General features: G+C 61.4%; 803 protein-coding genes, 5 tRNA genes, 7 rRNA genes, 1 other RNA gene and 35 pseudogenes (2 of these 851 cut by a window edge). 452 read left to right on the forward strand and 399 right to left on the reverse strand.

Annotation, left to right across the window (positions count from 1 at the left end; translation table 11 throughout):
- The 13 genes from PspTeo4_RS18945 to PspTeo4_RS19005 form a co-directional block, all read left to right on the forward strand.
- Positions 1-343: the 3' end of an energy transducer TonB gene (locus tag PspTeo4_RS18945; RefSeq protein ID WP_322365447.1), read on the forward strand. The gene continues 563 nt to the left of window position 1, outside the view; 343 of the gene's 906 nt are visible here — the last part of the coding sequence; its start codon lies beyond the left edge, outside the window; the stop codon is at positions 341-343.
- An 87-nt stretch (positions 344-430) separates the two neighbouring features.
- Positions 431-1000 (forward strand): YqgE/AlgH family protein, encoded by a 570-nt coding sequence (locus tag PspTeo4_RS18950; protein ID WP_322365448.1) that lies wholly within the window; start codon positions 431-433, stop codon positions 998-1000.
- Positions 1000-1425: a Holliday junction resolvase RuvX gene (gene ruvX / locus PspTeo4_RS18955; protein WP_023378332.1), complete on the forward strand. Its 426-nt coding sequence runs from the start codon at positions 1000-1002 to the stop codon at positions 1423-1425. Before PspTeo4_RS18950 ends, ruvX begins: the two co-directional genes overlap by 1 nt.
- 48 nt (positions 1426-1473) lie before the next feature.
- Positions 1474-1992 carry a bifunctional pyr operon transcriptional regulator/uracil phosphoribosyltransferase PyrR gene (pyrR, locus tag PspTeo4_RS18960; protein WP_322365449.1) on the forward strand — a complete coding sequence of 173 codons (519 nt, stop codon included), beginning with the start codon at positions 1474-1476 and terminating at the stop codon, positions 1990-1992.
- 12 nt (positions 1993-2004) lie between these two features.
- Entirely contained in the window at positions 2005-3009 is a 1005-nt protein-coding gene (locus tag PspTeo4_RS18965; protein WP_008099987.1) for an aspartate carbamoyltransferase catalytic subunit, read from the forward strand.
- Positions 3006-4277, forward strand: coding sequence for a dihydroorotase (locus tag PspTeo4_RS18970; RefSeq protein WP_322365450.1), 1272 nt, complete (start codon positions 3006-3008; stop codon positions 4275-4277). Before PspTeo4_RS18965 ends, PspTeo4_RS18970 begins: the two co-directional genes overlap by 4 nt.
- A 212-nt stretch (positions 4278-4489) precedes the next feature.
- Positions 4490-5020 carry an ATP-dependent protease subunit HslV gene (hslV, locus tag PspTeo4_RS18975; RefSeq protein WP_322365451.1) on the forward strand — a complete coding sequence of 177 codons (531 nt, stop codon included), beginning with the start codon at positions 4490-4492 and terminating at the stop codon, positions 5018-5020.
- A gap of 74 nt (positions 5021-5094) precedes the next feature.
- Positions 5095-6438 (forward strand): ATP-dependent protease ATPase subunit HslU, encoded by a 1344-nt coding sequence (gene hslU, locus PspTeo4_RS18980; protein ID WP_322365452.1) that lies wholly within the window; start codon positions 5095-5097, stop codon positions 6436-6438.
- A gap of 163 nt (positions 6439-6601) precedes the next feature.
- The gene (locus PspTeo4_RS18985; RefSeq protein WP_322365453.1) at positions 6602-6979 is read left to right on the forward strand and encodes a DUF971 domain-containing protein; all 378 of its coding nucleotides are present in this window, start codon (positions 6602-6604) and stop codon (positions 6977-6979) included.
- A gap of 352 nt (positions 6980-7331) precedes the next feature.
- The gene (gene phaC / locus PspTeo4_RS18990) at positions 7332-9011 is read left to right on the forward strand and encodes a class II poly(R)-hydroxyalkanoic acid synthase (protein WP_322365454.1); all 1680 of its coding nucleotides are present in this window, start codon (positions 7332-7334) and stop codon (positions 9009-9011) included.
- Positions 9012-9074: 63 nt separating this feature from the next.
- Complete coding sequence (phaZ, locus tag PspTeo4_RS18995; protein ID WP_322365455.1) at positions 9075-9926, forward strand: poly(3-hydroxyalkanoate) depolymerase; 852 nt, start codon at positions 9075-9077, stop codon at positions 9924-9926.
- Between the two features lie 64 nt (positions 9927-9990).
- Positions 9991-11673 carry a class II poly(R)-hydroxyalkanoic acid synthase gene (phaC, locus tag PspTeo4_RS19000; protein ID WP_322365456.1) on the forward strand — a complete coding sequence of 561 codons (1683 nt, stop codon included), beginning with the start codon at positions 9991-9993 and terminating at the stop codon, positions 11671-11673.
- A gap of 13 nt (positions 11674-11686) precedes the next feature.
- Positions 11687-12301 carry a TetR/AcrR family transcriptional regulator gene (locus PspTeo4_RS19005; RefSeq protein ID WP_322365457.1) on the forward strand — a complete coding sequence of 205 codons (615 nt, stop codon included), beginning with the start codon at positions 11687-11689 and terminating at the stop codon, positions 12299-12301.
- 108 nt (positions 12302-12409) lie between these two features.
- Here PspTeo4_RS19005 and PspTeo4_RS19010 read toward each other — a convergent pair whose 3' ends face one another.
- From PspTeo4_RS19010 to PspTeo4_RS19020, 3 genes are all read right to left on the reverse strand, one after another.
- Complete coding sequence (locus PspTeo4_RS19010) at positions 12410-13183, reverse strand: phasin family protein (protein ID WP_322365458.1); 774 nt, start codon at positions 13181-13183, stop codon at positions 12410-12412.
- A gap of 10 nt (positions 13184-13193) precedes the next feature.
- Complete coding sequence (locus PspTeo4_RS19015) at positions 13194-13613, reverse strand: phasin family protein (protein ID WP_322365459.1); 420 nt, start codon at positions 13611-13613, stop codon at positions 13194-13196.
- 208 nt (positions 13614-13821) lie between these two features.
- Positions 13822-14097 carry a polyhydroxyalkanoic acid system family protein gene (locus PspTeo4_RS19020; RefSeq protein WP_322365460.1) on the reverse strand — a complete coding sequence of 92 codons (276 nt, stop codon included), beginning with the start codon at positions 14095-14097 and terminating at the stop codon, positions 13822-13824.
- 123 nt (positions 14098-14220) lie between these two features.
- On the opposite strand from PspTeo4_RS19020, the gene ubiE reads away from it, so the two are divergent.
- From ubiE to PspTeo4_RS30030, 13 genes and pseudogenes are all read left to right on the forward strand, one after another.
- Positions 14221-14991 carry a bifunctional demethylmenaquinone methyltransferase/2-methoxy-6-polyprenyl-1,4-benzoquinol methylase UbiE gene (gene ubiE / locus PspTeo4_RS19025; protein ID WP_023378318.1) on the forward strand — a complete coding sequence of 257 codons (771 nt, stop codon included), beginning with the start codon at positions 14221-14223 and terminating at the stop codon, positions 14989-14991.
- Positions 14991-15614, forward strand: coding sequence for a ubiquinone biosynthesis accessory factor UbiJ (locus tag PspTeo4_RS19030; RefSeq protein ID WP_322365461.1), 624 nt, complete (start codon positions 14991-14993; stop codon positions 15612-15614). Before ubiE ends, PspTeo4_RS19030 begins: the two co-directional genes overlap by 1 nt.
- Positions 15611-17230, forward strand: a complete 1620-nt coding sequence (ubiB, locus tag PspTeo4_RS19035; protein ID WP_322365462.1) for a ubiquinone biosynthesis regulatory protein kinase UbiB — start codon at positions 15611-15613, stop codon at positions 17228-17230. The genes PspTeo4_RS19030 and ubiB overlap by 4 nt, the downstream gene beginning before the upstream one ends.
- A 73-nt stretch (positions 17231-17303) precedes the next feature.
- On the forward strand, positions 17304-17696 hold the full coding sequence (gene hisI, locus PspTeo4_RS19040; protein WP_023378315.1) for a phosphoribosyl-AMP cyclohydrolase: 393 nt from the start codon (positions 17304-17306) through the stop codon (positions 17694-17696).
- 1 nt (position 17697) lies between these two features.
- The gene (locus PspTeo4_RS19045) at positions 17698-18033 is read left to right on the forward strand and encodes a phosphoribosyl-ATP diphosphatase (RefSeq protein ID WP_213658635.1); all 336 of its coding nucleotides are present in this window, start codon (positions 17698-17700) and stop codon (positions 18031-18033) included.
- A 24-nt stretch (positions 18034-18057) separates the two neighbouring features.
- On the forward strand, positions 18058-18330 hold the full coding sequence (locus PspTeo4_RS19050) for a twin-arginine translocase TatA/TatE family subunit (RefSeq protein WP_322365463.1): 273 nt from the start codon (positions 18058-18060) through the stop codon (positions 18328-18330).
- A gap of 3 nt (positions 18331-18333) precedes the next feature.
- Positions 18334-18708, forward strand: a complete 375-nt coding sequence (tatB, locus tag PspTeo4_RS19055; protein ID WP_322365464.1) for a Sec-independent protein translocase protein TatB — start codon at positions 18334-18336, stop codon at positions 18706-18708.
- On the forward strand, positions 18705-19496 hold the full coding sequence (gene tatC, locus PspTeo4_RS19060; RefSeq protein WP_322365465.1) for a twin-arginine translocase subunit TatC: 792 nt from the start codon (positions 18705-18707) through the stop codon (positions 19494-19496). Before tatB ends, tatC begins: the two co-directional genes overlap by 4 nt.
- Positions 19493-20200: a 16S rRNA (uracil(1498)-N(3))-methyltransferase gene (locus PspTeo4_RS19065; RefSeq protein WP_322365466.1), complete on the forward strand. Its 708-nt coding sequence runs from the start codon at positions 19493-19495 to the stop codon at positions 20198-20200. The genes tatC and PspTeo4_RS19065 overlap by 4 nt, the downstream gene beginning before the upstream one ends.
- A 180-nt stretch (positions 20201-20380) precedes the next feature.
- Positions 20381-21364: pseudogene (locus PspTeo4_RS30015) on the forward strand (methyl-accepting chemotaxis protein); the annotation flags it as partial.
- Between the two features lie 141 nt (positions 21365-21505).
- Positions 21506-22219 (forward strand): methyl-accepting chemotaxis protein, encoded by a 714-nt coding sequence (locus tag PspTeo4_RS30020; RefSeq protein WP_416196987.1) that lies wholly within the window; start codon positions 21506-21508, stop codon positions 22217-22219.
- A gap of 255 nt (positions 22220-22474) precedes the next feature.
- A pseudogene (locus tag PspTeo4_RS30025) lies at positions 22475-23515 on the forward strand (methyl-accepting chemotaxis protein); the annotation flags it as partial.
- A gap of 198 nt (positions 23516-23713) precedes the next feature.
- On the forward strand, positions 23714-24418 hold the full coding sequence (locus PspTeo4_RS30030; RefSeq protein ID WP_416196988.1) for a methyl-accepting chemotaxis protein: 705 nt from the start codon (positions 23714-23716) through the stop codon (positions 24416-24418).
- 111 nt (positions 24419-24529) lie between these two features.
- On the opposite strand, the gene PspTeo4_RS19080 is transcribed toward PspTeo4_RS30030, so the two are convergent.
- The 7 genes from PspTeo4_RS19080 to pip all read right to left on the reverse strand — a co-directional run bounded on the left by PspTeo4_RS19080 (position 24530) and on the right by pip (position 33292).
- Positions 24530-25264, reverse strand: coding sequence for an amino acid ABC transporter ATP-binding protein (locus PspTeo4_RS19080; RefSeq protein ID WP_322366893.1), 735 nt, complete (start codon positions 25262-25264; stop codon positions 24530-24532).
- Complete coding sequence (locus tag PspTeo4_RS19085; RefSeq protein ID WP_322365470.1) at positions 25257-26219, reverse strand: amino acid ABC transporter permease; 963 nt, start codon at positions 26217-26219, stop codon at positions 25257-25259. Before PspTeo4_RS19085 ends, PspTeo4_RS19080 begins: the two co-directional genes overlap by 8 nt.
- A gap of 78 nt (positions 26220-26297) precedes the next feature.
- Positions 26298-27095 carry a transporter substrate-binding domain-containing protein gene (locus PspTeo4_RS19090; RefSeq protein ID WP_322366894.1) on the reverse strand — a complete coding sequence of 266 codons (798 nt, stop codon included), beginning with the start codon at positions 27093-27095 and terminating at the stop codon, positions 26298-26300.
- A gap of 231 nt (positions 27096-27326) precedes the next feature.
- Positions 27327-29900, reverse strand: a complete 2574-nt coding sequence (gene mdoH, locus PspTeo4_RS19095) for a glucans biosynthesis glucosyltransferase MdoH (protein ID WP_322365471.1) — start codon at positions 29898-29900, stop codon at positions 27327-27329.
- Positions 29893-31623, reverse strand: a complete 1731-nt coding sequence (locus PspTeo4_RS19100) for a glucan biosynthesis protein G (protein WP_322365472.1) — start codon at positions 31621-31623, stop codon at positions 29893-29895. Before PspTeo4_RS19100 ends, mdoH begins: the two co-directional genes overlap by 8 nt.
- A 263-nt stretch (positions 31624-31886) precedes the next feature.
- Complete coding sequence (gene dtd, locus PspTeo4_RS19105) at positions 31887-32324, reverse strand: D-aminoacyl-tRNA deacylase (protein WP_322365473.1); 438 nt, start codon at positions 32322-32324, stop codon at positions 31887-31889.
- Positions 32321-33292, reverse strand: a complete 972-nt coding sequence (gene pip / locus PspTeo4_RS19110) for a prolyl aminopeptidase (RefSeq protein ID WP_322365474.1) — start codon at positions 33290-33292, stop codon at positions 32321-32323. The genes dtd and pip overlap by 4 nt, the downstream gene beginning before the upstream one ends.
- Before the next feature lie 170 nt (positions 33293-33462).
- Between pip and PspTeo4_RS19115 the strand changes: the two genes are divergently transcribed.
- Complete coding sequence (locus PspTeo4_RS19115; protein WP_322365475.1) at positions 33463-38973, forward strand: dermonecrotic toxin domain-containing protein; 5511 nt, start codon at positions 33463-33465, stop codon at positions 38971-38973.
- 33 nt (positions 38974-39006) lie between these two features.
- Here PspTeo4_RS19115 and hutG read toward each other — a convergent pair whose 3' ends face one another.
- From hutG to hutC, 10 genes are all read right to left on the reverse strand, one after another.
- Positions 39007-39807, reverse strand: coding sequence for an N-formylglutamate deformylase (hutG, locus tag PspTeo4_RS19120; RefSeq protein ID WP_322366895.1), 801 nt, complete (start codon positions 39805-39807; stop codon positions 39007-39009).
- 10 nt (positions 39808-39817) lie between these two features.
- A complete protein-coding gene (gene hutI / locus PspTeo4_RS19125; protein WP_322365476.1) occupies positions 39818-41023 on the reverse strand; it encodes an imidazolonepropionase in 1206 nt (401 codons plus the stop codon).
- A 146-nt stretch (positions 41024-41169) separates the two neighbouring features.
- Complete coding sequence (hutH, locus tag PspTeo4_RS19130) at positions 41170-42702, reverse strand: histidine ammonia-lyase (protein ID WP_322365477.1); 1533 nt, start codon at positions 42700-42702, stop codon at positions 41170-41172.
- Between the two features lie 20 nt (positions 42703-42722).
- On the reverse strand, positions 42723-44246 hold the full coding sequence (locus PspTeo4_RS19135; RefSeq protein ID WP_322365478.1) for a histidine ammonia-lyase: 1524 nt from the start codon (positions 44244-44246) through the stop codon (positions 42723-42725).
- Positions 44247-44254: 8 nt separating this feature from the next.
- Positions 44255-45085: a glycine betaine/L-proline ABC transporter ATP-binding protein gene (locus PspTeo4_RS19140; protein ID WP_322365479.1), complete on the reverse strand. Its 831-nt coding sequence runs from the start codon at positions 45083-45085 to the stop codon at positions 44255-44257.
- Complete coding sequence (locus PspTeo4_RS19145; protein ID WP_322365480.1) at positions 45082-45933, reverse strand: proline/glycine betaine ABC transporter permease; 852 nt, start codon at positions 45931-45933, stop codon at positions 45082-45084. Before PspTeo4_RS19145 ends, PspTeo4_RS19140 begins: the two co-directional genes overlap by 4 nt.
- 26 nt (positions 45934-45959) lie before the next feature.
- Entirely contained in the window at positions 45960-46928 is a 969-nt protein-coding gene (locus PspTeo4_RS19150) for an ABC transporter substrate-binding protein (protein WP_322365481.1), read from the reverse strand.
- A gap of 168 nt (positions 46929-47096) precedes the next feature.
- Positions 47097-48776, reverse strand: coding sequence for a urocanate hydratase (gene hutU, locus PspTeo4_RS19155; RefSeq protein WP_322365482.1), 1680 nt, complete (start codon positions 48774-48776; stop codon positions 47097-47099).
- A gap of 317 nt (positions 48777-49093) precedes the next feature.
- Entirely contained in the window at positions 49094-49672 is a 579-nt protein-coding gene (locus PspTeo4_RS19160; protein ID WP_322365483.1) for a HutD family protein, read from the reverse strand.
- Positions 49669-50379 (reverse strand): histidine utilization repressor, encoded by a 711-nt coding sequence (gene hutC, locus PspTeo4_RS19165; protein WP_322366896.1) that lies wholly within the window; start codon positions 50377-50379, stop codon positions 49669-49671. The genes PspTeo4_RS19160 and hutC overlap by 4 nt, the downstream gene beginning before the upstream one ends.
- A gap of 144 nt (positions 50380-50523) precedes the next feature.
- On the opposite strand from hutC, the gene PspTeo4_RS19170 reads away from it, so the two are divergent.
- Positions 50524-51888 (forward strand): formimidoylglutamate deiminase, encoded by a 1365-nt coding sequence (locus tag PspTeo4_RS19170; RefSeq protein WP_322365484.1) that lies wholly within the window; start codon positions 50524-50526, stop codon positions 51886-51888.
- Positions 51889-51973: 85 nt separating this feature from the next.
- Here PspTeo4_RS19170 and PspTeo4_RS19175 read toward each other — a convergent pair whose 3' ends face one another.
- Together PspTeo4_RS19175 and bamE are read right to left on the reverse strand one after the other, a co-directional pair.
- Positions 51974-52546 carry a lipocalin family protein gene (locus PspTeo4_RS19175; protein ID WP_322365485.1) on the reverse strand — a complete coding sequence of 191 codons (573 nt, stop codon included), beginning with the start codon at positions 52544-52546 and terminating at the stop codon, positions 51974-51976.
- Entirely contained in the window at positions 52543-52797 is a 255-nt protein-coding gene (gene bamE / locus PspTeo4_RS19180) for an outer membrane protein assembly factor BamE domain-containing protein (RefSeq protein WP_322365486.1), read from the reverse strand. Before bamE ends, PspTeo4_RS19175 begins: the two co-directional genes overlap by 4 nt.
- Before the next feature lie 226 nt (positions 52798-53023).
- Here bamE and PspTeo4_RS30035 point away from each other — a divergent pair.
- Both PspTeo4_RS30035 and PspTeo4_RS30040 read left to right on the forward strand, forming a co-directional pair.
- Positions 53024-54061: pseudogene (locus tag PspTeo4_RS30035) on the forward strand (cache domain-containing protein); the annotation flags it as partial.
- Positions 54062-54190: 129 nt separating this feature from the next.
- The gene (locus PspTeo4_RS30040) at positions 54191-54916 is read left to right on the forward strand and encodes a methyl-accepting chemotaxis protein (RefSeq protein ID WP_371856900.1); all 726 of its coding nucleotides are present in this window, start codon (positions 54191-54193) and stop codon (positions 54914-54916) included.
- 141 nt (positions 54917-55057) lie between these two features.
- Here PspTeo4_RS30040 and PspTeo4_RS19190 read toward each other — a convergent pair whose 3' ends face one another.
- From PspTeo4_RS19190 to PspTeo4_RS19200, 3 genes are all read right to left on the reverse strand, one after another.
- The gene (locus PspTeo4_RS19190; RefSeq protein ID WP_322365488.1) at positions 55058-55654 is read right to left on the reverse strand and encodes a DUF924 family protein; all 597 of its coding nucleotides are present in this window, start codon (positions 55652-55654) and stop codon (positions 55058-55060) included.
- 3 nt (positions 55655-55657) lie between these two features.
- Positions 55658-56668, reverse strand: coding sequence for a class 1 fructose-bisphosphatase (locus PspTeo4_RS19195; protein ID WP_322365489.1), 1011 nt, complete (start codon positions 56666-56668; stop codon positions 55658-55660).
- A 241-nt stretch (positions 56669-56909) separates the two neighbouring features.
- Positions 56910-59360, reverse strand: coding sequence for a glycogen/starch/alpha-glucan phosphorylase (locus PspTeo4_RS19200; protein ID WP_322365490.1), 2451 nt, complete (start codon positions 59358-59360; stop codon positions 56910-56912).
- Positions 59361-59548: 188 nt separating this feature from the next.
- On the opposite strand from PspTeo4_RS19200, the gene PspTeo4_RS19205 reads away from it, so the two are divergent.
- Positions 59549-59953 carry a YkgJ family cysteine cluster protein gene (locus PspTeo4_RS19205; protein WP_043274122.1) on the forward strand — a complete coding sequence of 135 codons (405 nt, stop codon included), beginning with the start codon at positions 59549-59551 and terminating at the stop codon, positions 59951-59953.
- A 391-nt stretch (positions 59954-60344) separates the two neighbouring features.
- On the opposite strand, the gene typA is transcribed toward PspTeo4_RS19205, so the two are convergent.
- Complete coding sequence (gene typA / locus PspTeo4_RS19210; RefSeq protein ID WP_322365491.1) at positions 60345-62165, reverse strand: translational GTPase TypA; 1821 nt, start codon at positions 62163-62165, stop codon at positions 60345-60347.
- 127 nt (positions 62166-62292) lie between these two features.
- Positions 62293-63747: a tRNA uracil 4-sulfurtransferase ThiI gene (gene thiI, locus PspTeo4_RS19215; RefSeq protein WP_322365492.1), complete on the reverse strand. Its 1455-nt coding sequence runs from the start codon at positions 63745-63747 to the stop codon at positions 62293-62295.
- Positions 63748-64204: 457 nt separating this feature from the next.
- Here thiI and glnA point away from each other — a divergent pair, with 457 nt between their 5' ends.
- The 4 genes from glnA (at position 64205) to ntrC (ending at position 69077) form a co-directional block, all read left to right on the forward strand.
- Positions 64205-65611, forward strand: a complete 1407-nt coding sequence (gene glnA, locus PspTeo4_RS19220) for a glutamate--ammonia ligase (RefSeq protein ID WP_023378279.1) — start codon at positions 64205-64207, stop codon at positions 65609-65611.
- A gap of 149 nt (positions 65612-65760) precedes the next feature.
- On the forward strand, positions 65761-66303 hold the full coding sequence (locus PspTeo4_RS19225; protein WP_322365494.1) for a chorismate mutase: 543 nt from the start codon (positions 65761-65763) through the stop codon (positions 66301-66303).
- A gap of 255 nt (positions 66304-66558) precedes the next feature.
- On the forward strand, positions 66559-67644 hold the full coding sequence (glnL, locus tag PspTeo4_RS19230; protein ID WP_322365495.1) for a nitrogen regulation protein NR(II): 1086 nt from the start codon (positions 66559-66561) through the stop codon (positions 67642-67644).
- Positions 67641-69077 carry a nitrogen regulation protein NR(I) gene (ntrC, locus tag PspTeo4_RS19235; protein ID WP_322365496.1) on the forward strand — a complete coding sequence of 479 codons (1437 nt, stop codon included), beginning with the start codon at positions 67641-67643 and terminating at the stop codon, positions 69075-69077. Before glnL ends, ntrC begins: the two co-directional genes overlap by 4 nt.
- 546 nt (positions 69078-69623) lie before the next feature.
- Here the strand turns inward: ntrC and PspTeo4_RS19240 are convergent.
- The gene (locus tag PspTeo4_RS19240; protein ID WP_322365497.1) at positions 69624-70061 is read right to left on the reverse strand and encodes a hypothetical protein; all 438 of its coding nucleotides are present in this window, start codon (positions 70059-70061) and stop codon (positions 69624-69626) included.
- Between PspTeo4_RS19240 and trmL the strand changes: the two genes are divergently transcribed.
- Positions 70060-70521 carry a tRNA (uridine(34)/cytosine(34)/5-carboxymethylaminomethyluridine(34)-2'-O)-methyltransferase TrmL gene (gene trmL, locus PspTeo4_RS19245; RefSeq protein ID WP_008093177.1) on the forward strand — a complete coding sequence of 154 codons (462 nt, stop codon included), beginning with the start codon at positions 70060-70062 and terminating at the stop codon, positions 70519-70521. The genes PspTeo4_RS19240 and trmL overlap by 2 nt on opposite strands.
- Positions 70522-70680: 159 nt before the next feature.
- Here trmL and secB read toward each other — a convergent pair whose 3' ends face one another.
- From secB to PspTeo4_RS19260, 3 genes are read right to left on the reverse strand one after another with little or no spacing between them, the layout of a single operon-like run.
- The gene (gene secB, locus PspTeo4_RS19250; protein ID WP_322365498.1) at positions 70681-71160 is read right to left on the reverse strand and encodes a protein-export chaperone SecB; all 480 of its coding nucleotides are present in this window, start codon (positions 71158-71160) and stop codon (positions 70681-70683) included.
- A 39-nt stretch (positions 71161-71199) separates the two neighbouring features.
- Positions 71200-71454, reverse strand: a complete 255-nt coding sequence (gene grxC / locus PspTeo4_RS19255) for a glutaredoxin 3 (RefSeq protein WP_322365499.1) — start codon at positions 71452-71454, stop codon at positions 71200-71202.
- A gap of 1 nt (position 71455) precedes the next feature.
- Positions 71456-71869, reverse strand: a complete 414-nt coding sequence (locus PspTeo4_RS19260; protein ID WP_322365501.1) for a rhodanese-like domain-containing protein — start codon at positions 71867-71869, stop codon at positions 71456-71458.
- A 206-nt stretch (positions 71870-72075) separates the two neighbouring features.
- Between PspTeo4_RS19260 and gpmI the strand changes: the two genes are divergently transcribed.
- From gpmI to PspTeo4_RS19280, 4 genes are all read left to right on the forward strand, one after another.
- Positions 72076-73611 (forward strand): 2,3-bisphosphoglycerate-independent phosphoglycerate mutase, encoded by a 1536-nt coding sequence (gene gpmI / locus PspTeo4_RS19265; RefSeq protein ID WP_322365502.1) that lies wholly within the window; start codon positions 72076-72078, stop codon positions 73609-73611.
- Positions 73612-73841: 230 nt separating this feature from the next.
- Entirely contained in the window at positions 73842-75140 is a 1299-nt protein-coding gene (locus tag PspTeo4_RS19270; protein ID WP_322365503.1) for a murein hydrolase activator EnvC, read from the forward strand.
- An 82-nt stretch (positions 75141-75222) separates the two neighbouring features.
- On the forward strand, positions 75223-76539 hold the full coding sequence (locus PspTeo4_RS19275; protein ID WP_322365504.1) for a S41 family peptidase: 1317 nt from the start codon (positions 75223-75225) through the stop codon (positions 76537-76539).
- A gap of 8 nt (positions 76540-76547) precedes the next feature.
- Positions 76548-77312 carry a divergent polysaccharide deacetylase family protein gene (locus PspTeo4_RS19280; RefSeq protein ID WP_322365506.1) on the forward strand — a complete coding sequence of 255 codons (765 nt, stop codon included), beginning with the start codon at positions 76548-76550 and terminating at the stop codon, positions 77310-77312.
- Here the strand turns inward: PspTeo4_RS19280 and PspTeo4_RS19285 are convergent.
- Together PspTeo4_RS19285 and PspTeo4_RS19290 are read right to left on the reverse strand one after the other, a co-directional pair.
- Positions 77309-81919, reverse strand: a complete 4611-nt coding sequence (locus PspTeo4_RS19285) for a dermonecrotic toxin domain-containing protein (RefSeq protein WP_322365507.1) — start codon at positions 81917-81919, stop codon at positions 77309-77311. The genes PspTeo4_RS19280 and PspTeo4_RS19285 overlap by 4 nt on opposite strands.
- Positions 81920-82134: 215 nt before the next feature.
- Positions 82135-84138 carry a BCCT family transporter gene (locus PspTeo4_RS19290; RefSeq protein WP_416196965.1) on the reverse strand — a complete coding sequence of 668 codons (2004 nt, stop codon included), beginning with the start codon at positions 84136-84138 and terminating at the stop codon, positions 82135-82137.
- Positions 84139-84615: 477 nt separating this feature from the next.
- Here PspTeo4_RS19290 and betI point away from each other — a divergent pair, with 477 nt between their 5' ends.
- The 7 genes from betI (at position 84616) to trxC (ending at position 96048) form a co-directional block, all read left to right on the forward strand.
- Complete coding sequence (gene betI, locus PspTeo4_RS19295) at positions 84616-85272, forward strand: transcriptional regulator BetI (RefSeq protein WP_322365508.1); 657 nt, start codon at positions 84616-84618, stop codon at positions 85270-85272.
- Positions 85273-85310: 38 nt separating this feature from the next.
- The gene (gene betB, locus PspTeo4_RS19300; protein ID WP_322365509.1) at positions 85311-86783 is read left to right on the forward strand and encodes a betaine-aldehyde dehydrogenase; all 1473 of its coding nucleotides are present in this window, start codon (positions 85311-85313) and stop codon (positions 86781-86783) included.
- A gap of 77 nt (positions 86784-86860) precedes the next feature.
- Positions 86861-88558 carry a choline dehydrogenase gene (gene betA / locus PspTeo4_RS19305; RefSeq protein ID WP_322365510.1) on the forward strand — a complete coding sequence of 566 codons (1698 nt, stop codon included), beginning with the start codon at positions 86861-86863 and terminating at the stop codon, positions 88556-88558.
- 237 nt (positions 88559-88795) lie between these two features.
- Complete coding sequence (locus tag PspTeo4_RS19310; protein ID WP_322366898.1) at positions 88796-90538, forward strand: potassium/proton antiporter; 1743 nt, start codon at positions 88796-88798, stop codon at positions 90536-90538.
- Positions 90539-90575: 37 nt separating this feature from the next.
- Positions 90576-93884, forward strand: a complete 3309-nt coding sequence (mscK, locus tag PspTeo4_RS19315) for a mechanosensitive channel MscK (RefSeq protein ID WP_322365511.1) — start codon at positions 90576-90578, stop codon at positions 93882-93884.
- 163 nt (positions 93885-94047) lie between these two features.
- The gene (selO, locus tag PspTeo4_RS19320) at positions 94048-95508 is read left to right on the forward strand and encodes a protein adenylyltransferase SelO (RefSeq protein ID WP_322365512.1); all 1461 of its coding nucleotides are present in this window, start codon (positions 94048-94050) and stop codon (positions 95506-95508) included.
- 105 nt (positions 95509-95613) lie between these two features.
- Positions 95614-96048, forward strand: coding sequence for a thioredoxin TrxC (gene trxC / locus PspTeo4_RS19325; protein ID WP_322365513.1), 435 nt, complete (start codon positions 95614-95616; stop codon positions 96046-96048).
- Positions 96049-96053: 5 nt separating this feature from the next.
- Here the strand turns inward: trxC and PspTeo4_RS19330 are convergent, their stop codons facing one another.
- From PspTeo4_RS19330 to PspTeo4_RS19340, 3 genes are all read right to left on the reverse strand, one after another.
- Positions 96054-96410 carry a helix-turn-helix domain-containing protein gene (locus PspTeo4_RS19330; protein WP_322365514.1) on the reverse strand — a complete coding sequence of 119 codons (357 nt, stop codon included), beginning with the start codon at positions 96408-96410 and terminating at the stop codon, positions 96054-96056.
- Entirely contained in the window at positions 96400-96708 is a 309-nt protein-coding gene (locus PspTeo4_RS19335; protein ID WP_322365515.1) for a type II toxin-antitoxin system HigB family toxin, read from the reverse strand. Before PspTeo4_RS19335 ends, PspTeo4_RS19330 begins: the two co-directional genes overlap by 11 nt.
- A 71-nt stretch (positions 96709-96779) precedes the next feature.
- Positions 96780-97553: a ParA family protein gene (locus tag PspTeo4_RS19340; protein ID WP_322365516.1), complete on the reverse strand. Its 774-nt coding sequence runs from the start codon at positions 97551-97553 to the stop codon at positions 96780-96782.
- Between the two features lie 320 nt (positions 97554-97873).
- Between PspTeo4_RS19340 and PspTeo4_RS19345 the strand changes: the two genes are divergently transcribed.
- The 17 genes from PspTeo4_RS19345 to PspTeo4_RS19425 are packed head-to-tail and all read left to right on the forward strand — an operon-like array spanning position 97874 to position 112684.
- Positions 97874-98590 (forward strand): beta-ketoacyl synthase chain length factor, encoded by a 717-nt coding sequence (locus PspTeo4_RS19345; protein WP_322365517.1) that lies wholly within the window; start codon positions 97874-97876, stop codon positions 98588-98590.
- Complete coding sequence (locus PspTeo4_RS19350; RefSeq protein ID WP_322365518.1) at positions 98566-99384, forward strand: lysophospholipid acyltransferase family protein; 819 nt, start codon at positions 98566-98568, stop codon at positions 99382-99384. Before PspTeo4_RS19345 ends, PspTeo4_RS19350 begins: the two co-directional genes overlap by 25 nt.
- Positions 99353-99625, forward strand: a complete 273-nt coding sequence (locus PspTeo4_RS19355) for a phosphopantetheine-binding protein (protein WP_322365519.1) — start codon at positions 99353-99355, stop codon at positions 99623-99625. Before PspTeo4_RS19350 ends, PspTeo4_RS19355 begins: the two co-directional genes overlap by 32 nt.
- A gap of 9 nt (positions 99626-99634) precedes the next feature.
- The gene (locus PspTeo4_RS19360) at positions 99635-99889 is read left to right on the forward strand and encodes an acyl carrier protein (protein WP_322365520.1); all 255 of its coding nucleotides are present in this window, start codon (positions 99635-99637) and stop codon (positions 99887-99889) included.
- The gene (locus PspTeo4_RS19365; protein ID WP_322365521.1) at positions 99886-100431 is read left to right on the forward strand and encodes a hypothetical protein; all 546 of its coding nucleotides are present in this window, start codon (positions 99886-99888) and stop codon (positions 100429-100431) included. The genes PspTeo4_RS19360 and PspTeo4_RS19365 overlap by 4 nt, the downstream gene beginning before the upstream one ends.
- The gene (locus PspTeo4_RS19370; protein WP_322365522.1) at positions 100428-102107 is read left to right on the forward strand and encodes an AMP-binding protein; all 1680 of its coding nucleotides are present in this window, start codon (positions 100428-100430) and stop codon (positions 102105-102107) included. Before PspTeo4_RS19365 ends, PspTeo4_RS19370 begins: the two co-directional genes overlap by 4 nt.
- A complete protein-coding gene (locus PspTeo4_RS19375; RefSeq protein WP_322365523.1) occupies positions 102100-102834 on the forward strand; it encodes a glycosyltransferase family 2 protein in 735 nt (244 codons plus the stop codon). Before PspTeo4_RS19370 ends, PspTeo4_RS19375 begins: the two co-directional genes overlap by 8 nt.
- Positions 102831-103769 (forward strand): glycosyl transferase, encoded by a 939-nt coding sequence (locus PspTeo4_RS19380; RefSeq protein ID WP_322365524.1) that lies wholly within the window; start codon positions 102831-102833, stop codon positions 103767-103769. Before PspTeo4_RS19375 ends, PspTeo4_RS19380 begins: the two co-directional genes overlap by 4 nt.
- Positions 103750-105294: an aromatic amino acid ammonia-lyase gene (locus tag PspTeo4_RS19385; protein ID WP_322365525.1), complete on the forward strand. Its 1545-nt coding sequence runs from the start codon at positions 103750-103752 to the stop codon at positions 105292-105294. Before PspTeo4_RS19380 ends, PspTeo4_RS19385 begins: the two co-directional genes overlap by 20 nt.
- Positions 105287-105712, forward strand: a complete 426-nt coding sequence (locus PspTeo4_RS19390) for an acyl-CoA thioesterase (protein WP_322365526.1) — start codon at positions 105287-105289, stop codon at positions 105710-105712. The genes PspTeo4_RS19385 and PspTeo4_RS19390 overlap by 8 nt, the downstream gene beginning before the upstream one ends.
- Positions 105709-106299: an outer membrane lipoprotein carrier protein LolA gene (locus PspTeo4_RS19395; RefSeq protein WP_322365527.1), complete on the forward strand. Its 591-nt coding sequence runs from the start codon at positions 105709-105711 to the stop codon at positions 106297-106299. Before PspTeo4_RS19390 ends, PspTeo4_RS19395 begins: the two co-directional genes overlap by 4 nt.
- Positions 106289-108598, forward strand: coding sequence for an MMPL family transporter (locus PspTeo4_RS19400; RefSeq protein WP_322365528.1), 2310 nt, complete (start codon positions 106289-106291; stop codon positions 108596-108598). Before PspTeo4_RS19395 ends, PspTeo4_RS19400 begins: the two co-directional genes overlap by 11 nt.
- Entirely contained in the window at positions 108595-109080 is a 486-nt protein-coding gene (locus PspTeo4_RS19405; RefSeq protein WP_322365529.1) for a DUF3261 domain-containing protein, read from the forward strand. The genes PspTeo4_RS19400 and PspTeo4_RS19405 overlap by 4 nt, the downstream gene beginning before the upstream one ends.
- Positions 109077-110270 (forward strand): beta-ketoacyl-[acyl-carrier-protein] synthase family protein, encoded by a 1194-nt coding sequence (locus tag PspTeo4_RS19410; RefSeq protein ID WP_322365530.1) that lies wholly within the window; start codon positions 109077-109079, stop codon positions 110268-110270. Before PspTeo4_RS19405 ends, PspTeo4_RS19410 begins: the two co-directional genes overlap by 4 nt.
- A complete protein-coding gene (locus PspTeo4_RS19415; protein ID WP_322365531.1) occupies positions 110267-110737 on the forward strand; it encodes a hotdog family protein in 471 nt (156 codons plus the stop codon). Before PspTeo4_RS19410 ends, PspTeo4_RS19415 begins: the two co-directional genes overlap by 4 nt.
- On the forward strand, positions 110730-111458 hold the full coding sequence (gene fabG / locus PspTeo4_RS19420) for a 3-oxoacyl-ACP reductase FabG (protein ID WP_322365532.1): 729 nt from the start codon (positions 110730-110732) through the stop codon (positions 111456-111458). Before PspTeo4_RS19415 ends, fabG begins: the two co-directional genes overlap by 8 nt.
- Positions 111458-112684 (forward strand): beta-ketoacyl-ACP synthase, encoded by a 1227-nt coding sequence (locus PspTeo4_RS19425; RefSeq protein WP_322365533.1) that lies wholly within the window; start codon positions 111458-111460, stop codon positions 112682-112684. The genes fabG and PspTeo4_RS19425 overlap by 1 nt, the downstream gene beginning before the upstream one ends.
- Positions 112685-112890: 206 nt before the next feature.
- Here the strand turns inward: PspTeo4_RS19425 and PspTeo4_RS19430 are convergent, their stop codons facing one another.
- Positions 112891-113784: a LysR family transcriptional regulator gene (locus PspTeo4_RS19430; RefSeq protein WP_322365534.1), complete on the reverse strand. Its 894-nt coding sequence runs from the start codon at positions 113782-113784 to the stop codon at positions 112891-112893.
- Between the two features lie 108 nt (positions 113785-113892).
- On the opposite strand from PspTeo4_RS19430, the gene PspTeo4_RS19435 reads away from it, so the two are divergent.
- Complete coding sequence (locus tag PspTeo4_RS19435; RefSeq protein WP_416196966.1) at positions 113893-115137, forward strand: MFS transporter; 1245 nt, start codon at positions 113893-113895, stop codon at positions 115135-115137.
- Positions 115138-115187: 50 nt separating this feature from the next.
- Here the strand turns inward: PspTeo4_RS19435 and PspTeo4_RS19440 are convergent, their stop codons facing one another.
- The 24 genes and pseudogenes from PspTeo4_RS19440 to pilM form a co-directional block, all read right to left on the reverse strand.
- On the reverse strand, positions 115188-115535 hold the full coding sequence (locus PspTeo4_RS19440) for a NirD/YgiW/YdeI family stress tolerance protein (protein ID WP_322365535.1): 348 nt from the start codon (positions 115533-115535) through the stop codon (positions 115188-115190).
- 65 nt (positions 115536-115600) lie between these two features.
- On the reverse strand, positions 115601-116062 hold the full coding sequence (gene gspM / locus PspTeo4_RS19445; RefSeq protein WP_322365536.1) for a type II secretion system protein GspM: 462 nt from the start codon (positions 116060-116062) through the stop codon (positions 115601-115603).
- Positions 116062-117174: a type II secretion system protein GspL gene (gspL, locus tag PspTeo4_RS19450; protein WP_322365537.1), complete on the reverse strand. Its 1113-nt coding sequence runs from the start codon at positions 117172-117174 to the stop codon at positions 116062-116064. The genes gspM and gspL overlap by 1 nt, the downstream gene beginning before the upstream one ends.
- The gene (locus tag PspTeo4_RS19455; RefSeq protein WP_322365538.1) at positions 117167-118024 is read right to left on the reverse strand and encodes a general secretion pathway protein GspK; all 858 of its coding nucleotides are present in this window, start codon (positions 118022-118024) and stop codon (positions 117167-117169) included. Before PspTeo4_RS19455 ends, gspL begins: the two co-directional genes overlap by 8 nt.
- Positions 118021-118614 (reverse strand): type II secretion system protein GspJ, encoded by a 594-nt coding sequence (locus tag PspTeo4_RS19460; protein ID WP_322365540.1) that lies wholly within the window; start codon positions 118612-118614, stop codon positions 118021-118023. Before PspTeo4_RS19460 ends, PspTeo4_RS19455 begins: the two co-directional genes overlap by 4 nt.
- Positions 118601-118984 carry a type II secretion system minor pseudopilin GspI gene (gspI, locus tag PspTeo4_RS19465; RefSeq protein WP_322365541.1) on the reverse strand — a complete coding sequence of 128 codons (384 nt, stop codon included), beginning with the start codon at positions 118982-118984 and terminating at the stop codon, positions 118601-118603. Before gspI ends, PspTeo4_RS19460 begins: the two co-directional genes overlap by 14 nt.
- Positions 118962-119420, reverse strand: coding sequence for a GspH/FimT family pseudopilin (locus tag PspTeo4_RS19470; RefSeq protein WP_322365542.1), 459 nt, complete (start codon positions 119418-119420; stop codon positions 118962-118964). The genes gspI and PspTeo4_RS19470 overlap by 23 nt, the downstream gene beginning before the upstream one ends.
- Positions 119417-119869, reverse strand: a complete 453-nt coding sequence (gene gspG / locus PspTeo4_RS19475; protein WP_322365544.1) for a type II secretion system major pseudopilin GspG — start codon at positions 119867-119869, stop codon at positions 119417-119419. Before gspG ends, PspTeo4_RS19470 begins: the two co-directional genes overlap by 4 nt.
- Position 119870: 1 nt before the next feature.
- Entirely contained in the window at positions 119871-121076 is a 1206-nt protein-coding gene (gene gspF, locus PspTeo4_RS19480) for a type II secretion system inner membrane protein GspF (RefSeq protein ID WP_322365545.1), read from the reverse strand.
- A gap of 2 nt (positions 121077-121078) precedes the next feature.
- A complete protein-coding gene (gspE, locus tag PspTeo4_RS19485) occupies positions 121079-122539 on the reverse strand; it encodes a type II secretion system ATPase GspE (protein WP_322365547.1) in 1461 nt (486 codons plus the stop codon).
- Positions 122539-124344, reverse strand: coding sequence for a type II secretion system secretin GspD (gene gspD, locus PspTeo4_RS19490; RefSeq protein WP_322365548.1), 1806 nt, complete (start codon positions 124342-124344; stop codon positions 122539-122541). The genes gspE and gspD overlap by 1 nt, the downstream gene beginning before the upstream one ends.
- Positions 124341-124706, reverse strand: coding sequence for a type II secretion system protein N (locus PspTeo4_RS19495; protein ID WP_322365550.1), 366 nt, complete (start codon positions 124704-124706; stop codon positions 124341-124343). The genes gspD and PspTeo4_RS19495 overlap by 4 nt, the downstream gene beginning before the upstream one ends.
- A 137-nt stretch (positions 124707-124843) precedes the next feature.
- Positions 124844-125356 (reverse strand): cytochrome b, encoded by a 513-nt coding sequence (locus PspTeo4_RS19500; RefSeq protein WP_322365552.1) that lies wholly within the window; start codon positions 125354-125356, stop codon positions 124844-124846.
- A gap of 55 nt (positions 125357-125411) precedes the next feature.
- Complete coding sequence (gene gbpA, locus PspTeo4_RS19505; protein WP_322365553.1) at positions 125412-126878, reverse strand: N-acetylglucosamine-binding protein GbpA; 1467 nt, start codon at positions 126876-126878, stop codon at positions 125412-125414.
- Positions 126879-127076: 198 nt separating this feature from the next.
- Positions 127077-128141, reverse strand: a complete 1065-nt coding sequence (hemE, locus tag PspTeo4_RS19510) for a uroporphyrinogen decarboxylase (protein ID WP_322365555.1) — start codon at positions 128139-128141, stop codon at positions 127077-127079.
- A 325-nt stretch (positions 128142-128466) separates the two neighbouring features.
- Positions 128467-129885, reverse strand: coding sequence for an FAD-dependent oxidoreductase (locus PspTeo4_RS19515; RefSeq protein WP_322365556.1), 1419 nt, complete (start codon positions 129883-129885; stop codon positions 128467-128469).
- Between the two features lie 106 nt (positions 129886-129991).
- The gene (gltB, locus tag PspTeo4_RS19520) at positions 129992-134437 is read right to left on the reverse strand and encodes a glutamate synthase large subunit (RefSeq protein ID WP_322365558.1); all 4446 of its coding nucleotides are present in this window, start codon (positions 134435-134437) and stop codon (positions 129992-129994) included.
- A gap of 374 nt (positions 134438-134811) precedes the next feature.
- The gene (locus tag PspTeo4_RS19525) at positions 134812-136437 is read right to left on the reverse strand and encodes an AAA family ATPase (protein WP_322365560.1); all 1626 of its coding nucleotides are present in this window, start codon (positions 136435-136437) and stop codon (positions 134812-134814) included.
- 15 nt (positions 136438-136452) lie between these two features.
- On the reverse strand, positions 136453-137550 hold the full coding sequence (gene aroB, locus PspTeo4_RS19530) for a 3-dehydroquinate synthase (protein ID WP_322365562.1): 1098 nt from the start codon (positions 137548-137550) through the stop codon (positions 136453-136455).
- Positions 137551-137647: 97 nt separating this feature from the next.
- On the reverse strand, positions 137648-138166 hold the full coding sequence (gene aroK / locus PspTeo4_RS19535) for a shikimate kinase AroK (RefSeq protein ID WP_322365564.1): 519 nt from the start codon (positions 138164-138166) through the stop codon (positions 137648-137650).
- A 4-nt stretch (positions 138167-138170) separates the two neighbouring features.
- Positions 138171-139439: a type IV pilus secretin PilQ gene (locus PspTeo4_RS19540; protein ID WP_322365565.1), complete on the reverse strand. Its 1269-nt coding sequence runs from the start codon at positions 139437-139439 to the stop codon at positions 138171-138173.
- Positions 139363-140379, reverse strand: a complete 1017-nt coding sequence (locus PspTeo4_RS19545; RefSeq protein ID WP_322365566.1) for a pilus assembly protein PilP — start codon at positions 140377-140379, stop codon at positions 139363-139365. The genes PspTeo4_RS19540 and PspTeo4_RS19545 overlap by 77 nt, the downstream gene beginning before the upstream one ends.
- Positions 140376-140912 carry a PilN domain-containing protein gene (locus PspTeo4_RS19550; RefSeq protein WP_322365567.1) on the reverse strand — a complete coding sequence of 179 codons (537 nt, stop codon included), beginning with the start codon at positions 140910-140912 and terminating at the stop codon, positions 140376-140378. The genes PspTeo4_RS19545 and PspTeo4_RS19550 overlap by 4 nt, the downstream gene beginning before the upstream one ends.
- A 56-nt stretch (positions 140913-140968) precedes the next feature.
- A pseudogene (gene pilM, locus PspTeo4_RS19555) lies at positions 140969-141520 on the reverse strand (type IV pilus biogenesis protein PilM); the annotation flags it as partial.
- A gap of 175 nt (positions 141521-141695) precedes the next feature.
- On the opposite strand from pilM, the gene PspTeo4_RS19560 reads away from it, so the two are divergent.
- On the forward strand, positions 141696-144146 hold the full coding sequence (locus PspTeo4_RS19560; protein WP_416196989.1) for a penicillin-binding protein 1A: 2451 nt from the start codon (positions 141696-141698) through the stop codon (positions 144144-144146).
- 368 nt (positions 144147-144514) lie between these two features.
- Here PspTeo4_RS19560 and PspTeo4_RS19565 read toward each other — a convergent pair whose 3' ends face one another.
- From PspTeo4_RS19565 to rpmE, 3 genes are all read right to left on the reverse strand, one after another.
- On the reverse strand, positions 144515-145783 hold the full coding sequence (locus PspTeo4_RS19565; protein ID WP_322365570.1) for a malic enzyme-like NAD(P)-binding protein: 1269 nt from the start codon (positions 145781-145783) through the stop codon (positions 144515-144517).
- A 179-nt stretch (positions 145784-145962) separates the two neighbouring features.
- A complete protein-coding gene (locus PspTeo4_RS19570; RefSeq protein WP_322365572.1) occupies positions 145963-146784 on the reverse strand; it encodes a thermonuclease family protein in 822 nt (273 codons plus the stop codon).
- A gap of 2 nt (positions 146785-146786) precedes the next feature.
- Positions 146787-147002: a 50S ribosomal protein L31 gene (gene rpmE, locus PspTeo4_RS19575; RefSeq protein ID WP_029614303.1), complete on the reverse strand. Its 216-nt coding sequence runs from the start codon at positions 147000-147002 to the stop codon at positions 146787-146789.
- Positions 147003-147170: 168 nt separating this feature from the next.
- On the opposite strand from rpmE, the gene PspTeo4_RS19580 reads away from it, so the two are divergent.
- The 3 genes from PspTeo4_RS19580 (at position 147171) to PspTeo4_RS19590 (ending at position 151935) form a co-directional block, all read left to right on the forward strand.
- The gene (locus PspTeo4_RS19580; RefSeq protein WP_322365573.1) at positions 147171-149390 is read left to right on the forward strand and encodes a primosomal protein N'; all 2220 of its coding nucleotides are present in this window, start codon (positions 147171-147173) and stop codon (positions 149388-149390) included.
- Positions 149391-149498: 108 nt separating this feature from the next.
- A complete protein-coding gene (gene argS, locus PspTeo4_RS19585; protein WP_322365574.1) occupies positions 149499-151235 on the forward strand; it encodes an arginine--tRNA ligase in 1737 nt (578 codons plus the stop codon).
- A 1-nt stretch (position 151236) separates the two neighbouring features.
- Complete coding sequence (locus PspTeo4_RS19590) at positions 151237-151935, forward strand: SPOR domain-containing protein (protein ID WP_322365576.1); 699 nt, start codon at positions 151237-151239, stop codon at positions 151933-151935.
- Positions 151936-151977: 42 nt separating this feature from the next.
- Here the strand turns inward: PspTeo4_RS19590 and PspTeo4_RS19595 are convergent, their stop codons facing one another.
- Positions 151978-152397, reverse strand: coding sequence for a TM2 domain-containing protein (locus PspTeo4_RS19595; protein WP_322365577.1), 420 nt, complete (start codon positions 152395-152397; stop codon positions 151978-151980).
- A 168-nt stretch (positions 152398-152565) separates the two neighbouring features.
- On the opposite strand from PspTeo4_RS19595, the gene PspTeo4_RS19600 reads away from it, so the two are divergent.
- Positions 152566-153192: a C40 family peptidase gene (locus tag PspTeo4_RS19600; protein WP_322365579.1), complete on the forward strand. Its 627-nt coding sequence runs from the start codon at positions 152566-152568 to the stop codon at positions 153190-153192.
- Positions 153193-153325: 133 nt separating this feature from the next.
- Here the strand turns inward: PspTeo4_RS19600 and PspTeo4_RS19605 are convergent, their stop codons facing one another.
- A complete protein-coding gene (locus PspTeo4_RS19605; RefSeq protein ID WP_322365581.1) occupies positions 153326-154324 on the reverse strand; it encodes a PilT/PilU family type 4a pilus ATPase in 999 nt (332 codons plus the stop codon).
- A 65-nt stretch (positions 154325-154389) separates the two neighbouring features.
- On the opposite strand from PspTeo4_RS19605, the gene PspTeo4_RS19610 reads away from it, so the two are divergent.
- The 9 genes from PspTeo4_RS19610 (at position 154390) to PspTeo4_RS19650 (ending at position 160960) form a co-directional block, all read left to right on the forward strand.
- The gene (locus PspTeo4_RS19610) at positions 154390-155076 is read left to right on the forward strand and encodes a YggS family pyridoxal phosphate-dependent enzyme (RefSeq protein WP_322365583.1); all 687 of its coding nucleotides are present in this window, start codon (positions 154390-154392) and stop codon (positions 155074-155076) included.
- Between the two features lie 38 nt (positions 155077-155114).
- Complete coding sequence (gene proC / locus PspTeo4_RS19615) at positions 155115-155933, forward strand: pyrroline-5-carboxylate reductase (RefSeq protein ID WP_322365585.1); 819 nt, start codon at positions 155115-155117, stop codon at positions 155931-155933.
- Positions 155934-155943: 10 nt separating this feature from the next.
- Positions 155944-156534 (forward strand): YggT family protein, encoded by a 591-nt coding sequence (locus tag PspTeo4_RS19620; protein ID WP_322365586.1) that lies wholly within the window; start codon positions 155944-155946, stop codon positions 156532-156534.
- 89 nt (positions 156535-156623) lie between these two features.
- A complete protein-coding gene (metX, locus tag PspTeo4_RS19625) occupies positions 156624-157763 on the forward strand; it encodes a homoserine O-succinyltransferase MetX (protein WP_322365587.1) in 1140 nt (379 codons plus the stop codon).
- 7 nt (positions 157764-157770) lie between these two features.
- Positions 157771-158391 (forward strand): methionine biosynthesis protein MetW, encoded by a 621-nt coding sequence (gene metW / locus PspTeo4_RS19630; RefSeq protein ID WP_322365588.1) that lies wholly within the window; start codon positions 157771-157773, stop codon positions 158389-158391.
- A gap of 21 nt (positions 158392-158412) precedes the next feature.
- Positions 158413-158847 carry a DUF4426 domain-containing protein gene (locus PspTeo4_RS19635; RefSeq protein WP_322365589.1) on the forward strand — a complete coding sequence of 145 codons (435 nt, stop codon included), beginning with the start codon at positions 158413-158415 and terminating at the stop codon, positions 158845-158847.
- Positions 158844-159440 (forward strand): RdgB/HAM1 family non-canonical purine NTP pyrophosphatase, encoded by a 597-nt coding sequence (rdgB, locus tag PspTeo4_RS19640; RefSeq protein WP_322365590.1) that lies wholly within the window; start codon positions 158844-158846, stop codon positions 159438-159440. Before PspTeo4_RS19635 ends, rdgB begins: the two co-directional genes overlap by 4 nt.
- A complete protein-coding gene (gene hemW, locus PspTeo4_RS19645; protein ID WP_322365591.1) occupies positions 159437-160624 on the forward strand; it encodes a radical SAM family heme chaperone HemW in 1188 nt (395 codons plus the stop codon). Before rdgB ends, hemW begins: the two co-directional genes overlap by 4 nt.
- Positions 160625-160633: 9 nt before the next feature.
- Entirely contained in the window at positions 160634-160960 is a 327-nt protein-coding gene (locus PspTeo4_RS19650; protein ID WP_023378203.1) for a DUF3392 family protein, read from the forward strand.
- A 632-nt stretch (positions 160961-161592) separates the two neighbouring features.
- Here the strand turns inward: PspTeo4_RS19650 and trmB are convergent.
- From trmB to PspTeo4_RS19670, 4 genes are all read right to left on the reverse strand, one after another.
- On the reverse strand, positions 161593-162315 hold the full coding sequence (gene trmB, locus PspTeo4_RS19655) for a tRNA (guanosine(46)-N7)-methyltransferase TrmB (protein WP_322365592.1): 723 nt from the start codon (positions 162313-162315) through the stop codon (positions 161593-161595).
- A gap of 9 nt (positions 162316-162324) precedes the next feature.
- Complete coding sequence (locus tag PspTeo4_RS19660) at positions 162325-163119, reverse strand: thiazole synthase (protein WP_322365593.1); 795 nt, start codon at positions 163117-163119, stop codon at positions 162325-162327.
- 54 nt (positions 163120-163173) lie between these two features.
- Positions 163174-163374, reverse strand: a complete 201-nt coding sequence (gene thiS / locus PspTeo4_RS19665; protein WP_322365594.1) for a sulfur carrier protein ThiS — start codon at positions 163372-163374, stop codon at positions 163174-163176.
- 103 nt (positions 163375-163477) lie between these two features.
- Positions 163478-163849: a DUF423 domain-containing protein gene (locus PspTeo4_RS19670; RefSeq protein WP_322365595.1), complete on the reverse strand. Its 372-nt coding sequence runs from the start codon at positions 163847-163849 to the stop codon at positions 163478-163480.
- Positions 163850-163913: 64 nt separating this feature from the next.
- Between PspTeo4_RS19670 and mtgA the strand changes: the two genes are divergently transcribed.
- Positions 163914-164624, forward strand: coding sequence for a monofunctional biosynthetic peptidoglycan transglycosylase (gene mtgA / locus PspTeo4_RS19675; RefSeq protein WP_322365596.1), 711 nt, complete (start codon positions 163914-163916; stop codon positions 164622-164624).
- A 153-nt stretch (positions 164625-164777) separates the two neighbouring features.
- Here the strand turns inward: mtgA and rpoH are convergent, their stop codons facing one another.
- The 4 genes from rpoH to ftsY all read right to left on the reverse strand — a co-directional run bounded on the left by rpoH (position 164778) and on the right by ftsY (position 168987).
- A complete protein-coding gene (gene rpoH / locus PspTeo4_RS19680) occupies positions 164778-165632 on the reverse strand; it encodes an RNA polymerase sigma factor RpoH (RefSeq protein WP_322365598.1) in 855 nt (284 codons plus the stop codon).
- A gap of 111 nt (positions 165633-165743) precedes the next feature.
- On the reverse strand, positions 165744-166772 hold the full coding sequence (gene ftsX, locus PspTeo4_RS19685) for a permease-like cell division protein FtsX (RefSeq protein ID WP_322365600.1): 1029 nt from the start codon (positions 166770-166772) through the stop codon (positions 165744-165746).
- Complete coding sequence (gene ftsE, locus PspTeo4_RS19690) at positions 166769-167440, reverse strand: cell division ATP-binding protein FtsE (RefSeq protein ID WP_023378195.1); 672 nt, start codon at positions 167438-167440, stop codon at positions 166769-166771. Before ftsE ends, ftsX begins: the two co-directional genes overlap by 4 nt.
- Positions 167437-168987, reverse strand: a complete 1551-nt coding sequence (gene ftsY / locus PspTeo4_RS19695) for a signal recognition particle-docking protein FtsY (protein WP_322365601.1) — start codon at positions 168985-168987, stop codon at positions 167437-167439. The genes ftsE and ftsY overlap by 4 nt, the downstream gene beginning before the upstream one ends.
- A gap of 231 nt (positions 168988-169218) precedes the next feature.
- Between ftsY and PspTeo4_RS19700 the strand changes: the two genes are divergently transcribed.
- The 6 genes from PspTeo4_RS19700 (at position 169219) to PspTeo4_RS19725 (ending at position 176445) form a co-directional block, all read left to right on the forward strand.
- Positions 169219-170574 (forward strand): pitrilysin family protein, encoded by a 1356-nt coding sequence (locus PspTeo4_RS19700; protein ID WP_322365603.1) that lies wholly within the window; start codon positions 169219-169221, stop codon positions 170572-170574.
- Positions 170567-172051 (forward strand): pitrilysin family protein, encoded by a 1485-nt coding sequence (locus PspTeo4_RS19705; protein ID WP_322365604.1) that lies wholly within the window; start codon positions 170567-170569, stop codon positions 172049-172051. Before PspTeo4_RS19700 ends, PspTeo4_RS19705 begins: the two co-directional genes overlap by 8 nt.
- Complete coding sequence (rsmD, locus tag PspTeo4_RS19710) at positions 172051-172653, forward strand: 16S rRNA (guanine(966)-N(2))-methyltransferase RsmD (protein ID WP_322365605.1); 603 nt, start codon at positions 172051-172053, stop codon at positions 172651-172653. Before PspTeo4_RS19705 ends, rsmD begins: the two co-directional genes overlap by 1 nt.
- Positions 172654-172747: 94 nt before the next feature.
- Entirely contained in the window at positions 172748-174049 is a 1302-nt protein-coding gene (locus PspTeo4_RS19715; RefSeq protein WP_322365606.1) for a pitrilysin family protein, read from the forward strand.
- 137 nt (positions 174050-174186) lie between these two features.
- Complete coding sequence (locus PspTeo4_RS19720; RefSeq protein ID WP_322365607.1) at positions 174187-175392, forward strand: pitrilysin family protein; 1206 nt, start codon at positions 174187-174189, stop codon at positions 175390-175392.
- A gap of 60 nt (positions 175393-175452) precedes the next feature.
- Complete coding sequence (locus PspTeo4_RS19725; RefSeq protein WP_322365608.1) at positions 175453-176445, forward strand: hydrolase; 993 nt, start codon at positions 175453-175455, stop codon at positions 176443-176445.
- 50 nt (positions 176446-176495) lie between these two features.
- Here the strand turns inward: PspTeo4_RS19725 and PspTeo4_RS19730 are convergent, their stop codons facing one another.
- Positions 176496-177350, reverse strand: coding sequence for a sulfurtransferase (locus tag PspTeo4_RS19730; protein WP_322365610.1), 855 nt, complete (start codon positions 177348-177350; stop codon positions 176496-176498).
- A 34-nt stretch (positions 177351-177384) separates the two neighbouring features.
- On the reverse strand, positions 177385-178050 hold the full coding sequence (locus tag PspTeo4_RS19735) for a TetR/AcrR family transcriptional regulator (RefSeq protein ID WP_322365611.1): 666 nt from the start codon (positions 178048-178050) through the stop codon (positions 177385-177387).
- Between the two features lie 138 nt (positions 178051-178188).
- Here PspTeo4_RS19735 and PspTeo4_RS19740 point away from each other — a divergent pair, with 138 nt between their 5' ends.
- From PspTeo4_RS19740 to PspTeo4_RS19760, 5 genes are all read left to right on the forward strand, one after another.
- Complete coding sequence (locus tag PspTeo4_RS19740; RefSeq protein WP_322365612.1) at positions 178189-179619, forward strand: coniferyl aldehyde dehydrogenase; 1431 nt, start codon at positions 178189-178191, stop codon at positions 179617-179619.
- 10 nt (positions 179620-179629) lie between these two features.
- Positions 179630-180115, forward strand: a complete 486-nt coding sequence (locus PspTeo4_RS19745; RefSeq protein WP_322365613.1) for a twin-arginine translocation pathway signal protein — start codon at positions 179630-179632, stop codon at positions 180113-180115.
- A 24-nt stretch (positions 180116-180139) separates the two neighbouring features.
- A complete protein-coding gene (locus tag PspTeo4_RS19750) occupies positions 180140-181738 on the forward strand; it encodes a GMC family oxidoreductase (protein WP_322365614.1) in 1599 nt (532 codons plus the stop codon).
- Positions 181739-181849: 111 nt separating this feature from the next.
- Positions 181850-182329 carry a pantetheine-phosphate adenylyltransferase gene (gene coaD / locus PspTeo4_RS19755; protein WP_322365615.1) on the forward strand — a complete coding sequence of 160 codons (480 nt, stop codon included), beginning with the start codon at positions 181850-181852 and terminating at the stop codon, positions 182327-182329.
- Between the two features lie 107 nt (positions 182330-182436).
- A complete protein-coding gene (locus tag PspTeo4_RS19760) occupies positions 182437-182688 on the forward strand; it encodes a YfhL family 4Fe-4S dicluster ferredoxin (protein WP_016489663.1) in 252 nt (83 codons plus the stop codon).
- Positions 182689-182781: 93 nt separating this feature from the next.
- Here the strand turns inward: PspTeo4_RS19760 and mutM are convergent, their stop codons facing one another.
- Positions 182782-183594: a bifunctional DNA-formamidopyrimidine glycosylase/DNA-(apurinic or apyrimidinic site) lyase gene (gene mutM / locus PspTeo4_RS19765; protein WP_322365617.1), complete on the reverse strand. Its 813-nt coding sequence runs from the start codon at positions 183592-183594 to the stop codon at positions 182782-182784.
- Between the two features lie 3 nt (positions 183595-183597).
- Positions 183598-184413, reverse strand: coding sequence for an HDOD domain-containing protein (locus tag PspTeo4_RS19770; protein ID WP_322366900.1), 816 nt, complete (start codon positions 184411-184413; stop codon positions 183598-183600).
- A gap of 274 nt (positions 184414-184687) precedes the next feature.
- Here PspTeo4_RS19770 and PspTeo4_RS19775 point away from each other — a divergent pair, with 274 nt between their 5' ends.
- The gene (locus PspTeo4_RS19775) at positions 184688-185884 is read left to right on the forward strand and encodes a class I SAM-dependent rRNA methyltransferase (protein WP_322365618.1); all 1197 of its coding nucleotides are present in this window, start codon (positions 184688-184690) and stop codon (positions 185882-185884) included.
- A gap of 138 nt (positions 185885-186022) precedes the next feature.
- Here PspTeo4_RS19775 and mgtE read toward each other — a convergent pair whose 3' ends face one another.
- A complete protein-coding gene (mgtE, locus tag PspTeo4_RS19780; RefSeq protein WP_322365620.1) occupies positions 186023-187078 on the reverse strand; it encodes a magnesium transporter in 1056 nt (351 codons plus the stop codon).
- A 479-nt stretch (positions 187079-187557) separates the two neighbouring features.
- Between mgtE and ilvD the strand changes: the two genes are divergently transcribed.
- The gene (ilvD, locus tag PspTeo4_RS19785) at positions 187558-189399 is read left to right on the forward strand and encodes a dihydroxy-acid dehydratase (RefSeq protein WP_322365621.1); all 1842 of its coding nucleotides are present in this window, start codon (positions 187558-187560) and stop codon (positions 189397-189399) included.
- Positions 189400-189566: 167 nt separating this feature from the next.
- On the opposite strand, the gene PspTeo4_RS19790 is transcribed toward ilvD, so the two are convergent.
- On the reverse strand, positions 189567-190625 hold the full coding sequence (locus PspTeo4_RS19790) for a haloacid dehalogenase-like hydrolase (protein WP_322365622.1): 1059 nt from the start codon (positions 190623-190625) through the stop codon (positions 189567-189569).
- 241 nt (positions 190626-190866) lie between these two features.
- Here PspTeo4_RS19790 and PspTeo4_RS19795 point away from each other — a divergent pair, with 241 nt between their 5' ends.
- Positions 190867-192258 carry an L-cystine transporter gene (locus PspTeo4_RS19795; RefSeq protein ID WP_322365623.1) on the forward strand — a complete coding sequence of 464 codons (1392 nt, stop codon included), beginning with the start codon at positions 190867-190869 and terminating at the stop codon, positions 192256-192258.
- Between the two features lie 105 nt (positions 192259-192363).
- Here the strand turns inward: PspTeo4_RS19795 and PspTeo4_RS19800 are convergent, their stop codons facing one another.
- The 4 genes from PspTeo4_RS19800 to PspTeo4_RS19815 form a co-directional block, all read right to left on the reverse strand.
- Positions 192364-194748 carry a TonB-dependent siderophore receptor gene (locus PspTeo4_RS19800; RefSeq protein ID WP_416196967.1) on the reverse strand — a complete coding sequence of 795 codons (2385 nt, stop codon included), beginning with the start codon at positions 194746-194748 and terminating at the stop codon, positions 192364-192366.
- 129 nt (positions 194749-194877) lie between these two features.
- Entirely contained in the window at positions 194878-195846 is a 969-nt protein-coding gene (locus PspTeo4_RS19805; RefSeq protein WP_322365624.1) for a FecR family protein, read from the reverse strand.
- Positions 195843-196376, reverse strand: a complete 534-nt coding sequence (locus PspTeo4_RS19810) for an RNA polymerase sigma factor (RefSeq protein WP_322365625.1) — start codon at positions 196374-196376, stop codon at positions 195843-195845. Before PspTeo4_RS19810 ends, PspTeo4_RS19805 begins: the two co-directional genes overlap by 4 nt.
- 90 nt (positions 196377-196466) lie before the next feature.
- On the reverse strand, positions 196467-196985 hold the full coding sequence (locus PspTeo4_RS19815; protein WP_322365626.1) for a dihydrofolate reductase: 519 nt from the start codon (positions 196983-196985) through the stop codon (positions 196467-196469).
- 54 nt (positions 196986-197039) lie between these two features.
- Between PspTeo4_RS19815 and PspTeo4_RS19820 the strand changes: the two genes are divergently transcribed.
- The gene (locus PspTeo4_RS19820; protein ID WP_322365627.1) at positions 197040-198431 is read left to right on the forward strand and encodes a DUF2868 domain-containing protein; all 1392 of its coding nucleotides are present in this window, start codon (positions 197040-197042) and stop codon (positions 198429-198431) included.
- Complete coding sequence (locus PspTeo4_RS19825; protein WP_322365628.1) at positions 198424-199788, forward strand: GTPase/DUF3482 domain-containing protein; 1365 nt, start codon at positions 198424-198426, stop codon at positions 199786-199788. Before PspTeo4_RS19820 ends, PspTeo4_RS19825 begins: the two co-directional genes overlap by 8 nt.
- 105 nt (positions 199789-199893) lie before the next feature.
- On the opposite strand, the gene PspTeo4_RS19830 is transcribed toward PspTeo4_RS19825, so the two are convergent.
- The 6 genes from PspTeo4_RS19830 to PspTeo4_RS19855 form a co-directional block, all read right to left on the reverse strand.
- A complete protein-coding gene (locus PspTeo4_RS19830) occupies positions 199894-200442 on the reverse strand; it encodes a phosphonate degradation HD-domain oxygenase (protein ID WP_322365629.1) in 549 nt (182 codons plus the stop codon).
- Between the two features lie 132 nt (positions 200443-200574).
- A complete protein-coding gene (locus tag PspTeo4_RS19835; protein WP_322365630.1) occupies positions 200575-201600 on the reverse strand; it encodes a putative 2-aminoethylphosphonate ABC transporter substrate-binding protein in 1026 nt (341 codons plus the stop codon).
- Positions 201601-201617: 17 nt separating this feature from the next.
- Entirely contained in the window at positions 201618-203342 is a 1725-nt protein-coding gene (locus PspTeo4_RS19840; protein WP_322365631.1) for a putative 2-aminoethylphosphonate ABC transporter permease subunit, read from the reverse strand.
- Position 203343: 1 nt separating this feature from the next.
- Positions 203344-204402 carry a putative 2-aminoethylphosphonate ABC transporter ATP-binding protein gene (locus PspTeo4_RS19845; protein WP_322365632.1) on the reverse strand — a complete coding sequence of 353 codons (1059 nt, stop codon included), beginning with the start codon at positions 204400-204402 and terminating at the stop codon, positions 203344-203346.
- A 288-nt stretch (positions 204403-204690) separates the two neighbouring features.
- Complete coding sequence (locus tag PspTeo4_RS19850) at positions 204691-205560, reverse strand: LysR family transcriptional regulator (protein WP_322365634.1); 870 nt, start codon at positions 205558-205560, stop codon at positions 204691-204693.
- A gap of 10 nt (positions 205561-205570) precedes the next feature.
- Positions 205571-207814: a heavy metal translocating P-type ATPase gene (locus tag PspTeo4_RS19855; RefSeq protein WP_322365635.1), complete on the reverse strand. Its 2244-nt coding sequence runs from the start codon at positions 207812-207814 to the stop codon at positions 205571-205573.
- A gap of 83 nt (positions 207815-207897) precedes the next feature.
- Between PspTeo4_RS19855 and cadR the strand changes: the two genes are divergently transcribed.
- Positions 207898-208341 carry a cadmium resistance transcriptional regulator CadR gene (gene cadR, locus PspTeo4_RS19860; protein ID WP_322365637.1) on the forward strand — a complete coding sequence of 148 codons (444 nt, stop codon included), beginning with the start codon at positions 207898-207900 and terminating at the stop codon, positions 208339-208341.
- Positions 208342-208448: 107 nt separating this feature from the next.
- On the opposite strand, the gene PspTeo4_RS19865 is transcribed toward cadR, so the two are convergent.
- From PspTeo4_RS19865 to PspTeo4_RS19875, 3 genes are read right to left on the reverse strand one after another with little or no spacing between them, the layout of a single operon-like run.
- Entirely contained in the window at positions 208449-209420 is a 972-nt protein-coding gene (locus PspTeo4_RS19865) for a thymidylate synthase (RefSeq protein ID WP_322365638.1), read from the reverse strand.
- Positions 209421-209468: 48 nt separating this feature from the next.
- Complete coding sequence (gene lgt, locus PspTeo4_RS19870; RefSeq protein WP_322365639.1) at positions 209469-210278, reverse strand: prolipoprotein diacylglyceryl transferase; 810 nt, start codon at positions 210276-210278, stop codon at positions 209469-209471.
- Between the two features lie 16 nt (positions 210279-210294).
- Positions 210295-211077 (reverse strand): sulfite exporter TauE/SafE family protein, encoded by a 783-nt coding sequence (locus PspTeo4_RS19875; RefSeq protein WP_322365641.1) that lies wholly within the window; start codon positions 211075-211077, stop codon positions 210295-210297.
- Between the two features lie 130 nt (positions 211078-211207).
- Here PspTeo4_RS19875 and PspTeo4_RS19880 point away from each other — a divergent pair, with 130 nt between their 5' ends.
- Positions 211208-211954: an NRDE family protein gene (locus PspTeo4_RS19880; RefSeq protein WP_322365642.1), complete on the forward strand. Its 747-nt coding sequence runs from the start codon at positions 211208-211210 to the stop codon at positions 211952-211954.
- Positions 211955-212053: 99 nt separating this feature from the next.
- Here PspTeo4_RS19880 and ptsP read toward each other — a convergent pair whose 3' ends face one another.
- Positions 212054-214327, reverse strand: a complete 2274-nt coding sequence (gene ptsP / locus PspTeo4_RS19885; RefSeq protein WP_322365643.1) for a phosphoenolpyruvate--protein phosphotransferase — start codon at positions 214325-214327, stop codon at positions 212054-212056.
- 22 nt (positions 214328-214349) lie between these two features.
- Positions 214350-214829: an RNA pyrophosphohydrolase gene (locus PspTeo4_RS19890; protein WP_003249017.1), complete on the reverse strand. Its 480-nt coding sequence runs from the start codon at positions 214827-214829 to the stop codon at positions 214350-214352.
- Positions 214830-214969: 140 nt separating this feature from the next.
- Here PspTeo4_RS19890 and PspTeo4_RS19895 point away from each other — a divergent pair, with 140 nt between their 5' ends.
- The gene (locus PspTeo4_RS19895; RefSeq protein ID WP_322365645.1) at positions 214970-215626 is read left to right on the forward strand and encodes an HAD family hydrolase; all 657 of its coding nucleotides are present in this window, start codon (positions 214970-214972) and stop codon (positions 215624-215626) included.
- A 31-nt stretch (positions 215627-215657) separates the two neighbouring features.
- Here PspTeo4_RS19895 and PspTeo4_RS19900 read toward each other — a convergent pair whose 3' ends face one another.
- Positions 215658-216083, reverse strand: a complete 426-nt coding sequence (locus tag PspTeo4_RS19900; protein WP_322365646.1) for a DUF2269 family protein — start codon at positions 216081-216083, stop codon at positions 215658-215660.
- Positions 216084-216169: 86 nt separating this feature from the next.
- Complete coding sequence (ilvA, locus tag PspTeo4_RS19905) at positions 216170-217684, reverse strand: threonine ammonia-lyase, biosynthetic (RefSeq protein WP_322365647.1); 1515 nt, start codon at positions 217682-217684, stop codon at positions 216170-216172.
- Between the two features lie 132 nt (positions 217685-217816).
- Between ilvA and rpiA the strand changes: the two genes are divergently transcribed.
- From rpiA to PspTeo4_RS19940, 7 genes are all read left to right on the forward strand, one after another.
- Complete coding sequence (gene rpiA / locus PspTeo4_RS19910; protein WP_322365648.1) at positions 217817-218491, forward strand: ribose-5-phosphate isomerase RpiA; 675 nt, start codon at positions 217817-217819, stop codon at positions 218489-218491.
- 259 nt (positions 218492-218750) lie between these two features.
- Positions 218751-219992 carry an SfnB family sulfur acquisition oxidoreductase gene (locus tag PspTeo4_RS19915; RefSeq protein WP_322365649.1) on the forward strand — a complete coding sequence of 414 codons (1242 nt, stop codon included), beginning with the start codon at positions 218751-218753 and terminating at the stop codon, positions 219990-219992.
- 116 nt (positions 219993-220108) lie between these two features.
- Positions 220109-221290, forward strand: coding sequence for an SfnB family sulfur acquisition oxidoreductase (locus PspTeo4_RS19920; protein ID WP_322365650.1), 1182 nt, complete (start codon positions 220109-220111; stop codon positions 221288-221290).
- On the forward strand, positions 221290-222678 hold the full coding sequence (locus tag PspTeo4_RS19925) for an LLM class flavin-dependent oxidoreductase (RefSeq protein ID WP_322365651.1): 1389 nt from the start codon (positions 221290-221292) through the stop codon (positions 222676-222678). The genes PspTeo4_RS19920 and PspTeo4_RS19925 overlap by 1 nt, the downstream gene beginning before the upstream one ends.
- A complete protein-coding gene (locus PspTeo4_RS19930) occupies positions 222671-223471 on the forward strand; it encodes a MetQ/NlpA family ABC transporter substrate-binding protein (protein ID WP_322365652.1) in 801 nt (266 codons plus the stop codon). The genes PspTeo4_RS19925 and PspTeo4_RS19930 overlap by 8 nt, the downstream gene beginning before the upstream one ends.
- 1 nt (position 223472) lies before the next feature.
- Positions 223473-224582, forward strand: a complete 1110-nt coding sequence (locus tag PspTeo4_RS19935) for a methionine ABC transporter ATP-binding protein (protein WP_322365653.1) — start codon at positions 223473-223475, stop codon at positions 224580-224582.
- A complete protein-coding gene (locus PspTeo4_RS19940; RefSeq protein WP_322365654.1) occupies positions 224572-225216 on the forward strand; it encodes a methionine ABC transporter permease in 645 nt (214 codons plus the stop codon). Before PspTeo4_RS19935 ends, PspTeo4_RS19940 begins: the two co-directional genes overlap by 11 nt.
- Positions 225217-225523: 307 nt before the next feature.
- On the opposite strand, the gene dibA is transcribed toward PspTeo4_RS19940, so the two are convergent.
- Entirely contained in the window at positions 225524-227419 is a 1896-nt protein-coding gene (gene dibA, locus PspTeo4_RS19945) for a phosphodiesterase DibA (RefSeq protein ID WP_322365655.1), read from the reverse strand.
- A 142-nt stretch (positions 227420-227561) separates the two neighbouring features.
- Here dibA and desA point away from each other — a divergent pair, with 142 nt between their 5' ends.
- Together desA and PspTeo4_RS19955 are read left to right on the forward strand one after the other, a co-directional pair.
- The gene (gene desA, locus PspTeo4_RS19950; RefSeq protein ID WP_322365656.1) at positions 227562-228746 is read left to right on the forward strand and encodes a delta-9 fatty acid desaturase DesA; all 1185 of its coding nucleotides are present in this window, start codon (positions 227562-227564) and stop codon (positions 228744-228746) included.
- 141 nt (positions 228747-228887) lie between these two features.
- Positions 228888-229865, forward strand: a complete 978-nt coding sequence (locus PspTeo4_RS19955) for a sensor domain-containing diguanylate cyclase (protein WP_322366902.1) — start codon at positions 228888-228890, stop codon at positions 229863-229865.
- Positions 229866-230513: 648 nt separating this feature from the next.
- On the opposite strand, the gene PspTeo4_RS19960 is transcribed toward PspTeo4_RS19955, so the two are convergent.
- The 5 genes from PspTeo4_RS19960 to PspTeo4_RS19980 form a co-directional block, all read right to left on the reverse strand.
- Positions 230514-231833 (reverse strand): response regulator, encoded by a 1320-nt coding sequence (locus tag PspTeo4_RS19960; protein WP_322365657.1) that lies wholly within the window; start codon positions 231831-231833, stop codon positions 230514-230516.
- Positions 231834-231970: 137 nt separating this feature from the next.
- The gene (gene gabT, locus PspTeo4_RS19965) at positions 231971-233248 is read right to left on the reverse strand and encodes a 4-aminobutyrate--2-oxoglutarate transaminase (protein ID WP_322365658.1); all 1278 of its coding nucleotides are present in this window, start codon (positions 233246-233248) and stop codon (positions 231971-231973) included.
- Between the two features lie 177 nt (positions 233249-233425).
- On the reverse strand, positions 233426-234868 hold the full coding sequence (gene gabD, locus PspTeo4_RS19970; RefSeq protein ID WP_176509150.1) for an NADP-dependent succinate-semialdehyde dehydrogenase: 1443 nt from the start codon (positions 234866-234868) through the stop codon (positions 233426-233428).
- Positions 234869-235180: 312 nt separating this feature from the next.
- The gene (locus tag PspTeo4_RS19975) at positions 235181-236857 is read right to left on the reverse strand and encodes an aryl-sulfate sulfotransferase (RefSeq protein WP_322365661.1); all 1677 of its coding nucleotides are present in this window, start codon (positions 236855-236857) and stop codon (positions 235181-235183) included.
- Positions 236858-236874: 17 nt separating this feature from the next.
- On the reverse strand, positions 236875-239211 hold the full coding sequence (locus PspTeo4_RS19980) for a TonB-dependent receptor (protein ID WP_322365662.1): 2337 nt from the start codon (positions 239209-239211) through the stop codon (positions 236875-236877).
- Between the two features lie 192 nt (positions 239212-239403).
- On the opposite strand from PspTeo4_RS19980, the gene PspTeo4_RS19985 reads away from it, so the two are divergent.
- Positions 239404-240318, forward strand: a complete 915-nt coding sequence (locus PspTeo4_RS19985) for a LysR family transcriptional regulator (RefSeq protein WP_322365663.1) — start codon at positions 239404-239406, stop codon at positions 240316-240318.
- Positions 240319-240416: 98 nt separating this feature from the next.
- Here PspTeo4_RS19985 and PspTeo4_RS19990 read toward each other — a convergent pair whose 3' ends face one another.
- Entirely contained in the window at positions 240417-241322 is a 906-nt protein-coding gene (locus PspTeo4_RS19990) for a TauD/TfdA family dioxygenase (RefSeq protein WP_322365665.1), read from the reverse strand.
- Positions 241323-241366: 44 nt separating this feature from the next.
- Positions 241367-242428 carry an ABC transporter substrate-binding protein gene (locus PspTeo4_RS19995; protein ID WP_322365666.1) on the reverse strand — a complete coding sequence of 354 codons (1062 nt, stop codon included), beginning with the start codon at positions 242426-242428 and terminating at the stop codon, positions 241367-241369.
- A gap of 297 nt (positions 242429-242725) precedes the next feature.
- Between PspTeo4_RS19995 and PspTeo4_RS20000 the strand changes: the two genes are divergently transcribed.
- On the forward strand, positions 242726-244312 hold the full coding sequence (locus PspTeo4_RS20000) for an ABC transporter permease (RefSeq protein ID WP_322365667.1): 1587 nt from the start codon (positions 242726-242728) through the stop codon (positions 244310-244312).
- Entirely contained in the window at positions 244309-245172 is an 864-nt protein-coding gene (locus PspTeo4_RS20005) for an ABC transporter ATP-binding protein (protein ID WP_322365668.1), read from the forward strand. The genes PspTeo4_RS20000 and PspTeo4_RS20005 overlap by 4 nt, the downstream gene beginning before the upstream one ends.
- A 128-nt stretch (positions 245173-245300) precedes the next feature.
- On the opposite strand, the gene PspTeo4_RS20010 is transcribed toward PspTeo4_RS20005, so the two are convergent.
- The 8 genes from PspTeo4_RS20010 to PspTeo4_RS20045 form a co-directional block, all read right to left on the reverse strand.
- Positions 245301-245573 (reverse strand): DUF971 domain-containing protein, encoded by a 273-nt coding sequence (locus PspTeo4_RS20010; protein WP_322365670.1) that lies wholly within the window; start codon positions 245571-245573, stop codon positions 245301-245303.
- Entirely contained in the window at positions 245573-246538 is a 966-nt protein-coding gene (locus PspTeo4_RS20015) for a HEAT repeat domain-containing protein (protein ID WP_322365672.1), read from the reverse strand. The genes PspTeo4_RS20010 and PspTeo4_RS20015 overlap by 1 nt, the downstream gene beginning before the upstream one ends.
- Positions 246535-247392 carry an ABC transporter ATP-binding protein gene (locus PspTeo4_RS20020; RefSeq protein ID WP_322366903.1) on the reverse strand — a complete coding sequence of 286 codons (858 nt, stop codon included), beginning with the start codon at positions 247390-247392 and terminating at the stop codon, positions 246535-246537. Before PspTeo4_RS20020 ends, PspTeo4_RS20015 begins: the two co-directional genes overlap by 4 nt.
- Positions 247392-248174: an ABC transporter permease gene (locus PspTeo4_RS20025; RefSeq protein ID WP_322365674.1), complete on the reverse strand. Its 783-nt coding sequence runs from the start codon at positions 248172-248174 to the stop codon at positions 247392-247394. Before PspTeo4_RS20025 ends, PspTeo4_RS20020 begins: the two co-directional genes overlap by 1 nt.
- A 15-nt stretch (positions 248175-248189) precedes the next feature.
- Positions 248190-249596, reverse strand: a complete 1407-nt coding sequence (locus tag PspTeo4_RS20030) for an ABC transporter substrate-binding protein (protein ID WP_322365675.1) — start codon at positions 249594-249596, stop codon at positions 248190-248192.
- A 118-nt stretch (positions 249597-249714) separates the two neighbouring features.
- The gene (locus PspTeo4_RS20035) at positions 249715-249960 is read right to left on the reverse strand and encodes a 4Fe-4S dicluster domain-containing protein (protein ID WP_008096634.1); all 246 of its coding nucleotides are present in this window, start codon (positions 249958-249960) and stop codon (positions 249715-249717) included.
- 131 nt (positions 249961-250091) lie between these two features.
- Positions 250092-251816 (reverse strand): fumarate reductase/succinate dehydrogenase flavoprotein subunit, encoded by a 1725-nt coding sequence (locus PspTeo4_RS20040; RefSeq protein ID WP_322365677.1) that lies wholly within the window; start codon positions 251814-251816, stop codon positions 250092-250094.
- Complete coding sequence (locus PspTeo4_RS20045; protein WP_322365678.1) at positions 251813-252562, reverse strand: GntR family transcriptional regulator; 750 nt, start codon at positions 252560-252562, stop codon at positions 251813-251815. Before PspTeo4_RS20045 ends, PspTeo4_RS20040 begins: the two co-directional genes overlap by 4 nt.
- A 253-nt stretch (positions 252563-252815) precedes the next feature.
- Here PspTeo4_RS20045 and PspTeo4_RS20050 point away from each other — a divergent pair.
- Positions 252816-252892: transfer RNA gene (locus PspTeo4_RS20050), tRNA-Arg, on the forward strand.
- A gap of 193 nt (positions 252893-253085) precedes the next feature.
- Entirely contained in the window at positions 253086-253523 is a 438-nt protein-coding gene (locus PspTeo4_RS20055; protein ID WP_322365680.1) for a CBS domain-containing protein, read from the forward strand.
- A gap of 11 nt (positions 253524-253534) precedes the next feature.
- Here the strand turns inward: PspTeo4_RS20055 and PspTeo4_RS20060 are convergent, their stop codons facing one another.
- The 3 genes from PspTeo4_RS20060 to PspTeo4_RS20070 form a co-directional block, all read right to left on the reverse strand.
- A complete protein-coding gene (locus PspTeo4_RS20060) occupies positions 253535-254173 on the reverse strand; it encodes an NADH:ubiquinone oxidoreductase subunit N (RefSeq protein WP_322365681.1) in 639 nt (212 codons plus the stop codon).
- Positions 254174-254244: 71 nt separating this feature from the next.
- A complete protein-coding gene (locus PspTeo4_RS20065) occupies positions 254245-254487 on the reverse strand; it encodes a DUF2789 domain-containing protein (RefSeq protein ID WP_322365683.1) in 243 nt (80 codons plus the stop codon).
- A gap of 62 nt (positions 254488-254549) precedes the next feature.
- Positions 254550-255008, reverse strand: a complete 459-nt coding sequence (locus PspTeo4_RS20070) for a YbaK/EbsC family protein (RefSeq protein WP_322365686.1) — start codon at positions 255006-255008, stop codon at positions 254550-254552.
- Positions 255009-255181: 173 nt separating this feature from the next.
- Here PspTeo4_RS20070 and PspTeo4_RS20075 point away from each other — a divergent pair, with 173 nt between their 5' ends.
- Both PspTeo4_RS20075 and PspTeo4_RS20080 read left to right on the forward strand, forming a co-directional pair.
- Positions 255182-256531, forward strand: coding sequence for a nodulation protein NfeD (locus tag PspTeo4_RS20075; protein ID WP_322365687.1), 1350 nt, complete (start codon positions 255182-255184; stop codon positions 256529-256531).
- Positions 256532-256533: 2 nt separating this feature from the next.
- Positions 256534-257286 carry a slipin family protein gene (locus tag PspTeo4_RS20080; RefSeq protein ID WP_322365689.1) on the forward strand — a complete coding sequence of 251 codons (753 nt, stop codon included), beginning with the start codon at positions 256534-256536 and terminating at the stop codon, positions 257284-257286.
- Between the two features lie 30 nt (positions 257287-257316).
- Here the strand turns inward: PspTeo4_RS20080 and PspTeo4_RS20085 are convergent, their stop codons facing one another.
- The 3 genes from PspTeo4_RS20085 to PspTeo4_RS20095 form a co-directional block, all read right to left on the reverse strand.
- The gene (locus PspTeo4_RS20085; RefSeq protein WP_322365690.1) at positions 257317-257949 is read right to left on the reverse strand and encodes a LysE family transporter; all 633 of its coding nucleotides are present in this window, start codon (positions 257947-257949) and stop codon (positions 257317-257319) included.
- A gap of 298 nt (positions 257950-258247) precedes the next feature.
- Positions 258248-258835, reverse strand: a complete 588-nt coding sequence (locus tag PspTeo4_RS20090) for a mechanosensitive ion channel family protein (protein WP_322365692.1) — start codon at positions 258833-258835, stop codon at positions 258248-258250.
- Complete coding sequence (locus PspTeo4_RS20095) at positions 258835-260745, reverse strand: ATP-binding cassette domain-containing protein (RefSeq protein ID WP_322365694.1); 1911 nt, start codon at positions 260743-260745, stop codon at positions 258835-258837. The genes PspTeo4_RS20090 and PspTeo4_RS20095 overlap by 1 nt, the downstream gene beginning before the upstream one ends.
- A gap of 50 nt (positions 260746-260795) precedes the next feature.
- On the opposite strand from PspTeo4_RS20095, the gene PspTeo4_RS20100 reads away from it, so the two are divergent.
- The gene (locus PspTeo4_RS20100; protein WP_322365696.1) at positions 260796-261278 is read left to right on the forward strand and encodes a TIGR02444 family protein; all 483 of its coding nucleotides are present in this window, start codon (positions 260796-260798) and stop codon (positions 261276-261278) included.
- Here the strand turns inward: PspTeo4_RS20100 and PspTeo4_RS20105 are convergent.
- Positions 261254-262480, reverse strand: coding sequence for an AlgP family protein (locus PspTeo4_RS20105; RefSeq protein ID WP_322365698.1), 1227 nt, complete (start codon positions 262478-262480; stop codon positions 261254-261256). The two genes, PspTeo4_RS20100 and PspTeo4_RS20105, sit on opposite strands and share 25 nt — an antisense overlap.
- Positions 262481-262705: 225 nt before the next feature.
- On the opposite strand from PspTeo4_RS20105, the gene PspTeo4_RS20110 reads away from it, so the two are divergent.
- Positions 262706-263371, forward strand: coding sequence for an FKBP-type peptidyl-prolyl cis-trans isomerase (locus tag PspTeo4_RS20110; protein WP_322365700.1), 666 nt, complete (start codon positions 262706-262708; stop codon positions 263369-263371).
- A 9-nt stretch (positions 263372-263380) separates the two neighbouring features.
- Here PspTeo4_RS20110 and rsd read toward each other — a convergent pair whose 3' ends face one another.
- The 7 genes from rsd to PspTeo4_RS20145 form a co-directional block, all read right to left on the reverse strand.
- On the reverse strand, positions 263381-263851 hold the full coding sequence (gene rsd, locus PspTeo4_RS20115; RefSeq protein ID WP_322365702.1) for a sigma D regulator: 471 nt from the start codon (positions 263849-263851) through the stop codon (positions 263381-263383).
- Between the two features lie 231 nt (positions 263852-264082).
- Entirely contained in the window at positions 264083-264586 is a 504-nt protein-coding gene (locus PspTeo4_RS20120) for a disulfide bond formation protein B (RefSeq protein WP_322366904.1), read from the reverse strand.
- Positions 264587-264807: 221 nt separating this feature from the next.
- Positions 264808-266046 carry a heme biosynthesis protein HemY gene (locus PspTeo4_RS20125; protein WP_322365704.1) on the reverse strand — a complete coding sequence of 413 codons (1239 nt, stop codon included), beginning with the start codon at positions 266044-266046 and terminating at the stop codon, positions 264808-264810.
- Positions 266043-267143: a uroporphyrinogen-III C-methyltransferase gene (locus PspTeo4_RS20130; RefSeq protein WP_322365706.1), complete on the reverse strand. Its 1101-nt coding sequence runs from the start codon at positions 267141-267143 to the stop codon at positions 266043-266045. Before PspTeo4_RS20130 ends, PspTeo4_RS20125 begins: the two co-directional genes overlap by 4 nt.
- A gap of 45 nt (positions 267144-267188) precedes the next feature.
- Positions 267189-267956 (reverse strand): uroporphyrinogen-III synthase, encoded by a 768-nt coding sequence (locus tag PspTeo4_RS20135; protein WP_322365708.1) that lies wholly within the window; start codon positions 267954-267956, stop codon positions 267189-267191.
- Complete coding sequence (gene hemC, locus PspTeo4_RS20140) at positions 267953-268894, reverse strand: hydroxymethylbilane synthase (RefSeq protein ID WP_322365710.1); 942 nt, start codon at positions 268892-268894, stop codon at positions 267953-267955. The genes PspTeo4_RS20135 and hemC overlap by 4 nt, the downstream gene beginning before the upstream one ends.
- A 160-nt stretch (positions 268895-269054) precedes the next feature.
- Positions 269055-269798 carry a LytTR family DNA-binding domain-containing protein gene (locus tag PspTeo4_RS20145; RefSeq protein WP_322365712.1) on the reverse strand — a complete coding sequence of 248 codons (744 nt, stop codon included), beginning with the start codon at positions 269796-269798 and terminating at the stop codon, positions 269055-269057.
- Between the two features lie 309 nt (positions 269799-270107).
- Between PspTeo4_RS20145 and argH the strand changes: the two genes are divergently transcribed.
- Positions 270108-271502, forward strand: coding sequence for an argininosuccinate lyase (gene argH / locus PspTeo4_RS20150; RefSeq protein ID WP_322365713.1), 1395 nt, complete (start codon positions 270108-270110; stop codon positions 271500-271502).
- A 175-nt stretch (positions 271503-271677) separates the two neighbouring features.
- Here the strand turns inward: argH and PspTeo4_RS20155 are convergent, their stop codons facing one another.
- Positions 271678-272340: a glutathione S-transferase gene (locus PspTeo4_RS20155; RefSeq protein ID WP_322365715.1), complete on the reverse strand. Its 663-nt coding sequence runs from the start codon at positions 272338-272340 to the stop codon at positions 271678-271680.
- Between the two features lie 112 nt (positions 272341-272452).
- On the opposite strand from PspTeo4_RS20155, the gene PspTeo4_RS20160 reads away from it, so the two are divergent.
- The 3 genes from PspTeo4_RS20160 to PspTeo4_RS20170 all read left to right on the forward strand — a co-directional run bounded on the left by PspTeo4_RS20160 (position 272453) and on the right by PspTeo4_RS20170 (position 276080).
- The gene (locus tag PspTeo4_RS20160) at positions 272453-272755 is read left to right on the forward strand and encodes a hypothetical protein (protein ID WP_322365716.1); all 303 of its coding nucleotides are present in this window, start codon (positions 272453-272455) and stop codon (positions 272753-272755) included.
- Between the two features lie 69 nt (positions 272756-272824).
- Entirely contained in the window at positions 272825-273070 is a 246-nt protein-coding gene (locus PspTeo4_RS20165; RefSeq protein ID WP_322365717.1) for a TIGR02647 family protein, read from the forward strand.
- 145 nt (positions 273071-273215) lie between these two features.
- Positions 273216-276080, forward strand: a complete 2865-nt coding sequence (locus PspTeo4_RS20170; RefSeq protein ID WP_322365718.1) for a class I adenylate cyclase — start codon at positions 273216-273218, stop codon at positions 276078-276080.
- Positions 276081-276096: 16 nt separating this feature from the next.
- On the opposite strand, the gene rnk is transcribed toward PspTeo4_RS20170, so the two are convergent.
- The 3 genes from rnk to cyaY form a co-directional block, all read right to left on the reverse strand.
- A complete protein-coding gene (rnk, locus tag PspTeo4_RS20175; protein ID WP_322365719.1) occupies positions 276097-276507 on the reverse strand; it encodes a nucleoside diphosphate kinase regulator in 411 nt (136 codons plus the stop codon).
- A 156-nt stretch (positions 276508-276663) separates the two neighbouring features.
- Complete coding sequence (locus PspTeo4_RS20180; RefSeq protein WP_322365720.1) at positions 276664-276876, reverse strand: DUF1289 domain-containing protein; 213 nt, start codon at positions 276874-276876, stop codon at positions 276664-276666.
- A 1-nt stretch (position 276877) separates the two neighbouring features.
- Positions 276878-277210 carry an iron donor protein CyaY gene (gene cyaY, locus PspTeo4_RS20185; RefSeq protein ID WP_012312194.1) on the reverse strand — a complete coding sequence of 111 codons (333 nt, stop codon included), beginning with the start codon at positions 277208-277210 and terminating at the stop codon, positions 276878-276880.
- 270 nt (positions 277211-277480) lie between these two features.
- On the opposite strand from cyaY, the gene lptM reads away from it, so the two are divergent.
- The 6 genes from lptM to PspTeo4_RS20215 are packed head-to-tail and all read left to right on the forward strand — an operon-like array spanning position 277481 to position 282100.
- Positions 277481-277693, forward strand: a complete 213-nt coding sequence (lptM, locus tag PspTeo4_RS20190; RefSeq protein ID WP_322365721.1) for an LPS translocon maturation chaperone LptM — start codon at positions 277481-277483, stop codon at positions 277691-277693.
- Between the two features lie 9 nt (positions 277694-277702).
- Positions 277703-278950: a diaminopimelate decarboxylase gene (gene lysA, locus PspTeo4_RS20195; protein WP_322365722.1), complete on the forward strand. Its 1248-nt coding sequence runs from the start codon at positions 277703-277705 to the stop codon at positions 278948-278950.
- A 4-nt stretch (positions 278951-278954) separates the two neighbouring features.
- On the forward strand, positions 278955-279785 hold the full coding sequence (dapF, locus tag PspTeo4_RS20200; protein WP_322365723.1) for a diaminopimelate epimerase: 831 nt from the start codon (positions 278955-278957) through the stop codon (positions 279783-279785).
- A 13-nt stretch (positions 279786-279798) separates the two neighbouring features.
- Positions 279799-280509, forward strand: a complete 711-nt coding sequence (locus tag PspTeo4_RS20205) for a DUF484 family protein (RefSeq protein WP_322365724.1) — start codon at positions 279799-279801, stop codon at positions 280507-280509.
- Positions 280509-281408 carry a tyrosine recombinase XerC gene (gene xerC / locus PspTeo4_RS20210; protein WP_322365725.1) on the forward strand — a complete coding sequence of 300 codons (900 nt, stop codon included), beginning with the start codon at positions 280509-280511 and terminating at the stop codon, positions 281406-281408. Before PspTeo4_RS20205 ends, xerC begins: the two co-directional genes overlap by 1 nt.
- On the forward strand, positions 281405-282100 hold the full coding sequence (locus PspTeo4_RS20215; RefSeq protein WP_322365726.1) for an HAD family hydrolase: 696 nt from the start codon (positions 281405-281407) through the stop codon (positions 282098-282100). The genes xerC and PspTeo4_RS20215 overlap by 4 nt, the downstream gene beginning before the upstream one ends.
- 355 nt (positions 282101-282455) lie before the next feature.
- Here the strand turns inward: PspTeo4_RS20215 and sutA are convergent, their stop codons facing one another.
- From sutA to glnK, 3 genes are all read right to left on the reverse strand, one after another.
- Positions 282456-282788, reverse strand: coding sequence for a transcriptional regulator SutA (sutA, locus tag PspTeo4_RS20220; protein WP_322365727.1), 333 nt, complete (start codon positions 282786-282788; stop codon positions 282456-282458).
- A gap of 431 nt (positions 282789-283219) precedes the next feature.
- A complete protein-coding gene (locus PspTeo4_RS20225; RefSeq protein WP_322365728.1) occupies positions 283220-284551 on the reverse strand; it encodes an ammonium transporter in 1332 nt (443 codons plus the stop codon).
- Positions 284552-284598: 47 nt separating this feature from the next.
- A complete protein-coding gene (gene glnK, locus PspTeo4_RS20230) occupies positions 284599-284937 on the reverse strand; it encodes a P-II family nitrogen regulator (protein ID WP_002555808.1) in 339 nt (112 codons plus the stop codon).
- Between the two features lie 437 nt (positions 284938-285374).
- Between glnK and PspTeo4_RS20235 the strand changes: the two genes are divergently transcribed.
- Positions 285375-285638, forward strand: coding sequence for an accessory factor UbiK family protein (locus tag PspTeo4_RS20235; protein WP_322365729.1), 264 nt, complete (start codon positions 285375-285377; stop codon positions 285636-285638).
- Between the two features lie 25 nt (positions 285639-285663).
- The gene (locus PspTeo4_RS20240) at positions 285664-286092 is read left to right on the forward strand and encodes a TOBE domain-containing protein (RefSeq protein WP_322365730.1); all 429 of its coding nucleotides are present in this window, start codon (positions 285664-285666) and stop codon (positions 286090-286092) included.
- 24 nt (positions 286093-286116) lie between these two features.
- Here the strand turns inward: PspTeo4_RS20240 and PspTeo4_RS20245 are convergent, their stop codons facing one another.
- Positions 286117-288132, reverse strand: a complete 2016-nt coding sequence (locus PspTeo4_RS20245; protein ID WP_322365731.1) for a DUF4034 domain-containing protein — start codon at positions 288130-288132, stop codon at positions 286117-286119.
- Between the two features lie 255 nt (positions 288133-288387).
- Here PspTeo4_RS20245 and PspTeo4_RS20250 point away from each other — a divergent pair, with 255 nt between their 5' ends.
- Complete coding sequence (locus PspTeo4_RS20250) at positions 288388-289875, forward strand: YifB family Mg chelatase-like AAA ATPase (protein WP_322365732.1); 1488 nt, start codon at positions 288388-288390, stop codon at positions 289873-289875.
- Positions 289876-290027: 152 nt separating this feature from the next.
- Positions 290028-290282, forward strand: a complete 255-nt coding sequence (locus PspTeo4_RS20255) for a DUF2790 domain-containing protein (protein ID WP_322365733.1) — start codon at positions 290028-290030, stop codon at positions 290280-290282.
- Positions 290283-290330: 48 nt separating this feature from the next.
- On the opposite strand, the gene PspTeo4_RS20260 is transcribed toward PspTeo4_RS20255, so the two are convergent.
- Both PspTeo4_RS20260 and PspTeo4_RS20265 read right to left on the reverse strand, forming a co-directional pair.
- On the reverse strand, positions 290331-290702 hold the full coding sequence (locus PspTeo4_RS20260) for a response regulator transcription factor (protein WP_322365735.1): 372 nt from the start codon (positions 290700-290702) through the stop codon (positions 290331-290333).
- Positions 290699-291691, reverse strand: a complete 993-nt coding sequence (locus tag PspTeo4_RS20265; protein ID WP_322365736.1) for a response regulator — start codon at positions 291689-291691, stop codon at positions 290699-290701. The genes PspTeo4_RS20260 and PspTeo4_RS20265 overlap by 4 nt, the downstream gene beginning before the upstream one ends.
- Positions 291692-291936: 245 nt before the next feature.
- Here PspTeo4_RS20265 and PspTeo4_RS20270 point away from each other — a divergent pair, with 245 nt between their 5' ends.
- Positions 291937-297018, forward strand: coding sequence for an AAA family ATPase (locus PspTeo4_RS20270; protein WP_322365737.1), 5082 nt, complete (start codon positions 291937-291939; stop codon positions 297016-297018).
- Between the two features lie 28 nt (positions 297019-297046).
- Here the strand turns inward: PspTeo4_RS20270 and ycaC (PspTeo4_RS20275) are convergent, their stop codons facing one another.
- Entirely contained in the window at positions 297047-297673 is a 627-nt protein-coding gene (gene ycaC / locus PspTeo4_RS20275) for an isochorismate family cysteine hydrolase YcaC (RefSeq protein WP_004375560.1), read from the reverse strand.
- 74 nt (positions 297674-297747) lie between these two features.
- On the reverse strand, positions 297748-298140 hold the full coding sequence (locus PspTeo4_RS20280; RefSeq protein ID WP_322365738.1) for an AraC family transcriptional regulator: 393 nt from the start codon (positions 298138-298140) through the stop codon (positions 297748-297750).
- A 180-nt stretch (positions 298141-298320) separates the two neighbouring features.
- On the opposite strand from PspTeo4_RS20280, the gene PspTeo4_RS20285 reads away from it, so the two are divergent.
- Both PspTeo4_RS20285 and PspTeo4_RS20290 read left to right on the forward strand, forming a co-directional pair.
- Complete coding sequence (locus tag PspTeo4_RS20285) at positions 298321-299295, forward strand: GlxA family transcriptional regulator (RefSeq protein ID WP_322365739.1); 975 nt, start codon at positions 298321-298323, stop codon at positions 299293-299295.
- Between the two features lie 121 nt (positions 299296-299416).
- Positions 299417-301204 (forward strand): monovalent cation:proton antiporter-2 (CPA2) family protein, encoded by a 1788-nt coding sequence (locus PspTeo4_RS20290; RefSeq protein ID WP_322365740.1) that lies wholly within the window; start codon positions 299417-299419, stop codon positions 301202-301204.
- Positions 301205-301210: 6 nt separating this feature from the next.
- On the opposite strand, the gene PspTeo4_RS20295 is transcribed toward PspTeo4_RS20290, so the two are convergent.
- The 17 genes and pseudogenes from PspTeo4_RS20295 to PspTeo4_RS20370 all read right to left on the reverse strand — a co-directional run bounded on the left by PspTeo4_RS20295 (position 301211) and on the right by PspTeo4_RS20370 (position 324146).
- Positions 301211-301495 carry a HigA family addiction module antitoxin gene (locus PspTeo4_RS20295; protein WP_322365741.1) on the reverse strand — a complete coding sequence of 95 codons (285 nt, stop codon included), beginning with the start codon at positions 301493-301495 and terminating at the stop codon, positions 301211-301213.
- Positions 301496-301898: 403 nt separating this feature from the next.
- Positions 301899-302762, reverse strand: coding sequence for an ABC transporter permease (locus PspTeo4_RS20300; protein ID WP_322365742.1), 864 nt, complete (start codon positions 302760-302762; stop codon positions 301899-301901).
- Between the two features lie 14 nt (positions 302763-302776).
- Complete coding sequence (locus PspTeo4_RS20305; RefSeq protein ID WP_322365743.1) at positions 302777-303640, reverse strand: ABC transporter ATP-binding protein; 864 nt, start codon at positions 303638-303640, stop codon at positions 302777-302779.
- 6 nt (positions 303641-303646) lie between these two features.
- Positions 303647-304666 carry an ABC transporter substrate-binding protein gene (locus PspTeo4_RS20310; RefSeq protein ID WP_322365744.1) on the reverse strand — a complete coding sequence of 340 codons (1020 nt, stop codon included), beginning with the start codon at positions 304664-304666 and terminating at the stop codon, positions 303647-303649.
- Between the two features lie 18 nt (positions 304667-304684).
- Positions 304685-305584, reverse strand: coding sequence for a TauD/TfdA family dioxygenase (locus PspTeo4_RS20315; RefSeq protein WP_322365745.1), 900 nt, complete (start codon positions 305582-305584; stop codon positions 304685-304687).
- Positions 305585-305773: 189 nt separating this feature from the next.
- Entirely contained in the window at positions 305774-306910 is a 1137-nt protein-coding gene (locus PspTeo4_RS20320) for an alginate O-acetyltransferase AlgX-related protein (protein ID WP_322365746.1), read from the reverse strand.
- A gap of 9 nt (positions 306911-306919) precedes the next feature.
- Complete coding sequence (locus PspTeo4_RS20325) at positions 306920-308335, reverse strand: MBOAT family O-acyltransferase (RefSeq protein WP_322365747.1); 1416 nt, start codon at positions 308333-308335, stop codon at positions 306920-306922.
- Between the two features lie 37 nt (positions 308336-308372).
- On the reverse strand, positions 308373-309029 hold the full coding sequence (locus PspTeo4_RS20330) for an alginate O-acetyltransferase AlgF (protein WP_322365748.1): 657 nt from the start codon (positions 309027-309029) through the stop codon (positions 308373-308375).
- A complete protein-coding gene (locus PspTeo4_RS20335; protein ID WP_322365749.1) occupies positions 309029-309688 on the reverse strand; it encodes an SGNH/GDSL hydrolase family protein in 660 nt (219 codons plus the stop codon). The genes PspTeo4_RS20330 and PspTeo4_RS20335 overlap by 1 nt, the downstream gene beginning before the upstream one ends.
- 21 nt (positions 309689-309709) lie before the next feature.
- Positions 309710-313552 (reverse strand): cellulose biosynthesis protein BcsC, encoded by a 3843-nt coding sequence (locus tag PspTeo4_RS20340; RefSeq protein WP_322365750.1) that lies wholly within the window; start codon positions 313550-313552, stop codon positions 309710-309712.
- Positions 313531-314718: a cellulose synthase complex periplasmic endoglucanase BcsZ gene (bcsZ, locus tag PspTeo4_RS20345; RefSeq protein WP_322365751.1), complete on the reverse strand. Its 1188-nt coding sequence runs from the start codon at positions 314716-314718 to the stop codon at positions 313531-313533. Before bcsZ ends, PspTeo4_RS20340 begins: the two co-directional genes overlap by 22 nt.
- A 2-nt stretch (positions 314719-314720) precedes the next feature.
- Positions 314721-316982 carry a cellulose biosynthesis cyclic di-GMP-binding regulatory protein BcsB gene (bcsB, locus tag PspTeo4_RS20350; protein WP_322365752.1) on the reverse strand — a complete coding sequence of 754 codons (2262 nt, stop codon included), beginning with the start codon at positions 316980-316982 and terminating at the stop codon, positions 314721-314723.
- Positions 316979-319147, reverse strand: a complete 2169-nt coding sequence (bcsA, locus tag PspTeo4_RS20355) for a UDP-forming cellulose synthase catalytic subunit (protein WP_416196968.1) — start codon at positions 319145-319147, stop codon at positions 316979-316981. The genes bcsB and bcsA overlap by 4 nt, the downstream gene beginning before the upstream one ends.
- The gene (gene bcsQ, locus PspTeo4_RS20360) at positions 319144-320118 is read right to left on the reverse strand and encodes a cellulose biosynthesis protein BcsQ (RefSeq protein WP_322365753.1); all 975 of its coding nucleotides are present in this window, start codon (positions 320116-320118) and stop codon (positions 319144-319146) included. Before bcsQ ends, bcsA begins: the two co-directional genes overlap by 4 nt.
- A 57-nt stretch (positions 320119-320175) precedes the next feature.
- Positions 320176-320286: pseudogene (gene bcsR / locus PspTeo4_RS30045) on the reverse strand (BcsR/BcsP family cellulose biosynthesis protein); the annotation flags it as partial.
- A 337-nt stretch (positions 320287-320623) separates the two neighbouring features.
- Positions 320624-322000, reverse strand: coding sequence for an HlyD family type I secretion periplasmic adaptor subunit (locus tag PspTeo4_RS20365; protein WP_322365754.1), 1377 nt, complete (start codon positions 321998-322000; stop codon positions 320624-320626).
- On the reverse strand, positions 321990-324146 hold the full coding sequence (locus PspTeo4_RS20370) for a type I secretion system permease/ATPase (RefSeq protein ID WP_322365755.1): 2157 nt from the start codon (positions 324144-324146) through the stop codon (positions 321990-321992). The genes PspTeo4_RS20365 and PspTeo4_RS20370 overlap by 11 nt, the downstream gene beginning before the upstream one ends.
- A 549-nt stretch (positions 324147-324695) precedes the next feature.
- On the opposite strand from PspTeo4_RS20370, the gene PspTeo4_RS20375 reads away from it, so the two are divergent.
- Both PspTeo4_RS20375 and PspTeo4_RS20380 read left to right on the forward strand, forming a co-directional pair.
- The gene (locus PspTeo4_RS20375; protein WP_322365756.1) at positions 324696-345794 is read left to right on the forward strand and encodes an immunoglobulin-like domain-containing protein; all 21099 of its coding nucleotides are present in this window, start codon (positions 324696-324698) and stop codon (positions 345792-345794) included.
- Between the two features lie 81 nt (positions 345795-345875).
- A complete protein-coding gene (locus tag PspTeo4_RS20380) occupies positions 345876-346217 on the forward strand; it encodes a tryptophan synthase subunit beta (RefSeq protein WP_322365757.1) in 342 nt (113 codons plus the stop codon).
- 153 nt (positions 346218-346370) lie between these two features.
- Here PspTeo4_RS20380 and lapD read toward each other — a convergent pair whose 3' ends face one another.
- Both lapD and lapG read right to left on the reverse strand, forming a co-directional pair.
- Complete coding sequence (gene lapD / locus PspTeo4_RS20385; protein WP_322365758.1) at positions 346371-348317, reverse strand: cyclic di-GMP receptor LapD; 1947 nt, start codon at positions 348315-348317, stop codon at positions 346371-346373.
- Between the two features lie 10 nt (positions 348318-348327).
- Positions 348328-349071 (reverse strand): cysteine protease LapG, encoded by a 744-nt coding sequence (gene lapG / locus PspTeo4_RS20390; RefSeq protein ID WP_322366906.1) that lies wholly within the window; start codon positions 349069-349071, stop codon positions 348328-348330.
- Between the two features lie 218 nt (positions 349072-349289).
- Here lapG and PspTeo4_RS20395 point away from each other — a divergent pair, with 218 nt between their 5' ends.
- The 4 genes from PspTeo4_RS20395 to PspTeo4_RS20410 all read left to right on the forward strand — a co-directional run bounded on the left by PspTeo4_RS20395 (position 349290) and on the right by PspTeo4_RS20410 (position 354136).
- Positions 349290-349979 carry a GntR family transcriptional regulator gene (locus PspTeo4_RS20395; RefSeq protein WP_322365759.1) on the forward strand — a complete coding sequence of 230 codons (690 nt, stop codon included), beginning with the start codon at positions 349290-349292 and terminating at the stop codon, positions 349977-349979.
- Positions 349980-350078: 99 nt separating this feature from the next.
- On the forward strand, positions 350079-350582 hold the full coding sequence (locus PspTeo4_RS20400) for a sigma-70 family RNA polymerase sigma factor (protein ID WP_322365760.1): 504 nt from the start codon (positions 350079-350081) through the stop codon (positions 350580-350582).
- Between the two features lie 4 nt (positions 350583-350586).
- Complete coding sequence (locus PspTeo4_RS20405; protein ID WP_322365761.1) at positions 350587-351555, forward strand: FecR family protein; 969 nt, start codon at positions 350587-350589, stop codon at positions 351553-351555.
- Positions 351556-351721: 166 nt separating this feature from the next.
- A complete protein-coding gene (locus PspTeo4_RS20410; protein ID WP_416196969.1) occupies positions 351722-354136 on the forward strand; it encodes a TonB-dependent siderophore receptor in 2415 nt (804 codons plus the stop codon).
- A 90-nt stretch (positions 354137-354226) separates the two neighbouring features.
- On the opposite strand, the gene rrf (PspTeo4_RS20415) is transcribed toward PspTeo4_RS20410, so the two are convergent.
- The 11 genes from rrf (PspTeo4_RS20415) to PspTeo4_RS20465 form a co-directional block, all read right to left on the reverse strand.
- Positions 354227-354342: ribosomal RNA gene (gene rrf, locus PspTeo4_RS20415) — 5S ribosomal RNA — on the reverse strand.
- A gap of 109 nt (positions 354343-354451) precedes the next feature.
- Positions 354452-354567: ribosomal RNA gene (rrf, locus tag PspTeo4_RS20420) — 5S ribosomal RNA — on the reverse strand.
- A 130-nt stretch (positions 354568-354697) separates the two neighbouring features.
- Positions 354698-357589: ribosomal RNA gene (locus PspTeo4_RS20425) — 23S ribosomal RNA — on the reverse strand.
- Positions 357590-357824: 235 nt separating this feature from the next.
- A tRNA-Ala gene (locus PspTeo4_RS20430) sits at positions 357825-357900 on the reverse strand.
- Positions 357901-357924: 24 nt separating this feature from the next.
- Positions 357925-358001, reverse strand: a tRNA-Ile gene (locus tag PspTeo4_RS20435).
- A gap of 86 nt (positions 358002-358087) precedes the next feature.
- Positions 358088-359624, reverse strand: a 16S ribosomal RNA gene (locus tag PspTeo4_RS20440).
- Positions 359625-360071: 447 nt separating this feature from the next.
- Positions 360072-360187, reverse strand: a 5S ribosomal RNA gene (gene rrf, locus PspTeo4_RS20445).
- Between the two features lie 130 nt (positions 360188-360317).
- Positions 360318-363209, reverse strand: a 23S ribosomal RNA gene (locus PspTeo4_RS20450).
- Between the two features lie 318 nt (positions 363210-363527).
- A 16S ribosomal RNA gene (locus tag PspTeo4_RS20455) occupies positions 363528-365064 on the reverse strand.
- The 16S, 23S and 5S rRNA genes sit together here with 2 tRNA genes alongside, the layout of an rRNA operon.
- Before the next feature lie 545 nt (positions 365065-365609).
- Positions 365610-366830 (reverse strand): CaiB/BaiF CoA-transferase family protein, encoded by a 1221-nt coding sequence (locus tag PspTeo4_RS20460; protein ID WP_322365763.1) that lies wholly within the window; start codon positions 366828-366830, stop codon positions 365610-365612.
- A gap of 14 nt (positions 366831-366844) precedes the next feature.
- Positions 366845-368026: an acyl-CoA dehydrogenase gene (locus PspTeo4_RS20465; RefSeq protein ID WP_322365764.1), complete on the reverse strand. Its 1182-nt coding sequence runs from the start codon at positions 368024-368026 to the stop codon at positions 366845-366847.
- Positions 368027-368188: 162 nt separating this feature from the next.
- On the opposite strand from PspTeo4_RS20465, the gene PspTeo4_RS20470 reads away from it, so the two are divergent.
- The 10 genes from PspTeo4_RS20470 (at position 368189) to PspTeo4_RS20515 (ending at position 378003) form a co-directional block, all read left to right on the forward strand.
- Positions 368189-369115 (forward strand): LysR family transcriptional regulator, encoded by a 927-nt coding sequence (locus PspTeo4_RS20470; protein ID WP_322365765.1) that lies wholly within the window; start codon positions 368189-368191, stop codon positions 369113-369115.
- A gap of 408 nt (positions 369116-369523) precedes the next feature.
- Complete coding sequence (locus PspTeo4_RS20475) at positions 369524-370645, forward strand: Re/Si-specific NAD(P)(+) transhydrogenase subunit alpha (RefSeq protein ID WP_322365766.1); 1122 nt, start codon at positions 369524-369526, stop codon at positions 370643-370645.
- Between the two features lie 11 nt (positions 370646-370656).
- Entirely contained in the window at positions 370657-370971 is a 315-nt protein-coding gene (locus tag PspTeo4_RS20480) for an NAD(P) transhydrogenase subunit alpha (protein WP_322365767.1), read from the forward strand.
- Between the two features lie 2 nt (positions 370972-370973).
- Positions 370974-372410: an NAD(P)(+) transhydrogenase (Re/Si-specific) subunit beta gene (locus tag PspTeo4_RS20485; RefSeq protein ID WP_322365768.1), complete on the forward strand. Its 1437-nt coding sequence runs from the start codon at positions 370974-370976 to the stop codon at positions 372408-372410.
- A 186-nt stretch (positions 372411-372596) separates the two neighbouring features.
- Positions 372597-374090: an acetyl-CoA hydrolase/transferase family protein gene (locus PspTeo4_RS20490; RefSeq protein ID WP_322365769.1), complete on the forward strand. Its 1494-nt coding sequence runs from the start codon at positions 372597-372599 to the stop codon at positions 374088-374090.
- Positions 374091-374474: 384 nt separating this feature from the next.
- Positions 374475-374690 carry a DUF1127 domain-containing protein gene (locus PspTeo4_RS20495; RefSeq protein WP_023378057.1) on the forward strand — a complete coding sequence of 72 codons (216 nt, stop codon included), beginning with the start codon at positions 374475-374477 and terminating at the stop codon, positions 374688-374690.
- Between the two features lie 302 nt (positions 374691-374992).
- Positions 374993-375310 (forward strand): DUF2388 domain-containing protein, encoded by a 318-nt coding sequence (locus tag PspTeo4_RS20500; protein WP_023378056.1) that lies wholly within the window; start codon positions 374993-374995, stop codon positions 375308-375310.
- A gap of 87 nt (positions 375311-375397) precedes the next feature.
- Positions 375398-375691 (forward strand): DUF2388 domain-containing protein, encoded by a 294-nt coding sequence (locus tag PspTeo4_RS20505; protein ID WP_322365770.1) that lies wholly within the window; start codon positions 375398-375400, stop codon positions 375689-375691.
- Between the two features lie 36 nt (positions 375692-375727).
- Entirely contained in the window at positions 375728-376048 is a 321-nt protein-coding gene (locus tag PspTeo4_RS20510) for a DUF2388 domain-containing protein (protein ID WP_322365771.1), read from the forward strand.
- The gene (locus PspTeo4_RS20515; protein ID WP_322365772.1) at positions 376045-378003 is read left to right on the forward strand and encodes a DUF4105 domain-containing protein; all 1959 of its coding nucleotides are present in this window, start codon (positions 376045-376047) and stop codon (positions 378001-378003) included. The genes PspTeo4_RS20510 and PspTeo4_RS20515 overlap by 4 nt, the downstream gene beginning before the upstream one ends.
- 96 nt (positions 378004-378099) lie before the next feature.
- Here the strand turns inward: PspTeo4_RS20515 and PspTeo4_RS20520 are convergent, their stop codons facing one another.
- Complete coding sequence (locus PspTeo4_RS20520) at positions 378100-378501, reverse strand: GFA family protein (RefSeq protein WP_322365773.1); 402 nt, start codon at positions 378499-378501, stop codon at positions 378100-378102.
- Positions 378502-378767: 266 nt separating this feature from the next.
- Here PspTeo4_RS20520 and PspTeo4_RS20525 point away from each other — a divergent pair, with 266 nt between their 5' ends.
- From PspTeo4_RS20525 to PspTeo4_RS20565, 9 genes are all read left to right on the forward strand, one after another.
- Entirely contained in the window at positions 378768-380075 is a 1308-nt protein-coding gene (locus tag PspTeo4_RS20525; RefSeq protein WP_322365774.1) for a CitMHS family transporter, read from the forward strand.
- 66 nt (positions 380076-380141) lie between these two features.
- Complete coding sequence (locus PspTeo4_RS20530; protein WP_322365775.1) at positions 380142-380912, forward strand: TerC family protein; 771 nt, start codon at positions 380142-380144, stop codon at positions 380910-380912.
- A gap of 239 nt (positions 380913-381151) precedes the next feature.
- On the forward strand, positions 381152-382810 hold the full coding sequence (locus PspTeo4_RS20535) for a Na/Pi cotransporter family protein (protein WP_322365776.1): 1659 nt from the start codon (positions 381152-381154) through the stop codon (positions 382808-382810).
- A 29-nt stretch (positions 382811-382839) separates the two neighbouring features.
- Positions 382840-384246, forward strand: coding sequence for a pitrilysin family protein (locus PspTeo4_RS20540; protein WP_322365777.1), 1407 nt, complete (start codon positions 382840-382842; stop codon positions 384244-384246).
- 153 nt (positions 384247-384399) lie between these two features.
- Positions 384400-385419 (forward strand): DUF5924 family protein, encoded by a 1020-nt coding sequence (locus PspTeo4_RS20545; RefSeq protein ID WP_322365778.1) that lies wholly within the window; start codon positions 384400-384402, stop codon positions 385417-385419.
- A gap of 193 nt (positions 385420-385612) precedes the next feature.
- A complete protein-coding gene (locus tag PspTeo4_RS20550; protein WP_322365779.1) occupies positions 385613-386746 on the forward strand; it encodes an MlaE family lipid ABC transporter permease subunit in 1134 nt (377 codons plus the stop codon).
- On the forward strand, positions 386743-387534 hold the full coding sequence (locus PspTeo4_RS20555; protein ID WP_322365780.1) for an ABC transporter ATP-binding protein: 792 nt from the start codon (positions 386743-386745) through the stop codon (positions 387532-387534). Before PspTeo4_RS20550 ends, PspTeo4_RS20555 begins: the two co-directional genes overlap by 4 nt.
- Positions 387535-387537: 3 nt before the next feature.
- Positions 387538-388476, forward strand: a complete 939-nt coding sequence (locus tag PspTeo4_RS20560) for an MlaD family protein (protein ID WP_322365781.1) — start codon at positions 387538-387540, stop codon at positions 388474-388476.
- On the forward strand, positions 388473-389081 hold the full coding sequence (locus tag PspTeo4_RS20565) for an ABC-type transport auxiliary lipoprotein family protein (RefSeq protein WP_322365782.1): 609 nt from the start codon (positions 388473-388475) through the stop codon (positions 389079-389081). The genes PspTeo4_RS20560 and PspTeo4_RS20565 overlap by 4 nt, the downstream gene beginning before the upstream one ends.
- Here PspTeo4_RS20565 and PspTeo4_RS20570 read toward each other — a convergent pair.
- The 4 genes from PspTeo4_RS20570 to PspTeo4_RS20585 all read right to left on the reverse strand — a co-directional run bounded on the left by PspTeo4_RS20570 (position 389063) and on the right by PspTeo4_RS20585 (position 393092).
- Positions 389063-390292 (reverse strand): nucleoside recognition domain-containing protein, encoded by a 1230-nt coding sequence (locus PspTeo4_RS20570; RefSeq protein ID WP_322365783.1) that lies wholly within the window; start codon positions 390290-390292, stop codon positions 389063-389065. The genes PspTeo4_RS20565 and PspTeo4_RS20570 overlap by 19 nt on opposite strands.
- Positions 390293-390493: 201 nt before the next feature.
- On the reverse strand, positions 390494-391828 hold the full coding sequence (gene gltP, locus PspTeo4_RS20575; protein ID WP_322365784.1) for a glutamate/aspartate:proton symporter GltP: 1335 nt from the start codon (positions 391826-391828) through the stop codon (positions 390494-390496).
- 774 nt (positions 391829-392602) lie between these two features.
- Positions 392603-392764 carry a DUF1328 domain-containing protein gene (locus tag PspTeo4_RS20580; protein WP_003252966.1) on the reverse strand — a complete coding sequence of 54 codons (162 nt, stop codon included), beginning with the start codon at positions 392762-392764 and terminating at the stop codon, positions 392603-392605.
- A 43-nt stretch (positions 392765-392807) separates the two neighbouring features.
- Positions 392808-393092, reverse strand: a complete 285-nt coding sequence (locus tag PspTeo4_RS20585; protein WP_322365785.1) for a hypothetical protein — start codon at positions 393090-393092, stop codon at positions 392808-392810.
- A 416-nt stretch (positions 393093-393508) separates the two neighbouring features.
- Here PspTeo4_RS20585 and algB point away from each other — a divergent pair, with 416 nt between their 5' ends.
- Together algB and PspTeo4_RS20595 are read left to right on the forward strand one after the other, a co-directional pair.
- Complete coding sequence (algB, locus tag PspTeo4_RS20590) at positions 393509-394855, forward strand: sigma-54-dependent response regulator transcription factor AlgB (protein ID WP_322365786.1); 1347 nt, start codon at positions 393509-393511, stop codon at positions 394853-394855.
- Positions 394852-396630: a KinB sensor domain-containing domain gene (locus tag PspTeo4_RS20595; RefSeq protein ID WP_322365787.1), complete on the forward strand. Its 1779-nt coding sequence runs from the start codon at positions 394852-394854 to the stop codon at positions 396628-396630. Before algB ends, PspTeo4_RS20595 begins: the two co-directional genes overlap by 4 nt.
- A gap of 25 nt (positions 396631-396655) precedes the next feature.
- Here PspTeo4_RS20595 and PspTeo4_RS20600 read toward each other — a convergent pair whose 3' ends face one another.
- The 8 genes from PspTeo4_RS20600 to PspTeo4_RS20635 form a co-directional block, all read right to left on the reverse strand.
- The gene (locus PspTeo4_RS20600; protein ID WP_322365788.1) at positions 396656-398272 is read right to left on the reverse strand and encodes an EAL domain-containing protein; all 1617 of its coding nucleotides are present in this window, start codon (positions 398270-398272) and stop codon (positions 396656-396658) included.
- Positions 398273-398364: 92 nt separating this feature from the next.
- Positions 398365-399141 carry an N-acetylmuramoyl-L-alanine amidase gene (locus tag PspTeo4_RS20605; protein ID WP_322365789.1) on the reverse strand — a complete coding sequence of 259 codons (777 nt, stop codon included), beginning with the start codon at positions 399139-399141 and terminating at the stop codon, positions 398365-398367.
- An 80-nt stretch (positions 399142-399221) separates the two neighbouring features.
- A complete protein-coding gene (locus PspTeo4_RS20610) occupies positions 399222-399617 on the reverse strand; it encodes a hypothetical protein (protein WP_322365790.1) in 396 nt (131 codons plus the stop codon).
- Positions 399618-399718: 101 nt separating this feature from the next.
- Positions 399719-401713 carry a diguanylate cyclase gene (locus PspTeo4_RS20615; protein WP_322365791.1) on the reverse strand — a complete coding sequence of 665 codons (1995 nt, stop codon included), beginning with the start codon at positions 401711-401713 and terminating at the stop codon, positions 399719-399721.
- Between the two features lie 96 nt (positions 401714-401809).
- Positions 401810-402664 carry an endonuclease/exonuclease/phosphatase family protein gene (locus PspTeo4_RS20620; RefSeq protein ID WP_322365792.1) on the reverse strand — a complete coding sequence of 285 codons (855 nt, stop codon included), beginning with the start codon at positions 402662-402664 and terminating at the stop codon, positions 401810-401812.
- A 12-nt stretch (positions 402665-402676) separates the two neighbouring features.
- Positions 402677-403309 (reverse strand): thiol:disulfide interchange protein DsbA, encoded by a 633-nt coding sequence (dsbA, locus tag PspTeo4_RS20625; RefSeq protein WP_322365793.1) that lies wholly within the window; start codon positions 403307-403309, stop codon positions 402677-402679.
- A gap of 151 nt (positions 403310-403460) precedes the next feature.
- On the reverse strand, positions 403461-404078 hold the full coding sequence (locus PspTeo4_RS20630) for a c-type cytochrome (RefSeq protein ID WP_322365794.1): 618 nt from the start codon (positions 404076-404078) through the stop codon (positions 403461-403463).
- A 31-nt stretch (positions 404079-404109) separates the two neighbouring features.
- Positions 404110-404412 carry a c-type cytochrome gene (locus tag PspTeo4_RS20635; protein ID WP_322365795.1) on the reverse strand — a complete coding sequence of 101 codons (303 nt, stop codon included), beginning with the start codon at positions 404410-404412 and terminating at the stop codon, positions 404110-404112.
- A gap of 193 nt (positions 404413-404605) precedes the next feature.
- On the opposite strand from PspTeo4_RS20635, the gene yihA reads away from it, so the two are divergent.
- Complete coding sequence (gene yihA / locus PspTeo4_RS20640; RefSeq protein WP_322365796.1) at positions 404606-405238, forward strand: ribosome biogenesis GTP-binding protein YihA/YsxC; 633 nt, start codon at positions 404606-404608, stop codon at positions 405236-405238.
- Positions 405239-405639: 401 nt separating this feature from the next.
- Here the strand turns inward: yihA and polA are convergent, their stop codons facing one another.
- Positions 405640-408387 (reverse strand): DNA polymerase I, encoded by a 2748-nt coding sequence (gene polA, locus PspTeo4_RS20645; RefSeq protein WP_322365797.1) that lies wholly within the window; start codon positions 408385-408387, stop codon positions 405640-405642.
- 74 nt (positions 408388-408461) lie between these two features.
- Here polA and PspTeo4_RS20650 point away from each other — a divergent pair, with 74 nt between their 5' ends.
- Entirely contained in the window at positions 408462-408749 is a 288-nt protein-coding gene (locus tag PspTeo4_RS20650) for a DUF2782 domain-containing protein (protein ID WP_023378024.1), read from the forward strand.
- A gap of 68 nt (positions 408750-408817) precedes the next feature.
- Positions 408818-409768 (forward strand): homoserine kinase, encoded by a 951-nt coding sequence (locus PspTeo4_RS20655; protein WP_322365798.1) that lies wholly within the window; start codon positions 408818-408820, stop codon positions 409766-409768.
- A gap of 114 nt (positions 409769-409882) precedes the next feature.
- Here the strand turns inward: PspTeo4_RS20655 and PspTeo4_RS20660 are convergent, their stop codons facing one another.
- Positions 409883-410839, reverse strand: a complete 957-nt coding sequence (locus tag PspTeo4_RS20660; protein WP_322365799.1) for a zinc ABC transporter substrate-binding protein — start codon at positions 410837-410839, stop codon at positions 409883-409885.
- Between the two features lie 18 nt (positions 410840-410857).
- Between PspTeo4_RS20660 and zur the strand changes: the two genes are divergently transcribed.
- The 7 genes from zur (at position 410858) to PspTeo4_RS20695 (ending at position 416531) form a co-directional block, all read left to right on the forward strand.
- Positions 410858-411343, forward strand: coding sequence for a zinc uptake transcriptional repressor Zur (zur, locus tag PspTeo4_RS20665; protein WP_322365800.1), 486 nt, complete (start codon positions 410858-410860; stop codon positions 411341-411343).
- Positions 411340-412113, forward strand: a complete 774-nt coding sequence (znuC, locus tag PspTeo4_RS20670) for a zinc ABC transporter ATP-binding protein ZnuC (RefSeq protein WP_322365801.1) — start codon at positions 411340-411342, stop codon at positions 412111-412113. Before zur ends, znuC begins: the two co-directional genes overlap by 4 nt.
- Positions 412106-412888 (forward strand): zinc ABC transporter permease subunit ZnuB, encoded by a 783-nt coding sequence (gene znuB / locus PspTeo4_RS20675; RefSeq protein ID WP_322365802.1) that lies wholly within the window; start codon positions 412106-412108, stop codon positions 412886-412888. Before znuC ends, znuB begins: the two co-directional genes overlap by 8 nt.
- Before the next feature lie 128 nt (positions 412889-413016).
- Positions 413017-413724, forward strand: a complete 708-nt coding sequence (locus PspTeo4_RS20680) for a PA5502 family lipoprotein (protein WP_322365803.1) — start codon at positions 413017-413019, stop codon at positions 413722-413724.
- Between the two features lie 293 nt (positions 413725-414017).
- On the forward strand, positions 414018-415025 hold the full coding sequence (locus tag PspTeo4_RS20685; protein ID WP_322365804.1) for a methionine ABC transporter ATP-binding protein: 1008 nt from the start codon (positions 414018-414020) through the stop codon (positions 415023-415025).
- Positions 415025-415696: a methionine ABC transporter permease gene (locus tag PspTeo4_RS20690; RefSeq protein WP_023378014.1), complete on the forward strand. Its 672-nt coding sequence runs from the start codon at positions 415025-415027 to the stop codon at positions 415694-415696. Before PspTeo4_RS20685 ends, PspTeo4_RS20690 begins: the two co-directional genes overlap by 1 nt.
- Positions 415697-415760: 64 nt before the next feature.
- On the forward strand, positions 415761-416531 hold the full coding sequence (locus PspTeo4_RS20695; protein WP_322365805.1) for a MetQ/NlpA family ABC transporter substrate-binding protein: 771 nt from the start codon (positions 415761-415763) through the stop codon (positions 416529-416531).
- A 93-nt stretch (positions 416532-416624) separates the two neighbouring features.
- Here PspTeo4_RS20695 and PspTeo4_RS20700 read toward each other — a convergent pair whose 3' ends face one another.
- Genes PspTeo4_RS20700 through PspTeo4_RS20720 form a run of 5 tightly spaced genes read right to left on the reverse strand, consistent with a single transcriptional unit; the run spans position 416625 to position 420511 of the window.
- On the reverse strand, positions 416625-417257 hold the full coding sequence (locus PspTeo4_RS20700; protein ID WP_322365806.1) for an SCO family protein: 633 nt from the start codon (positions 417255-417257) through the stop codon (positions 416625-416627).
- Entirely contained in the window at positions 417254-418153 is a 900-nt protein-coding gene (cyoE, locus tag PspTeo4_RS20705) for a heme o synthase (protein WP_322365807.1), read from the reverse strand. The genes PspTeo4_RS20700 and cyoE overlap by 4 nt, the downstream gene beginning before the upstream one ends.
- Positions 418138-419211 carry a COX15/CtaA family protein gene (locus PspTeo4_RS20710; RefSeq protein WP_322365808.1) on the reverse strand — a complete coding sequence of 358 codons (1074 nt, stop codon included), beginning with the start codon at positions 419209-419211 and terminating at the stop codon, positions 418138-418140. The genes cyoE and PspTeo4_RS20710 overlap by 16 nt, the downstream gene beginning before the upstream one ends.
- Positions 419212-419220: 9 nt before the next feature.
- On the reverse strand, positions 419221-419805 hold the full coding sequence (locus PspTeo4_RS20715; RefSeq protein WP_322365809.1) for a hypothetical protein: 585 nt from the start codon (positions 419803-419805) through the stop codon (positions 419221-419223).
- Positions 419771-420511 carry an SURF1 family protein gene (locus PspTeo4_RS20720; protein WP_322365810.1) on the reverse strand — a complete coding sequence of 247 codons (741 nt, stop codon included), beginning with the start codon at positions 420509-420511 and terminating at the stop codon, positions 419771-419773. Before PspTeo4_RS20720 ends, PspTeo4_RS20715 begins: the two co-directional genes overlap by 35 nt.
- Positions 420512-420574: 63 nt before the next feature.
- Between PspTeo4_RS20720 and PspTeo4_RS20725 the strand changes: the two genes are divergently transcribed.
- Positions 420575-420778 carry a twin transmembrane helix small protein gene (locus PspTeo4_RS20725; RefSeq protein ID WP_322365811.1) on the forward strand — a complete coding sequence of 68 codons (204 nt, stop codon included), beginning with the start codon at positions 420575-420577 and terminating at the stop codon, positions 420776-420778.
- Positions 420779-420834: 56 nt separating this feature from the next.
- On the opposite strand, the gene PspTeo4_RS20730 is transcribed toward PspTeo4_RS20725, so the two are convergent.
- Genes PspTeo4_RS20730 through coxB form a run of 4 tightly spaced genes read right to left on the reverse strand, consistent with a single transcriptional unit; the run spans position 420835 to position 425076 of the window.
- Positions 420835-421722: a cytochrome c oxidase subunit 3 gene (locus PspTeo4_RS20730; RefSeq protein WP_322365812.1), complete on the reverse strand. Its 888-nt coding sequence runs from the start codon at positions 421720-421722 to the stop codon at positions 420835-420837.
- A gap of 16 nt (positions 421723-421738) precedes the next feature.
- Complete coding sequence (locus PspTeo4_RS20735; RefSeq protein ID WP_322365813.1) at positions 421739-422305, reverse strand: cytochrome c oxidase assembly protein; 567 nt, start codon at positions 422303-422305, stop codon at positions 421739-421741.
- A 10-nt stretch (positions 422306-422315) separates the two neighbouring features.
- Positions 422316-423905 carry a cytochrome c oxidase subunit I gene (gene ctaD / locus PspTeo4_RS20740; protein ID WP_322365814.1) on the reverse strand — a complete coding sequence of 530 codons (1590 nt, stop codon included), beginning with the start codon at positions 423903-423905 and terminating at the stop codon, positions 422316-422318.
- 43 nt (positions 423906-423948) lie between these two features.
- On the reverse strand, positions 423949-425076 hold the full coding sequence (gene coxB / locus PspTeo4_RS20745; protein WP_322365815.1) for a cytochrome c oxidase subunit II: 1128 nt from the start codon (positions 425074-425076) through the stop codon (positions 423949-423951).
- A 368-nt stretch (positions 425077-425444) separates the two neighbouring features.
- Between coxB and PspTeo4_RS20750 the strand changes: the two genes are divergently transcribed.
- Entirely contained in the window at positions 425445-426086 is a 642-nt protein-coding gene (locus tag PspTeo4_RS20750; RefSeq protein ID WP_322365816.1) for a hypothetical protein, read from the forward strand.
- A gap of 77 nt (positions 426087-426163) precedes the next feature.
- Here the strand turns inward: PspTeo4_RS20750 and PspTeo4_RS20755 are convergent, their stop codons facing one another.
- The 6 genes from PspTeo4_RS20755 to prlC all read right to left on the reverse strand — a co-directional run bounded on the left by PspTeo4_RS20755 (position 426164) and on the right by prlC (position 434512).
- On the reverse strand, positions 426164-427699 hold the full coding sequence (locus PspTeo4_RS20755; RefSeq protein WP_322365817.1) for a SulP family inorganic anion transporter: 1536 nt from the start codon (positions 427697-427699) through the stop codon (positions 426164-426166).
- 188 nt (positions 427700-427887) lie between these two features.
- A complete protein-coding gene (locus tag PspTeo4_RS20760) occupies positions 427888-428607 on the reverse strand; it encodes a carbonic anhydrase (protein WP_322365818.1) in 720 nt (239 codons plus the stop codon).
- Positions 428608-428899: 292 nt separating this feature from the next.
- A complete protein-coding gene (locus PspTeo4_RS20765) occupies positions 428900-429958 on the reverse strand; it encodes a PA0069 family radical SAM protein (protein WP_322365819.1) in 1059 nt (352 codons plus the stop codon).
- Positions 429959-430034: 76 nt separating this feature from the next.
- Positions 430035-432044, reverse strand: coding sequence for a M3 family metallopeptidase (locus PspTeo4_RS20770; protein ID WP_322365820.1), 2010 nt, complete (start codon positions 432042-432044; stop codon positions 430035-430037).
- Between the two features lie 138 nt (positions 432045-432182).
- Positions 432183-432464, reverse strand: coding sequence for a YheV family putative zinc ribbon protein (locus tag PspTeo4_RS20775; RefSeq protein WP_176508427.1), 282 nt, complete (start codon positions 432462-432464; stop codon positions 432183-432185).
- Positions 432461-434512 (reverse strand): oligopeptidase A, encoded by a 2052-nt coding sequence (prlC, locus tag PspTeo4_RS20780; protein ID WP_322365821.1) that lies wholly within the window; start codon positions 434510-434512, stop codon positions 432461-432463. The genes PspTeo4_RS20775 and prlC overlap by 4 nt, the downstream gene beginning before the upstream one ends.
- Positions 434513-434614: 102 nt before the next feature.
- Here prlC and PspTeo4_RS20785 point away from each other — a divergent pair, with 102 nt between their 5' ends.
- On the forward strand, positions 434615-435163 hold the full coding sequence (locus PspTeo4_RS20785) for a gamma carbonic anhydrase family protein (RefSeq protein WP_322365822.1): 549 nt from the start codon (positions 434615-434617) through the stop codon (positions 435161-435163).
- 20 nt (positions 435164-435183) lie between these two features.
- Positions 435184-435834 carry an HAD family hydrolase gene (locus PspTeo4_RS20790; protein ID WP_322366907.1) on the forward strand — a complete coding sequence of 217 codons (651 nt, stop codon included), beginning with the start codon at positions 435184-435186 and terminating at the stop codon, positions 435832-435834.
- A 115-nt stretch (positions 435835-435949) separates the two neighbouring features.
- Here the strand turns inward: PspTeo4_RS20790 and PspTeo4_RS20795 are convergent, their stop codons facing one another.
- Positions 435950-437038, reverse strand: coding sequence for an aminopeptidase (locus PspTeo4_RS20795; RefSeq protein ID WP_322365823.1), 1089 nt, complete (start codon positions 437036-437038; stop codon positions 435950-435952).
- A gap of 66 nt (positions 437039-437104) precedes the next feature.
- Here PspTeo4_RS20795 and PspTeo4_RS20800 point away from each other — a divergent pair, with 66 nt between their 5' ends.
- Together PspTeo4_RS20800 and PspTeo4_RS20805 are read left to right on the forward strand one after the other, a co-directional pair.
- The gene (locus tag PspTeo4_RS20800) at positions 437105-437518 is read left to right on the forward strand and encodes a hypothetical protein (protein WP_322365824.1); all 414 of its coding nucleotides are present in this window, start codon (positions 437105-437107) and stop codon (positions 437516-437518) included.
- A 55-nt stretch (positions 437519-437573) separates the two neighbouring features.
- Positions 437574-437987 carry a hypothetical protein gene (locus PspTeo4_RS20805; protein WP_322365825.1) on the forward strand — a complete coding sequence of 138 codons (414 nt, stop codon included), beginning with the start codon at positions 437574-437576 and terminating at the stop codon, positions 437985-437987.
- Between the two features lie 38 nt (positions 437988-438025).
- On the opposite strand, the gene PspTeo4_RS20810 is transcribed toward PspTeo4_RS20805, so the two are convergent.
- Entirely contained in the window at positions 438026-438259 is a 234-nt protein-coding gene (locus PspTeo4_RS20810) for a DUF1161 domain-containing protein (protein ID WP_322365826.1), read from the reverse strand.
- A 73-nt stretch (positions 438260-438332) separates the two neighbouring features.
- Positions 438333-438758, reverse strand: coding sequence for an OsmC family protein (locus tag PspTeo4_RS20815; RefSeq protein WP_322365827.1), 426 nt, complete (start codon positions 438756-438758; stop codon positions 438333-438335).
- Between the two features lie 154 nt (positions 438759-438912).
- Between PspTeo4_RS20815 and PspTeo4_RS20820 the strand changes: the two genes are divergently transcribed.
- Positions 438913-439917 (forward strand): LLM class flavin-dependent oxidoreductase, encoded by a 1005-nt coding sequence (locus PspTeo4_RS20820; RefSeq protein WP_322365828.1) that lies wholly within the window; start codon positions 438913-438915, stop codon positions 439915-439917.
- Positions 439918-440004: 87 nt separating this feature from the next.
- On the opposite strand, the gene PspTeo4_RS20825 is transcribed toward PspTeo4_RS20820, so the two are convergent.
- Together PspTeo4_RS20825 and PspTeo4_RS20830 are read right to left on the reverse strand one after the other, a co-directional pair.
- Positions 440005-440226 (reverse strand): DUF1161 domain-containing protein, encoded by a 222-nt coding sequence (locus tag PspTeo4_RS20825; protein WP_322365829.1) that lies wholly within the window; start codon positions 440224-440226, stop codon positions 440005-440007.
- Between the two features lie 106 nt (positions 440227-440332).
- Positions 440333-440548: a dodecin gene (locus PspTeo4_RS20830; protein ID WP_322365830.1), complete on the reverse strand. Its 216-nt coding sequence runs from the start codon at positions 440546-440548 to the stop codon at positions 440333-440335.
- Between the two features lie 150 nt (positions 440549-440698).
- Between PspTeo4_RS20830 and PspTeo4_RS20835 the strand changes: the two genes are divergently transcribed.
- Positions 440699-441022: a DUF883 family protein gene (locus PspTeo4_RS20835; RefSeq protein WP_322365831.1), complete on the forward strand. Its 324-nt coding sequence runs from the start codon at positions 440699-440701 to the stop codon at positions 441020-441022.
- Here the strand turns inward: PspTeo4_RS20835 and PspTeo4_RS20840 are convergent.
- The gene (locus tag PspTeo4_RS20840) at positions 441019-441915 is read right to left on the reverse strand and encodes a LysR family transcriptional regulator (RefSeq protein WP_322365832.1); all 897 of its coding nucleotides are present in this window, start codon (positions 441913-441915) and stop codon (positions 441019-441021) included. The two genes, PspTeo4_RS20835 and PspTeo4_RS20840, sit on opposite strands and share 4 nt — an antisense overlap.
- 109 nt (positions 441916-442024) lie before the next feature.
- Here PspTeo4_RS20840 and trpB point away from each other — a divergent pair, with 109 nt between their 5' ends.
- Both trpB and trpA read left to right on the forward strand, forming a co-directional pair.
- Positions 442025-443242 carry a tryptophan synthase subunit beta gene (gene trpB / locus PspTeo4_RS20845; RefSeq protein WP_322365833.1) on the forward strand — a complete coding sequence of 406 codons (1218 nt, stop codon included), beginning with the start codon at positions 442025-442027 and terminating at the stop codon, positions 443240-443242.
- Entirely contained in the window at positions 443239-444048 is an 810-nt protein-coding gene (gene trpA, locus PspTeo4_RS20850; RefSeq protein WP_322365834.1) for a tryptophan synthase subunit alpha, read from the forward strand. Before trpB ends, trpA begins: the two co-directional genes overlap by 4 nt.
- Before the next feature lie 91 nt (positions 444049-444139).
- Here the strand turns inward: trpA and PspTeo4_RS20855 are convergent, their stop codons facing one another.
- Together PspTeo4_RS20855 and PspTeo4_RS20860 are read right to left on the reverse strand one after the other, a co-directional pair.
- Complete coding sequence (locus tag PspTeo4_RS20855; protein ID WP_322365835.1) at positions 444140-444472, reverse strand: DOPA 4,5-dioxygenase family protein; 333 nt, start codon at positions 444470-444472, stop codon at positions 444140-444142.
- A 17-nt stretch (positions 444473-444489) separates the two neighbouring features.
- Positions 444490-445395, reverse strand: coding sequence for a choline sulfate utilization transcriptional regulator (locus PspTeo4_RS20860; protein WP_322365836.1), 906 nt, complete (start codon positions 445393-445395; stop codon positions 444490-444492).
- 109 nt (positions 445396-445504) lie between these two features.
- On the opposite strand from PspTeo4_RS20860, the gene betC reads away from it, so the two are divergent.
- The 3 genes from betC to PspTeo4_RS20875 all read left to right on the forward strand — a co-directional run bounded on the left by betC (position 445505) and on the right by PspTeo4_RS20875 (position 449626).
- The gene (betC, locus tag PspTeo4_RS20865; RefSeq protein WP_322365837.1) at positions 445505-447022 is read left to right on the forward strand and encodes a choline-sulfatase; all 1518 of its coding nucleotides are present in this window, start codon (positions 445505-445507) and stop codon (positions 447020-447022) included.
- Positions 447023-447036: 14 nt separating this feature from the next.
- Entirely contained in the window at positions 447037-447960 is a 924-nt protein-coding gene (gene choX, locus PspTeo4_RS20870; RefSeq protein ID WP_322365838.1) for a choline ABC transporter substrate-binding protein, read from the forward strand.
- Positions 447961-448060: 100 nt separating this feature from the next.
- A complete protein-coding gene (locus tag PspTeo4_RS20875; protein WP_322365839.1) occupies positions 448061-449626 on the forward strand; it encodes a SulP family inorganic anion transporter in 1566 nt (521 codons plus the stop codon).
- Between the two features lie 105 nt (positions 449627-449731).
- On the opposite strand, the gene aroE is transcribed toward PspTeo4_RS20875, so the two are convergent.
- Positions 449732-450556, reverse strand: a complete 825-nt coding sequence (gene aroE / locus PspTeo4_RS20880) for a shikimate dehydrogenase (protein ID WP_322365840.1) — start codon at positions 450554-450556, stop codon at positions 449732-449734.
- A 25-nt stretch (positions 450557-450581) separates the two neighbouring features.
- Complete coding sequence (hemF, locus tag PspTeo4_RS20885) at positions 450582-451493, reverse strand: oxygen-dependent coproporphyrinogen oxidase (RefSeq protein ID WP_322365841.1); 912 nt, start codon at positions 451491-451493, stop codon at positions 450582-450584.
- Between the two features lie 134 nt (positions 451494-451627).
- On the opposite strand from hemF, the gene PspTeo4_RS20890 reads away from it, so the two are divergent.
- Positions 451628-452605 carry an NADPH:quinone reductase gene (locus PspTeo4_RS20890; RefSeq protein WP_322365842.1) on the forward strand — a complete coding sequence of 326 codons (978 nt, stop codon included), beginning with the start codon at positions 451628-451630 and terminating at the stop codon, positions 452603-452605.
- Positions 452606-452974: 369 nt separating this feature from the next.
- On the opposite strand, the gene PspTeo4_RS20895 is transcribed toward PspTeo4_RS20890, so the two are convergent.
- The 3 genes from PspTeo4_RS20895 to dprA form a co-directional block, all read right to left on the reverse strand.
- Complete coding sequence (locus PspTeo4_RS20895; protein WP_322365843.1) at positions 452975-453268, reverse strand: hypothetical protein; 294 nt, start codon at positions 453266-453268, stop codon at positions 452975-452977.
- 432 nt (positions 453269-453700) lie between these two features.
- Positions 453701-454258, reverse strand: coding sequence for an L-threonylcarbamoyladenylate synthase (locus tag PspTeo4_RS20900; RefSeq protein ID WP_322365844.1), 558 nt, complete (start codon positions 454256-454258; stop codon positions 453701-453703).
- A 38-nt stretch (positions 454259-454296) separates the two neighbouring features.
- The gene (gene dprA / locus PspTeo4_RS20905; protein ID WP_322366908.1) at positions 454297-455394 is read right to left on the reverse strand and encodes a DNA-processing protein DprA; all 1098 of its coding nucleotides are present in this window, start codon (positions 455392-455394) and stop codon (positions 454297-454299) included.
- Positions 455395-455601: 207 nt separating this feature from the next.
- Here dprA and def point away from each other — a divergent pair, with 207 nt between their 5' ends.
- Genes def through PspTeo4_RS20930 form a run of 5 tightly spaced genes read left to right on the forward strand, consistent with a single transcriptional unit; the run spans position 455602 to position 460135 of the window.
- The gene (gene def / locus PspTeo4_RS20910; protein WP_051097836.1) at positions 455602-456108 is read left to right on the forward strand and encodes a peptide deformylase; all 507 of its coding nucleotides are present in this window, start codon (positions 455602-455604) and stop codon (positions 456106-456108) included.
- Between the two features lie 60 nt (positions 456109-456168).
- Complete coding sequence (gene fmt / locus PspTeo4_RS20915; protein WP_322365845.1) at positions 456169-457101, forward strand: methionyl-tRNA formyltransferase; 933 nt, start codon at positions 456169-456171, stop codon at positions 457099-457101.
- Positions 457098-458408: a 16S rRNA (cytosine(967)-C(5))-methyltransferase RsmB gene (gene rsmB / locus PspTeo4_RS20920; protein ID WP_322365846.1), complete on the forward strand. Its 1311-nt coding sequence runs from the start codon at positions 457098-457100 to the stop codon at positions 458406-458408. Before fmt ends, rsmB begins: the two co-directional genes overlap by 4 nt.
- A 24-nt stretch (positions 458409-458432) precedes the next feature.
- Entirely contained in the window at positions 458433-459806 is a 1374-nt protein-coding gene (trkA, locus tag PspTeo4_RS20925; RefSeq protein WP_322365847.1) for a Trk system potassium transporter TrkA, read from the forward strand.
- 11 nt (positions 459807-459817) lie between these two features.
- Entirely contained in the window at positions 459818-460135 is a 318-nt protein-coding gene (locus tag PspTeo4_RS20930) for a tetratricopeptide repeat protein (RefSeq protein WP_322365848.1), read from the forward strand.
- A 103-nt stretch (positions 460136-460238) separates the two neighbouring features.
- Here the strand turns inward: PspTeo4_RS20930 and PspTeo4_RS20935 are convergent, their stop codons facing one another.
- Both PspTeo4_RS20935 and PspTeo4_RS20940 read right to left on the reverse strand, forming a co-directional pair.
- A complete protein-coding gene (locus PspTeo4_RS20935; protein ID WP_322365849.1) occupies positions 460239-461126 on the reverse strand; it encodes a lysophospholipid acyltransferase in 888 nt (295 codons plus the stop codon).
- Between the two features lie 41 nt (positions 461127-461167).
- Entirely contained in the window at positions 461168-461719 is a 552-nt protein-coding gene (locus PspTeo4_RS20940) for a DNA-3-methyladenine glycosylase I (RefSeq protein ID WP_322365850.1), read from the reverse strand.
- Between the two features lie 84 nt (positions 461720-461803).
- On the opposite strand from PspTeo4_RS20940, the gene glyQ reads away from it, so the two are divergent.
- The 4 genes from glyQ (at position 461804) to PspTeo4_RS20960 (ending at position 466165) form a co-directional block, all read left to right on the forward strand.
- The gene (gene glyQ / locus PspTeo4_RS20945; RefSeq protein ID WP_025337182.1) at positions 461804-462751 is read left to right on the forward strand and encodes a glycine--tRNA ligase subunit alpha; all 948 of its coding nucleotides are present in this window, start codon (positions 461804-461806) and stop codon (positions 462749-462751) included.
- Positions 462748-464802, forward strand: a complete 2055-nt coding sequence (glyS, locus tag PspTeo4_RS20950; RefSeq protein WP_322365851.1) for a glycine--tRNA ligase subunit beta — start codon at positions 462748-462750, stop codon at positions 464800-464802. Before glyQ ends, glyS begins: the two co-directional genes overlap by 4 nt.
- Positions 464803-464805: 3 nt before the next feature.
- The gene (gmhB, locus tag PspTeo4_RS20955) at positions 464806-465333 is read left to right on the forward strand and encodes a D-glycero-beta-D-manno-heptose 1,7-bisphosphate 7-phosphatase (RefSeq protein WP_322365852.1); all 528 of its coding nucleotides are present in this window, start codon (positions 464806-464808) and stop codon (positions 465331-465333) included.
- A gap of 61 nt (positions 465334-465394) precedes the next feature.
- Positions 465395-466165 carry a lysophospholipid acyltransferase family protein gene (locus PspTeo4_RS20960; protein WP_322365853.1) on the forward strand — a complete coding sequence of 257 codons (771 nt, stop codon included), beginning with the start codon at positions 465395-465397 and terminating at the stop codon, positions 466163-466165.
- 167 nt (positions 466166-466332) lie between these two features.
- On the opposite strand, the gene PspTeo4_RS20965 is transcribed toward PspTeo4_RS20960, so the two are convergent.
- Positions 466333-467952, reverse strand: a complete 1620-nt coding sequence (locus PspTeo4_RS20965) for an MFS transporter (RefSeq protein WP_322365854.1) — start codon at positions 467950-467952, stop codon at positions 466333-466335.
- A gap of 97 nt (positions 467953-468049) precedes the next feature.
- The gene (locus tag PspTeo4_RS20970; RefSeq protein ID WP_322365855.1) at positions 468050-469696 is read right to left on the reverse strand and encodes a GMC family oxidoreductase; all 1647 of its coding nucleotides are present in this window, start codon (positions 469694-469696) and stop codon (positions 468050-468052) included.
- 238 nt (positions 469697-469934) lie between these two features.
- Here PspTeo4_RS20970 and PspTeo4_RS20975 point away from each other — a divergent pair, with 238 nt between their 5' ends.
- The gene (locus PspTeo4_RS20975; protein ID WP_322365856.1) at positions 469935-470822 is read left to right on the forward strand and encodes a LysR family transcriptional regulator; all 888 of its coding nucleotides are present in this window, start codon (positions 469935-469937) and stop codon (positions 470820-470822) included.
- On the opposite strand, the gene PspTeo4_RS20980 is transcribed toward PspTeo4_RS20975, so the two are convergent.
- The 3 genes from PspTeo4_RS20980 to PspTeo4_RS20990 are packed head-to-tail and all read right to left on the reverse strand — an operon-like array spanning position 470811 to position 473830.
- Positions 470811-471629: a sulfite exporter TauE/SafE family protein gene (locus PspTeo4_RS20980; protein WP_322365857.1), complete on the reverse strand. Its 819-nt coding sequence runs from the start codon at positions 471627-471629 to the stop codon at positions 470811-470813. The two genes, PspTeo4_RS20975 and PspTeo4_RS20980, sit on opposite strands and share 12 nt — an antisense overlap.
- Positions 471626-472906, reverse strand: coding sequence for an FAD/NAD(P)-binding oxidoreductase (locus PspTeo4_RS20985; RefSeq protein ID WP_322365858.1), 1281 nt, complete (start codon positions 472904-472906; stop codon positions 471626-471628). The genes PspTeo4_RS20980 and PspTeo4_RS20985 overlap by 4 nt, the downstream gene beginning before the upstream one ends.
- 39 nt (positions 472907-472945) lie before the next feature.
- Positions 472946-473830: an MBL fold metallo-hydrolase gene (locus PspTeo4_RS20990; protein WP_322365859.1), complete on the reverse strand. Its 885-nt coding sequence runs from the start codon at positions 473828-473830 to the stop codon at positions 472946-472948.
- A gap of 235 nt (positions 473831-474065) precedes the next feature.
- Between PspTeo4_RS20990 and PspTeo4_RS20995 the strand changes: the two genes are divergently transcribed.
- Both PspTeo4_RS20995 and PspTeo4_RS21000 read left to right on the forward strand, forming a co-directional pair.
- Positions 474066-475385: a sigma-54 interaction domain-containing protein gene (locus PspTeo4_RS20995; RefSeq protein ID WP_322365860.1), complete on the forward strand. Its 1320-nt coding sequence runs from the start codon at positions 474066-474068 to the stop codon at positions 475383-475385.
- A gap of 134 nt (positions 475386-475519) precedes the next feature.
- Positions 475520-475939, forward strand: a complete 420-nt coding sequence (locus PspTeo4_RS21000) for an RcnB family protein (RefSeq protein ID WP_322365861.1) — start codon at positions 475520-475522, stop codon at positions 475937-475939.
- A gap of 149 nt (positions 475940-476088) precedes the next feature.
- Here PspTeo4_RS21000 and PspTeo4_RS21005 read toward each other — a convergent pair whose 3' ends face one another.
- Complete coding sequence (locus PspTeo4_RS21005; protein ID WP_322366909.1) at positions 476089-476625, reverse strand: XRE family transcriptional regulator; 537 nt, start codon at positions 476623-476625, stop codon at positions 476089-476091.
- Between the two features lie 136 nt (positions 476626-476761).
- Between PspTeo4_RS21005 and PspTeo4_RS21010 the strand changes: the two genes are divergently transcribed.
- The 3 genes from PspTeo4_RS21010 (at position 476762) to PspTeo4_RS21020 (ending at position 479303) form a co-directional block, all read left to right on the forward strand.
- Positions 476762-477544 (forward strand): aldolase, encoded by a 783-nt coding sequence (locus PspTeo4_RS21010; RefSeq protein ID WP_322365862.1) that lies wholly within the window; start codon positions 476762-476764, stop codon positions 477542-477544.
- Positions 477545-477588: 44 nt separating this feature from the next.
- Positions 477589-478482 (forward strand): dihydrodipicolinate synthase family protein, encoded by an 894-nt coding sequence (locus PspTeo4_RS21015; RefSeq protein ID WP_322365863.1) that lies wholly within the window; start codon positions 477589-477591, stop codon positions 478480-478482.
- A 92-nt stretch (positions 478483-478574) separates the two neighbouring features.
- Positions 478575-479303, forward strand: a complete 729-nt coding sequence (locus PspTeo4_RS21020) for a type 1 glutamine amidotransferase (RefSeq protein ID WP_322365864.1) — start codon at positions 478575-478577, stop codon at positions 479301-479303.
- A 255-nt stretch (positions 479304-479558) separates the two neighbouring features.
- Here PspTeo4_RS21020 and gyrB read toward each other — a convergent pair whose 3' ends face one another.
- Genes gyrB through dnaA form a run of 4 tightly spaced genes read right to left on the reverse strand, consistent with a single transcriptional unit; the run spans position 479559 to position 485782 of the window.
- Positions 479559-481979, reverse strand: a complete 2421-nt coding sequence (gene gyrB / locus PspTeo4_RS21025) for a DNA topoisomerase (ATP-hydrolyzing) subunit B (protein WP_322365865.1) — start codon at positions 481977-481979, stop codon at positions 479559-479561.
- Positions 481980-481983: 4 nt separating this feature from the next.
- Positions 481984-483087: a DNA replication/repair protein RecF gene (recF, locus tag PspTeo4_RS21030; RefSeq protein ID WP_322365866.1), complete on the reverse strand. Its 1104-nt coding sequence runs from the start codon at positions 483085-483087 to the stop codon at positions 481984-481986.
- 15 nt (positions 483088-483102) lie between these two features.
- Positions 483103-484206, reverse strand: coding sequence for a DNA polymerase III subunit beta (dnaN, locus tag PspTeo4_RS21035; RefSeq protein ID WP_322365867.1), 1104 nt, complete (start codon positions 484204-484206; stop codon positions 483103-483105).
- 40 nt (positions 484207-484246) lie between these two features.
- A complete protein-coding gene (dnaA, locus tag PspTeo4_RS21040; protein ID WP_322366910.1) occupies positions 484247-485782 on the reverse strand; it encodes a chromosomal replication initiator protein DnaA in 1536 nt (511 codons plus the stop codon).
- Between the two features lie 598 nt (positions 485783-486380).
- Here dnaA and rpmH point away from each other — a divergent pair.
- The 25 genes from rpmH to PspTeo4_RS21165 all read left to right on the forward strand — a co-directional run bounded on the left by rpmH (position 486381) and on the right by PspTeo4_RS21165 (position 513036).
- Positions 486381-486515, forward strand: coding sequence for a 50S ribosomal protein L34 (rpmH, locus tag PspTeo4_RS21045; protein ID WP_003253163.1), 135 nt, complete (start codon positions 486381-486383; stop codon positions 486513-486515).
- 13 nt (positions 486516-486528) lie between these two features.
- Positions 486529-486933 (forward strand): ribonuclease P protein component, encoded by a 405-nt coding sequence (gene rnpA / locus PspTeo4_RS21050; RefSeq protein WP_322366911.1) that lies wholly within the window; start codon positions 486529-486531, stop codon positions 486931-486933.
- Positions 486926-487171: a membrane protein insertion efficiency factor YidD gene (gene yidD / locus PspTeo4_RS21055; RefSeq protein ID WP_322365868.1), complete on the forward strand. Its 246-nt coding sequence runs from the start codon at positions 486926-486928 to the stop codon at positions 487169-487171. The genes rnpA and yidD overlap by 8 nt, the downstream gene beginning before the upstream one ends.
- Before the next feature lie 2 nt (positions 487172-487173).
- Positions 487174-488856, forward strand: a complete 1683-nt coding sequence (gene yidC, locus PspTeo4_RS21060) for a membrane protein insertase YidC (protein WP_322365869.1) — start codon at positions 487174-487176, stop codon at positions 488854-488856.
- Between the two features lie 86 nt (positions 488857-488942).
- A complete protein-coding gene (gene mnmE, locus PspTeo4_RS21065) occupies positions 488943-490313 on the forward strand; it encodes a tRNA uridine-5-carboxymethylaminomethyl(34) synthesis GTPase MnmE (protein ID WP_322365870.1) in 1371 nt (456 codons plus the stop codon).
- A gap of 563 nt (positions 490314-490876) precedes the next feature.
- The gene (mnmG, locus tag PspTeo4_RS21070) at positions 490877-492769 is read left to right on the forward strand and encodes a tRNA uridine-5-carboxymethylaminomethyl(34) synthesis enzyme MnmG (protein WP_322365871.1); all 1893 of its coding nucleotides are present in this window, start codon (positions 490877-490879) and stop codon (positions 492767-492769) included.
- Positions 492766-493416: a 16S rRNA (guanine(527)-N(7))-methyltransferase RsmG gene (gene rsmG / locus PspTeo4_RS21075; RefSeq protein ID WP_322365872.1), complete on the forward strand. Its 651-nt coding sequence runs from the start codon at positions 492766-492768 to the stop codon at positions 493414-493416. Before mnmG ends, rsmG begins: the two co-directional genes overlap by 4 nt.
- An 18-nt stretch (positions 493417-493434) precedes the next feature.
- The gene (locus PspTeo4_RS21080; protein ID WP_186553119.1) at positions 493435-494226 is read left to right on the forward strand and encodes a ParA family protein; all 792 of its coding nucleotides are present in this window, start codon (positions 493435-493437) and stop codon (positions 494224-494226) included.
- 9 nt (positions 494227-494235) lie between these two features.
- Positions 494236-495108 (forward strand): ParB/RepB/Spo0J family partition protein, encoded by an 873-nt coding sequence (locus tag PspTeo4_RS21085; RefSeq protein ID WP_322365873.1) that lies wholly within the window; start codon positions 494236-494238, stop codon positions 495106-495108.
- A gap of 149 nt (positions 495109-495257) precedes the next feature.
- Positions 495258-495665 carry a F0F1 ATP synthase subunit I gene (locus PspTeo4_RS21090; RefSeq protein ID WP_322365874.1) on the forward strand — a complete coding sequence of 136 codons (408 nt, stop codon included), beginning with the start codon at positions 495258-495260 and terminating at the stop codon, positions 495663-495665.
- 16 nt (positions 495666-495681) lie between these two features.
- The gene (gene atpB, locus PspTeo4_RS21095; RefSeq protein WP_322365875.1) at positions 495682-496551 is read left to right on the forward strand and encodes a F0F1 ATP synthase subunit A; all 870 of its coding nucleotides are present in this window, start codon (positions 495682-495684) and stop codon (positions 496549-496551) included.
- A 142-nt stretch (positions 496552-496693) separates the two neighbouring features.
- Positions 496694-496951 carry a F0F1 ATP synthase subunit C gene (gene atpE / locus PspTeo4_RS21100; protein WP_003097235.1) on the forward strand — a complete coding sequence of 86 codons (258 nt, stop codon included), beginning with the start codon at positions 496694-496696 and terminating at the stop codon, positions 496949-496951.
- A 57-nt stretch (positions 496952-497008) separates the two neighbouring features.
- Positions 497009-497479: a F0F1 ATP synthase subunit B gene (locus tag PspTeo4_RS21105; RefSeq protein ID WP_027917106.1), complete on the forward strand. Its 471-nt coding sequence runs from the start codon at positions 497009-497011 to the stop codon at positions 497477-497479.
- Between the two features lie 12 nt (positions 497480-497491).
- The gene (locus PspTeo4_RS21110; protein ID WP_322365876.1) at positions 497492-498028 is read left to right on the forward strand and encodes a F0F1 ATP synthase subunit delta; all 537 of its coding nucleotides are present in this window, start codon (positions 497492-497494) and stop codon (positions 498026-498028) included.
- A 21-nt stretch (positions 498029-498049) separates the two neighbouring features.
- The gene (gene atpA / locus PspTeo4_RS21115; RefSeq protein ID WP_322365877.1) at positions 498050-499594 is read left to right on the forward strand and encodes a F0F1 ATP synthase subunit alpha; all 1545 of its coding nucleotides are present in this window, start codon (positions 498050-498052) and stop codon (positions 499592-499594) included.
- A gap of 48 nt (positions 499595-499642) precedes the next feature.
- A complete protein-coding gene (atpG, locus tag PspTeo4_RS21120; protein ID WP_013974905.1) occupies positions 499643-500503 on the forward strand; it encodes a F0F1 ATP synthase subunit gamma in 861 nt (286 codons plus the stop codon).
- A gap of 27 nt (positions 500504-500530) precedes the next feature.
- Positions 500531-501907, forward strand: coding sequence for a F0F1 ATP synthase subunit beta (gene atpD, locus PspTeo4_RS21125; RefSeq protein WP_016394322.1), 1377 nt, complete (start codon positions 500531-500533; stop codon positions 501905-501907).
- A gap of 44 nt (positions 501908-501951) precedes the next feature.
- A complete protein-coding gene (locus tag PspTeo4_RS21130; protein WP_322365878.1) occupies positions 501952-502371 on the forward strand; it encodes a F0F1 ATP synthase subunit epsilon in 420 nt (139 codons plus the stop codon).
- 118 nt (positions 502372-502489) lie between these two features.
- Positions 502490-503857, forward strand: a complete 1368-nt coding sequence (glmU, locus tag PspTeo4_RS21135; RefSeq protein ID WP_322365879.1) for a bifunctional UDP-N-acetylglucosamine diphosphorylase/glucosamine-1-phosphate N-acetyltransferase GlmU — start codon at positions 502490-502492, stop codon at positions 503855-503857.
- 288 nt (positions 503858-504145) lie between these two features.
- Entirely contained in the window at positions 504146-504922 is a 777-nt protein-coding gene (locus PspTeo4_RS21140; protein WP_322365880.1) for a DeoR/GlpR family DNA-binding transcription regulator, read from the forward strand.
- Between the two features lie 2 nt (positions 504923-504924).
- Positions 504925-506760, forward strand: coding sequence for a glutamine--fructose-6-phosphate transaminase (isomerizing) (glmS, locus tag PspTeo4_RS21145; RefSeq protein ID WP_322365881.1), 1836 nt, complete (start codon positions 504925-504927; stop codon positions 506758-506760).
- Between the two features lie 267 nt (positions 506761-507027).
- A complete protein-coding gene (locus PspTeo4_RS21150) occupies positions 507028-507927 on the forward strand; it encodes a TnsA endonuclease N-terminal domain-containing protein (RefSeq protein ID WP_049798467.1) in 900 nt (299 codons plus the stop codon).
- A complete protein-coding gene (locus tag PspTeo4_RS21155) occupies positions 507920-510088 on the forward strand; it encodes a Mu transposase C-terminal domain-containing protein (protein WP_289805285.1) in 2169 nt (722 codons plus the stop codon). Before PspTeo4_RS21150 ends, PspTeo4_RS21155 begins: the two co-directional genes overlap by 8 nt.
- A complete protein-coding gene (locus PspTeo4_RS21160) occupies positions 510085-511533 on the forward strand; it encodes an ATP-binding protein (protein WP_322365882.1) in 1449 nt (482 codons plus the stop codon). Before PspTeo4_RS21155 ends, PspTeo4_RS21160 begins: the two co-directional genes overlap by 4 nt.
- Before the next feature lie 24 nt (positions 511534-511557).
- Positions 511558-513036, forward strand: a complete 1479-nt coding sequence (locus tag PspTeo4_RS21165) for a TnsD family Tn7-like transposition protein (RefSeq protein WP_013974897.1) — start codon at positions 511558-511560, stop codon at positions 513034-513036.
- Here PspTeo4_RS21165 and PspTeo4_RS21170 read toward each other — a convergent pair.
- Positions 513008-513931, reverse strand: a complete 924-nt coding sequence (locus PspTeo4_RS21170) for a TniQ family protein (RefSeq protein ID WP_322365883.1) — start codon at positions 513929-513931, stop codon at positions 513008-513010. The genes PspTeo4_RS21165 and PspTeo4_RS21170 overlap by 29 nt on opposite strands.
- A gap of 173 nt (positions 513932-514104) precedes the next feature.
- On the opposite strand from PspTeo4_RS21170, the gene PspTeo4_RS21175 reads away from it, so the two are divergent.
- From PspTeo4_RS21175 to PspTeo4_RS21185, 3 genes are all read left to right on the forward strand, one after another.
- Positions 514105-514575 (forward strand): antitoxin Xre/MbcA/ParS toxin-binding domain-containing protein, encoded by a 471-nt coding sequence (locus PspTeo4_RS21175; protein ID WP_044047197.1) that lies wholly within the window; start codon positions 514105-514107, stop codon positions 514573-514575.
- Between the two features lie 143 nt (positions 514576-514718).
- A complete protein-coding gene (locus PspTeo4_RS21180) occupies positions 514719-515051 on the forward strand; it encodes a DUF2790 domain-containing protein (protein WP_044047196.1) in 333 nt (110 codons plus the stop codon).
- A gap of 137 nt (positions 515052-515188) precedes the next feature.
- Complete coding sequence (locus tag PspTeo4_RS21185) at positions 515189-515377, forward strand: AbrB/MazE/SpoVT family DNA-binding domain-containing protein (RefSeq protein WP_016489899.1); 189 nt, start codon at positions 515189-515191, stop codon at positions 515375-515377.
- A 104-nt stretch (positions 515378-515481) separates the two neighbouring features.
- Here the strand turns inward: PspTeo4_RS21185 and PspTeo4_RS21190 are convergent, their stop codons facing one another.
- The 6 genes from PspTeo4_RS21190 to PspTeo4_RS21215 all read right to left on the reverse strand — a co-directional run bounded on the left by PspTeo4_RS21190 (position 515482) and on the right by PspTeo4_RS21215 (position 520512).
- Entirely contained in the window at positions 515482-515937 is a 456-nt protein-coding gene (locus tag PspTeo4_RS21190) for a DUF411 domain-containing protein (protein WP_289805282.1), read from the reverse strand.
- Positions 515927-516709, reverse strand: coding sequence for a c-type cytochrome (locus tag PspTeo4_RS21195; RefSeq protein ID WP_289805281.1), 783 nt, complete (start codon positions 516707-516709; stop codon positions 515927-515929). Before PspTeo4_RS21195 ends, PspTeo4_RS21190 begins: the two co-directional genes overlap by 11 nt.
- A 10-nt stretch (positions 516710-516719) precedes the next feature.
- Positions 516720-517835 (reverse strand): copper resistance protein B, encoded by a 1116-nt coding sequence (locus tag PspTeo4_RS21200; RefSeq protein ID WP_289805280.1) that lies wholly within the window; start codon positions 517833-517835, stop codon positions 516720-516722.
- Entirely contained in the window at positions 517825-518148 is a 324-nt protein-coding gene (locus PspTeo4_RS21205; protein ID WP_143494397.1) for a hypothetical protein, read from the reverse strand. The genes PspTeo4_RS21200 and PspTeo4_RS21205 overlap by 11 nt, the downstream gene beginning before the upstream one ends.
- 14 nt (positions 518149-518162) lie before the next feature.
- Positions 518163-520124: a copper resistance system multicopper oxidase gene (locus tag PspTeo4_RS21210; RefSeq protein WP_289805279.1), complete on the reverse strand. Its 1962-nt coding sequence runs from the start codon at positions 520122-520124 to the stop codon at positions 518163-518165.
- A 181-nt stretch (positions 520125-520305) separates the two neighbouring features.
- On the reverse strand, positions 520306-520512 hold the full coding sequence (locus PspTeo4_RS21215) for a co-regulatory protein PtrA N-terminal domain-containing protein (RefSeq protein WP_289805278.1): 207 nt from the start codon (positions 520510-520512) through the stop codon (positions 520306-520308).
- A gap of 165 nt (positions 520513-520677) precedes the next feature.
- Here PspTeo4_RS21215 and PspTeo4_RS21220 point away from each other — a divergent pair, with 165 nt between their 5' ends.
- The 7 genes from PspTeo4_RS21220 to PspTeo4_RS21250 all read left to right on the forward strand — a co-directional run bounded on the left by PspTeo4_RS21220 (position 520678) and on the right by PspTeo4_RS21250 (position 529935).
- The gene (locus PspTeo4_RS21220) at positions 520678-521355 is read left to right on the forward strand and encodes a heavy metal response regulator transcription factor (protein WP_289805277.1); all 678 of its coding nucleotides are present in this window, start codon (positions 520678-520680) and stop codon (positions 521353-521355) included.
- The gene (locus PspTeo4_RS21225) at positions 521355-522761 is read left to right on the forward strand and encodes a heavy metal sensor histidine kinase (RefSeq protein WP_289805427.1); all 1407 of its coding nucleotides are present in this window, start codon (positions 521355-521357) and stop codon (positions 522759-522761) included. The genes PspTeo4_RS21220 and PspTeo4_RS21225 overlap by 1 nt, the downstream gene beginning before the upstream one ends.
- A 471-nt stretch (positions 522762-523232) precedes the next feature.
- On the forward strand, positions 523233-524483 hold the full coding sequence (locus PspTeo4_RS21230) for a TolC family protein (protein WP_289805275.1): 1251 nt from the start codon (positions 523233-523235) through the stop codon (positions 524481-524483).
- A complete protein-coding gene (locus PspTeo4_RS21235) occupies positions 524480-525943 on the forward strand; it encodes an efflux RND transporter periplasmic adaptor subunit (protein ID WP_289805274.1) in 1464 nt (487 codons plus the stop codon). Before PspTeo4_RS21230 ends, PspTeo4_RS21235 begins: the two co-directional genes overlap by 4 nt.
- On the forward strand, positions 525940-529098 hold the full coding sequence (locus PspTeo4_RS21240; RefSeq protein ID WP_289805273.1) for an efflux RND transporter permease subunit: 3159 nt from the start codon (positions 525940-525942) through the stop codon (positions 529096-529098). Before PspTeo4_RS21235 ends, PspTeo4_RS21240 begins: the two co-directional genes overlap by 4 nt.
- Positions 529095-529448 carry a copper-binding protein gene (locus PspTeo4_RS21245; RefSeq protein ID WP_047595905.1) on the forward strand — a complete coding sequence of 118 codons (354 nt, stop codon included), beginning with the start codon at positions 529095-529097 and terminating at the stop codon, positions 529446-529448. Before PspTeo4_RS21240 ends, PspTeo4_RS21245 begins: the two co-directional genes overlap by 4 nt.
- A gap of 160 nt (positions 529449-529608) precedes the next feature.
- A complete protein-coding gene (locus PspTeo4_RS21250; RefSeq protein ID WP_085982928.1) occupies positions 529609-529935 on the forward strand; it encodes a four-helix bundle copper-binding protein in 327 nt (108 codons plus the stop codon).
- 1318 nt (positions 529936-531253) lie between these two features.
- On the opposite strand, the gene PspTeo4_RS21255 is transcribed toward PspTeo4_RS21250, so the two are convergent.
- Together PspTeo4_RS21255 and PspTeo4_RS21260 are read right to left on the reverse strand one after the other, a co-directional pair.
- Positions 531254-531928, reverse strand: a complete 675-nt coding sequence (locus PspTeo4_RS21255) for a heavy metal response regulator transcription factor (RefSeq protein WP_013974882.1) — start codon at positions 531926-531928, stop codon at positions 531254-531256.
- A 491-nt stretch (positions 531929-532419) separates the two neighbouring features.
- A complete protein-coding gene (locus PspTeo4_RS21260; RefSeq protein ID WP_013974881.1) occupies positions 532420-533763 on the reverse strand; it encodes an OprD family porin in 1344 nt (447 codons plus the stop codon).
- A gap of 402 nt (positions 533764-534165) precedes the next feature.
- Here PspTeo4_RS21260 and PspTeo4_RS21265 point away from each other — a divergent pair, with 402 nt between their 5' ends.
- The 6 genes and pseudogenes from PspTeo4_RS21265 to PspTeo4_RS21290 form a co-directional block, all read left to right on the forward strand.
- Positions 534166-535437, forward strand: a complete 1272-nt coding sequence (locus tag PspTeo4_RS21265; protein ID WP_289805272.1) for a TolC family protein — start codon at positions 534166-534168, stop codon at positions 535435-535437.
- Between the two features lie 69 nt (positions 535438-535506).
- The gene (locus PspTeo4_RS21270; RefSeq protein ID WP_013974879.1) at positions 535507-536787 is read left to right on the forward strand and encodes an efflux RND transporter periplasmic adaptor subunit; all 1281 of its coding nucleotides are present in this window, start codon (positions 535507-535509) and stop codon (positions 536785-536787) included.
- Positions 536788-536811: 24 nt separating this feature from the next.
- Entirely contained in the window at positions 536812-539973 is a 3162-nt protein-coding gene (locus PspTeo4_RS21275; RefSeq protein ID WP_225789569.1) for a CusA/CzcA family heavy metal efflux RND transporter, read from the forward strand.
- Between the two features lie 159 nt (positions 539974-540132).
- Complete coding sequence (locus tag PspTeo4_RS21280; protein WP_013974877.1) at positions 540133-540456, forward strand: DUF2790 domain-containing protein; 324 nt, start codon at positions 540133-540135, stop codon at positions 540454-540456.
- Positions 540457-540663: 207 nt separating this feature from the next.
- Positions 540664-540852: pseudogene (locus PspTeo4_RS21285) on the forward strand (hypothetical protein); the annotation flags it as partial.
- Positions 540840-541312 (forward strand): annotated as a pseudogene (locus PspTeo4_RS21290) (phospholipid carrier-dependent glycosyltransferase); the annotation flags it as partial. The pseudogenes PspTeo4_RS21285 and PspTeo4_RS21290, both read left to right, overlap by 13 nt.
- Before the next feature lie 85 nt (positions 541313-541397).
- Here the strand turns inward: PspTeo4_RS21290 and PspTeo4_RS21295 are convergent.
- A complete protein-coding gene (locus tag PspTeo4_RS21295; RefSeq protein ID WP_104886864.1) occupies positions 541398-541619 on the reverse strand; it encodes a hypothetical protein in 222 nt (73 codons plus the stop codon).
- A 258-nt stretch (positions 541620-541877) separates the two neighbouring features.
- Between PspTeo4_RS21295 and PspTeo4_RS21300 the strand changes: the two genes are divergently transcribed.
- The gene (locus PspTeo4_RS21300) at positions 541878-542201 is read left to right on the forward strand and encodes a hypothetical protein (protein WP_289805270.1); all 324 of its coding nucleotides are present in this window, start codon (positions 541878-541880) and stop codon (positions 542199-542201) included.
- Between the two features lie 2 nt (positions 542202-542203).
- A complete protein-coding gene (locus PspTeo4_RS21305; protein WP_322365884.1) occupies positions 542204-542353 on the forward strand; it encodes a hypothetical protein in 150 nt (49 codons plus the stop codon).
- 167 nt (positions 542354-542520) lie between these two features.
- On the opposite strand, the gene PspTeo4_RS21310 is transcribed toward PspTeo4_RS21305, so the two are convergent.
- Together PspTeo4_RS21310 and PspTeo4_RS21315 are read right to left on the reverse strand one after the other, a co-directional pair.
- On the reverse strand, positions 542521-543912 hold the full coding sequence (locus tag PspTeo4_RS21310; RefSeq protein ID WP_129931837.1) for a heavy metal sensor histidine kinase: 1392 nt from the start codon (positions 543910-543912) through the stop codon (positions 542521-542523).
- Positions 543909-544583, reverse strand: coding sequence for a heavy metal response regulator transcription factor (locus PspTeo4_RS21315; RefSeq protein ID WP_104886866.1), 675 nt, complete (start codon positions 544581-544583; stop codon positions 543909-543911). Before PspTeo4_RS21315 ends, PspTeo4_RS21310 begins: the two co-directional genes overlap by 4 nt.
- A 704-nt stretch (positions 544584-545287) precedes the next feature.
- Here PspTeo4_RS21315 and PspTeo4_RS21320 point away from each other — a divergent pair.
- Positions 545288-545620, forward strand: a pseudogene (locus tag PspTeo4_RS21320) (DUF2790 domain-containing protein).
- A 29-nt stretch (positions 545621-545649) separates the two neighbouring features.
- Here the strand turns inward: PspTeo4_RS21320 and PspTeo4_RS21325 are convergent.
- The 3 genes from PspTeo4_RS21325 to PspTeo4_RS21335 all read right to left on the reverse strand — a co-directional run bounded on the left by PspTeo4_RS21325 (position 545650) and on the right by PspTeo4_RS21335 (position 547319).
- Positions 545650-546000 carry a DUF3147 family protein gene (locus PspTeo4_RS21325; RefSeq protein ID WP_104886867.1) on the reverse strand — a complete coding sequence of 117 codons (351 nt, stop codon included), beginning with the start codon at positions 545998-546000 and terminating at the stop codon, positions 545650-545652.
- A gap of 157 nt (positions 546001-546157) precedes the next feature.
- Positions 546158-547063: a cation diffusion facilitator family transporter gene (locus PspTeo4_RS21330; RefSeq protein ID WP_289805268.1), complete on the reverse strand. Its 906-nt coding sequence runs from the start codon at positions 547061-547063 to the stop codon at positions 546158-546160.
- Positions 547064-547118: 55 nt separating this feature from the next.
- On the reverse strand, positions 547119-547319 hold the full coding sequence (locus PspTeo4_RS21335; protein ID WP_289805426.1) for a zinc ribbon domain-containing protein: 201 nt from the start codon (positions 547317-547319) through the stop codon (positions 547119-547121).
- Here PspTeo4_RS21335 and PspTeo4_RS21340 point away from each other — a divergent pair.
- Together PspTeo4_RS21340 and PspTeo4_RS21345 are read left to right on the forward strand one after the other, a co-directional pair.
- Positions 547257-547448 (forward strand): hypothetical protein, encoded by a 192-nt coding sequence (locus PspTeo4_RS21340; RefSeq protein WP_289805430.1) that lies wholly within the window; start codon positions 547257-547259, stop codon positions 547446-547448. The two genes, PspTeo4_RS21335 and PspTeo4_RS21340, sit on opposite strands and share 63 nt — an antisense overlap.
- 502 nt (positions 547449-547950) lie before the next feature.
- Entirely contained in the window at positions 547951-549645 is a 1695-nt protein-coding gene (locus tag PspTeo4_RS21345; protein ID WP_104886870.1) for a phosphoethanolamine transferase, read from the forward strand.
- 209 nt (positions 549646-549854) lie between these two features.
- Here the strand turns inward: PspTeo4_RS21345 and PspTeo4_RS21350 are convergent, their stop codons facing one another.
- Together PspTeo4_RS21350 and PspTeo4_RS21355 are read right to left on the reverse strand one after the other, a co-directional pair.
- Positions 549855-550397, reverse strand: coding sequence for a flavin-containing monooxygenase (locus tag PspTeo4_RS21350; RefSeq protein ID WP_231386153.1), 543 nt, complete (start codon positions 550395-550397; stop codon positions 549855-549857).
- A gap of 42 nt (positions 550398-550439) precedes the next feature.
- Positions 550440-550778: an ArsR/SmtB family transcription factor gene (locus tag PspTeo4_RS21355; RefSeq protein ID WP_013974863.1), complete on the reverse strand. Its 339-nt coding sequence runs from the start codon at positions 550776-550778 to the stop codon at positions 550440-550442.
- Between the two features lie 115 nt (positions 550779-550893).
- On the opposite strand from PspTeo4_RS21355, the gene PspTeo4_RS21360 reads away from it, so the two are divergent.
- From PspTeo4_RS21360 to arsJ, 8 genes are read left to right on the forward strand one after another with little or no spacing between them, the layout of a single operon-like run.
- Positions 550894-551307, forward strand: coding sequence for an arsenate reductase ArsC (locus PspTeo4_RS21360; protein WP_289805267.1), 414 nt, complete (start codon positions 550894-550896; stop codon positions 551305-551307).
- 8 nt (positions 551308-551315) lie between these two features.
- Positions 551316-551672, forward strand: a complete 357-nt coding sequence (locus PspTeo4_RS21365; protein ID WP_129931833.1) for a metalloregulator ArsR/SmtB family transcription factor — start codon at positions 551316-551318, stop codon at positions 551670-551672.
- Between the two features lie 19 nt (positions 551673-551691).
- Positions 551692-552162, forward strand: a complete 471-nt coding sequence (locus tag PspTeo4_RS21370; RefSeq protein WP_044047179.1) for an arsenate reductase ArsC — start codon at positions 551692-551694, stop codon at positions 552160-552162.
- Between the two features lie 18 nt (positions 552163-552180).
- Positions 552181-553242, forward strand: a complete 1062-nt coding sequence (arsB, locus tag PspTeo4_RS21375) for an ACR3 family arsenite efflux transporter (RefSeq protein ID WP_054912979.1) — start codon at positions 552181-552183, stop codon at positions 553240-553242.
- Between the two features lie 3 nt (positions 553243-553245).
- A complete protein-coding gene (arsH, locus tag PspTeo4_RS21380) occupies positions 553246-553962 on the forward strand; it encodes an arsenical resistance protein ArsH (RefSeq protein WP_289805266.1) in 717 nt (238 codons plus the stop codon).
- Between the two features lie 12 nt (positions 553963-553974).
- Complete coding sequence (locus tag PspTeo4_RS21385) at positions 553975-554478, forward strand: cyclin-dependent kinase inhibitor 3 family protein (protein ID WP_013974857.1); 504 nt, start codon at positions 553975-553977, stop codon at positions 554476-554478.
- Positions 554479-554510: 32 nt separating this feature from the next.
- Positions 554511-555515 (forward strand): ArsJ-associated glyceraldehyde-3-phosphate dehydrogenase, encoded by a 1005-nt coding sequence (locus PspTeo4_RS21390; RefSeq protein ID WP_289805265.1) that lies wholly within the window; start codon positions 554511-554513, stop codon positions 555513-555515.
- A gap of 9 nt (positions 555516-555524) precedes the next feature.
- The gene (gene arsJ, locus PspTeo4_RS21395; RefSeq protein WP_104887857.1) at positions 555525-556757 is read left to right on the forward strand and encodes an organoarsenical effux MFS transporter ArsJ; all 1233 of its coding nucleotides are present in this window, start codon (positions 555525-555527) and stop codon (positions 556755-556757) included.
- A 23-nt stretch (positions 556758-556780) separates the two neighbouring features.
- On the opposite strand, the gene PspTeo4_RS21400 is transcribed toward arsJ, so the two are convergent.
- On the reverse strand, positions 556781-557857 hold the full coding sequence (locus tag PspTeo4_RS21400; RefSeq protein ID WP_289805264.1) for an ArsO family NAD(P)H-dependent flavin-containing monooxygenase: 1077 nt from the start codon (positions 557855-557857) through the stop codon (positions 556781-556783).
- A 432-nt stretch (positions 557858-558289) separates the two neighbouring features.
- Between PspTeo4_RS21400 and PspTeo4_RS21405 the strand changes: the two genes are divergently transcribed.
- A complete protein-coding gene (locus PspTeo4_RS21405; RefSeq protein ID WP_289805263.1) occupies positions 558290-558703 on the forward strand; it encodes a response regulator in 414 nt (137 codons plus the stop codon).
- A gap of 297 nt (positions 558704-559000) precedes the next feature.
- Positions 559001-559252, forward strand: coding sequence for a hypothetical protein (locus PspTeo4_RS21410; protein ID WP_289805262.1), 252 nt, complete (start codon positions 559001-559003; stop codon positions 559250-559252).
- A gap of 287 nt (positions 559253-559539) precedes the next feature.
- Here the strand turns inward: PspTeo4_RS21410 and PspTeo4_RS21415 are convergent, their stop codons facing one another.
- The 9 genes from PspTeo4_RS21415 to merT form a co-directional block, all read right to left on the reverse strand.
- Positions 559540-559731 (reverse strand): hypothetical protein, encoded by a 192-nt coding sequence (locus PspTeo4_RS21415; protein ID WP_322365885.1) that lies wholly within the window; start codon positions 559729-559731, stop codon positions 559540-559542.
- Between the two features lie 76 nt (positions 559732-559807).
- Positions 559808-562774: a Tn3-like element TnAs1 family transposase gene (locus PspTeo4_RS21420; protein WP_010921731.1), complete on the reverse strand. Its 2967-nt coding sequence runs from the start codon at positions 562772-562774 to the stop codon at positions 559808-559810.
- A 3-nt stretch (positions 562775-562777) separates the two neighbouring features.
- Positions 562778-563338, reverse strand: a complete 561-nt coding sequence (locus PspTeo4_RS21425) for a recombinase family protein (RefSeq protein ID WP_010921730.1) — start codon at positions 563336-563338, stop codon at positions 562778-562780.
- A gap of 174 nt (positions 563339-563512) precedes the next feature.
- Positions 563513-564502, reverse strand: coding sequence for a DUF3330 domain-containing protein (locus PspTeo4_RS21430; RefSeq protein WP_012314201.1), 990 nt, complete (start codon positions 564500-564502; stop codon positions 563513-563515).
- The gene (merE, locus tag PspTeo4_RS21435; RefSeq protein ID WP_003132004.1) at positions 564499-564735 is read right to left on the reverse strand and encodes a broad-spectrum mercury transporter MerE; all 237 of its coding nucleotides are present in this window, start codon (positions 564733-564735) and stop codon (positions 564499-564501) included. Before merE ends, PspTeo4_RS21430 begins: the two co-directional genes overlap by 4 nt.
- Positions 564732-565097, reverse strand: coding sequence for a mercury resistance co-regulator MerD (merD, locus tag PspTeo4_RS21440; RefSeq protein ID WP_000995360.1), 366 nt, complete (start codon positions 565095-565097; stop codon positions 564732-564734). Before merD ends, merE begins: the two co-directional genes overlap by 4 nt.
- A gap of 17 nt (positions 565098-565114) precedes the next feature.
- Positions 565115-566800, reverse strand: a complete 1686-nt coding sequence (gene merA, locus PspTeo4_RS21445; protein WP_003156770.1) for a mercury(II) reductase — start codon at positions 566798-566800, stop codon at positions 565115-565117.
- A gap of 71 nt (positions 566801-566871) precedes the next feature.
- A complete protein-coding gene (gene merP, locus PspTeo4_RS21450) occupies positions 566872-567147 on the reverse strand; it encodes a mercury resistance system periplasmic binding protein MerP (protein WP_003131987.1) in 276 nt (91 codons plus the stop codon).
- 12 nt (positions 567148-567159) lie between these two features.
- Positions 567160-567510, reverse strand: coding sequence for a mercuric ion transporter MerT (merT, locus tag PspTeo4_RS21455; protein WP_003131974.1), 351 nt, complete (start codon positions 567508-567510; stop codon positions 567160-567162).
- Between the two features lie 71 nt (positions 567511-567581).
- On the opposite strand from merT, the gene PspTeo4_RS21460 reads away from it, so the two are divergent.
- Positions 567582-568016, forward strand: a complete 435-nt coding sequence (locus tag PspTeo4_RS21460) for a mercury resistance transcriptional regulator MerR (RefSeq protein ID WP_003131969.1) — start codon at positions 567582-567584, stop codon at positions 568014-568016.
- Between the two features lie 203 nt (positions 568017-568219).
- Here PspTeo4_RS21460 and PspTeo4_RS21465 read toward each other — a convergent pair whose 3' ends face one another.
- Together PspTeo4_RS21465 and PspTeo4_RS21470 are read right to left on the reverse strand one after the other, a co-directional pair.
- Complete coding sequence (locus PspTeo4_RS21465; protein ID WP_177410003.1) at positions 568220-568441, reverse strand: hypothetical protein; 222 nt, start codon at positions 568439-568441, stop codon at positions 568220-568222.
- Between the two features lie 451 nt (positions 568442-568892).
- Complete coding sequence (locus PspTeo4_RS21470; RefSeq protein WP_322365886.1) at positions 568893-569327, reverse strand: DoxX family protein; 435 nt, start codon at positions 569325-569327, stop codon at positions 568893-568895.
- A 220-nt stretch (positions 569328-569547) separates the two neighbouring features.
- Here PspTeo4_RS21470 and PspTeo4_RS21475 point away from each other — a divergent pair, with 220 nt between their 5' ends.
- Positions 569548-570453, forward strand: coding sequence for a LysR family transcriptional regulator (locus PspTeo4_RS21475; protein WP_322365887.1), 906 nt, complete (start codon positions 569548-569550; stop codon positions 570451-570453).
- 39 nt (positions 570454-570492) lie between these two features.
- Here the strand turns inward: PspTeo4_RS21475 and PspTeo4_RS21480 are convergent, their stop codons facing one another.
- Both PspTeo4_RS21480 and PspTeo4_RS21485 read right to left on the reverse strand, forming a co-directional pair.
- Positions 570493-570933, reverse strand: coding sequence for a DoxX family protein (locus tag PspTeo4_RS21480; protein ID WP_322366912.1), 441 nt, complete (start codon positions 570931-570933; stop codon positions 570493-570495).
- A 124-nt stretch (positions 570934-571057) separates the two neighbouring features.
- Positions 571058-571702 carry a hydrolase gene (locus PspTeo4_RS21485; protein WP_322365888.1) on the reverse strand — a complete coding sequence of 215 codons (645 nt, stop codon included), beginning with the start codon at positions 571700-571702 and terminating at the stop codon, positions 571058-571060.
- 354 nt (positions 571703-572056) lie between these two features.
- On the opposite strand from PspTeo4_RS21485, the gene PspTeo4_RS21490 reads away from it, so the two are divergent.
- Entirely contained in the window at positions 572057-572809 is a 753-nt protein-coding gene (locus tag PspTeo4_RS21490; protein ID WP_322365889.1) for a DUF2182 domain-containing protein, read from the forward strand.
- Here PspTeo4_RS21490 and PspTeo4_RS21495 read toward each other — a convergent pair.
- Complete coding sequence (locus PspTeo4_RS21495; RefSeq protein ID WP_322365890.1) at positions 572803-574410, reverse strand: tyrosinase family protein; 1608 nt, start codon at positions 574408-574410, stop codon at positions 572803-572805. The two genes, PspTeo4_RS21490 and PspTeo4_RS21495, sit on opposite strands and share 7 nt — an antisense overlap.
- Positions 574411-574886: 476 nt before the next feature.
- Between PspTeo4_RS21495 and proC (PspTeo4_RS21500) the strand changes: the two genes are divergently transcribed.
- Genes proC (PspTeo4_RS21500) through solA form a run of 4 tightly spaced genes read left to right on the forward strand, consistent with a single transcriptional unit; the run spans position 574887 to position 578613 of the window.
- Positions 574887-575681 carry a pyrroline-5-carboxylate reductase gene (gene proC / locus PspTeo4_RS21500; RefSeq protein WP_322365891.1) on the forward strand — a complete coding sequence of 265 codons (795 nt, stop codon included), beginning with the start codon at positions 574887-574889 and terminating at the stop codon, positions 575679-575681.
- 15 nt (positions 575682-575696) lie between these two features.
- Positions 575697-576551, forward strand: coding sequence for a class I SAM-dependent methyltransferase (locus PspTeo4_RS21505; RefSeq protein WP_322365892.1), 855 nt, complete (start codon positions 575697-575699; stop codon positions 576549-576551).
- A 5-nt stretch (positions 576552-576556) separates the two neighbouring features.
- On the forward strand, positions 576557-577435 hold the full coding sequence (locus PspTeo4_RS21510) for an EamA family transporter (protein ID WP_322365893.1): 879 nt from the start codon (positions 576557-576559) through the stop codon (positions 577433-577435).
- 29 nt (positions 577436-577464) lie between these two features.
- Positions 577465-578613 (forward strand): N-methyl-L-tryptophan oxidase, encoded by a 1149-nt coding sequence (solA, locus tag PspTeo4_RS21515; RefSeq protein ID WP_322365894.1) that lies wholly within the window; start codon positions 577465-577467, stop codon positions 578611-578613.
- A 97-nt stretch (positions 578614-578710) separates the two neighbouring features.
- On the opposite strand, the gene lpdA is transcribed toward solA, so the two are convergent.
- Positions 578711-580111: a dihydrolipoyl dehydrogenase gene (lpdA, locus tag PspTeo4_RS21520; RefSeq protein ID WP_322365895.1), complete on the reverse strand. Its 1401-nt coding sequence runs from the start codon at positions 580109-580111 to the stop codon at positions 578711-578713.
- Positions 580112-580318: 207 nt separating this feature from the next.
- Between lpdA and cfaB the strand changes: the two genes are divergently transcribed.
- Positions 580319-581503, forward strand: coding sequence for a C17 cyclopropane fatty acid synthase CfaB (gene cfaB, locus PspTeo4_RS21525; RefSeq protein ID WP_322365896.1), 1185 nt, complete (start codon positions 580319-580321; stop codon positions 581501-581503).
- Between the two features lie 4 nt (positions 581504-581507).
- On the opposite strand, the gene cls is transcribed toward cfaB, so the two are convergent.
- Positions 581508-582947: a cardiolipin synthase gene (gene cls, locus PspTeo4_RS21530; RefSeq protein ID WP_322365897.1), complete on the reverse strand. Its 1440-nt coding sequence runs from the start codon at positions 582945-582947 to the stop codon at positions 581508-581510.
- Positions 582948-583078: 131 nt separating this feature from the next.
- Here cls and PspTeo4_RS21535 point away from each other — a divergent pair, with 131 nt between their 5' ends.
- The gene (locus PspTeo4_RS21535) at positions 583079-583606 is read left to right on the forward strand and encodes a DUF3617 domain-containing protein (protein WP_322365898.1); all 528 of its coding nucleotides are present in this window, start codon (positions 583079-583081) and stop codon (positions 583604-583606) included.
- A gap of 4 nt (positions 583607-583610) precedes the next feature.
- Here PspTeo4_RS21535 and folE2 read toward each other — a convergent pair whose 3' ends face one another.
- Complete coding sequence (gene folE2, locus PspTeo4_RS21540; protein ID WP_322365899.1) at positions 583611-584498, reverse strand: GTP cyclohydrolase FolE2; 888 nt, start codon at positions 584496-584498, stop codon at positions 583611-583613.
- Between the two features lie 23 nt (positions 584499-584521).
- Positions 584522-584902, reverse strand: a complete 381-nt coding sequence (locus tag PspTeo4_RS21545) for a glutamine synthetase (RefSeq protein ID WP_322365900.1) — start codon at positions 584900-584902, stop codon at positions 584522-584524.
- 113 nt (positions 584903-585015) lie between these two features.
- Between PspTeo4_RS21545 and zigA the strand changes: the two genes are divergently transcribed.
- From zigA to PspTeo4_RS21560, 3 genes are read left to right on the forward strand one after another with little or no spacing between them, the layout of a single operon-like run.
- Positions 585016-586224, forward strand: a complete 1209-nt coding sequence (gene zigA, locus PspTeo4_RS21550; protein ID WP_322365901.1) for a zinc metallochaperone GTPase ZigA — start codon at positions 585016-585018, stop codon at positions 586222-586224.
- Positions 586221-586847, forward strand: a complete 627-nt coding sequence (locus tag PspTeo4_RS21555; protein WP_322365902.1) for a DUF1826 domain-containing protein — start codon at positions 586221-586223, stop codon at positions 586845-586847. The genes zigA and PspTeo4_RS21555 overlap by 4 nt, the downstream gene beginning before the upstream one ends.
- A 40-nt stretch (positions 586848-586887) precedes the next feature.
- Positions 586888-587859 carry a CobW family GTP-binding protein gene (locus tag PspTeo4_RS21560; RefSeq protein WP_322365903.1) on the forward strand — a complete coding sequence of 324 codons (972 nt, stop codon included), beginning with the start codon at positions 586888-586890 and terminating at the stop codon, positions 587857-587859.
- Here the strand turns inward: PspTeo4_RS21560 and PspTeo4_RS21565 are convergent, their stop codons facing one another.
- A complete protein-coding gene (locus tag PspTeo4_RS21565) occupies positions 587860-588252 on the reverse strand; it encodes a DUF3301 domain-containing protein (protein WP_322365904.1) in 393 nt (130 codons plus the stop codon). It lies immediately after the preceding gene.
- 120 nt (positions 588253-588372) lie between these two features.
- Between PspTeo4_RS21565 and pdxY the strand changes: the two genes are divergently transcribed.
- Positions 588373-589245, forward strand: a complete 873-nt coding sequence (gene pdxY, locus PspTeo4_RS21570; protein ID WP_322365905.1) for a pyridoxal kinase PdxY — start codon at positions 588373-588375, stop codon at positions 589243-589245.
- Here pdxY and PspTeo4_RS21575 read toward each other — a convergent pair.
- Complete coding sequence (locus tag PspTeo4_RS21575) at positions 589242-589727, reverse strand: acyl-CoA thioesterase (RefSeq protein WP_023383088.1); 486 nt, start codon at positions 589725-589727, stop codon at positions 589242-589244. The two genes, pdxY and PspTeo4_RS21575, sit on opposite strands and share 4 nt — an antisense overlap.
- A 322-nt stretch (positions 589728-590049) precedes the next feature.
- Between PspTeo4_RS21575 and PspTeo4_RS21580 the strand changes: the two genes are divergently transcribed.
- Positions 590050-591810 carry a cation:proton antiporter gene (locus PspTeo4_RS21580; protein ID WP_322365906.1) on the forward strand — a complete coding sequence of 587 codons (1761 nt, stop codon included), beginning with the start codon at positions 590050-590052 and terminating at the stop codon, positions 591808-591810.
- A gap of 138 nt (positions 591811-591948) precedes the next feature.
- Here PspTeo4_RS21580 and PspTeo4_RS21585 read toward each other — a convergent pair whose 3' ends face one another.
- The 3 genes from PspTeo4_RS21585 to uvrD form a co-directional block, all read right to left on the reverse strand.
- A complete protein-coding gene (locus PspTeo4_RS21585; RefSeq protein WP_322365907.1) occupies positions 591949-592356 on the reverse strand; it encodes an SMI1/KNR4 family protein in 408 nt (135 codons plus the stop codon).
- Between the two features lie 112 nt (positions 592357-592468).
- Positions 592469-593323: a Tim44 domain-containing protein gene (locus tag PspTeo4_RS21590; protein ID WP_322365908.1), complete on the reverse strand. Its 855-nt coding sequence runs from the start codon at positions 593321-593323 to the stop codon at positions 592469-592471.
- A 194-nt stretch (positions 593324-593517) separates the two neighbouring features.
- Positions 593518-595707 (reverse strand): DNA helicase II, encoded by a 2190-nt coding sequence (gene uvrD, locus PspTeo4_RS21595; RefSeq protein ID WP_322365909.1) that lies wholly within the window; start codon positions 595705-595707, stop codon positions 593518-593520.
- Between the two features lie 240 nt (positions 595708-595947).
- On the opposite strand from uvrD, the gene PspTeo4_RS21600 reads away from it, so the two are divergent.
- A complete protein-coding gene (locus PspTeo4_RS21600; RefSeq protein ID WP_322365910.1) occupies positions 595948-598305 on the forward strand; it encodes a putative bifunctional diguanylate cyclase/phosphodiesterase in 2358 nt (785 codons plus the stop codon).
- 33 nt (positions 598306-598338) lie between these two features.
- On the opposite strand, the gene zwf is transcribed toward PspTeo4_RS21600, so the two are convergent.
- Positions 598339-599781 carry a glucose-6-phosphate dehydrogenase gene (zwf, locus tag PspTeo4_RS21605; protein WP_322365911.1) on the reverse strand — a complete coding sequence of 481 codons (1443 nt, stop codon included), beginning with the start codon at positions 599779-599781 and terminating at the stop codon, positions 598339-598341.
- A 103-nt stretch (positions 599782-599884) separates the two neighbouring features.
- On the opposite strand from zwf, the gene hexR reads away from it, so the two are divergent.
- Positions 599885-600751 carry a transcriptional regulator HexR gene (gene hexR / locus PspTeo4_RS21610; protein ID WP_012316879.1) on the forward strand — a complete coding sequence of 289 codons (867 nt, stop codon included), beginning with the start codon at positions 599885-599887 and terminating at the stop codon, positions 600749-600751.
- A gap of 133 nt (positions 600752-600884) precedes the next feature.
- Positions 600885-601103 carry a PA3496 family putative envelope integrity protein gene (locus tag PspTeo4_RS21615; RefSeq protein ID WP_322365912.1) on the forward strand — a complete coding sequence of 73 codons (219 nt, stop codon included), beginning with the start codon at positions 600885-600887 and terminating at the stop codon, positions 601101-601103.
- Here the strand turns inward: PspTeo4_RS21615 and PspTeo4_RS21620 are convergent.
- Positions 601045-602007, reverse strand: coding sequence for a LysR family transcriptional regulator (locus PspTeo4_RS21620; protein ID WP_322365913.1), 963 nt, complete (start codon positions 602005-602007; stop codon positions 601045-601047). The genes PspTeo4_RS21615 and PspTeo4_RS21620 overlap by 59 nt on opposite strands.
- A gap of 189 nt (positions 602008-602196) precedes the next feature.
- Between PspTeo4_RS21620 and PspTeo4_RS21625 the strand changes: the two genes are divergently transcribed.
- The 4 genes from PspTeo4_RS21625 to PspTeo4_RS21640 all read left to right on the forward strand — a co-directional run bounded on the left by PspTeo4_RS21625 (position 602197) and on the right by PspTeo4_RS21640 (position 607249).
- A complete protein-coding gene (locus PspTeo4_RS21625; RefSeq protein WP_023383079.1) occupies positions 602197-603612 on the forward strand; it encodes an acetyl-CoA carboxylase biotin carboxylase subunit in 1416 nt (471 codons plus the stop codon).
- Positions 603613-603623: 11 nt separating this feature from the next.
- Entirely contained in the window at positions 603624-605432 is a 1809-nt protein-coding gene (oadA, locus tag PspTeo4_RS21630) for a sodium-extruding oxaloacetate decarboxylase subunit alpha (protein WP_322365914.1), read from the forward strand.
- Positions 605433-605648: 216 nt separating this feature from the next.
- Positions 605649-606974: a type II toxin-antitoxin system HipA family toxin gene (locus tag PspTeo4_RS21635; protein WP_322365915.1), complete on the forward strand. Its 1326-nt coding sequence runs from the start codon at positions 605649-605651 to the stop codon at positions 606972-606974.
- Positions 606971-607249 carry a helix-turn-helix transcriptional regulator gene (locus PspTeo4_RS21640; protein WP_322365916.1) on the forward strand — a complete coding sequence of 93 codons (279 nt, stop codon included), beginning with the start codon at positions 606971-606973 and terminating at the stop codon, positions 607247-607249. The genes PspTeo4_RS21635 and PspTeo4_RS21640 overlap by 4 nt, the downstream gene beginning before the upstream one ends.
- A gap of 50 nt (positions 607250-607299) precedes the next feature.
- On the opposite strand, the gene PspTeo4_RS21645 is transcribed toward PspTeo4_RS21640, so the two are convergent.
- The 3 genes from PspTeo4_RS21645 to PspTeo4_RS21655 are packed head-to-tail and all read right to left on the reverse strand — an operon-like array spanning position 607300 to position 609066.
- Complete coding sequence (locus PspTeo4_RS21645) at positions 607300-607971, reverse strand: GNAT family protein (RefSeq protein ID WP_322365917.1); 672 nt, start codon at positions 607969-607971, stop codon at positions 607300-607302.
- A gap of 7 nt (positions 607972-607978) precedes the next feature.
- The gene (locus PspTeo4_RS21650; RefSeq protein ID WP_322365918.1) at positions 607979-608425 is read right to left on the reverse strand and encodes a GNAT family N-acetyltransferase; all 447 of its coding nucleotides are present in this window, start codon (positions 608423-608425) and stop codon (positions 607979-607981) included.
- Between the two features lie 11 nt (positions 608426-608436).
- Positions 608437-609066, reverse strand: a complete 630-nt coding sequence (locus tag PspTeo4_RS21655; RefSeq protein ID WP_322365919.1) for an FMN-binding negative transcriptional regulator — start codon at positions 609064-609066, stop codon at positions 608437-608439.
- 89 nt (positions 609067-609155) lie between these two features.
- Between PspTeo4_RS21655 and PspTeo4_RS21660 the strand changes: the two genes are divergently transcribed.
- The gene (locus PspTeo4_RS21660) at positions 609156-610694 is read left to right on the forward strand and encodes a PLP-dependent aminotransferase family protein (RefSeq protein ID WP_322365920.1); all 1539 of its coding nucleotides are present in this window, start codon (positions 609156-609158) and stop codon (positions 610692-610694) included.
- 61 nt (positions 610695-610755) lie between these two features.
- Here PspTeo4_RS21660 and PspTeo4_RS21665 read toward each other — a convergent pair whose 3' ends face one another.
- The 4 genes from PspTeo4_RS21665 to aspA all read right to left on the reverse strand — a co-directional run bounded on the left by PspTeo4_RS21665 (position 610756) and on the right by aspA (position 615695).
- Entirely contained in the window at positions 610756-611859 is a 1104-nt protein-coding gene (locus PspTeo4_RS21665; RefSeq protein ID WP_322365921.1) for a polyamine ABC transporter substrate-binding protein, read from the reverse strand.
- Positions 611859-612902 carry a histone deacetylase family protein gene (locus tag PspTeo4_RS21670; RefSeq protein WP_322365922.1) on the reverse strand — a complete coding sequence of 348 codons (1044 nt, stop codon included), beginning with the start codon at positions 612900-612902 and terminating at the stop codon, positions 611859-611861. Before PspTeo4_RS21670 ends, PspTeo4_RS21665 begins: the two co-directional genes overlap by 1 nt.
- A 204-nt stretch (positions 612903-613106) precedes the next feature.
- On the reverse strand, positions 613107-614099 hold the full coding sequence (locus PspTeo4_RS21675) for an AraC family transcriptional regulator (RefSeq protein WP_322365923.1): 993 nt from the start codon (positions 614097-614099) through the stop codon (positions 613107-613109).
- Positions 614100-614270: 171 nt separating this feature from the next.
- Positions 614271-615695 (reverse strand): aspartate ammonia-lyase, encoded by a 1425-nt coding sequence (aspA, locus tag PspTeo4_RS21680; protein ID WP_025754235.1) that lies wholly within the window; start codon positions 615693-615695, stop codon positions 614271-614273.
- Positions 615696-615877: 182 nt separating this feature from the next.
- Here aspA and PspTeo4_RS21685 point away from each other — a divergent pair, with 182 nt between their 5' ends.
- Positions 615878-616795: a LysR substrate-binding domain-containing protein gene (locus tag PspTeo4_RS21685; RefSeq protein ID WP_322365924.1), complete on the forward strand. Its 918-nt coding sequence runs from the start codon at positions 615878-615880 to the stop codon at positions 616793-616795.
- Here the strand turns inward: PspTeo4_RS21685 and PspTeo4_RS21690 are convergent.
- Entirely contained in the window at positions 616787-617419 is a 633-nt protein-coding gene (locus tag PspTeo4_RS21690) for a hypothetical protein (protein ID WP_322365925.1), read from the reverse strand. The two genes, PspTeo4_RS21685 and PspTeo4_RS21690, sit on opposite strands and share 9 nt — an antisense overlap.
- A gap of 272 nt (positions 617420-617691) precedes the next feature.
- Between PspTeo4_RS21690 and purE the strand changes: the two genes are divergently transcribed.
- The 4 genes from purE (at position 617692) to PspTeo4_RS21710 (ending at position 620200) form a co-directional block, all read left to right on the forward strand.
- A complete protein-coding gene (gene purE, locus PspTeo4_RS21695) occupies positions 617692-618183 on the forward strand; it encodes a 5-(carboxyamino)imidazole ribonucleotide mutase (protein WP_003253304.1) in 492 nt (163 codons plus the stop codon).
- Between the two features lie 10 nt (positions 618184-618193).
- Positions 618194-619276 carry a 5-(carboxyamino)imidazole ribonucleotide synthase gene (locus tag PspTeo4_RS21700; protein WP_322365926.1) on the forward strand — a complete coding sequence of 361 codons (1083 nt, stop codon included), beginning with the start codon at positions 618194-618196 and terminating at the stop codon, positions 619274-619276.
- A 96-nt stretch (positions 619277-619372) separates the two neighbouring features.
- Entirely contained in the window at positions 619373-619618 is a 246-nt protein-coding gene (locus PspTeo4_RS21705; protein WP_003253308.1) for a GlsB/YeaQ/YmgE family stress response membrane protein, read from the forward strand.
- Between the two features lie 48 nt (positions 619619-619666).
- Positions 619667-620200: a DUF3299 domain-containing protein gene (locus tag PspTeo4_RS21710; RefSeq protein WP_416196970.1), complete on the forward strand. Its 534-nt coding sequence runs from the start codon at positions 619667-619669 to the stop codon at positions 620198-620200.
- Positions 620201-620328: 128 nt separating this feature from the next.
- Here PspTeo4_RS21710 and PspTeo4_RS21715 read toward each other — a convergent pair whose 3' ends face one another.
- The gene (locus tag PspTeo4_RS21715) at positions 620329-621225 is read right to left on the reverse strand and encodes a D-hexose-6-phosphate mutarotase (RefSeq protein ID WP_322365928.1); all 897 of its coding nucleotides are present in this window, start codon (positions 621223-621225) and stop codon (positions 620329-620331) included.
- A 71-nt stretch (positions 621226-621296) separates the two neighbouring features.
- Complete coding sequence (locus PspTeo4_RS21720) at positions 621297-621695, reverse strand: acyl-CoA thioesterase (protein WP_003253317.1); 399 nt, start codon at positions 621693-621695, stop codon at positions 621297-621299.
- A gap of 358 nt (positions 621696-622053) precedes the next feature.
- Between PspTeo4_RS21720 and PspTeo4_RS21725 the strand changes: the two genes are divergently transcribed.
- From PspTeo4_RS21725 to PspTeo4_RS21760, 8 genes are all read left to right on the forward strand, one after another.
- Positions 622054-623343 carry an MFS transporter gene (locus tag PspTeo4_RS21725; protein WP_322365929.1) on the forward strand — a complete coding sequence of 430 codons (1290 nt, stop codon included), beginning with the start codon at positions 622054-622056 and terminating at the stop codon, positions 623341-623343.
- Between the two features lie 271 nt (positions 623344-623614).
- Positions 623615-624613: a phosphate ABC transporter substrate-binding protein PstS gene (locus tag PspTeo4_RS21730; RefSeq protein WP_322365930.1), complete on the forward strand. Its 999-nt coding sequence runs from the start codon at positions 623615-623617 to the stop codon at positions 624611-624613.
- Positions 624614-624751: 138 nt separating this feature from the next.
- On the forward strand, positions 624752-627040 hold the full coding sequence (locus PspTeo4_RS21735) for an ABC transporter permease subunit (RefSeq protein WP_322365931.1): 2289 nt from the start codon (positions 624752-624754) through the stop codon (positions 627038-627040).
- 17 nt (positions 627041-627057) lie between these two features.
- Positions 627058-628728, forward strand: a complete 1671-nt coding sequence (pstA, locus tag PspTeo4_RS21740) for a phosphate ABC transporter permease PstA (RefSeq protein ID WP_322365932.1) — start codon at positions 627058-627060, stop codon at positions 628726-628728.
- A gap of 72 nt (positions 628729-628800) precedes the next feature.
- Positions 628801-629634 (forward strand): phosphate ABC transporter ATP-binding protein PstB, encoded by an 834-nt coding sequence (gene pstB / locus PspTeo4_RS21745; RefSeq protein ID WP_322365933.1) that lies wholly within the window; start codon positions 628801-628803, stop codon positions 629632-629634.
- Between the two features lie 63 nt (positions 629635-629697).
- Entirely contained in the window at positions 629698-630456 is a 759-nt protein-coding gene (gene phoU / locus PspTeo4_RS21750; RefSeq protein WP_322365934.1) for a phosphate signaling complex protein PhoU, read from the forward strand.
- Between the two features lie 165 nt (positions 630457-630621).
- Positions 630622-631524 (forward strand): response regulator, encoded by a 903-nt coding sequence (locus PspTeo4_RS21755; RefSeq protein WP_322365935.1) that lies wholly within the window; start codon positions 630622-630624, stop codon positions 631522-631524.
- Positions 631525-631678: 154 nt separating this feature from the next.
- Entirely contained in the window at positions 631679-632578 is a 900-nt protein-coding gene (locus PspTeo4_RS21760; RefSeq protein ID WP_322365936.1) for a M23 family metallopeptidase, read from the forward strand.
- Positions 632579-632620: 42 nt separating this feature from the next.
- Here PspTeo4_RS21760 and PspTeo4_RS21765 read toward each other — a convergent pair whose 3' ends face one another.
- From PspTeo4_RS21765 to phoB, 3 genes are all read right to left on the reverse strand, one after another.
- On the reverse strand, positions 632621-633961 hold the full coding sequence (locus tag PspTeo4_RS21765; RefSeq protein ID WP_322365937.1) for a hemolysin family protein: 1341 nt from the start codon (positions 633959-633961) through the stop codon (positions 632621-632623).
- A 220-nt stretch (positions 633962-634181) separates the two neighbouring features.
- The gene (phoR, locus tag PspTeo4_RS21770; protein ID WP_322365938.1) at positions 634182-635489 is read right to left on the reverse strand and encodes a phosphate regulon sensor histidine kinase PhoR; all 1308 of its coding nucleotides are present in this window, start codon (positions 635487-635489) and stop codon (positions 634182-634184) included.
- Positions 635490-635534: 45 nt separating this feature from the next.
- Positions 635535-636224: a phosphate regulon transcriptional regulator PhoB gene (phoB, locus tag PspTeo4_RS21775; RefSeq protein ID WP_003253341.1), complete on the reverse strand. Its 690-nt coding sequence runs from the start codon at positions 636222-636224 to the stop codon at positions 635535-635537.
- Between the two features lie 173 nt (positions 636225-636397).
- Between phoB and PspTeo4_RS21780 the strand changes: the two genes are divergently transcribed.
- Complete coding sequence (locus PspTeo4_RS21780) at positions 636398-636769, forward strand: hypothetical protein (RefSeq protein ID WP_322365939.1); 372 nt, start codon at positions 636398-636400, stop codon at positions 636767-636769.
- A gap of 109 nt (positions 636770-636878) precedes the next feature.
- Here PspTeo4_RS21780 and ubiA read toward each other — a convergent pair whose 3' ends face one another.
- Both ubiA and PspTeo4_RS21790 read right to left on the reverse strand, forming a co-directional pair.
- Positions 636879-637769: a 4-hydroxybenzoate octaprenyltransferase gene (gene ubiA / locus PspTeo4_RS21785; protein WP_322365940.1), complete on the reverse strand. Its 891-nt coding sequence runs from the start codon at positions 637767-637769 to the stop codon at positions 636879-636881.
- The gene (locus tag PspTeo4_RS21790; RefSeq protein WP_322365941.1) at positions 637769-638326 is read right to left on the reverse strand and encodes a chorismate--pyruvate lyase family protein; all 558 of its coding nucleotides are present in this window, start codon (positions 638324-638326) and stop codon (positions 637769-637771) included. The genes ubiA and PspTeo4_RS21790 overlap by 1 nt, the downstream gene beginning before the upstream one ends.
- Positions 638327-638440: 114 nt before the next feature.
- Here PspTeo4_RS21790 and PspTeo4_RS21795 point away from each other — a divergent pair, with 114 nt between their 5' ends.
- From PspTeo4_RS21795 to PspTeo4_RS21810, 4 genes are all read left to right on the forward strand, one after another.
- Positions 638441-638608 (forward strand): rubredoxin, encoded by a 168-nt coding sequence (locus PspTeo4_RS21795; protein WP_011536423.1) that lies wholly within the window; start codon positions 638441-638443, stop codon positions 638606-638608.
- 33 nt (positions 638609-638641) lie between these two features.
- Complete coding sequence (locus tag PspTeo4_RS21800) at positions 638642-639790, forward strand: NAD(P)/FAD-dependent oxidoreductase (protein WP_322365942.1); 1149 nt, start codon at positions 638642-638644, stop codon at positions 639788-639790.
- 187 nt (positions 639791-639977) lie between these two features.
- Positions 639978-640277 carry an HU family DNA-binding protein gene (locus PspTeo4_RS21805; protein WP_016394014.1) on the forward strand — a complete coding sequence of 100 codons (300 nt, stop codon included), beginning with the start codon at positions 639978-639980 and terminating at the stop codon, positions 640275-640277.
- A gap of 150 nt (positions 640278-640427) precedes the next feature.
- Positions 640428-640802 carry a helicase gene (locus tag PspTeo4_RS21810; RefSeq protein WP_322365943.1) on the forward strand — a complete coding sequence of 125 codons (375 nt, stop codon included), beginning with the start codon at positions 640428-640430 and terminating at the stop codon, positions 640800-640802.
- A gap of 94 nt (positions 640803-640896) precedes the next feature.
- On the opposite strand, the gene PspTeo4_RS21815 is transcribed toward PspTeo4_RS21810, so the two are convergent.
- From PspTeo4_RS21815 to exbB, 6 genes are all read right to left on the reverse strand, one after another.
- Positions 640897-642300: an HDOD domain-containing protein gene (locus tag PspTeo4_RS21815; RefSeq protein WP_322365944.1), complete on the reverse strand. Its 1404-nt coding sequence runs from the start codon at positions 642298-642300 to the stop codon at positions 640897-640899.
- 78 nt (positions 642301-642378) lie between these two features.
- Positions 642379-644457: an ATP-dependent DNA helicase RecG gene (gene recG, locus PspTeo4_RS21820; RefSeq protein WP_322365945.1), complete on the reverse strand. Its 2079-nt coding sequence runs from the start codon at positions 644455-644457 to the stop codon at positions 642379-642381.
- A 3-nt stretch (positions 644458-644460) separates the two neighbouring features.
- Positions 644461-645387 carry a hydrogen peroxide-inducible genes activator gene (locus PspTeo4_RS21825; protein WP_176517654.1) on the reverse strand — a complete coding sequence of 309 codons (927 nt, stop codon included), beginning with the start codon at positions 645385-645387 and terminating at the stop codon, positions 644461-644463.
- 94 nt (positions 645388-645481) lie between these two features.
- Entirely contained in the window at positions 645482-646216 is a 735-nt protein-coding gene (locus tag PspTeo4_RS21830) for an energy transducer TonB (RefSeq protein ID WP_322365946.1), read from the reverse strand.
- A complete protein-coding gene (gene exbD / locus PspTeo4_RS21835; RefSeq protein ID WP_013974803.1) occupies positions 646213-646641 on the reverse strand; it encodes a TonB system transport protein ExbD in 429 nt (142 codons plus the stop codon). The genes PspTeo4_RS21830 and exbD overlap by 4 nt, the downstream gene beginning before the upstream one ends.
- Positions 646642-646644: 3 nt before the next feature.
- The gene (gene exbB / locus PspTeo4_RS21840) at positions 646645-647622 is read right to left on the reverse strand and encodes a tonB-system energizer ExbB (RefSeq protein ID WP_322365947.1); all 978 of its coding nucleotides are present in this window, start codon (positions 647620-647622) and stop codon (positions 646645-646647) included.
- A 192-nt stretch (positions 647623-647814) separates the two neighbouring features.
- On the opposite strand from exbB, the gene PspTeo4_RS21845 reads away from it, so the two are divergent.
- A complete protein-coding gene (locus PspTeo4_RS21845; RefSeq protein ID WP_322365948.1) occupies positions 647815-648672 on the forward strand; it encodes an NAD-dependent epimerase/dehydratase family protein in 858 nt (285 codons plus the stop codon).
- Positions 648673-648977: 305 nt separating this feature from the next.
- On the opposite strand, the gene PspTeo4_RS21850 is transcribed toward PspTeo4_RS21845, so the two are convergent.
- The 5 genes from PspTeo4_RS21850 to PspTeo4_RS21870 all read right to left on the reverse strand — a co-directional run bounded on the left by PspTeo4_RS21850 (position 648978) and on the right by PspTeo4_RS21870 (position 653676).
- Entirely contained in the window at positions 648978-649709 is a 732-nt protein-coding gene (locus PspTeo4_RS21850) for a hypothetical protein (protein ID WP_322365949.1), read from the reverse strand.
- Between the two features lie 55 nt (positions 649710-649764).
- On the reverse strand, positions 649765-650145 hold the full coding sequence (locus PspTeo4_RS21855) for a RidA family protein (RefSeq protein WP_009684531.1): 381 nt from the start codon (positions 650143-650145) through the stop codon (positions 649765-649767).
- A gap of 23 nt (positions 650146-650168) precedes the next feature.
- Positions 650169-652277, reverse strand: a complete 2109-nt coding sequence (gene spoT, locus PspTeo4_RS21860) for a bifunctional GTP diphosphokinase/guanosine-3',5'-bis pyrophosphate 3'-pyrophosphohydrolase (RefSeq protein ID WP_322365950.1) — start codon at positions 652275-652277, stop codon at positions 650169-650171.
- A gap of 59 nt (positions 652278-652336) precedes the next feature.
- Entirely contained in the window at positions 652337-652600 is a 264-nt protein-coding gene (gene rpoZ, locus PspTeo4_RS21865; protein WP_016394025.1) for a DNA-directed RNA polymerase subunit omega, read from the reverse strand.
- 203 nt (positions 652601-652803) lie between these two features.
- Positions 652804-653676 (reverse strand): LysR family transcriptional regulator, encoded by an 873-nt coding sequence (locus PspTeo4_RS21870; protein ID WP_322365951.1) that lies wholly within the window; start codon positions 653674-653676, stop codon positions 652804-652806.
- 208 nt (positions 653677-653884) lie between these two features.
- Here PspTeo4_RS21870 and PspTeo4_RS21875 point away from each other — a divergent pair, with 208 nt between their 5' ends.
- The 3 genes from PspTeo4_RS21875 to PspTeo4_RS21885 all read left to right on the forward strand — a co-directional run bounded on the left by PspTeo4_RS21875 (position 653885) and on the right by PspTeo4_RS21885 (position 657677).
- Positions 653885-655267: a glutamine synthetase family protein gene (locus PspTeo4_RS21875; protein ID WP_322365952.1), complete on the forward strand. Its 1383-nt coding sequence runs from the start codon at positions 653885-653887 to the stop codon at positions 655265-655267.
- Positions 655268-655271: 4 nt separating this feature from the next.
- Positions 655272-656021 (forward strand): gamma-glutamyl-gamma-aminobutyrate hydrolase family protein, encoded by a 750-nt coding sequence (locus PspTeo4_RS21880; protein WP_322365953.1) that lies wholly within the window; start codon positions 655272-655274, stop codon positions 656019-656021.
- 114 nt (positions 656022-656135) lie between these two features.
- Positions 656136-657677 (forward strand): APC family permease, encoded by a 1542-nt coding sequence (locus tag PspTeo4_RS21885; protein ID WP_322365954.1) that lies wholly within the window; start codon positions 656136-656138, stop codon positions 657675-657677.
- A gap of 132 nt (positions 657678-657809) precedes the next feature.
- Here PspTeo4_RS21885 and gmk read toward each other — a convergent pair whose 3' ends face one another.
- Positions 657810-658430 (reverse strand): guanylate kinase, encoded by a 621-nt coding sequence (gmk, locus tag PspTeo4_RS21890; RefSeq protein WP_322365955.1) that lies wholly within the window; start codon positions 658428-658430, stop codon positions 657810-657812.
- Positions 658431-658443: 13 nt separating this feature from the next.
- Positions 658444-659307 carry a YicC/YloC family endoribonuclease gene (locus PspTeo4_RS21895; RefSeq protein ID WP_322365956.1) on the reverse strand — a complete coding sequence of 288 codons (864 nt, stop codon included), beginning with the start codon at positions 659305-659307 and terminating at the stop codon, positions 658444-658446.
- A 226-nt stretch (positions 659308-659533) separates the two neighbouring features.
- On the opposite strand from PspTeo4_RS21895, the gene rph reads away from it, so the two are divergent.
- On the forward strand, positions 659534-660256 hold the full coding sequence (rph, locus tag PspTeo4_RS21900; protein ID WP_322365957.1) for a ribonuclease PH: 723 nt from the start codon (positions 659534-659536) through the stop codon (positions 660254-660256).
- Between the two features lie 142 nt (positions 660257-660398).
- Here rph and PspTeo4_RS21905 read toward each other — a convergent pair whose 3' ends face one another.
- Positions 660399-661178 (reverse strand): exodeoxyribonuclease III, encoded by a 780-nt coding sequence (locus PspTeo4_RS21905; protein ID WP_023383033.1) that lies wholly within the window; start codon positions 661176-661178, stop codon positions 660399-660401.
- Positions 661179-661257: 79 nt separating this feature from the next.
- Between PspTeo4_RS21905 and pyrE the strand changes: the two genes are divergently transcribed.
- Entirely contained in the window at positions 661258-661899 is a 642-nt protein-coding gene (gene pyrE / locus PspTeo4_RS21910) for an orotate phosphoribosyltransferase (protein WP_008091580.1), read from the forward strand.
- Between the two features lie 152 nt (positions 661900-662051).
- Here the strand turns inward: pyrE and argB are convergent, their stop codons facing one another.
- The 4 genes and pseudogenes from argB to coaBC form a co-directional block, all read right to left on the reverse strand.
- Positions 662052-662957 carry an acetylglutamate kinase gene (gene argB / locus PspTeo4_RS21915; RefSeq protein ID WP_275639354.1) on the reverse strand — a complete coding sequence of 302 codons (906 nt, stop codon included), beginning with the start codon at positions 662955-662957 and terminating at the stop codon, positions 662052-662054.
- Positions 662958-662987: 30 nt separating this feature from the next.
- Positions 662988-664361, reverse strand: a pseudogene (locus PspTeo4_RS21920) (phosphomannomutase/phosphoglucomutase); the annotation flags it as partial.
- 134 nt (positions 664362-664495) lie between these two features.
- On the reverse strand, positions 664496-664951 hold the full coding sequence (dut, locus tag PspTeo4_RS21925; RefSeq protein WP_322365958.1) for a dUTP diphosphatase: 456 nt from the start codon (positions 664949-664951) through the stop codon (positions 664496-664498).
- 5 nt (positions 664952-664956) lie between these two features.
- Complete coding sequence (gene coaBC / locus PspTeo4_RS21930; RefSeq protein ID WP_322366913.1) at positions 664957-666168, reverse strand: bifunctional phosphopantothenoylcysteine decarboxylase/phosphopantothenate--cysteine ligase CoaBC; 1212 nt, start codon at positions 666166-666168, stop codon at positions 664957-664959.
- 126 nt (positions 666169-666294) lie between these two features.
- Between coaBC and radC the strand changes: the two genes are divergently transcribed.
- Positions 666295-666975, forward strand: coding sequence for a RadC family protein (gene radC / locus PspTeo4_RS21935; protein ID WP_322365959.1), 681 nt, complete (start codon positions 666295-666297; stop codon positions 666973-666975).
- A gap of 116 nt (positions 666976-667091) precedes the next feature.
- Here the strand turns inward: radC and PspTeo4_RS21940 are convergent, their stop codons facing one another.
- On the reverse strand, positions 667092-668681 hold the full coding sequence (locus tag PspTeo4_RS21940; protein ID WP_322365960.1) for an ABC transporter substrate-binding protein: 1590 nt from the start codon (positions 668679-668681) through the stop codon (positions 667092-667094).
- A 361-nt stretch (positions 668682-669042) separates the two neighbouring features.
- On the opposite strand from PspTeo4_RS21940, the gene rpmB reads away from it, so the two are divergent.
- Together rpmB and rpmG are read left to right on the forward strand one after the other, a co-directional pair.
- Positions 669043-669279, forward strand: a complete 237-nt coding sequence (gene rpmB, locus PspTeo4_RS21945) for a 50S ribosomal protein L28 (RefSeq protein ID WP_054894119.1) — start codon at positions 669043-669045, stop codon at positions 669277-669279.
- Positions 669280-669290: 11 nt separating this feature from the next.
- The gene (gene rpmG / locus PspTeo4_RS21950) at positions 669291-669446 is read left to right on the forward strand and encodes a 50S ribosomal protein L33 (RefSeq protein ID WP_003253507.1); all 156 of its coding nucleotides are present in this window, start codon (positions 669291-669293) and stop codon (positions 669444-669446) included.
- A 66-nt stretch (positions 669447-669512) separates the two neighbouring features.
- On the opposite strand, the gene PspTeo4_RS21955 is transcribed toward rpmG, so the two are convergent.
- Positions 669513-669716, reverse strand: a complete 204-nt coding sequence (locus PspTeo4_RS21955; RefSeq protein WP_322365961.1) for an I78 family peptidase inhibitor — start codon at positions 669714-669716, stop codon at positions 669513-669515.
- 82 nt (positions 669717-669798) lie between these two features.
- Positions 669799-670158, reverse strand: coding sequence for a cupin domain-containing protein (locus PspTeo4_RS21960; RefSeq protein WP_322365962.1), 360 nt, complete (start codon positions 670156-670158; stop codon positions 669799-669801).
- A 196-nt stretch (positions 670159-670354) separates the two neighbouring features.
- Here PspTeo4_RS21960 and PspTeo4_RS21965 point away from each other — a divergent pair, with 196 nt between their 5' ends.
- Positions 670355-671848 (forward strand): aldehyde dehydrogenase, encoded by a 1494-nt coding sequence (locus PspTeo4_RS21965; RefSeq protein WP_322365963.1) that lies wholly within the window; start codon positions 670355-670357, stop codon positions 671846-671848.
- 131 nt (positions 671849-671979) lie between these two features.
- Complete coding sequence (locus tag PspTeo4_RS21970) at positions 671980-673119, forward strand: MFS transporter (RefSeq protein ID WP_322365964.1); 1140 nt, start codon at positions 671980-671982, stop codon at positions 673117-673119.
- Between the two features lie 9 nt (positions 673120-673128).
- Here PspTeo4_RS21970 and PspTeo4_RS21975 read toward each other — a convergent pair whose 3' ends face one another.
- Both PspTeo4_RS21975 and PspTeo4_RS21980 read right to left on the reverse strand, forming a co-directional pair.
- Positions 673129-674685 carry a phospholipase D family protein gene (locus PspTeo4_RS21975; protein WP_322365965.1) on the reverse strand — a complete coding sequence of 519 codons (1557 nt, stop codon included), beginning with the start codon at positions 674683-674685 and terminating at the stop codon, positions 673129-673131.
- 59 nt (positions 674686-674744) lie between these two features.
- Positions 674745-676175, reverse strand: coding sequence for a PLP-dependent aminotransferase family protein (locus PspTeo4_RS21980; RefSeq protein WP_322365966.1), 1431 nt, complete (start codon positions 676173-676175; stop codon positions 674745-674747).
- Positions 676176-676353: 178 nt separating this feature from the next.
- On the opposite strand from PspTeo4_RS21980, the gene PspTeo4_RS21985 reads away from it, so the two are divergent.
- Positions 676354-676584: a DUF1127 domain-containing protein gene (locus PspTeo4_RS21985; RefSeq protein WP_322365967.1), complete on the forward strand. Its 231-nt coding sequence runs from the start codon at positions 676354-676356 to the stop codon at positions 676582-676584.
- 293 nt (positions 676585-676877) lie between these two features.
- On the opposite strand, the gene PspTeo4_RS21990 is transcribed toward PspTeo4_RS21985, so the two are convergent.
- Positions 676878-678170 carry an FAD-binding oxidoreductase gene (locus tag PspTeo4_RS21990; protein WP_322365968.1) on the reverse strand — a complete coding sequence of 431 codons (1293 nt, stop codon included), beginning with the start codon at positions 678168-678170 and terminating at the stop codon, positions 676878-676880.
- A 196-nt stretch (positions 678171-678366) separates the two neighbouring features.
- Here PspTeo4_RS21990 and PspTeo4_RS21995 point away from each other — a divergent pair, with 196 nt between their 5' ends.
- Positions 678367-678720, forward strand: a complete 354-nt coding sequence (locus PspTeo4_RS21995) for a YkgJ family cysteine cluster protein (protein WP_322365969.1) — start codon at positions 678367-678369, stop codon at positions 678718-678720.
- Positions 678721-678722: 2 nt separating this feature from the next.
- Here the strand turns inward: PspTeo4_RS21995 and dadR are convergent, their stop codons facing one another.
- The gene (dadR, locus tag PspTeo4_RS22000) at positions 678723-679211 is read right to left on the reverse strand and encodes a transcriptional regulator DadR (RefSeq protein WP_003258963.1); all 489 of its coding nucleotides are present in this window, start codon (positions 679209-679211) and stop codon (positions 678723-678725) included.
- Between the two features lie 155 nt (positions 679212-679366).
- Between dadR and dadA the strand changes: the two genes are divergently transcribed.
- The 5 genes from dadA (at position 679367) to PspTeo4_RS22025 (ending at position 685192) form a co-directional block, all read left to right on the forward strand.
- Complete coding sequence (gene dadA / locus PspTeo4_RS22005; RefSeq protein WP_322365970.1) at positions 679367-680671, forward strand: D-amino acid dehydrogenase; 1305 nt, start codon at positions 679367-679369, stop codon at positions 680669-680671.
- A gap of 147 nt (positions 680672-680818) precedes the next feature.
- Positions 680819-681892, forward strand: coding sequence for an alanine racemase (gene alr / locus PspTeo4_RS22010; RefSeq protein ID WP_322365971.1), 1074 nt, complete (start codon positions 680819-680821; stop codon positions 681890-681892).
- 110 nt (positions 681893-682002) lie between these two features.
- On the forward strand, positions 682003-682551 hold the full coding sequence (locus tag PspTeo4_RS22015) for a cupin domain-containing protein (RefSeq protein WP_322365972.1): 549 nt from the start codon (positions 682003-682005) through the stop codon (positions 682549-682551).
- Between the two features lie 153 nt (positions 682552-682704).
- On the forward strand, positions 682705-683109 hold the full coding sequence (locus PspTeo4_RS22020) for a c-type cytochrome (RefSeq protein WP_322366914.1): 405 nt from the start codon (positions 682705-682707) through the stop codon (positions 683107-683109).
- Between the two features lie 223 nt (positions 683110-683332).
- Entirely contained in the window at positions 683333-685192 is a 1860-nt protein-coding gene (locus PspTeo4_RS22025) for an acetyl-CoA hydrolase/transferase C-terminal domain-containing protein (protein WP_322365973.1), read from the forward strand.
- Between the two features lie 112 nt (positions 685193-685304).
- Here PspTeo4_RS22025 and PspTeo4_RS22030 read toward each other — a convergent pair whose 3' ends face one another.
- Positions 685305-685877 carry a xanthine phosphoribosyltransferase gene (locus tag PspTeo4_RS22030; protein WP_322365974.1) on the reverse strand — a complete coding sequence of 191 codons (573 nt, stop codon included), beginning with the start codon at positions 685875-685877 and terminating at the stop codon, positions 685305-685307.
- A gap of 64 nt (positions 685878-685941) precedes the next feature.
- The gene (rep, locus tag PspTeo4_RS22035) at positions 685942-687951 is read right to left on the reverse strand and encodes a DNA helicase Rep (protein ID WP_322365975.1); all 2010 of its coding nucleotides are present in this window, start codon (positions 687949-687951) and stop codon (positions 685942-685944) included.
- Positions 687952-688248: 297 nt separating this feature from the next.
- On the opposite strand from rep, the gene PspTeo4_RS22040 reads away from it, so the two are divergent.
- The gene (locus PspTeo4_RS22040) at positions 688249-689916 is read left to right on the forward strand and encodes a bifunctional diguanylate cyclase/phosphodiesterase (protein WP_322365976.1); all 1668 of its coding nucleotides are present in this window, start codon (positions 688249-688251) and stop codon (positions 689914-689916) included.
- A gap of 102 nt (positions 689917-690018) precedes the next feature.
- Here PspTeo4_RS22040 and PspTeo4_RS22045 read toward each other — a convergent pair whose 3' ends face one another.
- A complete protein-coding gene (locus PspTeo4_RS22045; RefSeq protein WP_322365977.1) occupies positions 690019-691407 on the reverse strand; it encodes a NorM family multidrug efflux MATE transporter in 1389 nt (462 codons plus the stop codon).
- Between the two features lie 156 nt (positions 691408-691563).
- On the opposite strand from PspTeo4_RS22045, the pseudogene PspTeo4_RS22050 reads away from it, so the two are divergent.
- The 3 genes and pseudogenes from PspTeo4_RS22050 to PspTeo4_RS30055 form a co-directional block, all read left to right on the forward strand.
- Positions 691564-692487, forward strand: a pseudogene (locus PspTeo4_RS22050) (LysR substrate-binding domain-containing protein); the annotation flags it as partial.
- A 180-nt stretch (positions 692488-692667) separates the two neighbouring features.
- Positions 692668-693711 (forward strand): annotated as a pseudogene (locus tag PspTeo4_RS30050) (Cache 3/Cache 2 fusion domain-containing protein); the annotation flags it as partial.
- 132 nt (positions 693712-693843) lie between these two features.
- The gene (locus PspTeo4_RS30055; protein WP_416196990.1) at positions 693844-694566 is read left to right on the forward strand and encodes a methyl-accepting chemotaxis protein; all 723 of its coding nucleotides are present in this window, start codon (positions 693844-693846) and stop codon (positions 694564-694566) included.
- A 113-nt stretch (positions 694567-694679) separates the two neighbouring features.
- Here the strand turns inward: PspTeo4_RS30055 and PspTeo4_RS22060 are convergent, their stop codons facing one another.
- On the reverse strand, positions 694680-696074 hold the full coding sequence (locus PspTeo4_RS22060; RefSeq protein WP_322365979.1) for a VOC family protein: 1395 nt from the start codon (positions 696072-696074) through the stop codon (positions 694680-694682).
- Between the two features lie 176 nt (positions 696075-696250).
- Complete coding sequence (locus PspTeo4_RS22065; protein ID WP_322365980.1) at positions 696251-697141, reverse strand: LysR family transcriptional regulator; 891 nt, start codon at positions 697139-697141, stop codon at positions 696251-696253.
- A 136-nt stretch (positions 697142-697277) separates the two neighbouring features.
- Here PspTeo4_RS22065 and PspTeo4_RS22070 point away from each other — a divergent pair, with 136 nt between their 5' ends.
- The gene (locus PspTeo4_RS22070) at positions 697278-698768 is read left to right on the forward strand and encodes an aldehyde dehydrogenase family protein (RefSeq protein ID WP_322365981.1); all 1491 of its coding nucleotides are present in this window, start codon (positions 697278-697280) and stop codon (positions 698766-698768) included.
- A gap of 149 nt (positions 698769-698917) precedes the next feature.
- Positions 698918-700204, forward strand: a complete 1287-nt coding sequence (locus PspTeo4_RS22075; RefSeq protein ID WP_322365982.1) for an FAD-binding oxidoreductase — start codon at positions 698918-698920, stop codon at positions 700202-700204.
- A gap of 81 nt (positions 700205-700285) precedes the next feature.
- On the opposite strand, the gene PspTeo4_RS22080 is transcribed toward PspTeo4_RS22075, so the two are convergent.
- Positions 700286-701713 carry a mechanosensitive ion channel family protein gene (locus PspTeo4_RS22080; protein WP_322365983.1) on the reverse strand — a complete coding sequence of 476 codons (1428 nt, stop codon included), beginning with the start codon at positions 701711-701713 and terminating at the stop codon, positions 700286-700288.
- A 303-nt stretch (positions 701714-702016) separates the two neighbouring features.
- Between PspTeo4_RS22080 and ycaC (PspTeo4_RS22085) the strand changes: the two genes are divergently transcribed.
- From ycaC (PspTeo4_RS22085) to PspTeo4_RS22100, 4 genes are all read left to right on the forward strand, one after another.
- Complete coding sequence (gene ycaC / locus PspTeo4_RS22085) at positions 702017-702646, forward strand: isochorismate family cysteine hydrolase YcaC (protein ID WP_322365984.1); 630 nt, start codon at positions 702017-702019, stop codon at positions 702644-702646.
- Positions 702647-702763: 117 nt separating this feature from the next.
- Positions 702764-703330, forward strand: a complete 567-nt coding sequence (locus PspTeo4_RS22090; protein WP_322365985.1) for an antibiotic biosynthesis monooxygenase — start codon at positions 702764-702766, stop codon at positions 703328-703330.
- A 38-nt stretch (positions 703331-703368) separates the two neighbouring features.
- Positions 703369-704187, forward strand: coding sequence for an alpha/beta hydrolase (locus tag PspTeo4_RS22095; RefSeq protein WP_322365986.1), 819 nt, complete (start codon positions 703369-703371; stop codon positions 704185-704187).
- 356 nt (positions 704188-704543) lie between these two features.
- Positions 704544-706385 (forward strand): amidohydrolase, encoded by a 1842-nt coding sequence (locus PspTeo4_RS22100; protein ID WP_322366915.1) that lies wholly within the window; start codon positions 704544-704546, stop codon positions 706383-706385.
- A gap of 137 nt (positions 706386-706522) precedes the next feature.
- Here the strand turns inward: PspTeo4_RS22100 and PspTeo4_RS22105 are convergent, their stop codons facing one another.
- A complete protein-coding gene (locus PspTeo4_RS22105) occupies positions 706523-707785 on the reverse strand; it encodes an OprD family porin (protein WP_322365987.1) in 1263 nt (420 codons plus the stop codon).
- A gap of 84 nt (positions 707786-707869) precedes the next feature.
- Positions 707870-708781, reverse strand: coding sequence for a LysR substrate-binding domain-containing protein (locus tag PspTeo4_RS22110; protein WP_322365988.1), 912 nt, complete (start codon positions 708779-708781; stop codon positions 707870-707872).
- 133 nt (positions 708782-708914) lie between these two features.
- Between PspTeo4_RS22110 and ycaC (PspTeo4_RS22115) the strand changes: the two genes are divergently transcribed.
- Positions 708915-709544 carry an isochorismate family cysteine hydrolase YcaC gene (gene ycaC, locus PspTeo4_RS22115; protein ID WP_322365989.1) on the forward strand — a complete coding sequence of 210 codons (630 nt, stop codon included), beginning with the start codon at positions 708915-708917 and terminating at the stop codon, positions 709542-709544.
- 56 nt (positions 709545-709600) lie between these two features.
- Here ycaC (PspTeo4_RS22115) and PspTeo4_RS22120 read toward each other — a convergent pair whose 3' ends face one another.
- On the reverse strand, positions 709601-710158 hold the full coding sequence (locus PspTeo4_RS22120) for a WYL domain-containing protein (protein ID WP_322365990.1): 558 nt from the start codon (positions 710156-710158) through the stop codon (positions 709601-709603).
- Between the two features lie 206 nt (positions 710159-710364).
- Here PspTeo4_RS22120 and PspTeo4_RS22125 point away from each other — a divergent pair, with 206 nt between their 5' ends.
- From PspTeo4_RS22125 to PspTeo4_RS22165, 9 genes are all read left to right on the forward strand, one after another.
- Positions 710365-711159 (forward strand): tetratricopeptide repeat protein, encoded by a 795-nt coding sequence (locus tag PspTeo4_RS22125; RefSeq protein ID WP_322365991.1) that lies wholly within the window; start codon positions 710365-710367, stop codon positions 711157-711159.
- 243 nt (positions 711160-711402) lie between these two features.
- Positions 711403-711855 (forward strand): MarR family winged helix-turn-helix transcriptional regulator, encoded by a 453-nt coding sequence (locus tag PspTeo4_RS22130; RefSeq protein ID WP_322365992.1) that lies wholly within the window; start codon positions 711403-711405, stop codon positions 711853-711855.
- Positions 711852-713939 carry an FUSC family protein gene (locus PspTeo4_RS22135; protein WP_322365993.1) on the forward strand — a complete coding sequence of 696 codons (2088 nt, stop codon included), beginning with the start codon at positions 711852-711854 and terminating at the stop codon, positions 713937-713939. Before PspTeo4_RS22130 ends, PspTeo4_RS22135 begins: the two co-directional genes overlap by 4 nt.
- Positions 713936-714148 carry a DUF1656 domain-containing protein gene (locus PspTeo4_RS22140; protein WP_023382988.1) on the forward strand — a complete coding sequence of 71 codons (213 nt, stop codon included), beginning with the start codon at positions 713936-713938 and terminating at the stop codon, positions 714146-714148. Before PspTeo4_RS22135 ends, PspTeo4_RS22140 begins: the two co-directional genes overlap by 4 nt.
- Positions 714145-715020, forward strand: a complete 876-nt coding sequence (locus PspTeo4_RS22145) for an HlyD family secretion protein (RefSeq protein WP_322365994.1) — start codon at positions 714145-714147, stop codon at positions 715018-715020. The genes PspTeo4_RS22140 and PspTeo4_RS22145 overlap by 4 nt, the downstream gene beginning before the upstream one ends.
- Positions 715017-716435, forward strand: coding sequence for a TolC family protein (locus PspTeo4_RS22150; protein WP_322365995.1), 1419 nt, complete (start codon positions 715017-715019; stop codon positions 716433-716435). Before PspTeo4_RS22145 ends, PspTeo4_RS22150 begins: the two co-directional genes overlap by 4 nt.
- 176 nt (positions 716436-716611) lie before the next feature.
- Positions 716612-716896 carry a helix-turn-helix domain-containing protein gene (locus tag PspTeo4_RS22155; protein ID WP_322365996.1) on the forward strand — a complete coding sequence of 95 codons (285 nt, stop codon included), beginning with the start codon at positions 716612-716614 and terminating at the stop codon, positions 716894-716896.
- Between the two features lie 388 nt (positions 716897-717284).
- Positions 717285-717560, forward strand: coding sequence for a hypothetical protein (locus tag PspTeo4_RS22160; protein WP_322365997.1), 276 nt, complete (start codon positions 717285-717287; stop codon positions 717558-717560).
- The gene (locus PspTeo4_RS22165; RefSeq protein WP_322365998.1) at positions 717557-717805 is read left to right on the forward strand and encodes a DUF3077 domain-containing protein; all 249 of its coding nucleotides are present in this window, start codon (positions 717557-717559) and stop codon (positions 717803-717805) included. Before PspTeo4_RS22160 ends, PspTeo4_RS22165 begins: the two co-directional genes overlap by 4 nt.
- A 29-nt stretch (positions 717806-717834) precedes the next feature.
- On the opposite strand, the gene PspTeo4_RS22170 is transcribed toward PspTeo4_RS22165, so the two are convergent.
- On the reverse strand, positions 717835-719331 hold the full coding sequence (locus PspTeo4_RS22170) for a Fic family protein (RefSeq protein ID WP_322365999.1): 1497 nt from the start codon (positions 719329-719331) through the stop codon (positions 717835-717837).
- Positions 719332-719528: 197 nt separating this feature from the next.
- On the opposite strand from PspTeo4_RS22170, the gene PspTeo4_RS22175 reads away from it, so the two are divergent.
- Positions 719529-721472 (forward strand): cytochrome c/FTR1 family iron permease, encoded by a 1944-nt coding sequence (locus tag PspTeo4_RS22175; RefSeq protein ID WP_322366000.1) that lies wholly within the window; start codon positions 719529-719531, stop codon positions 721470-721472.
- 148 nt (positions 721473-721620) lie between these two features.
- Positions 721621-722073 carry a YaiI/YqxD family protein gene (locus tag PspTeo4_RS22180; RefSeq protein WP_322366001.1) on the forward strand — a complete coding sequence of 151 codons (453 nt, stop codon included), beginning with the start codon at positions 721621-721623 and terminating at the stop codon, positions 722071-722073.
- 140 nt (positions 722074-722213) lie between these two features.
- Here the strand turns inward: PspTeo4_RS22180 and elbB are convergent, their stop codons facing one another.
- Positions 722214-722882: an isoprenoid biosynthesis glyoxalase ElbB gene (gene elbB, locus PspTeo4_RS22185; protein ID WP_322366002.1), complete on the reverse strand. Its 669-nt coding sequence runs from the start codon at positions 722880-722882 to the stop codon at positions 722214-722216.
- A 112-nt stretch (positions 722883-722994) separates the two neighbouring features.
- Between elbB and PspTeo4_RS22190 the strand changes: the two are divergent.
- Positions 722995-723621: pseudogene (locus PspTeo4_RS22190) on the forward strand (sterol desaturase family protein); the annotation flags it as partial.
- A gap of 501 nt (positions 723622-724122) precedes the next feature.
- On the opposite strand, the gene PspTeo4_RS22195 reads toward PspTeo4_RS22190, so the two are convergent.
- A complete protein-coding gene (locus tag PspTeo4_RS22195; protein WP_322366916.1) occupies positions 724123-724767 on the reverse strand; it encodes a DedA family protein in 645 nt (214 codons plus the stop codon).
- Between the two features lie 214 nt (positions 724768-724981).
- On the opposite strand from PspTeo4_RS22195, the gene ppk1 reads away from it, so the two are divergent.
- The gene (gene ppk1, locus PspTeo4_RS22200; RefSeq protein ID WP_322366003.1) at positions 724982-727216 is read left to right on the forward strand and encodes a polyphosphate kinase 1; all 2235 of its coding nucleotides are present in this window, start codon (positions 724982-724984) and stop codon (positions 727214-727216) included.
- Here ppk1 and ppx read toward each other — a convergent pair.
- The gene (ppx, locus tag PspTeo4_RS22205; RefSeq protein ID WP_322366004.1) at positions 727203-728705 is read right to left on the reverse strand and encodes an exopolyphosphatase; all 1503 of its coding nucleotides are present in this window, start codon (positions 728703-728705) and stop codon (positions 727203-727205) included. The genes ppk1 and ppx overlap by 14 nt on opposite strands.
- Positions 728706-728948: 243 nt before the next feature.
- Between ppx and trxA the strand changes: the two genes are divergently transcribed.
- The 5 genes from trxA (at position 728949) to PspTeo4_RS22230 (ending at position 734420) form a co-directional block, all read left to right on the forward strand.
- Complete coding sequence (gene trxA / locus PspTeo4_RS22210) at positions 728949-729278, forward strand: thioredoxin TrxA (protein ID WP_016392405.1); 330 nt, start codon at positions 728949-728951, stop codon at positions 729276-729278.
- 328 nt (positions 729279-729606) lie between these two features.
- Positions 729607-730866 carry a transcription termination factor Rho gene (rho, locus tag PspTeo4_RS22215; protein ID WP_003253661.1) on the forward strand — a complete coding sequence of 420 codons (1260 nt, stop codon included), beginning with the start codon at positions 729607-729609 and terminating at the stop codon, positions 730864-730866.
- Between the two features lie 221 nt (positions 730867-731087).
- A complete protein-coding gene (gene ubiD / locus PspTeo4_RS22220) occupies positions 731088-732554 on the forward strand; it encodes a 4-hydroxy-3-polyprenylbenzoate decarboxylase (RefSeq protein ID WP_322366005.1) in 1467 nt (488 codons plus the stop codon).
- A complete protein-coding gene (locus PspTeo4_RS22225; RefSeq protein WP_322366006.1) occupies positions 732554-733522 on the forward strand; it encodes a CDP-6-deoxy-delta-3,4-glucoseen reductase in 969 nt (322 codons plus the stop codon). Before ubiD ends, PspTeo4_RS22225 begins: the two co-directional genes overlap by 1 nt.
- 247 nt (positions 733523-733769) lie before the next feature.
- Positions 733770-734420 (forward strand): gamma-glutamylcyclotransferase, encoded by a 651-nt coding sequence (locus PspTeo4_RS22230; RefSeq protein ID WP_322366007.1) that lies wholly within the window; start codon positions 733770-733772, stop codon positions 734418-734420.
- A gap of 111 nt (positions 734421-734531) precedes the next feature.
- On the opposite strand, the gene PspTeo4_RS22235 is transcribed toward PspTeo4_RS22230, so the two are convergent.
- Entirely contained in the window at positions 734532-735509 is a 978-nt protein-coding gene (locus PspTeo4_RS22235; RefSeq protein ID WP_322366008.1) for an NADPH:quinone oxidoreductase family protein, read from the reverse strand.
- A gap of 157 nt (positions 735510-735666) precedes the next feature.
- Between PspTeo4_RS22235 and PspTeo4_RS22240 the strand changes: the two genes are divergently transcribed.
- On the forward strand, positions 735667-736071 hold the full coding sequence (locus PspTeo4_RS22240; RefSeq protein WP_322366009.1) for a flagellar basal body-associated protein FliL: 405 nt from the start codon (positions 735667-735669) through the stop codon (positions 736069-736071).
- Between the two features lie 303 nt (positions 736072-736374).
- On the opposite strand, the gene PspTeo4_RS22245 is transcribed toward PspTeo4_RS22240, so the two are convergent.
- Positions 736375-736827: an EVE domain-containing protein gene (locus PspTeo4_RS22245; protein ID WP_322366010.1), complete on the reverse strand. Its 453-nt coding sequence runs from the start codon at positions 736825-736827 to the stop codon at positions 736375-736377.
- Between the two features lie 177 nt (positions 736828-737004).
- On the opposite strand from PspTeo4_RS22245, the gene PspTeo4_RS22250 reads away from it, so the two are divergent.
- The gene (locus PspTeo4_RS22250) at positions 737005-737154 is read left to right on the forward strand and encodes a hypothetical protein (RefSeq protein WP_322366011.1); all 150 of its coding nucleotides are present in this window, start codon (positions 737005-737007) and stop codon (positions 737152-737154) included.
- Between the two features lie 18 nt (positions 737155-737172).
- Here the strand turns inward: PspTeo4_RS22250 and PspTeo4_RS22255 are convergent, their stop codons facing one another.
- The 4 genes from PspTeo4_RS22255 to PspTeo4_RS22270 form a co-directional block, all read right to left on the reverse strand.
- On the reverse strand, positions 737173-737781 hold the full coding sequence (locus PspTeo4_RS22255) for a 5-formyltetrahydrofolate cyclo-ligase (protein WP_322366012.1): 609 nt from the start codon (positions 737779-737781) through the stop codon (positions 737173-737175).
- 81 nt (positions 737782-737862) lie between these two features.
- Positions 737863-738042: non-coding RNA, 6S RNA (gene ssrS, locus PspTeo4_RS22260), on the reverse strand.
- Between the two features lie 17 nt (positions 738043-738059).
- Positions 738060-738380 carry a cell division protein ZapA gene (locus PspTeo4_RS22265; RefSeq protein ID WP_322366013.1) on the reverse strand — a complete coding sequence of 107 codons (321 nt, stop codon included), beginning with the start codon at positions 738378-738380 and terminating at the stop codon, positions 738060-738062.
- The gene (locus PspTeo4_RS22270) at positions 738377-738559 is read right to left on the reverse strand and encodes a TIGR02449 family protein (RefSeq protein ID WP_043274084.1); all 183 of its coding nucleotides are present in this window, start codon (positions 738557-738559) and stop codon (positions 738377-738379) included. The genes PspTeo4_RS22265 and PspTeo4_RS22270 overlap by 4 nt, the downstream gene beginning before the upstream one ends.
- A gap of 181 nt (positions 738560-738740) precedes the next feature.
- Here PspTeo4_RS22270 and PspTeo4_RS22275 point away from each other — a divergent pair, with 181 nt between their 5' ends.
- From PspTeo4_RS22275 to gcvP, 10 genes are all read left to right on the forward strand, one after another.
- Positions 738741-739295 carry a YecA family protein gene (locus tag PspTeo4_RS22275; protein WP_322366014.1) on the forward strand — a complete coding sequence of 185 codons (555 nt, stop codon included), beginning with the start codon at positions 738741-738743 and terminating at the stop codon, positions 739293-739295.
- Positions 739296-739324: 29 nt separating this feature from the next.
- Positions 739325-740659 (forward strand): Xaa-Pro aminopeptidase, encoded by a 1335-nt coding sequence (gene pepP, locus PspTeo4_RS22280; RefSeq protein WP_322366015.1) that lies wholly within the window; start codon positions 739325-739327, stop codon positions 740657-740659.
- Entirely contained in the window at positions 740656-741855 is a 1200-nt protein-coding gene (gene ubiH, locus PspTeo4_RS22285) for a 2-octaprenyl-6-methoxyphenyl hydroxylase (RefSeq protein ID WP_322366016.1), read from the forward strand. Before pepP ends, ubiH begins: the two co-directional genes overlap by 4 nt.
- Positions 741852-742334: a DUF4442 domain-containing protein gene (locus PspTeo4_RS22290; RefSeq protein WP_322366017.1), complete on the forward strand. Its 483-nt coding sequence runs from the start codon at positions 741852-741854 to the stop codon at positions 742332-742334. The genes ubiH and PspTeo4_RS22290 overlap by 4 nt, the downstream gene beginning before the upstream one ends.
- Positions 742335-742343: 9 nt before the next feature.
- A complete protein-coding gene (locus PspTeo4_RS22295; RefSeq protein WP_322366917.1) occupies positions 742344-743561 on the forward strand; it encodes a 2-octaprenyl-3-methyl-6-methoxy-1,4-benzoquinol hydroxylase in 1218 nt (405 codons plus the stop codon).
- 202 nt (positions 743562-743763) lie between these two features.
- Positions 743764-744765, forward strand: a complete 1002-nt coding sequence (locus PspTeo4_RS22300) for an extracellular solute-binding protein (protein WP_322366018.1) — start codon at positions 743764-743766, stop codon at positions 744763-744765.
- A gap of 144 nt (positions 744766-744909) precedes the next feature.
- The gene (locus PspTeo4_RS22305) at positions 744910-746532 is read left to right on the forward strand and encodes an iron ABC transporter permease (protein ID WP_322366019.1); all 1623 of its coding nucleotides are present in this window, start codon (positions 744910-744912) and stop codon (positions 746530-746532) included.
- 124 nt (positions 746533-746656) lie between these two features.
- Positions 746657-747739, forward strand: a complete 1083-nt coding sequence (gene gcvT, locus PspTeo4_RS22310; protein WP_322366020.1) for a glycine cleavage system aminomethyltransferase GcvT — start codon at positions 746657-746659, stop codon at positions 747737-747739.
- A 47-nt stretch (positions 747740-747786) separates the two neighbouring features.
- On the forward strand, positions 747787-748170 hold the full coding sequence (gene gcvH / locus PspTeo4_RS22315; RefSeq protein ID WP_322366021.1) for a glycine cleavage system protein GcvH: 384 nt from the start codon (positions 747787-747789) through the stop codon (positions 748168-748170).
- A 193-nt stretch (positions 748171-748363) separates the two neighbouring features.
- Positions 748364-751237 carry an aminomethyl-transferring glycine dehydrogenase gene (gene gcvP, locus PspTeo4_RS22320; protein WP_322366022.1) on the forward strand — a complete coding sequence of 958 codons (2874 nt, stop codon included), beginning with the start codon at positions 748364-748366 and terminating at the stop codon, positions 751235-751237.
- Between the two features lie 30 nt (positions 751238-751267).
- On the opposite strand, the gene PspTeo4_RS22325 is transcribed toward gcvP, so the two are convergent.
- The 3 genes from PspTeo4_RS22325 to PspTeo4_RS22335 all read right to left on the reverse strand — a co-directional run bounded on the left by PspTeo4_RS22325 (position 751268) and on the right by PspTeo4_RS22335 (position 753756).
- Positions 751268-751582: a DUF2388 domain-containing protein gene (locus PspTeo4_RS22325; RefSeq protein ID WP_322366023.1), complete on the reverse strand. Its 315-nt coding sequence runs from the start codon at positions 751580-751582 to the stop codon at positions 751268-751270.
- Positions 751583-751670: 88 nt separating this feature from the next.
- On the reverse strand, positions 751671-753356 hold the full coding sequence (locus PspTeo4_RS22330) for a GspE/PulE family protein (RefSeq protein ID WP_322366024.1): 1686 nt from the start codon (positions 753354-753356) through the stop codon (positions 751671-751673).
- 94 nt (positions 753357-753450) lie between these two features.
- Positions 753451-753756 carry a hypothetical protein gene (locus tag PspTeo4_RS22335; RefSeq protein WP_322366025.1) on the reverse strand — a complete coding sequence of 102 codons (306 nt, stop codon included), beginning with the start codon at positions 753754-753756 and terminating at the stop codon, positions 753451-753453.
- 125 nt (positions 753757-753881) lie between these two features.
- On the opposite strand from PspTeo4_RS22335, the gene PspTeo4_RS22340 reads away from it, so the two are divergent.
- Positions 753882-754352 (forward strand): Lrp/AsnC family transcriptional regulator, encoded by a 471-nt coding sequence (locus PspTeo4_RS22340; protein WP_322366026.1) that lies wholly within the window; start codon positions 753882-753884, stop codon positions 754350-754352.
- Between the two features lie 103 nt (positions 754353-754455).
- Here the strand turns inward: PspTeo4_RS22340 and PspTeo4_RS22345 are convergent, their stop codons facing one another.
- Entirely contained in the window at positions 754456-755823 is a 1368-nt protein-coding gene (locus PspTeo4_RS22345) for an inorganic triphosphatase (RefSeq protein ID WP_322366027.1), read from the reverse strand.
- Between the two features lie 117 nt (positions 755824-755940).
- On the opposite strand from PspTeo4_RS22345, the gene argE reads away from it, so the two are divergent.
- On the forward strand, positions 755941-757083 hold the full coding sequence (gene argE / locus PspTeo4_RS22350) for an acetylornithine deacetylase (protein WP_322366028.1): 1143 nt from the start codon (positions 755941-755943) through the stop codon (positions 757081-757083).
- Between the two features lie 125 nt (positions 757084-757208).
- Positions 757209-758507: an amino-acid N-acetyltransferase gene (argA, locus tag PspTeo4_RS22355; protein WP_322366029.1), complete on the forward strand. Its 1299-nt coding sequence runs from the start codon at positions 757209-757211 to the stop codon at positions 758505-758507.
- 160 nt (positions 758508-758667) lie between these two features.
- On the opposite strand, the gene PspTeo4_RS22360 is transcribed toward argA, so the two are convergent.
- Positions 758668-760044: a glutamine synthetase family protein gene (locus PspTeo4_RS22360; RefSeq protein WP_322366030.1), complete on the reverse strand. Its 1377-nt coding sequence runs from the start codon at positions 760042-760044 to the stop codon at positions 758668-758670.
- A 574-nt stretch (positions 760045-760618) separates the two neighbouring features.
- On the opposite strand from PspTeo4_RS22360, the gene PspTeo4_RS22365 reads away from it, so the two are divergent.
- From PspTeo4_RS22365 to PspTeo4_RS22395, 7 genes are all read left to right on the forward strand, one after another.
- On the forward strand, positions 760619-761977 hold the full coding sequence (locus PspTeo4_RS22365; protein WP_322366031.1) for a glutamine synthetase family protein: 1359 nt from the start codon (positions 760619-760621) through the stop codon (positions 761975-761977).
- A gap of 48 nt (positions 761978-762025) precedes the next feature.
- The gene (locus PspTeo4_RS22370) at positions 762026-763387 is read left to right on the forward strand and encodes an aspartate aminotransferase family protein (RefSeq protein ID WP_322366032.1); all 1362 of its coding nucleotides are present in this window, start codon (positions 762026-762028) and stop codon (positions 763385-763387) included.
- Positions 763388-763556: 169 nt separating this feature from the next.
- Positions 763557-764654, forward strand: coding sequence for a polyamine ABC transporter substrate-binding protein (locus tag PspTeo4_RS22375; RefSeq protein ID WP_322366033.1), 1098 nt, complete (start codon positions 763557-763559; stop codon positions 764652-764654).
- A 175-nt stretch (positions 764655-764829) separates the two neighbouring features.
- Complete coding sequence (locus PspTeo4_RS22380) at positions 764830-765924, forward strand: polyamine ABC transporter substrate-binding protein (protein WP_322366034.1); 1095 nt, start codon at positions 764830-764832, stop codon at positions 765922-765924.
- Between the two features lie 60 nt (positions 765925-765984).
- Positions 765985-767127 carry an ABC transporter ATP-binding protein gene (locus tag PspTeo4_RS22385; RefSeq protein WP_322366035.1) on the forward strand — a complete coding sequence of 381 codons (1143 nt, stop codon included), beginning with the start codon at positions 765985-765987 and terminating at the stop codon, positions 767125-767127.
- Entirely contained in the window at positions 767124-768044 is a 921-nt protein-coding gene (locus tag PspTeo4_RS22390) for an ABC transporter permease subunit (protein ID WP_322366036.1), read from the forward strand. The genes PspTeo4_RS22385 and PspTeo4_RS22390 overlap by 4 nt, the downstream gene beginning before the upstream one ends.
- Positions 768041-768934: an ABC transporter permease subunit gene (locus tag PspTeo4_RS22395; RefSeq protein ID WP_322366037.1), complete on the forward strand. Its 894-nt coding sequence runs from the start codon at positions 768041-768043 to the stop codon at positions 768932-768934. Before PspTeo4_RS22390 ends, PspTeo4_RS22395 begins: the two co-directional genes overlap by 4 nt.
- Before the next feature lie 135 nt (positions 768935-769069).
- Here the strand turns inward: PspTeo4_RS22395 and PspTeo4_RS22400 are convergent, their stop codons facing one another.
- Positions 769070-769966 (reverse strand): RHS repeat-associated core domain-containing protein, encoded by an 897-nt coding sequence (locus PspTeo4_RS22400; RefSeq protein WP_322366038.1) that lies wholly within the window; start codon positions 769964-769966, stop codon positions 769070-769072.
- Positions 769967-770296: 330 nt separating this feature from the next.
- On the opposite strand from PspTeo4_RS22400, the gene PspTeo4_RS22405 reads away from it, so the two are divergent.
- The 14 genes from PspTeo4_RS22405 to PspTeo4_RS22470 all read left to right on the forward strand — a co-directional run bounded on the left by PspTeo4_RS22405 (position 770297) and on the right by PspTeo4_RS22470 (position 784805).
- A complete protein-coding gene (locus PspTeo4_RS22405) occupies positions 770297-771385 on the forward strand; it encodes an efflux RND transporter periplasmic adaptor subunit (RefSeq protein ID WP_322366039.1) in 1089 nt (362 codons plus the stop codon).
- The gene (locus PspTeo4_RS22410; protein ID WP_322366040.1) at positions 771382-772449 is read left to right on the forward strand and encodes an efflux RND transporter periplasmic adaptor subunit; all 1068 of its coding nucleotides are present in this window, start codon (positions 771382-771384) and stop codon (positions 772447-772449) included. Before PspTeo4_RS22405 ends, PspTeo4_RS22410 begins: the two co-directional genes overlap by 4 nt.
- Entirely contained in the window at positions 772446-775508 is a 3063-nt protein-coding gene (locus tag PspTeo4_RS22415; protein ID WP_322366041.1) for an efflux RND transporter permease subunit, read from the forward strand. The genes PspTeo4_RS22410 and PspTeo4_RS22415 overlap by 4 nt, the downstream gene beginning before the upstream one ends.
- 226 nt (positions 775509-775734) lie before the next feature.
- On the forward strand, positions 775735-775917 hold the full coding sequence (gene oscA / locus PspTeo4_RS22420; RefSeq protein ID WP_016489716.1) for a sulfur starvation response protein OscA: 183 nt from the start codon (positions 775735-775737) through the stop codon (positions 775915-775917).
- A gap of 48 nt (positions 775918-775965) precedes the next feature.
- A complete protein-coding gene (locus PspTeo4_RS22425) occupies positions 775966-776973 on the forward strand; it encodes a sulfate ABC transporter substrate-binding protein (protein WP_322366042.1) in 1008 nt (335 codons plus the stop codon).
- 180 nt (positions 776974-777153) lie between these two features.
- The gene (gene cysT, locus PspTeo4_RS22430; RefSeq protein ID WP_023382937.1) at positions 777154-777972 is read left to right on the forward strand and encodes a sulfate ABC transporter permease subunit CysT; all 819 of its coding nucleotides are present in this window, start codon (positions 777154-777156) and stop codon (positions 777970-777972) included.
- 10 nt (positions 777973-777982) lie between these two features.
- Positions 777983-778855, forward strand: a complete 873-nt coding sequence (gene cysW, locus PspTeo4_RS22435; RefSeq protein WP_322366043.1) for a sulfate ABC transporter permease subunit CysW — start codon at positions 777983-777985, stop codon at positions 778853-778855.
- Positions 778856-778858: 3 nt separating this feature from the next.
- On the forward strand, positions 778859-779848 hold the full coding sequence (locus tag PspTeo4_RS22440) for a sulfate ABC transporter ATP-binding protein (protein WP_322366044.1): 990 nt from the start codon (positions 778859-778861) through the stop codon (positions 779846-779848).
- Positions 779849-780228: 380 nt separating this feature from the next.
- Entirely contained in the window at positions 780229-781023 is a 795-nt protein-coding gene (locus tag PspTeo4_RS22445; RefSeq protein WP_322366045.1) for an energy transducer TonB, read from the forward strand.
- A 28-nt stretch (positions 781024-781051) separates the two neighbouring features.
- The gene (locus tag PspTeo4_RS22450; RefSeq protein WP_322366046.1) at positions 781052-781771 is read left to right on the forward strand and encodes a MotA/TolQ/ExbB proton channel family protein; all 720 of its coding nucleotides are present in this window, start codon (positions 781052-781054) and stop codon (positions 781769-781771) included.
- Between the two features lies 1 nt (position 781772).
- Positions 781773-782174, forward strand: a complete 402-nt coding sequence (locus tag PspTeo4_RS22455; protein WP_274908191.1) for an ExbD/TolR family protein — start codon at positions 781773-781775, stop codon at positions 782172-782174.
- A 181-nt stretch (positions 782175-782355) separates the two neighbouring features.
- Positions 782356-782937 carry an alpha/beta hydrolase gene (locus PspTeo4_RS22460; RefSeq protein ID WP_322366047.1) on the forward strand — a complete coding sequence of 194 codons (582 nt, stop codon included), beginning with the start codon at positions 782356-782358 and terminating at the stop codon, positions 782935-782937.
- 65 nt (positions 782938-783002) lie between these two features.
- Entirely contained in the window at positions 783003-783833 is an 831-nt protein-coding gene (locus PspTeo4_RS22465; RefSeq protein WP_322366048.1) for a sigma 54-interacting transcriptional regulator, read from the forward strand.
- A 186-nt stretch (positions 783834-784019) separates the two neighbouring features.
- Positions 784020-784805, forward strand: a complete 786-nt coding sequence (locus PspTeo4_RS22470; RefSeq protein ID WP_322366049.1) for a MetQ/NlpA family ABC transporter substrate-binding protein — start codon at positions 784020-784022, stop codon at positions 784803-784805.
- 264 nt (positions 784806-785069) lie between these two features.
- On the opposite strand, the gene PspTeo4_RS22475 is transcribed toward PspTeo4_RS22470, so the two are convergent.
- The 3 genes from PspTeo4_RS22475 to PspTeo4_RS22485 all read right to left on the reverse strand — a co-directional run bounded on the left by PspTeo4_RS22475 (position 785070) and on the right by PspTeo4_RS22485 (position 788909).
- Positions 785070-785888, reverse strand: coding sequence for an alpha/beta hydrolase (locus PspTeo4_RS22475; protein WP_322366050.1), 819 nt, complete (start codon positions 785886-785888; stop codon positions 785070-785072).
- Positions 785889-785904: 16 nt separating this feature from the next.
- Positions 785905-788268 (reverse strand): penicillin acylase family protein, encoded by a 2364-nt coding sequence (locus PspTeo4_RS22480; protein WP_322366051.1) that lies wholly within the window; start codon positions 788266-788268, stop codon positions 785905-785907.
- Between the two features lie 83 nt (positions 788269-788351).
- A complete protein-coding gene (locus tag PspTeo4_RS22485) occupies positions 788352-788909 on the reverse strand; it encodes a DUF6436 domain-containing protein (protein WP_322366052.1) in 558 nt (185 codons plus the stop codon).
- 246 nt (positions 788910-789155) lie between these two features.
- Here PspTeo4_RS22485 and PspTeo4_RS22490 point away from each other — a divergent pair, with 246 nt between their 5' ends.
- Positions 789156-790082, forward strand: a complete 927-nt coding sequence (locus tag PspTeo4_RS22490; protein WP_322366053.1) for an alpha/beta hydrolase — start codon at positions 789156-789158, stop codon at positions 790080-790082.
- Here PspTeo4_RS22490 and PspTeo4_RS22495 read toward each other — a convergent pair whose 3' ends face one another.
- Positions 790083-790835, reverse strand: coding sequence for a DUF2059 domain-containing protein (locus PspTeo4_RS22495; RefSeq protein ID WP_322366054.1), 753 nt, complete (start codon positions 790833-790835; stop codon positions 790083-790085). It abuts the gene before it with no gap.
- 113 nt (positions 790836-790948) lie between these two features.
- Here PspTeo4_RS22495 and PspTeo4_RS22500 point away from each other — a divergent pair, with 113 nt between their 5' ends.
- Together PspTeo4_RS22500 and PspTeo4_RS22505 are read left to right on the forward strand one after the other, a co-directional pair.
- Positions 790949-791581 carry a 2OG-Fe(II) oxygenase gene (locus PspTeo4_RS22500; protein ID WP_322366918.1) on the forward strand — a complete coding sequence of 211 codons (633 nt, stop codon included), beginning with the start codon at positions 790949-790951 and terminating at the stop codon, positions 791579-791581.
- A complete protein-coding gene (locus tag PspTeo4_RS22505; protein ID WP_322366055.1) occupies positions 791562-792077 on the forward strand; it encodes a DUF523 domain-containing protein in 516 nt (171 codons plus the stop codon). The genes PspTeo4_RS22500 and PspTeo4_RS22505 overlap by 20 nt, the downstream gene beginning before the upstream one ends.
- On the opposite strand, the gene PspTeo4_RS22510 is transcribed toward PspTeo4_RS22505, so the two are convergent.
- Complete coding sequence (locus tag PspTeo4_RS22510) at positions 792016-792531, reverse strand: transporter substrate-binding domain-containing protein (RefSeq protein WP_322366056.1); 516 nt, start codon at positions 792529-792531, stop codon at positions 792016-792018. The genes PspTeo4_RS22505 and PspTeo4_RS22510 overlap by 62 nt on opposite strands.
- Before the next feature lie 197 nt (positions 792532-792728).
- On the opposite strand from PspTeo4_RS22510, the gene PspTeo4_RS22515 reads away from it, so the two are divergent.
- On the forward strand, positions 792729-793205 hold the full coding sequence (locus PspTeo4_RS22515; protein WP_322366057.1) for a DUF4399 domain-containing protein: 477 nt from the start codon (positions 792729-792731) through the stop codon (positions 793203-793205).
- Positions 793206-793368: 163 nt separating this feature from the next.
- Here PspTeo4_RS22515 and serA read toward each other — a convergent pair whose 3' ends face one another.
- The gene (gene serA, locus PspTeo4_RS22520) at positions 793369-794598 is read right to left on the reverse strand and encodes a phosphoglycerate dehydrogenase (RefSeq protein ID WP_322366058.1); all 1230 of its coding nucleotides are present in this window, start codon (positions 794596-794598) and stop codon (positions 793369-793371) included.
- 170 nt (positions 794599-794768) lie between these two features.
- Here serA and PspTeo4_RS22525 point away from each other — a divergent pair, with 170 nt between their 5' ends.
- The 4 genes from PspTeo4_RS22525 (at position 794769) to PspTeo4_RS22540 (ending at position 798945) form a co-directional block, all read left to right on the forward strand.
- Complete coding sequence (locus PspTeo4_RS22525; RefSeq protein WP_322366919.1) at positions 794769-796166, forward strand: FAD-binding oxidoreductase; 1398 nt, start codon at positions 794769-794771, stop codon at positions 796164-796166.
- A 25-nt stretch (positions 796167-796191) separates the two neighbouring features.
- On the forward strand, positions 796192-796857 hold the full coding sequence (locus PspTeo4_RS22530; RefSeq protein WP_322366059.1) for a fumarylacetoacetate hydrolase family protein: 666 nt from the start codon (positions 796192-796194) through the stop codon (positions 796855-796857).
- A gap of 159 nt (positions 796858-797016) precedes the next feature.
- Positions 797017-797943 (forward strand): SdiA-regulated domain-containing protein, encoded by a 927-nt coding sequence (locus tag PspTeo4_RS22535; RefSeq protein ID WP_322366060.1) that lies wholly within the window; start codon positions 797017-797019, stop codon positions 797941-797943.
- Positions 797944-798033: 90 nt separating this feature from the next.
- On the forward strand, positions 798034-798945 hold the full coding sequence (locus PspTeo4_RS22540) for an SdiA-regulated domain-containing protein (protein WP_322366061.1): 912 nt from the start codon (positions 798034-798036) through the stop codon (positions 798943-798945).
- Positions 798946-798971: 26 nt separating this feature from the next.
- On the opposite strand, the gene tcyN is transcribed toward PspTeo4_RS22540, so the two are convergent.
- The 3 genes from tcyN to tcyJ are packed head-to-tail and all read right to left on the reverse strand — an operon-like array spanning position 798972 to position 801192.
- Positions 798972-799730, reverse strand: a complete 759-nt coding sequence (tcyN, locus tag PspTeo4_RS22545; protein WP_322366062.1) for an L-cystine ABC transporter ATP-binding protein TcyN — start codon at positions 799728-799730, stop codon at positions 798972-798974.
- A 2-nt stretch (positions 799731-799732) separates the two neighbouring features.
- Entirely contained in the window at positions 799733-800401 is a 669-nt protein-coding gene (tcyL, locus tag PspTeo4_RS22550; protein ID WP_322366063.1) for a cystine ABC transporter permease, read from the reverse strand.
- Positions 800398-801192: a cystine ABC transporter substrate-binding protein gene (tcyJ, locus tag PspTeo4_RS22555; protein ID WP_322366064.1), complete on the reverse strand. Its 795-nt coding sequence runs from the start codon at positions 801190-801192 to the stop codon at positions 800398-800400. Before tcyJ ends, tcyL begins: the two co-directional genes overlap by 4 nt.
- 275 nt (positions 801193-801467) lie before the next feature.
- On the opposite strand from tcyJ, the gene epsC reads away from it, so the two are divergent.
- Both epsC and betT read left to right on the forward strand, forming a co-directional pair.
- Positions 801468-802400 carry a serine O-acetyltransferase EpsC gene (gene epsC / locus PspTeo4_RS22560; protein ID WP_322366065.1) on the forward strand — a complete coding sequence of 311 codons (933 nt, stop codon included), beginning with the start codon at positions 801468-801470 and terminating at the stop codon, positions 802398-802400.
- Between the two features lie 331 nt (positions 802401-802731).
- Positions 802732-804693 carry a choline transporter BetT gene (gene betT / locus PspTeo4_RS22565; protein ID WP_322366920.1) on the forward strand — a complete coding sequence of 654 codons (1962 nt, stop codon included), beginning with the start codon at positions 802732-802734 and terminating at the stop codon, positions 804691-804693.
- Positions 804694-804835: 142 nt separating this feature from the next.
- On the opposite strand, the gene tauD is transcribed toward betT, so the two are convergent.
- Genes tauD through tauA form a run of 4 tightly spaced genes read right to left on the reverse strand, consistent with a single transcriptional unit; the run spans position 804836 to position 808335 of the window.
- The gene (gene tauD / locus PspTeo4_RS22570) at positions 804836-805669 is read right to left on the reverse strand and encodes a taurine dioxygenase (protein ID WP_322366066.1); all 834 of its coding nucleotides are present in this window, start codon (positions 805667-805669) and stop codon (positions 804836-804838) included.
- 48 nt (positions 805670-805717) lie between these two features.
- Positions 805718-806548: a taurine ABC transporter permease TauC gene (tauC, locus tag PspTeo4_RS22575; protein ID WP_322366067.1), complete on the reverse strand. Its 831-nt coding sequence runs from the start codon at positions 806546-806548 to the stop codon at positions 805718-805720.
- On the reverse strand, positions 806545-807339 hold the full coding sequence (tauB, locus tag PspTeo4_RS22580) for a taurine ABC transporter ATP-binding subunit (RefSeq protein WP_322366068.1): 795 nt from the start codon (positions 807337-807339) through the stop codon (positions 806545-806547). The genes tauC and tauB overlap by 4 nt, the downstream gene beginning before the upstream one ends.
- A 24-nt stretch (positions 807340-807363) precedes the next feature.
- A complete protein-coding gene (gene tauA, locus PspTeo4_RS22585; RefSeq protein ID WP_322366069.1) occupies positions 807364-808335 on the reverse strand; it encodes a taurine ABC transporter substrate-binding protein in 972 nt (323 codons plus the stop codon).
- A gap of 501 nt (positions 808336-808836) precedes the next feature.
- Between tauA and PspTeo4_RS22590 the strand changes: the two genes are divergently transcribed.
- The 8 genes from PspTeo4_RS22590 (at position 808837) to PspTeo4_RS22625 (ending at position 815946) form a co-directional block, all read left to right on the forward strand.
- Positions 808837-810180 (forward strand): OprD family porin, encoded by a 1344-nt coding sequence (locus PspTeo4_RS22590; RefSeq protein ID WP_322366070.1) that lies wholly within the window; start codon positions 808837-808839, stop codon positions 810178-810180.
- A 163-nt stretch (positions 810181-810343) separates the two neighbouring features.
- Positions 810344-810982 carry a peroxiredoxin gene (locus PspTeo4_RS22595; RefSeq protein ID WP_322366071.1) on the forward strand — a complete coding sequence of 213 codons (639 nt, stop codon included), beginning with the start codon at positions 810344-810346 and terminating at the stop codon, positions 810980-810982.
- Positions 810983-811222: 240 nt separating this feature from the next.
- Positions 811223-811816 carry an NADPH-dependent FMN reductase gene (ssuE, locus tag PspTeo4_RS22600; protein WP_322366072.1) on the forward strand — a complete coding sequence of 198 codons (594 nt, stop codon included), beginning with the start codon at positions 811223-811225 and terminating at the stop codon, positions 811814-811816.
- A gap of 93 nt (positions 811817-811909) precedes the next feature.
- The gene (locus PspTeo4_RS22605) at positions 811910-812875 is read left to right on the forward strand and encodes a sulfonate ABC transporter substrate-binding protein (protein ID WP_322366073.1); all 966 of its coding nucleotides are present in this window, start codon (positions 811910-811912) and stop codon (positions 812873-812875) included.
- A gap of 59 nt (positions 812876-812934) precedes the next feature.
- Positions 812935-814083: an FMNH2-dependent alkanesulfonate monooxygenase gene (gene ssuD / locus PspTeo4_RS22610; protein WP_322366074.1), complete on the forward strand. Its 1149-nt coding sequence runs from the start codon at positions 812935-812937 to the stop codon at positions 814081-814083.
- A gap of 10 nt (positions 814084-814093) precedes the next feature.
- A complete protein-coding gene (gene ssuC, locus PspTeo4_RS22615; RefSeq protein ID WP_322366075.1) occupies positions 814094-814891 on the forward strand; it encodes an aliphatic sulfonate ABC transporter permease SsuC in 798 nt (265 codons plus the stop codon).
- Positions 814888-815700: an aliphatic sulfonates ABC transporter ATP-binding protein gene (ssuB, locus tag PspTeo4_RS22620; RefSeq protein WP_322366076.1), complete on the forward strand. Its 813-nt coding sequence runs from the start codon at positions 814888-814890 to the stop codon at positions 815698-815700. Before ssuC ends, ssuB begins: the two co-directional genes overlap by 4 nt.
- 30 nt (positions 815701-815730) lie before the next feature.
- Positions 815731-815946: a TOBE domain-containing protein gene (locus PspTeo4_RS22625; protein ID WP_008095172.1), complete on the forward strand. Its 216-nt coding sequence runs from the start codon at positions 815731-815733 to the stop codon at positions 815944-815946.
- Between the two features lie 112 nt (positions 815947-816058).
- Here the strand turns inward: PspTeo4_RS22625 and PspTeo4_RS22630 are convergent, their stop codons facing one another.
- From PspTeo4_RS22630 to PspTeo4_RS22645, 4 genes are all read right to left on the reverse strand, one after another.
- Positions 816059-816685, reverse strand: a complete 627-nt coding sequence (locus PspTeo4_RS22630) for a TetR/AcrR family transcriptional regulator (protein ID WP_322366077.1) — start codon at positions 816683-816685, stop codon at positions 816059-816061.
- Entirely contained in the window at positions 816685-818262 is a 1578-nt protein-coding gene (gshA, locus tag PspTeo4_RS22635; protein ID WP_322366078.1) for a glutamate--cysteine ligase, read from the reverse strand. The genes PspTeo4_RS22630 and gshA overlap by 1 nt, the downstream gene beginning before the upstream one ends.
- A gap of 270 nt (positions 818263-818532) precedes the next feature.
- A complete protein-coding gene (locus tag PspTeo4_RS22640) occupies positions 818533-818916 on the reverse strand; it encodes a PaaI family thioesterase (protein ID WP_322366079.1) in 384 nt (127 codons plus the stop codon).
- A complete protein-coding gene (locus PspTeo4_RS22645; RefSeq protein WP_322366080.1) occupies positions 818916-821243 on the reverse strand; it encodes a Tex family protein in 2328 nt (775 codons plus the stop codon). Before PspTeo4_RS22645 ends, PspTeo4_RS22640 begins: the two co-directional genes overlap by 1 nt.
- 229 nt (positions 821244-821472) lie before the next feature.
- Here PspTeo4_RS22645 and ompR point away from each other — a divergent pair, with 229 nt between their 5' ends.
- Both ompR and PspTeo4_RS22655 read left to right on the forward strand, forming a co-directional pair.
- A complete protein-coding gene (gene ompR / locus PspTeo4_RS22650) occupies positions 821473-822213 on the forward strand; it encodes a two-component system response regulator OmpR (protein WP_322366081.1) in 741 nt (246 codons plus the stop codon).
- A gap of 125 nt (positions 822214-822338) precedes the next feature.
- Positions 822339-823652, forward strand: a complete 1314-nt coding sequence (locus PspTeo4_RS22655; protein ID WP_023382894.1) for an ATP-binding protein — start codon at positions 822339-822341, stop codon at positions 823650-823652.
- 125 nt (positions 823653-823777) lie between these two features.
- On the opposite strand, the gene rimK is transcribed toward PspTeo4_RS22655, so the two are convergent.
- Positions 823778-824683 carry a 30S ribosomal protein S6--L-glutamate ligase gene (rimK, locus tag PspTeo4_RS22660; RefSeq protein WP_015268602.1) on the reverse strand — a complete coding sequence of 302 codons (906 nt, stop codon included), beginning with the start codon at positions 824681-824683 and terminating at the stop codon, positions 823778-823780.
- Positions 824680-825162 carry an ATP-dependent zinc protease gene (locus tag PspTeo4_RS22665; RefSeq protein ID WP_322366082.1) on the reverse strand — a complete coding sequence of 161 codons (483 nt, stop codon included), beginning with the start codon at positions 825160-825162 and terminating at the stop codon, positions 824680-824682. Before PspTeo4_RS22665 ends, rimK begins: the two co-directional genes overlap by 4 nt.
- Before the next feature lie 109 nt (positions 825163-825271).
- Between PspTeo4_RS22665 and PspTeo4_RS22670 the strand changes: the two genes are divergently transcribed.
- Positions 825272-825673, forward strand: a complete 402-nt coding sequence (locus PspTeo4_RS22670; protein ID WP_322366083.1) for an RNA-binding S4 domain-containing protein — start codon at positions 825272-825274, stop codon at positions 825671-825673.
- A gap of 177 nt (positions 825674-825850) precedes the next feature.
- On the opposite strand, the gene PspTeo4_RS22675 is transcribed toward PspTeo4_RS22670, so the two are convergent.
- The gene (locus tag PspTeo4_RS22675) at positions 825851-826645 is read right to left on the reverse strand and encodes a phosphatase PAP2 family protein (protein ID WP_322366084.1); all 795 of its coding nucleotides are present in this window, start codon (positions 826643-826645) and stop codon (positions 825851-825853) included.
- A 111-nt stretch (positions 826646-826756) separates the two neighbouring features.
- Between PspTeo4_RS22675 and hslO the strand changes: the two genes are divergently transcribed.
- The 3 genes from hslO (at position 826757) to PspTeo4_RS22690 (ending at position 829965) form a co-directional block, all read left to right on the forward strand.
- The gene (gene hslO, locus PspTeo4_RS22680; RefSeq protein ID WP_322366085.1) at positions 826757-827659 is read left to right on the forward strand and encodes an Hsp33 family molecular chaperone HslO; all 903 of its coding nucleotides are present in this window, start codon (positions 826757-826759) and stop codon (positions 827657-827659) included.
- Positions 827660-827838: 179 nt separating this feature from the next.
- Complete coding sequence (locus PspTeo4_RS22685; protein ID WP_322366086.1) at positions 827839-829380, forward strand: phosphoenolpyruvate carboxykinase; 1542 nt, start codon at positions 827839-827841, stop codon at positions 829378-829380.
- A gap of 144 nt (positions 829381-829524) precedes the next feature.
- A complete protein-coding gene (locus PspTeo4_RS22690) occupies positions 829525-829965 on the forward strand; it encodes a thioesterase family protein (RefSeq protein WP_322366087.1) in 441 nt (146 codons plus the stop codon).
- 55 nt (positions 829966-830020) lie between these two features.
- On the opposite strand, the gene PspTeo4_RS22695 is transcribed toward PspTeo4_RS22690, so the two are convergent.
- From PspTeo4_RS22695 to fdhD, 3 genes are all read right to left on the reverse strand, one after another.
- Positions 830021-830503, reverse strand: a complete 483-nt coding sequence (locus PspTeo4_RS22695) for a glycine zipper domain-containing protein (protein WP_322366088.1) — start codon at positions 830501-830503, stop codon at positions 830021-830023.
- Positions 830504-830728: 225 nt separating this feature from the next.
- Positions 830729-833074, reverse strand: coding sequence for an FdhF/YdeP family oxidoreductase (locus PspTeo4_RS22700; protein WP_322366089.1), 2346 nt, complete (start codon positions 833072-833074; stop codon positions 830729-830731).
- A gap of 5 nt (positions 833075-833079) precedes the next feature.
- Positions 833080-833910, reverse strand: a complete 831-nt coding sequence (gene fdhD, locus PspTeo4_RS22705) for a formate dehydrogenase accessory sulfurtransferase FdhD (protein ID WP_322366090.1) — start codon at positions 833908-833910, stop codon at positions 833080-833082.
- 174 nt (positions 833911-834084) lie between these two features.
- On the opposite strand from fdhD, the gene lysM reads away from it, so the two are divergent.
- Positions 834085-834525 carry a peptidoglycan-binding protein LysM gene (lysM, locus tag PspTeo4_RS22710; protein WP_322366091.1) on the forward strand — a complete coding sequence of 147 codons (441 nt, stop codon included), beginning with the start codon at positions 834085-834087 and terminating at the stop codon, positions 834523-834525.
- Between the two features lie 99 nt (positions 834526-834624).
- Here lysM and yrfG read toward each other — a convergent pair whose 3' ends face one another.
- Complete coding sequence (gene yrfG / locus PspTeo4_RS22715) at positions 834625-835287, reverse strand: GMP/IMP nucleotidase (RefSeq protein ID WP_322366092.1); 663 nt, start codon at positions 835285-835287, stop codon at positions 834625-834627.
- 64 nt (positions 835288-835351) lie between these two features.
- On the opposite strand from yrfG, the gene nudE reads away from it, so the two are divergent.
- Positions 835352-835918, forward strand: coding sequence for an ADP compounds hydrolase NudE (gene nudE / locus PspTeo4_RS22720; protein WP_322366093.1), 567 nt, complete (start codon positions 835352-835354; stop codon positions 835916-835918).
- Entirely contained in the window at positions 835915-836733 is an 819-nt protein-coding gene (cysQ, locus tag PspTeo4_RS22725; protein WP_322366094.1) for a 3'(2'),5'-bisphosphate nucleotidase CysQ, read from the forward strand. The genes nudE and cysQ overlap by 4 nt, the downstream gene beginning before the upstream one ends.
- A 133-nt stretch (positions 836734-836866) precedes the next feature.
- Here the strand turns inward: cysQ and PspTeo4_RS22730 are convergent, their stop codons facing one another.
- The 4 genes from PspTeo4_RS22730 to rfbC form a co-directional block, all read right to left on the reverse strand.
- A complete protein-coding gene (locus tag PspTeo4_RS22730) occupies positions 836867-837322 on the reverse strand; it encodes a YiiD C-terminal domain-containing protein (protein WP_322366095.1) in 456 nt (151 codons plus the stop codon).
- Positions 837319-838728, reverse strand: a complete 1410-nt coding sequence (locus tag PspTeo4_RS22735) for a sigma-54 dependent transcriptional regulator (protein ID WP_322366096.1) — start codon at positions 838726-838728, stop codon at positions 837319-837321. Before PspTeo4_RS22735 ends, PspTeo4_RS22730 begins: the two co-directional genes overlap by 4 nt.
- A complete protein-coding gene (locus tag PspTeo4_RS22740; protein WP_322366097.1) occupies positions 838725-840539 on the reverse strand; it encodes a sensor histidine kinase in 1815 nt (604 codons plus the stop codon). The genes PspTeo4_RS22735 and PspTeo4_RS22740 overlap by 4 nt, the downstream gene beginning before the upstream one ends.
- 83 nt (positions 840540-840622) lie before the next feature.
- Positions 840623-841168: a dTDP-4-dehydrorhamnose 3,5-epimerase gene (gene rfbC, locus PspTeo4_RS22745; protein ID WP_322366098.1), complete on the reverse strand. Its 546-nt coding sequence runs from the start codon at positions 841166-841168 to the stop codon at positions 840623-840625.
- A gap of 409 nt (positions 841169-841577) precedes the next feature.
- Here rfbC and aguA point away from each other — a divergent pair, with 409 nt between their 5' ends.
- The 3 genes from aguA to PspTeo4_RS22760 all read left to right on the forward strand — a co-directional run bounded on the left by aguA (position 841578) and on the right by PspTeo4_RS22760 (position 844810).
- The gene (aguA, locus tag PspTeo4_RS22750; RefSeq protein ID WP_322366099.1) at positions 841578-842684 is read left to right on the forward strand and encodes an agmatine deiminase; all 1107 of its coding nucleotides are present in this window, start codon (positions 841578-841580) and stop codon (positions 842682-842684) included.
- A 185-nt stretch (positions 842685-842869) separates the two neighbouring features.
- Positions 842870-843067 carry a hypothetical protein gene (locus PspTeo4_RS22755; RefSeq protein ID WP_322366100.1) on the forward strand — a complete coding sequence of 66 codons (198 nt, stop codon included), beginning with the start codon at positions 842870-842872 and terminating at the stop codon, positions 843065-843067.
- A gap of 420 nt (positions 843068-843487) precedes the next feature.
- A complete protein-coding gene (locus tag PspTeo4_RS22760; RefSeq protein WP_322366101.1) occupies positions 843488-844810 on the forward strand; it encodes an OprD family porin in 1323 nt (440 codons plus the stop codon).
- Positions 844811-844910: 100 nt separating this feature from the next.
- On the opposite strand, the gene PspTeo4_RS22765 is transcribed toward PspTeo4_RS22760, so the two are convergent.
- The 3 genes from PspTeo4_RS22765 to PspTeo4_RS22775 form a co-directional block, all read right to left on the reverse strand.
- Entirely contained in the window at positions 844911-846572 is a 1662-nt protein-coding gene (locus tag PspTeo4_RS22765) for an FMN-binding glutamate synthase family protein (RefSeq protein ID WP_322366102.1), read from the reverse strand.
- Between the two features lie 219 nt (positions 846573-846791).
- Positions 846792-848168: an ATP-binding protein gene (locus PspTeo4_RS22770; RefSeq protein ID WP_322366103.1), complete on the reverse strand. Its 1377-nt coding sequence runs from the start codon at positions 848166-848168 to the stop codon at positions 846792-846794.
- The gene (locus PspTeo4_RS22775; RefSeq protein WP_322366104.1) at positions 848161-848880 is read right to left on the reverse strand and encodes a response regulator transcription factor; all 720 of its coding nucleotides are present in this window, start codon (positions 848878-848880) and stop codon (positions 848161-848163) included. The genes PspTeo4_RS22770 and PspTeo4_RS22775 overlap by 8 nt, the downstream gene beginning before the upstream one ends.
- Before the next feature lie 138 nt (positions 848881-849018).
- Between PspTeo4_RS22775 and PspTeo4_RS22780 the strand changes: the two genes are divergently transcribed.
- The 4 genes from PspTeo4_RS22780 to PspTeo4_RS22795 all read left to right on the forward strand — a co-directional run bounded on the left by PspTeo4_RS22780 (position 849019) and on the right by PspTeo4_RS22795 (position 852962).
- On the forward strand, positions 849019-851316 hold the full coding sequence (locus PspTeo4_RS22780; protein WP_322366105.1) for a TonB-dependent siderophore receptor: 2298 nt from the start codon (positions 849019-849021) through the stop codon (positions 851314-851316).
- A gap of 339 nt (positions 851317-851655) precedes the next feature.
- Positions 851656-851967: a hypothetical protein gene (locus tag PspTeo4_RS22785; protein WP_322366106.1), complete on the forward strand. Its 312-nt coding sequence runs from the start codon at positions 851656-851658 to the stop codon at positions 851965-851967.
- Between the two features lie 138 nt (positions 851968-852105).
- Positions 852106-852381: a DUF6966 domain-containing protein gene (locus tag PspTeo4_RS22790; RefSeq protein ID WP_322366107.1), complete on the forward strand. Its 276-nt coding sequence runs from the start codon at positions 852106-852108 to the stop codon at positions 852379-852381.
- Between the two features lie 365 nt (positions 852382-852746).
- Positions 852747-852962 (forward strand): type II toxin-antitoxin system RelE/ParE family toxin, encoded by a 216-nt coding sequence (locus PspTeo4_RS22795; RefSeq protein ID WP_322366108.1) that lies wholly within the window; start codon positions 852747-852749, stop codon positions 852960-852962.
- Here the strand turns inward: PspTeo4_RS22795 and PspTeo4_RS22800 are convergent.
- Together PspTeo4_RS22800 and PspTeo4_RS22805 are read right to left on the reverse strand one after the other, a co-directional pair.
- On the reverse strand, positions 852959-853282 hold the full coding sequence (locus PspTeo4_RS22800) for a helix-turn-helix transcriptional regulator (protein ID WP_322366109.1): 324 nt from the start codon (positions 853280-853282) through the stop codon (positions 852959-852961). The genes PspTeo4_RS22795 and PspTeo4_RS22800 overlap by 4 nt on opposite strands.
- Positions 853283-853647: 365 nt before the next feature.
- Positions 853648-854148 (reverse strand): annotated as a pseudogene (locus PspTeo4_RS22805) (hypothetical protein); the annotation flags it as partial.
- Positions 854149-854186: 38 nt separating this feature from the next.
- Here PspTeo4_RS22805 and PspTeo4_RS22810 point away from each other — a divergent pair.
- Both PspTeo4_RS22810 and PspTeo4_RS22815 read left to right on the forward strand, forming a co-directional pair.
- Positions 854187-854423 (forward strand): annotated as a pseudogene (locus tag PspTeo4_RS22810) (phage tail protein I); the annotation flags it as partial.
- Positions 854402-854925, forward strand: a pseudogene (locus tag PspTeo4_RS22815) (phage portal protein); the annotation flags it as partial. The pseudogenes PspTeo4_RS22810 and PspTeo4_RS22815, both read left to right, overlap by 22 nt.
- Positions 854926-854966: 41 nt before the next feature.
- On the opposite strand, the gene PspTeo4_RS22820 reads toward PspTeo4_RS22815, so the two are convergent.
- The 5 genes from PspTeo4_RS22820 to PspTeo4_RS22840 all read right to left on the reverse strand — a co-directional run bounded on the left by PspTeo4_RS22820 (position 854967) and on the right by PspTeo4_RS22840 (position 857925).
- Positions 854967-855566, reverse strand: coding sequence for a hypothetical protein (locus PspTeo4_RS22820; protein ID WP_322366110.1), 600 nt, complete (start codon positions 855564-855566; stop codon positions 854967-854969).
- A complete protein-coding gene (locus PspTeo4_RS22825; RefSeq protein ID WP_322366111.1) occupies positions 855563-856102 on the reverse strand; it encodes an ImmA/IrrE family metallo-endopeptidase in 540 nt (179 codons plus the stop codon). Before PspTeo4_RS22825 ends, PspTeo4_RS22820 begins: the two co-directional genes overlap by 4 nt.
- An 806-nt stretch (positions 856103-856908) precedes the next feature.
- Complete coding sequence (locus tag PspTeo4_RS22830) at positions 856909-857418, reverse strand: hypothetical protein (RefSeq protein ID WP_322366112.1); 510 nt, start codon at positions 857416-857418, stop codon at positions 856909-856911.
- Positions 857419-857502: 84 nt separating this feature from the next.
- Positions 857503-857578: transfer RNA gene (locus PspTeo4_RS22835), tRNA-Thr, on the reverse strand.
- Between the two features lie 98 nt (positions 857579-857676).
- Entirely contained in the window at positions 857677-857925 is a 249-nt protein-coding gene (locus tag PspTeo4_RS22840) for a hypothetical protein (RefSeq protein WP_322366113.1), read from the reverse strand.
- Between the two features lie 466 nt (positions 857926-858391).
- Here PspTeo4_RS22840 and PspTeo4_RS22845 point away from each other — a divergent pair, with 466 nt between their 5' ends.
- On the forward strand, positions 858392-858658 hold the full coding sequence (locus PspTeo4_RS22845) for a hypothetical protein (RefSeq protein WP_322366114.1): 267 nt from the start codon (positions 858392-858394) through the stop codon (positions 858656-858658).
- Between the two features lie 4 nt (positions 858659-858662).
- Positions 858663-858935 carry a DUF3077 domain-containing protein gene (locus PspTeo4_RS22850; protein WP_322366115.1) on the forward strand — a complete coding sequence of 91 codons (273 nt, stop codon included), beginning with the start codon at positions 858663-858665 and terminating at the stop codon, positions 858933-858935.
- A 343-nt stretch (positions 858936-859278) separates the two neighbouring features.
- On the opposite strand, the gene PspTeo4_RS22855 is transcribed toward PspTeo4_RS22850, so the two are convergent.
- The 5 genes from PspTeo4_RS22855 to PspTeo4_RS22875 all read right to left on the reverse strand — a co-directional run bounded on the left by PspTeo4_RS22855 (position 859279) and on the right by PspTeo4_RS22875 (position 863593).
- Positions 859279-860484 (reverse strand): methyltransferase, encoded by a 1206-nt coding sequence (locus tag PspTeo4_RS22855; protein WP_322366116.1) that lies wholly within the window; start codon positions 860482-860484, stop codon positions 859279-859281.
- 134 nt (positions 860485-860618) lie between these two features.
- Positions 860619-861308 carry an ABC transporter permease gene (locus tag PspTeo4_RS22860; RefSeq protein ID WP_322366117.1) on the reverse strand — a complete coding sequence of 230 codons (690 nt, stop codon included), beginning with the start codon at positions 861306-861308 and terminating at the stop codon, positions 860619-860621.
- Positions 861308-862000, reverse strand: coding sequence for an ABC transporter permease (locus tag PspTeo4_RS22865; RefSeq protein ID WP_322366118.1), 693 nt, complete (start codon positions 861998-862000; stop codon positions 861308-861310). Before PspTeo4_RS22865 ends, PspTeo4_RS22860 begins: the two co-directional genes overlap by 1 nt.
- Before the next feature lie 55 nt (positions 862001-862055).
- Complete coding sequence (locus tag PspTeo4_RS22870) at positions 862056-862808, reverse strand: ABC transporter substrate-binding protein (protein ID WP_322366119.1); 753 nt, start codon at positions 862806-862808, stop codon at positions 862056-862058.
- Between the two features lie 11 nt (positions 862809-862819).
- A complete protein-coding gene (locus PspTeo4_RS22875) occupies positions 862820-863593 on the reverse strand; it encodes an ABC transporter ATP-binding protein (RefSeq protein ID WP_322366120.1) in 774 nt (257 codons plus the stop codon).
- Between the two features lie 606 nt (positions 863594-864199).
- On the opposite strand from PspTeo4_RS22875, the gene gabP reads away from it, so the two are divergent.
- Positions 864200-865588 (forward strand): GABA permease, encoded by a 1389-nt coding sequence (gene gabP, locus PspTeo4_RS22880; protein ID WP_322366121.1) that lies wholly within the window; start codon positions 864200-864202, stop codon positions 865586-865588.
- 343 nt (positions 865589-865931) lie between these two features.
- Here gabP and PspTeo4_RS22885 read toward each other — a convergent pair whose 3' ends face one another.
- Positions 865932-866375: a hypothetical protein gene (locus PspTeo4_RS22885; RefSeq protein ID WP_322366122.1), complete on the reverse strand. Its 444-nt coding sequence runs from the start codon at positions 866373-866375 to the stop codon at positions 865932-865934.
- Positions 866376-866428: 53 nt separating this feature from the next.
- Positions 866429-867310, reverse strand: a complete 882-nt coding sequence (gene ppk2, locus PspTeo4_RS22890; RefSeq protein ID WP_322366921.1) for a polyphosphate kinase 2 — start codon at positions 867308-867310, stop codon at positions 866429-866431.
- Positions 867311-867643: 333 nt separating this feature from the next.
- Between ppk2 and PspTeo4_RS22895 the strand changes: the two genes are divergently transcribed.
- A complete protein-coding gene (locus PspTeo4_RS22895; RefSeq protein WP_322366123.1) occupies positions 867644-867949 on the forward strand; it encodes an addiction module antidote protein in 306 nt (101 codons plus the stop codon).
- A gap of 133 nt (positions 867950-868082) precedes the next feature.
- Here the strand turns inward: PspTeo4_RS22895 and PspTeo4_RS22900 are convergent.
- The 4 genes from PspTeo4_RS22900 to PspTeo4_RS22915 form a co-directional block, all read right to left on the reverse strand.
- Positions 868083-868158 (reverse strand) — tRNA-Phe (locus PspTeo4_RS22900).
- A 90-nt stretch (positions 868159-868248) separates the two neighbouring features.
- A complete protein-coding gene (locus PspTeo4_RS22905) occupies positions 868249-868521 on the reverse strand; it encodes an oxidative damage protection protein (RefSeq protein WP_322366124.1) in 273 nt (90 codons plus the stop codon).
- Complete coding sequence (gene mutY, locus PspTeo4_RS22910; RefSeq protein WP_322366125.1) at positions 868518-869585, reverse strand: A/G-specific adenine glycosylase; 1068 nt, start codon at positions 869583-869585, stop codon at positions 868518-868520. Before mutY ends, PspTeo4_RS22905 begins: the two co-directional genes overlap by 4 nt.
- Positions 869582-871819: an AsmA family protein gene (locus PspTeo4_RS22915; protein ID WP_322366126.1), complete on the reverse strand. Its 2238-nt coding sequence runs from the start codon at positions 871817-871819 to the stop codon at positions 869582-869584. The genes mutY and PspTeo4_RS22915 overlap by 4 nt, the downstream gene beginning before the upstream one ends.
- Before the next feature lie 401 nt (positions 871820-872220).
- On the opposite strand from PspTeo4_RS22915, the pseudogene PspTeo4_RS22920 reads away from it, so the two are divergent.
- The 6 genes and pseudogenes from PspTeo4_RS22920 (at position 872221) to hisF (ending at position 877144) form a co-directional block, all read left to right on the forward strand.
- Positions 872221-873878: pseudogene (locus tag PspTeo4_RS22920) on the forward strand (OFA family MFS transporter).
- A gap of 232 nt (positions 873879-874110) precedes the next feature.
- A pseudogene (gene hisB, locus PspTeo4_RS22925) lies at positions 874111-874702 on the forward strand (imidazoleglycerol-phosphate dehydratase HisB).
- Entirely contained in the window at positions 874703-875341 is a 639-nt protein-coding gene (hisH, locus tag PspTeo4_RS22930) for an imidazole glycerol phosphate synthase subunit HisH (protein ID WP_322366127.1), read from the forward strand. It begins immediately after the preceding pseudogene.
- Positions 875342-875599 carry a DUF2164 domain-containing protein gene (locus PspTeo4_RS22935; protein ID WP_322366128.1) on the forward strand — a complete coding sequence of 86 codons (258 nt, stop codon included), beginning with the start codon at positions 875342-875344 and terminating at the stop codon, positions 875597-875599.
- Positions 875600-875626: 27 nt separating this feature from the next.
- Positions 875627-876363, forward strand: a pseudogene (gene hisA / locus PspTeo4_RS22940) (1-(5-phosphoribosyl)-5-[(5-phosphoribosylamino)methylideneamino]imidazole-4-carboxamide isomerase).
- Positions 876364-876373: 10 nt separating this feature from the next.
- Positions 876374-877144 (forward strand): imidazole glycerol phosphate synthase subunit HisF, encoded by a 771-nt coding sequence (hisF, locus tag PspTeo4_RS22945; RefSeq protein ID WP_011536177.1) that lies wholly within the window; start codon positions 876374-876376, stop codon positions 877142-877144.
- Between the two features lie 137 nt (positions 877145-877281).
- On the opposite strand, the gene choV is transcribed toward hisF, so the two are convergent.
- From choV to PspTeo4_RS22960, 3 genes and pseudogenes are all read right to left on the reverse strand, one after another.
- Positions 877282-878460, reverse strand: a complete 1179-nt coding sequence (gene choV / locus PspTeo4_RS22950) for a choline ABC transporter ATP-binding protein (RefSeq protein ID WP_322366129.1) — start codon at positions 878458-878460, stop codon at positions 877282-877284.
- Positions 878457-879304, reverse strand: a pseudogene (gene choW / locus PspTeo4_RS22955) (choline ABC transporter permease subunit). The gene choV and the pseudogene choW overlap by 4 nt, the downstream one beginning before the upstream one ends.
- Before the next feature lie 80 nt (positions 879305-879384).
- Positions 879385-880331: pseudogene (locus PspTeo4_RS22960) on the reverse strand (choline ABC transporter substrate-binding protein).
- Between the two features lie 439 nt (positions 880332-880770).
- On the opposite strand from PspTeo4_RS22960, the pseudogene PspTeo4_RS22965 reads away from it, so the two are divergent.
- Both PspTeo4_RS22965 and PspTeo4_RS22970 read left to right on the forward strand, forming a co-directional pair.
- Positions 880771-882146 (forward strand): annotated as a pseudogene (locus PspTeo4_RS22965) (L-serine ammonia-lyase).
- A 392-nt stretch (positions 882147-882538) separates the two neighbouring features.
- Positions 882539-883645 (forward strand): GlxA family transcriptional regulator, encoded by a 1107-nt coding sequence (locus PspTeo4_RS22970; RefSeq protein ID WP_322366131.1) that lies wholly within the window; start codon positions 882539-882541, stop codon positions 883643-883645.
- Between the two features lie 114 nt (positions 883646-883759).
- Here PspTeo4_RS22970 and PspTeo4_RS22975 read toward each other — a convergent pair whose 3' ends face one another.
- Entirely contained in the window at positions 883760-884017 is a 258-nt protein-coding gene (locus PspTeo4_RS22975) for a hypothetical protein (protein ID WP_322366132.1), read from the reverse strand.
- 344 nt (positions 884018-884361) lie between these two features.
- On the opposite strand from PspTeo4_RS22975, the gene PspTeo4_RS22980 reads away from it, so the two are divergent.
- The 5 genes from PspTeo4_RS22980 to PspTeo4_RS22995 are packed head-to-tail and all read left to right on the forward strand — an operon-like array spanning position 884362 to position 886259.
- Positions 884362-884565 (forward strand): hypothetical protein, encoded by a 204-nt coding sequence (locus PspTeo4_RS22980; RefSeq protein WP_322366133.1) that lies wholly within the window; start codon positions 884362-884364, stop codon positions 884563-884565.
- Complete coding sequence (locus PspTeo4_RS22985; protein WP_322366134.1) at positions 884553-884834, forward strand: hypothetical protein; 282 nt, start codon at positions 884553-884555, stop codon at positions 884832-884834. The genes PspTeo4_RS22980 and PspTeo4_RS22985 overlap by 13 nt, the downstream gene beginning before the upstream one ends.
- 2 nt (positions 884835-884836) lie before the next feature.
- A complete protein-coding gene (locus PspTeo4_RS22990; RefSeq protein ID WP_322366135.1) occupies positions 884837-885259 on the forward strand; it encodes a hypothetical protein in 423 nt (140 codons plus the stop codon).
- Positions 885220-885480, forward strand: a complete 261-nt coding sequence (locus tag PspTeo4_RS30060; protein WP_416196971.1) for a M12 family metallo-peptidase — start codon at positions 885220-885222, stop codon at positions 885478-885480. Before PspTeo4_RS22990 ends, PspTeo4_RS30060 begins: the two co-directional genes overlap by 40 nt.
- A 41-nt stretch (positions 885481-885521) precedes the next feature.
- A complete protein-coding gene (locus PspTeo4_RS22995; RefSeq protein ID WP_322366136.1) occupies positions 885522-886259 on the forward strand; it encodes a hypothetical protein in 738 nt (245 codons plus the stop codon).
- Positions 886260-886366: 107 nt separating this feature from the next.
- Here the strand turns inward: PspTeo4_RS22995 and PspTeo4_RS23000 are convergent, their stop codons facing one another.
- The 4 genes and pseudogenes from PspTeo4_RS23000 to choX (PspTeo4_RS23015) all read right to left on the reverse strand — a co-directional run bounded on the left by PspTeo4_RS23000 (position 886367) and on the right by choX (PspTeo4_RS23015) (position 889787).
- Entirely contained in the window at positions 886367-886837 is a 471-nt protein-coding gene (locus PspTeo4_RS23000; RefSeq protein ID WP_322366137.1) for a thioesterase family protein, read from the reverse strand.
- A 10-nt stretch (positions 886838-886847) separates the two neighbouring features.
- Positions 886848-887810 (reverse strand): annotated as a pseudogene (locus PspTeo4_RS23005) (L-carnitine dehydrogenase).
- 22 nt (positions 887811-887832) lie between these two features.
- Positions 887833-888717 carry a 3-keto-5-aminohexanoate cleavage protein gene (locus tag PspTeo4_RS23010; RefSeq protein WP_322366138.1) on the reverse strand — a complete coding sequence of 295 codons (885 nt, stop codon included), beginning with the start codon at positions 888715-888717 and terminating at the stop codon, positions 887833-887835.
- A gap of 125 nt (positions 888718-888842) precedes the next feature.
- A complete protein-coding gene (gene choX / locus PspTeo4_RS23015) occupies positions 888843-889787 on the reverse strand; it encodes a choline ABC transporter substrate-binding protein (RefSeq protein WP_322366139.1) in 945 nt (314 codons plus the stop codon).
- 147 nt (positions 889788-889934) lie between these two features.
- Here choX (PspTeo4_RS23015) and PspTeo4_RS23020 point away from each other — a divergent pair, with 147 nt between their 5' ends.
- Positions 889935-890879 (forward strand): GlxA family transcriptional regulator, encoded by a 945-nt coding sequence (locus tag PspTeo4_RS23020; RefSeq protein ID WP_322366140.1) that lies wholly within the window; start codon positions 889935-889937, stop codon positions 890877-890879.
- Positions 890880-890915: 36 nt separating this feature from the next.
- Here PspTeo4_RS23020 and PspTeo4_RS23025 read toward each other — a convergent pair.
- Positions 890916-891316, reverse strand: a pseudogene (locus PspTeo4_RS23025) (lysozyme inhibitor LprI family protein).
- Positions 891317-891599: 283 nt separating this feature from the next.
- Between PspTeo4_RS23025 and PspTeo4_RS23030 the strand changes: the two are divergent.
- From PspTeo4_RS23030 to PspTeo4_RS23055, 6 genes and pseudogenes are all read left to right on the forward strand, one after another.
- Positions 891600-892577: a dipeptidase gene (locus tag PspTeo4_RS23030; RefSeq protein ID WP_322366141.1), complete on the forward strand. Its 978-nt coding sequence runs from the start codon at positions 891600-891602 to the stop codon at positions 892575-892577.
- A gap of 77 nt (positions 892578-892654) precedes the next feature.
- The gene (locus tag PspTeo4_RS23035) at positions 892655-893185 is read left to right on the forward strand and encodes a DUF5943 domain-containing protein (RefSeq protein ID WP_054891724.1); all 531 of its coding nucleotides are present in this window, start codon (positions 892655-892657) and stop codon (positions 893183-893185) included.
- A gap of 13 nt (positions 893186-893198) precedes the next feature.
- Positions 893199-895259: a dimethylglycine demethylation protein DgcA gene (gene dgcA / locus PspTeo4_RS23040; protein WP_322366142.1), complete on the forward strand. Its 2061-nt coding sequence runs from the start codon at positions 893199-893201 to the stop codon at positions 895257-895259.
- 176 nt (positions 895260-895435) lie between these two features.
- A pseudogene (gene dgcB / locus PspTeo4_RS23045) lies at positions 895436-897387 on the forward strand (dimethylglycine demethylation protein DgcB).
- Entirely contained in the window at positions 897387-898619 is a 1233-nt protein-coding gene (locus tag PspTeo4_RS23050) for an electron transfer flavoprotein subunit alpha/FixB family protein (protein ID WP_322366143.1), read from the forward strand. The pseudogene dgcB and the gene PspTeo4_RS23050 overlap by 1 nt, the downstream one beginning before the upstream one ends.
- Before the next feature lie 10 nt (positions 898620-898629).
- Positions 898630-899451, forward strand: a complete 822-nt coding sequence (locus tag PspTeo4_RS23055; RefSeq protein WP_322366144.1) for an electron transfer flavoprotein subunit beta — start codon at positions 898630-898632, stop codon at positions 899449-899451.
- A gap of 256 nt (positions 899452-899707) precedes the next feature.
- Here the strand turns inward: PspTeo4_RS23055 and PspTeo4_RS23060 are convergent, their stop codons facing one another.
- On the reverse strand, positions 899708-899926 hold the full coding sequence (locus PspTeo4_RS23060) for a cold-shock protein (protein ID WP_322366145.1): 219 nt from the start codon (positions 899924-899926) through the stop codon (positions 899708-899710).
- A gap of 676 nt (positions 899927-900602) precedes the next feature.
- On the opposite strand from PspTeo4_RS23060, the gene PspTeo4_RS23065 reads away from it, so the two are divergent.
- Positions 900603-901157 carry an RHS repeat-associated core domain-containing protein gene (locus PspTeo4_RS23065; RefSeq protein ID WP_322366146.1) on the forward strand — a complete coding sequence of 185 codons (555 nt, stop codon included), beginning with the start codon at positions 900603-900605 and terminating at the stop codon, positions 901155-901157.
- Positions 901158-901459: 302 nt separating this feature from the next.
- Here the strand turns inward: PspTeo4_RS23065 and gbcA are convergent.
- Positions 901460-902732, reverse strand: a pseudogene (gene gbcA / locus PspTeo4_RS23070) (glycine-betaine demethylase subunit GbcA).
- A 297-nt stretch (positions 902733-903029) separates the two neighbouring features.
- Here gbcA and PspTeo4_RS23075 point away from each other — a divergent pair.
- Positions 903030-904109 (forward strand): annotated as a pseudogene (locus PspTeo4_RS23075) (FAD-binding oxidoreductase); the annotation flags it as partial.
- A 172-nt stretch (positions 904110-904281) separates the two neighbouring features.
- Here PspTeo4_RS23075 and PspTeo4_RS30065 read toward each other — a convergent pair.
- Together PspTeo4_RS30065 and PspTeo4_RS30070 are read right to left on the reverse strand one after the other, a co-directional pair.
- The gene (locus tag PspTeo4_RS30065; RefSeq protein ID WP_416196972.1) at positions 904282-904986 is read right to left on the reverse strand and encodes a methyl-accepting chemotaxis protein; all 705 of its coding nucleotides are present in this window, start codon (positions 904984-904986) and stop codon (positions 904282-904284) included.
- A gap of 124 nt (positions 904987-905110) precedes the next feature.
- Positions 905111-905839, reverse strand: coding sequence for an MCP four helix bundle domain-containing protein (locus PspTeo4_RS30070; protein WP_416196973.1), 729 nt, complete (start codon positions 905837-905839; stop codon positions 905111-905113).
- 343 nt (positions 905840-906182) lie between these two features.
- On the opposite strand from PspTeo4_RS30070, the pseudogene PspTeo4_RS23085 reads away from it, so the two are divergent.
- The 3 genes and pseudogenes from PspTeo4_RS23085 (at position 906183) to PspTeo4_RS23095 (ending at position 908790) form a co-directional block, all read left to right on the forward strand.
- Positions 906183-906417, forward strand: a pseudogene (locus PspTeo4_RS23085) (hypothetical protein).
- The gene (locus PspTeo4_RS23090) at positions 906414-906716 is read left to right on the forward strand and encodes a cell division protein ZapA (protein WP_023382769.1); all 303 of its coding nucleotides are present in this window, start codon (positions 906414-906416) and stop codon (positions 906714-906716) included. The pseudogene PspTeo4_RS23085 and the gene PspTeo4_RS23090 overlap by 4 nt, the downstream one beginning before the upstream one ends.
- A gap of 136 nt (positions 906717-906852) precedes the next feature.
- Positions 906853-908790 (forward strand): annotated as a pseudogene (locus PspTeo4_RS23095) (methyl-accepting chemotaxis protein).
- A 116-nt stretch (positions 908791-908906) separates the two neighbouring features.
- Here PspTeo4_RS23095 and PspTeo4_RS23100 read toward each other — a convergent pair.
- A pseudogene (locus PspTeo4_RS23100) lies at positions 908907-909946 on the reverse strand (low specificity L-threonine aldolase).
- A gap of 339 nt (positions 909947-910285) precedes the next feature.
- Between PspTeo4_RS23100 and PspTeo4_RS23105 the strand changes: the two are divergent.
- From PspTeo4_RS23105 to fdhA, 7 genes and pseudogenes are all read left to right on the forward strand, one after another.
- Positions 910286-911539, forward strand: a complete 1254-nt coding sequence (locus tag PspTeo4_RS23105) for a serine hydroxymethyltransferase (protein ID WP_322366147.1) — start codon at positions 910286-910288, stop codon at positions 911537-911539.
- A 15-nt stretch (positions 911540-911554) separates the two neighbouring features.
- Positions 911555-912804, forward strand: a pseudogene (locus PspTeo4_RS23110) (sarcosine oxidase subunit beta family protein).
- A gap of 15 nt (positions 912805-912819) precedes the next feature.
- Entirely contained in the window at positions 912820-913155 is a 336-nt protein-coding gene (locus tag PspTeo4_RS23115; RefSeq protein ID WP_322366148.1) for a sarcosine oxidase subunit delta, read from the forward strand.
- Positions 913152-916166 (forward strand): annotated as a pseudogene (locus tag PspTeo4_RS23120) (sarcosine oxidase subunit alpha). The gene PspTeo4_RS23115 and the pseudogene PspTeo4_RS23120 overlap by 4 nt, the downstream one beginning before the upstream one ends.
- A 194-nt stretch (positions 916167-916360) precedes the next feature.
- Positions 916361-916992, forward strand: a pseudogene (locus tag PspTeo4_RS23125) (sarcosine oxidase subunit gamma).
- 12 nt (positions 916993-917004) lie between these two features.
- Complete coding sequence (gene purU / locus PspTeo4_RS23130; protein WP_322366149.1) at positions 917005-917862, forward strand: formyltetrahydrofolate deformylase; 858 nt, start codon at positions 917005-917007, stop codon at positions 917860-917862.
- A gap of 269 nt (positions 917863-918131) precedes the next feature.
- Positions 918132-919330: pseudogene (fdhA, locus tag PspTeo4_RS23135) on the forward strand (formaldehyde dehydrogenase, glutathione-independent).
- An 89-nt stretch (positions 919331-919419) separates the two neighbouring features.
- Here the strand turns inward: fdhA and PspTeo4_RS23140 are convergent.
- From PspTeo4_RS23140 to PspTeo4_RS23155, 4 genes and pseudogenes are all read right to left on the reverse strand, one after another.
- A complete protein-coding gene (locus PspTeo4_RS23140; RefSeq protein ID WP_322366150.1) occupies positions 919420-920121 on the reverse strand; it encodes an RHS repeat-associated core domain-containing protein in 702 nt (233 codons plus the stop codon).
- Positions 920122-920222: 101 nt separating this feature from the next.
- A pseudogene (locus PspTeo4_RS23145) lies at positions 920223-920485 on the reverse strand (DUF3077 domain-containing protein).
- A gap of 155 nt (positions 920486-920640) precedes the next feature.
- The gene (locus tag PspTeo4_RS23150; RefSeq protein ID WP_322366151.1) at positions 920641-920883 is read right to left on the reverse strand and encodes a hypothetical protein; all 243 of its coding nucleotides are present in this window, start codon (positions 920881-920883) and stop codon (positions 920641-920643) included.
- 560 nt (positions 920884-921443) lie between these two features.
- Positions 921444-922343, reverse strand: coding sequence for an RHS repeat-associated core domain-containing protein (locus PspTeo4_RS23155; protein WP_322366152.1), 900 nt, complete (start codon positions 922341-922343; stop codon positions 921444-921446).
- 203 nt (positions 922344-922546) lie between these two features.
- Between PspTeo4_RS23155 and PspTeo4_RS23160 the strand changes: the two are divergent.
- Positions 922547-922746, forward strand: a pseudogene (locus PspTeo4_RS23160) (DUF2780 domain-containing protein) (it continues 393 nt past the right edge of the window).

Raw genomic sequence — 922746 nt, forward strand, 5'->3', positions numbered from 1 at the left:
CCTCAATGCCGCCTCGACCATGCGCGACAAGGGTGCCTGGTACAAAGAGGAATGGCGCAAGAAGGTCGAGCGGGTGGGCAACCTGAACTACCCAGATGAAGCGCGTCGCCAGCAGATCTACGGCAACTTGCGGATGATGGTGTCGATCAACCGCGACGGCTCGCTGTACGAGGTGCTGGTGCTGGAGTCGTCCGGGCAGCCGGTGCTGGACCAGGCCGCGCAGCGCATCGTGCGGCTGGCGGCGCCGTTCGCGCCGTTTACCGGCGATTTGGCGGAGTTTGACCGGCTGGAGATCATCCGGACCTGGCGGTTTGCCCGTGGGGACCGTTTGTCCAGTAACTGATTGGTTATTTGGGGCCGCTTCGCGCCCCATGAACCTGACACACACAGCACCTTGTCAGCCTCGCCACCTGGCGCCACACTATCCCCCATGAAAACCCTCACCCCGAGCTACCTCAAGCATCAGTTCCTGATCGCCATGCCGCACATGACCGATCCGAACTTCGCCCAGACCCTCACGTACATCGTCGAGCACAACGCCAATGGCGCCATGGGCCTGGTGGTCAACCGACCACAGGAGCTGAACCTGGCCGACATTCTCGAGCAGTTGCGCCCGGACGAGGAGCCACCGACCAGCACCCTGCAGGTGCCGATCTACCAGGGTGGCCCGGTACAAACCGATCGCGGGTTCGTCCTGCACACCAGCGAATGCAGCTTCCAGGCCACCGTCGCCCTCGACGGCCTGTCGCTGACCACCTCGCAGGACGTGCTGCTGGCCATCGCCGCCGGGGTGGGCCCGAAACAAAGCCTGATCACCCTCGGTTACGCAGGCTGGGAGGCCGGGCAACTGGAGGCGGAACTCGCGGACAACGCCTGGCTCAACTGCCCGTTCGACCCCGAGATCATCTTCGGCCTGGCCAGCGACCTGCGCCTGGACGCCGCCGCCGCCAGCCTGGGTATCAACCTCAATCTGCTGACCAGCCAGGCGGGCCACGCCTGATGGCCGAACTGCGCCTGCTGCTGGGCTTCGACTACGGCAGCAAACAAATTGGTGTGGCCGTGGGCCAGGTGATTACCGGACAGGCCCGCGAGCTGTGCGTGCTCAAGGCACAGAACGGCGTACCGGACTGGAACCAGGTCGAGAAGCTGATCAAGGAATGGAAACCCGACGCCATCGTCGTCGGCCTGCCGCTGAACATGGACGGCACGCCCAGCGACATGAGCGAGCGTGCCGAAAAGTTTGCCCGCCGCCTCAATGGCCGCTTCAACCTGCCCGTGCACACCCACGATGAGCGCCTGACCACCTTTGAAGCCAAAGGCGAGCAGATGGCCCGTGGCGGTCGACATGGCAGCTACCGCGACAACCCAGTCGATGCCATCGCCGCTGCCCTGCTGCTGCAAGGCTGGCTGGAGGCCAACACTTAAATCCGCTTTGCCGCCGGGCTAACCCGGCGCCCTCCCAAGGAGCACGCAATGAGCCTACCCAATCCCGCCGAGCTGATCCGGCAGATGGCTGTCGACCTTCGCGCCCACCTGGCCCGCCGCGCCATTACCGAACCCCGTTTCATCGGCATCCGCACCGGTGGCGTCTGGGTGGCCCAGGCCCTGCAGCAGGAGATGGCCGATACCAGCCCATTGGGCACACTTGACGTGTCCTTCTACCGCGACGACTTCAGCCAGAACGGCCTGCACCCGCAGGTGCGCCCGTCCGAGCTGCCATTCGAAGTCGAAGGCCAGCATCTGGTGCTGATCGATGACGTGCTGATGAGCGGTCGCACCGTGCGCGCCGCCCTCAATGAACTGTTCGATTATGGCCGTCCGGCCAGCGTGACACTGGTCTGCCTGCTCGACCTCGACGCCGGCGAATTGCCAATCCGCCCGAACGTGCTCGGTGCCACCCTGTCGCTGGCCCCCAATGAGCGGGTAAAATTGACCGGACCCGCACCGCTCGCCCTCGAGCGCCAGGACCTCGCCACCGCTTCCGCCCTTTAAGAGTCCCCCGCGATGACGCCAATCGACGCCAAGCGCCCGCTGCAGCTCAATGATCAGGGCCAGCTGCGCCACTTCCTCTCGCTCGACGGTTTGCCCCGCGAACTGCTCACCGAGATCCTCGACACCGCCGACTCCTTCCTGGAAGTCGGCGCCCGGGCCGTCAAGAAAGTCCCGTTGCTGCGCGGCAAGACCGTGTGCAACGTGTTCTTCGAGAACTCCACCCGTACCCGCACCACCTTCGAACTGGCTGCCCAGCGCCTGTCGGCGGATGTGATCAGCCTCAACGTGTCGACATCCTCGACCAGCAAGGGCGAAACCCTGTTCGACACCCTGCGCAACCTTGAGGCCATGGCCGCCGACATGTTCGTCGTGCGCCACTCCGACTCCGGTGCCGCGCACTTCATCGCCGAGCACGTGTGCCCGGATGTCGCGGTGATCAACGGCGGTGATGGCCGCCATGCGCACCCGACCCAGGGCATGCTCGACATGCTGACCATCCGTCGCCACAAAGGCAGCTTCGAGAACCTGTCGGTCGCCATCGTCGGCGATATCCTGCACTCGCGCGTGGCCCGCTCGGACATGCTGGCGCTCAAGGCCCTGGGCTGCCCGGACATCCGCGTCATCGGCCCGAAAACCCTGATTCCGATCGGCATCGAGCAATACGGCGTGAAGGTCTACACCGACCTGGCCGAAGGCCTGAAAGATGTCGACGTGGTGATCATGCTGCGCCTGCAACGTGAGCGCATGGCCGGCGGCCTGTTGCCCAGCGAAGGCGAGTTCTACCGCCTGTTCGGCCTGACCACCGCCCGCCTGGCCGGCGCCAAGCCCGACGCCATCGTCATGCACCCGGGGCCGATCAACCGTGGTGTGGAGATCGAGTCGGCGGTGGCCGACGGCAAGCACTCGGTGATTCTCAACCAGGTCACCTACGGTATCGCCGTGCGCATGGCCGTGCTGTCCATGGCCATGAGCGGGCAGAACGCGCAACGTCAATTCGACCAGGAGAACGCCCAGTGACCATCAGTATTCTTGGCGCCCGGGTCATCGATCCCAAGACCGGCCTGGACCAGATCACCGACCTGCACCTGGACGGTGGTCGCATCGCCGCTATCGGCGCAGCCCCCGCGGGCTTCAGCGCCAGCCGCACGATTCAGGCGGACGGCCTGGTCGCCGCGCCCGGCCTGGTCGACCTGGGCGTTTCGCTGCGCGAACCGGGTTACAGCCGCAAAGGCAACATTGCCAGTGAAACCCGTGCGGCCGTGGCCGGTGGCGTGACCAGCCTGTGCTGCCCGCCGCAGACCAAGCCGGTACTGGACACTTCGGCAGTGGCCGAGCTGATTCTCGACCGCGCCCGCGAGGCCGGCAACAGCAAGGTCTACCCGATCGGCGCCCTGACCAAGGGGCTGGAAGGCGAACAGCTGGCCGAATTGGTGGCCCTGCGCGACACCGGCTGTGTCGCGTTCGGCAATGGCCTCAAGGAAATCCCCAACAACCGCACCCTGGCCCGCGCCCTGGAGTATGCCGCCACCTTCGACCTGACGGTGGTGTTCCACTCCCAGGACCGCGACCTGGCCCAGGGTGGGCTGGCTCACGAAGGCGCCATGGCCAGCTTCCTTGGTTTGCCTGGCATTCCGGAAACCGCTGAAACCGTGGCCCTGGCGCGCAACCTGCTGTTGGTCGAGCAGACCGGCGTGCGTGCGCACTTCACCCAGATCACCAGCGCCCGTGGCGCACGGCTGATCGCCCAGGCGCAGCAGCTGGGGCTTCCGGTAACCGCTGATGTGGCGTTGTACCAGCTGATTCTCACCGACGAGTCGCTGCGTGATTTCTCCAGCCTGTACCACGTGCAGCCACCGCTGCGCACCGCCGCCGACCGCGACGGCCTGCGCGAAGCGGTGAAGTCGGGCGTGATCCAGGCGATCTCCAGCCATCACCAGCCCCACGAGCGTGACGCCAAGCTGGCCCCGTTCGGTGCCACTGAACCGGGCATCAGCAGCGTCGAGCTGTTGTTGCCGCTGGCCATGACACTGGTGGAGGATGGCTTGCTCGACCTGCCGACCCTGATGGCTCGACTGACCAGCGGCCCGGCTGCGGCCCTGCGCTTGCCGGCTGGCGAGCTGAAAGTGGGTGGCGCGGCCGACCTGGTGCTGTTCGACCCGGAAGCGTCGACGGTTGCCGGTGAGCAATGGTTCTCCCGTGGCGAGAACTGCCCGTTCATCGGCCACTGCCTGCCAGGCGCGGTACGTTATACCTTGGTCGATGGGCATGTCTGCCACGAGGCCTGATTAAGCCCCTGGGCCCCATCGCCGGCAAGCCGGCTCCCACAGGGAAACCACTGCTCTAACGGCCTGTGGTATTCCTGTGGGAGCCGGCTTGCCGGCGATGGGGCCAGCACAGCCACCGACAACCACTCATCCCCCAAGGTTGAAATCCTTCCCCCCACCCCCATATGAGTCTGCATCAGGCACTTTCGCCCCGCTGCGTGGAGACTCTCCCCTTGACCACCATCGTTTCTGTCCGCCGTAACGGCAAAGTCGTCATGGGCGGCGACGGCCAGGTATCCCTCGGCAACACCGTGATGAAAGGCAACGCCAAGAAGGTCCGTCGCCTGTACCACGGCCAGGTCATCGCAGGCTTCGCCGGTGCCACCGCCGATGCCTTCACCCTGTTCGAACGCTTTGAGGGGCAACTGGAAAAACACCAGGGCCACCTGATCCGTGCTGCCGTAGAACTGGCCAAGGAATGGCGTACCGACCGCTCGCTGAGCCGCCTGGAAGCCATGCTGGCAGTGGCCAACAAGGATGCCTCCCTGATCATCACCGGCAACGGCGATGTGGTCGAACCCGAAGACGGCCTGATCGCCATGGGTTCCGGCGGCGCCTACGCCCAGGCCGCAGCCCGCGCCCTGCTGAACAAGACCGACCTCTCGGCGCGCGAAATCGCCGAATCTGCCCTGAACATCGCCGCCGATATCTGCGTGTTCACCAACCACAACCTGACCATCGAGGAGCAGGACCTGGCCGAGTAATCAGTTGTTTTGGCGTCCCGCCCATGGCGGGACTTTTCCACACTGATCACACCGTCCAAGGACCATTTTTGATCATGTCCATGACCCCCCGCGAGATCGTCCACGAACTCAACCGCCACATCATCGGCCAGGACGACGCCAAGCGCGCCGTGGCCATCGCCCTGCGCAACCGCTGGCGGCGCATGCAGCTGCCTGCCGAGCTGCGTGCCGAGGTGACCCCGAAGAACATCCTGATGATCGGCCCCACCGGCGTCGGCAAGACCGAAATCGCCCGTCGCCTGGCCAAGCTGGCCAACGCACCGTTCCTCAAGGTCGAAGCCACCAAGTTCACCGAGGTGGGTTATGTTGGCCGTGATGTCGAGTCGATCATCCGCGACCTGGCCGATGCCGCGCTGAAGATGCTGCGCGAGCAAGAAATCATCCGCGTGCGCCACCGCGCCGAAGATGCCGCCGAAGACCGCATCCTCGATGCCCTGCTGCCACAGGCCCGAGTCAGCAGCTTCGCCGAAGAAGCCGCGCAGACCAGCACCGATTCCAACACCCGCCAACTGTTCCGCAAGCGCCTGCGCGAAGGCCAGCTGGACGACAAGGAAATCGAGATCGAAGTGGCCGAGTCCATGGGCGTCGAGATTGCCGCGCCGCCCGGCATGGAAGAAATGACCAACCAGCTGCAAAGCCTGTTCGCCAACATGGGCAAGGGCAAGCGCAAGGCGCGCAAGCTCAAGGTCAAGGAAGCGCTGAAGATGGTTCGCGACGAAGAAGCGAGCCGTCTGGTCAACGAGGAAGAACTCAAGGCCAAGGCCCTGGAAGCGGTCGAACAACACGGCATCGTGTTCATCGACGAAATCGACAAGGTTGCCAAGCGTGGCAACGTTGGTGGTGCCGATGTATCCCGCGAGGGTGTGCAGCGCGACCTGTTGCCACTGATCGAAGGCTGCACCGTCAATACCAAGCTGGGGATGGTCAAGACCGACCACATCCTGTTCATCGCTTCGGGTGCGTTCCACCTGAGCAAGCCAAGCGACCTGGTGCCCGAGCTGCAAGGCCGTCTGCCAATTCGCGTGGAACTCAAAGCGCTCACGCCTGAAGACTTCGAACGCATCCTGCAAGAGCCGCACGCCTCGCTGACCGAGCAGTACGCCGCACTGCTGAAAACCGAAGGCCTGAACATCGAGTTCGCCGCCGACGGCATCAAGCGCCTGGCCGAAATTGCCTATCAGGTCAACGAAAAGACCGAAAACATCGGTGCCCGCCGCCTGCATACCCTGCTTGAGCGCCTGCTCGAAGAGGTGTCGTTCAGCGCTGGCGACCTGGCCAGCACTCACGATGAGACGCCGATCAAGATCGATGCGGCTTATGTGAACGGCCACCTGGGTGAGCTGGCACAGAACGAAGACCTGTCGCGCTACATCCTGTAAGACTGGCTGCGGCTGCTTCGCGGGTAAACCCGCTCCCACAGGATCACCACAGTGGCAAAAACTGTGGCGAGCCTGTGGGAGCGGGTTTACCCGCGAATGGGCCCTTGAATCCCTGCACCGGAAGCTGGAAGCTAGCGCCATCAGCTCCCAAGAGATTCATCCCATGGCCCGCCTGCCCACCGCCATCAACCTGCACAAAGCCTCCAAGACCCTCAGCCTTACCTACGGCCCCGAAGAGGTCTACCACCTGCCCGCCGAGTTCCTGCGGGTGCACTCCCCCTCCGCCGAGGTCCAGGGCCACGGCAATCCCATCCTGCAATTTGGCAAGATCAACGTCGGTTTGGTCGGCTTGGAGCCGGCTGGACAATATGCACTGAAATTGACCTTCGACGATGGCCATGACAGCGGATTGTTCACTTGGGAGTATCTGGAGCAGCTGTGCCTGCGCCAGGAGCAACTCTGGGCCGAGTACCTCGACGACCTGCACAAAGCCGGAAAATCTCGCGACCCCGCAGAATCCGTCGTCAAGCTGATGCTCTAGCTCAATAGTCCTACGCATTAGAGCGCATTTTCTAATCTCATCTGCTTGAATGCCTAATTGACAGCCCGCTACGGGTTGTCTTGCGCATTACATGAAAGTCGGGTAACCAATGGAGCTGGCAAGTTCCCTGCATCGCAATGTGTGCGTTCGGGGGAGAGGCTGGTTGTTGTAGAGGTCGCGAGCGAAAGCAGGCTGTCTTCACACGCAGAATCCCCGCAGCTCATCACCGACACGCATCCGGTCGCGGTACCGCTGTTCCTTATCACTGGTCACCCGAGTAGTAGTACCGGGCTTTCTTCCGTGCACCTGTCATGGAAACCGGTACGCGTCTCAGGACAACGGAGCGTCGTAGATGAGTAACAAGAACAACGATGAGTTGCAGCGGCAAGCCTCGGAAAACACCCTGGGGCTGAACCCGGTCATCGGCATCCGCCGCAAGGACCTGCTGAGCTCTGCCCGTACTGTGCTGCGTCAGGCCATGCGCCAACCGCTGCACAGCGCCAAGCACGTAGCGCACTTTGGCCTGGAACTGAAAAACGTGTTGCTGGGCAAATCCGCCCTGAAACCGGAAAGCGACGACCGTCGCTTCACCGACCCGGCCTGGAGCAACAACCCCCTGTATCGTCGTTATCTGCAGACCTACCTTGCCTGGCGCAAGGAACTGCACGACTGGATCGGCGAGAGCGACCTCTCCCCGCAGGACATCAGCCGCGGGCAGTTCGTCATCAACCTGATGACCGAGGCCATGGCGCCCACCAATACCCTGTCCAACCCGGCAGCGGTCAAACGCTTCTTCGAAACCGGCGGCAAAAGCCTGCTGGACGGCTTGTCCAACCTCGCCAAAGACCTTGTGCACAATGGCGGCATGCCCAGCCAGGTGAACATGGAAGCGTTCGAGGTGGGCAAGAACCTGGGTACCAGCGAAGGCGCGGTGGTCTACCGCAACGACGTGCTGGAGCTGATCCAGTACAGCCCGATCACCGAGCAGGTGCACAGTCGCCCGCTGCTGGTGGTGCCACCACAGATCAACAAGTTCTATGTCTTCGACCTGAGCCCGGAAAAGAGCCTGGCGCGTTTCTGCCTGCGCTCGCAGCAGCAGACCTTCATCATCAGCTGGCGCAACCCGACCAAGGCCCAGCGCGAATGGGGCCTGTCGACCTACATCGACGCCCTCAAGGAAGCGGTGGACGCAGTGCTGTCGATTACCGGCAGCAAGGACCTGAATATACTCGGCGCCTGCTCCGGCGGCATCACCTGCACCGCGCTGGTGGGCCATTACGCCGCGCTCGGCGAGCAGAAGGTCAACGCCCTGACGTTGTTGGTCAGTGTGCTGGACACCACCGTCGACACCCAAGTCGCACTGTTCGTCGACGAGCAGACCCTGGAGTCCGCCAAGCGCCACTCCTACCAGGCCGGGGTACTCGAAGGCAGCGACATGGCCAAAGTGTTCGCCTGGATGCGCCCCAACGACCTGATCTGGAATTACTGGGTCAACAACTACCTGCTGGGCAACGAGCCTCCGGTGTTCGACATCCTGTTCTGGAACAACGACACCACGCGCCTGCCAGCCGCCTTCCACGGCGACTTGATCGAAATGTTCAAGAACAACCCGCTGACCCGGCCCGAGGCGCTGGAAGTGTGCGGCACGGCCATCGACCTGAAGAAGGTCCAGTGCGACATCTACAGCGTTGCCGGCACCGCCGACCACATCACCCCCTGGCAGTCGTGCTACCGCTCGGCGCACCTGTTCGGCGGCAAGATCGAGTTCGTGCTGTCCAACAGCGGCCACATCCAGAGCATTCTGAACCCGCCGGGCAACCCCAAGGCGCGTTTCATGACCGGTGCCGACCGCCCGGGCGACCCGCTGGCCTGGCAGGAAAACGCCGACAAGCATGCCGACTCCTGGTGGTTGCACTGGCAAAACTGGCTGGGCGAGCGCGCTGGCGAACTGAAGAAAGCACCGACACGCTTGGGCAACCGGGCCTATGCGGCCGGTGAGGCATCTCCAGGCAGCTACGTTCACGAGCGTTGAGTTGCATCGCCGTGGCCACCGCAAGGTGAGCCACGGCGCTACTTTCACCACAGAGTCATGCGCATGCCGCCACCCTACATATTCAGGACCGTCGAACTGGACGACCAGTCCATCCGCACCGCCGTCCGGCCAGGCAAGCCGCACCTGACGCCGTTGCTGATCTTCAATGGCATCGGCGCCAACCTGGAGCTGGTGTTCCCGTTCATCGAGGCCCTGGACCCGGACCTGGAAGTCATCGCCTTCGACGTGCCCGGTGTCGGCGGCTCGTCGACCCCGCGGCGCCCCTACCGCTTTCCTGGCCTGGCCAAGCTCACCGCTCGCATGCTCGATTACCTCGACTATGGCCAGGTCAACGCCATCGGTGTGTCCTGGGGCGGAGCGCTGGCCCAGCAGTTCGCGCATGACTACCCCGAACGCTGCAAGAAGCTGGTGCTGGCGGCGACTGCCGCGGGCGCAGTGATGGTGCCCGGCAAGCCCAAGGTGCTGTGGATGATGGCCAGCCCCAGGCGCTACATCCAGCCGTCCCATGTGATCCGCATCGCACCGATGATCTACGGTGGTGGCTTTCGCCGTGACCCGGATCTGGCCATGCATCATGCGTCCAAGGTCCGTTCCGGCGGCAAGATGGGCTACTACTGGCAACTGTTCGCCGGGCTTGGCTGGACTAGCATCCACTGGCTGCACAAGATCAGCCAGCCGACCCTGGTGCTGGCAGGCGACGATGACCCGTTGATCCCACTGATCAACATGCGCCTGCTGGCCTGGCGAATTCCCAACGCCGAGCTACACATAATCGACGATGGCCACCTGTTCCTGATTACACGGGCGGGCGCCGTGGCCCCGATCATCATGAAATTCCTCCAGCAAGAACGCCAACGCGCAGTCATGCATCCTCGGCCCGCCTCTGGTGGCTGAGCAGCGCTCTGCGCTTTCGCTTGTGCGGGCGTGAAGGTAAACGGTTCAACGAGGGAGTGTTGGCATGAAAGACAAACCGGAAAGAGGGACGATCCACGTCCCCGCCACCAGCATGAATGTGCAGAACGCCATTCTCGGCCTGCGCGGTCGCGACCTGATTTCGACCTTGCGTCATGTCGGGCGTCATGGCCTGCGCAACCCGCTGCACACCGCACGCCATCTACTGGCCTTGGGTGGACAGCTGGGCCGGGTGATGCTCGGTGACACGCCTTTACAGCCCAGCCCTCGCGATTCCCGCTTCAGCGACCCGACCTGGAGCCAGAACCCGCTTTACAGCCGTGGCCTGCAGGCCTACCTGGCTTGGCAGAAGCAAACCCGCCTGTGGATCGAAGACAGTTCGTTGTCCGACGATGACCGGGCCCGGGTACATTTTCTGTTCACCCTGATCAACGACGCATTGGCGCCCAGCAACTCCCTGCTCAACCCCTTGGCAGTCAAGGAAGTGCTCAACACCGGCGGGCAAAGCCTGATACGTGGCGTGGCCCACCTGCTCGACGACCTGCGCCATAACGACGGCCTGCCACGCCAGGTGGACGAACGCGCCTTCGAAGTCGGCGGCAACCTGGCCGCCACCCCAGGCGCCGTGGTTTTCCGCAATGAACTGCTGGAGTTGATCCAGTACAAACCGATGAGCGAGAAGCAGCATGCCCGGCCACTGCTGGTGGTGCCGCCGCAGATCAACAAGTTCTACATTTTCGACCTGGGGCCGACCAACAGCTTCGTGCAGTACATGCTCAAGAGCGGGCTGCAGGTGTTCATGATCAGCTGGCGCAACCCAGACCCGCGCCACCGCGAATGGGGGCTGTCCAGCTACGTCCAGGCCCTGGAAGAAGCGCTCAATGCCTGCCGCAGCATCAGCGGCAACCGTGACCCCAACCTGATGGGCGCCTGCGCCGGCGGCTTGACCATGGCCGCGCTGCAGGGCCACCTGCAGGCCAAGCACCAGTTGCGTCGGGTCCGCAGCGCGACCTACCTGGTCAGCCTGCTCGACAGCAAGTTCGACAGCCCCGCCAGCCTGTTCGCCGACGAGCAGACCATCGAGGCGGCCAAGCGCCGCTCCTACCAGCGCGGCGTTCTGGACGGCGCCGAGGTGGCGCGTATTTTCGCCTGGATGCGGCCCAACGACCTGATCTGGAACTACTGGGTCAACAACTACCTGCTCGGCAAGACCCCGCCCGCCTTCGACATCCTCTACTGGAACGCCGACAGCACGCGCCTGCCCGCTGCGCTGCATGGCGACCTGCTGGATTTCTTCAAGCACAACCCACTGACCCACCCCGCCGGGCTGGAGGTGTGCGGCACCCCCATCGACCTCAAGCAGGTCGACCTCGACAGTTTCACCGTGGCCGGCAGCAACGACCACATCACCCCGTGGGACGCTGTGTATCGCTCCGCGCTGCTGCTCGGTGGCGACCGGCGCTTCGTGCTCGCCAACAGCGGGCACATCCAGAGCATCATCAACCCACCCGACAACCCCAAGGCCTATTACCTGGACAACCCGAAGCTGTCCAGCGACCCCCGCGCCTGGTTCTACGAAGCCAAGCGCAGCGACGGCAGCTGGTGGCCGCTGTGGCTGGAATGGATCACGCCGCGCTCCGGCCCGCTCAAGGCCCCGCGCCTGGAGCTGGGCAACAGCACTTATCCACCGCTGGGCCCCGCGCCAGGCAGTTACGTATTGGCACGTTGAGCACCAAGACCGGATGAAGACCCGCGACCGTATCCTCGAATGCGCCCTGCAGTTGTTCAACCAGCAGGGCGAACCCAACGTCTCGACCCTTGAGATCGCCAACGAACTGGGTATCAGCCCAGGCAACCTGTACTACCACTTCCATGGCAAGGAGCCGCTGGTGATTGGCCTTTTCGAGCGCTTCGAAGAGGAACTGATCCCACTGCTGGACCCACCGCTGGATGTGCGCCTGGACGCCGAGGACTATTGGCTGTTTCTGCACCTGATCGTCGAGCGCATGGCCCAGTACCGTTTTCTGTTTCAAGACCTTTCAAACCTGATCGGGCGCCTGCCGAAACTGGCCCGTGGCATCCGCAGCCTGATCAATGCACTCAAGCGCACGCTCGCGGCCTTGCTGGCCAGCCTCAAGGCGCAGGGACAGATCGTCAGCGAGACCCAGGCGCTGGGGCAACTGGTGGAACAGATCACCCTGACCCTGATGTGTTCGCTGGATTACCAGCGGGTACTGGGCCGGGAAGGCGATGTGGGGATCGTGGTGTATCAGGTGATGATGCTGGTGGCGCCACATCTGGAGACACCTTCCAGGGTGGCGGCGGAACAGCTGGCGGTGCGGTATCTGGAGGGGTGAAGCCTAACCCTCGGCGGGGCGCCCTTCGCGGGTGAACCCGCTCCCACAGGGCTATGTGCAGTCCATCCCTGTGGGAGCGGGTTTACCCGCGAACGGGGCGACGCGGTATCAGGCCAGGGTAGCCGTGGTCACCGGTGCCGACGGCGTGCTGCTGGCCGGGGCGGCGGTAGGCGCCAGTGCCGGGGTGGCGGCTGGTGCGGCGCTGGCCACCGGTGCCGCGGCCTTGGCGACTGCGGGCTTGGCCGGAGCCTTCTTCACTGCAGGCTTTTTCGCCGTAGCTGGTTTGGCAGCCGCAGGCTTGGCGGCCGGTTTCGCCGCAGGCTTGGCTGCTGCAGGCTTGGCTGCTGCAGGCTTGGCGGCAGGCTTGGCAGCAGCGGTTTTCGCCGCAGGCTTGGCCGTGGCCTTGGCCAGCGGCTTGGCCGCGGTCTTGGTGGCGGTGGCCTTGCTGGCCGCGCTACGGGACGAGATCGGGGTGACCGAAGCGCCGGTCAGTTTCTCGATCTGCTTGGTCAGGCTGTCCACTTGCTGGTGCAGGGCCTTGATCTCGTTGCGGCTCGGCACGCCCAGGCGCGAGATGGCGCTGTTCAGGCGTTTGTCGAAGGCCTCTTCGAGTTCACTCCATTTGCCCAACGCACGGTCCTTCACGCCAGACACGCGCGAAGTGGTCGACGACTTGGCGGTTTCGGCCACGTCTTCAGCGGTTTTCTTCGCCTGCTTCTCGGCCTTCTCGCCATCCTTCACCAGCGAGTCGAACAGTTTCGGGCCGTCCTGATCGATCTTGGAATAGATACCCAGCCCCGCCAGCCAGATCTTGCGGGAGTACTTCTCGATCCCGCCGACCCAGGAGCTGCCTTCTTTGTCGGAATTCTTCTTGCCAGCCATCCTGCTCTCCTTATGGTTTGTGCGCGACGCGCTCGAGCAGCTCATGCAGCTGTTCAAGCTTGATGGACAACGCCTCAACGTCATGTTTAGACGGAATGCCGAGACGATTCAAGGCGCGACCGACACGTGCGTCGAAGGCTTTTTCGATCTTGTCGAGTTGAACTTCGACCTTGCCACGTACCCGGCTGACTTCCTGGGCGGCTTCATCGATCTGGTTGTTGGCGGCGTCGAGCTCTTTGTCGATGGCTTTCTTGCCCCGTTTCTCGACGACTTCACCCGCCTTCACCAGCTCCTTGAAGTAGTCGGAGCCTTCCTGACCGACCCGGGCGTAGGCGCCGATGCCCGCCAGCCAGATCTTGCGCGCATAACCGCGCACTTCGCCCAGGGTGCCCAAGGCTTCGTCCTTTTTCTTCACATTCACTTTGGCCATGCTCTGTACCTCTTGCTCATGAGTGGAGAGGAACCGCCCATGGAGGTTGGGCTTGAGCATAAGGTAGGGAGGGAAATTAGAATCTTCACCCTAAGGTGAGCGGTGGTGCCGCCAACTCGGTGCATGGCACCGGTTGCGCCGGTGATCGCCGGCAAGCCGGCTCCCACACGGATACACCACCTTCGAGGGCTACGCGCTCACATGGCGATCACGCCAGGGCTTTGTCCAGCGCCCGCTCGATCTCGCTCTTGATGCTGGCGCCCATGATCGACAGCATCATGCCCAGCTTCAGCTCGACGCGAATGGTGTCCTCGCCGATATGCACGCTGCCATTGGCACCACTGCGCGTCACGTCGACGCGGTCACCGTTCCAGCTGGCCTTGAGGTCGTATTCGCGGGACAGCTTTTCCACCAGCGCTTCGGCCTTGGCGCGGGCGGCTTCGCGGCCGAGGGAGTGCTTGCGTTCAACGCTGATCTGGGTCATGCGGGCGATCCTGGATATGAGACATGCTGGCCATTATGCCCGTCCCCTACCCAAGGCACACCCCGCCAAGACAAATCCGCCCATTCACCCTAGAATGGCGGTAATTTTTTCCGGTGAAGCGATATGAACGACCAGCGCAAAGGCGAACACGCCGAACCCACCACCCATTTCGGCTACCAGGACGTGCCCGAAAGCCAGAAGGCGAAGAAAGTCGCCGAGGTGTTCCACTCGGTGGCCGCCAAGTACGACTTGATGAACGATGTGCTTTCCGGCGGCATGCACCGCTTGTGGAAGCGCTTCACCATCGAGCTGTCGGGCGTGCGCAGCGGTAACCGTGTGCTGGACATCGCTGGCGGCACGGGCGACCTGGCTGCCAAGTTCTCCCGTCTCGTGGGCCCGACCGGCCAGGTCGTGCTCGCCGACATCAACGAATCGATGCTCAAGGTCGGCCGTGACCGCCTGCTCGACCGTGGTGTGGCCGGCAACATCGAGTTCGTCCAGGCCGATGCCGAGAAGCTGCCGTTCCCCGACAACCACTTCGACTGCGTGACCATCGCCTTCGGCCTGCGCAACGTCACCCACAAGGACGAAGCCCTGCGCTCGATGCTGCGCGTGCTCAAGCCTGGTGGCCGCCTGTTGGTGCTGGAGTTCTCCAAGCCGACCAACAAGCTGATGTCCAAGGCCTACGACGCTTACTCGTTTGCCTTCATGCCACTGGCCGGCAAGCTGATCACCAACGACTCGGAGAGCTACCGTTACCTGGCCGAGTCGATCCGCATGCACCCTGACCAGGAAACCCTCAAGGCCATGATGGTCGATGCCGGTTTCGACCGCGTTACCTACCACAACATGACCAGCGGCATCGTTGCCGTGCATCGGGGAATCAAGCCCTGATGCTGCTGGCCGGGCTGCTCGCCAGCGTCGAACATGGCCTGAACCGCATCCTGCGCATGGACAGCACCGCCCTCCCGCGGCTGGCCGCGCTGGAAGGCAAGGTCATCGAAATCGACTGCCGCCAACCGGCCATGCAGGTATTCATCCTGCCGGACGAGGACGGCCTGATGCTTGCGGCCCATTGGCAAGGCGAGGTCGATTGCAGCTTGCGTGCCCCCGCGGGCAGCCTGGCCCAGCTGGCCCTGGCCAAGGACAAGAACGCCGTTCTGCACAGCCCGCAGGTCGAACTGCACGGTGACAGCGCCGTGCTGCTCGACCTGGTCGGTGTGCTGCAGGACCTGGAGCTGGACTGGGAGTTCGAGCTGTCGCGTTGGCTGGGCCCAGTGGCCACCTCGCTGCTCGCTGGCCACATTCGCCTGCGCGCACGCTGGACTCGCCAAGGCCTGACGCGCTTCAGCCAGAACCTGTCCGAGTACCTCGCCGAAGAGTCGCGCACCCTGGTGGGCAAGCGCGAAGCCGAAGCGGCTTTCAGCGAGCTCGACGCCCTGAAAGTCGACATAGAACGCCTCGAGGCGCGCCTGCAGCGCCTTTCCCGATCCCTTGATACCAGCGATAACGCATGAAGCTGCTTGCCGTCCGCCGTCTGTTGCGCATCCAGCGCGTCGTGATCCGCTACCGCCTCGATGATCTGCTGTTCGATCTGCCCCTGCCTTGGTGGCTGATGAGCCTGCGCCTGCTGATGCCCTGGCGCTGGCTGCCGCGCAAGCCCTCCGAGCTTAGCCGTGGCGCACGCCTGCGCCTGGCCTTGCAAGACCTGGGGCCGATCTTCATCAAGTTCGGCCAGTTGCTTTCCACCCGCCGCGACCTTCTGCCCACCGACATCGCCGATGAGCTGATGCTGCTGCAAGACCGCGTGCCGCCCTTCGACCCGAAGCGGGCGGTGGCGCTGATCGAAGAGCAACTGGGGGCCAAGGTCAACGATGTCTTCAGCCGCTTCGACGTCGAGCCGCTGGCCTCGGCATCGGTGGCCCAGGTACACGCCGCCCGCCTGAAAACCGGCGAGGAAGTGGTGGTCAAGGTGGTGCGCCCTGGCCTCAAGCCCGTGATCGCCCAGGACCTGGCGTGGCTGTTCCTGATCGCCAAGGGCGCCGAGCGGGTATCGGCCGATGCCCGCCGCCTGCACCCGGTGGAAGTGGTCAACGATTACGAAAAAACCATCTACGACGAACTCGACCTGCTCCGCGAGGCGGCCAATGCCAGCCAGTTGCGACGCAACTTCGAGGGTTCCGAGCTGATGTACGTGCCCCAGGTCTACTGGGACCTGTGCCGCCCCAAGGTGCTGGTGATGGAGCGCATCTATGGCGTACCGGTGACCGACATGGCCACCCTGGCCGACCAGCGCACCGACATGAAGTTGCTGGCAGAACGGGGCGTCGAGGTGTTTTTCACCCAGGTGTTCCGCGACAGTTTCTTCCACGCCGACATGCACCCCGGCAACATTTTCGTCAGCACAATCAAGCCGTGGAGCCCGCAGTACATCGCCATCGACTGCGGCATCGTCGGCAGCCTCACCGCCGAGGACCAGGACTATCTGGCGCGCAACCTGATCGCCTTTTTCAAGCGCGACTACCGCCGCGTCGCCCAGCTGCACATCGATTCCGGCTGGGTGCCGGCGCACACCAAGGTCAACGAGTTCGAGGCGGCTATCCGCACCGTGTGCGAGCCGATCTTCGAAAAACCACTCAAGGACATTTCCTTCGGCCAGGTGCTGATGCGCCTGTTCCAGACAGCCCGACGCTTCAACATGGAAGTGCAGCCGCAGCTGGTACTGCTGCAGAAGACCCTGCTCAACATTGAAGGCCTGGGCCGCCAGCTGTACCCCGACCTGGACCTGTGGAGCACCGCCAAGCCGTTCCTCGAACGCTGGATGCGTGACCGTTACAGCCCCAAGGCCGTGCTCGGCAACCTGCACGGCCAGGTCGAACAATTGCCGCACCTGGCCGACATGGCCCGTGACTTGCTCGAACGCCTGTCACAACCGCATTTGCATGATCCGCAGCTGCCAGAGCGCCGTCGCCAGGGCGACCGTTGGGCGCTGCGCCTTCTGGGCGCGGGCCTGCTCGGTGGTGGCGCGGTGCTGGCTATGGGCGCCGCTGAGAGCGCCAGCCTGGCCGCCCCTGCCGCCTGGCCGGCCTGGCTGATGCTGGCCGCCGGGCTTTACCTGATCGTGCGCCAATAGCCAGCCGCGTGGCTGGCTGGCACACTAGCGCAATGGGCCCGGCACAGGAACGGGCCCGGTTTTGGAGTCGACGATGAAAGACTGGCTGGACGAGATCAAGTGGAACAGCGATGGCCTGGTACCGGCAATCGCTCAGGACCACAAGACCGGACGCGTGCTGATGATGGCCTGGATGAACCGCGAGTCGCTGGCCCTCACCGCCGCCGAGCAACGCGCCATCTACTGGTCGCGCTCACGTGGCAAGCTGTGGCGTAAGGGCGAGGAGTCGGGCCATGTGCAGAAACTGCACGAAATGCGCCTGGACTGCGATGCCGACGTGATCATCCTGATGGTCGAGCAACTGGGCCATATCGCCTGCCACACTGGCCGCGAAAGCTGCTTCTACCGCGTCTATGAAGACGGCCAGTGGAAAACCGTCGACCCGGTCCTGAAGGACCCGCACGCCATCTACAGCGCAGGACACTGACATGAGCGACACCCTGAACCGCCTGGCCGAAGTGCTTGAAGAACGCAAGCAAGCCGCCCCCGACAGCTCCTACGTGGCCAGCCTGTACCACAAGGGCCTGAACAAGATCCTTGAAAAGCTCGGTGAAGAGTCCATCGAGACCATCATCGCGGCCAAGGATGCGGCTGTCAGCAAGGATTACAGCGATGTCATCTATGAAACCGCAGATTTGTGGTTCCATAGCCTGGTCATGCTCAGCGCGCTGGGCCAGCATCCGCAAGCAGTACTCGATGAACTGGAACGCCGCTTCGGGCTGTCCGGGCATGATGAAAAGGCCGCGCGTCAGCCTTCGGCCTGACCTATCGAATTCTAGGAGAGCATCATGGGTATTTTTGACTGGAAACACTGGATCGTCCTACTGGTCGTCGTGGTCCTGGTGTTCGGCACCAAGAAGCTGAAAAATTTCGGCAGCGACCTGGGCGAGTCGATCAAGGGCTTCCGTAAAGCCATGAACGAAGAAGAGAACAAGCCGGCCGAGCAGACGCCTCCGCCTGCCCAGCCCGTGCCGCCGGTACAGAATGCCCCGCAACAGGCCCAAGGCCACACCATCGAGGGCCAGGCCCAGCCGGTCCAAGAGCCACAGCGGAAAGACTGACCCATGTTCGGCATCAGCTTCAGCGAGCTGCTGCTCGTCGGCCTGGTCGCCCTGTTGGTGCTCGGCCCCGAGCGCCTGCCCGGTGCCGCCCGCACCGCAGGGTTGTGGATCGGCCGCCTCAAGCGCAGCTTCAACAGCATCAAGATGGAAGTCGAGCGCGAAATCGGCGCCGACGACATTCGCCGCCAGCTGCACAACGAGCACATCCTGCAGATGGAGCAGGAAGCCAGGCGCATCCTCAACCCACAGGTGCCGCCCGCCCAGCCGCCGGCCGCCACGCCTGGCGAGCAGCCTGCCGTGGCCACCACGCCAGCGCCTGCAACCACCGGCAGCACGCCTGAAACGCCTGAACAGCCCCAACCGCCGCGAGCCCCATGAGCGAAAATCCGGAACACGACCAGCCCATGCCGCTGGTTTCGCACCTGACTGAACTGCGCACCCGCCTGCTGCGCTGCGTTGCCGTCATTTTCCTGATCTTTGCCGGGCTGTTCTCCTTCGCCCAGCAGATCTACACCCTGGTGTCCGCGCCGCTGCGCGCTCACCTGCCGGCCAACGCGACGATGATCGCCACCGATGTGGCCTCGCCGTTCCTGACTCCGTTCAAGCTGACCATGATCGTTTCGCTGTTCCTGGCGATCCCGTTCATTCTCCAGCAGATCTGGGGCTTCATCGCACCCGGGCTGTACCGCCACGAAAAGCGCATCGCCATTCCCTTGCTGATTTCCAGCATCTTCCTGTTCTACGCAGGCATGGCCTTCGCCTACTTCCTGGTATTCCCGCTGATCTTCGGTTTCTTCGCCAGCGCCACACCGGAAGGCGTGTCGATGATGACGGACATTGCCAGTTACCTGGACTTCGTCATGACCCTGTTCTTCGCCTTCGGCGTTGCCTTCGAGATTCCGGTGGCAGTGGTGCTGCTGGTGTGGATCGGCGTGGTCGACGTGAAGTACCTGAAGAAGATCCGGCCCTACGTGATCATCGGCTGCTTCGTCGTCGGCATGGTCCTGACTCCGCCGGATATCTTCTCCCAAACCTTGCTGGCAGTGCCCATGTGGCTGCTGTTCGAGGTCGGCGTGCTGTGCGGCAGCCTGATCCGCAAACGCAGTCATGGCGAAGATGAAGCCGCCAACGACCACAACGACCAACCGCCAGCGACGCAATCGTGAACCTGCTGCTGCTTGAGGAGGCCGACTTCGTTTCGGCCGACCGCGTCGTCCTGGCTGATCGCCGATTTACTCACATGCAGGAGATCCACCGTGTTGCGGTGGGCGATAGCCTGCGCGTCGGGCGCATCAATGGCCTGATGGGAAAAGCTACCGTCGTGCGCCTGGAAAAGCACGAAGCGGAGCTGGATGTGAGCTTTGACCAGCCACCTCCGGCCAAGCTGCCACTGACCCTGGTGCTGGCCGTACCGCGGCCGAAGATGCTGCGCCGGTTGTTCCAGACCGTTGCCACCCTTGGCGTGCCCCGGCTGATCCTGGTCAACAGCTACAAGGTGGAGAAGAGCTTCTGGCAGACGCCCTTCCTCAACCCCGACAGCATCCGCGAAAACCTCATTCTCGGCCTTGAGCAAGCCCGTGACACGGTGCTGCCCGAGGTAATCATCGAGAAACGCTTCAAACCGTTCGTCGAAGATCGCCTGCCCGCCATCGCCGAAGGCACCCTCGGCCTGGTCGGCCACCCCGGCCCCTACCCTGCGTGCCCGCGTGCTGTCGAAGGCCCGGTTACTCTGGCGATTGGCCCCGAAGGGGGCTGGATCCCTTATGAAGTCGAGCTTCTTGGCAAAGCCGGGCTGGCCCCTGTGCAACTAGGTGATCGCATCCTGCGAGTTGAGACAGCCGTCACAGCCCTGCTATCGCGAATTTTCTGACACTTAAGCCAGAACCTTCCCTCCATCAAGTTTCCCCGGCGCAAGCCGATGTTCTAGCAACACAACAATAATCCGTGTTGCCAGTTAACCGGGGAGTCGATCATGTACCGTTGGTTTGCCCAATCGCTGGGAAATGTGAGCGTCAATCGCAAGTTGGGGCTGGGGTTCGGGCTGGTGCTGATGCTGACCTTGGCCATCACGCTGACCGGTTGGAAAGGCCTGGACAGCGTCATCGACCGAGGTGACAAACTCGGCAACATTTCGGTGATCTACCAGCACACCCAGGACCTGCGCATCGCCCGCCAGCACTATGAGCGCAAGCGTGACGAAGCCTCTGTGGGGGAGCTTGAAAAGGCCCTGACAAGCCTCGATCGCCAGGTTCAGCTGATGCTCGGCCAGATCGAACACCCGGCTGATCGCCAACGCCTGGAACAGCAGCGCGATGCCGTGCGTCTGTACCAGCAGGCTTTCAACGAGCTCAAGCAGGCCGGCCAACGCCGGGAAGCCAGCCGCAGCGTACTGGGTGATAGCGCCGACAAGGCTGCCGAGCTGATCGGCAAGGTCCAGCAACGCCTGCTGCAAGGCGGTGATATCAACCAGTACCAGTACGCCGTGGAAGTCAGCGCCCTGCTGCAGCAAGCTCGCTTCCAGGTGCGTGGCTACACCTACAGCGGCAATGCCGACTTCCAGCAAACCGCACTGAAGGCCATCGACCAGGCCATGGCCGAACTCAAGGCCCTGCCTGCCAAAGTAGGCGCCGAGCATGCCTCCAGCCTCGACGACGCGGCCACCGCACTGGCCGGCTACCGCGATGCAGTCAGCCAGTTCGGCACTGCCCAGGCGGCCAGCGAGCAGGCCCTTCAGCGCATGGCCGAGCAGGGCACGGTGCTGCTGCAGGCCAGCCAGGCAATGACCGCCTCGCAGACCGAAGTCCGCAATGCGGGCACCCAACAAGCCAAGGTCATGCTGGCCGCTGCCACCGGCTTGGCGCTACTGCTGGGCTTGTTGGCCGCCTGGGCCATCACCCGGCAGATCATCATTCCACTGCGCCAGACCCTGACAGCCGCTGAGCGTGTGGCCAACGGCGACCTGCGCCAGGACCTGCCGGTCGAGCGCCGCGACGAACTGGGCCAGCTGCAGGCGAGCATGCAGCGCATGACCCAGAGCCTGCGCGAGCTGATCGGTGGTATCGGCGACGGTGTCACCCAGATCGCCAGCGCCGCCGAAGAGCTGTCGGCGGTGACGGAGCAGACCAGCGCCGGGGTCAACAACCAGAAGGTGGAGACCGACCAGGTGGCGACGGCCATGAACGAAATGTCGGCCACCGTTCACGAAGTGGCACGCAATGCCGAACAGGCCTCGGAAGCGGCCCTGATGGCCGACCAGCAGGCCCGCGAAGGTGATCGGGTGGTCGGCGAAGCCATTGCCCAGATCGAGCGTCTGGCCAGTGAAGTGGTCAATTCCAGCGAGGCCATGAACCAGCTCAAGGCCGAGAGCGACAAGATTGGCAGCGTACTGGATGTGATCAAGTCGGTGGCCCAGCAGACCAACCTGCTGGCCCTCAACGCTGCCATCGAAGCGGCCCGTGCAGGTGAGGCCGGGCGCGGCTTTGCCGTGGTTGCCGACGAGGTACGCAGCCTGGCCCAGCGCACTCAGCAATCGACCGAGGAAATCGAAGAACTGATTGCCGGCCTGCAGAGTGGTACTGAGCGCGTGGCCAACGTGATGGACAGCAGCCGCGAACTCACCGACAGCAGCGTCGAGCTGACCCGACGGGCCGGCAGCTCGCTTGAGACCATTACCCGCACCGTGTCGTCGATCCAGGCCATGAACCAGCAGATTGCCACAGCGGCTGAGCAGCAAAGCGCGGTGGCCGAGGAGATCAACCGCAGCGTGATGAATGTGCGGGACATTTCCGATCAGACCTCGGCAGCCAGCGAGGAAACCGCCAGCTCCAGCGTGGAATTGGCAAGGCTTGGCACTCATCTGCAAGGGTTGGTGGGACGCTTCAGGCTGTGACATCCGTATAGGCCCAATCGCCGGCAAGCCGGCTCCCACAGGTATTGCGGCGACCTCAAGATCGTCGCGGACCCTGTGGGAGCCGGCTTGCCGGCGATCAGGCCACGACAGACATCATCGCCTTTCATACATCTCAAGCTGAACTTTCCTACGCAATTCTCAGGTCCAGTCCTACGCATGCTCTGCCGATGAGCAGGGATGTCATGCCAGCACTACGCCAGCACGACATCCCCCTCAACTGGACGGAGACATGCCATGTTCGGCTACCTCAACCGCAAGCTCGGCAACATCAGCGTCGCCGCGAAGCTAGCTCTGGGCTTTGCCGTGGTACTGCTGCTTACCTTGATCACCACGGTCAGCGGCTGGCGCGCCCTGGACGGTGCCATCAACCGCTCGGAACAGCTCAGTGAAATCAGCCTGATCAATGACCTGATCAAAGACTTGCGCGCCGAGCGCATCACCTTTCGCGTGCTCAGTGACGACACCAGCAAGACACGCATCGCCCAGATCCTCGAGCAACTCGAAAGCCTGCTGACCACCCTGCATCAGCGCAGTGGCGTGGATGCCTCACGCCAGATGCTTGCGCAGAAGCTGCAACTGCTGCAGCGATTGCGCGAGGACTTCGCCACCCTGCAACGCACTGTCGACAGCCGCCATACGCTGCGCGAGGCCATGGCCGTACAGGAGCAGAAGCTCAGCGAGGTGATCGACGAGCTACAGACCCAGGCCTTGCTGAAAATGCCTGCCGACAGCCAGCAAGGGGGCGTGCTGGGCCTCATGGACACGCTTAGCCGTCATATCGACGGCGCCAACCAACAGAGCCAGATGCCGGCCTACACCTTCTCGCCGCTGACAGACTTCGCCAAGGTCGGCGATACCGCACTGGATGCAGCCGACAAAGTCCTCGCACAGCTGCTCGACGGCCTTGCTCCGCTGGGGCTGTCACGTGCGCTGAAGGAGCAGCCCGGCATCGAACTGGCCAGGTACCGGGCCAGCCTGGACCAGTACCGCCGTGCCGCCCTGACAGCCGAGCAAATACAGCAGCGCATGGAAACAATGGGCGACGAGCTTGGTGCCACCAGCCTGGAATTGAGCCAACGAAAGATCGAGCAACGCGACAATGAGGCCCTGGCGGCGCGTTCGCTGCTCACCAGCGTGGCCGTGCTGGCCTTGGTGGTGGGCATCGTGGCGGGCTGGCTTATTACCCTGCAAATCACCCAGCCTCTGCGCCAGACGCTGGCCGTGGCCGCACGTATCGCCCGTGGCGACCTCAGCCAACTGGAACCGGTGCAGCGACGTGACGAGATGGGCCAGCTGCAGACGAGCATGCGTGAAATGACCGTCAGCCTGCGCGAGTTGATAGGCGGTATCGACCAGGGCGTCGGGCGCCTGTCCCAGGCCGCGACGCAACTGTCCGTCAGCAGCGAAGACACCAAGCAACGGATCAACCAGCTGCGCGAAGAAACCGACCAGGTCGCCACGGCCATGAACCAGATGAGCGCGACCGTGCAGGAAGTGGCACAAAATGCCGAACAGGCGTCACTGGCAGCGACCGATGCCGACCAGCAGGCACAACAGGGTGATCAGGTCGTGGCCGAGGCCATCAGCCGAATTGAGCAACTGGCCGGGCAGATGGACCATTGCCTGACGGCGATGCAGCACCTTGCAGGAGAAAGCGAGCGGATTGGCAGCATTCTCGATGTGATCAAGTCGGTGTCCGAGCAGACCAATCTGCTGGCGCTGAACGCCGCCATCGAGGCCGCCCGCGCCGGTGAAGCCGGGCGCGGCTTTGCCGTGGTTGCCGACGAAGTGCGGGGGTTGGCACAGCGCACCCAGCAGTCGACCGAAGAAATCGAGCAGTTGATCGAAAACCTGCACAGCGGAACCGACGAAGTCACCAACCTGCTCGACAGCAGCAAGCGCCTGACCGAGCAGAGTGTCGAACTAAGCCGCAAGGCCGGATATGCCTTGAGCCAGATCACCGATACCGTTTCCACGATCCAGGGCATGAACCAGCAGATCGCCACGGCCAGCGAGGAGCAGAGCGTGGTGGCCGAACAGATCAACCGGAGCGTGATCAATGTGCGTGATGCGTCGGACCAGACCAGTACGGCCAGTGAGCAGACGGCGCAGTCCAGTGGTGAGCTGGAGCAGTTGGGGCAGCAGCTGAGGGGGATGGTGGGACGGTTCAGTCTCTAGCATCGCGTCGCCCTTTTCGCGGGTAAACCCGCTCCCACAGGTACGCCACTGCTCTCAAGCACGGTGGGCTCCCTGTGGGAGCGGGTTTACCCGCGAAAAGGGCTAACGCGGTTACAGCACCTGGCGCAGGAACGCCTGGGCACGCGGGTCCTTCGGCGATGCGAAGAACTCAGCGGGCGACGAATCTTCCAGCAGCTTGCCGTGATCGAAGAACAACACACGGTCCGCCACTTCCCGGGCAAAGCCCATTTCGTGGGTCACGCAGACCATGGTCATGCCTTCCTGGGCCAGGGTCTTCATGACATCGAGCACTTCACCGACCATTTCCGGGTCGAGCGCCGAAGTGGGCTCATCGAACAGCATCACCTTCGGTTCCATGGCCAATGCCCGGGCAATCGCCACGCGCTGCTGCTGGCCGCCGGATAGACGCGACGGGTACTCGTTGGCCTTCTGCGAAATGCCAACCTTTTCCAACAATGCCCGGGCCTTGGCCTCGCGCTCGGCCTTGCCACGCTTGCGCACGACTTTCTGTGCCAGGCACAGGTTCTCCAGCACGGTCATGTGCGGGAACAGGTTGAAATGCTGGAACACCATGCCAACTTCGCGGCGGTAGGCGTTGATATCGGTCTTCGGGTCGTCCAGCTGCAGACCATCGATGGCCACATGGCCTTCATCGAAGTGCTCCAGGCCATTGAGGCAGCGCAGGAACGTCGACTTACCCGAACCCGACGGGCCAAGCACCACCACCACTTCGCCCTTGGCTACGCGCGTGGTCACCTTGTCCACCGCGCGCACCACTTGGCCACGGGTGTCGAAGACTTTCAACAGGTCACGGACTTCAATCACTTTGCGCAAGCCTCCGCTCAAGCCGGCTGGCCATGTGCGACAGCGGCAGGTTGATCAGCAGGTACAGGCCTGCCACGCAGAACCAGATCTCGAAAGTCGAGAACGAGGTGGTAATGGCCTCGCGGCCGCTCTTGGTCAGTTCGGTGATCGCGATCACCGATACCAGCGAGGTGTCCTTGACCAGGCTGATGAACTGCCCGGCCAACGGTGGCAGCACACGCTTGAACGCCTGCGGCAGAATCACATGGCGCATCGACTGGCCAGCATTAAGGCCCAGCGAGCGGGCTGCTTCGTTCTGACCCTTGGCGATCGACTGTACGCCGGCACGGACGATTTCGGCGACGTAGGCCCCCGTGAACAGCGCCAGCGCAGCAACCCCGGCAAATTCACGGGACAGGTTGAGTACGGTGCCGATGAAGAAGTAGAAGATGAAGATCTGCACCAGCAACGGCGTACCGCGCACCAGTTCGACGTAGACGGTCGACAGGTCGCGCAGGGTCGGGTTATTGGAAAGCCGGCACAGCCCGGCAAACAGGCCAATGACCAGGCCCATAGCCCCGGAAACCACCGAAATCCACAGTGTGGTCCACAAGCCCCAAGCCAGCGGACCGGCTGCCCAGTGACGGGTTACACCAATCTGGTCGCCTTCGGAGACATCGTCACCGCGGCTCAGTTGCAGGCTGTCCTTGGCCACGTCGAGCACTTGCTCGTCGCCGTTTTCGTCCTTGAGCGTGACACGCGCGGTGTCACCGGAAACGACGATGTCCTGAACCGTGCCGTAACCGGCTGCGCGCTGGGCTTCCTCGGCCTGGTAGGCGAAGTATTGCGGCACGCGGTTCCAGCGCCACTCGTAGGAAATCATCGAGGTGGCCAGGTACAGGCTGAACGCCAGGCCCACCAGGACCAGCGCGGTCAGCGCATGCCAGGGCCACTGGGGTTTCTTGTGTTTGATCACGTGGGTACTTCCGTAAATGCGAACGCGCAGGGTTTACCTGCGCGTCGGGGGTCAAAGCCTGGGCTTGTGGCCTGGGCCTTATTCCATTTCCTTCAGCCAGTCCTTGTTCTTGAACCACTTGTCGTGAATACGATCGTAGGTCCCGTCATGCTTGATCTGGTGCAGGAAGTTGTTGATGAAGTTGATGCTGTCGTAGTCGCCTTTCTTCAGGCCGAAGGCCAGCGGCTCGTAGGTGAAGGGTTCTTCGAGGAACAGCAGCTTGCCAGCGCCAGCCTTCTCTACCGCCACGACGTTGTACGGCGCGTCATAGACGAAGGCATCGGCTTTGCCGTTGACCACATCCATCACCGCTTCCTGCTCGTTGTCGTAGCCGTGGTACTTGGCCTTGGCGATCAGCTTCTTGGAAACCATTTCGCCAGTGGTGCCGAGCTTGGAGGTGATGCGGTACTTCTCGTTGTTCAGGTCCTTGTACGACTTGATTTCGCCCGCCAGCTCCTTGCGGATCAGCAGGGTCTGGCCAACGACGATGAAGGGTTCGCTGAAGTTCAGGCGCAGGTTGCGCTCCTGGGTCAGGGTCATGCCGCTGCCGATCATGTCGAACTTGTCGGTCAGCAGGGCCGGGATGATCCCGTCATAGGCGGTGGAGACGGTCTCCAGCTTGACGCCCATGGACTTGGCCATGGCTTTGAGGATATCGACTTCAAAACCAATGATTTCGCCGCGCTTGTTGGTCATCTGGAACGGCATGTAGGTCGGGTCCATGCCCACACGCAGGGTGCCGCGCTTGACCGCGTCGTCGATGGCGCCAGCCTGGGCCGCCGTCACGGCGACCAGGGCGGTTACACCGACCAGCAGTCGCGAGAGGTATTTCTTGATCATCACCAGGTCCCCTAGCAAGAAAATAAGCAAATCTTATTGTTGGCACGGCCGTACTGGCCAATGAGGAATATCGGAGAAGGATGCTAACGCATGGCGGCCCTGGGACCTAGAGCCGGGGGGGACTTTGTTGGCCAAAATCGAGGGGACTGCAAAAAGCTTCGCGGGTAAACCCGCTCCCACAGGGTTCTTGTTTCCCTGTGGGAGCGGGTTTACCCGCGAATGGGCCTATCAGGCGCCGACGAGGGTCGGCTGACCTTCATGCTCCGGATGCAGCGGCAACAGCGGCGAATGCGGGTCGTTCTTGATCGAAGCACGCCACACATCGATCCACGCCGCATGGTGCCCGGCCCACACCTGCTCATGCAGGCGCGACAAGGCAACCGGGTCGCTCAGCAGTGCCAGGCGGGTGTTGAGGTCCAGCCCGCTCGGGCCCACTTCCAGCGCTTTAGCTACACGTTCGACGCGCAGAGCCTCGATCGGCGCGGCCTGACCATGACGAGCAGTGGCCATGGCGCAGGCCAATGCGTTCTGCCGCGGGTCGACCACGGCACGCACGAAGCCGTCGTGCAGGGCGTGCCAGCGGTTCTCGTGGGTGTACTGGTCGGTCGCCAGCAGCTCCTGCGGCGTCGCGTACTCCTCGGGGATGAGGAACAGCTTCTCGTCCTTGGCCGCCAGGCCCAGGCGCGTACGGCTGGAAATCACCGACACCGGAATCGACAGCACCAGAGAGCCGACGATCGGCGCCAGCCACCACAGGAAGCTCGGGTTCAGCCACGCCACCAGAGCGGCCCAGGCGATGCCCAGCAGGGTCTGCGGGCCGTGACGGCGCGCAGCTTCGCTCCATGGCGTGGAGTCGTCGTCACGCTGCGGCGAGTTCCAGGTCGCAGCCCAGCCGAGGAACGCAGCCAGCACGAAGCGGGTGTGGAAGATCATTCGCACCGGTGCCAGCAACATGGAGAACAGCATCTCCATCAGCATCGACAAGGTGACCTTGATGCGACCGCCGTACTCGGTGGCGCCCTTGGCCCAGATCAGGATGACGCTGAGCAGCTTCGGCAGGAACAGCAGCACGATGGTAGTGGAGAACAGCGCGACGGCCTTCTCCGGGTGCCACTGCGGCCACAGCGGGTAGAGCTGGTACGGCTCGATGAAGTACTGCGGCTCCATCAGCGTGTTGGTGGCCAGCAGCGCGGTCGACAGCACCAGGAACAGGAACCACAGCGGTGCCGACAGGTAAGACATCACGCCGGTGAGGAACACCGCACGGTGCACCGGGTGCATGCCCTTGACCAGGAACAGGCGGAAGTTCATCAGGTTGCCGTGGCACCAGCGACGGTCACGCTTGAGCTCGTCGAGCAGGTTCGGCGGCAGTTCTTCGTAGCTGCCCGGCAGGTCATAGGCGATCCACACGCCCCAACCGGCACGGCGCATCAGCGCGGCTTCGACGAAGTCGTGGGACAGGATTGCACCGGCAAAGGCGCCCTTGCCCGGCAACGGCGCCAAGGCGCAGTGCTCGATGAACGGCTTCATGCGGATGATCGCGTTGTGGCCCCAGTAGTGCGACTCGCCCAGCTGCCAGAAGTGCAGGCCGGCGGTGAACAGCGGCCCGTACACACGGGTGGCGAACTGCTGCAGGCGCGCATACAGGGTGTCCATGCCCGAGGCTTTCGGCCCGGTCTGGATGATGCCGGCGTCCGGGTTGGCCTCCATCAGGCGCACCAGGCTGCTCAGGCACTCGCCGCTCATGACGCTGTCGGCGTCGAGCACGACCATGTACTTGTAATCGCCACCCCAGCGACGGCAGAAGTCGTCGAGGTTGCCGCTCTTGCGTTTCACCCGACGGCGGCGACGGCGGTAGAAGATGCGGCCGAAACCTTTGGTTTCGCGGCATACATCCAACCAGGCCTGCTGCTCGGCGACGGCAATGTCGGTGTCGTTGGTGTCGCTGAGCACGAAGAAGTCGAAACGGTCGAGGTTGCCGCTGGCGGCCACCGACTCGAAGGTGGCGCGCAAGCCGGCGAACACCCGTGGCACGTCTTCGTTGCAGATCGGCATCACCAGCGCGGTGCGCGCTTCGGGGGCAATCGGCTCATTGCCAGCGCTGCTGCCCGAAATCTTGTACTTGTCACGCCCGGTGAGCAGTTCGAGGAAGCCCATCAGGGCGGTCCAGAAACCTGCCGAAACCCAGCAGAACAGGATGCCGAACAGGATCAGGATCGACGTCTGCAGTGCATAGGGCCAGACCTGCACCACGGTGTCCCAGAGCGGTTGGTTGACCACTTCGTCGAAATCGACGAACGACCAGCCCTGATAAGGCAGGATGCCCTTCATGTACCAGCCGGCGACGATGGTCTGGCCGATCATCAAGGCAAGCAGGATGTAGCGGCGAATCGAACCGACCGTGCGCCAGCGCGCTGGCGGCAGCTCACGCTTGGGCGGCTGCGGCGCGTTGGTGCGGCCGGTCATGCGCCGCCACATGCGAATCAGTACGTTGGTGCGCCAGGGTTCGGGCACGACCTTGGTGCGCTTGATCGGCGGAGCGATCTTCAGGCACAGCCGACCACTGCCGTCGACGCCGAGCATTTCGGCGTCCTCCAGCTCGGCGGCGCTGCCCACGGTCAGGCGCGGGCCTACCGAGGCCTGGACGGCCTCGGCAGAGTCGGCGGCCGGATTGGCCGCCAGACGTTGGTGCAGCTCACTGAACGATGAGCAGCTGGCGAGTTCCGCACGCTGCTCGTCGCTCAGTGGTAGGTGGGCCAGGTATTCGCCAAGCGATTCCGGCCTTGCGCTTGAGTTACTCATCGGCAGGCAACTGATAGCTCCAGGTCTCGGTCAGCACTTTTTCGGTGGTGGCCGGGGTCCCGTTGGTGGACGCCGCATCGGCGGCAGGTTGTTCGGCCTTGGCAGATTGTTCGGCCTTGGCGGCCTTCTCAGCTTTGGCATGCTTGGCGGCAGCCTTGTCCTGCTTGGCATCCTTGGCCGGCTCGACCGGAACGTCGCGTACCAATGCCGCGCGCATTTCGGTGGATTTGTTGGCTTCCTTGATCTTCAAGCGCAGGGTCAGGCGCCAGCCCTTGGTTTCTGGGTTGTAACGCAGGTTGTTCTCGACCACCTCGGCGTTGTCGCCGACGCTGATCTGGCTGCGCACCGCGGTGTCTTCCGGCAAGCTGGCCAGCGCCGGGCCGGCGAAATCGACCAGGAAGGCCACGCTGCCGTCAGGCTGACGGATCAGGTTGGACTGTTTGACATCGCCAGTGGAGCGCAGGGTCTGCTTGACCCAGCCCAGATCCGGGGCCTGGAACTTGGCCTCGTCGATGGTCCAGTGCAGGCGGTAGTCGTACTCGAACGGCTTACCTGGTTCAGGCAGCTTCTCCGGGCTCCAGAAGGCCACGATATTGTCGTTGGTCTCGTCGGCAGTCGGGATCTCGACCAGATCGACGGTACCCTTGCCCCAATCACCCTTAGGCTCGATCCAGGCGCTCGGGCGCTTCTGGTAGTTGTCGTCGAGGTCTTCATAGTCGCTGAACGCGCGCTGACGCTGCATCAGGCCGAAACCACGCGGGTTCTCGATGCTGAAGTTGCTTACGGCCAGGTGTTTCGGGTTATTCAGCGGACGCCACAGCCACTCGCCGTTGCCGGCTTGAATTGCCAGGCCTTCGGAGTCATGCAGGGCCGGACGGTAGTTCAGGACCTTCGATGGCTGGTTCGGGCCGAACAGGAACATGCTGGTCAGCGGGGCGATGCCCAGGCGGCTGACCTGGTCACGCAGGAATACGCGCGACTTGACGTCGACGATGGTGTCGCTGCCCGGACGCAGGGTCAGTTTGTAAGCGCCGGTGGAGCGCGGCGAGTCAAGCAGGGCGTAGATCACCAGGTGCTTGTCGGCAGGCTTGGGCTTCTCGACCCAGAACTCGGTGAAGCGCGGGAACTCTTCGCCCGACGGCAGCGCGGTGTCGATGGCCAGGCCACGGGCCGACAGGCCATACACGTGGCCCTTGCCGACGACGCGGAAGTAGCTGGCGCCAAGCAGGGTCATGATCTCGTCCTGCTTGTCGGCCTTGTTGATCGGGTAAAGCACGCGGAAACCGGCGTAACCCAGGTTCTTGGTGGTTTCCGGGTCGTGCGGGACGTCACCGAACTCGAAGCGGTTCGGGTCGTACTTGATTTCCTCGACCTTGCTGGCGGTGACTTCGTTGATTTTCACCGGCGTGTCGAAGTGCATGCCCTGGTGGTAGAAGGACAGCTTGAAGGGGGTCTTGTCCTTGGCCCACTCCGCTTTCTCCTGCAGGAAGCGAATCTTCTGGTAGTCGGCGAACTTCATGTCGCGGAATACGGCAGGCAGATTGCTTTTCGGTGCTTCGTACTTCTGGCCGGCCAGATCCTTTGCCTTGGCTGCAACGTCGTCAAGATTGAACGCCCACAGCTGGCCCGCGCTCATCAGGCCAACCAGTGCCACACTGGCCATCAGGGCCTTGCGCAGCCGATTGCCGGGGATTCTTGATGCATTATGGGGACTAACAATCACGAGCAACCCTCGCCGAAAACAGATCATGAAACCAACGGCCAGCGACCAATGCCGGGTTGGCGAGCACTGTTCGGACCCCGTAAGGGCGTAATGATTCCCCAAACGGATCCAGACAATGCTCGAGTCAGAGTAAAACGAACCTGCGAACGCAGGCCCACGCAGCGCGCGATTATCCAGCAGGTCGCGTTACAACGCATCAGGCTGGACCAACTATTTATCGTACAAAACCCCTTGTTTTCCTACAAACAAGGGGTTTTTCGACCTCATATTTGTAACATAAATGTTACGGGGCCATCATTGACCAAGTGCACCTGCATGTCCGCGCCGAAGCGACCGCTGGCCACATCACCGTGCTGCCCCTTGGCTTTCTGCAGAAGATAGTCGAACAGTTCTGCGCCCAAGGCAGGTGAAGCGGCTGTCGAGAAGCTCGGACGCATCCCACTGCGCGTATCGGCGGCCAGAGTGAACTGTGACACCAGCAGCAGACCGCCACCGACATCCTTGAGTGACAGGTTCATCTTGCCCTGCTCGTCGCTGAACACCCGATAGTTAAGCAGCTTATGCAGCAATTTATCGGCATGTTCGCGCGTATCGCCAGGTTCAACGGCCACCAGCACCAGCAAACCCTGGTCGATGGCGCCGACGATCTCCCCTGCAACCTCTACCCTGGCGGCGCGTACGCGTTGCAACAACCCTTTCATGCTTCTTCCAGTGGAAGGTCAAGCAAACGGCGGGCCATCTGGTCGGCGGCACGTACCAAGGCATCGGTAATACCCGGCTCGGAGGCGGCATGGCCGGCATCGCGAATGACCTTCAGCTCGCTGTTCGGCCAGGCTTGGTGCAACGCCCAGGCGTTCTCCAGAGGGCAGATCACATCATAGCGGCCATGCACGATCACCGCCGGCAAGTGGGCGATCTTCGGCAAGTCGCGGATCAGCTGATCCGGCTCCAGGAAAGCGTTATTCATGAAGTAGTGGCATTCGATGCGGGCGATCGACAAGGCCCGCTGCGGTTCGGAGAAGCGATCGACCACCAGCGGATTCGGACGCAAGGTGGCGGTGCGGCCTTCCCAGGTGGACCACGCCTTGGCGGCATGCATCTGGGCGATCTGGTCGTTGCCGGTCAGGCGCTTGTGGAAGGCCTTGACCAGGTCGCCGCGCTCCTCCGGCGGGATTGGCGCGATGTAGTCCTGCCAGTAATCGGGGAACAGACGGCTGGCACCCTCCTGATAGAACCACTGGATCTCCTGAGGGCGGCAAAGGAAGATGCCGCGCAAAATCAAGCCATGGACGCGCTCGGGGTGGGTCTGGGCGTAGGCCAGGGCCAGGGTCGAGCCCCATGAGCCACCGAACAGCACCCACTTGTCGATACCAAGGTGCTGGCGGATTCGCTCCAAGTCCTCGACCAGGTGCCAGGTGGTGTTGTTCTCCAGGCTCGCGTGTGGCGTGGAACGACCGCAGCCACGCTGATCGAAGGTGATGATGCGGTACAGGTTCGGGTCGAAGTAGCAGCGGCTCTGGGCATCGCAGCCCGCACCTGGCCCTCCGTGGATGAACACCACCGGCAGACCTTCTGGCGAACCGCTCTCGTCGACATACAGCACATGCGGTGCTTCCACGGCCAGATCGTGCCGGGCGTAGGGTTTGATCTGCGGGTACAGGGTCTGCATTACGCACTCCGTGTGAGGATTTAATCTGCCGTTGGGCATCATAAACCTGAATTGGGCTTTGAGCATGCTCTCGTTCAGCGCAACGGCCACAGCTACGACACATAGTTACCACGCCCGGTCCCGACAGTTGTCGATAGTACGCGAGTTCTCTCCCAACCAAGGATTCGCGCATGACGCCTACCCCGCAGAGCCAGCCGGTGCACTACACCACCATCGCCAGCAAGACCCCGCCCTGGATGAAGGCGGCGCCCCAGCAAACGCTGCAGGCGCTACGCGAGGCACTCAACCAAGCCCCCGCCACCCTTGAGCAGGCCTGTCGGCGGCAGCCCGAAGTGGCCAAGGCATTGGCCCAGGAGCATCAGGCGTTCAGGGACAGCAAAGCCGATGTGACACAACTGTTCGCGCAACTGCCCAGCATCGACGCCTTCGCTACCAAGAAACTGAGCGAAGCGATCAAGACCACCTTCGGGCTGGACCTCGACGTCAACAACACCTACCTGTACGACGCCCTGGCCCACAACCACTGGCGCCAGACCGGCAAGACCACGCCCGAGCGCTTCGTCAGGTCACTGAAGCAGCATGCCTTGCAGAACTTCGAGGTGTCAGCTACCCAGGCCGGCGGCCTGGATGTGGCCATGCCGCCCATGCGTTCGGCGATCCTCGACGCGCACGGCTACCAGAACGGCCCACCCTTCAATAATGTCGTGAACATCGAACCCACGGCGTTCGCTACGCTGTGTCGGAAACTGGACATCGGCGGCCAATACTTCAAGCTGCTGGACACGCTCTACTACCCCGAACCTACACGGGGCGAGTCCAAGTTCGAGGCCCAGGCCCAGGTGCTCGACAGGCTCGGGCGTCTCGAGCTGTCAGCGTTCAGGCAGAGCCTGCACCTGGCCGCTCTGCTGGGAGCGATCGAAAAACCCCACTACCAAGCCGTGCTGAACACGCCGTTTGAAACCAAGGCCGAGGCTGCCTCGCCCCAGGCGACGTTCAGCTTCCTGACGCTGTGGGGCGTCGAGCTGACAGGGATGATGCTGATCAGCTTCGCGGCAAGCACGTCCCTGGTGCTGTACAACCCACACGACAGGACATCTGCCATTCGCGAGTTCCGCTCGCTTGATGCGCTGAGAACCCACCTGCGTGATCGCTTCCAGCAAGACACGAACGCGATCTCCATGCACATCCCGGATGCGCGCAAGGCCGAACTGCAAGAGAAGCTGCTGGACCTGCTCATGCCGCGCACCTTCACGCTCAAGAACATCTACGAGCGGGTAGCCGACAAGCAGGCCGTGCTGCCTATCGCCCCCCGTGAACTGACCAGGCCGTTGCGCGCCGAGCTGATCTACCAGGCGTATACCCGACGCCGGGACGATGCCATCTACCATGCCGTGCCCACCCGGGCCATGGATGCGAAGACCACCCAAGCACGCCTGGCCTACTTCGAATCGCTGGCCTTCAATGCGCTGACGCTGGTTGGCCTGGCAGTGCCCGAGGTCGGCTACCTGATGCTGGCCGCCACTGCTCTGCAACTGAGTTACGAGGTTTATGAAGGCCTCGAAAGCTGGGCGAACGACGACCGGCAACAGGCATTCGACTACCTGATGGACGTGGTCGAGAACGTGGCCTTGCTGACCTTGGCCGAAGGTCTCGGCGGCGCCATCAAGGCGGAGCTGGCCGCCCGGCTGCAAGTGCCCGTGCAAATGCCCACGTTCATCGAGCAACTGCAGGAGGTCGAGGTTGCAGAGGGTGACAGCCGCCTGTGGCAACCCGACCTGACGCCTTATGCCCAGCAGGTCAGCCTGCCGCTGGACGCGTCAGCAGATGCGCAGGGATTGCGCCACCACCAGGGAAAAACCTGGCTGGTTCTGGACGGCAAGACCTACGCGGTCAAGTCATCGGCCAGCAACGGCGAATACCGCATCGAACACCCCGACAGGGCGCACGCCTACCAGCCGCCATTGCGCCACAACGGTGCCGGGGCCTGGCTGCACGCCCTGGATAAACCCACACAATGGCAAGGCCTGCAGCTGTTTCGCCGGCTCGGGCACCTGACGGACGGTTTCGACGATGCGACCGCCGTGAACATTCTGCGCGTCAGTGGCATCGACGAAGGCGTGCTGCGTCGGGTGCTGAGCGAAAACCAGGCGCTCCCCGCCCCGCTGCTCGATACCCTGCAACGCTTCAAGTTGGACCAGCAGGTCATGCAGGATCTGGCCGACGCCACACCGCATGCGCGCCAGGTAGCGTTCGACCAGCGCTACGGCCTGTTGCCGGTCAGCCAGGCACCCGGCGCGGCCATGCTGCACCACCTCTACCAGCGGTTGCCCACGGCGTGCATCGACGAGCTGCTGAACAGCGCCACGGCGGCCGAGCGCCAGCTGTTGACCACCGGCAAAGTGCCCAGGCGCCTCGGCGATGAAATACGCCTCTACCTGCAGCAGGTACGCCTGAACCGTGCCTATGAGGGGCTGTACCTGCACGCGGTAAGCAACATTGACACCGAGCGCCTGGTACTGCATGCCCTGCCACGGTTGCCAGGCTGGTCCGAGGCCACCACGATCGAATTACGCAAAGGCGTGCTGCCTGCCGAGCGAATCGACGCCATCGGCGCACACGATCACCCCGACGCAGTCATCACCCACACCGCCAACGGCTACCAGGTGTCGTCCGCTCAAGCCAGCCAGCCGCTTCTGTACCCAACCTTCTACGAGGCTGCGTTCGCGGCACTTCCAGACGCTCAACGAGCACGCCTTGCCGAGGCCGGCATAATCGACGCCACTACCCTCGGCAACGCGATCAGGCAAGCCCCACCGCTGCCGCGCTGGGCGCTGCGCAAGGCCCTGAAAATGCAGCGCCCGGGCCCAAGGTCGCCAATGCGCCTCGCCGATGGCCGCCTCGGCTATCGCTTGAGTGGCGAGGGCAAGCTTGGCGAAGACCAGGCCCGGGCAACCCTGCTCCAGCAACTTGATGACCTGACCCTGGCACCAGAATTCAGCGTCACCTCCGAACAGATTCTGAGCGCACTGGAAGCCGCCGGTCGGCCTGTAGAGCAGGTGCGCCAGCGCATCACTCAGCTGTTCGCCGAGCGCCGGGAACTGCAGCGAAGCCTGGACAGCGCCTTCGAAGGCCCTGGCGCCATCACCGGGTTGGGCGCGCGGCGCGCCAGCCGCGAGGCGATCAGCGCGGCGTTGTGGCGCCACTGGCTGTACAACGCAGTGCCCGAGCTCGATGAGGAATCGGGCACGCTGCGTCTGCACGACATGCACATTGCCGAATTCCCCCAACACCTGCCGGACTTCGTCACATCCCGGGTCAGCCGCCTGCAACTGCACAGCGTCAACCTCGACCATGCCGGCGACGGCAGCCTCGGGCCAGCGCAGTTCGACGCGCAGTTGAGCAGGCTGTTCCGGCACTTCCCGAGCCTGGAACAACTGGAAGTCGAACGCGACTACCGGGCCAACGCCCCCGCCTCCGAGTTCGCCAACAGCCTGGCGTTGATGCTCAGAAGCTTTCCGCAGCTGGGCGAATTGCGCCTGATCAACCAGAACCTCGAGCTGTTTCCCCTGGACTTGGAACGGTTCGCCTCGCGGGAGCAGTTGCGTCGGCTGGACCTGAGCGGCAACACCTTGGCGCCGTTGGCCAACTTCAGTTTCCCCGACTTGCAACTCGGTTACCTGGGCCTGGAGCGCATGCAGTTGCAGAACTGGCCCGACTGGCTCAACAGCGCAGCCCTGGAGCGAGTGGCGGCCTTGTCGCTACGTGACAACGACCTGGTGCGCGTCCCGGCGTTCCTCAGCCAAGGCGCCGCCCACGCCACCCACACCAGCGACATCGCGTTGCAAGGCAATCCGCTGTCCCCGGCCCAGGTAAACAACCTGTTCTTCAGCCAGGAGGGCAACCAGCACCGATTCAGCTTCGGCCTGGATGCGAACCCCGACATCGAACACTACACCTCGCTACGCCGGCAGCTGCAGCAATGGGCAGATGCCGCCGAGCAGGAACCGCATAGCCGGCAGCAAGTGGCACAAGCCATCCTCGAACTGCGCCAGCAACGCATTCGCGGCAACAGCTTCGCCCCCTTGGTGCTGAGCGACATCCGCCTGGAGGACTTCCCGAGCGAGATTTTTCAACCTTTCTACCTGAATGTCGAAAGTGTGACGCTGATGCGCGTGCAAACCTCGCTCCAGCAACTGGAGGCGTTCGTGCAACGTTTTCCCGCGCTGAACGAGCTGACGTTGAACGGCCATGTCCAACCGTTGCAAGGCCTGCCCCCAATATTCGGCCAATTGTCGTCGCTCAGACGCTTGAGCCTGATCGACCAGGGCCTTGAAATCGACCAGCAGACGCTGGATACGCTCGCTAGCCTGCCCAGCCTGAACAGCCTGGATATTTCCGGCAACCACCTGCGGCCGGGGCTACAAGAACCCGCCGGCGCGGCGACACGGGTGCGCGAACTGCACCTGCGAAACCTCCAGCTGGACGCATGGCCCGACTGGCTGGAAGAGTGGATGCCCAGAAACGTCCTGGACCTGCGCTTCAACCAGCTGACGACCCTGCCGCAATGGCTGCTGGAAAACCCCGTCAGGCGCACGCGCTCAACCAACATCCTGCTCGAAGGCAACCCGCTGAGCCATGACACCATGCGCACGGCCCACCTGTCGCAACGCGCCGACCGTACCTATTTCTTCGACATGGATCTGCCGTTTGAAATCCTCAACCTCACGCCCCCGGAATCGGAGCTGGGCTCAAACTATTCCGGCAGTTTCGGCCCGCCAAGCATCGGTACCCCGCACCGCCACGGCTCCGCGCCCTGGTGGCAGAACATCGGCATCGACAGCCGGCCATGGCTGGAGAGCCTGCCGGTAGCGGACCGCCTCAGGCTTGCGCAGACCTGGCAAAGCCTCGAGCAGAGCAGCGATGCGCCCTACCTGCTGCAACTGGTCGCCAGGCTGACCGCCTCCCGCGCCTACCGCGAGCCCGCGACCCAGAGTGACCTGGTTGCACGGGTCTGGCGTGTTCTGCAGCGGGCGGCCGAAGACGCTGAGGAACGTATTACCTACGATGCGATGGCGACCGATGCCATTCAGTCAGGCACTTGTGCCGATGGGGTGCTGGTGCAGTTCCAGCAAATAGAAATGCAATGCATCACCAGCGAGGCCCTGCGCCATGCCGCGCCGGGCATGCGTGAGCGCAGCCTGTTCGCCACGCTGCGCGGGCTGTACCGGCAACAGGCACTCGACCGCATCGCCATCGAGAACAGTGAGGGCCGCGACGCGGCGGAAGTGCGCCTGGCCTACCATCGTGATGCGGCGAACCGCCTGGAGCTGCCATCGCCTGCGGACCCGATGGTGTATCCGTTCGGTTTTGCCGGTGACGAACTGGAACGGGCCATCGGCCGTGTCCTGGCCGCTGAGCAGGGAGACGAGTTCCTGGCCTACGCCCGCGACTGCAGCTTCTGGAACGAGTACCTGCACGAGGCCTACGCCGATGATTTCCAGCGTATCGAAAGCACGTTCCGCGAAGCGGTCAACCGATTGGATGACAGCGGCGATCTCTCGCCAGCCCACCTGAGCCGAATTCGCGAACTCGAAACACAGAAGGCAGAAGACATCCGGCAATTGCTCGACCGCTTGACCGAGCGGGCGCGCGAACGTGGTGTACCGCCGCGGGATGCATGACGGGCCGGTGGTGACCCGCCGGCCCGTTGCGCATCACCGATAACGTTCGCGTGCCCAGCCCAGCGCCGTCTCCAGCAGGTGCTTCAAGACCTGCTGGGTAGGCTGGGCCAGGTCCTCGCGGTAGGCGAACGGCTCGCTTTCCTCCATGTACGTGGACTGGGCCAACTCCAGCTGCACCGCATGAATGTCCCTGGCCGGGTCGCCATAGTGGCGGGTGATGTGGCCGCCTTTGAAGCGGCCATTTAGCACATGGCTGTAGTCCTGTGCCTGGCCACACACACCTTTCAGGCGCTCGGCCAGTTGCGGGTCGCAACTGGCACCGTTGAACGTCCCCAAGTTGAAGTCCGGCAGCTTGCCCTCAAACAGGTGTGGGATGAGCGAGCGGATCGAGTGGGCATCCCACAACAACGCGTAGCCGAAGGTTTCGCGCAGGCGCGCCAACTCACTCTTGATGGTGTCGTGGTAGGGGCGCCAGATGAGCTCGAGGTAGGTCTTGCGCGCCTCGGCAGAGGGTTCCATCCCCTCTTTGAACAGTGGCTCACCTTCGAACAGGGTCGAGGGATACAAGCCAGTGGTCGCTCCGGCATACAGCGGTTTGTCGTCTTCCGGCCGATTCAGGTCGATGACGAAGCGCGAATACTCCGCCGCCACCACGCTCGCACCCAGTTCGCGGGCGAAGTCATACAGCTGCGGGATATGCCAGTCGGTATCGGGCAGGCAGCGTGCCGGCTCCACCAGGCCATCGCGCACCTCGGGGGTGAGCTTGAGGCCGGCGTGGGGCATGCTGATCAGCAAGGGCAAACTGCCCTGGTGGAAACTCAGTACCTTGTCCATCTCGCCTCGCTCAATTGGATATCTCATGGCCCTTGCGCACCACGCGCTTGGGCAGGTCGCCACCAAGCCAGTAGGCCAGGTCGGCGGGGCGCTCGATCTGCCAGGCAACGAAGTCCGCCACCTTGCCGGCCTCCAGCGAACCGTGGCTGTCGCCCAGGCCCAGCGCTGTGGCGGCATGCACGGTGACCCCTGCCAACGCTTCTTCCGGGGTCATGCGGAACAGCGTACAGCCCATGTTCAACATCAGCCGCAGCGATAACCCTGGCGAAGTACCGGGGTTGAGGTCGCTGGCCAAGGCGATTTTCACACCATGGCGGCGCAGCGCATCCATCGGCGGCAACTGGGTCTCGCGCAGGAAGTAGAAGGCGCCCGGCAGCAGCACGGCAACGGTGCCGGCCTTGGCCATGGCGATGGCATCGTCCTCGGTCATGAACTCCAGATGATCCGCCGACAACGCCTGATAACGTGCCGCCAGGCTGGAGCCGTGCAGCGACGACAGTTGTTCGGCATGGAGTTTGACCGGCAAGCCCAGCTCATGCGCCTTGATGAACACCCGCTCGACTTGTTCAGGTGAAAACGCCAGGTGCTCGCAGAAGGCATCCACCGCATCCACCAGCCCTTCCTGAGCCAAAGCCGGCAGCATCTCGCCACAGATGTGCGCGATGTAGTCGTCCGCCCTGCCGACATATTCCGGTGGCAATGCATGGGCAGCCAGGCAGGTGGTGCGCACGGCCAACGGCAGTTCTTCGGCCAGGCGCCGCGCCACGCGCAGCATCTTGCGCTCGTTGGCAAGGTCCAGGCCGTAGCCGGATTTGATCTCGAGGGTCGTCACGCCATCGCGCATCAGCGCCTGCACCCGCTGACGGGCACTGGTGAACAGCTCATCCTCACTGGCTGCGCGGGTAGCCCGCACGGTGCTGGCAATGCCCCCACCCTGTGCGGCGATTTCGGCATAGCTCACGCCCTGCAGGCGCTGCTCGAACTCGCCGCTGCGGTTGCCACCGAACACCGCGTGGGTGTGGCAGTCGATCAACCCCGGGGTGACCCAGGCGCCGTTCAGGTCTACCGTGCGGGTAATCTCGAACACCGGCAGGTCGGCACGCGGGCCGATCCATTCGATCAGGCCGGCATTGCTGACAATGGCCGCGTCCTCGATGATCGAGTAGCTGCCCTGGGCCATGGTTGCCGCGTGGCAGTGCTGCCAGAGGGTTCTCATATACAGACTCCGTAATTAGCGATACTGCAATTGCAGCCATCGCCGGCCAGCCGCCCCCCACAGGTTCCCCTCTGCACTCAAGGGTGATGCTGTGCCTGTGGGAGCTGGCTTGCCAGCGATTGGGCCGCAAAGCGGCCCCAACAACCTCAAAGGCTTGGCAGAACACCGGTTGGCAGCAGGCCGGTCAGCTTGCCTTCTGCCAGCAACGCACTGGCCATCTCAATGTCCGGCGAGAAGAACCGGTCGCGGTCATAGTGCGGCACCTCACGGCGCAGCACCTGGCGTGCCTGCTCCAGCTTCACCGAGGTCTTCAACCCTTCGCGCAGGTCCAAGCCCTGACAGGCCCCCAGCCATTCGATGGCCAGCACGCCACGGGTGTTTTCCGCCATTTCCCACAAACGCTTGCCGGCAGCCGGGGCCATGGACACATGGTCTTCCTGGTTGGCCGAGGTCGGCAGGCTGTCGACACTGTGCGGGTGCGACAGGGCCTTGTTTTCGCTGGCCAACGCAGCGGCGGTGACCTGGGCGATCATGAAGCCGGAGTTGACCCCGCCGTTTTCCACCAGGAACGGCGGCAGCTGGGACATGTGCTTGTCCATCATCAGCGAGATGCGACGCTCGCTCAGTGCACCGATCTCGGCAATCGCCAAGGCGATGTTGTCCGCGGCCATGGCCACTGGCTCGGCATGGAAGTTACCGCCAGAAATCACATCGCCTTCGGCAGCGAACACCAGTGGGTTGTCGGACACGGCATTGGACTCGACCGCCAGGACTTCGGCAGCCTGACGCAACTGGGTCAGGCAGGCGCCCATGACCTGAGGTTGGCACCGCAGGGAGTATGGATCTTGAACCTTGCCGCAGTTCTGGTGCGAGCGCGACACCTCGGTGGATTCGCTCAGCAGGTCCCGGAAGCAAGCGGCAGTGTCGATTTGCCCGCGCTGGCCGCGCGCGGCATGGATGCGGGCATCGAACGGCGCCCGCGAGCCAAGTGCAGCTTCCACGGTCAGACCACCACAGGCGATGGCCGCAGCGAACAGGTCCTCGGCCTGGAACAGCCCACGCAGCGCGTAGGCGGTGGAGGCCTGGGTGCCGTTGAGCAGCGCCAAGCCTTCCTTGGCAGCCAGGGTCAGCGGCTCCAGGCCGGCAACGGCCAGGGCCTCGCTAGCCGGCAGCCATTCACCTTTGTAGCGCGCCTTGCCTTCACCGAGCAGCACCAGCGACATGTGCGCCAGTGGCGCCAGGTCACCGGAAGCGCCGACCGACCCCTTGAGCGGAATGTGCGGGTAGACCTCGGCGTTGACCAAGGCAATCAACGCATCGATGACCTTGCGGCGAATGCCGGAGAAGCCACGGCTCAGGCTGTTGATCTTCAGCACCATGATCAGCCGCACCATGGCGTCGTCCAGCGGTGCGCCGATACCGGCAGCGTGGGACAGCACCAGCGAGCGCTGCAGGTTTTCCAGGTCATGGCTGGCGATACGGGTCGAGGCCAGCAGGCCAAAGCCGGTGTTGATGCCGTAGGCGGTGCGGTCCTCGGCAATGATGCGCTCGACACAGGCGACGCTGGCATCGATACCGGCGTCGGCGCTGGGGTCCAGGCTCAATTGCACGGGTGCGTGGTGAATCCGGCGCAGTTGGGCCAGGGTCAGGCTGCCGGGAACGAGTTTCAAAGCTTCCATGTGCAAGCTCCTTGATGTGTTCAGTTCAGCGCCGTCAGCACAGGCTGCGGCAACCGGGAATTTTTGAGCAGGGCGGCGGCGCTGGCGATGTCCGGTGCCAGCCAGCGGTCCTGCACGTAAGCTGGAACCTGCTCGCGCAGCAGACGCCAGGCGGCGTCGGTACCGACGCCGAAGCGCTGTTCCTTGAGGAATTCGAAGGCCTGAGCGGCCAGCAAGTACTCGATGGCGAGAATCTGCGTGCAGTTCTCCAGCACCTGATGCAGCTTCAATGCGGCATTGGTGCCCAGGCTCAGGTGGTCTTCCTGAAGGCCCGAGGTGACGTAGTTGTCGAGCACCGCTGGTTGCGCCAACTGGCGGTTTTGCGCGCAAAGCGAGGCTGCCACGTACTGAGCGATCATCATCCCCGAGTTGACCCCAGGGTTGCTGACCAGGAATGCCGGCAGGCCACTGACGTGCGGGTTGACCAGGCGGTCCAGGCGGCGCTCGGCGATAGAGCCGATCTCGGCCATGGCAATGGCCAGCAAGTCGGCAGCCATGGCAACGGACTGGCCGTGTGGGTTGGCCTGGGAGACCACGCGGAAATTATCTGGCGTACCCAACAGCAGCGGGTTGTCGTTGGCGCCATTGAGCTCTGCCTCGATCTGCCGCACGGCGTGGGCCCACTGGTCACGGGCAGCGCCATGCACCTGCGGAATGGAGCGAATGCTCAAGGCATCCTGAGTGCGGATGCCTTTGCTGGCGGCAATCACTTCGCTGCCCTCGAGCAACGCGCGCAGATGCGTGCCGACCACTTGCATGCCCGGATGCGGCTTGAGCGCGATGATCTCGGGGTCAAAGGCGTCGATCTGCCCGCGCAATGCCTCGAAGCTCATGGCACCGATCACATCGGCCCATTGCAGCAGGCGGCTGGCATCGTCCAAGGCCAAGCTGGCCAGGCCGGTCATGCACGGCGTGCCGTTGACCAGGCACAGGCCGTCCTTGGCACCCAGCTGAACAGGTTCCAGGCCTTCAGCGCCCAGAGCCTGGGCGGCTTCCACGATCTGCCCGCGGTAGCTGACCTTGCCGATACCCAGCAGGCTCACCCCGACATGGGCCATGTGGGTCAGGTAACCCACCGAACCCTGGGACGGCACCTGAGGGGTGATGCCGTGGTTGAGCAGCGCCAGCAGCGCCTCGACCACGCCACGCTGAATGCCGGACTTGCCGTGACTGAAGTTGACGATGGCGGCGCAGATGATCGCCCGGGTCTGCTCATCAGGCAGCGCCGGCCCCACGCCACAGGCATGGCTGAGCAGGGTATTGCGCGATAGCGCGCTCAACTGCTCGCCTTGCAGCGATACGTTGCACAGCGCGCCCAGGCCGGTGTTGACGCCATAAGCACGCTCACCGCTCTCGACGATATGCCGCACGATGGCCTGGGCATTGTCGATGCGCGCCCACACCTGCGGCGCCAGTTTCAGGCGTGCGCCATGGCGAGCCACGGCGGCGATGTCCTGCCAACGCACCGGGGCGCCGGTGATAACCACGGTTTCAGCTTGCGACATGGCGATCCTCATACCGCGACCGCGCGGCGCTGGACGAAGCGGTCGACGTATTCGTCGGCCGGGTTGTGGAGAATCTGGTGTGGCGTACCGACCTGAATCAGGCGGCCATCCTTGAGAATGGCGATGCGATTACCGATACGCACTGCTTCATCCAGGTCATGGGTGATGAACACGATGGTCTTGTGCAAGGTCTTCTGCAGCTCCAGCAACTGGTCCTGCATTTCGGCACGAATCAGCGGGTCCAGGGCACTGAAAGCCTCGTCCATGAGAATGATGTCGGTGTCCGCCGCCAGGGCCCGGGCCAGGCCGACGCGCTGACGCATGCCGCCCGACAGCTGGTGCGGATACTTCTTCTCGTAGCCCTTCAGGCCCACGGTCTCGATCCACTGCTGGGCGCGCTCGGCGCACAATTGCTTGTTCTCGCCACGCACCTTCAGGCCATAGGCGACGTTGTCCAGCACATTGCCGTGCGGCAACAGGCCGAAGCTCTGGAACACCATGCTGATCTTGCGTCGGCGGAATTCGCGCAAGGCCTCCGTGTCGTACTTCAGGATGTCCTCGCCATCGACCAGAATCTGCCCGCTGGTGGGGTCGATCAGGCGGTTGAAGTGGCGCACCAGGGTCGATTTGCCGGACCCGGACAAGCCCATGATGACGAAGATCTCGCCACTGCCGATGGACAGCGACAGGTCGTTGACCCCCACCACGCAGCCGGTCTGCGCCAGCACCTGCTCCTTGCCCTGCTTGTTGCGGATCAGTTGCAGGGCTTCCTCGGCGCGGTCGCCGAAGATCTTGAAGACATTCTTCACTTCGATCTTGCTGATCGCCTGCGTGCTCATTTGCTCACCTCATGGCGTGGCCGGCCATAGGCCTGGGTAATGCGGTCGAACACCACCGCGAGAATGACGATCGCCAGGCCAGCTTCCAGGCCACGGCCGACGTTGAGGGTCTGGATCCCGACCAGCACGTCTTCGCCCAGGCCACGGGCACCGATCATCGAAGCGATCACGACCATCGACAACGCCATCATGGTGGTCTGGTTGATGCCGGCCATGATGCTGGGCAATGCCAACGGCAATTGCACGCCGAACAGTTGTTGCCAGCGGTTGGCGCCGAAGGCGTTGATGGCCTCCATCACCTCGCCGTCGACCTGGCGAATGCCCAGGTCAGTCAGCCTGATCAGGGGTGGCGCAGCGTAGATCACCGTGGCGAAGATCGCCGGCACCTTGCCCAGGCCAAACAGCATCAGCACCGGAATCAGGTACACGAAGCTGGGCATGGTCTGCATGATGTCCAGCAGTGGCATCAGTACTGCGCGCAGGCGGTTGCTGCGTGCCGACAGAATGCCCAGCGGAATGCCCACCAGCACCGAGATGAACGTCGCCACCAGCATCAGCGCCAGGGTCTGCATCAGTTTGTCCCACAGGCCCACGGCACCGACCAGGAACAACAGGCCGGTGATCACCAGGGTCGGCAGAACGCGGCGGGTGGCGTGCCAGGCGATGACCGCCACCACACCCAGCATCAGCCACCAGGGTGTGGCGCGCAGCAGGCCTTCGAGGCTGACGATGGCCCACAGCAAGGTGTCGGAAATGTGCCGGAACACATCGCCGTAGTTGGTCACCAGGGCGTCGACCCAGCCGTTGACCCAGTCGGCGATGGAGAATGTCAGGTTGTCAGGAAACATAGGTTCCACTCATCAGCTGAGGACGCTCAGAGCGCCGCGTTGATCTTCTTGGCAGCCTCTTCGCTGACCCAGGCCTGCCAGACTTCAGGATGTTCCTTGAGGAACGCCTTGGCCAGTTCCGGCGACTCGATCCGATCCTTGGTCATGCGCGCCAGGTTCTGGTTCAGCAGGTCGATCGGCAAATTGACCTTCTCCAACACCGCCACCAGTTCGGGGGCTTGCTCGTGGAACGCCTTGGACAGCCCGACCTTGATCGTCACGGACTTGTCCACGCCCTCTTTCTCCTGCAGCTTGACCAGGTCGACCTGGCCCATCAGCGGGGTTGGGGTCCAGTAGTAGAAAAGAATCGGCTCGCCGCGCTTGTAGCTCGACAGCACAGCGGCATCCAGCGCCGGGCCGGTGCCGGGGCGGAAGTTGGTGTAGCTGCTCTCCAGACCGTAGTCCTTGAGCATCTTGGTGTTGTCCAGTTCACAGGTCCAACCGGCCGGGCAGTTGTAGAAGCGGCCTTTGCTTGGCTCCTCCTGGTCCTTGAACACACTGGAATACTTGGCCAGGTCGGCGACGTTCTTCAGGTCTGGCGCCTTGGCTTCGAGCTTGCGCTTGGCATCGCCCTCGATCACGTAACGCGGTACGTACCAGCCTTCCTGTGCGCCAACCACCGGTGCGCCGACACCCACCACCTTGCCGGCGGCCTCAGCCTTGTTCCACACTTCGCTGCGGCCAACCCACTCCTCGGCGAACACCTGGATGTCGTTGGTGCCCAGGGCGTTTTCCATGGTGATGGAGTTACCGGGCAGGCTGTCGGTGTCGCAGCCGTAACCGTTCTTCAATACGAACTGCATCACGTCGGTCAGCAGCATGCCGCTTTCCCAGTTCAGCCCGGCGAACTTCACCGGCTTGCCGGATTCGCACCAGCCCGCGGCCTGGCTGCTGCCGGCAGCGCCGAGCAGACCAAGGGCGAACAGCGAGGCGAGCAGGGTCTTGTTGGTTTTCATTACGTGACGCTCCCAAACTTGAAAGTGGAATTCGGCAGGGCTTGAAAAAGTTGGGACCGGGGCTGCTTTGCGTCCCATCGCCGGCAAGCCGGCTCCCACAGGGTTCAACTCAGTCCTTGTGGGAGCGGGTTTACCCGCGAAGAGCTGTGCAGCAGCCCCAAGTGCCCGTCAGCCGGTAATCATCGGCAGGTTCAGCCCCTGCTCTTTGGCGCACTCGATCGCAATTTCATACCCTGCATCGGCATGGCGCATCACGCCGGTGGCCGGGTCGTTGGTCAGCACGCGGGCGATACGCTCGGCGGCTTCGTCGGTGCCGTCACATACAATCACCATGCCCGAGTGCTGCGAGAAGCCCATGCCCACGCCGCCGCCGTGGTGCAGCGAGACCCAGGTGGCGCCGCTGGCGGTGTTGAGCAGGGCGTTGAGCAGTGGCCAGTCGGAGACCGCATCCGAACCGTCGCGCATGGCTTCGGTTTCGCGGTTGGGGCTGGATACCGAGCCCGAGTCCAGGTGGTCGCGACCGATCACGATCGGCGCCGACAGCTCGCCGCTGCGCACCATTTCGTTGAAGGCCAGGCCCAGCTTGGCACGCAGGCCCAGGCCAACCCAGCAGATACGCGCCGGCAGGCCTTGGAAGCTGATGCGCTCGCGGGCCATGTCCAACCAGCGATGCAGGTGGGCGTCGTCGGGGATCAGTTCCTTGACCTTGGCGTCGGTCTTGTAGATGTCCTCGGCGTCACCGGACAGCGCCGCCCAACGGAACGGGCCGATGCCACGGCAGAACAGCGGGCGGATGTACGCCGGCACGAAGCCTGGGAAGTCGAAGGCATTGCTCACGCCCTCTTCCTTGGCCATCTGGCGAATGTTGTTGCCATAGTCGAAGGTCGGAACGCCCTGCTTCTGGAAGTCGAGCATGGCCTGCACGTGCACGGCCATCGACTGCTTGGCGGCCTTGACCACGGCAGCTGGCTCGGTCTGGGCGCGGTCGCGGTACTGTTCCCAGGTCCAACCGGCCGGCAGGTAGCCGTTGAGCGGGTCGTGGGCGCTGGTCTGGTCGGTGACCATGTCCGGGCGCACACCACGGCGCACCAGCTCGGGCAGGATTTCAGCGGCGTTGCCGTGCAGGGCGATGGAGATGGCCTTGCCTTCGGCGGTGTACTTGGCGATGCGCGCCAGGGCGTCATCCAGGTCGGTGGCCTGCTCGTCGACGTAGCGAGTCTGCAGGCGGAAGTCGATGCGGCTCTGCTGGCATTCGATGTTCAACGAGCAGGCACCGGCCAGGGTTGCTGCCAGCGGTTGGGCGCCGCCCATGCCGCCCAGACCGGCGGTCAGTACCCACTTGCCCTTGAGGCTGCCGTTGTAGTGCTGGCGGCCAGCCTCGACGAAGGTTTCATAGGTGCCCTGGACGATGCCTTGGCTGCCGATGTAGATCCAGCTGCCGGCGGTCATCTGGCCGTACATGGCCAGGCCCTTGGCATCCAGTTCGTTGAAGTGTTCCCAATTGGCCCAGTGCGGCACCAGGTTGGAGTTGGCGATCAGCACACGCGGGGCGTTTGCATGGGTCTTGAACACGCCGACCGGCTTGCCCGACTGCACCAGCAGGGTTTCATCGTCGTTAAGGTTGGTCAGGCTCTCGACGATCTTGTCGTAGCACGCCCAGTTGCGGGCGGCGCGGCCAATGCCGCCGTACACCACCAGCTCTTTCGGGTTTTCAGCAACCTGCGGGTCGAGGTTGTTCATCAGCATGCGCAGCGGCGCTTCGGTCAGCCAGCTTTTGGCGGTCAACTTGTTGCCACGCGGGGCGCGGATCTCGACGTCACGGAATTTGTTCAAGTTGTTGTCAGTCACGAAAAGTGCTCCTTGAGCGATCTATCCAAACCCGACGCGATCGGCGGGCCAGTGGTGCGTTGTGTCAAACGCGAAAGGGACGGCCTATCCACTTTCGCGCACTTGGCTTTACTTGTACATACAAGCATATGCAATTGAATTGCCAAGTCGTCTTTTCGACCACGCACCAGCCGCCTGCGGAGCGGTTGAAGGCCACGTTATTCAAGGGATACGGGGTTTATGAAAATTCTGAGAAGGCGTTGCGAGGGAGAATTCAGGCCAAGGCGGCATTGCGCCACCTTGGGGCATTCGGTAACAAATTGTGCGATAGCGGTGCGTTACCGGGAAACGTCGCTCAGTTCGATGACACAGCACAGCCCGGTGACTTCCAGCTCCACCAGGCGATCGTTACCGCTCAAGTGCACGCAGTCGTAGCGGTCCAGGTTATCCACAGGCTGCCCGCCGACACGAAGCTGCAATTGTGCCTGCCCACTGAAGACCAGCACGGTGCCTGCGGCGCTGAACAGCCGGGTACTGCCGTTGAACCACTGCAGGCGCGCACGGTAACGCTCGGGGGCATAGATGAGGTTGAAGTCGCGGATCGGGCCACCCAGCAGGTGACAATTCACCTGGCTCTGGCCATCGAAGGCGAATGCATCGAACGGCAACAACGGCCGCGACGCCACACCATCGACACTCAGGCGCATGCCGTCCCCTTGCAAGACGGTGATGATCCGCTGATAGCCGACGAAGCTGGAGAAGCCGCCGGAAGCCTCGATATCGGCAATGGAAAGACGCCAGCCGAAACCGTCCAGTCCATCACCCGCGTCGCGCGTGATTTCTTCGGTGTAACCGCCACCGTTCTTCCAGGGCATGCGTGGGTAATCCCGCGCACGTAACACATGCAGGTGGCTCATTTGCTGAAGCGTCCTTCCAGGCGATGACGGGAACCCGGGTGAATCAACCGAGCGGCAGTAACTGGCAGGCGACCAGACCAGGTACGGCGACGGATCAGCAGGCAAGGCTCGCCACGCTCGATCTGCAGCAGTTCGCATTCATCGGGCTCGGCGAGGATGGCCTCGACCACGTGCTCACCCTCTGTCAGCGGTGCAACCTGAGACAGATAGGCATACGGCGTCTGGCGGGTGAAGTCCTGCTTGAGGTAGTCCGGCGCGATGGCGGCGTTGACGTAGCGGTCCTCGATCTGCACCGGTACGCCATTCTCGTAATGCACGATCAGCGAGTGGAACACCCGCTGGCCTTCGCGCATGTCCAGGGCCAAAGCGCGCTCGGAGCCGGCCGCTTCCTCGGTAAGGGTGATGACCTGGCAGCTATGCTGGTGGCCACGGGCGGCAATCTCGTCTGCGATGTTGTGGACCTCGAACAGCGCCGAGCGGGTCTTGGGCTCGGCGACGAAGGTCCCCACGCCTTGCATGCGTACCAGCAGGCCCTCTGCCGTGAGTTCGCGCAGGGCGCGGTTGATGGTCATGCGGCTGAAGCCCAGCTCGCTGACCAGTTCGCTTTCCGAGGGCACCCGGTGATGCGGTGGCCAGCTGCCGTTTTCGATCTGCTGGACGATCATCTGCTTGACCCGGGCATACAGCGGCGCCGGCCCTTCGCCCATCTGGGCGACCAGCGTGGAGACAGGAGGTGTCGGCACGGCGTTTGGTCCTTGTGCGAATTGATTGAGCGGTAGCTTGCCGGAGTTTACCCGGCAGGCAAACGGCTGTATATGTATATACAAGCTGAACAATAACAGGATAGACCCATGCCCGCCTACTTCGCCGAACGTGCCCTCCTACCCAGCGGTTGGGCTAGAAATGTCCGTCTGGAGATCGCCGCCGACGGCTATCTGACGGGCGTGCAAGCCGATGCCAGTGCAGAAGACGCCGAGCGGTTGAGCGGGCCTGTGCTGCCAGGCATGCCCAACCTGCATTCCCATGCGTTCCAGCGTGCCATGGCTGGCCTGGCGGAGGTCGCAGGCAACCCCAACGACAGCTTCTGGACCTGGCGTGAGCTGATGTACCGCATGGTCGGCAAGATCTCCCCGGAGCAACTGCAGGTCATCGCCCGTCAGCTCTACATCGAGATGCTCAAGGCCGGTTACACCTCGGTGGCCGAGTTCCACTACGTACACCACGATCAGGCTGGCAACGCTTACGCCGACCCCGCCGAGCTATCCCGACGCATCAGCGCAGCCGCCACCAGCAGCGGCATCGGCCTGACCTTGCTGCCCGTGCTGTACAGCCATGCCGGTTTCGGCGGCCAAGCGCCCAATGATGGCCAGCGACGCTTCATCAACACCACGGAGCAGTACCTGAACCTGCAGGCGCAGCTTGCACCGATCCTGGCCGCGGAACCTGCGCAAGCGCTGGGCCTGTGCTTCCACTCCTTGCGTGCGGTCACCCCAGGGCAGATCGACCAGGTGCTGACAGCGTCGAACCCTCACTGCCCGATTCATATCCACATCGCCGAACAGCAGAAGGAAGTGGATGACTGCCTGGCCTGGAGCGGCCTGCGCCCGCTGCAGTGGCTGTACGAGCATGTTCAGGTGGACCCGCGCTGGTGCCTGGTCCATGCCACCCATGCCAATGCCGATGAGGTGACCGCGATGGCTCGCAGCGGCGCCGTCGCGGGCCTGTGCCTGACCACGGAAGCCAACCTGGGTGATGGCATCTTCCCGGCGGTGGACTACCTGGCTCAAGGCGGGCGTATGGGGATTGGCTCGGACAGCCATGTTTCGCTGAGCGTGGTGGAAGAGTTGCGCTGGCTGGAATATGGACAGCGCCTGCGAGATCAGCGGCGCAATCGGCTGTATGGCAAGGACCAGCCGATGGTCGGACGCACCTTGTACGACGCAGCGCTAAGAGGTGGAGCCCAGGCGTTGGGCCAAGCCATCGGCACTCTGGAAGTGGGCAAGCGGGCTGACTGGCTTGTGCTCGACGGGCAGGATCCGTACATCGCAACCGCCGATGGCGATGCCATTCTCAACCGCTGGCTGTTCGCTGGCACAGACCGTCAGGTACGGGATGTGATGGTGAATGGGCAGTGGGTGGTGCGCCAGGGGCGGCATGCGCAGGAGGAAGAAAGTGCGCGGGCGTTTGCTGGGGTGTTGAGGCAGTTGCTGGGGTGATGGGTTGCCTGCACTGGCCCTATCGCCGGCAAGCCGGCTCCTACAAAGAGCGGGCTGTCGGCGAAGGGGCCGGAGCAGACTGGCATCAATGCATCTGCACGATCTGCTTGTCGGCCGTACGCCAGATCAAACGGCTGGTGTCATAACCCTGCTGCCGAGCCTTGGACATCAGGCTCTCGCGTTCCCAGGCCGGCAAGGTCGGCGTGCGCGAAAGAATCCACAGGTATTTGCGGTCCGGGCTGCCGACGATGGCTGTGCGGTAACGGTCATCCACGTACAAGATCCAGTATTCGCCCTTGGTCAAACCCGGTACCAGGCGGGTGAACCAGTTGTCGAACTCCACCCACAGCCTGTCGGTATGCCCCGGCTCCTGAATGTTGGCATGCCCTTCAGCGCGCAACCATTCGTCGCCCATCGTCCGGCACCGGTTGAGCACGCCGTACGAGCCATCCGGTTTGAGGTTGTAATGCGCCTCCGACTGGGCACACTCGCTCTGGTAAGGCATCGGCAGCCGGGCCAGTTCGTACCACTTGCCCTGGTAACGCTTGAGGTCGACGTTGCCAGCTGTCTTGGGCGCCAGCGGGTCATTGGCCGACGTGGCGCAACCACCGAGCAGAATCACCAGGCACAGGCCCAGCAGCAGGTGCAGACGTTTCATTTGAGACCCTGCCCTGAGTACATCAGTACCCTGTCAGCCGCGTATTGCACGCTGATAAAGCTCTTCTCGTCCCCCCAGGTGCAACTGCTCATGCCCAGTGCGCCAGAGCACTCGGTGGGCATGCCGAGCAATTGCTCGACCTCGGCCTTGTTCATGCCGGCCTTGAGCTTGGAATAGTTTTCCTGATTGATCTTGCTGCACGCAGTCAGGACGACGCACAAGGACAACAGGGCGAGGGAACGCAACGACATGAAGGGACACTCCTGGACAGTTAGATGCAGGCGAGTGGCCTGCAGTGACCTTCGACGGGAAAAAGCCTTGCTGGTTCCCTGAATGCCACCATTTACGCCCCCACCATTGGTCGGTTGCCCCTGCGCAAACGATTAAGGTTTCCGCGCGCCGTGACGACATAGCAAGCGGCGCTGTGGCGTATTGCCACACCCTCTCCCTCCGACTTGCCTTGCGCAGACCGCATTCATGACCAAGAACCTGAAGTTCAGCCACAAGATTCTGCTGGCCGCCGCCCTCGTGGTAGCGGTCGCTTTCACCTGTTTTGTCCTGTTCAACGACTACCGACAACGTCAGTCGCTGCGCAGCGATACGCAAGCTACCCTGAGGGACCTGGGTAATCTCACTGCAGGCAACATCCGCAACTGGCTCGACAGCCGTATCCAATTGCTCGACTCGCTGGCCCAGCAGGTCGCGGTGGACGGCCCAAACAAGGCCAGCCTCGACCGCAGCCTGTCGCTGCCGGTGTATGGCAGCAATTTCCAGCTCACCTACTTCGGCGGCCAGGACGGCAGCATGCAATCGGTGCCGGTCGGCAACCGTGCCGCTGACTATGACCCTCGTGCAAGAGGCTGGTACAAGGCCGCCAGCGCCGCCAACCGGACGATCGTTACCGAACCCTATATCTCGGCATCCGCCGGCAAGCTGGTGATCACCCTGGCCACCCCGGTGCAGCAGGCTGGCAGGCTGATCGGCGTCAGCGGCGTCGACACCGACCTGCAAACCATCAGCAACCTGATCAACACCCTGGACTTCAACGGCCGGGGCCACGCGTTCATCGTCAATGGCGAAGGCAAGATCCTCATCCACCCCAAGGCCGAACTTGCGCTGAAGACCTTGGCCGATCTCTACCCTGGCACCCCACCGCGCACCGCCAGCGGCCTGCAGGAAGTCGAACTGGACGGACGCAAGCAGTTCATCAGTTTCACCCACGTCGACGGCGTGCCGTCGGCGGACTGGTACGTGGCGCTGGTGCTCGACCAGGACGCGGCCTTCGCCATGCTGGGCGAGCTGCGTACCTCGGCCATTGTCGCGACCCTGATCGCCGTGGTGGTGATCATTGCCCTGCTGAGCCTGCTGATTCGTGTGCTGATGGAACCGCTGCACCTGATGGGCCGAGCCATGCATGACATCGCCGAAGGTGAAGGCGACCTGACCCGTCGCCTGACCATTCATGCCCAGGATGAATTCGGCAGCCTTGGCCAGTCGTTCAACCGCTTCGTCGAGCGAATTCACGAGTCGATTCGCGAAGTGGCCTCGGCCACCGGCCAGGTGAACGCGGTGGCCGCGCAGGTGGTGACGGCCTCCAATGCGTCGATCAACAACGCCGACCAGCAGTCCAGCCGTACCAGCAGCGTGGCCGCAGCCATCAACCAGCTCGGCGCCGCAGCCCAGGAAATCGCCCAGAACGCAGCGCTGGCTTCGCAACACTCCAGCGAAGCACGGGGGCTTGCCGAAGATGGCCAGCAGGTGGTCGGGCGTACGATCGATGTGATGAACCAGTTGTCGGCGCGCATCAGCGACTCGTGCGGCAACATCGAAACGCTCAATGCGCACACGGCAAACATCGGCCAGATCCTCGATGTGATCAGCGGTATTTCCCAGCAGACCAACCTGCTGGCGCTCAATGCCGCAATCGAAGCCGCCCGTGCAGGCGAGGCCGGACGAGGCTTTGCCGTAGTTGCCGATGAAGTGCGCAACCTGGCCCACCGCACCCAGGAATCGGCGCAACAGGTGCAGCGCCTGATCGAAGAGCTGCAGGCCGGCGCACAGGTGGCGGTCAGCACCATGAACCAGAGCCGGCAGCACAGTGACCACAGCGTAGGCATTGCCAACCAGGCCGGTGAGCGTCTGGGCAGCGTCACCCAGCGTATCGGTGAAATCGATGGCATGAACCAGTCAGTGGCCACCGCCACCGAAGAACAGACCGCCGTGGTGGAGTCGATCAATGTCGACATCACCGAAATCAATACGCTGAATCAGGAAGGGGTGCAAAACCTGCAGAGCACCTTGCGTGCCTGCACCGACCTGGAGCACCAGGTCGAGCGGTTGAAGCATCTGGTGGGGAGTTTCAGGATCTGAAACAGCCGGGGCCGCTCTGCGGCCCATAGCAGCGGTTCGGCAGCCCCGACTTAGCCAGAGCCAGCTCCCACGGCGCCAACCCAACCCTTTCCGTGGGAGCTGGCGAAGCCTGCGATGGGCTGCATAGCAGCCCCACTGCATTCAGAACCTGGACCCAGGCTCCAGCAAAAAGTCCATCTCTTCACTGGTGCTCGGCCGGCCAAGCATCAGGTTGCGATGCGGGAAGCGCCCGAATCGGGCAATTACCCGTTGATGCTGCTCGGCATAGTCGAGGAAGCCCTCGAACAACCGGCGGTTCGCCTCCGGTTGTTCATCGAGCAGAATCTGGTAACGCTCGACACTCAGGTTCTGCCAGTCCAGCACCTCGGCATGCTCCAGCACCAGCAGCACGAACACCCGCTGGATCGGCAGCAACTGGTAATCCCAGCCTTTCTGCAGCCCTTGCATGGCGACCACCTGGGCACGCCGGTCACCTTCAAAGGCGCGCGGCGTGTCGCGGTGGATCATGCGCGGCAACTGGTCCAGCAGAATCAACAGCCCCAGCCAGCCTTGCGGGCTCTGCTGCCATTCCTCGAGGCCACCGGCCAAGGCGTGCTCGACCAGCTCGCCAAACAGCGCCTGGGCCTCGGCATCATGGTGCTTGCCGAACCACAGCGTGCTCTTCTCGTCAGCCACGGCCTGGGGACTGGTGCCCCAACCGAACCACCATTCCAGCAACGGCTGCCAAGGTGCGAGCATGACTTACTCCTTGTGGTAGGCGGTTACGCGCTCGACCTCTTCCTTCGAGCCAAGGATGACCGACACGCGCTGGTGCAGGCTTTCTGGCTGGATATCGAGGATGCGGTCGTAACCGTTGGTGGAGGCGCCACCGGCCTGTTCGATGATGAACGACATCGGGTTGGCTTCGTACATCAGACGCAGCTTGCCCGGCTTGCTCGGCTCGCGCGCGTCGCGCGGGTACATGAACAGGCCGCCACGGGTCAGGATGCGGTGTACGTCGGCCACCATCGAGGCGATCCAGCGCATGTTGTAGTTCTTTTTCAGCGGGCCGGTCTCACCTTCCAGCAGCTCGCCCACGTAGCGTTGCACCGGGGCTTCCCAGTGACGCTGGTTGGACATGTTGATGGCGAACTCGGCGGTGCTTTCCGGTACGCGGATGTTTTCGTGGGTCAGGACGAAGCTGCCCAGCTCGCGATCCAGGGTGAAGCCCTTGACGCCGTTACCCAGGGTCAGGATCAGCATGGTCTGCGGGCCGTAGATGGCATAACCGGCGGCGACCTGCTGGGTGCCTGGCTGCAGGAAGGCTTTTTCGTTGAGGGTTTCGTTCTGGCTCAGGTATTCGTTAGGGCAACGCAGTACCGAGAAGATGGTGCCGACCGAAACGTTTACGTCGATGTTCGACGAACCGTCCAGTGGGTCGAAGACCAGCAGGTAGGCACCTTTGGGGTACTTGCCCGGGATCTGGTAGGCGTTGTCCATTTCCTCGGAGGCCATGCCGGCCAGGTGGCCGCCCCACTCGTTGGCTTCGAGCAGGATCTCGTTGGAGATCACGTCGAGCTTCTTCTGCACTTCGCCCTGCACGTTTTCAGTGCCCATGCTGCCCAGCACACCGCCCAGGGCGCCCTTGGACACGTTGTGGCTGATTTCCTTGCACGCACGCGCCACCACTTCGATCAGGAAGCGCAGATCGGCAGGGGTATTGTTGCTGCGGGTCTGCTCAATCAGATAGCGACTCAGGGTAACGCGGGACATGTATGGCTCCGAAAGGATAGGGGGAGAAAAACCCCCGCAGTTTACAGGGAGAGTTCGATGCTAGCGAGTGATGAGACTCGCCTGGGCTGTCAGACGGCACAATAGGTCGGTAGTTCACCGGGCGCCAGGCCGACTGTCGGCAGTGCCTTGTTCGCGGGTAAACCCGCTCCCACAGGTATTCCACAGCCGTTGCAGGCGGTGGAGTACCTGTGGGAGCGGGTTTACCCGCGAATGCCTCACCTCAGTCCAACGCCTTCCAGATCTCCGTCGCATACTCGCGAATCGTCCGGTCCGACGAGAACCAGCCCATCCGCGCCGTATTCAGCACCGCCATGCGCCACCACTCCTCCGGCTTGTGCCACAACTCCTCGACCCGTCGCTGGGCATCCCAGTAGGCATCGAAGTCGGCGCACACCAGGAAGCGGTCATGGGCCACCAGGCCATCGACCAGCCCGGCGTAGCGGGATGGGTCGTCCGGCGAGAACACCCCGCTGCGAATCGCCTGGAGTACATCGCTAAGGCGCGTCGAGGCCGCAATGGCGGCACCGGCACCAAAGTCGCCAGCACGCCGCCGTGTTTCCACTTGCTGGGCCGTGAGGCCGAAGATGAACATGTTGTCGGCACCGACCTGCTCGCACATCTCCACGTTGGCACCGTCAAGGGTACCGATGGTCAGCGCGCCATTGAGGCCGAACTTCATGTTGCTGGTGCCCGAGGCCTCGTAGCCAGCAGTGGATATCTGCTCGGAAAGGTCGGCCGCCGGAATGATGCTTTCAGCCAGGCTGACGTTGTAGTTGGGCAGAAACACCACCTTGAGCAGGCCGCGCACGGTCGGGTCGTTGTTGACCACCCGGGCGATGTCGTTGGCCAATTTTATGATCAGCTTGGCCTGGTGATAACTGGCCGCGGCCTTGCCGGCGAAAATCTTCACCCGTGGCACCCAGTCGGTACCGGGTTCGGCACGAATGGCCTGATACAACGCCACGGTGTGCAGCAGGTTGAGCAACTGCCGCTTGTACTCGTGAATGCGTTTTACCTGCACATCGAACAGCGCCTCTGGGTTGACCGTCACCCCCAGGCGGTCCTGGATGATGCTGGCCAGCGCCCGCTTGCTGTGCAGGCGCTGGGCAGCGAACTGCTTGCGGAAGCTGCCCTTTTCGGCGAATGGCACCAGATTGGCCAGGCGGCCTTCCGGGTCATCCAGCAGCTCTGGGCCCAACGCCTCGACCAGCATCGCAGTCAGCTGTGGGTTGGACTGGTACAACCAACGGCGGAAGGTGATGCCGTTGGTCTTGTTGTTGATCCGCTGCGGGTAGAGCTTGTGCAGCTCGGCGAACACCGTACTTTTCATCAGCTTGCTGTGCAGCGCCGACACACCGTTGACGCTGTGCGAGCCGAGGAATGCGAGGTTGCCCATGCGCACTCGGCGGCCATTGTCCTCCTCGATCAGCGATACCGCCCGCAGCACATCGAAGTCATGCAGGCCTTTGGCGCGCAAGGCGTCGATATGGTAGGCGTTGATCAGGTAGATGATCTGCATGTGCCTTGGCAGCATGCGCTCCATCAAGGCCACCGGCCAGGTTTCCAGCGCCTCGGGCAACAGGGTGTGGTTGGTGTAGGCGAGCGTGCCGACGGTCAGCTCCCAGGCCTTGTCCCAAGGTACTTCGTGCTGGTCGACCAACAACCGCATCAGTTCGGCCACGGCGATCGAGGGGTGGGTGTCGTTGAGCTGGATCGCCGCCGCATCGGGCAGGTTGAGGAAGTCCTTGTGCATGTTCAGGTGGCGCCGCAGCAAATCCTGCAGCGAGGCGGAAACGAAGAAATATTCCTGCCTAAGGCGCAGCTCCTGACCCGCCTCGGTGCTGTCCGCCGGGTACAGCACCCGCGAAATGCTCTCGGCCCGCGCCACTTCGGCAACCGCGCCAAGGTGGTCGCCTGCGTTGAAGCGCTCCAGATGCAGGTCTTCCAGCGCCCGTGCACGCCACAGGCGCAAGGTGTTGACACTGGCACCGCGCCAGCCCACCACCGGTGTATCGTAGGCCACCGCCCGCACCGTTTCCGCCGGCGACCATACCTGGCGCTGCGCGCCGCTGGCATCGTGCACCGTCTCGACGCTGCCACCGAAGCTGATCGGGTAGATCACCTCGGCCCGCTCGAACTCCCAGGGGTTGCCGAAATCCAGCCAGTTCTCGGTCTGCTCCTGCTGCCAGCCATCGACCACCGCTTGGCGGAACAGGCCGTGCTCGTAGCGAATGCCGTAGCCATGGGCGGCAATGCCCAGGGTCGACATGCTCTCCATGAAGCACGCTGCCAGCCGGCCCAGGCCACCATTGCCCAGCGCCGCATCGGGCTCCAGCAGGCGAATACGCTCCAGGTCCACGTCCAACCCTTCCAGGGCATCACGGGCAATATCCAGCAGGCCCAGGTTGCTCAGGCTGTCATACAGCAGCCGACCAATGAGGAACTCCAGAGAGAGGTAATAAACCCGCTTCTGACTGCGCCGATAAGCCCGGCGGGTGTGATCCATCCAGTGGTCGACCATATGATCGCGGGCAGCCAGGGCAATGGCTTCGAACCAGTCATGGTCGAAGGCGTGCTCTGGGTCCTTGCCGACCGCATAGGTCAGTTTGGCCAGTACAGCGGCGCGAAACTCGGCCACCTCGGCGTCACGTGCTTTGGGTTCCTGAGACATGCGGCATCCTCGGGCAAGTTGACGAAAGCGGAGGGAGAGTGTTGAGACTAGACCCTTCGACAAGGAGTGACAGTAGCCGTTCGCAGTTTTCATGCCCGCTTTACGATTCCGGCAAAAGGTTGTTCACAATTTGAACAACTCCGGTATGATCGCGCGCCCCAAGACCGTGATTCACCTCTTATATAACGATGAAAACGACCCTGATTGCCGCGGCCGAAGTAGACCGCCTGGAAACCTGGCAGCGCTATGCCAGCCACATGTGCGGGGGCTGCCATTCGACCTGCTGCACCCTGCCGGTTGAAGTGAAGATCAAAGACCTGATCCGCATCGGCGTGGTAGACGAGTTCGAGAAGGACGAACCGCCGAAGAACATCGCCAAACGCCTGCAGAAAGACGGCATCATCGAGCGCTTCAACCAGAAGTCGGGGATCTTCACCCTGACCCGGATGAGCAACGACGATTGCCTCTATCTGGATCGTAAGAGCCGGCTGTGCACCATTTATGACAAGCGCCCGGATACCTGCCGCAACCATCCGAAGGTGGGGCCGCGTCCGGGGTATTGTGCTTATAAGCCGAAGGTGGTTGGGCGTTGAGTCTAATGTGGCTGTCGCCAGATTGGGTTGGGGCCGCTAGGCGCTAGCCTTGATTGTGATGGTGTGGCGCAGATCGAGCGCCGCCCCCGCGGCGCATCGCGAGCAAGGCTCGCTCCTACGTCTGTTTCGGGCCAGTCACGCCTACGACAGAGGTGCGCGACCGCCTTGTTTGCTCGACTCGAGACCAAGCCATGCGCCAAAAGCGGTCGCGCGCGGATCTCACAGGAATAATTGGCCAGAAACAGACGTAGGAGCGAGCCTTGCTCGCGATGCGCCGCGCGGGCGGCGCTCGATTTCATAGGCGCCGAAAATCTCGCGGCAAGCCTTGTAAAACAAAAACGCCCCCGGCCTTTCGACCGGGGGCGTTTTCGTTTCAGCTCAAGCTAGACGATCAAGCCTTGGCTTTCTTGGCAGCGCGGGTACGCTCGCCTTCGTCCAGGATCTTCTTGCGCAGACGGATCGACTTCGGAGTGACTTCGCACAGCTCGTCGTCCTGGATGAACTCCAGGGCCTGCTCGAGGGTGTGACGAACTGGCGGAACCAGAGCGATGACTTCGTCTTTGCCCGAAGCACGCATGTTGTCGAGCTTCTTGCCTTTGGTCGGGTTAACGCCCAGGTCGTTGTCACGGCTGTTCAGACCGATGATCTGACCGTTGTAGATGTCCTGGCCGTGCTCGATGAACAGCTTGCCGCGAGCCTGCAGGGTTTCCAGCGAGTAGGTCAGCGCCTTGCCGGTCTCGATCGAAACCAGAACACCGTTCAGACGGCCGGACATGCTGCCAGCTTTCATGGTGTCGTAGCGATCGAAGATCGAGGTCAGGATGCCTGCACCGTTGGTCAGGGTCAGGAACTGGTTACGGAAACCGATCAGACCGCGAGCAGGTACGTTGTACTCCAGACGTACACGGCCTTTGCCATCCGGCGCCATGTTGGTCAGGTCGCCCTTACGCAGGCCCATTTCTTCCATGACCTTGCCCTGGGATTCTTCAGGGATGTCGATGGTGACGTTTTCGAACGGTTCCTGCTTCACGCCGTTGACTTCACGGATGATCACTTCAGGACGGCCTACAGCCATCTCGAAGCCTTCGCGACGCATGGTTTCGATCAGAACCGACAGGTGCAGCTCACCACGGCCGGAAACCTTGAACTTGTCAGCCGAGTCGCCTTCTTCAACGCGCAGTGCAACGTTGTACAGCAGCTCTTTGTCCAGACGCTCTTTGATGTTACGGCTGGTGACGAACTTGCCTTCCTTACCGCAGAACGGCGAGTCGTTGACCTGGAAGGTCATCGAAACGGTCGGCTCGTCAACGGTCAGCGGCTTCATCGCTTCGACGTTGTTCATGTCGCACAGGGTGTCGGAGATGAACAGCTCATCGAAACCGCTGATGCAGACGATGTCGCCAGCCTGAGCTTCTTCGACGTCAACACGGTGCAGGCCGTGGTGACCCATCAGCTTCAGGATACGGCCGTTACGCTTCTTGCCGTCGACATCGATGGCAACAACCGGAGTGTTCGGCTTGACGCGACCACGTGCGATACGGCCAACGCCGATAACGCCCAGGAAGCTGTTGTAGTCCAGAGCGGAGATTTGCATCTGGAACGGGCCATCGACGTCAACGTTCGGCGCTGGAACGTTGTCGACGATCGACTGGTACAGCGGGGTCATGTCTTCAGCCATATCGGTGTGGTCCAGACCGGCGATGCCGTTCAGGGCCGAGGCGTAGACAACCTGGAAGTCCAGCTGGTCGTCGGTAGCACCGAGGTTGTCGAACAGGTCGAAGATCTGGTCCAGAACCCAGTCAGGACGTGCGCCCGGACGGTCGACCTTGTTGATCACGACGATCGGCTTCAGGCCAGCTTCGAAGGCCTTCTTGGTCACGAAGCGGGTTTGTGGCATCGGGCCGTCTTGGGCGTCGACCAGCAGCAGCACGGAGTCGACCATCGACATTACGCGCTCAACCTCGCCACCGAAGTCGGCGTGGCCGGGGGTGTCGACGATGTTGATGTGGTAGCCGTTCCAGTTGATGGCGGTGTTTTTCGCCAGAATGGTAATACCGCGCTCTTTTTCCTGGTCGTTGGAGTCCATGACGCGCTCGTCGTTGAGCTCGTTACGCTCCAGGGTGCCGGACTGGCGCAGGAGTTTGTCGACCAGGGTGGTTTTACCATGGTCAACGTGGGCGATGATGGCGATGTTACGCAGATTTTCGATCACAACTGTATCTCGATCAGAGGATTCGGTTGCCGCCCAGTCTAGGCGGCCAATATGAAGTTAAAAGGCTCAGCGGGCCCGGCGGTCGGGAGGGCGATGGCGGATGCTGCCGCCATACAGCCCTGGCGTCTTATGTCGGACGATAAACACGCACATTGGCATGTCCCTCACTGAGCAGGTGGTGTGCGTGCAGACGGCTCATCACACCCTTGTCGCAATACAGCAGGTACTGGCGGTTGGCATCCAGGTTCTTGAACTTGCTGTTGATCGCGTAGAACGGCAGCGTCTGGACTTCGACGCCTTCGATGACCAGGGGTTGGTCTTCCTGGGCATCGGGGTGACGAATGTCGATGACAATCTGGCCCGGCAACGCCTCGGCCACTTCCTCGATTTCGACGTCTTTGCCCAGCTCGTCGATCACATGGTCGATGGAGATGAACTTGGCGCGCTCCAGAGCGCGCTCAAGCACGGCCATGTCGAACTGCTTCTCTTCATGCTCCATGCGGTGACGCTTGGCATGAGTGGTCGGGTTCACCGAAATCACACCACAGTACTCTGGCATGTGTTTGGCGAACTCGGCAGTGCCGATCTGATAGGCGGTGTCGATGATGTCCTGCTTGTGGCTGGCCAGCAGCGGGCGCAGCACCAGCTTGTCGGTGGCCGAGTCGATGATCGACAGGTTTGGCAGGGTCTGGCTGGACACCTGGGAAATCGCCTCGCCGGTGACCAGCGCATCGATTTCCAGACGTTCGGCCATGCGCGCCGCGCCGCGCAGCATCATGCGCTTGAGGGTCACGCCCATGTAGCTGTTGTCGACCTTGTTGAGGATCTCGCCGACCACTTCCTCGAACGGTACGCTGATGAACAGCACGCGCTGGCTGCTGCCGAACTTCTTCCACAGGTAGTGGGCAACTTCCATCACGCCCAGTTCGTGGGCACGGCCACCGAGGTTGAAGAAGCAGAAGTGGGTCATCAGGCCGCGGCGCATCATCTGATAGGCCGCCACGGTGGAGTCGAAGCCACCGGACATCAGCACCAGGGTCTGTTCCAAAGCGCCGAGCGGGTAGCCGCCAATGCCGTTGTGCTGGTTGTGGATGACATACAGGCGCTGATCGCGGATTTCGATGCGCACCAGCACTTCCGGGGTCTTCAGGTCGATACCGGTGGCGCCACACTGCTGACGCAGCTGGCTGCCGACGTAGCGGTCGACGTCCATGGAAGTGAAGTCGTGGTGGCCACCACGCTTGCAGCGCACGGCGAAGCGCTTGCCGGCCAGCAGATGGCCGAAGTGGTGCTTGCACTTGGCGACGATATCGTCGAAGTCACCCAGCGGGTACTCCTCGACCTGCAGGAAGTGGGTGATACCCGGCGTGCAGGTGAGGCGCTCGATCATCTCGCGCTGGACCTTCTCGTCCTCGACGCGGGTGACCACTTCGAGATTGTCCCAGACACCATCGACCGCGAGCTCAGGATCGAGGTCCTTGAGCACGACACGGATGTTCTTGCCGAGCTGGCGGATGAAGCGCTTGCGCACCGGCCGGCTCTTGATGGTGATCTCTGGGAAGACTTTGACGATAAGTTTCATTGGGTTAACAGCGCGCGCAGGGCCTGCCGAAAATGAGGGGCGCGAATTATAGCGGAAATTGCTCAGGATTTGACCAACTTTTGTACAGAAGGTTGGAATTAGCTTGGCTGCACCGGCCTCATCGCCGGCAAGCCGGCTCCTACAGGGATATCGAGGGCACCACAGCTGTGGGAGCCAGCTTGCCGGCGATGAGGCCCCCAAAGGATGCACGCCCGTCCAAACATGCACACTATTGGTGCGCACAAGACGAAACTCGCATCTTAAGGGTGCATTTTTCTTCCGCGAACCGCCGCCAGATGCCCCTAAACGCCCCCTTTTATCCCGCTCTCGCCATTTTTGGGCACTGGCATGCAATTTGCTCTCTTGTGAGGCAGGTAAGCTTGGCCGACTATGCGCGCCCGGCGACACCCTTTTTCCAGGGCAGCGGCTAAGCGCCCTAGACCATCCGGAGGACAACATGTCGAAGTCGGTTCAACTCATCAAAGATCATGACGTCAAGTGGATTGATCTGCGTTTCACGGACACCAAAGGCAAACAGCACCACGTCACCATGCCCGCTCGCGACGCGCTGGATGACGACTTCTTCGAAGCTGGCAAAATGTTCGACGGCTCGTCGATCGAAGGCTGGAAAGGCATCGAAGCTTCCGACATGATCCTGCTGCCGGACGACTCCTCCGCCGTCCTGGACCCGTTCACCGAAGAGCCGACCCTGATCCTGGTCTGCGACGTGATCGAACCGTCCACCATGCAAGGCTACGACCGCGACCCACGCGCAATCGCCAAGCGTGCTGAAGAGTTCCTGAAATCCACCGGTATCGGTGACACCGTTCTGGTAGGCCCGGAGCCTGAGTTCTTCATCTTCGACCAAGTGAAGTTCAAGTCCGACATCTCGGGCTCGATGTTCAAGATCTACTCCGAGCAAGGCTCCTGGATGACCGATCAGGACGTCGAAGGCGGCAACAAGGGCCACCGTCCTGCTGTCAAAGGCGGCTACTTCCCGGTTCCACCATGCGACCACGACCACGAAATCCGTACTGCCATGTGCAACGCCATGGAAGAAATGGGCCTGGTCGTCGAAGTTCACCACCACGAAGTGGCCACCGCTGGCCAGAACGAAATCGGTGTGCGCTTCAACACCCTGGTAACCAAGGCTGACGAAGTTCAGACCCTGAAGTACTGCGTGCACAACGTTGCCGATGCTTACGGCAAGACCGCTACCTTCATGCCGAAGCCACTGTACGGCGACAACGGCTCGGGCATGCACGTTCACATGTCGATCTCCAAAGACGGCAAGAACACCTTCTCCGGTGAAGGCTATGCCGGCCTGTCCGACACCGCCCTGTACTTCATCGGCGGTATCATCAAGCACGGTAAGGCCCTGAACGGCTTCACCAACCCGGCTACCAACTCCTACAAGCGTCTGGTTCCAGGCTTCGAAGCTCCGGTCATGCTGGCCTACTCGGCCCGTAACCGTTCGGCCTCGATCCGTATTCCTTACGTTTCCAGCCCGAAAGCCCGCCGTATCGAAGCGCGCTTCCCGGACCCGGCTGCCAACCCGTACCTGTGCTTCGCCGCACTGCTGATGGCCGGCCTGGACGGTATCCAGAACAAGATCCACCCAGGCGATGCCGCCGACAAGAACCTGTACGACCTGCCGCCTGAAGAGGCCAAGGAAATCCCGCAGGTTTGCGGCAGCCTGAAAGAGGCCCTGGAAGAGCTGGACAAAGGCCGTGCGTTCCTGACCAAGGGCGGCGTGTTCTCCGACGACTTCATCGATGCCTACATCGAGCTGAAGTCGGAAGAAGAGATCAAGGTCCGTACCTTCGTTCACCCGCTGGAATACGACCTGTACTACAGCGTCTGATTTAGTCGGCGCGTTGCGCTGATAAAATCACCAGAAACGGCCTTCATACGAAGGCCGTTTCTGTTTGCGGACAGAATTATCAGGCGCTTCCTACAAGCGAAGACCCGCAGGCTGGCCACACTCAGGTCTCCATTTACCAGGAGATCGCCATGCGCCTTGCACCTACCATCACATGCCTCACCTTCGTCATTGTCGGCTGCAGCGCAACTTCGCCCCCACAACCCGATTTCCACCCGCTACTCGCGACCATCGAACAACGCCTGGACCTGGCGGTTTCGGTCGCCGTGCACAAATGGGATCACAAGCTGCCGGTCGAAGCCCCCGAGCGTGAACGGCAAGTGTTGTCTGAAGTCCGCAAGCACGCACCCGACTACGCCCTCACCCCGGACCGAGCCGCCGCGTTCTTCAGCGACCAGATAGAGGCCAACAAGCTCGTTCAATACACGCTCATGGATCGCTGGAACACCTTGGGCAGCAGGCCCCCCACTGAATCCCGCGACCTTGCTCACGAAATTCGCCCACGCCTGGACAAGCTTCAAGCGAACCTGCTGTTCGAGCTACGCCGTGTTGACCGTCTTGCCAAGGATGATTGCCCGAAGCAGCTGGCCAGAGCACTGGAACAACGCACCAATGATCCGCTACGCCACATGGCGCTGGTTCGAGCCACCGCACAGCTGTGCAAGGAACACTGAACAGCGCAATGCTCTATATTGGTGCATAAGAGTTATCAGCGCCCCACGCTGCAGCCCAAAAAAGGTCATTTGAAACGTTAAACCAGCATATTCTGATCCGAATAGGCGCAATTTCAGGTCTTTGTCACGAAATACCGCTTCTTTTCGGAGCCTTGGTTTGTTTCTTGCATTTTCCTGGCATCAGCGGATCCATAGCGCACCCGCCCCTGGCACGGCTGGGGGTATGCAAGCGCCAAAAGAGGTCAACGACGCCTTATGACCATCAGCGATGCACAGCACCGTCTGCTTCTGGACAACCTGACCACGGCCACGCTCCTACTCAACTCGGAGCTACGCCTGGAATACATGAACCCGGCCGCCGAGATGCTCTTGGCCGTGAGTGGTCAGCGCAGCCACGGGCAGTTCATCAGCGAGTTGTTCACCGAATCGACCGAAGCGCTCAACTCGCTGCGCCAGGCCGTGGAACAGGCACACCCGTTTACCAAGCGCGAAGCGCAACTGACGTCGCTGACCGGCCAGACCATCACGGTCGACTATGCCGTCACGCCGATCCTGCATCAGGGCAATACCTTGCTGCTGCTGGAGGTTCACCCGCGTGATCGACTGCTGCGCATAACCAAAGAAGAAGCCCAGCTGAGCAAGCAGGAAACCACCAAGATGCTGGTGCGCGGCCTGGCCCATGAAATAAAGAACCCGCTGGGTGGCATCCGTGGCGCGGCGCAGCTGCTGTCCCGCGAACTGCCCGACGATGGCCTGCGCGACTACACCAATGTGATCATTGAAGAGGCCGACCGATTGCGCAATCTGGTCGACCGCATGCTCGGCTCGAACAAGCTGCCGTCACTGGCCATGACCAACATCCATGAAGTATTGGAGCGGGTCTGTAGCCTGGTGGATGCCGAAAGCCAGGGTTGCATCACTTTGGTGCGCGATTACGACCCTAGCCTGCCGGACGTGCTGATCGACCGCGAACAGATGATCCAGGCCGTACTCAACATCGTGCGCAATGCCATGCAGGCGATCAGCTCGCAAAACGAACTGCGCCTCGGCCGTATCACCCTGCGCAGCCGCGCAGTACGCCAGTTCACCATCGGCCATGTGCGTCATCGCCTGGTGGCCCGCGTCGAAATCATCGACAACGGCCCGGGAATTCCGTCGGAACTGCAGGACACCCTCTTCTATCCCATGGTCAGTGGACGTCCGGACGGTACCGGGCTGGGCCTGGCCATCACCCAGAACATCATCAGTCAGCACCAGGGCTTGATCGAATGCGAGAGCCATGCCGGCCACACCGCGTTTTCGATCTTCCTGCCCCTGGAACAAGGAGCCAACGCCTCATGAGCCGAAGTGAAACCGTATGGATCGTCGATGATGACCGTTCCATCCGCTGGGTACTGGAAAAAGCCCTACAGCAAGAAGGCATGGCCACCCAGAGCTTCGACAGCGCTGACGGCGTGATGGGCAGGCTGGCCCGCCAGCAACCGGATGTGATCATCTCCGACATCCGCATGCCGGGCACCAGCGGCCTGGACCTGCTGGCTCAGATCCGCGAGCAGCACCCACGCTTGCCGGTCATCATCATGACCGCCCACTCCGACCTGGACAGCGCCGTGGCTTCGTACCAAGGCGGCGCCTTCGAGTACCTGCCCAAGCCGTTCGACGTGGACGAGGCCGTGTCGCTGGTCAAGCGGGCCAATCAACATGCGCAAGAGCAGCAAGGCCTGGATGTTCCACAAAGCCTGGCACGCACACCGGAAATCATCGGCGAAGCGCCGGCCATGCAGGAGGTGTTCCGCGCCATCGGCCGCCTGAGCCATTCCAACATCACCGTGCTGATCAATGGTGAGTCCGGTACCGGCAAGGAACTGGTGGCTCACGCCCTGCACCGCCACAGCCCACGTGCGGCGTCGCCATTCATCGCGCTGAACATGGCGGCCATCCCCAAAGACCTGATGGAATCAGAGCTGTTCGGCCACGAAAAAGGTGCGTTCACCGGAGCAGCCAACCTGCGCCGCGGTCGCTTCGAGCAGGCTGATGGCGGCACGCTGTTCCTCGACGAAATCGGCGACATGCCGGCCGACACACAGACCCGCCTGCTGCGAGTACTGGCCGATGGCGAGTTCTATCGGGTCGGCGGGCATATTCCAGTGAAAGTCGATGTGCGCATCATCGCCGCTACGCACCAGAACCTCGAATCCCTGGTACAGGCCGGCAAGTTTCGCGAAGACTTGTTCCACCGCTTGAACGTGATCCGCATTCATATCCCGCGCCTGGCAGACCGGCGCGAAGATATTCCGGCCCTGGCCCGCCACTTCCTTGGCCGCGCCGCACAGGAACTGGCGGTCGAACCCAAGCTGCTGAAGCCGGAAACCGAAGAGTTCATCCGTAACCTGCCGTGGCCGGGCAACGTGCGTCAGCTGGAGAACACCTGCCGCTGGATCACGGTGATGGCGTCCAGCCGCGAGGTGCTGATTGGCGACCTGCCTCCAGAGCTGCTGAACCTGCCTCAGGACGCCGCACCGGTAACCAACTGGGAGCAGGCCCTGCGCCAGTGGGCCGACCAGGCCCTGGCACGCGGGCAGTCCAACCTGCTCGACAGCGCAGTGCCCAGCTTTGAACGCATCATGATCGAGACCGCACTGAAGCACACTGCTGGTCGTCGTCGCGACGCAGCCGTGTTGCTGGGCTGGGGCCGTAACACCCTGACTCGCAAGATCAAGGAGCTGGGGATGAATGTGGCTGGCGGGGATGATGAAGACGCCGACGAGCATTGATGCCTGACAGCCTGCGCTGACTTTTTCGCGGGTAAACCCGCTCCCACAGGGATCACACCGAACCCTGTGGAAGCGGGTTTACCCGCGAATGCTTTTGCAATACGCCCCAACTCTCGCCGCCATGCACCGATCCTGTGCCCGACGCACCGCCCGAAGGCATAAATCCCCTCAAAACCCGGCCAAATCGCCCTGAAAGCCAATGTTTCCGGGTTTTTCAAAACTGGCACGCCCCCTGCAATAGCTAATACATCTCCAGTTTCGGGGGCCTCGGTACAGGCAGGCCGGGTGAACCCCTCTTTTATTCGCAGTCGCTCCAGTTTTGGGGACCTTGGTACAGGCAGGCCGGGACATCCCCTCTTTTACATGCAGTAGCTCCACCCTTCGGGGACCTCGGTACAGGCAGGCCGGGACATCCCCTCTTTTACACGCAGTAGCTCCACCCTTCGGGGACCTTGGTACAGGCAGGCCGAGACATCCCCTCTTTTACATGCCGTAGCTCCACCCCTTCGGGGACCTCGGTACAGGCAGGCCGGGACATCCCCTCTTTTATTCGTGCAGCCTTACCTGCACACGCCAACGTCCAGCGTCCTCTGCACCGGCCCACTCGCCGTGCAGGGGACGCGCGGCCACCACGGTCAACAGCAAGCCTTCCTCACTCTTCTGCAAACGCCAGCCCACCGGCTTGCCCTGCAGGCTCAATTGTCCGCGCTGTGCCTTGCCTTGCGCCTCGAACAGCACCGCGACCGTTCCTTCCACATTCTCGCCGTGGAGCTTGGGTTCTTCGTTGAACCAAAGGTCCAGGCCATCCTGCACGACCTCCACCTGTTCCAGTACACGCTCGTCAGGCGAGGTCAGCTTGCCGATCATGAGGCCGACCATCAGGCCGACAATCGCCAAAGAGAGCAGCACCCGTGGGAAGCCTTTCGAACGCAGGTCCGGTTCGGGGGTAGAATGCTCGCCATCTTCACGCTTGGAGCCGTGCATGTTTCACGTCATCCTTTTTCAACCAGAAATTCCGCCAAATACCGGCAATATCATTCGCCTCTGCGCCAACAGCGGCTGCGACCTGCACCTGATCGAACCCATCAGCTTCGAACTCGATGACAAGCGCCTGCGCCGGGCCGGGCTGGATTACCACGAGTATGCCACGCTCAAGCGTCACGAGAGCCTAGCCGGATGCCTGGAAAGCCTTGGCAACCCGCGCTTGTTCGCCTTCACCACCAAGGGTTCGCACCCCTTCCACGAAGTGGCCTACCAGCCGGGCGATGCGTTCCTGTTCGGGCCTGAAAGCCGTGGTCTTCCGGCAGAGGTGCTGGATAGCCTGCCGGCCGAACAACGCCTGCGCTTGCCGATGCGACCGGGGTGCCGCAGCCTGAACCTGTCCAATACCGTGGCGGTGACGGTGTATGAGGCGTGGCGCCAGCAAGGGTTTGCTGGCAGCTGATGCAGCGCATGCAATGGCCCTATCGCCGGCAAGCCGGCTCCCACAAAGACCGCACACCACAGTTCCTGTGGGAGCCGGCTTGCCGGCGATAGGGCCGGTGCAGACAACCAGGCAATAAAAAGGCGACCTCGAAGGTCGCCTTTTTGCTACCAGGCAGAATTACTGCACAGTCGCTTCACCAGCTTCCTGCATGCGCTGCATCTCTTGCGCGTACAGAGCGTCGAAGTTGACCGGCGACAGCATCAGGGCCGGGAACGAACCACGGGTCACCAGGCTGTCCAGGGTTTCACGCGCGTACGGGAACAGGATGTTCGGGCAGAACGCACCGAGGGTGTGGCTCATCGACGCCGCATCCAGGTTCTTGATCAGGAAGATACCCGCCTGCTGTACTTCAGCGATGAAAGCCACTTCCTCACCGTTCTTGACGGTGACGGACAGGGTCAGCACCACTTCGTGGAAGTCGCCTTCCAGGGCTTTCTGCTTGGTGTTCAGGTCCAGCGCTACGCTCGGCTCCCACTGCTGGCGGAAGATCTGCGGGCTTTTCGGGGCCTCGAACGACAGGTCACGCACATAGATGCGCTGCATGGAGAACTGAGGGCTGTTGTCTTCTGCTGCGCCGTTGGTCTGTTGGTCAGTCATGGCAGATCCTTATCCTAATGTTTTTGAATGCAGTGCAAATCAGGCCGCCAGCAGCGCGTCGAGCTTACCCGCGCGCTCCAGGGCATAGAGGTCATCGCATCCACCGACGTGGGTGCTGCCAATCCAGATCTGCGGCACCGAAGTACGGCCGGCCTTCTGGCTCATCTCGGCGCGAACCTGCGGTTTGCCGTCGACCTTGATTTCCTCGAAGTCCACGCCTTTGCTCTCGAGCAGGTATTTGGCGCGCATGCAGTAGGGGCAGTAGTCGCTGGAATAGACGATGACGGGCTTCATATCACTTCACCAGGGGCAGGTTATCGGCTTTCCAGCTGGAAACGCCACCGCTAAGTTTGGCGGCTGTGTAACCAGCTTTGAGCAGCTCGCTGCAGATAGCACCGGACTGCTGGCCCATCGCGTCGACGACGATCAGGGTCTTGGCTTTGTGCTTTTCCAACTCGGTCATGCGGTTGGCCACTTTGTCCTGCGGGATGTTGATCGCGCCGACGATGTGCCCGGCGGAGTAGTCCTTGGCCGGACGGATGTCGAGGACCAGGCCCTTCTCGGCATTGACCAGGGCGGTCAACTGGCCATTGCTCAGGCTCTGGCCGCCGCGGCGGATTTCATTGAGCAGCAGCAGGACCAGCAGGACAACGAAGATCGCAACCAGGATGTAGTGATCTGTCGCGAATTGAATCAGGTGAGCAACCATCAGCGGTGTTCCAGGCGATTGAAAATGTCGGCCAGTATACACAGCCCCCCAGTGCCACCAAAGCCCGACGGGCCGGCGGCAAAGGTACCTTCATGTTGCCTGCAGACGTGCGCCGGTCGGGGGGCTGGACGAATATTCGCCGTTGATGGCGCATTTGCCCTAAAATGCGTGTCTTTATCATCTTTGAACAACCGTGAGTTTGATTGATGACGAGTACGCCCAAACCCCTGGTCCTGATCATCCTGGATGGCTTCGGTCATAGCGAAAGCCCCGAATACAATGCCATCTATGCCGCCAACACCCCGGTCTACGACCGCCTGCGCGCGAATCAGCCGCATGGTCTGATTTCCGGTTCCGGGATGGATGTCGGCCTGCCGGACGGGCAGATGGGCAACTCGGAAGTGGGTCACATGAACCTCGGCGCCGGCCGTGTCGTGTACCAGGACTTCACCCGTGTCACCAAAGCCATCCGCGATGGCGAGTTCTTCGAAAACCCGGTGCTCACCGGCGCAGTGGACAAGGCTGTCGGTGCCGGAAAGGCTGTGCATATCCTTGGCCTGCTCTCTGACGGCGGCGTGCATAGCCACCAGGACCACCTGATCGCCATGGCCGAACTGGCCGCGCAGCGTGGTGCCGACAAGATCTACCTGCACGCCTTCCTCGATGGCCGTGACACCCCGCCCCGCAGCGCACAGTCCTCGATCGAGCTGCTTGACGCCACCTTCGCCAAGCTCGGCAAGGGCCGTATCGCCAGCATCATTGGCCGTTACTACGCCATGGACCGCGACAACCGCTGGGACCGCGTCAGCGCCGCCTACAACCTGATCGTCGACAGCACTGCCGACTACACCGCCGACAGCGCGCTCGCTGGCCTTGAAGCCGCCTACGCCCGCGAAGAAAACGACGAGTTCGTCAAGGCCACGCGCATTGGCGAGGCCGTCAAGGTCGAAGACGGCGACGCGGTCATCTTCATGAACTTCCGCGCCGACCGCGCCCGTGAGCTGTCGCGCGCGTTCGTCGAGCCAGATTTCAACGAATTCCCTCGTGCACGTCTGCCAAAACTGGCGGCGTACATTGGCCTGACCCAGTATTCGGCGAAAATCCCGGCACCCGCCGCCTTTGCCCCGTCCAGCCTGGACAATGTCCTGGGCGAATACCTGGCGAAGAACGGTAAAACCCAGCTGCGCATCGCAGAAACCGAGAAGTACGCCCATGTGACGTTCTTCTTCTCCGGTGGCCGCGAAGAGCCGTTCGAAGGCGAAGAACGCATTCTTATTCCATCGCCGAAGGTCGCCACTTACGACCTGCAACCGGAAATGAACGCCCCCGAAGTTACCGACCGCATCGTCGAAGCCATCGAGCAACAGCGTTTTGATGTGATCGTGGTCAACTACGCCAACGGCGACATGGTCGGCCACACGGGCGTGTTCGAGGCAGCGGTCAAGGCCGTCGAAGCCCTGGACACCTGCGTCGGTCGTATCGTCGAAGCGTTGGACAAGGTGGGTGGCGAAGCGCTGATCACCGCCGACCACGGCAACGTCGAGCAAATGGAAGACGCCTGCACCGGCCAGGCCCACACCGCTCATACCAGCGAACCGGTGCCATTCATCTATGTCGGCAAGCGCAAGGTCAAGGTTCGCGAAGGTGGCGTGCTGGCCGACGTGGCGCCGACCATGCTCAAGCTGCTGGGTCTGGAAAAACCTGCGGAAATGACCGGCACCTCGATTCTGGTCGATGCCTGATTGATGCCGAGGGGCCGCTTCGCGAGCCAATCGTCGGCAAGACGGCTCCTACAGGAACGGTGGCATACACCAAGTCTGTGGGAGCCGACTTGCCGGCGATTGGGCTGCAAAGCAGCCCCCCGACACATGAATTCCAGACAAACGCCTCGCCGCATCTGCCGCGAGGCGTTTTTTTTGCGGGCTTGCGCGGGCATACTAGGCCAGTCTCCATCCTTGGTACGCCCAATTCCATGCTCCGCGCCCTGATCCCAATCGCCCTGTCATGCCTGCTCAGCCCGGCATTCGCCGACGAGCGCGCACAGACCCAGCAGCAACTGGACGCCACCCGCCAGGATATTGCCGAGCTCAAGAAGATGCTGGGCAAGCTCCAGGACGAAAAATCTGGCGTGCAGAAAGACCTCAAGAGCACCGAGACCGATATCGGCAACCTCGAGAAGCAGGTGGAGGCGCTGCAGCAAGAACTAAAAAAGACCGAGGGCGAGCTGGAGCGCCTTGATACCGAGAAAAAAAAACTCCAGAGCGCCCGCGTTGAACAACAGCGACTGATCGCCATCCAGGCCCGTTCGGCCTACCAGAACGGCCGCGAGGAATACCTCAAGCTGCTGCTCAACCAGCAGAATCCCGAGAAGTTCGCCCGCACCCTCACCTACTACGACTACCTGAGCAAGGCACGTCTGGAGCAGCTGCGTGCGTTCAATGAAACCTTGCGCCAGCTAGCCAATGTCGAACAGGACATTGCCCGCCAGCAGGAACAGCTGCTGACCCAGCGCGCCGACCTCGACACCCAGCGCCAGGCCCTGGAAGCCGAACGCGGCAAGCGTCAGCAGGTGCTGGCCAAGCTCAACAGCGACATGAAAGACCGCGACCAGAAGCTCCAGGCCCGTGAACAGGACCAGGCCGATCTGGCCAAGGTGCTCAAGACCATCGAGGAAACCTTGGCCCGCCAGGCCCGCGAGGCCGAGGAAGCGCGCAAGAAAGCCCTTCTGGCCCAGCAGGAAGCGGAAAAACGTCGCCAGCAGGAAGCCCTGGCCGCCGCTCGCGACCGCGACCGCGACGATGCCGAGCCACCGAAGAAGGCCCGCACCACGCTTGGGCCGCTGGTTTCCAGCGATGGCGCAAGCTACGGCGGCGCATTTTCTGCTGCACGGGGAAAACTTCCATGGCCGGTCAATGGTCGATTGCTGGCACGCTTCGGTGATGCCCGCGGCAGCGATGCCCGCGCCAAGTGGGACGGGGTGATGATCAGTGCCAACCCCGGTACCCAGGTGCGCGCCGTGCATGGCGGTCGCGTGGTATTCGCCGACTGGTTGCGTGGCGCCGGTCTTCTGGTCATTCTCGACCATGGCAATGGCTACCTGAGCTTGTACGGCCATAATCAGAGCCTGCTCAAGAGCGCCGGCGACATCGTCAAGGCCGGTGAGGCCATCTCCACCGTTGGCGACAGCGGTGGCCAGGACAGTTCAGGCTTGTACTTCGCCATTCGCCAGCAGGGCCGGCCGACCGACCCCGCCCAGTGGTGCAAAGGCTAGTTACCTATTTACGGCCAGGCGCGCAGCGCCAGGCCGATGCTTCCGCTGAGGAAGCGCTTACAGGATCAGGAGTTCGTTCGACATGCTGCACTCCCCACGTCTCACCCAGTTGGCTCTGAGCATCGCCCTGGTGGTCGGCGCGCCCCTGGCCGTCGCTGCCGAGCCGGCCAAACCGGCGGCAGTGCCAGCCACCGAAGTGACGGCCAAGGCGCCGTTGCCACTGGAGGAGCTGCGTACCTTCGCCGAGGTCATGGACCGCATCAAGGCCGCCTACGTCGAGCCTGTGGACGACAAGACCCTGCTGGAGAACGCCATCAAGGGCATGCTCAGCAACCTAGACCCGCACTCGGCCTACCTCGGCCCCGAGGACTTCCAGGAGCTGCAGGAAAGCACCAGCGGCGAATTTGGCGGCCTCGGCATCGAGGTTGGCCAGGAAGATGGCTTCATCAAGGTGGTCTCGCCTATCGATGACACGCCTGCCTCGCGCGCGGGCGTCCAGGCTGGCGACCTGATCGTCAAGATCAACGGCGCCCCAACCCGTGGCCAGACCATGACCGAAGCCGTCGACAAGATGCGTGGCAAGGTCGGCGAGAAGATCACCCTCACCTTGGTTCGCGACGGCGGCAACCCGTTCGATGTCACCCTCACCCGGGCGGTCATCCAGGTCAAGAGCGTGAAAAGCCAGCTGCTGGAGAACGACTACGGCTACATCCGTATCACCCAGTTCCAGGTCAAGACCGGCGACGAAGTGGGCAAGGCCCTGGCCAAGCTGCGCAAGGACAACGGCAAGAAGCTGCGCGGCGTGGTCCTGGACCTGCGTAACAACCCCGGTGGCGTGCTGCAGTCGGCCGTGGAAGTGGCCGACCACTTCCTGACCAAAGGCCTGATCGTCTACACCAAGGGCCGCATCGCCAACTCCGAGCTGCGCTTCTCCGCCGACCCGGCCGACGCCAGCGAAGGCGTGCCACTGGTGGTGCTGATCAACGGCGGCAGTGCCTCGGCATCTGAAATCGTCGCAGGCGCCTTGCAAGACCAGAAACGTGCCGTGCTGATGGGCACCGACAGCTTCGGCAAAGGTTCGGTGCAGACCGTGCTGCCACTGGCCAACGACCGCGCGCTGAAGCTCACTACCGCGCTGTACTTCACCCCCAATGGCCGCTCGATCCAGGCCCAGGGCATCGTGCCGGACATCGAAGTGCGCCCGGCCAAGCTCACGGCGGAAGTCGACAACGACAACTTCAAGGAAGCCGACCTGCAAGGCCACCTGGGCAACGGCAACGGCGGCGCCGACCGACCGACTGGCAGCGACAAGCGCAAGGAGCGGCCACAGGATAACGACTTCCAGCTGAGCCAGGCGCTGAGCCTGCTCAAGGGCCTGAACATCACCAAGGGCAGCTGATCCACTCCATGCGTTATCTGCTGTGTCTGTTGTTCAGTCTGTTGGCCGGCGCCGCCCAAGCGGCCCCGGCCAAGGCCTACATGAGCATCATCATCGACGACCTGGGCCAGAGCAGCGAGCGTGACAGCCGCACCCTCGCCCTGCCCGGCCCGGTCACCATGGCGATCATGCCCGACACCCCGCACGCCACCGACTTCGCCCGCCAGGCTCACAAGGCCGGCAAGACGGTGATCCTGCACATGCCCATGGACCCGGCCACCGGCCCTTATGCCTGGCACCCCGGCACGCCGCTTGCCGAGCTTGCGCAACGGCTGGACGCCGCCTTGGCCAAGGTGCCGTATGCCGCCGGCATCAACAACCACATGGGCAGCCGCATGACCGCGCAACGCGAGCCCATGGCCTGGCTGATGGCGGAGCTGCAACGGCGCCACCTGTTCTTCGTCGACAGTCGTACCAGCGCGGCCACGGTAGCTGCCGCAGAGGCCCAGGCGCAGGATGTCGCCCATGTGTCGCGGGATGTATTCCTGGATGACATGCGAACGCCCGAGGCCATCGCCGGGCAGCTTCAACAGGGTATCGCGCTGGCCCACAAGCAGGGCACGGCGGTGCTGATCGGCCACCCTTACCCGCAAACGCTGCAGGTGCTGGAGCGGGCGATCCCCCAACTCAAGGCTGAGGGAATCGTCCTGATCGGCCTGAGACAGATGATTGCCGAGCGCGGTAACCAGGCCATGCCTGCCCACGGCAAGCATGGCCGCTACAGCAACCGCTAAGGCACTCCATCGAAGGGGATGATGCCGGCGGCCTGTTCGAGGGTCAGTCGCCCTCGATGGACACGATATCCCCGCTCAGCGCCTTCCTTGCTACTCATGCGCCGCTGCTCCCGCGTTTTAAGGTGCCCCTGGGTAAAGTCCCGTGGCAGCGCGTCGGCTGACCGCATATGAAAGTGAGCCACCCACAATAGCCAGCCAGACGCAGAGCCAACTTGTGTAAGGCGTATTATCTTGTACTCGTCGAATGCACTGCCATTGGCCATGACTTGCCGCTTGCCGCTGTACTCCACTTTCAGCAGCTTTTGCTCATGCATGAAGCGAAGCGCCTCGGCAGTTGGATAGCGCGTTTTGGTGTAGAGCTTGATCAGCTTCAGGTTTCTCTCCGCACGCAGTTCGTCCAAGGCTGAAGCCAGTGCTCTGATCAAACTGGTGCTGGCTTCCTGCCTGCTCAACCTGTCCGCCTCACGACCGAGGCGCTCGATCTGATCATCGAACAGCTGCGCCAGCAGCGTCCCCTTGATATCGTTCTCAAGATATTCATCGGCCTTGCGCGAGAGCTGCGCATTTTCATCCAGCAAGCTCTGCACCCGCATGGCCGAGTCATTCTCTTGCACCGCAGGCTCAGCAGGTGTCGGCTCTGAGTCGCGCTTTTCCCATTGGTCGTTCACCCAGTCGAAATGGGCCAACAACGTGTTGCTGAATGGCTCGCGAACCTCAAGCACCTTGCGCCCATCCTCGTCGACCTCTGTGCCAATGAGTATCTGGTCCTTCCCACTAGGCACCACTTCCTGAGGTTTGGTCGTGGGTAGATAGGCTGTGCGTCCGGCTGCACCGGTCTCTGACTCCTTGTCGGCCTCAGCCAGCCGTAGCCCGGCATTATCCTTGAGTTTCTGCAGTTCGAGGCGGTAGCGGTCGATCATGTCGACCCTGACCAAAGCTCCACCTTCCCTGCGAATACGCGCGCTATTGACCAGCGCCTCGGAGTACTTGTCCCAGGCTTGCTGGAGGATGGCGATACGGTCTTCCACCGAAAGGTTGGCAAAATCAAGCTCACCATGGGCACCTGCCGCGTTACGCAGTTCATGCCCTGCCATCTCTAGTCTGTAACCACGCAAAATGTGTTGGTCATTGGGAGACCCCAAGTTCAGCGCCAGGTCGGCCAGATTGAGCACATGATGGAAGCGGAACTGAACCGTGCTGAACTTTCTTTGGGGAATGAGTGAGCCAACGGTCCGAGTGACCTCCTCCATCTCTCTACTGATGACCAGGTCAGCAGGTGCCTCGACCAATAGCACATCGAGGTCTTCATAAGCCTTCAGAATACGGTCCTGGAATCCCGCTACGCGTGTGAGCTTCTCAAGATACGCTGCGTACTGCTCCTGTATCTGCTGCAACGGCTGCCCTTCGATGGCAGCTTTGAGCGTCAACAGCTCGGAGTAGTCCGCAAGGTTCCACAGCTCGTTCAGGATAAAGTCGCTGTAATAAATCAGGCTGCTCAGAACATTGCGCCTATGTTGCTTGATCGCATCCCCCAGGCCCGACTCGCGGCTTCTGGAGTACTTGGGCTCCAGCATGGCGTCGAGTTTCACCATGATCTGCTTGTCTTTTTCCACCGCTTCCTCAAGGTGGGGAATCGACTCATGGCGCTTCTCGATTAGTTGCGCTTGCCATTGGGCAATACGCGAGTCGTACTGCCCAATGACGGTCTCGGTCAGTTGCTGTTCATCGGCTGTACTCCCTGCGTCAAGTTTGCCCTGCGCAGCCTGCCGAAGCTTCTCCACCTTTTCGATGTTCTCCAGCAGCTTGGTGATGTCCAAACTGATCTGGCCGAATTTATGTATCGCCACCTTGCCTTGGTTATCCAGTTGATCGGCTGCGTTCTTGAGCGCTTTGAACTGGCTGGCAAGATTCGTCCGCGGGCGCCTGTTCATGCCACCGGCAAGGCGCAGCGTGGCGTCCACTCGCCAGACACCATTCGCCTGCGCCAGCCAGGGTCCGAATCCCCCCTTGCCGTCGATCACCCGCACGCCTTGTGGAGTCACTTCAACAGGATATGCATCCGCGCTCATGACGGCATAATACTGCCCGTCGATCAGGTGCAGGCCTGCCGCATCTCCGCTGACTTGCAAGCTGGTGGCATCGAACGCCACACCTGAGCGCATGGCGCGTAACGCTTGGCGCTGAGCCGGTGGCAGCCAGTTGAAGCCGTGCTTACCACGCCAGGAAAGGTCCAGCTGACGGTCGGGCAGCTCAGCCAGCGCACCTACCCTCGCTACAGCTCCGCCGGAAGGCTCCACCGAAACTTCGCCGAACGCCCCGTTTTGCGCAGCCGCCCCTTCAAAACCGGACGCGTCAGGGGTTTGCCCAAAGGCCTCTGGTACAGGGCCTGGTTGGCGCACATGCAACAACACCATACTCAGGTTCAGCAACAGATCCACAACGGCTGCAGACCGGTCGAACTCCCCGTCCTGCTCTAGGGCCAGTAAATCCTGCTCGAGGGACGACAGCAGTTGCACCATCCAAGCCACGCTGGCCACTGGCCCACGCAGTGCCAGGGTGATCACATCGAACAGCAGCCAAGCACCTTGCGAAAGCGTTTCCCAGCGACGTTCGGCATTCGAGGTGGTTTGCAGGTCGGCCATCTCTACAAGCAAGTCTCTGTTCGCGCTGTAGAGTTTTTCATCCAGGTCACCACTCCAGAACATCGGCTCAATGACAGGCGGAACGGGGCGTTCAGGCAAGCTTGACGGGTCCAGGCCGATGCTGGCGACATGCGGTTCGAGAAAACCTCCATTGTCGTAGATATGGCGAACCTGCGGCTGCAACCAGTCAAGTATGCTCGCTTGCAGGCGATCGGACTCTTGCACGTGTTCGAGCAAACTCTCGAAGTTTGCATATTCGTGAAGTGTGTCCTGCTTGTACAAAGGACGATACAGCAGCACCAGCGTGGGCTCGGCACAGAACAACACATACATGCCACGCACCGTGTCGCCCTGACGAGACTGAGGCTGGCGCCTGAACGTTAGCGGCATCAGGCTGACTCGTGGTGTGTCCGGGTCGTCATGCCTGCGGCAGAAGTTGATCACGCACTGCAAGCCATTCTCGGTGATCTTCCCGTCCAGCTTGCTTTGCAGCGCACTGAACTGCAGGGCGTTGCGCCATTCTCGGCCAAACCGCTGCACACGCCTGCCACGCTGTTGCGGGTCATCGAGCAGGCTCGCGACATAGAGAGGATAGTTGCCCCCGATGTCCACGTGCTCAACCAGTCGCCTGGCCGCTTCGGCGTTCAACCATGCGGGTAATGCAACCCCCTCTGAATGCCGGATACGTATTACCGAGGCGTCCTTGAGCGTGCCCAGCTTACCGATTGCAAATTGGGTCAAGGTTTTTTCGCCCGACCAGGCAAGTGGTTCGCCGCCACCTGCCCCTGTAGCCGACCCTCCAGGAACGCCCAACGCTTTGTAGAATTCGAGGAGCACGTCATCCGGCGAAATGGCTTCGCCACGCTCTTTGAGCATTTGTTGGCTTAGCCGTTCGCGGGCGTAGTCATGCAAGCTCATGACGCCATCCAAGGCAGAAACACCCTCAGCGTCCATGTGGTCTACTGCAAGCTGCAGCAAAGCGCCGCGGTACTGGAAAATCTCATTGGCCGCGCTTGTCACCAGACCCGGCGGCGGTTTTACCGCAGGTGTGTCATCGAGGTAGCTGACGAACCACTGTGCCGGGTCGCTCAACTGGGCGAACAGCTGTTCCAGCGCTGGCACATCGGCCACGCGTCCGTAGCGCACCTTTTCGACGCTGTCGAACATATGCTCGAGCAACTGCACGACTTGTTGTGCGGCGACATTACCCTCCACACGGTAGCGCTGCCAGCTCATGGCGTCGAAGGCGTAGCGCTGCGCCAGCTCATCGCGCAAGGCCAAGGCAAACGCTGCCATTGACGCAAAGCTGCGCACTTGGCCTGAAGGTGCACACCACAAGATGACCTGCCGCTGATCCCACTCGCCCGTCACCAGTAAATGGCTCAGCATTTCCTTTGCGTTGAATGGGCCGGTGGCTAACTCGACTTGCACAAAGCTCACGTCAGGTTGATCGGAACCGCCGCGTATCAACCCACGTATGCATGCCTGCTCCTGAGCGTCCAGGCCTTGGAGTGGCAATCCGCGCATCAGGGCGGTCTTCAACAGCAGTTGCATCCAGCTGTCCCGGCTGCTACCGCCACTGCCGACGCTGTTCCAATAGTCGAGCTGAGCCTGGCAGAAGTGTTGCGGCAATTGCTCGATCAACTCGTTGAATGCTGCGCTCAGGTCCGGTAACTGGCGGGTATCGAACACGCTGCTGGAGGCGGCGAAGCGATAAGGGTCGATCAGGCCGAGATTATGGTGACGCTTACCGAGCGACTCAAAGTCTTTGGAGTAGGGATCTAGCGGACTCAGGTCGATGGGGCGGGTGTCGAGCATGCCCTGCAGCACGCGGTCGACAAGCGGTTGGGTGCTCCAGTAGGGCGTCAACGGGTCGGGGCTGTCCAACATCAATGGGTCGGCAGACGACAAGGCAGGCTGCACGAATGCCAGCCAAGGTAGCTCGGCAAGCAGCAGTTTGAGCAATTGTTCGCTCGCGACCTGGCGCAGTGTCGGGCGATCGTTGAACTGCCGGGCAGCGGCACGTTGAAAGTCGAATGTCGGTGTATCGGGAGCGGGCATACCTATGGCCTCCTGGTGAGTAAACCGGAAGCCTTGCGCGAACGGTCGCGCCTTCGGTGCTACTTATTGCAGGCACCTGTAAAAAGCCCTGCTATTGCAGCAGGGCTTTTTCGCACTCATCAGCTGTAGACGCGCCCCAGCAACTGGCGATGGCTCTCGAACTGGTCGAGTACATCACGCACGATCTGCTCCGGCGCAAAGCCCATCAGGTCGTACTCCTGGCTGCCGTCGTGCAGGTACACCTCGGCACGGTAGAAGCGCTGGCGCACCTCAGGCTCGCCTTCGACCGGCGCTTCGCTCGGCGCGGCCAGGTAGCCATCCAGGCTCACTTCATAGACGAAGGGGTTGCCCTCCTCCATCATCACCCGCAGGCCCATCATGTTGCGCGACTGGCCAACCCGGGTCTCCACCTCGAAGCCCAGGGTGCGCAACTGCTCGGCGGCGTCTTTCAGCGCCGGGCTGACGTGCCTGTCCATGAAGCGCTGTACCACTGCCTGGGTCGGCTGCAGGTCCAGCTGGCTCAGACGCTCGCTGAAACCACGACGGCCACGGGCGGCCAGCTCGGCGCGCTCGCCCTCGACGGCAACGTCCTGCTTCATGGCCTTGTACAGGCCGAACATGAACAGCACCAGCACCACCGAGAACGGCAGGCCCGCCAGCACCACCATGGTCTGCATGGCTTCAAAGTTGCCGGCGAACAGCAGGCCGATGGTCACCAGGGTGATCACCACCGACCAGAACACCACCATCCAGTGCGGGGCGTCTTCGTCGACCTTGCCGCCTTTGCACGACAAGTTGGCCATCATCACCGCGCCGGAGTCGGCCGGGGTAAGGAACAGCACGAAGCCGACGAACACCGCCACACCGATCACGATCTTGGCGGCCGGGAAGTACTCCAGCAGCTGGTAGATCGACATCGAGGGCTGTTCAAGCGCTGTCTTGCCCAGCTCCACGGCGCCCTGGTTGATCACCAGGTCCAGCGCGGTGTTGCCGAAAATCGACAGCCAGGCCAGGGTGAAGCCCAGCGGGATCAGCAGCACGCCGCTGACCAGCTGGCGTACGGTACGACCCTTGGAAATACGGGCGATGAACATGCCGACGAACGGGCCCCAAGAGATCCACCAGGCCCAATAGAACACGGTCCACAGACCCAGCCAGCGCTCGGACTTGCCGGCCTCGCCTTCATAGACATAGAGGTCGAAAGTCTTCAGCACGATACCGTTGAGGTAGTCGCCGATGTTCTGCACGAAGCCGTTGAACAGGTGCAGCGTATTACCCGCCAGCAGAACGAAGACCAGCAGGCCGCTGAACAACAGGATGTTCAGGTTGGACAGGCGGCGGATGCCGTTCTCCACACCCGACACCGCAGCCACGGTGGCAACGCCAGCCATGACCAGGATCACCATCAGCAGGTTGGTCTGGCTGTGTTCCATGCCGAACAGGTACTCAAGACCCGAAGATACCTGCATCGAGCCGATACCCAGGTTGGTCACCAGGCCCAGCAAGGTGACGAACATGCCGAAGATGTCCACGGCATTGCCTGCAGCACCCTTGACCCAACGCTCACCGACCAGCGGATACAGCGCCGAGCGCAATGCCAGCGGCTGGTTGTGGCGGTAGGCGAAGTAACCCACGGCCAGGCCAACCAGCGCATAGATTGCCCAGCCGTGCAGGCCCCAGTGCAGGAAGGTCAGCTGCAGCCCCTGACGTGCGGCTTCGAGGCTGGCCGGCGTGCCTTCCGGTGGGTTGAAGTAGTGGTCCAGCGGCTCGGAAGCGCCGAAGTACAGCAGCGAAATGCCGATACCGGACGAGAACAGCATGCCGGCCCAGGCGCCGTAGCTGAAGTCAGGCTGGTCGTCCTTGCCGCCAAGCTTGAGCTTGCCGTAGTCGGAGAACGCCAGGTAGACGACGAACAGCAGGTAACCGCAGATCACCAGCATGTAGTACCAACCGAAGGTGCGGGTCAGCCATTTCTGGGCGACGCCAAGCACCTGGCCGGCAGTTTCGGGTACAGCGATCAGCAAGGCAGTCAGAACAAGGACCAACAGCGCGGAGGTGTAAAACACCACGCGATTGACCCGCACCCTCTCGGCGGGGGGTTTGGTTAGGGAGGCAGAACTCATTGCACGAATGCTCCGGGCAGTACGGCTGTGGAGGCTAATCAGTCTTTTCCCGCGCAATTGGTGCAATAGCCCCACTGCGTCAGGTGTTATAAAAGCACCCTGGAAACCGTGATCCCGAATCGAAACGTTGCAAAAAACCAGACAGGTGGTCTGTGTTCAGCTGCGCACTCAACATGAAAGTGCGCGCATTGGTCACAGAGCACCCCGCCCGCTCCAAGGGCCTGCCGCAGGTCGCTGACCGTTCGGCAGAATCTGTCTTTCGCTTCGCTCTAGCCCGTCAACGCCTTGTATTCCGGGGGTTACACGATTTCCTGGGGTGTCGATTCGTGCCTTCTCGACCGTGTGAAATACTGTCAATGGCACAAATTGTCGCAGAGCTTATTCTTTATTGATTGAACGTTCAATCAAAACAAAATAGACTGGCCTTCGCCGAGTCAGCCGCCCGTCGTCTGCTCGCAGGCCTGAGGAGATAGCAAGATGCCCAAGGTCGGTATGCAACCCATCCGCCGCCAGCAGTTGATCGAAGCCACGTTGCAGGCGGTCGATCAGGTCGGACTGGGGGACGCCAGCATTGCGCTTATTGCCCGTTTGGCCGGGGTGTCGAACGGCATCATCAGTCACTACTTTCGGGACAAGAACGGCCTGATCGCAGCGACGATGGGTTACATCATGAGCATGCTCAACGAAGGCGTGAGGGCGCGTCGCCAGGCATTGACCGACGACAGCCCGCGAGCCCACCTGAAAGTGATCATCGAGGGCAACTTCGATGCCAGCCAGGTGAACGGCCCGGCAATGAAAACCTGGTTGGCCTTCTGGGCCTCCAGCATGCACCAGCCCGATTTGCATAGGTTGCAGCGGATCAACGACCACCGCCTGTATTCCAACCTGTGTTGCCAGTTCCGCCGCAGCCTGCCGCTTTACCATGCGCGCAAGGCAGCCCGCGGCCTGGCGGCCCTGATCGATGGCTTGTGGCTGCGTGGAGCGCTGTCGGGTGATGCATTCGACACCGAGCAGGCGATACGGATTGCTTACGAATACATGGATCTACAACTGGCTAAACAGCACACCCTGGGCACTGACGACCAGGCCGCTGAACAAACGCGCACGGCACTTGCCAACCCGGCAGGAGCGTGACGCGACAGCCAACCACACACTGCACTTGCGAGGACACTATGGCCCGTTTCGGAACGCAAAAACTCTACATTGATGGTGGTTATGTCGACGCTGGCAGCGATGCCACTTTCGAAGCCATCAACCCGGCCACCGGCGAAGTCCTCGCCCACGTGCAGCGCGCTACCCAGGCTGACGTCGAAAAAGCCGTGGAAAGCGCCGAGCGCGGCCAGAAAGTCTGGGCTGCCATGACCGCCATGCAGCGTTCGCGCATCCTGCGCCGCGCCGTCGACATCCTGCGCGAGCGCAACGACGAACTGGCCATGCTGGAAACCCTGGACACCGGCAAGTCGTACTCGGAAACCCGCTACGTCGACATCGTCACCGGCGCCGACGTGCTGGAGTACTACGCTGGCCTGGTACCGGCCATCGAAGGCGAACAGATTCCGCTGCGTGAATCGTCCTTCGTCTACACCCGTCGCGAGCCGCTGGGCGTAACCGTCGGTATCGGCGCGTGGAACTACCCGATCCAGATCGCCCTGTGGAAATCCGCCCCGGCCCTGGCCGCTGGCAACGCCATGATCTTCAAGCCTTCGGAAGTCACTTCGCTGACCACCCTGAAACTGGCCGAGATCTACACCGAAGCAGGCCTGCCGGACGGCGTGTTCAACGTCCTGACCGGCAGCGGCCGCGAAGTCGGCACCTGGCTGACCGAACACCCGCGCATCGAGAAAGTCTCCTTCACCGGCGGCACCACCACCGGCAAGAAGGTCATGGCCAGCGCCTCCAGCTCCTCGCTGAAGGAAGTGACCATGGAACTGGGCGGCAAGTCGCCACTGATCATCTGCGCCGACGCCGACCTGGACAAGGCCGCCGACATCGCCATGATGGCCAACTTCTACAGCTCGGGTCAGGTGTGCACCAACGGCACCCGCGTGTTCATCCCAAGCGCGATGAAAGCCGCCTTCGAAGCCAAGATCGCCGAGCGCGTGGCCCGCATCCGTGCCGGCAACCCGGAAGACGAGAACACCAACTTCGGCCCGCTGGTCAGCTTCGCGCACATGGAAAGCGTGCTGGGCTACATCGCCAAAGGTAAAGAAGAAGGCGCCCGCGTCCTGTGCGGCGGTGAGCGTCTGACCGAAGGTGCATTCGCCAAGGGCGCCTTCGTGGCCCCGACCGTGTTCACCGACTGCAACGACGACATGACCATCGTCAAGGAAGAGATCTTCGGCCCGGTGATGAGCATCCTCACCTACGAGACCGAAGAAGAAGTCATCCGTCGCGCCAACGATACCGAGTACGGCCTGGCCGCCGGTGTCTGCACCAACGACATCACCCGCGCCCACCGCATCATCCACAAGCTGGAAGCCGGTATCTGCTGGATCAACGCCTGGGGCGAATCGCCAGCCGAAATGCCGGTTGGTGGCTACAAGCAGTCGGGCGTCGGCCGTGAGAACGGCGTCAGCTCGCTGGCTCAATACACTCGCATCAAGTCGGTTCAGGTCGAGCTGGGCGGCTACAACTCGGTTTTCTAAACCCCGTTTAGCCACGCCCGTGCCGCTGCGCACGGGCGTTTCCGCTCCCTGATCACCGCCAAACGAGGGTACTTAACATGTCCCAAGCTTACGATTACATCATTGTCGGCGCAGGTTCTGCCGGCAACACCCTGGCCACCCGCCTCACCGAAGACGCCAGCGTCTCCGTGCTGCTGCTGGAAGCCGGTGGCCCTGACTACCGCTTCGACTTCCGCACCCAGATGCCAGCCGCCCTGGCCTTCCCGCTGCAGGGCCGCCGCTACAACTGGGCCTACGAGACCGACCCGGAGCCGTTCATGGACGGCCGCCGCATGGAATGTGGCCGCGGCAAGGGCCTGGGTGGCTCGTCGCTGATCAACGGCATGTGCTACATCCGTGGTAACGCCATGGACTTCGACGGCTGGGCGGAACTGCCAGGCCTGGAAGACTGGACCTACCTGGACTGCCTGCCGTACTTCCGCAAGGCGGAAACCCGCGACATCGGCCCTAACGACTACCACGGCGGCGAAGGCCCGGTCAGCGTGGCCACGCCGAAAGCCGGCAACAACCCGCTGTTCCACGCCATGGTCGAAGCCGGCGTGCAGGCCGGCTACCCGCGCACTGAAGACCTGAACGGCTACCAGCAGGAAGGCTTCGGCCCGATGGACCGCTCGGTGACCAAGAAAGGCCGCCGCTCCAGCACCGCCCGTGGCTACCTGGACCAGGCCAAGAAGCGCCCGAACCTGACCATCGTCACCCACGCCCTGAGCGACCGCATCCTGTTCGAAGGCAAGCGCGCCGTTGGCGTGACCTACCTGGTCGGCGACAGCGAAGAGCGCGTTGAAGCCCGCGCCCGCAAGGAAGTCATCGTCAGCTCCGGCGCCATCGCCTCGCCGCAACTGCTGCAGCGCTCCGGCGTTGGCCCGCGCGCCCTGCTCGAAGGCCTCGACATTCCGGTGGTCCACGACCTGCCGGGCGTCGGCGAGAACCTGCAGGACCACCTGGAGCTGTACCTGCAGTACGCCTGCACCCAGCCAGTGTCGCTGTACCCATCGCTGCTGTGGTGGAACCAGCCGGCCATCGGCGCCGAATGGATGTTCAACGGCACCGGCATCGGCGCCAGCAACCAGTTCGAGGCCGGTGGTTTCATTCGTACCCGTCCTGAGTTCAAGTGGCCGAACATCCAGTACCACTTCCTGCCGGTGGCCATTAACTACAACGGCTCCAACGGCGTGAAGGAACACGGCTTCCAGGCACACATGGGTTCCATGCGCTCGCCAGCCCGTGGCCGCATCCAGGCTAAGTCGAAAGACCCGCGCCAGCACCCAAGCATTCTGTTCAACTACATGTCCACCGAGCAGGACTGGCAGGAATTCCGCGACGGCATCCGCCTGACCCGCGAAATCATGGCCCAGCCGGCGCTGGACCCGTACCGTGGCCGCGAGATCAGCCCGGGCGCGCATGTGCAGACGGATGAAGAGCTGGACAAGTTCATCCGCGAGCACGCCGAAACCGCGTTCCACCCGTCCTGCTCGTGCAAGATGGGCACCGACGACATGGCGGTGGTCGATGGCGAAGGCCGCGTGCATGGCATGCAGGGCCTGCGTGTGGTCGATGCGTCGATCATGCCGTTGATCATTACCGGCAACCTCAACGCCACCACGATCATGATCGCCGAGAAAATCTCGGACAAGATCCGTGGCCGCAAGCCACTGCCGCGCAGCACCGCCAAGTACTATGTGGCGGGTGATGCACCGGTCAAGGGCAAGCCGATGCGTGAAGTGAAGCAGGCTTGACCCTGCTCCGGCCTCTTCGCGGCTAAAGCCGCTCCCACAGGGGCAGTGCAATACCTGTAGGAGCGGCTTTAGCCGCGAAAGGGCCCTCCCAGGCAATACAAGAAAAGGCACCCTCTGCGGTGCCTTTTTTTCATCTGCAGAAACGCTTTACAGCCTGCCAATTCATCAGGTTAGAATCGATTGGCACGCGACTTGCCAGTCAAGCCCTTTTCCCGCGATATCCCGGAGTACCTGCCTTTGGATGCCAGCACCATCAACAGCCTGTTTCTGATCGGCGCATTGCTGGTGGGTGCAAGTATCCTGGTCAGCTCGCTGTCGTCGCGCCTGGGCATCCCGATACTGGTCATCATCCTCGCCGTCGGTATGGCCGCGGGCGTGGACGGTGGTGGCATCATCTTCAACAACTACCCGACCGCCTACCTGGTGGGCAACCTGGCGCTGGCCGTGATCCTGCTCGACGGTGGCCTGCGCACGCGGGTGGCGAGTTTCCGCGTGGCCCTGTGGCCGGCCTTGTCGCTGGCCACCGTCGGCGTGCTGATTACCACTGGCCTGACAGGCATGGTCGCCGCCTGGCTGTTCGACCTGAGCCTTATCCAGGGCCTGCTGATCGGCGCCATCGTCGGTTCCACCGACGCCGCGGCGGTATTCTCGCTGCTCGGCGGCAAAGGCCTGAACGAGCGGGTAACGGCCACGCTGGAGATCGAGTCGGGTAGCAACGACCCCATGGCGGTGTTCCTCACCGTCACCCTGATCGACATGATCGCCAGCGGCCAGACCGGCCTGCACTGGAGCCTGCTGACCCACCTGCTTCGCGAATTCGGCATCGGTGGACTGCTGGGCCTGGGCGGTGGCTGGCTGATGCTGCAACTGGTCAACCGTATCAACCTGGCCGGGGGCCTGTACCCGATCCTGGTGGTGGCCGGCGGCCTGGTGGTGTTCTCGCTGACCAACGCCCTGCATGGCAGCGGCTTCCTCGCCGTGTACCTGTGCGGCCTGGTGCTGGGCAACAAGCCCATTCGCAGCCGCCACGGCATTCTGCACATGCTCGACGGCATGGCCTGGCTGGCGCAGATCGGCATGTTCCTGGTACTGGGCCTGCTGGTCACGCCCCATGACCTGCTGCCGATCGCCCTGCCCGCACTGGGCCTGGCGTTGTGGATGATCCTGGTTGCCCGCCCCCTGTCGGTGGTTGCCAGCCTGCTGCCGTTCAAGGCCTTCCATGGCCGCGAGAAAGGCTTCATTTCGTGGGTTGGCCTGCGCGGCGCGGTACCGATCATCCTGGCGGTGTTCCCGCTCATGGCAGGCCTGCCGCAAGCCCAGCTGTTCTTCAACCTGGCCTTCTTCATCGTTCTGGTGTCGCTGCTGGTACAGGGCACCAGCCTGCCGTGGATGGCCAAGCTGCTCAAGGTCACCGTACCACCAGACCCGGCACCGATTTCCCGTTCCGCGCTGGAGGTGCACATCACCAGCGAGTGGGAGCTGTTCGTCTATCGCCTGGGTGCCGAAAAGTGGTGCATCGGTGCAGCCCTGCGCGAACTGAAGATGCCCGAGGGCACCCGCATCGCCGCGCTGTTCCGGGCTGAGCAATTGCTGCACCCGTCCGGTAGTACCGTGCTGGAAGTCGGCGACATGCTCTGTGTGATCGGCCACGAACATAACCTGCCGGCGCTTGGCAAACTGTTCAGCCAGGCACCGCAACGCGGCCTCGACCTGCGCTTCTTCGGCGATTTCGTCCTCGAAGGCGATGCCGAGTTGGGCGCGGTGGCGGCACTTTATGGCCTGAAACTCGATGGCCTGGACGCGAAAATGCCACTGGCGCAGTTCATCCGACAGAAGGTCGGAGGCGCTCCAGTAGTAGGCGACCAGGTCGAATGGCATGGCACCATCTGGACCGTCGCGACCATGGAGGGGAACAATGTCCAGAAAGTCGGCGTCAGATTCCCCGAAGGAACTCGACCCGGCCCGGGCTTGTTCCTCTAAACTCCGATTCTGCCCCGATCCACAATGTAGTCTGCCTATGTCCCTGCGCGTGTACCTTCGCACAGCCCTGCTCGGGCTGTGCCTGTCCCTCTCGTTCGCCGCCACCGCGGCCGAGGCCCCGACCACCGCCAGCATCCAGAACAGCCTCGACAAGATCGCCGAGCGCAAACTGCCCGAAGCCGAGCAGAAAGCCCTGCAGCAGGTGCTCGAACAGACCTTGAGCCTGCTGGCCAGCAAGGAAGACAGCGAGAAGAAACTCGCCGCCCTCAAGCAGCAACTGGCCAGCGCCCCCAAGGAAACCACCGACAGCCAGCGTGAACTGGCCAAGCTCAAGGACAGCAAGCCCCTGCCCGTGGCCCAGCGCTACGCCAGCCTCACGGTGCCGCAGCTGGAGCAATTGCTGAGCGAACGCAGCACGCAGCAAGGCGAACTGCAAAAGGCCCTGTCTGAAGCCAACAGCCTGATCATCAGCTCGCAAACCCGTCCGGAACGCGCCCAGGCCGAGATCAGCAACAACCAGACCCGCACCCAGCAGATCAACACCAGCCTCAAGAACGGCAAGGACAACGGCAAGCCGCTCAACGCCGACCAACGCAACCAGCTCACCGCCGAGCTGGCCTCGCTCAATGCCCTGACCATGCTGCGCCGCCAGGAACTGGCCGGTAACGGCCTGCTGCAGGACCTGGGCAACGCCCAGCATGACCTGCTGATCGAGCGTGCAGCGCGCCTTGAGCAGGAAATCCAGGAGCTGCAGACGCTGATCAACGACAAGCGTCTTGCCCAGTCCCAGCAAACCGTCACCCAGCAGTCGATCGAGGCGCAAAAGGCTGGCGGCAGCACCCTGCTGGCCAACGAAAGCGCCGCCAACCTCAAACTCTCCGACTACCTGCTCAAAAGCACCGACCGCCTCAACGAACTGACCCAGCAGAACCTGCGCACCAAGCAGCAACTCGACAGCCTGACCCAGGCCGACCAGGCCCTGGATGAACAGATCAACGTGCTCAAGGGCAGCCTGCTGCTGTCGAAGATCCTCTACAAGCAGAAACAGGCCTTGCCGCACCTGAAGCTCGACCGAGACCTGGCCGACCAGATCGCCGACATTCGCCTGTACCAGTTCGAAATCAACCAGCAGCGCGAACAGATGAGCAGCCCGGTGACCTACGTCGACAAGCTGCTGGTCAACCAGCCGCCAGACGACGTCACCCCACAACTGCGCAAGGCGCTGCTGGAGGTGGCGATCACCCGCAGCGACTTGCTCGAACGCCTGAACCGCGAACTGTCGGCGCTGCTCAACGAGTCGATCACCCTGCAACTGAACCAGAAGCAACTGCTCAGCACGGCCCAGGGCCTGCGCACCACCCTTGAAGAGCAGATGTTCTGGATTCCCAGCAACAAGCCGCTGGACTGGGACTGGCTGCGTTTCGTGCCCGAGCGTCTTGCTGCTCAGGTTGCCAGCCTGCCCTGGGGCTCGGGCCTCAAGGAGCTGGCCGACGGCCTGAGCCAGCGTCCGCTGCTGTTCCTGCCATTGCTGCTGGCGATTGGCGGCCTGCTGTGGCGACGCAAGTACCTGTACCAGCGGTTGGGCAAAGTGCACCAGGACATCGGCCACTTCCGCCGTGACAGTCAGTGGCACACGCCCCAGGCCATTCTCATCAACATCCTCCTGGCGATGCCGGTCAGCCTGGGCCTGGCCCTGTGCAGCTATGCCCTGCAGATCGACGCCCGTGGCCAGAACGCCAACCTCGGCGCGGCGCTGTGGCAGCTGGCCCAGGCCTGGCTGGTGTTCTACACCGCCTACCGCATCCTCGCCCCGGGCGGCGTGGCCGAAATCCACTTCCGCTGGTACAAGCCGCAGGTCGAGTTCCTGCGGGGTTGGGTGCGCCGCCTGGGTTCGGTGGTGCTGGCCCTGGTCGGTGTAGTGGCCGTGGCCGAGCACCAGCCTTCGGCGCTGGCCGACGATGTGCTGGGCATTGGCGTGGTGCTGGCGTGCTACGCGCTGATGGCCTGGTTGCTCAGCCGCCTGTTGCTGAGCAGCCCCGCCCACCGTGACACTTCGCTGTTCCGCAAGGCCGTCGGGGTGGCCTTCACCGCCCTGCCCATCGCCTTGTTCGTGGCTGTGTGCTTCGGCTACTACTACACCGCCCTCAAGCTTACCGACCGCTTGATCTACACCCTGTACCTGCTGCTGTTCTGGCTGGTGATCGAAGCCGCATTCGTGCGCGGGCTGTCGGTTGCCGCGCGGCGTCTGGCCTACCAGCGCGCCCTGAGCAAACGCGCAGCGGCCAAGGAAGGGCTGGATGGCGAGGTCATCGCCGAAGAGCCGACCCTGGATATCGAACAGGTCAACCAGCAGTCCCTGCGCTTGATCCGCCTGGCCCTGCTCGGTGGATTCATCGCCGGGCTGTACTGGGTCTGGGCAGACCTGATTTCGGTGTTCGCGTACCTGAACAACTTCACCTTGTACGAGTACACCAGCGGCACTGGCGCCACCGCCAGCATGGTGCCGATCAGCCTCGGCGACTTGCTCGGCGCGCTGGTGATCGTGGGCATTACCTTCGCCCTCGCCCGCAACTTGCCCGGTTTGCTGGAAGTACTGGTGCTGTCGCGCCTGAACCTCGCTCAGGGCAGTGCCTACGCCACCACCACGCTGCTGTCGTACACCATCGTCGGCATCGGTATCGTCACCACACTGTCGACCCTCGGCGTGAGCTGGGACAAGCTGCAATGGCTGGTGGCGGCCCTGTCGGTAGGTCTTGGCTTCGGCATGCAGGAAATCTTCGCCAACTTCATTTCCGGCATCATGATCCTGTTCGAGCGCCCGGTGCGGATCGGCGACACCATCACCATCGGCAACCTGTCCGGCACGGTGAGCAAGATTCGCATCCGCGCCACCACCATCACCGACTTCGACCGCAAGGACATCATCGTTCCCAACAAGACCTTCATCACCGGGCAGCTGATCAACTGGTCGCTGACCGACACGGTTACCCGGGTGACCTTGAAGCTGGGTATCGACTACGGCTCCGACCTGGACCTGGTGCGCGAGATTCTGCTCAAGGGCGCCCATGACAACCCACGGGTGCTCAAGGACCCTGAGCCGATCGTGTACTTCCTCAACTTCGGCGAAAGCTCGCTCGACCATGAACTGCGCATGCATGTGCGCGACCTGGGCGACCGCAACCCGACCCTGGATGAGATCAACCGCTACATCAACCGTGAGTTCAAGGCGCACAACATCAAGATCTCGGTACGCCAGGTCGAGGTGTTCCTGATAGACCCCAAGGGTGGCAAACAGCAGTTGATTCCGGTGGAGCAACCGAAAGCGGATGGTGCTCAATCGGCCTGAGTTGGCTCGAATACTTTATTCTGTCTGCAAACCTTGCGAGGGCTTCGCCCTCGATCGCCGGCAAGCAGGCTCCCACAGGCACCGCGCGCCCCCTCTGCAGGAGCCGGCTTGCCGGCGATTGGGCCGCCAAGCGGCCCCCAGGCACCACTCTCAGGAGCAGCCCGTGAAAACCCTCGACCAACTCACCTTCGACAACCGCTTCGCCCGCCTGGGCGATGCGTTCTCCACCCAGGTCCTGCCCGAGCCTATCGCCGAGCCGCGCCTGGTGGTGGCAAGCGAGTCGGCCATGGCGCTGCTCGACCTCGACCCTGCAGAAGCCGACACCCCGCTATTCGCCGAACTGTTCAGCGGACACAAACTGTGGGAAGAAGCCGGCCCGCGTGCAATGGTCTATTCCGGCCACCAGTTCGGCTCGTACAACCCGCGCCTGGGCGATGGTCGCGGCCTGCTGCTGGCCGAAGTACTGAACGACGCCGGCGAGCATTGGGACCTGCACCTCAAGGGTGCCGGCCAGACCCCCTACTCGCGCATGGGTGACGGCCGCGCCGTGCTGCGCTCGTCGATTCGTGAGTTCCTCGCCTCCGAGGCCTTGCACGCCCTGGGCATTCCCAGCAGCCGGGCACTGTGTGTGGTCGGTTCGAGCACCCCGGTATGGCGTGAAACTCGCGAAAGCGCTGCCATGCTGCTGCGCCTGGCCCAAAGCCACGTTCGCTTTGGCCATTTCGAGTACTTCTACTACACCCGCCAGCCCGAGCAGCAGCGCGTGCTCCTCGACCATGTGCTGGAACAGCATTACCCCGAGTGCCGCGAGGCCGAACAGCCGTTCCTGGCGATGTTCCGCACCATCGTCGAGCGCAATGCCGAGCTGATCGCCCGCTGGCAGGCCTATGGCTTCTGCCACGGGGTGATGAACACCGACAACATGTCGATCCTTGGCATCACCTTCGATTTCGGCCCTTATGCCTTCCTCGACGACTTCGACGCCAACTTCATCTGCAACCACTCCGATGACCGTGGCCGCTACAGCTACGCCAACCAGGTGCCCATCGCCCATTGGAACCTCAGCGCCCTGGCCCAGGCCCTGACCACGGTGATCGAGGTGGAGCCGCTCAAGGAGGCGCTGGGGCTGTTCCTGCCGCTGTACCAGGCGCACTACCTGGACCTGATGCGCCGACGCCTGGGCCTGACTACCGCCGAAGATGACGACATGGCGCTGGTCGAGCGTTTGCTGCAACGCATGCAAAGCGGCGGCGTGGACTACAACCTGTTCTTCCGCAGGCTTGGCGAGCAACCAGTGGCCGACGCCCTGAAGGTGGTGCGCGACGACTTCATCGACCTGGCGGGCTTCGATGCCTGGGGCGCGGACTACCTGGCCCGCTGCCAGCGCGAGGCTGGCAACGCCGACGGACGGCGCGAGCGGATGCACGCGGTGAACCCGTTGTATGTGCTGCGTAACTATCTGGCGCAGAAAGCGATCGAAGCGGCCGAGGCGGGGGATTACAGTGAGGTGCGACGACTGCACCAGGTGCTGAGCCGGCCGTTCGAGGAACAAGCTGGAATGCAGGCCTATGCCGAGCGGCCACCGGAGTGGGGCAAGCATCTGGAAATCAGCTGCTCGTCCTGAGTCACCGCTGCTGCGGATGGCCTCATCGCCGGCAAGCCGGCTCCCACAGAAGATGTAGCCGGCTTGCCGGCGATGAAGCCGGTACAAACACCACAAGGATCCCTCATGTCCGACCCACTGCTGATCCCCTGCCCCCACTGCAACGGTCTCAACCGCCTGCCCGCCGCTCGCCTGGGTGACGCCCCCAAGTGCGGCCGCTGCAAGCAGGATGTGCTGCTGAGCACGCCGTTCGACCTCACCGAAGGCAACTACGCCAGCCAGATCAAAGGCGACTTGCCGCTTTTGCTGGACGTCTGGGCCGACTGGTGCGGCCCTTGCAAATCCTTCGCCCCGACCTTCGAACAGGCCGCCCGCCAACTCCAGGGCCGCTGCCGCCTGGCCAAACTCGACAGCGAGGCCAACCGCAACCTGGCAGGCCAGTTGGGCATCCGCTCCATCCCTAGCCTGATACTGTTCAAGAACGGCCGTGAGGTCGCTCGCCAGGCCGGGGCGTTTCCACTGCAGACGCTGCTGGAGTGGCTGCGAAGCCAAGGGGTTTAGTGTTCTCAGGCACCCGCCAGAAGCGACTCATAAGGAATACGTAGGCCATCGTGTAGGCGCCTGATCATGGACAGACTCAAGCTGCGCTTGCCATTCAGGACCTCGGACACCCGCCCGCTTGGCCCGATATAGCGTTCCAAGTCCCGAGGCGTCAGTCCTTGTTGATCCATACAGAATTTAATTGCTTCAATCGGATCAGCTGGATGAATGGGATAGTGCTTGTTCTCATACGCTTCAATGAGCGTCACAAGCACTTCCATTTCATCTGCCTCAGCAGTCCCTGCCTCAGCTTGGAAGATAGCTTCAAGCCGCTGGAATGCAGCACGAAGATCGTCATCATTTCGGATCGGCTTAATATTCACTGATCGTCTCCACGTCTATCTCGTCGTATCGCATGTGCGTACCGACGAACTTCACCCAGGCAATACCGGCCCGATACTGCATCTCCACCACAAGCCGGTACTTATTGCCTCCGATGTTGAAGACCACGCGGTTACCGCCACATATGCTGGCGCTTCCTATTTGCCTCTTTACGTCCTGAGGCGTTTTCCAGACGGCCTTGAGCACCATGTCGTGCCAGCTTTGCAGCGGTGCCTTGGCATCCTCATGCCCAGGTAACTCCCAGAATTTCACCAGGGTACTTTTGGCGATGATGCGCATCCAAGCAAATCTCCCGTTTTGGGAGATAGTAGAGACTGTCTGCCTGAAGTGCAAGCGAGGCGCGTGCCCGCCTATTCGGCCTGCTCAAGCAAATCATGCAACTCGACAAACTGCTGCGTCAGCTTGTGCCGTGGCTCAAGGTGGATCAGCGGCAGGCTGGCGTGGTGCGATTCGCGCATCTTCACCGAGCTGCCCAGGTACACCGGCAACACGGGCAAGCCCTCGGCCAGCAGCTCGTCGAGCATCTGCTGGGGCAAGCTGGCGCGGGACTGGAACTGGTTGACCACAATGCCCTCGACCACCAGGTCCTCGTTGTGGTCGTCCTTGAGTTCTTCGATCTCGGCCAGCAGGCCATACAGCGCCTGACGCGAGAAGCTGTCGCAATCGAAGGGGATCAGCACGCGATCAGCGGCAATCAGCGCAGAAACCGCATAGAAATTGAGCGCTGGCGGCGTATCGATGTAGATGCGCTCGTAATCCTCGTCCAGATCATCGAGCAACTTACGCAGTTTGTTGATCTTGTGCTTGGCCTCGAGCTTGGGCTGCAAGTCGGCCAGTTCGGCGGTCGCCGTCACCACGTGCAGGTTGTCGAACGGCGTTTCGTAGATATCGACCTTGTTCTTCTTGCTGAACGGCCCACTGGACAGGCTCTGCTTGAAGAAGTCGGCAATGCCCATGGGAATGTCCTCGCCGGTCAGGCCGGTGAGGTACTGGGTCGAGTTGGCCTGGGCATCCAGGTCGATCAACAGGGTCCGGTAACCTTCGCTGGCGCTGACCGCCGCCAGGTTGCAGGCGATGCTCGACTTGCCAACGCCACCTTTCTGATTGAACACCACGCGCCGCATGAGAGACCTCCGTGTATCAACGAATGCCCGAGTATGTGGCGGCGTCGCGGCAATGGCCAGCACCTATTCACTCAACTTGAACGAACGGCGACCGACAACCTTTGCGAGCCGTCCATCGGAAATATCGCGCGCCAGATGTCGAATTTGACGCAATCACCTGAGCCCGCTGTCTGATGGCAATCAGCTAACCAACATTTGCTACGCACCCCCAGCACCGGGATAATGCGCGCCACTCGGCGAATGCGCCAACCCTGTCAGGTCGTTGTTTCGAGTCATTCCCTCGGCAAGGAAGTTCCTCAGGGCGGAAAGTTAACACTATCGTGATCAGCTTCGATATCAGCCAATGGCGCGCCTGGTCTCCAGGGCTTCAAACACCTGCCGATTGGCACGCCTGGGCACAGGGGGCGCAGCAGTCGCAGTGCGACGGGCCGCCTCCCGATGTGTCGTTCCTGCCGGCCATGCAGCGCCGTCGCCTGAGCCACTTGGCCCGCATGGCATTTGCCGTGGGCTGGCCATTGGCCGAGGGGCAAGGTGCGCTGCCACTGGTGTTCGTCTCGCGTCATGGCGAAACCCCGCGCACCTTCGCGATGCTCAGCGAACTGGCCGAGCGCCAGCCGCTCTCGCCCACCCAGTTCAGCCTGTCGGTACACAATGCAGTGATTGGCCTGTGGTCGATCATGCGCGGCGAAACCAGCGAAATGACAGCGCTGGCAGCAGAGCAGGATGGCTTCGAGCAGGGCATGATCGAAGCTGCGGCCCTGCTTGCCGAGGGCGCCCCAGCGGTACTGCTGATCGTCACCGAGGAGCTGCCCCCCGAGGCCTATCGCCCCTGGATCGACGACGTGCCTTTTTCATACGCACTGGGCCTGCTGCTGACCCCCGGCCAGCAATGGCGACTCACCCCAGGCCAGACGTCAGAGCAGCATGGCACTGAGTTGCCCCATGCCCTGAGCTGGCTGCGCGCCTCGCTTACCGGCCAGGACACCATCACCCACACCGTGAAGCGTCGTGTATGGACCTGGCAACGACAACCGTGAACAGACCGCGCGATGCCTACTACTGGCGCCTGCTGGCCACCGCCTTGAGTTTTGCCGTGTTTGGGCTCGGCGGCCTATGCCTGCGGGTGCTGGTGTTCCCTCTGTTGGCCTGCCTGCCCGGCGGCCCAGAACGCCACCGCCAGCGTGCTCGCCGAACCATCGGCTGGCTGTTCTGGCATTTCATTCGTTTCATGCAGGGCGCAGGCGTGCTGACCTACCAGGTGATTGGCGCCGAACGCCTGGGCCGCCCTGGCCAGATGATCGTCGCCAACCACCCGTCGCTGATCGACGTGGTATTTCTCATCGGCCTGGTGCGCCAAGCCAATTGCGTGGTCAAGCACAGCCTGTTCGACAACCCGTTCACCCGTGGCCCGATCGGCGAAGCCCAGTACATCGGCAATGACGGCAGCATGGACATGCTCGACCAGGCCGTGGACGCATTGCGCGAAGGCCAACCGTTGATCATCTTCCCGGAAGGCACACGCACACCGCCCGGCCAGATGCCGGCCTTTCATCGCGGCGCGGCCGCGATAGCCCTGCGTGGTGCGAAGATCATCACCCCGGTCACCATCAAGGTCAGCCCGACCACGCTGACCAAGAACGAACCCTGGTACCGCATCCCCGGCCGTCGTGTGCACTTCACCCTCAATGTCGGCGCCGATATCGACCCCCAGGCCTTTGCCGCCCAGGGTCCGGCGCCGCAAGCATCACGCAAGCTGAACGACTACCTGCATCAGTACTACCTCAAGGAGCTCGCCACCGATGAGCGATCCACAACACGACCTGCACCGTGACCTCAAGCAGCTGATCATCGACGCCCTGGGCCTGGAAGACATCAGCGTGCAGGACATCGACGACCAGCAACCCCTGTTTGGCGAAGGCCTGGGCCTGGACTCGGTGGACGCACTTGAGCTCGGCCTGGCGATCCAGAAGCGCTACAGCATCAAGATCGACGCCGATGCCAAGGACACTCGCAACCATTTCCGCAACGTCGCCACCCTGGCCGCGTTCGTCACTGCCCGTAAGGCCGCCTGAGACCGCACCATGCAAACCCGCGAAGACATCTTCAACACCCTGCGCGACGCCCTGGTCGAGCTGTTCGAACTGGACCCCGCCAGCATCAGCCTGACGTCTCACCTGTACGATGACCTGGAAATCGACAGCATCGATGCCATCGACCTGCTCGACCACATCAAGCGTCAGACCGGAAAGAAAATCGCCGCCGAAGACTTCAAGACCGTGCGCACCGTGAATGACGTGGTCGAAGCGGTGTACCGCCTGGTCAACACCGCGGCATGAAGCGCCTGATCGGCCTCGGCCTGCTGTTGGCCGGTGTGCTGTATCCGTTTGCGGTGCATTTCGGCATGGCCCACTTCGCCCCATGGCAGTTCGGCCTGCTGCTTGGTGCCCTGTGGCTGGCCCGTGCACTGAGCACGCCGCGTCGCCCAGGCGGCCTGTGGATGGCCTTGGCCGCACTGGCGTTCTGCGCAGCCCTTGGCCTGTCCGACAGCCCGCAACTGCTGCGCTGGTACCCGGTGCTGGTCAACGCCTTCATGCTTGCCCTGTTCGGCGTCAGCCTGTTGCAGGGCATGCCGTTGGTCGAGCGTCTGGCACGCCTGCAGGAGCCGCAGCTGCCACCGGCGGCCGTGCGCTACACACGCCAGGTAACGCAAGTGTGGTGCCTGTTTTTCGTGATCAACGGCCTGATCGCCGCCAGCCTGACCCTGTGGGCACCGCTGAGCTGGTGGACGCTGTACAACGGCGTGATCGCCTATGCCGCGATGGGGCTGTTGTTCGCGGTCGAATGGCTGGTAAGACAACGTGTGCGAGGACGCTCATGAACTGGATCAACCTCGAACACCTGCTGCAGCCGCTGGATGCGCCGCGCCAGGTGACCCAGAACCCAAGCCTGGACCACGCCGAACTGAGCCAGCAGGCCCTGCGCCTGGCCGGCGGCCTGCGCCAGCGTGGCGTGAAGCGCCTGGTCGTGCATCTGGAAGACGCTGCAGAACTGGCAGCTGCCTTGCTGGGTGCCTGGCGTGCAGGTGTCGAGGTATGGCTCCCAGCCGACCTGCAACCAGCCACCCGCGAGCGCTGGCACAGCCAGGTAGACCTGTGGCTTACCGACCAAGCCGGTGATGCAGACGTCACCTCCCTTTTGGACACCCCTCTGGCACCTGCCGAGCTGGACCTGGAGCATTGCCGCATCAGCCTATGCACGTCCGGCTCCAGCGGTGAACCCAAACGCATCGACAAGCAGCTTCGTCAGCTGGGCAATGAAGTCTTGGCCCTGGAGCAGCTGTGGGGCCATGCACTGGGCGACGCGTGGATCGTCGGCAGTGTCGCCACCCAGCACATCTACGGTTTGTTGTTCCGGGTGCTCTGGCCACTGTGTGCCGGGCGCGGCTTCGAACGACGCCAGTTGCCATTCCCCGAAGACCTGCAACGCGCCAGCCTCGCACATACGGCCTTTGCCTGGGTGGCCAGCCCGGCGCTGCTCAAGCGCATGGGCGACAACCTCGACTGGCCGGCCCTGAGCCAGGTCCGCCAGGTGTTCTCCTCCGGTGGCGAGTTGCCTGCGAACGCCGCCCAGCGCCTGCACCAGCATCTGGGTAAATGGCCGACGGAGATCCTCGGTAGCTCGGAAACGGGCGGTATCGCCTGGCGACAAGGTGCAGCACTGTGGCAGCCATTTGCTGGCGTACGCCTGAGTCAGGACAACCAAGGCGCGCTGTGCATCGCTTCGCCGTACCTGCCTGCAGGCCATGTCGAGCACAGTGCGGATGCCGTCGAGTTCGCCGAAGACGGGCGCTTCCACCTGCTCGGTCGCCTTGACCGCATCGTCAAACTGGAAGAAAAGCGTATTTCCCTGCCCATGCTCGAACAGGCGCTGTGTACTCACGCCTGGGTTGCCGAAGCCCGCCTGGGCATGGTCGAGCAAGGCCGCGCCTACCTCGCCGCGCTGGTCGTATTGACCCCCGCCGGCCTGCACGCATTGCGCAACAAGGGTCGCAAAGCCTTGGCCGAAGGCCTGCGCACGCACCTATCTGAACATTGCGAACCCATGGCCGTGCCACGCCGCTGGCGGCTGCTTCGGCAACTGCCACTAAATGCACAGGGCAAACTGCCTCAGGCCGACGTCCAGGCCCTGTTGCAGGCTCCGCGTAGCATGGCCCCGGAGGTACTGGACCAACGCCAGGAAGGTGACGAACTGCACCTGACCCTTTGCGTACCCCTGGACCTGGCCTGCTTTGCCGGCCACTTCCCGGAGGCCCCGGTGCTGCCGGGCGTTGTGCAGATCGACTGGGCCATCGCCTTGGCCAGCGAGCAACTGGTGCCCAACCACCGCTTCGCCGGCATGGAGGTGCTCAAGTTCCAGCATGTGGTGCGCCCTGGCGACGAACTGGCACTGAACCTGCGCTGGGACAAAGATCGCAGCAAGCTCTACTTCGCCTACAGTTGCGCCGGGCAGGCCTGTTCCAGTGGCCGTATCCTGATGGAGGCCACCTGTGCATAAGCCTTGCGCGGTGATCCCGGTGTACAACCACGAACTGGCCGTGCCCGCAGTGGTGGCCGACCTGCTGCGTGCGGGCCTGCCCTGCGTGCTGGTCGACGACGCCAGCCATGAGCCATGCGCCCAGGTGCTGCGCCAGCTGGCCCAGCAGCCTCAGGTGCACCTGGTCACGCTCACGACCAACCAGGGCAAGGGCGGCGCGGTCATGGCCGGGCTGCGTGAAGCCTCGCGGCTGGGGTTCAGCCATGCCTTGCAGGTGGACGCCGATGGCCAGCATGACCTGGCCGATGTCAGCCGCTTTCTCGAACAGTCGCAGGCTTATCCACAGGCGCTGGTGTGCGGTTATCCACAGTACGATGCCAGCGTGCCCAAGGGCCGCCTGTATGCCCGCTACCTGACCCATGTGTGGGTATGGATCAACAGCCTGTCGCTGCAGATACCGGACTCGATGTGCGGTTTTCGCGTCTACCCGCTGCCTGCCACCCTGGCGATGATCGACAGCGTCAGCCTCGGCCGACGCATGGACTTCGACCCCGAGATCCTCGTGCGCCTGTCGTGGCGCGACCAGCCGATGCGTTGGCTGCCGACCCGAGTCCACTACCCGCAGGACGGCCTCTCGCACTTTCGCCTGTTCCACGACAACGCCTTGATCTCGAAGATGCACGCCAAGCTGTTCTTCGGCATGCTGCTGCGCGCACCGCTGATTCTCTGGCGCAGGTGGCGCCGATGAGCATCCCGTCGCAACACTGGGCCGAGCAACAGGAGCGCGGCAGTTTCTGGCTGATGAAACTGACCGCCACCCTGGTGCGTCTGTGTGGCCGACGCGTGCTCAGCCCGCTGATACACATCATCGTGGCCTATTTCTTCGTGTTTGGCCGCCGCGCCCGGCGCAGTGCCTGGCAGTATCAGCAACGGCTGCATCGCTGGAGTGGCGGGCAAATCCCCGCACCCAGCCACTGGCAGGTGTTTCGCCAGTTCATGGCCTTCGCCGACGCCCTGCTGGACAAGCTCGACGTATGGAATGGCCGGCTGCGCATGGAAGACATCGATATCATCGACCCGGCTCACCTGCGCCAGCAATTGCGCGGCCAGCGTGGCCAGATGCTGGTAGGTGCGCACCTGGGCAACCTGGAAGTGTGCCGTGCCCTGGCTGAAATCGGCGAGCAGGTAACCATGAACGTGCTGGTCCACACGCGCCATGCCGAGCGCTTCAACCGCCTGCTGGGTGAAGCCGGTGCCACCAACCTGCGGCTGATTCAGGTCAGCGAACTGGACCCGGCGGTGATGCTGCAACTGTCCGAGCGCCTGGAGCGCGGCGAGTGGCTCGCCATCGCCGGGGACCGGGTACCGCTGCATGGCACACGCACGGTCGAGGTGGATTTTCTCGGCCACCCGGCGCCGTTTCCGCAAGGCCCCTGGTTGTTGGCCGGTTTGCTCGATTGCCCAGTCAACCTGCTGTTCTGCCTGAAGCACCAGGGCCGCTACCGCATCACCCTGGAGCCCTTCGCCGAGCGTCTGCAGTGGCGGCGCAACCAGCGTGACCAGGTGATTGCCCAATGGGCCTCGCGCTACGCCGAACGCCTGGGCCAGTACTGCACCCAGGCGCCCTTGCAGTGGTTCAACTTCTACCCCTTCTGGAAGACCGATGACGATGCATCCGCATGAACCTGTCACGTTCGGCGAATCGCCGCTGGCAATCGAGGACATCCTCGCCCTGGCCGAGCGCCGTGCCCCGGCACAGCTGCAGGACGACCCCGAGTACCGCGAGCGAATCGCCCGTGGCGCGCGTTTTCTGGACACGTTGCTGGACAAGGAAGGCGTGATCTACGGCGTCACCACCGGCTACGGCGACTCCTGCGTGGTGGCCGTGCCGCTGGAGCATGTGGAGGCTCTGCCGCAGCACCTGTACACCTTCCACGGTTGCGGCCTGGGCCGACTGCTGGACGCCCCCGCCACTCGCGCCGTGCTGGCCGCGCGCCTGCGTTCGCTGAGCCATGGTGTGTCGGGGGTGCGCCTGGAACTGCTCGAGCGCCTGCGCGACTTCCTCACCCACGACATCCTGCCGCTGATCCCCGAAGAAGGCTCGGTGGGCGCCAGCGGCGATCTGACCCCGCTGTCCTATGTCGCCGCCACCCTGTCTGGCGAGCGCGACGTGATGTACCAGGGCCAACGCCGCAGCAGTGCCGACGTGCACCGTGAACTGGGCTGGCAGCCCCTGGTGCTGCGGCCCAAGGAAGCCCTGGCGCTGATGAACGGCACCGCCGTGATGACCGGCCTGGCCTGCCTGGCGTTCGCCCGTGCCGACTACCTGCTGAAACTGGCCACGCGCATCACCGCGCTCAACGTCATTGGCCTGCAAGGCAACCCGGAACATTTCGACGAGCGCCTGTTCGCCGCCAAGCCACACCCAGGCCAGATGCAGGTAGCCGCCTGGCTGCGCCAGGACCTTGCCATCGACGCCCCGCTACCGCCCCTGCACCGCCTGCAGGACCGCTACTCGCTGCGCTGCGCGCCCCATGTACTGGGCGTATTGGCCGACAGCCTGGGCTGGCTGCGTGGTTTCATCGAAACCGAACTGAACAGCGCCAACGACAACCCGATCATCGACGGCGACGCCGAGCGGGTGCTGCATGGCGGGCACTTCTATGGCGGCCACATCGCCTTCGCCATGGACAGCCTCAAGACCCTGGTAGCCAACGTCGCCGACCTGCTCGACCGCCAGCTCGCATTGCTGGTGGACGTACGCTACAACCATGGCCTGCCGAGCAACCTCTCCGGTGCCGAGGCCGACCGGGCGATGCTCAATCACGGCTTCAAGGCCGTGCAGATCGGCGCCAGCGCCTGGACCGCCGAGGCCCTCAAGCTGACCATGCCGGCCAGCGTTTTCTCGCGTTCCACCGAGTGCCACAACCAGGACAAGGTGAGCATGGGCACCATTGCCGCCCGTGACGCCCTGCGGGTACTGGAACTGACCGAACAGGTTGCCGCCGCGGCTTTGCTGGCCGCCAACCAGGGCGTCTGGCTGCGCGCTCGTCAGGCCGATGCGCGGCCCTTGCCACCCGCCCTGGCACAGATGCATGAGGCCCTGTCGGCGGAGTTCGCCCCGGTCATCGAAGACCGTGCCCTGGAAAACGACCTGCGCCTGTGTCTGCAACGCATTGGCCAGCGCCACTGGAGGCTGCATGCGTAACCCCGGCGTCTTCCATGTCGACAGTGAAATCGTCGTGCCCTTCTTCGACGTCGACAGCATGCACATCGTCTGGCACGGCCACTACGTGAAGTACCTGGAAGTGGCCCGCTGCGCGCTGCTCGACCGGCTCGAGCACAACTACCTGCAAATGCATGCCAGCGGCTACATCTGGCCGGTGATCGACCTGCAATTGCGCTACATCCGCGGCGCCACCTTCGGCCAGCGCCTGAAGGTGCGGGCCAGCCTGGTGGAGTGGGAAAACCGCCTGAAGATCCACTACCTGATCAGCGATGCCGAGACCGGCGAGCGCATGACTCGCGCCAGCACCGTGCAGGTTGCCGTGCAGGTGGAAAGCGGCGAGATGCAACTGGCATCGCCGCAGGTGATGCTCGATGCGGTTGCCAAGGTGCTTTCATGAGCCGACTCGCCGCCCTCATCCTGCTGTTCATCAGCCCCCTGACATTCGCATTCAGCCTGGACGACCTGCAAAAGCAGCTTAGCGAGCCAGCAGTGGTCAAAGGCCCGTTCATCCAGGAAAAACACCTGCGTGCCCTGCCCCAGCCCCTGCTGAGCAAAGGCAACTTCATCCTGGCCCGCGACCATGGCCTGCTGTGGCTGCTGCAAACTCCGCTGCGCCAGGACTACCGCATCCGCGCCGACGGTATCGCCCGCCGCGACCCGAGCGGCTGGCAAACGCTGCCTGGCCGCAGTGCTGGCGCCGAACAAAACCGGCTGTTCTTCGCCGTGCTGCAAGGCGACAGCAGTGGCCTGCAACGCGATTTCGAGCTGAGCCTTTCGGGCGATGCCGCGCACTGGAAATTGCACCTCACACCTCGCTCGCTGCTGCTCAAGCAGGTGTTCACCGCCATCGACATCAGCGGCGGCCAGTTCGTCGAACGCATCGAACTGCGCGAGACCCAAGGCGACAGCACCGTGCTGCGCATGCCCGAAAGCAGCGCCGAGGCAGCCCTGAGCGACACGGAGCGCAGCGATTTTGCCGACTGAACGCCTGCTGCCACGCCTGTTCCTGGGGTTGTTGCTGGTCATGCTCGCGGTGGCCGGCTGGCAATGGCATCGTGGCGCGCCGTTGTCAGCCGACCTGATGACACTGGTGCCTGGCGCCACCCAGGACCCTCTGGTCAAACGCGCGGAACTGCGCATCCAGGAACCGCTCAACCGCGAACTGCTGGTGCTGGTAGGCCACGTCGACCGCCAGCAAGCGCTGACCCTCACCGAGCACCTGGCCGCACAGTGGCAAGCCAGCGGGCTGTTCAGCAAGGTGCAGTGGAACCTGCAGACCGACCTCGCCGCCGTGCGTGAACAACTGCTGCAAGGGCGGCTGGCCATGCTGTCAGCCCACGACCGCCAGCAACTGCGCGAGCAACCCGAGGCCTTCATCGAACAACGCGTGCAAAGCCTGTTCGACCCCTTCACCGGCTTCAGCCTGGTACCCAGCCAGAATGACTGGCTCGGCCTGACCGGGCGAATCCAGGCCAGCCAGCCCAAACCCGCGAACGTAGAACTGGACACCGCCAGCGGCGCGCTTATCGCCAGCGCCGAGGGCCAGCACTGGGTGCTGCTGCGCGCGCGCACCGACGGCAACGCCTTCGACCTGAACCTGCCCCTGCAAGTGGCCGACCTGCTTGCCAGGAGTCGCCAACAAGCCGAGCAAGCCGGCGCCCAACTGGTTGCCGCCAGTGGCCTGCTCTATGCCGCCGCTGGCCAACAACAGGCAAGCCGTGAAATTACCTGGGTAGGTGGCGGTGCGACCCTCGCCATTCTGCTGTTGCTGCTGCTGGCGTTTCGGCGCTGGCGGGTGCTGCTGGCCTTCGCGCCCGTGTTGGTGGGTGTGCTGTTCGGGTCTGTGGTTTGCGTGGCGTTGTTCGGCCAGATTCATGTCATGACCTTGGTGCTGGGTTCGAGCCTGATTGGCGTGGCCGTGGACTATCCCCTGCACTACCTGTCCAAGAGCTGGAGCCTGAAACCCTGGCGCAGCTGGCCTGCCCTGCGCCTGACGCTTCCGGGCTTGAGCCTGAGCCTGGTGACCAGTTGCATCGGCTACCTGGCCCTGGCGTTCACCCCCTTTCCGGCGCTGACCCAGATCGCCGCCTTTTCCGCCGCTGGCCTGGTCGGTGCCTACCTGTGCGCAGTCTGCCTGCTGCCGGCCCTGCTCAGGGGCGTGGAGCTGCGCCCGGCGCACTGGCCGCTGGGTGTTGCCGAAACCCTCACACGCTGGCGTGAACGCCTCTTGCGCAAAGTGCCCAGCGCCGCGCTGCTGGCCTTGCTGATGCTGTTTTGCGCCGCAGGCCTATGGCAACTGGACAGCCGCAACGACATACGCCAGTGGGTCAGCAGCCCACCGCAATTGTTGGAGCAAGCTCAGGCGGTGGCGCGAATCACCGGTTACCAACCCACCAGCCAGTTCTACCTGGTACGCGGCACCGATCAGCAACAACTGCTCGACCGCCTGGGTGCGCTGTCCGGCAAGCTCGATGAACTGGTCGAGCTGGGCAAACTCAAAGGCTACATGAGCCTGAACCAGATCGTCGCCAGCCCGGCTGAACAATTGCAGACTCAACAGGCACTGAGTGCCCTGCGCGAGCATTGGCAGCCGTTGGTGGCCCTGGGTGTACCGCAAGCGGCGCTGGACAGCGAACTTGAGCAGTTGCGCCTGCTACCCGCTGTGACCGTCGAACAGGTGCTGGCAGGGCCATTGGGCGAAGCCTGGCGCCCACTGTGGTTGGGACAGACCGACTCGGGCGTAGCCGCTATCGTCAGCCTGCAAGGCTTAAACGATACCGCGCTGCTGCGCCTGCAGACCGATGATCTGGACGGTGTGCAACTGGTGGACCGGCTAGGCGAGCTGAACCAGCTGTTCGCCGCCACCCAGCTCAGCGCTGCCGAACTCAAGCTGTTCTCCTGCGCGCTGATTCTACTGTTGCTGGTGCTGCCCTTCGGCCTGCGCGGTGCCCTGCGCATCGTTGCCCTGCCACTGCTGGCAGCCTTGTGCAGCCTTGCCTGCCTGGGCTGGCTGGGCCAACCGCTGACCTTGTTCAGCCTGTTCGGCCTGTTACTGGTCACCGCCATCAGCGTCGATTACGCGATCCTCATGCATGAGCAGATCGGCGGTGCTGCTGTGAGCCTGCTGGGCACGCTGCTGGCGGCCCTCACTACCTGGCTTTCGTTCGGCCTGCTGGCCCTTTCCAGCACACCCGCCGTGAGCAATTTCGGCTTGGCGGTAAGCTTGGGCCTGGTCTTCAGTTTCATTCTGGCCCCTTGGGCCAGGCCCTTGGAGAGCCCATGAAGCACCTGCTGCTGATCACCCTTTGCGTGCTGCTGGGCGCTTGCGCCGCACACCCGCCGCTGCCCACACAGCTCCCGACACTCGACCTGCCGCAACAGCTGCACGTCCAGCGCGAACAGGCCGGACAGCAGCAGGACTGGCTACTGGTGATTCAGCGTGAAAACGGCCATTTGCGCTGGTCACTGCTCGACCTGCTCGGCATTCCCCAGGCCCGCCAGTTGCTCGATGGCCAGCACTGGCAAGCGGACGGCTTGCTCCCGCCCAACCCGGCTGCGCGTGAACTGTTCGCCGCCGTACTCTTCGCCCTGACACCCGCCGACCAGTTGCAGGCGCTCTACCCCAACGCCCGCCAGCAGCACGGGCAACGCTGGCTGCAAGACCGCTGGCATGTCCGCTATCGAGACACCGACGGATTCGACTTGAACCTCGGTGAAGGCCTGCGCTATGTAGTTGCCCCTATGCCCAGCGAGAACACGCCATGACTGCCTACCTCAACGCCTTGGGCGTAGTCTGCGCTCTGGGCCAGGACCAGACCGAAGTCGCCGCCCGCCTGTTCGCCGGCGACTGCTCAGGGATGCAGCCCCAGGAAGGCTGGATCCCCGAGCGCAGCCCTGCCGTCGGTGCGGCGCCAGGCGCATTGCCTGCGTTGCCCTTGCCGGAACAGCACAGCCGCAACAACCAGTTGCTGTACAGCGCGGCCCTGCAGATCGAGCCGGCTATTCGCCAAGCCATCGCCCGCCATGGTGCACACCGCGTCGCGGTCATTCTGGGCACCAGCACATCCGGCATCGCCGAGGCCAGCGAAGGCATCGCCCAGTACCTTCAGCAACAGCAATTTCCGGACAGCTACCGCTACGCGCAGCAGGAGCTGAGCGCACCGGCCAACTTCCTGGCCGACTGGCTGCAACTGAGCGGCCCGGCCTACGTGATTTCCACCGCTTGCACTTCCAGCGGTCGGGCCTTGGCAAGCGCACGCCGACTACTGGAGCTGGGTGTTTGCGATGCGGTACTGTGCGGCGGCGTCGACAGCCTGTGCGGGTTTACCCTCAACGGTTTCAGCGCCCTGGAAGCGGTCAGTGAGCAGCGCTGCAACCCGTTCTCGATCAACCGCAACGGCATCAACATCGGTGAAGCCGCAGCGCTGTTTCTGATGACCCGTGAGGCCAACGGCGAGGGCCCCTCCATCGCGCTGCTCGGTGCCGGCGCCAGCTCCGATGCCCACCACATCTCGGCGCCAGACCCGACCGGCGGCGGTGCCTTGCAGTGCATGGCCAAAGCCTTGGACAATGCAGGCCTTACGCCTGCGCAAATCGACTACCTCAACCTGCATGGCACCGCCACGGTGCATAATGACGCCATGGAGAGCCTGGCCGTCAGCGCACTGTTCGGCGCCAGCCTGCCGTGCTCGTCGAGCAAGCCCATGACCGGCCACACCTTGGGTGCCGCTGGCGCGCTCGAGGCGGCGTTCTGCTGGCTGACGTTGAGCGGGCACAACCCTGGCGGGCTGTTGCCGCCACACGTGTGGGATGGGCAGCACGACCCTGAGCTGGCGGAGCTGAACCTGGTCGACGGTGAGCAGCGCTTGCCACTGCAGCGCCCACGCCGTTTGATGAGCAACTCGTTCGCCTTCGGCGGCAACAATGTCAGCCTGATTCTCGGAGACACCCCATGATCCCCTGGCCACTGGCCGAACTGCTGCCCCACGCTGGCGACATGATTCTGATCGACCAGATCGACAGCTGCGACGAGGAACAGATCCACGCCCGTGCCACCGTGCGCCAGGGCGGCCTGTTCAATCGCGCCGACGGCAGTCTGCCGGCCTGGTTCGGGGTCGAACTGATGGCCCAGACGGTGGCCGCCTTCGCCGGGTGCCGAGCACGTCGCCAAGGTCAACCGGTGGAGCTGGGCTTCCTGCTCGGCACCCGCAAATACAGCTGTGATGTCGAACACTTTCCCGCAGGCACCGAGCTGCAGCTTCACGCCTCGCGTTCGCTGGAAGACGAAAATGGCATGGGCGTGTTCGAATGCCACCTGCGCGGCCCGGGTATCCACGCCACCGCCCGCCTGAATGTCTATCGCCCGCCGCAACCCGCCAGTTACCTGGCCGAGGCAGGCCCTGAGGAGTCACCCCATGACTGACACCATCCTGGTCACAGGCTCCAGCCGCGGCATCGGCCGGGCCATCGCCCTGCGTCTGGCTCGCTCAGGCTACGACCTGGTACTGCATTGCCGCAGTGGCCGTGCCGAAGTCGACGCGGTCGCCGCCGAAGTCCGGGCACTGGGCCAGCAGGCACGGGTACTGCAGTTCGACGTGGCGGACCGCACTGCCTGCAAAACCATCCTGGAAGACGATGTCGAAACCCACGGCGCCTACTACGGCGTGGTGTGCAACGCCGGGCTGACCCGCGACGGTGCGTTCCCGGCACTTACCGATGAAGATTGGGACCAGGTCATGCGTACCAACCTGGATGGTTTCTACAACGTTCTGCACCCATTGATGATGCCGATGATCCGCCGCCGCGCGCCGGGACGTATCGTCTGCATCACCTCGGTATCGGGGTTGATCGGCAACCGGGGCCAGGTCAACTACAGCGCCTCGAAGGCCGGCGTTATCGGCGCCGCCAAAGCCCTGGCCATCGAGCTGGGCAAGCGTCGCATCACCGTCAACTGCGTAGCCCCCGGCCTGATCGACACGGCCATGCTCGACGAGCATGTGCCCGTCGAAGAGCTGCTCAAGATGATTCCCGCCGGACGCATGGGCACCCCCGAGGAAGTGGCCGGCGCGGTGAATTTCCTGATGTCGCCAGAAGCCGCCTACATCACCCGCCAGGTGCTGGCGGTCAACGGAGGGCTGTGCTGATGCGCCGTGTCGTGGTCACCGGCATGGCCGGCATCACCGCCCTGGGCAACGACTGGGCAACCATCGCCGGGCATTTCGCCAACCAGCGCAGCGGCATTCGCCGCATGCACGAATGGGACAGATACGAGGAACTCAACACCCGTCTGGCTGGCCCCATCGATGATTTCACCGTGCCCCGCCACTGGACCCGCAAGCAGCTGCGCAGCATGGGCCGCGTCTCTCGTCTGGCGGTTGCCGCTGCCGAGCGCGCGCTGGCCGACGCCGGGCTGCTCGACGACCCGAGCATCCGCGACGGTCGCATGGGCGTGGCCTGTGGCTCGTCAACCGGCAGCACCGACGAGATCAAGACCTTCGGCAACATGCTGATGAACGCGGTGGCCGATGGCCTGAACGCCAACTCCTACGTGCGCATGATGCCGCACACCACCGCCGCCAATATCAGCATCTTCTTCGGCCTCACCGGGCGCCTGATCCCCACCTCCAGCGCCTGCACCAGCGGCAGCCAGGGCGTCGGCTACGCCTATGAGGCGATCAAGTACGGTCGCCTGCCGATGATGCTCGCCGGCGGCGCCGAAGAGCTGTGCCCCACCGAAGCCATGGTGTTCGATGCGCTGTACGCCACCAGCCTGAAGAACGACACCCCGCACCTGACCCCACGGCCCTATGACATCGACCGCGATGGCCTGGTCATCGGCGAAGGCGGTGGCATGCTGGTGCTCGAAGAGCTGGAGCATGCCCTGGCTCGCGGGGCCAGGATCCATGCCGAGGTGGTTGGCTTCGGCAGCAATGCAGACGGCCAGCACATCACCCGACCCGAGCAGGTCACCATGCGCCGGGCCATGGAACTGGCGCTGGAAGATGCCGGCCTGGCCCCCGAAGCCATCGGTTACGTCAACGGCCACGGCACTGCCACCGAACAAGGCGACATCGCCGAGACCCTGGCCACCAGCAGCCTGTTCGGGCCACGCATGCCCATCAGTTCGCAGAAGAGTTTCCTCGGCCACACCCTTGGCGCCTGCGGCGCGTTGGAATCGTGGTTCAGCATCGAAATGATGAACAGCGACCGCTACGTGCACACCCTCAACCTCGACCAGGTCGACCCGCGCTGTGGCGAGCTGGATTACCTGACCGGCAGTTTGCGCGCCATGAGCCACGAGTACGTGATGAACAACAACTTTGCCTTTGGTGGGGTCAACACGTCGCTCATTTTCCGGCGCTGGGCCTGACCATCGCCGGCAAGCCGGCTCCCACAGGTAGTGCAGTGATCTCAAGATCAGCGCGGCCCATGTGGGAGATACTGTCTTGTGCTGCCTGTACCGGCCTCATCGCCGGCAAGCCGGCTCCCACGGGTATTGCAGTGATCTCAAGATCAGCGCGGTCCATGTGGGAGCCGGCTTGCCGGCGATCGAGGGCAACGCCCTCGCCCCACCGCTCACCCCATCACCAACCCCGTCAGCAGCTCGGCAAACGCCTTGGCCATCGCCGAACCACCACGCTCACGCTGTACCAACCAGACCGCGCTCATCGCGCCCTCGTCCAGCAGGGTGCGATACACCACGCCCTCGATCTGCATGCGCTGGAATGACGCCGGCAACACCGACACCCCCAACCCCGCCGACACCAGCCCGATGATGGTCATCGCCTCCCCCGCCTCCTGGGCAAAGTGCGGGCTGAACCCAGCTTCACGCGCCAGGTTCAACAACTGCGCATGCAGGCCACTGCCATAACTGCGCGGGAAGAACACGAACGGCTCATGGGCCAGGGCCGCCATGTACACCCCCTGCTCGGTACCAACGGCCAGCGGGTGCGACGCGTTGATCACCGCCACCAATGGTTCTCGAAACAGCTCGGTGGCCACCAGCCCCTCTGGCAAAGGCATCGGACGCATCAGACCAACTTCGATGGACTCGTCGAACACCCCTTCGGCGACATCGCGGCTGCTCATTTCCTTCAGGTTCAGGTGCACCGCCGGAAAACGCTGGCGAAAGGCGTGGATGGCCTTTGGAATCTTCGACGTGAATGGCGCCGACGAAGTGAAACCGATCTTCATCTCGCCCAACTCACCCAGTTGTGCCCGACGCGCCACATCGGCTGCCTTCTCCACCTGGGCCAATACCTGGCGGGCCTCTTCAAGGAACAGGCGCCCGGCTTCGCTCAGCTCGACACGGCGGTTGGTACGCTCGAACAGACGCGCGCCCAGCTCAAGCTCCAATGCCTGTATCTGCTGGCTCAGCGGAGGCTGGGAAATACCCAGTTGCTGGGCCGCCCGGCCAAAGTGCAATTCCTCGGCCACGGCTATGAAGTAACGCAGATGGCGCAGTTCCATGACAGGCTCCAATCAAGTCGCAAAACATCTCAAATAGGTCGAACAATATATTGGATCTAATCATTAGCCAGCTATATGCTTTTTTCATCGCGCTTGAGGTACCTGCCCGTGAAGACCGCTGTAGCCCCCCTCCCTACCGAGCCTGACCCTGTCACCTTCAACGACACCTGGATCGAGAAAGGCACCCCCGCCTTCATGAAGACCGTGCTGGCCCTGTTCAGCGGCGGCTTCGCCACCTTCGCCCTGTTGTACTGCGTGCAGCCAATGATGCCGCTGCTGTCGAAGGAGTTCGCAATCAACGCTGCGCAGAGCAGCCTGGTGCTGTCGGTTTCCACCGCCATGCTGGCGTTCGGCCTGTTGATCACCGGGCCGATCTCCGACCGCATCGGGCGCAAGCCGGTGATGGTCTTCGCACTGCTGTGCGCGGCATTGTCGACCCTGGCCAGTGCGGTGATGCCGACCTGGGAAGGGGTGCTGGCAACCCGTGCGCTGGTCGGCTTGTCGCTCAGTGGCCTGGCGGCGGTGGCGATGACTTACCTGAGCGAAGAGATCCACCCCCAGCACATCGGCCTGGCGATGGGCCTGTATATCGGTGGCAACGCCATTGGCGGCATGTGTGGGCGCCTGATCACTGGGGTGCTGATCGACTTCGTCAGCTGGCACACGGCGATGCTGACCATCGGCGGCCTGGCCCTGGTGGCCGCGCTGGTGTTCTGGAAAGTGCTGCCCGAATCGCGCAACTTCCGCCCCCAGGCCATGAGCCCGCGCACCCTGCTGGACGGTTTCGTCATGCACTTCAAGGACGCCGGCCTGCCTTGGCTGTTCCTTGAAGCCTTCCTGCTGATGGGCGCCTTCGTCACCCTGTTCAACTACATTGGCTACCGCTTGCTGGCCGAGCCTTATCACATGAACCAGGCGCTGGTCGGCTTGCTGTCGGTGGTGTACCTGTCGGGCATCTACAGCTCTGCACAGGTGGGCGCCCTGGCCGACAAGCTGGGCCGACGCAAAGTGTTCTGGGCCAGCATTCTGGTGATGGCGGCCGGTTTGCTGATGACCCTGGCCAGCCCGCTGGTGATGGTGATCCTCGGCATGCTGGTGTTCACTTTCGGCTTCTTTGGCGCGCACTCGGTGGCCAGCAGCTGGATCGGCCGCCGGGCCTTCAAGGCCAAGGGGCAAGCGTCATCGCTGTACCTGTTCTGCTATTACGCGGGGTCGAGTGTTGCCGGGACGGCAGGCGGGGTGTTCTGGCATCACGCAGGCTGGAATGGTATCGGGCTGTTCATTGGCAGCCTGCTGGCAGTGGCGCTGCTGGTGGCGTTGCACCTGAGCAAGTTGCCGCCCAAGGCTGCCTGAGCCCTGTGACCGACAAGCCGGCGCCAGCTTGTCGGTCACAGGGTTTCGGATCAGTTGATGATCTCAACGATATCCACATCCACCTCTCGGCTCATCAGGTGCTTTTCCACCTCGCCGGTCAGCTTGACCTTGGTCTTCTCGTTGAATGGCGTCGCGGGCAGATCCTCGTCGTCAATCTCGACGGTAATGGTGCCGCTGTTGTCCTTGAACTCGTACTTGTCGTCGTTGTTGATCTTCTTGGTCACGAAGCCTTGCAGCACGACCGGGGTGTCGTCGGCTGCATCATTGGCCGCTGCCACGGTGGTCACAGGTTGGGCACCTGGGCCGGTGTAGCCGGCAGCCAGGGCCGCGGTGCTGAAAAGAGGAGCAAGCAAGAAGGCCAGGTAACGGAGTTTCATGGGGTAAGTCCTTGTAGGGGTTTCGATGGCCCCAGATTAGCCAGCCTGGCTGAATCAAAGCTTAATCACTCCAGCGCCAGGGCAAGCTGAGCCTGCAGTCGCTCGCCCTGCGCTTGCAGCTGCAAGTCAAGGAACCGAGCTTCGTCACGCTCAAGTTCATGCAGCCAGGCGAAGACAATCTCTGAGGGCCCCTCAATACTGACTTCAATCCGACCCGCCCGAGCCTCCAGCGCCTGTACCTGCAACCCCGCGCGCTGGGCCCGCTCGCTCAGACTGGCGGCCGTCAGCGTCTGCGCGCTGGCGGGTTGTCGATTCGGTGCCGAGGGCAGCCGTTGCAACTGCTGCTTGATCACTTCTTGATGAGCCAGTGCCTGCTGTAGCTCCTGCACACGCATTTGCCCTGGCGCCCAGGTAAAGTGCCACACAGTCGATGCAACAAGCAGCCAGCCCATGGCCTGGAGCAACCGTTGTCGATAAGCCGGAACTCGCCGCCATTGGGCGACCATGTGTTGATCGATTCGCAGCATCATTCTGACCCCGCCCAATGCAAACTCGCCCGGACATGGCCCTCAACTTGCCGCGCATGCCCCATGTCCACCTCAGGTACGCGTTCCTGCAAGCGTTCAAGGTCTGCAAAACCCTGTGCTACGACCTCGACACGCCAGCCTTTGGAAGGTTCGAGCACAGCCCGCTCGATGCGCAGGTTGCCCGCGTCGACCAGATGCTCAGCCAGCTCGGCCAGCCGTTGCATGGCGGTGACGGGTAATGGGCGCGGCTCAAGCGCTTGGATTTGCGCAAGCAGGTCGGTCCCTGGGGACTGCTCAGGTGCCCACGCCTGAAAGGCGTGAAGGTTGTCGGCCTGTAGCTGCGACGCCTGCCTCTGCAGACCACCAGCACGCATGTACTCGCCAGCACAGATAATCAGCGAGGCTAACAGCGCGCCTGCCATCAAAGCCTGCCACGGCAAGCTTCGCCGACGCTTGCGGAAACAGCCCTGAAGCAAGTCGACAGCATTGGCCTGCCCTTGCATCAACAGTCCAACGGCACTGTCCACGCGTTGGTTGCACGGTGCGTTTTGCGCGTCACAGCGTTCTGCCATCCAGGCCATGGGCGGCAGCTGTTGAGCGAGCACTTGGGCTGCCTGCGACCGAACGGCAAGTCGTGGCCCCCCCGCACCTCCCAATAGCCAACGCCCCTCCAGGTACAACGCTCCGGCCTGTGTGCCAAACAGGCGGTCGGCGTCGACATGAACGTGCAGCGGGTTGAGTCCCGCGGTTTGCACCACGGCCAGAACCCTCTGGAACAAAGCGCGATCGATCACCAGGGCACGCCTCGACCCTTGCTCGTCCACAGCGCCAAAGGCCAGATGCAATGTGTCCAGCGAAGCCGCCAACTGCTCCTCGACAGCATAAGCCAGGGCCTCACGCGAAGGCCGACGCCCCGGCACGGGGGCAACCGTGCAATCGCTGAGCAACTCCATCGGCAGCACCAACACCACCGACCGTGCACCCAATTGATCAGCCACTTCGTCCAGGCACGCCCTGCGCAATTCACCTTGCGATGACCACGCCAACACCGGCCACCGGGCATCGACCTGTTGTATCCCTTCCGGCAGAAGGTAAATCCCGCATTCATTCATCCAAACGTGGCTCCCTCAAGGCAGTAACGACTCGACGCACCACGCGCGGCCGCTGTGTCTTGGCATCGATTTCCACATCGCTGTACACATAAAGCTGCTGCCCGCCCTGTTGTGCCGTGAGTTCCAGACGAAACCAGCGACTGCCCACCGCCAGGCCATGCGTGCCTGGCCCTTGTCCTGAAAGCGCGGGTGCCGCGAGAAACTGCTGCACATTGGCGTAGCCAGCTGCCGGTCGCTCACGTAGCAAACGCGATGCGGTCGGTTCATCCACTTTTTCCAAGGTGCCGAGCAGGCGTGCCGAGGTGGTGTTGACGTTGAGCCCTGCTTCTTTCGGCAGTGCCACTATCCAGGGCTTCAGGCGCGCAAGAACTTCGCTGGTGACACCTGGCAGGGTGCGCAGCTGGCTGATATCGATGAGTGGGCGACCGACCAGAGGGTCCAGAGCAGGCGCTTTGATTTGCAAGGAATGGCAAAGACGCTGCCATCGCTCGAGCAGCACCTTGTCGAGCGACTGCAAGCCCACCAGCGAGCCAACATTGAAGCGCCCGGCCAGGTCCTCCATACGAACCGTCAGTTGTCCGTCACCCAGCTTGAAGGTGCGAGCGTTTGCCCAAGTCTGCCCGTTGTGGCTCAGTTGCACGAGTTCCGAAGCCTGCTGACCGATCTGCACCAGCGCCAGGCGCTCACCTGACAATGCCAGCTGCATCAGCCGCGACGCCTGAATCTGTTGGCTGGCACCTGCCAGCAACAGCTGGTGACTGCGTAGCATGCCTGCAGCCAGCATCGTGGCCAGTGCCAGAATCAGCAACACCGTAACCAGCGCAAGACCCCGTTGGCGTTCAGGCCTCACCGACCAACTCCAGCCAGCGGCAGAAGCCGTCGAAGGCGCTGAAAACGGCCAGACGAGATCGTCACTTCAATCGCGTTCGGTACAAGCGCGTGACGTTCAGGGCCCGGCCACTGAGCCGTCCAGCCTTGACCCGGCACATGCAGACGCCAACGCAACTCACTGACGTTGTCCAGCAAACGCTGTGGGCGCCCTTCACCTTGCTCCAGGGATCTGCGGCGCCGCCAGAGCGCCCCCTCTTCAAACCAGTACTCGACGACACGCAAATGACTGCCAGCAGCCACCGAGTCGCTCGCCTCATCGCTTAACATCCAACGGAGTCGCTGCCGGTCCAGAGAAACCGCATATCCAGTAGCCTCCAAGCTCGTCGGAAACACGCCCTGCCAGGCATCACGCTGGATCAGGCTCATGGCCCGCCCCAGTGCTCGCAGTTCATCAGCCTGCCGTTGTAACGCTGCCTCAGTGCGGACCAGGGTCGAGAAAAGCGTTGCGCTACCCAGCGCCAGCAAGGCGAAGATGGCCAGAGCAAGCAACAGCTCCAGCAGCGTAAAGCCCCGCTGCCGACGACATGCACCACGCTCATTCGGCGACATGCTCAACCTCCAGCCAATGAGTCGTCTCGCCCAGCACCGACCCCTCCGGCATCAACGCCACTCGCAGTCTGATTTCCAGCATGCCCGCGTCTTTACGTGTCTTGCGCACTTCATCCAGGATCCATCGACGCTGGGCAAAATCCACTTCCAGCCTGCGTTGCCCGGCAGACATGGGCGGTTGCAATAGCAGTTGCGTCAGGTGATTGTCCGCCACCCAACTGGCCAGCAACCGATCGCGTACCTGTTGCGTCTGCAGCAACACATGACGTGAGGCCGTGCCAACAGCAACGGCCAGCACGGCAAAGATGGCCAACGCCACCAGCACCTCAACGAGGGTGAAGCCGCGCTCAGCGGTCGAGCCAGGGGTCATTGAGGCCATCGCTCATCACAGTGGCAAGGCGCACACCCGCCTGTTCGAAATGCAGGGTAAAGGCCGTGTACTCGTCGTTGCTGTTCGCGATCACCTGCGGCCTGGCGGAATGGGCCTGAAGCGAAACTGGCACATCATCGAGTTCCAGGCGCAGGGACAACCCCGTGGCATGTGCTGTCCCTACCGCGGTCCAGCCCGATGCTGTCTGCTGCATCAGTTGATAGCCGCCACGGTCCACCCTTACGCCTGCAGGCCGGCCCTGTAGCACTGCTTGCTGCCGAACATGCTGAACCAGCTGAACGAACAAACCGGCCTCCTGTGCGGCCAGACGCTTACCGTCGCGCCCAAGGCTGAGGCCAGCCATACCGACGATTACCGACAGCAGCGCCAGTACGATCAGCAGCTCAAGCAAGGTGAAGCCTCGTTCCTGCTTCAAGCTGGTTCAGGCCAATTGCCTATTTCCGCATCCAGCCCTTCTCCACCGGCCTCACCATCGGCGCCGAAGGAGAACAGGTCATAATCCTGGCTGGAGCGCATACCGGGTACTTCGTATTGGTAGGCACTGCCCCATGGGTCTATCGGCATGCTCTTGAGGTAACCCTGGGCATTCCAGAACCGTGGTATCGGCGACCGGGTCGGCTGTTTGACCAACGCATCAAGGCCCTGCGCGGTGGTCGGATAGCGGCCATTGTCCAACCGGTAGATTTCCAACGCCGTGGCAATCGACTGCAGATCGCTCCGGGCCGCTGTCAACTTCGCGTGGTCGGGACGGCTCAGCACGTTGGGCAATACCAAGGCACCGAGGACGCCGAGAATGACCACCACCACCATGATTTCGATCAGCGTGAAGCCTCGCTGGGCACGGCGACTAGAACGTTTGGACATGTCAATTAACCAGTTGGTTGAGGTTGAGAATGGGCAGAAGGATGGCCAGCACGATGAACAGCACGATGCCGCCCATGACCAACAGCAGTAGCGGTTCGCAAAGGCTCACCAGCAAAGAGATGCGCGCGGCGAGGTGCTTCTCCTGAAGCTCGGCGGCGCGTGTGAGCATGGTGTCCAGTTCACCAGCACGCTCGCCGCTGGCAATCATGTGCAGCATCAAGGGTGGCAACGTCGCGCTGCGCGTAAGGCTGCCGGCCAGCGTCGCGCCTTCGCTCATTTCGCGAGCAGCTTTCTGCAAGCGCTCACGCAGTACCAGGTTGCCAACCACCGAAGCACTGATGTACATCGCTTCCACAAGGGCGACACCACTGCGTCCGAGTATTGCCAGGGTGCTGGCGAAACGGGCGGCGTCGGTGGCGCAGATGAAATCGCGATACCACGGCACGTGCAGCTTCAGGCCATGCCAACGGCGACGACGCGCTGGCTCACGCAACGCCCAGACGCCCAGTCCCGCCAGGGCCACAGTCACAATGGCAGCCAGCAGGCCATGGCTTGCGGCGACATCACTCAGCGTGATCAGCACCCGCGTCGCCGTCGGTAAGTGAGCCTGGTCGCGGGTAAATGCCTGCACCACATCAGGCACCACGTACCCCAGCAGGAAGCCCACCACCAGCACGGAGACGATCGCCAGAATCAATGGGTAGACCATCGCCAACAGTACTTTCTGGCGCATGGCTTGTTGCTGTTCAGCATGTTCAGCCAAGCGTTCGAATACGTCGGCCAGATGACCGGAGCGCTCTGCCGCAGCCACAGTGGCTCTGTAGACCAAGGGAAATGCACGATGATGATGGGCCAAGGCATCTGCCAGCGTGTTGCCTTCAGCGATCCGGTCGGCCACACCACGCATGACCAGGCGAACCTGGCGATGTTCACTTTGCTCTGTCAGTGCCTGGAGCGCCTCCGCCAGAGGCATACCCGCATTCAGAAGCGTGGCCAATTGTCTGCTCAACAGCGAACGCTGGCTTGCGGTAAGACGCTCGCCCGGCAACAAGCGACTGAACAAGGAGAGCGGAACCTGCCTGATCGACAGCACCTGCCAACCACGATCACGCAACATCTGCCGCGCCTGACGGTCCGTACCGGCCTCCAACCTGCCGCGTCGGCGCTTGCCGCTGGCATCGTGAGCATGAAAGCTGAACATCGCCATGATCAGTCCTGCCCCGCCACACGCAGCAGTTCTTCAACGCTGGTCTGGCCCTGAAGTACACGTTGCACGCCATGCTCAAACAGGCTGGGGGTGTCCTTGCGGATCAACTCGAGCATCTGGGCCTCAGCAGCCCGGGCATGGATGGCCTGGGCAAGTGCCGGCGTTACCACGACCATCTCGTGCAAGGCCAGCCGACCGCTGTAGCCTTGCTGGCACTCACTGCAACCCTGGGCCTTGTAAACTGTTGCCGGCTTCTGCGCCACGCCGATCACGCGGGCAGTGGTCTCGTCCAACGAGTGGGCCCGCTTGCAGTGGGGGCAGAGCGTACGCACCAATCGCTGGGCCATGACACCGGCCAGCGACGACGCCAACAGACACGTATCGATGCCCATGTCCGCTAATCGAGTGATCGCACCCAACGCGCTGTTGGTGTGCAAAGTCGAAAGCACCAAATGTCCCGTGAGCGATGCCTGTACTGCGATTTCGGCAGTCTCCCGATCACGGATTTCACCCACCATCACGACGTCAGGGTCCTGACGCAGAATCGCACGCAGGCCGCGTGCGAAAGTCATCTCCACCTTGGTGTTGACCTGCGTCTGGCCGATGCCAGCCAGGTGATACTCGATGGGGTCCTCCACAGTGAGGATGTTGCGCGACACCTGGTTGAGGTGCGAAAGCGCAGTGTAAAGCGTGGTGGTTTTGCCAGAGCCTGTGGGTCCGGTGACCAGAAAAATGCCATGGGGCTTTTCCAGCATGCGTTCGAAGCCCGCCCGCGCCACGGCTTGCATCTGCATGTGCTCGATATCCAGGCGTACCGCTTGTTTGTCCAGCAGCCTTAGTACTACTCGCTCTCCATGGGCGGCAGGCAAGGTCGATACGCGAACGTCAACTTCATGCCCCGCCAGACGTAATCCAATTCGCCCATCTTGCGGTACACGTCTTTCAGCGATGTCCAGGCGTGCCATGACCTTGACCCGTGACACCAGCAGGGCGGACAGCGCACGCGGTGGCGCCAGCACCTCGCGCAGCACGCCGTCGATCCGCATGCGCACACGTAGCTGATCCTCGAACGTTTCAAGGTGAATGTCAGATGCGCGTGATCGCACCGCCTCGCTGAGCAAGGCATTGAGCAAGCGGATGATTGGCGCGTCGTCCTGCTGCTCGAGCAAATCACTGGTCTGCGGCAGCGCCTCGGCCAACTGCGTCAAGTCGATGGACTGATCCAGGCCCTCGACCACTGTCTGCGCCGCATCCTGCGATGCGCCATAGCAACTGGCCAAACGTTCGGCAAAGGTGTTGGCATCCACCTGCCGCAGCTGCCATTCCTGCCCAAGCAGACGACTCGCCTCGGACAATGCCGATGGCGTGGCATCCTCACGCATCAGTAATACAAGGTTCTCAGCCTCGCGATCGAGCAGAATGCCGTGACGCCTGGCGAACACGAATGGCAGGCCGGCCTTCATCACGGGCGCGCCTCGAACAGTTGCCTGGCGTCTTCCGGCAAACTGGAGGACACCCCCTGCACATTGCGGTAGGCACGCTCGCCTACTTCGGAGCGTTGGGCCTGATTACGCAAGATGGTGGGCCGCAGAAATACCATCAGGTTGGTCTTTTCCTGCGTATCGCGGCTCCAGCGGAACAGCCCGCCAATCCAGGGCAATCGGCTCAACCCTGGCACACCACGCTGCTCGGTCTTGACGCTGTCCTTGATCAAGCCACCAATCACGATGATCTCGCCATCCGACGCCAGGATGGTGCTCTTGAGCGAGCGCTTGTTGGTTATCAGGTCGCCCTCGACCGTGCTGGGTGCCAGCTCTGAACTTTCCTGCTCGACTTCCAGGCGCAGGCTGCTGCCTTCATTTATATGAGGACGAACCTTGAGACTGATGCCGATGTCCTTGCGCTCGACCGTGGTGAAGGGGTTGTCGGAACTACTGCCTGAAGTGGTGTAAGAGCCCGTCTTGAACGGTACGTTCTGGCCAACCAGTATCTGTGCCTCCTGGTTGTCGAGGGTCAACAGGCTAGGCGTGGAAAGCAGGTTGCTGTGGTTGTTGCTGGCCAGAGCCGATACCAACACAGCGAAACGATCCGAACCGGCCGCCAAGGCAACGCCGCTTGGCAGAACAGCCTCTCCACCGAGCACGTCAGGCAGGGTAATGCCACTGTCGGCAAAGCTGACACCGCCCTTCAGCCCTCCACTGCTTACCCCCCATTGCAAGCCAAGTGCTTCGTTGATATCACCGCTCACTTCCACGATGGCTGCATGAATCAGTACTTGCGCGCGCGGCTGATCCAATTGTTCAACGATTCTTGTCACCCCTTCCAGCGTCTCTGGGGCCCCCAAAAGCACCAGCGCATTCTGGCTGGTATCAGCTTTTACCACTGTCTGCTCGGCAACAATTCCTTGGACGTCGGCGCTCGACTTGCCGTCCAGTTGCTTGCCAGCTTCGGCCAGCACCTCCGCCAGTAGCTCGGCGTTGCTGTGCTGCAGGCGGACCACCCGCCAATTCTGCGAAGCAGCCGGCGTTGTCACATCCAGAGACCTTGCAAGTCGGGCCAGGCGCTCTCTGGATTTGGCCGGCCCCAGAATCAGCAGACGGTTGCTTCGCGGCTCGGCCAGAACACGCACATCACCCTGCCCACCCTCGGTTGCTGCCTGGACGACCGTCAGCACGTCGCTCGCCTGGGCATGCCGCAGGGTCACCAGTTCGTGATCGTGCCGTTGACCGCTGTCGAGTTGGCTCACCAGGGCCTGCAACCGGTCGAGGTTGGCAGCCGAATCAGTCACTACCAGGGCATTGGCCGAACTGGACGGGCCAATGTAACCATTACTCGAAACCAGCGGCCGCAGCAGGCCGGCCAAGTCAGCTGCGATGCTGCCGGCAAGGGGAAATACGCGCGTGGTAAAGGCGGCGGGAATGGCTTCGACTTGCTGATTGGCCCAGACCTTTGCCTCACTGGCAGGTAGCACCAGCAGACGGTCACCATCGTTCACCGCCGCGAAGCCCTGTGCATTGAGCACCGAGTAGAACAAGCGGCGAATGCCTTCGCGGTTCAGTTGCTCGTTGGAGAGCACGGTTATCCTGCCCTGCACGCGAGGGTCGAGAATAATCGGCTGGTCAAGGATAGCGCCCACTTCACGCACCACATCACGGACATCGGCGTCGCTCATCGCCAACTGCCAAGTCGCCTCGTCAGCCAGTGTCGACTGCAAAGCCAAAGCAAGGCAGACCCCAACGCTGGAACGCAGGTATTGCTTGAACTTCATTGCACCTCCCGCAGCAGACGAGATGTAGTCGTGCCCCGGCTTGAAGCCGGCACACGTGAATCAGAGGGTTGGAAGATGGTGGATTTACTACCGCTTAGCGCCACGACTTGCTCACGCCCGTTGAACCAGAGGGTAATGGCACGATTCTCGATACGCCTCAGCACCCCACCCTCCGGAAGACGATCACCCACACGGTAAACAGCTTCACCACCCGCCCCCGCCACCAACGCACGCGCCTCTCCATGGCTGGAAACGAAACAGGCCTTGAGGGTGATATCCAACTGGCTTGGCATCGGTGCACCAGCGGGTTGGAATCCAAACGCGACGGCCAGCGCCGGTGTCGCCAGCGGCTTCTCGGGCATCGACTCTTGTCTGGCCGGCGGCGCGGGCGGCGAGGGTTTCGCCCTCTTGGGCAAACTGCTTTCACGCCAGACGACCAGCGCCGTAGCCATGAGCGGCATCGACAACCAAGCCAAAAAGCGAGGCGTAAACAATCGTTTCAGAGCAGCATCCTTCGCAGAACGTTACGCCCCTGCGACGCATGCATGATCACCGCCCCTACATGCATGACGAGCAACAGCGCCAACAGAACGCAGCTAGCGCGGTGCAGCACGAACCAGATATCCAGCCAAAGCGGATCGTCCACCAGCACTGGCAAGGTGAACCACCCAAATACCTCGACGTCTCGTTTGATCATCAGTACTCCGGACAACAGCACGGCCGCTGTAACCCAGTAGAGTCCTTCATGCACCGTGCTTGCCATCAGCCTCAAGCGCGCATTGGCGTGCAGGCCTTGGGGCCTTACGCAGTTCAGACGCAGCGCCCAACGCACCAGAAATACAGGAATGTAGAGGGTGCCAAGCGAGACATTGATAGTGCTGATGAAGTGATGCGTGGAACGTTCGACATTCAGTGTCGCGATCCAGAAGCCGCTCACCAGCACCCACAGAATCAAGGCAGCCGAAACCCAATGGAGCAGGATCTGCTGCCAGCAATATCTTTCATCGTTCATAAAACGGCCTTCAAGCAGGCCTGACGCCACGACCCTGTGGCGCCAGGACGATCACTCAGCGCTTGATCCAGGCATCCTGCCAGTTGCTGCCCGTGCCAGGTTCGTAATGGTTGGCACTTTGCGAGTAGATGCCGCACCAACCCTCGGCTGGGAACGGCTTGCACTCGAAGACTTCACCCGTCTTGGGTTGAAGCACACGGGTGCCTGCCTTGTAGTTGTTGATGGACTGCGGATAGACATAGTCGTGCCCGGAGTCGCCAGCGGCCTTCAACTGCACCTCACGCTCTTCCTGCAGCAACACACGCCCGGCTTTGTCCACGCCAACCACCTTCAGCAGGTGCTGGCCAGTTGCACTGGCGACCGGCAAGGTGACGGCCGCGGTGCCCGCATCAACCTGCTGGCGAACGAAGCCGACCTGCTGGTTGGCGCTGTTGAACAGTGTGCTGCTGACCTGCAACTTGCGGTTGGTCATGACCGAGAAGTCGACACTGCCTTTGCCCTCTTGCAGCGTGTACTCAGGCTTGAGGCCATGCAGATGCAAGAACGGGTCATCGATTGGCGCAGCGTCGAAGTGAAGCTGGTAGTTGGTTACGCCACTTTCTGCCTTGGCGAAAATGATATTGGCGCCCTGCACTGGCTCGATATTGCCTTCAGCATCACGCTGGCCGGCCTTGATCAGGCTTTGGCTCTGGTTGATCTGCCTGGCGAGCTTGTGCGACCAGTTCGGGCCAATGCCTTCTTCGGCATTGTCGATGTCGATGCTGACGCTGTACTGCTCGCTTTCCACGTTATCGACGAACGCCCTGGCCTTGACCTTGTCACCAACCTGCAAGTCACGATGCGGGTTGATGCTGCTGATCTGGCGCCACTCTGGTGCAGGGCCACCCTCAGCCTGAATATCCACATCGATTACGTTGTAGAAACTGTTAACGGTATCGGCAATTGTCCAGACAGCGAGAATCGCATGATGCCCGGAGCGATCCTGAGGCAGCGTGCAACGGTGTTTTTCAGGCGCGGGACCTGCCTGATAGTCGCCTCTAGGTGGCTCGCCTTTGCCATCGAACTTACAGAAAGGCGTGCTTTCGAACGCTGCGCGGCTCAGAGGCGCATTAGGGTTCCAGTCGCTGCGGGTGATGAAATATTCCCAGCCCGTCGTCTTGTGGCCGATCATGTAGTACCAGTCGAATTCGATATCGCGCTTATCGATTACCGACTTGTGCCAGCGAGTGGACGATTGCTCGTCCAGGGCAGCGAAGCCTGCGACCACCCCACCACTGGCCAGCTTGCCATCTGCTGGTCCAAGGGCCGGAAACCCTTTGGGCGCTTCCCCGACACTTTGGGGTTCGTACTCTGCGGCCCCACAGCTATCGTTCAGCCCTATGCGGCAGGCATAGGCTCGCGATGGTGGTTCACTGACGTAGCCATGTGCATTGGCCAACTGCGGCATCAAACCGGCACTGGCAATAACGGCTAGGGCACTGCTGGCGAGAATTGGGCCTCGCCTGAAGGTTCTGATTTGCATGGGAGACTCCTGTCACACCTGAAGGGGTTCAGGCAGGCAAATGCCGATTGCACCAACAATCGACATACGCCCACACCGAGGTCCCAAAGGCTAGAGAAGTGCCCTTGGCCGCCCTATAGGAAAAATCTGGCGACCCTGTGCAAAACGCGCTTGATGACTTTCAGACCCATGCAGACTGAAAGTCAGCGGCTACATCACTCAGTTGTGATACTGAGCCGACAATTCATGCACGGCATTGATGAATACGCCGGCATGCTCCGGATCGACTTCCGGGGTAATGCCATGGCCGAGGTTGAATACATGGCCACTGCCTTTGCCGTAGCTGGCGAGGATACGCGCCACTTCCTTGCGGATAGCCTCAGGCTTGGCGTACAGCACAGTCGGGTCCATGTTGCCCTGCAGGGCCACCTTGTCACCGACCCGGCGACGGGCCTCGCCGATCTCGCACGTCCAGTCCAGGCCCAATGCGTCGGCACCCGCCTCGGCAATGCTTTCCAGCCACAGGCCACCGTTCTTGGTGAACAGGATCACCGGAACCTTGCGGCCTTCGTGCTCGCGGATCAGGCCACTGACGATCTTGCGCATGTAGGCCAGGGAGAACTCCTGGTAGGCCGCCGCCGACAGGTTGCCACCCCAGGTATCGAAAATCTGCACGGCCTGGGCACCGGCCAGGATCTGGCCGTTGAGGTAGCTGGTGACCGACTGGGCCAGCTTGTCCAGCAGCAGATGCAGCGCCTCTGGGTTGTCATAGGCCATGGCCTTGGTCTTGCGGAAGTCCTTGGACGAACCGCCTTCGACCATGTAGGTGGCAAGCGTCCATGGGCTACCAGAGAAACCGATCAGAGGCACTCGGCCGTTCAGTTCACGGCGAATGGTGCTGACCGCGTCCATCACATAGCCGAGGTCTTTCTGCGGGTCGGGAATCGGCAGCGCCTCGATGTCGGCCAAGGTGCTGATGACTTTCTTGAAGCGCGGACCTTCGCCGGTTTCAAAGTACAGGCCCTGCCCCATGGCATCGGGGATGGTGAGGATATCCGAGAAGAGGATCGCCGCGTCCAGCGGGTAGCGGTCCAGCGGCTGCAGGGTGACTTCGCAGGCGAACTGCGGGTTCATGCACAGGCTCATGAAGTCGCCGGCCTTGGCGCGGCTGGCGCGGTATTCCGGCAAGTAGCGGCCGGCCTGGCGCATCATCCACACCGGGGTGACGTCTACGGGTTGCTTGAGCAGTGCACGCAGGAAACGATCGTTCTTCAGGGCAGTCATGTCGGCATCCAGCAAAAAAGTGCGGGCATTTTCTCAGACGCCGGGGCAAAAGGCACGGCCAAGACCATGCGTTTTGTCTATTGAGTGCCATAGATCAAGCGAAATTGTATACAAATTCGACCAGCACGGCTGTTGCTGATGGCCCTATCGCCGGCAAGCCGGCTCCCACAGGTACTGCACATTACCTGTGGGAGCAACTGTCTTGTGTTGCCTGTACCGGCCTCATCGCCGGCAAGCCGGCTCCTACAGGTACTGCAGTGACCTCAAGGCCTGCGCGGTCCATGTGGGAGCCGGCTTGCCGGCGATAGGGCCAGCTGAGTCGCAATCAGACTTCGAGGTAATCCAGGATACCTTCGGCAGCGGTACGCCCTTCGAAGATGGCCGTCACCACCAGGTCCGAACCGCGCACCATGTCACCACCGGCGAACACTTTCGGGTTGCTGGTCTGGTGCTTGAACTTGCCTTTCTCCGGTGCGACCACACGGCCCTGGCTGTCGGTCTGGATGTCGAACTGCTCGAACCACGGCGCCGGGCTCGGGCGGAAACCAAACGCGATCACCACGGCGTCGGCTGGCAGGATCTCTTCGGAGCCCGGAATCGGCTCGGGGCTGCGACGGCCACGGGCGTCTGGTTCGCCGAGACGAGTCTCGACCACCTTCACACCTTCTACCTTGTCTTCGCCAACGATGGCGATAGGCTGGCGGTTGTAGAGGAACTTCACGCCCTCTTCCTTGGCGTTCTTCACCTCTTTGCGCGAACCCGGCATGTTGGCCTCGTCACGACGATAGGCGCAGGTCACCGCTTTGGCGCCCTGACGGATCGAGGTGCGGTTGCAGTCCATCGCGGTGTCGCCACCACCCAGCACCACCACCTTCTTGCCTTGCATGTCGACGAAATCTTCCGGCGACTTTTCAAAGCCCAGGTTGCGGTTGACGTTGGCGATCAGGAAATCCAGCGCGTCATGTACACCTGGCAGGTCTTCACCCGGGAAGCCGCCCTTCATGTAGGTGTAGGTACCCATGCCCATGAACACAGCGTCGTACTCGGCGAGCAACTGTTCCATGGTGATGTCCTTGCCCACCTCGGTATTCAGGCGGAACTCGATGCCCATGCCGGTAAAGACTTCGCGGCGATTGCTCAGCACGGTCTTTTCCAGCTTGAACTCGGGGATGCCGAAGGTCAGCAAGCCACCGATTTCCGGGTTCTTGTCGAATACCACCGGAGTCACGCCAGCACGCACCAGCACATCAGCACAACCCAGGCCCGCAGGACCTGCGCCGATGATTGCGACACGCTTGCCGGTCGGTTTGACCTTGGACATGTCCGGGCGCCAGCCCATGGCGAAGGCGGTGTCGGTGATGTACTTCTCAACCGAACCGATGGTCACCGCGCCGAAGCCGTCGTTCAGGGTGCAGGCACCCTCGCACAGACGGTCCTGCGGGCAGACGCGGCCGCACACTTCCGGCAGGGTGTTGGTCTGGTGCGACAGCTCCGCCGCGGCCAGGATGTTGCCTTCGGAAACCAGCTTCAGCCAGTTGGGGATGAAGTTGTGAACCGGGCACTTCCATTCGCAGTACGGGTTGCCGCAGCCCAGGCAACGGTGTGCCTGCTCGACGGATTGCTGCGGCTTGAAAGGCTCGTAGATTTCCACGAACTCCTTCTTGCGCTGGCGCAGCAGCTTTTTCTTTGGGTCCTTGCGGCCCACTTCGATGAACTGGAAGTCGTTGTTCAGACGTTCAGCCATTTTTCAAAACCTCTTTACCGCAGTTGCAGGCCTCAGGCCGCAAGCTGCAAGACAATCACTTGTGCACGACGGGCCCCGCGCACGGGGCCGTCACTTGCAGCTGTTCTTACTGCGGGTTGGCACGGGTGCTGGACAGCAGTTGCTTCAGGTTGGCCGCCTTCGGCTTGACCAGCCAGAAGCGCCGCACGTAGTCGTCCAGGTTCTCGGAGAGCTCACGCCCCCATTCGCTGCCGGTCTCTTCCACATACTCAGCCAGGACACGCGCCAGATGGCTGCGGTAGGCCTCCATCGCCTCACCACTGATACGCTGGATTTCCACCAGCTCGTGGTTGAGTTTGTCGACGAAGGTATTGTCCATGTCGAGCACGTAGGCGAAGCCGCCAGTCATGCCAGAACCGAAGTTGTAACCGGTCTTGCCCAGAACGCAGACAAAGCCACCGGTCATGTATTCACAGCAGTGATCGCCAGTACCCTCGACAACAGCGTGGGCGCCGGAGTTACGTACAGCGAAGCGCTCGCCCGCAGTACCCGCGGCGAACAGCTTGCCGCCAGTGGCACCGTACAGGCAGGTGTTGCCGACGATGGCGCTGTGCTGGGTTTCGAACGGGCTACCAGCAGGCGGCACGATGGTGACCTTGCCACCGGTCATACCCTTGCCGACGTAGTCGTTGGCGTCGCCTTCCAGGTGCAGGTTCAGGCCACCGGCGTTCCACACGCCGAAGCTCTGGCCAGCAGTACCCTTGAAGCGGAAGGTGATCGGCTTGTCGGCCATGCCTTGGTTGCCGTACAGCTTGGCGATTTCGCCAGAGATACGGGCACCGATGGAACGGTCGCAGTTGCAGATGTCGAGCGCGAACTCGCCACCGGCCTGGTCGCGGATCGCCGGCAGGGCCATTTCGACCATCTTCTCGGCCAACTCGCCCTTGTCGAACGGCGGGTTCTTGTCCACTTCGCAGAACTGCGGCTTGTCGGCCGGAATGTGCGAGCTGCCCAGCAGAGGCGTCAGGTCCAGGTACTGCTGGCGTTCGGTGTCGCCAGGCAGCACGTCGAGCAGGTCGGTGCGACCGATCAGCTCGCCCAGGCTGCGCACGCCCAGCTTGGCCAGCCACTCACGGGTTTCTTCGGCGACGAAGGTGAAGAAGTTGATCACCATGTCGACGGTGCCGATGTAGTGGTCCTTGCGCAGCTTGTCGTTCTGGGTGGCCACGCCAGTGGCGCAGTTGTTCAGGTGGCAGATGCGCAGGTACTTGCAGCCCAGGGCGATCATTGGCGCGGTGCCGAAGCCGAAGCTTTCAGCGCCGAGGATGGCTGCCTTGATCACGTCCAGGCCGGTTTTCAGGCCGCCGTCGGTCTGTACCCGCACCTTGCCGCGCAGGTCGTTGCCGCGCAGGGTCTGGTGGGTTTCGGCTAGGCCGAGTTCCCACGGGGCGCCAGCGTACTTGATGGAGGTCAGCGGCGAAGCGCCGGTACCACCGTCGTAACCGGAGATGGTGATCAGGTCGGCATAGGCCTTGGCCACGCCGGCGGCGATGGTACCCACGCCGGCCTCAGCCACCAGCTTGACCGACACCAGCGCCTGCGGGTTGACCTGCTTGAGGTCAAAGATCAGCTGCGACAGGTCTTCGATCGAGTAGATATCGTGGTGCGGTGGTGGCGAGATCAGGGTCACACCTGGCACTGCATAGCGCAGCTTGGCGATCAGACCATTGACCTTGCCGCCTGGCAGCTGGCCGCCTTCACCGGGCTTGGCGCCCTGGGCAACCTTGATCTGCAGGACTTCGGCGTTTACCAGGTACTCCGGGGTCACGCCAAAGCGGCCAGTAGCTACCTGCTTGATCTTGGAGCTGCGAACGGTGCCGTAGCGCGAAGGGTCTTCTCCGCCCTCACCGGAGTTGGAGCGAGCCCCCAGGCGGTTCATGGCTTCAGCCAAGGCCTCGTGCGCCTCTGGCGACAGGGCGCCCAACGAGATACCAGCGGAGTCGAAGCGCTTGAGGATTGCCTCCAGCGGTTCGATCTGGTCCAGAGGCAAGGCCTCATCGGCCACTTTCACTTTCAGCAGGTCACGGATCATCGACACCGGGCGCTGATCGACCAGCGTGGTGTACTCCTTGAACTTGGCGTAGTCGCCTTGCTGCACGGCAGCCTGCAGGGTGTTGACCACATCCGGGTTATAGGCGTGGTACTCGCCACCATGCACGAACTTCAGCAGGCCACCTTGCTGGATCGGCTTGCGCGCGCTCCAGGCTTCAGCGGCGAGAAGCTTCTGGTCGCCTTCCAGGTCAGCGAAGCGCGCACCCTTGATACGGCTTGGCACGCCACGGAAGCTCAGTGCGACCACTTCCTCGGAAAGGCCGATGGCTTCGAACAGCTGGGCACCACGGTACGAGGCGATGGTCGAGATACCCATCTTCGACAGGATCTTCAGCAGGCCTTTGGAGATGCCTTTGCGGTAGTACTTGAACACTTCGTCCAGGTCACCGAGCACTTCGCCGGTGCGGATCAGGTCGGCCAGCACTTCGTAGGCCAGGTACGGGTAGACGGCCGAGGCGCCGAAGCCCAGCAGCACGGCGAAGTGGTGCGGGTCACGGGCGGTGGCGGTTTCCACCAGGATGTTGCTGTCGCAGCGCAGGCCCTGCTCGGTCAGGCGGTGGTGCACCGCGCCAACGGCCAGCGAAGCGTGCACAGGCAGTTTGCCCGGGGCGATGTAGCGGTCGCTCAGCACCAGCTGGGTCTTGCCGCTGCGCACCGCTTCCTCGGCCTGGTCGGCGATGTTGCGGATGGCCGCTTCCAGGCCGACGCTCTCTTCATAGTTGAGGTCGATCAGTTGGCGGTCAAAGCCTTCGCGCTCGAGGTTCATCAGCGAACGCCACTTGGCGGGCGAGATCACTGGCGAGCTGAGGATCACCCGCGAGGCGTGCTCGGGAGACTCCTGGAAGATGTTGCGCTCGGCGCCCAGGCAGATTTCCAACGACATGACGATCGCTTCGCGCAGCGGGTCGATCGGCGGGTTGGTCACCTGGGCGAACTGCTGGCGGAAGAAGTCGTAAGGCGAACGCACGCGCTGCGACAGCACGGCCATCGGCGTGTCGTCACCCATCGAGCCGACCGCTTCCTGGCCCTGCTCGCCGAGCGGACGCAGCACCTGGTCACGTTCTTCGAAGGTGACCTGGAACATCTTCATGTATTGCTTGAGCTGGTCAGCATCGTAGCTGGCCGCGCCCTGGTCGTCGGTGAGGGTCGCCTGAATACGCGTGGCGTGCTGACGCAGCCAGCGCTTGTACGGGTGACGCGACTTCAGACGGTTGTCGATGGCGTCGGTGTCGAGGATCTGGCCGGTCTCGGTGTCGACGGCGAAGATCTGCCCCGGCCCGACACGGCCCTTGGCCAATACGTCTTCAGGCTTGTAGTCCCACACGCCGATTTCCGACGCCAGGGTGATGTAACCGTTCTTGGTCGTCACCCAGCGCGCTGGGCGCAGGCCGTTACGGTCGAGCAGGCAGACCGCGTGGCGGCCTTCGGTCATGACGATACCGGCCGGGCCGTCCCACGGCTCCATGTGCATGGAGTTGTATTCGTAGAAGGCGCGCAGGTCGGCGTCCATGGTTTCGACGTTCTGCCAGGCTGGTGGTACCAGCATGCGCACGCCACGGAACAGGTCGATGCCGCCGGTGACCATCAGCTCCAGCATGTTGTCCATGCTCGAGGAGTCGGAACCGACGCGGTTGACCAACGGGCCGAGCTCTTCGAGATCGGGGATCAGGTCGTTGGCGAACTTGGTGCGACGGGCCATGGCCCAGTTGCGGTTGCCGGTGATGGTGTTGATCTCGCCGTTGTGGGCGAGGAAGCGGAACGGCTGCGCCAGCGGCCATTTCGGCAGGGTGTTGGTGGAGAAGCGCTGGTGGAACACGCAGATCGCGGTTTGCAGGCGCTCGTCACCGAGGTCTGGGTAAAACGCCGCGAGATCGCGCGGCATCATCAGGCCTTTGTAGATGATGGTCTTGTGCGAGAAGCTGCAGATGTAGTGGTCGGCGTCGTGGGCGTTGGCCACGGACGAACGGCGACGGGCACTGAACAGCTTGATGGCGAATTCCTGATCGCTCAGGCCTTCACCACCGATGAACACCTGTTCGATCTGCGGCAGGCGCTCAAGCGCCAGGCGGCCAAGCACACTGGTGTCGATCGGAACTTTGCGCCAGCCGACCAGCTTCAGGCCAGCCGCGAGGATTTCGCGGTCCATGTTGGCGCGGGCGGCTTCGGCTTTCACTGGGTCCTGGTTGAAGAACACCATGCCGACGGCGTACTGCTTGGGCAGTTCGACGGCGAAGTGTTCCTGGGCCACGGCACGCAGGAATTGATCGGGCTTCTGCATGAGCAGACCGCAACCGTCACCGGTCTTGCCGTCGGCGTTGATTCCGCCGCGGTGGGTCATGCAGGTCAGCGCCTGCATGGCGGTTTGCAGAAGGTGGTGACTCGGCTCGCCCGTCATATGGGCGATCAGGCCGAAACCACAGTTGTCCTTGAATTCTTCGGGATGGTACAGACCTGTTTTCATAGACACTTTCTCACCAGGTTCACCTCTCAACCGGAGGCAAATCTCTTTTTAGTACAACCACTTACCATCCACGCCGATCAAACGCCAGCTTTTTTGCGGTGGCCATGGAAAACCATTGTTGCACAGCGACAGTGATACTCACAAATTTTCATGTCTCACCATTGAAAATTTATGTCGCAATTTTGAATGTTTTTGCGCCATGCGCCGTGATAGCGACTTGGCTCGAGTCTGAAGCGTTTCAGCCATGACTGCAAGATTGGCTTGTGGCCGGCAGTCTGGGACAGAAAAGCCTGCCGCGCTCAGGCGCAGCAGGCTAGTCGAATGTCAGTAATCGCTCAGCAACTGGGCGGCGGGGTGGTGCCGCCCGGAAGGTGTCAGCGGGCCGAGGCCAGCTCTTGTTGGACGCTGGCGACGGTACGTGGCCAAGGTTTACCAGCCTGGACCTTGGCTGGCAAGTTCTTGATTGCCGCAACCGCTGCATCGCGGTTGGCGAAGCTGCCATAAGTGACAACGTACAGCGGCTTACCCTGCAGGTTTTTCTTGAAGTAGCGATAGTCGCCACCCTGCGCCTTGACGAAGGCCTGAGCCGACGCTTCAGAGCTGGTGCCGAGGATCTGCACCACATAGTTGCCGGGCTTCTGGCCAGCATACCAACCGCCACTGCCACTGCCGCCAGCTGCAGATTTCTCGGCCGGCTTGGTGGCCGGCTTGGCTGCAGCGACCTGGGTCGGGGCCTGAACCGGTTTAGCAGGTGCAACCGGCTTGACAGGCTGGGTTGCAACCGGCTTCTGCGCAGGCGCAACTGGCTGTACTGGCGCGGTGGTGACAGGTTGTGCGGGGATTGGCGCCGGGCCAGCGGCCACGCCCTGTGGCGGCGCGATGGTGGTCACTGTGGGAGGAGTGCCAGACTGTAGCGCGGTGTCGCCGGCAGGACTGCCCTCCTCACCTTCGCCCATGCCAGCGGCCTGAGCCAGCGGCTCACGCATCACCGGCTGCGACTGCCCTACCAGCGGCAGCGGCATTGGCTGGGACGTACCAGAGAACTCAATGGCCGGGCCACCGTTGTTCGACTGGGCAGCCCCCGGCTGACCTTCACCCAACGGCAACTGCGCCTGGGCGGCCGGCGCCTCGGCGGGTGCCTTGTCGCCTTTCTTCGGCATGAGAACCGCGGCCGCAACGGCGACCACAACCACAGCGGACAGCGCGAGCACGTGTTTCTTAGGCATTTTGAACCCCATGGATGGTCGCTTGGCCGTCGTCCGGCTGGCGATCATGGCTTCGATCAAGGTATCGCGGGCGACCTGATTGATGTTGCCAGGCCAGCCGTCGGAGTTTTCATGGATATCGACGATCTGTTCACGGGTGAACACCTCGATGCCCCGGCCAGCGCCGTCCAGACGCTGCTCCAGGTACTCGCGGGTTTCTTCCTCGCTGTACGGTGCAAGCTCGATTATGTGGAAACGCTCTTCCTCGACTTCGATTGCCTCCAACCCGGCAATCAGGGATGGCTCACCGAACAGGAACACATGCGGACGCCCTTCCGGAACACCCGCCGCCAACTCCAGCAACGCTTGGAGTGCCGACTCGTCGAGTTGTTCCGCATCGTCCACCAGCAAATAGACTTCCTGCCCAGTCAGGGCAAGCTGCACCACCTGGGACAGAATAGACTGCACCTCAGGCTGGGCCACTCCCAGCGACTGGGCCACCTGCCCAAGTACGCTGGCGGCATCGCTGGCGCCGCGAGCGGAAACCACCACGCTTTGCACGGACTGTTTGTTGGTGCTTGCCACCAGGGCCTGGCGCAGCAGGGTCTTGCCGCTGCCTACAGGGCCTGTGACCACGAGCATCAGATGGCTGTAGCGAGCCAGGTGATGCAATTGCCCGAGCACCGGCTTGCGTTGCGCCGGGAAGAATTTGAAACCGGGCACACGCGGCGCGAACGGATCGTGGCTCAACTGGTAATGGTCGAGAAACGCCTCATCGGCATGCAAACTGGTCATTGCGCTGTCACAACCTCAAAGCTGGGCCACGATCGCGCGGTAATCCGCCGACAGCGTGGCCTGAAGAATCTCTTTCGGATAGTCGTCGGTTACCACGGCTTCGCCCAGCTGGCGCAACAGCACCAGACGCAAGCGACCGTCGAGCACCTTCTTGTCGACCGCCATATGCTCCATGAAATGCGCCGGGGTCATTTCCTGTGGTGGCACCACCGGCAAACCTGCTTCCTGCAACAGGCGGATTCCGCGATCACGCGCTGGCTGGTCGATCCAGCCAAGGCGCATGGACATCTCCAGGGCCATAACCGTGCCCGCTGCCACGGCCTCGCCGTGCAGCCAGACACCGTAACCCATGTGGGTCTCGATGGCGTGGCCAAAGGTATGCCCCAGGTTCAGGGTGGCCCGCACACCAGTCTCGCGCTCGTCGGCGCCGACCACGGCGGCCTTGGCCGCACAGGAGCGATGAATGGCTTCGGTCAGTACCTCGGGCTCGAGGGCACGCAGGGCACTCATATTGTCTTCGAGCCAGCCAAGGAATGGTTTGTCGCAGATCAGGCCGTACTTGATCACCTCGGCCAGGCCCGCAGACAACTCACGCTCAGGCAATGTCTTGAGGCTGGTGGTATCGATCAGCACCGCGTTGGGCTGGTAGAAGGCACCCACCATATTTTTGCCCAGCGGGTGATTGATGCCCGTCTTGCCGCCTACAGAGGAGTCGACTTGTGACAGCAAGGTGGTGGGCACCTGGATGAAGTCGACGCCACGCTGGTAGCAGGCTGCCGCAAATCCGGCCATATCACCGATCACGCCGCCGCCCAGGGCAACCACAGTGGTGCGACGATCATGGCGCGCGGTCAGAAGGGCGTCGAAGATCAGCTGCAGGGTTTCCCAGTTCTTGTGGGCCTCGCCGTCAGGCAGCACCACAGGCAGCACTGAGTAGGCACCGAGGGTCTTGGCAAGGCGTTCGAGGTACAGTGGCGCGACGGTTTCGTTGGAGACAATGGCGACCTGTCGCCCGGCTATGTGCGGCGCCAGCAACTCAGGCTGGTCCAACAGGCCCTCGCCAATGTAGATCGGGTAGCTACGCTCGCCCAGGTCGACCTTTAGTGTCTGCATGTATCCCCACAATGTACTTGGGCGCGGCGTCGGCAGAGCGCGCCACGCGGTAACGTTGAACCTCGCCTCGGCGCTGGACGCCGAGAATAGACCCCGCTTACCGGGGCGGCAACTGCTGCAAGCGTTCCAGAATATCGAGCACGACCATGCGTGGCGGCCGTTCGTCGGTTTCCACCACCAGGTCGGCGATTTCGCGATAGAGCGGGTCGCGAGCTTCGAGCAAGGCTCGCAGGGTCGCTTCCGGGTTGGCGGTGCGCAACAACGGGCGATTTCGGTCGCGCGCGGTACGCCCGACCTGCTGCTCCACTGACGCATGCAGGTAGATCACGCGACCGCCCTGATGCAAGGCCTGACGGTTGGCTTCGCGCATCACCGCGCCACCGCCGGTCGCCAGGACCACGCCATCGAGGCCGCAGAGCTCGGCGATCATTGCCTGCTCACGGTCACGGAAGCCCGGTTCGCCCTCTTTGTCGAAGATCCACGGGATGTTGGCGCCGGTTCGCAGTTCAATTTCCTTGTCGGAATCCTTGAACAGCAGGCGCAACTCTTTGGCCAACAGGCGACCGATGGTGCTCTTTCCAGCGCCCATGGGCCCCACAAGTATCAAATTTCGCACAGAATCAACGACTCACAGCAATCGCCTGGTCACTCATGATACGCGGAGTCAGGAAGACCAGCAGCTCGGATTTTTTCTCTTGTAATGCATCGCGTCGAAACAGCCGCCCAACATACGGCAGATCGCCGAAAAATGGCACCTTGTCGATCACTTTGTTTTGCATGGTCGAATAGACACCACCAATCACGATCGTTTCACCATCCGCTACACGAACCCTGGCGTTGACCTCGTTTTTGCGAATAGGTGGCACGTCATTCAGGGCGTTGACGTAATCAGGCTCATCCTTGGTCACTCTGACCGCCATGATCACACTGCCATCCGGGGTGATCTGCGGCGTTACCTCAAGGGACAACGAAGCTTCTCGGAAAGCAACAGAAGTGGCGCCACTCTTGCTGGTTTCCTGATACGGCACTTCGGTACCTTTGAGGATTTTGGCAGTTTCCTTGTCGCCCGTAACCACTTTCGGCTGAGAGATGATTTCGCCATTGCCGCTTTTTTCCATGGCACTGAGTTCAAGATCCAGCAGCACATCGCCACGTAGCAGACCCAGCCCCACCCCCGAGGTCGCCTTTTCCACCCCCAGGTCAACGAACAAGTCCCGGCCGAGTTGCGCCTTTTCGCCATACAGCGGCCCACCCCAACGCACCCCCAGGCTCTTCTCGTAGTCGACATTGGCTTCGACGATACGCGCCTCTATTGCTACTTGCCTCAGCGGTACATCCAGCTCCGCCACTAATCGACGTAGTTCGGCAAGGCGGTCGACCGGTTGGTGAGCAATCAGGGTGTTAGTACGCTCATCGACACTCAAGCTGCCTCGACCTGTCAGAATGCCATCGTCCGCAAGTGTCGCCTGGAGCAACTCCGCAAGCTCGGAAGCCTTGGCGTGATGGATTGGCAACAATGCCCGACGCAGAGGCTGCACTTGAGCATCAAGCTCTTGCCCGATCCGCTCGCCCCGAGATTGCTCGGCCAGCTCAGCGGCCGGCGCCACCAGCAATACATTGCCCTCTTCGCGACGCCCCAGGCCTTTGCTGCGCAACACCAGGTCCAGCGCCTGATCCCACGGCACATCCTGCAATCGCAAGGTGACGTTGCCTTGTACAGCATCACTGGCAACCAGGTTGATGCCCGCGTAATCGGCCATCACCTGCAGCACCGAGCGCACCGGCACATCCTGAAAGTTCAGCGACAGCGGCTCACCCCTGTAGGGTGCTGCCATGACCGGCTGAACGATCAACAGCGCCGCCGACATCCATTTCAACAGGCACTTCATCGTTTTCCCTGCCCCCCTCTTCCAGGCGTTTGCGCATCGCAAGAACGACCGTACGTTCCTGCCAACTACCGCCCACGTGCAGGCGCTCGCGCACTTCAGTCCCTTGCTCGTCGATTCGTACCACTACACCCTCGTCGCGCCCCACCCGATCTCCTGCACGCACGCGATACAACCGCCCGGCGGCCAGCAACAAGGCCTCGTACTCCTGGCCGCGCGCGAGGCTGCCAATCATTTCCAGTTGCGCCAGCGGAATGCTGCCAAGCTCACCCCGAGGCGAACGACTGATCCATGTGGCGAACGGATCGATTGCCGGCGCAACGACCCCAGCCTGAGCAGGCAACTGAGCCAACCATTCAGTGGATGGGACGGGCGCTTTGGCGTGGTAGGTCTGCACCTGCAAGCGCAATCGCAACAGCCCTGGACGCCCCTCGACCACGGCCAATGCCATGTCAGCAGCACGCAGCAAGCGTACTTGACCGAACCAGTCGCCCAGCCACTCCCGTAATGCTGGGTAGCGCCCTACCACCTGCACATTCAAGGGCGTCTGGCGGTAACCGGTCTGCATGACCGGCTCCAGCACATCGAGCTGTTCAAAATGCAGCCCCTGCGCATGCCCGGAAGCCGCCATTCGGTCGAGCAAGTCACTCATGCTCTCGCCAGCCGCAAGCCCCCAGCGGGCTTGGTTCAACTGCCGCTCTGCATCGGCGAACGCCGCCTGTGTGTCACTCAGCATCTTCAATTGCTCGGCCCTGGACTTGTGCTCCCGCTCCAGCTGGTCATGCCTGAGAAGCTGTGAGTTCCGCTGTTCACGCAGCTCCGGCACCCTGAGCAAGCCACCTGCCACGAGCACCAACAATGCCAAACCCGCCGGCATGATCACCCTGAAGGCCGCAGAGCGCGCCACAAGCCCTTGCCAGTCCAGCGCCTGCAGCACGCTCATGCCCAAGACGCTCGCACCTGGGCCACGAGCAAAAACTCGTCGCCACCAGGCATGCTCCTGATCTGTTTGAGCTGCAGGTCGATCAGGACCGAGGAACGCTCAAGATCGCGTAACAGCTGAGCCACCAACGCGCCGGACCCGGCCCGCCCGACAATCTGAAGCCGCCCATCTTCCAGCTTGAGCTCTGTCAGTTGAACGCCATCCGGCATAGCTCGCTCCAGATCGACGAACAGCGCCTGCAATACACCTTGATCAACCCTTAAAGCACCCAGAGCCGCAACCTGATCGCGCACGGTCACAACGGCTGCCTGTGTTTCTCCAAACGATTCCAGTTGAGACTCCAACTCGGCAAGGGCGGCGTCTTTATGCTGGTTGAGTGCAATTTGTTGCTGTACACGCTGGCGCGAGAGTTGATCGAGGGCAATCACCACGCACAAGGCAAGGAGCGCACTGGCGACTAAAGAAACCTTGAACTGCCTGATTGCAGCTTGTCGTTTCCGCTCGCGCCAGGGCAGAAGGTTCAGACGTATCATCGGCGCATACCTCCCAGTGCCAGGGCGAAGGCCAGAGGCATCGAATCGCTGCACTCTTCCAAACCAGCCAGCGACGACACACGCTGCAAGGCTATGCTGTCGACTTCCACCGCCTCAAGCTGCAATCCGGCATCGAGAAACAGCGCTTCAAGCGGGTCAAGCGTACTTTGCCTGCAAGCCGCCACCATGACGTCGAAGGAGCCGGGCTCAACCTGCGACGCCCCCAGCACCTGAAAATCCAGCGCCAGGTCATCCAGTGGAAAGGGAAACAACTGGTCGGCGTCGACCAGCAAGTGCGCCTCCAACTCGGCTTCCGTCAGGCCTGCGGGTAACTGACACACCTTGCAGATCACCTGGCTCGCCGGCACCGCCACGGCAACGCGACGCTGACGACTGAACGATCGCTGATGAGCCCTTCGCAATGCCGACACGATCCGCTCAGGATCTGCCAACCAATCACCTGCAGATGGCGGCTCGATCGGCTCAACCGCCAATCCCGCCACCTGGTAACGTCCACGACGGCGCTGAAGCTGCAGCATCCGAACGGAATCGGAGGTGATTTCCACCCCAAGCAATGAGCCGGCATCCTTGCCGAAGCGTCCAAACATCCCTGATTCCTTGCTCAATTTGGCCAACCAAATCCGCGACGTGCTGGCCGGACGGTTGCGCGGGCCGCCTGGCCGGTCACCCGGCAAGACGAAAAATGCTTATAATGCCCAGCGTTTTTTCGTCCGCCGGACCCATGCGCAATTCACTCCTCAACCTGGACACCCAAAAGCCTTGATACGCCTGCTGAAGTTCTTCTGGTGGTCACTCGTCGCAGTCACCTGCGCGCTCGTACTCGGTGTGAGCGGTGCGTTTCTGTATCTTAGCCCCAGCCTGCCCTCGGTCGAATCGCTCAGAAGTATCCAGTTGCAGATCCCGCTCAGGGTGTACAGCAGCGACGGCAAGCTGATTGCCGAATTCGGCGAAATGCGCCGCTCGCCGATCCGTTTCGCGGATATTCCCCCACAATTCATTCAGGCGCTTCTGTCTGCCGAGGATGACAATTTCCTCAACCACTATGGCGTCGACCCAAGCAGCCTGATGCGTGCCGCCAGCCAGCTGGTCAAGTCTGGCCATATCCAGACCGGCGGCAGCACCATCACCATGCAGGTGGCGAAGAACTACTTCCTCACCAGCGAACGCAGCTTCTCGCGTAAAACCAACGAGATTCTCCTGGCTCTGCAGATCGAGCGTGAGCTGACCAAGGACGAGATCCTCGAGCTGTACGTCAACAAGATCTACCTGGGTAACCGCGCCTACGGCATCGAGGCCGCCGCGCAGGTGTACTACGGCAAGTCGATCCGTGACGTGAGCCTGGCGCAAATGGCGATGATCGCCGGCCTGCCCAAGGCGCCGTCGCGCTTCAACCCGTTGGCCAACCCGGTACGTGCCAAAGAGCGCCGGGACTGGATTCTCGGCCGCATGTACAAACTCGGCAAAATCGACGAAGCCAGCTACCAGGCCGCCTTGGCCGAACCGCTGAACGCCAGTTACCACGTGCCGACCCCGGAAGTGAACGCACCGTACATCGCTGAGATGGCCCGTGCCGAAATGGTTGGCCGCTACGGCAGCGAGGCCTACACCGAAGGCTTCCGCGTGACCACCACGGTCCCGAGCGACATGCAGGAAATGGCCAACAAGGCCGTTCTCAATGGCCTCTCCGACTACGACGAACGCCATGGCTACCGCGGCCCCGAGGCGCGCTTCCCAGGCAAGACCCAGGCAGCCTGGCTGCAGGAGCTGAACAAGCAACGCACCATGGGCGGGCTGGAGCCAGCCATCGTCACCCGAGTCGAGAAGAACGGCCTGAAAGTACTCACCCGTGGCGGCCAGGAAGAAGAAGTCGCCTGGGACACCATGAAATGGGCTCGCCCGTTCATCAACACCAACTCCCAAGGTCGTGCGCCGCAATCGCCGGCGGATGTAGCTCAGGTTGGTGACCTGGTGCGCCTGCAGCGCCTGGACGACGGCAAACTCAAGTTCAGCCAGATTCCCGGCGCGCAGAGCGCACTGGTGACCCTCGACCCTTACAACGGTGCCATCCGCGCCCTGGTCGGTGGCTTCTCGTTCGAGCAGAGCAACTACAACCGCGCCATGCAGGCCAAGCGCCAGCCAGGCTCAAGCTTCAAGCCCTTCATCTACAGCGCAGCACTGGACAGTGGCTACACCGCCTCCAGCCTGGTCAACGACGCACCGATCGTGTTCGTCGACGAGTACCTGGACAAGGTCTGGCGGCCGAAGAACGACACCAACACCTTCCTGGGGCCGATCCGCATGCGCGAGGCGTTGTACAAGTCGCGCAACCTGGTGTCGATCCGCCTGCTACAGGCGATGGGTGTAGACCGCACCATCGACTACATCGCCAAGTTCGGCTTCAACAAGCAGGACTTGCCTCGCAACCTGTCCCTGGCACTGGGCACCGCGACCCTGACCCCGATGGAGATCGCCACCGGCTGGAGCACCTTCGCCAACGGCGGTTACAAGATCACCCCCTACCTGATCGACCGCATCGAAAGCCGCAACGGCGAGACCCTGTTCACCGCCAACCCGGCGCGCGTCCCACAAGGCGCCGAAGATCATGCAGGCCTGGCCGCACCGGAGCAGCCGATCAGCACCGCCGCCATGCCCGGTGAAGCACCGTCCAGCTACGGCCAGGTTGCGCCGGCCCCGCAAGCACCGGCGACCGCAGAGCAGATCATCGATGGCCGCACCACCTACATCCTTACCAGCATGCTTCAGGATGTGATCAAGCGCGGCACCGGCCGTCGCGCCCTGGCGCTGGGCCGCACCGATCTGGCAGGCAAGACCGGCACGACCAACGAGTCCAAGGATGCCTGGTTCTCCGGTTACAACGCTGACTACATCACCACGGTGTGGGTCGGTTTCGACCAGCCGGAAACCCTCGGTCGTCGCGAATACGGCGGCACTGTAGCGCTGCCGATCTGGATGAACTTCATGGGTGCAGCGCTGAAGGACAAGCCGAACCACGCACCGGCGGAGCCGGAGGGTATTCTCAGCCTGCGCGTAGACCCTGTGAGTGGTCGCGCCGCCTCGCCGAGTACGCCGAATGCCTACTTCGAGCTGTTCAAGGCCGAAGACTCGCCGCCGTCGGTGGATGAGCTGGGTAATGGTGCCGCGCCAGGCAGCCCGCTGCCGGCAGATGAAGCGGCGCCGATGGATCTGTTCTGATCTAATCCAAGTGCTCGCCTTGGGTCTTGCGGCGGCACGTGAAACGCGCGCCGCCCGCGCGGCGCATCGCGAGCAAGGCTCGCTCCTACGTCTGTTTCGGGCCAGTCATGCCTGCGGGAATGCACGCGACCGCTTTGGCGCACGCCGCGATATTGAGTCGAACAAACAAGGCGGTCGCGCGCGCGTGTAACAGGCATTATTGGCCTTAAACAGACGTAGGAGCGAGCCTTGCTCGCGATGCGCCGCGCGGGCGGCGCTCGATCTTGCAAACGGCGAAAATGCCATGATGAATATCTGGCAAGCCACACCCAAAAACAAAAAGCCCCGACTCCTACGAGCCGGGGCTTTTTCGTGTCGCTACGACTGAATCAGCCGTTGAACACTTCATCCACGCTGTTCAGCGGGTAGTGCTTCGGATACGGCAGGGTCGCAACGCCGGATTCGATTGCGGCCTTGGCCACGGCATCGGAAACGACGGTGATCAGACGTGCATCCAGTGGCTTCGGAATGATGTACTCACGGCCGAATTCCAGACCGTCAACGCCGTAAGCTTCGCAAACTTCCTTCGGCACCGGCAGCTTGGCCAGGTCTTTCAGGGCGATGGCGGCAGCGATCTTCATCTCTTCGTTGATGCGCTTGGCACGGACGTCCAGAGCACCACGGAAGATGAACGGGAAGCCCAGAACGTTGTTGACCTGGTTCGGGTAGTCGGAACGACCGGTCGCCATGATCACATCGCTGCGGGTGGCGTGAGCCAGTTCTGGCGAGATTTCCGGATCAGGGTTCGAGCACGCGAACACGATCGGGTTGGCCGCCATCGACTTCAGGCCTTCAGCGCTCAGCAGGTTCGGGCCGGACAGACCAACGAACACGTCGGCGCCATCCAGGGCATCAGCCAGGGTGCGCTTGTCGGTGGCGTGGGCGAACTGGGCCTTGTACTGGTTCAGGTCGTCACGGCCAGCGTGAATCACGCCGCTGCGGTCGATCATGAAGATGTTTTCGACCTTGGCACCCATGCTCACCAGCAGCTTCATGCAGGAGATGGCTGCAGCACCGGCGCCCAGGCAGACGATCTTGGCCTCTTCGAGTTTCTTACCGGCAATTTCCAGCGCGTTGATCATGCCTGCGGCAGTCACGATCGCGGTGCCGTGCTGGTCATCGTGGAAGACCGGAATGTCGCACTGCTCGATCAGGGTGCGCTCGATCTCGAAGCACTCAGGTGCCTTGATGTCTTCGAGGTTGATGCCGCCGAAGGTGATGGAGATGCGCTTGACGGTGTCGATGAAGGCCTGCGGGCTTTCCGAATCGACTTCGATGTCGAATACATCGATGCCAGCGAAACGCTTGAACAGAACACCCTTGCCTTCCATGACCGGCTTGGAAGCCAGTGGGCCGAGGTCACCCAGACCGAGGATGGCGGTGCCATCGGAGATCACCGCAACCAAGTTGCCCTTGCCGGTGTATTTGTAGGCCAGCTCTGGATCACGGCCGATCTCGCGCACGGGTTCGGCAACACCTGGGCTGTAGGCCAGGGCGAGGTCGCGGGCGGTGGCAGTTGGCTTGGAGAGCTCGACGCTCAGTTTCCCCGGACGAGGTTGAGCGTGATATTCGAGAGCGGCGGTTTTCAGGTCTGACATGGTGGGCATTCCGCAATTTACTGTTCTGACGGACCGCCGAGGATACGCAAAGAGCCGGGGAGCCACAAGACTGGTCAGTCACTTGTGTCAAGGCCTTTAGCCTACGACTTTACGCTACAACCCACGGAGGATACGGCTTTCAGTGTGTACAATCCCGTAGCGAAATGTCTACAATTATTTCACCGCGAAACGCGTTCCAGCATGCTCGGATCGGTCAATGGCAACACCCAGCGTCGCTGCCCTGGCTTCAGACCTCCCTTGCGGGAACGATCCAGCACCCAGCCACGCGCTTCGACCTGGCGTCCTTTGAGGTTATCGAAGAAGCCAGAAGGGAAGTTGCGTTGCAGACGAGCGGGAACCTGCAACACCACAGCATCGTCGAGCTCGAGCCACACACCACCCCGGTTGCGCTCGATGCCCTGAACTCTGCCACCGATCACGGCAAACCCGGACCGTTTGACTTCACTTGCACGCAACACCGGTGAACGCCGCCACAACCCCACGCCAGAAGTGCGAGCAGCCTGCTCGGCGGCCTGCTGGCAACCAGAAAGGCGCACATTGGGTGCGACCGCAACGCGGTAACCAAGCCCTTCGCTGAGCAACCGGGCTTCGAAATTGTCGCCATTGCGCCCGTAGACATGGGCCAAGGTGCGACCGTACTTGTCCTTCGCCTCGACACCTGGCACCAGCCCCACACGGCCATCGCTGGCTTTGACCAAGGCCTGCAGGCGCTGCTTGGCCATTTCGGCGTAAGGCTCGCTGCTGCGCCCCTTGCGGCCGATCTCCGGGGCATTGATACCAATCAGGCGCACACTGCGGCCATCGGCAAGGCGCAAGGTGTCGCCATCGACGATCTGTCGCACGGCCACCCGTTGCGGGTTTTCCGGCAGCGGGCAGAACGCCAAGGCCGGAAAATGCCAAATCGCGCCCACAAAAAAAGCGCCCACAAGGGGCGCTTTCTTTTGCAGCAACGCGAAACCCGAAGGATTCGCCATGCGCATGATTACTTCTTGGTACCGAACATACCGAAGCGATCGGCGAACTTCTGTACGCGACCACCGGTGTCCAGGACTTTCTGCTTACCAGTGTAGAACGGGTGGCACTGGGAGCACACGTCGATCGCCAGCGGCTTGGCCAGGGTCGAACGGGTTTCGAATTTGCTGCCGCAGCTGCAGGTGACTGCAACTACTTCGTAGTTCGGATGAATATCTGCTTTCATGGTCACTTCCTCGAGCTGCGTGCCGCCACCCAACACCAATTGTTGAATACCGCACGTAATTAGGCGGCGAATAATACCAGAGTGCGGCGTCAGCGCAAGTTGTCGCTTGTACCGACGGTCGTCTGCTAGTCTCGCCACTCGTTGAAATACCCTTCCGAGACCTTCCGCGTGTCCGACGTCATCCTGCGCCTTGCCCTCCCTTCTCCCTTGCGTCGCCTGTTCGACTACCGGGCAACGGCGAGCATGGCGCGCCAGGCGCTTGAGCCTGGCATGCGCATCCGCGTGCCGTTCGGCCGACGCGAAATCATCGGCGTGCTGGTAGAGGTCTGTGACAAGAGCGAAGTGCCCGCCGAGAAGCTCAAGCCGGCAATTGCCCTGCTCGACCCGGTCTCACCCGTGCCAGCCGCATTGTTCAAGCTGTGCCTGTGGACCGCCCAGTACTACCAGCACAGCCTGGGCGACACCCTGAGCTGGGCCTTGCCCACTCTGCTGCGCCAGGGCGAGCCTGCCGAGATGCGCCAGGAACGGTTCTGGCACGTCACCCCTGGCGCCCGCCTTGAAGACCCACGCATCGCCCGCGCGCCTCGCCAGCGCGACGCGCTCAAGACTTTGGCCCAGCACCCGCATGGCGTGGCCCACAGCCTGCTGGGCAAACTCAACCTGAACAAGGACAGCCTCGACCTGTTGCTGGCCAAGGACCTGGTTCAGGTCGAGGTGCGCCGCCATCTGCCCGGGGCACGTCATGAGCACTGGCTGGCCCAGCCTGAATTGCCTCTCAACGAAGAACAACGCGAAGCCTTCGACACCATACGCGAAGGCTTCGGTGGCTTCGCCGCCTTCCTGCTGGCCGGCGTGACTGGCAGCGGCAAGACTGAGGTCTACCTGCAACTCATCCGCGAGACCCTTGAAGCCGGCAAACAGGCGCTGGTGCTGATCCCGGAGATCAACCTGGGCCCGCAGACCCTGGCGCGCTTCGAGCAGCGCTTCAATGCCCGCATCGCCCTGCTGCATTCGGCCGTCAACGACCGTGAGCGCCTCGACGCCTGGCTGGCGGCCCGTGATGGCGAAGCCGACATCATCATCGGCACCCGCTCGGCCCTGTTCACGCCCATGAAGAACCCGGGCCTGATCATCATCGACGAAGAGCACGACGGCTCCTATAAACAGCAGGAAGGCTTGCGCTACCACGCCCGCGACCTGGCGCTGGTGCGCGCCCACCAGGAGAACATCCCGATTCTGCTCGGCTCCGCGACCCCGTCGCTGGAAACCCTGCACAACGCCCTGAGCGGACGTTACCGTCTGCTGCGCATGAACCAGCGCGCTGGTGGCGCGCGCCCTCCACGCATGTTGCGCCTGGATGTGAAAAGCCTGCCGCTGGACAGCGGAATCAGCGGCCCGCTTCAGCAGGCCATCCGCCAGACCCTGGAAGCCGGCCAGCAAGTATTGGTGTTCCTGAACCGCCGCGGTTTCGCCCCCACCTTGCTGTGCCACGACTGTGGCTGGTTGTCCGAATGCCCGCGCTGCGATGCCCGCATGACCGTGCACCAGCGCTCCGGCGTGCTGCGCTGCCACCACTGCGGCTATGACGAACGCCTGCCGCAGCAGTGCCCGCAGTGCAATCACGTCGACTTGCGCCCGGTAGGGGCTGGCACCGAACGCGCCGAAGAACGCCTCAAGGTACTGTTCCCGGACTACCCGATTCTGCGCGTCGACCGAGACAGCACTGCCCGCAAGGACGCCATGCACAACCTGTTCACCACCATCCAGCGTGGTCAGCCGAGCATTCTGGTGGGCACCCAGATGCTGGCCAAGGGTCACCATTTCCCGCGGGTGACCCTGGTGGCCATTCTCGATGCCGATGGCGGGTTGTTCTCCGGCGATTTTCGCGCCAGCGAGCGTATGGCCCAACTGATCGTCCAAGTGGCTGGCCGCGCTGGCCGTGCCGAAGAGCCTGGCAAAGTCATCATCCAGACCCACCTGGCCGACCACCCCCTGCTGGTGCAATTGACCGAACAAGGCTACTTCGCCTTCGCCGAACAGGCCCTGATCGAGCGCCGCACGGCCGGCCTGCCCCCTTACTCCCACCTTGCCCTTCTGCGCGCCGAAGCCCACAAGCCGGGCCAGGCAGAAAGCTTCCTTGACGAAGCGTGCGCCGCCGCCGAACGGCTGGTGGCCGAGCAGGCCCTGCCCGGCATCGAGCTGTTGGGCCCGGTACCCGCGCCCATGGAGCGCCGCGCCGGACGCTTCCGCGCGCAACTATTGATTCAGGCCAATACCCGCGCCCCCTTGCATCGACTGATCAGCGCCTGGTTGCTAGTGTTGGAGCAGATGCCGAGCGGGCGCCAGGTACGCTGGTCGCTGGATGTCGATCCAGTGGACCTTTATTAAGCTTGCCGCGCAAAGGTTGGCAACCCGGCCCCAGCAACGGATAATGCCCAGTTTTTCCACCTGCGCATCCAGGCGCTCCACCGCGCTTGCGGTCGAAAAGAGAACCCCATGAAAGACACCATTCGCCAGCTGATCCAGCAAGCCCTCACCCAACTCGTCACCGACGGTGTGCTGCCTGAAGGGCTGTCGCCGGCGATCCAGGTGGAAAACGCCCGGGACAAGACTCACGGCGACTTCGCCAGCAACATCGCCATGATGCTGGCCAAACCAGCCGGCATGAAGCCGCGCGACCTGGCCGAAAAACTGATCGATGCACTGCCGGCCAGCGCCGACATCAGCAAGGTCGAAATCGCCGGCCCAGGCTTCCTGAACTTCTTCCAGAACACCGACGCCCTGGCCAACCGCCTGGACGCCGCGCTGGCCGATACCCACCTGGGCGTGCGCAAGGCCGGTGCCGCGGAAAAAGTCGTGATCGACATGTCGGCCCCTAACCTGGCCAAGGAAATGCACGTCGGCCACCTGCGCTCGACCATCATTGGTGACAGCGTCGCGCGGGTGCTGGAGTTCCTCGGCGACCAGGTGATCCGCCAGAACCACGTGGGCGACTGGGGCACCCAGTTCGGCATGCTGCTGGCCTACCTGGAAGAGAACCCGATTACCAGCGACGAACTGTCGGACCTGGAGAACTTCTACCGCGCCGCCAAGAAGCGTTTCGACGAATCCGAAGAATTCGCCACCTGCGCGCGTGGATTGGTTGTGAAGCTGCAAGCCGGCGACCCGGATTGCATGGCCCTGTGGACACGCTTCAAGGACATTTCCCTGTCCCACTGCCAGAAGACCTACGAGCTGCTCAACGTCAAACTGACCATGGCCGACGTGATGGGCGAAAGCGCCTACAACGCCGACCTGGCCAACGTGGTCGCCGACCTCAAGGCCAAGGGCTTGCTGGTCGAGGACCAGGGCGCGCAGTGCGTATTCCTCGAGGAATTCAAGAACTCCGAAGGCGAGCCGCTGCCGGTAATCGTGCAGAAGGCCGACGGCGGTTACCTGTACGCCACCACCGACCTGGCCGCAGTGCGCTACCGCAGCAACGTGCTTAAAGCCGACCGCGCCCTGTACTTCGTCGACCAGCGCCAGGCCCTGCACTTCAACCAGGTGTTCGAAGTTGCCCGCCGCGCAGGCTTCGTCGGCCATCCGATGCAGATGGAGCACATGGGCTTCGGTACCATGAACGGCGCCGATGGCCGCCCGTTCAAGACCCGTGACGGCGGTACCGTGAAGCTGATCGACCTGCTTACCGAAGCCAAGGAGCGTGCCTACGCCCTGGTCAAGGAAAAGAACCCGAGCCTGGCCGAAGACGACCTGCGCCACATCGGCGAAGTGGTGGGCATCGGCGCGGTCAAATACGCCGACCTGTCCAAGCACCGCACCAGCGACTACAGCTTCAACTTCGAACTGATGCTCAACTTCGAAGGCAACACCGCGCCCTACCTGCTGTATGCCTACACCCGCGTCGCCGGTGTGTTCCGCAAGCTGGGCAAGGGCTTCGACGAAGTCGAGGGCAAGATCGTGTTGCAGGCAGCCCACGAGCAAGACCTGGCCGCACGCCTGGCGCAGTTCGGCGAAATCCTCAACAACGTCGCCGACAAAGGCACCCCGCACGTGCTGTGCAGCTACCTGTACGACCTCGCCGGCCTGTTCTCCAGCTTCTACGAGAACTGCCCGATCCTGGCGGCCGAAAACCCAGAGCAGCAGCAAAGCCGCCTGCGCCTGGCTGCACTGACCGGTCGTACCCTGAAACAAGGTCTGGAACTGCTCGGCCTGGAAACCCTGGAGCGCATGTAAGTTGGCTGCCAAGAAAAAACCTGCTCCCAAGCGCGGCGCCAGCCGCCAACAGGCGCCGTCCAAACAGCCGATCCCTGGCTGGGTGTGGCTGGCGGTCGGCTTGACCGTAGGCGCCTTCATCGTCTTCCTGATGAAGCTTGAACCAGGTGGCGGCGACATCAAGCGCACCAAACCGGAGCAGCAGAAATCTGAAAAGGTGGCTGAAGCGAGCAAGACCGCGCCGGCCACCCCGCAGCAGCCAGTGAAACCGAAGTACGACTTCTACACGCTGCTGCCAGAGTCCGAGGTCATCGTGCCGCCGGAAGCTGTACCGGAAAAAACACCACCAGTACCGGCCCAGCCAGTGACGCCGGTAACGCCAGCTGAGGCGGCCAAGATCGACACTGCCCGCGCCCAGGCCGCGCTGATGGGTCAAACACCGCCTCCGGCACCGCCAGTGATCAAGCCGGCAGCCACCACCCAGTTCTTCCTGCAGGCTGGCTCGTTCCGCAAGCAAGCCGATGCAGACAAGGTACGGGCGCAGATCATCCTGCTTGGCCAAGCGGTGAAGGTGGAGTCGGGCACGGTCAAGGAAGAGACCTGGTACCGCGTGCTGGTCGGGCCGTTCAGTAACCGTGAACAACTGACGTCGGCGCAAAAGCAGCTGGCAGGCGCTGGCTTCAGCAACCTGCTGCTGCAGCAACGTCAGACCCGCCAGTAACGACAAGGCCTTGCCGCTCAGCGCGACAAGGCCTTTTTTCTGTCAGCGACGCTCGGCGTTGACCTGGGAGATCTGGCTGTTCAGCGTCCAGAAGTCATACAGCACGCCCAGCAGGAACAGCCCGCCGGTGAAAAAGTAGATGATCGCGCTGATCCACTTGCCTTGGTACAGGCGGTGGGCACCGAAGATGCCGAGGAAAGTCAGCAGGATCCAGGCAAGGTTGTAATCTACCCGCCCCGGCTGAAAACGCAGGTCGGCCTCGCGATCCATCGACGGGATCAGGAACAGGTCGATCAGCCAGCCGATCCCCAGCAGTCCCAGGGTGAAGAACCAGATCGTCCCAGTGATCGGCTTACCGTAATAGAAACGGTGCGAGCCGGTGAAGCCGAAAATCCACAGCAGATAGCCAAGCACCTTGCTGTGGGTGTCGTGGGCTGGCGCCCCCTGTTGATAACTGTTCATTCATAGCCCCCGTGGGTTATCCGAAAATTTTCTAAAAGAAAATGTGACTTTTCCGTCGCAGGCCGACGTACGGCAGCATGACAATCGACCAACGGATCAGAAAGTGATCAAAAAGCTGTTATAAAGTTGCGCGCCAACACACATAAAACACTTAAAAGAGCTTCATCTATGCCGCCTTTGTTCAAGACATGGCTGACCCTCTGTCTATTATTACCCCTGGCCGCCCACGCCACCAATCGTGAGCAACGTCTACCCAACGGTTTCACCGGCTATACCACCAATGCCGCCGTGAAACATGCGCCGACAAAGCAGGCGAACCTGCGCGCGCGCCCAACTAACGTCGCCAACGCTCAATACCAGCCGGTTGCAGCGATGTCCCCCAAGCAGAGCAGCAATGTGCTCAGCCGGGCCGTCAATGTGCTGGGCACCCCCTATCGCTGGGGTGGTAGCAGCCCGACCAAGGGCTTCGATTGCAGCGGGCTGGTGAAGTACGCCTTCAACGATGTGGCCGATGTCGACCTGCCGCGCACCTCCAATGCCATGGCTCAAGGCCAGGGCGTCAAGGTGGCAAAAAGTGACCTCAAGCCGGGCGACCTGATCTTCTTCAACATCAAGAGCCGTCGGGTCAACCACGTTGCCATCTACCTGGGCAACGACCGCTTCATCCATGCACCGCGCCGCGGCAAGCGGGTGAGCATCGACACCCTGAGCAAGCCTTACTGGCAGAAACACTACGTTGTTGCCAAGCGGGTGTTGCCGAAGGAACAGCAGCAGCTGGCGCTGGCCAAGCGCTAAGCTCACTGGCGCCATCGCCGGCAAGCCGGCTCCCACATGGACCGCGCTGATCTTGAGATCACTGAAACCTGTGGGAGCCGGCTTGCCGGCGATGAGGCCGGTACAGGCAGATACCAGTAGGTGACAGGGGGCGCTACGACGCGTCGATCACCCCTGCTGCCCGTAAAGTTTCCATCGCCCCCTCCATCGTTCTCATCCCCGCCGCCGCCCCCGACTGCATCACCGACTGCAACTGCGCCATCCGCCCTTCGCGAATCAAGTTGCGCACAGCGGACGTCGCCACCAGCACTTCCCTTGCTGCCACACGGCCACCACCTCTGCGCCTTACCAAAACCTGCGCCATTACCAGGCGCAAGGACTCCGCCAGCATGGCTCTGACCAAGGTTTTCTCCTCGGCAGCGAACACCTCCACCAGTCGGTCGATGCTGCTGATGGCCGAGCGGGTGTGGACGGTCGCCAGCACCAGGTGGCCGGTTTCGGCGGCGCGCAACGCCAGACGAATCGTTTCAAGGTCCCGCAACTCGCCAATCACGATGACATCCGGGTCCTGGCGCAATGCACTGCGCAACCCCTGGGCAAAGTCACGGCAATGGCGCCCGACCTCGCGCTGGTTGACCAGGCTGCGCTGCCGATTGTGGATAACTTCGATAGGGTCTTCGAGGGTGATGATGTGCAACGACCGCTCACGATTGAGCTGATCGACCAGTGCCGCCAGCGTACTGGACTTTCCACTTCCGGTCGGCCCTCCCACCAGGATCAGGCCGTCGACGCATTGCGAAACAGCTCGAAACACTTCTGTGAGGGCAAGTTCTTCGAGTGTCGCAATTCGTTTCGGAATGATCCGAATAGCGGCCCCTGGCCCATTCAACTGGCGAAACAGATTCAAGCGAAAGCGTCCAAGCGACGGCAGGTCCAGCGCCATGTCCAGCTCATCGCCTTGTGTCCACTGACGACATTGCGCTTCGTCGAGCAGATGCGCCAGCCCGTCATGAACCGCCGTCGCCGACAAGGGCGGCAGATCCAGGCGTTGCAGTTCACCATCCAGGCGTATCAGCGGTACGTCACCCGCAGCCAGGTGCAGGTCACAAGCCCCTGCATCCATAGCCCGGGCCAAGAGGTCGGTCACGTCCATGAGACTCCCCAAAGACCATCAAGCAGGTAGAATGCCGCAGACCCATGAGCCGACGGCAGCGATCCATGTCCACCATAGCAGACAACCTTTCCGCCCTCGCCAGCCGCATCGAAAGCGCGGCACGGGCTGCAGGGCGCGACCCGGCCAGCGTCCATCTGCTGGCCGTGAGCAAGACCAAGCCCGCCAGCGCCATCCGCGAGATCCATGCCGCAGGCGTTCGCGATGTCGGCGAAAACTACCTGCAGGAAGCCCTGGCCAAACAGGACGAGCTGCGCGACCTGCCCTTGATCTGGCACTTCATCGGCCCCATTCAGTCGAACAAGACCAAAGCCATCGCCGAGCACTTCGACTGGGTACATTCCGTGGACCGCCTGAAGATCGCCCAACGCCTGTCCGAACAACGGCCTGCCGGGTTGCCGCCGCTGAATATCTGCCTGCAAGTGAACGTCAGCGGCGAAGACAGCAAGTCTGGCTGCGCGCCAGGCGACTTGCCTGCGCTGGCCAAGGCTGTCGCCGCCCTGCCCAACCTGCGTCTACGCGGCTTGATGGCAATTCCCGAGCCGACCGAAGACCGGGCTGCACAGGAGGCCGCTTTTGCCAGCCTGCGCCAGTTGCAGGAAGGTTTGGGCCTTGATTGCGACACTTTGTCCATGGGCATGAGCCACGACCTCGAAGCGGCCATCGCGCAGGGAGCGACCTGGGTGCGTATCGGCACCGCCCTGTTCGGCGCGCGCAACTACGGCCCCGCTTGATTCCATGCTTTACTCACTCTTTCCCTCAAGGACCTGACATGAGCAAGACACGTATTGCCTTCATCGGCGCCGGCAACATGGCCGCCAGCCTGATCGGCGGCCTGCGCGCCCAGGGCCTGGACGCCTCGCAGATCCGCGCCAGCGACCCAGGTGCCGAAACCCGCACCCGCGTCAAAGCCGAGCACGGCATCGAAACCTTCGAAGACAACGCCCAAGCCATCGACGGCGTTGATGTGATCGTCCTGGCGGTAAAGCCACAGGTCATGAAGACCGTTTGCCAAGCCCTGGCCTCCAACCTGAAGGATGGCCAGCTGATCGTCTCGATCGCCGCCGGTATCACCTGCGCCAGCTTGCAAGCCTGGCTTGGTCCGCGCCCAGTTGTGCGCTGCATGCCCAACACACCAGCCCTGCTGCGCCAAGGCGTGAGCGGCCTGTACGCCACCACCGAGGTTTCTGCCGAGCAGCGTCAGCAAGCCGAGCAACTGCTGTCTGCAGTGGGTACCGCCCTGTGGCTCGATGAAGAACAGCAACTGGATGCCGTGACCGCGGTCTCCGGCAGTGGCCCGGCGTACTTCTTCCTGCTGATCGAGGCCATGACCGCAGCGGGCGAAAAACTCGGCCTGCCCCGTGAAACCGCCTCGCAATTGACCCTGCAGACCGCACTGGGCGCTGCGCACATGGCTGTTGCCAGCGATGTCGACGCCGCCGAGCTGCGCCGCCGTGTCACCTCGCCAGCCGGCACCACCGAAGCGGCCATCAAGTCGTTCCAGGCCAACGGCTTCGAAGCCATTGTGGAACAGGCGCTGGAAGCTGCGGCAAAACGCTCCGCCGAGCTGGCCGAACAATTGGGCAAATAAGGAGTTCTTGATGAATGCACTGTCCGGTGCCTTGATTTTCGTAGTGCAAACCCTGGTCAGCCTGTACCTGGTGATCGTCCTGCTGCGCTTCGTACTGCAACTGGTCAAGGCCAACTTCTACAACCCGCTGTGCCAGTTCGCTGTGCGCGCCACGCAGCCACTGCTCAAGCCGATTCGCCGCATCATCCCGAGCGTCGGCGGGCTGGACACCTCGTCACTGTTGCTGTCGGTGGTCATTCAGGCGTTGCTGATGGGCTTCGTGCTGATGGTCACCTACGGCACCTTCGGCGACATCCTGCACCTGCTGATGTGGGCGATCATTGGCATCACTTCGCTGTTCCTGAAGATTTTCTGGGTCGCGATGATCGTCATGGTGATCGTCTCGTGGGTTGCGCCGAACAGCCACAACCCTGCCGCCGAGCTGGCCTACCAGATCAGCGAGCCGGTACTGGCGCCGTTCCGCCGCATCGTGCCTAACCTGGGCGGCATGGACATTTCGCCGATCTTCGCTTTCATTGCGATCCAGGTGCTGCAGTCGTTCGTCATGCCTCCGCTGGCGGCCTACGCCGGCATGCCACAGGAACTGTGGCGGATGATCTGACCCTGCGTAATACCCAGCGGCAAGCCTTTGCTTGCCGCTGGGGGTAGCGCTCTTTAGACTTACGCCTCCGTCAAGCGTGAGCAGGGTCGATGTCCACTGTCCTTCCCGAAGATTCCGTCGGTCTGGTAACACCGCAAATTGCCCGGTTCGATGAACCGCTGGCCCTGGCCTGTGGCCGCTCGCTGGCCAGCTACGAGCTGGTTTACGAGACCTATGGCACCCTGAATGCCAGCGCGAGCAATGCCGTGCTGATCTGCCATGCGTTGTCCGGCCATCACCATGCCGCTGGCTACCATGCCCCCACCGACCGCAAGCCGGGCTGGTGGGACAGCTGCATCGGCCCCGGCAAGCCGATCGACACCAATCGCTTCTTCGTGGTCAGCCTGAACAACCTGGGTGGCTGCAACGGCAGTACCGGCCCCAGCAGCATCAACCCAGCCAGTGGCAAGCCCTATGGCGCCGACTTCCCGGTATTGACCGTGGTGGACTGGGTGCACAGCCAGGCGCGCCTGGCCGATCGCCTGGGCATCCAGCAATGGGCCGCAGTAGTGGGCGGCAGCCTGGGCGGCATGCAGGCCTTGCAGTGGACCATGACCTACCCCGACCGCGTGCGCCACTGTGTAGACATCGCGTCTGCACCCAAACTGTCGGCGCAGAACATCGCCTTCAACGAAGTGGCACGCCAGGCCATCCTCACCGACCCCGAATTCCACGGCGGCTCGTTCCAGGATCAAGGCGTTATCCCCAAGCGCGGCCTGATGCTGGCCCGCATGGTCGGCCATATCACTTACCTGTCGGATGACTCGATGGGTGAGAAATTCGGCCGTGAGCTCAAGAGCGACAAGCTCAACTACGACTTCCACAGCGTCGAGTTCCAGGTCGAAAGCTACCTGCGCTACCAGGGCGAAGAGTTCTCCGGCCGCTTCGACGCCAACACCTATCTGCTGATGACCAAGGCACTGGACTACTTCGACCCGGCTGCAGCCCACGGCGGCGACCTGGCGGCGACCCTGGCTCACGTCAAGGCAGACTATTGCATCATGTCGTTCACCACCGACTGGCGCTTCTCGCCGGCCCGCTCGCGAGAGATCGTCGACGCCCTGATGGCCGCACGCAAGAACGTCTGTTACCTGGATATCGACTCACCTTACGGGCACGATGCCTTCCTGATCCCGACACCTCGGTACATTCAGGGCTTCTCGAACTACATGAACCGCATCGCCATCTGAGGACAGCATGAGAGCCGATCTGGAAATCATCCACGACTGGATCCCCGCCGGCAGCCGGGTACTCGACCTGGGCTGCGGCAATGGCGAGTTGCTGGCCTCGCTGCGTGATCGCAAGCAGGTCACCGGCTACGGCCTGGAGATCGACGCCGACAACATCGCCGCCTGCGTGGCCAAAGGTGTCAACGTCATCGAGCAGGACCTGGACAAAGGCCTGGGCAACTTCGCCAGCAACAGCTTCGACGTGGTCATCATGACCCAGGCCCTGCAGGCGGTGGAGTACCCCGACCGCATCCTGGACGAGATGCTGCGCGTCGGCCGCCATTGCATCATCACCTTCCCCAACTTCGGCCACTGGCGCTGCCGTTGGTACCTGGCGACCAAAGGCCGCATGCCGGTATCGGACTTCATGCCGTATACCTGGTACAACACACCGAACATCCACTTCTGCACCTTCGCCGACTTCGAACAGCTGTGCCACGAGCGCCACGCCAAGGTGCTCGACCGCCTGGCGGTCGACCATTTGCACCGTAACGGGTGGGGCGGGCGGCTTTGGCCTAATCTTCTAGGTGAAATCGGCATTTATCGCGTCAGCAGCCCTGGCCTGCAGGAGCACCAGCTCGCGGTCTGACGCCCAGCGGAGGAATGCACCATGCGTCGCCTAGCCCTGTTCCTGATCAGCCTGTGCCTGGCCCTGCCGGTACTGGCTGCCGATGCCGCCAAGCCCGAGCGCAAGGAAGTCTTCGGCGATGTGACGGTCCACTACAGCGCCTTCACCTCGAGCATGCTGCAACCGGACATCGCCGCCGCCACGGGGCTTACTCGCAGCAAGAACCAGGGCGTGCTGAACATTGCCGTGCTCAAGGCCAGCAAGCCTGCCATGGCGGTGGTCAGCGGCACGGTGAAAGACCTGACCGGGCGCAGTAACCCGTTGTCGTTCAAACAGATCACTGACCAGGGTGCGGTGTACTACATCGCCCAGTTCAAGATCGAACAGGCAGAAACCCTGACGTTCGACGTGAATGTCGAAACTGGCGGCGTCAGCCATAAACTCAGCTTCAATCAGGAAGTATTCCCAGGCGAATGATGAATTTCCAGCAACTCGTATTGGCCAGCCACAACGCCGGCAAGCTCAAGGAACTCCAGGCCATGCTCGGAGCATCCGTCCAACTGCGCTCGATTGGCGAGTTCAGCCAGGTAGAACCCGAAGAAACCGGCCTGTCGTTCGTCGAAAACGCCATCCTCAAGGCACGTAACGCAGCGCGTATCTCCGGCCTGCCGGCCCTGGCCGACGACTCCGGCCTGGCCGTGGACTTCCTCGGCGGTGCGCCGGGCATCTACTCGGCGCGCTATGCCGACGGCAAGGGTGACGCGGCAAACAATGCCAAGCTGCTCGAAGCCCTGAAAGATGTCCCCCAGGACCAGCGCGGCGCCCAGTTCGTCTGCGTGCTGGCCTTGGTGCGCCATGCCGACGACCCACTGCCGATCCTGTGTGAAGGCCTGTGGCACGGGCAGATCCTGTTCGAGGCCAGTGGCGAACACGGCTTCGGCTACGACCCGCTGTTCTGGGTGCCGGAGCGCAGCTGTTCGAGCGCCGACCTTCCACCTGTCGAGAAGAACCAGCTTAGCCACCGCGCCCGCGCCATGGCCCTGCTGCGTCAACGTCTGGGCCTGGCATGACCGATAAGCTGTCCACCCGACCGCACCTGCCAGGTGCGGCGGGTTTCGCCGTGCTGCCGCCCCTGGCGTTGTACATCCATATCCCGTGGTGCGTGCGCAAGTGCCCCTACTGCGACTTCAACTCCCACGCCGCCGGGCCTGAATTGCCGGAAGATGCCTACGTCGACGCGCTGCTGACCGATCTCGACCAGGAGTTGGTGGCGGTACAAGGCCGCCCGATCAGCTCGATCTTCTTCGGCGGCGGCACCCCGAGCCTGTTCAGCGCCAACGCCCTCGGCCGCCTGCTGCGAGGTGTCGAGCAGCGTATTCCGTTCGCGGCGGATATCGAAATCACCCTGGAGGCCAACCCGGGTACTTTCGAGCAGGAGAAGTTCAAAGCCTACCGACAGACCGGAATCAACCGCCTGTCCATTGGCGTGCAAAGCTTCCAGCCGGCCAAGCTCGAAGCGTTGGGCCGCATCCACAATGGCGATGAAGCGATCCGTGCTGCCGGCATGGCACGCGCTGCCGGCTTCGACAACTTCAACATGGACCTGATGCACGGCCTGCCCGACCAGTCGCTGGAAGACGCGCTGGGCGACCTGCGCCAGGCCATCGACCTGGGGCCGACGCATCTGTCCTGGTACCAGTTGACCGTCGAGCCGAACACCGTGTTCTGGAACCAGCCGCCCGAGCTGCCGGAGGACGATATCCTCTGGGACATCCAGGAAGCGGGCCAGGCTCTGATGGCCGAGCACGGCTTCGCCCAGTACGAAGTGTCCGCCTACGCCCAGCCGGGTCGACCGGCCAGGCACAACCTCAATTACTGGCGCTTCGGCGACTTCATCGGCATTGGCGCCGGCGCCCATGGCAAGCTGACCTTCGCCGACGGGCGCATCCTGCGCACCTGGAAAACCCGGCTACCCAAGGACTACCTGAACCTGGCCAAGCCGTTCAAGGCTGGCGAGAAGCTGCTGCCTGCCGATGAGCTACCGTTCGAGTTCCTGATGAACGCTCTGCGCCTGACCCAGGGTGTTGAAGCTGAGCTGTTCACCCAGCGAACCGGCCTGCCGCTGGAACAGCTGGCCGAGGCGCGCCGCGCCGCCGAACAAAAGGGCCTTTTGCAGGTCGAACCGGATCGACTGGTGGCCACGCCACGGGGCCAGCTGTTCCTCAATGACCTGCTGCAGTATTTCTTGACCTAAGGATGACCCATGGATCTGGTACTTGATCTGCTGGCGACGGTTTCCCGTTGGAGCCGTAGCAACCTGTCGGAGATTTCCCTGGCCCTGGTGGGCTGCCTGCTGGTGCTGTTCGGCACCGATATCAAAGGCTGGGTGGAGCAACGCCTGGGCGGTCTGGCTGGCGCACTGCGCGTGCCGTTCATGGCCTTGCTGGTGATGATTGGCAGCGGTGCGGCGCTGATCTATGCGACGCCGTGGGTGGTGAAGGGGCTTGGGCAGTTCAACAACTATGCGCTGGCACCCGTGCTGCTGGTGGTGCTGGTGTTGATTGGCGTGGTGGCTGATCGCCGCGGGTAAGGACTGCTAAAAGCTGCCCCGGGAAACCAGGGCAGCCCTACCACCTGACTAGCCCTTACTGGGCATCGTCGAAGTGATCACGCATGAAGTCCCGTACGGTCTTGAGCACAGTCAAGATCCGGATGAGCTTCCAGACGCGGCTCAGCGCATCAAGCAAATGCTTCATATGCCTTGGCCTCCGTGTTGGCGGGCCAATCTTCCAGCATCTAACCGGTACTTCGATGCCTTCGAAAACCATGTGGAGGGTTCTCAGTGAAGTGGCCAGGTCAATGGCCCTTCGAAAATCACTCACCGGCACGGTTCTCAGGCCATGTCGAAGGGGCCGGAAAGCAGAATTCATCTACAACCCGGCCCATCACTGAATTGATCCACACAGGAGCAGCGCGATAATACTTGGAATATCCACTCAGGGCTGTTAACCGCTCTGACACACTTAATGCTGGATATTTCCAACATTGACGCCCCCATTCGGGCTGCCTATGATCGATTTCGTGTGGAGGGTTTTCAGTGAAGTTCCGAAGCGAAGGATACTCAGTCCTATCACTTCAATAAAAAAACCGCCCTTCTCAGGGCGGTTTTTTTGCGCCTGCATTTCTGCAGGCATCAGTGCATCGAATGGCTAAAACAGCCGATCAATCCACCTTCTCGAACTTCAGATCCCACACCCCATGCCCCAAGCGCTCACCACGGCGCTCGAACTTGGTGATCGGACGTTCTTCCGGACGCGGGACATAAGCACCATCGGCCGCCTGGTTGCGATAACCCGGTGCCGCGCTCATCACTTCCAGCATGTACTCGGCATACGGCTCCCAGTCGGTGGCCATGTGGAACACGCCGCCCGGCTTCAGTTTGCGTCGAACCAGCTCGGCAAACTCCAGCTGCACGATACGGCGCTTGTGGTGGCGCGCCTTGTGCCATGGGTCAGGGAAGAACAGCATCAGGCGGTCGAGGCTGTTGTCGGCCACGCAGCGGTTGAGCACTTCGATGGCGTCGCAGTCATACACCCGCAGGTTCTTCAGGCCCTGGGTCAGCACGCCGTTGAGCAGCGCGCCAACGCCCGGACGGTGCACTTCGACACCGATGAAGTCCAGCTCCGGCGCGGCAGCAGCCATTTCCAGCAGGGAATGGCCCATGCCGAAGCCGATTTCCAGAGTACGCGGCGCCGAACGGCCAAACACCTGGTCGTAGTCCACCGGGCTGTCAGCCAGCGGCAGGATGAACTGCGGGCCACCCTGGTCGAGGCCTCGTTGCTGGCCTTCGGTCATGCGCCCGGCACGCATCACGAAACTCTTGATGCGGCGGTGGGGGCGCGCTTCGCCGTCAGCGGTGCTCGGCGTATCTTGCGATTCAGTCATCAGGGGCTCTTACTTGATCAGACCATCCAGCGGCGAGGATGCGCTGGCATAGAGTTTCTTCGGCATGCGCCCGGCGAGGTAAGCCATGCGGCCCGCGACAATGGCATGCTTCATGGCTTCAGCCATCAGCACCGGTTGCTGGGCGTGGGCGATGGCCGAGTTCATCAGCACCGCTTCGCAACCCATTTCCATGGCGATGGTGGCGTCGGAGGCGGTACCCACGCCGGCATCGACCAGCACTGGCACCTTGGACTCTTCCAGGATGATCTGCAGGTTGTAAGGGTTGCAGATACCCAGGCCAGTGCCGATCAGACCAGCCAGCGGCATCACCGCGATGCAACCGGCTTCAGCCAGTTGACGGGCGATGATCGGGTCGTCGCTGGTGTAGACCATCACGTCAAAACCGTCCTTGACCAACACTTCGGCGGCCTTGAGGGTTTCGATCACGTTCGGGAACAGGGTCTTCTGGTCTGCCAGCACTTCCAGCTTGACCAGGTTGTGGCCATCCAGCAGCTCTCGGGCCAGGCGGCAGGTGCGCACAGCTTCGACCGCGTCGTAGCAGCCAGCGGTGTTCGGCAGGATGGTGTAGCGGTCCGGTGGCAGCACGTCGAGCAGGTTCGGTTCGCCCGGGTTCTGGCCGATGTTGGTGCGGCGCACGGCGACAGTGACGATCTCGGCACCCGAAGCCTCGATGGCCAGACGGGTTTCTTCCATGTCACGGTACTTGCCGGTACCGACCAGCAGGCGCGACTCAAACGTGCGCCCGGCCAGGGTGAAAGGCTTGTCGCTACGAACGTTGCTCATCGTTGTTCCTCGGGAAAAGGTTGCGGGACTTGCAGGTGAATTGCCAAACCGGGCTTAGCCACCACCGATGGCGTGGACCACTTCAACCTGGTCGCCGTCATTGAGCAGCGTGGTGTCGTGCAGGCTACGCGGCACGATATCCAGGTTCAGTTCCACCGCGACCCGGCGCCCGGCCAGTTCCAGGCGGGTCAGCAGGGCCGCGACGCTCTCGCCAGCGGGCAATTCGTAAGGTTCACCGTTCAGTTGAATGCGCATGCGCACGGCCACCATTGTGCTTTGGGGGCACGCATTCTAGCGCTGATCGGCGCTTCAACCCAAGGCCGGCGGACACCATTAGTCGTGAGAGTGGACCGTTTGGTCAGCCCAACCGCCAGGCTGCCAGGCCCAGGCACAGCCAACCGGCGAGGAAGCACAGGCCGCCGATTGGGGTGATCATGCCCAATTTGCCCAATCCGCTCAGAGTCAGCACATACAGGCTGCCGGAGAACAACAGGATACCCACCGCGAACAGACCGCCCGCCCAACCCACCAGGCGCCCAGGCAGATGCGCCGAGAGCACGGCAACACCGAAGATCGCCAGTGCATGCACCAACTGGTAAGTGACGCCAGTCTGGAAGATGGCCAGGTAGTCGGCCGTCAGGCGGCTTTTAAGACCGTGCGCGGCGAATGCGCCCAGGGCGACACCGGTAAAACCGAAAAAGGCAGCGAGCATCAGGAAGCTGCGAAGCATGGGACGACTCCTTGTATCGGGTCTGTATAATGGCCCGTTCCACCGGTCCGGCCAAGCTATCACCATGCTGTCATCCTACCTTCGCCGCTTCGCCCGCGCCCTGCTCTGGTTCGCTGCCGGCAGTGTCGTGCTGGTGCTGGTGTTCCGCTGGGTGCCGCCGCCGGGCACCGCGCTGATGGTCGAGCGCAAGGTCGAGTCCTGGTTCAACGGCGACCCCATCGACCTGCAGCGCGACTGGGAGCCTTGGGAGAACATCTCCGATGAGCTGAAAGTCGCGGTCATTGCCGGCGAAGACCAGAAGTTCGCCAGCCACTGGGGCTTCGACATTCCCGCCATCCAGGCAGCTTTGGCCTACAACGAGCGGGGCGGCAGCATTCGCGGAGCGAGCACCCTGACACAGCAAGTGGCGAAGAACCTGTTCCTGTGGTCCGGCCGCAGTTGGCTACGCAAAGGGCTGGAGGCCTGGTTCACGGCACTGATCGAGCTGTTCTGGTCGAAGGAGCGGATTCTGGAGGTTTACCTGAACAGCGCCGAATGGGGCAAAGGCGTGTTCGGTGCCCAGGCGGCGGCGCGCTACCACTTTGGCGTGGACGCCAAGCGCCTGAGTCGCCAGCAGGCCGCGCAGCTGGCGGCTGTGCTGCCAAGCCCGATCAAATGGAGTGCCAGCCGGCCGAGCGCCTATGTGGCCAGCCGGGCGGGGTGGATCAGACGGCAGATGAGCCAGTTGGGTGGGCCTAGCTACCTGATGCAGCTGGATGCTTCGCGCAAACTCTAATCGCCCTATCGCCGGCAAGCCGGCTCCCACACTGGGAGCTGCGCGGTACCTGTGGGAGCCGGCTTGCCGGCGATAGGGCCATCAGAGCCTGCACAAATAAAAAAGCCGCTCAGCCCATTCGGGCCAGCGGCTTTTCAATACAACCAAGCTTGATCAGATGGTGATCAACGCCTTGACCTTGTTCATCGCGTTCTTCTCCAACTGGCGAATACGCTCGGCCGACACACTGTACTTGTCCGCCAGCTCATGCAAGGTCGCTTTCTCCTCGGCCAGCCAACGCTGGTAGAGAATGTCGCGGCTACGTTCGTCCAGGCCTTGCAGTGCTTCGTGCAGGTTGCTGGTGGAGTTGTCGCTCCAGTCGGCATCCTCCAGCTGCACAGCCGGGTCGTAACGGTGGTCTTCCAGATAATGCGCAGGCGACTGGAAGGCACTGTCATCGTCGGCCTCGGCGGCCGGGTCAAAGGCCATGTCCTGGCCACTCAGGCGGCTTTCCATCTCACGCACTTCGCGCGGCTCGACACCCAGGCTTTCAGCTACACGATGGACTTCATCGTTGTTCAGCCACGCCAGACGCTTCTTCTGGCTGCGCAGGTTGAAGAACAGCTTGCGCTGGGCCTTGGTGGTCGCCACCTTGACGATGCGCCAGTTGCGCAGAATGAATTCGTGGATCTCTGCCTTGATCCAGTGCACTGCGAACGACACCAGGCGCACGCCCATTTCCGGGTTGAAGCGCTTGACCGCCTTCATCAGGCCGACATTGCCTTCCTGGATAAGGTCGGCCTGGGCCAGACCGTAGCCGGCGTAGCTACGGGCGATGTGTACGACGAAACGCAGGTGGGCCATCACCATTTGCCGAGCGGCCTCGAGATCCTGCTCATAGTAGAGACGCTCGGCCAGATCACGCTCCTGCTCGACAGTCAGCAGCGGAATGCTGTTGACCGTGTGCACGTAGGCCTCCAGGTTTGCACCAGGAACCAGGGCATAGGCAGGTTGCAACGATGTGGTCATTCAAGAACCTCCGACTTTCAAAACTCGCGCCTTGTGAGCGCTGCCAACATTGACCCGGAACGACGGTACAAGTTCCAAAATGAAAAAAATGTCAATGCTGGCACGAAAAAACTATCGTGGCGCTAGCTCGTTCAAATGGCGAGCCACCGCAATCCATGCACCGATATACCCCAACAGTACCGCACCAATCAAGAGCGACAGACCATCGGAAGCCGGTACGCCAGCCAGGGCGAAATCACTGCCATACAGCCCGGAGAGCCCTACCACGGCCTCGTTCAGCCAGTTCAGGCCAAACGCCAGGATACCCCAGGCAAACAGCCCCGCGCCCAGTCCATACAAGGCTCCCATGTAGAGGAAAGGCCTGCGTACATAGCTGTCGGTGCCGCCCACCAGCTTGATCACTTCGATCTCGATCCGGCGGTTTTCAATATGTAGACGAATTGTGTTACCGATTACTAACAGCAGTGCGGAAATCAACATGACCGCCAGGCCGAAGACGAACCGGTCACCCAGCTTGAGGATTGCCGCCAGGCGCTCGACCCACACCAGGTCAAGCTGCGCCACTTCGACCCGAGGCAGTTCCGACAGGCGCTGGCGCAGCGCCTCCAGCGCGGGCTTGTCGACCTCGGTCGGCGTCACCACCACAACACCAGGGAGCGGGTTGTCGGGCAGTTCGCGCAAGGCCTCGCCCAGCCCGGACTGCTGCTGGAATTCCTCCAACGCTTGCTCCCGGCTGACATATTGGGCATCTGCGACCCCTGGCATGCCTTTGATATCGTCCCGCAGGGCTTCCCCGGCCTTACCGCCAGCGTCCAGCTTGAGGTACAGCGAAATCTGCGCGGCACGCTGCCAGGAACCACCCAGTACTTCGACGTTCTTCAGCAGCAACGACAAGCCCATGGGCATGCTCAGCGCCACGGCCATGACCAGGCAGGTGAAGAAGCTGCCGATCGGCTGTTTGCCCAAACGGCGCAGGCTGTCCGCCAGGCTGGCGCGGTGGCTTTCCAGCCAGGCGTGCAGCAGGGTGCGGAAATCCGGGCCGTCGTCGTCGTTTTCGCCGCGTTTTTTCTTCTCCGGCGCAGGGTCGGCGGCCTTGGGCGCGACGCGCTCGGACACCTTTGGTGTACGTGTAGTGCTCATTGCCCGGCCTCCCCATCGCCGATCAATCGACCGCGCTGCAGGGTCAGCATGCGGTGGCGCATGCGCGCGATCAGTGCCAGGTCGTGACTGGCGATCAAAACCGTGGTGCCCAGACGGTTGATGTCCTCGAACACCCCCATGATTTCCGCCGCCAGGCGTGGGTCGAGGTTACCGGTGGGTTCGTCGGCCAGCAGCAGGGCCGGCTGATGGACGATAGCGCGGGCGATACCCACCCGCTGTTGCTGGCCGGTGGACAGGTCGGCCGGGAACAGCTCGCCCTTGTCGGTCAGCGACACACGCTCCAACGCCGAATCCACGCGCTTGGCGATTTCGGCCTTGGACAGCCCGAGAATCTGCAGCGGCAAAGCGATGTTGTTGAACACCGTGCGATCGAACAGCAACTGGTGGTTCTGGAACACCACGCCGATCTGCCGGCGCAGGAACGGGATCTGCGAATTGCTGATCTGCCCCAGGTCCTGCCCTGCCAGCATCAGCTTGCCGCTGGTCGGACGCTCCATGGCCAGCAGCAGGCGCAACAAGGTGCTCTTGCCGGCACCCGAGTGGCCCGTGACGAACAGGAATTCGCCCCGGCGCGCCCGGAAACTCAGCTCATGCAAGCCGACATGGCCATTGGGGTAGCGCTTGGCAACCTGTTCGAATCGGATCATGGGTGCTCTCGCTCGGCGAACAAGGCTTTGACGAAGGGTTCAGCTTCAAAGGTGCGCAGGTCGTCAATGCCTTCACCGACACCAATGAAGCGGATCGGAATGTTGAACTGCTTGGCCAGGGCGAAAATCACCCCACCTTTGGCAGTGCCGTCCAGCTTGGTCAGGGCCAGGCCGGTCAGTTCGACACTCTGGTTGAAGTACTTGGCCTGGCTGATGGCGTTCTGCCCAGTACCGGCATCGAGCACCAGCAGCACCTCGTGGGGCGCCTCGGCGTCGAGCTTGCCAATTACCCGACGGACCTTCTTCAGCTCTTCCATCAGGTTGTCCTTGGTGTGCAGACGCCCGGCGGTATCGGCGATCAGCACGTCAACGCCACGGGCCTTGGCGGCCTGAACGGCGTCGAAGATCACCGAAGCGGAGTCGGCACCGGTGTGCTGGGCGATCACCGGGATCTGGTTGCGCTCGCCCCACACCTGCAACTGCTCCACCGCAGCGGCACGGAAGGTATCGCCAGCGGCCAGCATGACTTTCTTGCCTTCGAGCTGCAGCTTCTTGGCCAGTTTGCCGATGGTGGTGGTCTTGCCAGCGCCGTTAACGCCAACCACCAGGATCACGTAGGGCTTGTTCTGGGCTTGGACCTTCAGCGGCTGCTCGACTGGACGCAGCAAGGCCGCCAATTCTTCCTGCAACGACTTGTACAGTGCGTCGGCGTCGGCCAGCTGCTTGCGGGCAACCTTCTGGGTGAGGTTCTGGACGATGGTCGAGGTGGCCTCGACGCCCACGTCGGCGGTCAGCAGACGCGTCTCGATTTCGTCGAGAAGATCGTCGTCGATGGCCTTCTTGCCCAGGAACAGGCTGGCCATGCCTTCGCCGATGCTGGCACTGGTCTTGGACAGGCCCTGCTTGAGGCGGGCGAAGAAGCCGGGCTTGGACTGTTCAGCGACGACCGGGGTCAGCTCGGGCTCGACGGGCGCCGACACGACGGCGGCGACCGGGGCCGGTTCAGGCTCGACAGGCGTCGGCACGGCAACAGCAACCGGGGCAGGCGCCAAGACCGGGACCACAGGCTCAACGGGTTCTGGAGCGGGGCGTGCCGGGATGGCGGGTGGAGCCTTGGGTTCGAGATCCGGCACCAGGGCCACAGGCTCCTCGGCAACCGGCAGCACCAGGTTGCTGACCGGCGCAGCGTGCTCGATCTCCGGCGCGGCCTCGACCGGCACCGCTTGCAGCGGCATGGAGGCGATCGGCTCAGGCGCCGTGGCTTGCAAAGGTTGGGAGGCTACCGGCTCCGGCTGCGGGGCTTGCAGCGGCTGGGAAGCCACGGGTTCGGGCGCGGGTGCTTCGACCACTGGCAAAACCGGCTCGACCGGAGCGACCGATGGCTGCTCGACGGCGGGCTGCGGCGCTACCGGTTCGGCGGCCTGCGGCTCAGGAGACTGTGGCTGTTCGGCGACAGGTTGCTGCGGCTTCTTGCGAAACCAGCTGAACAGGCCTTTTTTCTCGCCAGCCTCGGCCGGCGCTTTTTTGTCGTCGTTGGAACCAAACATGGAAGACGGCTATCTCAGGGTAGCGATGGGCCAGCACTTGGCGCATCGGGAATTCTTTAAACGCAGAACAGACTATTTTGAATCCGGCTGGTTCATGCGCAATGTTTTGTCGTAGGTCCTGTGGGCCAGAACGGCGACAGGCATGGTCGCCAGGCAACCGGATCAGTATCCTAGCACCTCCTGGCCTGCTGGCGCTAAACCCAGCGGGCCGCCGAACAGGTTAAACACCGTATGAATGCTCTAGCCCGCCGCGCCGCTGGCCTGTTGCTCGGCACACTCTGTCTGCCGCTCGCGGCCCTTGCCGCCGATGTGCAACCCACCCACGAGTTCATTCTCGACAACGGCCTGAAAGTGGTCGTGCGCGAGGACCACCGCGCCCCAGTGGTGGTCTCACAGATCTGGTACAAGGTTGGCTCGAGCTACGAGACACCGGGCCAGACCGGACTGTCCCATGCCCTTGAGCACATGATGTTCAAAGGCAGCGCCAAGATCGGCCCCGGCGAAGCCTCACGCATTCTGCGCGACCTCGGCGCCGAGGAAAACGCATTCACCAGCGACGATTACACGGCTTATTACCAGGTCCTTGCCCGCGACCGCCTGCCGGTGGCCATGGAGTTGGAGGCCGACCGTCTGGCCAGCCTGCGCCTGCCCGCCGACGAATTTGCCCGCGAAATCGAGGTGATCAAGGAAGAACGCCGCCTGCGCACCGACGACCAGCCCAGCTCGAAGGCGTTCGAGCTGTTCCGCGCGATGGCCTATCCGGCCAGTGGCTACCACACCCCGACCATCGGCTGGATGGCCGACCTTGAGCGCATGAAGGTCGAAGAGCTGCGCCATTGGTACGAATCCTGGTACGCCCCGAACAATGCCACCCTGGTCGTGGTGGGGGATGTCACCGCCGATGAGGTCAAAGGCCTTGCGCAGAAGTACTTCGGCGGCATTCCCAAACGCAACGTGCCGCCGGCCAAACTGCCGCTGGAGCTGGCCGAACCGGGCCAGCGCCAGCTGACCCTGCACGTACGCACCCAATTGCCGAGCCTGATCTACGGGTTCAATGTGCCTGGACTGGCAACTGCCAAGGAACCGCGCACCGTACATGCCCTGCGCCTGATCTCGGCCCTGCTCGACGGCGGCTACAGCGCACGCATGCCTGCACGTCTGGAACGGGGCCAGGAGTTGGTTGCTGGCGCATCCTCCAGCTACAACGCCTTCACCCGTGGCGACAGCCTGTTCCTGATCTCAGCCACACCGAACGTGCAAAAGCAAAAAACGCTCGAAGAGGTGGAAAAAGGTATCTGGCAGTTGCTTGAAGAACTCAAGACCACGCCTCCCAGCGCCGAGGAGCTGGAGCGCGTGCGTGCCCAGGTCATCGCCGGCCTGGTCTACGACCGCGACTCCATCAGCAGCCAGGCCACTACCATTGGCCAGCTGGAAACGGTCGGCTTGTCCTGGAAGCTGATCGACAGCGAACTGGACGAGCTCAAGCGCGTGACCCCTCAAGACGTGCAGAACGCCGCGCGCACCTATTTCACCCGTGAACGCCTGAGCGTTGCCCACGTACTGCCTGAGGAGTCCGCTCATGAGTGATCGCAGCGCACCACGCTACACCCTGATCGGTACGGGCATCATTGCATTGGTGGTGGCAGTGGCCGCCGTCCTGGCGCGCCCGGCCCAGTCCGAGGCAGAGACTCCCGCTGCCCGCCCTGCCAACACCCTGCAGTCGCTGGCTGAGCTGGACGGCAAAGCACCGAGCCGACGCCAGCTGAACATCCAGAACTGGACCACCGCCGAAGGCGCCCGCGTGCTCTTCGTCGAGGCGCGCGAACTGCCGATGTTCGATCTGCGCGTGACCTTCGCCGCTGGCAGCAGCCAGGATGGAAACACCCCTGGCCTGGCCGCCCTGACCAACGCCATGCTCAACGAAGGCGTGGCCGGCAAGGACGTGACCGCCATCGCCGAAGGTTTCGAGGGGCTGGGTGCGGATTTTGGCAACGGTTCGTACCGCGACATGGCAGTTGCGTCGCTGCGCAGCCTCAGTGTGAAGGACAAGCGAGACCCCGCGCTCAAGCTTTTCGCCGAAGTGACGGGCAAACCGACCTTCCCGGAAGATGCGCTCAAGCGCATCAAGAACCAGCTGCTGGCCGGCTTCGAGTACGAAAAGCAGAACCCCGGCAAGATTGCCGGCAAAGCCCTGTTCGCCAAGCTCTACGGCGACCACCCTTACGCCCACCCCAGCGATGGCACCGCAGAGAGCGTGCCAGGCATTACGCTGGAGCAGTTGCGCGAGTTCCATACCAAGGCCTACGCTGCTGGTAACGCGGTCATTGCGCTAGTGGGCGACCTAAGCCGCAGCGAAGCTGAAAGCATCGCCGCCCAGGTTTCGGCCGCCCTGCCCAAAGGCCCTGCGCTGGCGAAACCAGCTGAACCCGCTGAGCCCAAGGCCGGCCTGACGCACATTGACTTCCCGTCCAAGCAGACCCACCTGATGCTGGCCGAACTGGGCATCGACCGCCAGGACCCAGACTGGGCAGCCCTGTCGCTGGGCAACCAGATTCTCGGCGGTGGTGCCTTTGGCACCCGGCTGATGAGCGAAGTGCGGGAAAAACGCGGCCTGACCTACGGCGTCTACTCGGTGTTCAGCCCGATGCAGGTACGTGGACCGTTCATGATCAACCTGCAGACCCGTGCCGAGCTCAGCGAAGGCACGCTCAAGCTGGTGCAGGACATCCTTGCCGAATACCTGAAAGAAGGCCCGACCCAGCAGGAGCTGGACGACGCCAAACGTGAACTGGCCGGTAGCTTCCCGCTGTCCAACGCCAGCAATGCGAGCATCGTCGGCCAACTGGGCGCGATCGGCTTCTATAATTTGCCGCTTACCTGGCTGGAAGACTTCATGCAACAGTCCCAGTCACTTACGGTCGAGCAGGTAAAAGCGGCCATGAACAAGCACCTGTCTGCCGATAAACTGGTGATTGTCACCACTGGCCCGAAAGTGCCTCAGAAACCGCTGCCTGCCCCCACTGAAAAACCCGCCGACCAACCGCTCGGCGTACCGGAGCACTAATGCCAAGATCCACCCCGCCCGCCCGTACCAATCAGGGCCAGAGCAAGGGCCAGGGCCACCTGCGCATCATCGCTGGCGAGTGGCGCAGCCGCCGCCTGGCGGTGCCTGAAGGCGATGGCCTACGGCCAACCACCGACCGCGTCCGCGAGACCCTGTTCAACTGGCTGGCGCCCTACATCGAGGGTGCCTGGGTACTGGATGCCTTCACCGGCAGTGGCGCCCTGGTACTGGAGGCTTTGTCCCGCGGTGCCCAGGACGCCGTGGCGCTGGACAGCAACCCGGCCGCCATCGCCAACCTGAAGAACAACCTCGAGATCCTGCGCTGCCCACGCGGGCAAATTCTGCAGACCGATGCCCTGCGCTACCTGCAAGGCCCGGTAAAGCAGCAGTTCGATGTGGTGTTCCTCGACCCGCCGTTCCATCAGGACTTGCTGGCCAACGCCTGCAACCTGCTGGAGCAAGGCCAGTGGCTGCGGGAAAACGCCTGGATCTACACCGAAAGCGAAGCCGCGCCCTCCACCCTGCAGATGCCTGGCAACTGGCGCCTGCACCGTGAGAAAAAGACAGGCCAGGTGCATTACGCACTCTGGCAACGGGGCTGAAGCCCCCGGCCCAAGGTCGTAAATAAGTAACGCTGACGGTCCGTCACACTCAACGAAGCTGCTCCTGTTCACTGACAACAGGAGCAACTCGACCATGGCTTCACTGATACAACCTACCGCTGCCAGCGCACCTGCGCTGCAGCACTTCACCCTGGACAACGGGCTGGCGGTCTACCTGCGTGAAGACCACCGCGCGCCGTTGGCCAGCGCACAATTGTGGTACCACGTAGGTGCCAGCTACGAACCACCAGGTCACTCCGGGCTGTCTCACCTTCTGGAACATTTGATGTTCGAGGGCAGCAGCAAACTTGAGCCTGGCGAGTACTCGACACTGATCACCCGGATCGGAGGCGAGCCGAACGCCGCCACTACACAAGACGCCACCTACTTCCCTGTCACGCTGCCAAGCAACCGCCTGGAAGTCGCCCTCGAGGCAATGGCCGATGCCATGGCCAGCGCTTCGTTCGAGCAAACAGCGTTTGACCGGGAGATCGAAGTCGTCCGCGCGGAACGTCGTAGCCATGTCGACAACAACGCCCTTGCGCTTGCCATGGAGCGCGCCAACTCACTGGCCATGGGCACCAGTGCATACGCGACCCCCGTCATTGGTACGACGCAAGACCTGGCTGACATGACAGCAGCGGCCGTACGCACCTGGTACCAAAGCTGGTATCACCCCAACAACGCATCGTTGGTGGTGGTCGGTGATGTCACCTTGGGCCGGCTGCGCGAGTGGGTCGAGCGCCATTTCGGCGCGATACCCGCCAACCGACTGCCTGACCGCGATACCCCTCGGCAAAGCACCCCACTTCAGCAGCGTACGCAAACCGTCACACTGCCACACCTGCGTGAAGGGCTGATCATGAACTTCAATGTGCCAAGCCTGGCGACCGCAAGCACCGAACAGGAAGCGTACGCCTTGCGTCTGATCCCGGCGATTCTGACCGAGGGCAGCAGCTCACGCCTGTCCAGGCGCCTGCTGCGTGAACAAGAAGTGTTGCATGCAAAAAGGTCGCAGTACCTGCATCACCTGCGCGGCGACAGCCTGCTGACCTTCTATTTCTTCAATAACCCGCTCAAGGCGACTCCCGAGCAGGCAATGGAGCATGTTTGGGCCGAAATCGACCAACTCAGGCAATCGCCACCTTCGGACCAGGAGCTCACCCGTGCCAAAGCCCGCTTGCTGGCAGGCCAGGTGTTCAGTCGCGACGACCTCGGCGAGCAGGCCTTCGCCATCGGCCAACAAGCCGCCAGCGGCGTTGATCCCCACCAGCTCGACCGGGAAGCGCAGTCCCTGCAAAGCGTCACAGCCGAAGCCGTGCGGGATGCCGCCCATCGTTACCTGACCCGCGAACGACTGACCGTCACCTACATGACCGAGGGAAAACGCCCATGAGCGACATGACTGCAACGGCACTGAAATCGGCCCAAGGGTTGGACTTGAGCCAGATTGACGACATTCAGGCAACGGTTGAAGCATGGCGAACCCCGCGTGGCACGCAGGTACGCTTCGTCAGGCGCCCTGAACTGCCCATGCTGGACCTGGTGCTGCAATTCAAGGCAGGTACATCGCTGGATAGCGACACTTCGGGTGTCGCGGCCCTGACGCTGCATATGCTCGATAAAGGCACCACGCGTATGGATGCCGCACAGTTCAGCGAGCAGATCGAAGGGCTCGGTACGCAGATTGGTACGGAAATTCGGCTGGAACACTCCAGCGTGACAATGCGCAGCCTTACCGCGCCGGAACTGCTGACCCCAGCAATCGAACTGTTAACCGACATGGTGGCACAGCCTGCCTTCGACCCTGGGCAACTGGCCAGAATGAAGCGCCAACTGCAGCCTTACCAGCAAGGGCGCTATACCTTGCCTCAGCTGCGCACCCGGGTGGAGGTTCACCAGCACCTGTTTGCGGGGCACCCCTACGGCACTGCGCTGGGTACGACACCCGAAGGCATCGAGGCCGCCACGGTCGGGCAACTGCGGGCATTTCATGAGCGCGCCTACAGCGCCAACAACCTTCAAATCGCGATGGTCGGCGACCTGACGCGTGAGCAAGCCGAAGCCATGGTCGAACGCATCACGCAGGCATTGCCACAACACTGGGCCGCAGCAGCGTTGCCACCTGTTCCACAAACAGCCGGCAAGAAGATCCACGTCTCGCTACCTGGCGCCAGCAATGCAATGGTGCTGGCGGTGCCAATCGACGTACAACCTGGCGACCCTGACTTCCCAGCGCTGGTGCTGGCCAGTGAAGTCCTGGGTTCCGGGCTGGACTCGCGGCTCATGCGCGAGCTCAGGGCAAAGCGAGGACTGACGTACGGAGCAAGCACGCGGCTCTCCCCTCACGAAGCGGGCGGGTTGTTGTACATCGAGTGGGAAATCGAATCCGCCTACATCGACGCATCGCAGACGCTCGTTGCAGAATTGCTGGAACAGTTTATCGCCGAGGGGCCCACCCAAGCGGAACTGGACCTCGCGCGGCAACAATTGGCTGGCGATCTTCTGCGCAAAGTGGCGCGTAACCGGTTTTTGGCAGCGTTGATGGCGAAAGCGGCTCAGCAAGGTTTGCCCGCCGACCACATCAACAACTACCTGCACCAACTCCTGGCAGTAACCCCTGACGGCGTTCGCACAGTGCTGCAAAGCCGGCTGGACGTTGCACGCAAGGTGTTGGTCAGCGTTGGCCCCGCAGCAGAACAGCAACCCTTGCCATATCTCCCCTCCACCGACCAATAGCGCAGGTACAGTGGCGGTGTTTCATGGCAATCTAGGCAGGCACATCATGAGTTGCCCAGCATGCCCAGCCTCACCGCCACCTTCCGCCCGGCCGCCGGCCTGTCCAACCCTCACTTGCAGACCTTGTGGGGTCCACTCTGGCGCAGGCAGCCCGAGCTTGAACGTGATCGTGAGCGGCTGTGGCTGGCCGATGGCGACTTCATCGATCTCGACTGGCATGGCCCGCATCAACCGGACTCACCATTGGTGCTGGTACTGCATGGATTGACCGGCTCCTCCCACTCGCCCTATGTCAAAGGGTTGCAACGCGCCCTGCTAGGCCGTGGCTGGGCCAGCGTGGCCGCAAACTGGCGAGGCTGCTCGGGCGAGCCCAACCTGTTGCCCCGCAGCTACCACTCAGGTGCCAGTGAAGATCTCGCCGAAATCGTTGCCCACCTGCGTGCCCAACGCCCGTTGGCACCGTTGTATGCAGTCGGCTATTCGCTGGGTGGAAATGTATTGCTCAAATACTTGGGCGAAAGCGGCACTGAAAGTGGCCTGGAGGCAGCGGTAGCGGTGTCTGTGCCGTTTCGCCTGGACCAATGCGCCGACCGCATCGGCCAAGGGTTCTCGAAGGTCTACCAAGCCCATTTCATGAAAGAAATGCTTGCCTATGTGCTGCACAAGCAACGGCACTTTCGCGAACATGGGCACGACGAAGGCTTGGCGGCGCTCGAGCGGCTGGGGCCGCTACGCAACCTGCGTACGTTCTGGGACTTCGACGGCAGGGTGACGGCGCCACTAAATGGCTTCAGGGACGCGCAGGATTACTACCGGCGCTCATCGAGCCGCTACTTCCTGGGCGCCAACCGGACACCGACGCTGATCATCCACTCCACCGATGACCCATTCGTGTTCGGCCACAGCTTGCCAGGCATGGATGAGTTGGCGCCACAGACGCACTTTGAACTGCACAACCGTGGCGGGCATGTAGGGTTCGTCGACGGCAGCCTACGCAACCCGGGTTATTACCTGGAGCGCCGGATTCCGCAGTGGTTGGTGGAGGGCCTGTAGGAGCCGGCTTGCCGGCGATAGGGCCGGCACAGGCACCACAGGCTCCTTGCTCAATCCCCGGTCGCCACCTCACGCTGCGGATCATTGATCCACTCGCTCCAGGACCCCGCATATAGCCGCCCCATTGGATACCCTGCCAGCGCCAGGGCAAACAAGTTGTGGCACGCCGTCACGCCCGAGCCGCAGTAAGCCACAAGTTGCTCTGGCGCACGCCCTGCCAGTTTCTCGGCAAAGCGCTGCTTTAGCTGATCGACCGACAAGAAGCGCCCATCAGCGCCGATATTGTCAGTAAATGCCGCGCACTGAGCGCCTGGAATGTGCCCTGCCACTGGGTCGATCGGTTCCATCTCACCCCGAAAACGTGGCAATGCACGGGCATCGATCAGGGTCAGGTCAGGATTACCCAAACGCTTGGCCAAGTGCTCTGCATCGATCAGCAGCTTCATGTCTGGCTCACCGATGAACGAGCCCTCGCGCTTGGGCGGCGAATCCAGGCTCAGCGGCTGGTGCGCTGCGTGCCAGGCTTTCAGGCCGCCATCGAGAATGTACACATCATTGCGCTTGCCCAGCCAGGCCAACAACCACCACGCCCGAGCGGCAAACGCACCAGGGCCGTCATCGTACAGCACCACACTGCTGTCATCGTTCAGGCCCCACTCGCGCAAGCGCTCGGCCAGTCGGCGCGGGTCGGGCAATGGGTGACGGCCTGTCTTGCCCTTGGTCACAGGGCCGCTCAGGTCACGCTCCAGATCGGCAAAGTGCGCCCCGGCAATATGCCCCTCGGCGTAGCTGCGCTGACCGTAATCGACATCTTCCAGAGCAAAACGACAATCGAGGATCACCAAATCGGGCGAGTCCAAACGCTCGGCCAACTGCTGCGGGGTGATCAATTGCGCTAGGGGCATGGTTGTCTCCTGAACAATGGCAAATAGGCCCTGATCATGGCTCCAGGGCTTGATTGAACGGTACATGGAATTCCTGGCACAGCGCATTCACGGCATTGCGCGCCTCACAAGTCACGAACCCCAGCTCCAGCACCAGTACCTGATAGACGCCGCGCTTGAAGGCTTCTTCACCCAGATGCGCGGAATGTTCGCGGGTGGTACTGAGAAAACGAACCCAGGAGGTCAGCACGATCCAGGCATTGATGGTCAGCGACTCGATCTGCGCGGGTTCCATGGTCAGGATCCCAGCGTCGACAAAACCCCGGTAAATCGCCTGCCCCTGGCGCAGACAGCGCTCGGAAAACCGCCGATAGCGGGCGGCCAGCTCTGGGTCGCTTTCAAGCAGGTGCTCCAGGTCGCGGTGCAGGAAGCGGTAGTTCCACATCGCAGCAAGCAGCGCCTTGAGGTAGAAACGTTTGTCTTCCACTGTGGCCGAGCGGCCCTGGGGGGGACGCAGGAAACTGTCCACCAGCTCTTCGTACTGGCTGAACAACAGGGCGATGATCGCCTGCTTGTTGGGAAAGTGGTAGTAGAGGTTGCCTGGTGAAATTTCCATGTACGCAGCAATGTGGTTGGTGCTCACGCTGCGTTCGCCCTGCTGGTTGAACAGCTCCAGGCTGCTCTGCACGATGCGCTCTCGGGTCTTAATGCGCGGGGCCATGCTCAGCTCCCAGTCAGTGGGCTTCCATTAAGGGTGCATATTACGGTGTATGACGCTGGATAACCGCTTGAAATTTTCGTACCAACGTCCGAATTAGAGTATAGGCTCTAGAGAAATTCAGCTCTTGCCGGAGTCGACATGACCTCACCGATCACTTTGCCTCTCGTGAATTCGGACATCGACCTGGCGGTGACGTTCGCCGCCCAGCGCCAGGCGTTTGCAGGCAACCCCATGCCACCTGCAGCACAGCGACGACAATGGCTCAGGAGCCTGCGCGAAGCACTGCTGGCAGACCAGGCCAAATTGATCGAGGCCATTGACGCAGACTTCAGCGGCCGCAGTGCCGACGAGACACTGCTGGCTGAACTACTGCCGTCGGTGCAAGGCTTGCGCCACGCTGAGCGCCACCTGCAGCGCTGGATGCGCCCCAGCCGCAGGACGGTAGGCCTGGCATTCCAGCCGGCCAGTGCAAAAGTGCTGTATCAACCCCTGGGTGTAGTCGGCATCATCGTGCCCTGGAACTACCCGCTGTTTCTCGCTATCGGCCCGCTCACCTGCGCCTTGGCCTCAGGTAACCGCGTGATGCTCAAGCTCAGCGAAGCCACGCCCGCCAGCGCTCAAGTGCTGAAAGCACTGCTGGAGCGGGTGTTTCCCAGCGACCTGGTCAGTGTGGTGCTTGGCGAGGTGGAGGTCGCCCAAGCGTTTGCCCGCTTGCCGTTCGACCATTTGCTGTTTACCGGCGCCACCAGTGTCGGACGTCACGTCATGCTGGCCGCAGCCCACAACCTGACCCCGGTGACCCTGGAACTGGGTGGCAAGTCGCCAGCCATCGTCTCGGCCACGGTACCGCTGGACACGGCCGCAGAGCGCATCGCATTCGGCAAGACTCTCAATGCCGGGCAAACCTGCGTCGCACCGGACTACGTTCTGGTCCCCCGTAACCGTCTCGACGCTTTCGCTGACGCCTACCGCCGCGCCGTTCACAGGCTTTACCCGAGAATTGCAGACAACAGCGACTACAGCGCCATCATCAATCCCCGGCAACTGCAACGCCTGCAAGGCTTGCTCGATGACGCACGGGACAAAGGCGCGCAGGTGCTCGACTTGTACCCTGACGAACCCCGGCAGGGCCGTCGCCTGCCTCCACACCTGCTGCAGGGTGTGAATGACGACATGACCGTGATGCAGGACGAAATCTTCGGTCCACTGCTGCCCGTCGTGCCCTACGACAGCCTCGACGACGCGCTCAGCTACATCAATCAGCGCCCACGCCCACTGGCGCTGTACTACTTCGGCTACGAGCGCGCCGAGCAAGAGCACGTCTTGCGCCACAGCCACTCTGGCGGGGTCTGCCTGAACGATACCCTGCTGCACGTTGCGCAGGACGACCTGCCCTTCGGTGGCGTCGGCCCCTCCGGCATGGGTCACTACCACGGCCGCGAAGGGTTCCTGACCTTCAGCAAGGCCAAGGCAGTGCTGGCCAAGCAGCGGCTGAATACCGCTCGGCTGATCTACCCGCCTTACGGCAAAGCCTTGCAACGCCTGATCTACAAACTGTTCATCCGCTGAGTCCTTGCCTATGCACCGCCGCGATCTGCTGCGTTTCAGCCTGGGCGCCAGCGTGTTTCTGACCACCGCCAGCCTGGTCGGCTGTACGGCTCAGTCCCCCGCGCCAGGCTTCAGTACCCTGCGCAATGACGACCTTCCAGTGCTGCGCGCACTCATTCCGGTTGTGCTCGCCGGCACCCAGGCCGCCCAGGAGCTGGTTCTGCATAGCCTTGACCACAAGCTGGCGGCACTGTCGCCGGAGATGCTCAAGCTCACTCGGCAGCTGTTCGATGTACTCAGCCTGCCCCTCACCCGCGGCCCGCTGACCGGAGTGTGGGGCAGCTGGGAACAGGCCGGCGCCGAGCAGGTGAGCGCCTTCCTGCAACGCTGGCAGGACAGCTCTCTGAATCTGCTGCGCATGGGCCACGCTTCACTGCTGCAACTGCTGCTCATGGCCTGGTATGAACGCCCTGAAGCCTGGGCCGCCTGCGGCTACCCTGGCCCGCCGAAGATCTGAACCCCTACAACAAGAGCATCGCCAATGCCTGTCATCGACCCGTTTCGCCAAGGCCTCGAACGCGGCTGGATCACCCACGACGGCTCGCGCCTGGAGCAAGACCTGAGCCTGCAGGCCGATATCGCCGTGATCGGCAGCGGTGCTGGTGGCGCCACCAGCGCGCAAATGCTTGCGGCTGCGGGGTTCAAAGTGCTGTTGATCGAGGAAGGCCCGCTCAAGACCAGCAGTGATTTCCACCTTCTGGAAGATGAGGCCTACTCCAGCCTGTATCAGGAGGGGCTGGGGCGGATGAGCAAGGATGGCGCCATCACCATTCTCCAGGGGCGCGCCGTAGGCGGCACCACGCTGGTCAACTGGACCTCCAGCTTCCGTACACCGCCACAGACCCTGGCGCACTGGGCCAAGGAACACAGCGTGAAGGGCCTGGCAGAGGACGAGCTGAAACCGTGGTTCGAGCGCGTGGAACAGCAACTGGGAATTACGCCTTGGGCCATGCCCCCAAACGCCAACAACGACGTGCTGCGCCGTGGCTGTGAAAGCTTGGGCTACCGCTGGGCGGTGATCCCACGCAACGTGCGTGGCTGCTGGAACCTGGGTTATTGCGGCATGGGCTGCCCGGTCAACGCCAAGCAGTCGATGCTGGTAACCCATATTCCGGCCACCCTCGATAATGGGGGCGAGCTGCTCTACCTGGCGCGGGCCGTGCGTTTCGAGCACAACGGCGAGCACATCACGCAGTTGCAGTGCCAGGCACTCGGCGCTCAGGGTGTGCACCCCAACGGCCGGCAAATAAGCGTTCGCGCCCGACACTACATCCTTGCCGGCGGTGGCATCAACAGCCCCGCCCTGCTGCTGCGCTCACAGGCGCCTGACCCGCACAGGCGCCTGGGCAAACGCACCTTCCTGCACCTGGTCAACTTCAGCGCGGCGCGCTTCAGTGCACGCATCGACCCCTACTATGGTGCTCCGCAATCCATTTACAGCGACCACTTCCAGTGGCAGGACGGCACCGACGGCCCTGTCGGCTACAAACTGGAGGTACCACCCTTGCACCCAGCCCTGGCCAGCACTCTACTGGGCGGCTACGGCACCGAAAACGCCCAGCGCATGGCGGACCTGCCCCATACCCATGTCATGCTGGCGCTGCTGCGTGACGGTTTTCACCCGCAAAGCCCTGGAGGGGAGGTGGAACTGCGCGGTGACGGCTCGCCCGTGCTCGATTACCCAATCACCGACTACCTGCGGGATGGCCTGCGACGGGCCTACCGCAGCATGGCACAGATCCAGTTCGCCGCCGGAGCGGCGCAGGTTGCCCCCGTGCATGGCGATGCGCGCTGTGTCGACAACCTGCAACAGGCCCTGGCCCAGATCGACGGCCTGCGCCTGGAACCCTTCCGTACCCGCCTGGGCAGCGCCCATGTCATGGGCGGCTGCGCACTGGGCGAAGACCCACGTCAAGCGGTGTGCGACAGCCTGGGTCGGCACCATCAGCTGGAAAACCTGTCGATTCACGACGGCTCACTGTTTCCCACCAGCATTGGCGCCAACCCGCAGCTGTCGGTCTACGCCCTCAGCGCAAAGCTCACCGATGCCTTGATTGCCCGACTGGCACGGGGCGCATGACAACTTGTACCCCCTCTGTCTATAGTGCCAACTTCCGGCCGCGCGACTTGGCCGGGCGCAGTCGCTGCGCTACCATCCGACTCCCCAACGCACTCCAGCCAGGATGACGCGATGAACCGAGTGTTGTACCCGGGTACTTTCGACCCCATTACCAAGGGCCATGGCGACCTGGTCGAGCGCGCTTCGCGCCTGTTCGACCACGTGATCATCGCTGTGGCGGCCAGCCCCAAGAAAAACCCCCTGTTCCCCTTGGAACAACGGGTAGAGCTGGCTCGTGAGGTCACCAAGCACCTGCCCAATGTCGAAGTCATCGGCTTCTCCACCCTGTTGGCGCATTTCGCCAAAGAGAAGAATGCCAACGTCTTCCTGCGTGGCCTGCGTGCAGTGTCCGACTTCGAATACGAATTCCAGCTGGCGAACATGAACCGGCAGCTGGCGCCCGACGTCGAAAGCCTGTTCCTGACGCCTTCGGAGCGGTATTCGTTCATTTCCTCGACGCTGGTTCGGGAAATTGCGGCACTGGGCGGCGACATCAGCAAGTTCGTCCACCCGGCGGTCGCCGAGGCCCTGACCGAGCGCTTCAAGAAGTAAGACCCGCACCAGGCATTCGCGCCCGCGTGCACTGCGGGCGCGAATGCGGCACAATTGTGCCTACCGCGTTGAACATGCCCGGGCGATGAGCCCCGGCCGGAGTCCCCATGTCCCTGATCATCACCGACGATTGCATCAACTGCGACGTCTGCGAACCCGAGTGCCCGAACGAGGCCATCTCTCAAGGCGAAGAGATCTACGTGATCGACCCCAACCTGTGCACCCAGTGCGTAGGCCACTATGACGAGCCGCAATGCCAGCAGGTCTGCCCGGTCGACTGCATCCCGCTGGATGAAGCCCACCCGGAGACCGAAGAACAGCTGATGGCCAAGTACCGCCGGATCACGGGTAAAGACTGATACCGCTATCGCCGGCAAGCCGGCTCCCACAGCGCTCTCACCGCACCTGTAGGAGCCGGCTTGCCGGCGATCTGGCCCTTCTGGCCCTCAAGATCAGCGCTGACAGCGTGGGCAGAACACACTCGCCCGCTGCCCCAGCTTCACCTCACGCAAGGTCGTGCCACATACCTTGCACGGCATCTCGCCTCGTCCATAAACGAACAATTCCTGCTGGAAGTAGCCCGGCTGTCCGTCGCCACCAATAAAGTCGCGCAGGGTCGTGCCACCTTGCTCGATAGCCGCCGCCAGCACGCGCTTGATCTCGATGGCCAGCCGCAGGTAGCGCGCCCGGGAAATACCGCCCGCCTCACGGCGCGGGTCGATACCGGCGGCAAATAGCGCCTCGGTGGCGTAAATGTTGCCCACCCCTACCACCACCGCGTTGTCCATGATGAACGGCTTCACCGCCATCGAACGCCCGCGCGACAGCTGGAACAGACGCTCGCCATCGAACAGGTCGGTCAGCGGCTCCGGCCCCAGGCGCAGCAACAACTCGTGATTGAACGGGTCGAGGCTCCAGAGCATCGCACCGAAGCGCCGCGGGTCGGTGTAGCGCAGCATCAAGCCGGACTCCAGCTCGATGTCGACATGTTCGTGCTTGGCAGCTGGCAGGCCCAGCTCCACCAGACGCAAATTACCGGACATGCCCAAGTGGCTGATCAAGGTCCCGACTTCAGCATTGATCAGCAGGTACTTGGCCCGTCGATCGACGCTGACAATGCGCTGGCCCGACAGGCGCACATCCAGATCTTCGGGGATCGGCCAGCGCAACCGCCGGTCGCGCACCACAACACGACTGACGCGCTGCCCGACCAGATGGGGTTCGATACCGCGCCGGGTCGTTTCGACTTCTGGCAACTCCGGCATGGATCAGTGCCCCATCTCGCGCAGGGTCTGCTTGAGGTTCTCGAAGTCGTACTCCGACAACCCGATGTAATCGAGCACCAGCGGGCCGACTACATTCCACTCATGATCGACGGCCTGGTTGCCCAACACCCGGTGGGAGGCACAGATATGCTCGGCCATCTTCAGAACCGCCAGCAGGTTCTTCAGCTGGGTCTGGGTATTGCGCGAGGACTCATCGCGGAACACCGCCAAGGCGTTGTGATGGTTGGCGATGGCCGCGCTGATGTGTTCCGGCAGACGCCAGGATTTGGCGGTGAAGTAGCCGACCACCGAATGGTTGGTGTTGAAGGCCCGGTTTTCGGTATCGACCACACGGGTTTCTTCGCCGGCCTTGGCGTAGGCCTCTTCAAGCACATCCATGTAATCTGGGAAGCGCTTGAGCATCAGCGGTACGCCGCAATCATGGAACAAGCCGAGCGTGTAAGCCTCGTCCACGGCCTGAATACCGGTACGTTTGGCCAGCGTCAGACAGGTCATGGCCACATCCTGGGCGGTGTCCCAGAAGCGGTTGAGGGTGACGATGGTCTCGTCGCTCATTTCGCCCTTGATGGACTGGGCGTTGATCAGGTTGATGATCGAGCGGCTGCCCAACAGGTTCACCGCACGCTGGATCGAACCGATCTTGTTGGAAAGGCCGAACTGTGGGGAATTCACCAGTTTCAGCAAGGCCCCTGAGAGGCCGGGGTCCTGGGAAATCAGCTTGGCGATGGTTTCCAGGTCCGGGTCAGGCATGTACTGCTCGAACTGCAAATCGACCATGATTTGCGGTTGCGGCGGAATGGTGATGCCTTGCAAGGCTTGCTGGATCTGTTCGGCGCTGAGTTCTTGGGACATGCGTGCATACTCGTGAAGTTCGGAGGGATTCTAACCCAGATAATCAGCACCTAGTCCGGCGCAATCCTGTGGGAACAACTGTCTTGCTCGGTTTCTAGAAAGCTGTGCGATCCCTGTGGGAGCCGGCTTGCCGGCGATTGGGGCCACCACTTGGTCGCGCCCTACACCGGACCCCGTAGCAAAAGGATATAATCCCGCTCTTTTTTCCCGGAGCGACGTCATGTCCCTGCCCAGCCTTCGCCTCAAAGCCAATGCCGACCGCCGCCTGCGTGCCGGCCACCTGTGGGTCTACAGCAATGAAGTCGACGTAAGCGCGACCCCGCTGCAAGGCCTGCAGGCCGGGCAGCAGGCGGTTCTGGAGGCAGCCAACGGCAAGCCCCTGGGCATCGTGGCACTGAGCCCGAACAACCTGATTTGCGCCCGCCTGCTGTCGCGCGATGCCAAGCTGCCGCTGGACAAGTCGCTGCTGGTCCACCGCTTGAACGTCGCACTGTCCCTGCGCGAGCGCCTGTTCGACAAGCCTTGCTACCGCCTGGTATACGGCGACTCCGATCTGCTGCCGGGCCTGGTGGTGGACCGATTCTTCGACATCCTCGTGGTCCAGCTGGCTTCGGCCACCATGGAACAGCACAAGGATGACGTCATTGCAGCCTTGGTCCAGGTGCTCAAGCCCAGCGGCATTCTGTTCAAGAACGACTCCGCTGCCCGTGACGCCGAAGGCCTGCAGCGCTACGTCGAAACGGTCTACGGCGAAGTCCCGGACTGGGTTGCGCTGGAAGAGAACGGCGTGAAATTCGAAGCCCCCGTGCGTGAAGGCCAGAAAACCGGCTGGTTCTACGACCACCGCATGAACCGCGCGCGCCTGGCCCCCTACGTGAAAGGCAAGCGCGTACTCGACCTGTTCAGCTACATCGGCGGCTGGGGTGTGCAAGCCGGCGCATTCGGCGCCAGCGAAGTGTTCTGCGTTGACGCCTCGGGCTTTGCCCTGGACGGCGTGGAGCGCAACGCTGCACTGAACGGCATCAGCGAGAAGCTGACCTGCATCGAAGGCGATGTGTTCGAGGCTTTGCGTGAGCTGAAGGCCGCCGAAGAGCGTTTCGACGTGATCATTGCCGACCCACCCGCCTTCATCAAGCGCAAGAAAGACCTGAAGAACGGTGAAGCGGCTTACCGCCGCCTCAACGAACAGGCCATGCGCATGCTGACCAAGGACGGCATTCTGGTCAGCGCCTCGTGCTCCATGCACCTGCCTGAAGACGACCTGCACAACATCCTGCTGACCAGCGCCCGCCACCTCGACCGCAATATGCAGCTGCTCGAACGCGGCGGCCAAGGTCCGGACCACCCGGTACACCCGGCCATTGCCGAAACCCGCTACATCAAGAGCATTACCTGCCGATTGCTGCCTAACAGCTGATTCAGCCCGCTACCTGAGGGCTGGGCAGTACCTGTGGGAGCGGGTTTACCCGCGAAAGCGTCGGTGATTTCACCCTCGTATTCGCGGGTAAACCCGCTCCCACAATGCCGTTTATTGGCCTGAAGGGGATTTGGCCGGTCAGATCTCCAGCACGTACGAAGCAATCCCGAAATACACCAGCACCCCCGCTGCATCGGCAATCGAGGTCACCAGCGGACCGCTGGCCGTGGCCGGGTCAAGCTTCAGCCTGGTGAACATGAATGGCAGGCTCATGCCGATCAGGCTACCCACCAGCACGATCACCAGCATGCTGCTGGCAACGATCACGGCGATGTCCGGGCCACCGCGCAGAACGCCAAGTGATGCCACCGCCACAGCCATGGTCCCTCCCAGCGCCAGCGCAACCCCACATTCACGCCCGAGCATGCGCAGCCAGTCGCGCATCATCACTTCTCCTGTCGCCAACCCCCGGACCATCAAGGTCGCCGACTGCGCCCCAGCGTTGCCGCCGCTGTCTACCAGCAGGGGCAGGAAGAACACCAGAGCGATATGCGCGGCGATGGTTTCCTCGAAAGCAGCAATGCCAGCCCCCGAAAACAAGTTGCCGAACACCAGCAACACCAGCCATAGCACCCGCTTGCGGTACAGCAGGCCGACGGTGGCATCCCGGAGGTTGCCGACATGGTTAGTGATCGACGCCCCTTTGTGGAAGTCTTCGGTGGCTTCTTCTACCACCACATCGAGCGCGTCGTCACAGGTCACGATACCCACCAGGCGCCCCACCTCGTCGAGTACCGGCACCGCCAGCAAGTCATGCTCACGGATCAGGCGGGCGACCTCTTCCCGGCGGGTGCTGGTGCAGGCACAAATGACGCTGCGCACCATGATGTGCTCGATAGGCTGGTCGGGCGCGGCCAGGATCAGCTCGCGCAGAGAAAGAGTCCCTACCAGGTTGCGCCGCTCGTCGAGCACATAGGACTGGTAGATCGTTTCGGCATCGGCCGCTTCCCGACGCAGCATGTCGATGGCCTGGCTGGCACTCAGGCCGGCGTCCAGGCTCGAATACTCGCTGGTCATCAGGTGGCCCGCGGTGCCCTCGGGGTATCCGTCAGGATGCAGCAGGTCATTGCGCCGCGCCTGGGCGGCCTGGCGCAGATCGAAGGGTGAAACGTGAACATCGGAAACGTGGTGCATGAGGTTCTCCAGGCGCCGACCCAGGCGCCCACAGACCTCAGTCACATGGACTCAAGCCTTCGGCAGCCCTGGCGACGGCGCGCTCAGTGCCAATTTGCAGGTTCGGTATGAACTGAAACTGGGAAGGTCCATTGAGGTCTTGTCTCGTGAAACCGCACATGCGGCGCGGCGGATCATAAGTAGCCATGGCGGGCCTGTCAGCCCCCTTGGCAGCGTTTCGGAAGGGTCCTACAAACGACCGGCCATGCGAGCAAAGCCACCGCCCAGACACATCGCCATTCCCTCAAGGCGCCAGCGGTGTAGAATCGACCTATTCATCGCCAGTCATCCCCGGCGGGTTTATGAGCTCTGGTCGAACTTGCGGCGATCCCGCAGTGTCTTCGGCCTCATCCGTGCCAGTGGCAACCGGCCTTCGGCGCAAAGGACAAGAGAAGCTCACTCCCCTTTTTGTGACCTGATTTAGCCGCCAGGAGTGCTTCATGCCTGATTATCGTTCCAAGACATCCACCCAAGGCCGCAACATGGCCGGCGCCCGTGCCCTGTGGCGCGCCACCGGGATGAAAGACGAAGACTTCAAGAAACCGATCATCGCCATCGCCAACTCGTTCACCCAGTTCGTCCCGGGCCACGTGCACCTGAAGGACCTGGGTCAGCTGGTTGCCCGCGAAATCGAACGTGCCGGTGGTGTGGCCAAAGAGTTCAACACCATCGCGGTCGACGACGGCATCGCCATGGGCCACGACGGCATGCTGTACTCCCTGCCGAGCCGCGAGATCATCGCCGACGCCGTGGAGTACATGGTCAACGCGCACTGCGCCGACGCCATCGTGTGCATTTCCAACTGCGACAAGATCACCCCCGGCATGCTGATGGCCGCCCTGCGCCTGAACATCCCGGTGATCTTCGTCTCCGGTGGCCCGATGGAGGCCGGCAAGACCAAGCTTGCCAGCCACGGCCTGGACCTGGTCGACGCCATGGTCATCGCCGCCGACTCGACGGCCAGCGACGAAAAAGTTGCCGAATACGAGCGCAGTGCCTGCCCGACCTGTGGTTCCTGCTCCGGCATGTTCACCGCCAACTCGATGAACTGCCTGACCGAAGCCCTGGGCCTCGCCCTGCCGGGCAACGGTTCGACCCTGGCCACCCACTCCGACCGCGAACAGCTGTTCCTCACCGCTGGCCGCACCATCGTCGAGCTGTGCAAGCGTTACTACGGCGAGAACGATGAGTCGGTGCTGCCGCGCAACATCGCCAACTTCAAGGCGTTCGAAAACGCCATGATGCTGGACATCGCCATGGGCGGTTCGACCAACACCATCCTGCACCTGCTGGCCGCGGCTCAGGAAGCCGAAGTGGCCTTCGACCTGCGCGACATCGACCGTCTGTCGCGCAAGGTGCCGCAACTGTGCAAAGTCGCGCCGAACATCCAGAAGTACCACATGGAAGACGTCCACCGCGCTGGCGGCATCTTCAGCATCCTCGGTTCGCTGGCCCGTGGCGGCCTGCTGCACACCGACCTGCCGACCGTGCACAGCCGCAGCATGGAAGAAGCCATCGCCAAATGGGACATCACCCAGACCGATGACGAAGCCGTGCATACCTTCTTCAAGGCTGGCCCGGCAGGCATCCCGACCCAGACTGCGTTCAGCCAGTCGACCCGTTGGGAAACCCTGGACGACGACCGTGCCGAAGGCTGTATCCGCAGCTTCGAGCATGCCTATTCGCAAGAAGGCGGCCTGGCCGTGCTGTACGGCAACATCGCCCTCGACGGCTGTGTGGTCAAGACCGCTGGCGTCGATGAGTCGATCCACGTGTTCGAAGGCACCGCGAAGATCTTCGAAAGCCAGGACAGCGCCGTTCGCGGCATTCTTGCCGACGAAGTGAAGGCAGGTGACATCGTCATCATCCGCTACGAAGGCCCGAAAGGCGGCCCGGGCATGCAGGAAATGCTCTACCCGACCTCGTACCTGAAGTCCAAAGGCCTGGGCAAGGCCTGCGCCCTGCTCACCGACGGCCGCTTCTCTGGCGGTACCTCGGGCCTGTCGATCGGCCACGCCTCGCCAGAGGCCGCTGCCGGTGGTGCCATTGGCCTGGTTCGCGATGGCGACAAGATCCTCATCGACATCCCCAACCGTTCGATCAACCTGCTGGTCAGCGACGAAGAGCTGGCTGAACGTCGCGTCGAGCAGGACAAGAAGGGCTGGAAACCGGTTGAGGCGCGTCCACGCAAAGTGACCACCGCGCTCAAGGCCTACGCCCTGCTGGCGACCAGTGCCGACAAGGGTGCGGTGCGCAACAAGGCGATGCTCGAAGGGCTGTAAGGCTCGGAGGCATTGAAGACCGGCGCCTGGTGCGCCGGTTTTTTTTGCCCGCCCAGTCTGTTCGCGGGTAAACCCGCTCCCACAGGTACCCCACGGGCTCCGAGAGCGGTGAGGCTCCTGTGGGAGCGGGTTTACCCGCGAACAGGCCTGAACAGACAATAGCCGTCTTACTGAATCTGCTCCGGCGTCACGATCACCCAGTTCTTGTCCGCCGTCACCGGCAAACCTTCCTTGGCCTGTGCCGCCGCGTTCTTCGCGATCATCCCGTTGAGCTGGTCCATGTACTTGGCCTTGCGGTTTATCCACAGGTGGATACCGCCCTTGCTCACATCCACCCCATGGAACTGCATGTAGCCATCGCTCGTTGGCGTGTCACCACCCACCAGGACCGGCTTCTTCCACTGGTCGATGTACGTAAGAATCGCCGCCTGCTTGCCTGCCATCCAGGTGGCTGGGGTCCACAGGTAAGGGGTCAACTCCAACCCCTCATTGGCCTTGGCGTCATATTTGCCCTCGGTGATCTGCTTGCGCGCCGTGGTCAGCTGGCCACTGGCGCGGTCCTTGAGCAGCAAGCTCACGCCGATTACATTCTCAGGCTTCACGTTGTAACCGTACTTGGGGTCGGAGGCGACCATGCGCACCAGTTCTTCCGAGGCGGCCGAAATCACATAAACCTCGATACCGTTCTCCATCAACTTGTTGTACAGCTCAGCCTGGCCAGTGAAGACCTTGGGCGGCTGCACCTCGATGGTTTTTACCTGATCGCCTTCGTAGTAAGTACTGGGCACCGGTTTGCCAGAGGCCATGAGCTCATCGACCTGGACCTTCAGCTCTTTCAACGTGAACCCGGAAAACACCTGCGCCACCCACGGGTAGCAGACCATGTCGTCGATCTCGCACAGGCGGTAGTAGTAACTGAACAGGCTCTCCTTGTGCTCGGCGGTGTCCTTGAATGGAATCAGTTTGAGAGAAGGGTCGAGCTTGTCTCGCGAGAGCAACCCTTTGTTTTCCATGAACGGCAGCAGCGATTCTTCAAGGTCGAAGCGGTAGCTGGTGTTGTCCATGTCGAATACCGCGTAATTACCCTTGTTGGCGTTGGCGGCGATCATCGAATTCAGCTGTTTGGCCGCCTCCGCGGGCCAGTGCTTGAGCTCGGTTGCAGCCCAGGTTTCGACACTGAACAGCAGGGAAAGGCCAACGGCAAAAACTTTCGGAGCGAACTTCATGCACGCATCTCCTGAAATGATCGAAAAAAACTAGTCCAGAAATTCGCACGAGCCTCCCCCCACAACGACCTTCACACACCTGCAAACGTCGTGTTCATTGCCATCTGCGACATGCTGTTATTCCATAAACGACTATCTAAATTACATTTAGATATAAATTCGTTTGTTTTCAGGCTGTTAGCATTTCTGTTCGCAATCGCTCACAGAGGCGATGCCTCTTCTGCTTTTTCCTGGAGCTTCAATGAACCTGCCGTTGTCACTCAACCTGCTGGCGTTCCTGGCCTTGTTGCTGGGCCTGGCGCAAACCCGCCGCACCGACTGGAGCCTGGCCAAGAAGGTCCTGCTGGGCCTGGTGCTGGGCGTAGTGTTCGGCCTGGTGCTGCATACGCTTTACGGCGCGGGCCATCCAGTGCTCAAGGCCACCATCGGCTGGCTCGACCTGGTCGGCAATGGCTACGTCGGCTTGCTGCAGATGATCGTCATGCCGCTGATCTTCGCCTCGATCCTCAGCGCCGTGGCGCGCCTGCACAATGCCTCATCGCTCGGTCGCATCAGCGTACTCAGCATCGGCACCCTGCTGCTGACCACGGCCATTGCCGCGCTGATCGGCATCGCCCTGACCAACCTGTTCGGCCTGAGCGCCGAAGGCCTGGTGGCCGGAGTCCAGGAGAGCGCACGCCTGCAGGCCATCCACAGCGACTACGCAGGCAAGGTCGCCGACCTCAACATCCCGCAGCTGCTGCTGTCGTTCGTCCCCAGCAACCCGGTGGGCGACCTGGCCCGAGCCAAACCCACTTCGATCATCAGCGTGGTGATTTTCGCCGTGTTCGTCGGCCTGGCCGCATTGCAGCTGATCAAGGATGACGCCGAGAAGGGGTCGCGCGCACTATCGGCCATCGACACCCTGCAAGCCTGGGTGATGCGCCTGGTTCGCCTGGTCATGAAACTCACGCCTTATGGCGTGCTGGCACTGATGACCAAGGTGGTCGCCAGCTCCAACCTGGACGACATCCTCAAGCTCGGCAGTTTCGTGCTGGTGTCGTACCTTGGCCTGGGCCTGATGTTCGTGGTGCACGGCGTGATCCTGGCCATCACCGGTGTCAGCCCGCTGCGCTTCTTCCGCAAGGTCTGGCCAGTGCTGACCTTTGCCTTCACCAGCCGCTCCAGCGCCGCCAGCATCCCGTTGAACATCGAAGCGCAGACCCGTCGCCTGGGCGTCCCGCAATCGATCGCCAGCTTCAGCGCCTCGTTCGGCGCGACCATCGGCCAGAACGGCTGCGCCGGCCTGTACCCGGCGATGCTCGCAGTAATGGTCGCGCCAGCGGTGGGCATCGACACCTTCGATCCGCTGTGGATCGCCACCTTGGTTGCCATCGTCACCCTGAGTTCGGCGGGCGTTGCAGGCGTCGGCGGTGGCGCGACCTTCGCCGCGCTGATCGTGCTGCCGGCCATGGGCCTGCCAGTGGAGCTGGTGGCGCTGTTGATCTCGGTAGAGCCGCTGATCGACATGGGCCGCACGGCGCTGAACGTGAATGGCTCGATGACTGCGGGCGTGGTCACCAGCCAGCTGTTGAAAGAGACCGACAAGGCCGTGCTGGCCGGTGATCAGCATGCCGAGTTGAGCCACACCTAAGTCTGCCGGGGCTGCTCTGCAGCCCAATCGCTGGCAAGCCAGCTCCCACTCTTGATAGGAGCCGGCTTGTCGGCGATAGGGCCACAAGCCGCACAAGGCACCTGATCAGTAGCTGGCCCGAAGCGTCAGCGTCAGGTTGCGTGGCTCGCCATAGAAGTTCGACCCCCACGAACTGTCCACCCGATCGTAGTACTTGCGATCGAACAGGTTGTTGGCCGTCAGCGTCGCCGACAAATTACGGTTGAAGCGGTACCCGACCTGTGCCGTCGCCACGCTGTAACCGCCCTGGACGAAGTCCACATCACGCTTGTAGTAGGTGGCACTGACTGCCCGCACCCCGCCACCGACACTGAAACCTTCCAGCGGCCCGTCGCTGAATGCATAGCGCGTCCACAGGTTGAAGTTGTGCTTCGGGGTGATGGTGATGCCCTGATAGCTCTCGTCGCTCATCGACTTGAGCATCGTGAAGGCATAACCGGTGGCGATGCTCCAGTTATCGGTGATGTTTCCGGTCAGTTCGGTCTCCCATCCCTGGCTGCGCACTTTCGCCTGGGCCTCGTAGTAAGAGGTCTGCGAAACCAGCTGCGCGCGGTTCTCGTCGTAGATGCGAAACACTGCGACGCTGCCGTTCAGGCGGCCGTCGAGAAAGGACCGCTTGAGCCCCAGCTCGTACTGCTTGCCCTTGCGCGGATCGATAGGCTGGCCAAGGGAGTCCACCTCGGTCTGCGGCTTGAACACACTGGTGTAGCTGGCATAGGCCGACAACTCAGGTGTCAGCTTGGCTACCAGAGCCGCGTAGGGGATCACCTTGCGGTCGATGTTGGTTTCGGTGTTGGTGAAGTTGTTGAAAAAAGCGTTGGCATTACGCCCCTCGCTCTCGAACCAGGTAACCCGGCTGCCGACAATCACATCGAGCCAGTCGGTCACGTTGACCTTGCTGCGGGCGTACAGGCCGTACTGCTTGGATTTCGACCAGTTGCCATTGTCCATGGTGTAGTCGCGCTTGGGGATATCGATGCTGCCCGGGTCGAAGACATTGATGTCGAAGTACTCGCCACCACCGTAGGTGAAGTCCTTGTCCAGGTGCTGGTACTCCGCGCCGACGGTGAATTCATGCTCGCGGCCGAACGCCTGCACCGGCAAGGTGACGAAGCTGTCCAGGCCGAGGGTCTTGATATGGGTGTAGTAGGCATAGGCCACGGCGGAGCTGGCACCGGTCGCAGGGTCCACGGCGCCGTCGGTCCAGGTGAAATTGCGTGTTGGCGTCTCGGCATCGCGGTAACTGAGCGAGGTCTTGAACTGGCCGCCGTTATCCAGGGCATGATCCACTTCCAGGAAACCTTCCCAGACGCGCTCATCCATCTCGTTCCACTTGGCGTCGACGAAGGTCGAACGGCTGACATCCAGCAGCCTGCCATCGGCATAGGCCGGGAGGCCGAACGCCGGGGTGGAGTTATTACGCTGGTAAGCGCCGCCGAGCGAGACGGTGGTAGCCGGACTCAGGTCGTACTCCAGGCGGCCATAGACCATGGGGCGTTCGTTCTGTGCGTAGTCGACGAACGACTGGTTGTTTTCGTAAGCGGTCACGAAGCGCCCGCGCAGGGTGCCTTCGTCGTTGAGCGGCCCGGTGACGTCGATGCTTGAGTGATAACGGTCCCAGCTGCCCGCCGACAGTTCGCCGCTCAGGCCGAATTGCCCCAGTGCACGCTTGCGCACCAAGTTGATGGTACCGCCGGGTTCACCCGCGCCCTGATACAGCCCCGACGGCCCACGCAGAACCTCGACCCGGTCGTACATGGCCAGGTCGAAAGCCGTCGCCATATCGCCCTGGCCGGTGAGCTGCGACACACCGTCGACTTGCACCTGGTCGACCAGGAAGCCGCGGATGTACACATCGTTGAGGTTGGAGCCCGTGTTGTAGCTCTTGATCGTCGCCCCGGTAACCTGACGCATGGCGTCCTGCAGGCTGTTCATGTTCTGGTCGTCGAGCCGCTGGCGGGTGACCACGGACACCGACTGTGGAATGTCCTTGAGCTTCTGCTCGCCTTTACCGATGGTCAGGGCGCCAGTGGTATAGGACTGGCTACCTTCGGTAGTGGCGCCGAGCAATTGGCTGCTGACCGAGGTCGCCCCCAGTTGCAAGGCCGAATCGGCCTCGCCCTGGTTGCGGTCAAGAGTGACACTGTCGCCGTCTATGTAGGTTGCCCGCAGGCCGGTCCCCTGCAGAAGGCGTGCGAGCGCCTGGTCCTGTGGATAACTGCCACTCAGGCCCGGCGAGCGCAGTCCCTGAGTGAACTCGCCTGGGACCAGCACCTGAATCCGCGTCACCGAACTGAAGGCCGCCAGCGCCGAGTCCAGCGACTGCGGCGCGATCTCGAATCGGTAGACCTGCGCCTGAGCTGCTGCGCAGGCCAGATTCGGCGCGACGAGCGCGACGCTGCCCAGCGATATGGCCAGACCAAGCAGGGTCCGAGTGGCGGTGTTGTTCATCAGTGAAGCTCCCCGAATTCATCCAAGTCATGGAACTGCGCAGCACTGTCTGAGAGTGCTTATTATTTGCGCCTACCATTTCAAGGACGTCGCTTCACGGAAAAACCCTGAACATTTCTGAAAAAATTCTCAGCGCTCGCGCAATACCCGCAGATAAGGCGTGTACTGCTCGGCACGCAGGCTGAGTGTATGGGTCAATGCCTTGAGCACGGCATCTGGCTTGTCGATCTCGAACACCCCGGAAACCTTGCGCTGACGCAACTGCTCGCCGAAGACCAGGGTCTGACCTGACCAGTAGCGGTTCAACTGCGCCACCACCTCGCCCAGCGGTCGCTGGCTGAACACCAGCTGTCGCTGACGCCAGGCAAAGCCGCTGTTCAGGTCGAAGCTGTGGACCACACCCAGAGCCCCCGCACCGTACTCCACCGCCAGCCCCGGCTCGAGATACACGCTCGGGCCTTCACCGGCGCGTACTTCGACCTTGCCCTGGGCAACCTGCACGCGGGTCTGGTCGTCGTCGTGGGTCACACTGAAGCGCGTACCGACCACCCGAACCCATCCCTCGCCGGCACGCACCACGAACGGCCTTTCGGGGTCACGGGTCACTTCGAACCAGGCCTCGCCGCGAAGCAATCGAACCCTGCGCTCGCCTGGCTCCAAGGCCACCTGCACAGCGCTGTCGGTGTTCAACTGCAGTAAGGAACCATCGTCGAGCCTGATACTGCGCGATTCGCCCGTGGCAGTGGCATAGTCGGCACGCCACCGTTCAGGCCAAGGCGTTTGCGCAATCAGTAGCCCAAGCAGCAGCATCGCCGCCACCGCCCAGGGCCAGCGCCGTCGCTCAGCACCTCGCCAGGCCTGGCGTTGCTGCTGGCGAACCTGCCGGGCAGGCTCACGCAGCGCCCCAAGCAGCGCAATCACCTCATCCCAGGCCTGCGCCTGCTCCGGCCCCAAGGCCTGCCACTGGATGAACGCTAGCCGTTCCTCGGCCGTCACGTCCTCAGCCTGCAAACGGTAATACCAGGCCGTAGCCTGCTCGAACAGCGCTTCGCCTTGGTCGGCGTCAACGTTATGCGGATTCATGGGGTCGAAACTCATGGGCGTGATGTCCCGTTCTTGCCCGCCAACCGCGCCTTGATGAAGCCTCGGCAGTCGAGCAACGCCCGCCGCAGCTGGTACTCGACGCTACGCGGGGTGACATTCATGCGTTCGCCAATCTCGCGGTAGGTGCAGCCATCAACATGGTAAAGCAGAAAAATGTGCCGAGTCGCTTCTGGCAAAGCCTGAATTGCCGCCTGCATCAAGGCCTGCTCCTGCTGCTCGGCCAGCTGTTGCTCGGCCCCCGGCGCATCGCTGGCCAGCTCATCGCTGGGCTCACCGCCGTCCAGGCGTTCAGAGCGGATCGCCTGGCGCTGATGATCCCGGACCAGGTTGCTGGCGATGGTAAACAGGAAGGCCGGCAAGTTGTCGATCTTCTTGTCCGCAGGCAACCGCGCCAGACGCAGGAACGACTCCTGGGTCAGGTCGGCGGCTACCTGGGCATTGCCGGTGCGACGGGCGACGAAGGCCTCGAGCGCCTTTTTATGCTCCGTGAACAGACGGGCGATCTGCTTGTTCCATGAAGACACGATGCAACCTGCTCGGGTGTCGAGAGGAGCGAACGCTAGCAGAGAATGAGAGGAATTCGCAATTATTGGACCGATTTACCGCCCTGCCCCTCAAGCCTTGTCCCACACCTCGAAGTGGTACGCGGGCCCCTGGCCCTCGGCGGGTTGCGGGTCAGTCGAGTGCAGCGCCCACTGCGCCCTGTCGAACTCAGGGAACCAGGCATCCCCTTCCGGAGACAACTCCACGCGGGTCAGGTACATCCGGCTCACAAGCCCCTTCTCCAGCGCCTGCCCGTACAGTTGCGCCCCGCCGATCAACATCAGCTCATCGACACCCTGCTCGCGCGCCCATTGCTCAGCACGCTCCAAGGCTGCTTCCAGCGAAGCGAACACCTCGGCCCCGGCCAGTTGCAGGCCCGGTTGGCGGCTGACAACGATGTTCAAACGCCCCGGCAGCGGTCGCCCCAGAGAATCCCAGGTCTTGCGCCCCATGATGATCGGCTTGCCCAGGGTGGTGGCCTTGAAATATTTGAAATCCCCCGGCAAATGCCAGGGCATGGAATTGTCGATGCCGATTACGCGGTTCTCGGCGAGCGCCGCAATCAGGCTGAGGGGGAGTGAGGTAGTCATACCGGCGAGGATAGCAAACCCGCCGTGGGTTATGCTTCTGCCCTGAACCGTGCAATGGAAGACCTCGTGACTGGACCGACTGAACTCGACAAGCGCTGGCTCACCGAAGCGGTGCGCCTGCGCGAGGAACACGCCGGCCCCCTGGAGGACCAGGAAGCCAACCGCCATGCGCGCCAGCAAGGCGGCGACCTGGCGACACGCATCGAGCGCCGTGCGCTGTGCCTGGCCGAGCGCGATGGCATGACCCTCGCGCTGCGACACTGGAAGCAAGGCGCCCGTCTGGCACTATTGGCATTGCTGCTGATGGCCGTTCTCAGCGGCGCAGGCCTGGCACTTGCAGCCCTCGGCGACGGCCAGCGAGCGGTCAACGTGTTCTGGGCCCTGGGCAGCTTGCTCGGGCTGAACCTGCTGATGCTGCTTGGCTGGGCCGTGGGCTTTGCCCTGAGCGGCGAACAGGGCGCCAGCCTCGGCCGACTGTGGCTCTGGCTAAGTGAACGATTCGCCCGTGATGCCAAGGCCGCGCATCTGGCCCCCGCCCTGTTGGTGCTGTTGCAGCGCCAACGCCTGAACCGCTGGCTGCTCGGCCTGCTGGTGCATGGCCTGTGGCTGCTGGCGATGCTCTGCGCGCTGGGCATGCTGCTGGCCCTGCTCGCCACCCGGCGCTATGGCTTCGTCTGGGAAACCACCTTGCTGGCCGCTGAACCGTTCATCCACCTGACCCAGGCACTTGGCGCCCTACCCTCGCTACTTGGCTTCGCCACGCCCGACGAGTCCATGATTCGCGCCAGCGGCGACACGCTACCCGCCCTGGACATTGCCCGACAGGCGTGGGCCAGCTGGTTGCTTGGCGTGGTGCTGGTCTACGGCCTGCTCCCTCGCCTGTTGTTGGCGGGACTTTGCCTGTGGCGCTGGCGCCAAGGCCGCAACCGCCTGGCCTTGGACCTGAGCTTGCCGGGCTATGCCCACCTGCGTGACGCGCTGATGCCGCGCAGCGAGCGCATTGGCGTACAGGACGCCGCCCCAGACGCACTGCCTCGGTTCGAAGCCGGCCAATTGGAGAGCGGCAGCAGTGGCGCCTTGCTGGTTGGTTTGGAGCTGGACGACCAACGCCCCTGGCCGCCCGCCTTGCCCAAGGCGGTCACCGATGCCGGCGTGCTCGACAGCCGTGAGTCACGCAACCGTCTGCTCGAGCAATTGAGCCGCTTCCCCCCGGCGCGCCTGGCCATCGCTTGCGACCCGCGCCGCTCGCCCGACCGCGGCAGCCTTGCCCTGCTTGCCGAGCTGGCGCGCAATGCCGGTGCCACCCGCATATGGCTGCTGCAGGCAGCACCGGGTGAAGCCCTGGATGCCGAACGCCTGGGCGACTGGCATGACGCCCTGGACCGCCTGGGCCTGCCACATGCCGACACTTCGCCCCTGACCTGGCTGGAGCATGGCCATGACTGAGCCACTGAAACTGGCCGTGGTCGGCCACACCAATGTGGGCAAGACCTCGCTGCTGCGCACCCTGACCCGTGACGTCGGCTTCGGCGAGGTCTCCCATCGTCCGAGCACCACCCGTCACGTTGAAGGCGCGCGCCTGTCCGTGGATGGCCAGCCGCTGCTGGAGCTTTACGATACCCCAGGTCTTGAAGATGCCATCGCCCTGCTCGATTACCTGGAACGTCTGGAGCGCCCCGGCGAGCGCCTGGACGGCCCAGCCCGCCTTGAACGTTTTCTTCAAGGCAGCGAGGCACGCCAGCGCTTCGAGCAGGAGGCCAAGGTGCTGCGTCAGTTACTGGCCAGCAATGCCGGCCTGTACGTGATCGACGCCCGCGAGCCGGTGCTGGCCAAGTATCGCGATGAACTGGAAGTGCTGGCAGGCTGCGGCAAGCCGTTATTGCCGGTGCTCAACTTCGTCGCCAGCAGCCAACACCGTGAGCCGGAATGGCGTGAAGCCTTGGCCCGTCTTGGCTTGCACGCACTGGTGCGGTTCGACAGCGTGGCGCCGCCGGAAGATGGCGAACGCCGCCTGTACGAGAGCCTGGCGCTGCTGCTGGAAGACGCCCGCCCCGCCCTGCAACGGCTGATTGACGACCAGCAAGCCCAGCGCCTGGCCCGTCGACAAAGCGGCAAGCGTCTGATCGCCGAACTGCTGCTCGATTGTGCTGCCTGCCGACGTAGCGTCGAAGCCGAGCCCGCCGCCGAAGCCAAGGCCATCGAGGCGCTGCGTCAGGAGGTACGCCAGCGCGAGCAGCGCTGCGTGGAGTCGCTGCTCAAGCTGTACGCCTTCCGCCGCGAGGACGCCCATGCCGGCGAACTGCCGCTGCTGGATGGCCGTTGGGGGGATGACCTGTTCAACCCGGAAACGCTGAAGCTTCTAGGTGTGCGCCTAGGCAGTGGCGTTGCCGCTGGTGCAGCGGCAGGTGCCGGCGTCGATTTGCTGGTGGGCGGGCTGACCCTGGGTGCAGCCGCACTGGCCGGTGCGATTGCAGGAGGTGCCTTGCAAACGGCACGCAACTACGGCTCACGGTTGATGGGCAAACTCAAAGGCCAGCGCGAGCTGACCGTGGATGACACGGTGCTGCGCCTGCTTGCCTTGCGCCAGCAACAATTGATGGTGGCGTTGGATAATCGCGGGCATGCCGCGCAGGACAGCATCCGCTTGGGTGAATTGGACGAAAAGGCCTGGCGTGAGGGCAAGCTGCCCGAGGCGTTGAGCAAAGCGCGGGCGCATCCGCAATGGTCGACGCTCAACCCTGGGGCACGGGTAAATCAGGCGGAGCGGCAGGAGCAGCTGGAGGCGCTGGTTTCACAGATCTGAATTGGCCTCATCGCCGGCAAGCCAGCTCCCACAGGTATTGAAGGTTGAACCTACCCTGTGGGAGCCGGCTTGCCGGCGATGAGGCCAGTACAAACAATCAACTTCTCAAAGCAGTGCCAATGCTTTCTGCTTCAAGGCCCCCAGATCAATCACCGGCACCGCGACCTCCTTGGCCATCTCATCCCACTCACGCATCCGCAGGCTGACCTCGAACAGCGGATCTCGCTCGAACGCATCCGCCTCGCTCTCGCTCATCACCCCACCCTGATACACAAGGGTCTGCCGGCTCGCCTCACTCAGCCGTTCGTAGTACCCCGGCTGGCGCAAGGTCAGGTAACGCTTGGCTTCCACGTGGTACTGCACCAGCCGCGCCATGCGCTCGCCAAAGCCACAGCGGCGCAAATACTCGGCGCCGATGCGCTCATGGCTGACCACCCCGAAGCCGCCCATGCTGGCGTCACCACCGCACAGGTGGCCGATGTCGTGAAAGAACGCCGCCAGCACCACTTCATCGTCGAAACCTTCGGCCATGGCCAGTTGCGCGGCCTGGGACATGTGCTCGAGCTGGGTGATGGCTTCGCCGATGTAGTCGTCGCTACCATGGCGTTCGTAAAGAGCGAACGTACTGTCGATGATCTGGGCTCGCGTGGGCATCGCAATCGTGTCCTGACGGGTGAATGAGGTGGCCTCTTCGCGGGTAAACCCGCTCCCACAGGTACCCCGTAGCCCTTGAGCTGTACGCGATCACTGTGGGAGCGGGTTTACCCGCGAAGAGGCCGACGACAATTACTGCTGTGCCACCTTCTCCGACTTACCATCATAGCGCTTGCGCCATTCGCTCAGGATCTCGTCACGGTTCTTCGAGGCCCAGGCAAAGTCGTTCTTGATCAGGCGCTGCTCGTAGTCCGCCGGCAATTCGGTCTGCGGCTTGGCAATACCCGGCGCCGCCAGCACGGCGAAGTTTTCCTTGTACAGCTCCATGGCCGCAGGGCTTGCCGAGAAGTCGGCCAAGCGCTTGGCTGCATCGGCTTTCGGCGTGCCCTTGATCACCGCAGTCGCCTCGATCTCCCAGCCCAGGCCTTCCTTCGGCAGCACGATATCCAGCGGCGCCCCTTGCCGCTTGAGCTGCACCGCCGGGTACTCGAACGAGATACCGATAGGGAACTCGCCAGCGGCTGCCAGCTTGCAGGGTTTGGAACCGGAGTGAACGTACTGGCCGATGTTCTGGTGCAGCGCATCCATGTAAGCCCAACCCTGAGGTTCGCCGAAGGTCTGCAGCCAGGCGCTGACATCGAGGAAACCGGTGCCGGATGAGGCCGGGTTGGGCATGACGATCTTGCCCTTGTACTCAGGCTTGGTCAGGTCCTGCCAGCTCACTGGCTTGCTCAGACCTTGCTTCTCGGCCTCGACGGTGTTGAAGCAGATGGTCGCGGCCCACACGTCCATGCCCACCCAGGCTGGGGGATTGGCCGCATCGCGGTAGTTCGCTGCGATCTTGCCCAGGTCTTTCGGCGCATAGGCTTCCAGCATGCCGTTCTGGTCCAGAATGGCCAGGCTGGACGCAGCCAGGCCCCATACCGCGTCGGCTTGCGGACGGTCTTTTTCGGCCAGCAACTTGGCGGTGATGATGCCGGTGGAATCGCGTACCCACTTGATCTCGATGTCCGGGTTGGCCTTCTCGAAAGCCTGTTTGTAGCTCTTCAGCTGTTCGGCTTCCAGGGCGGTGTAGACCGTCAGCTGGGTGCCAGCGGCCGAGGCCTGCAGGCTGAACACGGCGGATACGGCAGCGGCAAGTGCAAGGTGCTTGTGCATGGTGGGTTCCTTACAGGTCAGACGGTCGCGGCGCGCTGGCGCCAGGCTTGGGAGCGGCGCAGCAGGCCGCGGGAAGCGCCGGCCAGCAGCAGCGAGGCTGCGGCACTGGTCAGCAGGATCAGGGTCGACATCGCCGCGGCACCGCCGACGTTGCCGGCATCGTCCATGTTCAGCACGGCGACGGCAGCCAGGATGGTGTCGGGGCTGTACAGGAAGATGGCCGCCGACACGGTGGTCATCGCCGAGACGAACAGGTAGCGGACGATGTCCAGCAGCGCTGGCAGGCAGATCGGCACGGTCACCCGCAGGAAGTGCTTGTACAACGGCGCCTTGAGCGACAGCGCAGCGGCCTCGAACTCGCCATCAAGCTGACGCAAGGCAGTGGCTGCGGTCATCTGCGCGGTGGTCAGGTAGTGGGCGATGGTGCACACCACCAACAGGGCCATGCCGCCATAGAACACATGCAGCGGGTTGCCGTTGAGGTTGAAGAAGAAGACATAGCCCAGGCCCAGAACCAAGCCCGGCACCGCCATCGGAATGAAGCTCAGCAGACGCAGGGACTGGTTCAACAGGCGCTGGCCTTGGGTCTTTTCCATCAGGTAGGCGCCGGTGAATATCACCAGGCTGCCGATGACCGCAGTGCCGATGGCCATCGTCACGCTGTTGCGATAGGCCAGCCAACCGCCGCCGGCCGTGTCCTCGAACATGTAGTGCTTGAGCGACAGCGACAGGTTGTAAGGCCAGAACGTGACCAGCGACGAGTAGATCGCCATGCCGACCACCAGCAACAAGGCCGCGCACACCAGTAACACGATCGCCAGGAAGCAGGCATCACGCCCTCGCGAAACCTTGGGTTCGAACACCTGGGCACGCCCGCTCATGGCCTCGCCCTGACGCCGACGCAACCAGGCATCGACACCAAAGCTGAGCAGCGCAGGCACCAACAGCACCATGCCGATCAGGGCACCACGGCCAAACTGCTGCTGACCGACCACAGCCTTGTAGGCCTCCAGGGCAAGCACCTGATAGTCCCCACCTACCACAACGGGTACGCCAAAGTCGGTGATGGTCAACGTGAACACCAGGCAGAACGCGGCGAACACCGCCTGACGCGTAGCCGGCCAGGTGATGCTGTGGAACGCTCGCCAAGGCCCGGCGCCCATGCTGGACGCGGCATCGAACAGCCGTGCATCGGCCAACGACAGGGCAGACAGCAGAATCATCAGGGCATGCGGGAAGGTGTAGATGGCTTCACCCAGCACGATGCCCCAGAAGCCATAGATGTTGTCGCTCAGCAGACTGCGCAGCAGGCCCTGGTTGCCGAACAGATAGACCAGGGCGATGGCCGGCAGCATCGATGGCGCCAGCAGCGGCAGCAGGGAAATACCGCGCCACAGCCCTTTGGCTGGAATCAGTGTGCGTTGCAGGGCGTAGGCAAACACGTAGGCCAACGGCACGACGATGGCGGCCACAGTGAAGGCCACCGACAAGCTGTTGCCCAGCAGCCAGTGGAAGTTGTCGCTGGCGAACAGCTCACGGGCAGCCGCCAGGCCACCGCCTTGGCCGGCGTCGCCGCTGAAGCCGCGCCAGAAGATCGCCAGCAAGGGCATCAGCACTGCCAGCACCAGGAGGATCAGCAGCAGGCTTTTGCCACCGACGACGAACAACCGGTCACCCAAGGCGACACCCTTGCGCGACGCTGCCTGGGCCCGGATGAACGGCAGGGACATTGGCGCGGCCATCTCAGGCGAACACCTGCAGGTTCTGCGGTGGCAGGGCCACCCAGATGTCCTGCGAACCCAGACGCGGCATGGCTTCCGGGCTCAGCTCGGCAAGCATGGCATGGCCTGGTAGGGCCTTGAGTTCGAAGCTCAGGCGGCACCGATTACCGAGGAAGGTGATTTCATTGACCTTGGCCGGGAACAGATTTTCCTCGTGCACCACCGGGTTGACCGCAATCGCCTCCGGGCGGCAGAACAACCGCCCGCTGCTGGCCGGTGCCGCCCCTGGCGCCAGGCGCATGCTCATGGCGCCGACCTGGGCATGGCTGGCACTGCTGCGCTGGAACGGCAACCAGTTGCCCTGCCCGACGAACTCGGCCACGAATGGTGTGGCGGGCTGGTCGTAGATTTCCTGGGGCGTGGCGTATTGCTCGACCTGGCCGTTGTTCATCACGGCGATGCGGTCGGCCATCAGCATGGCTTCGTCCTGGTTGTGGGTCACCATCAGCGTGGTGATGCCCAGTTGCCGCTGCAACTGGCGAAGCTCGGTGCACAGGTGCTCACGAACTCGCGCATCCAGTGCCGACATCGGCTCATCGAGCAGCAGCAAGGAGGGTGCTGGCGCCAGGGCACGGGCCAGGGCCACACGTTGCTGCTGGCCGCCGGAAAGTTGGCCCGGGTACTTCTTCTCGCTACCGGACAACCCCACCAGTTCAAGCATCTCGGCCACGCGTCGGCGGCTTTCGTCGCGGCTACTGCCGGTCAGGCCGTAAGCGATGTTGGCTTCGACGGTGAGGTTGGGAAACAGTGCGTAGGACTGGAACAGGATGCCGTAATCACGGGCCTGGGGTGGCAGCAGGGAAATATCGCGTTCGCCGATGTACAGCTCACCTTGATCCTGACGCTCAAGACCCGCGATGCAACGCAGCAGGGTGGTCTTGCCGCAGCCAGAAGGCCCCAACAGGCAGACAAGTTCGCCAGCGGCGATGTCCAGGTAGACATTGTTGAGCGCCGTAAAGGCACCGAAACGCTTGTGGATACCGCGCACTTTCATCTGTGCGCCCGGGGTGGCGTTGTTCATGGCAGGGCCTCATCGAAGAGATGGGGGCCATGCTAGGAAGGCAATGAGACGGTTCTGTGGCGTTAAGGCAAAAGCGGGTGATAGTGGTATAGGCAGATTTTTGTAGTGGCCATAAGGGCCTCTCAGGATCACTGCAGTACCTGTGGGAGCAACTGTCTTGTGTTGCCTGTACCGGCCTCATCGCCGGCAAGCCGGCTCCTACAGGTACAGCGGTGATCTCAAGGTTGGCGCGGTCCATGTGGGAGCCGGCTTGCCGGCGATAGGGCCCTCCTGGCCACTACAAAACTGTCAGAACTGCGACCCCGCCACTTCCTGCGCCACCCCCAGAAAGGCCGCCGGCAACCGCGCCTGGCGCCGCTCCTTCAGACAGTACAGGTACTCATGCATCACGGGCGCATCCTCCAGCGTCAGCACCCGCAGTTCAGGGTTGTGCGGCACCTCGTGCCGGGCGATCACGCTGATACCGATATTGCGCAGCACAGCCTCGCGAATCGACTCGCGGCTGCCAATTTCCAGCAACGCCCCGGCCTTCACCCCCGCCGTCTGCATCATGTGTTCCGTCAGCTGACGCGTGGTCGAACCTTTTTCACGCATCAACAGGCACTGCCCCGCCAACGCTTCGATGGACACCGTCTGCCGATGCGCCAGCGAATGGTTGCGATGCACCGCCACCACCAGCGGGTCGCTGCCCAGCACCCGACGCACCAGGCGGGCATCTTCCATCAGTTGCGATGAGGCGGCGATATCCACCCGGTAGTCTTCGAGCATCTCCACCACCTGCTGGGAATTGCCGATTTCAACCGACACTTCGACCTGGGGCAGGCGTTCGCGGAAGATTTTCACCAGATCGAGAATGTAGTAAGGCGCGGTGGCTGCAATGCGCAGGCTGCCTTGGGACTGGCCGCTGTTACGCAGCTCGAATTCAATATCGGCTTCTTGCTGAAGCAGGGCCTTGACCATCGGCAACAGCCGCACGCCCTCCTCGCTCAACACCAACCGACGCCCACCCCGGTAGAACAGCTCCACCGCGTACTGGCTCTCCAGGTTGCGGATCTGCGTGGTCACGGTGGGCTGGCTGAGCCCGAGCTTCTTGGCTGCCTGGGTGATGCTGCCCAGGCGGGCCACCATGTAGAAGGCTTTGAGCTCGGCACTCAGCATTGAAAAACCTCTATTTGCGCAACAGGCGCAAGCCGTTGAACACCACCAGCAGGCTGACGCCCATGTCGGCGAACACCGCCATCCACAACGTCGCCATGCCGGCAAAGGTGATCGCCAGGAATATCGCTTTGATACCCAAGGCCAGAACGATGTTCTGCATCAGGATCGCCGCACTTTGGCGCGACAGCCTGACGAACGCCGGGATTTTGCGCAAGTCATCGTCCATCAGTGCCACATCGGCGGTCTCGATGGCCGTGTCGGTGCCAGCGGCGGCCATGGCGAACCCGATCTCGGCGCGGGCCAGGGCCGGGGCGTCGTTGATACCGTCCCCGACCATGCCAACCCGATGACCTTGGGCGTAGAGCGCTTCGATGGCCTTGAGCTTGTCCTCGGGCATCAGGTTGCCTTCGGCGCGATCGATGCCCACCTGGGCGGCAATGGCTTGTGCGGTGTGGGGGTTGTCACCGGTGAGCATGAGCGTCTTGATGCCCAGCTCGTGCAGCTCGGCGATTGCCTGGCGACTGCTGTCCTTGACCGTGTCGGCCACCGCGAACAGGGCCAGCGGGCCGGAGCGGTCGAGCAGCAGGACCACGGTTTTACCCTGGCGCTCCAGAGCGTCCAATTGTGCTTCCAGCTCAGGTGAACAAAGGCCCAGTTCCTCGACCAGGCGGTGATTGCCCAGGTGATAAAGCTCCCCATCGATCTCGCCGCGCACACCACGGCCGGCCAGGGCGGCGAATCCCGTCACTTCGTTCAACGGCAGCCCTTGGGCCTTGGCAAACTGGGCGATGGCGCCCGAGACCGGGTGATCGGAGCGGGCGGCGAGGCTGGCCGCCAGCGCTTGGGCACGTCCCTCGAACAGCGGGTCGAGCACCTGTGCATCGGTTTGCACCGGCTTGCCGTGGGTGATGGTGCCGGTCTTGTCCAGCGCCAGCACATCAAGCTTGCGACCGCCCTCCAGGTAAACCCCACCCTTGATCAGAATACCCTTGCGCGCCGCCGCGGCCAGGCCGCTGACAATCGTGACCGGCGTGGAGATCACTAGCGCGCAAGGGCATGCCACCACCAACAGGACCAGGGCACGGTAGACCCAGTCGAACCAGGCGCCAGCCATGAACAGGGGCGGAATGATCGCGACCACCAGGGCGATGGCGAATACCACCGGCGTGTAGATGCGCGAGAAGCTGTCGACGAATCGTTGGGTCGGCGCCCGAGCGCCCTGAGCTTCCTCGACGGCCTTGATGATGCGCGCCAGGGTGGAATGCCCGGCCGCAGCGGTCACGCGGTACTCCAGCGCACCCGCCTGGTTGATGGTGCCAGCGAACAGCTTGTCGCCGACGGTCTTCTCGACGGGCAGGCTTTCGCCGGTGATCGGCGCCTGATCGACACTCGATTGCCCACTCATCACTTCGCCGTCCAGGCCGATACGCTCACCTGGGCGCACCCTCGCCACGCTGCCGATGGCCACTTGCCGCACCTCGACTTCGCGCCACTGGCCATCAGCCTGCTGGACTGTGGCCATGTCAGGGGTGAGCTGCATCAAGCCACTGATGGCATTGCGCGCCCTGTCCAATGAACGAGCCTCGATCAACTCGGCGATGGTGAACAGCACCATGACCATGGCCGCTTCCGGCCACTGGCCGATCAGCACCGCGCCGGTCACCGCAATACTCATCAGGGCATTGATGTTGAGGTTACGGTTTTTCAGGGCAATCCAGCCCTTCTTGTAGGTCCCCAGGCCACAGCCCAGGATCGCCGCCAAGGCCAACGCGGCCACCACCCACTCGGGCGCCACGGCGCTGAAGTGGATGATTTCCGCAGCAATGGCCGCCACGCCCGACAAGGCCAGCGGCCACCAACGGGTTTTGTTCGGCACGATTGGCGTGGCGGCATCCACCTCGTCCAACAACGGCTCGGCCTTCATGCCCAGGCTGTCGATGGCGCGCTCGATGGCGGCGGTAGCACCCAAGGTGTGACGCACGCCGAGCACGCGGTTGATCAGGTTGAACTCCAATTGCTCGATACCTGCCAGCTTGCCCAGTTTGTCCTGGATCAGCGTCTGCTCGGTCGGGCAGTCCATGGCCTCGATACGGAAACGGCTGAACTGCGCCCCGTCACTGGCCTTTTCAGTCAGCTGCACCAGAGCAGGCGCGGCGTGGGAGCCGCAACAGCTGTGGGCGTGGGAATCGTGGCAGTGGCTTTCGCCGCCATGGGCATGGTCGTGCTTGTGTTCGTGACTGACAGGCTGGTTCATGGGGTCGTCCTTAAAATGCGCCTGTTGCCAAGTGAACACCCTGTAGCCACTATAGGGTCAAGCTACCTGCTGGAGATTTCGCCATGAAGATCGGTGAATTGGCCAAGGCCACCGACTGCGCCGTGGAGACCATCCGCTATTACGAACGGGAGCAGCTGCTGCCGGAGCCTGCACGCACGGACGCCAACTATCGGCTGTACACCCAAGCCCACGTGGAGCGGCTGACCTTCATCCGCAATTGCCGCACCCTGGACATGACGCTGGATGAAATACGCAGCCTGCTACAGCTGCGCGACAGCCCAGAAGGCTCGTGCGGCAGCGTCAATGCGCTGATCGACGAACATATCGAGCATGTGCAAGCGAGGATCGATGGGCTGGTGGCGCTGCAAGCGCAGTTGGTGGAACTGCGACAGCGTTGCAATGCGCAAGGGGACGAGTGCGCGATCTTGCAGCAACTGGAAGTGAACGGGGCGGTATCGGTGCCGGAAACTGAGCATTCGCACGTGGGGCGCAGTCACGGGCACTGATCCGACACCGCAATCGCCGGCAAGCCGGCTCCCACAAGGACCGCCCCGACCTTGAAATCAGCGCAGCACCTGTGGGAGCCGGCTTGCCGGCGATGAGGCCGGTGAAGTCAGACCGCCATCGGCGCCGTCATCGGCGCATGGTGCTCATACCCTTGCAGGCTGAAATCACTCGGTTCGATCTTCTCCAGCCACTCCGGCTCGTACTTGCCGGTCTTGGCGAACTCCGGCACGCGGTCGCTGATTACCAGCTTCGGTGCTTCCAGCGGCTCGCGCTTGAGCTGCTCGTTGAGCATGTCCAAGTGGTTCTCGTACACATGGGCGTCGCCGATGAAATAGGTGAACCAGCGCGGAGTGTAACCAGTCAGGCGGCCGAACAGCGACAGCAGCGCCGCGCCCTCGGTGAGGTTGAATGGCGTGCCCAGACCCAGATCGTTGGAGCGAATGTAGAGCGTCAGGGAAATTTCCTTGGTCTCGGCGTTAGGGTGGAACTGGTACAGCAAGTGGCATGGTGGCAGGGCCATTTCGTCCAGCTGGGCGCAGTTCCAGCCGTGGAACAGGATGCGACGGCTGCCTGGATCGTTGGCGATGGTGTCCAGGCACTGACGCACCTGGTCGATGGCCTTGTACAGGATGACGAACGCCTGGCCGTCTTCCTCATCCTTGGCGATCTGGCGGAAACCGGCCTTCTCGGCCATCTCGATCGCCGCCGGGTTGCTCAGCGGAATGCGCTTGTAGCCCGGCCACTGGCGCCATTGCACGCCATAGATCTCGCCGAGGTCGTCATGGCCCTGACGGAACGGGTTGGCCAGCCACTGGGCGTTTTCGTTGGCGTTCTGGTCCCAGACCTTGCAGCCAAGCTCGCGGAACTCAGCGGCATTCTTCACGCCACGCAGGAAGCCGACCATCTCGCCGATGGCCGACTTGAAGGCCAGCTTGCGCGTGGTGATGGCCGGAAAGCCCTTCTGCAGGTCGAACTTGAGCATGGCGCCCGGCAGGCTGATGGTGCGAATGCCGGTGCGGTTTTCCTGCAGGGTGCCGTTCTCGATGACGTCACGGACCAGATCTAGATACTGTTTCATGGCTTACCTGTAACAAGAACGGCAGGGGGATCGCCCCTGCCGTGAAATTCAAACGGTGGCCTTGGCCGTCGGTTTACGGTTGTAGGCCCACCAGATCAGGAAGATGCCGCCAACGATCATCGGCACGCAAAGCAACTGACCCATGGTCAACCAGCCGAAGGCGATGTAGCCAAGCTGGGCGTCGGGTACCCGCACGAACTCCACGATGAAGCGGAAAATGCCGTAGAACAGCGCGAACATGCCGGAAACGGCCATGGTCGGACGCGGCTTGCGCGAGTACAGCCAGAGGATGACGAATAGTGCCACACCTTCAAGGGCGAACTGGTAAAGCTGCGACGGGTGACGTGGCAACTGGGCCGGGTCGCTGAACGGAGGGAAGATCATCGCCCATGGCACGTCGGTGGCCTTGCCCCACAGTTCGGCGTTGATGAAGTTGCCAATACGCCCGGCGCCCAGGCCGATCGGCACCAGCGGGGCGACGAAGTCCATCAGTTCGAAGAACGACTTGTTATTACGCTTGCCGAACCACAAGGCCGCCAGCATCACACCGATGAAGCCGCCGTGGAACGACATGCCGCCCTTCCACACCTCGAAGATCAGCGTCGGGTTGGCCAGGTACTGGTGCAGGTCGTAGAACAGCACGTAACCCAGGCGCCCGCCAACGATCACCCCCATCGACAACCAGAACACCAGGTCCGAGAGCTTTTCACGGGACCAGGTGGGGTCAAAGCGGTTCAGACGGCGCGAAGCCAGCAGCCAGGCGCCGCCGATGCCGATCAGGTACATCAGGCCGTACCAGTGGATTTTCAGCGGCCCGATGGCCACGGCCACGGGGTCTATCTGCGGGTAAGGCAGCATGGAACTTCCTCTCGATTCAAATCAAAAAGCTGAGGCCGACGCAGAACAGCAGTGCTGCGAACAGGCGTTTCAACAAACGTGGCGACAGCTTGTGCGCCAGGCGCGCGCCGAAGCGGGCGAAAAACATGCTGGTCACGGCAATGCCGACCAATGCCGGCAGGTACACATAACCCAGGCTGTGGGCCGGCAAGTGCTCCTCGTGCCAGCCCAGCCACATGAAGCTCAGGGCACTGGCCACGGCAATCGGCAGGCCGCAGGCTGAAGAGGTGGCCACCGCCTGCTGCATGGGCAGGCTGCGCCAGGTCAGGAACGGCACGGTCAGCGAACCGCCGCCGATGCCGAAAATGGCCGAGGCCCAGCCAATCACACTGCCTGCACCCACCAGTGCAGGTTTGCCGGGGACGCCAAGGCTGGCCTTGGGCCTGAGGTCCAGGGCCATCTGCACGGCGATGATCAGCGCGAACACACCGATGATCTTCTGCAACTGCGGGCCCTGGATCAGCGAGGCCGTCTTGGCACCGACACCGGCCCCGATAAGGATACCGAGGGTCATCCAGGCGAAGATCGGCCATTGCACCGCGCCCTTGCGCTGATGCTCGAGCACGGCGTTGATCGAGGTGAATACGATGGTCGCCAGCGAAGTGCCGACGGCCAGGTGGGTCAACACCGAAGGGTCGAAGCCCTGCAGGGTAAAGCTGAACACCAGCACTGGCACGATGATGATGCCGCCGCCCACGCCGAACAGCCCGGCCAGTACGCCGGCGCACGCGCCCAACAGCAGATAGAGTACGAACTCCATTCGTCGCCCCCAAGGAAAACAATCCAGCATGGTAACGGATGCCGGGCTCGGGGCTCTAGTGAACTCTGTGACAGGATGGATCGGCGCCGCCCCAATGGGTAGAGTGGCGAAAAACACAGAGGCCCAACCGATGTGCCTGATCGTATTCGCCTGGCGGCCCGGGCATGCCCTGCCGCTGATCGTCGCGGCCAACCGTGACGAATTCTATGCCCGCCCCACCCAGGCTCTGGGGGCTTGGGAGGATGCACCTGGCGTGCACGCCGGACGTGATCTGGAAGCTGGCGGCACGTGGCTGGGCGTCGGGCCTGGAGGGCGCTTCGCCGCGCTCACCAATATCCGCGACCCCGGGCAGCCACTGGGGCCACGCAGCCGGGGCGAGCTGGTGGCGGCGTTTCTGCAGGGTGAGTTAGGGGTTGAAGGGTATCTCGACCAGGTGGCCAGCCGCAGTGGGCAGTATTCGGGGTTCAATCTGCTGGTGGGTGATCGTCACCAACTGGGTTACCTGCATGCCCGGGAAGCCGCGCCACGACTGCTGGCTCCCGGGGTTTATGGGCTTTCCAATGCCGGGCTGGATACGCCATGGCCGAAGCTGGTGAAGGCGCGAAGCGGGCTGGAAGCATTACTGGAATCAGCAGACCCGCAGCGCATGCTGGCGTTGTTGGCCGATGCTGAACCGGCAGGGGATGGGGAATTGCCGGAGACGGGGGTTGGGCTGGCGACCGAGAAGCTGCTGTCGAGTGTGTTCATTGCCAGCCAGAACTATGGAACCAGGGCCAGCACTGTGCTGATTGTGGATGATCAAGGCAAAAGACGGATGATCGAACGCAGTTTCGGGCCGTTTGGTGGGCATTTAGGGGAAGTTGAGCTGGAAGTCTGACGCCTGCACCGGCCTCATCGCCGGCAAGCCGGCTCCCACAGGTACTGCGGCGCGGTCCAAGTGGGAGCTGGCTTGCCAGCGATGGGGGCGATGCGGGACTCAGAGGCTCTTGTTCGGCCCGATCATCCGCGCCAAGCCAAGGTTCTTCAGGGCCAACTGCAACGAGCTGTGGATAACCTGCGGGTTGTCATGGCCCATGGCCTCAGCCAACAGTTCCTTGGCCTTGCTCATGTTGATCTGGCGCAGCATCCACTTCACCTTGGGCAGGTTGGTGGCGTTCATCGACAGGCTGTCGAAGCCCATGGCCATGAGCAGGATGGCCGCTGCCGGGTCACCGGCCATCTCACCGCAGATGCTCACCGGCTTGCCTTCGCCATGGGCGTCACGCACCACGGTATTCAGCGCCTGCAGCACCGCGGGGTGCAGGTAGTCGTACAGGTCGGCGACGCGTGGGTTGTTACGGTCGACCGCCAGCAGATACTGAGTCAAGTCGTTGGAACCCACCGAAAGGAAATCAACCTGGCGCGCCAGCTCCTTGGTCTGGTACACCGCAGCCGGGATCTCGACCATCACGCCAACCGGCGGCATCGGCACGTCGGTGCCCTCGTCACGCACCTCGCCCCAGGCACGGTGGATCAGGTGCAAGGCTTCTTCCAGCTCGTGAATACCGGAAATCATCGGCAGCAGGATGCGCAGGTTGTTCAGGCCCTCGCTGGCCTTGAGCATGGCGCGGGTCTGGACCAGGAAGATTTCCGGGTGGTCGAGGGTGACGCGAATACCGCGCCAGCCCAGGAACGGGTTCTCTTCCTTGATCGGGAAGTACGACAGTGCCTTGTCACCGCCGATGTCGAGGGTCCGCATGGTCACCGGCAACGGATGGAACGCCGCCAGTTGCTCGCGGTAGATCGCCAGCTGTTCCTTCTCACTGGGGAAGCGCTGGTTGATCATGAACGGTACTTCGGTGCGGTACAGGCCCACACCCTCGGCACCGCGCTGCTGGGCGCGGGCAACATCGGCCAACAGACCCGTGTTGACCCACAACGGCATGCGGTGGCCGTCCGGGGTCACGCAGGGCAGTTCGCGCAACGCATCGAGGCCCTGGGCGAGCTGGCGCTCTTCCTCCACCACATCGCTGTACTGCTTGCGCAACACGTCGCTGGGGTTGGTGAACACCTCGCCTTTGTAGCCGTCGACGATCATTTCGATGCCGTCGACCTTGGAATACGGCAGGTCGACCAGGCCCATCACCGTCGGAATACCCATGGCCCGGGCCAGGATCGCGACATGCGAGTTGCCCGAACCCAGTACCGACACCAGCCCCACCAGCTTGCCCTCGGGCACTTCGCCGAGCATGGCCGGTGTCAGCTCTTCGCTGACCAGGATGGTGTTGTCGCCGTAGACCAGCGACTGCGAACGGGCCTCTTGCAGGTAAGCCAGCAGGCGCCGGCCGAGGTCTTTGACATCGGATGCGCGCTCGCGCAGGTAGTCATCGTCCATCAGCTCGAAGCGGCTGACGTGCTCGCCGACCACCTGGCGCAAGGCACCTTGCGCCCACTGGCCGGTCTTGATGACCTCCATTACCTCGCCACCCAGGGCGGCGTCTTCGAGCATCATCAGGTAGACATCGAACAACGCCCGTTCTTCCGGGCGCAGCTGCGTGGCCAGCTTGGCGGACAGCTTGCGCATGTCTTCGCGCACGCCTTCCAACGCGTTCTGGAACAGCTTGAGTTCGGCATCGACGTCATCGACGGTCTTGTCCGGCACCACCTCGAGGTCTGCCGGCGGCAGCATGACCACAGCACGCCCGACTGCAGCACCCGGCGAGCCCGGCACGCCGACGAAGCGCGCCTCTTGAATGCCCTTGCCCTGACGCCCCAGGCCACGGATCGAACCCGTAGCCTCGGCATGGGCAATAACCCCGGCGAGCTGGGCGCTCATGGTGACCAGGAAGGCTTCCTCGCCCTCGTCGAACTGGCGGCGCTCCTTTTGCTGGATAACCAGAACGCCCACCACCCGACGGTGGTGAATGATCGGCGCACCCAGGAAGGACGCGAATTTCTCTTCACCGGTTTCGGCGAAGTAGCGATAACGGGGGTGATCGGCGGCGTTTTCCAGGTTCAGCGGCTCTTCGCGGGTACCAACCAGGCCGACCAGGCCTTCGTTGGGAGCCATGCTGACCTTGCCGATGGAGCGCTTGTTCAAGCCCTCGGTGGCCATGAGCACGAAACGGTTGGTTTCCGGGTCAAGCAGGTAGACGGAGCAGACCTGGCTGCCCATGGCTTCCTTGACGCGCAAGACAATGATACCCAACGCCGTCTTGAGATCTTTGGCGGAGTTCACTTCCTGGACGATCTTGCGCAGCGTATTGAGCATGGCTCGGGGTCGAACTCCGTCGTCAGTCGCGCGTCAGCAGACGCGGTGCTAGCTCTTTCAGGGCGCGTCGGTAGACCTCGCGCTTGAATGTCACTACCTGGCCCAGCGGGTACCAATAACTGACCCAGCGCCAGCCGTCGAACTCAGGCTTGCCGGTCAGGTCCATCCGCACCCGCTGTTCGTTACTTACCAGGCGCAGCAGGAACCACTTCTGCTTCTGGCCGATACACAGCGGCTGGCTGTGGGTACGCACCAGGCGTTGGGGTAAACGATAACGCAACCAGCCACGGGTGCAGGCAAGAATTTCCACATCGTCGCGTTCAAGGCCAACTTCTTCGTTCAGCTCGCGGTACAGGGCATCTTCCGGCGTTTCGTCAGGGTTGATGCCACCCTGAGGAAATTGCCAGGCATCCTGGTTGATCCGCCGAGCCCATAGCACCTGCCCGGCATCATTCGTGAGAATGATCCCGACGTTAGGGCGAAAACCATCCGGGTCGATCACGGCAGCAACCTCGCAAACGCATGTCACCGCATTGTTCCACAAAGCTCACAAGCGCAGCAACGCGCCCGCCAAGCTTATGTGCAGCGAGGTGAAAACTCCGTATTCTGCGGGCTCCCTTGTGGCTGATGTGAGTGACCGCGATGCGCCTGGCTTTATTCGACCTGGACAATACCCTCCTCGGTGGCGACAGCGACCATGCCTGGGGTGACTATCTGTGCGAACGCCGCATCCTTGACCCGATCGCCTACAAGCAGCGTAACGATGGTTTCTACCAGAGCTACCTTGCCGGTACTCTGGACCTGCAGGCCTACCTGGCCTTCTCGATGGAAATCCTTGCCGCGACCGCACCGGCCCAGCTCGACGAATGGCACCGGGACTTCATGCGCGACTGCATCGAGCCGATCATCCTGCCCAAAGCCGAAGCCCTTCTGCGCCAGCACCGCGAAGCCGGCGACAAGCTGGTGATCATCACCGCCACCAACCGCTTCGTCACCGCCCCCATCGCCCGCCGCCTGGGTGTGCGCACCCTGTTGGCCACCGAATGCGAAACCGTGGACGGTCGCTACACCGGGCGCAGTACCGATATACCGTGTTTCCGTGAAGGGAAGGTGACGCGTCTCAAGCGCTGGATGCTGGAGAATGGGTATGACCTGAAGGGGAGTTGCTTCTATAGCGACTCGATGAATGACCTGCCGTTGCTGGAGCAGGTGGAGCGGGCAGTGGCCGTGGACCCTGACCCGAACCTGCGGGCGGAGGCCGAGCGGCGGGGGTGGCAGGTGATGTCGCTGAGGGGTTGAGGCCGCCAGGGCCGCTTTGCGGCCCTTTGCCTTAAACCGGTTTTGCCCCCATCAGCCCCGCGATGGACAGCAAGCACACCCCACTGAACACCGCCAGCGCCAGGGTGAACTTCAAACCCACCACCTCGGCCTTGCGCAACCGATTCAAGCGCACCATCAACCACCACACCGCAAACGCGCCAAGGGTATAGATGACACTGGACGCCAGCACCCAGGTCTGCCCCAGCGGCCAGCCGACCAGATGCACCAGCCACCAGCCGGTGAACGGCATGCTCACCAGGCACACCCCCATCAGCAGCCAGACGAATACCAGCGGCCTGCGCAGCAGCTTGCCATAGGCTTCGGCATCGCCCCGCCGGCGTGCCAGCACGGTCCAGATCGCCAGGCCCAGCGCGCCCAGCAGCAACAGGGCAGTGGCAATGATGTGCAGGGCTTTGAGAGTTGTCAGATGTTCCATGACCACATTGTCCTTAAGCAGGCGATTTTGCTGTGGCCTCTTCGCGGGTAAACCCGCGAAAGGGCCATCAGCCCTAGCTTAGCTGTTTAGCCCAGAAACAACCGATACGCCGGGTTGTCGGTCTCGTCCCAATATGGGTAGCCGATCTTGGCCAAAGCCGCTGGCACCAGGTGACGCTCATCCTCCGGCACCTGCAGGCCAGCCACCACGCGCCCATCGGCCGCGCCATGGTTGCGGTAATGGAACATCGAGATATTCCAGCGCCCGCCCAGCTTGGTCAGGAAATTGAACAGCGCGCCCGGCCGCTCGGGGAATTCGAAACGCAGCACGATCTCGTCACTGGCCCCAGCCGAGTGGCCACCCACCATGTGGCGGATGTGCAGCTTGGCCAGTTCGTTGTCGGTCAGGTCGGTAACCGGGAAGCCTTGTTCGATCAGTTGCTGGACCAACGCCGCGCGTGGGTCGTTTTCCGGGTGGGTCTGCACGCCGACGAAAATGTGCGCCTCGTCGGAGGTGTGCTTGCGGTAGTTGAACTCGGTGATCTGGCGCTTGCCGATGGCCTCGCAGAAGGCTTTGAAGCTGCCTGGCCGCTCGGGAATGGTCACCGCGATGATCGCTTCGCGCTTTTCACCCAACTCGGCTCGCTCGGCCACGTGGCGCAGGCGGTCGAAGTTGACGTTGGCGCCGGAGTCGATGGCCACCAGGGTCTGGCCGCTCACACCCTTGAGCTCCACGTATTTCTTGATGCCAGCAACGCCTAACGCGCCGGCAGGTTCGGTAATCGAGCGGGTATCGTCGTAGATATCCTTGATTGCCGCGCAGATTTCGTCTGTGCTGACGGTGACCACTTCATCCACGTAATGACGGCAGATGTCGAAGGTATGCTGGCCAATCTGCGCCACCGCCACGCCGTCGGCGAACAGCCCGACCTGCGGCAGCACCACGCGCTCGCCGGCCGCCATGGCTGCCTGCAGGCAGTTGGAATCGTCCGGCTCGACACCGATCACCTTGATCTCTGGACGCAGGTACTTCACATAGGCGGCGATGCCGGCGATCAGGCCACCGCCACCGACGGGCACGAAGATGGCATCCAGCTGCCCGGGGTGCTGGCGCAGGATTTCCATGGCCACGGTGCCCTGGCCGGCAATGGTGTGCGGGTCATCGTAGGGGTGGATATAGACGAAGCCCTTCTCGTCGACCAGCTTCAGCGAATAGGCCAGCGCCTCCGGGAACGAATCGCCATGCAGCACCACCTTGCCGCCCCGCGAGCGCACGCCTTCGACCTTGATTTCCGGGGTGGTCTTGGGCATCACGATAGTGGCCTTGATGCCCAACTCGCGGGCCGCCAGCGCCACGCCCTGGGCATGGTTGCCGGCCGATGCAGTGACCACGCCACGAGCCAGTTCTTCCGCACTCAGCTGCGCCAGCTTGTTGTACGCCCCGCGAATCTTGAAGGAAAACACGGGCTGCAGGTCTTCGCGCTTGAGCAGCACCTGGTTGTTCAGCCGTTTGCTCAGCTGCCCGGCACTCTGCAGCGGGGTTTCGACCGCAACGTCGTAGACGCGCGAGGTGAGGATCTTCTTGACGTACTGTTCGAGCATCGGGAAAGCATCACTGGCCGCGGGACAAGGGCTGGGAGTCTACCCCAGCGCTACGTCGGGCGACCACAGCAAAGCCGCCCGAGCCGTTATACTAGGCAACTTTGAAACCGCCCTGCCCCTTTCGGAGCCCGCATGACCCAGGACCAACTCAAACAGGCCGTCGCCCAGGCCGCTGTCGACTTCATTCTGCCCAAGCTGGATGAAAAGAGCGTCGTCGGCGTCGGAACCGGTTCGACCGCCAACTTCTTCATTGACGCCCTGGCCCAGCACAAGACCGCCTTCGACGGCGCGGTCGCCAGCTCCGAGGCCACTGCCCAGCGTCTGAAGGGCCACGGCATCCCGGTGTACGAGCTGAACAGCGTCAGCGAGCTTGAGTTCTACGTCGATGGCGCCGACGAAAGCGATGCGCACCTGAACCTGATCAAGGGCGGCGGCGCAGCCCTGACCCGCGAGAAGATCGTCGCCGCCGTGGCCAAGACCTTCATCTGCATCGCCGACGGCAGCAAGCTGGTGCCGGTGCTGGGCGCCTTCCCGCTGCCGGTCGAAGTGATCCCGATGGCCCGCAGCCACGTGGCGCGCCAGCTGGTGAAGCTGGGCGGCGACCCGGTCTACCGCGAGGGCGTGGTGACCGACAACGGCAACGTGATCCTGGACGTGCACAACCTGCAGATCACCAACCCGGTGGAGCTGGAAAGCCAGATCAACGCCATTGTCGGCGTGGTCACCAACGGCCTGTTCGCCGCCCGTCCCGCAGACCTGCTGCTGCTGGGCACTGCCGAAGGCGTGAAAAGCCTCAAAGCCGAGTAATGGCTTCACGGCGCAGGCCCTTATCCACAGGGCCTGCGCTTTCGTCACCGTCATCCCGCCTTCTATATATATTCCAAAGAGTTAGTTCATAAACTCTTGATAAGCCATTAGGGTATATACACCGGACCACCGGACCAGCAAATGTCTGTCGCGATCAGCTGAAGCGACGTTTCCACTTTGTGAGGTTAGGAATGGTCAGGATCACAATCACCCCAGTGCGCAACGCCAGGGCATTGAGTGCAGCCAAGGAGCGGCACTGATGTCCAGCCAACCAAATACCCAATTCCACAGCGACCTCGACAGCTCGCCCCTGCTGCTGCCGGCCAAGGTCCTGCGCAACGACGCCGAAGCCCTGCAAGCCGCCCGCGAACTGGCCGCCAGTGCCCGTGAACAGGCGTCGCGCCGCGACCAGCAACGCAAACTGCCTTGGGCTGAAATCGAACAGTTCACCCGCAGCGGCCTGGGCAGCATCAGCGTACCCAAGGCCCACGGCGGCCCGGACGTTTCCTTTGCGACCATCGCCGAAGTGTTCCGCCTGATCAGCGCCGCCGACCCGGCCCTGGGGCAGATCCCGCAGAACCAGTTCGGCATGCTGCAGTTGCTGCGCCTCACGGCCAGCGAAGCCCAGCAGGCGGTGATTTTCCGCAGCGTGCTCGATGGTTGGCGCATCGGTAACGCCGGCCCTGAACGGGGCACCAAGGACACCCTGACCCTCAAGGCCCGAATCACCCGCTCGGGTGACGGCTATCGCATCAGCGGTGAGAAGTTCTATTCCACCGGTGCCTTGTTCGCCCATTGGGTGGCGGTCAAGGCGCTGGACGATGAAGGCCGTCAGCGTCTGGCGTTCGTGCGCCGGGGCAGCCCGGGGCTGCGCATCGTCGACGACTGGTCGGGCTTCGGCCAGCGCACCACCGCCAGCGGCACTGTGCTGCTGGACCAGGTGCCGGTGGAGGCCGACCTGGTCATCGACAACTGGCGCCAGCGTGACATTCCCAATATCCAGGGCGCTGCCTCGCAACTGATTCAGGCCGCAATCGACGCTGGTATCGCCGAAGCGGCAATTGAAGATGCCATCGCCTTCGTGCGCGACAAGTCCCGGCCATGGATCGAAGCCAAGGTCGAGCGAGCCAGCGATGACCCCTATGTGATCGCCGACATTGGCCGCCTGAAGCTGGAGCTCCATGCAGCCGAAGCCTTGCTGCGCAGGGCCGCGAAGGTGCTCGACGACGTCAATGCCGAACCGATCGATGCCGAAGCGGCAGCGCGCGCCTCCATCGCCGTGGCCGAGGCCAAGGTGCTCACTACCGAAATCTCGCTGCAGGCCAGCGAGAAGCTGTTCGAGCTGGCCGGCAGCCGCGCCACCCTTACCGAGTTCAACCTCGACCGCCACTGGCGCAATGCCCGGGTGCACACGCTGCACGACCCGGTGCGCTGGAAGTACCACGCGGTGGGCGCTTACCACCTCAACGGCACCCTGCCTGCACGGCATTCCTGGATCTGATCGGGCCGGGGCTGCTGCGCAGCCCAATCGCCGGCAAGCCGGCTCCCACAAACCCTGTAGGAGCCGGCTTGCCGGCGATTGGGCCGCAAAGCGGCCCCCAGCCCCTGGAGAACACCATGACTACATACCTCATCACCAGCGATGCCCAGGCCCTGTCCGTCGCTGAAGAAATCGCCCAGAAACTGCGTCAGGACAGCCCCCTGCGCGACCGCGAACGCCGCCTGCCCCACGCCGAGCTCGACTTGTTCACACGCTCCGGCTTGTGGGCCATCAGCGTGCCCAAGGCCTTCGGCGGCGCTGGCGTGTCCAACGTCACCCTGGCCAAGGTCATCGCCCGCATCGCCCAGGCCGACGCCTCCCTCGGGCAGATCCCGCAAAACCACTTCTACGCCCTGGAAGTGCTGCGCGTGAACGGCAGCCCCGAGCAGCAACAACGCCTTTATGGCGAAGTCCTCAAAGGCCTGCGTTTTGGCAATGCCCTGGCCGAGCTGGGCACCAAGACCGCCAACGAACGCACCACCCGCCTGACCCGCGATGGCGCCGGCTTTCGTATCAACGGCCGCAAGTTCTACGCCACCGGCGCGCTGTACGCCCAGCGCATCCCTACCTCGGTCATCGATGAACAAGGCGCGCAGCATCTGGCCTTCGTCCCTGCCGACAGCCAAGGCCTGCAGGTAATCGACGACTGGAGCGGTTTCGGTCAGCGCACGACCGGCAGCGGCTCGGTTGTGTTCGACGACGTATTCGTGCGCGCCGAAGACGTGGTGCCGTTCGACAGCGCCTTCGAGCGCCCGACCCCAGTCGGCCCACTGGCACAGATTCTTCACGCTGCCATCGACACCGGCATCGCCCGCGCCGCCTACGAAGATGCCCTGCACTTCGTACGCACGCGCAGCCGCCCCTGGGTCGACTCAGGCCTGGACAAAGCCACTGACGACCCCTTGACCCTTAAAAGCTTCGGCCATCTGGCGATCCGCCTGCACGCCGCCGAAGCCTTGCTGGAACGCGCAGGGGAATACCTGGACCGCGCCCGCGACGACAGCACCGCCGACACCGTCGCCGCCGCCTCCATCGCCGTGGCCGAGGCACGGGCGATCAGCACCGAAATCTCCCTGGCCGCCGGCACCACCCTGTTCGAGCTGGCCGGCAGCCAGGCCACCCTGGCCGAGCACAACCTTGACCGCCACTGGCGCAATGCCCGGGTCCACACCCTGCACGACCCGGTGCGCTGGAAATACCACGCCATCGGCAACTACTACCTGAACGACACGAACCCGCCGCGCCGGGGGACCATCTGATGGCCAAGCAGATCCTGCTCAATGCCTTCAACATGAACTGCATCGGGCACATCAACCATGGCCTGTGGACCCATCCACGGGACACTTCGACGCGCTACAAGACCCTGGAATATTGGACCGACCTGGCACGGCTGCTAGAGCGAGGGCTGTTCGATGGTCTGTTCATCGCCGACATCGTCGGCACTTACGACATCTACGGCAATTCACTGGACGTGACGCTAAAAGAGTCGATCCAGCTGCCGGTCAACGACCCGCTGCTGCTGGTTTCGGCCATGGCCGCCGTGACCCGCAACCTGGGCTTCGGCCTCACCGCCAACCTCACCTACGAAGCGCCGTACCTGTTCGCCCGACGCCTCTCGACCCTCGACCACCTGAGCAATGGCCGGGTCGGCTGGAACATCGTCACCGGCTACCTCGACAGCGCTGCCCGCGCCATGGGCCTGGAGCAGCAACCCGAGCACGACCGCCGGTATGACCAAGCCGATGAGTACCTGCAGGTGCTGTACAAACTGCTGGAAGGCAGTTGGGACGACGATGCCGTGGTGGAAGACCGCGAACAGCGCATCTATGCCCGGCCGGACAAAGTGCGCAAGGTCCACCACAACGGTGAGTTCTACAAAGTCGAGGGATACCACCTGTGCGAGCCCTCGCCGCAGCGCACCCCGGTGCTGTTCCAGGCCGGCAGCTCGCCCCGTGGCCTGGCCTTCGCCGGCAACCATGCCGAGTGCGTGTTCATCAGTGGCCAGGACAAAACCGCCACCCGCGCCCAGGTCGACAAGGTACGCGCCGCCGCCCAGGCGGCCGGCCGCGACCCGCAGGCAATCAAGGTGTTCATGGGCATTACCGTGATCGTCGCGCCCACCGAGCAACAGGCCCAGGCCAAGCACGCCGAATACTTGCGCTACGCCAGCCCCGAGGCGGGTGTGGCGCACTTCGCGGCCTCCACCGGGATCGACTTCGCCACTTACGAGTTGGACGAGCCCATCGGTTTCAACAAAGGCAACGCCATCCAGTCCGCCACCCGCCAGCTGCAGGAGAACGCCTGGACCCGTCGCCGCTTGTTGCAACAACACGCACTGGGCGGACGCTACGTGACCCTGGTCGGCACGCCCGAACAGGTCGCCGAGCAACTCATCGCCTGGGTCGACGAAACCGGCCTGGACGGTTTCAACCTGACCCGTACCGTCACCCCCGAAAGCTTCGAGGACTTCATTGACCTGGTGGTCCCGCAACTGCAACAGCGAGACCGCTACAAGACCGCCTACGCCGAAGGCACCCTGCGCGAAAAGCTGTTCGACAGCGACCACCCGCACCTGCCCGCCAGCCACCCCGGCTCGACTTACCGCTCAACCACCACCGCCCCGACTGGAGCCCTGCACCATGCTTGAAAAACTGTTCCGGCCCGTCGCGGCCATTGCCCTCACCCTCGGCCTGTCCAACTCCGTGCTCGCTGCCGAGCCTCTGAAAATCGGCACCACCGCGGCATTTGCGATTCCGCTGGAAGCCGCCGTGGAAGAGGCGCACAAGCAAGGGCTGGAAGTGAAGCTGATCGAATTCAGCGACTGGATCGCCCCCAATGTCAGCCTCAACAGCGGCGACATCGACGTCAATTACTTCCAGCACATCCCGTTCCTGGAAAACGCCAAGGCCGCCGCCGGGTTTGATCTGGTGCCCTACGCACCGGGGATCATCAACAATGTCGGGCTGTACTCGAAAAAGTACAAAAGCTTTACCGAACTGCCCGAAGGCGCCAGCGTGGCCATCGCCAACGACCCGATCAACAGCGGGCGTGGCTTGCAACTGCTGGCCAAGGCCGGGTTGATCACCCTCAAGCCGGGGGTCGGCTACAAGGCCACCGAAGACGACATCATCGCCAACCCGAAAAAGCTGAAGATCCTTCAGGTCGAGGCCGTGCAACTGGTACGCGCCTATGACGACGCCGACCTGGTTCAGGGCTACCCGGCCTACATACGCCTGGCCAACAGCTTCGACGCCACCTCCGCCCTGCTGTTCGATGGCCTGGAAAACAAGGAGTACGTCATCCAGTTCGTCATTCGCCCGCAAACCAAGGACGACACGCGTCTAGCCAAGTTCGTCGACATCTACCAGCACTCGCCAGTGGTACGCGCGGCGTTGAACAAGGCCCACGGCAAGCTCTACCAGGCCGGTTGGGAAGGCTGACATGGGCCAGGCCAGCGCCTTCAAGGCGCCCACCACTCACACCACGCCGCCACCGGCTCGGGAGCAGGCGCTGCGCCCGGAGGTCAATGAAGCCCATGTGCGCTTCATTGGCCTGGGCAAGACCTACCTCGGCCAGGCGCAACCCGCCCTGCAGGGCATCGACCTGAACATCCGTCGCGGCGAAATCTTCGGCATCATCGGCCGCAGCGGCGCTGGCAAATCGTCATTGCTTCGCACCATCAACCGCCTGGAGCAACCCAGCCAGGGCCGGGTGCTGATCGACCAGGTGGACATCGCGCCGTTCGATGAAGACCGCCTGGTCGCGCTGCGCCGGCGCATCGGCATGATCTTCCAGCACTTCAACCTGATGTCGGCCAAGACCGTGTGGCAGAACGTCGAGCTGCCTCTAAAGGTGGCCGGCGTGGCCAAAGCCGAGCGTCAACGCAAAGTGCGTGAATTGCTGGAACTGGTGGGCCTCGCCGAGAAGCATCACGTATACCCCGCGCAGCTGTCAGGAGGACAGAAGCAGCGGGTCGGCATCGCCCGGGCGCTGGTCCATGACCCCGAGATTCTTCTGTGCGACGAAGCCACCTCGGCGCTGGACCCGGAAACCACGGCCTCGATCCTCGAACTGCTGCGCGATATCAACCTGCGCCTGGGCCTGACGGTGGTGCTGATCACCCACGAGATGGCGGTAATCCGCGATATCTGTCATCGCGTGGTGGTGCTCGAACGTGGCGAGATCGTCGAGCAAGGTGAGGTCTGGCGGGTGTTCGGCTCACCCCGTCACGAGGTCACCCGCACCCTGCTCGCCCCGTTGCAGGCCAAGCTTCCGGCAGCGCTGCAGGCCAACCTGAGGGCCAGCCCGGCGGGCCGCGACAGTGCCGTGGTACTCAAGCTCACCCTGCTCGGAGAACCCGCGCTTTCCGACCTGTTCAACGACCTGGGCGGTCGCGTGCGCCTGCTTCAGGGCGGTGTGGAAACCATCGGCGAGCATGCTTTGGGGCAGTTGATCCTGTCGGTACAGGGCTCGCCGCACGATGCCCACCAATTGCTGGAACGTGCCCGTCGCTGGGCCGAAGACGTGGAGGTGCTGGGCCATGTGGTTTGATCGTCTGCTGGAAGGCTTGCTCGACACCTTGCTGATGGTCGGCGTGTCATCGTTGATTGCCCTGCTGGTGGGCGTGCCCATGGCTGTGTTGCTGGTGACCAGCGACAAGGGCGGGATCTTCGAGGCACCGCTGCTGAACCGCGTGATAGGCGCGTTCGTCAACCTGTTCCGCTCGATCCCGTTTCTGATTCTGATGGTCGCGCTGATCCCCTTCACCCGCCTGGTGGTTGGCACCACTTATGGTGTGTGGGCAGCCGTGGTCCCCCTGACCATCGCCGCCACACCGTTCTTTGCCCGCATTGCCGAAGTCAGTCTGCGCGAGGTGGACCATGGCTTGGTGGAAGCAGCCCAGGCCATGGGCTGCCGACGCTGGCACATCGTCTGGCATGTACTGCTGCCCGAGGCTCTGCCTGGGATCGTCGGCGGCTTCACCATTACCCTGGTCACCCTGATCAACTCTTCAGCCATGGCCGGCGCAATCGGGGCCGGCGGGCTGGGAGATATTGCCTATCGGTACGGGTACCAGCGATTCGACAGCCAGATCATGCTGACCGTGATTGCCATGCTGGTGGCGCTGGTGGCGTTGATTCAGCTGGGTGGGGATAGGCTGGCAAAAGGGTTGAACAAGCGGTGAGTCGGACGGGGTATGCGGGGCATGCCTTGAGAGATGTGTTGAGGCGAAGATCGAGCGCCGCCCGCGCGGCGCATCGCGAGCAAGGCTCGCTCCTACGTCTGTTTCGGACCAATCACTCCTGCAGAATTCGCGCGCGACCGCCTTGCTGAACGGCTCGATATAGGCTCGTACAAACAAGGCGGTCGCGCGCCTCTGCTTCAGGCATGACTGGCCCGAAACAAGCGTAGGAGCGAGCCTTGCTCGCGATGCGCCGCGCGGGCGGCGCTCGATCTACGCATCACCTCACCACCCAAGGCGAGCACTCACCTCACCCCCAGCGCAACTCCCGCTCAGGCACCGGCCGGCCGAACCAGTACCCCTGCCCCAGCTGACACTGCTGCTCCAGCAGGAACCGCGCCTGCTCAGCCTGCTCGATGCCCTCGGCGTGCACCTGCATGCCCATGCTTCGGGCCAGGGCGATGATCACTCGGACAATGGCGATGTCATCGTCGTCGAGCGGCAGCCCGGCAACGAAGCCTTGGTCGATCTTCAGCTTCTGCACCGGCAGGCGCTTGAGCCGCAGCAACGATGAATACCCAGTGCCGAAGTCATCGATGGCCAGGTTCAGCCCGAGCTCACGCAAGCGGTGCAGCTGTTCCAACGCGACCTCAGGGTCTTCCATCACCGCACTTTCGGTGACCTCAAGCTCCAGCAGCGCCGGGTTCAGCCCGGTTTCGTGCAACACCTCGGCCACCTGCCGATACAGCTCGTGCTGGCCGAACAGCCGGCTGGAGATGTTCACCGCAACGAACGCCAACTGCCGCCCTTCAGCCTGCCATTGCACCATCTGCCGACACGCCTGGCGCAACACCCAGGCATCGATTTCGGCAATCAGCCCAGTACGCTCGGCAATCGGGATGAACTCGCCTGGCGGCACCAGGCCACGCATTGGATGCTGCCAGCGTACCAACGCCTCGACTCCGACCATTTTCGAGGTGAACAGATCATGTACCGGCTGGAAGTACACCCGCAGCTCTTCTTCCTCCAGGGCCCGCCGCAGCTCGCCAGCGGTTTCCACCCGATGCTGGGCGTGGGCGGTCAGTTCTTCGGTGTAGAACGCGTAGCAGGCCCGACCATTGCTCTTGGCCTTGAACAATGCGGAGTCGGCATTGCGCAACAGTTGCTCGGCGCTCAAGGCATCGTTGGGGAACAGGCTGATGCCGAGGCTGGCGCTGATGAACAGGCGATGCCCATCGAAGGTGAACGGCTCGCGCATCCGCTCGATGATGCTCTGCGCCAGCTTGCCCGCCTGCCCGACCTGCTGGCAGTTCTCATACAACACGCCGAACTCGTCGCCGCCCAGGCGCGCCAGGGTGACGCCACTGCCGAGCACTTCGGCCAGACGCTCTCCGACCAGCTTGAGCAACTGGTCGCCGATGGTGTGGCCCAAGCCGTCGTTGATGCTCTGGAAATGGTCCAGATCGAGCAGCAGCAACGCGCAGCCACGCTTGTTGGCCTGGGCCGCACTCAGCGCTTGCTCGGCGCGGTCGTTGAACAACAGGCGGTTGGGCAGCGCGGTGAGCGGGTCATGGTGGGCCAGGTAGGCCAACTCCTGCTCGGAATGCTTGATCGCACTGATATCGCTGAACACCGCCACGTAGTGGGTAAGTTCACCGCTGTCGTCGCGAATGGCGCAGATCGTCTGCCACTGGGGGTAGATCTCGCCACTTTTGCGCCGGTTCCAGATCTCCCCGCTCCACTCGCCTTTCTGCGCCAGCGCGGCATAGATCTGCTGGTAGAACGGCACACCGTGGCGCCCGGACTTGAACTTGTTCGGCCGCTGGCCGAGCACTTCGTCCTGCTGGTAGCCGGTAATGCGCATGAACGCCCGGTTGACGTGCACGATCAGGCCATGGCGGTCGGTGACCAGCACGCCTTCGAGTGTGCTGTCGAAGACGGCGGCCGCCATACGCAGGCGCTCACGGTCCTCGCTGCGCAAACGGGCACCGACGCCGATGAAATTCAGCAGGCGGGCACGGGAAACGAAGATCAGCACAGCACTGACCAATACCCAGAGCACCACGTTGATCTGCCGCCCCACGGTCAGCGCCAGGGGGTCTTCAGACATACTGTGCAACACCACCTCGGACATCACCAGCCAGAGGATCGAGAGCACCACATAGAGCGCAGCCATGCGCAAGGCGTCGCGAACAGAAACAGACATGTCGGGTGCAAAGCCCATGAAAAAGGATGGGGCATTATAAAGGCTGAAACATGTCGTGACTTCCTATCTGAAAGGGTGACTGGTTTTATTTCCCTGCCAAGGGATAATCAGCCCCTTCCCTGTTTCGAGGGTTATCCAACCTATGTGGTACAACGGCCTGCTCGACCTGTCGGCCTGGCAACTGGTCGCCATCACCTTGCTGATGACCCATGTGACCATCGTCAGCGTCACCGTCTACCTGCACCGCTACTCCGCCCACCGCGCCCTGGAGCTCAACGGCGCGCTCAAGCATTTCTTCCGCTTCTGGCTGTGGCTGACCACGGCGCAGAACACCCGCGAATGGACCGCCGTCCACCGCAAGCACCACGCCAAGTGCGAAACCCCCGACGACCCGCACAGCCCGGTCTACAAGGGCCTGAGCACCGTGCTGCGCAAAGGCGCGGAGCTTTACCGGGAAGAGGCGCGCAACCCCGAGACCCTGCGCATCTACGGCAAGAACTGCCCGGATGACTGGATCGAGCGCAACCTCTATTCGCGCTACAAGCTCGGTGGCATCGCGCTGATGGCGGTCATCGACCTGCTGCTGTTCGGCACCATTGGCATCACCATCTGGGCGGTGCAGATGATGTGGATTCCGTTCTGGGCCGCTGGCGTGGTGAACGGCCTGGGTCATGCGGTCGGCTACCGCAACTTCGAATGCCGCGACGCCGCCACCAACCTGGTGCCATGGGGCATCGTCATTGGCGGTGAGGAACTGCACAACAACCACCACACCTATCCCAATTCGGCCAAGCTGTCGGTCAAGCGCTGGGAGTTCGACATGGGCTGGGCCTGGATTCGCCTGTTCTGCCTGCTGCGTCTGGCCAAGGTGCAACGGGTCGCGCCCATCGCCCATCGGGTCGAAGGCAAGGCCAGCCTGGACATGGACACGGCCATGGCCATTCTCAACAACCGCTTCCAGATCATGGCCCAGTACCGCAAGCTGGTGATCGGCCCGTTGGTCAAGCAGGAACTGGCCAAGGTGGATGCCTCGGTGCGCCACCGTTTCCGCCGCGCCAAACGCCTGCTATCGCGCGAGACCAGCCTGCTGGAAGATCGCCACCATGTGCGCATCGAGTCCATGCTCGCGCATAGTCACGCACTCAAGACCATCTACGAGAAGCGTCTGGCCTTGCAGCAGATCTGGGCCCGCACCAGCGCTAATGGCCATGACATGCTCGCCGCCATCAAGGACTGGGTGCACGAAGCGGAGGCCAGTGGCATCCATGCCTTGCATGACTTCGCAGCGCAGCTGAAAACCTATTCCCTGCGTCCTTCCGGCGCCTGATCACCGTTGATCGGCACGCCCCGTCCAGCGGGGCGTTTGCCCGGAACTTCCCCCCTGCACTTCGACTCAAATCGGCACATCGCCCGCGTGGCGGGCCGGTCGGTGGCCGCACGCTTTCCTGTCGAGAATCGCTTCGTGCTCATGGCCAAGATCCCCCATCCATCCCAGCCTCCGGAAGCCGCCCAGACCTTGCTGGCTTTGCTGCATGCCCAAGGCGAAGTCGCCCGCCTGAGTGAGCGCGAGCAGCTCTACAGCTCGCTGCTCGACAGCGTCAATGCCGTGCTCTGGGCCTTCGACTGGGAAACCCGCCAGGTGCTGTATGTCAGCCCCGCTTATGAGCGCATCTTCGGGAGGCCGGCCAGCCTGGTGCTGGCCGACTACAACGAGTGGCGAGACAGTATTTACCCTGACGACCTGGAGCATGCCGAGCACAGCTTGGCCCAGGTGCTGCTCAAAGGCTCGGTGGAAGACCGAGAGTATCGAATCATCAACGCTGACGGTCAGGTGCGCTGGCTCAGCGACAAGTGCTACGTCAACCAGCAACGCGAAGGCGAACAGCGCGTGATCATCGTCGGTATCGCCGAGGACATTACCGAAAAGAAGCTGCTGGAGGGCGAACTGCAGCGCCTGGCCACCACCGACGTGCTGACCCAAAGCAGCAACCGCCGGCATTTCTTCGACTGCGCCAACAAGGCCTTCGCCAGCGCCCGTGAGGAAGGCACGCCACTGGCCTTTCTGCTGCTGGACATCGATGACTTCAAGCTGATCAACGACAGTTACGGTCACCAGGAAGGCGACCAGGTGCTGCAGCGCATCGCCGACAGCGGCAAAGCCGTGCTACGGCGTGGCGACGTGTTCGGGCGCATCGGCGGCGAGGAATTCGCGGCGGTATTTCCGGGCTGCACGGCCCAGGTGGCCGAACAGATCGCCGAGCGCCTGCAGCGGGAAATCCAGCGTTTGAGCTTCAGCCATGGGGATCAGGCCTATGGCGTGACCATCAGCCAGGGGTTGACCGGGCTTACCGACGAGGATGAGTCACTGGACAGTTTGTTTGCCCGGGCGGATGCGGCGATGTACCAGGCCAAGCGCCAGGGCAAGAATCAGATTGTGCGGGGGTGAAGGCATTTAGAGCGCCTCCTGCGCTGACCTGATAGAGGATCATACTTCAAGCAACAGACACGCTGGGTAAAAGCCGACCTCGTTGCGCAGGTAAGCAGGGAGCGCTTATTTAAGGTTCTTCACGGAATCTTGGGAGAGGCTTCGAAGTGCCTGCCCTGGGTTTGGGGGTGATGCGTATATCGAGCGCCGCCCGCGCGGCGCATCGCGGATAAATCCGCTCCTACATTTGTTGCAACGTGACCATGCCTGTGAGGCCATGGTTGCCAGCCTGTTTGCAAGTCTCAAGACATGCGCCAAGGCAGGCGACCATGGTGTAACAGGTTCGGCACGTTGCAACAAATGTAGGAGCGGATTTATCCGCGATGCGCCGCGCGGGCGGCGCTCGATCTTGCAGGCGCCGAAACTCTTACGACGAGCAAAAAAAAACCAGGCGAATTGGTCACGGCCACCTGGACCAGGTCTTGACCCGTGAAGTAGTTGAATTGGTGCAACGTGCAGTGATCAAGGTTATGAATGCCGGCTCACTGCTCAAGCGTTGACTTTAACCGCCATCCTCCTTATCGTTCCCCCGTAGCCCTTAGAGGCACTTAGCGTTTTATTCCCCATTGAGGGACCTGCAAAACCCAGCCAAGGCTGGGTTTTGTCATTTTAGGCAGTAGGAGACTCGGGGTTGGCGCCCTCTGCCTTAGTGAGCTCTACCTCGGCAGGCTGCTCGATCGCCACAGGTTCCTCGACCTTCACGCTCTCCTGCGGCCTCACCTCAGGGTTCTCCACCTTGCGCAACCGGCTCAACTCCGGCAGCCCGACCTTCAGCAAGCGCGCAGTCTTGTTGTTGGCCACTTTCTCCAACCCCTGGTCCGCAGGCAACCGCGCCAGCTGCCCGGCCAGGTTCATGGCCAGGATCTCCCGCGAATAAACGCCGCCGCCCAGTTGGTAGATGGCGGCTATCAGCTCGCGCAAGTTAAGCGGCAACCGCCAGCGGGTGCGCAATGCCGAACCGAACGCCGCACCGAATTCATCGAGCGACTGCTGCACTTGGCCTTCGTCCAGATCACCGCCCCCCAAACGCCACTCTTGCAGGCAACGCAGTACAGCCAGGTCACCCAGACAATGCAGCAGGCCTGCGCAATAGCAGCGTTCCTCATCGAGTTCGAGCATGCGGGCCAAGCTGCGAGCGTATTCAGCTGTGTGCAGCGACAGGTTCCAGAAGTGCGTGGCATGGTTCGCCAACACCGGGTCGCTCAGGCGCGCACTGCGCTTGAGCGTCAGCCCCAGGATCAGGTTCATGCTCTGGGTGCTGCCCAGCTTGTTCAACGCCTGCAACAGGGTTTGCGCCGGGGCATCGCGGTGCAGCGCAGCGCTGTTGGCCGCCGCAATCAGCACGGCGGTGATCTGCGGATCGTCACGCACTTCAGATTCGAGCACCTTGAGGTTCAACCCCTGGGGGTTGAGCGCACGCTTGATCGCCAACTGCACGTCAGCGAACAGGGGTCCGCCATCGGCGGTGGCACGACGCTGTTCGAGGAAGGCCGGCAGTTTGACGCCGGGCAGTACCGGCTGCACCGGGCAGGCGATCTGTTCGCCGACAGCCACCAGCAACTCCTCCAGGCGCTTGCGCAGGCTATCGAGGTTCAGCGGTTTGCTCAGGTAGGCCGTGGGGTGCAACGGCAGCGCCTCGCGGACACTGGCGCTGTCACTGCGGTTGCTCATGAGGATGAACGGCAAACCCGACCCTTTGGCGCGTACCTTGCGCAGCAGGTCAAGCCCGTCGACGCCGGCCAGTTCGCGGGCGGCAATGATCAGGTCGGGCTTGCTGGCCAGCGCACTGAGCGCCTGGGAGCCATCGGCGCAGACCTGCAGGCGAGCGTCGCAGCGCACACTGAGCAGCATTTCACTGAGCATGTCGCGAACCCAAGGGTCGCCTTCGGCAATCAGTACGCAAGGTGGGGTGGGGTCTGCAGCGCTCATGGTCAACTCCTGAGTATCCCTGACACGCGATCCGTCGCAGCTTCCTGGGCAAGTCCTCCCACAACGATAGCGTGAGCAACGTTTTCTGGGCATAAAAAAAACCCGCCGAAGCGGGTTTTTTTCTGAAGCGTGTCACATTACGCGAGCTCGGCGAAGCACTCTTCGATGATCGCCAGGCCTTTGTCCAGCAGCGCGTCTTCGGCGGTCAGCGGTACCAGGATACGCAGGACGTTACCGTAGGTGCCGCAGGACAGCAGGATCAGGCCCTTGTCGCGCGCCTTGGCAACCACTTGAGCCACGGCAGCGGCGTTCGGGGTGTGGGTGCCTTTCTCGAAGACTTCGACAGCAATCATCGAGCCCAGACCACGGACATCACCGATGATCGAGTGCTTTTCCTGGATCTTGCGCAGACCAGCGGTCAGGCGCTCACCGACAGCCTTGCTGCGGTCCAGCAGTTTCTCTTCCTCGAACACCTGGATGACGGCCAGGGCCGCGGCGCAGGCGATCGGCGAACCGGCGTAGGTGCCGCCCAGGCCGCCCGGGGCAATGGCGTCCATGTATTCGGCCTTGCCGCACACACCGGCCAGCGGGAAGCCGCCAGCGATGGACTTGGCGAAGGTAGTCAGGTCAGGCGCGACGCCCATCTGTTCCATGGCGAAGAAGGTACCGGTACGGCCAGCGCCGGTCTGTACTTCGTCGGCGATCAGCAGGATGCCGTGCTTGTCGCACAGCTCGCGCAGACGCTTCATCAGCTCTTTCGGCGCTGGCAGGAAGCCGCCTTCGCCTTGTACTGGCTCGAGGATGATCGCGGCGATATCGCGCGGCTCGGCGTCGTTCTTGAAGATGCGCTCGACCGAGGCGATGGCGTCGTCAACGCTGATACCGTGCAGTTCGCTCGGGAACAGGGCGCGGAAGATGCCGCCTGGCATCAGGCCCATGCCAGCGGAGTACGGCACGACCTTACCGGTCAGGCCCAGGGTCATCATGGTACGGCCGTGGTAGCCGCCGGTGAAGGCGATGACGCCAGCGCGGCCAGTGGCGGCACGGGCGATCTTGACGGCGTTCTCGACCGCTTCGGAGCCGGTGGAGACCAGCAGGGTCTTCTTGTCGAAGTCACCTGGGACCAGCTTGTTGATCTTTTCGCACAGTTCTACGTACGGCTCGTACGCCAGAACCTGGAAGCAGGTGTGGCTGACTTTGGTCAGCTGCTCTTGCACGGCCGCAACCACTTTCGGGTGCAGGTGGCCGGTGTTCAGTACAGCGATGCCGCCAGCGAAGTCGATCAGTTCGCGGCCTTCAACGTCGATCACAGTCGAGTTCTTCGCGCTTTCGACGAAGATCGGGTGAATTTGGCCGACGCCACGTGGGACGGCAGCTACACGACGTTGCATCAAGGATTCGTTGGTCTTGCTCATAATGCCCTCATTCGCGCCGACTCTGACGGCGCTTTGATTCGGGGGTGACTGGCGCTGCCCGCGATCAGTATTCGTTGATCGACTGTCGCGAACGGCCTGGCCACCAGGTACTGCAGTGTCAAAAAGACCAGCGAGACGTCGCTCTCGCGCCCCGCTGGCAGAGGTAAAGCCTTTACATCAAACGCTGATGCACAGGTATTTGATTTCGAGGTAGTCCTCGATACCGTACTTGGAACCTTCACGGCCCAGGCCCGAAGCCTTGATGCCGCCGAACGGCGCCACTTCGTTGGAGATCAGGCCGGTGTTGATACCGACCATGCCGTATTCCAGCGCCTCGGCAACACGGAACACACGGCTCATGTCACGGGCATAGAAGTACGAGGCCAGGCCGAACTCGGTGTCGTTGGACATGGCGATGACTTCGGCTTCGTCTTTGAAGCGGAACAGTGGTGCCAGCGGGCCGAAGGTTTCTTCCTTGGCCACGGCAGCGGTGTTCGGCACGTCGACCAGAATGGTCGGCTCGAAGAAGTTGCCTTCGATCAGCTTGCCACCGGACAGTACCTTGGCGCCTTTGCCGACGGCGTCTTCGATGTGTTCCTGGACCTTGGCGACAGCCTTGCCGTCGATCAACGGGCCAGTGGTGGTGCCTTCTTCCAGGCCGTTACCGATCTTCAGCTTGGCGACAGCGGCGGCCAGCTTCTGGGCGAACGCGTCGTAGACGCCGTCCTGCACGTAGATACGGTTGGCGCAGACGCAGGTCTGGCCGTTGTTACGGTATTTGGAGATGATCGCGCCCTCGACCGCCTTGTCCAGGTCGGCGTCGTCGAACACGATGAACGGGGCGTTGCCACCCAGCTCCAGGGAAACTTTCTTGATGTCCTTGGCGCATTCTTCCATCAGCTGGCGACCGATTTCGGTCGAGCCGGTGAAGGACAGTTTGCGAACCAGGGAGTTGCCAGTCAGTTCGCCGCCGACTTCGCCAGCGCTGCCGGTGACAACGCTCAGCACGCCAGCCGGGATGCCGGCACGGTTGGCCAGTTCGACCAGGGCCAGGGCGGAGTACGGGGTTTGCGAAGCAGGCTTGAGCACCATGGTGCAGCCAGCAGCCAGGGCCGGGCCGGCTTTACGGGTGATCATCGCGGCCGGGAAGTTCCACGGGGTGATGGCCGCGGTAACGCCGATTGGCTGCTTGATGACGATCAGGCGCTTGTCTGGCTGGTGGCCAGGGATGGTGTCACCGTAGACGCGCTTGGCTTCTTCGGCGAACCACTCGATGAACGAAGCGGCGTAGGCGATTTCGCCCTTGGCTTCGGCCAGCGGTTTGCCTTGCTCGGTGGTCATCAGGCGAGCCAGGTCGTCCTGGTTCTCGATCATCAGTTCGAACCAGCGGCGCAGTTTGGCCGAACGCTCTTTGGCGGTCAGGGCACGCCAGGCCGGCAGGGCCTTGTCGGCGGCTTCGATGGCGCGGCGGGTTTCCGCGGTGCCCATCTTCGGCACGGTACCGATGACTTCACCGGTGGCCGGGTTGGTCACCTTGATGGTCTGGCCGCTGTCCGCATCCAGCCATTCACCGTTGATGAAGGCCTGCTGGCGGAACAACTGAGCGTCTTTGAGCTGCATGTCGGCTTCCCGAATTGTTGATTGTTGAAAAGCGCGCCCGTGGCACGGAGCGTTTGAAATCTCAAACGAATGCTAAGCGGGTGCTGGGGTGTTGGACAATAGGCTGTTCGAAAAAAAGAACGAATGGTTGAACACCCTGTCCGAAATATCACTGCTCCATTCGCGGGTAAACCCGTTCCCACAGGTACTCCACTGAGCCTCTGGGCAGTGAAGATCCTGTGGGAGCGGGTTTACCCGCGAATGGGCCCGGACAGGTTAGATGATATTGCAGACTGGATGATGAAGGGAGGACCGACGGCCCTCCCGGCAGGATCAGAACGCTTTGGCCAGGTCGATCACCAGTGCCCGGTAGCCGACGCTACCCGGCTGATGACTGTGTACCTTCAGCTCCACCAGCACCTCCTGGCTACCGCGACGCACTTCGTTGAGCACGGTGGTGGTCAGTTTCTCGGGGGTGAGGAAATTCACCGACGCGGAATAAATGAACTGAGTATCGGTCTCCGGTCGGTACGCCACCACCGAAGTCACCGGGCTGTACCACTCGTCCCCGCGCTCCTTGCCGTACTCCCAGACCTGCTCGACCGTCCCCTTGGCTTCGTCGATCTTGTACTCCACGGCCCGGCTGTAGTTTCCGGCCAGTTTGGTCGGTGCGAAGTCACGCCCCCAGCCGTTGTCGAACACAGTCAGCGTGCCCTGACCGGTCAACCAGGCGGTGTGCTGGGTCCAGGACCAGTCGAAGCCCTCGCTGGCAACTGGCGTCAGGACCTTGTCCTTGAGCCGCTCCGGCCAACCCTGGGGCGAAGCGAGAATCCACTTCACCGATTTGTCACGACCTATCTTCACCACGCCCTGATGCCTTGCTGAAACGATAATGCTGTCATCATCCGCGTCGTAATCGATGGCATTCACATGCGCCCAGTTACGCCCCGTCCCAACCCCCGGCGTATCACCGAACGGCAAGTCACCCTCGGCCAGTTCGTTGGCCAGCAGGTTGTCCTGTTTCTGTACGCCCTCAGGCAATTGAATCGCGGCTTTGCCCAGGGTTTCCAGCAGGTCGCCGCGATAGGGGTCGAGAATCTGGTTCAGGTCCCAGAAGTCCAGTACATCGCCAGCTTCGTTGACCTCGATGATGTGGTCGCGAATCGAGCGCACACGCTTGCCATCCGGGCGCCGATAGTCGCTGGTGCCGACCCGCAGCAGATAAGTGCCGTTGATGGTCTCGCGAATTTCGTGGGAGAAGTCGGCGAACTTGTCCGGCAGGCTGCGCTGCCAGATGCGCCGTCCAAGCAGGTCGTACTTGGAGTAGGTCTGGCCCTGGCCCCAGATCAGCTTGCCGTCGCGGGTCTGCTGGAAGCCCATTGTCCCGCCCAGCCCATCACGGCGATTGGAGTCGTGGATCTGCTCGATATCCAAGTACCAGCGCACATCGCCATTGCTGTCGGCAATCCAGTTGTTACCCACCTGGTCCCACTCGGCGGCGCCACCCAGACCATTCCATTTGAAGGCACGGCCACCGGGGATGTCGCCCAGCAAGTGGTTGAACAGGTACAGACGTTTTTCGAAGCCCGCCGCCACCTTGATCGGCTCGACCTCGGGCAGTGCGGCCGTCTGTTTCGCCACCACCGGCAGGCGCACCGCCGGGGCATAGATTTCATAGCGCTCACGCACCCGCTCACCGTCGAGCTTGTAGGTCACTTCTACCTGGTTGACGTGGTCCGGGTAGAGGCCGAACACGGGAATCCCGCCATAGGTCCACAGTGACTGGTCGGACACCTCGTAGGCAATCTCCACCCCCCGCTCGCCACGGGCCAGCACTCGCACATGGGCGGCGCTCAGGGTGCGCCCGCCGTCACGGATGATCGCGGTCAGCGGGGCCAGTCGGTAAGGGTTGACGACGATGTCACCGAGCAACGCTTCATTGTGCTCGGGCACCTTGGCGGTCAGGCAGGCGCCTTCAGGCAGTGCGGGGGTTTCGGTCTTGGCATTCATGGCAAAGCTCCTTGTGCTCAGAAGTCATAACGGGCGGTGGCGCCGAACGTGCGCGGGGTACCGAGTACGCCGGCATAACCACCGTTGGCGGAGTTCCACAGGCTGGTGAAGTAGGTCTTGTCGCCGGCGTTCTTCACCCACAGCGACAAGTCGATCACGCCGTCGCCCTGGTCCAGGCGAACCCCGGTAGAGAGGTTGATGAGTGCGTAGCTGGGGATCTGGCCGAAATCGGAATCGTCGATGGTGCCCACCGCTTTCGAACGGAAGGCGTAGCTGCCGGTGACATACGGCTCGATACGCTCGGCCAGTTGCCATTTGTATTGGGCGTTGAGGTTGGCGATGTACTTGGAGGCGCCCACCACCTGGTGGCCGGACAGGTCGCAAGTGGCGGTGGCATTGGCCAGGCTCACTTCCGGCGGGCATGGGGCATCGTCGTATTCGGTGTAACGCACATCGTTCCACGACCCATTGAAGTTCACCGTCAAGCCGCGCACCGGCAGCGCCGTGGCTTCGAACTCAAGGCCGCGTGAGCGCACACGGCCGGCGTTGGCCAGGTATTGCACACGATTCGCCTCGTCATAGACGTTGGCCTGGTAGCCATGCACCTCAGCCCAGAACAGGTTGGCGTTGAGTTGCAGGCGGTCATCGAACAGCGTGCTCTTGACCCCGACCTCTGCGTTGTTGACCCGCTCGGTGCCGACCAGCAGCGAGTCCGTGCCCAGGCGTGGCGCGGCACCGACGGTCAGGTTGATGCCACCAGACTTTTCGCCGTGGGTCAGGGTGGCGTAGCCGAGCAGCTGGTCGTTGAAGCGGTAGCTCAGGCCAAGCAGGCCGGAAGGGCTGAAGGTGTACTGGTTGAGGTCACCCGAGTCGAAGGCCCCTACCCGGCCCTGACGCGCGGCGGCGGCCGCACCGGTCACGGCCGCGCCACCGACTGGCGCATCACGGGTGACCGAAGCGCTCTTCTCTTCATAGGTGCCACGGATACCGGCGGTGAAATCCAGCCGGTCGGTGACATGCCAGGTACCTTGGGCAAACAGCGCGTAGCTGTCAGTGTCGATGTGCCCGTCGCCAATCGTGGTGACATTGTTCAGGGCACCGGTCGGCGTCAGGTTCCAGATGTCCGCCTTGGGCCCGTAATAGGTGAACGAGGTGTTATCCAGGTCCTGCTTGAAGTAATACGCGCCGAGCACGTAGTCGAAGGCGCCACCGGTGGGCGATGCCAGGCGGATTTCCTGGGAGTACTGCTTGTCACGCACCGACACCCCGGCGTTGTAGAACACCGGCACGTTCAGGCCATCGTCGTTGCGCGGGGTGAAATCCCACCAGCGGTAGGCGGTGATCGAGGTCAGGGTGAAGTCATTGGGCAGGGTCCAGTTGGCCTCCACCGAGGTGCCGCCCTGGAATACCGTCACCTGCTGGTCAGAGTCGAAATTGACCTTGCGGTCCTTGCCCGACACCAGTGTGGCGCCAGCTTGCGCTGCCAGGCTTTCATAACGGTTGACGCCGTTGATGGTCGGGCCGGTGCTGTACAGGCTGAGAATGCCGTTGTTGGAGTCTTCCTCGTTGTACTCGCCAATCCAGCGCAGGTTGAAGGTGTCGCTCGGCTCGAACAGCAATTGGGTACGAAAGCCCTGACGCTTGCCGCCGTTGAGGTCATCGCCGTTGTAGACGTTCTTCACATAGCCATCATCCTCGGTGCGATAAGCGCTGATGCGTCCGGCCAAGGTTTCGCTGATCGGCCCGGAAAAACTGCCTTGGGTCTGCAGGTAGCCATCTTCACCAATGGACTGCTGGATGCTGCCCTCGCGGTGGAACGTCGGCTTGCGCGTGGTGATGTTCAGCACCCCGGCAGTGGTGTTCTTGCCAAACAGCGTGCCCTGAGGCCCGCGCAGCACTTCGAGCTGCTCCACGTCGAGCAGGTCGAACACGGCCATGCCGGGGCGCCCGAGGTAGACGTTGTCCAGATAGATGCCGACGCTACCCTCCAGGCCATCACTGGCGGGGTTGTTGCCCAGTCCTCGGATCGAGATGCTCGACTGACGGGCATGCACATAGGCAACGTTGGTGCTGGGCACCAGCTGTTGCAGATCTTGCACACGGTAGATGCGCTGGGTTTCCAGGGTCTCGCTATTGAGCACGCTGATGGGCGTGGGCACGCTCTGCGCGGTTTCTTCACGGCGACGGGCATTGACCGTCACCGTACCGAGTTTGGCGTCCTGCTCAGCCACTGGAGTGGTGCTGGCAGCTTCTTCGGCAAAGCTGCCATTGGCGGCAGCCAGCAACACGCCAGCGGCCAGGGGTTGCAAGGTGTACCGCGACGCACGCGCGGGCCAACGGGAAAGTCGGGACATGCAAATGCTCCTTGAGGCATGGGCCCTGGCGAGCATTTCCGTTGGCGGAATCGAATCGCAGTCAGATGGGCTTATATTCTTTTAAGAGATATAAATATTTGTTTTTCATATTTTGTGGAATAAGTGACTCCCTTTATAAGGTGGCTAACCCTCATCAGCAATTGCATTCGACCGAAAGTTTTCATGTAGAAAATGCATATAGACCTCCGCCAGCTCCGCCACTTCATTGCCCTTGTCGAGCACCGCAGCTTCGTTGCCGCGGCAGCGGCGGTGAACCTCTCGCAATCGGCGTTCAGCCGCAGCATCCAGACGTTGGAGCACAACATCGGCTGCCGCCTGGTCGACCGCGCCAGCAAAGAGCTGGCACCGACCCGCCAAGGCCTGCTGGTGCTGGAGCACTCGCGTCGGCTGGTGCATGGCGCGCACAACCTGGTCAATGAAATCCACCAGTTCAACGGGGCAACCACCGGCGTGGTGCGCTTCGGGTCAGGCCCTGCCCCGGCTGGCGGCCTGGTGCCTCGGGCGGTGGCGCGTTTCGTGGCCGAATACCCGGCGGCGCGTACCTGCTTTCAGGTGGACAACTGGCAGGCGTTGAACCGCAAGTTGATTGCCGAGGAGATCGAATTCTTCGTGGCCGATACCCGGCAGTTTGAATCCGACCCGGACTACCGGGTGCACAAGCTGGCACCGCAGCGCTGGCACTTCTGCTGCCGTGCAGGTCACCCGCTGACCGAGCGCGCCGAAGTACGTGCCCGCGATGTATTCGATTACCCCTTGGCGACCACCTTCCGGCCGCCGAACATCCGCAAGATTCTCAGCGACCTCAGCGGCCGCCAGGACTTCCTGCCCACGGTGGAATGCGAGCACGGCTATGCGCTGCTGAACGTGGTGATGCACTCGGACACCATCGGCATTGCCTGCAATGCCAACTTGCGGCCGTATCAGGCGGAGGGAGGGTTGGTGGCGCTGGAGTTGGTGGATTTGCTACCGGAGCAGGAAGAGGCGTTCTACACCCGCTATGGGGTAGTGAGCCGTGTGGGATATGGCTTGTCGCCGCTGGCGCAGGGGTTGGTGAGGCAATTGATTGCCTGCGATACCGAACTCTAGAAGGTCACCCTCATTCTGTGGGAGCGGGTTTACCCGCGAATACGATGGTGAATTAGCTGCCGTATTCGCGGGTAAACCCGCTCCCACAGGGTTGTGCATCAGCCTTTACGCGTTGTCCGGCTCAACTGTCCATCAACACCGACCGGCACCTCTCCCGCCAACGTCACCCGCCGTACCAAGCGCGGCTGAGTGCCATAGTCATCCACCGCATAATGCTGGGTGGCGCGGTTATCCCAAATCGCCACGTCACCGGCCTGCCAGCGCCAGCGCACGGTGTTCTCCAACCGGGTCACATGCCCCTGCAGCACCGCGAACAGGTGCTGGGAGTCGGCCAGCGAGTAACCTTTGATGCGTTTGACGAAGTGCCCCAGTTGCAACGCCCGCTCGCCGCTGATCGGGTGCACCCGCACCACCGGGTGCTCGGTTTCATACACAGTCGAGGTGAACACTTTGCGATAACGCTCAAGCTTGGCCGGGTCGACATCCGGCTTGATGCTGGCGTAGTCGTATTCGTTGCTGTGCACCGCCCAGAGTTTGTCGGCCAGCTCGCGCAGCGGCTCAGGCAGCTCGCGGTAGGCAGCGGCCGTGTTGGCCCACACCGTATCGCCACCGGAGGCCGGCGCCACCACGCTGCGCAGGATCGAGGCCTTGGGGTAGGCATCGACGAAGGTCACGTCGGTGTGCCAGGAGTTGGCCCGCTGGCCTTCGGCACCGTCCAGCTGCAACAGGTAGCTGGTGCCGTCGACCACAGGCACAGTCGGGTGCGCGACCGGTTCGCCCAGCAGCTTGGCGAACCCTTCCTGGCTCTGGTCGTCGAGGTGGGTTTGCTCACGGAAGAAGATCACCTTGTGCTCGACCAGCGCCGCCTGGATTGCCTCGATGGTGGCGGCGTCCAGGTCGGCGGCGAGTTTCACGCCGCGGATTTCGGCGCCGATACGGCCGGCGATCGGGTGAATGTCGAGGGTTACGGTGTGCGGCGCTTTGGCCAGTGCGGCATTGCTCATTGCTGTGGTCCTCACGGTCGAATGAAGGGCTTGCTGGTCGGTATTCAGCGGGCGGCCTGGGTGGCCTGTGGTTGTTGCAGGGCGGCATCGAGGAAGCGTGGCTCGACCCACTCGGAAACCTGGAAGCCCCGGCGGATCAGGCGCTCCTTGGCGGCCAGGTCAACGCCTTGCTGCAGCAGGCTGATGAATTCGGGGTCCAGGCGTGGGTCGAAGTAGTGCGCCAGGTTCTCCTCGGCAAGATCGCCCTCGATAATCACCTTTGGATAGTTGGCGGTGGTCGCCACCAGGTTCACGTAGGCCTCGCGGTTGTTCTCGTCACGCAGCCATTCGGTGGCCTGTTGCTGGGCCTTGACCAGGCGTGCGGTGAGGTCGGGGTGCTGTCGGATGAATTCGCCGGTGCCCAGCAATACCGCCTGGGTGCTGCCGGCCCCTTTGAGGTCGCGGGAGTTGACCGGCAACTCGACCAAACCGCGATCGCGCAGCGCCAGCAGGCTGGACAGGCCCCAGGTGGCGTCGATCTGCTTGGCGGCGATGGCAGCGTTGGCGGCGTTGAAATCCAGGTTGATCACTTTCAGGTCGCGCTCGCTCAGGCCCTGGCTGGCCAACGCGCTGGCGAACGACAGCTGGTTGGCGGTGCCACGGAACACCGCCACGCGCTTGCCCTTGAGGTCTTGCAGGGTCTTGATGCCCGAGCCGGGCACCACGCCCAGGTAGCTCTTCACCCCACGCACCCCGGCAGACAGCACCCGGGTGTCGAGACCATTGGCCTTGCCGATGATCGCGGCCAAGTCGCCAAGGTAGGCGAAGTCCGCCTGGCCGTTGGCCAAGGCTTCATTGATCACCGGTCCTGCGCCCTTGAAGAAGCGCCAGTCGATGCGGATGCCATCCTTGGCGAACTCTTTCTCCAGCAGTTGTTGGTCGCGCAACACATCCACAACGCCACCGGCACTGGGTTTGCTACCGGCACTGAGGTCGGGCACGGCGATGCGGATGGACTCGGGTCTGGCGGCTTCGGACGCCTGGGCAGTGAGTGCGAAAGCGCACAGCAGGCCGACCAGCAGGGTCGGGGCAAAGCGGTTGAGCAGGTGGCGGGTCGGGGATTTCATGGCAAGGCTCCTTGGCAGGCTGCCACCGGCGATGGCCGGCGCTTTGGCCAGAAGCTAGGCAGGTCTGGTTAGAACCTACAAAGATCAAAACTTCATTTTTTAGTAACTGAAAGACATAAATCAGCAGGCATGCGGTTCTGCGGGCAGCTTGCGGGAAACGCATGGAAAATATGAGGAAAACGCAATGACATGGGGCTTCCGCATGCAAAGGACGCATGCTCTTATCTCTTGAAAGCCACTCATGTGAATTTTTAATTCCATAAGTGAATAACCTAACAACGCTTCGAGAGATGGCTGATGAATGGAGTTCTGAGCAAGCGTTCGTGGTGGCAACCGGGCCCGCTACGCGGCCATTTCGCGAGACAAGGCCGCTCCCACAGCCTGCCGTGGGTTGTGCCTGCGGTGGTGGGCGGGCTGTGGCTGATTGCCAGCCAGCAGCATTGGATGAGCGAGCAAATCCTGCCCGCGCCCTCTCTGGTCTGGCAGACCGCGCTGGAGTTCGGTTCCGGTGAGCTCTGGGGTCACCTGTGGATAAGTCTTCAGCGGTTGTTCTGGGGGCTGTTTGCCGGAGTCGCCAGTGGCTTGCTGTTGGGCACCTGGCTGGGGGCTTCGCGCCGTGCGCAGACGCTGGTGCTGCCCACCTTCGTGGCCCTGGCGCAGATCCCGACCCTGGCCTGGATCCCCTTGTTCATGCTGTTTTTCGGTATTGGCGAACTGCTCAAGCTGGTGGTGCTGATCAAGGCCGTCGTCGTGCCGGTGACCCTGCACACACTGGTGGGCGTGCGCGATGCACAGCCCAAGCTGCGCGAAGCCGCCGCCGTGCTGCGCCTGCCCCGTCATCTGCTGTTCCTGCGTTTGCTGCTGCCAGCAGCCCTGCCCGCTTTTCTCACAGGTGTGCGTCTGGCCCTGGCCACCGGCTGGACGTCCTTGCTCGCCGTCGAGTTGCTGGCCTCCAGCGAAGGCATCGGCTACCTGATGGTCTGGGGCCGACAGCTGTTCATGCTCGATCTGGTGTTCGTCTGCATTCTGGTCATCGGCCTGGTCGGTGCTGTGTTGGAGCGGGGCTTCTCCGGCCTGGAGAAACGCCTGCTGTACTGGCCGCAACCGGCAACCGGCGAACAGCAGCGCGGCCCCTTGCACCATGGCTGGCAGAGCCTGCTGCTACCGCTGACACTACTTGCCCTATGGCAGGCCAGCAGCAGTTTCGGCTGGGTCGATGCGAATATCCTGACCTCGCCGCTGGAAGTTGTGTGCACCTTGATCAGCGGACTGCTGGACGGCTCGTTGCCCCAGGCCCTGGTCACAAGCCTGGAACGCACCTTGGGCGGTCTGCTGCTGGGAGGCGGAGCCGGTTTGCTGATCGGCCTGCTGCTGGGCTTGTCGCAAATAGCCGAACGCGCGTTCGGGCCGAGCCTGTCAGCCTTGCGCCAGGTCGCACTGTTCGCCTGGGTGCCGCTGCTCACCGCCTGGTTCGGACTAGGTGAAGGGGCCAAGCAGGTGTTCGTCGCCCTCGCGGCATTCTTCCCGATGCTCATTGCCACCCAGCGCGGCATCGCCGGCCTGTCGCCGCAGTTGGCCGAAGCCGCACGCACGCTGCGCTTGAGCCTACCCCAACGGCTCCACCGGCTGGTGCTGCCCGGCGCCGCTCCCGCGATTTTCGCCGGCCTGCGCCTGGCACTGATCTACGCCTGGCTGGGTACCATCGGCGCCGAATACTTCATGCCCTCGGACGGTGGAATCGCCAGCCTGATGATCGGCGCACAGCAACTGTTTCGCATGGATCAGGTGATGGCCGCCATGGTCCTCATCGGCCTGGTCGGCGCCCTGCTCGGCACCCTGGGACAACGCATTGAATCGCGCGCCACGCGCTGGAGAACCGCATGAACGCCTTCAATACCTCGGCCCTGCTTGCGGCCAATCAACCCGACGCCACGCCACCGCTGGTCAGCTTCGAAGGCGTCGGTAAAACCTTCACCGTCGATGGCCAGGCATTCGAGGCCATTCGCAACTTCAACCTGTCGATCAACCAGGGCGAGTTCATCGCCATCGTCGGTGCCTCCGGTTGTGGCAAGTCGACACTGCTGCGCCTGCTGGTGGGGCTGGATACTGACTATAGCGGCAGCATCCGCGTCGACGGCCAGCCGGTCAGTGGCATTGGTGGCGAGCGCGGGATCGTGTTTCAGGAGCACCGGCTATTCCCCTGGCTGACGGTAGAACAGAACATCAGCCTGGGCCTGGTCAACGAGAAGCTCACCCAGGGCGAGCGTGCCCGACGCATTCACGAGTTCGTGCAACTGGTGGGCCTGGTCGGCTTCGAGTCGGCCTACCCGCACCAGCTTTCCGGCGGCATGGCCCAGCGCGTGGCGATCGCACGAGGGTTGGTGGCGAGCCCACGCATCCTGTTGCTGGACGAGCCCTTCGGCGCGCTCGATGCACTGACCCGCCAGCAACTGCAGGATGAACTGCTGGCCATTCGCGAACGAGCAGGTATCACCACATTGCTGGTGACCCACGATGCCGAAGAAGCCACTTACCTGGCCGACCGGGTGGTGGTGCTGGGGCCACGTCCGGGGCGGATCAAGGCGGTGGTGGAGGTGGATGTGCCACACCCGCGCCTGCGCAGCGGGGTGGCGCTGCATGGGCTGCGTGAAAAGGTGCTGCATCAGATCACCGGGGATGGCGATTATCTGAAGCCTGCCGTGGCGCGGGTGCAGGGGCTGCGGCCGGAGCTGATTGCGCTCTGAGCGGGTGACAATGCCGGCCTCATCGCCGGCAAGCCGGCTCTCACAGGTACTGCAGTGATCTAAAGATTGTCTCGTCCATGCAGGAGCTGGCTTGCCAGCGATGAGGCCATCAAAGGCATTACAAGATCCTACAGGGTGCGCAGGTAGTTCCAGGGATAGATGCCGCGCTCATGACCGTCGCTGAACACCAGTTGCACGCCATACCCCTGCGGTTCGATGCGTTCCACACGTACATCCTCGCGCACCAACTGGATGCCGCCGCGCAGTTTTGCCGCGCGGCATTGCGAGCACGGGCAGGCTCCGCGCAACCGTATATGGCTGACGACCTGCTCCGCGTCGTCCCATTGCACGATCAACTGCCCCGGACCGCGCTTATTGCGAATCTCACCAGGGGCATTCATCACACGGTTCCTCGCAACTGGGTCAAAGCAATGCGCACCGCCTTGCGCACCTCCGGGTCGCTGTCCGCTTCGGCCGCCTGCAGCACCGGCATCGCTCGGGCCTGCCCCAACTCGCCGAGCGCCAGCGCCGCCTCTTTGCGCAGGTTGGCGATACCATGCCCGAGCAGTTCGCCCAAGGCGTCCAGTGCCTCGACATGGCGAAGCCGCCCCAAGGCGCGGGCGGCGCGCAGGCGGACCTGCCAGTAGTCGTCAGCCAGCGCTTGCACCAGCGCGGGACCGGCTTGTACATGGCCAACCTTGCCCAACGTGGTGGCAGCTTCTTCGCGCACTTGCCAGGCGGTGTCGGCCAATGCCGCGACCAAAGCTGGCAGCACACTGACATCGCGCGCCAGGCCCAAGGCACCGATGGCCGCGCGGCGCACCTCGGTGTCTGGCTCGGTGGCAGCCAGCGCTGCCAGTGCTGGCACTGCAGGTTGGTGCTTGAGCCAACCCAGAATACCCACCGCTTCGCGCCGAACCCCCGCATCCTGATCGCTCAGCGCAAGCAGTGCGGGCCCTGCGGCATCTTCCAGGCGCAGCTCGCGCAGGGCTCTCAGGGCGCTGGCGCGCACAAACACATCGGCATGGGTGGCCCACGGCAAAATCAGTTGGCCTGCTTCAAGGCTCTTGAGCTCGCTCAGGCTCTGCGCAGCAGCCAGGCGTACCGGCTCGGCGGTATCAGCCAATGCGGCACACAAGGCCTGCACCACTTCAGGCTCTTCCCAGGCTTCGAGTAAACGTGCCGCCTCGGCACGGACTTCATCCGCCGCATCGACCAGCAGTGCATCGGTCAACCACGGCAGGGCGTCCAGGTCCTCAAGGTCGGCCAGCTCGATCAGTGCGATACGCCGCACGCCAGCGTCTGCATCCTCAAGGCGGGGCAGCAAGTCGATGATGTCGGGATTGTCTGTGTTTCGTTCAGTCATAGCGCGATCCGTAGCGGAGGGTGGTCAGTGTCAGGCAGGCCAAGGGGGGTGAGACGCGGCAGTTCGCGTCCCTCTTCGTGGCGCAACAAGGCCAGACAATGACGCTTGAGGTGGGTGAACGCCGGGCTGGTCAGCAGACTCGCGCGGCGCGGGCGTGGGAAGGTCAGGCGCAGGTCTTCGATGAAGCGACCGGGGCGCGGGCTCATCACCAGAATGCGATCGGCGAGGAACAGGGCTTCGTCGATATCGTGGGTGACGAAAACCACGGTGGTGCGAATGCGCGTCCAGATATCCAGCAGCAACTCCTGCATGCGAGCACGGGTCTGGGCGTCGAGGGCGCCAAACGGTTCGTCCATCAGCAGCAGGCGTGGCCGGTTGATCAGCACCCTGGCGATCTCGGCACGTTGCTGCATGCCACCGGAGAGCTGGTTGGGCCAGCGTTCGGCGAAGTCGGCAAGGCCGACCAGCTGGAGCATTTCACTGGCCCGCTGCTGGCGCTCGGCCTTGCTCTGGCCCTGCATCTTCAAGCCGAAGGCAACGTTATCCAGCACATTGCGCCACGGCAGCAACGTGTGGTGCTGGAATACCATGCCACGTTCGGGGGACGGGCCGCCAACCGCCAGGCCGTCTACACGCAGGTCGCCGCCATTGGGCAACAGATGCCCGGCCAGAGCGCCCAGCAAGGTGGATTTGCCACAACCGGACGGCCCGAGGATACAGACGAACTCACCCGGGGCCACCGAGAAGTCCAGCGACTGGACGGCTTCGAACGCTTCTGCGCCATGCCCAAGGCGGATCGATACGCCACGCGCCTCGATGCGCCCAGGTTCGGGGGCCTGCTGATAACTGCTCATCATGCCCCCCTCCGCGCCCGATACCACGGCGTCGCCAGGGCACCCAGACGCTTGACCAGAGCACTGCTGCCCATGCCCAGCGCCCCGATCAGCAACATGCCTACGATGATGTCCGGGTAGTTCTGCAAGGTATACGACTCCCAGGTGTAGTAGCCGATACCGAACTGCCCAGAGATCATCTCGGCGGTGACCAAGCAGAACCACGAGGTACCCATGCCGATGGCCAGGCCAGTGACGATGCTGGGCAACGCCCCTGGCAGCACCACTTCTCGCAGAATCGCCCAGCGCCCGGCACCCAGGCTGCGAGCCGAAGCCACCAGCCGCGGGTCGACCGCTTCGACGCCATGCACGGTGTTGAGCAAAATCGGGAACAGCGCACCGGTGAAGGTGATGAACACCATGGAAAGCTCCGACGACGGAAACATCAGGATCGCCAGCGGGATCCATGCCACAGCCGGGATCGGCCGCAGCACTTCCAGGGGCGGTAGCAGTGTGTCCTCGGCCCAGTTCGAGCGGCCGATCAACAGCCCCAACGTCACACCCAGCAGGACGGCAATGCCATAACCGGCGAACACGCGCATCAGGCTGCTGCCCAGGTGTGCCAGCAAGGCACTGGAAGCCAGCAACTGCCAGGCAGCCTCAAGCACCGCTTTCGGCGTGGGCACGTAGGTGAAGGTGAACAGGCCGAAGTCCAGTTTTGCCGTGGCGGCCAGTTGCCAGAACGACAGGCAGGCCAACAGGGAAGCCAGGCGCACGGGCCAGCGCTTGAAGTCGCGGGTCATGTCAGTGCCTCCCGGTCAGCGCTGGGCGACCAGTTTCTGGTTGGCGTTGACGAAGTCCAGCGTTTCACCGCCGTGGGCCTTGGCGTATTGCTCGGCCTGGTCCTTGAGCAGGAAGGCCGCCAGTTCGCCCTTGGCGTTGCGCACGAACCAGGCTTGGTTGGCCAGCAGCTTGATGCCGCTATCGGCAGCCTGGGCATAGATGGCTCGGATGTCCTTGCCTTCCTGCTCAAGCTGGGCCAGGGCGCCGAGCGCCGCTTCCGGGGAAGCATAGTGGCGAACCTTGTCCTCGCCCCGTACCCAGATCTGCGCCAGGCGGCTGAAGTCGGTGATCGGTTTGCCAGTCAGTGCATCGTTGGCCTTGAGCGGCAACGGTTGATAGTTCTTCAACGCCTTGTCGTAATCCAGGCCGGCCTGCTTGAAGGCCGTACGGATGTACTGGTCGTCGATGAACTGGGTGGTATCCAGGCCGCGATCGGTCTTCTTCAGCAGCTTGAGTGTATCGATAGACGTGGCCACGGCCTGGCGGTACTCGGGTTTCCAGGTCAAGTCACGAGTTTGCAGGCCCAGCGGACCGTGGAACAGGTAGTTCACCTCGGCTTCGATACCGGTGACTTTCTCGATCAGTTCGCTGTACTTCTCAGGCTCGGCGGCAATCAACCGATCCGCTTCGAGGCTGGCCCGCAGGTAGGCGGTGACCACCTCGGGATACTTTTTCGCATAGTCGGCGTCCACCAGAGCACCGTGGAAAGTCGGCGCGTTGGCCTGCGAGCCGTCGAAGATCTTGCGGGCGAAGCCACGGTTGGGGAACAGCTCGGCGAAGGGCACAAAATCGGCATGGGCCTCGATACGATTGCTGCGCAAGGCAGAGCCGGCAATCTCCGGCGCCTGGGCAATGATCCGCACGTCTTTCTGCGGGTCCCAGCCTTGTGCGGCGACCGCCCGCAACAGCATGCCGTGGGCGGTGGAGGCGAACGGCACGGAGATGGTCTTGCCCTTGAGCTCGCTCAATGACTGCACGCCAGAAGTTGCCGGCACGACAATGCCATTGCCGCTGCCATGCACACTGCCAGACAACACGCTGATGAACAGGCTGCGCTTGCCAGCGTCCAGGTGGGCAACACCATTGAACGAGCCGGGGAAGTCGGCCATGGCGCCAAAGTCCAGTTTGCCGGCGACCATTTCGTTGGTCAGCGGTGCGCCGCTGGTAAAGTTCTTCCACTCGATCTGGTACTGCGCGTCCTTGTACTTGCCATCATGGGGCAGGTATTTCTCCAGCAAGCCCAGCTCGCGGATCAACAGGCCGCCGGTGGCGCAATTGATGGTGGTGTCCTGGGTGCCGATGGCGACCCGAATGGTTTCGGCGCTGGCATTGAGCCCAGCAAACGCCAGCGCGAGGCCGGCCACGGTTGCTACAAGGCGCATAGGTGTTTCCCCTCGATTCGTTATGAGTATTGGAGTCGTCTCCGCCACCAGGCTTGGGTGGTGGGAAACGAGGGGCATTGCAGGTGGGCGTCCGGTGGTTCGCCGGATGGCCGGGCGATTAACGCAACAGGTACGGAATGTCGACCTTCACTGCGCCGGTGGGGCAGTCTTTTTCACAGGGCATGCAGTACCAGCATTCGTCGAAAGCCATGTAGGCCTTCTGCGTAGCTGGGTTGATGGCCAGCAGGTCCATTGGGCAGACCTCGACGCAGACGGTGCAGCCCTTTTCAGCGATGCATTTGTCTTCGTCGATGGTTACCGGGGCGCTGCTGCGAAAAAAGATTTCCTGGGGTTGATAGGCCATGTCACGGGGTCCTTGGGGCCTTCGGCCCTCGTTCTAAGTTGTCGCTGGAGCGGATGGCCCCATCCCTACAGAGCACCACCGCCCCTGTGGGAGCCGGCTTGTCAGCGATGGGCTGCACCGCGGCCCTGAATTCATGCCGCATCGGCCTTCAATCGCAGTCGTTCGTACGCCGTTTGCTCGTCGGCATCCAAAGCGATCAGGTACGGCTCGACTGCTTTCTTGAAACTGGTCATGGCACCGTCCTCACCCTTCTTCAGATGGCAATGGCAGAACCACTCGCTATCGTTGCGCTCCGGGAAATCTACGCGGCGGTGGTAAAGCCCCCAGCGGCTTTCCTCGCGGAACAACGAAGCCCGTGCCGCCATTTCGGCACAGTCACGTATCACCGCGACCTCCATCGCCCGCATCAACTCATGGGGGTTGTTGGCCTTCATCTGGGCCAAGTCGCGCTCGATCTCGGCAAAGCGCGCCAGGCCAATTTCCATCTTTTTGGTTACCTTGGGCGGCTGCAGGTAGTCGTTGACCATGCGCCGCAGTTTGTACTCGACCTGGGCCGGCGGCAGGCCGTGTTCACGCCGCAACGGTGCGAACACGCGCTCCTGTTCGCGTTCGACCTGTGCGCTGTCGACCTCGGCCAGCTCTCGCCCGGCCACGTACTGTGCTGCGTTCACTCCAGCGAACCAGCCGTAGGTAAACGCCCCCAGCATGTAGTTGTGCGGCACCGCGGCCATGTCGCCGGCGGCATAAAGGCCTTTGACGCTGGTCTCGGCCTTTTCGTTGACCCAAACCCCCGATGCAGAGTGACCCGAGCAGAAGCCGATTTCGGAGATGTGCATCTCGACCATATGCTGGCGGTAATCGGTGCCACGCCCGGCGTGGAACTGGCCACGACTGGGGCGTTCATTGCTGTGCAGGATTTCTTCGATGTTCTGGATAGTTTCCTCGGCCAGGTGATCGAGCTTGAGGAACACCGGGCCATTGCCACCTTCGAGCTCCTGGTGGAACTCCCACATCATCTGCCCGCTCCAGTAGTCGCATTCGATGAAGCGCTCACCCTTGCTGTTGGCGGTATAGCCCCCCAGTGGCCCAGTGACATAAGCACACGCCGGACCGTTGTAGTCCTTGATCAGCGGGTTGATCTGGAAGCACTCAAGGTTCGCCAGTTCCGCGCCAGCGTGGTAGGCCATGGCATAGCCGTCACCCGCATTGGTGGGGTTTTCGTAGGTACCCATCAGGTAGCCCGACGACGGCAAGCCCAACCGGCCGGCGGCGCCACAGGCGAGGATCACCGCCTTGGCGCGGATCACCCGGAATTCGCCACTTCGGCAGTCGAAACCGAGCACTCCCGCAGCAGCCCCTTCGCCATCGAGCAGAACCCGGGTGCAGACCATACGGTTGCTGATTTCGACCCGCGCGCGCTTGAGCTGACGGTAGAGCACCTTCTTGATGTCGTGGCCTTCGGGCATGGGCAGCACGTAGGCCCCCATGTGATGCACCTTCTTCACCGCGTAGTCGCCAGTCTCGTCCTTTTCGAACTTCACGCCCCAGCGGTCCAGCTGCTCGATGGTCTCGAAGCTGCGCGTGGCGTAAGCGTGCACGGTGGCCTGGTTGACGATACCGTCATTGGCCACGGTGATTTCCTTGGTGTACTGCTCGGGTGTGGCGTGGCCGGGAATGATCGCGTTGTTCAAGCCGTCCATGCCCATGCTGATGGCACCACTTCGCTTGACGTTGGCTTTGTCCAGCAACAGAACACGCAGGTTCTTGTCTTGCTCCTTGGCCTTGATAGCCGCCATCGGCCCGGCGGTGCCGCCACCGATGACGACGATGTCGTAGTCCTGGGTTTCGATGCTCATGCCTTGCTCCCTTTCTGGCGGTCGATGCGCAGGCGGTATTGGAAAGCATCACCACGGTAATAGAGGTGTTCGAAGTCCAGCGGCGTGCCATCGGCGGTATGGGTAAGGCGCTCGATGCGCATGATGGGCGAGCCCTCTTCCACTTCCAGGGCCTGGGTCAGGTCGCTGTCAGCCAGCACCGCATCGATGGCCAGGTCGGCGTGCCCGAGCGCAATGCCGCAGTCGTTTTCCAGCAAGAGGAAAATGTCGCGGGAGACCAGATCGGCTTTTTCCAGCTTTTCGCCGACCGTCTTTGGCAACCAGGTCAGTTCCAGTGAAATCGGCTCGCGGTTGATCAGGCGAACCCGGCGGATCTCGGTGACCAGGCTGCCTTCCTCGACCTGCAGGCGCGCCGCAACCAGTGCGCTCGCTGGCACATGACGGAAGCTACGTAGGCGATTGAGCACTTCGTAACCCATTTGTGTCATCGACTCGGCCAGACCCTGCAGGGTGCTGACGTTCTGGAACGCCTTGGGTTTGGCTACGAACGTGCCCTTGCCGTGGATCTTGAAGATCAGCCCTTCCTTCTGCAGGTCACCCAGCGCCTGGCGCACGGTGATGCGGCTGACATCGAACAGCTTTCCCAGTTCGCTTTCCGAGGGCATGCGGCTGTGTGGCGGATAGGTGCCATCAAGAATGCGCTCGCGCAGCACTTCCTTGAGTTGGGTGTAGAGCGGTACCGGGGACAGGGGGAGCAGTTCGGCCATGGGTCTCTTCGCTAGTCGGCTACTTGTTATAACAAGTTGTGACCAGAAGATACGGGGCATAAGAATTGATTGAGAAATACTGTTATTGCATATGGATAGATGGGTTTGTCGTGCCTGTGCTGGCCCCATCGCCGGCAAGCCGGCACCTGCAGGTTCGCCGCGTTGCTTGGGCTGGCCTGTCTCAGGGGGAAAAACAGCCACAGATCAAGGCGATGGACGTCACCGAATCAGATGGGTATGATGCGTGCGCGTTGCACTCGTAGCTCAGCTGGATAGAGTACTGCCCTCCGAAGGCAGGGGTCGTGGGTTCGAATCCCGCCGAGTGCGCCATATCAAAAGCCCTGGGATCATTCCCGGGGCTTTTTCGTTTGTATCGCCCGGGCTGGCCTACCCGCAGGGAACCTGTTTCCCATCATGACGTTTTTCAATCGCCTCCATGCCGTTTCCTGCATTGCCGTGCAAGCCGTCGTACCGGATGCTTTATTTACTCGGACAGATCGCTTTTCCACCCGCAGAGGCCTGTATGAAGAACGTCGAAGAAATCCTCAAAACCAAGTCCCAGCATCAGACCGTATACACCATCGGCCCTGATGACTCGGTGCTCGACGCCCTGAAGTTGCTGGCAGAGAAGAACATCGGCGCACTGCCGGTTGTGGAAGATGGCCAGGTGGTGGGCATCGTCAGTGAACGCGACTACGCGCGCAAGCTGGTACTCAAGGGCCGCTCTTCAGCCGCCACACCTGTGCGTGAAATCATGAGCGCACCAGTGGTTACCGTGGGGCCAAAGCAGAAGCTCGATGACTGCATGAACCTGATGACTGACCGCCACTTGCGCCACTTGCCCGTGGTGAGCAGCGGCGCACTGCTGGGCCTGTTGTCGATTGGTGACCTGGTCAAGGAAACCATCGCCGAACAGGCCAGCCTCATCCAGCAACTGGAGCAGTACATTCGCGGTGAATGATCACTCCGTGATCAATGGTAAGCGCGCTCCAGCTCGTCCAGCTGATGGTCGAAACTGCGCAGGCGCGCCGACCAGGTGTACACCAGCACTTCAAGATCCCGGTTGAGCACTGCCGTATTGCCATGGCCGGTGCTCGACGGCTCGCACAGGTCCAGCTGATAGCGCTCGCGGGCCATCGCCGTGGCCACGCTGGACAGGTCGCGGGCGTTGGCCAGCCAGCGGTGATGATGGTCGTGCACTTCACGGTCGAGCGCCCGGCATTGGCGTTTGAGCGCATCCAGGCTCTGCTCCAGTGGCGTCCCCTTGAGTTCGCCCATGACCTCTTCGAAGGTGCGCCCGGAATGCCAGTAGCTGCCCCAGAAGTAGCGGTCGAACACCGTCTCGACGCGCCGCAGCGCGACCTTGGTGTTCCAGATGGTCAGCAACGTTCGCCCCTGGACCACTTCGCGCTTGTTCAGGTGCAATTGTTGCCAGGCGATCCACGTGAGCCCCACCAGCGCGACCGCTGCGGTGACCGCAGCGGCGGCATAAAGGAACTGCACCGCCTGGTTCATCTGCTGGGTATGGCGGATGCCGTAGAAATAACCGGCCGTCAAGGTGCCCAGGATCGTCACGGAGCACCAGAACCCTGGTGCGTAGGGATCTTTCATTGCGCTATCCCCCTCTTGTTTTTCCTGAGCATAGCAACGGCCAAATCACTCATCAGGTGCCACTCGGCGCTTTATTTTCGGGGGCGACGCAATGCTTCATTCAGCTGATCGAAAGGGACGGCCCAATCGGCATCTTCAATGATGCTGTCCTGCAGGAAAGTCCGCTGGGATTCGGTCCAGAACGGTGCATCCACCAGTTTGATCTCGTTCTTCAAGGGGGAGTGACTGGCGATGAACTGGTCGATGCTTACGGCATCATCCGGCAGGCCCAGTTGCTTGAACAGTTCAGCGAATGGATGGGTCGGTGCTTCCATGATTCCTCCTCATGCGCCGGGCAAGCCGTCCACGACGCCGGCCCGGCATTGGTTTGAGAACATCAGCACAGCTCGCGCACTTCGGCGTTCGGCACGAGTTTCAGGTATTGCTCCATGCTCATGTGGATCAAGTGGTCGTGATCACCTGCTTCCAGATAGACATCACCTTGGCGAGTGATGCTGGGATCCAGCAGCATTTTTATCTTGTAGGCATCGCCCAACGCTGGCACCGCACCGCGCTCGCAATCACCGAAGAGCGTCGGCAGACCGCTTTCGCGGGTGAGTTGCCAGGCACCGGACATGCGTATCTTGCTCATGTCCAGGTGGCGATTGGCTGGTAGCACGGCCATGATGTAGTTGCCATGACGGTCATCGAGCATCACCGACTTGGCGACCCGCTCTGCGGGTACGCCGGCCGTGCGTGCCGACTCCAGGCTCGTGGCGGAGTGTGGGTGGGGAATGATGTCGTAGTCGCAGTTGGCCTGGTCCAGGCGCTGCTGCAAGGTTTTGGCCATACGCATGATGCACCTCCGGTTTGGCCCCCCAGTCTCTGTAGGAGCGGCCTTGCGTCGCGAGCGGGCTGAACGGCAGCCTCGAAATGCTTCTGTGACGCGGCCCCTAATCTCCAAGTTTAGGCCCTGCCCCAACAGGCAGGACTAAACTTCATATACACAGGCGGACGAGGTGACGACAGGTGATCAGGTGCTGTTGCCGCTGGCTGTTGCTGTTGCTGATGCTCGGCACCTCCCAGGGCGGTTTGGCCGCACCCGGCCCGGTCTGGGTTTTGAGCATCGACGACGCCATCGGCCCGGCCACCGCCGATTATCTGGTTCGCAGCCTCGATCAGGCCCGTGAACAAGGCGCACAACTGGTGGTCATTCGCATGGATACACCCGGCGGCCTGGACAGCGCCATGCGCCAGATGATCAAGGCCATTCTCGCCAGCCCCGTACCGGTGGCCAGTTTCGTCGCCCCCAGCGGCGCCCGCGCGGCCAGTGCTGGTACCTACATCCTGTACGCCAGCCATGTGGCGGCCATGGCCCCCGGGACCAACCTCGGCGCTGCGACCCCGGTGCAGATCGGCGCGCCGCCAGGCACACCCAAGGACGACAAGGCCAAACCCAGTGGCGACGAGGACACCCTTGCACGCAAGCAGGTCAATGACGCCGCTGCCTATATCCGTGGCCTGGCGCAGTTGCGTGGGCGCAACGCCAGCTGGGCGGAACAGGCCGTGCGTGAAGCGGTCAGCTTGTCGGCCAGCGAAGCCCTGCGCTTGAAAGTGGTCGACCTGGTCGCCAATGACCTGTCCGACCTGCTGCGCCAGCTTGACGGCAAGACGCTGACTGCCGCTGACCAGCCGCGTCTGCTGCAGACCAACGGCGCCAGTCTGGTCGAACACCTACCGGACTGGCGCACGCGTCTGCTGGCCGTGATCACCAACCCCAGCGTGGCACTGATTCTGATCATGATCGGGGTGTACGGCCTGCTGTTCGAGTTCATGAACCCAGGCTCAGGGGTCGGCGGAGTTGTCGGTGGCATTTGCCTGTTGCTGGCCTTGTACGCGCTGCAGCTACTGCCGGTCAGCTATGCCGGGGTGGCGCTGATTCTGCTGGGCCTGGCATTCATGATCGCCGAGGCATTCTTGCCCAGTTTCGGCGTGGTCGGCTTTGGCGGCATCGTTGCCTTTGTGGTCGGGGCGGTGATTCTGATGGACACCGACGCCCCAGGTTTTGGCATCCCGCTGGCCTTGATCGCCACCCTCGCGGTGCTTTCGGCGCTGCTGCTAGGGGGCGTGCTGGGCATGGCCATCAAGGCGCGCAAACGCGCGCTGGTTAGCGGTGATGCCGGCCTGGTAGGCAGCCTGGTAACGGTCACCCAGGTGATGGCAGACAACCCGTTCTGCGGCTCGGTACAGGCCCAGGGCGAACAATGGCAAGTCCAGTGCATGACGCCGCTGCAGGTCGGCCAGTCGGTCCGCGTCACGGCCCGACACGGTGTCATGCTGGATGTGAGCGCTGCCGCACCCGGGGCGCAAGGGGAATGACGATGTTCATGCAATTGGGCTTCGGCGCCCTGCTGATGCTGCTGGCTGTGTTGTTGCTGTCGGCCTTTCGCATCCTGCGCGAATACGAGCGGGGTGTGGTGTTCCAGCTCGGGCGTTTCTGGCAGGTCAAAGGGCCGGGGCTGATTCTGTTGATTCCGGTGATTCAGCAAATGGTCCGCGTCGACTTGCGCACCGTGGTGCTCGACGTGCCGCCGCAGGACGTGATTACCCGCGACAACGTCTCGGTCAAGGTGAATGCCGTGGTGTATTTCCGCGTGCTCGACCCGCAGAAGGCCATCATCCAGGTGGAGGACTTCCTCGTCGCCACCAGCCAACTGGCCCAGACCACGCTGCGGGCCGTACTGGGCAAGCACGAGCTGGACGAGTTGCTGGCCGAGCGCGAGCAACTCAACTCGGATATCCGTCAGGTGCTGGATGCACAGACCGATGCCTGGGGTATCAAGGTGGCCAACGTCGAGATCAAGCATGTCGACCTGAACGAATCGATGATCCGGGCCATTGCCCGTCAGGCCGAAGCCGAGCGCGAGCGGCGGGCCAAGGTGATCCATGCCGAGGGCGAGCTGCAGGCATCGGAAAAACTGATGCAGGCCGCGCAGATGCTCAGCAAGGAGCCGGGGGCCATGCAGTTACGCTACATGCAGACGTTGGGGACGATTGCCGGGGACAAGAGCTCGACCATCGTGTTTCCGTTGCCGCTGGATCTGCTCAAGGGGTTGGTGGACAAGCAGAAATAGCAGAGGGCTGCAAAGCAGCCCCCACGTCAATCAGAGCGGCGCACGGCGCAAGGTCGCGAGGAACGTGGCCGCGCCAATGAACAACCCGGCAAAGGTCCGGTTCAGGCGCTTCTGCTGCTTCGGTGTACGCAGCAGACGCAACACCCGCGACGCCAACCCGGTGTAACCCGCCATCACCAGCATGTCGACGGTGATCATGGTCACGGTGATCGCCACGTACTGCGGCAGCAGCGGCGCATGCGGATCGATGAACTGCGGCAGGACCGCCAGCATGAACACCAGGGCCTTGGGGTTGCTGACGTTTACCAGAAAACCACGGAATACCAGGGTCAGGGGCTTGCCGATCGGACGCACGCCCGATTCGTCGGACATGTCCATCGGCAAGGCCTGCCATTGCCGGTAGGCCAGGTAGACGAGGTAGAAGACGCCAAACCACTTGATGATCTGGAAGGCGGTGGCGGAAGCGGCGAGGATGGCTCCCACACCCGCGGCGATGATGGCGATCTGCATGATCAGGCCCAGTTGCAGGCCCAGGGCGTTCCAGTAACCACGCCAGAAACCGTACTGCAGCCCGCTGGACATCGAGGCAATCGCCCCAGCGCCCGGTGACAGGCTGATTACCCAGCACGCGGCAAAGAAGCCCAGCCACATTTCCATCGACATCACACACCTCGCTCGAACAACTGTTGCAAAACATTAAGCTAAGGTGTTGGCGAAAAAATAACCAGCGATTTCTGAAGGACTTCCATTGCCTGTGTCGGCCCTATCGCCGGCGAGCCGGCTCCCACATGGACCGCGACGATCTTGAGATCACTGCAGCTCCTGTAAGAGCCGGCTTGCCAGCGATGAGGCCGGTGCAGCCAACACAAGTCAGTTGCTCCCACATGGACCGCGCAGACCTTGAGAACACCGCAGAACCTGTGGGAGCCGGCTTGCCGGCGATGAGGCCGGTTCAGTCGCATCAGTCAACCTCGACCGAGGCATCCTTATGCATCGACTGCACTTCAGCCCCACGCCAGCGCCGCACCGATTTCTGGAAGAACTGGCTGTTCGGCACCTGCACCAGCGCTCCGCCAGCCTCTGGCAGTTCCATCAGCGTGGTGAACAGCAGGTTGATGGCGATCACCCGGCCTTTGACGCCCGGTTTGTCGAGGGTGTCCACCAGCTCGACCACATCGCCAATGCGAAACGGCCCGACGGTGAAGATCAACACCGCGCACAACAGGTTGGACAACACGCTCCACATGGCAAAGAACGCCACCGCAGCGACAGCGACAAAGCCGGACAGCGCCGTCCACAATACCGTCGCCGAAACGCCCAGGCGTTCCAGCACAAACAGCAGTGCACTGCCCATGATCAGCCAGCGCAGGCCTCCGCGCACAGGCACCAGCAACTCCGGCGGCAGCGGATAACGCTGGCCCAGACGGCTGAGGCCACGGGCAACGACGCGTTGCAGGACAAAGGCTGCGACCAGAATCAACAGAATCTGCAACCCCAGCCAGAAGGTGTCCATCCATTGTCCTGGCAACAGGGAGCGCAGCTCCTCCATCAGGACAGCGCCTCGAGCTCGGCCTGCATGCTTTCCAGGGTCTCCAGGGCTTCCATCCAGGCTTCTTCCAGTTCGCCTTCGCGCTGCTTGAGTTTTGACTGCCGCGCCAGCAGATCACGCAGTTCGTCTTTGCGCGACGCGTCGTACAGCCCGCCATCGCCCAGCGCGGTTTCGATCTCGGCCAGTTGACTGTGCACCTGGTTGAGTTCGGCTTCGAGCTTGTCGGCCGCACGCTTGTGTGGCGCCAGCTGCTGACGCAGGGCCGCTGCCGCCTGCCGTTGGGCCTTCTTGTCGGTCTTGTCGGGGTTGACCGGGGTGTTGCTGACCGGCGCACTACGCTGACGGTACTCGACCAGCCAACGGCTGTAGTCGTCCAGATCGCCATCGAAGGTGTCGACCTTGCCGTCGGCCACCAGCAGGAAATCATCGGTGGTGCTCTTGAGCAGATGACGGTCGTGGGACACGACCACCACGGCACCGGCGAACTCCTGCAAGGCCATGGTCAAGGCCAGACGCATTTCCAGGTCGAGGTGGTTGGTGGGTTCGTCGAGCAGCAGCAGGTTCGGGCGTTCCCAGGCAATCAGCGCCAGTGCCAGACGCGCCTTCTCGCCACCGGAGAAGTTCACCACCGGCTCATGGACACGGTCGCCATGGAAGTCGAAACCACCCAGGAAATTGAGCAGCGTCTGCTCGCGCTCGGTCGGGGCAATCCGCTGCAGGTGCAGCAATGGGCTGGCCTTGTCGTCGAGAGAGTCGAGCTGGTGCTGGGCGAAGTAGCCGACGGCCAGGTTTTCGCCACGCACCAAGCGGCCGGCCAGTGGCTGAAGCTCGCCGGCCAGGTTCTTGATCAGGGTCGACTTACCGGCGCCGTTGGGGCCGAGCAGGCCGATGCGGGCCCCCGGTACCAGTTGCAGCTTGACCTTCTCCAGGATCGCCTTGTCGCCGTAGCCCAGGCGCCCTTCGGACAGGTCCAGCAGCGGGCTGGAAATTTTCTCGGATTCGCGGAAGACAAAGTCGAACGGCGAATCGACATGCGCCGCAGACAGCTCTTCCATGCGCTCCAGGGCCTTGATCCGGCTCTGCGCCTGGCGGGCCTTGGTGGCCTGAGCCTTGAAGCGGGCGATGTACTTTTCCATGTGCGCGCGCTGGGCCTGCTGTTTCTCGTAGGCCTGTTGCTGTTGCGCCAGGCGCTCGGCACGGGTGCGCTCGAAGGCTGTGTAACCGCCCTTGTACAGGTTGAGCTTGCGTTGCTCGACATGCAGCACATGGTCGACCACGGCGTCGAGGAAATCGCGGTCGTGGGAAATCAGCAGCAGCGTGCCGGGGTAGCCTTTGAGCCAGTCCTCCAGCCAAAGGATCGCATCGAGGTCCAGGTGGTTGGTCGGCTCGTCGAGCAGCAACAGGTCGGAAGGGCACATCAGTGCCTGGGCCAGGTTGAGGCGCATCCGCCAGCCACCGGAGAAATCACCGACGCGGCGGTCCATCTGCTCGTTGGTGAAACCCAGACCGGCCAGCAGTTTGCGCGCACGGGCATCGGCGGTATAGCCGTCGGCGCTGTCCAGCTCACTGTGCAGGCGCGCCAATGCAGTGCCGTCGTGGGCAGCCTCGGCGGCGGCGAGTTCGGCCTGGACCTTGCGCAGGCGAGCATCGCCATCGAGCACATAGTCCACCGCGACCCGGTCGAGGGTATCGACTTCCTGGCGCATGTGAGCGATGCGCCAGTCGCCAGGCAGCAGGCAGTCGCCGGCGTCAGGCGACAGCTCACCGCGCAGCAGGGCGAACAGGCTGGATTTTCCGGCGCCGTTGGCGCCGATCAGGCCGGCCTTGTGACCGGCGTGCAGGGTCATCTCGGCGCCTTCTAGCAAGCGCTGCGGACCACGCTGTAAAGTGAGGTTGGATAGTCTGATCATGATGGTCGCGGAGTCTACCAGCTTCCTCGGCCCGTAGCGTGAGTGGAATCATGTACACCGACCTGTGGAATCACGCCCTGGCCTTGTATGCCCGGCCCGGCGCGGAACAAGCCTGCCTGGCGCTGCAAGCGTCAGGCGCCGATGTCTGCCTGTTGCTGTGTGGCACTTGGCTGCAGACTCGTGGAGTGGCAGCCGATGACGAGCGCGTTAGAGCGTTGCGTGAGTTGGCCGAGCCCTGGCAACGCGATGTGGTTGTTCCACTGCGCCACCTTCGTCAGCAATGGCGCGAGGCGGCCGCAAGTGACCCACAATTGTTGGCGTTACGCGAACAGGTCAAGGGGCTGGAGTTGCAGGCGGAAAAAGCGCTGCTCGAACGCTTGCAGCAGCGTGCACAACAGTGGCCCGCGGACGCTGGCGAGCGCACGCAGGACTGGCTGGCTCTGCTCGTACCGGAGCAAGCCAGAAGCCACGACGCGCTGGTTCGGTTGCGCGTCGTGGCCACAGGGTTTCAGGAAGCCGAAGACGGCGCCTGAACAGCGGTGCTTACAGGTGCCGGTGATGCGGCGGGAGCAGCCGAGTTGGTCGCTGGGGCAGGCGCGGCTGGCTTGGCTTCAGGCGCCGGGGTGGCGGCTGGTTTCTCCGCGACTGGCTTGGCAACAGCGGCCTTTGGAGCCCTGGCGGCGGCCGGTTTGGCGGCCGTAGCCTTGGCTGGGGCTTTGGCAGCGGCTGGCTTGGCGGCAGCAGCTTTGGCTGGGGCCTTCGCAGCGACTGGCTTGGCGGCAGCAGCTTTGGCTGGAGCTTTGGCAGCAGCTGGCTTAGCGGCAGCAGCCTTGGCTGGGGCTTTGGCAGCGGCTGGCTTGGCGGCAGCAGTCTTGGCTGGGGCTTTGGCAGCGGCTGGCTTGGCGGCAGCAGTCTTGGCTGGAGCTTTGGCAGCAACTGGCTTAGCGGCAGCGGCCTTGGCTGGAGCTTTGGCAGCAACTGGCTTGGCGGCAGCGGTCTTGGCTGGAGCTTTAGCAGCGGCTGGCTTGGCGGCAGCAGTCTTGGCTGGAGCTTTGGCAGCGACTGGCTTAGCGGCAGCAGTCTTGGCTGGGGCTTTAGCAGCAGCTGGCTTAGCGGCAGCAGTTTTGGCTGGAGCTTTGGCAGCGACTGGCTTAGCCGCAGCAGTCTTGGCTGGAGCTTTGGCAGCAGCTGGCTTAGCGGCAGCAGTCTTGGCTGGAGCTTTGGCAGCAGCTGGCTTGGCGGCAGCAGTCTTGGCTGGGGCTCTGGCAGCGGCAGGTTTGGCTGCGGCCTTCACGGGGGCCTTGGCAACCGCAGGCTTGGCTTTGGTGGCCACTGCGCGCTGGTCGAGTGCCTTACCTACGGCTTCGCGAACTTTGCCAACACCCTGGGCCAGTTTCAGGCTTTCCTGGGCATCACGTTTGAGTTGTTGAATATAAGTACGCGTCTGCGATTGACGGTCTTTGAGCGAATCGAGCAAGTCTTCGAGTTCGCCAATGGCTTTCTGCGCTTTGCTCTGTGCCTTGGCTTTTCCTGCCTTGGCCGCGTCCTGCAACTTCAGGCGACCGTTGTGCAGTTTTTCCTGAGCCTTGCCACGTTGTTTTTCCAACTTGGCCAGCAGTTTCTCAGCATCCGCCAGCGCTTGGGAGCAGGCGTCTTCCAAATGTTCGAGCAGGCTGCCCGAAAGTTGCTGGAGCAGGTGCAACGGCGTACTGACTGGCTTCTTCTTAGCCGACATGGTTTACCTCCTGGCTGACGAGATTGCGGCTCATACTATGCTTCTGCTGCTACCGCCGCTAGGGCATGTTGACAGTATCGATGGCGCCGCGTTGCATGCCTGGGCAAAGTTGTTATCTTGCAGCTCCGTGCAAGTGTAGTTGCTCAATAAATCATTGCTGATATTTACACATCCATTGTCGACAGGGCTGGCATACTTTCCCGCTCATTGGAGCAGGAGTTGAGCATGCCTCGTTATCTGTTATTCGGCCTTTGCCTGTTGGCTCCCTCTGTCCTGGCCAACCCTGACAACCCTCCTGCAAACGATCAGGATCTGGCCTACAGCCTCGGCGCCAGCCTGGGTGAGCGCTTGCGCCAGGAAATGCCCGGCCTGCAGCTGGACGCACTGGTCGAGGGCCTGCGCCAGTCTTATCAGGGCCAACCGCTGAAGCTCGACAAGGCGCGGATGCAGGCCATCCTGCAACAGCATGAAGAACAGGCAGGCACCGCCGCCGAACAAGCCGAAGTGGACAAGCTTCGAGCGGTGGAAACACGCTTCATGGCCAACGAGCGGGCGCGCGCTGGTGTGCACGAGTTGCCCGAAGGCGTGCTTTACAGTGAGTTGCAAAACGGTACCGGCGCTCAACCCAAAACCGGGGGCAAGGTACAAGTGCGGTACGTGGGCAGGCTGCCGGATGGTTCCGTGTTCGACCAGAACCTGCAGCCGCAATGGTTCAGCCTGGACTCGGTCATCGAGGGTTGGCAGGTGGCATTGCCACACATGAGGACGGGGGCCAAATGGCGGTTGGTGATTCCATCGGCACAAGCCTACGGTGCCGAGGGCGCGGGTGACCTGATCGCGCCCTACACACCACTGGTGTTCGAAATCGAGTTGCTGTCGGTGGCTGACTGATCCAGGCCATCAGGCCTGGACCACATCCTCTTCCTTGTGCGCGTTGTGCAGCACTTCGATCAGGCAGTCTTCGAGCTCGAAGCGCTCATGCAACAGGCTACCCAGCTTGCCCAGCTTCTCGGCAAAGCGTTCGGTATCCTTGCACTCGCCCTTCTCGCAGTGGTCATTGAAGGCCAAGGCGATTTGAGTGGTGTCGTTGATCCGCGGATTGATTTCTTCAGCCAGTTTCAGCGCCTTTTCGTCGCCGAAGGCCTTCGCTTCGCTGACCAGTTGCTCACAAACTTCAAAGTGCCAAGCCGAAACGTAATCGACCAGGATCGCGCAGAAATCCCGGTTCTTGTCTTTATCGGCAAAGGCCGGCTTGACGTCACGCAAGGCGCGGAAAGCCTCCACCAGTTCCTGGCGCTCTTCGAGCCAGCGGTCGATCAGCTTGTGAACCCCACCCCAGCGTTCCTGAGCGTTCTGACAACTATCGAGCATGGCGTTCTCATCCCTTCTGGGTAGATGCCGCTGCACCTCGCACCACGACCGTGCAGCACAAAGGTGACATCAGCAGGACGGCATCGAGCAGTTGTATTTTCGGTATGCGTGCTGGGAGATTATTCCCGCGCGTGCTGAGCTTCAAGGTACGCAGCGGACAAAGTTCATACAAGTGTTTAATACCCTTTCGCAGCACCATTGGTCGCGCTACTGGCTTCAACTTGTTCTGAGTCAACCTTTGGCCAACGTGCGGAAACGATACGCCAGCAGGCAGCTCAAGGGCAGCGCGGCCAATAGCAGGAAGGCCAGCAGGCTCCATTCGGGCAGTGTCAGCTCAAGAAAGCTCCAGGTCAGCGAGTTGCAATCGGGGCCACCCAACAGCAGTTGCCTGGCAGCCTCGCCCCACGAGCGCTCCAGTACCTGCATGAACGGCAGCGGACAGCTATGCGCCGCTTCCTCACCTTGCAGCCAGACATGCCGACCCGCCAGCAAGGCACCACCGACAGCGAAAGCCAACATCGCTCGGGAATAGCGAAGCTGGCCGTATGGCCCGGGAAAATGCAGCATCGCGCAAAGGCCCACCAGTGAGTAAACGCCAAGCAAAAGGCGCTGACTGAAGCACAGCGGACAAGGTACCAGCCCGAGCACATGCTCCAGATGGAAAGACGCCAGCAGCACAGCCAACGATGCAAGGCAGGCAGGAACGAAATAGGTGCGCAAACGGGCCGGCAGCATGGACGGTGAAGGTCCCAGGGTCATTGACGTGGCCTGAAACGGTAGAGGAAAGGCGAGCTTTGTTTCAAGGCGCTACAGGAATGACAAGTCGCTGAATGGCAGCGAATTTTCCAGCCATTCAGTAGGAAAACTCCGAAGAAAAGGACTGCAGAAGCAGCTTACAGAAAAGGATAAATTACCGGACCCATGAACCCGCGCCTCGGCGCGGGCCCATGGGTAGGTCAGGCGCGTACGCTTTCGGGCAATGGCAGGGCCAACAGGCGCTCGTCCAGCAGACCGAGGCCTTCCTGGAACAGCTGATTACTGCGCTCGGTTTCGCCCAGACCTGCCAACAGACGGGCCAGTTCGGCACAGGCTTCAGGGTTGCGTTCCATGCGCAGGCTGCTTTCCAGGTAGTCACGGGCCTTGCCCCAAAGGCGGTTCTGCAAACTCAGTCGACCCAGTGTCAGCAGCAAGCTTGGGTCTTGCGGATGGGCTTTCAGCCAGCCCTCTGCGGTTTGCAACTGACGCGCCGGGTCATCGCCACGCACCAGCCCATACAAGCGGGCCAAATGGCTTTCGTACTCGCGCTTCAGGGCACTGCGCAGCACCTGCTCGGCCTCACCCTGAGCGCCCACCTGACGCAACTGTTCGGCGTAGGCCAACACCAACTGTGGCTCCTGGCGTTGGGCCGAGGTCAGTTGCTGCCAGGCCCGCTCAAGGGCCTGACGTGCACTGCTCGGGTCGTCGCCTCGGGTCGTCGCCAGGCTCAGGTTCTGCCCCCACGCCCGCTGTTCCAGTGAGGCCAGCTCATCCGCCGGCAGCACTTTAGCTTTGCGCAATTCCGGCATCAGGCGGATCAGAGCCGGCCAATCACCACGCTCAAGGTAGAGGCGCTGCAGCAAACGCAGCACCTGGCCGTTGTGTGGATGGCGCTCTTGCATCGCCAGCAGGGTTTCCAGGGCGCCATCACCATCACCACGGTCCATCTGCAGTTGCGCATGGGTCAGGGCCACCGCCAGCTCTGCCTGGGGCTGGCGTTCAAGGGCGCGTTCCAGCAGGTTGTCGCTGTCCTCCGTACGGCCCAGCTCGTTAGCGGCACGGGCCGCGCCAAGGTAGTACAGCAAAGGCTGACGCTCGGCCTCGGCGGCCCGATGCAGATGACGTTGGGCACTGGCCCAGCGCCCCTCGGCGAGGTCGAGTTGACCTTGCTCGACGGCCAGGCGAATACGCCGGCTACGATTGCGCCGCGACCACGGGTTGACCACACCACTGGAGGTCAGCACCAGCCCCACCAGATATCGCAACAACCAAAGCAGCGCGACGATCACCACCAGCGCCGCCAATGCCGCCCACAGCCCCGACTGATAGCGGAAGCCACCATAGGAAATCAGCACGTAACCGCTGTGTTTGGCGACGGCAATGCCCAGCGCCGCGGCGACCACAATGGCCAGCACCGCCAACAGGTAGACTCGCTTCATGGCTTGCCCCCTTCAGCCTCGGCAGGCAGATGGCGGCGCTGGATGTAGGCCTGCACGGCAGCAAGGCTTTCACTCAAGTCAGGGGTGACGACCGATACCGGCTGCTCGGCCAGGGCATTGAGGCTGTCTAGCATCGCCTTGCTCTGCGGGTTGTCGGCATTGAAGTTGGCCAGCAATACGCTGCGAGCATCATCCAGGGCCTGGCTGTAGACCTTGGCCTCGCCATTGAGCGCCGCCCATTGGGCCTGCTCGATGGTCAGGCTCAGAGCCAGGCGCAGTTGGTTGAGCGACTGCCCGGCCAGCAATGGCCGTACATTGTCGTCAGCGTTGAAGTCGACCTGGAAATACTTGGATATTTCTGCCCACCACTGGGACCAGCGGCTGGCGCCATCGCCGTCGGCGGTCAGGGCTCCCATGGCATCGGCGTTGCTTTCAAACTCTGGAGACTGGGCGCTGAGCTGCTGCACCAACTCACGCTGGGCAGCCAACTTGAGGAACAGCCCGGTGCGATCCGGCTGCTGGGTGCTGTTGAGCGTCGCCAGGCTACGCGCCAGTTGTTCACGGGCCGCGAAGGCGCCAGGGTCGCTCTGCTCGCGCAGGATCTCGTCGGCACCTTCGACCAGGGCTTTGGCGCTGGTGATGTCCTGCAGGGCCGACAGACGCAGGGTGGCCAGGCGCAGCAGGTGTTCAGCTTCGGCTAGACGCCACTCTTTGCGGCTTTCGCCGAGCACGGTCTCCAGGCGCTGGCTCAGGCGCTGCTGGTCGCTTTGCAGCTGGGCCACCAGCCGGCGACGGTCTTCCAACTCGCTGGCCGCCGGCAGGCTGGCCAGCTGCGCGCTGATCTGCTGCTCGCGCTGCTGCAATGCCTCGGCACGAAGGCTCAATGCCTCCAGGTGCTGCCCTTGGCCCTGCTCGCTGCCTTGCAGTTGCCGCACCTGCCAGACACCCCAACCTCCTACCGCCACCCCAGCTGCACCCAGCAGCAGAGCCAGCAAGGCCAGACCATTGCCGGAACGTTTGGTGGGTGTTGTGCTGATGGGGTCCGCCGGCGCCTGTGCCGACGGCTGATCATTGTTGGACAAGACAGTTTCGCTCACGTATCCATCCTTTGCATGGGGGCGCATCGCTCTGAGCTTAGCGCCTTAAGAGGCAGGTGCAGCGCTGCGCTGCACGGCTGCCAGCAAGGCCGCGGCACTCGCGCCACGGCAATCCACAACCTGTTGAGCCCCGGCGGCCCTGGCCTGCTCGGCGACCCGGGGGCTTGGCACGAACAGCGGCAGGGTTGCGAGCTTGGCCCAGTCGGCGCCCGCCATCTGCCGCAAATGTTCAAGACCTTGCCCACTGCTGACCATCAGCCCATTGAGGCGTTCCGCTTCAATGCGACGCAGCAATGTACCCGCCGGATACTCTGGCAGGCACCGACGATACAGTTCCAGATAATCGACACTAGCACCTTGCTCTCCAAGACGCTCGGAGAGCAGTTCGCGACCTCCCTCGCCACGCACGATCAGAACCTGCGGCGCAGACACGGCAATAGCTTCACGCAATGCGGGAAGTGCCAGCAATGCCTCGCTGTCATCCCCCAGTGCCGGACACGTCACCCACGCTCCGCTATCACGTAGCACCTGGGCGGTCGCCTCGCCCACCGTGAACCAACCGTGTTTCGGGGGCTGCAGGCCGGCCTCGGCCAGCCGTTCCAGCAGCTGTCTGGCAGCCGGCTTGCTGACCACGATGATTGCCTGATAAAGGTGCAGCCTGGCCAGCAATTGACGCTGGTCGTCATCCAGCGCAACAGGTTCGATGGCCAGCAACGGCAGGCAACTGCTGGCGATACCAGCGGCAAGGAGACTCTGCGCCAGTGCCGCGCAGTCCTCTTCGGGACGGGTCAGCAACAGGCGCCAGGGGCTCACGGGTGGCCAGCCTCGCCGTAGACTTCCTTGAGGATCGCCTCGGCGCCCTGACCCAGCAGGTCTTCAGCCACCTGAACACCCAGCGCCTCAGCCTGGGAACGGGGTGCACGGGCCTGCGCAACCAACAAGGTGCCTCCGCTTGGCTGGCCGACCAGCCCACGCAGCCACAACTGCTCGCCTTCGAGCACTGCATAGCAGGCGATGGGCACCTGGCAACCGCCGTTCAGGCGCTTGTTCAGTGCGCGTTCGGCCACCACACGGTCGGCGGTATCGGCATGGTGCAGCGGCGCCAGCAGGGCGTGAGTCTCGCTGTCGGCGCTGCGGCACTCGATGCCCACGGCACCCTGGCCGCCTGCTGGCAGGCTGTCATCGACGCTGATGGTCGAAGTGATACGGTCTTCGAAGCCGAGGCGAATCAGGCCCGCCGCCGCGAGGATGATCGCGTCGTACTCACCGGCATCGAGCTTGGCCAGGCGGGTGTTGACGTTGCCGCGCAGGAAACGGATTTCCAGGTCCGGGCGACGCGCCAGCAGTTGTGCCTGGCGACGCAGGCTGGAGGTGCCGACGATGCTGCCGGCTGGCAGCGCCTCGAGGCTGGCGAACGTATTGGAAACGAAGGCATCGCGAGGGTCTTCACGCTCGCAGATGCAATACAGGCCCAGGCCCTCGGGGAAGTCCATCGGCACATCCTTCATGGAATGCACGGCGATGTCGGCTTCGTTGTCCAGTAGGGCGGTTTCCAGCTCCTTGACGAACAGGCCCTTGCCGCCAATCTTGGCCAAAGGCGCATCGAGCAGCTTGTCGCCACGGCTGACCATGGGCACCAGCGTGACCAGCAGGCCTGGATGCGCTTGCTCCAAGCGGGCTTTGACGTATTCGGCCTGCCACAGGGCCAAGGCACTTTTACGGGTGGCAATGCGGATTTCGCGAGTGGACATGGAACGCACCGAACCAGAGAAATGCCGCTGATGATAACAGCTCCACCGGCTTCGCTAGCAGATGCGGGTCAATCGCTTGTCTGGTACTGGCTGCTGCGCCTCTATCGCCGGAAAGCCGGCTCCTGCAGGTTCCAGGGGGCCGGCTTACCGATAGCAGGGTTCAGAGCGTCTGCATCATCTTGCGCACGCCGGCGACATGGCGGCGGCTGACGGTCAGGGCATCGCCGTCCAGTCCCTTGAGAAACAGCTGGAAATGCCCTAGCGGCGTACGTTGCAAGCGTTCGATGCGCTCACGGGCGACCAGGGCGTTGCGGTGAATGCGTACAAAGCGCTCGCCGAACTCGTCCTCAAGCGCCTTGAGTGGCTCGTCGAGCAGCACCTCCCCGGCTTCATGGCGCAGGGTGACGTATTTGTGGTCGGCAATGAAGTAGATGACCTGCGGTAGAGGGATCAGCTCGATGCCCTTGCGGGTTCGCGCACTGATGTGGCTGCGTGGGCCTCCACCTTCGTTGGCCGGTCGGGTGAGCGCCGCCAACTGGGCGCGGTTGGGCTTCTCTGCCTTGCGCAGCGCCTCGCGCAGCGCCTGGGGCTGGATTGGTTTGGTCACATGGCTGAGCGTGCTGTCCTTGAACGCCTCGCTTCCGTATTCATCATCGCCGGTGCAGAACACCACCGACGGCGGGGCCTCGCGCTCGCACAGGCGGGCGGCCACCTGCAGGCCGTCCAGGCCTGGCATGCCGATGTCCAGCAGGACCACGTCGGGCTTGAGGCTTTCGATCAGGGCCAAGGCCTCCTCGCCGTTGGTGGCGCTGGGCTCCAGCACGGTGTAACCCTCCAGTTCGCCAAGCAATCGGCTCAGGCGTTCACGGGCCAGGGGTTCGTCATCAACGATCAGGACATTCATAATTGCGCTGGATTCCTGAATGAGTCTCGCACAGGTATAGCGTAGACAGGTGTGGTTCGAGCGACACTGCGGTCACGCTCTAGACCGGTGCGATGGCCAAAGATTCACTAGGCCGGCATATTCGTTGCCAGTCCTCTGTCCAACTGTAGACGGTCCGTGGAACACTGCCGTTCAATCGTTAAATATCGCTGTCCTCCCCTCCTGCCAGTGTTTTCTCGACATTTCTGTCGACCGGCGTCCTACGGCGGCCAGCCCAACCCTGTTATCATCGGCGACACTTTTTCGTTCACGCCTTCAACGAGTGAATCCATGAGCACCGACAAGACCAATCAGTCCTGGGGCGGCCGCTTCAGTGAGCCCGTCGACGCCTTCGTCGCCCGCTTCACCGCCTCGGTCGATTTCGACAAGCGCCTGTACCGCCACGACATCATGGGTTCGATCGCCCACGCCACCATGCTGGCGCAGGTCGGCGTACTCACCGACGCCGAGCGCGACACCATCATCGATGGCCTGAAAACCATTCAGGGCGAGATCGAGGCCGGCAACTTCGACTGGCGCGTCGACCTTGAAGACGTGCACATGAACATCGAAGCACGCCTGACCGACCGTATCGGTATCACTGGTAAGAAGCTGCACACCGGCCGTAGCCGCAACGACCAGGTGGCCACCGACATTCGCCTGTGGCTGCGCGACGAAATCGACCTGATCCTGGCCGAAATCACTCGCCTGCAGCAGGGCCTGCTGGAGCAGGCCGAGCGCGAAGCCGAAACCATCATGCCCGGCTTCACCCACCTGCAGACCGCCCAGCCGGTCACCTTCGGCCACCACCTGCTGGCTTGGTTCGAAATGCTCAGCCGCGACTACGAGCGCCTGGTCGACTGCCGCAAGCGCACCAACCGCATGCCACTGGGCAGCGCGGCACTGGCTGGCACCACCTACCCGATCGACCGCGAGCTGACCTGCAAGCTGCTGGGCTTCGAGGCCGTGGCCGGCAACTCGCTGGATGGCGTCTCGGACCGCGACTTCGCCATCGAATTCTGCGCCGCCGCCAGCCTGGCCATGATGCACCTGTCGCGCTTCTCCGAAGAGCTGGTGCTGTGGACCAGCGCCCAGTTCCAGTTCATTGACCTGCCTGACCGCTTCTGCACCGGCAGCTCGATCATGCCGCAGAAGAAGAACCCGGATGTTCCAGAGCTGGTACGCGGCAAGAGCGGCCGAGTGTTCGGCGCCCTGACCGGCCTGCTGACCCTGATGAAAGGCCAACCGCTGGCCTACAACAAGGACAACCAGGAAGACAAAGAGCCGCTGTTCGATGCCGCCGACACCCTGCGCGACTCGCTGCGTGCTTTCGCCGACATGATCCCGGCCATCAAGCCACGTCATGCCATCATGCGCGAAGCGGCGCTGCGCGGGTTCTCCACCGCGACCGACCTGGCGGACTACCTGGTACGCCGTGGCCTGCCGTTCCGTGACTGCCACGAAATCGTTGGTCATGCCGTGAAGTATGGCGTCGACACTGGCAAGGACCTGGCCGAGATGAGCCTGGACGAGCTGCGCCAGTTCAGCGACCAGATCGAGCAGGACGTGTTTGCCGTGCTGACCCTGGAAGGCTCGGTGAATGCCCGTAACCACATTGGTGGTACCGCACCGGCGCAGGTGCGTGCTGCCGTTGTGCGTGGCAAAGCTCTGCTGGCTTCGCGCTAACTGCGATTGCGAGGGCTTTGCCCTCGATCGCCGGCAAGCCGGCTCCCACAGGTACCGCGCTGATCTTGGGATCACTGCAGTACCTGCGGGAGCAACTGTCTTGCTCAATGTCTAAAAAGCTTGCGCGACCCTGTGGGAGCCGGCTTGCCGGCGATTGGGCTGCAAAGCAGCCCCCTCAGCGCTTCCCGCTGCGCACCATCTCCATGAAAGCCGGCATCGCCGCATCCTTGTCCGCCACGATCCGCGCCATATGCGGGTTTTCGCGCATCTTATCCAGCAACGCCTTGGCTTGCGGGAAGTCGGCAAGGAAATCGATGTTCAGCACCTTCTTGCCCACGGCGTAGGCCAGGTCGACCGAGAAGCAGAACATCAGGTCCGCCAAGGTCAGTTCCTCACCTGCCACATAAGGTGCAAAGCGGCCATTGCGCTTGAGCGTGGCGAACCCCGCCAGCAGCTCGGTGCGCGCGCGCTCCTTGATCAGTGGCTCGACTGCCGCGCCGAAGAACGACTCGGCATAGCAGGTACGCGCAGGCAGCTCGATATACAGTTCGATCTCCTTGAGCAGCTCGCGCACCTTGGCCTGTTCGAACGGATCGGCGGGCAGCAGCGCCTTGCCGCCACGGGTCTGCTCGATGTAGTCGAGAATCACGCTGGTCTCGCTGAGGAAGCCGTGCTCGGTCTCCAGCACAGGCACTTTACCGCGCGGGCTTACTTCCAGCGCCTGCGGCGCCTGACCACCATAGAAGGCGACCTCCTCGAACGGCAGTCCTTTCTCCAGCAGCGCCAGCTTGACCATGTTGTAGTAGTTGCTGACCGAGAATCCGTGAAGCTTGAGCATTGGGTAACAGCCTCCAGGCCGTGTGGGGATGGCCCGGCTTTTATAGACCGATCAGCCAGGCATGACCAGCCAAGGCGTGGCAAACTGTATGCCCCTCTACAGGAGTACCGCCATGAGCGAGCCCACCGACATCGACAATGACGACGACGAAGCCTTCGCCGAAGCGACGCTGACCCAGGCCATTGAAAACCAGATCGAAAGCGGCGAGCCACCAGCTGCCAAGGCCACCTTCAACAAGCTGACACTGGTTGGTTACGAGCGCGAAGACATCCTCAACCTCATGGCCCACGTGCTGGCCATCGAAATCGACAACATGCTCGACGAAGACCGCCCGTTCGACGGCGAGTGGTACGAGACCGCCCTTCGCGCATTGCCGGAGCTTCCACCTGAGGCGGATCAAGGCGACGACGAATAAGCCGACTACACTCCAGGGTCAGGCACCGCTGCCGGTGCCGTCATCCTCGTCTGGAAGTCAGGAGTCGCCATGTCCTTCACCCCCGAACTGATCGCCGAACTGGAAGTCCTCGCCCTGTTCAACCTGGACAGTCATCAGGAAGGCATCAAGGTCCACAGCAACGCGTCCCCCGCCCTTGTCGCCGCAGCCAAGCGCCTGTACGACAAACAACTGACCGACCAGCCTGACGGCGGCTACCTGACCAGTCTGGGGCTCGATGCCGCCCAGAGCGTCCAGCAGCTGCTGACCATCCTCAAGGCTGCGCAACCGGCGTAATTGCACCGCCCCCATCAACGGTTTGTCGGTGATGGGGGCCGCAAGCGCTGGCAAAATGGCGCCAAAAATTCCGCTTTTTGGCTTATCCGACTGCGATACTCAGGCTAAACTCGCCGCAGCTTCCCTGGCCCGCTCTGAGTGCTGAATGAACCACCCCCACGAAATCCGCCCCGATCTGGACGAAGGCATCGACCGCAAGGTGCTGGCGAAATTGCGTGCTCGGTTCCTGCAGGTCAACGAGGGCCGGCTGCAGCGCGCCATGGACGGGCTTTCGACACGTCAGCAACAAGTGCTGACCCTGCTACCGCTGCTGTTTCACGTCAACCACCCGTTGTTGCCTGGCTATGTCTCGGGCAGCACACCGGCCGGTGTTTCGGGTTTCGAACCCAATGCAGAGCTGGTTGCCGAGGGGCAACGGCTGGCACGCTCGTTCTCTTACCGGACGCGTCTTGGCAACCCGCACCGCCCAATCCATGGCCTGTTCCTGATGGGCAGCCTGGGCTCCCTGGCCCAGGCCGAGCAGAGCGATATGGACCTCTGGGTTTGCCATGCACCTGGCCTGAATGAACATCAGCTTCAGGAATTGCGACGCAAATGTCAGCTACTCGAGGCCTGGGCCGACAGCCTGGGCGCCGAAGCGCACTTCTTCCTGATTGACCCGCAAGGTTTCGCCCAAGGCCAGCGAGACAGCCAGCTCAGCTCGGACGATTGCGGCACCACCCAGCATTTCCTGCTGCTCGATGAGTTCTACCGTACCGCCATCTGGCTGGCCGGACGCACGCCGCTCTGGTGGCTGGTGCCGGTGTATGAGGAACACAACTATCTCGACTACACCGAAACCTTGCTGTCCAAGCGCTTCATCCGCAGCACCGACGCCCTGGACCTCGGTAACCTGTCGCACATTCCGCCCGGCGAGTTCGTCGGGGCCGGCCTGTGGCAACTGTTCAAGGGCATCGACTCACCCTACAAATCTCTGCTCAAGTTGCTGCTGACCGAAGTTTACGCCAGCGAACACCCGACCGTGCGCTGCCTGAGCCTTGATTACAAGCAGGCGGTTTTTGCCAACCAGCTCGACCTCGATGAGCTGGACCCCTACGTGATGGTGTACCGGCGAATCGAGCGTTATCTGCAGCAACGGGGTGAAACCGCCCGCCTCGAACTGGTGCGACGCAGCCTTTACCTCAAGGTAAACAAGAAAGTCAGCGGAATTGACCGCTCGCGTAACAACGGCTGGCAGCGCCGACTGCTGCAACGCCTGGCCGATGAATGGGGCTGGGACGAGCGCCAACTGGCCATGCTCGATAGCCGCAGCCAGTGGAAAGTGCGCCAGGTCGCAGTCGAACGCCGCGAACTGGTCGCCGAACTCAACCACAGCTACCGCTTTCTCAGCCAGTTCGCGCAGAACCAGAATGCCAGCAGCCGCGCAGACCAGCGCGACCTCAACGTTCTCGGCCGGCGCCTGTACGCAGCCTTCGAGCGCCGCGCGGGCAAGATCGAAGTGATCAACCCGGGCATTGCCCCGGACCTTGCCGAGGACACCCTGACGCTGGTCCACTCGCCCAACCGCAAGGAGCCCGGCAGCCACCACTGGGGGCTGTACAACGGCAATCTCAGTGTGCACGAGTGGGAGCACTTCAACCCGATCAAGCGCTGCCGCGAACTGCTCGAACTGCTGACCTGGGCCCATCGCAATGGCGTCATCGACAGCAGCACACGCCTGGCACTGCACCCAGGCATCAGCGACCTGACCGAATTCGAACTGTTCAACCTGCTGGGCAGCCTGCAACAAAGCCTGCCATTGCCGTTGGGGGCCGTCAGCGAAGTGCGCCTGCTGCAACCTAGCGTCGCCGACGAAATGCTGCTGCTGGTCAACGTGGGTATCGATCCGCTGCGTCACCACCGCGACCTGAACATCCTGATGACCACCGAGCGCACTGACTCGCTAAGTTACGCAGGGGTGCGCGAAAACCTGGTGCTGACCCTCGACCAGATTACCCTCAACAGCTGGAACGAAGTGCTGGTACAGCGTTACGACGGCGAACATGCGCTGCTGCGCTGCCTGCGCGACTTCCTCAACAGCCTTGGCCAGCGCAGCCACCGGCCACGCGTACGCGTGCGCTGCTTCTGCCATAACCGCGCCCAGGCGATCAGCCAGCGGGTCGAAGATATTTTCGACACGGTGCAACTGCTGCTCGACCAGAGCCAGAATCACCGCTACCTGTTGCAAGTCGCGCAGCATACCCACGTGCTGGAGTTGCTGCCTGGTCAGGTCACCTTAGCGACGCTGGACAGCCATGATGCCGTGCTCGATTACCTGGGCGAGGAACGCAGCGTCTATAGCCCGCTGCATCTGGACGCAAGCGCCTTGCAGGACCACGACTTGCCGCTGCTACTGGAACAAGCCCGCCCCGACTGCATTCAGGTGTTCTACCGGCTGCTAGACGGCTGGGCTGACCTGTATGTGCTCGATGAGTACAACGCCCTGTGGCAGCAGCGCCTGCCACTTCAGGACGAAAGCCATCTGCTGCTGCCTTTGCAGCGTTTTTTGCGCTCGGTGGTGATGCGCCGTGATGCCCGCTTGCCACTGGATTACTCAAGGCAAGTGCCGTTGCAGATCCAATACGCGCAACTGTTGCCGACGGGGCCTGGCAAGGCGCGGAGCATCGAGCCACGACCAGCGCCCGGCGAGGACCTGGACCAACCCTGCTACGAGGTCCAGGCCATTCTGCAGGCAGGTACTGACGATGAGGTGCATGTCACGCTCTATTGCGACCAGCAAGAGTTTTCCGAACTGGACCACGGCGATGAACTGTACACCGTGGTCGCCCGGCAGATTCTCGGCCAGCGTCGAAGTGCAGGACAGTACCGGTGTTACATCACCGACCTGGATTTGTCGGAACTGCTCGGAGATGAGCCGGGGTCGACGATTCTCTACCTACGCTATAAACGTCAGCTGGAGCAGGCACTGAATGAAGGGCTCGCGCAACTTCAGGCGGCACTGGAGCCCTGACCGACCGCAGTGACCGTCAGAGGTCGAAATCGCCCGCCGCTTCCGGCTGGTACTCGACCGCCAGCAACTTCAGCTTGAGGGTCTTGCCGCCGGGGGCCGGCCAGTCGATCTGCTCACCCACCGAAAGGCCCAGCAGTGCGCAGCCAATGGGTGCCAGAATCGAGACACTGCCTTCAGCGCCTGCATCCTTCGGGTATACCAACGTCAGGTGGTAATCCTTGCCGCTGGCCTCCTCGCGGCAGTGCACGCGGGAATTCATGGTCACCACACCCGCTGGCACCTCCTCATGACCGACCACCTGCTCGGCGCGGTCCAGCTCGCCCTGAAGGGCGAGTACACCCGGGGTACTTTCGTCGAGGCTGTCGATCAGGCGCTCGAGACGCTGTACGTCCAATCGGGTGAGGATGAGGGAAGGCTTGGTGCTCATGATCCAGTCAGACTCCTTGTGAACAGGCTTTTTTCTTCGGACAGATAAAGCAAAACCCCGCCCAAGGGCGGGGTTTGTGGATGCTTTGGCGTCACCGACGCAGAACCCGACACTACCACAGCCGGGTAAATACTCAAGCCCGCAAAATCAATGTGCCTATGCCTGCGCTCGCAGCGCCTGGGCCTCGCGGCAAATCTGCCGACGCCGTTCATCGTCTGCCGAGCGCCATTCGCGAATATGCTCGACATGCCGGTGACACCCCGTGCAGACCTTGTGCTCATCCAGTCGGCAAACACTGATGCAAGGCGATGGCACTGCGGGGCTGACATTGCTGTACAGCGGCTTTGGGGGCCGTACCTGGGTGCTCATGTCAGATCTCGTCGAAGTCCAGCTTCTCGCCGGCTCGCTCCCAGACGATGCGCTCAAGCATCTCGCCGAGCAGCTCTTCGCTCTTCTCGCAAACCCACTTGCCGCTCTCTTCGTCGTAGTCGAAGTGGAAGCCACCGGAACGGTCGGCCAGCCACAACTGACGCAGCGGCTCCTGGCGGCTGAAGATCAGCTGGCTGCCGTTGTCGAACTTGATGGTCAGCACCCCTGCGGAATTTTCCATGTCCAGGTCCAGGCCGCTCTCGTCGAACAGGTCTTCCAGGGCCTGTTGGGTCGCGTCGACCAGATCATGGAAACGCGCTTCACTCAAACTCATTGCAGGAACCTCGAAATTGGCTGCGTTACAGGCAAGGCGGGGAAGATACGGGCGCTTGCCGTTGAATGCAAAGGTTTGCCGTGGCCTTCCTTGGCCTCATCGCCGGCAAGCCAGCACCTACAAGGGGCGCGCCCAAGCCTGCGAGAGGCGATTTACGTCACTGGCAGCACACAAGGATAGCCCGCCCGACGGACCGGCTCTTGCATAGGCAATCCGCTGGTCGCTCGGTATACTCGGGCGCAATACTGCTTATTTCAAAGGATTTCACCCATGAAGCGCCTGATTTCCTCACTTGCGGCGCTGGTCGCGGTTGCCTGTCTCGTTTCGGCCTGCGGTCAGAAAGGCCCTCTGTACCTGCCCGAAGACGGCAAGGACGGTAAAGACAGCCACAAATCGCATCAGCACCAGCACGCTCAACCTGCGCAAACTCAAGAGCAGCAGCCAGAGCAGCCAATCGAGCCCGAGCAGACGCCAGAGCAGTAAGGAAATCAGATGAACGCTTTCAACTACCGCGACGGTGAACTGTTCGCGGAGGGCGTGGCCCTGTCGGCCATCGCCGAACGTTTCGGCACCCCGACCTACGTGTATTCGCGGGCCCACATCGAGGCTCAATACCTTAGCTACACCGATGCCCTGCAAGGCGTCGAGCACCTGGTGTGCTTCGCGGTCAAGGCCAACTCCAACCTGGGCGTGCTGAACGTCCTGGCACGCCTGGGCGCTGGCTTCGACATCGTCTCCGGCGGTGAACTGGAGCGCGTGCTGGCCGCTGGTGGCCGCGCCGATCGCGTGGTGTTCTCTGGCGTCGGCAAAACCCGCGAAGACATGCGCCGCGCCCTGGAAGTCGGCGTGCACTGCTTCAACGTCGAATCCACCGACGAGCTCGAGCGCCTGCAAGTGGTGGCCGCCGAGATGGGCAAGGTTGCTCCGGTCTCGCTGCGGGTCAACCCGGACGTCGACGCCGGTACCCACCCGTATATCTCCACCGGCCTCAAAGAGAACAAGTTCGGCATCGCCATCGCCGATGCCGAAGCCATCTACGTGCGCGCCGCCCAGCTGCCGAACCTGGAAGTGGTCGGTGTCGACTGCCACATCGGCTCGCAGCTGACTACCGTCGACCCGTTCCTCGACGCCCTCGACCGCCTGCTGGTGCTGGTCGACCGTCTCGCCGAGTGCGGCATCCACCTGCGCCACCTGGACCTGGGCGGCGGTGTTGGCGTGCGCTACCGCGACGAACAGCCGCCATTGGTGGCCGACTACATCAAGGCCATCCGCGAGCGCGTCGGCGAGCGCGACCTGGCCCTGGTGTTCGAGCCGGGCCGCTACATCGTGGCCAACGCCGGTACCCTGCTGACCCGCGTGGAATACCTCAAGCACACCGAACACAAAGACTTCGCCATCATCGATGCGGCGATGAACGACCTGATCCGCCCGGCCCTGTACCAGGCCTGGATGGGGGTCAGTGCGGTCAAGCCGCGTGAAGGCCAAGGCCGTGCCTATGACCTGGTCGGGCCGATCTGCGAAACCGGCGACTTCCTGGCGAAGGACCGTGAGTTGAACCTGGCCGAGGGCGACCTGCTGGCCGTTCAGTCCGCGGGCGCCTATGGTTTCGTCATGAGTTCGAACTACAACACCCGTGGGCGTTGCGCAGAAATCCTGGTCGACGGCGATCAGGCTTTCGAAGTCCGCCGTCGCGAGACCATCGCCGAACTGTACGCTGGCGAAAGCCTGCTGCCGGAGTAAACCCATGCTGCTGCGTTTTACCAAGATGCATGGGCTGGGCAACGACTTCATGGTCCTCGACCTGGTCAGCCAGCACGCCCACATCCAGCCAAAGCACGCCAAGCAATGGGGCGACCGCCATACCGGCATCGGTTTCGACCAGCTGTTGATCGTCGAGGCGCCGAACAATCCGGAAGTGGATTTCCGCTACCGGATCTTCAACGCTGACGGCTCCGAGGTCGAGCAATGCGGCAACGGCGCACGCTGCTTCGCCCGCTTCGTGCTGGACAAACGCCTGACCGCGAAGAAGCGCATCCGCGTCGAAACCAAGGGCGGCATCATCGAACTGGACGTGCAGAATGACGGCCAGGTATGTGTCGACATGGGTCCGCCACGCTTCATCCCGGCCGAGATTCCGTTCATCGCCGACCAACAGGCGCTGAGCTATGCGCTGGAAGTCGACGGCGAGCAGCATTCGATTGCCGCCGTTTCCATGGGCAACCCTCACTCGGTGCTGCGCGTCGATGACGTGCACACGGCACCGGTGCACACGCTGGGTCCGAAGATCGAAAACCACCCTCGTTTCCCGCAGCGGGTCAATGCCGGGTTCCTGCAGGTCATCGACCGCCACCGCGCCAACCTGCGGGTGTGGGAGCGTGGCGCCGGTGAAACCCAGGCCTGCGGCACTGGTGCCTGCGCCGCCGCGGTGGCAGCGATCAGTCAGGGCTGGATGGACTCCCCGGTTACCCTCGATTTGCCAGGCGGACGCCTGCACATCGAGTGGGCCGGCCCCGGCAAGCCGGTGTTGATGACGGGGCCCGCCGTGCGCGTTTATGAAGGACAGGTTCGTCTCTAAGCGAGTAACCGCCATGACCGATCAGCCAAACGTTGTACCTCAGCAACCCGACGAGCTCGATGCCGAAGCGGTGGTCGCCTACCTGCGCGCCCACCCAACCTTCTTCGCCGAGCACGATGACCTGCTGATAGAGCAGCGCATTCCGCACCAGCGTGGCGACAGCGTGTCGCTGGTTGAGCGCCAGCTCAAGCTGCTGCGCGACCGCAACATCGAGATGCGCCATCGCCTGTCGCAACTGATGGACGTGGCACGGGACAACGACCGGCTGTTCGACAAGACCCGTCGGCTGATCCTCGACCTGCTCGATGCCAGCAGCCTGGAAGAAGTGGTAATGGCCGTCGAAGACAGCCTGCGCCAGGAATTCCAGGTGCCGTTCGTCAGCCTGATTCTGTTTGGCGAAAACGTCGCGCCGGTCGGCCGCTGGGTCAGCAACGCCGAGGCCCAGCAGGCCATTGGCGGGCTGCTGGGTGGTGGCAAGACCGTCAGCGGCAACCTGCGTGAGCACGAACTGGCCTTCCTGTTCGGTGAGGAACAACGTCGTGAAGTTGGCTCCAGCGCCGTGGCTACCCTTGAATATCAAGGGCTTCATGGCGTCCTGGCAATCGGCAGCCATGACCCGCAACACTACAAGAGTAGTGTCGGCACCCTGTTCCTCGGCTACATCGCCGAGGTGCTTGGCCGAGTGGTACCCCGCCTCACCCAGACCCTACGCCCGGTGCGCTGATGGAACGCCAGCTGGAGGCTTATTGCGCACACCTGCGCAACGAGCGCCAGGTGTCCGAGCACACCCTGCTGGGCTATCGTCGCGACCTCGCCAAGGTCATCGGTTACTGCAATAACCAAGGCATCGCCAGCTGGAATGCACTGCAGATTCAGCAGCTACGTCAGCTCATCGCCCGCCTGCACCACGACGGCCAGTCCTCACGCAGCCTGGCACGTCTGCTTTCGGCAGTGCGCGGCCTGTATCGCTATCTGGTCCGCGAAGGCCTGTGCCAGCACGATCCGGCCAACGGCCTGGCACCGCCCAAGACCGAGCGGCGCCTGCCCAAGGTGCTGGACACCGACCGCGCCCTGCAATTGCTGGAAGGGGGGGTGGACGACGATTTCATCGCCCGCCGCGACCAGGCCATTCTCGAACTGTTCTATTCCTCTGGCCTGCGCTTGTCCGAGCTGACCAACCTTGACCTTGAACACCTCGACCTGGCCGCCGGCCTCGTCCAGGTGCTCGGCAAGGGCGGCAAGGCGCGCGTGCTGCCCGTGGGCCGCAAGGCCCGTGAAGCCCTGCAGGAGTGGTACCGGCTGCGCGGCATCGGCAGCCCTCGCGACGGCGCCGTGTTCATCACCCGCCAAGGCAACCGTCTGAGCCCACGGGCCATCCAGATGCGAGTCAAAGCCGCTGGCGAGCGCGAACTTGGCCAGCACCTGCACCCACACATGCTTCGCCATTCTTTCGCCAGCCATATGCTGGAATCGTCCCAGGACCTGCGTGCAGTGCAGGAGATGCTCGGCCATGCCGACATCAGCACCACGCAGATCTACACCCACCTGGACTTCCAGCACCTGGCCTCGGTGTACGACAGCGCCCACCCTCGGGCCAAACGCAGCAAAGGCACTGACTCATGAGCATCAAGCTGATCACCTTCGACCTCGACGATACTCTGTGGGACACCGCGCCGGTGATTGCGAGCGCGGAGGTTGTCCTGCGTGACTGGCTCGAAGCCAATGCCCCCATCCTTGGGGGTGTTCCCGTGGAGCATCTGTTCGCCATCCGTGAGCGGTTGGTCCAGGCCGAGCCGGGCCTCAAGCACCGCATCAGCGCATTGCGCAGGCGCGTGTTGTTCCATGCCTTGGAGGAAGTCGGCTACAGCGAGAAACACGCTCAAGAGCTGGCTAACGAAGGATTTGAAGTATTCCTGCATGCACGGCACCAGGTCGAGGTGTTCCCCGAGGTGCAGCCTGTGCTGGAAATCCTGCGCCATAGCTACACCTTGGGCGTGGTGACCAATGGCAACGCCGACGTACGCCGATTGGGGCTGGCGGATTACTTCAAGTTCGCCCTGTGTGCGGAAGACCTGGGGATCGGCAAGCCAGACCCTGCGCCATTTGTTGAAGCCTTGCGTCGGGGTGAGGTGGAAGCCAGCGCGGCGGTGCACATCGGTGATCACCCAGGGGATGACATTGCCGGGGCTCAGCGCGCTGGGTTGCGAGCGGTGTGGTTCAACCCGCAGGGCAAGGTCTGGGCCGGTGAACAGGCGCCGGATGCTGAGATTCAGCGGTTGTCGCAGTTGCCTGACGTGATTGCGCGCTGGCGCTGACAAGGGCTGGCCTTGAGGTTTGTGGCAGGGCGAACATCGCGCGCCGCCCGCGCGGCGCATCGCGAGCAAGGCTCGCTCCTACGCTTGTTTCAGGCCAGTTATTCCTGTGGGATTTGTGCGCGAACGCCTTGGTGGCATGGCACGGTATCGCGTCGTACAAACCAGGCGGTCGCGCGCGACTGTTACAGGCGTTATTGGCCGTAAACAAGCGTAGGAGCGAGCCTTGCTCGCGATGCGCCGCGCGGGCGGCGCCCGATCTCGCAGACAACAAAAATACCGAGACAAACACCTTGTAGCCCAAACAGCGCCCACAAAAAAGCCCGCAGCGACGGCGGGCTTTTTTGCGTTCAGCCACTCAGATAGGGCGGCTGCCGTACTTGTTGTCCGGCTTCTTGGGTGGGTCGGCGACCACGTTGGCCTCAACCTCCTGAACCTTGCCACCGCGCGCCAGGAACTCTTCCATGGCCTTGGCCAAGGCATCGCGTTCCTTCTGCTTGGCTTCCATGCTCGGCATCTCGTCTACCGAGACAGCCGCCTTGGAGGACTTGCCCTTGGCAGTCGGTGCAGGGCTGCTGTCGTCATCGCCAGCATCTTCGGCGCCATCATCAGCCGCAGCTTCGAGGCCCTCATCACCCTCGTCTTCGTCGCCTACTTCGAGGTCATCATTTTCCAGATCGTCGTCGCTCATGTTCTACCTCATGACTTGCGAAAAGCAGGTTAGTTATAGACCAGTGCGCAGCCGTAGACCGGCTGTCACCAGTGAAAATTCAACTGGCCGTGGGTTGGCCACTGCCCTTGTGGCATCCGCTCCTGTTGGGCCGCGGCGCCAAACAGGCCCTGCTCCTGGCAGGACCTGACAAATTCTCGAGCCCCTGCTGGCCACACGCTATTGGCAAGCCTAGCAAAGGCTGGCGAAGCGTGTGGACTGCTCGTCAAACACCCTTCGGGGCGCATTCTAGCGTGCTCGTAGAAAAAGCAAAGCACCCTGAACGCTCTGCATCTTGTAAGTATTTGGCCTACGTCGCGAACGTGAACGATAAACCGTTTGCACTGCGGAAAATGGCGAATTTCGGGCAAAAAAATGCCCGGCGAACCGGGCAAATTTTTCCAGCGTCGCGGTTACAGGTTGTAGCCGCGTTCGTTGTGTTGAGCCAGGTCGAGGCCGACCGACTCTTCTTCTTCGTTGACCCGCAGGCCCATGACCACGTCCAGCACCTTCAGGATGATGTAGGTGACGACGGCGGTGTAGACCACGGTGAAGAGCACGCCCTTGGCCTGGATCCAGACCTGTGCGCCGATATCGGTGACCGCGCCAAAGCCACCCAGGGCCGGGGCTGCGAACACACCGGTGAGCAGTGCGCCGATGATGCCGCCAATACCGTGCACGCCGAAGGCGTCCAGGGAGTCGTCATAGCCCAGCTTGCGCTTGAGGGTCGTGGCGCAGAAGTAGCAGATCACGCCCGAGACCAGGCCGATCACCAAGGCCCCCATCGGGCCGACAGTGCCAGCGGCCGGAGTAATGGCAACCAGGCCGGCAACCACACCCGAGGCGATGCCCAGGGCGCTGGGTTTGCCGTGACCGATCCACTCGGCGAACATCCAGCCCAACGCAGCGGCGGCGGTAGCGATCTGGGTGACCAGCATGGCCATGCCAGCGGTGCCGTTGGCGGCCGCAGCCGAACCTGCGTTGAAACCGAACCAGCCGATCCACAGCATGGCGGCGCCCATCAGGGTGTAGCCCAGGTTGTGCGGAGCCATTGGGGTGGTCGGGTAGCCTTTACGCTTGCCCAGCACCAGGCAGGCCACCAGGCCGGCGATACCGGCGTTGATGTGCACCACGGTGCCGCCGGCGAAGTCCAGTACGCCCCAGTCCCACATCAGCGCGCCGTCACCGCTCCAGACCATGTGCGCGATTGGCGCATAGACCAGGGTGAACCAGACGCCCATGAAGATCAGCATGGCGGAGAACTTCATGCGCTCGGCGAACGCACCGACGATCAGCGCCGGGGTGATGATGGCGAAGGTCATCTGGAAGGTGATGAACACCGCTTCAGGGAACAGCGCAGCGGCCGAGGTCAGGTTGCTGGGCGTGACACCGCTCAGGAACGCCTTGGAGAAGCCGCCGACGAAGGAATTGAAGTTGAGCACGCCTTTTTCCATACCCGTGGTATCGAAGGCCATGCTGTAGCCGTAGACGACCCAGAGAATGCTCATCAGGCCAGTGATGGCGAAGCACTGCATCATCACCGAGAGCACGTTCTTGGAACGCACCATACCGCCGTAGAACAGGGCCAGGCCCGGAATGGTCATGAACAGCACCAGCGCCGTCGCAGTCAGCATCCACGCGGTATCGCCGGAGTTCAGCGCTGGGGCAGCGTCCTCTGCCAGGGCAAGGCCGGGCATTACGAGGGACAATAGGGCTCCTAGCCCTGCGATCTTACGCAGAGTCATTTGTTTTCTCCTGGGGCGTTGGGTTTGGTGAGGCTTTTTTTGTCGCTTTAGATCGCGTCGGTATCGGTTTCGCCGGTACGGATGCGGATCGCCTGCTCCAGATTCACAACGAAGATCTTGCCGTCACCGATCTTGCCGGTGTTGGCGGCCTTGGTGATGGCTTCGATCACCCGATCAAGGTCTTTGTCGTCGATGGCGACATCGATCTTCACCTTGGGCAGGAAGTCGACCACATACTCGGCACCGCGATACAGCTCGGTATGGCCTTTCTGCCGGCCGAAGCCCTTGACCTCGGTGACGGTGATGCCCTGCACGCCGATTTCCGACAGCGACTCGCGCACGTCGTCCAGCTTGAACGGCTTGATGATGGCTGTGACTAGCTTCATGAAACTCTCTCCCGATTTGGTGGACTTGCCCCAGGAAAACAAACCCGTCTCAAGTCTAAGCGCAGCGGTTGGCTTTGTAACGCGTCGTCGGCTCGTTCTCGCAACCGACGTACATTTCGGTTGTGACCAAGACCTTCCGTCTCCGCGTGCGCACTGCCTGGTCACAAGGAACTGCATCAGTGCATGGCTCGTAGTGGTCTTTGCAGAAACCTTGCCAGTTCCGATAAATCGCCAGAAAACAGCGTGTTGCGTAAAACAGTCGGGATTGGCCAGTCGCCAGCACCAAAAAGATGCACAATTTCGGTGCGCACCGCCCTCGAGCACTGCGCAAAAAGTGTGCAACTAATCACGTTCCCGCTTCGTTGGGAGCCGGCTCAAGGTGTCAAACGCCCACGTGCTACACTGCGGCTCCTTCGACGATTACCGGACAGCCGAACATGCTCGCGCCCAAAGCTTTTCTCGACGCCCTGAGCGACCAGGCCTCGCGCCTTTTCAGCAGCGACACCGCCCAACCCCGCGCCGAACTGGAAAGCCAGTTCAAGGTGCTGATGCAGGGCGCTTTCAGCAAGCTGGACCTGGTCAGCCGCGATGAGTTCGACAGTCAGATGGTCGTCCTGGCCCGTACCCGCGCTCGCCTGGAGGCCTTGGAAAAACAGGTCGCCGAGCTGGAAGCACGGATGGCGCCAGCTGCCCAGGAATAACAATCGACACACGGAGCGTTTCACCATGAAAGTCAGTGCACGCAATGTTTTCGAAGGTACCGTCAGCGCTGTTCAACCCGGTGCAGTCAACGCCGAGGTCGAACTGACCCTTGGCGGCGGAGAGAAGCTGGTGGCAGTGGTGACCATGGCCAGCCTGCATAACCTCAACATCAATGTTGGCAAGCAGGCCGTGGCGCTGGTCAAGGCGCCATGGGTGGTGCTGCTGACCGATGCCGCTGGCTACAAGCTTTCTGCGCGTAACGCCCTGGAAGGCGTAGTGACCCGAGTGGGCGACGGCGCGGTGAACGCCGAAGTGGTGCTGAAGCTGGCCGGTGGTACCGAGGTGTACGCCATTGTCACCCGAGAAGCGGTACAGGAGTTGGGCCTGGCGCCTGGCGTCAAAGCCACCGCGCTGATCAAGGCGTCGCATATCATTCTCGGCGCCAAGCCCTGAGAAAGCGGCTCGCGGGCCTTGGCGTCATGCCGAGGCCCGCAGGCGGTCCCGCGAAGGGGCCGCTGCAGTCGGCGGTAGTTCATCTGGGTAAAGAGTGCCGCGAAACAGCGTCGCACCGCATACCGTGAACAGCGTCTTGAACACGCTGTGCGAGTTGAGGATCGCGCTCTGGATCTCTTCGACTTCCGGATTGCCCGGCAGCAAGGCGGCTGCCCTGCTCACCCACTCGATGGCAGCGAAGCGGCTTTGCTTGCGAGTGCCGTGCCCTTGCATCCAAGCCAGCGCCATTTGCGCGCAGGCACGCCCAGCGATGCCAGCATCTTCATGCTGTACCAGGTCAAGTAAATAGCTGACAGCTTCTTCACGCTCAGCAGACTCACCAAACTGGCGCAACAAGATGCCCAACTGCAGTCGCGCCTGGGCATCTGTCTGATCGTGGCCCAAGGCCTCCAGCAACAGCCGCCTGACCGACAACATCGCACTACGCTCGCTCAGGTCTTCACCCATCATGCGCCGAAACGCCACCTCGTATGTAGCCTGAGGGCTTCCCAAAGCCGCGGCACGCATCAGCCAGTGCTCTGCAGCCTCGTCGTCCAGATAGCATTCCGGCGTATCGTCCAGCCCTCCTCGATGCAGATCGCAGAGACGCATGGCGGCTTCGGGCAGCCTGCGCTCGGCACATTGCTCGAATAAGAAACAGGCAGGCTCGTGCAACTGTCCCGCCCATAAAAGGCGTGGCACCTCCAGAATGTCAAAGCCCTGACCTTCATTCCCGAACTGACGGTTCACAGCGGCATCCAGCCAACCGGAGGCCTGTTCGAAGGAGCGGGCAAAGCCCCATAACCCGAATTGGTGCCCTACAGCTCGCAGCGCGCAGGCAGCGGTAAGCATACGACTGTCACACAGAGACTCGATAGCGATGCGCAACGACTGCCTGTTGTCTTGCAAACCGTGCAGTACAACGAGGCAGACAAAGTTGTAAAAGGGTTCTGCGCCACCCCGCGAGAAGCAATGCTCGGGGCACAGCTCGACACTGGCAACGAAGTCGGCCATGGCACCAGCAGGGTCGTGAAGTGCTTGCCGCCGCCATGCGCCCCGTCGGGCCAAGAGCATGGCACGTTCTCTGGGCCGGAGTTCACGCAGCCACCAGTTGTTGAAGATGCCCTGCCACCTGTCATTTTCGCGATTCTGATCGGCACGGTAGCCATCAAAGAAAAACGTCCAGCGGATGGCATTTCGTTGTGCTTCACTCCAGCCCTCGCATGCGGGCCCGCTAACCAGATCTTCAAGTGCCTGCAGGCCTCCACCCCAACGGGGCAGCAAGTAGGTGGCATAAGCCTCGACCGCCTCGAAGCAACCCGCAAACCAGCGCAAGGCGTGGCCCAGCCAGTAATGCTGCGCAGTTTCATCCCAACACGCCGACCGTACCGTCAGGCAGGACGGCAGGAGCTGAGGCAGTTCGAGCAGCGGGGCAAATCCGTAGCGCACCAGAAATGGCGCCGCCGCCTCCTGGACCTCCACATCAGGGTGGGCGCTGGGCCTGTAGCGTGCGGGCTGGCCATGCAGCAGTTCGCTCAGCCACCCTGGCTCACGAAAATGCGCACTCATGTGCAGCATGCAGATAGCGGCCGCCACCGGCACTTTGGATACCGCCATGGCTCGCAACAGGTATACCGCACCGATTTCGCAGACTTGTTCGGCCGCCAACCAGCGCTCTTCGCTAACTTCGTCAGTACTGTCGACCCCTTGTATGTGACGGGCACGACTGAAGCAGTGAAAACCCATCGCTACCTGCGGGTGATAGGCCTTGGGGCAGGCGTCGATCCAGGCCTTGAGGAACTGAGTCAGGGCCTTGTCACCCTGCGCGCCCGAATTCGCCAGCATGTGCCCTTGAAGTGCCTCCAAATAGGTGGGGCACTCACCTGGCGGTGCCTGCAGCCAACACGCTTCGAGGGCGTCGAAGTAGCCGTTGAGTTCAACGAATGCATTGGCCTGCACCAGTTCGCGGATGTCCTGACGGGTGCGAGTGAGTGTTTGCACAGGGCTTTACCTTGGAAGTCCATTTGGAAGCCGCGTTGTCGTCCGATGACAACGCCAGTGGCCGTTGAACACTAAGCCATCACCTTGCGCTGCGCAAAGAAAATTGGATCCATTATTGTCAGTTTGTGTGAAAGCGCAGTGGAAACACCTGCCCTGCAAAACTTCGACGCACTCTTCTGCCGCCTGTCTATCTCGAGCTCACTATGCTTGGCGAATGCCGCAGGAAGCGGCGCCTTCAATGACAATGGAGTGCCCATGTCCCTAGCCCTTGTCCACAGCCGCGCCCAGGTGGGTGTGCAGGCACCGGCCGTCAGTGTCGAAACTCACCTGGCCAATGGCCTCCCCAATCTCACGCTGGTCGGCCTGCCCGAAACCACGGTCAAGGAAAGCAAGGACCGGGTGCGCAGTGCCATCGTCAACTCCGGCCTGGACTACCCCGCCCGGCGTATCACCCAGAACCTGGCGCCAGCCGACCTGCCCAAGGATGGCGGCCGTTACGACCTTGCCATTGCCCTGGGGATCCTCGCCGCCAACGGCCAGGTACCGGTGCAGGCCCTGAGCGAAATCGAGTGTCTGGGCGAACTGGCGTTGTCGGGAAAGCTGCGACCGGTACAGGGGATATTGCCCGCCGCACTGGCAGCGCGCGAGGCGGGTCGAGCCTTGGTGGTACCCCAGGAAAATGCCGAGGAAGCCAGCCTCGCAGGTGGCCTGGTGGTCTACGCAGTAGGGCACTTGCTGGAACTGGTTGCCCACCTCAACGGCCAGGTCGTGTTGCCACCCTATGCCGCCAATGGTCTGCTGCTGCACAGCCGTCCCTACCCCGACCTCAGCGAAGTACAAGGCCAGGTAGCCGCCAAGCGGGCATTGCTGCTCGCGGCTGCCGGAGCCCACAACCTGCTGTTCACCGGGCCACCCGGCACCGGCAAGACGCTGCTCGCCAGCCGCCTGCCCGGGCTTCTACCTCCACTGGACGAGCAAGAAGCCCTGGAGGTGGCGGCCATTCGGTCGATCAGTGGGCACACGCCCCTGAAAAGCTGGCCGCAGCGCCCGTTCCGCCACCCTCACCACTCAGCGTCCGGCCCGGCATTGGTGGGCGGCAGCAGTCGGCCGCAACCTGGCGAAATTACACTGGCCCACCACGGGGTGTTGTTTCTTGACGAGCTTCCAGAGTTCGAGCGACGGGTGCTTGAGGTGTTGCGCGAGCCCTTGGAATCCGGCGAGATCGTCATTGCCCGCGCCAAGGACAAAGTGCGCTTCCCTGCCCGTTTCCAGCTGGTGGCGGCGATGAATCCCTGCCCTTGCGGCTACCTTGGCGACCCTACCGGTCGCTGCCGCTGCAGCACCGAACAGATCCAGCGCTACCGCAACAAACTGTCGGGCCCATTGCTCGACCGCATTGATCTGCATCTGACCGTGGCGCGCGAAAGCACCACACTCAACAGCCACCCCTGTGGCGACACCAGCGCCACAGTCGCCCGCGTCGTGGCTGAAGCTCGTGAGCAACAGCAACGTCGCCAAGGCTGTGCGAACGCCTTCCTCGACCTCGATGGTCTGCGCCGTCACTGCCAGCTCACAGCACCAGACCAAGCCTGGCTGGAAAGTGCCTGCGAACGGTTGACCTTGTCCCTGCGTGCCGCGCATCGCCTGCTCAAAGTGGCCCGGACGCTGGCCGACCTGGAAAAAACCGAGTCGATCGCCAGGTCTCACCTGGCCGAAGCCCTGCAGTATCGTCCGAGCACCTGACCCTACCCACCCAAGCACGGCCCTGAAAGGCGATGAGCACACTCAATGTCAGTGATAGTTGTATTTTATTTTGCGCGCTAATTAATTGAGCGCAATATTAACTCCAGGCAGCAAGCAGTCGTCGCCAACCTCACTGAACCTGGAGAACGATCATGACCCTCAGCAAAGCATTCACCTTCGCCACTGTCGCCTTGGTCACCAGTACCGGCGCCTTCGCCCAGCCCGTTGAAGCAACGCCCTACCACTACGGCATGGCGCTGGATATCGCCCAGGTGATCGCCGTGCAAACCCTAGCCACCGCTCAAGGCCATACCGCTACAGCCACCATGACCTACCGCGACAGCAGCGGCCAGGTCCGTACCCTGAGCTACAGCCAACCCAACACCACGCTTGCCAACCAGAATTGATGCGCACCGGCAGAACCAGGCCCCTTTGGCGGCCTGGTTCGTTCATGCTCACGGCAAGTTCAAGACCAACGCGGCCTCGACGGCCCTCAGCAGTACGTCTTCATTGAACGGTTTTCCCAGGCAGGCCACCGCCCCCTTACGCATGGAGGCCTCCAGCGCCGCGTCATCCCAATGCGCCGACATGCAGATCACCGGTAAGCGCCAGCCCAACCTCGCCAGTTCGCCCTGCACCTGCAGCCCTGTCAGGCCAGGCATTTTCAGATCCAGCAGGACACACCCCGCCTGACGCGCCTGTGGCGACGCCAGCAGCTCCTCGCCTGAACCGAACAGCAACGTGTCAAACCCGGCCGAACGCAACAGGTTGGCCAGGCTTCTGCGCACGGACGCATCGTCGTCGACAATGCACACCCAGCCGCTCATGCAGCGCCCTGATCTTCACAGCGAGCGCCCGCATCGATGACATGGTGCATGGCGACCAACTCGACCAATGAGCGCGACTGCATCTTGTTCATGATGTTCTTCTTGTGAACCTTGGTGGTGACTTCACTGGTGCCGATGGCCTTGGCAATCTGCTTGTGCGTCAGTCCTCCGACCACCAGTGAGAACACTTGCCGCTCGCGCTGGGTCAGGCGCCCGTACTTTTCGCGAACCTGCCGTACATGCCACCACTCGCGCCCCTGCGCCAAGGCACGCGCACGCACCGACTGCAGCAGCTCAAGCAGCTTGTGCTCATCGAAGGGTTTGGTGAGGAATTCCACGGCGCCCGCACGCATGGCCTGAACCGTCATGGGAATGGTGCCGTACCCGGTCATGAAAACAATCGGCCAGGGGAGCTCAAGCCTGTGCAGCGCCTGCTGTACGTCCAGGCCGCTGGCAACGGGCAGGTTCATGTCCAGTAACAGGCAGGCATAGGGTGTATCGCACGGCGTTTCGAACAGTTCCTCCGCCGAAGCGTACAGCCGATGGGGAATATCCTCGGCGCGCAACAAGCGACCAAGGGCCGTGCGCACTGACGGGTCGTCATCCACCACCAGTACCAGCACGGTTCCACTGTCGTCCACCGGCGGCCCGGCGACAATTGAGAGCGGCGACTTGCCGGGTACCGGCGCCAGCACATCGTTGGACATTTCCGCCGCCAGCCGGTAGCCCCTGCGGGGTATGGTCTGGATCAAGCCCCGGTCGCCAAAGGCCTTGCGCAGCAGCGAGATCTGCACTTGCAGGTTGTTGTCTTCCACCACCGTACCGGCCCAGACCTGGCTGAACAGCTCGTCCTTGCCGACCACCCGACCATTAGCCCGGATCAGTGTCGCCAGCACCTCGAATGCACGCCCACCCAAGGGCATCGGCTTGCCGTCCAGAAACGCTTCCCGCCGCTCCAGCGACACCTGGGCATTGCCTATTCGGATCATGGTCTTCTCGAATCTCGCGGGTCCGGGCGGTTGCGCAGCCCCGTGCAATCTAGGCCAGCATCCACGTTCATACAATTATCCCGAGGGATAGGTTCGTCTTTGGACTATACAAGCACCCACCTCCACCCAGGTGCTGATAACGGTCAAGATGGTTCCCGTTCCTGCCAAGCCGGTCGCATGAAGCTTTCAGCAGAGCTGCGCTGCGTATACTCGCGCCCTTGGATGTCGCTAGCAGGGGGTGCTTGATGCTCGATGAACGCCTCGCTCACAGGCCCATCGATTACGACCAGTCGATCGATGACGGCTGGCTGGGCCGCTGTGACATCACGCCCTTGGGCCAGGAAGGTGATCTCACTTACTTCCGCCTGAGCGACCACAGCACGGGCCAGGCCTGGGTGGCTATTCGCGCACCTCTCGAAGCCCCCGCCGCTTGCCAGCGCCTCGAGCGCAACTACCGGCTGCAGTTGGACCCGCATTGGGCCGTGCTGCCCTCTGCCTTTGTCCGCTCTGCCGAAGGTCCGCTGCTGATCTACCCGGCAGGCCGCTCGATCAAAGACCTGATTGACCTCGGACCAGCCGCACTGCCGACGTTCCTCGACGTAGCGACCAACGCCGCCACCGCATTGGCCCAGGCCCATGAACGCAATGTGCTGCATGGTGCCTTGCAACCACACCATGTGTTCGTCCAACACGACCTGAGTGTAAAGATCGGTGGTTTTCATGCCGACCCTCCCGAACTGGTCAGCGAACAGGAGACCCCTGTCGGCAACTGGTCCTACCTCGCCCCTGAACAGATCTGCCCCCATGGCAGCAGCAGCGACCGGCGCAGCGACATCTACGCTCTGGGCGCGATCCTCTACCAGCTGCTCCTTGGCGAATTACCGTTGGCTGGCCGTGACAAATCGCACTGGCGGCAATTGCACGCCGGCGTTCAGCCCAGAGCGGCCTGCGAAGTCGACGCCAACGTACCCCAGGCTCTGAGCCAGGTACTCGACAAAGCGCTGGCCAAGGAACCCGACGCCCGTTACCAGAGCGCACGGGCACTGGCGATTGAACTTGCCCATTGCCAGCGTCATTTGGCAGCGAAAGGCACACTCGATCACTTCGAGCCGGGCTGCGCCGACCCGATATCAACCAGTCGCGAGCGCCTCCATGGGCGCGCGGCCGAACTGAAAACCATCGCCCTGCTGTTCAAGGCCCTGCGCCGAGACAGCAAGCCCCAGATGCTGCTCATCAACGGGGCCACCGGCATGGGCAAGTCCAGCCTGGTCAATGCCGCGCTGAAGGCTTGCGCCGAAGGTTATTGGGCGACTGGCAAGTGCAATAGCCTGGAGCAAGCGGTGCCTTATGCACCGTGGCTGGAAATCCTCGGCTCACTGGCCACGCAGCTCCTGGCCAAGAACAGCGAAGACCTGGCCTCGCTACGGCATAAGATCCTGCGCCGCCTCAAAGGCCGCGGGCGGTTGCTGGGCAAGCTGGCCCCTGACCTGCAACTGATCATCGGGCCGATGGCGGAACTGCCGGAAAAACCCACGCGTCTGGCGTTACAGAAAGAACTGCGGGCAGTGGTCGAGTTTCTAGGGGTGTTCAGCCGCCCCGGCCACCCGCTGGTGCTGTTCTTCGATGACCTGCAATGGGCCGACAGCGCCACCTTGCACCTGCTGGCAGAGCTGCTCGCCCATCCCCCCGCCAGCCTGCTGTTGATTTTCGCCCGGCGCAACGACACATCGCCAGGCAACACCATGCCCACTCGCCCTGAGCTAATACGCTGTACAACCCTCGACTTGCGCCCGCTCTCTGTTGGTGCGGTGATGGAGCTGATTGGCGAGCGCTACCACGTGCCCCCCGAAGAAGCGATGCAGGTCGCGCAACTGGTGCACGCCAAGACGGCTGGCAACCCTTTCTTCATCAACCAGATACTGCAAGCCATGGTCGAAGATGGCCTGCTAACCTTCGACACCCAGACCATGCGCTGGACCTGGTCGTTACAGGCCGTGTCGCAGCACCGCTATGCCGACAACGTCGCCGACCTGATGGTTGACCGCCTGGCACGCCTGCCAGCGGCCCAGCGGGATGTATTGCGCCTTGCCAGCGCTGCGGGCGGCCGTTGCGATGAACGACTGCTGGAAAAGGTGTTGCCCACCGACGCGAGCTGTCTTGATGAACAACTCAAGGCGCTGGTGGATGCGGGCTTCCTGCTGCCAACCCAGAAAGGCCTGGGTTTCGCCCATGATCGCGTCATGCAAGCTGCCTATGAGCTGACGCCTCTGCATGATCGAGCAACGCAGCATGCACGCATCGCCATGGCCATGCACCAGGTTTGGCAAGACGACCTGCACAGCGCCGTGTTCGAGATCGCCAACCAGGTGCAGCGCGCCAGCCCTTTGGTCTTAATGGCAAACGATTGCGCTGCATTCCTGAAGTTGCTGCAAGACGCCGCGCTACGGGCACGCGACAGCGCCTCATTCGAACAGGCTGCTGGGTACCTCGCAGCCGGCGAAGCCTTGTTGGGGCACGACACTGAAACCGAAGCATTTGCCTTCGCCTGCCTGGCGGCAGAGTGCGACATGCTGATGTCGCGCATGCCTGACGCCGAGGCTCGCATCGAACAATGCCGACAGCGCGCTCGAACGCCGTTGCAGCATGCCCGTGTGTGCAAGCTCAAGGCACGCTTGCATACCTTGCGGTCCGACTACGAACCCGCCATCGAAGCGGCGCTTGCCGGGCTTGCCCTGCTCGGGATCACCTTGGCGCGCGGCAACGACCCGGAACACGTTGAGGCCGAGTACGCACGCGTGCGCGGCCTGATCGAGCAACAGGGCCGTCACTGCCTCGAATCTCTGCCCAAAGCCGAAGCCGAGCACGCGATCATCGCAATCGAGCTACTGACGACCCTCTCCTCGTCGTTCTTCGTACAGGATGACCTCTGCTGCCTGCACTTGGCCAAGATCATGGAGCTGACTCTGATCCACGGCGTGGCTCCGGGGAGCACCTACGGCCTGGCCTGGTTCGGGGTCATGAACGCCGAACGCTTCGCCGCCTACCATGACGGGCACGCCTACTGCCTGGCAGCGCTCAAGTTGATCGAGCGGCATGGCTTCGAGTCCGACCTGACCAGCGCCCTGCTCGCGCTGGACCAAGTCAGTGCCTGGACCGCACCGATGGAGTTCGCTCGACGCACGGCGTTGGAGGCCATCGACTCGGCACGTCTGAGTGGTGACCTGGCCATGGCCTGCTATGCCTGCAACCATCTGGTATCTGACTCGCTGTTCATGGGCCACCACTTGCAGACTGTTGCTGCCGAGGTGGAGCAGGGCCTTGGCACTGTGCGCCGTTACGGTTACCGGGATATCGAAGACATCCTGCTGGCGCAACGGCACTTCATCACCAGCATGAGCGCAGCTGAGCCTTGCCGAGGCGGCCTGGCGTCGGGCACGACAGCCACGGTGCCGGACGCAATCGCCACGTCCAGAACAACACGCTTCTTCCAGGCTCTATACACCGGCATGGCCGCGTTCTACCTGGGCGAAATCCACAAGGCCGTTCTCTGCCTGGATGATGTCGGCGAACACGCCTGGGCTGCCCCGGCACACATCAACCTGGCCGACTACCATCTGTTCCGCGGTCTGGCCTTGGGCAGCCCGGAAACGCCCGGCACACTTGAAATGAAACTGTCGACCCTGGGCGAACTGCGCGAGCGCTTTGCCCAATGGGCCCACTTCAACCCCATCACGTTCCGCAACAAGCTGCTGTTGATCGAGGGCGTCATCGCCAAGCTCAACGGTGATGGCCTGGCCGCCATCCGCTGCTTCGACCAGGCACAGATCGCCGCCACCGCCGCCGGGTTCATCCATGAACAGGCACTGGCCCACGAGCAGTTGGCCGAAGTGTGCATACCCAGTGGCCTGATTTCCGGCGCCAACCTGCACCTGCGCATCGCCCGGGACTGCTTCCACATCTGGGGCGCGACGGGCAAAGTCCGTCAGTTGGAGACCCTGCACCCGTTCCTGCGCACCCAGCCGGTCCAGGAAACCTACCGCTCTTCCAGCCAAGCCAGGCTGGACCTGGAGGTCGGCATCGAAGCGGCAAGGGCGTTGTCCGAAGAAGTGTTGCTGGAGGGGCTGATCGAAACCCTGATGGGCCACCTTACCCAGCACTCCGGCGCCGACCATGGCGTACTGCTGATCGTCAGCGGTGCCGAGTTCCAGATGGCGGCCCTTGCCTATATCGACGACGCGGGCCTGCATGTCACGCTGGACAACTGCCAGAAGTTCATGACTCAGGCGCCGCTGTCGATCATCAATGCCACCATGCGCACCAAGAAGCCCTTGATGCTCAACGACGCCTTGAGCGATTGCCCGGAGGCCTTCCGCCAGGAACTGCAGGTCCGGGGTGCCCGTTCTGTACTGTGTCTGCCACTGGTTATCCAAGGCGTGCTGATCGGCCTGGTTTACCTGGAGAACCGCCTGGTGCCGAACCTGTTCGGCAGCCAGCGCCTGGCCATGCTGGAGATCCTCGCCTCGCAGGCCGCCGTGTCGCTTCAAACCGCCAAGTTCTACACGCGCCTAGCGGAAGACAACCAGACCCGCGCACAGATGGAAGCCGAATTGCGCCGCTCGCGTGCCGAACTTGCCCGCAGCGCACACCTGCAAGTGATGAACGAACTGTCGGCATCCATTGCCCACGAAATCAGCCAGCCGCTGCTGGGCATAGCTTCCAACGCCGCAGCCAGCCTGCGTTGGCTCAAACGCGGCGAGCCTGACTTGGCTGAAGCCATCGCCGGCCTGGAAGACATTCGCGCCGACAGCGAGCGGGCCGCGAACATCGTTCAGGCGTTGCGCTCGCTGGCCAAGCAGTCGCCGATACAGCGCAAGACCGTGAAACTCGATGAGTTGGTGGTTGAAGTAGTACGGCTGACCTCTTCGGACGCGCTCAAGTGCGGGGTGCAGGTGAGCACCCGGCTGAACGCGGCGATTGGCGTCATGGCAGACCCCGTGCAACTGCAGCAGTTGGTGTACAACTTGATCACCAATGCACTGGAGGCCCTGGCGGGGTACCGGAACGACGGGCTGCTGCGCATTTCATCAGCGGTTGTGGGCGATGCGGTGGAAATCTGCGTGGATGACAACGGCCCAGGCATTGCGCCTGAGGAACGGGAACGGGTTTTCGGGGCCTTCTATACGTCAAAGGCGGGTGGGTTGGGCATGGGGCTGGCGATCTGCAGTTCGGTGGTGCAGGCCCATGGTGGGCGCTTGCAGGCCCAGGTGTCGGAACTGGGGGGATGCCGGATCAGATTCAGCGTACCGATCCAGCATCCCCCCGTGTAGCAGCCGGTTTGCCGGCGATTAGCTCAGATCAGCGGGCGCTCAACGCCGCATAGCTATTCATCAGGTTGCGGTAGTTGGGAATGCGCTGCGACAGCAGGTTACCCAGGCCTTCGATATCGTTGCGCCAGTCGCGGTGCAGCTCACACGCCACCGAGAACCAGTTCATCATCTGCGCGCCGGCCTGGGTCATGCGTACCCAAGCAGCCTGCTGTACGGTCTCGTTGAAGGTGCCCGAGGCATCGGTGACCACGAACACCTCAAAGCCCTCAGCCAGCGCCGACAGGGTCGGGAACGCCACACACACGTCGGTCACTACACCGGCGATGATCAGTTGCTTGCGCCCGGTCGCCTTGATCGCCTTGACGAAGTCTTCGTTGTCCCAGGCGTTGATCTGGCCCGGCCGTGCAATGTATGGGGCATCTGGGAACATTTCCTTGAGCTCGGGTACCAGCGGGCCGTTCGGGCCTTGCTCGAAGCTGGTGGTGAGGATGGTTGGAAGGCCGAAGAACTTCGCCAGGTCGCCCAGGGCCAGGACATTGTTCTTGAACTCGTTGGGCGAAAAATCCTGCACCAGCGAGATCAGGCCGGTCTGGTGGTCGACCAGCAGCACGACGGCGTCGTCTTTGTTCAGGCGCTTGTAATCCGGTTGGCTCATGAGAGTGACTCCTTGGGTTGGGTGACACGGGCCGGTACTGTCCGCACATGGCTATACCGACGGATACCTTGGTTTTAAGAATGCACGCCGATGGGTTCGGCTTTGGCCGCCAGCCGCCAGGCTTTCGGGGGTTGCCCGACCAGGCGACTGAATGCCCGGGTAAAGTGGGCCTGGTCGCAAAAACCGCATTCCAGGCTGACATGGGTGATGGGTGCCTCGGTGGCCAGCAGGCGTTTGGCCTTTTCCATACGCGCCAACAAGCGCCAGGCCTGCGGCGAGAGGCCTGTGTTGACTTTGAAGGCTCGGGAAAAGTGGCTGCGTGTGAGGTTGCAAACCCCGGCGATCTCGATGATCGACAATGAACTGCGCAGCATCAGCTCCTTGGCCTGACGCAGGCGTGCGGGGGTCAGCGCGCCGGGTGGGCAGGTGTCCTGGTGCAGGCTGTCGTGGACCGTTCGGGGGTGCATGGCGACTCTCCTGTTCAATGGGGAAAGTCTCGCGCCCGGCACATGACAAAGTCCTGAGCCAAACCTTAATAGTTCTTAAAGCTGCACTACTGGCCCGCCGCGCAATACCGATACCCTAAGATGAGTTTCGTGTTCAGCAGTCAGCCCCCTTTGGGTGGCTCGTATCAAGGCGAGAAAGGTATGCAGGAAAATCGTGCTCACCGCACCGTGGCCATGGTGTTGTTCAATGATGTGCTTTTGCTGGATGTGACCGGCCCTCTGGATGCCTTTGCCATCGCCAACCGGTTCTTGCCCGAAAACCGGCAATACCGGTTGATCACCGTGGCCGAAGGGCAAGCTGCAGTGCGCGGCTCTTGTGGGTTGAAGGCCGTAGCCGACGCACGCCTCGAAGACTTGCCCGCCGCTGTCGACCTGCTGCTGGTGCCGGGTGGCCCTGGGGCCTACGACGTCGCCTTGCCAGCGCTGGAGCGCTGGCTACCTCAGGCTGTGCGCAGCGCCAAACGGTTTGGCGCCATCTGTACGGGTGTGTTTCTGTTGGGCCGTGCCGGGCTGCTGAATGGCTATCGCTGCACGACCCATTGGAATTACGTGGAGCGCCTGGCTCATGCCTTTCCCGAAACGAAAGTGGAGACCGAGCAGATCTACGTGATTGATCGCAATTTGATCACTTCCGGCGGCATCACCGCAGGTATCGACCTGGCGTTGGCCGTGGTGGCGGAAGACCATGGCAAGGCGCTTGCCCTGGAGGTTGCCAAGGTGTTGCTGGTAGCCCGCCATCGCCAGGGCGGACAGACGCCCTATGGGCCGCTGTTAGCGGCAGTACCCCGGGACGACACACCGATCGCGCGTGTTCAGGCCTACATCGTCGATCATATCGAGCAGCCATTCACGGTGCAGAAAATGGCCGAACGGGTGGCCATGAGCAGTCGCAACTTCGCCCGCACCTTCCAGCGCGAAGTGGGCATCACACCCTTGCAGTACCTGCAGAACGCTCGCATAGATCGGGCTCGCAAGCTGCTGGAAGAGAGCGACCTGCCCTTGAAAGTGGTGGCGGCTCAATGCGGGTTCGGCAGTGACCGGCATATGCGCAAAGTGTTCTGCGAGCGGATCGGCATGACACCGGCACAGTATCGGGCGCAGTTTGGCGGGCACTGATTGTCTCCCAGAAAGAGACAATGTGTCGCCGATGCGCGGGATTGTCTGACGCCATTACAGTCTGCAAAATTGGCCTTCACACTGTACGTCGCTGCCCAGGCAGCTCATGGAGTCCGAGCCAATGCCACATGAAAGCAGCCTGCTGCAAACCGCCGTCATCTTTCTGCTCGCCGCCGTTATCGCTGTGCCCTTGGCCAAACGCCTGCAACTGGGCGCCGTCATCGGCTACCTGCTGGCGGGCGTGGCCATCGGCCCGCAGGCGCTGGGGCTGATCCGCGACACCGAAAGCGTTGCCCATATCTCCGAGCTGGGTGTCGTCCTGCTGCTGTTCATCATCGGCCTGGAACTGTCGCCTCGGCGCCTGTGGCTGATGCGCAAATCGGTGTTCGGCGTAGGTACCGCACAGGTGCTGCTGACCGGCGCGGTCATCGGAGCCATCGCCTTGTATGGTTTCGACCAGTCATTGCCCGCTGCCATGGTGCTGGGCCTGGGGCTTGCCTTGTCGTCCACCGCGCTTGGCCTGCAGAGCCTGGCCGAGACCAAGCAACTCAATGCCCCCCACGGTCGCCTGGCGTTCGCCATTCTGCTGTTCCAGGACATCGCCGCCATTCCCTTGATCGCCCTTGTGCCGCTGCTGGCCGCGAGTGGCCCGGACACCAGCCATGGCGACAGCCTGGAACATGGCCTCAAAGTCTTTGCCAGCATTGCCGCGGTCATCGTCGGCGGGCGCTACCTGCTGCGCCCTTTGTTCCGCATCGTGGCCCGCACCGGCCTGCCAGAGGTATCCACCGCCACCGCACTGCTGGTGGTGATCGGCACCGCCTGGCTGATGGAGGAAGCCGGTATTTCCATGGCCCTTGGCGCTTTCCTCGCCGGCCTGCTGTTGGCCGACTCGGAATACCGCCACGAACTGGAGTCGCAAATCGAACCGTTCAAAGGACTGCTGCTGGGGTTGTTCTTCATCAGCGTTGGCATGGGTGCCAACCTGGGCCTGCTGCTGGAAATGCCGCTGGTACTGCTGGGCCTGACCCTGCTGCTGGTGGCAGTCAAGTTGACGCTGCTGATCGTGGTGGGTCGCCTGGCCGGTGGCCTGAACAGCACCAGCGCCCTGCGCCTGGGCATGGTCCTGGCGGCCGGTGGCGAGTTTGCCTTCGTAGTGTTCAAGCTGGGTAAGGACCAAGGCCTGTTCGACGCCCAGACCTACGACCTGCTGCTGATGACCATTACCCTGTCGATGGCCATCACGCCGCTGCTGATGCTCGGCTGCGCCCGCGCACTGAAACGCCCGCAGCCACCGCGTGAGGTGCCTGAACAGTACAAGACCATCGACGCGGGCACACCGCGTGTGGTGATTGTCGGCATGGGCCGCATGGGGCAGATCGTTTCGCGCATCCTGCGGGCACAGAAGATCCCGTTCATTGCCTTGGACACCTCGGTGGATGCCATCGAGATGACCCGCACCTTCGAGCAGGCCCCGGTATTCTATGGCGACCCGCTGCGCCCTGAGGTGCTGCATGCGGCCAAGGTCGGCGAGGCGGAGTACTTCGTGATCACTACCGATGACCCGGACACCACGACCCGCATGGCCGAGCATGTGAAGCGCCTGTACCCCCACCTGAAGGTGCTGGCACGAGCGCGCAACCGCCAGCATGTTCACAAACTGGTGGACGTGGGTGCCGAACCGATTCGCGAAACCTTCTACTCGAGCCTTGAGCTTTCACGCCGCGCCCTGGTGGGGCTGGGCTTGAGCGATGAGCAGGCGGCAAACCGCATCGAACGCTTCACCCAGCACGATGAAGAGGTGCTGATTGCCCAGGGTCAGGTGCGTGACGACCGGGCCAAGGTGATGCAGACCGCCAAGGAGGCGCGGGTGGAGCTTGAGCGGTTGTTCGACTCGGATGCGGATTGACCGGCTTCAGGCGAAAGCCAGTTTCGCAATTTGAGGGTGCTCACGATGTGCGGCTTGCCACAAATCGTAGGCCGCCTGCTCAGCCAGGTACTGACGAGCATCACCAAGCCCTGCCAGCTCAAGACGATAGGCAAGGTCGGCAGAGATGGCTGCATGGCCATTGAGCACTGTGGATAACTGACCCCGTGAGTAGCCAAGATGACGAGCGAGCGCCGAAACGCTCATGCCGATTGCGGGCAGAACATCTTCGCGCAGGGACTCACCAGGATGGGGCGGATTGTGCATAGGCATTGGCTTTAGCCTCCCATGGAGCAATACGTTGGATTCTGGAGGAGATCACCAAGCCCTTTCCGGGCTGCGCTGTCGCGCAAGGAATAGTGGCCACTGTGGGAGCGGGTTTACCCGCGAAGAAGACACTGCAGTGGATGGCACGGGCTTCGCCCGTGTTCGCGGGCAAGCCCGCTCCCACAGGGATCGCGCCAGCTTTTAGAAATTGAGCAAGACAGTTGCTCCTACAAGGCCCTCGACTCAGCGAGTTTGGGCAATCCCTGCTGACAACACGGTACGTCGGCAATCTCTATGTTCACCAGTGTCTTCTCAACGAGCTTGCTTGGCGCCTTCGTACCTTCTGGTTGCGTCGTAGGATTACTCCTAGAAGCCTGCCATTACAGGGTTTGCTTCCACAACCAACACTCTAGCGCTGCATCCCCCAACGCCGCACAGTCAGCCGCTCCAGGGTATTGAACACCAACCCTTCCACCAGCAACCCGATCAGGATCACCACGGCCAGCCCCGCAAACACCTTGTCGGTGTAAAGCTCGTTGCGGTTCTGGAAGATGTACCAACCCAGCCCACCCTTGCCACTGCTGGCACCGAACACCAGCTCGGCCGCGATCAAGGTGCGCCAGGCGAACGCCCAGCCGATCTTCAAGCCCGATAGAATCGACGGCAACGCCGCCGGCACCAGAATGTGCAGCACCAGGCGCAACCCCTTGAGCCCGTAATTGCGCCCAGCCATGCGCAGGGTGTCGGAGACACCGAGGAACCCGGCATAGGTGTTCAGCGCCAGCGCCCAGAGTACCGAGTGCACCAGAACGAAGATCAGGCTGTTGTCACCCAGCCCGAACCACAACAAGGCCAGGGGCAGCAGGGCAATGGCTGGCAGCGGGTTGAACATCGAGGTCAATGTACCGAGCAGGTCGCGCCCGAGCTGGGTCGACACAGCCAGGCTGGTCAGGCCGAACGCCAGGACGATGCCCAGCACGTAGCCCTTGAGCAACACCACCAGCGATACCCCGACCTTGGCCGGCAGTTCGCCGCTCAGCATGCCGTCCCACAGGGCCGCTGAGGTTTGCAGAAAGCCTGGCAGCAACAGGTCGTTGCCCTGGTAGCGGGCGATGGCTTCCCACACGGCAGCGATGACGACAAGAATCACCGCCTTGCGCAACCAGCCCAGCTGCCACAGGCGTTGGGCCAGCGGCAGTTGGCGTTCCAGAGGCACACTGAGCAGCGGCTCCAGCTGCACCTCATATTCCTGACGTACAGGTGTAGTGGTCATGGCTGAAGCTCCTGTCAGTAAGCGATGCGAATATCGTTGAAGCCCAGGTCGGCGGCCTGCTCCGGGGCATCCGCCTCGTCGAACAGCAAACGATGGATGCGTCGGGCGCTGGCCTGGAAGTCGGCGGCGCCAAGGCTGCCGAGGTCGTACTGGTGGCTGTGCACTTCGGCCCTCACTCGCCCTGGGTGCGGCGACAGCAGCAGGATTCGGTTACCCACCACCAGTGCCTCTTCGATGGAGTGAGTGACGAACAGCAAGGTGAAACGCACCTCTTCCCAGAGCAGCAGCAACTCTTCCTGCATTTTGCGCCGGGTCAGTGCATCGAGCGCGGCGAAGGGTTCGTCCATCAGCAGGATCTTGGGCTGGGTGGCCAATGCCCGGGCGATGGCGACGCGCGCCTTCATGCCACCCGACAAGGTATGCGGGTAGGCATCGGCAAATGCTGCCAAGCCGACCTTGTCCAAGTAATGAAGGGCGCGCTCTTCGGCCTCGGCGCGCTTGAGCTGGCCAGACACCAGCAGCGGGAACATCACGTTCTGCTTCACCGTCTTCCACGGCGGCAACTGGTCGAACTCCTGGAACACCACGATGCGGTCAGGGCCGGGGCCTTTGACCGGCTGGCCCTGCAGCAGAATCTGCCCTTCCTGGGGCTCGATGAACCCGGCCACAGCCTTGAGCAAGGTGGACTTGCCGCAACCGGACGGGCCGAGCAGAACGAAGCGATCAGCACGATCGACTTCGAAACTGACCTGGTGGGTGGCCCGCACCACGCGTTGCGCGGTGCAGTATTCGAGGCTGAGGTTATCCACCTGCAGCAGTGGTGGTGTCGCGACACGGCTCAGGTTGCTGGCCGTGTGGCCTGGCAATGGGGCGGTCATGGTCGGTCAGCTCCCCTGCAGCGGGCGTTCGTCCTGGAAGAAGTAATCCTTCCACGACTCCGGCTTGTTCTTGATGGCACCGACGCGGTAGAGGAAATCTGCCAGCTTGTAGGTGTTCTTCGGCGTAACGGTGAACTCGTACTGCGGGTTGTCGATCAGCTTGATCAGCGCGTCACGGTCGATCTTGGCCTTGGTCACGCGGATGTAGGTGTCGGCAGCTGCGGCTTTGTCCTTCTGGGCAAAATCCGCCGCCTCGGCCAGGGCATCGACGAAGGCCTTGTAGGTTTTCGGGTTGTCCTTGCGGAACTTCTCGGTGGCGAATAGCAGGGTCGGCGAATTGGGGCCGAGCAGGTCATAGCTGTTGAGCACTACGTGCACGTTCTTGTTGGCCAACACCTGATCCTGGAACGGCGGGTTGGAGAAGTGCCCGTTGAGTTCAGTGCCGCCAGCCAGCAGGGCTGCGGTGGCATCCGGGTGCGGAACGGCCAAGGTGTACTTATCCAGGCGGTTGTATTCCTTGTCGCCCCACTGCTGCGCGGCGGCGTATTGCAGGAAGCGCGACTGCACCGAAACGCCCACGGCCGGCACGGCGATACGGTCCTTGTCGGAAAGGTCGGCGATGGTCTTCACATTGGGGTTGCTGCTGACCAGGTAGTACGGGAAGTTGCCGAGCGAGGCCACGGCCTTGACGTTCTGCCGACCCTTGGTGCGGTCCCAGACAGTGAGCAGCGGGCCGACGCCGGCGCCAGCGATGTCCACCGAGCCGGACAGCAAGGCATCGTTGATTGCGGCACCGCCGGAAAGTTGGGCCCAGTCGACTGCGATGTCGATGCCCTGCTCCTTGCCGTGCTTCTCGATCAGGTGCTGGTCGCGCACCACGTTCAACAGCAGGTAGACGATGCCGAACTGCTCGGCGATGCGGATCTTGCCTTCGGCCTGGGCCACCGCGGGGGCGGCCAGGCTGCCGACGACCAGGCTCGCGCCCAGGCCGATACTTGCCGCCAAGCGGCTGATGGATTTGCGCATGATGTGTTTCCTCAGTCGTCAGAACGGGGCATCGCCCTGGATGGTGGTGCGGTACAGCTTGCGCCGCAGGTGTGCGGGGCAGCCGGTTGCCAGGTGGATCAACGAGCGGTTGTCCCAGAACACCAGGTCATGGGGCTGCCACTGGTGGCGGTAGATGTTCTGCTCGAGCACGCTCAGGGCGTAGAGCTGCTGCAACACGTCGCGGCTTTCGTCATCCGGCAGGCCGACGATGCGGGTAGTGAAACCTTCGCTGACGAACAGCGCCTTGCGGCCGTTTTCCGGGTGAGTGCGCACTACCGGGTGGATGACTTCCTGCACCTGGGCCAGTTGCTCGGCGGTCAGGGTCGGGCGCCAGTTGCCTTCGAACTTGGTCTCGGCGTAACGGGCGGTATAGGAGTGCGCGGCGCTACGGCCCTCGACCACCTTGCGCAGTGCTTCAGGCACTGCGTCCCAAGCCTTGTGCATGTCGGCGAACAGCGTATCGCCGCCTTCGCTGGGCAGTTCCTGGGCGTGGAGCATCGAGCCGAGGCTGGGGAGTTCCTTGTACGAAAGGTCCGAGTGCCAGAACTTGCCGGCATCGCCCAGGCCTACATTGCGGCCCTCTTCGACGATGTTGGAGACGATCAGGATTTCCGGGTGGCCCGCCAGCAGGAACTGCTTGAGCACATGGATCTGCAGCTCGCCGAAACGGCGGCTGAAGGTGATCTGCTGGTCAGGGCTGATGCGTTGCTCGCGGAACACCAGCACATGGTGCTCAAGGTGGGCACGGTGAATACGGCTGAAATCCTCGGCGTTGACGGGCTTGGCCAGGTCCAGGCCGATGATCTCGGCGCCAACGGCACCAGGGAACGGACGGATTTCGAAGAATTGCGGCTGGGCGCTGTCGATGGACGACAAGGCGTTCGAGGCGGCTGACATGTTTCACTCCCACGCAGTGCGCGACTTCAAGGGCGCGCGACGATCAGAAACGCACGGGGTTTTCCCGTGTGGGTTCAAGTCGTGCGGCGCGCCGATTGGTCGGCGGGTACGCAGTGAGAGCGACTATAAAGGTATAAGAAAAATAATTTAAATACCGTTAACGAATAACGATATGAAGAGCAAGTGCCGCTAACGCAGCGGCATATCATCGCTGAACGGCTTCTGCAGGTCCCGCTCGTTGATCTCCCAGATCAGCAACTGCGCAGGTGTCTGCTTGAATGCCTCGCTGGCGAAGTAGTCCTTCCCGGCGCCAGAGAACTCGCCTCCATCCTTGGCGAAGTTGCCTACGCTGGCGCCGATGCCCTGCTCAAGGAAAGGAACGAAATTGCTGTTACGCGAGAACGAGGTGCCGATAAGGGCGATGTTGGGCAACTGGCTGTCACCAAACAGGTCAGCCTCGCTTCCCGCCGTCGCATCGCCTTGCACCTCGAAGCGAGACGCAGCCACCATCTCACCGGCAGGCTGCAGGCGCTCGGGCAACCAGTCGAGACCAGCCAGACGCACCAGGTCACCAGGTCGACGGGCCTCAGGCAACAGCGTGCGAACCGAAGCCTGCGCCGGCGAAGGGCTGATGCCCGAGGCCAATACAGCGGCGGCCAACTGGCGAGCCGCTGCCTCTGCACCCTGCTCGCTCCAGTGGGTGTCAGTACGCAGGAACGCCGAACTGCCCAGCGCCTGCAGTGCTGAAGTAGGGTCGACCGTAACGATGCCGGCCTGCTGCAAGCGGGCATTCCATTGCTGCAGGCGGCCTGCCAACGAAAGGGCACGCGTGATGCCGCACAACTGCTCGGCGGCAATCCGGCTCTTGTCCGGCACCAGCAGCACCAGCAGGCGGATGTTGCGTGCAGCCAGCCAGTCCCGCACGGCCATTACCTTCTTTGCCCGCGCCTCGGCATTGGCCTGGGCGTGGGGGTAAAGGCGCGTCTCATCGGCCAGGAACAGCCAGCCTGGGCAACCGCTGCGCACACGCGGGCCGGTATCACCCACGGTCAGCCAGCTGAAGGCCCGCTCCAGGTCGGCAGCGCGCTTTGCCAGCGAAACGTTAGACAGTTCATGGGCGATATGATGGGTGATTTCGCCATCGCGTACACCCTCCCACCCCAGGTGCTCAGGCCACAGGTCTACCTTGCCGCTGAACATGGCCCAAAGGCACGCCACCAAACCTGCCAGCATGAAGGCAAACAGGCTCACGCCTGCCACAGGACTCAGGCGCATCATCATCGGGCTGGGCGGCACGGGCTCCAGGGCAGGATCTTTCTTCGACATGGGCGCCCCCTAGAACTGGAAGTAGAGAAACGGCACGGTTTCGCGGCTGGCGATCAGCGCGAACGACAGGGCAAAGCCCAGCACCGGCCAGACCGCACCTACGGCACGAAACGCCCAGTAGCTGCCAAGACGATGCACGGCGTGGGCCTGCAACAGCGGCAATAGCAGGCACAGTACACCAAGGCCCGCAGCCAGACCGTGAACGGGTCGCAGAGTGGCTGCCAGGGCATCGCCGAGCGCAAAACCATGCAAGCCGAATTGCCCCGCATACAGGCTGAGCGCCGTGGCGAAGTCTGGCGCGCGGAACAAGGTCCAGGCCAGGCAGACGAACAGCAATGTCACAGTGTGCGCCAACCAGGCTGGCAGGTCTGGCAACCCGGCGCGGGACCAGGCCCGATCGATGCAAAGCGCAATACCGTGGGCGCAGCCCCAGAGCAGGTAGTTCCAGCTGTCACCACCGTGCCACAGACCGCCAATCGCCATGATCAGGAACAAGTTGCGGTAGGTCTTCCACACCCCGAGACGGTTGCCGCCCAGACCGATGTACAGATAGTCGCGCAGCCAGCTGGAAAGCGAGATGTGCCAGCGGCGCCAGAAGTCCTGGATGTTGCGCGCCCAGTACGGGTGATTGAAGTTCTCCGGAAAGTGAAAGCCGAGCATCAGGCCCAGGCCGATGGCCATGGCACTGTAACCGGCGAAATCGAAGAACAGCTGCAGCGAATAAGCCAGGCAGCCGATCCAGGCATCGACGAACGATGGGTACTCCTGGGCAAATGCCACCCCCACCAACGGCGACAGACTATCGGCCACCAGCACCTTCATGCTCATGCCGATCATGAAACGCCGTGCGCCGAGTGCGAAGTTCAGCGGGTTGAAGTAGCGCTGGCGCAGCTCCTGCCGTACCCAGTCGTAGCGAATGATAGGACCGGCAATGGAGTGGCCGAACATGGCGAGGTAAGTGGCGAAATTGGCGAAGTTGCGCTCCACCGGCACCACCTTGCGATGCACATCGACGAGATAGGAAATGACTTGCAGGACAATGAACGAAAGCCCTGCCGGCAACGCCACCTTCTGCCACTCGAAGGGCATCGCACCATGGGTGCTGAGCAGTTCGTTGAAGGTAGCAGCCACGATGTTGGCGTACTTGTACCAGCACAGCACCAGGGTGTTGACGACGATCAGCGCCACCAGCAGGCGCTTTCGCCTGCTTGAAGTCTCTCCACTTGCGGCCACCAGCAGGCCGCCCACCCAGCCGAGCACCGTCAGCACCACATGCAGGAGCAGAAACGCCGGGCTCAGCCAGCCATAGAAGAACCAGCTGCCAATCAGCAGTACATGGTTTCGCCCCGAGGGCCGCGCCAGTGCATAGACCAGCATGAACGCAGGTAGGAACAGCAGCAGAAACTCGAGCGAGGCGAAAACCATGGTCGTCCGTCAGTTGGCGTGTGGCGGTTGGCGAGACTCAGTTAGCGAGGGTGTCCTGCGCCTGGAACAGGCGCGGTCCCTTGGCACCCGGAGCCAGGAACACGGTGTAGCGCTGGCCAGCGGCCAATTGCCCCAGGTCCAGGGCATCGCCGCGCGGGCTGCCGGCGCAGGTCGGCTGCACCGCCAGCTTGAGCGGGTTGACCGACCGACGCTGGGCGCTGCCGTCGGCGACATCCTTGAAGATGTCAACCTTGCCACCAGCCAGGCGCAAGCCCGCCTGGGTGCAGCTGGCATCCAGGTTGTAGAAGGCCAGCGAGGCCTTGAGGGCGTTGAAGTCGTCGGGCTGTTCACGCACGGTCACCAGGCGCAGTGCATTGCTCGCGGGCAGGCCGACCACAGTGACGAACTCTCCTGGCTCAACCCGGACATCAAGCGCCTGCTGCTGGCCGTCGAGCGTCAACTTGCCTGCTATCGGTTTGCCGGCAGGCACAGTGAGGAAGTTGGACGCAACGCCAGGTTTCAGGCTTAGTCCGGCGCCGTTGGCGGCACTCAGTTCCAGGTCGGTGGCGCCGGCATTGAAGAAGCGCAGAAATGCCGCATCTTCACTCGGCCCGGTCGGGTACAGCGGGATTTCAGCCGCCTGGGCGGTGCCCAGGCTCAGCAGCACGGCAAGACCAGCAGCGACACGGCGCATTACTTGCCCCCCTTGAGGCTGCCGGCCGGCAGCTTGTCGATGGCATCGACAATGGCGCCAGCCCAGGCCTTGTAGCCGGCCACGGTAAAGTGCTGGCCATCGGTGGTGATCCACTGGCCCGGCTTGGACATGCTCAGGGAATCGACGTAGGTGCAGGGCGCAACGTTGGCGGCAAGGAACTGCGACATCAGCTGAGTGCGCTGATCGTTCTTCTTGTACATACCGCCCACCTTGCCCCAGGCCGGGCCGACCCACACACACTTGGTGCCGGTTTCGCTGATCGCCTTGGTCAGGCTGGTCACGCTCTGCCAGGCCCACGCTTTGGGGAAGGCCGGTTTGTCGTAGCTGGCCATGGTGTCGCCAATCACCAACACGACCACATCGGGCTTGTGCGTGGCAATCAGCTGCTTGATTGGCGTGGTGCTGGCTTCCCGGCCCTTGATCTGCAGCTTTCCGTTGTCCTGCTGTTCGGCACCGCAGTCGACCTTTTTGGTCACCAGCCAGTCTGCCGCGCTGGCGCCACAGGCGCCGATCGAATAGGCATGGCCTCCCTTTGCCACCACGGCGGCGTTGAGCGGTTCGGTCAGGTGGTTGGCCAGGCTCATGTGGCTTTCACCCAGCACCAGCATGGTCAAGCCGGCAATCGCAGAAGCAGGCATGGTGTGTCTCCTAGAATCAGATCAATTGGAATAGGGGGAGCGGTATGGGCTGACCGGCAATGCCATCGGCCGATACTGGTCCTCAAACATGTAACGCAGGTACATGCCGCCGTTGAATTCGCGGTAGTCCTGAGAGTTGTTCAGGCCCATGTGGCCACCCAGGAAGAAGTTGCGCCCCAACTGGTACTCGGCAGCGGCGGCCAGGTTGTAGCCAACGCCTGTCTTGCTGTCACTCGAATACTCGGACTGCTGGTCTGGATCAGCCGCAGCGCGGGCCTGCCGGGCGGCATCGCCTGGGTAGTAGTCGGCAGCGTCCTGGTTGAAGAACTGCACCCCGACCGAACCCTTGAGCGATACCGTCAAACGCTCGTATCGACGCGCCCAGCTGACCGGCACCCCCAAGGCAAAGAAACTTTGCGGGCTGAAATAGCCACCGTGGCCATAGGTGTAGAAGCCCTGGTTCTTGTCGTACCCCATGGCCATCAGGCTCAGGCCTGCGGTGAGCTGGGTGTCCTCGGTGTTCTGCAGGTACCAGTACACGCCACTGCCCAGTTCGGCGCGGGTGTTGTCTTCGACATGGTGCCCCTTGAGGCTATGCATCGAGCCGTACACGTATGCCCCGAACTCGCGGTCGTCATACCCCAGCTCCAGCCGCCCGCCAGTGGCGGTGACGCCGCCCCACTTGAGGCCGCTGCGTTTGTCTTCGCTGCCAGCAAACGAGGTGACGCTGTCGGTGACCGCCCGCCGCGATGCCTTGGCGCTCCAGTGCAGGTCCGGGTTGCCGGCCACCGGTCGCTCGACCGACACACCACCCACCAAGGTGCTGTACAGGAAACCTTGCGGCGTGGTGCCGATGTCGGCCTTGACGCCGCTGGGTTTGTTCTCGAAGGCCAGCGCTACGCCGACGCCCGAGTCCTTCTGTGAGCCGACTTTGCCATCGCCACCACCACCGAAGCGTGTCGCCGCCTCTCCGCTGGGGCTGCCTGCATTGAGCGAGACCGGTGTCACCCGCAACGCTACACGGCTGTCGCCAACCGGTGCGCTGGCCTCGATAGGCGCCTGTACATTGACCAGTCGGCCCAGGCCGGATTCGCTGTCGTTACCACTGACTTCCAGGCCCTGGGCCACATAGGCACTTCGCTCCTGGTTGACGTCGCTCAGTGCCTTGGCCGCTTCACTCATGCCGGCGCGAGGGTCGGGCTTGCTGCCTTTTGCCAACACCACGAAGGGGTTGTCGGAGCGTCGCTCGTCCGCCACTGATGGCAGATGGGTGGGCTGAGCGGTAGCCAAGGTCGGCGCCAGCAATTCGTCAACCGACTGCCCGCTGCGCAGCCGATCGCCCTTGGCAAACGGGTTGCTTGGCATACTGCCGGGGGCGGAGGCTGCGTACACATCATTGCTCTGCTGGCGGTTTTCCTGGCTGACGACCTTGCCCAACAGTTCGGCCGCTTTGGCGGTGTGCCCCTGGAAGCGATAGATGCGTGCTGCCACCGTCAACACGTCGGGGTCGTCGGGCGCCACTTTCAGCGCCTGCTCCAATGCCCTGGAGGCGTAGGCATCCTCCCGAAGCTGGGACGCAACATCCGCAGCACCGACCAGCAGTCGGGCGTCATTGGGGTTGCGCTGGACCAGTGGCTGATAGAGTTCGAAGGCCTTGGCCTTATCGCCATTGGCCGCGTACATGCGCGCCAACGCGGCGCCAGCCAGAGGGTCTTGCGGGCGCTGCAGCAATGCTGGCGAGAGGGTGTCATAGGCACCGGCCAGGTCGCCCTGCTCGCGCAACTGGTCAGCCTTGCGCACGCGGTAAAGGAACAATAGGTCGTCGTACTGGCGGCGCTGCTCGGGGGTCATCGACTGGCCTTGAAGGTCGCGCAGAATACCGGCAGCTTCAGACTCATGGCCGGCCTGCAGCAGCACACCGGCGTAGCGCAACAGCAAACCCGGCTCGACCTGGGCACTGCCCGCCATGACATCGCGCAGCATGCCCATGGCACGCTGGTTGTCCTTGGCATCGGCATAGGCCGACGCCAACTGCGCCTGACGCTCGGGTATGCCCCGGGCCAGCGGTTCCAGACGCGAAAGGAAGACTCTGGCCTCCTGGTAGCTACCGCGCTTGTTGAGATTATCGATCTCCTGCAAGCGCTGGCGGAATTCCACATCACCGAGCAGCTGTGACACTTCCTCGCTACGGGCATTGGCCGGAATGCTGGACAAGCGCTCCCGGGCCTTGCCCCACTCACCCTGCTGCATCGAGAACAGCGCCGAGGTGTAGAGCGCGTCTGCATCATTGGGCTGCGCGCGCAGCATGCCGTCCATCAGGCTGCGCGCTTCATTGCCAGCGCCCATGTCCAGATAAAGACGAGCGAGCCCATAGCGCGCCCAGGCATTGTTCGGATCATTGCGCAGCGCATCTTCCAGTGCTGCACGCTGGCCAGCGGTATCGCCTCGCTGCTCGGCAAGCTGGGCCTGCTGCAAGGCAAGGTCGGCACGCATGCGGCCAAGGCCGCCGAGCTTGGACTGCTCTTCGCCCGGCAGTTGCTGCACTTCGCGCAGTGCCTGCTCCTGCTTGCCCTGTTGGACCAATGCGCCGACAAGACCTCGACGGGCCTGAAGATTGTCCGACTGCTGCCCCAGCACCTGGCGATAGAGCGTTTCGGCAGCCGCCGGGTTGCCGCTAGCCGCCTGCACATCGGCCAAGGCCAGTGCCGCTTCCGGCGCCTGGGGGCGCATGCGGCGGGCCTGTTCAAGCTGCACACGGGCATCGGCCGAGCGGCCCTGTGCCTGGCTCTGCCGAGCCTGCTGCAACAGCGACCAGTAGCGCACTTCATCCAGCGCTTTTTGCCACGAGCGGCCGCCAGCCTTGACGGCGCGGCTCAGCAGCAGCTCGGCGTCCTCGAAACGGTTCTGCTGTTGACGCAGCACGCCGAGGCCACCCAAGGCATCGGCATCGTTTGGTGCGGCTTTCAGGCGCTCTGCAAACTCACGTTCCGCAGTTGCCTGGTCACCCTGCTCAAGGGCTTTCAAACCGCGCTGTACTTGCGGACTGCGCTGCCAGCCAGCGCTGCCGGCGCTTGCCCCGGCTCGGCCCTTGGCAAGCAAGGCGCGAACTTCTTCGTCGTCCGGGTGGCTGGCGAGAAACGCATCGAACAATGGCTGCTGGCGTGCGTTCGGCGCCCCCAACCAGGTAAGGGCCAGACGCCAGGTCTCATCGGCGTCGCCGCCAATGTCCTCGCGCTTGGCCAGGCGCTCCAGTGCTCGGATGCCTTCCTCGCGGGTGTCTTCACGACGGACCAGGTGCTTGGCGAAGAACAGCGTTACGTACGGGTCATCCGGCTGCTCCTGACGCAAGCGTTCAAAGCCTTGGCGCGCCTCGGGCCAGTGGCCATCGAGAAAACCGAGGTTATTGTAGAACTCACGACCGACGCGGCCTTGGGCAGGTTTGCCACCCAACGCCTGGCGGTAGAGCTGGTCGGCGCGGGCACGGTCGTCGTTGTCGACCGCCAGACGAGCCTGTTCCAGCATTTTGGCGTTGGCCGTTTCGGCCAGGCGGATATCCTGCGCCAGCTGGCGTGCCTGGTACGGTGGCGGGCTCAGGGCCTGCAGGCGAGCCAGGTATTCACCGGCCTTTGCCAGTTGCTTGTCCTTGACCGCAATCAGGCCCAGGCCGTACAGCGCATCGGGCTGCTGTGCATCAAGCAGGAGCAGTTTGTTCCAAACTTCGGCAGCGCGCTTGGGCTTGTCTTCGGCCTGCCAGAACAGCCCTTGGTCAACCAGCAGGCGTTTCGGGTCGCTGTTCTCGGCCAGGGCGGTCCCTTGGATAAGGACAGCCAACAAACCCAGGGTCAGAGGGCTTTTGCGGAACATGCGGACTCCCAGGAGGGCTTCAATTGGCCGTTGGCGGCGAAGCGGTAGCGTTGTTCGCTCCAGCCCAGGCCGAACAGGCTGAGCATGTAGTCGTAGTAAACCGAGGGCAGCTTTGGATCTCGCGAGCCTTGCAGCGCGGCGTCCAGCTCGCGGCGAGCCCGGCGCTCCTGCAGCTCGGCGAGCCATGGCTGGCCGTTGGCTTGGAAATAGGGCACCAAGGCAGCAGAGAAACCGAACGGGCCAGTGCCTTGGCCAGTGCCGCTGGCCAGTGCGACCTTTTCAGGTGGCAGGCCGCTGACCGCGGTGAGCCGGGTCATCCCCTGCAGTGCAGCGAGCACGGGGGCGGCATGCGGGTCGCCCGGGTCGGTCATGCCGGCCCACAGGTAAACGCGAATGGCGTCATAACTGCCCAGATCATTGCTGACGGCATCGCGGGTAAACACGCCGGTCTTGGCCGAGGTGCCGCGGTAACCGACCCAATCGGCGGCCAGGCCATTGCTGCCGCCCTCACGCAACAATTTGACGCTGCTTTGCAGCACAGCCTTCCAGGGCCCCTGTGGATCGGCCGCCGCCAGCCGGCGCAACAATGGCAGCGGCACATAGCTGGGGTTCAACCGCCAAAGGTGGTCCGGCTGGGCAAAGCCCACCGGCCCAGGCAGCAGTGTCGGGCCCAGGCCCGGCAGCTCGGCGACCTCGTGGGTCTTGATCTGGCCAAGCAGGGCCAGCGCATCGTCACGGTAGGCGGGCACTTTCCACAAGCGGTCGGCTTCAAGCAATGCATAGACGAACCACAGGTCGGCATCGGAGGCGGAATTGCGGTCCTGGATCTGCCAGCCGCCATCGCTGCCCTGGCCCCACAGCCAGCCAGGGAGCATCTTGCCCGGCTGGTTGCCGGCCAGGTTCTCGCGGCTCCAGCGCCAGATGTGTTCAAAGCGTTCGCGGTCATTACCCACCAACGCGAAGAACAGCGCATAGGCTTGCCCTTCCGAGGTGCTGTGATTGGGCTTGAGGCTGGACTCGAGCACCCGGCCATCGGCTTGGACCCAACGCTCGGCAAAGGCTTTCCACATGGCCCAGGGGGCATCGCAGGCTGGCTGGGCAGCCTGGGCGGACAATCCGGCGAGCAGCAAAAAGGTCAGCAGGCCGCGTGACAGGAAGTTCGCCATCGTCAGTCCTTCAACCGGTTGCGGGCCCGGGCGCGCAGGCTCAGGAACAGCAGCACGCTGGTCAACGCCACGCCAGCAGCGGTCAGCAGCAATGTGCCGCCCAGGTGCCGCGACAGCCACCACTGCACATGGCGGAACCAGCCCAGATCACCAACGTAGTACTGCTCGTCGGCCACCAGCGAACTGATACGCGTGCCATTGACCACGGCCAGGCTGCCCTGAATTGAGTTGTCTTCGTCCTGGGGAGCGGCAAGGGCCGCGGCCACTTCACCCAACCCTTGCGGGCTGCCACCGGCAATGATCACCACGCTGCGGCCGCTGTCGAAAGGCGACTCGAAGCCCGTCAGGTAGTTATCCACAGCACCCGTCTCCAGCGCGATGCTGCTGTTGGATGGGCGCTGGTCAATACGATCATTGCCACTGACCCAATCACGTACCCGGTAGACCAGGTCGGACAACTGGAACTGCGACTGTCCACCCAGGCTCACCGGCAGGTGCTCTGCCCATCGCTGCAGCAGCGGCTGGTTGCCACCGGAGGCGAACACCAGCAAGTCCTTGCCACGCAGGGCGGCATCATCGCCGGCTTGCACCACGCTGACTGCCGTGGCGGGCAGACCGGTGGAATCGCCGAAGCGTCCAAGCACATCGAGCACTGCCGAGACTTCAGCCGCGCCATAGCCATCAGGCATCACCACTGCGGTCTCGGACAGGTCAGCCATACGCGTGAACGGGAAGCCGCTGTCGCGGAACACCCCAAGGTTCGGCAAGGCGATGAAATGGCGGTAATCGCTCAAGTCGAGGGTCGACGTCGGCTCGATGGTGCCACGCATGTTGTCGATGATGATGTCACGGCATTCGCCCTGCTTGATGTAGTCGTACATGAAGCGCAGTTGCAGCGACGACTGTAGTGGGAAACTGGCGAGTGGCACGGTCAGGTTGGCCTCGCGCAGCAGCGTTTCGTCCTGTTTCAGGCGCGCCATCAAGGTCTGGTCGTCCTTCAGGTGCTCCTGGGACGGCAGCGGCAGCGACTTGAGGAATTTGCCGCTGACGCTGACCAGCAGCGATGAATTGGACGACACCGGCTGCGGGGTGTAGCGGTATTTGAGGTGCAGCGGCACCCCCTTCTCGCGCCAGGTGAACAGGTCTGGCGGCAGGCGCATTGGCAGGCTGATGGTGCCCGGGTCGTAGCCCGCCACGCTCAGGCGCTTGGCTTCGATCAGCTCGCCAAGCTGCACTGGACGGTCGCTGGGCAACCAGTTGGGGGCGTCATAGGGCTTGCGTGGGCGCAGTTGGCTGACCGCGTCGACACTCGCCTGCTCGCCTTTCATCACTCGAGTGCCACTGACCAGAGCCGCCGCAGCCTGCTTGAGCTGCTGGTCGTCACGACCAACAACAAGCAGCAGTTTGCCGTTCGGGTCGTTGGGGTTGGTTACCAGCTGCAAACCCGGTTTGGCCGGTGCCTCCAACTGCAGGCCGCCGGGCGCCTGGCCAGCGGTGACCAAGACGATTGCGTTGCCCTGCGCTGGCAAATCACCCAGTAGCACCGGGAAATGTGCTCCACGGTAGCTCGCCTGGCTACCGAACCAGGAGGCCACCGCACCAGCAGCCTCGAGCTTGGCGTTGCCCGGCGTTTCGGCGAAGACGAAAGGCAACTCAAGACGCCTGGCGTCACGACGGTCGAAGAAAGGTACCGGCAACAGAGACAGATCGTTTGGCAGCGCCAGCGGCGCCAATTCCAGTTGCAGTTCGCTGCTGTTGCTGACCTTGGCCCAGAGGCTCGAGTGCTGGGGGTCCTCGCACTGCATGGTGTAGTGGCCGATCAGCTGCAGGGTCAACCGGTTGAAGTCGGTAACCAGGTGCGGGGGGATTTCCACCACCTGCTTCTGCAAGCTACCGGCGGTTTCCTTGGGCAACGGGATACTTGCCGCCACCTGGTCGTTGACCAGGACGTTGAGCTGCGACATGTCAGGGATCAGCGCAGGCGAGTAACTGTATTCCAGGTTCAGGCGCGCAGCGGTCACGACCCGGTCGGTGCGCACGTCGAAGTTGACACTGTCGCTACCTTCGATCCCGCGCAGGTTCAGGGTGTAGCCAGCGCCCAACTGCTTGAGCGTAGAGCTCTGTCCTGGCACGGCGGCCTGAATCACGGGCTCACCGGCACTCTGCTCCTCGGCACCCGCAGGAGACATCGCAAGAAACAGCAGAGACAGCGGCAGCGCGAATGCGAGCCGGCATTTTGGCTTGCCGGTAAAAGAGAAGCTCATGAATTCCTCGGAGGATGGGTGCCGGACGAGAGCGATGAGGGACGCAGGCGCGCGATGGCTTCGTCGAGCGTCGCACGGGACAGCTGGCGCACACCGCGCCAACCCATGCGCGAGACTTCGCGCAGGGCCGAAAGCGGGGTATCAGCCCCTTGCCCCCAGGCGTTGGCCCAGGTGTCGGCGCGGGAGAAGGTCAGCCGGGTCAGGTCGAACTGTTGCTGCAGGCTAAGTTCATGGAACGTCAGTCCCAGCACGGAGCCACGGCTGAACACCACTTGGGCTGGCAGCACGCACTCCTGGTCATCGAGGAACAACGACACCTGAACCTGCTCGCCACGAGCGATCGAAACCCCCTCGGGCAAGGACAGCCCGACGCCCCGCTGGGAGAAGTCGTTGGTGGTGCACACCACTGTCTTGCCATTGGCCAGGCTTACGGTCGCCGGCAAGGTTGCGAACACCCGCGGCTCTGCGCGGATCTGCCGGGTTTCACTGGCCACCGCAACGGCGGCGGAACTGATGATGATGTTGTAGACCGTCCACCCCAGGTTGATGAGGATGGTCGTGGCATTGGCGTCCGCATCGAAAGCGAGCTTGCAGATGCCGATTGCCGCGCCGACAAGGTTCAGCACCAGTACCGCGATGTAGGGCCTCGCCAGCTTCCAGTCGAAGTAGCCCTGCTCGATCATGCCGCCCTTGGCGGTCACGTTGAAACCGCCGGCCTTCGGGTTGATCATCGCCAGCAACACCGGGCGCATGATGTACCAGGCCAGAACGGTCTCGTAGACTTCGTTCCAGAACGAGTGACGGAAGCGGCCCTGGATGGTGGAGTTGGTCACACTGGCGATCATGATATGCGGCAACGCGTAAGCCAGGATCAACAAGGCCGGCGCCTGGAACACCTGCGCTTCGAACATCAGGTAAGCCAGCGGCGCGGTCAGGAACACTAGACGCGGCAGCCCATAGAAGAAGTGCAGCATGGCATTGAGGTAACACAACCGCTGGCCGAGGGAGAGGCCTTTACCCAGCAATGGGTTATCGGTGCGAAAGATCTGCGCCATGCCGCGAGCCCAGCGGATGCGCTGGCCGATGTGACCAGAGAGGCTTTCGGTGGCAAGACCGGCCGCCTGTGGCAAAGGCAAGTAGGCCGTGTTATAGCCACGGCGGTTGAGCTTGAGCGCGGTGTGGGCGTCTTCGGTCACGGTCTCCACGGCGATGCCTTCGATTTCTTCCAACGGTCCGCGCTTGATGACCGCGCAGGAGCCACAGAAGAACGTGGCGTTCCACAGGTCGTTGCCGTCCTGGATCAGGCCGTAGAAGAGCTCGCCCTCGTTGGGCACACTGCGGAAGGTTTCGAGGTTTTTCTCGAAAGGGTCCGGCGAAAAGAAATAGTGCGGGGTTTGCAGCAACGCCAGCTTCGGATCCTTGAGGAACCAGCCCATGCACACCTGCAGGAACGAGCGGGTTGGCACATGGTCGGCGTCGAACATGGCGATGTATTCGCCGCTGGTATGACGCAAGGCGTTGTTGAGGTTGCCGGCTTTGGCGTGCTTGTTGTCACTTCGGGTGATGTAGCCAACCCCGACGTTTTCGCAGAACTGACGAAACTCGTCACGACGCCCGTCATCCAGCACATAGACGTTGAGACGGTCCCTGGGCCAGTCAATGGCCATGGCAGCCAAGGTGGTGCGACGGATGATTTCCAGCGGCTCGTTATAGGTCGGAATGAAGACATCGACGCTGGGCCACAGGTTGCTGTCGGCAGGTAGCGGGTGCGGCTTGCGCTGCAACGGCCAGGCGGTCTGCACATAACCGAGCAGCAGCACCAGCAGGGCGTAAAGCTCGGCGGCGACCAGGCCATAGCCGAAGAACATGTCCAGCGGGCTTTCAAACCCCAGCGACGACGTCAACCGCCAATACAGATAACGCAACGAGGCGATTACCGACAGCACCGTCATGGCCAGCACCGCCAGACGGCTGGCTCGCCGACGCAGCAACAGCGCTGCGCCCAGGCACGCGCCACAGAAAAGGAACTGTTCTTCCAGCTCGAAAGGCACAGTGACGACCACCACCAGCATGGCCAGAGCCATCAGGCCGAGCAGCAGGTCCCAACCTTGATGCGCCCGCAGTCCATCACCCGCCTCTCGCAGGTAAGCGCCAAGCCTGCTCATTGTGCGTCTGCAGTAGCGACCGCCAGACGCCCGATCAGCGCTTGTGCGCAGTCGAGGATGTCATGACAACCACGCCCATTGGGGTCGTAACCCAGGACATTGCGGTTATAGGCGAGTGCTTCGCTGATCGACTGGTCCCGGTGCACGATGCCAATCATCTTCTTGCCCAGCAGGCCACGCAGGATCTGGGTGATGTCCTTGTTCAGCTGCCGCGAGCCATCGACCTGATTGATCACGTATGAGGCACCGGCAAAGTCATCTCGGCCCTGGGTGTAAGCGGCGATCAGCCTGTCGATCTGAGGAAGCGAGGTATAGGAAGCCGGGTCCGCCAAACTGACGACCAGTGCGATGTTTGCAACGGACAACGCCTGGCGCAGGTAGACCGACGGCCCTGGCGGGGTGTCCACGACAACGATTGCGCCATCGGCAATTTGCATGTCGGCAAGGTGGCGAGCGAGCCACATCGGGTCGCGTTGTAGGCTCTGTTCGAAGGCCGGGCGGAGATCTTCATCGATCATGCCGTGCGGGAGTACGAACACGCCATCGCTGCTGAGTTTGCCCAGCTCCTGCCAGGGCTGCCCGGCCTGCACGATGCCGGCATCCTCCAGTACGGAAGTGGGCGCTTCGGCGGGTTGGAAATGGTGATGCAGAGCATTCTGCGGGTCCAGATCGACAGCCACGACCTGACGCCCAGCCCGGCGCAGCGCGCTTGCAAGGTTCGCCGCCAGAGTGGTCTTGCCGACACCGCCCTTGGAGGAAATGACCGTAATGACGCGAATGTGCTCGAGATCGGGGCGCTCGCAGGACACCACAGGGGCTTTGACAGGCTCCGGGCTTGCGTTTTCGGCCAACTTGGCCAGCAGGTTACGCAGGCCAGCGGCGGACCAGTCGGTGGCTTCGGGCTCAGGTCGTACTTCGGGCTGGACAGTGCTGTGCAAGACCGGATCAGGCTCAGCCACACGGGTGTTCAAGGCCGTCACCGCAGAAGCGGGACTTGGCGAGGAAGCGGGTTTTCCGGACAGCAGCGGCCAGCGACTGGAAGAGCCGCGGCCGTTATCGTCACGGGTAAATTCCTGATACTGATCGGGTTGACCGCCAAACTGCTTGAACAAACTACGTATATCGTTCGAGGCACTCATCTGCTACTACGCACTTATAGGTTAGTCAAAGTTCAGGCGTTTAAATGACGGATATCGTCAAAAAAACATCAATTTCAGGTATACCAAAGCGATATGTCAATTTTACAACGCCCCGGATGAACGATGTCAAGATGACATTGTAAAGCGGCGATCACCGGTGACCCTTGTAGGAAAATTGCTATGATTTGTCGAGCGTCATAAACGGCCAATCGGACGTTCGGCATTCGTGATGCACGTCACATTCTTTATCTGTAGGGAAGCCAAGATATTGAGCCGGATCAGGCGTAGGAGTTTTCCTACGCACTAATCAGAAGGGCCAACGACCAGAGGCAGCGTCTCAACGCTCCCGCAGCGCCTCGGTCTGCGCCTTGATGATCGGCTTGAGCAGGTAGCTCATGATGGTCTTCTTGCCGGTCTTGATATCGACCGTGGCGACCATGCCGGGGATGATCAGCAGCGGATTATCGTCGCTGCCGAGGTGGCTGCGCTCGGTACGCAGACGAATGGGGTAGTAGGTGGTCTTCTTGTCCTCGTCGGTGATGGTGTCGGCGCCGATCTGTTCGAGCTTGGCCTCCAGGCCGCCATAGATGGTGAAATCGTAAGCCGTGAATTTGACCATGGCTTCCTGACCAGGGTGAAGGAAGGCGATGTCCTTGGGCAGGATCTTCGCCTCGATGACCAGCGAGTCGTCCAGCGGCACCACTTCGATGATGTCGCTGCCCGGCTGAATCACACCACCGATGGTATTGACCAGCAGTTGTTTGACGATGCCACGCACCGGCGAGGTGACCAGGGTGCGGTTGACCCGGTCATCCAGCGCCTTGGTGGTGGCGGTGGCTTTGTTCAGCTCGGTTCGAGCTTCGTTGAGCTGGGTCAGGGCGTCACTGCGGAACTTGCCGCGGGTTTCCTCGATCTTGCTCTGGATTTCCTTCACCGCCGCCTCGGCACGGGGGATGGCCAGGGCAGTGGCATCAACCTCGCCACGGGTTTCCACCTCGGAACGGCGCAGGCGCAGAATTTCGACCTGGGAGATCGCGCCTTTGGCCACCAGCGGCTCGGACATGCCGATTTCCTGGCGTAGCAACTGCAGACTGTTGGCGTACTGAGCGTGCTTGGAGTTGAACTCGCGCAGCTCCTGCTGGCGCTGCACCAACTGTTGTTGCAAGCCGCCTAACTCATCGCTCAGTTGCTGGCGTCTACTCTGGTACAGCGACTCTTCGCTGGCGGCCTGGCTGGGCGCTGCGTCACGCAACTTCTGGTCGATGTTCAGGGGCACGCCCTCAACCTCGGCGCTGAGACGCTCGACACGCAGCGCCATGGCCACACGGTCAGCCTCGGTTTCGCCCTTGTTGGAGGCGAAGCGGGTTTCGTCCAGGCGCAGCAGTGGCTCGCCCACCTCGACGACCTCCCCTTCCTTGGCGAAGATCTCGGCGACGATGCCACCCTCTAGGTTCTGGATCTTCTGCACCTTGGATGAAGGAATGGCCTTGCCTTCGCCCCGCGTCACTTCGTCGATAGGCGCGAAGCTGGCCCAGACGATAAGGAACAGGAAGAAAGTGATCACACCCCAGATGGTCATGCGCACCACGCGCGGGGCATCTTCGATCAATGCCTTGTTGACCTCGGGCAAAGGCTGCCCATGGAGCGAGTCCGAGCCTTTGAAGTAACGCCGCAGGTGGTCCTTGAAGTGACCGACATCGAGCTTAAGCGACACTGATCTGCCCCTTCTTCAGTGCATCCATGACAGCGGCTTTCGGACCATCGGCAACCACCTGGCCACGGTCTATGACGATCAGCCGATCCACCAGCGAGAGCAGCGAGGCACGGTGCGTCACCAGCACCACGGTCTTGCTTTCGATCACCGCTTGCAGGCGTTGCTTGAGGCGCTCTTCGCCAGTGTTGTCCATGGCTGCGGTCGGCTCGTCCAGCAACAGTATCTGCGGATTGAGCAACAGAGCACGGCCCAGGGCGACGTTCTGCCGCTGCCCGCCGGACAGGTTCTGGCCACGCTCGCCGACCTGCAGCTCATAGCCATCGGGGTGCAGACGGGCGAACTCATGTACGCCGGACAGCTCGGCGGCATGCAGGATCATCTCGTCCTCGATGTAGCGAGCGCCGCTGACCAGGTTGTCGCGCAGGGTGCCGGCCAGCAACTGGATGTCCTGTGGCACGTAGCCGATGTTGTGGCGCAGTTCGCTGACGTCGATCTGGCGGATATCCACACCGTCGACCAGCAACGAGCCGCTGGTGCCCTCGTAGAGGCCGACGATGAGCTTGGCCAGCGAGCTTTTGCCCGAGCCGCTGCGGCCAATGATGCCCACCTTTTCCCCTGGGCGAATCGTCAGGCTGACGTTCTTCAGGGCCTGGTTCTGCTGGTTGGGGTAGGTAAAGTCGACGCCACGGAACTCGATGGCACCCTGCAGCACCTGGCGGCTCAATGGGCGTTCTTCGAAATTGCGTTCCTGGGGCAATTCCATCATCTGGTCGGTGGCAGCCATGGTCACCTTCGCCTGCTGATAGCGCGCCAGCAGGCCGTTCAACTGGCCGAGCGGGCCGAGGGCGCGGCCGCTGAGCATGTAGCAAGCCACCAGGCCGCCCATGCTGAGGCTGCCGTCGATGATCAGGTAGACACCAACACAAATCATCGCCACCCCGGCCAACTGCTGGATTAGCAGGGTGATGTTCATGGCCAGGCCCGACAGCACTTTGACCCGCAGTTCCAGGCGGCTAAGGGTGCCGAGAGTCTGCTCCCACATGTATTGGCGTTCGCTTTCGGCGTTGTTGACCTTGATCGCGTCGAGGCCCGCCAGGGTTTCGATCAGGCTCGACTGGCGCTCGGAGGCCAGCGCCATGGTCCTTTCCATGGTGGCCATCAATGGTTTCTGCAGGGCGTAGCCGATACCCAGGGCCAACGGGAAGGCCAGGATGGGTATCCACACAAGGTGGCCGCCAATGATGGCGATCACCATGAGAATGATCAGGGTGAACGGCAGGTCGATCAGGCTGGTGAGCGTGAGCGAGGCCAGGAAGTCGCGCAGCCCCTGGAACTCGTGGATGTTCTGCGCATAACTGCCGACCCGTGCCGGTCGGTATTTCATGGCCATGCCGACGATGCGCTCGAACAGCGTCGCAGAGATGATCAAGTCGGTCTTCTTGCCGGCCAGGTCAAGGCACAGGCTGCGCAAGCCTTTGAGAATCAGGTCGAAGATATAAGCCCCGGTGATGCCCACCGCCAGCACCCACAGGGTAGAGGTGGCCTGGTTTGGTACTACACGGTCGTAGACGTTCATCACGAACAGCGGCGCGGCCAGGGCGATCAGGTTGATCACCAGGCTGGCGGCGATGGCGTCGATATACAGCCATTTGCTGCGCAGCAGGGTATCGCGGAACCAGGAGCGGGCACGCGGGATGAGGTTGCCGTGGTTGACGTCGAACTTGTGCTGCGGTTGGGCGAAGAACACCCGGCCGCTGTAGTCGCTGATCAAGGCGTCACGGCTGACCAGCACCTCGCCACCGTCGCTCTCGCTGAGCAGCAGGCGTGCCGTGTCATGGTTCTCCCACCCAAGCAGCACCGCAGCACGTCCTTCCTTGAGCAGCAGCATGGCCGGCATGGCGATACTCGGAATCTGCTCGAGCCTGCGTTGCAACAGGCGCCCCTGCAGGCCGGCTCGGGCGGCGGCACGGGGCAGCAGCTCTGAGGTGAGGCGTTGGGCTGGCAATGGCAATCCGGTGGTCAGCATCACTCGGCTGGCGGGCTTCTGATGCAAAACGCACAGGGTCAGCAGACAGTCCAGCAGGGGATCGTCGTGCTGGCTACGCGGATCGTGACTGAGTTGAACTCGACTGACTTCGGATTCCACGTGGCGCTCTCTTCCTTGCGGTAGTTGGGGGCAGCAACCCGTCAACAATGGCCCGATATTCTTTCAAGCAGACGTCATGACGCCCCGAAGGTTTCAGTGCACGCATTAAATATTTCGTATGCACGCGGATCGCCAAACAACACTATCGAAAGACTAACGCCTGACGCCATCGGTGCAAGTCGAAGTTACATTTAAATCTCCACCAGCGGCGCATGAAAAGGCACGCACACCCTGATTTCACTGACCGCCACACAATTCCATGCTGCTATTTAGTTACGAAAACGTCGCCGCCAAGGCAAAACAACATTCTAACTAATACAAAAGTAAGAATTGGCAAGAAGCGAATTAACGATATGACTTTAGATTGCCCGAGACTTGCGAACACTCAGGGCTAGTCAATATTTCGTCACGCTCAGCCACTCAACATGGAAAACCACGGAAGTTTGACAAGCAAACAATAGCGGCATTTTCGAATCACTCCTCGAACCCGGCCAATTTCGCGTATTGGCCGGGCATGGAAGACACCGATCGAGACACTTGGAGAGCCCCATGAGCACCGTAGTTGCCATCGTAAAAAGCATTGTTGGCCAAGTCATCGCGGTATCCCCGGAAGGCATCCGACGTGTGCTGATAGAAGGCGATCATCTTTATGCGGGTGAGCAGGTGCTGACCGGGCCGGGTGGTGCCGTCACCCTGCAGTTGGCCGACGGTCGCTACCTGGACCTGGGCCGCGACAGCCAGTGGAGTGCCGATACGCCCGACAGCAGCACCGACCTGAGCCAGGCAACGGCGCAGGCGGCCCCCTCGGTCGAGCAGTTGCAGCAGGCGATCCAGGCCGGTGTCGACCCAACCACTGCGCTGGAAGCGACCGCTGCCGGCCCGAGTGCCTCAGGCAGCAGCGGTGCTCTCGGCGGCGGGCACAGTTTCGTGTTGCTCGAGGAAACCGCTGGTGTGGTCGACCCGACCGTGGGCTACCCGACCGGCCCGCTGAATTTCAGCGACGAGCTGCGCTTCGAGCAATTCGCAGGCCTGCAGACCGAGAACACAACGACGCCCTCCGATGCGCCCATTGCCGGCACCGCCGTGGTCTTGAGCGCGACACCGTCGATCAGTGAAGCCGGGGGCACCATCGTCTATGTCGCCACCGTAGGCCAGGCACCGCTCAGCGAGCTGACCGTGACCCTGTCCAATGGCGCGGTCATCGTCATTGCCGCAGGACAGACAAGCGGCTCGGTGAGTGTGGCGGTACCTGCCAATGACACGGTGTATGTCGATGGCCATCAGGTGTCGGCGAGCATCACCGGCACCAGCGGTGGCGGCCTGCCGGTCAGTATCGATGACACACCGGCCACCACCCGCGTAGTCGATACCCAGGACACCACTACCGCGACGCTGTCGGCCAGCCCGACGGTGACCGAGGGTGGTGCCATTACCTATACCGTGACCCTCAGCAACCCCGCCCAGACACCAGTCACCATTACCCTGTCCAACGGCCAGGTCATCAGCATTGGCGCGGGACAGACCAGTGGCAGCGTGTCGCTGCAGACCGCAAACGATGTGTACAAGAGTGGCACCACGCTCAGCACCAGCATCACCTCGGCGAGCGGGGGTAACTTCGAGCACCTGGCCAGCAACCCTGCCCCGGCCCTGACAATCGTCAACGATTCGGCCGACAGCAGTACGGTTACCCTGACCGCGACCCCATCGGTGACCGAGCACGGCACCATTGTGTACACAGCCAGCCTCTCGGCGCCCGTGACGGGTAGCCCGGTGGTGGTGACGCTCGCCAATGGGCAGACCATCACGGTCCCGATTGGTCAAAGTAGCGGCACCGTCAGCGTGCCGGTGGGCAACGATGTGTACCAATCCCAAGGGCAAGTCATCAACAGCATCACCCAGGTCAGTGGTGGCAACTATGAAAACCTGGTGACGAATCAGGCGCCGGTCAGCACCACGGTGAGCGATGCACAGGACACGACTACGGTGACCTTGAGCGCTACCCCGAGCGTTGCCGAAGGTGGCCAGATCATCTACACCGCAACCCTCAGCAACCCAGGCCAGTCTGCGGTCACGGTGACCCTGAGCAACGGCTTGAGCATCGTCATTGCGGCCAACCAGAGTTCGGGCAGCATTTCGGTGGCGGCACCGGGGGATGACCGCTATGTCGATGCGGGGCTCGTCAGTGCACGTATCACCAACGCCACGGGCGGCAACTTTGAAAACCTTGCCGTAAACGGTACCCCTGCGGTAACGGCAATTACCGATACTTCAGACACATCGACGGTGACCTTGACCGCCACACCGGCGGTGGCCGAAGGCGGCACCATCGTCTACACCGCTACGGTCAATGCGCCGGTGACGGGCTCACCGGTCGTGGTCAGCCTGGCCAACGGGCAGACCATCACCATCGCAGTTGGCCAGAGCTCCGGAACTGCCACTGGCACTGTGACCAACGACGTCTACCTGGGCCATGCCCCCGTCACCAACAGCATCACCGGGGTGTCCGGTGGCAACTATGAGAATCTAGTCACCAATCCAGCGCCGGTCAGCACCACCGTAACCGATGTTCAGGACACAGCAACGGTCACCTTGATCGCCACACCCTCGGTGGCCGAGGGTGGCACCATCGTTTACACCGCCACACTGAGTGCGGCAGTCACAGGCTCACCGGTCGTGGTCACTTTGGCCAACGGCCAGACGATCACCATCCCGGTCGGGCAGAGCTCCGGTACGGCCACCGCTGCCGTGACCAATGACGTCTACCAAGGGCACGCACCGGTCACCAACAACATCACTGGGGTGTCCGGTGGCAATTACGAAAATCTCGTCGCCAATCCCGCGCCGGTCAGCACAACTGTCACTGATGTTCAGGACACCACCACCGTTACCTTGACCGCTACGCCATCGGTTGCCGAGGGCGGCACCCTTGTCTATACCGCCACTCTGGGTGCGCCGGTCACCGGCTCTGCAGTAGTGGTGACCTTGACCAATGGGCAAACCATCACCATCGCCGTGGGGCAAAGCTCCGGTACTGTAGTTTCTGCGGTAAGCAACGAGCCGTATCAGTCGCATGCACCCATCAGCAACGGCATTGCGAGTGTCAGTGGGGGCAACTTTGAACACTTGGTGGCCGACCCGGCGACGGTCAGTACGACTGTAAACAATATCCAGGACACCACTACCATCACGTTGACCGCCACGCCGAGCGTGAGCGAGAACGGCACCATCGTGTATACGGCGACGGTGAACGCGCCGGTTACAGGGTCGCCAGTCGTGGTGACGTTAGCCAATGGGCAAACCATCACAATCCCGGTTGGGCAGAGCTCTGGCACTGCGACCGGTGCCGTGACCAACGATGTCTATCAAGGCCACGCCCCGATCACCAACAACATCACCGGTGTGAGCGGCGGCAACTATGAGAACCTGGTCGCCGACCCGGCTCCAGTCAGCACCACAGTCACCGATGTACAGGACACCACCACCGTCACCTTGACCGCCACACCGTCCGTGGCTGAAGGCGGCACGATCATCTACACCGCCAGCGTGGGTGCTCCGGTCACTGGGAGCCCGGTCTTGGTGAGCCTGGCCAACGGTCAGACCATCACCATCCCGGTCGGCCAGAGCTCTGGCACCGCCACCGGCGCCGTCACCAACGATGTCTACCAAGGCCATGCGCCCGTCACCAACAGCATCACTGGGGTGTCCGGCGGCAACTACGAGAGCCTGGTCGCCAATCCGACACCGGTCAGCACCACTGTCACCGATGTGCAGGACACCACAACTGTGACGCTGACCGCCACACCTTCGGTGGCTGAAAGCGGCACCATCGTTTACACCGCCAGCGTGGGTGCTCCAGTCACCGGTAGCCCGGTCGTGGTCACCCTGGCCAATGGGCAGAGCATCACCATCCCGGTCGGCCAGAGCTCCGGCACTGCGACCGGCGCCGTGACCAACGACGTGTATCAGGGCCACGCACCGGTCACCAACAACATCACCGGCGTGTCCGGCGGTAACTACGAGAACCTGGTCGCCAACCCAACGCCTGTGAGCACCACCGTCACCGATGTACAGGACACCACCACCGTCACATTGACCGCCACACCTTCAGTGGCTGAAGGCGGCACGATCATCTACACCGCTTCCGTAGGCACTCCGGTCACCGGCAGCCCGGTCATGATCACCTTGGCCAATGGACAGACCATCACCATCCCGGTCGGACAGAGCTCAGGTACTGCCACCGGTGCCGTGACCAACGATGTCTACCAAGGTCACGCGCCGGTCACCAACAGCATCACCGGCGTATCCGGCGGCAATTACGAGAATCTGGTCGCCAACCCCGCGCCAGTCAGCACTACGGTGACGGATGTTCAGGACACCACCACGGTCACACTGACGGCCACACCATCGGTGGCCGAAGGCGGCACCATCATTTACACCGCCAGCATTAGTGCCCCAGTCACCGGCAGTCCCGTCGTGGTGACCCTGGCCAACGGGCAGACCATCACCATCCCGGTCGGGCAAAGCTCTGGTACCGCCACCGGTGCGGTGACCAATGACGTTTACCAAGGCCATGCTGTTGTGACCAACAGCATCAGCAACGTAAGCGGCGGCAACTATGAAAACCTGGTCGCCAATCCGACACCGGTCAGCACAACCGTCACCGATGTCCAGGACACCACCACCATCACCTTGACCGCCACGCCTTCGGTGGCCGAGGGCGGCACGATCATCTACATCGCTTCCGTCGGCGCCCCGGTCACCGGCAGCCCGGTCGTGGTGAACCTGGCCAACGGCCAAACCATCACCATCCCGGTCGGGCAGAGCTCTGGAACCGCCACCGGTGCCGTGACCAACGATGTCTACCAAGGCCATGCGCCGGTCACCAACAGCATCACTGGAGTATCGGGCGGCGATTACGAGAATCTAGCCGCCGACCCAATGCCGGTCAGCACCACGGTCACCGATATCCAAGACACCACCACAGTTACTTTGACCGCCACGCCCAGCGTGAGCGAAAACGGCACCATCGTTTATACGGCGACAGTTAATGCCCCAGTGACGGAGTCGCCAGTCGTAGTGACTCTGGCCAACGGCCAAACCATCACCATTCCGGTCGGCCAGAGCTCCGGCACCGCGACCGGAGCCGTGACCAACGACGTCTATCAAGGTCATGCCTCGATCACCAACAACATTACCGGCGTGTCGGGCGGTAATTATGAAAACCTGGTCGCCAACCCCGCACCCGTCAACACTACGGTGACAGATGTTCAGGACACCTCCACGGTCACACTGACGGCCACGCCTTCGGTGGCCGAAGGTGGCACCATCATCTACACCGCTAGCGTTGGAGCCCCGGTTACCGGTAGCCCGGTCGTGGTGAGCCTGGCCAACGGTCAGACCATCACCATCCCGGTTGGGCAGAGCACCGGTACCGCGACCGGTGCCGTGACCAATGACGTCTACCAGGGACATGCGCCGGTCACCAACAGCATCACCGGCGTATCCGGCGGCAACTACGAAAACCTGGTCGCCAACCAAGCGCCGGTCAGCACCACTGTCACCGATGTGCAGGACACCAGTACTGTCTTGCTCTCGGCCACTCAAAGCGTCGCCGAAGGCGGCCAGATCGTTTACACCGCAACCCTGACCAACCCGGCGCAATCTGCAGTCACCGTCACCCTGAGCAACGGCCAGACCATTACCATTGGAGCCAACCAGACCTCCGGCAGCGTGACAGTCACCGCCCCAGGTGATGATCCATATGTCGACGCCGATCAAGTCAGTGCGCACATCACCAATGCCAGTGGAGGGAGTTTCGAGAATCTGGCGATCAACAGCACGCCGGCGGTGACCAACGTCACCGATACCACCGACACAACGACAGTTACGCTTACGGCAACACCATCGGTTGCCGAAGGTGGCACCATTGTCTACACCGCCAGCGTGGGTGCCCCGGTCACCGGCAGCCCAGTCGTGGTTGTGCTGGCCAATGGGCAAACCATCACCATTCCGGTCGGGCAGAGCTCTGGCACCGCCACCGGTGCCGTCACCAACGATGTCTACCAAGGCCATGCGCCGGTCACCAACAGCATCTCCGGCGTGTCCGGCGGCAATTATGAGAATTTGGTGGCTGATCCGGCGCCGGTCAGCACCACCGTCACCGATGTACAGGACACCTCCACCGTCACCCTGACGGCCACACCTTCGGTGGCCGAGGGCGGCACCATTGTCTACACCGCCTCTGTCGATGCTCCGGTCACCGGCAGCCCGGTCGTGGTCACCCTGGCCAACGGGCAGACCATCACCATCCCGGTCGGACAGAGCTCCGGCACTGCCACTGGCGCCGTGACCAACGACGTCTACCAAGGCCATGCACCCGTCACCAACAGCATCACCGGCGTGTCCGGTGGCAATTACGAAAATCTGGTCGCAGACCCGGCGCCGGTCAGCACCACCGTCACCGATGTAGAGGACACCAGCACCGTCACATTGACCGCCACACCGTCCGTGGCCGAGGGTGGCACCATCATCTACACCGCCAACGTTAGTGCTCCGGTCACCGGCAGCCCCGTCGTGGTGACCCTGGCCAACGGCCAGACCATCACCATCCCGGTCGGGCAGAGCTCCGGCACCGCGACCGGGGCCGTGACCAACGATGTCTACCAAGGTCACGCGCCGGTCGCCAACAGCATCACCGGCGTATCCGGCGGCAACTACGAAAACCTAATCGCCAACCCAACCCCCGTCAGCACCACCGTCACCGACGAGCAGGACACCACCACCGTCACCTTGACCGCCACACCTTCGGTGGCCGAGGGTGGCACGATCATCTACACCGCCATCGTTGGGGCCCCGGTCACCGGCAGCCCGGTCGTGGTCACCCTGGCCAACGGCCAGACCATCACCATTCCGGTCGGCCAAAGCTCCGGCACTGCCACTGGCGCCGTGACCAATGACGTCTATCAGGGCCACGCCTCCGTCACCAACAGCATCTCCAGCGTGTCCGGCGGTAATTACGAGAATCTGGTCGCCAACCCGACGCCCGTCAGCACTACCGTCACCGATGTGCAGGACACCACCACCGTCACCTTGACCGCCACACCTTCGGTGGCCGAGGGTGGCACCATCATCTACACCGCTTCCGTCGGCGCTCCAGTCACCGGCAACCCGGTCGTAGTCACCCTGGCCAATGGTCAAACCATTACCATTCCGGTCGGGCAAAGCTCTGGCACCGCCACCGGTGCCGTGACCAACGATGTCTACCAAGGCCACGAGCCCGTCACCAACAACATCACCGGTGTGTCCGGCGGCAACTATGAAAACCTGGTCGCCAACCCGGCACCGGTCAGCACCACGGTCACCGATGTACAGGACACCTCCACCGTCACCCTGACCGCTGCACCTTCGGTGGCCGAGGGCGGCACCATTGTCTACACCGCCTCTGTCGATGCTCCGGTTACCGGCAGTCCGGTCGTGGTCACCCTGGCCAATGGTCAAACTATCACCATCCCGGTCGGGCAGAGCTCCGGCACCGCCACTGGCGCCGTCACCAACGACGTCTACCAGGGCCATGCCCCTGTCACCAACAACATCACCGGCGTCTCCGGCGGCAACTATGAAAACCTGGTCGCCAACCCAACCCCCGTCAGCACCACCGTCACCGATGTGCAGGACACTACCACCGTCACCTTGACCGCCACACCTTCGGTCGCCGAAGGCGGCACCATCATCTACACCGCCAGCGTCGGCGCCCCAGTCACCGGCAGCCCAGTGGTTGTCACCCTGGCCAACGGCCAGACCATCACCATCCCGGTCGGCCAGAGTTCCGGCACCGCGACCGGTGCCGTTACCAACGATGTGTATCAGGGCCACGCACCGGTCACCAACAACATTACCGGCGTGTCCGGCGGCAACTACGAGAACCTGGTCGCCAACCAATCGCCTGTGAGCACTACGGTCACCGATATCCAGGACACCACCACGGTTACTTTGACCGCTACGCCTTCGGTGGCTGAAAGCGGCACCATCATTTACACGGCCAGCGTGGGTGCTCCAGTCACCGGTAGCCCGGTCGTGGTCACCCTGACCAACGGGCAGACCATCACCATCCCGGTCGGGCAGAGTTCCGGCACCGCGACCGGGGCCGTGACCAACGATGTCTATCAAGGCCATGCACCGGTCACCAATAGCATCTCCGGCGTGTCCGGTGGCGATTATGAGAATCTGGTCGCCAACCCAGCACCGGTCAGCACCACCATTACCGATGTGCAGGACACCACCACTGTCTCGCTCTCAGCCACTCAAAGCGTCGCCGAAGGCGGCCAGATCGTTTACACCGCAACCCTGACCAACGCGGCGCAATCCGCGGTCACCGTCACCTTGAGCAATGGTCAGACCATCACCATCGGCGCCAACCAGACCTCCGGCAGCGTGACAGTGGCAGCACCCGGCGATGACCCGTATGTCGACGCCGGCCAGGTCAGTGCACGGATCACCAATGCCAGCGGAGGCAATTTCGAAAACCTGGCAATCAACAGCACGCCCGCAGTGACCAACGTCACCGATACCACCGACACGACGACAGTTACGCTCACGGCAACTCCATCGGTAGCCGAGGGTGGCACCATCATTTACACCGCCACTATTGGGGCCCCGGTCACCGGCAGCCCAGTCGTGGTCACCTTGGCCAATGGACAAACCATCACCATTCCGGTCGGCCAGAGCTCCGGCACCGCCACCGGTGCCGTCACCAACGATGTCTACCAAGGCCATGCGCCGGTCACCAACAGCATCTCCGGCGTGTCCGGCGGCAATTACGAAAATCTGGTCGCCAACCCTGCTCCCGTCAGCACCACCGCCACCGATGTGCAGGACACCACCACCGTTACCCTGACGGCCACACCGTCGGTGGACGAAGGCGGAACGATCATCTACACCGCCAGCGTCGGTGCTCCGGTCACTGGCAGCCCGGTCGTGGTCACCCTGGCCAATGGGCAGACCATCACCATCCCGGTCGGACAGAGCTCCAGCACTGCGACCGGCGCCGTGACCAACGACGTCTACCAAGGCCATGCACCCGTCACCAACAGCATCACCGGCGTGTCCGGTGGCAATTATGAAAATCTGGTCGCAGACCCGGCGCCGGTCAGCACCACCGTCACCGATGTGCAGGACACCACTACAGTCACCCTGACCGCCACACCGTCAGTGGCCGAGGGCGGCACGATCATCTACACCGCCAGCGTGGGTGCTCCGGTCACTGGCAGCCCGGTCGTGGTGAGTCTGGCTAATGGGCAAACCATCACCATTCCAGTCGGCCAGAGCACCGGCACTGCGACCGGTGCCGTCACCAATGACGTCTACCAAGGCCACGCACCAGTCACCAACAGCATCACGGGCGTGTCCGGCGGCAATTATGAGAATCTGGTCGCAAACCCAGCACCGGTCAGCACCACCGTTACCGATGTGCAGGACACCACCACTGTCTCGCTCTCAGCCACCCAAAGCGTCGCTGAAGGTGGCCAGATCGTTTACACCGCAACGCTGACCAACGCGGCGCAATCTGCAGTCACCGTCACCTTGAGCAACGGCCAGACCATCACCATCGGCGCCAACCAAACCTCCGGCAGCGTGACAGTGGCAGCACCCGGCGATGACCCGTATGTCGATGCCGGCCAAGTCAGCGCGCGGATCACCAGTGCCAGTGGAGGGAATTTCGAAAATCTGGCGATCAACAGCACGTCTGCGGTAACCAACGTCACCGATACCCCCGACACGACAACTGTCACCCTGACTGCCACCCCATCTGTCGCTGAAGGTGGCACCATCGTCTACACCGCATCCGTCAGCGCTTCGGTCACCGGTAGCCCGGTCGTGGTCACCCTGGCCAACGGCCAGACCATCACCATCCCGGTCGGGCAAAGCTCCGGCACCACCACCGGCGCCGTCACCAACGACGTGTATCAGGGCCACGCCCCCGTCACCAACAGCATCTCCAGCGTGTCCGGCGGCAATTACGAAAATCTGGTCGCCAACCCAGCTCCCGTCAGCACCACCGTCACCGATGTACAGGACACCACCACGGTCACACTGACGGCCACGCCGTCGGTGGCCGAAGGCGGCACCATCATTTACACCGCCAGCGTTGGTGCTCCAGTCACCGGTAGCCCGGTTGTGGTCACCCTGGCCAACGGCCAAACCATCACCATTCCGGTTGGTCAGAGCTCCGGCACTGCCACCGGGGCCGTGACCAATGATGTCTATCAAAGCCACGCGCCCGTCACCAACAACATCACCGGTGTGAGCGGTGGCAACTACGAGAATCTGGTCGCCGATCCGGCGCCGGTCAGCACCACCGTCACCGATGTACAGGACACCACCACCGTCACCTTGACCGCCACACCCTCCGTGTCCGAGGGTGGCACCATCATCTACACCGCCTCCGTAGGTGCCGCGGTCACCGGTAGCCCGGTCGTGGTGACTCTGGCCAATGGTCAGACCATCACCATCCCGGTCGGGCAAAGCTCCGGCACTGCGACCGGCGCCGTGACCAACGATGTCTATCAAGGCCATGCGCCCGTCACCAACAGCATCACTGGGGTTTCGGGCGGCGCCTACGAAAACCTGGTCGCCAACCCGACACCGGTCAGTACCAGCGTCACCGATGTGCAGGACACCACCACCGTCACCTTGACCGCCACACCTTCAGTGGCCGAGGGCGGCACGATCATCTACACCGCTTCCGTCAGTGCGCCGGTTACCGGTAGTCCGGTCGTGGTGAGCCTGGCTAACGGGCAGACCATCACCATCCCGGTCGGGCAAAGCTCCGGCACCGCGACCGGTGCCGTGACCAACGATGTGTATCAGGGCCACGCAGCGGTCACTAACAACATCTCTGGCGTGTCCGGTGGCAACTACGAAAACCTGGTCGCCAACCCGACACCGATCAGCACCAGCGTCACCGATGTGCAGGACACCACCGCCATTACCTTGACGGCCACGCCAACCGTGGCCGAAGGTGGTCAGATCGTCTACACGGCAACCCTCACCAACCCGGCACAAACTGCGGTCACCGTCACCTTGAGCAACGGTCAGACCATCACTATCGGCGCCAACCAGACCTCTGGCACCGTAACAGTCGCCGCCCCAGGCGATGACCCGTATGTCGATGCCGGCCAAGTCAGTGCGCGGATCACCAATGCCAGCGGGGGTAACTTCGAAAACCTGGCGATCAACAGCACGCCAGCGGTGACCAACGTCACCGATACCACCGACACGACGACAGTTACGCTCACGGCGACTCCATCGGTAGCCGAGGGTGGCACCATCGTCTACACCGCATCCGTCGGAGCCCCAGTCACCGGTAGCCCGGTTGTGGTCACCCTGGCCAACGGCCAAACCATCACCATTCCAGTTGGACAGAGCGCCGGCACTGCCACCGGCGCCGTCACCAACGACGTGTACCAGGGCCACGCCCCCGTCACCAACAGCATCTCCGGCGTGTCCGGCGGTAATTACGAGAGTTTGGTCGCCAACCAAACGCCTGTCAGCACCACTGTCACCGATGTGCAGGACACCACCACCGTTACCTTGACCGCTACACCGTCGGTGGCCGAAGGCGGCACCATCATTTACACCGCCAGCGTTGGCGCCCCGGTTACCGGTAGCCCGGTCGTGGTGAGCCTGGCCAACGGCCAAACCATCACCATTCCAGTCGGCCAGAGCTCCGGCACTGCCACCGGCGCCGTGACCAACGACGTCTACCAAGGTCATGCGGCTGTCACCAACAACATCACCAACGTAAGCGGCGGCAACTATGAAAACCTGGTCGCCAACCCGGCACCGGTAAGCACTACAGTGACTGATGTGCAGGACACCACCTCTGTCTCGCTGTCGGCCACCCCAAGCGTGGCCGAAGGCGGCCAGATCGTTTACACGGCAACCCTGACCAACCCAGCGCAGTCAGCAGTAACTGTCACCCTGAGCAATGGTCAGGCCATCACCATCGGTGCTAATCAGACCTCTGGCAGCGTGACAGTCGCCGCGCCAGGCGATGACCCGTATGTCGACGCCGGCCAGGTCAGCGCACGGATAACCAATGCCAGCGGGGGTAACTTCGAAAACCTGACGGTCAACAGCACGCCAGCGGTGACCAACGTCACCGATACCACCGATACAACGACAGTTACGCTCACGGCAACTCCATCGGTAGCCGAGGGTGGCACCATCGTTTACACGGCCACTGTCGGTGCGACGGTTACCGGTAGCCCAGTCGTGGTGAGCCTGGCCAATGGCCAAACCATCACCATCCCGGTCGGCCAGAGTTCCGGCACCGCCACCGGTGCAGTGACCAACGATGTCTACCAAGGCCATGCCCCGGTCACCAACAGCATCTCTGGCGTATCCGGCGGCAATTACGAAAATCTGGTCGCCAACCCTGCTCCCGTCAGCACCACCGTCACCGATGTGCAGGACACCACCACCGTCACCCTGACCGCCACACCGTCGGTGGCCGAGGGCGGCACCATCGTCTACACCGCATCCGTCGGAGCCCCAGTCACCGGTAGCCCGGTTGTGGTCACCCTGGCCAACGGCCAAACCATCACCATTCCAGTTGGACAGAGCTCCGGCACTGCCACTGGCGCCGTGACCAACGACGTCTACCAAGGTCATGCGGCTGTCACCAACAGCATCACCAACGTAAGCGGCGGCAACTATGAAAACCTGGTCGCCAACCCAACGCCTGTGAGCACCACGATCACCGATGTCCAGGACACCACCACGGTCTCGCTCTCGGCTACCCCAAACGTGGCCGAAGGCGGCCAGATCATTTACACGGCAACCCTGACCAATGCAGCTCAGTCGGCGGTTACCGTCACACTGAGTAATGGCCAGACCATCACCATCGGGGCTAATCAGATTTCTAGCAGCGTGACAGTCGCCGCCCCCGGTGATGATCCGTATGTAGATGCCGGCCAGGTCAGTACGCGGATCACCAACGCCACTGGGGGAAATTTCGAAAATCTGGCGATCAACAGTACGCCAGCGGTGACCAACGTCACCGATACCACCGACACGACGACAGTCACGCTCACGGCAACTCCATCGGTCGCCGAAGGTGGGACCATCATTTACACCGCCAACGTTGGTGCTCCAGTCACCGGTAGCCCGGTCGTGGTCACTTTGGCTAACGGCCAGACCATTACTATCCCAGTTGGTCAGAGCTCCGGCACTGCAACTGGTACGGTTACCAACGATGTCTATCAGGGTCACGCGCCGGTCACCAACAGCATCACCGGTGTGAGCGGTGGCAACTACGAGAATCTGGTCGCCAACCCGGCACCGGTCAGCACCAGCGTCACCGATGTGCAGGACACCACCACCGTCACCTTGACCGCCACACCGTCCGTGGCCGAGGGTGGCACGATCATCTACACCGCCAGCGTGGGTGCTCCAGTCACCGGCAGCCCGGTCGTGGTCACCCTAGCCAATGGGCAGACCATCACCATCCCGGTCGGACAGAGTTCCGGCACCGCCACCGGCTCCGTGACCAACGACGTCTACCAGGGCCACGCCCCTGTCACCAACAGCATCACTGGGGTGTCCGGCGGCAACTACGAGAACCTGGTCGCCAACCCAACACCTGTGAGCACTACCGTCACCGATGTGCAGGACACCACCACCGTCACCCTGACCGCCACACCATCCGTGGCCGAAGGCGGCACCATCATTTACACCGCCAGCGTTGGCGCCCCGGTTACCGGTAGCCCGGTCGTGGTGAGCCTGGCCAACGGCCAGACCATCACTATCCCGGTCGGACAGAGTTCCGGCACCGCCACCGGTGCCGTCACCAATGACGTGTATCAGGGCCACGCCCCCGTCACCAACAGCATCTCCGGTGTGTCCGGTGGCAATTATGAGAATCTGGTCGCCAACCAGACGCCTGTCAGCACCACGGTCACCGATGTACAAGACACCACCACTGTCACCTTGACCGCCACACCTTCGGTGGCCGAAGGCGGCACCATCATTTACACCGCCAGCGTCGGTGCACCGGTCACCGGCAGCCCCGTCGTGGTGACACTGGCCAACAGCCAAACCATCACCATTCCAGTCGGCCAGAGCTCCGGCACTGCCACTGGTGCCGTGACCAACGACGTCTACCAAGGTCATGCAGCTGTGACCAACAGCATCAGCAACGTAAGCGGCGGCAACTATGAAAACCTGGTCGCCAACCCGGCACCGGTAAGCACTACAGTGACTGATGTGCAGGACACCACCACTGTCTCGCTCTCAGCCACCCAAAGCGTCGCAGAAGGCGGCCAGATCGTTTACACCGCAACCCTGACCAACGCGGCGCAATCCGCGGTCACCGTCACCTTGAGCAATGGTCAGACCATCACCATCGGCGCCAACCAGACCTCCGGCAGCGTGACAGTGGCAGCACCCGGCGATGACCCGTATGTCGACGCCGGCCAGGTCAGTGCACGGATCACCAATGCCAGCGGAGGCAATTTCGAAAACCTGGCAATCAACAGCACGCCAGCGGTGACCAACGTCACCGATACCACCGACACGACGACAGTTACGCTCACGGCAACTCCATCGGTAGCCGAGGGTGGCACCATCATCTACACCGCTTCCGTCGGCGCTCCAGTCACCGGCAACCCGGTCGTAGTCACCCTGGCCAATGGTCAAACCATCACCATTCCGGTCGGGCAAAGCTCTGGCACGGCCACCGGTGCCGTGACCAACGATGTCTACCAAGGCCACGCGCCCGTCACCAACAACATTAATGGCGTGTCCGGTGGCAACTACGAGAATCTGGTCGCCAACCCGGTACCGGTCAGCACCACCGTCACCGATGTGCAGGACACCACCACCGTCACCCTGACTGCCACGCCTTCAGTGGCCGAGGGTGGCACTATCGTTTACACCGCCAGCGTGGGTGCTCCGGTCACCGGAAGCCCGGTCGTGGTCACCCTGGCCAACGGCCAGACCATCACCATCCCGGTCGGACAGAGTTCCGGCACCGCGACCGGTGCCGTTACCAACGATGTGTATCAGGGCCACGCACCGGTCACCAACAACATTACCGGCGTGTCCGGCGGCAACTACGAGAACCTGGTCGCCAACCAATCGCCTGTGAGCACTACGGTCACCGATATCCAGGACACCACCACGGTTACTTTGACCGCTACACCTTCGGTGGCTGAAAGCGGCACCATCATTTACACCGCCAGCGTGGGTGCTCCAGTCACCGGTAGCCCGGTCGTGGTCACCCTGACCAACGGGCAGACCATCACCATCCCGGTCGGGCAGAGTTCCGGCACCGCGACCGGGGCCGTGACCAACGATGTCTATCAAGGCCATGCACCGGTCACCAACAGCATCACGGGCGTGTCCGGCGGCAATTATGAGAATCTGGTCGCAAACCCAGCACCGGTCAGCACCACCGTTACCGATGTGCAGGACACCACCACTGTCTCGCTCTCAGCCACCCAAAGCGTCGCTGAAGGTGGCCAGATCATCTACACGGCAACCCTGACCAACGCGGCGCAAACCGCAGTCACCGTCACCTTGAGCAACGGTCAGACCATCACCATCGGCGCCAACCAGACCTCTGGCACCGTAACAGTCGCTGCTCCAGGCGATGACCCGTATGTCGACGCCGGCCAGGTCAGTGCACGGATCACCAATGCCAGCGGAGGCAACTTCGAAAGTCTGGCGATCACCAGCACGCCTGCGGTAACCAACGTCACCGATACCACCGACACGACGACAGTTACGCTCACGGCAACTCCATCAGTCGCTGAAGGCGGCACGATCATCTACACCGCCAACGTTGGCGCCCCGGTTACCGGTAGCCCGGTCTTGGTGAGCCTGGCCAATGGCCAAACCATCACCATCCCGGTCGGGCAGAGTTCAGGCACCGCCACCGGCGCCGTCACCAACGACATCTACCAAGGCCACGCACCGGTCACCAACAGCATCACGGGCGTGTCCGGCGGCAACTACGAGAACCTGGTCGCCAACCCGACACCGGTCAGTACCACCGTCAACGATGTGCAGGACACCACCACTGTCTCGCTCTCAGCCACCCAAAGCGTCGCCGAAGGTGGCCAGATCACTTACACCGCAACGCTGACCAACGCAGCGCAATCTGCAGTCACCGTCACCTTGAGCAACGGCCAGACCATCACCATCGGCGCCAACCAGACCTCAGGCAGCGTGACGGTAGCGGCCCCCGGCGATGACCCGTATGTCGATGCCAGCCAAGTCAGCGCGCGGATCACCAGTGCCAGTGGAGGCAATTTCGAAAATCTGGCGGTCAACAGCACGCCAGCGGTGACCAACGTCACCGATACCACCGACACGACGACAGTTACGCTCACGGCAACTCCATCGATAGCCGAGGGCGGCACCATCGTTTACACGGCCACTGTCGGTGCCCCGGTTACCGGTAGTCCGGTCGTGGTGAGCCTGGCTAACGGGCAGACCATCACCATCCCGGTCGGGCAAAGTTCGGGCACTGCGACTGGTGCCGCGACCAACGACGTCTACCAGGGCCATGCCCCGGTCACCAATAACATCACAGGCGTGAGCGGCGGCAACTACGAGAATCTGGTCGCCAACTCAACGCCCGTCAGCACCACCGTCACCGATGTACAGGACACCACCACCGTCACCTTGACCGCCACACCGTCGGTGGCCGAGGGCGGCACCATCGTCTACACCGCATCCGTCGGCGCCCCGGTCACCGGAAGCCCGGTCGTGGTCACCTTGGCTAACGGACAAACCATCACCATTCCGGTCGGCCAGAGTTCCGGCACCGCCACCGGTGCCGTCACCAACGATGTCTACCAAGGCCATGCCCCGGTCACCAACAACATCACCGGCGTGTCCGGCGGCAATTACGAGAACCTGGTCGCCAACCAAACACCTGTGAGCACCACGGTCACCGATGTGCAGGACACCACCACCGTCACACTGACCGCCACACCGTCGGTGGCCGAAGGTGGCACCATCATTTACACCGCCAGCGTTGGCGCCCCAGTTACCGGAAGCCCGGTCGTAGTCACCCTGGCCAACGGCCAGACCATCACTATCCCGGTCGGCCAAAGCACCGGCACCGCCACCGGTGCCGTCACCAACGATGTCTACCAAGGCCATGCCCCGGTCACCAACAACATCACCGGCGTGTCCGGCGGCAATTACGAAAACCTGGTCGCCAACCAAACACCTGTGAGCACCACGGTCACCGATGTCCAGGACACCACCACCGTCACCCTGACCGCCACACCATCGGTGGCCGAGGGCGGCACCATCGTTTACACCGCCACTGTTGGAGCCCCGGTCACCGGCAGCCCTGTCGTAGTGACCCTGACCAACGGCCAGACCATCACCATCCCGGTCGGCCAAAGCTCTGGCACCGCGACCGGAGCCGTCACCAACGACGTCTACCAGGGCCATGCGGCTGTCACCAACAGCATCAGCAACGTAAGCGGCGGCAACTACGAGAATCTGGTGGCGAACAAAAGTGTGGTCAGCAGCACCGTCACGGATGTCCAGGACACCACCACCCTTACCTTGACAGCCACCCCAACCGTCGCCGAAGGCGGCCAGATCATCTACACGGCAACGCTCACCAATCCAGCGCAAACCGCGGTCACCGTCACCCTGAGCAACGGCCAGACGATCACCATTGGCGCCAACCAGTCCTCGGGCAGCGTCACGGTGGCCGCACCTATCGATGACGTCTACATCGATGCCGGCCCCGTCAGCGCCACCATCACCAATGCCAACGGTGGGAGCTTCGAGAACCTGGTGATCAACCCAGCGCCTGCGGTCACCGCAGTCACCGACACGCTGAACACCACCACCCTTGGCATCACCGGTACCGCAGCGGTGGCCGAAGGCAACAACGCCACCTACACCCTGACCCTGAGCAACGCCCCGCAAACCGATGTGACCGTCAAGCTGAGCTACAGCGGCACTGCCACCAATGGCGTCGACTACACCGGCGTGGCCACCGTGGTGATAAAGGCCAACAGTACCCAGGCAACCTTCACCATCCCAACCCTCAAGGACGCCATCACCGAAGGCACCGAGCAGTTCAACGTGAAGATCGACTCGGCCACTGGCGGCAATTTCGAGGGCTTGGTGGTCAACGGCAGTGCCGCCAGCGTCACGACCCAAATCTACGAACCCGCCCCGGTGCTGGACCTCGATGCCAACGACTCCAGCGGCAAGACCGGCGCGGACTACCAGACCACCTTCACCGAGAACGGCAGCGGCAATTCGATCAGTGACCTGGATATCTCCATCACCGACTTCGACAGCAGCCAGCTCACCGGCGCCACCGTCACCCTGACCAACCGCCAGCCGGGCGATGCCCTTAATCTGGGCACTAGCGTCAACGGCATCACCATCACGTCCAGCGTGACCGACGGCAAGGTGGTGCTGACCCTGAGTGGTAACGCGACGCTGGCTGACTACATGCAAGCGATCAAGAACGTCACCTTCGTCAACACCAGCGAAGACCCAAGCACCACGCCTAGGGTCATCACCGTGACGGTGACCGATGGAGTCAACGTTTCCAATACCGCGACCACCACCGTCAACGTGATCGCGGTCAACGACGCGCCGGTCACCACGGGTGGTGCCGTCACCGGCAGCGAAGACACCGACCTGGTGCTGAACTGGAGTGACTTCAACGTCACCGATGTGGATAGCCCGGCCGCAAACCTGAGTGTGACGATCACCAAGCTGCCCGACCTGGGCAACCTGAAGTACTTCAACGGCACAGCTTGGGTAAACGTGACGCTCAACCAGACCGTGAGCCAGGCCGACATCACCGCTGGCAAACTCAAGTTCGTGCCACTGGCGAACCAGTCAGGTGCCGACGGCTATGGCGGAACCGGTGTGGGCAACAAGCAGGCCGACTACGCACAGCTCAAGTACAAACCCACCGACGGCATCACCGCCGGCAGCGAAGCCACGATGAAAGTGGACATCACGCCCGTCGCGGACAAGCCGGACCTGAGCATCGGCAACAACAACGTCAACTCCCTGGGCCTGACCAAGGAAACCTGGAACAGCCTCACCGGCCTGGGCACCAATGGCAATGGCATCACCGGCGATGCGCTGAAAACCGTATTCGCCAACTCTGGCAGCGCCAGCAAGACCGAGACCACCACCAATGTGCAGTCCGATGCCAGCGTCACCGCCCAGAGCGGCTCGAAGACCTCCGGCATCATCTACCTGGAAGCCGGCAAGACCTATACGTTCAGCGGCACCGCCGACGACAGCCTGCTGGTGAACATCGGTGGCAAGAACGTGGTCACCGCAACCTGGGGCGCCGGTGGCACTGTCTCGGGCAGTTACACGCCAAGTGTCAGTGGTTACTACACCCTGGAGATCTACCACGCCAACCAGGCAGGCCCGGGCAGCTACGACGTCAACATCAAGGTTGGCAGCGGGCTGGTTGGCGACCTGAACAGCGCGACCATTCCGATGTACCCCAACGTCACCGAGCTGGGTAACGCCGGGGTCACGGTGTCCGACCTGCACGGCAGCAACGGCCAGGGCTACTACGATGGATTCAAGCTCAACGAAGGGCCGGAAAACGGCAGCGTCAAACTGGTGGGCATCAGCACCAGCCTGACCGACACCGACGGTTCGGAGACTTTGAGTGTCAAGCTTGGCGGTATTCCGGCAGGCTCGGTGATCAGCGACAATGCGGGGCATAGCGTCACCGTAGGTACAACCGCGATTGATGTCACCGGCTGGAACCTGGGCAGCCTGGCGATCAAACCTCCGGCCTACTACTCCGGCCAGTTCGACGTGAAGGTCACCTCCACTTCCAGCGAAAGCGTGGGAGGCAGCCAGGCGATCAACGAGGGCACGGTGAAAGTCACCGTCTACCCGGAAACCTACACCTCCAGCAACCTGGGCACCGACAGTGACACTGCGACCGGTACCGTCAACAACGACATTATCGTCGCCGATGTGACGGGCCTGCACGTCGTGGCCGGGAAGGATTACAACATCGCCTTCATCGTCGATACGTCGGGCAGCATGGGCTCGTCCGGTGTGGATGCCGCCAAGGCCTCAATGGAGTCTGTCTTCAAGACCTTGGCGGCCAGTGTCAAAGGCGCCCAATCCGGCACGGTAAACATCCTGCTGGTGGACTTCGCCAGCCAGGTCAAGAGCTCCATCTCGGTCACCCTCAACGACGCAGGCCTCAAGACATTGCTCAACGCACTGGGCACCATGAGCTCAGAGGGCGGTACAAACTACGAGGATGCCTTCAAGACCACCGCCAACTGGTTCCAGAACCTGAAGAATGCTGGCAACACCGGCAGCAACCAGACGTTCTTCATCACCGATGGCCAACCGACGTACTACCAAACCGACGAGCAGACCAACCCCGCCTTGGCCAACAGCAGCGTCAAGCTCGATACCTTCCTCAGCAATATCAGCTACAAGACCGGCGACACCGTCACCAACTACCAGCTCGACACCACCAACAGAGTATCGATCGACAGCAACGGCAAACTGACCGCCGAGACACGCGGCAACTTCGATGTGCTGACCTGGAGCTACAAGTGGAACACCGTGACCACCGGCAACATCCGCGCCGAGGGTAACGGTGGCTACGAGCTGTCGACCCGTGCCGGTACCGGCAGCTCCACCAACAACGCGACCCTGACCAACTCCAACGACAGCTTCAAGATCCTCGCCGCGCTGTCGACGGTGGAGGCCATCGGCTTGAACACTGGCGTCGATACGAACGACCTGAAACCGTTCGACTCGGACAAGACCCCGCAAACCAACATCGACCCCAGCAAATTGGCAGATGCCATCCTGGGCCACACCGAAGTGACGCTGCCCGGCTCCGACAAAGTCGACGGCGGCGACGGCCACGACATCATCTTCGGCGACCTGGTGACCTTCGACTCGATCCCCGGCACCGGCGTGGAAGCAATCCAGACCTACGTCGCCCTCAAGCTGGGCGTGGATGCGGGTGACGTGGATGCGCGGGCGATGCACAAGTACGTGTCCGAGCATTACACCGAGTTCGACGTCTCGCGCACCAACGATGGTGCAGACACATTGATGGGCGGTGCTGGCAACGACATCATCTTCGGCCAGGGCGGAAACGACTACCTCGATGGCGGCAAGGGCAATGACATCCTGCTGGGGGGTACGGGCAACGACACCTTGCTGGGTGGTGAAGGCAACGACCTGCTGTTCGGCGGGGCCGGCAATGACGCCCTAACCGGTGGCAAGGGCAATGACATCCTCAGTGGCGGCGCGGGCGCGGACACCTTCGTCTGGAAGCTCGGCGACATTGGCCAGGATGTGATCAAGGACTTCAAGCTGAGCGAGGGCGACCGTCTGGACCTGAGTGACCTTCTGCAGGGCGAGCGCGGGACAACGATCGACAACTATCTGAAGATCACTACCGTGGGCGGTGAGTCGACCCTTCAAATCAGTACGGAGGGCAAGCTCAACGCTACTGGAGGGCTGGCCAATGCCGATGTCTCGATCAAGCTCGAGGGCGTCAACTGGTCCAACACCACGATCAATTCGCTGATCAGTGGTGCCGACCCGACCATCAAGATCGACAATTCCAACAACTGACCAGCAGGCGCAGCGCGGGAACTTTGCCTAAGCTGCGCATAGCCCAACCGTTAAGGAACTCATGTGACGAGGATGGATGCCATGTTCTACGTGCAACGCGACAGCGAGGGGGAATTGCTGCGGGTTGAAGCCGCCCCCTTCGAGGGCTTCGCGGAAATCCTCCCGGCCGACCATGCCGAGATCCAGGAGTGGTTTGCCGACGATGTCGTCGAAAACAGCCTGAAGCAACTCAAGCAGAGCGACCTGGACATGATCCGGGTGCTCGAGGACTTGATCGAGGTGCTGACCACCAAAGGCGTGATCAGCATCACCGACCTACCCGTAGGCGCCCAGGCCAAGCTCCTCAACCGCTCTTCGGCCCGTAGAGCATTGGGTAGCCTGAACAACCTGATCGAAGAGGAAAGCGAAGGTGGGTTGATTTGAGGGCAGCCAGCCAGCGCCTGCAGGTGCGGCGGTGATCCAGAGGTCGGCGCGATCCCTGTGGGAGCCGGCTTGCCGGCGATGCAGGCAACGCGGTGCATGGCACCGGCTGCGCCGGTGATCGCCGGCAAGCCGGCTCCCACAACGACCGCACGTTCAACGCCAAGGCGCAGGTTCGCCCACCAGCTGCCCCTGAATACCCTCCACCCCCATCTCCCGCAGCACGCTTAGCTCCCCTTCCGTTTCCACCCGCTCGGCAATCAATGGCAGGTCGATGCCATGCGCCGCCCGTTGAATGGCCTCGATGAACAGGCGTTTGTGCTGTTCGTGGTCGATGTTGCGGATATAGCTGCCATCCACCTTGAGATAGGCCAGGCCCAGATGGGCCAAGTTGCCAATCATGCTGAAGCGCCCGCCAAAGCGCTGTAGCGCCAGCCCGAAACCGAGCCCACGGAGGCGTCGCGTCAATTGCTCGAGCATCGACTGGTCGGGTAACTGTTCTTCGCCGATCTCGAAAATCAGCCGCGGCCCCAACGCAGCATTCTGGCCCAGCAATTCATAAATTCGTTTCAACGCTTCAGGGTCGGCCAAGGTTGCGCCAGACAGGTTGAGCGCCAGCACCTGGTCATGGCCACGCAGGTGCGCCAGCACCTTTTCCAGCATCAGCACGTCCAGCCGGGCCATCCAGCCAAAACGTTCGAGCCAGGGTAAGAACCGGCCTGCCGTCAGAGCATCGCCGTGGCCATCATTGAGCCGGGAAATGACTTTGTGGTGGAGCACTCGCTCGATGGCCTGGCTGGCCACTACCGGCTGGAAGAACAGTTCGAAATGGCCGTTGATGAAAGCCCTCTCCAGCCGCGTGTGCCAGTCGTGCTGGCTGTCCCCGGCCACGGCCGCAGCACCCTGTTCAAGGCACACCCAACCCGGGTTCGGCTGGTTCTCGGCCCGCGCCAGGGCCTCGTCCGCCAGCTTCAGCAGCGTCTGTGGTGCGTCACCCGGGCTGTAAGGTGCCAGGCCGATGCAGGCCACGGGGTCGACATCGCTAGCCCCCGTGTCATGCAAGCTGTGCAACGAGGCTTCAAGTGCCTGAGCCAGCTTCACCGCCTCTTCATGCACCATGCCCGGCGCCAGCACCGCGAATTCGCCACCTCGGCTGCGCGAAATCAGGTCTTTGGTTTCCGGAAAACCGGCACAGGTACGGCGCAGTTGCTCGCCCACCGCCTGCAGCAACTGGTCGGTCAGCTGGCCACCCAAGCGCGCATTGAGGCCCGCCAGGTCCTGCACCCGAAGCAATAGCAGGTAACCGGCCCGGGCCTCCTCCAGGTTGCTGACCCGAGCATTGAGCTGCATTTCGAAGTAGCGCCGGTTGGACAGCCCGGTGAGGCCGTCCTGGTAGGACTCCGCCCGCAGCCGCTCGCTGCGCTCGGCCTGCTCGGTGAACAACGCCTTGAGCTTTTCGACCATCTGGTTCATGGCCTGCACAACGCGACGCAACTCAGGTGTACGTGGAAGCTCAGGCGAGCTGAGGAACTCTCGGCGGGCAATGGCGTGGGACTGCTCGACCATGTAGTCCAGCGGCCGCAGCTGCCGGCGCAGCAACAACGCACCCAGCACGGCGCTGACCACACCACACAACAACAACCAGCCCAGGCTGCCCAGCGCGCTTTGCCAGAGTTTGGCTACCGCGAACATCGGATGGCTGACCACCTCGACACGCGCAGCCTGTTGCCAGCCGCGGCTGACGATTGCATCCCCACCCGCAGGCTCAAGGCCGATCATGCGCACGAACCAGGCTGGCACACCACTGCTGTCGGGCTCGGCATGGCGCTCGACCAAGGTGGCGTTGGAGTCCAGGTCGACCACCTTGATGCTCGCGTAGTAGCCACTGTCGAAAATGGAACTGACCATCAACTCGACCATTGCGGGGTCGTCGATATTGGGGGTCAAAGACAAGGCCAGCGCTGTGGCCGCGTCCTGCGCATGCGAGCGCAACTGGTTGACGTACTGGCTGCGCGAGCTTTCCAGGCTGACCATGAAGCTTCCACTGAAAGCGACGACCAGGAACAGGCAAATAGCCAACAGCAATTGTTTGAACAGTGACATCTGCGCTCCCTCAGTAAACCGGTTCGGCCGGGAACCCTTCGGCCTGCATTTTCTTCAACAGATCCTGCCAACGTGACAAGCGTTTGGTATCGCCTACTTTCTTGTTGCCGGTGGCGCCGGTCAGCCACAGGCCTTCGCCGTTGAAGGCATACACCGGTAGCAGGTCGGTGCGCTGGCTCGCAGGCTTGATGGCATCCATCAGGCTATCGAGTACCAGCGGCTGGGCCTGTGGGCTTGAATAATAGGTCAGGACCATGTGCGCCCTGTTCTGCCGCAAGGCTTTGACGTAGGTGATTCGCAGCTTTTCGCTAGGGATGCCCATGCGCCGCAGGCTGAAGTACTTGGCGATAGCGTAGTCCTCGCAATCGCCAGCCCCTTTGATCAAGGCCTGGATGGGGGTGGCCCAATAATCGGTTTCATGCCACAGGTCGACATCTTCGACATAGCGCAACTGCTGGTTGAAGAAGCGGTTGACCGCCTGCAGCCGCTCCAGCTCGCTGCCTTGCTGTTGTGTGGCCATCAGGTGCTGCCAGGCATCGATACGCGCCTGTCCTGCGCCCAGCGGACCGTAAAGCGCCTGCGACTTGCGGCTGATCTGGGAAAAATCCCAGTCCGCGTGCAGAGCGCCCAGCAACAGGCCTGCCAGCAGTGTGGCAAGGCCAAAACAGCGCACGACGGTTTTGAGTATCCAGGATATCGCCACTGCGAAGACCTGTTCAGGCCAGCCGAATGCAGCGATGGTGCGGCTTGCCAGGGTAAAAAACAATGGCGCTCAGCAATCACGATGCCAATGGTCGGGCTAATCTAACTTTATTGTTAACTCGATATGTGTACTGCTTTCTTTGGTAGGCGACTTGATCCACCATACGCGCGGTTTGGGCGTTCACCGCCGTGTGAGCAGCGGTTTGACAAGCCTCCCTGCCTCTTACTAGTGTCATTGGATCCAACTTTCGTCATCGAGGCAGACTCCGCGTGGCCGAGAAATTCAAACTGAGCAACGTGCTGGTCAGCGAACAGATACCGGCGCACCTGGCCCGCAGCGTGATCGAAGAACGCCTGCGCAGTGCCATTCTTGACGGTCGTTTGCCACCCGGAACGGCTGTGCGCCAACAAGAACTTGCCACGTTGTTCGGTGTCAGCCGCATGCCTGTGCGTGAAGCATTGCGCCAACTGGAGGCGCAGTCGCTGCTCAAGGTGGAGATGCACAAAGGGGCCGTGGTGGCCCCCTTGATCGGCGAAGACGCGGTCGACACCTACGAACTGCGGGTTCTGCTCGAGACCGAAGCGCTGCGCCAATCGATTCCTCTGCTCGATGCCGACGACATTGCGCGGGCCCGCGGATACATCCAGCAGCTGGAAAACGAAACCAGCCACGCTGAAATCGGCCGTCTCAACCGCCTGTTCCATATGACCCTGTACAGCAAGGCACCCAACCAGAAATTGCTACGGCTGATCGAGAATGAGCTCAACGAAGAGGAACGCTTCCTGCGGTTTCACTTGTCTTCGATGGGGCTGGGCAAGTTGACCCAGGACGACCACAACGCCCTGGCCGACGCTGCCAGCGACAAGCTGGTGGACGAAGCGGTGGCTGTACTGGAAAAGCACCTGAACACTGCGGCTCGGGTTATCAGGGCGTACCTGGACAAGCAAACGGCTCGCTGAACAGCTACAGGCGCTCACAAGAAGGTTGCAAATTGGTCTCTGCCCGCCAACAATGAGACTAATTATCATTAACGCCATTTGACGGCTGCGCCCTTCTCCATGCCTTCCAACGACGCTGTGCATACGCTTTACAGTGAACATCACGGCTGGCTACACGCCTGGCTACGCAGCAAACTGGGCAACGCCGCCGATGCCGCCGACCTGGCTCAGGACACCTTCGTCCGCTTGCTGCAACGCCGCGAGCAGCTGGAGCTGCATACTCCGCGTGCCTTCCTGCGCACAGTGGCCCGCGGCCTGGTGATCGACCACTGGCGTCGCGAGGAGCTGCACAGGGCCTACCTCGAAGCCCTGGACCATCTGCCGGAAGCACAGGTGCCTTCTGCCGAAACCCGGGAGTTGTTGCTGGAGCTGCTGGAACGCATCGCCCGCATGCTCGATGGACTCAAACCTAAGGTGCGCCGCGCCTTCCTGCTGGCTCAATGCGATGGGCTGAGCCACAAGGCGATCGCTGAGCAGATGGGTATTTCGCTACGTTCCGTGGAGCGCCATATCGCTGACGCGCTCTACCATTGCTACCAGCTGCGCTACGACGACGAGCGTTGAGGCAATGACGGCCGCCCAACCCTCGCCCAAAGTGGTCAAACAGGCTATTCAGTGGATGCTGAGGCTGCGAGAGAGCGGCAACAGCCCAGCGCTGGCACAGCAATGCGAACAATGGCGTAGTGCGGAGCATGCACACGAACTGGCCTGGCAACGTGTTATTCACTTGCACCAGGACCTCGACCTGCGCGCCCTTCCCGGCGCAGGTGTTGCCCTGCAGACGCTAGAGACCAGCCAGCGGCGGCTGCATCGACGCCAAGCGCTCAAGTTGCTGGGCGGTGTCGCTCTGCTGGGGTCGGCGGGCTGGCTGGCCAAGGATCTCGAAACCGTAAGCGCCTGGACGTCCGACTACGCCACAGCTACCGGCGAGCAACGCAGTTTCCAACTACCGGATGGATCGCTGCTGCAGCTCAACACACGCAGTGCCGTGGACCTGACGTTCAATGACCGACAACGCCTGATCCGCCTCAAGCAAGGCGAACTGTTGCTCACCTGCAGTGCATTGGCGAACCCAGGCCGACCTTTGCTGGTTCAGACCCGCGATGCCCTGCTTGAGGGTTTTGCTGGACGCTTCGTGGTAAGGCAGGACAGCGCCTGCACCCATGTCAGCGTCGATCAAGGTCGAGTTGCCGTACACCGCCCCGATAATGGTGAGCTGCTATGGCTGGACAGCGGACAGGACTGGCGCCTGGACGAACTGGGTGCACATCGGCTTGAGCAGGTCGACATGGAGGCTGCCGCCTGGAGCGAAGGGCTGATCGTCACGCGCAACATGCGCCTGGCCGATTTCCTCGCCGAAGTGAGCCGCTATCGGCATGGTTTCCTCACTTGCAGTGACGATATCGCCGACTTGCGGTTGTCGGGTGTGTTCCGCCTGGAAAATCCTGAAACGTTGCTGCAACTGCTGCCGCAGACCATGCCTGTGCGGTTGAACCGGCGTACGCGTTGGTGGATTCGTCTGGAGCGAATGGCCTGAAGATCATCAGGGGAAATTTTCTGGCGGGTTTCAATCGCGAGTCCGGCTAGGACAGAAACAACCCTATCTGCCCAACGATTCGACGGACCCTTCCATGACCATCGCTTCACATCCCTCACACACCCATAGCAGGAATGATTCTCGACCTAACTTCGATTCGAGCCAATTGCGTAAGGCAGTTCAGGCCGCTCTGTTTGGCACGGCACTGGTCATGGGAGCAACCCCCATGCTGGCACACGCACAAGAGCCGGTGACGACGAGCCAGCCGTACGCCATTGCACCAGGTCCACTCGATGATGTACTCAACCAGTTCGCACGTCAGGCCGGCATCACTTTGTCGAGCACGCCGCAATTGACTGGCGAGCTTCAGTCAAACGGCCTGCAGGGCAGTTACCCGACCGCCGAAGCACTGCGTCAGTTACTCAACGGTACAGGCCTGGAAGCGGTCAGCGACGACGGCCGCACCTACATACTGCGCGCCCAGGTACAGGACGCGACACTGTCGTTGCCCAATACAGATGTGCGTGGCTTCACCCTCGGCAACGCGCTGGGCAGCATGGAGGGCTATAACGCCACCCACAGCCAGGTTGCGACCAAGACCAGCATGCCGCTGGTGGAAACGTCTCAGGCGGTTTCCGTCGTAACCCGTCAGCAGATGGACGATCAGGGCTCGCAGACCGTAGCCCAGGCCATGCGTTATACACCCGGCGTGCTGACCAACCCCTATGGTGCCACCCACCGCTACGACTATGTGGCCATGCGCGGCTTCAACGACGGCTCGGTGGACAACATCTACGTCGATGGCTTGAAGTCCATGGGAGACAACGGCACCTACAGCACGATGCAGGTTGACCCGTACTTCCTGGAGCGCATCGATATCCTCAAAGGCCCCTCCTCCGTGCTCTATGGCCGCAGTTCGCCTGGCGGGCTGGTGGCGTTGACCACCAAGAAGCCGCTGTTCACCCCCTACCACCAGGTCCAAGCCACCGTGGGCACCCAGGGACAACGCGGCATGGGCTTCGACTTCAGTGGCCCCCTGGATCAAGAGCAGCGAATCGCCTATCGCCTGACCGGCTTGGCGGACGCATCTGACACCCAGTTCGACCATAACAAGGAAGAACGCTACGCCATCGCGCCGGCGGTGAGTATCGACTTCAGCGAGGACACCTCGCTGACCCTGCAAGCGTACCTGCAGCATGACCCCAATGGCGGCTACCACGGCGGCAACCCTGCGGACGGCATGCTGCACCCGCGCAATGGGCTTCGGCTGTCGGATCACTTCTTCGAGGGCGAGCCAGACATCGACAACTTCGAGCGCACTCAACAGTCCTTCAGCTACCAGTTCGAACACCGCTTCAACGATGTCTTCACGGCCCGCCAAAACTTCCGGTATCAGGACTCGGACGTGTCGATGGACCAGATCTACTCGGCAGGTTGGGCGGACGCCACCAGCAACATTCTCAACAGGGCTTATACCGGCGGTGATGAGCGTCTGCACTCATTCATCATCGACAACATGCTGCAGGCGGAATTCTTCACCGGTGCCGCCAAGCACACCTTGCTGCTGGGTACCGACTACCAACGTCGCAAAGCGGATGTGACGTGGCGTTATGGCTCCGTAGACCCACTGGACGCGGGCAATCCGCAGTACGGCAATGGCAACCTACAGGTGCTGGGCGAAAACCACTACGAACGCCGTTTGCAGCAGACCGGGGTGTATCTTCAGGATCTGGTGGAGCTCGACCAGTGGCGGTTCTCCCTGGGCTTGCGTCAGGACTGGGTGAAGGTCTCCGAAGAGAATCGCGACACCGACAGCAAGGTGAGCGATGACCGCTCCAAATTCACCACCCGCGCCGGAGTGCTCTATCTGTTCGAGAATGGTATAGCGCCGTACCTGAGCTACTCCGAGTCGTTCAACCCGAATACGGTGTCCGACCAGAACGGCCGACCACTGGCCCCCACCGAAGGCACTCAGTGGGAAGCGGGCATCAAGTATCAACCTCCAGGTAGCGACAACTTGTTCACCGCATCGGTGTTCCGCATCGAGCAGGAGAACCTGGCGTCCAAACAACCAAACGAAGACTTCTACCGTCCCGTGGGTGAGGTGCGCTCACAAGGGTTGGAACTGGAAGCCCACGTACAGGTGACCGAGAACCTGAAGTTGCTGGGTGGTTATACCTTCACGGATGTCGAGTACTCCAAGTCGATGCCCAGCCTGGTGTCGACCAACTTGGACAACAAGGGTAACTCACCTACCCAGGCCCCCAAGCAGATGTACTCGCTGTGGGCCGACTACAACTTCCGCCAGGGCGCGCTCGATGGCCTGCGCCTGGGCGGTGGGGTCCGCTATGTGGGGTACAGCTGGGCAGATACGGAAAACAGCATGAAGGTGCCCTCCTATACCCTGTTCGACGCTTCGGTCGGGTATGACCTGGGCAAGGTTGGCCTGAAAGGAGTGGACGTCCGCCTCAATGCCAACAACCTGACCAATGAGACCTACATCACCTCGTGTGCCAGCTTGAACTACTGCTACATGGGTGAGGAGCGCAATGTCAGCGCAACCGTCAGCTATCAGTTCTGAGCGTGATCACCTGAAGCTGTAGCAACGTGGCTTAGAGCCAGAAAAGGAAAAGCCCCTGTCTGCAACGCAGACAGGGGCTTTTTATTTGAATCTTGACGATGACCTACTCTCACATGGGGAAACCCCACACTACCATCGGCGATGCATCGTTTCACTGCTGAGTTCGGGATGGGATCAGGTGGTTCCAATGCTCTATGGTCGTCAAGAAATTCTGTGTGCCGATCCGTCCTGTGGACGCCTCAGCGAAAATCTGTAACTTCTACTTAAAGACAAAACCCCTACCTGCATGCGCAGATAGGAGTTTTGCGAAATGAATCTTGACGATGACCTACTCTCACATGGGGAAACCCCACACTACCATCGGCGATGCATCGTTTCACTACTGAGTTCGGGATGGGATCAGGTGGTTCCAATGCTCTATGGTCGTCAAGAAATTCTGTAGCCAGAATGTCTTAGGAACACTCTTGGCGAATTCGGATATGTGAATTTGTGATGTTGCGAATTTTCGGTTCTTTCGTCTTCACCACCGCAATCTGCGTCAGCAAATTGCTTGGGTGTTATATGGTCAAGCCTCACGGGCAATTAGTATTGGTTAGCTCAACGCCTCACAGCGCTTACACACCCAACCTATCAACGTCGTAGTCTTCGACGGCCCTTTAGGGGATTCAAGATCCCAGTGAGATCTCATCTTGAGGCAAGTTTCCCGCTTAGATGCTTTCAGCGGTTATCTCTTCCGAACATAGCTACCCGGCAATGCCACTGGCGTGACAACCGGAACACCAGAGGTTCGTCCACTCCGGTCCTCTCGTACTAGGAGCAGCCCCTCTCAAATCTCAAACGTCCACGGCAGATAGGGACCGAACTGTCTCACGACGTTCTAAACCCAGCTCGCGTACCACTTTAAATGGCGAACAGCCATACCCTTGGGACCGGCTTCAGCCCCAGGATGTGATGAGCCGACATCGAGGTGCCAAACACCGCCGTCGATATGAACTCTTGGGCGGTATCAGCCTGTTATCCCCGGAGTACCTTTTATCCGTTGAGCGATGGCCCTTCCATACAGAACCACCGGATCACTAAGACCTACTTTCGTACCTGCTCGACGTGTTTGTCTCGCAGTCAAGCGCGCTTTTGCCTTTATACTCTACGACCGATTTCCGACCGGTCTGAGCGCACCTTCGTACTCCTCCGTTACTCTTTGGGAGGAGACCGCCCCAGTCAAACTACCCACCATACACTGTCCTCGATCCGGATAACGGACCTGAGTTAGAACCTCAAAGTTGCCAGGGTGGTATTTCAAGAATGGCTCCATGAGAACTGGCGTCCCCACTTCAAAGCCTCCCACCTATCCTACACAAGCAAATTCAAAGTCCAGTGCAAAGCTATAGTAAAGGTTCACGGGGTCTTTCCGTCTAGCCGCGGATACACTGCATCTTCACAGCGATTTCAATTTCACTGAGTCTCGGGTGGAGACAGCGCCGCCATCGTTACGCCATTCGTGCAGGTCGGAACTTACCCGACAAGGAATTTCGCTACCTTAGGACCGTTATAGTTACGGCCGCCGTTTACCGGGGCTTCGATCAAGAGCTTCGCTTGCGCTAACCCCATCAATTAACCTTCCGGCACCGGGCAGGCGTCACACCCTATACGTCCACTTTCGTGTTTGCAGAGTGCTGTGTTTTTAATAAACAGTCGCAGCGGCCTGGTATCTTCGACCGGCATGGGCTTACGGAGCAAGTCCTTAACCCTCGCCGGCGCACCTTCTCCCGAAGTTACGGTGCCATTTTGCCTAGTTCCTTCACCCGAGTTCTCTCAAGCGCCTTGGTATTCTCTACCCGACCACCTGTGTCGGTTTGGGGTACGGTTCCCAGTTATCTGAAGCTTAGGAGCTTTTCTTGGAAGCATGGCATCAACCACTTCGTCGCCTAATAGCAACTCGTCATCAGCTCTCGGCCTTGAAATCCCGGATTTGCCTAAGATCTCAGCCTACCACCTTAAACTTGGACAACCAACGCCAAGCTGGCCTAGCCTTCTCCGTCCCTCCATCGCAATAACTGGAAGTACAGGAATATTAACCTGTTTTCCATCGACTACGCTTTTCAGCCTCGCCTTAGGGACCGACTAACCCTGCGTCGATTAACGTTGCGCAGGAAACCTTGGTCTTTCGGCGTGGGAGTTTTTCACTCCCATTGTCGTTACTCATGTCAGCATTCGCACTTCTGATACCTCCAGCAAGCTTCTCAACTCACCTTCACAGGCTTACAGAACGCTCCTCTACCGCATCACCAAAGGTGATACCCGTAGCTTCGGTGCATGGTTTGAGCCCCGTTACATCTTCCGCGCAGGCCGACTCGACTAGTGAGCTATTACGCTTTCTTTAAAGGATGGCTGCTTCTAAGCCAACCTCCTAGCTGTCTAAGCCTTCCCACATCGTTTCCCACTTAACCATGACTTTGGGACCTTAGCTGACGGTCTGGGTTGTTTCCCTTTTCACGACGGACGTTAGCACCCGCCGTGTGTCTCCCATGCTCGGCACTTGTAGGTATTCGGAGTTTGCATCGGTTTGGTAAGTCGGGATGACCCCCTAGCCGAAACAGTGCTCTACCCCCTACAGTGATACATGAGGCGCTACCTAAATAGCTTTCGAGGAGAACCAGCTATCTCCGAGCTTGATTAGCCTTTCACTCCGATCCACAGGTCATCCGCTAACTTTTCAACGGTAGTCGGTTCGGTCCTCCAGTCAGTGTTACCTAACCTTCAACCTGCCCATGGATAGATCGCCCGGTTTCGGGTCTATACCCAGCGACTAAACGCCCTATTAAGACTCGCTTTCGCTACGCCTCCCCTATTCGGTTAAGCTCGCCACTGAATATAAGTCGCTGACCCATTATACAAAAGGTACGCAGTCACCTAACAAAGTAGGCTCCCACTGCTTGTACGCATACGGTTTCAGGTTCTATTTCACTCCCCTCTCCGGGGTTCTTTTCGCCTTTCCCTCACGGTACTGGTTCACTATCGGTCAGTCAGTAGTATTTAGCCTTGGAGGATGGTCCCCCCATGTTCAGACAAAGTTTCTCGTGCTCCGTCCTACTCGATTTCATTGATAAGAGATTTTCGTGTACGGGGCTATCACCCACTATGGCCACACTTTCCAGAGTGTTCCACTAATCTCAAACCAACTTAAGGGCTGGTCCCCGTTCGCTCGCCACTACTAAGGGAATCTCGGTTGATTTCTTTTCCTCAGGGTACTTAGATGTTTCAGTTCCCCTGGTTCGCCTCTTGTACCTATGTATTCAGTACAAGATAACCAGCTTATGCTGGCTGGGTTCCCCCATTCAGAGATCTCTGGATCACAGTCTGTTTGCCGACTCCCCAAAGCTTATCGCAGGCTACCACGTCTTTCATCGCCTCTGACTGCCAAGGCATCCACCGTATGCGCTTCTTCACTTGACCATATAACCCCAAGCAATCTGGTTATACTGTGAAGACGACATTCGCCGAAAATTCGCATGTTGCTCAATTAAGAGCAAAACTCACAAATTTTACCTTAGCCTGATATCCACCAGTGAAAGTGGCTATCAGTCTATCTATCACATATCCGAATTTTTAAAGAACGATCTGACAAAAGTCAGAAATCAACATTCGAACTGAATGTTCATTTCTAAGTTCTGACAAGTTACTGCGTAAGTGGTGGAGCCAAGCGGGATCGAACCGCTGACCTCCTGCGTGCAAGGCAGGCGCTCTCCCAGCTGAGCTATGGCCCCGTATTCTACGGCTGAACCATGTAATGGTAGGTCTGGGCAGATTTGAACTGCCGACCTCACCCTTATCAGGGGTGCGCTCTAACCAACTGAGCTACAGACCTATAACAGGTTCGCGTTACAGCATCGTCTTTATACAAAGAATCAAGCAATTCGTGTGGGAGCTCATCAGTAGGCTGATGTCGTCGATTAAGGAGGTGATCCAGCCGCAGGTTCCCCTACGGCTACCTTGTTACGACTTCACCCCAGTCATGAATCACACCGTGGTAACCGTCCTCCCGAAGGTTAGACTAGCTACTTCTGGTGCAACCCACTCCCATGGTGTGACGGGCGGTGTGTACAAGGCCCGGGAACGTATTCACCGCGACATTCTGATTCGCGATTACTAGCGATTCCGACTTCACGCAGTCGAGTTGCAGACTGCGATCCGGACTACGATCGGTTTTGTGAGATTAGCTCCACCTCGCGGCTTGGCAACCCTCTGTACCGACCATTGTAGCACGTGTGTAGCCCAGGCCGTAAGGGCCATGATGACTTGACGTCATCCCCACCTTCCTCCGGTTTGTCACCGGCAGTCTCCTTAGAGTGCCCACCATAACGTGCTGGTAACTAAGGACAAGGGTTGCGCTCGTTACGGGACTTAACCCAACATCTCACGACACGAGCTGACGACAGCCATGCAGCACCTGTGTCAGAGTTCCCGAAGGCACCAATCCATCTCTGGAAAGTTCTCTGCATGTCAAGGCCTGGTAAGGTTCTTCGCGTTGCTTCGAATTAAACCACATGCTCCACCGCTTGTGCGGGCCCCCGTCAATTCATTTGAGTTTTAACCTTGCGGCCGTACTCCCCAGGCGGTCAACTTAATGCGTTAGCTGCGCCACTAAAATCTCAAGGATTCCAACGGCTAGTTGACATCGTTTACGGCGTGGACTACCAGGGTATCTAATCCTGTTTGCTCCCCACGCTTTCGCACCTCAGTGTCAGTATCAGTCCAGGTGGTCGCCTTCGCCACTGGTGTTCCTTCCTATATCTACGCATTTCACCGCTACACAGGAAATTCCACCACCCTCTACCGTACTCTAGCTCGCCAGTTTTGGATGCAGTTCCCAGGTTGAGCCCGGGGCTTTCACATCCAACTTAACGAACCACCTACGCGCGCTTTACGCCCAGTAATTCCGATTAACGCTTGCACCCTCTGTATTACCGCGGCTGCTGGCACAGAGTTAGCCGGTGCTTATTCTGTCGGTAACGTCAAAACAGCAAGGTATTAACTTACTGCCCTTCCTCCCAACTTAAAGTGCTTTACAATCCGAAGACCTTCTTCACACACGCGGCATGGCTGGATCAGGCTTTCGCCCATTGTCCAATATTCCCCACTGCTGCCTCCCGTAGGAGTCTGGACCGTGTCTCAGTTCCAGTGTGACTGATCATCCTCTCAGACCAGTTACGGATCGTCGCCTTGGTGAGCCATTACCTCACCAACTAGCTAATCCGACCTAGGCTCATCTGATAGCGCAAGGCCCGAAGGTCCCCTGCTTTCTCCCGTAGGACGTATGCGGTATTAGCGTTCCTTTCGAAACGTTGTCCCCCACTACCAGGCAGATTCCTAGGCATTACTCACCCGTCCGCCGCTGAATCAAGGAGCAAGCTCCCGTCATCCGCTCGACTTGCATGTGTTAGGCCTGCCGCCAGCGTTCAATCTGAGCCATGATCAAACTCTTCAGTTCAATACTGCTTGGGTTTTTAAGAAACCCTAAACTTGGCTCAGCAATCTCAAATGACTATGTGATTTCTCGCATGGCCACTTGTGATGCTGATAATCTTTGTGACTATCAGTCCGTACTCACAAGCACCCACACGAATTGCTTGATTCGATTTGTTAAAGAGCGTTTGGTTAAGAGCTTTTCGTCTCAACCGAGGCGCGAATTCTACGCTTTCCTCATGGCCTGTCAAGCGTTTATTTTGAAGTTTTTGCGAGAAACTCGTTTAGCTTCAAACACTTAACTCGCTTCGATCTCTCGTCGCGGGAGGTGAATGATACAGCATTCAAAAACGCTGTCAACCACCTTTTTACCACCACCGGTTGGCCATTCAGCCGACCAGGAGAAGCGATAGCTTCTACTTAAAGACAAAACCCCTACCTGCATATGCAGATAGGGGTTTTGCGAAATAAATCTTGACGATGACCTACTCTCACATGGGGAAACCCCACACTACCATCGGCGATGCATCGTTTCACTACTGAGTTCGGGATGGGATCAGGTGGTTCCAATGCTCTATGGTCGTCAAGAAATTCTGTAGCCAGAATGTCTTAGGAACACTCTTGGCGAATTCGGATATGTGAATTTGTGATGTTACGAATTTTCGGTTCTTTCGTCTTCACCACCGCAATCTGCGTCAGCAAATTGCTTGGGTGTTATATGGTCAAGCCTCACGGGCAATTAGTATTGGTTAGCTCAACGCCTCACAGCGCTTACACACCCAACCTATCAACGTCGTAGTCTTCGACGGCCCTTTAGGGGATTCAAGATCCCAGTGAGATCTCATCTTGAGGCAAGTTTCCCGCTTAGATGCTTTCAGCGGTTATCTCTTCCGAACATAGCTACCCGGCAATGCCACTGGCGTGACAACCGGAACACCAGAGGTTCGTCCACTCCGGTCCTCTCGTACTAGGAGCAGCCCCTCTCAAATCTCAAACGTCCACGGCAGATAGGGACCGAACTGTCTCACGACGTTCTAAACCCAGCTCGCGTACCACTTTAAATGGCGAACAGCCATACCCTTGGGACCGGCTTCAGCCCCAGGATGTGATGAGCCGACATCGAGGTGCCAAACACCGCCGTCGATATGAACTCTTGGGCGGTATCAGCCTGTTATCCCCGGAGTACCTTTTATCCGTTGAGCGATGGCCCTTCCATACAGAACCACCGGATCACTAAGACCTACTTTCGTACCTGCTCGACGTGTTTGTCTCGCAGTCAAGCGCGCTTTTGCCTTTATACTCTACGACCGATTTCCGACCGGTCTGAGCGCACCTTCGTACTCCTCCGTTACTCTTTGGGAGGAGACCGCCCCAGTCAAACTACCCACCATACACTGTCCTCGATCCGGATAACGGACCTGAGTTAGAACCTCAAAGTTGCCAGGGTGGTATTTCAAGAATGGCTCCATGAGAACTGGCGTCCCCACTTCAAAGCCTCCCACCTATCCTACACAAGCAAATTCAAAGTCCAGTGCAAAGCTATAGTAAAGGTTCACGGGGTCTTTCCGTCTAGCCGCGGATACACTGCATCTTCACAGCGATTTCAATTTCACTGAGTCTCGGGTGGAGACAGCGCCGCCATCGTTACGCCATTCGTGCAGGTCGGAACTTACCCGACAAGGAATTTCGCTACCTTAGGACCGTTATAGTTACGGCCGCCGTTTACCGGGGCTTCGATCAAGAGCTTCGCTTGCGCTAACCCCATCAATTAACCTTCCGGCACCGGGCAGGCGTCACACCCTATACGTCCACTTTCGTGTTTGCAGAGTGCTGTGTTTTTAATAAACAGTCGCAGCGGCCTGGTATCTTCGACCGGCATGGGCTTACGGAGCAAGTCCTTAACCCTCGCCGGCGCACCTTCTCCCGAAGTTACGGTGCCATTTTGCCTAGTTCCTTCACCCGAGTTCTCTCAAGCGCCTTGGTATTCTCTACCCGACCACCTGTGTCGGTTTGGGGTACGGTTCCCAGTTATCTGAAGCTTAGGAGCTTTTCTTGGAAGCATGGCATCAACCACTTCGTCGCCTAAAGGCAACTCGTCATCAGCTCTCGGCCTTGAGATCCCGGATTTGCCTAAGATCTCAGCCTACCACCTTAAACTTGGACAACCAACGCCAAGCTGGCCTAGCCTTCTCCGTCCCTCCATCGCAATAACTGGAAGTACAGGAATATTAACCTGTTTTCCATCGACTACGCTTTTCAGCCTCGCCTTAGGGACCGACTAACCCTGCGTCGATTAACGTTGCGCAGGAAACCTTGGTCTTTCGGCGTGGGAGTTTTTCACTCCCATTGTCGTTACTCATGTCAGCATTCGCACTTCTGATACCTCCAGCAAGCTTCTCAACTCACCTTCACAGGCTTACAGAACGCTCCTCTACCGCATCACCAGAGGTGATACCCGTAGCTTCGGTGCATGGTTTGAGCCCCGTTACATCTTCCGCGCAGGCCGACTCGACTAGTGAGCTATTACGCTTTCTTTAAAGGATGGCTGCTTCTAAGCCAACCTCCTAGCTGTCTAAGCCTTCCCACATCGTTTCCCACTTAACCATGACTTTGGGACCTTAGCTGACGGTCTGGGTTGTTTCCCTTTTCACGACGGACGTTAGCACCCGCCGTGTGTCTCCCATGCTCGGCACTTGTAGGTATTCGGAGTTTGCATCGGTTTGGTAAGTCGGGATGACCCCCTAGCCGAAACAGTGCTCTACCCCCTACAGTGATACATGAGGCGCTACCTAAATAGCTTTCGAGGAGAACCAGCTATCTCCGAGCTTGATTAGCCTTTCACTCCGATCCACAGGTCATCCGCTAACTTTTCAACGGTAGTCGGTTCGGTCCTCCAGTCAGTGTTACCTAACCTTCAACCTGCCCATGGATAGATCGCCCGGTTTCGGGTCTATACCCAGCGACTAAACGCCCTATTAAGACTCGCTTTCGCTACGCCTCCCCTATTCGGTTAAGCTCGCCACTGAATATAAGTCGCTGACCCATTATACAAAAGGTACGCAGTCACCTAACAAAGTAGGCTCCCACTGCTTGTACGCATACGGTTTCAGGTTCTATTTCACTCCCCTCTCCGGGGTTCTTTTCGCCTTTCCCTCACGGTACTGGTTCACTATCGGTCAGTCAGTAGTATTTAGCCTTGGAGGATGGTCCCCCCATGTTCAGACAAAGTTTCTCGTGCTCCGTCCTACTCGATTTCATTGATAAGAGATTTTCGTGTACGGGGCTATCACCCACTATGGCCACACTTTCCAGAGTGTTCCACTAATCTCAAACCAACTTAAGGGCTGGTCCCCGTTCGCTCGCCACTACTAAGGGAATCTCGGTTGATTTCTTTTCCTCAGGGTACTTAGATGTTTCAGTTCCCCTGGTTCGCCTCTTGTACCTATGTATTCAGTACAAGATAACCAGCTTATGCTGGCTGGGTTCCCCCATTCAGAGATCTCTGGATCACAGTCTGTTTGCCGACTCCCCAAAGCTTATCGCAGGCTACCACGTCTTTCATCGCCTCTGACTGCCAAGGCATCCACCGTATGCGCTTCTTCACTTGACCATATAACCCCAAGCAATCTGGTTATACTGTGAAGACGACATTCGCCGAAAATTCGCATGTTGCTCAATTAAGAGCAGAACTCACAAATTTTACCTTAGCCTGATATCCACCAGTGAAAGTGGTTATCAGTCTATATCTATCACATATCCGAATTTTTAAAGAACGATCTGACAAAAGTCAGAAATCAACATTCGATGCGAATGCTCATTTCCGAGTTCTGATCAGGAACAACATTAGATCCCTATGGGATCTTGATCGTCTTCTACAATGAATCAAGCAATTCGTGTGGGAGCTCATCAGTAGGCTGATGTCGTCGATTAAGGAGGTGATCCAGCCGCAGGTTCCCCTACGGCTACCTTGTTACGACTTCACCCCAGTCATGAATCACACCGTGGTAACCGTCCTCCCGAAGGTTAGACTAGCTACTTCTGGTGCAACCCACTCCCATGGTGTGACGGGCGGTGTGTACAAGGCCCGGGAACGTATTCACCGCGACATTCTGATTCGCGATTACTAGCGATTCCGACTTCACGCAGTCGAGTTGCAGACTGCGATCCGGACTACGATCGGTTTTGTGAGATTAGCTCCACCTCGCGGCTTGGCAACCCTCTGTACCGACCATTGTAGCACGTGTGTAGCCCAGGCCGTAAGGGCCATGATGACTTGACGTCATCCCCACCTTCCTCCGGTTTGTCACCGGCAGTCTCCTTAGAGTGCCCACCATAACGTGCTGGTAACTAAGGACAAGGGTTGCGCTCGTTACGGGACTTAACCCAACATCTCACGACACGAGCTGACGACAGCCATGCAGCACCTGTGTCAGAGTTCCCGAAGGCACCAATCCATCTCTGGAAAGTTCTCTGCATGTCAAGGCCTGGTAAGGTTCTTCGCGTTGCTTCGAATTAAACCACATGCTCCACCGCTTGTGCGGGCCCCCGTCAATTCATTTGAGTTTTAACCTTGCGGCCGTACTCCCCAGGCGGTCAACTTAATGCGTTAGCTGCGCCACTAAAATCTCAAGGATTCCAACGGCTAGTTGACATCGTTTACGGCGTGGACTACCAGGGTATCTAATCCTGTTTGCTCCCCACGCTTTCGCACCTCAGTGTCAGTATCAGTCCAGGTGGTCGCCTTCGCCACTGGTGTTCCTTCCTATATCTACGCATTTCACCGCTACACAGGAAATTCCACCACCCTCTACCGTACTCTAGCTCGCCAGTTTTGGATGCAGTTCCCAGGTTGAGCCCGGGGCTTTCACATCCAACTTAACGAACCACCTACGCGCGCTTTACGCCCAGTAATTCCGATTAACGCTTGCACCCTCTGTATTACCGCGGCTGCTGGCACAGAGTTAGCCGGTGCTTATTCTGTCGGTAACGTCAAAACAGCAAGGTATTAACTTACTGCCCTTCCTCCCAACTTAAAGTGCTTTACAATCCGAAGACCTTCTTCACACACGCGGCATGGCTGGATCAGGCTTTCGCCCATTGTCCAATATTCCCCACTGCTGCCTCCCGTAGGAGTCTGGACCGTGTCTCAGTTCCAGTGTGACTGATCATCCTCTCAGACCAGTTACGGATCGTCGCCTTGGTGAGCCATTACCTCACCAACTAGCTAATCCGACCTAGGCTCATCTGATAGCGCAAGGCCCGAAGGTCCCCTGCTTTCTCCCGTAGGACGTATGCGGTATTAGCGTTCCTTTCGAAACGTTGTCCCCCACTACCAGGCAGATTCCTAGGCATTACTCACCCGTCCGCCGCTGAATCAAGGAGCAAGCTCCCGTCATCCGCTCGACTTGCATGTGTTAGGCCTGCCGCCAGCGTTCAATCTGAGCCATGATCAAACTCTTCAGTTCAATACTGCTTGGGTTTTTAAGAAACCCTAAACTTGGCTCAGCAATCTCAAATGACTATGTGATTTCTCGCATGGCCACTTGTGATGCTGATAATCTTTGTGACTATCAGTCCGTACTCACAAGCACCCACACGAATTGCTTGATTCGATTTGTTAAAGAGCGTTTGGTTAAGAGTGTTTCGTCTCAACCGAGGCGCGCATTCTACGCTTTCCTCATTTGCTGTCAAGTGTTTATTTTGAAGTTTTTTGCGAGAAACTCGTTTAGCTTCAAACACTTGGCTCGCTGCGATCTCTCGTAGCGGGAGGCGAATAATACAGCGTTTAAAAACGTTGTCAACCACCTCTTTCAGCGCTTCTTTCTGCTTTCGAAACGCTCAACCTGTTGATTAACAAGGAGTTTTTCGTTTCGACTGCGTCGGAAGTGGGGCGCATTATAAGGGGATTCGAAAGCCCGTCAACCCTTAATTTCAAGAAACCTTAACATCGCTGAAAAGCGAAGCGGGGAGGCCTGACGGCCTCCCCGCTTTTCAGTCTAAGCAGACGGCTCTAGAGCACACCTGCACGGCGCAACCGCTGCACCTCTGCGCCATCCAGGCCCAGTACATCCTCCAACACCATCTCGGTATGCTCACCCAGCAGCGGTGGCGCCCGACGATACTCCACCGGCGTCTGCGACAACCGTATTGGGCTGGCCACCTGCGGAACGCTGCCCGCCAAAGGGTGAGCAAGACTCACCGCCAGCCCACGCGCAAGCACCTGTGGGTCCTGGAACATCTGCGCCAAATCGTTGATCGGCCCGCACGGCACGCCAGCCGCTTCCAGCTGACTGACCCACTCGGCCGTGGTCTTGAACACAGTAGCCTGCCGGATCAACGGGATCAGTTCAGCGCGGTTGGCCACTCGCTGCTTATTAGTGGTGAAACGCGGATCATCCGCCCACTGAGGCTGCCCGGCCACTTCGGCAAACTTGCGAAACTGCCCATCATTTCCCACGGTAAGAATGAAATCCCCATCCGCCGTCGGGAAGTCCTGATAAGGCACGATGTTGGGATGAGCATTGCCCAGCCGTTTAGGTGGAGCACCTGTTGTCAGGTAGTTCATGGCTTGGTTGGCCAGACAGGCCACCTGCACATCCAGCAATGCCATATCGATGTACTGCCCGATGCCCGCCTGGTCACGGTGGGCGAGGGCGGCCAGTATCGCCACGGTGGAATACAGCCCAGTCAGAATGTCGGTAAGCGCCACCCCCACCTTGACTGGCCCGGCGCCTTCTTCACCCTCGGAGCGCCCGGTCAGACTCATCAGCCCACCCAGCCCCTGGATCATGAAATCGTAGCCAGCTCGTTTGGCGTATGGCCCGGTCTGGCCGAAACCGGTGATCGAGCAATAGATCAGATTCGGGTTCACCGCTTTGAGGCTTTGGTAATCCAACCCATAGGAGGCCAAACCGCCGACCTTGAAATTTTCGATGACAATGTCCGACTTCGCAGCCAACTCACGCACCAGGCGCTGGCCTTCAGGCTGAGTGAAGTCAATGGTCACCGAGCGCTTGTTACGGTTGGCCGAGAGATAATAAGCAGCCTCACTGGTGCTCTCGCCTCGGGCATCCTTAAGGAAGGGCGGACCCCAAGCCCGAGTATCGTCACCACTACCTGGTCGCTCGACCTTGATCACATCAGCACCAAGGTCTGCCAGGATCTGGCCGGCCCAGGGCCCGGCCAACACACGCGAAAGGTCTAGTACCCGCAGATGTGAAAGCGCGCCCATGGGCTGGCTCCTTATCAGTAGAAGGCCTGAATGCCGGTCTGTGCACGACCAAGGATCAGCGCATGCACGTCATGGGTACCCTCATAGGTATTGACGACCTCCAGGTTCACCAGATGACGGGCAACGCCGAATTCGTCGGAGATGCCATTGCCACCCAACATGTCACGTGCCATGCGCGCGATGTCCAGCGCCTTGCCACATGAGTTGCGCTTCATGATCGAGGTGATTTCGACGGCAGCCGTGCCTTCATCCTTCATGCGCCCCAGGCGCAGGCATCCCTGCAGTGCCAGCGTGATCTCTGTCTGCATGTCAGCCAGCTTCTTCTGGATCAATTGGTTGGCCGCCAGTGGGCGCCCGAATTGCTGCCGATCCAGGGTGTACTGGCGCGCAGTGTGCCAGCAGGCCTCTGCAGCACCGAGGGCGCCCCAGGAGATGCCGTAGCGGGCAGAGTTCAGGCAGGTGAACGGGCCCTTCAGGCCGCGGACATCCGGGAAGATGTTCTCCTCGGGCACAAAGACGTTATCCATCACGATCTCGCCGGTGATCGATGCACGCAGGCCAACCTTGCCGTGAATCGCCGGAGCACTGAGGCCTGCCCAGCCTTTCTCCAGGACGAAACCACGGATGTCGCCCGCATCATCCTTGGCCCAGACCACGAATACATCGGCAATCGGGCTGTTGGTGATCCACATCTTGCTGCCGCTCAGCCGGTAGCCTCCTTCGACCTTCCTAGCACGGGTAATCATCGAACCTGGGTCGGAGCCATGGTTAGGCTCGGTCAGACCGAAGCAACCAATCCACTCGCCGCTGGCAAGCTTTGGCAGGTACTTCTGTTTTTGTGCCTCGGTGCCGAACTCGTTGATCGGCACCATCACCAGGGATGACTGAACGCTCATCATTGAACGGTAACCCGAGTCGATACGCTCAACCTCACGGGCGATCAGCCCATAGCACACGTAGTTCAGGCCACTGCCGCCGTACTGCTCGGGGATGGTCGCACCCAGCAGACCGACTTCGCCCATTTCACGGAAGATCGCCGGATCGGTTTGCTCATGCCGGAATGCCTCGAGTACGCGAGGCGCCAGCTTGTCCTGGGCGAACTGATAAGCGCTGTCACGCACCATGCGCTCTTCTTCAGTGAGCTGCTGATCGAGCAGCAGTGGGTCGATCCAGTTGAAGCTTGCTTTACCGGCCATGAGCGAAATCCTCGTAATGGGGGAGGTGATTCTTGTGCCTTTGATCCTAGGCCTGATCCGCCACCTCGACAAACGAGGATTGCGCACGATTAAGTGATATTTTGTCACTCCGTAATCAGAAAAAACGCCATATTGTCTGCCGAACAAGTGAGGTTGACGTACATGCGCCGCAAGATCCCCAGCACCACCGCCCTGGTCTGCTTTGAAGCCGCCGCCCGCCACGAGAGCTTTACCAAGGCCGCCCATGAGCTGGCCCTGACCCAAGGCGCCGTCTGTCGGCAGATAGGCGGCCTTGAGGCGTTTCTCAATGTGGAGCTGTTCCGTCGTTCGCGACGCGGCGTGAAGCTGACCGAAGCGGGCCTGTCCTATAGCCGCCAGGTTGCCGCGCAGCTGGATGCGGTGGAGCGTGACACGCTGTCGGTCATGCGCCAGCAGGGCGCCAATGTGATCGAACTGGCGGTGGTGCCAACCTTCGGTACCCGATGGCTGCTGCCTCGGCTCAAAGACTTCCAGCACCGCAACCCGGACGTCACCGTCAACCTCACCAACCGTACCCGGCCATTTCTGTTCGCCGACACTACTTTCGACGCAGCCATCTATTTCGGCGATGCCGACTGGTCCGGCACTCACGCCCACCGCCTGATGGGCGAAAACCCAGTTCCCGTGTGCAGCCCGCGACTGCTGGACGGCAAGGACGAGCTGGACGCACGACGCATCAGCGAACTGCCACTGTTGCAACAAACCACCCGGCCTTACGCCTGGCGGCAATGGTTCGGCAGCCTGGGGATGAATGTCGAAGGCGACATGACAGGCCCGCGCTATGAACTATTCTCCATGCTGGCCCAAGCGGCCATGCACGAAATGGGCATCGCGCTGATTCCGCCGTTCCTGATCCAACGCGAGCTGGAGGAGGGCAGATTGGTGCAGGCCAACCAGCACGCACTGACCAGCGACAAGGCCTATTACCTGATGATTCCCGAGCGAAAGGTCGAATCAGCCTCGCTGCGCGCCTTCCGTGACTGGCTGATCGAGCAGGCACAGCACTTCACTGCATCGCACAAAGGGCAAGCGCCTTTCCGACATTTGTAGTCAATTATTTTAAACACCTACAGATATAAGTATTTGTCGCATAACAGCAAACTGTTCAGGTGAATCGAAAAACCCCCTCAAAGCTGCCAAGCACGCGGCCTGTAGCTAAATTTGCGACATTTACAGGCCCTTCCGCGAAATCACTGCAAAAAATTTCAAAATTTCCCCTAATCTGCCAATAGCCCGTATTTGACGGGCTGCAGCCCAACCGCTGCGACATGCGGTCACAGGGTGACTTGTAGTTTTAACTTCGTATCGCTCCAGAACTGGTTGAAGGCCCCTGGGTTCGTCTGCAAAATGCTTCGCCCGCCCGGATTCAGGCGGCTTGGCGCTGAACGGCCACACCAACGCACCACCCGAAGTGCGCTGGCTTCACAAAGACAAAAGGTCACCGCAGGAGACAAAGTCGTGCACATTGGTGTTCCTCTCGAGACGCAGACCGGTGAGACAAGGGTCGCTGCGACCCCGGAAACCATCAAGAAACTGATTGGCCAGGGCCATCAGGTCACCGTCCAACGGGGGGCAGGGCTCAACGCCAGCATTCCGGACAGTGCCTATGAGGCTGTGGGAGCTTCCTTGGGAAGCGCTGCCGATGCCTACGGCGCCCAGCTGGTCCTCAAGGTCGTTGCCCCCAACGATCAGGAGCTGACCCTGATCAACAGTGGCAGCCTTCTGGTGGGCATGCTCAACCCCTTCAACAGCGAGCTCATCAGCAAGATGGCCGAGCGCGGCATCACCGCCTTCGCCCTTGAGGCCGCGCCGCGTACCTCACGGGCACAAAGCCTTGATGTGCTGTCGTCGCAAGCCAACATCGCCGGTTACAAGGCGGTGTTGCTGGCTGCCCATCACTACCCACGCTTCATGCCCATGCTGATGACCGCCGCCGGTACCGTTAAGGCCGCACGTGTGCTGATTCTGGGCGCAGGGGTTGCCGGCCTGCAGGCCATCGCCACGGCCAAACGCCTGGGCGCGGTGATCGAGGCCTCGGACGTACGCCCTGCGGTGAAAGAGCAGATCGAGTCGCTCGGTGCCAAGTTCATCGACGTGCCCTACGAGACCGATGAAGAGCGCGAGTGCGCCGAAGGTGTGGGTGGTTATGCCCGCCCGATGCCGCCCAGCTGGATGCAGCGTCAGGCCCAGGCCGTGCACGAACGCGCCAAGCAGGCGGATATCGTCATCACCACGGCACTGATCCCAGGCCGCAAGGCGCCGACCCTGCTCAGCGCCGAAACCGTGGCGCAGATGAAGCCTGGCTCGGTGGTCATCGACCTCGCTGCCGCCCAAGGCGGCAACTGCCCGCTGACCGTTGCCGACCAGGTGGTGATGGAAAACGGTGTCACCATCGTTGGCCCGACCAACCTGCCCGCCCAAGTCGGTGCCGATGCCTCGGCGCTGTACGCACGTAACCTGCTGGACTTCATGAAGCTGCTGTTCGACAAGGACGGCGCGCTGGTCATCAACCTCGAAGACGACATCGTCGCGGCCTGCCTCATGTGCCGCGACGGCCAGGTCGTCCGCAAGAACGGCTAAGGAGCACGACAATGGAAGACATGCTGATTTCCCATGGCATCTACAACCTGATCATCTTCGTGCTGGCCATCTATGTGGGCTACCACGTGGTCTGGAACGTCACCCCGGCACTGCACACACCGCTGATGGCGGTCACCAACGCCATCTCCGCCATTGTCATCGTCGGCGCCATGCTGGCCGCCGCGCTGACCGTGACCCCGGCAGGCAAACTGATGGGCACGCTGGCCGTGGCGCTGGCTGCGGTCAATGTGTTCGGTGGCTTCCTGGTCACCCGACGCATGCTTGAGATGTTCAAGAAGAAAACCAAGACCGAGGGGCAGAAGTAAGCATGAGCATGAATCTGGTAACGCTTCTCTACCTCGTCGCGTCGGTGTGCTTCATTCAGGCGCTTAAGGGGCTGTCGCACCCGACCACATCACGCCGCGGCAACGTGTTCGGCATGATCGGCATGGGCATCGCGATGCTCACCACGGTCGGCCTGATCTACAAGCTTGGCGCCGAGCTGGCTACGGCTGGCATCGGCTATGTGATCGTCGGCTTGCTGGTCGGTGGTACCGCCGGGTCGATCATGGCCAAGCGCGTCGAGATGACCAAGATGCCCGAGCTGGTTGCCTTCATGCACAGCATGATCGGTCTGGCTGCTGTGTTCATCGCCATCGCCGCCGTGCTAGAGCCGCAGTCTATGGGCATCGTCGCCAGCATCAGCGACCCGATCCCTACCGGCAACCGCCTGGAGCTGTTCCTTGGCGCGGCGATCGGTGCAATCACCTTCTCCGGTTCGGTGATCGCCTTCGGCAAGCTCTCGGGCAAGTACAAGTTCCGTCTCTTCCAAGGGGCACCGGTACAGTTCGCCGGTCAGCACAAGCTGAACCTGATCCTGGGCCTGACCACCATCGCTCTGGGCCTGCTGTTCACCTTCACCGGCCATTACAGCGCCTTCACCCTGATGCTGGCCCTGGCCTTCATCATGGGTGTGCTGATCATTATTCCGATCGGTGGCGCCGACATGCCGGTGGTGGTGTCGATGCTCAACAGCTACTCGGGCTGGGCTGCGGCCGGTATCGGCTTCTCGCTGAACAACTCGATGCTGATCATTGCCGGCTCGCTGGTAGGTTCGTCCGGTGCGATCCTCTCGTACATCATGTGCAAGGCGATGAACCGCTCGTTCTTCAACGTCATCCTCGGCGGCTTTGGCGGTGATGCCGATGCGGGCGCAGCGGCGGGTTCGAAAGAGCAACGGCCAGTGAAGTCCGGTTCGGCCGACGACGCCACCTTCCTGCTGAGCAACGCCGACAGTGTGATCATCGTCCCGGGCTACGGCTTGGCGGTGGCTCGTGCCCAGCACGCACTGAAGGAGCTGACCGAAAAGCTCAGCCACAACGGCGTGACCGTGAAGTACGCGATCCACCCGGTGGCGGGGCGCATGCCCGGGCACATGAACGTATTGCTGGCCGAGGCCGAGGTGCCGTACGACCAGGTGTTCGAGATGGAGGACATCAACGCCGAATTCGGCCAGGCCGACGTTGTGCTGGTGCTGGGCGCCAACGACGTGGTCAACCCTGCGGCGAAGAATGATCCGAAGTCGCCGATTGCTGGCATGCCGATCCTCGAAGCGTTCAAGGCCAAGACCATCATCGTCAACAAGCGCTCCATGGCCAGCGGCTATGCGGGCCTGGACAACGAACTGTTCTACCTGGACAAGACCATGATGGTGTTCGGTGACGCCAAGAAAGTCATCGAGGACATGGTCAAGGCCGTGGAGTAACAGAGCCAGCTTCAAACCCTGCGCTATAAAGGAAGCCCCGGTCAGAATCGACCGGGGCTTTTCATTTATTGCTCCAGATCAACGGCTCTATTTCCAGGGTTCTCATACGACCATGGTCGTGGGACGGCGACGGGCGAAATCTCTAGACTGCGCTGCAGTAGCTTCAGTAGCCCGAGATAACAATCCATGTACCGTGATCGTATCCGCTTGTCCTCCCTGCACAGCAAGGTAATGAGTGCGGCTGATGCCGCTGGTCTGATCGAGGACGGCATGACCGTCGGCATGAGCGGTTTCACCCGCGCCGGCGAAGCCAAGGCCGTACCGCATGCGTTGGCCGAACGTGCCAAGCAGTCGCCGCTGAAAATCAGCCTGATGACCGGCGCAAGCCTGGGCAACGACCTGGACAAACAACTGACCGAGGCCGGTGTACTGGCCCGCCGCATGCCTTTCCAGGTAGACAGCACCCTGCGCAAGGCCATCAACGACGGCCAGGTGATGTTCATCGACCAGCACCTTTCCGAAACGGTCGAACAGCTGCGCAACAAGCAGCTGAAACTGCCTGACATCGCCGTCATTGAAGCCGTGGCAATCACTGAAGAAGGCCACATCGTGCCAACCACGTCGGTAGGCAACTCGGCTAGCTTTGCGATCTTCGCCAAGCAAGTCATCGTCGAGATCAACCTGTCGCACAACGCCAACCTCGAAGGCCTGCACGACATCTATATTCCGACCTACCGCCCGACCCGCACGCCTATCCCGCTGGTCAAGGTCGACGACCGTATCGGCAGCACCGCCATCCCGATCGACCCGGCCAAGATCGTCGGCATCGTCATCAGCGACCAGCCGGATTCGCCGTCCACTGTCCTGCCGCCGGACGACGAGACCCAAGGCATCGCCGACCACCTGATCAATTTCCTCAAGGGTGAAGTCGAAGCCGGTCGCATGACCAACAAGCTCGGCCCGCTGCAAGCTGGTATCGGCAGCATCGCCAACGCGGTGATGTGCGGCCTGATCGAGTCGCCGTTCGAAGACCTGACCATGTACTCAGAAGTACTGCAGGACTCGACCTTCGACCTGATCGACGCCGGCAAGCTGAGCTTTGCCTCGGGCAGCTCGATCACCCTGTCTACCCGTCGTAACGCCGACGTGTTCGGTAACCTGGAGCGCTACAAGGACAAGCTGGTCCTGCGCCCGCAGGAAATCTCCAACCACCCGGAAGTCGTGCGCCGCTTGGGCATCATCGGCATCAACACCGCGCTGGAGTTCGACATCTACGGCAACGTCAACTCCACCCACGTGTGCGGCACCAAGATGATGAACGGCATCGGCGGCTCGGGCGACTTTGCCCGCAACGCCCACCTGGCCGTGTTCGTGACCAAGTCGATTGCCAAAGGCGGTGCCATTTCCAGCGTGGTGCCGATGGTCAGCCACGTTGACCACACCGAGCACGATGTGGACATCCTGGTCACCGAGCAAGGCCTGGCTGACCTGCGCGGCCTGGCGCCACGCGAGCGTGCCCGTGCAATCATCGACAACTGTGTCCACCCGGACTACCGCGCAGCGCTGAACGATTACTTCGAACGCGCCTGCCAACGTGGCGGCCACACTCCGCACATCCTGCGTGAGGCGCTGAGCTGGCACGAAAACCTGGAAGAATCTGGCCGCATGCTCGCCAGCTGATTCCTGTTAGCCCCCAATCGCCGGCAAGCCGGCTCCTACAGTGACCACGATAAATCTGTAGGGGCCGGCTTGCCGGCGATTGTCTATCTGCCTCCAAATACAGTTCCAGAACACTTCCGCACCTAAACCACATAAAACTGTACTACTGTACTGCTAAACTCCCCCTCAAAAGTCTTCGTGATTCCAGCCAAACGACAAAAATGCACCAGATAAGTGCGGACCAGTACAGTTGCGCCTATTTCGAGTGCAACAGTGGGGTTAAACAGTTAACTGGCCCATCGCATTACTGTTGAACTGTATCTACTGTTATGGACGACAGGAGAGGATCATTGGCATCAGTTAAATCACTACCTAATGCCGCCATAAGCGGAAGGATGTCACATCATGGAACGTACCCTCAGTTCCGGTCTGGTTTTCGAAAACAACGCCCAGCAATCCAACGCTTCGCTGCCGCTGCGCGCTCTCTCCACCCTGCTGCTCTGGCAGCGTCGCATGGCCAGCCGCCGTCAACTGGCTCGCCTGGACGCCCGCCTGCTGGCCGACGCCGGTATCAGCGAGTCGCAGCGTTACGAAGAGCTGAGCAAGCCGTTCTGGCGCTAAGCACCGGTTCGCCGGCTTCTAGCCGGCACCGCGAATTCCCAAACCCGTTGCAGGAGACTGCAGCGGGTTTTTTATTTGAGGCCCCGAGCTAGAGCCTCTCAAAGCAACACATGTACAGTTTTGAAAATACCAAAACTGACCATAACAGTTGCGCGGCATGCTGTTCATTAACATCCAGAAACATCGGCGCGTGATACGCTTGCTCCAACACTCTGGTAGAACATCTTGTTGAACGTACCGCGACGAGCCGTGCAAGCGTCCGATATGCAGTACCACTGCCCCTAGTCCAGGAGTCCTCGATCATGTCCCGTAACCACCTGATTGGTGCCGCCCTGCTGCTGAGCCTCGTCGGCACCGCCAACGCCACCAGCTTTGTCGTCACCACCGATGCCGTCGTTGGCGCAGTTGCCGCCTCCACCGACGCCACGTCCGACGTTTCCTCATCCTTCAAGGATGACAAGATCGTCCAGGCCGCCCGTGACGACGCCGCCAGCTTCGTCGGCAGCCAGGGCGCCATTCGCGGCGCCAAGCTGGAAAGCGCCTTCGTGCACATCCGCTCGCAGATGCCAGCCCTGCAGGCCAGCGACGCACAACTTGCCCAGGCTATCCTGGCGCTCTGACCCGCTACGGCACAACGGATGCGCTGGCTCTGGCCGGCCCATCCGGGGTAGCCTTCGCCGTCCACGTTCCAAACCGTTAGAAAGCCGATGCGTTATCTGTTGCCCTTGCTGTTCGCCGCTGTTGGCATGGCGCAAGCCCATGCCATGGACACCACCACGCAGAGCCTGGTCATCACAGGCTATGTCACCAGTCAGGTCACCACCGCGCCGTTCGACCGCAAGCTGGTCCGCCAAGCCCGCGACGATGCTGCGGCCTTCGTCGCCAGCGATGGCCTGATCCGCGGCGCACGCCTGGAGGCAGCCCTCGGCGCCTTGCGGCACAACGGGGTCCGGCACTCTGTCGGCGACCTTGAACTGGCAGAAGCAATTCTCGTCCAATAACTACATATGACTCCCTGTATGTTCCGGAGATGTTCCATGCGTAAATCGCTGATCGCCGCCACCCTCGGCATGCTCGTGCTGGCCGACCTGGCTCAGGCGCAAACCCTGGTGGCCACCAGCAACATCATCGTGCGTGCCTTTGGCCGTTCGATCGATTTCACCTCTGACACCACCACTTCGATCCGCGACTCCAAGGTCGTGCGCGAAGCCCACGACGATGCCGCCAGCTTTGTCGCCAGCAACGGGGATATCCGTGGCGCCCAGCTCGAGGCTGCCTTCAACACCCTGCGCGAGCGCGTTCCTGAAGCACGTGGCGCCAGCGACCAGGTACTGGCCGAATCTATCCTCGCGCTGTGAACCCTGTGCGTGCCTGGCTGCTCGGCTGCGTCCTGACACTGCTCGGCACGCCCGCCCTGGCCGGCCTGCAGCTTGAGCTGCAGGCTTCCGGCCTGACTTCCCCTGAACAACACGCCACCCAGGCCCTGCTCGACGAGGCACTGGGCAAGCTGCCGCCACGCTTCAAGCAGCAGCTGGACCGCCGCATCCTGGTCAGCTGGAGCGACACAATGCCCGCTGACGCTTATGGCCAAGCGTCTTTGGTTTCCACCCTTGAGCTGAACAGCCGTCTGCTACCGGGGCTGGTCGACGGTAGTGCCGCACGCGAGCGCACCAACCGACCGCACGGTACGGTTCGCCAGGAACTGCTGGCCACTGTTCTGCATGAGCTGACTCATATCTACGACCGGGCACGTCTCTGGTCCAGCGCCGACCGCTCGTTGATTGCCCAATGCAGGCGCCAGCAAGGCACCCTGGGCAAAGTCGGCCTGCCCGAACAGTGCCGTGGCCAGGCCGAACGCCGCTTCACCCTGAGCGACGACCCACGCCTGCTGGACCTGGCCGGCTGGCCGCAGTACGTCGGGCGCCGTGGCGAGCGCGAACAGCACAATGGCCAGGGCGTTCGCAGCCCTGACACCTATGAGCTGAGCAGCCCGAAGGAATTCATCGCGGTCAACATGGAGTACTTCCTGCTTGACCCCAGTTACGGTTGCCGTCGCCCGGCGCTAAACCAGTACCTGCGCGACCACTTCGGCTGGGCGCCGCAGCAAGACGCTTGCGCCAAAGGCCTGCCGTTCCTCAACGCAGGCAGCGACTTCGCCCGCCAACCGCTGGGCGAAATCGACCCGGAGCGGGTCTACGAAGTCGACTACCTGCTGGCCGAAGCCAATCAGAACTGGGTCAGCCGCTGGGGCCACAGCATGCTGCGCCTGGTGATCTGCGCACCAGGGCGCCCACGCGGCCCGGACTGCCGCCTGGACCTCGACCAGCACCTGGTGCTGTCGTACCGCGCCTTCGTCAACGACGTGCAGCTATCCAGCTGGGATGGCCTGGTCGGGGCCTACCCATCTCGGCTGTTCGTGCTGCCGCTGGGCCAGGTGATCGACGAGTACACCAAGACCGAACTGCGCAGCCTGGCCTCCGTCCCCCTCAAGCTCAGCCGGCCAGAAATCGAGAACCTGGTGCGCCAGGCCGCGGAAATGCACTGGAGTTATGACGGCAACTACTACTTCCTGTCCAACAACTGCGCAGTGGAGTCGCTGAAACTGCTGCGCAGCGGCACGGCCAATCCACGCCTGAACGACCTGGACAACATCATGCCCAACGGCCTGCTCGAAGTGCTCAAAGGGCGCGGGCTGGCCGACACCAGCGTGCTTGACGACCCGCGCGAAGCGTTGCGCCTGGGTTACCGCTTCGACTCCTACCGCGACCGCTACCAGGCCATGTTCGAGGTGTTGAAGAAACAGCTGCCAATCAAGCAGGACAAGGTCGAGGATTGGCTTGCCCTGGATGCCGAGCAGCGTCGTGGCTGGTTCCAGCAGGCCGACTTGCGAACCAGTGCTGCGTTGCTGCTGCTCGAACAGGCCAGCCTGCGTCGGCAGCTGCTGTTGGCCCAGGATGAGGTGAAGCAGCGCTACCTCAATGCCGCTGCGCTCAAGGATGGCAGCATCGACAAGGCCAACAAGGCGTTACAGCAGATGCTGGCCAACAGTGGCTTCCTCAGCCGGCCGGCCGAGCTGCTCGATGCCAAGGGCTATGGCTTGCCACAGCCGGACGAGCGCCAGCACCTGGAGAAGGTCAGCAGTGAGCGACAGGCACAGTTGCTGCGCCTGAGTACCGACCTGGACAAAGAGGTGAGGGCACTGCTGGAGCCGTCGCGAGCCAAGGAGATTGCGGCGGTCGAAGCCAATGTGAAGCAGGTGGGGGAGCACCTGCGGGCGCTGCACAAGGCAGCGGGCGGGCTGCAGTTGCCGTAGTGACTGCACTGGCCTCATCGCCGGCAAGCCGGCTCCCACAAAAGCCGCGATGCACCTGTGGGAGCCAGATTGCCGGAGATGGGGCCAACAAATGCCTCAAAGGCTCTCTTCAACCTCCCCAGGCAAATCCTCATCCAGATGCAACCAGGGCAAGCGGCTCCCGGTCCAGATATGCCGATTGGCCCGCACCCGCTCCGGATGGTCCAGCGTCGCTACCGTCACATCGATGCTCTGCGGGCTGAGAGAGGTCTCCAACGCCACATGCGCACCACAGCTGCCGCAGAAGTACCGGCTGCAACTGGCGGGCGCGACATAGCGGTGCGGTGTGCCTGCCAACCAGGTGAACCCGTCGCGGGGCAGGGTGAGCCAGGTCACCACCAGCCCGCCGCTGACCTTTCGGCAGATCGAGCAATGGCAATGAGCGACGTCCGTCAAATCCCCCTCCAGCCGGTAGCGCAAGGCGCCGCAATGGCAGCCTCCTTCAAGCACATCCACCATCACCTACCTCCTGTCGCCTTGATCGAAGCGAAAGCTGGCTGAAAGCTTGCGCCAATAGGATAGCCCCACCACCGGCAGCAGACCGGTCAGCCAGGGCACCCGGAAATTTCCGCGCCCGGCCCACTCAACAACAACAATGGTGATTCTGATGTTTTCCTGTGCCCGCCCGTCCGTAGTCCCACTTCGCCTACTCCCCGCGCAGCGCATCACGCGCTGATCCGCTCGAATCGACTTTCCTTTCGCCGCGCCACGCCTGGAGTACCGCCATGCTGACCTTCCTCGGCTTTGCCATGGTCATCACCTTCATGTACCTGATCATGACCAAGCGCCTGTCGGCCTTGATCGCACTGATTTTGGTACCGATCCTGTTCGCCCTGTTCGGCGGTTTTTCCGCCAAGATCGGCCCCATGATGCTCGAGGGCATCAGCAAGCTCGCGCCAACTGGCGTGATGCTGATGTTCGCCATCCTCTACTTCGCCCTGATGATCGACTCCGGCCTGTTCGACCCGGCCGTGCGCAAGATCCTCAAACTGGTCAAGGGCGACCCGCTGAAAGTGTCTGTCGGCACAGCCGTCCTGGCCCTGGTGGTCTCGCTCGACGGTGACGGCGCCACCACCTACATGATCTGCTGCGCCGCCATGCTGCCGCTGTACAGCCGCCTGGGGATGAGCCCACGGATCATGGCCGGCCTGATCATCCTGGCCGGCGGGGTGATGAACATGACCCCATGGGGCGGCCCGACCGCACGTGCCGCCAGCGCCTTGCATGTGGACCCATCCGACATCTTCGTGCCGATGATCCCGGCCATGGTCTTCGGCGTGCTGGCGATCCTCGCCATCGCCTACATGTACGGCAAGCGTGAGCGTGCCCGCCTGGGCGAGCTGCACCTGCCGACCGACGACATCGACCACAGCGAAATCAGCGTCTCGCAGTTCCCTGAAGCACGTCGTCCGAAGCTGATCTGGTTCAACGGCGCCCTGACCGCCGCGCTGATGGTGGCCCTGATCGCGGGCGTGTTGCCGCTGCCGGTGCTGTTCATGATCGCTTTCAGTATCGCAATGATCGTCAACTACCCGTGCCTGCAGCAGCAGAAGGACCGCATCGCCGCCCATGCCGGCAGCGTACTGGCTGTCACCGGTCTGATCTTCGCCGCAGGTATCTTCACTGGCATCTTGTCGGGTACCGGCATGGTCGAGGCGATGTCCAAGAGCCTGCTGGCGGTCATCCCCGAAGCCCTGGGGCCTTACCTGGCGGTGATCACCGCGATCGTGAGCATGCCTTTCACCTTCTTCATGTCCAACGACGCCTTCTACTACGGCGTGTTGCCAGTGCTTTCGGAAGCCGCCAGCCACTATGGCATCAGCCCGGTGGAAATGGCCCGCGCGTCGATCGTCGGACAGCCGGTACACCTGCTGAGCCCCTTGGTACCCTCTACCTACCTGCTGGTAGCCCTGGCCGGTATCGAATTTGGCGACCATCAACGCTTCACCCTCAAGTGGGCAGTGCTGGTGTGCATGTGCATAATGCTCGCCGCGCTGTTGATGGGCATTTTCCCGCTGTTCAGCAGTCTGTAATCGCATCACCCAACCGCGCTGCGTGCTTCACTGTGCGCAGCGCCTTTATCGTTTGAAGGAATACACATGGAATGGCTGACCAGCCCGGAAATCTGGGTTGCCTTTTTCACCCTCACCGCGCTTGAGATCGTTCTCGGTATCGACAACATCATCATGATCTCGATCCTGGTCAGCCGCATGCCCAAGCACATGCAGCCGCGTACCCGGATCTTCGGCCTGGCCCTGGCCATGGTCACGCGCATCATGCTGCTGCTGTCGATCACCTGGGTCATGCGCCTGACCGCCGACCTGTTCGTGGTCTTCGGCCAAGGTATTTCCGGTCGTGACCTGATCCTGTTCTTCGGTGGCCTGTTCCTGCTGTGGAAAAGCTCTCAGGAGATCTACCACGGCCTGGAAGGCGAAGATGAAAGCCCGGAAGAGCCCAAAGGCGCAGGCGGCAAGTTCTTCTACACCATCATCCAGATCGCCATCATCGACATCGTGTTCTCCCTGGACTCGGTCATTACTGCCGTGGGCATGGTTTCCCATGTACCGGTCATGATCGCAGCCATCGTCGTTGCCGTGCTGGTGATGATGCTGTGCGCTGGCGCCATCAGCAATTTCATCGACAAGCACCCGTCGCTGAAGATGCTCGCGCTGTCGTTCCTGATCGTGGTGGGCACCGTGCTGATCGCCGAATCGTTCGATGTGCATGTACCGAAAGGCTACGTCTACTTCGCCATGGCCTTCTCCCTGGCAGTGGAAGCCATCAACATCAAAATGCGCACCGCCATGGCTCGCAAGCAGGGCAAGGAACATGACCCCGTGAAGCTGCGCAAGGACATTCCGGGTCAATAAGACCGGAGCGTGCGACAGAAAAAGCCCTTCGGGGCTTTTTTTGTGAACGTTGTCCGGTGCTTTCGCCAGCGCAAGCATCAAATGTTTCAAATATGTTCCAGCCATGCCAAGCTGGCGCCAGCTCTGCAAAACAACTAAAGCTTGAGTGAGCACTGAAAAAAACGCCCACCCCCGGGCCAGGCTCACGGCTTCACCCATTGGCCCTGACACTGGGGCGTTGAAAGAAGGGGGGCTAGAACATGCTGACCCTGCTCAACCTGCTCTCCGCCGTGGCATTGCTGGTGTGGGGCACACATATCGTGCGTACCGGCATCCTGCGGGTGTTCGGTTCCAACCTGCGCCGTGTACTGAGCCAGAACATGACCCGGCAGCCGATGGCCTTCATCGCCGGCATCCTGGTGACCGCCATGGTGCAAAGCAGCAACGCCACCGCCATGCTGGTGACGTCTTTCGTCAGCCAGGGCTTGATGGCGATGACCCCGGCCCTGGCGATCATGCTCGGGGCCGATGTCGGGACCGCGCTGATGGCCCGGGTACTGACCTTCGACCTGTCATGGCTGTCGCCGCTGCTGGTGTTCATCGGCGTGATCTTCTTCCTGTCACGCAAACAGACGCGTCTTGGCCAGTTGGGCAGGGTGGCGATCGGCCTGGGCCTGATCATCCTGGCACTTGAACTGATCGTCCAGGCCGCCGCGCCCATTACCCATGCTCAGGGCGTGAAAGTGCTGTTTGCCTCACTCACTGGCGACATTCTGCTCGACGCCCTGGTTGGCGCGCTGTTCGCCATGATCACCTATTCCAGCCTGGCCGCCGTGCTGCTCACCGCCACCTTGGCCGGCGCCGAAGTGATCAGCCTGCCGGTGGCCATCGGTTTGGTGGTGGGCGCCAACATCGGCAGCGGTCTGCTGGCCTTCATCAGCACCAGCATGCAGAACGCCTCAGGGCGACGAGTGGCGTTGGGCAGCCTGCTGTACAAAATGATTGGCCTGCTGCTGATCATCCCGGTGTTGCATCCCCTGGTGGAGTGGATGGATAGCCTCAGTTTCAGCCCTCAGGAACTGGTGATCGGCTTCCACCTGCTCTACAACACGCTGCGCTGCCTGCTCATGCTGCCCACCGTCAAGCTCATGGGCCGGCTGTGCAACAGCCTGCTACCCGAGCGTGAAAACGGCAACGGCCAGATCCGCCCACGTCATCTCGACACCACAGCCCTGGGCACGCCCAGCCTGGCCCTGGCCAACGCCGCCCGGGAAACCCTGCGCCTGGGCGATATCGTCGACAGCCTGCTCGAAGCGATGCTTGGCGCGCTGCGTGGCACCCAAACCGCCGTGCCGCAGCAGGTCCGGGCCCTGGGTGAAGATGCCGAGGCCCTGTACAGCGCGATCAAGCTGTACCTGGCGCAAATGACCCGCGAGGACTTGAGCGACCAGGACAACCGCCGCTGGGCCGAGATCATCGAACTGGCAATCAACCTGAAGCTGGCCTGCGACCTGATAGAACGCATGCTGCGCAAAGTCCAGCAACAGAAAACCAGTCAACGCCGGGAGTTTTCCCAAGTCGGCCTGGAGGAGCTGACAGGCTTGCAGGAACAGTTGCTGGCCAACTTGCGCCTTGGCCTTTCGGTGTTTCTCAGCGCCGACCCCGAGAGTGCCCACCTGCTGTTACGCGAGAAACGCCGCTTCCGAGCCCAGGAACGACGCCTGGCCCATGCCCATGTCAGCCGACTGCAACGCAAGGTGCTACAAAGTATCGAAACCAGTTCGCTACACTTGGAGCTGATCGCTGACATGAAGCGGTTGAACTCTTTGTTCTGCAGCAGTGCCTATGTGGTACTGGGCGGTTCGGACACCGGCGGGCTGATGCTCGACAGTGTGCCGGACGAAGCCCGCTTGCCCTGATCTCGCTGACCGGAGACCCAAGCTCGCCCATGCGTTGCCTGATGTTCCTTTGCCTGCTGATCTGCAGTCTGCCCACGCTAGCCCTCGATCGGTCGCGGGTTGAGGGTTATCTGTTACCCAATGGCCTGCAGGTGATCCTGAAATCTGGCTACGAACGCGATCATGTGGCCATTCGCCTGGTGGTGGGCGTCGGCCTGGACGACTTCGACTGCGAGCAGAAGGAATTGCCGCACCTGCTCGAACATCTGCTGTTCAGCGGTATCGACGAAACCGGCGAGGGTGGACTCGAAGAGCGCCTGCAGGCACTGGGCGGGGAGTGGAATGCATACACCAGCAGCGCCGACACCACCTTCGTCATCGAAACGCCAGCACGCAACCAGCGCAAGGTTCTCGACCTGCTGCTGGCCGTCATCCGTGACACCCGGATCGACGCCAAGGCGCTGGCCACGGCCAAGCGCATCATCGAGCGCGAAGATGGCGGCCATTATGGCCACCTGCAGCGTTGGCTCGACCGTCAGGACATCGGCCACCCCGCCAGTGACCAGCTGGCCGTCGAGCTGGGCCTGAAATGCCCAGAGCGCTCCAATCTCGACGACATGACCCTGGAGCAGGTCCAGGCCCTGCGCGAGCGCTGGTACGCGGCCAACAACATGACACTGATCATGGTCGGTGGACTGGACCGATTGCTGCCGGCCTACCTCGAGCGCACCTATGGCGAGTTGCCGGCCACCGAACCCGAGGAGCGCCGCAACCTCGACAGCATCAGCCAGCCAGCGGAGCAACGTCGCGATCTCATCAATGGCTGGCTTGGCGACAGCGTCAAACTGCACTGGTTGTTCATCGAGCCGGTTCTGGACAACGACCACCAGGCTACCCTCGACCTGCTCTCGCGCTACCTGGACTGGGCCGTGTACGACCAGATGCGCCTGCGCCACGGCCTGTCCTACGGCCCCACGGTTCAACGTGAGAGCTTCGGTGACAGCGGCATGCTCAGCCTCAATGCCGACCTTGAGCGCGAAGACATCGACAAGGCGACCAAGGTGATGCAACAACTGCTGGATCACCTGCGCAAGGAAGGCCTGGACCCCGACACCTTCGCGCGCATCAAGGACGCAGCCGTCGCCAAGGAAAGCTGGAGCACTCAGGGCAACAGTGCCTTGGCCGACTACTACTGGGGGGCGCTCAACGACTACAACAACGGGCGCTTCGCCGACCCGACACGCAAACTGCGCCAGGTGACGCTGGAGCAGGCCAATGAAGCCTTGAAGGCTTTGCTCAAGGATCAAGGCTATCTGCGTATCGAGAAGCCGTTGCTGGGGTATGACGAACTGTATGGCCTGATTGCCTTGCTATTGGGGCTGATACTGGCGTTGGGGTTGCTGCGTCGACGCCGTCACGCAGCGAAGCGACCAAGCGGTGCTACACGGCAGCAGTGAATCGGCGGTATCCTTTCGCCATCAGTGGCCCTTTCGCGGGTAAACCCGCTCCCACCGGTACACCACCGTCTTCATGGGCACTGGTTATCTGTGGGAGCGGGGTTACCGGCGAAGAGGCCGGCAATGCCTCTCAATATTCCTTGTTGTAAACCCATGCCCCCAATACCCCACTTCGTGCAGCGCGTCATCGAACTGCTCAAACGCTACCCTGGCATCATCGCGCTCGGCGGTTTTCTCTCCGGTATCGGCAGCTTCATCCTGGTGGACCGGCAGGCCGGCCTGGCCAGCTGGGTCGCCATTCTCATGCTGGTCAGCTGGGTCTGGCTGATGCTCGAGAACACCCTCACCGGCCTTTTCGCCCGCACTTTCAACCGCGAAATCCCTCAGCCTCTGCTGCGCTACGCGACGCAGATGATCCACCAGGAAAGCCTGTTCTTCGTCCTGCCGTTCTTTTTCATCACCACCACCTGGAACAGCGGACAACTGGTCTTCACCGGCCTGCTGGGCGCCGCCGGGCTGATTTCGATCATCGACCCGCTGTACTACAAGTGGTTAGCCCCGCGCCGCTGGCTGTTCCTCGCGCTGCACACACTGACGCTGTTCGCCGCACTGCTCACCGCATTGCCGATCATCCTTCACCTGACCACCGCGCAAAGCTTCAAGCTGGCATTGATTGCAGCCATGGTGCTGTCGTTCCCGAGCCTGGCCAGCAGTTTCCCGATCAAAACCTGGAGGCGAGGCGTGGCACTGGTACTGGTGACCCTGGCCGTGGGCGGCGGTGGATGGCTGATGCGCTCCTGGGTGCCGCCAGCGACATTGTGGATGACCGAAGTGGCCGTGAGCACTGAAGTGCTGAACCGCCAGCCTGGCGACTCTCTGGATGAGATTGCCGCCAGCCGTATCCGCAGCAGCGGCTTGTACGCCTATACCGCGATCAACGCACCGCGGGGTCTGAACGAGCGGATCTACCATGTGTGGCAAAAAGATGGCAAAGAGGTCGACCGAATCGCCCTGGACATCCACGGGGGACGCAAGGAAGGCTATCGGGCCTGGACCCACAAGCAGAACTTCCCACCTAATCCGGTCGGCAAATGGCAGGTGAGGGTGCTGACTGAGGACGGCCAAGTAATTGGCGTGCTGCGCTTCAAGGTGGTGGACGACGCAGCTCCGTAATTGGCGCTGCATGGACTGCGCTGACCTTCAGATCACTGCAGTACCTGTGGGAGCCGGCTTGCCGGCGATCAGCGGCAAAGCCGGTGCCATCCACCGCATTGCCTGCAAGAGCCGCACACAGCACATTCTCAACAAACCACGCCATGCCTGCTGCGCTATGATCAGGCTCTACGCCTAGCGGACCGTCAGATGCATGGAGCCTATGACCACCCCCAGCGCCACCCTGGACACCAGTTGCCAACCGGCTTGCCTACGCATCGCCGGTGACTGGACCCTGGCCCACTACGCCAGCCTCAAGCGCGAGAGCGAGCGCCTGCGTACGGAATATGGTGCCGACACCATTGCCGATCTCAGCCAGTTGGGGCGTCTGGACACCGCCGGAGCCTCCCTGCTGGCCGAGCTGCTCGGCTCAGAGCGGCTATCACACTGTACCGACAACCTGCCCGAAGCCAGCCGCGCCTTGCTCAAGAACGTCTATTGCTCGGTGCAGGACTACTGCATTCCGGTCAAAGAGCCGGAACGCCCGGTCTTGCTGCAACTGCTGGAGCGTATCGGGCGAGCCGTGGACACCCTCTGGCAGGACACCCGGCAGTTACTCGGCTTTGTTGGGCTGATCCTGGAAACCCTGCTGCTGCGCTTCTTCCAGCCTCACCGCTGGCGCGTCACCCCCGTGGTCGCACATATCGAGCAAACCGGCCTGGACGCAGCACCCATCGTGGCCTTGCTGACGTTCCTGGTAGGGGCGGTGGTGGCGTTCCTCGGCGCCACGGTGCTGGCGGACTTCGGCGCAACTGTGTTCACCGTGGACCTGGTGGCGTTTTCCTTCCTGCGTGAATTTGGCGTGCTGCTGACTGCCATCCTCATGGCTGGGCGAACAGCCAGTGCGTTCACTGCGCAAATCGGCTCGATGAAGGCCAACGAGGAAATCGACGCCATCCGCACCCTTGGGCTGAACCCGATCGAACTGCTGGTGGTACCGCGAGTACTAGCCTTGCTGATAGCTCTGCCGTTGCTGACCTTCCTCGCGATGATCTGCGGCATCGTCGGCGGCGCCGTGGTCTGCGCCCTGACGCTGGATATCTCACCCGCGATGTTCCTGTCGTTGCTGCAAAGCGATATCGGTGTGCAGCACTTCCTCGTCGGGCTGGCCAAAGCGCCGTTCTTCGCCTTCCTGATCGCCGCCATCGGTTGCCTGGAAGGCTTCAAGGTCAGCGGCAGCGCCGAGTCGGTCGGCGCACACACCACCTCCAGCGTGGTTCAGTCGATCTTCGTGGTCATCGTGCTGGATGCGGTGGCGGCCTTGTTCTGCATGGAGATGGGCTGGTGAGTGGCCGGGATGCAGTGATCGAAGCGCGGGGCATCTGCAACCGCTTTGGCAGCCAGAGCGTGCACGAAAACCTCGACCTCGACCTCTACCGTGGCGAGATCCTTGCGGTAGTCGGCGGCTCGGGTAGCGGCAAGTCGGTGCTGTTACGCAGCATCATCGGCCTGCGCAGGCCCAACGAAGGGCAGGTCAAGGTGTTTGGCCAGGACCTGGCCAGCCTCAATGACAGCCAGCGCTCACAGGTTGAGCGGCGCTTCGGCGTTCTGTTCCAGAAGGGCGCCTTGTTCTCTTCGCTGACCGTGACTGAGAACGTCGCCCTGCCATTGATCGAGCACGCGGGCCTTTCCCGCGCCGATGCCGAGCACTTGGCCGGGGTCAAACTGGCGCTGGCAGGGCTGCCGATTTCAGCCGCCGACAAATACCCGTCGTCGCTGTCCGGCGGCATGATCAAGCGCGCCGCATTGGCCCGTGCCTTGGCGCTGGACCCGGACATCCTGTTCCTCGACGAGCCCACCGCTGGCCTCGACCCCATTGGCGCCGCGGCCTTCGACCAGCTGATCCTGACATTGCGCGATGCCTTGGGCTTGTCGGTGTTTCTCATCACCCACGACCTGGACACCCTGTACACCATCACCGACCGTGTAGCGGTGCTGTCGCAAAAGAAGGTGCTGGTGGCAGGGCCGCTGGCCGAGGTCGAGCAGACCGACGACCCCTGGATTCACGAATACTTTCACGGCCCGCGCGGGCGAGCGGCCGAGCACGCCGCCGCCAGCGCGGTGCAGGAGCGCTGAACAATGGAAACTCGAGCTCATCATGTCCTGATCGGCCTGGTCACCGTCATCGTGGTGGCCGGTGCCATGCTGTTTGGCCTATGGCTGACCAAGTCCAGCGTCGACGACGCGTTCAAGGACTACGAAGTGGTCTTCAAGGAAGCCGTATCCGGCCTGTCCCGGGGCAGCCCGGTGCAGTACAACGGCATCAAGGTCGGTGATGTCACCAGCCTGCGCCTGGACCCCAAGGACCCGCGCCGCGTCCTGGCCCGCGTGCGCCTGAGCGGCGACACCCCGGTCAAGGAAGACACCCAGGCCAAGCTGACCCTGGCCGGGGTGACCGGCAACTCGTTCATCCAGCTCAGCGGCGGCACCCCGAAAAGCCCCGAGCTCAAAGGCAAGGACGGCAAGCTGCCGGTCATCATCGCCTCGCCGTCGCCCATTTCACGCCTGCTCAACGACAGCAGTGATCTGGTCACCAACATCAACATGCTGCTGCACAATGCCAACCAGATGTTCTCGGAAAGCAACATCGACCGACTGAGCAACACCCTGGCCAACCTGGAGCAGACCACCGGTGCCTTTGCCAGCCATAAAGGCGGCATTGCCCAGGCCATCGAGCAGTTGGCCGAGGTCGGCAAGCAGGCCAGCGCCACCTTGGCCGAGACCCAGGCCCTGATGCGCAACGCCAACGGCCTGCTGGGCAATGAAGGCAAACAGGCCATCGGCAGCGCCGAGCAGGCCATGCAATCGCTGGCCGATAGCACTGCCACCATCAACAACCTGCTCAAGGACAACCGCGAAGCCCTCGACGGCGGTGCCCAGGGGCTCAACCAGCTGGCCCCCGCCATTCGCGAGCTGCGTGAAACGCTCAACGCGCTCAAGGGCATTTCCCGGCGCCTGGAGGCAGACCCGAGCGGCTACCTGCTGGGCCGCGACAACAACAAGGAGTTCCAGCCATGAAACCGTCGCTGCGCCTGATGGCCTTGGCCGCCACGCTGAGCCTGGCCACGGCCTGCTCGGTCCTGCCGAAAACCGAACCTGTGGATACATACCGCCTGCCCGTGAACCAGGCCAGCCGCAGCACTACGCCGGTGGACTGGTCTTTGCGACTGAACAAGCCGCTGGCCAGTGAAGTGTTGGCCGGGCCTCGCATCGCAGTAATCCCCCAAGGTGATGTGATCAGCAGCTACAAGGGTGCTCGCTGGAGCGATCCGACGCCGCTGCTGGTACGCAACCGTCTGCTCGATGGATTCCAGCGTGATGGCCGGGTCCAGCGCTTGAGTGCCGACGACAGCAACCTGCAAGCCGATTACGAGCTGGCCGGCGAGCTGCTGGCCTATCAAAGCGAATACCGCCCAGGCGGTGGAGTGGAGGTGGTGATCCGTTATGACGCACGGCTGGTCCAGGGTCGCAGCCAGCGCATCCTCGCCAGCAAGCGCTTCGAGATCCGCCAGCCACTGACCGGCACCCAGGTTTCAACCGTGGTCACAGGCTTTGGTGTGGCCAGCGACCAACTGGCCCAGCAAGTGGTCGACTGGACAGTGGCTCAGGCGAAGAACCAGTAGCAAACGAAGATCGCCGCGATCACGCCAGACAGTTCAGCCAGCAGTGCGCAGCCAACCGCGTGGCGCACCCGCTGGATGCCGACCGCGCCGAAATACACCGCCAGTACGTAGAAGGTCGTTTCGGTACTGCCCTGAATAGTCGCAGCAACCAATGCCGGGAAACTGTCCACACCTTGGGTCTGCATGGTCTCGATCAACATGGCGCGAGCCGCACTGCCAGAAAACGGCTTGACCAACGCGGTGGGCAGGCCCTCAACGAAGCGGGTGTCCAACCCCATCCAGTTCACGGCATGACGAATGCCGTCCAGCGCCAATTCCAGGGCCCCAGAGGCGCGCAGCACGCCGACCGCCACCAGCATCGCCACCAAGTACGGCAGCAAGCTTTTGGCGACGTCGAAGCCCTCTTTGGCGCCCTCGACGAAGGCTTCGTACACCTTCACCCGCTTCAGCGCACCGACCACCAGAAACAGAATGATCACACCAAACAGCGTGAGGTTGCCCAAGATCGAGGAGAGGCTTGCCAAGGCCGCGGCTGACAGGGTGCCGAGAAATGCCATGAACGCCCCCAGCAGCAACGCACCTGGGACCAGGTAAGCGAGCACCACCGGGTCCCAGAGGCGCAGACGTTGCATCACCGCGACCGACAGCAGGCCGACCAGGGTAGAAACGCTGGTCGCCAACAGAATGGGCAGGAACACCATCGTAGGGTCGGGGGCGCCTTGCTGGGCGCGGTACATGAAAATGGTCACCGGCAACAACGTCAGCGAAGACGCGTTGAGCACCAGGAACAGGATTTGCGCATTGGTCGCCGTGGTGCTGCTGGGGTTCAGCTCCTGCAGGGCACGCATGGCCTTCAGGCCGATTGGCGTGGCCGCGTTGTCCAGGCCCAGGCCATTGGCGGCGAAGTTCATGGTAATCAGGCCCAGAGCAGGGTGCCCGGGCGGTACTTCCGGCATCAGCCGTGCGAACAGCGGGCCGAGGACCTTGGCCAGCCACTCGACGATACCGGCCTTTTCGGCGATCTTCAGGAAGCCCAGCCAGAGCGTCAGGGTGCCGAACAGCAGGACCATGACTTCGACCGACAGCTTGGCCATGGCAAAGATGCTCTCGACCATCGCGGCGAAGATGCCAGCGTTGCCACCCACCAGCCATTGGGCCAGGGCGGAAACCGCCGCCACCAGGAAAAAGCCGAGCCAAAGGCCGTTGAGCATCCGTGTGTTCCCCCTGAAAAATGCCCGAATGATAGCGTATCGAAGGCTGTTTTAGCCTCCACTGGCCTTATCGCCGGCAAGCCGGCTCCCACAAGGAGCGCGACCGATGCAGTACCTGTGGGAGCCGGCTTGCCGGCGATAGGGGCCTACAGACAACAAAAAGCCCCGACAAGTCGGGGCTCTTCGTTCAGCGTGGGAAGCTTAATGCTTGGCGGTTTCGCCAACGACCACGGCTTCCTTCTTGCCTGCAGCCTGCACCAGCGACTGGTAGTACGCCTCGCCTTTCTGGGCGTCGTACATACCCTGCCAGCGGGCGATGACCACTGCGGCCAGCGCGTTACCGACCACGTTCAGCGCGGTACGGGCCATGTCCATGATGCGGTCGACACCAGCGATGAAGGCCAGGCCTTCCAGCGGAATGCCCACGCTGCCCAGGGTGGCCAGCAGTACCACGAAGGATACGCCCGGCACGCCAGCGATACCCTTGGAGGTGACCATCAGGGTCAGCACCAGCATCAGCTGCTGGCCGATCGACAGGTCGATACCGTACAGCTGGGCGATGAAGATCGCTGCGATGCTCTGGTACAGGGTCGAACCGTCGAGGTTGAAGGAGTAACCGGTCGGTACCACGAACGAGCAGATCGACTTCGGCGCACCGTATTTTTCCATCTTCTCGATCACGCGCGGCAGCACGGTTTCCGAGCTGGAGGTCGAGTAGGCGAGGATCAGCTCGTCCTTCATGATGCGCATGATCTTGATGACCGAGAAGCCGAACACGCGCGCCACCAGGCCCAACACCATGAAGGCGAAGAAGGCGATGGCGAAGTACACCAGCAACACCAGCTTGGCCAGCGGCAGCAGCGAAGCGAAACCGAAGTTGGCAACGGTGACGGCGATCAGGGCGAACACGCCGATCGGGGCGTAGTTCATGATCATGTGGGTGACCTTGAACATGGTCTCCGACACGCCCTGGAAGGTACGCACCAGCGGCTCGCGCAGGTCGGCGTTGAGGCTCGACAAGCCCATACCGAACATGACCGAGAAGAAGATGATCGGCAGCATTTCGCCACGCATCAGCGCTGCGAAGATGTTCGATGGGATCAGGTTGAGCAGGGTCTCGATGAACGCGTGCTCATGCTGCACTTCGGCTGCGGTGGCCTGGTACTTGGAGATGTCGACGGTACCCAGGGTGCTCATATCGATACCAGCGCCTGGGTGGAACAGGTTGGCCAACACCAGACCGACAACGATGGCGATGGTGGTTACCACCTCGAAGTAGATGATGGTCTTCAGGCCGATGCTGCCCAGTTTCTTCGCGTCGCCTACCCCGGCGATGCCCACGATCAGCGACGAAATCACGATCGGGACGACGATCATCTTGATCAGGCGAATGAAGATGTCGCCGGCGGGCTGGAGAACGTTGCTGATCCACCATGCCTTTTCCGCACTGAAATGGTTCAGTAGCGCGCCGACTGCAACGCCCAGCAGCAGACCGATCACGATCTGCCAGGCGAGGCTCAGTTTTGCCTTCTTCATGTCATTACCCTTTGTTGTAGTGGTCATGGGAGCCGGCCTGAGAGGCGCATAACAGAGCCGTTCTCAACGACTTTGGCAGCGCTTTGTCCCATCCGGAGACCGCATGTAAAGACACCGCAGGCGAGCAATCGGGTGCTCGGCCAGCGAAAAAAGGCCGCAACTATTGCGATGGGGCAGGGGGAAATCTAATGCCGGAAACGAATACCCCATGCCGAACATGCATAATGTTTTCGCTTACATCCGGCTGCTTCCAAGCCCTTGATTTACAACGTTCGGATTCCCGAACATGACCAAACCGCCATTTTCCGGCAGATTTAGCTGTATCGATTAAGGGTTGGAAATGGCTTGTTCGACAATCCGAATGGCCGAAATGGCACCTGTCGTGCCCTTGCCACCCGCGAAAAAAAATTGATGTACGGTCGAGACAAAATGTGTCTTGAAGGAAAAAACCAGAAAGGGAATGGAAGAAGTCGACATGGCGTCTCGGAAGCCCGGCCGGGTCGAGCCTTCTACAAGCTCGAAACGCGACCGGCCGTGAACTTCCGAATCTGCCTTTCCTGACCCGGCCCATTGCTGGAGGCACTCCCTGTGCCCCTAGGCCACTCCGATCCTGCAACAATCAGAACAGCCCGACCCCTTGGTCATGCGCCACCCCTCCTCGAGGCGGCGCATCATAGAAGCCAGAAATATAGAAAGGTTCAGCTTCTATTACGTGACAGCGCGCGAATCTTTTTCAGTTCCACTTCAGATCGCGCTTCAGTTGCCCTGGCATGCTCATCCTCGACCACGTCCAAAGAAGAAGGAGGCTACGAACAACACCAGGAAGACAATGAACAGGATCTTCGCGATACCTGTGGCCGCTCCAGCAATGCCACCAAAGCCCAGTACAGCGGCAACGATGGCGATGATGAGGAAAGTGATAGCCCAACTCAGCATGGTGATTCTCCTTTCTTTTTTGAAATCAGCCCGGCCGTTAGCTTCAGAACACCCAACGGTCCTGAGGCACGACATTTTCGAGGGAGGCGCTGGAGACACTGGCCGATGGCAGTGGATTTGCCGCCTTGACCAAAGTGTTGGCACGGGTCGCCTGGGTCTTCATGAGCATTGCAGTCTGAGCCGCCACCTGCTCGGACAGCCGCGCGGTCTGCCAGCTGTAATAGAAGAGGCCAACTGCTAGCGTCAGCAGTAATCCCAGCCCAAGAACCAGAAGCTGGCGGAGGGGCAGTGCGGCAGCCTGTAAACGGTCAACGGGTGGGCGGTTCATGCCGGCTTCTCCTGCTGTAATTCTTGTTCAAACCTGAACAGGTATCTGCAGCCTGCATGCCAGACCTTTTGCGGCAAATAAATCCTTTAAAATCAATAATTTAATAAAATAATCCAGTTGCACTTGGGACGTATCCTGCACGATGCCCCCGCTGACATCGTGCGAATTGCACGATCCAATCACCCACTTTGATCACCAGGTCACCTCACTTCACCTGGTCCTGTGGCCAAAAGCTGAAAAACTTCGCAACCAATGTGCCACTGCACACCTCTAAGCAAATCATCGAGATAGCTCGGCTTTAACGTGACAACCGGCCACTGGCTAGCATGCATGGGAAAGATTCCTTCAGAATCGACCATGCAACTTGCCCGATTTTTTCCACACTAATTGATGATCTACCCAAAGGAGCGCAGGAAATGGAGCCAGCCCAGGACAACCAAGGCCGCATTCTGTTGGTGGATGATGAGTCCGCTATCCTGCGCACCTTCCGCTATTGCCTTGAGGACGAAGGCTACAGCGTGGCCACTGCCAACAGCGCAGCTCAAGCCGAGGCGTTGCTGCAGCGGCAAGTATTCGACCTGTGCTTCCTGGATTTGCGTCTTGGCGATGACAACGGCCTCGATGTGCTGGCCCAAATGCGCATCCAGGCCCCCTGGATGCGCGTGGTGATCGTTACCGCCCACTCGGCCATCGATACCGCAGTGGATGCCATTCAAGCAGGTGCGGCCGACTACCTGGTCAAACCGTGCAGCCCTGACCAGCTGCGCCTGGCCACCGCCAAGCAACTGGAAGTGCGCCAGCTGTCGGCGCGACTGGAAGCCTTGGAAGGCGAGGTTCGCAAACCCAAGGACGGCTTGGACTCGCACTGTCCTGCCATGATGGCGGTGCTGGAAACCGCACGCCAGGTCGCCACCACCGACGCCAACATTCTCATTCTGGGTGAATCGGGCACCGGCAAGGGCGAACTTGCCCGCGCCATCCATGGTTGGAGCAAGCGCTCGCGCAAGGCCTGCGTCACCATCAACTGCCCTTCACTCAATGCCGAACTGATGGAGAGCGAACTGTTCGGGCACACCCGCGGTGCCTTCACCGGGGCTAGCGAAAGTACCTTGGGGCGAGTCAACCAGGCCGACGGTGGCACCCTCTTTCTCGACGAGATCGGCGATTTCCCCCTGACATTGCAACCCAAGCTGCTGCGCTTCATCCAGGACAAGGAGTACGAGCGGGTAGGTGACCCGGTGACCCGACGAGCCGATGTACGCATCCTTGCGGCCACCAACCTCAACCTTGAAGAGATGGTGCGCGAGAGCCGCTTTCGGGAAGACCTGCTGTACCGCCTCAATGTCATTACCTTGCACTTGCCGCCCTTGCGCGAACGCAGCGAGGATATTCTGACCTTAGCCGAGCGCTTCCTGGCTCGCTTCGTGAAGGAGTACTCGCGCCCGGCCCGCGGATTCAGCGAAGAAGCCCGCAGTGCCCTGCTCAATTACCGTTGGCCAGGCAACATCCGCGAGTTACGCAATGTCGTTGAGCGCGCTAGCATCATCTGCCCGCAGGAGTGGGTCGAAATGAGCCATCTGGGCATGGGCGAGCAGCCTACCGGCAACACGCCCCGGATCGGTGCCGCCCTCAGCCTGGACGAACTGGAGCGCGCCCACATCGGCGCGGTGCTGGCCACCAGCGATACGCTGGACCAAGCCGCCAAGACCTTGGGTATCGACGCCTCGACGCTCTATCGCAAGCGCAAGCAGTACAACCTATGAAATGGCCGATGAAGCTGCGCACGCGGCTTTTCCTCAGCATTTCGACACTCGTCATTGTCGCCCTGCTTGGCCTGACACTAGGCCTGGTCAGCATGCTGCAGATGGCCACGGTGCAACAGCAACTGGTGCGCGAAACCACCCATGCCCTGGAGTTGGGCTTGAAGCTGCGGCAGAACCTGGGCGAACAGCTGACCCTTATTCTCGATGAGGGCACCGCACCCGAAAACCTGCAAGCACTCCAGAACAACTTCCAGACCCTGCTCAATCAGGGCCTGGAGCAAGGCGGCGAGCGGACCGGTTTCAGCAAAGCCAGCAGCCACTACCAAAGCTTCCTCCAGGCGTACCGAGAAAGCCCTGCCCCAGCGCGGAGCATGGCTGCGGACCAGCCACTGGGCGCCGCGTTCAGCCAAGTGCGCGCCGACCTGATCGATGCCCACAAGCAGGCACTGGAGCTCATCTCCCGAAGTGAGGCACAGACGCGTAACCACGCCCTGCTGGTCAGCGGCCTGCTAGGCCTGATCGGACTGGTCGTGCTGGTGTTGGGGTTCGTCACCGCACACAAGATTGCCCAGCGCCTGGGCCAACCGATCGAGGCCTTGGCCCAGGCGGCGGACCAGCTGGGCCAAGGCAACTTCAACGTTACCCTGCCGGTCACCCAGGCGGCCGAGCTGAGCCAGCTGACCCGCCGCTTCGGGCTGATGGCCGATGCTTTGCGTAAACATCAGGAAACCAACGTCGATGAGCTGCTGGCCGGCCAGCAACGTCTTCAGGCCGTGCTCGACAGCATTGACGACGGTTTACTGATCATCGACCGCCAAGGCCATCTCGAGCACCTCAACCCAGTGGCACAACGTCAGCTCGGGTGGAATGACAGCCGCGTTGGCAGCAACCTCGCCGAAGCGCTGCAGCGCCCAGAGTTGGAACAACAGCTGCGCCAAGTACTGCGCGGCGGCAACCTGGACCGGCCACCTGACGACCTGCAAATCGAGGTCGACGAAGAATCCAGGCTCCTGACCTACAGCCTGACTCCAGTGAGCCACCCGCAGGGGCCGATTCTGGGCGCGGTCATGGTGCTGCACGATGTAACCGAACAACGCGCCTTCGAACGTGTGCGCAGCGAGTTCGTGCTGCGTGCCTCCCATGAACTGCGCACTCCGATCACCGGCATGCACATGGCATTCGGCTTGCTGCGCGAGCGTCTGACGTTCCCCCCTGATGCACGCGAACACGACCTGATCGAGACCATCAGCGAAGAAATGCAGCGCCTGACCCAGCTGATCAACGACCTGCTCAATTTCTCGCGTTACCAGAGCGGACTGCAAAAGCTTGAACTGGCGCCTTGCCCCATCGACTCACTGCTCGAGCGCGCCCAGGCACGCTTCGCCGAGCAGGCCACGCAAAAGCAGATCGAGCTGGTCAACGCCCTCGAGCCGCCACTGCCGCGCATTCAGGCCGATGTCGCCCAGCTCGACCGGGTTCTGGACAATCTGCTGCACAATGCCATTCGCCATACTCCCAACGGCGGCCGGATACGCCTGCACGCACGACGGCATGCGGAGCGAGTGATCGTCAGTGTCGAGGACAATGGCGAAGGTATCGCCTATGGGCAACAAGGGCGAATTTTCGAACCTTTCGTGCAGGTGGGCCGCAAAAAGGGTGGGGCGGGACTGGGGCTGGCGTTGTGCAAGGAAATCGTGCAACTGCATGGTGGGCGTATGGGGGTGTTTTCCCGACCCGGGCAAGGCACCCAGTTCTACATGGCATTGCCAGTCTGAAGTGCAGGGGTTGTCGCTTCACCCTTCACAGCTCGTCGTCGACCCGCCGAGCTTCAATTTGCCTCCCTCGGGTCACCAGCTCGGCGAACTGCCGTGCATTGAGTGGATGGGCAAATAACCAACCCTGGCCATAGTTGACCCCTTCGCTATTGAGCAACTCGGCCTGGTCCTCACATTCGATACCTTCGGCAATCACCCGCAGGTGCAGGTCATGAGCCATTCGAATGATGTGCGGTGCCACACCGCTGCTGGCGGCATCGTGCCCCAAAGCATCGATGAACGCCTTGTCGATCTTCAGGCAGTCCACAGGCAGGGTCTGCAGATAGGCCAGGCTGCAATACCCCGTGCCGAAATCGTCGATCAATACCTGATGGCCGGAAGCGCGCAATGCCTGCAGGTTGTCGCGGGCCACCACCACGTCGATCAGCCCACGCTCGGTGACCTCGAAGGCGATCTGGCTGGCCGACACCCGATGCAAGGCCAGTAACCGTGCAGCGACTCTACCGATACGGGGCACCATCACATCGCATGCCGCAAGATTCACCGAGATGTACAGGTTGCGGTGCGAGCGCAGCAGCTGCCCAAGCTGCTCGAGCACACGCTGCAGGACGAAATCGGTGATCTGACGTATTTGCCCGGTGTTCTCGGCAAGCGGGATGAACAGGTCCGGGCTGGTCAGCGTCCCGTCCGGGCGGCGCCAGCGCACCAGCGCCTCGGCCCCAACGCAGCGGCGGCTGTCGAGTTCGAAAATCGGCTGGTAGAGCACCTGGAGTTCACCCCGCCGCAGTGCATTCTGCAGCTCGGAACTCATCGAACGCCGCTGCTGCACCAGTTGCAGCACCAGCCAGCCGATGCAGCAGGCCGCCAGCAGGCTGCCTGGAATCAGCAACCAGAGCATGCCGTTCATTTTCAACGGCAGGCTGGCCCGTGGCGCAATCAGCACCAACTGGTAGTCCGGCGACTTGGTCGGCATGCGGTAGATAAGGCGGTCGCTCAGTTCAAGCAGCGTGTTCTCGCTGGAAGGCCAGGCCGCTGCAGGCGGCCAGACTTGCGGCGGGCCCAGCACCGGAATGGCCCGAGAGCCATTGTCCAGAACCACCAGCAAACTCCCGCCTGGTGGCAGATCGACCACGTCGGTCAGATGCCCACGGGATGTGGAAACCACGAACTTGCCGCGTCCCAGCATCAATGCCGCCAGGTTTTCGTCGGGTTCGGTGGTAGTGTTCAACCAGTAGCTATAAGTTGGGCCGCGAATATCTGGCGCCCGCAACGCTTCGATGAGCCGTTCGCCACCCCGGTTGGAGCAGGCAATGTTGCCGTCGATGTAGGCCGCCTCATAAATGAAGCGTGAACCGAGGCCAACAGCTTGCAAGGCTTGCAGCATGGCCGCATCACAACCACGCAAAGGCTGCGCCTGCAGCGCGTCGACCCCTTCTCGCAACTGGCCGAACACCTGCTCAAGCCGTTCAAGAAAACGGTCGCCCTGCGCATTCATTTGCGCACTTTCACTTTGCTTCATCTGCTGCAAGGCAATGCCGAAGCTGGCGGTCAGCAGCACCGCGCCACTGGCCAAAGCTGCCAAGGTGGCCAGCATCCAGGGACGGTAAAAAATTTGGCGCAATACAGTTAGCAAGGCTGACATCGCTAGCATCCAGTTGATTACCAAGGTATAGCAACTGGTTTGGCAGTCAGCCTGCCCGTTGAGCGGTGATTGAGGCGTCTAGCGCCACTCGCTCAACGCATGCGGTTGAGCACTTGCAGAATAGCTGCCGTTTGAGCGTCTGGTGTGCCATCGAAACGCGCTGGACGGAAGCGCATCTGGAAGGCTGCGATGACATGGCGGGTAGCGACATCCAGCTCGCCTGACTGCTCGATTGCGTAGCCAAAACGCGCCAACTCCTGCTGATACCAGCCGATCGAGGGGGGATTTGCGCTGAAATACGCTTGCTGACGGGCCACGGCCGTGGCGTCTGGCCAGATACCAATGCCTGCATCGGCCAGGCGCTTCCACGGGAACAATGGCCCCGGGTCCAGTTTGCGTAATGGTGCGATATCACTGTGGCCAATAATGTGGCGCGGCTCGATATGGTTGCGTTTGACGATGTCCTTGAGCAGGGCGATCAGCGATTGAATCTGTGCCTCGCTGTAAGGGTGCCAGACACGACCATTGGGCGTATCGGTGAAACCAGGGTTGACGATTTCGATGCCGATGGAGCTGGAGTTGAGCCAGGTCCGCCCCTGCCATTGGCTATCGCCTGCATGCCAGGCTCGACGGCTCTCGTCCACCAGCTGGTAGACCGTTGCCGGACCATCGCCGATCAGGTAATGACTGCTGACCTCACCATGGGTCAGCAACGCGAGCGAACGTTCGAGGGACGCGTTGGTGTAATGCAGAACCACGAACTGGATTCGTTCGTCCTGGTTGGCGGAAACATGACTGCGGTCGATTCGCAGGCCGGTAGAACAGCCCGTCAGGATCAACAGCAGGAAAACGGTGATTAAGGTTTTCATCGGAAGAAAGCACGTCTGAAGAGTCTACATCGTGGCTACAGTATAACGTGCTCTCTTCCAACGATTGGGGTGAGAGTGCTTCAACGTGTGCACATCACCAGAAACTCCATCGAGTTGTCACCACTGGGGCCTTTGACGTCCAACAGTTGAGTCATGACTGTCGCCTTTTCGACCACAGGCTTGCCAATGACTTTGGCATACCCATGAACAAGTCTGTTTTCGCTGCTGGTATCGATCGGCGACACCGAGCAGAAACCAGGGTCCTGGTGGACGATACGTTTGTTGAAGAACAATGAGTACTGGGCGAAGTAGTTGTCTTTAGCCTGATGCTCAACCCTTTCAATCCACTTCGGCCATTGCCGCAGTACTTTGCCATCGGCACCAACATGCGCGGTCCAGAATTGCTCTTTGGCTATGGCAGAGGCCTGGCACGCCAGACCTATCATCAATACAGCTATCGCACGGGATGCTTTCATCGCTTGGCTCCATCTGAGGCATCGTTCTGTAAAGGCATGCGCGCAAGTGCGCACGCCGGCATACAGTCTCGATTCAGAAACCCTGCGAATGTGGTACTTATTTATGCTATCTCGACTCGATTGCGCCCCAGATCCTTCGCCCTGTACAGCGCATCGTCGGCACGTTTGAGCACCTGGTCAGCACGCTCGCCCGAGCGGAAAGCACTCAAACCGATGGAAGCGGTGATTACCACGCGCTCGCCCTTGAAATGGAACGGGCACGCCTCGATGGCCGCACGCAGTGCTTCGGCGACTTGTTGCCCCGCAGCCGGTGAGGTCTGTGGCAACAGCAGGACAAACTCCTCACCCCCAAAGCGGGCAATGAAGTCTTGGCCACGCAGGCGTTTGCGCAGCTGGCCGGCCACGATCTTCAACACCTTGTCGCCCGCCAGATGTCCGTAGCCGTCGTTGATACGTTTGAAGTGGTCCAGGTCAAGGATGGCCATCAGCAGATGCCCGCCGCTCTCCTGCCAGTCCAGTACCTCTCGCTCCACCCGCTCGGCCCAGGCAGCGCGGTTGGGCAAGCCGGTAAGCGGGTCGATCAGCGCCTTCTGCCTTTGTTCCTCCAGGTGCTCGCGATAGCCGAGGGCTTCCTGCTCCATGTTTGCCACGCGTTCGGCCAGGCCCTGCAGGCGGCCTGCCAGTTCCTGTTCGCGGCGGTCACGCTCACGTTGATGATCGTCGATGGTGACCGACAACCCCTCCAGACGGTTTTCCAGGATGTGCTTGAGGCTGTCCAGGTCCGCCGCACCTTGTACGCTGCTTTGCAGGCCATCGACCTGTTCACGCAGTTGGCTGTCCAGCTCACGGGCTGCGGTGCTGTTGTCGGCGTGTCCGGCACTGGCCTCCTGCAGGTGGCTCTGGAAATTCTCCAGGCGCTCGTTGAGCTGTTGCAGGTAAGCCTCGAATTCGTGCTGGCCGCTGTCGGTGATTGCCAGCATGAGCACCGCCAGGTCGTCGAGGACCGGAATCAGCTCGTACCAATTCAAGCCGCGGGCCACTCGCTCGCGCATTTCCAGGGCTTGTGCCTTGTGGCGCTCGGGCAGGCTCAGGTCGTCGAGCAGCCCGATCAGGGTCTGCTCGATATGTGCGGCGACCTGGCTATATGGTGGTTCGACAGCGTCAGGCAGGGCATAGGGGCCATCTTCGCCAGCGACTTCCTCAGCCTGCGCAGGCGCTTCGACCTGTACGGGTTCATCGCCTGAATCGCCCTCAGACACCAGCTCTGCCGAAGCGGGTGGGTCCGCTGGCGGTTCCTGGCTTTCGTTCTCGACCAGGGCGGGTTCGGAGAGTACGGTCGGCTGCGACTCTGCCACGGCTTGCGGCGTCTGGGGCTCCTCGCCCTCCATGGGCTCGGCAGGTTGTACCTGCGCCACGGGAAGGGGCTGCAGTTCATCCACATCGGAGGCTTGCGCATCCACTTCGACGGGCAACGAGGCTGCTGGCACCTCTTCAGTCAAGGGATGCGCTTCGGGCGTACTGACAGCAACCTGGCCAGCAGGGGCCGGTGCCTGCTCGCCCGGTTGTTCAACATCGCGGTTACCGAACAAGCGCTGCAGGAATCCTGGCCGGGCTTCTTCCTCGGGTTTGCCCAGCGCAGACAGTGCGAGCCCTTGCAGTCCACTGAGCTCACCCAGCAAAGGTGGCAGATCCCGGGACTGACTGACGCCACCGTCGAGCTTCTTCGCCAGTTTTTTCAACGGTCGGGAGACATCGCCCGGCAAAGGCAGCGTCTGCAACTGGCTGACCAGCGACGTCAGTGCATCGCTGACCTGGTTCATCCGGGTTTCACGGCGCTGTTCGGAGTCCAGCACCGCCTTCTCAAGACGCGGGATCAGGCCGGCGAGGCCAGCATCCATGTTGTCGCTGCGAATGACCTCGCGCATTTCCTTCATGCACTGGTCGACCACCTTGTCACTGCCTTCGGCAGCCAGGGTGCTACGCACCAGGCCTCGACGCAGCAGGTCAAGACGAGCATTCCAACGGCGCTCGAGTTTTTCCTGTTGTTCGATGCTTTTAAGGTATTTTTCTTTCCAGCGCTCGGCGTCGATGGTCATGCCTGGATCCGCAACAAGTGATGCATCTATGAGCTGTGATTACACGCTTTCGGCGAGCGCTTCGAACACTTGAGGGCTCGAAACACATCTGCTGATCTACCTCAAGACCGGCAGCGTATCCACAGTCAATGCTTCAGGCAATCGGATCTCGACAGCAACCGGAAGGTGGTCGGAAATCGGCTGCGCCAGCACCTCGACCCGCTCAAGGGTCAGGCTCGGGCTGAGCAGGATATGGTCCAGGCAGCGTTGCGGGCGCCAGCTGGGGAAGGTGGCCTCGGCCTGCGGGGCGATCAGGCCCAGATCGCGCAGGGGCGAGTGGTCGAGCAGGTCGGTGGCGTGGGTGTTCATGTCGCCCATCAACACCTGGTGACGATAGCCGCCGATCAGCTCGCGAATGTAGGCCAGCTGCCGGGCACGGGTCTTGGCACCTAGGGCCAGGTGCATCATCACCACGATCAGCGCGTCCGCGCCCTCGCCGAAACGCACCAGAATTGCACCACGACCAGCCGGGCCGGGAAGTGGATGGTCTTCCAGCAGCTGCGGCTTGAGGCGGCTGAGCACACCATTGCTGTGCTGGGCGAAACGCCCGAGGTTGCGATTGAGTTGCTGGTACCAATAGGGGAAGGCACCCAGTTGCGCCAAGTGCTCGACCTGATTGACGAAACCTGACCGCAGGCTGCCGCCATCGGCCTCCTGCAAGGCCACCAGGTCAAAGTCGTTGAGCAGCTCGCCAATTTTTTGCAGGTTGCCGGCACGCCCGGTGTGCGGCAGCAGGTGCTGCCAACTGCGGGTCACGTAGTGCCGATAACGCTCGGTGCTGATGCCGACCTGAATGTTGAAACTCAGCAGCCGCAGGCGACCATCCTCGGGCAGGCCAGGGGCCTGCAGGTGATGTTCGTTGACCTGCGGCTGATGCAGGCCAATGCCACGCGTGGATCTGAAGCGGGGCATGGGGTTCGCCGCTTACTTAGCGGCGCGTTCCTTGGCGATCAGCTGGTCGGCGACGTTCAGCACGCCTTCCGGACCGCCTGCGGTACCCAGGTCGAAGCGATACTTGCCGTTGACCACCATGCTCGGTACGCCGGTGATTTCGTACTTCTTCGCCAGCTCTTTGGCCTGATTGACCTGGCCTTTGATGGCGAAGGAGTTGAAGGTGGCCAGGAACTTGTCCTTGTCGACGCCTTGGGTGGCAAGGAAGTCGGCCATGTCGTTAGGGTCGGTCAGACGCTTGCGCTGGTTCTGGATGGCATCGAACACGGCGGCGTGCACCTTGTGCTCCACGCCCATGGCTTCGAGGGTCAGGAACATCTGGCCGTGGGCATCCCACGGGCCGCCGAACATCGCGGGAACGCGTTTGAAATTGACGTCCTTGGGCAGCTTGTCTACCCATGGGTTGATGGTCGGCTCGAAGTGGTAGCAGTGTGGGCAGCCATACCAGAACAGCTCGACCACTTCGATCTTGCCAGGCACGGATACCGGAACAGGGTTGCTCAGCTCGATATATTCCTTGCCAGCCACAGGTTCCGCGGCCTGAACGGCAGTCATACCGAATACGCTGGCGGCGACCAGCGCAGCGCTGAGAATCAGTTTACGCATGCTTTACTCCTGAGCAGTCATTGGTCGCCTCGACGCGACCTGAATTCAGACAGGTCGGGAAGGGCCCGAGTTCTGTAGTGTAACGGCAGCGGACCGAAAAAAGGGCGGTCCGGCCGCCCTTTCATCTTTGCCGTACAGCATTAACCGAATGTTAATGCAGACCCTGGATGTAGCTGGCCAAGGCTTCGATGTCCTTGTTGCTGAGCTTGCCGGCAATCGAGCGCATGGTCATGGCATCGCCATCGTTGGTGCGGTTGCCTTCGCGGAAGTCCGTGAGCTGCTTGGTCACGTACTGCGAATGCTGGCCACCCAGGTGCGGGAAGCCGGCGAGGGCGATGCCAGCGCCATTGGGCGAGTGGCAGCCGGTGCAAGCCGGCATGCCTTTCTCCAGGTCACCACCATTGAACAGGGCACGCCCCCGCTCGACCAGTTTGGGATCGGCCGCCCCCACGCTGCCCTTCTGACTGGAGAAGTAGGCAGCGATATCGGCCAGATCCTGATCACTGAAGTTGGTGAGCATGCCCGTCATTTCCAGCACCGTACGCTTACCGGACTTGATGTCATGCAATTGTTTTTCGAGGTAGCGCTGGCCCTGGCCAGCCAGTTTCGGGAAGTTCGGCGCCAGACTGTTGCCGTCGGGGTTGTGGCAGGCACCACAAACGGCCGTCTTGGCCTGGCCGGCGGCGGCATCGCCTTTGATGGGTTCCGCAGCAGTGGCCGCACCTGCGACACCCATGGTCAACAGCAGACTCACGACTAGTTTGTTCATCAGCTAATCCAACACGGCTAAGGGTGAAATGTTATGTATCGGGACTGCCACTCATCCAAAGGATGACCAAACGGTAGTCCTCGGCACTGCAGTCCATGCACAATCCACGCGGCGGCATAGCCTTGAAACCCTGAGTAACATGCGCCACCAGTGTGCCCACACCTTGCGCCAGCCTTGGCTCCCAGGCTGCCCGGTCACCCCGCTTGGGTGCCTGTGGCAACTGGCCGGCGTGACAGGCCGCACACGTGCGGTTGTACAACGCCTCGGGATCCTGTGTAGCCTGTGCGCTGAAAAATGGTAGGAACATACCGACAGCAAGCAGCCATTTCGCCATGCGGAACGACCTGACAGGGTTGGGGGCCGCGCTGCGTTCTGATGCGCGAGCTATTGTTCGACACCCCATGCTCCGTCTCCTTCGCTGGGAGAATGAGCACACAAAAACTGGGGCATTATATACTTCCGCCATCCAAACGGAAACGACACCGCTTGCCGGGCTCGGCCTTGGCAACACCCACATCGGATATCCCATGCAAGTCAAGAACCCCATCCTCGGCCTCTGCCAGAAAGCCAAATTCGCCCTCAGCGCTGCCAAGGTCGAACAATGCCCGGACGACCAGGGTTACGAGGTGGCTTTCGCCGGCCGTTCCAACGCCGGCAAATCCAGCGCCCTCAACACCCTGACTCATGCCAGCCTGGCGCGTACCTCGAAGACTCCAGGGCGCACCCAGCTGTTGAATTTCTTCAGTCTGGACGATGAACGGCGTTTGGTCGACCTGCCGGGTTACGGATATGCAAAAGTCCCTATCCCGCTCAAGCAGCACTGGCAGCGCCACCTGGAAGCCTACCTGGGCAGCCGTGAGTGCCTGCGCGGGGTCATCCTGATGATGGACGTGCGTCACCCGATGACCGACTTCGACAAGATGATGCTCGACTGGGCCAAGGCCAGCAGCATGCCGATGCACATTTTGCTGACCAAGGCCGACAAGCTGACCCACGGGGCTGGCAAGAACACCTTGCTCAAGGTGCAGTCGGAAATTCGCAAGGGCTGGGGCGACGGCGTGACCATCCAGCTGTTCTCGGCCCCCAAGCGCCTGGGGGTTGAAGATGCCTACCGCGTACTGGCGGACTGGATGGAGCTGGAAGACAAGCCTGCTGTCTGAAGCTAGTACACCCACCCTGTGGGAGCAGGTTCACCCCCTAATGCGATGCCGGGTCTACCGCCGCATTCGCGGGTGAACCCGCTCCCACAGGGGCTTTGCCTACCTTTTGGTCAAATTCCGGGCAAAAAAAACCCCGGACTTCATATGGGGAGGGGGAAGTCTGGGGTTCAAGTCCGGACCGCTAGGGCGGGGTCCGGGTATCTGCCAACACTTAACACAACATAGGAGCATCGAAAGGCTTCACCAGCCATTCAGTTACTCTGAGTTCCGGTTCACCGATTTAGTTCCGAAGCCCTCAAAACTATTTGCGATAGTTTCATGAAACTTCAGAACCAATGGCCTGAGCCATGCTCGGATCCGCGACACCACATCGCCGATCCTACACAGCTTTCCCGGCTCAATCAGTGAGCTTCGTCCCAATTCGAACCAACACCTGCCTCGACCAGCAGCGGCACATCCAGCTGCGCGGCGCTGCTCATCTGCGTGCGAATTTCATCTTTCACCTGCTCGACCAGGTCCTCTTTCACCTCGAGCACCAATTCGTCGTGAACCTGCAGGATCACCCGGGCGTCCAGCCCACTCTGGGTCAGCCAGTTATCCACATTCACCATCGCGCGCTTGATGATGTCGGCTGCAGTGCCCTGCATCGGCGCGTTGATCGCCGTACGCTCGGCGCCCTTGCGCAGTGCAGGGTTCTTGGCGTTGATGTCTGGCAGGTACAGGCGGCGTCCGAACAGGGTTTCGACAAAGCCTTGCTCGGCGGCCTGGGCGCGAGTGCGCTCCATGTACGCCAGGACACCCGGGTAGCGGGCGAAGTAGCGATCGATGTAGTCCTGCGACTGCTTGCGGTCAACGCCGATTTGCTTGGCCAGGCCGAAAGCGCTCATGCCGTAGATCAGCCCGAAGTTGATGGCCTTGGCGCTGCGACGCTGGTCAGTGGTGACCGCCTCGAGTGCCACGCCGAACACCTCGGCAGCGGTAGCGCGGTGCACATCGAGGTTGTTGCGGAAGGCATGCAGCAGGCCTTCGTCCTTGGCCAGGTGGGCCATGATGCGCAGCTCGATCTGCGAATAGTCCGCCGCCAGCAGTTTGTAGCCTGGGCTGGCGATGAAAGCCTGGCGAATGCGCCGGCCTTCGGCAGTGCGGATCGGAATGTTCTGCAGGTTCGGGTCGCTGGACGACAGGCGCCCAGTGGCGGCCACGGCCTGCTGGTAAGAGGTGTGGATTCGCCCGGTGCGCGGGTTGATCTGCCCCGGCAACTTGTCGGTGTAGGTACTTTTGAGCTTGCTCAGGGTGCGGTACTGCATCAGCACTTCCGGCAGCGGGTAACCTTGCTCGGCCAACTCGTCGAGCACGGCTTCAGCGGTGGACGGCTGCCCCTTGGCGGTCTTGCTCAGCACTGGCATGCCCAGCTTGTCGTACAGAATGGCGCCCAGCTGCTTGGGCGAACCCAGGTTGAACTCCTCACCAGCCAGCTCGAACGCGCGGCGCTCCAGCTCGGCCATTTTCACACCCAGCTCACCGCTTTGGACCTTGAGCAGTGCGGCATCGACCAACGCACCCTGGCGTTCGATCTTCGCCAACACCGGCACCAGCGGCATCTCGATGTCCATCAGCACCGGCTGCACGCTTGGCGTCTTGGCCAGACGAGCCTGCAGCGCATGGTGCAGACGCAGGGTGATGTCGGCGTCCTCGGCGGCGTAAGGGCCGGCCTTGTCCAGGGGAATCTGGTTGAAGGTCAGCTGCTTGGCACCTTTGCCCGCGATCTGTTCGAAGGTAATGGTGGTGTGGTCGAGGTACTTCTGCGCCAGGCTGTCCATGTCGTGACGGGTGGCGGTAGAGTCCAGCACGTAGGACTCGAGCATGGTGTCGTAGGCGACGCCACGCATCTGAATGGCCTGCTCGCAATTGGCGAGAATATTGATGTCGTACTTGGCGTTCTGACCGACCTTGGCCTTCGCCGGGTCTTCCAGCAATGGCTTGAGCGCCTGCAGCACTGCGTCGCGCTCCAGCTGCACGGGTGCGCCTTCGTAGTCATGAGCCAGCGGCACATAGGCCGCCTCATGGGGTTCGACTGCGAACGACAGACCGACCAATTGCGCTTGCTGAGCGTCCAGGCCAGTGGTTTCAGTGTCGAAGGCGAACAGTGGCGCCTGGCGCAGCTTCTCCAGCCAGGCCTCGAAACGGGCTTGGTCGAGGACGGTTTCATATTTCGGCTCGACCTTGGCCGCCGGTGCTTCGACCGGCTCCAGCGCTTCACCGGCCTTGGCGGCACCGCGCTGCACTTCGGCAATCCAGCTCTTGAACTCCATTTCGGTGTACAGCGCTATCAGCGCCTCGCGGTCAGGCTCGCCACAGACCAGGTCATCGACCTCGACATCCAGCGGCACGTCCACCTTGATGGTCGCCAGTTCGTACGACAGGAATGCGGCATCGCGGTGCTCTTCAAGCTTGGCCGGCAGGGTCTTGGCACCACGGATGGCCAGGGCCGGGACTTTGTCGAGGTTGGCGTACAGGTCGCTCAGACCTCCGCCGATACCGGTCAACAGGCCGACCGCGGTCTTTTCACCGACACCCGGGACGCCCGGGATGTTGTCGACCTTGTCGCCCATCAGGGCGAGGAAGTCGATGATGTGTTCAGGGCCGACACCAAATTTCTCGTGCACGCCAGCCACATCCAGCACGCTACCGGTCATGGTGTTCACCAAGGTAACGTGCCCGTCCACCAGCTGCGCCATGTCCTTGTCGCCGGTCGAAATGATGACCGGCCGACCAGCGGCGGCACTGCTGCGGGCCAGGGTGCCGATCACGTCGTCGGCCTCGACGCCTTCGACGCACAGCAGCGGATAGCCCAGGGCCCTCACACTGGCGTGCAGCGGCTCGACCTGCACCCGCAGATCGTCGGGCATGCTCGGCCGGTTGGCCTTGTATTCGGCGAACATCGCATCGCGGAACGTGCCGCCCTTGGCGTCGAACACCACGGCGAACAGGCTGTCGGGATATTGCTTGCGCAGGCTCTTGAGCATGTTCAGCACACCCTTGACCGCACCGGTCGGCATGCCCTTGGACGTGGTCAGCGGCGGCAGTGCGTGAAAGGCGCGGTAGAGATAGGAGGAACCGTCCACCAGGACGAGGGGCGCTTGGCTCATGAGGAGAATCAACCTTTTCGGCGGGTCCGGCGCTAGAATAGCCAGATCAATGACGACAAAGGGACAAGGTTATCATGCGTACACCCATTCGCCTGTTACTGCTCGGCCTGTTGGCAACCACGCCGGTCGTCACCCTGGCGGCGGACGACGCCCCATCGGCAGATCCCGATGTGACCATTCGCACGGAAGGCGATAAAACCATCCAGGAATATCGGCAAAACGGCTTCCTGTATGCGATCAAGGTCACGCCGAAGAACGGCAAACCTTATTTTCTGGTACGCGCCGACGGCTCCGAAGGCAATTTCATTCGTTCCGACCAGCCGGACATGCTGATTCCGTCCTGGAAGATCTTCGAGTGGTAATCTGACGCGCACCGTTCACATCAACCTGGCACTTCCGGCGGAAGTGCCCGCATGGGCATCTCTTCATCATGTCAGTCTTCACCCCCGTGACCCGGCCTGAGCTGGAAAACTTTCTGGCGCCGTACGAGCTGGGCCGTCTGCTCGACTTCCAGGGCATTGCCGCCGGCACCGAGAACAGCAACTTCTTCGTCAGCCTCGAACAGGGGGAGTTCGTCCTGACATTGGTCGAACGGGGCCCGGTCGAGGACATGCCGTTCTTCATCGAGCTGCTCGATGTACTGCACGAAGCCGATATGCCAGTGCCCTATGCACTGCGTGATCGCGACGGTAACGCCCTGCGCGAGCTGTGCGGTAAGCCGGCACTGCTGCAGCCTCGGCTGTCGGGCAAGCACATCAAGGCGCCGAACAACCAGCACTGTGCCCAAGTGGGCGAGTTGCTGGCGCACATTCACCTGGCCACTCGCGAGCGCGTCATCGAGCGCCGCACCGACCGTGGCCTGGACTGGATGCTGCAATCGGGTGCCGAGCTAATGCCTCGCCTGACCGCCGAACAGGCGGCGCTGCTGCAGCCCGCGCTGGACGAGATCACCGCGCACAAGGCGCAGATCCTGGCCTTGCCCCGGGCCAACCTGCATGCCGACCTGTTCCGCGACAACGTGATGTTCGAAGGCACTCACCTGACCGGTGTGATCGACTTCTACAACGCCTGCTCGGGGCCGATGCTGTATGACATTGCTATCACCGTGAACGACTGGTGCCTGGATGAGCAGGGCGCGATCGATGTGCCGCGTGCCCAGGCGCTGTTGGCGGCCTATGCGGCGTTGCGGCCGTTCACTGCGGCGGAGGCCGAGCTGTGGCCAGAGATGTTGCGAGTTGGCTGCGTGCGTTTCTGGCTGTCGCGGCTGATTGCGGCCGAGTCGTTCGCCGGGATGGACGTGATGATCCATGACCCGAGCGAGTTCGAGGTGCGCCTGGCGCAGCGCCAGCAGGTGGCGTTGCACCTGCCGTTCGCGCTTTAAAGCCAGGGGCTGCTTTGCAGCCCATCGCAGGCTGGCGCCAGCTCCCACGGATTACTGCGGTGCCTCAGGTGGGAGCTGGCGCCAGCCTGCGATGGCCGCAAAGCGGCCACAGCTTCAAAGCTGCTCCAGGCACCCCGCCAAGTCGCCACCCAGCTTCTCCAGCAAGCGCTCATAGCCCTTGGCATCCACCGGGTCGGTGCCCCCCAGGGCATCCAGCTCGGCCAGCCGCACCGGCAACCCCGCCGTCAGGGTCTCGGCCAACCGCGGCCGCAGCGGTGGCTCGCTGAACACGCAGGTCTTGCCAACTTCCTGCAAGCGCTTGCGCATGGCGGCCACGTGCTGCGCCCCCGGCTGCACTTCGGAAGCGACGCTGAACACACCGGTGTGCTTGAGCCCATAGGCGGCCTCGAAGTAGTCGAAGGCTTCGTGGAACACGAAGTAGGGCCTGTCGGCGATGCCTGCCACACGAGCTTTGATACGTGCATCCAGAGCGTCAAGGCGTTCGTTGAATGCTTTCAGGTTGCTCTGGTAACGGGTGGCATTGGCCGGGTCGACCGCCACCAGGTCCGCAGCCATCTTCGTCGCAATCACCCGGGCATTGACCGATGACAGCCACAGGTGCGCGTCCAGGCTACCCGGGCGATGATCATGGTCATGGTCGTCGTGGTCCTCTTCCTCATGGGAATGGCTGTCCTCACCGAAGTGACGCAGGCTCATGCCCGGCAGCGACTGCACGGCCACCGTGGGCTTGCCACGGCTGCCGAGCACGCGTGGCAGGAAGTTCTCCATGTCCGGCCCGATCCAGTACAGCAGGTCGGCATCCCCCACCCGACGCACATCGGAAGGGCGCAAGGCATAGTGGTGCGGCGAAGCACCCGGTGGCAGCAGTACATCAGGGCTGCCTACGCCGTCCTGAACGGCGGCGGCAATCTGTTGCAGGGGTTTGATGCTGGTGAGCACACGCACGTCGGCTTGCGCCGAACAGGCGATGAAAGCGACAAAAAGCACAAGGAATCGGGACACGATGAATACTCGACTCGTCAGAAACAGGTAACATAATAACGTCTCCATCCAGAACCGTCGCTGCCCATGTCCATTACGCCGCTGGCTCACCGTCCCCACGATCACTCCCATTGCGTGCATAGCGCACTGGCCGAGGCCGATGCCCTGTGCACGCGTCAGGGCCTGCGCCTGACCGCTCTGCGCCGCCGTGTGCTGGAGCTGGTCTGGCAGAGCCACAAGCCGCTGGGTGCCTACGACATCCTTGCCGTGCTCAGCGAACAGGATGGCCGCCGCGCCGCTCCACCAACGGTGTATCGCGCCCTGGACTTCCTGCTGGAAAACGGCCTGGTGCATCGCATCGCATCGCTCAACGCCTTCATCGGCTGCAGCCACCCGGAGCATGCGCACCAAGGCCAGTTCCTGATCTGCCGCGAATGCCACGTCGCCATCGAGCTTGAGCAGGACAGCATCAGCAACGCCATCATCGACAGCGCCAACCATGTGGGTTTCAGTGTCGAAACCCAAACCGTTGAAATTGTCGGCCTGTGTGGCAACTGCCGGAGCGCGGCATGAGTGATGCACTGATCCGCCTTGAGCAGGTCGGCGTCACTTTCGGTGGCGAGGCCGTGCTCGACAGCATTGACCTGTCGGTTTCCCCTGGACAGATCGTCACCCTGATCGGCCCCAACGGTGCCGGCAAGACCACGCTGGTGCGTGCCGTGCTTGGGCTGCTGAAACCGCACCGCGGCACGGTATGGCGCAAGCCGCGTCTGCGCATTGGCTACATGCCGCAGAAAATCCAGGTGGATGCCACGCTGCCGCTTTCGGTGCTGCGTTTCCTGCGCCTGGTGCCAGGTGTCGACCGTGCGGCGGCCTTGTCAGCCCTGCAGGAAGTGGGTGCCGAACAGGTCATCGACAGCCCGATCCAGACCATTTCCGGGGGCGAGATGCAGCGTGTGCTGCTGGCCCGTGCGCTGCTGCGCGAGCCTGAGCTGCTGGTGCTGGACGAGCCGGTACAGGGCGTCGACGTGGTTGGACAGACCGAGCTTTACAACCTGATCACCCGCCTGCGTGACCGCCACGGCTGTGGCGTACTGATGGTGTCGCACGACCTGCACCTGGTGATGAGCGCCACCGACCAGGTGGTCTGCCTGAACCGCCATGTCTGCTGCTCCGGCCACCCCGAACAGGTCAGCAACGACCCGGCGTTCGTCGAGTTGTTCGGCCTGAACGCGCCAAGCCTTGCGGTCTACCATCACCACCACGATCACAGCCACGACCTGCATGGCTCGGTGATCGCCCCTGGCACCCATGTTCACGGAGAGCACTGCAAGCATGGCTGATTTTCTTCTGTATGCCCTGCTTGCGGGTCTTTCACTGGCACTGGTAGCAGGCCCGCTGGGTTCGTTCGTGGTCTGGCGGCGCATGGCCTACTTTGGCGACACGTTGTCCCACGCGGCCCTGCTCGGTGTGGCGCTGGGCTTCGCCCTGGATGTCAGCCCAGCGCTTGCGGTCACTGCGGGCTGCCTACTGCTGGCAATCCTGCTGGTGACCTTGCAACAGCGCCAGCCGCTGGCCTCCGACACCCTGCTTGGCATCCTGGCCCCCAGCACCTTGTCGCTGGGCCTGGTGGCTCTCAGTTTCATGCACGACGTGCGCGTCGATCTGATGGCCTACCTGTTTGGTGATCTGCTGGCCATCAGCACCACCGACCTGGGCTGGATTCTCGGGGGCAGTGCGCTGGTCCTGCTGCTACTCGCCTTCCTCTGGCGCCCATTGCTGGCGGTCACCGTGCACGAAGAGCTGGCCATGGTCGAAGGCCTGCCTGTCGCGGGCCTGCGCATGGCACTTATGCTGCTGATTGCCGTGGTCATCGCCGTAGCCATGAAGATCGTCGGCGTATTGCTGATCACCTCGCTGCTGATCATTCCCGCCGCCGCGGCACAGCGTCACGCCCGCTCCCCCGAGCAGATGGCCCTGGGCGCTAGCTTGCTAGGTGTCTTGGCCGTGTGTGGCGGCCTGGCCTTGTCATGGTTCAAGGACACTCCGGCCGGCCCGTCGATCGTGGTCTGCGCTGCAGTGCTATTCTTGCTGAGCCTGGCGTTGCCCAAGCGCTGAAAACCGGGGTGTGCAAAGGCACACCCTGCAACCTTTTCACGGGTAAAGGGTCTGTAAGACCTGTTTTCGAGCGTACGCCCCTGGGTGTAGACTTGCTCGCTTTTTGCGCAAATTAGAGAGTCGCAGGAATGAAGCCGTTCGCCTCCCGTTATCTGCTTGTTGCCGTGTTTTCGCTGTTCCTGGCTGCCTGCTCCAGCGCGCCAGTCGAACAGACCGGTGCACCTGCCCAAGCCGATGCCTGGCAGCAGTTGCAGCAAAGTATCGCCAGCAATGAGCTGGCCACCGCCGAAGACCAGCTTGCAGCCCTGCAGGCCCAGTCACCGAACGATGAGCGCCTGGAACAGTACCAGCGCCAGCTGGCCGAGGCGTACCTGCAGCGCAGCCAGATCGTGCTGCAAAAAGGCGATGTGAACGCCGCGGCCACTGCGCTGGCCCGCGCCCGTGCGCTGATGCCGCAAGCCCCGGCCGTCACGGGGGGCGATGCTGTTGCCCAGGCCCGCAAGGCTGAGCTGGAAAAAGCCGAGGCGGCCCTGAAGGCAGCGGAAGCCAAGCCCAAGGCCAAGGTAATCGACCCCACGGCGCCCAGCACCGTAGTGGCGCTCAAGACCACTGACAGCCGCGCCATGCGCCGTCAGCTCGACGATATCGCCGCCGATGTGGTGAGTTATGACTGCGACGTGGTGTTTCAGGTACCACGGACAGAAGACGCGCCTTGGTTGAAAACGTTGCTGGAGAAGCGTGTGCGCAAGCTCGACAACGGTTTCAAGCTGAACCAGAAGCATGAGATTCAGCGCTCACTACCGGCCCAGGTGGTATTGATTCCGCATCAGCAGTGATCTCTTCGCGGGTAAACCCGCTGCCACAGGTGCTGCGCTGAACCTGAACTCAGCGGGTCTTTCTGTGGGAGCGGGTTTACCCGCGAAGAAGCCTGGCCTGTCAAAACAGCATCAACTGCTGCCCCACCCTGAATTGCCCCCCCACGTAATCGCCATTACCAGTTGTCGCCATATGCCCGCTGGATTGGTCCGTTACGAAATAAATGCTAAGAACAACTATGGGAAAAGGCTAAAATGCGCGACCCACGGCCAACCGCCGACCCAAATTCCATGCGCCCCACAAGGTTCGCTACGTGATCGAGTTCCAAAATGTGCATAAAACCTACCGCGTAGCCGGTAGGGAAATCCCCGCTCTCAACCCGACCAGCCTGACCATCGAAAACGGCCAGGTATTCGGCCTGATCGGCCATTCCGGTGCGGGCAAGAGCACCATGCTGCGCCTGATCAACCGCCTCGAGGAACCCTCGGGCGGCAAGATCATTGTCGACGGCGAAGATGTCACCGCCTTCAATGCCAGCCAGCTGCGCGGCTTCCGTCAGCAGGTCGGAATGATCTTCCAGCACTTCAACCTGCTGGCGTCCAAGACGGTGGCCGACAACGTGGCGCTACCGCTGACCTTGGCCGGCGAGCTGTCGCGCAGCGAAATCGACAAGCGTGTCACTGAACTGCTGGCCCGCGTTGGCCTGCAGGACCACGCCAAGAAGTACCCGGCACAGCTGTCGGGCGGCCAGAAGCAGCGCGTCGGTATCGCCCGCGCCTTGTCCACCAACCCGAAGATCCTGCTGTGCGACGAGGCCACCAGTGCCCTCGACCCGCAGACCACGGCCTCGGTGCTGCAACTGCTGGCCGAGATCAACCGCGAGCTGAAACTGACCATCGTGCTGATCACCCATGAAATGGACGTGATCCGCCGGGTCTGCGACCGCGTTGCGGTCATGGATGCCGGGCAGATCGTCGAGCAGGGTTCGGTGGCCGACGTGTTCCTGCACCCGCAGCACCCGACCACCAAGCGTTTCGTGCAGGAAGACGAGCAAGTCGACGAGGGCGAGCAGCGCGACGACTTCGCCCACGTGCCAGGCCGCATCGTGCGCCTGACGTTCCAGGGCGATGCGACTTACGCACCGCTGCTGGGCACCGTGGCCCGTGAGACCGGTGTCGACTACAGCATCCTCGCCGGGCGCATCGACCGCATCAAGGATGTCCCCTATGGGCAGCTGACCCTGGCCGTCACCGGCGGCGACATGGAAGCGGCATTCGACCGCTTCAAGGCAGCTGACGTACATATGGAGGTACTGCGTTGATGGACGCGCTCAATTTCTTCGCCAACGTCGACTGGGCCGAAATCTGGCTGGCCACCGTCGACACCATGATCATGCTGTTCGGTTCGTTGTTCTTCACCGTGCTGCTGGGCCTGCCGCTGGGCGTGCTGCTGTTCCTCTGCGGACCGCGGCAGATGTTTGAGCAGAAGGGCGTTTACGCGCTGCTGTCATTCGTCGTCAACGTATTGCGTTCGCTGCCCTTCATCATTTTGCTGATCGTGATGATTCCGGTCACCGTGATGATTACCGGCACCTCGCTGGGCGTCGCGGGCGCCATTCCGCCGTTGGTGGTAGGTTGCACGCCGTTCTTCGCACGTTTGGTCGAAACGGCCCTTCGCGAAGTGGACCGTGGCATCATCGAAGCCACCCAGTCGATGGGCGCCACCACCCGCCAGATCATCACCAACGCACTGCTGCCAGAGGCCCGGCCGGGCATCTTCGCGGCCATTACCGTCACCGCCATCACCCTGGTGTCCTACACCGCCATGGCGGGTGTGGTCGGTGCGGGCGGCCTCGGCGACCTGGCGATCCGCTTCGGTTACCAGCGTTTCCAGACCGACGTGATGATCGTCACCGTGGTGCTTCTGCTGATTCTGGTTCAAGTCCTGCAAAGCGTGGGCGACAAACTGGTCGTGCATTTTTCCCGTAAATAACCCCAATGGGGTCGGCCTGGCCGACCCGTTCGGGGGCCGTCGCGGCCCTCACAAGGAGTGATCAATGAAGAAGCTGCTTGCTGTTGCTGCCGCTGTCGCGGCCTTCTCGGCCCACGCCGATACCCTGACCGTCGCCGCCACCCCGGTGCCACATGCCGAAATCCTCAAGTTCGTGCAGCCGCAACTGGCGAAAGAAGGCGTGGAACTGAAGGTCAAGGAATTCACCGACTACATCCAGCCGAACGTACAGGTTGCCGAAAAGCGCCTGGACGCCAACTTCTTCCAGCACCAGCCGTACCTGGATGAATTCAACAAGTCCAAGGGCACTGCGCTGGTCAGCGTTACCGGCGTGCACCTGGAGCCGCTGGGCGCCTACTCGGCCAAGATCAAGAAGCTCGACGAGCTGTCCTCCGGCGCCACCGTGGTCATCCCGAACGACGCCACCAACGGCGGCCGTGCCCTGCTGTTGCTGGATAAAGCAGGCGTGATCAAGCTCAAGGACAACAAGAACATCCTGTCCACCGTGAAAGACATCACCGGTAACGACAAGGGCCTCAAGTTCCGTGAGCTGGAAGCAGCCACCATCCCGCGTGTGCTGACCCAGGTCGACCTGGCGCTGATCAACACCAACTATGCGCTGGAAGCCAAGCTGAACCCTGAGAAGGACGCACTGGTCATCGAAGGCAGCGATTCGCCTTACGTGAATATTCTGGTGGCCCGTCCAGACAACAAAGACTCGGACGACATGAAGAAACTGGCTGCTGCGCTGCACTCGCCAGAGGTGAAGAAATTCATCGAAGAGAAGTACAAAGGTGCAGTGATTCCGGCTTTCTAAGCTGAAACCTCTGCAGCCCTGATCGCCGGCAAGCCGGCTCTCACAAGTTTACCTGTGGGAGCCGGCTTGCCGGCGATGCTTTTGGGGCCTGCCTCAATCTCGCTTGACCAACCCCGGCAATTGCGCCACCAGCTTCTGGTTATTGAACGGCGCTCGAATGAACCCGCGCTGACGCCCATCCGGCCCGACGATGGCCAGGTTGCCACTGTGGTCCACGGTATACCCCGGCTTGCTGGTATCGGCCGGAATGAACGGAATGCTCAAGGCATTGGCCAGTTTCTGGGTATCCTCGATCGACCCCGCCACCCCCACGAAATCCTTGTCGAAATAGCCCAGGTACTGCTTGAGCTGGTTCGGCGTGTCGCGATTCGGGTCAACGCTCACCAGCACCACCTGCAACCGGTCCACAGCCTCCTTGGGCAGCTCGCTCTTCACCTGACGCAACTGGGCCAGGGTGGTGGGGCAGATGTCGGGGCAGTAGGTGTAGCCGAAGAACAGCAGTGACCACTTGCCCTTGAGGTCATCGAGCTTCACCGGCTGGCCATCCTGGTTGGTCATGGTCACATCCGCCACCGTGCGGCTCTGGGGCAGCAGGATGATGCCGGCATCGATCAGCTCGGTAGGGTTCGGCTGGTCGCGACCATTGAGCACTTTGTTGACGGTAAGGCCCAGGATCAACGCGACCAGGGCAACGAGGATGAATACGGTTTTCTGGATTCGGGTCATAGGTTCAGCAACAAGTAGTGGTCAACGAGCAACGCGATGAACAGCGCGAACAGGTAGCCAATAGAGTACTTGAACGTACCGATTGCCGCGTGCGGCCGGCTGCCACGGTACAACACCCACGCCCAATGGAGAAAGCGCAGGCCGAGCAACAGGGCGCAGGCCAGGTAAAGCGGGCCGCTCATGTGGATGGCATAGGGCAGCAGGGTCACCGCCAGCAGTACCAGGGTGTAGAGCAGGATATGCAGCTTGGTGTAACGCTCACCGTGGGTCACGGGCAGCATCGGGATATCGGCCTTGGCGTATTCCTCCTTGCGGTGGATGGCCAAGGCCCAGAAGTGCGGAGGCGTCCAGGCGAAGATGATCAGCACCAGCAGCAGCGGCTCGGCGCTGATATGGCCGCTTACCGCCACCCAGCCAAGCAGTGGCGGCGCCGCGCCGGCCAGGCCGCCGATGACGATGTTCTGTGGCGTGGCTCGCTTGAGAAAGCCGGTGTAGAGCACCGCATAACCCAATAATGAAGCCAGGGTCAGCCAGGCCGTGAGAGGGTTGGTGAATACCATCAGCAAGGCCATGCCCAGCGACGCCAGGACCAATGCGAACAGCAGCGCCGGCAGGGGAGCGACCCGGCCTTCGGCCAGCGGGCGTTTGTGAGTGCGCGCCATCAGCGCATCGATGCGCCTGTCCACCACGTGGTTGACCACCGCCGCGCCACCGGCGCACAGGGCGATACCCAGATTGCCGAACACCAATACGCTCCAGGCCACACCCGCACGGGTTGCGAGGAACATGCCCACCAGCGAGGTGATCAGCATCAACACGACCACCTTGGGCTTGGTCAGCTCCAGATAATCGCGCCAACCGGCTCGCTGATGGTGTGCACTCAGAAGCGTCGCCACGAATCGTTCCTCATGTGTTGGGAAAGCCCCACACCTGCCACAGGTGTAAGACGCCAGCCATGGCCGACGCGAACCTTGTCAGCCACCCGTATGCGGTAGTTCACCAGCACCATGCTCAGCAGCAGCAACGCACCACCTGCGTTATGCGCCACGGCAACGGCCAACGGCAGATGGAACAGCACATTGCTGATGCCCAACCCGACCTGCAGCGCCAAAGCCAGCAAAACCAACCGCGCCAACCCGCCCAGGCCGCAGCGGTGCAGTTTCCAACTGAGCATCAGCAAGACACAGGTCACGATCATCGCGCCCAACCGGTGGCTGATATGAATGGCCGTGCGTGCATCGCTGTCCAGCTGCCCGCCCAGGTAGTTGGGGCCGACATGTTGCGTCAGGTGGAAGCCGTTACTGAAATCCGCCGCTGGCCACCACTGCCCATGGCAGGTGGGCAGGTCGATACAGGCAACTGCGGCGTAGTTGGCGCTGACCCAACCTCCCAGGGCGATCTGCCCGATCACCACCAACAGCGCCAGAGCGGCTACCCTGCGCAGGCTTAGCGGCAGTTTGGGCAATGGCGCAAACGCCCGAGATAGACGCAGGGATAACAGGAATAGCAGGCTCAACGTGGTAAAGCCGCCCAGCAGGTGCGCGGTGACGACCTGAGGCCACAGCTTGAGGGTAACGGTCCACATCCCGAATGCCGCCTGGGCCAGCACCACCCCAAGCAGCAATACCGGCAAGCGATAGGGCTGGCCATCACGCGCATGCCGGCGCACGGCTTGCACTGCCAGGTAGGCGATCACCAGCGCCAGGGTACCGGCGAAGTAGCGGTGGACCATTTCGGCCCAGCCCTTGGCCTCTTCCACCGGGTGTTCGGGGAAGTGCTGCTCGGCATGGGCCAATTGTGCCTCGGTCTTGGGTACGCTGATGAAGCCATAGCAGCCCGGCCAGTCCGGGCAACCGAGGCCTGCGTGAGTGAGACGGGTATAGGCACCGAGCAGCACGACCAGCAGTGCCAGCAGGGTGGCGAACACAGCAAGGCGGAATCCAGGTCTGGCCATGGCAGGCTCCTAGCCGATGTTGGACAGCTTGAGCAGGTGACGCAGGTCGTCCAGCACATGCTTGCCATTGACCTTGGCGTCATAGCGCAGCACCAGGTTGCCGTGCGGGTCGACAATCCAGAGTTGCGGACCTGGTTCCCCGACCTTCTGCTGATAGCGTTGGCCGTCCAGTGGGTAACGTTGCAACTGTGGATACTCGCGTTCCAGCAGCACCTGATAATCCGCGCTCAATGCCTGGTCGACGGCCAAGGCATGGCTGGCGCGGCTGGCGTCGCGGCCAAGTCCGATCTGGATCTGCCGGGCGAGGTACACCAGTTGCTGACACTCGTCGGCGCAAGCCGCAGGCGCACTGACCAGCAGTTGCCAGCGATCATCCTGCGCGGTGATGCCAATGTCTGCGCGGCTTTCGCCATTGCCGATCATTACGCCGTGATAGCTGCGCCCCTCCGGTACCCAGAACTGCAACTTGTACATGAAGGTGGCGAGCAGCATCGGCCCGAGCACCACCAGCAGGATCAGAATCAGCTGCAAACGCCCACGGGCTCTGGGTTTGCGGCCTTCAGGCACTTCCAGTGGACTGGTGGCGGCGGCCATCGTCGTTCTCCTTCTTGTTGTGCCAGCCAAAGTAGAGGTAAAGCAGCACCAGGGCCGTGGCCAGGGCGAACCACTGCACGGCATAGCCCTGATGCTTTTCCGGGCCCATGGCGACTACCGGCCAATCCGCGCGGTAGCTGGCGGGGCCGGGTTGCAGGCGCAATTCATGGGTAAAACCTTCGCGATCCAGCTGTTGCCAGAGGTGGCCGGGGTCAATTGCTGTCAGCAGGTGTGGCCACTGACCGCCATCGGGGTCGGGGTGTAGCTGGAAGGTGCTGCCCGGCGCCACATACACCGAGGCTTCCAGCACCAGCGCTTGCGCGGGCGTTTCAAAGTGGACCGGCAGACGACGATCCGGCCAGGGCAGCCAGCCTCGGTTGACCAGAAGCCATGACCCACTGGCCTGGTCATGGAAGGGCTGCAGCAACTCGACCCCTGCCTGGCCATCGCGCATGCGGTTGTCCAGCAGCACGCTGTGTTCGCCATCGAAGCGCCCGAAGAGGTGCACGCGGCGGTACGCTGTGTCACCGGTCTGTTGCAACTGCGCCGCGCCCAGTGGGGCCTCCACCTGGCGCTCGGCGTAGGCGTCCAGCAGGGCGCGTTTTTCCTGGGCGCGGCCAAGTTGCCAGCAGCCGAGCGAGATCAGCACCGGCAGCAGCGCGAGCACCGCCAGCGTAGGTATCCAGCCTGGACGGAACGGCCTCACAACGGCCTCATACGGTCGAGCGCTATACTTATCCACATCACCGCATCCCCCCGGAGTATCGCCATGCTCAAGGCCGCGATTGTCCTGATGCTATTGGCCACGATTGCCAGCCTGTTCAGTGGCCTGGTGTTTCTGGTCAAGGACGATGAAAACTCGACCCGACTGCTCAAGGCCCTGACCGTTCGTGTCGCCCTGGCCGCCGTGACCGTTGGCCTGGTGGCTTGGGGCTTCATCAGTGGCCAGCTGGTTTCCCACGCCCCGTTCTGATCTGCGCCAGCTATACGGACCTCATCGCTGGCAAGCCAGCGATAGGGCCGGTTGACCTACAGCACATACACAAAGATGAATAGCCCCACCCACACCACATCGACAAAGTGCCAATACCAGCTGGCCGCCTCGAAACCGAAGTGTTTATCCGGGTTGAAGTGCCCACGCAGGATGCGTACGAGCATGACGATCAGAATGATCGTGCCAAGGGTCACGTGGGCACCGTGGAAGCCGGTGAGCATGAAGAAAGTCGCCCCGTAGATACCGGAACCCAGGGTCAGCCCCAGCTTGGTATATGCCTCGTGATACTCGTAGGCCTGCAGCGAGATGAAGCTGATACCCAGGATGATGGTCAGCGCCAGCCACAGCTTCAGTGCTCCCCGATGCTCACGGCGCAGGGCGTGGTGGGCGATGGTGACAGTCACACTGGAACTCACCAGCAGGATGGTGTTGATCAGTGGCAGGTGCCACGGGTCGATCACTTCCTTGGGCGGCGGGAACAACTTGGGGTCGGGTGTATGCAGCAATGGCCAGGCAAACTCGAAGCTCGGCCACAGCATGTGCGCCACACCTTTGGCGCCTTCGCCCCCCAGCCATGGCCCAGCCAATACGCGCACGTAGAACAGCGCGCCAAAGAAGGCGAGGAAGAACATCACCTCAGAAAAAATGAACCAGCTCATGCCCCAGCGGAACGAGCGGTCCATCTGTGGGCTGTAGAGCCCGGCGTGGCTTTCCTTGACCACCGCGCCAAACCAGCCGAACAGCATGTAGGCCAGAAACAACGCACCAACAAAGAAAATCAGCGGCCCATGGGACTCCGGGTGCCCAGCCTTGAGGTCATTGAACCAGGTGCCTAGCCCGAACATGGTGATGAACATCCCGATCGTCGCGATGATCGGCCATTTGCTCTGCGCCGGGACGTAGTAGTGCTCGTGACTTGCCATTGCTGTTCTCCTTCCCTTAACGGGCGCCCTGGACGTCCTGGGCCGCGACATGCGCGACCGGCGGGTGGCGAGCGGTGATGTCGAACAAGGTGTAGGCCAATGTCAGGTGCTTCACGCTTTCCGGCAGGTCGCGGTCGACGATGAAACGCACCGGCATCTCGATACGCTCGCCGGGTTGCAGCACCTGCTGGGTGAAGCAGAAACATTCGGTCTTGTGGAAGTATGCCGCCGCCTCGGCCGGGGTAATGCTGGGTATGGCCTGGGCACTCATGGGCCGGTCGGTCGGGTTGCGCGCGATGAAAATCATCTGGTTCACCGCCCCAGGATTGACGTCGATCTGGTCCGCCGTTGAGTAGAAGTCCCAGACCATGTCGCTGGCATTGGTCGACATGAACTGCACCCGCACACTGCGAGATGGGTCACTGACTTGGCTGCCTTCGTACTGCCCACCAGTCTTGCCATTGATACCAAAGGCCTTGCACATCACGTCGTAGATCGGCACCAGGGCGAAGCCGAAGGCGAACATCACCACCGTCAGCATCAGCAGGCGCAACACCAGGCGTTTGAGCGACAGGCCGTTCATGGGCACTTTCCTACTTCACTTCCGGTGGTGTCTGGAAGGTGTGGTAAGGCGCAGGCGAGGGGATCGACCACTCCAGCCCCTCGGCACCGTCCCATGGCTTGGCCGGCGCAGGTGCGCCACCACGAATGCACTTGATGACGATGAACAGGAAGAAGATCTGCGTCGCACCGAACATGAAGGCCCCGATCGACGACACCATGTTGAAGTCGGCGAACTGCAGGTTGTAGTCGGGAATCCGCCGTGGCATGCCGGCCAGGCCAACGAAGTGCATGGGGAAGAAGGCCAGGTTCATGCCGACGAACGACAACCAGAAATGCAGCTTGCCCAAGGTTTCGTCGTACATGTGCCCGGTCCACTTGGGCAGCCAGTAATAGGCAGAGGCAAAGATGCCGAAAATCGCCCCCGGCACCAGCACGTAGTGGAAGTGCGCCACCACGAAGTAGGTGTCGTGGTACTGGAAGTCGGCCGGGGCGATGGCCAGCATCAACCCGGAGAACCCGCCGATGGTGAACAGGATGACGAAGGCGATGGCGAACAGCATCGGCGTTTCGAAGCTCAGCGAGCCTTCCCACATGGTGCTGACCCAGTTGAACACCTTCACCCCGGTGGGCACGGCGATAAGCATGGTGGCGTACATGAAGAACAACTCGCCCACCACTGGGATACCGACCACGAACATGTGGTGGGCCCAGACGATGAATGACAGGAAGGCAATCGCACCGGTGGCGTACACCATCGACGTGTAGCCGAACAGCGGCTTGCGCGAGAACGCCGGAATGATCGAGCTGACCGCGCCGAACGCCGGCAGGATCATGATGTACACCTCGGGGTGGCCGAAGAACCAGAACACGTGCTGGAACAGCACCGGGTCACCGCCACCGGCTGCGCTGAAGAAGCTGGTGCCGAAGTGGATGTCCATCAGCATCATGGTCACCACACCGGCCAGTACCGGCATCACGGCAATCAGCAGGAATGCGGTGATCAACCAGGTCCAGACGAACAACGGCATTTTCATCAAGGTCATGCCGGGGGCGCGCAGGTTGAGGATGGTGGCGATCACGTTGATCGCCCCCATGATCGAGCTGATACCCATCATGTGGATGGCGAAGATGAAGAAGGTCACGCTGGCCGGCGCGTAGGTGGTCGACAGCGGGGCGTAGAAGGTCCAGCCGAAGTTCGGCCCGCCGCCAGGGGTGAACAAGGTCGAGACCAGCAGCAGGAACGCCGCCGGCAGCAGCCAGAAGCTGAAGTTGTTCATCCGCGGCAGGGCCATGTCCGGCGCCCCGACCATCAACGGGATCATCCAGTTGGCCAGGCCGACGAAGGCCGGCATCACAGCGCCGAACACCATGATCAGGCCATGCATGGTGGTCATCTGGTTGAAGAACGCCGGTTCCACGATCTGCAGCCCCGGCTGGAACAGCTCGGCGCGGATAACCATGGCAAACGAACCACCGAGCAGGAACATCATGAAGCTGAACCACAGGTACATCGTGCCGATGTCCTTATGGTTGGTGGTCAGCACCCAGCGCATCAGGCCCTTTGCCGGGCCGTGGGCATGCTCGTGGCCGTGGGCGTGGTCGTCGATCACTGCACTCATGTCCTGTCTCCTGCAATCCATTGATTGCCGCGAGTAACCCGGTTCATTGCGCTTCGGCCTGTTTCAGCGCCAGCACGTCCTTAGGCGTGACCATGTCGCCCTTGTTGTTGCCCCAGGCGTTGCGCTCGTAGGTGACCACTGCTGCGATGTCGACTTCCGACAGTTGCTTGCCGAAGGCGGCCATGGCCGTGCCGGGCTTGCCGTGGAAGACGATGCCCAGGTGGCCTTCCTTCGGCCCGGTGGCGATCTTCGAGCCTTTGAGCGCCGGGAACATCGGCGGCAGGCCTTGGCCTTCGGCCTGGTGACAGGCCACGCAGGTGGTGTGGTAGACCTTGTCGCCACGCTCGACCAGCTCCTCGAGCGTCCACTCCTTGCTCGTCAGCTCCTTGAGCTTGGCCGCTTCAGCCTTGCGCTCACCCAGCCAGGTGTCGTAGTCGGCCTTGGACTTGACCTCTACCACCACCGGCATGAAACCGTGGTCCTTGCCGCACAATTCGGTGCACTGACCACGGTAGATGCCGGGCTTCTCGATGCGGGTCCAGGCCTCGTTGACGAAACCGGGGATGGCATCGCGCTTGACGGCGAAGGCGGGCACCCACCAGGAATGGATGACATCGGCGGCAGTTACCAGGAAGCGCACTTTCGCGCCCACCGGCAGCACCAGCGGCTGGTCGACCTCAAGCAGGTAGTGCTCGTCCTTGGGCGCCTTGTTGTGAATCTGGTCGGCAGGGGTGGCCAGGTTGCTGAAGAACTCCACGTCCTGGCCCAGGTACTTGTAGTGCCACTTCCACTGGTAACCGGTGACCTGGATGTCGATGTCAGATTCACTGGCGTCGTAGATATCAATCAGGGTCTTGGTGGCCGGGATGGCCATGGCCACAAGAATGAGGAAGGGGACGATGGTCCAGAGGATTTCCACCCAGGTGTGCTCGTGGAAATGCGCCGGTTGCTGCCCGGTTGAGCGGCGATGGATGACCATCGACCAGAACATCGCACCGAACACGACGATGCCGATGATCACGCAGATCCAGAAGATGGTCATGTGCAGGTCGAACACGGCGTTGGAGACTTCCGTCGCCCCTGGCGCCATGTTCACGGTCCAGGCGGCGTGTGCCTGACCGAAAACTGACCACAACAGAAGGCCCATCCAGACATGTGGATGTCGCATCATTGCGGGTTCCCCTTCTAATTCTTGTTGTCCCGGAGGCGTGGCCTGCGGCAAGAGGGAACGGCGGTCAAGACTGCCTGGCTTCGACGACCGAGCCCCTGCGAAAGCAGTCGGGCCTCATCAACGAATCACGTTCAACGGGAGTATAGACAGCGACCAACGGTGCGCAATGAAGGCTGTGAAATGAACCTCACGAAATTGGATAATGCCTCGAAAGCCGCAGGCTAGAGCATTAGTGGCACAATAGTGGCATATTGATATAGCTTGCTCCGCACACGTTTGCGGCTTTTATAACAAACTTGTCTTAGGCATTCCGTATACCGAGCTACCTTAGTGTCTTCCGTTTGTAATGCCTTGTCCCTGGAGTTGTCATGAACATCGCTGCCGTGCGCGAGCAGATTAGCCAAGCCCACCAACATGAGAGCCGTACTGGCCAATTGAAACAGCGTCTCGAGGCGCAACTACCCCATCTGCACCCCTCGATCCAACTGCCTGAGCAGGACGCCCAGGGTACTTTGGCGCGCTTCGTCGGCGCTTACATCGACCAGGTTCCGGAATTGCTGGAGGCCGCACACGAGGTGGCCCGCGAGGCGGGTATCGAGTCGCAGGTCAAACCGGTGCTGAAGATCGCCGAGGCCTATTTCCTGCAGCCCCCCAGTGTGATGCAAGGCCATGTCGGCCTGGATTGCCTGCTGGACGAGGCTTATCTGGCGCACCGGCTGGTCGAAGAGGTCAACGACCTGTACATCCGCCACTTCCAGCAACCGCTGATTCCGCTCGACACCACCGTGGCCAACCTGATCGCTCACCAGCTGATTGGCGAAACTTTCGCCAACCAGCTGGATGAAGTGGTGCACCACTCGGTCGACGAAATGCTCAACGACGAGAGCTTCGCCGCGGAATCGGTGGAGGCTTACCGCGACACCCTGTGCAGCCCGGAAACCGGCGCCGCATGGAAACGCTGGCCATGCCTGTCACGCCAGCTTGGCGTGGAGCTGGGCCAGCCGGCCTGAAATCGACTGTGCCTGGCCCAGCCTCTTCGCGGGTAAACCCGCGAAGAGGCCTGACCAGGCAGTACAGCAATTCAGCCCTAGGCACCCACCCCTGCAGAAGTCCGCAACCGCCCCTCGATCCGCCGCTTCAACCGGCGCTGCTCGATCATCAACCGCGAACCATTGGCCGAATTGCTGCGGCTCCAGTCCTCGAGCAGCTCAAGGCACGAGTGGTCGATGTAGCTCAGGTTGCCCAGTGGCACATGCAACGTGGTGCCAGCCGGAACGGTATCGAGCACCTGGGTCAGAGCCGGCACCTTCAAAAACGTCGCAGCACCGCTGAGCCGCAGTTCCATGTGTCCTGGCTTGTCCAGCGTCACCAGGCTGATCTTCAAGCGCGCCGCCTTGAATGCCAGCTTGAGCAGGGTCAGGGCAAAGCCCAGCAGCACGCCGGTCAACAGGTCGGTGAAAATGATCGCCAGCGCGGTAGCCGCATAGGTGAACATCGGCATTCGGCCATAGCGCCCCAAACCACGGAAGGCTTTGAAATCCACCAGTTTGATACCGGTGTACACCAGCACGCCCGCCAGGCTGGCGACCGGAATCTGCTGCAGCACGCTACTCAACACCACGACGAACGCCAGCAGCCACAGGCCGTGAAAAATGGCAGAGGCACGGGTCTGCGCACCGGCCTGAACATTCGCCGAGCTGCGCACGATCACGCCTGTCATCGGCAAGGCGCCGAGCACGCCGCAAAGCATGTTGCCGATGCCTTGGGCGGACAGTTCACGGTCAAAGTCCGAACGTTGGCCACTGTGCATGCGGTCCACCGCAGCGGCGGATAACAAGGTCTCGGCACTGGCAATGAAGGCCAGGGCAAAAGCCGCCACCAACAGCGTAGGGTCAGCCAGCTTCAGCAGATCATCTGGGCGAATCCAGTCGATGGCCTCGGTCAGGTCAGCCGGCACCTGCACCCGATTCACCGAAAGCGCCAGCCACATGCTGACGGCTGTCATTGTCGCCACCCCCAGCAAGGCTCCGGGGACGAAGCGCAACCGTTGTGGCCGCAAACGCTCCCAGCCCCACATGATGGCGATGGCGCCCAAACCCAGCGCGCCGGCCTGCCAACCCGAGCCTGCGTTTTCCAGTGGCAGGGCAGCGGCTACCGTCGCAGGAAACTCCAGCAGATTCTGCATGCCGGAAGGTTGCGGAGCCGTGTCGAACATCACATGCACCTGTGACAGTACGATCAACACCCCGATACCAGCCAGCATGCCGTATACCACTGCCGGTGCCGTTACCCGAAACCAGCAACCCAGTCGCAGGCGCCCGGCCAGCAGCTGCAGCAAGCCAGCCAACAGCAGTATCGGCCCCAACATGTCCATGCCATGCTGGCGCACCAGTTCAAAAACCAGCACCGCCAAACCGGCGGCCGGGCCACTGACCTGAAGCGGCGAGCCGGCCAGGAAGCCGACCACGATACCGCCGATGATGCCTGTAATCAGGCCCTTGGCCGGCGGCATGCCTGAAGCGATCGCAATGCCCATGCACAAGGGCAGGGCCACCAGAAACACCACCACTGACGCCAGTAGTTCGCGCGGCAATGCCGCTGTGATCTGTGTCTTGTTCACCATTTCTTTCCTTCCTCTGTCACAGGCCATTCCTCTGGCCATAGGCACATTGGCCCCTGACAAGCGCGCAGGCGCGGGCCGCCAGCAGCGTTGCCGGCAAGGCAGTCAGGGGATTTCAAGGCGGCAGAAGGCCGTACCGCACCCCTTTGGGGTGCAGTCGGCAATCAAGGTATTGCGGGTGTCAGGGTCGCTTAGTAGCGGCCTCTCGGGGTCGCGCAGGGGATCGGCTCACCGGCGGTGAGCGGCAGGAAGCTGTCGCTTGCAGCGTCGTAGGCTTCGATCTGACTGGTCTCGATATCGTAGATCCAGCCATGGATGAACAGCTGGCCCGCCGCCAGGCGCGAAGCAACCGAAGGGTGCGTGCGCAGGTGGTGCAACTGGGCGATGACGTTTTCCTTGGTCACCACCTGCATGGTCTCGTGCTCACTGCCACAGGAGCAGTTGTCCTCGACCACCGTACGGGCGACTTCGGCGTGGCGCAGCCAGGCCTTGACGGTTGGCATCTTCTCCAGCGAACCCGGGTTGAGCACGGCACGCATGGCACCGCAGTCGGAGTGGCCGCAGACGATGATGTGATGCACGCCCAGGGCGAGCACCGCGTATTCGATCGCGGTAGAAACACCACCGTTCATCTGACCATAGGGTGGGACCACGTTGCCGACGTTACGGGTCACGAACAGGTCGCCCGGCGAACTCTGGGTGATCAGCTCGGGAACGATGCGCGAGTCGGCACAGGTGATGAACATGGCGCGGGGCTTTTGCGCGGTGGCGAGCTTCTTGAACAGCTCTTGCTGCTCGGGGAAGACGTCATGGTGAAAGCGCAGGAAGCCGTCGACAATGTGCTTCAGGGCGGCATCGGCGCTCTCGGCGGGGGCCTCCGGAGCGACCTTGGATGGGTCCTTGACGGGCATGATTCATCCTCTTGACGGTTTGTAGGTAAATCCATTTTACCGGTGAAAGATTCTGGCTATGCAGGGATTTAGATGACGCGCACGGGCCATTAATCACAGTCGCTGTTGACTGATTGCCTACGCTAGCGGGGAAAACTTAATTGAAACTGAATTCGAAGGCTCTAGAACAAGCGTTCCAGGCCATACAGGCGGGAACTGAATAATAGCAAAAAAGCATCAACCGCCAAGCCCCATGAGTGAAATTATTGGCTGCTATTAGCCAAATTGAATGCACCCGCACACCCTCGGTGGGTCAGAACAACGCCATCTGCCCACCCGGCGGGCAAAAAGCCGAACAGTCCAAGCCTTGTGCCTCGCGGCTTTCGAACGCCAGCCGTCGCATCGTTCTGGCGAAGCGCTGGGCCAGCAGCTCGGCGAACACCCCCTCTCCACGCATACGCGCCCCGAACCGGCTGTCGTAGAGTTCACCGCCACGGCTCTGGCGGATCAGGCTGAGCACATGTGTCGCACGTTGCGGGTAATGGTCGAGCAGCCACTGCTCGAACAGCGGCGCCACCTCCAATGGCAGGCGCAGCATCATGTAGGCTGCACTCTGGGCGCCAGCTTCCTTCGCGGCTTCCAGCAGGTGCTCCAGTTCACTGTCGTTGATCATCGGAATGATCGGGGAACACAGCACGCCTACCGGCACACCCGCTTCGCGCAGAACACGAATCGCCCTTAACCGTGCCTTGGGCGCCGCCGCACGCGGTTCAAGTACCCGTTTGAGCTCGTCATCCAGCGTGGTAAGGCTGATCATCACCTTCACCAGGCGCTGGCTGGCCATCTCCGCCAACAGATCAAGATCACGCAACACCAACGCCCCCTTGGTGACGATGGTGACCGGGTGGCGAAAGCGTAATAACACTTCAAGCAGGCGCCGAGTCAGCTGCTGTTCGCGCTCGATGGGCTGGTATGGGTCGGTGTTGGAACCCAAATTGATTGGAGCGCAGACATAACCCGGCTTGCTCAATTGCTGCTCAAGCACCTCGGCAGCGTTGGTCTTGGCGATCAGCTTGGTTTCGAAATCCAGGCCTGGGGACAAGTCCCAGTAAGCATGAGAGGGGCGGGCATAACAGTAGATGCAGCCGTGCTCACAGCCACGATAGGGGTTGATGGAACGATCGAAGGGCAGGTCGGGAGAGGTGTTGCGGCTGATGACCGACTTGGCCTTTTCGACTCTCACCTCGGTGCCTTGGGTAAGAGGTACCTCCTGATACCAACCGTCATCCTCCGCCACCGATTGGCTCGGGGCGAAGCGGTTGTGCGGATTGTGAACCGTGCCACGGCCCTTTTGCGGCGCTGGAGGAATCATCGCTCACCTCAATACTGTATTTACATACAGTGCACCAGTACCGATGAATCTTCCAGCCCCTTTGGTCAGTGCAGCGTCAATTCACGCCATGCCAGCGCAGGTAGGGCAAATGGCTCGGCGAACGCCCAAGGAACGCCTCGATACCTTCACGCAGCGAGCGTGAGGCACCTGGGGCGAACAACGTTTCCTGCAGGGCCCGTCCGGTGTCGCGGTCGAGCAAGCCTTGCGCCTCGAAACGGGTGAACAGGTCGAAGGCATGCACATCCGACCACAGATAAGCGTAATAACCTGCGTCATAGCCGCTTACCAAGTGCTGGAAGGCATGCACGGGATGTTCGAAATCAGCCAACGGCCAATACCCGCAACGCTCGCGGGCATCCGTGAGACGCTGCTCAAGGGTTCTGCCGTCCTTCGGTGTGGCATGCAAATCAAGGTCGAACAGTGCAAGGCTCAGATCGCGAGCTGCCTCCTCCAGGCCGTCCTGCCTTAAACGGCCCAGGCATTCCTTGACCCGCTCCTGAGTCAGCTTGCTGCCATTTCGGTGATGCGACGAAATCTCCACCAGATAACCTGCGTCCCACACCCAACGCTCGAACAATTTGCCAAACAGCTCGACACCATCGGTGCCGAGCTCGGTCACATTGGACAGCACATAGTTGCTCGTACGTACCAGCAAATGGTGCAAGGCGTGACCGAACTCATGGTAGAGCTTGCGCAGAGACAGGTGGTCAAGTAGCGGCTGCCCCCCATCGACTGCGGCTGGAATGTCGATGAACACTGCAACGGCGGCCTTTTGGTAGATACCTTCGGCATTGACTCGACGGTTGCGTATGTAAGTGGTGCTTACCATGTCCGGTTGCTTGCCTGGATGTTGCACCGCATCCAGGTACAAAAAGCCAATCAAGGCGTTGTCTTGCCATGCTTCAAAGGTCAGCACACTGCCATCCCAGGTGGCGAACGGCTTTGGCATGAGTACAAGACCAAACAGCTTCTCGGCCAGTCGAGTCAATGCCGATACCACGGCTGACAACGGGAAGAACTCGCGCAAGGACTCAGTGGAAAGCACTTTGGTCGACGCTCGGGATTGCTCCTGCAGGTAACTGATATCCCAGGGCTCAAGTCTGCTTAAACCCTGTGCCGTAGCCTGGCGCTCGATCAATGAACGACGCTGTGCCATGGCCGGCCGCAAGCTGTCGGCCAAGTCGTGAAGGAACGCATTCACCTCTACAGGTGCCCCCGCACTTTTGGCTTGCAGGCTCAGCTCAGGGTGGTTGGCAAAACCGAGCAAACGCGCTTTTTCATCCAGCAGTTCAGCCAGACGCTGCAGGAGCATGCCATTGTCCTGCTGGTGATCTTCGCTGACACCGCGAAGGTTATAGGCACGGTAGACGCTTTCACGTAGCGGGCGATGTTCCGCGTACATGAGCACTGAATCAGTGACTGCGTTCTCACAAGCGATCAGCCAACCTTGCTCTCCCGCCGCTTGCGCTCGAGATGCCAGCTCGTCACGTACTCGTTGTGGAACACCACGCAGTTCGGCTTCATCCTGGATGACCAGCCCGGGGCGATTGAGGTTCTGCAGATAGCTCCCACGCAAGGCGGTGATCTGCTTCTGCAACTCGGCCAGGCGGGCCTTTTTGTCAGCGTCGAGAGATGTCCCACTGGCGGCGAACTTGTCGAGGTACCAGCGCAGGGTAGCGCGCTTCTGTGCATCCAGATTCACGCCGTTGGCACTCATGGCCAAACGCTCATACAGTGCTTGCAGCCTGCTGTCGGTTAGCTTCTGGTCAAAGCGTTCGAGAACCTTGCCGTAGAAACCGATAATGGCGTTGCCCCAGTCCCCGTTTTTGCCTACCAGCGGCACAGTCGCGTTGAGCACCCCTAGCAACCGGGCATCCAGTTCATCGACCGCCAACACGAAGTCGTCCCAGGTAGGAAGCGCCTGTTGAGCGTCGATGATCCGCGCAATACCTTGCTCATGGGCTTGCAGCACGTAATCGAATGCAGCGCGCATGTTGTCGAGTGTCACCGCGCTGTAGTCCAGCGGTGTGTTGCTGTTTTGCAGAAATGGATTGTTGGTATCCATGGTGCGTTGCCTTGCTCGGATTAAAGAGCAAGCGAGCATGCGCACTTTGAGGGCAACCGATGGCGTGACTATGTACCACCCGGTTGAGCGGAGATGGAGCATGCCACCCGGGCTTGAGGCCCAGGTGGCATCACGGCCTCATTCAGCCGGTTTTTTCAGCTTCGGATTAGGGAAGAATTGCACCGTCTGCACCTTGGCAGGTGCTGCCTTGGGCGCCAGCTGGTTGACGCGGGTACCCAGCTCCTTCGGCACCGACAGGCCCTGTTCGTTCAGGGTGTCGGTGAAACCACAGGCCACGCACTCGCGATGCGGGACGTCGTCCTCGCTCCACATCATCAGCTTGTCCGGCTCGCTGCACGCCGGGCAGACGGCCCCGGCGATAAAGCGCTTCTTGGTCTTGTTCACGACTACCTCGCTCATGCCGCTGCGTCCTCGCTCAAGCCACTATGGCGCAGCAACGCATCGATGGAAGGTTCACGGCCACGGAAGTCGACGAACAGCACCATCGGCTCGCGCGAACCGCCACGAGCCAGGATCGCCTCACGGAATGCACGGCCTGTCTCGGCGTTGAGCACGCCTTCTTCCTCGAAGCGCGAGAACGCATCGGCCGACAGCACTTCAGCCCACTTGTAGCTGTAATAGCCTGCGGCATAACCACCGGCGAAGATGTGCGCGAAGCTGTTGGGGAAGCGGTTGTAGGCCGGCGGACGCATCACCGAGACTTCGTCGCGCACGCCTTCGAGCACTTCCAGCACACTGCGGCCGTCGCCATGGTTGGCGTGCAGCTCGAAGTCGAACAGCGAGAATTCCAGCTGACGCACCATCATCATGCCGGACTGGAAGTTCTTGGCCGCCAGCATCTTGTCCAGTAGGTCCTGGGGCAGGGCGGCACCAGACTCGTAATGGCCGGAGATCAGCGCCAGGCCTTCCGGCTCCCAGCACCAGTTTTCCATGAACTGGCTCGGCAGCTCGACTGCGTCCCAAGCTACGCCGTTGATACCGGATACACCGGCATGCTCGATGCGGGTCAGCAGATGGTGCAGGCCATGACCAAACTCGTGGAACAGCGTAGTGACTTCATCGTGGGTCAGCAGTGCGGGTTTACCAGGTGCTGCCGGGGTGAAGTTGCACACCAGGTTGGCCACAGGGCTCTGCAACTCGCCAGCGGCGGTGCGACGACGGTCGCGGGCGCCGTCCATCCAGGCGCCGCCACGCTTGTTGGCGCGGGCGTAAAGGTCGAAGAAGAAGCGGCCGACGTGCTGGCCGTTTTCCTTGATCTCGAACAGACGTACATCGGGGTGCCAGGTGTCGAAGCCCTTGAGCTCGGCAATCTCGATGCCGTAAAGGCGCTGGACGATGCTGAACAGGCCGGACAGCACCTTGTCGATCGGGAAGTAGGCACGCAGGGTTTCCTGAGACACGCTGTAGCGCTGTTCGCGCAGCTTCTCGCCGAAGTAGCCGGCGTCCCAGCTGGCCAGTTCCGGGCAGCCTTGTTCTGCCGCGTAGGCCTTGAGCTGCTGCAGGTCCTGGGCGGCGAACGGCTTGGAACGCTTGGCCAGGTCACGCAGGAAACTCAGCACCTGGTCACTGGACTCGGCCATCTTGGTGGCCAGGCTCAGGTCGGCGTAGTTCTTGTAGCCGAGCAGTTCGGCCAACTCCTGGCGCAGGTCGAGGATTTCGCCCATCACCGGGCCGTTGTCGAATTGGCCGGCGTTAGGGCCCTGGTCCGAAGCACGGGTGCAATAGGCGGCGTACAGCTCTTCACGCAGGGCGCGGTCGCTGGCGTAGGTCATGACGGCGTAATAGCTGGGGAATTCCAGCGTGATCAGCCAGCCGTCGAGGCCCTTGGCCTGGGCGGCGGCAGCCATTTGCGCCTTGGCCGAGTCGGTCAGTCCGGCCAGGGCCGCTTCGTCGGTGACATGCTTGGTCCACGCCTGGGTGGCATCGAGCAGCTGGTTGGAGAAACGGCTGCCCAGCTCGCTCAGCTTGCTCTGCACTTCGGCATAGCGCTGCTGCTTGTCGGTAGGCAAGTCGATACCCGACAGACGGAAGTCACGCAGGGCATGCTCAAGGATGGTTTTCTGGGCCACGTCGAAACCGACGGCTTGCGGGCTGTCGATCAGCGCCTGGTAAGCGTCGAACAGCGCACGGTTCTGCCCCAGTTCGGTAGAGTAGGCACTCAGCGCAGGGAGGCAGGACTCATAGGCCTCGCGCAATTCCTTGCTGTTGCACACCGCATTGAGGTGGCTAACCGGGCTCCAGGCGGCGCCCAGACGGTCATTGAGCTCGTCCATCGCCAGCACCAGGCCGGCCCAGGTCGGCTGCTTGCCCTGCTTTTCGAGGATATCGGCAATGGCTTTACGGTTGTCGGCCAGGATCTCTTCGATCGCCGGCAGCACATGTTCGGCACGGATCGCCGAGAAGGGCGGCAGATCGTAGGACTGCAGAAGCGGGTTGTTCGCACTCACGGTTTGGATACCTTGGCAGAAGAAACACTGGACCATCTTAATTACAATCGACGCCGACCGCAGCAGGCAGCCTGCCTATCGGCACAGATGAGAGACGCTATCATGGCCATCCGAAGCTTCCAGCAACACACTCCGAAAGTTGGACCACGGGCCTTTGTCGACCGTTCGGCGGTGGTGCTGGGCGATGTCGAGATCGGCGAAGACAGCTCGGTCTGGCCACTGACGGTGATCCGCGGCGACATGCACCGCATCCGCATCGGCGCACGCACCAGCGTGCAGGACGCCAGCGTGCTGCACATCACCCATGCAGGGCCGTTCAACCCCGACGGGTTCCCGCTGATCATCGGCGACGACGTCACCATTGGCCACAAGGTGATGCTGCATGGCTGCACACTGGGCAATCGCATCCTGGTCGGCATGGGCAGCACCATCATGGATGGCGCCATCGTCGAGGATGAAGTGATCATCGGCGCGGGCAGCCTGGTACCGCCCGGCAAGCGCCTGGAAAGCGGCTACCTGTACGTTGGCAGCCCGGTGAAACAGGCCCGGCCGCTGACTGACAAGGAGCGCGCCTTTTTCCCTTATAGCGCCAGCAATTACGTGAAGCTCAAGGACCAGCACCTGGCCGAAGGCTACGATCGCCCGGAATGAATACGAACCCCGAGAAGACCATGCACCAGCAAAACATCCTCTTCGACCTCGATGGCACCCTGACCGACCCGCGCGAGGGCATCACCCGCTCGATCCAGTACGCATTGGCCAAGCTGGGTATCGACGAGCCGGACCTGACCCGCCTCGAACACTTCATCGGCCCGCCCCTGCTGCAGGCCTTCATGCAGTTCTACGACTTCGACGAGGCCAAGGCGTGGGATGCGGTGAACTTCTACCGCGAGCGTTTCAAAGTCACCGGGCTGTACGAGAACTTGGTGTTCGACGGGGTGCCTGAGTTGCTTGAAACCCTCAGTGGGCAAGGCCGCACGCTGTACATCGCCACCTCCAAGCCCTGGGTATACGCCCGAGAAATTGCCCGTCACTTTGCCTTCGACCACCATTTCAAGGTGATCTACGGCAGTGAGCTGGATGGCACTCGTACCAACAAAGTGGAGCTGATTCGTCATTTGCTCGACGAAGAAGGGCTGGACCCGGCCGACACCTTGATGATCGGCGACCGCAAGCACGACTTGATCGGGGCCCGCAGCAATGGGCTTCAAGCAGTAGCGGTGGGGTATGGGTTTGGTAGCCAGGAGGAGCTGATGGCACAGGAGCCGGCGTACCACTTCCCGACCCTGGCCGAGATGCACCAGGCATTTATCAAGGCTTGATGGATATTGGGGCTGCTTTGCGGCCCATCGCCGGCTTTGCCAGCTCCTACGGCATGAAGCGTACTCTGTGGGAGCTGGCGAAGCCGGCGATGGGCTGCAAAGCAGCCCCAATATCTCAATTGCCTGCCAACCGCCGCAACGCCGCCTTGCGCTCCTCAACGGGCAACCGCCCAAGCGCCTCGACCCGTCCATAGAACCGCGCCCAATCGCCATCGACTTCCTTGAACAACGCCGCAAAGGCCGGTACCCACTGGTCATACAGCCCAAACGGCAACAGCTTGGCATTGTTCATCGGCCCATACACCCAGGCGTCATAACGCTTGTCCCCGCCCCACTGGCTGTCGCGCAGCACCCGGTACTCCAGGCGCAAACGCTCGAACTCCGCCTGCTTGGCGACACGCTTGTGCGCATCATCCAACGGCCCGGCATAAATCGCCTGAAGTCGCTCGCGACTGGCCAGGACCAGCCGCGTGAACTGGTCACGCTGCTGCACCTGACTATCCCGAATCGTTGCAAACCCACGCGCCACGTGCCATTGCCGCGATCCTTCCTGCTCGACGAAGGTGGCAAATGACTCGTTGAATTCGGTGTCGTCCTTCACATAGACCCGTTGATGGGCCAACTCGTGGAAGATCAGCGCAGCCAGACGCTCATCCCCCCAACCAACCATCGACGACAGGATCGGGTCATCGAACCAGCCCAGCGTCGAATACGCCTGCACCCCGCCGACATACACGTCCATGCCTTCTTGGCGCATCACTGCTGCCGCACCGCGCGCCGCGCCCTGGCGATAGTAGCCACGATAGGCCACGCAACCTGCGATGGGAAAGCAATGGGTCACTGGCTGCAGTGACAGCTCTGGGGTGGCAAACACGTTCCACACCACGAAGGGCCGCCCCAGATCGGCGTAAACCCGATAACTACCGTTGTCTGGCAGTTTCAGCTTGTCGCTGGCAAACGCCCTGGCCAGTTCGGCGTGCTCCAGACGCGCGCGCAACGGTGCAGTGGTAGCCGGGTCGGCGATGACTTGTGCAACCGGTTGCCGGGCGCTCAACAACTGCCATTGGCCCTGAGCCAGCTGGCCGTAGTACCCCACACTGGCACAACCGTTCAGCAGAAGCGCCGCCAACAGGGGAACCAAACGGGTAGAAACGCGGTCGAGTGGCCCAGAGCCTGAGCGCTTGAAAAGAAGAAGTCGAACCATCTTGGGCTATCTACTCGCTCACGGCCGATGCGCTCCAAGACTATCTTGCCAAGGGGGAGTTTCGCCATGCGTCCACTGTTTGCCGTCAGCTCACTGCTGCTGTTGTCCGCCTGTTCGACGCTGCCGACTCCAGACCCCAACCAGGCCTGGGTCGATCTCGCCCCAGGTGATGACACTTCGCTGCACGCCATTCAGGTAGACGAGCGCGAGTGGGCCGACAAACGCTATTTCGAAGTGGCGCCCGGCAGCCACGAACTGACTGTGCGTTACCAGTTCCCGGTAATCCCGAGCAATATCGGCCCTGTCAGCGAGCCTCTGTGGCGCGATTGCCAGCTCAACCTGACATTCAAGGATTTCAGTGCTGGCCAGCGGTACCAGATGCAAGCCGGCAGCATCGGTTTCCGCCCCTGGATCAAACTCTACGACCAGCAACAAAAACTGGTCGGGCAAGGCCTGCCAGCGGGCTGTCAACGTACCTGAACACGCTGAACGGCGCTATGCTTGTAGCTTGTGAACCGCAAGCGGGAGTTTCGCCATGCGCCAGCCTATGATGCTGATCGCCCTCAGCGCACTGGGGGCTTGCGCCAGCCCCTTGCCGCCCGCCGACCCCAAGCAGGCCTGGGTCGACCTCTATACCATGACCCCCGGCCGGGTCATCATGGCCGACCGCCTTGATGGCAAGCGCCTGGAGGATGGTCGTTTTTTCCAGGTCACGCCTGGCAAGCATGAACTGGTGGTACGTTTCGATTACGAAATCTACTCCGGTGGCGTCATGTCCCAGCCCAGGGATCGCACCTGCTACCTGACCGTACGCTTTGACGACTTCAAAGCCGGTGAGCGTTATCGCCTGGAGGCCAGGGCGCCGGTGATGGAACCCCAGGTGCTGCTGTATGACGCCAACCGCAAGGTGCTGGTGAACGAACCCAGCAGGGTGTTCTGCATACCCTGAATGCGTGGGGCCGCCAGGCGGCCCTGCCTTCTGGCGGTCTAGCGGTCGTTCTTCTGGTAGATGATTTTCTTGGTCCCGCCATCGCAGGTGCCCACGACCATGTTCTGGTCCTTGACCTCACTGTTAGGCACGATTTCCAAGGTGTAGGACATAACGCCTCGCGCCTGGATCTTCGCTTCGATCTCGGCCTTGAGTTCCTCGCACGGTTTGACCGCCGCCAGTGTGGATGTGGCAACCAGAGAAGCCAGCACGGCGATTGCTAAGCGAATCATGGAACAGCTCCTGATAGGGCAGTCTTGCTGCCAACGCTGTTTAGACTATCGCAAACCGCCGCTGTTGCGCCGCTTAGCCCACCAGCAAGGCGTCCAGGCTGATGTGCGCGTTGAGCACCTTCGACACCGGGCAACCCGCCTTGGCCATGTTGGCGATATCCAGAAATTGTGCCTCGCTGGCCCCAGGCACCTTGGCCCTCAGGATCAGGTGCACCGCAGTGATGGCAAAGCCATCGGGTTGTTTGTCCAGGGTGACTTCAGCAATGGTATCGATGCGCTCAGCGGTAAGGCCTGCCTCGCCCAGCAGCATGGACAGGGCCATCGAAAAACAGCCGGCGTGGGCTGCGCCAATCAACTCTTCGGGGTTGGTGCCGGGCGAGCCTTCAAATCGGGTATTGAAACCGTAAGGGTTCTGCTTGAGAGCCCCACTTTCCGTGGACAGAAAGCCCTTGCCATCTTTCAAGCCACCTTGCCAGATTGCCGATGCCGTCTTCTTCATGATGCCTCCTGAACGCAGGGTTAGGTACTTATGGGTTCAGAGGTCACCGCCTCACAGCAAGTTCAGACTAATCGGCCAGCGCATGTTGAAACCGTCGAATGTGCCCATACAGAGTTGAAATGGCCTCTGGCCAACCACTCTTACGGAGGCACCGATGACGAAGCTGCGTGACCTGAAAATTTCCACCCTCGACCTGGTGCCAGTCCGCGCCGACGGCGGCCCGGCGCAGTCGCTGCGCAACTCACTGGACCTGGCGCAACACGTCGAGCGCTTCGGCTACAACCGCTTCTGGGTCGCCGAACACCACAATATGGACGGCATCGCCAGTTCGGCCACCTCAGTGCTGATCGGCTATCTGGCCGGTGGCACATCGACCATCCGTGTCGGCTCCGGCGGCATCATGCTGCCCAACCATGCGCCACTGGTGATCGCCGAGCAGTTCGGCACCTTGGCCAGCCTCTATCCGGGCCGCATCGATCTGGGCCTGGGACGCGCGCCGGGTTCCGACCAGATGACCGCCAGGGCCCTGCGCCGTGAACGCTCCGGCAGTGCCGACGACTTCCCCGACGATGTCGAAGAGTTGTCACGCTACCTCGGGCCACGCACACCTGATCAAAAAGTGATCGCCGTGCCCGGCCACGACACCGATGTGCCGCTCTGGCTGCTCGGTTCCAGCCTTTTCAGTGCCCAGCTGGCAGGCATGCGCGGGCTGCCCTATGCCTTCGCATCACACTTCGCGCCGCGCTACATGCACGAGGCCATCCGTATCTACCGCGACCACTTCAAGCCATCTACGGTGCTGGACAAGCCTTATGTGATGCTCGGGGTGCCGATGGTAGTGGCAGAAACCGACGAAAAGGCCGAGTACCTGGCTACGTCGGTCTACCAACGCATTCTCGCCCTGATTCGCGGCCAAAGCCTGATGCAACGGGCACCGGTGCCGACCATGGACGGGCTGTGGCTGCCCCATGAGCGGGACGCGGTGGGCAGTTTCCTGGGCTTGGCGATGATCGGCAGCCCGCAGAAGGTGCGGGCCAAAGTGGAAGTGCTGCTGGAGCAGACTGGCGCGGATGAGCTGATCTTTACCTGCGATCTGTATGAGCATGCAGACCGGGTTCGGTCGTATGAATTGCTGGCGCAGGCCTTGAAGGGCGAGTAGCGTCCAATCGCAGGCAAGCCGGATCCTACAGGGTTACAGCCTTTGCTGTACCTGTGGGAGCGGGTTCACCCGCGAATGGGCCACCACTCACCCGCGTCGGTAAACGATTTCTTTGTTGCCGCCTTCACATGTCCCGACCACCTTACCCGCCGGATCACCTTTGTTGACGATCTCCAGCGTGTAGCCCTTCACCCCTTTGGCATCCAGCTTGGCAGCAATCTCCGCCTTGAGTTCCTCGCACGGCTTCCCGGCCGCCATCGCACCACTCGCCAGCGCCAGCAGACCAGCTGCAAGAATCAGTTTCTTCATCGACTGCATTCCTTGTTTCAGATGAGAAAAGACCAGAAGGGCGCCGCCCAGGCACCCTCCAGAGTTATAACGCCATGACACCGGGAATTTCCATCCCGATCATGTTTCAGCTATTGGCGATACGGAAGCCCACCTTGAGCGTGACCTGGAAGTGGGCAGCCTTGTTGTCGCGGATGTGGCCCCGGGTGTCGACCACTTCGAACCATTCCAGGTGTTTGATGCTCTTGCTAGCTTCGGCCAGGGCATTGTTGATCGCCTCTTCGATGCTATTGGGTGACGACCCCACCAGCTCGATCTTCTTGTAGGTGTGATGATCGGACATGAGCGCTCTCCTTGAATGACGGTGAGATTCAGCCTAGCAGTGCGGGCCTGGTTTACCTGCGAACTGCAACCATGGCCAATAATTCGATCGCACTTTTGCCTGGTGGCGCAGTCGCAATCTGTACAGTCCACACTGCAAAGGAGAGTCAACATGCACCGCAACTCGCTGCGCAAAGCATCCCTGGAAAGCATGGAAGCGGAGATCGAAAGCCTTCTGAAAACCCTGGAAAACCTCAAGCACGATGCATCCGAGGAGTCCCAGAAGTCGGTGAAGGCCATCCGCAGCAACGCCGAAAGCGCGCTGAAGCATTCGCGAAGCCTGCTGAGCGATGCCTATGAGGAAGTGAAGACCCGTACCCGCCAGACCGGAATCGCCACCCGTGACTACGCGCAGCAGCATCCGTGGACGACCACTGGCGTAGCGGTGGGAGCACTCGGTCTGCTGGCCGCTTACCTGTTGTCCCGTCGCAACTAACCCGCCTGCCGCTGCAGTTCACGACGCAGCCACTGCGCCAGTTGCTCGGCGCGCCCATCCGCGGCGCGCCGAGGCACCCAAAGCGCCAGTGCTGCGGGGGTTGGCGAAAAGCCCCAGGGCGCACTCAGACGCCCGGCGCGCAGGTCATCAGCCACCAGTGGTTGCGGTGCAATCGCTACACCCAAGCCCGCAACGGCCGCCTCCAGCAAGTAATACAAGTGCTCGAACGCCTGCCCGTATTTCAATGCGCCAGGGGCCAGTCCCTGCTGCTCGACCCAGGTTGGCCAGGCTTGCGGCCGTGATGTGGTATGCAGCAGCGCTTCCTCCAGCAAGGCCTTGGCTGGTGCGGCGCGCAAGCGCTCGTAGCCGCTGAAGTGCGGGCTCAGCACTGGCCCGATGCGTTCCTCGGCCAGCACATGTACCTGCATATCTGCTGGCCACGGCGGCTCGGCATACACCAGCAAGGCATCCAGCCCTGGCCGCCGTGGGTCCAGGTCGCCTTCACCGGCAGACAAGTGCAGACGCAGTTCCGGCAAATCCGCCTTGAGCCGCCCAAGCCTCGGGATGAACCAGCGCGCCAGCAGGCTGCCTGAACAACCCAGGACGAACGGCGCTTCGCCGACATCTCGACTCAGCTCGGCGCACACGCCGCGCAAGCGGTCGAAGGCATCAAAGCTGGCGTCACGCAGGCGCACGCCGGCATCTGTGAGTTTGATGCCACGCCCGTCCTTGACGAACAGGGCCACGCCCAAGTGCTCTTCAAGCACCTTGATCTGCCGACTGACGGCACCATGGGTCACATGCAGCACTTCGGCCGCTTGGCTGACACTATTGAGCCTGGCGGCAGCCTCGAAGGCCCGCAGGGCATTGAGGGGAGGGAGATCCTGAGCCATTTACGTGTGAGATTTTCTGACAGGTTTAAGCAATCTTATCGGTTTTCAGCCGGGCTTGTCGTGGTTAGAGTAAAGCCCATACCCCTTTGATCACGCCTTGGAGCGCACCATGACCCAGACCCAATACCGCGCCGGCCCCGATGCCAACGGCCTGTTCGGCTCGTTCGGCGGCCGCTACGTGGCCGAAACCCTCATGCCCCTGGTGCTGGACCTGGCTCGCGAATACGAAGCCGCCAAGGCCGACCCCAAGTTCCTCGAAGAGCTGGCCTACTTCCAGCGCGATTACATCGGCCGCCCGAACCCGCTGTACTTCGCCGAGCGCCTGACCGAACACTGCGGCGGTGCGAAGATTTTCTTCAAGCGTGAAGAACTCAACCACACCGGCGCGCACAAGGTGAACAACTGCATCGGCCAGGTGCTGCTGGCCAAGCGCATGGGCAAGAAACGCCTGATCGCCGAAACCGGCGCCGGCATGCACGGCGTGGCCACTGCCACCGTCGCCGCACGCTTCGGTCTGCCTTGTGTGATCTACATGGGTGCCACCGACATCGAGCGTCAGCAGGCCAACGTGTTCCGCATGAAGCTGCTGGGCGCCGAGATTGTCCCGGTCACCGCCGGCACCGGCACCCTGAAAGACGCCATGAACGAAGCCCTGCGCGACTGGGTCACCAACGTCGAAGACACCTTCTACCTGATCGGCACCGTGGCCGGCCCGCACCCATACCCGGCCATGGTCCGCGACTTCCAGTCGATCATCGGCAAGGAAACCCGCGCCCAGCTGCAAGAGAAGGAAGGTCGCCTGCCCGACAGCCTGATCGCCTGCGTCGGTGGTGGTTCCAACGCCATGGGCCTGTTCCACGACTTCCTCGATGACACCAGCGTGCAGATCATCGGCGTCGAGGCCGGTGGCCATGGCGTGGACACCGACAAGCATGCCGCCAGCCTCAACGGCGGCGTTCCGGGCGTGCTGCACGGCAACCGCACCTACCTGCTGCAGGACGACGACGGCCAGATCACCGACGCCCACTCGATTTCCGCAGGCCTCGACTACCCAGGCATCGGCCCGGAGCACGCCTACCTGCACGAAGTGAAGCGCGTGGAGTACGTCAGCATCACCGACGACGAAGCCCTCGACGCCTTCCACGCAACCTGCCGCCTCGAAGGCATCATCCCGGCCCTGGAAAGCTCCCACGCCCTGGCTGAAGCCATCAAGCGTGCGCCGACCCTGCCCAAGGACCACCTGATGGTCATCTGCCTGTCAGGCCGTGGTGACAAAGACATGCAAACCGTGATGAATCACATGGCCGCCCAGGAGAAACAGGCATGAGCCGTCTTGAACAACGCTTCGCCGAACTGAAGGCCGAAGGCCGCTCGGCGCTGGTCACCTTCGTTACCGCTGGCGACCCAGGCTACGACGCCTCGCTGCAGATTCTGAAAGGTCTGCCCGAAGCCGGTGCAGACGTGATCGAGCTGGGCATGCCGTTCACCGACCCGATGGCCGACGGCGTCGCCATTCAGTTGGCCACCCTGCGCGCCCTGGAGGCAGGCCAAACCTTGGCCAAAACCCTGCAGATGGTCCGCGAGTTCCGCGTTGGCAACCAGACCACGCCGATCGTGTTGATGGGCTACTACAACCCGATCCACCGCTTTGGCGTGGAAAAGTTCGTCGCCGAAGCGAAAGAGGCGGGTGTCGATGGCCTGATCATCGTCGACCTGCCACCAGAGCACGACGCGGAGCTGGCCACCCCGGCCCAGACCGCAGGCATCGACTTCATCCGCCTGACCACCCCGACCACCGACGATGCGCGCCTGCCGCGCGTACTGGAGCGCAGCTCCGGCTTCGTCTACTACGTCTCCGTAGCGGGTGTGACCGGTGCCGGTTCGGCGACTACCGAACATGTGACCGAAGCCATTGCCCGCCTGCGCCGGCATACCGACCTGCCGATCAGCGTTGGTTTCGGTATTCGGACTCCAGAGCAGGCTGCAGCTATCGCCCGCCTGGCCGATGGCGTGGTGGTGGGTTCGGCGTTGGTCGACAAGATCGCCAAGGCCGAAACTGCCGATCAGGCCGTGAAGGATGTGCTGAGCCTGTGCTCGGCACTGGCTGAAGGTGTGCGCGGCGCTCGCCGCTGATCCGCGTCGCTTTCATCGCCGGCAAGCCGGCTCCCACAGGGTTCAATCTGTACCTGTGGGAGCCGGCTTGCCGGCGATGAGGCCTGCAAACCTACCCCCCGAAAATCGAAAGATCCAGCGGCCGCACAGCCCCCATCCAGATCGCATGATCCCGGTGGTCCGCCAGCTCATCACCGGTTTCCGGGTGTAGAAACACCACCAATCCCTTCCGATACAGCGCCAACCAAGGCAATACCACCCCGACCACCTCCGGCCCGAACGCCAGCTGGCAGCTCCAGTCCGGGTGCGGCCCGACCGGCTTCTGGTGCATGCGCCCCATGGTCACGGGAAACAGCCGCGCCGCCTCCTCACACAACTCGCGAGCTTGGTCCATGGTGGACGCGTCGTAATAGACATGGGCGTGATAGCCCTTGATTCTCTGCACGGTAACTCCTGAATGCACTACGGCTTGCCCCTGCGCTCTTGCTCCAGCCAGTCGACAAACCGCTCGATCAACGCGCCACGCCGTTTGCGCGGCGGCAAAACCACATAATAGCCCCGACTCGACTTGAGGCTCTGCTCTAGCGGCCGACACAGCAAACCCTGTTCCACCAAGCCATCGACCAGGTGCCGCCAGCCAATGGCAACACCTTGCCCAGCAATCGCAGCCTGGATCAGCAACGTATAGTTATCGAAGCGCAACTGGCCAGAAGGGGGTGGGCTGTCCACTCCCAACCCTCGAAACACCCCCGCCCAATCAAACCAGCGGCTGGCTTGCTCGCCCCGCAAATGTAGCAAGGGCAATCGTTGCAAAGCCACGGCTGACAAGGGTTTGCCATGAATCAGCCGAGGGCTGCAGACCGGAAATACTTCTTCGTCGAACAGCCATCTGCTTTCGCCCTGGTGGAAGCGCCCATCGCCGAACAGCACCGCCACATCGATATCAGGCCGCAACATGCCCTGACTGCGCTCGCCGGTCACAAGGCTCACATCAACCTGTGGATTCGCCTCATGAAAGCGCTGCAACCTTGGCATCAGCCAGAACGCCGCAAAGGCGAAATCAGTGGCTACCTGCAGCACTTCGCGCTGACCGCGGCCACTGACCTGGGCAATGCCATCGTCCATGGCCTGCAAACCCTGATGAACCTGTTCGAACAGCAGCTGGCCCGCCTCGGTCAGTTCTATTCCCCGGTAGATCCGGTCGAACAACCGCGCGCCCAGCTGCGCCTCCAAGCGCTTGACCTGCTGGCTCACTGCCGGCTGGGTGGTGCCCAACTCCGTCGCCGCAGCGGTAAACCCCCGCAGGCGGGCGGCGGCCTCGAACACACGCAGGGCATCGAGCGAGAACGCGGCAAGGTGCTCAAACATAAGCTTGGCTAATCCCAGTCATTGCCCGCCATGGGCTTTACCCATGTTATCCACAGTCGCATCTTGGTAGGCAAGCGGTTCGCATAACCCTGAACGATGGAAGCCAACCATGAAGCGCCCGAATATCCTGTTCATAATGGCCGACCAGATGGCCGCGCCCCTGCTGCCGATCTACGCCCCCTCGCCAATCCAAATGCCCCACCTGAGCCGCCTGGCCGAGCAGGCCGTGGTATTCGACTCCGCCTACTGCAACAGCCCACTGTGCGCGCCGTCGCGCTTCACCCTGGTCAGCGGCCAGTTGCCCAGCCGAATCGGCGCCTATGACAACGCGGCCGACTTCCCCGCCGATGTTCCAACCTATGCCCACTACCTGCGCCGCCTCGGTTACCGCACGGCGTTGTCGGGCAAGATGCACTTCTGCGGCCCGGACCAATTGCATGGCTATGAAGAGCGCCTGACCAGTGACATCTACCCTGCCGATTATGGCTGGGCAGTGAACTGGGACGCTCCGGACGAGCGCCCGAGCTGGTACCACAACATGTCCTCGGTGCTGCAGGCTGGCCCTTGCGTACGCACCAACCAGTTGGATTTCGACGAGGAAGTGGTGTTCAAGGCGCGCCAATACCTCTACGACCATGTACGCGACAACGATGGTCGTCCGTTCTGTCTGACCGTGTCCATGACCCACCCCCACGACCCGTACACCATCCCCAAGAGTTATTGGGATCGCTACGAGGGTGTGGATATCCCCATGCCACGCGCCGAATTCGCCCAGCACGAGCAGGACCCACACTCGCAACGGCTGCTAAAGGTCTACGACCTGTGGGACAAGCCGCTGCCTGTGGACAAGATTCGCGACGCACGCCGCGCCTATTTCGGCGCCTGCAGCTATATAGACGACAACATCGGTCAACTCCTGCAAACGCTCGAAGAATGTGACCTGGCAGATGACACGCTCATCGTGTTCTCCGGCGACCACGGCGACATGCTTGGCGAACGGGGGCTCTGGTACAAGATGCACTGGTTCGAGATGTCGGCACGGGTGCCGCTGCTGATCCATGCGCCCAAGCGCTTCGCCGCGGCCCGGGTAAGCGCTTCGGTCTCTACCTGCGACCTGCTGCCGACGTTGGTTGAACTGGCCGGAGGCGCTGTGGATAAAAGCCTGCACCTGGATGGCCGTTCGCTGCTAGGCCACCTGCAAGGGCAGGGTGGCCATGACGAGGTAATCGGTGAATACATGGCCGAAGGCACGGTCGGCCCGCTGATGATGATCCGCCGTGGCGCGTACAAGTTCGTGTACAGCGAAGACGACCCATGCCTACTCTACGACCTGAGCCGCGACCCGCACGAGCGGGAGAACCTCACCGGCAGCCCGGACCATCAGGCGCTGCTGCAGGCATTTGTCGATGAAGCCCGCCAACGCTGGGATATCCCCAGCCTGCGCCAGCAAGTGCTGGCCAGCCAGCGACGCCGCCGCCTGGTGGCCGAGGCCCTGGCCATCGGCACGCTGAAAAGCTGGGACCACCAACCGCTGGTGGACGCCAGCCAACAGTACATGCGCAACCATATCGATCTCGACGACCTCGAGCGCAAGGCACGTTACCCACAGCCCGCCCCCATGGATTGAGAAGAGAGGCCGCCATGCAGAAGTTCTCCGCCGCCGTGTTCGCCCTGGCCCTGAGCCTGGGCACGGCGCACGCCGCCGACAGCGACACACAATGCAGCACCGTGAAAATGGCCGACCCCGGCTGGAGCGATATTGCCTCGACCAATGCCATCGCCCGACTGCTGTTGGAAAGCCTGGGCTACCAGGTCAAGATCGACAGCCTGGCAGTACCGATCATCTATGGCGGACTCAAGGACGGACGCGTCGATGCCTTCCTCGGCAACTGGATGCCGGCGCAGCAGGGCTTCCATGACAAGTTCATCGCCAATGGCGATGTGCAGCAGTTGGCGCGCAACCTGGAGGGCACCGAGTTCACCCTGGCAGTGCCCGATTACGTGTGGAATGCCGGCGTGAAAGACTTTGCCGACTTGCAGAAGCACGCCGACCAGTTCGACAAGAAGCTGTACGGAATCGGCTCGGGTGCACCGGCCAACTTGTCGCTGAAGCAGATCATCGACAAGAATGAATTCAACCTCGGCCAGTGGAAGCTGGTGGAATCCAGCGAGCAGGCGATGCTGGCTCAGGTCGACCGCGCAGTGAAGAAGCAGCAGTTCATCACCTTCCTCGGTTGGACACCGCACCCGATGAACGTGAAGCTGAAGATGCATTACCTGAGCGGCGGGGAGCAGTGGTTCGGCAGCAAGGGCGAGGTGTACACGCTGACCCGCAAGGGTTATCCACAAGCGTGCCCGAATGCGGCGAAGCTGCTTGGCAACCTGAAATTCACCTTGGACATGGAAAACAGCATCATGGCCGAGGTTGTGGATAAGAAGCTCGGCTTCGATGAAGCGGCCAAGGCTTGGGTGAAGGCGAATCCGCAAGTGCTGGAAGGGTGGTTGGCCGGGGTGACCACCAAGGCCGATGGCAATGCCCTGGAGGCCGTCAAAGCCAAACTGTAAGCCTGTACTGGCCTCATCGCCGCGGCTTGTCGTGGCGACAAACCGCGGCGATGAGGCCAGTACAATCAGCACAAGAGTGCCGGCCAAAGCGAGTTGCCAAATGATTCAGTTGCCCCACCTGCTACCCTTCCTCACCTGGCTCCCCCGCCAATCGGGACGCAGCCTGCGCCAGGACCTGCTGGTGGGCCTGAGTGGTGCGATCCTCGCCCTGCCACAATCCATCGCCTATGCCCTGATCGCCGGCCTACCCGCCGAGTACGGCCTGTACGCCGCCATCGTGCCGGTGTTGATTGCCTGCCTGTGGGGCTCATCCTGGCACCTGATCTGCGGCCCGACCGCCGCCATCTCCATCGTGCTCTACGCCAGCATCAGCCCGCTGGCCGTGGCCGGAAGCGCCGACTACGTGACCCTGGTGCTGCTGCTGACCTTCCTCGCCGGCATTTTCCAGCTGCTGCTCGGCCTGTTGCGTTTCGGCGCACTGGTCAATTTCGTGTCCCATTCCGTGGTGCTTGGCTTCACCTTGGGCGCCGCCATCGTCATCGCCCTTGGCCAATTTCCCAACTTGCTGGGCATGGACCTGCCCAGCCAGGCCACGGCACTTAAAACCGTGCAGGACCTGGCCAGCCATGCCGGTGAGGTCGACCTGCCGTCGCTGGCGCTGGGAATGGCCACCTTGCTGATCGGGATTGCGCTGAAACTCCTGCGGCCACGCTGGCCCACCCTGTTGATAAGTCTGGTTCTGGTCAGTCTGCTGGCTTGGCTGTTGCCGAGCTACTTCGGCCATGTGCAGCGCGTCCCTGCCTTCGTAGGCCAGCTGCCGCCGCTCAGTCCACTGCCATTGCTGGACCTGGAGCTGATGTTGCGATTACTGCCCAGCGCTGTAGCGGTGGGCATGCTCGGGCTGGTGACCAGCTTGTCGATTGCCCGTTCACTGTCGGCGCGTTCCGAGCAGTTGATCGACGCCGACCAGGAAATCCGCGCCCAGGGCGTTTCCAACATCGTCGGGTCGTTTTTCTCCGGCTACCTGTCGTCCGGCTCGTTTACCCGTTCCGGGCTGAGTTACGACGCTGGCGCCCGGTCACCCATGGCTGGCGTGTTCTCGGCCTTGTGGGTGGCCTTGTTCGCCGTCGTTGGTGCCGGTTTGATCGCCCACCTGCCGATTCCGGCCATGGCCGGTAGCATCCTGCTGATCTGTTGGGGGCTGGTGGACCACAGAGGGATCCGTGCGTTGTTCCGGGTCAGCCGTTCCGAGTTTCTGGTCATGGCCCTGACCGCTGCCGCCACACTGCTGCTTGAGTTGCAGACAGCGATCTATGCCGGGGTGCTGGCTTCACTTTTCTTCTACCTCAAACGCACTTCGCGGCCACGGGTGCAGCAGAGCCGGGAAGGGGAGGCGGATGTACTTCGAGTGGGCGGGTCGATCTTCTTCGGCGCGGCGCATTACCTGCAGGTGCGATTGCAGCGCTGTCAGGGGCCGCATGTGGTGATCGATGCGCGGCAGGTGAACTTCATCGATTACTCGGGTGTGGATATGTTGCACCGGGAGGCGCGACGGCTGCGGCGGTTGGGGGGGACTCTGACCTTGCACAGGGCCAGGCCGCAAGTGATCGAGGAGTTGCAGAAGCTGGAAGGGGTGGAGTTGTGCCCGATCCGGTTTGAGGAGTGATCGGGCCAGCAGTGCAAGCCATCGCCAGCGGTTACACTGACTTACCGTGGGAGCTGTGGGAGCTGGCGCAGCCTGCGATGGGCCGCAAAGCGGCCCCCGACAATCTCAGCCGCGAGCGAGTTGCCGACGCAGCTCAGCCAACACCGGCGCCGTATCCGGCCGTACGCCCCGCCAGATGAAGAACGCCTCAGCCGCCTGCTCAGCCAGCATCCCCAATCCATCCAGCACCTTGGCAGCCCCAAGCTTGCTGGCCCACTGGCAAAATGGCGTCGGCTCCTTGCCGTACATCATGTCGTAGCAAACCGTCCGACCCGCCTCGACCAGGCTATCGGCTATCGGCGGCAACTCACCGGAAAGGCTCGCGGACGTCGCGTTGATGATCACATCCACCGGCTCCTGCAACCAGGCGAACCCGCTGGCCACCACCGGCCCCAACTCATCGAACTCACGCGCCAGCTGCTCGGCCTTTTCCACGGTGCGGTTGGCGATCACCAGCGACTGCGGCTTGTGCGCCAAAATCGGCTCCAGCACGCCACGTACCGCACCGCCGGCACCCAAAATGAGGATGCGCTTACCCGCCAGCTCGACCCCGGCATTGACCGTCAGGTCTCGCACAAGGCCCGCGCCATCGGTGTTGTCGCCTTGCAGGCTGCCATCCGCCAGCTTGCTCAAGGTGTTTACGGCACCCGCGCGCTGGGCACGCGGGGTCAGGCTTTCACACAGCCGGAAGGCCTCTTCCTTGAACGGCACGGTCACGTTGGCCCCGCTGCCTTGCTTGAAGAAGCCGCGGGCGCAGTCGCTGAACTCATCCAGCGGTGCCAGCAGGGTGTTGTACTCCAGGTCCTGGCCGGTCTGCTCGGCAAACAGGCGATGGATCAAAGGCGATTTGCTGTGGCCAATTGGGTTGCCGAAAACGACGTACTGGTCCATGAGGGCTCCTTGGTTATCCACAGATTTACTGGGCGAGCCAGTCACGGTCCTGCAGGAAATACTCGGTCAGGCGCGCTTCTTCGCTACCCGGTACAGCCTTCCAGTCATAGCCCCAGCGTACCTGCGGCGGCAACGACATGAGGATCGACTCGGTGCGGCCGCCCGATTGCAGGCCGAACAGGGTGCCACGGTCATAGACCAGGTTGAACTCGACGTAGCGGCCACGGCGGTATTCCTGGAACTCACGCTGCTGAGGCGTGTAGGGCGTGTCCTTGCGGCGCTGGACGATAGGCAGGTAAGCGTCGACGTACGCATCGCCGATAGCGCGGATGAAGGCGAAGCAGGTATCGAAGTCCCACTCGTTCAGGTCATCGAAGAACAAGCCGCCGATACCCCGTGGCTCGCCACGGTGCTTGAGGTGGAAGTAACGGTCACACCAGGCCTTGTAGCGCGGGTAAACGTCCGCGCCAAACGGCGCGCAGGCCTGCTCGGCCACGCGGTGCCAGTGGATGCAGTCTTCTTCGTTGCCGTAGTAAGGCGTCAGGTCGAAACCACCGCCAAACCACCACACCGCCTCTTCGCCTTCCTTCTCGGCGATGAAGAAGCGCACATTGGCGTGGGAAGTCGGCACATGCGGATTGTGCGGGTGAATCACCAACGACACGCCAAGTGCCTCGAAACCACGGCCTGCCAGCTCCGGGCGGTGGGCACTGGCCGAAGGTGGCAGGCCGGCGCCGAACACATGGGAGAAGTTCACGCCGCCTTTCTCGATCACCTTGCCATCACCGATCACCCGCGTGCGGCCTCCGCCACCGGCTTCACGCACCCAAGCGTCCTCGACGAAGCGGGCGCCACCGTCCTCGTTCTCGAGGGCAGTGCAGATGCGGTCTTGCAGGTCGAGCAGGTAGGCTTTCACGGCCTCGGTGCGGCTGGTCATCGGGTCACCTGGAAGGAGCAGGAAGAAATTCGCCGCGTAGCATACCACCGGCGGCCGGCGCGCCGCAGTTGACGGCGATCAAGCAAAGGCGTCCGATAGAAGGCCTTTCCCGATCCCGACAACAGGAGTGCGAGATGGCCAAGCGTATCCAGTTCAGCCAGCATGGCGGCCCAGAGGTTCTGCAGCTTGTGGAGTTCGACCCCGCGCCGCCCGGGCCACAGCAAGTGCGTGTGCGCAACCATGCGATTGGCTTGAACTTCATCGACACCTACTTCCGCAGCGGGCTGTACGCGCCACCGTCTCTGCCTTCGGGCCTGGGCACTGAAGCGGCCGGTGTGGTCGAGGCGGTCGGCGAGGGCGTGAACCGCCTGAAGGTGGGCGACCGTGTGGCCCATGCCGGGGGCCCGCTGGGTGCCTACAGCGAGGTGCATACGTTGCCTGAGGCCAACCTGGTCAAGCTGCCCGACAACATCAGCTTCGAGCAAGCTGCGGCGGTGATGCTCAAGGGTTTGACCGTGCAGTACTTGCTCAAGCAAACCTATGCCGTGCAACCCGGTGACTTCGTGCTGTTCCATGCGGCCGCCGGTGGAGTCGGGTCGCTGGCTTGCCAATGGGCCAAGGCACTGGGCGCCAAGCTGATCGGTACCGTAAGCTCTGCCGAAAAGGCCGAGCGGGCCAAGGCACTAGGTGCTTGGGAAACCATCGACTACAGCCGTGAAGACGTTGCCAAGCGTGTGCTGGAACTGACCGACGGTCAGAAATGCCCGGTGGTGTATGACGGTGTAGGCGCCGATACCTGGCTGACTTCGCTGGACTGCCTGAAGCCACGCGGGCTGATGGTGAGCTTTGGCAATGCGTCCGGGGCAGTGACCGGGGTAAACCTGGGGATCCTGGCGCAGAAGGGCTCGCTGTATGTGACCCGGCCAACGCTGGCGAGCTATGCCAACAATGCCGAGAACACCCAGGCCATGGCTGACGACCTGTTCGCGATGATTGGCAGTGGCAAGCTGGTTGTGGATATCCAGCAGCGGTATCCGCTGAGCGAGGCGGCCAAGGCACAGGCTGAGCTGTCGGCGCGCAGGACGGTGGGGTCGACGGTTCTATTGCCTTGAGGTTGGAAGGCGGGCGCTAGATGGCCACCAGGTGCTCACCTTGAGTTTTGTGTTGTTGCGTAAATCGAGCGCCGCCCGCGCGGCGCATCGCGAGCAAGGCTCGCTCCTACGTTTGTTTCGGGCCAATTATTCCTGTAAGAGTTGCGCGCGAACGCTTTGGCGCACGGCACAATATCGCGTCGTACCAACAAGGCGGTCGCGCGCGCCTGTCAAAGGCGTTACTGGCCAAAAACAGACGTAGGAGCGAGCCTTGCTCGCGATGCGCCGCGCGGGCGGCGCTCGATCTAATAGGCGCTGAAAGTCTCAAGGCAGGCACCTGTCAGCCCTAACACGATCACCCGACATGCACCACCAGCCTCACACCTGTTTCTATGTTTCAGGCGCCGACTCGATACCATCCAGCATCGCCTCGACCAATCCCTCTGCCATCTCAATCGCATGCAGGTTCGACCAGAACATGCCGCGGCCTTCCTCACGCAAATAATCCAGGGTCTTGTAGCCGGTTTCGTAGGCACAGCGCAGGTAGAGCGCTACGTGTACCAAGGCGTCATGGGCAGAGATGTCGGGGTTTACGGTGAAGAGGGAGGGGTGGCCGGCGTCGCAGCGGCCGAATGGGCGAGCAGTGGTGTGGGGAAGAGGTGGGTCGGGTACGAGCTTTTTCATAATTTGCTCCAGGGTTGGAGCTGACACCAATCCGTTACCACACGGTTAGGTGGCAGCTGTACGCAGGGTGGTAAACCGGACTGGAGGCACTTCCGGCAGGCAAAAGCCTCCCACGTACAGCCGCCATAGGCTGCAGCGCTCCAGAACTACCGGGTTACCACACCCGATCGCCAAGTTGTTCGGCGACGGTCTGGAGACTAGAGGCAGGTGTTCCCACTGAGAAGGTAATGGCGGTAGACAGAGGTCGTAGGATATTTCCCTAATTGCGGGCATGACAGCAATTAGGGACAAAATCAGAAAAATCTGAAGCATGGTTTGGAGCCGCTGTGCTGCTTAATCGCCAGCAACCCGGCTCCTGCAAGGACCGCGCAGTACCTGTGGGAGCCGGCTTGCCGGCGATCGAGGGCAAAGCCCTCGCCTACAGCCGTGAAATCACCCCGGCCGAACGACTTCACCGCTGGCCAAGTCACGAATCAAACTCGGATTCTTCCGTCCACCCAAAGCCCCACCCAGCACCAGATCCAGCTCATTGTGGAAGTACTGCTCCACCCGCAACCGGGTCTTGGCCGCCGGGCGCCCACCAGGGTTGCAGGAGGTGGAAATCAGCGGCCCCACCAACGCACAAAGCTCACGCACCACCGGGTGGTCACTGACCCGCAGCGCCACGGTGTCGTGCTGCCCCGTTACCCACTCCGGCAACAGGTCCTGGTGCGGCACCAACCAGGTATTTGGCCCCGGCCAGGTACTGCCCATGCGGTCGATCCAGTCCTCGGGGAAATCCTCGAACAGGAAATCGAACTGATGGATGCTGTCGGCGACCAGAATCAGCCCCTTGTCCACAGGACGCGACTTGAGCGCCAGCAGGCGATACACCGCGTCCTCGTTCCAGGGGTCGCAGCCCAAGCCCCAGACCGCTTCCGTCGGGTAGGCGATTACCGCGCCCGCCCGAATTTCACGTGCGGCTTGTTGCACACGCCAACTGCTCACCATTTGTATCTCTCCGCATTTAAGCCTTGGGCGCAGTTTACTTAGGCCGAGCGGGCAAACCAACGCCCGGCTTCATTGCTGACCCGGCCCTCGAGCTCCAGCTCGGTCAGGCTGGCCAGAACCTGAGCCAAAGGCTGCCCGCTGTTGAGCGCTAGCCCTTCGCTGGTCTGTGGCGCAGCGTGTAGAAGGGCAAGCAGAGGATGGTCGGGTTTATCCACGGCGGCAGGCGGCAGGTTCTGCCAACCACGCAGGGTATCCATGATCTGCTCCACACTCTCCACCAACAGCGCACCATCGCGTATCAGCTGATGGCAACCCTTGGCACCCGGGTGATGGATGGAACCGGGTATGGCGTAAACCTCCCGGCCTTGTTCAGCCGCCAAGCGGGCGGTAATCAGTGAACCACTGGCCAGGCTGGCCTCAACCACCAGCACGCCCAGAGACATGCCGCTGATGATGCGATTGCGTCGAGGAAAATTGCCGGGCAGCGGTTCAGCATCCAGCGGGTATTCGGAAACCAGTGCGCTGCCGCTGTCTACAATCGCTTTCGCCAAATCACGATGGCGCTGTGGATAAAGTTTTTGCAGCCCGGTTCCGAGCACTGCAATTGTCCGGCCGCCAACCTCCAATGCCGCCCGATGAGCGGCACCATCGACGCCCAGCGCCAGCCCACTGGTGATGGTGAAACCCGTTTGCGCGAGTGCTCGGGAAAAGGACCGAGCAGTGTCCAGAGCAGGGGGTGAAGCACGCCTGCTGCCCACAATGGCCAGCTGCGGTTGCTCCAGGCAGGCAGGGTCGCCAGCGACGAATAACAGGGGAGGCGGGTCATCCGTTTCAGCCAGCAATGCAGGATAGCCAGGCCCATCCCACATCAGTAAATGCTGGCCGGGGCGCTCTAGCCAGGCCATTGCAGCCAAAGCACCATCGCGCACCTGCGCACTGCGGCGCGCATCGATACTGGCAGTTGAAAGGCCCAAGGCGCGCCAGGCACTTGCGGGGGCGCTCAGTGCAGAAGAAGCCGATCCGAAGGCTTCCAAAAGGATCCGAAAGCGACGCAATCCTATCTCGGGCAGGCGATGCAGACGTAATCGCGCCTCCAGTTCGGCAGGCGGACAATACGACGAATGGTGGGTCGGCATGGGGATCATCCTTGATCGAAACAGGGCCATAAACGTGGCACAACCTGTGGATAACTTTGTTGATAATACTTTGACAACCTGTCCATCGAATGGGCTTGAAGTCATCTCTTGAAACCCTAGCCGAGCTTTGCCAGGTGCCGAAATCCCCGATTCCCTTTATTATGTGTGCTCAGTTTTCAACCGAACGCACAGTGACTGCCTGACCTTATGGCCATCTTGAACATTCTCGAATTCCCGGACCCGCGCCTGCGCACCATTGCCAAACCGGTGACGGAGTTCGACGACGCCCTGCGTCAGCTGATCGACGACATGTTTGAAACCATGTACGAAGCGCCCGGCATCGGCCTGGCCGCCACCCAGGTCAACGTACACAAGCAGGTCGTGGTGATGGACCTCAGCGAAGACCGCAGCGAGCCGCGCGTCTTCATCAACCCCACGGTCGAAGAGCTGACCCACGACATGGGCCAGTATCAGGAAGGCTGCCTGTCGGTACCGGGCTTCTACGAGAACGTCGACCGCCCGCTGCGCGTGCGGGTCAAGGCCCAGGACCGCGACGGCAAGCCGTACGAGCTGGAATGCGAAGGCCTGCTGGCGGTGTGCGTGCAGCACGAGTTCGATCACCTCAACGGCAAGCTGTTCGTCGACTACCTGTCTCAGCTCAAACGCGACCGGATCAAGAAGAAGCTGGAAAAGCAGCACCGCCAGCAAGCCTGATCGCCCCCTTCCAGAAGGCTTGCTCCGGCAAGCCTTTTTCTTTTTTGAAGCGAGAACTCCATGCGCATCGTCTTCGCAGGCACTCCAGAGTTTGCCGCCGAACACCTCAAGGCCCTGCTCGACAGCCCCTATGAAGTGGTGGCCGTCTACACCCAGCCAGACCGCCCAGCCGGCCGTGGCCAGAAGCTCATGCCGAGCCCGGTCAAACAGCTGGCCGTGGCCCATGACATCCCGGTGTTCCAGCCGCCAACCCTGCGCAACGCCGAGGCACAAGCCGAACTCGCCGCGCTCAAGCCAGACCTGATGGTGGTGGTTGCGTATGGCCTGATCCTGCCGCAGGTGGTGCTGGATATCCCGCGTCTGGGCTGCATCAACAGCCATGCCTCCTTGCTGCCACGCTGGCGTGGTGCGGCGCCGATCCAGCGCGCCGTGGAAGCCGGTGACGCCGAGAGCGGCGTGACGGTGATGCGCATGGAAGCTGGCCTGGACACCGGCCCGATGCTGCTCAAGGTGGTTACCCCGATCAGCGCCGACGACACCGGTGGCAGCCTGCACGACCGCCTCGCCGAAATGGGCCCGCCCGCGGTGGTTCAGGCCATCGCCGGCCTAGCCGATGGCAGCCTGCTGGGTGAAGTGCAGGACGATGCCCTGGCCACCTATGCCCACAAGCTGAACAAAGACGAAGCCCGCATCGACTGGAGCCGCCCTGCCGTTGAGCTGGAGCGCCTGATTCGCGCCTTCAACCCATGGCCTGTGTGCCACAGCACCCTGGACGGCGAGAGTGTGAAAGTGCTGGCCGCGAACTTGTCCACAGGCACAGGCGCCCCTGGCGAGATCCTTTCTGCCAGCAAGGACGGCCTGGTCGTCGCCTGCGGCGAGCAGGCCCTGAGCCTGACCCGCCTGCAATTGCCCGGTGGCAAGGCGCTGGCCTTCAGCGACCTGTTCAACAGCCGCCGCGAGAAGTTCGCCAGCGGCAAGGTGCTGGGCCAATGAACCCACGCCTGGCCGCCGCCCGCGCCTTGGCCGCTGTCCTCAGCGGCAAGGCCTCGTTGAACAGCTCGTTGCCGGCACAACTGGACAAGGTCGATGAGCGCGACCGTGGCCTGACCCAGGACCTGGCGTTCGGCACCGCCCGCTGGCAGCCACGCCTCGATCTGCTGGCCGCGCAGTTGCTGCAGAAGCCATTCAAGGCCGCCGACGCCGATGTTCAGGCGCTGCTGCTGGTCGGCCTGTATCAGCTGTTCTACACCCGCATTCCGGCCCACGCCGCCATCGGCGAAACCGTGGGCTGCGCCGATAAACTGAAAAAGCCGTGGGCCAAAGGCCTGCTCAACGCCGTGCTGCGCCGCGCCCAGCGCGAGGGCGAGGAGCTGCTCGCCGGCATGGAGCGCGACCCGGTGGTGCGCACCGCTCACCCGCGTTGGCTGCAGAAGTCGCTGAAAGCCTTCTGGCCCGAGCAGTGGGAAGCCATCTGCGCCGCCAACAACGCCCACCCGCCGATGATCCTGCGGGTCAACCGCCGCCACCACAGTCGTGATGCCTATCTGGCTCTGCTGGCTGAGGCAGGCATTGCCGCCAGCGCTTGCAAGTTCAGCCGCGACGGCATTCTGCTGGCTGAGGCCTGTGACGTGCGCAACCTGCCAGGCTTCGCCGAGGGTTGGGTCAGCGTACAGGACGAAGCCGCGCAGCTGTCCGCCGACCTGCTTGAATTGGCCCCCGGCCAACGCGTGCTCGACGCCTGCTGCGCACCTGGCGGTAAAACCTGCCACCTGCTCGAAGCCGAAGCGGGCCTGGCCCACGTCGTGGCCATCGACCTGGAAGCCAAGCGCCTGACCCGGGTGCGCGAGAATCTTGACCGCCTGCAACTGGACGCCGAGCTGATCGCCTGCGATGCCCGCGACACCGCCAGCTGGTGGGATGGCAAGCCGTTCCAGCGCATCCTGCTGGACGCACCATGCTCGGCCACCGGCGTGATTCGCCGTCACCCGGACATCAAGCTGACCCGTCAGGCCGACGACATCCCGGCCCTGGCCGCGCTGCAAGGCGAGCTGCTCGATGCCCTTTGGCCGACCCTCGAAGTGGGCGGCATCTTGCTCTATGCCACCTGTTCGAGCCTGCCGACGGAAAACACCGAAGTGATCGACGCCTTCCTCGCCCGCACCCCTGGTGCCCGTGAGCTGGACCTGGCGACCGACGCCGGCCTGCGCCAGCCACACGGTCGCCAGCTGCTGGCCCAGGAGGGCGGCCACGACGGTTTCTACTATGCCAAGCTGATCAAGATTGCCGCTTCGCGCGGCTAAGTGAAAAAGGTTAGGGAGTAGCGGATGAAAATCATCATCCTCGGCGCAGGCCAGGTAGGCGGAACATTGGCCGAGCACTTGGCCAGCGAAGCCAACGACATCACCGTGGTGGATACGGACGGCGAGCGCCTGCGTGACCTCGGCGATCGCCTTGATATCCGCACCGTGCAGGGCCGCGGCTCGCTGCCCACCGTGTTGCGCCAGGCCGGGGCCGACGATGCCGACATGCTGGTGGCGGTGACCAACAGCGACGAGACCAACATGGTGGCCTGCCAGGTCGCCTACTCGCTGTTCCATACCCCGACCAAGATCGCACGGGTGCGTGAGTCCTCTTACCTCACCCGCGAAGAACTGTTCGACAACGACCATATCCCGGTGGACGTACTGATCAGCCCCGAACAGGTCGTGACCAACTACGTCAAACGGCTGATCGAACACCCCGGCGCATTGCAGGTAATCGACTTCGCCGAAGGCAAGGCGCAACTGGTCGCGGTCAAGGCCTACTACGGCGGCCCGCTGGTAGGCCAGCAACTGCGCCAGATCCGTGCGCACATGCCCAACGTCGACACCCGCGTGGCGGCGATCTTCCGCCGCGACCGGCCGATCACGCCGCGGGGCGATACGGTGATCGAGGCTGACGATGAGGTGTTCTTCATCGCCGCGAAAAAAGACATCCGTGCGGTGATGGGCGAACTGCGACGCATCGACGAGACCAACAAGCGTGTGGTCATCGCAGGTGGCGGGCAGATTGGCGAGCGCTTGGCCGAAGCCATCGAGAGCCGCTATCAGGTGAAGATCATCGAGATGAGCCCGACGCGCTGCCGCCACCTCTCCGATACCCTGGAAAGCACCGTGGTGTTGCAGGGCAGTGCATCGGACAAAGACCTGATGCTTGAAGAGAACATCGCCGACGCCGACATTTTCCTGGCCCTGACCAACGACGACGAAGCCAACATCATGTCGTCGTTGCTGGCCAAGCGCCTGGGTGCGCGCAAGGTGATGACCATCATCAACAACCCGGCCTATGTCGACCTGGTGCAGGGCGGCGATATCGACATCGCCATCAGCCCCCAGCTGGCCACCATCGGCACTCTGCTGGCCCACGTGCGCCGAGGCGATATCGTCAGCGTGCACTCACTGCGTCGTGGCGCGGCGGAGGCCATCGAAGCGGTTGCGCACGGTGATGCGAAATCGAGCAAGGTGGTTGGCAAGGCCATCGAAGACATCGCCCTGCCACCTGGCACCACCATCGGCGCGATCATTCGAGACGAGGAAGTGCTGATCGCCCATGACGATACCGTGATCGAAACGGGTGACCACGTCATCCTGTTCGTTGTGGATAAAAAGCATATCCGTGATGTGGAGAAGCTGTTCCACGTCGGCTTGACCTTCTTCTAAGGAGAATCGGCATGCGCGAATCGCTGGAAAAGATGCTGGCCAAGGGTGTGGATAACCCGCTGCTGAGGTTCGGCCTGGGCAAGGCCTGGCTGGACGAAGGCAACGGCGCCGAGGCGGCGGTGCACCTGGCGCAGTGCGTGGCGCAGGACCCCAAGTATTCGGCGGCGTGGAAACTGCTGGGCAAGGCGCATCAGCTGACCGGCGACCTGGCGGCGGCGCGCAAGGCCTGGGAGGAGGGGATCGTGGCTGCGCAGGCCCATGGGGACAAGCAGGCCGAGAAGGAGATGGCGGTGTTCCTGAAAAAATTGAACAAGGCATCTGCTTCATAAGCAGAACGCGGCCCCTGTGGGAGCGGGTTTACCCGCGAATGCGTCGTGGAATCTACCATCGCATTCGCGGGTAAACCCGCTCCCACAGGGAGGGTGACCAATCTCAATACCAGCGCGGCTCCCCAGCCGGGCGCTTCTTGAAGCGCTTCATGCTCCACATGTACTGGCTCGGATACTCGCGCACATAGCGCTCGACCACCTTGCTCATGGCCGCCGCCGACACGGTCACATCATCGCTGTACATCTCTTCCGGCGCCGCTTCCAGGAACACCTTGAACCCGGAACCGTCCGGCAGCCGCAGGGCATGCAGGAACACACCTACCGCCTTGCCGCCTGCCAGCATGTTCGGCACGAACTTGCTGGTCAGTGCCTGGGTACCCAGGAACGGCACGAACACACCAGCGGACTCGGCCGGCTCCGGGTCGGCCGGAATACCTACCTGCCCGCCACGGCGTACTTCCTTGATCACACTGAGAATGCCTTCCTTGGTCGAAGGCGCCACACGGTTGCCCATCTGCACACGTTGCTCGCGCAGCAGGTCATCCACCGCCTTCAGCTTCGGCGGGCGGTAGAAGATGATCGGCTTGCACTGGTTGCAGTAGAAGTGGTTCAGCACTTCCCAGTTGCCCAGGTGGCTGGTGATACCCACCACGCCCTTGCCCGAGGCCAGAGCTTGTTCGAGCACTTCCAGGCCGTGCACTTCCTTGACCAGTTCCAGCGAACGCTGCGGCGGCCAGATCCAGGCGCAGGCGCTTTCGACGAACGACTTGCCAATGTCTTTCAACGCTTGGCCAACCAGTTGCTCACGCTCGGCCGGCGCCATCTCCGGGAAACACTTGGCCAGGTTGATGCGCACCACATTGCGCGACCCGTTGGGGATTTTCCACATCAGCCAGCCGATGCCGGCGCCGACGCGTTGCACAGCGCCCCAGGGCAGCTTGGCGAACAGTCGCAGCACCCCGACCATCAGGGCGCCCTTGAACTTTTCCACAGGCAGATTCCTTATTTCAGCAAGGCGCGCATTGTAACCCCTCAGCGCAGCAGCGCGGCGTAGCGATCACAATCGGTGGTGTGGTCCATGACCATACCGGTGGCCTGCATGAAGGCGTAGCAGATGGTCGGGCCAACAAAAGTGAAGCCGGCTTTCTGCAAGGCCTTGCTCATCGCCTTGGCCTCGTCGGTTACCGCCGGTACTTCGTCGCGCGCCTTGAAGTGGTTGATTCTTGGGGCACCGCCAACGAACGACCAAAGCCACTGGGCCGGGTTATCCACAGCCAGCCAGGCCTGGGCATTGCGCCGAGCTGCCTTGAGCTTGAGACGGTTGCGAATGATGCCGACATCGAGCATCAGCTCTTCGATCCGTTCGTCGCTCATCTGCGCCAGCTGCACCGGGTCGAAACCGTACATCACCTGGCGATAGCGCTCGCGTTTCTTCAAAACGGTGATCCACGAAAGACCCGCCTGGAACCCTTCGAGCAAAAGCATCTCGAAGAGCAACGCCGGGTCGCGCTGCGGTGTTCCCCATTCCTGGTCGTGGTAGGCCTGGTACAACGGATCGTCGGTACACCAAAAGCAGCGTGGCATAAGGCTCCAATTGAGTAGAGGGCGAGGCGAATCAGGTTATACTCCCGCTCTTTACATCCGCATCCCCAGATACAGGTGAATTTCGTGAGCCAGCCTACGCCAGCCGTGCGTACCTTCCAAGACCTGATCCTCGCCCTCCAGAACTACTGGGCCGAGCAAGGTTGTGTGGTGCTTCAGCCCTACGATATGGAAGTAGGCGCCGGCACTTTCCACACCGCTACATTCCTGCGCGCCGTGGGTCCAGAAACCTGGAACGCCGCCTACGTGCAGCCTAGCCGTCGCCCTGCCGACGGGCGGTATGGCGAAAACCCCAACCGTCTGCAGCACTACTACCAGTTCCAGGTGGTGCTCAAGCCAAACCCGGCCAACTTCCAGGAGCTGTACCTCGGCTCGCTGAAAGCCATCGGCCTGGATCCGCTGGTCCACGACATCCGCTTCGTCGAAGACAACTGGGAATCGCCGACCCTGGGCGCCTGGGGCCTGGGCTGGGAAATCTGGCTGAACGGCATGGAGGTGACCCAGTTCACCTACTTCCAGCAGGTTGGTGGCATCGAGTGCTACCCGGTCACCGGTGAAATCACCTATGGCCTGGAGCGTCTGGCCATGTACATCCAGGGCGTGGACTCGGTGTACGACCTGGTCTGGGCCGACGGCCCATTCGGCAAGGTCACCTACGGCGACGTGTTCCACCAGAACGAAGTGGAGCAGTCGACCTACAACTTCGAGCACGCCAACGTCGAGAAACTGTTCGAGCTGTTCGACTTCTACGAAAGCGAAGCTAACCGCCTGATCAAGCTTGACCTGCCGCTGCCGACTTATGAAATGGTCCTGAAGGCATCGCACACCTTCAACCTGCTGGATGCCCGCCGCGCCATCTCGGTAACCGAGCGCCAGCGTTACATCCTGCGCGTACGTACCCTGGCTCGGGACGTGGCGCAAAGCTATCTGCAAGCCCGCGCACGCCTGGGCTTCCCGATGGCCACCCCTGAACTGCGTGACGAAGTGTTGGCGAAGCTGGAGGCTGCACAATGAGTGCTCAAGATTTCCTGGTAGAACTGGGCACCGAAGAGCTGCCACCGAAGGCCCTGGCTTCGCTGGGCGACGCCTTCCTGGCCGGCATCGAGAAAGGCCTGCAGGCTGCCGGCCTGAACTACACCGGTAAACAGGTGTACGCCGCACCACGCCGTCTGGCCGTGCTGATTCGTCAGCTGGACGTGCAGCAGCCAGACCGCAGCATCAACATCGATGGCCCACCCATGCAGGCGGCGTTCAACGCCGAAGGCCAGCCGACTCAGGCTGCTCTGGGCTTCGCCAAGAAATGCGGCGTGGAGCTGTCCGAAATCGACCAGAGCGGCGCCAAGCTGCGTTTCTCCCAGCACATTCCAGGCAAGGCCACCGCCAGCCTGCTGCCGACCATCGTCGAAGATTCGCTCAACGACCTGCCGATTCCCAAGCGCATGCGCTGGGCGGCCAGCCGCGAAGAGTTCGTGCGCCCGACCCAGTGGCTGGTGATGCTGCTCGGCGACCAGGTCGTCGACTGCACCATCCTGTCGCAGAAAGCCGGCCGTGAATCCCGTGGTCACCGCTTCCATCACCCGGAAAACGTGGTCATCACCACCCCGGCCAACTACGTTGAGGACCTGCGCAAGGCCTACGTACTGGCTGACTTCGCCGAGCGCCGCGAGCTGATCAGCAAGCGTACCGCCGAGCTGGCCATGCAGCAGGAAGGCAGCGCCATCGTGCCGCCGGCGCTGCTGGACGAAGTGACCGCCCTGGTCGAGTGGCCGGTGCCGCTGGTGTGCTCGTTCGAGGAGCGTTTCCTCGAAGTGCCTCAGGAAGCCCTGATCACCACCATGCAGGACAACCAGAAGTACTTCTGCCTGCTGGACAGCGAAGGCAAGCTGCTGCCACGTTTCATTACCGTGGCCAACGTCGAAAGCCGCGATCCGAAGCAGATCGTGCAAGGCAACGAGAAGGTCGTGCGCCCACGCCTGACCGACGCCGAGTTCTTCTTCAAGCAGGACAAGAAGCAGCCGCTGGAAACCTTCAACGAGCGCCTTAAGAACGTGGTGTTCCAGGCTCAGCTGGGCACCGTGTTCGACAAGGCCGAGCGCGTTTCCAAGCTGGCGGCCTTCATTGCCCCGCTGGTTGGCGGCGATGCCCAGCGCGCCGGTCGCGCCGGCCTGCTGTCCAAGTGCGACCTGGCCACCGAGATGGTCGGCGAATTCCCTGAAATGCAGGGTGTTGCCGGCTACTACTACGCGTTGAACGATGGCGAGCCGGAAGACGTCGCCCTGGCCCTGAACGAGCAATACATGCCGCGTGGCGCTGGCGCCGAGCTGCCGCAGACCCTGACCGGTGCTGCCGTGGCCATTGCTGACAAGCTCGACACCCTGGTCGGTATCTTCGGCATCGGCATGCTGCCGACCGGCAGCAAGGACCCCTATGCCCTGCGCCGTGCCGCCCTGGGCGTACTGCGCATCCTGATCGAGAAGCAACTGGACCTGGACCTGACCGCCGCAGTCGAATTCGCGGTCAAGCAGTTCGGTGCCAAGGTGAAGGCTGCTGGCCTGGCCGAGCAGGTGCTGGAGTTCATCTTCGACCGCCTGCGTGCGCGTTACGAAGACGAAGGCATCGATGTCTCCACCTACCTGTCGGTGCGTGCCCTGCAGCCGGGTTCTGCCCTGGACTTCGACCAGCGCGTACAGGCCGTTCAGGCTTTCCGCAAGCTGCCTGAAGCCAACGCCCTGGCCGCAGCGAACAAGCGTGTGTCGAACCTGCTGAGCAAAGCCGAAGGTGCCATCGCCGACCAGGTCGAGCCGAAGTACTTCGACAATGCCAACGAGTTCTCCCTGTACTCGGCGATTCAGCAAGCCGACCAGGCCGTGCAACCGATGGCTGCCGCACGTCAGTACAGCGAAGCGCTGGCCCGCCTGGCTGCCCTGCGTGACCCGGTCGACGCCTTCTTCGAGGCGGTGATGGTCAACGCCGAGGACGCCAAGGTACGTGCCAACCGTTATGCCCTGCTCAGCCGCCTGCGCGGTCTGTTCCTGGGCGTTGCCGACATTTCGCTGCTGGGGTAAGCCTTGAAACTGCTGATTCTCGATCGTGACGGGGTGATCAACTACGACTCCGACGCCTACATCAAGTCGCTGGAGGAGTGGATTCCGATTCCCGGCTCGATCGAGGCCATCGCGCAGTTGAGCAAGGCCGGCTGGACGGTGGCAGTGGCCACCAACCAGTCCGGCATTGCCCGTGGCTACTATCCGCTGGAAACCCTCGAAGCCATGCATGCACGCCTGCGCGCGCTGGTGGCCGAGCAGGGGGGCGAAGTGGGCCATATCGTGTATTGCCCGCATGGGCCGGACGAAGGCTGCGATTGCCGCAAGCCCAAGCCCGGCATGCTGCGGGCAATCGCCGATCATTACCAGGCCGACCTGCGCGGTGTCTGGTTTGTCGGCGACAGCAAAGGTGACTTGGAGGCCGCCCTGGCCGTCGGTGCACAACCCGTGTTGGTGAAAACCGGCAAGGGCGAGCGGACCCTGGAAAAGGGTGTGCCTGAAACTACACTGATTTTCGACGATCTGGCAGCTATCGCCAGAGAACTAATTTAAACAGTGCGCCTTCGGGCGCATTTTTCTCAGGCGGGCGCGCCCCGCAACGGTACATGCCACTATGTCGATCCTGCAGGCGATCAGAATCTTTCTTTTTTACCTGCTGCTGGGCACCAGTTCGCTGCTGTGGTGCTCCCTGAGCTTTTTTGTCGCGCCATTTTTGCCATTCCCCAAGCGCTACAAGTTCATCAACGTTTACTGGTGCCGCTGCGCGGTGTTCCTGACCCGCACCATTCTCGGCATCGATTACAAGGTTACCGGCGCCGAAAACGTGCCGAGCGAGCCTTGCGTGATCCTGTCCAACCATCAGAGCACCTGGGAGACCTTCTTCCTCTCGGCGTACTTCTCGCCATTGAGCCAGGTGCTCAAGCGTGAATTGCTGTATGTGCCGTTCTTCGGCTGGGCCATGGCCATGCTGCGGCCGATCGCCATCGACCGCGACAACCCCAAGGAAGCCTTGCGCCAGGTGGCCAGCAAAGGTGACCAGCTGCTCAAGCAGAAGGTGTGGGTGCTGATCTTCCCGGAAGGAACCCGCGTGCCGTTCGGCACGGTTGGCAAGTTCTCCCGTGGCGGTACCGCGCTGGCCGTGAACGCTGGCCTGCCAGTGCTGCCCATCGCACACAACGCCGGCAAGTTCTGGCCCAAGGAAGGTTGGGGCAAACGCTCGGGCACCATCGAGGTGGTGATCGGCGAGCCAATGTACGCAAACGGCACCGGCCCGCGTGCCATCGCCGAGCTCAACGACCGCGCAGCGGCGTGGAATGAGGCTACCCAACGCGCCATGGGATCGCTGCCACCGGCAGATGAAAAACCCCATGAGCAGATCGCCTGACGATCTGTGGATAACTTGTGTGCAATTTTTGGATGAAATGCTTTTAGTAGATTCTAAGTTATTGAATTAGCTATTTATTTCTGTGTATGACATTTTTCTGAAAATCGTGCATAAGTTTTTTCGAGGCATAAAAAAACCGGCTTTTACAGCCGGTTTTTTTATGGGCATCACACCTTGTCGATATCTACATCTCTGGTTTCTTTAAGGCAGAAAATCCCCACCACCAGGCTGATCCCCGTCACCAGCACCGGGTACCACAGCCCATAGAAGATATCCCCGGTATACACCACCAGCGCGAACGACACCGTCGGCAGGAAACCACCGAACCAGCCGTTGCCGATGTGGTAGGGCAAGGACATCGAGGTATAGCGGATGCGGGTCGGGAACAGCTCGACCATTACCGCTGCGAGTGGGCCGTAGGTCATGGTCGCGATCAGGATCATCGCCACGATCAGCACCACCACCATCACCTGGTTCACACTGGCCGGATCCGCCTTGGCCGGGTAGCCCGCCTGTTCGATCGCGGCACGCATGGCCGCTTCGTCGAAGCCATTGATGGCCTTGTCACCAATGCTCACCACGACGTCGGTCCCCGCCGCACTCACCGAGCTGTAGGGCAGGCCCTGCTTGACCAGGAAGGTCTTGACCTTGTCGCACGGGCTGTCAAAACGCGCCTTGCCGACCGGGTCGAACTGGAACGTGCAGCCCTTAGGGTCAGCCGTCACCACGATCGGCGCCTGACGGCTGGCCGCATCGATCTGTGGGTTGGCATAGTGGCTCAGCGCCTTGAACATCGGGAAGTACAGCACCGTGGCCAGCAGCAAGCCCAGCATCAGGATCGGCTTGCGCCCAACCCGGTCCGACAGCCAGCCGAAGAACACGAAGAACGGCGCGCCAATCACCACGCTGATGATCAGCAAGGTATTGGCCTGGGCCGGGTCCATCTTGAGCATTTGAGTCATGAAGAACAGCACGTAGAACTGCGCGGTGTAGAAGGTCACTGCCTGGCCCGCGTTGATGCTGAACAGGGCGGTGAGTACCACCTTGAGGTTCGGCCAAGAGGTGAACGACTCACGAATGGGCGACTTGCTCACCTTGCCCTGTGCCTTCATTTTTACGAAGGCGGGCGACTCATGCATGCTCATGCGAATCCAGGTGGAGATTGCCAACAGGAAGATCGACAGCAGGAAGGGCAGACGCCAGCCCCAGACCTCAAACTGGTCACCGCTGATGTAACGGCTGCCCAGCACCACCAGCAACGACAGCAGCAGGCCGAGGGTGGCAGTGGACTGAATGAAGCCGGTGTGGAAACCACGCTTGCCAGGTGGCGCATGCTCGGCCACGTAAGTGGCTGCGCCGCCGTACTCACCGCCCAGCGCCAGCCCTTGAAGCATGCGCAGCACGACCAGGATGATGGGCGCAGCAATGCCGATGCTGGCATAAGTAGGCAGCAGGCCGACGGCGAAGGTCGACAGACCCATCAGCACGATGGTGACCAGGAAGGTGTACTTGCGCCCGATCATGTCACCCAGACGGCCGAACACCAGCGCACCGAATGGCCGCACCAGGAAGCCGGCGGCGAAGGCCATCAGGGCGAAGATAAAGGCCGTGGTGTCGTTCACACCCGCAAAGAACTGCTTGCTGATGACCGCCGCCAACGCGCCATAGAGAAAAAAGTCATACCACTCGAACACCGTCCCGAGGGATGACGCGAAAATGATCTTGCGTTCCTCACGGCCACTGGAGCTGCTGGCCGCCGCACCCTGCTCTTGAATGTAATCCGACATCGTTGCTGTCCTCGGCCCGAAGGCCACAGTGATTATTCTTGTTGTTCCACTGTCGGCAGCCTCTGACCGCAAGCTGCCGGTACTGCACGCACCCGGGTCAGGGCGTCGGTATCGCGTCTTCGTTGAAGCTGCTCTGGGTGGTAGCCCCCTTGAGAATGAGTTGGGCCGCCTTCTCGGCGATCATGAGGGTGGGTGAACAGGTATTGCCCGAGGTGATCTGCGGCATGATCGACGCATCCGCCACGCGCAGGCCGGGTATGCCGTGCACGCGCAGCTGGTTATCCACAACGTCATGCGAGCCACTGCCCATGCGGCAGGTGCCGACCGGGTGGAAGATGGTGGTGCCGATCTTGCCGGCGGCTTCGAACAGCTCTTGTTCACTTTGCAGGGCCGGGCCGGGCAGGTACTCACGGGGTTCGAATGCGGCCAGGGCAGGGGCCTGCACGATGCGTCGGGTGAGACGGATGGCATCAGCGGCGACGCGCAGGTCCTCGGGGGCACTGAGGTAGTTGGGGTCGATCAGCGGTGTGCTGTTCATGTCGGCAGAACGAATGTCGATGCGCCCACGGCTGGCCGGGCGCAGGTTGCACACCGACGCGGTGAAGGCCGGGAAGCGGTGCAGCGGCTCGCCGAAGCGCTCCAGCGACAGGGGTTGCACGTGATACTGCAGGTTAGCGGTAGCCTGCTCCGGGCCCGAACGTACGAAGGCCCCCAGTTGGCTTGGCGCCATGGCCAGCGGGCCGCTGCGGTCGTACAGGTAACGAAGGCCCATGCCCAACTTGCCCCACAGGCTGTTGGCCATCTGGTTAAGGGTGCGGGTGTTACGGACTTCATAGATCAGGCGTAGCTGCAGGTGGTCCTGCAAATTGCCACCAACCCCTGGCATGTCGTGGCGCACGCCGATACCGAGGCTTTCCAGCAGCTTGCGCGGGCCAATGCCTGAGCGCTGAAGGATACCGGGAGAACCGACGGCGCCAGCGCAGAGGATGATCTCGCGGCGTGCAGAGAACTCATGCCAGGCACCTTGCCATTGCGCCTTCACCGCTCGTGCACGGGTGTTGTTGAGCAGCACCTGATCCACCTGCACATCGGTCAGCACGGTCAGGTTAGGGCGATCCTTGATCGGCCGCAGGAAGGCCTTGGACGCGTTCCAGCGCACACCGCTACGCTGGTTGACTTGAAAGTATCCACAGCCTTGGTTGTCGCCGGTATTGAAGTCGTCGACCTTGGCGATACCACTCTGCTCAGCCGCATCACGGAAGGCATCGAGGATCGGCCAGCTGTAGCGCTGGCGCTCGACCCGCCATTCACCGTCGCCGCCATGGTGGTAACTGCTGCCGGCAAAATGGTTTTCGCTGGCCTTGAACAGTGGCAACACATCCTTCCAGGCCCAACCATCATTGCCTTGTTCGGCCCAATGGTCATAGTCGGCGGCCTGGCCACGCATGTAGATCATGCCGTTGATCGAGGAACAACCACCCAGCACCTTGCCCCGAGGGTAACCCAGGCTGCGCCCCCCCAGGCCGGTTTGCGCTTCGGTCTTGAAACACCAGTCGGTGCGCGGGTTGCCGATGCAGTAGAGGTAACCGACAGGGATGTGAATCCAGGGATAGTTGTCGCGTCCCCCCGCTTCAAGCAGCAGCACTCGGCAGGAAGGGTCGGCGGACAAACGATTGGCTAGGAGGCAACCGGCAGGACCGGCCCCGACGACCACGTAGTCGAAGACAGAATCGGCTGATGGCATGTGTAACCTCGCCTGATTATTGTTCTTGTCGTCCTACATCTTATTGATTAATTTCGACGAGGAAACACGAGATTTCACGCAGCCGCTGTGCGTTTTCGTACAGCTCAATGTCTGTGCTGGCCTCTTCGCGGGTAAACCCGCTCCCACAGGTAAAGCGGTGCCCCAAAGAGCAACGCTGTACCTGTGGGAGCGGGTTTACCCGCGAAAAGGCCACAACGAACAGCACAAAGGGATAAGCATGTTCGACTGGAATGATCTGCGGTTTTTCCTCGAGTTGCAGCGCAGCGGCCGCCTGCTCACCGCCGCCAAGCGCCTGAACACCACCCACAGCACCGTGGCCCGGCATATCGAGAGCATCGAGAAAAGCCTTGGCACCCCGCTGTTCGTGCAGCACGCCCAGGGCTACGAACTGACCACCTCCGGCCAGGCCCTGCTCAAACACGCCGAAGCCATGGAAAATGTCGCCCTGCTGGCGCAGGAAGAAATCACTCAGGCCATCACGCCACTGGGCAAGATCCGTCTGGGGGTGACCGAAGGCATCGGCATCATGTTCTTCACCCCACGCATGAACGCGTTGTTCGAACGGTACCCCGGCCTTGAAGTGGAACTGGTGGCTGTACCGCGCTTTGTCAGCATCCTCAACCGCGAAGCGGAAATCAGCATCCACCTGGAGCGGCCCAATGCCGACCTGCTGATCACCCGCAAGCTCACCGATTATCGACTGGCCCTTTATGCCAGCCAAAGTTATCTGGACCGGGCGCCACCGTTGCACAACCGTGACGACCTGGCGCGCCACAGCTGGATCGGTTACGTCGATGACTTGCTGTTCAGCCAGGAGCTGCTGTTTCTCAACAGTTTCTGCCGAGCGCCCAACGTGGTGTTCCGCAGCACCAGCGTGATCGCCCAGCAACATGCCGCGCGGGCAGGCCTGGGCATCGCCGTGCTGCCCAACTACATGGCACGCCACGACCCGACCCTAGTGCGTGTGCTGCCCAGCGAAACCATCCAACGCAGCTACTGGATCTGCTCGCGCAGGGAACTGCACAAGTCCGTGCGCCTGCGGGTGGTCTGGGACTACCTGCTGGCGCTGTGCGCCGCTGAACAGGCCGAGCTGCTAGCCGAGTAACGCCTTGCCGGCCAGCAACAAGGCCGCCGACCACCCGGCCACGGCAAACATCTGCTGCAGTCGCGGTCCGGCGAGCCTGGTAGCGAGTGGCCGGGCCAGCAGCAAGCCAAGTACCGCGCCGATGGCGAACGGCGCGCCAATCCGCCAGTGCATCAACCCCGCCAGGCTGGCGCTGACTACGCTGCCGGTGGAGACCAGAGCAATGACCGCCAGCGATGTCGAGACGATGCTCTTCATGCGCAGATTGGTGTAGCGGTTCAAGGCGGGAATGATCACGAAGCCGCCGCCCACACCGAGCAAGCCTGACAGCAACCCGGACAACGCGCCGGTAAAAGCCAGGGCACGTGCACAAGGCAGCGTCCAGCGCAGGCGCCCCTGCAGCGGGTTGAGCACGCACGGCTCGATGTAGCGATGGGCATCGTTGTGCTCGCCGCGCAGTTCTTTGCCTGCCTTGCGCCAGATGCGCAGGCAGGCGTACACCAGCACTCCAGAGAACACCAACGCCAATGGTGTGTTGGGCAAACGGTGCGCGAGCATCAACCCAAACGGCGCAACAGCGATGCCGATCAGGGCGATGAACAGGGCGGCGCGATAACGCACCAATCCCTCTCGCAAACCGAGCACCGCCCCCACGGCAGCGGCAAGCCCTACGGCGAGCAAACCAATAGGGGCGGCGTCGACCATCGACAGGCCAAGGCCAAACACCAGCAGCGGCACCGCAAGAATGCCGCCACCCGCGCCGGTCAGCGCCAGCACCCCACCAATGATTGCACCCAACCCAGCGCCCAGCAGTTGATGTTCGATCACCGTCCGCCCTCGACCACCAGTGGCTGAGGCCGTGCCAGCCATTCACGTCCCTTGAGCATGCCTTGCCAATACAGTGGCGGCAGCAGCCTTGCCTTGAGCAACCAAGCCAGGCGGGTTGCCTGTCGACCGTCGAGCAGCCAGCGGGGGAAGCTGGGTGCCACCTTGCCACCGTAGGTAAATTCAGCCAGTACGATCTTGCCGCGTTCGACGGTCAACGGGCAGGAGCCATAGCCGTCGTACTGGGCAAGGGTAGGGAGCCTTCCCAACGCTACCAGCACATTGTTGGCCACCACCGGCGCCTGCTTGCGCGCGGCAGCGGCCGTCTTGGCGTTGGTGGTGTTGGCGACATCGCCGAGGGCGTGGATGTTGCCGAACGTGCGGTGACGAAGGGTCTGTGGGTCGACATCAAGCCAACCTGCTGCATCCGCCAAAGGGCTATTTCGGATGAAATCGGGAGCGACTTGCGGGGGCACCACGTGCAGCATGTCGAAGGCTTCGGTGCGGGTTTCGCTGCTGCCGTCAGGCAATGTGCGAACGAACGTAGCCCGCTTGTTGGGGCCATCCACTGCTACAAGTCGATGTGAGTAATTGAGGTCCACGCCGTACTTGTCGATATACGCCATCAGCGCGGGGACATAGTCGGCGACACCAAACAGCACCGCGCCGGCATTGAAGAAACTGGCTTTCACATTGCCCAGGTGCCCATGGCGCAACCAGTGGTCGCAGGACAAGTACAACGCTTTCTGTGGTGCGCCGGCGCATTTGATCGGCATCGGTGGCTGGGTGAACAGCGCACGGCCTTGCTTGAGGTTCTGCACCAGCTCCCACGTGTAAGGTGCCAGGTCGTAACGGTAGTTGGAGGTCACACCGTTGCGCCCCAAGGTTTCGCTCAACCCCTCGATGGCATTCCAGTCCAGCTTCAGGCCGGGGCAGACAACCAGTTGTTCATAGCTGATAGCGCGGCCGCCTTCGAGGGTGACCAGCTGAGCCTGAGGGTCGAAACCTTCGACGCGCGCCTTGACCCACCGCACACCCCGGGGGATGGTCGATGCCATGGTGCGCGCAGTGCTCGTCGACTTGAACACGCCAGCCCCCACCATCGTCCAGCCCGGTTGGTAGTAGTGCACATCGGCAGGGTCGATCAACGCGATGTCTAGCGACGGGTCGCGGCTGATCAGGCTTGAGGCAGTGGCGATGCCGGCGGCACCGGCACCGACTATTACCACTTTGTGGTGGTCGGCATCAGAGGTGTTGGCAGGGGACAGCAAGGCAGGCATGGCGGTATTTCCTGGGAATCTCGTTATGGGCAAAGGCGATCAGAGTTTGTTCAGCGGAATCTTCAGGTAGCTCACCCCGTTGGCTTCAGGCTCGGGAAACTGGCCGCTGCGCATGTTGACCTGCACCGAAGGCAGGATCAGTACAGGCATGTCGAGGGTCTTGTCGCGGGCTTCGCGCATGGCGACGAACTGGTCCTCTTCGATGCCATGCTTAATGTGGATATTGCTGGCGCGCTGTTCAGCCACGGTAGTGACGTACTGCATCTCGCGCCCACCCGGCAGGTAGTCATGGCACATGAACAGCCGGGTCTGATCAGGGAAGGCGAGCAGGCGGCGAATCGAGCGGTACAGTGTTCGTGCGTCAGCACCAGGGAAATCGCAACGCGCGGTGCCGTAGTCCGGCATGAACAGCGTGTCACCGACGAACACCGCCTTTTCTCCCGCATCTTCAACCACATAGCTCAAGCAAGCCGGGGTATGCCCAGGAGTGTGCAGGGCACGGGCGTGCAAATTGCCAATGCGGAAGCCTTCCTCGTCTTCAAACAGCACATCGAACTGACTTCCGTCACGGGCGAAGTCCGATTCGGCGTTGAACAGTGCACCGAAGACTTTCTGCACCTGAGTAATGTGAGCACCGATGGCAGTGTGGCCGCCCAGTTTCTCCTTGAGGTAAGCGGCAGCAGAAAGGTGATCTGCGTGCACATGGGTTTCCAGAATCCACTGGACCTCGGCCCCCAGCGCTTTTACCCGATCAATCAAAAGGTCGGCCGACTTCGTGCAGGTACGCCCGGACTTAGGGTCGTAGTCCAGCACGCTGTCGATCAACGCACACTTGAGCGTCTCACGATCCAGGACCAGATAACTGATGGTCGAGGTTGCCTTGTCGAAGAAGGCTTCCACGTGAAGGTTGTTGCCGATGATCATCACGTTCTCCAATTTATCCACCGCGCCTTGTATGAGGCGTAGGCAGTGATTGGAGGTTTATCAAGATGCATGCCAGAACATTTCGGCCTGTTTTTCAGATTCTTCCTGCGTTTTTGCTGGCTTTGCCCAACTTGCAACCGAACGGGTGACAGTGATCGTGGCAGTCGACTGACAGCCAATGGCAGTGTTTGGCAGTCCTTGCTACTCTCCGCCGGGTTATCCGATCGGTGCCATCATGCCAGAGCTTCACGCCACAGCGTCCCATCCCGCCATCCTAGCGCTGGTGTCCTACCTCGAACACGATGTGCTGCCAACCATCGTGCTGGACACCGATTACAACATCCTCGCCGCCAACGCAGCCTACCGCCGCCAGTTTGGCAGCGACGCGCAGGCGCCAGTGGGCGAGAAGTGCCACCGGGTCTCGCACCACTACGCCGTGCCCTGTGACCAGGCTGGTGAGCACTGCCCCATGCGCAAGGCTAGGGACAGCAAAGTGCCGGAGCGGGTACTGCACATCCACCACACCCCGCGCGGGCCTGAACATGTGGATGTCGAGTTGCGGCCAATCGTCGATGAACAGGGCAGGGTAGTCGCGTTCGTCGAACGCCTCACCAGCATCACGCTCGCCTCGGCCCAACCGCAGCAGCAGGGGCTGGTGGGGCGAGCACCTACTTTCAAACAGGCCCTGGCCAGCCTGCAGCGGGCAGCACCCGCGCAGATTCCTGTATTACTGCAAGGCGAATCAGGCACAGGCAAGGAACTGTTCGCCCGGGCCATCCACATGGGCAGCCCACGGGCCAATGGGCCATTGGTGGTGGTCGATTGCACCGGCCTGACTGAGTCGTTGTTCGAGAGCGAGCTGTTTGGCTATGAGAAGGGCGCTTTCACAGGGGCCAACCAGCGCAAGATCGGGTTGGCCGAAGCCGCCCATGGCGGAACCTTGTTCCTCGACGAGATCGGTGAAGTGCCGCTGGCGATGCAGGTCAAACTGCTGCGCCTGATCGAGTCCGGCAGTTTCCGCCCCGTGGGTAGCCTGCGTACCGTGCATTCGGACTTCCGCCTGGTTTCGGCAACACACAAGCCGCTCAAGCAGATGGTCGCGGCAGGCACCTTCCGTGAAGACCTGTACTACCGAATCAGTGGTTTCCCCATTCGCCTGCCCGCACTGCGCGAGCGGGTAGAAGACTTGCCATTGCTGGCCGAAAGCCTGTTGCAGCGCAGCGCGGGCAAGGCCCCACTCTCACTTACCGCAGACGCGTTGAAGAAGCTCGCGCTACATCCATTCCCCGGCAACATCCGAGAGCTGCGCAACATCCTGGAGCGGGCAAGACTGTTTGCCGATGACGGGCTGATTCGTCCCGAACATCTACCGGAGGATATCGGCTTGCAGAGTTCAATCGGTGCAGCAGCGAGTAGAGGCCCTAATGAGTTGGGTGAGCTGGCGCAGGCCCTTGAGCAGTTTCGCGGTTCACGCAGCGAGCTTGCGCAGCATCTGGGCATGAGTGAGCGCACCCTGTATAGACGCTTGAAGGCATTGGGCTTGAGCGCTTCTTGAGCAGAAATACCCACCAATTCTTTACCGGACCTTTACCTCCAGGCAGGGATTAGTCTTCAAGAACCATTGTCTGATCAGTTAACCGTACCTGACGCCCGAAGCTGGGGCGTTGCTTTGTAGAGGAACTGCATTCAATGAAAAAGACCCTGACCGTGCTTTGCGCCGCCCTAATGCTCGGCGCGCCCCTGGCCACCTTCGCCCAACCTGGCCCACCCCAGGGGCACGATGGTGGCCCATCACATGATGGCCGACCACAACAAGGGCAATATCAGGGACACCCCCAGCAACAGGGGCGACCAGGCAATAGCCATTCGCAGTCTTATCGCAACCCTAACTTCCGTCCGCAACCGGGCATGCCGGTGCCGCATCAACAGTGGAAGCGCGGCCATGCGGTTGAACCAATGTATCGCGGTGACCGCTATTGGGTGACCGACTGGAAAGCCCGTCACCTGCCGCCACCACCGCACGAGCACCGCTGGTTGTATGTGAACGGCGACTATGTGTTGGTCGCTATCGCCAGCGGCGTGATCGTCAACATCCTCGGCGGCTATTGAGACCTTTGTTGGAAACATGAAAAAGCCCGCGCAAGCGGGCTTTTTCATGGGTGAAAGAAAGATGAAGCGACTTGGTTCCACGTGGAACATCAGCCAGAAAATACCGGGGTAGCCCGTCAGTGTCCGTGATGGCTAATAACGTGAGTTACTTATTCCGAACTGTGCACAACCACAAGTAGCTCTGCTTGCATCTCCGAAACCGTACGAATCCGGTGAGATTTCTGCGCATTGAAGTGCAGCGCGTCGCCTTCCTCCAAGATCAGGCGCTCGCTACCGAAATCGACCTCAACGCTGCCGCGATGAACGTAGACGAACTCTTCTCCCAAATGCTCTTTGAAGGCCGAGTGCCCAAATGAGCGAGGAGGGTAGACCATGAACGGCAGCAACGCCCTCTGCCCGATATGCCGTGCAAGAGGCACATGAGTAGAGGCCAACTGATCATCAGAAGCATCACGCTGTTGGCGACGCACCAGGCTGTAGCCCTCTGATGGCACTGCTTCCGTGCTGAAGAGTTCTTCGGCTTGGACGTTGAGCGCCTTGGCAAGCTTGAGCGCCACGGCAATCGAAGGTGAGCTCATGCCACGCTCCACCTTGGAAAGGTAGCTCTTCGTCAACCCGGTCAGGACTGCCAGCTGCTCCAGGGTCATGCCCATCTTCTTACGCAAAATTCTCAGCTGAACCGACATCCAAAGCTGTTCCTTGAAATTAATGACACAGGTATTGCTTATGACACTTTGTGTCATTAGGATCACTTCGTGTCCTGGCGCCGTTGCAGCGGCCACCAGGGAAAACATCGCTTTCTTCTTCGTTCAGGTACCGACCATGACCACGACCATGCAGACCTCGAAGGATCAGCTCGTCAAGCTTGCCCAGAAGCAGATGCTAACTGCGCTGATCGATAATACCTACACGCCGCGGCAAAAACTCGCCCTGACCTGTCGCATCCTGTTCGACGCTGGTCACGACTCTGGTCTCGCCGGCCAGATCACGGCTCGTGCTGAAGAACCGGGCACCTATTATACGCAACAGCTAGGCCTGGGCTTCGATGAGATCTCGGCATCCAACCTTCTCGTGGTAGACGAGGACCTGAAGGTACTGAACGGTAACGGCATGGCGAACCCTGCCAACCGTTTCCACAGCTGGCTGTATCGGGCCCGTCCGGATGTGAACTGCATCATCCACACCCACCCGCTGCACAGTGCCTCCCTCTCGATGCTGGAAGTGCCGCTGGAAGTTTCGCACATGGACCTTTGTCCGCTGTTCGACGATTGCGCCTTCTTGAAGGAGTGGCCTGGTGTCCCCGTCGGTAATGAGGAAGGGGAGATCATCTCCAAGGCAATCGGCGACAAGCGCGCGATCCTGCTCTCCCACCACGGCCTGCTGATCGCTGGCCGCTCCATCGAAGAAGCCTGCGTGCTCGCTCAGCTGTTCGAACGGGCTGCCAAGATGCAGTTACTGGCCATGAGCGCTGGTGAAATTCGTCCGATTCCCGAATCCCTCGGCAAGGAAGCCCATGACTGGATCTCCACGCCAAAACGTCATGGCGCTGCGTTCAGTTACTACGCACGTCGTGCCTTGCGTGCCCACGGCGACTGCCTGGGCTAATTGCAGCTGTACTCATTCTTGGAAAACGGCAAAAGGTGCCTTGTATGTCTACACCTCAAATTCGCGGCGTCATTGGCTACACCATCACTCCATTCGCTGCTGATGGTTCGGTCGACCTGAACGCTCTTGGCAAGTCCATCGAAAGCCTCATCCAGTCCGGCGTGCACGCAATTGCACCACTGGGCAGCACCGGAGAAGGCGCCTACTTATCCGATAGCGAGTGGGAGTCGATTGTTCGCTACAGCCAGGAAAAGATTGCCGGTCGTGTACCCACCGTCGTCAGTGTTTCAGACCTGACCACTGCACGCACCGTACAACGTGCCCAACTCGCAGAGTCCTGCGGGGCGACAGCGGTGATGGTACTGCCAGTTTCCTACTGGAAGCTGACCGAGACCGAGATCGTCGATCACTACAAAGCTGTCGGGGCGGCTATCGACATCCCGATCATGCTCTACAACAACCCGGGCACCAGTGGCACTGATCTCTCGGTCGACTTGATCCTGCGCATTCTAAGTGAAGTGAAAAACGTCACCATGGTCAAAGAAAGTACCGGTGACATTCAGCGCATGCATCGCTTGTACAAAGCCACTGGTGGCAAGGTCGCGTTCTACAACGGCTGCAATCCGCTAACGCTGGAAGCGCTGGTTGCTGGCGCGACTGGCTGGTGCACCGCTGCACCAAACCTCATTCCTGAGCTGAACCTGGCACTTTGGGATGCAGTTCAGAACGACGACCTGGCGAAAGCACGAGCGCTGTTCTACCGCCAATACGAGTTACTTGAGTACATCACTCGTCGCGGGCTACCCACCACCATCAAGGCCGGCTTGAAGATGCAGGGGCTGGATGTCGGCGCACCGCGTCTGCCACTGCAGCCTCTGGATGCTCAAGGCTGTGCCTACCTGAAAGGCCTGCTGGACGAGTTGTCTGCCGAGAAGTGATCTGACCAGGCATGTTCGGTAGCCGCCCGCTACCGAGCATGCACTGCTGACCTCTGCTGTCGCCGTGCGGCCCAACTATTGAGAGACCAGTCATGAAAGTTCATTTCATCGTCCACGAATCGTTCGAAGCACCTGGAGCATATGAAGCCTGGGTCCGTGAACGTGGCTACGAAGCCAGCTATTCCCGTGTCTACGCCAACGAGTCTCTCCCAGAATGTGCAGACAACATTGACCTTCTGGTGGTGCTTGGGGGACCACAAGACCCCGCCACTACCGTAGAACAGTGCCCACACTTCGATGCTGCTGCGGAATGCCGGCTGATCGGCCAAGCTATCAATGCCAACAAAGCAGTCGTAGGTATCTGTCTTGGCTCTCAGCTTATCGGCGAAGCGCTGGGTGCGAAGTTTGGCCATAGCCCTGAAAAGGAAATCGGAAAGTACCCGATCAGCCTGACGGCTGATGGCAAAGCCAACAGCAAGGTTGCACATTTTGGCGACGTTCTTGAAGTCGGTCATTGGCACAACGACATGCCAGGACTGACTCCAGGCGCGAAGATTCTCGCTGTGAGCGAAGGTTGCCCTCGTCAGATCGTCGAGTACGGCACGTTGGTGTATGGCTTCCAATGCCACATGGAATTCACCAGTGAAGTCGTCGAGCTTTTGATAGCGGCCTCGGAGCGCGAACTGGCCACATTGACCGATCGCCGTTTCGTTCAGCAGCCAGCCGCCTTGCGTGCCAACAACTGGCACGAGATGAACCAGAAGCTGTTCACCTTCCTGGACAAGCTGGTCGCCGAATATCAGGGCGCCAACGTCAAGTAACCACGAGCTTCCAGCCGCCCATGAAATTGCCAGTCATGGGCATCGGCTCGCTGGCTTATGGTCGCCCTGACGAGGCGATTCCAGCGTCATGGCGAAGCACTCTGGATCAATCAGACGATTGCAGAGAGTGCTAGAGATCAAGCAAACAAAAGCCCGCTTTCGCGGGCTTGGTGATGACCTGCGGTAGCCATGAAGCTTGCCCGACTGGTCATCCTTTTGTGATTCCAATGTGCTTTTCTGTGAACCTACACCTGATCAGAAGTCCAGGTTAGCCACCGACAGCGCATTGCTTTCGATGAAGTCACGGCGTGGTTCCACCGCGTCGCCCATCAGGGTGTTGAACAGCTGGTCTGCAGCGATCGCGTCTTCGATGGTGACCTTGAGCATGCGGCGCACGGTTGGGTCCATGGTGGTTTCCCACAGCTGCTCAGGGTTCATCTCACCCAGACCTTTGTATCGCTGGATGGTGTGACGCTTGGTGCTTTCGTTCATCAGCCAGTCCAGCGCTTCCTTGAACTCGCTGATTGCCTTGCGACGTTCACCGCGCTGCACATAGGCACCTTCGCCCAACAGGGTGGACAACTTGGCACCCAGCACGACGATCGAGCGGTAGTCATTGCTGCCGAAGAAGTCGCGGTTGAAGGTGACGTAGCTGGCCAGGCCATGGGAAGTGATTTCAACTTCCGGCAGCCAAAGGTTGCGCTCTTTGTCCTCGCGCAGGCTCGCTTGGTACACCAGGCCAGATTTCTGGCTGTTGTTCAGGCGCTCCTGGAACTTCGCCAGCCACGCTTGCATGGCAGCTTGGTCGGCCAACTGATCGAGCGTAACTTCAGGCAGGTAGATGAAGTGCTCGGTCAGCTCTTCTGGGTACAGACGCGACAGACGCTTGAGCGTCTTCATCACACCACGGAACTCGTTCACCAGGCTTTCCAGTTGAACACCGGACACCGCTGGCGCCGACTCGTCCAGATGCAGGCTGGCATCTTCAAGGGCCGACTGGGTCATGTACTCTTCCATGGCCTCGTCGTCCTTGATGTACTGCTCTTGCTTGCCTTTCTTGACCTTGTACAGCGGCGGCTGGGCGATATAGATATAACCGCGCTCGACCAGTTCTGGCAACTGACGGAAGAAGAAGGTCAGCAGCAAAGTACGGATGTGCGAACCGTCGACGTCAGCATCGGTCATGATGATGATGTTGTGATAACGCAGCTTGTCGATGTTGTACTCTTCGCGACCAATACCGCAGCCCAATGCGGTGATCAGCGTGCCCACTTCCTGGGACGAGATCATCTTGTCGAAACGCGCTTTCTCGACGTTGAGGATCTTACCCTTGAGCGGAAGGATGGCCTGAGTGCGGCGGTTACGACCTTGCTTGGCCGAGCCACCCGCGGAGTCACCCTCCACCAGGTACAGTTCGGAAAGAGCAGGGTCCTTCTCCTGGCAGTCGGCAAGTTTGCCCGGCAGGCCGGCGATATCCAGCGCGCCTTTGCGACGGGTCATCTCACGCGCTTTACGCGCCGCTTCACGGGCACGGGCAGCGTCGATCATCTTGCCGACAACGGCCTTGGCCTCGTTCGGGTTTTCCAACAGGAAGTCGGCGAAGTACTTGTTCATCTCCTGTTCCACGGCGGTTTTCACCTCCGAGGAAACCAGCTTGTCTTTGGTCTGAGAGCTGAACTTCGGGTCTGGCACCTTGACCGAAATGATTGCGGTCAAACCTTCGCGGGCATCGTCACCGGTGGTGGCAACCTTATTCTTCTTGGCCAGGCCTTCCTGCTCGATGTAGCTGTTCAGGCTGCGGGTCAAGGAAGAACGGAAGCCCACCAGGTGAGTACCGCCATCGCGCTGAGGAATGTTGTTGGTGAAGCACAGCAGGTTTTCGTTGAAGCTATCGTTCCACTGAAGTGCGACTTCAACACCCACGCCATCATCACGCTGAACGTTGAAGTGGAACACCTGAGAGTTGACCGGTGTTTTGTTGGTGTTCAGGTATTCGACGAAAGCGCGCAGGCCACCTTCGTACTTGAAGAACTCTTCCTTTCCGCTGCGTTCGTCCTTGAGCAGGATGCCGACACCAGAGTTCAGGAACGACAGTTCACGAATCCGCTTAGCCAGGATGTCCCAGCTGAAGTGGATGTTCTTGAAAGTCTCGGCTGACGGTTTGAAGTGGATGTGAGTACCGGTGCTTTCACTGTCACCGACAACCGCCATCGGCGCTTGTGGCACACCGTGGACATAAGTCTGTTCCCAGATCTTGCCGCTGCGGCGTACGGTCAGTACCAACTTCTCGGAAAGGGCGTTAACAACGGATACGCCTACACCGTGCAGACCACCAGACACTTTGTACGAGTTGTCGTCGAACTTACCGCCAGCGTGCAGCACGGTCATGATGACCTCGGCTGCCGAAACGCCTTCTTCTTTGTGCACGTCAACCGGAATGCCGCGACCGTTGTCGCGCACACTGATGGATTCATCCGGGTGGATGATGACAGTGATGTCATCGCAGTGACCGGCGAGGGCTTCGTCGATCGAGTTGTCGACCACCTCGAAGACCATGTGGTGCAGGCCGCTACCATCATCGGTGTCGCCAATGTACATGCCGGGACGCTTGCGCACGGCATCCAAACCTTTCAGCACCTTGATGCTGGAGGAGTCGTACGTTTGATTTTCGCTCATGCATTCACTCCCGATGGTCGTGGGTCTGGGTGATACGGCCCTGTTCCACGTGGAACAAGGCAACTGGCGTTTCCGTCTGCCAGCCTTCCCTCAGTAATTCGTGATCCACACAGGTGATGAACACCTGGCAGCGTAATTCTTCAAGCAAGCGGCACAGCGCGCGGCGATGCTGCTCATCCAGCTCGGATGGCAAGTCATCCACGAGATAAATACAGTGACCGCGGCGAGCCTGGCTAACCAGGTGGCCTTGTGCAATGCGCAGCGCGCAAACCACAAGCTTCTGTTGCCCCCGCGACAAAATGTCGGCCGCGTTATTGGCAGCCAATCGCAGACGCAGATCAGCACGTTGTGGGCCGGCCTGGGTATGGCCCATTTGCTGGTCTCGGAGGAGAGAAGAGGCGAGCACTTCATTGAGTTCTCGGTCTTTGTCCCAGCCTCGGTAATAGCTAAGGGTTAACCCGTCCAGCTCGACCAATTCGCTCAGGGTTCGCTCGAAGACAGGCTTCAAGGCCTTGATGTAATTGCGACGGTATTCATCTATTTCCGCGCTGGCCAGGCACATTTCCCGGTCCCAGGCGGCTTGCGAAGCAGCGTCAAGTGTACCATGCCGCAACCATGAGTTCCGCTGCCTCAGAGCCTTCTGCAGACGCTGCCAAGCCGACATGAACCGTGGTTCCACGTGAAACACACCCCAGTCCAGAAACTGTCGGCGGATCTTCGGCGCACCTTCGAGCAGGCGAAAACTGTCAGGGTTGATAAGCTGCAACGGCAACAGCTCGGCCAGCTGAGCCGCACTCTTGGCATTCTGCCCATCAATACGGATGGTGAACTCCCCGTGCCGATCACGGGATATCCCCAGGTTACTGGTTCCACCTTCAGTCAGCTCGACTTCGCCAAACACCGTGCAGGTCGGCTGCTCGTACTGGATGACCGGGTTCAAGCGAGTACTGCGGAACGAGCGCGCCAAGCCAAGCAGGTGCACGGCTTCGAGCACGCTGGTTTTGCCGCTGCCGTTGGTGCCGTAGAGGATATTGATGCGCGGGGAGGGTGAGAGAGTCACCGGGTGCAGGTTGCGCACCGCGGTGACCATGATACGTCGAAGGGACATTGGGCCTGCTACGTATTACAGACGCATCGGCATGACAACGTAGGACGAGTCGTCATTGCCGGCTTCCTGCAGCAGGGCACTGCTGTTGGAGTCAGACAGAATCAGGCGAACCTGTTCGGTCGTCATCACGCCCAGCACGTCCAGCAGGTAGCTGACGTTGAAGCCGATCTCCAACGAGCTGCCATCGTAGTCAACGCTGATTTCTTCTTCCGCTTCTTCCTGCTCAGGGTTGTTGGCCTGGATCTTCAGTTGGCCAGCCGCCAGTTGCAGGCGAATACCGCGGTACTTTTCGTTGGACAGAATCGCCGTACGGCTGAACGCTTCACGCAGCGCCTGGCGATCGCCGACGACCAGCTTGTCACCGCCCTTGGGCAGCACGCGCTCGTAATCTGGGAACTTGCCATCGACCAGCTTCGAAGTGAAGGTAAACTCGCCAGTGGTCGCACGGATGTGGTGCTGACCGAGGACGATGCTAACCATGCCTTCGGGGTCAGTCAGCAGACGCGCCAGCTCGAGGATACCTTTACGCGGCACGATGACCTGGTGACGGTCTGCTTGTTCAATCGGCGCACTCATGGCGCACATTGCCAGGCGGTGACCATCGGTCGCAACGGAGCGCAGCGTACCGGTGGACACTTCCAGCAACATACCATTGAGGTAGTAACGGACATCCTGCTGGGCCATGGCGAAGCTGGTGCGCTCGATCAGACGACGCAGCTTGCTTTGCTCCAGGTTGCAGGTGAGCGAGCCTGGGCCTTCTTCCACGGTCGGGAAATCATTGGCCGGCAGGGTCGACAGGGTGAAGCGGCTGCGGCCGGCCTTGACCAACAGTTTCTGCTCATCGACCTTGATATCGATCAGGGCGTCGTTCGGCAGGCTTTTGCAAATGTCCATCAGCTTGCGCGCTGGAACGGTAATTTCGCCAGGCTCTGCCGAGTCTTCCAGTTGCACGCGGCCTACCAGTTCGACTTCCAGGTCGGTACCGGTCAACGACAGCTGCTGGCCTTGCACGACCAGCAGAACGTTGGACAGGACCGGCAAGGTCTGACGGCGCTCGACGACACCGGCGACCAGTTGCAGGGGTTTCAACAGGGCTTCGCGTTGAATGGTGAAATGCATGGTCTAGTCCCTTGCCTTCAATTAGCTGCGCTGACGGACATCAGGTCGTCAGCGTCCGCAGCAGGTTCTTGTAGTCCTCGCGGATGTCCGCGTCGGATTCCTTCAATTCGTTGATCTTGCGGCAGGCGTGCAGCACGGTGGTGTGGTCCCGTCCGCCAAACATGTCGCCGATTTCCGGCAGACTGTGGTTGGTCAGCTCCTTGGACAAGGCCATGGCGACCTGACGCGGGCGTGCAACAGAGCGCGATCGGCGTTTGGACAACAAATCGGCGATCTTGATCTTGTAGTACTCGGCAACCGTGCGCTGAATGTTATCCACACTGACCAGTTTGTCTTGCAGCGCCAGCAGATCTTTCAGCGACTCACGAATCAGTTCGATGGTGATATCGCGGCCCATGAAGTGCGAGTGAGCGATCACACGCTTCAGAGCACCTTCGAGTTCACGCACGTTGGAGCGAATACGCTGCGCAATAAAGAAGGCTGCATCATGCGGCAGCTCTACCTTCGCCTGGTCGGCCTTCTTCATCAAGATGGCCACACGGGTTTCCAGCTCTGGTGGCTCGACCGCTACCGTGAGTCCCCAACCGAAGCGCGACTTCAAGCGCTCTTCCAGCCCCTCGATCTCCTTCGGGTAGCGGTCACTGGTCAGGATAACCTGCTGACCACCTTCGAGCAGGGCGTTGAAGGTGTGGAAAAACTCTTCTTGCGAGCGTTCTTTGCGGGCGAAGAACTGGATGTCATCGATGAGCAGTGCATCCACCGAGCGGTAGAAGCGCTTGAACTCGTTGATGGCGTTCAGCTGCAGAGCCTTGACCATGTCGGCGACGAAGCGCTCGGAATGCAGGTAAACCACCTTGGCATTCGGATTCTTCTTCAGCAGGTGGTTACCCACAGCATGCATCAGGTGAGTCTTGCCCAAGCCCACGCCACCATAAAGGAAGAGAGGGTTGTAACCATGCTTGGGGTTGTCTGCGACCTGCCAGGCGGCAGCCCGGGCCAATTGGTTCGATTTACCTTCGACAAAGGTTTCAAAGGTAAAGGTGCGGTTCAGGTAGCTGGTGTGCTTGAGCGCGCCTTCGACCTGGACGGTTCGTTGCTCTGTTCGCCCTGCAGCTGCAGGCGCTGGCGCCGCGTCGCCCATTGCGTCGAACGTGTCACGCGATGACGACTCGACCATGTCGGTGGCCGCGATGGGCTCTGCCATGGGCGCCGCGATCGGCTCGGCAACTGGAGCGGCAGGCGCTGCTGCCTGTTGCGCCTGGTTCTGCGCAATGGACGCGGCAACAGCGGCGCTGACGGGTGCATTGGGAGCAGCCCGGGGGGCGGAGCTGCGACGACTGCCTATTAATAAGGAAAGGGCAGGCGCAATACCGTTGCCTTGCTCGCCCAAGAGTTCGAGCAAACGGCCAAGGTACTTTTCATTGACCCAATCGAGAACGAAACGGTTAGGCGCATAGACGCGCAACTCGTCGCCTTCGGCTTCGACCTGTAGCGGACGGATCCAGGTGTTGAATTGCTGGGCAGGCAGTTCATCGCGCAAAAGCTCTACGCACTGCTGCCAAAGTTCCACTGACACGGATATCCCCTGAGTTGAAAGCCGGATGAGGCAAAAACAAACCGCCATTGTACCGGTCGAGCGACCAGTTATCCACATGTGGAAACGTTCTGATCCATGACAAAACAGCCATTTAGCGCCCAAAACGGCCTTTCATCATTGTGAATAAGCTCTGTGGATAACCGGCCATGAGGGCTATGCACAACCCTGAGATCTAGCCTGTGGATAACACCCCTGTGGATAAGCATCCATTCCATCCACAGGTTCTGCGCACGTCCAACACAAAATCAGCACGCGTTACAGACAGGGTTGTGAATTTCTGTACATGGCGTATTTAAAGGGCTATAGGTGGTTATCCACAGAAGGTTATCCACTAAAGATTTATAAGTTCTTCAGAAAAGCTTTTTATATGTCTCTTCTTTTTTTTCATGTTGAGCTTCGGTTTGCTCGTCTGTCCAGAAACCCATGGAGCATCCTTTCAGGTAGCGTCCACTCACCCTGCCTCCTATAAGGAATAGCTGGTTGGAAATTGACCTATTGGCTTGCTTTCTCTAGAATCGCCGATCTCTTAAAAAGGGGGCCATTCCGGCCCGTTGTCGACAAACCCAGGTAACACGCCATGAAACGTACTTTCCAACCAAGCACCATCAAGCGCGCGCGCACCCACGGCTTCCGTGCCCGTATGGCTACCAAGAACGGCCGCGCTGTTCTGTCGCGTCGTCGTGCCAAAGGCCGTAAGCGTCTGGCAATTTGATTTTTCGGCACAGGTGGTGAGTCAGGACTTCAGTCGGGATAAGCGACTGCTTACACCCCGGCACTTCAAAGCGGTCTTCGACTCCCCAACCGGCAAGGTTCCAGGGAAAAACCTGCTGATCCTTGCTCGCGAGAACGGTCTCGATCATCCGCGCCTAGGCCTGGTGATCGGCAAGAAGAGCGTCAAGCTCGCCGTTCAACGCAATCGCCTCAAACGCTTGATGCGCGATTCCTTTCGTCTGAACCAGCAGATGCTCGCTGGCTTGGATATCGTGATCGTCGCGCGCAAGGGATTGGGTGAGATAGAAAACCCGGAATTGCACCAACATTTTGGCAAGCTCTGGAAACGCCTGGCGCGCAGCCGGCCATCTCCAGCGGTAAACGCCGATTCCGTAGGGGTAGACAGTCAAGATGCGTAAACTGGCACTCGTTCCGATCCAGTTTTACCGTTACGCCATTAGTCCTCTGATGGCCAGTCACTGTCGTTTCTACCCCAGTTGCTCCCATTACGCTTACGAAGCCATCGAAAACCATGGCCTCTTACGTGGTGGGTGGCTAGCCGTTCGTCGCCTGGGGCGTTGTCATCCGTGGAACGACGGTGGTTTCGATCCCGTTCCCCCCGCTCCTTCCTCCCGAACTTCTTCGATAGCCGAGTAATCATGGATATTAAACGCACGATCCTGATCGTCGCCCTGGCAATCGTGTCCTACGTCATGGTCCTCAAGTGGAACCAGGACTACGGCCAGGCAGCCCTGCCGACTCAGAATGCTGCTGCCAGCACTGCCGCACCGGCCTTGCCGGATGGCGTACCGGCCGGAAACGCCGGCGCCAGCGCCGATGTGCCAAGCGCCAATGCCGAATCGACCCCTGCCGAATTGGCGCCGGTCGCGGTCAGCAAGGACCTGATCCGGGTCAAGACCGATGTTCTGGAACTGGCTATCGACCCGGTGGGTGGTGACATCGTCCAACTGAACCTGCCGAAGTTCCCACGTCGTCAGGACCATCCGGACATTCCGTTCCAACTGTTCGACAACGGTAGCGAGCGTGTCTACCTGGCTCAGAGCGGTCTGACCGGTGTCAACGGTCCGGACGCACGTGCTGCCGGTCGTCCGCTGTACGCCGCCGAGCAGAAAAGCTACCAACTGGCCGACGGTCAGGAACAACTGGTGGTCGACCTGAAGTTCAGTGACAACGGCGTCAACTACATCAAGCGCTTCAGCTTCAAGCGCGGTGAGTACGACCTGAATGTCACCTACCTGATCGACAACCAGAGCGGCCAGGCCTGGAGCGGCAACATGTTTGCCCAGCTCAAGCGCGATGCCAGCTCGGATCCATCGTCGAGCACCGCCACTGGTACCGCCACCTACCTGGGTGCCGCCCTGTGGACTGCTTCCGAGCCGTACAAAAAGGTGTCCATGAAGGACATCGACAAGGGTAGTTTGAAAGAAAATGTGTCCGGTGGCTGGGTTGCCTGGCTGCAACACTACTTCGTCACTGCCTGGATCCCTGCCAAGTCGGACAACAACGTCGTCCAGACTCGCAAGGACAGCCAAGGCAACTACATCATCGGCTACACCGGCCCGGCAATCAGCGTTCCTGCTGGCGGCAAGGTCGAAACCAGCGCCATGCTGTATGCCGGTCCGAAGATTCAGTCCAAGCTCAAAGAGTTGTCCCCAGGCCTGGAACTGACTGTCGACTACGGCTTCCTGTGGTTCATTGCCCAGCCAATCTTCTGGCTGCTGCAACATATCCACAGCCTGCTGGGTAACTGGGGCTGGTCGATCATCGTGCTGACCATGCTCATCAAGGGCCTGTTCTTCCCGCTGTCCGCCGCCAGCTATCGCTCGATGGCGCGTATGCGTGCCGTTGCGCCGAAGCTCGCCGCGCTGAAGGAACGCTTCGGTGACGATCGCCAGAAGATGTCCCAGGCGATGATGGAGCTGTACAAGAAAGAGAAGATCAACCCGCTGGGCGGCTGCTTGCCGATCCTGGTGCAGATGCCAGTGTTCCTGGCCTTGTACTGGGTACTGCTGGAAAGCGTCGAAATGCGCCAGGCCCCGTGGATGCTGTGGATCACCGACCTGTCGATCAAGGATCCGTTCTTCATCCTGCCGATCATCATGGGCGCCACCATGTTCATCCAGCAGCGCCTGAACCCGACTCCTCCGGATCCGATGCAGGCCAAGGTGATGAAAATGATGCCAATCATCTTCACCTTCTTCTTCCTGTGGTTCCCAGCGGGTCTGGTGCTGTACTGGGTTGTGAACAACTGCCTGTCGATCGCACAGCAGTGGTACATCACCCGTAGCATCGAAGCAGCGACCAAGAAAGCTGCTGCTTGACGGGCTACTGAGCTAGCCTGTGAATAAAAACGCCCCTTCGGGGGCGTTTTTGCTATCTGTCGTATTCGTCGTAGAGGCTTTCGAGCATGAACACTGTGCGTGAAACCATCGCCGCCATCGCCACCGCCCAAGGCCGTGGAGGGGTCGGTATCGTCAGATTGTCCGGCCCGTTGGCCGCCAAGGCTGGCCAGTTGATCACCGGGCGTACGCTGACGCCGCGCCATGCCCATTACGGTCCGTTCCGCGACGAGGAAGGGTTGGTACTGGACGAAGGCATCGCATTGTTCTTCCCAGGGCCGAACTCATTCACCGGTGAGGATGTACTTGAGCTGCAAGGGCATGGTGGGCCGGTAGTTCTGGACATGCTGCTTCAGCGCTGTGTTCAGGTCGGTTGTCGCCTGGCTCGCCCGGGCGAGTTCAGCGAACGGGCATTTCTCAACGACAAGCTCGACCTGGCCCAGGCCGAAGCGATTGCCGACTTGATCGAAGCCAGCTCTAGCCAGGCTGCACGCAATGCCTTGCGCTCGCTGCAGGGCGAATTCTCAAAGCGAGTCCACAGCCTGACAGAAGCTCTGATAGCCCTGCGCATCTACGTCGAGGCGGCAATCGACTTTCCTGAGGAAGAGATCGACTTTCTTGCCGACGGCCACGTGCTGTCGATGCTCGATGCGGTGCGCAGCGAGTTGTCCACAGTGCAGCGCGAGGCCGGGCAAGGCGCTTTGTTGCGCGATGGCATGACGGTGGTCATTGCCGGCCGGCCGAATGCTGGCAAATCGAGCCTGCTCAACCGTCTGGCGGGCAGGGAAGCGGCGATCGTGACCGATATCGCCGGCACCACTCGGGACATTCTGCGCGAACATATCCACATCGACGGTATGCCGCTGCATGTGGTCGATACCGCCGGCTTGCGCGATACCGACGACCATGTGGAAAAAATTGGCGTGGAGCGCGCTCTGAAAGCCATTGGCGAAGCCGATCGTGTCCTGTTGGTGGTGGACTCTACTGCACCCGAGGCCAACGACCCGTTTGCCTTGTGGCCTGAGTTCCTCGATCAACGGCCGGACCCGGCCAAAGTGACGCTGATCCGCAACAAGGCCGACTTGAGCGGCGAGCGGGCAGGGTTGGAACAGTGCGACGACGGCCATGTGACGATCACCTTGAGTGCCAAGGGTGACGACCAGGGTCTGCAGTTGTTGCGTGACCATCTGAAGGCCTGCATGGGGTACGAGCAGACCGCAGAAAGTGGTTTCAGCGCCCGTCGGCGTCATCTGGATGCGCTGCGCCAGGCAAGTACTCACCTGGAGCATGGGCGAGATCAGCTGACTTTGGCGGGTGCTGGCGAACTGTTGGCCGAAGACCTGCGTCAGGCTCAGCAAGCATTGGGTGAGATCACCGGGGCATTCAGCTCGGATGACCTGCTGGGGCGGATCTTCTCCAGTTTCTGCATCGGCAAGTAATCCACAGCCCGCAAGACCAAGGCCGCTCCAGAAGGAGCGGCTTTTTTTGCCTGCAATTTCTCCACAGGGCATCCGTGGAAGCCGGCATCCACAGAATCTTCGTGGATTGGCGAGCGAGTCCGTCTTTACCAGCCCTTCTCCAGGACAAAATTTTTAATCAACAGGGGTGAGGATGCGCTCAGGAGCTCTGTGGAAAACTCGCCTTCAGCTCCGTTGATAACCACCATTTTTTTCTGAGGACAAACCTGCCTGTGGGTAATAGGGCGTTTAATCCACAGGCTAAATCGTGTTATCCATAGCCCTCATGGCACTCCAGCCACAGGGTTTAATTTTCCTCTACCTAGCGTCATTACTGGGCTGTGTAATGTTATCCACAGATAGGTATGTGCATAAGAATAAACATAAAAACAAAGCTTTTTTAAATTTTTCCTCTTTGATTTCTGTTGTCTGCCACTCATCCACAGACTGATCAAAAATTGCTCAGACGGTTTCTTTAAGGGGGGTGAAGTCCCTATACTTGTCCGCTTACCTTCTCTATTCGCAAAACAGGCACGAGGTGCGTGGTGGATTTCCCTTCCCGTTTTGAAGTGATCGTCATCGGCGGCGGCCATGCCGGTACCGAGGCTGCGCTTGCGTCTGCACGCATGGGTGTGAAAACCCTGCTGCTGACCCATAACGTGGAAACCCTCGGTCACATGAGCTGCAACCCCGCCATTGGCGGTATCGGTAAAAGTCATCTGGTCAAAGAGATCGATGCACTGGGCGGCGCAATGGCGCTGGCTACCGATAAAAGCGGCATTCAGTTCCGTGTGTTGAACAACCGCAAAGGCCCAGCAGTGCGTGCAACCCGCGCACAAGCCGACCGCGCCATCTACAAGGCGGTGGTACGCGAAATTCTGGAAAACCAGCCGAACCTGTGGATATTCCAGCAGTCCTGTGACGACCTGATCGTCGAACAGGACCAGGTCAAAGGTGTGGTGACGCAGATGGGTCTGCGTTTCTTTGCAGAATCGGTGGTGCTGACCACCGGTACCTTCCTCGGTGGGCTTATCCACATTGGTTTGCAGAACCATTCCGGTGGCCGTGCCGGCGATCCGCCTTCGATTGCCCTGGCTCACCGCATGCGCGAACTGCCACTGCGCGTCGGCCGACTGAAAACCGGTACCCCACCGCGCATCGATGGGCGTTCGGTGGACTTCTCGGTGATGACCGAACAGCCAGGCGACACACCGATTCCGGTCATGTCGTTCATGGGCAATGCTGAAATGCACCCACGTCAGGTGAGCTGCTGGATTACCCACACCAATGCGCGCACCCACGACATCATCGCGTCGAACCTCGATCGTTCACCGATGTATTCCGGCGTCATCGAAGGTGTCGGCCCCCGTTATTGCCCGTCGATCGAAGACAAGATCCATCGCTTTGCCGACAAGGAAAGCCACCAGGTGTTCATCGAGCCGGAAGGCCTGACCACCCATGAGCTTTACCCGAACGGTATTTCCACTTCGCTGCCGTTCGACGTGCAGCTTGAGCTGGTACGTTCGATCCGTGGCATGGAAAACGCGCACATCGTGCGCCCGGGTTATGCCATCGAGTATGACTACTTCGACCCGCGAGATCTGAAGTACAGCCTCGAGACCAAAGTCATCGGCGGCCTGTTCTTCGCTGGCCAGATCAACGGCACCACCGGTTACGAAGAAGCTGGCGCCCAGGGCCTGTTGGCCGGGACCAACGCCGCTTTGCGTGCACAAGGCCGCGAAAGCTGGTGCCCACGTCGCGATGAAGCGTACATCGGTGTACTGGTCGATGACCTGATCACCCTGGGTACCCAGGAGCCGTACCGCATGTTCACCTCGCGTGCCGAGTACCGTTTGATCCTGCGCGAGGACAATGCCGACCTGCGTCTGACCGAGAAGGGACGTGAACTGGGTCTGATCGACGATCAGCGCTGGGCAGCCTTCTGTGCCAAGCGCGATGGTATCGAGCGCGAAGAGCAGCGACTCAAGTCGACCTGGGTACGACCCAACACGCCGCAAGGTCAGGCCATTGTGGATAAGTTCGGCACGCCGCTGAGCCACGAATACAGTCTGTTGAACCTGCTCGCACGCCCTGAGATCGATTACGCCGGGCTGATCGAAGCGACCGGTGGTGAAGTCATTGATCCACAAGTCGCCGAGCAGGTGGAAATCAAGACCAAGTACGCGGGCTACATCGACCGCCAACAGGAAGAAATCGCTCGCCTGCGCGCCAGCGAAGACACCCGCCTGCCTGTGGATATCGACTACACCACGATTTCCGGCCTGTCCAAGGAAATCCAGGGCAAGCTCGGCCAGACCCGCCCGGAAACCCTGGGCCAGGCTTCGCGTATCCCTGGCGTTACGCCGGCGGCGATTTCCCTGTTGCTGATTCATCTGAAAAAACGCGGCGCAGGCCGCGAATTGGAGCAAAGCGCTTGAGTTCCCTGGTCACCCCGCAACACGCAGAAGAGTTGTCCACAGGTGCGCGCCAGCTCGGTGTCGAGTTGAGCGCCGAGCAGCACGAAAAGCTGCTGGGTTACCTGGCCCTGTTGATCAAATGGAACAAAGCCTACAACCTCACCGCCGTGCGTGACCCTGACGAGATGGTTTCGCGCCATTTGCTCGACAGCCTGAGCGTCATGTCGTTTATCCACAGCGACCGCCAACATTGGCTGGACGTTGGGAGCGGCGGTGGCATGCCTGGCATTCCGTTGGCTATCCTGCATCCGAGCAAAAAAGTGACGGTGCTGGATGCCAACGGCAAGAAGACGCGCTTCCTGACCCAGGTGAAAATGGAGCTCAAACTGGACAACCTCACGGTTATCCACAGCCGGGTCGAAGCCTTCCAACCGCCGCAACCGTTCAGCGGAATCATCTCCCGCGCCTTCAGCAGCATGGAGAACTTCACCAACTGGACCCGCCATCTGGGCGACACCGGGACGCAATGGCTTGCAATGAAGGGGCTGCATCCTGCCGATGAACTGGTAGCATTGCCCGCAGACTTCACAGTGGAAAGCGAGCAGGCCCTGACCGTTCCAGGTTGCCAGGGCCAGCGCCATCTGCTGATACTGCGCCGCAAGGCATGACTGGGAACACACGCAACAATGGCTAAGGTATTCGCAATCGCGAACCAGAAAGGTGGTGTGGGCAAGACCACCACCTGTATCAATCTTGCAGCATCGCTGGCTGCGACCAAGCGTCGTGTGCTGCTGATCGACCTCGATCCGCAGGGCAACGCCACCATGGGCAGCGGTGTGGACAAACATGAACTCGAGCACTCGGTCTATGACCTGTTGATCGGGGAATGCGACCTTGCCCAGGCCATGCACTACTCCGAGCACGGCGGCTTCCAGCTGCTGCCGGCCAACCGCGACCTGACCGCCGCGGAAGTGGTGCTGCTTGAAATGCAGGTCAAGGAGAGCCGCCTGCGCAATGCCCTGGCGCCGATCCGCGAAAATTACGATTACATCCTCATCGATTGCCCGCCGTCGCTGTCGATGCTGACGCTCAACGCCCTGGTCGCCTCCGATGGCGTGATTATCCCGATGCAGTGCGAGTACTACGCGCTGGAAGGTCTCAGTGACCTTGTGGATAACATCAAGCGCATTGCCGCTCGTCTGAATCCGGCGCTGAAAATCGAGGGCTTGCTGCGGACCATGTACGACCCGCGCCTGAGCCTGAACAACGATGTTTCGGCGCAGCTCAAGGAACACTTCGGCGAGCAGCTGTACGATACGGTCATTCCGCGCAACATCCGCCTGGCCGAAGCACCGAGCTTTGGCATGCCAGCGTTGGCCTACGACAAGCAATCGCGTGGCGCACTGGCCTATCTGGCCCTGGCCGGGGAACTGGTACGCCGTCAACGCCGTCAATCACGCACTGCACAAACAACTTAAGGAATCCGCATGGCCGTTAAGAAACGGGGTCTCGGACGTGGGTTGGATGCACTGCTAAGTGGTCCTTCCGTCAGCGCGCTTGAAGCGCAGGCTGTCAAGATCGACCAGAAAGAACTGCAACACCTGCCAGTCGAGCTGATCCAGCGCGGCAAGTACCAGCCGCGCCGCGACATGGATCCGGAGGCGCTGGAAGAGCTGGCGCACTCGATTCGCAACCATGGCGTCATGCAGCCGATCGTGGTTCGCCCGATCGACGGCAACCGCTATGAAATCATCGCCGGTGAGCGCCGCTGGCGCGCCACCCAGCAGGCTGGCCTGGACACCATCCCGGCCATGGTTCGCGAAGTGCCCGATGAAGCTGCCATCGCCATGGCGCTGATCGAGAACATCCAGCGCGAGGACCTCAACCCGCTGGAAGAAGCCCTCGCCCTGCAGCGCCTGCAGCAGGAGTTCGAGCTGACTCAGCAACAAGTGGCCGACGCCGTGGGCAAGTCGCGGGTGACCGTGGCCAACCTGCTGCGCCTGATCTCGCTGCCGGAAGTCATCAAGACCATGCTTGCTCACGGCGACCTGGAGATGGGCCACGCCCGTGCCTTGCTCGGTCTGGAGGAAGATCGTCAGGAGGAGGGGGCGCGTCATGTTGTCGCACGTGGCCTGACCGTGCGCCAAACTGAGGCACTGGTACGTCAGTGGCTCAATGGCAAACCTGATCCGGTCGAACCGAGCAAACCTGATCCGGACATCGAGCGCCTTGAACAGCGGCTCGCAGAGCGCCTGGGCTCCCCCGTGCAGATTCGTCACGGCAACAAGGGCAAAGGCCAGTTGGTTATTCGTTATAACTCGCTTGACGAGTTGCAAGGCGTGCTTGCTCACATCCGCTGAAACAATTCCCGTTGTAGCGCGCAGTCGGAAATCACTACCGAAGAGTTGAATAGGGGTTAATCCACCCCTATACTCTGCGCGCATTTTGTCGGCACAAATTATGCCAAGTCATAGCTGACTTGTTGGTCGACTTCCGAGGAGCAGTTTTGATGGAAATCCGCACGCCAAACCGCTTGCCTTTCCATCGCTGGGCGGTTTTTCCGGTACTGCTGGCTCAATTTGTCGTACTGCTACTGGCAACACTGGTGTTGTGGCAGTGGAAAGGGGCGGTCAGTGGATATTCAGGTCTCTGCGGAGGTTTGATTGCCTGGCTACCCAATATGTATTTCGCCTGGAAGGCTTTTCGCTACAGCGGAGCCCGGGCGGCGCAGGCCATCGTCAAGTCGTTTTACGCGGGCGAGGCAGGCAAGATGATTTTGACGGCAGTGTTATTTGCACTGACCTTCGCAGGAGTGAAGCCATTGGCGCCGTTAGCAGTATTCGGCGTCTTCGTGCTGACCCTTTTGGTCAGCTGGTTCGCGCCCCTGCTGATGAATAAAAGACTTTCGAGACCTTAGGGCGTTTGAGGCAACCATGGCAGCAGAAACCGCTTCGGGCTATATCCAGCACCACTTGCAGAACCTGACCTACGGTCAACTACCAGACGGCAGCTGGGGCTTCGCCCATTCGGCTGCAGAAGCCAAAGCTATGGGCTTCTGGGCGTTCCACCTGGACACCCTGGGCTGGTCCGTTGCGCTGGGTCTGATTTTCCTGTTCATCTTCCGCATGGCGGCGAAGAAAGCGACTTCCGGTCAACCCGGCGGTCTGCAGAACTTCGTCGAAGTGCTGGTCGACTTCGTCAACGGCAGCGTGAAGGACTCCTTCCACGGCCGTAGCCCAGTGATCGCCCCACTGGCGCTGACCATTTTCGTCTGGGTATTCCTGATGAACGCCATCGACCTGGTACCGGTCGACTGGATTCCTCAGCTGGCCATCCTGATCTCCGGTGACCCGCACATTCCGTTCCGCGCGGTATCGACCACCGACCCGAACGCGACCCTGGCCATGGCCTTCAGCGTGTTCGCCCTGATCATCTTCTACAGCATCAAGGTCAAGGGCCTGGGTGGCTTCATCGGTGAGCTGACCCTGCACCCGTTCGGCAGCAAGAACATCTTCGTTCAGATCCTGCTGATCCCTGTGAACTTCCTGCTGGAATTCGTCACCCTGATCGCCAAGCCGATCTCGCTGGCACTGCGTCTGTTCGGCAACATGTACGCCGGCGAACTGGTGTTCATCCTGATCGCCGTGATGTTCGGCGCCGGCATCCTCTGGCTCAGCGGCCTGGGTATCGTGCTGCAATGGGCGTGGGCTGTGTTCCACATCCTGATCATCACCCTGCAAGCCTTCATCTTCATGATGCTTACCATCGTCTACCTGTCGATGGCTCACGAAGATAACCATTAAGACCGCCTGGCGTGTCTGATAGCCTTCCCCGCTCGTTTGGGGGAGGGCTTTAAAAGTCCGCAAGGGCAGCTGTACCTAACGATTTGTTTTACCGCTTCAAACTAAAAACCTAACCAATACGACGTAAAAGTCGGGAGGAAAGATGGAAACTGTAGTTGGTCTGACCGCTATCGCTGTTGCTCTGCTGATCGGCCTGGGTGCTCTGGGTACCGCCATTGGTTTCGGCCTGCTGGGCGGCAAGTTCCTGGAAGGCGCTGCTCGTCAGCCTGAGATGGTTCCGATGCTGCAGGTCAAAATGTTCATCGTTGCCGGTCTGCTCGACGCCGTAACCATGATCGGTGTTGGTATCGCTCTGTTCTTCACCTTCGCGAATCCGTTCGTTGGTCAGATCGCCGGCTAATCACTCGTACCCACGAGTTGATGGCTGTGATGAATTAAGACCGAGCGAGGTGTTGGCGTGAACATTAATGCAACCCTGATTGGCCAATCCGTTGCCTTCCTGATTTTTGTACTCTTCTGCATGAAGTACGTATGGCCTCCGGTCATCACTGCTCTGCAAGAGCGCCAAAAGAAGATTGCCGACGGCTTGGACGCTGCCAACCGCGCAGCTCGCGACCTGGAGCTGGCCCAAGAGAAAGTGGGTCAGCAACTGCGTGAAGCTAAAGCACAAGCAGCCGAAATCATTGAGCAAAGCAAGAAACGCGCTGCTCAGCTTGTCGAGGAAGCCCGTGATCAGGCCCGCGTCGAAGCTGACCGTGTGAAGGCTCAGGCTCTGGCCGAGATCGAACAGGAACTGAACAGTGCTAAAGACGCCCTGCGTGCCCAAGTGGGTGCTCTGGCCGTTGGTGGTGCTGAAAAGATCCTTGGCGCCACAATCGATCAAAACGCGCATGCGGAGCTGGTTAACAAACTGGCCGCTGAAATTTAAGCGAGGGCGATCATGGCAGAACTGACCACGTTGGCCCGACCTTACGCTAAGGCTGCCTTTGAGCATGCCCAGGCCCATCAGCAACTGGCCAATTGGTCAGCCATGCTCGGCCTGGCTGCTGCGGTGTCGCAAGACGACACCATGCAGCGCCTGCTCAAGGCCCCGCGACTGACGAGCGCAGAAAAGGCCGCCACGTTCATTGACGTGTGCGGTGACAAGTTCAATGCACAGGCACAGAATTTCATTCGTGTTGCCGCGGAAAACGACCGTCTCCTGCTTCTGCCGGAGATTGCCGCTCAGTTCGACCTGTACAAGGCCGAGCAAGAGAAATCCGTGGACGTGGAAGTCACCAGTGCCTTCGCGTTGAACCAAGAACAGCAAGACAAACTCGCCAAGGTTCTCAGTGCACGGCTAGGCCAGGAAGTGCGCCTGCACGCGTCGGAGGATGCCAGCCTGATTGGCGGCGTCGTCATCCGCGCTGGTGACCTGGTAATCGATGGCTCTGTTCGCGGCAAAATCGCGAAACTGGCCGAAGCATTGAAATCTTGAGTTTGAAGGGGCAGCAGAGCAATGCAGCAACTCAATCCTTCCGAAATTAGTGAAATCATCAAGGGCCGCATCGACAATCTCGATGTGAGCTCCCAAGCCCGTAACGAAGGTACCGTCGTTTCGGTTTCCGACGGTATCGTGCGGATCCACGGTCTGGCCGACGTCATGTACGGCGAAATGATCGAGTTCCCTGGCAGCGTCTTCGGTATGGCCCTGAACCTGGAGCAAGACTCCGTAGGTGCAGTGATCCTGGGTGCCTATGACACCCTCGCCGAAGGTATGAGCGCCAAGTGCACCGGCCGCATCCTGGAAGTTCCGGTTGGTAAGGAACTGCTGGGTCGCGTCGTCGACGCACTGGGCAACCCGATCGACGGCAAAGGTCCTCTGGGTAACACCCAGACCGACGCGGTCGAGAAAGTGGCTCCAGGCGTTATCTGGCGTAAGTCGGTAGACCAGCCTGTACAGACTGGCTACAAGTCCGTCGACGCCATGATCCCTGTCGGCCGTGGCCAGCGCGAGCTGATCATCGGTGACCGTCAGATCGGCAAGACCGCCATGGCCATCGACGCCATCATCAACCAGAAAGACTCCGGTATTTTCTGTGTTTATGTTGCAGTCGGCCAAAAGCGTTCCACCGTAGCCAACATCGTTCGCAAGCTGGAAGAAGCCGGCGCCCTGGCCAACACCATCGTGGTCGTTGCCAGTGCTTCGGAATCCGCCGCACTGCAGTTCCTGGCGCCATACGCCGGCTGCACCATGGGCGAGTTCTTCCGTGACCGCGGTGAAGACGCCCTGATCGTTTACGATGACCTGTCCAAGCAGGCCGTTGCCTACCGTCAGATCTCCCTGCTGCTGCGCCGTCCGCCAGGACGTGAAGCGTACCCAGGCGACGTGTTCTATCTCCACTCCCGTCTGCTGGAGCGTGCATCGCGCGTTTCCGAAGAGTACGTCGAGAAGTTCACCAACGGCGCAGTCACTGGCAAGACCGGTTCCCTGACCGCCCTGCCGATCATCGAAACCCAGGCTGGCGACGTTTCCGCGTTCGTTCCGACCAACGTGATCTCCATCACCGACGGTCAGATCTTCCTGGAATCGGCCATGTTCAACTCGGGCATCCGCCCTGCAGTTAACGCCGGTGTTTCGGTATCCCGCGTAGGTGGTGCCGCTCAGACCAAGATCATCAAGAAGCTGTCCGGTGGTATCCGTACCGCTCTGGCTCAGTACCGTGAACTGGCTGCATTCGCCCAGTTCGCTTCCGATCTGGACGAAGCGACCCGCAAGCAGCTGGAGCATGGTCAGCGCGTAACCGAGCTGATGAAGCAGAAGCAGTACGCGCCAATGTCCATCGCGGACATGGCTCTGTCGCTGTACGCCGCTGAGCGTGGTTTCCTGACTGACGTAGAAGTCGCCAAGGTCGGTAGCTTCGAGCAAGCACTGATCGCCTACTTCAACCGTGATCACGCCGAACTGATGGCGAAGATCAACGTGAAGGGTGACTTCAACGACGAAATCGACGCTGGCATGAAAGCCGGTATCGAGAAGTTCAAGGCCACCCAGACCTGGTAAGCCGCAGCGGGGGCTGCGGCCCCCGCTTGCTAACCTGATAGGTGATACATGGCAGGCGCAAAAGAGATTCGCAGTAAGATTGCGAGCATCAAAAGCACGCAAAAAATTACCAGCGCCATGGAGAAAGTGGCGGTCAGCAAGATGCGCAAGGCACAAATGCGCATGGCTGCTAGCCGTCCTTACGCGGAGCGTATCCGCCAGGTGATCGGTCATCTGGCCAACGCCAACCCGGAATACCGCCACCCGTTCATGATCGAGCGCCCTGTAAAGCGCGCCGGTTATATCGTGGTGAGCAGTGACCGTGGTCTGTGCGGTGGCTTGAACACCAACCTGTTCAAGGCCCTGGTCAAGGACATGAACGAAAACCGCGAACAGGGCGTGGAAATCGACCTGTGCGTGATCGGCAGCAAGGGTGCGACTTTCTTCCGCATCTTTGGCGGCAACGTCGTAGCCGCGATCAGCCACCTGGGCGAAGAGCCATCGATCAACGATCTGATCGGCTCCGTCAAAGTGATGCTGGACGCCTACCTGGACGGCCGTATCGATCGCCTCTCGGTGGTTTCGAACAAGTTCATCAACACCATGACCCAAAAACCGACGGTCGAGCAATTGGTACCGTTGGTGGCAACCCCGGATCAGGATCTCAAGCATCACTGGGACTACCTGTACGAACCCGACGCAAAAGAGCTGCTGGACGGCTTGATGGTGCGTTACGTGGAGTCGCAGGTCTACCAGGCGGTGGTCGAGAACAACGCTGCTGAACAAGCGGCCCGGATGATCGCAATGAAGAACGCCACAGACAACGCCGGTGATCTGATCAAAGAACTCCAGTTGATCTACAACAAGGCGCGTCAGGCTGCGATCACCCAGGAGATCTCGGAAATCGTCGGCGGCGCTGCCGCGGTTTAACGGTTCAAATATTCAGAGGATCCAGCTATGAGTAGCGGACGTATCGTTCAAATCATCGGCGCCGTCATCGACGTGGAATTCCCACGTGACGTCGTGCCGAGTGTTTACAACGCGCTGAAAGTACAAGGCGCGGAAACCACCCTGGAAGTTCAGCAGCAGCTGGGCGACGGCGTGGTTCGTACCATTGCGATGGGCTCGACCGAAGGCCTGAAGCGCGGTCTGGATGTCGTCGACACCGGCGCTGCCATTTCCGTTCCAGTTGGTAAGGCCACTCTGGGCCGTATCATGGACGTACTGGGCAACCCAATCGACGAAGCCGGCCCGATCGGCGAAGAAGAGCGTCGCGGTATCCACCAGCCAGCGCCTTCGTTCGCTGACCAGGCAGGCGGCAACGACCTGCTGGAAACCGGCATCAAGGTTATCGACCTGGTCTGCCCGTTCGCCAAGGGTGGTAAGGTTGGTCTGTTCGGTGGTGCCGGCGTCGGCAAGACCGTTAACATGATGGAACTGATCCGTAACATCGCCATGGAACACAGCGGTTACTCCGTGTTCGCTGGTGTGGGTGAGCGTACTCGTGAGGGTAACGACTTCTACCACGAGATGAAGGACTCCAACGTTCTCGACAAGGTAGCACTGGTCTACGGTCAGATGAACGAGCCACCAGGAAACCGTCTGCGCGTAGCGCTGACCGGCCTGACCATGGCTGAGAAGTTCCGTGACGAAGGTAACGACGTTCTGCTGTTCGTCGACAACATCTATCGTTACACCCTGGCCGGTACCGAAGTATCCGCACTGCTGGGCCGTATGCCTTCGGCAGTAGGTTACCAGCCGACCCTGGCCGAAGAGATGGGCGTTCTGCAAGAGCGTATCACTTCGACCAAAGAAGGTTCGATCACCTCCGTCCAGGCCGTATACGTACCTGCGGACGACCTGACCGACCCGTCGCCAGCGACCACCTTCGCCCACTTGGACGCCACCGTCGTTCTGTCCCGTGACATCGCCTCCCTGGGTATCTACCCAGCGGTCGACCCACTGGACTCGACTTCGCGCCAGCTGGACCCGAACGTGATCGGCAACGAGCACTACGACACCGCTCGTGGCGTTCAGTATGTTCTGCAGCGCTACAAAGAGCTGAAAGACATCATCGCGATCCTGGGTATGGACGAACTGTCCGAAGCCGACAAGCAACTGGTAGCCCGCGCTCGTAAGATCCAGCGCTTCCTGTCGCAGCCGTTCTTCGTGGCCGAAGTCTTCACCGGTTCGCCAGGCAAGTACGTTTCCCTGAAAGACACCATCGCTGGCTTTAGCGGCATCCTCAAAGGTGACTACGACCACCTGCCAGAACAAGCGTTCTACATGGTCGGCAGCATCGACGAAGCGATCGAGAAAGCCAAGAAACTGTAATCCCGGCGCCCCGAAAGGGGCGCTAATCAGGTTGAGGCAAGCAGATGGCTATGACAGTCCATTGCGATATCGTCAGCGCGGAAGGAGAAATCTTCTCCGGTCTGGTCGAGATGGTAGTAGCGCACGGCAACCTGGGCGATCTGGGTATCGCTCCAGGCCACGCGCCGCTGATCACCAATCTCAAACCAGGTCCTATCACGCTGACCAAGCAGGGTGGCACCCAAGAGGTGTTCTACATCTCTGGTGGCTTCCTCGAGGTCCAGCCGAACATGGTCAAGGTGCTCGCCGATACCGTGCAACGTGCTGCCGACCTGGATGAAGCTCAGGCTCAGGAAGCCCTCAAGGCTGCCGAGAATGCCCTGAATCTGAAAGGCGCGGACTTCGACTACGGCGCCGCTGCCGCACGTCTGGCCGAGGCCGCAGCCCAGCTGCGTACCGTCCAGCAACTGCGCAGAGGCAAGTAATCAGCCTTAGGCTGAGCACTGCTGTAGCGATTGAGTAAAAGGGTAGCCTCGGCTACCCTTTTTCTTTTTCCGATTTCCCCGGTCATTTCACTGACCACCCAGGATTGGTAGCCAGTCAATGTCACTCGATATCGTTATTCTCGCCGCCGGCCAAGGTACCCGCATGCGCTCGGCGCTGCCCAAGGTGCTGCATCCGGTGGCTGGCAACTCCATGCTTGGCCATGTTATCCACAGCGCGCGCCAGCTCCAGCCGCAAGGTATTCATGTGGTCATCGGGCATGGCGCCGAGCTGGTTCGCGAACGCCTGGCCGCCGACGATCTGAATTTCGTCATGCAGGAAAAGCAGCTGGGCACCGGGCATGCGGTTGCCCAGGCCTTGCCTGCCCTGAGTGCGGACACTGTGCTGGTGTTGTACGGCGATGTGCCGCTGATAGAAGTTGAGACCCTGCAGCGCCTGCTGGCCAAGGTCAACGAACAACAGCTGGGCCTGCTCACCGTGACCTTGGACGACCCGACCGGTTATGGCCGTATTGTGCGTGACGCACAGGGCCAGGTCGCGGCGATCGTCGAGCACAAGGACGCCAGCGAAGCACAGAAAGCGATCAAGGAAGGCAACACCGGTATTCTTGCTGTGCCAGCCGGCCGCTTGGCTGAATGGTTGGGCCGTCTGTCGAACAACAACGCCCAAGGTGAGTACTACCTGACCGACGTGATCGCCATGGCGGTGGCCGATGGCCTGGTGGTCGCGACCGAGCAGCCGCATGACCCAATGGAAGTGCAGGGCGCCAATGACCGGCGCCAGCTGTCAGAACTGGAGCGTCACTACCAGTTGCGTGAAGGTCGCCGACTGATGGCACAAGGCGTGACGTTGCGTGACCCGGCTCGCTTCGATGTGCGTGGTGAAGTAACCGTTGGTCGCGATGTGCTGATCGACGTCAACGTGATTCTCGAAGGCAAGGTGGTCATCGAGGACAACGTGGAAATCGGCCCCAACTGCGTCATCAAGAACAGCACCTTGCGCAAGGGTGTCGTGGTCAAGGCGAACAGCCATCTGGAAGGTGCGGTGATGGGCGAGGGCAGCGATGCCGGCCCGTTCGCTCGTCTGCGTCCGGGTAGCGTGCTTGAGGCCAAGGCCCATGTGGGTAACTTCGTCGAACTGAAGAATGCCCATCTGGGAGAGGGCGCCAAGGCAGGCCACCTGACGTATCTGGGCGATGCCGAGATCGGTGCGCGCACCAACATTGGCGCTGGCACCATCACCTGCAACTACGATGGCGCCAACAAGTTCAAGACTGTGATGGGCGAGGACGTATTCATCGGTTCGAACAACTCGTTGGTAGCGCCTGTGGATATCAAAGCGGGGGCGACCACCGCTGCGGGATCTACCATCACCCAGACGGTCGAGGCAGGCCAACTCGCCGTGGCCCGTGCGCGCCAGCGCAACATCGAAGGCTGGAAACGGCCAGAGAAGATCAAGAAGAGCTGATTATCCACAGCCCTTTCAATCCGAAGCCGACTTATGTGAATAAGTCGGCTTTTTTATTGTCTGAGCAACGGTCTTGTGGTGGCTGTACTGGCCCAATCGCCGGCAAGCCGGCTCCCACATGGACTGCGCAGATCTTGAGATCATGTGGGAGCTGGCTTGCCGGCGATAGGGCCGGTGCATGCGAAACATAATTATCCACAGACGATTTTTCCAACCCACAACTTGACGAATCGCCCAGCTTAGGTTTTGATTGCAATTATTATCTTTCGAATCGAAACTTAAGCGCTCATGTCGAAACGAAACACTCCCCAACGCCGTCACAACATCCTGGCCTTGCTCAGTGAGCAGGGAGAGGTGAGTGTGGATGGATTGGCCAAGCGCTTCGAAACCTCGGAAGTGACCATTCGCAAAGACCTCGCAGCGTTGGAGGCCAACGGCCTGTTGCTGCGGCGTTATGGTGGTGCCGTGCCGGTTCCACAAGAGATGCTGGGCGAATCTGTCCAGCCAGTGTCTGCCTATAAAAAGGCCATTGCCCGAGCGGCGGTAGCCCGAATCCGTGAACATGCTCGGATCATCATCGACAGCGGTAGCACCACTGCCGCCATGATTCCCGAACTCGGGCGACAACCAGGATTGGTGGTGATGACCAATTCCCTGAATGTGGCCCGCGCCATCAGCGAACTGGAGCACGAACCGGTACTGTTGATGACCGGCGGTACCTGGGACCCGCACTCCGAGTCGTTCCAGGGCCAGGTCGCTGAGCAGGTACTACGCTCTTACGATTTCGACCAGTTGTTCATCGGTGCCGATGGCATCGACCTCAATCGCGGCACCACAACATTCAACGAATTGTTGGGTCTGAGCCGAGTGATGGCCGAGGTCGCCCGTGAAGTGATCGTGATGGTCGAGTCGGACAAGGTCGGGCGCAAGATCCCCAACCTCGAGCTGCCCTGGGGCAGCGTTACCACCCTTATTACCGATGAACGCCTGCCCGCAGCGGCACGCGAACAGATTCAAGCCCGCGGCATCAACCTGATCTGCGCCGCGATCAGCCAGGAGCAATAATCATGTGTGGAATTGTCGGTGCCGTAGCCGAACGCAACATCACAGCCATCCTTATCGAAGGCCTCAAGCGTCTTGAGTACCGTGGGTACGACAGTGCTGGCCTTGCCGTTTATACCCAGCAGGGTCAGCTGGAGCGCCGTCGTCGTATCGGCAAGGTCAGCGAGCTGCAGGCTGCCGTCGTGACCGAGCCGCTGGTCGGCCAGCTGGGCATCGCCCACACCCGTTGGGCAACCCATGGTGCGCCTACCGAAGGTAATGCCCACCCGCATTTCTCCGGCAACGAAGTAGCGGTGGTGCACAACGGCATCATCGAGAACCACGAAGAGCTGCGTGAAGAGCTCAAGGGCCTGGGTTATGTGTTCGCGTCCGAGACCGACACCGAGGTCATCGTCCACCTGATTCACCACACCCTCAAGACCATCCCGGACCTGGCTGATGCGCTCAAGGCTGCGGTCAAGCGCCTGCATGGCGCCTACGGCCTGGCGCTGATCAGCGTGCATCAGCCAGATCGCCTGGTTGCCGCCCGAAGCGGTAGCCCGCTGGTGATTGGCCTGGGCCACGGCGAGAACTTCCTGGCATCTGACCAACTGGCCCTGCGTCAGGTCACCGACCGCTTCATGTACCTGGAGGAGGGCGACATCGCCGAGATCCGCCGTGACCAGGTGAAAATCTGGGACCAGGCCGGTCACCCGGTGCAGCGCGAGACCGTGCAGTACCACGAGGGCGCGGAAGCTGCGGACAAGGGCGCCTATCGCCACTTCATGCTCAAAGAAATCCACGAGCAACCGACCGTGGTTCAGCGCACCCTGGAAGGTCGTTTGGGTAAGGATCATGTCATGGTCCAGGCCTTCGGCCCGCAAGCTGCCGAGCTGTTCGCCAAGGTGCGCAATGTTCAGATCGTCGCCTGCGGCACCAGCTATCACGCCGGCATGGTCGCCCGTTACTGGCTCGAGGGCCTGGCTGGCATTCCTTGCCAAGTGGAAGTGGCCAGCGAGTTCCGTTATCGCAAGGTCGTGGTTCAACCGGATACGCTGTTCGTTTCGATTTCTCAGTCCGGCGAGACCGCCGACACCCTGGCTGCATTGCGTAATGCCAAGGAACTGGGCTTCCTCGGCAGCCTGGCGATCTGCAACGTCGGCATCAGCTCGCTGGTGCGTGAGTCTGACCTCACCCTGCTGACCCTGGCCGGCCCCGAGATTGGCGTGGCATCGACCAAGGCGTTCACCACCCAACTGGTGTCGCTGATGCTGCTGACCCTGGCCCTGGGCAAGGTACGTGGCACCCTCGAAGCCGGCGTGGAAGCCGAGCTGGTGGAAGAGCTGCGCCGTCTGCCTGCTCGCCTGGGCGAAGCACTGGCCATGGACGGTACCGTCGAGAAGATTGCCGAGTTGTTCGCCGACAAGCACCACACCCTGTTCCTCGGACGCGGCGCTCAATACCCGGTGGCGATGGAAGGTGCGCTCAAGCTCAAAGAAATCTCCTACATCCACGCCGAAGCCTACCCGGCCGGTGAGCTGAAGCATGGCCCGCTGGCGCTGGTGGATAGCGACATGCCAGTGGTGACCGTGGCGCCGAACAACGAACTGCTGGAGAAGCTCAAGTCCAACCTGCAGGAAGTCCGTGCCCGTGGCGGCGAGTTGGTGGTGTTTGCCGATGAGCAGGCCGGCATGAGCAATGGCGAGGGTACCCATGTGATCAAGGTTCCGCACATTGCCGATGCCCTGGCGCCGATTCTGTACACCATTCCGTTGCAACTGCTGTCGTACTACGTGGCGGTGCTGAAGGGTACTGATGTGGACCAACCTCGTAACCTGGCCAAATCGGTGACGGTGGAATAATCGTTATCAAGTTTCGATAAAAATGTTTTTGAATAATAAAGGTTGTCACAAAACAATAAAGGTTGTCACAACGTAATAAAGGTTGTCACAAGGCAGGCTCTGACCGCACATCGGGCCGGAGCCAGGCCTTGGAGATTCGGGTGACAATCCTCTACCCAACGCTGTGACTGTTGTCCTGGCTTAGCCCGCTCTCTGGGGTGTCCCCTGTGCACGACACCTGTCCTCGTCCCGGTCGAGCGGGTCGCCCAATTTTGAGCGACTCGAACAATGGCATCCATGCCCATAGCTCCGGTCAAGGCTGCACATCGCAAGCTGATGACCCAGGCAAAAATAGATAAGAAAATTCAATCGGGTCGTGGGTGTGGAGTCAGAGATTCCTATAAGCCATGGATCAAAGTGTGGGAGATCAAATCAAAGGGTGTCTCTCATATGATCGCGGGAGTTAAAATTCACCGCACACACCACCTGCTGTCCAATGCAGAGCGAGATTACTTAACTGTACTTGAGCACGATGCCTCGATCATCGATATCCGAGAGCAGTATCCTCTGCTGACACAGGCTGAGACCCAAGCAATTGCCTCAAGTATTAACTGTCGCCACCCTGTATATCCTGGCACGCAAATACCTGTCGTTATGACGACGGACTTTCTCGTTACCTTCTTAGATTCCTCTGGCGAAACAAGGCTAGCTGCTCGATCAGTGAAATACCGAAAAGAGTTTGAGCAAGCTGATCTTCAGGCGCGTAATCGAATAGCAGAAAAGCTAGCCATCGAAGAAAAATACTGGGCAATGAGGGGGGTGGACTGGAAGCTGGTCCTGCATGAAAACCTCTCAAAGATAAAATTAGCGAACCTCAAGATTCTCAGGACATACGCCAGTATTCATCCCTCGTTACCGACGGAGAAGAACATCGGCAATTTGCTTGGATACATTGAGGAGGCAAAGACGGATCAAATACCGTTAAAAATTCTTTTGGATAAAGCGTCTCGTGACCTTTACATTGAATATATGGGGGTAAAGCGCCTCTTCCATCACCTGCTATGGAACGGTCGTTTAGAGTCAGATCTTACCTCGAAAATAATAAGCATGTCGCAGCCGTTGCACGTATGGCCGAATCAAAGGTCAGCGGCTTTGTCTCTGCCAAACGAGGTTTCCCATCATGCTTGATCTTAAAATCAACAGCATTGTCACTCCTGGCGAAGAACCTAGCCTACTAAAAAAAGCGGTTCGGATTTTAGGCATAGATGATGATTCTGTAATTGTGATTGAGCTGAGTACGAATCCCAGCAAGCCGTGGCAGATCGAGCGGTCCGTTTTGATTGACGATATTGACGCAGGGCGCGCAATCTTAAGTCGAGAAATGGTGCCCTTACATCTGCTCAGAAGTGATGATGAAATTAGTGAAAATGAAAAATCGAGCCGAAATCGTAACTGGAGCCTTATAAGAGGGTTAGTAGAAGATCGCTCCGCCTTGGAAATTCTTGGACCGGGTTTTGGAAAGCTGGTTGCTAGGCATGCCCTAGAGGCAGGAGTAGAGCGTAAACAGATATACCGGCTTCTATACCGCTACTGGAGCATGGGGCAGACACCTAACGCGTTTCTATGGAACACTAGTGCTTGCGGTGGTCGGGGAAAGAAAAAGGATCGATCCTCAGGCATTATCCCCGGTAGGCCGCGTAAGTATCGTGGTGTCGTTGTCAATGATGGTGGTGCCATCACGCTCGAACCGCGCCATCTCTCTCATATCCGTTTGGCTTACGGGCGGGTTGCTAGCGGCAAATGCGGCACCCTGAAAGATGCACATAAGTGGATGTTAAACAAATTTTATAGAGAGACTCTGCCAGACGGCTCGAAAGGGAATATTGTACGCGGCAGTTACCCGACTACTACCCAGCTCAGATATCACGGTAAGCTTTTTTTCGATGATCTTTATAAACTTAAGGTGCGTGGCGGTTCTGTTCGATACAACAAAGATCATCGTGCTATCGTTGGCGCAGCTTCCCAAGGCCTGATGGGTGCGACCCATCGATATGAGATAGATTCCACCATCGCTGATGTATATTTAGTGCATCGCGTTAACAGGCTATGGCTCATAGGACGCCCCATACTTTATGTGGTCGTCGATACCTTTACTAGAATGATTGTAGGGATTCACGTGGGCCTTGAGGGTCCCAGTTGGAATGGGGCTCGACACGCGATATACAATGCTTGCACCCCAAAGGTCGATTTTTGCAAGCGATACAATGTTGAAATAGATGAGGCTGACTGGCCGTGCTCGCACTTGCCAGTCGAAATTGTTGCTGACCGGGCCGAACTTCTAAGTGAGGCTGGGGCAACGCTGTCGCAAAGCTTGGGACTAGCGGTGCAAATTTTGCCCCCCTTTAGGCCTGATTGGAAAGGGATCATCGAAAGCCGCTTCCGTCTGATCAATGAACACCTGGACTTGAAATTTGTTCCAGGCGGAGTAGATGCTCGTAAAATGGAGCGTGGTGATAGGGACTACCAACTCGATGCGATTTTGGATATCGACGAGTTCACAGAAATGGTTATTGTAGGGGTCTTGGCGCACAATAAGAGCCTACGCATACCACACCTATTAAGTCGCGAGATGATTGCCGACGGTATAGAAGCGACGCCTATAGCAGTTTGGAATTGGTCTAAAGCTAATAGTCCTATCAATTCTAAAGTGGTTTCTCCGGCTGAGTTGAAAATTGCTTTACTGCCCTCTCAAGAGTGTCGTATCAGTCGAGGCGGTATTGTTTTCCAAGGCGTCCAATATACATGTCAAACAGCCTTGCGTGAGGAGTGGTTGGAGCGCTCGCACAATCTGCGGACGAAGTATGTTCGAGTATTCTACGATCCTAACTCTATTGAAAATTGTTGGATCAAGTCCGAAGCAGGTTTTGAGGCTTTAACTATTGTACCGCAGCAACGGCAGAAATATGGTGGACTCCGTATGGAGGAGGTTCTTGATATAGTCCATGTCTTGAACCAAGTATCGCCGGATGCCCGTTATGACAGTGACAATACTGCGGCGCTGGTAAGGGGGCGGCAAGAGGAAATCCTTGACCGGGCCAAAGCCAAACGTGCCGCACAGGGTGACCCGAAATCGAATGCAGATTTCAAGCGGGACAAACGTGCCAAGCGTGCGACCGAAGCTCAGACCGAGCGCGATTCCCATACCGCTGATCTGAATCAGCTACGCGTTGTGGATCACACGCCCCTTGCGGGAGAAAAATCTAGGCCAGTCACCGGCAGGCCCAGTTCCACAAGAAGCGCGGCGTTTCTGAAACTGGTAGTCAGCGAGGGTAGCGAGACAGAGACATGAACGATTTGACCTTCTCCCCCGCAGAATATATTCCTACAGGCATGCCTCAATATGATGGCAACCCGCTGATTGAATGCTTGCCTAGAATTCTCTCGGATGTTGATGTGGTGAGGCGTGTTGGGAACCTTCCGCCGAAGCCCGACGAGGCCGAACGAGCGTTGCCACCGAAGCTTCGCGGCCATGGGATCAACCGGCTCAAAGATGTTGTGGTTCCATTCGAAATCCACTTGCGCCTCGAAGACCTATTCAGCCAGCTGATCCGCTACGGCTATTCGGGCCGCAATCCGCTGTTGGCCTCATCTGTTAGGCATCGATTGCCTTCCTCAGCAGATGCCAAGCGCCATGGATTCATGTCCACCGCTGAGACGATGACCCTGATTGGCTTGAGTGGTATGGGCAAGACCACAGCGCTTAATTCCATAGCAAGGCTTTATCCGCAGGTGATCAGTCACAGCAGATATAAAGACGCGATTCTCATCGAAACCCAGGTTGTGTGGCTAAAGATTGAGTGCCCTCACGATGGCTCGTTGCGCGGTTTTTGCGCAGCATTCTTCTCTGCACTGGACGCTGCGTTAGGTGTCGAAAAATACTCTCGCAGGGGCGGTGCCGCCAACAGCATCAGCGTAATGCTCCAGCACATCAGTCAGCTGTGCAAAACCTTTTTTATCGGTGCTTTGATAATTGATGAAATGCAGCATCTTTGCTCGTCGCGAGGGGGGCAGGATCGGGAAAAGTTACTGAATTTCTTCGTAACTTTATCCAATGATGCGGGCGTTCCGCTTGTCTATGTAGGGACCAACGCAATGCTTCCGCTTTTTTCTGGTGTGTTGCGTAATGCCCGAAGAGCGGCGGGGATGGGACCAATCGCCTTTGACCGTTTCAGCGAAGACGATCCGTTTTGGCATCACTTGGTGTCCCAACTCTGGGCCTATGACTGGACGGAATCTTGCGCTCCCCTGACGAGTGACCTCCTGTCCAAGATCTATGATCTCACCCAGGGCAATACAGATTTCCTAGCGAAACTGCTTATGCTTGCGCAGCGTCATGTTATTTGGGAAGGAATCGACGCCATTACGCCAGCCGTGTTTCAGCAGGTGTATGACAATCAAATGAGGCTTTTGCACAAGCCCATCGAGGCCCTTCGAAGCGGTGATCCTCTTCAGATTGCTGATTTCGAGGACATGATGCCTACAAAAGACCAAATCGCTCAGATGATGAGCTACGACTTGGCTCGCCGGGCGGACCGGGCTCATCTTTCGCTACTTACACAGACCGCGATAGCACCTTCACCTCTAGCAAAGGAAAAATCGGTGCCGAAGGCTCCGAGTCGTACGGTCGTACCGGTTGCTGACGGCGCGTTAACTAACGTGCATTTTTCGAAGGACGAAGACCTTCAGGCTCAGCTCGAACAGCGCGGCTGGGTGGATAGGGATTCTTCCTGGTAATTTGACGCAGGGGAGCTCAGGGCAGTGGCTAACCTTCTGTTCTTCCCCCAGCCGTTTCCGGATGAGTCGCTCTATAGCCTGGCCGTGCGCTATCACAAGCTAGCAGCGAATCAGGGATACCGAGCGACCAGCCAAGAGCTGTTCGGTAGCTACTCGCGTACCTGCGGTTCCATCCTGCCGTGCTGCTTAGAGGCTCTGTCTGAACGTCTCAGAGGCGCCTTCTCTGTAGGAGAGCTGATCGAGCGCTTCACGCTTTTACCGCTTTTTCTGCCTTTTTTGGACGACGAGAAGGGCCGCGATGCTGCCGTTCTAATGGGAGGTAATCGAGGTACAGGCCTCAAGATGGCCTTGGGCATTACAGCATCGCGTTTCCTCCAACACGCCTCGTTTAGGTATTGCGAGAGCTGCGTCAGAGAGGACATTCTGGAGTGCGGCTCAGCTTATTGGCATCGTATTCACCAAGCATCGGGCACTTGCATTTGTCCACGCCACAGCGAAGTACTACAGGCGATTAGATTCCCCGGATGGTCAGATTGGCGTTGTATGTTGCTTCCGGGGGAATCTGCTGGAACGCCGGTTATGGACTGTGGTGACCACAGCGGGGCCGTTGCCATTGCCCACATGCAGCTGTGGGGGCTAGACCATCCCAATGAGATGAAAACGATTCTGGCTGGAAATTTGCTCAGGAACCGTTTGGACGAGATGGGTTTTATCAGGTCTGGACGAATTAGAGAGCAGATGCTGAGAGATTTTTTAACCAGGCGACTTCGGTGCAGTCCTAGCGCCGCCGAATTCGAAGAAATGGTTCGATCCGCTGAGTGGGTCTTTCAGATATTGCGGCGACAAGGTCGAACCGTGCAGCCTTTCAAGTTCTATTTTCTCTGCTGGCTCCTTGATCTAGAGCTGGAGCACCTGAAGACCTACCGTCTAGAGGACGTTAATCGCGCTGGTATTGTGGTCCGGCCTGATGAACCGAATAACCTCATCCCTGACGATGACCTTCACGCCCGGCGAATAGCGTTTGCGAAGAGTACGAATCTCAAATGTCATGACAAGCCGGGCTATCAGTGGTTGTACCGCCACGACAGGGAATGGTTGGCCCGTTATGTTGCTGGGAACCCCTACCACAGAGACCGAAGAATTTTGATCGATTGGCAATCCAGGGACTCGGCCCTTGCGTTGGAGCTCGCTAAAGCGAAGACGATGATTCTTTCTGTAGACGGAAAGCCTCAGCAGGTCACCCGCGCTGCTCTATGTAGGCGTGTCCTAAACGCTCATGCTTTCCTCAAGATGCCGGACCACTTTCCGATGAGCACTAGGTTGATGGCGGGTTTACTTGAGTCTACTCATGACCATCAGCTACGTAAAATCCGGTGGGCAATTCGAGAATACTCGCTGACTGAAAACTGTGCGATGAGTGTTTTATACCGTTATGCAGGAATAAGAATATCTCGCGTATCCGAAGATGAAGTCTTTACGCAGATACGTGACGATATGGATTAGTTTTCATGGCTTCGTGCAAAAGTTTATTGAATATGACTGTTTTCTTCTCCCGCAGCACGTCTTGCTCATCCTTATTATTTAGCAAGTTGAAATAATTTTCAGCGGTGTGGCATCCAAGAAACACATAGATAGGATATTTGTCGCTGGTAGAGATACTGGCATGGGTGAGTCTCGAAGTTATGCCCATTTCTTCGTTGATCAGTTTGGAAATATTCAGCTGGGTTTTTTCGAATGCGCTAGTTCGATTTATCATGAGGCTTGCATATGCGACAAAGTCTGCCATTCCATCCTTGATCATAGGGCCGCTATAGTCCAAAAGGTCTGCGACAAATTTGGCATACATATGACGGTTTGATCCGAATTCTCGCTTTTGACGTTTTGACCATGTGTTAAGCTTGCTGCACTTGGCTAGGTGATTAATCTCGTGCTTTTTCATTGGTATTGAGCAGGTCGGACATGTCTCGATTAGAGCGCAGGCATGAGTACTGCACACCTGTACGGAACCCAATACGTGCCTGCGATGAATATAGGGGGTTCCGCAATTATCCAAGTCTTCGCGAACACAATCTGGACAAACCTTTTCCCAAGTTTTCGGTGTGACGATTGCGGTCGCTCGATGACGCCCGAGGGCAGCTATCATAGGATACAAAGTGTGATCGCTTAAGGCTAGGTCCGAAATCTTGTGCTCGTCTAGCAGCTTTGGGTAATAGAATTCTTGATGCGGCCGCCACTCTGTTTGCAACTTCCCCAAAGTCTTATTAATTCCGAACCCAATACGAGGTTTCGCTTTTATATAGAAATCTTCAGTTTTCAACGATTTAATGCCTAGGAGCTCATTGCCGCGCTTAAGCGCAGATGCGATATATTCTCCAGGTAATGGTGTGAAAATTTTCATGCAATGATGTTCTGGAAGACGAGTGGTATGGCATTTTAGTTAGAAGACACCGGTACTGCATACACATTAGTGATCGTTTTGGGCTAAGGTGTGAAGGTTAAAGGGCGTCGGGCGTGCTTGGGAATCAAATTCGATCTAGTCTGACAGCCAACGCACAAGAGGAGGTCGATGCAATGAATCCTACAAGCACGCCCCCACCTGTTGAATCGCAGGCTTTTGCACCAACGTTCCACTTGGTTCATACCGACCTTGATGAGTTGAGCCAGCTGGAGCTCCTGCGTCTTGTCCAAACAGGATTTTTTTTCAGCGACGTGAAATGCATGGTCGAGTCCTCAAGCCTATTCAAGGCTCGTAACCTCGTCAGGCGAATCACAGGAATATCGACCAGAAGCGTTCACCGTCTGAGCCATTCCGTTCAGGCCCATCGCCTGGATGCCCAGCAGAGCGCGGTGGCGTTTCAATATGCGAAAGGACTGGAGCTTGCGTCGAAGGTATTTGGCTCTCAGATGCTCGCGGAGCAGTGGCTTTGTCGGCCGTGCGGCCGTTTGATGGGGTTTGTACCCTTCGAGATGCTCGACACGTCGCTCGGATTCAGCGTGGTAGCGGACTATCTTGAGCGTCTTCGCCTGGGTGTCTATCAGTAGTGTGCCTGAGGGGAATTGGTATGCCGTGTAGACGCAACGCTACCTCCATCTGCAAGCCGGACTTACAACCTTGTAATCCCCGTATCACTCAATTGACAGCGACAAAATCCTAATCTTCAGTCACGTCTATTGGAGTGATTGAAATGAAAGTCATCAAAAGCATCGCGGCCATCCTGGCCATAGTGGCCTCCTCAACCGCGCTCGCCGAAGGAGGATCCGACCGTCTATACGGGAAGATGATTCAGGCCAATGAGCAAGCTATGCGAGCTTATGCGGCCGTCAATGATATGAAGCCACCGGAGGTGATCCATTATCGCTACGGGATGCGGCTCGACGTGGCGAGAGTAATCAGCATGACATCGACCAAGGCGAGCTGTGACGTGATGCCAGCACAGATGAACTACGAGGATTCCAATGGAGACCTGAAAATCCTTGAGTACCGGACCGCTGGTATCGGTTGCCGGGGCCAGAACTGAGCACTGATCGAGCGGGCAGGACTTACGCTGATAAAAAGCCGGGTTGAAGCGTCAATTCCGGCGATTGATCGCCTGGTTACCGGCCTTCATGACTGGTGGAGTACGATGAGAATTGGTAGCTCAGGCAGGACAGCCCAATGACTCAATCAGCGCGCACCACGGTCAAGTGCCTTGATCCCGGCGACGGCTCCGGCGATGTGATTGTGGAACTACCCGACGACATTCTGCGCGAGCTCGGGGTCACGACGGGCGACAGACTCTCCATCGAGCTTATCAACGGCGATATCGTACTCAAGCCAGTCCGCGAGCGCCGTGAATCTGATTAGCTACGCTTCGGAGGCCCTCTGAGTCGTCGTGTTGAGCTGATAAGTTTTCTCGCAGGGATATATGGGACGGCAGTCAGCCTACTGCCGTCCTTCTGGTCGGTGCGTTATTTAGCTGGATAGTTGGCGACTACTTGGTCCTCGCCGCTTTTGGTTAAACCAATAACCTGGTAGGCATGGCTTACGCCATCAACCTCCATGCCTGGGGATCCAGCTGGCATTCCTGGCACGGCAATCCCTACCAGATCGTTCCGCTCCTTGAGTTCTCGAATCTGCTCAGCTGGCACGTGACCTTCAACAAACTTTCCGTCAATCACGGCTGTGTGGCAGGACGCTAACCGTGGCGCTACGCCCAGCTTCTGTTTCACTGCGCCCATGTCCGTCTCAACATGGTCGGTCACCTTGAAACCATTGGCTTCCAGGTGCGCGATCCACTTCTTGCAGCAACCGCAGTTCGCATCTCGGTGAACGTCGATGGACATTGGCTCTGCGGCGTATGCCGCCGAGGCCACCAGCAGCCCAGCGATTGCGGCTAGCCGAACGAGTATCCGGTTAGTTGGCATGAGTGTGCTCCTTACCGTCTTTGTGAACATGCGTCTTTGTCGACGATTTCGGGTGGGCGTCCGAATGGGCTTCGGCCGCATTGTGGTCACCGTGATGATCTGCTGCTTGGGCGGCGCCTGCGGGTGCAGCTCCATGGTCGTGAGCTGCCTGGGCATGATCGTCGTCTGCCGCTTCGTCGGGATCGCCATGCTCGGCATGCCCGCTCCCGCCGTGCTGACCCTCATGGTTATGCATATCGCTTTCACCGCCGCCGTGCTGGTGTCCGCCGCTCGTGGCCACCAAAGCCTTGTACTGCTCGGGATTCATCTGTGGAAGTTGATCCAGGAACGCGACGATTCCCCAGATGTACTCATCACCCATGCTCTTGCCCCAAGCGGGCATGCCGGTGGCTTTGATACCGTGCTTGATCGTCCAGAATGCGGCAGCCGGATCGCCTCCGACACCCACCTTGGTGAGGTCAGGTGGCGACGGATATAGCGCTTGGCTGAGTTCTGTCTTTCCAACGCCAGGGGCGAGGTGGCACCCAATGCACATGGCGTTGTAGTTGCCTGCGCCTGCCTTGATCAACGCAGCGTCCTTCAGGTCAGGCACTTCAATGTCTCGCGCTCGAACCTCAATCGAACTGTCGCGAGCCATGGCGAGAAACGAATGGACAGCCGGGAAGTGAGGATCATCGGCGCCGACATTCACCAAGCCGAAATACGCCGTACCCAATACCGCAGCACTTCCGACAGCACCGGCCACAAGCAGCGTTGTAATTGTTCTTTTCATGTTGGAATACTCAGAACCACATCCTGATACCGGCAACGAAGCGTGCCTCATTAACGTCTCCACCCTCGTCTCGGATGAAGTCAGCGGTGTTGCCGTAGGAGCGGCTCCAGGTAACGCCTATGTACGGGGCAAACTGGCGGACAATTTCATACCGTAGACGCAGTCCGACTTCGGTATTGGCCAGACCCGAGCCAACACCGCGCTCAGGATCGTTCTTGCCATAGAAGTTCGCCTCAGCCGTGGGCTGCAAAATCAAGCGATTGGTCAGCAGGATGTCGTATTCGCCCTCAAGACGCGCAGCAGTCTGGCCGTTCTCGCCGATGAACGCCGTAGCTTCGGCCTCGAAGTCATACAAGGCCATGCCCTGAATACCAAAGGCTGCCCAGGTCTGAGGTGATTCCGGTTTGAAATCCTGACGGACCCCGGCGACCACGTCCCACCAAGGACTGACCGAGCGCCCGTATAGCAGTTGCAGCTCAGCGTCTTCGGTTACCCCATTGGTGCGCTCGCCTTCCGAGCGAACCCAGAGTCGATTGATGTCGCCACCTACCCAGCCTGATGCGTCCCAGGCCAGGGTGCTGCCCTCATCGGCGTCCTGGTATTCGAGCTGGTCCAACAGGAAGAAGCTGTTGATTCCGCTGTCGTGCACCTGGTGGCCACCCAAAGGCGGAAAGGCTGCCTCGCGGTCGGCATCAGTGAGCACTGGAATCGGCGTGCGGCTCGTTGTGGTCGGAGAAGTCGCTGAACCATGATTCATCTGGGAATGGTCCATGCCCTTCATCGAACCGTGATCCATGCCCTTCATGTTTCCATGGCCCATTTTGCTGTGGTCCATCTTGCTATGGTCCACCGGGCTGGATTTGCTCTGGCTTTGAGCATGCCCCATCTGGCTGTGATCAACAGGGGCAGGCTGTTTCTGCTGTTTGCTCATCCCCATCTTGCTGTGATCCATCGCCGGCATCGATTCGGACGGAGCAGCATCCATTTGCATGGAACCGTGCCCCATTTTCGAATGATCCATGCCCGAGTGATCCATTTCTTCAGCGGCGAAGCTGGGCGTTACGCCCAGCATGCCAATTGAAACAGTCAGGGCCAGCAGCGAAGGCCGCCCAAAGCTATTGACCATCTTTCCCTGCCTTAGCTTTGTCGCTGCCATGCGATTCCATCATTTTGTCGTGGTCCATGCCTTCCATCGAGCCATGGTCCATCCCCTTCATCGAGCCGTGGTCCATACCTTCCATGGACCCATGGTCCATGCCTTCATGGTTCATCCCCTGACCCTGCTTGTCCTGCGAACCTTTGGTTTTACCGGCCTCGGTGGATTTCTGGGAATGCTGATCATGGTTGTCGCTAGACCACGACGACGGGGCATAAACAGCCAACATGCCGACCATCGCAGCGGAGAGGAAAAAGGCGCTTCGTTTCATTGGTTTGCTCATCTCAAATCTCCAGTTCATTCGTCCACACGGACTTCTCGGAACATGCCCATTTCCATGTGGAACAGTAGGTGACAGTGATAGGCCCAACGTCCCAAGGCATCTGCGGTGACGCGATAGCTTCGTTTTGAGCCAGGTGGCATGTCGATGGTGTGCTTGCGAACCATGAAGTTGCCGTTCTCGTCCTCCAGATCACTCCACATACCGTGGAGATGGATGGGGTGAGTCATCATGGTGTCGTTGACCAAGGTGATGCGAAGACGCTCGCCATATTTCAACCGCAGCGGTTCAGCGTCGGAGAATTTGATACCGTCGAACGACCACGCGAACTTCTCCATGTGGCCGGTAAGGTGCAGTTCGATTGTGCGTCCAGGCTCTCGACCATCGGGATCGATGAAGGTGCTCCGCAAATCGGCGTAGGTCAGCACTCGGCGTCCGTTGTTGCGCAGGCCAATTCCCGGATCGTTCAGCTTCGGGGTCGGCGACATGGTCTGCATATCGACCAACGGGTTATTGGTCTCGGAAGCCGGATGGCTCTGCATTGCACCGCTCATGCCGGCCATGTTGCCGTGGTCCATCCCAGCCATCTTGCTGTGATCCATGCCGGCCATGCTGCCGTGGTCCATTCCAGCCATCTTGCTGTGGTCCATGCCGGCCATGCTGCCATGGTCCATTCCAGCCATCTTGCTGTGGTCCATGCCGGCCATGTTGCCCTGGTCCATGCCACCCATGCCGCCGTGATCCATTCCGCCCATGCTGCCATGGTCCATCCCAGCCATCTTGCTGTGGTCCATGCCGGCCATGTTGCCTTGGTCCATGCCAGCCATGCTGCCGTGATCCATTCCGCCCATGCTGCCGTGGTCCATGCCCATATCGCTCATGGCGATGATCGGGCGCGGATCTACCTCCGGTACGGGCGCTTGCAAGCCTTCACGAACCGCCAGGGTGCCTCGGGAGTACCCGGTACGGTCCATGGATTGCGCGAAGATCGTATAGGCCTGCTCGTTTTCAGGTTCGACGATGACATCGTAGGTTTCGGCAACGGCGATCCGGAACTCATCGACCGATACGGGTTTGACGTACTGGCCGTCAGCAGCCACAACCGTCATCTTGAGCCCAGGAATCCGGACATCGAAATAGGTCATGGCCGAGCCGTTGATAAAGCGCAGGCGGATCTTCTCGCCGGGCTTGAAGAGTCCCGTCCAGTTGCCGTTCGGAGCCTGGCCGTTCATGAGGTAGGTGTAGGTATACCCGCTCACGTCAGCGAGGTCGGTGGGGCTCATCTTCATTTCAGCCCACATCTTCCGATCCGCTACAGCGGCCGACCAGCCTTTCTCGCTCACATCGTCAACGAAGTCGCTAACTGTGCGCTTGTGGAAGTTGTAGTAGTCAGATTGCTTCTTGAGTTTGGAGAGCACCCGCGCCGGGTCTTCATCTGTCCAATCGCTGAGCATGACGACGTAATCACGGTCGTACACAAACGGCTCTGGATCCTTGGCATCGATCACCAACGCCCCATAGACCCCGGACTGTTCCTGGAAGCCTGAGTGGCTGTGATACCAGTAGGTGCCGTTCTGGTGGACCTTGAACTTGTATTCGTACATGCCATCGGGAGCGATGCCGTGGAAGCTCAAGCCCGGCACACCGTCCATGTTGGCGGGCAGGATGATGCCGTGCCAGTGAATGGAGGTGTCTTGTTTCAGCCGGTTGCGTACGCGCAGTGTGACGGTGTCGCCTTCGCGCCATCGCAGGATCGGCCCTGGCACGGAGCCGTTGATGGCCATGGCCGTACGAGCTGCACCCGTGATGTTGACGGGCAGTTCGCCGATATACAGATCGAAGTCCGTGCCGCTGAGCACGTTCGGTTGGCCAGGGCTGGTCACGGCCCAGACCGGCGCGCGCCACATGCCGAGCCCACCCAGAAGTCCGGTAGCGGCCAGGCCTTTGACGAAAGATCGTCTCGTGGTTTTGCTTTGCATGCCGTTGCGTCCAGTCAGGTAGATCGCTGATATCCAGGCTGCTCGATGGCGCAGCCCTTGGGTTCATTGGAGCTCTCACCAGTCTCGTAGACTTTCGCCACTGCACGAGGCTGATGAGAGGCCGTAGTCTGAAACTGCCATAGTTCAGATTCCGGAGTGATTACATTTCTGTAAGCTCGGATCAGCAGCTTTCGTGGCCGGCATGCTTGCTCGACTGGGCGGCGACTGGCGCCTGCTCTTTCTTCTCCTGCGCAACTTGGAATGCCTGCACGGAGCTTTGGCGAGCCGCTTCCATCCGCGCATAGGTCCGGTCCGCGCCGCCCTCTGCCAGGGCGATGCCTGCCATGCCAAAGGTAACGACCATCACAATTGCTTTGACCATGTTCATCTGGAGATCCTCAGTGGGTTCTGCGCCTCATGGCGTCAGGTACAGGGTCAAGTTAGCTTCGCGGTGCTGTCAGAAAACTGATCTCGACATTACTTTTCCGTCAGCTTCTGGTTGGGCGTCTTTTTTCCTGCAAACTGGAGAAGCACCCCGCGTGGATGAGAGCAGATGAAATTACTCGTAGCCGAAGATGAGCCAAAAACCGGTGTCTACCTCCAGCAAGGCCTGACAGAAGCTGGCTTCACCGTTGACCGGGTGATGACAGGCACGGACGCCCTGCAACAGGCACAGAGCGAAGCGTATGACTTGCTGATCCTCGACGTGATGATGCCGGGGCTCGACGGCTGGGATGTCCTGCGCAAGATCCGTGCGGTGGGGCAGGATGTGCCAGTCCTTTTCTTGACGGCCCGCGACGGCGTAGACGACCGCGTGAAAGGTTTGGAACTGGGCGCTGATGATTACCTGGTGAAGCCCTTTGCGTTCTCGGAGCTGCTGGCTCGGGTTCGCACGTTGCTGCGCAGAGGCAACGGTGGTTCTGCTCAAACCACCATGAAGATGGCAGACCTTGAGGTAGACCTGCTGAAGCGTCGAGCTACGCGAAACGGCAAGCGGATTGACCTTACTGCCAAGGAGTTTTCCCTGTTGGAGCTGCTCATGCGCCGACGCGGCGAGGTGCTCCCCAAGTCGCTGATCGCTTCTCAGGTCTGGGATATGAATTTCGACAGTGACACCAACGTGATCGAGGTCGCGATTCGCCGACTGCGGGCCAAGATTGATGACGACTTCGCGCCAAAGCTCATCCATACCGCCCGAGGCATGGGCTACATGATGGATGTGCCGGAGTGATGCGCCCGCAATCATCGCTCGTCAAGCGACTGACCCTGATGTTCATGTTCGCGGTGACTGCTGTCCTGGTGGTCGCTGGCATGGCTTTCTACGGGCTCAGCCAGCACCATTTCCGGATGCTAGATGAGCAGGCGCTTTCTGAAAAACTGGAGTCAACGCGTCATATTCTGTCCATCTCAGCAGCGCGAGGCGGGCTCGACGATCAGGAGCAGCAGCTGCGGGCATTGCTCGGCGCACATCAGGATCTGTCGGCGAAAATCACCAAGGCTGACGGAACGGTCCTTTTTTCAGACCCCAAAGCCTCCCAAATTCCTCAGCGGTTCGAGCAGGCGCATCGGGGGGCGGTCTGGGAATGGCAGGATGAATCGCAGAACTTTCGCGGCATTACCGCCCAGCTGACCATTGCAGGCGAGCCGGAACCGGTGACGGCCGTGCTGATGCTCGATGTCACCACTCACGCCCATTTCTTTGTCACCCTGCAATGGTGGTTCGGCATCGGCTTGGTGATCAGCGCGATTGTAAGCGCAGGCTTGGGTTGGGTCGTGGCCAAGAGTGGGCTTCGGCCTGTTGGGCAAATCACCAAAGTGGCCACCGGGATGTCGGCAAGATCGCTCCGCGAGCGCATTCCCCTGGAGCCCGTACCGCTTGAGCTTCAGGAGCTCATCTTGTCTTTCAACGGGATGCTGGGACGATTGGAAGATGCATTCGTTCGGTTGTCCAACTTCTCTGCCGATATCGCTCATGAGTTGAGAACGCCAGTCAGCAACCTTCTGACCCATACCGAAGTGGTGCTCACCAAGAAGCGTGACCTGGATGCCTATGAGGAAAACCTCTATTCGAACCTGGAAGACCTCAAGCGCATGTCGCGCATGATCGACGACATGCTGTTCCTCGCCAAGGCGGATAATGGTCTGATCGTGCCCGAGCAGATCGATGTGGAGCTCTCCGACCTCGTATCCAAGCTGTTCGAGTACTACCAGTTCCTGGCTGAGGATCAAGGCATCCAGCTGACCCTGCACGGGCAGGGTAAGGTTCGTGGCGATCGCCTGATGATTGACCGAGCGCTTTCCAACCTTCTATCCAACGCGTTGCGCTACACCCCGGAAGGCAACGAGATATCAGTGCGAATCGAGCAGACGCCTGAAAGCGTGACGCTTTCCGTGCGTAACAGCGGGGTAACCATCGATCCCCAGCACATTGGCAAGATCTTCGACCGATTCTATCGAGCCGATCCAGCCAGGCGCGAAGGCGGCCCAAGCAATGCAGGCCTGGGTCTGTCGATAACCCGCTCTATCATCGAGGCTCATAGCGGACGAATCTGGTGTACTTCAGCGGAGGGTGTCACAACCTTCTTCATCAGTCTCCCAGCCTCCAAGCGGTTGGTTAGTGCAGCCCCAACCCCTTAATGCTGAACTCATCCCGGTAACCTATACTCGCCCATCATGAATCGGTTCATTCGACTACTCACCATCCTGATGCTTATCGTGGCGCTTCCGCTTAACGGGATGGCGGGCATCGATTCGGCGACTGAACCTTGCCCAATGCAGGCCATGGGCATGGAAATGATGGCGGGCATGGACCATGACTGCTGCCAGGACCAAGACCTGGGTAAGACTGGCGATCATGCCAAATCCTGCAAGGTCGGCCAGGAGTGCAGGACTGCCAGTACCGTACAGCTCAGCTTCCTGACGCCTGGGCTGAGCTTCGCCAAGCCACGACCTGCCGATACCTACGCGATAGGCATAGTAACAGGCTCTCCCCCCGATCCATGGCGGCCTCCCCGCGTCTGATTCCCTCTTAATTTCACACCGTCGTTCCGCCTAGCAGCAGGGCGATGGCACGCGCCTGGGCGCTGATCTTTCGAGGAATCATTTTTCATGACTCCCCAACGTTTTCAGGGACGGATAACCATGGCCGTCCTGTTCATACTGCTGCCGGCTGTCTCGGCACAGGCTGCAACGCTGTCGCTGGATGATGCGCTGCAACTGGCTGAACGCAACGCTCCCTCTCTACAGGCCCGCCAGGAGCAGGCATCAGCTGCGCGCAGCGCAGTCATTCCAGCGGGCGAACTACCTGATCCGCGCCTGAATCTCGGGGTACAAAACCTGCCGATTGAAGGCACCGATCGCTGGAGCATGAACAGAGACTTCATGACCATGCAGGTGGTTGGCCTGTCCCAAGAAGTACCGAACCGGGACAAGCGCAAAGCTCGCATAGAGACAGCGCATGCCACGGTCGAGCGAGCCGATGCCGAGGCGATCTTCGAACGCTTGAAGGTTAGGGCGGCAACCGCACAGGCTTGGATTACTGCATACACCGTGCAGCGCAAGCTTGAGCAGTTCGACGCCTTCTACAAAGAAAACCTGCTGCTGGCTTCCACGGTGCGGGCACGTCTTGCCGGAGGCGCAGGCTCCAGCGCCGATACGCTGGTTCCCAAACAAGAAGCCGCGCAGTTGGACGAGCAGAAAGACGTTCTGTTGAGTCAGTCAGCGCAGGCGCGAGCCGCGCTGAAGCGCTGGATTGGGCAGGACGCCGAAGTGGGCGCGCCGACCTTCCCTGTCTGGCCTGTAGACGCAGCTGAATACTTGCACTCCGTCCATGCCCATCCGGAGCTCAATACCTACAACGCCATGACACGCGAGGCCCAAGCCCAGGTACACCAGGCTCAGGCGGAAAAGAAATCGGATTGGTCCTGGGGGGTGGATTATCAGCGCCGTGGCCCGGATTTCAGCAACATGGTCAGCCTGCAAGTCAGTTTCCAGTTGCCGTTGTTCACCACCTCACGGCAAGACCCGATGATTGCGGCACGACGCGCACAAGTTCGCCAATTGGAAGATGAGCAGGACGCTGCCCTGCGCGAGCATCAAGCCCAGCTTGAAACAGACCTTGCCGAGTATCACCGCTTGCAACGGGCAGTGAGGCGCAGTCGCGAAACACTTTTGCCCCTGGCCGAGGACCGGGTACGCCTCGCTCTGGCGGACTACCGCGCCGGTAAGTCGCCGTTGAGTGAAGTGCTGTCGGCACGCCGGCAGCGTGTGGAAGCGCTGCTACAGGATGTGGACCTGCAAGGACAGTTGGCGGCAACAGCAGCGCGTCTGCATTTCGTTTATGGAGAGGTGCGGGCATGAGGAATAGGTCGATTGGTTTGCCCGTGGCTGCTGCCCTTGCTATTGGGATAGGCGCGGGCTTCTGGCTAGGTGGAAGAGGTGCGTATTCCCCATCCCAGCCAGTAGGTGAGGAAAAAAAAGCGCTGTACTGGTATGACCCGATGTATCCCCAGCAGCACTTCCCGGCGCCCGGAAAATCGCCGTTCATGGACATGCCGCTCGTGCCCAAGTATTCGGATGACACGGCTGGCGAGGAGCAGCCTGCGGTTCAGGTCTCGACTGGGCTCCAGCAAAACCTTGGGATTCGATTGGCAACGGTGACGGCTGGGCGGCTAGAACGGACCCTGAGTGTGAGCGGCGTTCTGACGTTCGACGAACGCGACTTCAGCGTGTTGCAGGCCAGAACTGGCGGTTACGTCGAACGCGTCTATGGCCGAGCGACGGGCGACATCGTTGCCAAAGGCGCTCCGCTAGCCGATGTGCTGACCCCGGAGTGGGCGGGTTTGCAGGAGGAATACCTGGCGCTGCGGCATTCCGGCGACGCGCAGCTGGCGGCGGCGGCACGACAGCGGCTCGTGCTCGCCGGCATGCCGGCCGACCTGATCAACCGGGTCGCGAGCACCCGGAAGGTGCAGCTCTCGGTCACCCTCTCCGCACCCACTGCCGGTGTAATCCAAGCTCTCGATTTGCGACCCGGCATGACGTTGACGCCGGGGGCTACCTTGGCGAGGATCAATGGAGTGGCCAACGTCTGGCTGGAAGCGGCTGTGCCGGAAGCCCAGGCTCAAGGTCTTCGCGAAGGCCAGCCTGTGCGGGCGCAATTGCCAGCGTTCCCAGGCGATCCCATACCGGGCAAGTTGACCGCGTTGCTCGCCGATGCCGATTTGCAGAGCCGCACGTTGCGCCTGCGTATCGAGTTGCCCAACCGAGATGGGCGGCTTCGTCCTGGGATGACTGCTCAAGTGGCTCTCCATCCCGGCGAGCCTGCCGGGCAAAGCCTCTTGGTGCCTGCCGAGGCGGTCATCCGCACCGGCAAGCGAGACCTGGTGATGCTGGCTGAAGACGGTGGTCGCTTCCGGCCGGTGGAAGTCGTGTTGGGCCAGGAGAGCAAAGGCCAAGTTGCGGTGTTGCAGGGTCTTCAGGCAGGACAGCGCATCGTCGCGTCCGGGCAATTCCTGTTGGACTCCGACGCTAATTTGAAAGGCATCGAGGCGGCGACGGTGCAGGATAGTCAGCCTAGTGCGGGGCCAGCCCTGCATGAAGCGGATGGCCGTGTCGTGCAGATAGACGGCACCCAGCTCACCGTTGCCCACGGTCCTTTCATCACCCTGGGCATGCCAGGGATGACCATGACCTTCCCTGTGGCTGAGCAGTCTCTCCTTGATGGCCTCAAGATCGGTGCGCAGATTCGCTTTGGCATACGCGAACGCGACGAGGGCATGGTAGTTGAGCAGATCAAAGTGTTAGAGGGCCAACCATGATTGCCAAACTGATCCGCTGGTCGGTAGGCAACCGTGTGCTGGTGCTCCTCGCCACGCTGTTTCTGGTGGCATGGGGCTTCGTCTCGGTGCGTAGCCTACCAATCGACGCCTTGCCCGACCTGTCGGACGTGCAGGTGATCATCCGCACGTCCTACCCAGGCCAGGCTCCCCAGATCGTTGAGAATCAGGTGACCTATCCGCTGACCACTACCATGCTCTCGGTTCCGGGGGCCAAAACGGTTCGCGGCTTCTCCGCCTTCGGTGACAGCTTCGTCTACGTGCTGTTCGAGGACGGCACTGATCTGTATTGGGCGCGCTCTCGGGTTCTTGAGTACCTGAGCCAGGCGCAATCGCGATTACCTGCCGCAGCCAAGCCGGTACTGGGCCCGGACGCCACCGGGGTGGGCTGGATTTATCAATATGCGCTGGTCGATCGCAACGGCGGTCATGACCTGTCGCAACTACGCAGCCTGCAGGACTGGTTCCTGCGCTATGAGCTCAAGACCCTGCCGGACGTCGCTGAGGTGGCCACCATTGGCGGTATGGTCAAGCAGTACCAAGTCGTCCTCGATCCGCTGCGTATGGCCAGCCTCGGTATCACCCAGGCCGAGGTGGTGGAGGCTATAGGCAAGGCCAACCAGGAGACCGGTGGCGGTGTATTGGAGCAAGGCGAAGCCGAATTCATGGTACGTGCGGCCGGCTACCTGCGATCGCTGGATGATTTCAGAGCGATACCCTTGCGACTGGCTACAAAGGGCGTGCCGGTGACATTAGGCGACGTCGCTACGGTGCAGATAGCTCCGGAAGCCCGCAGAGGCATAGGCGAACTGGACGGCCTCGGCGAAGCCGTAGGAGGTGTGGTGATCCTGCGCAGCGGAAAGAATGCTCGTGAGGCCATCGCGCACGTCAAGGCCAAGCTCGAAACCCTGAAGAAAGCCCTGCCAGCTGGGGTGGAACTTGTCACCGTCTACGACCGCAGCCAGTTGATCGACCGTGCAGTGGAGAACCTCAGTCACAAGCTGATCGAGGAATTCGTGGTAGTGGCGTTGGTATGCGCAGCGTTTCTCTGGCACCTGCGCTCGTCGTTGGTGGCTATCGTGTCGCTGCCCGTGGGAATCCTGATTGCGCTGATCGTCATGCGTCATCAGGGCATCAACGCCAACATCATGTCCCTTGGCGGAATCGCTATTGCCATCGGTGCAATGGTGGACGCTGCCGTGGTCATGATCGAGAACGCCCACAAGCGTGTTGAGGCTTGGCATGCCCGACATCCTGGTCAGCCGTTGCGAGGCGAAGCGCATTGGAGGGTAATGACGGAGGCGGCCGTCGAGGTAGGGCCGGCACTGTTCTTCAGCCTCATGATCATCACGCTTTCGTTCATCCCGGTGTTCACGCTGCAAGCCCAGGAAGGGCGCCTCTTTGCCCCCCTGGCCTTTACCAAGACCTACGCAATGGCCGCGGCGGCTGCGTTATCGGTGACCCTTATACCGGTGCTGATGGGGTACTGGATCAGAGGGCCACTGCCTGCGGAACAGCGCAACCCGCTCAACCGGGGCCTCATCCGGCTGTACCGTCCGGCATTGGAGGTCGTCCTGCGCCGGCCTCTGGTTACCCTCGCTGGAGCATTGCTCATCCTGCTCAGCAGTCTGTGGCCCTTGAACCATCTCGGGGGCGAGTTCCTTCCTCCGCTCGATGAAGGTGATCTGCTCTACATGCCTTCAGCCTTGCCTGGACTCTCGGCGCAGAAAGCTTCAGAGCTGTTGCAGCGAACGGATCGTCTGATTCGAACCGTTCCCGAAGTGGCCAGTGTCTTTGGTAAAGCCGGCCGCGCCGAGTCAGCTACCGACCCGGCACCGCTGGAGATGTTCGAGACCACCGTTCGGCTCAAGCCCAAGAGTGAGTGGCGTTCAGGAATGACCACGGATAAGCTTATCGAGGAGCTTGATCGCACTGTGCGTGTGCCTGGGCTGACCAACATCTGGATCCCGCCCATCCGCAACCGCATCGATATGCTGGCCACCGGCATCAAGAGCCCAATCGGCGTCAAGGTGGCCGGCAGCGACCTAGACCAGATAGACCGGGCCACTCTCGCTGTGGAGCGGGCCGCGAAAAAGGTGCCTGGAGTGACTTCGGCGCTGGCAGAGCGTTTGACTGGTGGTCGCTACATTGATCTGGATATCGATCGCCATGCCGCTGCCCGTTACGGTCTGAACATCACCGACGTACAGGCCCTCGTGGCTGGCGCCATTGGTGGCGAAACCATTGGGGAAACGGTTGAAGGCTTGGCCCGCTATCCCATCAGCGTGCGCTATCCACGCGAATGGCGTGATTCCGTGGAGGCGTTGCGTCAGCTGCCGATCTACACCTCGCAGGGCGGTCAGCTGACGCTCGGCAGCGTGGCCCGCATACGTATCGCTGATGGCCCGCCCATGCTCAAGAGCGAGAATGCTCGTCCCTCGGGCTGGGTGTACGTCGATGTGCGCGGCCGGGACCTATCGTCTGTTGTGGCAGACCTACGTCAGGCGATCAACAGCGAGGTAAAACTCGATCCAGGCATGAGCTTGAGCTACTCCGGCCAGTTCGAATACCTGGAGCGGGCGAACGCCCGTCTGGCCTGGGTGGTGCCGGCGACGCTGGCCATCATCTTCGTGCTGCTCTACCTGACCTTCGGCCGCCTCGGTGAAGCACTGCTCATCATGGGCACCTTACCTTTCGCCCTAACCGGGGGCGTCTGGCTGCTCTACCTGCTGGGCTACAACCTCTCAGTGGCCACAGGCGTTGGCTTCATTGCCCTGGCCGGCGTAGCGGCGGAGTTCGGAGTGATCATGCTCATCTATCTGAATAACGCTTGGGCGGAGCGTCAGGCCAACGGCGAAACCACACGAGCAACGCTGCTCGACGCGATCCGTGAGGGCGCGGTGCAACGCATCAGGCCCAAGGCAATGACTGTGGCGGTCATCGTTGCAGGCCTGCTGCCCATCCTCTGGAGCAGCGGTACCGGCAGCGAGGTCATGAGCCGCATCGCGGTGCCCATGGTGGGCGGCATGCTCACCGCCCCCTTGCTTTCACTTTTTGTAATCCCTGCGGCGTACTGGCTGATCCGTCGCCGCGAACTTGCTGTAACTACCCCCAACCTCTCAGGAGAAATCCAATGAAAAAGCTAATTGTCATCGCAGGCCTGGTCACAGCTTTCGCCGCCAGTGTGCATGCCCAGGACATGGATGGTATGGACATGAAGAAAATGCCAGCCTCCGCCGAGGGTGGCCAAGGCAGCCAGGCGGCGCCCACTGCGCATGCGGAAGGGACAATTAAGGCGCTGGATCCTCAAAGCGGGAAAATCACCTTGGCGCACGGCCCGGTAGCAGAGCTCAAATGGCCGGCGATGACCATGGGCTTCCAAGCTGAGCCTGCACAGCTGAAGGGCTTGAACGTAGGAGACAAGGTGAAATTTGGGTTCCGTATGGAGGGAAGTGTCGCGAAAATCGTGAGCATCCAGAAGCAGTGATTGAAAAGCCTTGAATGATCGGGCACGCCTTCATACCGAGATGATTCGGACAAGCTTACAGAAATGTAATCAATCTTCAGGCCCCCGTCAGGTCGAACGCTACATACCGTCATGAGACGGTGCACTGGCATCTCATCGACCCGATACCGGAGATATGATCATGAACAGTAGCTTTGATGAATGCATCTCGGAATGCATGCGCTGCGCGCTGGCCTGTGAAGTCTGCGCGTCAGCCTGCCTGCGAGAGCAGGACGTAAAAATGATGGCTGACTGCATCAAGCTGGACAGGGATTGCGCAGATATGTGCAAGCTGGCGGCTACCTTGATGACACGAGAAAGCATGCTCGCCAAGGAATTTTGTGCGTTGTGCGCAAGGATTTGCCGCGCCTGCGGGGAGGCGTGCGGTAAGCATAAGGCAGACCACTGTCAGCATTGCGCACAGACCTGTTTGGCCTGCGCTGCATCCTGCGAAGCAATGGCTGCGTAAGCGTTTTCGCCCAGTCAGCTTTCCATGCGCCTGACAAAGGATATGGATACGTCGTTAACCGTCTGGCTAGGGAGACGGGTAGACCGCTGATGTTGAGCATGCGCTCTGGCGGAGCCTAGCTTGGGCAGCCATTCACCAAGGCGCTGCCTTACGGATCTGATGACAAAAAAGCCCGCCTCGGCGGCGGGCTATCAGATGTCTCCCAGGGGAGGCTGTAGGCCAACAAGTCTCGGAGCAAGCATTTGTAGGATACGCCTCTTGGCTCACGCCCACCAGCCAGCTTCGGCCGGAGCGAATGGTTCTACGTCGAGGGCATTGGAAACGGCTTATGTAGGCCCCGTCAATTGGCAGGGCAATCCGCAAAGACAAAGCAGGCCGATTATCCCCTGGCGGTATACCCCCAGGCAGAGTCAAAGGCAAAGCTAGGGGGGAAATCTAGCGGGTACCCCGATTTGAGGGCAGAATCACCAGCTTCACCTACGTTGCACTGGGTTGAGGGGCAGTTTGAAACTGCTATCTAGCGCGACAGCGACCATCGCCGCCATGAGCAAGAGCACAGGTGCGCCTTGAGTACTCAGCACAAAGGCCGTAGCAAACGGCCCCGTGGCCTGCGCCAAGACCATTGGGCGAGCTAATGCTCCCATGCGTGCGCGATACCCTTGCCAAACAGCACCAGAGGCAAGATGACTCTGGCAATAGTGAGAATCCCGATGCCGGCGCCCTACAGCGCTGCTGCAGGGAATGCCAGCCAAGGCACGCCAGGAATGAATAAGCAGATGCCGATGAAGCTCACCAACACGCCGGCACGGCCGACCAGGTTGGGTGAAGATGCCGAGCAAGCGAGAACTCCAATACTCTTGCCACCACCTGGGCCGGCCCAAGGACCATCCCCACCGCCAACACCGTGACCGTTGGAAGGCCAAGTTCCTTGAGCGAGGTGAGAAGATGCACAGAGAGGGTGGCCATGACGAAGGCAATGACCGTGAGCAGCCCTGCAACGAACCAGAAAAGCCGGCGGGCGCCATCATCGTTGAGCGGCGACTGAGCCTGCTTGGTGCTGTAGTCGGGAGGTTAACCTCATCGCCGGCGCACAGTATCAGAGGTAAGCCATGGCGCTGTTAAAAACAATGTCCGCTGAGCGTGCGTCAGCTCTGGCATACGCTTGGCCTTCCGTTACCTGTTGATAATCTATGCTATACCTTATGTCCAGCACACCTCATACGTTTAGTGAGGAAACGCGCGCTAAGGGTCAAAAACAGTATGGCTCGACTTACATGCATGATCCCTGGCTCTGTTTTCATGACTAAGTAGCGGGCGATCAACGCTTCTCAAGCACATAGCCCACACCGCGAAGCGTATGGATCAGCTTCGTCTCGAAAGGGTCATCGATCTTGGCTCTAAGTCTTCGAATCGACACTTCTACAACGTTTGTATCGCAGTCGAAGTTCATATCCCAGACCTGTGAGATGATCTGTGTGCGGCTGAGCACCACGCCGGTATTGCGCATTAGGTAGTGCAGAAGTGCAAACTCTTTCGTCGTCAGATCAATACGCTGGCCGTCCCTGAAGGCCCTGTGACGGCTCTGGTCTAGCTCCAGGTCAGCGACACGAATGATCTCCACAGATGCAGGGTGTTCAGACCTGCGCATTAAGGCGCGAACCCGGGCTAGCAGTTCTGGGAACTCAAATGGTTTGATCAGGTAGTCATCTGCACCGTTCTCCAAACCCCGGACCTTATCTGCCAAACGACTTCTCGCCGTGAGCATCATGATGCGGGAGGGGCAATTTTTACGCCTCAAAAGCTCAAGTACCTGCCACCCATCCATTTCTGGCAGATTGATATCAAGAATAATCAACTCGTATTCGTGTTGCTTGGCTAGGAATAGCCCATCTGACCCGGTATGCACGCAATCGACGACATAACCGCATTCTGTAAGGCCTTGACGCACATATTCCGCAGTTTTTACTTCGTCCTCAATTACCAGAATTCGCATGGGATTTTGTCTCGATATCACTGAGCAATTAACCGCGCACGCGCGCCGGCATTATTGAAAGGAATGGTAAATCAAAATGAGCTGGGCGGGGGCCTAAATGACGGATTTGTAATTTCCAGGTAATATGATTGATAGTCTGGAGGTATATCTTTTCGCGGTTTGGGTTTGACAGGTGCGGGCCCTCTCTCCAATAGGTAATTTGACCTTATGAAGTATGTGGTTGTTTTCTTCTTTGTGTTGACTTTGTTCCGTTCAGATGACGGCGAAGTTACTCATGTCGAGGAAACTGGTCATTGGTGCAGCCATGAGTTTCACCGGCATGCAATGCGTACACTCGAACGGTTGATTGAATTTTAGGTAAAAAAAAGGCGCCCAAAGGGCGCCAAATATCCACCTTTTACCAAAGGAGCACTTAAGCCACTCAAGGTGAATTCGTAATGCACATTTTTCTGAAGAGACCAGTTTACGAATAAACTGATCCCCTTAGAGAATCACAGGATCGAAAGCGGGTACTCAATGATCACACGAGTTTCATCCAGATCCGATTCGAATGCAGTGGCACGCGTGGTGGCCTGGCGCAACCGGAAGGACAGGTCTTTTGCTGGACCAGTTTGCACGACATATTTAACCTCTACGTCACGCTCCCAACGTTTCTGATTGGTGAGCGGATCACCGTTGGCGTCGGTGCGCATGTAGAACTGGTTGGCGTTCGAGTAGTCTGCGCCCGAGCCTCTGGCGTAGCGGGTCATGAACGTCAGACCAGGAATGCCGTAGCTGGTGAAGTTCAGGTCGTAGCGCAGCATCCAGGAACGCTCTTTCGGCGAGTTGAAGTCGCTGTACTGGATAGAGTTGTCGACGAAAATCGAGTCTGACTGACGCAGGTAGTCGAAATCATCGTCGCCGTTGTTGCGTTGGTGCGACAGGGCCAGGGTGTGAGCGCCGTAACGGACCCCGACCTTGGCACTCCAGATATCGTTGTCAAACTCGCCTAGGCGCTGCTTCCCTTCATCCACGGCTTTGTAATAGTTGAAGCCGCCAATCAGCGCAAGGTCGTCATTCAGTGGATAGGCGAAGCTGGTGCCAGCGTAGTACTGGTTCCAGACTTCTTTCAACTGACTGGCGTATACGCTCACGGTCCAGTTATCGTTGATCGCGTAATCACCGCCACCGTAGCCTACCCAAGGCGAGTTAACCGGGCCACCGTAGAAAGTTGCGAAGTTATCATTCAGATTGCTGGAGACCGGCTGGCTCATCGCATGCAGTCGGCCACCCTGCAGGGTGAGGCCCTGGATGCTGGTGTTCTCAACGGTCACACCGCGGAAGCTTTCAGGCAACAGGCGCGAGTCGCCTGATGCAACAACTGGCGTCGACGGGAAAACATCACCCACTTTCACGACCGTATCAAACAAGCGAACTTTAGCCGCCCCGCCAACCTTGGTGTATTCGTCGCGAGCTTCGCCTTTGTTATCAACAGGCATGACGTCGAATGAACTACGACCGCCGTTGCGCCCGTCACCAGTATCGAGCTTAAGCCCTATCATGGCAAAGGCATCAACACCAACGCCGACCGTCCCTTGGGTAAAACCAGAGTTGAATTTGGTGATGATCCCGTGCGCCCAGGCCTCGGAGTAGCCATTGGTGTTGCCCTTGCCGCTGTTGTAAGTGGGAGCTGAGCTGTCGCGGTTATCACGATTGAAATAGAAGTTGCGGTTGAGCACTGTAAGGCTGCTACCTTCGATGAAACCTTCGGGCTTATCTTCAGCTTGAGCAGTAACTGCATAGCTTCCAGACAGCGCCGAAACTGCCGCCAAATACAGTGGTACTTTGATTTTCATCCGATGCTCCTTTGATTTACGGCAGTTTTTATTATGTTTTCCGGCGCGGGTGTCGTTATAAGTTCTGAGCCGGCGGCGCGCCTCGCGTAGCGCCGAGCTCATATTTGCAGGCGGAAGATAACGGGATGGTGATAGGAAAATTACAATTTCGTCATCTGGTCGTTATTTTGGTCATTGACGCCGCATGCTAGCCATCTCTCGCGTTCGCAATGAAATTCGGTGGTTCGACTGTGTCATCAGCGTTTTCGGGCATTACAAGCTTTTCTTACGAAATTGTAATTTTCTAGCCACCCCTCTGATAGCTACCGCTCTTTAGAGTGCCATCACCTAATCCAGTGGGGCTTGGCAGCTATTTCGGCGTTCTGGCCAAGCTAACGAAGTTTGTGCACGAGGACCAAGAAAGTGCTCCGGTATAACCGCAATGTCTTATCCAAGACCTACGTCTCACCGTGGAAAATTGCCGCTCTCTGTGCGGTGATTTCCGGGTTGCTGGCACCCACCGCATTTGCCCAAAGCATCAGCTTGCCCCAAGCGCTGTCGACGGCAATGGATGCCAACCCAGACCTCGCGGCGGCACGTCAGGAAATCGGCATCGCGGACGGTGCGCGCAAGCAAGCCGGGCTGATTCCAAACCCCGAAATCTCGTATGAGATGGAGGACACACGGCGTAACACCAGCACAACGACCGTTACGCTAAGTCAGACCTTGGAGCTCGGTGGTAAGCGGGGAGCCCGCGTAGATGTCGCCACATACGGCCAGAGTGTTGCACAACTGGAACTGGACCGACGCGTGAATGGTCTGCGTGCAGACGTCGTGCAGGCGTTTTACGCTGCATTACGAGCCCAAACCGGACTCGACCTCGCTAAACAATCCCTTGAACTTACTGAGCGCGGCCTTCGCATTGTCGATGGTCGAGTTCGCGCAGGTAAATCTTCACCTGTGGAGGCTACCCGCGCCCAGGTTCAACTGGCTGAAGCCCGGTTGCAGGTCCGTCGCGCCGAAACGGAAAAAGCGAATGCTTACCAGCAACTCGCCCAAGTCACGGGGAGTCCTGTGACCATATTCGATCGCCTTGAATCACCAACCTTGTCTCCTGGCTTGCCGCCGCGCACTGAAGAGTTGCTGGCAAAGCTCGATCAGACTCCGGAAATGCGGCAGGCAGTGGTGGAGATTGATAAGAGCGATGCCTCGCTTGGCGCAGAAAAAGCTCAGCGTATTCCAAACCTCACGGTAAGCGTGGGTAGCCAGTACGACCGCTCGGTGCGCGAGCGAGTCAATGTCGTTGGTCTGTCCATGCCTTTGCCGCTGTTTGATCGTAACCAAGGCAACATTCTTTCCGCTTCTCGACGTGCCGATCAGGCCCGCGACCTGCGTAACGCTGTCGAGTTGAGACTGCGCGCCCAAACCCAAACCGCGCTGAACCAGTGGTCCACCGCCATGCAAGAAGTTGAGTCCTACGACAAGACCATTCTGCCCTCAGCCCAGCAGGCCGTGGATACCGCAACCCGCGGATTCGAGATGGGGAAATTCGGCTTTATCGAAGTACTGGACGCCCAGCGCACCTTGATCCTTGCTCGTGGCCAGTATCTCGACTCGCTGGCAGCGGCGACCAATGCGCGTGCGCAAGTAGAAAGGGTTTATGGCGAAGTAGGCTCGACCGCCGGCGCACGCTGAACGGGGCATACATTTTTCTCGGCACTCGGCGTTTAAACCTGCCGGTGCCTACGATCAGCAGGAGTAGCAATGGAAAACAAACGCAAGATCGCCCTCGCGGTAGCCGCTGTGGCAATCCTTGGATTTGGCAGCCTCGCCTGGAACAGCAGTTCCGATCAACAAGCGGCGACTAACGCAGAACATGGTGCTGACGATGGTCATGGCCATGACAAGAAGGCCGGATCAGCTAACAAAGAGAACAGTGAAGCGGAGCATAGTGAAGATGGGCACGGTGAAGAAGGTCATGGCGAGGAGGGCCACAGTGAAGAGGGCGGTGAGGAAGAAGGTAAGCTAACCCTTAGTGCTGAACAGATCAAAGCAGCTGGCGTGACTCTGGAATCGGCAGCGCCTCGTGATTTGGGAACCGTCGTGAGCTTCCCGGGTGAGATTCGTTTTGACGAGGACCGCACTGCGCACGTTGTTCCTCGCGTTCCAGGCGTTGTCGAAACAGTCCAGGCGAATTTGGGTGAGTCCGTCAAGAAGGGTCAAGTCCTTGCGGTGATTGCCAGCCAGCAGATCTCTGACCTGCGCAGCGAGCAACAAGCCGCTCAGCGTCGTGTCGAACTTGCGCGCGTGACTTTTAGCCGAGAGAAGCAGCTCTGGCAGGACAAGATTTCTGCGGAGCAGGACTACCTCCAGGCTCGCCAGGCGCTGCAGGAAGCCGAAATCTCTCTGGCCAACGCCAAGCAAAAAGTCAGCGCGATCGGTGCCTCGGTCAATTCGGTAGGCGGTAACCGTTACGAACTCAGGGCTCCCTTTGACGCCGTAGTGGTGGAGAAACACTTGACCGTCGGGGAAGTCGTCAGCGAGGCGACTAACGCCTTTATTCTGTCCGACCTTAACCAAGTTTGGGCCACTTTCGCTGTACCGCCTACCGATTTGGCCAAGGTCACTACCGGCCGCGCCGTGAAGGTTTCCTCACCTGACATGAACGTGGAGGTCGAGGGCAAGGTGGGTTATGTCGGCAGCCTGTTGGGCGAGCAAAACCGAGCAGCGACCGTCCGCGTTACGTTGACCAATCCCAACGGGGCCTGGCGTCCTGGTCTTTTCGTGAACATCGCAGTCACGTCCCAGACTGATCGCGTGGCGGTGGCTGTCCCGGAACACGCCGTGCAGACCGTTGAGGACAAACCATCGGTCTTCGTACGCACCGCCGAGGGCTTCGACACCCGCCCAGTAAAGCTGGGCCGCCGTGACAGTGGGTACGTGGAAATCACGGACGGCATCGAAGCGGGCGCTCAAGTGGCTACCAATGGCAGCTTCACACTCAAGTCTGAGCTCGGCAAAGCCTCTGCCGAGCACAGTCACTGATGCGAACTGACAGGATGATTTCTTATGTTTGAACGTATCATCAGATTTGCCATTGAACAGCGGATCGTTGTAATGATCGCTGTCCTGATCATGGCCGGTATCGGCATCTACAGCTACCAAAAGCTGCCGATCGATGCCGTTCCTGACATTACCAACGTCCAGGTGCAGATCAACACTGCAGCGCCTGGCTATTCCCCATTGGAAACCGAGCAACGGATCACGTTTCCAGTTGAAACGGCCATGGCTGGTCTTCCAGGTCTTCAGCAGACCCGTTCGCTGTCTCGCTCGGGCCTGTCTCAGGTGACCGTGATTTTCAAGGACGGCACCGACATCTTCTTTGCCCGCCAGCTGATCAATGAGCGGCTACAGGTTGCAAAGGAACAGCTGCCAGAGGGCGTAGATGCCGTCATGGGCCCGGTCTCAACCGGCCTCGGCGAAATTTTCCTGTGGACCGTTGAAGCCGAAGAGGGCGCGGTCAAAGAAGACGGTACGCCCTACACGCCCACCGACCTGCGGGTAATCCAGGACTGGATCATCAAGCCTCAGCTGCGCAACGTACCTGGCGTGGCAGAGATCAATACCATCGGTGGCTTTGCCAAGCAGTTCCTGGTTGCGCCGGATCCGAAGCGCCTGGCTACCTACAAGTTGACCCTGAATGATCTGGTAGCCGCGTTGGAAAGCAACAACGCCAACGTAGGCGCCGGTTACATCGAGCGTAATGGTGAGCAGTTGCTCATTCGTGCACCGGGCCAAGTCGGCAACATCGAAGACATCGCCAACATCGTAATCACCAGTGTGGATGGTGCACCGATTCGCATCAGCAACGTCGCCGACGTCAGCATCGGTAAGGAGCTTCGTACTGGTGCTGCCACTGAGAATGGCCGCGAGGTCGTGCTCGGTACAGTATTCATGCTGATCGGTGAGAACAGCCGCACTGTGTCCCAAGCTGTCGCAGCGAAGCTTGCGGACATCAACCGTACTCTGCCAAAGGGCGTGGTTGCGGTCACCGTTTACGATCGTACCAACTTGGTTGAAAAAGCCATTGCGACGGTGAAGAAGAACTTGGTTGAAGGTGCGATCCTGGTTATCGCCATTCTGTTCCTGTTCCTCGGCAACATCCGTGCAGCGTTGATCACCGCGATGGTGATCCCGCTGTCCATGCTGTTCACCTTCACAGGGATGTTCAATAACAAGGTCAGTGCCAACCTAATGAGTTTGGGCGCACTCGACTTCGGCATCATCGTCGACGGGGCCGTGGTCATCGTGGAGAACGCGATCCGTCGATTAGCACATGCGCAGCACAAACATGGCCGTATGCTCACCAAAACCGAACGCTTCCATGAGGTCTTTGCTGCTGCCCGCGAAGCGCGTCGGCCACTGATCTTCGGGCAACTGATCATTATGGTGGTGTACCTGCCCATCTTCGCCCTCACCGGCGTGGAGGGCAAAATGTTCCACCCCATGGCATTCACCGTTGTGATGGCGCTATTGGGTGCAATGATCCTCTCCGTTACCTTCGTGCCGGCAGCGATCGCCATGTTCGTCACTGGCAAGGTCAAGGAGGAAGAGGGCGTTGTTATGCGCACTGCGCGGCTGCGTTATGAGCCTGTGCTGCAGTGGGTGCTTGGGCATCGGAATATCGCTTTCTCCGCCGCACTAGCACTGGTCGTTCTCAGCGGTGTACTTGCCAGTCGCATGGGGAGCGAGTTCATCCCAAGTCTCAGTGAGGGGGACTTCGCTCTTCAAGCCTTGCGCGTACCTGGTACTAGCCTCAGCCAGTCGGTGGACATGCAGGAGCGTTTGGAAAAAGCAGTCATCGAGCAGGTACCGGAAGTTGAGCGTATGTTTGGCCGAACCGGTACGGCTGAAATCGCCTCTGACCCAATGCCACCGAATATCTCCGATGCTTACGTCATGCTCAAACCAAAGGACCAATGGGCCGATCCCGACAAGTCGCGGGAGGAGCTCATTGCCGAGGTTCAAAAGGCGGCAGCCAGTGTCCCGGGCAGTAACTATGAACTCTCCCAGCCTATCCAGCTTCGTTTCAACGAACTGATCTCCGGGGTGCGCAGCGATGTTGCGGTGAAGGTTTATGGTGACGACATGGATGTGCTCAACAGCACGGCCAATAAGATCGCCGCAGCGCTCAAAGCGGTACCAGGCTCCTCGGAGGTCAAGGTTGAGCAGACCACAGGTCTGCCAGTGCTGACCATTAACATCGACCGGGAAAAAGCAGCACGCTACGGCCTGAACATTGCGGACGTGCAGAATTCGATCGCGATTGCTGTGGGTGGTCGTACAGCGGGAACGTTGTACGAGGGTGATCGCCGATTCGACATGGTGGTGCGCCTGCCTGAGGCTGTACGCACCGACGTCGCGGGTATGTCTAGTTTGCTGATTCCTGTGCCTGCCAATGCGGCTCAGGGCGCTAATCAGATCGGTTTCATTCCACTTTCGCAGGTCGCTAAGCTGGACTTGCAGTTGGGCCCGAACCAGATCAGCCGCGAGAACGGTAAGCGCTTGGTTATTGTAAGCGCCAACGTCCGGGGCCGTGACCTTGGGTCGTTCGTTGATGAGGCGGCATCTACCTTGTCAACGAAGGTGGAAATTCCAGCAGGCTACTGGACCAGTTGGGGCGGCCAGTTCGAGCAGCTGCAGTCGGCAGCCAAGCGCCTGCAGATTGTGGTTCCGGTAGCCTTACTGCTGGTAATGACCTTGCTGTTCTTGATGTTCAACAACCTGAAGGACGGCATGCTGGTCTTCACCGGTATTCCATTCGCTCTCACTGGCGGGGTCGTGGCCCTTTGGCTGCGTGATATCCCGCTCTCGATCTCGGCAGGGGTAGGCTTCATCGCACTCTCCGGCGTCGCGGTACTGAACGGCCTGGTGATGATTGCCTTCATTCGCGGATTGCGAGAAGAGGGACGAACGCTCAGGCAGGCAGTCGATGAAGGCGCACTCACCCGACTGCGACCAGTGTTGATGACAGCCTTGGTGGCGTCCCTGGGCTTCATCCCAATGGCCTTGGCCACCGGTACCGGTGCGGAGGTTCAACGGCCACTGGCTACAGTGGTAATTGGTGGGATCCTTTCCTCCACCGCGCTGACTTTGCTGGTCCTGCCGGCCCTGTATCATTGGGCACATCGCAAGGATGAAGACGGCGACGAGGCAGAAGCCGTAAGCTGATCCCCCCAGATACAAAAACCCACAACACGCGTTGTGGGTTTTTTGTTTTATATGAAATAGATGCACTTACCTTTCAAAATTGTAAGTTTCTCGTCATGCCGGTGATGCCTCTGCGTTGCTAAAGTTACGCCCGAGATGATTTGAATTTGAGAGGTTCCTATGAAAAAGCTAATTGTTGCTGCTGCACTTGTTATGTTCTCGATGGCTTCGCAGGCTTATACTTACTCTGAAAGCAAGCAGCTGCAATACATCAAGGAGCATCAGACTGCTGTAGCGAACTATGCCGAGAGAAATGGCAAGCCGATGCCGGAGATCCAGGACTACAATTACGGCATGAAGATCGATGTTGCGAAATTCGTGCGTCAGTCCCAAGACCCGCGTACCTGCCAAGTTTACCCGCGATTGATGACCTTCGAGGACTCTCAGGGTACGCTTAAGACGGTTCGCTACTCCATGTACTCGCAATGCATCAACAACAAGTAGTAATTGCTGTGAGTAGAATACTTAGAGAATTCATAAATGCCAGGCAGTGCCTGGCATTTTTTATTGAGCTCGATGAACGTCATTTAGGCTAGATGCCTTAATGACTGCCCCTGGGTTAGCTGTGAAATAAATCTCAACTACACAACAGTAATGTCTTTCAACTGCATAGAGCAGTTTATAGTCTTGCCCCCCCAGAAGGGACGAGTTATGAAAAGTTCGCTTGAACGCCCAGGTGACCAAGCAGAGCATGAAGGGCTGAGCCATGAGCACGACGGCATCTTTGGCATGAACACCGAGCTGGTTTTCGCGCTGATCTGTGGTGCCCTGCTCGGAGCCGGAGCGCTCGCAGGAAAACTAGGGCTGATCGACTGGCTGCCGCTGGTTCTGTACCTGTCTCGGCGTTGCTCCTGTCCGGTCGGATCAATGAGGTTGGCCGAAGGATCACTAGGGCGCTGCCGCGAGCGTTGATACTGCCAATCATCGGCGTCGACATCATCTATGCCGGGGTGTTGATGCAGAGGCCTCAGAACCAGCGAGATGTCGTTCAGGCCTGGTTGAATGTGCTCAATCGGCCCCTCTGATCTACCCTGGTCGCCGCTCGAATTCCTCGGAGTTCTACAGCAGCGGGAAGTCCGAAAACATCCAGTACCCAGCAAAGTGGCCTCGTGACAGCTCATTCTACCTGTCCCGGCGCTTACTCGACAGCAATGCTGAGCTGCCTGCCAACCTGGGCTGTGTCGAGATCACCGAAGCGAACGCCAGTCAGCTGTTGCTGTGCCGTTGGAAAGACGCCAAGCAAGGTACCGAAGGTCTGGTCGGAGACAGTAATGCGGAAACGCCTCGTACAAACGAAGGTAAAATTCCAGACACAAAAAAACCAGGTTTTACCCTGGCTTTTTTGTCGATTGCTTTCGTCATTTAAAGTCCTATTTAACCGCCGTTTAGTTATCAGCTTTTTCCTTACCATTCTTGCTTTCTTTCTTTTGCTCTTGGGCAATTTGTTGTTTGTTCTGATCCGAAGAGTCATCGCTCCATAGGCGAGCCTGTTCATTTCGGAAGTTTTCCTGGAACTGTTTCGCTCGCTCGTAACCACCTTCAGCGTAAGCGGTACTCACGAGACCAAGCAGCAGGCTGCCAATAGCGATAGATTTAGCAAATTTCATTGTGTGCCTCGGTTCTCACTAGGCCTGCCTGACTGGCGGCCTTTGTTGGTTTGTAGTTTAGGAGCGCGAAGCTAACGACAAGGTGAGTCAAGAATTACAATTCCGTAATTTAGGCGGCTGGCGAGATGCGCCAAATCTGCAAACCTGGAAGGATCATGTCTATCTCGCTTGTGTCGAGGGTGACGTTGATATCTAAACAAATAAACCACTGCGGCGTTACCGGCCGCTCGGGGAGATAGCCATGAATGAGATTGAGCCTTGACTGTTGCCATCGGTGACTTCCGTCGAAGCACTGAAAAACTCACCTTTCAGCTCGATGAGCTGGCTTCCCAAACCAGGGCTTGCAGCGCCGTTCTGGAAAAGTCGAGTGAGTTGGTGGAGGAGGTTGATCTCGTCAGTAGGCAGATTCAGGAGGAGGTGCGAAAGGCTGAGAAAGCCTGGTCCAATGCCGAAGAGGTCGCCATACGCGCTGCTGCAGAGGCATATTCCGCTGCCGCTCGTGGCGTCGAGACCGCCATCCAACCGCTGATTTCGGAGCTTACTGTCGCGACAAATCAGCGGATGCCTCGATCCTGGAGCTAACGGTGCTGGCTAAGCGTTATGTCATGGTAGTGGCGACAGCATTCTTCATACTGGCACTGATCTGTGTGTACTCGACCATGCAGTCCATAGAGGCCGCCGGCAGTGTGAGCGCTCAGGAAAAAGTGAATGCCCAATACTTCTCCCACCTGTGAAGAAACGCTAATCCAGAAGAGCAAAAGATTATAAAGTCGGTAATTCTGCGGTCGCCCATGGACCCTGTGGTGCTTAGGCATTGATGCATTGCATCAGACAAAAGGCCCGTCGATTGACGGGCCTTTGCAAGTGAGCGCGGTTCAATCAGCGGTCATTGTTGGCTGCTTTAGCTGGGCTTCGGGAAGTGGAGGTGGAACCAGGTGAAATTTTCCTCGGTCACTTCCACGCTCGCCGAGCCTTGATGTAGGCCCATGATCGACTGCACGATGGCAAGGCCAAGACCGGTTCCCCCTTCGCTTCGTGCTCGGCTCTTATCCACGCGGTAGAACCGTTCAAACAAATGCGCATGGTGTTCCTTGGCGATCCCGCGGCCCGGGTTGCCAACACTCAAGGTCGTGCCGCTACCACCGTGTTGCACTTTCACATAGACCGTACGACCGCGAGGGCAGTAGCGAATCGCATTCGACACCAGATTCGAGACGGCGCGTTGAATCATCAGGCGGTTCCCGCGCACCACGTCATCACTGCCAGAGATCTGCAGCTGGATCTCGCCTTCCTCTGCCGAAATGCTGAAGAGATCGCACACTCGCTTAACCTCGTCGACTAGGGACACGGGTTCAAACTCCACCATGGATGCCGGATGACTGACCTGAGCAAGGAACAGCATGTCGGAAACCATGCGGCTCATGCGGTCCAGCTCTTCTGTGCACGACTCCAGCACCTCCCTGTACTCGGAAAGCGATCGTTCTCTGGTTAGCGCAACTTGGGCTTTACCCATCAGGTTGGAAAGCGGCGCTCGCAGTTCGTGAGCAAGGTCGTCAGAAAACTGCGAGAGCTGCTGAACTCCGTCATCCAGGCGAGCCAGCATGATGTTGATACCGTCGGCGAGCTCTTTGAGTTCTGCCGGCATCCCATTAGTCGGCAGACGATGGTCAAGGCTCTCGGTGGAGATCTTCGAAGCGACCTTCAGGAACTTGGTCAGAGGCAGCAGACTTCTGCGGACTGTCCACCAGCCGATTGCGAGGATCAGCGCGATGATGAGCGGGGAAATCATCAGGGCCCAGGTGAGCAATGCATCAAGCAGCGCTTCATTGGACGACTGGTCCATGGTCATGTAGACACTGACTTCGGTTCCGTCGCCCAAACTCATGGTGCGAGAAGCTGTCAGCAAGGGGCGGTCCTGGGTGTCGCGCCACTCATGCTCCTTCGGCTGTGCGGATGGTTGGAACTTGTGCACCTCCACGTTCACCTGCTTCGAGCCGATCGAGAGCAGAGGCGTTTCACTCTGCGCCGACTCGAAGATGCTGACGTACAGGTTGTTGTGGCCCATCACCAGATCCACAAGCTGATGTGCGTCTGCGTTGACGCCTGAGATGTCGGAGATCATAGACAGGTTGTGAGCCATGCCCGCCATCTTGACTTCCAGGTCACTGCGAGCATTACGCTCTAGCGCCTGGCCTACCATCAGATACCCGAAGGTGGCGAATAGAAGCAGCAACGCTGCGCTCATCAACCCCACTTTTAATCCCAGCTTTGCAGCCAGGCTGAAAGGCCTCATGCGCGTTCCTCAAAAACGTACCCTACGCCACGAAGCGTGTGAATGAGCTTGGTTTCAAACGGGTCATCGATCTTTGAGCGAAGGCGCCGGATAGCGACATCGATGACGTTGGTATCGCAGTCAAAATTCATGTCCCAGACCAACGAAATGATCTGAGAACGAGTCAGCGCTTCGCCCGTCCTGCTCATAAGCAGGTGCAGGAGCGTAAATTCCTTTGTGGTGAGATCGATGCGTGTGCCAGCGCGGAAAACGCGATGGCGCACTGAGTCGAGTTCTAAATCGGCAATTTTTAGCGATCTCTTCTCGACTAATTCATCACCACGCCGCTGCAGCGAACGGATACGAGCGAGCAGCTCTGGGAATTCAAAGGGTTTGACAAGGTAGTCGTCAGCGCCGCCATCCAAGCCTTTGAGCTTGTCGTTGATGCGACCGCGGGCGGTTAGCATGATGATGCGGACCCGGCTGGTTTTCCTGATGGTTTCCAAAAGGTCCCAACCGTCGATGCCTGGAAGGTTGACGTCCAGCAGAACCAATGAATAGACGTTAGTATTGAACAAGTGCAGGGCGTCGACACCATTGTGCACGATATCTACGACATACCCGCTTTCGGATAAGCCCTGCTGAAGATATTCGGCAGTTTTAATTTCGTCTTCCACAACTAGAACGCGCATAACTTATCTCAAGGTGTGAGGAAGGATTTGGCCTAATCCGTCAAGACTATGGTTGCAGGCAGTTTGAAGGTTCGGCTGATATGCATGGCATCTGGAAGTCGCTACCTCTATCCATACGCCGGGGTCACCTGAGGACGCTTGAATCTTAACGCGAAGACGCTGGCCGCGGCGAAATCCTACAAATTTGTAATGTAGCCGCAAGATTGCTGACAGTCATGACGGCTCTCCCTAGTGAGCTTAGCGGATTCTGTGGCCTTCAGCGGTTTGCAGCCTTCACGCCTGACAAGCGAATTCGGCCGAGAGGGGTGGTGTTTCTGCCAAGCTGCTCTGCTTTGTGGCGTTTAATCCTTCAAGCTCAAGCTCAAGCTACGAGTGATGACAAGCCACCGATCATTCTACCCATTGAAACGGGCTTCAACCGGCGATCATGCTTGGCTTTTCATCTTACTTGAGCAAGGATAATTACTTTACAAACTATTACATGTCCAAATTGTAATTTCACAATCATCTTATCGTTAGCCGCTTTTGCTAGTTTAACAACAGCACACAGGCAGCGCTGCTTTGGGCCAGTCTCATCTGAAGCAGCATGGCGGGAGTAACGGAACCCTGCTCACGCCAATGCATTCACCTTGGAACCATACGCTCCTTTGGTAAGGTGGATTTTAGCGCCCCGCCATGGGCGCTTTTTTATTAATGGACTTCTCATGAAAGCAACTATATCGGCTATTGCTGCGTTCATGCTTTCTCTGCACTGTCGAAAAATGCCCAAAGTAGCGTTCAGATCAACGACGATCTTTAGCAGTCTGCCAGAAAGGCCAGAAAGGCTACAGAACGCTATGCTCAGAGCGTGAAGAAACCCATTCCCGAGCTTGAAGACTACGCTTACGGTATGGATTTGGACGCTGGCAAGCTGGTGTATGTCTCGCCTAGCGTTCGGTACTGCGGGAATGTGAGAAGCATGATGACTTACGAGGACTCCAAGGGCGAACTGCACATGGTTCGCTACCTCGTAAGGTGAGTGCATCAACAACCGGTAAGCGGACACCGAGTGCTTTCTGCACCCGGGTTATAGCAACTCGATGCCAAATCGCCTCAGGAGCAGGGCAAATCCTCCGAAGCTTGCCATAGTGATGAGGATGCTGGTGATAAGTGTCGGCCAGAAGCCCAACTTGGGCAGCAGTGCCGGAAATGCGATAAACATCGGCAGCGTTGGAATCACATACCAGAACGTGTACCAGGCATGATTGGAAATTTTCTCCATGCTTTGGTTGTCCAAGTAAAGCCAGATGAGCGTCAAGACGGTGACCAATGGCAGGGCGGCAACCAAGCCGCCCAGCTTGTCACTGCGCTTTGCCAGCTCAGACACGAGAACCACTATTGCGGCAGTGACCAAGTACTTCGTGATGATCCAAGACATCGCTGAACCTACTTGAGCTAGTGGAATGGATCTGCCGGGATCATTCACCAGGCACTCATGAAGTGCTTCTGCTGTCGCCAATCCATCCTTACCTCATCCTCGACCACACTACCCCCGACGTTGAAGGCGGTGTGTTGATCAGGTGTCTACCGGCCGATCAATGCGACGGCGAAGGGACGTTCTCGTGGAAAGCTGCGCGCTCGATCTGAATGGTGCAGTGATGGATTTCGAACGCGTCGCTGACTGCATCCACGACGGCCGCTAGCACAGCATCTCCATCTGCTGCGTCTCGGACGACCACGTGCGACGTCATCACGTTGCTTCCGCTGCTGACGGCCCAAACGTGCAAGTCATGGACATCCGTGACGCCGTCGACCTTGAGGATCGTGGCCTCGATTGCCGCCACGTTGAGTCCCCGGGGTACACCTTCCATAAGAATTCCCAAGCTCTCTCGAAGCAATTGCCAAGTCCGCGGCAATACCCAAAGGCCGATCGCTACGGCGACAACCGTGTCGACCCAGGTCCAGCCGGTAAAGCGGATAATGAGGGCGGCGATGATCACACCCAACGATCCGAGCATGTCGCTCCAGACTTCGAGGTAGGCGCCTTTGACGTTGAGGCTCTCGTTGCTGGCAGATGCCAGCAGTCGCATTGAAATCAGGTTGATGATCAGGCCGGCAATCGCGATCCACATCATTGTCCCGGTGGCGATCTCCGCTGGCATGAAGAAGCGCTGGTAGGCCTCGTACAAGATGTACATCGCCACCAGGAAGAGCAGCACGGCGTTGAACGTGGAGGCTAGGATCTCCAACCGCGCATAGCCAAAGGTTCTTTTCTGATCCGCCGGCCGCTTGGCGATCTGAAGCGCAATCAACGAAATTGCCAAAGCGGCTGTGTCGGTGAACATGTGAGACGCATCCGACAGCAACGCCAGGCTGCCGGTAATCCATGCGCCGATCACTTCAGCGATCATGAAACTACCGGTCAGGACCAATGCCATGACTAGTTTCTTCTGATGCCCCTCACGAACCGCGGCGCTGCTATGATCATGATTCGATCCCACGTATTTCTCCTTCCACAGGGTGGTGGTTGCGTTGGATTTCCAGTGTGGCCAAGCGCTAAGGGGTTGCCTGGCCGCACTGGCTGCAGAATTTTGCTCCTGCTGTCAGGGACGAGCCGCAGGCCGTGCAATCACTCGATAGTGGTGTTCCGCAGTTTAGACAAAAGCGTGCAGACGGGGCGTTCGCGGTCCGGCAGTGCCTGCAAGTCTGCAGATCTTTGACTGGGGCTTGAGCTATTGCGCGCCCACCCCCAATCACCTGGTCATTACCGTCGCAGGTTTGCTGCTGCTCATAACGACCATGCCGGTCATGTCGATCACTCCCGTGCCCACTACCGTGGTGCTTGCCACCGCCGTGGGTTCCGCGGCCGTGGTGGCCCCCCAGTAAATTTTTGAGAAAACTCATGGTATTCGTCCCTCATCGACAGGTGACATCAGCACGGGCAAAGGTGAAAGAAGTGTTCTGCTCGCTAGAATGACTTTTAAGTTAAAGTAAAGGTTCAAAATTAGCGTATGGCAAAACGTAGCTGGTTTGTTTGTGAGTTTTAATTTAATTAATCGGGCGGCATTAACCACCCAAAGAGTCAGACCTATCCATTTTTTATCATAGCCTGGGCAGTTCCAATCAAAAAAGTCATTATCGCGATCATGTCAGCATTGTAATCGCGAAGTCATCATGACGTTATCGTGTAGCGGAAATAATGCGCCTGGCGAGAGTTTATTTCTCATCAATCCCATGCCTCACACATCTTAAGCGTCCTCAGGCTAAAGGGACCAAGGTCTCAGACCTTCTCTACGCCCTGATTCGCTATGTCTGTCGGAGGCTTGCCATTTAGCTCCCGGCTATTCATGACCAGCGCCATGGATGAGCAGCTTCTTAGAGTTTGATAATGACACCTTCTAAATCCATTCATACCCTGTTCAGTAAATGGATCCATGCTATTCGCAATGTTAGACAGGAAGGCATCAGCACCAACTTACTCATCGCGCTAGTAACTTTCTGGTTATTGCTATTCGCGAACGCTGAGTTTTGGCGTGTGCTCTGGCGCCTGGCATTCAACACCGAGGAAGTAAACTGGCCGCTCGCCGCCAGCCTGCCAGTCGTGGTATTCGTTTGGGTGTTCACCGTACTTAGCTTGGGGTCATGGTCAAGATTCGCAAAACCTATGCTATGTCTAGTGCTGATCAGCGCGGCGTTAGCCAGCTACTTCATGAGTGCTTACGGAATTGTCATTGATTACACGATGTTCACCAACGTCGTGGAGACCGACGTCAGTGAGGTATCTGAGCTACTGAACTGGAAACTTGGCCTTTGGGTGGCAATGGTAGGGGTATTGCCCGTCTACCTGATCTGTCTGGTGCCCCTGCGACGCAAGCCCTGGACCAACGCGTTGGGTAGCAGACTCATCGTCCTGGCGCTCGCACTGGTAGCCCTTGCTGGTATCGTGCTGAGCCAGTACCAATCTTATGCCTCCCTCCTACGCAACAACCGGGAGATCCGGCTCATTCTGGTTCCCACCAATTTGTTTGCTGCCGGTCATGGTTACCTGAAACGCAAGCTGGCCACACCGAAAGCGCTGACCTCCATCGGTACCGACGCCGTGGTGACCAGGCAGGGAGCGGCTCGTAAACCCAAGCTGCTGGTACTGGCAGTCGGGGAGACCGCACGTTCCGCCAACTTCTCCCTGAATGGCTACTCCCGCGATACCAATCCTGAGCTGGAAAAGCGCAATGTCATCAGCTTCTCGAATGTGAGTTCTTGCGGCACCGCCACCGCGGTTTCGCTGCCATGCATGTTCTTGGACGTCGGTAGGGATGATTACAAGGACGGTTTGGCCAAGAGCCGCGAAGGGCTGCTCGATGTGCTTCAGCGCGCAGGCATCAGTATCATGTGGGCTGATAACAATTCGGGCTGCAAAGGGGTCTGTGATCGGGTGCCAAACCACAAGGCTACCCAACACGCAGATGCTCAGCTGTGCAGTAGCGACGAGTGCAAGGACGGTGTATTGCTCTCTGAGATGGAGGGCTTCATCAAGCGTCAGGAAGGCGATGCAGTCCTGGTGCTCCACTACAAGGGTAGTCACGGCCCGGCCTACTACAAGCGCTACCCCACGCAGTTCGAGAAATTCGGGCCGGTTTGCGAGACCAATGAGCTCGACAAATGTGAGCAGCAGGAAGTGATCAATGCCTATGACAATTCGATCCTCTACACCGACTACGTCACGGCTGGGCTGATCGATATTCTGGCCGCGAACAGCAAATTCGACACTGCGCTGATGTACGTTTCGGACCACGGGGAGTCACTGGGAGAGGGTGGTCTTTACCTGCATGGGCTGCCCTATGCGATGGCCCCAGATGAGCAAACCAAGGTGCCATTGGTGCTCTGGATGTCTGATTCTCTCGCGAAAAGCGAACGCCTCAATGTGGGCTGCTTGAAAGCACAGACGAGCTCGCCACTGAGCCACGACAACCTGTTCCACACCGTACTCGGGATGATGAACGTCCAGACATCCTCGTATCGCTCAGCTCTTGATTTTACTGCCCCTTGCAAGACTTTGACCGGAAGCACCTACTCAGGCCTCTAATGCTGCAACGGGCTGAACACGTGAGGTCGATAGCGATTCCACATCGAGCTGCTTTGACAGCAGCCAGAAGCTCGACTAACTACATAGCAGTACTCAACAACCCAAGCGGAAAAGGAAATTTGCATGAGCATCAAGCCAGGCCCTAAACGCACCAACGAAGATGGCACTCCGGACAAGAGGCAGCGGGTCACGCCTGAGAAGCAGAAGGATCACCCAGACCTGAAACCCCACAAGCATAAAAAGGGGGAGTAGGGCAGAAAAGCAGCTCTTCGGAGCTGCTTTTTTATCTGCAGACAGTGTCCTGAAAAGCTCTCTAGCCCAGGAATGTCAGGCATGAAAGGACGGCTGAAGCCACCTGATGCCACTACCACAGCACGCGTAGTGAAATTCGCTCCGTTGGCGGTGCGAACCTCAAATGCCTTGCCCTTCTGTACGACCGCCACCACTCGGGTACCGCCCTGAAAAGGGAGCTGAAACTCGGCGGCGTATGCCTCCAGGTACTGCACCACTTCATTTCGCACCGGGTAGTCCTTGGGATCGCCAAGAAACGCTCGCCCCGGCAGCGCTGAGTACTCCGATGGTGAGAACAACTGCAAGCTTTCGTAGTAGTTACGCCAGTTACCGCCCGGGGATGTCTGCTCATCCAAGATGAGGTAATCCAAGCCGTGCTGCTGTAAATGCCAGCCAGTCGCCAAACCTGCTTGCCCACCACCGATAACGACCACATCCAGAACGCGATCCAACTCATTCATATATGCGCACTCATGCATATTTAAAGGCAAAAAAAGGCCGGACTACGGACAGCAGATCGATACTAGACCTTTGGTTCGCTGGAGCAGGCCCTCCAGTCGCTCGACGATCGACCCACCATTTACTTCATAGAACACCTGCCGACCCACCTTGGTGGCCTTCACGATCTTGGCGTCATGCAATACCTGCAGGTGCCTGGAGATCACCGAGCGCTCCTGTGGCAGCTCTTTGGCGATTTCGCCGACATCCGCCCGGCCGAGCAAAAGTACGCGCTTGAAAACCGCGACTCTGGAAGGCTCGCAAAGCGCTTTGAAGAAGGTCTCGTCTAGCGACTCGATGGCGGCTTCGATGGCTTGAGCACGGAGATTTTGGTTGGTCGTCATGCAGCCAATATATGTGCATGAACGCGCACATGTAAAGCCACCCATCATCGAGGGGTTGCGACACATTCGAAAAAGCGTATATTCGAAAAACCATATACACTCAGGGTACCAAGTGATGACTGGCAAGACCCGCGTTCTGTTTGTTTGCACCGCAAACGCCGCTCGCTCCCAGCTCGCCGAAGCTTTGCTCCGGCACACAGACCCTGTGCATTTCGAAGCTTTTAGCGCAGGTACCCAGCCTGGCCAAGTCGATCCGCGCACCTATGACGCCCTCGAATATCTCGATATCGATACCAAGGCTCTACGCAGCAAGTCCATCGACGAGTTTGCAGGGGAACGGTTCGACTACTTGATTACGCTCTGCGACAAGGCAGCCCATGAGTGCCTTACTTTGCCTGCCCTCGGCGAGGTTCTGGCGTGGAACTTCGAAGACCCTGTTACCAGTGACCAACACGATGCCTTCCGACGCACGCTTCACGAGATTCATGAGCGCATCAAAATGTTCGTCCTCGTGAAAACTAAACACTGAGAATTGCTATGACTGACTCGCTGACACCTACCAAGGTTTTCAAATGCCTCGCCGACGAGAACCGCATTCGGATGATGCTGCTGATCGCTCGCGAGGAAGAACTCTGCGTCTGTGAACTGACCTGCGCGCTGGAAGAAAGCCAGCCCAAGGTTTCCCGCCACCTGGCGCAACTGCGCACGTGTGACCTGCTGGAAGACCGGCGTCAGGGCCAGTGGGTTTATTACCGCCTGCATCCATCGCTTCCCGGCTGGGTACGTGAGGTCCTGGCGACGACGCTGGAGGCCAACCGCGAATGGCTGAGTGCTAGCACTAAACGACTGGACACAATGGGTGACCGCCCTCAACGCGTCGCCTCCTGCTGCTGATCATTGCCGAGAAAAACCGATGAAAGTTCTGTTCCTCTGCACCGCCAATAGCTGCCGCAGCATCCTCTCCGAGGCTGTTTTCAATCATCTGGCCCCGGCCGGCATGAAGGCCTACAGCGCCGGCAGCCAGCCAAAGGGTGATGTGCACCCGCTGTCCATCACCGCGCTGCAGCGTGCTGGTATCTCCACCGAGGGCCTCAGCAGCAAGTCAAGTGACGCGCATGCCGAGCTGGCACCGGACTTTGTCATCACCGTCTGCGACAAGGCCGCTGGCGAAGCCTGCCCCGTGTTCTTCGGACCAGCAGTGAAAGCCCACTGGGGGCTTTCTGACCCTTCTGACCAGCAGGGCAACACCGCCGAACTGGACGCAGCGTTCGACGTCACGCTTGAGCAGATCAAACGACGCCTCAATGCATTCCTCGCGCTGCCTTTCGAACAATTGGATGCCGCCCAGCTTAAGGCCGAGCTGGCCCGTATCGGAACGCTCTGACGTTTAGGGAGATCCACCATGAGCAAAAGCCGACTTTCCTTTCTAGACCGCTACCTGACGGTGTGGATCTTTCTGGCCATGGGCCTGGGCATTGGTCTGGGCAGCCTGTTCCAGGGATTGCCTGCGTGGCTGAATAGCCTGTCGGTAGGCTCGACAAACATCCCCATCGCCATTGGCCTCATCGTAATGATGTACCCACCTCTGGCGAAGGTGAAATACGAGGAGTTGCCACAGGTATTCAAGGACAAGCGCATCCTTGCCCTGTCGCTGATCCAGAACTGGGTGATCGGCCCGGTCCTGATGTTCGGGCTGGCCGTTGTCTTCCTTTCCGACAAGCCTGAGTACATGACCGGCCTGATCCTCATCGGCTTGGCACGCTGCATCGCCATGGTGCTGGTGTGGAACCAGATCGCCGGTGGCAACAACCAGTACGTGGCGGGTCTGGTCGCCTTCAACAGCATTTTCCAGATCCTGTTCTTTAGCGTGTACGCCTGGATCTTCCTGGGGCTGTTGCCGCCGCTGTTTGGCCTTGAAGGTAGCGTCATTGAGACCAGCTTCCTCGATATCGCCCAATCGGTGCTGATCTACCTGGGCATCCCGTTCCTGGCTGGTTTCCTGACCCGCAAGATCCTGATCAGCAGCAAGGGCGAGACCTGGTACCAGGAGCGATTCATCCCGAAGATCAGCCCGCTGACCCTCGTGGCGTTGCTGCTGACCATCGTCGCCATGTTCAGCCTGAAAGGCGACATGGTGCTGCAACTGCCGCTGGATGTGCTGCGCATCGCTATCCCGCTGACCATCTACTTCGTGGTGATGTTCTTCATCAGCTTCTGGATGGGCAAGCTGTTGGAAGCTGACTACCCACGTACCACTGCGCTGGCGTTCACTGCAGCGAGCAACAATTTCGAACTGGCCATTGCCGTGGCCATCGCCACCTTCGGCCTTGCCTCGCCGGTCGCGTTTGCCACCGTCATCGGGCCCTTGGTGGAAGTGCCGGTACTGATCTCCCTGGTGGGCGTGGCCTTGTGGCTCAAGCGCCGCTGGTTCGATCAGCCATCTGGCGCCTTGACTCAGGAGTAAATCATGACCGAACACCATATCCCGAATATCGACAACGATCTGGTCGACCTGCCGACAGCAGACAAACTGGCAGTCGAGCAAAAGTCCACCCATAACCCTCGCATCCTGCTGCTGTACGGATCGACCCGCGAACGCTCGTTCAGCCGCCTGCTGACGGAAGAAGCGGCACGCCTGCTGGAGCACTTCGGTGCCGAGACGCGGATCTTCAATCCGACCGGGCTGCCACTGGCGGATGACGTGCCCAATGACCACCCCATAGTCAAGGAGCTGCGCGACCTGGTGCTGTGGTCGGAAGGCATGGTCTGGTGCTCGCCAGAGCGCCACGGCGCGATGACTGGCGTGTTCAAGTCGCAGATCGACTGGATTCCACTGAGCATGGGCGCCGTGCGCCCCACTCAAGGCAAAACCCTCGCGGTGATGCAGGTCTGCGGCGGCTCGCAGTCTTTCAACGTGGTCAACCAGCTGCGCGTCCTCGGCCGCTGGATGCGCATGTTCACCATCCCTAACCAGTCGTCCGTGCCGAAGGCCTATCTGGAATTCGACGAGGCGGGTCGCATGAAACCCTCTTCGTACTACGACCGTGTTGTCGACGTAATGGAGGAGCTGGTGAAGTTCACCCTGCTGCTTCGTGATCGCTCCGACTACCTGGTCGATCGCTACTCCGAACGTAAAGAGTCGGCTGAAGAACTATCCAAGCGTGTCAATCAACGATCCATTTGAGGCTTTGTGAGCATGCAATTGCACCCGTATTCAGTGTTGGCTAATTCCGAACTGGTCGGCCAGCTGATCTTCACTCCGTGCCCAGGTACCAAGGAGACATCGGTATCTCAGGCTCTGGCAACGTTGCACGATGCCGGCGCAAGCGCGCTGGTAACCCTGATGCCGAGTGAAGAACTGCTGCAGAACGAGATCGATCTGCTTCCCGAGGAGTGCCAACTGCTGGGCCTCGAATGGTTCCACCTGCCGGTCGAGGATGACGAAGCGCCCGGTGAGCCGTTTGCGGCCGCCTGGAAGGCTCACCGGGAACGCCTGAAAGAGCTGGTGATGACCGGTAAGACGATCGCCATTCACTGCAAGGGCGGCTCTGGCCGCACCGGCCTGTTTGCCGCCCGCCTGATGATCGAGTGCGGCATCCCTGTGCAGGAAGCTGTTTCCCAGGTCCAGGCCCTGCGTCCACGTGCGATCCAGAACCCTGCGCACGTTGGGTATATCAACCAGTTCAGCGACACCCTCTGACCTTTCGCTAATCGCGATTCGAGAACAAGAACATGGCTATCAAAGTAGGTATCAATGGGTTTGGCCGTATTGGTCGCTTGGCGCTTCGCGCCTCCTGGGACTGGCCGGAATTCGAGTTTGTGCAGATCAATGACCCGGCCGGTGACGCCGAGACCCATGCCCATCTGATCAACTTCGATTCGATCCACGGACGCTGGCACCGTGAAGCCCGCGCAGAGGGCGACGCGGTAGTGATCGAGGGCAAGCGCATCAAGGTCACCGCCAACAAGACCATCGCTGACACCGACTGGTCGGGCTGCGACTTGGTCATCGAGGCCAGCGGCAAGATGAAGTCGGTAGCCGTACTCCAGGCCTACCTGGATCAAGGCGTCAAACGTGTGGTCGTCTGCGCTCCACTGAAGGAGAAAGGCGCACTGAACGTGGTGATGGGCGTCAACCAGCACCTATTCGAGCCGGCGCAGCATCGTATCGTCACCGCCGCTTCCTGCACCACTAACTGCCTGGCCCCGGTGGTCAAGGTGATTCACGAGAACCTGGGCATACGCCACGGCTCGATCACCACCATTCACGACCTCACCAATACCCAGAGCATTCTGGATACACCGCACAAGGACCTGCGTCGCGCCCGAGCCTCGGGCATGAGCCTGATCCCGACCACCACGGGATCTGCCACCGCAATCGCCGAGATCTTCCCCGAGCTACGCGGCAAGCTGAATGGTCACGCCGTACGTGTACCACTGGCCAACGCCTCGCTGACCGACTGCGTGTTCGAAGTGGAACGTGAGACAACGGCTGAAGAGGTCAACGCGCTGCTGAAAGCCGCAACCGAAGGACCGCTGAAGGACATCCTGGGCTACGAAGAACGCCCCTTGGTGTCCATCGACTACCGCACCGATCCGCGGTCCTCGATCATCGATGCGCTGTCCACCCTCGTAGTCAACGGTACCCAAGTGAAGATCTACGCCTGGTACGACAACGAGTGGGGCTACGCCAACCGTGCGGTTGAACTAGCACGCCTGGTCGGCGCAGCGGAGTAAATGGCGACCATGAAGGCGTTGTCAGCCCTGTCTGCGGAAGTGCGTCAGTACCTGCTGGTTACCGGCAATTACTGGGCCTTCACCCTTACCGACGGCGCTTTGCGCATGCTGGTGGTACTGCACTTCCATTCGCTGGGCTACACGCCGCTGCAGATCGCGGCGCTGTTCCTGTTCTACGAAGTGTTCGGCGTGATCACCAACCTCGTGGGCGGCTACCTCGGCGCCCGCCTGGGGCTCAACCGCACCATGAACATCGGTCTTGGCATGCAGGTTGTCGCCCTGCTGATGCTCACGGTACCAGCAGCCTCGCTAACGGTGCCGTGGGTGATGGCCGCCCAGGCGCTCTCCGGCATCGCCAAGGACCTGAACAAGATGAGCGCCAAGAGCTCCATCAAGCTCCTGGTACCGGACAGCCAGCAAGGCACCCTCTACAAATGGGTGGCCATCCTAACGGGCTCGAAAAACGCCCTCAAAGGTGTGGGTTTCTTCCTCGGGGGAGCATTGCTAGCGCTGCTCGGTTTCACCCTGGCGGTGCTGGCCATGGCAGCAGCCTTGGCCCTCATTTGGATCTGCAGCTTGATCCTGCTGAAAAAGGACTTGGGCAAAGCCAAGGCCAAACCGAAGTTCCGCGACATGCTGTCCAAGAGCCGGGCGATCAACATTCTCTCGGCCGCACGGCTGTTTTTGTTCGGTGCGCGGGATGTCTGGTTTGTTGTGGCACTGCCGGTGTACCTGAGCTCTACGTTTGGCTGGGACTTCTGGCTGGTCGGCGGTTTCTTGGCCGCGTGGGTCATCGGCTACGGCATCGTCCAGTCGTTTGCTCCACATATCACCGGTAAGAAGCGCGGACATGTACCCGATGGTCGAGCAGCCTTCATCTGGGCAATCGCCCTGGCCGGGCTGCCTGCGCTCATTGCCGTGGGCCTGGCGGCAGGCTGGTCAGCGCAGGTAGTCTTGCTCGGCGGGTTGATGCTGTTCGGCGTGCTGTTCGCCGTGAACTCATCGCTGCACAGCTACCTGATCGTCAGTTACGCCAAGGAAGACGGCGTGTCCTTGGATGTGGGCTTCTACTACATGTCCAACGCCCTCGGGCGCTTGGTCGGCACGCTGCTGTCAGGTTGGGTATTCCAAGCCTATGGGTTGGAAGCTTGTTTGTGGGTCTCCAGCATCCTCGTATTGGCTGCCGCGCTCATCTCGATCGCACTGCCCAGGCACAGCGAAATGGCACAGCAGACGCACTGATCCGTGAGGAAATGCGGAGGCCATCAGGCCTCCGCTTTCACCACAAACTGCTCGATCTCAGTTGCACTACTGCGGGCAGTGCGGGTCACCCCGATCAAGGTTGCTGATGCAGAACCTGTCCACTCGCCATAGCCCACCAACCAAAGTCTCGGCTCACTCACAGATCGGGTCCCTTCGACCTCTACACGTCCTTGCTCAGTAACAACCCCAAGGCTGGCGAGGTGTCCCAAGGCGGGTTTGAACCCGGTGCACCAGATCACTGCATCCACTGCGGTTTCCGAGTCGTCTGCCCAGACCACGCCGTTAGGGGTGAAACGAACGAAGGGTCTCACCGCGTGCAGAACGTCTCGCTCACGCGCCTCCACCACAGGCGGGACCATTACCACATCGCCCAACCCGCCGACCGGCTGCTCAATTACACGCCCCTCCACCTGCGCTTTCCAGCGCTCTGTGGCCCGCTCGAACAGCACTCGGCCATCTACATCATCAGGTAGGAAAACTGGATCGGTAGGGGTTACCCAGGTCGCAGCAGCTACTTTGGAAACCTCTGCGAGAATCTGAGCGCCGGAGTTGCCGCCGCCGACGACTAGCACGCGCTTGCCCGAGAAGGCCTGCGGTTCAACGTAGTGAGCCGAATGCAGCTGCTGGCCACGGAACAGCTCAGCGCCGGGGTAAGAAGGTATGTTCGGATTGCTCCAAGTGCCTGTAGCACTGACCACAGCTTTGGCATCCCAATGGCCAGACTCTGAATGGACACGTAACGCGCCGGCTACTCGCTCGACTGAGGTGACACGTACCGGCCGTTTAATCGGAAACTGATAGCGCGCCTCATACTGGGTGAGGTAGTCGATGACATGTTCGCGAGACGGATAGCCATCCTGAGCAGGCGGCATCATCCAACCGGGAATGGAGCTCCAGGTGGCTGGCGAGAACAGTCGCAGGGAATCCCAGCCGTGTCGCCAAGCCCCGCCGGCGCCCTGCTCGGCATCGAGGATGATGAACGAGAGATCTGTCCGGCGCAGGAAGTACGCCGTTGCCAGGGCGGCTTGTCCTCCGCCAATGATGGCTACATCCCACAAGCGCTCTGCATGGGCTTTCATTTCACTCCCTCCGGCCATGGTCAGGCCCCATTTTCTCAGGTGCTGCGGTAAGTGACTTGATGTAGGTCGTCTGAAGCCAGAGTCTGACAAAGAGCTGGACGTACTAGCAGGGGAGTATGTACTGCTTGTCGACCGAGCAACATGTCATGCTGACCGAACGCCTGGCCACCGATACCTTTCTGCGACTAGCCGTGGATGGCTTTCTCCGGCCTAGCTCCAATTGATATGCGTATGCTCTCCAGAAGCGAGGAACTCTATACTCAAACTAGTAGTCAAAATGCCATTACAGCGCGCTGTGGTGCGTCAGGTAACAGTCAACTCTTGAAGGGAGGATGGTTGAGGCCTAGCGCGTCAACGTATGGTTCTCACTCAGTCATGGTTGTCATTGGCACCCCAGTGCTGCTTGCCACTGCTAGCTCAAGAGCCAAAAACATGAACTCGGAACACGAAATGCTCGGACTCCTCCTGATCGTCGAGGACGAGCCAATTCTGCGATCAATGATGGTTGAGGTACTGCAGGATTCGGGCTTTCTACTTCTCGCCGTAGCTACAGCAGACGAAGGTTTGGAGATACTCAAACGAACACCGGTGACCATGCTCATTACTGATGTAGAAACGCCCGGACAACTGAATGGCTGGGAACTTGCTCAGATCGCTAGTCAGCAGGATCCCAAAACCTCAATAGTCATTTCTAGTGGATGCGTCAGACATGAAACAGACCTCATACCCGAAGGCGCTCAGTTCCTCGCGAAGCCATGGTCAATTGACCTACTCCTGAGCCTCGTGACCGAACACCGGCAGCTCCTCTTGCAAAAATCAACCTCGGGAGAGCATGGGAACTCATAGCCGCATTCCCATAGGCCAACCATGCCAACGTGTCGAGCGGAGGCAAAACGGCTAGAGAGACTGCTGGACATCATTTTGAATTGCCCGTTGCCAAGGTACCGGTGAGGTGCAATATCAAAGCCTTGACGGCTCCATCTCAAGCACGGTCATAAAGAAAGCCCCACATCATCCTGCGTCACCTCTTGTGATAGTGATACTTCGCGGCACTAAGCGTCATTGATTCGTCTCGATGAGTCATATTGATGCTTTTCAATCCTGGGACTAATACTAAGGTATCCGCCTGGAGAGACACGCGCCATGCAAAAGAGATTTGTTATCGTTCCGGCTGTGCCGATCGACAAAGAATGCTTCCAATCTGGTTCTCGATACTATGCCGCTACCGTATCAGGCGGATTCGACATTTACGACAATCAGGAAAAATTACGATTGAAGCCAAGCTACTCCACGAGGTCGCTCGCAGAAGCCACCTGTGAGGAGTTGAACGGGGAATGCGGCAATCCAGGCGAACTTTTTCCATTCTTGCGGGTGGACTGCTCTCCCAATGAATAGTGATGTGGGCTGGCGACTGTGGGCGCTACAACATAGTTTGACACAAGCAGACAGGAGTCCGATCTTGTTCATTACGGAGTACGATATTCGGTGAAGCCACCCTCGAGCCGACCTCTATGAGGCAGCCATTACGTATGACAGTGAAATGCTAGGACCCTGGGGACACGGCTAAGGAGATTTCATCGTCGAGCTACCTCCGGAAGTCCTGAGGTAGCTCGGTGTCACAGTTGGTGACCAGAGCATCGAACTCATCGCTGGCGTAATTGTCCTGAAGCCAGTCTATATAGCTACTCCTGAGTAGCTGCTGGCTCTTGCTGACTGATTTCACTGAGTGGGGTCTGGGCACGAACCTCTATCATTTCGATCAGCTCCAAATGCTTGGGGAACTCACGCTTCAGCCAATCGCTGGGCACAAAGTGATGATCTAGGTGCACCGCCGTGCTCTGTCCGTCATCGCAAGCACAGAGCATTACGTTCATCTCCGTCTCATCACCCGCCATTGCTGCAGGTACAAATATAGTAGGGGGGCTCGCAGAATTCGGAAAAAATCGTACGCTAAGGTTTTCCGGGCATCCGTAGGGGCCGAAACTTCCCGTCTTCCAGTCTGCGGCTCTGCCGCCAGACGTAATCGCCGGTGAGGTTGATGTGCTCCCAGCCCAGCGGCGACAGGAATTGCAGCAGCTCGCCGTCCACCGGCTTGCCGGCCTCGACCAACCCCTGGGTGGCGCGCTCCAGGTACACCGTGTTCCACAGCACGATAGCCGCCGTCACCAGGTTGAGGCCGCTGGCCCGGTAGCGCTGCTGCTCGAAGCTCCGATCCCTGATTTCCCCAAGGCGGTTGAAGAACACCGCCCTGGCCAGCGAGTTGCGCGCCTCACCTTTGTTCAGGCCGGCATGCACGCGGCGGCGCAGCTCAACACTTTGCAGCCAGTCTAGGATGAACAGCGTGCGTTCGATCCGGCCCAGCTCGCGCAGGGCCACGGCCAGGCCGTTCTGGCGCGGATAGCTGCCGAGCTTGCGCAGCATCAGCGAGGCAGTGACGGTGCCCTGTTTGATCGAGCTGGCCAGGCGCAGGATGTCGTCCCAATGGGCGCGGACGTGCTTGATGTTCAGGGTGCCGCCGATCAGCGGCCGCAGCGTCGGGTAGGTCTGCACGCCCTGCGGCACGTACAGCTTGGTTTCGCCGAGGTCGCGGATGCGCGGCGCGAAACGGAAGCCCAGCAGGTGCATCAGGGCGAAGACGTGATCGGTGAAGCCGGCCGTGTCGGTGTAGTGCTCCTCGATCCGCAGGTCGGACTCGTGGTACAGCAGGCCGTCGAGCACATAGGTGGAATCGCGCACGCCGACATTCACCACGCGGGTGCTGAACGGCGCGTACTGGTCGGAGATATGGGTGTAGAACAGCCGTCCCGGCTCACTGCCGTACTTCGGGTTGACGTGTCCGGTGCTCTCGCCCCGGCCGCCAGCCCGGAAACGCTGGCCATCGGAGGATGAGGTGGTGCCGTCGCCCCAGTGGGCGGCGAAGGCATGCTGGTACTGGTGGTTGACCAGCTCGGCCAGGGCCGCCGAATAGGTCTCGTCGCGGATGTGCCAGGCTTGCAGCCAGGACAGCTTGGCGTAGGTCAGACCGGGGCTCGACTCGGCCATCTTGGTCAGCCCGAGGTTGATCGCATCACCGAGGATCGCGGACAGCAGCAACGTCCGGTCTTTGGCCTCGGCCCCGTCCTTCAGGTGGGTGAAGTGGCGGCTGAAGCCCGTCCAGTCGTCCACGTCCATCAGCAGTTCGGTGATCTTGATGCGCGGCAGTAACTGACTGGTCTGGTCGATCAGCGCCTGCGCCCGATCCGGCACCGCCGCATCCAGCGGGGTGATCTTCAACCCGGACTCGGTGAGGATGGCATCGGGCAGCTCGTTGTCCTTGGCCAGGCGGGCGACAGTGGCCAACTGCTCGTCCAGCAGCTGCAAGCGCTCTTCCAGATACTGGTCGCTGTTCGGGTTGATCGCCAGCGGCAGGGCCTGTTCCCGCTTGAGCGCGGCGAACTTCTCGGCCGGCAACAGGTAGTCGTCGAAGTCGCGGAACTGCCGCGAGCCCTTGACCCAGATGTCGCCGGAGCGCAGGGCGTTCTTCAGCTCGGACAGGGCGCAGATTTCGTAGAAGCGCCGGTCGAGGCCTTCCGGGGTGATCACCAGTGGCTTCCAGCGCGGCTTGATGAAGGCGGTGGGAGCATCGGCCGGCACCTTGCGCAGGTTGTCGGCGTTCATCTCGCGCAGCGTCTGCACGGCTGCCAGCACGCCCTGCGCGGCCGGGGCGGCGCGCAGCTCCAATACCTCCAGCAGAGCCGGCGTGTAGCGGCGCAGGGTGGCGAAGTTCTCGCCGACCAGGTGCAGGTGGTCGAAGCCCTCCGGCCGGGCCAGCAGCTCGGCTTCGCTGACGCTCTCGGTGAACTCGTCCCAGGGGATCACCGCCTCGATGGCGGCATAGGGGTCGCTGCCGGCTTCCTTGGCCTCCAGCAGCGCCTGGCCGATCTTGGAGTACAGGCGCACCTTGTCGTTGATCGCCTTGCCCTGCTTCTGGAACTGCTGCTGATGCTTGTGCTTCGCGCCGCTGAACAGCTTGACTAGGATGCGGTCGTGCAGATCCACCAGCTCATCAATCACGGTTGCAGTGCTCTCCAGCACCACGGCGGCCAGGGTCGCATAGCGCCGCTGCGGCTCGAACTTGCCGAGGTCTTTGGGCGTCATCTGCCCACCCTCGCGGGCCAGCTTGAGCAGGCGGTTCTGGTGGATGTGCCGGCCCAGGACTTCGGGCAAGTCCACCAGCTGAAATGTCTTCAGCCGCTCGATGTGCTCAAGCATGTGCCGAGAGTTGGGTTTCAGCGGTGCCTGGCGCAGCCAGGTCAACCAGGTGATGCTGCTGCCGGCCTTGAGCTTCAACAGCTCGTCCAGCTTGGCCCGATGCGAGTCCGTGAGCGGTTCAACCAGGGCGCGGTAGACCCGCCGATTGGCCCGTGCAATGGCCTCCGAGCAAGCCCGGTCGATCACGCTCAACGCCGGCAGGATGCGTCGCTTCTGCCGCAGGCTCTCCAGCGCCTGGCCGGCCAGCAGCAAGCCCTTGTCGGTCTGCTGGGCCAGTTCGGTCAGCTCGCGCACCAGGGCGCGGAAGTCGGACAGGCCGAACGGGGCCAGTTGAAGGTAGGTGCGCAGTTCCTGGGCGTGCTCGCGACGGGTCACATCGCGCTCGCCGTACTTCGTCCAACTCGCCGGATCGGTCTGGACTTGCTTGGCCACCCACAGGATGACCGGTTCGGGCAGCTCGCTGTCAGTGCCCAACGCATAGCCGGGGTAGCGCAGCAGGCAGAGTTGCACGGCGAAGCCGAGGCGGTTGGCGTCGCCGCGCCGCTGACGGATCAGCGACAGGTCGGAGTCGTTGAAGGTGTAGTAGCGGATCAGGTCATCCTGGCTTTCTGGCAACGCGAGCAGGGTGCCCCGCTCCGTGGCCGAGAGGATCAAGCGACGCGGCATGTGTCAGTCGTCCGTGCGGAGGTACTGGTAGAGGGTTTCCCGGCTGATGTTGAACTCGCGGGCAAGCTGCGCCTTGGGCTCGCCGGCCGTCGCTCGCTGCCGCAGGGTAGCAGCCTGCTCATCGGACAGGGCTTTCTTGCGGCCCCGGTACGCGCCACGCTGCTTGGCCAAGGTGATGCCCTCACGCTGCCGCTCGCGGATCAGGGCGCGCTCGAACTCAGCGAAGGCCCCCATCACCGACAGCATCAGGTTGGCCATCGGCGAGTCCTCGCCAGTGAACACCAGGCCCTCCTTCAGGAACTCGATGCGCACGCCGCGTTGAGTCAGCTTCTGTACCAAGCGACGCAGGTCATCGAGGTTGCGGGCCAGCCGGTCCATGCTGTGCACCACCACTGTATCGCCTTCGCGGACGAAGCTCAGCAGCGCTTCGAGCTGGGGGCGCTGGGTGTCCTTGCCCGATGCCTTGTCGGTGAACACCTTGCTCACCTGTGTCTGTTCCAGCTGGCGTTCCGGGTTCTGGTCGAAGCTGCTGACCCGGACGTAGCCGATGCGGTGCCCCTGCACGATGTCTCCTTGGTTGAAGGCGGCTTAAGTGCTCCTTCTGTTCCGTTGTGCCTCAAACCCCGTTTCTGTCAGGCTGAAATCTATGACCTTCGCAGGCATGTGTCAAAAATGCGAAAGATGACTCTATTCTGACTAAGCGGCGCGGCCCTGCCTGACATCCAGTTAGGGTATGCCTCAATCTGACGGTAGCGAGTCGCAGGCGTTCGGATCGGCATCGGTTTCGTTCCCTGTCTTGGCACGCGCTTCGAAGCGTTGATAACACTCCAACCCGCAGAAGTGCTCGACGTATTCCGCGCCTTCCGGGGTGAAGGCGGCATCGAGCGGGATTTCCTTGCAGCACACGCAGCAACTGGTGGTGGTCGAGTCACTTGCATTCATGGTGGCACCCCTCCATTGACTGACGAAGACGGCGAATGCCGCCGCCGGCATTGGCTTCGCGAACAGGAAGCCTTGTCCTGTGTCGCAGTCCGCTTGTCGCAATAGATCAAGACTCGCCGATGTTTCCACGCCTTCAGCCACCACATCCATGCCCAGCCCGTGCGCAAGCTGAATCACGGTGTGCACGATGGTTTGGTCGCGGCGGTCGTTGGCGAGCCCGGCGACAAACGATTGGTCGATCTTGAGCGTGCTGATTGGGCAGCACTTCAGATGTTGCAGACAGGAATACCCCGTCCCGAAGTCATCGGCGGCGAAGCGCACACCGATCTGCCGCAAGGCGTCCAGGGCGGGGAAGATCGCCGGATCACCAAACGCGACCGATTCGGTCAGCTCGATTTCGAGATACTCGGCGGGCAACTCGGCATCAGCCAGCACGCCCTTTACCCACCCGTCGAAGTCCGGTCCCACTTGGCTCGCCGAAGCATTGACGGCCAGCCGGAACGGTCGCCATGCCAGCATTCGCCAGTCACGCATCTGGCGGCAGGCTTCGCCCAGCACCCAAGCGCCGATTTCAGGCATCAGGCCGGACGATTCGACCACGGGCAGGAACTGGCCCGGTGGCAATAGTCCAAGCGTCGGATGACGCCAGCGCAACAGGGCTTCCGCGCCGACAATCCCACCACTGCGCAGATCGACGACGGGCTGGTAGTGCAGTTCAAGCTGCCCGCGCTCGACCGCTTGGGCCAGTTCCGGCGTCGTCCATCCATCCGGCCGGAAAGCGCTCATTCTCTTTCCCTGAATGCCCGCAACGCCCGCGACAGGGACAGAAGGAACAGGCCGGTCAAACCGAGCGCCGCGATGACCCAATGCTCGCCGAGGAAAGCACCGGCGGTTGTGCCGGCCAGCACGACAGCGAGGATGGGCAGGTGGCAGGGGCAAGTCAGCACAGCCAGTCCGCCCCACAGGTAGCCGGTGATCGGTTTGTGCGTCTCGGACGGCAAGCGCTCGGGGTTGTTCATGGCAGACTCTCCGCGTGCTGTGCCGGCTCGGTCGGCAGGGTGGCCAACTGCACTTCCAGATCGGCCAACGCTTCGCGCCGACGCTCGACGAACTGACGCAGCAGGGCAAGCTGCGCGGCCGCTTCGTCGCCGTCCGCCGCATCCAGCGCCCGGCACAGCCGCGCCAGCGCGTCGAGGCCGATGCCCGCCTCGAAGGCCGCCCGCACGAAGCACAGCCGTTGCAAGGCGGCGTCATCGAACAAGCCGTAGCCGCCTGGTGTGCACGCCACCGGGCGCAGCAATCCGCGCAGCAGGTAGTCGCGCACGATATGCACGCTCACCCCGGCATCAAGAGCCAGCCGGGACACCGTGTAGGCGTTCATTGAACACCTCCTTTTTCTCACCCGGCGCAGCAGGAAAGCTGCTTCACATCCTTGTTGAAGGTCTGCGCCGCGAGCTTCAACCCCTCGACCATCGTCAGGTAGGGGAACAACTGGTCGGCCAGTTCCTGCACCGTCATGCGGTTGCGAATGGCCAGAGCCGCCGTCTGGATCAGTTCACCCGCTTCCGGCGCGACCGCCTGTACGCCGATCAGCCGATGGCTGCCTTCCTCGATAACCAACTTGATGAAGCCGCGTGTGTCGAAGTTGGCGAGCGCACGCGGCACGTTGTCCAAGGTCAAGGTGCGGCTGTCGGTCTCGATCCCGTCGTGGTGGGCTTCCGCCTCGCTGTAGCCCACGGTCGCCACTTGCGGATCGGTGAACACCACGGCCGGCATTGCGGTCAGGTCGAGCGCCGCATCGCCGCCGGTCATGTTGATCGCGGCACGGGTGCCGGCCGCTGCCGCCACATAGACGAACTGCGGCTGGTCGGTGCAGTCGCCGGCCGCGTAGATGTTCGGGTTGCTCGTGCGCATGCCTTGGTCGATGACGATGGCACCTTGCGCATTGACAGTGACCCCCGCTGCGTCCAGCGCGAGGCTGCGCGTGTTCGGTGTCCGACCGGTGGCAACCAGCAGTTTGTCGGCGCGCAATTCACCGTGCGTGGTGGTCAGCACGAATTCACCGTCCATATGGGCGACCTGGCTGGCTTGCGTGTGCTCCAGCACCTCGATGCCCTCGGCACGGAAAGCGGCTGTCACCGCCTCGCCGATGGCCGGGTCTTCACGGAAGAACAAGGTATTGCGCGCCAGGACCGTGACCTTGCTGCCCAGCCGGGCAAAGGCTTGCGCCAGCTCCAGCGCCACCACCGACGAGCCGATTACGGCAAGGCGTTCGGGAATGGTGTCGCTCGCCAGGGCCTCGGTGGAAGTCCAGTAGGGTGACTCTTTCAACCCCGGAATCGGCGGGACCGCCGGGCTGGCACCCGTGGCGACCAGGCAGCGGTCGAACATCACGACGCGCTCGCCACCCTCGTTCAAACGGACGGTAAGGCTCTGGTCGTCCTTGAAGCGCGCCTCACCGTGCACAACGGTGATGGCCGGATTACCGCCCAGGATGCCTTCGTACTTGGCGTGCCGCAGTTCGTCGACGCGGGCCTGCTGCTGGGCCAGCAGCTTACTGCGGTCAATCGTAGGCACAGTTGCCGCAATACCGCCATCGAACGGGCTTTCCCGGCGCAGATGGGCGATGTGGGCGGCGCGGATCATGATCTTGGACGGCACACAGCCGACATTGACGCAGGTGCCGCCGATGGTGCCGCGCTCGATCAGCGTGACCTGCGCGCCTTGCTCGACGGCCTTCAGCGCCGCCGCCATCGCGGCTCCACCGCTGCCAATGACCGCTACCTGCACCGGGGGCTCGTTGCCACTGTGCTTTTCGGCGGCGGCCATCCATCCCCGCACCTTGTCGAGCAGTCCGACGCGGTTGTCCGCCAGTGGCGCATCGGCTAGCGTTGCCTTGTAGCCCAGTCCGGCCACGGCGGCAGTCAGCGCGTCCGGCGATGTGCCCGGCACGATGGCGAGTTGCGCTGTGCCCTTCGGATAGGACACCAGCGCCGACTGCACGCCTGGCACTTTTTCCAGCGCTTCCTTGACGTGCGCCGCGCACGAGTCGCAAGTCATGCCGGTGATTTTTAGATGGGTCATGCAACAGATCCTTTATCGTTTGTGGCGCCAGACAATGACGTCCGTTGTGCTGCGGTGCCGTTTTCAGTGACTCACTGCTTGACGCTGGACGGATAGCCCGCGTCTGCGGTTGCCTTGGTCAGCTTCTGCACGCTGGTCTTGGCATCGTCGAAGGTGACGACCGCTTGGCGTGTCTCGAAAGTCACGTCAACTTTGCTGACGCCTTCGACCTTGGAAATCGCCTTCTTGACAGTGATCGGGCAGGCGGAGCAGGTCATGCCCGGTACGGACAGCGTGACGGTCTGGGTGGCGGCCCAGACGGGGGCAACAACGGCGGCGAGGGCGAGGGAGGCAAACAGTTTCTTCATGGTGAACTCCGATCAGTAGAAAAATGGCATGACGTAGGGAAATCCGAGCGCGACCAGAACCAGCGCGGCCACGATCCAGAAAATGAGCTTGTAAGTAGCTCGCACTTGGGGAATCGCGCAGACCTCACCCGGTTTGCAGGCCGCTGCCTGCCGGTAGATGCGCCGCCAGGCGAAGAACAACGCCACCAGCGCCACGCCGATAAAGATGGGGCGATAGGGTTCCAACACCGCCAAGTTGCCGATCCAAGCGCCGCTGAACCCCAAGGCGATCAGAACCAACGGCCCGAGGCAGCAAGCCGAGGCGAGGATGGCGGCAAGCCCTCCAGTGAAGAGCGCGCCGCGCCCGGTTTTTGGTTCAGACATGCGCTTGTCCTTTCGAATTGAAATTGGATAGCGTAACCTTACTTCCGTACTCATGTACGGAGTCAAGCGATATGGAAAACAATTTGGAGAACCTGACCATTGGCGTTTTCGCCAAGGCGGCCGGGGTCAATGTGGAGACCATCCGTTTCTATCAGCGCAAGGGCTTGTTGCTGGAGCCTGACAAGCCCTATGGCAGCATCCGCCGCTATGGCGAGGCGGATGTAACGCGGGTGCGCTTCGTGAAATCAGCCCAGCGGCTGGGCTTCAGCCTGGATGAGATCGCCGAGCTGCTGCGGCTGGAGGATGGCACCCATTGCGAGGAAGCCAGCAGTCTGGCCGAGCACAAGCTCAAGGACGTGCGCGAGAAAATGGCTGACCTGGCGCGCATGGAGGCCGTGCTGTCTGAGTTGGTGTGCGCCTGCCATGCGCGAAGGGGGAACGTTTCCTGCCCGCTGATCGCGTCACTACAGGGTGGAGCAAGCTTGGCAGGTTCGGCTATGCCTTAGCGTGCTTTATTTTCCGTTTTCTGAGACGACCCCTTAGAAAGCCTAGTCAAAGAGCTGTCACGAGAACACCGTTAGCTTAGCGTACGATTTTTTCCGAATTCTGCGGTTCCCCCTAGTACCGCTGTCACTGACGCCAAACGACCGGCGCCACTCGGGAAAGCGCTTGCCGTCTGGGTTGGAAACCGCGAACCAATTGATCTTGTTCATTTGTCATTCTCGAATGGAATCAGAGTGGAGTACGGAAGCTCTTCGTCTTCGACCGCAGCAAACACCTGATCCAGCACTGCAGTTGGGGCATCAAAAGCTCCAAGGATCACGTATAGCTCGCACATGAGGTTAGCCTTGGCCTGCCGGTCAAAACCAGCATCACCGGCTACCTTTTCAGCCGAGTCGAATGCCTGGCTTACTGACGTTTCTGCGATCAAGTAGCGAGCACCGCAGTCACACAGCAACGGGTGGTTTGAGCGAGGGGCAGTGCTCGCAGGAGCGGAGGAGAGAGGCCTCACCGGCTCCTGCGACAGTTTTAATTCTCTAAATCCAACGATGCAAGAGCGCCCACACGGGTTACCCATCCCAAAAAGATACCATCATAATTTTTTTGGGGGTTTTGCACGGTACATTCCTGCGATTTTTCTGTGGCTGAACCTTTGCTGTGACAACCTTTATTGTTGTGACAACCTTTATTAAACGAAAAACCCCGAGAATTTTTGAAAAGCTATGCTTTGTGACAACCTTTATTTTCTCTTCCCCAGGATCAATCTCCCCGCTAGGCCGCGAATTTCAAGAGGTTTTGGGACAAAGTTTATTAATCAGCAACAAAAAACGTGAGCCCCGGCTAAATGCCGGGGCTTTTTCATTTACACAGTTCGCAAAGTTTCAGGCGGTCTTCAGCAAGGCCTTTTCAGTTGCCCGCGCTTTCAGGTTCAACAGCCATGCATCCACGCTGATTGCACCACCACCAAAGGCTGCGATTTGCAACAGGCCGCCGGCGATCGAGATGTTCTTGAAGAAGTTGATGAACTGCCCTTGGTCCGCCAGGTTGTTGTGGAAGGCGAAGGCGGCCATCACGGTGAATCCAGCCATGACCACAGCGACGATGCGTGTTTGAAAACCGACGATCAGCAGAGCTGCGAGGCCCAGTTCAACGCCCAGTGCTGCCAGGTAGCTCAGGACCGGGAAGGGCAGGCCGCTCGATTCGATATAGGCGATGGTGCCTTCGGGCGAAGCCAGCTTGCTGAGGCCGCTGAGCAGGAAAAGAACGGCTAGCAATACGCGACCGATAACTGCAGTGGTGTCTTTCAGAGAGTTCATCTTATTGCTCCTAAGTTTCTAGTGTTTGCCAGCGTGGCGGGCGATGGAGAAATAGTAAAAGCTCCCATTAGTTGCAACAATATAGCGATTTTTGATTTTACTGTTTCTAAAACAGGGACAATAGCCGAGCACCCTTAGGGAGCACAGACCTGCAAGAAACAACCCGGCAGGAAGTTTATTCTCGCGCCGGGTATCGTCCCCCTGACCAAAGGAAATTCGAGTGGACCGAATTGAATGCATGCGGGCCTTTATCGCCACTGTCGACGCCAGCGGATTCGCCGCAGCCGCGAGGGTCTTGCATGTACCAAGATCGAAGGTAAGCAAGCAGATACAGGCGCTGGAAGAGGCGCTTGGCGTCCAGTTGCTGCACAGAACGACCCGCAGCCTGCACCTGACCGAGGCCGGTTGTGAGTATTACGAAGCCTGCCGGGAAGTCGTGGCGTCGCTTGAGGAAGCAGAGCAGCGAGCACGCAGTGGCTTGGCAGAGGTGCAAGGCGTACTGCGGGTAAATGCGCCGATGTCGTTTGGCCTTTGCCGGCTCGGTCCGTTGCTGCCGCAATTTCATGCCCTGTACCCGAAGGTGGAACTGCAACTGGTTTTGAGCGACCAGCAGGTCGACCCTATCAAGGGTGGATTCGATGTGACGATTCGTATTGCCAGCCTTGCAGATTCGTCGCTGATTGCGAAGCAGCTATCGCCGGCGCCGAGAGTCTTGGTCGCATCACCGGGTTATTTGGCTCAACACGGCGTTCCCGAGACTCCCAAAGATCTGGCTTGCCACAAATGCTTGAACTACGGCTACCTGCAAAGTGGGGCCAGTTTGCAGTTGAGCAATGGCAAGGAAATTCAACGTGTTCACGTGACAGGGCCTCTTCACGCCAACAATGGTGACCTGCTGGCGCAAGGCGCGGAGGCTGATATGGGAATTGCTCTTCTGCCGCTGTTCATCGTCGAGAAGGCGTTAGCAGAAGGACGCTTGGTGCAAATCCTGAAGGAATGGGAGGCACCTCCTATCTCGATCAATGCCGTGTACCCATCAGCTCGCCGAGTGCCTCTTAAAACCCGAGCGTTCCTGGATTTCCTCGCTGCAGAACTGCGGATTCCAGAGACCGCGGCGGTTTCGTAGACGTCAGTACTGTACAAACCGATGGGATCGTCCAATGGATCAGGCAAGGCTGCGTTTTGCCGAAAACGTTGGAGTCTTGAAGGTCCAGGCACCTGGACCCGTGATGGCCAAGCCTATAAACAGCACGGTGAACAGCCAAGCGAACTGCGCTTGCTCCAACGTCCACTCTGGATGAACCACTACCAGCGCGACACCAAGCACGGCGAGAACTGGCAGACACGCAAGACGCGCAAATACGCCCAGCATCAGCAATACCGGGCAAACCACCTCGGCGAAAACGGCCATTGTGAGCGTCAACGTTGGCCCCAAACCGAATGGGTCCTCGATACGTTGCAGCTCGGTGCTCCAGTTGAGCAGCTTGGGAAGGCCGTGAATTTGCAGCAGTAGCAATGCAGCAGATACACGGAGAAAGAGCAGGCCAAGTGGCATTGAGATGTCTGCCAAGCGCTTTGGCTGATCTTGAATCTCAGGCGTAGCCATTTTCATGAATCCTCGTTTCAAGACGGTAAAAAACCTTGGGCCACTCAGCGCATCGCGACGAGTCAGCGTAAAACCGTCAGCCCGAGCGCGGCTGCTGCTCAGGCTGATGGCCGATGTCTAACGGTCAGGACAGCTTACGTTGCGGGGCCTTGTGCACCATGGTGTAGGCGTAATCAACACCCATGCCGTACGCACCGCTGTGCTCCAGAACCAGGTCCATCACGGGCTGGTAGGTGTCCTTGTGCGCCCAGTCACGTTGGTACTCGAGCAGAACTTGCTGCCAGGTCACCGGGATCGCGCCAGCTTGAATCATGCGCTGCACGGCCATGTCGTGGGCTTCCTGAGTGGTGCCACCGGAAGCGTCGGTAACGATGTACACCTCGTAGCCGGCTTCCATGGCTTCCAGTGCCGGGAAGGTCAGGCAGACCTCGGTCCACAGTGCCGCCATGATCAGTTTCTTGCGGCCGGTGGCCTTCACCGCTTCGACCAGCTTGGCGTCTTCCCAGCTGTTCATCGAAGAGCGCTCGATCGGCTGGGCGCCTGGGTTGACCGCCAGCAGCTCTGGCCAGATGTAGCCGCTGAAACTCTCGGTTTCGACCGAGGTGTAAATGGTCGGCACGTTGAAGATCTTGGCCGCCTTGGCCAGGCCAACGGTGTTGTTCTTCAGCGTCTGGCGGTCGATCGATTGAACGCCGAAAGCCATTTGCGGCTGATGGTCGATCAGGATCAGGGCGGAGTTGGTTGGGTTCAGCAGTTCGCGTTTGGACATGGTCGTCATCTCTTCAGAATGGTTGAAAGCATTGGGTTTCAAGTAAGTCACCGCGCGGTGCCGGTGGCGTTGTCTGCGGTATGGGGGCCATTCTGAAGTTGGAAATGAATCAAGACAATTAGGCAAAAACGGGAATGATTGTCCCTAAAATTGAGACAGACTTTGGGCTTAACTTGCCTTGGATGAATTTAGGAGAAGGCCTTTGGTGTGACCAGTGATCGCGCCGGATCAGCGCGGCCCCGTTGAGTTTGCCGACGGAGCGCAGCGGTAATCCGTGAAACCCGCTCTATAGTCAATAACGCGGTGAAGGCAGTGAGCCATGCCGTGATTGTCGACGACAGGGAGGTCTTGTTCATGGCCAGCACCTACCGCTCTCGCCCGCCACTGGCGGCATGGGCTCGCGAAAACTGTCAGGACCCTCTCAAGTGCGCCTTATGGGCTGTCAGCCTGGCCGCCTTCGCCCTGATGGCTTTCAGCAACGACATCCACGACGAACTCGAATCCTTCTGCATCAGCGGCTCGCCATCGATGCTCGCCGAAGGCTGGGTTTACGTGCGTCTCTACTATTCCACCCTGGACGTCATCGCATTCGCCGCTGCCATGGGCCTCATGCTGATTGCAATGATGCTGCCAGCGCTTCAGGGGCCTTTGCGACATCTCTGGGTGCGGTCACGTCTTCACCAACGGGGACCGGCCGTAGTGCTGTTTCTGATGGGGTACTTTTGCGTATGGCTGTTGGGCTGCCTGGCACTGCTGACGCTGGCACTGCTGCTGATTTCCTTTACCGGCTCACAGCTGATGGCAGGGCTCCTGGCGTTGGCGACGGCGGTGGGTTGGCAGTTCAGCGGCGTGAAAACTCGTTCCCTGACGCGCTGCCATCTGCACGTCAATCCAAGAAAAACGGGGCTGCTGGAGAGGGTGGGGCCGGTGGCCTCAGGTGCCTTGCATGGCCTGTGGTGCTTCACCACCTGCTGGCCATTGATGCTTATCGCATTTTGTCTGCCATCCATCCACCTGCCGGTGATGGTTGTCGGCGCAATCTTCATCGCCTATGAGCGCGGCGACCGAAAAACAGCTTCGGCCGCCGCGCCAGCGGCAGATCAGTAAGTCTCCAGCTTGAAGGGTGCGTCAGTTGCCGCCGCGGCGCCGGTGCTGAGCAGACGCGCTGCCTCTGGCCGCGTCAGAACCGTGTCACGGGTCTGCACTTCGACCTCGATCGTGCTCTCGTCAATTGCCGAACTATCGGCATTGAGCGGCAGCTTGAACGTGGCCGTGGCTTCCAGGTGGGTCTGGCAGTTCATGCACCCCTCGACGTGCCAACGGCTCAGGATCGGCCGGGTGCCCAGGTACTCACGCTTGCCGTCCACCTTCGCATAGGCGCTGATCAGAAACGACCCGCGAATTTTCCCACGGTTGATTCGGCTGACTCGCAGCGTCTTGCCGGACGGTTGGATTGCCTCGGCCTTGAACAGCAACGGGTGAGCCGGTTGGGCATAGGCATCGAGTGAGCCTTTGCCATAGACGTAGCCCAGTTGCTTCTCGATGTTGATGCAGTCCTTGGTGGTAAAGGGCGTGCCATCGGCCTTCCTGAACGGATCCAACGAGGTGTCCAGGCTCAGGATGGCATTGGGGTCCAGGCCTGCGGCACCTGCCGGGGGCTGCACACCATCGGGCTTGTAGTAGCTGGCGCCCGGGTCGCTGGCGTCGATGCTGAATTCATCGGTGGTGCCTTGCCGACGTTGCCAGGTCCAGAACACATAGTCGATGAAGCAGTGGTGGAAGAAGAAAATCGGGTCCAGCCCGGCCGTTTCGTTCTCGCCCATGTCGCCGTTGGCCCCAGGAATCGCCGAACTGTCTCCCTGACCGGGGTAGTCGAAACCACCGACCGCCAGGTGCATGAAGTTGTGGGGCTCTTCCAGGGATACGTAGTGGGTGCCGGCTGGCGCGGTCTTGTTTTTCTCGCCGGCCGAGGTGGTATTGGAGAACAACGTGTAAGTCGGGGCGTCGAGGCAGTTTTCAAAGCGACTGAACACCTCGCCACGCCACTTGCCACCGATCTTGATCTTGCCGCTCAGCCAGGTGCTGATGTTGTCATTGAGGTAGCCGACATTCTTGACCGGGTCCGGAAAGCGCTTGTTGTGCGCATCGGTCGCCAGGCTATCGGCCTCGGTGCCCACCAGTCCGGACAGCGGATAGCGCACGGTCTCGTACCCCTCCGGCTTGCTGTAGACGATGGGGGTGCCCGTGACTTCATCGGTGATGGCCTGTGGGAACACGAATGAGCGCAACGGGTTTTCGATCTTCTGGCCGTCGAGCACGAAATACTCTTGTGTCAGGGCCGAAGGAATTCCTTTTTCCCGTGATTCATCACTGCATTCATCCCAGAACGGCAAGGTGACGTTTTCACATTTCGGGATGCTGCGCAGTGCCTCTTCCAGACGCCAGAGATAAGCGCGATGCCAGCTTGGGAAAAGCACCGTTCCGTGCTGGCAGTAGCCACCCCACCAGTTGGGGTCGGTCTTGCCCTTGTCACGGAACGGCTCGCCATGCAGGCCACCGAGGGTGAAGAAGGAATTGGGGTGGTTGGCGGGAAGATCCTTGATGCCCTTCCAGGCACGCATCAGCGCTTCAAGTTCTTCTTTCTTGCCATGGTCGTAGTCGTACTGGATATCACTGAGGGAACGGCGTACACGCGGGGCGGATGACATGGTGAACCTCCTTGTTGCCAGTGGTCCCGAGTAGCTCGGGGGGTACAGCTCCATCGTCCAGCATATCCGCGAACCAAAAATCTGCCTGGGCGGGCGCCAAACGGTTGGTCATCCTTGCAACCGCCTGGCATTGGGCCTCGTGGGAGGGTCAGATCTGCATCGCCATCCTGTCTACATTCATTGGTGTTGGGATTGGCGATGACCTTTGAACGGTACCGGGCTTCGCAGGGTATTTAACAATAAATATGAATTACACCCACAGCCAGACTTCCATCAGTTCGGTTATCTCATCGGCTCTTAAAGTTTTCAGGTCATAACTATAAGTATTTGAAAGGAAAATAAAAGTTTAAACAATAAATGTTTCCTACGTGGCGACAAGAATTTTCCCACAGTTATTTGCCGTATTTCCTCTATGGATTTGTACTAGGATCCGCTTTTCATGCGAATTATCCAACATTTATTCAAAGAGAGATTATATGAAAAATATACATGTGCTCGGTGCGGGCCATATGGGTGGTGCGATCTTGCGTGCTCTCAAAAAAAATCAAAACAGTTCCGCGAACTTACGGGTTATTGAGACAGACTCGCAACGCGCTCGGAGTTGGCAAAAACTTGGCTACAAGGTTGCGCCGAAATTAGATGAACTCAGCTCGGAAGACTGCGTGGTATTGGCTGTACCACCTCAACAGTTCGAGAACGCATTGACCCTAAACCCTGCGCTTACCAGGCATTGCGGGCCGGTTATTTCGGTCATGGCAGGTATCACTCATGCCTCCTTGGTGCGATTTTTGGGGCATGACGCCATCGTCCGAGCCATTCCAAACACGCCTTCCGAGGTGTCGCAGGGCGTGACGATGTACTACGCACCGCAAAGCTCGAGTAGTGCCTTGCTTGAAGAAGCCCGGCAGATTTTCGATGCGATCGGTATTTCGCTGCGGGTCGAGGAGGAATGGCAGATTGATACAGGCACAGCATTGGCCGGCGGTGGCCCGGCGTTGGTTGCCTATTTCGCCGAAGCCCTGCAGGACTATGGTCTTCGTAGCGGCTTGGATCGTGAACAAGCGGCACTGGTTGCCTTGCAATTACTCAGCGGGACCACAGCGCTTATCCGTGCTCAAGGAAAGACCGTCAGCCAGATCTGCCAAGAGGTCCAGACGCCTGGCGGCACTACCGAACATGCAATCGGCACACTTGCCAATGCAGGTTTCAAAGGGCTGATCGGCAGCGCGCTGGACTCGGCTGCCAGACGCTCGATGCAACTTGGCCAGTAGTCGGTGGAGGCCAACATGATTATCCAATCTGAATCAGGACGGCATGCCACTGCCGGCTGCGAACAGCCGAAAAACGATGTCTACGCGCTGTACTTTGGCATGGGGCAACGGATTAGTTTGATCGATGATCCACGGGTATTCAGGGTCAGTCCAGCCGGCGAGGCATTTGCTGAACTGATCACAAGACGCTTTGGCGGGCGTCATCGTGATGCGCGATTCCTCGACTTGGGCACGGGTAGTGGAGTCCATGCCATATTGCTGCGCCAACTGGGTATGCGAAATGTCACCGCGAGCGATATTTCGCAGAAAGCCGTGGAGACGGCCAGGGCCAATGAGTTGCTTAACATGGGCGAACCTCGAATCGAATTCGTCCACGGCGACTTGTTCGACGCTGTTCTGCCGGGGGAGGGCTTCGATGTAATTCTATTTAACCCTCCGGGGTGGCAGACACCGTCGGCGACATTCATTAGCGCCCTGCAGAAAAGTACGGTAGCCGAAGGGCTGGCGTTGGAGACAATGTTCTATGGCGAGCAAACTCTGCGACAGTTTTTCCGGGAGGCCCCGCGTTACTTAAAGCCTGGGGGTAAGCTTATTGTTGGGCTCAACTCGTTAGTCGGCATAGCTGATGTGATGCGCGACCTGTATCAGATGCACGAGGGCTGTCTGCATATCGACTGGTCATTGCTCGACCGCCAAGAGTTCCCACTGCTGCTCTACACCGAGCAATGGCAGGCGCTGCGCCCCTTGCTGAACGAGGAGGTCGCACGATGGACCAGCCAAGGCCGGGCACATTGTCGCTTCACCGCAGAAGGTGAGTTGTTCTGGTCCTATGAGGTCATCGAGTTCTCCTTCAAGCCTCTCAAAGGGTGATGGCCATGTCTTCCAGATCTTTTTCCACGGTCGCAGGTTTGTCGGCCGCGTTGGTCTCCAATTGTTTGCTAGGCCTTTCGTCGCTGTATTGGAAGGCCCTCGGTGTGCTGCCTGCGTTAGTCTTGCTGGGATATCGGGTGTTGATTTCGCTGTTGTGCGTCACCTTGGTATTGGCGTTGCGCCGTGAACTGGCGCCGGTGCTGCGAGGACTAACCCGACGTGACTTGCTGCTGCATGGGGCGGCTGCGTTGTTCGTGGCCGTGAATTGGGGCACGTTCATATGGGCCTCCATCCATGGTCACGTACTGGAAAGCGGAATGGGTTACCTGATCGCGCCAGTACTGGTCATCGGTCTAGGTATTCTGCTCTACCGTGAACGGCTGTCGCTGCGACGGGGTCTGGCGTTGGCGTTGGTGGTGGGAAGCGTGCTGTACCTGATCATCGACGCAGGTAGCCTCGACAACAGAGTCTTCCTGGCAATCGGTATTACCTGGGGCGGGTATGCCTGGCTGAAGAAATTGGCGCGACTATCTCCGTGGTCTGGGCTTTTTATTGAATCTTTGGTGCTGGGTGTGTTGTCAGTTCCGTTGATCCTGTTGTTCGACGCGCCGATGCAGGACATCACAGTGCTCGGAGCTGCTGATATGAGCCTGCTGTTGCTGTGCGGAGTGGTTTCGCTGTTGCCGCTGGCGCTGTTCTCGTTTGCGACGCGACACCTGCCGTTGAGTGTCATGGGCCTGATGCAGTTTGTCCTGCCTTTGACTCAGTTCTGTCTTGCCCTGGGCTTCTATGGTCAAGCCCCATCCCCGGGTACTTTGTTGGCGTTTTCGCTGATTGCGCTCGCCATGTTGCTGGTGATCCTCGAACCCATGCTCAAACCCTGATCGAACAGCACAAGATGGAGTTGTTGAAGATGCTTCATACCTATAGTGCTGTGGTTGTTGGGCTGGGCATTCTTGGTAGCGCCACGCTGTGGAGGTTGTCACAACAACAATCCTCCGTGCTGGGCCTGGAGGCTAGCGGGCCGATCAATTTGCAGGGTAGTTCCTACGGAGGCTCGCGCATCTTTCGCCAAGCTTATTGGGAAGGCGAGGACTACCTCCCTTTACTGAACAAGGCCGAGCGCGGCTGGCACGAGTTGCAGGCCAGTTGTCATCGGACATTGCTCCACCAAAGTGGAGGCCTTTTCATTGGGCCTGCTTGCTCGGGGGTGGTATCTGGCAGTGTGGCCACTGCCCGAGCCGGTGATATAGCTCATCGGCGCCTGACCGCTGTGCAAGCTAGCGGAGAGTTTCCGATGTTCCAGATTGGCGGGCAGATGGAAGGCTTATTCGAGGAAGGGGCGTTCACCATAGCCGCCGACGACGCACGGCTGCAGATGCACAACCAAGCGGTAGCCAACGGCGCCGAGCTGCGCTTCGGTAGCCAGTTGCAGGAGATCACCCGTATCAAGGATGGCCTATATCTTCGCCTTGCCAATGGCCAGGTGCTTCATACCCGAAAGTTGGTATTGGCGACAGGCGCAGGCTTGGGCGGAACGTTGATTCCTGACCTTGTCGGCCTTGTGCGTTCATGCAGCGTGCCAGTCTATTGGTGTGCTTTCAAGCCCGGTAAAGAGTCATGCTTTACCGACTTTCCAGCGTTTCTTTACGAACTCGAAGACGGTCGTCTGCTGTATGGCACGCCGCAGATCGATAACGCCGAGCCGGGAATCAAGATCGGCTTTCACAACCACCAGCAGGTGCCTTTGGATCTCGAAACGCAATTGCAACGGGTACCCGAGGTGCTCATTGATGAAATGACTGCTTGTGTTGAGCAGGTGCTCCCAGATCTAGTTGCCAGGCCTTATGCTTCGCGCAAGTGCGTGTACACACTTACTCCGGACGAGGCCTTCGTGCTGGGCGAATCGAAGGAGTTGCCGGGAGTGTTCTACGCTTCGGCATGCTCTGGCCACGGCTTCAAGTTCGCCCCGGCGCTGGGAGAGTGCTTGGCTAAAGCGGTAGCCGGCCAAGCGTTGGAGGATTTGGTACCAAAATTTACCCGAGAGCGATTTGCCTTTTAGTGGATCGTTTGCTTTGGCATGCACTTAAGCCAGTTAACACGCTCTCCCTACGAACAAAGCCCCCGATAGGGGGCTTTGTTTCTCTGGCGGTTGCGAATCAGATCTGCATCGCCATCCCATCCACATTCATCGCCGCCTGGCGCAAGGCCTCGGAGCGGGTCGGGTGTGGGTGGCAGGTGAGGGCGATGTCTTCGGCCGAGGCTGAGAACTCCATGGCGACACAGAATTCGCCGATCATCTCGCTGACACTCGGGCCGACCAGATGAACGCCCAGCACTTCATCAGTGTTGGCATCGGCGATGACCTTGGCGAAGCCTTCGGTCTCGTGGTTGATCTTGGCTCGGCTGTTGGCGGTGAAGGGGAACTTGCCGACCTTGTAGGCACGGCCCTCGGCCTTGAGCTGCTCCTCGGTCTTGCCGACGCTGGCCAGTTCGGGGCGGGTGTAGATCACGCCTGGGATCAGGTTGTAGTTGACCTCATGCGGCTTGCCGGCGATTCGCTCGATGCACGCAACCGCTTCGTCTTCGGCTTTGTGCGCCAGCATCGGGCCGGAGGTGACGTCGCCGATGACCCAGACGCCGGGCACCGAAGTACGATGGTGCTGGTTGTCGAGCATGCCGCGCTTGTCGGTTTCCAGGCCCACGCTTTCCAGGTTCAGGCCCTTGGTATAAGGACGGCGGCCGATGGCGACCAGTACGTAATCGGCTTGCAACGTTTCGGCGGCACCACCAGCGGCAGGCTCTAGGGTGAGGCTGACGCCGTCGGCCGAGGCGTTGGCCTGGGTAACCTTGCTGCCCAGCTTGAAGGCCATACCTTGTTTGGCCAGGGCCTTCTGCAGGGTCTTGGCGGTTTCTTCGTCCGTGCCCGGGCAGATGCGGTCGAGGTACTCGATGACGGTGACTTGGGCGCCAAGACGTCGCCATACCGAACCCAGTTCCAGGCCGATCACCCCAGCGCCGATCACCACCAGGTGCTTGGGCACCTGTGGCAGGGCGAGGGCACCAGTGGAGTCGATGATGCGCTGGTTATCGATGGTTACACCGGGCAGCGGAGTCGGCTCGGAGCCGGTGGCGATGACGATGTCCTTGGCTTGCAGTGTGGTTTCGCTGCCGTCTTCTGCCTTGACGATAACCTTGCCTACGCCATCCAGACGGCCCCAACCTTTGACCCAGTCGACCTTGTTCTTGCGGAACAGGTATTCGATGCCCTTGGTCAGGCCGGTCACGCTCTCGTCCTTCTGCTTCATCATCTGGGCAAGATTGAGGGTGGGTTTCACCTCGATACCAAGGTGCGCGAACTCGTCGCCGCTGGCGGCTTCGTAAAGTTCAGAGGCATGCAGCAGCGCCTTGGATGGCATGCAGCCAACATTCAGGCAGGTGCCGCCCAAGGTCGAGCGGCCTTCCACGCAGGCCACGCTCATGCCCAGCTGACCGGCACGGATCGCCGCGTTGTAGCCGCCGGGGCCGCCGCCGATGATCACTACGTCGTAGGATTTCATGGGTTCTACTCCAGGATTAAGAAGCGCGAGAGGGGCACAAGGTTAGTCTGAGCGCACGAGATTGTATACAATCTATGAGTCTTTCATGTCTGTTAGTTCTAGACCATGGTCGTGTTTAGAGGAAACTTCGTACCAATGAACTACCCTTTTGCGGTGGCGTCCCAATTGTTAGGTGTCACGCCCGCTACATGAAAGGGAGGGTCATCGATGCTTGCGCAACTTCCACCCGCGTTGCAAAGCCTGCACTTACCTTTGCGTCTGAAGTTGTGGGACGGTAACCAGTTCGATCTTGGGCCAAGCCCACACGTCACGATCCTGATCAAGGAGCCTCAGCTGATTACCCAATTGACTCACCCCAGCCTGGGTGAGTTGGGCGAGGCGTTCATTGAAGGCAAGCTGGAGCTTGAGGGCGACATCGGGGAAGTCATTCGGGTTTGCGACGAGCTCAGTGAGGCCTTGCTCACCGATGAGGATGAAACCTCGCCGCAGCGTAAGTCCCATGACAAGGATACGGACGCTGAAGCCATTTCCTATCACTACGACCTGTCCAACGAGTTCTATCAGCTGTGGCTCGATCCGGACATGGCGTATTCATGCGCCTACTTCAAAGAGGTGGACAACACCCTCGCCCAAGCCCAGCAAGACAAGTTCGATCACCTGTGCCGCAAGTTACGTCTGCAGGCTGGGGACTATCTGCTTGATGTCGGTTGTGGGTGGGGTGGGCTTTCACGTTTTGCTGCGCGAGAGTATGGCGCCAAGGTGTTCGGTATCACGTTGAGCAAAGAGCAGCTCAAGCTTGCGCGTCAGCGGGTGAAGGAGGAGGGGCTGGCCGACAAGGTCAATCTGCAGATTCTCGACTACCGCGACTTGCCTCAGGACGGCCGCTTCGACAAGGTGGTCAGCGTCGGCATGTTCGAGCACGTTGGGCACGCCAACCTCGACTTGTACTGTCAGCGTCTGTTCGGTGCCGTGCGTGATGGAGGCCTGGTGATGAACCATGGCATCACCGCCAGACACGTGGATGGTCGCCCGGTCGGGCGGGGCGCTGGCGAGTTCATCGACCGCTATGTATTCCCTAACGGTGAGCTGCCGCATCTGTCGATGATCAGCGCCAGTATCGGTGAGACCGGCCTTGAAGTGGTGGATGTGGAGAGCCTGCGTCTGCATTACGCCAAGACTCTCAACCACTGGAGCGAAAACCTTGAGAACCAACTGCACAAGGCTGCAGACCTGGTTCCGGAAAAGACCTTGCGCATCTGGCGCCTGTACTTGGCGGGTTGTGCCTATGCGTTCCAGAAGGGCTGGATCAACCTGCACCAGATTCTGGCAGTGAAGCCCTATGCCGATGGCCACCACGACCTGCCTTGGACCCGTGAAGACCTTTACCGCTAACCCCTCACAGAATCGGTGAGATCAGTCGGGCGATTCGCATCCCCAGTTGTTGAAGGCGATGCGTATCCCGGCTGTCTTCCGCAGTGATTTCCCTGGCATGTTCAAAGTCATGGATCAGCATGCTCTCGACTTGGTCTGCGAATACGCGGTCGATGGTGAGCAGGGTGATTTCAAAGTTCAGGCGGAACGAGCGGTTGTCCAGGTTCGCACTGCCGATGGCGCTGACTTCGTCGTCCACCAACACCACCTTCTGATGAAGAAAGCCTGGCAGGTAGCGGAACATGCGCACGCCTGCTCGCACTGCCTCGAAGGCGAACAGGCTCGAGGCAGCGTAGACAATTCTATGGTCCGGTCGCGATGGAATCAGAATGCGTACATCCACCCCCCGCAGGACGGCCAGGCGCAAGGCGGCGAACACGGCCTCGTCGGGGATGAAGTAGGGGCTGGTGATCCACACGCGTCGGGTCGCAGAGTGAATGGCCTCGATGAAGAACAGCGAACAGGTTTCTTGAGGGTCCGCCGGGCCGCTGGCCAAGGCTTGGCAAAGCACGCCGTTTTCCGGGTAGGCATCCGGCAAGATCAGTGGGGGTAGCTGGCGCGTGGCCCAGTACCAATCTTCGGCAAATGACTCTTGCAGGCAGGCCAGCACCGGACCACTCACTTGCACATGGGTGTCGCGCCAAGGTGATAAACGCGGATGCCCTCCAAGGTATTCGTCACCGACATTGTGACCGCCGATGAACCCAAGCAGGCCATCCACCACGACGATCTTGCGATGGTTGCGGAAGTTGACCTGGAAGCGGTTGAACCAGCCGCGTCGGGTTGCGAATGCATGTATCTGAACACCGCCATCACGCAGTACCTGGCTGTAGGCCGCGGGCAAGGCATGGCTGCCAACCCGGTCATACAGCACGAAGACCCTCACCCCCTCGGCAGCCTTGCGTAGCAACAACTGCTGAAGCTCTTTGCCGATGACGTCATCGTGGATAATGAAAAATTGCACCAGCACCGCTTGCTGTGCGTTGGCGATGGCCGCAAAGATGGCATCGAAGGTCGCTGTTCCGTTGATCAGCAGTTTCACCTGGTTGTTCGCCAGGCACGGCATTCGCCCGAGCTTGGGCATCGCCCGCAAGGCTGCGTAACTTTCCGATTCTCTCGCTGTAAGGGCTTCCTCTACCCAGGGCCGCCAATTGAGGTTGGCCATGGCCACGTGCATTTCCTGGTTGGCCTGCCGGCGAGCGTGGATGTAGGCATAGAAGGAGCGTGCGCCGAAGACCAGGTAAGGGACCAGGGTGAGGTAGGGAATGAAGAACAGCGACATGGCCCAGGCAATGGCGCCTTGGGCGGTGCGTACGGTGAACACCGCATGCAGGGCAGCGAATATGCCGACCAGGTGAATCACACCCAGCACGTAACCGAAGAAGTAGGGGCTGTGGTAATCCATACGCATCCTGCTTGCCGAATACACTTGGGATAACAGAACACGTTCAGGGTATGGCTTGCAACCCGCGAACGGATTTAGCGTCTAAGGCACAGTCCGGCCCGTTGGCCGGCTTTCTCGAGGAGCGTTCGTCCATGAAGATTCGTCTGCCACTGTTGGTTCTGGCCCTGGGCCTGAGCAGCCCTGTGGTGCATGCGCAGATGTTGCAACCTGGCCTGTGGGAGTTGACCACCAGCAACATGCAGGTCGATGGCAAGCCTTTGCCCGACATGGAATTCATGCTTGGCCAATTGAAGAACCTGCCACCGGAGCAGCGGGCGATGATGGAGGGTGTGCTGGCCAAGCAGGGTGTCACTGTGGGCGGAAAGGGCGTGCGTTCTTGCCTCACTCCCGAGCAGGTCAAGACCGATGACATTCCGCTTCAGGACCCTAAGTCCGGGTGCACGCAGAAGGTTACCGACCGCACTGGCAATGTCTGGAAGTTCCAATTCAGCTGCCCACGAGCCCAAGGCACTGGGCAGGCTACCTTCCTCAGTGATCGGGAGTTCCACACTCAGGTCAGCGGTACCTTCAATGCTTCGGGTGTTCAGCAGCAAGGCAGCATGAACACCAAAGCGGTCTGGCTGGGTAGCGATTGCGGTACCGTCAAACCTCGCAGCTGAGTCTTCACCATTGCCACTGGCTTGTGGCGACTGCGTCGTGGGCGTGCAGGCTTTCTGCATGTTCCACGCGCACGGTGAAAGCCGAGCTCCAACTCAACTGCCGCAGCGATAGGTGAATACGTCGTGCGGCATCTTCACAGAACATCAGGTTCTGTCCGTTGGCCAGTGCGAAGGCCTGTTCGTCAGCACGCTTGACCGCCGTCTGAACGGCAGTGCCCAAACTGGATTCGATGCTGTCGATCAACTCGGTCACGGGAATCCGGTCCAGTTTGTCCTGCAGTCGCACGCGAACCAACGCCTGGCTGCGTTGGCTATGGGGTGTTGCGACAATACCCTGCGTGCTCCCAAGCCACTGCAGCACGGCATCATGGCTAATTTCCTGGTCGCCAAAATCCGCCTGAAACTGCCGCTGAATCAACTGTCTGGCAAGGGCTGCCGAGCATGGGCAGGTGGATGAATACGGCACGCGGATGGATAGTTCCACGTGGAACATTTCATTTTCAATCTTTGCATCGATCGTTACTGCATAGCTTTTCCAGCCTGTTAACGGGCTGACCAGAGCAGGCCGCTTCAGCAGATGATCGAAGTTCAGGCGCAGGTAAGCGGCTGAAGACAGACCTTCATGGCTGCTGAGGAAATCCGCTAGTAAACGACGAATGGAAAGCGGTGTAAGTGTTTGCTGTTCCAATGTCTCTAGCGAGAGGTACAGCCGCGACATGTGAATGCCACGCGAAGTTTCGTCCACCAGGCTGACACCCGCGTCGGCCGTTGCCGCCACGCTACGTCCCTCGAATTGGATGGGCAAGGCGATGCCGCACATGCCGACCCAGTCCAAGGGTATGGCGTGCTGTTGGGTTTGCGCAGCGATATCGGGAAGCGTCAGGCTGGTCATCTGTTAGTCCAGGAAAAGTGTCGTCAGCGGCAACCGCCGACCAGGCTGCAATGCAGATTGAACCGTTCTCCGCTGGAACTCGACACACGGTTCAGTGTGGTCCAGCCAACACGGCGGCTGTAACCGACCCAGGCTTCACCGTCGCTGGCTACCCCGGTGAAGAATGTCAGCGTGCCGAAGCGGCTGTTGGTCTGTGCCCAAAAGCGGCGGCTGGCGCGGTCATAACCTCGCAGGTACAGGTTGCTGTGATCTGTGCGCACACTGTAGTAACTGCCCTTGCCGTCATGACAGGCCAGCAGGGTGGCGCTGCGTGTGCACAACGCGAGGTTGCCGCCACTGGGCATGGCGAACAGTGGCGACGGCACGATGAGCAACAGCAGCACGACTGCGCGTGACAGGTTCATTTTCCAACTCCGGGCAACGCATCCGACGAGAACGGCTTGGCGAAATTGTATTGTTACTTTATAACATTATGCAATGCATCGCTTCGAATGCGTCCGCCTGAAGAGGTTTCGCCATGTCCAATCGTTTACCCGTTACCGTGTTGTCCGGCTTTCTTGGCGCCGGCAAAAGCACGCTGCTCAACCACGTACTGCGTAATCGCGACAACCTGCGGGTCGCGGTGATCGTCAACGACATGAGCGAAATCAACATCGACGCCAGTGAGGTGCAGCGCAACGTCAGCCTGAACCGCGCAGAGGAAAAGCTGGTGGAGATGAGCAACGGCTGCATCTGCTGCACCTTGCGCGAGGACCTGCTTGAGGAAGTTGCACGGTTGGCTCAGGACGGCCGCTTCGATTACCTGCTGATCGAGTCCACTGGCATTTCCGAACCCCTGCCGGTTGCTGAGACGTTCACCTTCCGCGACGAGCAAGGTCGCAGCCTTTCCGACATGGCGCGCCTGGACACCATGGTCACGGTTGTCGACGGCCTGAATTTCCTGCGCGACTATCAAGCTGCCGAGAGCCTGGCCAGCCGCGGTGAAACGCTAGGCGAAGAGGATGAGCGTTCGATCAGCGACCTGTTGATCGAGCAGGTGGAGTTTGCCGATGTGTTGCTGTTGAGCAAGATCGACCTGATCAGCCAGCACGAGCGTGAAGAACTCACGGCCATTTTGCGTAGCCTCAACGCACGTGCGCAGATCGTACCGATGGTCATGGGCCAGGTACCGCTGGCGCAAATTCTGGATACGCGTCTGTTTGATTTTGACCAAGCGGCGCAGTCGCCGGGTTGGCTGCAGGAACTGCGAGGCGAGCATATGCCGGAGACGGAGGAGTACGGAATCGCAGCCACCACCTGGCAAGCGCGCCGGCCCTTGCATCCACAGCGCTTCTTCGACTTTATCCACAACCCTTGGAATAACGGCCGTCTGCTGCGCTCGAAAGGCTTCTTCTGGCTGGCCAGCAAATTCCAGGAGGCCGGCAGTTGGTCACAGGCCGGCGGCATGATGCGTCATGGCATGGCGGGTCGCTGGTGGCGGTTTGTGCCACAGGAGCAGTGGCCGCAGGATGAAGAGAACACTGCCGCCATTCTCAAACTGTGGACAGAAGAATGCGGGGACTGCCGACAGGAGTTGGTGTTTATCGGGCAGCACATAGACTTCGATAAGTTATCCACAGAACTGGATGCCTGCCTGTTGACCGACGAAGAAATGAACCTCGGCCCTATGGCCTGGCTGCGTCTTCCGGACCCCTTCGGACCCTGGCATGAGGAGGCGGCAGCATGAGGCTGGCCCAGAAGCCTGTGGATATCCACCAGGTCTTTGGTGAATCGCCCCAGAGCCTGGCCGACATTCTGCTCGAAGGCGTCAACCTTGCGGTCTGGCAACGCCGCTTACCTGCGCAGATCGAGGACTTTGCAGCGCTGGTGCTCAGCCTTGAACAACCGCTGGCGGATGAACGAGTGTTGGAGGTGGACGAACATCAGCCCCCACGCTTGAACAATCTGCTGCCTGAAGCTGCCGATTTACATGGGTACGAAAGTTTCGTCGCCGATGTGGCCTGGTTGGTTGCGGCGTTCACCTGCCTGCTGGGTGCACGCCGGGTTGGTTTGCGTCTGCGGGTACTGCAAGGTGCCATGTGCCCGCGCTTTCATGTCGACCACGTGCCATTGCGCTTGCTCACGACCTACGTCGGGCCGGGTAGCGAGTGGCTGCGCGAAGGTGCAATCAGGCGTGAGGGCTTGCACCTCGCTCCCGCACCTGTGGATAACATCGAGTGCCTCAAGGCGGGCGAGGTTGCCATTCTCAAAGGCGAGAAATGGCTGGGCAACGAAGGTGCCGGGCTGGTCCATCGTTCTCCTTCGGGCAGCGAGCGGCGCCTGCTGTTCAGCCTTGACTGGTTGGCATGAAGGGGCATAGTGGGCGGCATATCTGTCTCGAAGCCATAGCATGCTGCAGAACATTCCCACACATGTCATCGCGGGCCCGCTGGGCGCCGGCAAGACCAGCCTGATCCGCCAGTTGTTGGCCCAGCGTCCAGCAAACGAACGCTGGGCCGTACTGGTCAATGAATTTGGCCAGGTTGGGCTGGATGCTGCGCTACTGCATCAGGATCAGGACGGCATTGCCATAGGTGAAGTGGCCGGCGGCTGCCTGTGCTGTGTCAATGGCATGCCGTTTCAGGTTGGATTGGGCCGGCTTCTGCGCAAGGCCCGACCCGATCGTCTGTTCATCGAGCCTTCGGGGCTCGGCCACCCCCTGCAACTGCTGAACCAGCTCGGGCAAGCGCCCTGGATTGGGGTGCTGGCAGTGCAGCCACTGTTGATGGTTGTGGATGCCTTGGCGCTGGCCCGCGCAGAGCCCTTGCCGGAGGCTCAAACACAAGCCTTGCAGGCTTCCGGGCTGGTGGTTTTCAACAAGTCGGAGTCTGTGGATGAAGAAAACCGGCTGTTGATAAGTAATCGGCTGGTAGGAAAGCAGGGCTTTTGGACCGATTACGGCGTGCTGCCGTTGAGCATGCTTCCTGTTTCGTCCACAGGCAGCGAGCAGGTACAGCCTGTGGAAAACCTGGTTGTGGGTAATTTACCGTCACCACCTACAGCCCTGTGGACAGATCCGCAGCTGCCAATTTGTCTTTTCCACAAGGGTGAAGGTGGCTGGAGTATCGGCTGGCGTTGGCATCCCAGCCAGTGCTTCGATCCGCCGCGTCTGCGAGCGTTTCTTCAAGCCTGGCCATGGCGTCGTGCCAAGGGGGTTATCCACAGCGCTCAAGGTTGGCAGTCGTTCAATGGCCTCAACGGCGTGGTGCAGGACTGGCAGCCAAGCGATTGGCGAAAGGACTCACGAATCGAACTGATCTTCGAGCAAGCTCAGCCCCAGCAGGCCCTCAACGATGCGCTGAGTGATTGCCGAATCAGCTGATCAATTGCGCCAGCGATTGTGCTCCTGGCGCCACTGCTGCATCTCGATCACATTGTCGCCCCGAGGCGGAGTCTTGATCTCGAACGGGTAGGGGGCCAGTTCGATCTGCACGCTATGGGCACCAAATTGAGTCACGGTGCCTGGGTGGCGTTGCTCGCCGGTGACCGTGAATTCGAAAGCATAGACCCGCGCCAGGCGTTTTCTGCCGTTTGCATCGCGGATGAAGGCGATACGTTTGAGTGCAACGGCGTCGTCGAGCAATTCAAGGTCGAGCTTGGCGCAATGCTGCTTGACCCGCTCCAGGGCTTTTTCGCGCAGCCCGTGGTTGTGCCACAACCAAGCGCCTGCCGTGGCCACCAGCATCAGGACGAGAAGGTTCTCAAGGGTCAACATTTGCATATGCTCCAAACAGGTCGAACCAGCTTAACTGCGTCCCTGGCCTGTCGTACAGGTGGCAATCGAGTTCATACTGCGCTGCGCACAATTCTTGAAACAGCTTTGGAAACCTCCCGCATGAAACGTACTCCGCACCTGCTCGCAATCCAGTCCCATGTGGTGTTCGGCCATGCCGGAAACGGCGCTGCGGTGTTTCCCATGCAGCGTATCGGGGTCAACGTGTGGCCGCTCAATACTGTGCAGTTCTCCAATCACACTCAGTATGGCCAGTGGGCTGGAGAAGTGCTTGCCCCAGCGCAAATTCCTGCGTTGGTGGAAGGTATTTACAACATTGGTGAACTGGGGAATTGCGACGCCGTGCTTTCCGGTTACCTGGGGAGCGCCGAGCAGGGGCGAGCGATTCTGGCAGGAGTCGAGCGGATCAAGGCGGTGAACCCGAATGCCCTGTACCTGTGCGACCCGGTCATGGGGCATGCGGAAAAGGGCTGCGTCGTTCCTGTCGAAGTGAGCGAGTTCCTGCTGGAGCAGGCGGTGGCCAAGGCAGACATCCTTTGCCCGAACCAACTGGAACTGGACAGCTTCTGCGGTCGTCGCGCCGAGTCCCTGGAAGACTGCGTGGCCATGGCTCGCAGCCTGCTTGAGCGTGGCCCGCAGGTGGTATTGGTCAAGCACCTGGCCTACCCCGGACGTGCCGAAGACATGTTCGAGATGCTGCTGGTGACCCGCGAGCAGAGCTGGCACCTGCGCCGTCCCTTGTTGGCGTTCCCGCGTCAGCCGGTGGGGGTGGGTGACCTCACCTCCGGCCTGTTCCTGGCGCGCGTGCTGTTGGGCGACAACTGGCTGCAGGCGTTCGAATTCACTGCAGCGGCCGTGCACGAAGTGCTGCTGGAAACCCAAGCCTGCGCCAGCTATGAGCTGCAACTGGTGCGGGCGCAGGACCGCATTGCCCACCCGCGCGTGCGCTTCGAGGCACAGCGGCTGGTGGGCTAGATCGAATCTGTCTTGAGGTCTTGGTAGCGCTTTTCCAGCTCCTGGCGAATCTGACGGCGCTGCTGGCCTTGCAGGAAGCGGCGCTTCTCTTCGCTGGTCTGCGGTTGGCGCGGCGGTACCTGCACCGGGCGGCGGTTGTCGTCTACCGCCACCATGGTGAAGAAACAGCTGTTGGAATGGCGCACGGAGCGTTCACGGATGTTCTCGGTCACCACCTTGATGCCGACCTCCATCGAGGTATTGCCGGTGTAGTTGACCGACGCCAGGAAGGTCACCAATTCGCCAACATGTACCGGCTCGCGGAAAATCACCTGATCCACCGACAGGGTCACCACATAGCTGCCGGCGTAACGGCTGGCGCAGGCGTAAGCCACTTCATCGAGATACTTGAGCAGGGTGCCGCCATGTACGTTGCCGGAGAAGTTGGCCATGTCCGGGGTCATCAGGACGGTCATAGTCAGCTGGGCGTTTCCAGGTTCCATAGTGTGCTCACGGTGAGGTTGCGCTGGATCGGGGCGGGTATCTGCAGACACTTCTGTTCCCCTCTTGATGTTTGCCATCCTGATACGGGACGTTGGCTGACGCTCCATCGTCACGCCGATCACGCCATCGGCGACGGTTAAGTAGCCGATCTGTTTCTGCATATTGCACCGGCATTTTGCGGCGGGGTGCGATGTTAACCTGAGTACGCCCACGCAACATGGGCTTTCCGGCATTCAAAACAGTATGTACTTGCTGCTCGCTCGGGGCTGCCTTGGCAGAGGAGCGGTCTGCCCTGGCATCGAGAAAAAGGAGAATCGCGCCATGCATGCCATAAGCTTCATTCAGGATTTGGCAGTGATCATGCTGGTCGCCGGCGTTGTCACGATTCTCTTTCATCGGCTCAAGCAGCCCGTGGTGCTGGGCTACATCGTGGCGGGTTTCATCATTGGCCCGCACACGCCGCCATTCGGCCTGATCCACGATGAAGACACCATCAAGACCCTGGCCGAGCTGGGGGTGATCTTCCTGATGTTCTGCCTGGGCCTCGAGTTCAGTTTGCGCAAGCTGTTCAAGGTCGGAGCCACGGCATTCATCGCAGCATTCCTGGAAATCGTTCTGATGATCTGGATCGGTTTCGAGATCGGCCGCTGGTTCGGCTGGAGCACCATGGATTCGCTGTTCCTCGGGGCGATCCTGGCGATCTCTTCGACCACCATCATCGTCAAGGCGCTCAACGACCTGAAGATGAAGAACGAGCGCTTTGCCCAGCTGATTTTCGGCGTACTGATCGTTGAGGACATACTCGGCATTGGCATCATTGCCTTGCTGTCGGGGATCGCAGTCAGCGGCACGGTCAGTTCAGGTGAAGTGTTCTCCACGGTGGGCAAACTGTCGTTGTTCATGATCGTGGCGCTGGTCATCGGCATTCTGCTGGTGCCGCGGTTGCTGGCCTACGTCGCGAAGTTTGAAAGCAACGAGATGTTGCTGATCACGGTACTGGGTCTGTGTTTCGGGTTCTGCCTGCTGGTCGTCAAGCTTGAGTACAGCATGGTGCTGGGGGCCTTCCTGATTGGCGCGATCATGGCTGAGTCGCGGCAGTTGCTGAAGATCGAGCGCCTGATCGAACCGGTGCGCGACCTGTTCAGCGCCATTTTCTTCGTTGCGATCGGTCTGATGATCGACCCTCAGGTACTGGTCGATTACGCCTGGCCGATCGTGGTCATCACCCTGGCGGTGGTGCTGGGCAAAATGTTGTCCTGCGGCATGGGGGCATTCATCGCGGGCAATGACGGCCGCACTTCGCTGCGCGTCGGGATGGGGCTTTCGCAGATCGGCGAATTCTCGTTCATCATCGCTGCCCTGGGCATGACGTTGCAGGTCACCAGCGACTTCCTCTATCCGGTCGCCGTGGCAGTTTCGGCCATTACCACGTTGCTGACACCGTACCTGATCCGCGCGGCCGATCCGCTCTCGATCAAGCTTGGTCATGTGGTGCCCCGCCGCCTGGCGCGGGTGTTGTCGTTGTACGGTGAGTGGCTGCGCAGCATTCAGCCGCAAGGTGAGGGCGCGATGCTGGCGGCGATGATCCGCCGTATCCTGCTTCAGGTGGGTGTGAACCTGGCATTGGTAATCGCGATCTTCTTCAGCGGAGGCTATTTTGCAGGGCGCATTGGCACTTGGCTGATGGAGTGGGTGAGCGATGTCAGCCAGCAGAAGGCGGTGATCTGGGGCGCTGCGCTGCTGCTTTCGCTGCCGTTCCTGATTGCGGCTTATCGCAAGCTCAAGGCGCTGTCGATGTTGCTGGCAGAGATGGGTGTGAAACCGGAAATGGCCGGGCGCCATACTCAGCGCGTGCGGCGGGTGATCGCTGAGGTGATTCCGCTGCTGTCGCTGTTGGTCATCTTCTTGCTGTTGTCGGCGCTATCGGCAAGCATTCTGCCCACCAGCGAGTTGCTGCTGGTGATCGCAGTGGTGGCGGCATTGGTGGTGGCATTGCTTTGGCGCTGGTTCATTCGCGTTCATACGCGCATGCAAATTGCCTTGCTGGAAACCCTGGAAAACAGCCGCGACCACTCGCACTGAGCGCAGTAGGCTTTCTGCGCCAGCGTTCACCGAAGTCCGAGGGGATGGAGCGGTAACGGTGTCGCCAAGCGCAGAAAGCTTGGCGATTTTACGGTGCTTAATGGCTATGAGCCATTATTTTGTGAGTTTAATTCTCACTCAGCTTTCGAGCCAGACGTCTCGGGCCCAGTGCCAGACCGACTCCCAGCTGTCTTCACCCACGGCTTCTTCATCGCCATCCCACAGTACGACAGTGCCGTCTTCCTCGACACAGTAGTAATTGTCGCCGTCTTGGCAGAGTGGAATCAGATCGCGCGGTACACCGGCATCCCATGCGTTTGCCGCGACGTCGGGCAAGTAGGTGTGCGACTGCGGGTCGGTGACGGTCACGGGTTCAAGCGAGCCGTACACCACGTCGCTGACGGTCAGCAGGAATTCCTTGAACACGAAGGGAATGTTGATGAACAGCTGTTCCTCGATTTCGACCAGTTGGTCCTCATCGGGAAGCTCCAGGGGTACCGGTACCGGCTCATTGGCTTCACGGAGTTGTTCGATCACTTCTTCCACGGCTCACATCCTCTGACCTTGATGAACGCTGCGCGTTATACCCTAGTATCCCGCTTTGGCAAAAGCAAAAACCCCGGGGCAAGCCCGGGGTTTTTTGTACAACGTGCGTCGGTTAACCGTTTTGGCGGATACCGGCGACCAGCCACGGCTGGTTTTCGCCTTGGGCGCGCACCATGTGCCAGCTTTCGCTGAAAGCTTCACCCTGGTCGAAGCGCGAGTTCTTCGACACGCCACGGAAGGTCAGGGTGGCGTCGGTACGGTCGGAGCGATCGTCGACACCGTCCAGCTGCACATCGAGGTTGTCGATGTAGGTGGACTGGAAGCCATCACCCAGCTCGGCACGTTCGCGCTTGAGGAACTCGAGCATTTGCGGCGTCACGAACTCGGCGATCTTGTCCATCTCGTTGGCATCCCAGTGCTGCTGCAGCGACTGGAAGTGGTTGCGGGCGGCAGCCAGGAAGCTTTGCTCGTTGAACCAGGCTGGTGCGTTGATCACCGGAGCGGCTGCGGCAGCTGGCGCGGCCGAGCCACCGAAGATGTTCGGCTGGGCAGGCTGGGCGTGAGCTTCACGCTGGAACGGTGCATTGCCAGGCATGGCCATTTGCGGCTGCTGCTGGCGACGACGCGCCGCGATGAAGCGGAACACCAGGAAGGCGATCAAGGCGACGATCAGGAAGTCCATGATCTGGAAGCCTTCGAAGCCGTCACCCATGAACATGGAAGCCAGCAGGCCACCGGCGGCGAGGCCGGCCAGTGGGCCCAGCCAGCGCGAAGCACCGCTGGCAGCGGCCGGAGCACGGCCAGGAGCGGTCGGCGCGGCGGCAGGCGTGGTTGGCGTGGCCTGGCGGGTCTGGTGGATAGGCGCGGAGCCCGAGCTCTTGCCGCCGCCGAAACGCTTGGCGTTGGCGTCCAGGCTCAGCGTCAGGCCGACGCAGAGCGCCAGAGCGATGCTAAGAAAACGTTGCATAAATGGGATTTCCCCTGTTGTGGATTGCACGCGCGTCATGTTGCACAGGTTCATGGGCACATGACCAGCGACATAATGTTTCCAGCTTTTGCCTAAATGTTACGAGGGTGCCTGTACCGGCCCTTTCGCGGGCAAGCCCGCTCCCACAGGTTCACCTTGGCGCCACGCGTGGCAGGGAACCTGTGGGAACGGCCTCAGATGGCCTCGAGCTTGGCATACCCCAGCATCAGCCACTTGCTACCTTCGGCGAAGTTGACCTGCACCCGTGCCTGGGCGCCAGAACCTTCGAAGTTGAGAATCACACCCTCGCCGAACACCGCGTGCTGCACACGCTGGCCAAGGTTGAAGGCGGTCTGTGGAATGCTGGCATTGGCGAACAGGCTGCTGGAGGTCGTGCTCTTCGCGCCACCGAACGGGCGGCTGACGCTGTTGGACAGGCGCACTTCCTGAACCAGGCCAGCCGGAATCTCCCGTACGAAACGCGAAACCTTGTTGTAGGTCTCGCTGCCATATAAACGCCGGGTTTCGGCGTAGGTCATGATCAGCTGGCGCATGGCGCGGGTAATGCCCACGTAGGCCAGGCGACGTTCTTCTTCAAGGCGGCCAGGTTCTTCCAGGCTCATCTTGTGCGGGAACAGGCCTTCTTCCATGCCCACCAAGAACACGTAGGGGAATTCCAGGCCCTTGGCGCTGTGCAGGGTCATCAGCTGGATGCTGTCTTCGTGCTCGTCCGCCTGGGCATCGCCAGCCTCCAGTGAGGCATGGCCAAGGAAGGCCGACAGCGGCGTCAGGTCGGCATCATCCTCGCCGGCTTCGAAGTTACGCGCCGCGCTGACCAGTTCCTCAAGGTTTTCTACCCGTGCCTGGCCCTTTTCACCCTTTTCTTCCTGGTGATAGATGATCAGGCCGGACTGCTCGATGGCCGTTTGGGTCATGGTGTGCAGCGGCATGTCAGCGACCTTGCTGGCCAGGCCCTCGATCAACTCGATGAATGCACCCAGGGCGGAAGCGGCGCGGCCTTTCAGCGCCTTGGCGGCGAGCAGCTGGCACATGGCCTCCCACATCGACAGCTGGCTGTGGCGGGCATGCTCGCGAATGGCTTCGACGGTTTTCTCGCCGATACCGCGTGGCGGCACATTGATCACCCGCTCCAGCGCCGCATCGTTGCCACGGCCTTCGATCAGGCGCAGGTAGGCCATGGCATTCTTGATTTCGGCGCGTTCGAAGAAGCGCTGACCGCCGTAGATGCGGTAGGGGATGCGCTCGCGCAGCAGGGCCTCTTCCAGCACCCGTGACTGGGCGTTGGAGCGATACAGGATGGCGATGTCGTTACGTGAGCTGCCTTGCTTGATCAGGCTCTCGATGGTCTCGACCACATAGCGCGCTTCATCGTGTTCGTTGTAGGCGGCGTACAGCGTCAGAGGCTCGCCTTCACCCATGTCGGTCCACAATTCCTTGCCTAGGCGCCCGCTGTTGTTGGCGATCAGCGCGTTGGCAGCCTTGAGGATGCCGCCGGTGGAGCGGTAGTTCTGCTCCAGACGGATCATTTCCGCGTCAGGGAAGTCGGCGGTGTACTGGTGAATGTTTTCGATCTTGGCGCCGCGCCAGCCGTAGATCGATTGGTCATCGTCGCCCACGGCCATCAGGCTGCCACCGTTCTTGCCCGCCAACAGGCGCAGCCAGGCGTACTGCACGGCGTTGGTGTCCTGGAACTCGTCCACCAGCAGGTGGCGGAAGCGCCGCTGGTAGTGTTCCAGCAGGCCAGGATGGTCGCGCCACAGGTCGAGGGCACGCAGCAGCAATTCGGAGAAGTCGATGACTCCGGCGCGCTCACAGGCCTGTTCATAGGCGCTGTAGACATCGCGCATGGTTTGCAGGAACAGGTCGCCGCTGGCCTGGATATGATGCGGGCGCAGGCCCTCGTCCTTTTGCCCGTTGATGAACCACTGGGCCTGGCGCGCCGGCCATTTTTGCTCGTCCAGGCCAAGTTCGCGCATGACGCGCTTGATCAGCCGCTGCTGATCGTCGCTGTCGAGGATCTGGAAATTCTGCACCAGGCGGGCTTCCTGCCAGTGCGCACGCAGCAAGCGGTGAGCCAGGCCGTGGAAGGTACCGACCCACATGCCGGCCGGGTTGATGCCCAGCAGTTGCTCGATACGCTGGCGCATTTCCGCTGCGGCCTTGTTGGTGAATGTCACCGACAGGATCGAATGCGGCGAAGCCTGCTCGACCTGGATCAGCCAGGCGATACGGTGCACCAGCACGCGGGTTTTACCGGAGCCGGCGCCAGCAAGCACCAGTTGACGCCCCAGCGTGGCCGCTACGGCCTGGCGTTGGGCATCGTTGAGGGAGTTCAGCAGGAGGGAGAGGTCATCATTGTGCATCCGGCCATTCTAGGGCCGCGCGGGGGAGAGGGGCAAACGTCGACAAGGGAAATCTTGCCGTTCGTCTGCTGCCGTTCATCCGGCCTTGTGTGAGGGCGGCGCAGTTGAGCGGTTTTGGGTTGGATGGCCGGTGATTTTACAAATCATGATCCAGAGCAGTTTGGTCTGGCGCGGCGCTTGTGTATTCTCCCAGCAGTTTTGCGGTCATCCATAACAAAAACAGCAAAAGAACCCAGCCATATGACCCAGGATTGCGTGGCGATCGGAGCATCGCCGGAAACGACACGGAGTGTTCGCAGGCAATTCGCCACCCAGCTTTCGATCGAACGCACCCGTCTGCTCTACCAGGGCTCTTTGTTGCCCACCCTGTTCATGCTGCTCAACGGCCTGCTCTGCGCCTGGTTGTTGTGGAGTCCTGCGCGCTATCTGCTGGTCAGTGTGTGGCTGGTCTGGTTGCTGGCGCTGGTGGCCTTGCGGGTCATTCAGGTGGCGGCCTTCGAGGCTGCCGACACCCAGCGTCAGGCCCGGCCTGTGTGGTGGCGAATGTTTCTGCTGGGCTCGGGGTTCAGCGGCCTGACCCTGGCCTGTGCGGCCATTGCCTTGGTTCCCGCTGAAAATTTCGTCCAGCAGGCCTGGGGCTTTGGTCTGCTGGGTGCGGCGACGCTATCGGCCAGCGTCGCCTATGCAGTCAGTTTGCCGGCGTTCCTCAGCTTTGCCTTGCCATGCCTGTTGCCGCCGGTTGCGTTCCTGTTCTATTACGATGCCGGTGAGCAAAGGGGCTGGGGCTGTTTTGGCCTGATTCTGCTGGCGGCACTACTGGTCGTGGCCTGGCAGGTCAATCGGCTGATCGAGAGGGGCCTGCTGCGGCGTTTCCAGAACCAGGCGTTGACTGAGGACTTGCAGCGCATCCAGGCGCAGAAGGCCCTGGAAGACCATCAGCGGCTGGCGGCTTCCGTGTTCGAGGCCTCCAGCGAGGGCATCGTCATTCTGGGGCCAGACTTCACACTGCTTACCGTCAACCGGGCGTTTTGCCAGATGACTGGCTACTCACGCAGTGAACTGCTGGCGCGCAATGTGCTGGATCTACCCTGCAGCAGTGACGCCAGGCGGCACTACGGAGTCATCGAGCAGTCGCTGCGCCAGCAGGGGTATTGGCAGGGCGAGTTGGTGGAGGCACGCAAGACTGGCGAGCTGTACCCGCAATGGCTGCAGTTCACAGGCGTGCTCGATGCTTCGGGAGAGTTGAGCAACATTGTCGGCTTCTTCACCGATCTTTCAGCCAGAAGGGCGTCTGAAGAGCGCATGCGCTACCTGGCCCACCATGACGATCTGAGCGGCCTGGCCAATCGTGCATTGTTCCGCATGCGCCTGCATGAAGCCGGGCGGCGGGTGCGTCTGAGTGGCCGCAGCTTGGCTCTGCTGCACATCGACCTGGACCGTTTCAAGCTGCTCAACGAGAGCCTGGGCCATGAAAGCGCGGACCAGTTGCTGAAGAAGATCGCCCAGCGTATTGCCAATGCCGTACCCGAGGCCGATACCGTGGCGCGCCTTTCTGGCGACGAGTTTGCCGTGTTGTTCGATGGCTACAGCAACTTGTCCAGCCTGGTGCGAGTCACTACGCGGCTGCTGGACAAGCTACGCGTGCCGCTGCGGCTGGGCGAGCATGAAGTGGTCATCAGCGCGTCGGTGGGCATCAGCCTGGTGTCCGATGGCAGTTTCGAGCCGAACGTGTTGATCAGCCAGGCCGACATGGCCAAGCAGCATGCCAAGCACCTGGGAGGGGACAACTTCCAGTTCTATACCGAAAGCCTGCGAGCCAGCACCCTGGAGCGTCTGCAGTTGGAGAACCAACTGCGTAAGGCCATTGATGAAGGGCAGCTGCTGGTCTACTACCAGCCCAAGCTCTGCTTGCGTACCGGGCGCCTGCACGCGGCTGAAGCCCTGGTGCGCTGGCTTCACCCTGAATGGGGCATGGTGCCGCCGGGCGACTTCATTGGCCTGGCCGAGGAAACCGGGCTGATTGCGCCCATGGGCGAATTCGTTTTGCGACGTGCCTGCTGGCAGGCTTGCCAGTGGCAGCGCCAGGGGCTGGACGTGCGTGTGTCGGTCAACCTCTCGGTGTACCAGGTGCGTCAGGGCAAGATCGTCAGCCTGGTGCGCCAGGTGCTCGAAGAGACTGGCCTGCAGCCGCATCTGCTGGAACTCGAACTGACCGAGAGCCAGTTGCTGGAAAACGTCGAGCACATCATTACGACCTTCAGGCAACTGCACGAATTGGGCGTGAAGCTCGCCATCGACGATTTCGGTACCGGCTACTCCTCACTGAGCTACCTGAAGCGCCTGCCCGTGGACTATGTGAAGATCGACCAGGCCTTCATCCGTGGCTTGCACGAAGGCAGCCAGGATGCAGCGATAACCCGGGCGATCATCGCCATGGCGCGTAGCCTGAATCTGAAAGTGGTAGCGGAAGGGGTGGAGACCCAGGAGCAGTTGGCGTTCCTGCGAGAGCAAGGGTGCGACGAGGCCCAGGGTTATCTGATCAGCCGACCGATACCCGAAAAGGACTTCGAACGCTTGATCAGCGCCCGCCAGGCCTGACGCCCATTGGCTACCGGGTGAGCAGCAGCGTAATCAGCTGTGCCACGCACGTCCCTGATGGGCCAGCAGGGCATTGGCTTGTTCGGGGCCATTGGCGCCAGCCGAGTAATGGCGTGGTGCCTGGAAATGCTCCTCCCAGCCCTTGATGATCGGGTCGATCCAGGCCCAGGCCGCTTCGACCTCGTCGCGCCGCATGAACAGGGTCGAGTCGCCTTCGAGCACATCCAGCAGCAGGCGTTCGTAAGCCTCCCAACGTCGGGTCTGGCCGAATACCTGAGCTAGGTTCAGGTCCAGGTCGACCGGCTCCAGGCGCATCCCCTTGCCCGGGGTCTTGGTCATCATGCGCAGGCTGATGCGTTCTTCGGGTTGCAACTGGATCAACAGTTGGTTGACCTGGCCGCCGTTGAACAGCTCGTGGGGCACCGGCTTGAACTGGATGACGATTTGCGATGAGCGCCGCGCCATGCGCTTGCCGGTGCGAAGGTAGAACGGCACCCCCGCCCAGCGCCAGTTGTCGATGTGAGCCTGAACGGCGACGAAGGTCTCGGTATCGCTGTCGTTGTCGACATCTTTCTCGAAGTAGTAGGCCGGCACTTCCTGGCCACCGATGCGCCCAGCGCCGTACTGGCCACGTACGGTCTTGTCCTGGACGTCCTGGCCGGTGATCGGCTTGAGGGCACGCAGAATCTTCACTTTCTCATCGCGCACTGCCTCGGCTTCGAATTGCGCGGGTGGTTCCATCGCCACCAGGCACAACAGCTGTAGCAGGTGGTTCTGCAGCATGTCACGGGTGGCACCGGCGCGGTCGTAGTAGGCGCCACGGTTTTCTACACCCAGCGTTTCGCAGACGCTGATCTGTACGTGGTCGACCTGGCCATTGCGCCATACCGGCTCCAGCAGGGCATTGGCGAAACGCAGGGCCATCAGGTTTTGTACGGTTTCCTTGCCCAGGTAGTGATCGATCCGGAACACCTGGGGTTCGGCGAAAACCGCGCCAATGGCTTCGTTGATGGCGGTGGCCGATTCCAGCGAATGACCGATGGGTTTTTCCAGCACGATTCGGGCTTCGCTGTCAGCCAGGCCGGCGATGCGCAGGTGGTTGGCGATCGGCACGAACAGGTTGGGCGCGGTGGCCAGGTAGAAGATGCGGGTCAGCCCGCCCGGTTCGCCAAGGTAGCGGGCCAGACGTCCGAAGTCCGCGCTCTGTGAGGCGTCCATGGTGAAATAGTCGAGGCGTGCGGAAAAACGCCGCCACACTTCTTCATCGAAGTCGTTACGGGCAATCTGCGCTCGGCAATGGCGTTCGGCGAGCTTGACGTATTCGCTGCGTGGCAGGTTGCGCCGGGCCAGTGCAATGATGCGCACGGCGTTGTTCAGGCGAGCCTCGCGATACAGGTGATAGAGCGCCGGCAGCAGCTTGTGCAGGGCCAGATCGCCCGTGCCACCGAATACCAGAATGTCGCAAGGAATAGTCAAACCACCACTCTCCACGTTCGTTTAACTGGGCGGGTTGGCGTGCATGTAGTATAACTACAAGAAAGCTACATCCCGGCCAGCCGATCATAACCGAGTCCAGCCTGTGAATCTGTTGCAACATATCGCTCAATCGCGCCACCTGCTGCGCAAATCGGAACTGAAAGTGGCTGACCATGTGCTGCTTGATCCGGCTGCCGTCATGCACAGCTCGATGGCCGACCTGGCTCACAGCGTGGGTATCAGCGAACCGACCATCGTGCGCTTCTGCCGCGCGATCGGCTGCTCGGGCTTCCAGGACCTGAAGTTGAAGCTGGCGCAGAGCCTGGCGGCCGGTGCCAGTTTCGGCCAGTTCGCGATCCACGAGGACGACTCGGTCGCCGACTACAGCCTGAAGATTTTCGACACTACCCTGCACACCCTCATGGAAGTGCGCGAACACCTCGACCCGCACGCATTGCAGCAGGCGGTGAGTGCCATGGCGCAGGCGCAGCGCGTGGAGTTCTACGGGTTTGGTGCCTCTGGCGCGGTGGCCGCCGATGCCCAGCACAAGTTCTTCCGCCTGTTGCTAAGTGCCGCCGCGTATTCCGACCCACATATGCAGGCGATGTCTGCAGTCACCCTGAAGCCAGGTGATGTCGCGGTCTGCATTTCGCAGTCGGGGCGTTCCAAGGACTTGCTGATTACCGCCAACCTGGTCCGTGAGAGCGGTGCCAACCTGATTACCCTGTGCCCAAGCCAGACGCCATTGGCCGAGCTGTCGACCGTCAACCTGGCGATCGATGTGCATGAGGACACTGAAATCTATACGCCGCTGACCTCGCGTATCGCCCACCTGGTGGTGATCGACGTGCTGGCCATGGGCGTGGCCATGGCGCGGGGGCCGAGCCTGGTCAACCACCTCAAGAGCGTGAAGCGCAGCTTGCGCAGCCTGCGGTTGTCGCCGAAGTCGATCAAGGCGATGGACGACTGATCGCGATTGTCTGTACCGGCCTCATCGTCGGTACAGGCGCCACAAATTTCACGGTTTTGTCACCATTCCACAGCCAAACCGTAAACCGCCAAGGCCAGTCTGAAACTCCCGCATCCTATCTGGGAGACAGGCAATGGCTCGTGACTACGACGGTACGTACCAACCCAACGCCAAGGCTCGCAAGCAGCAGGAAAAAGATCAGCGCCGCATGGAATATCGTCGCGCGATCGAGAGCTACTGCGACCAACGTCAATTGCTCCGCGACCTGGCGGATTACCCCGAACTGCAAGAGCTCACGGTGTGGCAGGCGTCGGCGGCAGTTTCCCCGAAAAACGCTCCACAAGCGCGCTGATCAACGCACGTTCGCTGCGGATGAACGCCAAAAACGCCAAGGCCACCGGCGACTGCCGCTTGGCCTTTGACTGCACTACGCACCAGCTGCGGTACAGGGGCAACTCTTCGACCGGCAGCTCCTTCAGCACCCCCGTGGCAAGCTCCAGATTCAGCGCATGGCGGGTCAGCAAGGCGATGCCAAGACCTGCGATCACGCATTCGCGCTGGGCGTCGGCAGAGGCGACTTCAAGGGTCTGGGTGAAGTGCACGCGCTTGTCCTTGAAGTACTCCTCGCAGGCCTTGCGCGTGCCTGAGCCTTGTTCACGGACCAGCAGGGTATGAGGCTCAAGGTCCTGCAAACGCAAGTGTTCGAGCTTGCACAGCGGGTGGTCCGGGGGAGCCACGGCGACGATCGGGTTGTTGAGGAACGGCAGGAACTCCAGGCCCATGTCCTGCGGCACCATCGACATGATGATCAGGTCGTCGCGATTGTCCGAAAGGCGCCGGATCGCCTGGGCACGGTTGACCACCGTGAGGGTCAGGTTGACCTCCGGGTGACGTTGCTTGAAGGCGGCGAACAGGTGTGGCACGAAGTACTTGGCGCTGGACTCGATCGCCAGCTTCAACTGCCCCTGCAGTGAACCCTGCATGTCCGACAGCTGCATGTCGAGGCTTTCCAGCCGGCCGAAGATATCCCGGCTGGCGCGCTGCAAGGCTTCGGCCGCCTCGGTCAGGTAAAGCTTCTTGCCGACATACTCGAACAATGGCTGGCCGATCAGCTCTTCCAGCTGGCGAATCTGTAGACTAACGGCGGGTTGCGTCAGCGCCATCTCCTCCGCCGCCCGGCTGTACGAGCGCAGATCACACACCTCGTTGAAGATCTGCAGTTGACGCAAAGTCATACGCATCAAGGACTTACGCATTTTTATCCGGGCTCCGGCAAAACCTTGTTACTGCACTATAAGCTTTTGCTAATACTGCCTCTAACAAATATTGATTTTTGTTTATCGTCCTTCAGCGCTAGGGTGAATACGCGACTGGCCAACAACGTCTGGTCACGCGCCGACCGGTAGAACCGGCTCGTCTGTTCCTACGGCTTTGGGAAGACTCCAGTGATAAAAAAAATCCTGATCGCCAACCGGGGTGAAATCGCAGTTCGGATCGTGCGTGCTTGCGCCGAGATGGGCATTCGCTCGGTTGCGATCTATTCCGACGCCGACCGTCATGCCTTGCACGTCAAGCGCGCCGATGAGGCCTACAGCATTGGTGCCGAGCCGCTGGCCGGTTATCTGAACCCGCGCAAGCTGGTCAACCTGGCTGTGGAAACTGGCTGCGATGCCCTGCACCCGGGTTACGGTTTCCTGTCGGAAAACGCTGAACTGGCAGAGATCTGCGCTGAGCGCGGAATCAAGTTCATCGGGCCGGCAGCCGATGTCATTCGCCGCATGGGCGACAAGACCGAAGCGCGCCGCACCATGATCGCCGCTGGCGTGCCGGTGACCCCAGGCACCGAAGGCAACGTTGCCGACATTCATGAAGCGCTGAGCGAAGGCGACCGCATCGGTTACCCGGTCATGCTCAAGGCCACCTCCGGCGGTGGCGGCCGCGGTATTCGCCGCTGCAACAGCCGTGAAGAGCTGGAACAGAACTTCCCTCGGGTTATCTCCGAAGCCACCAAAGCTTTCGGTTCGGCCGAAGTGTTCCTGGAAAAGTGCATCGTCAACCCAAAGCACATCGAAGCGCAAATCCTCGGTGACAGCTTCGGCAATGTCGTGCACCTGTTCGAGCGCGACTGCTCGATCCAGCGCCGTAACCAGAAGCTCATCGAAATTGCCCCAAGCCCGCAACTGACCCCTGAACAGCGCGCCTACATCGGTGACCTGGCAGTGCGTGCGGCCAAGGCGGTGAACTACGAAAACGCTGGTACCGTGGAGTTCCTGCTCGCCGATGGCGAGGTGTACTTCATGGAGATGAACACCCGGGTGCAGGTGGAACACACCATCACCGAGGAAATCACCGGCATCGACATCGTCCGTGAACAGATCCGCATCGCCTCGGGCTTGCCTCTTTCGGTCAAGCAGGAAGATATCCAGCACCGCGGCTATGCCTTGCAGTTCCGTATCAACGCCGAAGACCCGAAGAACAACTTCCTGCCAAGCTTCGGCAAGATCACCCGTTACTACGCCCCCGGCGGCCCGGGCGTGCGCACCGATACGGCGATCTACACCGGCTACACCATTCCACCGTTCTATGACTCGATGTGCCTGAAACTGGTGGTGTGGGCGCTGACCTGGGAAGAAGCCATGGACCGTGGCCTGCGGGCCCTGGATGACATGCGCGTGCAGGGGGTGAAGACCACCGCTGCGTACTACCAGGAAATCCTGCGCAATCCGGAATTCCGTAGCGGCCAGTTCAATACCAGCTTCGTGGAAAGCCACCCGGAACTGACCAACTACTCGATCAAGCGCAAACCCGAAGAGCTAGCCCTGGCCATCGCCGCCGCCATCGCCGCCCACGCAGGCCTGTGAGGAACTCCATAATGTCCAAGAAAATTCACGTAACCGACACGATCCTGCGCGACGCCCACCAGTCCCTGCTGGCTACCCGCATGCGTACCGAAGACATGCTGCCGATCTGCGACAAGCTCGACAAGGTCGGCTACTGGTCGCTGGAAGTCTGGGGCGGTGCCACCTTCGACGCCTGTGTACGCTTCCTCAAGGAAGACCCGTGGGAGCGCCTGCGCAAGCTGCGTGCCGCGCTGCCCAATACCCGTCTGCAGATGCTGCTGCGCGGCCAGAACCTGCTGGGCTACCGCCACTACAGCGATGACGTGGTCAAGGCTTTCGTGGCCAAGGCGGCGGTCAACGGTATCGACGTGTTCCGCATCTTCGACGCCATGAACGACGTGCGTAACCTGCGTGTGGCCATCGAAGCGGTCAAGGCTGCGGGCAAGCATGCCCAGGGCACCATCGCCTACACCACCAGCCCAGTGCACACCATCGACGCGTTCGTCGCCCAGGCCAAGCAGATGGAAGCCATGGGTTGCGACTCGGTGGCGATCAAGGACATGGCCGGCCTGCTGACCCCGTTCGCCACGGGCGAGCTGGTCAAGGCACTGAAGGCCGAGCAGTCGCTGCCGGTGTTCATCCACTCCCACGACACCGCCGGCCTGGCCGCCATGTGCCAGCTCAAGGCAGTCGAAAACGGTGCCGACCACATCGACACCGCCATCTCCAGCTTCGCCTGGGGCACCAGCCACCCGGGCACCGAGTCGATGGTTGCCGCGCTCAAGGGCAGCGAGTTCGACACCGGTCTGGACCTGGAGCTGCTGCAGGAAATCGGCCTGTACTTCTATGCCGTGCGCAAGAAGTACCACCAGTTCGAAAGCGAATTCACCGCGGTGGACACCCGCGTGCAGGTCAACCAGGTGCCGGGCGGCATGATTTCCAACCTGGCCAACCAGCTTAAGGAGCAGGGCGCGCTCAACCGCATGAACGAAGTGCTGGCTGAGATCCCGCGTGTGCGCGAAGACCTCGGCTTCCCGCCGCTGGTTACCCCGACTTCGCAGATCGTCGGCACCCAGGCGTTCTTCAACGTACTGGCTGGCGAGCGCTACAAGACCATCACCAACGAAGTGAAGCTGTACCTGCAAGGCGGTTATGGCAAGGCACCAGGTGTGGTGAGCGAGCAGCTGCGTCGCCAGGCCATCGGCAGCGAAGAAGTGATCGACGTTCGCCCGGCTGACCTGCTGAAGCCGGAAATGGCCAAGCTGCGTGAAGACATCGGTGCCCTGGCGCGCTGCGAGGAAGACGTACTGACGTTCGCCATGTTCCCGGACATTGGCCGCAAGTTCCTCGAAGAACGTGAAGCCGGCACCCTGGTACCAGAAGCCTTGCTGCCGATTCCGGAAGCTGGCGCTGTGGCTTCGCATGGCGGCGAAGGCGTGCCGACCGAGTTCGTCATCGACGTGCACGGCGAAACCTACCGCGTCGATATCACCGGTGTGGGCGTCAAGGCCGAAGGCAAGCGTCACTTCTACCTGTCGATCGACGGCATGCCGGAAGAAGTGGTGTTCGAGCCGCTCAACGAGTTCGTCAGCGGTGGCGGTAGCAAGCGCAAGCAGGCCAGCGCACCGGGCCACATCAGCACCACCATGCCAGGCAACATCGTCGATGTGCTGGTCAAGGAAGGCGATGTGGTCAAGGCCGGCCAGGCCGTACTGATCACCGAAGCCATGAAGATGGAGACCGAAGTGCAGGCAGCCATTGCTGGCAAGGTCGTGGCCATCCACGTGGCCAAGGGCGACCGTGTAACGCCGGGTGAGATCCTGATCGAGATCGAAGGCTGAGATAAGCCTTCATCTACAAGCGGTTAACCTCTGGGGAGCGGATGCTCCCCTTTTTTTATTTATATAGGTGCATTTTAGTGCAGATGATAGGTATGAAGACGGTCTGTTTCTGCACTAAAATACAGATGTGAGATGGATCCGAAAGAAAATCTGCACTATGCTGCAGATCGATTGCTGAAGGTGGTCGAAAACATGCAGTAAATTGCAGGTGACCAAATGTATAGACTCACACTCCAGCTACATGACCAAGGTCAGTGGCACGATGCTATTGCCATCGCCTTTGCCGAGCCGGAAAGAAGCTTTTCCAGCCCCTGCGAGTTCGGATACACATCCAACTATGTCAAAACCAATCTTAATGCGTACGACAGCGTGTTCTGCCAGGCGGCCAGCGCCAAGCTGCCGGTGGACTTTGGCTCCCATCGTCTGTCGCATGCTCCCGCATTCCTATACGACATCGCGCCTTCAGGAGCTGCCAAGCGTTTTCTGATGAGGCATATCGGTCGTGAGAAACCGACCGGCATGGGGGAAGACTTGTTTCTGCTGGGGCGCTCCACCCCGGCCCCGATTGGCAATCTGCGCATCAAGGAGTCGGCTGAGTTACTGGACCTTGCGGACCCCATCGGTTTTACCCGCCAGGATGTCATAACTCGCGATCAACGTTTTCTGGAATATGCCTATGAGCAGGGAGCGGCCATAGGTGGCGCGACGGGCGCAGGAGGGGAAGCGCCAAAGCTGTTGATGACCGAAGGTGAAAGCGGCCAGCTTTATCCGGACGCGGTGCTCGCCGATGAAGAGGCCCGTCGCCACTGGTTCATCAAGTTCGCCAGAAACCAGGCCTTGGCCGATGATCAGGATATCCTGCGGGCCGAGTATCTGTATTACAGGGCGTTGCAGCAGCTTGGCATCGAGACAGTGGCCAGTGAACACATGGCGCTGGAAGAGGGAATCAAGCCCAGCCTCTGGGTGGAACGCTTCGACCGCCAGGTTGGCGCTCAGGGGGTACAGCGCTTTGCCGTGGAATCGATGTATTCCTTGTGTGGTGTCACCGAACCCGGTAGCCGGATGATGCATCTGGAAGTGATCGAGACGCTCGTCGGTTTGTGGAAGACGGTCGGGCAGGGTAGAGAGGTTCCTGATCTGATTGCTGACTACCTGCGGCGCGACCTAATCAACAAGATCCTGGGTAACGCCGATAACCATGGGCGTAATACAGCGATCATTCGCACCCGTGACAAGGTGCGTCTCGCACCGATTTACGACCTGGCGCCGATGGTGATGGATCAGGAAGGGATAACCAGAACGACGAAGTGGCCCGCCTCAATCGAAAGAGCAGGCGAAATCGACTGGCGGGCAGTCTGTGTTGCGTTAGCTGAGTTCATCGATCCGGACGAGGCTTACCAGCGTTTGCGGCAGGAAGCCCGGAACCTGTTGGCATTGCCGGATATCCTGTCCGGCCTTGGGCTACCTGAGGCAGTGATGAATCACCCGGCGATCGCGCTGGGCAAGCTTGAACGCCGGATGGCGGAATGGGGGTTGGCATGACGGTTTCCATCGATGCCCGAGGTCTGATGATCGATGGCGTGCGTGAAGGCATTGCCGACGGAACAATCGAGTTGGGTGCTGGTGTTCGCCGCCTGCGCGTGGAGGTTGCAAAGATGCAGCAGACCCAGTTTGCGCGGATGTGCAAGATTTCCGTGCGAACGCTGATTCAGATCGAACAGGGGGACAGTAACCCCACGCTCAAGTCGTTGAACGCGGTATTCAAACCATTCGGTTTGCAGATGGGTGTCGTCAAGCGCGCGAGCCAGATCAGATAGTTTCTCTTACACCGACCGCGGGCCTGCCAGCCCGTGATCGGTCATGGATATTAACCTCTGCGGCATGCTTCCAAGGTCTGAACCTGTCCTTCAGGTCGCTGGTTGTCTTCGCTCAACCACCGCTCGAACCCGGCAGCCACCTGTGGCCACTCATCATCGGTAATCGAGTACCAAGCCGTGTCCCGGTTGTGGTCCTTCACCACCAGGTGCTTGCGGAACACCCCTTCGAACTGGAATCCGAACCGCTCCGCTGCGCGCTTGGAGCGGGCGTTGGCGTTGTTGCATTTCCACTCCAGGCGGCGGTTGCCCAGCTCGAAGCCGAGTTTGCCTAGCAGATACACCGCTTCGGTGCCCTTTGGCGTGCGCTGCATGGCGGCGCCGAAGGCGATGTGGCCAATTTCGATGCGGCCATGGTCGGGCACGATCGACATCAGGCTGAGAATGCCTTGGGCCTGGCCGGAGCGGCGGTCGATGACGGTGTAGAAGAACGGGTCGCGGCCTGCTGCGTTACCCTCCAGCCAGCGGTCGAAGGCGCTGCGTTCGCTGAAGGGCCCATAAGGCAGGTAGTCCCACAACACCGGGTCCGAGCCCGGCCCTTGCAGCACCTCCCACAGGTCGTCGCCATGTCGGGCCGGGTCGAGCTTTTCCAGGCGGATGAAACGGCCGTCGATGGGCTCGGCCGTTGGGGTTGCGGCGGGTTTCCAGTTCAATGCGTCGGTCATGGTCGGCTTACAACCCTTTGCGGAATTGGATGAAGCCCGGGCGCTCGGCAACCTGCTGATACAGGCTGATGGCGGTGGCGTTGGTTTCGTGGGTCAGCCAGTGCACCTTGATGCAGCCTGCTGCCTTGGCCGTGGCATACACGTGTTCGATCAGCTGGCGGCCGATGCCCAGGCCGCGCTGGTTGCTGTCCACGTACAGGTCCTGCAGGTAGCAGGAGTTCTCGATGCTCCAGTTGGAACGATGATAGATCCAGTTGACCATCCCGACCGCCTTGCCATCGACCCAGGCCAGCGCCGAGTGGGTAGGCTCGCTTGGGTCGAGCAGGCGCTGCCAGGTGCTGGCGCTGACCGCTTCGGGCAATTCGGTTTCATAGAAGCGCAGATAGGCCTGCCACAAGGCGAGCCAGGCAGAATGGTCACTGGCGCTGACGGGGCGCAGGGTAACGCTGGTCATGGGCTTTTCCTTCAGAGTTGGCGCATGTGCGCCGCGAGTTGGTTGTCCAGGTAATCGGTGCTGTTGCCAAGGCCTTCGCGCACGCCAGCGATATCCTCGGCCGAGCGGTTCTGACTGAGCTTTCGCGCACCCTGCAGGCGGGCGATGGGCATACGGATGCCAACGATGGCGCGGAGCATGCCTTCGAGGTAGTCGGCGGGGGCCTCGGCCACCTTCCAGGGCTCGCTGCGGCCCTGTTCGTGACGGTTGGTCAGGCGAGTGACGATGTCCAGCAGAGGTGCGGCGTCGTGGATGACCTCGACTGCGCCATAAGCATGCACTGCCAGGTAATTCCAGGTCGGCACCACCTTGGGGTTGTCGGCCTTGCTGGGGTAGTAGCTTGGGCTGACATAGGCATCGGCCCCCGGGAACACCAGCAGTGCCTCGCCGCCTTGCTCCAAGTCCTGCCATTGGCGATTGGCCCGGGCAAGATGGGCATAGACCGTGCCGAACTCGCCTTCACCGCGTTCAATGAGCACGGGCAGATGCGTGGCCAGCATGCCGTGCTCGCCATGGCTGACCAGCAAGGCCAGGCGTGTGTCGAGCATATGCTGGTGCAGGCGATCGAGGTCGTGTTCCTGATGGGGCTTGCTGTTGTACATGGCAGGTTCCTTGTCGAATGGCTCCATCCTAGGCAGGCTATTGGTTCTGAGTAAGAGCCATTAGCAGCTGATTTCATAGGTCCAATACCATGAGCGAGCGTCCCCTCGTATTGCCTTTCGACCCAACCGGCATCGTCCTCGACCGACGCCGTGGGCTTAGCCAGCAGCTTTATCAAGCACTGCGGGCAAGGGTGCTCGATGGGCGGTTGAGCAGTGGCACGCGCCTGCCAGCGACTCGAGACCTGGCGGCCATGCTGGCGCTTTCGCGCAACAGCGTGGTGCGTGCCTATGACCAGTTGTATGCCGAGGGCTACATCGAAAGCCGGGTAGGGGATGGCACCTATGTGAGCCGGCTGCCGAAACTATCCACACAACTATCCACAGGGTTATCCCTGGGTTTATCAACAGGGTTATCCACATTTTCATCAGAAAATACTGAGGATTTATCCAGCGACGAGCGCTCCAGCGAGCCGCTTGAGCGTCTGAAAAATAACCATTTGCCACCTCCAAGAAGTGGCGCTCCGCGTGCATTTCGGGTGGGTATTCCGGCCTTCGACCTTTTCCCGTTTGACGTGTGGGCCAAGCTGCAAGCGGGTTTCTGGCGCAATCCAGACCCGGCCCGGCTCGGTTACGGGGACCCGGCCGGCGAACCAGTTCTGCGGGAGCTGGTGGCGGCCTATATGCGTCGTTCCCGAGGGCTTTCGTGTACGGCTGAACAAATTGTGATCACCAGTGGTGCGCAGCAGGCCATTAGCCTTTGTGCACAGTTGCTGTTGCATCCCGGCGACGGAGTGGCTGTGGAAAACCCCGGTTACCGGGCTGCAGGTCATGCCTTCGCCGTGGCAGGAGGGAAGGTGATTGGGGTTGCGGTGGATGAAGAGGGCTTGGATTGCCAGCAGTTGGGGCAGTTGGCGGATTGCCGGTTGGTCTACGTGACGCCAGCTCACCAATACCCCACAGGTGTGACCATGAGCCTGGCGCGGCGGCTGGCCTTGCTGGCCTGGGCTGAACGCAACGATGGCTGGATCATCGAAGACGACTATGACGGTGAGTACCGCTACAGCGGTGCACCGTTGGCCCCCTTGGCGGCCCTCGATAAGCAGGGGCGGGTGCTGTATGTCGGCACCTTCGGCAAGATTGCATTTCCGGCCTTGCGACTGGGTTACCTGGTATTGCCCACGCGGCTGGTGGAAGCCTTCAGTCAGGGGCGCGCGTTGGCGGTTCGTCACTCGGAAGTGGGAACGCAGTGCGTGATGGCTGAGTTCATGGCCCAAGGGCATTTCCAGCGGCATATCCGGCGGATGCGGCGGGCGGCGTTGAGCCGGCGCAATGTGCTGAAGGCGGGGTGGCCTGTGGGTATTCCAGGTCTGGGCTCAATGCCGGAAGTGGCTGCCGGGCTGCACGTCAAGGTGGATGTGGATAACTATGCGCGGGAGCAGGAGTTGGTGGCCAGGGCTGAGGTGGTGGGGGTTGAGGTCAATCCGTTGAGCAGTTACTGGCTGGAGGACAGCGAGGTGCCTGTGGATAAGCGAGCGGGGTTGGTGCTGGGGTTTGCGGCGGTGCCGGAGGGGGAGATTGCCGAGGCGCTGATGCGGTTGCGCAAGGCTTGGCGGCCTGTTCGCGGGTGAACCCGCTCCCACAGAACTGTACAAATCCTGTGGGAGCGGGTTCACCCGCGAAGCATCCAACTCAGGTCCCGGACTTGATCCGTGTCCAGGCCCGCGTCCGTGCCCGTTCCGCATCCCGTGGCAGCGGTTTGAGGGTATACAGCTTGGCCATCGCCTCAGCCGTCGGATACAGGTTGGGGTTGTTGCGAATTGCCGGGCTGACTTTCTCGGTCGCGTCCTTGTTCGGGTTCGGATACCCGACAAAGTCACTGATCGGTGCAATCACCTCTGGGCGCAGCAGGTAATTGATGAACGTGTGGGCATCTTCCGGGTTGGCCGCATTTTTCGGTATCGCCAGCATGTCGAACCAGATCGGCGCACCTTCCTTCGGCAGGCGCATGTCGACCACCACCCCGTTCTTGGCATCGCGAGCACGGTTGGCGGCCTGGGAGAAGCTGCCCGAATAACCCACCGCTACGCAGATGTCGCCGTTGGCGATATCCGCCATGTACTTCGAGGAATGGAAGTAGGTGATGTGCGGGCGGATCTTCAGCAGCAATGCTTCTGCTTTCTTGTAGTCGTCAGGCTTGCCGCTGTTGGGGTCCAGGCCCAGGTACTGCAAGGCCAGGGGCAGAATCTCCGACGGCGAATCGAGCAGCGCAACGCCACACTGCTTGAGCTTGGCGATGTTCTCTTCCTTGAAGATCAGGTCCCAGCTGTCGACAGGGGCGTTGTCGCCCAGCGCTGCCTTGACCTTGTCCGGGTTGAAGCCGATCAGGACAGTGCCGTACATGTAGGGCACGGCAAACTTGTTGCCAGGGTCGTTGGCCTCGATCAGTTTCATCAGGGCCGGGTCCAGGTGTTGCCAGTTCGGCAGCTTGGCGCGATCCAGCGGCTGGAACACACCGGCCTCGATCTGCTTGGCCAGGAACACGTTGGACGGCACCACCACGTCATAGCCGGAGTTACCGGTCAGCAACTTGGCTTCCAGCGCCTCGTTGGTGTCGAAGATGTCGTAGATCAGTTTTACGCCACTGTCCTTCTGAAAGTCGGTCAAGGTCTGCGGCGTGATGTAATCGAACCAGTTGTATACGCGCAGGGTCCGCTGTTCGGCCTGGGCGTGGAGGGCGCCGGTGAACAGCGTGGTGGCGATGAGCGGGGCGAGCAGACGCTTGAGTCGAACCATTAACGAGCTCCTGGCTGAGCGCGCTGGAAGCCTTCCAGCACATTGACCGCGTTGATACCGATTTCCTCCACAGCGTAGCCGCCTTCCATCACGAACAGGGTCGGCTTGCCCAGGGCGGCGATGCGCTTGCCCATTTCCAGGTAGTCCGGGCTGTCCAGCTTGAACTGGGAGATCGGGTCGTCCTTGAAGGTGTCCACGCCGAGGGAAACCACCAGCACATCGGCGTCGTAGCTGGCGATGCGCTGGCAGGCGTCTTCCAGCGCAGCGCTCCAGGCACCCCAGTCACTGCCTGCGGGCAGGGGATAGTTGATGTTGCACCCTTCGCCTGCGCCTTCACCGGTTTCGTCGGCGTAGCCGAGGAAGAACGGGAATTCGTCCTGCGGATCGCCGTGGATCGAGGCGAAGAACACGTCATTGCGCTGGTAGAAGATGTCCTGGGTGCCGTTGCCGTGGTGGTAGTCGACATCCAGGATGGCCACTTTGGCGCGCCCTTGGTCGAGGAAGGCTTGGGCAGCAATTGCGGCGTTGTTCAGGTAGCAATAGCCGCCCATGACTTCGGCAGCGGCGTGATGCCCTGGTGGGCGGCACAGGGCGAAGGCTGAGTGGGCGCCTTGCTGGATGGCCGCCTGGGCGGTGAGGGCAACCTGGGCAGCGCTGTAGGCAGCCTGCCAGGTGCCGGCGGTAATGGGGGCGCCGGCGTCGAAACTGTAGTAGCCCAACTCACCGTGCAGGCCGGTGGGTTTGACCTGGCGCAGGGTGCGCGCTGGCCAGGTGAAGGGCAGCAGGTCGCCTTCGTGGCCCAGTGCGGCCCAGCGGGCCCAGGCACCCTCGAAGAAGTCGAGGTACTCGGTGCTGTGGATACGTTGCAGTGGAGCGCGGCCAAAGTCGGTCGGGCCTTGGACCTCGCCGAGATTGCGCTTTTTCACCTGATCGAGCACATGGTCGGCGCGCGATGGCATTTCAAAGCAGGGCATCAGCTTGCCGTCGATCAGCTCGCAGCGGCCGTGGTGAAGGCGGTGATCATCGGAATAGATCGTCAGCATTGTTGTTCTCCGGTTTTACTGGCGTGGGCCCATTGTCACGGGCAGGCCTTGAGTGGAGAACGACGCAAACGGCCAAAAGGGGATAGATGTGGCCAAGCTCGGTGGCCCTATCGCCGGCAAGCCGGCTCCCACATGGACCGTGCAGACCTTGAGAACACTGCAGAACCTGTGGGAGCCGGCTTGCCGGCGATGGGGCCATGCGGCTCAGCCGCGATAGTGGCTGGGCGCCACGCCGCTCCAGCGCTGGAACGCATGCCGGAAGCTCGCCGTTTCGCTGAAGCCCAGGGTTTCGGCAATGCGGTAGATCGGCATCTGCTCATCAGCGAGCAACTGCTTGGCCCGTTCGAAGCGCAGTTCATCCAGCAACTGCTGATAACTGCTGCCCATTGCCTGCAGGTGCCGGCGCAGGGTGCGCGACGAACAGTTCATCTGCCGCGCAAGCCCGTCCAGGCCAGGTGCTGCGTCCAGCTGTTGCAGCAGCAATTGGCGGATGCGCCCGAGCCAGGCCTGGCGACCGGTGAACTCCAGGTTCAGGCGGCGGCAGCGTTCACTCATCGCTTTATGGGTAATAGGGTCGGCCAGCGGCAGCGGTGTGTCGAGCCAGCGGCGTTCGAAGGCAAAGGCATTGTCCTCGGCGTCGAAGCCCAGAGGGCACTGGAATGCACCGGCATAGAGCGTGTGGTAGCCAGGTCGGCTGTGCTCGAAGCGGGCGCCGAGCAAGGGCAGTGTGCGGCCCAGCAGGTCGTCGCAGATGACTTTCAGCGACACCAGGCAGAATTCGGCATTGAAGGCTGCAAGGGCCGGGCTGTCGCGGTATTCGCTGGCACTGAACCAGACACGTTGCCCATCGTCCACCAGACGCAGCTGGAAGACTGTTCCCAGCAGTGCCGGATACTGCAGCGCCAAACGCAGGGCGTCACCCAAAGTGGCACTGGAGAGCAAGGCGTAACCGAGCATGCCGTAGCACGACACATGCATGCGCCGGCCCAGCTCCAGGCCAATGTCCTCGCGCCGGGCCACGGCATTGGCGCACACCTGCAGCTCCTGCTGGGTGGTGATGCGCGCATCGGCATGCCCCAGGTCTGCTGGGCCTATGCCACTGCCGGCCAGCAGCGACGCAGCCTCGCAACCGTCTTCCTGGAAGAGGTTGAGGATCAGCGAAACCGCGTTGAGGGTGGTCAGGTGACTGTGCAGCATGCTCGGTATCCCGTCGGGCTGGGATGCATTATGGAGCAAGTTGTGTGCCGGTAGAGGATCTGGGGTCGCGCAAATTGAAGACAAAAAAAGGGCCCTAAGCGTGCGCTAGGGCCCTGGAAAGGTTGAGAGGTGTCTAGTCCCTCGACCTGGTGAGACGTTTCAAGCGGTCGGTTACGCCTTCAGCGGAACCAGACGTGGAGCGATCATGTTTTCCGGACGCAGGATGTCGTTGAGCATCTCTTCGTCCAGCAGCTTCTCTTCGCGCACCAGTTCCAGTACGCCGCGGCCGGTTTCCAGGGCAACGCGGGCGATACGGGTGGCGTTTTCGTAGCCGATGTACGGGTTCAGGGCGGTGACCAGGCCGATCGAGTGCTCGACCAGTTCACGGCAGCGCTGTTCGTTGGCGGTGATGCCGACGATGCAGTGCTCGCGCAGCATGTCCATGGCGCGTTGCAGCAGGCGGATCGAGTCGAAGATCTTGTAGGCGATCAGCGGTTCCATCACGTTCAGCTGCAGCTGGCCACCTTCGGCGGCGACAGTCAGGGCCAGGTCGTTGCCCATGATGGCGAAGGCGACTTGGTTGACCGCTTCCGGGATAACCGGGTTGACCTTGCCTGGCATGATCGAGCTGCCTGGCTGACGCGCTGGCAGGTTGATCTCGTTGATGCCGGTGCGTGGGCCGCTGGACAGCAGGCGCAGGTCGTTGCAGATCTTTGACAGCTTGACTGCGGTACGCTTGAGCATGCCGGAGAACAGCACGAAGGCGCCCATGTCGGAGGTGGCTTCGATCAGGTCGGCAGCCGGTACCAGCGGTTGGCCGCTGATGATCGCCAGGCGCTGAACGGCCAGGGCCTGGTAGCCAGGGTCGGCGTTGATGCCGGTACCGATGGCGGTGCCGCCCAGGTTGATTTCGGTCAGCAGTTCCGGAGCCAGCGAGCGCAGGCGCTGCAGGTCTTCGGTCATGGTGGTGGCGAAGGCGCGGAATTCCTGGCCCAGGGTCATCGGCACGGCGTCCTGCAGCTGGGTACGGCCCATCTTCAGTACGTGGTCGAACTCTTTACCTTTGGCGGCGAAGGCCTGAATCAGGCTGTCGAGGCTGGCCAGCAGGGCGTCGTGGCCCAGCAGCAGGCCCAGGCGGATCGCGGTCGGGTAGGCGTCGTTGGTCGACTGCGCCATGTTCACATCGTTGTTCGGGTGCAGGTACTGGTACTCACCCTTCTGGTGGCCCATGGCCTCCAGCGCGATGTTGGCGATGACTTCGTTGGCGTTCATGTTGGTAGAAGTACCAGCACCGCCTTGAATCATGTCCACGACGAACTGCTCGTGGTAGTCGCCTTTGATCAGTCGTGCGCAGGCAGCGCTGATGGCTGCGTGCTTGGCATCGCTCAGGTGCCCCAGCTCTCGGTTGGCGTCAGCAGCAGCCTGCTTGACCATCGCCAGGCCGACTACCAGTTTCGGATAGTGCGACAGCGGTACACCGGAGAGGTGGAAGTTGTTGGCAGCGCGCAGAGTCTGGATGCCGTAGTAGGCATCGGCAGGGACTTCAAGGGTACCAAGCAGATCTTTTTCGACGCGGAACGATGCAGCGGAGGACATGATGGATATCATCTCGATTTTGACCCGGCACATGCCGGAATGGCGCCAATCCTAGGCCTGAAGGTGATTTTGCGGCCAATGCTGTTGCACGCTAACCTATGCAGAAACGGCATACGGTTTGATGTGACGCCGATTGACAATCGAGCGTGTTCCATTTTGGTGCACGCCTTGCGGAGTAGTCGATGAACCTCGAAAGCAAGTGGCTGGAAGACTTCAGTGCCCTGGCCGCCACACGCAGTTTTTCCCAGGCGGCAGAGCGACGTTTCGTCACGCAGCCGGCCTTCAGCCGACGTATTCGCAGCCTGGAAGCCGCCCTTGGGCTGACCTTGGTGAATCGTTCCCGCACGCCCATCGAGCTGACTGAGGCAGGGCAGCTATTTCTTGTCACTGCACGTACGGTTGTCGACCAGTTGAGCGAAGTTCTACGCCATTTGCATCATCTTGAAGGTGGGCAGGGTGAGGTGGTTCAAGTGGCTGCGGCGCACTCGCTGGCGTCGGGGTTTTTCCCGCGTTGGGTGGCCCAGCTGCGCAACGACGGATTGAACATCGCCACACGCCTGGTTGCCACCAACGTAGGTGATGCCGTCCATGCATTGCGTGAAGGTGGCTGTGACCTGATGCTGGCTTTCTATGACCCGGATGCTGCCCTGCAGATGGATGCCGAAATCTTCCCATCGCTGCACATGGGCACCACGGAAATGTTGCCGGTGTGTGCGGTAGGGGCCGATGGCAAGCCCCTGTTCGATCTGGATGGCGACAGCAGCGTGCCTCTGCTTGCTTATAGTGCAGGTGCTTTTCTGGGGCGTTCGGTGAGTCTTTTGCTACGCCAGCGCAACCTGCGTTACACCACCGTCTATGAAACAGCCATGGCCGACAGTCTAAAGAGCATGGCGCTGGAGGGGATGGGCGTGGCCTGGGTGCCCAGGCTTTCCATGCGGGGTGAGCTGGAGCGAGGTGAGTTGGCTATTTGCGGCGCCAGTCAATGGCATGTGCCGTTGGAAATCCGCTTGTACCGTTGTGCATTGGTTCGTAAGGCCAACGTCCGCCTGCTATGGCGCAAGCTGGAGTCGGCCGGAGCACAGGGTGAGGGATCAATTTGAGTTGTACTTCAGGTAATCGGCGATTTTTGCGCGGTTTTCATCGCTGTACCGATAACAGTTCGAGCGCAGGTCAAAACGGGTTGGAGTCATGTAGGTTTCGCAAATCCAACCGTTGTATCGGATTCTCGAGTCTTCATGGGTGGCAGACAGCATATGACCGATTTCATGGCCTGGGGTGGCGAACGAATTCATCGACGAAATGGCTGTGTTGCGGCTTTGCCTGGCAAGCCCCGCGCGAAAAGTAACAGCGCTCTGGTCGTCATATCTATGGCGGGTGAGCAGTAGGTTTTTGTTCATGAATGAGAAGAGGTTGTTCGCTGTGTAGGCATCGACCTGCTCTTTAAATGCATCGAGAATGTCGTCTGACGTCATGTTCCGATAATTGATATCGGTAATGCCTGGCACAGAGCGTTGGAACACCAGTTCGATCGGGTGGTTGGTAAAGCTGCGCATCTCATCCAGCCAGGGCTGAAAGTAGTCTTTCTTCAGTTGCTGGTCGCTGATGTCGGCCAGTTCGTCATGCGCAAAGATGGTTACCACAAGGGATCTGGCCGCCCATGCACTTGAAAACTGGAGTGTGCATAAGGCGCTTAGTATCAAGGCTGCAAAGCGGTTTTTTGGCATGTTGGTTTCCTCCGAGGGCATTGGTGTTCGAAGGTGCAGACTGTCGGTGGGGCGCGCTTCCTGAAAGCCGGAAAAACTTGTCCTGCGAGACAGCTTGCCCTTTGATCCGACATGTGCTTATGGGGGTGGGCGCGCTGGCTTGCAATACGCTATAATCCCGCGCCTTCGGCCGACTCGGTCGATTCAGAATCCGTATGACAAGCCACGCCGGTCCACCTGCGTGGCTTGTTGCTTTTAGCGCGCCTGAAGGCGCTTGCAGGAGAGGCTCGACGATGAGTGCACTGGTTGGCGTGATCATGGGCTCCAAGTCCGATTGGTCCACCCTTAGCCACACCGCCGATATGCTGGAAAAACTCGGCATTCCCTATGAAGTGAAGGTGGTTTCCGCCCACCGGACCCCGGATCTGCTGTTCCAGTACGCTGAAGAAGCTGAAGGGCGTGGCATCGAGGTGATTATCGCCGGTGCCGGTGGCGCTGCCCACCTGCCGGGCATGTGCGCCGCCAAGACCCACCTGCCGGTACTGGGTGTGCCGGTGCAGTCGTCGATGCTGTCAGGCGTGGACTCGCTGCTGTCGATCGTGCAGATGCCGGCTGGCGTTCCGGTCGCTACCCTGGCCATTGGCCGTGCCGGTGCCGTCAACGCCGCCCTGCTGTCGGCGAGCATCCTGGGCGCCAAGTACCCTCAGTACCATGCAGCGCTCAAGCAGTTCCGCACTGAGCAGACCGACACTGTCCTGGACAATCCAGACCCACGCCAGGCTTGAGGCTGACTTCATGAAGATCGGTGTAATCGGTGGCGGCCAGTTGGGCCGCATGCTGGCCCTGGCGGGCACTCCGCTGGGCATGAACTTCGCCTTCCTCGACCCGGCGCCAGACGCCTGCGCCGCGCCGCTTGGCGAGCACCTGCGTGCTGACTATGGCGACCAGGACCACCTGCGCCAGTTGGCCGACGAAGTCGACCTGGTGACCTTCGAATTCGAAAGCGTCCCGGCCGAGACCGTGGCCTTCCTCTCGCAGTTCGTGCCGGTGTACCCAAGCGCCGAGGCGCTGCGTATCGCCCGTGACCGCCTGTTTGAAAAGAGCATGTTCCGCGACCTGGGCATCCCGACCCCGGCCTTCGCCGACATCCTTTCGCAACAGGACCTGGACGCCGCAGTAGCCAGCATCGGCCTGCCGGCTGTACTCAAGACCCGTACCCTGGGTTACGACGGCAAGGGCCAGAAGGTTCTGCGTACGCCTGAGGACGTGGTCGGCACCTTCGCTGAACTGGGCAGCGTGCCGTGCCTGCTTGAAGGCTTCGTGCCGTTCACTGGCGAAGTTTCGCTGGTGGCCGTGCGTGCCCGCGACGGTGAAACCCGTTTCTACCCGCTGGTGCACAACACCCACGAAAGCGGCATCCTGCGTCTGTCGGTGGCCAGTGAAGCGCATCCACTGCAGGCGCTGGCCGAAGACTACGTTGGCCGGGTGCTGCAGAAGCTCGACTATGTTGGCGTCATGGCCTTCGAGTTCTTCGAGGTCGACGGTGGCCTGAAGGCCAACGAAATCGCCCCGCGCGTACACAACTCCGGGCACTGGACCATCGAAGGCGCCGAGTGCAGCCAGTTCGAGAACCACCTGCGCGCCGTTGCCGGCTTGCCGCTGGGTTCGACCGCCAAGGTGGGCGAGAGCGCCATGCTCAACTTCATCGGCGAAGTGCCGTCGGTGGAGAAGGTCGTGGCTATCGAAGACTGCCACCTGCACCACTATGGCAAAGCCTTCAAGGTTGGGCGCAAGGTCGGCCACGCCACCCTGCGTTGCAAGGACATGGCCACCCTCGAGCGCAAGATCGCCGAGGTAGAGGCGTTGATCGGCAACTGACCGAACTTCTGCCATCGGCGGGCCCTCTGAAATGGCAACAAGCCAAAGTGCTGTCTAGGCTTTGGCTTGTTCCATCTTCACTGCAGAGGGATTGCCATGGGCATCATTGGAACCATCTTCATCGGCCTCATCGTGGGTCTGCTGGCGCGCTTCATCAAGCCAGGGGACGACAGCATGGGCTGGATCATGACCATCCTGCTGGGTATCGCCGGCTCGTTGCTCGCCACCTACGGTGGGCAGGCCCTAGGTATCTATCAGGCCGGACAAGCCGCCGGTTTCTTGGGTGCGCTGGTCGGTGCGGTGGTCCTTCTGGTGATTTACGGATTCATCAAGAAACGCTGAATACCCGGTAGAATGCCCGGCAATTCATCCGAGTTGCCGAGCATTTTCATGCGTGCCTTTTTCCTCATTCCCTTGCTCCTGGCCAGCACCCTGGCCCATGCCGAACTGCCCGAAACCGACTGGTTGGAGCTGATGCCCAAGTCGGACCAGAAAGCGCTGGAGCAGATGCCCGAGATCGACCATAACTCGCCGGAGGCCATGGGTACCTTTACCGACAAGGGCGGCCTCAAGCAGAGCAAGGGCCTGCCGGCAGTGATGTACTCGACCAAGACCGTGGCGGCCATGAACGGCAAGGAAATCCGCCTGGGCGGTTACCCGGTGCCGCTGGAAAGCGATGCCAAGGGCAACAGCACGCTGTTCTTCCTGGTGCCTTACCCAGGCGCCTGCATTCATGTGCCGCCACCACCGCCGAACCAGCTGGTGCTGGTGCGCTACCCGAAAGGCTTGAAAATCGACGATATCTACACGCCGTTGTGGGTCAGCGGGACGTTGAAGGTGGAAAAGGTCAGCAATGACCTTGCCGATGCGGCGTATGCGCTGGATGCGGGGAAGGTGAGGGTGGTGGAGGATGCTGACCTGTAATGCCTGTACCGGCCCTATCGCCGGCAAGCCGGCTCCCACAGGTGCTGCGCTGATCTCAAGCTCGTCGCGGTCCATGTGGGAGCCGGCTTGCCGGCGATAGGGTCATGATAAGCGCCAGAAGTGCTGGATCAGAGGGCCTCGTCACTGATCGACACGCCCAGACTATGGCTTTTCCCAGGTGCCAACGTCACCACGTCATCCCACACATTCGCCGTCTCGATGCACAGCATCCGCTGCCAGCCATCATCGGCCATGTCCGGCAATTCGCGGGCGCGCTCGGTCCAAGGGTTCCAGATCACCGCCGAGCGCGAGCCGCTGCTGGTCAGGGTAATACACCGGCTCCAGTGCGGGTCGACAATGCTCAGCTGCGTGGGGGTGCTCAGGTAGATTCGGTCAGTCTCACCGGAAAAACCGAGCGCACCTTGCTGTTTGCGCTGTTCCCAGTCAGCCAAGGTCTCGATGTAGTCCAGCCCTTCGACACCTTCGACACGTGCCTGGCGCACGTCACTGACGGCAAAGTAGCTATGCAGGGCTTGGCTGATGGTGACCGGGGTATTGCCCATGTTGCGGCTGGTCAGGTTCAGTTGCAGATCCTCGCCCAGCTCGATCGCCAGCTTCAGCTCTACGTCATGGGGCCAGTCGGGCAGATCACCCTGTGCCTCGGGCAGTTCGAATTCGATACGCAGGCCTTCGCCCACTTCTTCGATACCCAGCAACTGCCAGTCGCGCGCGCGTGCCAGACCATGGGCCGGTGCTTGCTCGCCGTGGTACATGGCCTGAACGGCCTGGGGGTTGCGCTGCAGATTGCCGAACCACGGCCAGCATACCGGTACACCGGCACGCACCGACTTGCCCTGGCGGAAGATGGCCTGGTCGCTCAGCCACAGCAGCGGCGGCTCGCCGACACGCTGGTAGCTGAGGATCTGCGCACCCTGTTGGGCGATCAGTAATTCGGCGCGGTCGCTGGTGATACGCCAGCAGTTGAGTTCGCCGTGTTGCTCGGATTCGACCTTGAAGGTAGCCATTGCGCTCGTCTCATTGAATGCCTGTGGGTCTTGGACCCTTTGACCTGCAATGAGTTTACCGCTCGCAAGGCTCAGCGACGAGGCACAGAGCGGGTGCGGCCGCTGCCATCGATGGCCACGAAGACAAATACCGCCTCGGTCACCTTGCGCCATTCGCTGGACAGCGGGTCGTCGCTCCAGACTTCGACCATCATCTGGATCGAGCTGCGGCCGATTTCCAAGGTCTGGGTGTAGAACGACAGTTGCGCGCCCACGGCTACTGGAACCAGGAACGCCATGCGGTCGATGGCCACCGTGGCAACCCGGCCGCCAGCGACGCGGCTGGCCATGGCGGTACCGGCCAAGTCCATCTGGGCAACCAGCCAGCCGCCAAAGATGTCGCCGAAACCGTTGGTTTCACGGGGGAGTGCGGTGATTTGCAAGGCCAGGTCACCTTGCGGGATAGGATCTTCTTGTTCGAGCTCAATCATGCGGTGGGGCCTCTGACCCGTGACGCTTCGTTGGTTTGGCGCAAGGCCGTGAAAACGATTCAGCTCGAAACATACTACGCTGATTTCGCTTTGCTGGGCGGCCATAGGGAAACTCTGCGAAACCGCCTGAGCATAATGACCGGCGTTTTCGCACAACATCCCACAGTTGGACCAACCTTTTTCCTACGAATGGGCAGTATATAGAGCCGAACAGCCAGCGACGACCGTGCATTGATGAATATCTGTATGGATTTTGTATCGCTATCGACGCGGCTCGGCAATTTGCTATCTTCGCCTGTCCCTTATCCAGAAGCCGCATGCCAAGCGGCCTGCATGACCTACAAGAGAAGAATGAGCGATGACCTCCGTGCCGAGCAGTATCGAGCAGCCCTCACGGCCGCTGACCCGCAGTGACTACAAGACCCTCTCACTGTCCGCCCTTGGCGGAGCGCTGGAGTTCTACGACTTCATTATTTTCGTGTTCTTCGCCACGGTGGTCGGCAAGTTGTTCTTCCCGGCCGACATGCCCGAGTGGCTACGCCTGATGCAAACGTTCGGCATCTTCGCCGCCGGCTATCTGGCACGGCCGCTGGGCGGGATCGTCATGGCCCACTTCGGCGACCTGCTGGGCCGCAAGAAGATGTTCACTCTGAGCATTTTCATGATGGCGCTGCCGACGCTGGTCATGGGCCTGCTGCCAACCTATGCACAAATTGGCATGTGGGCACCGATTCTGTTGCTGTTGATGCGCGTGATCCAGGGCGCGGCCATCGGTGGTGAGGTTCCGGGAGCCTGGGTGTTCGTCTCCGAGCACGTTCCGGCGCGCAATACCGGTTATGCCTGCGGCACCCTGACCGCAGGGCTGACTGCCGGCATCTTGCTGGGTTCGCTGGTGGCGACACTGATCAACAGCGTGTACAGCGCCGAGGAAGTGGCCGATTACGCCTGGCGTATCCCGTTCCTGCTTGGCGGCGTGTTTGGCCTGTTCTCGGTCTATCTGCGCCGCTGGCTGCACGAAACCCCAGTGTTCGCCGAGATGCAGGAGCGCAAGGCATTGGCCGAAGAGCTGCCATTGCGGGCAGTGCTGCGCGATCACCGTGGCCCGATCATTCTGTCGATGCTGCTGACCTGGATGCTGTCGGCGGGCATCGTCGTGGTGATCCTGATGACCCCGGCGCTGCTGCAGAGCATCTACCACATCAGCCCGACTGACTCGCTCAAGGCCAACAGCCTGGCGATCGTGCTGCTCAGCCTGGGCTGCATCGGTGCTGGTAGCCTGGCTGACCGTTTCGGTGCTGGCCGGGTGTTCGTGATTGGTAGCCTGTTGCTGCTGGCCACGTCCTGGACCTTCTACCACAGCCTGCCAACCCGGCCTGATCTGCTGTTCCCGCTGTATGCCATCACCGGCCTGTGCGTGGGCGTCATCGGCGCCGTGCCTTATGTGATGGTCAAAGCCTTCCCACCGGTGGTGCGTTTCAGTGGTCTGTCTTTCTCCTACAACGTGGCCTACGCGATCTTCGGTGGTTTGACGCCGATGGTGGTGACCGCGCTGCTGAAGGTCAGCCCGATGGCACCTGCCTACTATGTGGCTGGTTTGTGTGCCGTTGGTCTGATCGTGGGCCTCTATCTGTTCGCCAACAAGCGCTGATGGATTGGCGCCAAGGCTCTCTTCGCAGGTAAGCCCGCTCCCACAGGAGCATGCGCAACCCCTGTGGGAGCGGCGGTGCGGCGATCCGATTTACCCGCGAAGGGGGCAGACCTTGCTTCCGCCCTCTGCAACATCCTGCAAAGGCCATCCCGGCAACCGGTGATGGCCTTTCATCCAATTGTCATATTGAAGTCATATCGTGTTCATGCGGCCTGCAGATACTTGGGCCCGATCCATCCAACACCCCCAATATTCCTGCTAGGAGCAAGGCATGAAACTGAAGCGTTTGATGGCGGCCCTCACCTTTGCCGCCGCTGGCGTTGCAACCGCCAATGCGGTAGCCGCTGTCGACCCTGCAATCCCGACCTACACCAAGACCACCGGTGTTTCGGGCAACCTCTCCAGCGTCGGCTCCGATACCCTCGCGAACCTGATGACTCTGTGGGCCGAGGCCTACAAGAAGGAATATCCGAACGTAAACATCCAGATCCAGGCTGCCGGCTCCTCCACCGCGCCACCCGCGCTGACCGAAGGCACCGCCAACCTCGGCCCGATGAGCCGCAAGATGAAGGACGTCGAGCTGCAGGCCTTCGAGCAGAAGTATGGCTACAAGCCGACCGCCATCCCGGTCGCCGTTGACGCCCTGGCTGTGTTCGTACACAAGGACAACCCGATCAAAGGCCTGACCATGGCCCAGGTCGATGCGATCTTCTCCTCCACCCGCCTGTGCGGTGGCAAATCCGACGTCAAAACCTGGGGCGACCTGGGCGTGACCGGCGACCTGGCCAACAAGCCGGTTCAGCTGTTCGGCCGTAACTCGGTATCCGGCACCTACGGCTACTTCAAGGAAGAAGCCCTGTGCAAAGGCGACTTCAAGCCTAACGTCAACGAACAGCCTGGCTCGGCTTCGGTCGTGCAGTCGATCAGCTCCTCGCTGAACGGCATTGGCTACTCGGGCATCGGCTACAAGACCGCTAGCGTCAAGACCGTAGCCCTGGCCAAGAAAGAAGGTGGCGAGTTCGTCGAAGACAACGAAGCCAACGCCCTGAACGGCACCTACCCGCTGTCGCGCTTCCTGTACGTCTACGTCAACAAAGCCCCGAACAAGCCTCTGGCCCCGCTGGAAGCCGAGTTCGTCAAGCTGGTCCTGTCGCAAGCTGGCCAGCAGGTCGTGGTGAAGGATGGCTACATCCCGCTGCCGGCCAAAGTGGTCGACAAGACCCTGGCTGACCTGGGCCTGTCCCACGCAGGTAACGTCGCAAAGAAGTAAGTAACTGAGGAAGGGGCCGGCGCGGATGCCGGCCTTTTCCACGAATTCCCAGTCCGAAGCCAGGTTTCCTGAGCGGCGGGCTTTTGTGCGTCAACGCACTGTCATGTTTTTGTCATACGGGACCGCTAGGGTGTGCGCATGAATGATCTGGCCAACTCCACAATGACCCAAAATTCCCCTCCCGTGCGGATTGACTTCAATACGCCGGAGCTGCAACGCAAGCGCCGCATGCGCGCCCTCAAGGATCGCCTGACCCGCTGGTATGTACTGGTGGGCGGGCTTGCCGTATTGGCAGCCATTACCCTGATCTTCTTCTACCTGGCCTATGTGGTGCTGCCGCTGTTCCAGGGCGCTGAACTGACCAGCAAGAAGGCGCTGGAGCCGACCTGGCTGCAACAGGATGCCGGCAAGCCACTGATGATTGCGCTTGAAGAGCAGAACCTGGTGGGGATGCGGATTTCCGACAAGGGCCAGGCGCTGTTCTTCGACACCAAGACCGGTGCCGAAGTGAAGCGCGTCGACCTGCCGTTGCCAGCTGGTACCCAGGTCAGCTCGATCAGCACCGACCAGCCAGGTAGCCCTCTGGTGGTACTGGGCCTGTCCAACGGCCAGGCGCTGGTGTTCCACCACACCTACAAGATCACCTACCCGGACAACAAGAAGACCATCACCCCTGGCATCGACTTCCCGTACGGCCAGACGCCGTTCGTGCTCGATGACGAGGGTCGTCCGCTTGAACACGTGAGTGTCAACCTCAATGGTGAAACCCTGGTGCTGGCCGGCTCCACCGGTTCGCACCTACAGGTAGTCGAGCTGACCAGCACCGAGAACATGATGACCGGCGAGGTCACCACCGAGCAGAACCGCATCGAACTGCCGCAGATGACCGAAGTGGTGAAGAACATCTTCATCGACCCACGTCAGCAGTGGCTGTACGTGATCAATGGTCGCGCCACCGCCGATGTCTTCAGCCTGCGTGAAAAGAGCCTTAATGGCCGTTACAAGCTGTCCGAAAGCGCTGACACCGAGATCACCGCCACCGCGCAACTGGTGGGCGGTATCTCGCTGATCATCGGTGACTCCAAGGGTGGCCTGGCCCAGTGGTTCATGGCCCGTGATCCGGATGGCGAGTCGCGCTTCAAGCTGATTCGCAGCTTCCAGATGGACAAGGCGCCTATCGTGCAGATCGATGCCGAGGAGCGCCGCAAGGGCTTCGTCGCCCTGGACGCAGCTGGCAAGCTGGGCGTGTTCCACAGCACCGCACACCGCACGCTGCTGGTCGAGCCTGCGGCTGAAGGTGCGGGTATCCTGGCCCTGTCGCCGCGTGCCAACCGCATCATCATCGAGGAAGGCGGCAAGCTGCTGCCGCTGAGTCTGAAGAACCCGCACCCGGAGATTTCCTTCAGCGCGCTGTGGGGCAAGGTCTGGTACGAGAACTATGACGAGCCGAAGTACGTTTGGCAGTCCACCGCCTCGAACACTGACTTCGAACCCAAGCTGAGCCTGTCGCCACTGACCTTCGGTACCCTGAAGGCCGCGTTCTACGCGATGATCCTGGCTGCACCGCTGGCTATCGCCGCGGCCATCTACACCGCCTACTTCATGGCCCCGGGCATGCGCCGCAAGGTCAAGCCGGTGATCGAACTGATGGAAGCGATGCCGACGGTGATTCTGGGCTTCTTCGCCGGCCTGTTCCTGGCGCCGTACCTGGAAGGCCACCTGCCTGGTGTGTTCAGCCTGTTCGTGATCATGCCGGTCGGCATTCTGCTCGCGGGCTTTGGCTGGAGCCGCCTGCCTGAGTCGATTCGCCTGCGCATTCCAGATGGCTGGGAAGCGGCAATCCTGATCCCGGTGATTCTGGTGATCGGTTGGTTCGCCCTGTACATGAGCCCGTTCATGGAGACCTGGTTCTTCGGTGGCGACATGCGCCTGTGGATCACCAACGATCTGGGCATCACCTACGACCAGCGCAACGCTCTGGTAGTCGGTATCGCCATGGGCTTCGCGGTCATCCCGAACATCTACTCCATTGCCGAAGACGCCGTGTTCAGCGTGCCGCGCAGCCTGACCCTGGGCTCCCTGGCCCTGGGCGCGACGCCGTGGCAGACCCTGACCCGCGTGGTCATCCTCACCGCCAGCCCGGGTATCTTCTCGGCGCTGATGATCGGCATGGGCCGTGCGGTGGGCGAGACCATGATCGTGCTCATGGCTACCGGCAACACCCCGGTGATGGAGCTGAACCTGTTCGAAGGCATGCGCACCCTGGCCGCCAACGTGGCGGTGGAGATGCCTGAATCGGAAGTCGGCGGCAGCCACTATCGTGTGCTGTTCCTCGCTGCCCTCGTGCTGCTGATGTTCACCTTCATCATGAACACCTTGGCCGAGCTGATTCGCCAGCGTCTGCGCAAGAAATACTCGTCGCTTTGATAGAAAGGTAGAGATCCGTGAAAAAGGATTCCCTCAAAGGCTGGTTCAAGAGCGGCGCCCCAGGCGTCTGGATCAGCGGTGGCGCGGTCGCCATGGCGGTGATCATGACCGTCGGCCTGCTGGCTGTGATCGCCGTGCGTGGCCTGGGCCACTTCTGGCCGGCGGACCTGATCCAGGCCACCTACAAGGTGCCGGGCCAGGCCGACCATGTCGTCATCGGTGAAGTGGTACAGAAAGAAGAAGTGCCGCGTGCACGCCTCAAGGGTGCCGGCTTGCCGGTACCGGACGAGGGCCCGGAGTTCATGACCCGCGAGCTGATCAAGGTCGGTAACCGCGACCTCAATGGCAGTGACTTCACCTGGGTGGTCGGCGACTGGCTGGTGGATGAGCAGAAGCCAGCTGACTTGATCGCCCTGGAGCGCCGTGAGTGGGGCAACTTCTATGGCTACCTGGTCAGCGTCAAGCAAGAGGGCAAGGTAGTCGCCGAAGGCCCTGCGGCCTGGAACGAGCTGCAGGCCCGCCTCAAGCGTGCCAACCAGTTCAACAGCGAACTGCAGAGCCTCGAGAAGAAAGACATCGGTGCCATCAACCACGGCCTCGAGCGTCTGCGCCTGCATGCCCGCAAGCTGGAGCTGGACGGCAAGCTGGACGCAGCAGCCCAGGCGGACATGGACGCCGAGCGTGCCGAGCTGAACAGCCGCTACAAGGCGATCGAAGACCGCCTGACCGGCCTGCACCAGGCCTTCGCCCGCGACAGTATCGTGGCGCGTGACGGCAACGGTCGCGAAGTCGAGATCAACCTGAGCAAAGTGGTACATGCCATCCAGCCGAACGCCATGTCCGGCATGACCAAGATGGGCACCTACTTTGCCAAGGTCTGGGAGTTCCTCAGCGACGACCCGCGTGAAGCCAACACCGAGGGCGGTATCTTCCCGGCCATCTTCGGTACCGTGATGATGACCCTGATCATGGCTGTGATCGTCACCCCGTTCGGTGTGCTGGCTGCGGTCTACCTGCGCGAGTATGCCAAGCAGGGCCCGGTGACCCGGCTGATCCGTATCGCGGTGAACAACCTGGCGGGTGTTCCGGCCATCGTTTACGGCGTGTTCGGCCTGGGCTTCTTCGTCTACGTGCTGGGTGGCTCGATCGACCGCCTGTTCTTCCCCGAATCACTGCCAGCACCGACGCTGGGTACACCGGGCCTGCTCTGGGCTTCGCTGACCCTGGCACTGCTGGCCGTGCCAGTGGTGATCGTGGCCACCGAAGAAGGCTTGGCGCGTATCCCGCGTACCGTGCGTGAAGGCTCCCTGGCCCTGGGCGCGACCAAGGCCGAGACCCTGTGGAAGATCGTGCTGCCGATGGCCAGCCCGGCCATGATGACCGGCATGATCCTCGCGGTGGCCCGCGCCGCCGGTGAAGTGGCACCGCTGATGCTGGTAGGTGTGGTGAAGCTGGCGCCATCGCTGCCGGTGGATGGCAACTACCCGTACCTGCACCTGGACCAGAAGATCATGCACCTGGGCTTCCACATCTACGACGTAGGCTTCCAGAGCCCCAACGTCGAGGCCGCGCGGCCGCTGGTTTACGCCACCGCGCTGTTGCTGGTGATGGTGATCGCCACCCTCAACCTCTCGGCGGTGTGGATTCGTAACCACCTGCGCGAGAAGTACAAGGCCCTCGACAGCTGAACCTGATTGCAAGCGCGCCGCCCGCCAACCGGGCGGCCCTTTGAAACGAATTGATAGCGTATGGAGTCAACCATGCAGCAAGAATCCCATACCCACGGCATCGACATGTCTGCCCTGGGCCGCGACAAGCAGAGCCTGCGCCTGGCCGAAGAGACCGTCGCCATTGAAGTACCGGGCCTGTCCCTGTTCTATGGCGACAAGCAGGCGTTGTTCGACGTCAGCATGAACATCCCCAAACAGCGCGTGACCGCCTTCATCGGCCCGTCCGGCTGCGGCAAGTCGACCCTGTTGCGTACCTTCAACCGCATGAACGACCTGGTCGATGGTTGCCGTGTGGAAGGCGCCATCAACCTGTACGGCAACAACATCTACCGCAAGGGCGAAGACGTGGCCGAGCTGCGTCGCCGCGTGGGTATGGTGTTCCAGAAGCCCAACCCGTTCCCCAAGACCATCTATGAAAACGTGGTCTACGGCCTGCGTATTCAGGGCATCAACAAAAAGCGCGTGCTCGACGAGGCTGTCGAGTGGGCACTCAAAGGTGCGGCGCTTTGGGATGAGGTGAAGGACCGTCTGCACGACTCGGCCCTGGGCCTGTCCGGCGGTCAGCAGCAGCGTCTGGTGATTGCCCGCACCATCGCGGTAGAGCCTGAAGTACTGCTGCTCGACGAGCCATGCTCGGCACTGGACCCGATCTCGACCCTGAAGGTCGAAGAGCTGATCTACGAACTGAAATCCAAGTACACCATCGTCATCGTGACCCACAACATGCAACAGGCGGCGCGTGTTTCGGACTACACCGCGTTCATGTACATGGGCAAACTGGTCGAATTCGGTGATACCGACACCCTGTTCACCAACCCGGCGAAGAAGCAGACCGAAGACTACATCACCGGTCGCTACGGCTAGTAACCGAAGCCAGGGAACGACACGAACTACTTGAAGCTTGCAGCTTCTTCGCGGAGCGAGACGATGATCAACAAAGAAAGCCTTACGCATCACATTTCCCAGCAGTTCAACGCCGAGCTCGAAGAGGTGCGCAGCCACCTGCTGGCCATGGGCGGCCTGGTCGAGAAGCAGGTCAACGACGCCGTCACCGCGCTGATCGAGGCCGACTCGGGCCTGGCCCAGCAAGTGCGCGAAGTGGACGAGCAGATCAACCAGATGGAGCGCAACATCGACGAGGAATGCGTGCGCATCCTCGCTCGCCGTCAGCCTGCCGCGTCCGACCTGCGCCTGATCATCAGCATCTCCAAGTCGGTGATCGACCTGGAGCGCATCGGTGACGAGTCGACCAAGATCGCCCGCCGTGCCATCCAGCTGTGCGAGGAAGGCGAGTCGCCGCGCGGTTATGTCGAAGTGCGCCACATCGGCGACCAGGTGCGCAACATGGTGCGTGACGCCCTGGACGCCTTCGCCCGCTTCGATGCCGACCTGGCGCTGTCGGTGGCCCAGTACGACAAGACCATCGACCGCGAGTACAAGACCGCGCTGCGCGAGCTGGTGACCTACATGATGGAAGACCCGCGTTCGATCTCGCGGGTACTGAGCGTGATCTGGGCCCTGCGTTCGCTGGAGCGTATCGGCGACCACGCACGCAACATCTCGGAACTGGTGATCTACCTGGTGCGCGGCACCGACGTACGTCACCTGGGCCTCAAGCGTATGAAAGAGGAAGTCCAGGGAACCGCCGATATCGCTAATGTTCCGGCTGAACCGGACGATAAATAAGATTGCTCCCGAGCATCAACGCCCGGCCTGTGCCGGGCGTTTTCGTTTGCGGTCGAGCAGCCAGCAGGCACCCGCGAATGATGTGAAGAAGTCCCGGCGTGACCCAGGTATTGGCAAATGGCCACCCATCAGCGGTAGGCTAGTCGGGGTTCAAGAGGAGTATCGATGAGTAAAGTCAATGTGCTGGTCGTGGATGACGCGCCGTTCATTCGTGACCTGGTCAGGAAGTGCCTGCGCAACGCCTTCCCGGGCATGGTCATCGACGATGCGGTGAACGGCCGCAAAGCCATGGCCACGTTGAGCAAAGAGCCGTTCGACCTGGTGCTGTGCGACTGGGAGATGCCGGAAATGTCCGGCCTGGAACTGCTGACCTGGTGCCGTCAGCAGCCTGAGATGAAGAACCTGCAGTTCATCATGGTGACCAGCCGTGGTGACAAGGAGAACGTGATCCAGGCCATTCAGGCAGGCGTTTCCGACTTCGTCGGCAAGCCGTTCACCAACGAGCAATTGTTGACCAAGGTGAAGAAGGCGCTGACCAAGATCGGCAAGCTCGACAGCCTGATGGCCGGTGCTCAGGCGCGGGTCAACTCGGCATTTGCCAACGACTCGCTGAGCGCCCTTACCGGCGGCAAACCCGAAGTGGCCAAGGTTACGGCTCCTGCGGCGGCCCCGGCCAAACCATTGATCAACGCGCCAACCCCCACGACCGCTGCCGCTGCTGCCGCGCAAACTGGCCGGGGTCAGGGTCAGCTGCGCTTGTCCAGCGGTACCCAGCCGTGCGTGATCAAGGCCCTGAGCCTCAAGGAAGCCTTGCTGGTGGTTCGCCGTGGTGCGGTGTTGCCGCAAGTGCTCGAAGGCGCAGTGCTGGACCTGGAGCAGGGCGATAGCGCCGAGGTGGCGCGACTGAACGGCTACCTGCATGCGATTGCTGCGCTGGAGCCGAAACCCGAGAGCGATTGGCTGCAATTGACGTTCAAGTTCGTCGATCAGGATGCACAGAAGCTGGACTACCTGTCGCGGCTGATCGCGCGCGGCACGCAGCAGAAGCATTTCACCCCGGGCGCCTGACGCAATCGCCGGCAAGCCGGCTCCCACAGGTTCAGCACAAACCCTGTGGGAGCCGGCTTGCCGGCGATTAGGCCACCACCCGACCAACTGCAGCACCCCAAGCAAATCCCGCTGCTAGGCTTCGATAGATCAAACCTGTCAAAAAGCCATCATCATGCCAGCCTCCCGCCTGCTGCTGTTCTGTGCCTTGCTCACGGCCTCGGCGTCGAGCCTGGGCATGACCATCTACAAGACTGTCGACAATTTCGGCGTGGTCTCCTACTCCGACCGCTACAGCCCGGGTGCGAAAACCTTCGAACTGCGTGAGCCCATGCTCGAGCGCATAGAGGGCAAGGTGCGTTTGCAGACCGAGCCTTTCCCAGGCGGCGTGCGTTTCCTTGTGCGTAACGAGCTGTACGTGCCGATGCAGGTCGAGTTGCGTATCGACAAGCTGGCCAACGCCTTCGGTGGCAATGCTCCGCGTACCGTGCGCACTATCGTCGGGCCGCGTTCGACCAAGTTGCTTGGCTCGGTGCTGGGGACGCCCGGCGGGCCGCTGAAATACACCAGCCAGTTCCAGTACGCCATGGGAGACCCCACTCAGCGCTCGCTGGCTTACCGCTATCCCTTTCCCTGGAAGGGCGGGCCATTCCGCCTGACCCAGGGCCCCAATGGCCGTTTCAGCCATTTCGGCCCGAAAGGGCGCTATGCCATGGACATCGCGATGCCCGAAGGCACGCCGATCATCGCGGCCCGTGGCGGGGTGGTGGTCAGGGTCGAGAACAGCCAGAGCGGGCGGGGCACCAACCCGTCGGGCAACTTTGTGCGCATTCTTCACCCGGACGGCACCATGGGCGTCTACCTGCACCTGATGCGCGGTTCAGTGGTAGTGGCTGAGGGGCAGCAAGTGGTGGTGGGGCAGGCGTTGGCCAAGTCGGGCAACACAGGGAACAGCACGGGGCCACACCTGCATTTCGTGGTGCAGCGCAACGTGGGGTTGGCGCTGGAGTCGATACCGTTTCAGTTCGACCGGCCGATTGGCGGGCTGCCGGACTTCACCGCCGGCAACCCTTGAGGGCTTTTCAGGCGATTGGGCCGCAAAGCGGCCCACAGAAGGTCAATCCAGCTTCAGCACCTTGGCCAGCACGATCTTCGGCCCTTTCATCTTCTTGATGATGATGCGCAGGCCTTCGACCTCCAGCACTTCCTCTTCTTCCGGCACACGCTTGAGCGTCTCGTAGACCAGGCCAGCCAAGGTTTCCGCCTCGATGTGATCGAGGTCGATACCCAGCAGGCGCTCGACCTTGAACAGCGGTGTATCACCCCGCACCAGCAGCTTACCTGGCTGGTAGGCGAGGATGCCGCGTTCAGTCTTGCGGTGCTCGTCCTGGATGTCGCCGACCAGCACTTCCAGCACGTCTTCCATGGTCAAGTAGCCGATGACCTTGCCATCGGCTTCCTCGACCAGCACGAAGTGCGCACCGCCCTTGCGGAACTGCTCCAGCAGTTGCGAAAGCGGCATGTGGCGGGAAACCCGCTCCAGCGGGCGGGAGAGGTCTTCCAGGTCGATGGTCTCGGGCAGGTGCTCCAGCTCGGCCAGCTCCAGCAGCAAGTCCTTGATGTGCAGCAGGCCGGTGAATTCTTCACGCTCGGCGTCATACACCGGGTAGCGGCTGAACTTGTGACGGCGCACCAGCGCCAGGATTTCCTTGAGCGGTGCATGGGCGTCGATGCTGACCATGTCCTCGCGGGAGTTGGCCCAGTCGACCACCTCCAGTTCACCCATTTCGACGGCCGAGGCGAGTACACGCATGCCCTGGTCGCTTGGGTCCTGGCCACGGCTGGAGTGCAGGATGAGCTTGAGCTCCTCACGGCTGTAGTGGTGCTCGTGATGCGGCCCGGGTTCGCCCTGGCCGGCAATGCGCAGGATGGTGTTGGCGCTGGCGTTGAGCAGGTAGATGGCCGGGTACATGAGCCAGTAGAACAGGTACAGCGGCACGGCGGTCCACAGCGACAGCAGTTCCGGTTTGCGGATGGCCCAGGACTTGGGCGCCAGCTCGCCGACCACGATGTGCAGGTAAGAGATCACGAAGAAGGCGACGAAGAACGAAATGGCCTTGATCAGCTCAGGCGTGTCCACACCCATGTATGCCAGCAGCGGTTCGAGCAAGTGGGCGAAGGCCGGCTCACCGACCCAACCCAGGCCCAGGGAGGCGAGGGTGATACCCAGCTGGCAAGCCGACAGGTAGGCGTCCAGCTGATTGTGAACCTTGCGCAGAATGCTGCCGCGCCAGCCGTGCAATTCGGCGATGGACTCGACGCGGGTAGAGCGCAGCTTGACCATGGCGAACTCGGCGGCAACGAAGAAGCCGTTGAGCAGCACCAGAAGCAGGGCAAAGATGATCATGCCGAAATCGGCGAATAACGAGGTGAGGCTGATACCAGGGGAAGGGTCCATGATGGAGTTTTTACGGGGTCCGTCTTTGGGAAATTAGAAAAAAAGTGCCAGCTTTTGCTGGCACAGGGGATCCAATGTAGCGGCTGGGGGCGTAAAAGCAAAGGGTCGTGGTGCATTGGGGGCGCTTCGCGCCCCTTTCGCGACACAAGGCCGCTCCCACTGGCAACCTGTGGGAGCGGCCTTGTGTCGCGAAAGGGCTTCGAAGCAGCCCCAGAGGCCTTCAGCTTGTGCCGTTAACCAATTGTGCCGGCGCAAAGTGACAGGTAAAGGTGCTGCCATGCCCCGGCACGCTGCTGATCTCCAGCTTGCCGCGATGGCGCATTAACACATGCTTGACGATCGCCAGCCCAAGCCCGGTACCGCCGGTGTTGGAGGCGCGACTGGAGTCGACTCGGTAGAAGCGCTCGGTCAAGCGCGGCAGGTGCTTGGCATCGATGCCCACCCCCGAGTCCTGAACGCTCAGGTGAGCCCCTTGCGCATCGGCCCACCAGCGGATGCGGATGCTGCCTTCGTCCTGTGTGTACTTGACGGCATTGAACACCAGGTTCGAGAACGCGCTGCGCAATTCCGCTTCGCTACCCTTGAGGCGCACGCCCGGCGCGGCTTCCAGGCTGATGCGCTGGTTGCGCGGGCCGGAAAGCGCTTGCGCATCGCCCTTGATCGACTGCAGCAGGGCATCGACCGCCACCGGCTGGTTGTCCGACGGGTAATCCGTGGCTTCCAGCTTGGCCAGCAGCAACAGGTCGTTGAGCAGGGTCTGCATGCGCGAGCCCTGTTGGCTCATCTGCTGCAGCGCCCGGCCCCAGCGCGGGTTCACGTCCTCGACGTTGTCGAGCAGGGTTTCCAGGTAGCCGGTGATCACTGTCAGTGGCGTGCGCAGCTCGTGGGAGACGTTGGCCACGAAGTCTTTGCGCATCTGTTCGAGCTGGTGAATGCGGGTGACATCGCGCACCAGCATCAAGTGTTCGTTATTGCCGTAACGGGTGATATGCAACTGGACCCGCAGACGGTCATTGATTGGCGAGGGGATTTCCAGCGGTTCGGCGTAGTTTTCCGCTTCGAAGTATTCCTTGAAGCGCGGGTGACGGACCAGGTTGGTCACTGGCTGTCCGCCATCCTGAGGTGTCTTGAAACCCAGCAGGGTTTCGGCGGCGCGGTTCCACCATTCCAGGTTGCCGTCGCTGTCGAGCATGATCACCGCGTCTCGCAATGCGGCGGTGGACTCCTGGACTCGATCGATCACTGCCTGCAAGCGGCCCCGTACGCGTTGGTCGCGGCGCTGCAGGTGGTAGATGCTGTCGAATACCTCGCCCCACAAGCCGTAGCCATCGGGCGGCGCCTCGTCAGGCTGGTGGTTGCGCAGCCAGTCATGCAGGCGCAGCAGTTGCTTGAGGGTCCAACCCAGGTAAAGCGCCAGGCCGATGGCCAGGCTCCAGCCGTAATATCCGCTGACCAGCCCACCGATCAGGCAGACGGTGATAAGCAGCAGCAGGTGGCGAATCAGGGTCGCGTGCCAGTTCTGGTTCAATTGACGGTCCTTGTACAGCGGCGTGCGGCTGGCTTGCGGGTGTTGTCAGCTCTTGGTCGAGAAGCGGTAACCCGTGCCCCGGACGGTTTGTACCAGATTTTCATAGGCTTCACCCAAGGCTTTGCGCAGGCGACGGATATGCACGTCGACGGTGCGCTCCTCGACGTAGACGTTGCCGCCCCAGACCTGGTCGAGTAGCTGGCCGCGCGTGTAGGCGCGTTCCTGGTGGGTCATGAAGAACTGCAGCAGGCGGTATTCGGTGGGGCCCATTTCCGCCGGCTTGCCGTCGATGGTCACGCGGTGGCTGATCGGGTCGAGCAGCAGTCCGCCCACTTCGATGGGGGCTTCGCTGTCGCTTGGGCCGGTGCGGCGCAGCACAGCCTTCAGGCGCGCTACTAGTTCGCGAGGCGAGAACGGCTTGGTGATGTAGTCGTCGGCGCCGACTTCCAGGCCTTGGATCTTGTTGTCCTCTTCGCCCTTGGCGGTGAGCATGATGATCGGGATGTCGCCGGTCAGCTCATCGCGCTTGAGGCGACGTGCCAGCTCGATGCCCGAGGTGCCGGGGAGCATCCAGTCCAGCAGGATCAGGTCCGGTTTACGGTCGACGATGATCGCGTGGGCCTGCTGCGAATTCTCCGCTTCCAGGCAGTCATAGCCGGCCATTTCCAATGCAACGGCGATCATCTCGCGGATGGGCGCCTCGTCGTCGACGATCAGAATGTTTCTGCCAACCATGCTCTAAACCTCTCCCAGGAACGATGTCTTGGCCCGCATTAGATAACGGAATTATTGCAGCTGTGTGACAGGGCGTTGGCCGTTCTGGCGACATTCCATGACTGGACTAGGCTTCACAGGGCCGCCGCAGCGGCGATCTGAATCTACTCCACCCCCGAATAATGGTGATTCCAATGACACGACAAACGCTGAGCTGGATGGCCCTTTTCGCTGCACTGGCGCTCCCGGGGGTAGCGTCCGCCCACCATGCGATGGAAAAGGACGGCATGTGGGTCGACCATGCTGGCATGACGCTCTACACCTTCGACAAGGACGCGGGTGGCAAGTCGATGTGCAATGGTGAGTGCGCGAAGAACTGGCCGCCGCTGATGGTCTCGAAGGATGACGAGGCGCCGAAGGACAAGTGGACCCACGTCACTCGCGACGATGGTTCGATGCAATGGGCCTATGACGGCAAGCCGCTGTATACCTTCATCAAGGACAAGAAAGCCGGGGATATGACCGGTGATGGTGTGAAGGACGTCTGGCATATCGCCAAGCCTTGAGATTTTGGGCTGCTTTGCAGCCCAACGCCGGCAAGCCAGCTCCCACAGGGATCGCGTCGATCTTCAGATCACGGCCTTACTTGTGGGAGCCGGCTTGCCGGCGATGAATTCAGCGCAGGGCGTAATCCAGCACCACGCCAATGAACACCAGCATCCCCGCCCAGTGATTGTGCAGAAACGCCTTGAAGCACGACTCCCGGTCCAGCTTGCGCGTGGACCAGAACTCCCAGGCAAAGCACAGCGCCGCACCCAGCAGCCCCAGGTGGAACCAGCCACCCAGGTCGAAGCGGCTTCCCGCCAGCAACAGGCAGCCCAGCGACAGCATCTGCAAGCTCAGGATGATCACCCGATCAGCCTCGCCGAACAGAATCGCGGTGGATTTCACCCCGATCTTCAAGTCGTCGTCGCGATCGACCATGGCGTAGTAGGTGTCGTAGCCCACCGTCCACAGCAGGTTGGCGATGTACAGCAGCCAGGCGCTGGCCGGCAGCTCACCGCCGGCTGCCGTAAAGGCCATGGGAATACCCCAGGAATACGCCGCCCCCAACACCACTTGCGGGTAGTAGGTATAGCGCTTCATGAACGGGTAGCAGAAGGCCAGGGCCACAGCGCCGAACGACAGCCAGACGGTCTTGCTGTTGGTGCACAGCACGAGCAGGAAACTCACCCCGACCAGAATCGCGAACAGCGCCACGGCCTCGCGAGGCTTGACCCTGCCACTGGCCAGAGGGCGGTCGGCGGTGCGTTTGACGTGGCCGTCCACCTTGCGGTCGGCGAAGTCGTTGATGCAACAGCCGGCGGCGCGCATCAGCACCACGCCCAGGCCGAAGATCAGCACGTTGGCCAGTGTCGGCGAGCCATTGCCGGCGATCCACACCGCCGACAAGGTTGGCCACAGCAGCAGGTAGATACCGATGGGCCGGTCCATGCGGCTGAGCTGGATGAAGTCCCAGGCACGCGGGTGTACGCGGTTCAGCGACTTGAGCAGTTGCAGGTACATCAGCGGGTTTCCTCCTTGGCCGCTTGCCACAACGCCGGCAGAAACACTTCCGCCACCAGTAGGTCCAGGCCGTCACGCTCAAAGCGTGAGCGGCGTCCCCACAAGTTGGCCTGGGCGACGTCGGCGGGCAGCCAGGGCTGGGGGTAGGTGCACGCCTCAAGTGGATGGCGAACGAATGCCTGATCGCAGAACAGTAGCTCGCCCAGCGAACGGCTGCCCAACGATTCGAGGTCCAGGCCACCGCGTTCCAGCGCGCTGCGGCTGGCCACGCTGCGGGCGAACACCCACGGCTCGCCATGGCCCCGCAAGTACACCTCGCGCACCCAGCCTTCGGCCCCTGCGGGGATGCCCAGGGCCAGGCACTCGTCGTCACGCAGTGATTGCCAGCCTTCGAACAGCGGGGTGACGGTGAAGTGATTCTGCGAAAGACGGGTCAGGCGGCGGGTCAGCGAGCCCTCGTCGAACAGCCAGTCAAGAATGGGCTGGCCGAGGCCGGTTGCCAGTTGTGAATACGCCAGCCACGCGACAGCGGCTGCTTGCGGGGTTTCGTACGACACGTCGGTATGCTTGTTACAACCAGAGAGGCCGCGAGCTTAGCATGATTGCCCCGACTGCTTGCATACTGCTGGCAGGGCCATTACAAAGCCCACCCTGATCGAGGAATAAGCCTGATGAAAAAGTGGCAGTGTATTGTGTGTGGTTTGATCTATGACGAAGCCGAAGGCTGGCCAGACGATGGCATCGCCCCAGGCACCCGTTGGGAAGATGTGCCGGAAGACTGGCTATGCCCTGACTGTGGTGTCGGCAAGAGTGACTTCGAAATGATCGCCATCGGTTGATCGAACCCTGTTCAAGCGCGAGGAAAGCACGACATGTCATCCCCTGTGGTCATCATCGGTACCGGTCTGGCGGGCTATAACCTGGCCCGCGAGTTTCGCAAGCTCGATACCCAGACGCCGCTACTGCTGATTACCGCCGACGACGGGCGCTCCTACTCAAAGCCGATGCTCTCCACCGGCTTTGCCAAGCACAAGGATGCCGATGGCCTGTGCATGGCCGAGCCAGGCGCCATGGCCGAGCAGCTCAATGCCGAAATCCGCACCCATACCCGCATCAGCGGTATCGACCCAGGTCACAAGCGCCTGTGGATCGGCGAAGAGGCTGTCGAGTATCGGGACTTGGTACTGGCCTGGGGCGCGCAGACGGTGCAGGTGCCTATCGAGGGTGATGCTGGCGACTCGGTTTTCCCCATCAATGACCTGGAAGACTACGCGCGCTTTCGTGCCGCCGCGGCAAACAAGCAGCGTGTGCTGATTCTGGGCGCCGGGCTGATTGGCTGCGAGTTCGCCAACGACCTGACCTTGGGCGGCTATCAGGTCGATGTGGTGGCTCCCTGCGAGCAAGTGATGCCAACCCTGTTGCACCCGGCGGCTGCGGCTGCCGTGCAGGGTGGGCTGCAAGACCTTGGCGTGCGCTTCCACCTGGGACCAGTGCTGACGCGCCTGCAGCGTGCCGGTGATGGCCTTGACGCGCATTTGTCCGACGGCACCGTCATTGCCTGCGATCTGGTGGTGTCTGCCATTGGTCTGCGTCCACGTACCGACCTGGCCGCCGCTGCGGGTCTGCAAACCAACCGAGGTGTGGTGGTGGATCGTCAGTTGCGTACGTCCCACGGCAATATCTTCGCACTGGGCGATTGTGCCGAGGTCGAGGGCATCAACTTGCTCTATGTGATGCCGTTGATGACCTGTGCCCGGGCCTTGGCCCAGACCTTGGCCGGCAACCCCACGGCAGTGAGTTACGGGCCGATGCCGGTCACGGTGAAGACACCGGCCTGCCCCTTGGTCGTCTCGCCGCCACCGCAGGGCTGCGAGGGTATCTGGCAGGTGCAGGGGGAGGGGCGTGACCTCAAGGTGCTCTGCCACGATGCTGACGGCCAGCTGTTGGGCTATGCCCTGACAGGCGCCGGTGTCATGGAGAAACTGGCCCTGAATCGGCAGTTGCCGGCCCTTATGGCGTAAATAGCAGGCGTTCTGTCGGATTTATCCTGTTGTTGCCATCACAATGGCCGCCCAGATACTGGCGCGGCCCCTGTGAGCGTGCCATTCTCACTCCCGTCTGCCGCAGATTAGAGCCTGCGGCGCCTTGAGCGCTGCCTCATCGGGCAGCACGGCATAACAACAAGAATTCCGTCAAAGAGGCTTCACTATGCGTAAACCAGAACTCGCCGCCGTCATCGCCGAAAAGGCCGATCTGACCAAGGAAAAGGCCAATCAGGTGCTGAACGCGATTCTCGACAGCATCACCGGTGCCCTGGACAAGGACACTGTCACGTTGGTCGGTTTCGGCACCTTCGAAAAACGTCATCGTGGTGCCCGTACCGGCAAAAACCCGCAAACCGGCCAGCCGGTGAAGATCAAGGCCAGCAACACCGTCGCCTTCAAGCCAGGCAAGAACCTGCGTGACAGCGTCAACGCGCCCGCCAAGCCGGCCAAGAAAGGCAAGTGAACAACACCTGACAAAACCCCAGTGTCAGTGAGACGGGCGCCCCAGGGCGCCCGTTGTGTTTTGTAATGGCTGCTTACGGCAGAGCTGTATAAAAAGTTCAGGAAACGGATAAACTCCGCGACTCAGTCATTTTTTATTCGAGGCGCGTTGATGAAGTTTCGCTTTCTTCTCTGGGCCATGGGGCTGTTGATGGCCAGGGCCAGCCGCAGCAATCCGGCGTTTCAGCAGCAGCTCAAGGACAAAGACCTGGTCTTCCAGATGCAGACGTTGGACGGCAAGGTTTCACGTCACTTCATCGTCAGCGGCGAGCGCGTCAGCAGCAAGGGCGGGCTGCACCCGCAACCAGCCTTCGCCATTGCCTTCAAGGATGCGGCATACGGTTTTGCCACGATGCAGGCAGGCAACAAGCAACTGGCCTTCATGCAGGGCATTCAGGACAAGAACATCCAGATCAAGGGCAACCCGGCGCTGGTGATGTGGTTCCAGGGGTTGATGAAGCACCTGAAGCCGAAGAAGAAGGGCTGATATCGCTGGGGGAGCGAAGGCTACACGCGCGACGCTCACCGTGTGGTCGCCGGCAAGCCGGCTCCTACAGGGCCGCAAAGCGGCCCCAAGCGGTTCAATGTGGTGCGTGGAATTGTGATGCCAGCTCTCGCAACAAGGTCTCGGCTTCAAGCACCTTGTTGACCACTTCCTCGGCCTTGTCCCGAGTGATGCCCAGGCGCTCCAGCAACTCATCCGGGATTTCTGCCTGCGGCCCCGAACCGATTCCGCGCGAGCGCAGCAGCCGGGTCGCCAGGCACACCAGGTTGGGGAATGCCGAGTATTCGCCGTCGTAGGACGGGTCATGCTGGAAACGCATCGCAGCCGACAGTTCTTCCGGCATATCCCACAGCTTCATCAGCCAGGTGCCGATCTGTTCGCGGCTGATACCCAGCAGGTGCTGCTCCACGTAGGTGTGGCACAGGTGCGGGTTGACCTCCAGATGACGGCAGATCAGCGAGAAGTGCGGCGGGAACACGTGTGCCAGCAGCAGATAACCGAAGTTGTGCAGCAGCCCTGCGAGGTAGGTCAGGCCGGCTTCCGGGCGCTCGGCCCGTGGCATAGCCCGCGTCAGGCCTTCGATGATCGCGGCAGTGTAGATCGACTGTTGCCAATACGGCGTGGCCTGCTGCGGGTGGTCTTTCGGCAAGCTCAAGGTCTTGCCCAGAGCCAGGCCCAAGGCCAGGTTGATCACCAGGTCGAAGCCCAGCACGCGCACGATGGCGTCTTCCACCGAGCGGATCTTGCCGGGTGACGCGTAGTAGGGGGACGCCGCCCAGCTGACCACCTGGGCGGCCAGTGCCGGGTCGGTTTCCACTACGCCGGTGATGTCATCGATGCTGGCATTGGGGTCGACCCGCAGCTTGATGATTTTCTGTGCGGTGTCGGCCAATGGCGGGATCTCGATGGTTTGTTCGAGCCGCTGTTGGATGCGCCGCGCAGTGAAGGCCTGAACGGCCTGGGTGATCTCCTTCGAGTCGTCGTCGGGGCGGTCCAGATTGGGCCGGATGTCTCTCACCGGCTGACCGAAACTGCCCCCGCTGGCTTTCTTCACCATGCGCCTGAAATCTTCCCGCGCGACCTCGAGCAATAGACCGGTTTCCCCGGACTCGATGTGCAGAGCGTCGTTATTGAGCAGTTTTTCTTCGTAAAGGCAGGGTGAGCTGGTCAGCGCCGGGATGCCCGGCAGCGCCTTCAGATTATGCTTGTCGAGCATCTGCTTGAGGCGTGCCACGGGCACCGCCCTGAGCTTGCGCCCGGTAAGCTCCTCAAGGAGTTTGAGGTCCAGCAACTTGCTCTGCGGGAACAGCACCATCAGGGCGCCAAGCTCATCGTCGAGCAGAATCGCCTGTACCCGCGAAGCTGCCGGCAGGGCCGGATGCTCAGGCACCTCGCGATAGCCGACGCCAAGCTTTTCCAGCAGCAGCTTGATCACCGAGGGTGCGCGTGGGGTTGCGGTGTCCAGGGCAACTTCAGTCATGGTCCGTATCCACTATTTCTTTTAAACGCAAAGTATAACCAGCCTGGCCCGCAAGCTGGATCCAATTTGGGACAAGCGTCACACTTGGCCATACTGCTGGCCGTGGCGCAGCCAGCGATCTAGCAGTGGGCTGACATGGTCGGGCCAGCGAGCGAGCAGGGCTTGGGCCGCATCCCGCACGGCCGGCAGAAGGTCGGCATCGCGCATCAGGTCGGCGACCTTGAACTGTAGCAGGCCGGTCTGGCGGGTTCCGAGCATCTCCCCGGGGCCACGCAGCTCCAGGTCTTTCTCCGCGATGATGAAGCCGTCGTTGGTTTCCCGCATGATACCCAGCCGCTCGCGACCGATCTGCGACAGTGGCGGGTGGTAGAGCAGCACACAATGGCTCACTGCACTGCCCCGGCCGACACGGCCGCGCAGCTGGTGCAGCTGGGCCAGGCCCAGGCGCTCGGGGTTCTCGATGATCATGAGGCTTGCGTTGGGTACGTCCACGCCGACTTCGATGACGGTGGTGGCCACCAGCAGTTGCAGGTTGCCTTGCTTGAACTCAGCCATGACCGCGGCCTTCTCGGCTGGCTTCATGCGGCCGTGTATCAAGCCCACGCGCAGTTCGCCAAGGGCGCTGCCAAGCTCCTCGAAGGTGCTTTCGGCCGCTTGGCAGGTCAGCTCCTCGGATTCCTCGATCAGCGTGCACACCCAGTACGCCTGACGCCCTTCGGCACAGGCGGCGCGGACCCGCTCGACCACTTCGAAGCGGCGGCTGTCGGCGACCAGTACGGTGTTGACCGGCGTACGACCAGGCGGCAGCTCGTCGAGGATCGAAGTATCGAGATCGGCGTAGGCGCTCATGGCCAGGGTGCGTGGAATGGGCGTGGCAGTCATGATCAGCTGGTGCGGGCACAGTTCGCCGGCTACGCCTTTCTTGCGCAGGGCCAGGCGTTGCTGCACGCCGAAGCGGTGTTGTTCATCGATGATCGCCAGGGCCAGATGCTTGAACTTCACCTCTTCCTGGAACAACGCGTGGGTACCGACGACCATGGGGGCGCCGTTGGCGATCTGCTCCAGGGCGCTGACACGGGCCTTGCCCTTGAGCTTACCGGCCAGCCATGCCACTTCGATACCCAGTGGCTCAAGCCAGCGCTGGAAGGTGATGTAGTGTTGCTCGGCCAGGATCTCGGTAGGTGCCATCAGGGCCACCTGGTAGCCGGCTTCCAGCGCCTGCAGGGCGGCGAGGGCGGCGACCACGGTCTTGCCAGCGCCAACATCGCCTTGCACCAGGCGCATCATCGGCTCGGCCTGGCTCAAGTCGTAGGCGATCTCGTTGGCAACCCGTTGTTGGGCTCCGGTCGGCTTGAAGCCGAGGTTGGCCAGGTACTGCGTCTGCAGGCGGCCGGCCTTGGGCAACACGGGGGCGCGCAAGCTGCGCAGGCTTTCCCGCAGGCGCTGTTGCGAAAGCTGATGGGTGAGCAGTTCCTCGAACGCCAGCCGGTGCTGGGCCCAGTGCTGGCCCTCGGCGAGTTCGTCGAGGTCGGCGTCGGCGGGTGGGTTGTGCAGATAACGGATGGCATCGTCCAGCGGCGCCAGGTGGTAATCCCGGGCCAGCTGGTCTGGGAGCCAGTCCGGCAGGCTGCGCGGGCCGAGCATGCCCAGGCTCTGCTGGCAGAGCAGGCGCAGGCGTTGCTGGGTGAGCCCTTCGGTGGACGGGTAGATCGGCGTCAGGGTCTGCTCGACCGGAGGCGGCGGCTCGTCGCCATTCAGCGCACGATACTCTGGGTGATAGATTTCCAGCCCGGACGCGCCGGGACGAGCTTCACCGTAGCAGCGCAGGTGCGTACCCCGCTTGAGGCCTTCTTTCTGTGCATTGCTGAAGTGGTAGAAGCGCAGGCTCAGCACGCCGCTGCCGTCACCCAGGCGTACCACCAGGCTGCGGCGTTTGCCCATGGTGACATCGGCGCCGCTGACCACGCCTTCGATCACCGCATCCTGGCCAGGGCGCAGTGCTCCGATGGGCACCACGCGAGTGCGGTCCTGGTAACGCAGGGGCAGGTGGAACAGCAGGTCCTGCAAGTTCTCAAGGCCAACCTTGGCGAGTTTTTCCGCCATGGCCTCGCCCACACCCTTGAGCGCCGTGACCGACACCTTCGACAGCTCAGTCATGATTCAGGCCGGTTGTTCCACGGGCGGCTTGGCCACCGAGCAAAGGCGGATGGAGTCAGCGAGGATCTCGATCGCCTTAGGCCGCGGGAAGCTGGCGCGCCAGGCGATGGCCACGGTGCGGAACGGTGCGGGTGCAGTGAGTGGACGTACCTCGATGACACCTGGCGCATAGTGGTGGCTGTGCACCGCCGACAGCGGCAGGATCGACACCCCGAGGCCCGATGCAACCATGTGGCGGATGGTTTCCAGGGAGCTGGACTCAACCGTGGTGTGCTTGGAACCTTCACCGCCTTTGTTCAGGGTCGGGCAGGCTTCCAGAACCTGGTCGCGGAAGCAGTGGCCCTCGCCGAGCAGCAGCAGGCTCTTGTCGTTGAGCATGGCGGTGTCGATGGTTTTCTTGGCCGTCCACGGGTGGTCGGCGGGCATCAGCGCACAGAATGGCTCGTCGTAGAGCGGCAGGGTCAGCACGTCGGCCTCGTTGAACGGCAGGGCAATGATCACTGCATCCAACTCGCCGTTGCGCAGCTTTTCGCGCAGGACGTGGGTGAAGTTCTCTTCGATGTACAGCGGCATCTGTGGGGCGACCCGGTGCAACTGAGGGATCAGGTGCGGGAACAGGTAAGGGCCGACGGTGTAGATGGCGCCGACCTTCAGCGGTGCGGTCAGCTGGTTCTTGCCGGCCTGGGCCAGTTCGCGGATGCCCTGGGCCTGCTCCAGCACCTTCTGCGCCTGGGCCACGATGCTCTCGCCGACCGGGGTCAGGCGCACCGCGCTTTTGCTGCGCTCGAAAATCAGTACACCCAGCTCGTCCTCAAGCTTCTTCACACCGACCGACAGGGTCGGCTGGCTGACGTGGCAGCGCTCGGCGGCGTGGCCGAAGTGCTGCTCTTGGGCGAGTGTGACGATGTAGCGTAATTCTGTGAGGGTCATAACGTGCGTCCATGAAGTTGCGGGCCCAGCATAGCGGCTGCAAACGATAGACGCACGTTATCAGACTTGCTGATTTGTGACAGAAACAACCGTATCAGCGGCGATCCAGCGAGTAGACGAACGGTGCCACCACTTCGATCGTGCCGTTGTTCAGCAGCTCGGGCGGTGGTTTCGGTACCGTGCCGGCCCGACGAATCATCTCCAGGGTTGCCCGGTCCAGGGCCGCACTGCCCGAACCGCCAGCCATCGAATACGACACCACCTTGCCTTCGGCATCGACCACGAACCGCAGGCGGTTGATGCCTTGCAGGCCGCGACGTCGCGCGTCTTCCGGGTAGCGCTTGTACTTCGCCAGGTGGCGCAGCAGGTCGCTTTGCCAGGTCGGCAAGGCTTTGCTGTTGGACGCGATGCTTGGTGCCGGTGCCGCCGACTTCTGTGGTGGCGTGTTGCTTGGCGGCGTATCCGCGACTTCTTCCTTGGCCGGTGGCTCATCCTTCGGCGGCTCAGGCTTTTTCTCAGGCTTGGGCGGCTGTGGCTTGGGCTTTGGCTTCGGCGGTTTCGGGATAGCGATCTTGGGCTTCGGAGCCTCCACAAGCTTCGGCAGCGGCGGTTCTTCTACCGGTGCCGGTGGCTGTGGAGCTGCTTTCGGAGGTGGTGGTGGCGCGGGCTCGGGCAGCGGCGCCAACTCGACCATCATCGCTGCCGGAGGCAGTTCGATGGCCTGGGGCACCGACCAGTTGAGCGTGAGCAGCACGGCGACCACGTGCACGCCCAGCACGATCGCCAGGCTGCCACCGTAGCGCGCCACGTTTGAGCGCGGTTTCGTCATTTCTTGGCTGCCGTCTCGAGACCTACCAGGCCGACTTTCAGGTAGCCGGCCGCGCGCATGTTGTTCATCACTTCCATCAGGTCACCGTAATCCACGCCTTTATCGGCCTGGAAGAAGATGGTGGTTTCCTTGTCGCCCTTGGTCTTGGCATCGAGCATCGGGCCAAGCTGGTCTGGGGCAGGTACCTGATCGTCGCCGACATACAGCTTCTGGTCGGCTTTGACGCTGACGAACACCGGTTTCTCGGGCCTCGGTGCCGGTTTGGCGGTCGAGGCGGGCAGGTCGACCTTGATGTCGACCGTGGCCAACGGGGCTGCGACCATGAAGATGATCAGCAGCACCAGCATCACGTCGATGAACGGCGTGACGTTGATTTCGTGGTTCTCGGCGAGGTCATCGCCACCTTCGTTAAGATGCAGGCCCATGGTTTACCCCACTTTCACCATGTGCGGGGCAGCGCGCTCGCTACCTTGGTGGTCGAGGTCACGGCTGACCAGCAGCAGCACCTGCGCCGAGGCGTCGGAGACCTGAGCCTTGTAACCAGCGATGGAGCGGGCGAAGACGTTGTAGATCACCACGGCCGGAATTGCCGCAACCAGGCCCAGGGCGGTGGCCAGCAGGGCTTCGGCGATACCGGGAGCAACGACGGCCAGGTTGGTGGTCTGGGTTTTGGCGATGCCGATGAAGCTGTTCATGATGCCCCACACGGTACCGAACAGGCCGACGAACGGTGCGGTCGAGCCGATGGTGGCGAGCACGCCGGTGCCGCTGCTCATGTTGCGACCGCTGGCAGCCACCAGGCGCTCCAGGCGGAAGCTGACGCGCTCTTTGATGCCTTCCTTCTCACGGGCATTGGCCGACAGGCGCATTTCTTCCAGTGCATCGTGGACCAGGGTGTGGGCCAGGGTGCCTTCCTTGTTCGAGGCGTCGCTGGCTTCTTTAAGGGTGGCGGACTTCTTCAGCACCGCGATTTCGCCACGCAGGCGACGCTTGGCGCCCATCAGCTCGAAGCCTTTGGCGATCCAGATGGTCCAGGTAATGATGGAGGCAATGGCCAGGCCGATCATCACGGCTTTCACCACGACGTCAGCATTCTTGTACATGCCCCATGGGGACAGGTCATGGGCCATGCCCAGGGACGTGTCCTCGACTACCGCTTCGACGGTCTCGCCCGCTGGCGCAACGGCGTCCGCCGGGGTGGCTGCAGCGGCGTCGACGGCAGGAACCTGGGCATCGCCAGCAGGTGCTGCGGCGGCTGGTGCGGTGGCGGCTGCCGGGGTGGCGGCATTGGCGGTTGGCTCATCAGCCATGGCTGCCGGGGCCAGTACCAGGCTGAACATCAGCGCGGCAATGGCGCGCCAGGCGCGCGACATGGTTGGCGAAGCGGAAGGTTGAGTACGTGTCATGCTGGCCGGACCTGATGAAGAAAAAAAGTAAGCGTTCTTCAAGGCCTCGAAGCAGGCCGAGAACAGATAGGGGTGCCATTATTGCAAGTAATTCTTGTTAACAAAAGTAATCTTGTTGCTTTTTTCACCTTTGGTCTAGCCGCTTGTCCTGTAATCCGGCTAGCCTGACCCTTTGGGATTGGGAGTTTTGTGATGTCAGACCTATCCGCAATGATCGTAGGATGCGGTGATGTAGGTGGCCGTCTGGCCCAGCAATTGCTGGCCCGTGGCTGGCAGGTCAGTGGCCTGCGACGTTCAATTGGCGAGCTGCCTGCCGGGGTGATTCCGGTCGCCGCAGACCTCTCCAGCCCGGAGATCCCCCAGGCGTGGCCGATGCAAGCACCGGACTACCTGGTGTATTGCGTGGCAGCCAGCCAGCACGATGAAGCCGGTTACCAGGCCGCGTACGTCCAGGGTTTGCAGCACGTATTGTCGTGGTTGAGCGAGCGAGGGCAGCGCCCGCGTCGCTTGCTGTTCGTCTCCAGCAGCAGTGTCTATGCGCAGAAGGATGGCGATTGGATTGACGAGACCGCAGCCACTGAACCCGAGGGTTACTCCGGGCGGGTCATGCTGGAAGCTGAACAGTTGGCGCTGGGCAGCGGTATCCCCGCTAGCCTGGTGCGATTGACCGGCATCTACGGGCCGGGCCGTGAATGGCTGCTCAGCCAGGTGCGCCAGGGCTATCGTGTGGCCGAGGAGCCACCGCTGTATGGCAACCGCATACACGCTGAAGATGCGGCAAGCCTGTTGGCCTTCCTGCTACAGGCCGATGCCGATGGCGTGGCGCTGGATGATTGCTACATCGGTGTCGACGACGACCCGGCACCACTGGCCGATGTGGTGGCTTGGTTGCGTGGGTATATGGGCGTGACCGAATGGTCGGATGAGCAGCGCGTACGCCGTACCGGCAGCAAGCGCTGCAGCAATGCCCGGGCGCGGGCTTTGGGTTGGGCGCCGGTGTATCCGAGCTACAAGGAAGGGTACGCGGCCATTTTGGCGGGTAGGGGCTGAGGTTGCATCTGGGCCATCAGGTGCCTGTCTTTAGGTTTGTGGTGGCTTTGAGATCGAGCGCCGCCCGCGCGGCGCATCGCGAGCAAGGCTCGCTCCTACGTTTGTTTCGGGCCAGTCATGCCTGTGGGATTTGCGCGCGAACGCCTTGGCGCATGGCTTGATATCGAGTCGTACACACAAGGCGGTCGCGCGCGCCTGTCACAGGCGTTATTGGCCGTAAACAAACGTAGGAGCGAGCCTTGCTCGCGATGCGCCGCGCGGGCGGCGCGCGATTGACGCGCCGCCACACATCTCAAGCCAACCACTCAGCCCCGCTCGAGCACCCACCGACGGGCGCCAGGTGCCAGGGCAGGCATCTCATCCGGCTGCGCGCGGTTGACCGCCTGGAAGATCTCCAGCTTGTCGCCATCGCGCTTGAAAATGAACGGCGCCCCGCGCTGGTTGCGCTCCAGCCACAGGCTGTCATTGCTGCCGCCCATGCTGGCGCAGTCGCCGGCCAGGCACAGTGCATAGCGGTCTGGGCCTGGCAGGCCGGTTACGCTGCCGTTATCGGCGAAACGTACCACGCTACCCTTACCCTGGCCGTCGACGATCTTCCACTCGCCTCCCAGGTATGCCTGGTACAGCGCTTTCTCGAAGCTGCTGCCCAACGGCGTATTGGCGGTGGCTGGTTGCTTGGCACGCACGAAGGTCTGTTCGGCGCCACTCTGGCTGGTGGCCTTCAGCTCATCGCCATCCAGTGCGAGCTGTTCAGTTTGGTCGCCTTGAAAACTGGCCTGCCATTGCTTGTCGTTGGCGCTCAGTTGGCCGTCCGCCGCCTCGAAACCATTGCTGTAGCTGGCCTGCTGGTTGGCGACGTCGAGTTTCCACTCGAATACCGGGCCATGTTCGTTCAGGGCCTGGCGCAGGTTACCGCCCTTGACCGCGGCCTTGATGGCGTCCTGGTTGATCCAGGTGCCGTTGAAATCTTCGGGTTTGTGGCTGGCGCAGCCGCTCATGAGCAGGGCGGCCAGTGCGAGGGGCAGTGCTTGACGCATGGCGGGATAACCTTGGGGAGGAAGGTGACGGGCAGGGCGCCCGTCACCAGAGGCATCATTCGATGACCAGGATGGCGTCCATTTCAACCTGGGCGCCTTTCGGCAGTGCGGCAACGCCAATGGCGGCGCGGGCCGGGTAAGGCTGTTCGAAGTAACGGCCCATCACTTCATTGACCTTGGCGAAGTGGCTCAGGTCGGTGAGGAAGATGTTGAGCTTGACGATGTCCTTGAACGAACCACCGGCTGCTTCGGCGACGGCCTTGAGGTTTTCAAAAACCTGTACGGTCTGGGCTTCGAAACCTTCGACCAGTTCCATGGTTTTCGGGTCCAGTGGGATCTGGCCCGACATGTACACGGTGTTGCCGGCCTTGATTGCCTGGGAGTAGGTGCCGATAGCGGCAGGGGCCTTGTCGCTGTTGATGACAGTCTTGCTCATGATGACTCCTTGCTGTTGACGGACTACGTACGCATGCGGGTGATGCGGACCACGCCGGTCAGCGTACGCAGCTTCTTGATCACACGCGCCAGGTGCACGCGGTCGTGCACGCTGACCACCAGCTGGACCACGCTGATACGACCGTCGCGTTCGTCCATGCTGATCTTCTCGATGTTGCCATCGGCGGCGTTGACGCTGCTGGCAAGCAGGGCGATCAGGCCGCGCTGGTGCTCAAGCTCGACGCGCAGCTCGACATTGAATTCGCCAGTGATGTCCTTGGCCCAGGAGAGTTGTACGCACTTCTCCGGATTGTGCCGGATTTCGCTGATGTTCCGGCAGTTTTCCAAGTGCACGACCATGCCTTTGCCAGCGGAAAGGTGGCCGACGATCGGGTCGCCCGGAATCGGTGTGCAGCACTTGGCATAACTGAGTACCAGGCCTTCGGTACCGCGAATCGCCAGCGGGCCTTCCGGTGCTGGTAACGGTTCGCCCTCGGCCGACAGCAGGCGGCGAGCGACCACATAGGCCATGCGGTTGCCCAGGCCGATGTCTTCGAGCAGGTCTTCGATCAGCTCCAGGCGGTATTCGGTAAGAATCGCCTGAATCCGATCCTGCGGAATCTGCTCCAGGCTGCTGTCGAACCCGGTCAGGACCTTGTTCAGCAGGCGTTCGCCCAGGCTGATCGACTCGGAGCGGCGTTGCTGCTTGAGCGCGTGGCGGATGTGCGTGCGCGCCTTGCCGGTGACGACAAAGTTGAGCCAGGCCGGATTGGGGCGAGCACCGGGTGCGCTGACGATCTCCACGGTCGAGCCGCTTTGCAGAGGTTCGGACAGCGGCGCCAGGCGACGGTTGATGCGGCAGGCGATGCAACTGTTGCCGACGTCAGTGTGCACGGCATAGGCAAAGTCGACAGCAGTGGAGCCTTTGGGCAGCTCCATGATTCGCCCTTTGGGCGTGAAGACGTAGACCTCGTCGGGGAACAGGTCGATCTTCACGCTCTCGATGAATTCCAGCGAGTTGCCGGCGCGTTGCTGCAGTTCGAGGATACCCTTGACCCACTGACGGGCGCGGGCGTGGCTGCCTTTGGGCTGCTCTTCCTCGTTGGATTTGTACAGCCAGTGCGCGGCGATGCCATTGTTGGCCATCTCTTCCATCTCGCGGGTGCGGATCTGGATTTCGATGGGCACGCCGTGCATGCCGAACAAGGTCGTATGCAGCGACTGGTAGCCGTTGGCCTTGGGGATCGCGATGTAATCCTTGAACCGGCCGGGCAGCGGCTTGTACAGGTTGTGCACGGCACCGAGCACGCGGTAGCAGGTGTCGACCTTGTCGACGATGATGCGGAAGGCGTACACGTCCATGATCTCGTTGAAGGCGCGACGTTTGCCGCGCATCTTCTTGTAGATGCCATAGAGGTGTTTCTGCCGACCGCTGACTTCGCCCTCGATGCCGTCAGCAGCCAGGCAGTTGGCCAGCGACTGTTCGATCTTGGCGACGATTTCCTTACGGTTGCCGCGCGCGCTCTTGACCGCTCGATGGATGAGCGACGAGCGCATCGGGTGCATGGCCTTGAAACCGAGGTCTTCGAACTCCACGCGAACGGTGTGCATCCCCAGGCGATTGGCGATGGGGGCGTAGATTTCGAGGGTTTCCTTGGCGATGCGCCGGCGTTTTTCGCCCGACAGCACTTCCAGGGTGCGCATGTTGTGCAGGCGGTCGGCCAGCTTGACCAGGATCACGCGAATATCGCGGGCCATGGCCATGGCCATTTTCTGGAAGTTCTCGGCCTGCGCCTCGGCCTTGGTTTCGAAGTTCATCTGGGTCAGCTTGCTGACCCCATCGACCAGCTCGGCGACGGTTTCGCCGAATTGCTGGCAGAGGGCTTCCTTGGCGATGCCGGTGTCTTCGATCACGTCGTGCAGCATGGCGGCCATCAGGCTCTGATGGTCCATGTGCATGTCGGCAAGGATGCTGGCCACGGCCAGCGGATGGGTCACGTAGGGCTCGCCGCTGCGGCGGCGCTGCCCGTCGTGTGCCTGTTCGGCATAGAAATAGGCGCGACGAACCAGGTTGACCTGTTCCGGGCCCAGATAGGTCGACAGCCGTTCGGCTAAGGCTTCTATACCCGGCATGGATTCACCTCTTGCCGAGGAAGAGGGCCTTGTGCCGCGCGACGTCGACCAGGCATAGATCAGACAGCCTCGTTGGACTCGTCCTCGAACGCGGCGAAGACCGGATCCTCGGTGACGATCTCTTCAGCGGCGATGAACTCAGGGGTAACGATACCTTCGGCGATTTCGCGCAGGGCGACCACGGTCGGCTTGTCGTTTTCCCACGCTACGCGCGGCTCTTTGCCGCCGGTAGCCAGCTGACGTGCGCGCTTGGTCGAGAGCATGACCAGCTCAAAACGGTTATCCACGTGTTCCAGGCAGTCTTCAACAGTTACGCGGGCCATGGTCTTCCTCAGTAGCAAATGCGGTAGGCGTGCAGCCCAATATGGGCAGGCGGACTCGATAGTTTAAAAAATCACCAGCCAATAGGGAAGCGCTGTTTTGCGGCTTACCCCAATGGATCTGACCATCAGCGCACTCTGTGGGAGCGGGCTTGCCCGCGAAAGGGCCGCAACAGACGCCTTATCGCTTGAACCCGACGATAACCTCAGAGCATCGCGTCACGCAACCGCGGGGTCAGCTCCTCGAACAAGGTCTGCACTGAACGCAATGCCCGGCAATCCGGACGGGTCAGTAGCCACAACTGAGTGTCGCAGCCTGGCAGTGGACCACTCAGCGCCTCCACGCCAGGCAGCGCGTGCACCATGTAGTCCGGCAGCGCCGCCACGCCCAGGCCGGTGCTCACCAGCTGGGCGATGGTCGACATGCCGCTGCATTGATAGCGTGGGCTGAGCCCCGGGTACTGCTGGTTGCGCCAAACTGCCGTGGGGTGATCCTGCATCGAGTCGTCAGGGGCGATCCACGGCACGCTGCTGGCCGACTCGGCCAGGCGTTCGCGCCACTGTGGTTGGCCACAGATCACGTACGAGGTAGAGCCCAGGCAGCGTCCGACCAGGTGTTCCGGTGGCGTGTTGGTCAGGCGCAGGGCGATATCGGCATCGCGTCGGCTGAGGTTGGCGAAGGTATTGGACGTACCCATCTCCAGTGACAGCGCCGGGTAGTTCGGCATGAAGTCTGCCAGCGCCGGTAGCAGCAAGGTGTGCATCACTGCTTCAGTGCAGGTCAGCCGAACCGTGCCACTGACCACCTGTTCGCCGCTGGTCATGGCGATGCGCGCGGCTTCGAGCGCCTGTTCGGCACGCTCGGCCTGCTCGGCCAGGGCCTGGGCCGTGTCGGTCGGCAGGTAGCCCTTGCGGCTTTTCACGAACAGCGCGGTGCCGAGTGCCGACTCAAGGCGACGGATGGAGCGAAAGACGGTCGAGACATCGACCTTGAGCAATTCGGCAGCCTTGGCCAGCGAACGGCCACGTTCCAGGGCCAGGACCAGCGATAGGTCGGCATGGGTAATCTGATATTGCATTGGTGCACGCTCTGCTTGCCGAATTGCCAATGTCTGTTGCGTTGGGGCCATTTTATAGTGAAACGGCCCCCGGGAATCAATGCGCCCGGTCGGGTAACCAGTCCCCACGATGGGAAAGTGAAAAGAACAACAGCTGCAACCATCGTCGCCCGTGAGGCGCCAGCCGTACCCCCCCACATCGCCGCAGCAAATCCAAAGGATGTACATCATGACGTCGGTCACCCCGTGCGCCAGTTCTTCCAGCGAGATGAATCAGTTCCTTCAGGCTCATCCCGACACGCAGTACGTCGATCTGCTGATCTCCGACATGAATGGCGTGGTACGCGGTAAGCGCATCGAGCGAGCCAGCCTGCACAAGGTGTACGAGAAGGGGATCAACCTGCCGGCCTCGCTGTTCGCCCTGGACATCAATGGTTCGACCGTCGAGAGCACCGGCCTTGGCCTGGACATCGGCGATGCCGACCGCATCTGCTTCCCGATTCCGGGAACGCTGTCCGACGAGCCTTGGCAGAAACGTCCGACCGCTCAGCTGCTGATGACCATGCACGAGCTGGATGGCCAGCCGTTCTTCGCCGACCCGCGCGAAGTGCTGCGTCAGGTGGTGAGCAAGTTCGACGACCTGGGCCTGGATATCTGCGCCGCGTTCGAGCTGGAGTTCTACCTGATCGACCAGGACAACCTCAACGGTCGTCCACAACCGCCGCGCTCGCCCATCTCGGGCAAGCGCCCGCAGTCTACCCAGGTGTACCTGATCGACGACCTCGATGAGTACGCCGACTGCCTGCAGGACATGCTCGAAGCCGCCAAGGAGCAAGGCCTGCCAGCCGACGCAATCGTCAAGGAAAGTGCCCCGGCGCAGTTCGAGGTCAACCTGCACCACGTCGCCGATCCGCTCAAGGCGTGCGACTACGCGATTTTGCTCAAGCGCCTGATCAAGAACGTCGCCTACGACCATGAGATGGACACCACCTTCATGGCCAAGCCCTACCCGGGTCAGGCGGGCAACGGGTTGCACGTGCATATCTCGTTGCTGGACAAGAAAACCGGCAAGAACATCTTTGCCAGCGATGACCCGCAGGAAAGTGAAACCCTGCGCCACGCCATCGGTGGCGTGCTGGAAACCATGCCAGCCTCCATGGCGTTCCTGTGCCCGAACATCAACTCCTACCGTCGCTTCGGCGCGCAGTTCTACGTACCCAATGCGCCGAGCTGGGGCCTGGACAACCGCACCGTGGCCGTGCGCGTGCCGACTGACAGCAGCGACAACGTGCGCCTGGAGCACCGCGTGGCGGGTGCTGACGCCAACCCGTACCTGATGCTCGCAGCCATCCTGGCTGGCGTGCATCACGGCCTGACCAACAAGGTCGAGCCGGATGCGCCGATCGAAGGCAACTCCTACGAACAGCTGGAGCAAAGCCTGCCGAACAACCTGCGCGATGCCTTGCGCGCGCTGGACGACAGCGAAGTCCTCAATCAATACATCAGCCCGGACTACATCGATATCTTCGTGGCCTGCAAGGAAAGCGAGCTGGCCGAGTTCGAAGTATCGATTTCCGACCTCGAGTACAACTGGTACCTGCACACGGTGTAAGCCCATGAGCGCAAATGCGGTCCCCTTGATTGGAGTCAGCGCCTGTCGCCAGCAGGTGGGGAAGAACTCGTCGCACACAGTGGGCGACAAGTATGTCGAGGCGGCGGCCTTTGCCGGGCTGCCGCTGCTGTTGCCGGCCCGCGATGCCGGCAGCGATACGCAGGCGCTGCTGGCGCAGCTCGACGGCATTGTTTTTACCGGTTCGCCTTCAAATATCGAGCCGCGTCATTACAATGGCGCCCCCAGCGCGGAAGGGACTCGGCACGACCCCGCTCGTGACCGCCTGACCTTGCCGCTGCTGCAGGCTGCCATTGCCGCCGGTGTACCGGTGTTCTGCATCTGCCGTGGTTTCCAGGAGTTGAATGTGGCCTTGGGCGGTACCTTGCACCAGCGCGTGCAGGAGCTTCCCGGCTTCCTGGACCACCGTGAACCTGAGGACGCACCCCTGGAGGTGCAATACGGGCCTCGTCACTCCGTCGGCATCGAGCCGGGCGGAGTGTTCGAGCGCCTGGGCCTGGCTGCGCAGTTCGAGGTCAACTCGTTGCATAGCCAGGGCATCGACCGTCTGGCCCCGGGCCTGCGTGTCGAGGCACGGGCCCCGGATGGCCTGATCGAGGCAGTGTCGATGATCGATGCACCAGGCTTTGTGCTTGGTGTGCAGTGGCACCCCGAGTGGCGTTTCGCCGAAAACCCGGTCTCCCTGCGCCTTTTCCAGGCGTTTCGCGAGGCCTGCATTGCCCACGCTGCACGGTAGGGTCATTACCCGAAGGTCTTGGATGACCTACACCGATTCGCAAGCTTTCAATGAGTGAAAGCGCCTTGCTTGCAAGGCCTGTGACAACAATTCCAATAGTTACGGCGTTTTCTCATGAGCAATTACACAGAAGCCGGCCGCCCACCCGATGTGGCGGCCGACTCGGGCAACACTTCGCGCAGCAAGGGCCTGGCCAAAGGACGTTTGGGCCTGCTGGCCAGCGTGGTTTTGGGCATTTCCACCATCGCTCCGGTCTACACCCTGACCGGTGCCCTTGGCCCGACCGTACGCGAAGTCGGCGCTCACTTGCCGGCGGTATTCATCGTCGGCTTCCTGCCCATGTTGCTGGTGGCCCTCGGGTACCGCGAACTCAACTCGGCGGAGCCTGACAGTGGCACCTCATTCACGTGGTCGGCCCGCGCCTTCGGCCCGATGATTGGATGGATCGGTGGCTGGGGGCTGGTGGTTGCCACCACCATCGTGTTGTCCAACCTGGCGGGTGTGGCCGTCGACTTCTTCTACCTGTTCCTGGCGCAGATCACTGGCCAGCATGAATTGGCGGCGTTGGCGGACAACCTTCTAATCAACATCACCACCTGTTGCGTGTTCATCGCCCTGGCCGTGTGGATCTGCTGTCGTGGCATGACCACCACCATGACCGTGCAGTATGGCCTGGTGGCCCTGCAGTTACTGGTGTTGCTTGGCTTCGCCTTCGCGGCGTTCGGCGAGACCACTGCGCCGCCACCGTTGGAGTTCGATTTCGCCTGGTTCAACCCGTTCGGCGTCGAGTCGTTCTCGGCGTTCGCTGCCGGGCTGTCGTTGTCGATCTTCATTTTCTGGGGGTGGGATGTATGCCTGACCGTCAGTGAAGAATCGATCGGTAGCGACGAAGTGCCGGGCAAGGCGGCGACCTGGACCGTGCTGCTGATTCTCGGCCTGTACCTGTTCACTGCAATCGCAACATTGCAATTCGCCGGAGTCAGTGAGGAGGGCCTGGGCCTGAACAACCCGCGCATTCAGGAAAACGTCTTTGCCCACCTGGCGGGGCCGGTAATGGGGCCATTGGCGATCCTGATGTCCATCGCCGTGCTGGCCAGCACTGCTGCTTCGTTGCAGTCGACCTTCGTTTCGCCAGCGCGCACCTTACTTGCCATGGGTTACTACGGCGCTGTTCCGCAGAAGTTCGCCAGTGTCTGCCCGCGCTCGCAGACTCCACGTTACGCCACCATCTGTGCAGGCGTTGCCGCAGGTTTGTTCTATGTGACGATGCGTACCCTTAGCGAAAACGTACTGGCCGACACCATCACCGCGTTGGGGATGATGATCTGCTTCTACTACTCGCTGACGGCCTTTGCTTGCGTCTGGTACTTCCGTGACAGCCTGTTCGACAGCCTGCGCCACTTCTTCATGCGCGGCCTGTGTCCGCTGGTGGGCGGGGTGATTCTGTCGGTGATCTTCGTGCGCACGGCGATCGACAGCGCCTCGCCTGACTTCGGCAGCGGCTCGCATGTGGGTGGGCTGGGCTTGGTGTTCGTGATCGCCGCGATCATCTCGGCGCTGGGGATCGTGCTGATGATGCTGTCGCGGATGCGCGCGCCGGCTTACTTCCTGGGGGCTACTCTGCGTCAGCAGGCGACTTTGCCGTTGCAGGAATAATGCTGGGGGCGCTTTGCGCCCCATTCGCCGGCAAGTCAGCTCCCACAGCCCCCCACAGGTCTTGAGTGCTATGCAGAGCCTGTGGGAGCCGGCTTGCCGGCGAATGGGCCGCAAAGCGGCCCCTCTGGTCTATCAGGCCAGCAGTTCTTTCAGCAGTTCGCTGTGGCGCTGCTGCTGCTTCTTCAGCAGCAACCGATTCGCGACAAACACCGCCTTCAACTCCTCCAGCGCAACGCTGAAATCATCGTTGATGATCACGTAGTCGTACTCGTCGTAGTGCACCATCTCGCTGACCGCTTCTTTCATGCGCCCTGCGATGATCTCTTCGCTGTCCTGCCCGCGGCCATCCAGGCGTTCACGCAGCGCTTGCTGGCTTGGCGGCAGGATGAAGACCGACAGCGCTTCCGGCATCAGCTTGCGCACTTGCTGGGCGCCTTGCCAGTCGATTTCCAGGATCAGGTCGAAGCCCTGGTCGAGGGTTTGCTGCAACGCGCTGCGCGAGGTGCCGTAGAAGTTGCCGAAGACCTCGGCGTGTTCGAGGAAGTCGCCTTGCTCGATCAGTGCCTTGAATTCCTCATGCACGACGAAGTGATAGTTCACCCCGTGTTCTTCGCCTGGGCGCATGGCGCGAGTCGTGTGCGAGACCGAGACACGAATCTGTCGGTCGTCCTTGGTCAGGGCCGTGACCAGGCTGGTCTTGCCGGCGCCGGAGGGGGCCGAGACGATGTAGAGGGTGCCGCTGCTGTGATTCATGGTAGGGGAGGCCTTACTCGATGTTCTGTACTTGTTCACGCATCTGTTCGATCAGTACCTTCAGGTTGACCGCCGCTTGCGTGCTGCGCGGGTCGAAGGCCTTGGAGCCCAGGGTATTGGCTTCGCGGTTGAGCTCTTGCATCAGGAAGTCCAGACGGCGACCCGCGGCCCCGCCGGACTTCAGTACCCGACGCACTTCTGTGACGTGAGTGCTGAGGCGATCCAGCTCCTCGGCCACGTCACTTTTCTGTGCCAGCAGGACCATCTCCTGCTCCAGGCGCTGCGGGTCGAGCTCGGCCTGCAGGTCGCCAAAGCGGTCGAGGATCTTCTGCCGCTGGGCCGCCAGCATCTGTGGCACCAGGGCACGCAGGGTGGTGACCTCGGTGGCCATGCTGTCCAGTCTCTCGTTGATCAGACGGGCCAGTTCCTGGCCTTCACGCAAGCGGCCGGCCTTGAGTTCGGCCAGGGCCTCATCGAACAGCGCCACCGCCTCGGCATTGAGGGCTTGCGGGTCGCTGGCATCGGCGACCAGCACGCCTGGCCAGGACAGCACTTCCAATGGGTTGAGCGGAGCGGGCTGCTTGATCAGGCCGGCGACTTCCTCGGCGGCGGCGACCAATTGCGCGGCGCGCTCGCGGTCAACCTTGAGCGGCTTGCCAGCGTTGTCTTCATTAAGACGTAGGGTGCATTCCACCTTGCCTCGGGAAACTCCCTGGCGCAGGCCTTCGCGGACGGCGCCTTCAAGGTCGCGCAGCGCCTCGGGCAGACGCAGGTGGGGCTCCAGGTAACGGTGGTTGACCGAACGCAGCTCCCAGATCAGGGTGCCTTGGCTGCCGGCGCGCTCGACTCGAGCAAAAGCGGTCATGCTGTGCACCATGGGGAGTACCTCGCGTAGATGGAGTGAACGGAAAGCCTTTCGGCTGCAAGGCGCAGGATTGTAGCGCAGTGGGGCCTTGGCGCCCAATCCACCCATGTTACAGATCGGCCGTCGGCTGATGGGAAAAGTCGACAGACTGCCCGGGGCGCGACAATAGGCATGTCCTCGCAAGGCGACGGGCCCTATAATGCAGGGCAGATTCAAAGTCCCGGTACAGGTATCCCAGATGAAACGTCCAAGTGGTCGCGCCGCCGATCAGCTCCGCTCGATCCGCCTCACCCGCAACTACACCAAGCACGCCGAGGGGTCGGTACTGGTCGAGTTCGGCGACACCAAGGTCGTCTGCACGGTCAGCGTCGAAAATGGTGTTCCCCGCTTCCTCAAAGGCCAGGGTCAAGGCTGGCTGACCGCCGAGTACGGCATGCTGCCGCGCTCCACCGGTGAGCGTAACCAGCGCGAGGCCAGTCGTGGCAAGCAGGGTGGCCGAACCCTGGAAATCCAGCGCTTGATCGGCCGCTCGCTGCGCGCCGCGCTGGACATGAGCAAGCTGGGTGACATCACCCTGTACATCGACTGCGACGTGATCCAGGCCGACGGTGGCACGCGTACCGCCTCGATCACCGGCGCCATGGTTGCCCTGTGTGACGCACTGGCAGTGATCAAGAAGCGTGGCGGCCTGAAGGCTGGCAACCCGCTCAAGCACATGATCGCGGCCGTGTCGGTGGGTATGTATCAGGGTGAGGCCGTGCTCGACCTGGATTACCTGGAAGACTCCGCTGCCGAGACCGACCTGAACGTGGTCATGACCAGTGCTGGCGGCTTCATTGAAGTGCAGGGCACCGCCGAAGGCGCGCCGTTCCAGCCGGAAGACTTCAACGCCATGCTGGCGCTGGCGCAGAAGGGCATGAACGAAATCTTCGAGCTGCAGCAGGCTGCACTGGCTGACTGATTTGAGGTAAGACACTGGGGCCGCTTCGCGGCCCATCGCCGGCAAGCCGGCTCCCACAGGAATAGCGCAAGCCTCAAGAGCGACGCGGTACCTGTAGGAGCCGGCTTGCCGGCGATGGGCCGTGAAGCGGCCCCAGTTCGTTTTAGATGGTCAGCGTCCAGTCATAGTCAACGATCAGCGGCGCATGCTGCGAGAAGCGCGGCTGACGTGGCAGACGGGCATTGCGCACGAAGCGGCGCAGGCCTGGGGTGAGGATCTGGTAGTCGAACCGGTAACCCAGGTTGAGCATTTCGGCCTGCTCGTTGTCCGGCCACCAGCTGTACTGGTCACCTTCACGGCTGACTTCACGCAGCGCGTCCACATAGCCCATGTCGCCGGTGATGGCGTCCATCCAGGCGCGTTCCGGCGCCAGGAAACCAGGCGACTGCTGGCTGTCACGCCAGTTCTTGATGTCGAGCTTCTGCTGCGCCACGTAGAACGAGCCGCAATAGATGTACTCGCGACGCTTGCGCCGCTGCTTGTCCAGGTACTTGGCGAAGTCGTCCATCAACTTGAACTTCTGGTTCAAGTCTTCGTCGCCGTTCATTCCCGATGGCAGCAGCAGCGTAGCGATGCTTACCTTGTCGAAATCGGCCTGCAGGTAACGCCCGTAGCGGTCGGCTGTCTCGAAGCCCAGGCCGGTGATGACTGCCTTGGGCTGCATCCGCGAATACAGTGCCACGCCACCTTGGGCGGGCACCTCCGCGTCGCAGGCATAAAGGAAATAGCCATCGAGCTGGAAAGCTGGGTCATCGAGTTCAAAGGCCGAGGCGCGGGTATCCTGAAGGCAGATGACGTCGGCATTCTGGGCTTGCAGCCAGCTGAGCAATCCACGCTCGGCCGCAGCCTGAATGCCATTAACGTTCACACTGATGATCCGCATAAATGGCCCCAAAAATCTCGTGCGTGTATGATACCCGAGCTCAACTCATTTAGCTAAATCCGTGGTGCCCGGGACATTTATGCAGCCGTATCAGCGCGACTTCATCCGTTTTGCCATCGATCGCGGGGTTCTGCGTTTCGGTGAATTCACCCTGAAATCGGGGCGTACCAGCCCGTACTTCTTCAATGCCGGCCTGTTCAACACAGGTTCCGCCCTGGCGCAGCTGGGTCGTTGCTATGCCGCGGCCATCGTCGACAGCAAGATTCCGTTCGACGTGCTGTTTGGCCCGGCCTACAAGGGTATCCCCCTGGCGGCGACCACTGCTGTGGCGCTGGCCGATCAGCATCAGCTCGATGTGCCTTGGTGCTTCAACCGCAAGGAAGCCAAGGACCACGGCGAAGGCGGCAGCCTGGTTGGCGCACCGCTGGCCGGTGACGTGCTGATCATCGACGACGTGATCACCGCCGGCACCGCCATTCGCGAAGTCATGCAGATCATCAACGCCCAGCAGGCCAAGGCCGCAGGCGTGCTGATCGCGCTGAACCGTGAAGAGCGCGGCAATGGCGAGCTGTCGGCGATCCAGGAAGTGGAACGCGACTTCGGCATTCCGGTGGTCAGCATCGTTTCGCTGACCCAGGTGCTGGAGTTCCTGGCCGATGACCCGCAGCTCAAGCAGCATCTGCCAGCCGTAGAGGCGTATCGGGCGCAGTACGGGATCTGATCCTGGCTTGGTAATGAAAAAGGCGACCTTCGATGAAGGTCGCCTTTTTTTGTGCCGCCTGTTCCGGCCCTTTCGCGGGTAAACCCGCTCCCACAGGCGCGGTGCATTCCTTGTGGGAGCGGGTTTACCCGCGAAGAGGCCGGTGCAGGTTGTCAGTGACGCTTGCGGTTGGTGATCAGGGTGCCCACGCCGCTGTCGGTGAAGATCTCCAGCAGTACCGCGTTCGGCACGCGACCGTCGATGATGTGCGAGCTGTTCACGCCGCCCTGGACCGCTTCCAGTGCGCATTTGATCTTCGGCAGCATGCCGCCGTAGATGGTGCCGTCGGCGATCAGCTCGTTGACCTGCTCGGTGGTCAGGCCGGTCAGGACCTGGCCTTGCTTGTCCATCAGGCCGGCGATGTTGGTCAGCAGCATCAGCTTCTCGGCTTTCAGCGCCTCGGCCACCTTGCCAGCCACCAGGTCGGCGTTGATGTTGTACGACTCACCGTTGGCGCCCACGCCGATTGGCGCGATCACCGGAATGAAGTCGCCTTTGACCAGCATGTTCAGCAGCTCGGTGTTCACGCCCACGACTTCGCCGACGTGGCCGATGTCGATGATTTCCGGCGTGGTCATTTCCGGGGTCTGACGGGTGACGGTGAGTTTCTTGGCGCGGATCAGCTCCGCGTCCTTGCCGGTCAGGCCGATGGCGCTGCCGCCATGGCGGTTGATCAGGTTGACGATGTCCTTGTTGACCTGGCCACCCAGCACCATCTCCACCACGTCCATGGTGGCGGCATCGGTGACACGCATGCCGTCGATGAAGTGGCTTTCGATCGACAGGCGCTTGAGCAGGTCGCCGATTTGCGGGCCACCACCGTGAACCACCACCGGGTTGATGCCAACGGCCTTCATCAGCACGATGTCACGGGCGAAGCCGGTCTTGAGCTCCTCGCTCTCCATCGCGTTGCCGCCGTACTTGATCACCAGGGTCTTGCCGACGAAGCGGCGGATGTAAGGCAGTGCTTCGGACAAAACCTCGGCTACATGGGAAGCGGCATCGCGATCGAGGGTCATGCAGGGCTCCTGTAAGGAACAGATAGTCGGTCAGAACGGCAGTTGCAGCTCAGGGGCAACCCGCAGCAACTGGGCACGGAAAACATCCTTGATACGTTGCAACTCGGCGTCGGTCTCGGCCTCGAAGCGCAGGACCAGCACCGGCGTGGTGTTGGAGGCGCGGACCAGGCCCCAGCCGTGGGTGTAGTCGACCCGCACACCGTCGATGGTGGTCAGGTTGGCATCGCCCCAGTCGGCGTCGCGTTGCAGTGCATCAATGATGCTGAATTTACCCTCGTCGGTCACATCAATATTGATTTCCGGCGTGGAAATATCGTTCGGGAATGCGGCGAACAGGGTTTCGGCATCCTGGCCGGCCTTGCTGAGGATCTCCAGCAGGCGTGCGGCGCTGTAAATACCGTCGTCGAAACCATACCAGCGTTCCTTGATGAAGATATGGCCGCTCATCTCGCCCGCAAGCAAGGAGCCGGTCTGCTTCATCTTCTTCTTGATCAACGAGTGACCGGTCTTCCACATTAGTGCGCGGCCACCGTGCTGTTCAATCAGCGGGGTCAGGCGGCGAGTGCATTTGACGTCGAAGATGATCTCGGCGCCAGGGTTACGCGCCAGAACGTCCTGAGCGAACAGCATCAACAGGCGGTCGGGGTAGACGATGCTGCCGGTGTTGGTCACCACGCCGACGCGGTCGCCGTCACCGTCGAAGGCCAGGCCGATGTCGGCACCGGTTTCCTTGACCTTGGCGATCAGGTCTTCGAGGTTTTCCGGCTTGCCCGGGTCCGGGTGGTGGTTGGGGAAATTGCCATCCACCTCGCAGAACAGCGGGATGACCTCGCAGCCCAGGGCTTCGATCAGTTGCGGTGCGATGACGCCCGCAGCGCCGTTGCCACAGTCCACCACTACCTTGAGCTTCTTGGCCAGCTTCACGTCAGCGACGATCTGCTGGAAGTAGCGGTCGAGGATCTCGACCTTCTGCACGCTGCCTTCGGCACGCGGCACGTCGTTGCTCTTCAGGCGGGTCAGCAGGGCCTGGATCTGTTCGTTGGCCAGGGTGTCGCCGGCGATGACGATCTTGAAACCGTTGTAGTCCGACGGGTTGTGGCTACCGGTGAGCATCACGCCCGACTTGCCGGCCAGCACGTTGGCGGCGAAGTACAGCGCCGGGGTCGGCACCAAGCCGACGTCGCTGACCTGGCAACCGGCGTCGACCAGGCCTTTGATCAGTTGCTCGACCAGCATGGGGCCGGACAAGCGGCCGTCGCGGCCGACGGAAATCTGCGGTTCGCCCTGGGCGATGGTCTGCGCGCCGATGGCGCGGCCGATCCAGTAGGCGGTTTCGCCGTGCAGGGTCTTGCCGACCACGCCACGGATGTCATAGGCGCGGAAGATGCTGTCGGGCAGTGCGGGTACCAGGTGGGCCATGTCATTCATCTCTGGAAACTCCCTTAGTCAAAGGCTTTTTGGCAGGCACAAACTGAACGCTTGGACGGTGGAATCGCCAGAGAGTTCGCCATCCTTGGCCTGAACGCTTGTCAGTCGGCTCAGTGGCTACCGGAATGGCCGAAGCCGCCTGCGCCGCGCTGAGTCTCGTCGAAGGCCTCGACGATATCGAAGTGGGCCTGTACCACCGGTACCAGCACCAGCTGCGCAATGCGCTCGCCGACGGCGATGGTGAATGGGGTATTGCCACGGTTCCAGCACGACACCATCAGCTCGCCCTGGTAGTCCGAGTCGATCAGCCCCACCAGGTTGCCGAGCACGATGCCGTGCTTATGGCCCAGGCCCGAGCGCGGCAGAATCATGGCGGCCAGGCCGGGGTCGCCGATGTAGATCGACAGGCCGGTTGGAATCAGCAGGGTCTGGCCGGGCTCAAGGACAGTGTCTTCCTTGAGCAGGGCGCGCAGGTCAAGGCCGGCGGAGCCAGGGGTGGCGTATTGCGGCAGCGGGAATTCGCTGCCCAGACGTGGGTCGAGAATCTTGGCTTGAAGAGCGTGCATGTAACTTATTGAACCTGGTTGAGCCGTTCGGCGATGAAGGCGACCAGCTGGCGGGCAATCTTGCCTTTGCTGGTTTGCGCGAAGAGGGTCTGGTGTTGCTGGCGGTCGATCACGGTCAGGGCGTTCTCCTCGCTGTTGAAGCCGATGCTGGGGTTGGCCACATCATTGGCGACGATCAGGTCGAGGTTCTTGTCCTTGAGCTTGCGCGTGGCGTAATCGAGCAAGTGTTCGGTCTCGGCGGCGAAGCCGACGCTGAACGGGCGGTCGTCACGGCCAGCGATGGTGGCGAGGATATCCGGATTGCGCACCATCTGCAGCAGCATGCCGTCGCCAGTCGTAGGATCTTTCTTGAGTTTTTGCGTGGCGACGACCTCCGGGCGGTAGTCCGCGACCGCCGCAGAAGCGATGAACAGGTCGCACGGCATGGCCGCCTCACAGGCTGCGAGCATGTCCCGCGCGCTCACCACGTCGATACGGGTGACCCGGTCAGGTGTCGGCAGGTGCACGGGACCGGTGACGAGGGTCACCCGAGCCCCGGCTTCTGCGGCCGCTTCGGCCAGGGCAAAGCCCATCTTCCCGGAGCTATGATTGGTGATGTAGCGCACCGGGTCGATGTTTTCCTGGGTCGGGCCGGCGGTGATCAGCACGTGTTTGCCGGTCAGTGCCTCGCGTTTGAAGCTTTCGGCGGCGCACCAGGCTAGGTCGGTAGGTTCCAGCATGCGGCCAAGGCCGACGTCGCCACATGCCTGGCTGCCTGAGGCTGGGCCAAACACTTGGATGCCACGGCTCTTGAGCAGGTCGAGGTTGGCCTGGGTGGCCGGGTCGCGCCACATGGCCTGGTTCATGGCGGGGGCCACGGCCACGGTGGCGTCGGTGGCCAGCACCAGGGTGGTCAGCAGGTCGTCGGCCATGCCTTGGGCCACGCGCGCCATGAGGTCGGCGGTGGCGGGGGCGATGAGCACCAGGTCGGCCCATTTGGCCAGTTCGATATGGCCCATGGCCGCTTCGGCGGCAGGGTCGAGCAGATCCATGTGCACCGGGTGTCCGGAGAGCGCCTGCAGGGTCAACGGGGTGATGAACTCGGCACCACCACGGGTCATGACGACGCGCACCTGCGCGCCGTGCTCCAGGAGTCGGCGAATCAGCTCGGCACTCTTGTAGGCGGCAATGCCGCCACCCACGCCGAGAACGATGCGCTTGCGATACAGCCGCTGCATAGGCTTGCCTTTTTCCAGTGAAAGCGGGCGGCGACGATAACTGCCTGCGGCAGAACGTCGCATGTACGAGGCGAAATAGATTAACACAGGGCCGAAACGCGCCGCAGTAGGTTGCCAGGAGGGGGTATGAACATCAGGGAGTGGCCGGTGGAAGAACGGCCGAGGGAGAAGTTGTTGTTGCGTGGGGCGGCGGTGTTATCCGACGCCGAGCTGGTGGCCGTTCTGCTGGGCTCGGGAGTTGCCGGGCGCAACGTTCTGGACCTGGCGCGAGGGCTGTTGGTGCGGTTTGGTGGCCTTCGGCAGTTTCTTGAGGCTGATCGCGAAGCCGTCCTGCGTGAGCCTGGCCTGGGGCCGGTGAAGTACGCCCAGTTGCAGGCGCTGCTGGAGATCGGCCGACGTTACCTCGATGAGCATATCGAGCGTACACCGGTGCTGGAGAGTCCGGCGGCGGTGCGACGTTATCTCAAGGCCATGCTGCGCCACGAGGCCAGTGAAGTGTTCGGTTGCCTGTTTCTGGATACCAAACATCGGCCGTTGGCATTCGAGATCCTGTTCAGGGGGACGATCGACCGGGCCGGTATCTACCCGCGGGAGGTGGTGCGGCGGGCACTGCTGCATAACGCGGCAGCATTGATCCTGTGCCACAACCATCCGTCAGGTAGCTGCGAGCCGAGCCAGGATGATGTGCACATGACGCTTTCGCTGAAGCGAGGGCTGGCGCTGATCGATGTGCGGGTGCTGGATCACATAATCATTGGCGATGGAGAGCCGCTGTCGATGGTCGAGCATGGGTGGATCGTGGCCTAGCGCCGTCATTTCCGGCCCTTTCGCGGGTAAACCCGCTCCCACAGGTCCATCACAGCCTTTGAAGGGTGTGGAAACCTTGTGGGAGCGGGTTTACCCGCGAAAGGGCCGTCGCAGGCTCAGCGGGTCACCGAGACCTTGCTGAAATCCAGCCGCCCAAACGGGCTCACCTGGTACCCCTCGACCCCTTGGCGCAGCAAGGTCGCGGCCGTCGGATGCGCCAGCGGCACCCACAGCGCCTGCTGCTGGATGAGCGTCTGCGCCTGCTGGTACAGCCGGCTGCGCACGCTCTGGTCATTGGTGGTGCGCCCGGCGCTGATCAGCTGGTCCAGTCGGCTGTCGCAGAACCGTGCGAAGTTGGTCCCCGACTTTACCGCAGCACAGGAAAACTGCGGGCTGAGGAAGTTGTCCGGGTCGCCGTTGTCGCCGGCCCAGCCCATGAACAGCAGGTCGTGCTCGCCGGCTTTGGCGCGGCGGATCAGCTCGCCCCATTCGATGACCTTTATCTCGGCCTTGATGCCAACTTTGGCGAGGTCCGCCTGGAGCATCTGTGCGCCGAGGCTGGGGTTGGGGTTGAGCAGGCTTCCCGACGGACGGGTCCAGATCGTGGTGCTGAACCCCTCTGGCAAGCCGGCCTTGGCAAGCAGGGACTTGGCCTTGGTCGGGTCCATCGCGTAGCCAGGCAGGTCCTTGGCGTAGCTCCAGGTGTTGGGCGGGTAGGGGCCGTTGGCGGCGGTGGCGGTGTCTTCGAACACGGCCTTGAGGTAGGCCTGCCTGTCGAACGCCAGGTTGATGGCCTGACGGACCTCAGGCTTGTCCAGCGGCGGGTGCTCGCTGTTGATGGCGACGAAGGCGGTCATGAAGGCGGGTGTGGTGGCCACCTTGAGGTTGCCGTCCTTGCCTGCTTCGGCGATGTCCAGCGGCTTGGGCGACAGGGCCACCTGGCATTCCCCGCGCTTGAGCTTCTGCAGGCGCACGTTGGCGTCAGGGGTGATGGCGTAGATCAGTGGGTCGACCGCAGGTTTGCCGTCGAAATAGTCGGGGTTGGCGCGGTAGCGCACCACGGCGTCTTTCTGGAAACGCTGGAAAACGAACGGGCCAGTACCGATCGGTTGGCTGTTGAGTTTGTCCGGGGTGCCGGCCTTGAGCAGCTTGTCGGCGTATTCGGCTGAGTAGATCGAGGCGAAGCCCATGCTAAGGGTGGGCAGGAACGTGGCGTCCGCGTGGGTCAGGGTGAAGCGCACGCTGTTCGGCTCCGGCGCTTCGATCGACTTGATCAGGCTATCCAGTTGCAGCGACTGGGCATGCGGGTAACCGCCTGGGGCTGTCTTGTGCCAGGCATGGGCGGGGTAAAGCATGCGCTGGAAGCTGAACAGCACGTCGTCGGCATTCAGCTCGCGGGTGGGTTTGAAGTAAGGCGTGGTGTGAAACTTGACGCCTTCGTGCAGCTTGAAGTCGTAGACCAGGCCATCGGCCGACACCGTCCAGCTCTGTGCCAGGCTCGGTACCACCTTGCCCTGGGCAGCATCGAACTCCACAAGGCGGTTCATCAGCACATCGGCCGAGGCATTGGTGGTGGTCAGCGAGTTGTACTGGACCACATCGAAGCCCTCGGGGCTGGCTTCGCTGCAAACGCTCAGCGGGGCCGCCTGGGCGAGGCCGGTAGCAAGCAGGGAGGTGATCAATAAGGAAAGGGCGGCGGCACGCATCAAAGCTCCTTGGCGAGTCAGTGGCCCATCTGCCAGTGCAGTCTGGAAATGTCCTACCCTAGTGCGCGCGTCGGGAAATGGCCACCCTCTTTTTATGCCAGTCTGCGACGAGCGGTCGACAGCCCGGCGCGCGAGTCGCTATGCTGCCCGCGCGCCATTGGCAGCAAACGGATGCTCATCTTCTGTTGTTGCGGCGTAGTCTTTCTGGTATAAAGCAGCGCTCTTTTCTAGGGGCTCGGCCTGTCGCATCAGCGGATCCGGTCGATAAGACCTCCAGAATCACGGCGCCTGGCGCCAAAGACTGAGAGATTAAGCGGCCAACCCATGCCGGGTTGGGCATGAGGTTTTAGAGGGCTGAGTCATGTCGAGAGTCTGTCAAGTTACTGGTAAGGGTCCAGTAACCGGGAACAACATTTCCCACGCAAACAACAAAACCCGTCGTCGTTTCCTGCCGAACCTGCAGCACCACCGTTTCTGGGTTGAATCCGAGAACCGTTTCGTGCGTCTGCGCGTTTCCGCCAAAGGCATGCGTATCATCGACAAGCGCGGCATCGACGCCGTTCTGGTTGATATCCGTAAAGCTGGCGCCAAGGTCTAAGGGAGAACATCATGCGTGAATTGATCCGTCTGGTTTCGAGTGCCGGTACCGGCCACTTCTACACCACCGACAAGAACAAGCGCACCACTCCGGACAAAATCGAGATCAAGAAATACGATCCGGTTGTTCGCAAGCACGTGGTGTACAAGGAAGCCAAGATCAAGTAATTGATCGGCGACCAAAAAAAACCCGCATCCGAAAGGAGGCGGGTTTTTTTATGCTTGCGTGGCAGATCAGTTGAAGCTGAAGCCTTGGATCAGGCCGTTGGCATCAGTGTTGATGTGGATCCGATCAGGGTCGTATTCCTTGGTGCTGATTTCCTTGGGGCCGACGATGCGAGTGCGGCCGGTAATCTCAGCGATGGTGTTTTTTACCGAAGGTTCGTATGGCGTACCGATCAGGTGAGCCAGGGCTTGCAGGGCTTGTTCGTTGTTCATGGTGAGTTACCTTTGAAAGAGGATGGCCCGAATTGGGCAGGTCCATCCTCTTCCAGGGCTGCATCGAGCATGTGCTACATAGTTATTTTTGCTCGAACATCACATAGATCTTGCGGCAAGGCTCCAGCACCTCCCAGGTGCCTTTGAAGCCAGCCGGGATGACAAACCGATCACCGGTACGCAGGGTCTTGGCATTGCCTTCCTGATCGCGCAGCACCGAAACGCCCTGAACGATTTCACAGTACTCGTGCTCGGTGTAGTTCACCGTCCACTGGCCGATTTCGCCTTCCCACACACCTGCAGCGAACTGCCCGCAGGGGCTGGAATAGTGGTTGTAGACCGCTTGGTCCGGCTCGCCCTTGATGATTTTTTCCGCTGCCGGACGGTAGCGTTCAGCCTCGGTCAGAACCTGGGCGAAGTCGATGATGCTGGCGATGCTCATGGTGCGGCTCCTGTTATTGTTTAATAAAATGCACATCAGTAGGCTTTTAGGCCGTTCGTGTCAAATATATTGATAGTTTGCACGGGCTGGTTTAGGGTATCGCATGCCAGTATGCGCTTGTCGCCTGGCCAGAATTCTGACAACGCCTGTGAGTCCTCAGTGCGGCGTTGCACCTAAACAAGAGGAGGAGTTTCGTATGACCACCCTGACTCGTGCGGACTGGGAACAGCGTGCCCAGCAACTGAAGATCGAAGGACGTGCCTTCATCAACGGCGAATACACCGACGCCGCATCCGGTGAAACCTTCGACTGCCTGAGCCCGGTCGACGGACGCTTCCTGGCCAAGGTTGCCAGCTGTGACCTGGCCGACGCCAACCGTGCCGTGGAAAACGCCCGCGCCACCTTCAACGCTGGCGTCTGGTCGCAACTGGCCCCGGCCAAGCGCAAAGCCAAGCTGATCCGTTTCGCCGACTTGCTGCGCAAGAACGTCGAAGAGCTGGCCCTGCTGGAAACCCTGGACATGGGCAAGCCAATCGGCGATTCCTCCAGCATCGACATCCCCGGTGCGGCCAACGCTATTCACTGGACCGCCGAAGCCATCGACAAGGTCTACGACGAAGTCGCCCCGACCCCGCATGACCAGCTCGGTCTGGTTACCCGTGAGCCGGTGGGCGTGGTCGGTGCCATCGTGCCGTGGAACTTCCCGCTGCTGATGGCCTGCTGGAAACTCGGCCCGGCCCTGGCCACCGGTAACTCGGTGGTGCTCAAGCCGTCGGAAAAATCGCCACTGACCGCCATCCGCATTGCCCAGCTGGCCATCGAAGCCGGCATTCCGGCGGGCGTGCTGAACGTGCTGCCAGGCTACGGCCACACCGTGGGCAAGGCCCTGGCCCTGCACATGGACGTCGACACCCTGGTGTTCACTGGCTCGACCAAGATCGCCAAGCAACTGATGGTGTACGCGGGCGAGTCGAACATGAAGCGCATCTGGCTGGAAGCCGGTGGCAAGAGCCCGAACATCGTCTTCGCCGACGCCCCGGACCTGCAAGCTGCCGCCGAAGCCGCCGCCAGCGCCATCGCCTTCAACCAGGGCGAAGTCTGCACCGCAGGTTCGCGTCTGCTGGTCGAGCGTTCGATCAAGGACAAGTTCCTGCCTATGGTGGTCGAGGCCCTCAAAGGCTGGAAGCCAGGCAACCCGCTGGACCCACAGACCACGGTCGGTGCTCTGGTCGACACCCAGCAGATGAACACCGTGCTGTCGTACATCGAAGCGGGCCACCAGGACGGCGCCAAGCTGCTGGCTGGCGGCAAGCGCACCCTGGAGGAGACCGGCGGTACCTACGTCGAGCCGACCATCTTCGACGGCGTGACCAACGCCATGAAGATCGCCCAGGAAGAAATCTTCGGCCCCGTGCTGTCGGTGATCGCCTTCGACACCGCCGAGGAAGCCATCGCCATTGCCAACGACACGCCGTATGGCCTGGCCGCGGGCATCTGGACTTCGGACATCTCCAAGGCCCACAAGACCGCCCGCGCTGTGCGTGCTGGCAGCGTCTGGGTGAACCAGTACGACGGCGGCGACATGACCGCGCCGTTCGGTGGCTTCAAGCAGTCGGGCAACGGCCGTGACAAGTCGCTGCATGCGCTGGAAAAGTACACCGAGCTGAAGGCGACCTGGATCAAGCTGTAATCCGGTAGGGCCTTTTCGCGGGTAAACCCGCTCCCACAGGGACTTCACTGCCTTCAAATGCGGTGCAGCACTTGTGGGAGCGGGTTTACCCGCGAATGGGCCATGGAAAATTACTGGCCTGGGAGGCTGCAATGCGTTGGGGTACCTACTTCGCCGTACTGGCATCGGTGCTCAGCGTCGGGCTTGCGCTCGGCGTGAGCATGCCGCTGGTGTCCCTGCGCCTTGAGGCCTGGGGCTACGGCAGCTTCGCCATCGGCGTCATGGCTGCCATGCCCGCGCTCGGTGTGTTGCTCGGTGCCAGCCTGGCCAGCCGGCTGGCGGGCTGGGTCGGCGTACCCTCGGCGATGCGCCTGTGTCTGTGGGGCGGGGCGCTGTCGATCGGCCTGGTGGCGCTGTTGCCGAGTTACCCCCTGTGGCTAGCGTTGCGTCTGCTGATCGGCATGTCCCTCACAGTGGTGTTCATCCTTGGCGAAAGCTGGATCAACCAGCTTGTTATCGAGCAATGGCGCGGCAGGCTGGTGGCCTTGTATGGCAGCAGTTACGCGCTGAGTCAGCTTGCAGGCCCGCTGGTACTGGGCTTCCTGGGTTCTGACGATGACTTCGGCTTCTGGGCCGCAACCGGCCTGCTGCTATTGGCACCCTTGCTGTTGCTGGGGCGCGGAGGTGCGCCGAGCACGGAAGCCTGCAGTGTCACCTTCGGCGACCTGTTCGCATTCTGTCGGCGCTTGCCAGTGATCGCCTGGGCCATCGCGCTGTTCGCTTCGTTCGAAGCCATGATCCTCACACTGTTGCCGGTGTATTGCCTGCAGCAAGGATTCACTACCGAGCTGGCGCTGTTCATGGTCAGTACCGTGGTGGTTGGGGATGCCGTGCTTCAACTGCCGATTGGTGCGTTGGCCGACCACATGTCGCGACGCACGCTGTTCACCGGGTGCGCAGTGACCCTGCTCTGCTCGAGCCTCGCCATTCCGCTGCTGCTTCATACCCCAGCCATCTGGCCGGTTTGGGTACTGTTCGGCGCCAGTGCCGGTGGTTTGTTCACCCTGTCGTTGGTGCTGATCGGCGAGCGCTATCGGGATGATGCGTTGGTGCGGGCCAATGCCCATGTCGCGCAGCTTTGGGGTATTGGCTGCCTGGTCGGTCCGCTGTTGGCCGGTGCGGGCAGCCAGTGGATCAGCGGGCACGCGCTGCCGCTGCTGATGGCTGCCGGTGCGGCCGGGCTGGTGCTGTTGACCCGCCGGCGTGGGGCCTTCGAGCCAGCGTCTGTCTGAGGTATGGGGCTAGAGCATCTTCTCCAGCCCCACCGCCTTGCTGACCCAGGCATTGAAGCGCCGCCAGAGCCCGCCCGGTTCTGAAGTCAGCATGCGCCTTTTGCCGTTATCTTCAGTGACCCACACCAGCTTGTCGTCCACTAGCGTGGGCTGGTAACTCAGCGCGGGTGCCATGCCTTGTACCGCAAGGTAGCGGGTGTACTCAGCCAGTTCCGGACTATCGACCAGCACCCCCACTTCGGTATTCCACAGCAATGATCGCGGATCGAAGTTGAACGAGCCGATGAACGTCTTGCGTCGGTCGAAGACAATCGCCTTGCTGTGCAGGCTTGAGTCCGAGCTGCCGTGGAAGTTGAGGCGGTATCGAGCGCTGGTGTCACCGGGCTGGCGACGCAGTTCAAACAGTTGCACGCCGTGCTCGAGCAATGCCCGGCGGTAGGGCGCATAGCCGCCATGCACCGCCGGCACGTCCGTGGCTTCCAGCGAGTTGGTCAACAACTTGACCGAGATACCCGCGTCGGCGGTGCTGGTCAGGTACACAAGCCCCGATTCGCCCGGCACGAAATACGCCGAGACCAGGATCAGTTCGTGGCGCACATTTTCCAGGTCAGGTGCCAGTTGCTGGCTAAGCAGCAGTTGTGGGTCAGGCTCATCGTCGGCCAGGACTTTACTGGGCGCATCCCACAGAGCTTGGCTGTGTGCCCAGATCAGTTCGTTGCGCCAGATGTCCAGACGAGGCTGGGTCTGATAAGCCATCAGCCGGTCATAAAGGGCCTTGTGCTTGAACCGGGCCTCGGCCAGTGAAACCTCCAGACGCCGACGGCTGGCATGCAGGTCGCTGGCGTCCGGCTGACGCCACAGGAAGTCGCCTATCGGGCGGCTCAGTGCGTGGTTCCAGTACTGGTCGAAGCCGTGACTGAGCTGCTCGGCCACAGGCCCGACACCCAGCAGATCGATGTCAGTGAAGTTGAGGTTGGGCTCGGCATCAAAGTACTCGTCACCCAGGTTGCGCCCGCCGACGATGGCCATGGCGTTGTCCACCACGAACAGTTTGTTATGCATGCGTCGGTGTTGCCGGGAGAGGTTGAACAGGCGCCCTGCGGCGCGGGTCACGCCCGTACTGCGGCCCAGGTGCAGCGGGTTGAACACGCGAATCTGGATGTTCGGGTGAGCGTCGAGGGTACCCATGATGGTGTCCAGACCATCGCTGGTGGTGTCATCGAGCAGAATCCGCACCCGAACGCCACGGTCGGCCGCGCGCAGCAGCTCGTGGACCAGGGCACGGGTGCTGAGGCCGTCGTGGACGATGTAGTACTGCAGGTCGATACTGGCTTGGGCATTGCGAATCAACTCGGCCCGGGCACGGAAGGCTTCGTTGCTGTTGGGCATCAGACGAAATCCTGAACGCCCGCCATAGGGAGCCGCCTGACGCAGCACCGAGCGGCCGAATGCCGATTCTTTGGCCGGCAACGCCTGGCTGATCTCGCGGGGCGAACTGACGCTGGCGCAGCCCGCGAGGCCGAGCAGCAGCGCTAGCAACAGAGGCAAGGCAGGCGGGAATCTCAAGGGCGAATCGTCCTGTGCAGCAAAGGCTTGAAGTTTCGACTGTGGAGGGCGGCGCAAAGTTACGCTGAGGTGACGTCCTGATCCAGTAGACGAAGGGCGGTTTCACCTACCTTGCGCACGGCGTCTTCGATCTGCGGTGTGGGGCGCGAGGCGAAGTTCATGCGCAGGCAGTGACGAAACTTGCCCGAGGCCGAGAAGATGCTGCCAACCGCAATCTGCACGCCCTGCTCCAGTAAAGCCCGGTTCAGCCGCAACGTGTCGAAATTTTCAGGCATTTCGACCCACAGCATGAAGCCACCCTGTGGCCGGCTGACTCGCGTCCCGGTCGGGAAGTATTGGGTGACCCAGTCGCTCATCAGGTCGCGTCCGCGTTGATACTGGCTGCGCATGCGGCGTACATGGGGCTGGTAGTGTCCGGCGGCGATGAAATCGGCGATGGCCAGTTGTGGTTGGGTGGCCGTGCTGCCGGTGCTGATGTACTTCATGTGCAGCACCCGCTCCAGGTAGCGCCCAGGGGCGACCCAGCCTATGCGCAAGCCTGGGGCCAGGGTTTTGGAAAATGAGCTGCACAGCAGCACGCGACCGTCGTCGTCGAACGACTTGAGGGTGCGCGGACGAGGGTAGGTGTATGCCAGGTCGCCATACACATCGTCTTCTAGAATCGCCACGTCATGGCGCTGGGCCAGGCTCAGCAGTGCCTTCTTGCGGGCTTCGGGCATGATGTAGCCCAACGGGTTGTTGCAGTTGGGGGTGATCTGGATGAGCTTGATCGGCCACTGTTCCAAAGCCAGCTCCAGCGCTTCCAGGCTGATTCCGGTGACCGGGTCGGTGGGGATCTCCAATGCCTTCATGCCCAACCCTTTGAGGGTTTGCATGGCGCCGTGGAAGCTCGGCGAGTCGACGGCAACGATGTCACCAGGCTCGCATACCGCGCGAATGCTGCAGGACAGTGCCTCATGGCAACCTGTGGTCACCACCAGGTCGGCCGGCCCCAGGCGGCAGCCGGAGTCCAGCAGCAGCCGGGCGATCTGTTCGCGCAGGGCCAGGTTGCCGTGGATGTTGTCGTAGTACAGGCCGGGCATGTCCTGGCGTCGGCTGAGCTGGGCCAAGCTACGCAACAATGGCTTGAGGGTCGGGCTGTCGATATCGGGCATGCCACGGCCGAGCTGGATGACATCCTTGCGCGGTGTGCTGCGCACCAGTTCCAGCACTTGCTCCCACTGGGAGATATCCACAGGGCGCTGGGCCGGGCGGCTGACGGCGGGTAGGGCAGGGAGGTGCCGGCTTTCGCTGACGAAATAGCCGGACTTGGGCCGTGGCGAGACCAGGCCGCTGTCCTCCAGCATGCGGTAGGCCTGCTGTACGGTGCTCAAGCTGACGCCGTGCTCTTCGCTCAGTGCTCGTACTGACGGCAGTCGTTGCCCAGGGCGGTAGAGGCCCTGCTCGATACGGGCACTGAGCAGCTCGGCGAGGTTGAGATAGAGCGTCACGGCATACTCCTGCGCTGCATGTTGGCGGCGACCAGTACAGTTTGGTGGAAAATACAGCATTCAGTGGCCGAATCGCCAATTCTGTATGGGAATAATAAGCCTGTATTGGATCTGTATTGCTCGTGCATCCAGCGCGCATGCTTTCTCCACGGTATGAACTGATTGGGAGGACGCAGCAATGGGTGGCATGAGCGATGTGCGCTTGCAACTGTTGGCCAAGGAGATGGAGGCCGGGCAGCGGGCCAAGGTGTTCAATGCGCCGGCCGGTCTGAGCCGCTGGGGCCTGATGCTGCACCGTTGGCACACCCGCAGGGCCCTGCTGCAACTGAGCGATGATGAGTTGCGTGATATCGGGCTTAGCTGGGAACAGGCCCGAATCGAGGGGTGTAAACCATTCTGGAAGGTGTGAATGGTGGGCATGCCTTTAGATGTTTTTTGGCGCTGATATCGAGCGCCGCCCGCGCGGCGCATCGCGAGCAAGGCTCGCTCCTACGCTTGTTTCGGGCCAGTAACGCCTGTGCCAGCCGCGCGCGACCGCCTTGTTTGTACGACTCGATATCGAGCCATGCGCCTAGGCGTTCGCGCGCGAATCTCGCAGGCATAATTGGCCAGTAACAGACGTAGGAGCGAGCCTTGCTCGCGATGCGCCGCGTGGGCGGCGCTCGATCTCGACCTCACCGAAGACTCAAGACATACCCAGAACTACACCAGTTCCTTAAGTCGATGCCACAGCATCCCCAGCGCGAGCATCGGCGAACGCAGGTGCTTGCCCCCAGGGAAGGTGATGTGCGGCACTTTGGCGAACAGGTCGAAGCGTCCGCTGTGTTGGCCGCTGATGGCCTCGCCCAGCAGGCGTGCGGCCAGGTGGGTTGCGTTGACTCCGTGGCCTGAGTAGGCCTGTGCGTAATACACATTCGGATGGCTGGCCAGGCGGCCGATTTGCGGCAGACGGTTGGCGCCGATGCCGATCATGCCGCCCCATTGGTACTCGATGCGCACATCAGCCAATTGCGGAAATACCTTGAGCATTTTCGGCTGCATATAAGCGGCGATGTCTTTTGGGTCGCGACCCGAATAATGGCAGGCGCCACCGAACAGCAGGCGGTGGTCGGCAGACAGGCGGTAGTAGTCCAGTGCTACCCGCTGGTCGCACACCGCCATGTTCTGCGGCAGCAGCGAGCGGGCACGTTCTTCGCCGAGTGGTTCGGTGGCGATGATGTAGCTGCCGGCGGGAAGCACCTTGCCGCCCAGTTCGCGGTTGAGGTCATTGTGGTAGGCGTTGCAGCACAGCACCAGGGTCTTGGCGCGCACTTGGCCCTGGGCGGTGTACACCTTCACCTGCGGGCCGTATTCGATGCGGCTGACCTCGGACTGCTCGTAGAGGCGCACGCCGAGGCGGCTGGCCACGGCCGCTTCGCCAAGGGCCAGATTGAGTGGGTGCAGGTGGCCCGAACCCATGTCGATCAGGCCGCCGACGTAGCGGTCGGAGCCGACCACGCTGTGGATATCTTCCTTTGCGACCAGCCGAAGCTCGTGCTTGTAGCCCAGGCTGCGCAGTTCTTCGGCATCCTCGGCAAAGCCTTCGAGTTCGCCCGGCTTGTTTGCAAGGTCGCAGTAGCCCCAGGTCAGGTCACAGTCGATGGCGTGGCGCTCGACGCGTTCACGGACGATATCCACCGCTTCCAGGCCCATCAGCTTCATGCTGCGCACGCCTTCCTCGCCAATCACCGGCTTGAACTGCTCCAGGCCGTGACCGACGCCTCGAATGAGCTGCCCGCCGTTGCGTCCGCTGGCTCCCCAACCCAGCTTGCGTGCTTCCAGCAGGATCACCGACAGACCGCGTTCGGCCAGCTCGATGGCGGTGTTCAGGCCCGAGTAGCCGCCGCCGACGATGCACACGTCCGCGCTGTGTTCGCCCTGCAGGTAGGGATGATCGGGGTGTGGCGCGCTGCTGGCGGCGTAGTAGGAGGCGGCGTGCTGCGCGCTGTGGATCATGGGGCGGTTCCTGGGCATTGGGGCAGAATGGGGAGGATAAGCCGGGGTTTTGCAGTGGGGCAACTGGCCTCATCGCCGGCAAGCCGGCTCCCATAGGATCAACACTGCTCCTGAGATGAGTGGGTTACCTGTGGGGGCCGGCTTGCCGGCGATTGGCCCTATAATTCAACGTCTACCTTCAATTCTGTATTCCGCCATGTCCTGTAACCGCCACAAGATCCACTTCCTGCGAGAGCTGATCCCGTCGTTCGAGTGCGAGCCCGGCTGCCACGATTGCTGCGGCCCGGTCACCACCTCGGCCGAGGAGATGGCCCGCTTGCCGCGCAAGTCCCAGGCCGAGCAGGACGCGGCGCTTGAGCGGTTGGACTGCGTCCATCTGGGCCCTGAAGGCTGCACGGTGTACGAAGATCGCCCGATGATCTGCCGCCTTTTCGGTACCACCCCACGCATGGCCTGCCCGCGTGGTCGTGGCCCTGAACAGATGATCGAACCCGAGGCCGAGCAGCTCGTTCACCAGTTCATCGCCACCACGCGCCAGGTGCTGGTGTAGCGTCAGTCCGGAATCGGCAGACAGAGGCTCTCTTTCACCTCTTCCATCACGATGTAGCTCTTCGACTCACGCACGTGCGGCAGTTTGAGCAGGATGTCGCCCAGCAGCTTGCGGTACGAGGCCATCTCCGAAATGCGCGCTTTCACCAGGTAGTCGAAGTCGCCGGAAACCAAGTGGCATTCCAGCACATGCGGCAGTTTGAGCACCGCGCGGCGGAATTCCTCGAAGGTGTCGCCAGACTTGTAGTCCAGGCTGATCTCGACGAACACCAGCAGGCTGCCCTTCAGGTGCTGCGGATTGAGCCGTGCGTTGTAGCCCATGATGATGCCCTCGCGCTCCAGGCGGCGTACGCGCTCGGTGCAAGGGGTGGTGGAAAGCCCAACTTTCTCGCCCAGTTCGGTGAAGGAAATTCGCCCGTCATTCTGCAGGATGCGCAGGATGTTGCGGTCGATCTTGTCCAGTTCACGCTTGCTCTGGTGCTGGGTTCTCATAGGGGATGCCCCTCCGTGAAAGGCGATTTTGCCGAGAATTCTCGCCAATAATAGGCTTTTATATAGTGAATTGCACTGGGCCTACCTTCATATACTGCGCGCATCCATGCCATTTCAACAAAAGACTGCGGTGCGCCGCGTGCGAGGAATAAACAATGCGAGTTCTGGTACTTGGTAGCGGTGTGATCGGAACCGCCAGCGCCTACTACCTGGCCCGGCAAGGTTTCGAAGTGACGGTGGTCGACCGCCAACCAGCGGTTGCCATGGAAACCAGCTTCGCAAACGCTGGCCAGATCTCGCCCGGTTATGCCTCGCCCTGGGCCGCTCCTGGCGTGCCGCTGAAAGCGATCAAATGGCTGCTGGAGCGCCATGCTCCGCTCGCCATCAAGCTCACCGGCGACGTTGACCAGTACCTGTGGATGGCGCAGATGCTGCGCAACTGCACCGCCAGCCGTTATGCGGTGAACAAGGAGCGTATGGTGCGCCTGTCCGAGTACAGCCGCGACTGCCTCGACGAGCTGCGCGCTGAAACTGGCATCGCCTATGAAAGTCGTACCCTGGGCACCACCCAGCTGTTCCGCACCCAGGCTCAGGTGGACGCCGCAGCCAAGGACATTGCTGTTCTCGAACAGTCCGGCGTGCCTTACGAACTGCTCGACCGCGACGGTATCGCCCGCGTCGAACCGGCCTTGGCGGGTGTGAAAGACATCCTGGCCGGCGCCCTGCGTCTGCCCAACGACCAGACCGGCGACTGCCAACTGTTCACCACCAAGCTGGCCGATATGGCCGTGAAGCTGGGCGTTGAGTTCCGCTTCGGTCAGGACATCCAGCGTCTGGACTTCGCGGGTGATCGCATCAATGGCGTATGGATCGATGGCAAGCTGGAAACCGCCGACCGCTATGTGCTGGCCCTGGGCAGCTACTCGCCGCAGATGCTCAAGCCGCTGGGTATCAAGGCCCCGGTGTATCCGCTCAAGGGTTACTCGCTGACCGTGCCGATCACCAACGCCGACATGGCGCCGACCTCGACCATTCTCGACGAGACTTACAAGGTCGCCATTACCCGTTTCGACAACCGTATCCGTGTCGGCGGCATGGCTGAAATCGCCGGCTTTGACCTGTCGCTGAACCCGCGTCGACGCGAAACGCTGGAGATGATCGTCAACGACCTTTATCCTCGCGGCGGCGACCTGAGCCAGGCCAGTTTCTGGACCGGCCTGCGCCCAGCCACCCCGGACGGTACGCCGATCGTGGGTGCGACTTCGTTCCGTAACCTGTTCCTGAACACCGGTCACGGTACCTTGGGCTGGACCATGGCGTGTGGCTCTGGTCGCCTGCTGGCAGACCTGATTGCGCGCAAAAAGCCACAGATCAGCGCCGAAGGCCTGGATATCTCCCGTTATGGCAACAGCCGGGAAGTGGCCAAGCACGGGCAGACCGCGCCGGTCCACCAGCAGTAAGGATCGCTTGATCCGGCCTTATCGCCGGCAAGCCGGCTCCCACAGGATCAGCGCAGTGCTCTGGTCCTGTGGAGTGCTTGTGGGAGCCGGCTTGCCGGCGATTAATCCAACACCGATTTCAACCTGAACCACCATAAGGCTGCCGCCATGCGTCCCGCCCGTGCCCTGATTGACCTCCAAGCCCTGCGCCACAACTACCGACTGGCCCGTGAACTCACCGGTGCCAAGGCTCTCGCCGTGATCAAGGCCGACGCCTACGGCCATGGCGCCGTGCGCTGTGCCTTGGCGTTGGAACCTGAAGCCGATGGTTTTGCCGTAGCCTGCATCGAAGAGGCGCTGGAGTTGCGAGCCGCAGGTATCAAGGCACCCGTGCTACTGCTCGAAGGCTTCTTCGAAGCCAGCGAGCTGGCGCTGATTACTGAGCATGACCTGTGGTGCGTAGTGCATTCGCTGTGGCAGCTCGAGGCGATCGAAAAGACCCAGGTGAGCAAGCCCCTGACCCTCTGGCTCAAACTCGACAGCGGCATGCACCGTGTCGGCCTGCACCCCAAGGATTACCAAGAGGCCTACCAGCGGCTGCTGGCCAGCGGCAAGGTCTCGCGCATCGTGCTGATGAGCCACTTCGCCCGCGCCGATGAGCTGGATGCCGACGCCACCGCCGAGCAGATCGCCGTGTTCGAGGCTGCCCGCCAAGGCCTGGCTGCCGAGTGCAGTCTGCGCAACTCCCCGGGCGTGCTGGCTTGGCCGCAGGCCCCGAGCGACTGGGTACGCCCTGGCATCATGCTGTACGGCGCCACCCCTTTCGAGGTGGACCAGGCCGAGGCTGCGCGCTTGCAGCCAGTGATGACCCTGCAATCGCGCATCATCAGCGTACGCGAATTGCCGGCCGGCGAGCCGGTGGGTTACGGCGCCAAGTTCATCAGCCCAAGGCCAACCCGCGTCGGTGTAGTCGCCATGGGCTATGCCGACGGCTACCCGCGCCAGGCACCCACCGGTACGCCGGTGATGGTCGCCGGCAAGCTCACCCAGCTGATTGGCCGGGTGTCGATGGACATGCTCTGTGTCGACCTCACTGACGTGCCTGAAGCCACTATCGGCAGCCCGGTCGAGCTTTGGGGCAAGCAGGTGTTGGCCAGCGATGTGGCCATGCACGCAGGTACCATTCCGTACCAGATCTTCTGCAACCTCAAGCGCGTGCCGCTGGACTATTGCGGCGAATAAGGCGCCGAAGCGGACAGGATGATGGGCGGTGTGTTGTAAATACTGAACGGCATTGCCATGATATCGTTCACATCACCCCCCCATCTCTACCGTTTCAGGAGGCTCCAGCTTTGGACGTCGGCGAACGACTGCAAGCCATCCGCAAGCTCAAGGGCCTGTCCCAGCGTGAACTCGCCAAGCGTGCGGGTGTGACCAACAGCACCATCTCGATGATCGAGAAGAACAGCGTGAGCCCGTCGATCAGCTCGCTGCGCAAGGTGCTCAGTGGCATCCCGATGTCCATGGTCGAGTTCTTCTCGGTCGAGCTGGAACCTGAAAGCCCCTCCCAGATCGTCTACAAGGCCCACGAGTTGATCGACATCTCGGACGGTGCGGTGACCATGAAGTTGGTAGGCAAGTCGCACCCCAACCGTGCAATCGCCTTCCTCAACGAGGTCTATCCGCCAGGTGCCGACACCGGCGAAGAGATGCTCACCCATGATGGCGAAGAGACCGGCATCCTGCTGGAAGGGCGTCTGGAGCTGGTGGTGGGGAACGAGACCTTCATCCTCGAAGTAGGCGACAGCTACTACTTCGAAAGCACGCGCCCGCATCGTTTCCGTAACCCGTTCGAAGAGCCGGCCCGGCTGATCAGCGCGGCTACGCCTTCAAACTTTTGATCCAGCGCAGCGTATTGTTTCGCCAATACCCCTTTCCCCTGTGGGGTCGTTTCACGGGTTCCGGGTTCCCGCTATACTTTTCAACGCTCGCATTTCCGTGGCGCGGGCGTGATTAGCCACCATGAGGGTGTTCGCGTGAACCAAATCAAGAAGATGCTGGCCGTACCAGCCGCCGTACTCGCCCTCTGGGCAATCAACGCAACAGCTGCAACCAACGACGACATCGCCAAGCGCCTGGAGCCGGTAGGCCAGGTGTGCGTCCAAGGCCAGGAGTGCAAGGGCATGGAAGTGGCCGCCGCGGCGGGCGGCGGCGGGGCCAAGACCCCGGACGAAATCATTGCCAAGCACTGCAACGCCTGCCATGGCAGCGGCCTGCTTGGTGCGCCGAAGATTGGCGACACCGCAGCGTGGAAGGAACGTGCCGACCACCAGGGCGGCCTCGATGGCATCCTGGCCAAGGCCATTACCGGTATCAACGCCATGCCGCCGAAAGGTACCTGTGCCGACTGCTCGGATGATGACCTGAAAGGGGCGATCAAGAAGATGTCGGGGTTGTGAGCGACTGCTGATTTTCACAAGGCCCGCCTTCATGGCGGGTTTTGTTTTTGTGTTGGTTGACTTGGCCCAATCGCCGGCAAGCCGGCTCCCACAGGTACTGCGGTGATCTTGAGGTCGGCGCGGTCCTTGTGGGAGCCTTGCCGGCGATGAGGCCGGTACAGGCAACCAACCCGCTCATGCACATGTCCAACCCCTGAATACACGGATGACTCAGGAGGCCCAGATGCACCTCTGCTCCATCGATCAGGCCGTCGAGCAGGTTCTCTCCCGCCTGCCTGCCCACATCCACATGGGCCTACCCCTTGGCCTGGGCAAACCCAACGCCTTCGTCAACGCACTGTACGCGCGGGTCCGCGATCTGCCCGAACGCCGCCTGACGATCTACACCGCGCTCACCCTAGGCCGCCCCCCGCTGGGCGATGGATTGCAACGACGCTTCCTCGAACCCTTCGTCGAACGCGTGTTCGCTGACTACGAAGAACTCACCTACCTTACTGACCTGCGTAACGACAAACTGCCGCCGAACATCCGCGTCGAGCAGTTCTTTATGCAACCCGGCAGCCTGTTGCACAGCGAGACCGCTCAGCAGGACTACATCAGCAGCAACTACAGCCACGCCGCCCGCGACATCAATGCCAAGGGGCTGAACCTGATCGCCCAACTGGTCGCTGCCACACCGGAAAGGCCAGTGCACCTGAGCCTGGCCTGCAACCCCGATATCACCCTCGACCTGCTGCCAATGATCGCCAGGCGCCGCGAGGCCGGCGAAACCATTCTCATGCTCGGCCAAGTGCATGCCGAACTGCCCTATATGCCGGGCGATGCTGAGTTAAACATCGACGACTTCGACCTGCTGATCGACGTGGCGGAGCAACGTCGGCTGTTTTCCACCCCGAACATGCCGGTCACCACCCAGGACCACTGCATTGGTCTGCATGCCAGCTCGCTGGTGCGCGATGGCGGCACCTTGCAGATCGGCATCGGCGCCATGGGCGATGCGGTAACGGCGGCGCTGCTGGCGCGTCAGGGTGACAACGCCGGTTACCGTGCCGTTCTCGACGAACTTGATGTCGGCCCGTGGCAGGCGCTGATCGCACGGGAAAGGGGGCTGGGTGCTTTTGCCCAGGGCCTGTACGGCTGCAGCGAGATGTTCGTCAACGGCCTGCTGGTGCTGGCTGAAGCAGGCTTGCTGCGGCGCCCGGCGGATGAGCAGGGGCCGGTGTTGCATGGTGGCTTTTTTCTCGGCCCCCAGGCGTTCTACCAAAGGCTTGCGGAGATGCCGCTTGAGCAGCGGGCGCGGTTTGCCATGACCCGTATCAGCTACATCAACGAGCTGTACGGGCAGGAAGAACTCAAACGCCGCCAACGCCGTGATGCGCGTTTCATCAACACAGCGTTCGGCATGACCTTGCTTGGCGCCGGGGTGGCCGACCAGCTGGAAGATGGCCGTGTGCTCAGCGGTGTGGGCGGGCAGTACAACTTCGTCGCCCAAGGCCACGCCCTGGAGGGCGGGCGTTCGGTCCTGCTGCTGCGCAGTTGGCGCGAATCTGGCGGCACAGTCAGTTCCAACCTGTTCTGGACCTATGGACACTGCACCATTCCCCGGCATTTGCGCGACATCGTGGTGACCGAGTACGGCATCGCCGACTTGCGCGGGCAGACCGACAGTGAGGTGATTGCGCGGTTGCTGGCAGTGTGCGACTCGCGGTTTCAGGGCGAGTTGATGGAACAGGCCAAGGCGGCGGGCAAGCTGGCGAAGGACTTTCAGTTGGATGCGCGCTTTACCGACAACACGCCTGAGCGTCTGGAGGCAATTCGTTCGCGGCATGCGCGTTTGTTCCCGGAGTATCCGCTGGGGAGTGACTTCACAGCCGAGGAAAAGGACCTGTTGCGGGCGCTGAACTGGTTGAAGAGCAAGTTCAGGCTGAGCGAGGTGTTGGAGCTGGGCAAGGCCGCGCTGGATGCGCCAGGGCCTGAGGGGTATGAAACGCACCTTGAGCGGATGCAGCTGGATGATCCGCAGGGGCTCAAGGAAGAGCTTTATCAGCGACTGTTGCTGGCGGGACTGAAGGCAACCGGCTGAATCCAAAGGGCTACATTGGCACCTGTGGGAGCGGGTTTACCCGCGAAGGCGGCGGTGAGATCACCGTCGTATTCGCGGGTAAACCCGCTCCCACAGGGACAGGCATCAGGCCTTACTCGATGAAGCTGACCACGCCACCTTCCAGCGACTTGACCCGGGCCAGCGACTCAACGCGGTAGCCCTGGCTGTCCAGCTCGGCACGGCCGCCCTGGAACGACTTCTCGATGACGATACCCACGCCGGCCACGGTGGCACCGGCCTGCTTGATGATCGAAATCAGTGCCTGCGAGGCCTTGCCGTTGGCCAGGAAGTCGTCGATCACCAGCACGCGGTCGCTGCTGTTGAGGTGGCGTGGCGAGATGGCCACGGTGTTCTCGGTCTGCTTGGTGAAGGAATACACCGAGGCGGTCAGCAGGTTCTCGGTCAGGGTCAGCGACTGGTGCTTGCGGGCGAAGATTACTGGCACGCCCAGCTTCAGGCCGGCCATCACCGCCGGGGCGATACCCGAGGCTTCGATGGTGACGATCTTGGTCACGCCAGCGTCGGCGAACAGACGGGCGAACTCGTTACCGATCAGCTGCATCAGCGCAGGGTCGATCTGGTGATTGAGAAACGCGTCGACTTTAAGAACCTGGTCGGAAAGCACGATGCCTTCTTCGCGAATCTTCTGATGCAGTGCTTCCACTGTGGTATTCCTCGATGTAGCAAAGGTGGCCGCGGCGATGTGCCGTAGCAAAGTTTAAAGGTGATCAGCGTTTGAGCATGGCCCGTATATCGGCCAGTGCGTTGTTGCCGCGTGCGGCTTTGACTTCCACGGGCGCGTCGTCCAGGCCTTCCCAGGCCAGGTCGTCAGGCGGCAGTTCATCGAGGAACCGGCTTGGCGTGCAGTCGATGATCTCGCCGTACTGCTTGCGTTTGGCGGCGAAGGTGAAGGCCAGGGTCTGGCGTGCGCGGGTGATGCCCACGTAGGCCAGGCGGCGTTCCTCTTCGATGGTATCGGCCTCGATGCTGGAGCGGTGCGGGAGGATTTCCTCCTCCATGCCCATGATGAATACGTAGGGGAACTCCAGGCCCTTGGAGGCGTGCAGGGTCATCATCTGCACACCCTCGGCGTTTTCTTCCTCTTCCTGCTGGCGCTCGAGCATGTCGCGCAGCACCAGCTTGCCGATGGCGTCCTCGATGGTCATGTCACCCTCTTCGTCCTTCTCGAGGGTGTTTTTCAGCGCTTCGACCAGGAACCAGACGTTGCTGATGCGGAATTCCGCCGCCTTGTCGCTGGCGGTCTGCTGGCGGATCCAGTTCTCGTAGTCGATGTCGCGGATCATCTCGTGCAGCGCGGCAATCGGGTCGTCCAGGGCGACCTTGTGGCGTACCCCGTCGAGCCAGTGCTTGAAGCGCTGCAGGCGCTCGGTGTAACGGGCGTCCAAGTGCTCACCCAGGCCCAGCTCCTCGCTGGCGGCGTACATCGAGATGCCGCGCTCGGTGGCGTAGTTGCCGAGCTTTTCCAGGGTGGTCGAGCCGATTTCCCGGCGCGGCACGTTGATCACCCGCAGGTAGGCGTTGTCGTCGTCCGGGTTCACCAGCAGGCGCAGGTAGGCCATCAGGTCCTTGACCTCCTGACGGCCGAAGAAGCTGTTGCCACCCGACAGGCGATACGGCACCTGGTGGTGCTGCAGCTTCAGCTCGATCAACTTGGCCTGGTAGTTGCCACGATAAAGAATGGCGAAATCGCTGTACGGGCGATTGGTGCGCAGGTGCAGGGTGAGGATCTCCATGGCCACGCGTTCGGCCTCGGCTTCCTCGTTCTTGCAGCGGATCACGCGGATCTCGTCGCCCACGCCCATCTCGCTCCACAGTTGTTTCTCGAACGCGTGCGGGTTGTTGGCGATCAGTACGTTGGCGCAGCGCAGGATGCGGCTGGTGGAGCGGTAGTTCTGCTCCAGCATCACCACTTTCAGGGAGGGGTAGTCCTCCTTGAGTAGCATGAGGTTTTCTGGTCGGGCGCCACGCCAGGCGTAGATCGACTGGTCATCGTCGCCCACCACGGTGAACTGGTTGCGCATGCCGATCAGCATCTTCACCAGCAGGTACTGGCTGGCGTTGGTGTCCTGATACTCGTCCACCAGCAGGTAGCGCACGCGGTTCTGCCAGCGTTCGAGCACGTCCGGGTGCTCCTGGAACAGCTTGACCGGCAGCAGGATCAGGTCGTCGAAGTCCACTGCGTTGAACGCCTTGAGCGTGCGCTGGTAGTGGGTATAGACGATGGCGGCGGTCTGTTCGCGGGGGTTGCGTGCCTTTTCCAGGGCTTCGGCGGGCAGGATCAGGTCGTTCTTCCAGGCACCGATCATGTTCTTGATCTCGTCGATGCCGTCGTCGCCGGAATATTCCTTCTGCATGATGTCCGACAGCAACGCCTTGATGTCGGACTCGTCGAAGATCGAGAAACCAGGCTTGTAGCCGAGGCGCTCGTGCTCCTTGCGGATGATGTTCAGGCCCAGGTTGTGGAAGGTGCACACCGTCAGGCCTCGGCCTTCCCCCGGGCGCAGCAGGGTGCCGACCCGCTCCTTCATCTCGCGTGCGGCCTTGTTGGTGAAGGTCATCGCCACGATGTACTGGGCGCGGATGCCACAGTTCTGAATGAGGTGGGCAATCTTGCGCGTGATCACGCTGGTCTTGCCGGAGCCTGCACCGGCGAGCACCAAAAGAGGGCCGCCGACGTAGTCTCGGGCTTCCTGTTGCCGGGGATTGAGTCGGGACATGCTAGAAACCGGGGGTCGCCAGAAAATAGCCGCGCATTCTAACAGGCATGGGGCGGTTGTGGCGCGACCGTCTGACGTCTGAGTCAGACTTTTGTCCGCGCTTACTATTAGTCAGGCTCATGCTAGCCATGGAAAAAATCGGATTTGCTGGTTGGACGAGTTTCGCGCAGGATGCACGTCAAAATGCGTCGGGGAGCACTGCAGGCAAGGATATGTCTAAAAGTGAAAATCATTTTCATTAATGCAGTAGCATAGCCGGCCTCATACGCTTCACTGTCCAAGCCTTAAGGAGCCCGCTTGTCCACGCCTGTCGAACCTTTGCGTTTGCTGTTGTTGGCTGATGAGCCGGAATGGGCTGCCCTGTTACGCGAGTGCATGCTGCCCTTGGGCGGCAGTGCCGTGTTGCTGACCGCACCCAATTGGGAGGCTGTCGATACCCTGTTCAACCAGGACCGCCAAGCGGTGGTTCTGGCCACCCCGGCCTTGCAGCCAGCACCGGGGCGCTGCGAATTGCCCACTATTTTGTTGCTCGACCATGAGCCTGACTCACAGCCCACCGCCGTCAGTGATTGGCTGGTGCGTGACCAACTCAGTGCCGATGCCATCCGCCGTTCGTTGCGTCATGTGCGTGAGCGCGGCGTGCTGGTCGCCACCTTGCAGCGCCTGGCCGAGCAAGACCCGCTCACCGGCATCGCCAACCGCCAGGGCTTCCAGGCCTTGCTGACCGCGCGCTTGGCTGAGAACGAAGGCCGCGGCGTGGCGCTCGGCCACCTGGACCTCGACAACTTCCGCCACGTCAACGATGCCCTTGGCCATCAGAGCGGCGACCGCTTGATCCTGCAGGTGGTTGCCCGCCTGAAGCAGCAACTCGAAGCGGGTGACCAGCTGGCACGCCTGGGCAGCGATGAGTTCGCCTTGCTGATCGACACCCGCCGCGATGCCAACCGTGCGGAGTGGATGGCCGAGCGTATCGTCGAGGCTTTGGCCGAACCGTTCTGGATCGATGGCGAAAGCCTGCTGCTGGGCTGCAGCCTGGGCCTGGCCCATGCCCGCGCTCAGAGTGGTCCAGACCCATTGATGTGGCACGCCCATATCGCCATGCGCCAGGCCAAGGGCAGCCAGGGTTGTACCTTCCATGTGTTCAATGAGCGTATCAACCGCAACGCGCGCAGCCTGGCCGACCTGGAAAGCGAACTGCGCCGCGCACTGCGCCGTGATGAGCTGGAACTGCACTACCAGCCACGGCTTGACCTGGAAGATGGCCGCATCGTCGGCCTGGAAGCCCTGGTGCGTTGGCGTCATGCCGAGCGTGGCCTGCTGCCGCCAAGCGAGTTCGTGCCGCTGGCCGAGCAGAGCGGGCTGATCGTGCCTTTGGGCTACTGGGTGATTTCCCGTGCCCTGCGTGACATGCAGGCCTTGCGTGAACAGGGGCTGGAACCTTTGCACATGGCGGTGAACCTGAGCTTCCGCCAGTTTCAGGACAGTCAGTTGCTGGCGACCCTGAGCCGTTTGATCATCGAACATGGTGTCGATGCCCGCTGGCTGGAGTTCGAGCTCACCGAGACCGCTGTCATGCGTCGCAACGAACTGGTGCGCCAGACCATGGATGCCTTGGCGCGGCTGGGCGTGCGCTTTTCGCTGGATGACTTTGGTACCGGCTTCTCGTCATTCGTCCACCTCAATAGCCTGCCGATCACCTTGCTCAAGGTCGACCGTAGCTTTGTCGCCGAAATGGAGATGCGCGAGGAGAACCGCAAGCTGGTGCACGCCATGATCAACCTGGCGCACAACCTCAACCTCGAAGTGGTGGCCGAGGGGGTCGAGAGTGAAGAGCAGATGCAGTTGCTGCGCGAGTTTGGCTGCGACCAGGTGCAGGGGTTCCTGGTCAGCAAGCCGTTGCCGGTCGGGGAGTTGATCGAGTACCTGCAGCAGGTGCCTGTCAGCGCCTTGGCGCAGGCACTCTAGGGCCCTTTCGCGGGCAAGCCCGCTCCCACAGGTTTTCCACGGTCCTTTTGTTCAGTGGTAGAGACCTGTGGGAGCGGGCTTGCCCGCGAAGAGGCCCTGAAGTCAGGCCGCAACAGTAGCCTCACCACGACCTGCCGTCTTCCCCAGCAACCGCTTCATCCGCCATTCGAAGCCGATGGTCAAAGCCACCGAAGCACACGCCAGCCCCAGGGCCAGCCCCCACCATACGCCTACCGCGCCACCACCAAGGTTGAAGGTGAGCAGCCAGGCAGCCGGCGCCCCGACCAACCAATAACAGCACAGGCCAATCAGGAAGGTGGTCTTGGCATCCTTCAACCCTCGGATCGAGCCCATGGCGATGGTTTGCACCCCATCGAACAACTCGAACCAGGCCGCGACCATCAGCAGACTTACCGCCAGGTGGTAGATTGCCGCGAAGGCCGGGTCGTCGCCATCGATGAACAGGCTCACCAGCATTTCCGGGCGCAGCCAGAACAGCGCGGCAAAGGCGAACATGATCATCGCCCCGAAACCGATGCCCACGCGCCCGGCGCTGCGTGCCGCCAGCAGGTTGCCGGCCCCGTAGTAAAGCCCCACGCGCATGGTCACGGCATAGGAAAGGCCCGTAGGCACCATGAACGCGGTGGACACGATTTGCAGGGCGATCTGGTGGGCCGCCAGCTCCGTGCTGCCGAGCACGCCCATGCACAGCGCGGCGAAGGCGAACAGGCCGACCTCCACCATGTAGGTGCCGCCAATCGGCAGGCCCAGCCGCCACAGTTCGCGCAGCGCGGGCAGGGAAGGGCGCGACAGGCCCTTGCGCAGCGGGTAGGCGTCGTAGGCCGGATGCCAGTGGATGTACAGCGCCAGGGCGATGGCCATGCCCATCGAGACCACGGCGGTCACCATGCCGATACCCATCAGGCCCAGCTTGGGCAGGCCGAACATGCCCTCGATCAGCGCGACGTTGAACAGGTAGTTGAGCACTGTGCCTACAAGGCTGATGACCATCACTGGCGTCGAACGACCCAGGGCGCTGGTGAAACCACGCAAGGCCATGAACGTGAGGTAGCCAGGCAGGGCCAGGGGCAACAGGGTCAGGAATTCGGTCGCAGAGGCGACGTTCTCCGGCTTCTGGCCGAACAGCAGCAACACCGGCTCGAGGTTCCACAGTGCCAGCGCCGCCACCAACGCCAGGCCCCATGCCAACCACAGGCCATTCTGTGCCAGGCGGGTTGCGCCCTCGATGTCATTGGCACCTTTGCGAATCGCCACCAAGGTGCCGACCGCCGCGATCACGCCCAGGCAGAAAATCGACACGAACGAATAACTCGCCGCACCCAGGCCGCCACCGGCCAGGGCCTGCGGGCTGATGCGGGCCATCATCAGGGTGTCGGTCAACACCATCAGCATGTGCGCCAACTGCGAGGCGATCAGCGGCCCGGCCAGGCGCAGCAAAGCCTTGAGTTCGGTAGTGGGCGCTACATGCATGGTTGATGTCCTTGTTCCGGATCCTGTGAGCGAGGCGACGATTCTGAGGCTTTGGTCAGCTTTCCACAAAAGGATAAAAGCGATGGTTGGCATGAGTTGAACTCATGCATATATGATTCTGTGCATCCTTTTCCAACGCCCTCTGCCAGGTGCCCCATGTCCCGTCAGCTGCCGCCGCTTTATGCATTGCGCGCATTCGAAGCCGCCGCCCGGCTGAGTTCCTTCACCCGCGCCGGTGAAGAACTTTCGATCACCCAGAGTGCGGTCAGCCGCCACATCCGCACCTTGGAGGAACATTTCGCCTGCCGACTGTTCGTGCGCAGCGGTCGCAGCCTGCAGCTGACCGAGGCCGCCCGGGTACTGCTGCCGGGCGTCCGCGAAGGCTTCGCCGCGCTGGAGCGGGCTTGCGACACCTTGCGCGGTGAGGATGACATCCTGCGCATGAAGGCCCCTTCGACCCTGACCATGCGTTGGCTGCTGGCGCGCCTGAGCCGCTTCCGTCATCTGCAGCCGGGCAACGAAGTGCAGCTGACCAGTGCCTGGATGGATGTGGACCATGTGGACTTCAACCAGGAACCGTTCGACTGCGCGGTGCTGCTCAGTGACGGCGTGTTCCCGTCGGACTGGGAAGTGCGCCGGTTGTTCTCCGAGTTGCTGATTCCGGTGGGGGCGCCGGACCTGCTCAAGGATGGCCCTTGGGACGAGCGCCGGCTGGCGGGTATCGAGCTGCTGCACCCGACGCCGGACAAGCGTGACTGGCGGGCCTGGCTGGAGCGCATGGGGCTTGCTGAAAAGGTCTCGCTCAAGGGCGGCCAGGTGTTCGACACACTGGAGCTGGGCATGATCGCGGCTGCCCGGGGTTATGGGATATCCATGGGTGACCTGCTGATGGTGGCGGAGGACGTGGCCCAAGGGCGCCTGAGCCTGCCGTGGCCTACGGCGGTTCCCAGTGGCATGGATTACTACCTGGTATGGCCGCGCACCCGGCCGGGCGGGGAGCGGTTGCGGCGGTTGAGCGTATTTCTGCAGGAAGAGGCGGCGGCGGTGAGTTTGCCGGATGTGCAGATTTTGCCGGCGATAGGGCCCCAACTGACGAAAAAAGAAAACGTTTGCGAATACCCAGGTCCGACACTCAAGTATTCCCCTGCGACGCCGATGTCATGGCACCAGCGTCCCGGTAGAGGATGCGGTACCCGTCGATAACCCGCAGGCGGTCAGCGCGATCAGGATGATCCCGGCCTCTTGCCAGGAGCTTCCCTCATGTCTCAACCGCGTGCCCGCATTGCCTCGCAGCTTGGTATCGCCCTCGCCATTGTGCTGGCGCTGGTCATCACCGGCAGTACCTTGTTCGCCCTGCGCTCGCTTGACGATGCCAACCTCGCCACCCGCCAGCAACACCTGGCCAGTGAGGCCCGACTGTTGGCCGACCAGCTCGAAACCTTCCACAGCTCGCTCAAGGACAATACCCAACGCCTGAGCGGCCTGTTCGAGCGGCGCTTTGCCTCGGGTCTGTCAGTGCATGCCGGTGAGTCCGTGAACGTGGCAGGCCAGGCAACGCCTGCCTTGTACCTGGGCGAGCACCTGCTGAACAACGACTTCCAGCAGGTCGATGAATTCCAGCGGATGACTGCGGGTGTCGCGACCCTGTTCGTGCGCAGTGGTGACGACTTCGTACGCATCAGCACCTCGCTGACCAAGCAGGACGGCAGCCGCGCCATCGGTACCCAGCTCGACCGCCAGCACCCGGCTTATGGGAAGTTGATGGCGGGGCAGACCTATGTCGGGCGTGCCGTGCTGTTCGAACGCAACTACATGACCCGCTATGTGCCGGTGAGCGATGGCAGTGGCCGGGTGATTGCCGTGCTGTTCGTCGGCTTCGACTACACCGACGCGCAGAATGCCCAGTTCGCCAATCTCAAGCGGTTCCGCATTGGTGAAACCGGTTCGCTGGCCCTGCGCGATGAGCAGGGCAAATGGCTGGTGCCGCCGGCCAATGCAGAGCAGCCGCTGTTCAGCGTTACCGCACCGTTCGCCGAAGGCCCATGGACCGTGGTCGCGAGCATGCCGGAAGCGGAAATTCGCGAGGTGACCTGGAGTGTTGGCTTGCGCCTGGCCATCGGCAGCCTGCTGGCCATGCTGCTGGCGGTGGCGGCAACACTGTGGTTGCTGCGGCGCAAACTGCGTCCACTTGATGACCTGGTACTGCAGGCCGAAGCCCTTGGTGCGGGCGACCTCAATGCCCGCCTGAACGTCACCAGTCATGACGAAATCGGCCAGCTGGCACGCAGCTTCAACAAGATGGGCGAGGCCCTGTCGACCATGGTCGAGCACATTCGCGGTGCGTCCGAGCAGGTCAGTGGCCGGGCTCGCTCGCTGGCCGGGTTGTCGGCCGGAGCTTGCGAAGGCATGGAACAGCAGTCTGGCGAGATCACCAGCATGGCCGGCGCGGTGGAGGAGTTCAGCGCCACGTCGATGAACATTGCCGACAACATGGCGGGCACCGAGCGCATGGCCCGCGACAATGCCCAGCAAACCCGCATCGGCCGTAATGCCATGGACCAGGCTTCAAGCTCGCTGCGCCAGATCGCCGAGGCGCTGGGTGGCACGGCCACGGTGATGGACACCTTGGGCGCTCGTTCCCAGGAAATCGGCGGAATCGTCGGGGTGATCACCGCGATTGCCGAGCAGACCAACCTGCTGGCGCTCAACGCTGCCATTGAAGCGGCGCGTGCAGGCGAGCAGGGCCGTGGCTTTGCCGTGGTGGCCGATGAAGTGCGTGGGCTGGCTGCCCGTACGCGCCAGGCGACGGACGAAATTTCCGGCATGATCGCCAGCATTCAGCAACAGACCGGGCATGCCATCAGCACCCTGGAGCAGGGTAACCAGTTGATGCAGGAAGGGCTGGAGCGTAACGACAAGGTAGCCGAGGCGCTGGCACGCATCGATGAGCAGAGCCGCGTTGCGGGTGAGCAATTTGCCGTGATCAGCACCGCGACGCACGAGCAGAGCAGCACTGCGACGGTGCTCAGCCGTAACTTGCAGAGCATCGCCCAGGCCAACAGTGAGCAGCGTGATGTGGCCAATGAGCTGGCGTTTACCGCCCGCGAACTGGAAGGGCTGGCGGCGCAGTTGAGGCAGGAAGTGGATCGGTTTCGTTAGTGAAGCTTGGGGCTGCCTTGCAGCCCATCGCAGGCTTCGCCAGCTCCTACATCGACCGAGGCCATCTTGAGATCGTGTAGGAGCCGGCTTGCCGGCGATTGCTGGCTGGAGCCTTACATCGACCCGAGGTTCAATGCCTGCGCACACGCCTGCAGCGAGCGCCGCTCACTCTGGGCATACAACGCCAGTTCATCTTGCACCTTCAGCCCCAGCGCAGCCTCGAAGGCATCGCGGTTGGCATTGCTGCCGTATTCGGCCTGGGCATCGTCACCCAGGTTGGACTGGAAGATGCCCGCCGCGCTCACTGGCAGGAAGTCTTCATACACCAACGCCTCGAAGTGCACGTGGCCGGCCTCGATCAGGCCTTCCAGCGTGGTCGGGCGATTGTCCTGGTCCCGTGCGGCCAGCCCCTTCTCGGTGGCGAAGTAACGGAAGTACGCCAGACCTTGTTCACGCATCTGTGCCAGGTCGTCCGGGAACGCGGCAAATTGCTCCTTGAGCAACGCCATGTAGCGCTCGGCGTTGGCCTCGGCCGGGACACCGCCCAGGGCTGCACGGGTCGCGTCGAGCAGCGTGTCGTAAAGCTGGCGACCTTTAGGCGTCAGCGCCGCACCACGTTGTTCGATTTCGCCGAAACGTGCGGTATGGCTGCCTTCGCTGCCTTGCTGGTCACTGAACGCAACCTTCTCTTGCAGGGCCTTGAAGCTGGTCTGACGCAGCAGGATCGGGTGGCGACGGGTGGGCGGGCCTTCGACCACGGCCTTCGGCGGGATGCCCTTGGCGGGCATGCCGACCTGAATCGCGTCGATATCCAGCGTACGTGGCGTCAGGTGGTTGATGTGCGGGCCCTTGAAGGCCACCACATCGGCAATCAGGCGGTGCTGATCGTGCAGTTGCTGGTATTGCTGGGCGGTGACCGTGGCGTCGTGGTGCCAACGGAAAGTATGCAGGGCCTCCTGCACGAAGGCCTTGGCGTCGGCCGCGTTCAAGCCGCCGTCACGCTCGCACTGGGCGATCAGCTCAAGGACCCGTGCAGTGAAGATCTTGCGCTTGGCGAGGATGCCCTGAGCCAGCTCGCGTAGCTGCGGGTTGTCGATCAGTTCCAGGCGCAGCAGCGAGGTGAACACGCGGAACGGGCTGACATGCAGGGACTGTTCGTGCACGGCGCGGAACGCCGTGGAGTGTACCGGCACGCCTGCAGAGCTGAGGTCGTAATAGCCGACCGGCTCCATGCCCATGACGGCGAACAGCTTGGCGATGGTTGCCAGTTCTTCAGCAGTGCCCACGCGGATCGCGCCATGGCGCTCGTGGTCCAGGCGCTCGATCTCGCCGGTCCAGCGCAGGGCTTCGGCCACCGCGGGTTGCTGGGCCATGACCTGCTGGTTGATTTCGCTCACCAGCTCCAGCAGCGTGCCGTACAGCGGCACTTCCTGTTTGTACATGAGCGACATGGCGGCAGAGAACTGCGCACGGATGCTGTCGGGGCTGACGAAATCGTGGGCGGGCATCGCAAGCTTCCTGGTTGGGTTCGGACGCTTACATGAAAGCTGGGAATGCACTTGGGCCACAAGCGAAAAAAAGTGGGTGTGTCATTCCAATTATGATCGACCTCGCTGGCCTTTTCGCGGGTAAACCCGCTCCCACAGGAGTACCTGTGGGAGCGGGTTTACCCGCGAAGAGGCCCTCAAGCCGTTAGCTGCTCGCGAATCCACTCCACCAACGCCCGCACCTTCGGCACCTCTGCGGCATGCTCGGCATACGCCAGGTAATGTGCTCCCGCACTGCGCATCGCATGATTCCACGGAATGACCAGGCTCCCCTCGGCCAATTCCTTGGCGGCCAGGTACTTCGGCACCAGCGCCACCCCACACCCAGCCTGCGCCGCACTCAACGCCATGTAGAACGTATCGAAGCGCGGCCCGTGGTACGCGCTGACGCTGTGCAAGCCAAGCTCCAGGAACCACTCGTGCCAAGCCTCCGGCCGTGATGTGCTCTGTAACAGCACCAGCTCTGCCAGCTCACCTGCATCTGCCAGCGTGCGCCCTGCCAGCAGCTCGGGCGCGCACACCGGCACCACTTCTTCACCGAACAACTCAACGCAGGTGGCGCCCGGCCAGGTGCCTTGGCCATAGAAGAACACCACATCGGCCGAGCCTTGCAACAGGGCAAACGGCTCCATCTCGTTGCGGATGTCCAGATGGATGTTCGCGTGGCGTTTGCCGAAGCCCTTCAGGTGCGGGATCAGCCAGCGCACGCCAAAACTCGGCTGAGTGGCTACCTTCAATATCTCGGTCTGCTCGCCATAGGTCAGGACATAGCGGCTCGACATGTCCACCTGGGTGAGGATCTTGTTGACCTCGGCCAGGTACAGGCTGCCCGCGGGCGTGAGTTGCAGGCGCCGGCGAATGCGCAGGAACAGGTGATGGCGCAGCATGTCCTCAAGTTGCGCCACTTGCTTGCTGACCGCGCTCTGGGTCAGGTGCAGCTCTTCGGCGGCTCGGGTAAAACTCAGGTGACGGGCTGCGGCTTCGAAGCACTGCAGGGCGGTCATGGAGGGTACCAGGCGTTTTGACATAGCGGTCTCTGCGGCAGAAATCATTACCTGACGGAATGATATGCGGAATAAAGGTCGTTTGTTGCACTGGTGTGATCGGATTAATACTGATCCACATCATTTTTCCACCCCATCACCCGATGTAGGAGAAGCACAAATGGTTGCTGGATTGCTCGAGCGCCTTGGCGTTGCCGCCGAGGCTTACACCCAGGGCGACTACCCTGTTCACACGCCGATCGACGGCAGCCAGATCGCCTCGGTGAAACTGCTCGGCAAAGCCGAGACCATCGCTTGCATCGATCAGGCACAAAACGCCTTCGAAGCCTGGCGCAGTGTTCCGGCTCCGCGCCGTGGCGAACTGGTGCGTCTGTTCGGTGAAGTGCTGCGTGAGCACAAGGCCGACCTGGGCGAGCTGGTGTCCATCGAGGCGGGCAAGATCACCCAGGAAGGTCTGGGTGAAGTGCAGGAAATGATCGACATCTGCGACTTCGCCGTTGGCCTGTCGCGTCAGCTGTACGGCCTGACCATCGCCTCCGAGCGTCCTGGCCACCACATGCGTGAGTCCTGGCACCCGCTGGGCGTGGTCGGCGTTATCAGCGCCTTCAACTTCCCGGTTGCCGTCTGGGCCTGGAACACCGCCCTGGCCCTGGTGGCCGGTAACTCGGTGGTATGGAAGCCGTCCGAGAAGACCCCACTGACCGCCTTGGCTTGCCAGGCGCTGTTCGAGAAAGCCCTGAACGCCTTCGGCGATGCGCCGGCTGGCCTGTCGCAACTGGTCATCGGTGGCCGTGAGGCTGGTGAAGCCCTGGTCGATGACCCGCGTGTTCCGCTGGTCAGCGCCACCGGCAGCACCCGCATGGGCCGTGAAGTCGGCCCACGTGTGGCGGCTCGTTTCGGCCGCAGCATCCTGGAACTGGGCGGCAACAACGCCATGATCCTGGCCCCGAGCGCCGACCTGGACCTGGCCGTGCGCGGCATCCTGTTCTCCGCCGTCGGCACCGCTGGCCAGCGCTGCACCACCCTGCGCCGCCTGATCGTGCACCGCTCCATCAAGGACGAAGTGGTTGCCCGCGTCAAAGCCGCGTACGGCAAGGTGCGCATCGGCGACCCACGCAAGGACAACTTGGTTGGCCCGCTGATCGACAAGCTGTCGTTCGATGCCATGCAGGGCGCGCTGGCCAAGGCCCGCGACGAAGGTGGCCAGGTGTTCGGCGGCGAGCGTCAGCTGGCTGACCAGTACCCCAACGCCTACTACGTGTCGCCTGCCATCGCCGAGATGCCGGCCCAGAGCGACGTGGTACGCCACGAGACCTTCGCGCCGATCCTCTACGTGCTGGCCTATGACGACTTCGAAGAGGCCCTGCGCCTGAACAACGAAGTGCCACAGGGCCTGTCCTCGTGCATCTTCACCACCGACATTCGTGAAGCTGAGCGCTTCCAGAGCGCGTCGGGCAGCGACTGCGGTATCGCCAACGTCAACATCGGCACCAGCGGCGCGGAAATCGGCGGCGCGTTCGGTGGCGAGAAAGAGACTGGCGGTGGCCGTGAGTCGGGTTCGGATGCCTGGAAAGGCTACATGCGTCGCCAGACCAACACCGTGAACTACTCGCGTGAGCTGCCGCTGGCACAAGGTATCGTGTTCGACTGATGACCGCAGGCGGGGGCTCTGCCCCCGTTTCGCCGGCAAGCCAGCTCCCACAGTGATCGTGCAGGCAACGACGATCCTTGTGGGAGCTGGCTTGCCAGCGATGGGCTGCAAGGCAGCCCCAAACAAGAACAAATTGCTGGAGCCGGGCCATGTCCGAACTGCGTCAACAATGCTTGTGGGAACACGTCACCAAACCGACCGTCGCCGCCCAGGCCCTGGCCGGTGAGCACAAGGCTGACGTCTGCGTGATCGGGGGTGGCATCACCGGGTTGTCCGCAGCCATCCACCTGCTCGAACAGGGCAAGTCGGTGATCCTGCTGGAGGCCTGGAAGATCGGCCACGGAGGCTCCGGGCGTAACGTCGGCCTGGTCAACGCCGGCACCTGGATTCGCCCCGACGATGTCGAAGCAACCCTTGGCCAGAAGCAAGGCAGCCGCCTGAACAAGGTGCTGGGTGAAGCCCCGGCCGAGGTGTTCGCCATGATTGACCGCCTCGGCATCGACTGCCAGGCGCAGCACAAAGGCACCTTGCACATGGCACACAATGCCACCGGTATCGCCGACCTGGAGGCACGTCATGAGCAATGGCGTCGCCGTGGTGCCGACGTGGAGTTGCTGACTGGCGCTCAATGCCAGGAATACTGCGGTACCGACAAGATTTCCGCCGCGCTGCTCGACCGCCGCGCCGGCACCATCAACCCCATGGGCTACACCCAAGGCTTGGCCGCTGCGGTCACGCGCCTGGGTGGCAAGCTGTTCCAGCAGTCGTCGGTCGAAGGCCTGGAGCGCGACGGCGATGGCTGGCGGGTGAAAACCGCACGCGGTGCGGTGCGCGCCGACAAGGTGGTGATTTCCACCGGCGCCTACACCGAGGGCGACTGGAGCAACCTGCAGAAGCAGTTCTTCCGCGGTTACTACTACCAGGTGGCCTCCAAGCCGTTGCACGGCGCCGCCGCCGACAAGGTGCTGCCACATGGCCAGGGTTCGTGGGATACCCGAACCGTGCTCAGCAGCATTCGACGTGACGATCAAGGCCGCTTGCTGCTTGGCAGCCTGGGCCGGGTCGACAACAAGCCGGCCTGGTTCGTGCGCAGCTGGGCGGATCGCATCCAGAGTCACTACTACCCTGAGCTGGGCAAGGTCGAGTGGGAGATGCACTGGACCGGTTGCATCGACTTCACCCCCGACCACCTGATGCGCCTGTTCGAGCCTGCGCCTGGGCTGGTGGCTGTGACCGGTTACAACGGTCGTGGCAACACCACCGGAACCGTGATTGGCCGGGCGTTCGCCGAGTTTCTGCTCAAGGATGACCCGGACAGCCTGCCGATTCCGTTCTCGCCGATGACGGGGGTCAGCGCGCCATCGTTGCGCACCGCGTTCTACGAGTCCGGGTTCTCGCTGTACCACGCGGGGCAGTGCTTGAGAGTGGTGTTGTAACCTTCGCGGGTAAACCCGCTCCCACACGGGTTGTGGTGAACCTGTGGGAGCGGGTTTACCCGCGAAGAGGCCGGCACAGGCTTACTTGTGCAACCAACTGAGGAAGCCACCCTTCTTGATCAAAGCCGGCTTCTGCAGCAACAACGATTCCCGGCTCTGCCGCCGGAACCGCTGCAATTTGGTCAGCGCGGTCTGCACTTCGCCCCGCTGGGTCAGGCAGCTGCGCACCTGCTCCTTGTCGATGCGGTAAAGCACACAGCTGGTCAGCGTGCGGAACTCAGCAAACGAGTTGTCCTCATCGACGATGCCCTCTATCCCCAGGACCTCGCCTGGCCCCATGCGCCCAGCCTCCAGCAGCTTGTCACCGTCGCGCACCGACGCCGAGACAACGCCACTGCCAATCACCAGCAAGTAATCGGACTGCTCACCCACCCCCAGAATCACCTGGTCGGCCAGGTATTCCACGGCGGTCATGCGCTGGCTCAGGGCATCGCGTTCTTCATCGGTCAATGAGCGGAACACCCGCACCTCGTCCAGCACTTCACGTTGGCGACTGCGGGCTGGCATGGCCAGGTCGACGTTCCACATCACGCCGCTGGCCTCCAGGTGGCGGTGCGCCAGGTCGAACAGCTGGTTGCGCACTTCGGTCTTGCGGCCCATGTCGGCGATGAAACCGCTGGCCTCATATTCGACCGACTCCAGTGTCGAGGTCTTCACCGTGACCTTGGGCGCGGGCGTCGCGAGCAGGGCGCTGGTGCCTTGCAGGGCCTTCTCCAGCGCATCGAATACCCGCTTCGGCCGTACCTTGGCCGGTACCACCACGCTGATCGACACGCCATGGCGGTCCACCGGGCGGCTGTGGTTGAGCAATTTGGCCTTGGCCGCCACCGAGTTGGGGATCACCGCCAGGCTACCGCTGCCGGTGATCATGCGAGTGGCGCGCCAGTCGATATCCACCACCTTGCCTTCGGTGCCATCGATGGAGATTGCGTCGCCGATCTGATACGGCCGCGTGGTGTTCAGCACGATGCCGGAAAACACGTCGGCCAAGGTGCTTTGCAGCGCAAGGCCGATGACGATGGCCATGACCCCAGAGGTGGCCAGCAGCCCCTTTACCGGCAGTTGCATCACATAGGCTGCGGCGGCCACCACGGCAGCGAGAAAAATCAGTGCCCCCAGCACATCCTGCAACAAGCGCCCGCCATGGCTGCCCCGGGCCACCAGCAACAGGCCAAACACGACCGTAACCGTACGTGCGCCGAACAACCACCAGCCGATTGCCAGGATGGTGGCCAGCAGGTTGCGCGATACGTCGTCGGCCCATGGGGGCGGTTGCAGCGGGCTCATGCCTGCGGCCAGTAGCACCCAGCTGAACAACAGGAAGATCAGCAAGCGAGCGGCAATGCGCCAGGCGCGACGCTCGACGGGGATAAGTTGCCAAAGCACGAGGTCGAGCAGAATCAGCGAGGTGCCGAGCAACAACGGGGACGACTGGATGAACGCCAGCATGGTGATCTCGGGGTGGGGAAGGCTGTGGGGTAGTAAAGAGCAGGTTGCAGTTGCAGGCAATGGGCGTATCGGCCCCATCGCAGGCAGGCCGGCTCACACGTCGACCACGCCGATCTTGAGATCGCAGCAGTACCTGTGGGAGCCGGCTTGCCGGCGATGAGGTCAGCACAATTATCGTTCATAAAATAGAACGCTAAAGCCAAAATTAGCTATCTACCGCTCCAAAGGGTCTGGTTTTAATCTTCTCCCATCAACGCGAAACACCCAACTTACTGAAGATCAAAACCCTTAGGAGCACAGACCATGACCAACTTCAAATACAACCGCCTGAACAAAGACGACGCTGCCGTGCTGCTGGTCGACCACCAGGCTGGCCTGCTGTCCCTGGTCCGCGACATCGAGCCGGACGCGTTCAAGAACAACGTCCTGGCCCTGGCGGACCTGGCCAAGTTCTTCAACCTGCCGACCATCCTCACCACCAGCTTCGAGCAAGGCCCCAACGGCCCGCTGGTCCCGGAACTCAAAGCGCTGTTCCCGGATGCCCCGTACATCGCCCGTCCAGGCCAGATCAACGCCTGGGACAACGAAGACTTCGTCAAGGCGGTGAAGGCCACCGGCAAGAAGCAGCTGATCATCGCCGGCGTGGTGACCGAAGTGTGCGTAGCCTTCCCGGCACTGTCGGCTCTGGAAGAAGAGTTCGACGTGTTCGTGGTCACCGATGCTTCCGGCACCTTCAACGAAATGACCCGTGACGCCGCCCACAACCGCATGAGCCAGGCCGGTGCGCAAATGATGACCTGGTTCGGCGTGGCCTGTGAGCTGCACCGCGACTGGCGCAACGACATCGAAGGCCTGGCGGCGCTGTGCTCCAACCACATCCCGGACTACCGCAACCTGATCACCAGCTACAACGCCTTCACCGCCGGCAAGTAAACCGCGCCGCTCCGGGCACCGCCAATCGGTGCCCGGGCAAGGCAGCACACCCATCCAATCCTCCGCCCGTCCGCCGTTGCACAGTGGATGCGGGCAAGCTCATCCCAAGGAACGCCGATGAACACCGCATTCCAAGACAACCGCAACGTGGTGACCCTGGTCATCCAGCACAAGGTCCGCGCCGAGTCGCTGGCGGGCTACGAGGCCTGGCTCAAGCGCACGGTCAGCACTGCGCGCCGTCAGCCGGGGCACCTGGACGTCAACGTGATCCGCCCCGACGACGGCGGACGCCACTTCACCACCGTGGTGCGCTTTGCCGATGCCAGCCTGCTGCAGGCCTGGGTCAACTCGGCCGAACGCCAGGCGCTGGTCGAAGAAGTGCTGCCACTGCTCGAAGGCGGTGACCACACCCAGGTCCACGATGACCCGGAGTTCTGGTTCACCCCGCCCAGCACCACCGCTGCACCGCCGCCGCGCTGGAAACAGGCGCTGCTGACCTACCTGGTGATCTGCCCGATGACCATGGTCATTCCACAGTTGCTGGCGCCGTTCTTTGCCCAGTTCCCGCTGTTGGGCGGCCGGTTCACCAGCAACCTGATCGTCAACCTGTTCGTCATCCTGCCCGTGGTGTTCTACATCATGCCTTGGGTAACCCGCCGCTGCGCCAACTGGCTGCGTGGCTGATTCACACCTTACCTGCAGACTTTCAAGGAGATACCGACATGAGCACACTCGTTACCCGCGATGGCACTTCGATCTATTACAAGGACTGGGGCAGCGGCAAGCCCGTGCTGTTCAGCCACGGCTGGCCGCTGGATGCCGACATGTGGGATTCGCAGATGGAGTACCTGGCGAGCCGTGGCTACCGCGCCATCGCCTTCGACCGCCGCGGTTTTGGCCGGTCTGATCAGCCGTGGACTGGCTATGACTACGACACCTTCGCCGACGATATCGCCCAACTGATCGAGCACCTCGACCTGCGTGACGTGACCCTGGTGGGCTTCTCCATGGGCGGTGGCGACGTCAGCCGCTACATCGCCCGTCACGGCAGCGAGCGTGTTGCCGGTCTGGTGCTGCTGGGGGCGGTGACGCCGGTGTTCGGCAAGATCGAAAGCAACCAGGAGGGCGTCGACCTCTCGGTATTCGAAGGCATCAAGGCTGGCTTGCGCGCTGATCGTGCCCAGTTCATCGCCGACTTCGCTGCGCCGTTCTATGGGCTGAACCATGGGCAGAAGGTTTCCCAAGGTGTGCAGACCCAAACCTTGAACATTGCCCTGATGGCGTCGATCAAAGGCACCCTGGATTGCGTGACCGCGTTCTCCGAGACCGATTTCCGCCCGGACATGGCCAAGATCGATGTGCCGACACTGGTGATCCATGGTGACGACGACCAGATCGTGCCGTTCGAGACCACCGGCAAGCGGGCTGCGGAGTTGATCCGTGGGGCTGAGTTGAAGGTGTACAGCGGTGCGCCGCACGGGTTTGCGGTGACCCATGCGCAGCAGCTGAATGAAGACTTGCTGGCTTTCCTGGAACGCTGAAAGCGGGGCCGCTGTGCGGCCCATCGCCGGCAAGCCAGCTCCCACAGTGATCGTGTCGCCGCTGGAATCTGTGGGAACTGTCTTGCGGTGCAGCCAGCACAAATCAGGGCTGTTGCTAGTCTTCAACCACCCCACCGCACATCCATTCAATCCTTAGCCCGGCGTGAACCGGCATGCTCGGCAGTCGCCTGCCGCCTAGCCAGACGGAGAAGCCTATGTCCCAGGACCCCAACGACAAGACGCGTCGCCAGTTCCTCGCCACCAGCACCGTGCTCGGTGCTGCCGGTGCGCTCTGGTCGGCGCTTCCCTTCACCGGCTCAGCCGGTTCCGCTCATGCATCTACCCAAGGAGGCTCCATGACCGCCGACCTCATCCTGTTCAACGGCAAACTGCACACGGTCGACCGCGAGAAGCCCACGGCCACCGCCGTCGCCATCAAGGATGGCCGCTTCATCGCCGTTGGCAACGACGCCGAGGCCATGGCCCACAAGGGCACCGCCACGCAGATCATCGACCTCAAGCAACGCACGGTCATCCCTGGTCTGAACGACTCGCACCTGCACCTGATCCGTGGAGGCCTGAACTACAACCTTGAGCTGCGCTGGGAAGGCGTGCCGTCGGTGGCCGATGCCCTGCGCATGCTCAAGGACCAGGCCGCACGCACGCCGACCCCGCAGTGGGTGCGCGTGGTCGGTGGCTGGAACGAATTCCAGTTCGCCGAAAAACGCATGCCGACCCTGGAAGAAATCAACCAGGCCGCGCCGGACACCCCGGTGTTCCTGTTGCACCTGTATGACCGCGCGCTGCTCAACCGCGCCGCACTCAAGGCCGTCGGCTACGACAAGACCACTCCGAACCCCCCAGGTGGCGAGATCCAGCGCGACAAGTTCGGCAACCCGACCGGCATGCTCATCGCCCGCCCCAACGCGATGATCCTGTATTCCACCTTGGCCAAGGGGCCGAAGCTTCCGCTGGAATATCAGGTCAACTCCACGCGCCAGTTCATGCGTGAGCTGAATCGCCTGGGCCTGACCAGCGCCATCGACGCTGGCGGCGGTTTCCAGAACTATCCGGACGACTACCAGGTGATCCAGGAGCTGGCAGACAACGGCCAGCTGACCGTGCGCATCGCCTACAACCTGTTCACCCAGAAGCCCAAGGAAGAGCTGGCCGACTTCAAGAACTGGACGTCCAGCGTCAAGCTGCACGGCGGCAGCGACTTCTTCCGCCACAACGGTGCAGGCGAAATGCTGGTGTTCTCTGCCGCCGACTTCGAGGACTTCCTCGAACCGCGCCCGGACCTGCCGCAGACCATGGAGCAGGAGCTGGAACCGGTGGTTCGCCACTTGGTAGAGCAGCGCTGGCCGTTCCGCCTGCACGCCACCTACAACGAGTCGATCTCGCGCATGCTCGACGTGTTCGAGAAGGTCAACCGCGACATTCCGTTCAATGGCCTGCCGTGGTTCTTCGACCATGCCGAAACCATCACCCCGCAGAACATCGAGCGCGTGCGTGCTCTGGGCGGCGGTATCGCCATTCAGGACCGCATGGCCTTCCAGGGTGAGTACTTCGTCGACCGCTATGGCGCCAAAGCCGCCGAGCAGACTCCGCCGATCAAGCGCATGCTCGACATGGGCGTGCCGGTGGGTGCCGGTACCGACGCCACCCGCGTGTCCAGCTACAACCCGTGGACCTCGCTGTACTGGCTGGTCAGCGGCAAGACCGTCGGTGGCATGGAGCTGTATCCGGAAGGCCTGAGCCGCGACACCGCGCTGCAGTTGTTCACCCAGGGTAGTGCCTGGTTCTCGAGCGAGCAGGGCAAGAAGGGTCAGATCAAGGTGGGCCAGCTGGCCGACCTGGCGGCACTGTCGCTGGACTTCTTCAGCGTCGATGAAGAGGCGATCAAGGGCATCGAGTCGGTGCTGACTGTCGTCGACGGCAAGGTGGTGTATGGCGCGGCCGAGTTCGACAAACTGAGCCCTCCACAAGTACCGGTGCTTCCGGAATGGTCGCCAGTGGTCAAGGTGCCAGGGCACTGGCGTGCGGGCACGCCGTCGCTGGCTGCTGTGGCGCACCAATGCGTGGGGCCTTGCGGGGTGCATGCGCACAGCCATGAGAAGGCGCGGCATTCCAGTGTTCCTGTGAATGACTTCCAGGGCTTCTGGGGCGCGCTGGGTTGTTCGTGCTTCGCGTTCTGAGGTGTTAGAAACAAGGGGGCCGCTTTGCGGCCCATCGCCGGCTTCGCCAGCTCCCACAGAGCTGATCAGGTACTGAATTTGTGGGAGCTGGCGAAGCCGGCGATGGGCTGCATGGCAGCCCCCGGTTCAGACCTTTTTCAGAACCCGCCTTTGAGCGGGTATTCGACAATCAGGTAGAACCGGTCGATATCGTCGCCAGCCTGGGCCTCGTTGGCGCGGTGGCTGACATGCGACAGCGACAAGCTCAGGTCTTTTGCCGCGCCGGACTGCACCACGTACTTGAGGTCGAGGTCGCGTTCCCAGTGCTTGCCGCCCTTACCTTGTTGCCCGACGTAGACACCGCCTGCCGGCGCATGGGTGCCGTCTATGCCGCGTCCGCTCACATAACGCCCCATCAGGCTCAGGCCAGGCACGCCGAGGGTGGCGAAGTTCAAGTCGTAGCGCAGCTGCCATGAGCGCTCGCCGGGGCCGTTGAAGTCGGCGTACTTGATCGAGTTGGCCAGGTAGATCGAGTCGCCACCGACGAAATCAAACGGCGTATTTCCCTCAATCTTCTGATACGCAACGGTCACGGCCTGGGCGTTGAAACTGTATTTGGCCGCAAGGCTGTAGGCCCGGGTGTCGATGGCACCGGCGCTGGCATTGCCGGTGTCGCGGGTTTCATAAAGGTTGCCATCCAGGTGCCAGTTGCTGACGGCCAGGTTCAGATTGAGGTAAGCCTGGCGCCAGGTATCCTCCAACTGCGAGGCAAACAATGCACCGCCAAACGGACCGGCGGGGGCGAAGGTGGCACCCGCCAGGCTGATGGCACGCCCATGGGTGCTGGCACCGTAGCCGGCGAAATCGTCATGGGTCGAACTGTTGTCCTGGTTGTTGAACGCCGTGAAACGGCCAGCTTGCAGGCGCCAGTCGGGCAGATCTGTATTTTCCAACAGCCAGCCGGTGGCGTACTCCGGATGCAGGCGTTTGTCGCCCGTGTCGAACACCGGCGTTTCCACCATCATCTCGCCATAGCGCAGCAGTGTCTTGCCCAGTCGCAGTTTCAGCGCAGCTCCCGCGCTGGAGTAGTCGGACTCGGCACGCCCGTCGCTGTCGCGGGGTAACAGGCCAGTACCGGCATGGCCACGACCACCGTCGAGCTTGAGCCCAAGGAAACCGTGGGCGTCCACACCGACGCCGAATGTGCCCTCGGTGAAGCCCGAGCGGACTTCACCGATGAAGCCTTGGGCCCATTCCTGCCGGTAGCTTTGGCCGCTGGGGGAGGGCGAGCGGAAGTCGCTGTGCAGGAAGTAGTTGCGGCTGAGCAGTGACCAGCCAGGCTCGTCGGCCAGCGCGATTGCGGGGCCCAAGGCGGCGAAAGCTGCCAGCAGGGCACGAGAGGAAAAGGTTTGGGTGTGCATGAGCCGGGACTGTGCGGCACCGGCCCGTGGGGGTCTTGTATGGGTGTGCTGGGTACGCTGGCGATGACACTGGAACAGGCTGAATCAAGCCATGTCACTGGTCGCGAATTCTTCCGCCAGATGATCGATCAACGACCGCACCGAGGGCAGCAACCCGCGCCGCGACGGGAAGATCGCATGCACGATACCGCAGCGCGGGTGCCACTGCGGCAGCAGTTCCACCAGCCGGCCCGATGCCAGGTCCTCGCGTACCGCCACCCGCGGCAAGTGCGCGATGCCTACGCCGGCCACCACGAAGTGGCGCAGTGCGAACAGGTCGTCGGTGACCATGCGCGGTGTATGCGGGATCACCAGGCTGTGCGTCATGTCCTCGCCCTGGAACAGCTCCCATTGATACTCACGCTGGGCACTGCCCCAATGCAGGCTGGGTAGTGTGCTCAGCTGTTGCGGATCGAAGCCTTGCGGCAGTTGCTCCAGGAACGCTGGGTGCCCCACCAGGCATTGGGTGCTGTTGCTCAGCACCTTCATCACCATGTCGGTGTTTTCCAGCGGCGGAAAGCGCACGCGCAGGGCAACGTCGAAGCCCTCGTGCAGCAGGTCGACGCGCCGGTTGGTGCTTTCGATGAACAACTCCACTTGCGGGTACTTGAGCATGTAGCGGGTCAGCATCGGGCCGACCCAGGAGTTGAGCAGGGTGGTGGGGCAGCTGATGCGCACCAGCCCACGTGGCTCGCTGCGATTGCGCTCGATGATTTCCGCCGCGCCTTCGGCCTCCACCCGCATGGCCAGGCAACGGTTGTAGTAGGCCTGGCCGATCTCGGTCAGCGAGCAGTGCCGGCTGGTACGGTTCAACAGGCGCACACCCAGGCGGTCTTCAAGGTCGGCGATGCGCCGGCTCAGCTTCGACTTGGGCATGTCCAGCGCCCGCCCGGCCGGCGCGAAGCCGCCATGCTCGACTACTTGAGTGAAGTAGTAGAGGGAGTTCAGGTCTTCCAATGATCGTTCTCCAAATGGAACGCTAAAGGCGATTTTCGCAGTCTACCGCGCCAAAGGTGATGAATCTAATCTTTGCTCATCAACGCGAAACACCGAACTTACCGAAAATCAAAACCCTTTAGGAGCAAAGACCATGGCCAATTTCAAATACAACCGCCTGAACAAAGACGACGCTGCCGTGCTGCTGGTCGACCACCAGGCTGGCCTGCTGTCCCTGGTGCGCGACATCGAGCCGGACAAGTTCAAGAACAACGTCCTGGCCCTGGCGGACCTGGCCAAGTTCTTCAACCTGCCAACCATCCTCACCACCAGCTTCGAGCAAGGCCCCAACGGCCCGCTGGTGCCGGAGTTGAAAGCGCTGTTCCCGGATGCCCCGTACATTGCCCGTCCAGGCCAGATCAACGCCTGGGACAACGAAGACTTCGTCAAGGCGGTGAAGGCCACCGGCAAGAAGCAGCTGATCATCGCCGGCGTGGTGACCGAAGTGTGCGTAGCCTTCCCGGCCCTGTCGGCCCTGGAAGAAGAATTCGAAGTGTTCGTGGTCACCGATGCCTCCGGCACCTTCAACGAAATGACCCGCGACGCCGCCCACAACCGCATGAGCCAGGCCGGTGCGCAGATGATGACCTGGTTCGGCGTGGCCTGTGAGCTGCACCGCGACTGGCGCAACGACATCGAAGGGCTGGCGGCGCTGTGCTCCAACCACATCCCGGACTACCGCAACCTGATCACCAGCTACAACGCGCTGACTGCTGGCAAGTAACGCCAAGGCAGTTTCAGGTCAAGGCCGGCCCCTGTTGCGGGGGCCGGCTTTTCTGTTCAGTCCTGATAGAGGCCCGCCGCCCTTCTCAAGGTGTTGGCAACCTCCTGGCGCAGTTCCAGAGGCAGCTCCACCACCACTTGATCCCCCTGGCTCAGCAGCCACCAACGCAGCGGCCAGCCATCACGGACCGTGGCGCGCAAGCGATGCCCGTGATCCAAGGCCGTCAACTGCATGTCGGTGCTCAGGGGTGATTCGCGCAACTGGCGGGCGAGCGAGTCGCTGACCCACACTTGCAACTCGAGCCCATCCGCTTGGGGTGTCTGCAGCACGCCATCGCGCAGGAGCACCTGCAGGTCGAAGTTGCCGCGCAGTTCCCCCGCAACATTGGCCGACCAATGCCAGCCGAACGGAATGCTCTTGTCGTTGCGCTCCAGCGGGAAGATCAGCGACAGCTCGTTGAGGTCGCGCTCCACGGTGCGCTTGCTGACATTGAAGCCCACATCTCGCAGGCGCCAGACCAGTTCGGCGCTGGTGGTCCCGGGGGAGCGGCTGGGTAACTGGCGCAACAGCGCCCACTGACGGCTGAGGGTGGCGCGGGTGGTGGCGAACGGCAAAAGGTAACGTCCTTGTCTAGGCTTGCCGCACTAGGATGGCGGCACAGGCGTGGCATGGCAATTGGCCATTGGTTGATCAGATCAAGGATCGTGCATTTGGTTGCCTGTGCCCGAATCGTTCGCGACAGGTTCTGTCGTGTCGTCGCGCAGAATCACGCCTCATCACAGCCGAGGTCGGGACTGTGGGTCGTTCAATGGGGATGAACATGTCTGCTGCCGGCAATATCCATTCGCTGCTTGCCCGTCTTCTGCCCGAGCGGGTTTTCTCGTCTCCAGCCCCTGCTGGGAGGCGGGCGCGACGGTTCGCAGGGGTAGGGATGCCCAGCCAGCGCGCACTGTTGGTCAACCGACTGGACGAGGCGGTCGACGTGCAGATGGTGTATGCCGACCTGCGGCATCAGGCATTGCAAGGCAACGTCGGTGCCCTCAATGACCTGGGCTGGATCTGGCTCAACGGCAAGTATTGGCAGGCCGATACAGACTTGGCTGGGCACTTGCTGCGCATGGCGGCCTTGCAAGGCTACCCGGCTGCCTGGTTCAACCTGGGCCAGCAGCATTACTTCGGTAAAGGGGTCGCAACTTCCTACGAGCAGGCCGCCGAGTGTTATCGGCAGGCTTTCGAACGTGGCATGTTGCAAGCTGCCGCCGCGCTGGCTGACCTGTACGAAGAAGAGGTCTGCGATGCGCAACTGGGTTGGCAGGTCGACTTGGCTCAGGCCTATCAGTGGTTTCTGCGGGGGGCCGAGCAGGGTGAGGCGCGTTGTCGGTTCGAAGTGGGCTACCGGTTGTTGCATGGCCTGACTGTGGCGGTCGACCTGAAGGCGGCGCTGTACTGGCTGGAACTGGCGGCAGCGGCGGGGGTGATGCAGGCGGCTGAGGAACTGGCGGTGCATTTCAGCCGTAGCGACACTGCGCGTTACCTCGACTGGCGTGACCGGGCGGTGCGGCTGGGCAGCAGCCTGGCGCTGGCGATGAAACTCGAAGACCAAGTGCAACCCTGACCCCGCGCCCCTTGTACCGGCCTCATCGCCGGCAAGCCGGCTCCCACAGGTACAGTGGTGCCCGCAAGATTGGCGCGGGCCATGTGGGAGCCGGCTTGCCGGCGATAGCGCCCGAACAGGCACAAACGAACTGCCGGATAAAAAACAATTCATCCAAGCTACCCGTCGCCCCCTGTTGACGACAGGGGGAGGGCGAGGCGTATATTGATAGTTAGCAAACTATGAATATGTTCGGTTCCCCTCATGACGCTCGATGCACTGCACCTGAAAGTCAGTAGCGGTATGGTCGTGGCCGCCCGCCATTGGCGGCGGATCTGCCATGCCGCGCTGACCAGCTACGGTATTTCCGAGGCCTGTGCCGCGCCTTTGCTGATGATCGTGCGCCTGGGCGACGGTGTGCATCAGGTGGCCGTGGCCCAGGCCGCGGGCCTGGAGAGCCCGTCGCTGGTGCGCCTGCTCGACCAGCTGTGCAAGGCCGGCCTGGTGTGCCGCAGCGAGGACCCGCTGGACCGCCGTGCCAAGGCCCTGAGCCTGACGGCTGAAGGCCGTGCCTTGGCCGAGTCCATCGAAATTGAACTGGTGCGCCTGCGCCGCGATGTGTTGCGCGGCATCGACCAGGCCGACCTGGAAGCCACCTTGCGCGTGCTCGGGGCGTTCGAGGCCGCAGGTCTGGGCACGTCTGGCGGGGCGATATGAGCGGCTTCTTCAGCTCGGTGCCACCGGCCCGCGACTGGTTCTACGGCGTGCGTACCTTCATCGCGTCGATGATCGCGCTGTACATCGCCCTCTACATGGAACTGCCGCGTCCCTATTGGGCCATGGCCACGGTCTACATCGTCTCCAGCCCCTTCGTCGGGCCGACCAGTTCCAAGGCACTGTACCGTGCGCTCGGTACCCTGCTGGGGGCGGGCGGTGCGGTGTTTTTGGTGCCACCACTGGTGCAGTCGCCGCTGTTGCTGAGCACGGCCATCGCGCTGTGGACCGGTACCCTGCTGTTCCTCTCGCTTAACCTGCGCACCGCCAACAACTACGTGCTGATGCTGGCCGGCTACACCTTGCCGATGATTGCCCTGGCGGTGGTCGACAACCCCACTGCAGTGTTCGATGTGGCCTCGTCGCGCGCCCAGGAAATCTGCCTGGGCATTGTCTGTGCGGCGGTGGTCGGTGCGATCTTCTGGCCGCGTCGACTGGCGCCGGTGGTGGTCGGTTCGACCGGCAACTGGTTCAACGAGGCGATTCGCTATAGCGACACCTACCTGGCCCGTGATGTGGCCGCTGACAAAGTCGGCGGCATGCGGGCTTCCATGGTGGCCACGTTCAATACGCTGGAAATGATGATCGGCCAGCTTGGCCACGAAGGTGCTGGCCCCCACACCGTGAAGAACGCTCGCGAACTGCGTGGCCGGATGATTCATCTGCTGCCGGTAATCGATGCCCTGGACGATGCCTTGGTCGCCCTCGAAGGCCGTGCGCCGGAACAGTTCGCCCGCTTGCAACCTGTGCTGAGTGCTGCGCGTGAGTGGCTTGAGGGCACTGCCAAGGACGCCTCCTTGCCGCGTTGGACCGCCCTGCACGAGCAGATCGACCGCCTGCAACCCAGCGCGGCTGCGTTGGATGTACGTGCGGAACTGCTGCTTTCCAACGCGTTGTACCGCCTGACCGAGTGGGTCGACCTGTGGCAGGACTGCTGCGCCCTGCAGCATGCCCTGCGCCTGGACGACGCCACCCCCTGGCGCGCCACCTACCGCCACTGGCGCCTGGGCCGCCTGACCCCCTTCTTCGACCGCGGCCTGATGCTCTATTCGGTGTTCTCCACCGTGACCGCAATCATCGTCGCCAGTGGCCTTTGGATTCTGCTGGGCTGGAACGACGGCGGCAGCGCGGTCATTCTGGCCGCCGTGGCGTGCAGCTTCTTCGCCGCCATGGACGACCCGGCACCGCAGATCTACCGGTTCTTCTTCTGGACGCTGATGTCGGTGATCTTCTCCAGCGTCTACCTGTTCCTGGTACTGCCCAACCTGCACGACTTCCCGATGCTGGTGCTGGCCTTTGCCGTGCCCTTCATTTGCGTGGGCACCCTGACGGTGCAGCCGCGCTTCTACCTGGGCACCTTGCTGACCATCGTCAACACCGCCACCTTCATCAGCATCCAGGGCGCCTACGACGCCGACTTCCTGACCTTCATCAACGCCAACATGGCCGGCCCCGTGGGCCTGTTGTTCGCCTTCATCTGGACCTTGCTGCTGCGCCCGTTCGGGGTGGAGCTGGCCGCCAAGCGCATGACCCGCTTCGCCTGGCTCGATATCGTCGAGATGACCCATTCGGCGACCCTGGCCGAGCATCGCCAGGTCGGTGTGCAAATGCTCGACCGCCTGATGCAGCACTTGCCGCGCCTGTCGCAGACCGGACAGGACAGCGGCGTGGCCCTGCGCGACCTGCGCGTGGGCCTAAACCTGCTGGACCTTCTGGCCTACATGCCCCGCGTTGGCCAGCAAGCGCGCGAGCGTCTGGAAACCGTGATCGAAGAAGTCGGTGAGCACTACGCCGCCTGCTTACGTGCCAACCGCCGCCTGCGCGCTCCGGCGGAGCTGTTGCGCAACATGGAGCGCGCCCGCCAGGGCCTGGCGCTGGATGAGCACAACGACCGTGGCGATGCCCGTGTGCACTTGCTGCACGCGCTGAGCGGCCTGCGCCTGGCCTTGCTGCCGGGTGTCGAAGTGATGCTCGAACCAACCGAACAACCGCAACTGCCCCAAGGCATCGATGGAGCGCCCCTGTGATCGGTGATCTGGATATCAGCGGGGTATTCCTGCCCACGCTGCTGGTGATGATGGTGTTCACCTACCTGTTGTTCCTGGGCGTCCACGCCGTGCTGGTGCGCCTGCATTTCTACCGCCTGGTCTGGCACCGGGCGTTGTTCAACGTTGCCCTGTATGCCGTGCTGCTGGGCGCGGTCGACCACTTTTGCCGAAACCTGATGCTGCCATGAAAAAACCTTTGCTGACCTTGGGCCGTGTGGTCCTGACCTTGCTGGTAGTGAGCTTCGCCGCCGTGCTCGTGTGGCAGATGGTGGTGTACTACCTGTTCGCCCCCTGGACTCGCGACGGCCACATTCGCGCCGACGTGATCCAGATTGCCCCCGACGTCTCCGGGCTGATCCAGAAGGTCGAGGTGCGCGACAACCAGGTGGTCAAGCGCGGCGACGTGCTGTTCACCATCGACCAGGACCGCTTCAGTCTGGCCCTGCGCCAGGCCAAGGCGACCCTGGCCGAGCGCTCGGAAACCTTGGCCCAGGCCTCCCGCGAGGCGCAGCGAAACCGCAAGCTGGGCAACCTGGTGGCGGCCGAGCAGCTTGAAGAAAGCCAGTCCCGCGAGGCCCGCGCCCGCTCGGCGGTGAACGAAGCCCAGGTAGCGGTCGACACCGCCCAGCTCAACCTCGACCGTTCGGTGGTGCGCAGCCCGGTGGATGGCTACCTCAACGACCGTGCGCCGCGTAACCATGAGTTCGTCACCGCTGGCCGCCCGGTGCTGTCGGTGGTCGACAGCGCTTCGTACCACGTGGACGGTTACTTCGAAGAAACCAAACTCGGTGGCATCCACATTGGCGATGCCGTGGACATCCGCGTGATGGGCGACAACACCCGCCTGCGTGGCCGCGTGCAGAGCTTCGCCGCCGCCATCGAAGACCGCGACCGCAGCAGCGGCGCCAACCTGTTGCCCAACGTCAACCCGGCGTTCAGCTGGGTGCGCCTGGCCCAGCGGATTCCGGTGCGTATCGCCTTCGACGAAGTGCCAGAAGACTTCCGCATGATCGCCGGGCGTACCGCAACCGTTTCGATCATCGAGGGCCAGCGCCCATGAAACAGCTGATCCTGGCCGGTTTCTGCCTGTCTCTGGGGGCCTGCATGATGGTGGGCCCGGACTATGAAGTGCCGAAGGACGCTGCGGTACAGCGCAGCGACCTCAACGGCCCGCTGCGCCAGGATGCCGACAGCGTGGTGTCGGCGCCGGTGCCCGAGGACTGGTGGCAGCTGTATCAGGATCAACGGCTCAATGAACTGGTGCGCCAGGCGTTGAGTGCCAACACCGAGCTGCGCGTGGCGGCGGCCAACATCGCCAAGGCCCGTGCCCAGGTTGAAGTGGCCGAATCGCAGGGTGGCTTCAATGGCGGCGTTAAACTGGGCGCCCAGCGTTTGCAGGAGTCTGGCGAAGCCTTCCTGCTCAGCGAGAAAGTGCCGGTGGCCAACATCGGCGAGGCGATCATCAGCGCTTCTTACCAGTTCGACCTGTGGGGCACCTTCAAGCGCGGTACCGAAGCGGCCAAGGCCAACGCCGACGCCGTGCAGGCTGCTGCCGATACCGCGCGCATCACCTTGGTGGCGGATGTGGTCAAGGCCTACACCCAGGTGTGTTCGGCCAACGAGGAATACCACATCGCCCGCGAGTCGCTCGACTTGCAACAGCAGAGCGTGCAGCTGAACCAGCGCCTGCGTGATGCTGGCCGAGGCGACGAGACTCAGGTCACCCGTTCGCAGACCCAGTTCAAGTCGTTGCGTGCCGAGTTGCCGCGCTTCAAGGCCGAGCGGGAAACGGGTCTGTATACCTTGGCGGCATTGCTGGCCAAACCTGTGAACCAGTTGCCAGCCGGCACAGCCGATTGCGCCGAGTTGCCGCACCTTGCCCAACTGGTCCCGGTGGGCGACGGCGCCGCACTGCTCAAGCGCCGCCCCGACGTGCGCCAGGCCGAACGCCAGCTCGCGGCGGCAACGGCAAACATTGGCGTGGCCACTGGCGCGCTGTACCCGGACATCAGCATCGGCGCCCAGGTGGGCACCATCGGTATTCTGGAAAACCTCGGCGAACCCGCGACCAACCGCTGGGGCTTTGGCCCACAGATCAGCTGGACTATTCCTACCAATGGCACCCGTGCACGTATCCGCATGGCCGAAGCCTCGACCCAGGCGGCACTGGCTAATTTCGACGGTGTAGTGCTGAACGCCATTCGCGAGACCCAGACACGATTGGCGCAGTACAGCGCGTTGCTGGATCGGCGTGATGCGCTGGCCGAGGCTGAGAAGTCGGCCAAGGAAGCAGCAGACCAGACGCACCGGTATTACCAGGCCGGGCGTGAGTCGTTCCTGGCGGATTTGCAGGCGACACGGACCTATACCGATATGCGCGCGCAGTTGGCGGCGGCCAATAGCCAGGTGGCGTTGGGGCAGGTTGGGGTGTTCCTGGCGTTGGGTGGTGGCTGGAAGGACACGACCAAGCATTGAGATTGCCCGGGCCGCCTTGCGGCCCTTTCTAATCTGAAACCAAATACTTCAGTTCCAACTCTCTGGCGAATACTCCTACGACGCCTATCGCTAGCTGCTGTCTTGGCCCGCACGCGCACCAGGAATAACGTCCCCCGAGTCAACTCGATGGTGTTGTAAAACAGAGGGGTTCAACAATGGCAAACGAACGCTCTACTTCCGTATGGGATGCGTTGGTTGATTCGCCTGAAGAAGCCGAAAACCTTCGGCTACGTTCCAAGCTGATGCGTGTATTGACCAAGGCCGTGCGGTCTTGGGACCTCCCACAAAAGGAAGCGGCTCGACGGCTGCATGTGACCCAGCCTCGCTTGAGCGAGTTACTGAACGGGAAAATTGACAAGTTCTCTCTGGATGCACTGGTGAACCTGCTGGCAAATGCAGATTTGGAAGTGGATTTCGTCGTTAAAGAAAGAGCTGCCTGATAAGTGCGGTTGATAAGTTACGGGCTGGCCTTGGGGCTGGCCCGTATCATTTCCGCTGGTCTTAGGTTCAAGAGACGTAAGACTTTTCCGAACCTGAAACCAAATGCTTCAGTTCTGATTCTCTGTCGAATTATCCTACGGCACCTGTCGGAAGCTGCTGTCTTGGCTTGGAAGTGCCCCAGGAATAACGTCCTCGGGTCGCCTTGCAAGGTGATCGGGCGTGAGACACCCGATGGTTACAGGTTGCGCCACTCTATGGTGGTCGTGCGCGGGCAGGCTTCGGCCTGGCCGGGTCTCCTGTACCCCGGGTCTCACCCCGTGCACGACTGCCACCCAAATCCGTGAGACGAGGAGGAAGGCAGACCATTCCCAAGTACAGGAGTCCGCCATGAAAAAGCTCGTCCCCGACCCACCTCCCTCATCCCTGCTTCTACTCGATCCCCCCTTGTTCTCACTGCAAGTCCCTCCAAGCGCCGAAGAATGCGACCAGTTGATCAGCGCAATGACCCTGACCGTAGAACAGACAACCACCGTCCTGATCGACAGCGGCCCAGGCCTGATTCGCGATGCCATGGGCATGAACCTGCGTCTGCTGTGCCGGATGATCAACGTCCTGAGCGAGCACACAAGCAACGCCATTCGAACCAGGGAGCAGCAGCGATGAGCGATGACCCGAAGCTCACTTCAACAGCCGGCGAGGAAACCTTCGACCTGTTCCGCCTGCAGCCCGATGTGCCTTTCAACCATGCCTTTTCGCAGCTATCCGTGTTGCTCGGCTGCATTCGCCACCTGACCACCGAAGCCGAAATGGAAGGCGACCGCGTGGCCGGGAGTGCGGCGCGGATTCTCAGTGAGATGGCCAAGGCATTGATCGATGATATGGAGCGGGGGATGAACAGGGTGCTCTGAGCGATGTGCAAGCTTGGGCAGGAGTGGATTCACTCCTGCTCGGTTTCCGTTCGCTGAGCCGCAAGCATCTGCTGGGACTTCTGCTCGATGAACTCGAACACCTCCTCCGGTACGGAGTACAGATATTGCTTGCGCCTGTTCTTGGAAACGATTCCGTCATTGGTAAGGCACATCATCACCAGGTTGGCCAGATCACTGCCGCGAACATCGTATCGCTCGTTTACCGCACGGTAGACTGCGTCATAGCAGGCGAGGAAGTCCGCTTCTTTCTGCAGTTCCACCTCAAGGGCGATCTTGGCCATGTCGAGTGTGAAGGCAACGCAGGGCGTCGCATCCCAGTAGCGATACACTGCTTCGCTTCCCCTGAACTCGAAGCTGTATTGACCGAAGTCGATCCACCTGACGTCCCAAAACTCCCGCACTGGTCGTGAAAACGTTTGCAGTGCTTCAAGGTAGCGTAGCTCCTGGCTCTTCATGGCAACCGACATGGGTAGCAGCAAGCCGTCTTCCAATGCCCCTGCTCGGCAGAGCGCTTGATGGATCAAGAAACGGGACAGGCGACCATTGCCATCCATGAATGGATGAAGCAGCACGAAACCAAACGAGATGATGCCTGCCGCTACCAGTGGGTCGACTTGTGTCGGGGCGTCGTTGGCAAAGTGCATCAGGCTTTCCATGAGCTCTCGGCACAGGTCGGGAGGTGGTGGCAGGAATGTGACTCCGGTAGCCCCGGGCGTACCGTCCGACAGATAGTTTTGCTCGTGCCTGAATGCCGCCGCGAGATCGAAGGGATTGGAGACAGTTGCATTCTGTAGGCCTACCAGGTAGTCCTCGCTCAATGGTTGGCGTTGGTGTGCCTGACGAAGCAGTTGAATGAAGCGGCGGGATTTGTCCTCGGAAGGCGACTCGCGCTCAATGGCGAAAGAGTCCTTCGTTTCATGCAGGTAGGCCCAGTTCAGTGCCCGGTCCATCATGATAGGCGGCAATGCCGCGATGAAGGCTCGTGCTTTCATGAGGATGTCATGGTCGAGTAGCGCCAGGATCTCAGGCGTGCGCTCGACAGTGGCGCAGTAGGTCAGGTCGCCCAAGCCGTTGAAGTCGACCCGCCATTTGGCGTTTCGCTCGCCAGGGCGGGTGATATAGCGTTCAGGATCAAAGAGCGGAACATATGGCGTGCGCACGGGTGCATGCTGCTTGACTTCCTCCCCAGTGAACGCCTCTCTGAGATAGCACGCCTTTCTGATGTATATGCCGTTGGGGGCTTGTTGATGGGATTGTTCCAACGCTGCGGCTGGGATTTGCGGCAAGGCCTGCGCGAGAATCGAGAGGTTGATACCCTCGTGCTTGAGGGCAAACAGTACGTGGCCAAGCAGATCATCCGACGCTGGGGTGATACTTGCGGGTACGGCCAGTGTATGTCCTATCGGTTCAAGCCTGGTTACTGGCTTTATGATTGCAGGTCTGCGCAGGGGCACTGCTGTGAGGCTGAGCTTCTGGATGAGAAATGAATAACCAACGGCGTCCATCTCAAAAAATCCTCATGGAGATTCGGTTAAACCAGATTTTCTTAACTGTACTAAGAAAATCCTGATTTCTTGGCATTTTGCCAATTTTTTCCTAACTGGCCATTCAGATCTGGCCGCATAGAGCCTTGCAAAGTTGTCACAAGATTTTTCATGAAATCCGCCCACAAACCTTGAGGGAACCAGAGTGGAAGTGAACAATGTTCTCTTTCGTATTCCCTTCGAGATTGGCCATGAACTCCCGTTCCCGTCTACTAGCCTGGCTGCCCGCTGTCTTGCTGGGCCCGATGCTGGTGCTGTGCAGCACTTTGGCGCAGGCCGAAGCCCCTGCCGAGGCCGCCAAGGCCTTGCATTTGCTCGATTACCTGGGCGCCGACTACCCGCCGACCGTGCGTGACGGCAAGGTGGTCGACGAAGGCGAATACCGCGAGCAACAGGAGTTCAGCGCGGTGCTCGCCGACTTGGTCAAGGGCTTGCCGGCCAACGCTGAGCAGGCCGCGCTGGAGCAGGGCGTGCAAGCGCTGCGACAAGCCATCGACCAGCGTCTGGACGGCGGCACTGTCGCCAAGCAAGCGCGCCAGTTGGGCGCTCGCCTGGCTGTGGCCTATGAAGTCAGCCAGGCGCCGATCATCACCCCGGACCCGGCACGTGGCGCATCGCTGTACGCCCAGAACTGCTCGATCTGCCACGGTGACTCCGGCGCCGGCGATGGCCCTGCCGGCGTGGGCCTGGAGCCGCCACCGGCCAACCTGCGCAGCACCGAGCGCCTCGATCAATTGAGCTTGTTCGACCTCTACAACACCCTGGCCCTGGGCATCGATGGCACCGAGATGCCTTCCTTCGCCGACCAACTCGACGAGCGTCAGCGCTGGGACGTGGCGGCCTATATCGCCAGCTTCACTGCCAACCCGCAGGCCGCCAAGGGTGAGAAGATCTGGAACCTGGCCGATTTGGCCCGCCAGACGCCGGCCGAAGTCGCCGCCAGCGAAGGCGCCGCCGTGGTTGAGGCGTTCCGTGCCCAACGCGCCCAGCCGCCGCAGGTCAAGCGCGGCCCGGCGCAGTTGCTCGAATACACCGCCAGCACCTTGGACAAGAGCCTGGCGGCGTATCGCGAAGGCGATCACGACCAAGCCTATGACCTGTCGGTAGCCGCTTACCTGGAAGGCTTCGAGCTGGTGGAAAGCTCGCTGGACAACATCGATGCCGACGCCCGCAAGGATACGGAAAAAGCCCTGATGGCCTACCGTCAGTCGCTGCAGGACGGCTTGCCCGTTGCCCAGGCCGAACAGCACCTGGCCGTGGCCAAGACCAAGCTCGACCAAGCCGCCAAGCTGCTGGGCAGCGATGGCCTGAGCTGGTCGCTGAGCTACATCTCGGGCCTGCTGATTCTGCTACGCGAAGGCCTTGAAGCGATTCTGGTGCTGGCGGCGATCCTCGCCTTCCTGCGCAACACTGGCCAGCAGTCGGCGGTGCGCAGCGTCAACATCGGTTGGGGCTTGGCGCTGGTCGCCGGCTTCGCCACCTGGGCGCTGGCGGCCTATGTGATCGACGTGGGCGGTGCCCAGCGCGAGCTGCTCGAAGGCTGCACGGCGCTGTTTGCCAGTGTCATGGTGCTGTGGCTCGGGGTGTGGATGCATGACCGGCGTCACGCGGCAGCCTGGCAGAACTACATCAAGAGCAGCCTGGTCAGCGGCGGTGGGCGGTTTGGCTTTGCGCTGCTGGCGTTCTTCTCGGTGTACCGCGAGCTGTTCGAAGTGATCCTGTTCTACGAAACCCTGTGGCTGCAGGCAGGCCCGGCCGGTCATCAGGCTGTGCTGGCCGGTGGCGCCACGGCGCTGGTGCTGCTGGTCGGTTTGGCCTGGGTGATTCTGCGTGGCTCGGCGAAGTTACCGCTGTCGCTGTTCTTCAGCATCAATGCCGCGCTGTTGTGCGCGCTGTCGGTGGTGTTCGCCGGGCATGGCGTGAAGGCGTTGCAGGAGGCTGGTGTGCTGGGGACGCGGCCGGTGTCGTTCTTCGAGTTCGACTGGCTGGGGATTCATGCCGACGCATACTCGCTGGCGGCGCAGGTGGCGGCGTTGATGGCTATCGTTGTGTTGTATAGCCGCAGCCGTTTGGCCGAGAAGCGGCGGGCTGAGGCAAACTAAGCAAGGTGTTGGCTTCTTCGCGGGTAAACCCGCTCCCACAGGGTCGGCGCAGTATCTGCAGACTGTGCAGAACCTGTGGGAGCGGGTTTACCCGCGAAAGGGCCGTACCTGACACAATGGTCACCTCACAGTAGATGGGACAAGTTGCATGCGTATATGGATCGATGCCGACGCCTGCCCCAAGGCGGCCAAGGACCTGATCGTCAAATTCGCCCTCAAGCGCAAGCTCGAAGTGGTGATGGTGGCCGGCCAGGCCGTGGCCAAACCGGCATTCGCCGTTGTGAAACTGATCGTGGTGCCCAGCGGTATGGATGCGGCCGACGACTACCTGGTTGAGAATGCCGTGCCTGGCGAGCTGGTGATTTGCAGCGATGTGCCGTTGGCCGACCGCTTGATCAAGAAGGGCGTGGCCGCGCTGGACCCAAGGGGGCGTGAGTTCGACGAGCGCAACATGGGTGATCGGTTGGCGGTGCGTAACCTGTTCACCGAGCTGCGTGAGCAGGGGCAGGTCGGAGGCGGGCAGGCGCCTTATGGCGAGCGGGAGAAGCAGGCGTTCGCCAATGCGCTGGACCGGATTCTGACGCGTCTGACGAAGGGGTAGTGGGGAGGGCTGCTTTGCAGCCCTATCGCAGGCTTCGCCAGCTCCCACGAGAGAAATTCCCAACGGCGGCCTGACCCGTGGGAGCTGGCGAAGTCGGGGCGCCGAACCGCCGCGATGGCCCGCAAAGCGGGTCCGGCCTCTTACTGCTCACCCTCGTGAGTGAGTTCCAGCACCCGATCCACCAGCTTGTAGATACCACCCGCCGCTTCGCTGATCGACTGGGCCAGCATGTAGGCCGGGGTGGTCACCAGCTTGCGCTGGGTATCTTCGACGATGTCATGCACATCGCACTCTTCGTGTGTTCCGCCCATCTTCGCCACCGCAGCAGCGGTACCGGCATCGTTGCCGATGGTGCAGACCACACCCGGACCATAGATCTTGGCCGCCAGCGCTGGCGAAATGCAGATCAGGCCTACCGGTTTGCAGGCATCGGCAAAGGCTTCGGCCAGGGCGAGCACGTCCGGATTGACGGTGCAGCCGGCACCTTCGACGGCAAAGTTGGACAGGTTCTTCGCCGCGCCAAAGCCACCCGGCACGATCAGCGCGTCGAAATCTTCGGCCTTGGCTTCACGGATGTCCTTCACCTCGCCACGAGCGATGCGCGCCGATTCGACCAGTACATTGCGCGACTCGGGCATTTCCTCGCCGGTCAGGTGGTTGATCACATGCATCTGCGCAATGTTCGGCGCGAAGCACTGTACCTGTGCACCGCGCTGGTCGAGGCGCAGCAGGGTGATCACGCTTTCATGGATTTCGGCGCCGTCGTATACGCCACAGCCGGAAAGAATCACCGCTACTTTTTTGGTCATGCTCATTACTCCAGTGTCGAGGCGCTAAATGTCCTCTAGTTTGGCAGATGTCGCCATAGGGTTTCCTGTAGCTGCGGCCTAATCTCTTTTGATCATGCCGGAGCCGTTGCCCATGGACCTGATTCTGCTGGCCGTGCCGTTCTTCTTTGTGCTGATCGCCGTCGAGCTGGTGGCCGACCTGGTGCGTGGCCAGCGCAACTTCACCCTGGCCGATTCGATCAACAGCCTGAGCACAGGGGTACTGTCGACTAGCACAGGTTTGCTTACCAAAGGGGTAGGGCTGGTGACTTATGTCGTGGCCTGGGAGCACCTTGCGCTGCTGCGGCTGCCGCAGGATGCCTGGTGGGTATGGCTGCTGGCGTTCGTGCTGTACGACCTGTGCTACTACTGGCTGCACCGCCTGGGACATGAGCGCAACGTGCTGTGGGCCGCCCACTCGGTGCATCATCAGAGTGAGGAATACAACCTCACCACTGCCTTGCGCCAGACCAGCAGCGGCTTCATCTTCTCGTGGATCTTCTACCTGCCGCTGGCGCTGATCGGCGTGCCGCCGGTGGTGTTCATCACCGTGGCATCGCTGAACCTTTTGTACCAGTTCTGGGTGCACACCCGGCATATCCCTAAACTGGGTTGGCTCGAGTGGGTGCTGATCACGCCGTCCAACCATCGCGTCCACCATGCGCAGAATCCTGCTTACTTGGATCGTAACTATGGCGGCGTGTTCATTCTCTGGGACCGCCTGTTCGGCACTTTCAAGGAAGAAGACCCGACTGAGCCCGTGGTGTTCGGTGTGACCACGCCCCTGGCCAGCTGGAATCCGCTGTGGGCCAACCTGCAGTTCTACGCGCAGCTTTGGCATGACGCGCGAAACACCCGCAGCCTATGGGACAAATTGCGCATCTGGTTCATGCCCACCGGCTGGCGCCCGGCCGATGTCGCGGCACGTTACCCGCAGGCCAAGCAAAACCTGGCCTTGTTTCGCAAATTCGAGGTGGCCTTGGGGCGTGCGCAACAGGTCTACGTGGTAGCGCAGTTCACCGTCTATGTGGCGTTGGGTAGTTATTTGATGGGCGTGGCAGAGCAGGTGCCGACGTCTGCCCTGGTGTTGGGATGGTCGGTGATGGCGTTCGGCTTGTTCGTGCTGGGTGCGATGCTGGAGAACCGGCCGTGGGCGCAGCGCCTGGAGTGGGTGCGCTTGCTGTCCAGTGTGCCGGCACTTTACCTGGCCGGCGCACTGGGCTTAGGGCCGGTCACTGTGTTGGTCTGGTGCCTGCTTCTGGCCTACTGCTTGGCCAGCCTGTGGGCCCTGGCCGTTTGCCGCCGCCTTGCGCTCGGCGCGCAACGTACGAAAGCGCCGACGCAGCCAGAGCAGGCCGCCCAGCACCAGCAGGCCGCCAAGCACCCATAGCTCGTACTTCTTCACATTGCCCAGCATGCCTTCGAGGATGGCGCCGAAGTGGTACGCGGCAGCGCCCAACGCCAAGGCCCACACGGCTGCTCCGATACCGTTGAGCAGCAAGTAGCGGCGTGGCGGGTAGCCGGAAAGGCCGATGGCTACTGGCATCACCGTGCGCAGGCCGTACACGAAGCGGAAGCTCAGCACCCAGATATCGGGGTGGCGGCGAATGTGGTCCAGCGCCCGGTCACCCATGGCCTGCCAGCGCGGTTTGCGTGCCAGGATCTTGCGCCCATGGCGGCGGCCCATGAAGTACCACAGCTGGTCACCGGCGTAGCTGCCGAAGAATGCGGTCAGGACCACCAGGTTGATGTCCATGTAACCGCGGAACGCAAGGAACCCCGCAAGCACCAGGATGGTCTCGCCTTCGAAGAAGGTGCCAAGAAAGAGGGCGAAGTAGCCGAAATCCTGCAGGAATTGTTGAAGCATTTTCTGAGGTGCTGGCGAAATGAACGCGCAGCCTACCCCTTCGCGCGCATTCATGAAAGTGTCCAAATGTGTCTCGACGTGAACAATCCCTGTGCAGACAATGCCTGCGGCCATAAGTCGCGACTTGCCTTGGCATGTAACACAGGCGTCATAATGGCCGCTTATCGTGCCGCTCAATTGATGATAGGGCGTTAACGTCCTCCAGGAACGCCAGATGAATAATGAAGTGCTAACCCCTGTCGCGATCAAGGACGCCCAGGCTCTTCCCGAAGAGATGGTGCAGACCCCGCCGGACCTGCCCGTGACGCCGGAGCCGGTGGTCGAGGCTGCCGCCGCGCCGGCCCCTGCGCCTGCACCGGCAATCGCCATCCCGGGCCTGGACGACAGCAGCCTGTACATTCATCGCGAGCTTTCGCAGCTGCAATTCAACATTCGTGTGCTGGAGCAGGCGCTGGATGAGTCCTATCCGCTGCTCGAGCGCCTCAAGTTCCTGCTGATCTTCTCCAGCAACCTGGACGAATTCTTCGAAATCCGTGTTGCCGGCCTGAAGAAGCAGATCAATTTTGCCCGTGAACAAGCCGGTGCCGACGGTTTGCAGCCGCACCAGGCGCTGGCACGGATCAGCGATCTGGTGCACACGGAAGTCGACCGCCAATACGCGATCCTCAACGATGTGCTGCTGCCTGAGCTGGAAAAGCATCAGATCCGCTTCATCCGCCGTCGTTACTGGACGCCCAAGCTCAAGACCTGGGTGCGTCGTTACTTCCGTGACGAGATCGCGCCGATCATCACCCCGATCGGTCTCGACCCGACTCACCCTTTCCCGTTGCTGGTGAACAAGAGCCTCAACTTCATCGTCGAGCTGGAAGGTGTCGATGCCTTCGGCCGCGACTCGGGCCTGGCGATCATCCCGGCCCCGCGTTTGCTGCCACGGGTCATCCGCGTGCCTGAAGATGTGGGTGGCCCAGGCGACAACTATGTGTTCCTGTCTTCGATGATCCACGCCCACGCCGACGACCTGTTCCAAGGCATGAAGGTCAAGGGCTGCTACCAGTTCCGCCTGACCCGAAACGCCGACCTCGCGCTGGACTCCGAAGAAGTCGACGACCTGGCCCGTGCCCTGCGCGGCGAGCTGTTCTCGCGTCGATACGGTGATGCTGTACGCCTGGAAGTGGCTGACACTTGCCCGAAACACTTGTCCGACTACTTGCTCAAGCAGTTCAGCCTGAGCGAGAGCGAGCTGTACCAGGTCAACGGCCCGGTCAACCTGACCCGCCTGTTCAGCATCACTGGCCTGGATAGCCACCCGGAGCTGCAGTACACCCCGTTCACCCCGGCGATCCCCAAGCTGCTGCAGAACGCCGACAACATCTTCAGCGTGATCGGCAAGCAGGACGTGTTGCTGATGCACCCGTTCGAGTCCTTCACCCCGGTGATCGACCTGCTGCGCCAGGCCGCCAAGGACCCGCACGTGCTTGCCGTGCGGCAGACCCTGTATCGCTCCGGCGCCAACTCGGAGATCGTCGACGCCCTGGTGGACGCGGCGCGTAACGGCAAGGAGGTCACCGCGGTGATCGAGCTGCGTGCGCGTTTCGACGAAGAGTCCAACCTGCAGATGGCCAGCCGCCTGCAAGCGGCCGGCGCAGTGGTGATCTACGGTGTGGTCGGCTTCAAGACCCACGCCAAGATGATGCTGATTCTGCGCCGCGAGCAGGGCGAGATCGTCCGTTATGCACACCTGGGTACCGGTAACTACCACGCCGGCAACGCCCGCCTGTACACCGACTACAGCCTGCTCACCTCCGACGATGCCCTCACCGAGGACGTCGGCAAGCTGTTCAGCCAGTTGATCGGCATGGGTAAGACCCTGCGCATGAAAAAGCTGCTGCATGCGCCGTTCACCCTGAAAAAGGGCATGCTCGACATGATTGCCCGCGAGACGCAGTTCGCCCTCGAAGGCAAGCCGGCGCACATCATCGCCAAGTTCAACTCGCTGACCGACGCCAAGGTCATCAAGGCCCTGTACAAGGCCAGCCAGTCCGGCGTGCGTATCGACCTGGTGGTGCGCGGTATGTGCTGCCTGCGACCGGGCATTCCGGGGGTGTCGCACAACATCCAGGTGCGCTCGATCATCGGCCGCTTCCTGGAGCACACGCGGGTGTTCTACTTCCTCAATGGCGGCGAAGAGCAGATCTACCTGTCCAGTGCCGACTGGATGGAGCGCAACCTCGACAAGCGTGTCGAGACCTGCTTCCCGGTGGAGGGCAAGAAGTTGCTGCTGCGGGTGAAGAAGGAGCTGGAAGGCTACCTGACCGACAACACCCACGCCTGGACCTTGCAGTCGGATGGGCGCTACGTGCGCAGCACCCCGACCGGTAACCAGAACCCGCGCAGTGCTCAGGCCACCCTGTTGGAGCGCTTGAGCAACCCGGTCCTCAACGTACGCTGAGGACGAAGCCGACCCGGGCCAGCCACTCCGCCTCGTTGGCGAAGTCGGCCTGGGTCAGCTGGTTCTGTTCCAGCCAGCCATCCGGGAAGGCCACATCCAGGGTGTCTTCGCTGGCATGCAGTTCCACTTTCGGCATCTGCTGGTTACCACGGATGTGGTGGAACAGGATGGCGAAGCGCAGTAGCACGCACAGGCGGATCAACTGGATGCCTTCGTCGCCGAATTCGGCGAACTTGTCCTTGGGAATGTTGCGGCGGTGGCCACGCACCAGCAGGGCCAGCATCTGTTGGTCTTCGCGAGAGAAACCGGCCAGGTCGGAGTGCTCGATCAGGTAGGCGCCGTGCTTGTGGTAGTGGTAATGGGCAATATCCAGGCCGATTTCGTGAACTTTGGCCGCCCAGCCCAGAAGATCGCGCCAGTTACCCTCTTCAAGCCCCCACACCTTGGCTACCTGGTCAAAGGCGTGCAGCGCTTTGCGCTCGACACGTGCTGCCTGCCCCTGATCGACGTGGTAGCGCTCCATCAGCGAGTTCAGAGTGCGTTCGCGTACGTCTTCGTGGTGGTGGCGGCCCAGCAGGTCGAACAGCACACCTTCACGCAGGGCGCCGTCGCAGTGGTCCATGCGTTGCAATTCGAGCGCGTCGAAGATGGCTTCGAGAATCGCCAGGCCGGCCGGGAAAATGGTGCGGCGGTCTGGTTTCACGCCGTCGAAATCGATCTTGTCGACTTCGCCCAGCTTGAACAGCTTGCGCTTGACCATGGCCAGGCCTTCGGCGTTGACCTCGCCATTGCCCAGGCCCAAGGCCTTGATGGCGGCGCCGATGGCGCGGATGGTGCCGGACGAACCGATGGCTTCGTCCCAGGTCAGGCGGTGCAGGGCGTTCTCGATGCTCATCAGTTCCAGGCGTGCGGCGGTGTAGGCCTGGGCGTAGCGCGCCGGGGTGATCTTGCCGTCGCGGAAATAGCGCTGGGTGAAGCTCACGCAGCCCATCTGCAGGCTTTCGCGCAGCAGCGGTTCGAAGCGTTGGCCGATGATGAATTCGGTACTGCCGCCGCCGATGTCGGCGACCAGGCGTTTGCCGGGGGTGTCGGCCAGGGTATGGGACACACCGAGGTAGATCAGGCGGGCCTCTTCACGGCCGGAGATGACTTCCACCGGGTGGCCAAGAATCGCCTCTGCACGCTGGATGAACTCATTGCGGTTACGCGCTTCGCGCAGGGCGTTGGTGCCGACGATGCGCACGGCGCCGGAATGCATGCCATTGATCAGCTGGGCGAAGCGCTTGAGGCAATCGAGGCCCCGCTCCATGGCTTCTTCGCTGAGCAGACGATCTTCGCCGATGCCGGCGGCCAGCTGAACCTTTTCGCCCAGCCGCTCAAGAATACGGATCTCGGTGTGGTGAGCCTTGGCCACGACCATGTGAAAGCTGTTGGAGCCAAGGTCGATGGCGGCGATCAGAGACAGGTTCTTCGCGGATGTTTGCGGCATGGTCTGAGTGTTCTCGGTCGTTAACCTGGCAATCGTGCCACGATCCTTGGCTGTCGCCAACGCGGGGCACGTCAAGGTTTGATGCAAGGCAATGTGCCATTCGATGCTATGACACTTGTGTGACAGTTTCGATTCGCGGCGTCTTGCACAACTATAGTTACACTCAATCGTCCGTGACTTCCTGTAGACAGCCTCTGCGGCTATGATGGGCCACGTTTTTTGCTTACGACCCTGGAGATATCCATGAGCAGCGATCTGATCAAACACGTCACCGACGCGACCTTCGAAGCCGAAGTCCTGCAGGCTCAAGGCCCGGTGCTGGTCGACTACTGGGCTGAATGGTGCGGCCCATGCAAGATGATCGCCCCGGTTCTGGACGACATCGCCGCCACCTACGAGGGCAAACTGACCGTCGCCAAGCTGAACATCGACGACAACCAGGAAACCCCGGCCAAGCACGGCGTGCGTGGCATCCCGACCCTGATGCTGTTCAAGAACGGCAACGTCGAAGCCACCAAGGTCGGCGCCCTGTCCAAATCCCAGCTGGCCGCGTTCCTCGACGCCCACCTGTGATGTGAAAAAGCCCCGCGAATGCGGGGCTTTTTTTTAACTCGAAGGTTTTGTGGGGGCGGGTTTTTCCGCGTATTCAAGGGTTGATCCACCGCCGCCTTCGCGGGTAAACCCGCTCCCACAAGGATCGATTTACCCCGTCAAAACCACTAGACGTCGAAAAAAGCAAGTGTTACATTCGGCCTCGCACTGCTTCTCCAGTGCCCTCTGCACGCCGTCGCCGAAGCATCCCTAATTCGAATCAGTACGCGATCTTGTCGCCATCTAGCGGCGCGGCCTCATTAAGCCACAGCTTAATTCTCCCTTCTTACATGATTACGTCACTCCCCTTATGAACCTGACTGAACTCAAGCAAAAGCCGATTACCGATCTTTTGGAAATGGCCGAACAGATGGGCATCGAAAACATGGCCCGTTCGCGCAAACAGGACGTGATTTTCGCCCTGCTGAAGAAGCACGCGAAAAGCGGCGAAGAGATCTCGGGTGACGGCGTGCTGGAGATTCTCCAGGATGGTTTCGGTTTCCTGCGTTCGGCTGATGCGTCCTACCTGGCCGGCCCCGATGACATCTACGTCTCGCCTAGCCAGATCCGCCGTTTCAACCTGCGTACCGGCGACACCATCGTCGGCAAGATCCGCCCGCCGAAGGAAGGGGAGCGTTACTTCGCTCTGCTGAAGGTCGATACCATCAACTTCGACCGTCCGGAAAACGCGAAGAACAAGATTCTGTTTGAAAACCTGACGCCGCTGTTCCCCAACAAGCGCCTGAAGATGGAAGCCGGTAACGGCTCCACCGAAGACCTTACCGGCCGCGTCATCGACCTGTGCGCTCCAATCGGCAAGGGCCAGCGCGGCCTGATCGTCGCCCCGCCGAAAGCGGGTAAAACGATCATGCTGCAGAACATCGCGGCCAACATCACCCGTAACAACCCAGAGTGCCACCTGATCGTCCTGCTGATCGACGAGCGCCCTGAGGAAGTGACCGAAATGCAGCGCACCGTGCGCGGCGAAGTGGTCGCTTCGACCTTCGACGAGCCGCCAACCCGCCACGTGCAGGTTGCCGAGATGGTCATCGAAAAGGCCAAGCGTCTGGTCGAACACAAGAAAGACGTGGTTATTCTGCTCGACTCCATCACCCGTCTGGCGCGTGCCTACAACACCGTGATCCCGAGCTCCGGCAAGGTGCTGACCGGTGGTGTCGACGCCCACGCCCTGGAGAAGCCGAAGCGTTTCTTCGGTGCCGCCCGTAACATCGAGGAAGGCGGTTCGCTGACCATCATCGCCACCGCGCTGGTCGAAACCGGCTCGAAGATGGACGAGGTGATCTACGAAGAGTTCAAGGGTACCGGCAACATGGAGCTGCCGCTGGACCGCCGCATCGCCGAGAAGCGCGTGTTCCCAGCCATCAACATCAACCGTTCGGGCACCCGTCGCGAAGAGTTGCTGACCGCCGACGACGAACTGCAGCGCATGTGGATTCTGCGCAAGCTGCTGCACCCGATGGACGAGATCGCCGCCATCGAGTTCCTGGTCGACAAGCTCAAGCAGACCAAGACCAACGATGAGTTCTTCCTGTCGATGAAGCGCAAGTAAGCACTTTCGGCCAGGCTGTAGTTGGGGCCGCTTCGCGCCCCTTCGCGGGTAAACCCGCTCCCACAGGTTCACCGTCGTCGCTTGATTCGGCGCTGTACCTGTGGGAGCGGGTTTACCCGCGAAGGGCTGCGAAGCGGCCCCAACTCATTTTGCCCCCAATAAAGGCCTGAACGGCGCTACACTCTGCACCCCGACCGATACGGCCAATACGAGGCTCATGCATGCAGTATCGCGATTTGCGCGACTTCATCCGTGGCCTGGAGCAGCGCGGTGAACTCAAGCGCATCCAGGTTCCGATCTCCCCAGTCCTGGAAATGACCGAGGTCTGCGACCGCACCCTGCGTGCCAAGGGCCCGGCGTTGCTGTTCGAAAAGCCCACGGGCTTCGACATCCCGGTACTGGGCAACCTGTTCGGCACCCCGGAGCGGGTAGCGATGGGCATGGGCGCCGAGTCGGTCGAAGAGCTGCGCGAGATCGGCAAGCTGCTGGCGTTCCTCAAGGAACCCGAGCCACCCAAGGGCCTGAAGGACGCCTGGTCCAAACTTCCGATCTTCAAGAAAGTCGTGTCCATGGCGCCGAAGGTGGTCAAGGATGCGGTGTGCCAGGAGATCGTGGTCGAGGGCGAGGATGTCGACCTTTCCCAGTTGCCGATTCAGCACTGCTGGCCGGGCGATGTGGCGCCACTGATCACCTGGGGCCTGACCGTGACCCGCGGCCCCAACAAAGACCGTCAGAACCTGGGCATTTACCGTCAGCAGGTGATCGGCCGCAATAAAGTCATCATGCGTTGGCTGAGCCACCGTGGCGGCGCACTGGACTACCGCGAATGGTGCGAGAAGCACCCCGGCCAGCCATTCCCGGTTGCCGTGGCGCTGGGTGCGGATCCGGCGACTATCCTCGGTGCGGTCACGCCAGTGCCTGACACGTTGTCCGAGTACGCCTTTGCCGGCCTGCTGCGGGGTAACCGCACCGAACTGGTCAAATGCCGCGGCAGCGACCTGCAGGTGCCAGCGACCGCCGAGATCATTCTTGAAGGTGTGATCCACCCGGGGGAAATGGCCCCGGAAGGCCCTTACGGCGACCACACTGGCTACTACAACGAAGTGGACAGCTTCCCAGTGTTCACCGTCGAGCGTATCACCCACCGGCAGAAACCCATTTACCACAGCACCTACACCGGACGGCCGCCAGATGAGCCGGCGATCCTCGGCGTGGCGCTGAATGAAGTGTTCGTGCCGATCCTGCAGAAGCAGTTCCCGGAAATCGTCGACTTCTACCTGCCGCCGGAAGGTTGCTCGTACCGCATGGCGGTGGTAACCATGAAGAAGCAGTACCCAGGGCACGCCAAGCGCGTAATGCTGGGAGTGTGGTCGTTCCTGCGACAGTTCATGTACACCAAGTTCGTTATCGTGACCGACGACGACATCAACGCCCGCGATTGGAACGATGTGATCTGGGCGATCACCACGCGCATGGACCCCAAGCGTGATACGGTGATGATCGACAACACGCCGATCGACTACCTGGACTTCGCGTCGCCGGTGTCGGGGCTGGGGTCGAAGATGGGCCTGGATGCCACACACAAGTGGCCGGGCGAGACAACACGCGAATGGGGCCGTGCCATCGTCAAGGACGAAGCGGTTACCCGCCGTATCGATGAGCTGTGGGATCAGTTGGGAATAGATTGATGCAGGTAACGTTGCAGCCGTCCGGGGCGGTGCTGGCGCTCGAACCCGGGGAACGGATCCTGGATGGGGCGCGGCGCTTGGGCTATGACTGCCCGAACAGCTGCCGCAATGGTAATTGCCATGTTTGCGCCGCGTTGTTGGTGGAAGGGCGGGTTCGTCAGGACGGCGAAGTCCGTGACCACGGCGAGTTGTTTACCTGCATCGCCGAACCGTTGGAGGACTGCATCTTGCTCTGGGATGGTGTGTTGGCCCTGGGCGAACTGCCGGTGCGCAAGCTGGCCTGCACCGTGAGCGAGTGCGTCGAAGTGGGTGGCGATGTCTGGCGCGTGCGTCTGCGTGCGCCGGCCGGAAAGCCACCTCGCTATCACGCCGGGCAGTACCTGATGATCGAGCGCGAGGGTGGCAAGCAGGCGGCATTTTCCCTGGCTTCGGCACCCCATGCCGGGCGTGACCTGGAGCTGCATGTGCTGGTCCGCGAAGACAGCGCCCGGCAATTGATTGCACAGTTGCAGCGTGACGGTGTGGCGCGTATCGAAATGCCATTCGGCGATGCGCACCTGGCCGAGCTGCCTGATGGGCCGCTGGTGCTGATCGCCGCCGGTACTGGAATGGGGCAGATGCACAGCCTGGTCGAACATTGCCGCGCCCAGGGTTTCAAGCACCCGGTGCATCTGTACTGGGGTGTGCGCCGCCCGGAAGAGTTCTACACCATCGAACATTGGGCTGAATGGGAACGCCTGCCAAACCTGTTCCTGCACAAGGTCGTCAGCGACCTGTGCGGCTGGGAAGGGCGCTGCGGCTTGCTGCATGAGGCGGTCCGTGAAGACGTGGCCGACCTTAACGCCGTGCATGTCTATGCCAGTGGGTCGCCCAACATGGTGTACGCCACGCTCGATGCCTTGGTCGAGTCAGGCATGGATGCGCACCGCATGCGTGCCGATGTGTTTGCCTACGCCCCTCGCAATTAATAACCGAAGTATCAGTCGGTGGTTATAAGGCGGTAATTATTACCGCCTTGGCGAGTAACTTTCGCGCACTCCGAAACAATGCTCCCCAGTCGTCGGAACTGCCTATGAAACTTGTGCGCAAGGGCTTGAGTATTGGCCGGGTTGTATCCTAAGGTTAATGCAAGGGCCCAGGCTGTGGCGGCGCAACGCCAGTCACGTCGCGGTTCAGGTTTTATCTGTAGTTCACAGGGAATGATGGCGGCAGCTTATGTCGGCAATTGAAAGTTTATCCTGGGAAGTTTCATATCCACCGACGCTGGACTTCGGCGAGCAACTGACCCGCGAGCAACTGTTCAGCTCCATGCAGGCGACCATGTCACAGCATCGGGGTGGGCCTGTGTGGTTATTTGCCTATGGTTCATTGATTTGGCGCCCGGAGTGCAATTCCGTGGAGCGTCAGCGGGCGCGGGTGCATGGCTATCATCGCGGGTTGTACCTGTGGTCCCACGAACACCGTGGTACACCAGAGACACCGGGGCTGGTGTTTGGCCTGGACCGAGGTGGGTCGTGCAGTGGTTTCGCTTACCGGCTGGACGACAGCAACCTTGATGAATCGCTGATGGCCCTGTGGCAACGGGAAATGCCTTATCCGGCGTATCGGCCACACTGGCTCAGCTGCCGGCTCGGTGATGGCAGCAAGGTGCAGGCCCTGGGTTTTGTGCTTGAGCGGCATTTGCCGTGCTATGCCGGGAACCTGCCGGACACCTTGCTCAGCCAGATTCTGGCCAGTGCCAAAGGGCGCTATGGCACGACGCGGGACTATGTCGAACAGACGCTCAATGCGCTGCGTAACCACCAGATGCCGGATCGCAACCTCGAGGCGCGGTTCAGGCGCTGCCACAACCTGCGTGAGGTTTGAATGCTCTGTTGGCTGTAGCGGCCCTATCGCCGGCAAGCCGGCTCCTGCAGGGTGTAGCGTAATCCTCGTGGGAGCCGGTTTGCCGACGATAGGGCCGCTTCAGGCAATGCCTTACCTGGCCAGCACCACCAACTTACCCACAGCTTGCCGTTGCCCCAGCCGTTCGATTGCTGCCCCTGCCTCGGCCAGTGGATAAGTCTGCGACACCAGCGGTTTCAGCTTGCCTTCGGCATGCCAGGCGAACAGCTGTTGGAAGTTGGCCGCATTGTCCGCTGGCTGGCGCTGAGCAAACGCCCCCCAGAACACGCCGATCACCGCGGCCCCCTTGAGCAATACCAGGTTCGCTGCCAGCTGAGGGATGGTGCCGCTGGCAAAGCCCACCACCAGCAACCGACCGTTCCAGGCCAGACCCCGCACCGCCTGTTCAAACAGTTCACCACCCACTGGGTCGTAGATCACATCCACACCCTGGCCGCCGGTCAACCGCTTGATCTCATCCTTCAGGCTGGCCTTGCTGTAGTCGATCACTTCATCTGCGCCGGCCGCCTTGGCCACGGCGAGTTTTTCGGCGCTGCTGGCTGCCGCAATCACCTTGGCCCCCATGGCCTTGCCGATTTCCAGCGCAGCGAGGCCGACGCCCCCGGATGCGCCCAGCACCAGCAGGGTTTCGCCGGGCTGCAACTGCCCGCGCTGTTTGAGCGCATGCATCGAGGTGCCGTAGGTCATGCCGAAGGCAGCGGCGATCGGGAAGTCCATGCCCTGTGGAATCGGCATGACGTTGTAGAAAGGCACCGCCACCTGTTCGGCGAAGGCGCCCCAGCCGGTCAGTGCCATGACTCGGTCACCGACCTTGAACGCGCCGGCCTTCTCGCCCACTGCTGCCACCACGCCAGCGGCCTCGCCACCGGGGGAGAAGGGCAGCGGAGGCTGGAACTGGTACTTGCCTTCGATGATCAGGGTGTCGGGGAAGTTGACCCCGGCCGCTTGCACGTCGAGCAGAATTTCGTTCTTCTTCGGCACCGGGCTGGCCACTTCCTCCAATACCAGGTCGCTGGCGGGGCCCAGGGTTTTGCACAGCACAGCTTTCATCGGGGCTATTCCTTTGCGTGTGGTGGCCGATAAGTGTAGGAGGACCGCCTGCCTGGTCAACGAGCATGGCCTGCCCTGATGGGTTGGCATAAGCCTGGGCTTGGGTTTGAGCGGCGGGCTGGGTAAGCTGGCGTCAACTGTATTTAGGAGCGAATTCGTGAAAGCGTGGATCTTGATGGTACTGGCCCTGATGCTGCCAGCGGCGGCCATGGCCGAAGAAGCCAAGGAAGGAGAGCCCAAGGTCTCCTACATCAGCCTGAGCCCGCCCTTTGTCGGCAACTACGCCCTCGACGGCAGCCCCAAGCTGCGCGTCTACAAGGCCGACGTCGCCCTGCGTGTGACCGGTGATGCAGCGGCCGCAGCGGTCAAGCACCATGAGCCGCTGATCCGTAACCAGTTGGTGGCGCTGTTTACCCAGCAGGGTGTGGATAACATGAGCAACGTCGAAGCCAAGGAAAAGCTGCGTCAGGAAGCACTGAAGCAGGTGCAGCAGGTGATGGAGGCTGAGGAAGGCAAGCCGATCGTTGAGGATTTGTTGTTCAACAATTTGATTGTGCAGTGATGTTTCCTTGATGTATTCGCCGGAAGTTTTGCGGTGCGGTTGAGATCGAGCGCCGCCCGCGCGGCGCATCGCGAGCAAGGCTCGCTCCTACGTTTGTTTCTGGCCAGTCATGTCTGTGCCAACGCGCGCGACCGCCTTGTGTGCACTACTCAATATCGAGTCATGCGCCAAAGCGGTCGCGTGCATTTCCCACAGGAATAATTGGCCCGAAACGGACGTAGGAGCGAGCCTTGCTCGCGATGCGCCGCGCGGGCGGCGCTCGATCGTGAGGGCGCTGAACAACTTCAGCCAGACCACTCGAATTCACCGTGCCAGGGCAATAATCGCCGCCCACTGCTCCTCGGTCACCGGCATCACCGACAGCCGCGTCCCTTTCTGCACCAGCGGCAGTTCCACCAGCGCGCTCTGTTGCTTCAGCAAGCCCAACCCCAGCACCTGCCTGAACGTCTTCACGTGTGCCACATCCACCGCGCTCCAAGGGTTCTTCTCGGGAGTGGCCTTGGCATCGAAATAGTGGCTTTCCGGGTCCAGTGCAGTCGGGTCCGGGTAGGCTGCGTTAACGATCCTGGCAATACCGGCAATCCCCGGTTGCGGGCAGCTGGAGTGGTAGAAAAAGAACTCGTCGCCCACGCTCATCGCGCGTATGAAGTTGCGTGCCTGGTAGTTGCGCACGCCATCCCAGCGCGCCTCCCCCAAGCGGCCAAGGCCTTCGATCGAGAGCTCGTCCGGCTCGGATTTCATCAGCCAATAGGCCATGGGTGCTGCTCCTGAAAAGGTTTGAAATAACCTGTTGCATGAAACCGACAGTCGGTTGGCGTCAACGTTTGCGTGTCGACTCATGTTGTCGGAAAATGCGCCGATTTTAACGCTAGACGCTCCGGCGACACCAAGAAGGCCGCCGAGCCTGACCATTGCCTAGGGGGGCAATTTTCGATGAACCAACGTAAACCGGATCTGCTTTGGATCCTGGTATTCATCTTTGGCCTTGGCGTGGTCACCACCGGTTATGCGCAGGGTATCTGGGAGCGCAAGCTGGACGCCGCCTACCAGACACCAGTCGACGCCAACCAGCAACAACGCTAATTCCCCTGCTGACGCCGTTCAGTTCGGCGCCAGGTACCAGCCACGGTCCGACACCGTGCCTTGCAGTGGTACATCCCAGCTGGCTTGGGCCAGCCGCTCCACCTTCTGGCACTCATGGGCCAGCCCCAGCAGCAGAGGTTTTTTCCAGGTTTGTCGGCGAGCCTGGTAGGCCAGGCTGCGATCATAGAAACCGCCGCCCATGCCCAGGCGCCCGCCCACTTCATCGAACCCCACCAACGGTAGCAGGATCAAATCCAGCGACCAGATCGGGCGTTGGCGCGTGCGGTCGGTGACCGGCTCTGGAATGCGAAAGCGATTACGTTTGAGCTTTTCCCCTTGCTCAAAGCGCTGAAACACCATGCGCGTGCGCGGCCAGGCATGCAGCACCGGCAGGTAGGTGCGCTTGCCACGGCGCTGCGCTTCACGCAGTAGCAACTGCGGGTCGATTTCGCCATCGTTGGGCAGGTACAGGGCAATGTGCCGGGCGCGGCGGAACAGCGGGTGCTGTGCCAGCTGGCGATACAGGCCGCGTGCGGCCTGGTGTTGCTGTGCAGGCGTCAGGGCTCGGCGGGCATTGCGAAGCAGGCGGCGAAGCTGGGGGCGGGTGAGCGGCGCGGTGTCGGTCATGGCACAGGCGTTCCCAGGTGTGCTGGCCGATTACCTCGGCCAAAACGAATTGCCCGCCAGAGGAGGCGGGCAAGCAAATTCAGGCTCCCCGATAAGACCGCTATCGGTGTAGCCCTTGAACCCGAGAGTTCAAGGTGGAGATTGCAGGGGGCGTTAAGGCTTTCCGTCGGGCGGACATGCACACCGGCCCCAGCGTGCAACCCCCGTGGTTGTGCGTATCGGCTCAGGGACATAACCGACTGGCGCATCCCCCAGGGAGTGGCGCCAGTATACCAATCTCAGCTGATTTTGGTATCCGTGTCGTCGGACAATGCCTGGTCGACTCGCTCAAGCAGGTTACGGACCTGCTCGGGAGTGGTGCCAGTGGCAGGCGTGTCCTTGCGGTCTTCCTGGCGGTGCAGCAATTCATGGGTGATGTTCAGCGCGGCCATCACGGCAATACGGTCGGCGCCGATCACCTTGCCGCTGCTGCGGATCTCCCGCATCTTGGTGTCCAGGTAGCGCGCGGCGCTGACCAGGTTGTTGCGTTCTTCCGGTGGGCAGATGATCGAGTATTCCTTGTCGAGAATCTGCACGGTAACGCTATTGCTTGAACTCATGAGTCTTGCTCCAGGGCCTTCAGGCGTAAAATCATCGACTCGACTTTTCGCTTGGCGATTTCGTTCTTTTCGATGAGGTGGGCGCGTTCCTCGCGCCAGGATTTTTCCTGAGCAATTAGGAGTGCATTTTGCCGTTTAAGTTGCTCGACACGTTCGATCAGCAGCTCGAACCGGCTCATCAGCGCTTGCAGGTCGTTCTCTTGCGTGGGTTGCACTCGATTCGCTCCGTCGTTGACTCACCTGGCGATGATGCCTCTCCCTGGGCAGTGGCGGCCAGTGCCGATGGTCTTGGCGCGCCTGCCGGTGCTAGGATACAAGGTCTTCATTCTAGTCATTGCGCCGTCTGGCGCCTAGCTGCCCATGCCTAATACTCAATCGCCTTACACCGCTTTCGCCGCGCTGCTTTCGAGCAACGGTCACCCTGTATCCCCCGCAGAATTGCACGGTCTGCTGATCGGCCGCAGCTGCGCCGGCGCGGGCTTCGACGTCGACTCCTGGCTAGCCGATGCCGCCGGTGCCCTGGAAAACGAGCCGGAAGACTCCGTCCGCGCTGCCCTGATTGGCCTGCAGGAAATGGTCAAGGCCGAGCTGACCGGCGAAGACATCGCCATCGTCCTGCTGCTGCCGGGCGACGATGCCCCGCTGACCGAGCGCGCCACCGCGCTGGGCCAATGGTGCCAGGGTTTCATTACCGGTTTCGGTCTGAACGCTGGCGGCAAGGACCTGTCCACTGATGCGAAAGAGGTCCTGCAGGACCTGGTCGCCATTTCCCAAGTCCAGGAAGCCCTGGAAGAGTCCGAAGATGGCGAAAGCGACTACATGGAAGTGATGGAGTACCTGCGCGTCGCGCCGCTGCTGCTCTACACAGAGCTGGCTGCACCTGCGGCACCCGCACCCAAGCCATCGCTGCACTGATTCGATCACCCTCGGGGGAAGTCCTGTCCATGAGCCAAATACCCAAGGCCGAGTATGCCCGTCGGCGCAAGGCGCTGATGGCGCAGATGGTTCCAAACAGTATTGCCATTCTGCCCGCCGCCGCAGTCGCCATCCGTAACCGCGACGTCGAGCACGTGTACCGCCAGGACAGCGACTTCCAGTACCTCAGTGGCTTCCCCGAACCTGAAGCGGTGATTGCGCTCATTCCCGGGCGCGAGCACGGCGAATACGTGTTGTTCTGCCGCGAACGCAACCCCGAACGTGAGCAGTGGGACGGTTTGCGTGCCGGCCAGGAGGGCGCGGTCCGTGAATTTGGCGCCGATGATGCCTTCCCCATCACCGATATCGATGAAATTCTCCCGGGCCTGATCGAAGGGCGCGAGCGCGTCTACAGCGCCATGGGCAGTAACCCTGAATTCGACCGCCGGTTGATGGACTGGATCAACGTGATCCGTTCAAAGGCGCGACTGGGCGCCCAGCCACCGAACGAGTTCGTTGCGCTGGATCATCTGCTGCACGACATGCGCCTGTATAAATCGGCAGCGGAAGTGAAGGTCATGCGCGCTGCCGCGGATATCTCCGCGCGCGCTCATGTGCGGGCCATGCAGGCTTGCCGGGCGGGGTTGCACGAGTACAGCCTGGAAGCCGAGCTGGATTACGAGTTTCGCAAGGGTGGGGCGAAGATGCCGGCCTACGGCTCGATCGTCGCCGCCGGGCGCAACGGCTGCATCCTCCATTACCAGCAGAACGACGCCCCGCTCAAGGATGGCGACCTGGTGCTGATCGACGCCGGCTGCGAAATCGACTGCTATGCCAGCGACATCACACGCACCTTCCCGGTCAGCGGGCGTTTTTCGCCCGAGCAGAAGGCTATCTACGAGCTGGTGCTCAAGGCCCAGCAGGCCGCGTTCGCCGAGATCGCCCCAGGCAAGCACTGGAACCATGCCCACGAGGCTACCGTGCGGGTCATCACCGAAGGCCTGGTGGACTTGGGGTTGCTCAAAGGTGAGGTGCAGGCGCTGATCGACAGCGAGGCCTATCGCGCCTTCTACATGCACCGTGCCGGGCACTGGCTGGGCATGGATGTGCATGATGTGGGCGAGTACAAGGTTGGCGGCCAGTGGCGGGTGCTCGAACCTGGCATGGCGCTGACGGTTGAGCCAGGGATCTACATCGCCGCCGACAACCAGGCGGTGGCGAAGAAGTGGCGTGGCATTGGTGTGCGGATCGAGGACGATGTGGTTGTGACCAGGCAGGGCTGTGAAATTCTGACGTCGGGCGTGCCCAGAACCATCGCCGAAATCGAGGCGTTGATGTCGGCTGCGCGTAAGGATGCGGCATGAACCGGGTCAATCTGGCGATCATTGGCGGCGGCCTGGTCGGTGCGAGCCTGGCGTTGGCCTTGCAGGCAGGCGCCAAGGCCCGAGGCTGGAAGATTTTGCTGATCGAGCCGTTCGCCCCTGGTGACAGCTTCCAGCCCAGCTATGACGCGCGTTCTTCAGCGCTGTCGTTCGGTACCCGGCAGATCTACCACCACCTTGGCCTGTGGCAGACCATCAGCCGCCGTGCCGAGTCCATTCTGCAGATCCAGGTCTCCGACCGTGGCCGCTTTGGCGCCACTCGGCTGGATGCATCGGAAGAGGGTGTGCCGGCACTGGGCTACGTGGTGGAAAACGCCTGGCTTGGCCAGTGCCTGTGGCAGGGGCTGGACAGCGAGGTCGTAAGCTGGCGCTGCCCTGCTGAAGTCAGGGCGATGCAGGCCATCGACGGTGGCTACCGACTGCAGCTGGATGACGACACCAGCCTGGAGTGCGACCTGGCGATACTCGCCGACGGCGGCCGCTCTGGCCTGCGCGAGCAATTGGGCATCCATGTGCGCCGCACGCCTTACGAGCAGAGCGCGCTGATCGCCAACATCACGCCAGGTGAGGCCCATCGCGGCCAAGCCTTTGAACGCTTTACCGAGCAAGGCCCGATGGCTCTGCTGCCGTTGCCGGAGAACCGTTGTGCGTTGGTTTGGACCCGCCAGGGGATGGATGCCCAGCGCCTGGCAGAAGTCGACGAACGCAGCTTCCTGCGCGAGCTGCAGGATGCGTTCGGCTACCGCCTCGGCGCGCTGCGCCAGGTAGGTGCGCGGCACCTCTATCCGCTGGCGCTGGTCGAGGCCGAAGAACAGGTGCGACCGCACCTGGTGGTGCTGGGCAACGCTGCGCACAGCCTGCACCCAATTGCCGGCCAGGGCTTCAACCTGTCGCTGCGCGATGTGCAGTCGCTGTCCGACGCGCTGCTGGCAGGGCCGCAACACCCGGGCGACCTGGCAACGCTGCAGGCCTATCACCAGCGCCAGCGTCTCGATCAGGCGCTGACCATCGGTTTTTCCGACCAGGTCACGCGTCTGTTCGGCAGCAATCAGCCATTGCTGGCGGCTGGGCGAAACATCGGCCTGCTTGGGCTCGACCTGTTGCCACCGGCGAAAAGCTGGTTCGCACGCCAGGCCATGGGCCTGGGCACCCGCCCTGACGCGCGGGGCCAGGCATGAGCGATTCGCGCCGTCTGGCACGCCGGGCTCGTATGTTGCGCTGGATGTTGAACCTTTACCCACCGTACCTGGGCGCAGGCATCCGGGTGCAGCACATCAGCCCGGACATGCGCAGCATCAAGGTGCGTATGAAACTGACCCGCTGGAACCGCAATTATGTCGGTACCCAGTTCGGCGGCAGCCTGTACTCGATGGTCGACCCGTTCTACATGCTGTTGCTGATCGAGCAGTTGGGGCGCGAGTACATCGTCTGGGACAAGGCTGCCAGTATCGACTTCATCGCCCCGGGCAAAGGGCCGGTGTACGCCGAATTCCACCTCGACGATGCGTTGCTGGATGAAATTCGCCAGCAGACCGCAACGGGCAAGAAGTACTTGCCGCGTTTGCAGGTGGATGTGCGCGATGGCGCCGGCGAGCTGGTGGCGCGGGTCGACAAAACTCTATATGTGCGGCTCAAACCGCAAGCGAGGCAGGCGTAAGGCATGGAAATGCGCGCAGATGTACTGATTGTCGGTGCTGGTATGGTCGGCAGCGCCCTGGCCCTGGCCTTGCGCCACAGTGGCCTGGAAATTCTCCTGCTCGACGGCGGCCCGCTGTCGGTCAAACCCTTCGATGCCGAGGCCGCGTTCGAGCCCAGGGTCAGTGCCTTGTCGGCGGCCAGCCAGCGCATTCTGGAGCGTTTGGGTGCCTGGGAGGGCATCGCCGGACGGCGAGTGTCGCCCTATTCGGACATGCACGTCTGGGATGGCAGCGGTACCGGCCAGATCCACTTCTCGGCAGCCAGCGTGCACGCCCAGGTGCTCGGCCACATCGTTGAAAACCGGGTGGTGCAGGACGGCTTGCTGGAGCGCCTGCACGACAGTGATATCGGCCTGCTGCCCAACGCGCGACTTGAGCAGCTGCGACGCTCGGGTGACGAGTGGCTGCTGACCCTGGCCGACGGGCGCCACCTGCGTACGCCGCTGGTAGTGGCTGCGGACGGCGCCAACTCGGCGGTGCGGCGCCTGGCGGGGTGTGAAACCCGTGAATGGGATTACCTGCACCATGCCATCGTGACCAGCGTGCGTTGCAGCGCCGCGCACCAGGCCACCGCCTGGCAGCGCTTCACTGACGAGGGGCCGCTGGCGTTTCTGCCGTTGTCGCGTGATGGCAAGCAGGAATGGTGCTCGATCGTGTGGTCGACCACGCCTGAGCACGCCGAGCAGATCATGGCACTGGAGGACGATGCTTTCCTCAGGGCTCTGGAGCGTGCCTTTGAGGGGCGGCTGGGCGAGGTGCTTGAAGCAGACCCTCGTGTCTGTGTGCCGTTGCGCCAGCGCCACGCCAAGCGCTATGTGGATGAAGGCCTGGTGCTGATTGGCGATGCCGCGCACACCATCCACCCGTTGGCTGGGCAGGGCGTCAACCTGGGCTTCCTTGACGCGGCGGTGCTGGCCGAAGTGCTGGTGAACGCCTGTGAGCGTGGAGAGCGGCTGGCGGATGTGAAGGTGCTGAGCCGTTACGAGCGCCGCCGCATGCCGCACAATCTTGCGTTGATGGCGGCCATGGAGGGCTTCGAGCGGCTGTTCCAGGCCAATCCGCTGCCATTGCGCTGGTTGCGTAATAGCGGGTTGAAGCTGGTGGAACAGATGCCGGAGGCCAAGGCGATGTTCGTGCGTCAGGCGCTGGGGCTGAGTGGGGACCTGCCGGAGTTGGCCCGCGCTTGAAATGGTAGGGGCCGCTTAGCGGCCCAATCGCCGGCAAGCCGGCTCCCACAGGAAGGGCGCCACAGTACTTGTGGGAGCCGGCTTGCCGGCGATTGGGCTGCAAAGCAGCCCCTTGCAACATTCGGTAACGGCTCGGTAGATGAGCCGCCAAATGGTATTCACTACCATTTGCACCTCTCATACGATCCGAGGAGTGCTTTCCATGTTGCCACGCAAGCCCCTACTGGCCGCCCTGGCCCTGACCCTGCTCGGCGGCACCGCCCAGGCAGCGGACGAAGTGGTGGTGTACTCCTCGCGCATCGACGAGCTGATCAAGCCGGTCTTCGATGCCTACACCGCCAAGACCGGCACCCAGATCAAGTTCATCACCGACAAGGAAGCCCCGTTGATGCAACGCATCAAGGCCGAGGGCGAGAACGGTGTGGCCGACCTGTTGCTCACCGTCGATGCCGGTAACCTCTGGCAAGCCGAGCAGATGGGTATCCTGCAGCCAATCAAGTCGGACATCATCGACCGGAACATTCCGCCGCAGTACCGCGCGTCGTCCCATGACTGGACAGGCCTGAGCCTGCGCGCGCGGACCATCATCTACTCCACCGAGCGGGTCAAGCCCGAAGAGTTGAGCACCTACGAGGCCTTGGCCGACAAGCAGTGGGAAGGCCGCCTGTGCCTGCGCACGGCGAAGAAGGTCTACAACCAGTCGCTGACCGCCACGATGATCGAGAAACACGGCGAGGCCAAGACCGAGCAGATCATCAAAGGCTGGGTCAACAACCTGTCCACCGATGTGTTCTCCGACGACAACGCGGTGATTCAGGCCATCGAGGCGGGCCAGTGCGACGTTGGCGTGGTCAACACCTACTACTACGGTCGCTTGCACAACCAGAACCCGAAATTGCCGGTGAAGATCTTCTGGCCCAACCAGGGCGACCGTGGTGTGCATGTAAACCTGTCGGGCATCGGCCTGACCAAGCACGCACCGCACCCGGAAGCTGCGAAGAAGCTGGTCGAGTGGATGACGGGCGAGGAAGCGCAAAAGCTGTTCGCCGATATCAACCAGGAGTTCCCGGCCAACCCGAAGGTAAAGCCGTCGGACGAGGTGGCGGCCTGGGGTAGCTTCAAGGCCGACAGCATTCCGGTTGAAGTGGCGGGCAAGCGCCAGGCTGAAGCCATTCGCCTGATGGATCGGGCTGGCTGGAATTAAGCGTCAGGCCTTATCCTTTCGGGGTTTTCCAGGGCCCTTTCGCGGGTAAACCCGCTCCCACAGGTCAGGCGCCGCGCGACTGTGGGAGCGGGTTTACCCGCGAACGACCGCATAGCGGTCGCCATTGCAACCGAGACTTTAGCCTTGCCCCACGCTCCCCAACGCCGCTGGTACTTACCGGTCACCCTGACCGCCGCCCTGGTGCTGTTACCCCTTAGCGTCCTGCTGCTCTCCTGGCAGTCGATCGACCCACAAATCTGGTCGCACCTGCTCGACACCCAGATGAGTCGCCTGCTGGGCAATACGCTTACTTTGGTGCTGGGTGTGGGTGCAGGCGTGACGGTACTGGGTGTCAGCCTTGCCTGGCTCACCAGCCTATGCGAGTTCCCTGGCCGACGCTGGCTGGACTGGGCCTTGATGCTGCCGTTCGCCATTCCGGCCTATGTGCTGGCGTTCGTCTTCGTCGGCCTGCTGGACTTCGCCGGCCCGGTGCAAAGTGCCCTGCGCGAAGTGTTCGGGCCGATGCGCCTGCCCCGTGTGCGCTCCACGGGCGGGGTGATCATCGTGCTGGTGCTGGTGTTCTATCCGTACGTCTACCTGCTGGCACGCACAGCTTTCCTGGCCCAGGGCAAGGGGTTGATGGAAGCGGCGCGGGTGCTGGGCCTGTCGCCGTTGCAAGCGTTCTGGCGGGTCGCGCTGCCGATGGCCAGGCCCGCCATCGGCGCGGGCATCGCCTTGGCGTTGATGGAGACGTTGGCAGACTTCGGCGCGGTGGCGGTGTTCAACTTTGACACCTTCACCACGGCCATCTACAAGACCTGGTACGGCTTCTTCAGCCTCTCCAGCGCCGCGCAATTGGCCAGCCTGCTGTTGCTCGCGGTGATGCTGGTGCTGTACGGCGAACGCCGTGCCCGCGGCGCCAGCCATCAGGGCAACGAGCGACCGCGTGGGCAGGCTCTTTACCATTTGCGTGGGGGCAAGGCAGCGCTGGCCAGCGGATGGTGCTTGCTGGTGTTCGCCTGTGCCTTTGTCATTCCGCTGCTGCAGTTACTGGCGTGGTTCTGGCAGCGCGGGCGACATGATCTGGATGAACGGTATGTCAGCCTGGTGTTGCACACCCTGTATCTGGGCGGCATGGCGGCACTGATCACCGTATGCGTGGCCCTGGTGCTGGCCTTTGCCCGGCGTCAGTCGCCGACGGGCGGTATCCGTGCCGGAGTAAGCCTGGCCAACGTGGGTTATGCCTTGCCGGGCTCGGTGTTGGCAGTCTCGATCATGCTGGCCTTCAGCTACCTGGATAACCAGCTGGTGGTGCCGCTGTCCAAGTGGCTGGGTGGCGCAGGCAAGCCCTTGTTGCTGGGGAGCCTGGCAGCGCTGCTGCTGGCTTATCTGGTGCGTTTCATCGCAGTGGCCTACGGGCCTTTGGAAAGCAGCCTGGAGCGTATCCGCCCCTCACTGCCGGAGGCATCCCGTAGCCTGGGTGTCGGTGGCGCGAGATTGTTTTGCAAGGTGTATCTGCCGTTGTTGGTGCCAGGTGCACTGAGCGCAGCCTTGCTGGTGTTCGTCGATGTGCTCAAGGAAATGCCAGCAACCCTGCTGATGCGCCCGTTCGGCTGGGACACCCTGGCAGTGCGGGTGTTCGAGATGACCAGCGAAGGGGAGTGGGCGCGGGCTTCGTTACCCGCGCTGACCCTTGTGCTGGTAGGGCTGCTACCGGTCATCGGCCTGATCCGCCGTTCGGCCAGACGCCCCGGTCACAGACAGTAAGGATGCCAGCCCGCGCCCTTGCGGCTACAATGCGCGGCATTCGCAGCGGCGGGTCCCATAACAAGAGTTGACGACCAAACGTCATCGCCCGCTGCCGCTTCGCCAAGCCCGGAAGGAGAAACCCATGGGACAGCGCACGCCTTTGTATGACCTGCACCTGGCGCTCGGCGCCAAGACGGTCGATTTCGGCGGTTGGGATATGCCCCTGCACTATGGCTCGCAAGTCGAAGAGCACCATCAGGTGCGCAGTGACTGCGGGGTTTTCGATGTGTCCCACATGACCGTCATCGACATCGACGGCAGAGCAGCCACGCCTTGGCTGCAACAGCTGCTGGCCAATGATGTCGCACGCCTGGATAGCGCCGGCAAAGCCCTGTACAGCCCGTTGCTGAACAACGACGGTGGGGTCATCGATGACCTGATCGTCTACCGCACCGAGGACGGATACCGCCTCGTGACCAATGCTTCGACCAAGGCCAAAGTGCTGGCCTGGCTGGCGTCACGCAGCGCAGGCTTCGAGGTTGGTATCGATGCACGTCCTGACTTGGCCATCCTCGCCATCCAAGGCCCTCATGCCCGCGAAAAGGTCGCCGCGCTGGTCAGTGCCTCGCGCGCCGCGCTGATCCGCGAATTGCGCCCGTTCGAAGGCATGGCCGAAGGCGATTGGTTCATTGCGCGCACCGGCTATACCGGTGAAGACGGCCTTGAGATCATCTTGCCCGGCAATCAGGCCCCGGCATTCTTCAACGACCTGGTCGGTGCCGGCATCGCCCCGAGTGGCCTTGGTGCGCGCGATACACTGCGCCTGGAGGCCGGCATGAACCTCTATGGCCAGGACATAGACGAATCCCATACCCCGCTGACCTCGAACCTGGGTTGGAGCATCGCCTGGGAACCTGCCGAGCGCAACTTCATCGGCCGCGCTGCCCTGTTGGCCGAAATCGAGCACGGCGTGCAGGAAAAACTGGTAGGCCTGGTGCTGGAAGAGCGTGGAGTATTGCGTGCCCATCAGGTGGTGCGTGTCGCTGGCATTGGCGAAGGGGAGATTACCAGTGGTAGTTTCTCGCCTACGCTGAGCAAGTCCATCGCCTTGGCACGCGTGCCCATGGCCACTGGTGACCGCGCCGAGGTCGAAATTCGCGGCAAGTGGTACCCCGTGCGTGTGGTAAAACCTACCTTCGTGCGCCACGGCAAGATTCTGATCTGAACAATTAACGGCGGGCCGACCGCTGAGCCAATCGAGGAATACAAGACATGAGCAATATCCCCGCCGACCTGCGGTTTGCCGAAAGCCATGAATGGGCACGCCTGGAAGCTGACGGTACCGTCACCGTCGGCATCAGCGATCACGCCCAGCAAGCCCTGGGTGATGTGGTGTTCGTAGAGCTGGCGGAAGTCGGCAAGGTGTTCGCCGCAGGCGACGCTGCGGGCGTTGTCGAGTCGGTCAAGGCTGCTTCCGACATCTACGCTCCGGTCGGTGGCGAAGTCATCGCCGTCAATGAAGAACTGGCCGACAGCCCTGAGTCGCTCAACGAAGAGCCTTACGGTGCGTGGATCTTCAAACTGAAGCCAAGCGACAAGGCCGAGCTGGACAAGCTGCTGGACGCTGCCGGTTACAAGGCTGCCATCGGCGAATAACCCGGCAGGCCTCATCGCCGGCAAGCCGGCTCCCACATGGACCGCGCAGATCTTGAGATCACTGCAGTACCTGTGGGAGCTGGCTTGCCAGCGATGTGGCCGGTACTGCCTGCCCAAGATTTCCCGCAGAATCGGCAATCCTTCCTAGACTTATAAGTCTCCATGAGGCCTGGTCTAGGAAGAGAGCGTCGTCATGTCCCAGTCGCCATCCCTGCATCAACTGCAAGAGCTCAACCCGTTTCTGCGTCGCCATCTGGGGCCCGATGCCTCGGAGCAGCAGGCCATGCTCACTACGTTGGGCGTTGCCAGCCGCAGCGAGCTGATCGAGCAGACTGTCCCACCTGGTATCCGCCTGAACCGTCCTCTCGATCTTCCTCCAGCCCTGGATGAACAGGCCGCGCTGGCCAAGCTCGCTGGCTATGCCGAGCAGAACCAGGTGTGGACCAGTCTGATCGGCATGGGTTACCACGGCACGGTCACACCAACGGTGATCCTGCGTAACGTGCTGGAAAACCCTGGGTGGTACACCGCCTACACGCCCTACCAGCCGGAAATCGCCCAAGGGCGGCTGGAGGCATTGCTGAACTTCCAGCAGATGGTCATCGACCTGACCGGCCTGGCCCTGGCCAACGCTTCGTTGCTTGATGAAGCCACCGCTGCCGCTGAAGCCATGGCCTTGGCCAAGCGTGTGGCGCGCAGCAAGAGCAATGCCTTCTTCGCTGACGAGCACTGCCACCCACAGACCCTGTCAGTGCTGAAAACCCGTGCCGAAGGCTTTGGCTTCGAGCTGATCGTCGACTCTGTGGATAACCTTGCCAAGCACAAGGTGTTCGGCGCGTTGCTGCAGTACCCCGATACCCACGGCGAGGTGCGTGACCTGCGCCCGCTGGTCGATCAGCTTCACAGCCAGCAAGCTTTGGCCTGCGTGGCCGCAGACCTGCTGAGCCTGGTGGTGCTGGCGCCGCCGGGCGAGTGGGGCGCCGACGTGGTGCTTGGCTCGACCCAACGCTTTGGTGTGCCAATGGGCTACGGCGGCCCGCACGCGGCGTATTTCGCCTGCCGCGACGATTACAAGCGTGCCATGCCGGGGCGCATCATCGGTGTCTCCCGCGACGCCCGTGGCAACACCGCGCTGCGCATGGCGCTGCAGACTCGTGAGCAGCATATCCGCCGGGAAAAGGCCAACTCCAACATTTGTACCGCGCAGGTGCTGCTGGCCAACATCGCTGGCTTCTATGCTGTCTATCACGGGCCTGAGGGCCTGCTGCGCATTGCCCAGCGCGTGCACAGGCTGACCTTCATCCTGGCTGTCGGTCTCGAAGCCAAGGGCATCAAACGCGTCAACCAGCATTTCTTCGACACCCTGACCCTGGATGTCGGCGGTGCCCAAGCGGCGATCATCAACAGCGCCGAAGACGCTCGCATCAACCTGCGAATTCTCGGGCGAGGGCACCTGGGCGTGAGCCTGGACGAGACTTGCAACGAAGCAACGGTGCTGCGCTTGTTCGACATCTTGCTGGGCGTCGATCATGGCCTGGACATCGCAGAGCTCGACAAGCATGCCTTGCCGGAAGGCATTCCTGCTGCACTGGTGCGTCGCACGCCTTACCTCGCTCATCCGGTGTTCAACCTGCACCACAGCGAAACCGAGATGTTGCGCTACCTCAAGCAGCTGGAGAACAAAGACCTGGCACTGAACCAGTCGATGATCCCGCTCGGCTCATGCACCATGAAGCTCAACGCCACCAGCGAGATGATTCCCATCACCTGGCCGGGTTTCGCCAACATCCACCCCTTCGCACCGGCCGCCCAGACGACGGGCTACAAAGCGATGATCGACGAGTTGGAGAGCTGGTTGTGCGCCATCACCGGCTTTGACGCCATCTGCATGCAGCCCAACTCGGGCGCCCAAGGCGAGTACGCCGGGCTCATGGCCATCACCCGTTATCACCGCAGCCGTCATCAGCCCCAGCGTACCTTGTGCCTGATACCGTCCTCCGCCCACGGCACCAACCCGGCGTCGGCACAGATGGCAGGCATGGAGGTGGTGATCGTCGAATGCGACGACGACGGCAACGTCGACCTCGACGACCTCAAGGCCAAGGCCAACGCTGCCGGGGATCGGTTGTCCTGCCTGATGGTTACCTACCCCTCGACCCACGGCGTGTACGAGGAAGGCATTCGCGAAATCTGCGAGGTGATCCACCAGCATGGCGGCCAGGTGTACATGGACGGCGCCAACCTCAATGCCCAGGTTGGCCTGACCAGGCCGGCGGACATCGGCGCCGATGTGTCACACATGAACCTGCACAAGACTTTCTGCATTCCCCATGGCGGTGGTGGTCCGGGCATGGGACCTATCGGTATCCGCGCGCACCTCAAGCCGTTCGTCGCCAGCCACCCGGTGGTGCCGGTGCCGGGCCTGGACCCGAACAACACGGCGGTCAGTGCAGCGCCGTGGGGCAGTGCCAGCATTTTGCCGATCAGCTGGATGTACATCGCCATGATGGGGCCGCAGCTGGCCGATGCCAGCGAGGTGGCCATCCTGTCGGCGAACTACCTGGCCTGCCAGTTGGGCGGTGCGTTCCCCGTGCTGTATCGCGGCCGCAATCAGCGGGTGGCGCATGAGTGCATCCTCGACCTGCGCCCACTGAAGGCGCAGACCGGCATCACCGAGGAAGACGTGGCCAAGCGTCTGATGGACTACGGTTTCCATGCCCCGACCATGTCGTTCCCGGTGCCGGGGACGTTGATGGTGGAGCCGACCGAAAGTGAGTCGAAGGCAGAGCTGGACCGCTTCGTCGATGCCATGCTGGCAATTCGCGGCGAGATCAGCGAGGTACAGGAGGGTAACTGGCCGGCGGAGGACAACCCACTCAAGCACGCGCCGCATACACTGGCTGATGTGCTTGCGCCGTGGAATCGGCCGTACAGCCTGGAGCAAGGCATCGCCCCCAGTGCTCATGTGCGCCAGCATAAGTACTGGCCAGCGGTGAACCGGGTCGACAATGTGTATGGGGACAGGAACCTGTTCTGTGCGTGTGTGCCGGTGGAGGCATATCGCTGAGAGATGGGGCTGCACCGCAGCCCCTGACGCTTACTGGGCTACGGCATTCTTCGCCAGAATGGCGTTGGCCAGTTCCATGTCGCTTGCTTCAATCCCTGGGTGCTCGGCGCGTACCTGGTGCAATGCTGCCTCCAGGAACGGTCCGCGAATGGCGCCTTCACTGGCTACGAAGCTGCCGGCATCATCCTGTGCCGCCAATACCAGTTTGTGATCTCCGGATGTCAGATAGCTCGACGCGGTAGTTGCACCGGTCGTCATGAGATTGCGCAAGAGCTCATCGGCCATGGCGGAGCCCATCGGCAGCGACAGCAAGGCTGCAGCTGCGATGGCGGTTTTGAGACGCATGATGAAACACCTCAAAGGGTGGGGTTGAAGGTGCCCGGTTTGATCCTGTCTGGCTGACGCAAGTTCCTTGAATACAAGGTTTTTTTGCTCAGTTGCAGACCCGTAGGACCTCCTCGTGGCTGGTCAGCCCCAGCGCGACTTTTGCCTCCCCACAATGGCGCAGATCCAGCAGCCCTTGCTCCCTGGCCTGCTCACGTAATGCCGCAAGGTCGGTGCCAGGGCCTATTCGGGCGAGCAGTTTGTCGCTGGGAGTCAACAGCTCGAACAGACCGGTCCGGCCCTGGAAGCCCGTACCTCGGCAGTTGCGGCACGGTTGGGCGCCGGCCATCGGATTGCCGCCATGGCACTCACCACACAGGGTGCGCACCAGGCGTTGGGCCATGACGCCGATGAGGGTCGCCTTTATCAGGTAATCGGCGACCCCCAGCTCCTGCAGACGGGTGATGGCGCTGCAAGCGTCGTTGGTGTGCAAGGTCGAAAGCACCAGGTGCCCAGTCAGGGCTGCCTGAACCGCCACCAGCGCCGTTTCGCGGTCGCGAATTTCACCGATCATGATGATGTCTGGGTCCTGGCGCAGCAGGGCGCGTGCACCATTGGCAAAGCTCAGGTCCAGGCTTGGCTGGACCTGCAGCTGGTTGAATGCTGGCTCCAAGCGCTCAACCGGGTCTTCGATGGTGCACAGGTTGACCTCGGGCGTAGCCAGCAGCTTGAGGCTGGCGTACAGCGTGCTGGTCTTGCCTGAGCCGGTTGGCCCGGTGACCAGAATGATGCCCTGACGCTGACGCAACAGCGCCTGCCACTGCGCCAGCTGTTCGCCCTCAAGGCCAAGGCTGGCGAAGCTCTCATGCAATTGCTGCGGGTCGAACAGGCGCAGCACCAGCTTTTCGCCGAATGGGGTAGGCAGGGACGAAAGGCGCAGTTCCACTTCTTCACCGCCGGGCAGGCGGCTCTTGAGACGGCCATCCTGAGGTCGGCGTTTCTCCGCTACATCCATGCGGCCCAGGTGCTTGAGGCGGCTGATGACCGCCAGGGTCACGCTGGCGGGAAAGGCATAGACCGTGTGCAACAAGCCGTCGATGCGGTATCGCAGTCGGCCTTTGTCGCGGCGAGGCTCCAGATGAATATCACTGGCCCGTTGTTCAACGGCGTACTGCAGCAGCCAGTCGACGATGTGCACGATGTGAGCATCGTCGGCAGTCGACTCGGACTGGCGCTTGCCCAGTTCCAGCAATTGCTCCAGCTCGCCCAGGCTGGTCGACTGTTGGTATTGCGCGCCCTTGACCGAGTGGGCCAGGCGGAAGAATGACTGGCCCAGCTGGCGTATCTGCAGCGGGCTGGCCAGCACCCGACGGATTGGCTTGCCCAAGCTGCGGGCCAGGTCGGCCTGCCAGTCATCCTGATAGGGCTGGGCGCTGGCGACGGTGACGCTCGAAGGGTCGGCGGCAACGATGAGGATGCCGTGACGCTGGGCGAAGGCCGGGGATATCAGGCCCGCGACCTGGGGCATGTCGAGTTGCATCGGGTCGATGCGCAGATAGGGTTGGCCGACCTTGCCGGCCAGCCATTGGCAGAGGCGGTCCAGGTCCAATCGTTGACCGGGCTGTCGGTGGTCTTCCAGGCCGCAGTCAGCAATCTGCTCCAGCGGGTGGCTGGCGGGGTGAGTGGTGGCGTGCTTCAGCACGTGCAGGGTGTCGTTGGCGTGCAGGTGTTGGTCGGCGAGCAGGGCTTCGAGCACGCGCTTGAGGTCGAGTGCCGGGTTTTCTGGGGTATGCATGGTGGCGTCCGTGCCTGATGAGGGGTCTTGCTCAGGCTAGACGGGCGCTGAAGGGTTGCCGGGGATGAAGGGTTTCTGGATCTTGCAGTGCGCGTTACACCACTGCCAGCTCCACCCGCTGCTGGTTGGCCAGGCTCACTTCACCCACACACACCAGGTTACGCAGTTTCTGCGCGATCACCTCGGCCCGGTGCCAGCTCAGCCCGCCAATGCCAACCTCGATGTTCAGCCAGTCATCCTGTTGGCTGACCTGCACGCTATGTGGGGTAAGGAACTGCAGGGCAAACAGGTTGAGCACGCGGCACAGGCTGTCGGGTTCGGCTTCGGCCTGCAGGCGATAGTTGACGGTGCTGTGGGCGTTGTTGGCGGCCCAGGCGTCGGTACGGGGCTGTGCGTTCATGCTGGTCTCCGCAAAAGTGGGAAAATTCTTGCACGTTTGCAGGGGCATTTTTTCGCTATGATTTGATCAATTCGCTGTGTCGGCGAATTGTTCTATTCGATAACCGTTGCTTAGGAGAATGATCAATGCAAAGCGAGCTGGACGCTTACGACCGCCGTATTCTCGAACTGCTGCAGGAGGATGCTTCGCTGTCCAGCGCACAGATCGCCGAGCGAGTTGGCCTTTCGCAATCGCCGTGCTGGCGCCGCATTCAGCGCTTGAAGGAGGAGGGGGTGATCCGTGGCCAGGTGACCTTGCTCGATCGCAAGAAGGTCGGGCTGAACACGCAGATCTTCGCCGAGGTGAAGCTCAATGCCCACGGCCGCTCCAATTTTGCCGAGTTCACCGAGGCAATTCGCGGTTTTCCGGAAGTGCTGGAGTGTTATGTGTTGATGGGAGCAGTCGATTTTCTGCTGCGCATCGTCACATCGGACATCGAAGCCTACGAGCGGTTCTTCTTCGAAAAGCTGTCGAACGTGCCGGGAATTCAGGAGGTCAACTCGATCGTGGCCTTGTCCGAAATCAAGTCCACGACCAGCCTGCCGCTGGCGCGGTGAGACCATCGCCGTGACAAGCCAGTTCCCACAGGTACCGCAATGATCCCAAGAGGGGCGCGGTCTTTGTGGGAGCCGGCTTGCCGGCGATGAAGTCAACGCTGACTCAAGCCTTGATCAGGTACTTCCAACCACGGCTCTGATCCACAGCCCGGGCCTGCTCGATGCGCGCTTCGAGCAGCTCGTCGGACAGCGGCTGTTCGGCCAGCTCATGCAGCTTCTTCAGGTCGCCGTACAGGCGGTCCATCTGCGGCGCTTCGAGCACCTGGCGTGCATGGTGCAACCAGGCCAGCAGCTGTTCGATACGCGGCAGCTGTTCGGCCAGGTCTTCCGGGCGCTGGGTGTAGAGCGGCAGCTTCAGGGCGCGGCCTTCCTCGCCCAGCAGATGGCCCAACCAGCTGGCCAGCTGTGCCTTGCCCTGGCGCTCGCCACGGCCTTTACGATCGAGGGTCCAGCTACGAGCCAGCAGCCAGCTCGAGGTTTCCAGAGAGAACTGGCCCCAACGGGTGTCTTCCAGCTCTTCGGCGAACTGCTCGGGCGCGGCGCGGCGGATGTCTTCGTCGTCGTTGCCAGCCTGGACCAGCGGGCGCCAGTCTTCCAGCAGTGCATCAAGGCTGGTGCGCAGGGCGCGGGTGGTCGGGCGTGGTGCCGCCTGGCCGAGGCTGCTGGTCAGGGCGCGCAGTTCGCTCAGGCACAGGACCCAGTCCTGCAGCAGGCGCCAGTGGCCGTTGTGGCGGTATTGCTCGGCCAGGCGCTGGCTGCTGCCCAGTAATTGCCAGGCGAGGGCGGCATAGGCGTCGTCCACCGCCATTTCGGCCTCAAGCTCGGTGTGGGGCAGGCCCAGCTCGTAGCTGTCGGGCTCCAGCAGGCGGTAGCCGCGTTCGGCCTTGCTGATGTCGCAGGGCATCAGCGGCAGGCTGGCGGCCAGTTCGCTGGCCAGTTCCAGCAGTGCTTCTGGGGCGCCTTCGCGCAGTTCCAGCTCCAGCTCGCAGATCTCTTCCTTGCGTTTACCGGCGATGACGAAGCCCTGGTCCAGTGCGGCCTCGATCACCACTTTGCTCTTGCCGCGGCCCCAGGCGATTTCCGCGTATTCGCGGGTGAAGTCGGTGGTGAACAGCGGCTTGATGGTTTTCTTGTCCAGGTCGGCCAGTTGCTCGGGCCAGCAAGTGGCGTCGAGCTTCTTCAGGTCCAGCTTGACCTTGTCGAGCTGCCATTCGAACTCGTTACGCTCGGACAGGCCGGCAACGCTTTGGCCACGGCACTTGAGGGTCTGGATGATCACATCGCCGTCGCGGCGCAGGCGCAGGGCGACGCGGGCAGCCGAGAGGTCGCGCTCGGGGGTGTCGAAGTACTGATTGAGCAGCTCGCGGGTCTGCCAGCCGGACTTGTTGCGCTTTTTCAGCAGGGGGTGCTCGCGCAGGGCGGCAAGGGTCTCGCGGCTGGCGCGGAGCTTGAGTTCGGTTTCTTTGTGCATCGCAGGCTCGAAGGGAGGGGCGTGGTTGACGTGCAGTCTACAGGAGTCGGCCAACAACGGTTTATTCGAGACGGCGGATGGTCCTATGATGGGCAACGATTTCCCAGGAGTACGTGCATGCCGTTGCCGACGCTGAAAGACCAGTTCGCCGCCCTGATTGCCGCGCCTTCGGTCAGTTGCACCCAGCCAGCGCTGGACCAGTCCAATCGCCAGGTCATCGACTTGCTGGCGGGCTGGTTGGGTGACCTGGGTTTCAAGTGCGACATTCAGCAAGTCAGCCCGGGCAAGTTCAACTTGCTGGCCAGCCGTGGCACTGGGCCTGGCGGCTTGGTGCTGGCGGGCCACAGCGACACGGTGCCCTATGACCCACAGCTGTGGGCCAGTGACCCGCTCAAGCTGACCGAAGTCGATGGCCGCTGGGTCGGGCTGGGCAGTTGCGACATGAAGGGCTTTTTCGCCCTGGTGATCGAGGCTGTGTTGCCGCTGCTGGAGCACGACTTCAAGCAGCCGTTGCTGATTCTCGCCACTTGTGACGAAGAAAGCTCGATGTCCGGCGCCCGTGCCCTGGCCGAGGCCGGCCAGCCCCTGGGACGGGCGGCGGTGATCGGTGAGCCTACGGGCCTGCGGCCGATTCGCATGCACAAGGGCATCCTCATGGACCGCATCGACATTCTCGGGCGCAGTGGCCACTCGTCCGACCCGAGCCTGGGGCGCAGCGCCATGGAGGCCATGTATGCCGTGATGGGCGAGTTGATGGGGTTGCGCCGGCAATGGCAGGACACCTACCGCAACCCGCAGTTCACCGTGCCTACGCCCACCATGAACTTCGGCTGTATCCACGGGGGCGACAACCCCAACCGAATCTGCGGCCAGTGCGCCCTGGAGTTCGACCTGCGGCCACTGCCAGGCATGGATGTCGAGCAGCTGCGCGAGGCGATTCGGCAGAAGCTCAAGCCGGTCGCAGAGCGACTGGACGTGCGTATCGACTACAAGCCGCTGTTCCCGGAAGTGCCGCCGTTCGAGCAGGCCGCCGATGCCGAACTGGTGCAGGTGGCCGAACGTCTGACCGGGCATCGCGCCGAAGCGGTGGCGTTTGGCACCGAAGCGCCTTATCTTCAGCAGCTGGGTTGCCAGACCATCGTGCTGGGCCCTGGCGACATCGCCTGCGCTCACCAGCCTGGCGAATACCTTGAAATGTCACGAATCGAGCCTACCGTGCGTCTATTGCGTGACCTGATCCGGCACTATTGCCTCAATTAAACGTCAATCGAGCTGATTCGTTCTTGCCTAGAGGAGACCGCGCGTGACCGCAAGCCTGTTCCGACGATGATCCTGAACGCCGTGTGATCCACCGTTCTCCGTCCACTTTATCCACAGGCCCTGTCATGCCCGATTACGTCAACTGGCTACGCCATGCCTCCCCGTACATCAATGCCCATCGCGATTGCACCTTCGTGGTCATGCTTCCCGGCGATGGGGTGGAACACCCGAATTTCGGCAACATCGTCCATGACCTGGTGCTGCTGCACAGCCTTGGCGTGCGGCTGGTGCTGGTGCATGGCTCGCGCCCGCAAATCGAAAGCCGCCTGGCGGCACGCGGGCTGAGCCCGCACTATCACCGTGGTCTGCGCATTACTGACGCGGCCACCCTGGATTGCGTGATCGACGCGGTCGGCGCCTTGCGCCTGGCCATCGAGGCGCGGCTGTCGATGGATATCGCAGCCTCTCCGATGCAGGGCTCGCGCCTGCGGGTGGCCTGCGGCAACCTGGTCACCGCGCGGCCGATTGGCGTGCTCGAAGGTGTTGATTTCCACCACACCGGCGAAGTCCGTCGGATCGACCGCAAGGGCATCAGCCGTTTGCTCGACGAGCGTTCCATCGTGCTGTTGTCGCCGCTGGGGTATTCGCCCACTGGCGAAATCTTCAACCTGGCCTGCGAAGACGTCGCTACCCGTGCCGCCATCGAGCTGGGTGCCGACAAGCTGCTGCTGTTCGGTGCCGAGCCAGGCTTGCTGGATGAACACGGCAAACTGGTGCGCGAGCTTCGTCCGCAGCAGGTGGCGCCGCACCTGGCGCGCCTGGGCAGCGACTATCAGGGCGAGCTGCTGGATGCTGCTGCCGAGGCGTGCAAGGGCGGTGTGGCGCGTAGCCATATCGTCAGTTATGCCGAGGACGGTGCACTGCTCACCGAGCTGTTCACTCGCGGGGGCGGCGGTACGCTGGTCTCTCAAGAGCAGTTCGAGGTGGTGCGTGAAGCCACCATCGACGATGTCGGCGGCCTGTTGGAGCTGATCAGCCCGCTGGAAGAGCAGGGCATTCTGGTGCGTCGTTCGCGTGAGGTGCTGGAGCGGGAGATCGAGCAGTTCAGCGTGGTCGAGCGTGAAGGCATGATCATCGCCTGTGCGGCGTTGTATCCGATTGCCGATTCCGAGGCAGGCGAGCTGGCGTGTCTGGCGGTGAACCCGGAGTACCGCCATGGCGGGCGCGGGGACGAGTTGCTTGAGCGCATCGAGAGCCGGGCGCGGGCGTTGGGGTTGAATACCTTGTTCGTGCTTACCACGCGGACTGCGCACTGGTTCCGTGAGCGTGGCTTTGCGCCAAGTGGTGTGGAGCGGCTGCCGGCGGCGCGGGCATCGCTGTACAACTACCAGCGTAATTCGAAGATTTTCGAGAAGTCGCTGTAAGCCCGTACCGGCCTCATCGCCGGCAAGCCGGCTCCCACAGGTTCCCCGCAGCTCTGAAAGCAGTGGCAATCCGTGGGAGCCGGCTTGCCGGCGATGAGGCCGGTACAGCTAGCAGCTCTTCCAGAATGAAAAACGCCGCCCTGAGGGGCGGCGTTTTCGTTTACACGGTATGCAGATACCAGTTGTACTCGAGGTCGGAGATCGAGTGCTCGAACTCCTCCAGCTCGCTTTCCTTGCACGCGACGAAGATGTCGATGTACTTCGGATCGATGTACTTGTTCAGGATCTCGCTGTCGTCCAGCTCGCGCAGGGCATCGCGCAAGTTGTTCGGCAGGCTTTGCTCCAGCTGCTCGTACGAGTTGCCTTCGATTGGCTCACCCGGCTCGATCTTGTTGGTCAGGCCGTGGTGCACACCGGCCAGCACGGCCGCCATCATCAGGTACGGGTTGGCGTCGGCACCAGCAACGCGGTGCTCGACACGAACGGCGTCCGGCGAGCCGGTCGGCACGCGCAGGGCCACGGTACGGTTGTCCAGGCCCCAGCTCGGTGCGTTCGGCACGTAGAACTGAGCGCCGAAGCGGCGGTACGAGTTGACGTTCGGGCAGAGGAACGCCATGGACGCGGGCAGGGTCTCGAGCACACCGCCGACAGCGTGACGTAGCGCGGCGTTCTGCTCGGGATCCTCGCTGGTGAAGATGTTGTTGCCATCTTTGTCCAGCACGGAAATGTGTACATGCAGGCCGTTGCCTGCCTGGCCCGGGTAGGGCTTGGCCATGAAGGTGGTGTCCATTTCATGGTCGTAGGCGATGTTCTTGATCAGGCGCTTGAGCAGCACTGCGTAGTCACAAGCCTTGAGCGGGTCGGCGACGTGGTGCAGGTTGACTTCGAACTGCGCCGGGGCGCTTTCCTTGACGATGGCGTCTGCCGGAATGCCTTGCTCCTTGGCACCTTCAAGGATGTCCTGGAGGCAGTCGGCGTATTCGTCGAGGTCGTCGATCAGGTACACCTGGGTCGACTGTGGACGCTTGCCCGAAATCGGCGAGCGCGGTGGCTGCGGACGGCCGTTCACGTTCTCCTGGTCGATCAGGTAGAACTCCAGTTCGAACGCGGCACAGATGGTCAGGCCCATCTCGGTGAACTTGCTCACCACCTGACGCAGCACTTCGCGCGGGTCGGCGAAGAACGGCTCGCCTTCGAGCTCGTGCATGGTCATCAGCAACTGGGCGGTGGGGCGTTTCTGCCAGGGTTCGTTGGAGAGAGTGCCAGGAATCGGGTAGCAGATGCGGTCAGCATCGCCGATATCCAGGCCAAGCCCGGTGCTTTCTACGGTGGAACCGTTGATGTCCAGGGCGAAGAGGGAGGCAGGCAGGTTGATGCCTTTCTCGTAAACCTTGTGGAGGCTGGTGCGTTCGATTCGTTTGCCACGAACCACACCATTCATATCTGCAATCAGAAGGTCAACGTAGAGAACCTCAGGATGTTCCTTAAGGAACGCGTTCGCTTCGTTAAGCTGAACGGCACGCGGGGGTACCGACATGATGCAACACCTTTGTTGTTAAAAATATCAATCAAGGGGGGCTTGCAGGTCCAGTCAATCGAAAAGACATACTGATGTCAAGCCAACCCCATGATGCCCTGAAATGGCACATCGACGGCAGATTTGCTGCATATCGGGGCAATCCATTATCCGCTATTTCCCCTGCGAAGGGCTATCTCCGACACGCCGTGTTTTATTTTTTACGGAGGTGTTGTGTAAAAAAATGAACAAGGCTAAGCTCGGTCTCAACCCAGAACACAATAATACGAGGGTCACATGGTCCGCTTGTCGCGACCTGTACGTGCTGCCAGTGCAGCACCATCGGGTATCTCCGTCATTTTTGCGCGCACCGTCAACCGGTCGGCCGTACTGGCCGCAATAATTGACGCCTGGCGTTCCCGGACCACGTCCCGTAGCGGTCTACCGCACCTCTTTTCGCCTTTCTGCCCTTCGAACTCATTACGGATGCACCTGATTCCAGTGTATCCACTGCGGTCCTGCGCGGGGGTTTTTGCTTTAGCAATCTACTCCATCCAGAATCAGAGCGCGGACCTCCTTACCTCCTGAGGTATTTATGAGTAACAACCTCGACCAGCTCACCGATTGGTTGAAAGAGCACAAGATCACCGAAGTCGAATGCCTGATCAGCGACCTGACCGGCATTACCCGCGGCAAGATCTCGCCGACCAACAAGTTCATCGCCGAAAAAGGCATGCGCCTGCCCGAGAGCGTGTTGTTGCAGACTGTGACCGGCGACTACGTCGACGATGACATCTATTACGAACTGCTCGACCCGGCCGACATCGACATGATCTGCCGCCCGGACGAGAACGCCGTATTCCTCGTGCCGTGGGCCATCGAGCCGACCGCGCAGGTTATCCACGACACCTACGACAAGAAGGGCAACCCGGTCGAGCTGTCGCCGCGCAACGTTCTGAAGAAAGTACTCAAGCTCTACGCTGACAAGGGCTGGCAGCCAATTGTCGCGCCAGAGATGGAGTTCTACCTGACCAAGCGTAGCGAAGACCCGGACTTCCCGCTGCAACCACCGGTAGGCCGTTCGGGCCGCCCGGAAACAGGTCGGCAGTCGTTCTCCATCGAAGCCGCCAACGAATTCGACCCGCTGTTCGAGGATGTGTATGACTGGTGCGAGCTGCAGCAGCTTGACCTGGACACGCTGATCCACGAAGACGGCACGGCGCAGATGGAAATCAACTTCCGTCACGGCAACGCCCTGCACCTGGCTGACCAGATCCTGGTGTTCAAGCGCACGATGCGCGAGGCCGCGCTCAAGCACAATGTGGCCGCGACCTTCATGGCCAAGCCCATGACCGGCGAGCCTGGCAGTGCCATGCACCTGCACCAGAGCGTGGTCGACGCTGCCACTGGCAAGAACATCTTCTCCAACGAAGACGGCAGCATGAGCGAGCTGTTCCTGCACCACATCGGTGGCCTGCAGAAGTTCATCCCCGAAGCGCTGCCGCTGTTCGCCCCCAACGTCAACTCGTTCCGCCGTTTCCTGCCCGACACCTCGGCACCGGTGAACGTCGAGTGGGGTGAAGAAAACCGTACCGTTGGCCTGCGTGTACCGGATGCCGGCCCGCAGAACCGCCGGGTCGAGAACCGCCTGCCCGGTGCCGACGCCAACCCTTACCTGGCCATCGCCGCCAGCCTGCTGTGCGGCTACATCGGCATGGTCGAAGGTATCGAAGCCAGCGCGCCAGTGGTGGGCCGTGGCTATGAACGCCGTAACCTGCGCCTGCCGCTGACCATCGAGGATGCGCTGGAGCGCATGGAAGTCAGCCGTGCGCTGACCCAGTACCTGGGCAAGAAATTCATTACCGGCTACGTCGCCACCAAACGCGCCGAGCATGAAAACTTCAAACGCGTCATCAGTTCCTGGGAGCGAGAGTTCCTGCTGTTCGCTGTCTGATCAACCCTGAGGCCGCCCATGGGCGGCCACCGGAAAATGGAGAGGCACATGAGCGTCAACAACCCGCAAACCCGTGAATGGCAAACCCTGAGCGGTGAGCACCACCTTGCACCCTTCTCTGACTACAAGCAGCTGAAGGAGAAGGGGCCGCGCATCATCACCAAGGCGCAGGGTGTGCATTTGTGGGATAGCGAGGGCCACAATATCCTCGACGGCATGGCTGGCCTGTGGTGCGTGGCGGTCGGCTATGGTCGTGAAGAACTGGTGCAGGCGGCGGAAAAGCAGATGCGCGAGCTGCCGTACTACAACCTGTTCTTCCAGACCGCTCACCCGCCTGCGCTGGAACTGGCCAAGGCCATCACCGACGTGGCGCCCGAGGGCATGACCCATGTGTTCTTCACCGGCTCCGGCTCCGAGGGCAACGACACTGTGCTGCGCATGGTCCGCCATTACTGGGCGCTCAAGGGCAAACCGCAGAAACAGACCATCATTGGCCGTATCAACGGCTACCACGGTTCCACCGTTGCTGGCGCCAGCCTGGGCGGCATGAGCGGCATGCACGAGCAGGGTGGCCTGCCGATTCCGGGCATCGTGCACATCCCGCAGCCGTACTGGTTCGGCGAGGGTGGCGACATGACCCCGGACGAGTTCGGGGTATGGGCTGCCGAGCAACTAGAGAAGAAGATTCTGGAGGTTGGCGAAGAAAACGTCGCGGCTTTCATCGCCGAGCCGATCCAGGGCGCTGGCGGCGTGATCATCCCGCCAGAAACCTACTGGCCGAAGGTCAAGGAAATCCTCGCCAAGTACGACATCCTGTTCGTCGCCGACGAAGTGATTTGCGGCTTCGGCCGTACCGGCGAATGGTTTGGTTCGGACTATTACGACCTCAAGCCCGACCTGATGACCATCGCCAAGGGCCTGACCTCCGGTTACATCCCCATGGGCGGTGTGATCGTGCGTGACAAAGTCGCCCAAGCGCTCAGCGAAGGCGGTGACTTCAACCACGGCTTCACCTATTCCGGCCACCCAGTGGCGGCAGCGGTAGGCCTGGAAAACCTGCGCATCCTGCGCGACGAGAAGATCGTCGAGAAGGCTCGCATGGAAGTGGCACCCTACTTGCAAAAGCGTCTGCGTGAGCTGCAGGATCACCCGCTGGTGGGCGAAGTACGCGGCCTGGGCTTGCTCGGCGCGATCGAGCTGGTCAAGGACAAAGCCACCCGCAGCCGTTATGAAGGCAAGGGCGTGGGCATGATCTGCCGCAATTTCTGCTTCGACAACGGCCTGATCATGCGCGCGGTGGGTGACACCATGATCATCGCACCGCCTCTGGTAATCAGCCATGCAGAGGTGGACGAACTGGTGGAGAAAGCACGCAAGTGCCTGGACCTGACCTATGAAGCGATCAAATGAGCGCCTGCTAGGCTAGCGTTGTGACATTAGTTGCTTGCAAGGCTCTGCTTTCCTTGAAACAGCGCCTTGTAACTTGCCAGACTAGCGACTGTTTCAGTCGCCCGACGCCTGTACTGCGGGACCTGGCAGCTGAACGGATGGCTAATCAAAAAAATCTGGAGCATGACGCATGAAGAAAATGGGCAAGACGTTGCTGGCCGCAGCCCTGATGGGTGCCATGGCCACCGCTGTACAGGCTGAAGACAAGGTACTGAACGTCTACAACTGGTCGGACTACATCGCTCCGGACACCATCGCCAAGTTCGAGAAGCAGACCGGCATCAAGGTCAAGTACGACGTCTTCGACAGCAACGAAACCCTGGAAGCCAAGCTGCTGGCGGGCAAGTCGGGTTACGACATCGTCGTGCCTTCGAACAACTTCCTGGCCAAGCAGATCAAGGCAGGTGTCTACGAGGAGCTGGACCGCTCCAAGCTGCCCAACTGGAAAAATCTCGACGCAGACCTGCTGAAAGCCGTTGGCGATGCCAGCGACAAGGACAACAAGCACGCCTTCCCGTACATGTGGGGTTCGATCGGCATCGGCTACAACCCAGAGAAGGTCAAGGCCGCGCTGGGCGTGGACAAGATCGACTCGTGGGACGCCGTGTTCAAGCCTGAGAACATTGCCAAGCTCAAGAGCTGCGGCGTGAGCTTCCTCGATGCCCCGACCGAAATGCTGCCAGCTGCGCTGCACTACCTGGGCAAGCCCACCGACAGCACCAAGAAAGAAGACCTGAAGGCCGCCGAGGACCTGTTCCTGAGCATCCGTCCTTCGATCACCTACTTCCACTCGTCCAAGTACATTGGCGACCTGGCCAACGGCAACATCTGCGTAGCTGTCGGTTACTCGGGTGACCTGGAGCAATCCAAGGCCCGTGCCCACGAAGCAGGTGACAAGGTCAAGCTGGACTACATCATTCCGAAAGAGGGTGCCGGTACCTTCTACGACATGGTCGCCATCCCGAAAGATGCCGAGCATAAAGACGCCGCCTACCAGTTCATGGACTTCCTGATGCAGCCGGAAATCATGGCTGAGATCACCAATGCCGTGCGCTTCCCGAACGGCAACGCGGCGGCTACCCAGTTCGTCGACAAGGACATCACCAGCGACCCAAGCATCTACCCGCCTGCTGAAGTGAAGAAGCAGCTGTACGCGATTGCCGCGCCTGAAGCATCCGCCCAGCGTGTCATCACCCGCAGCTGGACCAAGATCAAGTCGGGCAAGTAAACCCGATGCTGAACCCTCTGGGCCGGGGTTTTCCGGCCCAGAGGCAGTGAAAGGCAATTGATGATTGCGGCATTGAGGCTGCGAAGGTAAGTTGCGCGCCGGTTTTGCGTGTGCGGCAGCGCTTGTACCCATGAAGCATGCCGTCACCGAGGCACTGATTGTGAGGACCACCCACTTGTCTATTTCTGTTTTCCGCAAGGCCTTGATGGCTGGAGCGGGCCTGACGCTGGCATGCAGCGTCCAAGCGGCGCCTACGGTGCACTTCTATAACTGGTCCGATTACATCGGCCCGACCACCCTCGCGGACTTTGAAAAAGCAACCGGTATCAAGCCGGTGCAGGATGTCTTTGACTCCAACGAAACCCTGGAAGGCAAGTTGTTGGCCGGTAACACCGGTTACGACGTCGTTGTGCCGTCCAACCATTTCCTCGGCAAGCAGATCAAGGCGGGCGCATTCCAGAAGCTCGACAAGAGCCTGCTGCCCAATTATTCGAACCTGGACCCAGCGTTGATGAAGCGCCTGGAAAAGAACGATCCGGGTAACCAGTACGCCGTGCCTTACCTTTGGGGCACCAACGGTATCGGCTACAACGTCGACAAGGTAAAAGCCGCGCTGGGCGTGGATACCATCGACTCGTGGGCCGTGCTGTTCGAACCCGAGAACATGAAGAAGCTCTCCAAGTGTGGCGTGGCCTTCCTCGACTCGGCGGACGAGATGCTGCCGGCGGTGCTCAACTACATGGGGCTGGACCCCAACAGCACCAAGGAAGCGGACTACAAGAAGGCTGAGGAGAAACTCCTGGCCGTGCGCCCCTACGTGACTTACTTCCATTCGTCCAAGTACATCACCGACCTGGCCAACGGCGACATCTGCGTCGCGGCAGGTTTCTCCGGTGATGTGTTCCAGGCCAAGGCCCGCGCTGAAGAAGCGAAAAAGGGCGTGAACCTGGCCTACGCGATTCCCAAGGAAGGCGGCAACCTCTGGTTCGACGTGCTGGCGATCCCCAAGGATGCCAAGAACGTCAAGGAGGCCCATGCCTTCATCAACTATTTGCTGAAGCCTGAGGTGATTGCCCAGGTCAGTGATTACGTCGGTTACGCCAACCCGAACCCCAAGGCTGGCGACCTGATGGACCAGGCCGTGAGGACTGACGCCGCGGTTTACCCACCGCAGGAAGTGCTGGACAAGATGTTCGTCAACAGTGAGTTGCCACCCAAGGTGCAACGTTTGATGACCCGCAGCTGGACCAAGGTCAAGTCGGGCAAGTAACAATCCAGGCCCGTCGCTGACGCAGTGGCGGGCACACAAATCTTGTTGGGAGTTTCACTCATGGCAGTTGCCTCCGGTGCCTATAAGAAAGCCCTCGAGGGTGGCCAGCAACCCAAGCAGGTGCTGGTCAAGATCGACCGGGTCACGAAAAAATTCGACGAAACGGTAGCCGTGGACGATGTGTCCCTGGAAATCCGCAAGGGCGAGATCTTCGCCCTGCTGGGAGGCTCCGGTTCTGGTAAATCGACCCTGCTGCGCATGCTGGCGGGCTTCGAGCGTCCAACCGAAGGGCGGATCTTCCTCGATGGCGTCGACATCACTGATATGCCGCCCTACGAGCGGCCGATCAACATGATGTTCCAGTCCTACGCCTTGTTCCCGCACATGACCGTGGCGCAGAACATCGCCTTCGGCCTGCAGCAGGACAAGATGCCCAAGTCCGAGATCGACGCCCGTGTGGCCGAGATGCTCAAGCTGGTGCACATGACCCAGTACGCCAAGCGCAAGCCGCACCAGCTTTCTGGTGGCCAGCGTCAGCGTGTGGCCCTGGCCCGTTCGCTGGCCAAACGCCCGAAACTGCTGCTGCTCGACGAACCTATGGGTGCGCTGGACAAGAAGCTGCGTTCGCAGATGCAGCTGGAGCTGGTCGAGATCATCGAACGCGTGGGTGTGACCTGCGTGATGGTGACCCACGACCAGGAAGAGGCCATGACCATGGCCCAGCGCATCGCCATCATGCACTTGGGCTGGATTGCCCAGATCGGCTCGCCGGTGGATATCTACGAGACACCGACCAGCCGCCTGGTGTGCGAATTCATTGGCAACGTCAACCTGTTCGAGGGTGAAGTGGTCGACGACGCCGAAGGCCACGCGATCATTGCCAGCCCGGAACTCGAGCGCAAAATCTACGTCGGCCACGGCATCACTACCTCGGTGGAAGACAAGCACATCACCTACGCGCTGCGCCCGGAGAAGATGCTGGTCACCACCACGCAGCCAACCTGCGAGCACAACTGGTCTCGCGGCAAGGTCCACGACATCGCCTACCTCGGTGGCCACTCGGTGTTCTATGTCGAGCTGCCTAGCGGCAAGGTCGTACAGTCGTTCGTCGCCAACGCCGAGCGCCAAGGCACCCGGCCAACCTGGGGCGATGAAGTGTACGTGTGGTGGGAAGACGACAGCGGCGTGGTACTGCGGTCATGAGCCCTCGCAAGCTCAAGCGAGCGCTTCAGCGCATCACCCCGGAGGGACGCCACCTGGTGATCGGCGTGCCGTTCATCTGGCTGTTCCTGTTCTTCATGCTGCCGTTCTTCATCGTACTGAAGATCAGCTTTGCCGAAGCCGATGTGGCGATCCCGCCGTACACCGAGATCTACAGCTACATCGAAGACAAGGTTCAGCTGGTGCTGAACCTCGCCAACTATGGCCTGCTGACCGAGGATGAGCTGTACATCTCGGCCTACCTGGGCTCGCTGAAGATGGCCTTCTTCAGCACCTTGTTGTGCCTGTTGATCGGCTACCCGATGGCCTATGCCATCGCCAACGCCAAGAAGGAGACCCAGACGGTCTTGCTGCTGCTGATCATGATGCCGACCTGGACCGCGATCCTGATCCGCGTCTATGCCTGGATGGGCATCCTCAGCAACAACGGCCTGCTCAACGGCTTCCTGCTGTGGACCGGCCTGATCGACCAGCCGCTGCAGATCCTCAACACCAACCTGGCGGTGTATATCGGCGTGGTCTATTCGTACCTGCCGTTCATGATCCTGCCGCTGTACGCCAACCTGGTCAAACACGACCCGAGCCTGCTGGAAGCTGCGTCGGACCTGGGTTCGAGCACCTTCAACAGCTTCTGGAAAATCACCGTGCCGCTGTCGAAGAACGGCATCATCGCCGGCTGCATGCTGGTGTTCATCCCGGTGGTGGGTGAGTTCGTGATTCCTGAACTGCTGGGCGGCCCGGAAACCCTGATGATCGGTAAGGTGCTGTGGCAAGAGTTCTTCAACAACCGTGACTGGCCGGTGGCGTCTGCCTTGGCGGTGGTGATGCTGGCGATCCTGATCGTCCCGATCCTGCTGTTCAACCGCAGCCAGGCCAAAGAAATGGAGGGCAGGGCATGAAACGCTTCAGTTTCTCCAAGCTGATGCTGGTGCTCGGCTTGCTGTTCATCTACCTGCCGATGCTGATCCTGGTGATCTACTCGTTCAACGCCTCGAAGCTGGTAACGGTGTGGGGTGGCTGGTCGGTGAAGTGGTACGTCGGCCTGCTCGACAACACCCAGCTGATGGGTTCGGTGATGCGCTCGCTGGAAATCGCCTGCTACACCGCAGTTGCTGCGGTGGCGCTGGGTACCCTGGCGGCCTTCGTGCTGACCCGCGTGACCCGCTTCAAGGGCCGTACGCTGTTCGGTGGCCTGGTCACCGCGCCGCTGGTAATGCCTGAAGTGATCACCGGTCTGTCGCTGTTGCTGCTGTTCGTGGCCATGGCGCAGATGATCGGCTGGCCGCAGGAGCGTGGCATCGTCACCATCTGGATCGCCCACACCACCTTCTGCGCGGCCTATGTGGCGGTGGTGGTGTCGGCTCGCCTGCGTGAGCTGGACTTGTCGATCGAAGAGGCGGCCATGGACCTGGGTGCCAAGCCGTGGAAGGTGTTCTTCCTGATCACCATTCCGATGATCGCGCCCTCGCTGGCGGCTGGCGGCATGATGTCGTTCGCGCTGTCGCTGGACGACCTGGTATTGGCGAGCTTTGTGTCTGGCCCGGGTTCGACCACCTTGCCGATGGAAGTGTTCTCGGCGGTGCGTCTGGGCGTGAAGCCTGAGATCAACGCCGTGGCCAGTTTGATTCTGCTGTCGGTGTCGTTGGTGACCTTCTTTGTCTGGTACTTCAGCCGCCAGGCCGAAGAACGTCGTCGCAAGGCGATTCAACAGGCCATCGAAGAAGGCGCTGCGGCGAACGTGTCGCAGCCGCAGGTTCGGCGCCCGGCTCCGGCCACTGCGTCGGCCTGAAGCCAATAAGTTCCTGAGCCTGTTGGGGCGGCCAAGCGCTGCAACGACAGGCTGGAACTATTGAAAATGAGCATCAGGTTCTCGGCGTCAACTCTCTTGTGCCTGACAGTAAATAGCCACGCTTCAAATCCGGCATTATGGCTTGAGTATTGCAGTATTTCGAGTCTTCGAAATTTTTTCAGCAACTTCAGCAAATGCCTTGGAAGATTGCAAGGTCGCAATTTGTTCATCGATCTGTTTGATTGTTGACGCCTCCCAGTATGGGTCGATTATTTTGCGGTATTGTTGTTTTCTTTTTATTAAGATGTCGTACTGTTGAGACGTTTCTGAAGCTAACTGCTGGCTTGAATCGCTTCCGTTGGTTTGAGTGCTTCTTTGCGGGACTTGGAGTCTACTTTTTTCGTGCCCTGGGGTTGCAGCATGTTGTGAGGCGGTTGATTGAGGTAGGACGTTTTGAAGTTTCATTATTGTGATGTCAGGTAGGCTTTGTCTGTTCGTAGCGTCTGCGGGTGTTGCTATAGTTGGCTTCACGGTTACTTTGTCCCGATTTTTTCTCGAGAACAATCCAAAGAACCATTTTTTCTGTCCGCTTGGGTCTGAATAGTTTATAGGGTCTCCTTCGCAGTAAGTATAGGCATTTAACCCACCGTCTGAAAATGGGCTCAAACTGTCGGGTGAATAGAATCTCATGAGGCCAGGGTCGTATCCTCTATGGCCGTGTCCTAGTAGGTAGCATTGCATAAAGCTGTCTTTACGCTTACCGCAGTACTCGGCGAGAATAGTCTTTTCGATTTTACTGCGTGTATGCCCAAATGGGGTATAGGATCGGGACGAGTTCGCTGAATGAGCACTGGCATATAGCGTAGATGCTTGAGCATCGTTCGCCAGTAGAGTGTTTAGGTCTGCGTTCACGCTGGCGAGTGGTTTATTTAGTGCCGAGAATAATTTCAAGTTTGTAGTCGCCGATATTTCGTTGCTTATCGTCTTGTCTTGATAGAAGTACCGAGCGGTTTTTAACAGTTTTTCTTTCATGATTTGCATCTCATAGAGGGATGAGCTCGCGCGTTTTTTCAGCCTCTCAAGTGGCTAGGGCCTACGCAACTAGTAAAATTGAGGGGGAATAGCACAAAGTGCCCCCTGACCCTACTGGCTCACAATTGAAGGGTTGCACCGGGCCTGCCCCGTGAAAACGGGCCAAGCAGCGATATTCAAATCGCTGTCCTGGAGGTTGCCATGCCATCGCGTAGAGGTTCGAGTAGCCACCATCAGCGCTAAGCTGACTCTGCCAGTGTTTTTTCTGCGCCCTGATCTACGCTAACAGTCGCATCCCACGAATCATTCGCGCGCAAGCTAGGAGCCTGCATGACGGTGACGCGTCCACTGTTGGTCGTCTGCCTGGGGCTGCTGTACCTGCTCACTGGCTGTAGCAAGGAGGAAACCCCCGAGGTCATGCCCCGGGTCGGTGTTCTCCAGGTCCAACCCACCGATTTCGCTGCCAGGGTCACCCTGACTGGCGACGTGCAGGCGCGGGTGCAGACTGATCTTTCGTTCCGCGTGGGCGGCAAGATCATCTCGCGCAGCGTCGATGTGGGCGACCACGTCAAGGCCAACCAGGTGCTGGCTCGGCTGGACCCGAAAGACCTGCAGAACAACGTCGATTCCGCCAAGGCCGAAGTGTTCGCCGCTCAGGCGCGGGTGACGCAGACCAGCGCGGCTTTCATCCGGCAGCAGAAACTTTTGCCCAAGGGCTACACCAGCCAGAGCGAATACGACTCCGCCGAAGCCTCCTTGCGCAGCAACCAGAGCGCGCTCAAGGCCGCCCAGGCACAGCTGGCCAATGCCAATGAACAACTGAGCTACACCGCGTTGGTGTCGGAGGCCGATGGCGTCATCACCGAGCGCCAGGCCGAAGTCGGGCAGGTGGTGCAGGCAACCATGCCGATCTTCAGCCTGGCCCAGGATGGCGACCGCGATGCGGTGTTCAATGTCTACGAGTCGCTGTTGGTGGCACCACCCAGCGATGCAGGTGTCATCGTCAGCCTGCTGGATAACCCCAAGATCCAGGCCAGAGGCTTTGTCCGTGAAATCACCCCGACCGTTTCTGCGCAAAGCGGCACGGTGCAGGTGAAGGTTGGCCTGCGCGATGTGCCGGCCGGCATGCAATTAGGCGCGCCGGTGACCGCCACCACCAATGCCCAGGGCCGGCCGAGCATCGAGCTGCCTTGGGCGGCGTTGACCAAGGGCCTGCATGAGCCGGCGGTCTGGGTGGTGGGTGAGGGCGACAAGGTGGAACTGCGCAAGGTCGAAGTCACCCGCTACCTCACCGGCAAGATCGTGGTCGCCAGCGGCCTCAAGAGCGGCGAGACCGTGGTGGTCAATGGCGGGCAACTGCTGCACCCAGGCATGCAGGTGGAGAAGATCGACGCCAAGGCGCAGGGGGGTGAGCTATGAAGCGCTTGCTGCTAGTGCCTTTGGCCAGCCTGCTGCTTACCGGTTGCGGCGGTGAGGAGGAAGTGCCCGAACCGATTCGGCCGGTGCTGTCGGTCAAGGTCGAGCCGCTGGAGCAGTCCCAGCTCGGGCGTTTTGCTGGCAGCATCCAGGCACGCTTCGAAAGCACCTTGGGCTTTCGTGTTTCCGGTCGCATTGCCCGGCGCTGGCTGGACGTTGGCGCCCAGGTAAAGCCAGGCGATACCCTGGCCACGCTCGACCCGACCGACCAGCAGAACCAGCTGCGTGCCGCCGAGGGTGACCTGGCCAAGGTTCAAGCCCAATGGATCAACGCCCAGGCGGACGCACGCCGTCAGCAGCAGCTGTACGATCGCGGCGTCGGCGCCAAGGCGCAACTGGACATCGCCCAGACCAACCTGAAGACCACTGGAGCTGCCCTTGAGCAAGCGCGTTCGGCAGTCAGCCAGGCCCGTGACCAGCTCGACTACAGCACCTTGCGCACCGACCACGCGGCAGTGATCACCGCCTGGCAGGCCGAAGCCGGGCAGACCATCACCGCAGGCCAAGCCGTGGTGACCCTGGCCCGACCAGACGTCAAGGAAGCGGTCATCGACTTGCCGATCAGCTTGGCCGACCAGCTCAGCAAGGGCCTGACCTTCACCGTTGCCTCTCAGCTAGACCCCACCATCAACACCACCGCCACCCTGCGCGAACTGGAGCCTCAGGCAGACGCCACCACCCGTACCCGACGCGCACGCCTCACCTTGGCCAGCACACCGGCCGCCTTCCATCTGGGCACTGCAATCAGCGTAACCCTGACGTCGGCGGTCACCCCCCGCAGCGAACTGCCCCGAAGCGCGTTGCTCGAGCGCGATGGCAAGCCCCAGGTCTGGGTGATCGACCCGCAGCAAAAGACCGTGTCTGTTCGGGACGTCAAGCTGATCGAGCGTACCGACAACACCATCGTCCTGGCCGCAGGCGTGCAGCCTGGCGAGCGGGTCGTCACGGCGGGCGTGAACAGTCTCAAGCCTGGCCAGAAGGTCGCCTTCGATGAGGACGCGCAATGAAAGGAAGCTTCAACCTGTCCGAATGGGCGCTCAGGCACCAATCCTTCGTGTGGTACCTGATGTTCGTCGGGCTGCTGATGGGGATCTTTTCGTACTTCAACCTCGGGCGTGAGGAAGACCCGTCCTTCACCATCAAGACCATGGTGATCCAGACCCGCTGGCCAGGTGCGACCCAGGACGAAACGCTGTACCAGGTCACCGACCGCATCGAGAAGAAGCTCGAAGAGCTCGACTCCCTCGATTACACCAAGAGTTATACCCGCCCCGGTGAATCCACGGTCTATGTCTACTTGCGCGACACCACCAAGGCCAAGGACATCCCGGACATCTGGTACCAGGTGCGCAAGAAGATCCAGGACATTCGCGGTCAGTTCCCGCAAGGCATCCAGGGCCCTGGTTTCAACGATGAGTTCGGCGATGTGTTCGGCTCGATCTACGCCTTTACCGCCGACGGCCTGACCCTGCGCCAACTGCGCGACTATGTGGAACAGGCCAGGGCCGAGGTCCGCGATGTACCCAACATCGGCAAGATCGAGTTGGTCGGCACCCAGGACGAAGTGCTGTACCTGAACTTCTCGACCCGCAAGCTGGCGGCGTTGGGTATCGACCAGCGCCAGGTCATGCAGGCCTTGCAATCGCAGAACGCCGTGACGCCGGCCGGGGTGATCGAGGCCGGTCCCGAGCGTATTTCGTTGCGCACCACCGGGCAGTTCGCCTCCGAGAAAGATCTGGAAACCGTCAACCTGCGCATCAACGACCGCTTCTTCCGTCTGGCGGATATCGCCGATATCGAACGTGGGTATGTCGACCCACCTTCACCCATGTTCCGCTACAACGGCCAGACCGCCATCGGCCTCGCCATCGGCATGAAAGCGGGCGGCAATATTGAGGTGTTCGGCGCGGCGCTGAAAAAGCGGATGGATCAGGTCGTCACCGACTTGCCGGTTGGGGTGGGTGTGCACACGGTGTCCGACCAGGCGGTCGTGGTGAGGCAGGCGGTAGGTGGCTTTACCAGCGCACTGTTCGAGGCCGTGGTGATCGTGCTGGGGGTGAGCTTCGTCAGCCTGGGCGTTCGCGCTGGCCTGGTGGTGGCTTGCTCGATCCCGTTGGTGCTGGCCATGGTCTTCGTGTTCATGGAGTACAGCGGCATCACCATGCAGCGGATTTCGCTGGGGGCGCTGATCATCGCCCTGGGCCTGCTGGTGGACGATGCGATGATCACCGTGGAGGTCATGGTGACACGGCTGGAGATGGGCGAGAGCAAGGAACAGGCGGCGACGTTCGCCTATACCTCGACCGCCTTCCCGATGCTGACCGGTACCTTGGTGACCGTGGCCGGTTTCGTGCCTATCGGGCTCAACGCCAGTTCGGCGGGTGAATACACTTACACCCTGTTTGCCGTGATTGCCGTGGCGTTGATCGTGTCGTGGGTGGTGGCGGTGTTCTTCGCGCCTGTGCTGGGGGTACATATTCTCAGCAGCAAGGTCAAAGCCCATGAGGCCGAGCCAGGACGGTTGGGCAAGGCCTTTGAAAATGGCCTGCTGTGGTGCATGCGCAACCGCTGGCTGACCATCATCGGCACCGTGCTGTTGTTCGTGCTGGCCATCTTCTGCGAGCGTTTCGTCCAGAACCAGTTCTTCCCCTCATCGGACCGCCCGGAAATCCTGGTCGATCTGAACCTGCCGCAGAATGCCTCGATCGAAGAAACCCGCAAGGTGGTCGACCGGCTGGAGGCCAGGATCAAGGACGACCCGGACCTCGTGCACTGGAGCACCTACATTGGCCAGGGCGCCATCCGCTTCTACCTGCCCCTCGACCAGCAATTGCAGAACCCGTATTACGCCCAGCTGGTGATCGTCAGCAAAGGGTTCGAAGAACGCCAGGGCATGATGGAGCGTCTGCAGAAACTGCTGCGCGAAGAGTTCGTCGGCATCGGCACCAACGTCCAGTCGCTGGAAATGGGCCCGCCGGTGGGACGGCCGATCCAGTACCGGGTCAGCGGCCCGGACATCGACCAGGTGCGCAGGCATGCCATCGACCTGGCGACGCTGCTCGACAGCAACGAGCACATTGGCGAAATGATCTACGACTGGAACGAGCCCGGTAAGGTGATGCGCATCGAGATCGCCCAGGACAAGGCCCGCCAGCTTGGGCTGTCGTCCGAGGACGTGGCAAATGTGATGAACAGCATCGTCAGCGGCGTGCAGATCACCCAGGTCAACGACAATATCTACCTGGTGAACGTGGTGGCACGCGCCGAAGACAGCGAGCGTGGTTCACCCGACACCCTGCAGAACCTGCAGATCGTCAGCCCCAACGGCACCTCGATTCCGCTGCTGGCCTTCGCCACCGTACGCTACGAGCTGGAGCAACCGCTGGTGTGGCGCCGCGACCGCAAGCCGACCATCACCATCAAGTCGTCGGTTACCGGTGACATCCAGCCGACCGACCTGGTGACCCAGCTCAAGCCAAGCATCGACGAGTTCATCAGCAAGCTGCCGGCCGGTTATGAAGTGGCCACTGGCGGTACGGTGGAGGAGAGTGCCAAGGCGCAAGGGCCGATTCGAAAAGTCATTCCGCTGATGCTGTTCCTGATGGCGACCTTCCTGATGATCCAGCTGCACAGCGTGCAGAAGCTGTTCCTGGTGGTGAGCGTGGCGCCGCTGGGGCTCATTGGCGTCATCATTGCCCTGGTGCCCACGGGCACACCCATGGGCTTCGTGGCGATCCTGGGGATTCTCGCCCTGGCCGGTATCATCATTCGCAACTCGGTGATTCTGGTGACCCAGATCGACGAGTTCGAAGCGCAGGGCTTCTCGCCCTGGGATGCCGTGGTGGAGGCCACCAACCATCGTCGCCGGCCGATTCTGCTGACTGCCGCTGCCGCGAGCCTGGGCATGATCCCCATTGCCCGAGAGGTGTTCTGGGGCCCCATGGCTTACGCCATGATCGGCGGCATCATCGTTGCCACGCTGCTGACGCTGCTGTTCCTGCCCGCGTTGTATGTGGCCTGGTACAAGATCCGCGAGCCGGAAAACACTTCCAAAACCCAACACTGAACCCTGTGGGAGCGGGTTTACCCGCGAATGCGATGGTGTAGCCGCTGTCGCTTTCGCGGGTAAACCCGCTCCCACAGGTTGAGTGTTCGCCGTTTGAAAAATGGTTATATAAACATTCTTAAACAGTATTTTTAAGAATATCCGCGCCTCACTACTATTGCCCTCAAGCCAGGCGCAAATCCCCCTTCAAACCTCTGCCCGGCACCTCACTCACAGGAGAACGAGCATGAGTGCATCTCTGCGTAGCATCGACGGTCAGGACGAAGCCACCATTCTGCGTGAGATCCAGAGCGCCTTGCGCGATCTGCGTTTCGGTGCGGTGGAGATTACCGTGCACAACGCTCAGGTCGTGCAGATCGAGCGCAAGGAGAAGTTCCGCCTGCAGCAGCCCGGCAACAAGTCCGGCTGATCGCGCCTCACATCCAAAACTAGAAAAATGCCAATCGGGAGCTTCACCATGTCCATCCGCCGTTATGCGCTCGCCGCCCTGGCCAGTGCTGTTTTTGCCGGTTCCGCCATCGCCAAGGACTACGAACTGCTGAACGTGTCCTACGACCCGACCCGTGAGCTGTACCAGCAGTACAACGCCGAATTCATCAAGCACTGGCAGCAAGCTCACCCGGACGACAAGGTGAAGATCCAGCAATCTCACGGTGGCTCGGGCAAACAGGGCCGCGCCGTGATCGACGGCCTGCGCGCCGACGTGGTGACCCTGGCCCTGGCCGGCGACATCGACGAAATCGCCAAGCTCGGCAAGACCCTGCCCGAGGACTGGCAGAAGCGCCTGCCAGACGCCAGCACCCCGTACACCTCGACCATCGTGTTCCTGGTGCGCAAGGGCAACCCGAAAGGCATCAAGGACTGGGGCGACCTGATCAAGAAGGATGTCTCGGTCATCACCCCCAACCCGAAAACCTCCGGCGGTGCCCGCTGGAACTTCCTGGCCGCCTGGGCCTATGGCCTGAAAACCGGTGGTAGCGAAGACAAGGCCAAGGCGTACGTGCAGGAGCTGTTCAAGCACGTTCCGGTACTGGACACCGGCGCCCGTGGCTCGACCATCACCTTCGTCAACAACGGGCAAGGCGATGTGTTGCTGGCCTGGGAAAACGAAGCCTTCCTGGCGCTGAAGGAAGACGGTGGCAGCGACAAGTTTGAAATCGTCGTGCCGTCGCTGTCGATCCTTGCCGAGCCGCCAGTGGCCGTGGTCGACAAGAACGCCCAGAAAAAGGGTAACGAGCAGATCGCCGAGGAGTACCTCAAGCACCTGTACAGCCCGGCTGGCCAGAAGATCGCCGCGGAAAACTTCTACCGCCCTCGTGACGCGAAGGTCGCCGCCGAATTCGGTAAGCAATTCCCGAAACTGGACCTGGTGACCATCGACAAGGACTTTGGTGGCTGGAAGACTGCACAGCCCAAGTTCTTCAATGACGGCGGTGTGTTCGACCAGATCTATCAGGCACAGTGAAGCAACTGGGGCCGCATTGCGGCCCATCGCCGGCAAGCCGGCTCCCACAAAAAAGCAGGCATGCGCTGTACTTGTGGGAGCCAGCTTGCCGGCGATGGGCTGACCAGCAGCCCCGGGATTCAGAAGCTTGCACCGGCCCGGGATTGATCCCGGGCTTCGTGCGTTCAACCAGGGACCTTTATGTCACGTCGTATTTCCCCCGTCATACCCGGCTTCGGGCTGACACTGGGCTACACCTTGGTGTACCTCAGCCTGATCGTGCTGATACCGCTGGCCGCCATGTTCGTGCATGCCGCGCAGCTCACCTGGGAGCAGTTTTGGAACATCGTCAGTGCGCCGCGGGTGCTTGCCGCGCTCAAACTGAGTTTCGGCACCGCTCTGTTCGCCGCCATCATCAACGGCGTGATCGGTACCCTGCTGGCCTGGGTGCTGGTGCGCTACACCTTCCCGGGACGCAAGATCATCGATGCGATGATCGACCTGCCGTTCGCCCTGCCCACCGCTGTGGCGGGTATCGCCCTGACGGCTCTGTATGCGCCAGCAGGCTGGGTGGGGCAGTTCGCCACCGACCTGGGCTTCAAGATCGCCTATACCCCGCTGGGTATCACCTTGGCGCTGACCTTCGTCACCCTGCCGTTCGTGGTGCGTACTGTGCAGCCGGTACTGGCGGACATCCCGCGTGAGGTCGAAGAAGCCGCCGCTTGCCTGGGCGCCAAGCCCTTGCAGGTGTTTCGCCACATCCTGGCGCCAGCGTTGCTACCCGCCTGGCTGACCGGTTTTGCCCTGGCCTTTGCCCGTGGCGTGGGCGAGTACGGCTCGGTGATCTTCATCGCCGGCAACATGCCGATGAAGACCGAGATTCTGCCGCTGCTGATCATGGTCAAGCTCGACCAGTACGACTACACCGGCGCCACGGCCATCGGCGTGCTGATGCTGGTGGTTTCCTTCATCCTGCTGCTGCTGATCAACCTGCTGCAGCGCCGCATCGAAACCCCTTGAAGGAGGCCGCATGTCCAGTTCATCCCTGAGTGCAAGCGCCGCCGCCAACGCCGCCCGGCGTGGCAGCGCTACTTCGCGGCGAGTCCTGATCGGCCTTGGCTGGCTGGTGTTCGCGCTGTTCCTGCTATTGCCGTTGGTGATCGTGGTGTCGCAGGCACTGAAGAACGGTTTCGGTACCTTCTTCGAAGCGATCTTCGAGCCTGATGCCTTGTCGGCCTTGAAGCTCACATTGCTCGCCGTGTTCATATCTGTGCCGCTGAACCTGGTGTTCGGTGTCAGCGCGGCCTGGTGCGTAAGCAAGTACACCTTCCGCGGCAAGAGCATTCTGGTCACCCTGATCGACCTGCCGTTTTCGGTCTCGCCAGTCATCGCCGGTTTGGTCTACGTGCTGATGTTCGGCGCGCAAGGCTTGTTCGGGCCGTGGCTGCAGGACCACGATATCCAGATCGTGTTCGCCCTGCCGGGCATCGTCCTGGCGACCATCTTCGTCACCGTGCCTTTCGTGGCCCGTGAACTGATCCCGCTGATGCAGGAGCAGGGCACCCAGGAAGAGGAAGCCGCACGCCTGCTGGGCGCCAATGGCTGGCAGATGTTCTGGCACGTGACCTTGCCGAACATCAAATGGGGCCTGATCTATGGCGTGGTGCTGTGCACCGCCCGGGCCATGGGCGAGTTCGGCGCGGTGTCGGTGGTCTCTGGCCATATTCGCGGCGTCACCAACACCTTGCCGCTGCATGTGGAGATCCTCTACAACGAGTACAACCACGTCGCGGCCTTCAGCGTGGCCAGCCTGCTGCTGATCCTGGCGCTCTTCATCCTGCTGCTCAAGCAGTGGAGCGAGAACCGTATTAACCGCCTGCGCCAAAGCGCAGCGGAGGAATAATTCATGTCGATCGAAGTTCGTAACGTCAGCAAGCGCTTCAACAGCTTCCAGGCCCTGGACAACATCAACCTGGATATCCACAGCGGCGAGCTGGTGGCTTTGCTTGGCCCGTCCGGCTGTGGCAAGACCACGCTGCTGCGCATCATCGCCGGCCTGGAAACGCCCGATCAGGGCAGCATCGTGTTCCATGGCGAGGATGTTTCCGGCCACGATGTGCGCGACCGTAACGTGGGTTTCGTGTTCCAGCACTACGCGCTGTTCCGCCACATGAGCGTGTTCGACAACGTCGCCTTCGGCCTGCGCATGAAGCCCAAGGGCGAGCGTCCGAGCGAAAGCAAGATTGCCGAAAAGGTGCATGAGCTGCTGAACATGGTTCAGCTCGACTGGTTGGCCGACCGTTACCCCGAGCAACTGTCCGGTGGCCAGCGCCAGCGTATCGCCCTGGCGCGCGCCTTGGCGGTGGAGCCCAAGGTGCTGTTGCTCGACGAGCCGTTCGGCGCGCTTGATGCCAAAGTCCGTAAAGAGCTGCGCCGCTGGTTGGCGCGTCTGCACGAGGACATCAATCTGACCTCGGTATTCGTGACCCACGACCAGGAAGAGGCCATGGAAGTGGCGGACCGCATCGTGGTGATGAACAAGGGTGTGATCGAGCAGATCGGGTCGCCGGGTGAGGTGTACGAGAAGCCGGCCAACGATTTCGTCTATCACTTCCTGGGCGACTCCAACCGCCTGAGCCTGAGCGAAGGTCACCACGTGCTGTTCCGGCCGCATGAGGTGTCGCTGTCGCGGCATGAAACGGAAGGGCACCATGCGGCTGAGGTGCGGGATATTCGCCCGCTGGGTGCTACCACCCGGGTGACCTTGAAAGTGGAAGGGCAAAGCGAGCTGATCGAGGCCGAGGTGGTGAAGGATCACGACAGCCTGACCGGGCTGGCGCGGGGGGAGACGTTGTTCTTCCGGCCGAAGGTTTGGCAGAAGGTGGCGGATATCTGATTCACTTCAGGTAATAGAGAACCCGGGCTTGGTCCCGGGTTTTTTGTGCCTGATCTGGCCTCTTCGCGGGCAAGCCCGCTCCCACAAGTACCCCACAGTATTCAAGGCTTGCGGTGAACCTGTGGGAGCTGGCTTGCCGGCGATCGAGGGCGCAGCCCTCGCGGCAATCTCATGCCTTGCACGAATATTTTGTATGCCCACACTGCATCGCTGATACGCCGCCCAGCCACAGCCCGCGATATCCGTGGCTTTGGCGCACCCAGTCAAAACTGATATTCCGTTAGGCTATAAACATAATTTTAAACATTACTTTAAGAGATAAGCCTCTGGCCCCGATGATTCAGCCACACACCTGAATCGAGACCCCAGGAGTTTGATCAATGGGTAATGTCCAGTCGGCCGTCAGGGCCTACGACCAGCCATGGCGCCCGGCACCGGGTGACCTGGTCGAGCTTGGACGCACGCTTCGCCTGCCGCTTGGCCAGCTGCGCCTGCAACGCACGCCCGTCAGCGGCCTCAAGCGCCGCGACAAACTGGCGCTCGGCCTGCTGGTGCTGGCCTTGCATGGCGCTGCCGCCTACTGGATCAGCCAGGCGCCAACCCCAGAGCTGCCGGTGGTGCCGCCGCAGATCCCGCCAATGACCATCGAATTCGCCGCGCCAGCGCCACCGGTGGTGGAACCACCGCCTCCTGCGCCTGCGCCGCCGGTGGTCGAGCCACCTCCACCCGTGGTCGACGAGTTGGCGGCAAAACCCAAGCCCAAGCCTAAACCGGTGCCCAAGCCGGTCGCCAAGCAACCGCCCAAGCCGCAACCCAAGCCGGCCGAGGCGCCACCGCCTGCGCCGGTGGCAGCCCCTGCACCGCCCGCGCCAGCACCACCTGCACCGGCCCCGGTGACGCCGCCGTCAGCCAACGCCGCGTACTTGAAGAACCCGGCGCCGGAGTACCCGCAGATGGCCCTGCGACGGGGCTGGGAAGGCACCGTGCTGCTGCGTGTCGAGGTGTTGGCCAGCGGCAAGCCAGGCCAGATCCAGATTCAGAAAAGCAGCGGCCGCGATGCCCTGGACGCCGCCGCGCTGGCGGCGGTCAAGCGCTGGAGCTTCGTGCCCGCCAAGCAAGGCGACGTTGCCCAGGCTGGCTGGGTCAGCGTGCCGATCGATTTCAAGCTTCGTTAATTTCGACAGAACATAGGAAGACTTCATCATGAGCCTGTTGGCATCCCCCCTCGAATCGGTTGAAAGTGCAGTCATCTGGCTGCTGGTCGGCTTCTCGGTCGTCACCTGGGGCCTGGCCCTGGTCAAGGTCGTGCAGTTCGTGCGTTTGAAGAACCAGGACAAGCGCTTCCACCAGCAGTTCTGGGCGGCATCGAGCCTGGACTCGGCCGCTGAAGTCAGCCACGACCTGCCAGGGCCAGCCGCCCGGGTTGCCCAGTCCGGCTATGCCGCGATTGCCGTCGGTGACGCCCAGGCCAATGACCTGAGCCACGCCATCAACCATCAGGACCGTCTCGAGCGCGCCCTGCGCCAGCAGATCGTGCGTGAGCGCCGGTCGCTGGAAACCGGCCTGGCAGTGGTTGCCAGTATCGGCAGCACCTCGCCCTTCATCGGCCTGTTCGGCACCGTGTGGGGCATCATGGAAGCGCTCAAGGGCATCAGCGCGGCGGGTTCGGCCAGTCTGGAAACTGTGGCTGGGCCAATCGGTGCGGCGCTGGTAGCCACCGGTGTGGGTATCGCGGTCGCTGTACCCGCGGTGCTGGTCTACAACTACTTCCTTCGTCGCCTGAAGCTTACGGCTGCAGACCTGGATGACTTTGCCCACGACTTCTACAGCCTGGCGCAGAAGAGTGCCTTCCGTGTGCTGGTGCACCCTGCGGTGCACAAGGCCCAGGCCGGCTTCACCCAGCCCGTGAAGGAGGCATCCTGACATGGCTTTTTCGACCCAGGACAGCGACGAAGTCCTCAGTGAAATCAACGTCACGCCGTTGGTGGACGTCATGCTGGTGCTGCTGGTGGTGTTCATCGTCACCGCGCCGCTGCTGACCAATGCCATTCCCATCAACCTGCCCAAGACCGAGGCTGTGGCCCCAGTGGAGCAGAAGGACCCACTGGTGGTGAGCATCGACGGCGCCGGCAAGTTGTTCATCAACAAGGACGAGATCCAGCCGGACCTGCTGGAAACCAACCTCAAGGCCGCCAAGGACAAGGACGCCGACGTTCGCGTGCAGTTGCAAGCCGACGATGGCGTGAACTATGGCGAAGTGGCGCGGGCCATGGCGGCAATCGAACGTGCCGGAATCAGCAAGCTGGCGGTGATCACCGCGCGCTGACTGGCAACACCCTCTTCAGGCAAGTGCTTATGGGCCATATCTCTTGGCAGGGGATGGCCCTTTTTTTATGCCTGCAGCCAAATTTATTTTGGTTATTAATAAATAGCTTCTTATTCCTTTACGAATATAACTCCCTCCCTATACTGGTCTCCAAGCACGCAAACTTACTGGAGGCGTCCCCATGCGCAATGAGTCGATTCGTTACCTGATTGTGCCGGGCTGGCAAGGATCGCCAGACAACCATTGGCAGAGTCACTGGCAGCGCACGTTGCCCAACAGTGCTCGGGTCGAGCAGCACGACTGGCTGACCCCGCAGCGCCGCGATTGGGTGCAGGCGCTGGAGCAAGCCATTGCCGCTGAAAGCTCGCCGGTGATTCTTATCGCCCATAGCCTGGGTTGCATCACGGTGGCCCATTGGGCTGCCCAGGCCAGCCCGGCCTTGCTGCGTCGCGTACGTGGCGCGTTGCTGGTGGCGCCGGCGGATGTCGAGCGCCCCACCTGCGCACCCGCCCTGCGCAATTTCGCACCGATCCCATTGCAGACGCTGCCGTTCCCCAGCCAAGTGGTCAGCTCAGACAACGACCACGCGGTAAGCGTGCCGCGTGCGATGTACCTGGCTCGCGCCTGGGGCGCCGAAGCGGGGCTGCTGGCCAATGCCGGACACATCAATGTGAAGTCCGGGCACGAGCGCTGGGAGCAGGGCTTCGCCTACCTGTATCGCTTGCAAAACCGGGTCGAGCAACGCGCACTGCGCCGCGCCTGAGCAACCCTACCGTTTACCGCTAAACCTGACGCCCGGCCATCGCAGGTCTGGGGCGGGAGTTCGTCATGACTTTTCAAAACCCGTTTGGCCAGCCGTTGCTGACCTTCCCCGAACTGGACAAGAGCCCACTGAGCATCCGGGCCAAGGCTCTGGTGTTCATCGACCCACGTTCCCAGGCACTGCGTCAGGCGCTTGAGCAGCTGGCGCCACAACCGCTGCCGGTGCTGATACGTGGTGAAACTGGCACCGGCAAGGAACTGCTTGCCCGGCAGATCCACCGTGCCAGTGACCGCAGTGGCTTGTTCGTTTCGGTCAACTGCGCGGCCATCAGCCCGACCTACGCCGACGCCGAGCTGTTTGGCTACAGCGCTGGTGCCCATGGTGGTACTGCCAGTAGCCGCGCCGGCTGGTTCGGCTCGGCCAATGGCGGCACCCTGTACCTGGATGAGATTGCCGACTTGCCGCTGGCGATCCAGGGCAAGTTGCTTGCAGCCCTGGAAACCCGTGAGGTCACAAGGGTTGGCGCACAGCAGCCACAGGCGGTGGACGTGCGCCTGGTGGCTGCCTCCAGCGTCGACCTGGCGCGCGTGGTGAAGGCCGGCCGTTTCAACGAGCGGTTGTACCTGTACTTGCGTGAAGGAGCGCTGGACCTGCCGCCGCTACGTGAGCGACTGGGCGACATCCTGCCATTGGCCGAGTACTTCATCGGCATCTACAGCGTGCGGCTGGAGCGTTCCGTGCCGCTGATCAGCGAAGCGGCGCAGCATGCCCTGGAAGCCCACACCTGGCCTGGAAACACCCGCGAGCTGGAGAACGTCATCCACTTTGCCCTGCTGGTCAGCGATGGCGAAGAGATCTTGCCGGAGCACCTCGACCTGCCAAATATCGCGCGCTAGACAGGCACCGGCATGGTTCATAAGCAAAGTGGGTGATGGCAGTTTGGTTTTGGAATAAGCAGCTAATTAAAAGATATTGTTACGGCATAAAAAATCTCGGTATCGTCCGCCTCACGCCCACTGCGCAAACGGTTGGGCACCCGACTTCGCCATCATCGATGGCCCAGATCCAGAACAAGGAACACCATGAAGAAGACCCTGCTGACCACTGCCCTGGCCGCTGCCCTGTCGTTCGCTGGCCTGGCCTCTGCCGCCGAGAAACTGGTGGTTGCCGCCACCCCGGTACCGCACGCCGAGATTCTGGAACTGATCAAGCCGACCCTGGCCAAGGAAGGGGTCGACCTGCAGATCAAGGTCTTCACCGACTACGTTCAGCCCAACGTTCAGGTTGACCAGAAACGCCTGGACGCCAACTACTTCCAGACCCTGCCGTACCTGCAGAACTTCAACGAAGGCAAGGGCACCCACCTGGAAACCGTGATCGGCGTGCACGTCGAGCCGTTCGGTGGCTACTCGAAGAAGGTCAAGACCCTGGCCGAGCTGAAGGACGGCGCTACCGTTGCCATCCCTAACGAAGGCAGCAACAGTGGCCGCGCCCTGCTTCTGCTGCAGAAGGCTGGCCTGATTACCCTGAAAGATCCGAAAAACGCCCTGGCCACGCCAAAAGACATCGCCGAGAACCCGAAGAAGCTCAAGTTCCGTGAGCTGGAATCGGCCATGCTGCCGCGTGTGCTGGACCAGGTCGACCTGGACATGATCAACACCAACTACGCGCTGGAAGCCGGCCTGAACCCAGCCAAGGATGCCTTGGTGATCGAGGGCAGCGACTCGCCGTACGTGAACTTCCTGGTGGCGCGTCCGGACAACAAGGACAGCGAAGCCATCCAGAAACTGGCCAAGGCGCTGACCAGCCCGGAAGTGAAGGAATTCATCGCCAAGAAATACCAGGGTGCGGTGCTGCCGGCCTTCTGATCCGCCGCGCACGCTTTGCCTGATTTGAAAACGCCGACACTTGTGTGTCGGCGTTTTTGTTTGTGCGGGGTCTGATCGCTGGGGCAACAAAGCCCCAAAGCGCGACGCTCATCCTGTGGGAGCCGGCTTGCCGGCGATGTAGGCAACGTGGTGCATGGCACCGGCTTTGCCGGTGATCGCCGGCAAGTCGGCTCCCACAGGGACTGCGACGATCTTGAGATCACTTCAGGACCTGTAGTAACCGGCTGCCAGCAACTCGCAATCTCACGCGTTACGCGGCAACCAGTTCAACAGAAAATCATTCACCACCTGCGGGTTCTCCAGGCTGGAGATATGCCCCGCAAAGGGAATCTGAGCCGCCAGGCAGCCGATGATCCTGGCCATCTCGGCTGACTCTTCCGGTGGCCGTGGAATGTCCTGGTCACCACAGATGACGATGGTCCGTTCAGCCGGCAGCTCACCCAGGCGCGCCAGCAGGTCAGGCCGCCCGAAGATTACCCGGCCCATGGGGTCGAGGCTTTCGCGAATGGTCTGGGCAGTGCTGGCCTTCAAGGTAGCGCGGAAGTGGTCGCGAACTTCTGGCACTGTCTGCCCTTCGGCATGGAAGAAGATCGGTACGACGATATCCAGCAATGGTTCGGGGAAGAAGCCCGCTGCACTGGCGGCATCCAGCAGGCCAAAGTATTTCAGTCGGGTGGCTTCAGGTTCGGCACCCAGGTAGGTGTCCATCAGCACCAGGCGGTCGATGCGTTCCGGCTGCTCGATGGCCAGTTGCGCGCCCCACATGCCACCGACGGAAAGGCCCACCAGGTGGCACTTGGGAATATCCAGAGCGTCCAGCAACGCCAGGTGCTGGCGGGCCAGTGCACTCATGTCGGTGGTGGTGGCCGGCGGCGCGTCGGAGTCGCCATGGCCCCACAGTTCGGGAACGATGACGCGAAAATGCCTGGAAAGGGCCTCGATCTGCGGCTGCCACATCTCGGCCGACCACAGGTAGCTATGACCCAGCAGGACCGGGAAGCCCTGGCCCTGGTCGACGTAGCTCATGCGGGCGCCGTCGATATCGATGAAGTGTTTCTGCATGGGGATGCCTTGCTGGTTAATTTGCCGGGCTCAATCGTAGCGTGCTCCGGGCTGGGATAACGCCCATTTGCGCCTTGGAATATCGCCCGTTGATGTAGTCCTCAGCCTGGTCGGCGTAGTGCCTGTCGAACAACACGCCACTCTGCCCGACCGGGTTGCTGGTCAGCGCCTGCGATGCATCGGCGAAGTCGATCAACCGTCGCGTCGAAGGCCCATAGGTGACCGGCCAGGGCGCGGGGCCGATTTTCGCCGAGAGGTTGTTTGGCACCTCATGGGTGCCGGGCGCCGCGAACGGGCCGACATTGAACAAGAGGTTCAATGGCTTTTTCGCGCCCAGCGGATGGTTGTGCGTGAGTGTGTGGGCCTTGCCCCATTGCCAGCTGGCCGGGTCGTCGCCGAAGGTTTCCCGCAGGTGCTTGAGGCTCTTTTGCCAGGCCATGCGCACGATGGCGGTACGGTCGGTGCGTTCGTTGGCACCGCGCAGGTTCCACCAGGGCGACTGCGGGTCGGCGACCAGGCGAGGCAGTGCGGCATCGATGGCGCGGGTGCTGATCAGCACCGGGAACCAGGTGTCACCCAGTTCGTCGTGCAGTGCGGCGTAGGCCAGTTCGTACAGGAACTGGTTGAACAGCGTGGCGCTGGTGGAGTCCAGCGGGTAGTCGCCGCGCCAGGCAGCCAGCTGTTCGACCAGCTCCTTTTCCTCGTCGCCCTGGGCGATTGAACGCAGGGTCGACAGCAGTGGCGCCAGGGTACGTGGACCATAGTCGGTGCTGGTGTCCAGCTGCAGGGCCTGGCTGTTTTGTGTGTCCCACTTGACGTCCGGGTTGGCCAAGTGGCGGTCGAGCTGGCGACCACGGTCCGGCAAGTTGTAGTAGCCCGGTACGGGCACCACGGCGGGGGGCTGGAAATTGGCCGACACGATGTAGCCGCTGGCCGGGTTTTCCTGCTGCGGGTTGGCGCTGAAGGGATAGAAGCCGAGTTTGTTCGCCTGAGCGCTGGCGCCGTCGAGGATGAAAGTGGGGTTCACGCCGTCGGGGCGTATCGGCAGCTTCGCTGCAGCCCACCAGCCGATATCGCCACGCGCATTGGCCCAGACGAAGTTCAGACCGGGCGCTTGCACCTTGGCTGCTGCCTCGCGCATCTTGCCAAGGGTGTCCGCACGGTTGAGCTGGTAGAAGCCTTCCAGAATCGGGTTCTCGGTTTCGAGAAACGCCCACCACATGGCAATGGGCGTGGTGCCGGCGGTTGCGCCAAGCACATCGTTGACGATCGGGCCGTGGGGTGAGCGTCGGAGGGTGAGGGTGATCGGATCTTCACCTTTGACTGCAATCTTCTGCTCGGTCTTTTCCAGGGGGCGCCACTGGCCATCGATCATTACTTGATCGGCATTGGCCGGGTTGGTCCGCTCTGCGATCAGGTCGACATCGTCGTTCTGGAACATGGTCAGGCTCCAGCCGAAGTCGCGATTGTGCCCGAGCATGGCAAACGGGTTGAGTGCCTGGAAGTACCCATAGAGGTTGAAGCCGGGGGCCGATAGCTCGGCTTCATACCATACCGCAGGCACTGCAAAGCTGATGTGCGGGTCGCCGGCCAACAGCGGCAGGCCACTGCGGGTGCGGCTGCCGGCCACGGCCCAGGCGTTGCTGCCCTCGAACTGCGGGATACCGGCATCGCCCAATGCCTCGTGGCTGAGGCGGGCGAGGCTTTCGAGGCTGCGCCAGTCAACGGCGGCCAGCGGGGTGCTCAACGCACCCTGAGGGTTCCAGTCCAGGTCGAAGGGGGCCAGGTACTGCGGGCCGAGTTGGTCGCGGATGTAGGTCAACGCGGGTTCGGTGCGGAACGCGGCGGCGAAACTGTAGGCCAGGTAGCCGGCGATGCTCAGGGTGTCCTCTGCGGTGAACGGGCGCGGCGTGATGCCGAGCAGGTCGAACTCAACGGGCTTGGGATGGCTCGCCTGCCAGGTGTTGACGCCGTCGAGGTAGGCCTGCAGGGCGTGCCATGCCGGTGCGTCGTGGTTCTGACGCTGGGCCATGAGCGCAGCCTGCTCGCGGATGCGCAAACTGCGAAACAGCGTGTCGGTGGGCACCAGTTTGCTACCCAGCACTTCGGCCAATTCACCTCGGGCCAGGCGGCGCATGATCTCCATCTGGAACAGGCGGTCCTGGGCATGCACATAGCCCAGGGCGCGGTACAGGTCCTGCTCGTTCTGTGCTTGAAGGTGCGGCACGCCACGGGCGTCGTAGCCTACGCTCACCGGCGCCTGCAGGCCAGCCAGGGCGACTTCGCCCTCGCGTTGCGGCAGCTTGCCTTGCGCGTACCAGTAACCGGCGCCAGCGGCCACGGCAATGACGATGGCCAACAGGGTCAGGCTGCGCTTCATCGGGACTCCTTGTGCTTGCGACGATCATCGGCGGCTTCGCGCACAGAGCATAGCCTTTTGCAGACGTTGCCATGTGGTTCACATCAGTCTGTCCAAGGGCAGTAGCAACCGACGGCCAGGGTGTTGGAGGCGTTGACCGGGCGACCGTCGAGCAGTGCCTTCAGGATCGGTTCGATGAAGCTGTTGCTGGCGTTGCACACCGCGCCTTCGCTGTAGGGGCCGAAGTAGGCGAGATTGCCTTGCTGGTCCCAGATTGCTACAGCGGGAGAGGCGGGCAGGTGTTCGCTGCCCGGCAAGTTCACGACAGGCTCAAGGGTGCTGAGATTGGCGGGCAATTGCCCGTGGCTGCCAGTTTTCTGGGCTACCAGAAAGGTGACGCCCTTGTCGGCGAACTGGCTGACCAAGTCACTTAGATGCTGCTGGTTGCCGACATTGCACGGGCAGGCCGGGTCCCAGAAATGCACCACGCGGACCTTGCCCGGGCCGGCCAGTTGAGCGGGCAGGCGCAGTTGGCTGCCATCGAACAAGGTCGGCTGGTTTTCGAAGGGGCGCAGGTAGCGGGACTGGAAGCTGTCGTAAGCCCACCAAAGCCCGGCGGCGCAAATCAGGAGGGCAAGACCGGTCAGAAGTCGCGAATGCATGGCATGTCCGATGAGCGGGAAGCGCAGTACTGGGGCCGTTTACGGCCCATCGCCGGCAAGCCGGCTCCCACTGGTACTGCGGTGATCTAGAGGTCGACGCGGTCCATGTGGGAGCCGGCTTGCCAGCGATGGCCTGCGCAGCAGGCCTATTCAGGAAAGGTACGGTTTGTTCCTTGCAAGCTTGCCACGAGCAAGCTCAGAGCTGAATATCCCAGATCAATACTCGCTCTACCGTGGATGCCCCCGATGCCCGCTGCTTTCCACCCCGACCACTTGCGTACCAGCCTTGCGCCACTGACTGCTCGTCAGCCCTTGTCTGTGCAAGCGCAGGATTACCAGCGGTTCTACGGACTCGACCTGCCGGCGCACAGCTGGCTGGGTGGCTTCCGGGCGGCGGGATTCGAGTTGGTGGGGCAGGCCTGGCTACCGCCGCAGCCCGTGGCAACGCTGTTTCTGATGCACGGTTACTACGACCATATGGGCCTTTACCGGCATGTGATCGAATGGGCACTGGGCCTGGGTTACGCGGTGATCAGCTGCGACCTGCCAGGCCATGGCTTGTCCAGTGGCGAGCGCGCCAGCATCACGGATTTTTCGCTATACCAGCAGGTGCTCGATGCCTTGTTCGAGCAGGCGCGCGCACTGGAGCTGCCACGCCCATGGCACTTGTGCGGGCAAAGCACGGGTGGGGCAATCGTGATCGACCACGTGTTGAACAAAGGCGTGCAGAGCCCTTCCGATGGCCAGGTGATTCTGCTGGCGCCATTGGTGCGGCCAAAGGGTTGGCGCTGGTCGAAATTGAGCTATTGCGTGTTGCGCCACTTCGTCAACGGCATCGAGCGGCGCTTCAGCGAGAACACCAACGACCCGGCTTTTTTACCGTTCCTCGAAGCCGACCCGCTGCAGCCACGGCGCCTGCCTACCGCCTGGGTCGGGGCACTGGTGGCGTGGGTCAAGCGCATCGAGGCGGCGCCGCGTAGCACACGGCAGCCGCTGATCGTGCAAGGCGAGGCGGATGGCACGGTGGATTGGCAGCACAACCTGAAGGTGCTCAAGGCCAAATTCCACGAGCCGCAGATTCTGATGTTGCCGGAAGCGCGGCACCATCTGGCCAACGAATTGCCTGGCATCCGCCAGCGCTACTTCGCCTTCATTGACCAGCGGCTGGCGTGATTACTTGAGGTCGTCGGCGCTTCGACCGACCGCCAGGCCCGCCCGCACGGCAGCCAGGGCAGCCTGGTAGTAGGCCTTGCCTTCGGGCGATTCGGCGAAGGTGGCGAACTGTTCCAGCTCGGCATCGGACAGGTCGCGGTAGACGTACAACAGCGTGTTGTTCAAATCTTCGCCAATTTGCGACATCAGGCGCTGGCGTTGGCCATCGAGCATGCCTTGGGCCTGACCGCCACCGAACAGGCCGGGGATCATCGAGCTGAGGCTGTCGGCGGCGACACCGGCGATCGCCAGGCTGACTTCAGCACCAGCCTCGCGGGCAGGCAGGGCCTGGGCCAGGTGGCCGATGATCAACAGGCGGTCGTCGCTGGCCTGGACCTTCGGCAGACCCTTGGCGTTCTTGGCCAGTTGGTCCTTGCGGGTGGCCTGCAACTCGGCCGCCACCACCTTGCGTCCCAGCGGCGACTGGAAGAAGGCCAGTGCCGGTGAAGGATTGGGCAGGGTGGCACGCAGTTGGGCCTGGGCACGGCGATCCATGGCCTGGGCCTGGAAACGCTGGTTGCTGTTGTTGACCAGCGCCTGGTAGACGGCAGGCGGCAAACTGTTGCGGTAGCGTTGCTGGGCCGCAGTCAGGGCATCGTTGAAATGGGCGCGCTGGTCGGGCCAGCCGGCGGCTTTGTACAGTTGATCGAGGCTGTCTGCCCAGACAGGCATGGTGCAGATCATCATCAGAAGCAGGGAAAACAGACGGTGCATTCAGGACTCCTGTCGGCAGGTGGCTATTGTCCTTGGCTCGGCAGTCTTTTGTCGAGATATCAGAGCGGTTCTCAGCCAAGTGGCGCTGTGCGTGGTCATGGCGAATGGATATGATGCGCGCCATGCACATCTCACCTGAACACCCGATGCTGTCGGCCGTCGTCGATGACCTGGCCACCCGTGGCTGGTCGCAGCAGGCCCTTTTCTTGCCAGCCGACCTGGTGCGTGCCCTGGCGGCCGAGTGTCGGCGCCGTCATGCCGAGGGCGAGCTAAACCCGGCCGGGGTTGGGCGCGGCGCTTCCCAGGAGGTGCGCGAGGCGATTCGCGGTGACCAGATCCAGTGGATCGACCCCGGTCAAGCCGAGGCCTGCGATCGCTATCTCGAAGCCATGGACTGCCTGCGCCAAGCCATCAACCGCAGCCTGTTCCTGGGGCTGGAGGACTTCGAGTGCCATTTCGCCCTGTATCCGCCAGGCGCGTTCTATCGTCGGCATCTGGACCGCTTCCGCGACGATGACCGACGTGCCATTTCGGCGGTGTTCTACCTCAATGAAGACTGGCAACCGCAGGACGGCGGCCAGTTGCGCATGTTCCTGGCCGATGAGGTCGAGCACGATGTCATGCCGCAGGCCGGTTGCCTGGTGGTGTTCCTTTCGGGTGATGTTCCCCATGAAGTCTTGCCGGCCGGGCGCGAGCGTCTGTCGCTGACGGGCTGGTTCCGTCGCCGTGGCAACGAACCCTTCTGACCTGCACAAGGTGCTGGTCAGCGCCTGCCTGCTTGGGCAACCGGTGCGTTATGACGGCCGTACGAGCGGGCATCCTGATGTATTGCAGCGCTGGCAGGCCGAAGGCCGGGTGGTGCCTTTATGCCCGGAAGTGGCTGGCGGCTTGCCGACGCCACGCCCGCCTGCGGAGATTCCTGGCGGGCAGGGTGGTGAAGTGCTCGACGGCGAGGTGCAGGTGCTGACGGTGAGCGGTGAGGATGTCAGCGCCGCCTTTCTGGCCGGAGCCCGGCAGGCCCTGGCCCTGGTGCGCCAGCATGGCATTGGGGTGGCGGTGCTCAAGTCGGGCAGCCCGTCCTGTGGCAATCGCCTGACCTACGATGGCACCTTCAGCGGGGTGAAGGTGCCAGGAGAGGGGGTAACCACGGCCTTGCTACGGCGCGAGGGCGTGCTGGTGTTCAGTGAGCTGGAGCTGGAGCAAGCGCAGCAGGCGCTGGCTCGGCTGGCTGATCAGCCTTGAACCACTTCTGTTCCAGTTCCGCCATGCGGCCGCGGTCTTTGAGGCGCTGCAAGGCATTGTTCAGCGCGCTTTCGAAGGCCGGGTTGTTCTTCTGGAACGGGATGACCAGGTGTTTCTCGCCATAGGGCTGGCTGACATCGAACGGGCCGTTGGCGGCAGGTTCTTCCTCCTGCACCGGCAGAGCAACATCGAACTTGCCGCTCTCTACACCCGGCAGCACATCGGCTGCAGGGGCTTCGATGAACTCGGCGCGCAAGTCCAGCTCTCGGGCCAGGTCCTGGCCGAACTCGATCTGAAAGCCCGTCAGGCGGTCGTTCTCCTTGAAGGCATAAGGTTTGTTGTCAGCCTGCACGGCAATCCGCAATTCGCCCCGGTCGGCGATTTCGTCTATCAGCTCGGCCTGAGCCAATGGAGTGATCAGTACTGCCAGCAGTACGCCTATGGTCGAACGCATGAATGCCCCTTTTTCTTTGGCAGATGAATAACCTTCGCCGCGACTTTCTTCCTCGTCGCGGTCGAGCGCAGCCTATGACCTTGAAGCCTTGGCGAGGTTTAACCCTAACTGAAATATTTCTCTTTGTGGGCTATGGTGAACTACCGCCGCCATTCGTTTACAGGCCGCGGTCAATAAGTGAATCACAGGAGAAGTGAATGAACAGCCTATTTTCGCGTGCTGCCGTTGCCGGTCTGCTGATGGGAGTATCGGTGCTCGCCAGTGCCGCAGATGCGCTGAAGAGCCAGGAGCCGCCCAAGGATGCCAAGGTCTTCATCGTTTCCCCCGCCGATGGCGCCACGGTCGACAAAACCTTCACCGTCAAATTCGGCATCGAAGGCATGGCGCTCAAGCCCGCTGGCGACCAGACCCCGCACACCGGCCACCACCACCTGCTGGTGGATGTCGACAAGGCACCGGCTGCCGATCAGCCATTGCCTACCAGCCTGATGCCAGCGAACAACGCGCCGCTGCCGGCCGGCCCGCAAGTGCTGCACTTCGGCAAGGCGCAGACCGAAGCGACCATTACCCTGACGCCGGGCAAGCACACCCTGCAGCTGGTGCTGGGCGACCAGTATCACGTGCCGTTCAAGCCGAGCGTCGAGTCGCAGAAAGTTACTGTAACCGTGAAGTAACGGTTGCTCCCATCGCGGGTAAGCCCGCTCCCACAGGATTTCACCGCCCTTAATGGCAGCGCTGAACCTGTGGGAGCGGGTTCACCCGCGAAAGGGCCGGAACAGGCGACAAAAAAAGGCGACCTTCATCGAAGGCCGCCTTTTTTCGTTACGCTGCGAGCGCTTAGAACAGAACGCGGGAGCGGATGGTGCCCTTGACGTGCTGCAGCTTCTCTTGCGCCAGGTCCGAGTACTCGGCGTCAACGTCGATTACCACGTAACCCACTTTCTCGTTGGTCTGCAGGAACTGACCGGAGATGTTGATACCGTTCTCGGCGAAGACTTTGTTGATCTCGCTGAGTACGCCAGGGATGTTTTCGTGGATGTGCAGCAGGCGGTGCTTGCCCGGGTGCGCTGGCAGGGCCACTTCAGGGAAGTTGACCGAGGATACCGAGGTACCGTTGTCGCTGTACTTGACCAGCTTCTCGGCCACTTCCAGGCCGATGTTGGCTTGGGCTTCGGCGGTGGAACCACCGATGTGCGGAGTCAGGATCACGTTGTCCAGGCCACGCAGCGGGCTTTCGAACTCTTCGTCGTTGGAGCGCGGCTCGACCGGGAATACGTCGATGGCGGCGCCGATCAGGTGCTTGTCCTTGATCGCAGCGGCCAGGTGGTCCAGCTCAACCACGGTGCCACGGGCGGCGTTGATCAGGATCGAGCCCTTTTTCATCGCACGGATTTCTTTCTCGCCGATCATCCATTGGGTGGACGGCAGCTCAGGCACGTGCAGCGAGACGATGTCAGCCAGGCCCAGCAGTTCGGTGAGGCTGGTGACCTGAACGGCATTGCCCAGCGGCAGCTTGGTCAGCGGGTCGTAGAAGTAGACCTGCATGCCCAGGTTCTCGGCCAGGACCGACAGTTGGGTACCGATCGAGCCGTAGCCGACGATGCCCAGCTTCTTGCCACGGATCTCGAACGAGTTGGCCGCGCTCTTGATCCAGCCACCACGGTGGCAGGAGGCGTTTTTCTCAGGGATGCCGCGCAGCAGCAGGATGGCCTCGGCCAGTACCAGTTCGGCTACCGAACGGGTGTTGGAGTAAGGTGCGTTGAACACGGCGATGCCGCGCTCGCGAGCAGCTTCGAGGTCGACCTGGTTGGTGCCGATGCAGAAACAGCCGACGGCGACCAGTTTCTTCGCGCAGTCGAAGATTTCTTCGGTCAGTTGGGTGCGCGAACGAATACCGATGAAGTGGGCATCGGCGATCTTTTCCTTCAGCTCGGCTTCAGGCAACGAACCAGTGAGGTATTCGATGTTGGTGTAGCCGGCAGCCTTGAGGGTATCGACCGCGTTCTGGTGCACACCTTCAAGAAGAAGGAACTTGATCTTGCTCTTGTCGAGAGAAGTCTTGCTCATCTGCGTAAACCTGTATCCCGGAGAAAAAATGGCGAGAGGGTAAAGCGGCGCGGTGTCGGCCTTAGCACGAACAGCAGGGGGGCTATGCTAGCATACGCGACACAATCTGAGCTTATCCCGACAGGTGAAGAGTGCTCAGGGTGACTATGAATAAGTCGAGAGTTCCAGCGATGACCCACCCGGCGGTAATTGATGAACTGAAGACCCTGGTCGACCCTGGCAGGGTCCTGACCGACGCGGCTTCCCTCGAAGCGTACGGCAAGGACTGGACCAAGCACTACCCGCCAGCGCCTACGGCCATCGTCTTCCCCAAGACTGTAGAACAGGTGCAGGCCATCGTCCGCTGGGCCAACCGCTACAGGGTCGCGCTGGTGCCTTCCGGCGGGCGTACCGGGCTGTCTGCCGGGGCCGTGGCCGCCAACGGCGAGGTGGTGGTCGCCTTCGACTACATGAACCAGATTCTCGACTTCAACGCCTTCGACCGCACCGTGGTCTGCCAGCCGGGTGTCATTACTCGCCAGTTGCAGTCGTTTGCCGAAGAGCAAGGCCTGTATTACCCGGTGGACTTCGCGTCCTCCGGTTCCAGCCAGATTGGCGGCAATATTGGCACCAATGCCGGTGGAATCAAGGTGATTCGCTACGGCATGACCCGTAATTGGGTCGCCGGACTCAAGGTGGTCACTGGCAAGGGCGAACTGCTTGAACTCAACAAGGACCTGATCAAGAACGCCACCGGCTACGACCTGCGCCAGTTGTTCATCGGCGCCGAAGGCACGCTGGGCTTCGTGGTCGAGGCAACCATGCGCCTGGACCGCGCACCGCGCAACCTCACCGCGATGGTGCTGGGCACGCCGGACTTCGACTCGATCATGCCGGTGCTGCATGCCTTCCAGGCCAAGCTGGACCTGACCGCCTTCGAGTTCTTTTCCGACAAGGGCCTGGCCAAGATCATGGGGCGCGGCGATGTGCCAGCGCCGTTCGAGACAGACTGCCCGTTCTATGCGCTGCTGGAGTTCGAGGCCAGTACCGAGGAAGTCGCCAACGAGGCCCTGGCCACCTTCGAGCATTGCGTCGAGCAAGGCTGGGTGCTGGATGGGGTCATGAGCCAGAGCGAGACCCAGCTGAAGAACCTGTGGAAGCTGCGCGAGTACCTGTCCGAGACCATCTCCCACTGGACCCCTTACAAGAACGACATATCCGTCACGGTTTCCAAGGTGCCGGCTTTCCTGCGTGACATTGATGCCATCGTCGGTGAGCACTACCCGGACTACGAAGTGGTCTGGTACGGCCATATCGGTGACGGCAACCTGCACCTGAACATCCTCAAGCCCGACCACATGAGCAAGGACGACTTCTTCGCCTCCTGCACCAAGGTCAACAAGTGGGTGTTCGAGATCGTGCGACGCTACAACGGCTCGATCTCTGCCGAGCACGGCGTGGGCATGACCAAGCGCGACTACCTGGGTTACAGCCGCTCAGCTGAAGAAATTGCCTGCATGAAGGCAATTAAGGCCGTCTTCGACCCTAACGGCATCATGAATCCGGGTAAGATCTTCGCTCCTGAATAAAAAGCAGTAGCCAGAGGAGTCGGCCATGAGTTACCAGCACCAGTACGTAGACGGCACGCGCATCCACTTCCCGCTGGGCAAGGTGGTGTGCATCGGCCGCAACTATGCCGAGCATGCCAAGGAACTGGACAACCCTATTCCGAGCGAGCCGCTGCTGTTCATCAAACCGGGCAGCTGCGTGGTGCCGCTGGAAGGCGGTTTCAAGATCCCGACCGACCGCGGTTCGGTGCACTACGAGGCGGAAATCGCCGTGTTGCTGGGCAAGCCGCTGTCCACCAATCCGACTGAGGAAGAAGTGCTCGACGCCATCTCGGGTTACGCACCTGCCCTGGACCTGACCCTGCGCGATGTGCAGGCCAAGCTCAAGGAAAAGGGCCTGCCGTGGGAGCTGTGCAAGAGCTTCGACGGGGCGTGCGTGTTGCCACCGTTCGTCTCGGCGGCCAGCTTCGAGGACGTCACCGACATTCCGGTACGCCTGACCATCAATGGTGAAGTACGCCAGGATGGCAACAGCGCGATGATGCTCAACCCTATCGTGCCGATCATCCAGTACATGGCCGCACATTTCTCCCTGCAGGCGGGCGATGTGATCCTCACCGGCACGCCAGCTGGCGTTGGTCCGTTCAACGTGGGCGATGAGCTGGTGCTCGAGCTACCGGGTGTGAGCCGCTTCGAAAGCCGTGTGCTCTGACTACCGTGCCTGTCGGCTCCTGTAGGAGCCGGCTTGCCGGCGATAGGGCCATCAGCCCCCAAACAAGACAGTTTTTTCACAAACGATCTGGATAATGCGCTGATTATCGTCCATCTGCCGGCAGCCGCGTGACCCCGGTATTTTTCAGGAACATTCTGCATGGCCCCCACCTCCAGCGCCCCCGCCAACTCACGCCCCAAGCGTCGCTTCTTCCTGCGCTGGCCGTTCGGCCTGGCCTTAGCGGCAGTGATTGGCTACGGCGTGGCAGTGGCCATGCACTGGGACGACCGGGGGCTGCTCTGGGTCAAGGAAGGTTTCGAGAGCACAGCCGAGCAAAGCGAGAGTGTCTGGCTACCTGACTACCAGGTGGATATCGACGGCAAAATTTTGCCGGGCATGGAGGACGACGAGGCATCTGACCTGTCTTTCAACCCTCGCACCCGCACCCTGTTTGCCGTCATGGGCAAGAACCCGTTCCTGGTCGAACTGAGCCTTGATGGCGATGTTCTGCGCAAGATGCCGCTCAATGGCTGGGAAAACCCGGAAGGCGTTGCTGTATTGGAAGATGGCCAGCTGGCCATCGTCGACGAGCGTCGCCACGACCTGACTTTGGTCAAGGTGGATGCGCACACGACGTCGCTGAACCGAACCGACTTCCAAAGCTACGACCTGGGTGAGTCGGTGAAGAGCAATAAGGGCTTCGAGGCGGTCGCCTGGGACCCGATGCGTCAGCGTCTGGTGATCGGTGAGGAACGCCCACCAAAGCTGTTTACCTGGAGCACCGATGGGCGCAGCCCTCTGAAAGGCGAAAAGCAGTCGCTGCCCAATGACGAGCTGGACCTGCGCAACCTGTCGGCCCTTGGCGTCGACCCGCGTACCGGCCATCTGCTGGTGCTGTCGTCCGACTCCAACATGCTGCTGGAGCTGGATGAACAAGGCCAGCAGGTCAGCTTCATGACGCTGCTCGGCGGTTTCAACGGCCTGGAAGACACCGTGCCGCGCGCCGAGGGTGTGGCCATGGATGACCAAGGCAACCTGTACATGGTCAGTGAACCCAACCTGTTCTATCGCTTCAGAAAGAACTGATGGCAACTTAAGGCCATTCTTACGCCAGCATTAAGCTTTACTTCAGTTGTTCATGGTTAGATTCGCCACCCTCACGTCGAGTCTGCCGTTATGCGCCGTTTCATTCGCCTGCCACTGATCTTCGCTACTCTTGGCCTGCTCGCCTTGTGCGTGCTGGCCTTGGCTGGCCATGAGTTTCGTCTGTTCGAGCGGGGCTGGTTCAACCTCAAGACCTGGTTGCAGCCCGCAGAACAGAGCATTGGTCTGGATCGCTACCAGGTGGTGGTAGAGGCGCAGCCTGTCGAGGGGCTGGACGATGACCTTTCCGCGCTGACCTATGACCCCGATCGCAAGACCCTCTTCACCGTCACCAATGCACGTTCCGAACTGATCGAGCTTTCGCTGGATGGCCGTATCCTGCGCCGGGTGCCGTTGACCGGATTTGGCGACCCGGAGGCCGTGGAGTATGTCGGCCCCAACAGCTATGTGATCACCGATGAACGCCAGCAACGTTTGATTCGCGTGCGTTTGGATGACGACACGATGTTCCTCGATGCCAATGATGCCGAGCAACTGAGCCTCGGCATCGGACTGAACGGCAACAAGGGCTTTGAAGGCCTGGCCTATGACTCGGCGGGTAAACGCCTGTTCGTGGCCAAGGAACGCGACCCGATGATGATCTACGAGATTCACGGCTTCCCGCATGAGAACCCAGGCCAGCCGTACGCCGTGCATGTAGTACAGGACCGCAAGCGTGATTCACGGCTGTTTGTGCGGGACTTGTCGAGTTTGCAGTTCGATGAACGCAGCGGGCATTTGCTGGCGCTCTCGGATGAGTCCCGGCTGGTGCTGGAGCTGGATGTGGAAGGGAAGCCGCTGAGTACCTTGTCGTTGCGCAAGGGCTACCAGGGTTTGAAGGAGACCGTTCCCCAGGCAGAAGGCATCGCCATGGATGAAGCAGGGGCCATCTACCTGGTCAGCGAGCCGAACCTGTTCTACGTGTTCAAACAGCCGGCCGACTGATACATCAGCAGGCCGGTTGCCGGGTTTCAGTCTGCTGCTGTGGTGCCCAGGAACTTGCGCAGGAATTGCCGCGTGCGCTCTTCCTTGGGGCTGGCGAACAACGCCTTGGCCTCACCCTGTTCCACGATCACGCCCTTGTCGAAGAAAATCACACGATTCGCCACATCGCGAGCAAAGCTCATCTCGTGGGTGACGATGATCATGGTGCGTTTCTCCTCGGCCAGGCCGCGGATGGTGGACAGTACTTCACCCACCAGCTCGGGGTCGAGGGCCGAGGTCGGCTCGTCAAACAGGATGACCTCAGGCTCCATGGCCAGGGCTCGGGCAATGGCGACCCGCTGCTGCTGGCCACCAGACAGACGCCGAGGGTAGGACTCTTCCTTGCCGGCCAGGCCAACTTTGGCCAACAGCCTGCGCCCCAACTCGATCGCTTGTGCCCGGGGTGTTTTCTTGACGATCACTGGCCCCTCGATCACGTTCTCCAGGGCTGTGCGGTGGGGGAACAGGTTGAAGTTCTGGAACACGAAGCCGGCCTGTTGGCGCAGCTGGCGGATCGCCCCTTGCTGGCTGCCCAGGGTGCGGTTGGCGTCGATGCGGATGCTGCCGATCTGGATCTGCCCGGCATCCGGCGTTTCCAGCAGGTTGAGGCAGCGCAGGAAGGTGGTCTTGCCCGAGCCGCTGGGGCCGATGATGGCAACCACCTCGCCGGGCTGCACGGTCAGGTCGATACCGTTGAGCACGGTCTGGCCCTTGAACTGCTTGGTCAGGCCTTTTACTTCGATCATGCTCAATGCTCCTGGTCGTGCTGGTTGACCCGCGCTTCCATACGGTTCTGGAAGTGCGCGAGGATGCTGCAGAGAATCCAGTAGATCACCGCAACAGCCAGGTACATGGTGAACACTTCGAAGGTGCGCGCGGTAATCAGCTGCGCCTGGCGGAACAACTCGGGCACCTGGATGGTCGCCGCCAGGGCGGTGTCCTTGACCAGCGAGATGAAGCTGTTACCCAAGGGCGGCAGCGCAGTGCGCAATGCCTGCGGCAGAATGGCCCGGCGCATGGCCTGGGTGCGGGTCATGCCGATACTGGCAGCGGCTTCCCACTGACCACGGTCGATCGACGAGATGGCTGCCCGCAGGATTTCGCAGATGTAGGCCGCCATGTTCAGTGACAGGCCGATCAGCGATGCCGGAATCGGATCGAGCTCGATACCGATCTGCGGCATGCCGAAGTAGATCACGAACAACTGCACCAGCAGCGGTGTACCGCGGAAGAACGACACGTAGACGCGTGCCAGCCAGTTCAGCGGCAGGATCTTCGACAGCCGCATGAGTGCCAGGGCAAACCCCAGCAGCAGGCCGAAGAACATGCCGCCGACACTGAGCAGCACCGTATAACCCGCGCCCTTCAGCAGGAAGGGCGTGGAGTCGACAACGAGTTGCAGGCTTTCAGCGATCATTTAGTGACATCGGCACCGAAGTATTTTTCAGACAGCTTGGCCAGCGTGCCATCGGCCTTGAGCTTGTCCAACGCCTTGTTGATGGCTGCGAGCAGCTCAGGTTCACCCTTGCGCAAGGCAACACCGGACTCCAGGCGCGAGAACGCATCGCCGGCCAGTTGGGTGTCCTTGGCTTTCTGTGCGTATTCCAGCGCGGCCAGGCGGTCGATCAGGATGGCGTCGATACGGCCGTTGCGCAGGTCGGCAAACTTGCTTGGGTCATCTTCATAGGTGCGCACGTCGGCTTGCGGGACGTCCTTTTTCACCCATTGCTCGTAGTTGGTGCCCAGGCCCACGCCGACCTTTTTGCCCGCCAGGTCCGCAGCCTTCTGGATGTTCAGCTGCTCAGCCTTCTTTTTCAGGATCAGTGCCTGGATGCCGGAGATGGTGTAAGGCTCGGAGAAGTCGTACTTCTTCTTGCGCTCCTCGGAAATGGTCACCTGGTTGATCACCACGTCCAGACGCTTGGACTCGAGTGCCGCGAGGATGCCGTCCCATTTGGTCGGCTGGACCTTGGCTTTCACCCCAAGCTCCTTGGCCAGCAGCTCGGAAAGCTCCACTTCGAAGCCGGTCAGCTTGCCGTTTTCATCCTGGAAGCTGAAGGGTGGGTAAGTGCCTTCCAGGCCGACGTTGATCACGCCTTTTTCCTGGATGGTTTTCAGTTGCTCGCCGGCGAAGGCCTGGCTGAGCAGGCCGGCACCCAGCAGGACAGCCAGGGTGGCGTTGAGAAGCGGTTTGGCAAATTTCGACATGGCAGGCCCCGCGCTTGTTGTGGAAGTGGTGGGTGGCGACTATAGGGGTGTATTTGATAGTTCGGGAAATAATAAAAAATAAGGCTCTTATTCTAAAACCTATTTTTGTAATGGCTTATACCCGAGTTAGCTCAGGATGGAATAAAGCGTTGTTTTTTCCAAGGGGGAGATTTGGCGTATCGTGGATCAAACGCCTGGCACTTGCCCTGTAGGAGCCGGCAAGCCGGATCCTACAGGGCAAGCGAGCATTTCAAGAACATCGGCAGGAGAACACCGTGAGCGAACAACCATCAACTGGGCACTGGCAACTGCAGGGCATCGTCAACGGCCTGCGCAGCGCCCGGGAGCAGTGGCGCACCCGCAATGGCCGCAGCAGCGGCGAGCAGGGCGGCCGCGAACTGCCCTCGCGCGAGGCCATGCGGCACATCCTCGAGCAGTTGTGCGGAGCGCTGTTCCCCATGCGCCTGGGGCCGGTGGACCTGCGTGAAGAAAGTGAAGACTTCTATGTCGGCCATACCCTCGATGCGGCCCTGACGGCATTGTTGGCCCAGGCCCGCCTGGAGCTGCGCTACGCCGCACGCCAGAACAAGGGCGACCTGAGTACGGTTGATGCCCACGCCTTGCGCCTGATCCAGGACTTCGCCGCCGCATTGCCTAACCTGCGCGTGCTGCTCGACACCGACGTGCTGGCCGCGTACCACGGCGACCCTGCGGCGCGCAGCGTGGATGAGGTTTTGCTGTGCTACCCCGGCATTCTCGCGATCATCCACCACCGCCTGGCGCACCACCTGTACCAGGCTGGCCTGCCGTTGCTGGCGCGGATCAGTTCGGAACTGGCGCACTCGGCCACGGGTATCGACATCCACCCCGGTGCGCAGATTGGCCCGAGTTTCTTCATCGACCACGGCACCGGCGTGGTGATTGGCGAAACCGCGATCATCGGCGAGCGGGTGCGCATCTACCAGGCCGTGACCCTCGGCGCCAAGCGCTTCCCCAGCGATGAGTCGGGGACGTTGCACAAAGGCCTGGCGCGCCACCCGATCGTCGAGGACGACGTGGTGATCTACGCCGGGGCGACCATCCTGGGGCGAATTACCATCGGCAAGGGTTCGACCATCGGCGGCAATGTGTGGCTGACCCGCAGCGTACCGGCCGAGAGCAACATTACCCAGGCCAATCTACAGTTGGATTGCCAGGACAAGAATTGACCTAAGCTTTTTGTTGCTTGCTCCGGCCCTATCGCCGGCAAGCCGGCTCCCACAGGTACCCCGCTGCCCTCAAATTCAGTGGGGTACCTGTGGGAGCGGGTTTACCCGCGAAGAGGCCGACCCTGCATATGCCAATCAGCCCCTCGGTTCGCATTGAATCCCGATCCATGTTTAACTTGAACGCTTGTTCAATGAAAAACGCTGGTCCGCTGCCGGTGTTCAACAGGAGGATTCCTTTGCTGAACCCGTTCAATCCGAACCTCACGTCCTTCGACGAGGTGCACGCCCAATGAGTGCACCGACCGCTTCCCTTGCCAATGGCAAGATCCGCATGAACCCCCCGGTGTTCTACTTCGCGGCAAGTTTCATCCTGCTGTTTGGCCTGGTGGTCATCGCTTTCCCGCAAGCTTCGGGTGAGTGGCTGCTGGCAGCCCAGAACTGGGCGGCCAACACGGTCGGCTGGTACTACATGCTGGCGATGACCCTGTACCTGGTCTTCGTGGTGGTCACCGCCTTGTCCGGCTACGGCAAGATCAAGCTCGGTGCCGACCACGACGAACCCGAATTCAGTTACCTGTCCTGGGCCGGCATGCTGTTCGCCGCCGGTATCAGCATCACCTTGTTCTTCTTCTGCGTCTCCGAGCCGCTGACCCACATGCTGCAACCGCCTCAGGGCGAGGCGGGCACCGCGGAAGCCGGGCGCCAGGCGATGCAGATCCTGTTCCTGCACTGGGGCCTGCATGGCTGGGGGGTATTCGCCTTCGTCGGCATGGCCCTGGCCTACTTCGCCTACCGTCACAACCTGCCGCTGGCCCTGCGTTCGGCGCTGTACCCGCTGATTGGCAAGCGCATAAACGGCCCCATTGGCTATGCCGTGGACGGCTTCGGTATCATCGCCACGGTATTCGGCCTGGGCGCCGACATGGGCTTTGGGGTGCTGCACCTGAATGCCGGGCTCGACTACCTGTTCGGTATCAGCCACAGCCAATGGGTGCAGGTCATCCTCATCACCTTGATGATGGGCGCGGCGGTTGCCGTTGCAGTGGCCGGCGTCGAAAAAGGCGTGCGGGTGATGAGCGACATCAACCTGTTCCTGGCCTGCGCGTTGCTGCTGTTCGTGCTGTTCGCCGGGCCTACCCAGCACTTGTTCAACACCCTGATCCAGAACCTAGGTGACTACCTCGGCGCCTTGCCGCGCAAGAGTTTCGATGTGTACGCCTATGGCGAGAACCGCGACTGGCTCGGCGGCTGGACGGTGTTCTACTGGGCCTGGTGGATTGCCTGGGCGCCGTTCGTGGGCTTGTTCATCGCACGGATTTCCCGCGGCCGGACCATTCGCGAGTTCGTCTTCGGCGTGTTGCTGATTCCGCTGGGTTTCACCCTGGCGTGGATGTCGATCTTCGGCAATAGCGCCCTGGACCAGGTGATCAACCACGGCATGACCGCCCTCGGCCAGTCGGCGCTGGATAACCCGTCGATGAGCCTGTACCTGCTGCTGGAAACCTACCCCTGGAGCAAGACGGTCATCGCGGTGACTGTGTTCATCAGCTTCGTGTTTTTCGTCACCTCGGCCGACTCGGGCACGGTGGTGCTGTCGACGTTGTCTGCCAAAGGCGGCGGTGCCGACGAGGACGGGCCAAACTGGCTGCGTATCTTCTGGGGCGCGATGACGGCGCTGATCACCAGCGGGCTGCTGTTCGCCGGCAGTATCGATTCGCTCAAGTCGGCGGTGGTACTGACTTCGCTGCCGTTCTCGTTGATCTTGCTGTGCATGATGTGGGGGTTGCACAAGGCGTTTTACCTGGAGTCCCAGCGGCAGATTGCGCAGATGCATTCGCTGGCGCCGTTTGCACAGTCACGGCGTGGGCGCGGTGGCTGGCGTCAGCGTTTGAGCCAGGCAGTGCACTTCCCGTCACGCGACGAGGTGTACCGCTTCATGGATGACGTGGTGCGTCCGGCGATTGCCGAGGTGCGCGAAGTGTTCGAGCAGAAGGGCCTGGTGCTGATTACCCAGGATGACCCGAGCCACGACAATGTCAGCCTGAAGATTGGCCATGGCGATGAGCAGCCGTTCATTTACCAGGTGCAGATGCGCGGGTACTTCACGCCGTCGTTCGCGCTGGGTGGGTTGGGGACTCAGGAGTTGAAGAACCGCCGCTACTACCGGGCGGAGGTGCACCTGAGCGAGGGCAGCCAGAACTACGACCTGGTGGGCTACAGCAAGGAGCAGATCATCAACGACATCCTCGACCAGTACGAGCGGCACATGCAGTACCTGCATCTGGTCAGGTAGGTGCTTTGGGGCCGCTTCGCGGCCCATCGCAGGCTGCGCCAGCTCCCACGGGATCATCACGAGCCAACTACCCTGGGGACTGTGTAATCGTGGGAGCTGGCGAAGCCTGCGAAGGGCTGCATTGCAGCCCCATTGTGTCCGCTCAGAACGGCGCATCCCCCAGAATGGTCGCCCGGTGCATCACCCGCCGGTTCGGCCGGTAGTCATCCACCGCGAAATGCTGGGTCACGCGGTTGTCCCAGAACGCCACGTCATTCTCCTGCCAACGCCAGCGAATGCTGAACTCCGGTCGCGTGGCATGGGCGAACAGCAGCTTCAGCAGAGCTTCGCTCTCCAGCTCGCTCAATTCGTTGATCCGCGTGGTAAACCCTTCGTTGACGAACAACGCCTTGCGCCCGCTCACCGGGTGGATACGCACCACCGGGTGTGACAGCGGCGGGTTGTTGCGGCGGGTCGCTTCCCAGCGCGCCAAGTCTTCAGCTGTGGTGCCAAAGCGCTCGAGCGGGAACGACTTGGTGAAATCATGGGTGGCGGTCAGGCCATCGAGCATCTCACGCAGTGGTGCCGACAACGCCTCGAAGGCCGCAATGCCACTGGCCCACAGGGTGTCGCCACCATAGGCCGGCAACTGCTTGGCACTGAGCACCGCGCCCAGCGCCGGGGTTGGCAGGAAGGTCACGTCGGTGTGCCACACCGCGTTGTCGCGCACATCGGTCACTGCCGTGTCGAGAATCAGCACCTGCGGGGTTTGTGGCACATTCGGGTAGATCGGATGAATGTGCAGGTCGCCGAAGCGGGCAGCGAAACGGGCCTGCTGTTCAGGGGTGATCGGCTGGTCGCGGAAGAACAGCACCTGGTGCTTGAGCAGCGCTTGCTCGATGGCGTCGCGTTGCTCGACGGTGATTTCGCGGCAGATATCCACGCCACTGATCTGCGCACCGAGCGCCGGGCTGAGAGGGGTAACGGTCAGGCTCATGTCTTTTCTCGTTGTAGGCGCCGGAGTGCCGGCGTGGTCACTCATGGTTCAGTGGCTTTGCCCGTGCCAGGGCACCAGTTTGCGTTGCAGGGCGCGCAGGCCCATCTCCAGGGCGAAGGCGATCAGCGCGATCAGCAAAATGCCCAGCACCACTACGTCGGTGACCAGAAACTGCGCCGCGGACTGCACCATGAAGCCCAGGCCGCTGGTGGCAGCGATCAGTTCGGCAGCCACCAAGGTGGACCAACCGACGCCCAGGCCGATGCGGATGCCGGTAAGGATGTCGGGCAGGGCGCTTGGCAGGATCACATGGCGAATCAGTTGTGCCTTGGTGGCGCCCAAAGATTGCGCGGCACGCAGCTTGGTCGGGTCGACCGTGCGCACACCGGTGGCGGTGGCGATGGCAATCGGGGCGAAGATCGCCAGGTAGATCAGCAGCACCTTGGACAGCTCGCCAATGCCGCACCAGATGACGATCAGTGGCAGATAGGCCAGCGGTGGAATCGGGCGGTAGAACTCGATCAACGGGTCGAGGATGCCGCGCGCCACGCGGTTGTAGCCAATGGCGATGCCGACCGGGATAGCAGTCAGCGTTGCGGCAATCAGCGCCAGGCCAATGCGGCCCAGGCTTGCGCCCAGGTGCTGCCACAGGCTGGCGTCCATGTAGCCTTGGGTAAGCAGGGTCCAGGCCTTGGCCAGAATGTCGGCAGGCGAGGGCAGGAACAGGGGTTCGATCCAGCCGGCGGCCGTGACCAGCCACCACACCAGCAGCAGCGATCCCAGGGTCAGGGCGCTGATCCAGCGGGTCGCCAGTGGCTTGCGGGCTTTGGCAGTGGGTGCGCTGCGCTTGGCGGCAACCGGCAACTCAAGGCTGCTCATACGGATGCCTCCCGGCGGGTGGTTTCACGTTGGGAGAACACCCGCGCCAGCACATGCTCGCGGGTTTCGATGAAGCGCGGGTCGGACTTGATCGCCCGGGCCGATTCGCCTGCGGCGTAGCGCTGGCCAAAGTCCAGCTGCAGACGTTCGACCACACGCCCGGGGTTCGGGGCCAGCAATACCAACTCGCTGGCCAGGAACACCGCCTCTTCAATGTCGTGGGTAATCAGGAACACCGGCTTGGCGGTGCGCTGCCACACCTGCAGCAGCAACTCCTGCATCTGTTCGCGGGTGAAGGCGTCCAGGGCGCCGAACGGCTCGTCCATCAGCAACACCCGGGGGTTGGCGGCCAGCGCCCGGGCCAGGCCCACGCGCTGTTTCTGCCCGCCGGACAACTGCCAGACGCGTCGCTCACCAAAGCCTTCGAGGTCGACCAAGGCCAGCATCTCGCGGGCTTTGGCTTCGCGCTCTGCACGCGGCACGCCGGCCAACTCCAGGCCGAAGGCGACGTTGCCCAGTACGTTCTGCCAAGGCAGCAACGCGTCATCCTGGAACACCACGCCACGCTCGGCGCCGGGGCCTTGCACCGGCACGCCATCGAGGGTGATGCGCCCGCCACTGGGGGCGACGAAGCCTGCGATCAGGTTCAGCAAAGAGGTCTTGCCGCTGCCGGATGGCCCGAGGGCCACCAGCAGCTGGCGTGGCCCCAGGCTCAGGTTGATATCGTCCAGCACCGGGGTGGTGGCGCCGGGGTACTGTGCGCTGATGCGCTCCAGTTCAAGCAAGGCCATGACAGGCTCCGGTCGGTTGCAGTCTTAGTTGGGGATGTACTGGGCGCTGACGTACGGCGAGTAGTCAGGCAGCACCGCGTCGACCTTGCCTTGCTGCTTGAGGAAGGTGGCCGTGTCGGTGAGCGCCTGGGTGGTCGGCGCGCCCAGCGCACTGGCCTGGTCGGCGGCCAGCGGGTAGACGTTGCCCTGCAGCAGCACCGGGATGTCAGATGGCTTGGCGCCGGACAGTTTGGCCAGCTTGGCGACGTTGTCGGGGTTGGCCAGCCAGGCTTTCGGGTCTTTGCGGTAGTCGGCGTAGGCATCCAGGGTGACCTTGGCAAAGGCCTTGACCACGTCCGGGTGCTTGGCGGCGAAGTCCTTGCGCACGATCCAGGCGTCGAAGGTCGGTGCGCCTTTCTCGGCCAGCTCGCCCGAGGTGATCAACACCTTGCCGTTTTCCTTGGCCACGCCCAGAGCCGGGTCCCAAACGTAGGTGGCGTCGATGTCGCCACGCTTCCAGGCGGCGATGATCGCCGGTGGCGCGAGGTTGAGGATCTGCACCTTGGACGGGTCGATGTTCCAGCTCTTGAGTGCGGCCAGCAGGCTGTAATGGCCGGTAGAGACGAAAGGCACCGCGACTTTCTTGCCGATCAGGTCTTGTGGGCTCTTGATGCTGTCGCGGGCGACCAGTGCCTCGCCGGCACCGATCTGGGTGGCGATCAGGAAGGTCTCGACCGGCAGCTTGCGGGTGGCGGCGGCAGCCAGCGGGCTGGAACCCAGGTAGCCGATCTGCACATCACCGCTGGCCACGGCGGTGATCACGTCGGCGCCGTTATCGAATTTACGCCAGTCGATGCTGGCCTTGCTGGCTTTTTCATAGTCGCCATCGACCTGGGCCACCTTGGCCGGGTCGACGGTGGTCTGGTAGGCAACGGTCAGGTCGGCAGCCTGGGCCAACCAGCTGGCGCTGGCGAGGGTCAGGGCGGCGAACAAGCGCAGCGGAGCGTGCGGGATCATGGTTGAACTCCTCGTCAGGCAATCGTTGGGATGGATGGCGAGAAGACTAGATGATCTAAGAAATCAGAAATAAATAACTTTTTGGAATTAGCTTAGGAGCCAAACGTTTTAACCCTTGTCAAGGGATGTAGGGGCAACTGGCGGAATAGGGAGTGGCTGCTAGGCTTTATTCCCTTTGTAGGGGTAGTCGGCAGCTAGCATCTCGGCAAACGTTTGCACATAACCTAAAGGTATGATTTTCGTTGTCGATACAACATTTGGCAGTAAAGGTTCCTACCTTATTCCGCAAAAGTCTTACAAATTCATAAAACGGTCATTTTGGATTTATAGGATTGTCATTATCCTGTAGCCCAGACGGCGCCTTAGACCAAAGTCGAGAAATGTTTAGTAACCATTGACTAGACGGTCACTCTTTGGGACTAAATCGCCAATCCATGGTGAGCGGGGCATCAGACCCGGCCACCAGAGATCTACAAAAATTAGAACGTAGAGGAGCAAAACATGTACAAGTCCAGCCTGGCCCTGGCCGTGGCACTGGGGGTTCTCGCCCAACAAGCAGGCGCTGCCGGTTTCATCGAGGACAGCAAGCTGTCCCTGAGCTCGCGCACCATGTATTTCAATGATGACAACCGTGAAACCGGTGGTACTGACCAGGAAGAGTCCGGTCAGGGCTTCAAGCTGGACTACCTGTCCGGCTTCACCCAAGGCACTGTAGGTTTCGGGGTTGATGTTCAGGCGCTGTGGGGCATTCACCTGGATGGTGGTCGTGGTAGCCGCCCGAACGCCGACAACTCCTTCTTCCCAAGTGACTCCGATGGCTCCGCAGTCCACAACTGGGCTCGCATCGGCGGCAACGCCAAGGCTCGCTTCTCGAAGACGGAAGCCCACTTCGGTAGCGCACTGGCGCCGAACCTGCCGATCCTGGTATCCAACGACGGCCGTCTGCTGCCTCAAACTTTTGAAGGTGGCACCATTCAGTCGAAGGAAATCGACAATCTGACCCTCAACGCCGGTCAATTGACCCATGCGATGGGCCGAGCTTCGAGCAACCGTACAGGTCTAGCTGTTTCCGGCACCGGTGCTTTCCGTGATAGCAACAAATTCCAGTACGCGGGCGGCGACTGGAAGGTCACTAAAGACTTGACCCTGCAGTACTACTACTCAAACCTGGAAGACTACTACAAGCAGCACTTCCTGGGCCTGACCCACGTCTACCAGATTGACCAGAATCAGTCCTTCAAAACCGACCTGCGCTACTTCGACAGCAGCAAGGATGGCAAGAACGGTGAGACTGGCTATGCATTCGGCAACAACAGCGGTTATGCCAAGAACGCTGGCGAAGTCGACAACAAGACCTGGTCGGCAATGTTCACCTACACCCTGGGTGGCCACTCGCTGATGCTCGGTCACCAGCAGGTTGGTGACGACGGTGGTTTTGTCTGGTTGAACCAGGGTAACGTTCGTAAGGACGGCCTCACGTCCGGCCTGGAAGGCGCTGGTGGCGCTAGCTTCTACCTGTTCACCGACAGCATGATCAACCAGTTCGCCCGTGCTGGTGAGAACACTACTTTCGGCCAGTACTCCTATGACTTCGCCAGCCTGGGTGTGCCAGGCCTGAAAGCTTCGGTGGCCTACCTGCGTGGTGACGACATTCGCTTGAAGTCTGGTAACGGCACCTACAACGAGTGGGAGCGCGATGCGCGCATCGACTACGTTATCCAGGAAGGCACTCTGAAAGGCCTGGGCTTCAGCCTGCGTCAAGGCGTGTTCCGTGGCAGCGAAGAAAGCAGCGCTGACAAGGACCAAGCTCGCTTCATCGTCAACTACACTTACAGCTTCCTGTAAGTCGTAGCTGCAAAAAGAGCCTCGCCTAGTGCGAGGCTTTTTTGTGCCCTCAATTTCGTATGCCATCCAGTTATAAATAAATCAATATTTATTCTTTTTGTTTTGCATCGGATGCAGGCACATTGAACCCCACAAGGCAGACACAGCACAGGAGCCGCACCCCATGAGCCTCAAACTCGGCGACATCGCCCCCGACTTCGAACAGGATTCCAGCGAAGGCAAGATCCGCTTCCACGAATGGCTCGGCAACAGCTGGGGTGTGCTGTTCTCCCACCCGGCCGACTTCACCCCGGTGTGCACCACCGAGCTTGGCCTGACCGCCAAGCTCAAGGACGATTTCGCCAAGCGCGGCGTCAAGGCCATCGCGCTGTCGGTGGACCCAGTCGACTCGCACCACCGCTGGATCGATGACATCAATGAAACCCAGAACACCGTGGTCAACTTCCCGATCATCGCCGACGCCGACCGCAAGGTGTCCGACCTGTACGACCTGATTCACCCCAACGCCAGCGACACCCTCACCGTGCGTTCGCTGTTCATCATCGACCCGAACAAGAAGGTGCGCCTGACCATCACCTATCCGGCCAGTACCGGGCGCAACTTCAATGAAATCCTGCGGGTGATCGACTCGCTGCAGCTCACCGACAACCACAAGGTCGCCACACCAGGTAACTGGCAGGACGGTGACGAAGTGGTAATCGTGCCGTCGCTGAAGGATGAGGACGAAATCAAGCAGCGCTTCCCCAGAGGCTACCGCGCCGTGAAGCCCTATCTGCGTCTGACTCCGCAACCTAATCGTTAAGGATCCTCGTTGCATTGCTCTTAGCCATAGCAGGGATATTCGGGCCGTTTCGACGGCCCTTTTTTATGCCCGATCAGTCCGCATCACCTGTGGGAGCCGGCTTGCCGGCGATGAGGGCGGCACAGGCAACTCAAAAATTTGGTTATCTATTTAAGGAATAACCAAATGAAAAAATATGATTTCTAGATATATAAGCCGGCTGTTAATGTCACTCCCAACAGAACACAAGGAAGCGCTCCAATGCTGGTCGTCTCTATCGGTGGTAGCCCCAGTCCTCGTTCACGCTCCGGCGTGCTGCTAGAGCGTTCACGCCAGTGGCTGCAGGACCGTGGCGTGGAAGTGGTGAACTTCCAGGTGCGTGACTTCCCAGCCGAGGACCTGCTGCATGCGCGCTTCGACAGCCCGCATGTCCAGCACTTCCAGCAGCTGGTGGCCCAGGCCGATGGCCTGGTGGTCGCTACCCCGGTGTACAAAGCGTCGTTCGCCGGTGCCCTGAAGACCTTGCTCGACCTGCTGCCGGAACGTGCACTGGTACACAAGATCGTGTTGCCAATCGCCACTGGCGGCAGCATCGCCCACATGCTGGCGGTGGATTACGCACTCAAGCCCGTGCTGTCGGCACTCAAGGCGCAAGAGACCCTGCAAGGGATCTTCGCCGACGACAGCCAGGTCAGTTATGCAGAGGGCAACAAGCCCGCCCAGCTGGTACCTGCTCTGGAAGAGCGCCTGCTGGACTCGCTGGAAACCTTCCACGTTGCCCTGGCCCGTCGGCCGCGGCCCGTGGCCCCCGGCGTACTCAACGAACGCCTGATCAGTGCTCGCTGGAGCATCTGACCCGGCAACCACGCGGTACCGTTTTTCCACCTTACTCGCCCGTCAACGAGGCAAGCAGGTGCAACCCGAACCTCATTCGCACAGGAGAGCGCCATGCGCACAGTCTTCTTGCGTCGTGGTCTGGTCGCCCTGTTTGCGGCGGCTGTGTCCTTCGGCGCCATCACTCAAGCCCAGGCTGAAAGCCTGCGTATCGGTTACCAGAAGTACGGCACCCTGGTGCTGCTCAAGGCCAAGGGCTCGCTGGAAAAGCGCCTGGCCGAGCAGGGCATCCAGGTACAGTGGACCGAATTCCCCGGCGGCCCGCAGCTGCTCGAAGGGCTGAACGTCGGCTCGATCGACTTTGGCGTGACGGGCGAAACGCCGCCCGTGTTCGCCCAGGCGGCCGGCGCGGATCTGCTTTATGTGGCTTACGAGCCGCCAGCGCCGCACAGCGAGGCGATCCTGGTGCCGAAAGGGTCGTCGATCCAGTCGGTGAAGGACCTCAAAGGCAAGAAAGTCGTCCTCAACAAAGGCTCCAACGTTCACTACCTGCTGGTCCGCGCCCTGGAAGACGCCGGCCTGAAGTACAACGATATCCAGCCGGTCTACCTGCCGCCTGCCGACGCCCGCGCCGCCTTCGAGCGTGGCAGCGTCGATGCCTGGGTGATCTGGGACCCGTACCAGGCCGCCGCCGAGCAACAGCTGCAGGCACGCACCCTGCGTGACGGCAAAGGCCTGGTCGACAACCACCAGTTCTACCTGGCCACCCGCAATTACGCGACCCAACACCCCGCCGTGATCAGCACGCTGATCGAGGAAGTGCGCAGCGTGGGTGAGTGGTCCCAGGCCAACCCACAGCAGGTCACCGACCAGGTCGCGCCGCTGCTGGGCTTGCCCGCCGACATCACCCTGACCTCGGTCAAGCGCCAAGGCTATGGGGCTGCGCCGCTGACGCCGGAAGTGGTCGCCGCGCAGCAGAAGATTGCCGACACCTTCCAGGCGCTCAAGCTGATTCCCAAGCCGCTGAGCATCAAGGACGTGATCTGGACACCCCCGGCCAAGGTCGCCAGCGCGCCTTGAACCATTCGCCACGCCGGGGCGCCGCGCCGGCATGAGCCACCCTTGAGGAGACAACTCCAATGAGCCTTAACATTTTCTGGTTCCTCCCAACCCACGGTGACGGCAAGTACCTGGGCACTTCCGACGGTGCCCGTGCCGTCGACCACGGTTACCTGCAGCAGATCGCCCAGGCCGCCGACCGCCTTGGCTTCGGTGGTGTGCTGATTCCTACCGGGCGTTCCTGCGAGGACTCCTGGCTGGTCGCGGCATCACTGATTCCGGTGACCCAGCGCCTGAAGTTCCTGGTTGCCCTGCGCCCAGGCATCATTTCGCCCACCGTGGCCGCCCGCCAGGCAGCGACCCTCGATCGCCTGTCCAATGGTCGCGCTCTGTTCAACCTGGTGACCGGTGGCGACCCAGACGAGCTGGCTGGTGATGGCCTGCATCTGAACCACCAGGAGCGCTACGAAGCGTCCGTGGAGTTCACCCGTATCTGGCGCAAGGTGCTGGAAGGCGAAACGGTCGATTACGACGGCAAGCATATCCAGGTGAAGGGCGCCAAGCTGCTTTACCCGCCGATCCAGCAGCCGCGTCCGCCGCTGTACTTCGGTGGATCTTCTGATGCCGCCCAAGACCTGGCCGCCGAGCAGGTCGAGTTGTACCTGACCTGGGGCGAGCCACCAGCCGCCGTCGCCGAAAAAATCGCCCAGGTACGTGAAAAGGCTGCCGCGCAAGGCCGTGAAGTACGCTTTGGCATTCGCCTGCATGTGATCGTGCGGGAAACCAACGAAGAGGCCTGGGCCGCCGCCGACAAGCTGATTTCGCACCTGGACGACGACACCATCGCCCGTGCTCAAGCTTCGTTGGCGCGTTTCGACTCGGTCGGCCAGCAACGCATGGCTGCGCTGCACGGCGGCAACCGCGACAAACTGGAAGTCAGCCCCAACCTTTGGGCCGGCGTCGGCCTGGTGCGCGGTGGCGCAGGGACTGCCTTGGTAGGCGATGGCCCGACCGTGGCTGCGCGGGTCAAGGAATACGCGGCACTGGGCATCGATACCTTCATCTTCTCGGGTTATCCACACCTGGAAGAGTCCTACCGTGTGGCTGAGCTGCTGTTCCCGCACCTGGATGTGCAGCGCCCTGAGCAACCCAGCAGCGGTGGCTACGTGAGCCCGTTCGGCGAGATGGTGGCCAACGACATCCTGCCCAAATCCGTCGCGCAGAGCTGAGGGCCAGGTAATGAGTCGTGCAACCTCCTCCAACCTGTTGCAGCGCCTGGCGCCCTGGGCACTGCCGGTACTGCTGCTGGCTGTCTGGCAGCTGGCGGTCAGCGCTGGCTGGCTGTCGACCCGCATCCTGCCAGCGCCCAGCGCGGTGATCAGCGCCGGTGTCGAACTGGTGCGCAGCGGTGAAATCTGGACCCACCTGGCTATCAGTGGCTGGCGTGCCGGGCTGGGCTTTTTGATCGGCGGCAGCATCGGCCTGGTGCTGGGCTTCATCACCGGCCTGTCGAACTGGGGCGAGCGCCTGCTCGACAGCTCGGTGCAGATGATCCGCAACGTACCGCACCTGGCGCTGATTCCGCTGGTGATCCTGTGGTTTGGCATCGATGAGTCGGCGAAGATTTTCCTGGTCGCGCTCGGCACCTTGTTCCCGATCTACCTGAACACCTACCACGGCATCCGCAACGTCGACCCGGCGCTGGTCGAGATGGCGCGTAGCTACGGCCTGTCGGGCTTTGCCCTGTTCCGTCAGGTGATCTTGCCGGGTGCGCTGCCTTCGATCCTGGTGGGCGTGCGTTTCGCCCTGGGCTTCATGTGGCTGACGTTGATCGTGGCAGAAACCATCTCGGCGAATGCCGGCATCGGTTACCTGGCCATGAACGCCCGCGAATTCCTGCAAACCGACGTGGTGGTGCTGGCCATCGTTCTGTACGCCGTGCTCGGCAAGCTTGCCGACCTGGCCGCCCGTGGTCTGGAGCGCGTGTGGCTGCGCTGGCACCCGGCCTATCAGCCGGCGAAGAAGGAGGGCGCATGACTGTGCTCAAAGAACAGCCGCCACGTCTGCTGCGTGGCATCCCCCTGGCGTCCAACGGTTTGCGCAAGACCTTCGGCCAACGTGAAGTGTTGCGTGGCATCGACTTGCACATCCCGGCAGGCCAGTTCGTCGCCATCGTCGGCCGCAGTGGCTGCGGCAAAAGCACCTTGCTGCGCTTGCTGGCCGGCCTCGACAAACCTACCGCGGGTGAGCTGCTGGCCGGTGCCGCGCCATTGGCCGAGGCCCGCGAGGAAACCCGCCTGATGTTCCAGGACGCACGTCTGCTGCCCTGGAAGAAGGTAATCGACAACGTCGGCCTGGGCCTGTCGGGTGACTGGCGGGCGAAGGCCCTGGAAGCCCTGGAGGCGGTTGGCTTGGCCGATCGCGCCAACGAATGGCCGGCTGCGCTCTCCGGTGGCCAGAAACAACGTGTGGCCCTGGCCCGTGCCCTGATCCACCAGCCGCGCCTGCTGTTGTTGGATGAGCCGCTCGGCGCACTGGATGCCCTGACCCGGATCGAGATGCAGCAATTGATCGAGCGGTTGTGGCGCCAGCATGGCTTCACCGTGCTGCTGGTGACCCACGACGTCAGCGAAGCGGTTGCCGTGGCCGACCGAGTGATCCTGATCGAGGACGGTGAGGTCGGTCTCGACCTGATCGTCGACCTGCCAAGGCCCAGGGCGCGTGGTTCGCACCGCCTGGCGGCGCTGGAAAGCGAAGTGCTCAACCGTGTTTTGTCCGTGCCAGGCGCAGCGCCCGAGCCGGACCCTGTAGCCCCTTTGCCCACGCAGTTGCGTTGGGCCCACTGAACCCCTGAAGCCAGCAAAAGGAATCAAGCCATGACTATCAAAGCCATCAACGTTCGCAACCAGTTCAAAGGCACCGTCAAAGAAATCCTCGAAGGCCCGGTATTGTCGGAAATCGACGTGCAGACCGCTTCGGGCATTGTCACTTCGGTGATCACCACCCGTTCTGTGAAGGAGCTGGAGCTTCAGGTGGGCAGTGAGGTGATTGCCTTCGTGAAGTCGACTGAAGTGTCCATCGCCAAGCTGTGATGCCACAAACGCCATCACCGGCAAGCCAGCTCCCACATGGACCGCGACCATCTTGAGATAGCTGCGGGACCTGTGGGAGCTGGCTTGCCAGCGATGAGGCCAGAATCGATCTTCAGCGCTTGCTCAGAAACGGCGGCAGATAAAGCCCCAGATATGCCTCGAACACCCGCTTGCCTTCCTCGGCCATGCGCGGGGTAATCGCTTCATGCAACTGCACCGACCGCGCATACACCCGGTCGCTCAGCTCCATGGCCAAGGCAAACACATCCACATCCACAGGCATCACCGGCAGTTGGAAGTGCTGGTCGAACAGCTTGTGCATCAGCTCGCCCAGTTCCATGTCGTGCTGGCGGTCAGCTTGCACCACTTCGCTCAGGCCATGCTGCGCCAGAATCAACTGACGTGCCGCGGCGTCTTCGTTGTAGATGTCGAGCATGCGCTCTTCGATCAGCCGCGACAGCTCATGCCAGGTGCTGAACGCGGAGCTGTCGATAGGTGCACTCAGCGCTTCGCGGAAGGCCCGGTGCACATCGGCGGTCAGTGCTTCGAGCAACGCCGGAACGCTGGCGAAGAAGTGGTACACCGAGGACGGCGGAATCTGCGCCCGCTCGGCCACGCTGTAGATGGATAACCCCGCCACCCCTTGCTCGGCCAGCAGCTCGCGTGCTGCCGCCAGGATCGCTTCGATCCTGGCCTGGCTGCTCGCGCGTGGCTTGCGCGGGGTGGCGGTGCGGTTCATCAGTTGCTGATCGCCAGGATGCTGGCCTGGTAGGCGCCGACGAACAGGTCGAAGTCGCCGACTTCTTGCTGCTCCAGGCGCGCCTGCTCGGCCAGCGAGTTGCGGGCGAGGGTTTCAAAGGCTTGCTGGCGCTCCGTGGGCAGTGGTTGCTCGCGGAAGGTTTCGGCGTGCAGGTGGCTCTGGCGCAGAGAGAACTGGACGAAAGTTTCGTCGTGTTCGGTCATGCGGGCCAGCACCTGGGCTGAAGGAGTCAGCGACGCGTCGTCGACCTTGGCCTGTTGGGCAGCCAGGGCCTTGGCGTGCTCGTCGCCGCCGTTGGCCTGGTCGAGCAGTTCGGCCAATTGCCCGATACGCCCGATCAGTTCGCTGGCCCATTCCTTGAGCCCAATCGGCTGGCCATCACGGCGCAGTTCGAGGCCGGGGCGACGGCCTTCCTTGACCACGGTGAGGAAGTTGTTGGTGCACTGGCCGCATTCGCCGTTGTCCAGCTGCGGGCTGTTTTCCAGGGCGCAGAACAACAGGAACGCGTCGAGGAAGCGCGCTTCGGTGAGGTCGATGCCGACCGGCAGGAACGGGTTGATGTCCAGGCAGCGCACTTCGACATACTGCACGCCACGCGAGGTCAGGGCCTGGATCGGCCGCTCACCGGTGTAGGTCACGCGTTTCGGGCGGATGTTCGAGTAGTACTCGTTTTCGATCTGCAGGATGTTGGTGTTCAGCTGTACCCATTCGCCGTCGACGTGCGTGCCGACTTCGACATAGGGCGGGTAGGGCGTGCCCACCGCCTTGCGCAGGCTGTCGGTGTAGCTGGCCAGGTTGTTGTAGCAGGGCGTCAGCCCCGCCTGGGCGTTGCTCTGGTAGCCCAGGTCGCTCATGCGCAGGCTGGTGGCGTACGGCAGGTACAGGGTTTCTGCGTCGAGTTCTTCGAGCTGGTGCGGATTGCCGCGCAGGAAGCCTTTGTCCAGGGCCGGCGAGGCGCCGAACAGGTACATCAGCAGCCAGCTGTAGCGGCGGAAGTTGCGGATCAACGCGATATAGGCCGAAGACTGGTAGTCGCGATCGCTTTCTTCGCCGCCCTCGGCTTCGCGCAGCAGTGGCCACAGGGCCTCGGGCAGGGAGAAGTTGTAGTGGATACCGGCGATGCACTGCATGGTGCGGCCGTAACGCAGGGCCAGACCCTTGCGGTAGACATGCTTGAGCTTGCCGATATTCGAGGTGCCGTACTCGGCGATCGGGATGTCCTCTTCTGCCGGCAAGGTGCACGGCATCGACGGGCTCCACAGGTACTCACCGCCCAGCTTGCTGTAGACGAAGCGGTGGGTCTCTTCGAGGCTTTCAAGCACTTTGGCCGGGTCGGCCAGGGCCGGAGTGATGAACTCCAGCAGTGATTCGGAATAGTCGGTGGTGATCTGCTCGTTGGTCAGCGCCGAACCCAAGGCTTGCGGGTGTGGGGTCTGGGCCAGGCGACCTTCGTCGGTCACGCGCAGGCATTCGCGCTCAATACCGTGCAGGCACTGCTTGAGCAGGGGAAGATTGGCGCCGAGCAGGCTCAGGCGGCGGTTGAGGAGGTCGCTCAAGATGGATTCCTTCACGCGTCAGTCGCCCCAATATGGGGGTAGAGTTGACGGTCTACAAGGGTAGTTGGAAAAGGAACTGGCGTTGTCGCCTGGTTTGCCTGGGCTCTCGGCAGTGCCAGCGCCGACTCGGGGCCGTTTCACGCTCCATCGCAGGCTATCGCCAGCTCCCACAAAGGTTTGCGGTGGGAGCTGGCGATAGCCTGCGATGGAGCGTGAAGCGGCCTCGGAAGGCAATTACTGCTGAAAATACCGCAGATTCAGCCTGTGGAGCTAGAGAACCGCAAAGGTTCCCTGGGCTTTCGCCACCAGTTTGTCGCCTTGGACTACGTCGGCGTCGACAACCAGTGTGCGCCGGCCAGCGTGCAGCACACGGGCAGTGCACAGCACTTCACCGTCGCTGATGGCGCGCAGGTAGTTGATCTTGCATTCGATGGTCACGCTTTGCTGGTCGAAGCCATGGCTGGCCGAACAGGCCAGGCCCATGGCGATATCCACCAGGCTGAAGATCGCCCCGCCGTGCAGCTTCTGGCCACGGTTGCGCAGGTGCGGCTCGACGGCCAGGGCCACCTCGGCAACACCTGTGTCCAGGCGTTGCAGGCGGCAGCCCAGCAGTTGGCTGAAGGCGCTCTCGACGTATTCGCGAGGTACGTCCATCACTTCTTCTTCAACTGCTTGGCGTTGGCGAACAGCGCAGCCATGGCGTTGTTGGCCGGTGCGGCGGTAGCGGTTTCACGCTGGCGCGGGGCTTGCTGCTGGCGGTTGCCACCGTTGCCACGGTTGCCGCCGCCACGGTTGCCTTCGACCTTCTCGCCTGGGGTGTCGCTCATGCGCATGGACAGGCCGACGCGTTTGCGCGGAATGTCCACTTCCATGACCTTGACCTTGACCACATCGCCGGCCTTGACCGCTTCACGCGGGTCCTTGACGAACTTCTCCGACAGCGCCGAGATATGTACCAGGCCGTCCTGGTGCACGCCGATGTCGACGAAGGCACCGAAGTTGGTGACGTTGGTGACCACGCCTTCGAGGATCATGCCGGGTTCGAGGTCCTTGAGGTCTTCGACGCCGTCCTGGAAAGTGGCGGTCTTGAACTCAGGGCGCGGGTCGCGGCCTGGCTTGTCCAGCTCCTGCAGAATGTCGGTGACAGTCGGCAGACCGAAGGTTTCGTCGGTGAACTTTTTCGGGTCCAGGCGCTTGAGGAAGCCGCTGTCGCCGATCAGCGAGCGAATGTCGCGGTCGGTATCGGCAGCGATACGTTGCACCAGCGGATAAGCCTCGGGGTGCACCGCGGAAGCGTCCAGCGGGTTGTCGCCGTTCATCACGCGCAGGAAGCCGGCGGCCTGCTCGAAGGTTTTCTCGCCCAGGCGGCTGACCTTTTTCAGCGCAGCACGGGTGGCGAACGGGCCGTTGGCGTCGCGGTGGGCGACGATGTTCTGCGCCAGGGTAGCGTTCAGGCCGGAGATGCGGGTCAGCAACGCCACCGAGGCGGTGTTGACGTCCACGCCCACGGCGTTCACGCAGTCCTCGACCACGGCGTCCAGGCCGCGAGCGAGTTTCACCTGAGACACATCGTGCTGGTACTGGCCGACACCGATGGATTTCGGGTCGATCTTCACCAGCTCGGCCAGCGGGTCCTGCAGGCGGCGAGCGATCGACACGGCGCCACGGATCGACACGTCCAGGTCCGGGAATTCGCGGGCGGCCAGCTCCGATGCCGAGTACACCGAAGCGCCAGCTTCGGAGACCATGATCTTGGTGATCTTCAGGGCTGGGTACTTCTTCACCAGCTCCGCGACCAGCTTGTCGCTTTCGCGGCTGGCGGTGCCGTTGCCGATGGCGATCAGCTCCACCGAGTGCTTGGCGCACAGGGCGGCCATGATCGAAATCGTGCGGTCCCAGTCGTTCTTCGGCGCGTGCGGGTAGACCGTGGTGTGGTCCAGCAGCTTGCCGGTGGCATCGACCACGGCGATCTTGCAGCCGGTGCGCAGGCCCGGGTCGAAGCCCAGGGTGGCACGCGGGCCGGCCGGGGCGGCCAGCAGCAGGTCGTGCAGGTTGTGGGCGAACACGTTGATCGCTTCGCCTTCGGCGTTATCGCGCAGCTCGCCGAACAGGTCGGTTTCCAGGTGGGTGTACAGCTTCACCTTCCAGGTCCAGCGCACCACTTCACCCAGCCACTTGTCGGCGGGGCGGCTACGATTCTCGATGCCGACGTGGTTGCCGATCATCAGCTCGCACGGGTGCAGGGTGCCGGGCAACTCTTCGCCGACTTTCAGCGAGGCGCTCAGCACGCCCTCGTTACGGCCACGGAAAATGGCCAGTGCGCGGTGCGACGGCGCAGTGCGCAGCAGTTCGTCGTGGGCGAAATAGTCGCGGAACTTGGCCCCTTCCTCTTCCTTGCCGGCCACCACGCGGGCGCTGAGCACCGATTCCTGCTTGAGGAAGTTGCGCAGTTTTTCGAGCAGGGAGGCGTCTTCGGCGAAGCGCTCCATGAGGATGTACTTGGCGCCTTCCAGTGCAGCCTTGACGTCAGCCACACCCTTTTCGGCGTTGACGAAGCGCGCTGCCTCGGTTTCCGGGGCCAGCTGCGGGTCGTTGAACAGGCCGTCGGCCAGCTCGCCCAGGCCGGCTTCCAGGGCGATCTGGCCCTTGGTGCGGCGTTTCTGCTTGTACGGCAGGTAGAGGTCTTCGAGGCGGGTCTTGGTGTCGGCGAGCTTGATCTCACGGGCCAGTTCCGGGGTCAGCTTGCCCTGTTCCTCGATGCTGGACAGGATGCTGGCGCGGCGCTCGTCGAGTTCGCGCAGGTAACGCAGGCGCTCTTCCAGGTGGCGCAATTGCGTGTCGTCGAGGCTGCCGGTCACTTCCTTGCGGTAACGGGCGATGAAGGGCACGGTCGAGCCTTCGTCCAACAGGCCCACGGCCGCTTCGACCTGTTGTGGGCGTACGCCCAGTTCCTCGGCGATACGGCTGTTGATGCTGTCCATGTAAACCACCTGACAATTGTGAATGCTGGGGGCCGCGATGGGGCTCAAGGCCCGGCGACACAGGATGAAAGCCGCGCATTATACCCATCGTGGACGGCTTGCGGTGATGGCGCCCGGCCAGTGTGACGAGGCCAGGAACTGGCGCCGTGGGAAAAATCTGCTAACAATGCTCACGGCACGCGCAGCAATGGCTACGCCATAATGCACGGCGATATCAGAGGAGTTATTCATGACTGGCACTGCAAACAACGCTGAAGGCGAAAAAATTCTCATCGTCGATGACGATCCGGGGCTGAGCAGCCTGCTGGAACGTTTCTTCACCAGCAAGGGCTATCGCGCCCGTGCAGTGCCCAACACCGAACAGATGGACCGGCTGCTGTCGCGTGAAGTGTTCAACCTGGTGGTGCTCGACCTGATGCTGCCGGGTGAAGATGGCCTGTCCGCGTGCAAGCGGTTGCGCCAGTCCAACAACCAGATCCCGATCATCATGCTCACCGCCAAGGGCGACGAGCTCAGCCGCATCCGTGGGCTTGAGCTTGGAGCGGACGATTATCTGGGCAAGCCTTTCAACCCTGACGAGCTGATGGCGCGGGTCAAGGCCGTGCTGCGCCGCCAGGCGCCAAGCGTGCCGGGTGCGCCGGGTAGCGAGGACGAGTCGGTCACCTTCGGCGACTACGAGCTGTCGTTGGCCACTCGTGAGCTCAAGCGTGGTGATGAAGTGCACATGCTCACCACCGGTGAGTTCGCGGTGCTCAAGGCCCTGGTCATGCATGCCCGCGAGCCGCTGACCCGCGACAAGCTGATGAACCTGGCCCGTGGCCGTGAGTGGGATGCCCTGGAGCGCTCCATCGATGTGCAGATCTCGCGCCTGCGTCGCATGATCGAGCCAGACCCGTCCAAGCCGCGTTATATCCAGACGGTCTGGGGTGTGGGCTATGTCTTCGTGCCGGACGGAAACGCCGGCAAATGATGGTTGGCCTGCCGGCTTGCCAGGACGCGACAGGGCGACCCGAACGGGTCGCCCTGTTTTCGTCTGCGACGGTCGGCATTGTTGGCGAGCCTGCCTCGCGTCTGTCTGTGCAGTAGTTGTTCTCGATGAAAACGCCTCTCTGGTTTCCTCAAAGCTTCTTCGCCCGCACCCTGTGGTTGGTGCTGATCGTCGTCCTGTTTTCCAAGGCGCTGACCCTGGTCTATCTGCTGATGAACGAAGACGTGCTGGTCGACCGCCAGTACAGCCACGGCGTGGCGCTCACCTTGCGTGCCTACTGGGCGGCGGATGAAGAAAACCGTGACAAGATCGCCGAGGCGGCAGGCCTGATCCGGGTGACGGGTTCCGGTGTGCCGGAGGGTGAGCAGCATTGGCCTTACAGCGAAATCTACCAACGCCAGATGCAGGCCGAGTTGGGCGAAGACACCGAAGTGCGCTTGCGCGTGCACGCACCGCCGGCGCTGTGGGTCAATGCACCAAGCCTGGGGCCTGGCTGGCTCAAGGTGCCGCTGTACCCGCACCCGTTGCGCGGGCAGAAAATCTGGAACGTCCTGGGCTGGTTCCTGGCCATCGGCCTGTTGTCCACCGCATCGGCGTGGATCTTCGTGCGGCAGCTCAACCAGCCGCTCAAGCGCCTGGTGTTTGCGGCTCGGCAACTGGGCCAGGGGCGCAGCGTGCGCTTGCCGATCAGCGACACGCCCAGTGAGATGACCGAGGTGTACCGTGCGTTCAACCAGATGGCCGAGGATGTCGAACAGGCCGGGCGCGAGCGCGAACTGATGCTGGCGGGGGTATCGCACGACCTGCGCACGCCGCTCACGCGCCTGCGTCTGTCGTTATCGCTGATGGCCAACGACAGTGAACTGACCGATGACATGGTGCGCGACATCGAGGATATGGACGCGATCCTGGACCAGTTCCTCGCCTTCATCCGCGATGGCCGCGACGAGCCGGTGGAGGAAGTGGACCTGGCCGATCTGGTTCGTGAGGTGGTCGCGCCCTACAACCAGCCTGAAGAGCGGGTGCGCCTGTGCCTGGAGCCGATTCCACCGTTCCCGCTGCGCCGGGTTTCGCTCAAGCGCATGCTTGGCAACCTGATTGGCAATGCGCTGCACCATGCTGGTAAAGGCGTCGAGGTAGCGGCCTACGTGTCGGGTGATGAAAGCGCGCCGTATGTGGTGCTCAGCGTGCTGGACCGTGGGGCAGGGATCGACGAATCGGAGCTTGAGACCATCTTCAACCCGTTCATTCGCGGTGACCGTGCCCGTGGTGGCAAGGGCACCGGGTTGGGCCTGGCGATCGTCAAGCGGATCGCGGCGCAGCATGGCGGGAATGTGGAACTGCGTAACCGCTCTGGCGGCGGTATCGAAGCTCGGGTGCGGCTGCCGTTGGGATTGTTGCTGCCGCGTAATGCCGTCTGATCTTTCAGGGGCTGTGCCGGCCTATTCGCGGGTAAACCCGCTCCCACAGGGACTGTGCAGCTCTTGAGTTCTGCGCTGTAGTTGTGGGAGCGGCTTTAGCCGCGAATAGGCCAGCTCAAACACCATCATCCCTTACCCTTGGTCCGGGTCTGATTCGGCCCGCCATTTTTCTCCAGATGCTCGATGATCATCCCGGCCACGTTCTTGCCGGTGGTCACCTCGATACCCTCCAGGCCAGGTGAAGAGTTCACTTCCATCACCAGTGGCCCGTGGTTGGAGCGCAGGATATCCACGCCGGCCACGCTCAGCCCCATGACCTTGGCGGCGCGAATGGCCGTCATGCGCTCTTCAGGCGTGATCTTGATCAGGCTGGCGACGCCACCTCGATGCAGGTTGGAGCGGAACTCGCCAGGCTTGGCCTGGCGCTTCATCGAGGCGATCACCTTGTCGCCAACCACGAAGCAGCGGATATCCGCACCACCGGCTTCCTTGATGTATTCCTGAACCATGATGTTCTGCTTCAGGCCCATGAAGGCCTCGATCACCGACTCGGCTGCCTTGGTGGTTTCGCACAGCACCACGCCAATGCCTTGGGTGCCTTCGAGCACCTTGATCACCAGCGGGGCGCCGTTGACCATCTGGATCAGGTCGGGGATGTCATCCGGCGAGTGGGCAAAGCCGGTGATCGGCAAGCCGATGCCGCGCCGCGACAGCAGCTGCAACGAGCGCAGCTTGTCCCGCGAGCGGGCGATGGCGACCGACTCGTTGAGCGGGTACACGCCCATCATCTCGAACTGGCGCAGTACCGCGCAGCCGTAGAAGGTCACCGAGGCGCCAATGCGCGGAATGACTGCGTCGAAGCCTTCCAGCGGCTTGCCGCGGTAGTGGATCTGCGGCTTGTGGCTGGCGATGTTCATGTAGGCCCGCAAGGTATCGATCACTACCATTTCATGGCCACGCTGGGTGCCGGCTTCGACCAGGCGGCGGGTGGAATACAGACGCGGATTACGCGAAAGCACAGCGATCTTCATGCAGCACCTGTGACAGGGGAAAGGGTGGCCGGGAAGGCCGGTTTGTCTTGTACGTACTTGAGGCCCGGATTGACCACCAACTGGCCATGGATGAGCGCCTTGGAGCCCAATAACAGGCGATAACGCATGTTCTTGCGGCAGGCCAGGGTGAACTCGACCTCCCACACGCCATCGCCCAGGGCCAGTGATGTGCGGATCACGTAGCGGGTCTGTGCCTGGCCATTGGAGCTTTTGATGGTTTTCATGGTCACCAGCGGCGCCTCGCAGCGGCGGTGACGCAGTTGCACCACCGAACCCAGGTGCGCGGTGAAGCGCACCCAAGGCTGGCCTTCGCGCTCGAAGGGTTCGATTTCGGTGGCGTGCAGGCTGGAGGTGCTGGCGCCGGTGTCGATCTTGGCGCGCAAGCCAGCGACGCCGAGGTCGGGCAGGGCGACCCACTCGCGCAGGCCGATCACTGTCAGATGGTCAAATGTCTTCACTAAGCACACCCTGCGAATGAGGTGGTGAACTGTAAGCACGGCGCGGACTTTTTGCATCCGTTAGTGAAGGTAGTACAGTTCGGTGAAAGACAGAGTTTGAGGTAACGGGATGGCTCAGAAGCCGGAAGACGACGACAAGGTACGCCTCGACAAATGGTTGTGGGCCGCGCGTTTCTACAAGACCCGCGCCCTGGCCAAGGCGGCCATCGAAAGCGGCAAGGTGCATTGCCGGGGCGAGCGTTGCAAACCCGGCAAGGAGCCGCGGGTGGGTGACGAATTCGTGCTGCGCACGGGGTTCGACGAGCGCACGGTGGTGGTCAAGGCGCTGTCGGTAGTGCGACGTGGGGCGCCTGAGGCGCAGACGTTGTACGAGGAAACCGACGAAAGCCTGCGGCGGCGAGAGCAGGCGGCCGAAATGCGCAAGGCGGGGGCGATGGGTGTGACCACCGATGGCCGGCCGAACAAGAAGCAGCGGCGGCAGATTCACCAGTTACATGGCAGTTTTGAATAGCTGGGGTCGCTCAACGAATCAGCGGAAATCTGTAGGAGCCGGCTTGCCGGCGATCACCGGCGAAGCCGGTGCCATACACCGTGTGGCCTGAATCGCCGGTAAGCCGGCTCCCACATGGACCGCGCTGGCCTTGAGGCCGGTGCATGCCTGTAGGCGCCGACTTGCCGGCGATGGCTTCTAGCGAACTACGGTCAGTCGCCCGACGAGCGGTACCCGCTCCAGTAGCCCGAACAATGGCGCCGTCCAGCGCACCAACGCTGCGCTACCCTTGGCCGCCAGCGGCGTATGGTAGCTCCAGCCCAGTGCCAGCAGCGCCATCAGCAAACCGCCGATGTAGTCGTCCTGGCCCCAATGCGCACCGGCCACCAGCCGCGGCATCATGAACAGGAACGCCAAGCCCCAGATCACCAGATGCTGAACCAGTCGGCGGCTGAACAGGCTCATGAACAGCGCCCAGATCAACAGCACCGAGGCATGGTCGCCCGGGAAACTGTTGCTGGAGCGGTCCTTCAGTTCCCATTTGGCTTCCAGGTTCGGGTAGTAGTCTTTGAGGTGCACGACGTTGTCGAACATCATCGATGGGCTATCGTGTTGCCAACCCATTGCATCCACCCACTTGGAAAACAGCGCGCGAATCACCACTAAGAGGAGCAGGGTGACGAGAAAGCCAAAGAAGGCTTCGCGTACCTGGCTGGCTTTGAACACCCAGTTGCCACGGATGAGCAGGGCCAGCAGGGTCAGGCCGACGACGATGTCGAACGGGCGCAGGCTGCCGACAGTCCAGATGTAACGCCAGGTGGTGTTATCCGCGAGCGGCGCATTCAGGCCGCGAAACAGCCATTCGTCGACTGTCAGGCACAAGATCTGGCCAATGGGCCATAACCAGAAACACAGTAGGGCGATGGGCAGCAGTGTAAACACTGCCAGGGGTCCCCAGGACCACCTTGCTTGGAACAGTGGTCGATTGTCCATAAAATACCTCTATATGCCAACAGGAAGCGGAGCGCCTTGCGAGCGCTCTGCCACGGGGTTTTGAAGCACCGTGTAATTATTTTGTCATCATTTTTAGATAGCCAGACCACCATGAGCGACTTGCCAGATACAGATTTCACCCAACGCTTCCTGTTCGACGACCGCGACGTGCGCGGCGAGATGGTCGCGCTGGAACGTAGCTACGCCGAGGTGCTGGCCAAGCACACGTACCCGCAGCCGGTCCAACACTTGCTGGGCGAGCTGATGGCCGCCGCTGCGCTGCTGGTCGGCACTTTGAAGTTCGAGGGGTTGCTGGTCCTCCAGGCGCAGTCTCAGGGCCCTGTGCCGCTGCTGGCCATCGAGTACACCAGCGACCACGACATCCGCGGCCTGGCGCGCTTCGAGGCCGAACAGATCAAGGATGACGCGAAGCTTGCCGACCTGATGCCGGGTGGCCACCTGGTGTTGACCATCATTCCGGCCAACGGCCAGCGCTATCAGGGCACTGTCGAGCTGGACGGCAAAGACCTGTCGGAGTGCTTCACCAACTACTTCGTCATGTCTCAGCAGGTGAATACCTGCATCACCCTGGCCGCTGATGGCGTGCGCGTCCGCGGCCTGCTGGTGCAGCAACTGCCGGCCGAGATCCACAAGGACATCGAAGAGCGCGAGGAAAGCTGGGCTCACGTCAAGGCCCTGGCCAACACCGTCAAGCACGAGGAACTGCTCGGCCTGGACAACGAAACCATGCTGCACCGCCTGTACCACGAGGACGCGGTTCGTCTGTTCGATATCCAGCCGCTGCGCTTCAAATGCAGCTGCTCGCGCGAACGTTCCGGCAATGCGCTGGTCAGTCTTGGCGAGCACGACGCCAAGCAGCTGGTAGAGGAATGCGGCGGGCAGGTAGAGATCGATTGCCAGTTCTGCAACGAGCGCTATCTCTTCGATGCCAGCGATGTCGCGCAACTGTTCGCTGGTGGTGGTACGGACACGGCGTCAGAAACTCGCCACTGAAACGCTTAAGTGTAGTGAAATCTCCTGTCTAATTGCGCAAAAGAGCAGTTCTGACAGGAGGGGCCTACTTTTTTTGGGCGTTTCTGGCATAATCCGGCCACTTTTTTCGCTGTAGTAGTTTTTAACGGACAACTACAAAACGTTTGGAGCACTCGGCCTCGGGCCGGATGGGGTATCTCATGACGCAAGCCAATAACACCGTGTACACCGACCTGAGCGTCGATGAGCTGGTAAAAGAAGCGCTGCAACGCGGTGAAGGCGTGCTGGCCGATACTGGCGCACTGGTAGTCGAGACTGGCCACCGCACTGGCCGTTCGCCGGCTGACCGTTTCATCGTCGAAGAACCTTCCACCCAGGACGCTATCGCCTGGGGCCCGATCAACCGCAAGTTCCCGGCCGACAAGTTCGATGCCCTGTGGGACCGCGTAGAGGCGTTCAACAACGCCCAGGACCACTTCGTTTCCTACGTTCACGTAGGGGCCGCGGCCGAGCACTACCTGCCGGTCAAGATGACCACCCAGACTGCCTGGCAGAACCTGTTCGGTCGTTGCCTGTTCATCAACCCTGAGCAGTTCAACCCGGCCGGTCGCGATCAGTGGCAGATCCTCAACGTCGCCAATTTCGTTTGCGAGCCAGAGCGTGACGGCACCAACTCCGACGGCTGCGTGATCATCAACTTCGCCGCCAAGAAGGTCCTGATCGCTGGCATGCGTTACGCCGGTGAAATGAAGAAAGCCATGTTCTCGGTGCAGAACTTCCTGCTGCCGGCCGCCGACGTGCTGCCGATGCACTGCGCTGCCAACATCGGCGAAGAGGGCGACGTGACCCTGTTCTTCGGCCTGTCCGGCACTGGCAAGACCACCCTGTCCGCTGACGAGAGCCGTTACCTGATCGGTGACGACGAGCACGGTTGGGGCGAAGGTGTCGTCTTCAACATGGAAGGCGGCTGCTACGCCAAGTGCATCGACCTGTCCGAGAAGAACGAGCCGGTCATCTGGAAAGCCATCAAGCACGGCGCAGTTCTGGAAAACGTCGTTCTCGACGCCAACAAGCACGCCGATTACGCCGATGTCAGCCTGACCCAGAACAGCCGCGCTGCCTACCCGCTGGAGCACGTGGCCAAGCGTTCCGAGGCCAACCTGGGTGGCGAGCCTAACGCCGTCATCTTCCTGACCTGCGACCTGACTGGTGTTCTGCCTCCGGTTTCGATCCTGAACAACGAGCAGGCTGCCTACCACTTCCTGTCCGGTTACACCGCGCTGGTCGGTTCCACCGAAATGGGTTCGGGCGGCGGCATCAAGTCGACTTTCTCCACCTGCTTCGGCGCACCGTTCTTCCCGCGTCCGGCTGGCGAATACGCCGAGCTGCTGATCAAGCGTATCAACGCCTTCGGCTCCAAGGTCTACCTGGTCAACACCGGCTGGACTGGCGGTGGCTACGGTGTCGGCAAACGCTTCAGCATCCCGACTACCCGCGGCGTGATCTCTGCCATCCAGAGCGGCGCTCTGGTCGGTGCCGAGACCGAGCACCTGGACATCATCAACCTGGACGTGCCCAAGCTTGTTCCAGGCGTCGAGACCGAGCTGCTCAACCCGCGTAACACCTGGGCTGACAAAGCTGCCTACGACGAAGCCGCCAAGGGCCTGGCCAAGCTGTTCACCGAGAACTTCAAGAAGTTCGACGTGTCTGACGCCATCAAGGCCGCTGGTCCGCAGCTCTAAGCTGTAGCCGGTTGCAATGAAGAAGCCGCCCTTTGGGGCGGCTTTTTCATGCCTGAGATTTCTGTGGTGGCCAGTAAAGTCACTATGCAGTTGGAAATTTCTGTTTCACTTATAGACTCCATTGAGACGACACGAGCCAGTCCGATGATCGAATCACCCCAGCGCACTGCCTTCTCCCACTTCCACCCGATCCTCACCCGCCCTCAGGACAACGACCATAACGGTCATATAGCCGGTGCCACCGTGCATGGTTTCTTCGAGACCGCCATCCAGGCGTTTCTCGTCGAGCAAGCCGATATGGACCTGCGTGACGGCGAGTTGGCGGCTTTCGTGGTCAGCTCGTCGGCAGACTTCTATGCCTTGCCGAGTTTCCCGGATGTGCTGGAGGTGGGGCTGGGCATCACGCGTCTGGCGGGCAGCACGGCGGAATACCATCTGGCCCTGTTCCGTCCGGGGGAATCGGACGCTTGTGCGGCAGGCACGGTCGTGCAGGTGTTCATCGAGCGCGAAAGTGGCCGTCCGGTGCAGCTGCCAGACGTGCTGAACACCATTCTGTCGGGCCTTCAGCTAGACCCTCAGGCATAAAAAAGCCCCACCGGTGAGGGCGGGGCTTTTTGCTGCCAGGCGTTAGCCTCAGGCATTAGTCGCGCCAGTGGCGCTTGTGCTTGCGGTGGCCGTAGTGGTGGCCACGGTCCCAGTGACGGCGGTCGTCGTCATAGCCACGACGGTAGCGGCGGTCGTCATGACGCTCGTCGTCATCGGCCTTGTTACCCATGTAGTTACCCAGCGCGCCACCGGCACCACCGCCGGCTGCCGCACCAATGTAGCTACCGGTGGTACCGCCCACGGAGCGACCTACCACGTTACCGCCCGCAGCGCCCAGCGCACCGCCAATGGCGGCCTCACCACGCTGGCGCTTGTCGGCGCCCAGGGCACCGCCGGCGGCGCCGCCGAGACCTGCGCCAATGGCGCCACCGGTGCTACCGCCGATGGAGTTGCCCACCACGGAGCCCAGTACCCCACCCAATGCGCCGCCAATGCCGGCCTCGGTGGTGCCGCCTGCCATGGCAACGCCGCTGAGCAAGCTGAAAGACAACAACAGAATCGAGGAGTACTTCTTCATCGAGAAAGCCTCATAGGGATGACGAGGCGAATTTGAGGCTCTGCGACGCGGCTGGCAACGAAAATCCGACGAGTAACACGACTTGTACACAATTCTCTAAGTTACTGTTTTTTCGCTGAAACTTTCTCGATTTTCGCGTGTCTGAGACCTTTATGACAAAGCCCTGATCCTTGCGGAACAGGGCTTTTTTCGTTTTTGCGGGTGGGATATCAGGCCTGCCGGCTTCTACAGAATCCGACCATCATCGCGTGCCCGCTCCAGCTTGATAGCGACGAACTTGGAGGTCGGTGTATGGCTGCCCTCGCCGATGCTCTCCAGCGGAATCAGCGGGTTCACTTCGGGATAGTAAGCCGCAGCCTGGCCCGCCGGGATATCGAACGCCAGCAATGTGAACCCGTGCACACGGCGCACATGTTCATCACCCCACAATGAGACGATGTCGACTTTCTGCCCCGGCTGGAAGCCCAGGCGGATGATGTCGGCCTCGTTGGCGAACAGCACCTCCCGTTGACCGCGCACGCCCCGGTAGCGGTCGTCCAGGCCGTAGATCGTGGTGTTGTACTGGTCGTGCGAGCGCATCGACTGCATGATCAGGTCGGGCAACTGGCCGCTGGCCCGGACGCGCTCATCGAGCAGGCTGTCTGGCAGCAGGTTGGCCTTGAAGTTGGCGCGGCCGGTGTTGGTCTTCCACTGACGGCTGCCAGCGCTGTTCCCCAGGTAGAAACCGCCGGGGTGGCGCAGGCGTTCGTTGAAGTCGCCGAAGCCTGCGATGGTGTCGCCGATCAGGTTGCGGATGCGGTCGTAGTCGGCCACCAGCCAGTGCCAGTCCACCGGGCGTTTGCCCAGGGTGGCAGCGGCGATGCCGGCGATCACGGCGGGTTCCGAGCGCATCTGGGTCGACAGAGGCTTGAGCTGGCCGTTGGAGGCATGGACCATGCTGAACGAGTCTTCCACCGTGACCGCCTGCGGCCCGTCGGCCTGAAGGTCGATATCGGTACGGCCCAGGCACGGCAGAATCAAGGCCTGCTTGCCATGAATCAGGTGGCTGCGGTTGAGCTTGGTGCTGATGTGTACGGTCAGCTCGCAGTTGCGCAGGGCCTGAGCGGTACGTTCAGTGTCTGGCGTGGCCTGGGCGAAGTTGCCGCCCAGGCCGATGAACACCTTGGCCCGGCCATCGAGCATGGCGTGGATCGCTTCGACGGTGTTGTGGCCGTTGTGGCGAGGCACGCGGAAGTTGAAGCGCTTTTCGATAGCGTCCAGCAGCGCCACTGGCGGACGTTCGTTGATGCCCATGGTGCGGTCGCCCTGAACGTTGCTGTGGCCACGCACGGGGCACAGGCCGGCACCCGGGGCACCGATATTGCCGCGCAGCATCTGCAGGTTGACGATTTCCTGGATGGTCGGCACCGAATGGCGGTGCTGGGTGATGCCCATGGCCCAACACATGATCACACGCTTGCCGCGGCAGTACATGCGCGCCGCCAGTTCGATGTCGGCCAGTTCAAGGCCGGACTGGGCCTGGATATGCTCCCAGGAAGTGGCATCCACTGCCGCCAGATACTCGTCGACGCCATGGCCGTGCTCGGCGATGAAGGCATGGTCGAACACAGCTGGCTCGCCCTTGGCCTGGGCTTCGCGCTCCCACTGCAGGACGAACTTGGCCATACCGCGCAGCATCGCCATGTCGCCACCCAAGGCCGGGCGGAAGAAGGCCGTGTTGGTGGGACGGTCGCTGTTGGTCAGCATTTCCAGCGGGTTCTGTGGATGCTGGAAACGCTCCAGACCACGCTCTTTGAGCGGGTTGACGCACACCACCTGGGCGCCGCGTTTGACCGCATCGCGCAGGGGGTCGAGCATGCGCGGGTGGTTGGTGCCAGGGTTCTGGCCCCAGACGAAGATGGCATCGGCATGCTCGAAGTCGTCGAAGGTGACCGTGCCCTTGCCGACTCCGACACTCTGGCTCAGGGCCACGCCGCTGGCCTCGTGGCACATGTTCGAACAGTCGGGGAAATTGTTGGTGCCGTAGGCGCGCACGAACAGCTGGTAGAGGAACGCCGCTTCGTTGCTGGCCCGGCCCGAGGTGTAGAACTCGGCCTGGTCAGGGGTGAGCAGGGCGTTCAGCTCACGGGCAATCAGGGCGAAGGCGGCATCCCAGGCGATGGGCTGGTAACGGTCGCTGGCCGGGTCGTACACCATCGGTTCGGTCAGACGGCCCTGATATTCAAGCCAGTAGTCGCTCTGCTCGAGCAACGCGGTCACGCTGTAGCGTGCGAAAAAGGCTGCATCGACCCGACGCTTGGTGGCTTCCCAGTTGACCGCTTTGGCGCCGTTCTCGCAGAACTTGACCATGCCACTTTCAGGCGAGTCGCCCCAGGCGCAGCCAGGGCAGTCGAAGCCGCCATTCTGGTTGGTCTTGAGCAGGGCGCGAAGGTTCTTCAGCGCGTTATCGCTGCCGACCCAGGCCTTGGCTACGCTGCGCAGCGCGCCCCAGCCCCCGGCGGGGCCGTCGTAGGGCTTGTAGCGAGGTGTGGAGGCAGGGGCGTTGTCTGGAAGGTGCTGGTACGAGGTCACGGCTGTTACGACTCCGCCGCTGGGCTGTAGACCCGCGGTGCGCTGTGTTTGGGCAGATGGATGAGGTTGAGGTTGTGCTTGCGCGCCCATTGCAGGGCAAGGCCCGTGGGCGCCGAGAGGCTGACCAGGGTCTGGATGCCGGCGCGCAGCACTTTCTGGATCAGTTCCAGGCTGCAGCGGCTGGTGACGATGGCCAGGCCGCCGTCGGTGCTGATGCTTTGGCGCAGCAGGGCGCCGATCAGCTTGTCCAGGGCGTTGTGCCTGCCTATGTCTTCGCGCCCGAGCAGCAGTTCGCCGTTGCGGTCCATGAACAGCGCTGCGTGCACTGCACCGCAGTGCTGGCCCAAGGGCTGGAACGCGTCGATGCGCTGGCGCAGGCCTACCAGCCATGCAGCAGGCGGCAAGGGCGCGCCCGGCAGCTCGGCCAACTCTGGCAAGGCCTGCTCAAGGGCTTCGACCCCACACAGGCCGCAGCCGCTGGTGCCGGCCAACTGGCGGCGTTGGTTCTTCAGGTTCCAGAACGCACGGCTGGAAATCTCGATATCGGCATACATGGCCGAGCCGCTGCCCGAGAGCTTGAGGTCATAGATTTCCGCAGTACCTTCGACGATGCCACTGCCGACGCTGAAGCCGACTGCGAAGTCTTCCAGGTCGGTGGGGCTGACCAGCATCACGGCCTGGTTGAGACCGTTGTAGGCGATGGCCAGGGCGACTTCTTCGGCGAGCGGGGTGCTGGCCCGTTCGGCATCGTCGAGCTGGACGTAGTCGTAGGTGTTGCTGGCGGCGGGCATGGACAAGGGCGTGGAGGCCGCGCAGACCGGGGGCTTGCTGTTCATCGGGGCTGGCATTCGACGGCTTTTTGATAGCACAAGCCTAGGCCCGCGGGCTGGCCGCGTCTAATCGCTAGGGTCTATGCCTTGATAGACCGCGTCGATTGGTCGCATGGGGGCGGGTGGGGCAATCCTGGCCTAGACTCCTGGCTCCGAGGTTTCATCAACAAGGAGCGCGTCATGAGCCTGTTCAGTTTCGTGAAGGAAGCCGGCGAGAAGTTGATCGACCTGCTGACCCCCGGTAACGCCAACGCCGAGGAGCAGCTCAAGAAACACGTGGAGAGTGTCGGCCTGGGCAACCCGAACATCAGCGCCACTGTAGAGGGCGACAAGATCATCCTCAAGGGCGAAGTGGCCAGCCAGGAGGAAAAAGAGAAGATCATTCTGGCGGCGGGCAATATCAGCGGTGTGGCCAGCGTCGAGGACCAGATCACCGTCACCGGGCCTGTGGCCCAGGCGGCGCGGTTCGTCACGGTGAAGAAGGGTGACACGTTGAGTGCCATTTCCAAGGCCGAATATGGCGATGCCAACCAGTACAACAAGATTTTCGAGGCGAACAAGCCGATGCTCAAGCATCCGGACAAGATCTACCCGGGACAGGTGTTGCGGATTCCGGACTGATAGATTCGCTTAACCTGTGCTGGCCCTATCGCCGGCAAGCCGGCTCCTACAGATGTTCCACAAATAACTGTAGGAGCCGGCTTGCCGGCGATAGGGCCCTCACAGCCCAGCCAGTAAATCCCGGTAATCCTCCACCGCCGCGAACTCCTGGGTATCCCTCGGCGCCGCCTGGCTGTCGGGCTGGCGCACCGCCAATAGGTGCTTTACGCCAAACCGCCGCGCGCTGCGCAGAATCGCCAGGGTGTCATCGATAAACAGGCTGCGGCCCGGCTCAAAGCCGATATCGGCCTGCAGCGCATCCCAGAACTGCGGGCTTTCCTTCGGGTACCCATAATCATGGGAGCTGATCAGCCGCTCGAAGTAGGGCGCCAGTTCCACCCGTTCCAGCTTCAGCGACAGCGAGTCGCGGTGGGCATTGGTAATCATCACCACCCGTTTGCCCGCGTTGTGGATGGCAGCGAGGAAAGTATCGGCATCGGGGCGCAGGGCGATCAGGTCGGCGATTTCACGTTTGAGCTCGCGAATTGGCAGATTCAGCTCGCGGCTCCAGAAGTCCAGGCAGTACCAGTTGAGCGTGCCAGCGTTGCGCTCGAACAGCGGTTGCAGCTCCAGTTCCGCCATGGCCCGGCTCACCCCGTGCAGTTCGGCGTAGCGCTGCGGCAGGTGGTCCAGCCAGAAACGGTTGTCGTAGTGCAGGTCGAGCAGAGTGCCATCCATGTCCAGCAGGACGGTATCGATGGCGGACCAGGGAAGAACAGGCATGGGAAACTCTCGATCAGTCGGCAAGCCACGGTATAGTAACCCGTTCACGCCAAGGAGCCGCCCCATGCGCCAGAAACCAACCGTCCTCAATCGCGAGATCGTCGCCAGCAGCCGCCTGTTTCGTGTCGAGGCCGTGCAGCTGCGCTTCGCCAATGGCAACGAGCGTACCTACGAGCGTCTGGTAGGCCGTGGCAATGGCTACGGTGCGGTGATGGTGGTGGCCATGCTCGACGCCGAGCACGCGGTATTGGTGGAAGAGTATTGCGGTGGTACCGACGAGTATGAGCTGTCGCTGCCCAAAGGCCTGATCGAGCCGGGCGAAGACGTGCTGGCAGCGGCTGACCGCGAGCTCAAGGAAGAAGCCGGTTTCGGCGCTCGCCAACTGGAGCACCTGACCGAGCTGTCGTTGTCGCCGGGCTACATGAGCCAGAAGATCCAGGTGGTGCTGGCCAGCGACCTGTACGAGGAGCGGCTGGAGGGCGATGAGCCGGAGCCGATGCGGGTCGACAAGGTCAACCTGCGCGAGCTGTCGGCCTTGGCCATGCACCCACAGTTCACCGAGGGCCGGGCACTCGCGGCGTTGTACCTGGCCCGCGACCTGCTGATCCAGCGGGGGCTGTTCGACGTATGAACGACCAACAGCTGATGCATGAAGTGGTGAAGCTGGCCGCCGTGGCGGGCGAGGCGATCTTGCCGTTCTGGCGGGCCGATGTGGCGGTGACCGCCAAGGCCGACGATTCGCCGGTGACGGCTGCCGACTTGGCGGCCCATCGAGTGATTGCCGATGGCTTGGCGGCCTTGGCGCCGCAGATTCCGGTGCTGTCCGAAGAAGATTGCAATATTCCGTTGGCCGAGCGACAAGGCTGGACGCGCTGGTGGTTGGTCGACCCATTGGACGGTACCAAGGAGTTCATCGCGGGCAGCGAAGAGTTCACCGTCAATATCGCCCTGATCGAGAACGGCGAAGTAGTGTTCGGCGTGGTGGCCATGCCGACCAATGGTCGCTGCTACTTCGGTGGGCGGCATCTGGGGGCCTGGCGTGCCGAGGCAGGCGCTGATGCCTTGCCAATTCAGGTGCGTAACGAGCCGCCTGTCGATGGACGTTTCACCGTGGTAGCCAGCCGTCGCCATTCCAGCCCCGAGCAGGAGGCGCTATTGGCTGGGCTGGGCGACTCTGTGGGTGAGCTGGAGCTGGCCAATATTGGTAGCTCGTTGAAGTTCTGCCTGCTTGCCGAAGGCAGCGCCGATTGCTACCCGCGTCTGGCGCCGACTTCGCAATGGGATACCGCTGCTGCCCAGGGGGTTGTGGAAGGTGCGGGCGGTGAGGTGATTGGCCTGGATGGCCAGCCGTTCCGTTATCCGGCCCGTGAGTCGTTGCTCAATCCCTTCTTCCTGGCCTTGCCGGCGAATGCCGCCTGGCGCGAGGCAGTCTTCGATCTGATTTAGGTTGCTGATCTAACCTGGCCCCTGTGGGAGCGGGTTTACCCGCGAAGAATGCGACGCGGTGGATGGCACCGGCTCTGCCGGTGTTCGCGGGTAAACCCGCTCCCACAGGGTGGGTGGTGCGAGAGGTCGTGTCTCAGCGGTGCAGAACGTACTGCCCGCTGAAATTCACGGCGGGCTCATCGCTACCGGCATTGCTGACAGTGGTCTGCAACGTCAACCGCGCTCGGCCACGACGCTGGTACATCGTGATGAAACGCTCCCAGGTCTTGTCGTCCGGCGCCTGGCACCGCGCCACAGCAGCCCCGGTAACCGGCAGCGGATAGCTGATCTGCCCCTCCTGAATGACGATATGGCCGTCATCGATACCCTGCTCGCGCAGACGCAGGTGCAGCCAGCCCCAACCCACCAGCACCGCCGCGCAATACAGGCTGCCACCGAACATGGTGCTCTTGTGGTTGACGTTGGCCTCCAGCGGCAGCTGCAGCTGCAGGCAGTGATCCTGCCAGCCAACGACTTCCAGGCCCATCTCGCGGGTCAGGGGAATGTCATGGTGCAGTACGGACTGCAGGTACTGGCTGTCGGTGGTCATGGGCGGGTGTCCTCTTGGTCGTCGTGTCCGCTGCTGGCGCCTTCGAAGTTCAGGCCGTGCTTGCGCAGCTTGTCATGCAGGGTTTTGCGGGGGATGCCGAGGGCTTCGGCCAGGCTGCGCATCGAGCTGTGCGGCTGCGTGAGTTCGGTCGCGATCAGCGAGCGCTCGAACTGCTCGACCTGCTCGCTGAGGTTGCCGCTCAGCACCGGTACTGCCGTTGTTGTCGCGGTCGGCAACTGGCCGTCGAGGGCCAGCTCTAGGCCAAGGGCGAAGCGCTCGGCGGCGTTTTGCAGCTCGCGCACATTGCCCGGCCAGTCGTGGCGCAGCAGCATGGCGCGTTGCGCCGGTTGCAGGCTATGCGGCGGCAGGCCGTGCCGCTGGCTCGCGGCATCGGCGAAATGCTGGAACAGCACCAGAATGTCGTCGCCCCGCTCACGCAGTGGCGGGATTCGCAGCGGGGCCACGTTAAGACGGTAGTAGAGGTCGGCGCGAAAACGCCCCTGGTCGGCGGACTGGCGCAGGTCTTCCTTGGTCGCGGCAATTACGCGGATATCCAGCGGGATCAGCTGATTGCCGCCCAGGCGCTCGACCACACGCTCCTGCAGCAGACGCAGCAGCTTGACCTGCACGTCCAGGCTCATGCTCTCGATTTCGTCGAGGAACAGCGTGCCGCCATTGGCGAACTCGAACTTGCCGATACGGCGCTTCTGCGCGCCAGTGAATGCACCTGGTTCATGGCCGAACAGTTCGCTCTCGACCACCGACTCGGCCAGCGCCCCGGCATTGATCGCCACGAACGGTCCATCACGGCGGCTGGAGAGGTCATGCAGGGCACGGGCCACCACCTCTTTGCCCGCGCCGGTCTCGCCCAGAATCAATACATCGGCGCGGGTGCCGGCCAGGGCGCCGATTTGTTCGCGCAGGCGCTGCATGGCAGGCGACTGGCCAACCAGGCGGGTGGATAGCTGTTGGCGGTCACTCAGGGCCAGGCGCAGGCTGCGGTTGTCCAGCACCAGGCGGCGCAGTGCCAGTGCGCGGCGCACGCTGTCCAGCAAAGCGTCGGTGGCGAACGGCTTTTCCAGGAAGTCATAGGCACCGGCACGCATGGCCTGAACCGCCAGCGGCACGTCGCCGTGGCCGGTTATCAGCAGTACCGGAAGCTCGTTGTCGCGGGCGTGCAGTTGCTCCAGCAATTGCAGGCCATCGATGCCTGGCATACGGATATCGCTGACCACTACGCCCGGCCAGTCAGGTTCGATTCGCCCGGCCAAGTCTTGGGCATCGGCCAGGGCGACGACCTTCAGCCCGGCCAGGTCGAGTGTCTGGCTCAGTGCCTGACGCAGGTGCGGGTCGTCGTCCACCAGAATGACCTGGGCGTGGCTGTCGATCAGTGTCTCGGTCGTCATACCGAGGGGTCCTCCGAGGGTTGCAGGTTGGCACCAGGCTGAGCCACGCGCAGCTGCAAGGTCAGCAGGGCGCCACCTTCCGGGTGGTTGCCGAGCAGCAGTTCTCCGCCCAGGGCACGCATCAGGCTTTCACAGATGGCCAGGCCCAGGCCCAAGCCCTGAGTACGGGTCTTGGTGGTGAAGAACGGCTCCTTGGCATGCTCCAGTGCTTGGCGGCTGAAGCCTGGGCCGTTGTCGCGGATGTACAGGTAGACGTAGTCGTCGCGCTTTTCGGCACTCAACCAAAGTCGGCGTGGGTTGGCCTTTTCGGTCAGGGCGTCGAGGGCGTTGGCCAGCAGGTTGCCCAGTACCTGGCGCAGGCGGGTTTCACCCGCTTGCACCCACAAGGTGGCATCCGGCAGGTCGCGGATCAGCTCCACGGCCATGGCGCGCCGGCGCTTGGCCAACAAGGCCAAGGCGTCGTCCAGCGCGGGTTGCAGGGCCACGCTTTCCGGGGCATGACGGTCGCGTCGGGCGAAGGCGCGCAGGTGGGCGATGATCGAGGCCATGCGCCCGGTAAGCTCGCCGATCAGCTTGAGGTTGCCCCGGGCGTCCTCGGTGCGCTGGTGGTCCAGCAGGATCTCGGCGTTTTCGGCATAGCTGCGAATCGCGGCCAGTGGCTGGTTGAGCTCATGGCTGATGCTCGCCGACATGGTGCCGAGCACCGACAGCTTACCGGCCTGGACCAGCTCGTCCTGGGCGCGGACCAGCTCCTGCTGGGCATCCTCGCGCTCCAGCACCGCGCTTTTGAGACGGGCGTTGAGGCCTTCAAGGTCGGCGGTACGCTCGATCACGCGCTTTTCCAGCTCCTGGCGGCCACGGGCTTCGAAGTCGATGCGGTCGATGTAATGGCGCCGCCGCTGCATCACCAGCCCGGCCAGCAGCATCAATACCAGCAGTGCGCCACCGCCGATGGCCATGACTGTCTGTACCGAGCGGTCGACCAGGGTGCGCGGGGCGAGAATGCTGACCTGCCAACCGGTTTCCTTGATGTCGCGAGTCTGGATCAGCCAGGCCTCGGGGTTCAGGCTCAATGGTTGAGGTGCCTGGGTTGGGTAGGGCTGGATGGCAATGATCGCCTGGCGTTCGTCCTCAGTCAGCTCACGGGTGGAACGGAAACGCCAGTCTGGCCGCGAAGTCAGCACCACGACGCCGTTCTGGTCGGTCAGCAGCAGTTGTTCGGGAGTACGGCCCCAGAGGGTTTCGGTGTGGTCCAGGTCGACCTTTACCACCAGCACGCCGACCACCCGTTCGCGATCGCGCACGGCTGCTGCGAAGAAGTAACCGCGCTTGGCCGAGGTGGTGCCCTGGCCGAAGAAGCGTCCCAGACGCCCCTCCATGGCTTCCATGAAGTAAGGGCGGAAGGCGAAGTTGCGGCCGACGAAGCTGTCGTGTTTGTCCCAGTTCGAAGCGGCCAGGGTGTTGCCGCGCACGTCCATCAGGTACATCACCTCGGCACCGGTCTGGTGGACGATGTCCTTGAGCAGGCGATTGGCATTGGTGACCGCTTCGAGGCGCAGCGGGTCGGCCAGTACGTTGCGCAGGGCAGGCAGGTCGCCGAGGATCTGCGGCAAGGTCTCATAACGGTGCAAGGTGCCGAGCAGGTTGGCCACGTAAAGGTCGAGAGTCTGACGATTCTGCGAGGCCAGTTCGTCCTGATAGTAGCGCTCGGCCAGGTGATGCAGGGGCCACAGCAACGGGGCCAGGCACAGGGCCAACAGGGCCAGGCTGCGCCAGCGGGGGCGGCGAGGGGGCGTAGGTTTTGCAATCATCGCGTAATGGCGCCAGAAGGGTCTGGCGCAATTATGCGCTAGTTAAGGCAGGCGATCAGCGCCTGCCGTTTTCTTGCAAGGGCTCAGGGGAACAAGTCGGCTTCGTTCAACAGTGTGCCGGCCTGGTCTTTGGCAGAAAGGATCGGCGGCCTTTCCAGGCCCCAATCGATGGCCAGTTGCGGGTCATCCCAGCGGATGCAGCGTTCGGCAGCGGGGTTGTAGTAGTCGGTGGTTTTGTACAGGAAGTCGGCCGAGTCGCTCAGCACCAGGAAACCGTGGGCGAACCCTGGTGGAATCCAGAACTGACGGTGGTCTGCGGCGCTCAGTCTGGTGGCCACCCAACGGCCGAACGTGGGCGAGCTGCGGCGAATGTCCACGGCCACATCCAGCACCTCGCCATGGGTCACCCGGACCAGTTTCCCCTGAGGGTTGTCGATCTGGTAGTGCAGCCCTCGCAGCACACCGCGCTGTGAGCGCGAGTGGTTGTCCTGGACGAAGTGGGCCGTGAACCCTGTCTGCCTGGCGAATTCGCGGGCGTTGAAGCTTTCGAAGAAGAATCCGCGGCTGTCGCCGAAGACCTTGGGTTCGATGATCAGTACATCAGGGATGTCGGTGGCGATGATGTTCATGGCGATAACTTGACCCGTGAGCGCTGGGTTCGACCGTGTGAGTCCCTTTTTCAATTTAGCCGCCTTGGCCTCTTGCAGCCTAGATTGCCAGCATGGCAGCGCTTCGGGGCACTCTGATCATTTCATCTTCATCGCTTGTTTATCGGCGGCTTTACAGGCGAGATAAGCGAAAAGTGAAATAGCTTTCATCTTTAATGCCCTGTGGCTCACGGCTGCAGCGGAGGCTTGGCTAAGACCTGTAACACGGCTGTTGTATCTGGTTAAATCGATTGTTATCGATGTGATGCGCTTCCGTATGTCTAAACTGTTAGTTATCCCACTTCTAAAGCCGATATTTATCGGTTAAATTGACTGACAAGTGAACAGATCAACCCCTGGCCAGCACGCCGGGCTCTACAAGAGGTTAACCATGAAAACCCTTAACTCGACACCTCGCGCCGACGGCTTCCACATGCCTGCCGAGTGGGCGCCGCAGAGCCAGGTCTGGATGGTCTGGCCAGAGCGCCCGGACAACTGGCGTCTGGGCGGCAAGCCGGCGCAGGCCGCTCACGTGACCCTGGCCAAGGCCATCGCACGCTTCGAGCCGGTGACCGTGGCGGTTTCCGCCGGCCAGTACGAGAACGCCCGTCGCCAGCTCGACCTGCCGAACATCCGCGTGGTTGAAATCAGCAACGATGACGCGTGGGTGCGTGACACCGGCCCGACCTTCGTCATCAACGACCATGGCGAAGTGCGCGGTGTGGACTGGGGCTTCAACGCCTGGGGTGGTTTCGATGGTGGCCTTTATGCGCCGTGGAACCGCGACGAAGAGCTGGCGGCCAAGGTATTGGAGATGGAGCGTTGCCAGCGCTACCACACCGAGGGCTTCGTGCTTGAGGGTGGTTCGATTCACGTCGATGGCGAAGGCACTCTGATCACCACCGAGGAATGCCTGCTCAACCGTAATCGCAACCCGCACCTGAACCGCGAGCAGATCGAAGACATTCTGCGCGAGCACCTGTCGGTCGAGACCATCGTCTGGCTGCCGGATGGCCTGTACAACGACGAAACCGACGGCCATGTCGACAACTTCTGCTGTTACGTCAGCCCAGGTGAAGTGTTACTGGCCTGGACCGATGATTCCAACGATCCCAACTATGCACGCTGCCACGCCGCTTATGACGTGCTGAAAAACAGCCGTGACGCCAAGGGACGCGAGTTTGTGGTGCATAAAATGCCGATTCCAGGCCCTCTGTTCGCCACCCAGGCAGAGTGCGACGGCGTCGACCACGTCGTCGGTAGCCAGGAGCGCGACCCCTCGGTTCGCCTGGCCGGTTCGTACGTGAACTTCCTGATCGTCAACGGCGGGATCATCGCGCCAAGCTTCGATGACCCGGCAGATGCGCAAGCTAGAGCGATTCTGGCCAAGGTCTTCCCAGACCACGAAGTGGTGATGATTCCGGGGCGTGAACTGCTGCTGGGGGGTGGCAACATCCACTGTCTGACTCAACAGCAACCGGCACCGGTTAAACGCTGATACACAACGCTCGCAAAAGGCCCGTCGATAGACGGGTTTTTTGTTTCCGGCAGATGCGCGGCTGCTCACATGGCATATGTTTTGTATTGTTTTTCATGGGCTTAGACCCAGCAGACGGGACTCTCCGTTCTGTAACAATACAAACGTAAATTTGCCGCTCACGGGCCCAGGGAGTACGTGTAAAGATGAATGCAGCAAGTGAGTCGGCATTGCCCCCATCGGCAGTGAACCACCAATCGCTCCAGATTCTGGCGCAGTGGTTGAAACACCATGGAAGCAACCGGGTCAGGACGACCGACCCACGACGCGTGCTGGACGGGCGTTACCCCCAAGGGCTGATCAGCGATGCAGAGCTCGAGGCGCTGCTGGCCGTATGGCATTGATCAGGGGATAACCCGTCAGGAAAACAAAAACGCCACCGCAATCGCGGTGGCGTTTTCATTTGTGGGTGTCACCGTGGCTGCATGGCGCGTCGATGTTGTCGACCTGGTCAGGTCGACTTTTCCGACTAGAGATAAATTCTCTTTGTCCGGCATTGTCCTGCATGGAAATGCACCAGACCTTTGGGTGATTTTGGTTATAACAACCTGCATTTCACGAGTTTTTGACATTTGTAATCGCGCGCGGCTACGATTCGGCCAACGCCTGCTGGCCACCTGAGGCCATGCTGCTGCACAAGGCCCGCCACACGACCATTGGCGGGCTTTTCAGTTTGGATCCGCAAAGCGTCGAACCTACGAAGGGGCGTTGGTTCCTGGCGTCATATTGCAGAGCGTTTTTGATTAAGAAATAAGGAAAACAACATGTTGAAAACCAGGATCAGCCTGGTCGCCTTGGCGATGATCGCCGCGACCCAGGCCCAGGCCAACGAGCAGGCCGAAAGCAAGGGCTTCGTCGAAGACAGTCACGCAAACGTTCTCCTGCGTAACGCTTACATCAACCGTGACAAGAAACACGGTACCGATGACCAGATCGAGTGGGGCCAGGCGTTCATCGCCAACTTCTCCTCTGGCTTCACCCAAGGCACCGTCGGTGTCGGCGTCGACGCATTCGGCCTGTACGCCGTGCGTCTGGACGGCGGCAAGGGCCACAACGGTGGCGGCGGCGTCGACTTCTTCAAACCGCACAACACCAAGAATGCCGATGGCAACGCCAGCGGGCCGCATGACTTGGCGCGTGCTGGCGCTGCCGTGAAGTTCCGCATCTCCAACACTGTGCTGAAGTACGGTGACCAGATGCCGACCCTGCCAGTGCTGCAATACGACGACGGCCGTCTGTTGCCAGAAAGCTTCACCGGCACCCTGCTGACCTCCAAGGAGATCGAGGGCCTGGAAGTGAACGTCGGTCGTTTCACTCAGGAAGCGCGTAAAAGTGCCGAGCGTCGTGACGGTGGCGGTCTGAAGTCGATCAACGTCTACGGTGCCAGCTACAAGTTCACCGACAACTTCACCGCCTCGCTGTACGCGGCTGAAAACGAAGACGTGCTCAAGCGCCAGTACCTGGGCCTGAACTACGTGTTCCCGATCGCCAACGACCAGTCCCTGACCCTGGACTTCAACGGCTATCGTTCGGACATCGACAAAGAATTCGTACGTTCCGCCGAGCTCATGGGTGACTCCAACGTCATCTGGAGCCTGGCTGCAACCTACGCCTATGGCCCTCACTCCTTCACCATCGCGCACCAGCGCAGCACCGGCAGCACCGGCTACAACTACGGTGGCTACCAGAACGCAGGTGGTGTGGGTGACGGTGGTTCGACCATCTACCTGGCCAACTCCTACTGGTCCGACTTCAACGCTGAAGACGAGCGCTCCTGGCAGCTGGGCTATGGCCTGGACTTCGGTGCCTACGGCATTCCAGGCCTGACCTACAAGCTGGCCTACGTGGTGGGTGACAACATCAACACCGCCAACCTGGCCAATCCGCAAGGCTTCGGCGAAGGTAAAGAGCGCGAAATCTTCAACCAGATCCGTTACGTCGTTCAGGACGGCCCGGCCAAGGACCTGTCGATCAAGCTGCGTAGCTCGTTCGTGCGCACCAACAACGCTGTCCAGCAGAACGGCAACTACATGGACGACGGCAACGAAGTCCGCGTATTCGTCGAATACCCGATCAGCATCTTCTGATTGGATGACCTGATCGCCGGCAAGCCGGCTGCCACAAGTGCTGCGCTGATCCTGAGATCACTGCAACCCCTGTGGGAGCCGCCTTGCCGGCGATGAGGCCCTAAGCAGGTTCCACCTCTTCCTGGCGAATCATCTTCGCTAGCGCTGTGTCACTTGCCTGTGGCGCAAAGCTGTCACTGCGCGCCATGCGCCACATCCGTGCATAGAACTCACTTTCGATCGAGCCACTGAGCAATTCGCCGGGCTTGAGGAACTGGTGCAGGTCAGAAAACAAACTGATTTCGCTGGTGCTGATGCGCCGCGCCAGGTGCTTTGGCTTGAGCTCCGACGGGTGCTCCAGGCCGGCCGCCGCAAGCATTTCGGCCAAGGCATGCAGGGTATTGCGGTGGAAACTGGCCACGCGCTCGGATTTCTCCGGCACCACCAGTGCACGCTGGCGCAGCGGGTCTTGGGTCGCTACACCGGTCGGGCACTTGTTGGTGTGGCAACTTTGCGACTGGATACAGCCAATGGCGAACATGAAGCCACGCGCCGAGTTGACCCAATCGGCACCGATGGCCAATACACTGGCGATATCGAAGGCACTGACGATCTTGCCGGCTGCGCCGATGCGGATGCTGCTGCGCAGGTTCAGGCCAACCAAGGTGTTGTGCACGAACATCAGGCCTTCGCGCATGGGTACGCCCATGTTGTCGCTGAACTCACGAGGCGCCGCGCCGGTGCCACCTTCCTTGCCATCGACGACGATGAAGTCCGGGGTGATGCCCGTGACCAGCATGGCCTTGGCAATGGCCATGAACTCCCACGGGTGGCCCAGGCAGAACTTGAACCCCACCGGCTTGCCGCCCGACAACTCACGCAGGCTGGCAATGAACTGCAGCAACTGCACCGGTGTACGGAAGGCGCTGTGCGCCGCGGGTGAAATGCAGTCTTCGCCAACCCGTACGCCACGGGTGGTGGCGATTTCCGGGCTGACCTTGTGCCCCGGCAGAATCCCACCATGGCCAGGTTTGGCGCCCTGACTGAGCTTTACCTCGATCATCTTCACCTGGGGCGAGCGCGCCTGTTCGGCGAACCGCTTGGGGTCGAAGTGGCCATCTTCGGTGCGGCAACCGAAGTAGCCGCTGCCAATTTCCCAAATCAGGTCGCCACCATGTTCGCGATGGTAAGGGCTGATGCTGCCCTCGCCGGTGTCATGGGCGAAGCGCCCCAGGCGTGCGCCTTGGTTCAGCGCCGCAATGGCGTTGGCGCTGAGGGCGCCGAAGCTCATGGCCGAGATGTTGAAGATCGACGCCGAATACGGCAGCCGGCACTGTGGGCCGCCAATGGCGATACGGAACGACGCCGGGTCTGGCGTGGCCACCGGCACCATCGAGTGGCTGATGAATTCGAAGCCTGGCTTGTAGGCATCGTTGAGGGTGCCGAAGGCCTTCTCGGCGCTTTCGTTCTTGGCTCGGGCATACACCAGCGAACGCTGGGAGCGGGAGAAGGGCAGCTTGTCGTCGTCGCCTTCGATCAGGTACTGGCGGATTTCCGGGCGAATGGTCTCGATCAGGTAGCGAATGTTGCCCAGGATCGGGTAGTTGCGCCGCACCGCATGGTGGCTTTGACGCAAGTCGTTGAGGCCGACCAGGCTGAGCAGGGCGGTGATGAGGGTGACGGGCCAGAGCCAGGTGTGCTGGCCAAGGTACGGCAGGCTCGCGAAGGTGAAGATCAGGCAGGTAGCCAGACAGGCGTAGCGGCTGGGTAGAGAGTGTTTCATGGATCCATCGCTGACAGGATGACCGGGCCTAGGATAGGCAAAGCGTCAGCTTGGAAAACCTGGGGAATTGGTAAAACACTGTTACGCGTTGGTGGGTTGTGTTGTTGTTTTGGGCCTCATCGCCGGCAAGCCGGCTCCTACAGGTACAGCGGTGATCTCAAGGTTGGCGCGGTCCCTGTGGGAGCCGGCTTGCCGGCGATGAGGCCGGTACAGCCAGCCCTATCCAGGCAGTAGAACGCTAACCCGCAAACCACCACCGTCACGGTTCATCAGCCTCAGCTCACCCCCATGGCTGGCAGCAATCCGCTGGGCAATACTCAACCCCAGCCCGTACCCGCCAGACGCCTGGTTACGCGAACTCTCACCCCGCACAAACGGATCGATGATGGTCGCCATCAGCCCGGGTGCAATCCCTGGCCCACGGTCGTCGATGTGAACGAACACACCTGTGGCGCCACGCTCCAGAGTGACCGAAACCTCTTTGGCATAGCGCAGGGCATTCACCAACAGGTTTTGCAGACAACGCTGCATCAGCAAGGCATCCACCCGCAGGCCGCCAACCTTTCCCTGTATCGGCAGCGGCTCGTCGGCACTGGCTAGGTCAGCGCACAGCCGCGCCACCAGCCGGTCGAGGTCGACTTGCTGCAGGTTCTGTTGCTCGCCTGCGCGCAGGTAATCCAGCACTTGGCCGATCATGCTGTCCATCTGCGTGATGTTCTGCCGCAGGCGTTCTCGCTGTTCGGCGTCTTGCAGGCGCTCCAGGCGCAGACGCATGCGTGTCAGTGGGGTGCGCAAGTCGTGGGACACTGCCGCAAGAAAGTGCGCCTTGTCGTTGACCATGGTGATCAGCCGTTGCTGCATGGCATTGAAAGCCTGGGCCGCCTGGCGAACCTCTTGTGGCCCGTCCAGCGCCAATGGTGGCTGTTCCAGGTTGCTGCCCAACCCTCGTGCGGCATCGGCCAGCCGCCTTAGCGGGCGCAGGCACAGGCGCACCGCGACCAGGCAGACCAGCAACACCGCGACAATGCGCAGGGCGTACACCCGCAGCAGGTAATCGCTGATCAGCACCCAGGCCGACTCGCCGCTCCAGCCTTGCAGCTCCTGGCCGTCGATGGTCAGCCAGTGTCCATCGGCCAGCGGTATCGCGAACTGGATGTGCGCCTGGGCGGTGCGCAGGCCGAACAGGCTGCGCCAGACGATCGGTTGGCCAAGCTCATCGGTCAATTGCACGTTCAACAATCGCACGTCCTGAGCCTGGCCCAACTCGTATTCCAGTGCCTGGCGCAGCAGCAGTTCGACCCGCCGTCGTCCTCGGCGCTCATCGTGCTGCACCTCTGGCAGGGCTTCGGCGCAGCGCAGATGGTAATGCGTCGGCACCTGAAGCTGGCCGGCATGGCAGTCGGCTTGGCGGATCAGTGGGGCACTTCGGGCGGCGACCAACCGCACTGGCGCTTCCAGCACCTGGGCAAAACGCACATCGAACCAGATGCTGCTCGACATCAGCTGGATCACCAGCGTGCCGCTGACCATGATCAGCAGCAGCTGGCCAAACAGCGTGCGTGGCCACAGTCGGCGCAGCCAGCGCACGTCAGGCATCCGCCCCGGCGCGGGCAATGTTCAGCAGATAGCCCTCGTTGCGGATGGTCAGAATCTGTACGTCACCCTCTGGTGCGCGGCGCAACTGCTGGCGCAAGCGGCTGATGCACATGTCCACCGAACGGTCGTCGGGGTGGTGGTCGCGACCGAACGCGCTGCGGGTCAATTGGTCGCGGGACACCACGCGGCTTTTGGCGTCCAACAGTTCGCGCAGAACACGGTGGTCCGAGCGCGCCAGGGTCAGCGACTCGCCATCCGGGCGCGTGAGCAGGCGTTTGATGTGGTCGATGGCAAAGCCGGCGAAGTGCTGCGCTTCGGCTGCGGACTCCTCGATGGCCGCGTCGAGGCGCTGGGGACGTCGCAGCACGGCCTTGATACGCGCCGTCAGTTCGCGCGGTTCGAAGGGCTTGGCCAGGTAGTCGTCGGCTCCCACCTCAAGGCCAATGATGCGGTCCAGCGTACTGCCCTTGGCCGACAGCATGATTACCGCCAAGCCAGGCGTTGCCTGCAGCTGGCGGCACAGGCTCAAGCCATCTTCACCTGGCAGCATCAGGTCGAGTACGACCAGGTCGACCTTGTGCCGCGCCAGTTGCTCACGCATCTCGTCGCCATGGGCCGCCGACAGCACGTTATAGCCGGCATCGGTCAGGTAATCGCAAAGAAGTTCGCGGATCTCGTCGTCATCGTCGACGACAAGCAGGGTTGTGCTCATCGAAAAAACACCTTTTGGCGGAGGGCGGCAGTGCTCGTTACGTTCGATTACATGCCCATACAAGCCGGACATGGAGCCCGGAGGGCGGATGCCTAGAATCGTAACAAAAAATCATCTGCGAATACGAAGCCTTCCCAAATGAACCCTAAAAGCATCATGCCCGACGCCTTTCTCATCAGCCGGGGTGCAAGCCACTTGCACCCGCTGGCATTCTTCATTGCCGTCGCCATCAGCGGCAATGCCATGGCCGCCGACAGCCAACCGCTGGAGCTGGACGCTACCCAGATCGAAGACAGCGCCCTGGTGCCTGCCGATGAAACCGGCCAGCTGGGTTACACGGTCGAGAGCACCCGCAGCTCCACCGGCCTGAAGCTGACCCCGCGCCAGACCCCGCAGTCGGTCACCAGCATCACCCGCCAGCAGATGGATGACCGCGATATCCACACCATCGAGCAGGCGCTGGACACCACGCCGGGTGTCAGCACCACCAAGTCCGAAGTAGGCGGGCGCACCGACTTCCGTGCCCGTGGTTACTCGATCAGCAACTGGAAGGTCGATGGCCTGCAGTTCCAGGGCGGTTCCGACTTCAGCGGCGGCGGCAATGCGCTGAACATGGACCTGTACGAACGCATCGACATCGTGCGCGGCGCCAACGGGCTGCTAGGCGGCACGGGCGACCCCTCGGCCACCGTCAACCTGATCCGCAAGGCCCCGACCCGCACCTTCGGCGGCAGTGCCTACGCCACCTACGGCAGCTGGGACAAGCGTCGCCTGGGCGCCGACCTGAGCCTGCCATTGTCCGAGGATGGCCGCCTGCGCTCGCGCTTCGTGATGACCCAGCAGGACGCCAACTCGTTCCGCGACAACCAGTCCGAACGCTCCCGCGCGGCTCTGGCCAACTTCGAGTTCGACCTGGATGACGCCACCACCCTCGGCGCCGGTTACCAGTACGAGTACAACAAAGTGGTCGGCGGCGGCTGGGGCGCCAACATCCCCATCTGGTACCGTGACGGCAGCAAGACCGACCTGCCGCGCAGCACCAACGTGGTTCCGAGCTGGAGCTTCGGCGAATACACCACCCGCACCGCATTCGGCTCGTTGGAGCACCGTTTCGACAACGACTGGACGCTGGACCTCAAGGCCGCCCAGAGCACTGCCGAAGTGCTCAACCACCGTGGCCTGGCCAAGGTCAATTCGGCCGGACGCGGCAGCTACGGCGGCTATTGGGACCAGGACGGCAGCGGCGCCGTGCTCAACGGCCTGCACAGCTCCAGCGACACCACCCAGCAATCGGCGCAGATCGACCTGTCCGGCCCGTTCCAACTGTTCGGCCGCACCCACCAGGCCATGGTCGGCTACAACGACAGCCGCACCGTGGCCTGGTCACCGGAGTACAGCTGCACCATGGTCAGCGATGACCGCGTCAGCGCCCCCTCGGTTGGCTGCCAGTTCCGCGCCAACAACGGCTTCCCGGTGACCGACTGGCACAATGGCGTCGACAGCGACTACGACATGATCGCCTCGCGCACTGGCCGCCACACCAAGACCACCACCCGCCTGCAGGGCATGTACGCGGCAACCCGCCTGAGCATCACCGACCCGCTGTCGGTGATCGTCGGCGTGCGCAGCACCGATTACTCCGCCACCACCCGCAATGTCAGCGGCGTGCGCAGCAACCAGCAGAACCACGGCATCGTCACGCCTTACCTGGGCGCGGTGTACGACCTCAACGACACCTACTCGCTGTACGCCAGCTACACCGACATCTTCAACCCACAGACCGCCGAAACGGCCAGCGGCACCAAGGTCGAGCCGATTCGTGGCCAGAGTTACGAGACCGGCATCAAGGGCGAGTGGCTGGACGGCCGCCTGAATGCCTCGGCGGCGTACTTCCGCACCAAGCAACAGAACAAAGCCGTGCTCGACGACGGCCTGACCACCCCAACCGGTGGCGACGCCTACAAGGCCGGTACCGGCCAGGAAACCGACGGCATCGACCTGGAAATCGCCGGCGCCCTGACACCGAACTGGAACGTCTACGCCGGTTATACCTACCTGCATTTCCGCCGCGTCGACAGCGACGGCAGAAGCGACCCCTCGCACCTGTTCAAGGCTTCGACCACCTATCGCCTGAGCGGCCCGCTCGACCGGCTGACCCTAGGCGCTGGCGTCAAGGCGCAAACCAACATCCGTGCGATCTCAAGCCCGGCGGGGCAGCCGGTGAACGGTGTGAGTGCAGGGGCTACTGACGTCAACTGGTCGGGGTATGCGATCTGGAATGCCATGGCCAAGTACCAGCTGACTGATGACACAACGGTCAGCTTCAATGTCGATAACTTGTTCGACAAGCATTACTACACACAGTATGGGTTCTATGCGGGGGCTATTTATGGGGACCCGCGGAATATGGCGGTGACGGTGAGTACGGCGTTCTAGTCAATGACGGGGCTGCAAGCCAGCCCTGGTCCTTCGGCGCATGGACTGTTCACTGCGAGGGAATATTCCGGATTCAGTTATCTGGTTGGCAGATGGCTGAATCCGGATTTTTTGTGCCATCAGCAGGGATACCGGAACCAAGACTATGTGGGTGGACATCAAGGCGGCAGTTACGAAAGCCATCAAGACGAATCCGCGATGGAAAGTCCCACTTAGCTTGTGTTTGACTATGTTCTACAGGCTAAGCCTGCGCTTTCCACCAAGCGCCATGCAGTATGTCGTCCCAAATCGAGGGCTTTGGGCTCCGGCAAAGCCCATAGGTTTCATAGGGAATTAACCATGAATATCATTGAGCTAAAAAAATCGGCATTGCACCTTGAAGAGCAACTGAATATTCACTCGAAAATAGATCCTGAAGCCATAGCGCTCCACTCCGAACTGAGGCAGCTACTTGAGAAAGCCAAGACAGGGAATGTTACAGAGCCTATTGAAGTAGGTGCGGTGCCTGGACGTTACCGTTTTACAGAAAGAAATCTTCAGCAGTATGGCGAGCTTGAAGAGGCCTACGCTAAGTTCTCGATCGAGATAACGGACGGGGAAACCCCGGCGCTTAAATATTTTCGAGAATTACTAAAACAGCAGCAGCGTTAAGGTCGCTGCTGGCACGGAGGTCTACATCGGCGAAGTTGGGTCACAGGGCGGCTTCTACATCGGTACTATCCCACAGATTGTGGTAGTTGAACCGTGGGAAGTTAGTGGAGTTGAAGTGATGGGACCGAGCCCTTTGAAATGGAAAACATCAGTCAAATCATCCAGATCATGGCCCGGCTTTCGGAGCTGCTGCGTCTTGGCAACGAAGATGAATGGGTAACACGTGTTGATCAGTACCGAATGGAACTACCGAAGGATAGTAGTCACGTTCTTTCAAAAATATTGAGGCTTTACGGTGGAATGGGATCCCTTACTGATATCGTTCTCTACCGCAACGGTCAACCGCTGATCAGCGAGAATAACGAGCTGGCCGAACTGCGTACTAAATTGTACGAGCTCTGCATGGTCGCTTAGGGGAACTCCGAATACTTGCCTGTGCAGGTGCTGGCATTCCCGCGAACACCAGATCGATTTTGCCGGTGATCCTGTGGGTAACTGCCGCCAAGGCAGTGATTTCATGGCTGCTCTCCCGAGCGAAATCCAGAAACATTTTTGCAGCCATCAAGTGTATGCAACTGCGCTACATTCCCCAGCCTCTGGCATCTGCGCCGTCCACATCTTTGGTGATCTTTTCTGGGTACTGCTTTGAGAAAGTTTGCGTTTGTGAGTGCTGCTGCTGAGCGTGAGTACAAGGACCTGCCACAGGATGTTCAGGATGACTTCGTAAGGACCTGCGGCGTATTCAGTACGGGCAGGACCCCGAGCGGCCGATCAAGTCATTGACTGATTCGGTAGGGGCGGGGGCAATCGAGCTCATCATCAACGGCAGCCCGGCATTCAGATGCGTGTACGTGGCCAAATACGCAGATATGGTCGTTGTGCTGCATTCGTTCGTGAAAACGACCAACAGGTCCGATCGGCATGCGATGCAGGTCGCTGAGGACCGATTGAAGGAGCTGAAGCTGGCGCTCAGAAAGATGGGCTACAGGGTTTAGCTACTGGGCGTTTGCGAGATGACAATCTGGGGAAGGGCGCCAGCGTTGTTCGAGGGCAGTACAAGGCTGGTGCGAAAGCCGAGCTTGTCGAGCATATCCATCATGGCGTCCAGCGTGAATTTCTCGATCTTGCCATTTGCCAGCTCGGATACCCGGGACTGGGTCACGTTCAGCCTGGCTGCCGCCTCGTGTTGCTTGAGGCCCATTTTCTTGATGCAGTCCGTGATGAAGATAGAAAGGTCCATCTTCAGGGCCATCTTGCTGGCCGTTTCCGCATCGTGGGTAACGTGGAAGGGGCTTTCGTGGAATTGAAGTGCCATTAGCCAACCTGCTCTGGTTATCTAAAATTTACGATAAAATCCTAGCTACCTTGGTGGGGCAAGTCAAAGCTTGATTTGCGGCCAAACAAAAAAGGCCCACCTTTCGGTGAGCCTTTTGAGTACTGCGTATGGTGCCTGCACCAGGAATCGAACCCGGGACCTACTGATTACAAGGACTATGCTCACTGTTTAAAAATCAATAGGTTACGTGTGGTTCTGGTAGGTGCTCGCCTCGATAATATCTGCAGCAGTGCTGGAGTCGTATCGCGCTGGTACGTGGGATACTGAGCAGGGAGAAGGGCAGCCGGCTCTAGCGAGACAATTGGATCGTCTTGTCATGCCGGCTGTGGAAGTAAGAGGTGGGGTCAATCGTAAAAATCTGGTTCCACATCAACCGGGTCGCACTCGTATAGCCCTTTGGCAATTTCTATTTCGATCTGCCAATCCTCAGGCGGGGTGCCTTCCTCCACACCTGAGCATGTGAAAAACACTTCAACGTCAATTGTGTTTTCGGTGGGAAATGAATCGGAACCCAGCAAAATTTCTTCTCGATCAATGGAGTCCCAAGCGTAGAACTCCACATCTAGATGAATGTTCACTTTTACGCTGACGTTGAGTTCGATGACCCAACTCTTCTTTTCCTCACCTTCCCACACCTCGGTGTGGTCGATCTCATAGGAGATTAATTCTTTCTCGCATACATATGCCTCAACTCGCGCCACCGTGCCGCCTGTCACATCATTAGCGGTCGGAACAGGGTGGGCCTGGCTGGCCCATACACGGCGCCTGTACTCCTTGGCCCCTTCCCAGGCAGCCCGGAGCCTGGGCGTCCAGCGCACCACATTGTCGCGGCTAGCCAGGCGCCGTACTGCACCGACATAAGCCTGTAGCAAGGTACCGAGTCATAAGGCTGCTGCCCGGCACCTCCACCGACCTGGAACGCCAGGCCGCGGAAGCGCTCGCACAGATCGAGCGGGTACCCGTGCCGATCCGGGACCTCATCAACCCAGACCGCTGCCCGGCGGCGTTGCTGCCCTTCCTCGTCTGGACCGTTTCCGTCGATCGATGAGGCAGCCGCTGGAGCGAATCGGCCAAGCGCGGCGCCATCCGATCTTCGTACTACATCCACTACCGGAATGGCTGCCAGCGCTACAGGCCGCGTTGCTCAACGAATCGGCGACGCTGTTCCGCCGCAAGTATTACCAGAACGGTAGCCATGCGGGCTTCATTCTGTACATGACCGACGCTGCCCAGAATGAGGACTTTGTCGACGACCTGCTCACCGCAATGAAGAGCAGCAAGGGGCCGGGCAACTTCCGAAACCTGTTCATGTACGCGCCTAATGGCAAGAAGGATGGCATTCAGCTGATTCCCATCAGCGAGGTCGCCGCAAAGGACGACTTCGGCGCCATCAAGAACATCAGCCGCGATGACCAGTTGGCCATGCTTCGCATACCGCCGCAGCTTATGGGAGTGGTGCCGCAGAACTCTGGCGGCTTTGGTTCGGTGCGTGAGGCCGCTCAGGTATGGGCGGTGAACGAGCTGGAGCCGAGCAGGCCAGGCTACGGCAGATCAATGATTGGCTGGGTGAAGAGGTGATCCGCTTCGCTCCGTACGAACTGCCAGCTCGGGCCGAGGGCTAATTCGACCTGAATGAAATAGCCGCCCTAATGGGGCGGCCTTTTTAGCCCTTGAAGCTTTTAACAAACTTTCCAAGCTCTTGGAAAAATGCGGCGATTGTTCCGTAGTCTTCGTTCTGATCCTTGTCAGATTTCTCATGCTCTCTACCCATCCGTTCAAAATTCGTCACCAAACGGGCGATTGTGATGAATAGGATGATTGCGATGGCTGAAGAGAACGTGGCAGGAATCAGCGGTGCAAGAATGTGCAAATAGAACGTTTCTTTATTGGATTCTGCAGTGGGGGATTTGGATTCTTCTTTCTTAGCAGCGGTTGCAACCTTTACTGGCTTCTTCGCGGTAGGTTGTGGGGCAAGCTCAGAAGCTGCTTTCAAGGCTACTCGCTCTTCCTTCGCTTTGGCATCTGCCTTGGCGTCGTCCAGCCCATTCAAAAAGTGGAAGCCAACCCACATTGAAAAGAGAAGGCAACCCACTGCAGCTAACGTCAGGGTAGTGAGTGCCACCGCTGAGAACCACCGGCTGTACTCTTTGCGTCGGATGGCCTCGTCGCCCAGGCGCACCTCGAGGTCGCTTATCTGACTCGGTGTCGTAAATTTGGAGCCAGCAATGTCGCCGGCTCCAAACTGAGGCTCTTCAGCATTCATCCGAGAAGGCCCAAATTCTTGAGCCTGTAGGACATAGCCGCATTTGATACTCCGAATGCTTCGGACATTTGTTGAACCGAGGTAGCTCCAGAAAAGAGCTCTCTGACCCTTGGTTCTGGCATTACAAGCTCAGCAGCAAAAGAGTTCGCTGCTCGTTCGATGGGATTGTAGTTCCCGAATGTTGTATCACGCTGCTGGGTGTTGTGCTCGTTCACATGGCCAAGCAACACATGGCCCAGCTCATGGGCCAAAGTGAATCTGTTGCGGTAGATGATCTCGTCCCTGTTGTAATCACAGAAGAAGACCGGGCCATCATCAGTGATTTCGAGTGAAGCTTGACCGCTAGCGTTCATGGTGAATGAATTCTGAGCGCGGACACGGATAGGAATGGTTTTATCCATTCCTGTTGTTTCATCCTTTTTATAGACCACCAGGCTGTTGGCAATCATTTCAGGATTGACAGGCAGGTGGCCATCCCAAGCGATCTCAAGCGCTTGCTTTGCGTAATCAACCGCTTTCTGCATGGATGTGATCATTCGGCCCTCCTGTACTCGCTCTGTGCCTATCTGAGCGGCGCGCGAGTATATCCCCTTTACCAAGCTTCTTTGTACCCCGTACCACAAGATTTTTCCTCATTCAAGAAAATTCAATGCTGTACGTCCGTACAGTATACGGCTTTTCCCTTTCCATCGCTACTAGGGGTGCGCTCAGTGTAGGCAGCAAAGCTTGTGGCTGCGTTCCAAATCGAAAATGAGCGAGCGATGCAGACACTACCCGCGATCCAGCTGATCGACCAAGGCGGCTCAAACTTCGAGCCCGGAATCCCTATCTGCGTTCAGCTGACCCCAGCGCGCGCCCTCGTCCCCCCGCCACGCCTGCGGGCTAAACGTGTCGGAATTTCCGCACTCCTGCGCAGGTGCTAAACAGGCCTGGCTGTTGGGCTGCTGACGGGAATTGAGGAACCAGGTCTTCTGCAAATCCCTGCACCGAAGGGGGTATTGCGACGGAGCAAGCGTAATCGTGGGAGAGGACCGGTGCTGAAGGCCGCGTATTTACTGGGCTTCGCCGGTTACAAAGAGGGGTAATGGGAAGGTAATCGAAAAGGTGATTTTTTGCGAAGCCATTGAATTTAAAGGCTTTTATGGCGAGGCAATATCACTCAAAGAAAGAGTAATCTGGTTACTTATAGTTTACTTAAAAATTACTTTCTGGATTTGGGCTGAGGCCGCGAAAACCAAGGGCTGCGAGGGAGAAAACGGTCAGGATTACTGAGGTTACTCTTTTTTCTTGGGCTGTCACTACATTGGAGAGCGGGGCTAGACGCGGGTGCGGGCGCACGCGTTTACTCGTTGGTCTGCTTGTGCTGATGTTCAGCGACGAACAGGGCAAAGTGAAGGAATGCATTGAAGGATCCGAGCATAAACTCCAGGCTGCCGCGGAGATCGTAGACACGCCCGCGCTCTTGCTGGTTGACCAAGCTGACGATCGCGTTCTTGCACTTCTCAATCTTGTTGGGATCCGGCTCAAGCTCGTGAGCCATCGCGTTCCGAAGGCGTTGTAGGTTCTTTGCAAGTGCCCACAGCATTTCGGCGTAGGGATTCAGCTCAGTAACAGGACACAGTGCTTGAGCAAGGCTGAGCACGTGCGCGAACTGAAACCCTCTTCCTCTCAAGTGCTCGGGATGAGTTACACAGCTTGCACAGAAGTCACGCAGTGTGGCTTCGAGCAGCATGTGAGCCTTGAGAATCATTGACTGTTCGTCGAGATCCGCAGGGAAATGCTTGGTGAACAGGTCCCCATTCCTGGTGATGAACTCAGGAGATAAGGGGGATGTTCGGCTGTCAGTTCCCATGCGTTGGCGCCCTCGTTGGTACGTGCGCTGGTACGTGTAGGGTCAAAAAAAAAGGCCTGCATAGCTGCAAGCCTTTGTTTTATATGGTGCCGGCACCAGGAATCGAACCCGGGACCTACTGATTACAAGTCAGTTGCTCTACCATCTGAGCTATACCGGCAATGGGGCGTCATTATAACGATCGTTTGGCGCCTGTAAACCACTTCCTTTCGATTGAGCGCAAATGACCTAAGTCACCGGCCTAAAAGGAGAATTTTCCTACCAGCCGCGGTGGATGGTATTGACGCTGGGCTCGGTCTTGCCGGGGTTGAAGAACAGCTTGTCATTATCGCAGCCGCGCTTGCGGCACGGGGCTTCGCCCCGCAGCGGCAGGCCGGTGTCGCCGCCCAATTGCATGCCTGGGGTGTTCCAGTCCAGATCGGAGTTGTGTGGTGCGGGAGATCCGCCGGCACAGCCGGTCAGGGCGATGGCAAACGCCAGCAGGGCAAGAGGTTTGGCTTGAGTCACGAGGGGAAAGTCCGTTAGTCCATTGTCGGTTCTGGCAGAGGGCCAGCCGAAGCATCGTTTTGATTGGGGTGGATGATACATCGCTGGAGTGAATGGCGGGGTGCGCATGGCAGCGAATCGGGGCATTTACCTGTGAAAAGGGACTTAGCTGTAAGACCTTTCTGAACCTGAAACCAAATGCTTCAGAAACGGTTCGCTTCGGAACTATCCTACGCGCCTTGCTGAAGCTTCTCTGTAGGCAGGGAAATGCCTCATGGATAAGGTTTCCGGGTCGCCCTGCGACCGGGTGTGAGAACCCGAATTCGAATCCATGCGGTACTACTGTTATGGCAGTTGTGCGCGGGCAGACCTCGGTCTGGCCGGGACTTCCTGGATTCGCTCGGTTTCTCACCCCGCGTACAGCTGCCGCCCTCACCCGTGAGAAGGTCTAGTGGCAGCCACCTGATATCGAATCCAGGAAAGTGCCATGAAGAAGATCGTCCCTGACCCACCCCGTCGCATCATCAACACCCCTTACTTCTCCATCCACAGCGACATCACCCCACATGACGCGCTCGCCCACGCCAGCGAACTCATGCGCGGCGTAGCCGAAACCATCGATGAGCACTGCCGCATCCATGCCGGCGAACCTGGCTTGAACATGCTGACCAACGCCGCGCATGCAACCGAGTCGGCCCGGGCATTGGCCGAGCACGCGCTAACGCGCATCAGCACGTCAAAGCAGGGGGATTGAGGCTATGAGCGATCAAGCTAAAACCCTCGTCACCGCTGGCGTGGCCACCGCGATCGAGGTGGGCAACCCGCCCGTAGACCTGCTGCGCGTGCTGCCGGGCATTCCGGTGGACTACGCCTACGAGCAGGTCTCGGTGCTGTTGGGCTACATCACGCATCTTGTGCGTGAAGGCGATGCGGAAGATGACCACAAGCTGCTGGGCGCCGCAGATTACCTGGGTGCCTTGGCGACGGCGTTGATGAACGATGTCGACATTGCCAAGGACAGGTTGAACTGAGTGGAAATGGCGTTGTGTTGTGAAGGGGGCGTAGTGGTCATGGGCTTTGAATACGCGCATGAATTGCTGGGGCCGCTACGCGACCCTCTCGCGACACAAGGCCGCTTCCACAGGTGCATCACGGGCTTTGAGTGCAGTGCCATAAATGAAGCTTATGCACAACGGGCATTGATGCCTTGCGCGAAAGGCATGCCGCTTCTCATTACCACTGGTCTTTGCGCAAATGCCTGTTTTTACTGGCCTTCACTGGCACGCGGGAATAAGCCAAGCGTTTGAAATAGCGCTTGGATCCAACCATTCATCACAAGCTTGTTCACAGAGTTATCCACAGGTTTTCCTGCGGCTAACGGTCGCGTTCGGCAAGCAGCAGGAGGTTGCGCGGGGTCAGAGGGTAGTCGCAGAACAGTCCCAGCTGCACTGTGTAGCCTTGTTCTTGCAGGAACAGTGCGCGGTCCAGTACCAGCCAGAGTTCGAGTGGCCGGCGGAACAGGTTGCGCAAACGCTCGAGGTTGCGCACTTGCGCCAGGCGTTGCCAGCCTGCGGCTTCCAGGGCTTGCCAGTCGGGTGTGCCGTGCAGAGGTAGCTGCTTGAGCTCGGCCAAGTCGCGGCAATAGTGCTCGAAAGGCTTGTCCAGCCAGGCGGTTGGCAGTGAAGGGGTGGGCAGATAGTCGTCACTTTGGCGTTGTTGGCGCTGCAGCAGGTCGAAGCCCAAACGGCGTGCCATCGAGGTGTCACGCTGGCGGCGTACGCGGGCGCTGGCGGTGACGGCTTCGCACAGGGGCAGCGCGAGGTCTTCCACCGACAGGCTCAGCGACGAGTGCTGCGCAGCTGTGGATAACGCCTGGTACTGCGGCGTCTGGATGCGGTTGTAGCAGCAGGGGGCTACCGCCAGGTGGCGGCATCCGGCCTGGCTGGCCGATTGCAGCAGGCGCACGTGCAGGTCACCGCAGGCGTGCAAGGCGACGGCGCTGGTGTCTGGAGTCAGGTGACGGGCGCTGTCGTTGGCTAAAACGTCCTGATGCACATGGGTAGCCGGCAAATGATGGTGATCGCTCAGTGCCTGGCCGGCGGCCACCAGTTCGCTGTCGTACTCCAGGCAGGTCAGGTGTTGGCCTGGCTGAAGCAGCCGGCGCCCCAGGTGGCCCTTGCCGGAACACCAATCCAACCAGTGATGTGGCTGATCGCGAAAGCCCAGGCGACGGCTGAAGGCTTCGATCTGTTGCCATTTGCGGCCGGGGACGTTGACCTCCAGGCGGTGACTGGCGATGGAGGCGCTTACGTCGGGGAGGTCGCCGAGGGCCGATAGCTCACTGGCTTGTTGGGCCAGTTGTGGAAACGGCGAGGGCAGCAGGCTTGGGGCTTGCTCGGTTTCGGCATCCGCCAGTGGGCATTGGCGCAGGTAGGCGGACAGCTCGGGGTATTCGGTTTCCCACGCCAGGCGAAGGGTGGTGAAGGGCCTTGGTTTCCACAGCTGTTGGTGCTCGATCAGGAACTGGTCGAGGGCCTGGAAGCGGTCGCTTAGGTGGTGGCTGTGGAGGACGGAGGGCATGGTTGGGCGTGGGGAATGTGGTGGTTTTGATGCCCTCTTCGCGGGTAAACCCGCTCCCACAGGTACAGTGGTGTCCTCAAGAAGGGCGCCGTACTTGTGGGAGCGGGTTTACCCGCGAAGGGGCCAGTTTGGGTTCAACGCCCTTGGCAGGCGTCAACGCGCAACCAGCGTTCGAGCAGTTTGAAGCCCTGCACCAGCACGAACGAGATGACCAGGTAGAACACCCCGGCGGCGAAGAAAATCTCTACCGGCAAGTAGGTGCGGGCAATGATGGTCCGGGCCATGCCGGTCAGCTCCAGCAAGGTCACCGTACTGGCCAGGGCGCTGGCCTTGAGCATCAGGATCACTTCGTTGCTGTAGGCCGGCAGGCCGATGCGCGCGGCACGCGGCAGCATGATGTAGAACAGCGCCTTGCCCCGCGACATGCCCAGCGCTCGCGCCGCTTCGATCTCGCCTTTGGGGATGGCCTGCAGTGCACCGCGCAGGATCTCGGCGATATAGGCAGCGGTGTGCAGGGTCATGGTCAGCACCGTGCACCAGAACGGATCGCGCAGGTACGGCCACAGGCTGCTCTGGCGTACCAGGTCGAACTGGGCCAGGCCGTAGTAGACCAGGAACAACTGCACCAGCAGCGGTGTGCCGCGGAAGAAGAAGATGTAGCCGTAGGGCAGGGCGCGCACGTACCAGTGGCGCGACGAGCGGGCGATGCCCAGCGGGATGGCCAGGATCAGCCCGGCGACGACCGCGATGGCCACCAGCTCCAGGGTCAGGGTCGCACCCTGGGCCAGGCGTGGCAGCCACTTGATGATCACTTCCCAATTCATTATTCGGCCCTCGCAAAGCCGCGAGCGGCGCGTTTTTCCATGAAGTGCATGCCGGTCATGGCAATGATGGTCAGGCTCAGGTAGATGCAGGCGGCGACCATATAGAAGGTGAACGGCTCCTTGGTCACGGTCACGCCGATTTGCGCGTGGCGCATGATTTCTTCAAGGCCGATCACCGACACCAGCGCGGTGTCCTTCATCAGGATCATGAACAGGTTGCCAAGGCCGGGCAGGGCGATACGCCACATCTGCGGCAGGATGATCCGCGTGAGGATGCGCCCTTTCGACAGGCCCAGCGCCAGGCCGGCCTCTCGGTGGCCCTTGGGGATGGCCAGGATGGCACCGCGGAACACTTCCGTGGCGTAGGCGCCGAAGCACAGGCCCAGGGCGATCACGCCAGCGGCAAACGCGCTGAGTTCCAGGCCCGGCATGTTGAGGGCTTCGCCGAGGCTGTTCATCAGGCCGACGGTGCCGAAATAGATGAGCAGGACCCAGAGCAGTTCGGGTACGCCGCGAACCAGGGTCGAGTAGGTGCCGCCAAGCCATTGCAGTGGCTTGACCGAAGAAGTCTTGGCCAGGGCGCCGAGCAGGCCGAGGACCAGCCCCAGCAGCAGTGCGCAGAGCGCCAGTTTTACGGTCATCAGGGTGCCGGCCGCCATGGCCGGACCGAATCCGTGCAGGTCGATATTCATTGGCAGGTGCGTTCTAGGGACTGGCGCGCCGCAGGGGCGCGCCGGTCGGGGCGGATCATTCGATGCTGAACGGGAAGTACTTGTCGTTGATCTTCTTGTACGTTCCGTCGGCCTTGATTTCAGCCAGCGCTTTGTTCAGCTTCTCGCGCAGCGGGTCACCCTTGCGCACGGCGATGCCGATCTTGTCGCTGTCGACCACAGGCTCGCCCTTGAACTCGAAGTTCATGCCGTCTTTGCTTTTCAGCCACTCGTACTGCACGTACTTGTCGGCCAGGATGCCGTCGATGCGGCCAGAGACCAGGTCGAGGTAGGCGTTTTCCTGGGTGTCGTAGAGTTTGATCTCGACGGTGTCAGCGAAGTTGTCTTCCAGCCAGGTACCGGCCAGGGTGGCGCGCTGGGTGCCGATCACCTTGCCTTTGAGCGAGGCTTTGTCGGTTTTGAAGTCGACGTTCTTCGGCGCAATGAACTGCAGCTTGTTGGAGTAGTACGGGTCGGTGAAGTCGACGGCCTGCTTGCGCTCGTCGGTGATCGACAGCGAAGACACCAGGAAGTCGAACTTCTTGGCGTTCAGGGCCGGGATGATGCCGTCCCAGTCGGAGGTGACGACCGAGCACTCGACTTTCATCTTGGCGCACAGGGCGTCGCCGATGTCTTTGTCGAAGCCGACCACGTTACCGCTGGCATCCTTGTTGTTGAACGGTGGGTAGGCAGCTTCGATACCCATGCGCAGTTTTTCCGCGGCCATGGCGTTTGCCGACATCACCAGGGTGGCAGCAGCTGCCAGTAGGAACTTCTTGTAAGTCTGCATGTATTGCTCCGTTAGCGGTGGCTGGACATGAATTGCTTGCAACGCGCCGAGGTCGGGTTCTCGAAGACCTGCTGCGGCGATCCTTGCTCTTCAACCAGGCCCTGGTGCAGGAAGACCACTTCACTGGACACCTGGCGGGCAAAGTTCATCTCGTGCGTCACCAGCAGCATGGTACGGCCTTCTTCGGCCAATGCGCGGATAACGTTAAGCACTTCCTGGACCATTTCCGGATCGAGCGCCGAGGTCGGCTCGTCGAACAGAATCACCTTGGGCTTCATGGCCAGGGTGCGGGCGATGGCAGCGCGTTGTTGCTGGCCACCGGAAAGCTGGGCGGGGTAGCTGTGGCGCTTGTCGTAGATGCCGACCTTGTTCAGCAGCGCTTCGGCGGCTTCGATGGCTTCGGCCTTGCTCTGGCCAAGCACGCGGCGTGGCGCCTCGATGATGTTGTCGAGGATCGACATGTGCGGCCACAGGTTGAAGTTCTGGAAGACGAAGCCGATTTCGCTGCGCAGGCGGTTGATCTGGCGGTTGTCGGCCGCGATCAGGTCGCCGTTCTTGGCGGCTTTGAGCTTGAGTGCTTCGCCAGCAACGAGGATTTCACCCTGGTGCGGGTTCTCCAGCAGGTTGATGCAGCGCAGCAGCGTGGACTTGCCGGAACCGGACGACCCCAGGATGGAGATCACGTCACCGTCGCGGGCGGTCAGCGAAATGCCCTTGAGAATTTCCTGATCGCCGTAGCGTTTGTGCAGATTGCGGATTTCCAGCGCGGGCGTGGCCTGAGCCATGTGCGGTCCTCATGTGTTCGGGTGCGTTCCCAGCTGTTGGCGGCCTTCCTGGCGAGCGCCAAGCTAGCATAGCGGCAATATGGCGGCCAACCGGGTTGCAGGGGGCTTGGGTCGCTGGCGGGGCGGTTTGTCGCATCGTTGCAGTGCAACGTCGCGCAGATGTCCGCATGGGTACTGCCCAGCGCCGGAGCCTTGATGAAAAAAGGCGCGATGGTGCCAGCTTTGGACTGGCCTGGGAAGCCGTTTTTGGCCGGGTAGCGCTTTGCCGGCACTTGTGCACAGGCGTGGTTGCGCCCAAGGGTTGCGCTTTTGGTTGCCGCATTTTTGTGCGCAGGTGTTACCGAGGAGCACCTTTGGTGCATTTGTAAGTGAGTATTTCAGTAATCCAGAAGTCGTATGGAAATTTGGTGGCCTTTCGGTCATGGCTTGGCCGAATGCCCTGCAAGCCGCGTGCTATAGGGGCGCGTGAATTAATCAGACGAATGCATTCAGCACCTGGCCCGCTTATTGCCCTATGGAATCCGCCGATTGCAGCGACGCCTAAATCAACCCCGGGCGCGCTTCGTTACAGCAATCGGGTGGTCCACTCCTTACAAAGGTAGTTTTATGAGCGGTAAGCACAATTCCAATGACCTCGCTCAGGGGCTCAAACAACGGCATGTGACCATGCTGTCCATTGCTGGCGTGATCGGCGCCGGTTTGTTCGTAGGCTCCGGCCACGCCATTGCCGCAGCCGGCCCAGCCGTTCTGCTGGCCTATGCCGCAGCGGGTACCCTGGTGGTGCTGGTGATGCGCATGTTGGGTGAAATGGCCGTTGCCTCGCCTGACACAGGTTCTTTCTCTACTTATGCCGACCGCGCCATTGGCCGCTGGGCCGGTTTCACCATCGGTTGGCTGTACTGGTGGTTCTGGGTACTGGTGATTCCACTGGAAGCCAACGCCGCTGCAGCGATCCTGCATGCCTGGTTCCCCGCTGTGGACCTCTGGGCCTTCTCGCTGATCATCACCCTGGCACTGACCCTGACCAACCTGTGCAGCGTCAAGAACTACGGTGAGTTCGAGTTCTGGTTCGCCCTGCTCAAGGTGTTGGCGATCATCGGCTTCATCGTCGTGGGCTGCGCGGCCCTGTTCGGCATGGTGCCAAGCAGCCAGGTCAGCGGTGCCAGCCACCTGTTCGACACCCAGGGCTTCATGCCCAATGGCCTCGGCGCGGTGCTGGCAGCGATGCTGACCACCATGTTCTCCTTCATGGGCACCGAGATCGTTACCATCGCTGCCGCCGAGTCGAAAGACCCGGGCAAGCAGATCAGCCGTGCCACTAACTCGGTCATCTGGCGTATCTGCCTGTTCTACCTGGTGTCGATCTTCCTGGTCGTGGCCCTGGTGCCGTGGAACGACCCGGCGCTGGCTGAGCTGGGCTCTTACCAGACCGTACTGAGCCGCATTGGCGTGCCGAACGCCAAGCTGATCGTCGACATCGTCGTGCTGATCGCTGTGACCAGCTGCCTGAACTCGGCGCTGTACACCTCGTCGCGCATGCTGTTCTCGCTGAGCAAGCGTGGCGATGCCCCGGCTGTGGCGCAGCGCACCACCAAAGCCGGCACCCCGCACTGGGCAGTGCTGCTGTCTACCGCAGCGGCGTTCCTTTGCGTGTTCGCCAACTTCGTGGCCCCGGCCCAGGTGTTCGAGTTCCTGCTGGCCAGCTCGGGCGCCATCGCCCTGCTGGTGTACCTGGTGATCGCGGTGTCGCAACTGCGCATGCGCAGCCAGCGTGAAGCCAGTGGCGAGAAGATCTCCTTCAAGATGTGGCTGTTCCCAGGGCTGACCTGGGCGACCATCGCGTTCATCGTTGCCATTCTGGTGGTGATGGGGCTGCGTGAGGACCACCGTGTCGAGATCATGGCGACTGCACTGCTGAGCATTGGTGTGGTGGCGGCTGGTCTGCTGGTGCACCGCAAGCGCGAAGCGGCTGGACGAGTGGCGCTGGATAACTGATCCGGGCTGCTTGAAATGAAAAGGCCGCGTCCTGTGAAGGGCGCGGCCTTTTTTTGTTTGAGTGTCCGGCTTGGGTATGCGGTGGGGCGTAGATCGCGCGCCGCCCGCGCGGCGCATCGCGAGCAAGGCTCGCTCCTACGTTTGTTTACGGCCAATAACGCCTGTGGCAGACGCGCGCGACCGCCTTTTTTGTACGGCTCGATATAGTGCCGTGCACCAGAGCGTTCGCGCGCAAATCTCACAGGCATAACTGGCCCGAAACAAACGTAGGAGCGAGCCTTGCTCGCGATGCGCCGCGCGGGCGGCGCGCGATCTACGCACCACCACAGCGCTACAACCGAACTCAGCCAAACTGCTTCTGCTGTTGCTGCTGCTTGGCCACCAGCTCGGAAGCGGCGATATAAGCCTCTTGGAACTCATCGCTCTCCAGCCAGGCCATGGTGGTGTCTTCGTCGGCGCCGTCGAGCCAGGTGCGGTAGGCGTTGAATACCAGCACGATGTAGTCGGTGGCGTGTTCTTCCTTGTGGCCCTTGAGTACCAGCGCCAGCAGCGGGTCGACCAGGAACACCGAGATCATCGAGACCAGGCTGGTTTCCTGGGCGGTCTTCATTTTCGCGAACAGCTCTTTGTAGCTGTCCGACTCCATGGCCTTGTTGAACACCTGCTCGATGCTGGCGCTGTCGCCTGCGCTGGCCTTGACCGCCTGGCCGCTGCGCACCATGCGGTTCTGCTTGGCCTTGCTGGCGGCGCGTTTGGCGCGTTTCTGTTGCTTGGTATTGGAGGCCATGGGGCGAATCCTTAGGGGTGTCCGGAAAATGCGCGTATTGAAACGCAAGCCCCCTAGGGATTCAACTGAGCCGGTTCATCCTCTTCAAAGCCCCGCGAAGCCCTGCCGACCAGCAACGGGTCCGGTGCATGGGCAACGCTATGGCCCTTGCCGGGGTAATCCAGTGAATGCAGGAAGTGCCGGATGCAGTTGATGCGTGCGCGTTTCTTGTCGTCGGACTTGATTACCGTCCACGGCGCATCGGCGGTGTCGGTGTGGAAGAACATTGCCTCTTTGGCGGCGGTGTAGTCCTCCCACTTGTCCAGCGACTTGATGTCGATCGGCGACAGCTTCCAGTGCTTGAGCGGGTCGTCGCGGCGTGAAATGAAGCGGCGCAGTTGCTCTTCGCGGTTCACCGAGAACCAGTACTTGAACAGCAGGATGCCGCTGTTGCACAGCATGCGCTCAAGGTCGGGCGCCTGGCGCATGAACTCCAGGTATTGCAGCGGCGTGCAGAAGTCCATGACCTTCTCGACCCCGGCGCGGTTGTACCAGGAGCGGTCGAAGAAGACCATTTCGCCTGCTGTGGGCAGGTGCTGGATGTAGCGCTGGAAGTACCACTGGCCCTGTTCCTGTTCGGAAGGCTTCTCCAGCGCGACGATGCGCGCACCCCGCGGGTTCAGGTGCTCCATGAAGCGCTTGATGGTGCCACCCTTGCCCGCCGCGTCACGGCCTTCGAACAGAATCACCACGCGTTGGCCGGTTTCCTTGACCCAGCTTTGTACCTTCAGCAGCTCGATCTGCAGCGCGTGCTTGGCCTTTTCGTAGTCCTGGCGACGCAGGCGGGTGCGGTACGGGTAGCTGGCCGGCAGGCGTGCCGACGTGCTGTCTTCATTGCTGCCTTTGGGGGCGGTGGCCACTTCCAGGGCGGCGGGTTGCTGGCTGACGCGGGTAATGCTGGGTTCAGGCTTTCGCTGGCGTGGCCGGCGGGGCGGGGAGCCGGCTTGATGCTGGGGGTGGCGTCGCTGGGGGCGGGAAGGAGGAGGGTGGATTCTTCGCTCATGGAGGTCCTTGAGAGGTAGGGGGCGGATGTCCACTTCGGATTGTGAGTTTGGGTGGCAGGGAAGTTGTTGATTGTGGTCAATGTGGGTGGGTGGGGGATTCGGCCTAGCTTCTACAAATAGTTTGAAACATGCCCAGATTGATGTGGTGTGAACTGTGGTTTACATTTTCCCATGCACACACTCCGATCAGCTCTCAAGCTGGCACGCGAGCTGTAGGAGGCCGCCATGACTGATATCAATCTGACCAAATGGGATGCCGCAGACCACCTCAAGACCGAGGAAGACATGGCTTTGTACCTTGAGGCCTGCCTTGAAGAAAACGATCCGGTGTTGCTTGCCGCTGCGTTGGGCGATATCGCGCGTGCCCGTGGCATGGCACAACTGGCACGTGACACGGGGCTGACGCGCGAGGGGCTGTACAAGGCGTTGTCGGCGGAGGGTAACCCCAGCCTCGCAACCATCATGAAGGTGATGGCAGCGCTAGGGTTGAGGCTGCATGCCGAGGTGGTGTCCCCTCGATCTGCTGGTTAGAGCAAAAGGGGCGGGCGGCAGGCGTAGATAGCTGTCATCCCAAAACCAAAAAACACAGACAACAAAAAACCCGCACTAGGCGGGTTTCTTGTTGTCGCTTCGGGTAACTTTGCAACCACCAGAAGCTTGAAGGTGGTGCCCAGAGACGGAGTCGAACCGCCGACACGAGGATTTTCAATCCTCTGCTCTACCGACTGAGCTATCTGGGCGACGAGGTGAATTAAATAGATTTCCAGACCGTCCGTCAACGACTTTTTGAAAAAATTTTAAATTAATTCCGTCGCTTACGTTTTCTAGGGTCATTCGGCCGGTGGAACGTAGCCATCCGCCTGGGCGTAATCTTCGCCGGCGAAAAACTTGTCCATCTCGCCTTGGAGGTACTTGCGGTCCTCGCCGTTCATCATGTTCAGGCGCTTTTCGTTGATCAGCATGGTCTGGTGTTTCTGCCAGTCGGCCCAGGCTTTCTGCGAGATGTGTTCGAAGATGTCCTGGCCCTTGGCGCCTGGGTAGGGCGGGCGGTCCAGGCCTGGCAGTTCTTCTTTGTATTTGCGGCACATCACGGTGCGGGTCATCGGGCTTCTCCTGCAATCAGTTCGTCGGCCGCGCGTTTGAGCAGCTTCTTGACCGGGGCGGCGAGGCCCAGGCGCGGCGGGGTGGCGAGGTTATACCAGAGCCAGTCGGCCTCGGCCACGTGCTGGCCCACCGGGTCGACGCGTACCAGCCACGGCTCGATGGCCAGCTGGAAGTGGCTGAAGGTGTGAGTCAGGCCTTCTAGCGCGCGGCTGTCGGCCAGGCGCAGGCCATGCTGATAGGCCAGGTCGTCAAGCTGCTCGATGTCGTCCAGTTCGGGCAGGCTCCACAGCCCACCCCACAGGCCGCTGGAAGGGCGTCGGTACAGCAGAATGGCGCCTTCGTGGTTGGCCAGCAGCGGCATCAGCGTGCGGCGTTGGGGCAGCGTCTTGCGCGGCTTGGGTTCGGGGTAACGGGTTTCCTGGCCGTGCAGGTGGGCTTCGCAGCCACGTTGCAACGGGCAGATCAGGCAGCTGGGCTTGCTGCGGGTGCACAGCGTGGCGCCCATGTCCATCATGGCCTGGGTGTAGTGGTTGGCGCGGTGTTGCGGGGTAAAGCGCTCCGCCGTGGCCCACAGTTGGTTGGCCACCTTCGGCTCGCCTGGGTAGCCGGCCTGGGCGGTGTAGCGGGCCAGCACGCGCTTGACGTTGCCATCAAGGATTGGTGCGCGGATGCCCATGCTTATACTGGCGATGGCGCCAGCGGTGGAGCGGCCGATGCCGGGCAGCTCGGTAAGCTGCTCGACACTGCGCGGGAACTCGCCGCCGTACTGCTCGACGACCATTTTCGCGGCTTTCTGCAAATTGCGCGCACGGGTGTAGTAGCCAAGGCCCGTCCACAGGTGCAGCACTTCGTCCTCCGGCGCCGCAGCCAGCGCCTGCACGGTCGGCAGGGCCTGCATGAAGCGGTCGAAGTAGTTGAGCACGGTGCTCACCTGGGTCTGCTGCAGCATGATTTCCGACACCCACACCCGATACGGGGTGATGCCCTGTTGCCAGGGCAGGTCATGCCGGCCGTGCTGGTCGTACCAATCCAGTACGGCGCTGGAGAACTGCTCGGGGCTCATCGCTTGAACAGCCCCTTGAGCGCGTCTTTGAGTTCTGGGCTCACTTTGTCTCCGAGTTTTTCGTCAATCTTGTCTTTGAGGCGGTTACCGGCCAGCTTGGCGGCAACCTTGCCCATGCCGTCCTGGTCCAGGCGGCAGGCTTTGGCGCCCAGCTCCAGTGGGCCACGGCAACGCAGCGGCACTTCAACGCCCACGTAGCGTTCGTTGACCTGGCAGGCTGGGTCCGGCATGGCGCGCTGGTCACCTTCGACAACTACGCCAACGTTGTAGTCCATGCCCAGCACGCGCAGGTCAAGGTCGCCCTGGCCGTTGACGGTCAGGCCGGGAATACGGGCCTTGAGGTCTGGGTTGCTGGCCACGCCATTGCGTATTACCAGGCTGCCGCGCAGCTCTTCGAACGGTGTGTCCTTGCCGCGTGGTTCGCCACTGAGCGTCTTGCGGTTCAGGGTGGCGATGGCCTGGCAGAGTTGCTGTTCGAGGTTGGCATTGACCAGCACGCCGTCGTTGATGGCGAAGTTGGCGTTGCCGTTGAGGGTATCGATCAGCGCTTTCTGGCTGTTGCCGGTGGCGGTCAGGTCGCTGGAGAGGGTGAGCAGGCCTTTGACCGGTGGCGTCTGTTCCTTGCCTTCAGCTTTGATGAAGTGCTCGACCGGTACCCGGTTGATCTTGGTGTTGATGCCGATCTGCGGCACGGCGGGGCGCACGTCGACGGTGCCTTTGACTTCGAAGTTGCCGTCGTACAGGCCGCCGTGCAGGGTCTGCAGGGTGACCAGGCCGCCTTGGCCATTGGCAATGAGCTGGGCGTCGCTGATGGGCAGCTTGTCCAGGGTCAGCGAGCCGAACGCCAGGTTGGCTTGCAGGTCGAGGGCGCGCAGGCGGTCCACGGGCAGTAGTTTGTCGCTGCTCCAGGCGACCTGGGTCGGGGCGTTGGGCAGCGGCGTGCTACCGGCACCAGCCACGGCGCTGGCTTCCTGCTGTTTGACTTCGGCCTGGCGGGCAGCGGTGGCGCCCTTGGCTTCTTCGCTCTTGGCCGGCAAATAGCGGTCGGCGTCGAAGGTGTCGCCTTTGAGCTGCAGGCGGATGGCCTGCTTGGCGAAGTCTTCGATGGCCACTCGGCCACTGAAGCTGCTGTCGTCAAGCTTCACTGCCAGGTCTTCCAGGGCCAGGCTGTTGGTCGTGCCCTGCAGGCGGCTGACCATTTCCAGCTTGGTAAAAGCAGCCGGGTCGTTGGTGGCTGGCAGCGGGTGGCCGATGCCGTCGAGGAAGGTGCGCAGGTCGAACTGGGCGATGGACAAGCCGCCGCTAAGCTGTGGTGCTTTATCCAGGTCGCGCAGGTTCAGCTCGCCGAGGGCACGCAGCTGGTTGGCCGAAACCTTGAGCCCGCTCCACGAGGCGACATTCGCAGCCAGGTCCACCAGCACTTGGCCTTGCGCGGAGAAGGTCATGGTCTTGCCTGCCAAGGGCTCGCCCGACGTCTCGCCGGACAGACGCATGTCCTCGAAGTTGTAACGCTTGAGCTTGCGGTCGAAGCGCAGCTCGCCCGCCAGTTCGGTGCGAGCCTTGATATTCGGCTGGCTGGCGCTGAGGAATGCGCTGGCTTTGAGCGGAATGTTCGCACCTTCATGCACGGGGCCGGTGCTCAACTGGATGCTTTCGGCGCTGAACGCCTGGCCGCTTTTCGCATCGGTGTACTGCACGCGGGCGTTGTTCACAGTCAGGCTGTCGATGTCGAGCTTGATCGTGCGCTCGCTGCTGCCGTCGGTGGATGTCGATGCGGGTTCGGCAGGGGCTTGCGCGGGTGCGTCGGCGGGTGTGCCGGCCTGTGCAGGAAGAGGTTTGCCGATGTCTTCCCAGTTGCCGTGGCCCTGCTCGTCGCGGGCCAGGGTCAGGTTCAGGCCTTCTACGCGGACATCGCTCATTTGCACTTCGCGGCGCAGCAGCGGCAGTACGCGTACCGAAAGGCCCAGCATCTGCAGGTCGGCAAATGGCTGCTTCGGTGCATTGAGCGTGGCGATGCTGGCGTCGTGCAGCTCCAGGCCCAGCCAAGGGAACAGGCTCCAGCCAATGTCGCCATTGAGGGTCAGCTCCACGTGTGCCTTGTCGCGTGCCAGCTGGCGAATCTCGTCTTTGTAGTCGTTGGGATCGAAGAGGTGGGTCAGGGCGAAGCCCAGCGCCACAATGATCAGCAGCAACCCGAGTAGCCCCAGCCCCAGGATTTTGCCGAACGCTTTCATGGGCGAGTCCTTGTAGTCCGATTTTTGAATTCAAGCGGCAGAGTATAGCGCCGCGCGTGTTGTGCCTGCGTATTCGACAAGAGGCACAGGGTATTTCCTACAAATGGATCAGACGTTGCGGTTTTCGACAGTCTTCGACTGTGCAGTTCCATTTGTGGCGCCTGCTTTAGCCCTATCGCCGGTGCAGACGACACAGCAATACCGATTCAGCCGAGCAAAAAATAACGATATCAGATTGCTTTCATGCCACTTGTTGCTGATACCCTTGCGCCGCTTCCTCGGAGCACCGCGACGGATTGTCGCGGGCGTTGCCGCAAATGGCCGGGCTTTGCCTTGTGTGCAGCCAGAAGAGCCGGGCATTCAATCCGCGAGCATCGTCTACCTACAAAAGGATCGAATCCATGAACAGCAGTATCACGGCAGGAGCGGTCGCCAGCGCGCCAGGCTTCCTGTCGAAGGAGCGCATCATCGCCCGCCCGGGCTTCAACCGCTGGCTGGTGCCCCCGGCAGCGCTGGCCATTCACCTGTGCATCGGCATGGCCTACGGCTTCTCGGTGTTCTGGCTGCCGCTGTCCCAGGCCATTGGCATCAGCGCGCCGGTCGCCTGTTCGGCCGACATGGGCTTCATCGCAAAGCTGTTCAGCGCTGAGTGCGATTGGCCGATCTCGATGCTGAGCTGGATCTACACCCTGTTCTTCGTCTTCCTCGGCTGCTCGGCCGCGGTACTCGGTGGTTGGCTGGAGCACGCCGGCCCGCGCAAGGCTGGCTTGGTATCGGCGCTGTGCTGGTGCGGCGGCATGCTGATTTCGGCGATTGGCGTGAAGACCCACCAACTGTGGCTGATGTGGCTGGGCTCCGGCGTTATCGGCGGCATCGGCCTGGGCCTGGGCTATATCTCGCCCGTATCGACCCTGATCAAGTGGTTCCCGGACAAGCGCGGCATGGCAACCGGCATGGCGATCATGGGCTTCGGCGGCGGCGCGATGGTCGGCGCCCCGCTGGCAACGGCGGTTGATGGGCCACTTCGGCAGCGCACAGGAAGTGGGCGTGTGGCAGAGCTTCGTTGCCATGGCGGCCATCTACTTCGTGTTCATGACGGCCGGCGCATTGGCCTACCGCGTGCCGCCAACCGGCTGGAAACCGGAGGGCTGGACCGCGCCGGTGAAGAAGGCCAACGCGATGGTCACCGACCGTCACGTCCACGTCAGCGTTGCCTGGAAAACCCCGCAGTTCGCGTTGATCTGGCTGGTGCTGTGCCTGAACGTTTCGGCGGGTATCGGCATTCTCGGCATGGCCTCGCCACTGCTGCAGGAAGTCTTTGCCGGCAAGCTGCTGGGGAACCAGCTGAGCTTCAGCGAACTGAACGCCCAGCAACTGGCGCAGATTGCTGCCATTGCCGCAGGCTTCACCGGTTTGCTGAGCCTGTTCAACATCGGCGGGCGGTTCTTCTGGGCTTCGTTCTCTGACTACATTGGCCGCAAGAACACCTACTTTGCCTTCTTCGCCCTGGGCGTTGGTCTCTATAGCCTGGTGCCGAACATGGGCCATCTGGGCAACGTGGCGCTGTTCGTGGCGGCGTTCTGCATCATCCTGTCGATGTACGGCGGTGGTTTCGCCACGGTGCCAGCGTACCTGGCCGACCTGTTCGGTACACAGATGGTAGGCGCCATCCATGGTCGCTTGCTGACCGCCTGGGCTGCTGCAGGCGTGCTGGGGCCGGTGTTGATCACCTATCTGCGCGAGTATCAGCTGGCGGCGGGCGTCGAGCGTGCGGCGGCTTATGACATGACCCTGTACATCCTTGCCGGCCTGCTGGTGCTGGGTTTCATCTGCAACCTGCTGGTGCGCCCGGTGGCAGAGAAGCACTTCATGACCGACGCCGAGCTTGCCGCCGAGCGTGCGTTGAGCCATGACAAAGGCGCCGATGGCGCGCGTTCGCTGGAATGGCACGCGGCGCCGGGAGCCTGCCGCTGGTGCTGCTGGCCTGGGCCGTGGTGGTGATTCCGCTGGCCTGGGGGTATGGATTACCCTGCAGAAGACGGCTGTTCTGTTCCACTGAGGTGCTTTACAGCTGGCTGATGGGTTGACTGTGCTAGCCCTATCGCCGGCAAGCCAGCTCCCACAGGCACCTTCACAGCTCTTGAGTTTTGTGGGGTCTTTGTGGGAGCCGGCTTGCCGGCGACGGCTGCAAAGCAGCCCCTTGCAATGCCATATGTCATCCGCGTTTCAAGCTGGCGCGTCTTGGGCCTATAATGGAACCCTTTTCGCCCAATGATTTTGCGGAGCTGGTGATGGTCGAACGTAAGGCTTCCGTCGAGCGCAATACCCTGAAACCCAGGTCAAGTGCTCGATCAACCTCGATGGCAGTGGCAAGGCCCGATTTGATATCGGCGTGCCTTTCCTTGAACACATGCTCGACCAGATCGCCCGACACGGGCTGATCGATCTGGATATCGAGTGCAAGGGTGACCTGCATATCGACGATCACCATACCGTCGAAGACGTCGGCATCACCCTGGGCCAGGCGTTCGCCCGGCCATCGGTGACAAGAAGGGTATCTTCCGCTACGGCCACGCTTACGTGCCGCTGGACGAAGCCCTGTCGCGCGTGGTCATCGACTTCTCGGGCCGCCCAGGCCTGCAGATGCATGTGCCGTACACCCGCGCCACCGTTGGCGGCTTCGATGTCGACCTGTTCCAGGAGTTCTTCCAGGGCTTCGTCAACCACGCCCTGGTGAGCCTGCACATCGACAACCTGCGTGGCCACAACACCCACCACCAGATCGAAACCGTGTTCAAGGCCTTCGGTCGCGCCCTGCGCATGGCCATTACGCTGGACGAGCGCATGGCCGGGCAGATGCCTTCCACCAAGGGATGCCTGTAAATGCAGACGGTAGCCGTAATCGACTATGGCATGGGCAACCTGCACTCGGTGGCCAAGGCGCTCGAGCACGTCGGCGCTGGCAAGGTGCTGGTCACCAGCGATGCCGCGGTCATTCGTGAGGCCGACCGCGTGGTGTTCCCGGGCGTGGGCGCGATTCGCGACTGCATGGCTGAAATCCGCCGCCTGGGCTTCGACAGCCTGGTACGTGAAGTCAGCCAGGATCGCCCGTTCCTCGGTATCTGCGTCGGCATGCAAGCACTGCTCGACCACAGCGAGGAAAACGACGGCGTCGACTGCATTGGCCTGTTCCCTGGCCAGGTGCGCTTCTTCGGCAAAGACCTTAAAGAAGAAGGCGAGCACCTGAAGGTGCCGCACATGGGCTGGAACGAAGTCAGCCAGACCATCGACCACCCGCTGTGGCATGACATTCCCGACCGCGCACGCTTCTACTTCGTGCACAGCTACTACATCAACGCCGGCAAGCCAGGCCAGGTGGTCGGTCGCGGCCACTATGGCGTCGACTTCGCCGCCGCGCTGGCAGACGGTTCGCGCTTTGCCGTGCAGTTCCACCCGGAGAAGAGCCACACCCATGGCCTGCAGCTGCTGCAGAACTTCGTGGCCTGGGACGGGCGCTGGTAAATGAGCAGGTCGAAGACCAAGGCCCCGGTCATCACCCTGGCCCCGAGCAAGAGCGAGGCGCTCGACACCTTGAAGCGCTTCCTCGAAGACCGCTTCGAGTTGCAGCTGGGGTCGTTCGAGGTGGCTGAGGTCCTCGACGTGTTCAGCAAAGAAATTGCACCCCATTACTACAACAGGGCGATTGCCGATGTTCAGCTGCACCTCAAGGAGCGGTTCGAGAGCATCGAAAGCGACCTGTGGGCGCTCGAGAAGCCCTGAACTCCACCGAATAGACAGGTTTCCAAGATGCTGATTATCCCCGCTATCGATCTCAAGGACGGTGCCTGCGTACGTCTGCGCCAGGGCCGTATGGAAGACTCCACGGTATTTTCCGACGACCCGGTGAGCATGGCCGCCAAGTGGGTCGAGGGTGGCTGCCGTCGCCTGCACCTGGTTGACCTGAACGGCGCCTTCGAAGGCCAGCCGGTCAACGGTGAAGTGGTCACTGCCATCGCCAAGCGTTACCCGAACCTGCCGATCCAGATCGGCGGTGGCATCCGCTCGCTGGAAACCATCGAGCACTACGTCAAGGCTGGCGTCAGCTACGTGATCATCGGCACCAAGGCGGTCAAGCAGCCTGAGTTCGTCGCCGAAGCCTGCAAGGCGTTCCCGGCAAGGTCATCGTCGGCCTGGACGCCAAGGACGGCTTCGTCGCCACCGACGGTTGGGCTGAAGTGAGCTCGGTGCAGGTCATCGACCTGGCCAAGCGTTTCGAGGCCGATGGCGTCTCGGCGATCGTCTACACCGACATCGCCAAGGACGGCATGATGCAAGGCTGCAACGTGCCTTTCACCAAGGCCCTGGCCGAAGCCACTTCGATTCCGGTAATCGCTTCGGGCGGCATCCACAACCTGGGTGACATCAAGGCCCTGCTGGATGCCAAGGCCCCTGGCATCATCGGCGCCATCACTGGCCGCGCCATCTACGAAGGCACCCTCGATGTCGCCGAGGCCCAGGCCTTCTGCGACAACTACCAAGGCTGAGGACTGAACCATGGCACTGGCCAAGCGCATCATCCCTTGCCTGGACGTGGACAACGGCCGGGTGGTCAAGGGCGTCAAGTTCGAGAACATTCGTGATGCCGGCGACCCGGTGGAAATCGCCCGTCGCTACAACGAGCAAGGCGCTGACGAGATCACTTTCCTCGACATCACCGCCAGCGTCGATGGCCGTGACACCACCCTGCATACCGTCGAGCGCATGGCCAGCCAGGTGTTCATCCCGCTGACCGTGGGCGGTGGCGTGCGCACCGTGCAGGACATCCGCAACCTGCTCAACGCCGGTGCCGACAAGGTCTCGATCAACACCGCCGCGGTTTTCAACCCGGAGTTCGTCGGTGAAGCTGCTGACCGTTTCGGTTCGCAGTGCATCGTTGTCGCTATCGACGCGAAGAAGGTTTCCGGCCCGGGCGAAGCGCCGCGTTGGGAGATCTTCACCCACGGTGGCCGCAAGCCGACCGGCCTGGACGCCGTCGAGTGGGCGAAAAAGATGGAAGGCCTGGGTGCTGGCGAAATCCTGCTGACCAGCATGGACCAGGACGGCATGAAGAACGGCTTCGACCTGGGTGTTACCCGGGCCATCAGCGATGCGCTGGGGATTCCGGTGATCGCTTCGGGTGGTGTGGGTAACCTGCAGCACCTGGCTGACGGCATTCTGGAAGGGCATGCCAGCGCGGTATTGGCGGCCAGCATCTTCCACTTTGGTGAGTACACGGTGCCTGAGGCCAAGGCCTACATGGCTTCGCGCGGGATTGTGGTTCGCTGAAAAAATGATTGGGGCTGCTTTGCAGGCCATCGCAGGCTTCGCCAGCTCCCACAGGTACAGCGCTGATTTTTGGGTCTGTGCTATCACTGTGGGAGCTGGCGAAGCCTGCGATGGGCCGCATAGCGGCCCCAATTGCATTATCCGTGGGTCTTGCCCAGCAACGCGTGATACAACTCGGTATCCCCGAGAATCCCCACCACCTTGTCGTTATCCTGCAGCACCAGCTTGTTGCCGGTCTGATAACGAATCCGCAGCGCCTCGCGCATGCCGATATCGGCGTGCACCACGGTCGGCCTGCGTTCCAGCAGCTCCACATCCTGCCCCGGTGCCCAATTCTGCATGTCCAGACCGGTCTGGCCCTGACGTGCGCGCTTGAGCGAGCCGCCTTCGCCAAGGTCCAGCCATGAATCGATACCTGGGTCCAGGCACACCGAGCCGTTCACCCGCTTGCAGTTGTCCAGGCTGCGCATCAGGCTGCGACCGCACAGCACATTGAGCGGGTTGGTGTGGGCAACGAAGGTACGCACGTACTCATCCGCTGGGTTGAGGACGATTTCCTCGGGCTTGCTGTACTGGATGATCCGGCCGTCTTTCATGATGGCGATGCGGCTACCCAGTTTCAGTGCTTCGTCCAGGTCGTGGCTGACGAACACGATGGTCTTGCTCAGTTTGCTCTGCAGCGCCAGCAGTTCGTCCTGCAGGCCCTGGCGGATCAGTGGGTCGAGTGCGGAGAAGGGTTCGTCCATCAGCAGGATGTCGGCATCCATGGCCAGTGCTCGGGCTAGGCCCACGCGTTGCTGCATGCCGCCCGAGAGCTCATCCGGCTTCTTGTTGCGCCACTGGGTCAGGCCCACCAGCTCAAGCTTTTCGTCCACCAGCTTGCGCCGTTCCTTCTCCGGACGGCCCTGCATTTCAAGGCCAAAGCTGATGTTCTCGCGCACCGTCAGCCAGGGCATCAGGGCGAACTTCTGGAACACCATGGCGATGCGCTTGGTGCGCATCATCTTCAGCTCGGCCGGAGTGCAGTGGGCAATGTCGATATGTTTGCCTTCGTGCTCGACGAACAGTTTGCCGCGGCTCACGGTGTTCAGGCCGTTGATGCAGCGCAGCAGGCTCGATTTGCCCGAGCCCGACAGGCCCATGAGCACGCAGATCTCGCCCTTCTTGATATCCAGGTTGGCCTTTTCCACGCCAACCACAAGGCCGGTCTGCTTGAGGATCTGCTCGCGGGTCTTGCCCTGGTCGAGCAGCGACAACGCTTCGCGCGGCTTGTTGGAGAAGATGACGTCGACGTCTTCGAATCGAATGATGCTCATGCTTCACCCCTTACCGGCAGCTCCGGTTGCTTGCAGATACGGTCGAGCATGATCGCCAGCAGCACGATCGCCAGGCCCGCTTCGAAGCCCAGGGAAATATCAGCGGTGTTCAGTGCGTTGACCACAGGTTTGCCCAGGCCATCGGCACCCACCAGTGCCGCGATCACCACCATCGACAGCGACAGCATGATGCACTGGGTCACACCGGCGGCGATGCTTGGCATGGCATGGGGCAGTTCGATGCGGGTCAGCAGTTGGCGACGCGAGCAGCCGAACGCCTTGCCGGCGTCCATCAGCTCTTGCGGTACGTCGCAAATGCCGAGGTAGGTGAGGCGGATAGGGGCGGCAATGGCGAACACTACCGTCGAAATCAGCCCCGGTACCACGCCCAGCCCGAACAGGGTCAGGGTCGGGATCAGGTAAACGAAGGTAGGCACGGTCTGCATCAGGTCGAGGACCGGGCGCATGGCGGTGTAGAACATCGGCTTGTGCGCCGCGAGGATGCCCAGCGGCACACCGATGACCACGCAGACCACTGTGGCGAATGTCACCTGCGCCAGGGTTTCCATGGTTTCCTGCCAGTAACCCAGGTTGAGGATCAACAGGAACGACAGGGCGACGAAAACGGTCAGCGCCCATTTGCGCTGGATCAGATGAGCCAGGGCGGCGAACAGGGCGACGAGAACGAAGGGGTTGAACCAGGTCAGGGCACTGGTGACCCCATGGATCATGAACTCCAGGCCTTGGGCGATGGCGTCGAAATAATTGGCGCCGTTCTGGGTCAACCACTCAACGAATGAGGCGATGTACTGCCCCAGGGTATTTTCTGATCGATAAGCATGATAGCGAGCTTCCACCTGCAAAGATTGAAATCAGTCCGGGGCGGGCACGGTCCGCCCCGCGGTGTTGCCATAGCGTCTTGCGTTATTGCGTCAGTTTGGCCTTGGCCGCCTCAAGGCCGGGTTTGCCATCCACGGTGGTAACGCCGGCCAGCCAGTTGTCCAGCTTGCCAGGGTTGGCCTTGAGCCACTTCTTGGCGGCGTCCTCGGTTTCATCTTGTCGTCCAGGACATAGCCCATCATGGTGCTTTCATCCTTGAGCTCGAACGACAGGTTCTTGAGCAGTTGCCCGACGTTGCTGCATTCCTGTGCATAGCCCTTGCGGGTGTTGGTAAGCACGGTGGCCTTGCCGAAATCAGGGCCGAAGAACTCGTCCCCACCGGTCAGGTACTGCATCTTGAAGCGGGTGTTCATCGGGTGGGGTTCCCAACCGAGGAACACGATCGATTCGCCGCGCTTCTGTGCCCGGTCCACCTGCGACAGCATGCCGGCCTCGCTGGACTGCACGATCTTGAAACCGGCGTCTTTCAGGCCGAAGGCGTTCTTGTCGATCATGCTCTGGATGGTGCGGTTACCGTCGTTGCCAGGCTCGATGCCGTAGATCTTGCCGTCCAGTTCCTTCTTGAACTTGGGAATGTCGCTGAAATCCTTCAGACCCTTGTCATACAGCGCCTGGGGCACGGCCAGGGTGTACTTGGCGTTCTCCAGGTTGGCCCGCACCGTCTCTACAGTGCCGGCGTCGCGGTACTGCTTGATGTCGTTCTCCATGGTCGGCATCCAGTTGCCGAGAAACACATCCAGGTCCTTGCCGGTGGCCAGCGACTTGTAGGTCACCGGTACCGAAATCATGGTGGTGTGGGTTTTGTAACCCAGCGCTTCGAGCACAACGCTGGTGGTTGCGGTGGTGACGGTGATGTCGGTCCAGCCGACGTCCGAGAAGCGTACCGTCTGGCACTGCTCGGGTTCGGCGGCCTGGGCCAGCAACGGTGCGGACAGCAACGCGACCAGCAACAGCGAGGGTGAACCTTTCATGGATGGACTCCTGTGATTTTATCTTCGGGTTCGCGGGGTCTCCGGGCTTTCTCAGGGTCCGGTAGACCAGGCCTGCAGAGGGCAGGTTGCGAGGCCGTGCAAAACGAGTCGCCTGATAATCCTCCAGCGTCGGGTAATCGCCTACTGGTGGGGTCGTAACCAGTACGGAACGGGTCGCATCCAGTATCGGCGACGTCGTTTATGGATTTCTCCACCCCACCGGCCGCGTTTTTGCGTCACAAGGCCGCTTGAAAACGGCGTGCCGACGGCTAAATCGGCAGCGGCGCTGCTGGGCAAAAGTACGTCGGTTGCAGACGGCGAGGGGAGGCATAAAAGCCCGATGATGCGTGCATTCGTGGCGGCTCGCAGCTTCAGCCTAGCAGTTGCCCCGCCCTGCGCATGGCGCGCAGAGACAAGCCCAGCAAGAGGTGAATCGACAATGGCCATCAGCGTGTTCGACCTGTTCAAGATTGGTGTCGGGCCTTCCAGCTCCCACACCGTTGGCCCCATGCGTGCCGGTGCCCTGTTCGTACAAGGGCTGCGCCAGCGCGGCGAGCTGGAACAGGTGAAACGGATCGAAGTGCGGCTGTATGGCTCGCTGTCGGCCACCGGTGTCGGCCACGGCACCGACAACGCCACCATCATGGGCCTGATGGGCGAATGGCCTGACGCCATCGACCCCACCCAGATCGTCCCGCGCATTGCCGACCTGCGCGAAACCAACACCCTGCAGCTGGACAGCCGCCTGCCCATCGAATTCGTCTGGGCCCGCGACATGCTGCTGCTGGACGAGAACCTGCCGTACCACCCCAACGCCATGACCTTGATCGCCGAAGGCGAGCAGGGTGAGCTGCACCGCGACACCTATTACTCGGTGGGCGGTGGCTTCGTGGTGGATGCCGCACAGGCCGCCAGCGGTGTGCTGGACGCCGACCAGACGGTGCTGCCGTACGATTTCAACAGCGCTGCCGAGCTGCTGCGTCTGTGCAAACAAAACGACATGAGCGTGTCGCAATTGATGATGGCCAACGAGAAGGTCTGGCGCAGCGAGGAGGAAATCCGCGCGGGCCTGTACAAGCTCTGGGAAGCCATGCAGGAATGCGTCAACAACGGTCTGAAATATGAAGGCACGCTGCCCGGCGGGCTCAACGTGCGCCGCCGCGCCGCCAAGCTGCACCGCAGCCTGCAGGAGATCGGCAAGCCCAACGTGATCGGCTCGACCATGAGCGCCATGGAGTGGGTCAACCTGTTCGCCCTGGCGGTCAACGAAGAGAACGCCGCTGGCGGGCGCATGGTCACCGCACCCACCAACGGCGCGGCAGGCATCATCCCGGCGGTATTGCACTACTACATGCGCTTCAGCGATGCAGTGGATGAGTCCAACGTGGTCGACTTCTTCCTCGGCGCTGCAGCCGTAGGCATCCTGTGCAAGAAGAACGCTTCGATCTCCGGTGCCGAAGTCGGTTGCCAGGGCGAAGTGGGTTCGGCGTGCGCCATGGCAGCCGCCGGCCTGGCCGAAGTGCTGGGCGCCACGCCACCACAAGTGGAGAACGCCGCCGAAATCGCCCTGGAGCACAACCTCGGCCTCACCTGCGACCCCGTGGGCGGCCTGGTGCAGGTGCGTGCATCGAGCGCAACGCCATTGCTGCGGTGAAGGCGATCAATGCCGTGCAGATGGCCCTGCGCGGCGACGGCGAACACTTCATTTCCCTCGACCAGGTGATCCGCACCATGCGTGACACCGGTGCCGACATGCACGACAAGTACAAGGAAACTTCGCGCGGTGGCCTTGCGGTCAGTGCCATCGAATGCTGATGCGCTGATTTCGAACTATCGTGAGCACTGCGCCCCGTTTTGGGGCGTAGTTTTTGGAAGTACCGGCTGTCGGCTGTCGCACTCAGTGTGGGTATTGTCGGTGACACTCAAATGTGTCGCTTCTGGGCAACCTACCCAACCGTGCTACCGTTTTGCTCAGCAGTTACACGCAAAGGCGCTGGCACGCCTGTTTGCGTTTTTTCACAAGCTCACACGAAGCGCCTGATTTGCCGAAAGAAGACGTCGTTTTTGGTTTTTTTGGATGCGCGTTCAATTTCCGGCACGCCGTTTGCGTTGAGTTTGGCAAAGCCCCTGCATGACGAATGGGGGCATTAACAAGAAATCAGTGCTCGCCTGAGGCACACCCTGCATTTGTGTGAGGAGAAATCGCGATGACGTCGTACACCTCCGGGAACCCAACCCAGAACCGCACAGCCCCACAGTCCATCGGTTTTCTCCTGCTGGACAATTTCACCCTGATTTCCCTGGCATCGGCTGTCGAGCCGCTGCGCATGGCCAACCAGCTCTCCGGTCGCGAGCTGTATCGCTGGCACACACTGACGGTCGATGGCGGCCAGGTGTGGGCCAGTGACGGCTTGCAGATCACCCCGGATGCGGCCATCAGCAACGCACCGCCCATGGACACCGTGATCGTCTGCGGTGGCGTTGGCATCCAGCGTTCGGTGACCCGCGAGCATGTCACTTGGCTGCAGGCCCAGGCCCGCCAGTCGCGCAGGCTTGGCGCAGTGTGTACCGGCAGCTGGGCGCTGGCCTGTGCTGGCCTGCTCGACGGCTTCGATTGCAGCGTGCACTGGGAATGTCTGGCGGCCATGCAGGAAGCTTTCCCGCGCGTGAATATGAGCACGCGCCTGTTCACCCTCGACCGTAACCGCTTCACCAGCTCTGGCGGTACCGCACCGCTGGACATGATGCTGCACCTGATCAGCCGCGATCACGGTCGCGAACTGTCTGCAGCGATTTCCGAGATGTTCGTCTACGAGCGCATCCGCAACGAGCAGGATCACCAGCGCGTGCCGCTCAAGCACATGCTGGGCACCAACCAGCCGAAGTTGCAGGAAATCGTCGCGTTGATGGAAGCCAACCTGGAAGAGCCGATCGACCTGGACGAGTTGGCGGTCTATGTGTCGGTGTCGCGACGTCAGCTCGAGCGTTTGTTCCAGAAGTACCTGCACTGCTCACCGTCGCGCTATTACCTCAAGCTGCGGCTGATTCGTGCGCGGCAGCTGCTCAAGCAGACGCCGATGTCGATCATCGAAGTGGCGTCGGTGTGCGGTTTCGTTTCCACGCCGCACTTCTCCAAGTGCTACCGCGAGTACTTCGGTATTCCGCCGCGTGACGAGCGCGTCGGTTCCAATACCGCTCAACAGGTGGCGATGATGCCGATTCCGCAGGCCATGACCCTGTCGCCACACAGCGGGCCGATGGCGGCGCTGAGCCAGGCGCGTAATGAGTCGACCTTTGCCAGTGTGAGGCTCTGATACCACGCTTTTCGCGGGTGAACCCGCTCCCACAGGTCCACCACCGTCATTGAGGCAGGTGGTGGACCTGTGGGAGCGGGTTTACCCGCGAAAAGGTCAGTGAATTTAGAAGGCTCAAGCCCGCTTGTTGAAGCTGGCCAACGCCGGCAACAGTTGCTTGTCGATGGCCTGGCGCACCGCCGGCAGGATCGTCGCGCTGCCGGTGTACATCTGTTCGACCATGCCTTTCAGTGCCCGGGCGTTGGGCTCGGTCAAACCGCGTACCACCGCCTCGCAAGCCTGTTCGGCTGTGGCCCCGGCGGGGATGTCGAACCCGCGCGCGCGCAGGTGGCCTGCCAGGTCGTCCTGATCAATCAAATCCGCATGCATCATGGTTGTAGTCCTTGTTTGCTGCTGTGATCGTCAACCGATTCTGTGACGAGCAGCGCAAGGCGGCAAGGACAGAATGTCGCAATGGCTGCTTTGGCTAAGAACAGGTCGTTCCCGGCTAAATCCCCGAGTCGGGAAGTCAGCACACTGGTCTCATTCACGGTACCAGAGGGTTTGGTCACCCTCGCTCACACACAGTGGATGTTGCTCGCTCTTGGCCCCGGACGCTCACGGCTTTCCGGGGTTATTTTTTCCTCGGTAGCCGTGCTTTCCCTAGAAGTTCTGCGAGTTGGCGTACATGACGCCAGCTGATTAATTCGTCTCCTGTTTTCCACAGGAGCTAATTCATGAAACGTATTCTTTCTTTGTCTTTGTTGGGCGCGACGATGCTGATGTCCTCATGGTGCTACTCATCTTCGCAAGATGCGGAAGGTGCCGAGCAGCTGTTTTCGATCGCGTCTAAACGCAGTTTGCCGTCAGAGGCCACTAAAGGCTATTTGCAAAACTTGGTCGAAGCCCCGCCAGCCAAGACGTCTTGTTGGTCGATGTGAAGCCAGAGCTGATACACAAAGATACCCAGGAGCTGGCAGTAACATTGCCCAACGGCAAGACGGCCCGCTTTGAGGTGAGGACCTACAATGAACTTCCCGAGGGTATGGAAGGCTGGGTGGGTTATCGGCCGTCTTCAGATGAGCTTGGGATCGACCCGTTGACTTACCTTTCGATTATCCGTCAGGGCGAAAAATTGGTCGCGGACATCGTCGTTGAAGGGCAACCCTACCAACTGGAGTATCTGGGGCGAACACACATGCCCTTGTGACGGTGGACGAATCCAAGATCCCGCCGGAGGGTGACACTGTGCAAGGCAGAGAGATCGCCAAGTCGGTGGTGACACAAGCAGGTAGTGCTCAGACGGCTCACAGTGTCATTCGCATACTGTTCGTCACAACCAAACAGTCAAGGGCGAATTATTCTTACCCTGAGTTGATTGTGTCGCTTGGGTTGCAAAGCGTGAACGAGGTGATGAAAAACAGCAGGATCAACATTACCGTTGAGTCGGCCGGGATTTACCATGCGAATTATGACGAGTCGGGGAAAAATTATTCCCAGTTGCTGGAGGATCTGGCTAAGAATATGAAGGATGTTGCCCAAGCCAGGGAAGGCCTGCTTGCAGACTTGGTGTCCATGATAGTCATCAATAAGGAATGGCGTGGATTGGCCTATTTAGCCCCTCCAAGAGACTAGCGTACAGTGTGATTACCAATATTCCGAGTTTGGCCCATGAAATCGGGCACAATTTTGGTATGCACCACGATTTTGGGAACGACAAAATGAAAGAGGCAGGAAAGCTTCTTACATTCATGGCTATCAGCATACAAGAAAACCCCTGTTTCGCACTCAGATGTCTTATGACTGCCCGGATAATAGCTGCCCCAGAATTCCATATTTCTCTAACCCTCGTGTGACACATAACTTTATTCCAGTGGGTACCGTCAAGGACCACGACGTGGCACGGGCGATAGAGGAACGGCGTAGCATCGTGGAGAATTTTTATTCATCCCCGGCCGCTGCGGCCAAGGTTCAGCTATTCGAAGGTGCAAATTTCAAGGGCAACATGTGCGAGCTGTACATCGAGAAAGGTAAGACAGTTATTGTCAAGGACAGCCTCTGCCGTGAAGTGACGACCTCGCGCTCAGTGAAAGTAGTGAACTTTGAACGCGGTAACCAGTTTTGCCTGAGCAACACTGACCATTCACGGCAACGCTGCGTTTCTGGCGATTACAAGGGAAATTTCGAAATTGCCAATTTTGATCTCGGAAGCCCATTGCCAAGTGGCCTGAAACGCAGTGCCAAAGGCTACCCGATGAACGGCTCAGTTACTGAGATGAGCTACAAAAAAACCGACGAGACTTTTGTGCGACTTTATGGCGGGGATAACTACACCTCTTTGCTGTGCACGGTGACAGTCGGGCAGGGGAGCGCCAAGACCCCCAATACCGAAAGGCAATGCCCCTCGAATGTCGGTAGAGCGCGGTCAGCACAAGTCATTGGTTTTGACGGAAGCAAATTGTGTTTCGTAAACGCGGACGCAACCCGCAAACATTGCTATACCGGTGATTACCGGGGCGATTTCGGTATCGCAAATTTCGACCAGTACCCGTTGGTACTTCCTAATGGGCTCAAGGCGACAAGAGGCGGCTACATGAACGGCAATGTCCGTCTTATCTCGAAGGGTGTGGAATGATACCGTTGTTCCATTTCAAACGCCGTGGCGCGGACGATTGAGAACGCGTGGATAATCTACAAACGCATCAGGCCAAGTCAGGATAATGACTGGCCTGATGCGTTTTTTCAGCGCGCGATCTTAATCACGCGGCTAACACAGGCTGACAACGGTAGCGTGCCCTGGGCGTCCAGTAGCTGTTGCAGCCGGGCAGTGGTCAACACGCCAAATGCCGTGGACTTCGGCCCCGCCAGGTCCACATGCAAGAGCATCTGTTCACTGGCTGCCAATGCTTCGTCAAACCCTGCGCGGTGAAGGCTGTGGTACAGGTGCAGGCGCTTGTGGTCGAAGCCGATGATGTGTGTCTGCACCCACACTTCGGTGCCCAGCTTCACCTCATGCAGGTAGTTGATATGCGCTTCCAGGGTGAACAACGAATGCCCACTCTGCCCACGTGCGTCGGCATCCAGGCCGATGCGCTCCATCAGCGAATCGGTGGCGTAGCTGAAGATCAGCAGGTAGTAGGCATCGCGCAGGTGGCCGTTGTAGTCGACCCAGTCCTCCTGGACAGGGGTGCGGTAGGTGATCAATGCGGGCATTACGTTGTCCTCAATCGCTGAAAGCCATGCCGTGCCGGGTTTTGCTGCTCTTCACCGCATCCAGTACGGCCAGCAGGGTGTCATCACGATAGCGCTCCAGCGCGGCGATGCTGCGCTCGCCCAACTGCTCGGAGGTCCGTCGACCACGTCGTCGATCAGCTTGTCGGTCAGCTCTGGTGCGGGCAGGTAGGTCCAGGGCAGTTTCAGCGCCGGTCCGAACTGGGACATGAAGTGGCGCATGCCGGCATCGCCGCCCGCCAGGGTGTAGGTCAGGAACGTGCCCATGAACGACCAGCGCAGGCCTGCGCCGAAGCGAATCGCGTCGTCGATCTCGCCTGTTGTGGCCACACCGTCGTTGACCAGGTGCAGGGCCTCGCGCCACAGCGCTTCGAGCAGGCGGTCGGCGATGAAGCCGGGCACTTCCTTGCGCACATGCGGCGGGCGCATGCCCAGCGCGGTGTAGATGGTTCTTGCAGCCTCGATGGCTTCTGGCGCAGTGCGGTTGCCGCCCACGATCTCGACCAGCGGCAGCAGGTACACCGGGTTGAAGGGGTGGCCCACCACGCAACGCTCTGGGTGGGTGGCCGACTCGTAGAACTCGCTGGGCAGCAGCCCCGAGGTGCTGGAGCCGATGATGGCGTCCGGTTTGGCTGCGGCGCTGATCTTGGCATGCAGTTCGAGCTTCAGGTCGAGGCGTTCTGGGGCGCTTTCCTGGATGAAGTCGGCGTCGCGAACGCACTCTTCGATGGTCGCGACAAACTTCAGACGTTCCTGCGAAGCGCCAGGCGCCAGGCCTTGTTTTCAAGTGCCGGCCAGGCATTGGCGATGCGCTTGCGCAGGGCCTGCTCGGCGCCGGGGCCGGGTCCCAGGCGATGACATCCAGGCCGTGGGCGAGGGCACGGGCGACCCAGCCGCTGCCGATCACGCCGCTACCGAGGGCGGCGAAGGTCTTGATTTCGGTGATGAAGGGCATGTCGATCTCCTTAGGGTCGGTATCAGCGGCGCTTGAGGTTCATTTTTGCCCGGCCTTCTGCCGGGGTGAGCACGCGGGCGCCCATGCGGGTGATGATTTCGGCTGCCCGCTCGACCAGTTGGCCGTTGCTGGCCAGCACGCCACGGTCCAGGTAGAGGTTGTCTTCCAGGCCCACGCGCACGTTGCCGCCGAGCAATACCGCCTGCGCGGCCATGGGCATCTGCATGCGGCCAATGCCGAAGCCAGCCCAGGTGACGTTGGCGGGCAGGTTGTCGACCATCGCCTTCATGGTGGTGGTGTCGGCCGGCGCGCCCCATGGGATGCCCAGGCACAGCTGGAACAGCGGGTCGTCGAGCAGGCCCTCTTTCATCATCTGCTTGGCGAACCACAGGTGGCCGGTGTCGAAGATTTCCAGTTCGGCCTTTACGCCCAGTTCGGTGATGCGTTTGGCGCCGGCGCGCAGTTGAGCGGGGGTGGAAACGTAGATGGCGTTGCCGTCACCGAAGTTGAGGGTGCCGCAGTCGAGTGTGCAGATTTCCGGGAGCAGAGCCTCGACATGGGCCAGGCGCTCCAGCGGGCCGATCAGGTCGGTGCCTGGGCCGAACTCCATGGGCGATTCGCCAGGGCCGATTTCCAGGTCGCCCCCCATGCCGGCGGTGAGGTTGACGATGATGTCCACATCGGCTTCGCGAATACGCTCCATGACTTCGCGGTAGAGGTTCACGTCGCGGCTGAAGCGGCCAGTCTCTGGGTCGCGGACGTGGCAGTGGACCACGGTGGCGCCGGCTTTGGCGGCTTCGATGGCGGATTCGGCGATCTGCTTGGGCGTGACCGGGACCAGGTGGCTCTTGGCAACGGTGTCGCCAGCGCCGGTGAGGGCGCAGGTGATGATGACGTCGTGGTTCATGGTGTGGTGTTCCTCGGGATGTTCGTGGTGGCCTTATCGCCGGCAAGCCGGCTCCCACAGGGTTTGCGCAGAACCCTGGTTCGGTGAGTACCTGTGGGAGCGGGTTTACCCGCGCAAGGGCCGAATCAGTTGGCGGTAAGGTTGAGGTTCTCGGCGGCCGGCTTGCCGTCGAAGGTGGTCACACCTTCAAGCCAGCGGGCCTTGTCCTCGGGGTGGTCTTTCAGCCACTGGCGGGCTGATTCCAGCGCATCCTTGTGGTCGAGCAGCGGCTGCGTCATGCGGCTCTCGTCCTCGGCGCTGAAGTTCAGGTTGGCCAGCAGGCGGTGGGCGTTGGGGCAGCGTTCGGCGTAGTCGGGTGCGGTGACGGTCCACACGGTGGCACGGCCTTCGTCTGGCCCCAGGGCATCCTGGCTGTCACCCAGGTAGACCATGTCGATGTTCACGTTCATCGGGTGCGGCGCCCAGCCGAAGAACACCACCGCTTCCTTGCGTCGCACGGCGCGGTCGACAGCGGCGAGCATGCCGGCCTCGCTGGACTCGACCAGTTGGAACTTGCCCAGGCCGAACTGGTTCTTGGCGATCATGGCCTTGATCTGGGTGTTGGCGCCCGAACCAGGCTCGATGCCGTAAATCTTGCCGCCCAGTTCTTTCTCGAACTTGTGGATGTCGGCGAAGCTTTTCAGGCCCTTGTCGGCCAGGTATTTGGGGACGGCCAGGGTGGCTCGTGCGTCTTCCAGGCTGGGCTTGTCGAGCACCTTGACCTGGTTGGCATCGACGAACGGGGTGATGGTCTGGGTCATGATCGGGTTCCAGTAACCCAGGAACATGTCCAGGCGTTTGTCGCGGATGCCGGCAAAGATGATCTGCTGCGAGGCACTGGTCTGCTTGGTCTGGTAACCCAGGCCATCGAGCAGCACTTGCGCCATGGCGCTGGTGGCGATGACATCGGTCCAGTTGACCACGCCGAGGCGCACGTTCTTGCAGGCTGCGGGCTCTGCGGCGTAAAGCGGGGTAACGAGGGTGCTGCTCAGGGCAAGGGACAACAGGCTGCGGCGGATCAAGCTGTGCATGGTGGCTCTCCAACGGCAGTGCATATTGTTATAGGGGCCGGTCTCTCTGGACCGTGTGCTTAAGCTACGCGGGTGGCACACTGGAAAATCGCACGCTGGCGACCAACACTTGCACCCAGGCGACCTGCCTCCATCAGAGAAACCTCGATGTCGCAAACAATCCAGTTCCTCCTGCTTCCAGGTTTTTCGGCCATGGGCTTCATCAGCGCGTTGGAGCCGCTGCGCGTGGCCAACCGCTTTCGAGGGCCGCAGTATCAGTGGCGGGTGCTGAGCCTGGACGGTGGCGCGGTGCAGGCGAGCAACGGCATGTCGGTCAATGCCGATGGGGCGCTGGGCGACGAGCCGCGCGGGCAGATGCTGCTGGTAGTGGCAGGGTTCGAACCGTTGGCGAGTTATGGTCCGGCCTTGCACCAGGCGCTACGGCGTCTGGACCATGAGGGAGTGATTCTGGGCGGCATCGACACCGGCGCCATGGTGCTGGCTGAGGCGGGCTTGTTGGATGGGCATCGGGCGACCTTGCATTGGGAGGCGCTGGAGGCCTTCAAGGAGCGTTATCCACGATTGCAGGCCACGCAGGAACTGTTCGAGATAGACCGCCGGCGAATTACCTGCGCGGGTGGCACCGCATCGATCGACCTGATGCTCGACCTCATCGGCCAGGCCCATGGAAGCGAGCTGGCGGTGCAGGTGTCCGAACAGTTCGTGCTGGGGCGTATCCGTCCGCGACAGGATCACCAGCGCATGCAGATAGCGTCGCGCTACGGCATCAACAACAAGAAGCTGGTGAAGGTGATTGGCGAGATGGAGCGCAACACCGAGCAACCGCTCAACACGCAAGTGTTGGCCGATGCGGTGCAGGTGACTCGTCGGCAGCTGGAGCGACTGTTTCGCCTGCACCTGGACGACACGCCCAGTGGCTTCTACCTGAGGTTGCGATTGGACAAGGCGCGGCAGTTGTTGCGTCAGACCGACATGAGCGTGCTGGAGGTAGGGGTGGCGTGCGGGTTCGAATCGGCGTCGTATTTCACCCGGTGTTATCGGGCAAGGTTTGAGCGGTGCCCGCGGGAGGACCGGCGGGCAGTGGTTGCTTAGGGCCGCTGCGCTGGGGCGCGAAGCGGTCCTGGGGTATTACTGCTGCCCAATGGACTGCAAGTACTCGGAGCGGTCATCGCTACGCTGCGCCACACAGGTATCCCACGCCGCCTGGAATGCTTTGCTGCCCGGCTTCTCGGCATAGGTCTCGACCTTGCAATCGGCATCGCGCAACTGCGTCCACAAGGTTTCCGCCGCCTGGAAGCGTGCGGTCAGGGCCTGCACCTTGTCGCCTTCATCCGGGTACTGGTCGCGGATACGCTGGATGAGATCATCGAACGCCGCCTGCAACTCCCGTTCTGCCGTCTGCTTGTTGAAGGCAGCGCATTCATAGGTCTGCTGGTCGTTTTCGACGTTGTCACACGGCGTGCTTTCTTCTTCGCCGGCGTGGGCGCCATCGCAAAGGCCATCAGAACCAGCCATGCCATTGATTTCATCCGTTTTCTCCTCAACCGGCTGACGAATCGCAGCGATTCTCGCTCAGCCCACGTCTGTGCGATAGCTCCTGACGAAATGTTCATAAAAGGCCGGCGAATGTCGTTATCGAGACTGGCTCTCATCGCCAGACGGCGCGCCAGAGCGTGCCATGTCGCGCATTGACGCTTTCGGCAAACCCCCTGTCGTTTTTGCATCGGGGCGCCTCGGGCTGCAGGCATATGCTGGCTCCAAAGCGCCGACACAAGGTTTGGCGCGAGCCAACTCAATAAAGGGGACAGCCTGATGAGCCCAGCCGAACTTCACGCCGACAGCATCGTCATCGACGGTCTGATCATTGCCAAGTGGAACCGCGAGCTGTTCGAGGACATGCGCAAAGGCGGGCTGACTGCGGCCAACTGCACGGTGTCGGTGTGGGAGGGCTTCAAGGCCACCGTCGACAATATCGCCGCCAGCCAGAAGCTGATTCGCGAGAACGGCGACCTGGTGATGCCGGTGCGCACCACCGCCGACATCCGCAAGGCCAAGGAGCTGGGCAAGACCGGCATTCTCTTCGGCTTCCAGAACGCCCATGCGTTCGAAGACCAGATCGCCTACGTGGACGTGTTCAAGCAACTGGGCGTAGGCATCGTGCAGATGTGCTACAACACCCAGAACCTGGTTGGCACCGGTTGCTACGAGCGTGACGGTGGCCTGTCGGGCTTCGGTCGCGAAATCGTCGCCGAGATGAATCGCGTCGGCATCATGTGCGACCTGTCCCACGTCGGCTCCAAGACCTCCGAGGAAGTCATCCTCGAGTCGAAAAAACCAGTCTGCTACTCCCACTGCCTGCCTTCCGGCCTGAAGGAGCACCCGCGCAACAAGTCGGACGAAGAGCTGAAGTTCATCGCCGACCACGGCGGCTTCGTCGGTGTGACCATGTTCGCACCGTTCCTGGCCAAGGGCATCGACTCGACCATCGACGACTACGCCGAGGCCATCGAGTACACCATGAACATCGTCGGTGAAGACGCCATCGGTATCGGTACCGACTTCACCCAAGGCCACGGCCAGGACTTCTTCGAGTACCTGACCCACGACAAGGGCTACGCCCGTCGCCTGACCAACTTCGGCAAGATCATCAACCCGCTCGGCATTCGCACTGTCGGCGAGTTCCCCAACCTCACCGAAACCCTGCTCAAGCGCGGCCATTCCGAGCGCGTGGTACGCAAGATCATGGGCGAGAACTGGGTCAACGTCCTCAAGGACGTCTGGGGCGAGTAAGCCGCTCTCCAAGCCTGATAGCCCCTGCCAGCAACGCCGGGGCACCCACATAAAAATTTTTATGGAGTTGAGTTTCCATGGCCAAGATCGCCCCGCAATTGCCAATCGAAGTCGACAGCGAGACCGGTGTCTGGACCAGCGACGCCCTGCCGATGCTGTACGTGCCGCGCCATTTCTTCGTCAACAACCACATTGGCATCGAGGAAGTGCTGGGCGCCGACGCCTACGCCGAGATTCTCTACAAGGCCGGCTACAAGTCCGCCTGGCACTGGTGTGAAAAAGAAGCCGAATGCCATGGCCTGGAGGGCGTGGCGGTGTTCGAGCACTACATGAAGCGCCTGTCCCAGCGTGGCTGGGGCCTGTTCGAGATCCAGGACATCGACCTGGATAAAGGCACCTGCAGCGTCAAGCTCAAGCACTCGGCCTTCGTGTACGTCTATGGCAAGTGCGGCCGCAAGGTCGACTACATGTTCACCGGCTGGTTCGCCGGCGCCATGGACCAGATTCTCGCTGCCCGTGGCAGCTCGATCCGCACCGTGGCCGAGCAGGTCTACGGCGGTTCGGAAGAAGGCCACGAAGATGGCCTGTTCGTTACAAAGCCGTTGTAAGTCGGAGAGCGTCATGGCATTCGAAGCAATGTTCCAGCCGATCCAGATCGGCAAACTGACCATCCGCAACCGCGTGCTCAGCACCGCGCACGCTGAGGTCTACGCTACCGACGGCGGCATGACGACCGACCGTTACGTGAAGTACTACGAAGAGAAGGCCAAGGGCGGTATCGGCCTGGCCATCTGCGGCGGCTCGTCGGTGGTGGCCATCGACAGCCCGCAGGAGTGGTGGTCGTCGGTCAACCTGTCCACCGACCGCATCATCCCGCACTTCCAGAACCTGGCTGACGCCATGCACAAGCATGGCGCCAAGATCATGATCCAGATTACCCACATGGGCCGTCGCTCGCGTTGGGACGGCTTCAACTGGCCGACCCTGATGTCGCCGTCGGGTATCCGCGAACCCGTACACCGCGCTACCTGCAAGACCATCGAGGTGGAAGAGATCTGGCGCGTCATCGGCAACTACGCTCAAGCCGCGCGTCGTGCCAAAGAGGGCGGCCTGGATGGCGTGGAACTGTCGGCCGTGCACCAGCACATGATCGACCAGTTCTGGAGCCCACGGGTCAACAAGCGTACCGACGAATGGGGCGGTACTTTCGAGGGCCGCATGAAGTTCGGCCTGGAAGTGCTCAAGGCAGTGCGCAAGGAAGTCGGTGACGACTTCTGCGTGGGCATGCGTATCTGTGGTGACGAGTTCCACCCCGATGGCCTGAGCCACGAGGACATGAAGCAGATCGCCGCGTACTACGACGCCACCGGCATGATCGACTTCATCGGCGTGGTCGGCTCGGGTTGCGACACCCACAACACCCTGGCCAACGTCATCCCGAACATGAGCTACCCGCCGGAGCCGTTCCTGCACCTGGCGGCCGGCATCAAGGAAGTGGTCAAGGTCCCGGTACTGCACGCGCAGAACATCAAGGACCCGAACCAGGCCACCCGTATTCTGGAAGGCGGCTACGTGGACATGGTCGGCATGACCCGCGCCCACATCGCCGACCCGCACCTGATCGCCAAGATCAAGATGGGCCAGGTCGACCAGATCAAGCAGTGCGTCGGTGCCAACTACTGCATCGACCGTCAGTACCAAGGCTTGGATGTACTGTGCATCCAGAACGCCGCGACCTCCCGTGAATACATGGGCGTGCCGCACATCATCGAGAAGTCCACCGGGCCCAAGCGCAAAGTCGTGGTGGTCGGTGCCGGCCCTGCCGGTATGGAGGCTGCGCGTGTGGCCGCCGAGCGTGGCCACGATGTGACCGTGTTCGAGAAGAAGGACCAGATCGGCGGGCAGATCACCATCGCCGCCAAGGCGCCGCAGCGTGATCAGATTGCCGGTATCACCCGCTGGTACCAGCTGGAGTTCGCACGCCTGAAGGTCGACCTGCGCCTGGGGACCGCTGCTGATGTGGACGCCATCCAGGACCTGCGCCCGGACATCATCGTGCTGGCAGTGGGCGGTCATTCGTTCCTTGAGCAGAACGAACACTGGGGCGCCGCCGAAGGGCTGGTGGTCAGCAGCTGGGACGTGCTCGACGGCAAGGTCGCGCCAGGCAAGAACGTGCTGGTGTACGACACCATCTGTGAGTTCACCGGCATGTCCGTGGCCGACTTCATCGCCGACAAGGGCAGCCAGGTAGAGATCGTCACCGACGACATCAAACCGGGTGTGGCCATGGGCGGCACGACCTTCCCGACCTACTACCGCAGCATGTACCCCAAAGAAGTGATCATGACCGGCGACATGATGCTGGAAAAGGTCTACCGCGAAGGCGACAAGCTGGTGGCGGTGCTGGAGAACGAATACACCGGCGCCAAGGAAGAGCGCGTGGTCGACCAGGTGGTGGTGGAAAACGGCGTGCGTCCTGACGAGCAGCTGTACTACGCGCTGAAGGAAGGTTCGCGCAACAAAGGCCAGATCGACATCGAGGCCCTGTTCGCGATCAAGCCGCAGCCGATCCTCAGCCAGCCGGGCGAAGGCTACCTGCTGTATCGCATCGGTGACTGCGTGGCCCAGCGCAACGTGCATGCGGCGATCTATGACGCCCTGCGCCTGTGCAAGGACTTCTGATCGATAACAGTCGTCGCTACTAAGCGCGGCTCCTGTGGGAGCGGGTTCACCCGCGAATGCGTCAGCCCAAGCAACATCGTTGTCTGATCTGACGCTTTCGCGGGTAAACCCGCTCCCACAGGGGCCAATCAATGCGCCAGGGCGGCGCAAGAATTCAGCTGTTGTGGGAGCCTCCCATGTTGAACACCCTTCTACCCATTCTGCTGTTCGCTGCCCTTGGCCTGGCAGTGCTCGGCGCCCTGCGCCGGGTGCGTATGTGGCGGCGTGGCCGGCCCTCCAAGGTCAATTTGATCGGCGGTCTGCTGGCCATGCCGCGACGCTACCTGGTGGACCTGCACCACGTGGTCGAGCGCGACAAGTACATGTCCAAGACCCACGTAGCCACCGCGGGCGGCTTCGTGCTGTCGGCTGTGCTGGCGATTCTGGTGCATGGCTTTGGCCTGCAAAGCAAGATCCTCGGCTACGCCTTGCTGGTGGCCACGGTGATCATGTTCAGCGGCGCCATTTTCGTCTTCAAACGCCGTCGCAACCCACCTGCGCGCCTCTCGAAGGGCCCGTGGATGCGTCTGCCGAAGAGCCTGCTGGCGTTCGCCGTCAGCTTCTTCATCGCCACCTTGCCGGTTGCCGGCATCCTGCCGGCCAACACCGGCGGCTGGGTTATGGTCGCGGTACTTGGCCTGGGCGTGCTGTGGGGCGTGTCGGAGCTGTTCTTCGGCATGACCTGGGGCGGCCCGATGAAACACGCCTTCGCCGGTGCCCTGCACCTGGCCTGGCACCGCCGCGCCGAACGCTTCGGCGGCGGCCGCTCGACTGGCCTCAAGCCGCTGGACCTGGAAGACCCCAACGCACCACTGGGTGTGAAAAACCGGTGGACTTCACCTGGAACCAGCTGCTCGGTTTCGATGCCTGCGTACAGTGCGGTAAATGTGAGGCGATGTGCCCGGCGTTCGCCGCCGGCCAGCCGCTGAACCCGAAAAAACTGATTCAGGACATGGTCATCGGCCTGGCCGGTGGTACCGACGCCCAGTTCGCCGGCAGCCCGTATCCGGGCAAGCCGATCGGTGAGCATGGCGGCCACCCGCACCAGCCGATCGTCAACGGCCTGGTCGACGCCGAAACGCTGTGGTCGTGCACTACTTGCCGCGCCTGCGTCGAGGAATGCCCGATGATGATCGAGCACGTCGATGCCATCGTCGACATGCGCCGCCACCTGACCCTGGAAAAGGGCGCGACCCCGAACAAGGGCGCCGCCGGTGCTGGACAACCTGATCGCCACCGACAACCCGGGCGGCTTCAACCCTGGCGGGCGGATGAACTGGGCGGCGGACCTGAACCTGAAACTGCTGTCGGACGTGAAAGCCACCGACGTGCTGTTCTGGGTGGGCGACGGTGCCTTCGACATGCGTAACCAGCGCACCCTGCGCTCGTTCGTGAAAGTACTCAAGGCCTCCGGTGTGGACTTCGCCGTGCTCGGCCTGGAAGAACGCGACAGTGGTGATGTGGCGCGTCGTCTGGGTGACGAAGCGACCTTCCAGCAGTTGGCCAAACGCAACATCCAGACCTTGGCCAAGTACAAGTTCCAGCGCATCGTCACCTGCGACCCGCACAGCTTCCATGTGCTGAAGAACGAATACGGCGCCCTGGGCGGTGAATACGAGGTGCAACACCACAGCACCTACATCGCCGAACTGATTGCCGAAAACAAGCTCAACCTCGGCCAGCACAAGGGCGGCAGCGTCACCTACCACGACCCGTGCTACCTGGGCCGCTACAACGGTGAATACGAGGCCCGCGTGCCGTGCTCAAGGCGTTGGGTATCGAAGTGCGCGAAATGGAACGCTCGGGCTTCCGCTCCCGCTGCTGCGGCGGTGGTGGCGGTGCGCCGATCACCGACATCCCGGGCAAGCAACGTATTCCGGACATGCGCATGGACGACATTCGCCAGACCGAGGCCGAACTGGTGGCGGTAGGTTGCCCGCAGTGCACGGCAATGCTCGAAGGTGTGGTTGAGCCACGCCCACAGATCAAGGACCTCGCCGAGCTGGTGGCTGATGTGCTGATCGAAGACGAAACTCCTGCGACCGCAAAGTCGCAAGCGGCCAAACGTGAACCTGCGGAGGTGCACTGATGAGCGACATCATCCGCCGCGACCCACGCGCCGAGTGGATCGCCCGTAACCGTCTGCATCCGCTGCACGCGGCGATGCAGACGCAGCAGACGAGCTGGATGGGGCCCAACGGCCTCATCCGCAAGAAACCCCATGCCATCGCCGCCGGTTTCATCGGCCCGGCCGGCCTCAAGCGCATCGACCGCAGCGGCGTCCAGCAAGGCACGGGAGTGGGTGGACGTCGCACTGCGGCCGCCGAAGTGCAATTGCCGCTGCACCAGGTGCCGGCCCCGGCGTTCTACATCGCCGTGGTGCCGGACATGGTCGGTGGCCGCCTGAGCAGCCACGACCGCGATCTGCTCGGGCTGGCTCACAGCCTGGCGGGCAGCGACGGTGCGGTGCTGGCGATCGTGTTTGGCGAACATAAGGAAAGCAACTTTTCCACAGCCGGCGTCGACCGCTTGCTGGTCATCGAGGGCGAGCAGTACGAAGGTTATGCACCGGAGCAGTTGGTGCAAGGGCTGCGGGCTGTGGATAACCAGTTCACCCCGCGTCACTGGCTGCTGCCCGACAGCCGCACTGGCGGCGGCGAACTGGGCCGGCGCCTTGGCGCGGCCCTGGGCGAACGCCCGGCGACGCGGGTCTGGCAGATCAAGGATGGCCAGTGCATCGGCCGCGCCGGTGCCGGCCAGCAGGACCTGCAGCGCGATGTCCCACGGTTGATTCTGGCCGCTGCAGAGTGCGCCGAGCCGGTCAGTGATACCCGCCACGAAGTGCTGCCAGTGGAGTTGTCCACAAGCGTTGCGCGCAGCCTTTCGCGTATCGAAGACCTGGGTTCGGTGGCGGTCGACCCGGCCACCATCGCCATGGCCGAGGCCGAGTTCATCGTCTCGGGCGGTAACGGCGTCAAAGACTGGGACCTGTATCACAAGGCTACGGCCGCCCTCGGCGCTACCGAAGGCGCCTCGCGGGTGGCGGTGGACGACGGCTTCATGCCGCGTAATCGCCAGGTGGGCGCCACTGGTACCTGGGTGACCGCGCGGGTCTACGTGGCTGTGGGTATCTCGGGCGCGATCCAGCACCTGCAGGGCATTGGTGCCTGCGACAAGGTGGTGGCGATTAACATGGACCCCGGCTGCGACATGATCAAACGGGCCGACCTGTCGGTGATTGGCGACAGCTCGGCGATTCTCAAGGCACTGATCGAGGCTGTGGACAACTTCCGCAGCGGCGGCCAGCGCGACGCGGCATAAGGGCACGAGCATGAGTACGAAAGTCATCAGCCTGGTTTCCATTGGTGCCCACCCCAGCTCTGGCCGCGCCCGTCGCGCCGAGCAGGATGCCCGTGCCGTCGAGCTAGGTTTGCAACTGGCTGGGGATAACTTGCAGGTTGTGCATGCCGGCGACCCTCGTGAGGAAGCATTGCGTGCCTACCTGGGCATGGGCCTGGATCATCTGGATGTGCTGGAGCAGCCGGCTGGCGCCGATGTGCTGGGCGTGCTGGGCGACTACCTGCGTGATGCTGGCGCCCAGTTGGTGCTGACCGGTAGCCAGGCCGAGACGGGTGAAGGGTCGGGGATGCTGCCGTTTCTGTTGGCTGAAAAGCTTGGCTGGCCGCTGGTGGTGGGGCTGGCTGAGGTCGAATCCATCGAGAATGGCACCGCCCAGGTGTTGCAGGCTCTGCCACGCGGTCAGCGTCGCCGGTTGAAGGTGCGTTTGCCGTTGCTGGCGACTGTGGATAACGCCGCGCCCAAACCGCGCCAAAGCGCGTTCGGCCCGGCGCGTCGGGGTGTGTTGGCGGCGCGTAACGTGGCGATTGTCGAAGACGAACTGCTGGCTGAGTCGGAGCTGCAGCCGGCGCGTCCGCGGCCCAAGCGGCTGAAGGTGATCAAGGCCAAAAGCGGTGCCGACCGGATGAAGGCGGCGACGGCCAAGGCCAGTGGTGGTGGGGGCAAGGTGCTCAAGGATGTTTCGCCTCAGGAAGGCGCCGAAGCGATTCTCAAGCTGTTGGTGGAGGAGGGGTTTTGCGCTGAATCCACCGGCCCATCGCCGCGGTTCGTCGCCACGAAAAGCCAGCTCCCATAGGTACTGCAGTGATCTCAGGATTGGCGCGGTCCATGTGGGAGCAACTGTTTTGAGTTGCCTGTACCGGCCTCATCGCCGTCAAGCCGGCTCCCACAGGTACTGCAGCGATCTCAGGATTGGCGCGGTCCATGTGGGAGCCACTGTCTTGAGTTGCCTGTACCGGCCTCATCGCCGGCAAGCCGGCTCCTACACGTACTGCAATGATCTTGAGGTCGTCGCGGTCCATGTGGGAACCGGCTTGCCGGCGATGGGGCCCTCAATGTTGCTCCCGCATCACATTGAACGCCCAACAACCCACCCCATCCAACACCGGCTCGAACGACACTCGCTCTCCCGCCCGCAGCCTGGCCTTGCCAGCCTCCATGATCGCGAGTCGTGTCACGAAGTAGTCCAGGTCTTCCCCCTCGCTGCTGATCACCCCCATCCCATGGCCTTCGTGGAACCACTTTACGGTACCCAACAGACGACTGTGCATAAGTGCCCTCACACCGATGCCTGAACAGTACCTTCACTTAATCACGGCCAACACTTCGCTAAAACTGGCAGAAATATCAGGTGTGCGCCTTGTTTTGCCCACGGATTCTGTTCGCCAAGGTGTGGATAAAGTGTTTGCGCATTGCTGCAGGCCTTGTTTGCCAAGGCGTACAGAGTTCTGTTCAAAAACTGATCAGAGAATGAGTAGCCAGCTGAACCACGATTCGTCTTCCGGCACCTTTAATTGCCCACATTTGTCGTGAACCGCTCTGTGGATAATATGTTCATCATGCGCTACAGGGCGCGTGAATAAAGGGTTTTAACGAGTTGGTCATAAAATGATCAAATTCAGAGAATCTTTCAGATTTCTCCGTAAATCAGGCATTTGATGGGTTTATCAACAGGCCGCTGGGAGCATGATAAGCATTGCTCACAATCTCTGTGAGTGGTCCTGTGGACAAGATGTTTGAAGGCTGCTGTAGCCTTAGAGAATCGTGCGGTTGAGCTGTTCGGTCAAATTTTGATCAGTTTTGAAAGGATCTAGTTGCAGACGGCATGCGGGCCGCGAATAGTGCTTCCTGGTGAGCCTGTGGATAACCCTTCTCCCTAGCAGTTTTGCCAGTTTTTGAAGGCGTGAAGGCGGGATAGGCTGCTGGCTTGTCCACGAGGGGGGCTCCATGCCAGCAATCAACTGCACTCATCCTTGCTCCTTTTCGGCGAGCCGCTATTCACCCTATGGTTACCTGTCGGCAACGAGTGACCACCTGCTTGCATTCAATGGTGAGCGGCGTGACCCGTTCACGGGTTGTTATCACCTGGGGAATGGACATCGCGTCTACAGCCCCTCGCTCATGCGCTTTCATTCACCTGATAAGCTCAGCCCATTCGACATTGGTGGTCTGAATGCTTATGCCTACTGCCTTGGTGACCCCATCAATCACCGAGACCCCACTGGAAAGTCCGTAAAAGACGATTTGCTGCCAATAATGCTGGGGATATTCAACGTGCTCAGCCTGTTCTCCAGTTTCCTGAAATTCAAGTCGATGTGGCAGGACAGGAAGTTGACATCGGCGGTTGGGGGTTCCTGCGAGCCGTACAGGCGTATTGACCTACAACACCCCGGAACTACCAATTTCCAAGCCAACGCGCCAGGCCTGGGTGTTGACTTCGCTCAATGCGACCAACGCATTAGGGGGGCTGGCGTCCTCGGTCGCCAGTGTGATCGAGCCTGAAAGCGATGTTTATCTGTGGTTTGCAGTGGGGCTGACCTCAATCAGGTTTCTTTCCGCTAGCGGTGAACTCTGGCAGCTGTACAAAGACAGGCACCGAATCCGGTACCCGATCAGTCAGCTTGAAATGAGGCAGCTGCAGAGCCCGCCGCAACTTAGGCGTGATGTAGCCGTGCGTTCGAGCGCAGCAAACATCCGTGATTCTTGGCCACACACGTGATTTATGAACGTTCGGCAATCAGATCGCCTGCCTTGCCGGGCACGGCAAGGCAGGCGAGCGATTCTTTACTGCGCCTGAACTTCCTTCAGATAAGGCGCCGGCTCCGCCCCAGGTTCGCCAACACCCGTTGGCTATACCAGTCAATGAAGTTCACCACGCCAAACTCATAAGTCTTTGAGTAAGGCCCAGGCTGGTAAGCCGTGGAGTTGATGCCACGCTGGTTCTCTTCCGCCAGACGACGGTCCTGATCGTTGGTGGCGTCCCACACCTTACGCATCTGCTCGGGGTCGTAGTCCACGCCTTCCACGGCATCCTTGTGCACCAGCCATTTGGTGGTGACCATGGTTTCCTGGGCGCTGATCGGCCACACGGTGAACACGATCATGTGGTCGCCCATGCAGTGGTTCCACGAGTGCGGCAGGTGCAGGATGCGCATCGAGCCCAGGTCTGGGTTCTGGATGCGGCCCATCAGCTTCTTGCACGCCTGCTTGCCGTCCATGGTCATCGACACGGTGCCCTTGAGCAGCGGCATACGCACGATGCGGTTACGCAGGCCGTGGCTTTTGTGCAGGTACGGGATCTTCTCGGCTTCCCAGGCGGCGGCGGAAGCGGCCACGTGGTCCTTGAAGGACTGGTCGGCGCGTGGGTCGTTGGTGTCGTCCCACTCCAGCAGGGTTTTCAGCAGCTCAGGGTGCGAACCGTTGCAGTGGTAGCACTCGCGGTTGTTTTCCAGCACCAGTTTCCAGTTGGCTTTTTCCATCAAGGTGGTCTGCACCGCCACCTTGGTGTTTTCCATGTCGTACGGTTCCATGTAGTGGTCCAGGGTGGCCAGGAACTCGTCGATGGCGGGTGGGTTTTCCGCCAGGCTGATGAAGATGTAGCCGCCGGCGACCTTAACACTCACAGGCTTGAGGCCGTACTGCTTCATGTCGAAGTCGGCACCCATTTCGGTGCCGGCGAACAGCAGGCGACCATCCAGCTCGTAGGTCCACTGGTGGTACGGGCAAACCAGCTTGGCCACCTTGCCCTTGTCGCTGGTGCACAGGCGCGAGCCGCGGTGACGGCAGACGTTATGGAAGGCGTGCACCTTACCCTCGGCGCCACGGATCACGATGATCGGGTTCTTGCCGATCTGCAGGGTCAGGAAGTTGCCCTTGGTCGGGATCTCGCTGACAAGCCCCGCGATCAGCCACTTCCTTGTGGAAGATCTCCTGCATGTCGATCTGGAACAGACGCTCGTCGGTGTAGAAAGGCTGGGGCAGCGAGTAGGTGCGCTCGCGGGTTTGCAGCATCTCGGCGGTGGCCTTGCGTGCAGGTTCCAGTGGATCGCCCAGGCTCAGGGTTGCGGTGACGTCCATCGTGTATTCCTCGGGGCCGTGTGCGGCCGGCAAAAGGTGGCTAATCGTTGTTGTGGTGCCGCAAGGCTGCTCTTCAAGAAACAGCATGTTGTTTTGCCGTGGAGTGTGCGTCTGAAGCCGTCACGAACCGTATCCATGGGCGACATGGCCGATTCGAATTCCGACGCGCCAACCCCTTGTAGTGCGGGGCTGGTCGCGATAAGCACGCCGATGTCGCTGATGGGAATGTACTTCGTGCGCAGCTTGCGCATTATCGGAGCCATAACAAGGGCCATTAGTCGGCCGCTGGAGATGAACATGTCCGATACATTCCTTAATCCGGTCACCACCCAGACCTGGGCCAACGGCCGCCACATCGTGCGCTGCGTCAAGGTCATCCAGGAGACCTGGGACGTGCGCACCTTCTGCTTCATGGCAGACCAGCCGATCATGTTCTTCTTCAAGCCCGGGCAGTTCGTGACGCTGGAGCTTGAAATCGAAGGCAAGCCGGTGATGCGTTCCTACACCATCTCCAGCTCGCCATCGGTGCCGTACAGCTTCTCGATCACCGTCAAGCGCGTGCCGGGCGGCCTGGTGTCCAACTTCTTGCACGACACCATGCACGAAGGTGCCGAGCTGCCGGTGCACGGCCCGGTGGGCCTGTTCAACGCCATCGACTTCCCGGCGCCGAAGGTGCTGTACCTGTCGGGCGGTGTGGGCATTACCCCGGTGATGTCGATGGCGCGCTGGTTCTACGACACCAACGCCAACGTCGACATGGTGTTCGTCCACAGCGCCCGCTCGCCGAAGGACATCATCTACCACCGCGAGCTGGAGCAGATGGCCTCGCGCATCCCCAACTTCAGCCTGCACATCATCTGTGAGAAGCACGGCCTGGGCGAGCCTTGGGCGGGATACCGCGGCTACCTGAACCAGCGCCTGATGGAGCTGATCGCCCCGGACTACATGGACCGAGTGGTGTTCTGCTGTGGCCCGACGCCATACATGAGCGCGGTCAAGCGCATGCTCGAAGCGGTGGGCTTCGACATGAAGAACTATCACGAAGAGTCGTTCGGCGCGACGCCGGCAGAGGCCAAGGCCGACGCGGTCGAGCATGCCGAGCAGGCCGCCGATGCGCCGGAAGTGGACGCCTCGGACCTGCACCTGGTGGAGTTCGTCGGCAGCGACAAGAGCATCCGCATCGCCCCGGGCGAGACAGTGCATGCAGCAGCGGCGAAGGTCGGGCTGATGATTCCCAAGGCCTGCGGCATGGGTATTTGCGGCACCTGCAAGGTGCTCAAGCTCGGCGGCGAGGTGGACATGGACCACAACGGCGGGATTACCGAGGAAGACGAAGCCGAGGGCTACATCCTGTCGTGCTGCAGTGTGCCGAAGGGGATGTGCGGATCGAGTACTGATCCGGGAATGTATGGGGCTGCTCTGCAGCCCATCGCAGGCTGCGCCAGCTCCCACGAGCATGGCGCCTTCGGAACATTGGATGCCGATCCAAAATTTACATACCGTGGGAGCTGGCGCAGCCTGCGATGGCCGCCAAGCGGCCCCAGCTTTCTCAAGTACGGAACCGCGCCACCAGCCCATTCAAATCGACCGCCAGACGCGACAGCTCGGCACTTGCCGCGCTGGTCTGATGCGCCCCGGTCGCGCTCTGTACCGACAGGTCATTGATGTTGACCAGGTTGCGGTCCACCTCCCGCGCCACCTGAGCCTGCTCTTCCGCCGCGCTGGCAATCACCAGGTTCCGCTCGTTGATCTGCGCCACCGCTCCGGCAATGGTGTCCAGCGCCATACCGGCGCCACGGGCGATGTTCAGGGTCGACTCGGCGCGCTCAGTGCTGGTTCGCATCGAGTCCACTGCTTCTTCGGTACCGCCCTGAATGCTGCCGATCATCCGCTCGATTTCACTGGTCGATTGCTGGGTGCGATGGGCCAACGCACGCACTTCGTCCGCCACCACCGCAAAACCACGTCCAGCCTCACCCGCACGGGCCGCCTCGATGGCCGCGTTCAGCGCCAGCAGATTGGTCTGGTCGGCCAGACCACGGATCACATCCAGCACCTTGCCGATGTCGCGAGACTGCTCGGCCAGGTGGGTGATCAGCTTGGCAGTGGCCTGTACATCGCCACTCATGCGTTCGATGGCGCCGACGGTTTCCATCACCAGGTCACGGCCATCGCCGGCTGAACGGCTGGCCTCGCTGGAGGCTTCCGACGTGCTGACCGCGTTGCGCGCCACTTCTTCCACAGCGCTGGTCATTTCGGTGACGGCGGTGGCGGCTTGTTCGATTTCGTTGTTCTGCTGTTGCAGGCCACGGCGCTTTCGTCAGTGACGCTGTTCAACTCTTCCGCAGCAGAAGCTAGCTGGGTGGCGGAGCCAGCAATCAGATGCAGGGTGTCGCGTAGCTTGTCTTGCATGCGCGCCATGGCCCGCAGCAGGCGGGCGCTTCGTCGGTGCCCTCGGCGCGGATGGTGTGTGTCAGGTCGCCGTCGGCAACCTGTTCGGCAGCCTTGAGCGCTTCGTCGATTGGTTTGACGATGCTGCGGGTCAGCAGGAAGGCGCAGAGGAAGGTCAGCACGGTAGCGGCAATAAGCAAGCCGATCACCAGGGCGAACGCCGCGGCGTACTGGCTGGCCGCCGTTTCGTTGGTCGCGCGGGTTTGATCGGTGTTGATCTGCACCAGGGTGTCCATGACCTTGTTGATCTGCTCGGAGTTGGCCAGCAGGTCACGGTTGAGCAGGTCACGCAGTTCATCGGTACGGTCGGCCTGGCTCAGGCTGCGCATGCGCGCTTCGAGTTGGCGGTACTGGTTGAGCAGTTGCGTGTACTGGTCGAACGCAGCCTGTTCGTCGGGCGCGCCGATCATCGGCTCGTAGGCACGTCGGGCTTGGTCGATCTGGGTGTTGCGCTGGTCCAGCAGGGCGAAGGTATCGCGCTGGGTTTCCGGCTCGCGGTTGAGCAGCAGACGGTAGGAGAGGGTGCGCAGGCGCAGGTTGAGAGCGGTCAGTTCGTCGAGGGTCTTGATACTCGGCACGCTGATGTTTTCGATGGCGATGCCGGCCTGGCGAATGTTGCCCATCTGGATGAGCGAGAAAACACCAAGGCCAAGCATCAGCAGGCCGATAAGGGCGAACCCGAGCAACGCTCGGGGGCGATATTCATGTTGCGTAGGGACATTTCAAGAGAGTCCGGTCGAAGAGAATGGAAGCGCGGTCCGTGCGACAAAATATGACTTGCCTGTCTATCGGTCGTGACCGGGCAGTCTTGAGTTCGACTAAAGAATTTTGTGAGGTAGCTAACTATTTTCCTGACCGGCGGTTGACCCAGGTCGGAACAAGGTGCCGTTTACCCTGTCAATCTGACCAGGTAATTGCCTTACGAATCCGATATTTAATGGCGAGGGTTCGCGCTTTTCTTTATCGTGTGCGCCCTTTGCAACAACCCGAGATAGCCCCATGCATGCTGGAAGCCTCCTGAATCAACTCGAGCAACTGGTCAGCGACCTGATGCAGAAAAACGCTCAACTCACCGAGCAGAACACCGCCCTCGGCAGGTGAACTGGCCCAGGCCAAGGAAGAAAACGAGACCCTGCAGCTGTCGCTGATGGAGCAGGAAGAGAAGAATGGCGCTACCGCAGCCCGTATCCAGGCGCTGGTTGAGCGCGCCAGCGCAGGTGCCGTAAGCGCATGAGACTGCAAGCGCAGCCGATCAATGTCGTGTCGATCCTTGGCAACGACTATTCGATCAAGGCGCCCGAAGGCCAGGAGGAAACCCTGGCGCAAGCCGTGCGGATGCTCAACACCGCGTTGGCTGAAACCAAGCGTCAGTACCCGACCCTGATCGGTGACAAGCTGCTGGTGCTGGCGGCCCTGAACCTGTGTTCCAAGCAGGTCGAGCTGCAGCGCGAACATCAGCAGACCCTCGAGCGTACCCAGGCGCAGATCGACGCCACGGTGGACGCCATCGTTCGGACCATCGCCGAACAATAAAAGCTGAACGCAATCCCTGTGGGAGCGGGTAAACCCGCTCCCACAGGATCCGCGTTGTTGTTTCAGATCACTGGAATAACTGGATACGTAAGTGTATACACTTCCTCCAAAACAATAATTGGCGGGGAGCAGGGGCATGCGTATCTGGCGGGGCAGTATCCAGTGGCAGTTGATTGCAAGCATGGGCGCGGCCCTGCTCGCGAGCATCCTCGTGGTGGTGGCGATTTACACGGTGGCGCTCAATCGCCTGACCGAGCGTTACCTGGTCGACACGGCATTGCCGGCCAGCATCGAGGCCATTCGCAACGATATCGAGCGCATGCTCGGCCAACCGCTGACTGCAGCAGCGGATATCGCTGGCAACACCTTGTTGCGCGACTGGCTCGCTGCCGGTGAAAACCCCGCCGAAGCCTGCCGCGCTTCATCGAGTACCTTGAGGCTGCCAAGCAGCGCAACCGCGCCTTCACCACCCTGTTCGCCTCAACCGAAACCGGCCACTACTACAACGAGAAGGGCCTGGACCGCACTCTTAGCCGCGACAATCCGAAGGACAAGTGGTTCTACGGCTACATCGACAGCGGCGCCGAGCGCCTGATCAATATCGACATCGACGGCTCCACCGGGGAGTTGGCGCTGTTCATCGATTACCGCGTGGAAAAGAACGGTCAACTGGTGGGCGTGGCGGGCATGGGCCTGCGCATGACCGAGTTGTCGAAGCTGATCCATGACTTCAGCTTCGGCGAGCATGGCCGGGTGATGTTGGTGCGTAACGATGGCTTGATTCAGGTTCATCCGCAGAACGAATTCAGCGGTAAGCGCCAGCTCACTGACCAGGTTGGCAGCGACGCCGCCAAGGCAGTAATGGCCGCGGGCGACAGTCTGCGCAGCACTCGTTTCCAGCGTGATGGCGAGGGCTACCTGGCCCTCGGCTTGCCCCTGCGCGACCTGAACTGGACGTTGGTGGCCGAAGTGCCGGAAGCCGAGATCTACGCTCAAGCACGCGAGGCCGTGTGGCTGACCAGTCTGATTGGTGGCGGTGTGGCGCTGGTCTCATTGCTGTTGGTGGTGCTGTTGGCGCGTGGGCTTGTGCGGCCTATCCGCCAGGTCACAGCAGCACTGATGCAGATCGGCAGTGGCGCAGGCGATCTCAGCCACCGTCTGGATGACTCGCGCAAGGATGAACTGGGCGACCTGGCCCGTGGTTTCAACCGCTTTCTCGACAGCCAGCGCTCGCTGATCGGCGAAGTGCTGCGCACCACCGAGCGTCTGCACCTTGCAGTGGAACAAGTGACTCAGGTGGTGGACAACACCGCCGAGCGTTCGGGGCGCCAGCAGGAGATGACCGAGATGGTCGCGACTGCCGTGCATGAAATGGGACTGACCGTGCAGGACATTGCCCGCAATGCCGGCGATGCTGCCCAGGCGTCCCAGTCGGCACGTGACGAAGCCTCGCTAGCGCGCGAGGTGGTGCGCAAGTCGATCCAGGGTATCGAGGGTATGTCCGGCGACATCGGCAAGGCAGCGGATGCGGTAGCGCAATTGGCCGATGAAGTAGCCTCGATCGATGAAGTTCTAGCGGTTATCCGCAGTATTTCCGAACAGACGAACCTGCTGGCGCTGAACGCTGCCATTGAAGCGGCACGGGCAGGAGATGGGCCGTGGTTTCGCGGTGGTTGCCGATGAGGTGCGTACTCTGGCGCGGCGTACGCAGGTGTCCACGGACGAAGTGCAGCAAATGATCCAGCGCCTCAAGCAGGGCGCGGGCATGGCCGTGAGTTCGATGCAGGCCGGGCAGCAGGCGACGGGTAGCGGTGTGGAGTCCAGCCAGCGTACCGGGGCATCGCTGGGCGCGATTACCGATCAGGTCGAGCACATCAGCGACATGAACCATCAGGTCGCCACGGCGACCGAGGAGCAATCGGCGGTGACCGAGGAGATCAACCGGACGGTGCAGGGGATTTCTGATTTGGCCAGGGAAACGGCGGCGGAGGTGCAGGGCTGCCGGGAGGAATGTCAGGCTTTGCGTGGGTTGGCCGATGATTTGGCGCGGCAGATGGGCGGGTTCAAACTCTAGGGCGTGGGCGAGCGCTTTGCGCTCGAATCGCCGGCAAGCCGGCTCCCACAAGTAAAGCGCCGGGCTAGAAGTCAGCGCCAACCTGTGGGAGCCGGCTTGCCGGCGATTGCTGTCTGTCAGGCGCCGAAGATCGCGCGGATATCCGCCGCCAGCTCCCGCACCCGCGCCTCCTGGGTGTCCCACGAGCACATGAACCGCGCGCCACCGCTACCAATGAAGGTATAGAACCGCCAACCTTTATTGCGCAGCGCTTCGATCGCGTGCTCTGGCATCTGCAGGAACACCCCGTTGGCCTCAACCGGGAACATCAGCTCCACACCTGGCAAGTCACTCACCAGCGAAGCCAGCAACTGCGCGCAGTGGTTGGCGTGCTTGCCATGGCGCAACCAGGCGCCATCTTCCAGCAGCCCTACCCACGGCGCGGACAAAAAGCGCATTTTCGAGGCCAGTTGCCCGGCCTGCTTGCAGCGGTAGTCGAAGTCTTCGGCCAGGGCGCGATTGAAGAACAGGATCGCCTCACCGACGGCCATGCCGTTCTTGGTGCCGCCAAAGCACAGCACATCGACACCGGCCTTCCAGGTCAGTTCGGCCGGCGAGCAACCAAGGAACGAGCAGGCGTTGGTGAAGCGCGCGCCGTCCATGTGCAGGTTCAGGCCCAGCTCCTTGCAGGTGGCGCTGATCGCCTTGAGTTCATCAGGGCGATAAACGGTGCCTACTTCCGTGGCCTGGGTGATGGTGACCACGCGAGGCTTGGGGTAGTGGATGTCCTGGCGTTTGAGGGCGACTTCGCGGATCGATTGCGGCGTCAGCTTGCCGTTCACGCTGGGTGCGGTCAGCAGTTTGGGCCGTTGGAGAAAAACTCCGGCGCGCCGCATTCGTCGGTCTCGACGTGGGCGGTCTCGGAGCAGATCACGCTGTGGTAGCTCTGGCACAAAGAGGCCAGGGCCAGGGAGTTGGCGGCGGTGCCGTTGAAGGCGAAGAACACTTCGCAGTCGGTTTCGAACAGGTTGCGGAAGTATTCCGAGGCGCGCTCGGTCCACTGGTCGTCGCCGTAGGCGCGTTCGTGGCCCTGATTGGCCTTGGCCATGGCGGCCCAGGCTTCGGGGCAGATGCCGGAATAGTTGTCGCTGGCGAATTGTTGGCTGTTATCTGTCATGACACGGTCCTGTGAACGACGCAGAACAGCACTCTAAACCATCGATTCGGCAGTTGCCTATACAAGCTGTGCATACATTGATTTCAGTGCTGTCTGGGCTGGACCTATCGCCGGCAAGCCGGCTCCCACAGGGATTTCACAAGGCTTGGGGCAGTGCAATTGTTGTGGGAGCCGGCTTGCCGGCGATTGGAGCCAGAGAACCCTCTGCAAAACGAATGTCGTAAACGCGCCATTGCAAGGCGTGCGCAGGCATCTGACCCACCCCGGCCAGTCATACCATCGGCACAAAGGGCCACAGTGCCCTACAGACAAGAAACGATCGCTGCCGGGAGAAACAAGATGTTCAGCAAGCAAGACCAGATCCAGGGTTATGACGACGCACTGCTGGCGGCGATGAATGCCGAGGAACAGCGCCAGGAAGATCACATCGAGCTGATCGCCTCGGAGAACTACACCAGCAAGCGCGTGATGCAGGCCCAAGGCAGCGGCCTCACCAACAAATACGCCGAAGGCTACCCAGGCAAGCGCTACTACGGCGGCTGCGAGCACGTCGACAAAGTCGAAGCCCTGGCCATCGAGCGCGCCAAGCAGCTGTTCGGCGCTGATTACGCCAACGTCCAGCCGCACTCCGGCTCCTCGGCCAACGGCGCGGTCTACCTGGCTCTGCTGCAAGCCGGTGACACCATCCTGGGCATGAGCCTGGCCCACGGCGGCCACCTGACCCACGGCGCCAAAGTGTCGTCCTCGGGCAAGCTGTACAACGCCGTTCAATACGGTATCAACACCGACACCGGCCTGATCGACTACGACGAAGTCGAGCGCCTGGCCGTCGAGCACAAGCCGAAAATGATCGTTGCCGGCTTCTCGGCCTACTCCAAGACCCTCGACTTCCCACGCTTCCGCGCCATCGCCGACAAAGTGGGCGCACTGCTGTTCGTCGACATGGCCCACGTTGCCGGCCTGGTCGCCGCGGGTCTGTACCCCAACCCGATTCCATTCGCCGACGTGGTCACCACCACCACCCACAAGACCCTGCGCGGTCCACGTGGCGGCCTGATCCTGGCCAAGTCGAACGAAGAGATCGAGAAGAAGCTCAACGCCGCAGTATTCCCAGGCGCCCAAGGCGGCCCGCTGATGCACGTCATCGCCGCCAAGGCCGTTTGCTTCAAGGAAGCGCTGGAGCCTGAGTTCAAGGCCTACCAGAAACAAGTCATCGAAAACGCCCAGGCAATGGCCCAGGTGTTCGTCGACCGCGGCTACGACGTGGTCTCTGGTGGCACCGACAACCACCTGTTCCTGGTCAGCCTGATTCGCCAAGGCCTGACCGGTAAAGATGCCGACGCCGCCCTGGGCCGCGCTCACATCACCGTCAACAAGAACGCCGTACCGAACGACCCACAGTCGCCGTTCGTCACCTCTGGCCTGCGCATCGGTACCCCGGCCGTCACCACCCGTGGCTTCAAGGTTGCCCAGTGTGTGGCGCTGGCCGGTTGGATCTGCGACATCCTCGACAACCTCGGCGACGCCGACGTCGAAGCCGATGTGGCGAAGAACGTCGCCGCCCTGTGCGCCGACTTCCCTGTTTACCGCTGAGTGGAGTAAACGACCATGCAACGCTATTCGGGCTTCGGCCTTTTCAAACACTCCTCAGCCACCACGAGAACTGGCAGCGCATGTGGCGCACGCCGACCCCTAAAAAGGTCTACGACGTGGTCATCGTCGGCGGTGGCGGCCACGGCCTGGCCACGGCCTACTACCTGGCCAAGGAACACGGCATCACCAACGTCGCGGTGATCGAGAAGGGTTACCTGGGCGGCGGCAACACCGCCCGTAACACCACCATCGTGCGTTCCAACTACCTGTGGGACGAGTCGGCGCAGCTTTACGAGCACGCCATGAAACTGTGGGAAGGCCTGTCCCAGGACATCAACTACAACGTGATGTTCTCTCAGCGCGGCGTCTACAACCTGTGCCACACCCTGCAGGACATTCGTGATTCCGAGCGCCGCGTCAACGCCAACCGCCTGAACGGCGTCGATGGCGAGCTGCTCAACACCGCCCAGGTTGCGGCTGAAATCCCGTACCTGGACTGCTCGAAGAACACCCGTTACCCGATTCTCGGCGCCACCGTTCAGCGCCGTGGCGGCGTGGCCCGTCACGACGCCGTGGCCTGGGGTTATGCCCGTGCCGCCGACGCCCTGGGCGTGGACCTGATCCAGCAGACCGAAGTGATCGGCTTCCGCAAGGAAAACGGTGCGGTCATCGGCGTGGAAACCAACAAAGGCTTCATCGGCGCCAAGCGCGTCGGCGTGGTCACCGCCGGTAACTCCGGGCACATGGCCAAGCTGGCCGGCTTCCGCCTGCCGCTGGAATCGCACCCGCTGCAAGCACTGGTGTCCGAGCCGATCAAACCGATCATCGACAGCGTGATTATGTCCAACGCCGTACACGGCTACATCAGCCAGTCCGACAAGGGCGACCTGGTGATCGGTGCCGGTATCGACGGCTGGGTCGGTTACGGCCAGCGCGGTTCGTACCCGGTCATCGAGCACACCCTGCAGGCGATCGTCGAGATGTTCCCGAACCTGTCCCGCGTGCGCATGAACCGCCAATGGGGCGGCATCGTCGACACCACCCCGGACGCCTGCCCGATCATCTCCAAGACCCCGGTCAAGAACATGTTCTTCAACTGCGGTTGGGGTACCGGCGGCTTCAAGGCCACCCCAGGCTCGGGCAACGTCTTCGCGGCGAGCCTGGCCAAAGGCGAGATGCACCCGTTGGCTGCGCCTTTCTCCATCGACCGTTTCTACAACGGCGCACTGATCGACGAACACGGCGCCGCTGCCGTCGCCCACTAACCGGAGACAACCGTCATGTTGCAAATTTTCTGTCCCCACTGCGGCGAGCTGCGCTCCGAAGAAGAGTTCCACGCCTCTGGCCAGGCGCACATCGCCCGCCCGCTGGACCCTAACGCCTGCTCCGACGAGGAGTGGGGTACCTACATGTTCTTCCGTGACAACCCACGCGGTATTCACCACGAACTGTGGGACCACGTCGCTGGCTGCCGTATGTACTTCAACGTCACCCGTGACACCGTGACCTACGAGATTCTGGAAACCTACAAGATCGGCGAGAAGCCGCAGGTGACCGCCAACGGCAAGGCCAGCAGCGCCACGTCCACCGCCAAGGGCCAAGGGGAAAAAGTATGAGCCAGACCTACCGTCTTGCCAGCGGCGGCCGTATCGACCGCAGCAAGGTCCTGAACTTCAGCTTCAACGGCAAGACCTACCAAGGTTATGCCGGTGACTCCCGGCCGCCGCGCTGCTGGCCAACGGCGTCGACATCGTTGGCCGCAGCTTCAAGTACTCGCGCCCTCGCGGCATCATCGCCGCCGGTACCGAAGAGCCGAACGCCATCCTGCAGATCGGCTCCAGCGAAGCCACCCAGATCCCTAACGTGCGCGCTACCCAACAGGCGCTGTACGCAGGCCTGGTAGCCACCAGCACCAACGGCTGGCCGAACGTCAACAACGACGTGATGGGCATCCTCGGCAAGGTGGGCGGCAGCATGATGCCGCCGGGCTTCTACTACAAAACCTTCATGTACCCGAAATCGTTCTGGATGACTTACGAGAAGTACATCCGCAAGGCAGCCGGCCTGGGCCGTGCGCCGCTGCAGAACGACCCGGACAGCTACGACTACATGAACCAGCACTGCGACGTACTGATCGTCGGTGCCGGCCCTGCTGGCCTGGCCGCAGCACTGGCTGCCGCCCGCAGCGGTGCCGTGTGATCCTGGCCGACGAACAGGAAGAGTTCGGTGGCAGCCTGCTCGACAGCCGCGAAACCCTCGACGGCAAGCCTGCCGCTGACTGGGTGAACACCGTCGTCAAGGAGCTGCAAAGCCTGCCGGAAGTGACCCTGCTGCCACGCGCCACGGTCAACGGCTACCACGACCACAACTTCCTGACCATCCACGAGCGCCTCACCGACCACCTCGGTGACCGTGCCCCGATCGGCCAGGTTCGCCACCGCGTGCACCGTGTCCGCGCCAAGCGCGTGGTTCTGGCTGCCGGCGCCCACGAGCGTCCGCTGGTGTACGGCAACAACGACGTGCCGGGCAACATGCTGGCCGGTGCCGTTTCCACCTACGTTCGCCGCTATGGCGTGGCCCCAGGCCGCAAGCTGGTGCTGTCGACCAACAACGACCACGCCTACCGCGCCGCGCTGGACTGGCACGACGCCGGCCTGCAAGTGGTCGCCATTGCCGACGCCCGCCACAACCCACGTGGGTCGCTGGTTGAAGAAGCACGTGCCAAGGGCATTCGCATCCTCACCTCCAGTGCCGTGGTCGAGGCAAAGGGCAGCAAGCACGTCACCGGTGCCGCGTGGCCGCTATCGATGTGCAGGCACACAAAGTCACCAGCCCTGGCGAAACCCTCGAGTGCGATCTGATTGCATCCTCCGGCGGTTACAGCCCGATCGTGCACCTGGCTTCGCACCTGGGCGGTCGCCCGGTATGGCGTGACGACATTCTCGGCTTCGTGCCGGGCGATGCACCGCAAAAACGCGAGTGCGTTGGTGGTGTGAACGGCGTGTACGCGCTGGGCGACGTGATTGCCGACGGTTTCGAAGGCGGCGTGCGCGCAGCCACCGAAGCCGGCTTCAAGGCCACCGTTGGCACCCTGCCGAAAACCGTTGCGCGCAAGGAAGAGGCCACCGTGGCGCTGTTCCTGGTGCCGCACGACAAGGGCACCAAAGGGCCGAAGCAGTTCGTCGACCAACAGAACGACGTGACCGCTGCCGGTATCGAACTGGCCACCCGCGAAGGCTTCGAGTCGGTTGAGCACGTAAAACGCTACACCGCACTGGGCTTCGGTACCGACCAAGGCAAACTGGGCAATATCAACGGCCTGGCGATTGCCGCACGTTCGATCGGCATCACCATTCCGGAAATGGGCACCACCATGTTCCGCCCGAACTACACCCCGGTGACCTTCGGCGCGGTAGCCGGCCGTCACTGCGGCCACCTGTTCGAGCCTGTGCGCTTCACCGCCCTGCATGCCTGGCACGTGAAAAATGGCGCCGAGTTCGAAGACGTCGGCCAGTGGAAGCGCCCGTGGTACTTCCCGAAAGCCGGTGAAGACATCCATGCCGCCATCACCCGTGAATGCAAGGCCGTGCGCGACAGCGTGGGCCTGCTGGACGCCTCGACCCTGGGCAAGATCGACATCCAGGGCCCGGATGCCCGCGAGTTCCTCAACCGCATCTACTCCAACGCCTGGACCAAGCTCGACGTGGGCAAGGCCCGCTACGGCCTGATGTGCAAGGAAGACGGCATGGTCTTCGACGACGGCGTCACCGCCTGCGTCGGCGACAACCACTTCTACATGACCACCACCACCGGCGGCGCTGCCCGCGTGCTGCAGTGGCTGGAGCTGTACCACCAGACCGAATGGCCAGAGATGAAGGTGTACTTCACCTCGGTCACCGACCACTGGGCCACCATGACCCTGTCCGGCCCCAACAGCCGCAAGCTGCTGAGCGAGCTGACCGATGACATCGACCTGGACAAGGACGCCTTCCCGTTCATGACCTGGAAGGAAGGCACCGTCGGCGGCGTGCCGGCCCGTGTGTTCCGGATCTCGTTCACCGGTGAGCTATCGTACGAAGTCAACGTACAGGCCAACTACGCCATGGGCGTGCTGGAAAAAATCATCGAGGCAGGCAAGAAGTACAACCTGACCCCGTACGGCACCGAGACCATGCACGTACTGCGCGCCGAGAAGGGCTTCATCATCGTCGGCCAGGACACCGACGGCTCGATGAACCCGGACGACCTGAACATGAGCTGGTGCGTGGGCCGCAACAAACCGTTCTCGTGGATCGGCCAGCGTGGCATGAACCGCGAAGACTGCCTGCGCGAAAACCGCAAGCAGCTGGTGGGCCTCAAGCCGGTCGACCCGACCAAGTGGCTGCCGGAAGGCGCCCAGCTGGTGTTCGACCCGAAACAGCCGATTCCGATGGACATGGTCGGCCACGTCACCTCCAGCTACGCGGCCAACTCCCTGGGCTACTCGTTCGCCATGGGTGTGGTCAAAGGCGGCCTCAAGCGCATGGGCGAGCGTGTTTACTCGCCGCAGGCCGATGGCAGCGTGATCGAGGCGGAAATCGTGTCTTCGGTGTTCTTCGATCCGAAGGGTGAGCGGCAGAACGTTTGATTCCGGGCCCTGTGGAGAGCCGGTTGGCCCAATCGCCGGCAAGCCGGCTCCCACAGGTTCGATGCAGTTCTCTCGGATGATGCGGCCTCTTTAGGCGTCGGCTTGTCGTGGCGACGAACCGCGGCGATGAGGCCGGTGAATCCACCCAGGTAGCTGCGTCGCTTCGACGAACAAGAATTCAAGGCAGGTAAGAAATGAGCGCTATCAACGTCTTCCAGCAAAACCCCGGCACCGATGCCAAGGCTCAGTCGCCACTGCACCACGCCGACCTGGCCAGCCTGGTTGGCAAAGCCGCAAGAACGCAGGCGTGACCCTGCGTGAGAAGAAATTCCTCGGTCACCTGACCATCCGTGGCGATGGCCACGACCCGCAATTCGCCGCAGGCGTACACAAGGCTTTGGGCCTGGAACTGCCAGTGGCTCTGACCGTCGTCGCTAACGGCGAAATGTCGCTGCAATGGATGGGGCCCGACGAGTGGCTGCTGATTGTCCCAGGCGGTCAGGAGTTCGAAACCGAGCAAAAACTGCGTGCAGCCCTCGAAGGCCTGCACATTCAAGTGGTCAACGTCAGCGGCGGGCAAAGCCTGCTGGAACTGCGCGGCCCTAACGTGCGCGACGTGCTGATGAAGTCCACCAGCTATGATGTTCACCCGAACAACTTCCCGGTGGGCAAGGCTGTCGGCACTGTGTTCGCCAAGTCGCAACTGGTGATCCGCCGCACTGCCGAAGACACCTGGGAACTGGTGGTTCGCCGCAGCTTCTCCGACTACTGGTGGCTGTGGCTGCAGGACGCTTCGGCCGAGTACGGCCTGAGCATCGAAGCCTAAGGAGAACAGAACATGAGTCGGGCACCGGATACCTGGATTCTCACCGCCGACTGCCCGAGCATGCTCGGCACCGTCGATGTGGTGACGCGTTATCTCTTCGAGCAGCGTTGCTATGTCACGGAGCACCACTCTTTCGATGATCGGCAGTCGGGGCGCTTCTTCATTCGCGTCGAATTCCGTCAGCCGGATGATTTCGACGAAGCCGGTTTCCGCGCCGGCCTCGCCGAGCGCAGCGATGCGTTTGGCATGACGTTCGAGCTGACCGCGCCCAATCACCGCCCCAAGGTGGTGATCATGGTGTCCAAGGCCGACCACTGCTTGAACGACTTGCTGTACCGCCAGCGCATTGGCCAATTGGGCATGGACGTGGTGGCGGTGGTGTCCAACCACCCCGACCTCGAGCCGCTCGCGCATTGGCACAAGATTCCCTACTACCACTTTGCCCTCGACCCCAATGACAAGCCTGGGCAAGAGCGCAAGGTGTTGAAAGTGATCGAGGAGACCGGCGCCGAGCTGGTCATTCTCGCCCGTTACATGCAGGTGCTGTCGCCTGAGCTGTGTCGGCGCCTGGACGGCTGGGCGATCAACATTCACCACTCGTTGCTGCCGGGGTTCAAGGGCGCCAAGCCTTATCACCAGGCGTACAACAAGGGCGTGAAGATGGTCGGTGCCACGGCGCACTACATCAACAACGACCTCGATGAAGGGCCGATCATTGCCCAAGGCGTCGAGGTGGTGGACCACAGCCATTACCCCGAAGACCTGATTGCCAAGGGGCGGGATATCGAATGCCTGACTTTGGCGCGAGCGGTGGGGTATCACATCGAGCGGCGGGTGTTCCTGAACGCTAATCGGACAGTCGTTCTCTGACTCTTGGGGCTGCTGCGCAGCCCATCGCAGGCTACGCCAGCTCCCACGAGCAATGCTCCTGCGCATCCGTGGGAGCTGGCGTAGCCTGCGATGGGCCGCACAGCGGCCCCTAAATGCCCCGCCGCTAACAGACATCCCTCTGTCGCATCCAGTCAGCGCCTTTGCGCTTATCCGGCCCACAATTCCCTGCATTCCAGTAACACAAGCCGCCCATGGACGGCGGCGCTTCAACCAACGCTGCATAAATACAAATCAAGCGAGGTAAGAGCATGTCTGGCAATCGTGGAGTGGTGTATCTCGGCTCGGGCAAGGTCGAGGTGCAGAAAATCGACTACCCGAAAATGCAGGACCCACGCGGCAAGAAGATCGAGCACGGCGTGATCCTCAAGGTGGTCTCCACTAACATTTGCGGCTCCGACCAGCACATGGTCCGCGGCCGCACCACTGCTCAGGTCGGCCTGGTCCTGGGCCACGAGATTACCGGTGAGGTAATCGAAAAAGGCCGTGATGTAGAGCACCTGCAGATCGGCGACCTGGTTTCGGTACCGTTCAACGTCGCCTGTGGCCGCTGCCGCTCCTGCAAAGAGATGCACACCGGCGTGTGCCTCACCGTCAACCCGGCCCGTGCCGGTGGCGCTTACGGTTACGTCGACATGGGCGACTGGACCGGCGGCCAGGCCGAATACGTGCTGGTGCCATACGCCGACTTCAACCTGCTGAAACTGCCGAACCGCGACAAGGCCATGGAGAAAATCCGTGACCTGACCTGCCTGTCCGACATTCTGCCGACCGGTTATCACGGTGCCGTCACGGCGGGCGTTGGCCCGGGCAGCACCGTTTACGTTGCTGGCGCTGGCCCGGTTGGCTTGGCGGCCGCTGCCTCGGCTCGCCTGCTGGGCGCTGCCTGCGTCATCGTCGGTGACCTCAACCCGGCTCGTCTGGCTCACGCCAAGGCGCAGGGCTTTGAAGTGGTCGACCTGTCCAAGGACGCCCCGCTGCACGAGCAGATCATCGACATCCTCGGTGAGCCGGAAGTGGACTGCGCCGTCGACGCCGTTGGCTTCGAGGCCCGTGGCCATGGCCATGAAGGTGCCAAGCATGAGGCCCCGGCCACCGTGCTGAACTCGCTGATGCAAGTGACCCGCGTGGCCGGCAAGATCGGTATTCCGGCCTGTACGTGACCGAAGACCCGGGTGCTGTAGATGCGGCGGCCAAGATTGGTGCGCTGAGCATTCGCTTTGGTCTGGGTTGGGCGAAGTCGCACAGCTTCCACACTGGGCAAACTCCAGTGATGAAGTACAACCGTGCGCTGATGCAGGCGATCATGTGGGATCGGATCAACATCGCCGAAGTTGTGGGCGTGCAGGTGATTAGCCTGGATCAGGCGCCGGAAGGGTATGGCGAGTTTGATGCCGGGGTACCGAAGAAGTTTGTGATTGATCCGCATAAGACGTTTAGCGCGGCTTGATGGCTCAAAGTTAAAAAAAGCCCCTCATGATGAGGGGCTTTTTTTGCTGGCTAACGTTGTTCTAATGCCTTGACTGTTTGCTCTGGCGCTCATTTTCTGCTGCTTGGCTGACGGGTCCAGATGAGTTCTTCAAGTGAACGCTTTTTAGGCGCGGGCGGACGGGTAATTTCGCACATCCTAGTTGAGCTAGATATAAGGCCGCTGCTCATCCTCCGCCTAGGGGGAGGTGACGGCAGTCTTTTGCTAGCAAGCCAATCAATCATGTCCGCTTTTGGCGCCGTCTTGAAAAAAGACCGAAAAATACGATTAAACAAGGTTCGTAGCAAATTTATGATGAAGTGCCCGCTGGGATCAATGTTGTTCACAGGGTCACCCTCACAGTAGGAATAAGCATTAATGCCGCCTTTTCCGAAGGGGCTAAGGTTATCAGGTGAGCCGAAGCGCATCAGCGTTGGGTAGTGCGAACGGTAGCCGTTCCCTAGAAGATAAGCACCCAATATCGCGTCACCTGGCTGACCGTTGAAGCCAAGCAACGTGGCGGGTGATGGGATGGTTGGGTCATGCCCATATACCGAATGGATGTGGGGTTCCTTTTCGTTGATATCTTCAACGCCTAGCACAGATCCTTTGTTATCAGTAACAAGCAAACCAATGGTCTCTGCTCCTGTTGTCCGCAGTTCAGCCAAAGGACATGCTCGTGGCGGAGAATTGTGCGGTTGTGCTCCTTGCCTCACGGTAGTGAGCTTGCCATTTTGGTAGAAGAAAAGTGACCGGTTCAGTGATTTTTCCATGATTCAGATCTCTTGCAGCACAAAACGAGTGGTGTTGATCTGTTAGCCATTCTGAACGACTGCTGGGAAGATGAAACTGGCATATATATCAGGTACTACCCTCAGCGCATCATGCCCAATTCGGCATCATCCAACAGCGCCTTGGCCAAGGCGCTCAGGTAGTGGGACGCCCAGATCAGTTGCTGGTCATTCTCCATCACGCCGGTCAGGTCATTTCGCGCACATAGCCCATCAGCTCGGAGGCTTGTTCCCGTGCATGCTGGCAAGGAATGCCTGGGGCAATGCAGAACAAAGGCTGGGTGTGGTCTTCGCCCTGATAGAAGAAGGTTTTGCCCACGGTGGTCTTGTCGTCGTCGGTTGTCATTGTTCAATCTCCCTGAAAGTCTTCTGCAGCCTGGTCTGGCCTCATCGCCGGTAAGCCGGCTCCCACAGGACAGCGCGGACTTGAAAACGATGAAACACCTGTGGGAGCCGGCTTGCCGGCGATGAGGCCAGACCAGACAACACCTGGCTTGAGCCCTAGTGCAGCGTCCGCGGCTCCGCCGGCATCTGCACCTGGACCAAAGCCGTCTCAAGCAACATCCGCAGCGTTTCAAGCTCATGCAGCGTGGCCATCATCAGTATCGAGACCGGTGACTTGGGCTGCAGCAGAATGGCCTGATGCGCGACGGTTTGCGCGCACAGCGCGTAGTCTGTGGCCTGGATGAGGGTGTCTTCGAGGGAATGGGAATTGTGGGGTGGATCGGGGACAACTTTCAGCATGGTGAAAACCTCTGTCGGTTGGGCCAACACCCTTGCTGTCAAACAAATGGGTGGTAGCTGCACGCGGGTTGACAGACCGGTCGACAGAGTGAACCCGGCGCACACGAGGTGCCCCACGCACAGCCACCATAGAGGTGAGCCATCACGCGACTGTCGAAATCGGCCTGTCAAAGCCGGTCGTTGATGAGCAACGACCGCCCGAGACTAGAGCGCAACCCAGGTCATCGCAATGGCTTAAGAGGGTAGCGAGTATGTTTCGGAAACGTCCTACAAGGAATAGGTGAAACCTCAAAAAATTATGGGTAAGTCAGCAGAGCCAAACGCCGGAGGGAGATAGCGAGCTTGATGTGCGCGTGCTGAAGGACGTTGTAATTTATTTGCACAACTCCTTCAGCACAGCTTGAGGGTGGTGAGCCAAGAGCTATTATTTCTGACTCTTGGTTGACGTCAAAAATGTCTTATGAGGTCTAAATTAGAGCGCGGACTTCCTGCGGTGCTTGTTTACTTTTCACGAATCGCCTTAAGTAGATAGACAAGTCCGAATATAGTGCCGGGTACTATTAAGAAGCCCAGCAAATGTAGGCCTGTCGAGAGAGTACCGTCGCCTCTGCCTGACTTAAACGAAACGTGCTCAGCAGTACGCTTTTGAGTGGTGTTGAGCCCTGAAGGCTGAGTGCCCGGCATGGGGTTGCTGTTTGAGGGTGTATGGCTTGCGCCAATGACGCCGTCAGAGAGCGACTACTGTTGCGCTGCAGGGCAGGAACTACGCTACCTTGCGGAAGAATTGTTGCAGGTTTTGCACTCTTTTGGAATGTGGCAAACGTTTGAGCTTTGTTGTACAGCTGTCGTAGACTTTTATCAGCAGGGACAGGATTTCTACTGATCCCGCTGGTGGCGAAGTTAATGGCTCTGCCAGTGTTTTTGAGTGCTGAAGATCTAAGGCTTCTAAATAGATTCTGGAAAAACTGACCTGTAGGGTCGTGGCGATTTATTGGGTCCCCTTCACAATAAGCGTACGCATTCAGGCTACCCTCATCGAAAGGACTAAGTATGTCCGGGCTACAGAATCGTCTTGTTTTTGTGCTGTACAAACGGCGCCCATTACCCAGAGAGTAGCCTTTGGTTACAGGGTCACGCCGTTGGCCATTGAATCCTAATAGTGCTTTCATTTCACTGTCGAGCCTATGGCCGTAGGGTGCATAGGCCATAGGGGCATTCGCGATGCCCAGAATCGAGTTCGCAAGGTCAACTCGCAGCATTTTGGCATTGTTTGCCTGTCCGTGTTGAACGAGAGCAGTTTCGTTAGCCCACAAAACATGGCGGTTACCCTGCGCAGTAACTTCTGTTGCTAATTGGTCGTTTTGGTAGAAATGATGGGCACTGTTGGCGGCAGGTTGCGTTTGAATATGTTCTGGCTGGTTGGGGTTCTGTATGTTCTGGAACACGTGATTGTGGCTCATAATTGCTGTCCTGAAATTTGAGCGATTTCGCACTACTCTGCGCGCCAACTCCAGCAGCAACAACTAGCAGTTTTATCAGGTAAGGGGATTTCGGGGAATGGCTGGTAACCCGATCATCTCCGATGATTGAGTGGAACAATCCCCCAAACCACTAGTCAAAAGCCTCGTTTCCCAGGCCATCCCGGCCCACGAGGTCCCTCCCGATGAAAGCATTCACCCTGGCAACCCTGATGACCCTGGCCGCAAGCCCGGTGTTCGCCTTCAACCTGAGCGACGCCGCCAATGCCGTATCGGCCATGCAGAGCCAGAATCAGACCCAGAATCAGACCCAGCAGACCCAGGTGCAGGCACCCGAGGCGCAGGCCAATTTGCTCAACACATTGGGCAGCGAACTGAAGATCAC

It is taken from the genome of Pseudomonas sp. Teo4, assembly GCF_034387475.1.
Taxonomy (GTDB): Bacteria; Pseudomonadota; Gammaproteobacteria; order Pseudomonadales; family Pseudomonadaceae; genus Aquipseudomonas.

Bases quoted from the DNA above. Each gene is read 5' to 3' on its own strand.
- PspTeo4_RS20285 (WP_322365739.1), top strand. From the start codon at position 298,321: ATGCAGGAAAATCGTGCTCACCGCACCGTGGCCATGGTGTTGTTCAAT.
- PspTeo4_RS21970 (WP_322365964.1), top strand. From the start codon at position 671,980: ATGCGTTGGGGTACCTACTTCGCCGTACTGGCATCGGTGCTCAGCGTC.
- PspTeo4_RS21510 (WP_322365893.1), top strand. From the start codon at position 576,557: ATGTCTTCCAGATCTTTTTCCACGGTCGCAGGTTTGTCGGCCGCGTTG.
- PspTeo4_RS20860 (WP_322365836.1), bottom strand. From the start codon at position 445,395: ATGTTTGAGCACCTTGCCGCGTTCTCGCTCGATGCCCTGCGTGTGTTC.
- PspTeo4_RS21460 (WP_003131969.1), top strand. From the start codon at position 567,582: ATGGAAAACAATTTGGAGAACCTGACCATTGGCGTTTTCGCCAAGGCG.
- PspTeo4_RS19170 (WP_322365484.1), top strand. From the start codon at position 50,524: ATGCCCGCCTACTTCGCCGAACGTGCCCTCCTACCCAGCGGTTGGGCT.
- merD (WP_000995360.1), bottom strand. From the start codon at position 565,097: ATGAACGCCTACACGGTGTCCCGGCTGGCTCTTGATGCCGGGGTGAGC.
- PspTeo4_RS30060 (WP_416196971.1), top strand. From the start codon at position 885,220: ATGGCGTGGATTGGCCTATTTAGCCCCTCCAAGAGACTAGCGTACAGT.
- PspTeo4_RS22510 (WP_322366056.1), bottom strand. From the start codon at position 792,531: ATGCGTTCGACCATAGGCGTACTGCTGGCAGTACTGATCACTCCATTG.
- PspTeo4_RS19715 (WP_322365606.1), top strand. From the start codon at position 172,748: ATGGCTTCACTGATACAACCTACCGCTGCCAGCGCACCTGCGCTGCAG.
- PspTeo4_RS19550 (WP_322365567.1), bottom strand. From the start codon at position 140,912: ATGATACGTCTGAACCTTCTGCCCTGGCGCGAGCGGAAACGACAAGCT.
- PspTeo4_RS21000 (WP_322365861.1), top strand. From the start codon at position 475,520: ATGAAAAAGACCCTGACCGTGCTTTGCGCCGCCCTAATGCTCGGCGCG.
- mnmE (WP_322365870.1), top strand. From the start codon at position 488,943: ATGAACACTGTGCGTGAAACCATCGCCGCCATCGCCACCGCCCAAGGC.
- rsd (WP_322365702.1), bottom strand. From the start codon at position 263,851: ATGCTCGATAGTTGTCAGAACGCTCAGGAACGCTGGGGTGGGGTTCAC.
- rpoZ (WP_016394025.1), bottom strand. From the start codon at position 652,600: ATGGCCCGCGTAACTGTTGAAGACTGCCTGGAACACGTGGATAACCGT.
- PspTeo4_RS20535 (WP_322365776.1), top strand. From the start codon at position 381,152: ATGCTGACCCTGCTCAACCTGCTCTCCGCCGTGGCATTGCTGGTGTGG.
- tatC (WP_322365465.1), top strand. From the start codon at position 18,705: ATGAGCGAAAATCCGGAACACGACCAGCCCATGCCGCTGGTTTCGCAC.
- PspTeo4_RS19935 (WP_322365653.1), top strand. From the start codon at position 223,473: ATGGGCCAGGCCAGCGCCTTCAAGGCGCCCACCACTCACACCACGCCG.
- PspTeo4_RS19205 (WP_043274122.1), top strand. From the start codon at position 59,549: ATGAAAACGACCCTGATTGCCGCGGCCGAAGTAGACCGCCTGGAAACC.
- PspTeo4_RS21620 (WP_322365913.1), bottom strand. From the start codon at position 602,007: ATGCGTAAGTCCTTGATGCGTATGACTTTGCGTCAACTGCAGATCTTC.
- PspTeo4_RS22255 (WP_322366012.1), bottom strand. From the start codon at position 737,781: ATGACCGACACCGCGCCGCTCACCCGCCCCCAGCTTCGCCGCCTGCTT.
- PspTeo4_RS19760 (WP_016489663.1), top strand. From the start codon at position 182,437: ATGTCCCTGATCATCACCGACGATTGCATCAACTGCGACGTCTGCGAA.
- argH (WP_322365713.1), top strand. From the start codon at position 270,108: ATGAGCACCGACAAGACCAATCAGTCCTGGGGCGGCCGCTTCAGTGAG.
- PspTeo4_RS20035 (WP_008096634.1), bottom strand. From the start codon at position 249,960: ATGGCCTATCAACCCCAGGAAATCTTTTTTCGCAGCAGCGCCCCGGTA.
- PspTeo4_RS21795 (WP_011536423.1), top strand. From the start codon at position 638,441: ATGAAAAAGTGGCAGTGTATTGTGTGTGGTTTGATCTATGACGAAGCC.
- fmt (WP_322365845.1), top strand. From the start codon at position 456,169: ATGCGCATCGTCTTCGCAGGCACTCCAGAGTTTGCCGCCGAACACCTC.
- PspTeo4_RS21815 (WP_322365944.1), bottom strand. From the start codon at position 642,300: ATGACTGAAGTTGCCCTGGACACCGCAACCCCACGCGCACCCTCGGTG.
- PspTeo4_RS21615 (WP_322365912.1), top strand. From the start codon at position 600,885: ATGGCTCGTGACTACGACGGTACGTACCAACCCAACGCCAAGGCTCGC.
- metW (WP_322365588.1), top strand. From the start codon at position 157,771: ATGAGAGCCGATCTGGAAATCATCCACGACTGGATCCCCGCCGGCAGC.
- PspTeo4_RS19960 (WP_322365657.1), bottom strand. From the start codon at position 231,833: ATGAGCGCTGCAGACCCCACCCCACCTTGCGTACTGATTGCCGAAGGC.
- PspTeo4_RS21255 (WP_013974882.1), bottom strand. From the start codon at position 531,928: ATGCGAATTCTGGTAATTGAGGACGAAGTAAAAACTGCGGAATATGTG.
- PspTeo4_RS20070 (WP_322365686.1), bottom strand. From the start codon at position 255,008: ATGCGTATGGCCAAAACCTTGCAGCAGCGCCTGGACCAGGCCAACTGC.
- PspTeo4_RS20510 (WP_322365771.1), top strand. From the start codon at position 375,728: ATGCGTAAATCGCTGATCGCCGCCACCCTCGGCATGCTCGTGCTGGCC.
- glnA (WP_023378279.1), top strand. From the start codon at position 64,205: ATGTCGAAGTCGGTTCAACTCATCAAAGATCATGACGTCAAGTGGATT.
- PspTeo4_RS22045 (WP_322365977.1), bottom strand. From the start codon at position 691,407: ATGCATGTAGCGCCCACTACCGAACTCAAGGCTTTGCTGCGCCTGGCC.
- PspTeo4_RS19145 (WP_322365480.1), bottom strand. From the start codon at position 45,933: ATGTTTCCTGACAACCTGACATTCTCCATCGCCGACTGGGTCAACGGC.
- PspTeo4_RS21640 (WP_322365916.1), top strand. From the start codon at position 606,971: ATGACGGTTTCCATCGATGCCCGAGGTCTGATGATCGATGGCGTGCGT.
- rho (WP_003253661.1), top strand. From the start codon at position 729,607: ATGAACCTGACTGAACTCAAGCAAAAGCCGATTACCGATCTTTTGGAA.
- merT (WP_003131974.1), bottom strand. From the start codon at position 567,510: ATGTCTGAACCAAAAACCGGGCGCGGCGCGCTCTTCACTGGAGGGCTT.
- hisH (WP_322366127.1), top strand. From the start codon at position 874,703: ATGCAGACGGTAGCCGTAATCGACTATGGCATGGGCAACCTGCACTCG.
- purE (WP_003253304.1), top strand. From the start codon at position 617,692: ATGAGTGCACTGGTTGGCGTGATCATGGGCTCCAAGTCCGATTGGTCC.
- PspTeo4_RS20315 (WP_322365745.1), bottom strand. From the start codon at position 305,584: ATGTCAGCCGCCTCGAACGCCTTGTCGTCCATCGACAGCGCCCAGCCG.
- ycaC (WP_322365984.1), top strand. From the start codon at position 702,017: ATGACCAACTTCAAATACAACCGCCTGAACAAAGACGACGCTGCCGTG.
- PspTeo4_RS19020 (WP_322365460.1), bottom strand. From the start codon at position 14,097: ATGACCCAGATCAGCGTTGAACGCAAGCACTCCCTCGGCCGCGAAGCC.
- PspTeo4_RS21170 (WP_322365883.1), bottom strand. From the start codon at position 513,931: ATGAAAATTTTCACACCATTACCTGGAGAATATATCGCATCTGCGCTT.
- PspTeo4_RS19650 (WP_023378203.1), top strand. From the start codon at position 160,634: ATGGATCTGGTACTTGATCTGCTGGCGACGGTTTCCCGTTGGAGCCGT.
- PspTeo4_RS19875 (WP_322365641.1), bottom strand. From the start codon at position 211,077: ATGGAGTTCGTACTCTATCTGCTGTTGGGCGCGTGCGCCGGCGTACTG.
- PspTeo4_RS22445 (WP_322366045.1), top strand. From the start codon at position 780,229: ATGGGTAATGTCCAGTCGGCCGTCAGGGCCTACGACCAGCCATGGCGC.
- PspTeo4_RS21225 (WP_289805427.1), top strand. From the start codon at position 521,355: ATGCGCCCGCAATCATCGCTCGTCAAGCGACTGACCCTGATGTTCATG.
- PspTeo4_RS22790 (WP_322366107.1), top strand. From the start codon at position 852,106: ATGGAAAACATCAGTCAAATCATCCAGATCATGGCCCGGCTTTCGGAG.
- PspTeo4_RS22670 (WP_322366083.1), top strand. From the start codon at position 825,272: ATGGCTCAGAAGCCGGAAGACGACGACAAGGTACGCCTCGACAAATGG.
- PspTeo4_RS21360 (WP_289805267.1), top strand. From the start codon at position 550,894: ATGACTGGCAAGACCCGCGTTCTGTTTGTTTGCACCGCAAACGCCGCT.
- PspTeo4_RS19795 (WP_322365623.1), top strand. From the start codon at position 190,867: ATGAACCTGCCGTTGTCACTCAACCTGCTGGCGTTCCTGGCCTTGTTG.
- PspTeo4_RS20205 (WP_322365724.1), top strand. From the start codon at position 279,799: ATGACCGATCAGCCAAACGTTGTACCTCAGCAACCCGACGAGCTCGAT.
- PspTeo4_RS20015 (WP_322365672.1), bottom strand. From the start codon at position 246,538: ATGACTGAACGAAACACAGACAATCCCGACATCATCGACTTGCTGCCC.
- radC (WP_322365959.1), top strand. From the start codon at position 666,295: ATGAACATCAGGGAGTGGCCGGTGGAAGAACGGCCGAGGGAGAAGTTG.
- PspTeo4_RS20490 (WP_322365769.1), top strand. From the start codon at position 372,597: ATGTACCGTGATCGTATCCGCTTGTCCTCCCTGCACAGCAAGGTAATG.
- PspTeo4_RS22540 (WP_322366061.1), top strand. From the start codon at position 798,034: ATGCGCCGTTTCATTCGCCTGCCACTGATCTTCGCTACTCTTGGCCTG.
- PspTeo4_RS21200 (WP_289805280.1), bottom strand. From the start codon at position 517,835: ATGGTCAATAGCTTTGGGCGGCCTTCGCTGCTGGCCCTGACTGTTTCA.
- PspTeo4_RS19880 (WP_322365642.1), top strand. From the start codon at position 211,208: ATGTGCCTGATCGTATTCGCCTGGCGGCCCGGGCATGCCCTGCCGCTG.
- ftsY (WP_322365601.1), bottom strand. From the start codon at position 168,987: ATGTTTGGTTCCAACGACGACAAAAAAGCGCCGGCCGAGGCTGGCGAG.
- PspTeo4_RS20335 (WP_322365749.1), bottom strand. From the start codon at position 309,688: ATGCCTGCTTCTGCGATTGCCGGCTTGACCATGCTGGTGCTGGGTGAA.
- gltP (WP_322365784.1), bottom strand. From the start codon at position 391,828: ATGAAGAAGGCAAAACTGAGCCTCGCCTGGCAGATCGTGATCGGTCTG.
- PspTeo4_RS22245 (WP_322366010.1), bottom strand. From the start codon at position 736,827: ATGGCCTATTGGCTGATGAAATCCGAGCCGGACGAGCTCTCGATCGAA.
- tauC (WP_322366067.1), bottom strand. From the start codon at position 806,548: ATGAGCAGCCTTGAGTTGCCGGTTGCCGCCAAGCGCAGCGCACCCACT.
- yidC (WP_322365869.1), top strand. From the start codon at position 487,174: ATGGATATTAAACGCACGATCCTGATCGTCGCCCTGGCAATCGTGTCC.
- purU (WP_322366149.1), top strand. From the start codon at position 917,005: ATGAGTCGGGCACCGGATACCTGGATTCTCACCGCCGACTGCCCGAGC.
- PspTeo4_RS21410 (WP_289805262.1), top strand. From the start codon at position 559,001: ATGCAAAAGAGATTTGTTATCGTTCCGGCTGTGCCGATCGACAAAGAA.
- PspTeo4_RS20620 (WP_322365792.1), bottom strand. From the start codon at position 402,664: ATGCCCCGCTTCAGATCCACGCGTGGCATTGGCCTGCATCAGCCGCAG.
- ptsP (WP_322365643.1), bottom strand. From the start codon at position 214,327: ATGCTCAATACGCTGCGCAAGATCGTCCAGGAAGTGAACTCCGCCAAA.
- gltB (WP_322365558.1), bottom strand. From the start codon at position 134,437: ATGAAAACAGGTCTGTACCATCCCGAAGAATTCAAGGACAACTGTGGT.
- PspTeo4_RS22800 (WP_322366109.1), bottom strand. From the start codon at position 853,282: ATGGCACTTCAATTCCACGAAAGCCCCTTCCACGTTACCCACGATGCG.
- PspTeo4_RS20250 (WP_322365732.1), top strand. From the start codon at position 288,388: ATGTCCCTAGCCCTTGTCCACAGCCGCGCCCAGGTGGGTGTGCAGGCA.
- PspTeo4_RS21110 (WP_322365876.1), top strand. From the start codon at position 497,492: ATGGCAGAACTGACCACGTTGGCCCGACCTTACGCTAAGGCTGCCTTT.
- PspTeo4_RS22495 (WP_322366054.1), bottom strand. From the start codon at position 790,835: ATGCACCGTCTGTTTTCCCTGCTTCTGATGATGATCTGCACCATGCCT.
- PspTeo4_RS21560 (WP_322365903.1), top strand. From the start codon at position 586,888: ATGCTGCAGAACATTCCCACACATGTCATCGCGGGCCCGCTGGGCGCC.
- PspTeo4_RS22775 (WP_322366104.1), bottom strand. From the start codon at position 848,880: ATGAGCACAACCCTGCTTGTCGTCGACGATGACGACGAGATCCGCGAA.
- PspTeo4_RS23065 (WP_322366146.1), top strand. From the start codon at position 900,603: ATGCCAGCAATCAACTGCACTCATCCTTGCTCCTTTTCGGCGAGCCGC.
- PspTeo4_RS19160 (WP_322365483.1), bottom strand. From the start codon at position 49,672: ATGAGCCACCTGCATGTGTTACGTGCGCGGGATTACCCACGCATGCCC.
- PspTeo4_RS20750 (WP_322365816.1), top strand. From the start codon at position 425,445: ATGAACATCGCTGCCGTGCGCGAGCAGATTAGCCAAGCCCACCAACAT.
- polA (WP_322365797.1), bottom strand. From the start codon at position 408,387: ATGAGCCAAGCGCCCCTCGTCCTGGTGGACGGTTCCTCCTATCTCTAC.
- PspTeo4_RS19225 (WP_322365494.1), top strand. From the start codon at position 65,761: ATGCGCCTTGCACCTACCATCACATGCCTCACCTTCGTCATTGTCGGC.
- PspTeo4_RS22375 (WP_322366033.1), top strand. From the start codon at position 763,557: ATGAAGAAAATGGGCAAGACGTTGCTGGCCGCAGCCCTGATGGGTGCC.
- PspTeo4_RS21315 (WP_104886866.1), bottom strand. From the start codon at position 544,583: ATGCGCGTTCTAGTTGTGGAAGACGAAATTAAAACTGCCGAATATCTT.
- PspTeo4_RS20010 (WP_322365670.1), bottom strand. From the start codon at position 245,573: ATGAATGCCCCTGGTGAGATTCGCAATAAGCGCGGTCCGGGGCAGTTG.
- PspTeo4_RS21230 (WP_289805275.1), top strand. From the start codon at position 523,233: ATGACTCCCCAACGTTTTCAGGGACGGATAACCATGGCCGTCCTGTTC.
- PspTeo4_RS20310 (WP_322365744.1), bottom strand. From the start codon at position 304,666: ATGCGCAAATCCATCAGCCGCTTGGCGGCAAGTATCGGCCTGGGCGCG.
- PspTeo4_RS20990 (WP_322365859.1), bottom strand. From the start codon at position 473,830: ATGATCATCGGCAACAACCTTCACGTGGAAGCCTTCTTCGACAAGGCA.
- PspTeo4_RS23060 (WP_322366145.1), bottom strand. From the start codon at position 899,926: ATGCACAGTCGTCTGTTGGGTACCGTAAAGTGGTTCCACGAAGGCCAT.
- PspTeo4_RS21235 (WP_289805274.1), top strand. From the start codon at position 524,480: ATGAGGAATAGGTCGATTGGTTTGCCCGTGGCTGCTGCCCTTGCTATT.
- aroE (WP_322365840.1), bottom strand. From the start codon at position 450,556: ATGGACCAGTACGTCGTTTTCGGCAACCCAATTGGCCACAGCAAATCG.
- PspTeo4_RS20830 (WP_322365830.1), bottom strand. From the start codon at position 440,548: ATGTCCGATCATCACACCTACAAGAAGATCGAGCTGGTGGGGTCGTCA.
- PspTeo4_RS21190 (WP_289805282.1), bottom strand. From the start codon at position 515,937: ATGCCAACTAACCGGATACTCGTTCGGCTAGCCGCAATCGCTGGGCTG.
- PspTeo4_RS21650 (WP_322365918.1), bottom strand. From the start codon at position 608,425: ATGACCAGCGTTACCCTGCGCCCCGTCAGCGCCAGTGACCATTCTGCC.
- mgtE (WP_322365620.1), bottom strand. From the start codon at position 187,078: ATGCACCACGTTTCCGATGTTCACGTTTCACCCTTCGATCTGCGCCAG.
- PspTeo4_RS21205 (WP_143494397.1), bottom strand. From the start codon at position 518,148: ATGAGCAAACCAATGAAACGAAGCGCCTTTTTCCTCTCCGCTGCGATG.
- PspTeo4_RS21390 (WP_289805265.1), top strand. From the start codon at position 554,511: ATGGCTATCAAAGTAGGTATCAATGGGTTTGGCCGTATTGGTCGCTTG.
- PspTeo4_RS21800 (WP_322365942.1), top strand. From the start codon at position 638,642: ATGTCATCCCCTGTGGTCATCATCGGTACCGGTCTGGCGGGCTATAAC.
- PspTeo4_RS21955 (WP_322365961.1), bottom strand. From the start codon at position 669,716: ATGAACAACGAACAAGCCCTGCAAGCCCTGGCTCACCTGATCGGTACG.
- PspTeo4_RS21490 (WP_322365889.1), top strand. From the start codon at position 572,057: ATGGCCAGCACCTACCGCTCTCGCCCGCCACTGGCGGCATGGGCTCGC.
- PspTeo4_RS20630 (WP_322365794.1), bottom strand. From the start codon at position 404,078: ATGAACAAACTAGTCGTGAGTCTGCTGTTGACCATGGGTGTCGCAGGT.
- aroB (WP_322365562.1), bottom strand. From the start codon at position 137,550: ATGCAGACACTAAAGGTCGACCTGGGCGAGCGTAGCTACCCGATCTAC.
- PspTeo4_RS22590 (WP_322366070.1), top strand. From the start codon at position 808,837: ATGTACAAGTCCAGCCTGGCCCTGGCCGTGGCACTGGGGGTTCTCGCC.
- PspTeo4_RS21220 (WP_289805277.1), top strand. From the start codon at position 520,678: ATGAAATTACTCGTAGCCGAAGATGAGCCAAAAACCGGTGTCTACCTC.
- PspTeo4_RS20760 (WP_322365818.1), bottom strand. From the start codon at position 428,607: ATGCCCGTCAAGGACCCATCCAAGGTCGCTCCGGAGGCCCCCGCCGAG.
- PspTeo4_RS22530 (WP_322366059.1), top strand. From the start codon at position 796,192: ATGAGTTACCAGCACCAGTACGTAGACGGCACGCGCATCCACTTCCCG.
- gspD (WP_322365548.1), bottom strand. From the start codon at position 124,344: ATGAAGTTCAAGCAATACCTGCGTTCCAGCGTTGGGGTCTGCCTTGCT.
- PspTeo4_RS19700 (WP_322365603.1), top strand. From the start codon at position 169,219: ATGAATGCTCTAGCCCGCCGCGCCGCTGGCCTGTTGCTCGGCACACTC.
- PspTeo4_RS19280 (WP_322365506.1), top strand. From the start codon at position 76,548: ATGCGTTATCTGCTGTGTCTGTTGTTCAGTCTGTTGGCCGGCGCCGCC.
- PspTeo4_RS22455 (WP_274908191.1), top strand. From the start codon at position 781,773: ATGGCTTTTTCGACCCAGGACAGCGACGAAGTCCTCAGTGAAATCAAC.
- ssuB (WP_322366076.1), top strand. From the start codon at position 814,888: ATGACTGTGCTCAAAGAACAGCCGCCACGTCTGCTGCGTGGCATCCCC.
- oscA (WP_016489716.1), top strand. From the start codon at position 775,735: ATGAGTGCATCTCTGCGTAGCATCGACGGTCAGGACGAAGCCACCATT.
- PspTeo4_RS21160 (WP_322365882.1), top strand. From the start codon at position 510,085: ATGAACGATTTGACCTTCTCCCCCGCAGAATATATTCCTACAGGCATG.
- PspTeo4_RS19355 (WP_322365519.1), top strand. From the start codon at position 99,353: ATGAGCGATCCACAACACGACCTGCACCGTGACCTCAAGCAGCTGATC.
- PspTeo4_RS22230 (WP_322366007.1), top strand. From the start codon at position 733,770: ATGTCGGCAATTGAAAGTTTATCCTGGGAAGTTTCATATCCACCGACG.
- PspTeo4_RS20700 (WP_322365806.1), bottom strand. From the start codon at position 417,257: ATGACCCGAATCCAGAAAACCGTATTCATCCTCGTTGCCCTGGTCGCG.
- rsmD (WP_322365605.1), top strand. From the start codon at position 172,051: ATGCCAAGATCCACCCCGCCCGCCCGTACCAATCAGGGCCAGAGCAAG.
- pip (WP_322365474.1), bottom strand. From the start codon at position 33,292: ATGCAGACCCTGTACCCGCAGATCAAACCCTACGCCCGGCACGATCTG.
- PspTeo4_RS20025 (WP_322365674.1), bottom strand. From the start codon at position 248,174: ATGACCCGCGACTTCAAGCGCTGGCCCGTGCGCCTGGCTTCCCTGTTG.
- PspTeo4_RS22690 (WP_322366087.1), top strand. From the start codon at position 829,525: ATGATCGAATCACCCCAGCGCACTGCCTTCTCCCACTTCCACCCGATC.
- PspTeo4_RS20805 (WP_322365825.1), top strand. From the start codon at position 437,574: ATGCGCCAGCCTATGATGCTGATCGCCCTCAGCGCACTGGGGGCTTGC.
- PspTeo4_RS21495 (WP_322365890.1), bottom strand. From the start codon at position 574,410: ATGTCATCCGCCCCGCGTGTACGCCGTTCCCTCAGTGATATCCAGTAC.
- PspTeo4_RS19740 (WP_322365612.1), top strand. From the start codon at position 178,189: ATGACCTCACCGATCACTTTGCCTCTCGTGAATTCGGACATCGACCTG.
- merP (WP_003131987.1), bottom strand. From the start codon at position 567,147: ATGAAGAAACTGTTTGCCTCCCTCGCCCTCGCCGCCGTTGTTGCCCCC.
- trpB (WP_322365833.1), top strand. From the start codon at position 442,025: ATGACCCAGACCCAATACCGCGCCGGCCCCGATGCCAACGGCCTGTTC.
- PspTeo4_RS19600 (WP_322365579.1), top strand. From the start codon at position 152,566: ATGCCGCCTTTGTTCAAGACATGGCTGACCCTCTGTCTATTATTACCC.
- PspTeo4_RS20505 (WP_322365770.1), top strand. From the start codon at position 375,398: ATGCGTTATCTGTTGCCCTTGCTGTTCGCCGCTGTTGGCATGGCGCAA.
- choX (WP_322365838.1), top strand. From the start codon at position 447,037: ATGCAGAAGTTCTCCGCCGCCGTGTTCGCCCTGGCCCTGAGCCTGGGC.
- PspTeo4_RS21655 (WP_322365919.1), bottom strand. From the start codon at position 609,066: ATGTACAACAGCAAGCCCCATCAGGAACACGACCTCGATCGCCTGCAC.
- PspTeo4_RS20940 (WP_322365850.1), bottom strand. From the start codon at position 461,719: ATGCCACGCTGCTTTTGGTGTACCGACGATCCGTTGTACCAGGCCTAC.
- arsB (WP_054912979.1), top strand. From the start codon at position 552,181: ATGAGCAAAAGCCGACTTTCCTTTCTAGACCGCTACCTGACGGTGTGG.
- PspTeo4_RS19425 (WP_322365533.1), top strand. From the start codon at position 111,458: ATGCGCCGTGTCGTGGTCACCGGCATGGCCGGCATCACCGCCCTGGGC.
- PspTeo4_RS21700 (WP_322365926.1), top strand. From the start codon at position 618,194: ATGAAGATCGGTGTAATCGGTGGCGGCCAGTTGGGCCGCATGCTGGCC.
- dprA (WP_322366908.1), bottom strand. From the start codon at position 455,394: ATGCCGACCCACCATTCGTCGTATTGTCCGCCTGCCGAACTGGAGGCG.
- uvrD (WP_322365909.1), bottom strand. From the start codon at position 595,707: ATGCACAATGATGACCTCTCCCTCCTGCTGAACTCCCTCAACGATGCC.
- PspTeo4_RS21020 (WP_322365864.1), top strand. From the start codon at position 478,575: ATGAAAGTTCATTTCATCGTCCACGAATCGTTCGAAGCACCTGGAGCA.
- PspTeo4_RS19670 (WP_322365595.1), bottom strand. From the start codon at position 163,849: ATGCTTCGCAGCTTCCTGATGCTCGCTGCCTTTTTCGGTTTTACCGGT.
- ubiH (WP_322366016.1), top strand. From the start codon at position 740,656: ATGAACCGGGTCAATCTGGCGATCATTGGCGGCGGCCTGGTCGGTGCG.
- PspTeo4_RS22785 (WP_322366106.1), top strand. From the start codon at position 851,656: ATGAATATCATTGAGCTAAAAAAATCGGCATTGCACCTTGAAGAGCAA.
- PspTeo4_RS21690 (WP_322365925.1), bottom strand. From the start codon at position 617,419: ATGCCAAAAAACCGCTTTGCAGCCTTGATACTAAGCGCCTTATGCACA.
- PspTeo4_RS21090 (WP_322365874.1), top strand. From the start codon at position 495,258: ATGGAAATCCGCACGCCAAACCGCTTGCCTTTCCATCGCTGGGCGGTT.
- PspTeo4_RS19835 (WP_322365630.1), bottom strand. From the start codon at position 201,600: ATGCACAAGCACCTTGCACTTGCCGCTGCCGTATCCGCCGTGTTCAGC.
- PspTeo4_RS21480 (WP_322366912.1), bottom strand. From the start codon at position 570,933: ATGGCTACGCCTGAGATTCAAGATCAGCCAAAGCGCTTGGCAGACATC.
- PspTeo4_RS21295 (WP_104886864.1), bottom strand. From the start codon at position 541,619: ATGAAATTTGCTAAATCTATCGCTATTGGCAGCCTGCTGCTTGGTCTC.
- hemE (WP_322365555.1), bottom strand. From the start codon at position 128,141: ATGACTGCCCTGAAGAACGATCGTTTCCTGCGTGCACTGCTCAAGCAA.
- ubiD (WP_322366005.1), top strand. From the start codon at position 731,088: ATGCAGTATCGCGATTTGCGCGACTTCATCCGTGGCCTGGAGCAGCGC.
- PspTeo4_RS20835 (WP_322365831.1), top strand. From the start codon at position 440,699: ATGCACCGCAACTCGCTGCGCAAAGCATCCCTGGAAAGCATGGAAGCG.
- cysQ (WP_322366094.1), top strand. From the start codon at position 835,915: ATGAACGACCAACAGCTGATGCATGAAGTGGTGAAGCTGGCCGCCGTG.
- PspTeo4_RS20060 (WP_322365681.1), bottom strand. From the start codon at position 254,173: ATGAAAGATCCCTACGCACCAGGGTTCTGGTGCTCCGTGACGATCCTG.
- PspTeo4_RS19815 (WP_322365626.1), bottom strand. From the start codon at position 196,985: ATGACTACCTCACTCCCCCTCAGCCTGATTGCGGCGCTCGCCGAGAAC.
- ftsE (WP_023378195.1), bottom strand. From the start codon at position 167,440: ATGATCCGATTCGAACAGGTTGCCAAGCGCTACCCCAATGGCCATGTC.
- ycaC (WP_322365989.1), top strand. From the start codon at position 708,915: ATGGCCAATTTCAAATACAACCGCCTGAACAAAGACGACGCTGCCGTG.
- PspTeo4_RS22735 (WP_322366096.1), bottom strand. From the start codon at position 838,728: ATGACGACCGAGACACTGATCGACAGCCACGCCCAGGTCATTCTGGTG.
- PspTeo4_RS22740 (WP_322366097.1), bottom strand. From the start codon at position 840,539: ATGATTGCAAAACCTACGCCCCCTCGCCGCCCCCGCTGGCGCAGCCTG.
- PspTeo4_RS21855 (WP_009684531.1), bottom strand. From the start codon at position 650,145: ATGAGCAAGACTGTCATCAACAGCGACAAGGCCCCTGCCGCTATCGGC.
- PspTeo4_RS20160 (WP_322365716.1), top strand. From the start codon at position 272,453: ATGAGCGAGCCCACCGACATCGACAATGACGACGACGAAGCCTTCGCC.
- metX (WP_322365587.1), top strand. From the start codon at position 156,624: ATGTCCACTGTCCTTCCCGAAGATTCCGTCGGTCTGGTAACACCGCAA.
- PspTeo4_RS20660 (WP_322365799.1), bottom strand. From the start codon at position 410,839: ATGGAGACGTTATTATGTTACCTGTTTCTGACGAGTCGAGTATTCATC.
- PspTeo4_RS20770 (WP_322365820.1), bottom strand. From the start codon at position 432,044: ATGGATACCAACAATCCATTTCTGCAAAACAGCAACACACCGCTGGAC.
- PspTeo4_RS20690 (WP_023378014.1), top strand. From the start codon at position 415,025: ATGGACGCGCTCAATTTCTTCGCCAACGTCGACTGGGCCGAAATCTGG.
- PspTeo4_RS21765 (WP_322365937.1), bottom strand. From the start codon at position 633,961: ATGGACCCTTCCCCTGGTATCAGCCTCACCTCGTTATTCGCCGATTTC.
- PspTeo4_RS20730 (WP_322365812.1), bottom strand. From the start codon at position 421,722: ATGGCAAGTCACGAGCACTACTACGTCCCGGCGCAGAGCAAATGGCCG.
- PspTeo4_RS22100 (WP_322366915.1), top strand. From the start codon at position 704,544: ATGACCGCCGACCTCATCCTGTTCAACGGCAAACTGCACACGGTCGAC.
- lptM (WP_322365721.1), top strand. From the start codon at position 277,481: ATGAAGCGCCTGATTTCCTCACTTGCGGCGCTGGTCGCGGTTGCCTGT.
- argS (WP_322365574.1), top strand. From the start codon at position 149,499: ATGAAAGACACCATTCGCCAGCTGATCCAGCAAGCCCTCACCCAACTC.
- atpD (WP_016394322.1), top strand. From the start codon at position 500,531: ATGAGTAGCGGACGTATCGTTCAAATCATCGGCGCCGTCATCGACGTG.
- PspTeo4_RS19570 (WP_322365572.1), bottom strand. From the start codon at position 146,784: ATGCGCATGGCGAATCCTTCGGGTTTCGCGTTGCTGCAAAAGAAAGCG.
- PspTeo4_RS22850 (WP_322366115.1), top strand. From the start codon at position 858,663: ATGAGCGATCAAGCTAAAACCCTCGTCACCGCTGGCGTGGCCACCGCG.
- PspTeo4_RS22440 (WP_322366044.1), top strand. From the start codon at position 778,859: ATGTCGATCGAAGTTCGTAACGTCAGCAAGCGCTTCAACAGCTTCCAG.
- PspTeo4_RS22485 (WP_322366052.1), bottom strand. From the start codon at position 788,909: ATGCATTCGCGACTTCTGACCGGTCTTGCCCTCCTGATTTGCGCCGCC.
- PspTeo4_RS20045 (WP_322365678.1), bottom strand. From the start codon at position 252,562: ATGGCCGAACTGCTCCCCCTGTCCCCGGTACCGCTCTACACCCAACTC.
- recG (WP_322365945.1), bottom strand. From the start codon at position 644,457: ATGACTGAGCTGTCGAAGGTGTCGGTCACGGCGCTCAAGGGTGTGGGC.
- PspTeo4_RS22915 (WP_322366126.1), bottom strand. From the start codon at position 871,819: ATGAAAGCGTTCGGCAAAATCCTGGGGCTGGGGCTACTCGGGTTGCTG.
- rpmB (WP_054894119.1), top strand. From the start codon at position 669,043: ATGTCGAGAGTCTGTCAAGTTACTGGTAAGGGTCCAGTAACCGGGAAC.
- PspTeo4_RS20020 (WP_322366903.1), bottom strand. From the start codon at position 247,392: ATGAGCAGTTATCAGCAGGCCCCCGAACCTGGGCGCATCGAGGCGCGT.
- PspTeo4_RS21875 (WP_322365952.1), top strand. From the start codon at position 653,885: ATGACGTCGGTCACCCCGTGCGCCAGTTCTTCCAGCGAGATGAATCAG.
- PspTeo4_RS19135 (WP_322365478.1), bottom strand. From the start codon at position 44,246: ATGTCGCAAGCTGAAACCGTGGTTATCACCGGCGCCCCGGTGCGTTGG.
- PspTeo4_RS19395 (WP_322365527.1), top strand. From the start codon at position 105,709: ATGAGCCGACTCGCCGCCCTCATCCTGCTGTTCATCAGCCCCCTGACA.
- PspTeo4_RS22475 (WP_322366050.1), bottom strand. From the start codon at position 785,888: ATGCAGAAACACTTCATCGATATCGACGGCGCCCGCATGAGCTACGTC.
- PspTeo4_RS19865 (WP_322365638.1), bottom strand. From the start codon at position 209,420: ATGAAACAGTATCTAGATCTGGTCCGTGACGTCATCGAGAACGGCACC.
- PspTeo4_RS19830 (WP_322365629.1), bottom strand. From the start codon at position 200,442: ATGCCCACGCGAGCCCAGATCATCGACAGTACGTTCGCTCTTTACGAA.
- PspTeo4_RS19370 (WP_322365522.1), top strand. From the start codon at position 100,428: ATGAACTGGATCAACCTCGAACACCTGCTGCAGCCGCTGGATGCGCCG.
- PspTeo4_RS19430 (WP_322365534.1), bottom strand. From the start codon at position 113,784: ATGGAACTGCGCCATCTGCGTTACTTCATAGCCGTGGCCGAGGAATTG.
- PspTeo4_RS21660 (WP_322365920.1), top strand. From the start codon at position 609,156: ATGAGCGAGCGTCCCCTCGTATTGCCTTTCGACCCAACCGGCATCGTC.
- PspTeo4_RS20095 (WP_322365694.1), bottom strand. From the start codon at position 260,745: ATGATCAGACTATCCAACCTCACTTTACAGCGTGGTCCGCAGCGCTTG.
- desA (WP_322365656.1), top strand. From the start codon at position 227,562: ATGTGGTACAACGGCCTGCTCGACCTGTCGGCCTGGCAACTGGTCGCC.
- cysT (WP_023382937.1), top strand. From the start codon at position 777,154: ATGTCACGTCGTATTTCCCCCGTCATACCCGGCTTCGGGCTGACACTG.
- spoT (WP_322365950.1), bottom strand. From the start codon at position 652,277: ATGCCGGGTATAGAAGCCTTAGCCGAACGGCTGTCGACCTATCTGGGC.
- PspTeo4_RS21760 (WP_322365936.1), top strand. From the start codon at position 631,679: ATGCCAGCCTCCCGCCTGCTGCTGTTCTGTGCCTTGCTCACGGCCTCG.
- PspTeo4_RS18985 (WP_322365453.1), top strand. From the start codon at position 6,602: ATGGCCCGCCTGCCCACCGCCATCAACCTGCACAAAGCCTCCAAGACC.
- PspTeo4_RS20820 (WP_322365828.1), top strand. From the start codon at position 438,913: ATGACGAAGCTGCGTGACCTGAAAATTTCCACCCTCGACCTGGTGCCA.
- PspTeo4_RS20815 (WP_322365827.1), bottom strand. From the start codon at position 438,758: ATGAAGAAGACGGCATCGGCAATCTGGCAAGGTGGCTTGAAAGATGGC.
- rsmB (WP_322365846.1), top strand. From the start codon at position 457,098: ATGAACCCACGCCTGGCCGCCGCCCGCGCCTTGGCCGCTGTCCTCAGC.
- PspTeo4_RS23115 (WP_322366148.1), top strand. From the start codon at position 912,820: ATGTTGCAAATTTTCTGTCCCCACTGCGGCGAGCTGCGCTCCGAAGAA.
- PspTeo4_RS22465 (WP_322366048.1), top strand. From the start codon at position 783,003: ATGACTTTTCAAAACCCGTTTGGCCAGCCGTTGCTGACCTTCCCCGAA.
- PspTeo4_RS20765 (WP_322365819.1), bottom strand. From the start codon at position 429,958: ATGATTCCTCCAGCGCCGCAAAAGGGCCGTGGCACGGTTCACAATCCG.
- PspTeo4_RS22470 (WP_322366049.1), top strand. From the start codon at position 784,020: ATGAAGAAGACCCTGCTGACCACTGCCCTGGCCGCTGCCCTGTCGTTC.
- PspTeo4_RS19605 (WP_322365581.1), bottom strand. From the start codon at position 154,324: ATGGACGTGACCGACCTCTTGGCCCGGGCTATGGATGCAGGGGCTTGT.
- PspTeo4_RS21505 (WP_322365892.1), top strand. From the start codon at position 575,697: ATGATTATCCAATCTGAATCAGGACGGCATGCCACTGCCGGCTGCGAA.
- PspTeo4_RS22450 (WP_322366046.1), top strand. From the start codon at position 781,052: ATGAGCCTGTTGGCATCCCCCCTCGAATCGGTTGAAAGTGCAGTCATC.
- elbB (WP_322366002.1), bottom strand. From the start codon at position 722,882: ATGACCAAAAAAGTAGCGGTGATTCTTTCCGGCTGTGGCGTATACGAC.
- trmB (WP_322365592.1), bottom strand. From the start codon at position 162,315: ATGACTGAATCGCAAGATACGCCGAGCACCGCTGACGGCGAAGCGCGC.
- hutI (WP_322365476.1), bottom strand. From the start codon at position 41,023: ATGAGAACCCTCTGGCAGCACTGCCACGCGGCAACCATGGCCCAGGGC.
- proC (WP_322365891.1), top strand. From the start codon at position 574,887: ATGAAAAATATACATGTGCTCGGTGCGGGCCATATGGGTGGTGCGATC.
- hemW (WP_322365591.1), top strand. From the start codon at position 159,437: ATGACCGATAAGCTGTCCACCCGACCGCACCTGCCAGGTGCGGCGGGT.
- PspTeo4_RS21280 (WP_013974877.1), top strand. From the start codon at position 540,133: ATGAAAAAGCTAATTGTTGCTGCTGCACTTGTTATGTTCTCGATGGCT.
- PspTeo4_RS22980 (WP_322366133.1), top strand. From the start codon at position 884,362: ATGAAACGTATTCTTTCTTTGTCTTTGTTGGGCGCGACGATGCTGATG.
- PspTeo4_RS22155 (WP_322365996.1), top strand. From the start codon at position 716,612: ATGGCAAACGAACGCTCTACTTCCGTATGGGATGCGTTGGTTGATTCG.
- PspTeo4_RS20900 (WP_322365844.1), bottom strand. From the start codon at position 454,258: ATGGTGAGCAGTTGGCGTGTGCAACAAGCCGCACGTGAAATTCGGGCG.
- argA (WP_322366029.1), top strand. From the start codon at position 757,209: ATGCCCGATTACGTCAACTGGCTACGCCATGCCTCCCCGTACATCAAT.
- rfbC (WP_322366098.1), bottom strand. From the start codon at position 841,168: ATGAACATCATCGCCACCGACATCCCTGATGTACTGATCATCGAACCC.
- mtgA (WP_322365596.1), top strand. From the start codon at position 163,914: ATGCTGTCATCCTACCTTCGCCGCTTCGCCCGCGCCCTGCTCTGGTTC.
- PspTeo4_RS21310 (WP_129931837.1), bottom strand. From the start codon at position 543,912: ATGAGGCCTTTCAGCCTGGCTGCAAAGCTGGGATTAAAAGTGGGGTTG.
- thiI (WP_322365492.1), bottom strand. From the start codon at position 63,747: ATGAAACTTATCGTCAAAGTCTTCCCAGAGATCACCATCAAGAGCCGG.
- trmL (WP_008093177.1), top strand. From the start codon at position 70,060: ATGTTTCACGTCATCCTTTTTCAACCAGAAATTCCGCCAAATACCGGC.
- PspTeo4_RS20580 (WP_003252966.1), bottom strand. From the start codon at position 392,764: ATGCTGAGTTGGGCTATCACTTTCCTCATCATCGCCATCGTTGCCGCT.
- hutH (WP_322365477.1), bottom strand. From the start codon at position 42,702: ATGGAAGCTTTGAAACTCGTTCCCGGCAGCCTGACCCTGGCCCAACTG.
- PspTeo4_RS21175 (WP_044047197.1), top strand. From the start codon at position 514,105: ATGAATCCTACAAGCACGCCCCCACCTGTTGAATCGCAGGCTTTTGCA.
- PspTeo4_RS21850 (WP_322365949.1), bottom strand. From the start codon at position 649,709: ATGCGTCAAGCACTGCCCCTCGCACTGGCCGCCCTGCTCATGAGCGGC.
- PspTeo4_RS22325 (WP_322366023.1), bottom strand. From the start codon at position 751,582: ATGCGTCTCAAAACCGCCATCGCAGCTGCAGCCTTGCTGTCGCTGCCG.
- PspTeo4_RS22235 (WP_322366008.1), bottom strand. From the start codon at position 735,509: ATGAAAGCTGTGCTGTGCAAAACCCTGGGCCCCGCCAGCGACCTGGTA.
- PspTeo4_RS19915 (WP_322365649.1), top strand. From the start codon at position 218,751: ATGTCCAGCCAACCAAATACCCAATTCCACAGCGACCTCGACAGCTCG.
- PspTeo4_RS19405 (WP_322365529.1), top strand. From the start codon at position 108,595: ATGAAGCACCTGCTGCTGATCACCCTTTGCGTGCTGCTGGGCGCTTGC.
- PspTeo4_RS22845 (WP_322366114.1), top strand. From the start codon at position 858,392: ATGAAGAAGATCGTCCCTGACCCACCCCGTCGCATCATCAACACCCCT.
- PspTeo4_RS23000 (WP_322366137.1), bottom strand. From the start codon at position 886,837: ATGCCCGCATTGATCACCTACCGCACCCCTGTCCAGGAGGACTGGGTC.
- PspTeo4_RS22830 (WP_322366112.1), bottom strand. From the start codon at position 857,418: ATGGGAACTGACAGCCGAACATCCCCCTTATCTCCTGAGTTCATCACC.
- atpA (WP_322365877.1), top strand. From the start codon at position 498,050: ATGCAGCAACTCAATCCTTCCGAAATTAGTGAAATCATCAAGGGCCGC.
- choV (WP_322366129.1), bottom strand. From the start codon at position 878,460: ATGAGCATCATTCGATTCGAAGACGTCGACGTCATCTTCTCCAACAAG.
- PspTeo4_RS22935 (WP_322366128.1), top strand. From the start codon at position 875,342: ATGAGCAGGTCGAAGACCAAGGCCCCGGTCATCACCCTGGCCCCGAGC.
- tcyL (WP_322366063.1), bottom strand. From the start codon at position 800,401: ATGATCGCTGAAAGCCTGCAACTCGTTGTCGACTCCACGCCCTTCCTG.
- ssuD (WP_322366074.1), top strand. From the start codon at position 812,935: ATGAGCCTTAACATTTTCTGGTTCCTCCCAACCCACGGTGACGGCAAG.
- PspTeo4_RS19115 (WP_322365475.1), top strand. From the start codon at position 33,463: ATGACGCCTACCCCGCAGAGCCAGCCGGTGCACTACACCACCATCGCC.
- PspTeo4_RS21715 (WP_322365928.1), bottom strand. From the start codon at position 621,225: ATGGCTACCTTCAAGGTCGAATCCGAGCAACACGGCGAACTCAACTGC.
- PspTeo4_RS19460 (WP_322365540.1), bottom strand. From the start codon at position 118,614: ATGTCGCCGAATGAGCGTGGTGCATGTCGTCGGCAGCGGGGCTTTACG.
- PspTeo4_RS21665 (WP_322365921.1), bottom strand. From the start codon at position 611,859: ATGGTTCGACTCAAGCGTCTGCTCGCCCCGCTCATCGCCACCACGCTG.
- gspL (WP_322365537.1), bottom strand. From the start codon at position 117,174: ATGAATGAATGCGGGATTTACCTTCTGCCGGAAGGGATACAACAGGTC.
- ppx (WP_322366004.1), bottom strand. From the start codon at position 728,705: ATGCCGCAAACATCCGCGAAGAACCTGTCTCTGATCGCCGCCATCGAC.
- PspTeo4_RS19515 (WP_322365556.1), bottom strand. From the start codon at position 129,885: ATGGCTGAACGTCTGAACAACGACTTCCAGTTCATCGAAGTGGGCCGC.
- PspTeo4_RS23035 (WP_054891724.1), top strand. From the start codon at position 892,655: ATGGCCAAGATCGCCCCGCAATTGCCAATCGAAGTCGACAGCGAGACC.
- PspTeo4_RS19380 (WP_322365524.1), top strand. From the start codon at position 102,831: ATGAGCATCCCGTCGCAACACTGGGCCGAGCAACAGGAGCGCGGCAGT.
- PspTeo4_RS20405 (WP_322365761.1), top strand. From the start codon at position 350,587: ATGACGGCCGCCCAACCCTCGCCCAAAGTGGTCAAACAGGCTATTCAG.
- PspTeo4_RS20280 (WP_322365738.1), bottom strand. From the start codon at position 298,140: ATGCACCCCCGAACGGTCCACGACAGCCTGCACCAGGACACCTGCCCA.
- PspTeo4_RS19660 (WP_322365593.1), bottom strand. From the start codon at position 163,119: ATGAGCAACGTTCGTAGCGACAAGCCTTTCACCCTGGCCGGGCGCACG.
- PspTeo4_RS21150 (WP_049798467.1), top strand. From the start codon at position 507,028: ATGGCATCCATGCCCATAGCTCCGGTCAAGGCTGCACATCGCAAGCTG.
- PspTeo4_RS22755 (WP_322366100.1), top strand. From the start codon at position 842,870: ATGAATGCAGCAAGTGAGTCGGCATTGCCCCCATCGGCAGTGAACCAC.
- PspTeo4_RS21845 (WP_322365948.1), top strand. From the start codon at position 647,815: ATGTCAGACCTATCCGCAATGATCGTAGGATGCGGTGATGTAGGTGGC.
- PspTeo4_RS20795 (WP_322365823.1), bottom strand. From the start codon at position 437,038: ATGGTTCGACTTCTTCTTTTCAAGCGCTCAGGCTCTGGGCCACTCGAC.
- PspTeo4_RS30065 (WP_416196972.1), bottom strand. From the start codon at position 904,986: ATGACCAGCGCTGTGGAAGAAGTGGCGCGCAACGCGGTCAGCACGTCG.
- PspTeo4_RS20605 (WP_322365789.1), bottom strand. From the start codon at position 399,141: ATGAAAACCTTAATCACCGTTTTCCTGCTGTTGATCCTGACGGGCTGT.
- PspTeo4_RS22865 (WP_322366118.1), bottom strand. From the start codon at position 862,000: ATGAATATCGACCTGCACGGATTCGGTCCGGCCATGGCGGCCGGCACC.
- PspTeo4_RS20930 (WP_322365848.1), top strand. From the start codon at position 459,818: ATGCGCGAATCGCTGGAAAAGATGCTGGCCAAGGGTGTGGATAACCCG.
- ompR (WP_322366081.1), top strand. From the start codon at position 821,473: ATGACTGGCACTGCAAACAACGCTGAAGGCGAAAAAATTCTCATCGTC.
- PspTeo4_RS23150 (WP_322366151.1), bottom strand. From the start codon at position 920,883: ATGCTGAAAGTTGTCCCCGATCCACCCCACAATTCCCATTCCCTCGAA.
- PspTeo4_RS20470 (WP_322365765.1), top strand. From the start codon at position 368,189: ATGCGCCGCAAGATCCCCAGCACCACCGCCCTGGTCTGCTTTGAAGCC.
- dadR (WP_003258963.1), bottom strand. From the start codon at position 679,211: ATGAGAACCCAGCACCAGAGCAAGCGTGAACTGGACAAGATCGACCGC.
- rpoH (WP_322365598.1), bottom strand. From the start codon at position 165,632: ATGACCACATCGTTGCAACCTGCCTATGCCCTGGTTCCTGGTGCAAAC.
- PspTeo4_RS22365 (WP_322366031.1), top strand. From the start codon at position 760,619: ATGAGTAACAACCTCGACCAGCTCACCGATTGGTTGAAAGAGCACAAG.
- phoB (WP_003253341.1), bottom strand. From the start codon at position 636,224: ATGGTTGGCAGAAACATTCTGATCGTCGACGACGAGGCGCCCATCCGC.
- PspTeo4_RS21635 (WP_322365915.1), top strand. From the start codon at position 605,649: ATGTATAGACTCACACTCCAGCTACATGACCAAGGTCAGTGGCACGAT.
- proC (WP_322365585.1), top strand. From the start codon at position 155,115: ATGAGCAAGACACGTATTGCCTTCATCGGCGCCGGCAACATGGCCGCC.
- PspTeo4_RS21870 (WP_322365951.1), bottom strand. From the start codon at position 653,676: ATGCAATATCAGATTACCCATGCCGACCTATCGCTGGTCCTGGCCCTG.
- PspTeo4_RS22105 (WP_322365987.1), bottom strand. From the start codon at position 707,785: ATGCACACCCAAACCTTTTCCTCTCGTGCCCTGCTGGCAGCTTTCGCC.
- PspTeo4_RS19270 (WP_322365503.1), top strand. From the start codon at position 73,842: ATGCTCCGCGCCCTGATCCCAATCGCCCTGTCATGCCTGCTCAGCCCG.
- PspTeo4_RS23030 (WP_322366141.1), top strand. From the start codon at position 891,600: ATGAGCCCAGCCGAACTTCACGCCGACAGCATCGTCATCGACGGTCTG.
- PspTeo4_RS19240 (WP_322365497.1), bottom strand. From the start codon at position 70,061: ATGCACGGCTCCAAGCGTGAAGATGGCGAGCATTCTACCCCCGAACCG.
- PspTeo4_RS23050 (WP_322366143.1), top strand. From the start codon at position 897,387: ATGAGCGACATCATCCGCCGCGACCCACGCGCCGAGTGGATCGCCCGT.
- betB (WP_322365509.1), top strand. From the start codon at position 85,311: ATGGCCCGTTTCGGAACGCAAAAACTCTACATTGATGGTGGTTATGTC.
- PspTeo4_RS22975 (WP_322366132.1), bottom strand. From the start codon at position 884,017: ATGATGCATGCGGATTTGATTGATCAGGACGACCTGGCAGGCCACCTG.
- PspTeo4_RS20225 (WP_322365728.1), bottom strand. From the start codon at position 284,551: ATGACTCTGCGTAAGATCGCAGGGCTAGGAGCCCTATTGTCCCTCGTA.
- PspTeo4_RS21905 (WP_023383033.1), bottom strand. From the start codon at position 661,178: ATGCGGATCATCAGTGTGAACGTTAATGGCATTCAGGCTGCGGCCGAG.
- PspTeo4_RS22410 (WP_322366040.1), top strand. From the start codon at position 771,382: ATGAAGCGCTTGCTGCTAGTGCCTTTGGCCAGCCTGCTGCTTACCGGT.
- PspTeo4_RS19045 (WP_213658635.1), top strand. From the start codon at position 17,698: ATGAGCGACACCCTGAACCGCCTGGCCGAAGTGCTTGAAGAACGCAAG.
- glnL (WP_322365495.1), top strand. From the start codon at position 66,559: ATGACCATCAGCGATGCACAGCACCGTCTGCTTCTGGACAACCTGACC.
- PspTeo4_RS21965 (WP_322365963.1), top strand. From the start codon at position 670,355: ATGACCACCCTGACTCGTGCGGACTGGGAACAGCGTGCCCAGCAACTG.
- ntrC (WP_322365496.1), top strand. From the start codon at position 67,641: ATGAGCCGAAGTGAAACCGTATGGATCGTCGATGATGACCGTTCCATC.
- PspTeo4_RS19150 (WP_322365481.1), bottom strand. From the start codon at position 46,928: ATGAAAACCAACAAGACCCTGCTCGCCTCGCTGTTCGCCCTTGGTCTG.
- PspTeo4_RS20100 (WP_322365696.1), top strand. From the start codon at position 260,796: ATGTACACCGACCTGTGGAATCACGCCCTGGCCTTGTATGCCCGGCCC.
- glnK (WP_002555808.1), bottom strand. From the start codon at position 284,937: ATGAAGCTAGTCACAGCCATCATCAAGCCGTTCAAGCTGGACGACGTG.
- dibA (WP_322365655.1), bottom strand. From the start codon at position 227,419: ATGTCTGTTTCTGTTCGCGACGCCTTGCGCATGGCTGCGCTCTATGTG.
- PspTeo4_RS20710 (WP_322365808.1), bottom strand. From the start codon at position 419,211: ATGGCCAGACCTGGATTCCGCCTTGCTGTGTTCGCCACCCTGCTGGCA.
- PspTeo4_RS19790 (WP_322365622.1), bottom strand. From the start codon at position 190,625: ATGAAGTTCGCTCCGAAAGTTTTTGCCGTTGGCCTTTCCCTGCTGTTC.
- PspTeo4_RS20040 (WP_322365677.1), bottom strand. From the start codon at position 251,816: ATGAGCATCGAAACCCAGGACTACGACATCGTCGTCATCGGTGGCGGC.
- PspTeo4_RS21080 (WP_186553119.1), top strand. From the start codon at position 493,435: ATGGCTAAGGTATTCGCAATCGCGAACCAGAAAGGTGGTGTGGGCAAG.
- PspTeo4_RS20165 (WP_322365717.1), top strand. From the start codon at position 272,825: ATGTCCTTCACCCCCGAACTGATCGCCGAACTGGAAGTCCTCGCCCTG.
- PspTeo4_RS22065 (WP_322365980.1), bottom strand. From the start codon at position 697,141: ATGTCAAAACGCCTGGTACCCTCCATGACCGCCCTGCAGTGCTTCGAA.
- PspTeo4_RS22020 (WP_322366914.1), top strand. From the start codon at position 682,705: ATGCTGGCCGTACCAGCCGCCGTACTCGCCCTCTGGGCAATCAACGCA.
- lysM (WP_322366091.1), top strand. From the start codon at position 834,085: ATGAGCCTGTTCAGTTTCGTGAAGGAAGCCGGCGAGAAGTTGATCGAC.
- PspTeo4_RS21270 (WP_013974879.1), top strand. From the start codon at position 535,507: ATGGAAAACAAACGCAAGATCGCCCTCGCGGTAGCCGCTGTGGCAATC.
- rep (WP_322365975.1), bottom strand. From the start codon at position 687,951: ATGTCCCGACTCAATCCCCGGCAACAGGAAGCCCGAGACTACGTCGGC.
- PspTeo4_RS20215 (WP_322365726.1), top strand. From the start codon at position 281,405: ATGAGCATCAAGCTGATCACCTTCGACCTCGACGATACTCTGTGGGAC.
- PspTeo4_RS20525 (WP_322365774.1), top strand. From the start codon at position 378,768: ATGCTGACCTTCCTCGGCTTTGCCATGGTCATCACCTTCATGTACCTG.
- PspTeo4_RS22080 (WP_322365983.1), bottom strand. From the start codon at position 701,713: ATGCTGGCGTTCATCCAGTCGTCCCCGTTGTTGCTCGGCACCTCGCTG.
- cadR (WP_322365637.1), top strand. From the start codon at position 207,898: ATGAAGATCGGTGAATTGGCCAAGGCCACCGACTGCGCCGTGGAGACC.
- gpmI (WP_322365502.1), top strand. From the start codon at position 72,076: ATGACGAGTACGCCCAAACCCCTGGTCCTGATCATCCTGGATGGCTTC.
- ilvD (WP_322365621.1), top strand. From the start codon at position 187,558: ATGCCTGATTATCGTTCCAAGACATCCACCCAAGGCCGCAACATGGCC.
- PspTeo4_RS22170 (WP_322365999.1), bottom strand. From the start codon at position 719,331: ATGGACGCCGTTGGTTATTCATTTCTCATCCAGAAGCTCAGCCTCACA.
- PspTeo4_RS22820 (WP_322366110.1), bottom strand. From the start codon at position 855,566: ATGAATGCTGAAGAGCCTCAGTTTGGAGCCGGCGACATTGCTGGCTCC.
- PspTeo4_RS19540 (WP_322365565.1), bottom strand. From the start codon at position 139,439: ATGAAGTGCCTGTTGAAATGGATGTCGGCGGCGCTGTTGATCGTTCAG.
- PspTeo4_RS19720 (WP_322365607.1), top strand. From the start codon at position 174,187: ATGCTGGACCTGGTGCTGCAATTCAAGGCAGGTACATCGCTGGATAGC.
- recF (WP_322365866.1), bottom strand. From the start codon at position 483,087: ATGTCCCTTCGACGTATCATGGTCACCGCGGTGCGCAACCTGCACCCG.
- PspTeo4_RS30055 (WP_416196990.1), top strand. From the start codon at position 693,844: ATGGCCGGCGCGGTGGAGGAGTTCAGCGCCACGTCGATGAACATTGCC.
- PspTeo4_RS20680 (WP_322365803.1), top strand. From the start codon at position 413,017: ATGAAGCCGTTCGCCTCCCGTTATCTGCTTGTTGCCGTGTTTTCGCTG.
- PspTeo4_RS20000 (WP_322365667.1), top strand. From the start codon at position 242,726: ATGAATGGAGTTCTGAGCAAGCGTTCGTGGTGGCAACCGGGCCCGCTA.
- PspTeo4_RS19995 (WP_322365666.1), bottom strand. From the start codon at position 242,428: ATGAAATCCCCGACCCGCCACCTGCTCAACCGCTTTGCCCCGACCCTG.
- PspTeo4_RS19985 (WP_322365663.1), top strand. From the start codon at position 239,404: ATGCATATAGACCTCCGCCAGCTCCGCCACTTCATTGCCCTTGTCGAG.
- dnaN (WP_322365867.1), bottom strand. From the start codon at position 484,206: ATGCATTTCACCATTCAACGCGAAGCCCTGTTGAAACCCCTGCAACTG.
- fabG (WP_322365532.1), top strand. From the start codon at position 110,730: ATGACTGACACCATCCTGGTCACAGGCTCCAGCCGCGGCATCGGCCGG.
- hslU (WP_322365452.1), top strand. From the start codon at position 5,095: ATGTCCATGACCCCCCGCGAGATCGTCCACGAACTCAACCGCCACATC.
- PspTeo4_RS20155 (WP_322365715.1), bottom strand. From the start codon at position 272,340: ATGCTCAAGCTTCACGGATTCTCGGTCAGCAACTACTACAACATGGTC.
- PspTeo4_RS21545 (WP_322365900.1), bottom strand. From the start codon at position 584,902: ATGAACCTGTCACGCGCAGTCGTGCTGCTGTTGCTCATCGTGCCGTCG.
- PspTeo4_RS19900 (WP_322365646.1), bottom strand. From the start codon at position 216,083: ATGGAACATCTGACAACTCTCAAAGCCCTGCACATCATTGCCACTGCC.
- gcvH (WP_322366021.1), top strand. From the start codon at position 747,787: ATGAGCAATATCCCCGCCGACCTGCGGTTTGCCGAAAGCCATGAATGG.
- PspTeo4_RS22070 (WP_322365981.1), top strand. From the start codon at position 697,278: ATGGTTGCTGGATTGCTCGAGCGCCTTGGCGTTGCCGCCGAGGCTTAC.
- PspTeo4_RS20725 (WP_322365811.1), top strand. From the start codon at position 420,575: ATGCTCAAGGCCGCGATTGTCCTGATGCTATTGGCCACGATTGCCAGC.
- PspTeo4_RS22970 (WP_322366131.1), top strand. From the start codon at position 882,539: ATGACGTCGTACACCTCCGGGAACCCAACCCAGAACCGCACAGCCCCA.
- xerC (WP_322365725.1), top strand. From the start codon at position 280,509: ATGGAACGCCAGCTGGAGGCTTATTGCGCACACCTGCGCAACGAGCGC.
- PspTeo4_RS21580 (WP_322365906.1), top strand. From the start codon at position 590,050: ATGCATGCCATAAGCTTCATTCAGGATTTGGCAGTGATCATGCTGGTC.
- PspTeo4_RS22625 (WP_008095172.1), top strand. From the start codon at position 815,731: ATGACTATCAAAGCCATCAACGTTCGCAACCAGTTCAAAGGCACCGTC.
- PspTeo4_RS22730 (WP_322366095.1), bottom strand. From the start codon at position 837,322: ATGACCACCGACAGCCAGTACCTGCAGTCCGTACTGCACCATGACATT.
- PspTeo4_RS19050 (WP_322365463.1), top strand. From the start codon at position 18,058: ATGGGTATTTTTGACTGGAAACACTGGATCGTCCTACTGGTCGTCGTG.
- PspTeo4_RS30030 (WP_416196988.1), top strand. From the start codon at position 23,714: ATGAGCGCGACCGTGCAGGAAGTGGCACAAAATGCCGAACAGGCGTCA.
- PspTeo4_RS21245 (WP_047595905.1), top strand. From the start codon at position 529,095: ATGAAAAAGCTAATTGTCATCGCAGGCCTGGTCACAGCTTTCGCCGCC.
- argB (WP_275639354.1), bottom strand. From the start codon at position 662,957: ATGACCCTCGATCGCGATGCCGCTTCCCATGTAGCCGAGGTTTTGTCC.
- PspTeo4_RS20500 (WP_023378056.1), top strand. From the start codon at position 374,993: ATGTCCCGTAACCACCTGATTGGTGCCGCCCTGCTGCTGAGCCTCGTC.
- PspTeo4_RS19820 (WP_322365627.1), top strand. From the start codon at position 197,040: ATGGAAGACCTCGTGACTGGACCGACTGAACTCGACAAGCGCTGGCTC.
- PspTeo4_RS22525 (WP_322366919.1), top strand. From the start codon at position 794,769: ATGACCCACCCGGCGGTAATTGATGAACTGAAGACCCTGGTCGACCCT.
- fdhD (WP_322366090.1), bottom strand. From the start codon at position 833,910: ATGAACAGCAAGCCCCCGGTCTGCGCGGCCTCCACGCCCTTGTCCATG.
- dut (WP_322365958.1), bottom strand. From the start codon at position 664,951: ATGCACGCTCTTCAAGCCAAGATTCTCGACCCACGTCTGGGCAGCGAA.
- PspTeo4_RS21880 (WP_322365953.1), top strand. From the start codon at position 655,272: ATGAGCGCAAATGCGGTCCCCTTGATTGGAGTCAGCGCCTGTCGCCAG.
- nudE (WP_322366093.1), top strand. From the start codon at position 835,352: ATGCGCCAGAAACCAACCGTCCTCAATCGCGAGATCGTCGCCAGCAGC.
- PspTeo4_RS21985 (WP_322365967.1), top strand. From the start codon at position 676,354: ATGGGTGGCATGAGCGATGTGCGCTTGCAACTGTTGGCCAAGGAGATG.
- PspTeo4_RS22195 (WP_322366916.1), bottom strand. From the start codon at position 724,767: ATGCTTCAACAATTCCTGCAGGATTTCGGCTACTTCGCCCTCTTTCTT.
- ubiA (WP_322365940.1), bottom strand. From the start codon at position 637,769: ATGTACCTGCAACTGCTCAAGTCGCTGAACCGCGTACACCCGCGTGCC.
- PspTeo4_RS19620 (WP_322365586.1), top strand. From the start codon at position 155,944: ATGAATGCACTGTCCGGTGCCTTGATTTTCGTAGTGCAAACCCTGGTC.
- bamE (WP_322365486.1), bottom strand. From the start codon at position 52,797: ATGTCGTTGCGTTCCCTCGCCCTGTTGTCCTTGTGCGTCGTCCTGACT.
- PspTeo4_RS22630 (WP_322366077.1), bottom strand. From the start codon at position 816,685: ATGAACCGCACCGCCACCCCGCGCAAGCCACGCGCGAGCAGCCAGGCC.
- def (WP_051097836.1), top strand. From the start codon at position 455,602: ATGGCCATCTTGAACATTCTCGAATTCCCGGACCCGCGCCTGCGCACC.
- dtd (WP_322365473.1), bottom strand. From the start codon at position 32,324: ATGAAAGGGTTGTTGCAACGCGTACGCGCCGCCAGGGTAGAGGTTGCA.
- PspTeo4_RS20320 (WP_322365746.1), bottom strand. From the start codon at position 306,910: ATGTCGAAGAAAGATCCTGCCCTGGAGCCCGTGCCGCCCAGCCCGATG.
- PspTeo4_RS19565 (WP_322365570.1), bottom strand. From the start codon at position 145,783: ATGTCAGACCTGAAAACCGCCGCTCTCGAATATCACGCTCAACCTCGT.
- sutA (WP_322365727.1), bottom strand. From the start codon at position 282,788: ATGAGCGACGACGATCTGGAAAATGATGACCTCGAAGTAGGCGACGAA.
- PspTeo4_RS22645 (WP_322366080.1), bottom strand. From the start codon at position 821,243: ATGGACAGCATCAACAGCCGTATCGCCGAGGAACTGGGCGTACGCCCA.
- PspTeo4_RS20305 (WP_322365743.1), bottom strand. From the start codon at position 303,640: ATGACCGCCCCATTGCCAGGCCACACGGCCAGCAACCTGAGCCGTGTC.
- PspTeo4_RS21260 (WP_013974881.1), bottom strand. From the start codon at position 533,763: ATGAAAATCAAAGTACCACTGTATTTGGCGGCAGTTTCGGCGCTGTCT.
- PspTeo4_RS22500 (WP_322366918.1), top strand. From the start codon at position 790,949: ATGCGCGCCATGCACATCTCACCTGAACACCCGATGCTGTCGGCCGTC.
- PspTeo4_RS21085 (WP_322365873.1), top strand. From the start codon at position 494,236: ATGGCCGTTAAGAAACGGGGTCTCGGACGTGGGTTGGATGCACTGCTA.
- secB (WP_322365498.1), bottom strand. From the start codon at position 71,160: ATGACTGACCAACAGACCAACGGCGCAGCAGAAGACAACAGCCCTCAG.
- oadA (WP_322365914.1), top strand. From the start codon at position 603,624: ATGTCCAAGAAAATTCACGTAACCGACACGATCCTGCGCGACGCCCAC.
- PspTeo4_RS20170 (WP_322365718.1), top strand. From the start codon at position 273,216: ATGAACCACCCCCACGAAATCCGCCCCGATCTGGACGAAGGCATCGAC.
- PspTeo4_RS20125 (WP_322365704.1), bottom strand. From the start codon at position 266,046: ATGAAGCGAGTCTACCTGTTGGCGGTGCTGGCCATTGTGGTCGCCGCG.
- znuC (WP_322365801.1), top strand. From the start codon at position 411,340: ATGAGTGATGCACTGATCCGCCTTGAGCAGGTCGGCGTCACTTTCGGT.
- PspTeo4_RS22905 (WP_322366124.1), bottom strand. From the start codon at position 868,521: ATGACCCGCACCGTGATGTGCCGCAAATACAAAGAAGAACTGCCAGGC.
- PspTeo4_RS21130 (WP_322365878.1), top strand. From the start codon at position 501,952: ATGGCTATGACAGTCCATTGCGATATCGTCAGCGCGGAAGGAGAAATC.
- PspTeo4_RS21705 (WP_003253308.1), top strand. From the start codon at position 619,373: ATGGGCATCATTGGAACCATCTTCATCGGCCTCATCGTGGGTCTGCTG.
- tauD (WP_322366066.1), bottom strand. From the start codon at position 805,669: ATGAGCCTGACCGTTACCCCTCTCAGCCCGGCGCTCGGTGCGCAGATC.
- PspTeo4_RS22275 (WP_322366014.1), top strand. From the start codon at position 738,741: ATGCCTAATACTCAATCGCCTTACACCGCTTTCGCCGCGCTGCTTTCG.
- PspTeo4_RS21195 (WP_289805281.1), bottom strand. From the start codon at position 516,709: ATGAAAAGAACAATTACAACGCTGCTTGTGGCCGGTGCTGTCGGAAGT.
- PspTeo4_RS21825 (WP_176517654.1), bottom strand. From the start codon at position 645,387: ATGACCCTCACAGAATTACGCTACATCGTCACACTCGCCCAAGAGCAG.
- hemF (WP_322365841.1), bottom strand. From the start codon at position 451,493: ATGACCAGCCGCACCGAGGCCGTGAAAGCCTACCTGCTCGACCTGCAA.
- PspTeo4_RS21780 (WP_322365939.1), top strand. From the start codon at position 636,398: ATGACACGACAAACGCTGAGCTGGATGGCCCTTTTCGCTGCACTGGCG.
- PspTeo4_RS19750 (WP_322365614.1), top strand. From the start codon at position 180,140: ATGCCTGTCATCGACCCGTTTCGCCAAGGCCTCGAACGCGGCTGGATC.
- PspTeo4_RS23055 (WP_322366144.1), top strand. From the start codon at position 898,630: ATGAGTACGAAAGTCATCAGCCTGGTTTCCATTGGTGCCCACCCCAGC.
- PspTeo4_RS19290 (WP_416196965.1), bottom strand. From the start codon at position 84,138: ATGAGTTCTGCCTCCCTAACCAAACCCCCCGCCGAGAGGGTGCGGGTC.
- PspTeo4_RS21810 (WP_322365943.1), top strand. From the start codon at position 640,428: ATGAAGTTTCGCTTTCTTCTCTGGGCCATGGGGCTGTTGATGGCCAGG.
- ssuC (WP_322366075.1), top strand. From the start codon at position 814,094: ATGAGTCGTGCAACCTCCTCCAACCTGTTGCAGCGCCTGGCGCCCTGG.
- PspTeo4_RS22290 (WP_322366017.1), top strand. From the start codon at position 741,852: ATGAGCGATTCGCGCCGTCTGGCACGCCGGGCTCGTATGTTGCGCTGG.
- aguA (WP_322366099.1), top strand. From the start codon at position 841,578: ATGAAAACCCTTAACTCGACACCTCGCGCCGACGGCTTCCACATGCCT.
- alr (WP_322365971.1), top strand. From the start codon at position 680,819: ATGCGTCCCGCCCGTGCCCTGATTGACCTCCAAGCCCTGCGCCACAAC.
- PspTeo4_RS20375 (WP_322365756.1), top strand. From the start codon at position 324,696: ATGAGCACCGTAGTTGCCATCGTAAAAAGCATTGTTGGCCAAGTCATC.
- PspTeo4_RS20240 (WP_322365730.1), top strand. From the start codon at position 285,664: ATGAAAGTCAGTGCACGCAATGTTTTCGAAGGTACCGTCAGCGCTGTT.
- PspTeo4_RS20800 (WP_322365824.1), top strand. From the start codon at position 437,105: ATGCGTCCACTGTTTGCCGTCAGCTCACTGCTGCTGTTGTCCGCCTGT.
- rnk (WP_322365719.1), bottom strand. From the start codon at position 276,507: ATGAGCACCAAGCCTTCCCTCATCCTCACCCGATTGGACGTACAGCGT.
- PspTeo4_RS21645 (WP_322365917.1), bottom strand. From the start codon at position 607,971: ATGACCGACGCATTGAACTGGAAACCCGCCGCAACCCCAACGGCCGAG.
- gyrB (WP_322365865.1), bottom strand. From the start codon at position 481,979: ATGAGCGAAAATCAAACGTACGACTCCTCCAGCATCAAGGTGCTGAAA.
- PspTeo4_RS19410 (WP_322365530.1), top strand. From the start codon at position 109,077: ATGACTGCCTACCTCAACGCCTTGGGCGTAGTCTGCGCTCTGGGCCAG.
- PspTeo4_RS19845 (WP_322365632.1), bottom strand. From the start codon at position 204,402: ATGAACAACGCCACCCCGGGCGCACAGATGAAAGTGCGCGGTATCCAC.
- PspTeo4_RS22330 (WP_322366024.1), bottom strand. From the start codon at position 753,356: ATGCATACCCCAGAAAACCCGGCACTCGACCTCAAGCGCGTGCTCGAA.
- PspTeo4_RS22300 (WP_322366018.1), top strand. From the start codon at position 743,764: ATGTTGCCACGCAAGCCCCTACTGGCCGCCCTGGCCCTGACCCTGCTC.
- PspTeo4_RS21155 (WP_289805285.1), top strand. From the start codon at position 507,920: ATGCTTGATCTTAAAATCAACAGCATTGTCACTCCTGGCGAAGAACCT.
- PspTeo4_RS22135 (WP_322365993.1), top strand. From the start codon at position 711,852: ATGAGCGGCTTCTTCAGCTCGGTGCCACCGGCCCGCGACTGGTTCTAC.
- PspTeo4_RS20875 (WP_322365839.1), top strand. From the start codon at position 448,061: ATGATTCAGTTGCCCCACCTGCTACCCTTCCTCACCTGGCTCCCCCGC.
- PspTeo4_RS20065 (WP_322365683.1), bottom strand. From the start codon at position 254,487: ATGGAAGCACCGACCCATCCATTCGCTGAACTGTTCAAGCAACTGGGC.
- pstB (WP_322365933.1), top strand. From the start codon at position 628,801: ATGCAGCAAGAATCCCATACCCACGGCATCGACATGTCTGCCCTGGGC.
- gmk (WP_322365955.1), bottom strand. From the start codon at position 658,430: ATGAATCACAGCAGCGGCACCCTCTACATCGTCTCGGCCCCCTCCGGC.
- PspTeo4_RS19975 (WP_322365661.1), bottom strand. From the start codon at position 236,857: ATGAATGCCAAGACCGAAACCCCCGCACTGCCTGAAGGCGCCTGCCTG.
- PspTeo4_RS21685 (WP_322365924.1), top strand. From the start codon at position 615,878: ATGAACCTCGAAAGCAAGTGGCTGGAAGACTTCAGTGCCCTGGCCGCC.
- PspTeo4_RS22400 (WP_322366038.1), bottom strand. From the start codon at position 769,966: ATGAAAGAAAAACTGTTAAAAACCGCTCGGTACTTCTATCAAGACAAG.
- solA (WP_322365894.1), top strand. From the start codon at position 577,465: ATGCTTCATACCTATAGTGCTGTGGTTGTTGGGCTGGGCATTCTTGGT.
- PspTeo4_RS19390 (WP_322365526.1), top strand. From the start codon at position 105,287: ATGCGTAACCCCGGCGTCTTCCATGTCGACAGTGAAATCGTCGTGCCC.
- PspTeo4_RS21940 (WP_322365960.1), bottom strand. From the start codon at position 668,681: ATGCGTGCCGCCGCCCTTTCCTTATTGATCACCTCCCTGCTTGCTACC.
- PspTeo4_RS19825 (WP_322365628.1), top strand. From the start codon at position 198,424: ATGACTGAGCCACTGAAACTGGCCGTGGTCGGCCACACCAATGTGGGC.
- tauA (WP_322366069.1), bottom strand. From the start codon at position 808,335: ATGATCCCGCACGCTCCGCTGCGCTTGTTCGCCGCCCTGACCCTCGCC.
- PspTeo4_RS19735 (WP_322365611.1), bottom strand. From the start codon at position 178,050: ATGGCCCCGCGCATTAAGACCCGAGAGCGCATCGTGCAGAGCAGCCTG.
- PspTeo4_RS23090 (WP_023382769.1), top strand. From the start codon at position 906,414: ATGAGACTGCAAGCGCAGCCGATCAATGTCGTGTCGATCCTTGGCAAC.
- PspTeo4_RS21895 (WP_322365956.1), bottom strand. From the start codon at position 659,307: ATGGTGCACAGCATGACCGCTTTTGCTCGAGTCGAGCGCGCCGGCAGC.
- pdxY (WP_322365905.1), top strand. From the start codon at position 588,373: ATGAAACGTACTCCGCACCTGCTCGCAATCCAGTCCCATGTGGTGTTC.
- phaC (WP_322365454.1), top strand. From the start codon at position 7,332: ATGAGTAACAAGAACAACGATGAGTTGCAGCGGCAAGCCTCGGAAAAC.
- coxB (WP_322365815.1), bottom strand. From the start codon at position 425,076: ATGATGCGACATCCACATGTCTGGATGGGCCTTCTGTTGTGGTCAGTT.
- PspTeo4_RS19635 (WP_322365589.1), top strand. From the start codon at position 158,413: ATGCGTCGCCTAGCCCTGTTCCTGATCAGCCTGTGCCTGGCCCTGCCG.
- PspTeo4_RS20655 (WP_322365798.1), top strand. From the start codon at position 408,818: ATGTCAGTCTTCACCCCCGTGACCCGGCCTGAGCTGGAAAACTTTCTG.
- rimK (WP_015268602.1), bottom strand. From the start codon at position 824,683: ATGAAGATCGCTGTGCTTTCGCGTAATCCGCGTCTGTATTCCACCCGC.
- PspTeo4_RS22780 (WP_322366105.1), top strand. From the start codon at position 849,019: ATGAACCCTAAAAGCATCATGCCCGACGCCTTTCTCATCAGCCGGGGT.
- PspTeo4_RS20485 (WP_322365768.1), top strand. From the start codon at position 370,974: ATGAGCATGAATCTGGTAACGCTTCTCTACCTCGTCGCGTCGGTGTGC.
- PspTeo4_RS19855 (WP_322365635.1), bottom strand. From the start codon at position 207,814: ATGAACCAGCCTGTCAGTCACGAACACAAGCACGACCATGCCCATGGC.
- choX (WP_322366139.1), bottom strand. From the start codon at position 889,787: ATGCACAGCTTGATCCGCCGCAGCCTGTTGTCCCTTGCCCTGAGCAGC.
- PspTeo4_RS19545 (WP_322365566.1), bottom strand. From the start codon at position 140,379: ATGAGCGTGCTGCAGGCGCTGGACTGGCAAGGGCTTGTGGCGCGCTCT.
- lpdA (WP_322365895.1), bottom strand. From the start codon at position 580,111: ATGAAATCCTACGACGTAGTGATCATCGGCGGCGGCCCCGGCGGCTAC.
- PspTeo4_RS20545 (WP_322365778.1), top strand. From the start codon at position 384,400: ATGCCCCCAATACCCCACTTCGTGCAGCGCGTCATCGAACTGCTCAAA.
- PspTeo4_RS20120 (WP_322366904.1), bottom strand. From the start codon at position 264,586: ATGCTGCCGGCCCGTTTGCGCACCTATTTCGTTCCTGCCTGCCTTGCA.
- PspTeo4_RS19175 (WP_322365485.1), bottom strand. From the start codon at position 52,546: ATGAAACGTCTGCACCTGCTGCTGGGCCTGTGCCTGGTGATTCTGCTC.
- ctaD (WP_322365814.1), bottom strand. From the start codon at position 423,905: ATGAGTGCAGTGATCGACGACCACGCCCACGGCCACGAGCATGCCCAC.
- PspTeo4_RS22460 (WP_322366047.1), top strand. From the start codon at position 782,356: ATGCGCAATGAGTCGATTCGTTACCTGATTGTGCCGGGCTGGCAAGGA.
- hslO (WP_322366085.1), top strand. From the start codon at position 826,757: ATGAGCGACTTGCCAGATACAGATTTCACCCAACGCTTCCTGTTCGAC.
- zigA (WP_322365901.1), top strand. From the start codon at position 585,016: ATGTCCAATCGTTTACCCGTTACCGTGTTGTCCGGCTTTCTTGGCGCC.
- PspTeo4_RS22130 (WP_322365992.1), top strand. From the start codon at position 711,403: ATGACGCTCGATGCACTGCACCTGAAAGTCAGTAGCGGTATGGTCGTG.
- PspTeo4_RS21590 (WP_322365908.1), bottom strand. From the start codon at position 593,323: ATGCAACGTTTTCTTAGCATCGCTCTGGCGCTCTGCGTCGGCCTGACG.
- gspE (WP_322365547.1), bottom strand. From the start codon at position 122,539: ATGAAGGCCGGCCTGCCATTCGTGTTCGCCAGGCGTCACGGCATTCTG.
- PspTeo4_RS22145 (WP_322365994.1), top strand. From the start codon at position 714,145: ATGAAAAAACCTTTGCTGACCTTGGGCCGTGTGGTCCTGACCTTGCTG.
- PspTeo4_RS19930 (WP_322365652.1), top strand. From the start codon at position 222,671: ATGCTTGAAAAACTGTTCCGGCCCGTCGCGGCCATTGCCCTCACCCTC.
- PspTeo4_RS22855 (WP_322366116.1), bottom strand. From the start codon at position 860,484: ATGCCCTCCGTCCTCCACAGCCACCACCTAAGCGACCGCTTCCAGGCC.
- coaD (WP_322365615.1), top strand. From the start codon at position 181,850: ATGAACCGAGTGTTGTACCCGGGTACTTTCGACCCCATTACCAAGGGC.
- PspTeo4_RS19920 (WP_322365650.1), top strand. From the start codon at position 220,109: ATGACTACATACCTCATCACCAGCGATGCCCAGGCCCTGTCCGTCGCT.
- PspTeo4_RS19705 (WP_322365604.1), top strand. From the start codon at position 170,567: ATGAGTGATCGCAGCGCACCACGCTACACCCTGATCGGTACGGGCATC.
- PspTeo4_RS18965 (WP_008099987.1), top strand. From the start codon at position 2,005: ATGACGCCAATCGACGCCAAGCGCCCGCTGCAGCTCAATGATCAGGGC.
- mutM (WP_322365617.1), bottom strand. From the start codon at position 183,594: ATGCCGGAGTTGCCAGAAGTCGAAACGACCCGGCGCGGTATCGAACCC.
- arsH (WP_289805266.1), top strand. From the start codon at position 553,246: ATGACCGAACACCATATCCCGAATATCGACAACGATCTGGTCGACCTG.
- PspTeo4_RS20030 (WP_322365675.1), bottom strand. From the start codon at position 249,596: ATGCGCCTTGTAGCAACCGTGGCCGGCCTCGCGCTGGCGTTTGCTGGG.
- PspTeo4_RS22480 (WP_322366051.1), bottom strand. From the start codon at position 788,268: ATGAAGCGCAGCCTGACCCTGTTGGCCATCGTCATTGCCGTGGCCGCT.
- PspTeo4_RS20325 (WP_322365747.1), bottom strand. From the start codon at position 308,335: ATGGTTTTCGCCTCGCTCGAGTTTCTGCTGCTGTTCCTACCTGCGTTC.
- PspTeo4_RS23010 (WP_322366138.1), bottom strand. From the start codon at position 888,717: ATGAACCACGACGTCATCATCACCTGCGCCCTCACCGGCGCTGGCGAC.
- PspTeo4_RS22770 (WP_322366103.1), bottom strand. From the start codon at position 848,168: ATGCCTGACGTGCGCTGGCTGCGCCGACTGTGGCCACGCACGCTGTTT.
- PspTeo4_RS20790 (WP_322366907.1), top strand. From the start codon at position 435,184: ATGCACCAGCAAAACATCCTCTTCGACCTCGATGGCACCCTGACCGAC.
- lysA (WP_322365722.1), top strand. From the start codon at position 277,703: ATGAACGCTTTCAACTACCGCGACGGTGAACTGTTCGCGGAGGGCGTG.
- PspTeo4_RS20105 (WP_322365698.1), bottom strand. From the start codon at position 262,480: ATGTCGGCTAAGAAGAAGCCAGTCAGTACGCCGTTGCACCTGCTCCAG.
- phoU (WP_322365934.1), top strand. From the start codon at position 629,698: ATGATCAACAAAGAAAGCCTTACGCATCACATTTCCCAGCAGTTCAAC.
- PspTeo4_RS20970 (WP_322365855.1), bottom strand. From the start codon at position 469,696: ATGCCATCAGCCGATTCTGTCTTCGACTACGTGGTCGTCGGGGCCGGT.
- PspTeo4_RS22860 (WP_322366117.1), bottom strand. From the start codon at position 861,308: ATGAATTGGGAAGTGATCATCAAGTGGCTGCCACGCCTGGCCCAGGGT.
- merE (WP_003132004.1), bottom strand. From the start codon at position 564,735: ATGAACAACCCCGAGCGCTTGCCGTCCGAGACGCACAAACCGATCACC.
- PspTeo4_RS20295 (WP_322365741.1), bottom strand. From the start codon at position 301,495: ATGCCTATGCACAATCCGCCCCATCCTGGTGAGTCCCTGCGCGAAGAT.
- PspTeo4_RS20005 (WP_322365668.1), top strand. From the start codon at position 244,309: ATGAACGCCTTCAATACCTCGGCCCTGCTTGCGGCCAATCAACCCGAC.
- gspG (WP_322365544.1), bottom strand. From the start codon at position 119,869: ATGTCCAAACGTTCTAGTCGCCGTGCCCAGCGAGGCTTCACGCTGATC.
- PspTeo4_RS19610 (WP_322365583.1), top strand. From the start codon at position 154,390: ATGTCCACCATAGCAGACAACCTTTCCGCCCTCGCCAGCCGCATCGAA.
- PspTeo4_RS22250 (WP_322366011.1), top strand. From the start codon at position 737,005: ATGAACCAACGTAAACCGGATCTGCTTTGGATCCTGGTATTCATCTTT.
- PspTeo4_RS22385 (WP_322366035.1), top strand. From the start codon at position 765,985: ATGGCAGTTGCCTCCGGTGCCTATAAGAAAGCCCTCGAGGGTGGCCAG.
- trpA (WP_322365834.1), top strand. From the start codon at position 443,239: ATGAGCCGTCTTGAACAACGCTTCGCCGAACTGAAGGCCGAAGGCCGC.
- PspTeo4_RS21010 (WP_322365862.1), top strand. From the start codon at position 476,762: ATGACCACGACCATGCAGACCTCGAAGGATCAGCTCGTCAAGCTTGCC.
- PspTeo4_RS30020 (WP_416196987.1), top strand. From the start codon at position 21,506: ATGAACGAAATGTCGGCCACCGTTCACGAAGTGGCACGCAATGCCGAA.
- pyrR (WP_322365449.1), top strand. From the start codon at position 1,474: ATGAGCCTACCCAATCCCGCCGAGCTGATCCGGCAGATGGCTGTCGAC.
- yihA (WP_322365796.1), top strand. From the start codon at position 404,606: ATGCAAGTCAAGAACCCCATCCTCGGCCTCTGCCAGAAAGCCAAATTC.
- PspTeo4_RS20260 (WP_322365735.1), bottom strand. From the start codon at position 290,702: ATGAGCGGCTGGGTGTGCATTGTCGACGACGATGCGTCCGTGCGCAGA.
- ilvA (WP_322365647.1), bottom strand. From the start codon at position 217,684: ATGCTCGAACAGTACGTCAAGAAGATCCTCACCTCGCGCGTCTACGAC.
- PspTeo4_RS23140 (WP_322366150.1), bottom strand. From the start codon at position 920,121: ATGGAAAAATCACTGAACCGGTCACTTTTCTTCTACCAAAATGGCAAG.
- PspTeo4_RS20735 (WP_322365813.1), bottom strand. From the start codon at position 422,305: ATGAACGGCCTGTCGCTCAAACGCCTGGTGTTGCGCCTGCTGATGCTG.
- hisF (WP_011536177.1), top strand. From the start codon at position 876,374: ATGGCACTGGCCAAGCGCATCATCCCTTGCCTGGACGTGGACAACGGC.
- PspTeo4_RS19015 (WP_322365459.1), bottom strand. From the start codon at position 13,613: ATGGCCAAAGTGAATGTGAAGAAAAAGGACGAAGCCTTGGGCACCCTG.
- hisI (WP_023378315.1), top strand. From the start codon at position 17,304: ATGAAAGACTGGCTGGACGAGATCAAGTGGAACAGCGATGGCCTGGTA.
- gabD (WP_176509150.1), bottom strand. From the start codon at position 234,868: ATGCAGCTCAAAGACGCTCAGTTGTTCCGCCAGCAGGCCTTCATCAAC.
- phaZ (WP_322365455.1), top strand. From the start codon at position 9,075: ATGCCGCCACCCTACATATTCAGGACCGTCGAACTGGACGACCAGTCC.
- glyS (WP_322365851.1), top strand. From the start codon at position 462,748: ATGAGTGCTCAAGATTTCCTGGTAGAACTGGGCACCGAAGAGCTGCCA.
- PspTeo4_RS20565 (WP_322365782.1), top strand. From the start codon at position 388,473: ATGAAACCGTCGCTGCGCCTGATGGCCTTGGCCGCCACGCTGAGCCTG.
- PspTeo4_RS21415 (WP_322365885.1), bottom strand. From the start codon at position 559,731: ATGAACGTAATGCTCTGTGCTTGCGATGACGGACAGAGCACGGCGGTG.
- PspTeo4_RS20695 (WP_322365805.1), top strand. From the start codon at position 415,761: ATGAAGAAGCTGCTTGCTGTTGCTGCCGCTGTCGCGGCCTTCTCGGCC.
- PspTeo4_RS20460 (WP_322365763.1), bottom strand. From the start codon at position 366,830: ATGGGCGCGCTTTCACATCTGCGGGTACTAGACCTTTCGCGTGTGTTG.
- PspTeo4_RS19200 (WP_322365490.1), bottom strand. From the start codon at position 59,360: ATGTCTCAGGAACCCAAAGCACGTGACGCCGAGGTGGCCGAGTTTCGC.
- pepP (WP_322366015.1), top strand. From the start codon at position 739,325: ATGAGCCAAATACCCAAGGCCGAGTATGCCCGTCGGCGCAAGGCGCTG.
- PspTeo4_RS19365 (WP_322365521.1), top strand. From the start codon at position 99,886: ATGAAGCGCCTGATCGGCCTCGGCCTGCTGTTGGCCGGTGTGCTGTAT.
- PspTeo4_RS19805 (WP_322365624.1), bottom strand. From the start codon at position 195,846: ATGAGTTTCGACCCCATGAATCCGCATAACGTTGACGCCGACCAAGGC.
- PspTeo4_RS22025 (WP_322365973.1), top strand. From the start codon at position 683,333: ATGCACCTCTGCTCCATCGATCAGGCCGTCGAGCAGGTTCTCTCCCGC.
- PspTeo4_RS21485 (WP_322365888.1), bottom strand. From the start codon at position 571,702: ATGTCCAAACGCGAACTGCTGAACCCAACCAACTCCGCCCTGATCCTG.
- PspTeo4_RS22180 (WP_322366001.1), top strand. From the start codon at position 721,621: ATGCGTATATGGATCGATGCCGACGCCTGCCCCAAGGCGGCCAAGGAC.
- PspTeo4_RS22125 (WP_322365991.1), top strand. From the start codon at position 710,365: ATGTCTGCTGCCGGCAATATCCATTCGCTGCTTGCCCGTCTTCTGCCC.
- PspTeo4_RS22225 (WP_322366006.1), top strand. From the start codon at position 732,554: ATGCAGGTAACGTTGCAGCCGTCCGGGGCGGTGCTGGCGCTCGAACCC.
- PspTeo4_RS20960 (WP_322365853.1), top strand. From the start codon at position 465,395: ATGTCGATCCTGCAGGCGATCAGAATCTTTCTTTTTTACCTGCTGCTG.
- PspTeo4_RS22075 (WP_322365982.1), top strand. From the start codon at position 698,918: ATGTCCGAACTGCGTCAACAATGCTTGTGGGAACACGTCACCAAACCG.
- PspTeo4_RS22370 (WP_322366032.1), top strand. From the start codon at position 762,026: ATGAGCGTCAACAACCCGCAAACCCGTGAATGGCAAACCCTGAGCGGT.
- PspTeo4_RS19500 (WP_322365552.1), bottom strand. From the start codon at position 125,356: ATGAACGATGAAAGATATTGCTGGCAGCAGATCCTGCTCCATTGGGTT.
- phaC (WP_322365456.1), top strand. From the start codon at position 9,991: ATGAAAGACAAACCGGAAAGAGGGACGATCCACGTCCCCGCCACCAGC.
- PspTeo4_RS22515 (WP_322366057.1), top strand. From the start codon at position 792,729: ATGAACAGCCTATTTTCGCGTGCTGCCGTTGCCGGTCTGCTGATGGGA.
- argE (WP_322366028.1), top strand. From the start codon at position 755,941: ATGCCGTTGCCGACGCTGAAAGACCAGTTCGCCGCCCTGATTGCCGCG.
- PspTeo4_RS21555 (WP_322365902.1), top strand. From the start codon at position 586,221: ATGAGGCTGGCCCAGAAGCCTGTGGATATCCACCAGGTCTTTGGTGAA.
- gspM (WP_322365536.1), bottom strand. From the start codon at position 116,062: ATGCTGCGAATCGATCAACACATGGTCGCCCAATGGCGGCGAGTTCCG.
- PspTeo4_RS20560 (WP_322365781.1), top strand. From the start codon at position 387,538: ATGGAAACTCGAGCTCATCATGTCCTGATCGGCCTGGTCACCGTCATC.
- PspTeo4_RS19745 (WP_322365613.1), top strand. From the start codon at position 179,630: ATGCACCGCCGCGATCTGCTGCGTTTCAGCCTGGGCGCCAGCGTGTTT.
- ubiB (WP_322365462.1), top strand. From the start codon at position 15,611: ATGAAGCTGCTTGCCGTCCGCCGTCTGTTGCGCATCCAGCGCGTCGTG.
- PspTeo4_RS21210 (WP_289805279.1), bottom strand. From the start codon at position 520,124: ATGCAAAGCAAAACCACGAGACGATCTTTCGTCAAAGGCCTGGCCGCT.
- hutG (WP_322366895.1), bottom strand. From the start codon at position 39,807: ATGGACAAGGTACTGAGTTTCCACCAGGGCAGTTTGCCCTTGCTGATC.
- PspTeo4_RS20985 (WP_322365858.1), bottom strand. From the start codon at position 472,906: ATGCCTGCCTTGCTGTCCCCTGCCAACACCTCTGATGCCGACCACCAC.
- PspTeo4_RS22095 (WP_322365986.1), top strand. From the start codon at position 703,369: ATGAGCACACTCGTTACCCGCGATGGCACTTCGATCTATTACAAGGAC.
- PspTeo4_RS22885 (WP_322366122.1), bottom strand. From the start codon at position 866,375: ATGGCCTCCAATACCAAGCAACAGAAACGCGCCAAACGCGCCGCCAGC.
- PspTeo4_RS19525 (WP_322365560.1), bottom strand. From the start codon at position 136,437: ATGACCAGTTTGCATGCCGATGAGGCGTTTCTCGACCATTACCAGTTG.
- algB (WP_322365786.1), top strand. From the start codon at position 393,509: ATGGAGCCAGCCCAGGACAACCAAGGCCGCATTCTGTTGGTGGATGAT.
- PspTeo4_RS21240 (WP_289805273.1), top strand. From the start codon at position 525,940: ATGATTGCCAAACTGATCCGCTGGTCGGTAGGCAACCGTGTGCTGGTG.
- rpiA (WP_322365648.1), top strand. From the start codon at position 217,817: ATGACCCAGGACCAACTCAAACAGGCCGTCGCCCAGGCCGCTGTCGAC.
- PspTeo4_RS19595 (WP_322365577.1), bottom strand. From the start codon at position 152,397: ATGAACAGTTATCAACAGGGGGCGCCAGCCCACGACACCCACAGCAAG.
- thiS (WP_322365594.1), bottom strand. From the start codon at position 163,374: ATGCGCATTCAACTGAACGGTGAACCTTACGAATTGCCCGCTGGCGAG.
- hemC (WP_322365710.1), bottom strand. From the start codon at position 268,894: ATGTCCACTCGCGAAATCCGCATTGCCACCCGTAAAAGTGCCTTGGCC.
- gspI (WP_322365541.1), bottom strand. From the start codon at position 118,984: ATGACCCCTGGCTCGACCGCTGAGCGCGGCTTCACCCTCGTTGAGGTG.
- PspTeo4_RS19195 (WP_322365489.1), bottom strand. From the start codon at position 56,668: ATGTCCCGCGTTACCCTGAGTCGCTATCTGATTGAGCAGACCCGCAGC.
- PspTeo4_RS22765 (WP_322366102.1), bottom strand. From the start codon at position 846,572: ATGAAACACTCTCTACCCAGCCGCTACGCCTGTCTGGCTACCTGCCTG.
- PspTeo4_RS22870 (WP_322366119.1), bottom strand. From the start codon at position 862,808: ATGCAGACTTACAAGAAGTTCCTACTGGCAGCTGCTGCCACCCTGGTG.
- PspTeo4_RS19005 (WP_322365457.1), top strand. From the start codon at position 11,687: ATGAAGACCCGCGACCGTATCCTCGAATGCGCCCTGCAGTTGTTCAAC.
- PspTeo4_RS21325 (WP_104886867.1), bottom strand. From the start codon at position 546,000: ATGTCTTGGATCATCACGAAGTACTTGGTCACTGCCGCAATAGTGGTT.
- coaBC (WP_322366913.1), bottom strand. From the start codon at position 666,168: ATGCAGCGGCTGTATCGCAAGCGCATCGTTCTCGGCGTGGGTGGCGGC.
- PspTeo4_RS20810 (WP_322365826.1), bottom strand. From the start codon at position 438,259: ATGATTCGCTTAGCAATCGCCGTGCTGGCTTCTCTGGTTGCCACATCC.
- PspTeo4_RS21180 (WP_044047196.1), top strand. From the start codon at position 514,719: ATGAAAGTCATCAAAAGCATCGCGGCCATCCTGGCCATAGTGGCCTCC.
- PspTeo4_RS20715 (WP_322365809.1), bottom strand. From the start codon at position 419,805: ATGGCCGCCGCCACCAGTCCACTGGAAGTGCCTGAAGGCCGCAAACCC.
- PspTeo4_RS21830 (WP_322365946.1), bottom strand. From the start codon at position 646,216: ATGACGAAACCGCGCTCAAACGTGGCGCGCTACGGTGGCAGCCTGGCG.
- PspTeo4_RS19940 (WP_322365654.1), top strand. From the start codon at position 224,572: ATGTGGTTTGATCGTCTGCTGGAAGGCTTGCTCGACACCTTGCTGATG.
- PspTeo4_RS19725 (WP_322365608.1), top strand. From the start codon at position 175,453: ATGCCCAGCCTCACCGCCACCTTCCGCCCGGCCGCCGGCCTGTCCAAC.
- ruvX (WP_023378332.1), top strand. From the start codon at position 1,000: ATGGCCGAACTGCGCCTGCTGCTGGGCTTCGACTACGGCAGCAAACAA.
- PspTeo4_RS22405 (WP_322366039.1), top strand. From the start codon at position 770,297: ATGACGGTGACGCGTCCACTGTTGGTCGTCTGCCTGGGGCTGCTGTAC.
- PspTeo4_RS30070 (WP_416196973.1), bottom strand. From the start codon at position 905,839: ATGCTTGGCCTTGGTGTTTTCTCGCTCATCCAGATGGGCAACATTCGC.
- PspTeo4_RS19140 (WP_322365479.1), bottom strand. From the start codon at position 45,085: ATGAGCACGCAGGCGATCAGCAAGATCGAAGTGAAGAATGTCTTCAAG.
- PspTeo4_RS22295 (WP_322366917.1), top strand. From the start codon at position 742,344: ATGCGCGCAGATGTACTGATTGTCGGTGCTGGTATGGTCGGCAGCGCC.
- cysW (WP_322366043.1), top strand. From the start codon at position 777,983: ATGTCCAGTTCATCCCTGAGTGCAAGCGCCGCCGCCAACGCCGCCCGG.
- PspTeo4_RS21885 (WP_322365954.1), top strand. From the start codon at position 656,136: ATGAGCAATTACACAGAAGCCGGCCGCCCACCCGATGTGGCGGCCGAC.
- PspTeo4_RS20340 (WP_322365750.1), bottom strand. From the start codon at position 313,552: ATGTTCCGCAAAAGCCCTCTGACCCTGGGTTTGTTGGCTGTCCTTATC.
- glmU (WP_322365879.1), top strand. From the start codon at position 502,490: ATGTCACTCGATATCGTTATTCTCGCCGCCGGCCAAGGTACCCGCATG.
- PspTeo4_RS22160 (WP_322365997.1), top strand. From the start codon at position 717,285: ATGAAAAAGCTCGTCCCCGACCCACCTCCCTCATCCCTGCTTCTACTC.
- PspTeo4_RS22760 (WP_322366101.1), top strand. From the start codon at position 843,488: ATGTTGAAAACCAGGATCAGCCTGGTCGCCTTGGCGATGATCGCCGCG.
- PspTeo4_RS21575 (WP_023383088.1), bottom strand. From the start codon at position 589,727: ATGGAACCTGGAAACGCCCAGCTGACTATGACCGTCCTGATGACCCCG.
- PspTeo4_RS20055 (WP_322365680.1), top strand. From the start codon at position 253,086: ATGAAGAACGTCGAAGAAATCCTCAAAACCAAGTCCCAGCATCAGACC.
- ppk1 (WP_322366003.1), top strand. From the start codon at position 724,982: ATGAATAATGAAGTGCTAACCCCTGTCGCGATCAAGGACGCCCAGGCT.
- bcsZ (WP_322365751.1), bottom strand. From the start codon at position 314,718: ATGGCGAACTTCCTGTCACGCGGCCTGCTGACCTTTTTGCTGCTCGCC.
- PspTeo4_RS21370 (WP_044047179.1), top strand. From the start codon at position 551,692: ATGAAAGTTCTGTTCCTCTGCACCGCCAATAGCTGCCGCAGCATCCTC.
- PspTeo4_RS22490 (WP_322366053.1), top strand. From the start codon at position 789,156: ATGCCCGCTGCTTTCCACCCCGACCACTTGCGTACCAGCCTTGCGCCA.
- tcyJ (WP_322366064.1), bottom strand. From the start codon at position 801,192: ATGTCGAAATTTGCCAAACCGCTTCTCAACGCCACCCTGGCTGTCCTG.
- PspTeo4_RS20145 (WP_322365712.1), bottom strand. From the start codon at position 269,798: ATGAATGTCCTGATCGTTGATGACGAACCCCTGGCCCGTGAACGCCTG.
- PspTeo4_RS22415 (WP_322366041.1), top strand. From the start codon at position 772,446: ATGAAAGGAAGCTTCAACCTGTCCGAATGGGCGCTCAGGCACCAATCC.
- PspTeo4_RS20255 (WP_322365733.1), top strand. From the start codon at position 290,028: ATGACCCTCAGCAAAGCATTCACCTTCGCCACTGTCGCCTTGGTCACC.
- PspTeo4_RS22175 (WP_322366000.1), top strand. From the start codon at position 719,529: ATGTTCTCTTTCGTATTCCCTTCGAGATTGGCCATGAACTCCCGTTCC.
- PspTeo4_RS20080 (WP_322365689.1), top strand. From the start codon at position 256,534: ATGTTCATGCAATTGGGCTTCGGCGCCCTGCTGATGCTGCTGGCTGTG.
- mscK (WP_322365511.1), top strand. From the start codon at position 90,576: ATGTCCCTGCGCGTGTACCTTCGCACAGCCCTGCTCGGGCTGTGCCTG.
- PspTeo4_RS19415 (WP_322365531.1), top strand. From the start codon at position 110,267: ATGATCCCCTGGCCACTGGCCGAACTGCTGCCCCACGCTGGCGACATG.
- PspTeo4_RS21185 (WP_016489899.1), top strand. From the start codon at position 515,189: ATGACTCAATCAGCGCGCACCACGGTCAAGTGCCTTGATCCCGGCGAC.
- PspTeo4_RS21755 (WP_322365935.1), top strand. From the start codon at position 630,622: ATGAGTAAAGTCAATGTGCTGGTCGTGGATGACGCGCCGTTCATTCGT.
- glmS (WP_322365881.1), top strand. From the start codon at position 504,925: ATGTGTGGAATTGTCGGTGCCGTAGCCGAACGCAACATCACAGCCATC.
- ftsX (WP_322365600.1), bottom strand. From the start codon at position 166,772: ATGAGCACTACACGTACACCAAAGGTGTCCGAGCGCGTCGCGCCCAAG.
- PspTeo4_RS18950 (WP_322365448.1), top strand. From the start codon at position 431: ATGAAAACCCTCACCCCGAGCTACCTCAAGCATCAGTTCCTGATCGCC.
- PspTeo4_RS20400 (WP_322365760.1), top strand. From the start codon at position 350,079: ATGCCTTCCAACGACGCTGTGCATACGCTTTACAGTGAACATCACGGC.
- PspTeo4_RS22640 (WP_322366079.1), bottom strand. From the start codon at position 818,916: ATGGACGTACCTCGCGAATACGTCGAGAGCGCCTTCAGCCAACTGCTG.
- PspTeo4_RS21005 (WP_322366909.1), bottom strand. From the start codon at position 476,625: ATGTCGGTTCAGCTGAGAATTTTGCGTAAGAAGATGGGCATGACCCTG.
- PspTeo4_RS20085 (WP_322365690.1), bottom strand. From the start codon at position 257,949: ATGTCGATGGAAATGTGGCTGGGCTTCTTTGCCGCGTGCTGGGTAATC.
- PspTeo4_RS19340 (WP_322365516.1), bottom strand. From the start codon at position 97,553: ATGCGGCGCGTGGTGTTCAATCAGAAAGGTGGCGTTGGCAAGTCGAGC.
- PspTeo4_RS23155 (WP_322366152.1), bottom strand. From the start codon at position 922,343: ATGAGCCACAATCACGTGTTCCAGAACATACAGAACCCCAACCAGCCA.
- PspTeo4_RS19440 (WP_322365535.1), bottom strand. From the start codon at position 115,535: ATGAAACTCCGTTACCTGGCCTTCTTGCTTGCTCCTCTTTTCAGCACC.
- serA (WP_322366058.1), bottom strand. From the start codon at position 794,598: ATGAGCAAGACTTCTCTCGACAAGAGCAAGATCAAGTTCCTTCTTCTT.
- PspTeo4_RS22605 (WP_322366073.1), top strand. From the start codon at position 811,910: ATGCGCACAGTCTTCTTGCGTCGTGGTCTGGTCGCCCTGTTTGCGGCG.
- PspTeo4_RS21735 (WP_322365931.1), top strand. From the start codon at position 624,752: ATGAATGATCTGGCCAACTCCACAATGACCCAAAATTCCCCTCCCGTG.
- rph (WP_322365957.1), top strand. From the start codon at position 659,534: ATGAAACGTCCAAGTGGTCGCGCCGCCGATCAGCTCCGCTCGATCCGC.
- PspTeo4_RS21675 (WP_322365923.1), bottom strand. From the start codon at position 614,099: ATGCTGCACAGTCACCTGACCACCCTCAACGCGGTTTCGCTGATCCTC.
- betT (WP_322366920.1), top strand. From the start codon at position 802,732: ATGAACCCCCCGGTGTTCTACTTCGCGGCAAGTTTCATCCTGCTGTTT.
- PspTeo4_RS19010 (WP_322365458.1), bottom strand. From the start codon at position 13,183: ATGGCTGGCAAGAAGAATTCCGACAAAGAAGGCAGCTCCTGGGTCGGC.
- cls (WP_322365897.1), bottom strand. From the start codon at position 582,947: ATGGATTACCACAGCCCCTACTTCTTCGGTTACGTGCTGGGTGTGATT.
- folE2 (WP_322365899.1), bottom strand. From the start codon at position 584,498: ATGACCAGCCTGACGCTTCCCGATATCGCTGCGCAAACCCAACAGCAC.
- PspTeo4_RS22150 (WP_322365995.1), top strand. From the start codon at position 715,017: ATGAAACAGCTGATCCTGGCCGGTTTCTGCCTGTCTCTGGGGGCCTGC.
- PspTeo4_RS20540 (WP_322365777.1), top strand. From the start codon at position 382,840: ATGCGTTGCCTGATGTTCCTTTGCCTGCTGATCTGCAGTCTGCCCACG.
- rpmH (WP_003253163.1), top strand. From the start codon at position 486,381: ATGAAACGTACTTTCCAACCAAGCACCATCAAGCGCGCGCGCACCCAC.
- PspTeo4_RS21015 (WP_322365863.1), top strand. From the start codon at position 477,589: ATGTCTACACCTCAAATTCGCGGCGTCATTGGCTACACCATCACTCCA.
- PspTeo4_RS22345 (WP_322366027.1), bottom strand. From the start codon at position 755,823: ATGCACAAAGAAACCGAACTCAAGCTCCGCGCCAGCCGCGAGACCCTT.
- PspTeo4_RS22060 (WP_322365979.1), bottom strand. From the start codon at position 696,074: ATGCCCGCCCACGATTTCGTCAGCCCCGACAGCATCCGTGCGCAGTTC.
- PspTeo4_RS22335 (WP_322366025.1), bottom strand. From the start codon at position 753,756: ATGAACGCACAGCCCCGTACCGACGCCTGGGCCGCCAACAACGCCCAC.
- PspTeo4_RS22895 (WP_322366123.1), top strand. From the start codon at position 867,644: ATGACTGATATCAATCTGACCAAATGGGATGCCGCAGACCACCTCAAG.
- PspTeo4_RS20650 (WP_023378024.1), top strand. From the start codon at position 408,462: ATGCGTACACCCATTCGCCTGTTACTGCTCGGCCTGTTGGCAACCACG.
- tatB (WP_322365464.1), top strand. From the start codon at position 18,334: ATGTTCGGCATCAGCTTCAGCGAGCTGCTGCTCGTCGGCCTGGTCGCC.
- PspTeo4_RS21535 (WP_322365898.1), top strand. From the start codon at position 583,079: ATGAAGATTCGTCTGCCACTGTTGGTTCTGGCCCTGGGCCTGAGCAGC.
- PspTeo4_RS21565 (WP_322365904.1), bottom strand. From the start codon at position 588,252: ATGTTGACCCTTGAGAACCTTCTCGTCCTGATGCTGGTGGCCACGGCA.
- exbB (WP_322365947.1), bottom strand. From the start codon at position 647,622: ATGACACGTACTCAACCTTCCGCTTCGCCAACCATGTCGCGCGCCTGG.
- PspTeo4_RS19730 (WP_322365610.1), bottom strand. From the start codon at position 177,350: ATGCCCCTAGCGCAATTGATCACCCCGCAGCAGTTGGCCGAGCGTTTG.
- rpmE (WP_029614303.1), bottom strand. From the start codon at position 147,002: ATGAAAGCAGATATTCATCCGAACTACGAAGTAGTTGCAGTCACCTGC.
- PspTeo4_RS19850 (WP_322365634.1), bottom strand. From the start codon at position 205,560: ATGCTGAGTGCCGAGCTCAAAGCCTTCTACATGGTGGCCCGCCTGGGC.
- PspTeo4_RS20480 (WP_322365767.1), top strand. From the start codon at position 370,657: ATGGAAGACATGCTGATTTCCCATGGCATCTACAACCTGATCATCTTC.
- gcvP (WP_322366022.1), top strand. From the start codon at position 748,364: ATGTCCCAGTCGCCATCCCTGCATCAACTGCAAGAGCTCAACCCGTTT.
- PspTeo4_RS20550 (WP_322365779.1), top strand. From the start codon at position 385,613: ATGGAGCCTATGACCACCCCCAGCGCCACCCTGGACACCAGTTGCCAA.
- PspTeo4_RS19990 (WP_322365665.1), bottom strand. From the start codon at position 241,322: ATGAGCAATGCCGCACTGGCCAAAGCGCCGCACACCGTAACCCTCGAC.
- PspTeo4_RS20995 (WP_322365860.1), top strand. From the start codon at position 474,066: ATGCCAGAGCTTCACGCCACAGCGTCCCATCCCGCCATCCTAGCGCTG.
- PspTeo4_RS22340 (WP_322366026.1), top strand. From the start codon at position 753,882: ATGCAAAGCGAGCTGGACGCTTACGACCGCCGTATTCTCGAACTGCTG.
- bcsA (WP_416196968.1), bottom strand. From the start codon at position 319,147: ATGAGCAGGCTTGGCGCTTACCTGCGAGAGGCGGGTGATGGACTGCGG.
- dapF (WP_322365723.1), top strand. From the start codon at position 278,955: ATGCTGCTGCGTTTTACCAAGATGCATGGGCTGGGCAACGACTTCATG.
- PspTeo4_RS20595 (WP_322365787.1), top strand. From the start codon at position 394,852: ATGAAATGGCCGATGAAGCTGCGCACGCGGCTTTTCCTCAGCATTTCG.
- PspTeo4_RS22875 (WP_322366120.1), bottom strand. From the start codon at position 863,593: ATGGCTCAGGCCACGCCCGCGCTGGAAATCCGCAATCTGCACAAACGC.
- PspTeo4_RS22395 (WP_322366037.1), top strand. From the start codon at position 768,041: ATGAAACGCTTCAGTTTCTCCAAGCTGATGCTGGTGCTCGGCTTGCTG.
- bcsB (WP_322365752.1), bottom strand. From the start codon at position 316,982: ATGAGCTTCTCTTTTACCGGCAAGCCAAAATGCCGGCTCGCATTCGCG.
- merA (WP_003156770.1), bottom strand. From the start codon at position 566,800: ATGACCCATCTAAAAATCACCGGCATGACTTGCGACTCGTGCGCGGCG.
- PspTeo4_RS21960 (WP_322365962.1), bottom strand. From the start codon at position 670,158: ATGAGCATCGCCAGCATCATCGACTTCGCCCAGGTTCTGACCGAGGCT.
- PspTeo4_RS20265 (WP_322365736.1), bottom strand. From the start codon at position 291,691: ATGATCCGAATAGGCAATGCCCAGGTGTCGCTGGAGCGGCGGGAAGCG.
- grxC (WP_322365499.1), bottom strand. From the start codon at position 71,454: ATGAAGCCCGTCATCGTCTATTCCAGCGACTACTGCCCCTACTGCATG.
- rpmG (WP_003253507.1), top strand. From the start codon at position 669,291: ATGCGTGAATTGATCCGTCTGGTTTCGAGTGCCGGTACCGGCCACTTC.
- PspTeo4_RS19360 (WP_322365520.1), top strand. From the start codon at position 99,635: ATGCAAACCCGCGAAGACATCTTCAACACCCTGCGCGACGCCCTGGTC.
- PspTeo4_RS20585 (WP_322365785.1), bottom strand. From the start codon at position 393,092: ATGAACCGCCCACCCGTTGACCGTTTACAGGCTGCCGCACTGCCCCTC.
- PspTeo4_RS22390 (WP_322366036.1), top strand. From the start codon at position 767,124: ATGAGCCCTCGCAAGCTCAAGCGAGCGCTTCAGCGCATCACCCCGGAG.
- zur (WP_322365800.1), top strand. From the start codon at position 410,858: ATGTCCATTACGCCGCTGGCTCACCGTCCCCACGATCACTCCCATTGC.
- gabP (WP_322366121.1), top strand. From the start codon at position 864,200: ATGAGCGGTAAGCACAATTCCAATGACCTCGCTCAGGGGCTCAAACAA.
- PspTeo4_RS20825 (WP_322365829.1), bottom strand. From the start codon at position 440,226: ATGAAGAAACTGATTCTTGCAGCTGGTCTGCTGGCGCTGGCGAGTGGT.
- betI (WP_322365508.1), top strand. From the start codon at position 84,616: ATGCCCAAGGTCGGTATGCAACCCATCCGCCGCCAGCAGTTGATCGAA.
- yidD (WP_322365868.1), top strand. From the start codon at position 486,926: ATGCGTAAACTGGCACTCGTTCCGATCCAGTTTTACCGTTACGCCATT.
- PspTeo4_RS22265 (WP_322366013.1), bottom strand. From the start codon at position 738,380: ATGAGTTCAAGCAATAGCGTTACCGTGCAGATTCTCGACAAGGAATAC.
- PspTeo4_RS20290 (WP_322365740.1), top strand. From the start codon at position 299,417: ATGCCACATGAAAGCAGCCTGCTGCAAACCGCCGTCATCTTTCTGCTC.
- PspTeo4_RS23105 (WP_322366147.1), top strand. From the start codon at position 910,286: ATGTTCAGCAAGCAAGACCAGATCCAGGGTTATGACGACGCACTGCTG.
- ssuE (WP_322366072.1), top strand. From the start codon at position 811,223: ATGCTGGTCGTCTCTATCGGTGGTAGCCCCAGTCCTCGTTCACGCTCC.
- PspTeo4_RS20570 (WP_322365783.1), bottom strand. From the start codon at position 390,292: ATGCTCAACGGCCTTTGGCTCGGCTTTTTCCTGGTGGCGGCGGTTTCC.
- PspTeo4_RS20890 (WP_322365842.1), top strand. From the start codon at position 451,628: ATGGCCAAGCGTATCCAGTTCAGCCAGCATGGCGGCCCAGAGGTTCTG.
- PspTeo4_RS20965 (WP_322365854.1), bottom strand. From the start codon at position 467,952: ATGTCGGATTACATTCAAGAGCAGGGTGCGGCGGCCAGCAGCTCCAGT.
- PspTeo4_RS20330 (WP_322365748.1), bottom strand. From the start codon at position 309,029: ATGCGCCGTGTCGCTGCTGGTCTTGCCGTGCTGCTGAGCCTGGGCACC.
- PspTeo4_RS23020 (WP_322366140.1), top strand. From the start codon at position 889,935: ATGTCGCAAACAATCCAGTTCCTCCTGCTTCCAGGTTTTTCGGCCATG.
- aspA (WP_025754235.1), bottom strand. From the start codon at position 615,695: ATGTCCTCCGCTGCATCGTTCCGCGTCGAAAAAGATCTGCTTGGTACC.
- PspTeo4_RS22165 (WP_322365998.1), top strand. From the start codon at position 717,557: ATGAGCGATGACCCGAAGCTCACTTCAACAGCCGGCGAGGAAACCTTC.
- ubiE (WP_023378318.1), top strand. From the start codon at position 14,221: ATGAACGACCAGCGCAAAGGCGAACACGCCGAACCCACCACCCATTTC.
- PspTeo4_RS20300 (WP_322365742.1), bottom strand. From the start codon at position 302,762: ATGACCACTACACCTGTACGTCAGGAATATGAGGTGCAGCTGGAGCCG.
- trxC (WP_322365513.1), top strand. From the start codon at position 95,614: ATGTCCGACCCACTGCTGATCCCCTGCCCCCACTGCAACGGTCTCAAC.
- dsbA (WP_322365793.1), bottom strand. From the start codon at position 403,309: ATGCGTAAACTGATTCTCAGCGCTGCGCTGGTCGCCGCCAGCGTATTC.
- PspTeo4_RS20520 (WP_322365773.1), bottom strand. From the start codon at position 378,501: ATGGTGGATGTGCTTGAAGGAGGCTGCCATTGCGGCGCCTTGCGCTAC.
- gspF (WP_322365545.1), bottom strand. From the start codon at position 121,076: ATGGCGATGTTCAGCTTTCATGCTCACGATGCCAGCGGCAAGCGCCGA.
- PspTeo4_RS21420 (WP_010921731.1), bottom strand. From the start codon at position 562,774: ATGCCGCGTCGCTTGATCCTCTCGGCCACGGAGCGGGGCACCCTGCTC.
- PspTeo4_RS20530 (WP_322365775.1), top strand. From the start codon at position 380,142: ATGGAATGGCTGACCAGCCCGGAAATCTGGGTTGCCTTTTTCACCCTC.
- PspTeo4_RS21400 (WP_289805264.1), bottom strand. From the start codon at position 557,857: ATGAAAGCCCATGCAGAGCGCTTGTGGGATGTAGCCATCATTGGCGGA.
- PspTeo4_RS22425 (WP_322366042.1), top strand. From the start codon at position 775,966: ATGTCCATCCGCCGTTATGCGCTCGCCGCCCTGGCCAGTGCTGTTTTT.
- PspTeo4_RS20235 (WP_322365729.1), top strand. From the start codon at position 285,375: ATGCTCGCGCCCAAAGCTTTTCTCGACGCCCTGAGCGACCAGGCCTCG.
- tauB (WP_322366068.1), bottom strand. From the start codon at position 807,339: ATGGCCTTGCTTGAACTGGAGCGCATCAGCGCACAGTACCCCGGCGCC.
- PspTeo4_RS22695 (WP_322366088.1), bottom strand. From the start codon at position 830,503: ATGAAGAAGTACTCCTCGATTCTGTTGTTGTCTTTCAGCTTGCTCAGC.
- ycaC (WP_004375560.1), bottom strand. From the start codon at position 297,673: ATGAGCCAACCGGATTACAAGCGCCTGAACAAAGACGACGCCGTCGTG.
- PspTeo4_RS21805 (WP_016394014.1), top strand. From the start codon at position 639,978: ATGCGTAAACCAGAACTCGCCGCCGTCATCGCCGAAAAGGCCGATCTG.
- PspTeo4_RS21710 (WP_416196970.1), top strand. From the start codon at position 619,667: ATGCGTGCCTTTTTCCTCATTCCCTTGCTCCTGGCCAGCACCCTGGCC.
- PspTeo4_RS20775 (WP_176508427.1), bottom strand. From the start codon at position 432,464: ATGAGCGAGGTAGTCGTGAACAAGACCAAGAAGCGCTTTATCGCCGGG.
- PspTeo4_RS21405 (WP_289805263.1), top strand. From the start codon at position 558,290: ATGAACTCGGAACACGAAATGCTCGGACTCCTCCTGATCGTCGAGGAC.
- PspTeo4_RS21720 (WP_003253317.1), bottom strand. From the start codon at position 621,695: ATGATTGAGCTCGAACAAGAAGATCCTATCCCGCAAGGTGACCTGGCC.
- PspTeo4_RS19775 (WP_322365618.1), top strand. From the start codon at position 184,688: ATGTCCCTGCCCAGCCTTCGCCTCAAAGCCAATGCCGACCGCCGCCTG.
- yrfG (WP_322366092.1), bottom strand. From the start codon at position 835,287: ATGCCTGTTCTTCCCTGGTCCGCCATCGATACCGTCCTGCTGGACATG.
- PspTeo4_RS21250 (WP_085982928.1), top strand. From the start codon at position 529,609: ATGAACAGTAGCTTTGATGAATGCATCTCGGAATGCATGCGCTGCGCG.
- hutC (WP_322366896.1), bottom strand. From the start codon at position 50,379: ATGGGCGAAGGGCCGGCGCCGCTGTATGCCCGGGTCAAGCAGATGATC.
- PspTeo4_RS20270 (WP_322365737.1), top strand. From the start codon at position 291,937: ATGCTCGATGAACGCCTCGCTCACAGGCCCATCGATTACGACCAGTCG.
- PspTeo4_RS19895 (WP_322365645.1), top strand. From the start codon at position 214,970: ATGCGCCTGGCTTTATTCGACCTGGACAATACCCTCCTCGGTGGCGAC.
- PspTeo4_RS22360 (WP_322366030.1), bottom strand. From the start codon at position 760,044: ATGTCGGTACCCCCGCGTGCCGTTCAGCTTAACGAAGCGAACGCGTTC.
- PspTeo4_RS19925 (WP_322365651.1), top strand. From the start codon at position 221,290: ATGGCCAAGCAGATCCTGCTCAATGCCTTCAACATGAACTGCATCGGG.
- PspTeo4_RS21430 (WP_012314201.1), bottom strand. From the start codon at position 564,502: ATGAGCGCTTTCCGGCCGGATGGATGGACGACGCCGGAACTGGCCCAA.
- PspTeo4_RS20180 (WP_322365720.1), bottom strand. From the start codon at position 276,876: ATGAGCACCCAGGTACGGCCCCCAAAGCCGCTGTACAGCAATGTCAGC.
- PspTeo4_RS21990 (WP_322365968.1), bottom strand. From the start codon at position 678,170: ATGATCCACAGCGCGCAGCACGCCGCCTCCTACTACGCCGCCAGCAGC.
- betA (WP_322365510.1), top strand. From the start codon at position 86,861: ATGTCCCAAGCTTACGATTACATCATTGTCGGCGCAGGTTCTGCCGGC.
- PspTeo4_RS21345 (WP_104886870.1), top strand. From the start codon at position 547,951: ATGACACCTTCTAAATCCATTCATACCCTGTTCAGTAAATGGATCCAT.
- PspTeo4_RS20840 (WP_322365832.1), bottom strand. From the start codon at position 441,915: ATGGCTCAGGATCTCCCTCCCCTCAATGCCCTGCGGGCCTTCGAGGCT.
- mdoH (WP_322365471.1), bottom strand. From the start codon at position 29,900: ATGAGTAACTCAAGCGCAAGGCCGGAATCGCTTGGCGAATACCTGGCC.
- PspTeo4_RS21385 (WP_013974857.1), top strand. From the start codon at position 553,975: ATGCAATTGCACCCGTATTCAGTGTTGGCTAATTCCGAACTGGTCGGC.
- znuB (WP_322365802.1), top strand. From the start codon at position 412,106: ATGGCTGATTTTCTTCTGTATGCCCTGCTTGCGGGTCTTTCACTGGCA.
- dgcA (WP_322366142.1), top strand. From the start codon at position 893,199: ATGGCATTCGAAGCAATGTTCCAGCCGATCCAGATCGGCAAACTGACC.
- PspTeo4_RS20600 (WP_322365788.1), bottom strand. From the start codon at position 398,272: ATGTCAGCCTTGCTAACTGTATTGCGCCAAATTTTTTACCGTCCCTGG.
- PspTeo4_RS20380 (WP_322365757.1), top strand. From the start codon at position 345,876: ATGTTCTACGTGCAACGCGACAGCGAGGGGGAATTGCTGCGGGTTGAA.
- PspTeo4_RS20635 (WP_322365795.1), bottom strand. From the start codon at position 404,412: ATGGCGAAATGGCTGCTTGCTGTCGGTATGTTCCTACCATTTTTCAGC.
- PspTeo4_RS19190 (WP_322365488.1), bottom strand. From the start codon at position 55,654: ATGCTCGCACCTTGGCAGCCGTTGCTGGAATGGTGGTTCGGTTGGGGC.
- PspTeo4_RS22595 (WP_322366071.1), top strand. From the start codon at position 810,344: ATGAGCCTCAAACTCGGCGACATCGCCCCCGACTTCGAACAGGATTCC.
- PspTeo4_RS21355 (WP_013974863.1), bottom strand. From the start codon at position 550,778: ATGACGACCAACCAAAATCTCCGTGCTCAAGCCATCGAAGCCGCCATC.
- trxA (WP_016392405.1), top strand. From the start codon at position 728,949: ATGAGCAGCGATCTGATCAAACACGTCACCGACGCGACCTTCGAAGCC.
- PspTeo4_RS21140 (WP_322365880.1), top strand. From the start codon at position 504,146: ATGTCGAAACGAAACACTCCCCAACGCCGTCACAACATCCTGGCCTTG.
- atpG (WP_013974905.1), top strand. From the start codon at position 499,643: ATGGCAGGCGCAAAAGAGATTCGCAGTAAGATTGCGAGCATCAAAAGC.
- PspTeo4_RS22270 (WP_043274084.1), bottom strand. From the start codon at position 738,559: ATGAGCCGGTTCGAGCTGCTGATCGAACGTGTCGAGCAACTTAAACGG.
- PspTeo4_RS20090 (WP_322365692.1), bottom strand. From the start codon at position 258,835: ATGGAGGAGCTGCGCTCCCTGTTGCCAGGACAATGGATGGACACCTTC.
- PspTeo4_RS20895 (WP_322365843.1), bottom strand. From the start codon at position 453,268: ATGAAAAAGCTCGTACCCGACCCACCTCTTCCCCACACCACTGCTCGC.
- atpB (WP_322365875.1), top strand. From the start codon at position 495,682: ATGGCAGCAGAAACCGCTTCGGGCTATATCCAGCACCACTTGCAGAAC.
- atpE (WP_003097235.1), top strand. From the start codon at position 496,694: ATGGAAACTGTAGTTGGTCTGACCGCTATCGCTGTTGCTCTGCTGATC.
- PspTeo4_RS19385 (WP_322365525.1), top strand. From the start codon at position 103,750: ATGACGATGCATCCGCATGAACCTGTCACGTTCGGCGAATCGCCGCTG.
- PspTeo4_RS19800 (WP_416196967.1), bottom strand. From the start codon at position 194,748: ATGAACAACACCGCCACTCGGACCCTGCTTGGTCTGGCCATATCGCTG.
- PspTeo4_RS21365 (WP_129931833.1), top strand. From the start codon at position 551,316: ATGACTGACTCGCTGACACCTACCAAGGTTTTCAAATGCCTCGCCGAC.
- rdgB (WP_322365590.1), top strand. From the start codon at position 158,844: ATGATGAATTTCCAGCAACTCGTATTGGCCAGCCACAACGCCGGCAAG.
- PspTeo4_RS20465 (WP_322365764.1), bottom strand. From the start codon at position 368,026: ATGGCCGGTAAAGCAAGCTTCAACTGGATCGACCCACTGCTGCTCGAT.
- PspTeo4_RS19030 (WP_322365461.1), top strand. From the start codon at position 14,991: ATGCTGCTGGCCGGGCTGCTCGCCAGCGTCGAACATGGCCTGAACCGC.
- exbD (WP_013974803.1), bottom strand. From the start codon at position 646,641: ATGGGCCTGCATCTTAACGAAGGTGGCGATGACCTCGCCGAGAACCAC.
- trkA (WP_322365847.1), top strand. From the start codon at position 458,433: ATGAAAATCATCATCCTCGGCGCAGGCCAGGTAGGCGGAACATTGGCC.
- lgt (WP_322365639.1), bottom strand. From the start codon at position 210,278: ATGCTGCCTTACCCGCAGATAGACCCCGTGGCCGTGGCCATCGGGCCG.
- betC (WP_322365837.1), top strand. From the start codon at position 445,505: ATGAAGCGCCCGAATATCCTGTTCATAATGGCCGACCAGATGGCCGCG.
- PspTeo4_RS21600 (WP_322365910.1), top strand. From the start codon at position 595,948: ATGACCCAGGATTGCGTGGCGATCGGAGCATCGCCGGAAACGACACGG.
- tcyN (WP_322366062.1), bottom strand. From the start codon at position 799,730: ATGATCGAAGTAAAAGGCCTGACCAAGCAGTTCAAGGGCCAGACCGTG.
- PspTeo4_RS22685 (WP_322366086.1), top strand. From the start codon at position 827,839: ATGACGCAAGCCAATAACACCGTGTACACCGACCTGAGCGTCGATGAG.
- PspTeo4_RS22655 (WP_023382894.1), top strand. From the start codon at position 822,339: ATGAAAACGCCTCTCTGGTTTCCTCAAAGCTTCTTCGCCCGCACCCTG.
- gbpA (WP_322365553.1), bottom strand. From the start codon at position 126,878: ATGCAAATCAGAACCTTCAGGCGAGGCCCAATTCTCGCCAGCAGTGCC.
- PspTeo4_RS19350 (WP_322365518.1), top strand. From the start codon at position 98,566: ATGGACCTGGCAACGACAACCGTGAACAGACCGCGCGATGCCTACTAC.
- cyaY (WP_012312194.1), bottom strand. From the start codon at position 277,210: ATGAGTTTGAGTGAAGCGCGTTTCCATGATCTGGTCGACGCGACCCAA.
- arsJ (WP_104887857.1), top strand. From the start codon at position 555,525: ATGAAGGCGTTGTCAGCCCTGTCTGCGGAAGTGCGTCAGTACCTGCTG.
- PspTeo4_RS19335 (WP_322365515.1), bottom strand. From the start codon at position 96,708: ATGCGCATCATCGCCAAAAGTACCCTGGTGAAATTCTGGGAGTTACCT.
- PspTeo4_RS20975 (WP_322365856.1), top strand. From the start codon at position 469,935: ATGTTCGACTGGAATGATCTGCGGTTTTTCCTCGAGTTGCAGCGCAGC.
- PspTeo4_RS19275 (WP_322365504.1), top strand. From the start codon at position 75,223: ATGCTGCACTCCCCACGTCTCACCCAGTTGGCTCTGAGCATCGCCCTG.
- dadA (WP_322365970.1), top strand. From the start codon at position 679,367: ATGCGAGTTCTGGTACTTGGTAGCGGTGTGATCGGAACCGCCAGCGCC.
- PspTeo4_RS19955 (WP_322366902.1), top strand. From the start codon at position 228,888: ATGGCCAAGATCCCCCATCCATCCCAGCCTCCGGAAGCCGCCCAGACC.
- PspTeo4_RS19840 (WP_322365631.1), bottom strand. From the start codon at position 203,342: ATGGCCGCGCCAATGTCCCTGCCGTTCATCCGGGCCCAGGCAGCGTCG.
- PspTeo4_RS21995 (WP_322365969.1), top strand. From the start codon at position 678,367: ATGTCCTGTAACCGCCACAAGATCCACTTCCTGCGAGAGCTGATCCCG.
- pyrE (WP_008091580.1), top strand. From the start codon at position 661,258: ATGCAGCCGTATCAGCGCGACTTCATCCGTTTTGCCATCGATCGCGGG.
- PspTeo4_RS20495 (WP_023378057.1), top strand. From the start codon at position 374,475: ATGGAACGTACCCTCAGTTCCGGTCTGGTTTTCGAAAACAACGCCCAG.
- PspTeo4_RS20785 (WP_322365822.1), top strand. From the start codon at position 434,615: ATGGCCATCCGAAGCTTCCAGCAACACACTCCGAAAGTTGGACCACGG.
- PspTeo4_RS19495 (WP_322365550.1), bottom strand. From the start codon at position 124,706: ATGCCCGAGAAGCCGCTGGCGACACCGGCGCTGGCCGTCGCGTTTGGA.
- PspTeo4_RS20110 (WP_322365700.1), top strand. From the start codon at position 262,706: ATGCCTCGTTATCTGTTATTCGGCCTTTGCCTGTTGGCTCCCTCTGTC.
- PspTeo4_RS22535 (WP_322366060.1), top strand. From the start codon at position 797,017: ATGGCCCCCACCTCCAGCGCCCCCGCCAACTCACGCCCCAAGCGTCGC.
- PspTeo4_RS21470 (WP_322365886.1), bottom strand. From the start codon at position 569,327: ATGAACTCTCTGAAAGACACCACTGCAGTTATCGGTCGCGTATTGCTA.
- PspTeo4_RS21350 (WP_231386153.1), bottom strand. From the start codon at position 550,397: ATGAATGAGTTGGATCGCGTTCTGGATGTGGTCGTTATCGGTGGTGGG.
- PspTeo4_RS21730 (WP_322365930.1), top strand. From the start codon at position 623,615: ATGAAACTGAAGCGTTTGATGGCGGCCCTCACCTTTGCCGCCGCTGGC.
- PspTeo4_RS19260 (WP_322365501.1), bottom strand. From the start codon at position 71,869: ATGGTTGCTCACCTGATTCAATTCGCGACAGATCACTACATCCTGGTT.
- mutY (WP_322366125.1), bottom strand. From the start codon at position 869,585: ATGAGCCCCGAGCAGTTCTCCAGCGCCGTACTGGATTGGTACGACCAG.
- PspTeo4_RS20755 (WP_322365817.1), bottom strand. From the start codon at position 427,699: ATGGTGAACAAGACACAGATCACAGCGGCATTGCCGCGCGAACTACTG.
- PspTeo4_RS22825 (WP_322366111.1), bottom strand. From the start codon at position 856,102: ATGATCACATCCATGCAGAAAGCGGTTGATTACGCAAAGCAAGCGCTT.
- PspTeo4_RS20615 (WP_322365791.1), bottom strand. From the start codon at position 401,713: ATGACCATCGACGCCGAGCGCTGGAAAGAAAAATACCTTAAAAGCATC.
- PspTeo4_RS20610 (WP_322365790.1), bottom strand. From the start codon at position 399,617: ATGAAAGCATCCCGTGCGATAGCTGTATTGATGATAGGTCTGGCGTGC.
- PspTeo4_RS21725 (WP_322365929.1), top strand. From the start codon at position 622,054: ATGACCTCCGTGCCGAGCAGTATCGAGCAGCCCTCACGGCCGCTGACC.
- PspTeo4_RS21215 (WP_289805278.1), bottom strand. From the start codon at position 520,512: ATGAACATGGTCAAAGCAATTGTGATGGTCGTTACCTTTGGCATGGCA.
- PspTeo4_RS21275 (WP_225789569.1), top strand. From the start codon at position 536,812: ATGTTTGAACGTATCATCAGATTTGCCATTGAACAGCGGATCGTTGTA.
- PspTeo4_RS21670 (WP_322365922.1), bottom strand. From the start codon at position 612,902: ATGCTGACGATCTATTCCGATGATCACCGCCTTCACCACGGCCGCTGC.
- PspTeo4_RS22675 (WP_322366084.1), bottom strand. From the start codon at position 826,645: ATGGACAATCGACCACTGTTCCAAGCAAGGTGGTCCTGGGGACCCCTG.
- gabT (WP_322365658.1), bottom strand. From the start codon at position 233,248: ATGAGCAAGACCAACGAATCCTTGATGCAACGTCGTGTAGCTGCCGTC.
- gcvT (WP_322366020.1), top strand. From the start codon at position 746,657: ATGGGACAGCGCACGCCTTTGTATGACCTGCACCTGGCGCTCGGCGCC.
- cfaB (WP_322365896.1), top strand. From the start codon at position 580,319: ATGCTTGCGCAACTTCCACCCGCGTTGCAAAGCCTGCACTTACCTTTG.
- lapD (WP_322365758.1), bottom strand. From the start codon at position 348,317: ATGTCACTGTTCAAACAATTGCTGTTGGCTATTTGCCTGTTCCTGGTC.
- PspTeo4_RS19980 (WP_322365662.1), bottom strand. From the start codon at position 239,211: ATGTCCCGACTTTCCCGTTGGCCCGCGCGTGCGTCGCGGTACACCTTG.
- PspTeo4_RS22090 (WP_322365985.1), top strand. From the start codon at position 702,764: ATGAACACCGCATTCCAAGACAACCGCAACGTGGTGACCCTGGTCATC.